This is a genomic window from Plantactinospora sp. B6F1 (genome assembly GCF_040120695.1).
Taxonomy (GTDB): domain Bacteria; phylum Actinomycetota; class Actinomycetes; order Mycobacteriales; family Micromonosporaceae; genus Plantactinospora.
Genome location: NZ_JBEEAC010000001.1, coordinates 1 through 740,777, shown reverse-complemented (window position 1 = coordinate 740,777; position 740,777 = coordinate 1). Strand labels below are relative to the sequence as shown.

Below are 740,777 nucleotides of genomic sequence, written 5' to 3'. Positions count from 1 at the left end.
CCCGGGGGGCGGGGGCCGGGGGGCCGCGGGTCGGGTGCGGGTCAGCCGGTGCGGCGGGTGCGGGTCAGCGTCAGCGCGCCGAGCGCCGTGCTGAGTAGGCCCAGTGCCAGGGCGACGAAGGCGCCGCCGAGCCCGTTGCCGGTGCCGATGCCCCCGTCGGAGGTGGCCACCACCACCGCGCCGATGACCATGGCGAGCGGGCCCAGGATCAGGGCCGCGACTGCTCCGTGTCGGCGGGAGCCGGTGCCGGTTCGTCCGGCGGCGCGGAAGCGGGCCAGTCCGCCGGCGACGATGCCGGCCAGTCCCAGCAGCCCGGCCACGATGGAGCCGATTCGTCCGGGGCTCATGGTGTAGGCGCTGGCGGCGGTTGGCTGGCTGGCGGCGTGCGCGGCGGCCGGTGCGGCGAGCCAGAGCCCTCCGAGCAGGGCGGTGGTGGCGGCAAGCAGGTGACGGACGGACATCGGGGTTCCTTCCCTTGCATGACGGGTGGCTGCCGGCAGCGTATGGACCGGTGTGGTCGTGGGTCGTCATGCCGGGGTTGTGGGTGGGCCTACCGCCGGGGTCGTACGTGCGGCGGGTGCCGTGCCGCCACGGGGGTGTCCGTCGTGGCGCCGCGTCGCGTCGGGGTGGGAGGTGGGCGCGTGCTCCCGGGGCGGTCCGGGGACGGGTCGTGCTGACTCTTGTGCCGGTCGCCGGGCCGTCCGGGCGGGGTGGGCTGGCGGTCAGGCGAGGTCGACGACGAGCGGGCGGTGGTCGGAGATGGTGGCGATCGGGGCGTCGGCGGCGGTGACCGCGGGCAGTGGGTGTCCGTCGCGTGGGTCGGCGAGGATGTGGTCGAGTTGGACCCGGGGTTGCCTGGCCGGGTAGGTGGGGCGGCGGGCCAGGGAGCGCCAGCCGGAGACGAGGGTGGCGAGTCCGGCGGGCAGGTTGAGGTCGCCGAGCAGGATCCGGGGTGGGGGCAGGGTGCGCAGGGCGCGGACGACCTGGCGTAGTTGTCGGATGTTCCAGCCGGGTACGAAGGACAGGTGGGTGGCGGCGGCGGTGATCGGCCCGTAGGGGGTGTCGACGATGGCGGCGAGGACGACCCGGGGTTCGTCGCGGAGCAGGATGAGGCCGCCGTGTGGGCCGGGGTCGAGCACCGGGGAGCGTACGGGTGCGGAGGCGAGCCGGGTGACCTGCCAGGAGCGGACCGGGTAGCGGCTGATCAGGCCGATGCCGTAGAGGGGTTCGCCGTGGCCGTCGTCGTCGTGGGTCAGTGGCCGGAACCGTTCGCCGGGGGTGCCGACGACGGCGGCGGCGAAGCGGTGTTCGGGGGCGTTCATCGCCTGGGCGGCGATGGTGGTCAGGTCGAGGTGGTTGCTGCGGGACTGGTCCCGGTCGACCTCCTGCAGGGCCAGGATGTCGGCGTCGAGGGTGGCGACCGCGGTGGCGAGCCGGGTCTCGTTGACGAGGCCGTCGTGCGGGGATCTGCCGTGCAGCAGGTTGAAGGTTGCCAGGCGCACCTGCACACCTTACGGCGGGATGTGCGACAGTTTCGGCGTGGTTGTCAAAGCGCTGTGTTGTTCCGCGTTGCTGTTCGTGGGGCTGGGTGGGGTCGGCGTCTGGTTGCGGCGTCGGCGGGGTCGCTGAGCCGGGGGCGGGTCGGGGTCATCGGTCGGGGGTGGCGAACCGTCCGGCGCGGATCTCTCGGAGGGCGCGGCGTCGGGTGTCGCCGCGCAGGGTGTCGACGTAGAGGCGGCCGGCGAGGTGGTCGGTCTCGTGTTGGAGGGCGCGGGCGAGGAAGCCGCTGCCGGTGATGGTGAGGGGTTCGCCGTACTGGTCGAAGCCGTGTGCGGTGGCGTGCATGGCGCGTGGGGTCGGGAAGTAGAGGCCGGGGACGGAGAGGCAGCCTTCGTCGTCGTCCTGCCCGTCGGCGGAGAGTTCGAGGGTGGGGTTGATCAGGTGGCCGCGGTTTCCGTCGGCGTCGTAGACGAAGACCTGGGCGCTGATGCCGATCTGGGGTGCGGCGACTCCGGCTCGGCCGGGTGCGCCGAGGAGGGTGTCCATGAGGTCGGTGACCAGGTCGCGTAGTTCGGCGTCGAAGCTGGTGACCGGTTCGCACGGGGTGCGGAGCACGGGGTCGCCGATGATCCGGATTGGCCGCATCGTCATGGCCGGAACCTTATCGGTTCGTTACCGGGGTGGTTGGGCCGGCGCGCGGTGGTGGGTGGTGGCCTGCGGGTCGTGCTCCGGGGCGGGGTCGGCCGGGACTCCTCGTACGTCGGAGATTTCCGTACGCCATACGGTATAATCGCCGCCGGGGTGGCGCCCGGCGGAGGGCGGTTCGCGGGGGCGGGCGAGGGGGCAAGGGCGGAGATGACGTCGGACGCCGGGAGACTGTCCGTGGACGGGCGCGCGGGTGCCCCGGACCAGCGGTGGCTGGCCGGCTGTGCGGTGGTGTTCGAGCCGGCCGATCCGCCCCGCGCCGGTGTGCTGGCGTTCTGGCGCCCCGACGGCGGCGGGCTGCCCGACGACGGGCCGGGCCGGGGTGGCGAGTTGACGGTCGCCGTACCGGACGGGGCCGGCGTGCGGACCACGGTGGTGCCGGCGCTCCGGCTGGCGGTCGGCGACGCACTGCCACTGCTGCTGGCCGACCCGGGCCCGCCGGTCGATCCGGCGCTGGCGTACTGGGCGGCGGCGGCGCGGCTGGCCCTGCACCTGGTGGCCCGGCGCCGGATCCTGCCGACGGTCTCCCCCGCCGGCTTCGACGCCTGGACGGTCGGGGCGTTGGACGCGGCCGACGCGGGCCGGATCCGGGACCTCACGGCGGCGATGCCGGCCCGGGCCCGGGCGAACCCGGTCGCGGCGGCCGGGCCGGCGCCGTCCGACCCGAGGCTGCCGGACGCGGCCGGCCTGCTCCGCGGTTTCCTCGACGCGGTCGCCGACACCCTGCCCCGGTCCCCCGCCGCCCGGCACGCCGCCGGCACCGACGCGTTCGCCGCGGCGGCGCCGCAGTCGGTACCGCGGCTGCGCGGCTGGGCCGATGAGGTCCGGGCCGGTCTCGACTCCGGCGTGCGGGTCTCGGTGCGGCTGGAACCGGTCGACGGCGACCTCACCCGGCCCGGCCTGCGGGCGGTGGCGCAGGTGCACAGCCTCGTCGACCCGGCGCTGGTGGTCGACGCCGCCGCGCTGTGGGACGGCGATGTCACCGGGTTCGGGCCCCGGGCCCGGCTCGACACCACGCTGGCGATCCGCCGCGCCGCCGACGTCTGGCCACCGCTGCGGCACCTGCTCGACGCCGCCGCCCCGGGCGACCTTCTGCTGACCGACGAGGAGGTCACCGAGCTGGTCACCGGGGCGGCCGGCCGGCTCGACGCGGCCGGGGTGGCGGTGCACTGGCCCCGGGAGCTGGTCACCGGGCTCTCCTCCCGGGCGGTGCTCGGCGCCGGGCAGGCGGCGCCGTCGGATCTCGCCACCTTCTTCGACGGTGACGGGCTGCTCCGCGTCGACTGGCAGCTCGCGCTCGGCGGGCGGCCGCTGACCGCCGCCGAACTGGACCTGCTCGCCGAGGCGCACCGGCCGGTGGTCCGGCTGCGCGACCAGTGGGTCCTGGTCGACCCGAAGCTGGCCGCCCGGGCCCGTAAGCCGGCGCTGCCGCCGGTCGGCGCGATCGAGGCGCTCGGCGCCGCGCTGACCGGGACGGTCGAGGTCGACGGGCGGCCGGTCGAGGTCGACGTCACCGGTTGGCTGGAGGGGCTGCGGCGGCGGATCACCGACCAGCGGCGGGACGCCGCCGCGGACTCGGAGCCGCCGGACGCCGGCGTCGACCCGGAGCGGGTCGGGGTGCCGGCCGGGCTGACCGCCACGCTCCGGGACTACCAGCTGCGCGGGCTGCGTTGGCTGGCCCGGATGACGGCGCTCGGGCTGGGCGGCTGCCTCGCCGACGACATGGGGCTCGGCAAGACCGTGACGCTGATCGCGCTGCACCTGCACCGGCAGGCGGACCCGGTGACGGCCGGCCCGACCCTGGTGGTCTGCCCCGCCTCGCTGCTGGGCAACTGGGAGCGCGAGATCGGTCGGTTCGCCCCCGGTACCCCGGTGCGCCGGTTCCACGGCGGCCGGCGCAGCCTCGACGCGCTGGCCGGCGGCTTCCTGCTGACCACGTACGGAACGATGCGCTCCGATGCCGACCGGCTCGCCGCCGTACGGTGGGGCCTGGTCGTCGCCGACGAGGCGCAGCATGTGAAGAACCGCGCCTCGGGTACCGCCCGGGCGCTGCGCCGGATCCCGGCCGCCGCCCGGGTCGCCCTCACCGGCACCCCGGTGGAGAACAACCTGACCGAGCTGTGGGCGATCCTGGACTGGACCACGCCCGGGCTGCTCGGCCCGCTGCCCCGGTTCCGGGCGAGGTGGGCGGCGCCGATCGAGTCCGGGCGGGATCCGGCGGCGGCGCAACGGCTGGCCCGGCTGATCGCGCCGTTCCTGCTGCGCCGTCGCAAGTCGGATCCGGGGATCGCGCCGGAGCTGCCGCCGAAGACCGAGACCGACCATCCGGTCGGGCTGACGAGCGAACAGGCCGGCCTGTACGAGGCGGTGGTCCGCCAGGCGCTGGCGCGGATCCGGGACAGCACCGGGATGGCCCGCCGTGGTCTGGTGTTGGAACTGCTGACCTCGTTGAAGCAGGTCTGCAACCATCCGGCGCACTACCTGCGGGAGACGCGGCCCCGGCTGGCCGGCCGTTCCGGCAAGCTGGAGCTGCTCGACGAGCTGGTCGACACGGTCCTTGCCGAACACGGCGCGGTGCTGGTCTTCACCCAGTACGTCGCGATGGCCCGGTTGCTCGAACGGCACCTCGGCGACCGGGGCGTACCGGCCCAGCTGCTGCACGGCGGCACCCCGGTGGCCCGCCGCGACGAGCAGGTACGCCGGTTCCAGGCCGGTGAGGTGCCGGTGTTCCTGCTGTCGCTGCGGGCGGCCGGGACGGGGCTGAACCTGACCCGGGCCGACCATGTGGTGCACTACGACCGGTGGTGGAACCCGGCCGTGGAGGAACAGGCCACCGACCGGGCGTACCGAATCGGGCAGGCCCGGCCGGTGCAGGTGCACCGGCTGGTCACCGAGGGGACGGTCGAGGACCGGATCGCCGCGCTGCTGTCGGTCAAGCGGGACCTGGCCGACGCGGTGCTGGCCGGCGGCGAGGCCGCGCTGACCGAACTCTCCGACGCCGATCTGGCGTCCCTGGTCGAGTTGCGGGGGTCGGCATGACCGGGGCCGTCGGCCGGCTGCGGTGCTCCGAACCCGCCGGTGGGCCCGGACCGGATGTGGAGGGTGGTGGCGAATGAGCGGCGACGACCGGATCCGGGGCTTCCCGGCGTTCCCGCCGGGGCGGCGTGCCCGGAGCAGCCGCTCCTGGTGGGGTGAGGCCTGGATCCGTGCCCTGGAGGAGACCTCGCTGGACCAGACCCTGCTGCGCCGGGGGCGGCGGTCGGCGTCGGCCGGGCACGTCGGCTCGATCACCGTCAGCCCGGGCCGGATCGCGGCCGAGGTGCACGACGGGGTGCCGGACCTGCCGCACCGGACCCGGGTCTTCGTGGAGCCGATGACCGACGCGCAGTGGTCCCGGTTCCTGGACCAGGTGGCGTCGAGGGCCGGGCACATCGCCGCGCTGCTGGACGGGGAGATGCCGCGCGAGCTGGCGTCGTCGGCCGACGACGCCGGCATCGCCCTGCTGCCGGGGCTCGGCGACCTGCAGCCGGAGTGCGACTGCCCCGAGTGGGCCGCGGCGGCGTGCCGGCACGCGGCGGCGCTCTGCTACCAGGTGGCCTGGCTGCTCGACGCCGATCCGCTCCTGCTGCTGCTGATCCGGGGCCGGGGCGCCCGGGAGGTCCTCGCCGAGCTGCGTCGCCGGGCCGGGCGGCCGGTGGCCGCACCGCCGGAGGTGCCGACCGGTCGCCCCGGCGGCGGGGTGCCGGCCGGGCCGGTGTACGCCCGACCGGATCCGCCGCTGCCGGATCCGCCGCCACCGGTGGAGCCGGTGCTGCCGGGCCCGGTGTTGCCGGACGCGCCGGGGATCGCGGCGGAGGTGCTGCGCGGGCTGGTCGACAACGCCGCCGTCCGGGCCGCCGCGCTGCTCGGCGCCGCCCCGGACGGCGACGGGCCGCCGCTGGTGCTGCCGGAGCGGGTGGACGCGGTCCGGCTCGCCGTCGGGGCCGGCGGCCCGGTGCTGGCCCGGCTGCGGCAGGCCGCCGGCCGTACCGGTCGGGAGTTCGGCCGGGCGGTACGGGCCTGGGAGTACGGCGGGCACACCGGCCTGGCGGTGCTGGACGAGCCGTGGTCCCCGCCGCCGGTACGGCTGGCCCGGGCCCGGGCCGAGTTGGCTGCCGGCTGGGCCGGTGACGATCCGCCGCAGCCGCAGGTGTGGCGTAACCGGTGGACGTTTCCCCGGCATCGGCTCCAGTTGCGGTACGGACCCGACGGCCGCTGGTACCCGTACCGGGAGCTGACCGACGGGGACTGGTGGCCGGCCGGGGTTCCCCGGGTCGACCCGGCCGACGCGCTGGCCGACCTGCTCGGCGACTGACCGGAGAGCATCTTGTCCGCCGCAACCGCCGCTGTGCCGGCCCGTCGGGTACGACTGGCGCGCGTCGCGGTCGCCGCGCTGTTCCTGTGCAACGGCGCCGTCTTCTTCAACGTCGTGCCCCGCTATCCGCAGATCAAGGCCGATCTGGGGCTGAGCAACGCGGTGCTCGGCGTCGCCCTGGCCGGCTATCCGGTCGGGGCGCTGCTGGCCGGGCTGTTCGCCGGCGCTGCCATCCGCCGCTTCCGGTCCGCGCGGGTGGCCGTGTTCGGTGTCGTCGCGACCACCGCCGCGGCTCTGGCGATTTCCGTGGCGCCGACCTGGATCGTGTTCGGTGCCGTGCTGTTCGTCGTTGGCGCGCTCGACGCCGTCGTCGACGTCGCGCAGAACGCGCACGGCCTGCGGGTGCAGCGCCGCTACGGCCGGTCGATCCTCAACTCGCTGCACGGGGTGTGGAGCATCGGCGCGGTCATCGGCGCGCTGATGGGTTCGGCCGCCGCCGGCCTGCGGCTTGCACTGGCGGTCCATCTGGGCATCTCCGCGGCACTGTTCAGCATCGTCGCCCTCGTCGCCTACCGGTTCCTGCTGCCCGGCCCGGAGGACACCGAACGCGAGACCGAGGCTCGCACCAGCGCCGCCGCCGAAGGTCATCCCGCCGGCCCACCGGGTGAGCGCCGCGCCCGGCGCTTCCTGCCGGGTGCGGCGGCGCGGGCGCTGGCCGTGCTCGGTGTGCTCGCCGCGTGCGGCTCACTCGTCGAGGACGCCGGCACCTCGTGGGGGGCGATCTTCCTCCGGGACGACCTGCACAGCGGGGCGGCCACCGCCGGGATGGCGGTGGTGGCCTTCCAGAGCGCGATGACCATCGGCCGGCTCGCCGGGGACCGGGTGGTGGACCGCCTCGGCCAGCGCACCGTCGCCCGGGCCGGCGGTGTCCTCGCCGCCGTCGGCATGGGCGCGGCGCTCGCCGTGCCCACCGTCGGTACCGCGCTGGCCGGGTTCGGCCTCGCCGGGTTGGGCTTCGCCACCCTGGTGCCGGCGGCCATGCACACCGCCGACGAACTGCCCGGGCTGCCCGCCGGTACCGGTCTGACCGTCGTCAGCTGGCTGCTGCGGGTCGGGTTCCTGGTCTCGCCACCGCTGGTCGGGTTCGTCGCCGACCTCACCAGCCTGCGCGTCGGTCTGCTCACCGTCGTCGCCGCCGGTGTCACCGCCGTCGGACTGGCCGGGGTGCTGCTCGACCGCACCCGCTGACCGGCTGCGCGACCGGGGTCGCCGCCGCGGTGGAACCGCTGCGGGCCGGTGACGGTCAGTCGCACGCACCGGAGCTGCCGCGGGTCGGCGACGTCAGCGGCTCCGGTGCGGGTCGGCGAGGATGGCCCGGACCGGGCCGGACTTGGCGGCCGCCTCGGCGACCTCCGCCGCCGGGTCGCTGCCCCAGGTGATGCCGCCGCCGGCCCAGACGTGCACCCGGTCGGCGTCGACCGCGGCGGTCCGGATGGTCAGCCCCAGGTCGATCCGGTCCGGGCCGATCCAGCCGAGCCCGCCCATGCTGGCGCCCCGGCCGACGGGTTCCAGGACGGCGATCTGGGCCAGCGCGGCGAGCTTGGGTGCTCCGGTGACCGACCCGCCGGGGCACACCGCGCGGAGCAGGTCGGCCAGCCCTCGTCCGTCGGCGATGGTGGCCGAGACGGTCGACTCGGCCTGCCACAGGTCGGACCAGCGCCGGATGGTGTAGAGCCGGTCGACCCGGACGGTGCCGGTACGGGCGATCCGGGCCAGGTCGTTGCGTTCCAGGTCGACGATCATCACGTGTTCGGCGCGTTCCTTGGCGGACTCCAGCAGCTCCCGCCGGCCGGGACCGGTCGCCGGTCGGGTGCCCTTGATCGGCCTGGTGTAGACGCGGCCGTCGGCGACCTCGACCAGAGTCTCCGGGGAGGCGCAGCCGATCGCCCAGCCGGCGCCGGTGAGCACGCCGCCGTACCGGGCGCCGGGTAGCCGGGCCAGTCGGCGCAGCGCCGGCAGCGGGTCCCCGGTGTACCGGGCGCAGCCGTGGCCGACGACGTTGACCTGGTAGATGTCGCCGGCGGCGATGGCGTCCCGGGCCCGCCGGACCGCGTCGGCGTGCCGACGTGGCGTCCAGCTCTCAGTCCAGGGGCCGAGTTCCCAGCCGTCGGTGCGGTGCCGGGGGTGGCCGGTCGCCGGGGCGGTGCCGTGCCGGTAGACCACCGCGACGAGGTCGGGGACGGCCGGTGCCGGGCTGGCCGGGCCGGGGGCCGCGCCGACCATCCGGGCGCCGGCGGCGGCGGAGACGAAGACGGCGGCGCCGCAGACGGTGTCCGTCGGGCGGTGCACGCCGGGGCGGGTCAGGTCGCGTACCGGCAGGCCGTGGCCGGCGAGAAACTCCTCCAGCAGCGTGGCCGGGTCGTCCGGGCCGTCGGCCCGGCACTGCAGCCGGTCGTGTTCGACGAGTCGGGGTACGCAGCCGGCGGGCGCTCCCGGCGGCGACGCGAATGGGAGCGCTTCCACGACGTACGGCTCGATCTGCCTCATCCGAAAAGTGGATTCTTCCGGTCAGAGACGGATACCCGCTCGTCATTACTGGGCGTGAAGGGGTACCGTCCGTCACTGGTCATGTGAACCATGCCACACCGCCCCATAGTCCGGAGACCCCGATGTGCCAGCACGAACCGACCTGCCCCTCCGCCGAAGCGACCGACCGGGAGGCGGCCCGCGTCCTCGCCTGCTTTCGTGAGCAGGGGTGGAGCCTGCTCTGCAATGGCGTCATCCTCTTCGAGGACACCGGCGAGCTGCTGCCCGACGGCAGCACCATAGCGCCGCACCGCGGTCCGGCCCGGCACGCCCTGGTCGGCTGATTCATCACTCAATGTGACCGGCCGGCGCATGGTGTGCCGGCCGGTCGGTCGTTTGTCAGTTCTCGAACGCCTCCGGGGGTGGGCAGGCGCAGACCAGGTTCCGGTCGCCGTACGCGCCGTCGACGCGGCGCACCGGCGGCCAGTACTTCGTCCGCCGGTCGACCCCGCCCGGATGGCCGCCCAGCGACCGTGGGTACGGGTGCGGCCACTCGTCGCCGGTCACCATCGCCGCGGTGTGCGGCGCGTTGGCCAGCGGGTTGTCCCCGCTCGGCCACTCACCCGAGCCGACCTTGTCGATCTCCGCACGGATCGCGATCATGGCGTCGCAGAATCGGTCGAGTTCGGCGAGGTCCTCACTCTCGGTCGGCTCCACCATCAGGGTGCCGGCGACCGGGAACGACATCGTCGGGGCGTGGAAGCCGTAGTCGATCAGCCGCTTCGCCACGTCGTCGACGCTGACCCCGGTCGCCTTGGTCAGCGGCCGCAGGTCGAGGATGCACTCGTGCGCGACCAGGCCCTTGTTGCCGGCGTAGAGCACCGGATAGTGGCCGCGCAGCCGGGCCGCGACGTAGTTGGCGGCCAGTACCGCCACCCCGGTCGCCCGGCGCAGCCCGTCCGGCCCCATCAGCCGCAGGTACGCCCACGGGATCGGCAGGATCCCGGCCGAGCCGTATCGGGCCGCCGAGATCGCCGGCCGGTCCGACCCGAACGGGTCGCCGGGCAGGTAGCGCGCCAGGTGGGCGCGGACCGCCACCGGGCCGACCCCGGGCCCACCGCCGCCGTGCGGGATGCAGAACGTCTTGTGCAGGTTCAGGTGCGACACGTCGGCGCCGAAGCGGCCCGGCTTGGCGTATCCGAGCAGGGCGTTGAGGTTGGCGCCGTCGACGTACACCTGGCCGCCGGCGTCGTGCACCCGGGCGCAGAGCGTGGCGATACCGCCCTCGTACACCCCGTGCGTGGACGGGTAGGTGACCATGATCGCGGCGAGGGTGTCCCGGTGCGCCTCGATCTTGCGGTCGAGGTCGGCCAGGTCGACGTCGCCGTCGGCGTCGCAGCCGACCACCACCACCCGCATCCCGGCCATCGCCGCGCTGGCCGCGTTGGTGCCGTGCGCCGAGGACGGGATCAGGCAGACGTTCCGGTGCCCCTCACCCCGGTCGCGGTGGTAGGCGCGGATCGCCAGCAGGCCGGCGAGTTCGCCCTGCGAGCCGGCGTTCGGCTGCACGCTGACCGCGTCGTAGCCGGTCACCTCGGCGAGCCAGCCCTCCAGGGTGGCGACGAGGTCGCGGTAGCCGGCGGTCTGCTCCTTCGGAGCGAGCGGGTGCACGTCGGCGAACTCGGGCCAGCTGATCGGCTCCATCTCGCTGGTGGCGTTCAGCTTCATGGTGCAGGAGCCGAGCGGGATCATGCCCCGGTCCAGGGCGTAGTCGAGGTCGGCGAGCCGGCGCAGGTAGCGCAGCATCGCGGTTTCGCAGTGGTGTGACCGGAAGACCGGGTGGGTCAGGTAGTCGCTGGTCCGGGCGAGGTCGGCCGGCAGCGCGGACGACGGCGCCGCAGCCGGCGGGGTCACGACCTGTCCGGCGACGGCGCCGAAGGCGTCCCGGACCACCGCCAGGTGCGCCTCGGTGGTGGTCTCGTCGCAGGCGATCCCGACCTGGTCGGCGTCGACCAGCCGCAGGTTGATCCCGCGCCGTCCGGCCTGCGCGACCACCTCGGCGGCCCGACCGGGGATCCGGGCCAGCACGGTGTCGAAGAACGCCTCGTGCACCACCTCGACGCCGTCGACGGTGCGCAGCCCGGCGGCGAGGCCGACCGCCCGCCGGTGGGTCTGTTCGGCGATCGCCCGCAGCCCGGCCGGGCCGTGGTAGACGGCGTACATGCTGGCCATCACGGCGAGCAGGACCTGGGCGGTGCAGATGTTGCTGGTCGCCTTCTCCCGGCGGATGTGCTGTTCCCGGGTCTGCAACGCCAGCCGGTAGGCGGGGTCGCCGGCCGCGTCCCGGGAGACCCCGACCAGCCGGCCGGGCAGCATCCGCTCCAGGCCGGCCCGGACCGCCAGGTAGCCGGCGTGCGGGCCGCCGAAGCCCATCGGTACGCCGAACCGCTGGGTGGTGCCGGCGGCGATGTCGGCGCCGATCTCGCCGGGTGGGCGCAGCAGGGTCAGCGCGAGCAGGTCGGCGGCGACCGTCACCAGCGCCCCGGCGGCGTGCGCGACCCCGACCAGCGGGGCGTGGTCGCGGACCGCGCCGGAGGCGCCCGGGTACTGCAGGTGCAGGCCGAAGAACTCCTCCGGCAGCGGCTCGGTGCGCAGGTCGAGGACCCGAACCTCGATGCCGAGCGGTTCGGCCCGGGTGCGGAGTACGGCGAGGGTCTGCGGCAGGGTGTCGGCGTCGACGACGTACACGCTGCTCTTGTTCCGGGCGGCGCGACGGGCCAGCGTCATCGCCTCGGCCGCGGCGGTGCCCTCGTCGAGCATGGAGGCGTTCGCGGTGGCCAGCCCGGTCAGGTCGGTGACCATGGTCTGGAAGTTCAGCAGCGCCTCCAGCCGACCCTGGCTGATCTCCGGCTGGTACGGCGTGTAGGCGGTGTACCAGGCCGGGTTCTCCAGGACGTTGCGGCGGATCACCGCCGGGGTGTGGGTGCCGAAGTAGCCGAGTCCGATCATCGAGACGGCGACGGTGTTCCGGGCGGCCAGTGCGCGCAGTTCGGCGGCCACCTCCTGCTCGGTGGCGGCCGGCGGCAGGTCGAGGCTGCCGGTCCAGCGGATCGCCTCGGGGATCGCGGCGTCCATCAGGTCGTCGATCGAGTGGTAGCCGACGGTCTCCAGCATCCGGCGCATCGCGTCGGCGTCGGGACCGATGTGCCGGTCGGCGAACTGCCCGCCGTCGCGGGTGGGGTACTGCGCTGTGGTCATGGGGGACACTCCCGGGCGAGGTCGACGCTGCAACCTCCCCCTCTGTCACGCTCCGCACCGTTGCGGGCGCTCCACAGTCGCCTGCCCGCGGGCTCCTTTTGCCTGAGAGGTTCCGGGGAGGATTTGCCCCTTCGGCGCCGCCCGGGCGGCCCGGACGATCTCTCGCTCGCGAGTGTTGTCGGCGTTGGCAACGGTACCAGTGCCCGGGTTTCCGCCGGGTTTCGACCACACCTCGTTGATCGCCATGAGTCTCCCCGGCCGGCCGGAGAGGCGCTCGACCGGCGGCAGCGGCGGAACCGGTTAAGCGCCCGCAGCCGCGACCGCCCCGCGCCGGCTGCCTGATCGACTGCCGCTCTCAGCCCGCCACGGTGGGTCAACCGCCCATCGTTCGTTGTCTATTGACTCTGAACCGGTTCGGTGTTGTCATCGATCTCACCCGACCCGGACACCCGGTGCCAACCCGTCCGACATCCCCCGACCCGGGAGGCAAGATGCGCCCCACCCTCGCCCGCCGGCTGCTCGCGACGCTGGTCACGGCGACGCTGGCCGTCGGTGTGACCGCCGGCTGCGGCGACGACGGCGACCGGTCCACCGGCGCCGAGGGAAAGATCATCAACGTCTTCTCGGGGGCGAACGCCGGGTTCGTGCCGAACTTCAACCCGTTCTCCCAGAACAGCGTCGCCGGCACGATGAGCGTGCTCTACGAGACGCTGCTCTACTTCAACGCCGCCCGGGCCGACGACGTGCAGCCGCAGCTCGCCACCGCCTACGAGTTCGCCGACGACGGCCGGCGGCTGAACTTCACCATCCGGGAGGGGGTGAGGTGGAGTGACGGGAAGCCGTTCTCGGCCGAGGACGTGGCGTTCACCTTCAACCTGATCCGGGACAACCCGAAGGTGAACCAGAACGGCCTGCCGATCGTCGAGGCGGTCGCCGCCGACCCCACGCACGTCTCGGTCACCTTCAGCCAGGGCGTCTACACCCGGCTGAACCTGATCGCCGGCCGGACCTGGATCGTGCCCGAACACATCTGGTCGGCCATCGCCGACCCGTCCGCCTTCACCAACGAGAAACCGGTCGGTACCGGCGCGTTCACGCTGGCCTCGTTCAGCCAGCAGAACTACGTCTTCGAGCGCAACCCGAACTACTGGGAGGCGGGCAAGCCGAAGATCAAGGGGATGAGGTTCCACCAGTTCGCCAGCGCGGACAGCGCGATCGCGGCGCTCGCCGCCGGCCAGCTCGACTGGGCCGGCTCGTTCATCGCCGACATCGACAAGCAGTACGTCAGCAAGGATCCCGAGCACAACAAGTACATCAACGAGTCCCAGCTCTATCTGACCAACCTGATCCCGAACCTCGACCGGGCGCCGTTCGACAGCGCCGCGGTGCGCAGGGCGATCAGCCTCGCCCTGGACCGTGAGCAGATCATCCGGCTGGCCTTCTCCGGATACGGCAAGCAGGCCAGCCCGGCGCAGCTGCCCCGACCGCTCTGGGACGACTACATCAAGCCGGAGTACCGGGACCGCAAGCTGGAGTTCGACCCGGGCCGAGCCGAGCAGACCCTGCGTCAGGACGGCTGGGCCAAGGGCGCCGACGGGATCTACGCCAAGGCCGGCCGGCGGCTCTCCTTCACCGTCAAGGTGGTGCAGGGCTACAACGACTACATCTCCGCGCTCCAGATCATGACCCAGTCGCTGAAGTCGGTCGGAATCGAACTGAAGACCCAGGAGGTCTCCTTCACCGCCTTCTCCACCGACCAGCAGACCGGCGACTTCGACATGATCATCACCAACCTGTACAGCGAGGGCACCGCGTACTCCTGGTACAGCCGGGCGTTCTCCAGCAAGCGGACCGCACCCCTGGGCCAGCAGGCCGGCTCCAACTACGGCCGCTTCCGCAACGCCGCCGTCGACGCGGCACTGCTGGCGATGGAAACCACCCCGCCGCAGCAGCGGAACGCGATCAGGGAACAACTGTTCAAGATCCAGGACGTGATCGTCGAGGAGCTGCCCTACATCCCGATCCAGCAATCCGCCTCGCTGATCGAGTACCGCACCGAGAACCTCGGCAACTTCCCGACCGAGGAGAACCACTACGCGCTGACCACCCCGTACAACGGGCCGGACATGGGGATCGTGGCCAAGAACCTCACCCCGGCCGGCTGAGCGACCCGATGCGCTACCTGCGGCGCAAGGCGCTGTTCTACCTGGTCGCGGTCTGGGCGGCGGTCACCGGAAACTTCCTCATCCCCCGGCTGATCAAGGGCAACCCGGTCGACGCCGTACTGGCCAAGACCCAGAACATGACGCCGATGGCGCCGGAGGCCCGCCGCGCCCTCGAACTCCAGTTCGGGGTCTCCGACGACCCGCTGTGGCAGCAGTACCTCGGCTATCTCGGCAACCTGCTGCGCGGCGAGTTCGGGCTCTCCGTCGCCTACTATCCGACTCCGGTGTCGAAGGTGCTCAGCCAGAGCCTGCCGTGGACGGTGGTGATGGTCGGCATCGCCACCGTACTCAGCGTGCTGCTCGGGATCACCCTGGGCACCCTCGCCGGCTGGCGCCGCGGCACCTGGCTGGACGCGCTGGTGCCGACCACCACCTTCCTGGCCGCCATCCCGTACTTCTGGCTCGCCCTGGTGCTGCTCTACCTGCTCGGCGGGGTGCTCGGCTGGTTCCCGCTCAACAGCGGCTACAGCTACGAGACCACCATCGGGTTCAACTGGCCGTTCATACGCAGCGCGATCTACCACGGAATCCTTCCGGCGGCCTCGATCGTGCTCGCCTCGGTCGCCGGCTGGCTGCTCGGGATGCGCAACATGATGGTCTCCACGATGGCCGAGGACTACGTACTGACCGCCGAGGCCAAGGGGCTACGGCCACGCCGCATCATGATCCAGTACGCGGCACGCAACGCCGTACTGCCCAGCGTCGCCGGATTCGCCATCACCCTCGGCTTCGTGGTCAGCGGCTCCATCGCCACCGAGATCGTCTTCTCCTATCCGGGCGTCGGGATGAGCCTGGTCGCCGCGGTCGCCAACGCCGACTACCCGCTGCTGCAGGGCATCTTCCTGGTCATCTCGCTGGCCGTGCTCGGCGCCAACTTCGTCGTCGACCTGCTCTACGCGGTGATCGACCCCCGTACCCGGCAGGCCGGCTGATGGCGACCATCGAGATTCCGCGCGACGTCACCGGCGAGGTCGTACCCGGGGTGGTGGTGCCGACCCGCCGGCCTCGCTGGCGGGGCCTGCTGCGCTCCCGCAAACTCGTCGCCGGGCTGGCCGTCGTCGGGTTCTTCGCCCTGGTCGCCGTGCTCGGCCCGCCGCTGGTCGGCGACCCGAACCTGGTCAGCGACGACCGGCTGCTCGGCCCCTCCGCCGACCATCTGCTCGGCACCACCACCACCGGCCAGGACGTGTTCCGGCAGCTCGTCGCCGCGACCCGCGGCTCGATGCTGGTCGGCCTGGTCGTCGGGGTGCTCGCCACCGTCGCCTCGGTGCTGGTCGGCGTCCTCGGCGGCTACGCCGGCGGACCCGCCGACGAGAGCCTCTCCCTGGTCAGCAACGTCTTCCTGGTACTGCCCGGCCTGCCGCTGGTGGTCCTGATCACCGACTACGTGCAGACCCGGGGCGCGCTGGCGATCGCCCTGATCGTCTCGATCACCGCGTGGGCCGGTTCCGCCCGGGTACTGCGGGCCCAGACCCTGTCGCTGCGCTCCCGCGACTACGTCGACGCCGCCCGGGTCAGCGGCGAACCCGGCTGGCGGATCGTCACCTTCGAGATCCTGCCGAACCTGCTGCCGCTGATCGCCGCCCAGTTCGTCTTCGCGGTCATCGGCGGCATCCTCACCGAGGCCGCGCTGGCCTTCCTCGGCCTCGGCGGCTCCGGCTCGTGGGGCACGATGCTGTACTTCGCGCAGAACTCCCAGGCGCTGTCCCAGGGTGCCTGGTGGTGGTTCGTACCACCCGGGCTCTGCATCGCGCTGGTCGGCGCCGGACTCGCACTGATCAACTTCAGTCTGGACGAGCTGATCAACCCGAGGCTGCGGGTCCCCCGCCGCCCCCGACGGACCGGACCGGCATGACCCTCGACACCACACCCCCACCGGCGAGCACCGACACCGACGTGGTGCTGTCGGTCCGCGACCTGAGCGTCGTCTACGACGGCGCCGACCCGGTCCACGCGGTCCGCGACGTCAGCTTCGACCTGGCCCGGGGCGAGGTGCTCGGCATCGCCGGCGAGAGCGGCTGCGGCAAGTCCACCCTCGCCTACGCGATCACCCGGCTGCTCAAGCCCCCCGGCCGGGTCACCTCCGGCGACGTCGTCTTCCACCCCGCCGACGGCCCGTCGCTCGACCTGTCGACACTGCACGGCGAGGCGCTGCGCCGGTTCCGGTGGAACCGGGTCGCGATGGTCTTCCAGGGAGCGATGAACGCCCTCAACCCGGTGCTGTCGGTCCGCCGGCAACTCGCCGACGTCTTCACCGCGCACCGCCCCGACCTGCGCCGAGCCGAACGGGCGCAGCGCTGCCGGGAACTGCTCGACCTGGTCGGAATCGGCCCGGAACGGCTCTCGGCGTACCCGCACGAACTCTCCGGCGGGATGCGCCAGCGGGTGCTGATCGCCATGGCGATGGCGCTGCGCCCCGACGTGGTGGTGATGGACGAGCCGACCACCGCGCTGGACGTGGTGGTGCAGCGCGACATCCTGACCGAGATCGACCGGCTCCGGGCCCGGTTCGGCTTCGCGGTCGTCTTCATCACCCACGACCTGTCCCTGCTGCTGGAGATCAGCGACCGGCTCGCCGTCATGTACGGCGGCCGGATCGTCGAGTACGGCCCCGCCGCCGAGCTGCACGCCGCGCCGGCCCACCCGTACACGGTCGGGCTGCTGCGCTCCTTCCCGAGCCTGCGCGGCGAACGGACCGTACTGCACGGTATTCCCGGCAGCCCACCGGACCTGTCCCGGCCGCTGACCGGCTGCGCGTTCGCGGCCCGCTGCCCGTACGTCTTCGACGCCTGCCACCGCGCCGACCCGCCGCTGCGGGCCGCCGGCAGCACCCGGGCCGCCTGCCTGCACTACGACCCGGCACTGCGCCCGGACGGTCCACCGGCCGCGCTGCGGGCCGGCCGGTTCGGCCCGAACGACCCGGCACCGCCGCCCGCGGGGCACCGCATCGGGGCGGCGCAACCCGGCGTCCCGGCCCCACGCGGCACCGCCCCGCCCCCGGCCGGCGACGCCGGTGCGCCGGCCGACGGCGACCCGCGGCCGGCCGGCAGCGACCCGGCCCGGGTCGGCGACGACGCGGCGCCGCAGCCGCCGACCGGAGGTGGCGACCGGTGACCACCCTGACGGTCAGTCACCTGAGCAAACACTTCCCGCTGCGGGACGGGCGGCACCGCCGCACCCTGCGGGCGGTCGACGACGTCTCCTTCGAACTACGTTCCGGCCAGACGGTGGCGCTGGTCGGCGAGAGCGGCAGCGGCAAGTCGACGATCGCCCGGATGCTGGTCCGGCTGACCCGGCCGACCGGCGGCGAGATCCGGCTCGACGGCATCCCGGTGGCCGCCGACCGCCGGGCGGTCCGCCGCTACCGCCGGGACGTGCAGATGGTCTTCCAGGACCCGTTCGGGTCGCTGAACCCGGCACACACCGTCGAATACCACCTGCGGCGGCCGCTGCGCCTGCACCGGGTCGCCCGGACCGCCCCCGACGTGCGGGCGGCCGTACACGACCTGCTGGCCCGGGTCAACCTCACCCCGGCCGACCAGGTCGCCGGCCGGCTGCCGCATGAGCTGTCCGGCGGGCAGCGGCAGCGGATCGCGATCGCCCGCGCCCTGGCGCCCCGCCCCCGGATCCTCCTCGCCGACGAGCCGGTGTCGATGCTCGACGTGTCGATCCGGCTGGAGATCCTCAACCTGATCGACCGGCTCAAACGGGAAGAGGAACTCGCCGTCCTGTACGTCACCCACGACCTCGCCACCGCCCGCTACTTCGCCTCGTCGATCATGGTGTTGTACCGGGGTCAGATCGTCGAGTCCGGTCCCAGCGACGAGGTGATCCTGCGACCCGCACACCCGTACACCCAACTGCTGGCGTCGGCGGCCCCGGATCCCGGCCGGCCGCGCACCGCCGCCCCGGGCGGGTTGCGGGCGCTGCGCGGCGGGCAGCAGCCGACCACCGACACCGGCGGCTGCCTGTTCCGGGACCGCTGCCCGGCCGCGATGGAGGTCTGCCGCACCGACGTGCCGGAGTTCCCGGTCGCCGCCGGGCACATGGCCCGGTGCTGGCTACGAAAGCCCTGACGCGGCCCGCTGCGCACCCTGACTCGGCGCGGTCGGCGGCAGCGCCTCGGCCGGCTCGGCGTCCAGCACGCTGACACGGCCGTCCGCCAGCCGGTAGAACATGCCGACCACGTCACACCGGCCGGCGGCCACCGCGTCGGCCAGCTCGGTGCCCGGCCGGGTGAGCATCTCGACGGTCCGCCGCACGTGGATGGCGCCGATCTCGTCGGCGTCGGTGATCTGCCGGGCGGACGCCTGCCAGATGCTCGGCGTGACCCGCTCGGCGATCGTCCCCAGCTCCCGCCCCGGCAGCCGGGTGCCGGCCATCGCGGCCCGGGTCGCCTGGATCGCACCGCAGGAGTCGTGCCCCAACACCACGACCAACGGCGTACCGAGCACCGCGACCCCGTACTCCAGGCTCGCGGCCACCTCCACGCCGACGATATGTCCCGCCGTGCGAACCACGAACAGGTCACCGAGCCCCCGATCGAAAATGATCTCGGCGGCGAGGCGCGAATCGGAACAGCCGAACACCACCGCGAACGGCCGCTGTGCCGCCGCCACCACCGCCCGGTGCTCGGCGTTCTGGTGCGGGTGGATCCGGGTACCGGCGACGAACCGCTCGTTACCCGCCAACAGTTCGTCGAGCGCCTCGCTGGGAGTGGCGGGCCGGTGGTCCTGGTATGCCATGACGTCCCCTTTTCGACGGCACCACCACAGGTGGTGAAGCGAGGCCGACGTCGTCGGCGACCTGACGCGTACGGATCAGATAACCACGAAACAACCCGCCACCCCAGCCGGATGCGGCCGGCCGTGATCGACGGAACATCGGCGGCGACCCCTCGGCCGCGACACCCGCGTTACGGACAGGCTACGGCCCGCCGCCCACCCCCGACCGGCCGCCACGCGGCGGACCGGATCCCGACCGCCGCCAGGTCCAGCGCGGCGGCGGTGCCCCGAGATCCCACGTGACGCGGTCCACCGGGCAGACCGGCTCCAATAGGGTGGCGACCGTGACCTACCTTGCCGCTGAGCACCGCTACGACTCGATGACCTACCGCCGGGCCGGCCGCAGCGGCCTGCGGCTGCCCGCCATCTCACTCGGCCTGTGGCACAACTTCGGCGACGAACGGCCGTGGCAGTCGCAACGCGAGATCTGCCGCCGGGCGTTCGACCTCGGAGTGACCCACTTCGACCTGGCCAACAATTACGGCCCACCGCCCGGCTCCGCGGAGGAGAACTTCGGCCGGACCCTCGCCGCCGACCTCGGCCCGTACCGCGACGAACTGATCATCTCGACCAAGGCCGGCTACCACATGTGGTCCGGGCCGTACGGCGAATGGGGCTCCCGCAAGTACCTGGTCTCGTCGCTGGACCAGTCGCTGCGCCGGATGGGCCTCGACTACGTCGACATCTTCTACCATCACCGCCCCGACCCCGACACTCCGCTGGAGGAGACGATGGCGGCCCTGGACGCGGTCGTCCGGGCCGGCAAGGCCCTCTACGTCGGGCTGTCGAACTACACCTCCGAACAGACCCGGAAGGCCGCGACGATCCTGCAGCGGCTCGGTACGCCACTGCTGATCTCCCAGCCGTCGTACTCGATGCTCAACCGGTGGATCGAGGCGGACCGGCTGCTCGACACCCTCGAAGAGGTCGGCGCCGGCTGCATCGCCTACAGCCCGCTCGCCCAGGGCCTGCTCACCAACCGCTACCTGGCCGGCATCCCGGCCGACTCACGGGTCCGCACCAGCGTCTTCCTCAACGAGAGCGACCTCGACGAGGCCACCATGGCCACCGTACGGGCGCTGCACGCCATCGCCGAGCGACGCAACCAGTCGCTGGCCCAGCTCGCGCTCGCCTGGGCGCTGCGGGACCCCCGGATGACCAGCCTGATCATCGGCGCGAGCAGCGTCACCCAGCTGGAGACGAACGTCGCCGCGCTGGACAACCTCACCCTCACCGACGGCGAACTCGCCGAGATCGGCGACCAGCTGACCGTCGGCTGACCGCCGCACCGGGCCGGACCGCACCCGGTCACCGGCCCGCCCCACCCGGCACACCGACGGGCCGGGTGGGGCGGGCAACACCTACACCTGCCGCAGCGGTTCCGTACGCGGCGTCAGGGCCGGCCGGGCGCCCCTCGGTGGCGTCGCCTCGCCGACCCCCGGACCCGCCTCCCGGACAATCCGGTCCATGGTGCGGGCCAGATGCTCACAGCCGTCGTCGAGCTGCCGGGCCGCCGCCTGCATGTGCGAGATCATCATCTCGCCGAAGATCCGCAGCGCCTCCCGGGTCGCGACCGTGTCGTCGAAACGCGACCCGGCCGACGCCCGATAGTCCTGCACCGCCCGCTCCGCCTCGTTACGGGCGTCCTCGGCCGCCGCCCGCAGATAGTTCTCGTACTGCAGCCGCGCGTACTCGGCGACCCGGCGAGCGTAGTCGTGCGCCTGGGCGATGATCTGCTCCGCCTCCCGCTGCGCCGCCGACAGCAGGTTGACCTCCTTCGCCCCCGGCAACTGCGGCCGCTTGTCGGCGCTCGGCAGCACCCCGTGGCGGTGCAGCTCCACATGGTCGTGCAGCCGCTGGTTCTCCGCCCGCAGATCCGCCAACTGGGTCGCCAACAGGTCCAACTCGTCGGCAACCTGATGCCGGAACCGGTCGACCTCCCGGTCGTCGTAGCCGCGCCGGGTGAACGACGAGGTGCTGAAATCCCACCGCCGCACCCGGTCCGCCGTGATCCGGGCCCGGGGACGCGGACCCGGCGACGCCGTGGCACGGTCGTACTCGCTGATCGGGCTGGCACTCACTGCATACCTCCGTCTGCCGGCCGATGCTCCTGCGCCCCGCCGATCCGCCGCCCGGGCGAATACCACTGCCCACCCAGCGCCTCGTAGTGCAGCTGCCCGGCCTGGTAACCCGCCTGCGTCAGCCCGGCGACCGCACCCGACACCATCGGATCGGAGCCGCAGACGAAGACGTGCCGGTCACGCCAGTCGCCGTCGGCGAGGGCGCGGTCCACCACCTGGATGAACTCTCCGGGCCGAGACGGGTCGGCATTGACCACGTACGTCACCCGCAACCATGGGTACGACGCCACCAGCTTCTCGGTCGCGTCCACGTCGTAGAACTCGACACGGGACCGGGCGCCGACGTACGCGTCGACCCGCCGGCCACCGCCCTCGGCCGCCACCTGCTCCACCAGCGCCTTCAACGGCGCCCAGCCGGTGCCGTTCGCCAACAGCAGCAGATCAGCCCCGCCGGACGCCCGGCGCAACGTCAGCCGCTCCCCCACCGGGGCCGCCAGATGCACCTGATCACCGACGCTCGTGCCATACACCAGCCGGGAACTGACCGCCCCACCGGGCGCCGCCCGCACGTGCAACTCGATCGTGCCGTCCGGCCGCGGCGCGTTCCCGGGCGAGTAGTACCGCCACGCCCGGGCCGCCGGACTCGACACCCCGAGCGACTGGCCAGCCTCGAACGGCAGCAGGTACTGCGGACGCAACGTCAGCACCGCGATGTCGAACGACCGCGGCTCGTGCGCGACGACCTCACCCACCCACCACGGCGGGCTGACGTTCTCCGCCGCCGCCGCACCATCGGTCATCACCTTCGCGACCAGCCCGTACGCCGCCGCCCACTCCTGGGCCAACTCCTCGGTCCAGTGTTCGCCGAGGAAGTGCGCCAGGGTCGCCAGCAGCGCCTCCCCGACCGCCGGATAGTGCTCCGGCCGGACCGCGAACTTCCGGTGGTCGGCGCCGAGCGAGGAGAGGAACCCGACGAGCTGGTCCACCTCGTCCACATGGGAGACGATGTGGCCGAGCGCGGTCACCAACCGATCCCGCTGGCCCGCCATGTTCGTCGGAAACATCTGCCGCACGTCGGGATGGGCCAGGAACAGCGTCGAGTAGAAGTAGAGCGGCACCTGGTCGCCGTGTCCGGAGACCAGGTGCCAGCTCTGCCTGAGACGAGCGACATCCACGGTCAGACGCCTGCGGAGGTGCCGCTCGACACCACCTGGTCGCGCACCGAACCCAACGTCGCCCGCACGTCGTCCAGGATGTCGTCCGGCACACCGAGCCCGGTCAGGGTGTCGACCAGATGTGCACCGACCCTGGCGTAGTGCTCGTCCGGGATGTTCAACGGCTGGTGCGCCTCCGCCAGGCCCCGCCCGGCGTAGTTGTTCGGCCCGCCGAGCACCACGGTCAGCATCAGCACCATGTGCCGCCGCTGCTCCTCCATGTTCACCGAGGTGAAGTAGCCGGCCAACTCCGGGTCGGCGAGCACCCGGTCGTAGAACAGCCGCACGGCCGCCCTGACCGACTCCGCCCCGCCGATCCGCTCGTAGTGCGTCGGGCCGGCCGCCGCAGCGTCACCGGCGGTCGTGGCGCCGTCCACAGGGGACGACACGGCGCTGTCACGTGGATCCGTCACTGTCTTCCTTCCAGCGCGACGAGAATCGCGCGGCATGTGGGGGTCTAGCACCGACAGTGCCGGCCCGGCGGGCGGATGGCCGGCGGGCGACACCGGGTGGGAACCCTACCGCGCCCACCCGTACCGTGTCATCCAACTCGAATCGGTGTCATCCAGACCCAAACCGGCTCGGCAGTTATCGAGCTCGATTCGATCGGGACCATCATCCCCATCGGACGCCAACCCGGCCACCCCGGTCACGGAGAGCGACGAACGCCGGCCCGGTGGCCCGTCAGCCGGTGAACGCGTCCCGGACCCCCGGCTCGGCCGGCCCCAGGAACACCGTGACCGTCCGCTCGATGTGGAAGCTCCGGTCACCAGACCGTCCGGATCCACCTGCGCAGCCAGCGCCAGCGCAGACCGACGCCGCCGGGAAGCAGACGACATACCGTCGATTATCCGATAACGATCAACACGACCCCGGCCGCCGCGACCGCGCTGCCGCGCCCGCTTCGACCCCGACCGGACCGTCGGAGCCGGACCCGCGGATCAACCCGCCCGACGCCGGGCCCGCCGGGCGGCCAACTCGTCACCGGCCTCCACCGCCACGGACTCCGCCGACTCCCCGGCCAACGGCATCCCCCCGGCCGGCTCCGCCGGCAGATGCGACAGCGAGCCCTGAACCTCCTTGAAGGCGCCACCGATCGCGATCCCGAACACCCCCTGCCCACCCTGCAGCAGATCGACGACCTCCTCCGGAGACCGGCACTCGTAGACCGTCGTCCCATCCGAGATCAGCGTGATGCCGGCCAGATCCGCCACCCCACGCGACCGCAGCGCGTCGATCGCCCGCCGGATGTTCTGCAGCGACACCCCCGCGTCCAGCAGCCGCTTGACCACCTTCAGCACCACCAGGTCCCGGAACGAGTAGAGCCGCTGCGTCCCCGACCCCGAAGCGTCCCGCACACTCGGCACCACCAGCGCCGTCCGCGCCCAGTAGTCCAACTGCCGGTAGCTGATCCCGACTGCGTGGCACGCCGTCACACCCCGATAGCCGACCGCGCCGTCCTCCACCGACGACCCGGCGACCGGGTGATCCTCCGCTACCCGGGGAGGCCCGTCGACGTGCCGCTGATCCATGCCCTGAGAATTCGACCTACCCGGATCAGGGTCCTGTGGCTCATGCATCGGACAACCTCCCCGCCCGTGCGGTGACACGTCGTTTCCGGGACGTGCACCCCTCGACAGGCCAACCCTATAGGCCGACTGGAGGGTTCCCCCGCAGGAAATGCCGCGACACGCCGCACACAAGGATCACCGCAGGGTTACCCCACGGCGAATCGATCGTTACCCCAGGTCAGAGACCGCACCGCCGGCCGCGGCCCCCAGCAGCGGCCACCGGTCAGCCGGCGAAGTCCTCCGGCCGGACCTGCTCCAGGAACTCCCGGAACTTCTCCACCTCGTCCTCCTGCTCGTCCGGGATGATGATCCCGGCCTCGGTGAGCACCTGCTCCGCACAGCGAATCGGCGCGCCCACCCGCAACGCCAACGCGATCGAGTCCGACGGCCGGGCCGACACCCGCAGACCATCCCCGATCAGCAGATCGGCATAGAAGACGTTCTCCTTCAACTCCACGATCTCCACCGCCCGCAGCGGCGCCTTCAACGCGGCAAGGATGTCCCGAAGCAGATCATGGGTCAGCGGACGGGCCGGCTTGACCCCCTGCTGCTCATAGGCGATCGCGGTAGCCTCCACCGCACCGATCCAGATCGGCAGATAACGGTCGCCCTCGACCTCTCTGAGCAGGACGATCGGCTGGTTGGTGGGTAGCTCCACCCGAACCCCGACCACGCTCAGCTCGCGCACCGCCGCCTCCGTGTCGCCGTCGTGTCTTCCCCACCACCGTCCTGCGGCGGCCGATGCTACCCGCCGCCGGGGCCGGTATGCCCCTTCCCTGCACGGTACACGGGCTCGGATAACACCGCCCCACCCGCGCCGCCCGCAACCGCCGCACCACACGGGATACCCCGGGAAGCGTACGCCACGCCCACCGCCGCAGATCTTTCCTGCCGGCCGAGTGGGCCAGGCCACCCCCGCACCGACGGCACCGACCCGCACCGTCACCGACCCAACGTCCCCCGCAACCCCACCCGGACCAGCGCCGCGTGCAGCCGCTGCGACAGCCCCACCAGCTCCCGCGCCGCCTCCGCCGCCCGCGCCCGCGCCGCCGGATCGCTCTGCCGCGCCAACGGCGCCACCAACTGGGCGAACAACCCCACCTCGCGATCCGCCGCCGTCCGGTAACCCCGCAGATGCCGCGGCTCCAGCCCGTACGCCGCCAACCCCGCCACCGCCTGCGCGATCACCACGGCATCCGCGTCGTACCAGCCCGGCGGCTGCGACACCACCAGCCCCATCCGCTCCAACTCGGCCAGCAACGTCTCGCCCAGCCCACTGCGGGACAACAACTCGGCCCGGTCCAGCCGGGTCTCCGACGACTCACCGACCCCGACGGCCGGCTCCCGACCCGGCACCTCACCGTCCGGCCCCACCGCCACCAACGACGGCCGATGCCGATCCGCCCCCGGCAACCCGTCCCGACCCGCCTCAGCGAGCTGTTCCCGGATCACCCGCAACGGCAGGTACTGATCCCGCTGAGCGGTCAACACGAACCGCAGCCGCGCCACATCGTCCCAGCTGTACTTCCGGTAACCGGCCGGCGTGCGTTGCGGCTCGACCAGCCCTTCAGACTCAAGAAAGCGCAGCTTCGAAATGGTCGTATCGGGAAACTCCACCCGAAGCTGCGCCAGCACCTCGCCGATACTCATCAGCGAACCCTTTTCCGCCTCCCCCTGCGGTCCGTCATGACCACGGGCGGAGGTCGAAGGACGCGCGCCGCGCGATTCAGGTGGGAAAAGGTTCGGTGGCTGGCCCCGCGCGACCGCCCCCGGCCCGGGAACAGCCGCCGCCGCACGCTCACTCACCCCCGGACGGCCCCCTCCTCCGCGCGCGGGCCGGCGATGAAGACCAGCCGGAACTTCCCGACCTGGACCTCGTCACCGCTGCTCAGCGTCGCTGCCTCGACCCGCTCCCGGTTCACGTACGTCCCGTTCAGGCTGCCCACGTCCCGGACGGTGAACGTGCCACCATCCCGGTGGAACTCGGCATGCCGACGGGACACCGTGACGTCATCCAGGAAAATGTCACTGTCCGGATGCCGGCCACTCGTCGTCACATCGTGGTCCAGCAGGAACCGGGCGCCGGCATTCGGACCACGCCGAACCACCAGCAACGCCATGCCGGGAGGCAGCGAACCTGACATCCGGCTCGGCACGACGTCCGTCTCCGGCCCCTCCAACATCTCGTCGAGAGAACCGAGGTTCAGCGTCGATGTGACGTCGAGTGGGGGGAACTCGTCGTCTGGGCGCGTCATTGGGACCACCTCACGGATCTGTTCGGTCGGCGTCGGGTGTGACGGGTCTGGCCGCCGGGCCCTTCCCAGGCCCAGCGGCTGGCTCCCCGTGCCAGGGAAGGCATTTCCGCAACGCGCAACTAATGGTTCTCGGTCGACTGGGCGAGCCTAGCCAGCGCCGAAATACAGGGCAACCAGACGCGCGGACACAACCACGCGACGGCGTCACCACGATCAGCTCTCGGTCAGCTCCCGATAAGCCTCGGCCGTGAGCAAACCGGCCACCACCGACCCGTCATCGGGCGCGATCTCGACCAGCCACCCCGAGCCGTACGGGTCGGTGTTGATCACCTCGGGAGTGTCCGTGAGCTGCTCGTTGCGCGCCACGACCGTACCGGTCAACGGGGCGTACAGCTCCGAGACACTCTTGGTCGACTCGACCTCGCCGAACGATTCGCCGGCCTGCACCGTCGCACCCTCGTCGGGAAGCTGGACATACACGATGTCGCCCAGCGCGTCCTGGGCGAAGTGGGTGATGCCCACCCGCACCGGTCCGCTGCCGTCGCCAGCCACCCACTCGTGCTCGGCGGTGTACCGCAGGTCCTCAGGAATCACCAGACGCGTCCTTCTTCATCGCACCAGCCAATGTCCGGGACGCCGCTCGCCGCCCCGACCGCGCCCGGTCAGGAGACCGGCCGCGCATGTTGCAGATCCTTCGGCAGGCTGACAGCCGACACGTCGACCATCTCCCGCTCCTGGATCGCCACGTTACCGCCGTCCCCACTGACCGATGCCACCACCCCGCCCGGGATGTTCAGTGCGGTTTGCATCGTCTTCGGATCGCCGATCACCGTGATCATGTACGGTCCGGTCAACCGCCGTCCACTCACCGAAATGCCACCCTGCGAGTCGAGGAAGTACGTCGACGCCACGATCCGCACCGTCGCACCGTCACCGCCGGAAATCTGCATCGCCTCCGCCCCCGCGCCCCGCAGCTCCTGCACCGCGTCCAACAGCCGCGACGCCGCGATCGGCTTGCTCACCGGCATGAAACTGACCGTCAACCCCGGCCCCCGCGCCGGCAACGTCCCCGCCAGGATGCCCAACTCGTCGGCCCGCCGGGTCGCCTCGTCCAACGCCGCCTGCCGCCCCTGCGCACCGGAGTTCAACTGCCGCTGGCTCTCCTCCAGCCCCGCGATGTCCTGCCGGACCCGCTCCTCCTGCGCCTCCAGATCCGACAGAATCCGCACCAGGTCCTCCTGGCGAGCCGTCGCCAACGACGCATCCGTGGAATTCATCCGCAACTGCACCGCCAGACTGAACCCCAACAGCGCCAGCAGCACCCCGATCATCAGGTTCGCCGTGGTCAGCCGGGGCAGCAACCGGCGCACCGGCGACATCGGCCCGGCCGGCTCCGGCGCCGGGATCGGCACCGTCTCCTCCTCGGACGGCAACGGCACCGTCGGCCCGTCCTCGGACGGCACCGTCGGCACCCCGACGGGCCCGAACGCCTCCTCGGTCGGCCCCGCCGAACCAGGCTCCGAATCCGGCTGCTCCGGCACACCGTCGGGCAGATCCGGCGTACCCGAGGCCGACCCTGCCGGCGACGCACCCGGCACCGGCTGCCCCGCCTCGTCCCGCTCGCTCGCTCCTGCTCCTGTCATCGCCGTCGAACCTACGCCCGGAACAGGTGCCGGCGAATAGCCGCCACGTTGCCGAAGATCCGGACACCGAGCACCACCACGACACCGGTGGACAACTGCCCACCCACGCCGAGCTGGTCACCCAGGTAGACGATGATCCCGGCCACCAGCACGTTCGAGATGAACGAAATCACGAACTGCTTGTCGTCGAATATGCCGTCGAGCTTGGCCCGCACCCCGCCGAACACCGCGTCCAAGGCCGCCACCACGGCGATCGGCAGATACGGCTGGAGCGCCGAGGGCACCGTCGGATCCAGCCAGACGCCGAGCAGCACCCCGGCGAGCAATGCGAGCACAGCGATCATCGGCCGCCTCCCAGCGGGCTCGGGGACCCCCCACGGCCCGTCGACGACCCGGACGGCGCCGCGGTCGGCTCGGGCGAGGGTGTGGCAAAGCGCAACTGCGGCTCCGTCGCCGCCGGCAGAGTCAGGTCGTCAACCTTACGAAACTCGAACGACATCCCATGCTTCTCGGAGACGCTGTCCAGCAACCGGGCCGCCGCACTGTCCCGGAAACGTCGCTCCAACTGGCCCGGACCGATCGCGGACACCTCGTACGGACCGATCACCGGCTTGAAGTCGACCAGGATCGCACCCCCCGCCGCCCGGATCGTCGAGGTCGCGGTCAGCCGCTGCCCGTTGATCGAAACCGCCTCCGCCCCACCGCTCCACAACGCGTTCGCGATGTCCTGCAGGTCCCGGTCGAGCACCCGGCCGAGGTTCGTCCCACCGACACCCGTGACCCCGTCCGACTTCTCCGGCGCATCCGCCACCCGCACCACCAGACCGTCACCGCGCACCCGGCCCAATCCGGTCGCCGCCTCCAGGTTCCGCAGGTTCGCGGCCGCACTGCCGGACAGCGCGGCGTCCCGCTGCCGGAGCACCTCGGCACGCAGCCGATCGGCCTGCTCGGTCAGCGCGGCGTTCTCGGCCTCCCGCTGCTTGATCTGCGCCACCAGGCCGGCCCGCGCCTTACTGCGACTCGGCTCCGCCGCCACCGTCTCCCGATAGGCCATCGCGAGCAGCAGCCCCAGCAGGACCAGCGTCACCAGGGTCACCGCCCGGGGCGCGGACCGCCGCCATCCGGTCGCCGGGACAGCGCGGCGCCGCCGCTCGGCCGCGTCGGCATACCCGGGATCGAGGGGGTTGTGGAACAGCTCGGTGAGGAAGTCGGCGGCGTACGTCCGCCTGTCCTGCCCGGTCATCCCACCTCCGCCCGCGCCGCCCGGACGAGCCGACCCGCCTGGATCACGTAGAGCCCGCCGGCCAACCAGTAGAGGCCGAGCCCCCACAGCGCCAGCCCCCAGCCGATCGCCCCGGCAGCAACCGCCGCCCCCGGCACCGTAGCGGCGAGCAGCAGCACCGGAAAAGCGGCCAGCAGGACGAACGTCGCCGTCTTGCCCAGATAGTGCACCGGCGGCGGTCGGTAACCGAAGCGGCGCAGCACGCCGAGGTTGGCGGTCAGCACGACATCCCGGGCCAGCAGGGCGACGGTGAACTGCCACGGGACCACGTCACGCACGGTCAGCGCGATCAGGGTGGCCAGGATGTACAGCCGGTCGGCCACCGGATCGAGCAGCTCGCCGAGCCGGCTGACCTGGCTCAGCCGGCGGGCGACGAAGCCGTCGACCCAGTCGCTCATGCCGCCGACGGCGAGCACGACCACGGCGGCCACATCCGCCTCGACGACCAGGAAGAGGTAGAGGAAGAGAGGTACGCCGAGCAGACGTACGAAGCTGATCAGGTTGGGGAGGGTGAGGATGCGCCCCGCCGAGCCGGCGGGGCTGGCGGTCACGTCATCGGTTGGCTGGGCGTCATTCGCCCGCGCCGGCCGACGCGACACCGAACCTCCCTCCGCGCCACGGTCCGGCGTCCGCACGATGGCGGAGGACGGTCCAGAAACCGGTGCGCGCTCCGACCGACATCTCCCCCGGGCGGCGCCTGACGCATCCCGGACGAGTGACGGCACCTGACGCAGCCCCGGTTGCGGCGGATTCGGCTCCCGTGGCTGCTCAATTGCCGTGCCACTATATCCGGCCCGGTTTTGGCACGGCCGTCCGTGTCCGGTGTCTGGGGGTTTCCGGAGTCGCGGTGTGACCGGAGGCACTCCGCGTAGCGCATCCTAGGATGCTAGTTCGAAGCTCTGCCGGCGTCCTGGGGCGGGCTGGTTCGGATCGGGCGCGGTGGAATGGGCGCGGTGGAATGGGCGCGGTGGAATGGGGCGAACGGGCTGGTCAGCCGCTCAGGCCGGCCCGTCCGAAGAGTACGGCGTACCCGGACGGCAGCTGGGTCAGCACGTCGTTCAGCTCACCGCCGGAGATCGCCTCGGCGACGGTGCACAGCACCGCGCTGGCGTCCCACTCGGCGGTCCGGGCGGACGCGCCCGCCCCGGTGGCGACCCGGGCCAGGAACTCCCGCGAGCCGAAGGCGCCCGCGGCGCCCTGACCCGCCGAGATCAGGGTCGCGGCCAGCGGCCCCGGCAACTGCGCGGCCAGGTCCTCGGCCTCGTCCGGATGCAACCGTTGGGCGAGGATGCCGAGCACCAGATGGGTCACCCGCTCCGCCTCCGCCGGATCGGCGTACTCGCCGCGGTCGCGCACCTTGGCGACGAACTCGTCGTACCGCACTCCCCCACCCCCGTATCCGGCCTCCGGTACGCCGATACCCGCCGGCAGGCCGATAATGCGCCTCCGGCGGGTATCCGGACAGTCGGTCAGGACCGGTCAGACCCGGGTTACCCGGACGGCGTCGGCGATCACGTACCCGGCGGCGCCGCTCCACCGGCTCACCCCGACCACGTCCTTGTCCCCGGCGGTCAGCACGAAGGTGCCCAGCGACCGCCACGTCCCGCCGCCGGTGCTCTGGTCCACCATCACCGTCTGGTTACCGCCCTTGGCCAGCACGATGTACGGGGTAGCGGTGTTGTAGCCGGCGATGCCCGGGTACCAGGCGTCGATCCGGTACGTTCCCTCCTCCGGGATGTTCACCTTGTAGTAGGCCGCGTCGCTGATCGCGGCCGGGTCGGCGTACCGGTAGTCGGCACCGTACCGCTCGGCGGCGTACGAGGAGGTACGCCAGTTGTCGCTGGCGGTGAACCGGTCGCTGGTGGTGTTGTCCACGATCGCGCTGAACGCCGGCGGGGTGGGGGTGCCCCCGTCGAGCGCGTCCGCGACGTCGGCACGCAGCTGCGGAAGCATGCCGTAGAGCACGTTGCCCGGACAGGCGGTGGCGTAGTAGTCCCGGTGCCCGTAGATCCGGGACGCGGCGATGCCGTACTGGTCGCAGATGTACGCGCAGAACTGCACCAGGCTGTCGTAGAGCGCGGCCGGCGGGGTGGCACTGGTGTAGGTGCCCTCGTTCTCGATCCCGATGCCCTTGTCGTTCTGGCCGGGGCAGTGCGCGCCGACCACCATGCCGCTGCCGGCGCGCAGCCGGGAGAGGCTGTTGTGCCGGCCCTCCATGATGTAGCCGCCGCGGCTGATGGTGAAGTGCTGCCCGGAGTCGGACCAGCCGTTGCCGTCCATGTGGAAGTTCTGGATGCTGCGGGCCATCGCGTACGCGTGTGACTGGGTGTAGTTGGTGCTGTTCGGTCCGGCGGTGTGATGGATCACGATCTTGTCCGGCGAGGACGAGATCACGCTGAGCGAGCCCGGCGATCGGGCGCCCCAGGTGGCGCAGCTGGCAATGGTGGGGACGGGTACCGCGAGCGCCGCGGCCTCGTCGGGGGCGGCCAGCGCCGGGGCTGCCTCGGCGATCGACAGGCCTGCGGTGGCGGCGCCGACGCCGAGGAAGACGGCGCCGCGTACGACGTCGCGGCGGGACAGGGGGTTGCCGGTCACGGTTGGGCCTCCAGGGGGACAGGGGGGCAGGATTGAAGGTTTCTTTGATGACGTCGATCAAGATTGAAGGAATTCTTACCAGAGGATCGACGTCCGCCGCTAGAGGCTGACGCTCTTCGGATGCCGACCGCTTGTCGCGTGTCGACGGACGGGGTCAGTTGCGCGGTGCGGCCTCGCCGGGGGCGGGCACCTCGTGGTGGATCCGTCCGGAGACCGCCGACAGCGGTCGGCCGGTACCGCCCCAGCGGCCTGCGACCACCTCGGCGGCGATGCTCACCGCGGTCTCCTCCGGGGTACGCGCGCCCAGGTCCAGCCCGAGCGGAGAGCAGAGCCGCCCCAACTCCTCCGCGCGCAGACCGGCCGCACGAAGTCGGGCCAACCGGTCCTCGTGGGTACGCCGGGAACCCATCGCGCCGACATAGCCGAGCGGCAGCCGCAGCGCCACCTCCAGCACCGGCACGTCGAACTTGGGATCGTGGGTCAGCACGCAGACCACCGTGCGCCCGTCCACCCGCCCGGCCGCCGCCTCGGCCCGCAGGTAGCGGTGCGGCCAGTCGACCACCACCTCGTGCGCGTCCGGCAGCCGGCGCGCGGTGGCGAAGACCGGGCGGGCGTCACAGACGGTCACCCGGTAGCCGAGGAAGGCGCCGATCCGGGACAGTGCGGCGGCGAAGTCGATCGCGCCGAAGACGATCATCCGGGGCGGGGCGGCGTACGCCGCGACGAAGAGCAGCAGGTCGTCGCCACGGCGCTGTCCGTCGTATCCGTACCGGAGGGTGCCGGTCCGCCCGGCGGCGAGCATGCCCCGGCTGTCGTCGGTGGCCGCCGCGTCCAGTCGTGCGGTGCCCAGTGAACCGGCGGTGCGGTCCGGCCAGACCACCAGCCGCCGACCGAGCCTGCCCGACGGATCGGTCTCGCCGGCCGAGACGCAGGTCACCACGGCGACCGGCTCTCCGGCCCGGATCGAGGCGGCCACGTCGGCGAACTCAGCGAACCCGGCCGGATCGACCCGCTCAACGAAGACGTCGAGCATGCCTCCGCAGGTCAGACCGACCGCGAACGCGTCGTCGTCGGTGACGCCGTACCGTTGCAGGGCCGGCTGTCCGGTGGCCGTGACCTGCCGGGCCAGCTCGTAGACCGCACCCTCCACGCAACCGCCCGAGACGCTGCCCACCGCGGCGCCGTCCGGGCCGACCAGCATGGTCGCCCCGGCCTGGCGGGGCGCGGAACGCCAGGTCGCGACGACCGTCGCCATCCCGACCGGCTCGCCCGCCCGCCACCACCGGTCCAGTTCGTCCAGCACGTCACGCATGACCCGCTCACCCGTACCCGTTCCGCATGCCGTTCGACCGGCAACGCCCCGCCGTGGCTGCCCGCGCGCGGTTGCCGGCAACCTCGGCGCCGTCCGACGATGGTCCCATATGCCCGAATAACCCGTACCGGGTCACCCGGCCACACGGCGACACTACGCGGCGGACCGGCGAGGCACCCTCCGGGGACGTCACGCTCCGTGAATGGCCCGGACGCGGGCGGGTAGACCAGCCGGGACACGACGGGAGGCAACCCATGCCAGGACCACGACCGGGCAGCAACGCATACGACGTGGAGCGCGCCCGGCTGCGCAAGCGCATCGACAACTCCGGCCGCCGGGCCAACGACAGCAAGGCCGACGACGCCGCCAACCGGCATCTCCAGGAGGACGGCCGCCGCGGTTTCGTCCGGGGCGAACGAGGGCTCGGCCCGAAGGCCGAGCGCGGCCCGGGTGAGCCGAAGTGACCGGCACCGGCGTACTGTCCCGGCCCGGTCACTCGGTCGCCGACGCGGTGGACGGGGCGATCGCGGGTGCGGTCGGCAGCGTGGCGCTGAACATGGTCACCTACCTCGACATGGCCCTACGGGCCCGACCGGCCAGCAGCACCCCGGAGGAGAGCGCCCAGCGGCTAACCGAAATGCTGCACATCGGTCTGGGGCCCGAGGACCGGGCGGCGAACCGCCGCTCGGGCCTCGGGCCCCTGCTCGGCTACGCGACCGGGATACTCTCCGGAGCCGCGCTCACCGTGATCGGGCTGCCCCGCCTCCCCGGGCCGGTGGCAGCCGGGCTCTTCGGTGCCGGCGTGATGCTGACCTCCGACGGCACCCTCACGGCGCTCGGCCTCACCGACCCGCGCCGCTGGAGCCGCACGGACTGGCTCGCCGACATCGTGCCGCACCTGGCGTACGGGTTGGTCGCCGTCGCGACGCTCGGACAGCTACGTCGCGCCCGTGGTGGCCGGTAACGTCCCCGCATCGGACGGCACACCGTGCCCCGCCGTCCCGGTCAGCCGGCCCGCCGCGCCTCGCCGCGCCCCGCCGCCTTCCGGTCGGGGTCCTCGGCAACCGGCCGGGCCGACGGGCCGTACGGGGAGACCTGCTCGGGCGGAACCCGCCGGCCGTCACCGCCCCGGACCCGGGTCGGGTCACCGGGACGCGGGCCCTTGCTGTCCTGCACCGTCGGGTTCAGTTCGTTGCGGCGCATCTCCGGCTGCTGCACGTTCGTCATCGCCGTCCCCTTCCGCCGTCGTACCGCTCGATGGTGGGCGCCGGCCGACGGTGCTCCGCCGGCCGGCGGGTGCCCCGGGGGTCCGCAACCGCCCGGTTCGCCGAGCGGGTCACGCACACCCGGGTACCCGGCGTGGGATTACCCGGTGCGGGTGGCGCCATTCGGCCGGCCGCGCCGGTGCGTCCAGTGGCTGGGTGGGTAACCGGACGGAATGAACCGTGACCGTGCAATGGTTCGGGTGCTGCTGGAGCGGCAGGGCCGGACGTACGCCGAGGAGGCGGGGATCCGGCTGGCCGACCGACCCGGCCCGCTCTACCAGTTGCTGGTGCTGACCACGCTGCTCAGCACGCGGATTCGCGCGGGTGTCGCGGTGGCCGCCGCTCGGGAACTCTTCGCCGCCGGTTGCCGCACCCCGCAGGGAACCGAGGCGCGCAGCTGGCAGGACCGGGTGGACGCGCTGGGTCGAGGGCATTATCGGCGCTACGACGAGCGGACCGCGACGATGCTGGGCAACGGAGCGCGGCTGTGCCTGGACCGCTGGAACGGCGACCTGCGCCGGTTGCACCGTCAGGCCGGTAGCGAGCCCGGTGCACTCCGCCGGGAACTGACCCGGTTTCCCGGGATCGGACCGACCGGGGCGGACATCTTCCTCCGCGAGGTTCAGGCGGTCTGGCCGGACGTCCGCCCGTACGCCGATCGTCGGGCGGTGAACGCGGCCGGCCGGCTCGGTCTGCCGTCCACACCGGAGAAGCTGGCCGGACTCGTCGGCGGCGCCGATTTCCCGCGGCTGGCGTCGGCGCTGGTCCGGGTATCCCTCGGCCAGCAGTCGATCGGCGAGCTGACCAGGGCGGCCGCGGCCCGCTGACGGAGGGTCAACTCACCGGCTTGCCCGAGGTGGGTCTGGTCAAATACCACACGGTCAGGCCGGCGGCGACCGCCAGCAGCAGCACGGTGTTGGTCACCCCACCTCCCTCCTGGCCGGTGCTGCCGAAGTAGATCACGGCGAGCGCGGCGCCGAACGACAACAGGGTCCGCAGTCCCTTGTTTTTCACGCGAATCAGATTAATCGCGACAGAGCATTCGTATTTCGGAATCACCGGATAATCCCTCACTCGGGTCGCGGTGGCCGGGGCGCGCACCGCCGCTGAGCAGGGTCGCCGGGGCCACGGCGCCGCCGGGCGGCGCCCCGGGGCCAACAGCGCCGCCGGGCGGCGCCATCGCCGGCACGACGGTCGGACGGGGTCGGGACATCCGAGCTGGCCGATGGACGTACAGTCTCGCCGTGACCGAAATCCGGACCACCGTCGAGCTGCGGCACCCTCCGGAGCGGGTCTGGCGGGCCCTGACCGACCGCGACCTGCTGCCGAAGTGGTTCGGTTCGGTCGAACCACGACCCACCTCGATCAGCCGGTTCGAGCTGCGCCCCGCGGACCTGCCCGAGCTCGACGAGCTGATCGTGATCGAACTGGTCGAGGTCGACCGGCCACACCGGATGGTGCTGCGCTGGCCAGAGGAGGGCCAGCCGACCCGGCTGGAGTGCGAGCTGACGCCCACCCCGGAGGGCTGCCGGCTGACCGTCGTGCAGAGCGACGACGAGGAGCCCTGGCTGCCGGCCGATCCGAGCGGGCGCGAGGAGCGCTACCGGGCGCTGCTCGACACCCGGCTGCCCGCCGTACTCGACTGGATGGCGTTCCGGGAGGTGGACCTCCCCGCACCGACCCAGATCATCCCCGCCGTGCCGGCCGGGCGGACCTGGCCGGGCCGGCGGTCCCGGCGCCGACTCGGTGCCGCGCTGGCCGTACTGGCCCTGGCGGCCGGCGCGGTGGTGGTGGCCGCCGGCCTGGCCCGGGGGCGGGGCGACGGCGGGCCGTCCACAGCGGGGGCCGCCGCCAGCGCCCGGCCGAGCGCGTCGGCGGGGGCGACCGCTCCGGTCAGCCCGACCCCGAGCGGCGGGGTCACCCCGGTCCGGCCCAGCCGGCCGGCCCGCACGGGCGCGACGCCGCGCCGGACGACGTCGCCGGAGAGCGCCGCCAACCCGACGACGCCCGGCCGGCCGAGGTTGACCGCCCGGTACAGCACGCTCAGCAGCCGGCTCCTCGGCTACCAGGGCGAGGTGGTGGTGACCAACGACGGGGACGCGACCGCGACCCGGTGGACACTGGTGGTCACCCTGGCCGGCGGCGCCCAGGTGGCGAGCGCCACCGGAGCGGAGAGCTACCGGCAGGAGGAGCAGCAAGTGACCTTCACCGGCGCCCCGCTCCGGGCGAACCGGTCGGCGACGATCCGGTTCGAGGTGGCCCGCGACACCACGCTCACCCAGAAGCGGCCGACAAGCTGCGCGGTCGACGGCCAGCCGTGCGCGGGGCTGTGACGAGTCAGTAGAGCAGGTACGGACGGCGTCGGCGGTTGAACTCCGCCAGCTCGGCCGACCAGGCCCCGACGACGTCCGGCACGTCCGCCCCGGCGTCGATCATCGTACGCAGCCGGGTGGAGCCGGTGAGCTTGTCGATCCAGTACGGCCGGGCAGTGTCCCAGGTGTCCGCCCGCCAGGCGAACGCCGGGTACCTGCGGGACTCGACCAGCATCGCCACCCCGGTACGCACCGGGTCGAACCGGGCCGGGTTGGTGACCTTCACCTCCACCCCCGCGCAGAGCTTGTTGAGCAGGGCCGGCTTCTGCCCGGCGGCGGTCGGTGAGAAGTACGCCTCCCGGAACTCGACACCGGGCAGGTCCCGGGCGACGAGCCGGTCGACCAAGTGGTAGTCGAAGTCGGTGGCGAGACCGCCGATCAGCTCGAACGGCCGGGTGGTGCCCCGACCCTCGGTCATCGACGCCACCCCCTCGAACATGCAGGTGCCGGGATAGACCAGCGCGGTGTCCGGGGTCGGCATGTTCGGGCTGGGCAGTACCCACGGCACGCCGGTGTCGACGGCGAAGTCGCCACGCCGCCAGCCCCGGCACTCGATCACCGTCAGGTCGACCGGCCGGCCCGCCTCGGCCGGCAGGAACTCGCCGTTGTAGAACCGGGCCAGCTCGCCGACGGTCATGCCGTGCTGCTGCACGATCTCCTTCTTGCCGACTCCGGAGGTGAACGGCGTGGTCATCATCGGCCCGTACGCCCGTCCTCCGATCGGGTTGGGCCGGTCGAGCACGACGTACCGGCGGCCGAGCCGCGCGGCGGCGACCATCGAGTCGTAGAGCGTCCAGATGTAGGTGTAGAAGCGGGCGCCGACGTCCTGGATGTCGAAGACCACGGTGTCGACCCCGGCCTGGGTGATCAGTTCACCCCACTTCGCCTGCGAGGCACCGTACGCGTCGTAGACGGTGACGCCGGTGCGGGCGTCGATCCCGGTCCCCTCGCTGCCACCGGCCTGTGCGGAACCCCGGAACCCGTGCTCCGGCCCGAACGCGGCGGTGAGCCGCACCCGGCCGGAGGCGTGCATCAGGTCGACCAGATGGCGGTAGCCGGCGTCCACTCCGGTCGGGTTGGACAGCACCCCGACCCGCTGGCCGGCGAGGGCGGCGAACCGGGAGTCGACAAGCACGTCCAGGCCGGTGCTGACCCGGCGACCGCGTCCGCCGCCACCATGGCCGCCGCCACCGTGTCCGTCCGGTCCGGAACGCTCCGCACCGGTGTCCGGGGCGGCCGAGGCGGTGGTGCCGCCGAGGGTGCCGGCCGTCGCGCCCAGGGCGCTCGCGGCGGCGGTGCTGGCGAGGAACCTTCTGCGTTGCACGACGGCCTCCCGGGGCGGGGCTGCGGGCAGGGGAACGTGTCTCGCAAGTTACCTACGCCACATAGGTTGGTCAAGAAGGAAAACTACGAACCGGCACTCAGAGCTCCTCGGCTTCCAGGTCGCCGAGCTCGATGTTCTGGATCATCAGCCACCGGGCCAGCGCCGGCATGCCGTAGAGCCACAGCGGGGCGGACTCGGTCGTGCCGTTGGTCGCGTAGATGGCGAACCGCAGGTCCGGGGCGTGGATCGCCTCGATCCGCCAGCGGTGGTTCTTGTCCCGCCAGATGGCGGATGGGTCCATGCCCCTCACCATAGTGTCGCCCCGGCCACCGCACCCGGCCAGCGTCGGACCCACCCCGCATCGTGTACGGTGCTCGTTGTCGTACACTGTACGGGAAATGGGGGAAGGCGTGACGGCCGACGACATCGTCATCACCGGGGCCCGGGAGAACAACCTCAGGAACGTCTCGCTGCGGGTGCCGAAACGCCAACTGGTCGCCTTCACCGGCGTCTCCGGCTCCGGCAAGTCGTCCATCGTCTTCGACACCATCGCGGCGGAGGCGCAGCGTCAGCTCAACGAAACCTTCACCGCGTTCGCCCGGAACTTCCTCCCCCGTTACGGCCAGCCGGACGTGGACACCATCGAGAACCTCTCCGCCGCCATCGTCGTCGACCAGAAGCGACTCGGTGGCGGCTCGCGGTCGACGGTCGGCACCATCACCGACATCCACCCGCTGCTGCGGCTCCTCTACTCCCGCGTCGGCAAGCCGCACGTCGGCTACTCCAACGCCTTCTCTTTCAACGATCCGCAGGGGATGTGCCCCGAGTGCGATGGCCTGGGCAAGTCGGTCCAGCTCGACCTCGACGCCTTCCTGGACCGGTCCCGGTCGCTGAACGACGGCGCCCTGCTGCACCCCGACTTCGGCAGGACCGGCTGGTTCTGGAAGATGTACGCCGCCTCCGGCTTCTTCGACCTGGACAAACCCCTGGCGGACTACTCCGAGCAGGAGTGGCAGACCCTGCTGTACGGCGACGGCAAGGTCCCACTGGAGTGGCAGGGCACCACGATCAACTCGACCTACGAGGGCGCGGTCGCCAAGTTCACCCGCCTCTACATCCGCAAGGACGCGGCGGAGATGTCCGAACGCAACCGGGCCATCTTCCGGCGGTTCGTCACCGAGCAGACCTGCCCGCTCTGCCGGGGCGCCCGGCTCAACCAGGCGGCACTGGGCAGCGAGATCGACGGCTACAACATCGCCGAACTGGCCGCGATGGAGGCCACCGAGCTGATCGGGGTGCTGAGGAGCTTCACCGACCCGCTCGGCGTGACCGTGGTGGAGAGCCTGCTCGACCGGGTCGGCAACCTGGTCGAGATCGGCCTCGGCTACCTGAGCCTGGACCGGCCGACCGACACCCTCTCCGGCGGCGAGTCCCAGCGGATCAAGATGGTGCGGCACCTGAGCAGCAGCCTCACCGACATGATGTACATCTTCGACGAGCCGAGCGTCGGCCTGCACGCCCGGGACGTCGAGCGACTCAACCGGCTGCTGGTGAAGCTGCGCGACAAGGGCAACACCGTGCTGGTGGTCGAGCACGACCGGGACGTCATCGAGATCGCCGACCACGTGATCGACATCGGTCCGTCCGGTGGCGCGGGCGGCGGTCGGGTGCTGTTCGGCGGCACCGTCGACGAACTGCGCCGTGCGGACACCCCGACCGGCCGCCATCTCGAGCACCGGCTGCCGCTCAAGACCGCCTACCGACGGCCGACCGGACACCTGCGGGTCACCGCGGCCGACGTGCACAACCTCCGCGACGTCACCGTGGACATCCCCACCGGGGTGCTGGTGGTGGTCACCGGGGTGGCCGGGTCGGGCAAGAGCACCTTGATCAACAACGTCTTCGTCGGGCAGCACCCCGAGGCGATCGTGATCGACCAATCCGCCGTCGGCGCCTCGATCCGGTCCAGCCCGGCGACCTACACCGGGCTGCTCGACCCGATCCGGCAGCTCTTCGCCAAGGCCAACGGCGTACCGGCTTCGCTGTTCAGTTTCAACTCCAAGGGCGCCTGCCCGAACTGCCAGGGGCTCGGGGTGATCTACACCGACCTGGCCTTCATGGACGGGCTCCGGTCGGTCTGCGAGGTCTGCCAGGGGCGCCGGTTCAGCGAGGACGTGCTCGAGCACAAACTGCGCGGCAAGTCGATCAGCGACGTACTGCGGATGCCGGCCTCGGAGGCCCTGGAGTTCTTCGCCGAGAAGAAGCTGCGGAGAATCCTCCAGGCGGTCACCGACGTCGGGCTCGGCTATCTCCAGCTCGGCCAGCCACTGAGCACTCTCTCCGGTGGCGAGTGCCAGCGGATCAAGCTCGCCACCGAGCTACACAAGGGCGGCACCATCTACGTGATGGACGAACCCACGACCGGGCTGCACATGTCCGACATCCAACACCTGCTCGACATCGTCGAGCGGCTGGTCAGCGGCGGAAACTCGGTCGTCGTCATCGAACACAACCTCGACGTGATCAAGAACGCCGACTGGATCATCGATCTCGGACCGGAGGGTGGCAGCCAGGGCGGCACCGTGCTGTTCGAGGGCACACCGGCGCAGCTGCTGGAGGCCCGCAACTCCTACACCGCCGAGTACGTCCGGCGTGACATCGGGGCCGCGGCACCGGCCTGACCGCTCGGGGCCGGGCCGCGGCCACTCGAACGCGGTGAAGCCGGGAACAGGACCACCCCGCCGTGGTACGACTGCTTCGACAGCGTCTGCGAGGTGTCTGCGCAGCTCACGGCGTTGACCAGCGGCCCGCGAGGCGGCGGGGTGGGAGAACGGACAGCCGATGGCGACGAGCAGGCGTTCCACGCTGATCCGGGATCCGGACCATCCGCAGCGGGCCACCCCGGTGGAACTCTTCTACGATCTCGTCTTCGTCTTCATGCTGGCCCAGCTGTCCCAAGCGTTGATCATGAAGCTGGACCCGCTCGGCGCCTACCAGACGCTACTGCTGCTGCTGGCGATCTGGTGGGTCTGGTCGTACACCAACCTGACCACCGACACCCTTGACTCGCGGCGGCCCGCCGTGCAGCTGCTGGTCATCACGATAATGCTCGGCAGCCTGCTCATCTCGACCGCGCTTACCGAGGCGTTCGACGGCCGGGCCCTGCTCTTCGTCTCCGCGTACGTCGGGATCCACCTGTTCCGCAGCGTCACCCTCGCGGTGATCCTCCGGGGTCACCGCCTGCACAACCGCCCGCTGCGCGGGATCTTCTGGTTCAGCCTCTCCGGCGCGCTCTGGTTCGCCGGCGCCTTCGTCTCCGGCACGTCACGGCTGCTCTTCTGGACGGTCGCCCTGGCCATGGACTACCTGGGACCGGTGCTGCGCTGGCCCACACCGAGGATCGGGCGCTCGCCTACCTGGGAGTGGAACAGCGCCGGCGAGCACCTGGCCGAGCGGTACCGCCAGTTCATCATCATCGCCCTGGGCGAGAACGTGGTGATCACCGCGCGTACGGTGCGGACCACCAGCTACGACACGGCGGAGGCCGCCGCCGTGATCGTCTCGTTCGTCACCACGGTGCTGCTCTGGTGGATCTACTTCTACCGGGCCCGGGAGAAGCTCGGCAGCGCCATCGTCGGCTCGGCCGACCCGGCCCGGGAGACCACCTGGGCCGGGTACGCCCATCTGATCATGGTGGCCGGCGTCGTCCTGACCACCGTCGGCGACGAGCTGGTCATCCGGCACCCGACGGAGGGGACCCCGGGCGGCTGGGTCGCGGTGATCGTCGGTGGCCCGGCGCTCTTCCTCGCCGGCCGGATCCTGCTCGGGCACGAGGTCTTCGCCCGGGTGGCCCGCCCCTGGCTGATCGGAATCGGGGTGCTGATCGCGATGGCACCGGCGATGGTCCTGCTACCGCCCCTGGCCGTCTCCGCGGCCGTCATGCTCGTTCTGCTGGGCATCGTCGCCGCCGACGCCGTCACCGTACGCGAACCGCGCGGCACGCCCGGGATCACCTAGCGTGCCGGTACGCGCGCCGCCCGCTCGGAGCGGCCGGCGGCAAGCCTGGGCCCCGGCGACGGGGCGACCGCGGCTCCCGGCCCGGGCGCTCGGGCGTCGGCCGGGTCACTCCGGACCGCGCTGCACCGGCAGCCGGACCACGAAGCGGGCACCGCGGCCGGGATTGCCACTGGCGTCGATGGTGCCGCCGTGGCCGGTGACGACCTCGCGGAGCAGCGCCAGCCCGAGGCCGGTGTGCCGCTTCTCGGTGCCCGTGCCCACCCCACGGTAGAACCGGTCGAATATCCGGTCGGCGGGATCGAAGCCGGTACCGGTGTCGACGACGGTCAGCTCGGCGACGGCGTCGCTCCGGCACACGGTCACGTCGATCCGCCCGGCGGCGGGCGTGTGCCGCAGGGCGTTCGTCAGCAGTTCGCTGACCACCCGGCGCAGTGCCGATTCCACCCCGGGGACCGGGACCGGCGCGTCGGGACGGCTGAGGGTGAGCGCCACACCCTGTTCGGCGGCCCGGTCGGTCTCGGCGACCACCGCCGCCTCGGCGAGCGCGGCCAGGTCCACCGGGGTGGTGACCGGCCGGTCGTCCGGCATCGCCGCCAGCCGGGCGGAGAGCAGCAGGTCGTTGACGACCTCGCCGAGCCGCCTGCTGGTGCCGACCAGCCGGTCCAGGTCCGACCGGTAGCTCGCCGGAACCTCGGTGGCGCCGGCCCGCCGGGCCAGCACCTGCGCCCGGGTGTGCAGCTGGGCGATGGGCGTACGCAGCTCGTGGCTGACGTCGGCGATGAACCGGCGCTGCCGGGCGAGTGCCTCGGCGAGCGGCGCGACGGTGAGCCGTCCGACGACCACCCCGCTGACCACGGCGGCGAGCAGTCCGACCAGCTCCGCGACGGCGAGGGCGAGCAGCAGGTGGCGGCGGTCGGCGAGCTGGTAACGGGCGTCGAAGACCGTCTGCACCACGTCCTCGCCCCGGGGTTCGGTGCGGACGAAGTAGACGGTGCCGTTGCGCTCGATCCGCTCCGTGGCCCGGGTCCTGGTCGCGGCGGTCGCGGCCATCGACGCCGCCCGGGGAAACCCGGGCGGCGCGGGCACGGCGCCGGAGACGAGCTCACCGTCGTGGAGCAGGAAGATCCAGGTGCAGCCGGGTGGCCCGGACGGATCGCCCCGGTCGGCGTTGTAGGCGAGTTCCCGCTGGATCTGGCGTTCCTGGCCGCGTACCAGCATGCCGTAGGAGACGGCGCCGACCAGCGAGACCAGGACGGTCACCGCGAGCCCGACCAGCAGGCCGACCCGCCGACGAGCCCGGGCCACCACCGCCCGCTCGGCCGCCATCCAGGAGAGCCCCGACGGGACGGTCGCCGCCCGCCGGAACCTCACAGCTCACCGAGCCGGTAGCCGAGGCCGTGCACGGTGCGCACCGCCGCCCGGCCGAGCTTGCGGCGCAGGTAGTACACGTAGGTGTCCACGATGGACGAGGCGGCCGCCTCGTCGAACACCCGGCGTCGCAGCTCCGTCCGGGAATGCACCGCCCTGGGGCGTGCCGCGAGCACCCGGAGCAGCTCGAACTCCCGGGCGGAGAGGGCCACCCGGGAGCCGTCGGCGAGCACCACGTCCCGCAGCCCGAGGTCGAGCCGACCGGCACCGATCGGCAGCGCCTCGGCACCGTCCGGGGTACGCCGGCAGAGCGCCCTGATCCGGGCGCTCAACTCGTCCAGGTCGAACGGCTTGATCAGGTAGTCGTCGGCGCCCGCGTCCAGGCCGGCGACCCGGTCGTCGACCGTGCCGAGCGCGGTGAGCAGCAACGCGCGGGCGCCGACCGCCCGGGAGCGCAGCCGGGCCAGCAGGTGCAGCCCGTCGAGCGCCGGCAGCAACCGGTCGATCACCATGACGTCGTAGCGCCGGGTGAGCCCGAGGTGCAGACCGCGCTGGCCGTCCCGGGCCACGTCGACCAGGTAGCCTTCGTCGACCAGAACCTCGGCGAGCATGTCCGCGAGTTCCGTGTCATCTTCGACCAGAAGCAGATGGTGTACGGTCGGTGACGCCCCGCTTGCCTGTAGCACAGGCCGAGAATCCCACACCAACCAGCTTACATAGACTGTGATAGATATCTCTATCTCCGATCGGTCCCCTGTTGAACCGTCGGTACCGGCTCCTTCGGGGCAACCGGGAGGGGGCGCTTCGCGTCCCGGCGGTCGATCCAGCTCAGCAGCGGTGTGGTCATCAGCGTGGTGACGAGCGCGACCAGCACCAGTGCGGTGAACAGGGTCGCGTTGACGATCCCCGCCGCCATGCCGACGTTGATCGCGATCAGCTGCATCAGGCCGCGGGCGTTCATCAGCGCGCCGACCCGCACCGCGACGGCCTTCGACTCGCCCCGGAGCCGGGCCGCCCCCCAGCAGGCACCGAACTTCCCGACGATGGCGACCGTGACACAGCCGAGCGCGAAGAGCAGCACCGACGGCTGGCCGAGCAGCCCGAACTCGGTGTGCAGCCCGGAGTAGGTGAAGAAGAGCGGCAGGAAGACGACCTGGCAGACCGGCGTGACGGTGGCGACCATCCGGTCCGTACGGGGTCGGTGCGGCATGACCGCGCCGAGCGAGAAGGCACCGAATACGGCGTACAGGCCGATCACGTCGGTGTACCAGGCCACCGCGAAGAGCAGTGCCACCAGGCCGAGCAGCCGGGACTGGTCACCGAGCCGGTCGCTGCCGACCAGCGCGGCGGCCAGCGGCCGGCCCACCCACCAGAGCAGCAGCCCGAACAGGATCGCCCCGCCGGCCGTGACGAACGCCGGGCCGGGCCGCCCGGAGGCGGTGGCCAGGACGGCGGCGAGCAGGATCCAGGCGACCGCGTCGTCCAGCGCACCGCTGGCCAGGGCGAGCGACCCGTGCCGGGTGCCCTCCTGCCCGCGCTCGGTGATGATCCGGGCCAGCATCGGGAAGGCGGTGATGGCGAGGGCCACCCCGACGAAGGCGGCGGAGACCCCGATGGAGGTGCCCTCGGCGAGTACCGGCGCGTGCCCCGCGGTGAGCAGCACCAGCAGCGCGCCGAGGCCGAGCGGCACGAGTACCCCGGCCAGCGACACCGCACCGGCGGTGCCGGCCAGCCCGGCCACCGGATGCGAGGTGAACGCGTAGCCGGTCTGGAACATGAAGATGACCAGGCCGACCTGACCGACGATGTAGAGCACGGGATAGAGCTGCTCCGGGAAGAGCGCGTCCTGTACGCCGGGGGCGAGCAGCCCGAGCAGCGACGGCCCGAGCAGCACACCGGCCAGCATCTCGCTGACCACCGGGGGCTGGCCGACCTTGCCGAGCAGCCAGGTCGTCACCCGGCAGCAGAGCAGGATGGCCGCGACGGCGATGAAGAACCGTGGCGCCAGCTCGACGGGATTCATGCCGCCTCGCCCTCCCTGGTGATGTCCGCAGTGGACGCGACCTCTGTCATGGCCGCACCTCCTCGAAGTAGGTGGAGCAGGGGCGTACCCGTCGGGCGTCGAGCACCATCCAGGTGCCCAGCGCCAGTTGGACCAGGCTGCGCCCCACGTCGGACCAGCGGTCCGTGCAGCGCATCAGCCATCGCCGCACGCCCCCGGGCGGCCGCGCCCCGGCCGGGACAAGGAGGCAGGGGCCACGGCTCGGCAGCGAGCGGGTGTGCCGCGCGGTGGAGACCAGGGCGTACCGCCGCAGTACCTCCCGGGTGACCGCGCGCATCATCACCGGAGCGACGCCGCGGGCCGGGCAGGCCCGGTTGGCGGTGACACCGAACGGGACGAAGTGCGCCTCGCCCCGGCCCAGGGTCAGCCAACGGCCGGGGTCGAAGGTGTCGTCGGCGGCCGGCCCGGTGCGCTGGTAGGTGAGGTAGTTGAAGAGCAGGACGGAGCCGGCCGGAAGGGTGACCCCCGGCTCGACCTCGATCGGGGCGGAGGTGATCCGGTGTGCCACCCCGAAGAGCGGATGGACCCGCAGCGTCTCGTCGATCACCCGGTCCAGCGCCCGCTCCCCCTCGCCGTCGAGGTCGCCGAGGGCCGCGGTCAGGTCCCGCTGGACCGACGGGTGCTGCGCGAGGGCCAGCAGGAGGTGCGCCATCGCCTCGGACATCTACACCACGGCGGTGTTGAAGAAGGTGCCCTGGAGATACCAGGTCGTCTCCTCGGCGGTGAACGGCGCCGGCAGGGTGACCGGTGCGGTCCGGGCATCGACCCGGGCCCGCAGGTAGCGGGTGAGCAGGTCCCGCCGGTCCAGGTGCCGCAACCCGCAGCACTTGAGCGCGGTGACCACGTCGTCGGCGTTGGCCACGATCAGCGCCCGGACGTCGGGCGGACACGCCTCGGCGAAGACGAGTTCGTGATAGACCTCCGCCCAGATCGGCATCATCAGGTCACGCAGCCGTACCTGGCTGGTCCGGTCGGTTGGCAGCGTGTCCAGGACGCGCCGGGCCGCCGCCCCGGCCAGCTCGGTCGACCGGCGGTGCGACACCGCCAGCACCCGCCGGGTCGTCCGGGCGACCACCCGGTAGCGCTCCCCCGGCTCCAGGTGCTCCTGGTGCATCTGCGGTCCGGGAGCCAGCCAGTACCAGAACAGGTCGGAGAGCCCGGCACCGTGGCTGCGCCCGTTCGCCGCCGGGTGCGAGTACACCCGCTCGAAGTGCTCGGGGCCGACCAGGGGGCCCGGCACCGGGATGCCCTCGACGCCGTTCACCCGGACGAAGATCCATTCCCGGAGCCGGACCACGGCCGGCGGCAACCATCGCGGAAGCGACCAGACCACCGCCACCACCAAGGCGCCGGCCGCGTACCATCCGGCGCCCGGGCCACTCATCGCGGCACCCGCGGCGCGATCATGTCCGGGGTGAGGTCGGTGGGGCGGACCGCGCCGGCCAGCGTCATGGCCCGGACGAGGTCGGCGCGGAGCAGGTCGAAGAGCTGGCGTACCCCGGCCTCGCCCCGGGCCGCGAGGCCCCAGACGACCGGCCGGCCGATCCCGACCGCGACCGCGCCGAGTGCCAGCGCCGTGAGCACGTCCGTGCCCCGGCGGATCCCGCCGTCCAGCAGTACCGGAATCCGCCCCTCGACCGCCTCGACGACCGCCCGCAGGGCGTCGATGCTCGCCGGTACGCCGTCCAGCTGGCGCCCGCCGTGGTTGGAGACCAGCACGCCGTCGACCCCGTGCGCCACGGCGAGCCGGGCGTCGGCCGGGTGCAGGACTCCCTTGAGCACCACGGGCAGCCGGGTCGTCTCGCGCAGCCAGTCGATCCGGGCCCAGTCGAGATCGGCGTCCATGGCGATGTTCCGGACCCGCCCGGTCTGCGGATCCCGCATGTTCTCGCAGTGGAGCCCGGGCGGCAAATCGAGGAAACCGTTGCGCAGGTCCCGCTCCCGGCGCCCGAGCACCGGCGAGTCGACGGTGACCACCAGGGCACGGCAGCCGGCCGCCTCCACCCGCCTGACCAGCGACTCGGTGAAGCCGAGGTCCGGTTGCGGGTAGAGCTGGAACCACAGCCGTACCGGCCGGCCCGCCGGGTCCGTCGCACCGGCGACCGCCTCGATCGGCGTGGTCGCCGCCATGCTCAGCACCAGCACGGTGCCGGCCGCCGCGACCGCCCGGGCGCACGCCACCTCCCCCTCGGGATGGGCCAGCCGGTGGAACGCGGTCGGGGAGACCAGCACCGGCATCGCGAGCGTCTCGCCGAGCAGGTCGGTACGGAGGTCACGCTCGCCCCCGCCCCGCAGCACCCGGGGCAGGATCCGGTACCCGTCGAAGGCCGCCTCGTTGGCCCGCAGTGTGCGCTCGTCGCCGGATCCGCCGGCGAAGAAGTCCCGGTGCGCCCGGTCGAGCCGGCGGTGCGCCTCCGCCCGCAACTCGTCGATGGTGAGCAGGGGGCCCGCGCCGGCCGTGGGTGTGCGGCGCGGGCCCACCTGGTCCGTGACCGAGGGCATGACGGTCAGCCCACGGTGCCCGACAGGCAGCGGCCCAGGAAGGCGACGAGGGGCGCCCGGTGCACGTCCGGCCTGTTCCACTGGTTTTCCAGGTTCTCCGCCAGGTGGTGCACCGCCGCCACCCGGCCCCGGTGGTGGTGCCGGACCACCGGATGCAGGTACGCCGCGTCGTGTGCCTGGCCGGCCGCGTCCTGGGCGATCCGGCGCACCGAGATGTCGAACGGGTCGACCTGGTCGTGCTCGGGGCCGTACTCGAGCGTGACGACGAAGGCGTGTTCGACCGCATGGTCGGCGGTGCCGAGGCCGGCGGCGTCGAAGTACCCGACCGGCACCTCCTCGTGGTAGCGGGCCTCCGTACCGGCCACCGTCAGCACGTCGGCGAGCACCCCGAACTGCTGCCAGAGGCCGGAGGAGCGGTTGACCCGCTCGATGATCGCGTCCGCCGTCGCCTCGGCGGTCGCCTCGACCTTCCCGGCCGGCCACGGGTTGTCGTGGTAGCGGCGTTCGAGGATGCGGTGCAGGGCCCGCACCGCATACCGGAAGCCGTGGATGAAGCCGGTGGTCGACCGCCGGAAGTCCCGCTCCTGGGAGAGGGTGCCGGCGAAGAAGAGGCCCGGGACGTTCACCGACTCCCACTCGGGGGTCTGGGCCGGAAAGCGGTCGTTGATGACCAGCGCCGGACGGCAGCCGTCGTCGAAGATCGACGGGTCGAACCGGAAGCCGGTGCAGGCCAGCACCCGGTCGTAGCGCAGTTCCTTGGTGACCTCGTTGGCCCGGGAGAAGCTGAAGGTGACCCGGTAGCCGTCCGCGTCCCGCTCGACGCCGCGCACGTGCCCGTCGAGGATCGCGTTCGCCGACTTGAGCTGGTAGCTGTCGAGGAAGTTGTTGTTCACCGCCCGCAGGTGCCCGACGTAGTGGGTGCGCCAGGCCATCCGCACCGGACTCGGCCCCGCCACATGGATCAGCGTGGTGGTCTCCATCAGGTTCTCCGCCGTCTCGAAGGCGGAGTTGCCCTTCCCGATGATCAGGACCCGCTGGTCGAGGAAGTCCCGCGGGTCGACCGACATCTCGTCGTACCGTTCGGCGTGCGCGATCCCGGGGATCGGCGCGACGTACGGCTGCGACACCCCGGTCGCCACGACGACCCGGCGGGCGTGGTACGTGCTGCCCGCCTGGTCGGTTACGGTGAAGCCGCCGTCCGCGCTCCGGGCGACCCGGACCACCCGGCTGCGGTACCGGACCCGGACCTCGGTGGCCGCGGCGAAGTCGGCCAGGTAGCGGAGCATCACCTCGGCGTCCGGAAAGTACCGCTCGGTGTACCGGGTGAACCGCAGCGCCGGATCGTCGCTGAGCAACGAGTTCCAGTCCAGCCGCAGATTCAGTTCCGGATCGTCGGACCCGGTGTGCGGCTTGTTGATGGAGATGAGCTGGCGGTGCCGTGGGTAGCGGGCGAAGAACGCGCCCGGGATGTCGGCGGCCTCCAGCACCAGGTAGTCCCGCCGGCCGTCCCGTTCGAGCAGGGCCGCGAGCTGCAGTCCGGCCGGCCCCGCCCCGATGATCAGATAGTCGAGCATCTCTGCGGTCACCCGGGAAACCTACGAAGCGGAACTCAGAGAAAAATCAGTTCACCGGCTCGGCCGGTGCCTCCGGCTGCTCGGTCAACAGGTCGAGCAGGTCGGCGGCGCGCACCACGTCGGCGTCGAGCGGCCGGTCCGGATCGATCGCCGGGACCACCTCGACGAGGCGGTCCAGCGCGGCCGCACAGCCGGGGGCGGTCGGCCTGCGCGCGCCGACGTGTGCGGCCTGGCGCAGCCCGACCGCGAGTGTTCCGCAGGCCAGGCGGAGCAGCCCGGCCTGGTCTGCGGCCCGGAGCGCGGCCTGGGTGCCGAACGGCACGACGTCCTGGTTGTGCAGGTTGGTCGGCAGGCTCTGCATGCTGGCCGGGGTGGCGGCCCGGCGGATCTCCGCGACCATCGCGGTCGCGGCGAGCTGCGCGCCCTGCAACCCGTGCTGCCGTCCTGGTCCGGCGGCCAGCATCGGCGGCAGTCCGCCGTTGCGGGCCGGGTCGACCAGCAGGTCGAGTTGGCGCTCGACGAGGTTGCCGAGCTGGGCGGCGACCGTCGCGAGCACGTCGGCGGCGAATGCGGCGGGTTGGCCGAAGAAGTTCCCGCCGTGCAGCACCAGGTCCTCGTCGGGGAAGAAGAGCGGGTTGTCGCTCACGCCGCGCAGGTCCGCCGCCACCACACCGTCGACGTAGCGCAACGCGTCCTCGGCCGCGCCGAGCAGTTGCGGGGTGCAGCGGATGCTGTACGCCTCCTGCAACGGACGGTCGCCGGACGGCACCGCACCGGCGAGATGACCCCGCATCCGCCCGGCGACGTCGACCGCGCCCGGGTGCCCGTACGCGGCCAGCAGCCGGGGGTGCAGGAACTGGCCGGGCTCGCAGCCCAGCAGGTCGACGAGGAGACAGCTGAGCAGTTGGGCGGCCCGGTGTGCGCGGCGGATGCCGTCCAGCGCGACGGCGGTGGCGGCGATGGTCAGCGAGGTGCCGTTGACCAGTGCCAGCGCGTCGCGCCCGTCGAGGACCAGCGGGGTCAGACCGGCCCTCTCCAGCGCCTGACCCGCCGGCGTCCGCCGGCCGTCCAGGTAGGCCCAGCCCCGGCCGCGCAGCGCCTGGGTGGCGTAGGCGAGCGGGATCAGGTCACCGCTGGCCCCGACCGAACCGAGCCGCGGCATCGCCGGCGCGAACGTCGTCGCCAGCATCGCGGCCAGCCCCTCGACGACCCGCACCGAGACCCCGGAGACGCCCTGGGCGAGCGACCAGACCCGGACCAGCATCGCGGCCCGGCTGACCGCCGGATCGACGTCCGGGCCCTGCCCCGCGCCGAGATGGGCCAGCGTGTTGTCGCACTGGTCGGCCTCGGCGTCCCGGCCGGCGAAGCCGACCAGCGCGCCGAAGCCGGTGGTGGCGCCGTACACCGGGCGGTCCTCGTCGCCGAGCACCCGCCGCAGGTGGTCGCGGGACCGGCGCAACCGGTCGCGTACCGGCCCGGAGATGTCGACCCGGATCTCGGCGGCGGCCCGGCGCAGGTCCGCCACCCGCAACGGCCTGGCCAGACTGATCGGCCGGGCCGCGCCGGCAGGCTCGAGCGTCATCGGGCCGACCGTAGCCGGACAATCTCAGAGCGGTCTGAAACATCTCTGATTACCGGTGGCTACCGTCCCGCGCATGACGCACGACTACCTGATCATCGGGGCCGGGCCCGCGGGACTGCAACTCGCTGCCCTGCTCGAACGCGACGGTCATGACTACCGCGTCCTGGAGGCCGGCCCCGCACCCGGAACGTTCTTCACCACCTATCCGCGCCACCGTCAGCTGATCTCCATCAACAAGGTCTACACCGGCTCCGACGATCCGGAGTTCAACCTGCGCACGGACTGGAACTCGCTGCTCAGCGACGACCCCGCCCTGCTGTTCGCCCGGTACACCGAGCGGTACTTCCCGGACGCCGAGGTGTTGCTGCGCTACCTCGCCGACTTCGCCGCGGCGACCGGGGTACGGGTCGTGCCCCGGACCACGGTGGTCCGGGTGAGCCGCGACGGCGACGGGTTCCGTGCCCTCGACGCCGACGGCCGCACCTGGCGAGGCCGCCGCCTGGTGGTGGCGACCGGGGTCTCCAAGCTGCACGTGCCGCCGATCGAGGGGATCGAGACCGCCGAGCGGTACGACACGGTCAGCGTGGATCCACGGGACTTCGTCAACCAACGGGTCATGGTCATCGGCAAGGGCAACTCCGGATTCGAGACCGCCGACGCCCTGGTGGAGACCGCCGCCGTCGTGCACGTCGCGGGGCCACACTCGGTCCGGTTCGCCTGGCAGACGCACTACGTCGGGCACCTGCGGGCGGTGAACAACAACTTCCTCGACACGTACCAGCTCAAGTCGCAGAACGCCGTGCTGGACGGCACGGTCGAGAGCATCCACCGGCGTCCCGGCGGCGGCTACCTGGTCCGGTTCCGGTACGCCCGCTCGGTCGAGGCGATCCGGGAGATCGAGTACGACCGGGTGATCGCCTGCACCGGTTTCCGCTTCGACGCGAGCATCTTCGACGACACCTGCCGGCCGCGGCTGGTCATCGACGACCGCTTCCCGGAGCAGACCCCGGCCTACGAATCGACCTCGGTACCCGACCTGTACTTCGCCGGCACGCTCACCCAGCAACGCGACTTCAAGCGATCGACCAGCGGATTCATCCACGGCTTCCGGTACGGCGCGCGGGCGCTGCACCGGATCCTCAACTCCCGGTACCACGGCGTGGCGTGGCCCAGCACCGAGTTGCCGGCAACCCCGGAGGCGATCACCGACGCGATCATCGCCCGGATCAACCGCTCCTCCGGGCTGTGGCAGCAGTTCGGCGTCCTCGGCGACGTCGTGACGGTACGCGGCGGCACCGCCCGCTACCACGAGGAGGTGCCGGTGGCGTATCTCGCCGACGGCGGGCTCGGCGACGAGTCGGCGCTCGCCGTCACCCTCGAGTACGGGGCGGGCCACGACGCGGTGGACCCGTTCGACGTCTCCGTGCCGCGGGTGGCCGAGAACGACGCGCAGGGCGCGCATCGGGCCACCTACCTGCACCCGGTCGTCCGGCACCGTCGGGGCGGGACGGTGATGGCGGTGCACCATCTGGCGGAGAACCTGGAGAACCAGTGGAACCTGCCCACGGTCCACCAGCAGCCGCTGGCCGCCTTCGTCAAGGAATGCCTGGCCGGTGCCGAACGCTGGGCCGAGCTACCCGCAGGCCGTGCTCGACCTCCTCGCCACCGGCCGGGACCGGCCGGTGTTCGAGCACGGCCCGCGTACCGTCGGCGCCGACGAGCTGGCGGACCTGGTCGCCCGGATCAGCGCCGGGCTGCGAGCGGCGGGGATCGGTCCGGGTGACGGAATCGCGGTGCTGCTCGGCGTGTCACCGGAGGCGTTCGCCGCGATCATCGCGGTGCAGGTGGTCGGTGCCCGGGTGGCCGGAGTGCGCCCCGGGCTCACCCCCGGACAGCTCCGGCACCTGCTCACCCACCGGATCAGGGCGGTGCTGGTCGACCGCGACACCGCGACACCGCGGCTCCGGTCGACCGCCGCCGGTCGCCACCTGCTGGCGGTCGGCACGGTCGACGGGTTGCCCGACCTGACCGCCACCCGGGCGTACCCGGGCCCGCCGGTACCCGCCGGACACCCGGAGGACGTCGGCCGGGTCATCTACACCAGCGGCAGCACCGGCACTCCGAAGGGCTGCCTCCAGACGTACGCCGCGCTCGGTGCCGCCTGGGCAGCGCACCCGGACCGGTGGCCCCCGGCGATCCGCGACCTCGCCGCCCAGCTCGACCGCTACCTGGTCTTCGGCTCGCTGAGCAGCCAGGTGATGCTGGAGTACGGCATCCTCACCCTGGCCGCCGGCGGCACGATGGTGGTCGCCGAACCGCCGCGCGAACCGGAACCGTTCTTCCCTGCCGCGCTCGTGCGGCACCGCGCCACCGCCAGCGTGATCACCGTGCCCCGGCTGGCGAAGCTTGTCGCGGCCCAGCGCGCCGCACCGGCCGACCTCGGCGCGCTACGCGCCCTGCTGGTCTCGGGCTCCCCGCTCGCACCGGCCCGACTCGCCGAGGCGATCTCCGTGCTCGGGCCGGTCGTCTACCACGGCTACGGCCAGACCGAGACCGGCATGATCTCGATGGTGACCCCGGCGGAGCTGACCGGCGCACCGGCCGTGCTCGCCTCGGTCGGCCGCCCGCCGGCCGCCGTCGAGGTGCAGGTCCGCGACGCCGGCGGCCGGCCGGTGGCGACCGGGGTCGAGGGGGAACTCTTCGTCCGCACCCCGGCCCAGGCGAGCGGGTACTGGGCCGAGCCGGCGGAGACGGCCGAGGTGTTCGTCGACGGCTGGGTACGCACCCGTGACCTCGCCCGGCTGGACGCCGACGGCTACCTGTACCTGCTGGGGCGGGCCCGGGACGTCGTCATCGTCAACGCCGACCTCCAGTACGCCGGCCCGATCGAACAGGTCCTCTCCAGCCATCCCGACGTGGCCGAGGCGTACGTCGTGGCCGTGCCCGACGAGGAGACCGGCGAGGCGGTGCACGCCTTCGTCGTCCCTGCTCCGGACCGCCGGCCCGAGGCGGACGTGCTGCGGAAACTGGTCCGGGAACGGCTGGGCGCGGCGAGCGCTCCCCGGCACGTCACCTTCGTCGCCGAGGTTCCGGTCTCGGCCGCCGGCAAGCCGGACAAGCGGCGCCTGCTGGCCGACCGCCGAGCGACACCGTCGTGCTGACCCCTGGGCACGGCGGCGGACACCCGGAACCCGGCCGGCGGCTCAGCGGTCCCCCGGCCTGGCCGGCACGACCGGCGCTCCTCCCGGATTGGACAGCACGATCCGGGCGTCGTCGGGCAGCCGGCGGGTGGCACCGCGCCGGTCCAGCAGTTCGAGCAGCGGCACGGCGACCCGCCGGGTCGTGCCGAGCGCCTGCCGGGCGGTGCTCAGCGAGAACGGCTGCGGAAGCGCGGCGAGTACCCGGACCGCCCGCTCGGGGGCGTCCGGCAGCAGTACGACGTTGTCGGCGAGCCTGAGCAGCGCGCCGACCCGTACCGCCGCGCCGATCTCCCGGTGCCCGAGCCCGAGTTCGGCGAGCCGACCCGCCTCCGGGGCGACGAACGGCCGCTCGGCCAGCTCCGCACCGACCCGGCGTACCGCCCGGGCGACCTGCTCGGGCAGGGTGCCGGCCGCGACACCGCGGCCGATCCGCCCGTCGCGGACCACCAGCGGCGTGGTGACCAGGGCCTCCACCAGGGCCCGATCCGGCAGGTCCAGCAGCCGGCGCGCGGTCTCGACCGGCATCCCCGGCTCCAGCGGATGCGCCCGCGTCCACCGGGTCACCTCGGCGAGCAGCCGCCGGCCGAGCTCCCGCCAGTGCCCGGGGTCGGCGTGCCACCCGCCGGTCACCGGCGCCGTCGTCACGGTCACACCCATCCGCTCCAGCTCGCGCCGCCGGGCCAGGCCGCGCCGGGCCAGCTCGCCGGGCTCGTCGGGCCGGCCGTCCAGCCCGGCCAGCACCGCCGCCCGGGCGGCCGCCGCGCCACGCCGGCTCAACCTCGGCGGTACGACGTCGAGCACCGTCACCCCGCCGGCCACACACCGCCGGCCGGGATCCCGCAGCAGCCCCCGGTCACCGATACGCAGCGGCAGCGGCCGGTCCAGCCGCAGCCGGGCGGTGTCGGCGCCGAGTGGGCGTATCCGGGCGGTCACCCCGGCCGAGCCGACGTGCAGGGTGACCTCTGCCGGCAGCTCGGCCACCGGGTCGCCGGCCAGCCGGACGTCGACCAGGTCGGTCTGCTGGAAGCGCCCGGGGGTGAGCAGTGCGTCGCCCCGGCGGACCTGTTCCCGGGCCACCCCGCGCAGGTTGACCGCGACCCGGGCCACCCCGGCGACCTCGCAGACCTGGGTACCCAGGGTCTGTAGCTCCCGGATCCGGACCCGCTGGCCGGTGCCGGTCAGCTCCAGCTCGTCACCGTTGCGCAGCACCCCCGCGCCGAGGGTGCCGGTCAGCACGGTGCCGCTGCCCCGGATGGTGAACGCCCGGTCCACCCAGAACCGCACCGGTGCGGCCGGCTCGGGCACCGGCAGCCGGGCGGCGAGCCGGTCCAGGGCGGCGCGCAGCTGCGGCAGCCCGGCGCCGGTGACCGCGCTGACCGCGACCGTCTCGACCCGGCCGAGCGAGGTGGCCGCGATCTGCCCGACCGCCTGTCGGGTGGCGAGGGCGGGGTCGGCCAGGTCGGTCCGGGTCACCACCAGCAACCCGTGCCGGACACCGAGCGCGTGCAGCGCGGCCAGGTGCTCGGCGGACTGCGGCATCCAGCCCTCGTCGGCGGCGACCACGAAGAGCACGGCCGGGGCCGGGCCGATCCCGGCGAGCATGTTGGGGACGAACCGCTGGTGTCCGGGTACGTCGACGAACGCCAGCACCGTTCCGGACGGCAGCGTGGTCCAGGCGAAACCGAGGTCGATGGTCATGCCCCGGCGCCGCTCCTCGGCCCATCGGTCCGGCTCCATCCCGGTCAGCGCCCGAACCAGTGTCGACTTGCCGTGGTCGACGTGTCCGGCGGTGGCGATGACCTGCACGTCAGCTCTCCCGCCAGCCCCGGGCCACCCGGGCGACAGCGGTCCGCACCGCCTCGTCCCGATCGGCGGGCACGCAGCGCAGGTCGAACAGCAGCCGGCCCCGTTCGAGCCGGCCGATCACCGGCGGATCGCCGAGGCGCAGCGGTTCGGCGTACTCCTCGGGAAGGGCGAGGGCCCACGAGTCGAGGGTGACCTCCGGCGCCCCGCCGCCGCCGACCACGGCGTCGTGCGGGACCACCCCGGCCTGCACACCGTCGGTCGCGAGCTGGTCGCGGAGCCGTTCGGTGCGCAGCCGCAGCGCGGCCGGGGTGGCCCGCAGCGCCCGCCAGGTCGGGGTCTCCGGGCCGGTCAGGGTGGCCGCCAGGGCGGCCAGGGTGAGCTTGTCCACCCGCAGAGCCCGGGCCAGGGGATGCCGGCGGAGCACCTCGACCAGGTCGGCGTCGCCGAGCAGCAGCCCGGCCTGCGGCCCGCCGAGCAGCTTGTCACCGCTCGCGGTGACCAAGGCCGCGCCGCCCCGCAACGCCGAGGCGGCGTCCGGCTCGGCGGGCAGCAGCGGGTCCGGGGCCAGCAGCCCGGAGCCGATGTCGACCACCACCGGTACGCCGAGGGTGGCCAGTTCCTCGACCGCTACGGCGGCGGTGAAGCCCCGGACGACGAAGTTCGACGGATGCACCTTGAGCACGAACGCGGTGCGCGGCCCGACCGCCGCCGCGTAGTCGGCCAGCCTGCTCCGGTTGGTGGTGCCCACCTCGCGCAGCGTCGCCCCGGTGCTGACCAGCAGGTCCGGCAGCCGGAACCCGTCGCCGATCTCCACCAGCTCGCCCCGGCTGACCACGATCTCCCGGCCGGCGGGGTCCCCGTCGGGCCGGTGCGCGGCGGTCAGCGCGGCCGCGACCAGGGCGAGCGCGGCGGCACCGTTGTTGACCACGTGCACCGCGCCGGCCGACGGCACCGCGGCGGCGAGCGCGGCCAGCGCACCCCGGCCGCGCCGGGCGCGCCGCCCGGTCCGCAGGTCGAGTTCCACATCGGTGTGCCCGGCCGCCGCGATCACCGCGTCGACCGCCGCCGCCGACAGCGGCGCCCGGCCGAGGTTGGTGTGCAGCACCACGCCGGTGGCGTTGAGCACCGGGCGCGGCCCGGCGGCGGTGGCCGGCAGTGCGGCCAGGGTGGCCGGGACGACCTCCTCCGGCGGGATCTCGCCGCGCCGGACCCGGTCCTGGGCGGCGCCGAGCAGGGCCTTGAGCCGGACCCGCCCGACGGTCGCCTCGGCGGTGACCAGCCGGGGGTCGGCGAGCAGCACGTCGGTGCGTGGCACCCGGCGCCGAGGATCGACCGCCCCGTCCATTCCCACCTCGCTGTAGAAACCCGTTCACCCGGCACTTAACCACACCCGATCTCCAGACGCCGGGGGAAGTCCACGACCGGCCGGGATGGACGGTGCCGATCGGAGCGCGCCGGGGCGGGTCAGCCGGCCGGGGTGAGCGCGCCGGGGCCGGGCAGCAGGTCGACGTCGGCGGCCCGGATCGGCTCGCCGCAGGCGGAACAGCTCAGCTCGACGTGACCGACCTGCCCGCAGGCCCGGTGCCGGTGCAGCACAGGTGGGCCCGGCTCGCCGGCGGTCCACCGGTCGCCCCAGCGGACCATGACGAGGAGCAGGTCGCAGAGTTCCTGTCCCTTGTCGGTGAGCAGGTACTCGTACCGCGGCGGCCGGTTCGAGTACTCCCGCCGCTGGAGGACACCGTTGTCGACCAGCCAGCGGAGCCGCTCGGCGAGCACCTTGGTGGAGATGCCGAGATCCTGCTGGATCTGGTCGAACCGGGTGATCCCGGCGTAGACGTCGCGCAGGATCAGCGGGGACCAGGGCTCTCCGACGACGTCCAGGGTGCGGGCGATCGAACAGGCCATCTCGGCGAACCGGGTTCGCTGCATGCCACCACCCTAGGCGATCTGACTTCCTTCAGGGAAGGGACTTCGGCTAGGGTGTGCCGGACCACATCCTTTCTTCAGGGAAGTCACCGTAGGAGGAACCATGAACCGACCCCAGGTGGTGCCGGCCGAGCAGTGGCGGACTGCCCTGGCCACGCTGCGCGACAAGGAGAAACAACTCACCCGGGCGCTGGACGACCTGGCCGCCGAGCGGCGCCGGCTGCCGATGGTCCGCGTCGACAAGGACTACCGGTTCGTCGGCCCGGACGGGCCGGTGGGGCTGCCGGATCTGTTCGAGGGACGCCGGCAGCTCATCGTCTACTGCTTCATGTGGCACGGCGCCGACCACGTCTGCTCGGGCTGCGCGATGTTCACCGACAACATCGGACACCTCGCCCACCTGCACGCCCGGGACACCTCGCTGGCGCTGGTCTCCCGGGGGCCGCTCGCCGAGATCCTGCCGGTGCGGGAGCGGATGGGCTGGTCGATCCCCTGGTACTCCTGCGCCGCGGGCGACTTCACCGACGACATGGACGCGGGCGACGGATTCGGGCTCAACGTCTTCCTCCGCGACGGCGCCGAGGTCTACCGCAGCTACTTCACCACCAACCGGGGGGTGGAACGGCTCGGCAGCGGTTGGACCTTCCTCGACCTCACGCCGTACGGGCGGCAGGAGACCTGGGAGGATTCGCCGGACGGGTGGCCGCAGGGGCAGCCGTACGCGTGGTGGCGGCTGCACGACGAGTATCCGGCGGAAACCGCGGCGCCGAGTGGCACGGCCGGCGTCGATTCGGTGCGGGGGCGGTCGTGAGCGGCCGTACGCCCGTCGCCGAACTGCTCTTCCGGGCCGAGGACGCGGCGCCGATGAGCCTGGACGAGGCGACGGTACGACCATGGAGCCAGGCCCGGACGGCGTTGGAGTCGACGACGAAGGGCTGGCTGTCGACCGTACGGCCGGACGGCAGGCCGCACGTCGCGCCGGTGATGCCGGTCTGGGCCGACGGCGCGCCCTGCTTCACCACCCGCCCCGGCTCGCGCAAGGGCCGGAACCTGGCCGGCGCCCCGGCCTGCGCGCTCAGCGTCGCCGCCCCCGACCTCGACCTGGACCTCGTGCTGGAGGGCGATGCCGTCCGGCTGCGGGACCCGGCGCTGCTCCGGCAGGTGGCCGACACCTTCGCGGAGAAGTACCGGTGGGAGCTGGCGATCCGCGACGGAGTCGTCCGGGATCCCGGACTGCCGGGCGAACCCGAGTACGCCTTCTACCGGGTCACCGTGCTGCGCGGCTTCGGCTACGGCGCCGACGGGTCGACCGCGACCCGCTGGCGCTTCGGCTGAACCGCCGGAGCGGGCGGCGGGTGCGACCATGGTCCGATGACCACCGGGCAGCGCCATCGACTCACCCAGTACGCGCACGGCGGCGGCTGCGCCTGCAAGATCCCGCCGGGCGAGCTGGAGGAGGTGGTGGCCGGGCTGGTCGGCACGTCCGCGCCGGCCGGGCCGGGTGAACTGCTGGTCGGGCTCGACGACGGCGACGACGCGGCGGTGGTCCGGCTCGGGTCGGGTACCGCCGTGGTGGCGACCGCCGACTTCTTCACCCCGGTGGTCGACGACCCGTACGACTGGGGCCGGATCGCCGCCGCCAACGCCCTCTCCGACGTCTACGCGATGGGCGGTACCCCGGTGGTCGCGGTGAACCTGCTGGCCTGGCCCCGCGAGGTGTTGCCGCTGGCGCTCGCCGCCGAGGTGCTGCGCGGCGGGCTGGACGTGGCCCGGGAGGCGGGCTGCCACGTGGCCGGCGGGCACAGCGTGGACGACCCCGAGCCCAAGTACGGGATGGCGGTCACCGGGATCGCCCACCCGGAGCGGCTGATGCGCAACGACGCCGGCGTGGCCGGGCTGCCACTGACCCTGACCAAACCGCTCGGCGTCGGGGTGCTCAACAGCCGGCACAAGCGGACCGGCGAGGTGTTCGGGCAGGCGGTGGCGGCGATGACCGAGCTGAACCGGGCCGCCTCGGCGGCGGCGGTGGCGGCCGGGATCCGCTGTGGCACCGACGTGACCGGGTTCGGGCTGCTCGGCCACCTGCACAAGCTGGCCCGGGCGTCCGGGCTGACCGCCCGGGTCCGCGCGTCGGCCGTACCGTATCTGGACGGTGCCCGGGCGGCGCTGGCCGACGGCTTCGTCAGCGGCGGTACCCGACGCAACCTGGCCTGGGTGCGTCCGCACCTGGAGTCGGCGGGGGTCGACGAGGACGAGTTGCTGCTGCTGGCCGACGCGCAGACCTCCGGTGGCCTGCTGGTCGCCGGCGAGCTGCCCGGCCACCCGGTGGTCGGCGAGCTGCTGCCGCCCCGGGGCGACGGGCGGACCCTGCTGGTGACGGGGTGAGGACGCGGAACGGGTCCCCGGGATCGACGATCCCGGGGACCCGCACGGTGCAACCCGCTGCTACTACCGCTCAGTTGGCGCCACCGGTGAGCGGGGCCCCTCCCGGCTCGGCGTCCTCGGGTCGTGGCTACGGGCCGGCGGCGGCCTTCCGGTCCGCGCCGTGCTCCCGCTGCGGCAGCACCGTGTACTTCGGGTCCCGGGCGGAGACCTTCCCGGCCTCGAAGACGCCGAACCGGGTCAGCAGCGAGGAGGCCAGCAGGGCCGCGCCGGAGAGCACGCGAAGTGTCCGGTTGCCCCGGGCCAGCAACGCGCCCGCGGTGCCGGCGGCCAGCAGCAGCTGCCCGCCCCGGATCAGCCGGGCCGGCCGCCCGGTCCGGTACGGCTCACCGGTCAGCCCCAGCCGGGCGATCCGGCGCTCGGCGAGCACCTCGACCACCGCACCGGCCAGCGCCAGCCGGGCCGCGGGGCCGGACTGCGCGGCCGGTGCCGCGACCAGCCCGGCCCCCGCACCGGCGACCAGCGCGCTGCCGCCGAACATGAACGGCAGGTCCGGGTACGCGTCGTGCCAGGCCGGCATCGCCGTGTCGGCCAGCAGCACCCCGGTGTACGTGGCCAGCGCCGGTGCCGTTGCCGCCGCGACCAGCCCTGCGCCCCGGCCGACCGGTGGCAGCAGCCGGCGGGCCAGACCGAGCCCGCCGCGCCGGGGCAGCACCGGGGCGACCTCGCTCACCGCGGCCAACCCCGCCGCCGGCCCGAAGATGGCCAGGATCCAGGTGCCCATCGACATCGGCGAGGTCGGCTTGACGACCCGCAGCATGTGGTGGAACCGGGCCGGCCGGCCGAGATCGCTGATCAGGAAAAAGGTGCTCAGGCCGACCGCGCCCAGCGAGACGAGGCGGCCGGCCCGACGCAGCGCCGCCCGCCCGGTCAGGTCCGCACCGGCGGCCAGCAGTGCCGAGCCGGCCGCCAACCCGCCGGTGAACAGGTACGCGGGGATGGCCTGCCGCCACACCGGCGCCTTGACCACCGGCCGCCCGTAGTACGAGCTGAACTCGGCCGGTGGGACGACCACCGGTTGCCCGGCGACCACTCCCGGCCCCGACCCGCCGCGCTGACCGGTCCGCCGCCGCGGTTCACCGCCGATGCCGCCGGTCATGACGGCCGTCCGACGAACGCGGCCACCACCGCGGCAGTCATGGTGAGCGCGGCCAGCCCGGCCCGGCGCCACATCCGGGGCAGGTCCCGGGTGGTCACCACCGGGTCCGGCGGCAGCCCGTACACCTCGGGCTCGTCGAGCAGCAGGAAGAACGCTCCGTCACCGCCCACCCCGTCGTCCGGGTCGTGCCCGTAGAGCCGGGCCTCGGCAACGCCGTCGGCGTGCAGTCGCTCGACCCGGGCCCGGGCCCGCTCGCGCAGCTCGTCGAGTTCGCCGTACTGGATCGACTCGGTGGGGCAGGCCTGGGCGCAGGCCGGCATTCGTCCAGCAGTCATCCGGTCGTAGCAGAGGGTGCACTTCCAGGCCCGGCCATCTCCACTGCGCTGGTCGATGACGCCGAATGGGCAGGCGGGAACGCAGTAGCCGCAGCCGTTGCAGATGTCCTCCTGCACCACCACGGTGCCGAACTCGGTGCGGAACAGCGAGCCGGTCGGGCAGACGTCCAGGCAGGCGGCGTGGGTGCAGTGCTTGCAGACGTCCGACATCATCAGCCAGCGCAGGTCGGTACGCCCGTCCAGGTCCCCCTCCCGGCCGGGCAGGTCGGTGCCGGGCATCCCGAGGAACTGCGTCCCCTGCGCCATCCGGCCCGCCGGGCCGGGCTCCGGGGCCGGCGGCACGCCGGGACTGGTCCCCTGGTCGGGCCCGATCACCCCACCCGCCTCCGCGGTGACCGGGGCGATCGGCGGCCCGCTCGGGGTACCGGCCAGCGGCGCCGACGACTGCCAGCCGGCCGGCCGGGGCTGCTCGACGAAGGCGACGTGCCGCCACGAGTTGGCAGTCAACGCCCCCGTGTTGTCGTACGACATGCCGAGCAGGTCGAGACCGCTCTCCGGCACCAGGTTCCACTCCTTGCAGGCCACCTCACAGGCCTTGCAGCCGATGCAGAGACTGGTGTCGGTGAAGAACCCCATCCGGGGTGGCGGGTCGAGGTGGCCGGCCTGCTCGGCGGGGTTGACCGGCGCGGCCGGACGTCGCGTCTCGACCATGCTCATGCCTCCGGTTTCGTGTCGTCGCCGGTGTGCCGTCCACCCGGCCCCTGGCCGGCACCGCAGCCGTCGACGGGTGTCCGCCCGGGTCGCCGGGGATCTGTTCGGACCGCCTCGCCCCGGGCGTCGGTCACCACCGTGGGGTAGTGCCCGTCGGCACCGGCCCGCCACCGGTAGTCGGCGAGGTAGTCGAGCAGCCCCGGCCCGGTCGGTCGGCGGCCGGCCCGGATGTCACAGGTGCCGACCTTGCTCTCCTGAATCAGCACGTTCGGGTCGAGGGTGACCCCGAACAGGTCGTTGGCCGGCTCGCCCCGGACCAGGCCCGCATTGCCGAAGTGGTACGGCAGCCAGAGCTGGTGAATGATCCGGCCGTCGACCCGCAGCGGGCTCAACCGGTCGGTCACCATCACCCGCGCCTCGATCACACCCCGACAGGTGACCAGGTGCGCCCAGCCCAGGTGGGTCAGCTCGCGTTCGACGGCGAGTTCCGGTCCGACCTCGACGAACATCTCCGGTTGCAGTTCGGCCAGGTAGCGGACGTTCCGGCTCATCGCCCCCGCGGTGTGGTGCTCGGTGAGCCGGCTGACCGTGAAGACATACGGGAAGACGCCGGTGCCCACCTCCGGCGGGCTGGGGTTGGTCGGGTTGTCCGGCCGGTCGTACGTCCTGCGGGTCGGATTGGCCTGCTGCCCGTAGAGCGGGTTGCGGACCGGGGACTCGACCGGCTCGTAGTGGGTCGGCAATGGCCCGTCCAGTATCCCGGACGGCGCGAACAGCCAGCCCTTTCCGTCGCCCTGCATGACGAACGGATCGTCGCCGGCCAGCGCGGCCACTCCGGTCGCGTCCGGGTCCGGCCGGTACGACGGCGGCTTGGTCTTCTCGAAGTCCGGTACGTCGGGTCCGGTCCACTCACCCCGGTCCGCGTCCCACCAGACGTACCGCTTGCGTTCGCTCCACGGCCGGCCCTCCGGGTCGGCGGAGGCCCGGTTGTAGAGCAGCCGCCGGTTGAGCGGCCAGGCCCAGCCCCACTCGGCGGCGACCCAGTTCTGCTCCCCGCCGGGTTTGCGCCGGGCCGCCTGGTTGACCCCGTCGGCGAAGACTCCGGTGTAGATCCAGCAACCGCCGAGGGTCGAACCGTCGTCCTTCATCTCGGTGTACGAGTTCAGCGGGCGTCGGGTGGCCACCTCGTACCCGTTGATCTCCCGCAGCACCGCCTCGGCGTCCGGCTCGGCGTGCGGTCCCTCGGTGGGATAGTCCCAGGTCAGGTCGAGCAGGGCCCGGTCGCGCGGCCGGGTCGAGCCGGCGAGCTTGGCCCGGATGATCCGGCCGAGGTGGTAGAAGAACCAGAGTTCCGAGCGGCAGTCGCCGGGCGCCTGCACGGCCTTCTCCCGCCACTGCAACAGCCGCTGCGTCTGGGTGAAGGTGCCGGGCTTCTCGACGTACGAGGCGGCGGGCAGGAAGAAGACCTCGGTACGGCATCGCTCCGGGGCGATCTCGCCGGTCTCCACCTCCCGGCTGTCCTTCCAGAACGTCGCACTCTCGACCAGGAAGAGGTCGCGGACGACCAGCCAGTCCAGGTTGGCCATGCCGAGCCGCTGGGCACGGCCGTGCGCCGAACCGACCGCCGGGTTCTGTCCGAGCAGGAAGTAGCCCTTCACCTTGCCGTCGATCATGTCGAACACGGTCTGGTAGGTGCCGTGGTCGCCGCTCATCCGGGGCAGGTAGTCGTAGCAGAAGTCGTTCTCCGGGGTGGCCGCCGCGCCCCAGTACGCCTTGAGCAGATTCACCGCGTACGCCCGGGCGTTGTCCCAGAAGCCCTTCTGGCCGGGGTGCCTGATGCCCTGGCACCACTTGTCGAAGGTCGGGTGCTGGGCGTGGTGCGGCATCGGCAGGTAACCGGGCAACAGGTTGAACAGCGTCGGGATGTCCGTCGAGCCCTGGATGCTGGCGTGCCCGCGCAGCGCCAGGATCCCACCGCCGGGCCGGCCCACGTTGCCGAGCAGCAGCTGGATGATGGCCCCGGTCCGGATGTACTGCACCCCGACGGTGTGCTGCGTCCAGCCGACCGAGTAGACCAGCATGGTGGTGCGGTCCCGGTTCGAGTTCGCCACCCAGGCCTGGGCGACCTCCTCGAACTTCTCCCGAGGAACCCCGCAGACCCGTTCGACCATCTCCGGGGTGTAGCGGGCGTAGTGCCGCTTGAGGATCTGGTATACGCAGCGCGGGTGCTGGAGCGTCTCGTCCCGCTGCGCCCGTGCGGAGACCGGCGGGCCGTGCGACTCGTGTTGCAGCCCGGCCGCGCCCTCCCGCTCGGTGGCGGTGTCGTTGTGCCCGTCGTCCTCGTGCCCGGCGTACTGCCAGCTGCCCCGGTCGTAGCTGGTCCGGTCAGGGTCGTAGCCGGAGAAGAGCCCGTCCAGGTCCTCGGTGTCCCGGAACTCGTCGCTGACGATGGTGGCCGCATTGGTGTAGGCGACGACGTACTCCCGGAAGTCCAGTTCGTTCTCCAGGATGTACCGGACGATGCCGCCGAGGAAGGCGATGTCGGTACCGGCCCGGATCGGGACGTACGCGTCGGCGAGCGCGCTGGTCCGGGTAAACCGGGGATCGACGTGGAAGACCTTGGCACCCCGCCGCTTCGCCTCCATCACCCACTGGAAGCCGACCGGGTGCGCCTCGGCCATGTTCGAGCCCTGGATGATGACGCAGTCGCTGTTGATCAGATCCTGCTGGAATTCCGTCGCGCCACCGCGACCGAAGCTGACCCCCAGACCGGGGACCGTGGCGGAGTGTCAAATGCGGGCCTGATTCTCGATCTGGATCGCCCCCGCCGCCGTGAACAGCTTCTTGATGAGGTAGTTCTCCTCGTTGTCCAGGGTCGCCCCGCCGAGGCTGGCGATGCCGAGGGTGCGGTGCAGTGGCCGGCCCTGGTCGTCGACGTCCTCCCAGGTGGCGTCCCGGGCGGCGAGCACCCGGTCGGCGATCATGTCCATCGCGGTCGGCAGGTCCAGCTCTTCCCACTCGGTTCCGTACGGGCGACGGTAGAGCACCCGCTGCTGTCGCAGGTCGCTGGTGACCAGGTCCTTGCTGGCGGCGCCCTTGGGGCAGAGCCGGCCCCGGGAAATCGGACTGTCCGGGTCTCCCTCGATCTGGGTGATCCGCCCGTCGGAGACGTAGACCCGCTGGCCGCAGCCGACGGCGCAGTACGGGCAGATCGACCGGGCGACCGAGTCGGCGGTGTCGGTACGCGGCGTCAGCCCGGCGGAGCGGGCGGACTTCGCGGCGGCGCCCCGGCCGAGCGGGTCGGTGCCGGTGAGCTGACGGTAGACCGGCCACTGCGTGATCCAGGTGCGGACCCCCATGTTGTCAGCACCTCCCGCCATCACCAGGCCGGTCGCCTGACTCCCAGGTTAGGTCAGCCAGACGGTGCCCGCAGGACAGCGGCGAAACCCGGTCGGGCCGGAGAACTACCAGGAAATTTCGCCCCGGCCACGGGGCCGTCGAGAGTCGCCCCAGCCTGCGGAAACGGGACGAAGGACAGCAAAGGGTCGGGCGTCAATATGAATGATCGTGACATCTGAGGGTGATCGGCGCAGTACTCTGACGCGATGTCTGTCGATCAATCCTCCGAGACCGGTTCGGATCCCATCCCCCGGATCGACTTCGACCACCACTCCCCCGGATACCGTGCCAACTGGCGGGCCATCTCCGACGAGCACCTGGCCCGGTGCCCGGTCGCCCGCACCGACACCTACGGCGGCTTCTGGGTGGTCTCCGACCACGCCGGCGTGAGCGAGGTGATGCGGGACCACGCCACCTTCAGCTCGGGCCGAAACACCGAGGACCCGTCGGACCCGCGGCAGGGCATCGTCATCCCGCCGAACCCCTTCAAGCAGGTGCCGCTGGAGCTGGACCCGCCGGAGTACAACCCGTACCGGCGGATCATGAGCCCGTACTTCTCGCCGAGCGCGGCCCGCGACTCGCTGCCCTTCGCGGAGCAGGCGACCGACACCCTGCTGGACCGCGTCTGCGCGAGCGGCCGGATCGACCTGGTGCTCGACTACGGCAACCCGCTGCCGGCGCTGGCCACCATGAAACTGATCGGGCTGCCGCTGGACGACTGGCAGACGTACGCCGAGCCGATGCACCGGGTGGCGGCGTCGCCGCCGAGCGACCCCGACTACCCGCGCAACGTCCAGATCATGGGGCAGCTCGGCGGCGCGATCGCCGCCGAGGTGCCGAGACTGCGCGAGGAGCCGGGCGAGGGGCTGCTGAGCGGACTGGCCCAGGCCAGCGTCAACGGCGCACCCCTGCCCGTCGAGGAGGTGGTGAGCATCGCGCTGCTGGTGATCCAGGGTGGCGTGCACACCACCACCGCGCTCTTCGCGCACACCATGCTCTGGCTGGCCGACCACCCCGAGCACCGGGAGATGCTGACGGCCGACCCGTCGCTCTGGGTACACGCGACCGAGGAACTGCTCCGGGTCTTCCCACCGGCGATGGGCTTCGCCCGGACCGTCACCCAGAACGTGGTGGTCGGGGGGCAGCAGATGCGGGCCGGCGACCGGGTGATGATGTCGTTCGCCGCCGCCAACCGGGACCCGGCGGTCTTCCCCGACCCCGACGAGGTACGGCTGGACCGCTCCCCCAACCGGCACACCAGCTTCGGGCTCGGTATCCACCGCTGTATCGGGCTCAACCATGCCCGCGCCTGGTTCCCGGTGATGGTGCGGCGGGTGCTCGAACGCATGCCGGACCTGGTCATCGACCGCGACGCCACGAAGCAGAACGAAAGCGTCGGTGTGATCAACGGGTTCGTCAGCATGCCGGCGACGTTCACCCCGACCGACCCGCTCGGGGTGACCATGCCGGACTGACCGACCCACCCCGGCCGACCGCCGGTTCGGGCGTCCGCCGGAAGCGTTCCGGCGGACGCCCGCCGGCTCGGCCGGCCCGTGCCGGTCTCGGCCGGCCGGGACCGGCAGGGGCCGGTTCGACGAACCAACCCGCCGCCGTCACCGCCGGCCTGTCGTCGGGGAGGCCGGCGCGTGGCCGGGCCTCCCCGAATCCGTGGGCCGACGCGTCACCTGGACCAGACGTCCTGCACGATGTCGGCAGCCTGCTCCTCCCACTGCGCGTACGCGTAGGGGTAGGCCGACACCTGCACCGCCTGGGCGGCGTCGGTCAGCGGCCGGTCCCACCAGCGGTCGACCCGCTGGAGTCCGGCGTAGAACGCCCTGGCGGAGTAGTCCCGGTCCCGGACCTGCTCCGGCGATCCCCAGCCGGACGACGGCCGCTGCTGGAACAGGCCGAGCGAGTCATGGTCGTTCCACGCGCCCAGGTGACCGAGGTTGCGCAGCTTCGACTCCTGGAGTGCGGTCGCCACGCCGATCACCGCGCCCCGCTGGCCCATGTTCATCTTCCGGGCGACCCGGACGATCTCGCGGGCGTTGTCCCGCTGCTCGGCGTCAAGCTCGATCCGCGACTGGTGGCCCTGCACGCCGTGCGGGACCAGCTTGTCCCGGGACGGCTTGGCGGCCGAGTTCCCGGTGTCGGCGGGCCGGTTACGTTCGGCGTGCCAGTCTCCGCGCGTCGACTGGCCGTACCCCACCGACTGCGCGCCCGGGTCGCCGGAGGCGGCGACCACGCCGACCGGACCAGCCACCGCCGAGCAGGCGGCCGCGCAGGTGAGGCCGGCGACGGCCAGCGCGGACCGGCGGGCGAGCGGGGTTTCCGCGACGGCGGGAAGCCGACGCGTCACCGGATGTTCGGCGATGGCGGGCAGCCATCGGGCGCGAGCGGTCTCCACGATGGCGGGAAGCCATCGTCCGAAAATCGGATTCATGGTTACCCTTTCGTCTGGATTCCGGGAGGCACTGCGAGGGCCCTGGGACGCCAGCCCCAGCGCACAAGGGAGGCACGCCCGCGGTCCAGGGGGCTGACCTCGCGGGCGTACCGACAATGAACAACCAGCCGGGCCAGTCCGGCATTCCGGATTTGCCCTTCCGCCGGACACCGTCGGCCCGGCCCGGATTCCGACCCAGCCCGAACCCGAACTCGGGGCTGGCAGCAGGCCGGACAGACCAGCAAAATCGGGTACGGACGATCCGTACCCGGCCGCTTCCGGCTACCCTGAGCGCATGCAGTACGTCGCCGCGTCCGGAACCGGTGTGGCCTACCTGGCCCGCCCCGGTCGGCCTGCCGTGGTGACCGCGACCGTCGCCGAGCTGACCGGCCCGACCCGGGGCACGATCGTGCTGCCACTGCGCCTCATGTGGGGGCCGGAGCGCAGCTTCGACCTCGACGACCCGGACCAACTGCTCTGGATGTACGAGAACGTCCTGCGTGAGACCACCCGTTCCGACGACCTGCGCCGGTTCGTCAACGGTCGGGTCCTCCGTCGGGTCTGGTCCTCGCTGAACCTGCCGCGCGGAGTGCGGGCGGCGTGGGAGCGACGGCACCCGTCGCTGGCCGCCGGTGATCGCCGGGCGGCATGACCACCACGCATCTCGACGACTTCTACCGACAGGTCGCCCGGGTCGCCCTCTCCGTGGCCGACAAGCACGGATTCGTCCTCGGCGGCGGGGTGGCCTGGGCGGCGCACGGGCTGGTGTCCCGACCGACCGAGGACGTCGACCTCTTCGCCGACGTCGACGGCGCAGCGGCCAGCGCCGAGGCAGAGGTCCGAGCCGCGCTGGAGGCGGCCGGCTTCACCGTCGTCGACGAGGACCCGTCGACCGACCTGGCCGGGCTGTTCAGCGGCTTCGAGTTGGACATGAAGGACTTCCTGGTCGGCAGGGGCGGGCGGCAGCTACGGCTCAGCCTGGGCCGGCTGGACCGGCACCGCAGCCCGGTGGTGATGGACCTCGGTCCGGTCATGCACGTCCAGGACCTGGTGGCCAGCAAGACCGCCGCCCTGGTCACCCGCCGTGAGGTGCGCGACTACATCGACGTGGCGGCGGCGCTCGACCGGTACGCCGTACCTGACCTGATCCGGCTCGCCACCGAGTACGACCCGGCGATCGAGCCGGACGACATCACCGCCGCCGGCCGTTACCTGGACCGGTTGCCCGACCAGCGCTTCGCCCGGTACGGGCGGGACGCCGCACAGATCCGATCGATCCGCGCGAAGCTGGCTGCCTGGCCCCGTTGACCCGGGTGCGCCCGCCTCGGTTGAGGCTCCGGATCCGAGGATGCCGAAGGCCGGACCCGACCCGGGTCCGGCCTTCGGTTTGTTCTTCCTTAGCTGTTGGTCCAGGCGTCGGCGACGAGGTCGGCGGCCTGGTCCTCCCACTGTGCGTAGGCGTCGGGGTACGCGGAGACCTGTACCTTCTGCGCGGCGACGGTCAGTGGCAGGTTCTGCCAGCCGTCGATCTGCTTCAGTCCGGTGAGGAACGCGGTGGTGGAGTACTCGGGGTCGGTGATCTGTTCCACCGAGCCCCAGCCCGAGGACGGGCGCTGCTGGAACAGGCCCTGCGAGTCGTGGTCGTTGCGGGCACCGAGGTGACCCAGGTTCTCCAGCTTCGACTCCTGCAGGCTGGTACCGACCGCGATCACCGCGGCGCGTTCGTCCAGGCCGGCGTTCTTGGTGGCCTTCACGATCGCCTTGACGTTGTCGGACTGCTCACCCGACAGCGGGATCCTCGACTGCTTGCCCTGCACACCGTGCGGTACCAGCTTGTCCCGCGACGGCTTACGATCCTTACTCTTGCGGTCCTTGTCCCGCTTGTCGTGCTTGAGGATGTCCTTGTCGCCCTTGTCGTCCTTGTCGGCCAGGACCGATTGCGACACCGGGGTGCCGACGTGCTCGGGGGCGGCCTGCGCGGCGACGGCCGGGCCGGCGACGGTACCGCCGACGAAGGCCAGACCAGCCACACCCAGGGCGGTCCTACGGATCAGGGAGGTCTGCTCGATGGCCGGGAGCCATCGGCTGAACATGGTGGTGTTCATGATGGTCTTCCTTCCAATCGGGGATGAACACCCCACCGGGGGGATGGGGTGTCATTGGAGGAGAGAGGGGTACGCCCACACACGGCTCCAGGGGTGCCGGTACTCGGGCGAACACAGTATGTAACGACCGGTGGCCCGGGATCATTCCCCGGCGCCTGGCCACCAGTGCAGGTCACGACTGGTGGTACTCGGTCGCACGGGTGGTGTAACGACTGCCGGCCTGCCGACATTCCACCGACCACCCAGTCGATCATGAACTTCGGAGCAGAGATCCCTCGCGGACATCGCATCCGCGCCGCGCGAGCCCATCAGACATCTCGGCTTCCCCCGAGTCGCGCAGGATCCGGCCCGGCACGTCGCCGTGATCCGGGCATCGACCCCGAAGGCCCTGGTGTCCGATTGCGGCCCTGTCCACCGGATTCGCGTTCCGCCGTCTCAGACCTTGGTTCTCGGCGGATGTGACCGACCAGCCCACCCCTACAGCATCCTAGGACGATAGGCGGCTTGGGTGCCGCTCGATCTGATGAACAAAACACCCGTCGTAATGCGAAAACGCCCGGCGGGATCGCCTGCCACGCGCAGCTGCCGCGAACCAGGGCCAGCACCACAAGCATCTCCCACGCCACCCAATCGAGTGAAGTGCGGATAAGTCGACCGACCGGCGGCGGCAGCGGTACGGCCGGGTCGGGTTTAGCGGACCCGCACCCAGGGGAGACAGCGCCGCCACACACCGGGGACCTGCCCGCCGGGCGACCCACGACACCCGACGGCCACCGGTCCGCCGGGTGGTACCGGTGGCGACCATCCGCCCGGTGGTACCGGATCCCGACGCCGGGCCACCGAGCCGTGCGGTGACCGGGTCGGCCGCTCCGGCCACCTGGCGCGAAGACCGAGGCGGTCGAGGCGATAGGAAAAGAGCCGGACGAGGAGGAGCCGAGGTGGCCGACGCACGACGAGCAGGCCCGATTCGATCGACCGTCAGCCAGGGCAGACGGCCGGCGGACGGTCGAGGTGGCAGCAAGCGCACTCCCACGAGGCCCGCCGCCGCCCGCAAGGCGACCGGCGCGAAGAAGGCACCCACGAAGAGCGCCACGAGAGCGAAGAAGGTCGCCACCGCCACCCGACGAGCCACCGGGGCGACCGCGGCGAAGACCCCGGAGAAGCGGCCGTCGACCGTGGCGAAGGAGGCGAAGAAGGCCGCTCCGGCCACCCGGACCGCACCGTCGAAGCGGGTACCCGGCAGGAAGAGCACCGCCGAGAAGAGCACCGCGCGGAAGGGCACCACGGCTAAGAAGGCCACCGCCAAGAAGGCCACCGCGAAGACAGCCACCGCGGCGAAGGGTGCCCGCAGGAGTACGGCGAAGACGACGACGGCCCGGAGTGTGACCGGGTCGCGATAACCGTCCCGCGGGTGCTCCGGTAGCCAGTTCGGTCGCCTGGGAAGCGGATCCATCGATGTAGGTTCTTGTCGCCTCGCGTTGTCATGGTGGAAGATATCGCCGTGACCCGACTGTCGCGCCGCACCGTCCTGGCCGCCCCGCTGGTCCTCGGTCCACTGCTCGGCACGGCCCCGGCCGCCCGCGCCGCGACCCCGGCGAAGCGTGCCGAGCCACGCACCGCACATGTCGACGTCTCGGTGGCCACCCTGTGGGTGGAGCCCGGTCGGCACCGTCCCGTCGACCTGCCGTCCACCACGAACCCGGTCGACCTACGTGCCTGGACGGGCGGGATGACCCTCGCCGAGCGGCGTTGGCTCATCGGTGATCTGGAGACCCAGGCGACGTATGGGCAGCGGGTGCTGATCCTGGCGGAGCTCGGCGACTGGGTGCAGGTGGTCGTACCCGACCAGCCGACCCCCCGAGACGAGCGGGGCTACCCAGGCTGGCTGCCCAGGGTGCAGTTGACCGACGGGAAGACCTTCGGCCGCTTCGCGGGCCGCCCCTTCGCACTGGTGCGTACGCCCACCGCGTGGCTGTACGACGACCCGCACCGGACCCGCCGGGCGATGGAGTTGAGCTACAACACCAGGTTGCCGGTGCTGGCCCGGCTCGACCGGGCCGTACTGGTGGCCACCCCGAGCGACGGGGCCAGCTGGCTGGCCGCCTCGGACGTCTCGGTCTACCGCTCCTCCGCCGAGATCCCCCGGCCGACCGGCCCGGACGTGGTGGCGGCGAGCCGGATGTTCCTCGGACTGCCGTACCTGTGGGCGGGTACCGCAGGGTTCGGCTTCGACTGTTCCGGACTCACCCACTCCGTCTACGCCGCGCATGGCATCACCATCCCCCGCGACGCGCAGGACCAGGCCAACGCCGGCACCCCGGTCGCCCGGGACCAGCTCGCCGCCGGCGATCTCGTCTTCTTCGCCCGGAACAACGGCACCGGACGGGTGCACCACGTCGGCGTGTACGCGGGCGACGGCTACGTGGTCGACGCGCCGACCAACACCGACACCGAGGAGAGCGGCGTCGAGTACGTCGAGCTCGACCAGCACCGGTACGCCCACGAGTACGCCGGGGCGCGCCGCTACCTGTAGCGCGGCTCGCGGTTCGCCGGTGGTGGCGCGGCCGGCGGACATCGGTACATCGGTATGTCGGGGACCATCGTGGATGGATGGTGGGTGGTCGTCAAATCGACCGGGCGGCTCGCTCGGGGCGGTTGGCTCCGGCCGGTACGGCAGCCGTCCTCGGTCATCGCTCGACCCGCAGATGCCGAGGGCTATGGCTGACTGATGCGGCAGATGCGGGTGGGCAAGCCGTCTTCACATTGCGGATGCGGATCAGTAGCCTGGCCCGGTGACCGTGTTCCGGATCGGTGAGGCCGCAGAACTGCTCGGGGTCAGCGCCGACACGGTGCGCCGCTGGATCGACGGCGGACGGCTGCCCGCACTACGCGACGAGTACGGGCACCGGCTGATCGACGGGGCGACGCTCGCCGGGTTCGTCCAGGCACAGGCGGGCGAGCCCGCGGGGCGTGCCGAGGAGTCGTCGGCGCGCAACCGGCTGCGGGGCATCGTCACCGCCGTGGTCAAGGACACGGTGATGGCCCAGGTGGACATCCAGGCGGGACCGTTCCGGCTGGTTTCGCTGATGAGCCGCGAAGCCGTCGACGCCCTCGGGCTGGAGGTCGGCTCGGTGGCGGTCGCGGTGATCAAATCGACCACGGTCGTGGTGGAGAAGCCGGCGACGACGGCCGGCGGCCGAGCGAGGACCAGCGCGTGAGGGCCCGACGATTCCGTACCACGCTGGCCGCACTGACCGTCCTGGCGGTGCTGTGCCTGCCCGGCTGCGGCAGCGGCGGCGAGACCGCGAGCCCACCACCGGCCGGCGACGGTGCCCGGATCACCGGAGACGTCACGGTCTTCGCGGCGGCGTCGCTGGCCGAGTCGTTCACCCGGCTCGGCCGGGACTTCGAGGCGGCACACCCGGGCGTGCGGGTCAGCTTCAGCTTCGCCGGCAGTTCCGCGCTCGCCAACCAGATCAACCAGGGCGCGCCGGCGGACGTCTTCGCCGCCGCCGCGCCGGCCAACATGAAGACCGTCACCGACGCCGGTAACGGCGATGGCACCCCGGCTACTTTCGCGCGGAACCAACTCGTGATCGCCGTGCCGGAGGGCAATCCTGGCGGGCTGACCGGGCTGGCCGACCTGACCAGGCCCGGCGTCAAGGTGGCGCTCTGCGCCGAGCAGGTGCCGTGCGGCGCGGCGGCGAGGCGGGTGCTGACCGCCGCCGGGGTGCGGGTCACCCCGGTCACCCTGGAGCGGGACGTCAAGGCGGCGCTGTCGAAGTTGCGGCTGGGCGAGGTCGACGCGGCGCTGGTCTACCGGACCGACGTCAGAGCCGCCGGCGGCGACGTCGACGGAGTCGAGTTCCCCGAGTCGGCCGGTGCGGCCTACGAATACCCCATCGTACTGCTCAGCGACGCGCCGAACGTCAGGGCCGGGCGGGCGTTCGTCGACCTTGTACTCTCCGCCGCAGGCCTGGCGGTACTCACCGCCGCCGGATTCCAGGCGCCGTAGCCGGTGGCACTCCCGCACGACGTACCCGCGACGAGCCCGGCCGGAAGGGGCGGGGCAGCACGGCGGCGTCGACGTACCGGCCGGGTGCCGGCGGCGCTGCTCCTCCCGGCCGCGCTCGGACTGCTCTTCCTGGTGCTGCCGCTGGTCGGCCTGCTGGTACGCACGCCATGGAGCACCCTCCCGCACCGACTCGCCGAGCCGGAGGTGCTCACCGCGCTCCGGCTGTCGCTGCAGACCGCCACCCTGGCCACCCTGTTCTGCCTGCTCCTCGGCGTACCCCTGGCCTGGCTGCTCGCCCGGGTCGAGTTCCCCGGCCGCCGGGTCGTGCGCGCGCTGGTCACCGTTCCGCTGGTGCTGCCACCGGTGGTCGGTGGCGTCGCCCTGCTGCTCGTCTTCGGCCGCCGTGGGCTGCTCGGCGGCTGGCTCGACGCCACCTTCGGGATCACCCTGCCGTTCAGCACCGCCGGCGTCGTCCTCGCCGAGGCGTTCGTCGCGATGCCTTTCCTGATCATCGCCGTCGAGGGGGCGCTACGCGGCGCCGACACCCGGTACGAGGAGGCGGCGGCCACCCTCGGCGCCGGCCGGTGGTCCGCCTTCACCCGGGTCACGCTGCCGCTCGTGGCCCCGGGCATCGCCGCCGGGGCGGTACTGTGCTGGGCGCGGGCGCTCGGCGAGTTCGGCGCCACCATCACCTTCGCCGGCAACTTCCCGGGCCGGACCCAGACCATGCCGCTCGCCGTCTACCTGGCGCTGGAGACCGACCTGGAGGCGGCGATCGTGCTGAGCCTGCTGCTGCTCGCCGTTTCGGTGGCGATCCTGGCCAGCCTGCGGGACCGCTGGATCACCGCCCCATGACCGCCCTCTCGGTGACCCGGGCCGACGCCGAGGCCGGCACGCCACTGCTCGACGCACACCTGGTCGCCGACCGGGGCGCCTTCCGGCTCGACCTCGCGCTGCGGATCAGCGCCGGCGAGGTCGTCGCACTCCTCGGCCCGAACGGTGCCGGCAAGACCACGGCGCTGCGGGCCCTCGCCGGCCTGCTGCCACTCACCGGCGGGCGGATCACCCTCGCCGGCCGGGACCTCGACCGACCCGACCTGGACCGCTGGACACCGCCCGAGCGGCGGCCCATCGGCGTGGTCTTCCAGGACTATCTGCTCTTTCCGCACCTGACCGCGCTCGACAACGTCGCCTTCGGACCGCGTCGGCACGGTGCGGACCGCCGGCGGGCCCGGCGGTGTGCCGCCGAGTGGCTCGACCGGATGGGCCTGGCCGGACAGGCCCGGCGGAAACCACGGCAGCTCTCCGGTGGGCAGGCCCAGCGGGTCGCCCTGGCCCGCGCCCTCGCCGTCGACCCCGCACTTCTGCTCCTCGACGAGCCACTCGCCGCACTCGACGCCCGGACCCGGCTCGACACCCGTACCGAGCTGCAACGTCACCTCGCCGAGCATCCCGGCGCCACGCTGCTGGTCACGCACGATCCGCTCGACGCGCTCGTCCTCGCCGACCGGTTGATGATCGTGGAGCACGGCCGGGTCGTACAGGAGGGTGACGCCGCCACCATCACCGCACAACCCCGGACCGACTACGTCGCCCGGCTCGTCGGGCTCAACCTCTATCGCGGTCGGGGCGACGGTGCCATCGTGCGGATCAGCGACGACTTCTTCCTCACCACCACCGAGCATCCGCACGGCGACGTCTTCGTCGCCTTCCCACCCTCGGCCGTCGCCCTCTACCCGGGCCGCCCCGACGGCAGCCCCCGCAACATCTGGCCGGCCACCATCTCCGCCATCCAGCGACACGGGGACAACCTGCGGATCCAGCTGAGCGGCCCGGTCCAGGTCGCCGCCGACATCACCCCGGCCGCCGCCGCCCAGCTGCGGCTGGCTCCGGGGCAGCCGCTCTGGGCCGCGGTGAAGGCGACCGAGACCCGCGTCTACCCGGCGGCGGCCGGCGGGCTAGGGCGGCCGGGCCGGTAGGCGGTACGGCGGGTTCCCCCAGCCGTACCGCCCCCGCCGGTTCAGTTCGCGGTGCAGGACACCGTCGGCGCGCTGTTGGTGCCGTTCCACGACCCGAGGAAGCCGAAGGTCGTGCTCGCCCCGGCGGCGAGGTTGCCGTTGTAGCTCACGTTGCGGGCGGTCACGTTCGACCCGCTGCTGGTCACGGTCGCGTTCCAGGCCTGCGAGACGCGCTGGCCGTCGGCGAAGGTCCAGGTCACCGTCCAGCCGCTGACGGCCGAACCGCCGGCGGTCACCCGTACGTCGCCCTGGAAGCCACCCGTCCACTGACCGGTCACGGCGTACGTGGCGGTGCAGGCCCGGCTCCCGCCCGTCGGGGTGGCCGTGGGGGTCACCGGTCGGGTGGTCGTGGGCGTGACCGGCGGAGTGGTCGGGCCCGGTGTCACGCTGTCGTAGACGGTGGCCTGCCGGGCGGTCGCCCTGATGCCGTTGGCGCCGTTGAAGATCCGCTCGCCCCAGGTGGTGAGCTGGTTCGGGTCGAAGCTGGTGGCCATGTCGAGGATCGGGTCGGTGTTGCCACTCCACGACCAGCCGAGGTAGCCCAGGCCCCGGGCGTTCGCCTCGGACAGGATCGTGTCGTGGTCCACCTCACCCGAGTTGAACCGCCAGCCGAATTCGCCGATCACCAGCGGCCAACCGTTGGACCGGAAGCGGTCGAGGTAGTCCGTGATGCTGGCGGCGGTGTTGAACACCGCGTACATGTGGATCGAAAGCACGGTGTTGCGCTGGGTGTCGGCGTCCAGAATCGTCTGTGCGTTGTCCCGCATGACGTACTGCCAGTCCTGGCCCCAGTTGGGCGCGTCGACCATGAGCAGGTGCTGGAAGCCATTGCCGCGCATCCTGGCTATGGCCGAGGTGGTGGCGGCGGTCCACTGTCCGGCGTTGGTGTTGCCGATCGGCTCGTTGCCGATGTTGATGACGACGAAGTTCTCCTGCCCGACCAGCGCGCTCTTCTGGCTGATCCAGTAGTCGACCGCCTCGTCGAGCGAGGCGGCCGCACCCTCCTCGCCGTAGCCGGTGGTGTCGTGCACCTCCAGCACGCAGATCAGCCGGTTCTGCTTGCACAGCGAGATGACCTGACCGACGTCGGTGGACGGGCCCCACCGCTTGCCACTGCCGAGCACCACCCGCACGGTGTTGGCACCGAGCGCCTTGATGTCGGCGAATGCTCTGGTCTGGCTGGTGAACCAGACGTGCGGGTGGTTGACACCGCGCATGACGAACGTCTGGCCGTTTGCCTCGACGATGTTTCGGCCGCTGATGTGCAGGCCGACGGCGGCATCCGCCGGCCGTACGAACAGCAGTACGGAAGCGGCGACCGCGAGCAGCACGGCGCCGAAGGCAGCGAATCGTCTTTTCATGACCTACCTCGAGCTGAGGCCCCGGTATCGGGGCAGGGCGGGTTGGCCACGGGCGTGCGCCCCCGACGATCGCTGCCCTGCTCTCGGGGGTGGGTCGGGCACAGTCCATTGGCTCGTTACTGAATGATCCGGCTCGTGGACGCACGGTACGCTCCGCCGGAGCACAACGCAATCCGCACCTGTCGATGCGCCGGAGACGCCGAAGGCCGGACCCGGCTGGGTCCGGCCTTCGGTTTCCTTCCTCGGTTTGTTCTTCCTTAGCTGTTGGTCCAGGCGTCGGCTACGAGGTCGGCGGCCTGGTCCTCCCACTGTGCGTAGGCGTCGGGGTACGCGGAGACCTGTACCTTCTGGGCGGCCACGGTCAGCGGCAGGTCCTGCCAGCCGTCAACCTGCTTCAGTCCGGTGAGGAACGCGGGCGCCCGGGATCATTCCCGAGGACCCTCGCATCTGCCCAGGTCACAGGCGCTGATACTCAGCCGTACGCGTAATGTAACGACCGGCTGGCCGCCAACATTCCATCGTCGCCAAGTCGATCACGGGACCGAAATCGGCGGACGCGACGTCGCGCACGCCGCGACCGTGTCGACGACGTCAGACGTCGGCCAGGGGTACATCCGGGTCGGCGAGCCGAATCGGATCGAACGACCGCCGGGACCGGACCAGTTCCCCGATCTGGTCAGCCACGTCCCAGACGTTGACGTTCATGCCCGCGAGCACCCGCCCGGACGCGATCCAGAACGCGATGAACTCGCGCCTGGACAGATCGCCCCGGACGATGACCTGGTCGTAGCTGCCTGGCGGGGCGTGGCCGGTGTACTCCATGCCCAGGTCGTACTGGTCGGTGAAGAAGTACGGCAGCCGGTCGTAGGCCACGTCCTGGCCGAGCATCGCCCGGGCGGCAGCCGGGCCGGAATTGCGGGCGTTGGACCAGTGCTCGACCCGGACATGCGTGCCGAGCAGCGGGTGGTAAGCGTTGGCGATGTCGCCGGCGGCGAAGATCTGCGGGTCGCTGGTACGCAGCGCCTGGTCGACGACGACCCCGTTCTCCACGGTCAGTCCGGCCCGCTCGGCCAGTTCGGTGTTGGGCGTGGCCCCGATGCCGACCACGACCGTGTCGGCAGGCAGTTCGGTGCCGCTGGAGAGCAGCACCGAGGCGACCCGGTCGATGCCCCGGATCTCGGTGATCTGGCTGCGCAGCTGGAACGTCACCCCGTGTTCGCGGTGCAGGTCGGCGAAGACGCCAGCCATCCCGGCGCCAAGTACTCTCCCGAGGGGCAGGTCGGAGGTTTCGACGACGGTCACGTCAGCACCCTTCTGCCGGGCGGCGGCGGCCACCTCCAGGCCGATCCAGCCACCGCCGGCGATGACGATGCGGGCACCCTCGGTGAGCGCGGCGGCGAGCCGGCCACTGTCGCCGAGCGTACGCAGCCGCAGCACCCCGTCGAGGTCGGTGCCGGTGACCGGTAGGTTCCGCGCGGTCGACCCGGTCGCCAGCAGCAGCCGGTGGTAGCCGATCCGCTCCCCGTCGGCGAGCACCACCTCGGCGGCCTCTCGGGCGATCCCGGTGACCCGGCTGCCGGTACGCAGTTCGATGTTCTGACCGGGGTACCAGTCCGCCTCGTGAAGGTAGACGCTGTCCCGGACGGCCGCGCCGACCAGCAGGCCCTTGGACAGCGGCGGTCGCTCGTAGGGAGGTTCGGCTTCCTCCCCGAGGAGGACGATCGGACCGTCGTACCCCTCGCTGCGCAGGGTATGGGCCGCGCGGGCTCCGGCGAGCCCGGCCCCGACGATCACGAACGCGCGTTGGTCGGCCATGGTCTTCTCCGTTCTGGGTCTGTGGTGCGGCACCGGCCGGTACCGCCCGGCCGGTCGGTACCGCTGGTCGGACCGGGCGGGTCGCCCGGCGGTACGGGCCGGATCCGGGCGGTTCACCCTGTGCCGAGTCGGGCGAGGGTGAAGAACTCGGTCCGCGACCGGGCGTCGTCACGCAGGGCGCCGAGCAGCGTGGAGGTGACGGTGCTGGCCCCGACCGCCTGCACACCGCGCAGCGTCATGCAGAGGTGTTCGGCGTCGATGACCACACCGACGCCCTTGGGCCGGAGCTGGCGGGCAAGCCAGTCGGCGATCTGTTTGGTGAGCCGTTCCTGGACCTGGGGCCCATGCGCGAACAGCTCCACCACGCGGGCCAGCTTGGACAGTCCGAGAATCCGTTCTCCCGGCAGGTAACCGACGTGCGCCACCCCGAGGAACGGCAGGAGGTGGTGCTCGCAGACCGATCGGATCGGAATCGACCGGGCCAGTACCAGTTCGTCGTACCCCCCGTCATTGGCGAACGTGGTGAGCTGAAAGGCACGCGGGGTGAGTAGTTCGGCGTAGGCGCGTGCCATCCGGGCCGGCGTCTCCGCCAGTCCTTCCTTGTCGATGTCCACGCCGAGTGCGGTCAGAAACGTGGCGGCGGCGCGGCTGGCAGCGGCGATGTCACGGCGCGGCCGGTCGTGCGCCACGCGGATCGGGACGACCGACATGATCAGCTGACTCCGACGCCGGCAGCGGTGAGCAGCACCAGCACGAGTGTCGTGGCAGCGAGGAGACCGTGACCGACCACGACCGGAATCGGGAAACTCGCGTCGGTGCCGCCGTCCGAGCCACGTACCGAGGGAATCCAGCGGGCCAACATGGTGAAGCCGAGCAGGGCCACCGGCAGCAGCACCACGAACGCGGTCCAGGCCAGGACGTCGCCGCCGGCGACCAGGTAGACGATCCACAGCACCAGACCGATCGCGGCAAGGGCGAAGTGACCGAAGACCAGGCCCGGGGCGAGCCGGCTGGTGCCGCCCGGACGGTGTCCGCCCCCGGCGATCCACTTGCCGAGCATGACGAACCCGCCAACGGCGGTGAGTAGCCAAGTGATCAGTGCGGCAACGGCCATGGGAGTACTCCTGTTCTACTTCGTCGAGGGTTGTCGAGCATGGCGCGGCGGCCCGCGTCGCGTCTCTGGTCGCGGCGACGCGGTCGGGATCGACGATCATGTGCCCCTTGTGGACCGGTATCCCTCGGCCTGGGTGGCCTCGTCGGCCACCCTTACGCCGTAGCGGAAGGCCAGCTCGCCACCGAGGAAGCCGGCGACCGCCAGCCCGCCGAGTGCGGCGGCGGAGAGGGCCAGCAGCCCCCCGCCGACCGGACCGGCCGGCTGGTCGCCGCGCAGCACGAAGCCCAGCGCGTAAGCACCGGTCACGGCGAGGTTGATCGCCATGTGCAGCAGAGCCGTACGGAAGACCCTGGTGCCAGCGGGAACCGCGAACAGATCGAGAAACCCCACCATGGTGGCGGCCAGGGCTCCGAGCACGCCCAGACCGATCAACCAGCGCGAACCCTGCGCGGCGACCTGCGACTCGTCGACAACGCGGGAGGCGATGTCGAAGACGAAGCTGGCGGCCCAGGCACCGACCGGCACCGCCGCCAGCGCCGGGTGCAGGGGGTGTCCGTACGGTCCGGCGAGGCCGCTGACCGGTCGCTTCGCCTGTTTCATGTGGTGCACCAGGACCACCTTCAGGGATTTTCACCAACGGACATGGTTGCTAATCCCGATCCTGCACCGGTTACCGAATAAATTCAACAGTGCCTGCTAGTGATATTCTCTTGGGGTGGTCAACCGGTGGGATGCCCTGGCTGCCCTGGTGGATCGCTCCCGCCGGGCGCTCTACGAATACGTGCGCCGGGCCGACCACCCGGTCAGCCGGGAGGAGGCCGCCACGGCGGCCCGCATCTCCCGCGGCTTGGCCGCCTTCCACCTGGACAAGCTGGTCGAGACGGGATGGCTACAGGCCCGCTACGAGGCTCCGTCCGACCAGCCCAGAGGACGGGGACGCGCGCCGAAGGTCTACGAGCCTGCCGGCGACGGGCTGGCCGTCACCATCCCCGAGCGCCGCTATGAACTGATCGCCGAGATCCTCGCTGACGCCGTCGCCGAGGATCCGGCGCACGCCGAGGACGCGGCCCGGCGCCGCGCGTACCAGCGGGGGCGTGACCTCGGCAGCGAGCTGCGGGCCGGCGGCGTGGATCTCGGTGCGGCCCTGGCCGGGCTGGGCTTCGAGCCGGAGCTGACGTCCGGCACCGTCCTGTTGCGCAACTGCCCCTTCCACACCCTCGCAATGCGACACACCGCCCTGGTCTGCGGGATCAACCACACGTTCCTCACCGGGCTGGCCGAAGGGCTCGACGCGGACGTGCGGGCGTTGCTGGCCCCCCGGCCCCGCGCCTGCTGCGTCGAACTGACATCCGCGGAGGCCGGGCCGACCAACCCGCAGCGGGGGTAGCGGACGCTCCCGGGCCCGGCAGGTGCACGATAGGAGCCGTGTCGACCCGCCGAGGAGGTACCCCGTGGCGCTACTGCCCGACCGCTTGACCGAGACGCTCCGGAAGGGTCAGCTCGACGGCCTGCACGGGGCCGTGGTGGTCCGTGCCGGCGAGATTCTGTTGGAGTACCACGGCACGGGCGAGGACTTCGCCTGGAACCACCCGCTCGGCGTGGTCGAGTTCGGCCCCGACACGCTGCACGATCTCCGGTCGGTCACCAAGAGCGTGACCGCGCTGCTGTACGGCATCGCGCTCGGCGACGGCCTGGTGCCCGACCCCGCGGCGCCGCTCCTGCCACGGTTCCCGGAGTACCCCGAGTTGGCGGCCGACCCGGCGCTGGCCCGGCTCACCGTCGAGCACGCGCTGACGATGTCGCTCGGCCTGGAATGGCGCGAGGATGTCCCGTACGACAGCCCGGCCAACGCCGAGATCGCGATGGAACTGGCGCCGGACCGGTACCGCTACGTGTTGACGCGGCCGGTCCTCGAACCACCCGGCACCCGGTGGCACTACTGCGGTGGCGCGACGGCGCTGCTCGGCCGGCTCATCGCCGACGGCACCGGGCAGTCGCTGGCCGAGTACGGCGACTCGGCCCTGTTCGCGCCGCTGGGGATCAAGGACGTCGTCTGGATGTTCGGCGCGGACGGGGTGCCCTCGGCCGCGTCCGGGCTCCGGCTCACCCCCCGTGACCTGGCCAGGATCGGCGAGCTGGTGCTTGCCGGAGGCGTGTGGCAGGGCCACCGGATCGTCCCCGCCGACTGGATCCAGACGATGCTCCGGCCCCGCCTGCGGACCACCTGGGGGGCCGAGTACGGATACCACTGGTATCTCGACGTCGTTGCCGGTCATCGGCTCGTCTCCGGCAACGGCAACGGCGGTCAGCGCCTGGTCGTCATCCCGGAGCAGGACCTGGTCGTCGCCATCACCGCCGGCAACTACGACCACCCTGACCAGTGGCGGACTCCCGCGACCCTGCTGGAGCAGGTCGTCCTGCCCGCGCTGGACTGAGGTTCGCACCTCGGGCAGCCGTTGACCCGGACCGGCTCCGGCGACAGGGCGGCGCCGCGCGCGGTACGGTCGGTCGGTGGACCAGGCCGAGGAGGGCGCCCGGATCGGCGCCACGCTGACCGGTTGGCTGAACCGGCTGACGTTCACCGACCAGACGGGTGACGAGGTCACCGTGCTGCTGATCGATTCGGTGGCGGCCTGGGCCCTGGCGCAGGGCTGGCGGGTGTACCGGCGGGCCGCCAGCGTGATGCGGCTGCCGCCGCCGTACGAGCACCGGCACTCCATAGTGGACGTCGGATGCGCCCGGCCGGACGGCGCGCCGGTCGTGGTCGAGGTCGACCATTCCGACCGGCGCCGTTCGATCGACAAACTCGAACTGGAGGCGGCGGCCGGTCGGATCGCCGTCTGGCTGCGCTGGGGTGACCGCCCGTTCGAGGCGCCGCCGGCGCCGATCGCCATGGTGCCGTTCCGGGTCACCTCCCGGGCCGGCCGCAACGGGTCGGGACGGTGGTATTCGAGGCTGCCGGCAACCCAGCGGCCGGCGCCGGCACATCTGGTCGGGGACGTGGCACTCGGCGAGCAGGTGGACCTCTTCCCCGCCCCCGGGACGGCCGATCAGCCCGATCCGGCCCGGCGCTGACCGGCCGGGTCAGCCGCGCTTCATCAGCCGCCCGACCGCGGCCATCATCTCGGTGGCCATCTCGTCGGCCCGACCCTCGGCGGCACCCTCGTGCATGCAGTGCCGGGCGTGCCCGTCCAGCAGGCCGAGCGCGACCTTGTCCAGCGCGGCCTGGATGGCGGAGATCTGGGTCAGCACGTCGATGCAGTACCTGTCGTCCTCGACCATCCGCTCGATTCCCCGGACCTGTCCCTCGACCCGGCGCAGCCGCGCGAGCAACTGGTCCTTGCTGGCGGTGTAACCGCGAATCGGGGTCCCCGGAGGTGTCGTCATGCCCCAAGCATAGCTAACCCCCCGGGGGTATGTTAGGGTCCTAGTGGCGGATACCCCCGAGGGGTAAACTCGACCGGCCCATACCCCCAGGGGGTATGGTCGGAACCGGAAGGGAGAACTTGCAATGATCACCCAGAGCTACCAGGTCAAGGGCATGACCTGCGGCCACTGCGCCAACGCGGTCAGCACCGAGGTCGGCGCGATCCCGGGCGTGACCGGGGTGAACGTCGACCTGGCCTCCGGCGCGGTCACCGTCACCAGCAACGATCCGGTGGACCCGGAGCGGCTTCGCGCCGCCGTCGACGAGGCCGGTTACGAACTCGTTGCTCCCTGACCACCGACCAGAAGAACTCTTCCTGACCACACCCACCGAAGCCTTCCCCGACCAGACCCGCCCGGAAGAAACCAGGTAGCACGATGAACACCGCGACGAAGTTGGGCGCCTTCGCGCTCGGGCTCGTGACAGTGTTCGGCGCGGCGTACGGGACCGGCCGGCTCGCCGGCCCCGTACACACCGCCGAGCCGGGCCGCTCTGCCCACTCGACCGGCCACGGCACCGAGGCGACCGGCACGACGGAACTTCCCGGCGGGCTGCTCGTCTCCGACCGGGGGTACACGCTCACCGCCGTACCGGCCCCGGCCGGCGAGTTCGCGTTCCGGATCGTCGGGCCGGACGGCCAGCCGGTGACCGACTACGACGTGGCACACGACAAGCGGATGCACCTGATCGTCGCCCGCCGGGACCTCTCCGGTTTCCGGCACGTGCATCCGGAGATGAGCGCCGACGGCACCTGGCGGATCGCCTCGCCGCTGGGCGGTCCCGGAAGCTGGCGGGTGTTCGCGGACTTCACACCCAGCGGCGCGGAGGCCCTCACCCTTGGGCTCGACGTCGCGGTGGCCGGTGACTTCCACCCCCGGCCGCTGCCGGCCCCGGCGCCCACCGCCGAGGTCGACGGGTACCGGGTACGCCTCGACGGCACCCTGGCGCCGGGCCGGACCGGCGAGCTGACCCTGACCGTCAGCCGCGACGGGCGACCCGTCACCGACCTGGAGCCCTACCTCGGCGCGTACGGGCACCTGGTCGCACTCCGCGAGGGCGACCTGGCGTACCTGCACGTGCACCCGGACGGCGCGCCCGGCGACGGCCGCACACCCGCCGGACCCGGGATCACCTTCTTCGCCGACGTCCCCTCGGCCGGCACCTACCGGCTGTATCTCGACTTCCGGCACGGCGGCACCGTCCGCACCGCCGAGTTCACCGTGACCGCCGGCCATCCGGCCCAGCCCGCTGCCGCCGGCACGCCGAGCGGCGCTCCGACACCTGAACGGCCCGCGCCGGCGACCACCGCCGGGACCGACGGACCGGGGCACGGCGAGCCGGGCCACGGACACGACTAGCGCAGGAGGCAGCAATGGCACCGGCAGCCGGGCGTCCACCCGTGGCGCCCAACCGGATCGAACTGAAGATCGGCGGGATGACCTGCGCCTCCTGTGCCAGCCGGATCGAGAAGAAACTCAACCGGCTCGACGGGGTGATCGCCACGGTCAACTACGCCACCGAGAAGGCGACGGTCACCTTCGACGACAGCCGTACCCCGGAGGAACTCATCGCCACGGTGGAGAAGACCGGCTACACCGCCGCGCTCCCACCGCCACCCCGCCCGGCCGGCGGGCCCGGCTCCGAGCCGGATGCACCCGTCGACCAGCTGCGTACGCTGCGTACCCGGCTGCTGGTGTCGCTGGTGCTTACCGTGCCGGTGATCGCCCTGGCGATGGTGCCGGCCTGGCAGTTCGACTACTGGCAGTGGCTCTCGCTCACCCTCGCCGCGCCGGTCGTCGCGTACGGCGGGCTGCCCTTCCACCGGGCCGCCTGGATCAACCTGCGGCACGGTGCCGCCACGATGGACACCCTGGTCTCGCTCGGTACGCTCGCCGCGCTCGGCTGGTCGGTGTGGGCGCTCTTCCTCGGCACCGCCGGCACGCCCGGCATGACGCATCCGTTCAGTTTCGACATCGGGCGAAGCGACGGGTCCGGCAACATCTACCTGGAGACCGCGGCCGGGGTGACCCTCTTCATCCTGGCCGGCCGCTACTTCGAGGTCCGGTCCAAGCGCCGGGCCGGCACCGCGCTGCGAGCCCTGCTCGAACTCGGCGCCAAGGAGGTGACGGTACTCCGCGACGGCACCGAGGTCCGGGTCGCCCTCGACCAGCTCGCGGTCGGTGACCGCTTCGTGGTCCGTCCCGGCGAGAAGATCGCCACCGACGGCCTGGTCGAGGCCGGCTCCTCCGCCGTCGACGTCAGCATGCTGACCGGGGAGTCGGTGCCGGTGGAGGTCGCCCCCGGCGACCGGGTGGTCGGGGCGACGGTCAACGCCGGAGGCCGGCTCGTCGTCCGGGCCACCCGAGTGGGGGCCGAGACCCAGCTCGCCCAGATGGCGGCCCTGGTCGAACGGGCCCAGACCGGCAAGGCCCAGGTGCAGCGCCTGGCGGACCGGATCTCCGGGGTGTTCGTGCCGATCGTGATCGCCCTCGCCGTCGCCACCCTCGGCTTCTGGCTCGGCTCCGGTGGCGGCGTCACCGCCGCGTTCACCGCCGCCGTCGCGGTGCTGATCATCGCCTGCCCCTGCGCGCTCGGGCTCGCCACCCCGACGGCGCTGCTGGTCGGCACCGGCCGGGGTGCCCAGCTCGGCATCCTGATCAAGGGGCCGGAGGTGCTGGAGTCGACCCGGCGGGTGGAGACCGTGGTGCTGGACAAGACCGGCACCGTGACCACCGGACGGATGACGCTGACCGACGTCCTGCCGGCCGACGGGGAGGACCCGGACGAACTGCTGCGGCTGGCCGGCGCCCTGGAGCACGCCTCCGAGCATCCGATCGCCCGCGCGGTCGCCCGCGCCGCCGCCGAGCGGACCGGGCCGCACCCCGAGGTCGCCGGGTTCGCCAACGTCGAAGGGCTCGGCGTGACCGGCACCGTCGACGGCCGGGCGGTCACGGTGGGCCGGCCGCGCCTGCTGGCCGACCGCGGTCTCGACCTGCCCGGCACGCTCGGGCCGGCGGTCGCGGACGCCGAGGCCGCCGGCCGGACCGTGGTGCTGGCCGGCTGGGACGGCCAGGTGCGCGGCGCCCTGGTGGTGGCCGACGCGATCAAGCCGACCAGCCGCGAGGCGGTCGCCGGGCTACGCCGGCTCGGCCTCACCCCGGTGCTGCTCACCGGCGACAACGGCGCGGTCGCCCGGTCGGTCGCCGCCGAGGTCGGCATCGACGAGGTGATCGCCGAGGTACTGCCGGCCGACAAGCTCGACGTGGTCAAGCGGCTCCAGGCCGAGGGCCGGGTGGTCGCGATGATCGGGGACGGCGTCAACGACGCGGCGGCGCTCGCCCAGGCGGACCTGGGCCTGGCCATGGGCACGGGTACGGACGTGGCGATCGAGGCCGCCGATCTGACCCTGGTCCGCGGTGACCTGACCGCGGCCGTCGACGCGATCCGGCTGTCCCGGGCGACGCTGCGGGTGATCCGGGGCAACCTGTTCTGGGCGTTCGCCTACAACGTCGCCGCGTTGCCGCTGGCCGCGATCGGGATGCTCAATCCGATGATCGCGGGTGCGGCGATGGCGTTCTCGTCGGTCTTCGTCGTCGGCAACTCGCTGCGGCTGCGCCGATTCACGCCGTACCGGCAGGTGCCGGCGCCCGCTCCGGGCGGGTGACCGGCGACGTCAGCCCAGCAGGGCCAGCGCCGCGCGTACCCGGCGGCGTTCCAGGGTGCGGTCGAAGCTGGTCTCACCCCGGCAGAAGGCGGTGAACATGCGCCAACCGGCCGGGGTGGCCAGGACGGTGTGGAAGATCCCCGGGTGCCGGGAGAAGGCGGCGAGAATCCGGTGCCCGGCCCGCATCGGCGGGACGAGTTCATCGTGCACCGCCCGGACGTAGCCGTCGAGGTCGCCGCCGGCCGCGGCCTCACCGGCGAGCGAGCCGGAGCGCAGGGCGAAGCTGATCCCCTCCCGGGTCCACGGCTCCAGCAGGCCGGCCGCGTCCCCGGCGACCAGCACCCGGCCGTGCCGCAGCGGGGAGTTCTCGGCGCGGCACCGGGTCAGGTGCCCGGAGTCGTGTGCCGGTTCCAGGTCGGCCAGACCCAGCCGCTCGACGAACCGTCGCAGGTAACGCCGGGTCCGCTCCCCCTCGCCCCGGGCGGCGATCACCCCGACGGTGAGCCGGTCCCGCTTGGGGAAGACCCAGGCGTACGACCCGGGCAGCGGGCCCCAGTCCAGCAGCAACCGGCCGCGCCAGCGCTGCTGGAGCGGGGCGGGGATCGGGATCTCCAGCTCCAGCCCGAGGTCCACCTGGGCGTACTCCACCCCCACCCCTCGGGCCGTCACCCCGGCCGAGCCGTCGGCGCCGACCGCGACCCGGGCCCGCAGCTCGGTGCCGTCGGCGAGCCGGATGCGTACGCCGTCCGGCTCCTGCTCCACCCCGCGCACCGCGACCCGCTGCCGGAGCTCGGCGCCGGCGCCGACGGCGGCACCGCGCAGCCGGTCGTCGAACTCCTCCCGCCGCACCATCGTCAGCAGTTGGCCCGGCCGGTGCCGGCGGGTGAACTCCCGCCGCCCGTCGGCGGTGAACGTCACCCGGTCCACCCGATCGTCGGCGGGCACCTCGATCCGCGCCGAGGCGAGCGCCAGCGAGGTGCCGAGCAGCCCACCCCCGCAGGTCTTGTAGCGCGGATGCTCGGCCTTCTCCAGCACCACCGTCCGCGCTCCGGCCCGCGCGGCGGCGAACGCGGCGGAGAGCCCGGCCGGTCCCGCCCCGATCACCGCCACGTCCCAGATCACGGGTAGCAGCCTAGGCGAGGGACCGGCCGCCGCCGGGGAAGGGAGGCCGCCGCCACGAACGCGCGGCCGGGGCGCCGCCCGACGAGTCGGGCCGGGCGGATCCGGCACCCCCTGGTGCATCAACGCCGTCCCGGTGGGTAATCGCGGCCCGCGAACTGCCCGGGCGCGGTGCGCGGGCGAGGAGGTAACCATGCAACAGCTGCATCTCACCGAGATCGAACAGCGGGTGTACCAGGCGGTCACCACCCTTGAGGCCCGGGGACAGGTGCCGTTTCCGGAGGCCATCGCGGAGGAGGTCGGTCTGCCGCCGGAGCAGTTGACGACGCCGCTGCACGTGCTCGGCGAGAAGAACCTGCTGCACCGCGAGGACTCCCCGATGGAGGGTCTGGACTTCGGTCCACGCTGGTGCTCGCAGCAGCTCGCCTGAGCCGCCCCGCCGACCGTGCCGCCCGGTCGGTGGCCCCGCGCCGGGCAGGTCGTTGAGCGGGACTCGGGACAGTTTGCGGTAGTCTGTCCCCGGCGGTCACCGTTTCACGACCCACGACTCGACCACGACTCGGCCACGGCACAGTCAGCGAGGCCCGATTGAGCGCGGCGCAAGGCAGTCCACCAGATCGTGCCGCAGTGCCGAGCGACCGCGGCGGAACGGAGCCGGACCCACTGGCCGGACTGGACCAGCGGACCGCCGCCCGGCGCCGCGGGCAGATCCTGGCCATCGGACTGGTCGCCGCGTTCATGACGTTGCTGGACGTGAGCATCGTGAACGTCGCGATCCCGTCGATCGAGCGGGCCGTGCGCGCCGACCCGAGTGATCTCCAGTGGATCCTCTCCGGCTACGCGCTGACCTTCGGCCTGATGCTGGTACCCGCCGGCCGGTTCGGCGACGTCCGGGGCCGGCGCAACGTCTTCATGCTCGGGCTCGCGCTGTTCACCCTGACCAGCGCGGTGGCCGGGCTGGCCGAGTCGCCGGGCTGGCTGGTCGGCGCCCGACTGTTGCAGGGCGCATCGGCCGGGCTGGTGAACCCGCAGGTGATCGGGCTGATCCAACAGCTCTACCGGGGCGCCGACCGGGGCCGCCCGTTCGGGCTGCTCGGCGCCACCATCGGCATCTCCACCGCCGTCGGCCCGCTGCTCGGCGGCGCCCTGATCGAACTCGGCGGTCAGCAACTCGGCTGGCGGTTGGTCTTCTTCGTCAACGTGCCGGTCGGGCTCGCCGCGATCTTCTTCGCCTGGCTTCGGCTGCCGACCGAGGGGCGGCGGTCCGGACGGGACGGCCTCGACCCCGTGGGCGTCCTGCTGCTGGGGCTCGGTGTGGTTCTGGTGCTGCTGCCGCTGGTGCAGCGACAGCAGTGGCACGGGCCGCTCAAGTGGTTGCTGATCCCGGGCGGTCTGCTGGTGCTGCTCGGCTTCGTCGGCTGGGAACTCCGGTACCGGCGCCGCCGGGAACCACTGTTCGACCTGGCCCTGTTCCGGCTCCGGTCGTACTCGCTCGGCACCCTGATCGGGCTGCTCTACTTCGCCGGATTCGTCGCGGTCTTCTTCCTCTTCACCCTCTTCCTGCAGAACGGCCTGCGCTACACCGCCCTGGAGGCCGGCCTGGCGATCACGCCGTTCGCGCTCGGCTCGGCGGTCACCGCGGCGGTCGGCGGCCGGATCGTCGACCGGTTCGGCCGGCCGCTGGTCGCGATCGGCCTGGCCACCGTCGCGGTCGGACTCGGCGGGGTGATCCTGGCCCTGCACTTCGTGCCCGGGCGCGGCGCCCCGGTCGCCACCGCCCTGCCGTTGCTGCTCGCCGGGCTCGGCAGCGGGCTGGTGATCACCCCCAACCAGAACCTGGCCCTCGCCGAGGTGCCGGTCGCCCAGGCCGGCAGCGCGGCCGGAATGTTGCAGACCGCCCAGCGGATCGGCGCCGCCGCCGGCATCGCCGGGGTCGGCGCGATCTTCTTCAGCAGCCTCGCCACCACGCAGAACGGATGGTCACGGGCGTTCCGGGACGCGCTGCTGGGCACCATCGGCTTCGTCCTGGTCGCGCTGGTCGCGGCGATCGTGGACAGCCGGACCGAGCGGCCCGGCAGCCCGGCCAGCCCCGGCCGCACCGACCGACGGGAGCGGAGACCGGCCCGGTGACGACCGGACCTTCGCACCCGGGGGTGCCGGCCGGCGGCGAGGGGTGGGCGCATCGAGACGCATGTCAGCCGGATTCGGACGAGGACCGGGGTCCGGGACCGGGCGCTGGCGCCGGCGGTGGCGCGTCAGGCTGTCTCGCCCGGGGTGAGCCAGCGGTAGCAGCCGCCGGCCTCCTCCGCGAGCCACCCGTGCACGCTGCGGAGCCCTCGGTCGTTGACCTGCGCGTCGTGGATGCCGTACGCACGTTCCGGGGCGACCGCCCGGACGAAGTCGATCGCCTCGGCGGTCTTCAGCCACGACCCCTGCACCGGTACGAGCAGCGTCTCCACCGGTACCCCCGGGCGGTGTACCGAGTCGCCGGGGTGGTAGACCCGCCCCTCGACCAGGTATCCCAGATTGGGGCAGTCCGGCTGGCCGCCGCTGATGGTGGCGTGCCGACCGCCGAACGCGCGTACCCGCAGGCCGGCGGCGGCGAACTCCTCCCCCGCCGCGACGGGGTGCACGTCGATGTCGGGGATCGCCGCCCCGGCCGGGGCGTAGACCGGGACACCGAGACTGGCCAGCCTCCGCACGTCGACGTGATCGGTGTGCTCGTGCGTGACAAGGACCGCGTCCGCGCCACGCAGCGCTGCCGGCTCGGTCCAGACCCCGGGATCGATCACCAGGACCCTGCCGTCGTGTTCGAGCCGTATGCAGGCGTGGGTGTACTTGGTGAGCCGCACCCGGCCACCGTACCCGCGGCCCTCGGCAGCCCATGATCCGGCAAAGAAGTGAGACAAATCACATATCTTCTCCGGCCGGTGGAGTTCGAGTTCTTCTCCAGCGTGTAAGCACTGCCAACCTGCCGCGCCCAGCCGGGGAGGAACACATGTCGCGCCAGCAGTTCGGTTTCGTCGCCGGTTTCCTCGTCGCGGCGGTCTGGGCCGTCGCCGGCTTCGGGGCGGCGGCGGGTGCGGTACTCGCCGGCCTGGTCGGCTGGCTGGCCGTCCGGGTGATCGACGGCGATGTCAACGTCGCCGGGCTGGCCGACCGGGCCGGTGTGTCCCGACGGCGCTGAACGGTGCCCGCACCCGGATTCAGCGGAGATCCGCAGGAGATGAGGACAGGCGATGGCTGACAGCGGTACCGCCACCAGAAACGACAACCGGCCCAGGACAGCCGCCCCGGGCCCGATGGCGACGGCGGACGGCGGCGGACCGGCCCGGGCGGAGTTGAGCACCGAGTCCGGCAAGACCCGCATCGCGGAGGGCGTGGTGGCCAAGATCGCCGGATTCGCGGCGCGGGAGATTCCGGGCGTGCACTCCATGGGTGCCGGGCTGGCCCGGCGGGTCGGGCAGCTCCGCGGCCTCGTACCGGGCGGCTCCGAGACGATCCGGCAGGGCGTCTCGGTCGAGGTCGGCGAGCGCGAGGCAGCCGTCGACCTGGACATCGTCACCTTCTACGGCCAGAGCATCGTCGACGTCTCGGAGGCGGTACGCCGCAACGTCGTCGACCGGGTACAGGCGATGACCGGCCTGAGGGTGGTCGAGGTGAACATCAACATCGACGACGTCTTCGTCGAGGGGGACCAGGACGGCGACGACCGCCAGCAGCAGCGGGCGCGATGACCAGCCGGGCGGCGAAGCGCGGCACCGGCCGGGCCGCGCCCAGCGGTACCCGCCGCAACGGCCGGAGCACCGCCGCCCCGGCCGCGGGCGCCGGTCGGCCTTCCGACGCCGACCCGGCCAAGACCGCTCATCCGACCGTGGCCGCCGACCCGGCCGCGCTAGCCGACCCGGCCGCGCTCGCCGGAAGGGTTCGGGAGGCGGTACTCGGGGTTCCCGGGGTGACCGGGCTGACCGCCGGCACCCGCGTGGAGGTGGCCACCCTGTTCCCCGGCGGCAAGGTCGTCGGCATCCGGCTCGGGAACCCGGTCGAGGTGCACGTCGAGGTCGGCCCGGTGCCGATCGGCGCGGTGGCCGCGCAGATCCGGGCGGCGGTCCACGACGTACTGTCCACCTTCGGTGTGCGGCCGCCGGTGGAGGTGGTGGTCGAGGACATCGACCTGCCGGTCCCGGTGGACGGCACCTGAGATGCGCCTGGTCAACCGGCTGGCCGCCCTGCTGCTCGGCTGCGCGCTGCTGGGCGGCGGACTGCTGCTGATCGTGGAGGTCCTCGCGGTGGCCCTGGACCGCGGATCGGTGGTCGTCGACCGGGCGGGCTGGTACCGCACGCTGACCGGTACCCGCCTGGAGGATCCCTGGGTACGGACCGGGTTGGTCGCCACCGGTGTGGCCGGCCTGCTGATCCTGTGGGGACAGTTGGTCCGCTGGAAACCCGACCGGCTGCCCACTCGGCTGGCCGACGGCTGGCACCTGCAACGCCGGTCGGTGGAACGGCAGTTGGCGACGGCGGCGAACGCCGTACCCGGCGTCGAGTCGGCGAGTGCCCGGGTCCGCCGCGAGGGCTTCGGCTGGCGTACCCGGATCCGGGCGGTCGGCGACACCTCGGTCAGCATGGCGGTGGAGTTCACGGTCCGGCGGGAGTTGGAACGCCTGGGCGCCTCGCTGCACGACCATGTCGGAGTGGAGATGGTCCCGTCGGGCAGCCGGCCACGGACCGACGTGCCCCGGGTGGAGCGCTGATGCGGCAGCGCGGGGGGCCGGCATGACGAACAGCGCGATCCGGGTGCTGTGGACGGCGGTCGGCCTGGCTCTCACCGCCATCGGGGTGGTGGGGCTGATAGCCAGCCTCGGGCACCTGGCCGGGGTGGAGAACGAGGCACCGCTGCTCTGGTCGGGTCTGCTGCGCACCTGGCGCGACCTCGACCCGTGGGGGCTGGTCATCCTCGGCGTACTCGGAATCCTCGTCGCCTGGCTGGGGTCGAGACTGCTCGGCCGGGTGCTCCGGGCCCGCCGGTACCCGGTGTTGGGCGAACTCGACCTGCGGTCCGTCACCGGTCAGACCGCGGCCGCCGGGCCGGCGCTGCCCGGCGCCACCCGCGTCCGGGGTGCCCGGCTGGCCCGTGGCCTCGAACGTGATCTCGCCCGGGATCCGCAGGTCCGCCGGGCCTCGGTCACGCTCGCCGGCACGGCGCCCCGGCCGGAACTCTGGATCGAGCTGCAACTCACCTCCCGGGCCGGGCTGGCCACCGTCCGGGAACATGTGGCGGCCGCGGTCGAGCGGTTCCGGACCACCACCGGGCTGGTGCCGCGCCGGCTGGAGGTGACCGCCCGGATCGACGCCGCCGATCCGGTCCGGGTGCACTGAACCCGGAGCAAGCCGGCCGGCTACCAGAGCCGGGCCGAGCCCGCCGGCTACCAGAGCGGGCGCAGCGGCGGTGGCGAGTCCCCGGCCAGATGCCGGATCAACCGACTCAGCTCGGTACGCAGCACCGCCAGGTCGCCGGCTCCGACCCCGGCGGCGAGTTCGGCCTCCAGGGTGTGCAGCACCCGGCCGGCCGTCGCGAGGTGCTCGACGGCGCGCTCGGTCAGCACGATCAGCCGGCGCCGCCCGCCACCGGGATGCGGCTGGCGGCGCAGGTAGCCGCGCCGCTCGAGGTCGTCGACGAGTTGTCCGGCCGCCTGCTTGGTCACGCCGAGCCGTTCCGCCAGCTCGGTACCGGTGACGCCGCCGTCGCGCAGCACCTGGAACGCCAGCCCGTGCACCGGACGCAGATCCGGGTAGCCGGCCTCGGCCACCCGCCGGACGAACTCGGCGAGCACCAGCTGGAAACCCATCCCGAGCAGGAAGGTCAGCTCGGTACGGGCCAGGGGGTCGTCTGTGGTCATACCTCATCGTGGCACAAGCGAGTCAAGTCGCTTTACTTTGGCTCGCAATTCAAGCAGCTTGACTAAGGGGAACGTCATGATCGTGGTAACCGAGCTGCCCTGGGCGCGCTGATCGGCGGCACTGCCCGGGCCGTCCCCCACCGGCCGGCGGCACTGCCCGGGCCGTCCCCCACGCCCGGCACGCCGGCATTCGACGGTTGGGGCGGACCGAGCAAGCCGTCAGGGCAGGGCGGGTCGGGGCACGGTGGACCGGAGGTGGCGGTCAGAGCCAGCCGTACCGGCGGGCGATCGCCACCGCCTCGTGCCGGTTGGCGGCACCGACCTTGCCGGCCGCCGCCGAGAGGTAGTTGCGCACGGTCCCCGGCGACAGCGAGATGCGCTGGGCGATTTCCTCGATCGGCGCGCCGTCCGCCGCCAGCTCCAGCACGTCGGCCTCGCGCGGGGTGAACGGGCTGTCGCCGGCACTGATCGCCTCGGCCGCGAGCTGAGGATCGACGTACCGGCCGCCGCCGTGGACGCTGCGTACCACGTCGGCGAGCACCTCGGCGGAGACGGTCTTCGGCAGGAAGCCCCGTACCCCGGCCGAGAGCGCCCGCTTGAGATGTCCGGGCCGGCCGTGGCTGGTGACGATCATCGTCTGGCAGCCCGGCACCTCGGCCCGGATCGCCTCGGCGACCGCGATGCCGTCCAACTCCGGCATCTGCAGGTCGAGCATTGCCACGTCGGGCCGCAGCGCCCGGGCCAGCGACAGCGCCTGGGTGCCGGTCGCCGCCTCACCGATCACCACCAAGTCGTCGTGCAGCCCGAGCAGCGCGGTCAGCGCGCCCCGGATCAGGTGCTCGTCCTCGGCGAGCAGGATCCGGATCGGCTCCGGCGAGCCGGCTTCGGCCCGCCCGCCGCCCCCGGCGGCCGGCCCCGGCGGTCCGGGCCGGCGGGTCACGAGCGGCTCCGCTGCGCCGGGGCGGAGCCGGACGACACGTCGCCAGGCGACGCCTCGACCGACGCCACCTCAGCAGGCGACACCTCAGCAGCTGCCACCTCGGCTGCCGGAACTCCGACAGGCGGCTCCCCGGCAGGCGACGCCTCGTCGGAGGGCGACGCCTCGTCGGAGGGCGACGCCTCGTCGGAGGGCGACGACGTCGGGGTCAGCGGCAGCTGTGCGGTCAGCCGAAACCGGTCCCGGCCCGGTCGGCTGGTGGTCACCCGGCCGCCGAGCGGCGCCAGCCGCTCGCTGAGCCCGAGTAGGCCGCTGCCGAAGACGGGCCGGCCGCCGGAGCGGACACCGTCGTTCTCCATCACCAGCGTCACCAGGCACCCGCCGTCGGATGGGTCCGCCGCGTAGCGGGAGGAGTCGTGCCCCGACCCGGTTCCGGACGGGTCGGCCGCCGCTGGCCCCCGCCGTACCGAGACCGTGCAGGTCGCCGCCTCGCTGTGTCGCAGCACGTTCGTGGTGCCCTCCCGGACCACCCAGCCGAGCGCGCTCTGCGCCTGCGGGCTCAGATCCGCCGCAGCCCCCAGCACCCGGCACCGCACCCCCGCGGAAGCGAGCACGGCGCGGGCGCCGGCCAGCTCCGCGTCCAGGTCGGCGGAGCGGTAGCCCCGGACGACCTCCCGCACCTCGGTCAGCGAGTCCTGCGCGATCCGGCGTACCTCGAGCATCTCCTGCACGGCCCTGGGCCGCTCCCGCTTCGCCAGCTGCGCGGCGAGTTCGCTCTTCACCGCCACCACCGCCAGGTTCCGGCCGAGTACGTCGTGCAGGTCCCGGGCGAACCGCAGCCGCTCCTCGGCCACCGCCAGCCGGACCTGGGTGCCCCGGGACCGCTCCAGTTCCCAGAGCACCGCGAGCATCCACAGCGAGCAACGGAAGGTACAGAACAGCACGACGAAGCCGAAGCACAGCGCCCAGAGCGACGAGAACAGGACGCCCCCCGACGCCCCCTGGACCAGCCCGACCAGTCCGACGACGCCGGCCAACCCGGCGGCCGCGCCAAGGGCGTGCCAGGGCGGGACCGCGGTGCAGAGCGCACCGAGGAAGTAGCACGAGGCCAGCGCCGCCACCGGCAACATCCGGCCGCCGGAACTGGGCGGCGTCCGGGTCAGGGCGTCGGTGAGCCCGGCGGCGACGACCGTGCCCAGGGTCAGCCACCCCGCCGCCATCACCAGCCGGATGGGACGCTCCCGACGGCCGAGATAGTGCTCGATCCCGGCCCGTGCGGCGAGCAGGCAGAGCACCGCGTGCGCGGCGCCGAACCCTGGTACCACGATCTGGCCGGCCGCCGGCAACCCCGCACGGGTCGCGTTGAACAGCGCGATCGGCTCGGTAGCCAACACCAGGTAGAGGGTGGCCCGGGTGACCAGGTCGAACCGCTCGGGCTGGCCACGTCCGGTCCACCAGCCGATCAGCTCACGCATCCCGGGCCCTCCATCCGTCCGTCGGCTAGCGTCGGGTGTCCCAGCGGAACCAGCGACGGGTGGCCCAGACCCCGACAGCGACCCATAACAGTACGACCAGCGCCGGCCGCCCCGCCTGCGCCAGTACGCCGACGAAGTCACTCGGTGGCTCGGCGCCGGTGGTGCCGAGCCAGCCGAGCCGGACCAGTTCGAGCACCGGAGTCAGCGGCAGCATCTGGAACACCCTGGCGATCCCGTCCGGCAGCGAGGCCACCTGCCCGGTGAAGCCTGATCCGATCATCGACAGGATCAGCACCGGCATCGTGGTGATCTGCGCGGTCTCCACTGTTCTGGTGAAGCCCGACGACGCCGCCGCGAGCAGGACGAAGACGACACACCCGGCCAGGAGCGCGACGAGCAGCAGCGGAAGGTTGACCGGCACCGGAAGGTCGAAGAACACGGTCGCGGCGACGACGGTGAGCACCACCTGCGCCAGGGTCAGGACCAGGGCGGGGACCGCCGCACCGACCAGGATCTCGGCGTCGGTGACGACTCCGGTACGCAGCCGCTTCAGCACCCCCTCCTCGCGCCGCGCCACGTAGGTGGTGACCAGGTTGTAGTAGACGACGTAGAGCAGCACGAAGCCGAACATCGAGGTGGCCAGCAGCGCTCCGGTGGAGACGTGCCCCTCGCCGGTGAGGAAGGTCGCGAAGAGCGCCACCGTGGCCAGCGGCAGCAGCAGCGCGGTCGTCGCGGCGGTCTTGTTGCGCAGCAGCAGGACCAGTTCGGCCCGCCCGAGCGCGCCGATCCGGCGCAAACTCACCCGGCCGAGCCCGAGCCGCCGGACGAGCCCGCCGCTGGTCGCCTCCGTCGGTGCCGTCATCGGACCCCCTCCTGGACTGATTCGCCGGACTCCCGGATGGACTCGCCGGACTGCGCCACCGCGAGAAATGCCTCCTCCAGCGACGCCGACCGGGCGTCCAGCCCAATCAGGTCGAGGCCGCGACCGTTGGCCCAGCCCAGCAGCGTGGTCAGTGCGGGTTGCAGCGTGTCGGTGTAGAGCGTCAGCCGCCCGGCGGCCACGGATGGCGCATTGGCCGGCGGCGGCTGGGATCCGGGCAGCGCCGGCAGTTCCGCCGGGTCGAGCCCGTCCGGCAGGACGAAGTTGATCCGCGCCGGGTGCGCGGCCACCACCTCGGCCACGGTACCGGCGGTGACGATCCGACCCTGGTGCATGATCGCCAGGCGGTCGGCGAGTTCCGCCGCCTCCTCCAGGTAGTGCGTGGTGAGCAGTACCGTGATGCCGTCGACGAGCAGCGCTCTGACCAGCTGCCAGGTGTTGTGCCGGCTCTCCGGGTCGAGTCCGGTGGTCGGCTCGTCGAGGAAGAGCACGTCCGGCCGGCCGAGGATCGCCATCGCCAGGTCGAGCCGCCGCCGCTCGCCTCCGGAGAGCTGCTTGACCTGGGTACGCGCCCGGTGGCGCAGGTCCACCAGCTCCAGTACCCGCTCGACCGGTTGCGGGTGCGGAAGCGTACCCGCCCACATCCGGGCGGTCTCCGCCACGGTCAGGTCCGGCGGAAAGCCGCCCTCCTGGAGCATCACCCCGGTCCGCGGCCGCACCGCCGCCCGGTCCCGGTACGGATCCCGCCCGAACACCCGGACCGTGCCGCCGCTGGGCCTGTCCAGCCCTTCGACCAGCTCCAGTGTGGAGGTCTTACCCGCACCGTTCGTGCCGAGCAACGCGAACAGCTCGCCCTGGGCTACCGAGAAGGAGACCCCGCGCACCGCCTCGAAGCCGCCGCTTCCGCCGTACCGTCGTCGTAGGTCGGTGACCTGGACGACGGTGCCGTCGGGCGGTGCGAGCCGCGGGTCGCCAGCCGTCATCGTCTGGTTCATGCCTCGATTGTTCGGGCCACCGGTCGTCGGCGGCAGTGCCACCGCTCACCGGTTTCCGTGCGGGGTGCCCCGGCACCCCGGTGACAAATGTCAGCTCTGTCGCCCGCACGCCACTGCCGGGAACCCCCGGGCCGCCGGGACCACCCGTGCCGGACCGGTCACGGCCGGCGCGGCGATTCTGCCTACGGAAAGTGATGATCCTCACGGGCGCCGCCCAGGTCAGAGGCATTCCAGAGCTCCTCTGACTACCCTGTGGAATCGGTACGCACCAAGATCACCGCGCCGAACGGCAGTCGTTTCCGGGGGGAAGCAGCATGATGACCGGTTCCGCCACACGCTCCTGGCAGGGCATGACGATACCGGCGCCCGGCAGCTACCTCCTCGATCCCGCGCACAAGCGGGTCGGTTTCCTCGCCCGGCACATGATGGTGAGCCCGGTACGTGGCGAGTTCGCCGAGGCGACCGCGCGGATACTCGTGGAGCCGGACCCGTTGGACTCCTCGGTGACCGCGACGATCCGGGCGGCCAGCATCGGCACCGGCAGCGCGGAACGGGACGTGCACCTGAGCAGCGCCGACTTCCTCGACGTGGAGCGGTTCCCCACGCTCGAATACCGCAGTACCGGGATCAGGTGGCAACCGGACCGGAACGACTCCATCTTCTACTGGGCACGGTTGCGGAGCCAGCGCCCGGGGCGACGGGGCGGGGTCGCCGTACCGGAACAGGCGGACCGGACGTCCGGACGGTTCGTGCTCACCGGGGAGTTGACCATCAAGGGGGTCACCCGACCCGTCGACCTCCAGGTGGAGTTCGGTGGCGCCCGGCGCGACCCGTACGGCCAGGACATCTTCGGGTTCAGCGCGACCGCCGAGATCGAGCGCGAGGAGTACGGGCTGGTCTGGAACGTGGCGCTGGAGAGTGGCGGGGTGCTGGTCGGCAAGAGCGTGCGGATCGAGATCGCCGGTGAGGCGATCCGGCAATCCTGACCCGACCTGCCGGGGGTGGCCGTCGCCGAGGCACCGGCCGACCCGGGCCGGGCCCGCGACGGAGGGCTTCCGCCACGGGCCCGGCAATCGGGTGGGGTCAGTTCGGGGCGTGTACGCCGTTGCCGGCGTAGTCCCTGGTGGCACCGCGGACGTACATGGTCGACTGGTTACCGGAGAAGTACTGCCGGATCGAGCCGGCGAACGGCGTGCTGGAGGCGTTGCGGCCGTAGACGTCGGTGTAGACCGTGGTCGAGCCGCTGTTCTGCATCGAGAAGGTACCCGGCCGGAACTCCCGCAGGGTGCCCTTGAACGGCGAGCGCGGGTCGTCCCAGGCGAGGTTCTGCCCGGCCTGGCGGGCCTGGTTGCAGTAGTCGCCACCGGCGAGGTTCGTGTAGCACAGGTCCACGATTCGACCCAGGTTGTTCGGCTTGCTCGGGTCGTAGTACCGGGACGGGTTGACCACGTAGAACAGCGGCGCCAGGCGGAAGCTCAGTCCGGAACCGGTGATCTGGAAGTCGGAGAACCAGAAGTCGTCCATGTCGGAGACCGTGAACGGCACCGGGTTGGGGTAGAGCGGGTCGTTGTGGGTACGCCCTTCCCGGATCGCCTGGATGCAGCCCGGCTCGGTGATCAGCCGACCCAGCGACCTGGTCTCCGACGGCGAGTCCGCCGGCACCGGGGGTCCGACGTTGATGAACGCGCCGCCGAAGCCCGGGCACTCGCTGGGGCTGAATCCGCCGGCCCGCCCGAGCGGGATCAGCGCGCTGAACCGGGCCTCGGTGACCTGGCCGCCGTTGCTCGCGGTGCAGCGCTGGTTGAAGATCAACTCGTGGATGTTGTTGGTGAACGCGTCCGGCGAGTGGGTGCCCTGGTGGAACTTGAGCAGTACGTCGCAGACGGCGATGGTCGTCCCCTGTGGCGGGAAGAAGCTGGTGCCGTTGTCACCCTGGATCACATTGACGTTGTTGACCGTCAGCACCTTGTGCCCGACGTGGTCCTCGTGCCGGTGGCTCTGCTCCGCCATGTTCTCCATCATCACTTCGCTGGTGTAGCCGAAGGCGGGCCGGCCGGCGGTGCTGTACAGGTCCGACGGCCTGGGGTCGTCGCCGTGTTCGTGGCCGAAGGTGCAACCGCTGGGGTCCCGGGTCGGGTGCCAGGTCGGGTAGACCTTGCCGTCAGGCCCGTACGTCCAGTAGCGGGCGTGGACCTCGACCGAGCACTCCCCGGACCGTGGCTGGTAGCCCTTGTCGCTGGCGGTGGCGATCAGGTCGTACGCCCGGCTGGTCTCGGCACCCGCCGGTGGCAGCCCGGCGCCCCAGGTCGGGTTGCCGGGCGGTGCCGAGGTCGGCGGCACGGTGGGCGGCGACGTCGGTCCGGTGGTGGGGGGTCCGGTGGTGGGGCCGGTGGTGGGGCCGGGCGCCCCGGTGCAGGCGGTGCCGTTCACCGCGAAGCTGGTCGGCGCGGGGTTGCTGCCGTTCCAGGATCCGTTGAAGCCGAACGAGGCGCTGGCTCCGGTGGCAATGCTTCCGTTGTAGCTGGCGTTACGGGCAGTGACCTGGCTGCCGCTCTGCGACACGGTGGAGTTCCATGCCTGGGTCACTCGTTGGCCGGCGTCGTAGCTCCAGGTGAGCGTCCAGGAGCTGATCGGGTCGCCGACGTTGGTGATGGTCACCGCCGCGGTGAAACCGCCCTGCCATTGGGTGCTGACCGTGTAGGTGACGCCGCAGCCGGCGGCGGCCACCGCTGGTCCGGCGATGACGACTGCCGCTCCGCTGGCGGCGACCACGGCTGCCATGGTCACGGCCGACCAGAGCCGGGACCGGGGACGATGTAGGCGCATTGCTGGCCCTCCGAACGATGGTGGGTGAATCGACGGGACCGTGGCTCCCGGCAGGCGATGGACCGGACGGCGGGGACCGGGCTACCCACCCGGGGGCGGGCGTGAGCCGCACCGGCCACCGAAGCGGCCGGGGCGGGACCCGGCGGGGTGCCTGAGTAACACCATCGATTGATTAACATCTATGTTACTGCCCGGGTCGATACTGTCAACGCGGATCAACCGACACCGGAGGCAAGCGCATTCACGCAGGTAGGTTCCGATGCCCGCCCGACCGGCGTTTAACGGCGCGATCGGGGGGAACGGCTACCGCCATGAGCGTTCGAGGGATCGTCGGTGGTCGTCCCGACCGGGCAACCGGGGCCGACCGGTGAGGCCGACAGCGGGTGGCACCGGCGCCGGGCTGCGGGTGGTGGTGGTAGGTGCGACCGGCAACGTCGGGACGAGTCTCGTCGAGACGCTCGGCCGGGATCCGGCGATCGGCACGATCGTCGGCGTGGCCCGGCGGCCACCGCGGTGGCGGCCACCGAAGACCGAGTGGGTCGAGGCGGACATCGTCGCCGCCGACCTGGTCGAGATCTTCGACGGCGCCGACGTCGTGGTCCACCTCGCCTGGCTCTTCCAGCCCACCCACCGGCCACTCACCACCTGGCGGGTCAACGCCGTCGGTGGCCGGCGGGTCTTCGCGGCGGCGGCCCGGGCCGGCGTACCGGCGCTGGTGTACGCCTCGTCGGTCGGCGCGTACTCGCCCGGACCGAAGGACCGGCCGGTGGACGAGGGGTGGCCGACCGACGGCTGGCCGACCGCCGGGTACACCCGGGAGAAGGCGTACCTGGAACGTGTCCTCGACGCCTTCGAGCAGCGGTATCCACAGACGCGGGTGGTCCGGCTGCGTCCCGGGTTCATCTTCAAACGGGAAGCCGCCAGCCAGCAGCGTCGCCTCTTCACCGGGCCGCTCCTGCCGGGCCGGCTGGTGCGACCGGGGATCGTACCGGTCCTCCCCGACCTGCCCGGCCTGCGCTTCCAGGCCCTGCACTCGGCGGACGCCGCCGAGGCGTACCGGCTGGCGGTGCTCCGCGACGTGCGCGGCGCGTTCAACGTCGCCGCCGAGCCGGTCGTCGACGGGCGCCTACTCGCCGACGTCCTGCGGGCCCGACCGGTACGGCTGCCGTCCGGGCCGGTCCGGGCCGCACTCGCGCTCGCCTGGCACCTGCACCTGGTGCCGGCCTCACCGGACCTGCTCGACGCGGTGCTCCGGGTGCCGGTGATGGACACCACCCGGGCCAGCACGGAACTCGGCTGGACACCCCGGTACAGCGCCCGGGAGGCGATCGAGGAGTTCCTGCACGGACTGCGCACCGCCGCCGGGATGCCGACCGCCCCGTTGGCGTCCCGGCTGCGCGGTGGCCGGCTGGCCGAGGCCGGAACCGGCGTGGGCGAGCGCCCCTGACCGAACCCGGCGGGACCGGGAGACCCGGCCCGCCGGGACGGCACGACGGCGCTGTCAGAACCGGGTGACCCGGACGGCGTCGGCGATGACGTAGCCGGTGCCGGTGGTCCACCGGCTCACCCCGATCCGGTCCGCGTCACCGGCGGCGAGCGCGAAGACACCGAGCGACACCCACTGACCACCGGTCAGGCGCTGGTTGACCCGTACCGTCTGGTTGCCGCTGGTGGTGGCCACGATGAACGGGGTGGAATCGTTGTAGTCCGGGTTGGCCGCGTACCAGACCGAGACCTCGTAGTTGGCCGTCTCCGGGACGTTCACCCGGTACCAGGCCACGTCGCTGGCCAGGACCGGTTCGGCGAAGCGGTAGTCGTCACCGTAGCGCTGGCCGGAGTAGGCGGACGTTCCCCAGTTGGCACTGGCGGTGAACCGGCCGGCGGTGCCGTTGTCGACGATGCTGCTCCAGACCGGCGGTGGTTCCCCACCACGGTTGGGAGAGACGTCGAGGTAGTTGCGGTCGATGTGGATCTGTACGCCGCCCCAGGTCTCGTTGACGTTGCCGGCGTACTGGTGCAGCCGTTGGTGGTCGGCGTAGTACTCGGCCGGGCAGTACGGGCCGGTGTCGAGGTTCGCCACACCGTTCCACCAGGCGAACCAGAGGTGGTCCACCCGGGTGTAGGCGGGGTCGTCGTACGCGCTGCACAGGTCCGCCACCCCGGACGAGCCGCTGGAGTACATCCCCGAGAGGTAGCCGAGCGCGTGCAGCCGTTCCGTCCAGCCGGACAGGTACGACAGCACGGCGGCCCGGCACGACGCGTTCGACGGGTAGTGCTCGATGTCGTTGTAGATCGTGCTGCCGGCGAGGATGCCGAGGGCCTTCGCGGCGTTCACCGCGCTGGTCGCCCGGCTGGCCCCCTGGGAGCGCGCCGTGGCCGGGTCGCTGGACATCTTCGGTGTCCGGGTGCCGCAGGGCGCCTGGCGGTCGAGTTCGATGGGAATCAGGTGCCAACCGTTGTTGGTCTGGTTGGTCACCCAGGTCGCGGTCAGGTTGGACTGGGAGCACGAGCGGCTGGCCCCGCTGATGTAGATCCCGATCGCCCGGTACGGCGAACTGGCCCGCCAGGTGTTCATGGCCGACTGGGACGGGGCGGTGCAGGTGTCGAAGCCGCGGCCGAGGTAGGTGCCGGGTTGCGGGCCGGCCGCCGCCAGTGGGGCGGCCGGGGCGGCGGGGCGGGTCAGCGAGTCGAGGGCGGACCGCGACAGCGGCACCGCGTCCGGGCCGAGGGACGCGGTGCCGAGGACCTTCCGGACGAGGCCCTCGGTCGACGGCGTGTGCACGGCCGTGACGAGTACGCCCGCGTCCCGGACCGCGATTCGGATCTCGTCGTCCCCGGAGGGCACCGCGGCCGCCGTCGCCGCGCCGGGCGCCGTGGTGGCGGCGCCGTCCGGCAGCCGGTCCGCGGAGCGGGCGTCGATCGGTTCGAGGAGCAGGCCGGCGCTCCGCCCGACGAGTCGGGACGGGCACTCGGACTGGTCACCCGGGTGGCCGAGGTAGACCGTGGGGCGGTCGAACCGGACGCAGGCGTGTGGTCGGGCGGCGAGGTCGACGACCCGCCAGTCCTCCGGCACGGCAACCCGGTAGCCCTGGTAGCTCACGGTGCGGCTGCCCTCCGGCGCGACCGGTTCGGCGGTCATGCCGGCCCGGGCCGGCATGACCGCCAGCGTCGAGCCGGCCACCACGGCGGCGAGGCCGGTCAGGCCCGCCATGGTTCTCTTCATCGAGCCTCCTGGAGAAATTCTTACCCGCAGCCGTGATATTTGGAGAATTCCTACCAGATATCGACGCCGGCCGCTAGCCGGGGCACGCGCCGTCCGGTCGGTCCGAAGGTCGTGTTGTGCGCCGTCGACCGCCGCCGGCACATTCGTCGCCATCACCGTCCACGACCGATAGAGTGCGCGCACACCACCGGCACTCGTCGGACCCTCCCCCGCCAGGAGCTCGCCTTGACGCCTCCCATACGTCGGTCGCCCCGGACCGTCACCGCCCTGCTCACCGCCGTCGCGCTGGTCACGATCCCCGCCTCGGTCGCATCGGCCGGCACCGAGACGGCGGGCGACACCGCCGTGCTGGCGTCGCGGATTCTGCGGGTCTACAACAACAACATCGAGAACCTCGTCGTGAACAACGCCGACGGGACCTGCACCCGGATCTCCGGCCCGAACCACCTCACCTCGATGCTCGTCGACGACAGCGGCCGGACGGGTACCGCCGGTGTGCTGGCCCCGGACCTGCTGATCGTGCAACAGGTCCGGGGCACCGGGCAGGCCGAGGCGTACGCCGACCAACTCTCGGCGAAGTTCGGCTATCCGGCGGGCACCTACCGGGCGATCGTGGCCTGGAGCGACCCGGAGCCGTGGGGCAGCACCCACAAGTGCAGCTCGCAGTCGCTCGGTGACCTGAAGAAGAAGCAGACAAACGGCATCCTCTACAACACCCGGACCCTCAGCCTCGCCTCCGGAGACGTCTCCAAGTATTGGTCCGCCGGCTGGTTGCGCCCCGGGACGGCGTACGCCAACGGCGCCGGGTGCACGCTGTACAAGCCGCCGAACAGCGACCCGGACACGACCGACTACTACAAGTGGAAGCGGACCAGCGCCATCGCGGCGAGGTTCACCATCAAGGCGACCGGCACCACCGTCTTCGCCGCCACCATGCACCTGCCACAGGAGAACCGGCAGAACGCCTGCGCCGGGGCGGGCTACACCGGGATCGGCGGCACCGGCATACACATCGGGGCGGACGCCACCAGCCTGATGAACGCCTCGACGATCCGGGTGGTCGGCATCGACGCGAACCGTACCGGCATTCCGGCGTCCACCCTGAGCGGCTTCGGCATGACCGGCTACGGATCCCGGCCCACGCACGGCTCCAGCAAGATCGACTATCTCTTCGTCCGGGGTACCGTGCAGCCGTCGGCCGTCGACCACACCGTGGCCGGCACCAGATCGAACCACCTGGCCCTGTACGGCTTCATCGCCTACTGACGGCCGCGGCCCACAGCCCGGCCGGCGACCGGCGCGGTCGGCGGACCACCGACCGCGCCGGGAGGACCGGGTGGTGACGAATCGGCGGAGCGCGGCCGTCGAGGTACGCCGTCCGGCCGACCATCACCTCACCGCCGGCTCCGATGGAGCGCCTGGAACAACGAGATCCACTGCTCGGGCCAGACGTACCCGACCAGCGTGTCGGCCGGCACCCGGTTGGCCCGCAGCGCGGCGTCGACCCGGCGGGCCGGATAGCCGCGATGCAGCGAGGCCCGCAGCGAGCCGCCCACCCCGCTGAAGCCGAGCCCGACGAACCGCTCGTAGTCGGCGAGTTGCCGCGCCGGCAGCAGCTCCACCGCCCGGCGTTCCAGCCGCAGGATGCCGGAGTCCACCCGGGGCATCGGCCGGAACCGCTCCCGGGGGATCCGGCCGGCCAGCCGCCAGTTCATCCACGGCCAGGTCTGCACCGTCCGCAGCGTCCACCGGCCGTAGTCGCCGCAGCGCTTGCGGGCGTACTCGAGCTGGGTGACCAGGGTGGCGGTGGTCAACTGCGGGGCGTCCAGGCACCAGTCGACGATCCGGCTCGTCGAGGCGTACGGGATGTTGCCGACCACCGCGAACGGCTCGGCGGGTGGCCGGGCAGCGACGAAGTCGCCGTGCACGAGCCGGAGTCCGGGCTCCGACCGGAACTCCTCGCCGAGCCCGGCGACCAGCCCCGGGTCGATCTCGTACGCGACGACCCGCCGGCACCGCCGGACCAGTTCCCTGGTCAGCGCTCCCTGCCCGGCACCGACCTCCAGGACGAGCCCGGCCGGGTCGAGGCGGGCCGAGGTGACGATCTGCCCGATGGTCCGCTCGTCGCGCAGGAAGTTCTGCCCGAGCACCCGGCGCGACCGGTCCTGCCCGGTACGCGGCACTCTCGTCCTGCCGGGTCGGTCAGGTTGCCGGCGGACCGGCAGACTCGCCGCACGGGCGTGCGGACGGTTCTTTCGATTCGGATGGTGATGTGGCACAGCCGTGTCCTCCGCCCGGGCGCTCCGGGCCGGTTTGTGGGACAGGCGGGCGCACGGCGCCCACGGCCTGTCCTCGGATGGATCAGGACTCGGGTGACCCTGGGCGTGCGGAGGATTTCGGCGGCTCGCGCTCGGGCGTCGTCGACGCGAGCGGTGTCGCGAATCGTCGACGCGGGTGCCCCGCACCGGGCGCAACCGACGCCGTACGTCGGGCGGCCAGGTGGAGGGCACGGCGCGGCGCGCCGCCGATGGACGGGGCTGGGATTCGACCGACGGTCACCGTCGACGTAGGCGACGGTGGGCTGGCTGCCGCGTCAGCGGCGGCGATGGTCGAACCCCGATGCTTCTCCCGTGCTCAGCCGGCCAGGGCGCGGTGCCGGGGCCGGTCGCGGTGCAGGAGCTGAATCGCCCGACCAGCGGTGCACGTCCCGGTCAGGGACCCGCGGATCAGGGCGTGGAAGGTGCCAGACACCCGGCCACCCTAGCTCAGCGGGCGCGAACCGCCCAACCGGTTTCCCCGGGAGAACGACGGTGCCCACCTGCTGCGACACTCCCACCGGGTGGAAGTGATCACGGTCCCGGTCCGGCGTTAAGGTACCCGGATGGAAAAGCCCACCGTGGGTCTGGTCGACGGTCCGCCGCCGGCCGACCTTGTCATCGAGGACATAACGATCGGGACGGGCCAGGAGGTCCAGCCGGGCCAATGGGCCGTGGTGCACTACGTCGGGGTCTCGTTCGACACCGGCGACGAGTTCGACTCGTCGTGGAACCGCGGCTCGCCGTTCAGCTTCCCGGTAGGTGGCGGCAAGGTCATCGAGGGTTGGGATCGGGGCGTACTGGGAATGCGGGTCGGCGGCCGGCGCAAGCTGGTGATCCCGCCGCAGCTCGGCTACGGCAATCAGGGGGTCGGCAACCGGATCAAGCCGGGCGCCACGCTCGTCTTCGTGGTCGACCTGGTCGACGTGAAGTTCTGACTGATTCTGCCTTGTTCTGACCTGTTCGGGGTGTGTTCGTCCCGGCCGGAGGGCCCCGGACGCCGTCGGCGTCCGGGGCCCGCGATTCTGATCGGCCCGATCCGCGCTCAGAAGCCGAGCGCGGGGCGTCCGCCCACCACCGGCAGGGTCAGGGTGCTCGCCGTCGGCAGTACCGTCAGCCGGGTACCGGGCAGCGGCAACAGGGTGTAGTCCTGGTCGCTGGAGAAGATCACCAGACCGAGCCGGTGCCCGGAGCCGAACACGTAGTCCTTGGGCTCCATCGACCAGCGGTAGTCGGCCATTCGCCCCGGCCGCAGCGGCCGGCCGTGCGCCTCGCTGGTCCGGTTCTGCGGGTCCAGCCAACCCCGGGAGACCACCACCGGCGCCTCGTTCGAACCGGCCGGGCCGTAGTCGACCAGGTAGCCGGTGAGGTTCGCGCCGGTCCGGTTGTCGACGGAGAGCCGTACCCGCAGCTCGGGCCGGCCCGAGATCCGGACGTCCCGGTCCAGCGCCGGGGAGGTGTAGACCAGCCGGTTCGGGTTGGCGGTGTCCGGTCCGGCCACGAGTTCGGCCGGGCCGATGGTCCGGCCCGAGTCGACCAGGCTCTGCGCTGCGCGGCCCCGCCCACCGTGCCCGACCAGCCGGCCCGGCGCGGTGGCGTCGCTCGCCGAGAGTCCCAACGCCACCTCCCGGGAGCCCGGATCCGGCCAGTCCCGGTACGTGGTGTAGACCCGATCCTCCCGCTGCACCACCGCCCTCGGCTCGGCCATGATGCCGTTGTCGACGCCCCACAGCCAGTGGTCGAACCAGCGGTTCTCGGTCTGCTTGTAGCTCCACGACCGCCCGTCCGGCAGCGTCACCGTGGCCGCGCTGCCCGGCCCGCCGTGGCCGCCCTGGTGCAGCCACAGCTTGCGTGGCACGGCGTACCGGTCGAGCTGGTCCCACCAGTCGGCGAACTGGCCGGTCTTCACGTTCCAGTCGTTGAGCCCGTGTACGACGAAGACGCTGGCCCGGACCCTGCGCGCCCCGGGCAGATAGTCCCGCTCCCGCCAGAACCGGCTGTAGTCGCCGGTGACCCGATCCTGTTCCTCGGCGATCTCGGCGATCTCGTCGGCACAGGTCCCCTCGGAGCGGGCCCGTCCGGCGGTGTACATGGTCAGGATGTCGGCATCCTCACCCTGGTATCCGCCGGGTGCCACCACCAGACCGTTGGCCCGGTAGTAGTCGTACCAGTTGCTGATGGCGGCGACCGGGACGATCGTCCTGAGTCCCCGAACCCCGGTGGTCGCCACCATGTTCGGCAGGGTCCCGTTGTAGGAGACGCCGGTCATCCCGACCGCCCCGGTGGTCCAGCCGGCCCGCACCGGCGCGCCACTGGCGTCGTACGCCCTGGCCCGCCCGCCCAGCCAGTCGATGATCGCCCTGGTGCCCAGCGTCTCGGCCGAGTCACCGGTGCTCGGGCAGCCGTCGGAGTCACCGGTGCCGATGCTCTGTCCCAGCACCACCGCGTAGCCGCGCGGCACGTAGTAGTCGTCGAGCTGGCCGGGCAGGTTGGCCTTGGCCTTGGCCCGCAGGACGCCGGGTTGCTCCGCCCGCCGGGCGGACGCCCCGGCCGACGAGTTCTGCGGCAGGTCGTCGACGAGCACGCTCGGATAGGGGACGTCGCCCCAGGTGCCCTTCCGGTACGGCGAGTGCTCCAGGATCACCGGCACCCGCAGTCCCTCGGAGTCGGTCTCCCGGGGCCGAGAGATGTCCACCACCACCCGGTCGCGGCGGCCGTCGTGGTCGGTGTCGAGCGGGGTCTCCACCCACACCCGCTCCTCGATGGCGTCGGCGAGGGAGAAGACCGGCTGGGTCATGCCGTCCCGCACGACGATCTCCGGCGGTGGCGCGGCCGTGGCGGCGCGGGCCGGTACCGGCGCCGCGACCAGGGCCAGGCCCACCACGTACGCCCCGAGAATCCTCCCGGGACCCGCTGATGGCATGGCGTTGCTCCTCTCGACCTGTCCTCGTGGTCCGGCGCCCCGCGCCGCGCGGCCCGCCCCCAGAGGGTGTCGGGAGTGTCGGGACGAAGGCGCCGAGAGCGGGGAGATCGACGACTCATCCTAGTACGACAGTCAGTGGCCGGCCCGGATCGTCAGTCGGGTCCAGGCACCGAGGTAGATGCGGTCGCCGTCACCGAGCGGGACCGGTGTGTTGGCGACGATCGGTGGCGTCGACGGATCGTTGAGACAGGTACCGTTGGCGGACTCCAGGTCCACCATGGCCCAACCGTCCGGCTGTGGGAGCAGCAGCGCGTGCAGATGAGAGACCCCGGGATCCTCGGGCGGGCCGACGAGGTCGACGTCCGGAAATACGCCCCGGGATCGGCTGCGGCGACCGATCAGCAACTGCCGGGGCTCCAGGATGAACCGGCGGGGCACGACGAAACGGGGAAGCGTCAGACTGCCGGCGTCCGTACCGCCCGAGGATCTGACCAGGTCGAAATAGCTGGCGTCGACCTCGACCAGCAGGTGCCAGGTGGCGCCGTGTCCGGAAACGGCCGGATCGCCGCCGGCCGGCGGGGCGGTACCGGTCGGGGCAGGGTCGACCGGTGGACCCAGCAGGAAGTCGTAGCCGTCCTCCTCGCAGAATCGGCCCACCTGAGGCGTACCGCAGGTTGGGCACGGCGGTGCCGGCGATTCCCGCGCGGCCTCCGCTCCGCCGCCCGCCGGTTCCACCGGTACGCCGGTCCCCGGCGCCGAAAGCGATCCGGGGCGGTCGGGAGCCGAGTCGACCCCGGCGGGCGGGATGGGTACCCCGCAGACGTCGCAGTAGTCCATGGTGGACGACTCGTGTCCCCGGGGGCAGGTGTTGGGCGCCGCGGTCACGGGCTCACCCCTGCTCCTTCTTCACCCGCACCGTCTTCACCGACCGCACGTCGGTCAGTTCGGCGTCCAACGCGGCCACCTGCCGCTTCAGCCGTACCGTGCCGGTCGGCGCGTCGACGACGTCGACGATCCGGCCGAGCAGCATCGCGGTCTCGTCGTGTCCCGACTCGGCGGCCAACTGCACCGCCCGCCCCAGCCGCGCGGTCGCGGTCTCCTCGTCGCCGCTCTCCCGGGCCCGCAGCCCCTCCTGGATCGCGGCGGCGAGTTCGGCCTGCCCGGTGTAGTGCGCCACCTGAGGGCTGATCCGGGTGGAGAGCGCCGTGTCGTCGGTCCACCTGGCCAGGATCAGCCGCTCGGTCAGTACCTGGCCGGCGCTGACCAGGCTGACCCGGGCGGCCAGCACCTCCTCGCCGACCGCGTCGGGTTCGAGGGTCACCGACACGTGGTATTCGCGGGTCTCCGCGCCCCATGCGCCGGTCGGGTAATCCCCGATCCGGGCGCTGACCGGCGAGCGGCGTGCGGTCAACTCCTGCACGTGTGGAAAGACCTGTTTGACCATGCGTACCGTCGATCCGGCCGGACTCCAGATCCTGAGCGCGACGTCCGCCACCCGCTTGCCCATCGCGGCCGCGGTCATCGCCTGGAACGCGGCCGGCAACTGCGCCGGGTGCTCCAGGCCGTCGGCCGTGCCGAGCAGGGCCGAGGCGATGGTACGCAGCTCGCTGGCCACCCAGCCGCTGCCGATCCCCCGGCTGTCGCAGACGAATCGGCCCTCGCAGGCGGCCAGCATCCGGCGCAGGTCTTCGGGCCTCTCGTGCTCGTTGCGCCCGTCGGTGAGCAGGATCGCGTGCCGGACCTCGGTGGGACAGCTGGCGAAGAGCCAGTTCGCCAGGTCCAGCCAGCGACCGATGGCGGTCCCGCCGTCGGCTCGCAGCCCGGCCACCGCCGCCTTCGCCGCCGCCCTGGTCTGCGCGTTCGCCGGCACCATTCCCGGTTGCGCCGGGTAGACCATCCGGGCGACCGCTGTCCCGGAGACCACCGCGAAGGCCACATTCTCGCGCAGGGTGTCTATCGCCACCGCCGTGGCCCGTTTCGCCTCGGCGAGCTTCGTCGGCGGCATCGCCATCGAGCCCGAGGTGTCGATCATGATCACCTGTGCCGCCGTCGGTGCGGTCCTCGGGTTGCGCAGGTCCGCACCGACGGCGGTCACCGTCAGGATCGCGTCCACCACCTGACCACCGGCCGGCAGGTACTCATTGTGGTCCACCTCGGCGACGAACTGCGGTACTCCGCTCACGTACCCGCCCCCGGCATCCCTCCGGCAGGCGGAAACGGCAGCACCGCCACGGCGATGTTGTCGTGGCCACCGGCCTCGGCAGCGAACCTGGTCAGGTCCTGGGCGATCGCGATCGGCGTGCCACCGCCCGGCCCCGGCACCCGGGCCGCCAACGCCCCGGCGTTCGGCAGGTAGTGCGAGAGTCCGTCCGAGCAGATCACCAGCCGCCCCGGCCGCCCGGGCTGGAACGTCACCACCTGCGGGTCGGTGTCGCCGGAGTCCGCACCGAGCCACCGGATCAGCGCCTTGGATGTCGGGTCCTGCTCGGCGCCGGGCGGCACCGGCCGCCCGGCCCGGATCTGGCCGACCACGGAGTCGTCCACGGTGAGGCAGACCGCCTCGTGCACCGCGCCGTCGGGACCGAGCCAGTAGGCCCGGCTGTCACCGATCCAACCGACCGTGACCGAGCCGGCGGTCACGATGGCGGCGACGAAGGTACAACTCGGCGGCACCTGCCCGTCGTCCTGCAAGGCGGTCGCCCGAGCCGCCTCGGCCCCGGCCCGACCGGAGGCCACCACGGCGTCGGGTGGGGCGGCACCGCTGCCCAGCGCGGAGAGCATCGTGGCCAGAGCCGCCTCCGCGGCACCGTGCGCCGCGAGGTCCGCGCGGAGTGATGTCGAGACCCCGTCGCAGACCACCGCCGCGATGGCCGGACCCAGCCGGCCGACCGCGACCGCGTCCTCGTTGCGTCGCCGCCGGGCCCGGTCCGTGACGGCGGCGACCGCCCCCAGGTCCAGGTCGGCGCGGTCCCGCCCCACCGACGAGCGTCGTCCGCAGTGGTCACAGTGACCGGAGTCGCCTGACGGCGGGGTACCGCAGCTCGGACAGGGTTGGCCGACCGCGCGTGAGGAGAGCCAGGAGCCGGAGGGGCCGAGCGGACCGGTGGGAACCGCCGGCACCCCGACGGCGAACGTACCCGGGGTGGCAGCCCCTCCGGCCGACCCGGCCGGGCCGGTCCAGCCGGGTGGGGCGGGTGGTGCCGAAGGCCCGGCCCACCCCGGCGGTGTGAGCGGCGTCGTGGGCCCGGCCCACCCCGGTGGTGCGGCCGGCGGTGGGTGGACGGCGGGGTTCTCCGGTCCGGCCGGTGCGGTCGGCTGCGCGGGCGGACCCCAGCCGGGAACCCCGGACGGTGGGGCCGGTGGCACGGACCCGGCCAGCTCTCCCGGCCGGCCCTGGGCGACGGATGGTGCCGACGACGCCCCGGCCGATCCGGTCGGTCCGGCGAGCGCCTCCAGTCGGGACAGCGAGGTCGGCCCGGAGATGTCGACCTGGCGCAGCAGTTCGGTCGACTCGGCAGACCCGACCGGGCCGGACACCTCGGCCCGCCCGCTCGCGGTCGCGGTGCCCGACCGGGACGACTCGGCCGGGGCGGACGAGCCGGTCGCCGTGCTCGTCCCGCCGGACGGCCCGGTCACCTCGCCCACCGGTACGCGTTCCAACTCCCGACCGCAGACCTCGCAGTACCGGTGTGCCGGGTCGTCGGGCGCGCCATGCTCGGGACAGGGCTTCGGCATGCTGCCGGCACTGCCGGCTCCGACGGCGGTCACACCAGAGTCCTCGGTCGGACCGCGTTCGCGTGGTCGACCAGGGCGATCCGCAGCTCCGGGTCGTGGGAGAGCTGGGCCAGCATCCGGTACGCCCGTTCCAGCCCGAACCGCAGGCCGCGCTCGGACAGCTCGTGTCCCAGCACCCGGGCTCCCGAGGTGGCCCCGGGTCTGCTCCGTACCCAGGCCAGGGCCACCTCCAGCACCTCGATGGTGAGCCGGGTCTGCCGTTCGACGTCCAGACCGAGCCGCTCCAGCCGGACGGATGCCCGCTGCAGGTCGTCCGGGCCGGTGGTGCCCGCGGCCAGCCCGGGCAGGCTGGCCCGGACGGCGGCTACCTGCGCGGCCACGTGCTGGCTGGAGCTGTCCGGCACCTGGTCCAGTACGGCGAGCGCCCCCGTGCGGTCGCCGACCAGGAACCGGATCCGGGCCAGCCCGAACGCGGCACTCAGGTAGCTGCGGTCGACCCGCCACACCCGGTCGTACAGTCGGGTCGCCAACTCCCGGTCGCCGGTGCACTCCGCGCTCACCGCCAGCGCCAGCCGGGCGGCCGGCTCGCCCGGCAGGGCGTCGTACACCGCGTCGAAGGCGACCCGGGCGTCGGCGGGCCGGTTCGCGGTCAACGCCGCCAGGCCCCGGTACCAGTCGACCCGCCAGTCGAACGGGTCGGCCGCAGCCAGCCGGTCCAGGTCGACGCCCGCCCCGGCCAGGTCACCGCTCTCGATCCGGGCCCGGGCCAGCCGCAACGCCACCTCGACACTGCGGACCGGCGCCGCGGAGAGCTGTCGGACCAGTTCCGCCGGGTCGGTCGTGCCGAGTGAGGCGAGGAAGCCGGCGCCCGGGTCGAGCACGTCGACCTGCGGCAGCGGCAACGCGGCGGCGACCACCGGCGGCGCCGGGGCGATCGCACCGGGCGGTATCCCGCCGCCGGCGCCCCAGGCCCGGCCCGCCACCGCCCGGCCGACCTCACCGGCCTCGGTGCCGAAGGCGCGCCGCTCCGGCGTGAATTGCCGGGACACCGCCGGCCTGGGCACCCCGTCGGCGGCGGAGAGCACCTCGCGCAGTACGCCGAGCAGTTGCTCGCTCATCTCCCCGGCGCTCTGGAAACGCCGGTCCGGATCGGGGTGGGTGGCCCGGCGCAGCAACCGGTGGTACGACATCTCGGCGGCGAGCAGCGGCGCGTCCGCCGGGTCCGGCAGCCGGTCGGCGTACGTGGTCGTGAAGCCGCGGAAGTCGAGGCTGAGCACCGCCAGCGCCCGGCCGACGGTGTAGATGTCGGAGGCGACCGAGGGGCCGAGCGTGCCGACCTCCGGCGCCTGGTAGCCGGGGGTACCGAAGATCGCGCTGGCGCTGTCGTCGACGTGGCGTACCGCGCCCAGGTCGATGAGTTTGAGCTGTTCCTCGGCGTGGATCACGTTGTCCGGCTTGAAGTCGCAGAAGAGCAGGTTCCGGTCGTGCAGGTAGTCCAGGGCCGGCAGGATCTCCACACCGTAGGCGATCACCTCGGGCAGCGGCAGCGCGCGCTGCCCGGTCTCCCGGCGCCGGGCCATCAGCATGTCCCGCAGGGAATGGCCGCCGACGTACTCCATCACGATGTAACCGACCGGGGTGCCGGTACGCGGATCGGGGTGCTCGACGAAGTCGTGGATCTTGACGATGTTGGGGTGGTCGAGTTCGACCAGGAAGCGGCGCTCCGCGACGGCGGAGGCCATCGCGTCCTCGTCCGAGGTGTTGATCAGGCCCTTGAGTACCACCCAGCGGTCGCTGACCGTGTCACTGACGTTGCGGTCCCGGGCGAGATAGATCCAGCCCAGTCCGCCGTACGCGAGTGCGCCGAGGATCTCGTACCGTCGGTTGATCACGTCACCGGGACCGAGTCGGGGCACGAAGGAGAACTGGGTCCCGCAGTGCGGACAGAAGCCCTCGGCCCGCCCCGGTCGGTCGTCCCGACCCCGACCCACCGGCTTCTCGCAGCTCACGCAGAACCGTCGAGACTCGGCGACCTTCGGCTCGGCCATCACCGCCGTCGCCGGGTCGCGCAGCGGCACCCGGGCGATGTCGACCAGACCGGCACCGAGACCGCCCCGGGAGGCGCTCCGGGACCGGCTGGAGGCCCGCGAGCCGGAGTTCGCGCTCCCTCGGCTCGGCATGGTGCCGAATCCGGTCGAGGACGACCCCCGCCCGGTACCGGTCGACGCCGGCCCCTGCCCGGTCGAACCTGGCCCTGGGCGGGGACCGGTGGAGGCCGACGCCTGGCCGGCCGGTGCTCCGGGTTGCCCCGGCACCGGACCGTGCCCGGACGGACCGTGCCCCGACGGACCGTGCCCCGACGGACCGTGCCCCGACGGCACCGGACCGTGCCCGGACGGCGACCGGCCCAGCCCGGTACCGGTGGACGGGCCGACGGCCGCGGCCGGCACCGACGCCCGTCCGGCGCCGGTCGGCACCCGGCCCGTCCCGGCCGGCACCGACGCCCGCCCCGCACCGGTGGACGTCCCGAGCGGGCCGGTACCGGTCGATCCGGTGCCCTCGGGCCCGGCCACCGACCCGGCCGGTGCCCGCCGACCGCACTCGTCGCAGTAGCCGTCGGGCAGGTAGGAGCCGGGGCAACCGGGCCGCAGGCAGCGGGTGCTCATGAGGATCCCTTCGCACCGGGCGCCGGGCGCTCGGCGAGGTCGTTGAGATGACGCTGGTACGCGACCACGGCCCGGGTCGCCGCCGACAGGTCACACGGGCTGGTGTACAGCAGGTCGCTGGCCTGCCGGTAGCGGGCGGAGAGTTCGAGGTGCTCGATCAGGCCGAGCCGCCCCGCCTTGGCCCGGTACGCGTCGAGCCTGCCCCGCAGTTCGGCACGCCGCAGCAGCAGCCCGTCCGCCGCCTCGTACGAGGAGGCCAGCCGGCGCCGGGCGTCCGCCACGCCACGTTCGAGCGCGGCCAGTTCCGTACCGAGTTGGCTCCACCGCCGCTCCCGGTGCAACTGGCCGAGCTGCGCCAACTGGGCACGCAGCGCCGGAGCCGGATCCGGCGGCAGGTCGGGTAGCGCGGAAGCGGCGATCTTGGCGCGCGCCAGCGCGTGCGCGCGGGCGGTCCCGGCGGCCGCGGTGGTGAGTTCGTCCAGTGCGCTCGCCAACCGGACGATCCGTCCCGGGTAGCCGTCGCGTACCTCGGTCAGGTCGGCGAGCCGGCCCGCCAGGGCGGCGACCTCGGCCTCGAACCGCCGCAGCCGGTCCCGCACCGTGGTCGCGGCCGGTCCGCTCCCGGACGCGCCGATCGGGTCGGCAAGCGCCTCCCGGTACGCCTCGTCGACCACCCGGTCGAGCCGATCGAGTTCGTCGTGCGGCGACGGGTCGACCCGCGATCCGGTCACCGGAGTCGCAACGGGAGCAGCCGGCCAGACAGGACCGGCAGCGGGCGGGACCGGCTCGTCGCCTCGTCCTCCCGGCCCGGTCAACCCGACGGCCTCGGCCCGCAGCCGGTGCAGCGCGTCGGTGAGCTGCGCGAACCGTCCGGCGAGCCGGGCCCGCGCGGACTCCAGGCCGGCGAGTGCCCCGGAGAGCGCGGCCGCCTCGGCCTCGATCCGACGGGCGAGTTCGATCAGCCGGAGCCGCTGTGCCGGTGTGCCGGCCGGATCGTCGAGTACCGTCCCGTCGACGTCGAGCGCGACCACCGCAGCCCCGAGCAGATCGCCGAGTTCCCGCAGCTCGGTCTCGCCGGGTCGGGTCCGCCGGGCGCGCACCTCGCGGGCCTGGGCCAGCAGCACCCCGAAGGCGGCGAACTGGGACCAGAGTGCGCCGGTCCGGGCGAGCACGTCGCCGGCGACCCGCGCAGTCTCCCCGGCCGTCCGGGAGTCCCGCAACAGGACCAGCTCGGGCCGGCCGTCCAGGGCGTACATCGCGGCCGAGGCCCTGTCGTGTGCCGCGCCGAGCGCGCCGAGCACCTGGTCGACCTCGGCTCGACCCATCGGCGACGGCGGCGGCACGGTCATCGGCGCGGCTGTCGGGGTCTGGCCGTGCCGGCCAGCGTCCCCGGACGCCCACCGGTGCTCGGCGACTGCGCTGGAAGGTCCACGAGCCACGCTAGTCCCGGTAACGCGCGACCGGTGGCGCCGGGGCCGGACCCAGCGACGTCAACCATCGGGTGTAGAGCCGGGTCCAGGTCCCGTCGGACCGGATCTTTGCCAACACGCCGTTGACGAACCGGACCAGCTCCGGCGAGTCCCGGGAGATCGCCACCCCGTACGGCTCGTCGCTGAACCGCGGGCCGACGACCTCGGTGTTCGGGTCCTGCGCGGCGAGCCCCACCAGGATGCTGTCGTCGGTGGAGACCGCGACGACCTGGTTCTGCTGGAGCAGTACCAGACAGTCCGTCCAGTTGACCACCGAGACCGGCACCGTGCCCCTTCGCGCGATGTTCCGGATCGAGGTGCTGCCGGCCGCCGCGCAGACCTTCTTGCCACGCAGGTCGTCGATGGTCTTCACGCCGGAGCCGCGGGTGACCAGGACGCGCTGGCCGGCGGTGAAGTACTCCGTGGAGAAGCTGACTTCCTGCCAGCGTTCGCAGTTCATCGTCATGGTCCGGACCACCATGTCGACGGTGCCGTCCTTGACCACCTTTATCCGGTCGGCCGAGCTGATCGCCCGGAACTGGATCCGGCCCGGGTCGCCGAAGAGGCCCCTGGCGATCTCCCGGGCGATGTCGACGTCGAAGCCGGTGAGTTGGCCGGTCTGCGGGTCACGGAAACCGAACTGGTAGCTGTTCTGGTCGACCCCGACGATCAACCGTCCACGCTGGACGATCTTCTCCATCGCGGTGCCCGGCGGCATCTGCCGGGGACGGGGCAGGCTACCGGACGGCCGGAGGCTGGCCCGGGGGTTGCAGGACCCGGACGAGGCCGCCGGACCGCTCGGCACGACCGCCGGGTCCTGCATGCCGACCGGCCGGGGCGGGTCCGCCGCGATCTGGTTGTCGGGAAGCGCCTCTTCGCCCGTGCCGCATCCGGCGAGACCAACCGTGCAGACCAGCACGAGGACGCCGGCAAGGAGCCGGCCGGCGAGATGCCGGTGTCTCATCGGTACTCCACAATCCGCCGCTGCATGCCCACCGCGGCCCCGACCAGCATGACGAGGGTCAGCCCGACGATACCGACGTCGACCCCGGTCAGAGCCCGGCCGGCGCCGACCGCCTCGCGTTCGAACCGTTCCCCGTTGTGGTTGATGGCCAGGGCCAGCGCCTCGTCGAACTCGTTGAAGATGGCGGCCGTGGTCTGCTCGCCGGCGCCCACCGTGGCGGCCACCGCCTTGGCGTACTCGCCGCCGTCGTCGAGGGCCCGCACGTTGCGGTGCGCCGCCGACCAGTCCTTGCTGCGGGCGATGGCGGCGTCGACCGCCTGCCGGGTGGTGTCGTCCGACGCGGCCGCCCGGGCCTGCGCCAGCAGCCCGCCCGAGCCGTCGGTGCCGGCGAGTCGCTCCATCACGACGCCGTAGTTCTCCTCGAACGCCGCGCCGTTGCCCCGGGCGACCAGGGTCAGTGCCTCGTCGGCACGGGCCTGCAACCCGGCGATCCGCGCCTCGGCCAGGAGATTGACCTGGTCGGAACCGTCGTCCCGGCTGTCCCGCAGGTTTCCGGCCGCGACCAGCGCCGACCCGGCCAGCCAGACCGTCAGCAGCACCGTCGCACCGGTGCCGACCAGAAGTCCGACGTTGAGCAGCCGGTTGGTTCGCCGGGTCAGGTGGACCTGCGCCAGTGCCAGCGCCGCCAGGGTGAGGACGGCGAGCAGCACCGCGACCCAGGGAAAGCCGGCCGCCCGGTCCCGCGCCTCGTCCAACTCGGACGAGGCGGTCGCGTAGAGCTCCTGGGCGGCCGGCAGCAGTTCGTCACGCATCAGGCCGGAGGCCTCCTGCAGATAGGCGACGCCGAGCGGCAGACCCTGCCGGTTGTAGGTCCGGGCGGTCTCCACCAGGCCGCTGTAGACCGGAAGCCGTGCGGTGATCCGGGCGACCGCCGCCGCACCCCGGCTGTCGTCCGAGACGGCGGCCGAGACGACGGTCAGCGCCGAGGCCGCGTCGGCCAGGTCACGCAGGTAGCGGTCACGCAGCGCGGGCGGTTCCAGACCGTTGGAGAGGAAGGCGCTCGCGGCGGTGGCGTCGGCGTCGGAGAGAGCGCGGTAGAGGCTCTGTGCCGCCACCGCCAGCTCGCCGCTGCGGGCGGTGACGCCCCGGACCAGGTCCGCCCGCTGCCGTACACCGACGAACGCCACCAGCCCGGTGAGCAGGCCGAGCACGACCACTCCGGCCAGGATCGCAGTGAGTCGGCCGGGTGTACGCCGCAACGGTGTGGTGGCCCGGCGGAGCAGGTCCGGCGGGCGGGGCTGCGGCGGAACGGCCAACCGGCCTGGCGGGGCAGCCACCGCCGACCCGTGCGAACCCACCCGAAACCTCCCCAACACCGCACCGGGATCCCGCCGCACCGGACATGGCTCCGGCGGTCAGATCTTGAAACGACCGGCTTCAAGGTAACCAATCCGCTCAACCGGTGGGGGGCGGCCCGCCGGCCGGGCGGGGCGGACCGGGATCGGGCGCGCCGGGTCCGCCCGCCGGCCCGGGGAATCGACCGGACCGGGGACGACCGCCGGCCGGGTGGACCGGAAACGTAACCTGGCCGAAGGCGCGCCGTCGCGACCGTCGACCAGGCTGATGGGGCTAACCTAAGTCGGATGTCCGGCGTCGCCGGCGGGGGTGGAAGGTGGTAGCGGGATTGTGCTGGCGGAGGAAGACCACGTGACCACGCCGTCGCGGACCGGACGCCCGGCGGTGATGACCGACGTGGCCCGGCTCGCCGGAGTGTCACACCAGACGGTCTCCCGGGTGATCAACGGCCATCCACGGGTCCGGCCGGAGACCCGGGACCGGGTGGTCCGGGCGATGGCCGAGCTGAGCTACCGGCCCAACGCGATGGCCCGAGCCCTGGCCAGCCGCCGGTCCCGGGTGCTCGGCGTGGTGAGTTTCGACACCATCCTGTACGGCCCGGCCTCGACGCTGCTCGGCATCGAACGCGCCGCCCGGGCCGCCGGTTACGGGGTCAGCATCGTGACCCTGGAGAAGGTCGACCGCCGTGGCGTACTCAGCGCCGTCGAGGCGCTCGACGGCCAGGGCGTGGACGGGGTCATCATCATCGCACCGCAGATGGCCGCCGCCGCCGCGCTGCACAGCCTGCCCCGGGGGATGGCTGCGGTGGCGGTGGAGGCCGGCCAGGACAGCGGACTGCCGTCCGTCTCGGTGGACCAGGTGGCCGGGGCCCGGCTCGCCGTCCGACACCTCCTCGACCTCGGGCACCGCACCGTGTGGCACGTCTCCGGGCCGAGCGACTGGCTGGAGGCGGGTGACCGGATCATCGGCTGGCGGCAGACCCTGGAGGAGGCCGACGCCGCCGTACCGCCGATCATCTCCGGCGACTGGAGCGCCCGGTCCGGGTACGCCGCGGGTACCGCGCTGGCCGGCAACCCCGACGTCACCGCGGTCTTCGTCGCCAACGACCAGATGGCGCTCGGCCTGCTGCGCGCCCTGCACGAGCGGGGCGTCCGGGTGCCGGCCGACATCAGCGTGGTGGCCTTCGACGACATCCCCGAGGCGGAGTTCATGCTTCCGCCGCTGACCACCGTCCGGCAGGACTTCGACGAGGTGGGCCGGCGCGGCATGGCGACCCTGCTGCAACTGCTCGACGCCACCAGCCGGGCGGAGGGGCCGCTCCCCGTGCTGTCCAGCACCACCCCGATCGAGCCGACCCTGGTGATCCGGCAGAGCGCCGCCGCTCCGCCGGCCGGACGGAGCTGACCCGGCAGGGCCAGGACTTCCCGGGCGGCGGGCCGGAGTGCGGACCATCGGCTCGACCGGCGTCGTCAGGCCCACGGGGCGGTCGGCCGGAACGAGCTGTCCGCCCGGAAGGTGGCGTTGTCGGCGTACCAGTCGATCCGGAGTTCGTAGTTGTAGTGCCGCAGGTACCGGCCCGGCAGGTTGTAGGACTCCAGGGCGACGGAGCCGGTCACCGAACCGGGGCGGGCGCAGAAGGTGGCGTCGCCGCGGAAGAGCGCCGTACCGTCGCTCGGATCCAGGCGCAGCCGGTAGTCGTAGTGCCGCAGATAGCGGCCACCGGTGCCGGTGAAGGAGTAGCAGTTCGGGTCGGCCAGTCCGGCGACCACGGTGAAGGTGGCGTCCTGCCGGGTCTGCGCCGGGCTCGACGCGGAGACCGGATCGATGTACCCGAGGTAGTCGCGGTGCCGGAGGTACCGGTCCGGGAAGTTCACCGACTGGAGGGACCGGGTCGTGTTGACCGGAAGGGTGACCCCGCCGGACACCGTCTCCCGGAGCACCGTGAAATGCCGGGCGAACCCGGAGAGCCCGGGTAGCTGGGTCGGGGCGGTCCAGGTGTTGAAGCCGTCGTAGCTGTCGCTGAACAGGTACTGCCCGCTGGTGTAGCCGTCGAAGAAGATCCGCCAGCCGCCGTTGTCCAACTGCACCAGCGCCTGGCCCTCGCGCGGGCCGCCCCAACCGGCCCAGTTCCCGGTGCGGCGCATCGTGTACGGCCCGGTCAGGCTGGTCGCCGTCGCGTACTCGATGAACTTGGTCGTCTCCTGTTTGGTGAACGCGTGGTACGTCCCGCCGATCTTCACGACGAAGGTGTCGATGTAGTTCGGCCCGATCCCGCTCAGTACCGTCGGCGCGCTGAACGCGGTGAGTGCGGCGTTCGTCGCCCGCAGCCGGTACGGCTTGAAGTCCGCGCCGTTGGTGGAGAGCGAGACGATGACGTTGACGCTGCCGTCGGTGTCGACGAACCACTCCGGCGCCCAGGTGTTCTGCACCGCCAGCGGGATGGTGTGGTTGCGCAGGAAGGTCCAGTTGACCCGGTCGGTGCTGGTGGCGAAGCCGATGGTGTTGCCGGTCCAGTTGGTGGTGTAGACGATGTAGTAGCGCCCGTCGGTGTGCCGGATGATGCTCGGATCCCGGATCAGCCCGGACGGCGGGGTGTAGGCGGGGCCGCGCAGCAGTCGGAAGCCGGTGGCGTCCGGCGACTCGTAGACGTACATGTTGGATTCGCTGCTGTTGGTGAAGGCGGTCATGGTGTAGCGGGTGACCTGGCCGGGTGGCGGGGCGGCGGCCCCGGCCGGAGCGGCGGGCACCGCCGCCCCGGCCACCGCCAGCAGTGCGGCGGAGGCCAGCGACGGCCATCGGGAACGGTTCCGGGCTCGGGTCATCGTCGCTCGGGTCATCGTCGCCACCTCCGGGCGGGGTGCGGCATGCCGTGTCCGGGCACTGGTGTGAGCGCTAACATCGCGTCTGAGCGCTAACATACCGGTCGACCGCCGGCCATTCAATAGAAGCTTACCGATCACCGCCGACCGCCGGGGTCACCGGATAGCGGAGGATCGTCCTCAGCCTGGCCATCACCATCGCGTCGCGCACCTGGTCGCGCCGGTAGTAGCGGTAGCCGGTGGCCGGATCCACGCTCGCCGGTCTGCGGTGCGGCCGGTTCAGCGGTCGGTCAGGCGTTGGAAGAGGACGTGGTCCTGCCACCGTCCGGCGATCTCGACGTGTGCCCGGGCGAAGCCGATCCTCTCGAACCCGTTGCGCCGGAGCACCCGCTGTGACCCCGTGTTGTGCGGCAGGGTGCCGGCCAGCACCTGGTGCAGGTCCAGTTCGCCGAAGGCGAGGTCGAGGGCCAGGCCCACGGCCCGGGTCGCGACTCCGCGTCCGTTGACCGACTCGGCCACCCAGTAGCCGAGGTACGCGGACTGTGCCGGCCCGCGGACGATCGTCGACAGCGTGATCGTGCCGCAGATCCCCCCGTCGTACTCGATCACACAGCCGTAACCGGTGCCGTTGCCCCGCTCGGCCGTCGCCTGTTCGAGCCGGGCACGCTGACCGGCGGGGGTGAAGAAGCTCGCCGGTCGCCGGGGTTCCCAGGGGGCCAGGAAGCTCCGGTTCGTCGCGTACACCTCGGCCAGCGCGACCGCGTCCTCGACATCGGCGGGTCGGATTCGGATCATGGTCCGATTCTTCCAGCCGGCTGCTCCGGCCCGGCACGGGGCGACCGGCACGGGGCGACCGGCACGGCCGCGACCTCCCGATCGTGGGCAGCCTCCCGATCACCGGGCCAGGACGTCCCGGTTAACCTGACGGGATGTTGGAAGCCCGCAGGGTGAGCGCGTGGCGCAGTCGCTACGAGATCAGTGTCCAGGGTCGGGTCGTGACCACCTGGGACGGCTCGTCGTGGCGCAGCGGCGGCGAATTCGAGTTGGACGGCCGGCGCTACCAGGTGCGCGGCAACGCCTGGGGCAACCGTTACAGCCTGCTCGACGCGGCGGGCGGGACCGTCGCGTCGGCGGACCGGGTCGGGCGCAAGCGGTGGACGGTCTCCACCGACGGGCAGACCTACCACTTCCAGCGCGCCTCGCTCTTCAGCAGCGAACAGGAACTGCACGCCGACGGGCGTCGGGTCGGTTCGGTGCGCCGGGTCAGCATGTGGCGCGGCGACGTCGCCGCCGACCTGCCCGGCCTGCCGCTGCCGGTGCAGGTCTTCGTCCTCGGCATCGTGATCACCATGTGGACCCAGCAGGCGGCCGCGGCGAGCTGAGCCGGCCGGTCCGCACGCCACCTCCGGCATCGCCCGCCAGCTGTCCCGGCCCGGTGGCCGGCTGGTCGGTCGCGGGCGGCTCCGGTCCGGGAATCTTGAAAACCTTTTCGGGCTCGGCTGCGGAAGCCACGCCAGTGTCGATCATCCCAACGATGGGGCTCATCGCGGAGTGCGTGCCTGGACTACAATCCTGTTGCTCCGCCCTTCCGAAAGACAGTCCGAAAGGATTTCGGTGGTCAGACAACGCTCCCAATCTGTGACCCTGACCGACGTGGCACGGCGGGCCGGGGTCTCGGTGGCCACCGCATCCAAGGCGCTGAACGCGCGGGACGAGGTCGCCCCGGCCACCCGCCGCAGGGTCCTGGAGGCCGCCGAGGAACTCTCCTTCCATCCCAACGCCCTGGCCAAGGGACTGATCTCGGGACGCACCCGGACCATCGGGCTGCTCACCGACGAACTCGGCGAGCGGTTCGCCTTCCCCGTGCTGCTCGGCATCGAGAACGCACTCGGTAACGAGCAGATGTGCGTGCTGCTCTGCGACGCCCGGGGCGACGTCATCCGGCGCCGGCACTACATCCGTACGCTGCTCGCCCGCCAGGTGGACGGCTTCATCATCCTGGGCGACTCGAACGACATCCGCCCCTCGCTGACCCGGGACATTCCGGTCCCGGTCGTCTACGTCTACGGCGAGTCCGACGACCCGAAGGACCTCTCGGTACTCGCCGACGACGCCGGCGGCGCGCGGCTGGCCGTCGAGCACCTGATCTCACTCGGCCGACGTCGGATCGGTCACATCACCGGCCCGGAGACCTACCGCGCCGCCCGCGACCGGGTGACCGGCCTGCACTCGGTGCTGGCCGAGGCGGGCCTGCCGCTGGTCGGGGGCGATCCGCTCTACGGCGAGTGGTCCCAGCGCTGGGGCCGGCACGCCGGCCGGATGCTGCTCACCTCCGATCCGGACATCGACGCGGTCTTCTGTGGCAACGACCAGATCGCCACCGGGGTCGCGGAGACCCTGCTCGACCTCGGCCGGCGGATCCCGGACGACGTCGCGATCGTGGGGTACGACAACTGGGAGGTCTTCGCCGCCGACTGCCGGCCGCCACTGACCACCGTGGACCTGAACCTGCAACAGCTCGGCGCGACCGCGGTCAAGCAGCTTTTCGCCGCCCTGGACGGGGAACGGGCCGCCGGGGTGATCCGGCAACCCTGCCGTCTCGTCGTCCGGGAGTCGACCGGCCCGGTCGCCTCGCTCGGCGCCGCCCGCGGGGGCGCCCGGACCGAGGCGGTTACCCCGAGCGAGCGCGGATAATCCCACCGGCACCGGCGGACCGGGAAAAACCGATAACCGCAGACCCTTCCGCACCCCTCGGGCATGCTCAGGTGATGGGCGGGGAAGGGAGTACGGCGTGAGGAACTACGACGACGACTGGACCGAGGACCAGCGCGCGCTGTACGACGAGTGTTACGACCTGGGCGAAGCCTGGGCGGGTGATCCGGAGACCGACACCGACCAGCTGCAGGACGTGATCAACCTCGCCGAGGCCGACGACGACGAACTCGCCGACGTCGACCTCAACTATCCCCCGCTGGTCGACGCGGTGGCCGAGGCGACCGGGGAACAGGTGACCAGTGTGACCGCCGACCGGGACGACCCGGCCTTCCGGGGCTTCGTCGACGGTGTCCGGCAGGGCGTCGAGGAGGACGTCTTCGGGCTCTGAACCACCGGGACGCCAGGGCGGGGCGGCTCAGGGCCGGGCCGGCTGAATATGGGCGGTGCCGAGCGACGCCGGGAAGTCCGCCCGGCTGATCCGGACCGACTGGCCGGAGAGCACCGCGACGGCGGCGGTGTAGTCCGGACCGACGTCGAGGTCGTGCAGCTGCACCGGGCCGTCGAGGGGACGGTCGACGGCCCAGTCGACGAGCCGGGCCGGCTCGTCCGGCGGCGTCAGCGTGATCCGGTTCATCGGCACGGCCAGCCCGTGCCCGGTCGCCTTCAGCAGCGCCTCCTTGCGGGCCCAGTACCCGAAGAACGCCCGGCGGGCCGACTCCGCCGGCTGCTCGCTCCACCAGCGCAGCTCGGCCGGCGAGAGCACGTTCCGGCTCAACGCGACCACGTCGGTGCCGTCGGTCAGCTCCTGCACGTCCAGGCCGACCGGGTCGGCGGCCACCGCCACGGCGACCCACTCGCCGGAGTGGGTGAGGGAGAAGTCGAGCTTGGTGGCGGGTCGGTCCACCACCGGCTTGCCGTGCCCGGCGCCGCAGTGCCGGCAGTGCCGGGAGAAGCCGAGCTGTCCGGCCGGCACCCCGAGGTAGTGCCCGAGCAGCATCCGCACCCCGACGTGCGCGGCCTGGTAGCGGTCCCGGTCGGCGGCCTGCCGGAACCGGGCGTACCGCTGCCGCTCCTCGTCGTCGAGCACCTCGAGCCCGGCCCAGTGCGCCGGTCCCATCGGCAACCGCCACACCTGGCACTCCCCCGGCCCCGGCGGCAGCGGACCGTCGGGACCGGCAGACGTCGGAGCGACCGCCCCGGGCAGGTCGTCGGGCGGGCGGCGGGATCCGGTCAACAGGCACCACCAGGGTCGCGGGTGAACGACGGGCGGGGATGCCCGCCGGGAACATTCTGGCGCGAGCATGCCAGCCCGGCAGTCAGCGCACCAGTACCGGGACCGTGCGCCGGCCGCCGGCATGCCCCCGGCCTCCGCCGCCGTCCGGACGTCACCGCTGGCCGTAGACCCCCTGGTAACGCTCGTAGAGTGCGTCGATGTGCTGCGGCTCGATCGGCACCAGCGGACCACCGGCCCGGGCGATGTGCACGGTACGCGCGACGTCCTCGCACATCACCGCCGCCTTCACCGCTGCCTTGGCGCTGGCCCCGATGGTGAAGACCCCGTGGTTGCGCATCAGCACCGCCGGTGAGCGGTGCCCCTCCAGGGTGGCCACGATGCCCTTGCCGATGTCGTCGCCGCCGATCAGCGCGAACGGGCCGACCGGGATCTCCCCGCCGAACTCGTCGGCCATGGCGGTGAGCACGCACGGAATCGCCTCGTCCCGGGCCGCCCACGCGGTGGCGTACGGGCTGTGCGTGTGCACCACACCGTTGACCTGCGGCATGTGCCGGTAGACGTACGCGTGTGCGTCGGTGTCGCTGGACGGTGAGTGGTTGCCGTCGACGACATCCCCGTCCAGGGTCGTCACCACCATCGACTCCGGGGTGAGGTCGTCGTACGACACCCCGCTGGGCTTGATCACCATCAGGTCGGCGCCGGGCACCCGCGCGCTGACGTTGCCGCTGGTCCAGGTCACCAGCTCCCATCGGGTGAGCTGCTCGTGCAGCCGGCACACCTCCTGGCGGATCCGGGCGACGCTGTCGCTGATCGTGCCGGTGAGTCCACCGTTGGTCATCGGCGCACCTCCTCGCGTAGTGCGTGCAGCCGGTGCAGCACCTCGTTGCCGCCCCGGCCGAAGTAGTCGTGCAGTCGCTCGTACTCGGCGTAGAGCCGGTCGTACACGTCGGCACTGGCCGGGTCGGGCTGGTAGACGCCGCGCCGGACCTTGCCCATCGCGGCGGCCGCGGCCGTGATGTCCGGGTACGCCCCGGCGGCCACCGCCGCGTGGATCGCCGAGCCCAGCGCCGGCCCCTGGTCGGAGTCGATCACCGACAGCGGACGGCGCAGCACGTCGGCGTAGACCTGCATCAGGAAGGCGTTCTTGAGCAGGCCACCGGCGACGATGAACTCGGTCACCGGCACCCCGGCGTTGACGAAGGCGGCGACGATGGTCCGGGTGCCGAAGGCGGTCGCCTCGATCAGCGCCCGGTACTGGTCCTCCGGCCGGGTGGCCAGGGTCTGCCCGACCAGCACGCCGGAGAGGTCGTGGTCGACCAGTACCGAGCGGTTGCCGTTGTGCCAGTCCAGGGCGACCAGCCCGTGCTGGCCGGGGCGTTGCGCCGCGGCCAGCTCGGTCAGGTACTCGTGCACCCCGATCCCCCGCCGGGCCGCCTCCTCGGTGTAGCCGGCCGGTACGCAGCGTTCGACGAACCAGCCGAAGATGTCCCCGACGCCGCTCTGTCCGGCCTCGTAGCCGAACCGGCCGGGCACGATGCCGTCCTGGACCACGCCACACATCCCGGGAACCTCGGCGAGGGTGTCCGCGACCATCACGTGGCAGGTCGAGGTGCCCATGATGGCGAGCAGCTGACCGGGCTCGACGGCGTTGGCGGCGGCGGCGGTGACGTGCGCGTCGACGTTGCCGACCGCGACCGCGATCCCCGCCGGCAGCCCGGTGGCGGCGGCCGCCTCCGGGGTCAGCCGCCCGGCCAGCCCGCCGAGCGGGGCGAGCGGGTGGGCGAGCCGGGTCTCGACGAAGTCGGCGAAGTCGGGGTGCAGCGCCGCCAGGTAGTCCCGGGACGGGTACCGCCCGTCCTGGTGGATGCCCTTGTAGCCGGCGGTACAGACGTTACGGGTCTCCTCGCCGCAGAGCTGCCAGATGATCCAGTCGGCCGCCTCGATCCACCGTTCGGTCCGGGCGTACACCTCGGGGTCCTCGGTGAGCACCTGGAGCGCCTTGGCGAACTGCCACTCGGCGGAGATCCGCCCGCCGTACCGGGGCAGCCACGGCTCGCCGCGCTGCTCGGCCAGCTCGTTGATCCGGTCGGCCTGCCGCTGCGCCGCGTGGTGCTTCCACAGCTTCGGGTACGCGTGCGGCCGGTCGGCGAGCCCGGGAACCTCGTTCAGCGGGGTGCCGTCGGCAAGTGTCGGCAGCACGGTACAGGCGGTGAAGTCGGTGCCGATCCCGATCACCGCGTCCGGGGGCACCGAGGCGGCGGAGAGCGCCTTGGGCACCGCCTCGCGCAGCACCGTCCGCCAGTCCTCCGGCATCTGCAGCGCCCAGCCGCCGGGCAGTTCGGCCCCGGTCTCCGGCAGCCGGTCGTCGATCACCCCGTGCCGGTACTCGTGCACGGCCGAGCCGAGTTCGGCGCCGTCCGAGACCCGGACCACCACCGCCCGGCCGGAGAGCGTGCCGAAGTCGACGCCAACCACGTACCGGTCCGCACCGTCAGTGCTCACTCGTGTCCCTCCTGGGGGTTTCCCTGTCTCCCTCGCCGGCCGCCCGCGCCAGGTGGACCGGCCCGCAGCGGCACCACCGGCGCCTCCGCTATCCGTCAGCCAACCACGGTGTTAGCGCTACCACCAGGCCGGGTCCGGGTACCGGCACCGGCGGGCCGGTGCCGCACCCCTACGCCTGGCGCCGGGTCACGGCGCGTTGCAGCACGATGAACACGAAGAGCAACACACCGATCACGATCTTGGTCCACCAGGAGCTGAGGTCGCCCTGGAAGGTGATGATGGTCTGGATCAGCCCGAGCACCAGCACCCCGAGCACCGTGCCGACCAGGTAGCCGGAGCCGCCGGTCAGCAGCGTGCCACCGATCACCACGGCGGCGATCGCGTCGAGTTCCAGCCCGACCGCGTGCCCGTTGTTGCCGGAGAGCATGTAGAAGCTGAGCAGCAGCCCGCCGAGCGCCGAGCAGAACCCGCTGATCGTGTAGACCGCGATCCTGGTACGCGCCACCGGCAGCCCCATCAGCAGCGCCGACTGCGGGTTGCCGCCGATCGCGTACGTGTTGCGGCCCAGCCGGGTGTAGCCGAGCACGTAGATGCCGATCGCCACCACCACCAGCGCGATGACCACGCTGGTGGAGATGAAGAAGCCGCCGAACCGGATCCGCTGCTGCGCCACCGAGGTCCAGAACGGGTCGTCGATGGTGATCGACGAGGTGCTGATGGTGTAGCAGAGCCCACGGGCCAGGAACATCCCGGCCAGCGTGACGATGAACGGCTGGATCTCGAAGTAGTGGATGATGCAGCCCATCGCGAAGCCGAGCAGGGCGCCGATCAGCAGCACCAGCGGCAGGACGAGCACCGGCGGCCAGCCCCGCTCCTCCAGCAGCGAGGCGGAGAGCATCGTGGTCAGCGCGACCACCGAGCCGACCGAGAGGTCGATCCCGCCGGTCAGGATCACGAACGTCATGCCGACCGCGACCACCAGCAGGAACGCGTTGTCGACGAAGACGTTCAGCACCACCTGGGTGTCGGAGAAGCCGTCGTAACGCAGCACCCCGGCGCTGTACATCAGGACCAGCAGGGCGAGGGTGGCGAAGATCGGCAGGTACTTCTGCTGCGGCCGCAGCAGCCGCTCCCGACCGTTCGCGACGGTACCCGAAACAGCACTCATGCCGGCACTCCGCTGCGCTCCGTGCCGCCATGAGGCACACCCACACTGAACTGACCGATTCGCTCACTTCGTTCGCTCATGCCGGCACTCCGCTGCGCTCCGTGCCGCCATCAGGCACACCCACACTGAACTGACCGATTCGCTCACTTCGCTCACTCATGCCGGCACCTCCACCTTCGGCTGGGCGCGCTCGGGGGCGGGCGGCAGTGGCGGTTTCCGGCGCCGGCCGAAGACCCTGGCCCGGAACGCCGGCGACTGGAGCAGACAGACGATCGTCACGACCAGGGCCTTGAACAACAGCGTCGTCTCCGGTGGGATCCCGATGGTGTAGATGGTGGTGGTCAGGGTCTGGATGATCAGTGCCCCCAGCACCGTGCCGCCGAGGGAGAACCGGCCGCCGGCCAGTGAGGTACCGCCGATCACCACCGCCAGGATGGCGTCCAGCTCGATCCAGAGGCCCGCGTTGTTGCCGTCCGCGCTGGAGACATTGGAGCTGATCATCAAGCCGGCGACCCCGGCGCAGAAGGCGGCGAAGACGTACCCGGTGAAGATGATCCGGCGGGAGTGGATCCCGGCCAGCCGGCTCGCCTCGGCGTTGCCGCCCACCGACTCGATCAGCAGGCCGAGCGCGGTACGCCGGGTGAGCAGCGACGCCAGCCCGAAGACCAGCAGCGCGACCAGGATCGAGAACGGCACGGTCAGCCAGTAGCCGGCCCCGATCAGCTTGTACGGCGAGCTGTTGACCGTGATGATCTGCCCGTCGGTGATGAGCTGGGCCAGTCCCCGGCCGGCGACCATCAGGATCAGGGTGGCGATGATCGGCTGGATGCCGAACTGCGCGACGAGCAGGCCGTTCCAGGCGCCGAGCAGCAGGGCCAGCCCGAGGGCCAGCCCTACCGCGGCCAGTACCCCGAGCACGCTGTTCTGGTCGCCCAGCTCGCTGATCCGCAGGCAGGCCAGTGCGCCGCAGATGGCGACGATCGAGCCCACCGAGAGGTCGATGCCGCCGGTGGCGATCACCAGGGTCATGCCGAGCGAGACCAGGATCAGCGGCGCGCCGAACCGCACGATGTCGATCAGGCTGCCGTACAGGTGCCCCTGGCGGATGTCGACGACGAAGAAGTCGGGGGTGAAGAACAGGTTGCTGACCAGCAGGAGCAGCAGGGTCAGCACCGGCCAGAAGAAGCGGTGCCGCACGAGGTTCGCCATCACACCTCCTCCCGGACGACGATCGCGTCCGGATCGGGTCGGCCAGCCGCCTCCGGTGGCGCCGAGCCGTGACCGCTGGCGATGGTCGCCATGATCCGCCCGACGGTGACCTCGTCGTCGTTGGCCAGTTCGTCGACCATCCGCCGGTCCCGCAGTACGGCGATCTTGTGACTGAGCCGGAGCACCTCCTCCAGCTCGGCGGAGATGAAGAGCACCGCCATCCCGCCGTCGGAGAGCGTGACCACCAGGCGCTGGATCTCCGCCTTGGCGCCGACGTCGATGCCCCGGGTCGGCTCGTCCAGGATCAGCAGCCGCGGCTCGGTGATCAGCCAGCGGGCCAGCAGCACCTTCTGCTGGTTGCCGCCGCTGAGCTGGCCGACCGGGGCCTCCGGGTTGGCCGGCACGATGCGCAGCGCCTTGACGTACCTGTCGACGAGCTCGTCCTGCCGGCGCCGGGGCAGCGGACGGGACCAGCCCCGGGCGGCCTGGAGGGCCAGGATGATGTTCTCCCGGACGGTGAGATCGGCGACCAGCCCCTCGGTGCGGCGGTTCTCCGAGCAGAAGGCGATGTCCTGGGCCATCGCACTGCGCGGGCCGCGCATGGCCACCGGCTCGCCGTCCACCCGGAGTTCTCCGACGTCGGACCGGTCCGCGCCGAAGAGCAACCGGGCCACCTCGGTACGCCCGGAGCCGAGCAGCCCGGCCAGTCCGACCACCTCGCCCCGGTGGATGGCCAGGCTGAACGGGGCGACCGCGCCGGTCCGGCCGAGTCCGACCGCCTCGACGACCGGCCGGTCCCGCTCCAGGGTGGCCAGTTCGCGCCGGGGCTGTTCCTCCAGCTCCTCCAGGGCCGCGAGTTCCTTGCCGATCATCGCGCTGACCAGTTCGAGCTGGCTCATCTGCCGGGTGACGTACTCGCCGACCCGGCGGCCGTTGCGCAGCACCGTCATCCGGTCGGAGATCTCGTAGACCTGGTCGAGGAAGTGGCTGACGAACAGGATCGCCATGCCCTCCTCCTTGAGTTGGCGCATCACCCGGAAGAGCTGCCCGACCTCGTCGGCGTCCAGGCTGGAGGTCGGCTCGTCCAGGATCAGCACCCTGGCCGAGATGTCGATGGCCCGGGCGATCGCGACCATCTGCTGCACCGCCAGGGAGAGGCTGCCGAGCGGGGCCGAGACGTCGATGTCCAGGCCCAGCCCGTCGAGCAGTCGTCGGGAACGGCGCCGCAGCTCGCCCCAGTTGATGGCACCGAAGCGGCGCGGTTCCCGGCCGATGTGGATGTTCTCCGCGACGGAGAGGTTGGCGCAGAGGTTGACCTCCTGGTAGACGGTGCTCACCCCGGCCTGCTGCGCCTGCAACGGGCCGGCGAAGCGGACCGGGGTGCCGTCGAGGACTATCTCGCCCTCGTCCACGTCGTACACCCCGGTCAGCACCTTGATCAGTGTCGATTTCCCGGCACCGTTCTCGCCCATCAGCGCGTGCACCTCGCCGGGGAAGAGGCGGAAGTCGACCTCGTCGAGTGCCCGTACGCCGGGGAACCGTTTGCCGATGCCGGCCATGGTCAGGATCGCCCGGGGCTCTCCCGACGTCTCCATCCGCCCTCCTCCGTCCGTCACGTCGTCGCGTGCGGGCCCTCGGCTAGTACTGCCGGTTCGGCAGCGCCGCCTTGGCCTGCTCCTGGGTGAAGGTGGTCTCCTCGGTGACCACCCGCTCCGGCACCGTCTCACCGGCGACGACCTTCTTCACCAGCTCCATCAGCTGTGGGCCGAGCAGCGGGCTGCACTCGACGATGAAGTTGATCTTGCCGTCGGCCAGCGCCTGCATCCCGTCCTTCACCGCGTCGACCGTGATGATCTTGATGTCGACGCCCGGCTTCAGCCCGGCACCCTCGATCGCCTCGATCGCACCGAGACCCATGTCGTCGTTGTGCGCGTAGAGCACGTCGATGTCCTTGTGCGCCTTGAGGAAGGCGTCCATGACCTCCTTGCCCTTGGCCCGGGTGAACTCGCCGGTCTGCGAGGCGATCACCTTGAACTTCGGGTCCGCCTTGATGACGTCGGCGAAGCCCGCCTTCCGGTCGTTGGCCGGCGCCGATCCGGTGCTGCCCTGCAGCTCCACGATGTTCACCGGCTCGGTCTTGCCCTCGTATTCGGCGACCAGCCACTCACCGGCCTTCTTCCCCTCAAGCACGAAGTCGGACCCGATGAAGGTCTTGTACAGCGTCTTGTCCGGGGAGTCGATCGCCCGGTCGGTCAGGATGACCGGAATCTTGGCATCCTTCGCCTCGCGGAGCACGGTGTCCCAACCGGACTCCACCACCGGCGAGAAGGCGATCACGTCGACCTTCTGGGTGATGTACGACCGGATGGCCTTGATCTGGTTCTCCTGCTTCTGCTGCGCGTCGGAGAACTGGAGGTCGATGCCGGCCTCCTTGGCGGAGTCCTGGATGGACTTGGTGTTCGCGGTACGCCAGCCGCTCTCCGCACCCACCTGCGCGAAGCCCAGCGTGATCTTGCCATCGTCGTTTCCGGAGCCGCTGCCCGCGCCGCCGTCGCCTCCACAGGCGGCCAACGCGGTCACCATCAGTCCGCCGAGTACAACGGCGGAGACCTTTTTCAGCACCGTTTCCTCCTCGCCTGGGAAATCGCTGTCTGTCGTAGTTACCGTTCACACGCAGGGCCGGCCAGCACCCCTCGTCACCACCTGTCCGACGCCGGAGAGGGCTGGATCCGGCCGAGTCTGCCACGGAGAACGCCGACCCTCAGGGCACGCCGGTCGATCCACAGGGCTTCCTGGTTCGTGAGTGTTAACGTTCTCATGCCGGCCGTCAAGGGGTACTTCCGGCGACGGTATGGATCCGTGATGCTGGACGTGCCGGACCCTCCAGCGCAAAGACGGCTGGTCGAGACGAAGGAGCGGCCGTTGACAGCTGACCGTATCGACGCCGGTGACCAGTCGGCTGACCCGCCGCCACGGACCCGGGGTTCGGTGATGCGCGACGTCGCCCGCCTGGCCGGCGTCTCCCACCAGACCGTCTCGCGGGTGCTCAACAACCATCCGAACGTCCGGCCGGAGACCCGTGAGCGGGTACTCGCGGCGATGCGGGCACTGAACTACCGGCGCAACTCCGCCGCCCGCACCCTGGTAACCCGCCGGTCCCGCACCCTGGGACTGATCGCCTACGAGACCACGCTGTTCGGCCCGGCCTCCACCCTGTACGGACTGGAGCAGGCGGCCCGGGCCGCCGGCTACTTCGTCAGCGTGGCGAGCGTACGCACCCTGGACCGGGAATCGGTGCTGGATGCGGTCGGCCGGCTCTGCGAACAGTCGGTGGAGGGGATAGTGGCGATCGCCCCACAGAGCAGTGTGGGCACCGCCCTCGCGCAGGCACCGGCCGGGCTGGCCGTGGTCGGGGTGGGTGGCGGCGCCGAACACGTACCGACGGTCTGCATCGACAACTCCAGCGGCGCCGCGATGGCGACCCGGCACCTGCTCGACCTGGGGCACACCACCGTGCAACACATCGCCGGTCCAGCCGACTGGCCGGAGGCGCGGGACCGGACCGACGGCTGGCGGGAGGCGCTGCACGCGGCCGGTGCCCCGGTGCCGGCACCCCGGCTCGGGGACTGGAGCGCCCGGGCCGGCTACGAGCACGGCCGACTGCTCGCCGCCGATCCGACGGTCACCGCGATCTTCTGCGGCAACGACCAGATCGCGCTCGGCGCGCTGCGGGCCCTGCACGAGGCCGGCCGCCGGGTGCCGGACGAGGTCAGCGTGGTGGGCTTCGACGACGTACCCGAGTCGGGTTACTTCCTGCCACCGCTCACCACGGTCCGGCAGGACTTCGCCGAACTCGGCCGGCGCAGCCTGGACCTGCTGATCGAACAACTCGAAAGCGGTGTCCGGACCAACCGCCGGGTCTCGTTGACCCCCCGGTTCGTGGCCCGGACGAGTTCGGGACCGGCGCCGGCGCAGCGGCCCAGCCGGCCGGTCCGGCGCGACCCGGAATGCGTACCGCCGGATTAATCGCCGATAGCGTGCGGCCCCCAATCACCGCCGCCAACCGGCCGCGGCGGTGCCACATCGACATACCACGGGAGCCTTACCCGGGCCGGATACCGCGCGCGTCAACGCCAGAACTGAAGTCACGCCGTGTACGGTCGACGCGCGAGAAATGTCCAATGTCTTGCAGAATTGGCGTGCGATCAGTCAAACTCGACTCCTAGCAATAAATGTTCACGAGGAGTAATCGACCATGGCGAAGCAGGTAATCACACTTCTGACCGACGACCTCGACGGCGGCGAGGCCGACCGCACTGTCGAGTTCGGTCTGGACGGCGTCAACTACACGATTGACCTGTCAGATAAGAACGCCGGCAAGCTCCGCAAGGCGCTGGACGTTTACATCCACGCGGGCAGCCGGGTGGGACGCGGCTCGATCGAAAGCCGTCGGTCGGGTCGGCGTGGCGGCGCCACGAGCCCGACGCGAAGTGACCGCGACCTGAACCGCGCGATCCGGGAATGGGCCGTGCAGAACGGCTACGAGGTTTCGGAGCGGGGTCGCATTCCGTCGTCGGTGGTGAAGGCGTACAACAGCCGGTGAGCGGTCGGGGGACGGGAGCGGTCGTCCCGATTTCCCCGGGCGGGCCAGGCCGGAATGCTCATCCACCCGGGTCGCGGTGCGGCACCTGCCGGGTCACCGGCCGCCGCTGCTCGAAGACGGTGCCGGTGACGCGGGCGGCTTGTCCGCGGCCGGTGGTCCGCCGTTCGCCGGACCACCGTTTCCCGGACCACCGTTCGCCGGCCCGCTCGGAGGCGGTGGCGCCGGCTTGAGATCGGCGGGCACCGGCAGGGCACTGCCCTTGACGAACTCGTCCCAGCTCACGTTCCAGGCGGTCCAGCCGTTGCCCTGGTCAAGGGTGACCTCGGTGCCCTTGATCGTCACCAGGTCACCGACCTTGGTGGTCTCCATCAGGAACTCCGCGTTCGCGTCCGAGACGTTCGTGCAGCCGTGCGAGACGTTCCGCTCCCCCTGGGCGCCGACGGACCACGGCGCCGCGTGGATGAATTCGCCACCCCAGGTCAGCCGCTGTGCGTTCGTGACGGTGACCACGTAGGGATCCGGCGAGCCCGTGGTGTCGAAGACGGTCGACTCGTGCTTTTCCATGATCACCATCTTGCCGCTCGACGTCGGGGTGCTGCTCTTGCCGAGGCTGACCGGGATCTTCCTGACCAGTACGTCGTCCTTGAACACCGACATCTGCTTGGTGGCGTTGTCGATCTCCAGAAAGACCCGGTTGCCGATCTTCGCGGTGCCGCTCCGGTCGGTGTCGCCGAAGCTGCCCTCGCCCATCGGCACCCCGTCCAGGGCGGCCCGGACGGAGACGGTGGTACCCGGGCGCCAGAAGTCGGGAGCCCGGTAGGAGACCTGGCGGCCGTTCTCGTCCCACGACCAGACACCCGGCTGCGGCGGATCGGTGCTGACCAACAGCCGGCGCTGGATCCCGGCACGCGCCTCCTTCGGGATGTCGGAGTCGAATGACACCGTTATCGGCATCGCCACCCCGTAGGTCTGGTCACTCTGCAGATTCAGGTTGGTCACGGTCCGCTTAGCCGGTTTGTCCATGGTGCTGAAGGTCGTCTTCTGGGTGACCGCCTTCCCGGCGTCATTCTTCGCGGTCACCTCGGCGGTATAGGTCTGCTTGTTGGCCAGCGCCCTGCTCGGCATCCAGCTCGAACCGTCGGCGCGCATCGCACCGTCGACCCGGGTGCCGCTGGCGTCGGTCACGACCACGTCGGCGACCTTCCCGCCCGTCACCGCCGTACCGATCTCGACACTGGTCGGCAGATCCCGGCTATCCGGAGCCGGGGTAATCGTCAGCTTCGGTGGCGGCGCCGGCCGCGCGACGCGTTCAAACGGATTGCCCGTACAGCCCGCCAGAACCAGTGGTACGGCAGCCATCACGAGCATCACCAACAACACCGCTCGACGCCTCAGTACCATGCTCCCCCCACCCCATTCCCTCCGCCGCTCCTCGCAGGACTTCGTCCCGGACCGTCCGATCGCCTCGCGGCGAGAACCGCCATTACCCGGGGAATCGCCGCTCAACCAAGGGGTAAACCCCGCCGCACCGGCCGTTTTGCCCCGCCCGGCCCCACCCGCACCCCGCCGGAGGGCGGATTGTGGCATCCTGCTTCGATGCAACAGATCGACCTCGGCCTTCCGACACCGCTGCACTGGGATGTCGCACCACCCGACTGGTCACCCGACGGCGTCACCGGACTGACCGTGAGCGCGCCGGCCCAGAGCGATCTCTTCGTGGACCCGGCCGGCGGCGAGCCGGTGCTCTCCGCGCCCCGGCTGCTGGCCCCGGCACCGGAGGGCGACTTCCAGTTCTCGGCCCGGGTCAGGGTCGACTTCGCCGGCACGTACGACGCCGGCAGCCTGCTGCTCTATTCCGGCCCCCGGCACTGGGCCAAACTCGCGTACGAACGCTCACCCCAGGGCCCCGCGATGGTGGTGTCGGTGATCACCCGCGACGTCTCCGACGACGCCAACGGATTCGTGGTCGACGACGGCGCGCCGCTCTGGCTGCGAATCTCCCGGCTCGGCCCGGCCTGGGCGTTCCACGCCAGCACCGACGGGACTTTCTGGCAGTTCGTCCGGTACTTCCGGCTCGACCCGGCAGCGGCCCCACTGCGGTTCGGCCTCTCCCCGCAGTCACCGACCGGCGCCGGTTGCCCGGTCTGGTTCGACCGGATCAGCTTCTCCGCCACCCGGCTGGCCGACCTGCGGGACGGCCGCTAGCGGGGCTGACCGCCACGCAGGTCCTCCTCGATCCGCTTCGCGGTGGCGAGCAGGGGCGGCAGCAGTTCCTTGCGGATCAGCTCCGAGCTGCCCCGGCTGGCGTGCGCGGAGACGTTCACAGCGGCGATCACCGCGCCGTCGGCGTCCCGGATCGGCGCGGCGAGGGAACGCAGGCCCTCCTCCAGCTCCTGGTCGACGATCGCGTAGCCCTGGTTGCCGATCCGGTTCAGGATCGTCCGCAGCCGCGCCGGTTCGGTGACCGTACGCCGGGTGAGTGGACGCAGCTCGGCGCTGTCGAGATAGTTGTCAAGCCACGGGGCCGGCTGGGCGGCCAGCAGTACCCGCCCCATCGAGGTGGCGTACGCCGGGAACCGGGTGCCGACGCTGATCGCCACCGTCATGATCCGCTTCGTCGGCACCCGCGCGACGTAGACCACCTCGTCGCCGTCCAGTACCGACATCGAGCAGGACTCGCGCACCTCGGCGACCAGAGCCTCCATGTGCGGCTGGGCCACCTCGGGCAGGCTCAGACTGGACAGGTAGGCGTACCCGAGTTCGAGGATGCGGGCGCGCAGCGAGAAGAGCCGTCCGTCGGTGCGCATGTATCCGAGCTCGACCAGGGTGAGCAGAAATCGTCGGGCCGCCGCCCGGGTCAGCCCGGTCGCCCGGGCCACCTCGCTGAGCGTCAACTGGGGATGGTCGGCGTCGAACGCCCGGATGACCGCGAGTCCTCGCTCCAACGACTGGACGAACTCCCCGGTGCGAGCCGTCTCCTCGACCACCTCGGTCACCCGTCCTCCTTCCGCAGAGTCTCCTGGGCGACCTTGAATGCCCGGTTCGCCGCTGGAACGCCAGCGTAGACGCCCACCTGCAGCAGGACCTCCCGGACCTCCTCCCGGGTCAGCCCGTTGCGCAGCGCGGCCCGGACGTGCATCGCCAGCTCCTCGTCGTGGTGCAGGGTGGCCAGCACGGCGAGGGTGACGCAGCTGCGGGTGCGCCGGTCCAGTTCCGGCCGGGTCCAGATCTCGCCCCAGGCGTACCGGGTGATCAGGTCCTGGAAGTCCGCCGTGAACTCGTCGGTACCGGCGACGGCGCGGTCCACGTGCGCGTCGCCGAGCACCTCGCGCCGGACCGCCATGCCGGCGGCGTGCCGTCGACGATCATCCATCCGTCCGCTCCCTCCACCCACCGGGCTCCGGCACCCCCGGGGCAGGTCCGCCGTCGAGGTGCTCCAGGATCAGCCGGCCCACCTGCTCCGGTCGCTCCACGCTGGCCAGATGGGCGGCGTCGCCGACCACCCGCAGACCGGCGTCGGGAATCCGCTCGGCCAGCAACCGGGCGTGTCCGAGCGGAATCGCCGGATCGTCCCCGCCCGCGATCACCAGGGTCGGCGCGGTGATCCGGGCCAGGTCGGCCCGCAGGTCCATTCCGGCGATCGCCTCGCAGCAGCCGGCGTACCCCTCGACCGGAGTCGCGGTGAGCATCGACCGGTAGGCGGCGACCACCCCCGGGTGGCTCGCGGCGAAGCCCCGGGTGAACCACCGTCCCAGCACCGCGTCGGCGACCGCTTCCAGCCCGCCGGTCCGGGTCGCGGCGGCCCGGTCCCGCCAGCCCCGGGCCGGGCCGAGCCAGGCCGAGGTGCAGAGCAGCACCAACCGGTCGACCCGGTCGGGCGCGTTGGCGGCCAGCCACATCCCGACCATCCCGCCGAGGGAGAGCCCGGCGTACGACACCCGGGGCAGGTCGAGCTCGTCCAGCAGCCGGAGTACGGCGTGCCCGAGATCCGCGATCGTGTACGGGCCGGTCGGCACGTCGGAGTCGCCGTGCCCGAGGTGGTCGTAGCGGACCACCCGGTGCCGCCGGGTCAGCGCCGGCACCTGCGGCCGCCACATCGCCGCCGAGGTGCCCAGCGAGCTGCCGAGGAGCAGCGTCGGCGCCTCGGCCGGCCCGTCGACGCAGGCGTGCAGGGGGGATGTGTCGACGCAGGCGTGCAGGGGGGATGTGTCGACGCAGGCGTGCAGGGGGGATGTGTCGACGCAGGCGTGCATGGGGGATGTCATGTCTGGTTCTCCGGGTTCCGCTCCACCCCGCACGTCCGGTACTCCCGCAGTGCCCGGTCCACGAAGGTGCCGGCCGAACCGAGCCAGTTGGCCGGCGCGAGGGCCTGGTCCAGCTCCCGCTCGGACAGGTGTGCCCGGACGGCCGGGTCGGCCAGCAGTGCGGCCCGGAAGTCCAACGCGGCGGCCGCCCGGGCCAGCACGTCGTGCGCGTCGGCCCGGCCGAGTGCCGGCGCGAGCCGGGCCGCGACCGCCTCGGCGAGGACCCGGCCGCCGAGCGCGTCGAGGTTGTCCCGCATCCGCTCCGGACGCACGTCGAGCCGGGAGAGCAGCCGGGCGGCCCGGGCGGCCGCACCGCCGGCCAGCCGGAGCAGGTCGAGCAGCGGTTCCCACTCGGCGTGCCAGCCGCCGGTGGCCCGCTCGTGCTCCTGCACCGCGGCGGCGAAGAGCGTGCCGACCAGGTGCGGCCCGCGCCGGGCGGCAGCGCCGATCAGGACCGCGTCCACCGGGTTGCGCTTGTGCGGCATCGCCGACGAGCCGCCCCGGCCCGGACCGCCGCCCTCGGCGACCTCGGCCACCTCGGTCTGGGCGAGCAGTCCGACGTCCAGGCCGACCTTGCCGGCGGCCGCGAGCAGGCTACCGAGTGCGGCGGCCAGGTCGAGGATCGGCTGACGCCGGGTGTGCCAGGGTAACCGGGGCGCGGCGAGGCCGAGCCGGGCGGCGAACCGCGCGGTCACCTCCGGTCCGGCCGGGCCGAGCACGGCCAGCGTGCCGACCGCCCCGCCGAGCTGTGCCGGCAACGCGGCCCGGGCGGCGGCCAGCCGGGTCCGGGCGTCCAGCAGGGCGAGCAGCCAGCCGGCGGCCTTCAGGCCGAATGTGGTGGGCGCGGCCGCCTGGCCGAGGGTACGGGCCAGTGCCACGGTGTCCCGGTGCCGGTCGGCGAGCCCGGCGGTGGCGTCGAGGGCGGTGTCGAGGTGACGCAGCAGCGGCTCGCCGGCCCGGGTGGCGACCAGGACCAGCGCGGTGTCCAGCACGTCCTGGCTGGTGGCGCCGTGATGCACCCAGGGCCGGGCGGCGGCCGGTACCGCCTCGGTGAGCTGGCGGACCAGCGGCACCACCGGGTTGCCGGCGGCGTCGGCGGCCGCGGCGAGGGCGGCGAGGTCGAACCCGTCCGGGTGGCACCGCCCGGCGATCGCCGCGGCGGCCGACGCCGGCAGTACCCCACCCTCGGCCCCGGCCTCGGCGAGCGCCCGTTCCACGTCGAGCAGCGCGGTCAGCAGTGCCCGGTCGGTGAGTTCGGCGTCCACCTCGGCGGTGCCGGACAGCCCGGAGAGCAGTCCCGCGCCGGCCGCCGGCGGCTGCTCAGACCGCGAAGAAGACGGTCTCATCCGGGCCCCGCAGGTGGATGTCGAACCGGAGCCCGTCCGGCACCGGTCGGGCCACCAGGGTGGCCCGGCGGGCCGGGTCGATCGCGCCGAGCACCGGGTCGGCGGCGTTCGCCGCCGCCTCGTCCGGGAAGTAGAGCCGGGTCACCAGCCGGTGCAGCAGGCCCCGCGCGAAGATCGACAGGTTCAGGTGCGGTGCCTCAATCTCCCCGTCCGGGCCGGGCAGCGGGCCGGGCTTGAGGGTACGGATTCCGTACCGGCCGTCGGCGTCGGTGGCGCTGCGGCCGAAGCCACGGAATCCGGGCACCGTCGGCGGGCGGGCGCCCCGGGGGTCGTCCGGATGGTCGAACCGGCCGTCCGGGTCCGCCTGCCAGGTCTCCACCAGTGCGTCCGGCACCAGCGCCCCGGCGCCGTCGAAGACCTGGCCGCGGATCCAGATCGCCCCGGGGGTACCCGCCGGCACCACGTCCGGGCCGTCCGGCCAGAGCAGGCCGATGTGCAGGTACGGTCCGACCGTCTGCGCGGGGGTCGAGCCGAGCGGTGGTGCCGGGGCGAGCCCCGCCGAGCCGGCCGGTGAACCGGCGGTGTCGACGGCCGGGCCGGTACCGAACGTCGGGGTCGGGTCGGGCTGCTCAGTCATCGTCGCCGTCCTCGAAGGGTGTGGCCTCCCGGCCGCGCAGCACCAGGTCGAACTCGAAGCCGAGCGCCCACTCGGGTTCGCTCACCGCGTGGTCGTAGCGGGAGATCAGCCGTTCCCGGGCCAACGGGTCGCGGACCGAGTTGAAGATCGGGTCCTGGAAGAAGAGCGGGTCTCCGGGGAAGTACATCTGGGTGACCAGCCGTTGGATGAAGGCCTGGCCGAAGAGGGAGAAGTGGATGTGCGCCGGCCGCCAGGCGTTGGGGTGGTTCCGCCAGGGGTAGGCGCCGGGTCGCACGGTGACGAACCGGTAGTGGCCGTCCGCGTCGGTCAGCGTCCGGCCCGCCCCGGTGAAGTTCGGGTCCAGTGGTGCCGGCCAGTTGTCGCCCGCATGGCGGTACCGGCCGGCGGCGTTCGGCTGCCAGATCTCCACCAGCGTGTTCGGGATCGGCCGGCCGTCCCCGTCCAGCACCCGGCCGTGCACGATGATCCGCTGGCCCAGCGGCTCCCCGGCATGCTGGCGGGTCAGGTCGTGGTCCAACTCGCCGAGCCGGCCCTCGCCGAGCAGCGGCCCGGTGACCTCGGTCAGCCGCTGCGGCAGCACCACCAGCGGCTGCCTCGGCGCGCGCAGGGTGGTGGAACCGTAGTCGGGGAAGAGCATCGGCGGGTGGGTGTCCGGGGCGTCGTGCCGGTAGCGGGGCAACACCGGCCGGCCGGGACGGGCCGCCGGCACGCCGGGTGCGGTGGACCGGATGTGTTCGGTGGTCATGGTCGTCCTCCGTCAGGCTTCCAGTACCCGTCAGGCCTCCAGTACGACGGCCAGGCCCTGACCGACGCCGATGCAGATGGCGGCGAGGCCCAGCCCGCCTCCACGGCGATGTAGTTGCCAGGCCAGCGAACCGAGGATGCGCGACCCGGACGAACCGAGCGGGTGGCCGAGGGCGATCGCCCCGCCCTGCGGGTTGACGATCTCGGGGTCGAGGTCCTTCCACTGCGCCAGGCAGGCCAGCGACTGGGCGGCGAACGCCTCGTTCAGCTCCACCACGGCCAGGTCCGACCAGCTGATGCCGGCCCGGCGCAGCGCCTCCTCGGCGGCGCGTACCGGGCCGATCCCGAACAGTTGCGGTTCGATGCCGACGACCGCGCGGGAGACGATCCGGGCCAGCGGGGTCCGACCGGCCGCCTCGGCACCGGCCCGGTCGGCGAGCAGCAGTGCGCTCGCCCCGTCGTTGAGCGGGGAGGAGTTGCCGGCGGTCACCGTGCCGTCCGGCCGGAACACCGGCTTGAGCCGGGCCAGTGCCTCGGTGGTGGTACCCGGGCGGATGCTCTCGTCGCTCTCCAGCTCGGTACCGGGTACCGGGCTGACCTCGTCGGCGTACGCCCCGGCGGCCCACGCCCGCGCGGCCAGCCGCTGGCTGCGTACGGCGAAGGCGTCCTGCTCGTCGCGGGAGATCCCGTACCGCTGCGCGAGGATCTCGGTGCACTCGCCGAGCGAGGCGGTCCACTCGGCCGGCATCGCCGGGTTGACCATGCGCCAGCCGAGGGTGGTCGAGTGCAGGGTCTCGTGCCCGCGCGGGTAGCCGGTCTCCGGCTTGGCCAGTACCCAGGGGGCCCGGGTCATCGACTCGACGCCGCCGGCGACGCAGACCGAGGCGTCGCCGACCGCGATCGCCCGGGCCGCCCCGATCACCGCCTCCAGGCCGGAGCCGCAGAGCCGGTTCACGGTCGCGCCGGGCACCGTCGGCGGCAGCCCGGCCAGGAGTACCGCCATCCGCGCCACGTCCCGGTTCTCCTCGCCCGCACCGTTGGCGTTGCCGAGCAGTACGTCGTCGATCCGGACCGGGTCGAGCTCGGGGCTGCGCCGGGTCACCTCCCGCAGCACGTGTGCGGCGAGGTCGTCGGGGCGTACTCCGGCGAGGGCGCCGCCGTACCGGCCGATCGGGGTCCGTACGGCGTCGAGGACGTACACGTCGTTGCTCACGATGTCTCCTTACTACCCGCCGGTTGCCGGGTCGGCCCGACGCTACCGGCGGCCCCGGCCGGGGCGCCGGCCGGCGGGTGGATCGACGTCGTGCCTCCGCTCGCCAGGTCCGGCGCACCACCCACCACGCATGCCCGGGCCATCACGCATGCACAGGCCATCACGCATGCAGCGGTGCGTTCGACATGCGGACTTCCGTGCTTATCACGAACGTAATCCCCGGCCCACGATCCGTCAACGAGGTCCCCGTGCCGCTCGACGCCGTTGTGGAGAAGTTCCAAAGGGCTGGTTGACGTGAATCGGGCACTGTGCCAACGTTCCAAATGAGAACAGTCGTTCGGCTAGCGACCACCACACTCCCCGAGGTTCCTCCGGGAGCCGCTCAGCCCGGTCTCGACAGGACCGCCGGAAGCCGGGAGACCCGATGCGCCGTCTCGCCGCCACCACCGTCCTCGCCGCCCTCCTCGTCGTCGCCGGCTGCGGCTCCTCGTCCGACGACTCCTCCGGAAACGGCTCCGGAGGGGTGGACCGGGTGAAGGTCGGCCTGATCCCCATCGTCGACGTCGCCCCGCTGCACCTCGGCAACGCCAAGGGCTTCTTCAAGGAACAGAACATCGAGGTCGAGGTGGTCAACATCAGCGGCGGCTCCATCGCGGTGACCGGCGTGGTGAGCGGCCAGTTCGACTTCGCCTTCGGCAACGTCGTCTCGCTGATCACCGCCCGCTCGCAGAACATCCCGGTCAAGGCGATCACGGTGGGGAACTCCTCCACCGGCAAGCCCGGCGCGGACTTCGGCGGCGTCGTGGTGCCGCCGGACAGCCCGATCACCGACGCGGCCGGCCTGGCCGGCAAGAACATCGCGATCAACAACCTGAACAACATCACCGACACCACCACCCGGGCGTCGGTCCGCAAGGCCGGCGGCGACCCGTCGACCATCAGGTGGACCGAACTGCCCTTCCCGGACATGCCTGCGGCGGTACTGGGCAAGCGGGTCGACGCGGCCATGGTCGTCGAGCCGTTCTTCACCATCGCGCAGAACCAGGGCGCCCGGGTCGTCGCCTACAACTTCGCCGAGGCCATCCCGGACATGACGGTGGCGGCGTACTTCTGCACCGAGCAGACCATCGACCGGCGGTCCGACCTGACCGAGCGGTTCAAGGCCGCGATGGACAGGTCCCTGCGGTACGCCCGGGAGCACCCTGACGAGGCGCGCCAGGTGCTACAGACGTACACCAAGATCGACCCGGCGGTGGCCGAGAAGATAACCCTGCCGGCCTGGCCCGCCGAGATCAACCGCGCGTCGGTGCAGACCCTGGCGGACCTGATGCTGACCGACGGACTGCTCAAGGAGAAGATCGACGTCGCGGAACTGCTCCCGTGACCCGAGCCGCCACCGTGCCGCCACCCGCCGCGACCGCACCGGCGCCGGCCGGCCGGCCCGGCGGTGACGGTCGGCCGCGCGGCGGCACCCCCCTGCTCGGGCTGCTCGGCTTCGCGACCTTCCTCCTCGTGCTGGAGGCGGTGCCACGGCTCGGGCTGGTCTCGGCGAACTACCTCCCGCCGACCAGTGAGATCACCGTAGCCCTCGGGGAGCTGCTCGGCGAGCCCCGGTTCTGGACGGCGGTCACCGACACGCTGCGCGGCTGGTTCCTCGGCCTGGCGATCGCGGTCGCCCTCGGCGTACTGGTCGGCTTCGTCCTCGGCACCGTCCCGCCGCTGCGCGAGTTCACCACCTCCACCGTCGAGTTCCTCCGGCCGATCCCCTCGGTCGCGCTGATCCCGCTCGCCGTGCTGCTCTTCGGCACCGACCTGCGCTCCGTGCTCCTGCTGGTGGTCTACGCGGCGTTCTGGCAGGTGCTCGTCCAGGTGTTGTACGGCGTCCGGGACGTCGACCCGGTCGCCCGGGACACCGCGTACACCTTCGGGCTCGGCCGGTGGGCCCGGATCCGGCACCTGCTCTGGCCGACCGGGCTGCCGTACCTGCTGACCGGGGTGCGGCTCGCCGCCGCCGTGGCGCTGATCCTGGCCATCACCGCCGAGCTGATCATCGGCGCGCCGGGGTTGGGCAACGAGATCAACCGGGCACAGTCCGGTGGAGCCGTCGACTCGATGTACGCCCTGATCATCGTCACCGGCCTGCTCGGGGTGGCGGTCAACGTACTGGCCCGGCGACTCGAACGCGCGGTGCTCTCCTGGCACCCCTCGGTACGCCGTGAGGGCACCCGGTGAGACCCGGTGGCGTACTCCCCCGGCGGCGCGCAGATGCGGGCCGGCGGATCGTGGCGGTCGTCGGCCGGGCGCTGTGGTGGACGGCCGCCGTCTTCGGGCTGCCGTTCGGGCTGCTCGCCCTCTGGTGGGTGCTCTCGGCCGACAGCGAGACCTTCTACCTCCCACCGCTGTCGGAGATCCTGGCCAGCTTCGACGACGTCTGGCTGCGCAGCGACCGGCTGCGTACGGATGTGCTGCCGAGCCTGCTCCGGCTCGCCGCCGGATTCCTCCTCGCCGTCGCCGTCGGCGTCGGGCTCGGCGTCCTGATCGGCTCCTTCCGGCGGGTCCGCGCGTTCTGCGAGCCCGTGCTGGAGTTCCTCCGGGCCGTCCCGCCGCCGGTACTGGTGCCGGTGCTGATGCTCTTTGCCGGCTTCGGCGACACCATGAAGGTCCTGGTGGTGCTCTCCGGCTGTGTCTGGCCGATCCTGCTCAACACGGTGGAGGGGGTGCGGGCGGTCGACGAGGTGCTGACCGAGACCTGCCGCTGCTACGGCATCCGCGGCCCGGCCCGGCTCTGGCACCTGGTGGTCCGGTCCGCCTCCCCGCAGATCTTCACCGGCCTGCGCCAGGCCCTCTCGGTCGGCATCATCCTCATGGTGATCAGCGAGATGTTCGCCGCGAACAACGGTCTGGGCTACACCATCATCCAGTTCCAGCGGACCTTCGCGGTCACCGACATGTGGACCGGCATCCTGCTGCTGGGTCTGCTCGGCTTCCTGCTCGCCATGCTGCTGCGGCTATTCGAGCGGTCGGCGCTGCGCTGGTACCTCGGCCTCCGGCACTCACAACGAGACGATGGACACCGATGAACTCCACAGACGCCCGCCAGGCCGGCACCCCGGCCCTGCTCGACGTCCGCGCGCTGCGCAAGGTCTACACCGGACGTGGCCGGTCGGTCGAGGCGGTCCGGGACCTGACCTTCTCCGTCGGCGCCGGCGAACTCGTCTGCGTGGTGGGCCCGTCCGGCGCCGGCAAGACCACCCTGCTCAAGTGCATCGCCGGCCTGCTCCCGCCGACCTCCGGCGACCTGGTCCTGGAGGGCACCCCGGTCCGGGGTCCGTCGCCGGGCATGGCCGTGGTCTTCCAGGAGTACGGCCGCAGCCTCTTCCCCTGGATGACCGTGCAACGCAACGTCGAGCTGCCGCTGAGGCAGAAGAAGGGGCTGAGCCGGTCCCGCCGCCGGGAGCTCGTCCGGGACGCGCTCGCCGCCGTCGGTCTCGGCGACGTGCCGGGCGCCTACCCGTGGCAGCTCTCCGGCGGCATGCAGCAGCGGGTGGCGCTGGCCCGGGCGGTCGCGTACGAGCCGCACATCCTGCTGATGGACGAGCCGTTCGCGGCGGTCGACGCGCAGACCCGGGCCGACCTGGAGGACCTGGTCCGGTCGTTGTGGCAGCGCCTCGGCGTGACCATCCTCTTCGTCACGCACGACATCGACGAGGCGGTCTACCTCGGCCAGCGGGTGCTGGTGCTCTCCGGTTCGCCGACCGTGGTCCTCGACGACGTGGCGATCGACCTGCCGGCCGAGCGGGACCAGCTCGGCACCCGGTCGTCGGCCCGCTTCGCCGAGCTGCGGGCCCAGGTCTTCGGCCAGATCCAGCGGGCCAAGAGCGGCTGGCCCGCCGACCCAGGGAGGTTCCCGTGACTATTCTCGACTCGACCGACTGGTCCGGCAGGATATCCAGCGACGGCTGGGTCCGGGCCGACGGCGGCGACGCGGCCGTGCGGGAGCCGGCCACCGGCGACGAGATTGGCCGGACCGGAATCGCCAACGCCGCCGACGTGGCCCGGGCCGCCGCCAGGGCCGCCCAGGCGCAGCGCGACTGGGCCGCGACCCCCTACGACCGACGCGCCGCGGTGCTACGCCGGGCCGGGCGGTTGTGGGAGGAACACGCGGCCGAGATCGGTGACTGGATCGTCCGGGAAACCGGTTCGGTGCCGCCGAAGGCGAACCTGGAGACGGAGACCGCCGCGCAGGAGTGCTACGAGGCGGCGGCGCTCGCCTCGCAGCCGCTGGGCGAGATCATCCAGAGCGGGCAGCCCCGGCTCAGTCTGGCCCGCCGGCTGCCGGTCGGGGTGGTCGGGGTGATCTCCCCGTTCAACGTGCCGGCCATTCTCGGGATCCGCTCGGTCGCCCCGGCGCTGGCCCTGGGCAACGCGGTGCTGCTCAAGCCCGATCCGCGGACCGCCGTCGCCGGCGGGGTCGCGATCGCCCGGATCTTCGAGGAGGCGGGCCTGCCGCCGGGGGTACTGCACGTGTTGCCGGGCGGGCCGGAGGCCGGCGAGGCGCTCGTCGCCGACCCGCACGTGCGCCTGATCAGCTTCACCGGCTCGACCTCCGCCGGCCGCCAGGTCGGGCAGGCCGGCGCCCGGCATCTCAAGCGGGTACTACTGGAACTCGGCGGCAACTCGGCGCTGGTCGTCCTCGACGACGCCGACCTGGAGCTGGCGGTCTCGGCGGGTGCCTGGGGTTCGTTTCTGCACCAGGGGCAGATCTGCATGACCACCGGCCGGCACCTGGTGCACGAGTCGCTGGCCGACGAATACGTCGACCGGCTGGCCGCGAAGGCCGCACGACTACCGGTCGGCGACCCGGCCCGGGAGCAGGTCGCGCTCGGGCCGATCATCGACGAGCGGCAGCGGGACCGGATCCACTCGCTGGTCACCGCCAGCGTGGACGCCGGGGCGACCCTGGCGGCCGGCGGGACGTACGAGAACCTCTTCTACCGGCCGACGGTGCTCACCGACGTCACCCCGGCCACCCCGGCGTACGCGCACGAGGTCTTCGGCCCGGTCGCCCCGGTACTGCGCTTCGGTGACCTGGACGAGGCCGCGAAGCTCGCCGCCGACAGCGAGTACGGCCTCTCGCTCGGCATCCTCAGCCGGGACGTGATGAAGGCGCTGGCCTTTGCCGAGCGGGTGCCGAGCGGCATCGTGCACATCAACGACCAGACGGTCAGCGACGAGGCGGTCGCCCCGTTCGGCGGGGTCGCCGCCTCCGGCAACGGACCGCGACTCGGCGGGCCGGCGGCAAACCTCGCCGCGTTCACCGAGACGCAGTGGGTGACCGTGCGGGGCGACATCACGAGGTACCCCTTCTGAACCGCGATTCTCCGGTCCCGGAGGCCACCGTCGCCGATCCGGGCGGCAGGGCCCGGTTCGGGGCAGGCCGGTTCGGGGCAGGCCGGTTCGGGATGGGCCGGGGCGGCTGGCTGACGCTGCTCGGGCTGGTCCTGCTGGCGTTGAACCTGCGGGCGGCGATCGCGGCGGTCCCGCCGCTGCTGCCCGAGCTACAGGCCGACCTCGACCTGGGCCGGGGAGCGGCCGGGCTGCTCACCGCCCTGCCGGTGCTCTGCTTCGGGTTGCTCTCCCCGTTCGCCGCGCTCTTCGGCCGCCGGGTCGGCATCGAGTTCGCGCTGCTGGTCGCGATGCTCGGCATCGTGCTGGGCAGCGTGGCCCGGATCCTGCCGCACGCCGGCTGGATGTTGGCCGGCACCGCGATCATCGGCGCCGGGATCACCGTCGGCAACGTCCTGGTGCCCAGCGCGGTCAAGCGGCACTTTCCGGGCCGGGCGGGGCTGGCCACCGGGGTCAGCACCGCCGCACTGACCACCGGGGCGACCCTGGCGGCGGCGGTGAGCGCGCCGCTGGCGTACACCGTGGGGTTGGGTTGGCGGGGTTCGCTGCTGGCGTTGGGCGGACTCGCCGGGGTCGCGGCGCTCGGCTGGCTCCCCCGGGTACGTCGCCGGCACACCGCACCGGCCCCGGAGCCGCCCCGGTCCGCAGGCAGCGTGCTGCGTTCCCCGGTCACCTGGCAGCTCGCCGTCTTCATGGGTACCCAGTCGATGCTCTACTACGCGCTGCTCACCTGGCTGCCGAGCATGCTGCGGGATCACGGCGTCGAGCCGACCCGGGCGGGGGCGGCGTTGGCGGTGTTCAACCTGCTCGGGATCGGCACCGCGCTGCTGGTGCCGACGCTGGCGGTCCGCCGACCGGACCAGCGAGGGCTGGCGCTGTTGGTCTGCGCTTGCTGGGCGGTCGGCCTGGTGGGCCTGCTCGCCCTGCCGTCGCTATATCTACTCTGGACGGTGACGACCGGGCTCGCCCAAGGCGCCGCGATCAGCCTCACCCTGACCCTGCTGGTGATCCGGGCTCGCACCCCCGGGTCGGCCCGGGAACTCTCCGGTGCGGTGCAGTCGATCGGCTACCTGCTCAGCGCCACGGCCCCGGTGCTGGTCGGCGCGCTCCGGGACGCCACCACCGGCTGGGGTGTGCCGCTCGCCGTCCTGATGCTGGTGACGGTGGTGATGGCGGTGAGTGCGCTCGGTGCGGGTCGGAACCGGCAGGTGTGAGCCGCGGGTCCGGTAATTCGGGGAGGTCACGAGAGGTCATGGAGGCAACGATGCGTACCCAGGTCGGGATCGTCGGCGCGGGGCCGGCGGGTCTGCTGCTGTCGCACCTGCTGCACCGGGCCGGCATCGAATCGGTGGTGCTGGAGTGCCGCAGCCGGGAGTACGTCGAGCGCCGGATCCGGGCCGGCGTGCTGGAGCAGGGTTCGGTCGACCTGCTCCGCGGCTGCGGGCTCGGTGAACGGCTGGATCGGGAGGGGCTCCGGCACACCGGCATCGAGCTGCGGTTCGGCGGTGCCGCGCACCGGATCGCGATGACCGAGCTGACCGGGCGGGCGATCACCGTCTACGGCCAGCAGGAGGTGGTGAAGGACCTCATCGCGGCGCGGATCGCCGCCGGAGGTGACCTCCGGTTCGAGGTCGAGGAGGTACGCCTCGCCGGGCTCGACTCCGACTCGCCGGTGATCCGGTTCCGGCACCGGGGCCGGGACGAGGAGCTGCACTGCGACTTCGTCGCCGGCTGCGACGGCTCGCACGGGGTGAGCCGGGCGAGTGTGCCGGCCGGCGAGCTGACCGAGTACGACCGCAGCTATCCCTTCGCCTGGCTCGGGGTACTCGCCAGGGCCGCCCCGGCGGCCGAGGAGCTGATCTACGCCCACCACGAGCGCGGGTTCGCGTTGCACAGCATGCGCTCCCCGGAGATCTCCCGGCTCTATCTCCAGGTCGAGCCGGAGACCGATCCGGCGGACTGGCCCGACGAGCGGATCTGGTCGGAGCTGCGTACCCGGCTGGAGACGGTACCGGGGTGGAGACTCAACACCGGCCCGATCCTGGAGAAGAGCGTCACCGGAATGCGGAGCCTGGTGGTGGAGCCGATGCGGTGGCGGCGACTCTTCCTGGCCGGCGACGCGGTGCACATCGTGCCGCCGACCGGCGCCAAGGGGATGAACCTGGCGCTGGCCGACGTCACGCTGCTCGGCGACGCGTTCGCCGGCTGGTACCACGATGGTCGAGAGGACCTGCTGGACGCCTACTCCGACACCGCGCTGCGCCGGGTCTGGCGCGCCCAGCACTTCTCCTGGTGGATGACCTCGCTGCTGCACCGGCTGCGGACCGACGACCCGTACGAGGCGAGGTTGCAGCTCTCGACGCTGCGCTACGTCACCTCGTCCCGGGCGTACGCCACCAGCCTGGCGGAGAACTACGTCGGTCTCGCCGAGGTCTGATCCGCCGCCGGGGTACGTCGCTGGGCTTCGCTCAGGATGCGGTGGTGGCGGCGACGGTGCTGGGCTCCTGTTCCACACCGCGGCTCCGGCGACGGGCGAGTGCGGCATCCAGCGACCAGCGCCCGGCGCCGAGGGCGGCGACCAGCAGGAAGGACCAGCAGAACAGCGCCGCGGTCTCGCCGCCGTTGTTCAGCGGCAGCAGCGCGTCGGGCTGGTGCACCATGAAGTAGGCGTACGCCATCGAGCCGGAGCAGATGATCGCGGCGGGGCGGGTGCTCAGGCCGACCAGCACCAGCAGTCCGCCGACGAGCTGGATGAGGGCCGCGTACCACCCGGGCCAGGTGCCGATCGGGATCGCCTCGCCGCTGCCCCGGTTGCCGCCGAAGATCCCGAAGAGGGAGGCGGCGCCGTGCAGGGCGAACAGCAGGCCGAGCACGATCCGGAACAGCGTGGACACGATGTCAGCGACTCGGACGTTGGACATGGGACACTCCTTGCGACTGGCAGGAATAGCTGTTGGGTCCCACGGCAGAGTCACGTTAACCATTTACATTGATAGCTGTCAATAGCCATCCAATGGGTTCCGAGTATGCCCCACCAAGCGCTCCGTCGCGGCTCGCAGGTGAAAGGCTATGTGAGCGATGCCATCCTGTTCAAATTGGAAAAGTTCCAATTCAGCCGGTGGTCGGTGGTCCGGTGTCCGTGACCGAAACGGTCACCTCGAACCGCCGCGCCGGGCGCTTGCCCGCCTGCCAGTCGCGCACCAGCACCAGCCGCAGCACGGTCCGGCCGGGCCCGGTCGCGGTGAACCGCAGTTGCCGGGTCCCGGCGCCGCCCAACCCCTCCCGCTCCGGCCGGAACGAGTCCCCGGCCGGCGCGAGTACGGCGCTGTCCACCGCGTCGAGCCGCCACCGGTAGCCCGAACTGGGCGTCTCGGTGAGTTGGACGACCACCAGGTCCCCTGGTGCCGCCGGGCACGAGCGGCCGGCGTCCGCCTCGGTCACGTCGACCCGCGCCACGCCGTACTCCGATCTCCGGTGGGATGGGCGGCGGCTCGCCCCGGACGGCTAGTGCGGCAACTCCACCGCACAGCACGCCTCTCCGTCATCCTGGAGCAGTCCGTCGAAGTCGCCGCGCTTCATCTTGAATCGGCCGCCCCAGCCCCACGCCGCACCCCAGGAGTTCTGGAAAAGGTACGCGTCCTCGGACTCGATCCGGTCGAGCATCAGATAGCAGTGCCCGCCCGTCGCGGCACCGGTCGGCTTGACGAACCCGTCGTCGTCGGGGTTGAACATGTCGGCGGTCCACGCGGTGCCAACCACGATCGACCCCTGGTTGTCGATCCACTCGTCGATCTCCGCCGTGCTGCGCGCGAACGCGAACGCGGCGAGCCGACCCCGTTCCCGGACGGCGAGCGCGCCGGACCGGACCGTCGAGCCGTTCTCCTTGCCCGGCTCGCCGTCGATCACCTTGGCCTCGTAGTAGAGGGCGTGACCGTCGGCGTTCTGGTAGGTGCCGGCGACCGGCATCGCGTCCACCCAGCCCGCCCAGCCGAAACCGACGCAGTGACCCGTCTGACCCTGGTCGAGCTGGACGGCCAACTCCCAGGCCGGCGCCCTGTCCCGCACCGGGGCGGGGGGCGCCGCCGGCTGCCGCTGACTCCGTAACCAGCGCCAGAAGACCAGGTACGCCCGCCAGTCGGAGAAGTACGGCGTCTCGGTGAGCACCTGCTCGACCGTCATCTGCCGGATCGACTCGGCCGGCTCGGCGATCTCCAGCAGGCGCGGGATGTCCCAGTCCCGCGGGTCCGGCCGGTAGAGCCGGCCGAGCAACTGCGGACCGGGAATGCTGCTCGCGCTGGTCTCCGGTGGATCCACCGCGAAACGTCTCTCCGACTCCATCGACTCGCCTTCGACCGGGCCCTGACGGGCGGCTGGACACCGACGGCTCCGGGTCCCACTCGGACAACACCGCCGAACCCGTCCCGTAGCCGCCGCGGCACCCATTGTGCGCCCCGAGCACAATCCCGCGGGCCCGATCCGGCGAGTCCGCCGAGCTGCCGGCGTGTCACCGAAGGTCGCCGGAGAACCGGGGGCGTCGGAGAACCGGGGGCGTCGGAGAACCGGGGGCGGGTCGCCAAGGGTCGTCAGGTCACCGGGGGGTCGTCGGAGACCGGGCGGGCCCGCTCGCCGTCCCGGGCCGCCCGCCGCACCGACAGGGCGGCCTCACGACTCGGGCAACCGCTGGCCCGGAGGAGGTCCGCGGCGGAAACCCGCACCTGCGTGACGAGCGCGTCGCCGTAGTTGTGCAGTTCCTCCCGGCGGGCCCGCCCGCCACGCCGGGCCGCCACCAGCGCCCGGCGATGGGCCGCCCCGGTGTCCCGTCCGGTCCGCGCCTGCCGGTGCAGCGCCTTCACCGCGCTCGCCAGGGTGTCGACCGCGTCGGGCAGGCAGCTCGGGATCGGCTCCCGGTAGTTGATGACCGTCACCGCTCGGCGGGCCAACATCTGGGCGCCCTCGATCACCTGGGTCAGCTGCGTCACCCCCCTGGCGTAGTGCTCGAACTCCTGCCGGCGGCCCCACCGCAGCGGCGCCACCCTGACCACCTCCTCCGCGCCGCTGACCGCCTCCCGCAGCCGCTCGAGGTCCGGCTGGACCCCGCGCAGCCCGTCCAGCGCCCGCCGGGCCCCGTCCAGGTCCCGCTCCCGCAGCGCGACCGCGGTGTCGTGAAGCCGACCGGCGAGGACCGCGAAGACCGGTCCGGCCGCGCGGTTGACGATCCGGATCGGGTTCAACGGCAGCAGCAGCGCGACCACGAACAGCCCCACCGCGCCGCCGGTCGCCGCGTCGACGATCCGCGGGATCTCCAGGTTGCGTTCGCTGGAGGAGAGGGTCGCGATCAGCACGGCCGTACCGGCGACCTGGCTGACCACCGTCCCGCCCCGCCCCATCAGGCCGAGCGCGATGCCGACGGCCAGGGTGACGATCACCGCCGTCTGCCACGGTCCACTGCCGAGGAGAAAAATCAACAAATCGCCGACGACGATGCCGAGGCCCACCCCGGCCAGCAGTTCGACCGTACGCCGGGTGCGCTGGCCGATCGCCGCGACGATCGTGCCGACCGCGGCGGTCGGTGCGAACACCGGGTTCGGGTTGCCCAGCAGTTCGCCCGCGATCCATCCGGCCAGCCCTGCCGCGACCCCCGCCTGCACCGCGATCACCAGAATGATCTCCAGCTGCCGCACCCGCAGCCGGGTTGCCCGACCCCCCTCGTACCGGGCCCGACCGGCCGTCCCGCGAAGCCGGTGCACGGCCGCACCCAGCGGCGACCGGTAGTGGGGGCGGGACGGCATCCCCGCGACTACCCGGCTCGACGCCGTGCAACCCCCGGGCCCTGCCATGGTCGACTCGCGTGACAACCGACCATCCGCCGTGCCCGCGGTGGGCGAGGTTAGAGACAGCGCGAAGCGGGCACCCGGGCCGCAGTCGTGGGAACGGGGGTATCCGCCGGTGTCGACCTTCGGGCTGTACGCCTCGCGCGAGCGGATCCCGGCGGTGGGCCGGGCGTTGTTCCCCCTGCCGGAGTCGGCATGACCAGTTCCTTCCCACCGATCGACTCGTACGCCTTCCTCTCCGACACGCACACCTCGGCCCTGGTCGGCCCGGACGGCGCGGTGGAGTGGTTCTGCGTGCCTCGCTTCGACGGCGACGCGGTGTTCGCCCGGCTGTTGGACCGGCGGGCCGGCGTGTTCTCGATGACCGTGACCGGCGCGGACGTCCCCGAACGCCGGTATCTGCCTGACACGCTGGTGCTGGAGAGCCGTTACCGGACGGCGTCGGGCACGGGCGTCGGGCACGACTTCCTGGCCGTCCGGGTCGGCCCCGCCGAGCGACCGATCCACGCCGACCACCTACTGGTCCGCCGGATGACCGCGCTGCGCGGCACGATCCGGCTGGCCGTCCGGATCGCCGTCCGTCCGGAGTACGGCCGCCGCGCTCCGGGCTGGGAACTGATCGACGAGGAGTGGTGGACTCGACAGCCGCGCCTGCGCCTCCGCGCCAGCCTGCCCTTCCAGCTGCGGGCAGCCGACCTGTGCGGTGAGGTCGAACTCGCCGAGGGGCAGAGCGTGGATGTCATGCTGCGCTACGGCCACGCTTCGCAGGAGTACGGACCGGCCGAGCCGGGCGACGGCCCCGACCTGCTCGCCGAGACCTGCCGGGTCTGGCGGAACTGGTCGGGTCGCTCCGACTACACCGGGGTGGGCACGGCAGACGTCCGGCACAGCGCCCTGGTGCTGCGCGGGCTCTGCTTCGACGAGACCGGTGCGCTGGTCGCGGCGGCGACCGCGGCACTGCCCGAGGAGATCGGCGGGGTACGCAACTGGGACTACCGATACACCTGGCACCGCGACGCCGCGCTGCTGCTGCTCGCCCTGTTCCGGCTCGGGCACGCCGACGAGGGCCGCCGCTATCTGCGCTTCCTGCTCGACGTCTGCACCAATTCCGCCGACCGGCTCGCACCGCTGGTCGGCATCGCCGGCCACACCGAGAAGGAGCGGATCCTGCCACACCTGTCCGGCTACGCCGACTCGGCGCCGGTCCGGATCGGCAACGAGGCCGCCGACCAGGTGCAGTTCGACACGTACGGGCACGTGCTCGATGCGGCGCTGGTGTACCAGGAGCTGACCGGCGAACTGACCGAACGGGAGTGGGCGGTGCTCCGGCGCCAGGTCGACACGACGGCCGCCCGCTGGCGGGAACCGGACCACGGCACCTGGGAGATTCGTGGACCATGCCGGCACTACGTCAACTCCAAGGTGATGTCCTGGGTCTGCCTGGACCGGGGCATCCAGCTCGCCGGCATGCTCGACGACGACACCGCCCCGGTCCACCGGTGGCGGCGGGCTCGGGACGAGCTGCGCGCCGAGATCCTCGACCGGGGCTACGACGCCCGGATCGGCAGCTTCGTTCTGGCGTACGGTTCGACCGAGCTGGACGCGTCGCTGCTGCGCATCCCGTTGGTCGGCTTCCTGCCCGGCAGCGATCCTCGGGTGGTGGGCACCATCGACCGGGTCCGCGAGGGGCTCGGGATCCGCCCGGCGCTGCTGCGCCGCTACACGATCGACGACGGGCTCCCCGGGCAGGAGGGCGCCTTCCTGCTCTGCTGCTTCGAGATGGTCTCGGCACTGGTGCTGGCCGGACGGGTCGACGAGGCCCGGGACGCCTTCGCCGAGCTGTGCCGGCACGCCGGCCCGCTCGGTCTCTACGCCGAGCAGCTCGCCGCCGATGGCACCGCGCTGGGCAACTACCCGCAGGCCTTCACCCACCTGGCACTGATCGAGGCCGCGCTGAACCTGGACGCCGCCGATGACCGGGAGGCGCTGCGTGCCTGGGCGAAGCGGTCGTGCCGGACCTCCGGACGACAGCAGTCCGTCCCCGAACTCCGAGACCCGCGAGACGGCGGCTAGAGGGGGTAGAGCGCGCTCTGGCGCCGGGCCGGATCCGCAAGTAGTGCTGGCTGCAGTAGGCACGGGCCATGCCGACCGTTCGGATTCGTATGAGGACATTCGGAACAGCGGCTGGGCACGCAGACCGGGTCACTGCCGCGCCTCGACCTGGGCGGCTCGTGCAGCGGCTCTATCCGGCGTTCGAGGGTCAGTCACCCGCCGCCCGCTCGGCAGACACGTCCTGCCGGCCCCACCTGCCAAGCACACCGAACAGATTGATCTTCTGGATCCCAGCCGGAAGGGCCGGATCGGCGAGCAGTTCCTCCCCGTGTGGCTGCATTCCGAGCATGATCCGCAGCAGGAGCGGGGGCGCGCCGGTCGACCAGGCCTGCGGGCTGCTCGCGGTGGGATAACCGACCGGGCGTCGAGTCGATTGTCGACTATAGCCTGCGAACACCTCGGGCAGGCGCCCGTCGAAGAACGGTGCGGCGTCGATAATTGCCTGCGCGATCCGCCCTGCCTCCGAGCGGAAGCCGTACCGCCACATGCCCCAGGCTGTTATCGAATTGTCGAATGGCCATACCGTGCCGACGTGATAGCCGACGGGGTTGTAACGGCCCTCGCCTTCGGCGAGCGTCCGGACGCCCCAACCGGAGAACAGTCGAGGCCCCATCAGGTGGTCCACGACCATCGCGGCGCGGGACTCCTCCACGATCCCGCTCCACAGCAGATGGCCGATGTTCGACGAGAGGGCGTCGACCGGCTCGCCGTCGGGGTCCAGCGCCAACGCGTAGTATTCGCCGTCGGCGATCCAGAAGTCCCGGTTGAACCGGGCCTTCAGATCCGCCGCCTCCCGTTCCAGCCTCTGCGCATACGCCTCGTCGTGCCAGAACAGCCGGGCGAGCCGGGCTCCGCGCAGCTTCGCATCATAGGCGTACCCCTGCAATTCGCAGGTCGCCCGGGGAAAGCCGGGCAACCTGCCATCTCGGTAGGAGATCGCGTCCCAGGAATCCTTCCAGCACTGGTTCTCCAGTCCGGTCGCCTCGTTGCGGCGCTGATACCAGATGTATCCGTCTCCCATGATGTTGGCGTAGGTGTCGATCCAGTCGAGTGCCGCGCGCGCTTCGAGTTCCAGGTGCCGGGCGAGCGTGCTGTCGCCGGACCACCGCTCGTACTCGTCGAGCAGGATCACGAACAGTGGCGTGGCGTCGGCCGAACCATAGTACGGCGAATGGGGCTGTTCCTCGAAGGAGCTTGACTCTCCGTACCGGGTCTCGTGGGCGATCTTGCCCGGCTCCTCCTCGCGGAAGTCGCCGAGTCGGGCACCCTGCCCGGCGGCGAAGGCATTCAGCATGGTGGGGGTCAGCTCCGGCGTGAAAGGTAGCGTCTGTAGGCAGGTGATGGCGTTGTCCCGACCGAAGGGCGCCATGAACCAGGGCAGGCCAGCCGACGGCATGCGGGTCGGCCTGGACATCCCGACATGTCGTAGGGCGGCCAGATCCTCGACGCTCTTCGCATAGGTCTCGGCCAGCGCTAACGAGTCCGTCTCCAGGCGCGGCGCCGAGTCGAACCACCGCCTCAGGTCCTCCGCCAGCTCGGCACTGGCCTTCTTGTGCTCGGCGTAGATGCTCGACCGGACGTCACTGCCACCCATGCCCCGCACCACCGACTCCACCCGTAGCAGCGTTGACCAGCTCGCCTGGGGCTCCACTCGGATCCGGAAGGACATGCCACGTTCGTCTGTCTCGGAAGGCTCGGTAGAGCGGACAATCGCCGTGCGATGAAAATCCTCGCGGCGGTAGTCCAGGTGGAGCGCGCCATCCGCCACGATGATCGTTGGCTTGAATTGTTTCACAACGGCATTCTTGACGTCGAAGACGTCGGCGAAATCGGAAGCGACCTCCAGCCGGACAAGTAGGTCCACCGCCTCCTGAGCGTGGTTTACGATGGTCAACCTTTCGTCGAAACTGCCCCCAACCCAACGGTGACGAATCACGGACAGGGTCGCATTCACGTACGGAGTCGGCTCGCCTGGCACACAAAAGAACTTGGCCTCAAAGTAGTTGAGGTCGTCCACCGCCAAGCCGTTGAGCCCCTGCCCGTCGACGGTAAGAACCCAGGTGGACAGAAAACGGGTGTCAAACGAGAAGAATCCCTCCGGACTAGCGTGCGAAGCGGCGATATCGCCGTTGCTGTTGCTGACCACGAAGGTGTTGCCGTCGAGGACGCTGATCCGGTGTTTCATCCTCGCCTCCCCGGCGCGAGGCTGCGCGGGTCCCGGGCGCCCTTCATGTCGGGTAGCAAGCGGCGCAGTATCGCGAATGCCTGGAAGTCGCCCTTGAGCAGGACACGACCTCGGAACAGGTACGGACCGAACTGAGCCTCGCCATCCACGATGCGGTCGAAGAGCGACCTTTCGAGCGTGAGTGTGCAGTCGGCCGCACGGTGTTCACGCGAGACCGAAGCCTGCCCGTGCTCGACTGAAATGTGCCATGGCTCCCGCCGGCCGTTCTCGAGTAGCTCGATCAGAATCGTTCCGTTATGACGGTGCGTCAACGCCGTGCGCGCCCGGTACGGCACCTGAGCGAAGAACTCCGCAGTCGGGTCCGCTGGGTGCGTACCGGCGTCGACGGCTGCCATGCCGGTTGCCATACCCGCTGCGACGAGCAATAGGCGTGACGTGCGGCCCCACGAGTCGACGCCAGGCTCCGGCACCCACACCTTGCGCTCATCCAGCGGCTTGCGACCGCTCGGCTTCCGGCTGTGCCGATAGGTTGCGGTCAGCGTGTTCGGTTCACCCAGACCGGCTGCCGGGGCTCGTCGTTGTGCACGATGATGTCGACCTGATCGTTCGGGCGGACCGTAGCGAAGTAGAACTGCTGGGCGGGGATGTAACGCTCGCGCCAGCGCCGTTCGACGTCGGCCCGGGATGAGACCTGGCGCTCTCGGATCACGGCACGATCCACCGTCCGGTCGAGCGCGGCCGACACGAAGATGCGCAGGTCCCACCGATCGATCAGTTCCGGGCGCATGAGGAACACGCCGTCGAAGATCAGCACGGCGTCGACGGAGGCAGTCGTGACCGGCGGGGAGAACACGGTATCCGTCGTACGGTCGCAGACCGCGGGTTGGAAGCGTCGGTCTCCGCCCGGGCCGAGCGGATCGAGCAGAACCCGGTTCAGCGCCTCGGTGTCGTGGGCGTCGAAGTAGCAGCCCTCGGCCGAGTACTCGCCGCGCGGGTAGCGCTGTGCCCGGGGGAAGAGGAAATCGTCGATCGTCGCGCGAATGACGTCCCGGCCCTGGGTACGCAGGACGACGGCCAGCTCGTCGGCGAGCGTGGTCTTGCCTGCGGCGGGCGGCCCGTCGACGGCAACCCGCGTCGGGTGTGTGACTGCGACGGACCCGACTGCCTCAGCCAGGCAGCCGAGCATCTCGTCGCGGGTGCCTTGGTCCACGTCGTACCCGCCGCCAAGTTGATCGTCAGCCATGACGAACGATTATCAGCCGTCCGCCTGGACCGGCGTACGCGGAACAAGGGGCAGCACGACGCGGTCCGGACGTCATCCTCGGCTGCCGCGATCGACGCACGTCTCGCCGGGCGTAGCTGTCGACGCCCGCAGCTGCGCATCGTCGCGGCGGTGACCGAACGTAGGTAGACCAGGGCGGGTACTAGTCGATGGCGATGTCGGCGCAGCCGGCCTCGTCCGGCAGCAACGGCCGCAGGCCGACCTGCCAGCGGTCGCCCCCGGAGGTCCACGGGGTGCGGGCGTTCGCCTTGGTGGCCGCCGAGAGCAGTGCGGTCGCCTCGGCACCGCGTACCTCGACACAGCCCTGGTCGAAGCCGGCCGAGGGCGGTGAGCCCGGAAGCGCCGGGCCGGGCCAGGCGATCTCCGGCGGGGCGGCCAGCCCCTCGTTGTCGTCCGCGCGCCACGGGATCGCCACCGCCGCCACCGCCTCGGCCTGGTACGGCTGCGGCTGCTCGACCTTGTCCTGCCCCAGCGTGCCGGCCAGGTCGGTGAGCGCGCCGACCAGCTTCTGCAACTCGGCCCGGGCGGTACGCTGCGCCTCGGTCAGGCCCGAGGTGCCCTCCCCGCCCTCGGCGAGCGCGTAGACCTCCAACTCGTCGGTGCCGGCGCCGGACGACACGGTGAACCGGGTCGACGGGGCGTCCGCGACCGGTGGCCGACCGAGATCGGTGACGGTCCCGACACCGGCGGTCCGGGCCTGCTCGACCAGCCGGTCGACCTGCTCCGGCGCCAGGCGCTGCTGCTGGAGGTTCGGCAGCGCCGGCGCGGGATAGATCTCGATCTGGGGCCCTTCGGTGATCACCCGCCCATCCGCATAGACGGTCAGCATCGGCACCCGGGTCAACCGGGCAGCCGGCGGCACGAACCCACCGACATGCTCCACCCGGAGCACCACCGCATTCGGGTCGACGGAGCCGGCGTCGCCGCCCGAGCCTCCGCCCGGTCCGTCACCACCCGCACCGGCACCCTCGCGGGCACAGGCGGCCAACAGCAGAAACAGTGCGCCGACACAGGTTATCCGGACACCACGCCACGTTCTCATGCCGATCAGACGGGACGGTGCGCCGGCTGGTTCCGCACTGCCTCCGGACAAGGAAGATCAAGACCGTGCCCGGCTGGCGCGGAAGCTCGCCCGCCCCTGCAGCGGCCCCTATCCTGGGTTCCGATGACCACGAACCCGATGCTCGTCCGCGCCCGCACCGGCAGCCTCCTGCTCGGCATCACCCCGCCCCGGGGCAATGCCACTCGGGAGCGGGTCGCCGAGATCGCTCGCGCCACCCTCGCTCGACTGGAGTCGCTCGACCTCGACGGGCTCGTCCTCTATGACATCGACGACGAGAGTGACCGCAACCCCGACGAGCGGCCGTTCCCGTATCTGCCGACGGTCGACCCCGCCGTCTTCCACACCGAGTATCTCGGCCGGTGGCAGCGGCCGGTGGTGATCTACCGGTGCGTCGGCAAGTACGCCGAGGACGAGATCAGCGCCTGGCTACGCGCGGCCGACCCGGGGGCGATGTCGGGCGTTTTCGTCGGCGCGTCCTCCCGCGACAAGCCGGTGCGCACCAGCCTCGCCCGCGCGCACACGCTACGCCAGGAGATCCGCCCCGACCTGCCGATGGGCGGGGTGGCGATCACCGAGCGCTATACCAGCGGTGGCGACGAGCACCTGCGGATGCTGGCGAAACAGGAGCGCGGCTGCACGTTCTTCATCTCGCAGGTCGTCTACGATGTCGGCGCGACCAAGAGCCTCGTCTCCGACTACTTCTACACCTGCCGCTCACGGGGTTTCGAGCCACAGCCGGTGATCTTCACGCTGTCGGTGTGTGGGTCGCTGAAAACGCTGGCATTCCTGCGCTGGCTCGGTGTCGCCGTGCCACGCTGGCTGGAGAACGCGCTCGTCCACGCACCGGACCCGTTGACCGAGTCGCTGGGCCAGTGCCGGGCCAACGCACGCGAGCTGGCCGACTTCTGTCGCGGGATCGGGATCCCGTTCGGGTTCAACGTGGAGAGCGTGTCGATCCGCAAGGAAGAAATCGACGCGTCGGTGCAGCTCGCCGCCGAAATCGGCCGAATGTTGCGCTAGTGTCGCCGCGTTGGCCTTGTCGGCAGGCCGGACGGCGTGTCGACAAACACCCTGTGCCGGCGTACGGGTCGGAAGTGCAGAGGTAGGTACGGCTGCAAGTGCACACCGCGCCGGACTCGACCTGCGTCCGGCGACTGGCCCCTCGGCCTGGCGACGAGCCAAGTCGGTGACGTCGCGTAACGGGTCTTGCTGAGCCCAGCTGTTCCCTCGGCTTCCGCTCATGCCGAGATGTGCGCACCAGATCACGGCGGCAGCGATGCCGACGACGGCGCGTGCGGGCCGTGGGGCACCCGGTCGCCGGGCTCGCCCCTCGTGGCACCATGTTGCGCTATGGATCATCAGGGCCAGTTTCGTCGTGCAGCAGGCGCGTTGGGCATCCCGGACGACGAGGTCAGCCGGTTCATCCAGCACCTCCGTTTGTCGATCCGGTTGAGCGGAGGATCCAGCGGTGTTCCGGTCGGGCAGTTCGGTGGGTTGCCGCGGCTGCCGGTGGGCATGGACTGGCCGTCCGACGGGGTCAGTCCGTTGCCGTTCATCTTCTCGGTCGACTGTGCGGCGCTGCCAAGAGTCGACGGCTTCGGCCTGCCGGCAGACGGCTCGCTGCTGTTCTTCCTGGACCACGAGCAGGCCGCTGCCACCGGGGAGCGGAGGTATGGGCGAGTCGTGTATGTGCCGGCCGGCACCGATACCGAGGTGGCGGCAGGATCCACCGACCACGCGTTCGTCGACAAGCAGTACGACGTCGGCGCCACGCTGCGTGCGGAGTTCCCCGATTGGTTCGGGGCGGACGAGGACGAAGACGAAGACGAGGACGACCTGTCGTCCTTGCAGCAGCAGTTGGCCCGTGACCTCGAGCGTGACCTGCCGCACCTCGACGAACTCTGTGCTCTGGCCAACGATCTCTGGCCGCCTGACAACGGGTACGCCAGCGCCTATATCGGCGGGTACGCCGACGAGGAGGTAATCAAGAGTATTGCGGAGCAGACCCTCGCGTGGCGTGAGAAGACCGGCGAGATCGTCATCCCGGTCGCGAAATGGTATTCCCATGTGGAGAAGGAGACGCACCGGCTGGCGGTTGAGTGGGTGTCGCTCGCCCGCTTTTCCGTAGACAACGAGTCCTATTACCGGAGTGTCGGGAGTTTCGTGATCCGTCACGACGACCTGGCCGCTGGTCGGCTGGACGAGGCCCGTTCCGTGGCTGAGTTGATCCCTTAGAACACCGGCGGCGCAGGATACGGCCACCCCTTCGCCGTGCTCGGCGGCGGAGTCGACGGCTCCGGTCCGGGGGTGCTGGCACTTGGCTGCGGACCCAAGACCTCGCTCACGGTGATGGTGGAACTGCCGCTGCTCTGGTAGGCCTCGGTGGCCAGTATCTGGTAATGGTGCGTGCCCAGTTGTAGACCGTGCTGCCCCCACGCGTCGAAGTGGTTGCCGACGGTGATCGTGCCGCCGACGCGCTTCTGCCGCCGGACGCTCCAGTACTGGTAGAAAGTCGCGATGCCGTCGATCGACGGCTGGTTCACCCGCAGGGAGCGGTAGATATCGTAGGTGCCGCCGTCGCTCTGGATCGTTCCAAGCCGGCTGGCGCCGGCGGTGGGAATCAAGGTTCCGAACGTCTCGACCACGTAGTACTCGATCAGCGGGTTGCGGGTCCAGCCGTACAGCGCCAGCCAGCTGTTGCCGTTGCTGTGCCAGGTGCCGGAGTAGGTGACCACGCGGCGGGCGCCGGGGTTCCAGCCCTTGCCCACGATCGTGTTGTTGGTGCCGTTGGCCCACTGGACCCGGTAGCTGCCGGCGGCGCCCAGCGTCATCGTAACGTTGCCGCTGTCCTTCCAGTACGAGAAGAAGTACCCGTTGTGCGTGCCCTCCTCGTTGGCGGTGACCGTCCGGTCGGCTTCGGCGTGGGCGGTTCCGGCCACGGTCACCGCGGTCACGGCCAGCACGACGGCGCAGGCGCCACCGAGCAGCAGCCGCACTCGGCCACCCCGCTGGCGCACCGGCCTGACGGGAATCTCGGTCATCTGTACTCCTGCCTCGGCCGGCCGACCAATGTGAAAGTCCGAGAGCCAATTCAGCGATGAAGGTCGATGTCTGGCGATGAGTCACAGTATTCGATTGAGTCCGCAACAGTGTCAACAACTTCCGGAAATCCCCCGGAGATTTTGGTCGGGTGTCACCGACCGTGACGGCCACGCCGGCGCCGATTGGGGTCAGGCGGGCCGCGGCACCGTGCAGGCGGGTGGTGGCGTAGTCGAGCGCGCAGACCGCGGTCGGTCGGCGGGTCCGGCCACCGGTCCGGACCCGCCCGGACCGGACAGGTCCTTGACGATGTCGGCTTTGAGGGCTCCTACGAGGACGACATCCCGCTGGCGCTGTGCGCGGAGATCGACGGACTGTTCGTTGACCTGCCGCCCCGGCCGCGGGAACGCTTCACGTTCGTCGGCTGTAGTCCGGATGGCCCCCGTTTGCCGACCTGCTTGATCGGCTGCCGCCGAATTCGGCACCGACAGAGCCTGGCTGGGTGACATTTCGATGATGGAGCCACCGCTACCGCCACCGCCCGGCCGCTGACCGCGAGGACGGCGTCAGAGGTCCAGAACCAGACGCGGCGTGTGCGACCGGGAAACGCACGGATAGATGATGTCTCGGCCGTCACGCTGTCGCGCTTGCGGGATGTCGTCGCGGTGGTCGGGCAGCCCATCGAGTACGAAGATTCCGCAACTGCCACACAACCCGTTTTCGCACGAGGCCGGTGCCTCAGGCGTGACCTCGCGGATCGTGTCGAGCAGGCTGCGGTCCGCTGGTACCCGGAGCAGTTGCCCGGTGCGGGCCAGCTCGGCTTCAAACGGCCTGTTGTCGGCGGCGTCGCGGGGCGTGGCGGTGAACCGTTCGACGTGCCGCCGCTTGGCCGGCGTGAGCCGCTCGACTGCGGCGATCAGTTCGGTCGGCCCACAGCAGTAGATCTCGCTGTCGGGAGGTGCGGCGCGCAGCAGCCGAGGCAGGTCGGGCCGGCCGTCGGTCTCGGTGGCGAAGATGTCCACCAGGTCGGCGCCGAGCGCGCGCACCTCGTCCTGGAAGGCCATCCGCGCCGTCGACCGTCCCACGTAGACCAACCGCCACGGGCGGCCTTCGGCGGTCGCTTGCCGCATCATCGGCAGAATCGGGGTGATACCGATGCCTCCGGCGACGAACAGGTACGCCGGCGCGGGGAACAGCGGGAAGTGGTTGCGCGGGCCGCGTACGGTGACCCGCTGGCCGTCCCGGAGCTGGTGCACCTCGGCCGAGCCACCGCGACCGGCGGGATCCCGCTGTACCGCGATCCGGTAGCTGGTTCGGTCGGCCGGATCGCCGCAGAGCGAGTACTGGCGGACCAGGCCGGAGGGGAGTACCAGATCGACGTGCGCCCCCGGGGTCCAGGCCGGCAGCAGGCCACCCGGCTCGGCCCTCAGCGTCACCATAACCACGTCGCGGGCGACCGGTCGGATGTCGCCCACCACGGCCGCCATGCCCGCCGCCGTGCTGACCTGGACCCGGCCCTCGGAGCGCGCGGTGGCGCCGCGCCGGCGGCCGTACCGGGTCGGGCCGCCCGGCTTGTAGACCGTGAGCAGCGTCGCGACCACCCCGACCATCGGACCCAGCGGCGTCAGCAGCGCCAGCAGTAGCCCGGCCTCGGCCCGGACCTCGGCCACCGGCCGACCCGCCTCGGTCAGCTCGTACGCCCGCAGCGCCAGATCCTGCAGGATCGCGCTGCCGACCAGCATGATCCCGAGCATCAGCACGAGCTTCGTCGCCACCCACCGGCGCCGCCAGACCCCCCATGGGGTACCGGCGGCGAGCGCGACCCCGCTCAACAGGGCGAGTTGATGGGCCGGTCCAAGGAACGTCTCGTCGACCAGCACCATCATCGTGTACGCCGAGCGTAGGTAGTGGAGGTCGTCGGCGCCAGCAGCGGCGATGGCCATGGTGGTCATCACGCTGATCACCCCCATCCAGCCCACGGCACTCATGATGTGCGTCGCCAGCAGGGCCTTGCGCAGCCGGGGCGAGATGAGACGGTTCTGGTCACGGGTCACCCGGAGATAGGCGTTGGTCGACGGTAGGAAGATCAGGACCACGGCAGCCACCAGCGCGGCCATGCTCATCCAGTCGAAGACCATCGCCAGCGGCTGCCGGTCACCCGGGTTGCCGACCATGCCGGGCAGGCGGAACACCACGGTGTTCGCGACCAGCGCGGTTATGGTGACTCGACCCCACTGCCGGCCCTGACGGGTCATGGTGGCGAGGAACAGCAACATCGCGGTGAGTTCCACCGGCCAGAAGATTCGGTACGCCGGGGCGCCGCTGAACAGCTCGACAATCAGGCTGAGCAGCATCAACCCGGCGGCCGCGGCGGTAACCGACTGGGCGGCGACGATGGTACGGGGTGTCGGTGGCCCCGATTCCAGGGATACCGCTGACTGGCTCATCACATGATCTCCGTGGCGGAAGGTGAACAGGACAGGGCGGAAGCCCTCGCGGGACCAAGGGTGTCGAAAATGACCCGTCCTGACTGCGGGGGCACCATGCGAGCTGGAGGTGGTGGTAGCACCCCCAGGCACCGGCAGGTTGCCTTCATGTCGTCCTCGCCCGGCCCGCCGTACGCTGGCCCACCGACCAACACTGACCGGAGGACGGTGATGACCGCGCAGGTGACGACGTGGCGGCGACGGCTGCGCCGGGAGCTGGGGTCGCTCATCTCCACCGACACCTGGCGACGCACTCTGCACCTGGTGGTGGTGACCCCGTGGGCGGTGGCGATGACGGTGCTCACCGTTGTCGGGTTCGTGCTCTCCACCGCGCTGCTGCCCGTCCTGCTGCTCGGTGTGCCGATCTTCCTCGGCTACGCGACCCTGGTCCGGTGGTGCGCCCAGTTGGAGGCGTACTGGTGCCGCCTGGCGCTGGGCGAGCGGGTGCCCGTCGCCCTGCAACCACCACTCGGGGTCAGCTGGGCGAAGCGGGCCGGGAACCTGCTGCTCGACCCGAGCCTGTGGCGGGTCCTGGCGTACTTCCTACTCCGCCTGCCGCTGGCCCTCACCACGGCGCTGCTGACCGCGATCGCCTGGGGTGGCGGGGGCTGGCTGCTGATCGCCGCCACGCACCCGCCGGCCTGGCCGTTCGCCGACACCCCGCTACCCGAGGACAGCCTCGGTCATGCCCTGCTGCACGGGCCGCTGCGGCCAGTCACCGCCGCGCTGCTGGTCACCGGCGGGCTAGCGCTGCTGCTCGCCGCCCCAACCGTGGTGCGGGTGCTCACCTGGGTGCACATCTCGCTGGCCAAGACGCTGCTCGGGTGGGCATCGACCCGCCAGCTCCGTGCCCGGGTGACGCAGCTCGAGCGTCGCCGCGCCGAGGTGATCCGCGCCGCCGAGGCCGAACGCCGGCGGATCGAGCGGGACCTGCACGACGGCGCGCAGCAGCGACTCATCCACCTGGTCATGACCCTCGGCATGGTCCGCCACCAGTTCGCCGACGACCCGGCCGGTGCCGCGCCCCTGCTCGCCACCGCCCATCAGGAGGCCAAACGGGCCATCGTCGAACTGCGCGAGCTCACCCGAGGGCTGCACCCGCCGGTGCTCGCCGACCGGGGCCTGACGCCGCGCTGTCCGCCCTGGCCGCTCGGTCACCGGTCCCGGTCAGCATCGACGTACGCCTCGACCGCCGTCCACCGCGGCTCATCGAGTCCATCGCGTACTTCATGGTGGCCGAGGCACTGTCCAATACGGCCAAGCATGCCCACGCGAGCCGAGCCCGGGTCGAACTGCTGGCACGCCGCGACGCGCTGTTGATCCGGGTCACCGATGACGGGGGCGGCGGTGCGGAGATGTCGGGCGGATCCGGTTTGGCCGGGCTCGCCGACCGGGCTCGCGGCGTCGACGGCCACCTCACCGTGCACAGCCCACCCGGCGGGCCGACCGTACTCACCATGGAGCTGCCATGCGGGTGGTGATCGCCGAGGACGCGGTGCTGCTACGCCAGGGCCTCACCCTGCTGCTCACCAGCAACGGACACGAGGTCGTCGAGGCCGTCGCCGACGCGGAACAACTGCTGCGGGCGGTCGCCGAGCACCGCCCCGACCTCGCGTTGGTCGACGTACGGATGCCGCCCACCCACACCGACGAAGGTCTCCGGGCCGCGCTGGCCATCCGGCGCCAGCAGCCCGACACCGCAGTCCTGGTGCTGTCCCAGTACGTCGAGGAACGCTACGCCGGTGACCTGCTCAGCGGCAACCTCGACGGGGTTGGCTACCTGCTCAAGGACCGGGTCGGCGAGGTGGGTGAGTTCCTCGACGCGCTGGCCCGGGTCGGCGGCGGCGGCACCGTCTTCGACCCTGATGTGGTCCGCCAGATCCTCTCCCGCACCCGCCGGGACACCCCACTGCGCAGGCTCGCCCCGCGCGAGTTGGAGGTACTCCAGCTCATGGCCGAGGGCAGGTCCAACGCCGGCATCGCGAAGGAACTGGTAATTGCCGAACGGTCCGTCGAGAAGCACATCAACAGCATCTTCAGCAAGCTGCAACTACCGGTCACGACAGGCCACAACCGACGCGTGATCGCCGTGTTGGAATATCTCGACAGCGGCAGACGACGGCCGTGACCACTCACTGCTACCCGCCGGCATCCTGTGGTCAATCTCGAGCTGGCATGCGAGCCGGTCGAGCAACATGCCGACCCTGACCCGACACCGCGACCTGCACCGACTCGCCGAGCACGTCACCACCCGGTACGGCCGCCTGGACGTGCTGATCAACAACGCCGGGGTGACCCTCAACGTGGCCTACCCCGGCCACGCATACACCTCGATGAACAAGGGCCTGACCATCGACACCTACCCGCCACCGGCCCGCCCCATCGTGCCGCTACTCCGGCTAGCCATGCTGGTCCTGTTTGGACAACGAGCGGTGGTCAAGGCGTCGAGATCCAGCATCTACCTCTGCCACGGTGTCGGTGAGTGGCCGGTGAGCGACCTGGCGGTAGCGGAGTGTAGTCGGCGAGGGACTCCCTGCCGTACGACACGAAGGCTTGCTCGACACCGTGAACGCTCGCGATCAGGGCACTAGCTCCGCCGGGCGGCGAGGCCGACGAACGCACGCCACGCCGCCGGCCGGAAGGTCAGCACCGGACCCGCCGGGTCCTTGCTGTCCCGGACGGCGACCACACCGGGCAGGTTGTCGGCCACCTCGACACAGTTGCCACCGCTGGTGCCGCTGCGGGTCGACTTTCGCCACCGGGCGTTACTGAGGTGCATGCTGGCTCTCCACTTCCTTCAACAGGGCGAGCGACTGGTCCTGCGGCAAGGCTACGCTGCGCACACCCTCCCACCGGGCGAGGAGTGCGGCGATCGAGTCCTCGTCATCGACGACGAGGCCGGCAAGCTGGTTCTCCAGGTCCCCCACCCAGTTGCCGTCGGCAGACCGGGCCAGGGCGAGCGGGCCGGAGAGGCCGACGTGCAGGCCGGTGTCGGCGGGGATGATGTGGAGCTGGATGTAGGGCCGCTCGGCCATCCGCAGCAGGTGCGCCAACTGTTCGGCCATGATGGCGTCCGGACGGCGCAGCGCCGCCTCGTCCAGGACGGCGATCACCAGCGGCGGGTGGTCCCGGGTCAGGATCTCCTGCCGGGCGAGTCGGGAGGCGACCAGCTTCTCGACCTCCTCCTCGGTCCGGGTGGCGTCGAAGCGCAGCACCGCACGGGCGTAGTTCTCGGTCTGGAGCAGCCCGGGGATCAGGGTCGGGTGGTAGTACCGGAGCTGAGTCGCGGTCCGCTCGGCATCCAGCCACCGCTTGAACCAGGTGGGCTCGCTGTCCCGCTGCGCCGCCGTCAGCAGGGAGACGAACAGCCCGCCGGTCTCCAGAATCTCGTCGGCCCGGGTGGCGTACGGCATGTCAACCGGCCGGGTACCGGTCTCCACAGCGGAGACCGTCGAGGCCGAGTAGTTGGTCCGCTTGCCGAACTCCTCCTGCGGCATGCCGCGCAGGGCTCGCTGCCTGCGGAGCTGGTCTCGAATGAAAGCGAATGCGTCCTCGTGTCCCATCGGACCTCCAGTAGTTCGTCTAGATCAGCGCAGGGTCGCCAGTCGCCGCCGACGGCTCGCCAGAGCTGCGCCGTGAGCTGCTCCGTCGCCTTCCGACCCTAGTGCCGTCCACAGCAGAGTGTCACCCAGCGGAACTGCTCGGTGACCGTCAAGCGCCCGGGTGGAACCTGCCCCGGGAGCCGGCCCCGCCCCCCCGCCGGGACCGGCTCCCTCCAACTCCCCAAGGAGGTTGTGATGGCGAGGCTGCTCCGGCATCTGACCGGACCACGGCCCCAGCACCGCCGGGACTGGCGCCGGCTCTGGCGGTACTGCCGCTGCGGATGGCGCTGGCGCTGCCCGGATTCGATCGAGCTGGTACCCACGCCGTACCAGCCGCCGCCCTCGGTCGAGTTGACCGAGGCGGAGCGGGCCGAGATTCGTACCCTCTCGGCCACGCCGCCGCCCGCCACCCCGGAAGTGGCACTGCCGCCGGCCATCCCGGCAGCGGCACCGGCGCCGGTCCGGGCCCGGTCGCGCAACCGACGGCCCGGCTGGGAAGCGCCCACCCGGTCACACCTGGCGAACGGCCGGGCGGGTGGCCTGACGCCTGGGCAGGAGTACCGGGCCCGGCGGGCTGCCCGGGTGTGACCGGTGATCGGCCCGCAGGAGCGCTGGCGCAAACACATTCCGACACACCCGTCGTACCGGTGCCGGAGCTGCACCGATCCCTGGCCCTGCCGGCCCGCCCGGCTGGCGCTGGCGACCGCCTACCGCGACGACCGGGTGGGCCTGATGGTGTACCTCGGCGCGCACCTCGCCCGCGCGCTGCGGGAGCTGCCTGACACGCATCCCGCACTGCTCGCCGGGCAGATCCTGCACTGGGTGCCGCGCCGCCGCTGACCGCCTCGTCACCCGACCGGCCCGCCCCGGGACGCCGCTTCCCCTTCGGCGCCCCGGGGCGGGCCTCCGCGGCACACACCGGGCCTCCGCGGCACACCCTCCCCCGAGCGACGGTGGTCCGGCGGCGGCCGGAGTGCTCCGGACGCCGCCGGACCGGCCAGCCTGGTCGGCGGGTCCTGCGGCCTGTCGCTGGGGAGGAAGCGGCCGCGTTGGCCCTGGCCCGCCGCCCGCTGGCGCGGGGAGATGGTCAGTACAGGCCGCTCGGGCGCCGGCCCCGGGTGGAGACGAACTGGTACGACAGCGAGGCGAAGGCGGGATCCTTGGCCAGTTCCCGGAACCCTTCCAACTGGTTCGGCGAGAGTCCGGTGGCGAGCAGCCGGGGTTCGAGCTGACGGGAGTTCGTCTCGTGCAGCGAGGCCCCGGTCGAGCCGCCGGGCCAACTCTGCGAGTGGGTGATGGTGTCCACCTCGGTCAGCCCGGCCAGCACCATCTCGGTGTGAACGTCCTGCGCCCAGGCCAGGTCGGCGCCCCGGTCCTGAAGAATGCCGAGGGTCGCCTCCATCACCTGCTGGAAGAGCTTCGCCGCGTCGTCGGTCGGCGCGGCGAGTACCCGCAGCCCGGCCGTGCAGTCGAACTCCTCGACGACCAGGGCGCCGCCCGGGGCAAGTGCGCCGATCAGCTCGGCGAGCACCCGCCGCCGCTCCGGCAGGTGCAGCAGGACCAGCCGGGCGTGGATGACGTCGAACGGGCCACCCTCCGGCGCACCCGTCCGGACGTCGTGCTGGCGTACCACGAGGTTTCCCCCCGGCTCCAGCCGGGACGGTTCGATGTCGGTCGCGACGACCAGTCCGGTGGGCCCGACCGCCCGGGCCATGTGCCGGGCGATCGAACCACCTCCGGCACCCAGCTCCCAACACCGCGCGCCGGGGGTCAGCACCGGGGCGAGCCGTTCCGCGGTTATCGGATCGAGGAACGACTCCAGCGCACGCATCTGCGCCTCGGCCTCCGGGGAACGGTTGTCGAACGCGTAGCTGCTCTTGACAGGGGTGGCAGTCACGAACGGTACCTCCTTCGTGATGATCCGTGACGACGAGCCGCCCACGCGTCATCGCGCGTCGGCACCGGAGAAGCATGGGGGGACCGGTACGGACACGGAGTCAGCGGTACGACGAACGTCGGGATCCGACGGTTCTCAGGGTGCGGATGAGGAAGAGGATGTGGTCGGGGCGGACGCGGGGTCCGCCGAGGAGTCGGAACCAGGAACGAGCACGTCCGGGCCTCCCGTTGGCCCGGAGCGAGCGGAGTCCGGCCCGGTCTGGGCCGTCGACTCCTGGCCGGACGGGACCGATCCGGTCCCGGCCGGCGTGGCCGTGCCCGCCACACTGAGTACCGCCTCCACCGGGGCGGGGTCGGCGCGCACGGCGGCCGTCGAGTCCGCGAAGACCAGCCGGCCGTAGTCCAGCACCGCGATCCGGTCGGCGACCTCGATCGCGTGCTGGAGCTGTTGTTCGACGAGCAGGATGCACAACCCGGCCGCGGCGAGCCGGGTCACGAGTTCCCGGACCCGGGCCGCCAGGTCCGGCGCGAGCCCCTCGCCCGGTTCGTCGAGGAGCAGCACCCGGGGCTGGGTGAGCAGCGCCCGGGCGATGGCGAGCATCTGCTGTTCCCCACCGGAGAGCTGGTTGCCCCGGTGGCCCAACCGCTCGGCCAGCCGGGGCAGCAGTTCCAGCACCCCGGCGACCGTCCAGTTCGGACCGGAACGCGCCCCGGCACGGCGGCGCAGCGAGGCGGCCAGCGTCAGGTGCTCGGCCACGGTCAGCCGGGGAAACACCCGGCGTCCCTGCGGCACCAGGCCGACCCCGGCCCGGGCCACCCGGTACGCCGGCTTGCCGGCCAGGTCCGCGCCGTCGACCGAGACGATTCCCCGGTACGGCCGCAGCAGCCCGGCGACGGCGTGCACCAGGGTGCTCTTGCCGGCACCGTTGCGGCCGACCAGCGCCTGCACCGTGCCGGCCGGCACCTCGACGTCGACGTCGTGCAGCACGGTGCCGCCGTCGTAGCCGGCGTACAGGCCCTGCACCCGCAGCATCACCGCACCGCCTCGGCGTAGGCCCGCCGGACGGCGGGCGCGTTGCGGATCTCGGCCGGCTCGCCGCTGGCGACCAGCCGGCCGTCGTGCAACACGGTGACCGTGTCGGCCAGTGCGTACACCAGATCCAGCCGGTGCTCCACCAGCAGCACCGACACGTCCCGGGGCAGCTCCGCCAGCAACTCGGCCAGCCGGTGCACCTCCACACCGGAGAGTCCGGCGGCCGGCTCGTCGAGCAGCAGCAGGCGGGGACGGCCGGCCAGCGCCATCGCGATCTCCAACTGGCGCCGCTCGCCGTGGGACAGGTGCGCCGCCGTGGTCCACGCCGTGCCGGCCAGCCCGACCCGCTCCAGCAGGGCCATCGAGGGTTCACGCAACCGCCGCCGGAACCGGCTCCGGCTGCGTACCCCCCAGAACCCGCCGGCCTGGTGCCAGCCGGCGACCACGACGTTCTCCAGCGCGGTCAGCGACGGCCACACGGCCGGCCGCTGGTGGATCCGGCCGATCCCGATCCGGGCCCGGCGGGCCGGGCCGAGCCGGGTGATGTCCCGACCGGCGAAGCGGATCCGGCCGCCGTCGACCCGGGTGGCCCCGCCGACCAGGTCGAGCAGGGTGGTCTTGCCGGCACCGTTCGGTCCGATCAGGGCGTGCCGCTCGCCGTCGGCGACCCGCAGGTCCACCCGGTCCACCGCGACCAGCGAGCCGTACCGGCGGACCACCGCCTCGGCCGTCAGCAGCGCCGTCTCCGTCTGCGAAGATGCCATCTCTGCCGTCAGGTGTGCCGTCATCGCCGCTCCCCGCTCGACACGTGCGCGGCAGCGACCGGTTCGCCCCGGGACGGGCGGCCCTGGATTCCCGTCCCGGGGCGATCCCCCGGCCCGGTCCGGCCCCGCGAACGGGACCTGACAAGGTTGGCGAGGTCGGTCGAGAAACCGGCCACGCCACGGGGGAAGAGATAGGCGGTCAGCACGAAAAGGCCGCCGAGCAGCAGCGGGGCGTACCCGGGCAGCAGGCCGGAGAGCCAGTCCCGGACCGCGACCACCAGGGCGGTACCGACGATCGCGCCACCGATCGACGCCGCCCCACCGATCACCACGCCGAGCAGCAGCAGTGCGGAGACGTCGAAGCCGAAGTCGGCCGGCGAGACGTACTGCTGCGCGGTGATCAACAGGGAACCGGCGACCCCGGCCACCGCGCCGGCACCGACGAAGGTCACCGCCAGGTAGCCGGTGACCCGGTGTCCGGAGGCGCGGGTCCGGGCCTCGTCGTCCCGGCTGGCCCGCAACAGCAGCCCGGCCGGCGTCCGCAACAACATCACCATGGCCGCTATCACCACCCCGACCACGACCAGCGTGTACAGATAGCGTGCCCGGTCGCTGGCCAGCGGATCCATGCCCCAGACGGGCCGGATCGCCGGGATTCCGGCGAGCCCGTCGGTCCCTCCGGTGACCGAACTCCACCGACTGGCGGCGGTCACCGTCAGTTCACCGATGGCCAGGGTAATCATCAGGACGACGACGCCTCGGGCGTACACCACCAGTGGGACGGTGAGCAGGGCGAACAGCGCCCCGGCCAGCGCACCGGCGAGCACCTGCACCACGCCGACCGAGGAGACGTGCATCGCGACCAGGGCACTGGTGTACGCACCGGCGGCGTACGGACCGGTCTGGCCGAGCGTGGGCAGCCCGGCGAGACCGGTCAGCAGCGCCACGCTCACCCCGACCAGCCCCAGCACCAGGGTGCGGGCGAAGAGCGAGGTGGTGTAGGCGTCCACCGACCAGGGCACCGCGACAGCGGCGGCGAGCCCGCCGGCCAGCACGGCCCGGCCCAGCCAGCGCCGGGGGGCCGGGGTCACGGCGTGCTCCCCGGGCGGAGCCGCAGGAACCGACCGGGCAGCCCACGGGCCCGGACGGCGAGCACCAGGGCCATCGCCGCGAAGAGCAGGAACGGCGCGGCCGTCGGCGCCAGCGCGACGCCGAGGCTCTGGATCTCGCCGACCGCGAGGGCGGCCAGCAGAGTGCCCTGGACCGAGCCGAGGCCGCCGAGCACCACCACGACCAGGGAGAGCAGCAGCACGGTGTCGCCGGTGGTCGGTGCCGGCCCGATGATCGGTGCCCCGAGCACCCCGGCGGCACCGGCCAGCGCGCCGGCCGCGCCGAGCACGCCGAGCCGGATCCGGGCCGGGTTCACCCCGAGACAGGCGACCATGTCGGCGTCGTCGACCGCCGCCCGGACCAGCATCCCGGCCCGGGTCCGGGCCACCGCCAGCCAGAGCAGCACCGCGATCACCGCCGCGACCCCGATGAAGACCAGCCGGTACGCCGCGTAGCGGTGCCCGGCCAGCTCCACCGAACGGTCCAGCGCGGCGGGGATGCGCACCGGGAGGCTGTCCGGACCGAACGCGGTGACCAGCAGGGCACCCCCGCCGAGCGCGACCCCGAAGGTCAGCAGCGCCTGGGTCAGATGGTCCCGCCGGGCGACCGGCGCGAGCAGGCCCGCGAGCAGGCCCCCCGCGCCGGCCGCCGCCAGCGTCCCCACGCCCAGGGCGAGCAGGAGGCTGCCCCAGCCGCCGTCCAGCACCGCCGCGGCCAGGTACGCGCCGATCGCGTACAGCAGCCCGTGCGCCAGGTTGAGGATGTTCGCCACGCCGAAGCAGAACACCAGTCCGGATGCCGCGACGAAGAGCAGCAACCCGTAGGCGACGCCGTCCAGAGCCGGGATCAGGTACGGGTCGACCGGGCCGAGCAGCCGTGCCGATTGGACCATCATCCGCCCACGGTCGCCAGGTCACCGACGACGGTGTTGGACAGCGCCCGCCCGTCCTGCCGGACCTGCCGCAGGTACCACTTCTGCACCGGCGAGTGCGTCCGCTTCGAGAACTGCCAGGTGCCGCGCGGGCTGTCGATCTGGCCGAGCCCGGCGATCGCCTTGTTGATCTCCTCCGGGGTGGGGTTGTCGCCGGCCGCGCCGATCGCCTTGTCCAGCACCGCCGCCGCGTCATAGGAGGCCATCGCGTAGGTGGTCGGCGATCCGTCGTGGTCCTCCTTCCAGGCGGCCACGAAGGAGCGGTTCTCCGCGTTGTCCAGGTCGGGCGAGTAGTTGAGTACCGAGTAGATGTTCCGGGCCGCCTCGCCCTGGGCGTTCAGCACACCGCCCTCGGTGAGGAAGCCGGCGGCGTAGAGCGGCAGGTCCTTGATCTCCGACTGGGCGTACTGCTTCACGAAGTCCACCGCCGCGGTACCGGCGTAGAAGGTGAAGACCGCCTCGGCACCGGAGGCCTTGATCTGCGCGAAGTACGGCAGGAAGTTCGTGGTCTGCGGGAACGGCGTCCAGAGTGTCTTGCCGTCCGGGTTGGCGAGCTTGCCGCCGATCTCCTTGAAGGTGTCGGTGAAGCCGCGCAGCTCGTCCCAGCCGCCCTGGTAGTTCGGGCCGATCGCGAAGACCTCGCCCTTGACGTTGTCCCGGACGTACTCGGCGATCGCCGCGCCCGGCTCGTCGGAGAGGTAGGAGGTGAACCAGGACCGGGAGACGTCCTTCAGCGCCGGACTGGCGTTCGAGCCGACGAACGGGATCTTCGCCTCGGCGAGCACCGGGGCGACTCCGGCCACCGAGCCGCCACCGACGATGCCGGTGAGCGCCTGTACCCGGTCCTGTTTGATCAGCTTGGTCGCCGCGGGTACGGCGGTCTGCGCGCCGTTGCCCTCGTCGGCGACGATCAGGTCGACCTTGTGACCGCCAAGCTTGCCGTCGTGCATCCGCAGGTAGAGCTCGAAGCCGTCGCGCATCTCCGTGCCGACCGCCTCGTAGGTGCCGGAGAGCGAGGCGAGCAGGCCGATCTTTATCGTTCCCGGCGTGCCGCCGGCGTCGTCGCCGCTGTTGCAGGCGCCGCTGGCCACGGTCAACCCGAGGGCGAGCAGCACCCCGGTCAGGGCGCGACGCCGGCTCGTACCGGTGGGGAAAGGCATAACTTCTCCAGTCGAGGGGTGAGGAAGGTTGTGGGGAGGGTGTGGTCGTGGTGGTGCCCGCCCGGCCGACGCAGGCCGCCGGTGGCGCGGTGCCGGGCCGGTGACTCTGCCCGGCGACCGGTCGCGGCCGGGTCGGTTCGGGCACGTGCCCCCGAACCGGCACCGGACGACGGGTGCGCCGGCCGGCCAGTGCGCCGGAGGCCGTCAGCGTCCCTGCGCGACCGCGGCCCGGGCCGCCGGCGTCAGTACGTCTCCAATCCGGTTCGCCAGTTCCGTCATCTCGTAGGAGACCTTGCCGACGTCGCAGCTGGGCGCCGCGAGGACGAGCAGCGAGGCACCGTCGTTGAACGCCATCGAGAACATGAAGCCACCCTCCAGCTGGGTGACGTTGGAGATCACCGCGCCCGCCTCGAAGAACCCCGCGGCACCCCGGAGCAGGCTGACCAGGCCGCTGCCGGTGGCCGCGAGCTGGTCGGCCCGGTCCGGTGGCAGGTTCCGGGTGGACGCCACCATCAGGCCGTCGCTGGAGATGGCGATCGCATGGCTGACCTCCGGGGCCCGCTCGACGAAACTGTCCAGCATCCAGCCGAGATCTCGTTGGTTCACGTAGCACTCCCTGTCGCGTCGCTTGTCGCCGAGGCGTTCACCAGCTTGGGACGGCGGGCGGCCACGCCCCGGGCGTAGGCGGCCATCGCGTTGGCCACCTCGGCCGGGTCGCGGTGCTCCGAGACCGGCTGCTGTTCGGGTGGCGGGGCGACGCCGCCCGGCACCAGGTGCCGCTGCGGCTGACGGATCGGAAGCCCCGACGGGGTGGTCGCGGAGATGTCCGGGTTGACCAGCCCGGTAGCCGCTCGCCACCCCTCGTCACCCCGGGTCTGCCAGCCCGTGGCGGTGTAGCCGCCGTTGGCTCCGTCGGCCCCGTTGGCGGCACCGGCCGACGGCGTACCGGCCGGCTCGGGAGCGCCCCCCGCCGGGCTGCCCGCGCCGTTGCCCGTGGGTGTCCCGACCGGGGTGCCCGACCGGTCGGTGCGGAACCAGTTGTTGACCTGCTCGAAGATGACGAGTTCCTGGGTCGGATCGTCGCCCCGGCCGCTCCGCTGGGCCGGCGGTCGGAACACCGATCCGGCCGCCGGTAGCGCCCGGTCCGAGGCTTGCCGCCGAGCCGGGCCGTTCGGGGTGGCCGTCGCGGCGGCCGGTTCGGCGGTGCCGCGTACCCGGCTCTCCGGCATCGTCGACAGCCGGCCGGGCGCCAGCACCTGGGTCTCCGGCGGGACGGGGCGGATCAGCGTCGCCGGCAGCGAGATCTCGGCGATGGTGCCGAGCCTGGGACCGGGCCGTAGTTCGACGGCGACCCCGAGCCGGCCGGCGAGTTGGCCGACCACGACCAGACCCATCGCCCGGACCGCCGCCACGTCGGTGGCCGGTGGCCTGGCCAGCAGGTCGTTGAGTTGTGCCAGCCGTTGCAGCGAGAGCCCCACACCCTCGTCGCTGACCTGCACGATGACCCGGTCGCCGAGACTGCGTGCGGTCACCCAGGCCTCGGTCTCCGGCGGCGAGTAGCTGGTCGCGTTGTCCATCAGCTCGGCGAGCAGGTGCACCACCTCGTCGACCTTGTCGGCCGCCACCGCCACGTCCGGGTCGACGACGCCGATCCGGACCCGGGTGTAGTGCTCGATCTGCGACAGCGCCGCCTGGACGACCTTCTGCATCGGTACGTCCTCGTGGCGTACCCGTCCGACGCCCACCCCGCCGAGCACGAGGAGGCTCGCGTTGATCCGTCCCATCCGGGTGGCGAGGCTGTCCAGGGTGTAGAGCTGCTGTAGCCGCTCCGGGTCGGTCTCGTCCTGCTCGACCTTGTCCACCTGGGCCAGTACCGCGTCCACCAGGCGCTGCTCGCGGCGGCTGAGGTGGACGAAGATGTCGGCGGTGTTGGCCCGCATCACCGCCTGCTCGGCGGCGGTCCGGACGGCGGCCTGGTGCACGGCGGTGAACGCCTGCCCCACCTCTCCGATCTCGTCGTCGCTGGTCGCCTCCAGGGTGGACGCGGACGCGCGGGCGAGGGCCTCCGGATGGATGCCGGCGCTGTCGAGGCTGCGCAGTTCGGCGACCATCGCCGGCAGTTCGGTGTAGGCCACGGAGTGCGCCGCGTCCCGCAGCCGCCGCAGTCGTCGGGTGATCTGCCGGGCGACCGCCCAGGTGACCAGTACGGTCAGCAGCAGCGCGACCGCCATCGCGGCGCCCTCGACAACGGCCCGCCAGCGCTGCTCCACCCGGGCCGCGTCCACCCTGGCCAGCACGGCGGCATCGACCCGCTGCTGCACCTCGAACAGCCGCGCGGCCCAGCCCTGGGTGGCACCGATCCAGGCGTTGGTTCCCACCTCCAGCGGGGCGCCGATCTCGGCCCGGGAGACCTGGTCCTGGAGGCGTTGCAGGGTGAGCGCCTCCTTGCCGCTGCCTGCCTGTTCCCACCACACCTGCCACTGCCCGGGGGCGAGGCCGAGGAAGGCCTGGCTGGCTTCGGTGAAGCCGGTCCGGGCGGCGGTGATGTCCTGCTGCATCGCCGGGGCGAGTTGGCCGGCGGCGATGGCCCGCAGTACCGCGACCTGTTGCTGGCCGAGCGCCTCCGCGGTCTTGGACAGCGCGGCGGCGGCCCGGATCCCGTCCGCGACCTCGGCCGAGGCGACGCCCTGGGCGATCGACTCCCGGTACGCGAGCAGGTCGGCGATGATGATCCGATAGCTGAACGTGGTGGCCGAGACGGCGGCGTGCGCGGCGGTCCGCACCTGGGTGCGCAGCGGCGCCAAACCGGCCAGGGTGTTGTCGATCCGGGACAGTACGCTGGCCGGTCCGGCGTCCACCCCGGGAGCGAGCGCACGTTGCCGCTGGTAGCGCGCGACGATCTCGTCGGTGGCGGCGGACTGCCGAGCATAGGTGTCCTGCTGGCGGTCGGTGGCGCCGGTCAACAGGTCGGCCGCGGCCGCCCGTTCCCGCTGGAGCTGGTAGGCCAGCCGGCCGGCTTCGGCGCCCAGTTGGGTCAGTACGCCGAGGTCGCTGGCCTGCCCGGCCCGCCGGACGCTGTCCGCCAGGGCGAGTCCGGCGAACCCGACGACCGCCACCAGCGGCGCGGCCACGATGATGCGCATCCGGGAGGCGATCTTCCAGCCGCGTCGGCGTACGGGCTGGGGTCGGGCCGCGTGGGATCGGGTGGTCGAGGCCAAGACTGACTCCCACGGCTCGTCATCGAGGAGATTTGCATCTTGCAGTTAGCAAGTCCCATTGCGCCGGACCGGCGGGGCGGACAACAGGGTTAACGGTGGTACAAACAGCTCGTACCACTATCTGTACCCACCGCCGAACAGGGAGTTACTTCCGCAGGCAGCGATATCCGGGAGGCCGATCGACACCCTCCGCCGACCGACCTCACTGCTGTTTCACGACTCAGTCTGGGTGCGCGGGGCTCAGCGCCGGCGACGCAGGGCGCCGACCCGGTCTCGCCGGTGGGACTCGACATAGGGCCGACGGACCTCGCCGGCCGGCCGACGCGCGCCGGCCGCCGGCTGCCGGGGCTCCTCCACCGAGGGGGGCGGCTCCAGGTCGCCGTCGCGGACCGTCGGATCGTCCGCGGGACCCGCGTCGTCCTCGTGCCACCGGTGCAGCTGCGTCGCGAGCCGGTGCGCCTCCTCGGTGAGCCGGTGCGCCTCCGCCGGGCGCCGGTCGGACTCCGCCGGGAAGTGGACCCGCAGCATCTGGTCGATCAGGTCCCGCAGTTCGTCGATCGCCTCCACCACGGACTGTCGCTCCCCGAGGGTGGCCGGCTGCTGGTCGGCATCGGGGCCGGTCGGGGCCGCACGTCCGGCCGCGGCGCCGCGTGGCCCGCGCCGCCCGTCCGCGGCGATCTGCTCGACCGCCACCTGTGGCCAGAGCGCGGCGAGCAGGCCCCCGGTCCCGAGTACGTCGTCACAGCGCACGGCGAGCTCCTGGCTGCCGTAGCGGCGACCCGCCTCCACCGCCGCCACAGTTTCCCGACTGAACCGCACACGGTCGGCGAGAGCGCGCTGGGTCAGCCCCTTACGGGTACGCCAGCGACGCAGTTCGCGCTGGAACTGTCGGGTGGCCATCGATTCTGCGGTACCTGACGACGCAGCGTCCATTTGCTCACCTTCGTTGGTCAGCGATCCGATTCTCGCACCAGATCATGAGACGCACTGAAAAGATCATGACCCGGCATTTGCCGGGGCCAATTCTCACCTGGGGAGCGACGGGTGTGAAGGCTTACGCGCCCCTCGTCGTTGACGGTGAGTGAAAAACCTCGCACGCCGATCTACTTGACGGTAGCCAAATGATCTACAAAGGAGACGGACGCCGCCGGTTGCCCGGATTCATCCCATCCGCCGCGAGCGACGAATGGCGACACTCCGCAATCATCGGTCGGAGATCGAAGGCCCCCGAGCGTCCGCCTACACGACGACCGCCATCGATGCTTGGCCGTTCACTGACAGAACGTGATCCCCGACCCTCCAGTGCCGCCGCCCCGGTCGTTCGGACACCGACATCCCCGATCCCGCGATCATCGCCGAACAACAGCGGCGCCGTTGCCGGGATGGGCGGCGAATCTGCCGGTCCGCCCGGGATCGGCTAGGCGGCCCGGGCGCCGAGCGGGTCGGGTGGATCTTCCCGCCGTTCCCTCGGCGCACTGCCGATATCGATGACGGCGGGCAGCGCCTGATGCGCACGGAACGCGACATTCGGTTTGTAGGCACTTACGTGACCGGGGACCAGGCGCAAGCCGGGAATTGCCTCCGCGAGCCGCACGAGCGCGATCCGGGCCTCCAGGCGGGCGAGTGCGGCACCGATGCAGAAATGCGGACCGTAACCGAAGGAGAGATGCTCCCTGACGTCGTCCCGGTCCGGATCGAACCGATCCGGACCGGTGAACGTCGCCGGGTCGCGGTTGGCGGCTCCGATGAGGAGCAGGCACCGTTGCCCGGCCGGGATGGTGACGCCGCCGACGGTGACCGGCCGCAGGGTCACCCGCAGCCAACCGTCGATGGCCGGGCCGAACCGCAGCGCCTCCTCCAGGAAGGCCTGGACACTGCCCGGGTCGTCGGCGATCCGCTCCCACCGACCCGGTGTGGACAGCGCCTGTTCCAGGCCGTGCGCGAGAAGTCCGGCGGTGGTCTCGTGACCGGCGACGAGGAGGTTGAACGCCATGCTGGCGACCTCGGCGACGGTGAGGACCCCGTCGTCGCCGTCGCGGTAGCGCAGGGCCCGGGAGACGAAGTCGTCGCCGTCGAGGTCACCGGCGGCCCGCTGGTCGACCAGGTCCTGGCAGTAGTGCCAGAAGTCGAGCAGCCCCTGGGCCAGGCGTACCTGCTCGGCGGGGTCGGGCCGGCCCCAGACCAGGGCGATCTGCCCGTCGGCCCACTGCCGGATCCGCGCGGTGTCCCGATCGGGTACGCCGAGGATGTCCAGCACCACCAGCAGTGGCAGCAGGGCGGTGAACTCGCCGATCAGGTCGACGACCTCGCCCCGGCGGGCGACGATGGCGTCGACGAGTTCGTCGACCCGGCGCCGCACGAGCGGCCCGTACTGGGCGGCGACCCGGGGGGCGGTGTTGGCGAAGGTGGCCCGCAACGCCCGCCGGGTGCGGGTGTGCACCGGGGAGTCCGCCGCGGCCGTGGTCGGCGGAGCGTCGAGCCGCATCACGATCGCGAGGGCCTCGGGACACATCTCGTACACCGGCGCCAATGTGAGCGCGTTACCGAAACTGTCCGCGTCGCCGAACGCCTGCCGGACGTGCTCGTGCCGAGTGATCAACCACATGCCCAGATCCTCGGCGTAGTGCACGCTCTCGGGACGGTCCAGCAGATCCCGCCACACCCTGGCCGGGTCGGTCAGATAGTAACCAGCGAACGGGCTGAGTTCCATGGCCGCCTCCTGGCCCATGATCGGGCGCTGTCGCAGGGGTTTCGATGACAGGGTTCCGATGGCAATACTTCGTCCACCGGAATGGGTTGCCCCGCAACTTCCAACGACATCTGGGAACCTCACGATGCGCTGTGGCAGACGGTAAGTCAAGGCATTGGTTTGTGCCATTGTATTGACGCTCGGTCGACGCGCCGGTGGCGCCGGGTCGGAAGCGGACCGGCCGCCGGGAGTGCAAGTTGCGGGAGGCACCTTGCTTCCTGGGCGAACCCGCACCGGCCGGACGTCACCCGGAGTCACCGGATCCGGCGGATCCGCGCCCTGCACCCCCTCTCGCCGGCGGCCGCCGCCGGTCCGGCACGCGGCCCGTCAAGGGGCCGGACCATTGCGATGAAACAGCTCATCCTGAGCGATCGTTTGGGTAGATTCTCGACAATGCCCAATCGAGACAGTCACTCGCCTCGACGACCCGTCAAGAGGTTCACGTTCTGCGAGACAATGGTGGACGGCCACCGCCAACCCGGACGGGGGCGCACCGGAACATCAGGTTCGCGATGAATCTGCACGGCTACGGCGGCTACCTCGGGTGGCCGCCGGGGAACGGCGCGGGCGGGTCAGCTCGTCGAGCGGAGCCGGCGGCCCGAGCCGTCCGCCAGCATCGCCGCGACCAACTCCTCCCGGGCCCGGGCCACCCGGGACCGGATGGTGCCGACCGGGCAGTCACAGACCTCGGCCGCCTCGGCATAGCTGAGCCCGGCGATCTGGGTGGCGACGAACGCCTCCCGCCGGTCCGGCGGCAGGTCCGCCAGCAGCCGGTTGAGTTCCACGGCACCCTCGAAGCCGGTGCTCCCCCGGGCCAGCGCGGCGTCGGCGGCGAGTTGCCAGTCCGGCAGTGACGCGATCCGGGGACGACGCATCGCCGTCCGGATGTGGTCGGCGCAGGCCCGCCGGGCGATCGAGAGCAGCCACGTCCTCGCAGACGACCTGGCCGCGAAGCGGGGCAGCGCGCGCATCGCCCTCAGGTAGGTCTCCTGGGCCAGGTCCTCCTCCTCACCGGCACCCACCAGGTGGGAGACGAACCGCCGCACATCGTGCTGGGTCGCCTGGATGAATGCCGCCGCGGCCGAGCGGTCGCCGGCCTTGGCAGCCAACGCCAGCCTGGTGATCTCGTCGCTGTCGACGCCGGAGGGACGCATGCCCCAAAGCTACCGGCAACGACAGTCGCCGCCGATACCCCCGGTCGGCATCTGATCGCCTTGCGCGTTGATCATGGAGATCCGGAAGGGTCGACCCGGCCCGGTCGCGCCGGTCAGCGGCAGAATGCTTACCCCGGAGGGAACCGTCGGCCGGTCAGAGCCGACTATGGGTGTGTGGGGTGCGAAGAGTATCGAGAAGCCCTGTCGGCCCGGCTGGACGGCGAGGAGCACCCGGCCGAGCGGGCCGGGCTGGACCGTCATCTCGCCGGCTGTGCCCGGTGCCGGAGTTGGCTGGAGAGCGCGACGGCACTGAACAGGCTGGCCCGGACCAGTGTCGTCGGGCCGCCGCTGGAGATCGACGATCGGATCCTCGCCGCCGCGCCCGGGCCGGCTCGCCCGGTAGCCCGGCTGGCCGGAGCGCTCCGGGTCGCGCTCGGCGTGGTCGGGGTCGCCCAGTTCCTGCTCGGCGCGGCGCAGATCGCCGGCATCGGCGACGCCGGGCACCGGCACGGCTTCCAGGCGGTGTTCGGCGGCGGGCCCGACCACCTGTGGCACGAGTCGGCCGCCTGGAACGTCGCGCTCGGCGCCGGTTTCGCCTGGATCGCGCTTCGCCGTACCCGGCCGGTGGGGTTGGTGCCCACGCTGACCGCGTTCGTCGCCGTCCTGACCCTGCTCTCCGTCAACGATGCGATCGCCGGCCGGGTCGACCCCAGCCGGATCCTCAGTCACGGGCTGATCCTCGCCGGCTATCTGATCATCCTCGGTCTGTCCCGTCCGACCATCGACTCGGGCGAGCCGCCGCCCCGGTACGGCGGGCGAACCCGGCCGGGCTGGCGGGCGAGGTTCGACGAGGAGCCGGAGCCGGCGCCGCCGCGCCTCCGGCTGGTCCGCCCCAATACGGCGCGGGCCCGCACCCACCACCGGGCGGCCTGACCGCCCCCTGCCCAGGCCGTGCACTGGCCTGCGGCCGCGCCGAAACAACCGGCTCGCCGGAACGGGCAATGGACCCGGCCGACGCATTGACATTATTAGTTAACTTTCCTAATCTCAGCAACTCAACGACGTCTATCCGATCCCGCTTCACCGGTACCGCGCCGGCCCCTCGCCGCCGTGCCGCCGCGGCTCCACCCCCACCGGGTCGGATCGAGCCGCTGAGGTGCCTGCGACAGAAGGGAACGTCGATGTCACGCATCCTGAGCGCCAACCCGGACAACCCGCCGGGACGCCGCTCCGGCGTCCGGTCCAGGTGGTGCACCGCAGCGCTCGCGATCGCCACCGCCGCGACCGGCACCGCCGTCGCACTCGCGCCGCTCTCCCCCGCCGAGGCCGTGGTCCTGCCCAACAACTTCAAGAGCGTCGGCTACCTGCCGAGCTGGGCCGGTGACGTCAACGCCGTCCAGTACACCAAGCTGACCCACATCAACTACGCCTTCGTACTGCCGAACCCGAACGGGACGCTGCGGGCCGTGGAGAACCCGGGCAAGCTCTCCTCGCTGGTGTCACGGGCGCACAGCAGCAACGTCAAGGTGTCCATCGCGATCGGCGGCTGGAACAACGGGGACGACTCGGCGTTCGAGGCGCTCGCCGGCAACGCCTCCAGCCGCACCACGTTCGTGAACAGCGTGCTCGGCTTCGTGTCGCAGTACAACCTGGACGGTGTCGACATGGACTGGGAGTACCCGGACCCCGGCACCTCGGCGAACAACTTCACGGCACTCATGCGGCAGCTCAGCGAAGCGCTGCGCAGCCGGGGGAAGCTGCTCACCGCCGCCGTCGTCTCCGAGGGCGGTACCGTCACCGGGGTGCAGCCGGCCGTCTTCGGCTACGTCGACTGGCTGAACATCATGGCGTACGACGGCGGCAGCCCGCACGCCAACTACGACTGGTCGGTCAACGCCGTGAACGGCTGGAAGTCGCGCGGGCTGCCGGCCGCAAAGGCGGTGCTCGGCGTACCCTTCTACAGCCGGCCCGGCTACTACACCTACTCCGCGCTGGTCGCGATGGACCCGGCCAACGCCAACCGGGACTGCACCACGGCCGGCGGGGCACAGCAGTGCTACAACGGCATCCCGACGGTGAAGCGCAAGACCCAGTGGGCGATGGCCAACGCCGGCGGGATGATGAACTGGGAGCTGTCCCAGGACACCAACAACACGACATCGCTGGTCAGTGCCATCTACGACACGGTGCTGGGCGGCGGCACGCCACCGGGCGGCCGGACCGGCCAGATCACCGGCATCGGTGGCAAATGCGTCGACGTCGCGGCGGCCTCCACCGCGAACGGCACGGCGATCCAGCTCTACACCTGCAACGGCACCGACGCCCAACGCTGGACGGTCGGCACCGACGGCACCCTGCGGGCGCTCGGCAAGTGCGCCGACGTCACCGCCGCCGCGACCGGCAACGGAGCCAAGGTGCAGCTCTACGACTGCAACGGCACCGGCGCGCAGGCCTGGCAGGCGCAGGCCAACGGCACCCTGCGCAACCCGGCCTCGAACCGGTGCCTGGACGCCACCGACAACAGCTCGGCGGACGGCACCCGGCTTCAGATCTGGGACTGCTTCGGCGGCGCCAACCAGGTCTGGCGGCTTCCGGCCTGATCCCGGCCCGCGTCCGGCCCGGTCGCCCCGAGCGGCCGGGCCGGCGGCTGCGTACGGTCGCCGACGTTCGACCGTCAGCCGTTGCAAGGACACATGGACGTCCTGCCGCCTTGAGCCGAAACCCTATCTTCACCGCCAGACGTTGACCGCCAGCCGGCCGGTGGTGCCCAGGTCGATCCCGCCACGCGGCGCGACGAGTTGGGCCGGCGCCTCAGGCCCGGGAGCGATCTCCAGGTAGCTCGCGTTCGTCGCTTGCTCGGTCGACTCGGTGACGGTGTTCCGCCAGAGCACCCGGGCCCGCGCCGACTCGCCCGGGTCCAGCACCACCGGGCGCGGTGGCACGTCGTAGCTGTCCGGGCTGCTCACCGGCGCCGACCCGTTGCCGACCGTGACGTCGAGCGCCCGCCGCTCCTGGTCCAGCACCCGCACCACCGGATAGCCGTCGAGCCGGTAAGGTGCCGCGCCGCAGTTTCGCAGCTCGATCCCGAGCGCCCGCAGGCCGAGCGCGGCTTCCACCTCGCCGGCGGTGATCAGGAAGCCGTCGGGACACTCGGCGGCGGTCGGGGACGGATCGCCGGTCAGGGTCGGCTCCGGGATCGGCGGCCGGTTCGGGGTACCGCACCCGACGAGAAGCACGGCCGCCCCGAGCAGGGTGCCGAGCCGGCGGGTCCACCCGAGCGGGAACGGCGGCCGAGACTCGCCGCGGCGGGGCATGCCCGTGCTGGCGCCGAGGACGCGGGTCATATGATCATCCCCTTCAGTCCCGTCGAGCACGCCACCGGCCTGTCGGCGGTACGGACCCGCCGCGAGCAGGCACGATATCAGTACCGACCCCCCGGCCGGCCGGGAACGTCACCGCCGGCGGCTCGCGTATCGCCGGCGGGATCCCGAATCTGGATCTCGATGGGCATGATGGCGGTTGGTTGACGCCGGACGGGGACTCCGGGGGAAGGGACGACATGACATCCGCGAGAACGGAGCCGGAAGCCGTGCCCCACGAACAGGGCCTGATCCGCAATCCGGTGCTGCCCGGTTTCCATCCGGATCCCTGCATCCTGCGGGTCGGTACCGACTACTACATCGCCACCTCGACCTTCGAGTGGTATCCCGGGGTACGCCTGCACCACTCCACCGACCTGGTGCACTGGCGCCCGCTCGGCGGGATCCTCACCGAGCGCCGGCTGCTCGACCTCGGCGGTGCCGGCGACTCGGCCGGGGTCTGGGCCCCCGACCTGAGTTACCGGGCCGGCGTGTTCTATCTCGTCTTCACCGACGTGTCGAGCTTCGCCGGCGGCTACTGGGACTCACAGAACTACCTGACCACCGCCACCGACCTCGCCGGGCCGTGGTCCGACCCGGTGGCGTTGCACGCGCGTGGCTTCGATCCGTCGATGTTCCACGACGAGGACGGCAGTAGCTGGCTGCTCACCATGGCCGCGGACTGGCGCCCCGGGCGGAACCGGTTCGCCGGCATTCAACTCCAGCGGTACGACCGGGCGGCCGGCCGGCTCGTCGGCGAGGAGCGGACGATCTTCGAGGGGACCGCCGCGGGGCTGACCGAGGCGCCGCGGGTCTACCGCAGGGACGGCTGGTACTACCTGATCACCGCCGAGGGCGGCACCAGCTGGCCGCATCAGGTCACCGTCGCCCGGTCACGGGCGTTGACCGGTCCCTACGAGGTGGCGCCGGGCGGGCCGATGCTCACCTCCGCCGGCCGCCCCGACCTCGCGCTGCAGAAGGCCGGGCACGGCAGCCTGGTCTGCACGCCGGACGGGCAGTGGTTCATGGCCCACCTGGCGGCCCGGCCGTACTCCCCGCTGGGCCGGTGCGTGCTCGGCCGGGAGACCGCGATCCAGGCGGTGACCTGGGACGAGGCGGGTTGGCCACGGATCGACGGCGGCGTTCCGGCCGAGACGGTGCCCGCACCGCCCGCTGCCCCGAGCGCCGGACGACCCCCGGCGGGGACGACCGGGGACCACCGGCAGGGGTACGCCGCACACGACGACTTCGACGATCCGGTACTCGGACCGGACTGGTCGACCCTGCGCCGCCCGGCCACCCACGACTGGGTACGGCTCGACGCCCGGCGATCGCACCTGCGGGTCTACGGCGGGCAGTCCCCGGTGGGCCGGCAGCGGCCGAGCCTGGTCGCCCGCCGGGTGACCGCCACACACTGCGTCCTCGACACCACCATGGAGTTCCGGCCGCGCACCTTCCGGCAGCTCGCCGGCATCACGGCGTACTACAACACCGGCAACTGGCACTACCTGCACATGACGGCGGACGACGACGGCCGGCGGGTGCTGGACGTGCTCACCTGCGACAGCGGTCGGCTGGTCGAGCACCCCGGCTGCCGGGTCGACGTCGCCGGGGTGGACCGGGTACGCCTGCGGGTCCGCCTCGACGGCCCACTGGTCAGGTTCGGCTACTCGGTCGACTCCACATCGGAGGGTGCTGCGCCGTCGGCCGACGGGTGGCACGAGTTTCCGGTCGACCTCGACGCGACCATCCTCTCCGACGAGTACACGTCGCGGAGCACCGGCGACGGCGAGCCGGAGGCGTGGGGTTTCACCGGCGCCTTCGTCGGGCTCTGGGTGCAGGACCTGGGCGCCGAAGGGGCGTACGCCGACTTCGACGCGGCGACGTACCGGACTGTCGAGCCTGGCTGATCCGGCCGACCCCCGGGGCGCCCGGGCGGCCCTCGTCCGATGGCCACGGGTACCGGGAACCGGTGCCCGTGGCCCCGTTGTTCCACCGGCCCGGTCACGGCGGGCTCATCGCCCGGTCACCTCGACCCGGAGGATGCGGTCGTCGCCCGCCCGTGGTTCGGTGCCGCCCCAGGTCGCGCGGTCGGTGTTCGACGTGAGCAGCCACAGTGCCCCGTCGGGAGCGACCTCCACGGTCCGGATCCGGCCGTAGTCACCGGTCAGGTGGGCGATCGGATCGGCCGTCGCGGCCCCGCCCTCGACGGGGAGCTGCCAGAGCCGCTGGCCGCCGAGCGCGCCGATCCAGAGCGACCCCTCGGCGTACGCGACGCCCGACGGACTCGCGTCGTCGGGGTGGAGCGTGGCGATCGGAGGCTCGCCCGTCGATCCCGCGATGCCCTCGGTCTCCGGCCAGCCGTAGTCGGCGCCCGCGCGGAGGACGTTCACCTCGTCCCAGGTGCGGTGCCCGAGCTCGGAGGCGTAGGGCGTGCCGTCAGGTCCGAAAGCGATCCCCTGGACGTTGCGGTGGCCGCTGGAGTAGATCGGCGACTGTCCCGGATTGTCCCGGGGAACGGAACCGTCGACCGCGATACGCAGGATCTTGCCGTTGAGTGATCCGTCGGCGGCGGCGTTCTCCGGCTCGAAGGCGTCGCCGGTGCCGATCCAGAGGTGTCCGTCCGGTCCGACGACGATGCGGCCGCCGTGGTGGCGGTCGGCGGTCTGGATGCCGTCGAGCAGCACCCGGTCGACCGCGAGGGAACCGTAGTCGTCGGCGATGGTGAGCGCCACGATCCGGTTCTGGTCCGCTCCGGAGACCGATGCGAAGACCGTACGATCGGTCGCGAACCCGGGGGAGGCGACGATGCCGAGCAGTCCGCCTTCCGCGCTCGTCCGCACGCCGGGCACGACCCCGACCGTCTGCGGATCGCCGCCGCGGGCGGGGATCCGGACGATCTCCCCGCTGATGCGCTCGGAGACCAGCGCCGACCTGTCCGGCAGGAAGGTGAGTCCCCACGGCGCCTCCAGGCCCGTCGTCAGCTTGACCGGCTCGCCGAGGGTGGCGGTTCCGGCGCCCGGGATGGCGGTCGACTGTGCCGGCCGGAGTGGACCTGCCCCCGACTCGCCGGCCGGGTCCGCGCAGCCGCCGAGCGCTCCGGCGAGCGACGCGGCGACGACCGCCGCACGCCACCGGGAAGGTCGAGCCGGAAGGGGTCCGCCTGGGCTATCCACCATGATCTACCTCCAGTAAGCGGCAAGATATGGACAACCTGTACACTACTGCCGTCGCACAGAAATGTACAAGGAGTCCACAAGAAGGGATCGTGGAATGCCCGAGAGCCCTGCCACCCGACGGGGACGCGGCCGCCGGCCGGCTGCCGAGGTGCGCGCCGCCGTGCTCGCCGCGGCGGGGCGCATCCTGTTGCGAGACGGCATGCGAGCGGTGACGTTCGACCGCGTGGCCACCGAGGCCGGTTCTAGCAAGATGACGCTCTACAAGTGGTGGCCGTCACCGGGCGCGCTCGCCGCCGAGGCGTACTTCGCGCAGAGCCGGAGCATGCTGGACTTCCCGGACACCGGCGACCTCCGCGCTGACCTGATCACACAGCTGAGCGCGTTCGTACGCCTGCTGAAGGACGAAGGCGCGGAGAAGCCCGTCTCGGAGCTCGTCGGGGCGGCCCAACTGGATCCCGCGCTCGCCCAGGCGTGGTCCGAAAGCTACGCGCAGCCCCGTCGCGAACTCGCCCGGGTACGCCTGCGGGCCGCCCAGCGACAGGGCCAGTTGCGCGCCGACGCGGACCTCGACGTCATCGTCGACCAGCTCTGGGGTGCCTGCTACCACCGCCTGCTCGTGCTCAGGGTGCCGTTCGACGAGTCGATCGTCGCGCGCCTGGTCGACCACGCGCTCTACGGGGCGGCACCGCGGGGCGCGTGACGGCGACGAGCGCGACCGTCCCCGTCCGGACCGTGGCGACCGGCCCGCCCCCCGAGGCGCGCTCCGGACGCGCTCGGCGAGGTCGGCCGGGCGCGTCCGGAGCCGGTACGCGATGCCCCGCGCAGCGGTCGGCAGGTCAGCTGGCGACGCAGCTCGGCGTGAGACCCGCGCCGCTACCGGTGCCCTGGAAGCCGAACTCCGTCGACTGCCCGGCGGCGATCCGTCCGTTGTAGCTCACGTTGGTGAACTGGACAGCGCCGGTACTGCCGCTGCGCTGGGCGTTCCAGGCATTGGTGATCGTGGTGCCGGACGGCAGGGTGGCACTCACCGTCCAACCGTTGGTGCCGGCCGAGCCGGCGGTGACCCGTACGGTCGCGACGAAGCCGCCGGTCCAGGAGTTCAGCGACACCGTCGCGGTACAACCGGCGGGTGGCGTGGTGGGCGGCGTGGTGGGCGGGGTGGTGGGACCGCCGGTCGGCGGAGCGCTGGGGGTGGCGGTGGGCGTCGGGGTGACGCCGCCGTCGGTGAGGCTGCCGGGCACCGCCAGCAGGGCGTTGTACCAGGTGGTGGCCATCTTGCTGTAGCCGGTCGCGTTCGGGTGCACGCCGTCGGCCAGGTCTGCGGTGGTCAGCGCCGCGTACATGTTGACCAGGTACACCTGCCGACCGGCGTTCGCCCGGCTCGCCACGATCTGCGGGATGGCCGCGTTGAAGCTGCGCACCTGGGCGTCGGTGCTCGCGGACCCGGCCGGGACGATCGTGGCGACGAAGAGCTTCGCCTCGGGCGCGGTGGTGGTGATCCGGTCGATCAGCGCGGCCAGCCGGTTCGGGGCGTTGGGCAGGTCGCGGTTCTGGAAGATGTCGTTGGTGCCGATGTGCAGCAGGATCGTGCGCGGCTGGTACGTGTTGAGCCAGTTGACGATGTTCGCGTCGATCTGGTCGATCCGCCAGCCGGAGTGGCCTTCGTGGTCACGGTCGCCGAGACTCGCCGGGCCGTTGGCCTGGGAACCCACGAAGTCGATCGTGTAGCCGCCGGCAACCACCTTCTGCCACAGGTCGATCCGGTATCCGCCCGGCACGTTGAAGCCGTCGGTGATCGAGTCGCCGAGCGGAAGCACCCGGACCCCGGCCGCCGCCTCCACCCGGTGGCCGGTGTGCAGCAGGATAGCCGCGGTCGCCAGGACGACCGCCAGCAGGACGCCGGCGCAGCGGCGCATGGTCGTGGACATAGCCACCCACCTTCCGAGACATTCATGGCCTTCAATCGAAACTATCGAATGTCCCGTCCCCGCCTCCCAACCCGCGGGTGCGGACCTGAGCGGCGAACGCGCCGCCACATGCGCCGAACGGGCGAGCGGGCATCGCGCCCTCTCGCCCCGGCTGCCCGCAGCCGGCCCGCAGCCGACCCGGCCCGCAGCCGACCCTCAGCCGACCCGGTCCCGGAACGTGAAGATGAGGTCCCGGCTCTCCTTGCGCTCGATCGAACTGATCCCGCTGATCCCCAGTTCCTTGCCGTAGCAGAGGACCAGATAACAGGCGGCGGTGCCGTTCTCGGAGCCGAGAATCAGCGAGAAGTACGGGCTGTCTTCCGGGAAGGTGCCCACCAGTTCCTCATAGGTGTTTCGCTGCCAACGGACATAGTCGAGACTGCTGGTCAGGGATTCACTGCTGGCCTGCTGCCGCATCAGGATCCGCAGGCCCGGGAGCCCGCCGTCAGCACCGTCCCGTTGGTGTTGCAGCCGGTACTGGCAGTAGTAGATGTCGGCGTTGGTCAGCGGCTCGCCCTGCGCTCCCTTGTTCTGCCACGACAGTATGGTGCCCTGGGCCGGCAGCGGCGTGTTCTTGTATCCGTGGCTCGGCTGCACGACCCCGCCCGACCAGCGGCTGTGCAGGGTACGCTTGGTTGGCGAGTCGTCGTGCTCCTCAATCGTCGTGCAGTATTCGTGGAAACGGCCTTCCGCCTGGCGTCCGGGCTTGCCAGCCCGAATCAGCTCCAGCCGGGCAGTGCCCTTCCTGAGGCATTCCTCGTACGATTTTTGCCACGCCGCCACCCGTTCCTTGGTGCTCGGTGCGTCCCTGAACGGCGGTCTGTCTGCCGTAGGCTGTGGTGGAGGCGGTGGGATTCGCGGAGGGGACAGCGGCTCTTCCGACATTCCTGGACGGCTCCCTGTGCGATATGGAGAGAGGCCGGAGATCGCCGACCGCCCGATGCCGCCGCAAGAATTTCACGTTCACCGACCGGCGCCGCTGCTATGTCCTTGATCTGATAAATGCGATCGTTCTCGTTCGGGATCAGCCGAGCCGGAAGTCCGCCACCCGGATCGGGGACGGTGTGGTGCCGCTGGAGCCGCGCTGGTAGAGGATCGACAGCACGCCGTCGCTCTCCACCCGCATCCGGTCCACGATCACCTCGCCGAAGGCGTTCAGCCCGGCGCCGTCGAAGCGTACGGTCCAGTCGGTGTAGCCGCTGGCCCGGCTGGCGGTGACGATCCGCCCGTACGGCAGCACGACGTAGGCGTTGTCGGCCGCGTCGAGGACGATCTGGGACCGACCGGTGGCGTTGAGGGGCACCGGGATCTCGATCTTGCGCCAGACCCCGGACGAGTTGCGGAACATGTGGAAGGCCCGACCGTTGGCCCGACGCGCCGAGGCGTACGAGGTGACGCACGAGGTGAACCGGCCCGGTACGTAGCTGATGATCACATGCGGGTTGCCGGTCGAGTCGACGTCCTGGCTCTCCTGGTTGATCAGCCCGTAGTTCGGCGGCAACGGGTCGACCACCAGGCCCGGGCTGGAGATCGACACCAGGTTGCCCGAGTTGGTGGTGCCGACGATGGTCCCGACGTTGTTGCGCCAGGTCCGACCCTGGTCGTCGCTGTGGACGTACCCGGTGTCGTGGTTGGTCAGGCCGCCGCTGTTGCAGGTGACGGCGGAGTTCCCCTCCCGCCAGGTGAACGACGCGTGCAGCCGGCCACCCGGGCCGTAGGTGAGCCCGTGCAGGTACATGTTCCGGGTGGTGCTGGTGGCGCCGTTCGCGCTGTACGACCCGGTCGCCGACGACCAGCGGCCGAGCCGGCGCCAGGTGGAGCCGTCGTACTCGGCGAGTTCGTTGGTGCCGTTGCCGGACCGCCCGGTCCGGTAACTCAGCTGGAGGCGGTTGCCGGGCGCGACCCGGAACTGCGGGTACGTCATCGCGCCGAGCCCGACTCCGTCCAGGCTGCGCTGCACCGCGCCGAACCGGCTCGCCAGCCAGCTCCGCGAGCCCGGCGCGGAGACCAGCCCGGCTTCGGACCTGACGTAGTAGATCTCGCTGTCGTGGGTGTCCATCGCCACGTGCAGCCGGCCGTCGCCGGGCGAGATGCCGAGCGCGATGGAGTTGTGCGAGTCGTTGCTGGTCAACCGGTGCGGCAACGACAGGGTCTGCCACGCCCCGGACGGCAGTTGCCGGCGGGCGAGCACGGCGTGCCGGGTCGAGGTGTACCAGGCGGCGTACTGGTAGCCGGCGTGGCTGACGATGCCGTCGCCGTACGAGTTGTTGTTGACCAGTCCGTCGTAGGAGACGAAGTAGAGCGCGGCGGGGTCGAGCTGGGTGTCACCGAGCCGGGTCACACCCGGGGCGGCCGCGGCCGCCGGACCCGGCGGGACCAACGCCGCTACGGCGACCCCGAGGACGAGTGAGGCCGCCGACGCGGCCCGACGGTACGACGGGGCGGGCATGGCTTCTCCCTCGCGCCGGGCGCCACCGGGCGCTCCAGATGAATGGATTCAATTTACATCTACATCCATCAATCTGGAACCCGTCGGACCGGCCCACCCGGACGGGATGCCCGGCGGGTCAGGATCGACGAGCCGTGGTCTCCTCCCGGACCACGAACCGGATCGACCTGGCCTCGGTGATGCAGGCCCGCAGCGGGGCGGCCAACTCGCGGTGCCCGGGGCTGCGCTCCCACGCCTCGAAGTCGGCGAGCGACGCCCACTCACTGGTGATCAGCCACTGCTCGGAATCGCTCGACGCCTCGCAGACCTGGTCCACCAGGTGCCCCGGCACGCCTTCGGCCACCTGGTAACGGATCTGCTCGTACGCCTTCAGGAAATCCTCGGTCCGCTCGCGCGGCACCCGGATCAGGAACAGCACCCTGGCCTTCGACATCCCGGTCGTCCTCTCCGTTCTCCCCCGGCCTACGCCGGTCCGCGCCGGACCACCACGGCGCTGTTGAAACCGTCGAACCCGCGCGCACCGACCAGCGCCACGTCGACCCGCCGCGGCCCGGACTCCCGGACGAAGTCCAGCTCGCAGCCGGGCGCCGGACGGTCCAACCCGGCCATCGGCGGCAGCGTCCGGTGCCGGATGCCGAGCAGCGCGGTCGCCACGTCCAGCGCCGACCCGCCCTGGTGCGCCCGGCCGATCAACGGCTTCTGGGTGGTCACCGGCGGTGGCCGCGTCCCGAACACCGTCCGCAGCGCCTCGGCCTCACTCCGGTCGTAGCGCAGCACCCCCAGCGCGTCCGGGAAGACGACGTCGACCTCGGCCGGCGCCACCCCGGCCCGGTCGAGAGCGAGCCGCATCGCCCGGGCGTACTGCACCGGGTCTCCGGCGGCGCGCCGGCCGGTGTGCCGGGCGTCGTGGCTGGCCCCCCAGCCGGCCACCTCGGCATAGCCGGACACCCCCCGGGCCCGGGCGTGCGCCAGGTCCTCCACCACGAAGACCGCCCCGCCCTCCCCCGGCACGTAACCGCTGGCCGTCACGTCGAACGGCCGGTACGCCAGCGCCGGCTCGGGACAGGTGCTCAGCAGTCCGCTGCGCATCTGGCAGGTCAGCGCATACGGGCTCAGCGGACACTCGGTGCCACCGGCCAACACCACCGGGGTGCCCCGGCGGACCATCCGTACCGCGTGCGCCAGGCTGTCCAGCCCACCCGCGGACTCGGCGGCCAGCACCCCGCACGGGCCCTTGAACTGGTGCCGGATCGAGAGCTGGCCGACGCTCGCCGCGTAGAACCAGGCGATCGACTGGTACGCCCCGACGGTGCGGGCCGGGCCACGCCAGAGCCGTTGCAGTTCCCGCTGTCCGAAGAGGTTGCCGCCGGAGGCACTGGCCAGGGTCACCGCGTACCGGTACGGATCGTCGGCCGTCTCCGGCAGCCCGGCGTCGGCGAGCGCGAGCCGGGCCGCCGCGAACCCGAGGTGCGTCCACCGGTCGGTCTGCACCAACTGTCGGTTGTCGGCGTAGTGCAGCGCGTCGAAGCCGGCCACCTCGCCGGCGAGCCGGCTCGGATAGCGTTCCGGGTCGAAAAGGGTGATCGGGCCGATCCGGTTCTGCCCGGCCACCACACATTTCCAGTGCGCGTCCGCGCCGATGCCGCTCGGCGCCACCACGCCGATCCCGGTGATCACCGCCCGACGCCGCGCCCCGGCCGTCACCGGGCTGCTGCCGCTCACCGGGCCGGCCCGGTGAAGCGGGTGAAGACCATCGCCGACTGGAACCCGCCGAAGCCGCTGCCGACGGAGAGAGCCACCCGCACCGGTACCTCCCGGGCGGTGTTCGGCGTGTAGTCCAGGTCGCACTCCTCGTCCCGGTTCGCCCAGTTGGCCGTCGGCGGCACCACCCCGTGCTCGATGGCCAGCGCGCAGGCCGCCATCTCGATCGCGCCGATCGCACCGAGCGAGTGCCCGACCATCGACTTGATCGAACTGATCGGCACCTGGTACGCCGCCGCACCGAGCGCCCGTTTGAAGGCGGCCGTCTCGTGCCGGTCGTTCTGCCGGGTTCCCGAACCGTGCGCGCTGACGTACGACACGTCGGCCGGATCGCACCGGGCCTGCGCCATCGCGTCGTCGATGGCGAGTGCCATCTCGACACCGTCCGGGCGCAGCCCGGTCATGTGGTAGCCGTTGCTCCGGTTGGCGTATCCAGCGGCCTCGCAGTAGACCCGGGCCCCGCGCCGCCGGGCGTGTTGGGCCTCCTCCAGCACCAGCACGGCGGCGCCCTCGGCGAGGACGAACCCGTGCCGGTCCCGGTCGAACGGCCGCGAGGCGTGCGCCGGGTCGTCGTTGTCCGGCGTGGTCGCCTTGATCGCGTCGAACGAGGCGACGGTGACCGGCGAGATCGGACTGTCCGAAGCGCCCGCCAGCACCAGGTCCGCCTCGTCGTCCTCGATCAACTGTTGCCCGTAGCCGATCGCGTCGATCCCGGAGGTGCAGCCGGTGGAGATCACCTGGGCCGGGCCGTGCAACCCGTGCCGGCAGGCGACGTCGGCGGCGAGACTGCTCGGCATCAGGGCCTGGTAGAGGAACGGGCCGGCCCGGTCCGGATCCACCAACCAGTCCGCACCGGAGTCGCTGACCTGCACGTACTCCCGTTCCAGCAGCATGGTCCCGCCCACCGCCGAGCCGAGCACCACTCCGGCGCGCTCCCGCGTCGCGTCGGTCAGCTCCACCCCGCTGTCGGCCAGCGCCTCGATCGACGCGGCCAGCGCGAACTGGACGTAGCGGTCTGCGCGCTGTCGCTCGGCGACCCCGAGTCCGGCCCGGACCGGATCGAAGTCGCATTCGGCGGCCACCTGGGAGCGGAACGGCGACGGGTCGAAGAAGCTGATCCGGCGGGTCGCCGTGCGGCCGGCGGTGATCGAGGCCCAGAACTCCTCCCGGGTCGCCCCGCCCGGCGCGACCACTCCGATCCCGGTGACCACGCTACGGCGCCGGCTCACGGTCCGGCCTCCGGCCCACCGACCACCGCACCCGCCGCCGGCTGGTCGGCACCATCCGACCGCGCCACCGGGACGCCGTTCTCCGGCCGGCCCGACGCCGGTTCGGTGGCCGACGGTTCGGTGTCGACGTGCCCGAGTTCCGGGCGCGGGGCCAGCGGTCCGAGTTGGAAGACCACCTCGGCGGGTTCGTCGGCCACATTGCGGAGCCGGTGCCGGACGTTCACCGCCACGTACAGTGCCTCCCCGGTGCCGACCGGCACCGGCTCGCCGTCCAGGTCCACCACGATCGCGCCCCGGGCGACATAGAGGAACTCCTCGCTGTACGGGTGGTAGTGCTCGGCGATCCGCTCGCCGGGGGCCAGATTCGCCACCCCCAGGAAGCCGGATCCGCTGCCCACGGTGCGGGGGCCGAGCAGTACCCGGATCTCGCCACCCCGGCGGCGGTCCGGGGCGACGTCGCGGGCGGCCACCCACCGGCGGCCCGGCTCACTCATCGCCGACCCCGGCGGTCGACGCGGCCGGTGCCGACGCGGCCGGTGCCGACGCGGCCGGTGCCGACGCGGCCGGTGTCGACGCGGTCGCCGCCACCTCGGCGGCGATCCGCTCGATCCTGTCCCGGATGATGTCCAACTGGATCCGGCTGTTCGCGTTGATCCGGTCGGTCATCTGGGCTGTGGTCACCGGTGCCGTCGGGCGCATCTCGAAGTCCTGCGTCCAGGTCATCCGGGTCCCGCCCGCCACCTCGGCGTAGCGCCAGTGGATCCGCATGTACTCGAACGGCCCGGTCTCGACCCGGTGGGCGTGCACCTCGCGGCGAACCGGATCGGCGGTACGTTCGCTGACCCAGCTCCAGGTGACCCCGTTCTCGTCGGGATACATGGTCAGCCGGAACCGCACGGTGTCGCCGCGCCGCTCGATGATCTCCACCGACTGGTACTCGGTGAAGAGCCCGGTCCAACCCGCGACATCGTTGGTCAGGTCCCACACGAGTGGCAACGGGGCCGCGATGCGGACGCTGTTCTCGGTGTGGCCCGGCCGGCCCGCACCGGCGGCGGGGGCGACCGACGGCTCGTACTGGTGCGCCACCACCTCGGCGACCTCCGCGATACTGAGCCGCCCGGCCTCCTCCGGAAGCTGGATCCGGTAACGGTCCGCCACCACCGCCTGTAGTTCGAGCAGTGCCAGCGAGTCCATGCCGAGTTCCTCCAGCGAGGCGTTCGGCGCGGCGGCCGCGGCCGCCGGGTCCAGCCCGCAGTGCCGGACCAGGATCGTGGTGATCTCCGCCGCCGTCACCGGCGACGATCCCGGCTCGCGCTGGGTCAACGCCGGCTCCTGCTGGGTCGACCCGGTCAACGCCGGTTCCTCGTGCCTGACACTCATCTGGTCCTCCTGGAAAGGTTGGCGATAGTGGGCGGAGCGATCCCCGCACCGACGGAAGCACCGACCGGGGCACCGATCGAGGCACCGACGGACGCCTCTGGACCGGCAGGACCGCCCCGAGCCGACGAATCGGCGGTGTCCAGCAGCCGCTCGACCAGTCCGGTCGAGTACCGCCCCTTGCGGAATCCCGCGTCGTCGAGCACCCGGCGCAGGAACGGGATGGTGGTGCGGATGCCGGGCCCGTCGACGTCGAACTCGTGCAGCGCCCGCTCCATCCGGCCGAGCGCCAGATCCCGGTCCGGCGCCCAGACCACCACCTTGGCGAGCAGCGAGTCGTAGTACGGCCCGACCAGGTAGCCGGGGTAGCCGTGCGTGTCCACCCGGGTGAACGGACCGCTCGGCGGAACGAACCTGCCCAACCGGCCGGGGGTCGGTGCAAACCCCCGGCCGGGGTCCTCGACGTTGACCCGGCACTCCAGCGCGACGCCGGTTATCCGGACATCCTCCTGGCGCAGCCGCAGCGGCACGCCGGCCGCGATGTGCAACTGCTCGTGCACCAGGTCGACCCCACTGATCATCTCGGTGACCGGGTGCTCGACCTGGATCCGGCAGTTGACCTCCATGAACGAGAACCGTTCGGCCTCGTCGACGAGGAACTCGAACGTTCCGGCTCCGGTGTAGCCGGCCCGGAGCGCGCCGCGCAGGGCGGACTCGGCGAGCGCGTCGCGGGTGCCGGCCGAGATCGCGGGCGCCGGGCCCTCCTCGACCAGCTTCTGGTGCCGCCGCTGCACCGAGCAGTCCCGGGTGCCCAGGTGGACGGCGTTGCCGTACCCGTCGCAGAGTACCTGCACCTCGACGTGCCGGGCCTGAACGAGATACCGCTCGACGTAGACCCGGTCGTCGCCGAAGACGGCCTGGGCGGCGATCCTGGTCCGCTCGTACGCCGCGCCGAAATCGTCGGCCGACCGGACAACCGTCATCCCGCGTCCACCGCCGCCGGCGGCACACTTGATGATCACGGGATAGCCGATCCCGTCCGCGGTCTGCCGAGCCTTCGCCGCCGTGTCGACGGTCGCCAGGCTGCCCGGCGACAGCGGGAGGCCGGCCTCCCGCATGAGCGCCCGGGCCCGCGCCTTGTCGCCGAGGGCGACCATCACCTCCGGCGACGGTCCGATGAAGACGAGCCCGTTGTCCGCACAGATCTCGGCGAAGTCGGCATCCTCGGAGAGGAACCCGTACCCCGGGTGCACCGCCTGCGCGCCGGTCCGGCGGGCAGCCTCGACGATGGCGGCGGCGTTGCGGTAACTCTGCCGGGCCTCCGGCGGGCCGATGCAGACCGCCTCGTCGGCCAGCCGGACGACGGCCGAGTCCCGGTCCGCGACCGAGTACACCGCCACGGTGCGGACGCCCAGTTCACGACAGGCCCGGGCCACCCGGAGCGCGATCTCGCCTCGATTGGCGATCAGGATCTTCTCGAACATCGCCGCACCGTCCTGGAAGTCATGCGGGTAGCAGGGCGATCAGTGGCTGCCCGAACTCGACCGGCTCGCCGTCCCGGACGAGCACCTCGGCGACCCGGCCGACCTGGTCGGCGACCACCTCGTTCATCAGCTTCATCGTCTCGACGATGCAGACCACCTGACCGGGCTCCACCCGGTCGCCGACCTCGACGAACGGCGCACCGCCGGGTTCGGCGGCCCGATAGCAGGTGCCGACCATCGGCGCGAGGAGGGTCCGGTGGCGGTCGCCGCCGACCACACGGTCGGCGGCGGCGTCCGGCACGGTAGGAGTACCGGCGCCGGCCGAGGCGTGGCCGGGCGCGCCGGCCGGGTCCGGCGGATCGGGTACGCCGTGCCACTCGATCTCCAGCACGGCGTCGCCACTGCGCAGGTGGATCCGGCGCACCGGCCCAGCCGTCTCGGCCAGCAGCAGATCGGCCTGGCGGCGCAGTTCGGCCAGTTCCCTCCCCGGGCCGTTCGGGGAGGCGGCCGGCACGCCGTTCGGGGAGGCGGCCGGCACGCCGTCCGGGGCTGGCGGCAGGGGGACGCCCCGGTCGCCCGCCGGCCGTTCTCCCGGCGCGGGCTGGGCCGCTCTGGCCGGAGCCGGCTGTCCGGGAGTCGCCGCGGCCGTCACTCCGGACCCGCTTCCGACCGTACGCTGGCCGCCGCACCGTAGCGGCGGAAGCGCATTCGACGACGCCGGACCAGCTCCCCTGCGGGTACGTCGCGCAGTGGTGCGAGGTTCTCCAGCAGCGCCCGTCGGAGCAGCCGGGCCGCCCCGACGGGATCCCGGTGCGCACCACCGGGCGGCTCGGCGACGATCTCGTCGGCGACCCCGAGCCGCAGCAGATCGGGTGCGGTCAGCCGGAGCGCGTCGGCGGCCCTCGGCACGGCGGTCCGGTCGTGCCAGAGGATCGCGGCGCATCCCTCGGGGCTGATCACCGAGTAGACCGCGTTGCGCAGCATCAGTACCCGGTCCGCCACGGCCAACGCGAGCGCACCACCGCTGCCGCCCTCGCCGATGATGACCGCGACGACCGGGGTCGGCAGCCCGGTCATCGCGAGGATGCTCTCGGCGATCGCCGCGGCCTGCCCCTGCTGTTCGGCCTCAACCCCCGGGTACGCACCCGGCGTGTCGATCAGCGTCACCACCGGCAGTCCCAGTCGGGCGGCGAGCCGCATGATCCGGATCGCCTTGCGGTAGCCGGCCGGGCTCGCCATCCCGAAGTTGCGGGCAACCAACTCGCCCGCCTGGTGCCCCTTCTGGTGCCCGATCACGACGACGTACCGCTCGTCGAGTCGAGCCAGCCCGGCGACGACCGCCGCACAGTCGACCCCGAGCCGGTCGCCGTGCAGCTCGACGAAGCCGTCGAAGGCGGTGGCCAGGTAGTCCAGCGTGGTCGGCCGGCCGAGGTGCCGGGCGGACCGGACGATCCGCCATGCGTCGGTCGGGTCGCCGGTGCCGGGGGCACCGCCCCGCGCCCGGACCCGCGGGCCGGTCACCGCAGCCGCGAGGCCGGCCACGTCAGCCGGCAGACCGGCGACGCCAGCCGGCAGACCGGGCATGCCAGCCGGATGGCCGGCCAGCGGCGGTGGAGGCGCTCCGGTCGCGCGGTCCGGAGTCGCGGCGGCACCGGCCGACCGGCTCCGGGTCGGCGCGGCGGCGGCGAGGAGCCAGCGCAGCCTGGACCGCAGCGCCCGGCGCTGCACCACCATGTCGACCTGGCCGTGCCGGAGCAGGAACTCGGTGGTCTGGAAGTCGGCCGGGAGCGTCTGCCGGATGGTCTCCCGGATCACCCGGGGACCGGCGAAGCCCAGCCGGGAACCGGTCTCGGCCAGCACGATGTCGGTACAGGTCGCGAAGGACGCGGCCACGCCGCCATAGGTGGGGTCGGTGACCAGGCTGACGCTCAGCAGCCCCGCCTCGCGCAGCGCGGCGATCGCCTGGCTGATGGTGGCCATCTGCATCAGCGCCAGCACACCCTCCTGCATCCGGGCACCGCCGGAGGCGGTGACCAGCAGCAGTGGCAGGCGGTCGGCCAGGGCGCGCTCGGCGGTCCGGGTGATCAGCTCCCCGGTGACCGAGCCCAGGCTGCCGCCGAGGAATCGGAAGTCCATCACGGCCAGCGCCAGCCCGTACCCGCCGAGTGTCGCGGTACCGCAGAGCACGGCCTCGGCCAGACCTGTGGCCGCGCGGGCGGCGGCGAGCCGATCCGGGTACGGCACCGAGTCGACGAACCCGATCGGGTCGACCTGGGCCAACCGGCCGGGCAGCTGCCGGAACGTGTCCCGGTCCACGAGCTGCGTAATCCGCTCGGACGCGCCCAGCCGGCGGTGGTCGCCGCACTCCGGACAGACGTCCAGGTTGCGCCGCAGCCGCTTGCGGTAGAGCAGCGCCGGGCAGGAGCGGCAGCGGATCCAGGGCTGCTGGTCGAGGTCGGCGTACCGGCGTGCGGCGGTGCCGGCCGGCGTACCCCCGGTCATCGCCGTATCCCGAGGTCGGCCGGGGCGTCCCAGCGGTAGAAGCAGCGCGCCATGGCGTCCGCCGGCACCCGCCAGTTGGCCAGGTACGGCGTGATGTGCGCGGCCAGCCGCTCGCTGACCCGGACGAACTCGGGGTGCTGGCGGACGTTCTCCACAGCCGCGGAACCCGGGTTCTCCGTCTCGATCAGGTGCACGTACAGGTCGTGCAGCCGGTAGAGCGAGCGGTGCCGTACCCCCACCAGCCGGGGCAGGTCGGTCCGGTCCGACTCGGCGAAGATCTGCGCGACCTGCCCCTCGGCCTCCGGCACGACCTTCGCGACGATCAGTGAGCGATCCATGGCGCAGCCTCCCTGGGCGATTCCCGCGCTCCGGATGGGTGACACCGGCACCCGGCCGCGACAAGAGCCTCTCCCCCGGCTTCTCCCCCGACTGCGACCTTGTCCGAACGACTGGGGACCACCCTGCCGATCGGGTGTCAACGCAGTGTCACCCGATCGCGTACAACCGCACCCCGGCATGGTGACGCTCCGGTGACGGCGGTGTGGGCACTATGCCCGTTCGCCGACGCTGATGCGGCCCCGAGTCAGCGCGGTGACGATCGATAGCGTCCACTTATGCCCAGCTCAGAGCCATGGTGCAGCGCCGAACGGGCGGGTCGTATTACGGACCGGCGGATTGACCGAGCGTGACGGCGATTGATAATCTTCGTCACGCTTTGTGGTGTCGGGCCCGATCGGGCGCGACCTGCGGAGCGGGCGTCGGCAGACCGGAGCGCTGGACAGGGCGTCCGGCAGAGCGGACCTCGGGACACGGGTTCCGGGTGCAGGAGGGTGGGCCGTGACTCCTGAGCAGAGCGTGCCGCACGACGCGCGGCGGCGGACACCGGCCCGCCCCTCCGAGCGCCAGTCCGGCCGGGAGCCCGGGCAGGGCGGCGCGCAGCCGGAGGCGGTCCAACTGTTCCTGCTGGACGGGTTCAGCCTGCTGCACGACGGGACGCCGGTGGTCGTACCACGCGGACTGCAGCGGATCATCGCCTTGGTCGGATTGCGGCCGGGCGCGACCCGGGCGCACCTGGCCGGTCTGCTGTGGCCGGAGACTCCGGAGGAGCGGGCGATGTCCTCCCTGCGGACCGCGCTGTGGCGGCTGCGCCAGGAGGGCAGTTGTCCGGTGCTCACCACCGGCGACACGGTCCGGTTGGATCCGGCGGTACGGCTGGACATCGACGACCTCGTCCGAGCCGCGGAGCGGGTACGCGACGGCGGCGACCCCCGCTGGGCGGCGAAGATCCGTGGCGCTGGCCGGCACGACCTGCTCCCCGGCTGGTACGACGAGTGGGTGCTGGTGGAGCGGGAGCGGCTGCGCCAGCTCCGGCTGCACATGCTGGAGGACATCGCCCGGGGACACCTGGAGGCCGGGCAGCACGGCGAGGCGTTGCAGGCGGCCCTCGAGGCGGTCCGCGCCGAGCCGCTGCGGGAGACGCCGCACCGTCTGATCGTCGAGATCCATCTCGACGAGGGGAACGCCTACGAGGCGCTCCAAGCCTTCTACGTCTACCGCGACCTGCTGCTGCGCGAGCTTCAGTTGGAGCCGTCCGAGACGATGTGCGCACTGCTCAGCGAGCTGCTCGCACCGATCGCCCGGCCGCCGGGGGCGCGGCTGTCGAATTCGCGGCCACCGTCCGGGCACGCCGGGGCGTACCCCGGCCGGTCGGTGCTGCCGGCGATGCCGGTACGGCGTTGAGCCCTGCCCCCGCCGCCCCGCACGGTGACCGATCCTGCGTGTCACCGCGCGCCAGCGCATCTGGTCGGCGGCGGTCGTTGACGGTCCGGTGACGGTGGGGTGACGTCGCCGCCGGCATGGTGGTCGGGCCCGATCGGACGGCCGGCAGGTCGTCCGGGCCGAACCGGGTCCGGACGCCCGCCGGACCCGGGTCCGGGGCACCGGTCCGGGGCAGTCGGTCGAGCCGGTGAACCGCGGTGACACCACGGCGACCCGAAGGAGTCCGATGAATCGCATACTGATCGTGGGCAGGATCGTCCCGGGCACCGAGGAGGAGATCGCGAAGATCCTCGCCGAGTCCGACGGCACCGACCTGCACACCGTCACCGGGGTACGGCACCGCTCGCTCTACCACCTCGACGATCTCTGCCTGCACCTGATGGAGACCGACGACTCCGCGCCGTCCCGGCTGGAGCAGGCGAACCGGCATCCGCTCTTCGTCGACGTGACACAGCGGCTGGGTGCGTACATCTCGCCGTACTCGCCGAACTGGCGGTCGCCGCGCGACGCGATGGCGCGGTGCTTCTACCGCTGGGACGGCCCGGGCGCGACGGCCGCGGAAGGGGCCTGATGCCCACCGCCCCGCTGCACGTGATCGTGATCGGTGCCGGTACCGGCGGCATGTGCCTGGCGCACGGCCTCCGCCGGGCCGGGATCAGCGTCGCGGTCTACGAACGGTACCGCGACCGGAGCGACGGTCTGCTCGGCTACCGGGTCGGAATCAACCCGACCGGCTGCCGGGCGCTGCGGGAGTGTCTGCCGCCGGAGCTGTTCAGCACGTTCCTCGCCACCTGCGCCCAGCCGCCCCGGTACTTCAACGTGCTCACCGGTCAACTGCACCGGACAGCCTCCTTCGCGCTGCGCCCCGAGGCCGATCCGACCAGCATCGACCAGTCGGTCTCCCGGATGACGCTGCGCCAGGTGTTGTTGACCGGCATGGACGACGTGGTGCACTTCGGCAAGACGTTCACGCACTACGCGCAGCGCGACGACGGGCGGGTCACCGCGTACTTCGCCGACGGCAGCTCGGCCACCGGGGACCTGCTGGTCGCCGCCGACGGCACACACTCCGCGGTACGCCGGCAGTACCTGCCGCACGCCGAGGTCAGGGACGCCGGGAGCATCAACATCGCCAGCAAGATCCCGCTGACCGAGCAGACCCGGAGCCTGCTCACCGAGGAGATGCACCGGGGCATCTCGCTGATCTTCGGCGCCGGCGGGGTGATGGGCGTACTGCACGTGATGGAGTTCAAGTGGGACCAGCGCGGCTCGGTCAAGTCCGGGGTCGGGGTCACCGAGGCCCGGCTGATCGGGCAGTGGCCGGGGCTGCTCTTCGACAACACCCGGGACTGCATCAACCTGATCGTCTGGAGCGCGGCGGACCGGTTCCCGCCGGACGTGATGCAACTGCGCGGCGAGCGACTCGCCGAGGTCGCCCGGCAGCTGACCCGGAACTGGCATCCGAACCTGCGCGAACTGCTGCGGCTCAGCGACACCGGCAGCGTCATCCCGATCAGGGTCGCCACCTCGGTACCGGTGCAGCCCTGGCCGAGCAGCAACGTGACCCTGCTGGGCGACGCGATCCACACCATGACGCCGGGGCGGGGGGTGGGGGCGAACACCGCGTTGCGGGACGCCGCGCTGCTGCACCGGCAGTTGGTCGCGACGGCGGCCGGCGCCAAGCCGCTGCTGGGAAGCATCGCGGACTACGAGACGGAGATGATCCGGTACGGCTTCGCCCGGGTCGCCGACTCGCTGCGTACCAACGGGACCAACGGCGACGACCCGATCTACAAGCCGGTGATCGGCCGGTTGGCGATGCTGGCCGCGCGCGGCTACTTCAGCGTGACCAGCCGGCTTCCGCCGCTGCGCCGCCGGTTCGTCGACGAGCTGTACAACTACCGCGGCGCGGAGACCTGAGCTGGTCGACCCCCGACCGAAGTGCTCACCGGCCCGCCCGACCCGGGAGCCCAAAACTATTGACATCGGCAAAGGATTTGTTGAAATAGGCAGATGACTTCTGCGCTGGCGCCGCAGGCGAACGCGGTACGCGACTTCAACCGCTTCTACACCCGGATCATCGGTGTTCTCGACGAAGGGATGGTCCGCACGCCCTTCTCGCTCACCGACTGCAGGGTGATCTACGAGCTGGCCCAGCGCCCGGCCACCGAGGTGCCGGCACTCCGCCGCGAACTGGGACTGGACCCCGGCTACCTGAGCCGCATCCTGTCCCGGTTCGCCGTCGACGGCCTCGTCGAGCGGAGCCAGTCGCCGGTGGACGGGCGCCGACAGGTGGTCGCGCTGACCGACGCCGGGCGCGCCGCGTACGAGCTGCTCGACGAGCGGACCCAGAACGAGATCGAGAGCCTGCTGAGCCGGCTCTCCGACCCGGATCGGGAACGGCTTGTCGAGGCGATGCGCACGATCCGTGGCCTGCTCGGCGAGGCGCCGCCACCCCGGGCATACCTGCTGCGACCGGCCGGCCCCGGCGACCTCGGCTGGGTGGTGCACCGGCACGGCGTCCGCTACGCCGAGGAGTACGGCTGGGACATCACCTACGAAGCCCTGATCGCCCGGATCGTCGCCGATTACGTCGACGGCCGCGACCCCCTCCGCGAGGAGGCCTGGATCGCCGAGCTGGACGGCGCACCGGTGGGCTCCGTCTTCTGCGTCCGCCGCGATGACGAGGTGGCCCAGTTGCGCCTGCTGCTCGTCGAGCCGGAGGTCCGGGGGCTGGGCATCGGCAGCCGGCTGGTCGACGAGTGCCTGCGCTTCGCCCGCCGGGTCGGCTACCGGGAGATCATGCTCTGGACCACCGACATACTCACCGATGCCCGGAGGATCTACGAGAAGGCCGGCTTCGAACTGCGCGAACAGGCCCCGCGTCACAGCTTCGGCCACGACCTGGTGGAGCAGACCTGGTGGCGACGGCTCTGAACCGTCGAGAGAACATGCGCTGCCGCAGCACCGCTCGGCGAAAGGCTTTCGGGCGATGCCGGATCTTGACGTTGCCGGTGGAAGGCGGTTAGCTCGGGAAAGCGTTTACCGCTTTGGCCACGGCCCCGAACGGCACCATCGCTCCCGCGCCCCGAAAGGCACCGACGCTCCATGACTTCCGCGCACGACACCACGGGCCGGCTCACCGTCACCCACGAACACGGCCGCCAGATCGTCGTCACCGCGAACGGCGTGGAGATCGCGACCTACGTGTACGGCTCCCCTACACCGGCCTTCGAGTCGCCCAAGCCGTACCTGCACCCGCTGCGCACCCTCGACGGCGCCCTGGTCTCGGCGTACCGGCCGAACGACCACCGGTGGCACAAGGGGCTCCAGATGACCGTCTCGCACCTGTCCGGGCAGAACTTCTGGGGCGGCAACTCGTACGTGCACGGCAAGGGCTACCTCGTCCGGGACAACGTCGGCCGGATGCGGCACGACAGCTTCGACGCCGTCGACGTCACCCCCACCGAGCTGACCCTGCGGGAGGCGCTGACCTGGATCACCTCGGCCGGTGAAGACTGGATCGCGGAACGGCGGGAACTGCGGATCCACGCGGTGGACACCGGGCGCGGCACCTGGACGCTCGACTTCGGCACCGAACTGCGCAACATCCGGGGCGCGGAGCTGCGGGTCGGCAGCCCGACCACGCACGGCCGGCCGAACGCCGGCTACACGGGGTTCTTCTGGCGCGGGCCGCGCGGCTGGACCGGTGGCGAGATCGTCACCGCCGACGGTGGTGGCGGGCCGGAGAGCATGGGCCGGCAGTCGCCCTGGCTCGCGTACACCGCCGAGCACGACGAGGTCGACGGCGGCGGCACCGTACTCGTCTTCGCCGGCACCTCCAGCGCGGCCGTACCGCTGAAGTGGTTCGTCCGCAACACCCCGTTCCCGGCCGTCAACCCCTCCCCCGCCTTCGACGAGGAGGTGGTGCTCGCCCCCGACGAGAGCCTCCGACTGCGCCACCGGGTGGTCTTCGCCGACCGGGCCTGGCAGCGGTCGGAGATCGAGGCGTTCGCCGCGGAGTACGCGCCGTGACCGGCGACGACGGCACGCCGCCGCCCTTCCCCGGCGCCGTCGGCATCACCAACCTGCGGGTCTATCCCTGGCAGGCCGACGACGGCCTGCACGGCGGCACACCACACGTGCACCTGTGCTGCACCGAGTGCTACGTGGTGGTGGGCGGTCGGGGACGGCTGCAGACCCTGACCCGGCGGGGCTTCGCGGAAACGGCGCTGGGTCCGGGCGACGTGCTCTGGTTCACCCCCGGCACCATCCACCGGGCGATCAACGACGACGGTGCACTCCAGGTCGTCGTGATCATGCAGAACAGCGGGTTGCCGGAGGCCGGCGACGCCGTACTCACGTTCCCGCCGGAGCAGCTCGCCGACGCGGCGACGTACCGGCGGGCGGTCTCGCTGACCGGGCCCGACGGGTCCGAACCGCCCTCGGCCGAGCGGGCCCGGGCTCGCCGCGACCTCGCCATCGAGGGGTTCGCCGAGCTGCGGCGCCGCTGCGCGGCCGGCGACACCGCCGCGCTCGACGACTTCTACGCGGCCGCCGCCGCCCTGGTCCGCCCGCAGCTCGACGCCTGGCGGGACCGCTGGGAGCAGGGGCCGGCGGCGGTGAGCCGGCAGACCGGGGCGGAGCTGGACGCGCTGCGGCGCGGTGACCACAGCCATCTCGCGGACGCCACCGTCACCCGGATCGCCCAACCCGAGCAGACGACCCTGGGCATGTGCGGCTTCCTCTCCCCCTACGACCCGCCGCGCCCCCGGCATGACTGAGCGGCCGGCAACACCTCGCCAAGGAGCACCTGTGGAACCCATCCGCGTCGCCGTGGTCGGGACCGGAAACATCGCCTGCCTGCACGCCGAGGCGCTGCGGCAACTCGGCGACGAGGTACGCCTCGTCGGTGCCGTCGACACCGACGGCGGCCGGCTGTCGACGTTCTGCGACCGGTACCAGGTGCCGGCCCGGCACCCCGACCTGGCCAGCCTGCTGGAGAAGGAAGAGCCCGAACTGGTGCACGTCTGCACCCCGCCCGCCTCGCACCACGAACTGGCCCTCGCCTGCCTGCGGGCCGGCGTCAACGTGCTGGTCGAGAAGCCACCGACGCGCAACCTCGGCGAGTTGGAGGAGCTGGTCGAGGCGGAGCAGCGGTACGGCGGAAGGCTCGCCACCGTCTTCCAGCACCGGTTCGGCAGCGGCGCGCTGCGGCTGCGCGCCCTGCTCGACGCCGGACTGCTGGGCCGGCCGCTCATGGCGGTCTGCCACACCACCTGGTTCCGCCCCCAGGCGTACTTCGACGTGGCGTGGCGCGGGCGCTGGGACACCGAGGGCGGCGGCCCGACCATGGGCCACGGCATCCACCAGATGGACCTGCTCTGCGCGATCCTCGGCGACTGGACCGAGGTCTCCGCCCTGGCCCGCCAGCAGGCCCGGCGGTCCGAGACCGAGGACCTGAGCATGGCCCACGTCAGCTTCGCCAACGGCGCGGTGGCCAGCGTGGTGAACAGCCTGCTGTCGGTCCGGGAGGAGAGCTACCTGCGGTTCGACTTCGAGCGGGCCACGGTCGAGCTGACCCACCTGTACGGCTACGGCGACGACGACTGGCGGATCACGCCGGCACCGGAGTACGCCGAGCAGGTCCTCGCGGCCTGGCGGACCGGCGCGGCCGGAGTCCGCAGCGGTCACCACGCTCAGTTCGCCCAGGTGGTCCGGAGCCTGCGCGCCGGCACCCCACCTCCGGTCACCTCGACGGAGACCCGCCGGACGATGCGCCTGGTCGCCGGGGTGTACGCGTCGGCGTTCACCCGCCGCCCCGTCCGCCCGGACGAACTCGGCGAGGATTCGCCGTTCCACCGGCGGATGCAGGGGGACGGTCCGCGTTGGTGAGCCGACCCGCCCGGGTCAGTGGCGGGGCGTGAACCGCACGAACGGAATGTGCCTGCCCACCTCGCGGTAGTCCGACACGCTCCCGTTCACCTCGAATCCCATCACCCGGCACAGCCTCCGGGCGGCCGTCGGGTGGCGGGGCGCGTACCTGGCCATGATCTCCGCGCCCACGTCGGTCGGAAGCGGCGCGGCGGTCACCTCGATCCTCCGGCCGCCGACCTGGATGGTGGCCTCGGGGGTCTTCATGACATTGCGGTACCAGTCCGCGCGGGGGCCGAACCCGGAGGCCGCCACATAGCCGCGCTCGTCGTGTTCGACGACCTCGATGACCGCCTCCCGGCGCCGACCGGAAACCCGACCGACGTGGCTGAGCAGCATGACCCGGTCGCCCAGCAGCCGGCCGAGCCTCATCCGGTAGAACCAGATCGGTAGCCGCCACAGCCGGCGGCGCAGTCCGGACGGTGGGTCCGGCCTCCGGATGATCTCCATGGCCCGGATTCTCCTCGCATGGCTCGGTGGTCCGGATTCTCCTCGCACCGGCGGCGCGTCGGTAAGGCTAACCGACCGGGTGCCGGGGTTCGGCCAGCAGGTCCGGGGGTTCGGTCAGCAGCTTGTCGACCTCGGCGCCGGTCGGCATCGCGGCGGAGCCGCCGAGCCGGGACGCCACCAGCGCCCCGGCCGCATTGCCGAACCGGATCGTCCGATCCAGCGGCCAGCCGGCGAGCAGCCCGTGGCAGAGCGCGCCGCCGAAGGCGTCCCCGGCACCGAGCCGGTTGCGCACCTCGATCGGCACCGGCGGCACCTCGACCACCTCGTCGGCGGTCCGGGCGAGCACTCCGGACGGCCCCCGCACCACCGCCAGCCGTACGCCCCGGGCGAGCAACGCCGCGGCCGCCGCGTGTGGCTCCCGCTCACCGACCGCGGTGGCGCACTCGTCGAGGTTGCCGACCGCGACAGTGGCGTACCGGAGCGCCGACTCGTACGCCGCCCGGGCATCGTCTCGGGAGGGCCAGAATCCCGGCCGGTAGTCCAGGTCGAAGACGGTGTTCGGGGCACGTCCCCGGGCGCCGAGGGCGGCGAAGTGGGCGTCCCGGCTCGGCAACTCGCAGAGCCCGGTGCCGGTGAACCAGAAGACCCCGGCCGTCCGGATCGCCGGCAGGTCCAGCTCCTCGGGGCGGATCTCCAGGTCCGGCGCCCTCGGACAACCGTAGGAGTAACTCGGGAAGGTGTCGGGCGGGAGGACCTCGCAGAAGGTCACCGGGGTCGGCAGCCCGGCGACCGGGAGCACCCAGCGGTCGTCCACCCCGAAGTCGCGCAGCGCGCGGTGCACGTACTCGCCGAACGGGTCGGCGCCGGTCCGGGTGACCAGGGCGACCCGCCGGCCGTACCGGGCCGCCGCGACGGCGACGTTGGCGGCGCTGCCGCCGAGGAACCTTCCGAACGTCTCGACGTCGGGCAGCCGCGTGCCGGTCTGGAGTGGACAGAGGTCCACTCCCACCCGCCCCATGCTGACCACCTCGAACGAGGTCACCGCATCATGTAACCCCGACACGTCCGGGACGGTCAATATCTGTCGTACCCGCGACGGCGCCCGGGCGTGGCGAGTTACCGGAGGCGTCGCCCGTGCCCGGCCTCGATCCGGTCGGCGACGGGGGGTGCGACGGGCCGCACGCCGCACGCCGTCCAGCGGATTCGGCTCACTTCGCGAAGATCTGGGACTCGTCCCGGAACGCCTTGAACTCCAGGGCGTTGCCGGCCGGGTCGCGGAAGAACATCGTCCACTGCTCGCCCGGCTCCCCCGCGAACCGCAGGTACGGTTCGATCACGAACCCGCCGCCACCGGCCCGGATCCGGTCCGCGAGGGCGTGGAAGTCCTCGATCGAGAGGATGAGCCCGAAGTGCGGCACCGGTACGTCGTGCCCGTCCACCGGGTTGCGCCCCGCGTCGGCCTGCCTGGCCGCCGGTACGACGTGCGTCACCACCTGGTGGCCGTAGAAGTCCCAGTCGACCCAGGCGTCCGCCGAACGCCCCTCGGCAAGGCCGAGCACTCCGCCGTAGAAGGCGCGGGCCCGCGCCAGGTCGTCGACCGGGATTGCCAGGTGGAAGCCGGGACGGGGGGCCGCGGTCATCGTCTGCTCCTCTCCGCCGGGTGTGCCCGGCCTCTTCCGCCATCCAAGCATGATCACGTCGCCGGGACCGGTGCAGAATCGGCGGCCAGGGGACGGCCGGCCACCCGGCGGACCGGTCGGGCTCGGACGACCCGGAACCGCACCGGCCCGCCCGGGGCGGCCTGGGCGACCTGCGGAAGGTCGTCCGGGTGCAGCACGCCGATCACCGGGTAGCCGCCCATGGTCGGATGGTCGGCCAGGAAGATCACCGGCGAACCGGCCGCCGGCACCTGCACCGCGCCGAGTACCAGGCCCTCGCTGGGCAGTTCCCGGCGGATCCGTCGGGGCAGCGCCGGCCCCTCCAGGCGTACCCCGATCCGGTTGCTGTGCGTGGAGACGTGGTAGCGGCTGGCGCCGAGGAGGCGTACCGCGTCGTCGGTGAACCAGTCCGTGCGGGGGCCGAGCAGGACCCGCAGGGTCAGCTCCTCGGCCAGGATGCCGGTCGGGGCTACGTCGACCGGGGCGGGCGGCCCGGCCGCCTCGCCCAGTGGCAGCCGGTCCCCGGCCCGCAACGGTGCGGGGCCGAGTCCGGAGAGCAGATCGGTCGACCGGCTGCCGAGTACCGGCGGGGCCGCGATCCCGCCGTCGAAGGCGAGATAGCTGCGCAGCCCGCGCCGGGCGGCGGTCACCTCGACGCGGGCTCCGGCCGGCACCGGTACCGGGGCCGACCAGCCCGCCGGCCGGCCGTCCACGGTGACCGGCGCCCAGGCTCCAGTCACCGCGACCGTGCCGGCCCGGCCGACCCGCACCGAGACTCCGGTGCCGGTCGTCTCGATCGTCGCCGCGTCGGGCGGATTGCCGACCAGCCGGTTCGCCAGCAGATGCGCCGGCAGGTCGAGTGCGCCCGAGCGGGGTACCCCGAGGTGCGCGTGCCCGGGTCGGCCGAGGTCCTGCACGGTGCTGAGTGCCCCGGGCCGGAGCACCTCGACGAAGCGTCCGGCGGTCATGCCGGCGACTCGCCACGCCCGGCGTCGTGCCGCGCCCGCGCACCGGGCCGGCCGCCGGCATCCTCGTCGACGCCGGCGATGCCGCCCCTGCCGTCGGCGCCGCCGCGCCCGCCGCCGCCCCTGCCGTCGGCGCCGCCTCTGCCGCCGCGCCCGCGCCCGCCGTCGCTGCCGTCCTCGACGTCGACGTCTCGGAACCGGACCCGCGTCCCGGGGGTGAGCAGGGCGACCGGGTCCCGGTCCGGGTCGAAGAGGACCAGGTCGGTGCAGCCGAGCAGTTGCCAACCACCGGGCGAGTCCCGGGGGTAGATCCCGGCGTAACCGCCGGCCAGCGCGACCGAGCCGGCCGGGACCCGGGTCCGGGGCACCGCCCGCCGGGGCAGGTGGTACCGCTCCGGCAGACCGGTGAGGTACCCGAAGCCGGGGGCGAAACCGCAGAACGCGACCCGGTACTCGGGGGCGCTGTGTATCCGCCGCACCTCCTCCTCGGTGACCCGCCAGTGCCGGGCCACCTCGGCCAGGTCGGCACCGTCGTACCGGACCGGCACCTCGACCAGCGGCCCGTCCGGCGGCCGGGACGAACTCGGCCGCCAGCCGGCGAGCCGTCCGGCCAGCGCCGGCGGATCGTCGAGACCGTCGAGCAGCACGGTGAGTTCCCCGGGTACGACGTCCCACACGCCGGCCAGTTCGCCCCGGTCCCGCCACCGGTGCAGGTCCGCGGCGAGCGCGGCGGTGTGCGCCGGCTCGGTCACCTCCACCAACAGCGCACGCAGCCCCACCGGGATGATCCGCACCATCGCACACTCCTCGTCGATGCCGGTGGTCGCCCGAGGGTCAGACGAACGGGGCGAGGCCGACGCCCGCATCCTGCAACGCGGTGCGCACCTGGCGGGCCAATTCGACCGCACCCGGGGTGTCGCCGTGCACGCAGATCGACCGGGCGTGTACCGGCACCGGGGTGCCGTCGACGGCGGTCACCTGCCCGGTGGTGGCCATCTCGACGCAGCGCCGGGCGACCGTGTCCGGATCGGTGACCAGCGCGCCGGGGCCGCCGCGTTTGGCCAGGCTGCCGTCGGCCCGGTAACCGCGGTCGGCGAAGGCCTCCCGGACCGTCTTCAGCCCCAGCTCGGCGGCCTGGCGCAGCAGTTGCGAGCCGGGCAGACCGAGGATCGGCAGGTTCGGGTCGTACGCGGAGACGGCGCTGGCCACCGCCGCCGCCTGGGCCGGGTCGGTCACGGTGCGGTTGTAGAGCGCGCCGTGCGGTTTGACGTACCGGACCCGACCGCCCTCGCTGCGGGCGATGCCGTCCAGCGCGGCAAGCTGGTACAGCACGTCGTCGGAGAGCCGGTCGGGTTCCATGTCGATGGCCCGGCGACCGAAGCCGGCCAGGTCCCGGTAGCCGACGTGGGCGCCGATGCAGACGTCCCGGCTGATCGCCTCCGCGCAGACCCTGCGCATGATCGTCGGATCGCCGCCGTGGAAGCCGCAGGCGACGTTGGCGCTGGTCACGACGGAGAGCAGGGCCATGTCGTCGCCCAGCTGCCAGACCCCGAAGCCCTCGCCGAGGTCACTGTTCAGATCGAGGGTGACCGACATCGGAACCTCCCGGGGACCGCGGTGGACGCCGTCGATCCAGGCTGGCAGACTGTTGAACAATCCGTCAATGGTCATGTTCACTGGTGTCTGGTACTCGTGCCTCTCATAGCATGGACCTCCTCTTGATTGCGGGCCCGACGGTATGAAGGAAGATGACCGCGTGACGTGGCTGGCGAAGCTCCAGGACGACCGCTCGTTGATCACGCGGGCGAGCACCGCGCAGCGGGTGGCGGAGGTTCTCCGGGTGCGGATCACCGAGGGAGCCCTGCTGCCGGGCACCCGGCTCTCCGAGGAGATGATCGGGGCGGCGCTCGGGGTCTCCCGCAACACCCTGCGGGAGTCGTTCCGGCTGCTGATGCACGAGCGGCTGGTGGTGCACGAACTCAACCGGGGCGTCTTCGTCCGGGTGCTCGAGGTCCAGGACGTGGTCGACATCTACCGGGTCCGCCGGGTGCTGGAGTGCGCGGCCGTGCGCGACGCCCGCAACTGCTCCGCCGAGGCGGTGGACGCGCTCGAGGCCGCACTGGTGGCGGGCGAACAGGCGGCGGCGCAACAGCGGTGGTTCGATGTCGGCACCGCCAACATGCAGTTCCACCAGGCCATTGCCGGCCTGGCCGGCAGCCCACGGATCGCGGAGATCATGCGGCAGGCGCTGGCCGAGATCCGGCTGGCGTTCCACGTGATGGCCGCACCGCAGACCTTCCACCAGCCCTATCTGGACCGGCACCGGGAGCTGCTGGAGCTGATTCGCGGCGGCGAGGTGGAGCGGGCACACGCGGTGCTCGACGCCTACCTGCGGGCCGCGGAGCGACAGCTCGTCGACGCGTACGGCGACGGGGTGCCGGAGAAGACGGCCGCGCGGCGCTGACCGGTCGGCGGGCCTCGGCGACCGGCCGGCGGTCAGACGGTGTGCAGGACGTACACCCCGGCATCGGTGCCGACCCCGGCCGGCCCACCCAGCGCGGACCAGGCGCTGCCGTTCCAGCCGGCGACGTGGTTCACCGCCACCCCACCGGCGCCGGTGAAGAACCCGCCGACGATGAGCCGGCCAGCATGGACGGCCAGGGCAAGCACGATGTCCTCGGTGCCGGCACCCAGCGCGGACCACCGGGATCCGTCCCACCGGGCGACGTAGTTCGCCGCCGCCCCGCCCGCCTCGGTGAACGTGCCGCCGACGACCAGCGCCGCACCGAAGACGGTGAGCGCCCGTCCCTCGGCGTTCAGCCCGGCGCCGAGCGTCGTCCACGCGCCGCCGCGCCACTGCGCGACGTACCCGGCGGCGGTGGAGCCGGCCTGGGTGAAGCCGCCCGTGGCCACCAACGCGCCGTCGTGCACGGCCAGCGCCAGTACGTCGCCGTTGAAGCCCGTGCCGAGCGTCGACCACGCGCCGTCGCGCCACCGGGCGATCCGGTTGGCCGCCGCGCCACCGGCCTGGCTGAACCCGCCGCCGACGATCAGCGCGCCGTCGTGTACGGCCAGGTCCCAGACCGACGGTACGTCCACTCCGGTGCCGCCGGGCCCGGTCAGCGGCCACCACTCGGCCCCGTCCCACCGGGCGATGTGGTTGACGGTGACCCCGCCGGCGGTGCGGAACTGCCCCCCGACGAACAGGTCACCCTCGAAGACCGCCAGCGCGTTGACGAAGTCGAGCGAGGTGGTCATCACTCCGGTACCCGACGAGCCGGTCAGCGGCGACCAGGTGCTGCCGTCCCAGCGGGCGATGCCGTTCACCCGTACCCCGCCGGCGGTGAGGAAGCTGCCACCGGCGATCAGGTCCCCGTCGTAGACGGTCAGGGCGGTGACCGAGCCGTCGGGTCCGGCACCCGACCCGACGCCCGGCATCGACCAGACGGAACCGTTCCAGGTGGCGAGGTGGTCGACGCTGGCGCCACCGGCCCGGGTGAAGGTGCCGCCCGCGTACAGGCCGGGGGCGGCGGCCGCCCGGGTGTCTTGATACACCGCAGCGGCGGCGGAGACCGGCTGCCCCGGTGCGGCGCTCGCGGCGCAGATCGCGGCCAGCGCGAACACGGAGAGTCCCCGCCGTAGCCTGGGTGTGCCGACCGCGGACATGCGCGCTCCCTCCGCCGGGTCCACCCGAATCAGGTCGGATCCTGCCAGGAAAAATACACGAGCATCAATGTTCGGGCAATTCGACCACCCGCCACCCCGTGCACCGGTCAGGGGCGCCGGGTCGGCGGGTGGAGCAGGCAGAACTCGTCGCGCTCCGGATCGACCGGTACGACGAACGGCGCGGCGCCACGCTGTCCCACCGCCGCCCGCCGATCACCCGGAGTAATCACCCGGTCGGTTCTCGGCGTCGAGTCGCCGCGGTCCCTGCCGGGGTCGACCTGCAACCGGTTCCCGCCGGTCTGCTCCGGCGCCCCGGGCTGCGGCCCGGCCCTCGGTGCCGGGCTCGGCGGCTCACGGGCGGCGCAGCGTCAACAGGGTGATCTCGCTCGGCGCGAAGATCCGCAGCGGCGGACCCCAGAACCCGGTACCGCGACTGGTGTAGAGCCGGGTCACGTCGCCGTGCCGGGTCAGCCCGTGCACGGTCGGCTGGTCGAGCCGGACCAGGAGGTGGAACGGCCAGATCTGGCCGCCGTGGGTGTGCCCGGACAGTTGCAGGTCGACGCCGTGCGCGACCGCCGCACCGATCTGCTTGGGCTGGTGGGCCAGGAGCACCACCGGCAGGTCCGGATCGACGCCGGCCAGCGCGGCGGCGTGGTCGGGGCGGTGTCCGGGACGCCCCGACGATCCGGCGGTCGCGTCGTCTACGCCCGCCACCACCAGCCGGGAGCCGTTCCGCTCGACCACGAGGTGCCGGTTGTGCAGCGGCTCCCACCCGAGGTCCCGCATGTGGTCGAGCCAAGCCTGCGCCTCGCCGAAGTACTCGTGGTTGCCGGTCACGTACGTCCGGGCGAGCGCGGCCCGGACGTCACCGAGCGGCGCGGCCTGGGTACGCCGCTGCGCGACGGTGCCGTCGGCGATGTCACCGGTGTGGCAGACGATGTCGGCGCCGAGCTCGTTGACGGCCGCGACGACCCGTGCCGACCAGGCGGTCCGGTCGATCGGCCCGTAGTGGGTGTCGGTCAGCAGGACGATCCGGAGACCGTCCAGCCCGGGCCCAAGGCGCGCGATCGGCACCTCGACCCGGCGGACCCGGGGCAGCCGCATCGCCTCGACGTACCCCCAGACGAGCAGCAGTATCGCGACGACCGCGACCGCGGCGGCGGTGATCCGGGACCGGACCGGGTCGGCGACGCCGCCGGCCGCCAGTCCGGCCCGTAGCAGGTTGCCGAGCGCCGCCCAGACGAAGAGCACCCAGACCACGCCGAGCAGGGTGTCACCCACTCGGGCCGCCCAGTCCCGCCCACGGCCGTGCCCGAGGTACATCAGCACCGGTAGGGCGACGAGGGCCAGGACGAAGAGGGCGGTGCCGGCGGCGAAGACCGGGCCGGGCCAGTGCGCCCCGGCCGCGACCAGCGTCCACCAGGGCAGCCCGAACAGCAGGGCCAGCACGGCGGTCAGGGTCAGGCCGAACAGCAGTGGTCGCAGCAGCCGCCGGGCGGGCGCGACCGGTACGGTGGGTGCCGCTTCGCCGGCTGACACAGTGGGCCTCTCCTCAGCTCGTTCGGCTGGTCCCCCGGTGCGCCGCGTCCCCGTCGGCGGTGTCGCCGTCGGCGGTGCGCCGCGTCCCCGTCGGCGGTGTCCGTTGGTGGTGTCTCCGCCGCCGGTGTCTCCGCCGCCTGGGCCGGAGCGTCGACGCCCGGGTGCGTGCAGCATGACACGGGCGCCGCCGCATCGACCACGTTGCTGAGACCGGCCACAGCGAACGGTCTCCCGTCGGGCCCGGCCTAGACTCGGCGTGGAGGTGTATCCGCAGGCCGGCGGGGGACGGGAGGGCGATGATGTCGAGCCGACACGAGTCCAGAATCGAACGTCAGATCCGCGAGGCACAGGAGCGCGGCGAGTTCGACGACCTCCCCGGGGCCGGCAAGCCGCTACCCGGACACGGCGGCACGTACGACGAGAACTGGTGGATCCGGGACTGGGTACGCCGGGAGAACCTGACCGACGTCGGACCCGCGTCGTTGCAGATCCGCAAGGAGGCCGAGCAGTTGCCGGATCGGCTGGCCCGGGAGTCCGCGGAACAGGCGGTCCGGGCCGTCGTGACCGCGCTCAACGAACGGATCCGGCTGGCCCGGCGCGGCCTGGTCGACGGGCCGCCGGTGGTGTTGCCGACCTTCGACGTCGAGCGGGTCGTCGAGACCTGGCGCCAACGGCGGGAACGGTAGCCGCACGACGGCGGAGCGGCTGCCCCGGCTGACCGGGACAACGCGGCCGGGCGGCTGCCCGGCCCGGACGGCGAGCCGGCCCGCCGCGGCAACCCCGCCGACGATTCGACGAGCCATTCGCGTCACTTCCACCAGGCGTCCAACCGTGCCAGCACGGCAAATCCGCCAGCCGAACGGTCGTCTTGTCGAGGCCGGCGCACGGCCAAAGACATAGCGTCGGCCGTCGCTGAGTACGAGTATCCGCAGGTCCCCTCTCCGGCTCCCCGGCGGGGCGACTCACCGGTCGGGCCCTAAACCGGTTCATGGCCGCCGCTCGGACCCGGGCTGGACCGCCGTTTCGGGCGTTCCGCCCCTGGCCACGGAGTCGATGTCGGCGGCTCGCCCTGAACCGGTTTACCCACTTAACTGTTCAGTTCCCACCGGCCCTTGTCGCGTCGTTGACAGCGCTGAAACCCGCGTGTACGTTCCCTGCAAGTCGCGCCGCCTATCATGCACTCCCCCAGGCGCGCCACTGTGCATCGCGCAATGTCAATGTGGACACCGAAAGGTGGGACGCGCATATGAGAAAGCACGGAATCGCCGGTGCCGCCCTCGCGCTCGTGCTGGCCGTGACGACGGGCTGTGGCGGGGGTGACGAGGAGAGCGGCACCGACGGTGCCGTCACCGGTGAGATCACGGTGCTGACCCAGCGCACGGACATCGTCGACACCGTCTTCCAGGACTACAAGAAGAGGTTCGAGGCGAAGTACCCCGGCACCACGGTCAAGTTCGAGGCGATCACGGACTACGAGGGCGAGGTCCGGATCCGGATGAACACCAAGGAGTACGGCGACGTGCTCCTCATCCCCAACTCGGTCACCACCGACCTGTTGCCGACCTTCTTCGAGCCGCTCGGCACCGTGGCCGAGCTGGAGAAGAAGTACCGCTTCGTCCGCACCGAGCAGCGTCTCGACGACAAGGTGTACGGCATCACCATCACCGGCAACGCCCAGGGCTTCGTCTACAACAAGAAGGTGTGGCAGCAGGCGGGCATCACCGCGCCACCGAAGACCCCGGAGGAGTTCCTCGGCGCGCTGGCCGCGATCCGGGACAGGACCGACGCGATCCCGCTCTACACCAACTACAAGGACAAGTGGCCACTGGGCCAGTGGGAGGGCAACCGGGGCGGAGTGAGCGGCGACCCCGAGGCGGCGATCAAGCTGGCCAGGGACGACGCGCCCTGGGCGCCCGGCAGGGAGCACCACATCATCGACTCGCTGCTCTTCGACGCGGTGCAGCGTGGACTGACCGAGCCGGACCCGACGACCACCAACTGGGAACAGTCCAAGGGCATGCTCGGCACCGGCAAGATCGCCACCATGATGCTCGGTTCCTGGGCCATCGTGCAGATGCAGGCCGCCGCCACCGACCGGGCGGACATCGGGTACCTGCCCTTCCCCACCCAGGTCGACGGCAAGTTCCACAGTGTCACAAGTGGCGACTACGACAACGGCATCAACGTCAACTCCAAGAACAAGGCGACCGCGCGGGCCTGGATCGACTGGTTCGCCGACGAGTCGAACTATGCGGTGGACCAGGGCGGCATCTCACCGCTGATCAACGCGTCGATGCCGAGCACCCTGGCCGACCTGACCGCCGCCGGCACCGGGTTCATCGAGTACAGCCCGGCGCCGAAGGGCGAGGAGGGGCTGGCCGACAAGATCGGCAACGCCGCCGAGATCGCGCTCTGGGACGGCACATACCGGCAGCGGATCGTGGACGCCGCCCGCGGGGCGAAGAAGGAGACCAAGGACCAGATCTTCGCCGACCTCAACAAGAGGTGGGCAGCGGCCAGATCCAAGGTCAAGTAGCGAATCGACCCGGTCAGCACGCGCCGGGCGGGCGGTGGATGTCGCCCGCCCGCCCCCGGACGACCGCACGAGGGCGTGCGGCCCCGGTTCGATCCGGAAGGTCTGTGTTCCAGATGGCAGCTCCGACGAACACCGCGAGTCGCTTCTCCGGGTTGACCCGGACGCCGCGGCAGCGCCTCGGACCCACCGGCCCGCGCCGGCCGGTGTCGCGCCGCCGGAAGCCCCTCACGCCGTACCTCTTCCTGCTGGTGCCGGTGGCGCTGCTGGCCGTCTTCACCTACGTACCGGTCGTCAACATGTTCGGCTACAGCGTCACCTCCTGGAACGGCCTGAGCCCGACCAGGGAATTCGTGGGCGTCGACAACTACGTCGAGATCGCAACCCGCCCCGAACTCTTCGGAGTGCTCCGGGTCAGCCTCTACTACATCGGCGCGTCGGTGGTCCAGATCGCGCTCGCGCTCTACTTCGCCACCGTGCTCAGCTTCAACGTCAGGTTCCGCAACCTCTTCAAGGGAATCATCTTCTTCCCGTACCTGATCAACGGTGTCGCCATCGCCATGGTCTTCCTCTACTTCTTCCAGCCCGGCGGCACGCTCGACTCCGCGCTGCGGGTCTTCGGCCTCGGTGACCTGTCACAGCAGTGGCTCGGCGACCCGGAGGTGATCAACTATTCGCTCGCCGGTACCTCGGTCTGGCGCTACCTGGGGCTGAACTTCGTACTCTTCCTCGGCGCCATCGGGTCGATCCCGGCCCAGCTCTACGAGGCGGCCGAGATCGACGGGGCGAACCGCTGGGACCAGTTCCGCTACCTGATCCTGCCCGGCATCCGGCCGATCGTCGGACTCTCGTTCATCCTGGCGATCTCCGGGTCGCTGTCGGTCTTCGAGATCCCGTACATCATGACCGGCGGCGCGAACGGCAGCGAGACGTTCGTGATCCAGACCGTCGACATGGCGTTCAAGTACTACAAGGTCGGTCTGGCCTCGGCGATGGCCGTCGTACTCCTCCTGATCATCCTGCTGCTTACCTGGATCCAGCGCCGGGTCGTACCCGACGAGAAGGTGAACCTGTCGTGAGCCCCACCGCCACCCGCTCCCCCGAGTCACCGCCCCGGCGCCGGACCGGGGCCGGCGCCGCGCCGGGCACGATCGGCGGCCGGGTCGCGACGGCCCTCACGTACGCCTCCCTGGTGGTCGCCTCCCTGGTGGTGCTGACACCGCTGCTGGTCCTGCTGATGGCGTCGTTGAAGACGAACCAGGAGTTCATCAACGGCGCGCCGTTCGACCCGCCCGGCAACTGGTTCAACCTCGACAACTACGTGACGGCCTTCACCCGGGGCGGGATGCTGCGGGCCTTCGTCAACACGACGATCATCCTGGCCGTGTCGCTCGTCGGTACCGTCCTGATCGGCTCGATGGCGGCGTACGCCCTGGACCGGTTCGAGTTCCGGTTGCGCAGGACCATCATCATGCTGTTCCTGCTGGCCACCCTGGTGCCCGGGGTAACCACCCAGGTGGCGACCTTCCAGGTGGTGAACAAACTCGGCCTGTTCAACACCAGATGGTCCGCGATCGCGCTCTTCCTCGGCACCGACATCATCTCGATCTACATCTTCCAGCAGTTCCTCCGGGCGATCCCCCGGGAGTTGGACGAGTCCGCCGCCATCGAGGGCGCCAGCCACCTCACGATCTACTTCCGGATCATCCTTCCCCTGTTGAAGCCGGCAATCGCGACCGTCGTGATCATCAAGGGGATCACCATGTACAACGAGTTCTACATACCGTTCCTCTACATGCCGGACCGGGACCTCGGGGTCATCTCCACCTCGCTGTTCCGGTTCAAGGGGCCGTTCGGGGCACAGTGGGAGGTCATCTCGGCCGGGGTCATCCTGGTCATCATCCCGACGCTGGTCGTCTTCCTGCTGCTCCAGCGCTTCATCTACAACGGATTCACCAGCGGCGCCACCAAGTGAGCCCGGGTCACCGGGTACGAACGCCGCGGGCGTCCGGTCGCCTCGCTACCCTACGAGGGCTCTTCTCCCCCTGACCTCTCCTGCTGGAGCCCAGATGCAGCGCGCCCTCGACGATCCGGTCGGACCCTCCGACCAGCCGGCCGGCCCCCTCGCCGCAGCGGAAAAGTCCGACGAACAGTCCGACGCCGACCGGGGCCGGGCCGCCCCGGAAACCGCACCGCACCGGGCCGACGAGCCGACGGCCACCCCCGGCGGCCCGGACACCGGCACCGTCCCGCCCCGCCGGACCACCGTGCGCCGAGGGCTGCTCGCGATCAGACCGCTGCTCTTCGCCGCCGCCGCCGGGATTCTGGTACTGGCGATCGAGGCGCTCGCCCAGGCCGCCGACTTCAATCCGTACTCCGGCCGGGTGCAGTACGGGATGCGGGCCGCTCCGATCGTCGTCGCCGTGCTGGCGGCCGGGTCCGTGTGGTGGGCCCGGCGCCGGGGACGGTCCTGGGACGCCGACCTGCTCCCGGCGCTGTTCGGCGGGCTCGGTGCGCTGACCGTCGTGGTCGGCCTGCACGGAACCCCGTACGACCTCTACGCGCTCGACGGCGACCAGATGTTCCGGACCGAGGCGGTCACCCGGTTCGCCGACTCGTGGCGGGGCGCCGACTACACCTACCGGGGCCTGCCGGCGTACTACGCACCGGCGTACTTCTGGGTGCTGGGTCGGACCGCCGACCTCGCCGGGCTCCCGCCATGGTGGATGCTCAAGTACGGCAGCATCGCGGTCGCGTTCCTCACCCCGCTCGTGGCCTACCTGCTGTGGCGCCGGGTGGTGACCGTCCGGGTCGCCGCGCTCATCTCGGCGACGCCGCTGATCGTCCCCAACCTCACCGAGACGTACTCCTGGCTCGTCCTGGTCGCCCTGGTGCCGTGGTGGCTCCAGGTCGGGCCCGGGCTGACCCGGCCGGGCCTGCGACGCTGGTCCCCGCTGCTGCTGGGCGCGATCGGCGCGGTGCTGTTCACCGTCTACTACTACTTCTTCTTCGTACTGCCGATCGTGCTGCTCCTGCACCTCGCCTGGTCCCGATGGCAGGGCCGGGTCGACTGGCGGGAGGTCGGCCGCCCGATCGGCATCCTCGGGATCGCCGCCCTCGGCTCGTCGCCGTACTGGGCGCCGCTGGCCTGGAACTTCCTCACCGCGCCGCACTTCGAGTCGCTGAACAACCGGTGGATCACGTTGAACTCGGGCAAGCTGGCCCTGCCGATGCTCGAACCGTCGGTGCTCGGCGCGCTGTGCCTGCTCGGCCTCGTCTTCCTGGTGGTGACCGCCCGGGAGGCGCTGTCCCGGGCACTGCTCACCGTGCTCGTCGCGCTGTACGTCTGGCACGTGGTCGGCTTCCTGTTCCTGGCCGCCGGCACGCCGCTGATGTCGTTCCGGATGCGCGAACTGGTGCCGACGGTGCTGCTGGCCGCGGCCGCGATGGCGGTGGTCCGGGCGGTCCGGTACGCCGCCGGCAGGTTCTCCGCCGAGCACGTCTGGCGGGTCGCCGCGACCCTCGGCGTACTGCTGGCGATCTTCGCCGGTGACCGCTTCGTCAACCTGGTACTGGCGGACATCGGCAACGCGCACAACCGGGCCCTGCCGAGCGGCGAGTTGCCACCGTTCCACGAGCCTGACGCGAAGGCGTGGGGGACGCCGCCGGCCAAGCTGAGCGCGTTCATCGACGGCCGGTACCGGGGCACCGGACATCCGGTCGTGTTGACCGGGCACTCCGACCTGATGGCGCTCAACCCCTACTACGGGTTCGTGCAGTGGAACGCCAACTACAGCCACCCCACCGCCCAGTTCAACCGCCGGATCATCTTCCTGGAGGAGTTGGCCCGGTCGGGCACTCCGGCCGAGTTCGCCGCTCGGCTCCGGGACAACCCGTACGACCGGATCGACGTGGTGGTGCTGCACGTCGTCGAAGATCGGCTGGTCTTCAGGTTCCACGCCGACGACTTTCCGTTCGGGACCGCCCGCCGGGAGATCAGCTTTCCGCGCCGCCTGGTGACGCCGGAGCACTTCGAGGTGACCACGGTCAAGGACACCCTCGTCGCGGTACTGCGGTCGTAGCCCGGGGCCGGGGACCGGCGGTGTCGTAGCCCCGGCCGGGGACGGTGTCGTAGCCCCAGCCGGGGACCGGCGGTGTCGGCGGTCGGGCCGGTCGGCGGTATCGTCGTGCGGTGCGTGCAGACGGCGTCGGCCGGAGCCCGGCCGGCCGGCCACGGACCTCCTCGCGGACCGACTCCCCCGACCGGCCCGGCCAGACCAACCGGCCGGCCCGGACGGACCGGGCCGGCCAGACCGGACGGGCCGGCCCGGCGCGGGTGGGCAGGACGCTGCGGGTCAGCACCCGCAACGCCAGCTTCCAGCAGTGGTCGGCCCTGCTGACCAACCGCACGAAGCGGCAGCGGGCCGGCGAGTTCCTGGTGCAGGGCGTCCGGCCGATCACCCTGGCGGTGCAGCGGGGCTGGCCGGTGCACGCTCTGCTGCACGCGGACGGCGTGCCGCTGTCCCGGTGGGCCCGAGACCTGCTCGACGGGGTCGCCGGCAGTCGGGTCGCGGTCGCCCCCGAGCTGCTGCGGGAACTCGGCGGCAAGGACGAGGACCAGCCCGAGCTGGTTGCCGTGGTGGGCCTGCCGGCGGACCGGCTGGAGCGGATCCCCACCGGCCCGGACGCGCTGGTGGTGGTCTTCGACCGGCCCACCGCACCGGGCAACATCGGCACCCTCGTCCGCTCCGCCGACGCGTTCGGCGCCGCCGGGCTGGTGGTGGTCGGGCACGCCGCCGACCCGTACGACCCGAGGGCGGTCCGGGCCAGCACCGGCTCGCTCTTCGCGATCCCGGTGGTCCGGACCGGGTCGCACCACGACGTGCTCGACTGGGTGGCGGCGCTGCGCGGACGAGGGCTGCCGGTACAGATCGTCGGCACCGACGAGACCGGCGAGGGCGAGATCGCCGAACACGACCTCACCGGGCCGACCGTGCTGCTGGTCGGCAACGAAACCTCCGGGCTCAGCGCGGCCTGGCGGCAGTCCTGCGACCGGATGCTCCGGATCCCGATCGCCGGGGCGGCGAGTTCGCTGAACGCCGCCACCGCCGGCACGGTCGCACTCTACGAGGCGGCCCGGCAGCGACGCGCCCGACCGGCGCCGCCCGGTTGACCACCTCCGCAGGGCGAGGATGGGCGGACCGGGCGGCTGGCCGGCTGCCGCCCCGACGGCGCGGGGTCGGCCCGGGCTGCGGCCCTCAGTGCGGCAGTGCCGCCGGGGTGTGGCCGACCGCGACCGGCGGGGCCGTGCGCCGGGCCAGCCGGCCCGGCCACCAGGTGGCGGGCCCGATGGAGAGTGCCAGTGCCGGAATCAGCAGGCTGCGCACCAGGAACGTGTCGATGAGTACGCCGACCGCGACGATCACCCCGGTCTGCACCGACGGCACCAGCGGCAGCACGGTCAGCGCCGCGAACGTGGTCGCCAGCACCACACCGGCGCTGGTGATCACGCCGCCGGTGACCGTGAGGGCGTGCAGCACCCCTCGCCGGTGTCCCCGGACGGCGACCTCCTCCCGGGCCCGGGTCATCAGGAAGATCGTGTAGTCCACGCCGAGGGCGACCAGGAAGAGGAACGTCTGCAACGGCAGCGCCACCCAGAGCCTCGGATGGCCCAGCACGTCGAGGATCAGCCCGGCCGCACCCAGCGCGGCGAGGTACGACAGCAGCACACTGGCCAGCAGCAGCAGGGGGGCGACCAGTGCCCGGAGCAGTACCACCAGCACGAGGAAGACGACGAGCAGGATCAGCGGCATCACCACCCGGTCGTCCCGGCTGGTGACCCGGTCGACGTCCAACTGGTACGCGGTCTCGCCGCCGACCAGCGCGTCGGCACCCGGCACCGCCCGCAGCGCGGTACGCAGCCGGTCGATGCTCTGCTTAGCCGCCGCGCTGCCCGGGTCGTCCGCGAGTACCGCCGGGATCCGTACCCAGCGGCCGTCGGCGGAGCGCTCGACCGGGCCGACCTCGGCGATCCCGTCCACGCCCCGGGCCGCCCGGACCACCCGGTCGGCACCGCCCGCACCGGCCACGATCTCCACCGGCGCGATCATGCCGGCCGGCCAGTGCGCCGCCACCATCCTCTGCCCGGTGACGGAGCCGACCTCCCGGGTGAAGTACCCGTCCCCGGGCAGACCGACGCTGAGGTTGCCGATCCCGAGCACCAGCACGCCGAGCGCGAGCGTGCTGCCGATCCAGGTGATCCTCGGCCGCCGGCCGACGAACCGGGCCACCCGGGCCCAGCCACGGTGATCCTCGGCGACGTCGTGCCCGGCCAGGTCGGCGGTGTAGCGCGGGACGAAGGGCCAGAAGACCCAGCGGCCGAAGAGCACCAGTACCGCCGGTAGCAGGGTGGCCATCGCCACCAGGGTGGCAGCGATGCCGACCGCGCCGACCGGGCCGAGCCCTCGGGTCGCCGGCAGCTCGGCGGCGAGCAGGCAGAGCAGCCCGGCGCCGACCGTGGCGGCCGAGGCGCACATCGCCGGGAAGGAACGGCGCAGCGCCAGCGCCATCGCCGCGTGCCGGTCCGGGTGTCGCCGCAGCTCCTCGCGGTAGCGGGCGACGATCAACAGCGCGTAGTCCACCCCGACGCCGAGGACCAGTACGGTCAGGATGGTCTGACTCTGGAAGTCGACGGTGAGCCCGCCGTACCGCGCGAGCAGGTAGACCGCCGCGCTGGCCAGCTGACTGGCCAGCGCGGCGGTGAGCAGCGGGATCAGCCAGAGCACCGGACTGCGGTAGGTGACCAGCAACAGCAGTGCCACCGCGCCGATCGTGGCGAACAGCAGCGTGCTGTCCATCCCACCGAACGCGTCGAAGAGGTCTCCGTCTGCCCCGGCCGACCCGGTCAGGGCGGTACCCAGACCGTCCGGCCCGCCGCCGGCCAGCCGGTCCCGGATCTCGCCGACCGCCGCCGACTGCTCCTCCTCGGTGCCGGCGAGCGGAAAGGAGAGCAGCAGGGCCCGGCCGTCTTCGCTGGACAGTTCGGTGGGTGCGCTCCCGTCGACCGCGTACCGGGCGAACGCGGCCCGGTCGGCCGCGACCCTGGCCCGGTCGGCATCGGTGAGGCCGCTCTCCCGGGCGTAGACGGCGACCGCGACCAGGGCGTCCGGGTCGGGGAACGCGGCCGAGGCCCGGGCGGCCGCCCGGCTGGCCTCGGCGCCGCCGGGCAGGGCACCGAGGTTGTCGTTCTGCTGCACCCCGCTGAGCTTCAGCGCGAGCGGGCCGACCACCGCGGCGACGACGACCCAGAGGGCCAACATCGCGAACTTGGCGCGCCGGCCGGCGACGACGCTGGCAATTCGGTGTCCGGACATGGCGTGTTCCTCGTCGGTCATGACGTCGATCCAACGGGCTGGCAGGGCTACCGGCAGGGGTGGCACGTCCCGAACCGGGGTGGTCCTAGCACCACAGCTCGGCTCGGGCCGGTCGGCCAGAATGGGCGGATGGACCGCGTGACCACTGAACCTTTGTCAACCTCCCCTTGCGGTCCGACGGACTGCAAGGTCGGGCGCGGTGCATGAGCGCCGCGCGGTTCAGGTCGAAAAAGTTGACTCTCCGGCCGCCATCGCCGTGGCTCCGGCGCCGGCTCGCGCAGAGCGGCCAGGCGCTGCTGCTGGCCGTCCTCTCGGTGAGCGCCAACATCGGGCTGCTGGTGCTCTCGCTGCTCTCCCTGGCCTTCACCGTGCTGGGGGTGGGGCTGGTCGCCTTTCCGGCGGTGACCGCCGTGGTACGCGATCTGGCCGACCTCAACCGTCGGATCGCGGGGCGGTGGACCGGCCGGGAGGTGCCGAGCCCGTACCGGCCGCCACCGGAGCCGATCACCGTCTGGCGCCGGTACCGGTGGGTGGTCACCGACCCGGCGACCTGGCGCGACCTGCTCTGGCTCGCGGCGTCGATCCCGGTCGGGCTGGTGCTGGGGCTGCTGCCGGTCTGCCTGGTGGTCTACGGCCTGGAGGGAGTGCTCGGGCTGCCGATGCTGCTCTGGGCCCTCGACGTCTGGTACGGCTACGGCGCGATCTGGCCGATCGACGGCTTCGGCCAGGCGCTGCTGGGGGCACCACAGGGTGCCCTGATCCTGGCCTTCGGCGTCGTCGCCGGCGACCTGATCCATCGGGCGCACGCCGGCTTCACCCAGGCGCTGCTGGCACCGAGCCGGACGGCGGCACTGCACCGGCGGGTCCGGCGGCTCACCGAGACCCGGTCGGAGACCGTCGACGCGCAGGCCGCCGAGCTGCGCCGGATCGAGCGGGACCTGCACGACGGGGCGCAGGCCCGGCTGGTGGCGCTGAGTATGAGCATCGGACTCGCCGAGGAGCTGATGGGTCGCGACCCGGAGGCGGCGCAGCGGCTGATGGCCGAGGCCCGGGAGGCCAGCGGGCAGGCCCTGGGCGAGTTGCGGGAACTGGTCCGGGGCATCCATCCGCCGGTCCTTGCCGAACGCGGGCTGGCCGGTGCGGTCCGGGCGCTCGCGCTGAAGCTGCCGCTGCGGGTCGAGGTCGACGTCGAACTGCCGGGCCGGCCGCTGGCCCCGGTCGAATCCGCGGTCTACTTCACCGCGGCCGAACTGCTGGCCAACGTCGCCAAGCACAGCGCCGCGCGGAGCGCCTGGGTACGGCTGCGGCACGGCGACGGTCGGCTGGTCATGGTGGTCGGCGACGACGGGGTCGGCGGGGCCGACCCGACCGGCGGGACCGGCCTGCGGGGCATCGAACGACGACTGGCCGCCTTTGATGGGACGATGTTCGTGGCCAGCCCGCCGGGCGGGCCCACGAGGGTGACCATGGAGCTGCCTTGCGAGTTGTCATCGCCGAAGACCTCGCCCTGCTCAGGGACGGGCTGACCCGGCTGCTCCAGGCGTTCGACCTCGAGGTCGTCGCCGCGGTCGACAACGGGCCGGCGCTGCTGCCGGCGCTGCTCGACCACCGCCCCGACGTGGCGGTGGTCGACGTACGGTTGCCGCCGACCTTCACCGACGAAGGGCTCCAGGCGGCGATCGAGGCCCGCCGGCGGATTGCCGGCCTGCCCGTCCTCGTGCTGTCCCAGCACGTCGAGCAGCTCTACGCCCGGGAACTCCTGGCCGACCGCACCGGCGCCATCGGCTACCTGCTCAAGGACCGGGTCGCCAACGTCAGTCAGTTCGTCGACGCGGTGCGCCGGGTGGCGGCCGGTGGCACGGTGATGGATCCGGAGGTGATCGCCGAGCTGCTGGCGAACCGCTCCGGCGTCGAGCCGCTGCACGCGCTGACCGGCCGGGAGCGGGAGGTGCTCGGCCTGATGGCCGAGGGCCGGTCGAACGCGGCGATCGCCGGCCGGCTCTTCGTCACCGAGAAGGCGGTCAGCAAGCACATCAACAGCATCTTCAGCAAGCTGGGCATGCCGCCGTCGGAGGACGACAATCGGCGGGTGCTGGCCGTGTTGACGTATCTGAACGCGTGAGATGGCCGGCCGGACCGCGAGCCGCGAGCCGCGAGCCGCGAGCCGACCGCCGACCGTCGACCGCCGTCGATCATCCACTGTGACCGATGGAATTGATCGGCATAATTCGCTACCATCCGCCATCAACGCCTCACCCGGCGTCGATGGCCCGATCGCACTGATCTTCCCGGTCAAGCCGATCGTCAGCAACCGTCGCGCCGGCCCGCGCCCGCTCGACGGAGGGATTCGAGATGACGGACAGCCGGCAGGTGACCGCCCGCCCCTACCCGTTCGCCGCCCCGGACCGGCTCAACCTGGACCCGCAGTACGCCCGGCTGCGCCGCGACGAGCCGCTGATCCGGGTGCAGCTGCCCTTCGGTGAGGAGGCCTGGCTCGCCACCCGCTACTCCGACGTCCGGGTCGTGCTCGGCGACGCTCGGTTCAGCCGGGCCGCCGGGGCCGGGCGCGACCAGCCCCGGACCACGCCCCGGCAGCCCGACCTGGGCATGCTCGGTATGGACCCGCCGGACCACACCCGGCTGCGTCGGCTGGTGGCGAAGGCGTTCACCGCGCGCCGGGTGGAACGGCTCCGGACCCGCACCCAGGAGATCGCCGACGGGCTGGTCGACGAGATGATCAAGGCCGGCCCGCCGGTCGACCTGGTGGAACAGTTCGCCACCCCGCTGCCGATCCAGGTCATCTGCGAGCTGCTCGGCGTCCCGTTCGCCGATCGGAACAGCTTCCACACCTGGTCCGAGGCGATCGTCTCGACCACCTCGCTGAGCCCGCAGCAGATCCAGGAATACCTGGAGAATCTCTGGGCCTACATCGGGAAGTTGGTCGCGATCCGCCGCCGGGAACCAGTCGACGACCTGCTCGGCGCGATGGTGCGGGCCCGGGACGAGAACGAGGACCGGCTCACCGAACAGGAGTTGGTGCAGCTCGCCGCCGGTCTGCTCGCGGCCGGGCACGAAACGACGGTCACCCAGATCCCGAACTTCGTCTACGTACTGCTGGAGAACCCGGCGGAGCTGGCCCGGTTGCGGTCCGATCCCGCGCTGATCCCGAGCGCCGTCGAGGAGTTGATGCGCTACGTACCCCTCGGGACGGCCTCGGCCTTCCCCCGGTACGCGACGGAGGACGTCGAGCTGGGCGGGGTACTCGTCCGGGCCGGCGAGCCGGTACTGCCGGCGGTCGGCTCGGCCAACCGGGACGGCACCGTCTTCGCCGACCCGGACCGGCTCGACCTGGGCCGGGAGGTCAACCCACACGTCGGCTTCGGTCACGGTGTGCACCACTGTCTGGGCGCGCAGCTCGCCCGGATGGAGCTGCAGGTGGCGCTCGGTACCCTGGTCGACCGCCTGCCGGGGCTGCGCCTGGCGGTGCCGGAGCCGGAGGTGCCGTGGAAGAGCGGCCTGCTGGTTCGCGGACCGCTCGCGCTGCCGGTGACCTGGTGAGCGCCGCCTGGCGGGTCAGCGTCGACCCGCAGCGCTGCATCGGCTCGGGAATCTGTGCCGGCATGGCGCCCGGGCACTTCCGGCTCGTCGGCGGGCTCTCCACGCCGCTGGCCGGGACCGTCGAACCGGACGACCGGGTGGTCGACGCGGCCGAGTCCTGCCCGGTCGAGGCGATCCTGGTGCGGGACGCGGCCGACCAGCGGCTGATCGCGCCCGAGTGACGACCGGCTGGTCGGAGCCGGCCGCCGGTCAGCGTCGACGGCTTTGCCCAGAGACGACGACTCGGTCAGAGCAGGGCGTCGACCGGGGTCCTGATGAAGTCGAGCAGCGCCTGGTTGATCTCGTCGGCATGGGTCCACGGGATGCCGTGCGGTGCGCCCTTGAGGGTGACGAGCTGACTGTTCGGCATCGCCGCGTGCATCCGCTGTCCGGTCACCGGAAACGGCAGGATCCGATCCGCGTCGCCCTGGATGATCAGCACCGGTACGTCGATCCGGGCCAGGTCCTGTCGGAAGTCGGTGAGCCAGGCGGGGATGGAGGCGAGCGTGCCGATCGGCGAGGCGCTCACCGCCACGTCCCAGTTCATCCGGACCACCTCGTCGCTGACCCGCGTGCCAAGGTTCTCGTCCAGGTTGTAGAAGTCGTGCAGGAACGACGTCTGGTATCTGGCCCGGTCGGCGATCACGCTCTGCATGAAGCCGTCGAAAAGGCTCTGGTCGATGCCCTCCGGGTTGTCCTCGGTTTTGAGCAGGAACGGCGGGATCGGGGCGATGAGGACGGCCCGGTTCACCCGGGCGGAGCCGTAGTTGGAGATGTAGCGGGTGACCTCACCGGTACCCATCGAGTGGCCGACCAGGATCGCGTCGGTGAGGTCCAGCTCGTTCATCAGGATGCTCAGGTCGGCGGCGAAGGTGTCGTAGTCGTATCCCACCGCCGGCTGGCTCGACATGCCGAATCCCCGCCGGTCGTAGGCGATGGTCCGGTAGCCGGCGTTGAGCAGCGGGTTGATCTGCTTCTCCCAGGCCGCGGCGCTGAGCGGAAAGCCGTGGATGAGCACCACCGGCTGCCCGGCGCCGTGATCCTCGTAGTGCAGATCGATGGGCGCGGAGTTCTCCACGCCGACAGTCAGATAGGGCACCCGACTCTTCCCTTCCCCCGTGGTTCGCCCGCCGGGACGGCGGTCGCGCCGGACAGGCTACGACGGCCGACGGCAATTGCACCAATTATCGGATTTGCCGGCCTCGGTCAGCCTACCCAGTCCAGCTCCATCGCACCGGTGATTTCCCGGCCCCGACAAACCGGCACCATTCATCCCACCCCGGCAACTCCGGCACGGCGACCGCTGATTTTCGGGTGTGGTCCCGGCCAGCCCCGCCTAGGGTGGCCGGGATGACGCTCGCACACGATGTCGCCGGGAACGGCCCCGCCGTCCTGCTGCTGCACTCCTCCGTCTGTGACCGGCGGATGTGGGACCCACAGTGGCCTGCCCTACGCGACGCCGGCTACCAGGTGATCCGCTGCGACTTCCGTGGCTTTGGCGGCAGCCCGGTGCCGGACCAGCCCTACGCCGAGGCGCAGGACGTCCGCGATCTGCTGGACGCCCTCGGGGTCGACCGGGTGGCACTGGTCGGCGCCTCGTTCGGCGGCCGGGTGGCTCTGGAGGTGGCCGCCCACTGGCCGCACCGGGTGGCCGCGCTGACGCTGATCTGTCCCGCGCTGCCCGGGCACGTGCCCGGCCCGGAACTGCGGGATTTCGACCGGCGCGAGGACGAGCTGCTCGAGTCCGGCGACGTCGCCGGGGCCGTCGAACTCAACGTCCGGACCTGGCTCGGGCCCGAGGCCGACGACGCGACCCGGATTCGGGTCCGCGAGATGCAGCGACACGCCTTCGACGTCCAACTCGCCGTCGACGAGGACGTTGCGCAGCTCGATCTCGGCGAACCCGACCTCGGGAAGATCACCGCACCCTGCCTCGCCATATCCGGCCGGCACGATCTGCCGGACTTCCGGCAGATCGCCGCCCGGTTGCCCACGCTGCTGCCCGACGCCCGGCACCTCGAACTGCCGTGGGCCGGCCATCTGCCCAGCTTGGAGCGCCCCGCCGAGGCGACCGCGCTGGTCCTCGACTTCCTCCGGCAGACCTGGCCGGCCTGACCGTTCCTCCGCCAGACCCGGCCGGCCCGACCGACGGCACGGTGTTCGGGCGGCCCCGGGGACGGTGACCGCCGGTCGGGCCGGCACCGGTGCCGAAGGAAGATGGGGCGCCGGGTCCTACGGGCGGCGCCGGTAGAGACCTGCGGCCAGGCTGACGCCGATGGCGGCGAGGCCGATCTGGAGGGCAAGTTCGATCCAGTCGGGGCCGGGGGTCTCGGCGACACCGAAGGCGGCGGCGACGACCGTTCCGAGCAGGGCTGCGATGATGCCGATGGCCAGGGTGAGCCAGATCGGGATGTTCTGCCGGCCGGGCACGACGAGCCGGCCGAGGGCACCGATGATCAGACCGATGATGAGGGCGGTGAAGATACCGCTGATCTCCATGCTGGCTCTCCTTCGCTTGTCGTCCAACGGGGATGCAGTGCCCGTTGACCGGGCGACAGAAACCGTCCGCCGATCGTGACCGCCGTCCGGTGCGCCCACGGCGTCCCGTCGTGGTCACCTCGCCCGGTGCCGCAGGACACCTGCCCGGAGCGCTACCTCCGTATGCTAACCGGATGTGAACCGCCTTCGGCGCCGACGACGAGGCGGGGAGGTTTGCCCGGATCTGGCGATCTGGAGCCGGGGCGAGGCCCGGTGCGATAACCGGGTCCGTCGGCCGGGCGATCCGCCCCGGCCGATCCATCCGGTGGAAGGTGGCGCTCAGTGTCGGCACGGGGATACGACGTCATCGTCGTCGGCAGCCGGGTGGCCGGTGCCGCGACCGCGATGCTGCTGGGCCGCCGGGGCCTACGGGTGCTGGCGGTCGACCGGGCACGGTTTCCCAGCGACACCCTCTCGACGCATCAGGTCCAGGTACCGGGGGTCGCCCGGCTCCACCGGTGGGGGCTGCTGGACCGGCTGGCGGCGGCCGGCACTCCGCCCGCCCGCGACATCCGGCTCGACACCGGCGGCGTCGTGCTCGCCGGCCGCTACCCCGCACACGAGGGCGCCGACGCGCTCTACAGTCCCCGCCGTACCCTGCTGGACGCACTGCTGGTCGACGCGGCCCGCGAGGCGGGGGTGGAGGTGCGGGAGGGGTTCGACGTCGACGAACTCGTCCGGGACCGGGACCGGGTGGTCGGGGTGCGCGGGCGGCAGCGCGGCGGCGGACCGGTGACCGAGTCCGCCTGGTTGGTGGTCGGCGCCGACGGCAAGCGTTCCATGGTCGCCGCCGCGGTCCGGGCACCCGCCTACCGGGAGCGGCCGGCCAGCACCTTCGCCTGCTACACGTACTGGTCGGGGGTGGCCGTCGCCGGCGGGGAGTTCTACCAGCGCCCCGGCCGGACCGTGGCGGTCTTTCCCACCAACGACGGTCTGACGATCGCCTACGTCGCCGGGCGGGCCGCCGACTTCCCGGCGTTCCGCGCCGACGTCGAGGGCCAGTACCTGAGCACCCTGGACGGCTGTGGCGATCTCGGCGCCCGGGTACGGGCCGGCGAGCGGGCCGAACGCTTCCGGCTGACGCCGGACGTGCCCAACGCGTTCCGGGTGCCGCACGGTCCGGGCTGGGCACTGGTCGGCGATGCGGGCCTGGTGATGGACCCGATCACCGGTCAGGGCATCGGCAACGCCTTCCGTGACGCCGAACTGCTCGTCGACGCCGTCGTCACCGCTGTGGAGGGGGGCGGTCGGCCCGACGCCGCACTTGCCGGATACCGGGCCCGCCGGGACGCCGCTGCCGGCCCGATGTACGACCTTACCCTCGACCTGGCCTCCTTCCGGCCCACCCGCGCGGTCGACCGGGCGCTGTTCGCCGCGCTGAAGGACCGGCCGGCCGCCGTCGACCAGTTCCTCGGCGTACTCTCCGGGGCGATTCCGATGTCCCGGTTCCGCGCGCCGGGCAACCTGCTGAACCTACTCGGGCCGCGGGCCCTGATCCGGGTCGCCGCCGCCGACCTGCTGAACCGCTGACCCCGCTGGTCAGGCGCATACTCGCAGATGGACCGTGTGGACTGGCGGGTTCGGGGCAAGCAGTTTCACCGGACCTGGGCACCGGTCGCGGGGCGGAGTTGGCCGCTCGGGTCGGCACCGGCCCGCGACACGGCACCGGGCGGGCGTCGGTCGACAGGTGAGACAGCGACCGTCGTACGCTATCTGCTGCGCCGGACGACCCGCACGCCGTACGCGAGTGCGCCGAGGACGAGGAGTGCGCCCAGGAACTGCAGGCCTGGCGAGTCGTCGGCCTCCCCGTAGACCACGGCGGCGACGCCGAGCGCGATGGCGAGCAGGGCGAGTAGATACCTCATCGGATTCTCCGCTTCGGGGCCGGATACACCGTCGACCGCGACGGTGCGCAAGGCTGTGGCGGGTGGATTCGGTGATGGGTCATTCCTCCACCCACTCGAGCAGGTCACCGGGCTGGCAGTCGAGCACCCGGCACATGGCCTCCAGGGTGCTGAACCGGACGGCTTTCGCGCGGCCGTTCTTCAGCACGGCCACGTTCGCCGGGGTGAGCCCGACACGCTCGGCGAACTCGCCGACGCTCATCTTGCGTTTCGCCAGTTGGACGTCGATGCGCACGACGATGGGCATCAGATCACGCCTTCCATGTCGCTGCGCAGGGTGGTTGCCTGCCGCAGTAGCGCGCGCATCACGACCATCAGCAGCCCGAGCACGGCGACACCCACCGACATCAGGAACAGCAGCACGGGCAGCCCGGGATCGTCCGCGTTGAAGCCGACGTAGAGGAGAACGCCGACGAGCACGACCCAGGCGGCGGCGATGGCCCAGACGATCGCGTCCACCCAGGCCAGCGAGGCCTCGCTGAAGATGCGGTCGTTCTTGACCATGGTGAGCAGCTTCCAGGTGGCCACGATCACCACTTGGACGCAGAGCACCCAGAACACCGAGATGGCGGTCATCGGCCACCTCAGGTACGCCATGTCCGGGGACTCCTCGGCCATGTGCGCGAACTGTCCGGGCAGCGAGAGGGTCTGGAACATGACCAGAATCCCGAACAGCAGCACCAGGAGTACTCGGAGCGGGGCCACCGCTCGATGCTCGGCAAACATATATCGACTATCAGGCGTTACCTATCGATTGTCAACAGGGTCGACGGGGTGCGACCAGCGGTGTGCCGATGTTCGGTCTTCCTTCTGTCTGGACCGGCTATCCGGCCGGCGCGGACCGGATCGCGAGCGCGGCCTGGACGAGCGCGGCGTGGGACAGGGTCTGTGGGTAGTTGCCGAGGTGGGCGTCGGTGACCGGGTCCATCTCCTCCGCGTAGAGTCCCAGCGGACTCGCCCGGTCCAGAAGCGCCCGGAACAGCTCGACCGCCTCGGCTCGGCGCCCGGTGGCGGCAAGGGCCTGGACCAGCCAGAACGAACAGGGCAGGAAGGCCGCCTCGGCACCGGGCAGGCCGTCACGTCCGGGCGGGTAGCGGTAGAGCAGCGGACCGCCCGCCCCCAGCTCCCGCCGGATCGCCTCGATGGTCTGCTCCACCCGGGACGAGCCGGCATCCTCGATGCCGAGCAGCGGCAGCGTCAGCAGCGCCGCGTCGAGTTCCCGGGAACCGTAGCCGCGTACGTAGTTCGACCGCTCGGGGTCGACGCCGTGCACCCGTACGTCGTCGGCGATCGCCTGTCGGGCCTCACGCCAGCGGCGCCGCTGCCGGTCCGGAAGTGGATGGGCCTCGGCCATCCGCAGTGCCCGGTCCAGCGCGAGCCAACCCATCAGCTTGGAGTGCACCTGCTGGGTGGCGTGGCGCAGCTCCCAGATGCCGGCGTCGGGTTCCCGCCACCGCCGGGCCACCACGTCGGCGAAGCCGCGTACGGTGCGCCAGGTCTCCCCGTCGAGGCGGTGCCCGGCCCGCACGTACACCCAGGCCGCGTCGACGACCCAGCCGTACCCGTCGAGCTGGTGCTGGCCGGCGGCGTCGTTGCCGAGGCGTACTGGGATGCTGCCTGCGTAGCCGGGCCAGCCGTCGAGCCGCCGCTCCCCCGGCACCCGCAGACCGTCCAGGGTGAACAGTGCCGCCAACCGCGGTCGCTGCAACCGGCTGGCCCGCAACAGCCAGGCGAGAAAGCCACGGGCCTGGTCGGGCTTGCCGACACCGAGAAAGGCGGCGACGCCGATGCTGGCATCGCGGGGCCAGACGTAGCGGTAGTCCCAGTTGCGTACCCCACCGGGTTGTTCCGGCAGCGAGGTGGTCGGCGCCGCGACCGGGGCGTGCGACGGCGAGTAGGTCAACAGCCGCAACGTAAGCAGGCTGCGCGCCACCGCGTCCCGGAACGGCAGCCCGGGATCGAGGTCGCCGACCCAGGCCCGCCAGCGTGCCTGGTCGGCACGGAGCAGTTCCCAGGCCGCGTCCGGGTCGACGTGGATCAGTGGCTCCCGCAGGGCCACGACCAGCACGAGGGTGACGGGCCGGCCCGGGTGTACGGTCAGCGAGGTGGGTCGGCCGGGCCCGACGACGGGCCCGGGAGCGCAGCTCAGCGACACCGCGAGCGAGCCCCATTCGCAGACCACCAGTGAGCGGCGGCGGTGTATCCGGGGCGGCCGACGCCCGGCGCCGAGCCGGGGATCGAACTCGACGACGGCCTCGGTCGGACCTCCCTCGGCGCACAGCCGCCGCACCAGCAGCGTCGCCGGCAGCAGCGCTCCGGTCACCTCGGCCACCATCCCCTCGGTGAGGGTGAGGCGCCGGTCGCCGAGCGCCCAGGTGGTCCGCAGAGTCGCGGTGTGCCGCCGGTACCGCCGCTCGACCACCTCGGCCGGTCCGGCCGGCCCGATCCGGTACGTGCCCGCCTCCGCTCCGCCGACGAGCCGGCCGAACAGGGATGCGCCGTCGAACCGGGGCACGCACATCCAGTCGATCGCGCCCGCGCTGGAGACCAGGGCCGCCGTGCGGGTGTCTCCGAGCAGCCCGTAGTCCGCGATCGGCGGTGGCTCGGCGGGGCCGACCTGGCTCATCGGGCCTGTAGGAGCAGCCCGAGGACGGCCCCGTAGAGGACGTGCACGGCCGCCGTGACGGCCGGTGTCTGCATGCCGTAGTTGAGGGCCAGCAGGCCCGGCGGCTCCAGCACCGCCGTGCTGGACGGACCGGCCCGTGCCGAGGCCATCCGGGGATGTACGCCCGGCAGCAGCGGCAACAGCACCGTCAGCGTGATCCCGACATGCAGTACGCCGAGCAGCGCGCCGAGCCACCAGGTGGCCCGGCCCAGCAGGGCGAAGGTCGCGGCGTAGCCGAGCGCGAAACCCTGACCGGCCAGCAGGTGGAGGAAGAATCCGGCGACCCGGGCCCGGTCGGGGTCCTCGGTGAACATGGTGCCGAGGATCAGTGGCAGGTCAACCCGGGTTAACCCGGCGAGCTGCGCCGTGATCATCGCCGCCGTCAGTGCGGTGGTGGCGACGATCCCGAAAAGTGCCCATCCGGCCCAGTCCATCTCAGCCGGCGCGGCCGACCGTCGGGACGCGCCGGCCCGGCCCGCTCGCCGGGGTCCTCACCGGATCGGCCATCGGCCTGCCTCCTGACTCCACACGGGCCCGCCCCGCCCCGGCGTCGGGCGCCCCGATCCCGGATCGGACCCTGGTTCGTCCGGATATCTACCGTATGCGCTCTCGCAGTCGGAAGCCGTACGGCTCGCCGGGCCAGTACGGCGAAGACCCCGTCGGCCGAGGTACTGCCGTGGCAGGTGCGCCTCCCGGGCGGGCCGGCCGCCGACCACGCCGAGGCAGGTGTGTCGCCGCCGGAAGGGCTCCCGACTACCGGGATGCTCCGGCGCGTCGCTTGGTCCAGACGTCGAAGGCGACCGCCGCGAGCAGTACCGCGCCCTTCACCAGCATCACCTGCTCGCTCGGCGCGCCCATCAACGACATGCCGTTGTTGATGACACCCATGATCAAGCCACCGGTGATCGCCCCGACCACCTTGCCGACCCCGCCCTGCACGGCCGCCCCACCGATGAACGCCGCCGCGATGGCGTCGAGTTCGAAGGCGTTGCCGGCGGTCGGCCCGGCCTGGTTGAGCCGGCCGGCGAAGATGATCCCGGCGAGCGCGGAGAGCACCCCCATGTTGACGAAGATCCAGAAGATCACCGACTTGACCTTGACGCCGCTCAGCGTCGCCGCCTGGAGGTTGCCGCCGACGGCGTAGATCTGCCGGCCGAAGACGGCCCGGCTGGTCAGCAGCGAGTACGCCAGGATCAGTCCCGCCAGCAGGATCAGCACCCAGGGCAGGTTCTTGAACCGGGCCAACTGCACGATCACCGTCATCACCACGACGCCGGCCAGGGCGAGCTTGAGGACGAACAGCGGCAGCGGTTCGACGTTCTGCTGGTAGCCGAGCCGGGACACCCGGCCGCGCCACTGCACCAGCACGATGCCGGCCATCGCGGCGATCCCGACCAACAGGCTGAACAGGTCGGCGCCGCCCAGCGGGCCGAGGCCGACGTTGCCCAGGTAGCCCTCGGTGAAGCCGTTGGCGAGGGTACGCACCGGGTCCGGGAACGGGCCGATGCCCTGGTTACCGAGGACGGTCAGGGTCAGCGCCCGGAACAGCAGCATGCCGGCGAGCGTGACGATGAAGGCCGGGATGCCGAAGTAGGCCACCCAGAAGCCCTGCCAGGCACCGATCAGCCCGCCGACGACCAGGGTGATCAGCAGGGCCAGCGGCCACGGTACGTCGTGTTCGACCATCAGCACCGCCGCGACCGCCCCGGTGACCGCCACCACCGAGCCGGCGGAGAGGTCGATGTGTCCGGCAATGATGATCAGGATCATGCCGATCGCCAGGATCAGCACGTACGAGTTCTGCACGATGATGTTGGAGATGTTCTGCGGCTGGAGCAGGGCCCCGTCGGTCAGCACCGAGAAGAGCAGCACGATCAGCGCGAAGGCGACGTAGATTCCGCTCTGCCGCAGGTTCACCGAGAGCCGGCGGCCTGGCCCGCCGGACGGGGCGGCGGGCACACCGAGACCGGGGCCGCTCAGCGCGACGTCGGCGTTGGTCGGGGCGGTGGCGCTCATATCGAGGGCTACTCCTGTCCGTTCGTCGAGTCGCCCGGCCGGCCGGCGGCGTCCACCGGGCCCGGGGCGTCGGTGGCACCGCGGGCGTCGCCGTGGTCGGCCTGGCCCTTGGTCATGTGCCGCATCAGGTACTCCTGGGTCGCCTCGGCGCGCGGCACCTCGGCGGTGACCCGGCCGGCGGAGAGGGTGTAGATGCGGTCGCAGAGGCCGAGCAGTTCGGGCAGCTCCGACGAGATGACCAGGATGGCCTTGCCCTCGTCGGCGAGCCGGTTGATGATCGAGTAGATCTCGTACTTGGCGCCGACGTCGATGCCCCGGGTCGGCTCGTCGAGGATCAGCACGTCAGGATTCGTGAAGATCCACTTCGACAGTACGACCTTCTGCTGGTTGCCGCCGCTGAGCTTGCCGGTCACGCTCAGCACGCTCGGCGCCTTGATGTTCATGCTGGCCCGGAACTCGTCGGCGACCTGGTACTCCCGGTGGTCGTCGACCCAGCCGCGCCGCGCCAGCCGGCTCAGGCCGGCGGCGGAGATGTTCCGCTTGATGTCCTCGATCAGGTTGAGGCCGTACCGCTTGCGGTCCTCGGTCGCGTACGCGATGCCGTGCCGGATGGCGTCCCGCACCGACCGTACGCTGATCTCCCGCCCGTCCTTGACCAGCCGGCCGGAGATCTCCGTCCCGTAGGAGCGCCCGAAGACGCTCATCGCCAGCTCGGTACGGCCGGCGCCCATCAGCCCGGCCAGCCCGACGATCTCCCCGCGCCGCAGCGTGAGGTTGGCGTTGGAGACCACCACCCGGCCGTGCTGGGTGGGGCTGTGCACCGTCCAGTCCTCGATCCGCAGCACCTCGGTGCCGATGCGGGGCTCGCGCGGCGGGAACCGGTGGTCGAGGTCGCGGCCGACCATCCCGGAGATGATCCGGTCCTCGGTCACCTCGTCGGACTCCGGGTCCAGGGTCTCGATCGTCCGCCCGTCCCGCAGGATCGTGATCCGGTCGGCGATCGCCGCGATCTCGTTCAGCTTGTGCGAGATGATCACACAGGTGATGCCCTGGTCACGCAGGCCGCGCAGCAGGTCGAGCAGGTGCGCCGAGTCCCGGTCGTTGAGCGCCGCGGTGGGCTCGTCGAGGATGAGCAGCCGGACCCGCTTGGCGAGCGCCTTGGCGATCTCGACGAGCTGCTGCTTGCCGACGCCGATGTCGCTGATCTGGGTCACCGGGTTCTCGTGCAGTCCGACCCGGGCGAGCAGCTCGGCGGCCTCGTGGTTGGTCCGGTTCCAGTCGATCAGACCACGGCTGGCCCGCTCGTTGCCGAGGAAGATGTTCTCGGCGATCGAGAGCTGCGGGCAGAGCGCCAACTCCTGGTGGATGATGACGATTCCGCGCCGCTCGCTGTCCCGGATGTCGGCGAACTCGCAGGGCTCACCGTCGAAGAGGATCTCCCCGGCGTACGAGCCGTGCGGGTAGACCCCGGACAGCACCTTCATCAGGGTGGACTTCCCGGCGCCGTTCTCGCCGCAGATCGCGTGGATCTCACCCCGGCGCACCGAGAGGCTGACCTCGTGCAGTGCGCGTACCCCGGGAAAGGTCTTGGTGATGTTCCGCATCCGCAGGATGTCGTCGGTCATGCCAACGGATCGCCTCCAGCGTCGGTGGTGGGCAGGTGTTCCCGGCACGGGCGCGGCGGCCGCACAGGGGATCACCCCGGGCGACCGCCGCGAGGGTACGACTACTGGAGCTGCTCCGGCTTGTAGTACCCGGTGTCGATCAGCGCTGCCTGGTAGTTCTCCTTGTTGACGATGACCGGTTCGAGCAGGAAGGACGGCACGACCTTGTTGCCGTTGTCGTAGTCCTTCTCGTTGTTGACCTCGGGCTTGCTCCCCTTCAGCACCGCGTCGGCCATCTTGACCGCCACCTCGGCGAGCTGCCGGGTGTCCTTGTAGATGGTCGAGTACTGCTCACCGGCGATGATGGACTTCACCGAGGCCACCTCGGCGTCCTGCCCGGTCACGATCGGGTACGGCTGCCCGGCCGTGCCGTAGCCGTTGCTCTTCAGCGCCGACAGGATGCCGATCGACAGCCCGTCGTACGGCGAGAGCACGCCGTCGACCTTCGTGCCGCCGCTGTACGTCTTGGTCAGCAGGTCCTCCATCCGGCGCTGCGCGGTGCCGGCGTCCCAGCGCAGGATCGCGACGGTCTTGAAGTCCGTCTGCCCGCTCTTCACCACCAGGGTGCCCTTGTCGATGTACGGCTGGAGCACCGACATCGCGCCGTTGAAGAAGAAGGTGGCGTTGTTGTCGTCCGGCGAGCCGGCGAAGAGCTCGATGTTGAGTGGTCCCTTGGCGGTGCCCTCGCTGCCGTCGGGGTTCTTCAGCTTCAGCCCGACCAGCAGCGAGGTCGCCTGTTGCACCCCGACCTTGAAGTTGTCGAAGGTGGCGTAGTAGTCGACGTTCGGGCTGTTGCGGATCAGCCGGTCGTACGCGATGACCGGGATCTTGTTGTCCGCCGCGTTCTGCAACTGGGTGGTGATGGCGGTACCGTCGATCGAGGCGATGATCAGCACCTTGGCGCCCTTGGTGATCTGGTTCTCGATCTGGTTCACCTGGGCGGGGATGTCGTTCTCGGCGTACTGGAGGTCGACGGTGTAACCGAGCTTCTCCAGGCCCGCCTTGACGTTGTTGCCGTCGTGGATCCACCGCTCGGAGGACTTGGTCGGCATGGTGACCCCGACGAGTGCCCCGGCGTTGTCGCCGGAGGCGGCCTCCTGGTCCACGGTCTTGGTGCTCGATCCGCACGCGGTCAACGCGGCGGCGAGGGTGGCCGCGCTGGCCACCGCCGCGAGCCGGACAAACCTCATCTACTCCTCCGTTCCATGGGGTGCGCGGAAGGGCCCCGCTTCCTTCCTTGCACCTCCGTGCTGCGTGGGCGGGTTGGTGGTACGGGTTCGGGTCAGCCCCGGCCGGGCAGCCCCTGGGCCAGCCGGTGGTATGCCTGGTTCCAGCGCAGCCGGTCCCGGAATTCGGCGGTCGTGGTCCGCTCGTCGATCAGCACCAGTTCGGTGTGCAGCATGTCGGCGAAGTCGCGCAGCGTGGCCGACCCCACCGCCTGGGTCAACACGGTGTGGTGCGGGCCGCCGGCGGTGAGCCACGACTCGGCGGAGGTGCTCAGCGACGGCGCCGGCTTCCACACCGCGCGGGCGACCGGCAGCCGGGGCATCGGCTCGTCCGGCGGCACCACCTCGATCTCGTTGGCGACCAGGCGGAACCGCTCGCCGAGGTCGGCCATCCCGATCACCACCCCGGGACCGGGGGTGGCGTCGAAGACGAGCCGGACCGGATCCTCGCGGCCGCCGATGCCGAGCGGGTGGATCTCGCACGACGGACGCCCGCTCGCGATGCTGGGGCAGACCTCCAGCATGTGCGCACCGAGGATCTTCGGCTCACCCGGTCCGAAGTGGTAGGTGTAGTCCTCCATGAACGAGGTACCCCGCTGCGATCCGACGCCCATCGCCTTGACCGCGGCGAGCAGCGTCGAGGTCTTCCAGTCGCCCTCGCCGCCGAAGCCGTAGCCGTCGGCCATCAGCCGCTGCACGGCGAGGCCGGGGAGCTGCCGCAGCCCGCCGAGATCCTCGAAGTTCGTGGTGAACGCGCCGAAGCCGCCGTCGACGAGGAACTCCCGCAGGCCGGCCTCGATCCGGGCCGCGTACCGCAGCGACTCGTGCCGGTCGCCGTCCTTGGCCAGTTCGGGGGCGAGCCGGTAGATGTCGGCGTACTCGCCGACCAACCGCTCGATCTCCTGGTCGGCGACCCGGTCCACCACCTCGACCAGGTCGTTGACCCCGTAGGTGTTGACCGAGACGCCGAAGCGCAGCTCCGCCTCCACCTTGTCGCCCTCGGTGACGGCGACGTCGCGCATGTTGTCGCCGAACCGGGCCAGCCGGAGGTTGCGCAGGTGCGCGAGGCCGAGCGCGGCGCGGGCCCACTCGTCGATCCGGCTCACCACGCTCGGGTCGGAGGCGTGCCCGGCGACCGTCTTGCGGGCCAGTCCGAGCCGGGTCTGGATGAAGCCGAACTCGCGGTCGCCGTGCGCGGCCTGGTTGAGGTTCATGAAGTCCATGTCGATGGACTCCCAGGGCAGCGCCTCGTTGAGCTGGGTGTGCAGGTGCAGCAGGGGCTTGCGCAGCGCGTCCAGACCGGTGATCCACATCTTGGCCGGCGAGAAGGTGTGCATCCAGGCGATCACGCCGAGGCAGCCGGGGTCGGCGTTCGCCTCCAGCAGGATCGCACGGATCGCCGACGCCTCGGTGAGGACGGGTTTCCAGACGATGTCCGCGACGATCTGACCGGATCCGGCGAGCGTACGCAGGATCTGCTGCGACTGGGACGCGACCTGGTCGAGGGTTTCCGGACCGTACAGGTGCTGGCTGCCGGTGAGGAACCAGATCTGCGGATGCGTGGCCGGCGGCATGTCCACCTCTCCTACCTGGGGCAGGCGCCTGCCAACCCCGACCGTCTGGTCGCGATCACGTCGCGAGCCGAGTGTTACCGCTAACATTTGACCAGTCAAACCGTACACCGTAACGCTTCAGTAACGGGAGAGCGGGAACCCGGAATCCGGGTGTCAGTCCGGGGGCGCCACCGGGGCGGACGGGAACGGCACGGAGGCGTCGTACTCGTGGTGCGCCACGACCTGGAACCCGTTACGGAGCAACAGGGCCGCCGTGACCCCCTGACCGGCGACCCGGTTCCGCCGGAACGTCCCGTCGCTGACCTGCCGGCAACCGCAGGACGGGCTGTAGTCCTGGAGCACCGCCCCGACCGCCCCGGTGGCCCGGGCGATCCGCAGGGTACGCCGGGCACCCGCCAGGTACGCCTCGGTCACGTCCTCGCCCCGGTCGGTCAGCACCCGGGCATCGCCGTCCAGAACGTCGAACCCGTCTCCGCCGACGATCTCCGCACGGTCGCGCGGGGTCGGCAACCCACCCATCACCTCCGGACAGACCAGCCGGACCCGGGCATCGGCGGCGGGCGCCACCTCCTCCCGCGCGGCGCCGCCGTCGTACGCGCAGCGGGTGCCGGCAAGGCAGGCGCTCATCAGGAACAGCGGTGCGGCACCCGCGGCGGATGCGGGCACGGCGTCGTCGCCACCGGCCGTTGCGGTCTCCATTTCCGAACCTCCGCGCTCGCTGGCACCGCTGCGTCGGACATCGAACTCCACCTGGCAGTCTAGGCGCCGAACCGCCCGAGCAGGTCCGCCATTCGCCGAGACCATCCACTTCGGACCCGCAGTGGGCTCGGTACGCTGAGTCAGCAAGCGGGTACGGCCCCAGCGCGATCGCGGCCTGCACCACCGGCGCACAGGCTGCTGGAGGGGCCTCGGACGCACTGGTCCCGCCTCGCTAGGATCCGCAGGGAGCGAAGCGGAAGTGGGTTGGGATGCAGCCAGTGGGTCCGTACCAGTTCATCGAGGCGGTCAGCCTCTGCCAGGTCGGCAGCGTCTGGTCCGCCATCGACGGACAGGGCAACTCGTACACGGTGGCCGTGCTGGACGCCGCCGTCGCGAGTGACCAGCGCTGGCGGCAGGCGTTCGTCGGCACCGCGCAGGCGCTGGCGCAGCCCGGTGCGAACGGTCCGCGCTACGTGCACGCGGAGTTCGCCGCCCCGGCCCCCTGGGTGGCCTACGCCGCGGCCGAGGCCGGCGGCGGCGAACGACTCTTCGCGGCGCTCGGCATGGAGTGCCGGGCCACGCAGGAGGGGTTCGGGGACGGTGAGGAGCCGACCAGGAAGACCGGTGTCGCCGCAGCGCCGGCCGACGGCACGCCGGCCGGCTCCCCCGGAGCATCCGAGGACGACGACCTGGCCACACCCACGACCCGACTGACTCCGGGCACGCCGCCGCCCAACCCGTGGCAGGCCGGACCCGCACAGCCGGTGCCGCCGGTGGGCGGCACCCCGACCTCGGCACCACCGCACCAGACCTCGGCACCACCGCACCAGACCTCGGCACCACCGCACCAGACGTCCGCGCCACCGGACCAGACCTCGGTGCCGCCATTCCAGGGTTCGGCGCCGCCCTACCAGAACTCCGCACCGCCCTACCAGATCTCGGTGCCGCCGGACTCGGTCTCCGGGCCGCCGCAGCCGCTGCCGGAGATGCCGAGGGCGTACTCGACGGAGCCGCCGACGGAGGCGTCCTCGTACGACCCGCTGTATTCGCCGGTACGGCACATCGTCCCCTCGGAGCCGAAGCCACGGCGCAACTGGCTCTGGATCGCCATCGCGGCGGTGGTCGTACTGGTCCTGGCCGGTGGCGGGACCCTCCTCGCGGTGAACCTCTCCGACGATGGCGGGGACAAACCGCCGCCGGACGCGAAACCGACCGCGAGCAGCCTGCCGCCGCCACCACCGACCAATCCCCCGCTACAGCCGGGTCTCGAACCGCCCACCCCGGGTGCCTGGCCCACCAAGTGGCCGACCTTCACGGAGCGGGACAACGTGCGCACCCTGGCCCGGTTGGAGGGCCTGACCTTCACCCTCAAGGTGCCGGGCACCTGGCAGTGCGAACTCTCCGGCCGGGCAGAGGGCTTCACCAAGTACAACTGCGGCGTGCCGCCGGGCAGCGACCTGCCGAAGTACGGCGGGGAGCTGATCGTGCGGGACTGTGCGCAGCCCTGCGACGAGGCGCAGCAGGTCGCCATGCGGCAGGCCGAGGAGGCCTGGGGCAAGCGGTGGATCCGCAGCGGCCAGAACTCCGCGTTCCTCGAGACGAACACGTTGCAGGAGAACGGCGAGCAGCGACACGGGCTGGTCGTGGTGGCGTACTTCCAGAGCGGCACCAGTGAGGAGAGCAGGATCGACCGGCAACTGGTGCTCAGGATGACCGCCCCGGTGAACGGTGCGCAGGAGCTAAGGCGGGTGGCGACCTACCTGCGCGAGACGCTGATCTTCTGACCGCCCCGGCTGTGCCGACCGGCTCACCGACCGGTCTGCTCGGCGATCCACCGTCGCAGCCGCACAGAGAACGCGTACTCCGAGAAGCCGGCGGCGTGCGCCGCCAGCCGGTCCCGGTCCAACTCGTCGAGACGGCGGAGCAGGGGCAGGTAGTCGGCCGGGGACACCGAGTCCACGAGAAGACCGGTCTGTCCGTCCACGACGGTCTCGAGCAGACCGCCCCGGCGCAGTCCCAGCACCGGCGTGCCGCAGGCCTGGGCCTCCACCGGGATGATGCCGAAATCCTCGTGGACCGGGAAGAGCAACGCCCGGGCGCCCCAGTAGAGCTGCCGTAGCCGCTCCCGGTCGGGCTGGACCTCGAAGCTGACCTCGACCCCGGCCCGAGCGGCGGCGCGCCGGAGATTCGCCTCCTCCGGACCCGAGCCGGCTACCACCAATGGCAGCCGGGCGGCCTCGGCGATCGCGATGATCAGTTCGAACCTCTTGTACGGAATCCACCGCCCCACCCCGAGCAGGTAGTCCCGGGACTGGTGGCGCTGCGCGTCGGGCGGGGAGGAGAAGAAGTCGGTGTCCACGGGTGGGTTGATGACCACGGCGTCCCGACCCCAGTAGCGGCGGATCCGGTCCCGCACCTCCCGGGAGTTCGCGGCATAGCCGTGCACGTGCCGGCTCAGCCGCAGGTCGACCGTGCGCAGCAGCCTCCTCGGAACGGTCAGCAACGGATTCGCGCCGCGGCCGTCGAAGGACGGGCTCCAGAGGTACCGGGCCGGCGAGTGGACGTAGCTGAGGTAGCGGGTCCGCTCCGGTGCGCCAAGCCGCACGGTGTGCGCGAAGGCGTGGCTGGAGGAGACGACGACGTCGAACCGCTGCCGGCTCAGGGTCCGCCAGACCAGTGGCATCAGCGGCAGCGCAATCGCCTTGGTACGCCGCAGCGGCGTCCGGGCCAGCCACGACTCCTTGAGGTCCGGCTCGTCGACGCCCGCGTCCTTCCACAGCACGAACCGTTCGGCGTGTGGCAGCTGCGCCGCGATCTGCCGGAAGACGTTCTCCGAGCCGCCGGTGGCACCGAACCACTCGTGCACCACCGCCACCGACCGGTCGGCGAGGTGATCGAGCGGGACCGGTCCGTCGATCGAGGCCGATCGGTCGATCGCGGCGCCGGTCGGAGCGGATTCCGTCCGCCGGGTACGAACCTCTTCGGCACTCATCCTGCTGCTCCATCCGACGGGGTCCGGTCACGATCCCGGGGTTCCCCGGGCCTGCGCCACGCGCCCAGCCCCCGCACCCGTGCCCAGACGCCCACCAGGTAGGTCCGGCGCAGCGCCGGCACCAGCGCGGCGGAGCCCAGCCAGACCAGCAGGATTCCGGCGCAGGAGCCGACCAGCCGCGGCAGGCCCGGACCGGCGAGCAGGTATCCGAGCCCGGCGGCCGCGACCGAGCCGGGCAGCAGCGTCACGAGCAGTCGAAGGCAGTACCCGAGCACCCCGAGCAGGCGCGCCGAGACGAGGAACATCAGCAGCCCACCCACCGACGCCGCCGCGCCCAGGGTGAACGCCCCCCAGTGCCGGAACAGCAGGAGGTTCAGTGCGGCCGCGGCGGTGTACGACACCGCCATCACGATCGCGACCTCACGGTTCCTGCCCTGGGCGTTGAGCACCTTCATCAGGGTGTAGCCGATCACCTGCGCCCAGATGCCGAGGGCGAAGCCCAACAACAGCGTGGCGGAGATCCGCACCGCCTGGTCGTCGAACTCGCCCCGCGCATAGAGCAGGGTGACGATGCCGGTGCTGTTCAGACAGAGGATCAACGAGAGCGGCACGGTGGCGAACAGCACCGGGGGTAGCAGCCGGCGCAGGCCACCGGCCACCTCCCCCGGGTCCATCCTGGCGAACGAGGCCAGGCCGGCCAGCCCCAGCGGGGCGGCGAGCAGGGCCATGCAGGAGTCGACGACGAACCGGGCGTACTCGGTCGCCGCCACCACCTCGATGCCGAGCAGCGACCCGACCGCGCGTTCGACGCCGATCGACCCCTGGAGGATCACGGGGATCAACAGCAACGGGCGGAGCCGGCGCCAGAACATCGCCAGGGCCAGCCGGCGGCCCGTACCGTCCGGCAGGTCCGCGCCCGGACCGTCCACGGCGGCCAGGTATCCCCGGCGCCGCACCCAGTAGGCGCCCCAGGCCCACAGCAGGACGTACGGCACGGTGAAGCCCCAGGCCAGGATCGCCACCTCGCCGGTGAGGTAGGCCAGCACCGTTGCGCCGATCAGGCCGAGGCTCTGCACCGAGGGTCGGATGTTGATCAGGCGTACGTCGTCGTGTGCCAATCCGACCAGCGTGTACAGGCCGTACTGGACGTAGAACGGCACCGACAGCGCGGCGATCCCGAGCATCGTCGCGGTGAGCGCCGCGGTCTCCGGGTCCAGTCCGGGTGCCAGCACGTCGACCCAGGCCGTCCGGCCGAACACCAGGGCCACGGTGAGCAGCAGCGAGAACGCGCCCAGCAGCGACCGTACGGTGCGATAGAGCACCAGGGCCATCGCCGGTCGCTCCTGGCGGTACCGCACGTAGAGCGGCAGGAAGCCGGCCGACAGCGCGTCGGCGGTGAAGAAGTTGACCGGGATCAGCGTGGCCGTCAGCGCGACCCGGTTCGCCGCCACCGCCCGACCGGCGCCGAACAGCGCCGCCAGCAGGACCTCGCGGAGCAGGCCGAGTACCTTGCCGGTCACCCCGCCGAGGACCAGCCGGAAGAAGATCCTGGTCACGGCGGGAGGTACCCGCCGCGAAGCTCCGCCAGCAGCGCCAGGTAGCCGCGGGCGCAGTGCGCCAGGGTCAGGTCGTCGGGGAGCAGGCTCGGCCGTGGTGCGGGTACCGGCGGCATTCCGTGCAGGATGTCGGCGAGCGCAGCGGGATCGTCGGTGTCGACCGGACGCAGCACGGAGTCGAGCACCACCGGTCCGGCGATGCCCCGGGACACGACGCAGGGCACGCCGCTGGCCAGCGCCTCCAGGATGGCCATCGGGAGCCCGACCTCGAGGTGGGCCGTGGTGAGCAGGGCGACGTCGGCGGCCGCGTGGTACCGGCCGACCTCGTCCGGCCGGACCTCGCCGACGAACGTGACCAGCTCCGCCAAGCGGAGATCCCGGACAAGCTCCCGTAACCGGCCCTCGTCGGGTCCACCGCCGACCAGCAGGAACCGGAACCGGCCGCCATGCCCCCGGTCACGCAGCACCGCAGCGGCCCGCAACACCCGGTCGAGCCGCTTCTGCGCGTGCAGCCGGCCGACACAGCCGACCACCGTCACCCGATCGTCGACACCGAGTGCCGCCCGGAGTTCCCGCCGGGCCGACTGGTCGGCGGCGTGGTCCGCCGGTCGCACCCCGTTGGGGATGTGCCGGACCCGGTCCACCGGGGCGAACCAACGCTGCGGTCGGGCTGCCAGCGAGTCGACCACCCGTCCGCCGACCGCGACGATCCGGTCGAAGTCCCGGTACCGGGCCAGGTCCCGCAGCAGCCAGGCCGCGTTCTTCGGCGCGGTGGCCAGCAACCGGGGACTCCCGGACCGCAGTTTGGAACTGATCTCCATCATCGAGGTGCCGTGCGCCTGTAGCACGAACGGCGTACCCGGATGCCGCACCCGGGCCCGGGCCACCGCGTACGCCCCGGCGCTCACCGACAGCACCGCCCCGGGCGGCTCGGCGAGCGCGGCCCAGTAGGCCCGGGACTCGCGCCACCAGGCGGTCGAGTAGCGACCGGGGCGGGTCCCGGGCAACGGCACCACCTCGACGCCGTCTGCCGAGAACGGGCCGTCGACCCCGGGCACGGCGGTCGTGACCAGCCGGACCCGACGGACCTGCCGGGCCAGTTCCACGGCGAGGTTCCAGGAGAGGACCTCCATGCCACCGATCTGGTGCCGGAGGGTGGCCCGGGAGAAGACCAGGATCGACTCGATCATTCGAGGGTCCTGTACAGCGACTCCAACCGGTCGGTCTGCCGGCGCAGGTTGTACCGCTCGACGACCATCCGCCGGCCCGCCGCACCGAACCGTTCGCAGAGCTGTCGATCGCGGAGCAGGAGGGTCAGCCGTTCGGCCAGCGCGGCGACGTCCCGCTCGGCCACCAGGAAGCCGTTCTCGCCGTCGGTCACCGCCTCCGCTATCCCGCCGTGCGCGGTCGCGACCACCGGTCGCCCGCTCGCCGCCGCCTCCAGCAGCACCGTCGGCAACCCTTCCTGGTCACCCGTGGCCGCCGTCACGCTCGGCTGGCACAGCAACCGGGACCGGCCCAACCGGTCGAGCGTCTCGGCGTGCGGCCGCGCCCCCAGGAACCGGACCGCCGCGGACACGTCGAGTTCCCGGGCGAGCCGGTCGAGCCGCTCCCGCAGCGGTCCGGCGCCGACGATCACCAGTTCGGCCTCGGGAACGACCCGGCGTACCACCGCGAACGCCCGCAGCAGGTCCGCGGTCCCCTTCTTCTCCACCAGCCGCGCGACGTGCAGAATCCGGGGCGTCTCGACGAACCCGGCGAACGGGATCAGGTCGACGTCCACCCCGGTCGGCAGTACGACGAGTCGGTCGGCCGGATAGCCCCAGTCGACCGCCCGGTCCCGGATGTGCGCGGAGACGCAGACGAATACGGCGCCGGTGTCGAAGAGGTCGCTTCGCCAGGCGACGTAGTTCATCCAGGACGGTTTCCTCGACGCGATCAGCCGGGATTTCGGGATGGTCACGTCGAACCCGTGCAGGGTGGTGACCAGCGGAACGCCGAGCGTCCTGGCCACCGGGGCCGCGTAGACGCCCTCCACCCCGAAGTGTGCGTGCAGCAGCGCCGTCCCTCGCTCGGCCAGCAGCCGGCGCAGCGGTGCCGACCGCCGGGTCAGCGTGTAGGCCAGCAGCGCGGCCCGGCCGAAGTCGGCGACGCTGACCGAGTCCGGTGGCGACCCGACGCCGCCCCGGTCGACCTGCCGGGCAGCACCGGCCGGGCCGGGCACCGTCGTGACGTCAGCCGCGCCGGTCGGCGGCAGGCTCGGGACCGGGTCCCTCGCCACGAACAACGGCCGGAAGCTCCGCATCGCCAGGGCCTGGCTCGTGATGAACGTCTCCGACGGCCGGAACTGCTGATGTCGTACGACGCCCACCGTCGGGGTGACTGACATTGTCTTCGGACTCCTCGTTTCCGGACTCCTCGATGACCGGCCGGATCAGATAGGCGACCAGTACGGCGACGATCGGGATCAGGTGGATGTCGCCGAAGATGTCGGTGTTCTCGCCCAGGCCCTGTACCAGGATCCAGGCGAGCGCAGTGCCGACACAGACCAGGTACACCCGCGGGACCTGCCCGTGCGTCGACATGCGGCGGGCGACCAGCCGAAAAGCCACGACGAAGAACCCGACGGTGAGTGCCAGCCCGGCGATCCCGGTCACCGCCCAGGCACCGAGCAGGATGTTGTGCGGTGGGAAGACCCGCCAGATGTCGTGCTGGTCGGCGTACGCCGCGAAGCCGAGATTCCAGCCACCGTAGCCCAGCCCCAGCAGCGGACTGTCCCGGAACGCCTCCGCGCCGAACCGCCAGATCACGCTCCGCCCGGCGAACGCCTCCAGAAGGGCGTCGAGAAAGCCGCGGTTGAGGGTGAACAGCAGCGCCAGAGCCGCGCCCAGCGGCACTGTGGCGATCAGCAGGTACCGCCGGAGCACTCCGGTCGGGTACCGGCGCAACCGGTGCAGGCCGTACGCGGCGGCGGGCAACGCGACCACCAGCACGGTGGCGGACTTCGAGCCGGTGAACGGCACCGCGAGCAGCGCCACCACGCCGACCACCCGGACCCAGCGGGCGCCGGTCAACGCCGCCAGGGCGAACGCGGCGAGGCCGTTGATCCCGAGGAACATCGCCGCGACGTTCGCGTTGATGAAGACCCCGCCGGCCTTCGCCGGGTCCAACACGTTGTTCGGATTGTCGCCGAAGAGCGCCGCGACGGCGTTCTGACCGGCGAAGTAGCCAGCGATCGAGTGCAGGAACGCGTCCTCCAGGCCGGGCAGCACCCGGAAGACGACGACCAGGCCGGCCTCGAACAGCACCCACGGCCAGTACCAGAGCTGCAGCCCGCGCAGGGGTGCGGTGCCGTACCCGGCCACCGCCGACATGAGCACCAGGGTGACGACGAACTGGCCGAGCAGCGTGATCGACTGTAGCCCGGCGCGGGGCTCGGGTGACCAGGCCAGCGTGAGCAACCGGAGTGCCAGCAGGAGCAGCAGGATCCGGACCAGCGCCAGCCGGAGCAGCCGGCGCACCGATTCGCCGCGGGCGGCGAACAGGATCACCGGGGCGAGCAGCAGGGCGACGACCGTGCCGAGGGCGATGTCCACGCTGCCCCTGGGAAGCAGGTAGACCTGCGGCAGGGCGAGGAACAGCACGACGGTGGCCAGCACCGCGAGCCGGACCGGATCGGCGGCGGCCGTGGCGAGCCGGTCGAACAGGCGCCGGGCCGGGTCGGCGGCGGCCGTGGCGAGCCGGTCGAGCCGGCGCCGGGCAGCGGGCAGCGGACCGGTCACCGGACCGCCCCGTGGTCGGCGCCGGCCGCTCCCGGGCCCGCTCCGGTGACGATGCTTCGCAGCAGTTCGCCACGGGCCTGCCAGCCGAAGTCGCGGGCGTACTCGACGCGGGCACTGACATCCGGATCCGATCCGGGCCCGACGGCGCGTAACACCCGGGCCACGAAGTCGTCGACGGAGTCCGCGACCTCGATCGCACCGGTGCCCCGGGCCGCCCGGATCACATCCGGCACGGCGGTGCTCACCACGGTCAGCCCGGCCGACAGGTATTCGTAGCACTTGAGCGGGCTGACCCCCACGGTGTACGGGTTCAGTGCGTACGGCACCAGGCCCACCGTGGCGGTGCCGGCCACCGCGGCCAGGTCGTCGATGCCGAGCACGCCGAGATAGCGGGCGCCGAGCCGTTCCAACTCGGCCAGTTCGGCGGCGAAGCCGCCACCACCGGCCGCGACCGGACCGGCCAGCAGCAGTTCGCCCCGGCCGCGCAGGCCTTCGGCGAGGGCGCGGAGCAGCGGGTAGTCCAGCTTGTGTGGTGACAGGTTGCCGGCGAACAGCGCCGCCGGACGGCGCGCTGCGGCGGGGTGGCCGGCCGAGGCGAAGACGTCGATGTCAGCGACGTTCGGCAGCGTACGAACGTCGGAGAAGCCAACCTCCGCCAGGTGTGCGGCGACGGCGTCGCTGGTGGCGATGGCACACCGGGCCCGCCCCGCCAACTGCCGCTCTCCGGTCGCGACGGCGACCCCGTCCACCCCGGGAAACGCGGCCAGCAGGTCGACGCAGTGGTAGACGGTGAAGTCGGCGTACCGTTCGAGCCCGTAGGTCACCGGGGTGAACGTCCACAGCCCCCGAGGCCGGGGGCTGCGCCGCCACCGCGTCACGGCCCGCTCCAGCAGCACCCGATTGATCAGCCGGGTCGGCCGGCGGTGCACCGGCAGGACCAGCGGTGAGACGATCGTCGCCCCGACCGGCACCGGCCGCTGCGCGGTGTCGGCGTGCCCGCGGACCGAATTGCGAACCCGGTGGGCGATCCGGGTGAGGTCCCGGGCGTCGAACCGGACCCGGCGCAGGCCGAGTGACTCGACGAAGTGCGTCTCGAAGGCCTGCGCGAACTCCCGCACCACGTAGTGCTGGTTCGTCGCGATCTGCGCACTCCACTCGGCGGTGCCCAGTACCAGCATCGTCGGTCGCGGCGGCCCGGCCTCGGCTCCGCCACTGCGCGGTCGTGTCGTCGTCACCTGTCTCTTCCGGCCTGGTCGGGCAGCGCGCACCGGCCGCTGCCGAGGAAAGACCCGATCGACCGTAGGGTGGGTCATTCTGTCAACGGGGGTGCGCTGCCGCACCAGGGGCACCCTAGGCGAGCGCCGGGACGCGACGGCAGCCGCCCTCGCCGACGCTCCGCTTTATCCAGTTTCGACCAGACCCGCTGGTCAGCCGGTTGCCTGGCCGAGGTTTGCCGCTGCCGCCGCTTCTCGCCTATGTTGCCCCTATGACCGGCGACGTCGCGCTGCTCCTGCGCCGGGCCGGATTCGGTCCGACCGCTGCCGAGCTTGCCGCGGCGCGCCAGGCGGGCTACCCGGCGACGCTCTCCGGCCTGCTGTCCCCGCTCGGGCCCGATGTTGGCGCCACCAGCTCCCCGGTGCCGGAACTCGGCCCCGATCCGCACGCCAACCTGCCCAATCCGACCCGGGCCCAGCACATCCGGGCCGACATCAAGCGCAAGGCGCAGGGCGAGCTGATCCAACGGTGGTGGCTGGACCGGATGACCGTGGCGAGCCACCAGGCCGTCGAGAAGCTGGTGTTCTTCTGGCACGGGCACTGGGCCACCTCGGCCGACAAGGTGAGAAGCGCCCAGTTCGTACTGAACCAGCACCGGGCCCTGCGAGACAGCCGGGACTTCGTGGACCTCGCCCACCGGATGATCGTCGACCAGGCGCTGATCTACTGGTTGGACGGGCAGTACAACCAGAAGGACGCGCCCAACGAGAACCTCGCCCGGGAGCTCTTCGAGCTGTTCCTGCTCGGCATCGGGCAGTACACCGAGCGGGACGTCCGGGAGGCGGGCCGGGCACTCACCGGATGGCTGACCGTGCTGGAGGAGAAGAGTCCGCTCTTCGACCCGGCTCGCCACGACCCGGGGCGCAAGACCATTCTCGGCCAGACGGCGAACTTCGACGCGCACAGTCTGGTCAACCTGCTGCTGACCCGACCGGAGTGCCCCCGGTTCATCGCCGCCCGGATGTGGTTCCGGTACGCCTCGCACAGCGAGCCCATCCCGGAGCGGCTCCGGGAGAAGATGGCCGAGGCGTTCCCCGCGCCGATGGCGATGCTGCGCGCGCTCTTCGAGGACGAGTCCTTCGGTGCGACCGCGCACACCCTGGTCAAGCAGCCGGTGGAGTGGCTGGTCGGGGCGATGCGGCAGCTCGGCCTGCGGATCAGCGGCCTGCCGGTCGAGACCGCCATGGATATCGTGTACGGGATGCGCGCTCTCGGACAGCTTCCCTTCGCGCCGCCCAGCGTCGGCGGGTGGCCGGCCGGCACCGCCTGGCTGACCTCGGCCGCCGCCCAGGTCAGGATGAATCTCGCCGGCAAGCTGGCCGGGCTGCACCAACCCGGGCGGCTGACCCCGGAGGAGGTGGCGCACATCCTCGCCGTGGACGGCTGGACCGACCGGACCTACCGGGTGCTGCGCGACGTCAAGGACGCACGCCAGTTGCTGGTCCTCGGCCTGTCGAGCCCGGAATACCTGGTGACCTGAGATGGACGCGCTGACCCGACGCCGTTTCCTGCTCGCCTCCGGTGTCGTCGGCGCCGGCGCGCTGGCGACGACCGGAGCCGCGCTGGGACTCGGCGAACTGCTGGAGAAGTCGACGTCCCGGGCCGCACCGGCCGACCCGGGCGGAACGCTGGTACTCGTCACCCTCTACGGCGGCAACGACGGTCTGAACACCGTCATCCCGTACGCGGACCGTCGCTATCACGGGTTGCGGCCGGAGTTGGCGTACCCGGCCGAGAAGGTGCTGCATCTCGACGACGCCCTCGGGCTCAACCCGAAACTGCGTGGCCTGAAGCGGCTCTGGGACGCGAAGAGCCTCGCCATCGTCCTCGGGGTCGGCTATCCGAAGCCGGACCGCAGCCACTTCCGGTCGATGGACATCTGGCAGACCGCGTCGCCGGGCGTACCCGTGTACAGCGGCTGGGTGGGGCGCTGGTTGGACGGCACCGGTGCGACCCCGGAGACGGCGGTGAGTTTCGAGCCGGTGCTGCCTCCGCTGCTCGCCGGAGAGACCCGGGCCGGCGCCTGCGTCAGCATCGGCGGCCTGCGGCTGCCGCCCGGGATCGACACCGGACTCGTCGGTGCGCTGGGGGGTCCGCAGCAGGGCGAGCCGGCGATGCAGGCCCGCGCTGCCGCCTCCTACGCGGACCTGCTCCGGGTGGAGGACCTGGTGCGGCACTCCTCGGAGTCGGCCCGACCGGAGACCGGGCCGACCGGTCCGGCGACCGGTACCGGTGGGTCGAGCGCGCTCGCCGTGCAACTCGGGCTGGTCGCCCGCTGCGTCGAGGCCGAGGTGCCGACCCGGGTGTACTCGGTCAGTCTCGGCGGGTTCGACACCCACGCCAGCGAGATCGCCGGGCACGAGACGCTGCTCACCCAGCTCGACGAGGCGTTGACCAGCTTCGTCGAGCGGATGTCGCAGACGGAGACGGGCCGGCGGGTCACGGTGGTGGTCTACAGCGAGTTCGGGCGCCGGGTCCGGGCGAACGCCTCCGACGGTACCGACCACGGCACCGCGGGCCCGGTCCTCGTGCTCGGCGGCCAGGTGACCGGCGGCCTCTACGGCGAGCAGCCGAGTCTGGCCGATCTGGACGACGGCGATCTCAAGGCGAGCGTCGACTTCCGGCAGGTCTTCGGCACTCTTCTCGGCTCGGTGCTGCGCGCCGATCCGGCCCGCTATCTGGAGGGCTACCAGGTGACTCCGCTGCCGTTCCTGCCCGCCGGGTGACCGCTCGTCGCCGCCCGGGCGTACCGCCACGGGTGACGGCTCACCGGCCGCCGCCCCGGAACACCTCGATGACCGTCCGGAGCAGCACCTTGGTGTCCAGCCAGAGCGACCAGTTCTCGATGTAGTAGTTGTCGAACCTGGCCCGGTCGGATATCGGGGTGTCGCCGCGCAATCCGCTCACCTGGGCGAGCCCGGTCAGCCCCACCGGCACCCGGTGCCGCATCGCGTAGTCGGGATGCTCGGCGGAGAACTTCCGCACGAAGTACGGCCGCTCGGGACGGGGGCCGACCACCGTCATGTCGCCGCGCAGGATGTTCCAGAGCTGCGGCAGCTCGTCGAGGGACGTCCGCCGCATGAAGCGGCCGACCGGGCCGATCCGCCGGTCGTCCGCGATCGACCAGCGGGTCCGGGACTCCAGCTCGTCGGCGGGCTGCATGGTGCGGAACTTGATGACGTCGAACGGCTTGCCGTACCGACCGATCCGCTCCTGGTGGAAGAAGACGCCCCTGCCGCCCTCCAGCCAGGTGGCGAGGGCGCAGATCAGCAGGACCGGGCTGAGCAGGACCAGCGCGACGAGGCAGAAGACGATGTCGGATGCGCGCTTGACCACCCAGCGCACGCCGGAGAGGCTGGTGTGCCGGATCTGTACCACCGGGATCGCACCGATGTGGTCGGGCAGTCCTCCCGGAGAGCGGGAGCCCCAGAGCCGGGGCACGCTCCAGATGTCGCAGTTCGCGTACTCGGGTCGGGCCAACTGCTCCATCAGGCCGCTCTCCGGATAGTCGGGCTCGGCGACGAGCAGGACGTCGCACTCGACAATCCGGATCCGGTCGGCGAGCTGGTCCAGGGTCCCGATCAGCGGTGGCGAGGCCGGGCCATGCCGCTTCTCCGCGTCGACGAAGCCCGCGAAGCGCAGGCCGTACTGGGGATAACGGCGCAGCAGCCGGGCGAGTTCGACGGCGATCGGACCGCTGCCGATGATGATGGCGTTGTGCTCCACCCACCTACGCTTCCGGGCGATCAACACCACCCGTCGGGTGATCGCCCGTCCGACGATGACGAGGCCGGCGGAGAGCGCCACGCCCCGCATGAAGCCGGTCATGTAGTCGACCGAGCCGTGCCGCAAGGCCGCGATGATGGCGACCACCGCGGCGGAGGCGAGCAGCCGGCCGCAGAGGCTGGGCAGCTCGTCCAATATGCTCATGTGCCGGCGCGCCCGGTAGAGCCCGCCGGCGGCGAAGATGGCCACCGTGAGACCGGCGGTGAAGACGGTTCCCCGCCAGTAACGGTCGGTTACCAGCAGCGGGGCGAGCAGCGCGGCGACGTCGACCGGGGCGGCCACCATCCAGGCCCGCAGCCGGCGGGTGCGCACCGAGGCTCGGGAGCCGACGTACGGCAGTACCGCCGTCGTGTCGATGCCGGACCGGGTCCGACCCGGTGGGTCCCACCCGGACCCGGTGCGGGGTCGGGGCAGCGCCGGTGGGTTGGGCCCCGAATCGACGGCATCGACGGCGCCCACGGTCGACGGCCGGTCCGACGAACCGGAGTCGGGCAGGCCGACCGCCGGGTCGTGCGGTGCCAACGGCCACGTCGACATCTACTTCCTCCCCCGTAACGACAACCTCCGCTACGCCGGCCCCCGGCGCGGGATTACGCCGCGAGCATTCCCACCGGTGGGTGCGGTCACTTCACTCCACTCAGGATCTCGGGTACGGCGTCGCGCCGGACGGCGTCGTAGAACCTCTTCGCCTCGTCGGTCTTGGCGAACACGACGCTCTCGTTGCCGACCTCGCCGGTGCCCTTGGTCGGGCTGGTGATGAAGCTCAGGTTGCCGCTGCGCAGGTGCCGCAGCTCCATGCCCATGTCGAGCAGGGAGAGGGTCTTGTCGACCGAGACCGCGTCGGCGGAGGCCCGGATGAACGAGTTCAGCTTGGCCGGATTGGCCAGGGTGCCGCCGGAGGCGGCCTTGTCCAGGATGGCGCGGATGACCTGCTGCTGGTGCCGGATCCGGGCGAAGTCCCCGTCCTTGAACGCGTAGCGCTCCCGGGCGTAGTCCAACGCCTGCGCGCCGTCCATGACCTGCGGGCCCTTCTTGAACTCCCGACGGCCGGTGGGCAGCAGCGAGTGCGTCGAGGTGAAGCTCTGCTCGACGGTGAGCTGGATCCCGCCGAGCGCGTCCACGATCTCCTTGAAACCGGAGAAGTCGACGATCGCGACGTGGTCGACGCGGACCCCGGTGAACTTCTCCACCGTCTGCACCATCAGCGGGATGCCGCCCCAGGCGTAGGCCGCGTTGATTTTGGCGTCCCGGCCGCCGTGCTTGCCGTCCTTGGATCTGGGCACGTGCACCCAGGTGTCCCGGGGGATCGAGACGAGTTGGGCGCTCGACCGGTCCGCCGGCAGGTGGGCGAGGATGATGGTGTCGCTGCGTGATCCGTCGGCGTTGGACGGGTCACGGGTGTCGCTGCCCAGAATCAGGATGTTCTTGGCGTCCTTCGCCACCTTGACCGGGCGTGACTCCTCGGGAACGGCGTCGAACGCCTCGACCCGCTCGATGCCCGACTCCAGCGAGTGGACGTAGATGCCGGCCGCGACCGCTCCCCCGCCGCCGAGCAATGCCAACACCAGCAGCGTGATGAGGAGGATCCGCCTGGTGCGCCGCCGTTTCGGAGCGGGTGCTCCGGTGGAACTCCCGTCGGGGGACACCGCGAGCACCTCGGTGGACTCCGACTCCGCGAGTTGGGGTTGGTGTGGCATGGACTCGATGCTACTGATTGGCGCAACAGGGAAAGGTCCCGGCTCTTCGACCGATCCGACCGGTCCGCCCGCCGATACTGCGCCGCTGGTCAGCGACGGTTCGCACGACCGTGACGGGCGGTCGTGCGAACCGTCGGGGCTATCCGGCGTCGTGTCCGGTGCCGTCGATCGAGCGCACCCGTGCGATCCGAATCACCCGGTTGAGCGCCTTCGAACCGGTGAGGAGGACGGCGCAGAGCACGGCGATCGTTCCCGGGATGAACACCAGCAGGTTGTCGATCCGCTCCCAGGCGGCGGGGCTCCAGAGGGCGACCCAGGTCAGCACGAGCGTGACGGCCGTCGTGCATTCGCCGACCAGGCTGACGAAGCCGGCGAAGATCGCGCCTCGGCGGTGTCGCTGCGCGGCACGGGTGGACATATGGAAATCGATCCCGAAGGCGATCAGGAGCAGGACGAAGACGGAGAGCAGCAGCCCGAGATCATCGTTGGACAGTTCACGCATATGCCCACTATGCCCCGATATCGCCGCCTCGGCCTTCCCCGCCGTGCTATCCGACCCTGAGGACCAGCTTCCCGAGATAGTGATCGTTCAGGGCGCGATGCGCATCCTGGGCCCGCTCCAACGGGAAGGTCCGGGCGACGTGGACCTCGAACGAGCTCGCCTCGATGATGGCGTTCAGCCGATCGGTGGCGGCCCGGCCTCGGTCCCCGTCGTAGTAGGAGACCGTCGCGTCCAGCGACGTCACCGGCAGCGGCAGGACCCCGTTCGGCCAGGCTTTGCTCTCCATTGGCTCCCCCCGATTACTTTAGTAGATCAAGCATTAGTCGATCACAACTGTTTGAGCGGGTCAAGTACCTGTTCTAGGCTGGGCGCATGGCCCTGCCGAACGGACCCGTAACCACCTCGTCCCAGGCCGAGGCGGTCCTGTTCGACCTGGTCGACGCATACGACCGCGCCTACGAGGCGGCCGCGGCCGAGCTGTCGCTCACCCCGGCCCAGGCCTGTCTGCTGGGACGACTCGACCAGCGGCGCGGCATGGGCGCCCTGGCCGAGGAACTCGGCTGTGATGCTTCCAACATCACCCAGATCGTCATGCGTCTCGAAGCGCTCGGCCTGGTGACCCGCGAACCGAATCCCAGGGACCGCCGCGCCCGGCTCGTCGCACGAACCCCCCGAGGAGACGAGATCAACCAACGGTTCGCCACAGCCTTCACCTTCGCCCGCACCGCGGTCGGGCGACTCTCACCCGACGAACAGGACCAGTTGACGGCGCTGCTACGCAAGGCACTGGGCTGACGGTGCGGCTGGCCTGTTCGGTCCGCGGGTGACGAGCTGACACGCCGACCACCACCCGATTCCGCCCTCGCCCGTTCGGTCGAGTTGCTGCCCGATCGAGGACAATGCCCGTTCCGGTCGGCGTGTAGACCGAGCGGGGTGCAGCCGCGCGGCGCAGACTGTTCCGCGTGGAGGCGCAGCAGGTACTCGGCGGCCGCTACCGGCTCGAAGACCAGCTCGGCCGGGGCGGTATGGCGGTGGTCTGGCGGGCCCGTGACGAGGTACTCGGCCGTCCCGTCGCGGTCAAGTTGCTGGCCGGCCCGCATGCCCGGGACCCGGTCTCACGACGCCGGATCCGGCAGGAGGCGCGGGCCGCGGCGGCGCTGTCGCACCCCAACGTCGCCCAGGTGTACGACTTCGGCGAGTCCGCCACCGGCCTGACCTGCGTCCCCTACGTGGTGATGGAACTCGTCGAGGGCCGTACCCTCGAACAGCGCCTCGCGGCCGGCCCGCTGCCGCCGAAGGTCGGCTTCCGGATCTGCGCCGAGGTGGCGGCGGCGCTGGCCGCCGCCCACGACCGTGGCCTGGTGCACCGGGACATCAAGCCCGGCAACGTGATGGTGACCCCGGCCGGCGCGAAGGTCGTCGACTTCGGCATCGCCGCCGCGGTGGGACACGGAGATGCCGACGAGTGGGGTGACGAGTTGCTCGGCACCCCCGGCTATCTCGCCCCGGAACGGATCAGCGGGGACGCCGTCGTGCCCGCCTCCGACGTGTACGGCGTCGGGGTCCTGCTCTACCGCCTGCTCGCCGGTCACCCGCCGTGGAGCACGGAGACGGTGACCCAGATGTTGCGGGCGCACGTCTATGTCGAGCCGGCACCGCTCCCGCCGCTGCCCGACGTGCCGGCGAAGGTCGCCGAGCTCTGCCGGCGCTGCCTCGACAAGGACCCGGAACAGCGTCCGCCGGCCCGCGAGGTGGCCGCCACGCTCGCTCGGGCCGCCGGCGTGCGGATCGTCGACGACGAACTCGCCCACTCACTGGCTCCGGCCGCGGTCGACGGTGAACCCTCGACCGTGCTGGTGCCCCGGGCCGTCCACGGCCGGGCCGCCCGGCGCCGCGCCGGGGTGCTGGTGACCGGCGCGGCGGCCGTCGCGGTCACCGCGCTCCTGCTCTGGCTCGCCGACCCGCTCGGCTCGGGGTCGAGCCCGCGCGGTGCCGCGGAGTCCGGTCCGAGCGACCGGCCGACCGCGTACACCGGACCGTCGGGGAGCACCGGTGGCGACTCCGTCCCCCCACCGGCCGGGCCGGGGCCGCTGACCCCGGTCGCCGGCGCGCCGGGTACACCGCTCGGCGACCCCGTACCCGGTCCGGTGACCGGGTTCCCGCCGGGAGGTCAGCCGGGCGGAGTCCCGGGCGGGGAGCCGGGCGGCGGAGACCCGGACGGCGGGATACCGACCGGGCCGGGCGAGCCGGCGCCGTCGTCTCCGGAGTCGCCGCCGACCGCGACGCCGGAGCCGAGGACGCTGACGTCGGACGGCGGATCGGTCCGGGCCAGCTGTACCGACGGCGGCGCCTGGCTGCTCTCCTGGACGCCGAACCGTCCCTACCGGACCGACGCTGTCGAACCCGGTCCGGCGCCGGCCACGATGGTCAGGTTCCGGCACGGCAACCACACCGTGCAGATGACCGTCACCTGTACCGACGGTGTCCCCTCGACCACCAACACCGGCTCGGAGTGAGCACGGGCCGGCGACACTCGGCTATGTCGGCGCGATGGGTTTCCGGCGTACCGGGCCCGGCTGCTGGCCGGCGACACCGGCAAGGGCTCACATCCGGCCGGCGACGGTGCGGGCCACCTCCTCCAGCGGCTTCCGGCTCTCCTTCGGGTCGTTCAGCAGTACCAGCTTGACCGCGACCCACTGCCCGCCCTTGTGCACGAAGACGGCGCCGTCCTCGGCGTACGCCTCGTCACCGATTCCGGGCAGCGGCCAGATCTCGTGGTCGAGTTCACGCTCGATGTCGAGGAACTTCTTCGCCCCGTCCCCGACGTAGATCTCCACCTGGGCGGTCGGCCCGGTGACCGGCCCGGTGTAGCTGCACGTCTCGCGCACCGGTACGGCGTCCTCCAGCGGCGTACCGGCCAGCTTCTCGGCCTCGGCCCTGGTGACCAGGGCACAGGCGTCCAGCGACGCGGCCGCCGGCGGCGCCGAGGTCGGCTCGGTCACCGGGTCGGCGCCGGTCGCGGCCGGTGGGGCGTCCTGCGGTGCGGCGACCGGCGGGTCGCCGCCGAACCGGCCGCACCCGGTGGGGAGGGCGAGCGCGAGCGCCGTCAGGGTCACCAGCAGCGGGCGGCTACGGACGATCATTGGAGCCTTCCTCTCAGCCCACGCAGAGTGGGACGTTCGGCAGGGTCTGGGCCGCCCGGTGGATCGGCCACAACTGCTCGCTCTCCAGCTCGAACTTCAGCTTCGTCGGCAGCAGCTTCTTCAGCGCCTCGACCGCCTTGGACGAGGCGGTGATCCCGAAGCCGCCGCCGACCTTGGCGTTCAGGCTCGCCGACACGCACCGGGCCAGCGGGGCACCCAGCGCCGAGCCGTTGGTGACGCCGAGGTCGACCACAAGCTTGGCGTACGGGCCGGCGAAGGCGGCCGGAATGCCGATACCGAACTGGATCTTCGTCTCCACGGCGAAGGCGAGCCCGCTGGGACCGATCGAGATGCCGGTGATCGAGTCCATGATGCTGCGCACCACCGAGAGGGTCGGCTTCTGCAACGTACCGCCGATGATGCCGAGGGTGCCGTTGACCGCCCACTCCCCGGCCGCCGTCACCGTGGTGTTCCGACCGCTCAGCCCGGTGGTCACGATGAACTTCCAGGTGTTGCTGTACACCAGCGGCTCACCCGGTACCGGAATGTTGATCTCGACCGGTACCTCGACGCGGACCTTCCGGTTGTCGTCCGCGCCGTTCGCGGCGCCGGCGGAGACGTCGACCGAGATGCTCCGGATGCCGTCGACCGCGAACGTGCCACTGCCGATCCGCCCGTTCGAGATCGGCACGTCGGCCCGGATCCGCAGGTCGGCGACGTTCATCGCGAAGTCGATGTAGACCTTGAGGTTCTCGTTGGCGGCGTACCCGATCTTCAGGCCGAGCTTGCCCTGCGTCCGGTAGGGCTGGGCCTCCCACTCGCCGACGCTGACCGCGAAGTTTCGCTCCCGCGCCGGTGGCAGCCGGCCACCGCCGGCCGGGGCGAGCCGCACCGGGTTCATCGTGAGCACGGTGGTCCCGTCGAGCCCGATCGGGGTGACCGCTTCCGGCGACCGCGACCCGGCCGGTACGCCGACCGCCCCGGGCAGGTCCGGCACCTCCTGGTACGCCAGGTCGGCCTCGTCGAATCGCTGCTCGGATCGGAAGTGGGCGTCCCGGAACACCTCGGTGAGCGTGACCGGAGCGAGGGTGACGGCGAAATCGTCCCCGGACCGCCGCGCCTGCACCACCCGACCGACCGCCCGGCTGGTGGCGTACATGATCCGGCCCGGTTCGAGGTCGTCGACGCCCGGCGCGTCGGCGTCGAGTACCCAGGTCGTCCCGTCCGCGCTGGCCGACCGGATCGCGTCCGGTCCCGCCTCGACGAGCACCACGTCCGGCTGGTACCTGATCGACCGGTCCCGGCTGGGGCCGTACCCGTAGGTGCGGCCCGCCTCGCTCGCGGCGATCGCGCCCCCCGGTTCGCCGTCGCCGCCCGGCCGGATTCCGCACGCCCCGACGCCGACCAGCAGGACGACCACCACGAGCAACGAGCCGCACCCCCGCCAACCGGACATCCGCCGCCTCCGCCCTCGACCCGCCGTGTCGGGCTCCATGATGGGCGGTGATGTTCCGAGGCGGTTCAGGAATCGTTCAGGGCGCCGGCCGTCTCGCCGGTTCCCGGCGGAAAGGCCGCCGGTTCGACCTCGATCTCCCGCATCCGGTCGAGATAGTCCCGGTAGCGGCGGGCGGCCTCGCCGTGCCGGCCGGCGGCCGACAGCGCGCTGACCAGTCCCAGGTGGGCCGATTCGTCGTAGCCGTCCTCGGTGGTCAGCCGCAGGTACCAGCCGACCGCCGCCTCCGGCCGGCCGATTCGCAGGCACCGGCGGGCCAACCGGCGGATCAGCTCGCGGTGCAGTTCGGCCAGCGCGGTACGCGGACGGGCCACCCAGTCCCCGGTGGCCTCGCCGTCGGCGCAGAAGTCCCCGGCGTACATCCCGACGACCGCCTCCAGCCGGCCCAGTATCCCGACGCCGCCCGCCTCGTCCCACTGCCCCGTCGCCGCACCCACCTCCGGCCGGGTACGCCCGTCCGGTGGGCTGGCGCCGTCCGCCGCGATCGCCGACCGGGCCGCGTCGTGGAACCGCACCGCGTCCACCGACACCCGCTCCGGGTTGAACCGCACCGTTGCCGGGTCGGTGTGCAGGTACCGGTCGGCCGGGTACCGGCGGTCCGGATCCAGCACGGCCCGGACCGTCGAGACGAGCACCGACAGCCGGCGCAGCGCCACCTCCGGCGGCGTCTCCGGCCACAGCACGGCGGCCAGGGTCTCCCGGCCCAGCGGCCGGCCGAGCTGACCGGCGAGCAGCTTCAGCAGTTCCCGCGCCCTGCGGGACTGCCAGGCCGCCGCCGGCACCGGCACGCCGGCCAGCCGGACCACGAAGTGCCCCAGGGTCTGCACCTCGACCTCCGGCACCGGCGCCGGCCCGATCGCCGCCAGCGGTCCGGCGACATGCCAGGCTCCCTCGCGTACGCCGAGCCGGTGCAGCCGCCGGCAGGCGACCTCCTCGGCCGGCCGGTCCGCGCCGAGCCGCGCCCGCAGCAGCGCGTTCGTGGCCAGTCCGACCTCGTTGCCGACCTCGGCCCAGATCTGTGCCGCCTCGACCAGCCCCACCACCGGACGGTCCGGCGTCCGGCCGCCGCCGGAGCCGCCGACGCCGCGGACCGGGTCCGCCGCGTTCGCCGCCGTGCCGGCCAGCCCGGCGGCGAGCGCGGCGAGCTCGATCGCCTCGGCCAGCCCGGCCGGGTCCCGCCGGGATCCCGCCTCGGCGCGGGCCCGCTCGGCGTGTTGCCGGGCCGAGTCGAGATTCCCGGAGCAGAGCGCCACCCAGCCGGCGGCGAGTTCGGCCACGGTGGGCCCGTTGGCGCTCGGCATCGCCAGGGCGCGGCGGGCGTACTCGGCCGACCGGGCGGGATCGTCGGCGTACCGGGTACGCGCCAGCCCGGCGCACGCCTCGGTCAGCACCTGGGCGTTGCCGTCGGGTTCGGCCATCGCCAGCGCCGCCTGGTAGGCGGCCACCGCCTGGCTGGTCGCGCCACAGACCCGGTGCACCCGGGCGGTCAGCAGCAGCCCGAAGGCGGCCAGCGGCGACCCGTCGCGCTGCCAGAGGCTGAGCGCCGCGTCGGAGTCGGCCCGGGCCCGGGCCAGTTCGCCGAGCCCCAGCCACGCCTCGGCCCGGTTGTGCAGGGCCAGCGCCAACAGCATCCGCTGCCCGGTGCGCTCGCCGAGCCGGATCGCCGCGCCGAGTTCCTCGGTCGCCGCCCGGTAGCGGCCCTCCTCCGCCAGCCGCGAGCCGACGTTGCAGTGGATCCGCAACTGTTGCCCGAGGTCACCGGCGCGAACGGCCGCGGCTAGCGCCCGGGCGTACGCGTGCTCGTTACCGGCCCGGTCCCCGGCGCTGAACGTGGCCAGCGCCCGGGCCACGTAGGCGGCCGCGATCGCCGCGTCGTCCCGGCTCGTCTCGGCCAACCGGACCGCCTCGTCGGCGAGTTCCCTGGTCCGGGCCCCGTCGCCCCGGGCCCACCGCACCGCCGCCCGGCCCGCCATGACCTGCGCCTGGTCTGCCAGCCCGGACGTTCCGTCCCCGGGTGCCGCCCGTTCGAGCAGCGCCTCCGCGTCGTCGAACTCACCGCGCCGGTGCAGCAGGGCACCGAGTTGCCAGGCCAGCGCCGCCGGCAGTGGCGTCCCGGCAGGTACGGCCGCCAGGTAACGCAGCGCCTCGTCGTGCTGGTCGTCGCGTACCGCCGACTCGGCGAGCAGCAGGTCGACGTCGGGAATCCCGGACGGCCCGCCGAGGACCAGCCGGGCCGCCCGCAGCGGTAGGAGGTCGCCCGCGGCGATCCGTCGCCGACCGGCCAGCGCAGCCAGCGCCCGGTGGTAGGCTCCGGCGCCCCGCGAGCCCGGACCGGCCCGCTGGATCGCCGACAGCGTCCAGAGTGCGGCCAGGTCGGCCTCGTCGAGCGTCGGCGGCAGCTCGTCCAGTTCCGGTGGCGCCAGGGTCCCGCCCGCGCTCGGCCACGATGTCCGGCGTCCCCGTTCCGTGGCGACCTTGACGAGGCCGGCGATCGCGGCGACCACCCCGGGTGAGTCGGCAGCGTCGAGCGCACCGCGCCGGACGATCGGGTGCTGCCCGGGTGCCCCGGCGCCCGCCAGCATCCGCCGTACCTCGGCCGGGGTGAGGGCCAGGTCAGCGGCGGTGATCTCGCCGAGCCGGCCGCTGGATCGCAGTGGGCCGGTCGGGAACGGCACCGGGTGTCGGCCGGCGAGCACCAGTACCGTGCCGGCGGGCATCCGGCCGGCCAGCGCCGCCAGCAGGCTGGCGCCCGGACCGGGGTCCACCAGGTGCGCGTCGTCGAGCACCAACCGGAGCCGGGCCGGGTCGGCCGACCCGGCAGCCGCCCCCACGGCCGGGGCGGTGGTGGCAGGGGCAGCCGGGGCGGTGGTGGACAGTGCGTCGGCGAGCAGTCCGGCGAGCACGGACGGGTCGTCGTGGGCCCCTGGGCCGGGTACCGGGATGCCGACGGTGCGCAGCGCCGTGGCGAGGGCGGTGAAGAGGTGCCCCTGATCGCGGTCCTCGGGACCCAGGCTGTGCCACGCGGTGGGCCCGCGGGTCACCCACTCCCGCAGCAGGGTCGTCTTGCCGGTACCCGGGCCGGCGACGACCGCCACGAACCCACGGGCGGACAGCTGGTCGAGGCGCCTGATCAGCCTCGGCCTGGGCAGCACCACCGGATCGGGCCGCTCGTCGCCAGCCGGTGCCCATCCCCCACCGGTGGTCACCGCACCAGGTTATCGGCCGGCCGGACCGGACATCAGTTCGGCGGCAGGGTGTCCATGAAGGAACTGACCGAGAAGACCGCGTTGCCGGCACCGGGCGGACCGTACCCGGGCGGGCTACTCAGCCCGTTCGCCTCCATCGTCGCCCGGTACGCCTCCAGCAGCCGGATGTGGTACTCCAGCGGCGCGCCCTGCGGGTTGGTCCGGCCCAGCGGCGTGGTCGGCTCCGGGCACCAGGTGGTGAACCGGGGGGTGATTCCCCGGGACATGAAGAACTGCAGCCCCTCGGTGGTCGACTCGATCGCCTCGTCCACGGTGGTGAAGCCGAACGGCTCGGCCATCTCGATCCCGGCCACGAAGTTCGGGATGACGTTGCGTGGCCCGAAGATCTCGGCGGAGTCGAGGATCCGGCGGTGCCACTCCTCACGACCGACGTACCGCTCCTTGCCGGGGCAGTAGAGCTCGAAGAGTCGCTTGTCCCACACCTCGTAGTTGGGGTGGTAGATCCGGATCCCGTAGTCGTGGAACCGCTGCACGTCGGCCCTTGGCAGTGCCTGGGCCACGACCTTGCCGATCCACCGGCCCGGGAACCGTTCCTCGATCGCCTTGGCGTACCGGCCGTAGAAGTCGGCCTCGCCGAGCCCGTCGACCTTGGAGGTGACGCTTCCTCCGGTCAGGGTGTACGCCTTCGACGCGCCGAGGGTGTCGTGCCGGTCGATGATCGCCATCGCCTCCAGCACCTCGTCCACCGGCTTCACCCCGGTGTACGGCCGGCCGGCCGCCTTGTGCTGGCGCCAGTTGTGGTTGATGTCGCAGTACTGGCACTCCTCCTTGGCACCGAAGTACTGACAGACCCGGAACACGGTCAGGTAGATCAGGTAGCCCCACTGGATGGTCGGGGCGACCTCCATCACCGACTTGCCGTTTCCGAGCGTGTGCCGGTAGTACTCCGGCATCGGCGGCAGCCCGACGTCGGCGATCGGCCGGTCGTCGAGGTAGAGCCGGAGCATCCCGTCGCCACCGTCCTTCACCCGGTACGGCGACTCCGGGTTGACCCGGACCGAGACCACGGTGCGGCGCAGCTCGTACGGGCCGCCGGTCAGGACGATCTCCTCCGGGGGTCGGCGCAGCGCCGCCGAGCCCAGCTCGGGCAGGGTCCGGTGGTCGAACGAGAAGATGAAGTACGACTTCGGCTTGACCTCGCCGTTCTCGTTGTCGGTCAGCGCCGAGTCGTCGAACGCCATCCCCCCGCGCAGCAGGTCCTCCTTGAGGACCGCTTCGCGTGGAATGTGCGGAAAGCGCCCCATCAGCTCCTCGACGAGATCAGTGCGGGTCTGCACGCGCGCTCCTCCGGTCCGCTACGACGCCGCCGGATCCCCGACGAGCCTGCCGTCACCATGGCACCCCCCGCCGGCTGGCCGGCGACCGCCTCCTCGGCGGTGTGCCCCCGACCACGCTACCCGCGCCCCGTCCCGACCCACCGGGTGGATCAAGGACCGGCGTGGCACCGACACCGACGCCGCCATCGGCACCGCCATCGGCACCGCCATCGGCACCGACCGAATCGGTGGGCCGGGCCCGGCCCCGTCAGGCCAGCAACTGCCGCTTCTGCACCTTGCCCATCGCGTTGCGCGGCAGCGCGTCGACCAGGTGCACCCGGCGGGGCCGCTTGTGCCGGGACAGCCCGGTGGCGACGAACTCGATCAGCGTCTCGGGGGTCACACCGTCGCCGACGACGTACGCCACCACCTCCTGGCCGAGGTCCGGATGCGGGGCGCCGACCACCGCCGCCTCGCGGACACCGGGATGGGCGAGCAGCATGTTCTCCACCTCACCCGCGCCGATCCGGTACCCGCCGCTCTTGATCAGGTCGATGCTGGCCCGGCCGACGATCCGGTGCTGCCCGTCCGACGCCACCGTCGCCACGTCGCCGGTGCGGAACCAGCCGTCCGGGGCGTACGCCGCCGCGGTCACCTCCGGCAGCCCGAGGTAGCCGGAGAAGAGGGTCGGGCCACGGACCTGGAGTTCACCGATGCTCTCCCCGTCAGCCGGCAGCACCGCACCGGCGTCGTCGACCAGCCGGCTCTCGACGCCGGACAGCGGCAGCCCGACGTGTCCGGGCCGGCGCTCGCCGTCGACCCGGGTGCTGATCGTGATCAGGGTCTCGGTCATGCCGTACCGCTCGATCGGCCGGTGCCCGGTCAACCCGGCCAGCCGGGCGAAGACCGGCTCCGGCAGCGGCGCGCTCCCGGAGACCAGCAGGCGCGCCGCGCCGAGCGCCCGCGCCGCGCCGGGGTCGCCCGCGATCCGCGACCACACCGTCGGTACGCCGAACAGCAGCGTCCCGCCGGCCGCCGCGTACCGGTCGGGCTGGGGTCGGCCGGTGTGCACCAGCCGGCAACCGATCCGCAGCGCTCCCAGTACGCCGAGGACCAGGCCGTGCACGTGGTACAGCGGCAGTCCGTGCACCAGGATGTCGTCCGGGGTCCACGCCCACGCCTGCGCCAGCGCGTCCAGGTCGTGCGCGATCGCGTTCCGGGTCAGCAGGACGCCCTTCGGCGCCCCGGTGGTGCCGCTGGTGTAGAGGATCAGCGCGGTGGCCGTACCCGGCGGCTCGGACAGGCCGCCGGAGGGTGCGAGTGCGGGCCCGAGGACCGGTTCGACCGGCACCGGCACCGGGTGCGGCGGTGGGGCCTCCGCCAGCAGCAGCGCCGCTCCGGAGTCGGCAAGGATGTGCGCCAGTTCCACCGGTCCAGCATCGGCCGGCACCGGCACCACCGGCACGCCGGCGATCAGCCCGGCGAGCACCCCGACCACGCCGGAGAGCGAGGCGGTCGCGTGCACGGCGACGGCCGGCGACCCGACCAGCCGGCCGGCGACCCCGGCGGCGGCCCGCCGCAGCTCCTCCCAGGAGGCGGTCTCGCCGTCGACCCGGACCGCGTCCGGGCGGTCGGGCAGTACCCCGTCCAGTGCCGGCAGCAGCATCGTTCCTCCCGTCCCTCGGCTGACGACGATCCTGCCAGCTCCGGCCGGCCCGACACCCGGCCCACGTCACCGCCCGGCCAGCCGTCACGGCCCGCCTAGCCGTCACCGTCGCCAGCCGTCACAGTCGGGCCGCCCGCCTGGTCGGGCCGCCCGCCTGGTCGGGCCACCCGCCTGGTCAGGCCGGCCCCGCCTGGTCAGGCCAGAGCGGCGCGGGCTGCCACGGCGGTGTCCGGGTGGTCGCTGAACAACCCGTCCAGGCCGAGCCCGTGGCAGAGTTCGTACTCGGCGACGATGTCGCCCCGGGCGTTCGGGTCGGCGCCGATCCGGAAGTCGATCGGCAGGAACTGGTTCTCCGCCCGGAACGTCCAGGCATGCACCACCAGTCCGGCCCGATGCGCGTCCCGGACCAGGGTGGTCGGGGCGCGCAGCCTGCCGCTCGCGTCCCGGGGCAGCAGCAGGTTCTTGTGCACGCCGATGCCGTCGGCGTAGCCGCCGATCCAGCGCAGGTTCTCCGCCGTGACCAAATCGGCATAGGTACGCGGGTCACCGGCCAGGGTGAGGTCGTACGGCCGTCCGACCGCGTCCAGCAGCTGGACCAGTCGTACCCCCGTCAGCCTGTTCAGGCCGCGAAGGCTGGCGGTTTCGAAGGATTGGATGATCACCGGGTCCGCCCTGCCGGTCATGCCGTTCTTCCCGAGTACCCGCACCAGCGGCTCCTCCAGCGGCAGTCCGATCGACCGAAAGTAGCTGGGATGCTTTGTCTCCGGGTAGATGCCGATGGTCCGGCCCAGCCGGCGGCTCTCGTCGCGGGCCAGGTCGACGACCTCCTGCAGGGTCGGCACCGGCAGCTGGCCGTCGAACGCGGTGTTGGTCGCCCGAATCTGTGGCAGCCGCTCCCGTGCCCGCAGCGTCCTCAGCTCGGCCAGGGTGAAGTCCTCGGTGAACCAGCCGGTCACCGAGGTGCCGTCGATGGTCTTGGTCGTCCTCCGGGCGGCGAACTCGGGGTGGGCGGCGACGTCGGTGGTGCCGGAGATCTCGTTCTCGTGCCGGGCCACCAGCACCCCGTCCCGGGTGCAGACCAGGTCGGGCTCGATGAAGTCGGCACCCAGCCGGATCGCCAGCCGGTACGCCTCCAGGGTGTGTTCCGGACGGTAGCCGCTGGCGCCGCGGTGCGCGATCACCAACGGGCGGTCAACGGTCATCCGGCCCCCTCTCCCCGCGACCGCCCGGTCCACCGGACATTGTCGCCGATCATCCACTCCGTGTCCCGGGGTCCGCCGATACGGACGGGTCGCCGAACCCGGGTCCGCGCCGTACGGCTCCTTTGAGCATCCATGCCTAACCGTTAGACTTCAGCGCGCCAGGCATCGGAGGTCGGTGGATGAAACACCTTGTGCTCGGCCTGCTCGCCGCCGGCCCGGCCCACGGCTACGAGCTGCGTCGACGCTACGACGAGCTGTTCGCCGACGCCGCTGGCGAAGTCAACATCGGCCAGGTCTACGTGACGCTCGGCCGGCTGGAGCGGGACGGGCTGGTCGCACACACCACCGAGTCCGGCGGCGACCGGCGCGATCGCAAGGTCTACCGGCTCACCGAGCCCGGCACGGCAGCGCTGCACGAGTGGCTCTCCGCCCCCTCCGACCCCCCGCTGGTCAAACCGGACGTGCTGCTCCGACTGGTCGCCGCCCAGCTCGCCGCGCCCCTGCTGCCCGACGTGGATTCCCGGACGGTCGTCACCGACCACCGGCAGCGCTGTCTGGAGGCGCTCCGGGAGCTCGACCGGCAGGCGGCGCGCACCGCCGCCGGAAGCGTCAGCGGCCTGCTGGTGCAGGCGACCGCGCTGCACCTACAGGCCGAGTTGCGCTGGCTGGAGGCGTGCCAGCAGCAACTCGCGCAGATCGAGCTCAAGACCTCCTGGAAGGGAGACGGCGATGAGTGACCCGCTGCTGCGCGCCCGTGGGCTGGCCCGCAGCTACCACGGCGGCGTACGGGACCTCGCCGCCCTCCGGGACGTCTCGCTCGAGGTGGCGGCCGGCGACTGGGTAGCCGTGACCGGACCGAGCGGCTGCGGCAAGTCGACCCTGCTGCACCTGCTCGGTGGGCTCGACCGCCCCGACCGGGGCGAGGTGTGGCTGGCCGGCCAGCGGATGGACACCCGCTCGGAGAGTGGCCGAGCCCTGATCCGGCGCCGGCACGTCGGCTTCGTCTTCCAGTTCCTCAACCTGGTGCCGACGATGACGGTGGCCGGCAACGTGGAGCTGCCGCTGGTGCTCCAGGGCGTCGGCCGCCGGGATGCCCGCCGCCGGGCGCTTGAGGTACTCGACGAGTTGGATCTGGTCGGGGCCGCTGACGCCGCACCGGCCGAACTCTCCGGCGGCCAGCAGCAACGGGTGGCCCTGGCCCGCGCCGTGGTGCACCGCCCCGACATACTGCTCGCCGACGAGCCGACCGGCGCACTGGACTCGGCCGCCGCCGAGACCGTGCTCGACCTGCTCCGCCGACGTCACCAGGACGGCCAGAGCATCGTGCTGGTCACCCACGACCACCGGGTAGCGGCGGCCGCGGACCGGGTGGTCACGATGCTCGACGGGCAGATCGTCGACGAGCGGGACCTGACCGGCTCGGCCGGTCGACCCGGGTTCGGCAACCTGATCGACCTGGAGGGCTGACCGGTGTCCGCCGTCCTCCGACTCGTCCGCTCCGGTCTGCGCGGCGGCAACCTGGCCGGCGCGTTCGCCACCGTCCTGGTCTCCGCGCTGGCCACCGCCGGCATGGTCGCCGGACTGTCCGTGCAGGGCCAGGGCGGTGCGGAGGTGGACCGGATCTACCGCGAGGCCGGCCGCCCGGACCTGGTCGTCTACGGCACGCCGGAGGTGCTGGAGGACGTACGGCAGGACCCGGCGTTCGCGGCGACGACCCCGGTGACCCCGTATCTTGCCGGGGTCGTGGCGCTCGGCCGGGACACGGTCGACGCCCGGATCACCGCCCTGGCCGGCGGCACGGCCGCGCTGGGCCGACCGCTGCTGCGTACCGGCGGGTGGCCGTCGGCCGGGGAGGTGGTCTTCGACCAGGCCGCCGCCACCGCGGCCGGGATCCGCGCCGGTGACCGGGTGCGGCTGACCGTCGGCGGTCGGCCCGCCCTGCTGACCGTGGCCGGTACCGCGGTCGACCTGACCGACTGCTTCTACCCGGACTGCGACCCGATCCGGCTCTTCGTCGACCCCGCCACCCTGGCCACGCTCGCCCCGCCGCCGGCCGCCACCCCGACCGCCGAGGTCACCCCGACACCCACTGCCACGCCCACCCCGGGTGCCGGACCGGCCAGGTCGCCCGAGGCCGGTCCGACAACGGCGGCCCGGCAGACCGCGGTGCTGGTCGCCCGGCTGGTCGAGCCCGACCGGGCCGACGCGGTGGCTGCCCGGATCGGCACCCGCTCCGGCGTGCAGGCGGTCCAACCGTGGCCGGACACCAGGGACGACATCCTCATCCGGGACCGGATCTTCGGTGCCTCGCTGGCCGGCTTCGGCGTCTTCGTCCTGCTCGCCGCCGCCTTCGTGGTCGCCGGCACCGCCGCCGCCCGGCTACTCGCCCGGCGGCGGGAGATCGCGCTGCTCCAGTCCGTCGGCTACACCGCCCGACAGGTGACGACCGGACTCGTCGCCGAGACGCTGCTGCTCGGCGCGGCGGGGATACTCGCCGGCTGGGTGGCCGGCATCCTGGTCGCCCCCTTCCTCCAGCTCGGCCTCGCTGGCGCGCTCGGCCGGGCGGGCCCGCGGATCGACCCACCGTCGCTGCTCGGCTCCGCCCTGCTGGTCGGTACGGTCCTCGCGGCCGCCACCGTAGCGCCGGCCTGGCGGGCGGCCCGGCAACCGGTCTCCGACGTGCTGCGCGACGCCGCACCGCGCGGCGCGGAACCGGCCCGGGTCACCCGGATCCTCGACCGGCTCCGGCTCGGCCCCACCTACCGGTACGGGCTCGGTGCCGTACTCACCCGGCCCGAGCGCTCGGCACTGACCGCCGCCGCCCTTTCGGTCGCCGTGGCGGCGGTGGTCGTCGGGGGTGGCTTCACCGCCACAGTGGATCGGCTGGTCGCCGAGCCGGCCCGGACCGGTGACCCCTACGACGCCGTCGTGGTGGCCGACGGCACCGATCCGGCCACCCTGACCGCAGCGCTGGCCGGTACGCCGGGTGCCGCCGGCTGGTACAGCCAGCTCGACCGGCGGACCACCCTCGGCGACCAGACGTTCCTGTCCCGCGCCATCGGTGGGGATCCCGCCGACGCCCGGTTCCTGGTCCAGCAGGGCCGGCCGCTGCGGGCACCCGGCGAGGCGATCGCCGGATACGGACTGCTGCGCCGGTTCGACCTCCAGGTCGGTGACACGGTCGAGGTCCGGGCGGGCGGCACTCCGCTGCGGCTGACCATCGTGGGCTGGTACAGCGAGACCGAGGACACCGGAGAACTGCTGATGTACCGGGCCGAGATGCTGCCGGGGGTGGCACCGGAGGCGTACCTGGTCTCGGCCGGTCCGACCGCCAGCCCGGAGACGCTGGCCGCCGCCCTGCGGGACCGGCTCGGCCCCGGCGTCACGGTGCACGCCCGGGCGTCCGATCCGGACGACCTCGGCACCTTCACCATGGCGATGCGCCTGCTGGCCGCCCTCGTCCTGCTGGTCAGCCTCGCCAACCTGGCCGCCGCGCTGCTGACCGTCGCCCGGGAACGCGCCCGCACCCTCGGGGTACTCCGCGCGGTCGGGTTCACCGTCCGGCAGACCCTCGCCCAGTCCGCTACCGGCGGTGCCGCGCTCGGCCTCGCCGCCGCGCTCGTCGGACTCCCCGCGGGGCTGCTGCTGCTCCGGCTCCTCACCGACCGGGTACTGGTCGGCATCGGCGCCGGGCCGGGACTCGCCGAGCTTCCCCCGGCCGCGCTGCTCGCCGGGACCGTGCCGGCGGCCGCCCTGGCCGGCGCGCTCGCCGGGGTGCTGGCCGCCGGCCGGCTGGCCCGGACCCCGGCCGCCGACCTGGTGCGCTACGAGTGACCCGGTACGCCCGACCGGCACGCCGCGCGTACCGGTGGATCAGAACTCGTCGTCGAACCGGACCGTGCCGGTCACCCCGACCTGGTACGCCGAGACCCGCCGCTCGAAGAAGTTGGACAGTTCCTGGACGTCCTGCAACTCCATGAAGGCGAACGGGTTCGCCGACCCGTACAGCGGCTCGATGTCGAGTTGGGCCAACCGGCGGTCCGCGACGTACTGGAGGTACTCCCGCATGTCCGGCAGCGAGAGTCCGGAGACCCCCTGTGCGAGCAGGTCCTCGGCGAACTGCACCTCGCACTCGACCGCCTCGGCGACCATCTCGCGGACCTGTCCGCGCAGCTCGTCGTCGAAGAGGTCCGGCTCCTCCCCGCGTACGGTGTCGACGACGTCGAAGGCGAACGCCATGTGCATCGACTCGTCCCGGAACACCCAGTTGGTTCCGGAGGCGAGCCCGTGCAGCAACCCGCGGGACCGGAGGAAGTAGACGTACGCGAACGCGCCGTAGAAGAACAGCCCCTCGATGCAGGCGGCGAAGCAGATCAGGTTGAGCAGGAACGCCCGACGATCGGCACGGGTCCGCAGCTCACGCAGCTCGAAGACGGAGTCGATCCATCTGAAGCAGAACTCGGCCTTGCGGCGGATCGACGGGATGTTCTCGATGGCGGCGAAGGCGGCGAACCGCTCCTCGTCGTCCGGCACGTACGTGTCGAGCAGGTTGAGGTAGAACTGCACGTGTACCGCCTCCTCGAAGAGTTGGCGGGACAGGTAGAGCCGGCCCTCCGGCGAGTTGACGTGCTGATAGAGGTTGAGCACCAGGTTGTTGGCCACGATCGTGTCGCCGGTGGCGAAGAACGCCACCAGCCGGCTGACCAGGTGCCGCTCGGCCGGGGAGAGCCGGTCCAGGTCGGCCAGATCGGCGTGCAGGTCCACCTCCTCCACGGTCCAGGTGTTCCGGATCGCGTCCCGGAACCGGTCGAAGAAGTGCGGGTAGCGCATCGGACGCAGGGTCAGGTCCATTCCGGGGTCGAGCAGCATGGGTTCCTCTCGGTCGCTGGTGGTGGTGGAGGAGGTCACTGGCAGGCCTCGCAGGATTCCGGGTTCTCCAGCGAGCAGGCCGAGGTCGGATCCGGCGCCTCGGCACGGGACGGCGGCACGGCGGCCAGCGCCGGCCGGGAGCCCTGCGGCACCCCCACCGTCGCCTGCTGGATCCGGGTGGCCGGGCGGGACCTGAGGTAGTAGGTCGTCTTCAGTCCCGACTTCCAGGCGTACAGGTACATCGAGCTGAGCCGGCCGATGTCGGGCGCGGCCATGAAGAGGTTCAGCGACTGGGACTGGTCGACATAGGGGGCCCGGGCGGCGGCCAGGTCGATCAGCGCCCGCTGTGGCAGCTCCCAGGCGGTACGGAACAGCTCGCGCAGCCGCGCCGGCAGCTCCTCGATGCCCTGCACCGAGCCTTCGGCCCGCTTGATGGCGGTCCGGATCCGCTCGGTCCACAGCCCGCGTGCCTTCAGCTCCGCCACCAGGGCGGTGTTGACCTGGAGGAACTCTCCGCTCAGCGTCTCCCGCTTGAACAGGTTGGAGACCTGCGGCTCGATGCACTCGTAGCAGCCGGCGATCGAGGCGATGGTGGCCGTCGGGGCGATCGCGACCAGCAGCGAGTTACGCAGCCCGTACGCCGAGATCCGGTCGCGCAGCGCGGCCCAGCGCCCGGTCTGCCGGCCGGTCACCCCCCACAGGTCGGGTTGCAGCTGCCCGGCCGCGGCCCGGGTCTGCGGGTACGCCGGGTGGGCGCCGAACCGCTCGGCCAGCCCGGCCGAGGTCTCCAGCGCGGTCAGGTAGATCTCCTCGGCGATCCGGGTGGAGAGTTCCCGCGCGGCCGGCGAGTCGAACGGCAGCCGCAGCGCGAAGAAGACGTCCTGCAACCCCATCACCCCGAGCCCGACCGGCCGCCACCGGGGATTGCTCGCCGCCGCCTCCCGGCTCGGGTAGTAGTTGATGTCGATCACCCGGTCCAGGAAGGTCACCGCGGTCCGGACGGTCTCCCGCAGCCGTACCCAGTCGATGCCGTCCGGGACGGCGGGCATGCCGCCGGGGTCGGCCGGGCCGGTAGGCACGACGCCGGGGTCGGCCGGGCCGGTCGGCAGGTGCGCGGCCAGGTTGACCGAGCCCAGGTTGCACACGGCGGTCTCGGTGTCGCCGGAGACCTCGATGATCTCGGTGCAGAGGTTGGAGAGGTGCACCACGTTGCCCGGCTCGGCGGTCTGGTTGCACAGCCGGTTCGAGGTGTCCTTGAAGGTCATCCAGCCGTTGCCGGTCTGGGCCAGCGTGCGCATCATCCGGCCGTAGAGGTCACGGGCCCGGACCTGGCGGACATACCGGCCCTGCTCCTCGGCCGCGCGGTACGCCGCGTCGAACTCCGCGCCCCACAGGTCGGGCAGCTCCGGCACCTCGTCCGGGTCGAACAGCGACCAGATCCCGTCCGCCTCGACCCGCCGCATGAACTCGTCCGGAACCCAGTTGGCCAGGTTCAGGTTGTGGGTACGCCGGGCCTCCTCGCCGGTGTTGTCCCGCAGGTGCAGGAACTCCTCGACGTCCGGATGCCACGGTTCGAGATAGACGCAGGCCGCGCCCTTGCGCCGACCGCCCTGGTTGACCGCCGCGACCGACGAGTCGAGGGTGCGCAGGAACGGGACGATGCCGTTGGACGTACCGTTGGTGCCCCGAATCAGCGCGCCCCGGGAGCGGATCCGGGACCACGAGATGCCGATCCCACCGGCGAACTTGGACAGCCGCGCCACCTGGGCGTACCGGTCGTAGATCGAGTCCAGTTCGTCGCGAGGCGAGTCGACCAGATAACAGGAGGACATCTGGGTGTGCCGGGTGCCGGAGTTGAACAGCGTCGGCGAGCTGGGCAGATACGCGAGCGAGGCCATCAGCCGGTAGAAGCCGATCGCCTCGTCCGGGGTCCGGGACAGCCCGCAGGCGACCCGGAGCAGCCAGTACTGCGGGGTCTCCAGCACCAGCCGGTCCACCGGATGCCGCAGCAGATACCGGTCGTAGACGGTACGCAGCCCGAAGTACTCGAAGCGCCGGTCGGCGGCAGGGTCGACGGCGTCGTCGAGTTCGCGGGCGTGGGCGCGGACGAACTCGGCCGTCTCGTCGCCGATCAGGCCGTGTCGGTGTCCGAGTCGGATCGACTCGCTGAACGTGTCGACACCCTGCCCCCGGACCTCCTGGTCGAGGTATCCGGCGAGCAGCCGGGCGGCCAGTCGGGAGTACTGCGGCTCCTCGCCGATCAGCTCGGCGGCGGTCCGCACGCAGAGCCGGTGCAGCTCGGCGGCGGTCGCTCCGTCGGGCAGGCCGTTGACCGCCCGGGTCGCCACCCGCACCGGGTCGACATCGGGCAGGTCGTCGGCCTGGTGCCGCACCGCCCGGGCGATCGTGGCGACGTCCGCCGGCGCGGTGACCCCGTCGCGGCCGCGTACCCGGGGCGGCCGGGCGTCCCGGCCGGGGCGGTGACCGCCGGTGTCCGACATCGTCGGCTGCTCGGCGTCTCGCGCCGCCGGCCTCGGCGGACAGCTCGGAGTTCCGCCCGTCCCGCTCGGCGTGGCCTCGGTGACCGTCACGACTCTCTCCTCGCGCACTCGACTCCTCCGGTCCGGACTACTCCGGTCCGGAGGAAGCCGCGCGGAGACGCCGACGGGCACGCGATGGCGTACGTCGGTGGCGTCGGCCGTCCCGCGCGGCCTCGGACCGCCGCGTACGGGCTCGTACGCGGCGCGCTGGCAGGTCTTCGGACTCGTGGGCGGTCCACCGGGTACCGGTGGTTCGCCTACTGGCCGTCGCTTCCCAGGCGGTCCGGTTCTCGGCCGGACGACCCAGTGCGTGATGACGGCGGTCGTTCCCACTCACCGCTGCGGGGCAGTCCCGGACTCCCACCGGGTTCCCTCTTGCCTCGACCGCCGGCGGCGGCCGAACCAGCTGCAGGCAACACCATATATAGGGATGGCCCGAAAGTCATACCCCAAGATGTCGTGTCGGCGTGTCGGCGTGCCTCACGGCCACACCCCGGCGTCACAATGACGGGTCGTCGCCCGTCCTGTCCGCGATGCCACCGTGGCCCCCGCCGACCCGTCGGTCCGGGTCGGCCCGATCCGATCCGACGACACGCGGAGACTTCCATGCACATCCTGATCACCGGGGCGACCGGGCGGCTGGGCCGGGTGCTCACCCCGGAACTGGCCCGGGCCGGGCACACCGTACGGGCTGCCAGCCGCGCTCCGGCGCCACTCGGAAAGACCGGCCCGGACCTGCCTGCGGAGGGCGGCGGCGAGGTGCGGCCGGTCCGGCTCGATCTGGTCACCGGAGCCGGACTACCGGCCGCGGTCGACGGCGTCGACACCGTCGTCCACCTGGCGTCCGCGCCCTACCAGCGCGGCTACACCCGTCAGGTCGACGTGGCCGGCACCCGCCGGCTGGTCGACGCGGCCGGCCGGGCCGGGGTACGACACCTGGTGTACCTGTCGATCGTCGGCGCCGACCGGGTGCCCTGGCCGTACTTCCGGATCAAGATCGAGGCCGAGGCGGCGGTCGCGGCCGGCCCGGTGCCGTGGACGGTACTCCGGGTCACCCAGTTCCACGAGTTCCTGGCCGAGGCGATGAGCCGGCTGGACCGGCTGCCGGTACTGCCCGTCGATCCGGGAATCACCGCGCAGCCGGTCGATGTTGCCGACGTCGCCGCGTACCTGCGGTGGCGGGTGACCGCCGCACCGGGCGGGGCGACCGAGGAGTTCGGCGGGCCGGCGGTACTGGACGCCGCAACGCTCGCCCGGGACTGGCTGGCGGCGCGACGGATCCGCCGCCGGCTGCTCCGGCTACCGGTGCCGGGGCGGCTCGGCCGCGCCTTCCGGGCGGGTGCGCTGGTCTCCCCCACCGGCGACCGGGGACGGATCACCTGGCAGGAGTACCTTTCCGGCAGGTCGGAGCGGGCGGGGTAGCGCCCGGGTGGGCTCCGCAGGGTCCGGCGCCGGGTCGGCGGCAAAGCCGATCATGCGCCGGCGGCAGAGCCGATCCGGCGGCGGGTACCTCCCAGACGTCGACGAAGCTCACCGAGCGGATCGATGCGATGATGTGGAGACCGGACGATTCCGCAGAGCGAGCGAAACTGAGGGCCCGGCACAATTCCGGTGAAAAACCCCGGACCCGGTCGGGCGCGTGGCGGGGAGACAGCGATGCACCACCCCTGGTAACGTCGGCGACACTCGGCGTCGAATCATGGATCTCCATGTTCCGTGCGGCGCCGCCCTTGTACCGGCAGGTGCTCGAACAGGGAGTTGTCACTGCCCACACGAGCCTCTCAGTTCTTCTCGCGTCGCGGGTGCACACCGTGCCGGGCCCGGTAGGTCGTCTCCGGGTTCCCGGCCACGTCCGCCCGGCTCAGGAGGTGACGGGATGACCAGTTCGGTCGACGTACGGGACGGCTATGCTCTCTCGCCGGTCCAGCGCGGCGTCCTCCGCCCAGCCTCCGAGGAGGTCGATCCGGCCTGCGACCTCGAACAGGTGCGCCTCGTCATCCGTGGCCGGCTGCGGGTCGCCGAGTTCCAGCAGGCGTGGCACCGGGTGATCGCCCGCCACGAGGTGCTGCGCACCGGGTTCGTCCGGCACCGGGTCGAGGAGCCTGTCCAGGTGGTCGCGGCGAAGGCGCCGCCACCCGAGTGGCACCTCGACGACCTGCGGGCCATCCGGGCCTGCCAGCGCCGACGCGGCCTTGCCGAGTTCCTCGCCGCCGACCGGGTCCGGGGCTTCACCCTGGACGCGCCGCCGCTGACCCGGTTCGCCCTGCTCCGCGTCTCCGAGACCGAGCACCTGCTGGTCTGGACGGCCCACCACCTGGTCGTCGACGGCTGGAGCCTGCCGATCCTGCTCCGCGAGGTGCTCGCCGAATACCAGGCGGCGATCGACGGCCGGGAGGTCGCGCTGCCGGCTCCGACGCCGTTCCGGGACCACGTGGCCCGGGCTGCCGCCCGTGACCTTGCCGAGGCGGAGGATTTCTGGCGCGCGGAGTTGTCCGACCGGCCCGTGCCCGGACCGCTGCAGAGCGATCCGCCGGCCTGGCGGGGAGAGCCGGCGGACGCGTTCGACGAATACACGTTCGAACTGACCGGCGAGGACACCTACCTGCTGCACGAGGCCATCGCTCCACAGCGGATCACGCTGGAGACGGCGATTCAGGGCTGCTGGGCGCGGCTGCTCTCCGCCCGCGCCGGGACCGGCGACATCATCATCGGTTCGACGGTCGCCGGCCGGGGCGCCGGGCCGGCCGCGGAGGCCCTGGTCGGTCCGCTGGCCAACACCGTGCCGGTCCGGGTCCGGATCCGGCCCGACCAACCGGTCGGAGTGTGGTTGCGCGGATTGCAGGCACGCCAGGCCCTGGCCCGCCCGTTCGAACACGTGCCGCCGGCACTGGTCCGGTCCTGGGCCGGGCTGCCTGCCGGGGCGCCGCTGTTCGAGACCGTCCTCGACTTCGAGACCTATTCGATGGACAACGACCTGTTCACCGGTACGGCCGACGCGTCGATCCTCTCCGTACGCTTCGACGGCCGGTGGTCGGCGTCGCACCACCCGCTCAACCTGCTCGTCGTACCCGGCGAGCGGCTCGGCCTGCACGCCAGGTACGACCTGCGGCACCTCGATCCGGAGACGGTCGAGAGCCTGCTCACCGACCTCGCGCTCCTGCTCAGCCTGGTCGCCACGGATCCAGACCGGCCGGTTTCGGCGCTCCGCCCGCCGGACGACGAGCCCCTCCCCACCGGCTGACTCGGTGCCGGTGGGACCCCGGCGCCGTGCGGCGAGCCGGTCAACAGCAGGGCGACGGCCACGTGCAGAGCAATGGCCTTTTTCAACCTGGACCGCGCGGCGCTCATGCACCGCGTCCGACCTTACGGTCCGTCGGACCGCAAGGGGAGGTTGAAAAAGGTTCAATGTGGACCACGGAGAACCGGGGCGCCGGTCAGGAATCGACCAGACCGAGAGCGGTGAGCCCACCGGTCAGGTCTGCGGCGGTGACCAGATGACGGAGGTTTCCCTGCTCACGTAGGTCGATCCGGCAGCCGGCAGGACCGAAGTGGACGGTCACCCACTGCCCCGCATGGTGCGCGCCGAGCCGGCGCAGCATCGGCTCCGGGTCGGTGATCACCTCCGCCATCGACGCCTGCGGCACCGCGATCGATTGCGCAGGGTCGTCCGGCACCGCCTCGGCCAGCACACTGCCCAGATAGTCGACGGCGTAGGCGACCGCCCCGGCCAGCGTCGGCCGGCCCGCCGGCTCGGCCTCCGGCGCCGTCGGGGCGGCGACAGTGATCTCGACGTACCAGCAGAGGCCCTGCACACGCAGCGGGTCGTCGGCGTTGTGCCGGTTGTCGCGTACCGAGACGTCGACCGCGAGGCCGAGGCCATGGGCGAGCCGGATCAGGTGGGCCAACGGCGGCACCTCGGGTGCTGCGGCCAGCACGATCAGCCGGCCGCCGGGTCGGCCCCGACCGGACTGGGCAAGATGCTGGGTCAGCGGCTCGACGCCGGTCACGTGCAGCGTGACGTACCCCTCGCGGAGGTCCTGGTCGACCGACCAACCACCGTCGGCCTCGGTGAGGTCCTCCGGGCGTACCCGAAGGTGCTGGCGTGGGTGGCCAGCCGGAAGCGCTCGGGTAGCTGGACCACCGGCTTGCCGCCGGGTTGGGTCGCGACCAGCGGCGCGGGCGCGGCGTCGCCGGCCCGCCAGTTGAGGTGTACGACCTGGTGGTCCAGGTCAGTGAGGGTGACGACCAGCCCCCGGAAGATCCGGTGGCTGCCCAGGCAGGTGTGGCAGGTCAGCATCCCGGCGCGTAGCCCGGTGCCGAGGCAACTGTCGCAGTCCGGATCGACCGTGGCGGTGCCGACGGTACAGAAGCAGGGTCGCAGCCCGCTGCCGGGGTCGCAGGCCGGGCACGGGGTGTGCGGGATAGCATCGCCGAGCCAGCCGGGGTCGGGTGGTTCCCAGCCGCGCCGCAGCACCTCGGTGTGCCGGCGCAACATCTGGCCGGTGTCCCGCTCGACCAGCCGTTCGGTCCGGTCGGCGACCCGCAGACTGGTGTACCACCAGTGCCCGTCCCGCCAGATCGCGCAGGCGCCGGGGAGCGGCTCTCCGGTGCGCAGATCGGTGCACCCGGAAATCACCCGGCGCTCCACCTGGTCAAGATCCCGGACCGGCCGCGCGGGGTCGGCCGGCTTGACCGACGGAACGAGATATCGGGCCGGTGCGGCCAGGCCGCGCGCCGCGATGCCGGAGATCGCGGACAACGCGGTGGCGGTGCCGAGCGCCTCGGTCAGGCTGTATGCGGTGCCGCGCCGGGCCGTCGGCACCGCCGCCCCGGGTACGTCGAAGCGGACGTCCCAGAGCAGGTCGTCGTGGCCCTGGCACAGTCGACGCGCCTCCAGCACCAGGTCGAGGCAGAGCCAATCGGCGAGCGCACAGAGCTGACCGAGCCGCTGCTCCGGGGCGACCGACGGCGGGGCGACGCTGCGGCCGAGAAACACCTGCCAGCTCTCGTCGGGGTGCCCGGCAATGGCCTGGGCTTCCAGCGTCAGCCGCTGATCGTCGGGCAGTTCGGGGCTCCACTCGCGGGGCAGCCCTACGGCCGACCCGTCGTCCGACTGCCCGTAACAGTCCGTCCAGGTGACCGCGCCGACGGCTTCGGCCAGCGCATCGACCAGGGGTTTCAGCGGCAGCTGCCATCCGTGGTCGGGTGCCGGCCGGGGCGGCACCGTGCCCGGGACGACACTGGCCGAGGCGACCTCGCCGGTGTCGAGGTTGGCCACGGTCAGCACGAGCTGCGCCCGCCGCTGGCCGCGCTGTCCGCACCGATGGCAGGCGGTCGCGACCTGTCCGACGCCGCGACAGACCCGGCATTCCTGGTACGGCTCGCGGGGTGCCTGGTCGTCGGTGACCAGCATCCGGTTGCCGTACCCGACGCAGAGGCAGACGCCGACCGTGAAGGTCAGCCCGTCGCAGCTCGGGCAGGTGACGGTCACGGCGCGGCCGGTCATCGGCCCGTCCACCATCGAATACGACAGACATTTGCGCGCACGGCAGCATCATCCTTTCGCCGAGGATTATTGATCAGCGCGGCGGCCCAGTAGAAAACTGTTTGGACGGTCGCCTCTCAGGGGCCATCTTGTAGCGTGTACCGGGCGGCTGGCAACAAATTCGCGCGAGAAATCGGCGCCGCGTATTGACTTATTTCTGGTGAACGGATAGACGTTTTATCGGAGGCGGCAGGATGTTGCAGAATCGAACGCGGGGAGTGATCAAATGACCGAGGACATGGGTTCGACCGTGCCGCGCCGCCAGCTCGGCCGAACGCTCAAGCAGCTCCGCACCGAGGCCGGGGTGACCCTTGACGCGGCGGCCGAGGCGCTGGAGTGCAGCCGGCAGAAGGTCTGGCGGATCGAGAGTGGGCTCGGCGTGGTCCGCTCGCTCGACGTCAAGGCGATGTGCGCGCTCTACGACGTGCGGCCGGACCTGGTCACCGCCCTGGTCGGCCTGGCCAGCCAGACCAAGGCCAAGGGCTGGTGGCACGCGTACGGGGACGCCATCCCCGAGTGGTTCGAGCTGTACGTCGGCCTCGAAGCGGTTGCCGCCCGATTGCGCCGATACGACGAAGCGCTGGTGCCAGGGCTGCTCCAGACCAAGGACTACGCACGCGCCGTTTACGACCACCGGACCGAGGTCAGCTCAAAGGAGCGCGAGCGGCTGGTTGAACTTCGGCTGCAACGCCAGTCCCTGCTCACCCGGCGTCTGCCACCTGCGCCCAAACTTGACGTGGTCATCCACGAGGCGGCCCTGCTGCGAACCGTCGGCGGTCGGGAAACCATGGCAGCGCAGCTACGTCACCTGCTCAGTGTGAACGATCTGCCTTCCACTTCGATCCGGGTGATGCCGCTGTCCGCCGGGCTTCACAGAGGTGTGGAAGCGGGGACGTTTGTGATGCTCGACTTCCCGCCCGGGAACCGGAACACCCCGGAGCCGCCCGTCATCTACAGCGAGTCCTGGACCGGCGCGCTCTACCTCGACCGGCCGGAGGAGGTAGCAGCCTACGAAACAATCTGGAACAGCCTCGATGCGCTCGCGCTCGATGATGGACAATCGAAGCACATGATCAGCAAAATCATTGGAGAGGTCCATCATGGCTGACCTGACCAGCGCCCAGTGGCGCAAGAGCACTCGCAGCGGGAGCAACGGTGGCGACTGTGTCGAGGTCGCCGACAACCTGGCCGACGTCGTCGCCGTACGCGACAGCAAGGACCAGTCCGGGCCGGTCCTCACCTTCTCGCCGTACACCTGGTCCGCCTTCGTCGCCGGAGTCAAGACCGCCAGCATCACCCGCTGACCTCGCCCGTTCCGCCGGATACCCTCAGTCCTTGGCCGGGGCGTCCGTTGTTCCGTCAGTTCTACGGCGCGACGTCCGCCCGCTCCCGTCAAACTTGGCTCCCTCCAGCCCACGCTGTCGGCTTCAGGGCTGCGACCAATTGACCGCACCCGATAGGGTCCGGCCACGGACCAGACGTGGCGCCAACTCGGGGGTCAGGCAGTGACGATCGATGAGGTAAAGGCCACCCTCCGTGCAGGCATCGAGGCAATCGAGCAGGGCCGCACCACGTTCGAGCAGGCCGCCGCTGACGCCTCCGAAGCCATCGCACGCGCCCACCAACTCCTGCACGACAGTCAGGATGGCGAAGTCCAGAAGGCGCGGAAGCGCCTGACCGAGGCAGATGGTGAGGTCAAGGCAACCGTCAACCGATTCCTCGCGGCCAAGGGCAACGCCACGTCCTACCTCACCAACCTCGGATGACCGGCAGCGTCGGCGATGTCATCGCCCAGTTGCTTGCCGTACTCAAAAGGCTGGACACCGCCGCCGTCACCGCCCTACGCGCCCAAGCCGACGCCGACCAAGCCGAAGCACACTTCACCGATGTCGCCAGGGGCACCGACCACAACCACATCCGTCAGGCCGTCACGGCCAGCCACACCGCCAGCGAGAAGGCCGCCCGGTACGCCCGACTCCTCGCCAAGGCGAACGAAAGCTTGACCGCCTACATCAACAAAATCGCCCCCGGCTCGACCCCCACCCACCAGGCCGCGGACCCGGCGACACCTTCGGGCGAGCGACTCGTGGCCGAGGCGGAGGGTGCTGGGAGCAAAGCGGAGACATTCCTGCGGAGGCATGTCAAGAAGGCAGACGACACCGAGGACACGCTCAAGCAAGTCGAGCAAGCTGTCACAACTGGTGTCAAGGAGGTGTTCGGTGGTTTCAAAGGCGGAGCAGGCACGATCGGCACCCCAAGTTCGACTACGCCGAGCGCCAACACGCCGGTCGACCGGCCGCAGTTGGAACATCCGGTAACGGCCGTCATCATGGCTGCCGGCGCAGTTGTAGTTGGAGTCCGGGCGATTTGGAAGACAGGCAAGAAGCACCGCGAGAGGAACCGCCATGACGATCAGCCCTGAGATGGTCGAGTACATCCGCACGATGGTGAAGGGCGACCACGCAGCCAACGACCGGATCGAGGCCAAGCTGGATGCGCAAGGATGGGACGACTTCCCGACCTTGCTCGGCGCCGTCTTCTACTTTGCGGTCAACCGACGCTTCGGGGCGAGCACGACAGCAGCCGACGTCATGGTGTTCGTCGCGGAGATGCGGGCTGCCGCACCCGCCGGATCACCAGAGATCGACGCGAACGCTGCGGAGAGTCTGGTCCGCGCAGCGCTCGACCCCAGCCTCGACCTTGACATCGACCCCCAGATGGCTGGCCGCATCCAAGGACTGGCCATCCTGCACATTCTCAGCAGCCCGCACACCACCGACGAGGATCTAGATGACCTGCTGGCAAACGCCGTCGAGGCCGCGAGGCGGGCCTGAGGATCAGCCTGATCACGCCGGACCGAACGACCCAAACGCCGAGCAGTCGACGCCCAGTTGGGCCAATCCGGTGTCGAACAAGTCGGTGCTGAACTGCGCCGACGAGCCGGGGACGTGCTCCCGCTCGCCCGCGCGGCAGGGGGAACGAATACGACACCACTTGCGCGCGCACGACAGCATCATCCTTTCGCCGAGGATTAGCGATGGTCACAAGTGACGAGCTGCGAGCACGGTCAGCAAAAGACCTACCCGGTGCGGCGTCGAGCCTGCTCCACCCCGGCCAGCAGGATCTGCGAGATCAACTCCATCCGGACGCTGTCCGGACTGTCCTCGTCGGCGTAGAGGCGGTCGAGCATGTGGCGTACGTCGCGCAGCCGGTCGGGCTCGCCGTCGGCGTCGGTTCCCGCGACCGACTCGCCGCTACCGCGGATCACACCGTCAGACCCCGGATGCGTCATAACCCGCCACCCCCACTCCGCGCAGTGGTGAACTTCCGATCCCGGCCGTGGCGCCGAGGATCGTGCCGACGGTGGCCCGGGCACTGATCAACGTCCAGCCGAAGTACCCGATGTACTTGACGAGTTTGAAGGTCTCGAACACCGCCGCCGCTTCGGCGAAGGGGCCGCCCTTCCGCCGGGCGATGATGATCAGCGCGGTGTCGATGGCCATCTTGATGGTGTCGACCACCAGCGATGCGGTGTACATCGCGAACTCGGCGAACTCCTCGTACGTCTGATGGACCTTCGTGAACCGCGACAGCATGTCCTTGAAGACGTTGGCGAGCGCCTGGAACTGCGCGTACGCCGCCTCGCTCGCCCCGCCGTCCCAGTTGCGGTCCAGCGAGGCGAGTCCCCGGTCGATGTTCTTGCCGATCCGCTCCAAGGCCTCGCCGATGACCCGCCAGGCCCCGGCGGCCCTGCTGTAGGCCTCCCAGTCGCCGGCGAAGAACCGGCCCGCCCGGTCCAGCGGGTTGACCCCGGTCGCCTCCTGGATGAAGTTGAGCACCGTTCCGGAGATGCTGGTCGCATCGCCGATCTTGTCGAGGATCTTGGTGGGATCGGAGAACTGCTCGTAGGAGGGGGTCCCGACCAGCAGGTCGAGCGGGTTCATGTAGTCGGCGAAGCCGGAGTGGCTCGCCTCCCAGCCCTCCCGGGCGGTCGGGTTGCTGAACTGGCGCTCGAAGCGCTCCTTGGCCGCCTCGTCGCTGCCGTCGTAGAGCTTCGCGGCCTTGGCCAGTTCCGCCGCCGAACCCCGCAACGCCTGGCCAAGCTGGTTGATCAGGTTCTCGGCGTCGGCGTAGATCCGGTCGTGGAAGTTCAGCGCCTTGGCCAGCAGCCCCTCCGAGTCGATCGCCTGCATCTCCGCGCCGCACCACTGGCGCAGGTACGCCAGAATCTTGTCGTTGTGTGCGGCGTTCCGGTTGAGCAGGGCAGCGTACCCGCGCAGGTCGGCGGTCTTCACCTTTACCGTCATCCCTGCTCCTCCTCCCGGGCCGCTGCCATGGCCTCGCTGCCCTCGACACGCAGCCGCTCCCGATCCTCGTCGGACAGCTCGTGCCACCAGTTCGTGTGCTCGTAGGCCCGCTGGGCGAAGACCTCGCCGTAGACGCTCGACCCCACCGCCTGGTAGAGCGTGATGTTGCCCGCCAGGACGTCGCGGGCCATGTCCCGGGCCAGCGGGTCGGAGTCGTCCCGAGCCTGCTCCGCCAGGTCCTCGCGCAGCATCCGCTCCAGGACCGGGTCCCGCAGGTTCGGTAGCAGCGGCTTATCCACGGTGCATCCCCCGTCCCCGGTTCCGGTTCCGGTTCCGGCGACAACCACGCCCGAGGCGGCCTCCGCACCCGAGCGGATCCGCTCCGGCCCCGCCGGACCTCTTCCCGACCATCAGTTCTCCGATCTTGCCCGCTACCCCGCTGGACGCTAGGACGGAATCCGGGACTGTCGTGACGGTCATTCGCCCCACAAGCCGGATCAGCCCCGGTTTCGGAGGTCGGCTTGTCACAACTCCTCGATCCCGACCAGGCCGTCCTGGATAGCCCGGGCGACCAGCGCGGCCTTCGTCGAGGCCGGACGTCCGGCGTTGGCGTACCTGATCCGGACCCGGTCGATGTAGCTGTTCACGGTGCGAACGGAGAGGTTGAGCTTGCGCGCCACCATCTCCTTGGACTCGCAGGCGAACCAGTTGACCAGTACGTCGGTCTCGCGGGGGGTGAGCCGGGGTCGGTCCGGCCGGTTGTCGGTGCTGATCGCGCGGGCCATCACGGGCGGGGTGTACGGCATGTTCCGGCTCGCGGTGTGGATGGCCCGGACCAGGTGGTTCGGGCCCTCGGACTTGGTCAGGCAGGCGTGCGCGCCGAGATCGAGGCAGGTGAGGATGGTGTCCCGATCCTCCCGCATGGTGTAAACGATCACGGAACGGCCGGCGTCGACAAGTCGCCGCAGGTCGCGGTAGGCGGGGACGTCCCGGTTGAGCAGCAGGTCGAAGACGACGACGTCGGCGGAGAGGCCGGGATCGGTCCAGGCCACCGCCGGGGTCGCACCGGAGTCGAGAACCTCGATCGGCGGGTCTGCCGCGGCGCACCAGGCGCGGATGCCGGTGACGATCGCCGGGTGGTCGTCGATGACCACGGCCGTGGTCAGTCTCCCGCTTGCCATGTGGCCTCTATCCACACCATCGATCCGTCGACGAGCCGGGTGACGGTCACTCCGTCGGTGCCCGCGGTGCCGTCGCCGTTCGCGGTGCCGTCGCCGTTCGCGGAGCCGTCGCCGTTCGCGGAGCCGTCGCCGTTCGCGCCCCTGTCGGCGCCGATGCCGCTGGTGGTGGCCTCCGGAGCGGCGCCGGCCAGCCCGTCGAGCTTAGCGTCGGCGACGACGCTCACCGTCACGCCGCCGGGGAAACCGAGCAGCGTGACCCGGACCTCGGCGGTGGCGGTCGCGATGATCCGCAACGCCGGCTCGGTCAACGCCCGCCGTGCCGGCAGGGGTGGGGTCGGCCACTCGCCGCAGGTGCCGAGGTAGACCGCCACCCCGGTGCGGTCGGCCAGGTCGAGACAGGCGCGCAGCTCGTGCAGGAGAGGATCGACCACCTCGTCGTGCTCCGCCAGTAGTCGGCGCAGTCGGGCCGCCGCCACGGCGTACCGGCGGCGCACCCGCTCGTCGGAGAGGTCCGCGGAGCCGGTGCTCAGGTCGGCCAGGAGCGGCACGCAGGTGGTGGCGAGGGTGGCGTAGCGAGACCGGCGGTCGAGGTGCAGGTGTTCCGCGACGGCCTCGGCGGTGCGTACCCGCTCGGCGTCGGCTGCGGCGTCGGAGACGGTCGCCACCAGCCCGGGTAGCGCCGCCGCGCAGGCCAGCACCGGAAGCTGGCAGCCGAGCACGTTCACGGTCACCACGACCAGGTCGACGATCTCGTGTCCCTGCCCGACCAGGGCGAGCTGGGCGAAGCTCGCGGCGGTGTACGCGCCGAGAAACGCCGCCGCCGCCGCGAGGCTGTGATCGACCAGTAGGAGCAGCCCGAACCAGCCGATCATGCCGTAGGACCACTCCTCCTCCGACATCAGCGCGTCGGCGGGTATCCCGGTGGTGGCCAGCGCCGCCGCCCCGACCACGGCCGCCACCATCAGCCAACGAATCCGGCCCAGCGGCCGGTCCCGGACGACGGGCACCCCGGCCACCACGGCGACCGCGGTCAGCAGGCCGAACGCGAGGACCTGCTGCCCCACGCTGTGGTAGGTCTCCGGGTGAGCCAGCAGCAGCGGCAGGGCGAAGCCGAAGAGCCCGGTGACCGTGATGGCGAGCAGGGCCAGGCGCAGCCCGTGCAGGAGCCTGCCCACCGGAAGCCGTGGCATCGGCTCAGTCATCGGGCACCTCCAGCCGGACCCGGGTACCCCCGCCGGGGGTCGAGGTCACCCTCGCCCGACCGTCGACCCGGTCCAGTCGCTCCTGGATGGAGTACGCCAGCCCGCGCCGATGCCTGGGCACCCGGTCCGGTGCGAAGCCCCGACCCTGGTCGACGACCTCCACCACGGTCTGGCCAGCAGAACGGTGCACGAGCAGTTCCGCCGTCCCGACTCCGGCGTGCCGGGCCACGTTCGTCAGCGCCTCCCCGACGGCGGCACCTATCGCTCCGGCGCGGTCCGTCGGCAGCAGGAGCTCCGGTGGCGCCCGGAGCGCCACCGCGACGGGCGCGTTCCGGGCCACCTGGCGCAGCGCCCGCACCAGGTCGGTGCTGGTGTCGGCGAGGTCCGGGCCGGCGGCCAGGGCAGCCAGGTCGCGGCCGGCCTGTGCGGCGAGCCAGGGCTCGGTGCCGTCGACCATCCGGGCACCGACCGCGAGCAGGGTGCTGGCCGCGGTGTCGTGCAGCACCGCGAGGTGCTCCCGTTCATCGGCCCACCGGGCGGCAGCCACCGCCGCCTCGCGCCGGGCCCGTTCCCGTTCCGCGACGGCCCGGTCGGCCTGGCGGGCACCGGTCCGGACCATCAGGAACAGCACCCGGGACAGGCCGGCCTCCACGAGGGTCCAGAGCCCGAGCGGTACGGACTCGGACCAGGCGCCGGGCGCCGCGAGGACGTTACCCGCCAGGTGCGCCGTCACGATCACCGTGGCCAGCAGCGCACCGTAGGTGGCGGTCGTGAGCCACTGGTGCGTCACGGCGGTGACCACAACGACCGCGAGGACCCAGTTGGTGCTGTCGACCAGCGCGTCCGGCGCCACCGTCCAGCGCTGCGTCAGGCACAGCAGCACGATCAGCAGGGTGTCCACCGGCAGCAGCCAGCGACGGGACCCGGCACGGGCGTACAGCACACTCCAGGCGCAGATTGCGGCGACCACGCCGCCGACCAGCGCGCGCCGCTCCGGGACCGCCTGCAAGAGGGCGGCGGTGCCGGCACAGACCATCGTCGCGCTGCGTACGACGAGGGCGTACCGCCGGCCCAGGCGGCGCAACCCGCGTTCGGTCCCGCCGATCCTCCTGCCGCCGCCGGACGCTGCGCTACCGCCGGTCGGGTCGGCGCGGGCGGGGATGTCCTGCGACGCTGGCCGTCGTCGCCACCGGCCCCGCTCCGCCCTCACGGCGTGCTGGCCGTGCGATGGCCGGAAATGGTCGTTGATTCGGTGTTCATGAACGTTCGCCGGGACGCTGGATGTCAGGGGTCCGGCCGAGAATACCCGGGCCCGGGTCGGCGGAGCCGCCGCCGGGGGACGATCCCGGGGCCCGGTGTCCCGCCGGTATGCCGGCCCGGGCGCGGTGGACGTGTCCCGGTCAGCGGCTGAGGCGCTGGTACTGGCGTACCGCCAGGGGCAGGAAGATCGCGGTGATCACCGCCGGCCAGAGCACGGCGGCGGTGACGGCGTGCTCCTCGATCCAGTAGCCGCTGGCCACGGCGGGAGACTGGAACAGGTCCCGGATCGCTCCAGCGGTGGAGGAGACCGGATTCCAGGCCGCGACCGCGCCGAGCCAGCCGGGCATCAGGTGTGGCGGCGCGAAGACCGACGAGACCATGCCGAACGGGAAGGCGAGCGCGAACAGGTTCCCTGCCGCCTCGGTGTTCTTCAGCATCAACCCGAGCTGGATTCCGACGAAGATCAGGGCCGTACGCAGCCACAGCAGCAGCGCGAAGGCGGTCAACGTGTCGGCGAGGCTGCCGCCGGGGCGCCAGCCGAGCACCAGCGCGATCACGACCAGGATGATCAGGTCCACGGTGGCGTGGATGACGTCGGCCAGGCCCCGCCCGGTGACCACCGCCGACGAGGCCATCGGCATGGAGCGGAAGCGGTCGATGAACCCGCGCTCCTTGATAATGGTTACCGCGAACGCGGTGTTCATGAAGCCGAAGGCCATGGTCATGGCGAAGAGGCCGGGCATGGCGAACTCCAGGTAGCCGGTGCCGGCGCCCTGCCCCGAGACGTCCATGGCACTGCCGAAGACGTAGACGAACATCAGCACCATGACGATCGGGAAGCCGAGCTGCCAGGCGAAGGTGGAGGGCTGCCGGACGAGGTGCACCATCTCCTGGAGCAGGATCGTCCAGCAGTCGACGACCGCCCACCTGATCCGGCTGGCGAGGGTGTCGGTGGTCTCCGGCGCGAGGGGGATCGTCGTCATCTGCTGGCCTCCAGTCGCACGGTGGGGCGGGTCTCACCGGCGGGTGCGTCGGCACCCCGGCGTTCGTCGGTCAGGTGCAGAAATGCCTCGTCCAGGGTGGGGCGGCGCACCCCCAGGTCGGCCACGGTGATCTCCCCCCGGCGCAGTTCCGCGGCGACCTCGGTCAGCGCCGCCACGCCGTCGGCCACCGGTACGCTGACCGCCAGTTCGCTCTCGTCCACCGTGGCCGTACGCCCGACGGCGGCGACCCGGTGCGCGAGCGCGCGGATCGCCGGCAGGTCGGCCGATTCGACCGCGACGATTTCCAGCCGTTCGTTGCCGATCCGGCGCTTCAACCCGTCCGGGGTGTCCTCGACGACGTTGCGGCCGTGATCGATCACCCCGATCCGGTCACACAGCCGGTCGGCTTCGTCGAGATAGTGAGTGGTGAGCACGACCGTGGTGCCGCGTGAGGCCAGGTCTCCCACCGCCTGCCACACCTCGCGCCGTCCGGCCGGGTCCAGTCCGGTGGTGGGCTCGTCGAGGAAGAGCACGTCGGGGGCGAGGACCATGCTGGAGGCGAGGTCGAGCCGGCGGCGCATCCCGCCCGAGAACTTTTTCGGAGTCTTCTCCGCCGCCTGGGCGAGACCGAACTGGTCCAGCAACTCCTGGGCCCGCTGCCGGGCCGCGACCGCACCGATGTGGAACAGGCGGCCGAACATCACCAGGTTCTGCCGGGCGCTGATGTTGTCGTCGACCGCGGTGTTCTGCCCGGTCAGGCCGATGCGCCGGCGTACCAGGCGGGGCTGGGTCCGGACGTCGTAGCCGGCGACCTCGGCCCGGCCGCCGTCCGGCCGGAGCAGGGTGCACAGGATGCGAACGGCGGTGGTCTTGCCGGCGCCGTTGGGGCCGAGCAGTCCGTAGACCAGACCGCGCGGCACGGCGAGGTCCAGCCCGGCCAGTGCCTGGGTGTCGCGGTATCTCTTCTGTAGGCCCTCGGTGATGACGACATGGTGGGAAGTGGGCAAGGGAAACCCCCTCTACTGGGTACGGCGTACGAAGATTAGCGTACGGCGTACCCAGATCACAACCGACTTGTAGGATGACGGCACCATGACGAGCGAGCTCAGCCCCACGGAGCAGTTGCGGCGCAGCATCGACCTGCTCTGGGGCGGCAGCGAGCGCCCCGCCCGTGGACCGAAACCGACCCTGACCCTGGACGGGATCGTCGACGCGGCGATCGCCGTCGCCGACCGGGACGGCACCGCCGCCATCTCCATGCGGCGAGTGGCCGGCGAGCTCGGGGTCGGTGCGATGACGCTGTACCGATACGTCCCCGGCAAGGCCGAACTCGTCGCGCTGATGCTGGACAGGGTCAGCGGGCCGGGCGACGAGGCGCTCCAGGCCGCGGAGAAGGGCTGGCGGGAGCTGCTGACGGCGGTGGCCCGCGACTCGTACCGGCTACACCTGGCACACCCCTGGCTACTCCAGGTCAACTGGACCCGCCCGGTCATGGGACCGAACAGCCTCGCCGGAGCCGAGATCGTCGTCGCCGCGCTGACCGGCCTCGGCCTCACCAGCCAGGAACGGATCGGCGTCATGATCACTCTCGACGGCTTCGTCAGCGGCTACGCCCGGCGCCGGATCCTCTACGACGCCGCAGCCGAGGAGAGCGGAGTCAGCGACGAGGAGTTCTGGAGCCAGCACTATCCGGTGCTGGAGCGGGCCATGGCGTCGGGCAACTACCCGGCGATGGCCGCCCTCGCCGAGGACGCGTTCGACGCCGGCTGGGACGACACCTTCGAGTTCGGCCTGCACTGCCTGCTCGACGGCTTCGCCGTGCTCTTCGCCGCCCGCCGGTCGACCCCGCCGGACGGTCCGGCCGGGCTCGACCCGTCCCACAGTTGCCGGTGATCCTCGAACTCTGAAGTCCCGCAGCCAGGCGTACCGGTAGTCGTAGTTGTCGGTGCCGCCGAGCCGCTCCGGCAACGACGTGGTGACGGCGGCGACCACCGCTCCGCTGGGCCGGTAGGTCAGGCCCTGCATGATCAACGCGTGGTGCCGGACGAGGTCGGCGTAGCGGCCGTCGTACCGGTGCAGTTCCTGCCCCGAGCGCCAGGTCTGCACCGTTTCCTGGAGCGCCGGTACCGGGTCCAGATGCTGCGGCGGCGGGCCGTAGGCCGGCGCGACCGCCAGGTCGAAGGCGACGACCTGACCGGCGGCGATGTCGAACTCGCCGTACGCCCGGCCGTACGCACAGTCCAGCGGGACCGGGCCGCGCAGGGTCAGGGCCACCGGGCCGGCGATGGTGAGCACCTCGCCGTCACCGCAGTGCAGGTACGGCACGATCAGCCCGTACTCCGGCCGGGGAACGTACTCACAGGCCATCCGTACCGTGCCGCCGAGTCCCTCGACGATGCGGACCAGCACCATCGGAGACTCCCGGCCGAGGTCGTGCGCCCGAGGCCCGGGCTCGGCCACCAGCCCTTCGGTCACCGCCACGCTGCCACCGCCGGTGTGGTGCACGGTCCGCAGCACCAGCGAACCGTCGAGGTAGGCCCGCTCCGTCCGGCGGCCCGCCCCGGCCACCGGGCGGAGGGACCAGTGCCCGGCGTCCGGATCCAGCAGGCGTCCGAAGACCGACGGCGCGTCGAACCGGCTCGGGCACCACCAGTCGATGGAGCCGTCCCGGCTGACCAGCGCCGCCGACGCACAGTCGGACAGTAGACCGTAGTCGGCGATCTCAGGCTCGGACATTCCGCGCATTTACCCGACCAGCCGTGCTTCGCACTCCCGTATGTGACTTTCGTCGATAACTGGCGGCGTCTCTTCGGTGTTTGGTGGCGTGGCGGAGGGGGCGTCACAGCACGCCGATGACCAGCGATTCCCGAGCGGCCTCGATGACTTCCTTGGTCACCATGGAAAGCTGGTTGATGTCGAGGACCCGCTTGATCTGGGCGACCAGTCGGGCGGTGAGCCGGAAGTTGCCGCTGGTGATGCGGATGATCGTGGCGAGGGTCTCGGCCGTGGTGAAGTCGTCCGGGTCGTGCAGGCCGAGTTCGGGCCAGTAGCGGGCCAGGACGAACGCCTGTTCCTCGGCGGAGAGCACCCGGAAGTGGTGCACGAACCCGACACGGCTGTAAAGCTGCGGGTAGCGGGCCAGGCGCTTCTCGATGCCGGGCATGCCGATGAGGATCAGCCCGACGCTGGTGCGGTCGTGCAGGTCGCGTAGTTGCTCCAGGGTGGGGGTCTTGAGCCGGTCGGCCTCGTCGACGATGAGCAGTTCGGCGTAGCGGCCCTGGTGGCGTGACAGCGCGGGCGGGTCGTGCTCGGGGTGTTCGAGCGTCTGGATCGCCCAGGACAGCCGGTCCTGGATAGAGGCCAGTTCCTTCTCCAGCCTTCCGGGGCTGTTGTGGACCTTCGGGGTGTAGACGGCGGTGCGGGTGTCGAGGATCTCGCGGGGGATGCGGTCTGCCTCGAAGAACTTGAAGGTCTGCACGGCGTGCTCGATGAGGTCCCAGCGGGCGTACTGGCGCGCGGAGAGGGTCTTGCCGACCCCGGGCGGGCCGTAGCACAGCCCGATGTAGCGCTCGCGGCGTACTGCATCGGCGAACTCGGCGAAGCGCCGGTACTCCTTGGTGACCACGAACGGTGCTTCGGTGGGCGGCTCTTCGACGATGGGCGGCGCGACGTCCAGACAGGCGATGGCTGCTTCCTTGGCTGCCCACTGCTCGGGGGTGTCCGGAGTGCCGTTGTCGATGCCGGCGTCGGGGTCTGCCATCGCTCACTCCTCCCGGTAGAGCTTCAGTGCCGGCGCGGCGGCGGGCCCGGCCGGTACGGGGTCCAGCACGGCTGGCGTGGGTTCGGGTGGCTGGTGCACCGCGAGGAGTCGGTCGACGACGCTGGCGCGGTGGGTCAGCCCGTGGGTCAGGCCGCGTCGGCGGGCGTTGCGCGCGGCGGTGATGTCCTTGATGCCGATGGTCTGCGCGGCCAGCTCGGGGCAGATGGCCCGGCACAGGAACCGGTCGTCGTGGAACACGCGGATGTCGGCGACGTCGCGTGGGTCGTAGCGGATGGTGACCGGCTCGCCGACGTATTCGCCGAGCACGGTGGTGTCGAGGTAGCGCAGGCCGAACAGGTGGATGCCGTCGGGGTGGACCTTGCGCGGTTTGGCGATGGTGAGCAGCAGGAGGTCGAGCTGTTCCAGGCTGGCGGGCAGGTGTGGTAGGAACCCGGCGGCGTCCCAGCGGGCCTGTGGTGGCTGGCCGGTCTCGCTGTGCGGCTGCTGGTTGTACTCGGCGACGATGAACCGGCCGATCGCCGTGTCGAGTTCGGCGAGGCTGAGCTTCGCCTGCCCGGCCCGGTCCTTGGTGCCGCGTGGGGCGTAGCCGGGCAGGGTGGGCAGGCACATCTGGTTGATCGTGGAAAAGAATCGCTCGATCTTCCCGCGGCCGCGGGGCTTGCCCGGCTGGGAGAACACCAGGCGGATCTTCAGGTCGGCGGCGACCTGCTCCATGTGCTGGGAGGTGAAGTCCGAGCCGTGGTCGGTGTAGAAGGTGGCCGGGATGCCGCAGACGTGCCAGCCCGGTTCGCTCTTGCGCCAGATCGCCTGCCGCAGGCCGAGGGCGGTCTGGATCGCCGACGGGGCGCCGAGGTTGACCGCGTACCCGGCGATGACCCGCGAGTGGTCGTCCTCGATGACGGTCAGCCACGGCCGGGCCGGCTTGCCCGACGGGGCGATCACCCACAGGTCGAGCTGGGTGTGGTCGGCCTGCCAGATCTCGTTCGGCCGGGCCGCCTCGCGGCGGTGGATCAAGTCGAATACCTCCCGGTACCGCTTCTCGCCGTCGATGGCCAGGGTCCGCATCGCCGGGTCGATGCCCCGGATGATCGCGTACACGGTGGCGTACGACGGCACCGGCCAGCCCTGGTTCTTGGCGACGTCGACGACGACCCGGTGCACATGCGCAGCAGACGGCCCAGGCGGGCGCAGCGCCAAGCCCTCGATCAGCAGCCGCAGCTCGTCGGGCAGCCGCCGCGTGCCCCGGTCGGCACGCGCCTGCCGGGTGAGCCCAGCCAACCCATCGGTCCGGTAGCGGGTCAGCCACCGCTGCGCGGTCCGCAGCGCCACCCCAGCCTCGCCGGCCGCGCGGGGCAGCGGCACCCCGTCCTCCAGATGCGGGCGCAGCACCCGCCACCGGTGCAACGCCTGCGCCCGAGCGGTCTCGGACAGCTCAGCGAGACCACGGGGCGCCGGCGGGAGGGGCGAGCCGCGCACGGCCGTAGGCTATGTCCACATCAGTCAATATATCGATGGGACACGCGGAGCGTTCCACATCCTAGGAAGTGGAACAATGGCCGACCGGCCCCGTCGCGGACCGTAAACCGGGCCATCGGCCGTTCCACAATCCGTTCCAGAACTTGTGTTCCGATAGGACAGTACAGCAACGACTTTCGGTACGCTCCGGGAGTGACTATCGCCACGCCGCACCCGCTGGCCGGACTCGACCTGGGCTACGCCCGCGTCTCCACCACCAAGCAGAGCCTCGAACGCCAACTCAACGCCCTGGCCGCAGCCGGCATCCCAGACGAGCGGATCTTCACCGACAAGAAGACCGGCGCCACCGTCGACCGTGAGGGCTTGGCCGCCCTGCTGCGCTACGCTCGGTCCGGCGACACGATCGTCGTGCACACCCTCGACCGACTCGGCCGCAACCTGCGCGAAGTGCTCAACCTCGTGCACGACCTAGCCGAGAAGCGCATCGGTGTGCGGTCGCTGGCCGACCCGCTACCGATCAACACCGCCGACGAGGGCATGGGTCACATCGCCTTCCTGCTGCTCGCGCTGTTCGCCGAAATGGAACGCACCTTCACCGCCGAACGCGCCGCCAACGCCCGCGCCGTCGCCGAGGCCAAGGGCCGACACGTCGGACGCCCCGTCGCCCACCCCGCCGACAAAATCGAATACGCCCGGCTACTCAAAGCCCAAGGCGCCAGCCTCGGCGCCATCGCCACCAAGACCGGCATCCCGAAGACATCCCTGCATCGCTACCTCGCCGATGCCGACGCCACGGTGGCCGGTGCGCGATGAGCCGCCGCAAGATGCTGTGCGAAGCTGGCGCGGCGACGGCCAACACCGTGAGGTTGAGCTGGCATGGTGCGGCAATCCGGCGGTCGCGGCTCGGCCGGGGAACCATTCGCGTGAATGCCTCGTCCCATCCGTATGGATCTCGGGTTGGTTGAGGAGGTGCAGCCCCGATGAAGGCCAGAGCGCGAGCCGCTGTAGCGTTCCTGACCGTGTTGCTCCTGAGCACTGGGTGTGCGTCTGACGATGGTTCTCAGAGGACAGGAGCGCCTGCTCCTGGGGGGCGCGTTGGTGAGGTGGCCTTGTCGGCTGCAGCCGATTCCGTAAAGCGCATGTTGCAGTCGTCGTTTGCTGAGTCATACGCTGGCCTGACTGTGGATGTTGAGCAGGGCAGGTTGATCGTCTATCGTCGCCCTGACCCGGGCTTGGACGCCGCTGTCGCGCAGATCGATGTTGATGTTCCAATTACTGTTGCCGATGCCCGCTTTTCACTACGGCAGATGGAACAGACTGCCGACCGGGTCATGGCCGATGCGGCGTATTGGCGAAACCGAGGCATCACGATCAACGGAGCTGGGCCTATCCCCGACGGGTCGGGTGTCGAGGTCATGACTGCTAACAGTAGTTCTGATGAGCAGCGGGCTCTCGCCGAACGGTATGGCGAGGGCACGATCGTGGTCCGGCAAGGCGCTGCGGCCGTGCCGCCGATCGGTGTGCCCCTTAGGCCGTTGCCGACACGCGTTGGCCCGACCCCATAGCAGGGCCGGGCCCGCACCGTGGATCGTTGGGCTAGCTGACCGAGTCAGAGGGTCCGGATTGTAGCGTTGACACCGGCAAGTTGGACCGTGATGTCCGGGTACCAGAAGCGCCAGGAGCAGTGGCGAGCATTCTCGTCGTCGTCGGGGCCTGCAGGAACGCCGTGACAGGCACCCCAATCATCCGAATCGCCTGGTATGGCGCTAACCGTGCCGCGGGCGATGGCCCAGGAATTGTCCTCGCCCGTGTTGAAGAAGACAGGACCGCCGCTGTCACCGTTGCCCACCATCGTAAACCCGTTGCTCTTTTCGGCACGGACCATATCGGTGACCTGCCCGTAACCTCCCATGTTGATTGTTTGGTCGACGGCGACGGCGACGCCGCCACACTGGGTTCCTGAAAACGATCCGGAGGTACACAGCGTGTTACCGACGTTAGTGGCTGCGGCGGAAGCAACCGGCTTGCCGGTGTTGGTGTCACCGGTGACGACGGACTCGCCATCGTAGATTCCACCCTGCGACGAGGGAACGCCGATCACCTGGGCATCGTGTGCGTTGTCGATGTGGGCGCCGAGGCTGCTGCCGTATAGTGAGGTGATCTCAGCGACTTTCCGGTAGGTATCTGTACTCGAAGTGGGTCAGGTGCACGGCGGCGGCAACGATGTCGCCGATTCGGCGTGGGCTGACGGTCGTGTGGCGTAGCGTCTTCCATCGTCCGATCAGGATCGCGAAGCCGCGTTCTCCTTGCCAACGTAGACCGCGTAGCAGTCGGTTGTAGGCGCGGTTGTCGGGCGCAAGCCGGTGTCCGTCAGCGGGTTGCTTGACTGGTGTCTTGATGCCGTGACCTGCGCCTTCGTAACCGGCGTCGGCCAGGGTCGGCAAATCGAGTTCGGCGGCGGACCAGTTCAGTGCAGCGGTGATCCCGAGATTACGGGCGCAACTGCTGTCGTGCAGGTGCCCGGGCAGCGCCGCCGATGTCCAGATCGGCAGCCCGTCGGGTCGAATGATCGCTTGGACGTTCGCGCCGAAGTCGCGGTGCTTTCCGGAGAACCAGGCGTCGATCACCTCGCCCTTGACCGACAGGGTCGTCTCGGTGAGCCGGTCGCAGTCGAACAGCTTGCCGTCGAGGATCACGTGGGACCAGCCGTCGGCCGCGGCCCGACGCAGAGCGGTGTGCAGGTCGCTGGCCTGGGCGGCGAGGACCGTGATGCCCTCGTCGCGGTAGCGGTAGGCGGTCGCTCTGGAGATGCCGAAGCCGGCGGCGAGCAGGGTCATGTCCTCGGCCTTGCGGAACCAGACGAGCACCATCAGGGCCTGGTAGAAGCAGGTCAACGCCCGCGTGCCACGGCGGGTGCCGCAGGCCCGGCGCTGTGCGTAGAGCAGACGCGCGAGGTGCTGCACGAGTTCCCTCGGGACGTCGACCATGGCACGATAGGCAATCACGTGGAGCCCTCTCGAAGACGTGTTTCTGTCGCAAGGACGTGTCTATCGATGGCTCCACGCCTGTTTCCACTGCCGCCCGACTCGCCGCCTTCGCCCGTGTCGCACCAATCAAACCTTATGCGTTGCTGAGATCACCTCAGTGTCGGCGTCCCGCTCCCTACCATAAACCAGGATCCTCGGCCACAGTGGTTCGCGGTCAGCATGCCGGCCCGGCTTCCGCCGGCTGTGACTGAAAAGCCCATGGTGCAGGCAGCTTGAGCTGCGACGGGCTGCCCATTGTTGACGCTCCAGCGTTCCATGTACGTACCGCCCCAGTAGGGTTGAGTGTCGAGAATACGCCATGCGGCTTGAGGCTTTGCCATTCGAGTCACCTGCACCGCGACGGTACTACTTATCTGCGGAAGCGGCTGCGGACCCAGGGTGGTGGAAGAGGACGTGGATACGCCGACCTCAAGGCCGGATCCGTCCGGTTTCGGGCCGACTGACACTACCTCAAAGCCGTACATCGACAGCGCCTTGTCCGACATGTATACGTCGGCAATGTGATCGCGTTCCGCTTTCAACTGGGACAGCGTGAAGGGCGCCGGGTGGATAGTCACGGCCATGCCAGTATTGCGGGCAGCTGCCACCTCGCGACTGGCCGAGGCCGAGAGCGGACCATGCCAATAAAGGTGCAGCGTGTTGGCTTTGGCGTCAACGACCACACCGGACAAGCCTGCGAACGTAGAGGCTTTGCTTTGCTTCTCATCGGCCTTGATCCTATTAGCGACCTGGTCGATTGCAGCTTGATTCTTCATGAGGGCTATCTCGGCCGGCGTCGATAGCGCTGCGTTAGCCCTTGTCGTCAAGCTTTTGGATGGCAAGTCGCCAGGATCGGCCGATACCGGCGATGTGGCCAGCAGGGTCAGCGCCAGAATGCCTGTGGCAAGGACCGCAGGCCCGCGAACAACTGTGGTCAAGGCAATGCCTCCCGTATAGGACTTGGCGCCACGCGGCCACGGGCACCCCAGCGCGTCCTAAAGGATGTCTCGTAACTCGGTGAAGGCGTTGCCTGGCAACGGTGCTGGTGTCACCCCGCCAGGATGATGTTGTGAAGGTGGGCGATCCCGGAAGCGGTGTCGGTCAATGTGCGGGCGGCGCGGCGGTAGTCGCGCAGGATCTTGAAGCACTTCATCCTGGCCAGGGCGTGTTCGACCTGCGCTCGGACGGTGCGGTGCTGCTTGTTCAGGTCCTTCTTCCAGTCGGGTAGCTCGCTGCCGTCGGCGGGCTTGCGGTACGGGATGATCACCTCAGGATTGCCGCGGTAGGCGCCGTCGGCCATGACCGGCCGTCCGGCCAGCTTCTGGTCGATGCCGGAGGTGCGGTAGACGATGGTGTCGTTGCGGTTGCCGGGCTGCGGATCGCCGAGGGCCACGACGAGGCGGGTGTGGGCGTCGATGGCGACCTGCAGGTTCGTGGAGTACCGGTAGTTCTTGCTCTGGGCGGCCAGGCGGTGGTCCCGGGTCGGGATGAGGGTGCCATCGACGATGGCGATCTGGTCGACCCGGCGTCGGCGTACCGGTGCCAGGGCGAGCAGGGGGCCGAGAGTGTCGATGACTCGGTGGGCGGCGGAGTGCGACACCCCGAACAGCGGGCCGATCTGCCGCATGGTCAGGTTCGTGCGCCAGTACGTGGCGACCAGCAGCACCCGGTCGGGCAGGTCGAGAGACCACTGCCGGCCCGGCCGGCCGTCGGCGATCGTGTCCCCGCCGCGCTCGGCGACCAGTCTGACGAGGCGGCGGAACTGGGCTGGCTGTAACCCGGTGAACGGGAAGATCCACTCCGGGCGGGCTGCCGAGATCACCTGCACCCCGACATGATCCACCATGGACCCCCAACGAGTTACGAGACATCCCTTAGGACCGCATGGCAATCGTCAAAGTTCGGGCCCTGCACACAGCAGAACCCATAAGCGCCGACGTTCCACAGTTTCACCCGGTGATCGGCGCCGTACTTACAGCTAAATTTCCATACTTAGATCTATGAGTCAATAGCCTTCGGTGTTCGAGTGGCAACGATGGGTGGTTAGGGGTCACAGTGTGGCGGGCGAAGCGTGGTGTGCCACACCTCGTGATCGGGCATGGTCGTCCGGCAAGACTGGCCCTGGTCAAGCCCTCTAGTGGGTCGGCCCAGCGAAGGGGTGGAAGCCACTGCCATACGGCCGGCAGAGGGGCCCACGTCCCCACACTTTCCCATTGGGTCAGTGACCTCCGTCACCCGGCCCGCTGGCGGGCCAGTTCCGGAGGCTCCAGCCGGCGCGGGCGTTCCGCTTCCGGGTGCTCTCCGCCGAGGAACAGGCGTTCGTCCTGGCCCGCCACTGGCCCGAACTCGGCCTGCACGACTCGGACGACTTCCCACCGCCGAGACCCTCGCCACGATCATCCGCATCACCGGCGGCAACTTCCGGCTCACCGCCCGCCTCGTCGCCCAGATCAAGCGGGTCCTCGACATCAACCAACTCTGCATGGTGACCAGGGAAGTCGTCGAAGCGGCCCGGGAGTCTCTGGTCATCAACGTGCTGTGACGATTCCTTTGCTGCGCAGCCAAACGCCGAAGAGGCACCGCCAGTTATCGACGAAGGTCACACTCCCGTACTGACATCGCGGCGCCGACCTGCCGCCCCGCGGCCGGCAACAGGTGTCATTATGATGCGATGACAGACGGAAGGTGGGAGTTGTCTCCCGATCTCGGTTCCGCCGCCGCCGTCCTGTCCCTGACGGTGGTGGGCAATGGCACCGACATCCGGGTGGCCGCCGACGGTGAGGTCGACATGAGCACCGCGGACAACCTCCGAGACTGTCTGGACGAGGTACTGGACCAGAAGCCGGACAGGCTCACGGTCGACCTTGCCGGCGTCACCTTCCTGGACTCCAGCGGCATCGCCACCCTCGTGCACGCCTACAACCGCGCGCTCAAACAGGACGCCGGACTGAACGTGGTGAACTGCCAGCCGAACGTTCGCCGGGTACTGGAGCTGACCGGCCTGCTCACGATGATGACCGACGGCGGCTGAACCGGCGCCCCGGTCGGGCACCGCGCGCTGTGCCGGCTCGCCCGGCTCGCGTAGCGCGAGCCGGTTCTGGGTAGCTGCGGGTCGTGAACGCTATCCCGCAGGTCCTGGTGGTCGGACAGCTTGCCCGCGACCTCGTGCTCGTGGTCGACCGGATGCCGCCGGTCGGTGGCGCCGCCGACGTCCGGCGCCGTCGCGAGATGCTCGGCGGCAAGGGCGCCAACCAGGCGGTCGCGCTGGCCCAGCTCGGCGCCCGCCCGGTCCTGCTCGCCGTGGCCGGCGACGACCTGGCCGGCGAGGAGCTGTTGGCACAGGCACGCCGGGACGGGATCGACGTGTCCCGGGTACGCCGCCGGGTCGGCAGGTGCACCGGACTGATCGTGGAGGCGCTGGACGCCGAGGGAGGCTGGCGCTACCTGCAACACCTCCCCGACGACATGCTGCTGACCGAGGCCGACGTGACGGAGTCCGGGTCGGCCTTCGACGCCGACGCCGTACTGGTGCAGCTCCAGCAGCCACCACCGGCGGCGCTGGCGGCGGCACGGCTCGCCCGGGAGGCCGGGCGGCTGCTCGTGCTCGACGGCGCACCCGCCGACGACGAGCACCGGCAGCCGCTGCTGGCGGCCGCCGAGGTGCTGCGGGCGGACGACCGGGAGACCGAGTTGCTGACCGGCGTCCGTGCCGACGACCCGGAACGGGTCCGCACCGCCGCCGAGCAACTCCTCCGGGCCGGCCCGGGTCTGGTCGTGCTCGGCCTCGGGCGGGCGGGAAACCTCTTCGTCTGGGACGACCGACGCTGGGGCAGCGGGCATCTGCTGGTGCCGCTCTCCGAGGAGAGGGTCGTGGACACCACCGGTGCGGGCGACGCGCTGACCGCCGCGCTCACCGTGGCGCTGCTGCGGGACGATCCGCCGCCGGACGCGGCCAGGTACGCGGTGGCCGCCGCCGGAGCCACCGTCGGGCACCCCGGCGGCAGACCCGCGCTCGACGCCGCCGCACTGCGGAACCGGATGGCGGAACTCGCACCCCGGCCGGTACGCAATCCGCTGATCGGCGGCGAGGCGTGAGCGTCGAGACCGGGCCGGCGAGCGGGCGCCGGCAGCCGACAGCGTCGATACCACGGGCCCGAACCGGCCGTACAACCCCGACCCCCCACTCCCCCACCTGGGAGATCCGCGAGAAGGGCCTGGACCGGGCCGCCGGGTAAGGCGGCCGGTCAGGGACGGCCGGCGGCCGGCCGGACGCCACCCGGTACCGGGCGTTTGCCGAGCCCGACCTCTCCCGCCCGCCGCCGAGAACGCCCCGCCGCTCAGGCCGGGACACCGGCCCCGGCTCGGCGTGCAGCATGGGCGGCTCGGCGTGCAGCATGGGCGGTCCGCGTCCAGCATGGGCGGTCCGCGTCCAGCATGGGCGGTCCGCGTGCAGCATGGGCGGTCCGCGTGCAGCATGGGCGGTCCGCGTGCAGCATGGGCGGCGGCCAGCATGGGCGGCTCGGCGTGCAGCATGGGCGTGGCCGCCAGCGGGCGCGGGTATAGCGACGGCATGGCGAGTGGATCGGGCTCGGCGGAGTCGTACTGGATGGATTCGACCGCGGCGACATCGTTCGGCGGCCTGGCCGACGACGTCGAGGTCGACGTAGCAGTGATCGGCGGCGGTATCGCGGGCCTCAGCACGGCCTGGGAGTTGGCTCGGACCGGAGCGTCGGTCGCGCTCCTCGAAGCCGACCGGATCGCCGCCGGAGTCACCGGTTACACGACCGCGAAACTGACCGCCCAGCACGGTCTCGTCTACGCCCACCTGCGGTCGAAACTCGACGAGCAGGCCGCCCGCTGGTACGGCGAATCGCAGCTTGACGCCATCGAGCACGTCGCCGCGACAGTCGCCGAGCTCGGGATCGACTGTGACCTGGAGCGGCTCCCCGCCTACACGTACCTGCCAAAGGAGAAGCGCGATCAGATCGAGGCCGAGGTCCAGGCGGCGCGCCTCGCCGGCCTTCCCGCGTCGCTGGTCACCGAGTCCGGACTGCCCTACCCGATCGGTGCCGCCGTCCGGGTCGAGCAGCAGGCCCAGTTCCATCCCCGCCGGTACCTGCTCGCGCTCGCCGCCGACCTCGTCGGCCGGGGCGGACGGATCTTCGAACGTACCCGCGTCGTCGACCTTACCGAGGGCGAGCCGTGCCGGCTCCAGACCGAGAGCGGTGCCACGGTGACGGCCAGGGACGTGGTGGTCGCTACCCACTACCCGATCTTCGACCGGGCCGGCCTGTTCACCCGGCTGGTACCGCACCGGGAGCTTGTCGTCGCCGCCGTCATAGACGCCGGCGACGATCCGGCCGGCATGTACGTCACGCCGGAGGAGAACACCCGTTCGATCCGTACCGCCCCGTACGGCAACCGGCGTCGGCTACTCATCGTGACGGGCGAGTCGTTCCAACCGGGCACTCCCGGGGTGGGCGAGCGCCTGGACAAACTCGTTTCCTGGACCAGGAACCACTTCCCGGTCGACTCGCTGGCGTACCACTGGGCGGCCCAGGACAACACCAGCACCGACCGGGTCCCCCACATCGGTCTGCTGCATCCGGGTGCCTCGCACGTTTACGTCGCCACCGGCTTCAACGCCTGGGGCATGACCAACGGAGTCCTGGCCGGGCGCCTGCTGACCGCGCTCATCGACGGCACGACCCCGCCGCCCTGGAGCAGGCTCTACGACCCACGTCGCCTGCATCCCCTGGTCGAGGCGGTACCGCTGGCCAGGGCCGCGGTCAACGTCGCCCGGCGGTTCGTCCGGGACCGGCTGCGACCGGCCACCTACGCCGACTCCCCCGAGCAGCTCGCACCCGGGGACGGAGCCGTGATCCGGATGGGCGGGCGGCGGTGCGCGGTGTACCGCGACGACTCCGGCGACCTGCATTCGGTCTCGGCGACCTGTACCCACCTGGGCTGCGTCGTCGCGTTCAACGATGCCGAGAAGACCTGGGACTGTCCCTGTCACGGTTCCCGTTTCGACGTCGACGGTGCGGTGCTGCACGGACCCGCGACAACGCCGCTGCCGCCCGCGGACGGGGCCGGCAACTGATGGCGACATGCCGAGGACGACCGTATCGTCCGCGCCGCCCGTGCCGTCGGGGCGCTGGGTGTCACTGTCGAGCCCGTCCAGGCCGACCGGGCGACGCCCGCCGGCGTCCAGTAGGCCGTACGACCGGGTCACCGCGACGGGCCACCCCGTCGACGCCCCGGTCATCAACGCCGAGCCAGGCCCGGCTCCGCCGAGGACTGAGATCCCGGACTTCCGCCGACGGAGCGGCCAAACCCGCCAAGCCGGTACGAACGGGTCAGATTCCACTGAGCGCAGCGAACCGGGCCCGAGCTCGGACGACCTCGGGGCGAGAAAGGGCAGGACGATCCGCCGTGTCGGTATAACGCCCGGTCAGCGGGGTAACCGGCCGTCGACACCGCGGGCGAAGCTGGGGGCGGAGATGACACAGGACAGGATCACTGACCCGTCTGGTGACGGTCACCGGTCGAAGACCCAGGTTGCCCGGCAGGGCGCCACGGAGACCGGACAGCGATTGACACAGGCCGGTAGCGGTCTGGCACACAGCGCGACCGACCGGGGACGGGACATCGCGGCCGAGGCGGGACGGCAGGCCCAGAATCTGATGGGGCAGGCGTCGGGACAGCTCAAGGAACAGGCGGGTGCTCAGCAGCAGCGCGCCGCCTCCGGGTTGCGGGCCCTCGGCGACGAGTTGCGGGCGATGTCTGAGCGCAGCGACCACCCGGGCGTCGGCACGGACCTGGTCCGGCACGCGGCCGAACGCGTCCAGCAGGCGGCGCACTGGCTCGACCAGCGCGAACCCGGGATGGTACTCAACGACGTGCGCAACTACGCCCGCCGTAACCCCGGGATCTTCCTCGCCGGAGCCGCGGTCGCGGGCGTGATCGCGGGACGACTGACCCGGACCCGGGACACCCTGCAGGGCGGCACGTCCGGTCCGCACCCGGACGGAGGGCGCACGGAACCGGGTGTCCGGCCGGGAGACATGCTCGGGCAACCCTCCGGGATCGGTGGTCAGCCGGGGCAGACCGGGCAACCGCACGGCCACCCGATTCCGGAGACGGAGGCGGGGCAGCGCGGCGGGCCCGGTGGCGGTGGCGGACGGACCAGCGGGGTACGGCGGTGAGCGTCTCGGCGGGTGGGCTCGGCGCGGACCGCGAGCAGGACCCCGCCCGCGCCTCGATCGGCGAGCTCCTCGGCGCCGTCACCCGCGACACGTCGACCCTGGTTCGCCAGGAGATCCAGCTGGCGAAAGTGGAACTGCGGCAGGAGATGCGCACCGCGGGCAAGGTCGCCGGGATGTTCGGCGGCGCCGCGCTCGGCGCGCTGATGGTGCTGCTGTTCCTGTCGTACGCCCTGTGGTGGGGCTTGTCGAACGTGATGGACCAGGGCTGGGCGGCGCTGGTCGTGGCCGGAGTGTGGGCGGTGATCGCCGCCGCTCTCGTCGGGGTGGCCAGGCGTCAGGCACGCAGCCTCCGGCCGCTGCCGCAGACGTCCGAGTCGATTCGGCGGATGCCTGCCGCCATGCGTGACCGGACACAGCATCGATCGGGGGGACAAGGATGAGTACGGACCCAGGCTCGATCCGGGCCGACGCCGACCGTACCCAGGACCGTCTGGGTGAGAACCTGAACGCGCTCAGCGACCGGATGAACCCGCGCAACGCGGCTCAGCACCAGGTTGGCCGGGCCCGGCACGCCTGGCAGCGGGCGCGGGAGACGGTGATGGGCAGCGCCGAGAACGCCCGGCAGGACGTCGGCGGTGCGATGTCCCATGTGCGGGAAGGTGCCCACCAGGCACGCGGTGGCATGTCGCGGGCCCGTGAAATGTCGCAGGCGCAGATCTCCTCGGCCGGCCATCGGGCGCAGGAGCTGGGTCAGCAGACCCGGCAGTTGCCGGAGGGGCATCCGCTCGCGGCGGGCCTTGTCGCGTTCGGGCTCGGCGTACTCGCCTCCGCGCTGCTGCCGGCCAGTCCGGCGGAGCGGCGGATGGTCGGCCGGGTCCGGGACGAGATCGCCGAGCATTCCGACCAGCTCAAGCAGCAGGCCAGTGGTATGGCCCGGCAGACGCAGCAGAACCTTCGGGAACCGGCCCAGCAGGCCGCCGAAGCGGTCCGCTCCCGCGCCGGCCAGCATGCGGGCGAGATGCGGGAGCAGGCGCGCTCGTCTGCGGAGGACCTGCGGGGGCAGAGCCAGGAGACGATGGGCGAGGTGCGCCGCCGCTGACCGGGGCCGGCGCGCTCCAGGCACCCTGCCGGCGACCGGACGGACGTGCCGAACGACTCACCCGCCGGACGTGCCGAACGACTGGCCGGACGTGCCGAACGGCTCGACGGACCTCTGGTCACTCGCCGAGTGGGCCGCGATCAGCCGCCGAGCAGGCCGAGAACGGCCTGCTCGGCCGCTGCGCCGGAGGTTCCAGCCAACGGTGCTAGCCGGCCGTCCCGGTAGAGGTCGAGAAGGCGGGGGTCGACGTACGAGGCCCGGGCAACCGCCGGAGTGTTGCCGAGAAGATCGGCCACCTCCCGCATCACCCCGGCGACGACCCGCCGCCGTTTCGCTTCCGAGTTCCGTGGCCCGGCCGTGGCCAGCCGGGTGGCCGCGAGCACGGTCGCATGCCAGGTGCGGAAGTCCTTCGCCGTCATGTCGGTTCCGCCCGCCTCGCGGAGATAGTCGTTGACCTCCTCGGCGCGTACGTCCCACCAGCGCCGCCGTTGCCAGTAACCGAACAACCGGTCCCGCCCCCGGCGCCGCCGCCTCAGATCTCGCAGTACCTGGCAGACGTCAGGGTCGGTCACCCGCCGGCTCTGCGCGACGCCGCCCTTGGCGGGGAACTCCAGCACCACACAGCCGGCGGCTGCCCGGACGTGCTCCGGGCGCAGCGTGGCGACGCCGAACGATGGCACCTCCCCGGCCGCGTACTGGTCGCCGCCTATTCGGAACATTCCCAGGTCCAGCAGGCGGGCGATGGTGGCCAGCACCCGTGACCGGGTCAGGCCGCGCTCGCGCAGATCGTGATCGATCTGCTTACGTAACTGGCCGAGATGCCCGGCGACGTCGACGACATGCGCGAACTTCTCGCGGTCCCGGCGTTCCCGCCATACCGGGTGGTAGAGGTACTGCTTGCGCCCGGCCTCGTCGATGCCGGTGGCCTGGATGTGACCCCGCGGGTCGGGCGAGATCCAGACGTCCCGCCAGGCTGGCGGGATGGCAAGGCCACGCAGCCGGCTCCGCTGGGCCGGATCGGTGATCGTCCGCCCTTCGCGGTCGAGAAAGGTCACTCCGCGCCCCCGCCGCCGGCGGCCGTAACCTGGCGCGCCCAGATCAGATCGGCGCAACCGCACAGCTCACCACCGCTGCTGCCATGTCCGGGCTTCTACCCCCGGATCCGCGCGGGCACTCCCCCGTGACGACCGGTGGCCACCACTGCGGACACCCGGGCACATCGGGTACGCGCTGCGGCTCCCGGCTGTTGCCTCGTGGTCGGGCCACGGCGCCCGGTTGGTGTGATGCGGGCATCCGGGCCTTGGTGTGTGGTACTGGACCATTCCACCCGAGCCTGGGTGGTTCGATGATCGACTGGGTGGTCGGTGGAATGTCGGCAGGCCGGCAGTCGTTACACCACCCGTGCGACCGAGTACCACCAGCCGTGACCTGCACTGGTGGCCAGGCGCCGGGGAATGATCCCGGGCCACCAGTCGTTACATACTGTGTTCGCCCGAGTACCGGCACCCCCTGGAGCCGTGTGTGGGCGTACCCCTCTCTCCTCCAATGACACCCCATCCCCCCGGTGGGGTGTTCATCCCCGATTGGAAGGAAGACCATCATGAACACCACCATGTTCAGCCGATGGCTCCCGGCCATCGCGCAGACCTCCCTGATCCGTAGGACCGCCCTGGGTGTGGCTGGTCTGGCCTTCGTCGGCGGTACCGTCGCCGGCCCGGCCGTCGCCGCGCAGGCCGCCCCCGAGCATGTCGGCTCCCCGGTGTCGCAGTCGGTCCTGGCCGACAAGGACGACAAGGGCGACAAGGGCAAGGGCAAGAGCGACAAGCGTGCCAAGGATCGTAAGCCGTCGCGGGACAAGCTGGTACCGCACGGTGTGCAGGGCAAGCAGTCGAGGATCCCGCTGTCGGGTGAGCAGTCCGACAACGTCAGGGCGATCGTGAAGGCCACCAAGAAGGCCGGCCTGGACGAACGGGCCGCGGTGATCGCGGTCGGTACCAGCCTGCAGGAGTCGAAGCTGGAGAACCTGGGTCACCTGGGTGCCCGTAACGACCACGACTCGCAGGGCCTGTTCCAGCAGCGCCCGTCCTCGGGCTGGGGCTCGGTGGAACAGATCACCGATCCGGAGTACTCCACCACCGCGTTCCTCACCGGACTGAAGCAGATCGACGGCTGGCAGAACCTGCCGCTGACCGTCGCCGCGCAGAAGGTACAGGTCTCGGCGTACCCCGACGCGTACGCACAGTGGGAGGACCAGGCCGCCGACCTGGTAGCCGACGCCTGGACCAACAGCTGACACACCACACCAACACCAACCCGCTGGCCGGGTCCCCACCCCCGGGGACCCGGCCAGCGGCGTCTCCACACCCGGACCGACCACCGCGGCAGCCACCCATTCACCAGCACTGATCTCCGCTCGCGACACGCCGTGACCAGGTTTTCTGCGAACCTGCCCAGGGAAGCAACGCCCTGGCAGGAGGGATTCCCTGACCCGGGGAACGGCACCTCCGGGAGAGGAGATCCCGGTATGGGACAGCAGACGGTCACCACAGGGCGGCCCCGAGGGCGTCGCGCCTCGGGTCCGAAGCCCGCCACCCGGACCCGGCGCTGGCTGCGCGACAACGGACTGGCCGTGACGATGTTCGCCGCGTTCCTGCTCTTCCTCGCGCTGCAGAGCCTCTTCGGCTGGCAGACCCGCAACGACGAACTGGTCCAGGCCGGGGTGCGCCCGGAGGGCTTTCTCGACTACCTCGGTACGGGACACTTCGCCGAGGCGGTGTTCGAGAACTGGGAGTCGGAGTTCCTCCAGATGGGTGCGTACGTGCTGCTCACGGTCTATCTCGTCCAGCGCGGCTCGGCCGAGTCCAGGCCCGATCCGGACCACGACCGGCCAGGTGACAACCCGACCAGGGCGAAGTCCAACTCCCCCTGGCCGGTACGTACCGGTGGCCTGCTGCTGGCGCTGTACCGCAACAGCCTCGCCATCGCGCTCTTCCTGCTGTTCGGTGCCTCGTTCGTTCTGCACCTGCTCGGTGGCACCGCCGAATACAACGAACAACAGGCGTTGGCAACCGGAGCGCCGCCGATCTCGGCATGGGAGTTCCTCCGCAGCAGCGAATTCTGGTTCCAGTCGATGCAGAACTGGCAGAGCGAATTCCTCGCCGTCGGCACACTGATCGTGCTCAGCATCTTCCTACGCCAGCACGGGTCACCGGAGTCCAAGCCGGTCAGCACCCCGCACCACGAGACCGGGGCGTGACACCGCCCGCACCCGGGTAGCCCCGGCCGGCCGCATCAGGAGCGAGGACAGCCAAAAGGGTTTGTCGGGTTCCTACAAACCGGGCCGCGTACTGTTCGGCGCGTACAACATGGCGCCATCCGGCCCCAGGCAGAAGGGTGATCACTGTCGGGGGAAGCCGTCCCGCGGCGACGTCGTGGTGGGTCTACCAGAGGGGTCGGTCGGGTGTTCAGCCGTATCGCCATCGTCAACCGTGGTGAGGCCGCGATGCGGCTCATCCACGCGGTCCGAGAGTTGGCTGCGGAGACCGGGAAGCGGATCGAGACCGTCGCCCTCTACACCGACGTCGACCGCACCGCCACGTTCGTACGTGAGGCCGACTTCGGCCACTACCTCGGCCCCGCGTCCCAGCGTCCGTACCTCGACATGGCGGCGCTGGAGCGCGCGCTCCTGCGGTCGGGCGCCGACGCCGCATGGGTCGGTTGGGGCTTCGTCGCCGAGGATCCGGCGTTCGCGGAGCTGTGCGAGAAGCTCGGTGTCACCTTCGTCGGGCCGAACCCGGACGCCATGCGCCAACTGGGCGACAAGATCGGCGCCAAGCTGATCGCCGAGGAGGTCGGGGTGCCGGTCGCCCCGTGGAGTCGCGGTGCGGTCGAGACCCTGGACGCCGCTCTGGCGGCGGCAACCGAGATCGGCTACCCGCTGATGCTGAAGGCGACCGCCGGCGGCGGCGGGCGCGGCATCCGGGTGATCACGAACGATTCCGAACTCGCCGACGCTTTCGAGCGGACCCGCCAGGAGGCGGCGCGGGCGTTCGGCAGCGGGGTCGTGTTCCTGGAGCGCCTGGTCACCGGTGCCCGGCATGTCGAGGTCCAGGTGATCGCCGACGGTCAGGGCACCGCATGGGCGCTCGGCGTACGCGACTGTTCGGTGCAGCGGCGCAACCAGAAGGTGGTCGAGGAGTCGGCGTCGCCGGTACTCAGCCCGGCGCAGGCCGCCGAGCTGAAGTCCTCGGCCGAGCGGCTGGCCGTCGCGGTCGGTTACCGGGGCGCGGCAACCGTCGAGTTCCTCTACCACCCCGGCGACCGGATGTTCGCCTTCCTCGAGGTCAACACCCGGCTGCAGGTCGAGCATCCGATCACCGAGGCGACCACCGGGTTCGACCTGGTCAAGGCGCAGCTGCACGTGGCCCTGGGCGGACGCCTCGACGGCACGCCGCCGGTGGAGCGCGGGCACGCCATCGAGGCCCGACTGAACGCCGAGGACCCGGATCGTGACTTCGCGCCGTCGCCGGGCCGGATCGTGCGGCTGGATCTGCCCGCCGGGCCGGGCATCCGGGTGGACACCGGCGTCAGCGAGGGCGACACCATCCCGGCCGACTTCGACTCGATGATTGCGAAGATCATCGCCTACGGCCGGGACCGCGACGAGGCGCTGGGCAGGCTGCGGCGTGCGCTTGCGGAGACGACGGTGATCATCGAGGGTGGCGCGACGAACAAGAGCTTCGTGCTCGACCTGCTCGACCAGCCCGAGGTGATCGACGCGAGCGCGGACACCGGCTGGATCGACCGGGTCCGGAGTACCGGAAGGCTGGTCGCGCACCGACACTCCGCCGTGGCGCTGGCGGCGGCCGCGATCGAGACGTACGAGGAGGAGGAACGCGTCGAGCGGCGGCGGCTGCTCGCGACGGCCTCCGGCGGACGCCCCCAGGTGCAGCACTCCAGCGGCCGACCGTTGGACCTCAAGCTGCGCGGGGTGGGCTACCGGCTACGCGTGGCGCGGATCAGCCCGCACCGGTTCCGGGTCGGCATCGAGCTGGGCGACGAGGTCCGCACCGCCGACGTCGAACTCGATCGCTTCGACCGGCACAGCGGACAGATCGTCGTCAACGGCGCCCGGTACCGCCTGCTCACCGGGACACACGGACCGACCCACCTGGTCGAGGTGGACGGTGTGACGCACCGGGTCAGCCGGGACGAGGGCGGTGTGCTCCGCTCCCCCATGCCCGCGCTGGTCGTCGCCACGCCGCTGCCGCTCGGCGCCGAGGTCGAGGCGGGCGCGCCGGTGCTGGTGCTGGAAGCGATGAAGATGGAGACGGTGCTGCGAGCGCCGTTCAAGGCACGGCTGAAGGAATGCGCCGTCTCGGTCGGCAGCCAGGTGCAGGCCGGCGCACCGCTGCTGCGGCTGGAACCGCTCGGTGACGGGGCCGTCGACACCCCGGCCGCCACCACCGTCGAGCTGGATCTGCCGGCCGCGCCAGCGGAGATCCCGGTCCGGCGACGTACCCGACGCGGCCAGGAGGACCTGCGCGGCCTGCTGCTCGGCTTCGACGTCGACCCGCACGACGACCGCCGGGTACTCGACGACTACCTCGTCACGCGGCAGGCGACGATCGCGGAGGGCCACCGGCCGCTGGCCGAGGAACTCGACCTCGTCGACGTCTTCGCCAACCTCGCCGAGCTGAGCCGCAACCGGCCCACCGGCGAGGACGGCGGCGGCGAGGCCCATGTGCACAGCGCCCGCGAGTACTTCCACACCTATCTGCAGAGCCTCGACGTCGAGCGGGCCGGACTGCCGACCGGCTTCCAGGCCAAGCTCGCCCGGGCGCTCGGACACTACGGCGTCACCGATCTGGAGCGCTCCCCCGCACTCGAAGCGGCCGTGTTCCGGATCTTCCTCGCCCAGCAACGCGCTGCCGCCGACGCCACGGTCGTCGCGGCACTGCTCCGGGCGTGGCTGCGGGAGCCTCCGCCGGACGAAACCCTGCGCGAGCCGGCCGGTCTGGCGCTGGAACGGCTGGTGGCCGCCACCCAGGTCCGCTTCCCGGCCGTCGCCGACCTCGCCCGCGGCGTGGTGTTCGCCTGGTTCGCCCAGCCGCTGCTCCGGCGCAACCGTGCTCTGGTGTACGCCCGGGTCCGCAAACACCTGCGTCACCTCGACGCGCGGCCCGACTCGCCGGACCGCGCCGAGCGGATCGCCGAGATGGTGCGCAGCACCGAGCCCCTGGTCCGGCTGCTCGGCCAGCGACTCCTCCGCGACCACCCCGACGACGCGGTCATGCTGGAGGTGCTGACCCGGCGGTACTACGGCAACAAGGGGCTCACCGGCGTCGCCACCCGGCAGGTCGCGGGCTGCACCTTCGTGGTCGCCCAACGGGCGGACTCGAGTCTGGTCTCCGCCGCGGTCCGCTTCGACGCGCTGGACGGGGCACTGCGCGGGCTCGCCGAGATGGCCAGCGACGAGGACTCCGTCGACGCCGACCTCTACCTCGGCTGGGAGAACCAGCCGGAGGACTTCGACGCGATGGCGGCCGGACTGCTGGAGGTCATCGCCGCGAACCCGCTGCCGCCCCAGGTCCGCCGGCTCACCACCACCGTCGCGGGCCGGCACGGAGCGGTGATGCACCACCACTTCACGTTCCGCCCGACGGGCAGCGGGATGGCCGAGGAGCGGCTGATCCGCGGCCTGCACCCGTACATCGCGCAGCGGATGCAGTTGGAGCGGCTGCACAGGTTCGACCTGACCCGGCTGCCGTCGTTGGACGAGGAGGTCTACCTCTTCCGGTGCGTGGCCCGGGAGAACCCGTCCGACCAGCGCCTCGTGGCGTTCGCGCAGGTGCGCGACCTGACCGAGTTGCGCGAGCAGGACGGCCGGCTGGTCTCGCTGCCGACGACCGAGGGCACCGTCGCCGCCTGCCTGGACTCGATCCGCCGCGCCCAGTCGCGGCGGCCGTCGAAGACGCGCTTCAACACCAACCGGATCGTGATTTACGTCTGGCCGCCGAGCGAACTGACCCGGGCGGAAATGGAGATGATCGCCGGGCGGGTGCGCCCGACGACCGCGGGAGCCGGGCTGGAGGAGATTCTGTTCATCGCGCGGCAGCGCGACCGCAGGAGCGGCGAGCTGACCAAGATCGCCGTGCGGATCTCCTTCGACGCCACCGGCGGCGCCGAACTGACCGTCGGCGAGCCGCCGACCGACCCGGTCGAGCCGCTCGACGACTACCGGCTGAAGGTGCTGCGGGCGAGCAGCCGCAACACGGTGTACCCGTACGAGCTCACCGGCCTGCTCGGCGACTTCGTCGAGTACGACCTCGACGGCGACCACGCGCTCGTGCCGGTCGACCGGCCGAAGGGCCGCAACACCGCCGCGATCGTCGCCGGAGTGGTCAGCACACCGACCGCCCGGCACCCGCAGGGCGTCACCCGGGTCGTACTGCTCGGCGACCCCACCAAGTCACTGGGTGCGCTCTCGGAGCCCGAATGCCGCCGGGTGATCGCCGCGTTGGACCTGGCCGAGCGGATGCGGGTGCCGGTGGAGTGGTACACGCTCTCCTCCGGCGCCCGGATCTCGATGACGTCGGGGACCGAGAACATGGACTGGGTGGCCGCCGCGCTCAAGCGGATCGTCGAGTTCACCCAGCACGGCGGCGAGATCAACATCGTGGTCACGGGCATCAACGTCGGTGCGCAGCCGTACTGGAACGCCGAGGCGACGATGCTCATGCACACCAAGGGCATCCTGGTGATGACGCCCGACTCGGCGATGGTGCTCACCGGCAAGCAGGCGCTCGACTTCTCCGGCGGCGTCTCCGCCGAGGACAACTTCGGCATCGGCGGCTACGACCGGGTGATGGGCCCGAACGGGCAGGCGCAGTACTGGGCTCCGAACCTGACCGCCGCGCGGGACGTGCTGATGTCGCACTATGCGCACACGTACGTCGCACCGGGCGAGGAGGCACCGCGACGCGGCATCACCACCGACCCCATCGACCGGGACATCTCCGACTTCCCGCACGCCATCCCGGGCAGCGACTTCAGCACGGTGGGCGAGATCTTCTCCGCGACGATCAATCCGGATCGCAAGAAGCCGTTCGACATCCGGAGCGTGATGCGGGCGCTGGCCGACCAGGACCACCCGGTGCTGGAACGCTGGGCGGGTATGGCCGACGCGGAGACCTCGGTGGTGCAGGACGTGCATCTCGGCGGCATCCCCGTGTGCCTGCTCGGCATCGAGTCCCGGACGGTCGCACGGCGCGGCTTCCCGCCCACCGACGGTCCGGACGCCTACACCGCCGGCACGCTCTTCCCGGCGTCGTCGAAGAAGGCCGCGCGGGCGATCAACGCGGCCAGCGGTAACCGGCCGCTGGTGGTACTGGCCAACCTGTCGGGCTTCGACGGATCGCCCGAGTCGATGCGGAAGCTGCAACTGGAGTACGGCGCCGAGATCGGCCGTGCCATCGTCAACTTCCGCGGACCCATCGTGTTCTGCGTGATCTCGCGGTATCACGGTGGCGCCTTCGTGGTGTTCTCGAAGGCGCTGAACCCCAACATGACCGTGCTGGCCCTGGAAGGCTCGTTCGCCTCGGTGCTCGGCGGCGCTCCGGCCGCTGCCGTGGTGTTCACCGGCGACGTCGACGCCCGCACCGCGGCCGACCCGCGGGTGCGGGACCTGGAGTCCCGGGTCGCGGCCGCCTCCGGCGCCGACCGCGCCGCGTTGACCGCCGAACTCGACGAGTTCCGCGCCTCGGTGCGGGCCGAGAAGCTCGGCGAGGTTGCGGCGGAGTTCGACCGCGTGCACGACATTCGGCGCGCGGTCGAGGTCGGCTCCGTGGACGCCGTCATCCGGGCGGTGGAGCTGCGGCCCCGGGTCATCGAGGCCATCGAGTCGCGTCTGGGCCGGACCGGCCGGGGTGCGGCGACGGCGGCGGCGGTCGGGTGAGCCCCGACGTCCGGAAACGGCACGCCCGGACCTAGTCGCCGGTGGCGTCTCCGCCCGGTGCGCCGGGATTCTTCCCCGGCCCGGCGTCGGCGGGCTTCGGCGACCCCGGAGCCTCCGTGGCCTTCGGCGAACCCGGGGCGTCGGCCGCCTTCGGCGACCCCCGGGCAGCGCGATCGTTCGCCGTCGGGGCACGTCGGGCGAGCAGGAACACGCCGACGATGAGTCCGCCGAGCGCGGCGAGTTCGCCGAACAGGCTCCACGCGTCGGTCCGGATCCGCTCGTCCAGCCAGAGCAGTCCGACCGCCATGGAGACCACGGGATCGGTGACGGTGAACGTCGCCAGCGCCGGCGCGCCGAGCGGCCCGGCCTGGTACGCGTTCTGGCTCAGCAGGACGCCGATCGGGCCGAGCACCACGATGCCGTACGTCTGCCAGTGCCCCAGCACGGCGACGGGCCCGTCGCCGAAGGCGTGCGCCAGGCTGCTGATCAGGCCGGCGGTGACGCCGTAGCAGGTGCCGGCGGCGACCGCCAGCGGGAGTGGCCGGAACCGGCGGCCCAGCCGGGCGGCGAGCAGCAGGCAGCCGGCGACGATGCCGACGAGTCCGACGGCTAACCAGACACCGTCGCCCATCGCGTCCAGCCCCGGGCTGCGGCTCCCGGTGGGCGCGGCGATCAGCAGAAACGCGGAGAGGCCGGCGAGACAGAGGAACGACTCCAGCAGGATGGGTCCGTCCGGGCGGTGGTGCTCCAGGGCGGCGAGCAGGAGGACGTACCAGAGCAGGCCGGTCACCAGGACCGACTGCACCAGGATCAGCGGTACGAGAGCGAGTGCCGCTGCCTGGAGCACGAAGGCCACCACCGCCAGTGGAATCGACCACCGCCAGTTGCGCCGGTGCCACAGCCGCCACAGCAGCTTCGGTTGAGCCACCCGCTCCTGCGGTACACCCTGGTTCGCCCGGTACTGGAGGACCGACGACGTGCCGAACGCGGCGGCGGCGGCCACCGCGAGCGCCGTGCCGAGCGCCAGCTGTGTGTCCTGGTTCACCGACGGGTAGGTCCGGGCATCGCAGCTCCTCGGCCAGGTGTCCGCGCCATGGTCCGGTGTCCGGCCATGCTCCGCGGTGTCCGCTCCGGCATCCGCGCCACGGTCCGGGCCGGCCGACAGGCCGGCGAGTGGTCGGGCCCACCCGGCGCCGGGGCGGACCGCCGGAGGCGTTCCCCGGCGGACCGCCGACAAACCTTCGCCGGAGCGGCACCGGTCGCACCGGTTTACCCGCCCCGGTCGCGGGTAGCCGGCTCGCCGGCGAGGCGTGGGCGGGGCAGAAGCGTGGCGGAACGGACGTGAGCGGGTGGCCGAGGCGAGCGGCGTCGGACGGCGCGGGCCGCGGGGGCGGGTGCCGCTGCTGCTCGCTCTGACGGCCGGCCCCGCCGCGATCGAGGCGGCGGTGCTCGGCTGGACCGCGAACCGGTCCGCGCTCGGGATGGCCCCGCAGGCCGGCGCGGCCAACCCGTTCGGGGTCTTCCACGATCTGCGCTGGGTCTTCGTCTACCACGACTCCTGGCTCTCCTTCACCCTCGCGCTGCTCGCCGCGATCGTGGTCCGGACGCTGTTCACGGTCGCGCTCGTGGTCGTCGCGTGGCCCCCGCAGCGGCCCCGTCCACCCGTACGCCGGCTGGCGCGTACCGGTCTGGCCGTCACCGCGGCGACCGCGGTCGCGCTCGCGCCGTGGACGGCGATCGCCGTGGCGGCCGGCGCCACCGCGCTGTCCTGGTTCTCGGTCGGCACGGTGCTCGCGCTGTTCGTCCTGGCCATGGTGCTGCAGCGGGGACCGATGACCGGAGCGTGGTGGCGGGGGCTACCGCCCCCGGGGGCGGTGCTCTGGGCTGCGGCCACCTTCGGTGCGCTCACCGTGGGGGCCATGGTCGTCGGCCTCGGCCCCGGCTGGGCGGCCGTGCCGTTGGCCGCCGCGGCCGGCGCGGTCAACGCACCGCTGTGGCGGGCGCTCGTCGCCAGCGCGGTACTGGGCCGATCGCGGCTGCCGCGGGTGCCGACGGTACCGGCGGTCGTCGTGGTACTGCTGCTCGCCCTCGCCGGCAGCGGGCTGCTGGCCCGGTCCGGCTCGGGTGCCGCGGCGCGTCCCCCGCCGGCGCTGGTGCAGCGGGACGGCGACCTCGCGCCGGAACAGGCGCTGCTCTACGTCGGCGGCTACGACTCCCGGTACGACGGCACGACCGGCCACCTCCCCGACCCGGCGGGCCGGCCGTCGCTGCCGCTGCACCGGTTCTCCTACGCGGGGCTCGACCGGGAGGGTCGGCCACTGCCCTATTCACCCGCCGACACGCACCAGGCGCTCACCCGCAGCGCGCGACTCCTCGCCGCCCAGGTGATCGAGGTACGTCGGCGGACCGGACGGCCGGTGGCGCTGCTCGCACACAGCCAGGGAACCCTGGTGGTACGCGCCTACCTGGACGACGACCCGCATCCCGACGTCGACGCCGTCGCCCTGCTGAGCCCGCTTCCGCAACCCGCCCGCGTCTACTATCCGGCGGCGGGGGCGCGCACCGGGTGGGGCATCGCGACCGGCTGGCAGCTGCGGATCATCTTCGCGGTGGTCACCAGGACCGGCGGCTCGGACCTCGGCAGCGACACCCCCTTCGCCCGGTCACTGCTGGACGAGGCGCCCCGGTACCGCAACCGGATGCTCGACCCGGTGGCCGGCGTACGGATGATCGCGTTCCTGCCCCTGCTCGACGCCCTCACGAACCCGCCGGGCCCCGAGCCGCGGATCCCGGTCGTCATCGTTCCCGAACGGCACGCCATGGACTACGGCAGGGCGAGGACCCAGCGGCTCCTTGTCGCGTTTCTCCACGGCACCCCACCCGGCCCGGGTGGGGACGGCGGGTACCGGGCGCTGCGCGCCGCCGGTGCCGCCTGGCAGGCGCCGAGCCTGGTTTTCTCGCTCAACCCGGTCTGGCAGACCCATCCGGCCCCGCCGTGACAATCTGAACATGGACGACGGAGACCCCGGCGCGCGCCGGGCGATCCGCGCCGCTGACCCGAACCGGGCCCGGTCGGCCAAGGGCCGCTCGACGAGGAGACGGCATGACTGATGGAGGTGGCAGCGCGCTCCGTCGTGTGGTCAGCCGTGAACCGCCGGACCCGCCCCCGCACCCACCCGTCACGGCGGCGACCCCGCGTCGGGTGCTGGTGGTCTCGGCCGACATCGGCGGTGGGCACGACGCGACCGGCCGGGCGCTGCAGGAGCGGATCCTGGAGTTGTGGCCGGGCAGCACGGTGCGGTGGCTGGACACCCTTGACGTGATGGGGCCCGGCGTGGGTGCGGCCTTCCGCCGCGTCTACGTCACCAACGTCGAGCTGACCCCCTGGCTGTACGAGTTCTTCTTCCGCTCCCTGTGGCGGTACCCCTGGCTGGCCCGGGCGTCGAAGGCGTTCACCGGAGCCTGGGCGGGGCGTCGGCTCGGCCCCCGGATCGAGGCGTTCGACCCCGACCTCGTCATCTCCACGTACCCGCTGGGCAGCGCCGGTCTGGCCTGGCTGCGTCGGCACCGCGGGCTCGGGGTGCCGATCGGGGCCTGGGTGTCGGATTTCGCCCCGCACCCGTTCTGGGTCTATCCGCAACTCGACCTGAACCTGGTGGTGCACCCGCAGGCCGTACCGCTGGCGGACGCCGCCGCACCCGGGGCACCGATCGCCGTCTGCCCGCCGCCGGTGCTCAAACGCTTCCACCCCGGTGACCGGGCCGCCGCCCGGGAGCTGTTCGGGCTGGACACCTCCCGGTACGTCGTCGTGGTCGCCTGCGGTTCGTTCGGATTCGGGGCGGTCGAGGAGGCGGTCCGGGGGCTGGCCACGCTCGCCGGCCCGGTGCAGGTGGTCGTGGTCTGCGGGCACAACCGGCAGCTCGCCGACCGGCTCACCCGGCTGGGGACACCGGCGGACCGGCTCAGGGTGCTCGGTTGGGTCGACGACATGCCCGCCCTGCTACGCGCCGCTGACCTGTTGGTGACCAACGCCGGCGGCGCCACCGCGCTGGAGGCGTGGGCGACCGGTACCCCGATGCTGATGTACCGCCCGATCGCCGCGCACGGTGCCGCGAACGCCGCCCTGATGACGGCCTGCGGGCTGACCGATACCTCCCATGACCTGCCTGACCTGCTGCGCCGGGTACGGCTGGCGGCGGCGCGCGGAGCCTCCCCGCGCCCCTACCTGAACGACGGCGATGCGTGCCTGGCCGAGTTCGGCCTGCTCGCCCTGGCCGCCTCGACCCCGGCTCCGCCGCCGGTCCCGGCCCCGCCCGCGCCCAGCCCGACGTCGGTGCCCGCCCTGCCCAAGCCGATCTCGGCCGTGCCGGCGTCGATGCCCAGCGTGCCGGCGTCGGTGTCCAGCGTGCCGGCGTCGGTGTCCAGCGCGCCGGCGACGGTGTCCAGCGTGCCGGCGTCGGTGCCGGCGGTGCTGACGGCACCCGCCACCGGCGCCCACCCCGAAAGCCGCCCAGGCGCCACGGACCCACGGCGGCGCCGACCCCGGCGTGCCCCGAGCTGGCCGCTACGCGCCCAGGACGCCTTCTTCCTGCACGTCCAGTCCCCGACGGTCGCCCAGCAGATCGGCGCGGTGCTCGAACTCGGCCCGTTGCCGGACGGTCGTCCCGTCGAACGCGACGAGATCGTCGACCTGCTGGCCCGGAGGTTGCCCGCGATCACCACACTTCGTCGCCGGCTGTCCGGGCGCGGCCGGTGGCGGCGGCCCGGCTGGGTCGTCGACCCCTGGGTCGATCCCGCGGACCACGTCGACGAGCATCACCTGCCGTCCGGCTCCGCGGAGAGCGCCGCCGACTCGGCGATCGACCTCTTCTGGTCGCAGCCACTGCCGATGCACCGACCGTTGTGGCAGGTGCTGCTGGTCACCGGCCTGGCCGGCGGCCGTACCCGGCTCGCGGTGAAGGTGCACCACAGCCTCGGCGACGGCCTGTCCGTGATCGGTACCGTACAGCGCCTGTTCGATCCGCCCCCCGAACCGAACGGCCATGGCAAACCTCCCGGGCCGGCGCGCCGACCCGCCGTCCGGCCCCGTGGGAAGGCACTTGCCGAGGCGGCCAGGAGCGGCACCCGGCGCACCCTCGGCACGATGCGCGGACTCGCCCGGCTGGCGGTGGCCGGGCGGGCCCCCCGCACCCCCGTCAACCGCCCGCTCCGCACCCCGGGTCGGGTCTTCGTCTCGACCACGCTGCCCAGTGACGAACTGCGTCGGGTGGCGCGACGCAGCGGCGCGCACATCAGCGAGCTGATGTGCGCGCTGGTGGCCGAGGCGCTCGGGAACATCTATCTCCCACCCGCGGCCACCAGCGGCCTGCGCGCCATGTTCGCGGTCTCCCTGGACCCCCGGGACCGCTCGCGGACCCACGGAAACTGGACCGGGGCGATCGCCCTCGACCTGCCGGTCGAGCCGCTGCCGCCGCTCCGGCGTCTGGCCGAGGTACGTGATCGGTTGCGGAGCAGCGTGACCAGCGGGCAACCACTCGCCGCCATCCTCGTGATGAGGGCAATGGGTGTGCTGCCGGCACCGATCCACGGCGCTCTGGCCCGCCGGGTCTACAACCACCGCTTCCTCAACGTGATCGTCTCCTACCTGAGCCAGCGCTCGCCGCATCCGCACCGGCTGGCCGGTGCACCCGTCCGCGCCGTCACGCCGGTCGTCGCACTAGCCGACGGCGTGCCGATCGGCGTCGGCGTGCTGCGCTGGGGTGACACCACGAACGTGGGAATCCTGCTGGACGAGACGCTGGCCCACACCGCGGGCCCGTTCGTGGCCGCGCTGCATGCCGCGTTCACCGAGATGTCGCGGAGCAGCCCTTCCGACCTGGAACCCGACGCGGAAGGTTGAAATCCGACCTGGAACCCGACGCGGAAGGTTCAACGGGTCAGTGGCCGCGGTACAGCGCCTCGATCTCTGCCGCGTGGTGGCCCTCCACCACGTCGCGTTTGATCTTGAGGGTGGGGGTCAGTTCGCCGTCGGGTTCGGTGAACTCCCGGGGCAGGATACGGAAGCTCTTCACCCGTTCCGCCCTCGACACCGTCTCGTTGGCCCGGTCGACCGCGACCTGGATCTCGCGCCGGAGATTCGGGTCGTCCCGCAGCTCGGCCACGGAACCGTCGGGTCGACCGTGCGCGCCCCGCCACCGCAGCCATGCCTGCGGGTCGATGGTGACGAGCGCGGCGACATAGGGACGGCCGTTGCCGACGAGCATGCACTGGCTGACCAGAGGGTGGTCCCGGACCCGCTCCTCCACGGGTTCGGGCGCGAGGTTCTTCCCGGTGGCGGTGACGATGATCTCCTTCTTGCGTCCGGTGATGCTCAGGTAGCCGTCGTCGTCGACGCTGCCGAGGTCCCCGGTACGGAGCCAGCCGTCGGTGAAGGTGTCGCGGGTCGCGTCGCGGTTGTTCCAGTAGCCGTGGAACACCACCTCGCCGCGGGCGAGCACCTCACCGTCGTCGGCAATCCGGATCTCCACGCCGGGCAGCGGGCGTCCCACCGTGCCGATCCGGGTCGCCGACGGAAGGTTCACCGTCAGCGCGGGCGACGTCTCGGTCAACCCGTACCCCTCCAGCACGGCCACGCCGGCGCCCCGGAAGAAGTGGGCGAGCCGCTCGCCGAGCGGGGCGCCGCCGACGATCGCCATCCGGCAGCGCCCGCCGAGGGTGGCGCGCAGCCTGCGGTACACCAGGACGTCGAACCCGAGGCGGGCCAGCCGCAGCAGCGGTCCCGGGCCGCCGCGCCGGGTCTGCACCGCGCGGCTGTACCGGACGGCGACGATCTCCGCCGCGCCGAACAACCACCCGCGGTGGGTGTCGTCGGCCGCCTGTCGGGCCCGGGTGTACATCTTCTCGAACACCCGGGGCACCGCGAGAATGAACGTCGGACGGTACCGGCGCAGTTGATCGAGCACTCCGGCGCTCTCGGTGCCGTGCACCAGGGTGGCCCGGTTGTGCACCATGCCGACCTGGATCAGCCGGGGGAACGCGTGGGCGAGCGGCAGGAACAGCACGGTCGTCGCGCCGGAATGCAGCAGCTGCGACAGCACCGCGGTCGCGGCGGCGACGTCGCAGGAGATGTTGCCGTGTGTCAGCACGCATCCCTTCGGCCGTCCGGTGGTGCCACTGGTATAGACGATCGTCGCCACATCCGCGGCGGTGACCGCCCGCCGACGTGACTCCACCTCCGCCTCGTCGACGGCGCGGCCGTGCGCGGCCAGCTCGATCAGGTCACCGGAGTCGATCCGCCAGGTCTGCCGCAACGCCGGCAGGTCGGGGCGGAGGCCGGCGAGCATCGCGGCATGCTCGGCGGTCTCCACGACACATCCCACCGCGCCGGAGTCGGACAGTATCCATCCGAGCTGCTCCGGGCTGGAGGTCTCGTAGACGGGGACGGTGATCGCCCCGATCGACCAGAGCGCGTAGTCGACCAGCGTCCACTCGTAACGGGTACGGCTCATCAAGGCGACCCGGTCGCCGGGTCCGATCCCGGCCGCGACGAACCCTCGCGCGAGCCCCTGCACCTCGTCCCGGAACTGGCGGCAGGAGACCGGGACGGCCCCGCCGCGCCCTGCGCGCCGCGCCGGCCACGCCCGAGGGTCCGGATCCGGACGCACGAACTGCACGGCCTCCGGATCCTGCCGGGCGTTGTCCCACACCACCTCGGCCAGGCCCGACGGCCGGAGACCGGCGAGCGGCGGAGCCGCGGTCACGTTCCGCACCCGGCCACCTCGCAATCACCCTCGGCGGTCCTGCTCCGGCACCGCGACCAAGGTCTGCTCCGGTCATGATGTCGCACCGACAGCCCGGCCCGACGGCGAATTCCGAAACCGAGCCGGCGCCACGGTCCGCATCCGAGCTGGCGGAGGTGGTGGTGACCTGACACCACGATCCGGCTCGCCGCGATGGTGGCCGCGCGTCCCGGTCCGCCGTGGTGGAGGATGAGGGCAGGAGGAAAAGATCAATGACCGATGCCGCACGTCCCGGCACGGCGGTCCTTGCCGAGGCCGCGAGCGCTGCCGGGTACGCACCGTCCGTGCACAACACGCAACCCTGGCGCTGGCGGGTCACCGCCGACGCGCTGGACCTGTACGCGGTCCGGGACCGTCAACTCCGGGCCGCCGACCCGGAGGGCCGGCTGCTGACCGTGAGTTGCGGGGCCGCCCTGCACCACGCGGTGGTGGCGCTCGCCGCGCAGGGCTGGTCGGTGGCGGTGACCCACCTGCCCGACCCGGCCGATCCCGACCACCTGGCCCGGGTGAGGCCGGCCGGACACATCGGGGTGGACCCGGAGGCGATGCGCCGGTTCCAGTCGGTGCGGCTGCGGCACACCGATCGCCGGCCGGTCAGCGACACCCCGGCCAGCCCGGAGGCGATCGCCGCGATCCGCCGCGCGGTGACGGCCGAGGGCATCCGGTGGCACGTCCTCACCCCCGACCAGGTCCTCGAACTGGCCGCCGCCGCGTCGCACGCCGACCGGGTGGAGACCGAGGACGAGGAGCAGCGCACCGAGCTGACCTACTGGCGCGGCGGCGACCGGCCGGAGGGCACCGGCATCCCGGACGAGGTGGTCCCCGCCCAGGCACCGCAGACCACCGTCCCGGGCCGCGACTTCGTGCGGGCCGGGACCCTCGCGGTCGGCCCGGGACACGACCGCGCGGCCAGGTACGCGATCCTGTACGGCCCGGGTGACCAGCCGGCCGACTGGCTCCGCGCCGGTATGGCGCTCTCGGCCGGCTGGTTGAGCGCGACCGAACTCGGTGTCACGGTGCTGCCGTTCAGCTCCGTCATCGAGCTGCCCAGCACCCGGCAGGTGCTGCGGGCGGTGGTCAGCAACCTGGGTCACCCGTACCTGGTGGTGCGGCTCGGCACCGCCGATCCGGCGACGGCCGGCCCACCGCACACTCCTCGGCTGCCGGCCGCGCAGACCATCGAGGTCGCCGCCGGCTGACCCGACCGGCCCTACGCGGCCCGCGCGGGCAGGCTTACGAGGCGCGGCACTCCGGGTAGCCGTAGAGATCGAGCAGGCGGGTACGGGTGGCCTGGAGCCGGTCCAGCATGACGGCCATGAACCGGCGGGTCAGCTCGTACCCGAGCGCGGTGTCATCCTCCATCAGGTGCCGCACGCCGGAGGCGTCGAACTCGACGGCCCGGACCGGCTCGACCGCCACCGCCCCGAACTGCCACCGCTGGGGCGGGAACAGCCAGGACCAGCCCAGCAGGTCGCCGGCGCCCACGGTCTCGATGGCCACGTCGCCCCGGCCCGGCGTCGGCAGGTCCAGCGACACCCGCCCGGTGCGCAGCAGCCAGAAGCGCGTCGCCGGGCGCCCGGCCGCGAAGAGCCGGTAACCGGGGTTGCGGTACACCGGGTGGGCGTACGCGCTGAGCCGGTCGAGCCAGGCCGGGGCCAGACCGTCGACGAACGGCTGCCCGGCCAGCAGGTCACGGATGCTTGTCATGACTCTCCCCAATCTGCCGTACCGGTGTCGTCAGGCTCGGTACCCGAGACGAGGTCCAGGCACCCGCGCAGGTGGTCGCTTCCGGACACGCCGCCTTCAGGTCGAGGGGTCCGTGGTGCTGAACGGGTGGGACCGCCCCCACCGGGACCGGGCCAGCTCGGCATCGTCCAGGTCGAAGCTGAGGTGGTCGTGAACCGCGACCACGCCCGGCACGGCGCCGACCATCCGGACCGTCAGCTCGGCCAGGGTGCGCCGGTCGAGGTTGCCCCGCAGCGTGACGACTCCGCTGTCGACCTCTACCTGCACCTCGTACGGTTCCAGCCACAGCGTCCGCCGCAGTACCTCGTCCTCGATGTCGCGCCGAAGCTCCGGGTCGGGGCGCAGGTGCACCTTCAGCACGTCGGCGCGGGAGACGATCCCGACCAGGGTGCCGTCGTCGGCGACGACCGGAAGCCGCTTGACGCCCTTCTCGGCCATCAGCCGGGCGGCGGCGGGCAGCGGGGTGTCCGGTCCGGTGGTCACCGCCGGCGCACTCATCAACTCCCGCGCGGTCCTACCCTCGCCCTTCTCCCGCTCGGGCCGCCGGCGGTTGGGGAAGCGGCGATGCTCGGCGGCGGTACCGGCGAACTCGACCTTGTAGAGCAGATCGGCCTCGGAGACCACCCCGACCACCCTTTCGGTCGGGTCGAGCACCGGCACCGCGCTGATCCGGCGTTCGGCGAGGAGGTCGACGACGGTTCGGTAACTGGCGTCCTCGGGTACCGCCACGGCATCGGTGGTCATGACGTCCCGTATCGTCCATTTCTTCATGGCCCTCTCCTTCCCCGGCGTCGCCGGTACGACACGGCGCACCCACCGGAACTGCCCGGGTTCGCCGGATCAGGCCGGCCCACCCCTCTATGGCACGCCACCCGGCCCGACTTGTACAGGGCCGAACGGCCCGGTCGCCGAAGGCGAGTGACCCTGCATCCCCCAGGTGGTGCGGCCGGCCGGCACGGGTAAAGGGTCACTCACGGGGCTGACCATCGGCCCTACACCGGACGGCCCCCGCGCCGTTACGTTCGGTTCAGGAAGCCCAGTTGGAGGAGATCATGAAGGCACACCCCATCATCGTCGGATATGACGGGTCCGAGGGCGCGAAGGCCGCCCTCCAGTGGGCGCTGGACGAGGCAGCCCGCACCGGCGCGCAGCTGAGGCTGCTCTTCGCGTTCGAGTGGCCGACCGTGGCCAGCACGGTCGCCCCGATGGCGACGACCTGGCCGGACCAGGGCGCCCGGGAGGACGCGCAGAAGATGCTCGACGCCGTGATACTCGAGGCGTTCCAGACGCACCCGCAGGTGGTGGTGACCAGCACCGTCCTGGACGGTTCGGCGGCGATCCTGCTCCGGGAGCACTCGCACGAGGCCAGCCTGCTGGTCTTGGGCAGTCGTGGTCTCGGCGGCTTCGCGGGTCTGCTCCTCGGGTCCACCAGCGTCACCGTGTCGGCGCACGCGCACTGCCCGGTCGTCGTGGTCCGGGGCGAGCAGGAGCGGCCGGAGGGCCCGGTCGTCGTCGGCGTGGACGGCTCCACGTGTGCGCTGCTGGCCCTCGAGTACGCCTTCGCGCAGGCCTCGGCCCGGGGCAGCGTGCTACGGGTCGTCCGGGCCTGGACGCCGGTCGCGCCGCGCTGGCAGCCCCCGGGCTACGGGCCGGAGGACCAGGCCACCGCCGAGCGGATCGAACTCGACGAGTTGCTGACCGACGCGCGGAGCCGCTATCCGCGGGTCGAGGTGGTCGCCGAGGTGATCTCCGGTCCGGCCGGCCAGGTCATGGTCGAGGCGAGCCGGGACGCCCAACTGGTGGTCGTGGGCTCCCGAGGGCGCGGCGGCTTCGGCGGGCTGCTGCTCGGCTCGATCAGCCAGCAACTGCTGCATCACGCCCACTGCCCGGTCGCGGTGGTCCGGGAACTTCCGTCGGCCGCCGGCTGAGCGGACGCGGCGCCCGGGCCGCCGGCACGGCAGTACGTCGCGGCGCGTCCGACGCCAGCAGCCGGGGACGAGGGACCGGCTCACTCGGGGGCGCGCACCAGTTCGCCGGCTACGGCCTGGTGGTCGGACATGTATCGCCTGCCGTTCGGGTCGTCCCGATAGGGTTTCGGCTCAACGTGGCAGGACGTCCAAGTGCCCTTGCCGAAGATGTAATCGAGCCGGTAGCCGCCGTTCGTCGCCCGCCCTGCGCGTTGGTCGCCGTACACCGCCTGGTCACACTCCCGGAACGACGCGTACATCACCGCAAGCTCGGGAAGCGGATGGACCGGGCCATCCGGCGGCCCCGCGTTGAAGTCCCCACCTATCACGGCGAGCGGGTCCTGGCCCAGAACCTCCACGATCCGCGCGGCCTGGGCACGACGGATGTTTTGCTCCTCATACTGCGAATCGGTCGAGTTCCACTCCTTCGGCCAGGTCATGTGCGTGGTACACGCCCGGACAGCAACCGAGACCGACGTCACGCAAAGCAGCGGATGGCGCCACCGCCCGGCCCCAAGGAAACCGGGCAGGTATTCCACCGTCTTGGCACTGGCCGGGATCCCGGCCTCCTTGATGCCCACCACGACGTTCACCGATCCGTACGCCTCGGCGGCGGCGCTGCCGGGATGGTCGTCGCCACACCAGATCGGCCGACTGGTCGAGTCGTCGACCCAACGCATGTACGGCGTCGCGTGCAACGTCCACTCCGGACCGAGCAACCGCGCGAGTTCCGCGACGTGTGCCTGGCACGCTTCCTGCAGCAGCACCACGTTGGCGTCGCGCAGATCCATCACCTTCTTGGTCTCCGCCGCCTTGGCGGCAATGCTCGGATAGCGGCAGGCATCCTGTATCTTCCAGCCGCACATGTTCCAGGTGACTGCCCGGATCACCGCGTCGTCCACCGCCACCACACTCGGATGGGCTGGCAGCACGACCAAACTCGGCGCCACCACCACAGCCAACGCGACCAACGCTTTCAGGACTCCACGCGGCACGGACGTCACCCCCACTCGACCAACCCGAACACTTGTCGACCGGCCCACCACGCTCGCCAGCGACAGCATCCTCGCAGCCACCCGCATGAAACAGGCACATTGTTCGCACAAGCCCCGGCCGCCGGGCCGACACCGTCCGCGCGGGCAAGCCGCGGCCTTCACCGCACTTCCCGAATCGAGGTGATCAAGCAGGGACCGGGCAGATCGGACGTTGGCGCGGAGGCGGAGGCTGCTCCGGTCGACCTCCACGTGCCCGGGCACGGTCGCCCATCAGCTCAGCATGACCTGCGCCGAGGTCTCCTTGAGTTTCGCGTTCGCCCAGCGGGCCTGTCGAAGCGTCTGTGGATGGCAGCCCTTGGCGAGCGCGAGCAGTTCCCGGTCCCGGGCGGCCTGGGCGGTCTGGGCCAGGATCTCCCAGTCCAGCGACACGCCGGAGGCGTCCCGGTAGAGATGACGCAGGTCGGCGAGGAGGAGCAGCCCGGGGGCGCGGTGTCGCCCGACCAGTTCGGAGGCCTTCTGCTCGATCGTCGCGAGCAGACCGGAGTCGTCCTTGACACCCTCGTCGAGGTCCAGGCCGTAGTCGCGGCCGACCCGGGCGAGTTCGGTCACGTGCTGCTGTGACCAGCGGGACAGGTCCCGTCCGACGTAGTGGATCTCGTGGTCGGCGCTGTGCCGGTCCGACATGCGCAGCAGGTCGACGGCGAGCTTCCGCTCCGACCGGTGCAGTGCCCGAATGACCATGTCGATCTTGTTCATCGGCCCCCTCCGCCCGCCGGGCCCGCCCTCCGCACCGGTGCCGCGGCCGTCACCCGTTCGTCGGCCAGCGCGTCGGCGCCACCGGCCGTGTCCGGGACTCTCGCCGCCACCGGTCGGGAACCGGTGGTCGTCGGCGCGGCCGCCGGTGCACCGTCGCCGGACTCCAGGCGGGTCACCCGGGCGACCGCCGACTTGAACAGCGGCTGCTTCGACACCGGGTCCCAGTCGGTGATCGTCAGCTCGTTGGCCGCCCGGCCCGGTTCGCGCTCCGGTGGTGCCGACCCGTCCGGCGTGTCCCAATAGCCGTAGTGGAACGGCAGGAAGAGCACTCCGGGCCGGATGCCGCTGACTCGCAACCGCGCCCGTACCCGGCCCCGTGGGTGGCGACCTCCAACAGGTCACCCTCGGCGAACCCGCGATCGGCCGCGTCGCCGGGCGCCATCTCCACCCAGACCTCCGGGGCGGCCGCCTGCAACTGCGGTGCCCGACCCGTCTTGGTCCGGGTGTGGAAGTGGTACAGGGTACGACCGGTGATCAACTGGAACCGGTACTCCTCGCTCGGCATCTCGTGCGGGGGCAGGTACTCGGCCGCCTTGATGATCGCCTTGCCCGACGGGTTCATCGCCCGATACTCGGTCGGCTCCAGCGGAGCCCCGGTCACCAGGTCCCGACCGAAACTCTCGCAGTAGTCGGGAGCGGCCCAGAACCGCCCGTCGGCGTAGATGCGTTCCGTGCCGTCCGGGTGCTCGGCGTTGCACGGCCACTGGATGCCGCTGCCGCCGCGCAGCTTCGAATAGCTCAGCCCGGTGTAGTCGCAGGGCCGGCCGGCGCTGCACTCCTGCCACGCCTCGAACGCCCCCTCGGGGTCGGTCCACTTCACCAGCGGCTGCCCGTCGGCGTCCCGCAGGTCCAGCCGGCGGGCGTAGTCGACGAATATGTCGAGGTCGGACCGGGCCTCGCCGGGCGGGTCCACCGCCTTCTCCGACAGGTGCACCGTCCGGTCGGCGTTGGTGAACGTCCCGGTCTTCTCCCCCCAGGTCGCGGCCGGCAGGACCACGTCGGCCAACTGCGCGGTCTCGGAGCAGAAGATGTCCTGCACCACCAGGAAGAGCCGCTCCTGGCGGAGGATGCCCCGGATCCGGGCGAGTTCCGGCAGCGAGACCGCCGGGTTGGTGCAGCTCACCCAGAGGAAGCGGAGCGAGCCCTCCTCGGCGTACCGCATCATCTGCATCAGGTTGGTCGGCGCCGAGTAGTGCGGGATCCGCATCGGGTCGATGTTCCAGATCCGGGCGAGTTCCTTGACGTGCTCCTCGTTCGACCAGTTCCGGAACGCCGGCAGGTCCCCGTCCGCACCGCACTCCCGGGTGTTCTCCGCGCTCGGCTGGCCGTTCATCTGCAACAGGCCGCAGCCGGGCCGGCCCAGCATGCCTCGGACGATGTGGATGTTGTTGACCTGGACGGCGGCGGCGGTGGCCTGGTGTGACTGGTAGAAGCCCTGGAGCACGGTGGAGAGCAGCCGCCGGGCGGTGCCGATCAGCCGGGCCGCCTCCCGGATCTTCTCCACCGGTACGTCGCAGGCCCGCGCCGCCCGCTCCGGCGGATACTCGGCCACCCGCTTGCGCAGTTCCTCGAAGCCGACCGCGTGCGCCGAGACGTACGCCTCGTCCACCCACCCCTGCGCGATGATCTCGTGCAGCAGGGCGTTCATCAGCATCACGTTGGTGCTCGGCAGGGGTGCCAGGTGCACTGTGGCGGCCCGGGCCACCGGCGTCTCGCGCGGGTCGACGCAGACCACCGCCGGCGGATTCGGGCCGGCGAGCCGGTCCAGGACCCGGGCCCAGAGCACCGTCTGGGTCTCGGCCATGTTGTGGCCGTACAGCGCGATCACGTCGGCGTGGTCGATGTCGGTGTACGACCCGGGCTGCCCGTCGCAGCCGAAGGACTCCTTCAGCGCCTCCGCCGCCGTCGCGGTGCAGAGCCGGGTGTTCCCGTCGATGTGGTTGGTGCCGATTCCGCCGTGCGCGATCAGCGCGAGGGTGTAGTACTCCTCCAGGAAGAGCTGGCCGCTGGTGTAGAAGCCGATCGCGCTCGCCCCCTGCTCGGCCAGGAGTTCGCGGGTCCGGTCGACCACCAGACCCATCGCGGTGTCCCAGTCGGTCTCCACCAGCCGGCCGCCGCGCCGGACCAGCGGTCGGGTCAGCCGGTCGGAGGCGCGGTTGGCCTGCCACCCGTAGAGGTCCTTGGGGTCCAGGCGCCCCCGGTTGACCCGGTCCACGGCCCGGCCCCGGACCCCGACGATCCGGCCGCCCTTGACGGCGATGTCCAGGCCGTCACCGTTGGAGTGCAGGATCGACGCGGACTGGATCCACTCGTCGACCTCGTCCGGAGGTACCCCGTCGGCCAGGAACGTGTCCACCCGGACCGGCCACGGCTCCCCCGGCCCGTACGGGGTGCGACCGCCCCACGGGTGGGCGATCCGGTCGACCCGCCCGGTGTCCGCGCTGTCTACCATGGCAATCCGTCCGACGAGTCCTCGTGCTCCCGATTTCCGGTTCCCCTACCCGTCACCCTGACAGGACATGCGCGCTGGTGGCGGTCAAACAGCCAGATCAGCGCCCGGACCACCCGGCGATACCGCGCCGGTCAGGTGGCGCGGGTCAGGTGGCGCGGGTCAGTTCGGTATGCGGCACCGTGAGGGTCACCACGCCCGGGTCGCCCTCCGACACGTCGGCTACCTGGTCGCCCCCGGCGTAGGCGTCGGAGGTCGCCAGGCCATCGACGTCGATCCGCAGGTATCCGGTGGACATCAGGCGTTCCGCCTGGCCGGGCGGAGCGTCCGGGTGTACGTCGGTGCCGGGCTGCTGCACGGCGGTCACCGTCCCGACGGCTTCCCCGGCGGCGTCCAGCACCGACATTCCGGGGTTGACCTGGGCGATCGGCAGCGGCTCGGTCGGCATGCCGGGCACGGCCGGCTGGTGCGGATCCATGCCCACCTCGTTCCCCCGCTCGGGCGGGGCGAAACCGGGCGGCCGACCCGGCGAGGGGAGGCTCGATTTATTGATGTCCTTGGATAAATCGACTAGGAATGTGGCATGCCGGTGCACGCTCGATCCCCCAGGCGTTGCCGGGCCAGCAACGAGCCGAACAGGAAGGACACGAACGTGCGAAGGAACAGGCGGTTCCTCCCACTCGGGCTGTCGCTCGTCGTCGCCGCGGCCACGATCGGGACGGCGGTGGCGGGAACGGGCGCTCCCGCGCAGGCGGCGCCGGTCACCATCACCAACGGCACACAGTTCAGAGACACCGGCGGCAACCCGCTACAGGCACACGGCGGCGGTGTACTCAAGGTCGACAACTACTACTACTGGTTCGGCGAGAACCGCAACGCGGACAACACCTTCCGTGCGGTCTCCGTCTACCGCTCCACCAACCTGCGGGACTGGGAGTTCCGCAACAACGTCCTCACCCAGTCGTCCGCGTCCGAGTTGCAGGTCGCCAACATCGAACGGCCGAAGGTCATCTACAACGCCAGCACCGGCCGGTACGTGATGTGGATGCACAAGGAGAACGGGTCCAACTACAGCGAGGCCCGGGCCGCCGTCGCCTCCTCCGGCACCGTGGACGGCAACTACACCTACCACGGCAGCTTCCGGCCGCTCGGACAGCACATGTCCCGGGACATCACGCTGTACAACGACAACGGCACCGCGTACATGATCTCGGCCGCCGACGAGAACTACGACCTGCACATATACCGGCTCACGGCGGACTTCCTCAACGTCTCCACCCTGGTCGGCAACTTCTGGGACGGCGCCCACCGCGAGGCGCCCGCGATGTTCAAGCGGGGCGGTACCTACTTCCTGCTCACCTCGGCGGCGACCGGATGGAACCCGAACCAGGCCAGGTACGCCACCGCGTCCAGCATCTCCGGCCCGTGGAGCGGCTGGACCAACGTCGGCGACTCGACCACCTTCCGGTCCCAGCCGACCTTCGTGCTCCCGATCCAGGGCAGCGCCACCACCAGCTACCTCTACATGGGCGACCGCTGGGCCGGCGCCTGGGGTGGCCCGGTCAACGACTCCCAGTACGTCTGGCTGCCGATCACCTTCCCGTCCAGCACCAGCATGAGCCTCGCCTGGTACCCGTCGATCACCATCGACACCGCCACCGGCACCATCACGGGACAGTCGCCGCCCTACTACCGGATCACCGCCCGGCACAGCGGCAGGGTCATGGACGTGGTGGGCAACTCCACCGCCAACAACGCGGAGGTCAAGCAGTACGGCTGGAACGGTGGCGGAAACCAGAAGTGGGAGTTCCAGGACGCGGGCGGCGGCTACTTCCGGATCGTCAACCAGAACAGCGGCAAGTGTCTCGACGTCGCCTCCGGGTCGACCGCCGACGGGGCGAACATCATCCAGTACACCTGCGGCGGCGGCACCAACCAGCAGTGGCAGTGGGTCGCCACCAGCGGTTACCACCAGCTCCGGGCCCGGCACAGCGGCAAGTGCCTCGACGTGGTCAGCGGCGGCACCGGCGACGGCACCGACATCACCCAGTACACCTGCGGCAGCGGCACCAACCAGCAATGGACCCGCACCGAGTCGTGATCCCCGCCTCCCGCGACGTCCACCCCGGCGCTATCCACACCTGACGACCCTACGAACCGCACGCGAGCACCGGCCGGCGCTCAACGGACTTCCTGTCGGAGCGCCACCCTAGACTGCGACGCCATGGCGATAGTGAGTTTCGTCGACGAGACGACCGCGGGCGAGCGCAGCACCGAGTGGCACCTGGAGATCTTCGAGGAGCGCCTGCCGGTGCGGGAGGTGATACGCCGCCGCGTCTTCCAGGAGGTCGCCGAGCACAGCGCGAAGGGTGGCGACCTCTTCCGGGGGCTGGTGCAGCCGACCGAGGCCGAGCGGACGCTCAACGGTTTCAAGCTGCGGCAGCCGCGGCGGATCGACCCGCAGGAGCAGGCCGAGCGGGCGCTGGACGCGTTCTCCCGCAACGGTTTCATCCTCCTCGTCGACGACCGGCAGGTCGACGAGCTGGACGCGGTCGTCGAGCTGAGCCGGGGCACCCGGATCACCTTCCTCAAGCTCGTGCCGCTGGTCGGTGGATGATGCCGACGCCGATGCTCCACTCCGAACCCGGCGAGCGGATGGCCGAGCTGGCCCGGCGCGGCGACGTCGAGGGCCTCGTCGACGAGACGATGGCCTACACCGCCCGCCACCCGGGCCAGTGGGGTCAGCAGACCCGGCCGGTGACCGCCGCGCTCGGCCTGGTCGCACCGGAGCGTCAGCCCGAGCTGCTGATGGCGATCCTCGAGCGCTGTTGCCAGGTCACCGAGCCCGAGCAACGCCGGGTCACCAACGAACTGCTGGCGAACCTGGTCCAGCGATTCAGCACGACCATGACACCGGATTCGGCCGCCGTCGCGCTGGCCTTCGCCGCCCGGCACACCAGCTACTTCAGCGGCGAGCAACAGCGGCTGATGGCGGAACTCCTGCTCGACGCCGGCCGGCCGCTGCCACCGGAGGTCGTCGCCATGATGCGCCGTACGGTCGTGCACGGCTACTGGGGCTCGGCCGGAGCACTCACGCCGTTGCCGGACAGGCTCGACGCGCCGGCAATCAATCCGGGCGAGGCGTGGGCCGACCGCGCCCTCGCCGACATCGCGTCGCTCGACCCGGACGAGGCGGGTCGCTGGCACGAGCTGCTCCGGCACGCGGCGACCGCGACGAGCGCCAAACCGGCGCGGAAGTGGGAGGCGACCGCCCGCGGGCTGCTCGACGAGCTGACCGAGCCGGGTGACCGGCTACGGAGCTGGCTCGCGCTGGTCGGGCGCCCGCGCACCCTCCGTCTGAACCGGACGCAGTGGGAGTACGACGTCAACGAGGCGTTCGACCAGTTCAACACGACACCACTGCGCGGGCTCGTCTGGATGCTCTCCTTCCTGCCCGCGCACCCCGAGAGCCCCCGGATCCTCGGTGCGATCGTCGAGACGGCACTGCGCAAGGTCGCCGGGCTCGGCCCACGCAACCCCAAGACCGCCAACGCCGCCGTGTACGCGCTGTCCCGCATCCCGACCGAGGAAGCGCTGGCCCAGATCGCCCGGCTCGCCACCCGGGTCACCTACAAGGGCACGCTCAAGGAGCTGAACGCGGCCCTCGACACCCGGGCGGCGGCGCTGGGTCTGAGCCGGGACGAGGTCGAGGAACTCGCCGTACCGGCGTACGGGCTGACCGAGGTGGGCAGGCAGGTCGAACACTTCGGCGACGCGTCGGCGACCCTGGACGCCACCTCCGCAACGGTGACCGTAACCTGGCGCAACAGCACCGGGAAGGTCGTCAGATCCGTCCCCGCCTCGGTCCGGTCGGGTCACCCCGAGCAACTCGCCGGGTTCAGGGCCGCCGTCAAGGACGTCGAGAAGATGCTGTCGGCGCAGGCGGAACGACTCGACCGCCAGTTCCTCGCCCAGCGGGTCTGGCCGTTCGACGCCTGGCGCACCCGCTACCTGGACCACCCGCTGGTCGGTACGCTGGCCCGCCGGCTGATCTGGCTCGTCGACGACGTGCCCTGCGGCTATGCCGACGGGGCTCTGCGCACCGACGAGGGCAAGGAGATCGTGGCCGGCGAGACGGTCCGGCTGTGGCACCCGATCGGCCGCGAGGTGGCCGAGGTGCTCGTTTGGCGCGCCTGGCTGGAGCAGCGCCGGGTGACCCAGCCGTTCAAGCAGGCGCACCGCGAGGTCTACCTGCTGACCGCGGCCGAGGAGAAGACCCGGGTCTACTCCAACCGGTACGCCGCACATGTCCTGCGCCAGCACCAGTTCCACGCCCTGACCGCCGCTCGCGGGTGGCGTAACAAGCTGCGGATGATGGTCGACGACGCGTACGAGCCGGCTGTCCGCGAGTTGCCGCAGTGGGGACTGCGCGCGGAGTTCTGGATCGAGGGCATCGGCGACGAGTGGGAGGCCGACACCACCGAATCGGGGGCGTATCTGCGGATCGCCACCGACCAGGTCCGGTTCTATCCGATCGACGCGCCCCGGCACTACGCGCACGCCGGTGGCGGCGGCTACGAGCAGTGGACATCCCAGGACGCGCGCCCGACCGACCCGCTGCCGCTGGCCGAGATTCCGCCGCTGGTGCTGAGCGAGGTACTGCGCGACGTGGACCTGTTCGTCGGGGTCGCCAGCGTCGGCAACGACCCGACCTGGCAGGACGGCGGTCCCGGAGGACGGTTCCGCGAGTACTGGGCGTCGTACAGCTTCGGTGAGCTCAGCGGCACCGCGCAGACCCGCCGGGAGATGCTCGAACGCCTCGTCCCCCGGCTGGCCATCGCCGAGCGGGCGAAGGTCGAGGGTCGTTTCCTCGTGGTCCGGGGCGACCTGCGCAGCTACAAGATCCATCTCGGCTCGGGCAACATCCTGATGAGCCCGAACGACCAGTACCTCTGCATCGTGCCGAAGCAGACGGCCGGCTCCTCGACCGGCGACGTCTTCCTGCCGTTCGAGGGCGACCGGGTGCTCGCCGTCATCCTCAGCAAGGCGCTGATGCTGGCGAAGGACGCCCAGATCACCGATCCTACGATCACGCACCAGTTGCGAGGCTGACCCGGCGGCCCGGGTCCGCCGGTGTCTTCACAGCCGACGGGGAGCGGGGAAGGCGGGCATGTTCGACGACACCGGGCTGCTGCGACCGCAGGAGGAGCAGGCGTACCGGCTGCTGCTCGCCGGAACGCCGGCCGGAACGGAACTGCCAGACCGTCTCGGTACGGGTCCCCCAGATCCACTCCTCGCTGTCGCGCTCGGTGGTCAGGGCCAGCCGGTAGTCGGCCTCGGGGCCGGTGGTGGGCACGTTCCGCCGGGCGTCGGGCAGCTCCGCCAGCAGCTTCCCGTCGCGCCACAGCGTGGCGCCCACCCGGGTCGCCTCGCCGATCGTGTAGTGGCCCTCGGCGTCGACGAACTCGGGTATCCGCAGCGCGAGCGTGTTGCCGGTGCGGGTGGAGACCAGCGCCGGGGTACCCCGCGGCGAGGCCGGGCGGACCACCGGAGCGAGCCAGGTCTGCTCGGCCCTACGGGCACGGTAACTGGTGGGTGGCTCGATCATCCCGCTCTGCAGCGCGCCGAAGTCGTTCCACGGCCACTCGTGGCTCACCCGGTGTTGCCAGATCGAGTCGCCGGCGGTCACCCACTCCTCGCGCTCCTTCGGGGTGGCCACGAACCGGGACGTGTCGTTCCATGCATATGTCTGCCAGGGGCGCCATCCGAACCGCTGCTCCTTTGCCCAGGGGAATCCACCGTTGTCGGCGTACCGAGTGGTGATCCGTGTCGAGTTGGCCGGGGTCATCCGGTAGACGATCCGATCCGGGATCCGGTTCCGCTCCACGTGCATCACGTCGTACAGATAAGGGCTGGAGGTGGTGAGGGTCAGGGCCAGCGTCGCCCGGCCCCGCTGTGCCCTGGCGATGAGCCGCTGGCCGTCGTCGTTCGCCACCGCCAGCATCGGAATCGGCTCCCGGTCGCCGGTCGGCCGCCACACGGTCCACGCCGACCAGTCCGCCGGACGCACCATCAGGGTCACCGCGGCGCCGGCCCGGGCCGCCGCCGCGGTCAGCTCGCTCTCGCTCGGGGCGTCCGCTCCGCCCGGTTCGTCGGCCGACTCGATGAGTACCGCCGCGCCGCGCACCTTCGCCGCCGCCAGCTCCGCCGGGGTACCTCGGCCGGCGTAGACCAGCGGGAACCGGCGGGTGCCGTGGTACGCCGGGGACTGGCCGGTCAGGTTGACGTCCATCGGACCGGCGACCCCGGGCACCTCGACGCGCACCATCGGCGCGACGAGCTGCCACCGCGACGAGAACTCGTACTGGCCGCTGGTGAGCCTCTCCGTCGGGGTGACGTTGACCTGCTGGATCGTGCTGAAGTGCATGGTGCCGTGGCTGATCTGCCGACCGGTGCCGGTCACCCGGTGCGAGTAGTAGCTGAGCACCGTCTGCTGCTCGGCCGGCCTGGGCGTCTCGATCCGGATCGGGGTACCCCGGCGGGCGTCGAGCAGCACCTCCATGTCCCGGTCGACGCGCAGTTCCGGATCGGTGATCAGGGTTGCCTGCTCGTCGAGTACGCCGCCGTCCTCGATCAGCGCGTGCAGCAGGTACGTGCCCTCGCCGACCTCGAAGCTCTTGGACTCCCCCTCCCACAGGAAGTCCAGAACGTCCCACCGGTAGCTGTCGCCCATCAGCGCGATCACCGGTACCGACACCGGCTGGCCGGCCCGGCCGAGCGCGCGAAGGGTGACCGTGTGCCGGGGACCGTCCAGGGTGATCCCCACCGCCGTGCTGGTGGACACCCCGCCCGGACCGGTCGCGGTGATCGAGCCGCCGAAGAGCCCCCGGTCGAGTTTCGCCAGGTCCACGCTGACCGGTACGTCCACCGAACCCCGGGCGGGCACGGTCACCGTCGGCGAACCGGTCGTCACGGCGTCGGTCTCCGGTTCCTCGGTGGCGACGTTCTCCAGCTCGACGGCGAGGGAGAGGGTGACCGGCGCCGGTCCGTCGTTGGTGTAGGTGACGACCTTGTGCAGTGGCGCCGCCGCACCCGCCCGGGCGGTCACGCTGTCGTCCGGGTCGGTGTGCAGGCCGAAGTCGAGCTGGCCGCTGGCGTACACCCGCTGGCCGACCGCCCGGGCCACGTCCACCCGGCCGGTGCCCTGCTCGAACACCGACAGCTCCGGGTTGCTCCGGGCGGTGCTGACCAGGGCGTCCTTCAACCGCGTCGCCGACCAGTCCGGATGTGCCTGCGCCAGCAGCGCGGCCGCGCCGGCAACGTGCGGGGTCGCCATCGAGGTGCCGGAGGCGGCGGTGTACCGGTCGTCGACCGGGGTGCCCATGGTGGTACCGGCGGCACGGGCGGCCACGATACCCACCCCGGGGGCGGTGATCTCCGGCTTCAGCCCTTCGTCGCCGAGTCGTGGGCCCCGGCTGGAGAAGTCGGCGAGCGACTCGTCCCGGTCCACCGCGCCGACGGTCAGCGCGGAGGTGGCCGCGCCGGGCGTACCGACGCTGTAGTCCGCGCCGTCGTTGCCGGCGGCCACCACGAAGAGGGTGCCGGTGTCGGCGGTGATCCGGTTCAGCGCCTGGCTGAGCGGGTCCGTGCCGTCGGTCGGGCCGCCGCCGAGGCTCAGGTTGACCACCGCCGCGCCCTGCTCGGCGGCCCACTCCATCCCGGCGATGATCCAGGAGTCGTAGCCGCTGCCGTTGTCGTCGAGCACCTTTCCGGCGAGCAGGTTCGCGCCGGGCGCCACGCCCCGGCGGCTGCCGCCGGATCCGGCGCCGGTGCCGGCCACGGTCGCCGCGACGTGCGTACCGTGTCCGTGCCGGTCGGTGGCGTCCGGGCTGTCGCTGAAGTTCTTCGCCCGGGTCACCCGCCCGATCAGGTCCGGATGGGTCTGGTCCACCCCGGTGTCCAGCACCGCCACCGTCACCCCGGCACCGTCCAGGCCCGCCTGCCAGGCGGCCGGTGCGCCGATCTGGGCGACGCTGCGTTCGAGCACCGGACGGACCCGGCCGTCCAGGCAGATCTGGCTGATCCCGCCGCCCAGCGCGGGTGCGGCGGCCGAGCGCGCCGGGCCGGCTGGGTCGGTGGGGCGGACCGCCTGCCAGAAGTCGGCCAGCGAGTCCTTCCCGGCCGCCAGCGCGGCGCCGCCGATGCTCTCCAGCGGGCGGGCGTCGGTCGTACCGGCGAGGGCCCGGGCGGTACCGGCCGCCGGGTTCTGGTAGCGGACGATCAGCGGCAGGCTCGACGCAACGCTGTCCGCGTACCCGTCGGCGATCAACTCCTGCACGTCGAAGAGGTCCGCGTCGAGGGTGCCCGCCGAGACGTACGGCACGACGTCGCTGGGCAGCACGCGCAGCCCGCCGTCCACCTCGAGCGTGTGGAAGGTGATCCGTTCCCGGCCGGCCGCCGGGCGGACCGCGGCGGCATACCGGCCGGCGCCGGCCGGCGAAACCTCGACGACGTCGCCGGTGATCAGGGTGATCCGCGAGGCGGCGGCCGGACCGGGCGCGGCCAGCGGCGCGGTCGCCCGGGGTAACCCGGACGACGGCCCGGCTGTCGCCGGTGGCGGCCCGGCGGCGGTGAGCGCGAGTACGACGGCCAGTACGGCAGCGGTACGGCGCAGCGGAGCTGGCATGGCGGGTCTCCTTCGACTTCTGACGAAGACGCCGTCAACGGCGACAGTCGGAGTCTGTGGCCGGAGCATTTCCCTGGTCATCAACCTGGGGTGCCGCAGAGGCGACATGGCGCCAAGTGGACACTGGGCCGCCACCGCCGGTACCTCCGGCATTCACCCAACGAGACGGGACCCCTCCGGCGCGGCCCTGCGCGGCCTGTTCCGGCTCGCATCACCACCGGTCCGGGCCCTCGGCGAGGCCACGACGAGTGGCGGCCTGCGACACCACCCCCGCCGCCTGGGCACGCTGCCGGCTATCAGGCAAGCCGGCCGCCATAGAAGCCACGATAGGGAGCAGAACCTCACATAGCTGTCTGGTCAGGCACATATCGCCCGCAGCCGTGATTCGGTCCGATCCACCCGGCTGGCCGCGGTGTGCCAGTCGAGGTCGTCGACAGCGCTTGAAGTGGTGTCCGCCGGGAATGCGAACGCCGGTAGGGGCAGACGATCATGGGAGCGACGAGTGGCGGCGACCGGAACCGGCACTACCTCGCGGATCGTGGCGGCCTGCCGCGCAGCACCGGGCGCGGGTGCTGTGGCAGGCACGGACGGTTGCTCGGCGGGGCCTCCCGGGACCGAACCAACCGAAAGACGGATCATGGCAGGGATCGTCACACCGTTCGGGCGGCACTCCACCGCCGCGGAGATCATCGCCGGGATCGACCTGTCCGGGCGCCGGGCCATCGTCACCGGAGGCGTCTCCGGCATCGGTCTGGAGACGGCGCGGGCGCTGGCCAGCGCCGGAGCGCAGGTGACGGTGACCGCCCGGGACGACGCCGCCGCCCAGGCGGCCGCCGGTGCCGTCTCGTCGACCGGAAACGCCGGCATCCGCGTCGCCCGCCTCGAACTGACCGACGTCTCGTCCATCCGGAGCTTCGTCGACGGCTGGGAGGGGCCCCTGCACATCCTGGTCAACAACGCCGGTGTCATGGCGCTGCCCGAACTGCACCGGACCACGCAGGGCTGGGAGGAGCAGTTCGCCGTCAACCACCTCGGCCACCACCTGCTCGCCGTCGGGTTGCGCGACGCTCTGGCCCGGGCTGAAGGCGCCCGCATCGTGTCGGTCAGTTCGAGCGCCCACCACCTCTCCCCCGTCGTCTTCGACGACATCCACTACGTCTCCCGGCCATACCACCCGCAACTGGCGTACGGGCAGTCCAAGACCGCCGTGGCGCTCTTCGCGGTCGGTGCCGCCAGCCGCTGGGCCGACCGGGGGATAACCGCCAACGCCCTCAACCCCGGTGCGATCGCCACCGGCCTGCAGCAGTACATCGGCGGTGATCTGGGGGTCTCCGTCGAGCTGCAGAAGAGCCCGCAGCAGGGAGCGGCCACCTCGGTCCTGCTGGCCACCTCACCGCTGCTGGAGAACGTCACCGGCCGCTACTTCTACGACTGCGCCGAGGCGCGGCCGGTCACCGTCTCGCCGACGGACGAGGCCGAACTCGCCTCCTCCGTCGCCGCCTACGCGATCGACCCGGAGAATGCCGACCGGCTGTGGCGGATGTGCGACGAGATGACCTGCTGACGGTTGTGGTCCGGGGGCGCCGTCGTCCGGCCCGGTCGCCCGGAGGAGGATGCCGGCGGGGGCGAGCCGGCGACGAGCCGGACGGGGATGGCGCCGGCCGGCGCCATCCCCGTCGTCGGAGCCGGTGCTACCTGGCCGTACAGGTCAGCGTCGGTGAGGTGTTCGTGCCGCTCCAGGATCCGTTGAACCCGAAGCTGGTGGAGCCGTTGGCACTCAACGCGCCGTTGTGACCGACGTTCGAGGCGGTCACCGACGAACCGTTCGAGCTTATCGACGCGTTCCAGGAACTGGAGATGCTCTGGCTGTTGGGCCAGTTCCAGCTCACCGTCCACCCGGAGATCGCGGCGTTGCCGGCCCGCACGGTGACCTGGGCGCCGAAGCCGCCGGTCCACTCGCTCGTCTTCGTGTAGGTCGCGGTGCAGCCACCACCGCCGGTCGGCGGCGGAGTGGTCGGCGGCGGGGTGCTCGGCGGCGGAGTGCTCGGCGGCGGGGTGCTCGGGGGCGGGGTGGTCGGGTTGCCGCCACCGCCGAAGATGACGTCACTGCACAGGTAGTACGGCTGGTCGAGGTGGCTCGCCTGCCAGATGGTGTAGACGACGTGCCGCCCGGTGCGGTTGCCCGCGTTCACCTGGGCCTCGTACAGCCCGGTGGTCGGGTAGCTGCCGGTACGCAGCACCAGGTCCAGGCTGCCCCAGGTGAGCGGCTGGGTGGTCGGGTCGAAGCCCTGCTTGGTGATGTAGATCAGCAGGTAGTCGGCACCGTGCCGGGCCCCGTCGGTCAGCGTCAGCGTGAAGTTGTTCGGCATCGGCTTCGCGACCCACGCCCCGACCGCGTCGAGGGAGGCGTACAGCCCGCCCTGGGTACGGCCACCGCTGCAGAGCTGTCCATCCGGGACGGCGGCCTGGTGGTTGCCGCCGACGTTCTCGCGGAACAGGCCGTTCCAGTTCCACATCGTGTTCGGGTTGGCCTGCCAGGCCTGGGCGCACATCGGGTCGGTCTGCGCCATGTTGGGGTTGAGGTGGTCGTCACCCCAGCGCTCCCAGCATCCGTAGTTCCGCGACGGCGGATTGGTGACCGACCCGTGCGCCGAGGCCGGACCGGCCTGGTTGACCGCGACCATCGTGAGCCCGGTGGCGAGGATCGCGACCGCGGCGTAGATCAGACGGCGGGCTGTTCGTGAGGCTCTCATAAGTGCTCCAGCATTCCGCCGACACATGCGTCACTCGACGGGATGCCCTGGCCCGCGGGGAAACACGCGCCGACCAAGATGACGAATTCGACAGGCGCGGGCGGACGACTGTGCCGCCCGCGCTGGCTCGGTGGCTCCCGCGATGATCCTACTGGACACATCCAGGAAAGTGAATCTCTTGCTGAGCCTTTCCTCACCCGAACAGTCCGCCGGGCGGCAGCAGGCGCCCCGGCTTGACATGCGAGTAGTCGCGGGCCTCGGCAACCAGGCCCTCCTCGTCGAAGCGCAGCAACGTGCAGCCGGAAATGGTGAGCGGCTCGTCGTTCGGGTAGGTCACCGCCCAGTACTCCACGGCCGCCAGCTCGCCGTCGACCTGTGGCTCGCCGAACCAGACCTCGGCCGGCCGGGTCTCCTCGTCGAAGCACTCCTGGACGTAGCTGCGCAATCCCGCCCGCCCCCGGTAGGGACGGAACATCGACGCCCAGTGGTCGGCGTCCTCGGCCTGGAGAGCGACGATCCTCTCGACGTCCTTCACCGGCCAGCCCTCGGCCCAGGCCGTCGCCCATCGTCTGGCCGCGTCGCGTACGTCCATGCTCGGTCCCCTCCCGCGCGAATTTCCGGCCCGGTTCTTACCACGGGCGTACGACAGTCGGCGGGGTGACGCGTGACAGCCCGACTACCCGGGCCCGGGGTTCCGGGATCCGGCCGCTGCCCGCCGCCGCACCACCTGCCGGGACGGATGGCGGTTCGGCGGGTCGTCCGAGGCGTACCCGGCCGCGCGGTTCGCGCCGACGGGAAGCCTGCGTTGCAGGATCGCGCGATGCAGCGCGGCCAGTTCGGCGCCCGGCTCCATCCCGTACCCGGTGATCAGCGCGACCCGTGCGCTCCGGTACGCGGCGAGCGCCCCCGCCAGGTCACCACTGCGGTAACAGGCCACCATGAGCTGTCCCCAGGCGCGCTCCCGGTGCGGATGGTCGCCGAGGAACTCGTGCAGCATCGCCCGAGCCGCCTCGTACTCCCCGAGCTTGACCAGCACGCTCGCGTACTCCTCGGTGGCGGCGAACCGTTCGGCTTCCAGTACGGCGGCTCGGGCGCCCAACGGGCCTCCCTGCGGCACGTCCTGCAACGGCGCGCCCCGCCAGTACCCGAGGGCGTGGCGCAGGTGCCCGCCCGCTGCCACCAGATCACCGCACCGGGCCGCCCGGCGCCCCTGCGCCAGCTCGGCCTGGAAGCTGGTCACGTCGACGGTGAGCCGTACCCGGGACGGCGGGACGAGCCGCCATCCGGCGCCCTCGCGTACCAGGTCGGCGCGGTCGGCCAGCCACGCCCGCAGCCCGGACAGGTACGTGCGCAGGTTGGCCGGGGCCGACCGCGGCGCATCCCGCCCCCACAACTCGGCCGCCAACCTGGTGCGCGACACAGTGCCGCCGTCGAGCAGCATCAGGGCGAGGATCCGGCGCCGGTTGCCGACCGGGGCCGCGACCGCCTCCCCGTCCTGACGGATGTCCAATGGCCCCAACAGCCCGACCGCGAGCTCCATCGCGACCGCTCCCTCCCCCACCGTCGCACCGCAACGTCCCGCTCAGGATCACACCTCCGCTGTGGAGGGAGCGTGGAAGAGACGTGGAGAGGCCCCGGGTAACATCAACGAATCCAGCGTCGTGGCCGCGAAAGCGTCGAAATGCGAGGTCGGAATGCTTATGGTCTCGGTGCTGGGCCCGGTGCGGGTGCTCCGCGACGGCGTCCCGGTCCGGCTGGGGCCACGGCAGGTCGAGGTGCTGTCGATCCTGCTGCTCAACCGGGGTACGTCGGTGCCGGCGCACCGGATGGTGGAACTGCTCTGGGGTGACGCGGTCCCGCCCGGCGCACCGGCCACGCTGCGCAGTCACGTGTCGCACGTGCGCCGGGCGCTGCAGCCGGACTCCCCCGGTGCCGCCGACATCATCAGCGGCGCCGGCAGCCCGTCGGGCCGGGGCTACCGCCTTGACCTGGCTCTGGAGCAGATCGACGCATACCTGTTCGCGCAGGAGTACACGCTCGCCCGCCAACTGCTGCGGGCAGGTGACGTCGAACAGACCGGCCGGGCCGTCGCGGTACTGCACGACGCACTGGGGCTCTGGCGTGGACCGGCCTTCGCCGACGTGGCCCATCGCCCGTTCGCGCTGAAGGAGGTCGCCCGGCTCACCGCACTGCACCGCTCGGCCCGGCTCGCCCACGCCGAGGCGCTCGCCTCGCTCGGCCGGTACGGCGAGGTGATCATCGCGCTCTCCGGCGCGGTGGCGGAGGAGCCCTACGACGAGGGGCTACGCCAACTGCTCGCCGTCGCCCTCTACGCCGAGCAACGGGTCGACGAGGCTGCCCAGCTCTGCCGGGCCGGTCTGCTGCTGCTGCGCAAGCGCGGCATCGACGCCCCCGATCTCCAGCTGTTGCAGCGCCGGATCCTGCGCCGTGACCTCCCGCTGGCCAACCCGCCGCCGGGCGCGGCCACCGGCGCCGCGACGGCCGGACCGGTAGGCGTCGCCGCCGCCCAGCCACCGGCCGCCACCACCCGGCCCGTGACCGGCACGGCCCACTCCGGCACGGCCGCCACCGACACCGGCACCGACACCGGAACAGCGGCGGGGTCGGGGGCGAGGTCGGGGACCGGTGGGCCGACCTCCACCGGACCGGTCGCGCCGCATCTGCTGCCGCCGGCTCCGGCACGGTTCGTCGGGCGCGAGGCGGAGCTGGACGAGATCCGGCGGCGGCTCGCCGAGCTGACCGACCGGGCCGAGACCATAGCCATCACCGGGCCGCCCGGAGTGGGCAAGTCCTGCCTGGTGGTCCAGGCCGGGCACGCGGTGGCGGACCGGTTCCCCGACGGCCAGTTGTACGTCAACCTGCGCGGCTTCGACCGGACCGGCCCGCTACTCGGCCCCGGTGAGGCGATCCGCGGCTTCCTCGACGCGCTCGGCGTACCGCAGCAGCAGTTCCCGGTCACCGAGGCGGCCCAGGCCGGTCTCTACCGGGCGAGGCTGGCCGGCCGACGGGTGCTGGTGGTGCTGGACAACGCCCGCGACGCCGACCAGGTACGCCCGCTGCTGGTCGGGTCGCCGGGCTGCGCCGTACTCGTCACCAGTCGCAATCAACTCGCCGACCTGGTCGCCACCGACGGCGCGCATCCGGTCGGGCTGGATCTGCTCTCCGAGACGGAGGCCCGGCAGTTGCTGGCCCGCCGGCTCGGGGACGCGCGGGTCGCCGACGAACCCGAGGCGGTGGCGGAGATCGTCAGCCGGTGCGGCCGGCTCCCGCTGGCACTGGCGATCGTGGCCGGCCGGGCGGCCCGGAACCCGCGCTTCCCGCTCGAATCCTTCGCCGCCGAGCTACGCCGGGCCGACCAGGGCCTGGACGGGTTCCGGACGACCAGCCCGACCACCAACATCCGTACCGTCTTCTCCTGGTCCTACCAGGCCCTCAGCCCGGCGGCGGCGCGACTGTTCCGGCTGCTCGCACTGGCGCCCGGTGCCGGTATCACCGTGCCGGCGGCGGCCAGCCTCGCCGCCGAGCCGGCCGCCCGGCTCCGTCCGGTCCTCGCCGAGTTGGCCGCCGCCCACCTGGTCGCCGAGGTGATCCCCGGGCGGTACGCCTGCCACGACCTGTTACGGGCGTACGCCGTCGAGCTGGCCGGCGACGACCCGGAGGACGGACGTCAGGCCGCCGAACGCCGGCTGCTCGACCACTACCTGCAGACGGCCCGCGCCGCCGACCGGCTGATCTGGCCGCAGCGGGACCCGATCGCCATCCCGCCGCCCCGGGCAGGGGTGGTCGCCGAGCACTTCGCCGACCAGCACTCGGCGCTGGCCTGGTTCGCCGCCGAGCACGCCGTACTGCTGGAGGTGGTCGCCCGGGCGGTCGACACCGGATTCGACGCACCCGCCTGGCAGCTCGCCTGGACCCTGGTGAACTTCTTCGACCATCGGGGCCACTGGGACGACTGGCTGACCACCTTCGGCCGGGTGATGCCGGCGCTCGACCGCCTCGGTGACCGGTCCGCCCAGGCACACGCCCACCGGATCCTCGGTGCCGCGTACGTGCGGTTGCGGCGCCACGACAACGCGCGGGCGGCGTACCGGCGCGCGCTGGACCTCTTCGGCGAACTCGGCGACACCGTCGGCGAGGCGTTCACCCATCGCAGCCTGGGCTGGCTGGCCGAACGGCAGGCCGACCCGGAGAGTGCGCTCCGCAGCGACCTGCGGGCGCTGCGGCTCTTCCAGCAGGTGGGTCACCTGGACGGCCAGGCCAGCGCCCTCAACTCGGTCGGCTGGTGCCAGGCGCTCCTCGGCCGCTACCGGGAGGCGATCGACCACTGCGAACAGGCCCTGCTGCTGCACCGGAAGAACGGCAACCGGGGCGGCGAGGCGAGCGCCCTGGACAGCCTCGGCTACGCCCACCACCTCCTCGGCGACCACACGTCGGCGATCGGCTATCTGCGCCAGGCGGTCGAGCTGTGCCGGGAACTCGGCCGGTGGACCCAGGAGGCGGAGTCCCTGCACCGGCTCGGCGACGCGCAGTACGCCGCCGGTGCGGTGCCCGCCGCCCGCCTGGCCTGGCGGGCGGCGTTGACCATCTTCGACCGGCTGGGCCGGCCCGAGGCCGAGACTGTCCGTGGCAAGCTCGGCCACGGCCACGCCCCCGGGGCCGGTCCGCAGACGGGTTACCGAACCCGTCACCTGTAGTACCCGCCGTTGAACAGGTTGGCGTCCATTTCGAACGGGTTGTAGCAGGCACCGGGGTTGGCGCACTGTTGCTTACCGTGCTTGCGCGGGCCGAAGACCTGGTACGCCCGCTTCGAGAGGTTGTCCATCTTGGTGTAGAGGGCCGCGAACCAGACCGGACCGAACAGTGCCCACTGGGTGGCGTGCCGGACCTCGTGCGCCAACAGCAGCTTGTCCTTGAGCACGTCCTTTGTCGGTCGCCTGGTCAGGAAGACGTTGCCGTGGGTGTACTCCCGAGCCTTGAACGTCCACTTCGCACCGCCGCAGACCCAGAGTCCCCCGTTCGCCCGGGAGCAGGACGCACCGGCCGCGCCCGCCTCACCTCGGGCGGTGAGGCTGACGCCGAGGTTCTGCCGGGCCCGCCAGTTGGAGAACTCCTTGCCGAGCACCGTCTGCACCAGCTCACCGAGCGCGGTGACGAAGTTCGCCAGCGTTTCGATCCGGGCCTTCAGCCCCTCCTTGGCCTGGCTGCTCAGCGATTTCGCGCCGAGCTCCTTGTAGATGTCGTCGACCTCGGCGTTGACGATCGACGCGATCCTGTTGAGTTCGGCGCGGACCTCCTTGCTGTCCGGGTCCTTCTTGAGCAGGTTGACCAGCTTGGTCAGGATGTCGTGCAGCGCGTCCGGGTCGCGGAACGCGTGCTTCATCACCTTCTTCAGCTCGGCCTTGAGCTGCTTCTGTTGCTCCTTCTGCGTCTTGCGCCCGTCCGGGTCGCTGAACGAGGTCGGGTTGTTCTCCGCATACGCGTAGCCCTGGAGCTGCTGCGGGTCCTCCACGTCCGTGACCGGATCGGCGGAGATGAACCGGCCGATCGCCGGGTCGTACTCGCGCGCCCCGAGATGGGTCAGCCCGACCGACGGGTCGCGCTGCCCGCCGACGAAGCCCCGCTCGTCCGGCCAGGCCGCCGGGATCGCGCCGCGCGACTCCCCGAACGGCAGGTGCCGGCGGACGGTCACGGCCAGCGAGGTCGCGTCGACCGCCAGCTCCGCGGTGCCGTGCAGGTCGGTGGCGACCCAGGCCAACCCGGCCGGGGTACGCACGGCGACCGGCTCGCCTCCGAACCGGTACGACCGGGTGCCGGTGACCGCATCCGTTGCCGAGTCGAGGCGCAGCTCCATCCCGTCCAGGTAGAGCGTGGCGCCGCCCGGGTCGCGGCGGAGCAGCCGGTTGCCGTCGGCGTCGTAGACGAAGCTGGTCACCGCGTTGCCGGCGGTCACGCTGGCCAGGTGCCCCTCGGCGTCCCAGCTCAACACCTGCCCCGGCCGGGCGGTGGTGTTGCCGACGGCGTCGTAGGAGTAGGAGTCCGTACCCGGGCCACCCGGGCCGGTCCGGTTCACCGTGCGTACCGTGTGCGGCTGCGCGGTGCCGGCGGCCGGATAGGTGTAGCTGGCCACGCTGTCGCCGCCGGCCGCGTGCCGCACCTCGGAGAGCCGGTTCCCGGCCACGTCGTAGGTGTAGTCGTGCCAGTAGGGTGCCGGGCCGCCCAGCGCGGCCACGCTCGGCGCGGCGGCACAGCCGCCGGTCGGCGTCCAGGCCGCGACCAGCCGGCGCAGATGGTCGTAGCGGAAGCACTGGGTGTCCGCCACCCCGCCCGCCGGGGTATCGGTGACCGAGCGCAGGTTGCCGGCCGGGTCGTAGTCGTAGCGCCGGTCGGCGACCGAAGCCTGGCTCGCCGTCTCCCGGGTCAGCTGGGCCCGCACCACCCGCCGGGTCGCCGGGTCGTAGCTGAACGTCTGCCACACCCGCGTTCCGGCGACGCCGGACGTCTGCTCCAGCGGCTCCGCCAGCTCGGTGTAACGGGCGGCGGTGACGTAGCCGGCCAGTCCGGTCAGGGTCGAGGAGAGCCCGAGCGGGGTGTAGCCGAAGGTCAGCGTCTCGTCCGGCAGCCCGCCGAGGCTGCTCCGCCCGGCCACGAACGGCATCCGCACCGTGGCGACCTGGCCGACGTCGTTGTAGGTGAGCCGGTTCTCGTAGCGCCCGGCCAGCTCGTTCTCCGCCGCCGGGATGGTCACGGCGGTGCCGGTCGGCCGACCCGCCTGGTCGTAGCCGAGCACCTCGGTGGTGTACGCCTGCCCGTTCACGTAGCGGGTACTGCTCGCCGGCAGGCCCACCCCGCCCGGTGCGGTGTCGTAGCTCCACGACGCCAGCCGGGTCCCGTCGAGGCTGCCCGCGTACGCCCCGATCTTGCGTCCGGCGGCGTCGTAGTCGTACGCGACGGTCTGGCCGCGCCCGTCGACGGTGGAGACCAGCCGGTCGTCATCGTCGTACACGTAGCTGGTGGTGCCGGCGTCCGGATCCTCGGTGCTGATCTTCCTGCCCCGCAGGTCGTAGCCGTACCGCCAGACGTTGCCGGCCGGGTCGGTCACCGAGGAGAGCTGCCCGGCCCGGGTGTAGGTGTAGCGGGTGGCGTCGTACGCCCCGCTCGGCGCCCCGCCCGCGTACTGGCGCAGCTCCACCGTCTTCCCCTCCACGTCGAGGATCCGGGTCGTCGCCGTCTCCCCGTCCGGCGGGTCGATCGAGACCCGGTCACCGCCGTACGTCGTCGTGGTGCGCCACTTCTCCACCCCGTACGAGCGCAGCGCCTCCACCGTCGGCCGGCCCGCGCCGTCGTACTCGTAGGTCGTCGCCGCCGGTACGGACTCCTCCGCCGCGGTGGCGAGGGTGCCGGTCGGCGGGGACGAATGGTAGTAGGGAGCGTTCTTCCGGACCACCCGGCCCTGCGAGTCGTAGAGGACGTCGGTGACGATCCGGCCCCCGGACGGCGACGGGTCCTGGGTCTGCCGCTCCCGCAGCAGCCCGTCCAGCAGCACGTAGCTGGTGGTGTAACCGCCGTCGCCGCGCAGCGTGGCGGTGCTGACCACGCTCGGCCCGTCGGCACTGACCTGGTACGTGTGCCGCCGGCTGGCGGTGGCGCAGGAGGTACGCGGCCGGCCCGGCTCCCATACGCAGCTCAGCCGCCCCAGCGGGTCGTAGCTGGCCTCGGTGCGCCGGCCGCCCGCGTCGACCTGGGCGACCGGCTGGGCGCGGGCCGGGTCGAGGAAGGTGGTCTCGCTGTGCCCGAGCGGGTTGGTCCGGACGAGCCGGGTCACCGGCCCGCCGGTGGCCGGCGTGAAGGTGGTGGTCGACCGGTTGCCGTCCGAGTCGACGGTCTGCACCGCCCGGCCGTGACTGTCGTAACTCGCCCGGACGTTGGTCACGAACGACTGTCCGGTGGCACCCCAGGAGGCGGTCTTGTCGTGCCGGGTGGTGTGGCCGGCGGCCGGGATCGTGCCGGTCGTCGCGGCACCGTCGTAGTAGAGCCGCTCGTCGGAGATCAGGTCGGCCGGGTACCGGGGGATGGAGTCGCAGGACCGGCTCAGTTTCAGCACCCGGGACGGCAGGTTCGTCAGGTGCCGGTCCGGGCTGGTCGCGTAGCTGGTCTGGGTACACCGGTCGTCGGTGCTGTCGGCGATGTCACCGAGGTCGTTCACCTGCCGGATCCGCCCCTGCGCGTCGAAGGTGCGGTGCTCCTCGGCGACCCGGACGCCGCCGCCGGCCAGCGCCGCCCGCTTGCGGACCACCGCGACGTCGAGCTGGTGCGCCTGCAACGGGTCGTTGCCGGTCCGGGCCCGGGTGGCCAGCGGCGCGGTCAGGTACGGGTCGTTGATCGTACTGGTCACCATCGGCCCGCCGACGCCGTCGAAGACCGTCGTCTCCCGGGTGAAGCCGCTGAGCCGGGGGTGGTCCTCCAGCTGCTTCCCGGTCGAGTCGGTGACCCGCACGTCGCGCCGCCCGCCGCCGGAGAGCCGGTCGTCGTCCATGCCGCGCAGGAACAGGTGCTCGGTGAGGCCCTGCACCCCGGCCGAGGCGTTGCCGGTGCGTACCCGCACCTTCTGGTAGCCGCGCCAGTGGTTCCAGTCCCGCCGGTTCGTCGGGGTCGCCTCCGAGTCGTCGTAGTGCCAGGCCGCGCCGCCGACGTACTCGTACTGGGTCAGTCGGGTCGGACCGCCGCCGACCAGGTCCGCCTCGGCGACCTGGGTCACCACGTACTTGTAGAAGACGTCCGGTCCGGCGTACGGGCTGGGCAGCCGCCCGTTCGGATAGCACCGGCTCTCGTTCTGGTCCGGGGCGAGGTACGGCTCGACGCCGCACTGCACCGCCGAGTACGAGACCTGGATCTGGCCGCCGGTCTCGGTGTTGATCCGGTTGACCCGCCACTTGTACAGCGACGGGAAGTCCGAGTTGCCGTTGTGCCGGTTCTTCATCGACACACCGCTGAACGTCACCTCGGGCAGTGCGACCGTGCCACCGGAGTGCCCGGTCCGGGTGATGCCGGCCAGCCACAGCGACCGGGAGGCGTCGTTCTCCTCGCCCCACGGTTCGTCGGCCGGATACGGGTCCGGGTACGACTGGCGCAACGTCCACGAGTCGACGTCACGCAGCGCGCCGTCGACCAGGACCTGGGTGGTGACCGCGCCGAGCCGCTTGCTGGTCCAGAACGTCGGCGTCCAGTAGTAGGTGCAGGAACCCTGACACTGCTGGTCCCACGGCACGTCGGGCCAGTTCGACCAGTTGGCGGAGCTGGATGTGCAGCTCGATCCGGCGTTGCGGCACCGGTCGGCCGCGGTGAAGACCACCCGGGCGCCCGGCGTTGTGGAGTAGACCGTGCCGTCCCGCTGCCCGTAGTCGATCCGGCTCAGGTAGGCGCTCCGGACGTAGCTGGTGGTCTCCCCGAAGTAGGGCATGCCGTTGTACCGCCCGTAGCTGTTGGTCTCCCGCTGGTACCAGTACGACATCGCGTCGCCGTTGCGGTCGACCACGTAGTCGAGGTTCCACCGGTAGGCCTGGTGGCACCAGGAGGTGGCGGCGCTCGACGTCCGGCACGGTTCGCCCGCGTGGTTGCCGAAGACCGGCGCGGTCTGGGTCGAGTTGGTCTCGGGTCGCCCCGACTCCCAGCCGGTCGGCCGGTTCAGTCCGAAGTAGTACCGGGTGCCGTCGGGTGAGCTGAGCCGCCAGTACTCGCCGTCGTCGTCGCCGTTGTTCGCACCGGTCAGCTTTTCGATCTTCCAGCCGCTGTCGTTCTGCGCCCGCCAGGTGCCGGTGACGTCGTCCCGGACCAGGGCACCGCCGACGCCGGGGAAGGCGGCGGTCGCGTTGTCGGAGACCCAGCACAGGTCGGAGGCGTCGACCGAGCCGCCGGTGTCGTCCCGGCAGGTCCGGTAGGAGCGTTCGATGTAGCCGGTGGCCAGGTCGAAGCCCTCGCCGATCCAGGACGGCTGGTTGTTCGAGGAGCCGGCCCGGCCGTCCACGCTGGACGCCGAATAGTTGATTGCGAGTTCCGGTGTCGGACCGGGCACCTTGGGCGCCGCCAGCGGGTAGTTCCAGGAGAAGTCACCGGACTGGAGCCCGACCTGCCAGGTCGCCGACGGTGCCAGCTTGGTCGCGGCGAACGAACCGGTACTGCCGGCTGCCGCCGCCGTGACCGCGTAGACCGCGTCGGTGGCGCCGGGCACCTCGACCTCGGCGACGAGCCGCCGGGCGGCGGCCTCGTTCCGCCCCGGTACGGGGGTGGCGGCACCCTTGCAGTCGGCCGCCCTGGCCGCCGGTGCGGTCACGCAGTCCGGCAGCCGGAGCAGGCGCAGGCGGGTGCCGAAGCTGCCGCCGGCCGCGGCTGCGAAGCCCGAGTAGTCGACCTCCACGGTGGCCCGGCCCGGTGCGGTCACCCCGTCGGCGCGGCGCAACCTCAGCAGTACGCCGGTGAGGTTGATCCCCCGGGCCGCCGCCTGGTCCAGCACCTGCACGCGTACCCGCTCCGGCCCCGCGCCCGCCGCCGGCGCGCCCACCCGGACCGGCAGTTCGCCAGCCCGGGCCCGGCGTGGCTCCTGGGCGGCGGACCGGCCGGTCAGCGGGGTCGGCGGTGCCACCTCGGCGACCCCGGCCGCCGGCCAGCGCACCGCGACCGGCTCCCGCGAATCGGCCATGGTGGCCGGGTCGGGCCCGGCCGGACGGACCGGAACCGCCGCGACCGGTACCGACGCCATCCGCTCGACCGCCGGCCGGGCCGCTGCGCCCGCCAGCTGGTCGACGGGGGGCCGGGCCGCCGCGGCGACACTTCCGGCAGGTACGACCAGAGGGGCCGCCACGACCGCCGTCAGGGCCGCGACCATCACCCGGGTACGTCTCATGCCCGTCCTCCAGCTTCGCAAGACATCGACACCTGCAACGCTATGCAGCGCCCGTCCAGCGGAGCGCACATCGCGACGCATACCGGCCGGGGCGGTCGCGGGAGCCGGGGCCGTCCGCCTACGGGCTGGAGTGGGAGAGCGGACGGCGGTGACCCCGGCGCGCACGGGGCGCACCGGGGTCACGGGTCGGGTCGGTCAGGTCGGTCAGGTGGATCGGGTCAGAGCGTCAGCGACCACCCGTCGATGTAGCCGCTGTCCCCGAGCTCCGCGTCCTGCACCCGCAGCCGCCAGGCGCCGTTGCGGCCCTCCCCGGACAGGTTCACCTGATAGGTGCGGTCGATGTTCTGGGCGGCCTCGCCGGTCCGGTTGTGCAGCACGTACGCGCTGCCGTCCGGCGCGACCAGGCTCACCACCAGGTCACCGATCCAGGTGTGCACGATGTGCACCTCGACCTCGCTGGTCGCCGACGCGTTGCCAGAGCACCCCGACAGGGTGATCGTGCTCTGCACGGTGGAGAGGCTGGTGATGGGCACGTCCGTGTTGTTGCTGCCGTAACAGACCGTCGGCGAGTTACCGCCGGCCAGGTCCAGCGACCACGAGTCGAGGTAACCGGTGTCGAGATAGGCGACGTCCTGCACCCGCAGCCGCCACGTGCCGTTCGCCGTCTCGCCGGAGAGGTCCACCCGGTAGACCTGGTTCAGATTGTCGGCGTCACCGCCGGTCCGGTTGTGCAGCACGTACGCGCTGCCGTCCGGCGCGACCAGGCTCACCACCAGGTCACCCCGGTAGGTGTGCACGATGCGTACCTCGACGGTGCTGGAGGCGGAGGCGTTGCCGGCGCAGCCGGAGACCGTGATCGTGCTCTCCGCGGTCGACGCGTCCGGGATGGTCAGGTCGGTGGGGTTGCTGCCGGAGCAGGTTCCGGGGCTGCCGCCACCACCGCCGCCCAGGTCGAGGCGCCACGAGCTGAGGTAGCCGACGTCGAGCGCGGCGGCGTCCTGCACCCGCAGCCGCCAGGTCCCGTTCGCCGCCTCACCGGATAGGTCGACAGCGAACGTCTGGTCGAGGTTCGCCGCGTCACCGCCGGTCCGGTCGTGCAGCACGTACGCGCTGCCGTCCGGCGCGATCAGGCTCACCACCAGGTCACCCCGGTAGGTGTGCACGATGTGCACCTCGACGGCGCTGGTCGTCGACGGTACGGCGGAACACCCGGAGATCGTGATCGTGCTCTCCACACTGGACGCGTCCGGGATCGGCGTGGCGGTGTCGTTGGATCCCGAACAGCCCGGCGGCCCCTGCACGGTCAGCGCGTACGTCGCCGCCCGGGTGGCCTCGGTGCCGGTGCCGGTGACCGTCACCGAGTAGCTGCCCGGTGGAGTCGACCCGGCCACGTTGATCGTCAGCGTCGACGACCCGCCCGAGGTGATCGAGGCCGGCGCGAACGAGGCCGTCGCACCCGCCGGTAGCCCGCTCGCGGTCAACGTCACCGGCTGGGGGTCACCGGCCGTCACCGTCGTGTTCACCGTCGCGGTGAGCGAGCCGCCCGGCGGCGTCGAACCGGCGGCCGGCGAGACCGAGACGCTGAAGTCGTGCTCCGCCGGCGCGGCGTTCTCGACGTGCAGCAGGACGTTCGGCGAGCCCGGCCCCGGGTTGATCACCGCACCGGTGGTGCCGTTGCCGACCAGGTGGTCCCGCACCTGTCGCGGGGTGAAGGTCGGGTTCTGGGCCAGCACCAGCGCGGCGGCGCCGGCCACGTGCGGCGACGCCATCGAGGTGCCGTTCCACGTGTCACTGGAGGTGTTGCTGTCGATCGTCGAGGAGGTGATCGCCACCCCCGGCGCAAAGATGTCGACGCAGCTGCCCCAGTTGGTGAACGACGCCCGCTCGTCGTTGCGCCCGATGCCCTCCTCGTCACCGCCGGTCGCCGCCACCGTGATCGCGTTCGGGGCGCTGGCCGGGGAGCTGTCGCAGGCGTCGCCCTCCTCGTTGCCCGCCGCCACCGCGAAACTCACCCCGTCGGCGATCGCGTTCTCCACCGCCGTGTCGATGGTGCTCGACGTCGGCCCGCCCAGGCTCATGTTCGCCACGGCGGGCTCGCCCGGGTCGTGGTCACCGGTCACCCAGTCGATGCCGGCGATGACCTGCCCGTACGTGCCGCTGCCCGCACAGTCCAGCACCCGCACCGCGACCAGGGTCACGCCCTTGGCCACCCCGTACTCGCGGCCACCGGCGGTGCCGGCCACGTGGGTGCCGTGGCCGTCACAGTCGTCGGCCGTCCCGCCGTCGATGGCGTCGTAGCCGGAGACCGCCCGCCCGCCGAAGGTACTGTGCGAAAACCGGATGCCACTGTCCACGATGTACACCCGGACGCCGGAGGCGGTCGTCGGATAGGTGTAGCTGTTGTCCAGGGCCAGCGGTCGCTGGTCGATCCGGTCCAGCCCCCAGGAGGGTGTCGGCGACTGGGTGTCGGTCTTGCGCACCCGGTGGTTCTGCTCCACGTACGCCACCGACGGGTCGGCCGCGACCCGCCGGGCCATCTCGGCGGAGCCGGTGAACTCGAATCCGCGCACCGCGTGCCGGTAGGTGCGGGCGACCTTGCCGCCAACCCGGCCGGCCAGCGTGCCGGCCCGGTCGCCCACCGCGCGCGCGGCGACGGCGGTGTCCCGGAACGCGACGATGTAGCTGTCCGGCACCGCCGTCGCCCCACCGGCGTGCCGGATCACGCCCTCGTCTGCCGGGACCGGCTTCGCGGACGCCGGCGGCGCCATCGCCGCCGCCATCCCCACGGCGAGCGCCGCGACCGTCCCGGCCAGCATCCCGCGCGTCCTCCACCGGCCCGCCGGCCGTATCAGGTGTGTCACTGCCTGTCTCCTCCCTCGCGCCGAGACGGGTCCGATGCGGGCGGCTGCCCACTTCGGACCCGAGATCGACTACCGGCGATGCTAAGCGACACATCGGTCCGCCGACGGCGGGTGATCGGCCGGAAAATCCGCTGTATACGCCGGATGTGCTGTCCCGTGTACGCCCGGGGCCGCACGGCGCCGCGCGGCACTGTGCGGCACGTGCGAGGGCCAGCCGGAGTCAGCCGGGTTGGACGGAGAGACCGTGCCGGAACACGTTGCGGGGATCCCAGCGTGCCTTCACCCGGCGCAGCCGCGGATAGTTGGCCCCGTAGTACAGCGAGTACCACGGCACGCCGGAGGTGTTCCAGGCCGGGTCGGCGAGATCGACGTCCGGATAGTTGATGTAGGAGCCGTCGTTGACGTCGCCGGACACCGGCACTCCGCCGGTGTCCGCGTACATGTCACGGTAGAACTCGCGGATCCACCCCAGGTGCCGGGCATCCTCGGCCGGGTCGGCCCAGCCCACGAGGTAGAACAGCTTGATCACCGAGTCGCGCTGCACGGTGGCGGTCGCCGCCGACGGTACCGCGTTGATCTGCCCGCCGTAGGTGTTGAGGCTCAGCGACCCGGCCGGGTTGGCGTAGTCGGTGCGGGTCAGGTGGTGGTACGCGGCGGCGATCTGCCGGTCGGTGAGGCCCCGCCGCAGGTATCCCGCCTTCGTCTTGAGCCGCCACTGCTTGCCGTCGTCGCCGTTGCCCCGCAGCGCCGAGGTGAGCCACGGCAGGACCTCCTGGGTGCGCACCGGCGCCACGCCGACACCCGCGCCCAGCGCGGCGATGTGCTCGTCCAGCAGCCGGGTGCCGTCGGCGCCGCCGGCCACCTGACCGACCAGCGTGTGGTTGCCGGCCGGCCGCCGGGACAGCAACAGTTCGGCGTAGAGCCGGGCCGAGGGCGCACCTGCGGCGCGGTGCCGGGTGCACCAGTCGCCGAAGTTGCGGGCCAGTCTGGCGAACCCCCGCTCGTCCATGCCCTGCCACGGCCACTGCACCGTGAAGGTCAGCACGGACGCGGGCGGTCGGGGCAGCAGCCGGCTCGGGTCGTCGCCGGTCGCTCCGGGCGAGCGGAACCAGTACCGGGTGACGATGCCGAAGTTTCCGCCACCGCCACCGGTGTGCGCCCACCACAGCTCCCGGTTGGGGTCGTCCGGCTCGCGGCTGGCGACCACCGTCCGGGCCGTCCCGGTCCGGTCCACGGTGACGACCTCGACCGCGTAGAGGTGATCGACGACCAGGCCGTGCAGCCGGGACAGCGGACCGTACCCGCCGCCGGCGACATGCCCGCCGGCGCCCACTCCCGGGCACGACCCGCCGGGCAGGGTCACGCCCCAGCCGAGGTAGAGCCGGCGGTACACCTCGCCCAGGGTGGCGCCCGCCTCGACCACGAACGCCGCCCGGAGCGGGTCGTAGTGGACACCGGTCATGCCGGAGAGGTCAATGATCATCTGGACCTGCGGATTGTCGACGAAGTCCTCGAAGCAGTGCCCGCCGCTGCGTACCGCGATCCGTTGGCCGGCCCGCACCCCGGCCTGGACCGCGGCCCGGACCTGTTCGGTCGAGCCGACCACCCGGACCTGGTCCGGGGTGCCGACGAAACGGCGGTTGCCCCGGCGGACCAGATCCGGGTAACGCGGGTCGTCCGGGCCCACCGCGACCGGGCCGAACGGCGCCGGGCAGCCGTCGACGGCCCTTCCGGCGACGGCGGGCGCCGGCCGGTGAAGCTGATGGGCGGCCGTCCCGGCGGCAACGGCGGTGATCGCGGTGGCGCGGAGTAGATCTCTGCGGCGGTGTTCAATCATCTGGCGCATGCTCCCGTCCTGCTGTTGCTGGCGTCTCTTCGTACGGTCGGTGCCCCGCCGTACGACGTCGCCGACAACGCTAGGGACGTTCGACGTGCCAAAAAATCTTGCTATCCACCCAACAGGACGGGGGAAGACCCTACTGTCCAGCCCGTGTGGAACTGGCGGAGCCCGGGCCGTCGCCGTACCGCCTCGCCGAGCCGCTCACTCGAAGCCCATGAACCCGTCATGGTTGTAGATCACGATGCGGCCCCCGGCCGCCACGACCAGGCCGCCGCCCCTCGGCGTGAACTGGTGCCCGAAAATCACCTTCCCGGAAGCCGTGTCGACGATCTCCACGCCGTGGCCGAGCCCGAACAACGTGCCGTCGGCGACGCCCACCATCCGCCCCCGGAGCGACTGGTTGTCGCCCTTGCGGGTGGCCAACGTCCAGAGCTGCTCGCCGGTGAGCATGTCGTGGCCGATGAAGCGATACTCCTCGTCGACCAGCGACAGCACCCCTCCGACCGGCAGGCCGAGGCGGATCTTTCTGGGCAGCGGCTGGTCCCAGAGGTTCTTGCCGGTACGCGCGTCGAGGCCCCACATCCGGCCCGGTTCACCGTGGCTGGTGACGACCACGATGTCGCCGCTGGTGACCATCTCGTCGGGTGCCTCGCCCTCCGGGAAGTCGAACTGGTGCACCGGCTTGAGCGCCTTGCTCAGCACGGCGACGCTCCGCACTCTGGTATTGATGCCCTCGGTATCCTTCAACGGGTCGGGCCGGACGAGGACCACGAGGTGGTCGCGCGCCGCGCGAGGGCCCACCAGAGCGTAGTGCGACTTGCTGGTCCGCTGGTAGCGAACCTTCCCGGTGACAAGGTCGCGGCCGATCAGCTTCGCCCCGTCGGCGTAGTAGAAGACCCCGTCCAGGATCGCTCCCGGCTCCGGGGCGGGCCGGCTGCTGACATGATTGCCCATGAACGCCCGGTGGCTCACCTTGGCGCGCCACCGCTCCTGCCCGGTCGTGGTGTCCAGGGCGACGAACTCCACCGGGGTCTTGAGTGTCTCGTGCTCCTCCCCGAGCGGCACGACCACCGTTTCCCCGGACGCCACGGGTGTCGCGACCGCGGCCCACGGTAGCTGTTGCCGCCAAAGCTTCTTGCCGCTCGCACCGTCGTAGCCGGTCAACTCCGCCTCGCCCGAGCCGTCGATCTCCTTACGTAGCCCGACGAACCGGGTGCCGTCGGAGACCAGGCCGTACCGGTGCGGAACCTCGTCGAGCTGTGGCACCTCCCAGACCTTGCTGAGCCCGACCCAGTGGTGGGAGACCGTCTCCGGAGTCCCCTTGTCGCCACCGTCGGAGAAGGCCTCCTTCGCCGGGACCCGGTGCGGCCCTTCGACCTCCGGCTCACCACCGTTCTTGGTTGGCAGAAGGCCGCACCCCGTGACGAGTGCGAGGGAGAGAACAAGGGGTAGCAGACGAAACCGATCCATGGGCAGGAAAGTACGGCGGCAACCCCCTGACCGGCAAATCCTCCCGGCCATCCTCCGGTGGGGCGCTGCGGCCCGACGGCGGCTGACACTGTTGCCGGCCGCCGCGAGTCGCGCCGTCAGGTCGGGATCGCCCTGGCCCACTCGCGCCGCGGGCTACTTCGCGCCGCGGGCTACTCGCGCCGCAGGCTACTTCGCGCCGGTCACGATTCCCGGGTTGATGCACAGCCCGGGGTTGCTCCCGTTCTTTTCCGCGATTTCCAGGCAACGGCTGATCTTGTCCACCTCCGCGTTCTTCTCGGTGATGGCCTTCTGCTTCTCCGCGTTGATCAGGTCCTGGTCGAGGTTCCGTCCCTGGGCCAGCTTGTCCTGGAACACCTTGATGTTGGCTTCGGTCTTCTCGTCGTGGTTGACCCGGATGATGGTCACGGACAGGATCTCGATGTCCTCACCGAGGCGATCCTGGGCCGAAGCCTGCACCTTCTCCGCGAAGGGCCGCAGGTCGACGTTGAGGTTTCCGGTCTTCGCGTCGATGTTCGCCAACGGGTTGTAGGTGGCGAAGGCGTCGTTGACCGCGCCGTCGAGCTGGACACCGACGCGCTGGCCCCGGAACGCCTCGAAGTCCCCCTTGTAGTCCATGAACTGCCGAGGGGCGTTCTCCGACCGCACCTGCCACTCGATGAGCAGCTCGACCCCGGCGTTCGCCAGGGTCCCGGTCCGGACCGGAACGGCGTCGTCGGCGCCGATGTGGTCGTACTTCTGCCGGCTCGCGTCCCACTCACCGACCTTCTCCCACGGGGCGACCCAGTTCAGCCCACTGCCGGTGACCTCACCGGTGGGCTTGTTGAACGAGGTGACGATGCCCACGTTCCGCACCGGTACCGAGTTCGCCGCCGAGCCGACCGTGAGCGCGACTCCGAGTAGTGCCGCACCGGCGGCGCCGCCCAGGACGCGGCCCCGTGTGCCGCTCGGCGCGAACATGCTGTACATGGCGGCGAGGACCGCGCCCGCGAAGACGACGAGAGCGCAGACAAACAGCCCTGGCATTACCGCAACTCCTCTGCTGGTCCCCGACCGGAACCCAAGGTGATCTTGCTATTTGCCGGCAGCATAACGAGCAGGGGCAACCACTGGTTCGTCCGACGGCGCTGAAGTTCGTCCGGCGGCACCGGAACGCTTCTAGCGGACCGCGCGTGCCGTTCCCTCGGCGTCGACCGCGATCCGGCCCTGCTCCCCGGCCCCGCCGCACTCGCCGGGACCGTCGACCAGCGTCGGATCGAGCGTCAGCCGCTGGTTGACGATCCGGCTGCCCGCCGGATCGGTCAGCCGCACGGTCACCTCGACCGGGTCGGACGGCATGTCGGGGAGGTCGACGAAGCCGGATTTCTCGCCGGTGGGCTCGGCATGTGCGGCACAGACATCGTCAGAGCCGCTCCCGGTGCAGTCCTCGTCGACGACCCGGGTGCTCGGCTCCAGGACGACGGTGTGTGTTCGGCAGGAGCCGCTCCAGCACACTGCCAGCTCCCCGGCGGTCACCCGCTCCGCGACCGCCTCGTCGACGGTGATGCCGATCCCCTGTCGGACGGCGATCAGAGGGCACACCCTCGCTTCGGTGCCGGCGCAACCCGCCAGGGTCGTAAGCGTCAACGCCGCAGCCAGCAAGGAACTGCCACTCGCCATCGCGCTCCAATCGGGCCGGGACGTGGTATGACGATGCCTCGACGCCTCGGTATCGTCCCAGACGGCTCCATCGCCAGCAATGAGCTCCGACCATCGATGTCGACGACGGGAGGTGGCGGGCGGCGGTTTCGACGTCCATGATCGGTGCATGGGCACGTCGGTCTGGCGAGCGTTGGAGCGAGCATCTCCCGGTCCGATCGGGCTCGCGGTGTGGATCGCGGTGACCGTACCCGCCCCGCTGCTGTTCTTCGACGCTACCCACCGGTGGGAAGAGGACCAGCGGGTGTCGACGGCGCTGTGGTGGAGCCTGGCAGCCCTTCCGGCACTCGCCGGCACGGTGGCGGCGCGCTGGACCCGGCGCACCGGCCGGCAGCGCAGCGGCTCCGGGCTCCTGGTGGCCGTCGCCGTGGCCACGCTGCTCAGCGCGGCGTTTCTGGCCGTGTCGATGGCCGTCTACCGGTGGGTCATCCCGTTGGCCGGCACCGTCGACTGGTGGGGTGTGGCGGTCCTGGGCATCGCGTTGGCGGCCGGCGGCGCGGCGATCGGTTACCCGATCGGGCTGGGCCGCACGCGTCGCGGCCGGCTCTCCGACCGGCACGGCTACCTGATCGGCGCAGCCGTCGCGATACTGGGTGTTCTCCTCGCACCGGTGACCATCCGGTTGGGCGCCGAGGGCAGCACCGCGTCGTTCGACCCGACAGCCTACGGCGGAGTGGGACCGTACGCCGACTCCGCCGGCGAGCCGGGGACGCTGTCGTTGCCGGCGTCGGGTCGGTACGCGATCTTCGCGGTGGGCTTCGCACCGGAGGATCCCGATTGCCGGGTCACCGGGGCCGGGCTGACCGGTCGGTCGGCGGAGCTAGTCGCGATTCCACCCGGGAACTACGGCGGGGACGCCGCGTCGTACGCCTGGGTCGCCTCGTTCGACGTTCCCGAACCCGGCACCTACGCGCTGTCCTGCAGTGCCTCGGACCCGCAGGCGTCCTACACGGTCGGGGAGCTGCCGCCGATCCGCGGGGCGGTCGGCGGGTTGATCCACTGGCCGTCGGCCACGATCTGGCTACTCGGGGCCGTCCCCGGTCTGCTGATCGTCGCGGACGCCGTTCGGCGACGCAACCGGACGGCGGCGCGAGGCGGAGGTAAGAGAGTTCACGGATAGGCGCGGCAACCTCTGGTCCCTAACTGTCACGCCAGCGGACCCGGGTCGGGCGAACGCCGGTGACCGCGTACTCCAAAGCCGCGTCGCGGACGGCGCCCGGTGTCACGCAGGCCAGCTTCGGACCGCAGGCGATCGGTTCGCCGCCGTAGTCGAACTCGATCCGTTCGACCCCGACCGGCCACGGGGGCAACTCCGGCTCGTAGCCCAGACTGCCGGTCGGCCCGGTCCAGTAGAGGAATCCCCGCACCGGATGCCCGAGTCCGAGCTGCAACGACGGCAGGGTCGACGGCGTACCCGGCCGGAAGCCCGGCTCCAGGAACCTCGGCGTATACATCCCGACCACCTGCGGCTCGGGCATCAACGCCGCCAGGCCACCCAGCAGGGCGTCCAACTCGGCGACGCTGCCCACCGCCTCCCACCTGCCCTGCCCCCACACCACCGCCATCATCACCCGGCGGCTCCCGCATCACCCGAGGACGCACCACCATCGCCCGGCCTGGCGGATCTCGGCAGGTCGGCGAGCCGACCGGCCAGAACCAGCCGCTCGTAGGCCCACCGCCACTCGTCGCACCGGCTCCGTCCACACCGCACGCAGATCCCGAGGTCGGGGTCGTCGGCGTGGATCAACATCGTCTCCCGGAAGTGCGCCGCCATCTCGTCGGAGACCTCGGCCGCCGCAGACGGCCGCCCAACCGGTCGATCCGTCACCGCTGATCACCCCACCACCGGCCGTCGGCCAGCCGGGCGTTCCGGGTCTGCCAACTCCGCAGCGCCGCCTTGACCCGGTCAGCGTCCGCGCGAGCGACCCGGACGTCGCGCCGCAACAGGTCCACCTCGTCGGCCAACCGGGCCAGGAACCGGTACACCTCGTCCGGGTCCAACCCGCGTCGCCACGGCCCCCTCCCGAACCGGACCGACCGGATCTCCGTCGAGGTCAGCCTCGGATACACCGCGCTCACCGCCGACCACCGCCAGCCCGATCGGGTACGCCCACCGGCGCCGCAACCGCACCACCACCCCACCCCGCCCTCCGGGCGGCTCCCGCACACCACCACACCCGTGCCCTCCCGACGTCGTCCGCACCTGTCGACTGGATCGGCACCGAGGCGGGCGGGGTCGGCAGTCCGCCACGCCGGCATGGCGGAAACCGTTGGCCACAGCACCCGCCCCGGGCCGTGGGTGGATCGTGTACGGGAATACGTCTCCTCGGAATGACGCAACGTTGGCGGGATATATACGCAAAGCGCATTGGTTCGATAACCTCGTCGGCATCTGCCCGATGCTCAACCGGCACCTCGTGGGAGTTCTGACATGTCCCGCACATCCCCGCCAGCCTGCGCCAGGTGTGGTGCCCGGTTGGCGAGAGACAACCGCACGAGAGCCTGTGGGCGATGCAGCGGCCATGCCCGCAGCTCCCTCTTCGCGCCGCCATCGTTGCCGCCGGAGTTCTGGCAGACCAGAGAATTGCGGGACGCCTTTGCTGAGCGTCATATCGGCCACGTGATCAGGGCGTACCGACATCATCCCCACCATGGACCACGGCCGCTGTCTCAGGATCTCGTGGCCGGATGGATGAGCCAGACGCAAGCCCAGCTCAGCCGCTTGGAGAACGGGCCAGGGTTGCGCGACCTCGATCGACTGGTCGACTGGGCGCTCCTCCTCGGCATGCCCGCCGAGATGCTGTGGTTCGCGCTGCCCAGTGTTGGGCAGCCGCTGGCAGAGCAGCCCCGACCTGACCGTATCGCGCTCCCCTTCATGTACGCGCTCCGTCAAGCTGATCGACAGCTCGGCGGCGCCCATCTGTACGCCACCGTCGCAACCCATCTCGCCCGGTATCCGCGCATGCCGCCGTCCACCGGTGTCAGCCCAGAGACGCCCTCCGCAGCAGCACCGGTGGCCTGCCTCGCTGAGATGGCCGGCTGGATGGCAATGGAAAGCGGCGCCAGGAGGATGGCTTATCGACATCTGTCCCAGGCCGGTGCCGCCGCTGCCGTCAGCGGCGATACCCAACTGGCTGCCCAAGTCTGCGCGAGCCTCAGCCACTTCGCCCGACGGCACGGCAATGCGAGCGATGCGGTGGCGCATGCCGAGGCAGGGTTAGGACGTCTTTGGAGCGGACCTCCCCATGGGCCGCTTGAGGCTCGGCTGCATGCGGTACGCGGCTGCGGATTGGCTGCAAGCGGACGCCCGGTCGAGGCGGTTGCGGCGATCACGGCTGCTCAGTCGGCTTTCCAGCGCGAACGTGCCTTCTCCTCGCAGTGGCTCAGCCCATTCGACGAGGCGTCACTCGCCGCCGAGGCAGCCTGGTGCTTCCTCCGGATAGGCGACCTTGCCGAGGTGGCCAGGCACGTGGACCAGGCCCTCGCGGGCCGCGAAGCCGGTCGGGTACGTAGTCGAGCCTTCGCCCAACTCACGCTGGCTACCGCGCTTCTCGGCCAGAGCCGTCCGGAGGAGGCGTGCGCTCTGATCCGCGAGGTGCTGGCATACACCACAAGTCTCGGCTCCGCCGTACTCGTCGACCAACTCAAGCATGTCGCGTTGCTGCTGAGGTCCTACTCGGAGCAATACGGCGAAGTCCCCGAGGTGATCGAGCGGGTAGACCAGGCTGTGGTTGACCGGGAGTGGATCTCGGCAACCGGTGCCCTGCATGAGCCCCCAGCAGCCCATCCACCACTATGACCAGCAACGAACCGCCGCTCTACGAACGCGACCGCGCGGCTTGGCACGAGTACCTCGCCGAAGGCAACGCCCGGCAGGCCCGCAAGCGTGTCGGCGCCGATGCCCTCATCCGGAACGACCGGGGCGAGGTCCTGCTGGTGGATCCAAGCTACAAGCCAGACTGGGACCTTCCCGGGGGCATGGTCGAACACAACGAACCGCCGCGCCAGGCCGCTGAGCGTGAACTGCGTGAAGAGTTGGGTCTCGAACTCTCGCTCGGGCCGATGCTGGTGGTCGACTGGGTTGCACCGCACGGCCCCTGGGATGACAGCCTCATGTTCGTCTTCGACGGCGGCATACTCGATGCCCGACAGATCCGTCCACTCCGTGCAGCAGATCCGGAGATCAGAGCATTTCGGTTCTACTCTTTGACACATGCGGCGACGATACTCAGACCATACGTTTGGAGACGCCTTGAGCAGGCGCTCGCTGCCGTCGCCGACGGAACGGCACGCTATCTGCATACGCTATGATCGACCGGCCAATGCGATGATGGATGTCCCAAGCTCGTCGTTGCGGTATCAAGAAGGGGCAGGTCACCGCCCGGCATCATCGTATCGAGCCTCGACCGCCGAGACCGACGGCAAAGCTTTCCTACCAGCAGCCAAGCGGCCAGCCCTCATCCGAGCGCCCACAGGGCTGGCCCAGCCCCGTTCTTGACAACCGCGTCGGGTACCCCCTCGCCGTAGACAACCCTTCGCGCCCCCGTGTCGCGCGCGGGGACGGCCACACCAATCCGCATCTGGTCCGGCGGGTTATCGATGGCAACATCTCGACGATTGTCGAATGCCGGGTACAGATACCGCCGCTAGCGCGATGATCAGCACGGCGGCCAGGAGATGGCGTCCGATCCGTTTCACACTCCTCCTGCCCCCTCCGGTACGCCACAACCTAGACCAAGGCGAGCCGGTATTCCATCAGTGGGAGGCCTTCAACCCTGTCGATGACAGCCCGGCAGAACGCTGCATCAGTGTGACGTACCCGTCCTCAAGCGACGGTGCCACCGGCACAGCGTCCGGGCTCGGCCGGGTCGGGCTGACCACCCGGTAGTGGGTGCCGTCGGTCCGGCTGATCGCCGAGACCACCACGCCCGACGGCGGCGGTGCCCCGACGGCCGACACCACCTCCCAGGTGGCGCCCTCGCCGATCCGGACCAGGTCGGTGACCATCCCGGTGTAGACCACCCGGCCGCCCGCCATCACCGCCGCGTGCTGGCAGGTCTGCGCCACGTCCTCCACGATGTGCGTACTCAGCAGCACCGTACGGCCCCCGGCCAGCCCGGCCAGCAGGGTCCGGAACCGTACCCGCTCCTCGGGGTCCAGCCCGGCGGTCGGCTCGTCGACCACGATCAGGGCAGGGTCGCCCAGCAACGCCTGCGCGATGCCGACCCGTCGCCGCATCCCGCCGGAGAAGCCCTTCATCCGCCGGCCGGCCACCTCGGTCAACGCCACCAGCTCCAGCAGCTCGTCCACCTGCCGGCGCCGGGCCCGGGTGTCGTCGAGCCCCTTGAGCAGCCCGACGTAGTCCAGGAACTCCCGGGGTGACAGGTCGGGATAGAAACCGAGATCCTGCGGCAGGTAACCGAGCCGGCGCTGCACCGCCAGCCGACCGGCCCCGGTGGTCAGGTCGTGCCCGCCGACCCGTACCTGCCCGCCGCTGGGCGGCAGCACCCCGGCCAGGATCCGCATCAGGGTGGTCTTGCCGGCGCCGTTCGCGCCGAGCAGCCCGTACATGCCGCCCGGGATGGCCAGGTCGACCGAGTGCAGCGCGGTGACCCTGCCGAACCGGCGGGTCAGGCCGGTGGTCTGGATGTCCATGCGAGGTGAACCTTTCGACAGGCGGGACGCGTCAGGCGGCGTGCCGGCGACGGGACAGGACGGTGTTCGCGACCAGCAGCGGCAGCAGGCCGAACAGGACGAGTAGCGCGATGCTGAGCAGCGCGCTGCCGGCGCCCGGCTCGGGACGCAGGAAGGAGAGCCAGCCTGGCGTGCCGGCGAAGAGCGCCAGCCCGCCCGAGAGCCAGCTGGCCGGATAGTCGCCGATCGGGGTGAGCAGCGTGCCGGTCAGCGTGGGCATGAGGTCCGGGGTGAGCATGTTGCCCCAGAACCAGTAGCCGACGAAGAACACCCGGAACAGCGGCGCGGAGATCGCCAGCGGGCAGGTCAGGGCGAAGCCGGCGACGAAGGCCAGTCCGGGCAGCATGACCACGGCGAACGCGAGTACCGCCCAGCCGAGCATCAGGGGGTCGGCCCGGTGCACCGCCTCGTAGCCTCCGGCGACCACCATCAGCAGCAGCACCGGCAGCGCGGTGGCGGCGAGCCCGCCGAGGTACTTCCCGGCCAGCAGCAGACCCGGCCGGACCGGCAGGCTCTCCAGCAGCGCGGCGGTGCCGAGCCGGCGGTCCCGGACCAGCCGGTCCGCCAGCACCATGCCGAAGCCGAGCGGCAGCACGATGCCGAACAGCAGCGCCCAGCCGGCCATCACCTCCGGGGCCGTGGCGTCCGCCGGCAGGTAGCGGGGCCCGGCCGGGCCCTGGAACAACGCGATCACCGTCGCCAGGATCAGCATCGTCAGCCACAGCGACCGCTTGCGGGCCTGCATCCGGAACTCGTACCGGCCGACCGCGAGCAGTTCCGACATGCCGCTCACTCCTCCTCCTCGGACAACAGCAGATGGGGCCGGCGCAGCAGCAGCGCGACCGCTCCGGCGAGCAGCAGCCCGGTGAGGGTCAGCACCAGCCGGTTCGTCAGCCAGCCCTCCCCGGTGCCCACCCGGGAGGTGGTGAACAGGAAAAGTGGGCGGGTCCAGTCGTGCCCGACCAGCGCATCGGCGAGGATCTGCTCGCAGAGCCACAGCCCGGCGATCCCGCTGGTGGCCAGTACGACGCTGCGGCTGAGGACGGCCAGCAGCACCGCCACGGCGGCGAGCCAGATCGTCGGCGGCGCCCAGACCAGCGGCGAGGCGAGCGGGTCCGGCCCGGTCCACCAGCCGGACAGCCCGAGTCCGGCCGAGTAGACCAGCGCGGCGAGCGCGGCGGCCAGCGCCAGCACGCCGAGCCGGCGGCCGAGCGTGTGGGCGTACCGGGTCGGGAGGGCGAGTTGCAGCTCCCGGCAGCCGTCCCTGGCCACCATGGTCACCGCGGTCATCGCCACCGCCAGTGGCAGCAGGGCTTCCGGGCCGGCGAGCAGCAGGTTGCCGATCTGCCGCCGCCCGGCCCCGCCGTTGCCGGCGAGCAGGGCCATCGCCACCGCGCCCAGCAGCGCCGCCGGTGGCGCGACGCCGGCCGCCCAGCCGGCGCGCCGCGCCTCGTACCGCCACAGCTGGCGGGAGCCGGCCCGACGCAGGGGAACGGGCCAGGAATATTGGGCCATCACACCACTGGGTGGGGCGCCGGGCCGCCGGGGTTCACCGGTACGCCAGGTGACCCGGGCCACATTCCGGCGCCGGTCACCGGCCGTAGGCGCGGCGTCCGAGCCCGGCCGGCAGGTAGGGCAGGAGTACGACGGTGCCGGTCGTCAGCAGCGCCGCGACCAGCAGCAGCGGTCCGCTGGTCCGCCACAGCGGCTCGACCAGCCGATCCACCGCGCCGTCCAGGGCGCTGGAGCCGGCCAGCACCCGGAGCACCCAGAGGACCATGGCGACCGCGATCCCGACCGCCGGTCGCCAGAGCACCGACAGCGCGAAGCTGACCGCCGAGAGCAGCGCCATCGGCCCGAGCCAGGCGGCGAAGAGCACCAGCGGCGCCCCGGCGTCGGACCAGGCCAGGCCGAGCGAGGCGACCGAGGCGGCGCCGAGGATCGCACCGAGCACCAGGGTGAGCCGGGCCAGCAGCACCGCGCGTACCCCGGTGGGGCTCGCCGCGACCAGCTCGCCGGCCGGATCGGCGCCGCCGCCGCAGGCCCCGGCGACACCCAGCGCGGCGACCAGGGGCACCACGACGGCCAGGACCTGCTCGGAGGTTCCCGGCGGCGCCCAGCCGGCGACGGCGGTGCCGACCGCCAGCACCACGGCGGCGACCAGCCAGACCCGCCGGTCGACCAGGCGTCGCTGGGCGGCCAGGATCCGCACCGCCCGGCGCGCGGCGGCGCCGCCGAGCGGTGCCGCATACCGGGGTACGCCCGGCGCGGCGGCCCGGGCCGGCGCCAGCCGGGCCAGCACCCCGGCGAGCAACCCCGGCGACGGTACGGCGACCGCCGCGACCCGGTCACCGACGGCGTCGGCCACCCGCCGCCACGCGGTCAGTTCGGTCGCACAGCCGGGGCACTCCGCGACGTGCCGGGCCACCCGGCCGGCCCGGTCGTCCGGCAGGGTGCCGGCGGCGAAGTCCGCCAGCAGCTCGCTCGGGTGGGTCATCGTCCCGCCTCCCGTCCGGAGATCCCGACCGCGGCGGCGTCGGGCAGCGCCCGGGCGAGCCCGGCCCGGGCGTGGAACAGTCGACTCTTCACGGTGCCGAGCGGAATGCCGAGCACCTCGGCGATCTCGGCGTGCGCGAGTCCGGCCCCGAACGCCAGGTCCAGCACCTCCCGGTACGCCGGTGCCAGCTCGGCCAGCGCGGCGGCCACCGCCCGGGCGTCGGCCCGGGCCAGCGCGACCGCCTCGGGGCCGGGCTCCCCGGTCGGCACCTCGGCGGCGGCCTCCATCGGCAGCGGGACCGGGCGGTGTCCGGTCATCCGGCCCAGGGCCTGCCGGCGGCAGATGCCGAACAGCCAGGTACGCACCGTGGACCGCCCCTCGAACGAACCGGCGCCCCGCCAGGTGGCCAGGAGGGTGTCCTGGAGCGCCTCCTCGGCCCGACCACGGTCTCCGAGCAGCCCTTCGGCGTACGCCAGCAGCGGCCGGCCGTGCCGGTCGTACAGCTCCTCGAAGGCCCGCTGGTCACCGGCGGCCACCCGGTGCAGCAGCCCGCGGTCGACGTCATCCATCCCGTCCTGGGTAGCCGGCCGACCCGCCCGGGTTCACGGATCGGCGGCGAATGTGCGGCTCGTCACAGCCGGGTCTGTCGCCTCTGGGAGGATCATCTGATCACGATGATGGATTTTCGGATCGTCGGTCCGACCCGGGCCGGCCACCGTGCGGACACCCCGGCCCAGTCGGTGGTGCCGGCGCAGCTGCCGCCGAACCTGCCGGTCTTCGTCGGCCGGAATGCCGAACTCGACCGGCTCGACGCCATCCTGCTGCCGGCCGGTGACCCTCCGCCGGGACGGTCGGTCGCGCTGATCTTCGGAACCGCGGGGGTCGGCAAGACCGCCCTGGCGGTGCGGTGGGCGCACCGTCGTGCCGCCAGCTTCCCCGACGGCCAGCTCTACGTCGACCTGCGCGGCGTCGAGCCGGCCGACTCGACGCCGCCACGCCCGGAGCAGGCGATCCGTGGCTTCCTCGGCGCGCTCGGGGTGCCACCGCAGCGGATGCCGGCGGAGCTGGCCGAGCAGGTGGCGCTGTACCGGGGCCTGGTCGCCGGCCGGCGGATGCTCGTGCTGCTGGACAACGCCGCGGACACCGCGCAGGTCCAGCCCCTGCTGCCCGACTCCCCCGGCTGCGGTGTGATCGTGACCAGCCGTAACCGGCTGTCCGGCCCGGTGGCCGCGGTCGGTGCCGAGCCGCTCGCCCTCGACCTGCCGCCGGTCACCGAGGCCCGGCACCTGTTGGCCGTCCGGATCGGTGCGGACCGGGTGTCCGCCGAGCCGGACTCGGTCGACGAGATCATCGCCCGGTGCGCGCGGCTCCCGCTCGCGCTCGCCCTCGTGGCCGCCCGGAGCGTCGCCCGTCCCGGGCTTCCGCTTCGGACACTCGCCCGGGAACTGCGCCGCCCGGACGGCCGGCTCGACGGGTTCGGCGACGGCGGTGCGGGGACGGACGTGCGGGCGGTCTTCGCCGGCTCCTACCGGACGCTGGAGGCGGCAGCGGCCCGCCTGTTCCGGCTGTTCGGGCTGCATCCCGGGCCGGAGATCGGTGTCGCCGCCGCGGCCAGCCTGCTCGGGGTGCCGATCGCGCAGGCCCACACGGCCCTGGCCGAGCTGGTCCGGGCGAGCATGCTGGTCGAACGTTCCCCGGGCCGGTACGGCTGCCACGACCTGCTCCGGGCCTACGCGGGCGAACTGGCGAACGACCGGGAGCCCGCGCCGGAGCGGCAGCGGGCGGTACGCCGGCTCTTCGACCACTACCTGCACACCGCGTACGCCGCCGCCCGGCTGACCCACCCGCACCGGGACGAGATCACCACCGGTCCGGTCGAGCCGGGGGTGACCGTCGAGACGTTCGACGACTCCGCACAGGCACGTGCCTGGTTCGGCACCGAGCAGCCGGTACTGCTCGCCCTGCTCTCTGGGAGACCGCAGCCGGACTTCCCGCACGCCTGGACCCTCGCCTGGACCTTCGCGCCCTTCCTCGACGAGCACGGCCACTGGCCCGACCTGGTGGCCGTGCTGGAGAGCGCGCTGGCGGAGGTACGCCGGCTCGGTGACCGACCCGACGAGGCGTACGCGCTGCGCTACCTCGGCATCGCCTACCTGCGGCTCGGCCGGCACGACGACGGGCACGCCCACCTGCGGCAGGCCCTCGCGCTCTTCGCGGAGCTGGACGATCCGGTCGGCCAGGCGCAGGTGCACCACAACCTGGCCCTGGTCGCGGAGCAGCAGTCCCGGTACCGGGACTCGCTGCGGCACGCCGAGCAGGCGCTGGAGCTGTTCCGGACGGCGGGACACCGGATCGGACCCGCCCGGGCGCTCAGTTCGGTGGGGTGGTGCCGGGCCCAACTCGGCGAGTACGAGGCGGCCATCACCTCCTGCCGGCTGGCCCTGGCCGAGCAGCAGGACCAGGGCGACCGGCCCGCCGAGGCGCACACCTGGAACAGTCTCGGGTACGCCCACCGGCACCTCGGGCAGCTCGCCGAGGCGATCGCCTGCTACCGCCGGGCCCTGGATCTGTTCCGCCGGCTCGGCAACCGCCCCGCCACCGCCGACACGCTGATCCGGCTCGGTGACGCGTGCTGTTCCGACGGCGGGTTGGCGGAGGCCCGCCGCAGTTGGCGGGAGGCGGTGGAGATCCTCGACGACCTTCACCACCCGGACGCCGACCTGGTCCGTTCCCGGCTGCGGCGGGGCGGCGGCCCGGGTCCGGAGGGTCCGGTGTGAGCCGCTGCGCCATCAGAGACCGGAGAAGAACCCGGGGCTGGCTCGGCGGCTAGCCACGCGACGAGATCTGCTGCACCGCCCAGCCGTTGCCGTCCGGGTCGCTGAAGAAGACGAAGCCGACGTTGTCCAGCGGCTCCGGGACGGGCCGCGGATTCTCGCCGAGCACCTGGATCTCGCTGACCTCGACACCCCGCTCGACGAGCTGGGCGCGCGCCCTGGCCAGGTCGGCGACGACGAGTTGCAGGCCGCGCAGCGACCCGGGCGGCGGCATGTCCGGTACGACTCCGGTGCCGATCACGATCGAGCAGCCCGAGCCCGGCGGGGTCAGCTGGACGATGCGCACATCCTCGCCGGCCCGGGTGTCGTGGTCGACGTGGAAGCCGAGCTGGTCGGCGTAGAAGGTCTTGGCCCGGTCCACGTCGGAGACGGGGACCACCACCACTTCCAGGGTCCAGTTCATGGCGAATGCCTCTCTGTGCTGGTCTGCATCGGTCGCTGCGTTGGTCTGCATTCGGTCTCTGTGTTTGCTGGCCCCGGTCTGCGGCCGGGCCGGGACGATGTCGGGGCACCGCGACGGCTGGGCGGTCAGCGGGCGTCGACCAGCTCCGCGAGCAGGTCGTCGAGCCGGTGGTAACCCTCGGTCACGCCACGCCGCATCGGATAGCGGAGCACCCGGTCCCGACCCGCCGGGGTGGCGTACCGGATCGTGCTGGTCAGGGTGGTCACGCCGGCCCGTTCGGCGAGGCGGTGGCTGATCAGGGTGTCGCCCGGGTACGACTGGTCGTCGTACCTCTCGGTGTAGACCAGCCGTCGGGCCGGCTCGATGACCTGGTAGATCCCGCCGTGCGCCATCTCCTCGTCGCCCGGGCCCCGGGAGACGAACCGCCAGGCGCCGCCGACCCGCAGGTCGATCCGGCAGTCGACGAGCTGCCAGCCTCGGGCGCCGAACCAACGGCGGAGCAGGTCGGGGCGGGTGAGCGCGTCGAAGACGAGTCCGGCCGGTGCGTCGAAGGCCCGGCTCAGCACGATTTCCCGGTCCGTCGGGGTGGTGACGGTCAGCTCCCGGTCCCCGCCGGTCACCGGGTCCGCCCCTCGCCGTCCTCGGCCTGGAGTTCGGCGAGCAGTCCGTCGAGCCGCCGGTAGCTCTCCGCCCAGTAGTCGCGATAGTTCTCCAGCCAGTCCAGGGCGGCCTTCAGCGGCCTGGCCTCCAACCGGCACGGCCGGCGTTGCGCGTCCCTGCCCCGGGTGACGAGCCCCGCCCGTTCCAGCACCTTGAGGTGTTTGGAGACGGCGGGCTGGCTCATCGCGAACGGCGCCGCCAGCTCGGTGACGCTGGCCTCGCCGGTGGCGAGCCGGGCGAGGATGGCCCGCCGGGTCGGGTCGGCCAGGGCCGCGAAGGTCGCGTCGAGCAGCTCCGCATTCACCTTTCGTAACCTCCTGGTTCTATAACCACCCGGTTTATAGCGCTTTCCGGCCGGGGCCGTCAAGCAGGCCCGTTCCTGCCCGCCAGCGAACGCGGTCGATCGACTGGTAGCAAACTTCCCTGTTCTTCCCCGTTGTGGGTAGAGTAGGTCCCGATGGGTAACGAAATGTACTCGGTCGAGCAGGTGGCCGACCGGCTCGGCCTGCACGTGCGGACCGTGCGCGGCTACATCCGCTCGGGTCGGCTCCGGGCGGTACGGATCGGTAAGCAGTACCGGATCGCCCGGGCCGACCTCGACGCGCTGACCGGCAGTCCGGCCCCGGGCCGGCCCGGCGCCCCCGCCGCGGTGGAGGTGTCGAGCATCGTGCAGGTCGACGGCATCGACCGGTCCGGCGCCGACCGGCTCGGCACTCTCCTGCTGGCCGGTGTGAACACCAACCACGACCCCGGACGTCCGCTGCGGGTGCAGACCGTCCACGACGAGGAACGAGGCCGCATGAAGATCGTGATACTCGGTGACGCCGCAGCCACCGCAGAGCTGCTGCAACTGCTCGACGCCGTACTGCACGGCGACAACGGGCTGCTCGGCGAGGAGGTGCCGGATGCCTGACGACATCCAGGAACGGGCCGGAACGCCGGTACTGGTCTGCGATCCGGCCGGCCCACCGATCACCACCGAGCAGGACGCGCTGGACCTGATCGGTGCGGCGTTCCTCGGTGCCACGGCGGTGGCGGTGCCGGCGAGCCGGTTCGACCCGAGCTTCTTCTCCCTCGGCACCCGCTTCGCCGGTGAGGTGATGCAGAAGTTCGTCAACTACCGGCTGCGGCTGGTGGTGGTCGGTGACATCTCGGCGCACCTCGCGGCCAGCTCGGCACTGCGCGCCCTGGTGCAGGAGTCGAACAGGGGCGGCCACGTCTGGTTCGTACCGGACCTCGACGCCCTCGACCACCGGCTTCGGGACCAGACCGAACAGGGCCGGCACCCCGGCTGACCCGGGGCCACCCGCCCGGCCCGGCCCGGGACACAGCCGGCGGGACGGGACAGGCGCAGGCGGCCCGGGACAGGCGCCGTCGTACCGGCCCGGTAGCCTGCCCGGCGTGCACAGCCCGACGGGGGGCGGACCCGGGCTGCCCGAGGTGCGGGCGGTCCGGCGTGCCGTGCTCGACCACATACTCGCGCTGGTCGCGGCGGCGCCCTGCGGCGACGCCCTGGTGCTGCGCGGCAGCATGACCATGCGGTCCTGGGTCGGTGACCGGGCACGCGAGCCGGGCGACCTCGACTGGGTGGTCCGGCCGGGCGCACCGGTCCCCCTCGACGACCTGCATCCGCACCCCTACGTCGACCATCTCGGCCCGGTCCGGCTCTGGCCCGAGGCGGTGCACGGGGTGCCCCGGGACGAACCGTGGATGTTCGAGGACTTCGACACCGGCGGGCTGCCAGCACGGCTGCCACCGGAGGGACTGCACTGGGTGTCGGGCGCGGAGACCGCGCTGCTGCCGAGCCCGCACCGGGACGTCGTCGAGCTGCTGCAGCGCGATCCGGCGGTCGCCGCCGACCTCCGGGTCGACCCGGACGCGATCACCGAGGCCAGCACCTGGGGCTACGCGTACGGTTCCGGATACCAGGACGACGCCGGGGAGGGCGGCGGCGGGAGCCGGCTCGTCGTGCCCTGGCGGGCCGGCGGCGCGCTCTCCGGCACGGTCCAGCTCGATTTCGCGTACGACGATCGGCTGCCCGAGCCGCCCCGACTGCTCGCCGTGCCCCGGCAGGACGGGACCGCCCCGCCGACGGTGGTGTGGGCGGCGACGCCGGAGCTCTCACTGGCCTGGAAACTCCGGTGGCTCGGCACCGACCAGGCGACCACCGGAGTCTCGGACGGCAAGGACCTCTACGACGCGGTGCTGCTCGCCGAACTCCCCGACGTACGCCTGCCGCCCCGACTGCTCCGTACGGTGCTGCACCGGGTCCCCGACCCGGACCTGCTGCGACCGGCCGCCGTCCGGGGCTGGGCGGTCGACTGGTCGGCCCTGTCGGCCGGGCACCCGCCGGCCGGCGCCGATCCGGTGCCCTGGCTCGACCGGCTGGCCGCCGCGCTCGCGCCGGACCTGCCGTAGCCCGCCCCGCCCAGCGGTCATTCCCGGGCGGCCCGGTCCGCTTCCTCGTAGACGTCCGGCACCCCGTCGGCGTCGCTGTCGCGCTCTTCGATCGCACGCAGCCGCCGGTAGTGCCGGTTACGGGCCCGCAGCACGACCGCGGCCAGCAGTGCCGAGACCATCGAGCCGAACAGTACGCCGATCTTGGTGTGGTCGTCGCGCTCGCTGCCGGGGCCGAACGCCAGTTCGCCGATCAGCAGTGAGACAGTAAAACCGATCCCGGCCAGCAGCGCCAACCCGAACACGTCCCACCAGCCGAGCCCTTCGGCGAGGCGGGCCCGGGTGAACCGCTGCACCAGCCAGGTCGCGCCGAGGACCCCGACGGCCTTGCCCACGACCAGCCCGACCACCACCCCGACGGCGACCGAGTCGGCGAGGGCGGCACCCAGACCACCCGCGCCGACGACCGACACCCCGGCGGCGAAGAACGCGAAGACCGGCACCGCGAACCCGGCGGACAGGGGGCGGAATCGGTGCTCGAAGTGTTCGGCCAACCCCGGGCCGGGCCCGGGTCGGCTCCGCGACACCGGCACGGTGAACGCGAGCGCCACCCCGGCGACCGTGGCGTGCACCCCGGAGGCGTGCACCAGCGCCCAGGCCACCGCCGCCAGCGGCAGCAGCAGCCACCAGGACCGCACCCGTCGCTGGACGAGCAGCCCGAACAGTGCCAGCGGCACCAGCGCGAGCAGCAGCCAGCCGAGGTGCAGCGCGCTGGTGTAGAAGACCGCGATGATCACGATTGCCAGCAGGTCGTCGACGACGGCGAGGGTCAGCAGGAACGTCCGCATCGTCACCGGCAGGTGGGTGTTGATCACTCCGAGCACGGCGAGGGCGAAGGCGATGTCGGTGGCGGTCGGGATCGCCCAACCGGCGAGCGCCCCGCCCCCGCTCCGCAGGTTGAACGCCATGTAGATCAGGGCCGGCACCGTCATCCCACCCAGGGCGGCGGCGACCGGCAGCATCGCCCGGCGGGGTTCCCGCAGGTCCCCGGCGACGAACTCGCGCTTGAGCTCCAGCCCGGCGACGAAGAAGAAGATCGCCAGCAGGCCGTCGGCCGCCCAGGTCGCCAGGGACAGATCCAGGTGCAGGGCGGCCGGACCGAGCCTGACCTCGGCGAGCGACCGGTACGCCGCGGACCATGGCGAGTTCGACCAGACCAGTGCGAGTACGGCGGCGACCAGCAGCAGAACCCCGCCGACGGTCTCGGTGCGCAGGATGTCGCCGACCCGGCGGGCCTCGGGCCAACTGCCCCGGTCGAACAGGCTCGGCACGCGGCTGCCGGGTGTGCCCATCAGGTGCCTCCGGTGGGGTCGACGAAAGAACCGCCGACCAGACTTCCCGGCACACCGGCTCCCACCCTACCGACTCCACGGCCACCGCCCCGATCGCCCCGCGACGGCGCGTCCCGGCAGGCACTCGGGACCGCGCCCGCGCCCCGTTTGGACCCGGGCGCCGCCTCCGTTGCCCGGCGTGCGGCCAGCACCGCTGTTACGTTGAGAACATGTTCACCCGGGCCAGAGGTATCGCCCGGTCCCTGTTGCTCTACCACTGCCGGCCCGCGACCCAGCGCCGGGCCGCGCGTCTCTACGGAGAGTTCCTGCGGCCGGGAGACATCGGATTCGACGTCGGAGCGCACGTCGGTGGCCGGGTACGCATCTGGCGGCGGCTGGGCGTACGGGTCGTCGCCGTCGAGCCGCAGCCGGACTGCCAGCGCGTCCTGCGCTGGGCGTTCCGCGGCGACCCGGGCGTCACGATCGTGCCGGCGGCGCTCGGCGCTCGTCCGGGCCGGGCGACGATGGCGCTTTCCACCGCCACCCCGACGGTGTCGACGATGTCGGCCGAGTGGATCCGTTCGGTGACGACGGACCGTAGCTTCCAACAGGTGCGCTGGGATCGTGCGGTGGAGGTGAAGGTGACGACCCTCGACGACCTCATCGCGGCGCACGGCGTACCGGCGTTCTGCAAGATCGACGTCGAGGGCTTCGAGGCGGAGGTCCTCGCCGGGCTGAGCCGACCGGTGTCCGCACTGTCGTTCGAGTACCTTCCGTCGGCCCACGACGCCGCACTCACCGCACTCGACATCGTGGACCGGCTCGGCGCCTCGGCCGACGGGTACCGCTACAACTACTCGCCCGTGGAGACGATGCGGTTCGCCAGCGCACGGTGGCTCGACGCCGCCGACCTGACCGGCCTGCTCGACCGGTTCCGCCCGATCGGCCGGTCCGGCGACGTCTACGCCCGTCTGCCGCGCACACCGCGCTGAGCGAGACCCGCGAGACGGTCCCGCGCCGGTCCTACCCGGACGCCGTGCCGGGTAGGCTGCCGGATCGTGGACGCCTCGGACCGGGACCGCCGTCACGCCGCACCTGAGCTGATCGGCCGAGGAGATGCCGTGCGGCCGCCCGGAGGAGGCGCCGACGCCAGGACCGGGCCGGGGCGGACCGGCGTACCCGGGTTGCGGCGGCTCACCGGGCCGGAGGCGCTGGCCCTGCACGACCGGCTGGTCGAAACGTACGCGGCGGTGTTCTGCGCGCCGCCGTGGAACGACTCTCCCGAACGGGCCGCCCGATTCGGCGAGCTGCTGACCGGCTGGGCCGGGGCGCCGGGCTTCGTCGCCGTCCTGGCCGACGGCGTCCCGGCCGACGAGGTCCGGACCGCCGGATCCGGTGGCCGCCACGACGGATCGGTCCCCGGCTTCGCGCTCGGGCTGACCACCCCGGCCCCGTTCCCCGTCGACCGCGCCTACGGGCAGGTACGCCGCCTGCTCGGACCGGCCGTCGAGACACTCTCCGGCTGGCTGGAGGTCGCGGAGCTGGCCGTACATCCGGCGGCCCGACGGGGCGGGCTCGGCCGACGGCTGCTGGCAACGGTGGCCTGTGACCGGCCGGCGTGGCTGCTGACCGTCCCGCAGGTCCCCGGCACCACCGCCTTCTACGACGCCGTGGGCTGGATCCGCCACGGCACCGGTGAGGGCATCACGGTCTACACCAACCGGCCGCTACCCCGCTGAAACGTACCCGTGAAGCCGGGGACCGCGCGGGGTCGCCGCCGCCATGCGGCGGTGGTGGTCGGCGCGCGGACCCCCGACGCCGATCAGCCGGACCGTTCCGCGCGCAGCCGCCCGAATGCCCCGCCGAGCAGCGCCAACGTGAGCACGGTGACCGTCAGGTCGGCAACCAGCGCCTGAGTAGGTGACGCGGCGGTGTAACTCGGCGCCAGGTACGCCCCGACCGCCGCCACCACCAGCCCGGCCCCCCAGGCTGCCAGCACGTGCCGCTGTCCCCAGCCGGTACGCCGGGACCAGCGCACCACCAGCACGGCGGCGAGGGCACTGACCAGCGCCCCGATCGCGACCCCGAGCCAGTTCGGCACCAGGTCGACGGTGAGCCGGGCGCCGCACACCACCAGCCCCGCCCAGAGCGGATGCGGCGCTCGGCCGCTGGTCGCATCGGCAGGCGCGCCGGAGCGGGCGTCGACGCTCCCCGCGACGCCGACCAGGGCGGGGGCGACCGGTCGCGGGGGAGCACCGGCCCCGCCCGGCCGCCGTCCGCGCCGCCACCTGGGCAGCAGCGCGGCGCCCACCAGGGCGAGCGCCGTCAACGCCGCGAACGACAACTGGAGCGGGCTGGCCAGGAAGCCCTTTCGGCCGCCGTCGTCGGAGAAGACCAACAGGCTGCCGAGCAGGTAGAGGGCGACGGCCAGCAGTAGACCGAACCGACCCAGCCACGGCTCGGCACGCCGGACCGGCCGGACGAACGATTCGACGATCACGATCGGAACGCAGACGCTCAGTACTATGTGGCCACCGATGTACCCGAGCGCGTTCTGGGCGCTGAATCCGAGCCCCGGAACCGTCGTCGCCCTCGTGGCGGCGGCTGCCTCGGCGAACTCGGTGTCGTCCAGGAAGGCGTCGTTGAACAGCGACTGATCGACCAGCCCGGCCTGGATCATCCCGAACGCCGCGCCGAGCAGGACGATCGCCGGCCACCCACCACCGGTCCGTCGGGCGGTCTCCCGGATGAGCAGGGCGGCCGAGCCGTAGAGCGGCCCGAGGAAGACCACGACCAGCGGGTAGTCCTCGACGGTGAAACCGCCCCACGCGCACTCCGCGGCCCAGGGTGCGAGCAGCCAGAGGGCGACGACCGGTCCGATCCGGCACCGTCGGGACAGCTTCGCGGGCTCGACCCGAGCGCTACCGGGTACGATCGCCGGGCCGGCGAGTGTCGCCGGGACACCGGCGGGACCGCCCTGGTCGTCAGGCATCAGCGGATCCTCGACGCTCGCCTTCCCTGCCGCTCGGGCACCGCACTTTCCCGGGTCTCGGGCTCCGCAGTTCTTTGGCACCGGGCTCCGCACCTTCTCTGGTCTCGGGTCTTCCGCACTTCTCGGGCCGGGCCTGCCGCCGCGTCCGGCGGCCCGTCACCGACCCGTCTCGGGCTGGCCGGGCGGTGTCTTTCCCATGCCGTCCACGGTCGCGGTTGGGCGCCGCTGCCGAAACGGCCCTTGGGCGAATCCACATGAACCAAAGTCGACGGCTGGCACGACCAGGGGCGGTCCCCGCTCCCTTCCTGCCCTCGCCGTTGCTCCCTGGCCCCGGCCCCCGCCGCACCGCGATGTCTAGAAAACTTGACATGATGTCCGCAGTTCTTTACGCTTCCGGATGTCAAACATTCTTTACCTACCGGAGGCGGCGCCATGTCGTACGAGGAGAAGGGCACCTGGGTCGCTCTGGTGGTCGGGGTAACCGTCTACCTCGGCTATCTCGGGACCGTGCTCGGCCGGCTGGTCGGCACACCCGTGTCCGGAGTCAGCTACGTGCCGGCCCTGCTGTTGGCGATCGGCGTCTCGATCCTGGCGTCGATCGTGGCCCGCATCGCGGTCGAGATCGCCCGGCCAAGTGACAGCCACTCCGGCGACGTCCGGGACAGGGAGATTCATTGGCTCGGTGACCGCGTCGGGCAGCGGCTGCTGATGACCGCCGCCCTCGTGGCGCTCGGCCTGGCACTGTTCGAGGCCGAGCACTTCTGGATCGCCAACGTGCTCTACCTCGGCTTCGTCGCCGCCTCCGTGGTCACCTCGGTGGTCAAGCTCCGCGCCTACCGCAGGGGCATGTAGCCGTGGTCAAGCCGACCAGGGTCACCAACTCGATCCGCGCTCTGCGGTTCGCCGCCGGCGAGATGACGCAGGCCCAGCTCGCCGAGCGGATCGGGGTGACCCGCCAGACCATCATCGCGATCGAGCAGGGCCGCTACTCACCCTCGCTGGAGATGGCGTTCCAGATCGCCCGCGTCTTCGCGGTACCGCTCGACGACGTTTTCCAGTACCCCGACCCCGAAGGTGAGCAGCGATGAGAGCAGCCGTGTACCGGACGTACGGTCCTCCGGACGTCGTCCGGGTCGAGGAGGTCCCGACACCCGTTCCCGGCGACCAGGACGTGATCGTCCGGGTCTGCGCCGCCACGGTCGGCGTGACCGACGGCACCGCCCGGCGCGGCTCGCCGGGCTACGCCCGACTCTTCTTCGGACTCCGGCGACCGAGGTGGACGGTGCTCGGCTCCGAGTTCGCCGGTGTGGTCGAGGCGGTCGGGGCGGGCGTGACCCGGTTTCGGGTCGGTGAGGAGGTCGTCGGGATCACCGGGCCGGACTTCGGCGCGCACGCCGAGTACGTCCGCGTCCGTCAGGACGGCGCCCTCGGGCCCAAGCCGGCCAACCTCGACTTCGCCGAGGCGGTCGCCCTGATCGACGGGACCGCGCTGGCGTTCCTGCGCGACCGGGCCGGACTGCGCCCCGGCCACACCCTCCTGGTCAACGGCGCCTCCGGAGCTGTCGGAAGCGCGGCCGTGCAACTCGGCAGGCACTTCGGCGCCCGGGTCACCGGGGTGTGCAGCACCCCCCACCTCGACCTGGTACGCGACCTCGGCGCCGACGAAGTCCTCGACTACACCCGGGAGGACTTCACCCGCACCGGGCAGACGTACGACGTCGTCTTCGACGTGGCCGGCACCAGTTCGTTCGGGCGCTGCCGCCGGGTGCTCAACCCGGCCGGCCGCTATCTCAGCCCGGTGCCGTCGCCGGGCCTGCTGGTCCAGATGCCGTGGACGGCGGCGTTCGGCGGGAAGAAGGCGGTCGTCGCGTTCACCGGGCTGCGCAAGGCCGCGGACAAGGCCCGCGACCTGCTGCTCGTCCGGGAGTTGGCGGAGGCTGGCACGCTCCGGCCGGTCATCGCGGAGCGCTACCCACTGGAGCGGATCGCGCAGGCGCACCGCCACCTGGACCGTGGCAAGTACGGCAACATCATCCTCACCGTCGGCGAAGCCGGCTGACCCGAACCGGCTGACCCGGGCCACCGAGGTGCACGGCGATGCTCCGGATACCGGTGACGCAGGTGGGCGGCGGTAGCGACTCGTGCCGGCTGACGCCTTCGGAGTGCATGCCGGTCTCCTCCCACAACGGGTTGTTGCGAAGATCGTCGAGCGCGGTGTCGTCGGGGAATAACCGGCGCCTCGGCGCGGGGTCCGGGGCACCCCCGGGCCCCGCCTCCGGGGCACGGGTCGGCTCGACCGTGCCGAACCCGTGTCTGCCGGCGTCCTGCGGCCACGGTCGGGGCGGCTGCGCGTCGGCCCGCCGTTCGCCGCGACGGGCGGGCGGCAGGCCGGTTTCCTCACTCCCCTCGTCCATCGGCGAGTCCTCGGCCGCGCCCCACGGAGCGTCCCGGTCCGCCGTGCCGCCGGTGGTGCCCCACGGCCGCACCGATTCCGGGCCACGATCCGGCCCGTCCAGGGCGGCCTGTGCGCCGTCCGCGTCGTCCGGCTGGATCTGACCGCCCGGGTCCTGCTCCACCGGTCGTCTCTTCGCGCTCATTCCCCACCACCCTCGCTGCCGGTTCGTCCCGCCGGGCCGGCCCGGGTGCCCCCTGCCGGTGTGCCCCGTGCCGGTGCGTGTGCCGTTCCCGCCCACCCGCCAGACATGCCGCCGACCGGCAGGTATCTCCCGTGGGCGCTCACCGCAGCGCCAGAAGCCGCAACGACGATGCGGGCGACGGACCGGATCGGTCGGACTTGATCGGAAGGCTGAAGGAGGGTGGGCCGGGGCTGGGTCGCCTCGGTGATCTTTTGAACCGGCGCTGAAGGTTGGACCGGCCCGGAAGAGGTATCGGACGGCCGCCCATCGCCGATGTCGCCCGATCCGGCCGGGACGTCCGGTTCAGGCGCGCATGACAGTGGCGATCGGGATGGGGACGGCCCGGACGGCGCCCCCTGGGACGTCAGTCGAAGTGCCGGATCCGGGGCCACAACTCGGCCCAGGTCTGCCGGCGATCCTGGCACACCACGATCGGCACGCCCTGCTCCTCGTTGTCGACCCCGACTCCGTTGTCGAGGCGGCCGGCGAGCCGGCACGCACCGAAGTGGCGGCTGAGTTCGCCCACCTCACCCAGCCCGACGCCGACCAGCACCGTCGCCGACTCCGGCGGCGGGCCGTAGTAGCCCAGCTCGTTGTGTCCACTGTAGATTGGCGGCAGCCGGTCGGCGCCGAGTCGGGTGAGCGCGCCGGCCTCGCCGTAGTTTGCGGTCACCACGACCGCCGCGGCCCGGTCGGTGGAGGGGAGTTCGTCGTACGCCCGGACCACCTGGTCGACGTAGCGGGGCCAGCCGACCGAGTCGGCGGCGGTGATGTTGATCCCGGGCACCGGCGTGTCGCCGAGCACCTCGACCGGGAGCAGCGGCAGGGCGACCACCGCGCTGGTCAGCGCGTTGACCAGGTACGCCGTGCCGACCAGGGTCGTGCGGAGCCGCCGTCGTCCCCGCCCCAACCAGTCGGCCAGCACCACGCAGCCGGCGGCGAAGAGCACCCCGAGCAGCCCGTACGAGTAGTAGTGCTGCCCGCCGGAGACCAACGCCAGCACGCAGACCACCAGGTACGCCACCGCGAGCGCGCGTACCGGTCGCCACCGCGGGCGACGCAGCAGCCCGACCAGTCCGGCGATCCAGACCGCCGCCAGCGGTGGCCCGATCAGCAGAAACTGGAAGGGCACGAAGGTGCTCCGCGACTCGGCGCCCCGGTCCTCGGCGAGCGCGCCGGCCATCTCGGCCTGGGGCAGCTCGTGGGTGAGCTGGTAGATCAGGTTGGGCGCGCCGACCACCAGGGCGAGCGCGACGCCCGCCCAGAGCCAGCGACCGACCAGGACCCGGCGCGGTCCCACCGCCAGCAGCCCGGCGCCGAGCCCGACCAGCAGCAGCGCCACGAGCAGCTTGTTGTAGAGACCGATCCCGAGCACCGCTCCGGCAGCGAGCCACCAGCGCGGCTGGTCGCGTAGCAATGCCCGGGCGGCGCAGAGGACGATGCCGAGCCAGACCACCAGGTCGAAGCCGGCGGTCAGCAGCACGTGTCCGAAGATCAGCGTGGTCGCCCCGGTGCCCAGGCCGAACGCCGCCAGGGTCTGCGCGAGCGCGCCGCCGCCGAGTTCCCGGGCGAGCAGGGCGGCCAGCAGCAGCGCCGCCAGCACGCAGAGGGTGGCCGGCACCCGCAGGCCCCAGAGCGAACCGCCGGAGAGCGCGTCGGCCAGCCGGGCGATCGCCGGGGTGAGCGGCGGCTGGTCCCGGTAGCCCCAGTCGGGGCGGAGCATCAGGAAGTAGAGCTCGTCGCGGTGGTAGCCGTAGCCGCCGTTGGTGGCCAGCAGGAGCGCGGCGACCAGCCCGGCGACGACGCCGAGCGGTCGCCAGGCGACCGGCGCCAGCCTCACCCGCCCGCCGTCGGCGGTCGCGGTTCCTGCGGGTGCGTCCGGCGGCGCGGTGCTTCCGGCGAGCCGGACGGCGTGCTCGGTCATGGGTCGCCCCTCCCCTGAAGGTGTGCCGGCGCCCCCTGGCTGGGACCCGCTACGGCCGATACCTAACGGTTAGAGCTTAGCGGTTAGGTATCGACTGTCAACGCACTCTGACCTGGACCGGAACCCGGGCCGGCCACGGTGGAGGTCCACCGTGGCCGGCCCGGCGTCCCGGCTACCCCGCCGGCCGACGTCCCGGCTGTTCCGCCGGCCGACGTCCCGGCTCTTCCGGCGGCCGGCGTCCCGGCTGTTCCGGCGGCCGGCGTCCCGGCTGTTCCGGCGGCCGACCACAGGTCGGGGCGGCGACCGGCCTCGACACCTGGTGCGCCGGGTTGCCCCGCCAGACCGTGCCGGCCGGTAGGCTGCTCCCCTTCATCACGAACGAGTCGGGTGCCACCACCACCCCGTCGGCCACCTCGACCCCGTAGTGCACGAGCGCGCCGGTGCCGACCGAACAGCCACGCCCGAGCCGGATGCGGTCCATCTTGAAGGTCCCGTCTTCCAGCGAGTGGGAGTGCAGCGACGAACCCTCGCTCAGGGTGCAGTGGTCGCCGATCCGCACCAGGGTCCGTTCCGGCATTCCGCAGCCGTCGTCGAAGACCCGCCGGCCGACCCGTACGCCGTGCAGGCGCAGGAGTAGGGGCTTGAGCGGGGTGCCGTTGAACAGGCCGAGGTGCCCGACCCCGGCGAGCTTCCAGTACCGCTCGTGCCGCCAGTACCGGGGGTCGTAGATCGAACAGCACAGCGGGCGCAGCCGGCGGAAACCGAGGCAGATCCAGTCCATCAGCGCGGAGTAGCCGATGATCAGCAGCGAGGCGAGCAGCATCCCGGCGCTGAACGTGAACAGGTTCGGCCGGGCGTCGTCGTGGATCCCCTCGACCCGCAGCACGACCTGCACCGCGAGGTAGAACGGCAGCCAGCTGTTCAGCAGGTACCAGCCCATGGTGCACAGGTTCGAGCGGTTCTTCCGGGACAGCCGGCGGCGGAACTCGTCCCCGGTCTTCAGGTCGTCGAAGCCGGCGTCCCGGCGTACCGACCGGGGGATCTCGAATGGCGGTGAGCCCAGCAGGCCGACGTCGGACCGGGCCGGACCGTCGATCGGCACCATCACCTTCGTCGCCAGCAGGCAGTTGTCGCCGACCCGGGCCCCGGCGGGGAAGATGATCCGGTTCCCGAGGAAGTTCTCCGCGCCGATGGTGACCCGGGACAGCGTGAAGGAGGTACGGGAGTACCGGGCGTTGCCCATGGAGAGACCGTCGGAAACCAGCACCCCGCCGCGCACCTCGCAGAGGAACGGCGTGTCGTGCCGCTGCCCGCAGCCGAAGTTCGAGCCGGTCTGCCGTACCTGCCGCAATCGCCAGCCGATCGCCCGCAGATAGCCGACGATGTACGAGCTGTCTCCGAAGAGGTTGTTGAAGAACCCGACGTTGCTGAACCGGGAGACGGTCTGGTAGCAGATCCACCGCCAACCGTAGAGCGGATAGGTCCGGCCGGCGGCCAGGAAGAGGTTCGCCAGCCGGGGCACGGCGAGCACCAGCAGCGCGCCGAGCACGACGCCGCCGACGAAGAACAGCAGCGACCCGGAGACCGTGCTGATGTCGAGCACGAAGGCCAGTGCGGCGAGCACGACCAGCAACTGGGTGTCGAGGACCACCCGGCCGAGGAGTTGGCCGGCACCGTAGACGCGCCGACGCATCGTCGAGCAGTGCCGGGGTTCCGGCGCCGGGTTGCCGCTCCCGCCGGGCACCGCCGGTGAGCCGTGGAAGTTCGCCCCGGCCGGTACGACCTGCCCGGCACGCGGCGACGATGCGTGCCCGAGCTGCGCGCCGTCGCCGAGTACCGTGTCGAGGTCGAGCACGCAGCCCTCGCCGACGTGTACGTCCCGGCCGAGCCGGACCGGACCGGTGGTGATCCAGCCGGCCTCGGCTCGGTAGCCGAGGAAGCTCGCGCCCCTGCCGACGACCGATCCCGCGCCGATCTCGATCAGGTCGGTGCAGACCGGCACCGACCGGGACAGCAGCAGGGCGCCCGGGCCGATCTTCGCGCCCAGCGCCCGCAGGTAGAGGTTGTAGACCGGCGACCCGGCGAAGAGCACCAGCGGGTTGGCCCGGATCATCCGCTTCACGACCCAGAACCGGAGGTAACGCAGGCCCCAGATGGGAAACGTCTCGGCCCGCCACCGCCCGACCAGCAGCCACTTCAGCGCCACCGGCAGCAGCGCCAGCACCGCGAACCAGGCGACCCCGAAGCTGACCGACCGGCAGGCGACGTCGACCGCGCCGGCTCCGCCGGCGATCCAGTCGTATCCGGCGAGCGCCACGGCGGCGAGCAGGACCAGATACCCCAGGCCGAAAAGGGTCTGGAACACCGCGCAGCCGTACCACTCGATGTCGCTGGGTACCCGGTGCGCCGGTGGCGGCGGTTCCGGTGGCGCCTGCGGAGGCTCCGCCCCGACGACGGTGGCCAGGGCACGCACCGTCGGATGCAGGTACACGTCCTTGATCGAGACGTCGGCACGCAGCTGTTCGCGCAGCCGGGTGCAGTACCGGGACATCACCAGCGAGTCGGCGCCCAGGTCGGTGAAGAAGTCGTCCCGGACCGACACCCGGTCCACCCGTAGCAGGTCGGCGAGGAGTTGCGCGAGGGCGGACTCGGTGGACCCGACCGGGTCGACGACCGGCGTCGTCGGCAGCACCCGCGCCCCGGACGGTGCCGGCAGGCGCTTGCGGTCCACCTTGTCGCTGGGCAGCGTCGGCAGCTCCGGCAACTCCTCGAGATAGGCCGGGACCATGTAGCCGGGCAGTCGGCTCCGCAGCGCGGCCAGCGCCACCGCGGAGTCCAGCCCCGGCGCACCGGCCCGCCGGGTGTAGAACGCGACGAGTTCGACGACACCGGACTCCGGGTGGTACGTGGTCACCGCCGCCTGGGCCACCTCCGGCAGCCGCAGCAGCACCGACTCGATCTCGGTCAACTCGATGCGGTACCCGCGCACCTTGACCTGGCTGTCGATCCGGCCCAGATACTCGAGCTGCCCGTCGGCGGTGATCCGACCGAGGTCCCCGGTCCGGTAGATCCGGCCCGAGGGGTTGTGCGGGATCCCGACCGGGTCCGGCACGAAGGCCCGGGCGGTCAGGTCGGGTCGGTTGACGTACCCCGGGGAGAGGCCGATTCCGGCAAGGCCGATCTCTCCGGTCTCGCCGGCCGGCAGAATCCGGTGATCGGGGTCCAGGACCACCGCCGAGTACGTCGGCAGCGGCACCCCGATCGTCACCGCCCGGTCCGGCTCCAACCGGGTCCAGGTGGCGGTGACCGACGCCTCGGTCGGACCGTAGACGTTCAGCAACGTACGCCCCGGCCGGTGCCACCGGTCCACCAGACGTGCCGGACACGCCTCCCCGGAGACCAGCACGAACCGCAGCTCCGGCAACTCCTCCTCGATCGTGGCCAGCAGGGTCGGCACGCAGCAGAGCGCGCTGACCCGGTGCCGGGCGAGAAAGCCGGCCAGGTCGCTGCCGACCAGTGCCCCGGGGGCGGTACTCGGCACCAGCGTCGCGCCGGAGACCAGCGGCACCCAGATCTCCTCGACCGAGAAGTCGAAGGCGATCGTCATCCCCTGGTAGACGCGGTCGTCCGGGCGCAGTCCGTAGCACTCCACGGCCACCCGGACGAAGTTGCAGATGTTCGCCTGGTTGATGGCGACGCCCTTGGGCCGGCCCGTGCTGCCGGAGGTGTAGATGAGGTAGCAGAGTTCGTCCGGGGCCGGCCCGAGTTCGTCCGGACCGATCCGGTGACTCGGATACCGGTCGAGGTCCGGTTCGGTGTCGATCCGGATCACCGTGCCGGCGACGCCGTCGAGGCGGTCGGCCAGCGCCGAGAGCGTGACGATGGTGCTGACCCGCGCGTCGGCGACCACGAAGCGGATCCGGTCCGCCGGGAAGTTGGCGTCGACCGGAACGTACACCGCGTGGATCTTGGACACCGCCAGCATGGCCAGATAGGCGAAGGCGGACCGGTCGAGAAGCAGCCCGACCCGGTCGCCCGGCAGCACGCCGCGGGCCGACAGCAGCCGGGCGAACTGGTTCGCCCGGGCATCCAGCTCGGCGAAGGTGATCCGGCGCTCGCCGTCGTCCACGGCCAGGTGCCCGGGATCACCCTCGGCGGCGAAGCGATCACAGCGCTCCTCGAACAGGTGGTGCAGGCGCTCACCGGGTCGCCAGCGAGGCCGGTTGTCCGCTCCCGGCGCGGTCAGCACCAGTCCGGTGCCGGCCCGGGTCGGGGTGCGGGGCGCGACAGTGCTCCCGGCCTCCGTTGTCGCCGGAGCCGGCCCGGTCACGCGGGGACCAGGCCGGAAGAGTCGCGACGGTCCCGCTCCGGCCCGACGTCCGGCCCGGCCTGCACCGCCCGAGCCGCCGCCAGCAGGATGTCGAGGCCGGCGTCGAGCAGCTCGTCGGGAGTGGTGAGCGGCGCCAGCACCTTGACCACCTCGTCGTACGGGCCGGCGGTCTCCAGCATCAGGCCGTCGGCGAAGCAGCGCAGGCTGATGGCCGAGGCGAGCTCCCCCGAGCCGACGTCGACGCCGCACATCATCCCGCGCCCCTTCACCACCGCCCCCGGCACGACGTCGGCCACGTCCGCCAGCCGCCGCGCGAGCAGGTCGGCGCGGCGCGCCACCTCGGCGGTGAATCCGGTTCCGGTCCAGAACTTCGTCAGCGCCACCCGGGCGGTGACGAAGGCGTGCGCGTTGCCGCGGAACGTCCCGTTGTGCTCGCCGGGCTGCCAGACGTCGTACTCGGGGCGGATCAGCAGCAGCGCCATCGGCAGGCCGGCCCCGGAGATCGACTTCGAGAGTACGACCAGGTCCGGGACGATGCCGTACGGCTCGAAGCTGAAGAACGTGCCGGTACGCCCGCAGCCCGCCTGCACGTCGTCGACCACCAGCAGCGCGCCGCTGTCCCGGGCCAGCTCGGCGATCCGCCGCAGCCAGCCGGCCGAGGCGACGTTCAGGCCGCCCTCGCCCTGCACGGTCTCCAGCAGGATCGCCGCCGGTGCGTCCATTCCGCTGGACGGGTCCCGCAGCATCCGCTCCAGCAGGTCGGCGGTGTCCACGCCGGGCCCCTGGTAACCGTCGTACGGCATCCGGGTCACCCCGGGCAGCGGAAGCTGCGGCCCGATCCGGTGGTGCCGGTTCCCGGTCGCCGCCAGCGCGCCCAGTGAGACGCCGTGGAAGGCATTGGTGAAGGCGACGACGTTGGTCCGGCCGGTCACCTTGCGGACCAGCTTGAGTGCCGCCTCGACGGCGTTCGCTCCGGTCGGCCCGGTGAACTGCACCCGGTAGTCCAACTCCCGGGGCAGCAGCACGATCGACTCGAACGCGGCGAGAAACGCGCTCTTGGTCGAGCTGGACAGGTCGAGGCAGTGCGACATCCCCCGCTGTTCCAGATGCCTGATCAGGGCATCGCGCATGTCGGGGTCGTTGTGCCCGTAGTTCAGCGAACCCGCACCGGCGACGAAGTCGAGGTACTCGCGACCGGTGACGTCGCGCACCACGCTTCCCTCCGCGGTGTCGAACACGCGGTCGAATCGGCGACAGTAGCTCCGCACCGCGGACTCTCGCCGCTCGAAAATCAGATGCTCGTCCGCGCCCGCCGCTCCGCGCATGGTCATCACTCCCTCCGGGCACACCCGATCACCTGGCTGGCCGCAGCCGCCGACCAGGAGACGGGGTCTTGGACATCCGTACGTCCAACCGGAGAAGGGCGTCCCGGAAACGGGCCCAACCGGGCGACAGTGTCAATCGGTTAGATTGCCGACAATCGCGTGCAGTTCGAACGGTTCGGCATCGTGATCCGAGATTGCCCTTGAGGACCGGCGCGCGGGCATCCGATTCCGGACCGGCCTGCCCGGCACCCGCCGCGCGCTGGTCGGGGTGGGTCAGCGGTAGTCGCAGACCCCGGTCGGGAAGATCTGTTCGAGGCGCCGCCGCTCGGCGTCGGTCGGACGCCACGATCCGTAGAGACCCCGGGCGATCGCCGCCCGGACCGGCTGCCGATCGCAGGCGTAGACGCCGCCCTCGATCGGACCACCGGCGACGGTCCGGGACGTGCCGTAGAGCGGGAACCGCCGGGTGCAGGCGCCGTCGGGTCGGTTGTCGAGGATGCCGTCCCAGACGTGGTCGCCCCGGGCGATCTCCGTACCGGCGGTGCTGAAGCAGCGGTCCACGGCCAGCGCCGGCCTGTTGCCCCGGACGCCCCGCCACGGCCGGCTACGCAGGTTGGCCATCCAGTCGTCGATCACCGCCAGCGCCTCCGGGGTCTGGTCGAACGCCTCGGCCGGCCGGGCGTCGGTGAACCAGATGACCTGGTTGCCGGCGTCCCGGTCATGGTCGCGCATCCGCTGCCGGGACGCGAACGACTGGTGCGAGTTGTGCATGTCCAACTGCTCTTCGAGGTAGTGCCGCCAGTCGATGATCGGGATGTCGATGTCGCCGGTGAAGACGATCCCCGACTCGTACGCGGCCCGGATCGCCCGCCGGTCACCGGTGGTACGCGGCGCCGGGGTCCGGCCGCCGTCCGGCGACAGTCGCATGTTCCGAGACGACCAGGGGTCGAACTGGGCCGGATCGGCGCAGGCCGCCGGGGTGAACGGGCAGCCCTCCGGCACCATCTCCGACTGCGGCTTCCAGGAACCGACCCGGGCGTTCAGGTCGAGGAACTCGGCCGGGGTGATCCGGCCCGAGGTCAGCGCCGAGAGTCCGTACTGCACGCCGACGTTGTCCCAGGTGGACCGGGCGTACCCGTCCGGGCCGGTGCCGTAGACGTTGACCAGGTCGCCCCAGTGCGACCACTGCACCGTCTCCGCCACCCCGGGCGGGTCCATCCGGGCCCAGAGCGGGTCACCGGGGAACCAGCGCGGGTTCAGCGCCAGCGGGGTCAGGCCGCGCCAACCCTCGACGCACTCGGTGGACCCGGGCGCACCGCCGAGGTACGGGTTCGGCACCGTGGCGCTGGCGTTCATGCCGATCAGCCAGGTCCGGTTCTCCCAGTCCCGCCACTTCGGGTTCGCCCGATCGGTGACGTCCATGTAGTACTCGAGCAGCTCGCAGTCGCCGACGTGGATCGTCTGGGTCGCCATGTCCGGATACGAGTACTGCGGTATCGCCGCGTCGAGCAGCCGGTTGCCGTGGTTCTGCCCGTAGATGTACTGCTGGATGCCGCCGCCGGAGCCACCTACCCCGACGGTGTAGAGCGGGACGCCGTACTCCTCGACGAAGTGTTCCTTCACCATCAGCGCGGTCTCGCCGCCGAGCACCAGGTTGTAGTGGGTGGCGGTGCGGGTGCCGGTGGAGTAGAGGACGGCGTAGCCGAGCGAGAGTGCCTCGTGGTAGAGATGTCCACCGGGCAGCCGACCCTGGTCGTGCCCGATCGCCACCCCGCCGTCGAACCGGTAGACGACCCGCCGGTTCCAGTTCCCCTCCAGCACCGCGATCGAGTAGACGAACCGGTTGATCGTGCCGCGCTCCCGGCGTACCACGTAGTCGACGGTCCGACCGTCCAGGGTGCGGGTGGTGAGCAGGTCGGCCGGTCGGGTGCCGTCCGTCGGCATCGGCTTGAACGTGCCGTCGGTGGCCCGGTAGAGCCGGTCGGTGACGGTCGGGGCGGCACAGTCCCGGCTCCAGCCCACGATCGCACCGTCCGGACCGCGTACCCGCATGCCCTGCCCGGCCTGGTTGTCCACCAGCGGAGCACCGAGACCGTTCTGTTCGGTGCGGCAGAGGAACGGATACTGCCGTGGCCCGGAGAAGATCGGTCCGGCGGCCGGATGGTTGCGGACGGCCAGCGTCGCGGTACGGGCCCGCCGGGCGGTCGCCCGGAGCAGGTTGGCGCCGTCCCGGAGCCCGTCGACCACCCCGCGCAGCGACCGACCGTCGACGGTGAGTGCGCCGGTCACGTCGGTGCCGTTGCGGGTGACCCGGACCGAGCGGGGGTCGATCCGGCTGTCGAAGGTGACCCGGACCAGCGCGTCGCCACCGCTGACCTGGTCCGGCCGGCTGGAGAGGACCTCGATGTCGAGCCGCTGCCCGGCGGCGCCGTTCGAGGCGGCGGCCGGCGGCGCCGAACCGACGGTGAGGACGACGGCCAGCGCGACCCCGCCGGCGATGCCGCCCCGGATGCGGGGCCGCATCCACCTGTCGCCGGCTCCGGCGAGCGGGGTGGAACGGCTCAGTCGGCCGGCCCGGACGGTGCCATCGGCGGTACCCCGACGGCGAGCGAGGAAGCTGAGCACCGACATCATCTCTCCGTCTCCTCCCCGGGAGCCCCGCAGCCCCGATGGTGGCGGACACCGACGATGTCACGAGCATCGTTCACTTGTCGAGAACCGTCGACGTCCGACCACGGTGGCGTCCGGCGACCGGCACCGCTCTCCCCACCGCCGATGTGAGCAGCGCCGATGCGGACGGTTCGGGTTCACCAGCAGCCGGGCGTTCCGGCGAGTAGATCCGCGACGGCGGACGCGGTCGCCGGATGCGCGCGCAGCAGCGACGCCGGTCCGCTCGACCGTGGCTCGCCCGTGGGCGACCCGGCCGGCTGCCAGCCGCCGGCACAGCCGAGCAGCTCGGCAACGGCGTCGCAGGTGCTCGGATGGTCACGTAGCAACCCGAGCACGGGCCCGCACGACGACGCCGGTGTGCCAGCCTCCACAGCGGCCGGCGCCGCGCCGGGCGCGGCCACCTCCGGCGTCCACGGCGGTATCCAGGTGTCGAGCACGGCGAGAACGCCCGGAAACGTCCGGCCCGCCTCCCGGACCAGCAACGGCACGAGGTCCGGCGCCTGCTGCCGCAACGTCGTGATCAGCTTGGGCAGCCAGGGCAGCAACACCGGGTCGGGGAGCCGGGCGAACGCCTCGGAGATCACCTCCACGACGAACGGGGCCAGCGACGGCACCGGCTCCAGCGCCTGGACGAAGCCACCGAGATAGTGCGGGAACGCCGGCACGACGAGCGGGTTCGTCAACAGTTCCGCACAGCGTGACCGGAGCTGCGCCACCGTCAGCAGTCCAAGGTGGGTCTGGGCCGCCCAGAGCAGCGCCACCTTCGCCGGGGCCTCCGGGTGCGACTGCTGTACCGCCAGCTCCAGTTGGGCACGGTCGCAGCCGAGGGAGAGCGCGAGACTCTCCATGGAGAAGAGGAAGCCGAGCATCGCCCCGACCTGCCGTACGCCGGTCTCGTCGTCCGTGAACGCGGTCGGCAGCAGGGTGCAGTAGTGCGCGTACCCGGTCGTGACGAAGGACCCGCACCACGCCGGCAGCTCCGGCTCGGTGTTCCGGTAGTGCGCCAGCAGCCGGCGGACCCGGCGCAGCACCTCGGGCGCGTCGTCGACGGTGCGCTCGGCGGAGAGCAGTTCGACGGCCCGCCCACCGAGTTCGTCGACAAACCGCCGGCTGGGTAGGAACAGGATCGCGTCCTCCACCGCCGCCAGCGCGACCGCCGCGGTCGCGTCCGGTGCCCAGACGGAGCCGCGCAACCGCTTCTCCAGCACCTGCTCGACGGTGATGCCCTCGTAGCCCAGCTCGATCACCGCGCGCTGGTGCCGACCGAGGGCGAGATCCCAGCTCTCCTGGATGGAGCGCTCACCGAGCCGCCGCTCCCCCATGATCGGCCGGACGATTCCGTCGGGCAGCAGGCGGTGCAGCACCCAGAGCAGGTCCGAGCAGGACGCCAGCTCGGGGTCGGTGGTCAGGTCCAGCAGGGCCCGCTGGATGGTGCGGTTCTCCAGGGCGAGCCCCAGCGGCGCGAGCCGGTCGAAGACGTCCCGGGCCAGCGGCGGCAGGGCGTCGTACCCCACCTGGCCGATCCGGTCACCGCCGAGCAGGATCTCGCAGAGCCGGCGTACGTCCCGTCGACCGGGGACGACGTCCTTCTCGATGCAGGTCACCGCCGCGTCGGCGAAGTCGTACGGCGTGGGCCGGGCCCGGTTGCGGATCCCGGCCAGCAGGATCGAGGTCTCGAAGACCGCGATCGCGTCGGCGGTGCTGGCAAGGTAGCCGTTGCGTCGGGCCAGCCGCACGATGTCGACGCACCAGCCGAGCAGTTCCGCCTCGTCGACGTCGTCGAGCACCGGCGGCCGGGACAGGAACCCGGAGAGCCGGTCGGTGACCGGCGCGGGCGCCGCCGTTGCCACCGGCCGCTTCCTCGCCCGGCCCCGCTTGCCGCCCGCCGGCGCTCCGGCCAGCCGGTACGGCGTGACGCCGCCCCGGCCGACCGCCTTCACCCAGGCGGCCTGGGCGATCGACACCGACCCGGCGGCGAGGCCGAACTGCCGCTCGATCGCGGAGTGGCTGGACGGGATCAGCCCGTACAGCCAACGGGTCCCGGTGCGCGGGCTGATCTCCCAGTCGGGCGTGCCGGGCGCGGTGCCGAACTCCCCGACCGGGCTGGCGGCGTGGAAGGCGCCGCAGACGTACAGGCAGCGCGACCGGTCGACGCCGGTGGCCGCCAGGTGCTGGCGCATCCGGGTCCACATGTAGCGTTCGCGGTCGCAGTCACGGTCGTCGTGCCCGGGGTCGGCGGGTGGACGCAGGCGCCGGAACAGGCTGCCGATCAGCACCATGACCTGCCGGTACGTGTCGTAGTCGGCGTCGGCGAGCGGCTGTTCCACGTACTGGTCCCACCACTCGGACCAGTGCCGCACCCTGCCGTGGTGCAGCAGGTGGGACCGGAGTTCGGTGAACCGGGGCCGCAGGTCGCCGATGCCGATCCCGACCGCCTCACCGTGCAGGGCCGCCTCCTCCGCCGCGTCCTCTGCCGGCTCCGCCGCCGACTGCCCACCGCCCTCGTCCGGGGCGGCGTCGGTGTCGCCGGACTCCGGCCGGTCGCCGGCCGCCGGATCGGCCGACCCGGTGGGCGTCCACTGGAATACGTGGTCCGTCGACCGGTCCACCAGGACCAACTCCACGCCCGGGGTGTCGAGCGCGTACGCGATGGCCTGGTATTCCGCCGACGCCTCGCTGATCGGGGCGACGATGTTGAGCGGCGCCCAGGCCGGCGGGAAGCCGTCGAGGTCGGAGGCGAACGCCTGCAGGGCCACCGGCAGTCGGCAGTTGCGCAGCTCCTCCAGCAGCGGTCGCAGGTCCTCGCAGAGTTCCAGGTAGATGACGGCGGGCTGCTTCTCCCGCAGCCGGCGGGCCATCGCCAGCGCGGAGGCGGGCGAGTGGTGGCAGACCGGGAAGATCTCCAGCTCCTCCCCCAGCGCCCGGTCGACGTCGTCGACGATGCCGGTGAGGATGTCGGCCAGCGCGTCGGGACCACCGGCGAACGCGGCCGCGGCCGCCTCGAGCTGCCCGCGCAGCGGAGTGAACGGGGTCTGCGGTCCCTGTCGGCCCGGGGCAGCATGCCGATCGTCCCTGACTGCTTGGCGCTTACTCACTGATTCGCGACGTCAAGTCCCGACAATTCGGCGCCGGGAGGAAACGCCGCTCCCTCCCTTCGGGAAATCGTCGTACCGGTGGTGTACACCACGTGCCATGGCGGGAGTGGTGAAGCGGGCGTACAAGTACCGCTGCTATCCGACACCGGATCAGGCCGACCAGCTCAACCGGACGTTCGGCTGCGTCCGGAAGGTCTACAACCTGGCCCTGCAGGCCCGCACCCGGGCCTGGGCGGTCGAAGGCAAGCGGACCACGTACGGGGAAACCTCGGCGTGGTTGACCGCCTGGAAACGTAGCGAGGAGCTGGCGTTCCTGAGCGAGGTGTCGTCGGTGCCGTTGCAGCAGGCGCTGCGGCACCTCCAGTCCGGGTTCATCGCCTTCTGGGCCAAACGGGCCGGCTACCCCCGGTTCAAGGCCAAACGCCGGTCCCGAGCCTGCGCCGAGTACACTCGCTCGGCGTTCCGCTGGCGCGACGGCCGATTGACCCTGGCCAAGATGGCCGAACCGCTGGCAATCGTCTGGTCGAGGCCGTTGCCCGATGGTGCAGAGCCGTCCACCGTCACCCTCTCCCGCGACGCCGCCGGCCGCTGGTTCGTCGCTATTCTCGTCGAGATGATCACGGACCCGCTGCCACCGGCCGACCAGTCTGTGGGGGTGGACGCCGGGATTACCAGCCTGATCACCCTCTCCACCGGAGAAAAGCTGCCCAACCCGCGCCATGAATACGCTGATCGGCGCAAACTCGCCCGACTTCAACGTAGTTTGGCCCGCAAGGCCAGAGATTCCCGTAACCGGGCCAAGGCCCGGGTGAAGGTGGCGCGAATCCACGCCCGGATCACCGACCGGCGCCGTGATCATCTGCACAAGCTGAGCACTCGGCTCGTTCGTGAGAACCAAACGATCGTGATCGAGGACCTGAACGTGCGCGGCATGGTCGGCAACCACCGGCTGGCCCGCGCCATCTCGGACGCGGCCTGGTCCAAACTGCGCTCCATGCTGGTGTACAAATCTGCCTGGTATGGGCGGAACCTGGTCATTGTCGATCGCTGGTACCCGTCGTCCAAGACCTGCTCGGCCTGCGGCCTCATTACCGGGTCGAAGCCGCTTGTCGTCCGAACATGGACCTGCCCCGGCTGCCGCACATCCCACGATCGGGACGTCAACGCCGCCAAGAACATCCTCGCCGCCGGACTGGCGGAGAGGTAAAACGCCTGCGGAGCCGACGTAAGACCTCACGGAAAACCTCCGTACGGGGCTGTTGGCGGTGAAACAGGAACTTTCGCGGGTGACCGCGGGAATCCCGACCTTCGGGGCCGGGAGCATGTCAAGACAGCGTCGCGATCGCCTCACGACCGCCTTCGAGGAACTCCGGCCACGGGCCGCCGTCGGACTTGCTGCGGGGCTCGACGACGCCGTGCCAGTACTTGTTGAGGATCGCCAGGTCCTCCGGGGTGCGCCGGGCCAGCGAGCCGACCAGCGAGCCGGCCAGGGTGGCCGCCCGCAGCGTACGGTCGCCGAAGAAATGACTGTGCAGGATCGCGTCCTCCAGCACACCGATCTGTTCGGCGGTGGAGAGCGCCGACTCCAGCCTCTGGTCGTCGCTGCCGGCCGAGGCCGCCGCCGCCCGCAGGTCCGCGAAACTCTGCAACAGGATGTCCAGCAGCGTCGGCGGCACGTCCAGCTCGATCCGGTGCCGGCGCAGCAGTTCGGTGGTACGGAACCGGACGATCTCCGCCTCGCTGCGCTTGTTCGTCACGACGGGGATGCGGACGAAGTTGAACCGTCGCTTGAGTGCCGAGGAGAGGTCGTTCACGCCCCGGTCCCGGCTGTTGGCGGTGGCGATGATCGAGAAACCGGGCTGGGCGAAGACAATGTTGTCGTCGTCGAGTTCCGGGATGGAGACGTACTTCTCGGAGAGGATGGAGATCAGCGCGTCCTGCACGTCGCTGGTCGACCGGGTCAGCTCCTCGAACCGCCCGATCACCCCCTGCTCCATCGCCGTCATGATCGGCGACGGGATCATCGACTCCCGGGACTGGCCCCGGGCGATCACCATCGAGACGTTCCAGGAGTATTTGATGTGGTCCTCGGTGGTGCCGGCGGTGCCCTGCACCACCAGCGTCGAGTTGCGGCAGATCGCCGCGGCGAGCAGTTCGGCGAGCCAGCTCTTGCCGGTGCCGGGGTCGCCGATCAGCAGCAGGCCCCGGTCCGACGCCAGGGTCACGATGCTGCGCTCGACGAAGCTGCGGTCGCCGAACCACTTCTGCGAGATCTCCCGGTCGAGGCCGTCGGCCCGCTCGGAGCCGAGCACGAAGAGCCGGACCATCCGCGGGCTGAGTCGCCAGGAGAACGGCTTCGGGCCGTCGTCGACCGACTCCAGCCAGTCGAGTTCCTCGGCGTACTTCACCTCGGCGGGGGCACGCAACATGTCGGTCATTCGGTGGGTCTCCTAGCTGAGGAAGTTCTTGAGTTCGAAGACGAGCTTGCGGATGTGGCCGGAGAGGACCGGCGCACCGAGATCCTTGAAACGCTGCCGGAACCACGGGTTGACGCTCTGCTGGCCGCCGCTGCTGACCGAGCCGACCGGGATCACCCGCACCCCGCTGCGGTGCGCCGCCGCCAGACCGTCGAAGACGCCCTGCGGATTCGCCTCGTAGTAGTCCGAGATCCACACCAGTACGGTGTTGCGCGGCTCGGCGATCTTCGGCCGCACCAGGGTGAGGGCGGCGGTGCCGTCCGTCCCACCACCCAGCCTGGTACGCAGCAGCACCTCGAACGGGTCGTGCACCCACGGCGTCAGGTCCAGCGCCCGGGTGTCGTACGCCACCAGGTGCACGTCGACCTTGGGCAGCCCGGCGAAGATGGAGGCCAGGATGGTGCAGTTCACCATCGCGTCCACCATCGACCCGGACTGGTCGACCACCACGATCAGCCGGGCCGGGGTGGTCCGCCGGGCGGTGTGCCGATAGTAGAGCCGGTCGACGTAGAGCCGCTGGTCCTCCGGGCTCCAGTTGGTGAGGTTCTTCCAGATGGTCCGTTCCAGGTCCAGGTTGCGGAAGACCCGCTTCGGCGGCACCGAACGGTCGATGGTCCCGACGGTCGTCTGCTGCACCTGGGTTCGCAGTACCTCGGCGACCTCGTCGACGAAGCGCCGGATCAGCGCCTTGGCGTTGGCCAGCGCCACGCCCGACAGGTTGTGCTTGTCCCGCAGCAGTTGCTCGATCAGTGACATGCTCGGGGTCAACTTGCTGGCCAGGGCGCTGTTGCCGAGCACCTCGCGCAGCTGCATCCGACGCACCAGGTCGCCCTCGATCCCGGCGAGGACACCTGCCAGCTCCCCGTTGCCGGGCTCGGTCCCCACCCCCGACCCGCCGGGCCGGCCGCCGCGCAGCTGCCCCGGATCCAGCCCGAGCGCCTGCTCGAACCAGCCGGCGTCGGACTGCCAGCGGGCCAGCTGGGTGGCGGTGACGTTGCCCGAGCCGGTCGCGAAGACGTTGAGCAGCAGCTTCGACACCAGGGCGGCCCGGCGCACCTCGGCGGCGGCGACCCGCCCTGCCGGGGCGGGATCGCCGGAGGGAGCCTCCTCGCCGGACGGCCCCGCCATCAGGTCCCGCAGATCGGCGGCGAGCTCGGGAAAGCGCTGCACGATGGTGTCCACCGAGACCGCCGGATCCAGCAGCGCCGCCGGCAGTCCGAGGTCGTCGACGATCGCCACACTGGCCGACTCCAGCGCCGGCTGCTCGTCCCCGTCGAACAGGCGGGCCAACAGGCGCCAGTAGAGCACCTGCCGCCGGTTCTCGTGCGCGCGGGTCGGGTCGGGCGACTCTGCACTGTGCTGGTTCATCGGCGCAGCAACCGTCCCGCCCGCTCGCGGAGTACGGCCACCGCGTCCCCGGACCTCGCCTCGGCCTTGACCACCTTGGGATCCGTCGGGCCGAGCGCCCAGTCTCCGGTGTGCGCCTCCGCCGTCGCGCGTTTCACGGTGTGCCGTACGGCGAGCGGTTGCAGCCGCCAACCGCCGGCGTCCCAGCGGAGCAGGCCCAGACAGGTCGACGACCTGGCCACCAGCTCCGGGGTCAGCGGCGCGCAGGCCGGCAGCCGGGACACGTCCACCGGAAGGGACCGCCCACCGAGTTCCAGGGCGAGTCCGCCCCCGTCGCCGGTGGTGACCGAGTAGTCCTCCAGGAGGACCGGCTCGGCGATGCGTACCGGATGGCGGTCCAGCGGCGGGACGGCCGGGGCGATCGCCTCGGGCAGCCGCAGCCGGGCGGTGGCGAACGGGTCGGCCGGCTCGGCCGGCCGGGCCCGCTCGTCCCGCCAGATCAGATCACCGCCGGGCAGCAGCGACAGGTCGGTGATCTCCATGGCGTGCCGCCGGGCAAGCGCGCCGAGCAGCACCGGGTGGTCGGCGAGCAGTCGCCAGACCGCCGGGCCGACGATGGTCTCCACCTTCGGGGCCGAGACGCTGGTCCGGACCAGCCGCGGCGGCGCGCCACCGGCCGGTTCGAGCACGGCGTGCACCTGCACCTGGACCGCGGTGCCGTGCTCGTGCACGTCGGCGCCGAGCGGTAGCAGCCGTCCGGAGACCGCGGCGGCGGTCGGGCCGCCCGGCAGGCTCCCGGGTTGGGCCAGCAGCAGGCCCCGGGTCCACAGGTCGGCCCAGCGTCGGGTCGGGAGTCGGTCCATCGTCGCCACCGGCGCGCATCCGCGCAGCTCGGCGGCGAGACCGTCGAGGAGTACCGCCAGCCGGCGCAGCGACGGCACGGCCAGCACCGCGTCGAGGGTCTGCGCCGAGGCGGCGACCAGGTCGTGGTCGACTCCGCGCCAGCCCGCGATGGCCAGCTCGCGCAGCCACGACCGGCAGCCGGCCAGCACGTGCCCCGACGGCGACGGCGCGGGACCTGCCGGCGCGGCCGCCTCCCAGTTCGCCCGGGACCGGCCGAGCGCGGTGTCCAGCCGGGCGAGCAGCCCGTCGTGGACCGCGCCCAGCAGGGCCGTCCGTCCGCCGGCCAGCGCGGTCAGGTGCTCGTCGGCGAGGGACCCCGCGACCACCTTCTCCACGGCCTCGCGCATTCGGTCGCGCAGTGGCGTCACCGCGAGGGCGTCGGCCAGCGCGGTCAGCGCCGCCCGGGGCTGCTCACCCAGCCGGGCGAGGCCGTGGGTGAGGCCGTGGTCGAAGCCGCCGACCAGATCGAGGGCCTCCTCGATCCCGGGGTCGGCGTCGTCGAGCCCGGCCAGTTGGGTGGCGAGCATCAGTCGACCGCCCTCGTCGCCGGAAACCAGTGCAGCTCGGGCAGTGGCTCGGTGCTGCCCGGCACCTCCAGGTAGGACAGGTGTCGCAGGAAGCGGCTGAAGACCACCGCCGCCGAGGTCGGCTCGTGCACACCGGTCAACCGGGCGGCCAGACCGGCGCCGGAGGAGCTCCCGTCGGCCACGTCGATCCGCAGGTAGCCGGCGACCCGCTCGACGCCGTACTGCAGGACGGCCTCGTCCAGCAGGGCGTGCAGGTGCTTGCAGGGCGCGCCGCGCAACCCGCCGCACGGACGGTTGTTGTTGGTGCTGCAGTTGAAGGCGTGGCTGCCGGCGGAGATCGACGAGACGTAGACCCGTTCGGCATCCGAACCGCTCGACACGACACCCTGCAATCGCCCGTCCGCCAGCTCGACGAAGGGGACCTTCGCCAGTTTGCGCGGCTGCACCGCAGGTAGCACCCGGGCCACGCTGCGCCGCTCCCACCCGACTTCGATCGTTCCCACGATCCCGCCTCTCTCGTTCGATGCCCCGAGAAGATAAAGGGATGCGGCGACATTTTCCGGTCGTCGGGACGGAACCGCTGGCAGCCGGATCGGAACCCGCTGGCGGCCGGATCGGAACCGCCGACAGCCGGGTCGGCCGATCCGCCGCCGCACGCCCGGACCACGGCTCCGTAGGGGTACAGCGGTCAGTTTCTGGCCTGAATGTCAGGCAGACTTGCCGGCATGGCGAACACCAGCTCCCGGACCCTCCGCCTGCTCTCGCTGTTGCAGACCCATCGCTACTGGCCCGGCACCGAACTCGCCGACCGGCTCGGCGTCTCGGTCCGCACCCTCCGCCGGGACGTCGACCGGCTGCGCGAACTGGGCTACCCGGTCGAGGCGCACCGCGGCGTCGACGGCGGCTACCAGCTCGCCCCCGGAGCGGCGCTGCCGCCGCTGGTGGTCGACGACGAGGAGGCGGTCGCGCTCGCCGTCGGATTGCAGGCGGCCGCGCACGGTGCGGTCGCCGGCATCCAGGAGTCGTCGATCCGCGCGTTCACCAAGGTCGTTCAGGTGATGCCGCCCCGGCTGCGGCGCCGGGTCGACGCGCTGCACGCGATGACCGTGCCGGCGTTCTGGGGCGACGGTGCCGGGCCGACCGTGCAGGCGACGATCCTCACCACCGTCGCCCAGGCGTGCCGGGACGCCGAACGGCTGCGGTTCCGCTACACCGCCCGGGACGGGCAGCGGACCGAGCGGCTCGTCGAGCCGTACCGGCTGGTTTCGCTCGGCCGCCGGTGGTACCTGGTCGGCTACGACCTGACCCGGCACGACTGGCGCAGCTTCCGGCTCGACCGGCTGCACGATCCGGTCGGCACCGGGGCCCGGTTCCACCCCCGGCAACTGCCCGCCGAGGATCCCGCCACGTTCGTCCGGACCGGGATCGAGAACCTGCCCGCGCCGTACCGGGTCGAGGTGCTGTTGCACGCGCCGCTGGCCACCGCCGAGTCGCGGTTGGGCCGCTGGGCCAGCCTCGAGTACGTCGACGAGCGGCGCTGCCGGATGGTGATGACCGCCGACACGCTGGACTGGCCGATCATGGCGCTTGGCAGCCTCGGTGCGGAGTTCGAGGTGCTCTCCCCCGCGGAGCTGGTCGACCAGCTCCGGGAGTGGAGCGAGCGGTTCCGGCGCGGCACCGCGCCCGGCCCGGCGGATGGCGCGGGGTGAACGCCTTCGCACGCCATGTGCGACATCGGCACCGGGCGGATCGATAACCTTCGGTGATGCGTGGCTCGCCAGAAGACGACGGTTCGGCCGACCTCGATGACGTCGAGCGCCGGCTACGGGCGATCCGGGACGACCCGGAGAAGTCGACGACGCTCCGGGAGCTGGCGCAGTACCAGCTCGAACGGATCCTTGCGCTGCGGGCGGCGGGCGCCGACCGCGGCACCGGTACGCCCACGGTGACCGTGGACCGGCTCGGCCCGTTCCGGTTCTCGACGATCCCCGCTACCAGCGTCGTCGGCATCGAGGTCGACCGGGGAGCCGACCTCGCCCCGCTGGTGGCCGTCGTCTCCGCCGCCGAGATCCGCCGGTTGATGCCGCTGTTCGAGTACCTCCGGGCGCACGCCGCGCGCGGCGAGTCGATCCGGATCGACGTCCGGGACGCCTGCCTCGAACTGCTCGGCCACGACCCGTTCGCCCAGCTCGACGACTGCTGACGGCCGACCGCGCAGGCATGGCGGCCGGTTCCACGAGCAGGTCGGCGGCGAGCGCCAGCCGCCAGCCGGCGCTGCTGACGTATCTCTTCGGGGAGGTGCTGGACGGGCGCAACGCCCAGCTGGCCGACGGGGTGCGGCGGGCGCTCGGTCGCCAGCCCGGGACTTCCGCGACTTTGCCAGGCGAGCCGCCGCGACCGTGGCCCGGTCCGGGCGAGAGGCGGCGCGGGACGGATCAGGCGCTGCCGACCCGTTCCGGAGTGACGGGGCCGGGCGGCCCGGCCGGCTCCCCCGCCGCGCCGGCCGGCTCCACCGGCAGGTCGAGCGGATGCGCCAGCTCGTCCTGGGGCATCCGGGCCAACGCGATCGCCAGTACGGCCAGCGCGGGTGGCAAGAGTCCGGCAAGCGCGAAGGTCGCACCAAGTCCGACACCGGCGCTGACCGGTCCGGCGATCGCCATCGACAGCGGCATGAAGACCAGTGAGACGAAGAAGTCGAGACTGGAGACCCGACCCAGCATGTGCGCGGGCACCCGTCGCTGGAGCAGCGTGCCCCAGATGACCATGGGGGCGGAGAAGCAGATCCCGACGACGAACACCGCCACCGCGATCAGCCAGACCTGGCCGGCGAGACCGACCGCGACCAGCGGCAGGCAGCCCACGCCCCAGAAGAGGTTCATGACGGTCAGGTAGCGCCGGGGCATCCGGAACGAGGCCATCCCCAGCGACCCGATGGCGCCACCGATGCCGAAGGCCGCCATCACCAGAGCGTGATCACCGGGGCCGCCACCGGCACGATCCTTGATGACGAACGGGATCAGCACCTCGATCGGTCCCATGATCAGCAAGATGAGGACCGACGCGTAGAGCAGGGTGGCGAGCAGCCACGGCGTGCGGCCCATGTAGCGGAAGCCGTCGCGCAGGTCGATCAGGGTGGATCGAACCGGATGGGCCGCAGACGGCGCCCGGTCGTGCCGCAACGGCACCGGTCGCAGGGCCAGCAGGCACAGCACACCGGCGACCTCCAGCATGACCACCGCGAGCAGAGCCGCCCCCGGCGACCAGGCGGCGATCAGCACGCTGGCCAGCGCCGGACCGGCGGCCTGCATGATCGTCGGCCGCAGCATCCCCTCGACCCCGTTGGCGGCCATCAGGTCCTCGGCCGGCAGGATCGACGGCAGCAGCGCCGAGTACGCCGGGAAGTGGAAGCCATTCCCGACACCGATCAGCAACGCCACCGCGCCGAGCTGCCACACGTGCAGCCGGTCGGTCAGGGACAGCGCCGCGACCAGGCCGATGGCGACGGTCCGCACCCCGGCCACCACGAGCAGGATCCGGCGCTGCGGGACCCGGTCGGCCAGGACCCCGCCGAACAGCGCGGTGGACACCATGCCGGCCGCCATCGCGGCGGAGACGAACGACAGCTGTCCGGGCCCGCCGCCCAGCGCGATGACCTGCCAGACGACGGCGATCATCCAGACACCGGCGGCGAACAGCGACATGGTCAGCGCACCGGCCAGCAACTGGTACTGACCGCTGCGGAATGGGCGCAGCGGCCCCCGCAGCCAGCCCGGTCCGCTCTCCCCCGTGGCACCGTCCACTGCCCCGTCCCCCTCGTGTCACGACCGCTCGATGATGCCACGGCCCGGCCCCCCGGACCTCGGTGCCGCTCGGGCCCCTACCGGCCTCGGTCACCGGGGCCGGAATCCGCGCTATTGTCGTCGACACCTCCGACACTTTCGGGACCGAACGAGGTGGATGTCCGGATGAACGGTTCGACCGCGGCAGGGCTGAACCCGAGCCTGCCGTGGAGCGGCACCGGCACGTTCCGGCTCCGGTCGTACGACGCCGCCCACTCCCGGCTGGTGCTGACCAGCCGCTCGGGCCGCGATCCGTCCGAGCACGTCGAGGTGGTCTTCGCGGGCGTGGAGTCGCTTCAGGTCCAGCGCCGGTACGCGGGACTCACCGTCGCGCTGGCGGCCGAACCGCTGCTGATGGTGCACCACCCGGCGGGCCCACTCACGCTCCGGCTGCTCCGGGTGGCACTCTCCAGTCCGTCCGGCACGGGCCTGGTGACCTGCTCGTGGGTCTCCGTCCTCCGGCGGCGACGGCCGGAGGACGGAGAGCTGTTCGAGACCGGCGTACTGGCCTCGTGCGGGGTGTCGGCGTACGGAGGCTCGGTGGTACGCGGCCCGGACCCGGAGGTGACCGGCCAGGGCGGTGCCGACGCAGCAGAGCACGGCGACCAGTCCGCTGTCGCCGATCGCGGTGCGGGTGAGGTCGCCGATCGCGGTGCCGGTGAGCGGGCCGCGCGACGTCTCGACGATCGGGAGGCAGGGCTGGCGCCCGGCGAACCAGCGTAGCCCGCCCGGCAACGCCTCGGCCCGGACGAACCGCCGCCGAGGAAGCGCGGCGGCCACCGCGATCAGAATGGTGCCGGCTCGGCGCCGGACGACCTCGGGTGCCCCACCGGACCGGCACCGTCGACCGAAGGATGTACCGGCGGATCGTCGCGGCGGGCGACGAGAAACCGGGTGTCGGACGACACGCTGGCAGCTATGCGGAGACGGATCTGGACCGGCGTCGGCGTGGCCCTGTTGATCGCCGCTCCGGTGGCGTTGGCGGTGTTCGGCGGGGCGGAGGTACGTACCTCGGCCGATTCCGAGGCCCCGCCCAAGCCACTGGTCGGGATCGTCGCCGCCGCCCTGGTCGGGCTCTTGCTGGTCCGGCTCGTCCCGCTCCGGCTGCCCGCCATGCCGGTCGTCGGGACCGCCGACCGGCCGGCACTCGGCCGGCAGGCCGCCGGGCTGGTGGTGATCGCCCTGCTACTGCCGGCTGGGATCCTGGTGGTCGACCCCGGCATCTGGTACGGGCCGGTCAAACTGGCCCTCTTCTTCGGCGGCGCCGCGCTGGTGCTGCGCCGGTGGCCGATTGACTGGCGGGGCGGCCGGGCGCACCGGCGGGCGATCCCGACCCGGTGGTACTGGCTCGGCCCGCTACCCGCCCTGCTCGGCTGGGCGTACCTGCTCTACTACAGCCCGCTCGCGGGCAGCCAGGACATGTCGGGCTACCGCCAGTACGACCGGATCTACCTGCTCGCCGCCACCCTGTTGACCTTCGTCACCGCGAGCCTCGCCGAGGAGATCTTCTACCGGGTGCTGTTGCAGACCCGCCTGGAGGCGCTGTACGGGCGCTGGCCGGCGATCGTCGTCACCTCGCTGCTCTTCGCCGCCATGCACGTGCACCGGATCGGGGACGGTCCGCTGTGGGAGATGGTCGCGGTGATGCTCGCCTGGAATGGAGGATTCGGCGTCCTCGCCGGCTACCTGTGGGCTCGCCACCGCAACGTCTGGGCCATCCTCGCCCTGCACACCGCGGTCAACTCGCTCACCCTGCTGCCGCTGCTGGTCGGCTGAACGACGAACCGGAGGGTGCCGACCGGACCGGACGCGGCGGGTGGGACACGCGCGGTCGGTCGCCCCGGAACGTGGTTCGCTGCGGTCGGCGCGGCCGTCCCCGGGCCGGCAGGGGACGACCGCCCGGCGGGCGAGCCGGTCCGGTCATGCCGGTACCGGGGTGAACCGGGCGACGTAGCGGCGCTGCCACGGCGTCTCCACCGCACCCCTGGCGTAGTGCTCGCGGACGAAGGCGACCGCCTGCCCGGCCGGGACGCCGTCGAGCACGGCGAGGCAGGCCAGCGCCGTGCCGGTCCGGCCCTTGCCACCACCGCAGGCGAACTCGACCCGTTCGTCGGCCGCCCGCTCCCAGGCCAGCCGGAGGGCGGCTCGGAAATCGGCGTGGTCGCGGGGCAGCCAGAAGTCCGGCCAGCGCACCCAGCGGCCCGGCCACGGGGTCTGGGCCGGTGGGCGACCCAGCAGGTAGACCCCGAACGTCGGCATCGGCCCTGACGGGAGTGCCCGGCGCAGGCCGCGACCTCGCACCAGCCGACCCGACGGCAGCCGCAGCACACCAGCGTCCGAGGGTGTCCAGAGTTCGGTCATCCCGGCAGTCTAGGTCGGCCCGGTCCCGCCCACCGCCCGCTCGCGGCCGACGCGGGGGGGCGGAACCTGGTGGGCGCTGGTCGCTACTCGTCGATGATGGTGAACTCCCCATCTTCCCACCAGTAGGAATGGTGACTGTTCGACAGCCACACGATTCCCAGGAGCGAGTGGTACTCGTCCATCGTCGCAAGAGTGTTGGTGTCCCCGTTGCGGACGTACTGCACGACCGTGAGCGAGGGGAAGTTGTCGCCCATGTCCCGGACCCGGGGGGCCGCGCCGTCGAATCCGACACTGATCGTCCGGTCGATCGACGGCCCCCAGGGCAGCACCGAGTTCACGGCATCGACCTCGAAGGTGATCCCGGTCCAGTCGGGCGACGGCTCCTTCTGGTTCCAGGGCCGCGGAGGTCCGGTCGAGGGGTATTCGTCCCAGCCGTAGATCGCCACCTCGTTGGCGTTGCCGCAGTCGTAGCACAGGTCGACGGCGTCGGTGCAGTCGTCACCCACGCAGGTCGGCCAGACGACCGTGGTGATCTGACCGCTGGACGTGTCCCAGAGGACCTTGATCTTGCTTTCGGCGTACGGCTCCACGTCGTGACCCCGGCCGTTGCCGTGGCCCTCCAGGAACGCCGGCCCGAACCACTCTGCGGCGATGTACAGGTCGACCATGATGATGCCCTGGTCGGTCAGGGTCGTGTACTGCGACTGCATCGTCTCGCAGTGCCCGCCGTCGGGCACGTGCACGCAGTCCATCAGCAGCATCGCGTCGTTGTAGTTCTGGCTGAACGCCGAATCGTCCCCCTGGCAGCTCCCGCTCACCCCACAGCCGCCACCGCCACCGCCACCGCCGCCACCGCCACCGCGACCGCCACCACGCCCGTCGGTGCTCCGGCCGCTACCGTCGCAGCCCGGGCCGCCCGGCGAGCACTCGGTCTCGTACAGCCCGGACGGGTCGGCCTTGCCCACCGGGTTGTTCGACGCGTAGGCGTAACCGTTGAGCTGCTGTGGATTGGTGTAGTCGGCGACCGGGTCGACCGAGATGAACCGGCCGATGACCGGGTCGTACTCCCGGGCGCCGATCGTGGTCAGCCCCACGCCGGCGTTGTCGATCCCGCCGATGAAGCCGCGCTGGTCGGGCCAGCTCGACGAACTGGTCGAGCGGGGGTTGCCGAACGGGTCGAAGCGGCGCACCGTCGCCGTCAGCGTGTCGCCGTTGACGATCCACTGGTTGGTGCCGTGGTGATCGCTGGCCAGCCACCGGATGTCGCCGGCACCGACCCGCATCCCGACGACGCTGTCGCCGTGCCGGTAGTACCGGGTGGCCGTCACGGTGTCGGTCGTGGCGGAGTAGTTGAGCTCGTAGCCCGCGACCCAGGCCGTCATGTCGCCGTCCGGGTCGATCCGCAGGATCCGGCTGCCGTCGGCGTCGTCGACGAACCTGGTGGTGCCGTCACCGTTCTCGACGGTCCGCACGCGTCCGGTCGGGGTCCAGGTCAGCGTGTCGACCTCGCCACCCCGGTCGATCGCGGTGGTGTGTCCGGCGGCGTCGTAGCGGAACGCCGTGTCCGCCGCGGCGTCGGCGTCGCTGGCGACCGACGTCACCGCGTGCGGGTCGTCCTGGCCCGCCGCCGGATACGAGTACCGGTGCTCGGCCCGCCCGGTCGGGCTCCACCTGGTCTCGGCGACGCGGTTGCCGGTGAGGTCGTAGGCGTAGGAGGACCAGTACGCCCCCGGCCCGCCGACCACACCACCACTCGGCGTTGCCGCACAGCCTCCGGTCCCGGCCTGCGCCCACGCCTCGGTCAACCGGCGCAGGTGGTCGTACCGGAAGCACTGCGTCTCCGGGTCCAGGTCGTCGGCGGTGTGCACCGGCTCGTCCGTGATCGACAGGATGTTGCCGGCGTCGTCGTACCGGTACGACAGCGCGGCGATCCCGTAGTTGGTGCCGGTGTAGTCGCCGACGGTGTCCTTGTCGAAGTAGAACCGGGCGACCCGGCCCGTCCCCTCCTCGTAGATCCAGGTCTGCCACGCCTGCCCGGAGGTGCCGCCCACGTCGTCGGGGTCGCCGAGCCGGCGTTGCAGCAGTTGACCGTAGGGCGAATAGACCGCCTCGTCGACATAGACGTGGCCCTCGCCGAAGTCGTCACCGTTGGAGGTGACCCGGACCGGCTGCCCCATCGGGTCGTAGTGGGAGATCATGGTCTCGGTGGCCAGCCCACCGGCGGCGACCGCCTGCGAGCTCAGCAACGAGCCATCCGGATAATAGGTGTACGACTCCCAGTACGTCCCGGCCAGTGCCCCGGCCGCCGCCGGCAGGTGGCTGTACACCTGCTGCGGCTGACCGTCGACGGAGTACTTGCGGATCTCCGTGCGCCACGCCTGACCGTCGACCCAGTGCGTGGCGGTGTGCGGGTGGCCGATACCGCCGGCCGCCCCGTCGTAGGCACGCTCGATCAGCAACTGCCCCGCGTCGACCGCGCCCTCCCACACCTGGGTCGGCCGGCCCAGCCTGTCGTAGACGTAGGAGAGCAGGGTGCCGTTGCCGTCGACGGTCGAGGTGACCTGCCCGGCGGTGTTGTAGGTCTTGGTGTTGGTGCCGGTGTCCGGGTCGCGCAGCACCGTGGGACGGCCGCGCAGGTCGTACTCGGTCTGCCAGCTGTTGCCGGCGGGGTCGGTGACCCGCTCCAGCGCCCCGGCGGCGTTGTAGCGGTAGGTGGTGGCGTCGAAGGCGCCGGTGGCCGCCCGGTCCCGGTACTGCCGCAGTTCCACGGTACGGCCCTGGGCGTCGGTCAGGGACGCGGTCGAGGTGCTGCCCTCGGGCACGATGGTGGTGGTCATCCAGTGCTCGTCGTGCCCGCCGTAGCGGTAGCTGGTGCGCCACCGCTCCTCGTCCTTGACCACGAAGATCTCGTCGGTGACCCGCCCCGCGTTGTCGTACCGGTACTCGGTCCGCGCCACGTCGTTCGGTCGGGTGATCCAGACCAGGTCGCCGGTGGGCCCGGACTGGTTGTTGAAGACCGGGTCGGACTCGTACCGCACCCGTCCGTAGGAGTCGTAGACGGTCTGCGAGATGAGCCGCCCACCGTAGGTCTGGGCCTGGACCTGACGGTCACGCAGCAGCGAGTCGTACAGGGTGATCTCGGTCAGGTACGACTCGTCCTGGATCATGGTCTTCGTGGTCACCGCGGTCGGTGCGGTCTGCGAGACGTCGTAGCTGAACAGCTTGCTTGCCGGGTCGGAGGCCGGGTCCCGGCCCGGGGTCCACACCGCCCTCGCCCGGCCCAACGGGTCGTACCGGACCGTCGTGGACCTGGAGTTCGGCGCGACGGTGCGGACGATGGAGCCCCACGCCGGCTCCAGATGGCTGGTGGTGACGTGACCGGCGGCGTTGGTGACCGTGCTCCGGGTGACCGGTCCGGCGCCGGCCGGGGTGTACGCGGTCGTGGTGGTGTTGCCCAGGGCGTCGGTTTCGACCAGCGGCCGCCCGAGCGCGTCGTAGGTCGATTCGCCGATCGTGGCGTACACCGGAGCGCCGCTCTTCCAGTCCTCCACCGCCTCGGCCCGGGTGATCAGCCCACGGGTGGGCGCGGCGGTGTGCGAGGTGTGCCCGTCGTAGTAGGCGCGGGCGGCACCGAGCAGGTCCGCCGGCCGGCTGGGCGTCGCCGAGCAACCCACCGAGACTGCCTCAACCGACGCCACCGTCCCGAGCAGCCAGCTGGTGGTGTTGTCGGTGTAGGTGGTCCGCAGGCAGCGCTCGTCGCCGCTGACCGACAGGTCGCCGCTGTCGTCGACGGCCACCACCCGGCCGAGGGCGTCGTAGTTGTTCTCGGTCCGGGTGTGCCGCCAGGAGTTCGGGGACAGCCTGGTCCGGGTGTCGATGCGGGAGGCCCCGGCCAGGAAGGCCTCCAGCTTGCCGCCGTCGTAGCTGCGCACGGCGGTTCTGGAGTGCCAGTATCGGGTGGTCGAGGACTCGATGATGGTGGTGCCGTCGTACGAGGCGGTCTCCCAGACCATCCCGGCCAGCGCCCTGTGGTCGGCGGCGGTCTGGCCCTGCGAGTCCGTCACGCTCACCGAGCGGGTGCCGCTCTTCTGCTTGTCCCCGTCGAGGCCGCGGAAGTAGCGGGTGCGGGACCGGGTCTGCGCCCCCGGGTCGGCGGGGTCGCCGGTGCGGGTAATCACCTCCGCGTACCCGCGCCACTGGTTCCAGTCCCGGTCGTCGTCGTCGACGAACTCCGCGTCGTTCCACGCCCAGAGCGCGCCCGTGCCGCCGCCGTCGGTGGAGTAGTCGTAGAACGTCCAGACCGTGTCACCGCCGCCGGTCGCGTCCGACTCGGCGACCGACCGCACGACGTACTTGTGGAAGTAGGCGTCGACCGGGTCGGCCAGCCCTTCCGGGGTGTACTTCACCGGGTAGCACCGCCGGGCGTTCTGGTGGTGGGCGGTCGGCACGTTCCCCGGGCCGCAGCCCGGCTCCGAGTAGTTGATCGTGGTCACGCCGCCGGTCTCGTTCTTGATCGAGGTGAGCCTCGGCCGCCAGATCGACGGCCACGCCTCGCCGAGGTCGACGCGGTTCTCGTAGAAGGTGCCGCCGAACTCCACCGCCGGCATCCGCTCGGTGCCGCCCACGTGCCCGGTGTGCCGCACGGCGGCCAACCAGAGCACGACCTGCTCGGTGTCGCCGTAGTCCTTGAACTCGTGCGTCAACGCCCACGAGTCGACCTTGCGGAACCCGGATCCGTCGGCCACGTAGCTGGCCACCTCGGTCAGCCGCTTGCTGGAGAAGAACGTCGGCGAGTGGGTGTCGCAGTCCGTGCTCGATTCGCAGTGCAGGTCCCAGGGGGTGTCCGGCCAGTTGTCCTCGTCCGGGTCGCCGTCGCCGTCGCGGCAGTCCGCCAGGCATCGGTCCGAGACGGTGAACTCGATCTTTGCGGTCGGTCCGGCGCTCGAACCGTCCCGCAGGCCGTACTCGATCCGCCGCAGCCACGACTCCCGGTCGTAGCCGGCGGTCGAATCCTCCGACATCGCCGGCCCGTAGCGGCCGCTCGCGGTGCCGTAGGTGTAGCGGATCAGGTTGCCGTGCACGTCGACGCTCCTGTCCAGCAGCCACCGGTACGCCTGGTCGCAGCGCGAGCCCGCGAAATCACCGGACCGGTGGCACCGCTCCCCCGAATGGTTGCCGAAGACCGGCACGGTCAGCCGGCTCGACGACTCCGACGCGAAGTAGTGCCGGGTGCCGTCGGTGGTGGTCACCACCCAGCGCTCGGTGGAGGCGCCGTCCCGAGTCGCCGGAGCGCCCAGATGCTGGATCCGCCAGTTGGAGTCGGAGGCCATCCGCCAGGTCCCGGTGTCGTCGTCGCGCACCAGGGAGGTGTTGACACCGTTCAGCGCCAGGGTGACCGCCGGTGAGTCGTCCTTCCAGCACAGGTCGCCGGTCAGGTCGTCACCCTGGTTGCCGTCCTCCTCGGACTCCGCCGCGCAGGCCACGTAGGTCCGCTCGACGAAGCCCGGCGAATAGCTCCAGCCGTCGCCGATCCAGGACGCCTGGTTGTTCGTTCCGGACGTCCGCCCGTCGTGCGACGCCGAGGAGTACGCCAGGCTCAGCCCCGGCGTCGGCCCGACCGCCGGCGGCACCCGCAGGCCGTACGCGTAGCTGAACGCCCCGGAGGCTCCGCCGTGCGTCCACGAACCGGCGTGCGACAGGTCGGTGGCCGTCCAGTCGCCGCTGCCGGACGCGCCCGCCGGATCGGTCGGGCCGCCGCTCCAGTTCGGTGCCGCGTCCCGGAACGCCGAGCCGGCCCCGGCCACCGGCTGCACCGGGGTGGAGTCGAACGGCTGCGGACCACGCGGGAAGGTCTCCGCCCGGGCGGTCGCCGGCGCCGGTGCCAGCAGCACCGCGACCAGCGTGGCGGCAACAGATCCGGCCAGTGATTTGCGGTACATGTCCGTGCTCCGCCTCATCGTCGTCGTCAGCACCTGAGGAGTCGTCACCGGCAGCGGGGAAGCCGTCACCGGTGCCTTTGGAGTTCTCGTCAGCACTTCGGGACCGTCAGCACTTCGGGACCGGTGCGGCCGAGATCTGGCCGATGATGTGATCGGGAACCCTGCCCTGCCAGACGACGACGTCGTCGACCGCGCCGTGCAGCCGTTGTCCGCGCCCGCCGTCCGCGGTGCCGGCCGCGCCGAGCAGCAGGGGTCCCGACGCGTTCCACGGGCTCTCGGGTCCGGACCGGCTGGCGACCTGCTCGCCGCTGACGTACAGCCGCATCGCGTCGGAGTGCAGGTCGTAGACGCCGGCCAGGTGGTACCAGGTGTCCGGCTCGGGCGTCGGGCCACCGTAGGCGGTCAGCCAGGACGGGCTCGCCACGTCCCCGCTCATCATGACGAAGCCGAACTTCTGCAGGCTCTGGCTGTATCTCAGCCGGAAGGCCGTCGCCTGCTGGCCGGCCGCCGACACGATCGTCAGATCGGCGTCCAGCCGGTCGATCCGCACCCACGCCGAGACCGTGAACGAATCGTCGGTGGCCACGACCGGACCCGCGGTGGCGGCCTGCCCTGCACCGGTCAGCTCGAGCGCGCTGTCCGGGTCGCACGACCAGCCGTCGTTGAACCGGGTGTCCCCCTCGAAGCGGACATCGCGGCCGTGGCCGGAGGTGTCGGAGCCGTGGCCCATCAGCCGCCAGCGGCCCTGCAACTCCGAGGGCGGGGCCGGCCACGGGTCGTCGAGGTTGAAGGTCCGGTCGCCGCGCCAGACCCGCACGTCGTGCAGCATGCCCTGGAAGTGGTGTTGGTGCCCCTGACCGTAATCGGCGCAGCCCACGAGCAACGGCGCACCGGCAGCACCCGGATCCCCCTCCGACCGGGTGCCGCTGGACGTCCCGTCGATGACCACCTGCCAGCTGGCGCCGCCGCCGTACTGGACCGAGATCCGTTGCCAGCCCTCCCGGACCTTCACGTCCTGGCCGGGCGGCACGAGACGGGCCGGTGCCTGCCCGGCGGAGCCGCTGGCGGTGCCCCCCGCCCCCGGCAACCCGAACGCGGCGGGCGGACCGGCCTGGAGGAGACCGTCCTTGTCGACCACCACGACGAACCCGTCGCCGTCAGTGTCGAGTTGCGAGAAGAGCACCTGGTAGCCACCGGTGACCCGGACCGGTTTGACCCATGCGCTGATCCCGAACGCCGTGTCGGACGGGGCCACCGGAGCCTGGGTGGCCGCACAGGACTGGCCGTCGAGCACCAGCGCCCCGTCCGGACGGTGGAACGGGTCGAAGTCGTGTGCGGCGGAGTCCGGCAGCAGCAGGTCGCGGCCGAACCCGCTCGAGTCGGTACCGTCGTGCCGCATCTCCCACCGGGCGATCTCACCGAGCGGCAGCGGGTCGTTCAATCGCAGGGCGTAGCTCGACAGCAGCCCCTGCCACACCGCGACGTTGTCGACGGCGCCGGTGAAGAAGTGGCCGTGCGAGCCGGAGGCGCCCCGCAGGCAGCCCAGCCCGAAGGTGTCCATGCCGTTCCACGGCTCGAAGTCGACCGACTGCTCGGCGACCAGGGCACCGTCGAAGAAGAGCCGCTGCACCCCGGCGTCCGGATCGTAGGTGCCGGCGATCCGCAACCACTGGCCCCGGGCGACCGGGCTCACCGCGCTCACGCTGCGCCACTCGGCGTCCGTGCCGGGCGACGTCAGCAGCGAGAAGGACCACATGTTGGTGGTGGCGTTGTGCTGGATCTGGTAGGCCGAGTGATTCTCGTTGCCCTGGGTGAGCAGCTTCGCGTAGCCGCTGGCGGCGTCCAGTCGGACGTTCAGCGACACCGAGAACGCGGCGTCGGTCCGGACCGTGGGGGTGGTGGTCAGGCAGGTACTCCCGTCCAGGTTCAGCAGCACGTTGTCCGGATCGCCGCGATCGGGCCCGAACGCCGGGCCGGTCCCGGTCGACATGGTCAGGGCGGCACCGTTGCCGGAGTCGTCGACCAGGTCACCACCGAGCCGCCAGGCCCCCATCGCGGTGGCCGGGATGTCGCGGCCGACGAAGAAGGTGTACGTCCGCTCGTTCGACGTGTTCCCCGCGTTGTCCACCGAGCGGACGTAGAGCACGTGCCGGCCGGGCTCCGCGTCGGCCCGGGTGATGGTGGTCGACCCGGTCGGCGGCACCGAACGGTCGAAGGTCGGCGTGTTCCACGAATACTCGTAGCGGTTCAGTCCCGAGTGCACGCCGTTGACGATCGGATCGCTCGCCGAGACGCCGAGCCGCACGTTCTGGCCCTCGGTGTACGGGCCCTCCGGCGCGGTCACGGTCGGCACGCTCGGCTTGGTGGCGTCCACCTTGAAGTGGCAGGGATCGGTGTAGCCGGAGTTGACCGCCGAGGTCTGCCGGGCGTCGGCCCGGGCCTGCCAGGTGTACTCCCCGTCCGGCAGCGACGTGGTCACCCGGCGGTTGACCGTGGCATGCGAGCCGACCGGGTCGGGCGTGCGATACCAGAAGTAGTTGCTGTCCGCGCCCCGCTCGCGGATCCGCAGCCGCACGTAGACCGACTCCGACTCGTAGGAGCGGGCCCGCACCGACATGGTCGGGTGCCGGGATGTCACCCACTGCGCCCGGGACAGGCTGGTCCGGCACGGCTCGCCGTTCAGCTTCCGCATGTCCGGCTGCGGCGGGTAGATGTAGTACGTGACGTGCAGCGCCACCGAGCTGGTCCGGATCCGCCGCCAGGCGTTCCGGTCGTCCTCACTCGACGATCGCAGCCCGAACGAGATCGTGTCGTAGCGCTGGTCGGCCGCCGACTGCACCCGGCGCTTGACGTTCGCGCCGTCGAAGGACACCCACTCGTGCGAGTTGTCCGACCCGCAGCCGCCGGTGGTGTTCGACGACGGCACGCTCTCGGTCTGCAACTGGCTGCCGTACAGCCATGTCACGCCGTTCCACGACACACCGTTGGAGATCGCCTCGGTCCGCCACAACTGGAGCCCGTACGACCCGCAGCCGCCGGTGTGGGTCTGCAGGGCCTTCACGCTGGCCGAGGCGATGTACCTGCCGTTCAGCTTCCCGATGTCCAACTTGATCACCGAGCGCCACAGCCCGCACCCGTTGCCGCAGTTGCTCCAGGTGTTGTAACCCACCCGCATCCCACCGGCCCGCGGCCAACTGGAGTCGCCGGTCCAGCCGCGGCCGCGGGCCCCGGCGTACACGTTGGCCCACGCCTTGCGGGTGGAGGTGAACGGTGGGTCGATGTAGATCGGGTACGTCACGGTCTCGTCGGCCAGCATCTCCGGGTCCGGGATCAGCTCGATGCCCGGGGCGGTCACCTCGACCTCGACGTCGCCGATCCGTCCCGGATCGGCCGGCGGCTCACCGGCCACCGCGGTGCGCGGTGCGGTCGCGGCGGCACTCCCGTCACCACCGGCGACCGAGGAGTCCCACATGATCCCCTGACCGGCCTCGAAGATCACCGCACCGGTGTCGTCGACCACGTCGATCCGGCCGGTCTCGGCGTCCTCGACCACGTTCAGGCCGACGGTGTCGACCCCGATCACGATTTCCGCCAGCGCCGGCGAGGCCGCCGCCTCGGCGGTCTTGACCACCAGCACCCAGGAGAACCCGACGGACTCCGCCTGAACCGCCAGGTCGACGCCGGGCAGCAGCTCCGGATAGGTCGCCACCGGGCCGTTCAACACCGGAGTCGGCAGCACACCACCCGGCCACTTCAGCGAGAGGGACCCGCCATCGGGGTCGACGGCGGTCACGAAGGTGTCACCACCCCCGGCCCCCACGACGATGTCGATCACCGTCGCGGTCGAGGCGGCCGACCCGTCCGGACGTACGGCGAACGTCGGATCGATGCCCACCCATTCTCCGGCGTCATTGCGCACCCGGTACGGCTCCACGGCGATCTGTGCGTCCAGCACGCCCGCCGGGGTGGCGAACACCTGCCGGTCGACGTCGCGCAGCCCCAGCACCTCCACGTTGACGCCGCAGGCCAGCGCGTACCGGTACGCGGTGAACTCGTCCTCGGCGGCCGGGGCACCGTCGAACTCCGGACACTCCACGGGCGGAAGCTCCTCATCGGGCGGCTCCGCCTGGACCTGCGCCTGGGCTCGCGCCTGCGCCTGGACCTGCGGCGGGGCGACCACGATCCCGGCCGGCATCAGCCCCACCGCTACCGCGACGGCGAGCCAGGATCGGACACGGGGACGGGCACGTATGGGGGTTCGGGTCAACGACGAGGTAGACAAGGGGGTTACCTCACAAACCGACGGACACGCAGGCATGAGCCCGACAACCGAGGCCGCCGGACCTCCACACGCTAGGCGCGGCCAGTTGAAGCCGGCTTGAAGCGCGCTTCAATCGCGGCTCAACAGTGGCGCCGCCTGATCAACACAGTCCGTCGTACGCCTGCGGAGATGTCCTATCCTGGCTGCCGATCCGGGGGGGTGGGCGGACGGTGATGCGGTTTCGGGTGTTGGGGCCGATGGCGGCGCACAACGAGCGCGGACCGGTACCGCTCGGACCGGCGCGCCAGCGCACGGTGCTGGCGGTGCTGCTGGCGGAGCGGACCGCGACGGTCTCGGTCGACCACCTGGTGGACCGGGTGTGGGGTTCGGCGGCCCCGGAACGGGCCCGGCAGATCCTGCACACATATCTCTCGCGGCTCCGCAGCGTGCTCACCGAGGCGGGCGGGCCGACGCTGACTCGGCAGGCCCGCAGCTACCGGCTGGCGATCGACGAGTCGGCGGTGGACCTGCACCAGTTCCGAGCCCTGGCGGCGCGGGCGAGGCAGGAGGCGGACGACGAGCGCGCCGAGGCCCTGTGGCGCGACGCGCTCGCGCTCTGGCGGGACGTCCCGTTCGCGGACCTGGACAACGACTGGCTGCGCGGGGTGGCGGTGGCGCTGGAGGCGGAGCGGCTCGCGGCCATGCTGGACCGCAACGATCTGTCGCTGCGCCGGGGCGACCATGCCCGGCTGCTGCCGGATTTGTCGGTCGCGGCGGGCCGGCACCCGCTGGACGAGCGGCTGGCCGGACAGTTGATGCTCGCGTTCTACCGGTGCGGCAGGCAGACCGACGCGCTGGCCGGCTACCGCCTGCTGCGCGAGCGGTTGGCTGACGAGTTCGGCAGCGACCCGGGACCGGCGCTGCGCGACCTGCACCAGCGGATACTCCGGCAGGACCCACAGCTTGACGTACCGCCGGCCGCGGATGCGCCGCCGGCACCGGTCGCGGACGCGGTTCCGCAGCGGCCGGAGCCGACCGACCAGCGGGAGTGCCCGGCGGTCGTGGACCCGCAGACCGGCGCCCCGGAGCAGCCGGAGACTCCGGCCGCACCGGTTGTCGCCGTGCCGGCGCAGTTGCCGGCCGACATCGCCGGCTTCGCCGGGCGGGCGGCACCGCTCCTCCAGCTCGACGCACTGCTCGGCCCGGCCGGCGCCCCAGCATCCACTGTGGTGATAACCGCGATCGGCGGCAGCGCGGGGATCGGCAAGACCACCCTGGCGGTGCACTGGGCACACCGGATACGCGACCGGTTTCCCGACGGACAGCTGTATCTGAATCTGCGCGGCTTCAACCCGGCCGGCCAGGCGATGAGCCCGCCGGAGGCGCTGCGGGCGCTGCTGGAACTCCTCCAGGTACCGCCGCAGCGCATTCCGACCAGCGTCGAGGCGCAGACCGGGCTGTACCGTAGCCGGCTGGCGGGTCGCCGGATGCTGGTAGTGCTCGACAACGCCCGCGACGCCGACCAGGTGCGGCCACTGCTGCCCGGTTCGCCCCCCACCATGGTGCTGGTGACCAGCCGCAACCAGCTCGCCGGCCTGGTCGCCACCGAGGGCGCACGGCCGATCCGGCTGGACGTGCTCGACGCCGCCGAGGCCCGGGGCCTGCTGGTCGGCCGGCTCGGGGCCGAGCGGGTAGCGGCCGAGCCGGACGCCGTCGACGAGATCGTCAGGGCGTGTGCCGGGCTGCCGCTCGCGCTCGCGATCGTGGCGGCCCGCGCCGCCGCCCGGCCCGGATTCCGGTTGGCGGTGTTCGCGGACGAACTCGCCGACGCGCGCAGCCGGTTGGACGCGCTGGCCGGTCCGGACTCCGCCACGGACGTGCGGGCGGTGTTCTCCTGGTCGTACCAGGCGTTGAGCCCCTCGGCGGCCCGGCTGTTCCGGATGTTCGGGCTGCACCCCGGGCCCGACATCAGCCGCGGCGCAGCCGCCAGCCTCGCCGGCGTGCCGCTGTCGCAGGTCCGCCGCCTGCTGACCGAACTGGACGCCGCACACCTGCTCACCGAAGGCCAGCCCGGCCGGTACACCTGCCACGACCTGCTCCGGGCGTACGCCACCGAACTTGGCCAGGACGTCGACACCGAGCCGGAGCGACGTGCCGCCCGACACCGGACCTTCGACCACTACGTACACACCGCCGTCGCGGCGGCGCAGCTGCTCAACTCGTACCTGAAGCCGATCGACATCGCCCCGGCACAGTCGGGCGTCACACCCGTGCCGCTGGCCAGCTACGACGACGCGTTGCGGTGGTTCACCGACGAGCGACCGGTACTGCTCGCCGCGATCGCCGAGGCCGCCAACGCCGGGTACGACACGCACAGCTGGCAGCTCGCCTGGGCGCTGCGAGACCTCCTGGAGCGCCGCTGCCACTGGCATGCCCAGCTGCAGATCCAGCAGACGGCGCTCGCCGCGGCCGAGCGTCTCGGCGACCCGGCGCTACAGGTCAACCCGCACACCATTCTCGGTGTCACCTACCGGCACCTGGGCCGTTACCCGGACTCCCACGCCCATCTCCAGGACGCCCTCCGGCTGGCGGGCGCCGTCGGTGACCAGCGCGGTCAGGCCGGCATCCACGGGGCGCTCAGCCTCAGCTACGAACGGGAGGGCCGTCACCTCGACGGTCTGAGGCACACCCGGCGGGCCATGGACCTGTACCGCGGCCTCGGCGATCCGATCGGGCATGCCCTGCACCTCGGCAATCTGGCCTACTTCCAGGCTCTCCTCGGGGACTACCAGCAGAGCCTCGTCTCATCCCGGGAGGCACTCGGGCCGCTGGAAGAGCACGATCACCGCAACGGGCAGGCCCACGCGTGGGATTCCCTCGGCTTCGCACACCACCGGCTCGGTCAGCACCGGGAGGCGATCGCCTGCTACCAGCGCGCTGTCGCGCTCTTCCGCTCCATCGACGACCGGCATCCCCAGGCGGCCAGCCTCACCTGCCTGGCCGACGTCCACCACGCGACGGGTGACATCGACGCGGCCCGCGACGCCTGGCAGCAGGCCTTCCTCCTGTTGGAGGAGATCGGCCACCCCGACGCCGACGACCTGCGTAAGAAGCTGGAATCCGCGGACCTGGGCCGGTCGGAGCCACCCGGGTTCCGCCGCTAGCGCTGCCGCCGGCCGCCGGGGCGCTCGCCGCGGTCAGGTCGCGGGCAGCACCCCGGCAGCCGCGCCGGGACCCTTCGCCACGGCGTCGGGTGCCGCTGCCGGGCTTTCCGGGCGCAGATTCCGGCCTCTTCGGTACGCGGTGTCTATTCGGTACGCGGTGTCTATTCGGTACGCAGTGCTGTGGCGGTGCGGGTGCGGGCGGCCCAGCCGGCCGGAAGGAGCGCGCCGAGCACGGCGATCAACAGCCCGCCGAGACCGAAGAGCGCCAACTCGGCGGGGTGGTAGATGTCGATCACCGAGGCGGGCAGGTTGAACCCCGCGGCATGGCCCATCTCGGCGACCGTCACCCGCTGCATGATGACGCCGACGGGCACGCCGATGGCACCACCGATCAGGCCGGTGACGACGACCGAGGAGATGACCATCGTGATGGTCTGCCGCGGGGTCATCCCCAGGGCCTTGTGCACCCCGAGATCGTGGACGCGTTCCCGGGTCTCCAGGACCACCATGTTGAGTACGCCCAGCGCGGCCACGGTGACCAGCATCAGGGTGAGCAGGCCGGTCAGCGCGTTGATGATCAGGAGGATCTCGTCCGCCTCCTGTTCGGCGACCTCCGCGGTGGCGTCCACCGACGCCAGCGCGGCGTTCAGCGCCGTGACATAGCCGGCCGGGTCGGTGCCCGGGCTAAGGGTGATGTGGTACTCCAGGGGCCGCAGGTCAGGTTGGCTGGCCGCGAGTGTCTCGGCGGCGGTGAGGACCTGCATCCCCCTGGACTCGATGTTGAAGACCTCACCGACGATGTGCGCGTTGATCCGGGTGCCGTGGTCGACCAGGACGACGCTGTCGCCGACCCGGGTGCCGGTGGCGGTCAGGAACGGTCGGGCAACCACGATCTCCCCGGGTTGGCTGAACCATCTGCCGGAGATCATCTGGTAGCCGTACGCGGAGCCGTCGCCGGTCAAGGCGAGGATGTCCAGCGGAGTGGTGAGTCCGGGGGTGGTCAGCTCGGTGTACGCGACGCCGCTGTATCCGCTGGTTCCAGGCTGTGCGGTGATCGCCCGGACCACCATCACCGGGTCCGGCGGTGGCGGCGGCTCCCACTCGACCCGCCGCGGGCCCGTCGGGGCCTCCTCGGGTGGCGGCCCGGACATCGGTGAGCCCGGGTGGATGACGACGTCGCCATGGCTCTCCGTGGCCTGCACCTCGTTCAGTGAGGCGCCCAGGCCGACGGCGAAGGTCGCGGCGGCGGCGCCGAACGCGATCGCCGCGACGATGGTGGCCGACCGGAGCGCCCGGGCGAACGGCTGGGCCAGACCGAGGGTCACGGGTCGGGGCAGCGGGAGCCGCGCGGCCAGCCGCGCGGCCCACTGGCCCTGGTTCGGGCCGGGGGTGCGGCCGACCGCGAGCACGTCGACGGTGCGCAGCCGCCCGGCCCGGGACGCCGCCACCCAGGCGGTGGCGGTGACCACGGCCAGCGCCCCGACCAGCGCCAGGAGGTTCACCCAGCCGGTGACCCCGGTGTCCGTCGTGCCGTAGACCTCGTTGGTCTGGGTCAGGACCAGAACGGTCAGGAGGTTGCCGGCCAGGACGCCGAGCAGGGCGCCGACCACGGCTGGGACCAGCGCCTGCACCGTGTACGCCCGAACCACCTGGTGCGGGGTGAACCCGAGGGCCTTGAGGATGCCGATCCGGTGTGTTCCGGTGCCGACCGCCCCGGCGATGACGTTGCCGATGATCAGGACCGCCATGAGTACGCCAAGCACCCCGAAGGCGATGAGGAACGGCCCGAACAGCAACGTGCTGCCAGCACTGTTTGCCCTGGTGGTGAGCCAGGACCGCGCTCCGGCCAACGCGCCCGCCGGCACGCTCGCCTCGATCGTGTCCCGAGCGGAGTCGATCTGTGCGGCGGTGTCGCTCGCGGCGAGCCGGTAGAGCATCTGGTACCCCGGCGCCGCGCCCGGGGCGGTCAACGCCGCGACCTGTTCCGGGACCACCCAGCCACCGGCGGTCCCGCTGACCGACCGGGCCAGCCCGACCACCGTCAGGGTCGGTCCGCCGGCCGGCTCCGACAGCGGCAGCGCGTCGCCCACCTGTGGTTGGAGACTCGCCGGGCGCCGGTGGTCGACCTGAAGCACGATCTCCCCAGCGCCGCTCGCCCACCGTCCCTCGGTCACCGTGACGGCGTCGACCGGTCCACCCGGATCGGCCCGCCCGACCACCGTGATCGGCTCGGCCGGCGGGCCCTGATCGACGATCGGGGTGATCGTCGCGGTCGGGAACGGGCCGTTCGCCGCCGCGACCCCGCCGGCCCCCGCGGACGCCGACAGTTGCGCCGCGGTGACCTTGGACCCGTCGAACTGCGCGGTCAGGTGCGCGCCGTGCTGCTGGTCGAAGGCCCGGTCGAAGGGGGCGGAGGAGGCCACCATCAGCGAACCGCCGAGTACCCCGGCGGTCACCGCGATCATCACCACCAGCGCGACCACCAGCGTCTGCACCCGGCGACGGCCCACCCCGGACCGGACCACCCCGCCCAGTGCACTCATCGGACCGGCTCCGCCGTGCGGTCGGCGGCGATCCGACCGTCGACGAGCTGGACGGTACGGGTCGCGCACGACTGCGCCAGGGCCAGGTCGTGGGTGACCAGGACGATGGTCTGGCCCTCGGCGTGCAGGGTGTTGAGCAGGTGCCGGACCTCCTCGCCGGAGGCGGTGTCCAGCGCGCCGGTCGGTTCGTCGGCGAGCAGCAGTGCCGGCCGGTTGACCATGGCCCGGGCCACCGCGACGCGCTGCCGCTCACCGCCGGAGAGCCGGCCCGGGTAGGCGGCGGCGTGCCGGTCGACGCCGAGCAGGCCGAGCAGGTCCATGGCGCGACTCCGGGCGACCCCACGGGCCGTCCCGGCCAGCTGCGCCGGCAGCATGACGTTGTCGACGACGGTCAGGTCGTCCAGGAGGTTGAAGAACTGGAAGACCATTCCGATCTTCGCCCGTCGGTAGCGGGCCGACGCGGCCTCGCCCAACCTGTCCACGCGCACCCCGGCCACCGTCACCGTCCCGGCGCTCGGCCGGTCCAGCGCGGCGACCAGGTTCAGCAGCGTGGACTTGCCGCTGCCGGACGGCCCCAGGATCGCGACCGACTCCCCGGCGGCGATCCCCAGCGAGACAGCGTCCAGCGCCGGTGGCCCCTCGTCGTACCTACGACTCACGTCGTTCAACTCGATCAGCGGCGCGCTCATGGCGGCTCTCCTTCCCACTCGGGCACCTCTGGCGCCTCGATCTCCAGGCACGTTCCGGTCAGCCCTCCAGGCACTTTCCGGCCAGCCGCTCGAAGCTAGGTCCGGGCCGGGCCGGTGGGCGTCGGCCACCGGAGCCAAATCCGGTACCGACCCGGGATGAGACGGGTCGACGTCATCCCTGCGGCGTAGTCGACGGGGGTATGCCGGGTGGTCAACGCGGTGGATGCCGCCGGCCGGGGGCGGTGGGCGAGAATGGCCCGGTGGTGAACGGCGCGCTGGCAGACCGGCTCCGGGCCCGGCTCAGGCTGCTGTTGCGTCCGTCGGGCCCGCTGCCGACGCTCTCCTGGCGCGGCCGGGTCTTCGACGTGATCCTGGCGCTGGGGTTGCTGCTCGCCGCAATCGTGGAGGGCGACGGCCGGGACGGAGAACACCGGCCCCCGGAGTTCGAGTTCGATTTCCGGGGTCCGTACGACCCGGTCCCGCCGCCGGCCCCGGTTCCACCGCCCGCTCCGGGCCTGCCCCCAGGGTTCGGCCCGGAGCCGGACCCGGGTCCGGCGAGGCTCGAACCGTTCCTGCCGATCGAGGACTACGAGCTCGGCCAGACGGTCGTGGTGCTCCTCCTGGTGGTACTGCCGCTGGTGTTCCGCCGCCGCTATCCGCTCGCGGTGCTCTGGTTCGTCCTCGGCACGGCCCCGCTGGTCAGCGACTACAACGCCGCGTTGCGGGTCTCCTTCTACGCCTGCGTCATCGCCGCCTACACCGCCGCGGTGTACAGCCCGTACCGGCTGCCGGCGCTGGCGAGCCTGCCCCTGGCCGCGTTCCTCTACACCCAGATCCGGGAGCCGGCGGTGCCCACCGTCCCGGACAACGCCGTCCCGTTCCTGATCCTGGTGCCGATCGTCCTCGCCGCCAACGGGCTGCGCCAGTGGCAGCGGCGTGCCGACGAGGACCGTGCCCGGCTGGCCAGGATGGAGCACGAGCAGGCGGAGGCGCTGCGCCGCGCCGCCGAGCACGAACGTGCCCGGATCGCCCGCGAACTGCACGACGTGGTGACGCACAACGTGAGCGTCATGGTCATCCAGGCCGGAGCCGCCCGCAAGGTGCTGCCGACCAGCCCGGACCAGGCCCAGCAGGCGCTGCTCTCGGTCGAGGCCGGCGGTCGGGCCGCGATGGCCGAACTGCGTCACGTCATGGGGCTGCTCACCACGGACAGCGACGGCGGCGACCCGGCCGCCACGGACGGCCTGACGCCGCAGCCGGGCCTCGACCGGCTGCAAGCGCTGGTGCAACGGGTGCGCGACACCGGGACACCGGTCGAGTTGACCGTGACCGGTCAGCCCCGTCCGCTGCTGCCGGGAATCGAACTCACCGCCTACCGGGTGGTGCAGGAGGCGCTGACCAACACTGTCAAGCACGCCACCGGCGCGACCGCGACGGTCCTGCTGGAGTACGGCACCGACGAGCTACGGGTCGAGGCCACCGACACCGGTGGCACTCCCGGCGCCTCCGCCGGTACCGGCAACGGGCGCGGCCTGATCGGCCTGCGCGAGCGGCTGGCGGTCTACGGCGGCACCCTGCAGGCCGGGCGACGTCTCAGCGGCGGCTACCGGGTCGCCGCGTGGATCCCCCTGGAGGCGCCATGACCGCACCGCTGCGGGTGGTGGTGGCGGACGACCAGGCACTGGTCCGTACCGGCTTCCGGATGATCCTCACCGCCGACGGCATCGACGTGGTCGCCGAGGTGACGAACGGTGCCGAGGCCGTCGACGCGGTCCGGCGAACCCTGCCGGACGTCGTCCTGATGGATGTCCGGATGCCGGAGATGGACGGTCTGGAAGCCACCCGGCGGATCCTCACCGGCGGCACCGGCGACCCGCGCGTGATCATCCTGACCACCTTCGATCTCGACCACTACGTCTACGCGGCGCTCTCCGCCGGCGCCAGCGGCTTCCTGCTCAAGGACGTCACCCCCGAACATCTGGTCGCCGCCGTCCGGATGGTGCGCTCCGGCGACGCGCTGCTGGCCCCGGCCATCACCCGGCGGCTCGTCGAACGGTTCGCCCGGCGTAGCGCCGACCCCGCCGCACCGCACCGCGACCTGTCCGCGCTGACGCCACGCGAACTCGAGGTGCTGCGGCTGCTGGCCCAGGGGCTGAGCAATGCCGAACTCGCCGCCCACCTCCACCTGTCCGAGGCGACCGTCAAGACCCATGTCGCCCGCATCCTCGGCAAACTCGGGCTCCGCGACCGCGTGCAGGCCGTCGTCGTCGCCTACGAGACCGGCCTGGTCAGCCCCGGCCGCGGCTAGGACGTGACCGTCCCCTCTTGCCTCGGTTTGACCCGCACGCCACCCTGTTAGGCATGCGGGCGGCCCTGTTAGGCATGGCGGCGGCATGGTCGTAGCCCGCGATAGCGCAAACGGCGTCAGCGCTTTCCGGAGCTCCGGTGACGGGGGCGCCGACACCGTACGGCTGGAGATCCTCGGCTCGGTACGAGCCTGGCGCGGAGAGCACCAGATCGCCTTCTCCGCCCCCGGTCAACGGGCCGTGCTCGGCCTGTTGGCGCTGGCCGCCGGCCGGCCGCTGCCCCGGGCCGAGATCATGGACGCGCTCTGGGACGACAGCCGGCCGCCACCTACCGCCATCAACGTGATCCAGACACACGTCAAGAACCTCCGTCGACTACTCGAACCGGGCCGGCGTACGCACACCGCCAGTGCCGTCCTGCCCCGGGTCGGCGACGGGTACGCCATCGGCGTACCGGCCCGCAACCTCGACCTGTGCGTGTTCCGGGAACTCGCCGGTGCGGCGGCCGAGGCGCACCGCCGCACCGACCTGCCCGGTTCGGTCCGGCTCTGGCAGCGGGCGCTGGCGCTGTGGCGCGCCGGGCCACTGGCCGACGTTCCCTCCCTCGCCAACCATCCGAGGGTCGTCGCGTTGGCCGAGGAACGCCGGGAGGTGGTCCGCCGGTACGGCGAGGTCATGATCACGATCGGCCGGGCCGCCGAGGTGCTGCCGGCGCTGGAGGAGGCGGCCGCCGGCAACCCGCTCGACGAGACCACCCAGGCACTGCTGATCCGGGCCTACCACGCGCTCGGGCGCCGGGACCGGGCCGTCACGGCCTACCGGAAGGCGCGCGAGCGCCTCGTCGAGGAGCTGGGGGTCGAACCGGGGGCCGAACTCGCCACCGCCTACCGGAACGCGCTGCGGGCCGCCGTGCCCCGCACCGCGACACCGGCCGCGGCTGCCGGCGCGGGCTCCGGCCGCGACACCGGACCGGCCGTACCCGCGCAACTGCCCGCCGACGTCGCTCGATTCAGCGGCCGGACCGCCGAACTCGACAGGCTGGACAGGCTGCTGACGCGGTCCGGGCGGGACGGCCGGGCGGACCCGGGACCGGTCCCGGTCGTCGTGCTCGCCGGTACCGCCGGCGTCGGCAAGACCGCGCTCGCACTGCGCTGGGGGCACCACGCCCGGCACCTGTTCCCGGACGGGCAGCTCTACGTCAACCTGCGCGGCTACGACGTCGACCGGCCGATGCCGCCGCAGGAGGCGCTGGCCGGCTTCCTCCGCGCGCTGGGGGTGCCCGGCACCGAGGTGCCGTTCGAACTCGACGAGTGCGCGGCCCGGTACCGCAGCGCACTGGACGGCCGGCGGATGCTGATCGTGCTCGACAACGCGGCGTCGGTGGCGCAGGCCCGCCCGCTGCTGCCCGGCGGCGGCTCCTGCGCCACGCTGGTCACCAGCCGGGACACCCTCGCCGGGCTGGTCGCCCGGGACGGTGCCGAACGGATCGAACTCGGGCTGCTCTCCAGCGCGGACTCGGTCGAACTGCTCTGGCGCACCCTCGGCGACCGGGTCGCCCGCGAGCCGACCGCCGCCGCCGCGCTCGCCCGGCACTGCGCCCACCTGCCGCTGGCTCTGCGGGTCGCCGCCGAACTCGTGCTCACCCGGCAGACCGCACCGCTGGCGGTACTCGTCGCCGAGCTGGCCGACCAGCAGCACCGGCTCCGGCTACTCGACGCCGGCGGTGACCCGCGCACCGGCGTACGGGCCGTGCTGTCCTGGTCGTACCAGCAACTGCCGGCCGCCGCCGCGCGCGCCTTCCGGATGCTGGGGGCGCATCCCGGCCCGGACGTCGACCGGTACGCCGCGGCGGCGCTCTTCGGCACCGGACCGGAGCCGGCCCGACACCTGCTCGACACGCTCGCCCGGGTGAACCTCGTGCAACCGGCCGGCAGCCACCGGTACACCTTCCACGACCTGCTCCGGGCCTACGCGGCCGAACGCTGCGCGGCCGACGAGCCGGCCTCGGCCGCCGACGCCGCCGTCGACCGGCTCTTCGACTACGAACTGGCGGCCGCGACGGCGGCGATCGACACGCTCTACCCGGCGGAGCGGCACCGCCGCGCACCGGTCGACCTGCCGCCGGTCCCGCCGCCGCCAATGCCGGACCCGCAGGCGGCCCGGGAGTGGTTGGACGCCGAACGCCCGACGTTGGTGGCCACGGCGGTCCGGGCCGCCGAACGCGGCCGCTCGGCACACGCGGTACGGCTGACCCTGACCCTGCTGCGCTATCTGGAGAGCGGCGGCTACGTCGCCGAGGCCGAACGGATGCACACGCACGCCCTGGCCACGGTCCGCCACTCCGGCGACCGGGTCACCGAGGCACACCTGCTGACCGGGCTCGCCGTGATGTACGCCCAGCAGGGCCGGTACGCCCCGTCGATCGCCCGGCTACGCGAGGCGGTGGTGCTGAGCAGGGAAGCCGGCGACAGCGCCGGTGAGGCACGGGCGCTGGGCAACCTCGGCCACGTGCAGCAGCGCCAGGGCCGGTACGACGAGGCCGCCGAGGCGCTGCGGGCGGCGCTGCCGCTCTGCCGGCGGGCCGGTGACCCGGCGGGTGAGGCGCGGGCCGGTGGCAACCTCGGGCACGTACTGCTGCGGCAGGGCAACTACCGCGAGGCCGGGGTACGCCTGCGGACCGCCGCCGTGCTCTGCCGGCGGATCGCGGACGCGACCGGCGAGGCGTACGCGCTGACCAGCCTCGGTGACCTGCACCTGCGCGCCGGACGGCTGCTCACCGCCGCCGGTCGGCACCGACGGGCGCTCGCCCTGTTCGAGGCCGTCGGCGACCAGGCCGGCAAGGCGCTCGCGCTGGACGGTCTCGGCCGGGTCCGGCTGCGGCAGGGCGACCACCGGGCGGCGCTGGACCTGGTGGAGCAGGCCCTGACGTTGCTGCGCCGGGTCGGCGAGCGGGCCGGCGAAGCATCGTCGACAAACAGCCTCGGTGAGGTGCTGCACCTGCTGGGTCGGCCCGGCCCGGCCCGCGCGCAGCACCGCACCGCGCTCGGCCTGGCCACCGAGATCGGGGACGCGTTCGAGCAGGCCCGGGCGCACGCCGGGCTGGCTCGGGCCTACCAGGCGGTCGGTGACGGTGAGCGGGCCGAGACGCACCGGAGTTCCTCCGCCGCTCTCTACCGGGCGCTCGGGGTGCCCGAGGCGGCCGGCTCCGCGGACCCGCCGGTCCGACCCGACCACCCGTGACGACCTGATCCGCCGAGGGCCTACTCCTCGATGGCGCCGCCGATCCGGCGCAGGTGTCGGCGGAAGCTGTACGCCGGATCGGCGGCCCGCCGCACGAGATAGTCGGCGAAACGGGTCTGCTCGCGCAGGGACTGCCCGGCCCGGATCCGGTCGGCCTGGTCGCGTTCGGTCCGGCGGATCTGGTGCGCGGTCCCCAGCACCTCCTCGGCCCGGTCGGCGGGGACGAACAGCACCCCGTCGTCGTCGGCGAGGACGACGTCCGCCGCCCCGACGGAGTGCGCACCGAACCGGGCGCTGAGCAGCGCCGCCGGCTCGGGTTCGTCCAGCCGTACCGGGCCGGGTGGAAAACTGCCGTAGCTGAAGACGGGCAGCCCGATCTCCACCAGCTCCGGTGTGTCGCGGTGCAGTCCCCAGATCACCAGACCGGCCAGCCCGGCCGCCCGGGCCTCCAGCACCACCAGGTCCCCGACGCACGCCTCGTCCACCCGCCCGCCGTTGTCGACGACCAGCACGTCGCCCCGGTCGGCGGTGCCCAGCGCCTCCAGGAACACGTCCACGCTGCCGTAGTGCCGGGCCGGCAGGACGCGTCCGGCGAGCCGGTGCCCGGGTACGACCGCGGCGATGCCGGGCGGGGCGGCCCGCAACGGCACACCGAGGCGGACGCAGGCGTCGGCCACCAGCGGGGTGGACAGCTCGGCGAAGGCGTCGCGCACGGGTTCCTCCCTGGTCGGGGTGGTGTCGGCGGCGGTTCCGCACGCCGATGGGCGGCCCGATGCTACCGACGGTCGTCGGGCGACCGGCCGGGCCAATTCGCCGTTCGTGGCCCGGCCGGCGCGGCGGCCGATCGGCGGTCAGCGCGGCGCGGGGTGCCCGGAGAACCGGGCCGCCGGCACGCCGTCGAGCCGCCCCGGCGGCAGCCGCCGCCCGCAGATCACGAGTAGCAGATCCTGGGCGAGTCCCCGGAGCGGAGTACCGGTGCCGTAGCTCCAGTCGAGATCGGTGGCGTGCAGGGCGACCCCGGAGAGGTCCACCCCGAAGTAGGCGACGTTCCTCGGGCGCATCCCGGACAGTACGACGCCGACCCGTTCCGGCGGCACCCGACGGTCCAGCCCGAGTCCCACGGTGATGTCGAGGCCGTGTATCACATCGTGCGACAGTGCGCCGTGCGCGCCACCGCCCGGTGGTGTCCAGCGGTGCGCGATGTTGTCCCGCAACGCGCCGAGCAGGCGCTCGGCGGGAAGTTCGGCGGCGTCACGCCGGGCGCACCGGTCGGCCATCCGGTCGACGTTTCCCCGGGCCCCGAGCAGATCCACCATCGTACGCCCGAACGACGTCCGGAACGGCAGCGTGGTGTGTGCGACGACCTCGCGCACCCGCCAGCCGGCGCAGAGCGTCGCCGAGTCCCACTGCTCGGGGCGGAGCCCGGCGAGCACCTGCAGCATTTCCCGCCGCTCCGCCCGCACCTCGGCCCACACCTGATCCTTGTTCATCGATTTTCACCTCTCCGGCCGCACCGACCTACGGCGGGCCCTGCCAGGGATACGGCGCGGGCACCGGTAACTCATCGGTCCCGACCGTCCGGGTGCTCGTGGCCCAGCCGGCTGGGTATGGTCGGACGGGTGGTGGAGACGACCGTGGAGACCCCCCAGCCGCCCGCTCAGGCGGACCGGTTGGAGACGTTCCGGACAGAGCTGACCGGTTACTGCTACCGGATGCTCGGCTCCGGATTCGAGGCCGAGGACGCGGTCCAGGAGACGCTGGTCCGAGCCTGGCGGTCGTTCGACCGGTACGACGAGCGGCGCGGCTCGCTGCGCACCTGGCTCTACCGCATCGCGACGAACGTCTGCCTCGACATGCTCCGCAGCCCGCAGCGCCGGGCACTGGCCATGGACCTCGGCCCGGCGGCCGAGGGGCCGGGGATCGGCGCGCCGGAACCGGAACGGAGCTTCGTCCAGCCGGTCCCGGACGGTGCCGTGTTGTCGACGCAGGGCGATCCGGCGGAGCTGGCGGTACGCCGGGAGACGATCCGGCTCGCCTTCGTCGCCGCGTTGCAGCACCTGCCGCCCCGGCAGCGGGCGGTGCTGATCCTGCGCGACGTGCTGTGCTGGCGAGCCGAGGAGGTCGCCCAGTTGCTGGAGAGCACGGTCGCGTCGGTGACCAGCGCGTTGCAGCGGGCCCGGGCGACGGTGCGGACGGTCGTCCGGGTCCCGGGCGAACCGTTCCGGCCGGCCGACCGGACCCAGCGGGACCTGCTCGCCCGCTACTGCGACGCGTTCGAGCGCCACGACGTCGAGGCGCTGGTGGCGCTGCTGCACGAGGACGCGACGATGTCGATGCCGCCGTTCCGGTTCTGGTTGCGGGGCCGGGACCGGATCCGGTTGGCACTGCTGGACCCGGAGGCGTCGTGCGCGGGTGCCCGCCTCGTCCCGGTCGCGGCGAACGGCTCGCCGGCGTTCTGGCAGCTGCGGCCGGGCCCCGGCGGCGGGTACCTGCCGTTCGGGCTGATCCTGCTCGACGTGGTCGACGGGCTGGTGGCCGGGGTCACCACGTTTCTCGACGCCGATCGGCTGGTCAGCCTCTTCGGGCAGCCGGACGGAATCCGGCCCGCCAACCGATGAGTTCCGGCCCTCCGGCCCGTACCTCTGTACGACAGTGGTACCAGGAAACCAGAGGAGCTCGACGTGACAACAGTGCAACCGATCATCATCACCCCCGACCTGCCCCGCCTGCTGGCGTTCTACCAGCGGTTGCTCGGTGGGGTCGAGGTACACCGGTTCCCGGAGGACGGCCCGGCCTTCTTCGTCGGCCTGCGGCTGGGCGACTCCGAGCTCGGACTGGTCAACGAGGCGGAGGCCGATCTGTCGGCCCCGCCGCGGATCGTGCTCAGCGTGGCCGTGCCGAACGTCGACGCTCTGCTCGACCAGGTGGCGACGCTCGGCGGTCAGGTGCTGGGCCCGCCGAACGACATGCCGTGGGGCCAGCGGGTGGTCCACCTGCGTGACCCGGACGGCAACCTGGTCAACCTGACCCACCAGTTGGGCGAGGGCGAACGGGCCGGCTGAACCACCCTTTCCGAGGTCGCGGCGCGGCAGGCGACGGTCGAACGGGCGGCGTGCCGGCTGAGCCGCCCGGCCGGCCGGATCGCGGCCGGCCGATAGTCTCCTGAGGATGGTCCCCGTCCTTCCCACCCGCCTCGTCCCGGGACTTCACCACGGTCTCCGGGATGCCCCTCTCCGGGATGGTCGTCTCCGGGGCGCGCCGGCCGAGCCCGCCCGATGAGCGCCGCCCGATCCCGCACCGGGCCGCCGCCCCCGGCCGAGAACCGCCGGCTGTCGCCGTACACCGGGTGGAGCCGGGCGCACTGGGAGTGGACGGTCGACCGGATGCTCGCGGCCGTGCGGCCGTACGCCTCCCCTGGGCACGCGCTGATCGAGTTGCCGGGACCGGCGAGCAGCTCGGGGCGGCGCAGTGACGGGCTGGAGGGGTTCGCCCGGACGTTCCTGGCCGCCGGCTTCCGGCTCGCGCACGGCGACGACGGCGGGCTGGCCCAGTGGTACGCCGAGGGTCTCGCCGCCGGAGTCGATCCGGACTCGCCGGAGCGGTGGCCCCGGGTGACCGAGGTGGACCAGGCGAAGGTGGAGGCGGCGTCGATCGCGCTGGCCCTGCACGAGTCCCGGCACGTCATCTGGGACGCCCTCGACGACCCTGTCCGCGACCGGTTGGTGGGCTGGCTCGCCGAGGTGATCGGCCAGCCGTATCCGGCCTGCAACTGGTGGTGGTTCCAGAACGTGGTCGAGGCGTTCCTCCGGTCGGTCGGCGGACCGTGGTCGGCCGAGGAGATCGACCGGAACATCGCCGGGATGGAGCGGTGGTACCGCGGTGACGGCTGGTACACCGACGGGTTGGAGGGGGCCGGCACCGGCCGCAACTTCGACTGGTACGCCGGCTGGGCGATGAACTTCTACCCCCTGTGGTACTGCCGGATCTCCGGCGAGTACGCCGGGCCCGAGCTGTGGGCCCGGTACCGGGAGCGGCTGCACGCCTACCTGACCGGCGCGCAGCACCTCTACGCCCCGGACGGCGCGCCCCTGCACCAGGGGCGGTCGTTGACCTACCGGTACGCGGCCCTCGCCCCGGTCTGGGCCGGCGCGGTCTTCGACGCCACACCGCTGCCGCCCGGCCGCACCCGCCGGCTCGCCAGCGGCGTGTTGCGACACTTCCAGCCCGACCCCGCGTCCGACGGCCGGAGCCGGACCGGAACCGCAAAGCGGCCCGACAGCGATCCGGGACGGTCCGCGGAGCGCCCCGACAGCGATCCGGGACGGTCCGCGGAGCGCCCCGACAGCGGTCCGGGACGGTCGGACGGGCTCCAGCCGATCGGCTGGTACGGCGCGTTCCCGGCGATCCGGCAGCCGTACACCGGGCCCGGCTCGCCGTACTGGTCGAGCAAGGGCTTCGCCGGACTGGTGCTGCCGGCCGATCATCCGGTGTGGACGGAGCGGGAACGGGCGCTGGTGGTCGAGGAACGCGACGTGGCGTTCGCCCTGCCGGCGCCCGGCTGGCTGGTCTCCGGCACCACCGCCGACCGGGTGGTGCGGGTGGTGAACCACGGCACCGACCATGCCGCCGACGAGACGCTCGGCACCGAGGAGCCGGGCTACTCGCGGTACGCGTACGCCACGCACGCCGGGCCGGAGTACGACGGCTCGGTGCTGGACAACTGCGTCACGCTGCTCGACCCGGCCGGTGAGCCGGCGCACCGCCGCCCGCTGCGGCCATTCGGGGTACGCGGCCGAACCGGCAGTTCGGCGTACCGGACGCACTGGCCGGTCGGGCCGGCCCCGGCTCGGGTCTGGCCGCCGCGCCAGCCGGCGTTCCGGACCGGCCCGTGGTTGTACACCGCGTCGGTGCTGCGCGGAGCGGTCGAGATCCGGCTGGCCCGGGTCGGGGCGCTGCCGGAGGGCGGGGGCCCGTGGACGCTGCGGATCGGCGGTTACGCGCTGGCCGGGTCGACGCCGCCGGAGGTGCTGGTGCGGGAGGGCCTCGCCACCGCCCGCCGGCCGGACGGTCTGATCTCGACGGTACGCGGGCTGCGCGGGCTGGCCGTCGCCCGGGTCGTCGAACGGGCCGGTTCGAACGCCTTCGGCGGGCACTCCGCGGTGCCGATGGTGCGCAGCGCCGGCCCGGTACGCCCCGCCGAGGTGTACGCGGCGGCGGTGCTGCTGACCGGGGCGACCCCGCCCGGACTGCCCGAGGTCACGGTCGGCTCCTCCGGCGTGGTGCGGCTGCGCTGGCCGGACGGGGAACGCGACGAACTGACCCTGGCGGCACTGCCCCTGGACGGACCGGCGCCGGACGAACCGGCCACGGACGGACCGACACCGGACGGACCGGCCACGGACGGACCGCGGTAGCGGGCCCGCGCCCGACGGGCCGGCCGACGCGCCGGCCGACGGGGTGCGGCTCAGCCCTTGATCCCGGTCGCCAGGATCCCGCGCACGATCCAGCGCTGGGCGACCAGGAAGACCAGGGCCAGTGGCACGACCGAGACGACCGCGCTGGCGAAGAGCGCCGGCAGGTTGATCGCCTGTGCGGTCAGGTTGGTGGACATCGCCACCTGCACGGTCCAGAGCGCCGGGTCCTGACCGATCACCAGCGGCCAGAGGAACGAGTTCCAGTGCTCGATGAAGGAGAGTACGCCGAGCGCGGCGAGCAGGCCCGCCGAGTTGGGTAGCGCGAGCCGCAGGTAGACCCCGAGGTGACCGAGGCCGTCGATCCGGCCGGCGTCCTCGATCTCCTGCGGGAAACGCAGGTAGAAGCCGCGGAAGAGGAGTACCGCGAGCGCGTTGAACAGCCCGGGCACGATCAGTCCCCACAGGGTGTTCACCCCGCCCAGCGAACCGACCACCACGAAGGTCGGCACGAAGGTGGCCGCGCCGGGCACCATCATGGTCGCGACGACCAGCAGGAAGACCGGTCGCGCCGCGGCGACCCGGATCCGGGCGACCGCGTACCCGGCCATCGAGGCGAACAGCGTGGAGACCGGGGCCGAGACGACCGCGACCAACGCCGAGTTGAGCAGTGCCCGGCCCAGTGGCGCGGTGCCGTTGTCGAACGCGTCGGCGAAGCCGGTCAGGTCGATTCGTTCCGGCCACCAGCGCCACTCCAGGGCGCCGAGTTCGGCCTGCGTCATCAACGAGTTGCGCAGCAGCAGGTAGAACGGGAGCAGGAACGGCACCGCGATGACGACGGCCGCCAGGTAGCTACCGATCCGGGCCCGTCCGGTCCCGCGGGCCGACCGGGCGGTCCGGCGTCGCGGAAGGCGTTCGTCGCTCAATCCCCGTCCCTCCGACCGAATCCGACCAGCCGGCCCTGGACCAGCGTCACCAGCACGATCAGCAGGGTAACCACGAACGCGCCGGCCGAGCCCAGGCCGTAGTCCTGCTGCACCAGCGACACGTCGTAGAGGTAGACCAGTGGTGGCCGGCCGTCCGGACCGGGTGCGCCGGCCAGGCCGGTGCTGAGCAGGTTGTAGAACTCGTCGAACGCCTGGAACGCCGCGATCACCAGCAGCAGCGTCACCGCGACCGAGGTGTTGCGCAGCAGCGGGAAGGTGATGTGCCGGAACAGCCGCCACTGGCCCGCCGCGCCGTCGACCCGGGCCGCCTCGTACAGCTCGGCGGGGATCTCCTGCATCCCGGCCAGGAACAGGATCATGTAGAGGCCGACCTGCAACCAGAGCCGGACGGTGACCAGCACCACCCAGTACAGCGGCGGGTCCACCGTGGCGATCCACGCGGTCGGTTCCTGGCCGAAGAGCGCGGCGAGCGAGTTGGCGGCGCTGGACGGTACCCCGCTGAACAGGCTCATCTTCCAGATCAGCGAGGCGACCACGTAGGAGACGGCGGCCGGCAGGAAGAAGGTGGTCCGGAACAGCGCCCGCCCCCGGCGCAGCCGGTTGACCAGTACGGCCAGCCCGAGCGCGATCGCGAAGGTCAGCGGCACGATCACCAGGGTGAAGACCACGATCATCGACAGCGATTCGCGGAACCGCGGATCGCCGAAGAGGGTACGGTAGTTCGCCAGCCCCGCCCAGTCGCCGAGCGCGATGGTGCCCCGGGCGTCGCTGAAGCTGAGCAGCAGGCCCCAGCCCATCGCGACGTACTTGAAGACCAGCAGCCCGACCAGCAGCGGCGCGGTCAGCAGGGCGAAGGCCCGCCAGGCCGACCAGTCCACCCGACGGCGTCGGGCCGACCCGGGCGCCGGCCGGACGGTCCCGGCGTCGGCCTGCCGCGCACCGGTACGCACGGACACGCCGGCCTCAGACCGTGGGCAGCTTGTCGAGCGCCTCCTGGGACCGGCCCGCCGCGGCGGTGAGCGTCGCCAGCGGGTCGGCGTTCTTGCGGATGATGTCGGAGGCCGCGTCGTCGTACGGCTTGCTGACCGTCGGCGCCCACAGCGCGGTGGTCCGGGTGCCGTGCTGGTTGAGCAGGTCGACCGCCTTCTTCGCCGCCCCGGTCTGCAACGGCTCGGCCTGCGCGGCCAACCCGGCCCGGGGCGGCACGTGGAAGCCGTAGCTCAGCGCCCAGTCCTGCTGCACCTCGTTGTTCTGGAGCCAGAGCCACCGCACGTACTTCTTCGCCTCGTCGACGTGCTTGCTCTTGCCGTTGACCACCTGGGACCAGCCGCCGAGAATCACCACCGGCTTGCCGGTGGGTCCGTGCGCGGGCCACGGGACGAGGTCGAAGTCGTCGCCGAGTTCCCTGCTGATCCGCGGCAGCGCCCAGAGCCCGCCCCAGGCGATCGCGGTGGCCCCGGTGATCAGGGCGTTCGGGTCGTACCACTCGGTGGCGTAGCCGAGCAGCATCGACTTCTCGGTGAACATCCGGCGGGCGACGGCGAAGGCGTCGGCGATCTCCGGGGTGGCGTAGCTGACCTTCCGGTCGGTGAGCACGGCCTGGCCGACCGAGAAGGGCAGCACCCCGCGCATCCCGGCGAGTCCGTCGTTGCCGACGAAGATGCCCTTGGTCTTGCCCCTGGTGAGCGCCCTGGCCGCGCCGACCAGCTCGGTGAGGGTGGTCGGTACCGCGACGCCGGCGTCGGCGAGCAGGCTCTTCCGGTAGTAGAGCAGCATCACGTCGATGATCATCGGTACGCCGTACGCCGTGCCGCCGTGGGTCAGCGGGCTGAGCGCGTGCGGGTTGAGTTCCGCCCTGACCGAGCCGAGGATGTCGTCGAGGGCGGTGACCTGCCGCTGCGCCACCATGTCCGGAGTGACCTCGTTGATCTCGTACACGTCGGGGCCCTCCGGGGTGAGCACCGACGACTGCCACTTGGTCTTGTAGTCGCCCGGCACCCAGGTCACCTTGACCGCGACGTCCGGGTTCTGCTTGGTGTAGTCGGCGGCGTAGCGCAGCGCGGCCTCCCGGGTGCCCTGCTCGCCGTACTCGTGGTACCAGTGGTTGAGGGTCACCTTGGCCGACCCGGAGCCGCCGCCGATCGGGTCGGACTGGCAGCCGGGCAGTACGGCGCCGCCGACGACCAGCAGCGAACCGCCGAGAAGGCGCCGGCGGGACAGGCCGGGAGTGGAACCGCTCATGGTGCGCCTTCCTTCTCACGCGCTGACCGTGGCCGTGTGCATCGGAGTTGGTGGATGGCGTCGCTGGGGTGAGCCGTAGCCTAGGGTTCGGCGAATACTTCGTCAAGGACAAAGAATAAGCCTGTTTGAGTGGTTGACGCCTGCCTCGTCCAGGTCCGACGATCTGGACATGGCCCTTGATCTCCCGGCCGTGCCCGGCCTCGCCTTCGGTGGCGACTACAACGCCGAGCAGTGGCCAGAACAGGTCTGGGCCTCCGACGTCCGGCTGATGAAACAGGCCCGGGTCGACCTCGTCACCGTCGGCGTCTTCGCCTGGGCGATGCTGGAGACCGCGCCCGGCCACTACGACTTCGACTGGCTCGATCGGCTGCTCGACCTCCTCGCCCGGCACGGCATCGCCGCCGACCTGGCCACCGCCACCGCCGCCCCACCGCCGTGGTTCAGCCACGCCCACCCGGAGTCGCTACCGGTCGGCCCGGACGGCAGCCGGCTCTGGTACGGCAGCCGGCAGGCGTTCTGCCCCAGCTCACCGGCGTACCGGTCGGCGGCGGTGGCCCTGGTGGAGCGGCTCGCCGCCCGCTACGCCGGCCACCCGGCACTGGCCATGTGGCACGTCAACAACGAGTACGGCTGCCACGTCGCCCGCTGCTGGTGCGACACCTCGGCCGAGGCGTTCCGGAACTGGCTGCGCGACCGTTACGCCACGCTGGACGCGCTGAACACCGCCTGGGGCACGGCGTTCTGGTCGCAGCGCTACACCGACTGGGCACAGATCCTGCCGCCCCGGCAGACCCCGAGCTTCACCAACCCCACCCAGCAGCTCGACTTCCACCGCTTCTCCTCCACCGAACTGCTGGCCTGCTACCGCGCCGAACGCGACGTGCTGCGCCGGCTCAGCCCGGGTGTGCCGGTGACGACGAACTTCCTGGTCGACCGCTGGAGTGTGGATTTCTGGGCCTGGGCCGGCGAGGTCGACCTGGTCGCCATGGACCACTACCTGAGCGCCGACCGCGCCGACCCGTACGCCGACCTCGCGTTCATCGCCGACCTGGCCCGGTCACTGGCCGGCGGACGGCCGTGGGCGTTGATGGAGCACGCCACCAGCGCCGTCAACTGGCAGCCGCGCAACCTCGCCAAGCCGCCCGGACGGCTGCGCCGGGACTCGCTGGCACACATCGCCCGGGGTGCCGACTCGGTGCTCTACTTCCAGTGGCGAGCCTCCCGCTCCGGGGCCGAGAAGTGGCACTCCGGCATGGTGCCGCACGCCGGCACCGACACCAAGGTGTGGCGTGAGGTGGTCGCGCTCGGCGCCGAACTGGACGCTCTGGCCGAGGTCGCCGGCAGTGAGGTGGTCGCCGACGTCGCCATCCTGCTCGACTGGTCCAGCATCTGGGCGCAGCGGCACCCCAGCCAGCCCAGCGTGGACGCCGAGCCGGTGGCGCTGATCGAGCAGTGGCACCGGGTGCTGCGTACCGCCACCGTCACCTGCGACTTCGCCCGACCCGGCGACGATCTCGGCCGCTACCGGCTGGTGCTGGTCCCGGCGCTGTACCTGGTCAGCGACGCCGACGCGGAGAACCTGGTCCGGTACGTCACCGACGGCGGCACCGCGCTGGTCGGCCCGTACGCCGGGGTGGTCGAGGAGGTCGACCGGATCCGGCTCGGCGGGTACGGCGCCTGGGCCGAACTGCTCGGCGTGCGGGTCGAGGAGTTCTTCCCACTCGACGCCGGCCAGCGCGTGCCGCTCGACGACGGCACCTCCGGTCGGGTCTGGACGGAACTGGCCACGATCGACCGGCGGGGCGCCGCCCCGGACGGACCCGCGGAGGCGGCGGAGGTGCTGCTGACGTACGCGGGCGGGCCGCTGGCCGGCGGGCCGGCGCTGACCCGGCGGCGGCACGGCCGGGGCACCGCCTACTACCTCGGTACCCACCTCGCCGACGCCGACCTCGGGCGGCTGCTCACCCGGCTGTGCACCGGGGGCGGCGTGCTGCCGGTGCTGGCCGCGCCGCCACCCGGGGTGGAGGCGGTCCAGCGCCGACACCCCGACGGGCGCCGTTACACCTTCCTGGCCAACGACACCGACGCCCCGGTCGAGGTGACCGTCGACGGCCGGGTGCTCGGCGGCGCCGACCCGGTGCCGGACGGCGTCCGGCTCCCACCGGGCGGCTTCGCCGTGCTCCGCACCGACTGACCGGACTCCGGTACGTCGGCGTCAGGGGTTCTTCGGGTGGCTGATGAGACCTCCGGCGGTGGTGCCGATGCCGGCGAGGAACCGTTCCAGGGCGAAGGTGGCCGCGCCGAGACTGACCGGGTTGCCGGGAATCCGGCACAGCGTGATCTCGGTCGCCGCCAACGGCCGGCTCAGCGCGTGCTGGGCCACCACCGCGCGTACCTCGGAGAGCAGTGCCTCGCCGAGCCGGGCGGCGACCCAGCTACTGAGCACGATCACTTCCGGGTTGACCAGGTTGACCAGGTCGGCGACCGCGACGCCGAGATAGCGGGCGGTCTCGGTGACCACCTTGGCGGCCACCGGATCTCCGGCGGCCACCCCGGCGGCAAGCGCCTCGATGGTCGAGGTCTGGTCCTCCGGATGCAGGAGTGGGCTGTTCGGCGCCAGGTCACGCAATGTCTGCATGATGCCGGGCGCGCCGACGTACGTCTCGACGCAGCCGCGACTGCCGCAGTGACAGAGCCGCCCGTCGACCACCAGCCTGGTGTGCCCCCACTCCCCCGCGCTGTTGGTGGCGCCCCGGTAGAGCGCCCCGCCGAAGGCGAGCCCGGCGCCGACACCGGTGCCGAGGTTGACCACCACCACGTCGTCGCGCCCCCGGCCGGCCCCGAACCACAGCTCGGCGACCACGCATGCGCGCAGCGGGTTGTCCAGGTAGAGCGGCAGGTCGAGCGAGCCGGCGAGCAGGCCGCGCAGCGGTACGTCGCGCCAGTCCCAGTTCGGGGCGTACACCGAGACCCCGCCCTCGCGGTCGACCTGGCCGGGCACGCTGACCCCGACCCCGAGCACCCGCTCCGGGTCGACTCCGGCGGAGGCGAACCCCGCCCGGACCGCCGAGGCGATGTGCGACACCACCTGCTCGGGCCGGTTCTCCGTCGGGTGCAGTTCCTCCTCGACGCTGGCCAGCACGCCGAGCCCGGCGTCGAAGAGGTCGACGTGCACGTACGTCTCGGCCACGTCGATGCCGACCAGCGCGCCGCCGGCCGGGTTGACCGAGACCACTCCCCGGGGCCGGCCGCCACCGGAGTCCTGGTAGCCGACCTCGACCAGCAGGCCCAGCTCCAGCAGTTCGCCGATCAGGTTGGCCGCGGTGGCGAGGCTGAGCCCGGTGTCGCGGGCGATCTGCTGCCGCGACACCATCGGCGCGCCGATGATCCGTCGTAGCACGTCGAACCGGTTGCCGATCCGGATGTCCCGGGAGGTGCGCTTCACGGCGGAACTCTAGACCTTCCCGGACCTGGGAACCCGTCGTGGCCTTCCTGGACCCGGGGACCCGTGGTGGCCTTCCCGGACCCGGACCCATCGTGCCGGTGCCGGACCGTCCCCCGCGCCGGTCGCCGGAGAGCGGCTATCTGATGACACCGCGTTCCCGGAGTCCGGCGATCTCCTCGGCGCCCAGCCCCAGTTCGTCGCCGAGAATCCGCTCGGTGTCCTGGCCCAGTCCTCGACCGGTGAACCGGATCCGGCCCGGCGTGCGCCCCATCCGCCACAGCACGTTCTGCATCCGGATCGGACCGAGGTCGGGGTCGTCGACAGTGGTGATCAGATCCAGCGCATTCACCTGCGGATCGTCGAGCAGTTCGCTGGGCCGGTAGACCGGGGCCACCGCGGCACCGGCCTCCTCGAACGCCCGCAGCACCTCGTCGCGGGAGCGCTGGCCGATCCACTGCCCGACATAGCCGTCCAGCAGGTCGGCGTGCTGCGCACGCTGCCGACCCGTGCCGAACCAGGGCTCGTCGACCACCTCCGGATGGCCCACCAGCCGCAGCACCCGGGCCGCGATCGTGTCCGCGCTGGTCGAGATCGCCACCCAGTGCCCGTCCGCCGTCCGGTACGTGTTCCGCGGCGCGTTGTTGACGGACCGGTTTCCGGTGCGCCGCTGGTCGATGCCGAGCTGGTCGGCGTAGATCACGCCCGGACCGACGGCGGTCATGATCGGGCTGAGCAGGTCGAGGTCGATCTCCTGCCCCCGGCCGTCCCGGCCGCGCTGGTAGAGCGCCATCGACACGGCTGCGGCGCCGGCCATCCCGGCGATCGAGTCGGCCAGTCCGAACGCGGGCAGCGTTGGTGGCCCGTCCGGCTCGCCGGTCAGCTGCGCGAACCCGCTCATCGACTCGACGAGGGTGCCGAAGGCGGGCCGGCTGGCGTACGGGCCGGACTGCCCGAAGCCGGTCACCCGCAACATGATCAGCCCGGGATTGTCCTCGGCGAGCACGTCGTAGCCGAGACCCCACCGCTCGAACGTGCCGGGCCGGAAGTTCTCGATCACGACGTCCGCCGTCCGGGCCAGTCGCCGGAAGATCCCCGCGCCCTCCTCGGTGCCGAGGTAGAGCGCGAGGGTCCGCTTGTTGCGGCCGATCATCTTCCACCACAGCGGCTGGCCGTCCTTGTCGAGACCGTGTCCCCGCATGCCGTCACCGCGTACCGGGTGCTCGATCTTGATCACCTCGGCCCCGTAGTCACCGAGGATCTGCGCCACCAGGGGACCGGCCAGGATCGTCGAGGCGTCCAGCACCCGCAGCCCGGCGAGCGGGCCGCCCCCGTCGGGTTGCGCCTGCGCCCGCCCCGGCTGCACCGCTCCCGACCGTGCGGCGGCGGGCGGCACGGTCGGCTCCGGGGCGGTCATCGGGCGGACGGCCGGCGGACGTACCGGCCCCGGGGGGTGCCGACCACGTTGCCCCGGTCCAGCACCTGCTGGCCGCGTACCCAGGTGTCGGTCACCCGGGCACCCAGCTCGAAGCCCTCGAACGGGGTGTACTCCTGGGTCGACTCGGAGTCACCGGCGTGCACCGTCCAGGTCGACCCGGTGTCGACCAGGCAGAAGTCGGCGTCGTAGCCGGGCGCGATGGTGCCCTTGCCGAGCAGGCCGAAGCGCTGCGCCGGGTTCCACGCCGTCAACCGGGCGATCCGCTGGTACGACAGGCCGCGCCGCCGCCCCTCGCTGACCAGCCCCGGCAGCAGGTACTCCGCACCGCCGAAGCCCGACTTCGCGGCGAAGACGTCGTCCCGGGGGGTACCGAACTTCTGTTCGTCCCTGCAGCAGGCGTGGTCGCTGACCACCCAGTCGACGCTGCCGTCGAGCAGGTACTCCCAGAGCGCCTCGACGTCCTCCCGGGGCCGCAGCGGCGGGTTGACCTTCCCGCCCAGCCCGTGCGCGGTGTCGACGCTGGCCAGCAGGTGACCGATGGTGACCTCGCGGCGGAAGTCGACGTGCGGGAACGTCGCCGCCATCCGCATCGCCGCCCGCAGCGCCTTGCGGGACGACAGGTGCAGCAGGTTGATGTTCGGCAGCCCGGTCTCGTCGGCGAGGAAGGCCGCGATCGTCACCGCGAGCCCCTCGGAGTGTGGCGGCCGGGACGCGCTGTAGGCGGCGAGCCCGGTCAACGACGGGTCCTGCTCCACCAGCCTGGTGTAGGCCGTCATGATCTCGGCCGTCTCGCAGTGCAGCGAGAGGGAGACGTGCGGCGCCGCCTCGGTGAGCTTCTCCCGGGCCGCCTGGACCCCGCGCATCACGAACTCGAAGTGGGCCAGGTCGTAGCGCTCCCCCGGCGGGATCATCAGGAAGGAACTCTGGTCCGACGAGCGACCGTGCAGGCCGTGGCTCCCGTAGAACATGAAGATCTTGAACGAGGTGACCCCGAAGTCCTCGATGATCGACGGGATCTCGTCGATGTGCTGCCGCATCATCGGCGCCAGGTGGAAGCTGTAGTCGATGTACGACCGGCCCTGCGCGGCCGCCAGCACCTGCGGGAAGAACTCCGCGTACGGCCCGCCGCGGTTCAGGTAGTACTGCCCGGTCCGCATGTAGGTCAGCCCGGTGGTGACCCCGCCCTGCGCGCTCGCCCGGCTCTCCGTCTCGGCGTCGGCGGCCAGTGGGTTGTAGATCCCCCAGTGCTGGTGCGCGTCGACCGCACCGGGAAAGGCGAGCAGGCCGCGACCGTCGACCACGGTCTGCGCCTCCCCAACCGGGATGTCCCGCTCCACCCGGACGAACCTGCCGTCCGCGATGCCGAGGTCGAGGGACTCGCCGTCGGGTGCGGTGCCGTCCTCGGGCCGGACCACGGTGACGTTCTTGACCAGGGTTTCGAGCTGCTTCATCGGATTCCTTCGTCGATCGGTCGGTGCGGGTCGGCCGGGGCCGGGCCGGCGGTGCCGGCGGCGTGGTCCGCAGCCAGGTAGGCGAGCCCGAGTGCGGGCAGCAGGCCGTTCCCGGCCAGATATCCGGCGGCGCCGTGCCCGGAGATGCCGGCGGCGGCGCCGCCCGAGGCGTACAGCCCGGGGATCGCCGAGCCGTCCGGCCGGAGCACCCGGGCATGCTCGTCGACCACCAGCCCGCCCTGGGTGTGGAAGAGCGCGGGCACCACCCGTACCGCCAGATACGGCGGTGCCAGCGGGGCCTCGAAGCTGGCCCGGCCGAACCGGTCGACGGCCTCGCCCCGGGCGACCGCCGCCGCCCCGGCCAGCTCGGCCGCCACCGCCGCGACCGGCAGTCCGGTCACCTCGGCGAGCGCGGCCGGGTCGTCGGCGCTGACCAGGACGCCCGACTCGACGGTCTGCCGGAAGTCGGTGAAGGCCAGGCAGGCGTCCGCGATCCGCCGGTCCAGGATCAGCCAGCCGGTGGCCCCGGGCCGGGCGGCGAGCGCGGCGGCGTACTCGGAGTAGCCGGTCGTCTCGTCGCCGAACCGGTGGCCGGTGCTGTCCAGCAGGAACCCGCCGTGCATCACGGTGGCCCAGCCGACCAGGGTGGCGGAGCGCTGCGCCAGCGCCGCGTGCCCCTGGTAGGCGTCCAGGAAGGCGCTGGCAGCGCCGAGCGCGGTGCCGATGCGCAGCGCGTCCCCCCGGGATGCCTCGCTGCCGTGGTAGACGGCCGCGGCGATCTCGGGGGCGTGCTCGGCCACCAGCGCCCGGTCGGCGCCGTAGCCGTTCGTCGCCAGCAGCACCGCCCGGGTGTCGATCTCCTCCCGGGAACCGTCGGGTCGCTGCACGACGACCCCGGAGACCGCGCCGGCAGCGTCGAGCCGCACGTCCACCAGTCGCGCCGGGACCAGCAGGTCGATCCGGGGCGACCCGGTCACCCGCTCGACGAGGTGGTCCAGGAGTACGGTGCCGTGCCGGCCGGGCACCGTGTGGCAGCGGTCGACCGAGTGGCCCGGGTAGTGGAAGTCGGTGACCAGCTCCAGCGCCAGCCCGGTGTCGTCGGCCAGCCACTCGACCAGCGGCGCGCTGACCTCGGCGAGTGCCCTGGCCAGCCGGGGGTCGGCCGCGCCGTGGGTCTTGCGGAGCACGTCGGCGACGAAGAGGTCCGCCGAGTCGTACAGGCCGGCGGCCCGCTGCCAGCGCGACCCGGCGCCGGGAATCATCGCGGTGGACATCGAGGTGTTGTTGCCCCGCCGGTAGTGCTCGGTCGCCTCCACCAGCAGCACGTCGAGCCCGAGCTGGGCCGCACGGAGCGCGCCGACCAGCCCGCCGCCGGCACCGGCGACGACGAGGTCGGGCCCCTGCCCGCTCACCGCAGCTCTCCGGCGGCGATCAGGCGCAGCGCCAGCGCGGTCGGGTCCACCAGCCGGACCGGGGCCGCCGGACCGGCCGGCGGCAGCTCGACCGCGGAGCAGCCGTTGACGACGGTACGCGCGCCCGCTGCGGTCAGCCGCCGCACCGCACCCTCCAGCGCCACCGCCCAGCGCCCGGCGTCCGCGATCGCGTACACGTCGAGGTCGAGCACCTCCACCCCACACAGCGACGACATCCAGCCGTACGCCTCGGCCCGGGCCACGATCTCGGCCGCGATCGCCCGGTTCCGGGCCACCGCCCCGGTGCTGCGGCCGGTCAGCACCGTCCAGCCGAGACTGATCCGCAGCAGCCCGAGTACCGGCACCGGCAGCTTCCCGGCCAGCTGCGCCACGCCCGGATCGAGTACGCAGTCCGGCAGCAGCGCGTCGAAGCCGTCCGGCGCCGCGGTCAGCGCCTCGATCACCAGCGCCTCGCTCTGCCGGACCTGCTCGTCGGTGTCCAGGGCACGCGGGGCGCGCGGCCCGAGGTCGTGCAGCTCGACCTGGACGCCGGGCGGGCAGAGCGCGTCGTACCGCGCCTGCCGGCGGGCCAGCTCGGCCGGGCCGACGGAAATCGGGGTCACGGCGTAGATGCGCACGGCTCCTCCTCCTTGTCTCGACGGTGGTGGCGGCCGGGTGTCAGGTCCCGGCCAGGCGTCGCAGCGGCACGGCGACGTCGGCGCTGCTGGCCAGGGCGGCGGCGACCTCGTGCACCCGGTGCACGGTGCCGGCGTCCAGGAGCCGGCCGAGCAGGGCGAGCACGTCGTCCTCGGCCATCGGGTGGTGGGCGCTGTCGCCGACCGGGTTGGGCACCTCCACGACCCGGGTGACGCCCCCGGCCCGGACGGTGACCCGGGCGGCCCGCTCGGCGGGCAGCCGGGCGTCCAGGTCGGCGGCGCGCCGCACCACCACCCTGCCGGCCAGGGCCCGGAGCCGGGGGTCGTCCCGCCGGTCGTCGGCCGAGACGTCCGGCCCGACCTCGCCGTGCAGCAGGGCGGCAGCGACCACGAACGGGGTCGAGAAGAGCGCGCCGAGCCGGTGGTCCCAGCTCGTCCGGTCCAGCCCGGCGGCGAGCGAGTGGGTCTCGACCAGTACCTCCTCGACCTCCTCGGGTCGGGACAGCTCGGGCCGGATCAGCAGCGCGGCGTCCGCCGCCGGGTGGGTGAAGGAGCAGGAGGCGTGCCGCTTGAAGTAGCCGAGCGTCACGTCCCAGCGCTCACCCAGCTCGGCGGTGAGCTCGCCCGGCTCGAAGCTGCCGAGTAGTTCGCCGAGCGAGCCGGCCGGGGTCCCGGTGTTGCGGGCCAGGCCGGCCCCGGCCATCCGGGCGGCGGCCAGCCCGGAGAGGTTGGCCGCGGCCACCCAGGCGTCCCGGACCGGGTTGCCGTCCAGAGCGCTGGAGAAGTGACCCGCGACCGGCAGCCCGGCGCCCGCGTCGATCGCCGCCGCGACCCCGTCGCCGGGCAGGCCCAGCAGCCGGGCGCAGCCGGCGGCGGCACCGGCGACGCCCCAGCCCCCGTGCGGGTGCGCCCCCGGCCGCAGCCCGGTCGCCCGGCCGAACCTGGCCGCGACCTCGTACCCGGCCAGCAGCGCCGCCATCGTCTCGGTGCCGGGGCGGCCCAGCTCCGCCGCCAGGGCGAGCACCGCCGGCAGCCCGTGCGCGGCCGGATGGCCCTTCGCGTACTTGTGGCCCTCGTCGAGTTCGAGCCGGACCAGGGCGGTCGCGTTGAGCCAGGCCGCCGCCTCGACGGTGGTGCGGTGCCCGGCGCCGAACAGCGGCGCGGGGCCGGGCGCCGGGTGCCAGGCCGCCACCAGCGCCCGCTGCTCGGGTTGCCGCGCGCCGACCACGGTCACCCCGAGCGAGTCCAGCAGTACCAGTTCGAGCCGCTCGCGCACCCGCGCCGGCACGTCGGACCAGCTCAGGCCGGCGACCCAGTCGCCGAGCCGGCGTACCGCCTCGATCGTCGCCAGCCGGTGGCGCGGACCCGCCAGGTGACCCGTCACGGCGCTCACAACCCGAGGTACGCGGCCCGGACCCGGTCGTCCCGGGCCAGCTCCGGACCGGATCCGGAAAGGACGACGCTGCCGCTCTCCAGCACGTACGCCCGGTCGGCCAGGTTCAGCGCGTGCGCCGCGTTCTGCTCCACCAGGAGTACGGCGACACCACGGTCCCGGATGGTCCGGATCGCGTCCAGCACCGCCCAGGTGAGCTTCGGGGAGAGCCCGGTGGACGGCTCGTCCAGCAGGAGCAGCCGGGGACCGGCCATCAGCGAGCGCCCGATCGCCAGCATCTGCTGTTGGCCGCCGCTGAGCGTCTCGGCGACCTGGCGCCGCCGCTCGGCGAGGATGGGGAAGAGTTCGAACACCTCCCGCATCGGCTCGTCGAGCGGCCGCCGCCCCCGGGTCCAGCCGCCCATCCGCAGGTTCTCCTCCACGCTGAGCGGGCCGAACAGCGCCCGCCCCTCGGGCACGTGCACGAGTCCCCGCCGGACCAGTTCGCTGGGGCGTACCCCGTCGATCCGCTGACCGCCGAAGGTGATCACGCCGCTGCTCGGCCGCAGCAGCCCGGAGATGGTCTTGAGGGTCGTCGTCTTCCCGGCGCCGTTCGCGCCGACGACGGCGACGATCTCCCCCTCCTCCACGTGCAGGTCGAGTTCGTGGAGGATCCGCAGGCTGTGGTAACCGGCGCTGACACCCTCAAGTTTCAGCATTGGGGTCCTCCCCGAGGTACGCCTCGATGACCCGGGGGTCCCGGGTCACCTCTTCCGGTGCGCCGGAGGTGAGTACCCGGCCCAGGTCGAGGACCAGCACCGAGTCGGAGAGCCGCATCACGGCCGCCATGATGTGCTCGACGAAGACGAGGGTGACGCCCTGCTCGGTACGCAACTCCTCCAGCAGGTCCATCACCGGGGCCCGCTCGGCGGGGACGAGGCCGGCCAGCACCTCGTCGAGCAGCAGCACCCGGGGCCGGCTGGCCAGCGCCCGGGCCAGTTCGAGCCGTTTCAGCGCGGCCGTCGGCAGTCCTTCGGTGGGGGCGTCCCGCCACCGGCCGAGCCCGACCCGTTCCACCACCTCCGCCGCGGCGGTCCGGGCGGTCCGCCGTGCGGCACCGCCGGCCAGTACGGCGACCGTGACGTTCTCCAGCACGGTCATCGAGTAGAACGGACGCATCAGCTGGAAGGTCCGGGTCATCCCGGCCGCGCTGATCCGGTGCGGCGGGTGGCCGGTGATGTCCCGGCCGGCCAGGTACACCCGGCCGGCATCCGGTCGGATCGCCCCGGCGACCAGGTTGAACATGGTGGTCTTGCCGGCGCCGTTCGGCCCGATGACGCCGAGGATGGCCCCCTCGGCGACCTCGAAGTTGACGTCGTCCACCGCGCGCAGACCCTTGAAGGACTTGGCCAGCCCCTCTACCCGGAGCAGCGTCATCGTCGCGACCACCTTCCGCGCAGTGCGCCGTAGATCCCCTGCGGCAGGAGCAGCACGATCAGGATCAGGAGCGCGCCGTAGACGACCACGTCCAGTCCGCCCCGGCCCTGGAGGAACTCCAGCGCGGGTGGCGGGTTCCGCAGGATCGTCGCGGTGATGTCGTTGAGCGGCCCCAGCACCGCGGCGCCGATCACCGGTCCCCAGACCGTGGCCACGCCACCGATCACGGCCGGCAGGATCGCCTGGATCGACACGCTCGATCCGAACGCCAGGTCGGGGTCGACGAAGAGGAAGTACTGCACGTAGAAGGCGCCGGCCACCGAGGTGACGGCGGCGGAGAGCGCCATGGTGTACAGCTTGTAGCGCATCACCGGGATGCCGATCGCGGCGGCGGCGTCCTCGTCGTCCCGGGCTGCCTTGCTGAACTGGCCGGCCCGGGAGCGCAGGAAGAGCACGCTGGCCGCCATCGCGGCCACGGTCAGGGCGAGCGCGATCCAGAAGTAGTTTGCCGATCCCGGCTCGAACTGCAGGTACCACCAGGACGACTCGGGCCGCAGTGGCACGTGGTAGCCGACGGCCCGGTTGACGAGGTCGCTGTTGATCGCCCAGAGCCGCAGCATCTCGGCGAAGGCGAAGGTCGCCAGCGCGAAGTAGGCGCCCCGGAGCCGGTAGCGCAGCGCGAGGAAGCCGATCAGGGTGGCGAAGCCGGCCGCCACCAGCATGCCGGCGGCCATGCCGAGCCAGGGCGACACGCCCCGCTCCACCAGCAGCCAGGCGCTGACGTAGGCACCGATGCCGAAGTACGCCGCGTGACCGAAACTGAACATCCCGCCGAAGCCGCTCATGATGTTCCAGCCGATGCTCATCAGCGCGAAGATGAGCACCCGGACCGCGACCGCGGACTGGGCCGGCGGCAGCAGCAGCGGCAGCGGCACCAGCACCGCGCCGAGGATCCCGATGGCGATCAGGTGCCGGTTCCAGGGCTGCCGGGGCAACACCCGACCGGCCGCCGGTTCTCTGGTCGTGGTCGTGGTCACGCGGCCCTCCTGAACAGCCCCTGTGGGCGCAGGAACAGCACCAGCACGAAGACGATGAAGACGGAGAGCAGTGGTGACTGGCCCGGCAGGTAGAGGCCGCCGAGCTGCTCCGCGAGACCGACGATCAGCCCGCCCAGCAGGGCGCCGACCACGTTGCCCATCCCGCCGAGCACCACCACCACGAAGGCGATGATGTTGAACAGCGCCCCGGTGGTCGGCTCGATGGTGACCAGCGGTGCGACCAGGGTCCCGGCCGCACCGGCACAGGCGGTGCCGATCGCGAAGGTGACCGCGTAGATGAGCCGGGTGTCGATCCCGGCGAGTTGCGCGCCGACGTCGTTCGCGGCGACCGCCCGGATCGCCGTGCCGAGCCGGGTCCGCTGCAACAGCAGGAAGAGCAGGCCCGCCAGGAGCAGCGCGCCGACGAAGGCGAGCACCCGGGACAGATCCGCCACCGCGCCGAGGATCGGCACTCCGCGGTCGCCCGGCAGCGCCACCGAACGGGGGTTCGCGCCGAAGAAGAGCAGCAGCGCGTTCTCGATGATCAACGAGAGGCCGAGGGTGATCAGGAGCTGGTTCTCCAGCGGCTTGCCCATCGCCCCGGAGAGGACTCCGCGCTGCACCAGCATCCCGAGCAGGAACATCGCCGGTACGCTCACCGCCAGTGCGAGGTACGGGTGCACGCCGTGGCCGTTCACCAGCCAGAAGGTCAGGAACAGCGCCAGGGCCAGGAAGCTGCCGTGCGCGAAGTTCACGATGTCGAGAACCCCGAAGATCAGCGTCAGGCCCATCGCGACCAGTCCGTACACCCCGCCGATGAGGACGCCGGTGGCGACCGCCTGCATGACCACCACACCGCTGCCCGACCTCAGGTAGGCGAGGGCGATCCCGGCGACCACCAGGCCGACGACGATCGCGACGCGCAGCCACGGCACCCGGCGGAGCAGGGGCGCCCGCGGGGCGGGCTCCCCGCCCGGTTCCAGTTCGTCGTCGAGGTCCCCGGACACCACGCCGCCGCCGTTGCCGGCGACCGCGTGGGCCCGGTCGGGTGTCTGGGTCATCGGCCGGCCGGGTAGACCGGGGCGGTCTCCGCCTTGTCGGCCGGGAACACCTGCTTGACCTTTCCGTCGCGCACCTGCATGAGGATCGGCGTCGCGTTCTCGTTCTCGCCGGTCGGACCGAACTTGATCGGACCGTCGCCGGCGATCAGCGTGTCGAGTTCGACCGTGGCGATGGCGTCGCGCACCTTCTCCGGCTCGGCGGAGCCGGCCCGCTCGAGAGCGTCCGCGATGACCCGTACCGCGTCGTACGCCAGCACGGCGCCGGTCCGGATCTCATCGCCGTACCGCTCCTGGTAGAGCTTGGCCAGCGCCTGGGTCTCCGGCTTGGTCATGTCGGGGTGGTAGTTGGCGTCGAAGTATCCCTCGCCGGCCGCGCCCACCTCCTTGGGGAACTGCGGCAGGTCGAAGGCGCCGTTGGCGACGCCGAACACGGCGTCCAGGCCGGGCTTGACGGTGTCGGCGGCCTGGGCGACCAGCACGCCGTCCCGGTAGTAGCCGGAGACCATCAGCACGTCCGCGCCGGAGGCCTTGACCGTGGTCATCTGGGTGGTCAGGTCGGAGACGCTGGCCGAGTCGTAGGAGATCACCGGCCCGATCTTCATCCCGCGCTTCTCCGCCTCGGCCTTGAAGGCGTCCCGGATCGCGCTGCCGAACGGACCCTGCTCGTGGAAGATCGCCACCTGCTTTGCCGGCCGGCCCGCGGCCTTGGCGACCTCGTCGAGGAACTGCGCCCCCTGGGTGCCCAGCACCGTCGAACTGGGCTGGACCCGGAAGGTGAACTTGTAGCCCTGCGCCAGGATCGAGTCGGCGCTGGAGACGTCGATGACCAGCGGCACCTTGTTCCGCTCAGCCACGGTGGACACGTTCGCGGTCACCGCGCTCTGATAGGTGCCGACCAGCCCCACGGCGCCGGCCTGGATGAGCCGCTGCGCCTCGCTCTGGCCGACCTCCGGCTTGCCCTGGGTGTCCGCGCTGAGCAGTTCGAGCTTCGCCCCGCCCTGCGACTTGATCCCACCGGCGTTGTTGATGGCCTCCACCGCCAGCTTGGCGCCGTTGTCCATCTGCTGCCCGTCCGCGGCGGCGGCGCCGCTGAGCGGGTGCAGGGAACCGATCTTTATCGTGCCGCCCGACTGCCCGCCGTCCGCCCGGTCCGTACCGGCCGGGGCGGACCCGCCACAGGCGGCGAGCGCCAGTGGCAAGGCCAGGGCGAGCCCTGTGGTCCAGGTCTTCCTCATGTCAGCTCCTGGGGGGTGGATGTGTTCCGCCGCACGGAACGACGCATGAGGCCTGATGCTGACACCGCCTGTTCAGCGGGTCAAGAGTCCAGGGAAAATCTTCGTCAACCGCAGCACGATCGCAATGAGAGGGCTTGACCCGGTCGCCGGGATGCTGTTGGAATTGCGTTCCGCTTACGGGAACGCGGTGATGGGCGAGGTTCACGACCTACGGCGACCCGCCCGCAGAAGGGAATGGACGTGGCGGAGAGCCAGGGCACGGAGACGGCCACCCGGGTGGCCGACGTCCTACTGCTGTTCACCGACGGGCCCGACTCGCTGGGTGTCAGCGCCATCGCCCGCAGCCTCGACCTGTCCAAGGCCGTGGTGCACCGGATCCTGCAGACGCTGGTGGACCGGCGCCTGCTGGTCAGCGATCCGGCCAGCCGGGGCTACCAGCTCGGTCCGGCCGCCGCCGCGCTCGGCGCGCGGGCGCTGCGCGAGTCGCCGCTGCGCACCGTCGCCATGCCGTACCTGCGCGAGCTGCAGCTCGCGACCGGGGAGACCACCACCGTCTCGGCGCGGGTCCACAGTGGTCGGGTCTACCTCGACCAGGTCGAGTGCACCCGGGAGATCAAGATGACCGTCGAGGTGGGACGGCGGTTCCCACTGCACGCCGGCAGCTCCAGCACCTGCATCCTGGCGTTCCTGCCACCGGCGGAACGGGACGAGATACTGGCCGCCGGCCTGCCGTCGCTGACCGACCGCACGGTGACCGACACCGAGGTGCTCCGGCAGCGACTGGCCGAGATCCGGCGGCTCGGCTTCGCCGGTTCGGACGGCGAACGACAGGAGGGCGCCGGTTCGGTGGCCGCGCCGGTGTTCGACATCGACGGCACCGTGCTGGGCGCGATCTCGGTCTGCGGCCCGGCCGCCCGGGTCGACGCGGCGGCACGGGAGCGTTTCGTACCCCTGCTGATCAAGGCCGCGGACGCGATCTCGCGGGCCCTCGGCTGGTCCGGCGGGCTGCCGCCCGAGCCGGGGGTACGGCCGTGACCGGCGTACTCCGGTCCTGGCTCTACGTGCCCGGGCACCGCGCCGACCGGGTGGCCAAGGCCCTGGCCGCCGGAGCCGACGCGGTGGTGATCGACCTCGAGGACGCCGTACCGCCGGAGCAGAAGGCGGCGGCCCGCGACAACGCGGTCCGGGTCGCGGCGGACCGCCCGGCGGACCCGGCCGGCCCACAGCTCTGGGTACGGGTCAACGACCCCGCCGGCCCCTGGGGCGAGGCCGACCTCGACGCGGTCAGCGGGACCGCGCTGCACGGACTCCGGCTGCCCCGTAGCGAGGACCCGCAACTCGTCCGCGAGGTCGCCGACCGGACCGGCCTGCCGCTGCAACTACTGCTGGAGACCGCCACCGGACTTGCCCGGGCCGTCGACCTCGCCGCCGCGCACCCCGGGGTGGCCGGGTTGGGCCTCGGCGAGGCGGACCTCGCCGCGGACCTGCGCGTGCCGTCGGCCGCCGGACTCGCCTGGGCCCGGGGCTGGGTCGTGGTGGCCGCGCGCTCGGCCGGCCTGCCGTCACCGGTGCAGAGTGTCTTCACCGACGTGGCCGACCTGGCCGGGTTGCGGGCCAGCAGCGAGCAGGGCCGGGACGCCGGCTTCGTGGGGCGGTCCGTGCTGCACCCCCGGCAGATCCCGGCAGTGCACGAGGTCTACACCCCGACCGCCGAGCAGGTCGAAGCGGCGCAGGCGGTGCTGCGCGCCGCGGCGCAGGCCCGGACCCGGGGCGAGGTGGCGGTGCTGGACGCCGCCGGCCGCTTCGTCGACCCGGCGGTCGTCGCGCGCGCCCGCGTCGTCCTCGACCTGGCCCGGGAACCCGGCCCCGCACTGCCCGCACCACCCGAACAACCAGCAGGAGGAACGCGTTGACCACCGAGCAGCAGCAGGTCCGGACGTCGGGCGGGACGAGCGGCGACGGGCTGCTCGCGGCAGTGACCGCGGGGGTACGCCTCGTCGAACTCGGCCACCCCCACTTCACGGGCATGCCGTGCTCACCCAACCACCCCGGCTTCCGGATGAGCCTGATCCGCCGGCACGGCGACCTGGTACGCCCCGACGGCGGCTCCGCGTCCAACGAGATCATCGTCACCGGCGGCCACGTCGGTACCCACGTGGACGCCCTGTCGCACGTCAGCCACGACGGCCTGCTGTACGGCGGAGTCGACGCGGCGGCGGCGCAGACCGGCGGCCGGTTCTCGGCGCTCGGCGCGGAGCACATCCCGGCGCTGCTGACCCGTGGCGTCCTGCTGGACGTCGCGGCCACGCACGGCGTACCGCACCTGCCGGCCGGTTACGGGGTCACCCCCGCCGACCTGCGTGCCGCCGCCGACCGGGCGAACGTCCAGGTGGGACGGGGCGACGTGGTGCTGATCCGCACCGGCTGGGCCCGGCACTTCGACGACGCGCCGACCTACCTGGGCCAGCAGGACGGGGTCCCCGGTGCGACCCCGGAGGCCGCGGAGTGGCTGGCCGGGCTCGGCGTCGCGGCGACCGGCGCGGACACCACCGCCTACGAGCAGATCCGGCCGGGACTCGGGCACAGCCTGCTGCCCGCGCACCGGATACTGCTGGTCGAGGCCGGCATCCACATCATCGAGCACCTCAACCTTGAGGCGGCCTCGGCGGACGGACTGCGCGATTTCGTCTTCGTGATGGCTCCACTGCGGATCGTCGGCGGCACCGGCTCGCCCGTCCGCCCGTTCGCGGCGGTGTCGGCATGACCGAGCGCCACGCGCGAAGCGCGCCCAGCGAGCACAGCGCGCCCAACAAGCACAGCGCGCCCAACAAGCACAGCGCGCCCAACAAGCACAGCGGCACCGTCCCGGGTGGACGCACCGTCGTGCAGGCCCTTGCCGGGCTCGCCGCCGACGTCGCCCGGGACGGGCTGCCGGCGCCGCTGCGGCAGGACGTCGCCCGCCGGGTGCTCGACCTGATCGGCAACAGCCTCGCCGCCACCGCGGAACCCCCGGCCCGGGCGGTCACCGCCGTGGTACGCGGCTGGGGCGGCACCGGGGAAGCGGTCGCGATCGGCACCGGACTGCGGGTGCCGGCGGCCTCCGCCGCCCTGGTCAACGGCACCCTCGCGCACTCGCTCGACTTCGACGACACCCACCTGCCGTCGGTGCTGCACCCGTCGGCCCCGGTCATCCCGGCCGCGCTCGCCGTGGCCGAGGCGCGCGGGGCGAACGGCGCCGCACTGCTGGACGCGGCCGGGGTCGGCATCGAGGTCGCCGTCCGGCTCGGCATGGGCGGCTACGACCGCGAACTCGGCAACTCGGAGTTCTTCGAGCGGGGCCAGCACGCCACCTCCATCTGCGGTGCCGTCGGGGCCGCGGTGGCCGCCGCGATGGTCGGCGGCCTCGACGCGGCCGGGATCGCGCACGCCGCCGGGATCGCCGCCAGCATGGGCTCCGGCCTGCTTGAGGCGAACCGCACCGGCGGCACCGTGAAGCGGGTGCACTGTGGCTGGGCCGCGCACGCCGGGGTGGTCGCGGCCGACCTCGCCCGGCACGGACTCACCGGCCCGCCGACCGTGATCGAGGGGCGGTTCGGTTTCCTGCCCGCCTTCTGCGGCGAACGCGCCGACATCGACGCGGTCGTCGACCGGCTCGGCGAGCACTGGGAGCTGCCTGGCATCTTCTTCAAGCCGTACCCCTGCAACCACTTCACCCACGCCGGCATCGACGCGGCACGCGAACTGCGGGCCCGGGGTGTCGATCCCGACCAGATCGACGAGATCGAGTTGGGGGTGCCGACGCCGGTGCTCCGGACGATCGCCGAGCCGCCGGAGGAGAAGGCCCGGCCGCAGTCCGGCTACCACGCGGCGTTCAGTGGCCCGTACACGGTGGCGGCGGCGCTGCTCGGCGGCGGCGGGCTCGGCCTCGGGCACGAGGACTTCACCGACGCCGCCGCGGCAGACGCGCGTCGCCTCGCGCTGGCCGCCCGGGTACGCTGCGTGCCCGACGAGCGGTGCGACGAGATCTTCCCCCGGCAGTTCCCGGCGGTACTGCGGGTACGGATGCGGGACGGGACCCGGCACGAGGTGCGGGTCGACGCCAACCGGGGCGGTCCCGGCAACCCGCTGCGCTCGGCGGAACTCGCCGCCAAGTTCCGGTTCAACGCCGACCGGGTGCTCGACGGGGCGGCCGTCGACGCCATCGCCGAGGCGGTACTCGACCTCGGTTCGGCGCCCGAGGTCGGCACGTTGCTGGATCGGGTCCGGGGATGACCGGGGCCGGCTCGGCCCGGGGCCGGCACGACGTCCGGGTGGGGCGGCCGTGACCGTCGAGGCACTCGCCCGGGCCGCCGCGACCACGGACTGGTCGGCCGCACCGCCCCGGGTGCGCGACCGGGTGCTCGACCTGGTCGCCGACACCCTCGCCGTCGCCGCGCTGGGCAGCGGACGGACCGAACTCCGGTCACTTGTCGACGGCCTGGCCGGCAGCACGCCGCAGGGGTTGGCGACGGTGGTCGGCACGGCGCGCGGCTGGCCGGCCGCGAGCGCCCAGTTCCTCAACGGCTGCGCCGTGGCGGCGGACCAGTTGCAGGACGGTCACCGGCCGGCCCGGGGCCATCCGGCCTCGCACGTCGTGCCGGCGGCGCTGGCCCTCGCCGAGGAGCGCGACCGCGCCGGCACCGAACTGCTCTCGGCGGTACTGGCCGGCTACGAGGTCGGGGTCCGGGTGGGCCGGGCGATGGGCGGCACGCCGGACGGCGTACACGACATCGGCACCTGGGGGCAGGTCGGTGTCGCGGCGGCGGTGGCCCGGCTGCTGGCCCCCGGCGACCCGGCCGCAGCCCGTCGGGCGATCGAACTCGCCGCCTCGGCGGTACTGCTCGGCGACGCCGCGACCATCTTCGCCGGCCGTACCGGCGGGCACGGCTTCCTCGGCGCCTCGATCCAGCTCGGGGCGAGCCTGGGTGGTGCCGCGGTCGCCGGGCTGGAGCCGGAGCCGGGTGCGCTGGACCGGCACCTGGCGGCGGTGGCCGCCCGTGACTGGCAGCGCGACCCCCTGGCCGACGGGACCGGGGGCCGGGAACCCGGCTGGCGCCGGCACGAGGTGCTGGACGGCTATCTCAAGGCCCACCCGAGCTGCGCACACCTGCATGGCGTCAACGACGCGGTGGCGGACATCCTGCGGACCGGCCGGCCGGGTGGTGGCCGGGTGCGGGCCGCCGACATCCGCGAGGTGCAGGTGCGGGTCTTCGCCGCCGCGGCGGCCTTCGACCAGGTCGCCGCGCACGACCTCGCGGCCCGGTTCAGCGTACCGACCTCGGTCGCCGTCGCCCTGGTCACCGGGAGGCTCGACGAAACCACGATGACCACCGGGACGGTACGCTCCGCCGCCGTGACCGAGCTGGCGGCGCGGGTCCGGGTGGTGCACGACCCGGAGCTGGACCAGGGCTATCCCGCCGGGCGGCCGGCCCGGGTCCGGGTGCTGCTGACCGACGGGACGGAACTGCTCGGCCGGGCGGACCGGCCGCGCGGGGACGCCGACCGCGGGTTCAGCCGCGCCGAGCTGCGGGGCAAGGCCCGGCGGCTGCTGGCACACCGGTTTCCGGGGCGGGCCGACGCGCTGCTCGGCGCGGTCGACGCGCTGGCCACCGGCGGGACGGCCGGGGAGCTGGGGTTCCGGTTCCGCCGGGCCGCCGAGGCGTCGGGCGGGAGCCGGTGATGCGGCCCGGAACCGGTGGCGACGGCGTACCCGACCGGGTCCGGCGGGCGGCCCTGGACTTCGTACGCGACGAGGCCGGGTTCGCCCAGGTGACCACGATCGACCGGCAGGGCTTCCCGGTGACCCGGACGATGACCGCGTTCCTCGGCGACGACTGGTCGGTCAGCCTGGTACAGCGACGCGGCCACCGCAGGCTGGGCCAGTGGCGCCGGAACCCGCACACGCTGGTGAGCTGGGTCGGGGCCGCCGCGCCGGGCGCGACAAACGAGCGACCGCACGTCTTCGACCTCGGCCTGCTGCCGCCCCGGCTGGTCTCGGTGCGGGGCAGCGCGGAGTTCATGCCTCCGGAGTGGACGGTCGACCGCTACCGGCGCGAACTGGACCGGCAGCGCGGGCGCGGCCACACCCGGGCGCCGCAGCGCACCGACGCCGAGGCGGTCGAGGAGCTGGCCGGGGTCGTCATCCATCCGGTCCGGATCCGGTTGGAGGGCTTCGGCGTGGGCGCGCAGTCGTTCACCTGGACGGTCGATCGGTAGGGAGTGAAGGCTGATGATCAAGACCATTCTCGGGTACGAGATCGAGGACGGGGTGAGCCCCGAGGAGTACGAACGCTGGCTCTTCGAGGTGCACGCGCCCGACCTGCTGGCAAACCCGCACCTGGACCGGATCGTCTTCAACCGGGTGCTGCGGCCGGTCCAGCAGACCTCCGGCGGCGCCGCCGACGTACCGGTCGGCTACACCTTCTACCGGATCGCCGAGATGCACTTCGCCGACGAGGAGGCGTACCAGCGGTACCTGCGCTGGTTCGAGGAGCATCCGATCCCGGTCGAGCGCGGGCCGGCGGGCCGGACGGCGTTCAAGTTCTACCTGGTGACCGAGAGCACGGAGGTGACCCGGGAGAGCCTGGCCGCGGCCGGCCAGGGCCGGCCGTGACGCCGCCCGGCACACGGGCCGACCGGCTCGCCGAGGTCGCCCTCGCCGCCTACGACGAGCCGGCGGCGGATGGCTGGGATCCGGTACGCGACGCCCTCGGTCGGCTCGCCGACGCCGCGGGCCGCCGGCCGGAGGGCGACCTCGCCGGCTGGGCCGCCCGGATCGCGGTACCCGGTGGCGACCTGCCGCTGCTCGGCGCCGGGGTGCGGGCCGGTGCCCACCCGGGGCTGCTCTGGAACGGGGACCGGTGCCGACGAATGCTGGTGGGGCGGGAGGCCGCGCTGACCCTGGTCGGACTCGTCGCCGGCTCCGACCGGGGCCGGGACGCGGCGGCGCTGGTCCGGGCCGTCCGGGCGGGGACCGCCGTCGCGGACGCGCTCGACCGGTGGCTGCCCGCCGCCCCGGTGGCCCGACCGACCACCGACGCCGTGGCGGCCGCCGCCTGCGCCGGTCTGCTCGCCGGGGTGCCCCGGGACGACCTGCCGGAGGTGCTCGACATCTCCGGTGGTCTGATGATGCTCACCCCACCGACCGCCGGCACCGGGACCGCCGCCGTCACCGGCGCGTGGGCCGGGCACGCCCTCGCCGCCGGCTGGCTCGCCGTCGCCGCCTGGAACGCCGGGCTGCGCGGCTACGACGGCGCTCTCGCCGACACCCTGGCCCTGGTGACGGGTGCGGGTATCCCGCCGGCGCCGGCTGCGCCACGGGCACCGGCCCACGCCCCGGCCGTCCCGGTCGATACGCCGGCCGGGGTGTCGGCCGGCCGCACCCCGGTCGAGGCGCGGATCCGGGCCCTGCTCGGCCGCGCCCCGGCCGAGGTGCCGGTGCGGACCCTGACGGAGGCACTCGGATGACGGCGGACCTCGGTCACGGCGTTCCGGAACCGGCGACCACCGCGGCAACGGGCGGACGGCCCGAGGGCCACCTCGGAGCCGCCGGGCCGGCCCCGCAGGTCGTGCTCAACCTCGCCCGTCCCTGGGGTGAGGCGGACCCGCTCGACCTGGCCGGCGCGGCGCTCGGGGCCGGGCTCGACGGGGTGACCCTGGCCGACAGCCCACGGTTGTTCCCGGACTGCCTGCTGGAGACCGGCCGGATCCTCGCCAACACCGGGGCACGGCTGGCCGGACCCTGCGTGCTCAGCCTCGGCCTGCGTCATCCGGCCACCGTGGCCGGTGCGCTCGGCACGCTCGCCGCGCACCATCCGGGCCGGCTGCTGGCCGTGGTCGGCCGGGGCGAGAGCTCGGTCCGGAACGAGGGGCTGGCCGTGCCCTCGCTGCGCACCCACCGGGAATCCCTCGACCGGTTGCGGGAGCTGCTCGACGACCGCGCCCCGGAACTGCGGTTGCTGGGCGCGGCCTCCGGGCCCCGGACGATCCGGGCCACCGCGGCGCGGCTCGGTGGTGTCCTGGTCGACGTCGGCGCCGACCCTGCGGTTCTCGGCAAGGCGGTCCGGCTGGTCCGGGCCGAGCGCCCGGAGGCCGAGATCTGGGTGTTCCTGCGCGCGGTACTCACCCGGACCGCCGCCGAGGCGGACGCGGCCGGCCGACCGGTGCTCGGCTCCTGCGCGTCACGGCTGGTCCGTGCCCCCGACTGGTACGACCTGCCGGCCGAGCTGCTTCCGCGGGTCGAGGCGGTGGCCGCCGCGCACGACTACCGCCGGCACGGCACCCCGGCGGCCCGGGGCGGTGCCGGACGCAGCCCCGAGACGGAGCGGTTGGTGCGGGACCGGTTCCTGCTCACCGGCGACGAGCGGCGGATCGCCGGCCAGCTCGCCGCCGTGCGCGGGCTCGGGGTCGACGGCGTCGTACTGGCCGGCGCCCTGACCGGCGTCGTCGAGCGGCTCAACAAGCTGGCCACCGCCGTCCGGGCGGGACTGGCCATCGACCCCGCCGTCCGGACGGGACCGGCCGCCGACCCCGCCGCCGGGCCAGCGGTCCGGCATCGCCCGGATCGGCGCGGCCGCAACCTCTCCGCGGAATCGGAGGAGTGACCGTGGACGATTCCGTCGACACGGACCGGATCAGTGAGTTCGTGCATGGCACCCGGATCGGTGACGCCCCGCCGGAGGTGGTCCGTACGGCCCGCCGCCTGCTGCTGGACACCGTGGGTGCGCTGGCCGGCGGCCTGCGGTATCCACCGGTACGGGCGCTCGGGCGGGCGCTGCGGGCCGCCGAACCGACCGGCCCGGACGACCTGCCGTACGCCCGCCTGGTGACCCTCGGTACGGCGGCCACCTGGCTCGACGCCGACTCGGGCGGCTCGTTCCACCCGCAGGGCCATCGACTGCCGCCGGTGCCGACCGCCCATCCGGCGCCGCACTCGCTGCCGATCCTGCTGCACGCCGCCGCGACCGGAGACCTGCCCGACCGCCGGCTGCTGGAGGTGTTCCTGCTGGCCAACGAGGTCGGGATGCGGTTCGGGGTGGCTACCACCCTGCGCCCCGGGCTGCACCCGCACGGTATCCACGGTCCGGTGGCCGCCGCGCTGGCCGCCGCGCTGCTGCGCGGGCTGGATCCGGACGCGACCTCGGCGGCGATCCGGCTCGCCGCGTCCGTGCCGCTGGCCGCGACCCTGGCCGTGCCGATGCGGGGCGGGACGGTCCGCAACCTGTGGACCGGGCTCGGTGCCTATCACGGTGCGGCCGCGGCCGGCCGGGCCGCGGACGGCGCGGCCGCCAGCGCCGCGCTGGTCACCGCCCTGCTGGACGCGGCGGTCTGCACCGACCTCTCCCCCGCCGAGCTGACCGGCGAACTCGGCACCAGGTGGCGGCTCGTCGACAGCTATCTCAAGCCGTACGCCTGCGCGCGGTGGATCCATCCCGCGCTCGACGCCTGGCGGTCGGCGGTGGCCGGGGTGCCCGATCCGGTCTCCGGCCGGGGCGGGCTGGCCGCGATCGAGGTCGACACGTTCGCGTTCGCGGCGTCGCTGGCCGGCACCGAGGTCCGCTCGGACCTGCACGCGAGGTTCTCGCTGCCGGTCAGCCTGGGCACGCTCGCCCTGGACGGTGAGCTGGTCGCCGGCTCGTTCCTGCCGGAGCGGCTCGGTCGGGCGCAGGTCCGGACCCTGGCGGGGCTCGTCCGGGTTCGGGAGGATCCGGCGTTCACCGCGGCCCTGCCCCTGCAACGGCCGACCGCCGTCACGGTGCGCTGGCGGGACGGGTCGTCGAGTACGGCCCGGGTCCGCAACGCCCGGGGAAATCCGGACGATCCGCTGACCGACCGGGAGGTGGCGGAGAAGTTCCACCGCAACGTCGAAGGGGTGCTCGCGGACGGCACCGCCGAGGCCGTCGTCGCCAGCCTGCTCACCGCGGACGGCGGCCGGGGCGACTCGCTGCGGCGGGCGGCGGTGGAGATCCTGGGGGCCTGACGCCGCAGGGCTGACCGGCCCGCACGGTTGGCAATCTGTACCCAGGTCGGCCCAACTGTACGAGCGTGGAGTACTGCGCGTCACCCGAGGCCTGGGGCACACTGCGCGCATGAGTCATCACGGTAGGCAGGTGCCCGACCATCTGCTGATCCGGATCGCGCGGCGGGACGATCCGGTGTCGGCGGTCGCCGAGGACGACGCCCGACGCCGGTCGCACGCCTATCCGAAGCTGATGTGGGGGGCGCCGGTCTTCGGTTACGTCGAGGAGGTGGCCGGCCGGTGGTGCCTGCACAACCTCGGCGCTGACCAGCCGCAGGGAGCCCGGGACGGTCTCGGCTCGCACTTCCGCCGGTTGCTCGGCGCGGCCCCGGACACCGCCGCGCACGCGGCCGAGCGGCGGGAGTACCGGGCGGCGATCCGGCTGCTCGACTGGGAGGTGGTCGACGACCTCACCGTGCATGGCCGCCGCTACCGGATCATCCGCGCCCAGCCCTTCATCCGGATGGGGCCGGACGGGCCCGAACCGCCCCGGCCGACGGACCCCGATCCGCACCCGCCGGGCGGGACCCGGGATACCCGACCCGCGGAGGAGGGCTTCGTGATCGACCCGGCCGCGACCACCGGCCTCGCCGACGGCCTGCTGCGGATCGAGATGGTCCCCGCGTTCTACCGGGCCGGGATCGTCCCCGACGAGGTACGGGCCGACTCCCGCCGGGCACTGGCCAGCCACCCGAACGTGGTGCTGTTGCCGGTCGGCTTCACCATCGGTGAGTACGTCGACCGGGCCTGGCGGCCGCGAACGTGCGACACGTACCCGACGCCGCAGGCCGCCCGCGACTCGGCCGCCTTCCGATTCAGCGACATCATTCCGGGCGAGGACGCCTCGTTGGAGGAGATCAGGGCCGCCTACAGCCGGGCGCTGTCGGAGTTCGAGGCGCCCCGCACGGACGAGTTCGAGATCCGGGGAGTCCGCTGCCGGGTGACCCGGGTAGAGCGGTTCGTCCGGGTCGGCCCGGACGGCCCGGAGGGTCCCCGGCCCTCGGACTGGGATCCGGAGCCGCCGCCGGAGCTGCACTGCCAGCAACTGCGTGCGCAGGGGCTGCTGCCGGAGCCGGACTGAGCCGCGCTCGGCTCCCCGGTGGGGTCGGCCGAGGTGGCACCGCCGGCCGCGACGGGCCCGGCGCCGGGATGCGGCGCCGGGCCGTCGGCGACGGTCAGCGGCCCGGTAGCGGCACCCGGGACCAGTCGATGTCCGAGCCGAGATAGAAGCTCGGGTACGACGGTTGGTTGTAGGTCGTCTGTTGCCGGGCCACCTCGACCCGGTACTGCGGATCGTGCATCAGGGTGTAGAGCTTGCGGTCGGTCAGCTCGGTGCTCAGGTAGATCCGGATCGCGGAGCTGTCCACCGTGCGGACCAGCATCTCCTCCCGCCAGTCGCCGAGGACGTCCGCGACCAGGCCCGGGTTGCCCTTGGTGCCGTTGTTGGTCCGGGTGCCGTCGGCGGTGAGCAGCCGGCCGCGTTGCCAGTCCTCGATGGTCGGTGTCACCTCCCCGGCGCCGTCGACGATCTGGGTGGTCATGTCGGCCGCCCACCGGATGCTCTGGTTGGTGCCCGGGATCACGGTGCCGAGCAGGTCGCCGTCGGCGGTACGCAGGCCGGGCCCGTCCGGCTGGCCGCCGACCACCGTCGCCCAGGTCTCCAACCCCGGCTCGGCCGGCACGACGTCGCCGACCATGCCCCGGCCGGTGTCCCGACCGGTGTAACCGCCGTAGATCACCTCACCGGTCGCGGCGTCCCGCAGCGCGTAGCCGTATGGCGCCCCGGTCGCACCCTCGTGCACCATGAAGATCTCCAGCCCCGGACGGTTCGGGTCGATGTCGGTGACGTGCATCGCGTCGCCGTGCCCGACCTTCGCCCGGGCGCCCGGGTCGGCGCTGCCGGGCGGCAGGATGCCGTACGAGCTGTACAGCAGGCTGCCGTCGTGGTCGATGGTGGCGCCACCGTAGACGATCTCCTGCTTCCCGTCGGCGTCCACGTCGGCGACGCTGAGCGAGTGCGCGCCCTGGGTGGTCAGGGTGCCGTACTCCGGGTCGGTGCCCTCCCGGCCGTGCGGGCTGTCGTTGAACGGGTTGGTCATCGGCACCCAGCCACTGTCGACGTACCAGTTCTCGCGCAGCCGCCGGCCGTCCCAGCGGTAGGCGACCAGGGTGGCGCGGGTGTAGTAGCCCCGGGCGAAGATCGCCGACGGGTGCCGGCCGTCCAGGTAGGCCACTCCGGCGAGGAACCGGTCCACCCGGTTGCCCGGCTCGATCCGGCTCATCGCGTAGTCGCCCCACATCAGCCCGTCGTCGTGCCGGCCGGGCTTGTACCGGATGGTCTGCAACTCGCGGCCGGTCGCCCCGTCGAAGACGGTCAGGTACTCCGGCCCGTCCACGATGAAGCCCTGGAACGCCCGCAGCGCGTTGCGGCTGCTGCGGGCCGGGGCGTAGACGTCGACGAAGTGGTCGACCAGTGCCTCGGCGTCGGTCCTGGACAGCGGGTACGTGTACGCCGGGGCGATGCCGAAGGCCTGCTCCAGGGTTGCCGGCCAGCGTCCGGCCCGCACCTCCGGGTGCCGGTGCCAGCCGAGGAAGAGGTCGACGAGCTTCTGCCGGTATCCCTCCGGGCTCAGCCGGTAGTCGTCGGTGTGCGCGTAGCCGGCCCGGACGTCCTCGCGGGGCATCGTGACGTACCGCTCGGAGACGACCCGGCCGCGCCGGTCGTACCGGGTGACCTTGGTGCCGGGGGCGGTCTTGAGCATCATCTCGGCGCGGTTGTCGCCGTCGAAGTCGTAGACCAGGAACTGCGTGTAGTGTGCCCCGGCGCGGATGTTGACGCCGAGCGAGACGCGGTGCAGCAGGGTGCCGTCGAGTTCGTAGGTGTCGAGGTACACCTCGCCGGTGTAGCCGACCTGGGAGACGTCCTTGGAGTTCGACGGGTCCCACTTGACGACGTACTCGTACTGCCCGTCGCCGTCGACGTCGCCGACGCTGAGGTCGGAGGCCGAGTAGGTGTACGCCTCACCGGTCGGGGTCACCCCGTCGGCCGGCCGGCGCAGCGGCAGGTCGTAATGGCCGTCGGCCCACGCCGTCACCGGTGCGCCCCGGGCGCCGGTCCGGCCCCGGAGCACCGGCGCGACCTGGTAGGCGGCGGTGGCGCTGCCGGCCCGGTCGAGATAGTTGGTGCTGTCGGTGACGGTGGCGATCCGCCGCCCGTTGCGGTAGACGGCGAAGTCGGCTCCGGTCAGGCCGGTACGGCTCCGTCCGGTCGCCTCGGTGCCGAGCAGCCGCCAGCTGAGGAACACCCCGTCGGGGGTGGCGACCGCGACGAGTCCGCGGTCGAGACGTTCGAGGCGGGGTCCGTGCTTACCGGCGCCGCCCGGCTGGGCGGAGACGGCCGTCGGACCGCCGACCAGCAACGCGGTCACCGAGAGGCCCGCGACGAGGGCCCGGGACAGTACGGCGATCGGCCGGCCTCGCCTGCTTCGAAATGTCATGGGTCTCCAATGTGGGTACGACCCGATCCTCCGGGTGGGACGAACTACGACCGGGCTGAAACGATACAATCCACAGAGAATCATGTATCCGTCGCAGCCTTGTCAAGGCTGTCCGGCCAGCTTCGTCGGCCGCGCCGCGCCGCTCGCACCCGGTCCCGGAGGCAGGCCTGGTCACCCCTCGACGGCGACATCCAGGACCAGACAGGCGATGGTGAGGGCCAGGAAACCGCCGGCGTAGCCCATGTTGTGGAATACCCGGGCCCGCAGGTGCGCGGTCACCGCCCCGACGAAGAACAGCACCAGGCCGGTCGCGGCGGCGAGCCCGACCACCGGCACCCCGAGCAGGCCGAGCAGCAGCCCGGCCACTCCGGCGGCCTTGAGGGCGGCGAGCGGCGGCAGCCAGGACTGCGGCACACCGACCTCGGCGCAGTTGGCGAGCACGAACTGGACCCGGGCCAGGTCGGCGGCGGCGCTCCAGGCGCAGGCCACCATGGTCAGGACGGCCACCACGACGTACGCGGTCAGCATGCCACGCCCCCGGCGGACCGGCCCGGGCGGATGATGCGGGGCGCCATCGGTACTCTCACAGCGTCGGTCTCCTCGTCTCTGACGGATACGGTCGTCTCGGGTAGGTCACCCCCCATGACGTCTGACACCTGGAGAAGGTGACCCGTGAGCACCGATGAATTCCTCGCCGACCGGTTCGCTCGCGACCGGCAGCACCTGGGGGCGGTCGCGTACCGCCTGCTCGGCTCGCTGCCCGACGCGGAGGACGCCGTACAGCAGGCGTGGCTGAAGGCCAGCCGGACCGACCTGGCTGAGGTCCGGAACCTGACCGGCTGGCTGACCACCGTCACCGCCCGGGAGTGCCTGGACATGCTGCGGGCCCGACGCCGCCGGGCCGAGCTCGCCCTCCCCGACCCTGAGTTCCCGGCACCGGGCGCGGCCCCGGTGCCCGCCCCGGCACGGACCGCCGAGGAGGAGGTGCTGCTCGCCGAGTCGGTGGGGCTGGCGCTGCTGGTGGTGCTGGATCGGCTCTCACCGGCGCAACGGGTCGCCTTCGTGTTGCACGACCTCTTCTCGGTACCCTTCGAGGAGGTCGGCCGGGTGCTGGACCGCTCGCCGGTGGCGGCGAAGAAGCTGGCGAGCCGGGCCCGGGACCGGGTGCACGGTCCGGCTCCCCGGGAGCAACGGCTCGCCGCCCGGCACCTCCCGCTCGTCGCGGCGTTCCTCGCCGCGTCCCGGGGCGGTGACCTGGCAACCCTGCTCGAACTGCTGGCACCCGACGTCGTACGCCGGGCCGATCCGGTACTGCTGCCCGCCGGAATGCCGACCGAACTGCGCGGGGCGCGAGCGGTGGCTGAGGAGACCCGGCACTTCGCCGCCCGGGCCCGGACGGGCGGCCCCGCCTGGGTCGACGGTGGCCCGGGAATCGTGATCGCTCCGCGCGGCCGGCTGATGGTCGTGCTTCGCCTCAGCGTCGAGGCGGGCCGGATCCGCACCATCGAGGTGATCGGCGACCGGGACCGGCTCGACAGGGTGACCATCGGGGTGTTCGCCACCGCCGGGTGGTCGCGGAAACACGTGGGATAGTTTCCGGCGCTTCGCTGCGGCCGTCCCGGATCACAGCCGGGCCGTCCCGGGTCGGCCTACCGCAGCACGCCGCGGACGGCCCGCTCGAACTCGGCCCGGCGCAGCGATGCGCCGAAGACGGGTCCGCCGGGTTCGAGCAGCCGCCCCGCGCGGAGGCTGTCCAGCCGTACGGCGTCGTAGCCGATCCGCTCGACGAGCTCGGCCACCAGATCGGTCGCGGTCCTGTCGTCGCCGGCCACGCCGAGCGCGCGCCGGTCCGGGTCGCCCACCGGCCGGCGCTCCTCCTCGATCTGGTGGTAGCCGGCGTGGTTGAAGGTCTTCACCACCGTCGACCGGTCGAGCCGGCGGGCCACGATCTCGCTGCTGCCGTACCGGGGGTCCTCGAACATCTCCTGTACGCCGTCGGTCGGCGGCCAGTAGTTCATCGGGTCGACGACCAGCTTGCCGGCGACCAGTCCAGGGTCGAAGTCCGGAAACCGGCGCAGCGGGATCGCCAGCACCACGAGGTCGGCGTCGCGTACGGCGTCGGCGGCCCAGCGTGGTTCGGCGCCCGGCACCAGGATCCGGGTGATGAGTGCGATCTCCTCCGGGTCGCCGGAGGCGGCGATGTTCACCGGATAACCGGCGGCGAGCGCGACCCGGGCGATCACCGGGCCGACGTGTCCGGCGCCGAGCACGGCGATCCGGGGCAGCAACGATCCGGTCATGATCGGGAGGTTCTCACAGCCGTCCTCCCGTCTCGTTGACGCGTGCAGCATAGCCGGCAGCTCCGCCGGCCGGAGCGGTACTCCCGGCACGGGCTCGCCGCCCACGTTGCCCCGGGGGCGCGACCGGCAGCTCAGCTGCCAGCTCGGGTCGGCGGCTGCGCCTCGCCGGCCGTCAACGCGTCGTCGGCGGCGGTGAGCAGCCGATCCACTTCGGTACGTCGGACGACCCGGATCCCGAGGACCGCGGCTGTCACGACCGCCGCACAGGCGGCAACCACCAGCAGGTTGCTCGTGGCCTCGACGGTGCGCATGTACTCGCCGCCCTGTGCGGTGGCGGAGCGGTACCACAGCGCCGCGCCGATGTTTGCGGGCACGGCGAGCACGGTGCTGATCCACCACCCGGTCACCGGTGCCGTTGGTGCCGTGGGCAGTCCGGCGCGCCGGAGCCGGACCGCCCAGTTGGCGGTGGTGGCGACGGCGACGAGGAGCGCGAGCAGCACCAGCCAGGCCGTTGCGGTACGGAGTTCGTCAAGCCCGAGCAAACTGTCGATCATCTCCACCGTGCCGGACCCGTCGTGGGTCACCACGCCGATCCGGCGCTCGTACGCGGCGAGGGCGACGATCGCGTACAGGACGTCGAGGACGGCGAGTGCGGCAAGCGCGGGCACGGCGCCCCGGGCGGGCGCGGCGAGACGGGGAACGGGCACGCGCCGACGGTAGCGGAAGACGAATTCGCCTTCGGTATATCGGTCGACCAAATAGCTTGCTATTATGTTCCGCATGATAGCGGCGGAGCACCAGCCGAACGAGGAAAACGACCGGCACACCCAACTGCTGCGCGGCGTGCTGGACATGTGCCTGCTGGCACTCCTGGCCCGCCAACCGGCCCACGGCTACGAGCTGGTGCGCCGCATGGAGACGGCCGAGTTCGGCGTGATCAGCTACGGCACCATCTATCCGCTGCTGACCCGGATGCGTCGCCTCGGCCTCGTCGCCGACGAGCAGCAGGCGAGCCCGAGCGGCCCGCCCCGGAAGGTCTACGCGCTGACCGACCTCGGCCGGGCGCACCTGGATGCCTGGCAGAAGCAGTGGAACCAGTTCGCCGACAGTGTCGGCGCCCTCCTCGACGCACCCGACCACGACCCCAGCAGGAGTTGACCGTGAACACCATCAACAGCGTTCTGGCCGAGGCCGAGCGGGCCTGGCGGGCTCACGGGGTCGTCCGGGCCGATCGGGCGACACTCGCCGGCGATCTGCGCCTCGACCTGGAGGCCGCAGCCGCGGATGGCGGCGATCCGGTGCAGTTGCTCGGGGGCGACGTGACCGGTTTCGCCCGGCGGCTCGCCGACGAGGCCGGTGTCCGCCGGGTGCGCCGGTACTACGGACGGCTGCTCGGCACCGCGTTGATCGGTGCGGTGCTCGGCAGCCTGCTCGGCTACGGCGTGCTGGCCGGGCTGTACCCGGTATTCGTGCACGCGTTTGACATCCCCCGCTCGATCACGATACCGGTCCAGCTCGCCGTCGCCGTCTTCTACGGCGTGCCGGCCGCCGTCGTGGTCGCGGGTGCGGTCACCACGGTCCGGCTCTGGCTGCACGATGTGCCGGAGATCAGGAGGACGGCCCGGCTGATGGCCCTGCTGCTCCCGGTGGCCGGCATCGTCGCCACGCCGGTCACCATGGGGTTCGCCTCGTCGACCGACTACAGCACGGCGCCAGGGGTCTTGTTCGTGGAGGTCGCCATCGTGTTGGCGACGCTCGCCGGTGCCACGATCCTGGCCCGCCGACTGGCGCTTCGGGAGCGCCCGCAGACCTCGGGCCCGCCGTCTCCGCACTCCACGCAGGTCAACTCGGCCTGACGGGTCCGGCAGCGGCGGTGGCAGGATCTACGGCATGGAGTTCGCCGAGGTGATCCGCCGCCGCCGGATGGTACGCCACTATGCCGACCGACCACTCGGTCCCGACGTCCCCGTGGTGGACGTCCCGGCGCACACGGCCGCGTTCAAGGCCGAGTTCGGCATCCCCGACGAGTACTCGCCGATCGGTGGCATCTGCGTCGGCTACCGGGCCGACGACCTGCCGCCGCAGAGTCCTGGCATCGCCGGACGCCGCCGTAGCCGCGACGAGGTGATCCACCATGGACAGTGGGGTCGCCGGCAGTCGTGAAGCGGTACGCCCGCGGAGCCGGTACGCCCGCGCAGCCGGTACACCCGCGCAGCCTCAGCCGAAGCGCCCGGGTGCGCCGTCGGCGAACGGCCAGGTGATCCGCTCCGCCCGCAGGTCGGCCACGAGACCGCGCACGTAGCGCAGTTCCGCGTCGATGACCTGGCGCTGGTACTCCGCCTCGACCACGAAGAGCCGGGGCAGGAACCTGGCGACCTCGGCGATCTCCCGGTCCAGGGCGGCGAGCCGCTCCTCCAGCCGGGTCACCCGCAACGTCAGCGCCTCGACCGCGTCCGTCGGCGAGAGGTTCGGTAGAAACGACAGCGCGGCCGGGAACTCGGGATACTCCGCCGCCGGGGTGGCGAGCATCGTGCGGAGCCAGTCGGCCAGGGTGGCCAGGCCGGCATCCGTGATCCGGTACGTCGTGCGCTCCGGCCGGTTCTCGGCGCGTTCGGTCGCGGCGACGGCCACCAGCCCGTCCCGGGCCAGCCGCTGGGTCGTCTGGTAGACGCTGTTGCGCTGGCTGACGTTGACCACGTCGTCCTTGCGCCGCTCCTTGATCAACTGCTGCATCCGGTACGCGTGCATCGGCTCCTCGGTGAGCATCGAGAGCACGGCCAGCGCGAGTACGGAACGGCGCGGTGCGGACACCTGCCGAGCCTAACCGGTACCGCGCACCTAGCCATAAAATGTATAGTCATTCTATGACTACGACCCCTCACTCCCCTGTTCCGGATTCCCTCGCCCGACGGCTCGCGCTCGGCGCCGTCGTCGGACCCGTGCTGTTCACCCTCGCCTGGCTCGTCCTCGGCGCCGTCAGCCCGGGATACACCCTCTTCGACCACCGGTTCACCGACTACTCGCCGATCAGCCAGCCGATCAGCGGGCTCGGGATGGGCGTGACGGCGCCGTACATGAACACCGCCTTCGTCGTCTGTGGGCTGGTCCTGGTCGCCGGGGTGGTCGGGGTGTTCCGCACCCTTCCGGCCGACCGGCCCACCCTGCGCCGCTGGTCGATAGCGCTGCTGGCCTGTAGCGGGATCGGGCAGGCCGTCTGCGGGATCTTCAACCTGGAGGCGATGATGCCGCACACCCTCGGCTTCGTCCTCGCCATCGGCACACCGGTCGCCGGCTTCCTGGTCGCCGGACGGTACCTCCGGGGCGTCCCCGGCTGGCGGCGGTTCGGTACCTGGCTGCTGCTCGGCAGCCCGCTGACCCTGATCCTGCTCGTCGCCTTCTTCGCGACGTTCCAGCCGACGGCGGACGGCGCCGAACAGGGCGTCGCCGGACTCGTGCAGCGGCTCGGGATCCTGGAGCTGCACGCCTGGTTCGTGGCGATGGGCTGGCTCGCGTACCGGGGTGCCCGGCCGGTGCCGCCGGGCCGGCCGGAGGGTTCGCCGCTACCGGCGACGGACGACCACCCAGACGCTCAGGACGGTACGGCGGGACGCACGGCCTCGCCGGCAACCGGGCGGTCGTAGCCACGCTGCGCGCCGCCCTGCGGATACCCACGGCAGGGCGGCAGGCCCCGGTGGCAGGTGCCGACGGGTTGTTGTGTGCGGCCTCGACCAGCCGGCACGTCCGTCACGCACCGGTCCACTCGACCAATCCGTCCGGACGCAACCTGGCGCCGTCCGCCACGCGGTGCGGGCTCAACCGCCCGTCCGGCATGAGGTGCCGCGCGGGCACGGCGCGGCTCAGCACCGTGACATCGGCGATCAGGCGGCGGTGGCAACGCCACCACACGCTCTCGCTGCACATCACCGCGACCGTGCACTCCGCCGCCCGGTCAAGCACAAGATCCAGGGCCGCCCGGAACTCCGGCGTACGGGTGTGTGCCGCGTAGGCACGGAACGCCGGCACGGTCCACCAGGTGTCCTGCTCGGGTGCGTCGGCCGGACGATGCCGCCGGCCGCCGAGCCGCTCCTCCCACCGATAGTCGATCCCCAGCTCCGGCAGCCAGTGCGCCAACGCGTCCCGCTGTACATCGGGATTGGTGCGGCTGCCGGGGAAGCGGCGTACGTCGACGACCAGCTCAACGCCGGCACCGGTCAGCAAGTCGCCCAGCGCGGCACGAGGCAACGGCCCGTGACCTACCGTCAGCAGGGCTGACGGGCGTTCTGTCGTCTGCACAGACCGATCATCGCGCGCCGCTCTGCCGCCAGGTGCGGACATGACCGGGCAGCAGGCGGGCAGATCCCCTCGCCCCTACGCCTCCGACCGGCTGCTGATCCTAGAATCCCGACCACCGGCCCGGGCGCCGATCGCGAAGTCAAAATTGGCCGTGACCAGGCGATGATCGGACGGGAACTCGGTCGGGTTGTCCCTGGGCGGCGGATGCACCCGGTACGTCATCGGCACGAGCGACTCTGCGACGGTGGTGAGAATGAAGTCGATCAGTTGTCCGTCGCCCTCCTCGTCGGCGCAGTTGGTGGTGGGCCGGTATGCCTGATGGTGGGATGTGCCGCTATGCCAGGCGAGGTCAGGCGCGGCGTGGAAGCCGCAGCCGCCGATCCGTTCGCCGTGGTCGTCGGACCATGCGCCGATGAGATGGTCGACGGCCTCCGTCTGATCGACCCAGATGCGGTCGGCGCGTTGGCGGGCCTTCTGGCTCCGGGCGCGGTAGTCCGCCAGCTCCCAGTTCCGCTTCGGATACGAGGGCCCGGAGGCAGTCTCGTTAAGGTCCCCCAACACGAGCATCGGTAGCCGGTATCTGCCGTACCGGTCGATTCGGGCGGCCTGGCGTAGCCGGGTCACGCCGGAGCGGGGATCCCAGTGCTCGATGAGGACACCGAATTCGACACCGGTGGCCCGGACGCGGAAATGGGCCAGCCCGCGTTTGTCGTCATGGGTCGGATAGCCGGTGTCGCTGTACCAGCTGGTGAGGGTCAACGCCGTCGGGTCGTAGAGTAGGGCCGGTTCGATGGGTCCGCGCTCCCGCCAGCCGAGTTGCCCGACGTACGGGCGGTCAAGTTGCTGGGCGAGGGCATCAGTGGCGGCAAGCAGTCCGAGGTTGCCGTCACGCGCCCACTCCTTCGCCTCGTTGATCGCTATTAGCGTTGGCGCCTTGTCGAGGTGTGCGAAAGCGCGACGGAGCCGGTCGAAGTCGAAGCCGCCGTCGGCCAGCAGCCCACCGCCCTCGAAATTGAACAACGCCACTCCGACGTGCCCCATGATTCCCTGCACGGTCACTCCCTTGCCGTCCATGGCTACGGTCTGGCCTTCGATCGCTGTGGCCCGGCTGGGCGCAGGTGGATTCCGGCCTGTCGCAGCCGATCTCCGACGTAGACGCCAGACACTCCACCGGCTGCGGCGAGCGCGGATATCGTCTCCCCGGCGCGGTAGCGCGCGACGATCTGTTCGTCGGGGATGGCGGCCTGTCGCCGGACCGGGCCGGGACGCATACGCACCCGGGCAGCCAGGAGACGGTCTCGGACGTAGCCACGTGACATGCCGGTGCGGTAGGCGATCCAGCCAATCGACTCGCCCGCCTCGTAACGGGCGACGATCTGCTCGTCGGTCGGGATGTCGCGTACGCGTGGCCGGCGCCCCTGCTTGCGGCGGGGAATCTCCAGCGCGACCAGGAGGTGGTGGACATGGCCGTGCGAACAGCCGATCGTCGTGGCGATTTCCATGATCGACCACCAGTCGACGAGGTAGCGGTCCACCAGGTAGCGGGTGACGATCCGGGCGGCCCAGGAGGGCAGCGGGGTCATCTGCCTCGTCCGCGCGATCGCCATCACCGCACGGTCGGCCTGTTGCGCGAACACCTCGTCCGCCTCCCGAGCCGGGCCCGTCTCCGCCCCGTCGCCGGATGCCACCTGTTCGCCCGGGACAGCACCGGTAGGACCGGATCGGCCCCGGCGCTGCGACATCCCCAGCTCTGCCAGTAGGTTGTTGATCCGGTCATGCGGGCACCTGATCGACCGGGCGATTTCCGCGACCGACCACTCGTCATCCAGGTACCGGTCGGTGAGGTAGCGGATGACGATGGTCGCCGCCCAGTCCGGCAGGTCCGCCAGCGAGTACGCTTCCGCCGGCCGTCCCAACCGCCGCGCGCCGTCATCGAGACGGTCGGCACGCGGGGCCAGGGCGGTCGTCGAGAACCGCTGGCCCGGTCTGCGGCGGGGTATCCCAGCCTCGACCAGCACCCGACGGATGTGCACCTGGGTGCATCCGGTCGAGTTGGCGATCTCGGGGATCGTGCACCCGTCGACAAGGTATCGGTCGACCAGGTGGCGAGTGACGATGCGGGCCGCCCAGTCGGGCACGCTGCCCAGAGAGTTCGTCCAGGTCCAGCCCGGCGGCGGTTCGGCTGCGGTGGCGCCGCCCGGCCAGGCGATCCGATCGGCCGGAACCGGGCCCGACCTGGGCCGCTCACCCCGGTTTCGACGCGGTATCCCCGCCTCCACCATCACCCGGTGGAGGTGGCTGGCCGAGCAATCCACCGACCTGGCAATCTCCTCGAGCGTCCACCGGTCGAACACGTACCGCTCGGCAAGGTGTTGGGTGACGATGCGGGCCGCCCAGTGCGGCACCGGCGCCATTACACTGTTTCTTCCGCGTCGTGGTGAGGTCGCCGCAGCCCGCGAGCTGTCAGGCACTGGAATGGGCTCTTCCATCAGCGGTGCGGTGGTAGCGAGGCCGGGTGGCGCGGACCGCAGCCGAGCAGGAGTTGCACGGCCGCAGCCCCGCGATGAGGTAACTGGCCGACGGGAAGCCACTCGCTGCCCTGGCGGGTGAAGCCGATGTCGGCGAGCCCGGCCGCGACGCGGGGCAGCACCTCCGGGGCGCAGAGCAGGACCCCGTGCCCGTCGTCGTGGCGCAGCGCGTCGAGAGCAGCGGTGGCCCGCCGGACCAGCAGGGAGGGGTGGGCGCCGAGCCGCTCGGTCCGGCCACGCCGGGCCTCGCGCCGCGCGGCGGTAGCCACACGCAGCTGGTGCAGGCGCGGACCGCGACGGCTGCCGTCCGCCCAGTCCAGCCGACGCAGGGCTTGGCGGACGTACCGGTCGATCCAGCTGGGCCCGGTAAGGTCGACTGCGTCGGACATCGAGACGGGGTGGATGTGCCAGTCAGTCTCCGGGCGCAGTGCCTCCCGGGCGTCGACCCAGCCGAGCACCCCTGCCCGGGCGATCCGGAGGACCTCCCATTCCCCGATGCGGTCGACCACCTGCCGCACATCCGGGTGCAGCCCACGGCGCTCCCCTGCTGATGGAGCGAGCAGCTCCTCGTAGTACACCCGCGAGCCGCCGGTCCGGCCGCGGTTCGCGATGGTCCGCACGGTGAGGAAGTAGGCAGGTTCGCCCTGCGGGTGAACGGCCAGCACGGTGATCCAGCGGTTGACCGCCGAATGCCGGTAGTACCACACACCGCCGACTCCAACATCCGACGTCGGCGCACACGCAGAACGCCCATTCCGGCCGTACTCCTTTCCCTGGTCGGTGTCGCGGTAACGGAGATCTCCGGCGCGGGTGCCGGGACCGGCGGGCTCACGTGGTCGTCTCCGCCGCCCAGCGCAGCGCCAACCGTTCGACGGCGACGAGACCGCCGAAGAGAGCGCTGCTCAGCAGCGCGAGCAGCGTGACGGCGGCGAACGCGCGCGGGGTGTCGGCTGTCGTGCCGGCGGTGAGGATGACGGCGCCGAGTCCGCTGCTGGAGCTGGACAGCTCAGCGACGACCGCGCCGATGACAGCGAGGGTGCCGCCGGTCTTGAGCCCGACAAGGACCTGTGGCAACGCCCATGGCAGGCGGATCTTCACGAACGTCTGCCAGCGGGAGGCGGAGAGAGAGCGGGCGAGGTCGGCCAGCTCGCGTGGTGTCGAGGTCAGGCCGGCCACCGCCGCCAGCATGATCGGAAAGAAGGCGACCGCCAGGACCAGCGCGATCTTCGGTCGCGGCCCGAAGCCCAGCCAGACCACCAGCAACGGCGCTATGGCGATCTTGGGCACGGAGTGCAGGGCGACGAGGATCGGCAGGACCGCCCGCTCGACCAGCCGGGATGTGGCGATGACGGCGGCGACGACAAGCCCCACGGCCGTCGCCAGGCCGAAGCCGGCGAGCGTGACCGCAGCCGTGGCGGCCGTCTCCTGAAGCAGGTAGCCGGGAGCGGCGACGAACGCACGCACGATATCCGGTGGCGACGGCAGGAAGAACGGATCGATCGAGAAGAGTACGGACGCCAGCCACCAACAGCCGACCAGTCCCGCTGCCGCGAGGCCCGGCAGGATACGGCCGAGGACGCGTCTGCCCCGTCCTGCGACCGGCCCCCTGACCAGCGCGACGACGGCTTTCAGTCTCATGGGTGCCCCCAGGCGTTGACGGACTGTGTGTGAGAGCGGCGCTCGGCGGGGCGGGCGCCGCTCTCCGGGGGGTGAGAGACGACGCCCGCCCAAGGGCCGGCCTCAGCAGGGGCGCCGACCGCTGGTGATGTAGAGCGGGTGACCGTGGATCACCAGGCCCGGGTCGTCGAGCAGGTCGAGCACGGCGTCGAGCTGCCCACGGGTCATGCCTGCGGCCAGCAGGCGAGGCCGGACCTGCCGCAGGACGGCGCCGACGAACCGGGCGCCGGCGCTGCCGCCGGTCCAGTACTCGGCGCTGACGGTCGTGCGCACATCCACCAGTCCGGCGGCCAGCATCAGCGGATGCACGCGGCGGGCCCAGTTGCGGTCGGTACCGGCCGCCTCGAAGACCTTCCTGCCCACCGTCTGCTGGTAGGCCGCGTACGCCTCGGCGGCCGCCGCGCTCGGCGCGGCCACGACGACCTCGTCCCGGGTACGCAGGCTTGCCCAGTCCGCGACCACCAGGGTCCCGCCGGGCACGAGGTCCGCCACCAGGCGGTGCAGGATCGCCTCCCGCTCTGGCAGGTGGCTCAGGACGAGCCTGGCCACGGTCAGATCTTTCGGACCGCCCGGCAGTGGATCGCCGCTGCGTAGGTCGTGCCGGACGCAGAGCAGACGCCGGTGATGCGGGAGCCGGTCGAGGTCCGTGTCGGTGGCGAGGACCCGGCCGTCGTCGCCGACCCGGCCGGCGAGCCACCGGGCGAGACTGCCGCCGCCGGCTCCGACCTCCAGACAGGTGGCGCCGGTCCAGTCACCCAGCTCGGCCAGCCGGGCGGTGGTGACCGGATCCAGGAGGTCGGCGAGCGCGGCGTGATGGTCCGGCGAGTGCGGATCGGCGTTGCTCATCGGATAGGGCTCGGCGCCGATCTCGGGTGCCACGCTCACCGGAGGCTCCCCGCGATGTTGACGTTGACCACCTGCCGGGGCAGCTCCGGATTCGCCCCGCCGGGCAGCAGGCCGACCGACTGCAGGAGCGCCACGCTCCGCACCACCCGCTCCTCCTCCATGGTCCCGACCGGAGCGCCGGAGGCCGGGATCACGTAGGGGCGCATGAGCCGGAGTTCCTCGGCGGCCAGGCGCACGTCCTGCCCCTTGACCGCCTCCGCCAGGATCCGGCCCGCCTCGTCCGGATGCTCCACCGCGTACTCGGCTCCTCGGAGCAGTGCCTGGACGAACCGCCGCAGCAGGTCGGGATTGTCCGCGATGGTCTCCTTCTGCGCGACCACCACACCGCCGAAGAGGTCGCGTAGGTACTCGCTGTAGGGCAGCGCCGACACGGACCGCTTTGCGGCAGCGGCTACACCAGGCTGTCCGACCAGATAGATGCCGATTCCGTCGACCCGGCCGGCAGCCAGATAGGAATTCAGCTGGGGCGCCGACCCGTACTGCCAGCTGACCTTCGTCGCGTCGATCTCCGCGAGTCGGGCATAGGCGGGAAAGAGAATCTCCGGCGCTGCCCCCTTCACCGTCGCCAGGGTGCGCCCCTGCAAGGCGTGGGCGTTCGTGATGCCCGACGCCTCCAGGGACACGATGGAGAGCAGCGTCTGCTGGTGGATCGCCGCCAGGATCTGGAAGCTCGTGTCACGACCGCTGCCGTAGCGGACCAGGGCCCCGGCCGCGTCCACGATGGTGACCTGGGCTCGTCCCGAGCGGATCATCCGATGGTTGTAGTCGCCGGCCTGACCAGGCTGGATATCCACCTCGATACCTGCCTCGGCGAAGAAGCCCTTGTCTCTCGCGACAAACCCGTACGCGTCCCGCCCCTGCGTTCCCAGGGTCGTCACGAAACGCACCCTGTCCTTGTTGGACCGGCCCGCACGGTCCGAGCTGCCGCACGCCGCCGACATCAGCGTGCCACCGGAGACGACACCGGCACCGGCGACCAGGGCGGCGCGGCTGAGGGCCGTCCGGCGGCTGATGACGGCGGGCCGGCGGGAAGTCCGAAAGCCCGGCCAACGATGCTGCTCGGCCGAGCGCTTCGGAGCCAGCGCTATCGTGGGCATTATCTGGAACCTCCCAATGCAATGGATGCGAGCCGAGATGGCTGTCCCGCTCGGCGGCAAGGTAGGGAAGCACCGGACCGACATGCATGATCGACGTGGATCGCCGGAAATCGCCGGCGGCCGGATGCCGCCCACAACAAAACCCGACCGGAAATGCACGTAGAAGATCCCGGGAAAGGCGGAGCCGGCGGTACGAAGGGGCGCCCAGGGAGGTACGCGGCGGGAACGGCTACGTCAAAGTCCTGGCTTCCGTCGCGCGGATGGTCGTGCTCGCGTGCTGAGGAGGTGGGTTGCTATGCCGCGGCTGTGCGGTCGATCTCACACGTGAAGGCAAAGGCAGATCGGAAGCATCCGAGAGCGGCTCCAGCGCCCGACCGGTGTGGACGCACGAACCAGTGCCGAGATCGGCACGCAGCTGCTATCGCTATCCCCGAAGCGGGAGCACGAGCTGGTCCATGCACGGGGCTTCAGGCGTGTGCTGGGCAGTTCCTATCTGCTTCCAACCCCAGCGGACGTACATGGATCGGGCGGGCGACTCCGGCGTGGTGGTGAGTATAGCGAAAGGCTCTGGCCGGCCGGCCAGCAGGAGGTCGAGAAGTCGCCGCGCCAGCCCTCGCCCCCGAAAAGCACCAGCGACGTTCAGTTCGATCACGGCAAACTTCGACGCTTCAAGCACTTCGGCCGGAGGATCATCACGCCGGTGCGAGGCCCACCAGACGCCGGGCGGAAAGGGCAGTCCGAAGGCGAAGCCCGCCAACTCGTCAGTAGCGCCACGCCTGGCGAGCGTCGCGGCGAACCCGGGCCGCACCGCCTGCCGGTTGGTTCGCTTGAGGAACGTTTCGCGAGCGTACAGCGGCGAGTCTCCCTGCGGTCCCTCGCCGTGTACGGCCACGTAGAGCGCGGTTACCTCGTCGAGCGTGGCCAGGAAGGCCGGACCGTCGATGCGCTCCAAGGCAAAACCGTCACTCACGGCGCACCCGCGCGGACATTCGTTAATATTTCCGCGTACTGCCGAACCGCCGGCAGTCGTCGGTCCTCGGCCCTAACGCTCGTCAAGACATAGTCAGCGATTGCCAACAGGTAACGACCGGGCGCGTTCATCTGCACGACATCAGCGGCATGGTCCACGCCTGCCCGAACATCGCCGCATCGGATAATCGACAGAGCACGGTGCATCTCGACCTGGGCTCGACCAAGAGTCTGGTCGGGTCGATATGCTTGTACCGCTAGATCCTGCGCTCGTTCCGCCTCATTCAATGGGCCCGCAGTCGAGTAGACAAAAGAACGGCTATGAAGGACGTGCCGATCGCCCCACGAAAAGACCGGTGCAGCGTCCGTGCTCGTTGATCTTGTCATTGCCATGGCATCCAAACACTTGATGGCACCGAGCTTGTCTCCCAGCAGGGCCAGTGCCTGCGCTCTGGCAGCGAGCAAAAGTCCATGCCCCACGCTGCGGTTGCCACCTTCACCACCTTCGATCGTGGCAAGCGCTTCATCGGTGAGCGAAAGAATGACGGCCGGAGGTCGACTCGCATAGAACCCCGCGATTGCCTCCTGCCCCCGCGTCCATAGACAAAGCTCAGCCGAGCCGCTAGCGTGCGCGTAACGCCTTCCGAGCAGCCAGGCGTGTCGGGCTTCGCGGGGGTGCCCAGCATCAGTGCACGCCATGCCCAGGATGCCAGCGAGACGTCCAGCGGCCTCGCACAGATCCGCTCGTCGTGGCCCATCCGGCGCCGATTCAATAACACGCAGCAACGCTGCGAGATCATGGCCAAGCTCCACGAGCAACTGGGACTTCGATCTCGTCGGGTAGGCATGGCCGTACTCGAAGGCGACGGCGAGCCAGTCCCCTGCGGTCATGGCACCGTAGCCTGAAGCCAGCAGGCTGGCGGGGAAGGCGGCACCTGCGCCGACAGCCAGAGAAGCCGAAAAGAATGCCCGTCGGTCCACAACACTATCCTCGAGATCGCCTCGCGTCAGGTGAGACACGCTCCTTGACAGTAGGCGGTCCTGAGCCGGTGCCGCCAGTGCCTGCGACATGGCTTCCACCGGACCTACCAACGTCTCAAACGGGTATCCCCAGAACGCCTCGGCGACTCGTTGCGCTGCTTGGCGCGGCCGGCCGACCTTGCCGTCCATCCAGCGGCGAAGCTGCCGGATGGAGAGGGTTACGTCTTCGCCCAGCTCACGGGCGGTTCGCTCGAACGCGGCACACGTTTCCTCTATCGTCCAGCGCCCCTCTCGTACGAGGCGACTAAGCAGAGTGGGGTGCAGGGCCGTTACCACGCAGTCCACGGTAGGGCATCGGGCCAGACGGAGACGAGACGAGTCGACAAACGTCCGCTCAATGTCCTGACTGCGACCCTCCGGCGCGCTTTCGATTGCGCACGACGCACCGCAAGACTCTGACGTCAAAACACGACCGTTGCCGAACCCTGGACCGGCGACCACGCCCACAGAAACTGATCTTGGTGTCACCACTCATGGCGCCGAGATATCCAAGCCCTTGATACGACCGTCAGTCCAACCGGCAACGACTATGAAACAGAGCGGAAGGTGATCGAGATGATGCCACGACCCACCGTCCGACCGGACGAGCGCCCTGATACCGAGATTCCTACAGCGAGTGCCTACGGACCGGGTGATCGTGTCTGGGTTTACCGTGGTGGTTCCTGGCGCCCCGGGAGGGTGGAGCAGTCGTCGGCACTGGCGGTGTTGGCGACCTACTGTCCCACGGATGCGCGGGGAACCAGTGTCGACACCGTGACGGCACCGTACGTTGCCAAGCGGGCCGACGCGGATACCGTCCCGGCGGTCGACTGGGCCGAGCTGGCAAACCGACGTGTGACCGCGGCGGCCGACCTCGAGTCAGCGCCGGACCAGTGCAGCGGCGGTCCGGCTGAACAGCTCGTCGTTGGTCTGATGGATGCGCCGCTCAGCAGCACTCACGTCGCCTATTCGCAGGACCACCTCTCGGCCGCGCCGGTCGGATGGCCGTAGCTGGCAGCCGCGCAGCCGTCACCCCTTGCCCTTGTCCTGTCCGTGCTCGTGACGTGATGGAGAAGCTTACTGATGTTCTTGCCGGCAGACGTGACCAACCAGGTACTCGCCGTTCTGATCAACGGATCGGGGTACACCACCATGACGCACGTCGCCACCGCGATAAACGACCTCGGACGAAAGAAGTACGGCCTCGACCTCGGCTACGACCACAAATGCGTCAAACGCTGGCTCCAAGGTCGCGACAGCGACCAACCCGACCTCCTCGCCGAAGTCCTCGCCACCGCCTGGGGCGCCGACATAACGCCACCGCTCATCTGGCCCCACACCCGCAACGGCAACCCACCACTCCCCGCCCACCATCACCCAATCGTCGCCACACGCACCCTGCAAGAACTCGCAACCCTCGTGCGCCGCGACATCCTCTGCACCACCTCCACCCTGACCAGCCTGGTACCCGTCGTCGCCGGACCCGCGTACGCCGACGCGACCATTCGCTGGCACGAGGCCGACACCATCGGACTACCCGTCCCCGACAACCACCGCACCGACCGCACCGACCGCATCGACGCGTCGGCCGTCGATGCGGTCGAAGCCGCAACGATCCGACTGGCCGAGTACGACCAGGAGTTTGGCGGGGCGCTGGCCCGCGACGCGGCGATCGGACACCTCAAAACCGCCGTCGACCTACTCCACCAGGCCACCTACGACACCACCACCGGCAACCGGCTCCTCGCGGCGATCGCCACGCTCGCCGCAGCGGTCGGCCGCATGTCCCACGACGCCGGCCTCGACGGACCAGCACAGCACTACTTCACCTACGGACTCCATGCCGCCCGTGAATCCACCCACCACCACGCACCCCTCACCGCAGTGGTCATCTTCGCCGACATGGCCCGTCACCTCCACACCCTCGACCATCCCCAGGCCGCCCTACGACTGGTCGACCACGCCATCAGCATCCTGCCCGGGCAACACACCCGGACCAGAGCCATGCTCTGGAACCTCAAAGCACACATCCTCGCCGCCGAACCCACCAACAGACTCAGCGAAGTACGCGGCATGCTCGACCTCGCCGCGAACCTCCACATCGAATCCGACGACGACCCGCCACACCATCACACCCTCCATCCGAGCGACGCCGACCTACGCCGCGAAGCGGCCACCACCTACCTACACCTTGCGACCGTCCATTCCGGGCACGCCGACGACCTTGCCAACCACGCCGGAACCGAAGCCCTCGCCGCACTCACCACCTACCGTCCCCACCAGCGCCGCGAACGCGCCCACAGCCACATCGACCTTGCCCACGCCCGATACCTGCTCGGCGACACCGCGCAGGCGCACACCGACACGCAGGAAGCCATCCGACAAACCGCACTGATCCCAGGCTCGACCCGACTCCGAACCCGACTCCACCAAATGCTCGCCAACACCGCTCAATCCGAAACGACGATAGGCAACGTGCCGGAGCGCGAGGAGTAATCACGGGCGCAGACCCACTTCGCTCGAGCCCCGCGTGCGCGGGGAGCAGGGTGTCGGCCACCCGGACGGTCCGGGCGGTCGCGGATACCGGTTCTACGCCGCCTATCCCTTCAACGGCCCTCCGGCCGACGTCCCGGCCGTTTCGACCCGCGCCTCCAACATAACCAGCCGGGGCGTGGCGATCGCGTTCTGCCCGTACCCCAGTCCCTGTAGTTTCGCTGTCTCCGGGCCCCGCCGCACGGCGGGCCCGGAGTCATGCCGGCAGGCCGGCCCTCAGCGCCGCGACAACGGCCGCGTCGTGCGCGACCCTGGAGCCGGCCAGTGTCTCGGCGGCCCGACGCCAGGCGTTGAGCGCGCCGCCGGCGCATCCAACGCAGCGGGCAACAACACGTCACCGACGTCGACTGACAACGTCCCCGCCCAGCCAAGCACGCACCGAGCCGCCGGCGCCAAGCTCGCGCAGCGGCCTCTGACAAACGTCGAGCAGCTCTTGAAGCAGGTCAGTCCTCTACCCCATCCAGAATGCGAATGTCGCGTTCGGCGCCGTCGCCGAGCGCCGCGAGCGCCTCCTGGTATGCCGGGCTGCGGTAGGCGGCGACGGCGGCATCTGCGCTATCGAAGCGGATGACCGTTGTGCGCAGAGCGGCGGATCCCTCCAACACGTGCACTGGGTTGCCGCGGGCGAGGAACACCCCGCCTGCCGCCCGCATCGCCGGACCGGCCAACTCAACGTAGCGCGCAAGCCTGGCCTCATCATGGATGGCGGTGAACGTGTTGATCCAATAGGCGGTCATGGACCCCATGATGCCTGTTCAAGGCCGAGAAGGCAGCCGCAGTTCCTTGACGGAAGCAGCGATCTCGTAGAGCTCGTGTCTGACCGCCCAGCCGACCGGTCCTGAATGCTCCAGGACACGCCCGACACGGCGGTGCAGCGGGCCGGCGGCCAGGTCACGCACACGCTGCCGGCTCCGCATGGCGTCGCCGACCACCGCCCGGCCGGCGAGCTGGTTACTGAACCTTTTTCAACCTCCCCTTGCGGTCCGACGGACCGCAAGGTCGGACGCGGTGCATGAGCGCCGCGCGGTCCAGGTTGAAAAAGGTTCACTGAACGTACACGGGGGGTGTGGACCGGTTGATCGGGTCGATGATCACCACCGCGTATCTGAGCGGGCGAGGGCTGATGGCGGTGTCGCGTACCACGGTCGTCGTGCCGGTGATCGGTACCGGGGGCAGGGCGACGCTCGGGTACGACCCGGGCGGGTAGATTCGGTGGACCTCGAGTCGGTGTGGCGCGATCGCGTGCCGGTGGGAAATCGGCGTATTGGTCACGGCGATCTCGTTGTACGTGCCCCACCGGACCGTGGCCCGGGGCACGAGCGGGGTTTCGGGGGTGAGCAGTGTGCTCGCGGGCGGGGAGACCGGGCCCCAGCCGGACACCTGTGGGCCCGGTTGACCGCCCCCGATCAGATGGATCTGACTGTCGGCGGGCAGGGTGCCCACGGGCAGGTGCGGTTCGGCCGGGTACCGCACCTCGGCCAGCCAGGTCAGCCGGACGTAACCGGGAAAGCCCGTGGCCGGGCCGTCGACGACGGTGGCCGACCAGGCCCCGTCGGCGTCACGGGTGAGCGAGATCCCGGTCTGCACGACGGGGACGTACTCGGGGTCGCTGTTGGCGAGGCGACCACGGCGCAGCCGGGCCTGTGGCGGCTCGGTGAGCCCGGCGAGCAGGTCGTCACGGAGCCCGGTCACGGTGATGGTGACGTCCACCCGGCCGTCCGTGCGCGGTCGTACCCGCACGACCGGCGCCGGCGGCCGGTCCGGTACGGGCACCGCGACCGGCGTCAGTCCGCAGGTCTCGAAGGCGGTTTCGACACCGGCACTGGTCACCGGCACCACCCGGACGAACTGTACGTTGCGCAGCGACCCGGGCAGTCGGTGGCGAAAGCGCACCACGCCGTCCGACGCGGCCCGCAGTGGTTTCGGTGTGACCAGGCTGAACCGGCGACGGTCGGTCAGTTCGCCCGACCGCGCCCAGACCTCGGCCGCCCGTCCGCACCGCTGTCCGCTGCCCGTGCCGCCCAGCCTGCGTTCGTCGCCCAGGTACACCCGGTATCCCCACGCGCCGCCACTCCACTCGAGGCCGACCTCACTGTCGCCCATCGGGTCCTGCTCGGTGGCGAACAGCAGGGTCGGTGCGACGTGCAGCGGGGCGTAGGCCCGGGGGTCGTGCACCGTACGCTCGACCTGGGCGGGTTCGGAGGTCTGACCGGCCGCGTCCACCAGACTGGCGAGCACGGGGATCGCCGCCGTCTCGCCGACGCCGAACTCGCGTACCGCGACGGTCGCCACGACCGATGACGCGCCCGCCGGTACCGGTACCGCGGGCTGTTCCACGCCATCCACCGTCAGCAGCGCGAGCGTCACCGGCGCCCCGCCGGGGCCGATCACGTCCCGGGAGGGCAACCGGCCCGGCAGGGTGCGACCGGGCACGCCGATCCGGATCCGCAGTGCCCCGGGCGACCGTGGCTGGAGCCCGCCGTCCCGGGCAGCGGGTTGGAACTCGGCCTCCACGGTGGGCGTGGGCGGCCCGGCCGTGGGTGGCGCCTGCCCGCTGACCACCGCCCGGTCGCTCCACCGACCGAACTCGTCGGCCCGCCACAGCCCCCAGGACGCGGACTGGCCGGGCACCGCGAGGTCGGTGACCGAGCCCGCATCGTTGTTGTACCTGTCCCAGTGGGCGACCACGGCACGCGCCCGGTTCACTGATCCGACCCGGATCGTGTCGTGTAGCGAGACCGGGCTTGGGGTCAGCCTGGCGAGGCCGAGCATGCCACCGGCCGCCGGCCCCACCAGTGGGATCCGTTGGGTCCAGAGCCGCTGGCCGGTGGTCACCCGCCAGGTGCTCTGCGGCAGGGCGAGCGTACGGGGCGGAGCGGGCCGGTCCGGCGTGGCCTTGGCCGCGACGGCCGGCACCATCAGCGGTACCGCGGTCCAGCCGTCGGCGGGATGGGCCGCCCGCAGCTGGGCCAGCCGCTCGGCGACCAGCGCCGACAGGCCGGGATACCGGTCGTACAGTGCGGACACGACGGAGGCCGGTGGTGGGAAGCCGGTGATGAGCGAGCGTAGCGTGCCGCCGTCGGATGACCGGTCCAGCGGCAGCAGCCACAGTCCGGCGACCATCCACAGGGTGCACACCGCCGAACCGGTCGGCGGGTCCACCCGGGTAGCCAGTCCGAGGTGCCGGGCGATTGCCGGGTCGACCGCCGAGGCGAGCAGGGCGGAGAGCGGGGAGATCGCACCGGAGGCGGCGGGGACCGGGCCACCGGCGAGGCTGACGGCGGTGTCCACCGGCGGTGTCGCCGGGTCGGTGAAACACCGCTCCAGCCAGTAGTCCAGACCCGACGGTGCGCTGGACAGGGCCTGCACCCGGTTCACCTCGTCGGCCGGGGTCAGCGCGGTCACCGTGCCGTCGGGGCGATCCGGTGGGCCCATCCGCTTGGCCGCGCCCTGCTCCACCCGAATCCGGGCCGCGGTCGCCGGATCGGTGGTCGGGTCGGGCACGTACCACGGACCGGCGCCGCGCGGCAGGCCGAAGGAGACCGCCCGAGCGGGATCGATCGCGATGTACGGCGACTCGGTACTGACGATCTCGACCAGGTCGATCGCGCCCGCACCGCTGACCCGTAGCAGGGTGATGTCGGTGCCGCCGAATTCGTACGGCGCCGCGCCGCGGCTGGCCAGCACCCTGGGATCGGCGTCCGGCAGCTCGGTCGCCGGGTCCAGCACCTCGACCCGGAAGGCGCTGCCCGACTGGGTCAGCAGCCGGACGAAGCAGCATCGGACCGCCCGGAACGTCGGCTGCCATCCGTGGATCACCAGGTAGTGCGTGTCACTGGCACTGGTGTGCCGGATCCCGCCGCCGGTGGCGGCAACGGACAGGTCGGCGTTCAGCCAGACGTGGGTCGTCGACGATTCGAGCTTGTCCGGTCGGGTGTAGACCGGCACGACGTCGATGCGGAACGCGGTGAGTGGATGCAGCGGGAATCCCAGGCGTGGCGCGAGGTTGACCCGCAGGTGCGTGCCGTCGGGCAGCCAGGGGTCGCCCGCCGTGGTGATCGCCGACGCGCGCAGCAGCTGTGCCGGCGCCGCCGTCGACCGGCCGGCGGCCGTGGCCTCGATGTCCGGCCGCTGGGCAGCGGCAGGGCTCCCGGGCACCACCGACACCACACCGCTGGCCACCGCCCCGCCGAGCAGGCTTCGACGCGAGAATCCCTTGTCCGACATCAAATCTCCTCGGCGAAGCGGGGTGTGGTGTTGCAGGAGCCGGTCAGGTACGTGGTCACCGTGCTGGTGCCACCGGTGGCGACGGGCCGGTTCTCCTCGATTGCCAGCCGCAGTCCGTAGCTTGGCACCGCGGGCGAGACCGTACGCAGCAGCACCCGGCACCCGGAACTGTCCCGCCACACCTGGCCGAAGGCGTTCGGGGCGCTCAGCGACAACAGCCGGACCCGTGGCGGGGCGTCCCCGTCGGCACCGGGTTCCCGGCCCATGTCCAGCCGCTCCAACGGCTCCGGCGACTCCAGCAGCACCCCGGAGAGCAGCCAACCGGAGCCACTGCGGATCCACAGCGCGCTCGTCCTGGCCCGGGGCGCCGGGCGCAGGTCGAGACCGAGATCGCGCAGTACGCGGGCGAGCAGGCCGTCGCCGGTGCCGGGCGGCGGCAGTGTCGTGGGTGCCGCCACGGCCAGGTCACCCGCCATGCCGGGGGTTCCGGTGCCCACGAGGCCCAGGTCGGCGAACTGTTCGAGAGGGGAGGCGTAGCGGGAGGTCGTGAACACCACGCCGGGCAGGCCAACGCCACCGCTGAGCTGTCCGCGCTTGCGGAACCAGACGGCCAGGTCGTAGGTCGCGCGCGGCTCCAGCGGCACCTCGGGCACGAGCGACGCCCCGACAGCCGGGCGCCGGCACGCCCCGCCCGATGCCAACGCGAGCGCGTGTAGCCGCTGGTCGGCCCGGCTGAGTTGCCAGGCCCCGATCAGCGCGACCAGCCGCGCGGTGACCGGGTCGGGCGGTGCAGCCGCCTCGGGCGGGGTGTCGGTACGGCGCAGCCGGAGCAGCGTGTCGTACTCGTAGCGGCGGGCCAGTGCGGTGATGTGGTTGCGGCTGAAGCTCGCCGCGACCGGGTCGTCGTGGTACCAGAACCGGGTGCCGTCGCCGGGCACGTAACCCAGCAGGTATCGCTCGAGGTAGCTCGGGTCGAACCGGTCGACGGCCCGGAAAATCGGCGCGAAGACGCTCGCCGCGAACTGTGGCGACGCCGTCTTCGTACCGGTTTCCGGTGCGGTCCGGAAGTAGTAGTCCGTGCTCGGCAGGACCGTCGGCTCAGGCTCCCCAGGAGCGTGCACCACGATCGTGTTGGTGATTTTGTAGAGGGTGTCGGGCAACAACAGGTTGGTGTCGTCGTCCAGCGACCGCCAGGACGCTACGGTGCCCGCGGTAGCCGCCTGCCACCGGCCCGCGTCGACGACGTTCGCCGCGTTCTGCGCCGCGGAGGTGATCCCGCGTACGCCCAGCACCTCGACCCGGCTGCGGGCGTAGTAGAACAGCCGGAAGCCGGTATCGGTCAGGTTCGACGGCGGGGTGTAGCAGTAGACCCGGTGGCTGGGGCTCGGGTTGAGGGTCTGCACACGGGTCCACTCGATGCTGGAGTTCAACGAGAACACCCGGATCGCGTCCTCCGTCGCGGTCGCCCGCACCCTGAGCCAGAGCCGGGGCTGGGAGATCTCACCGTCGAAGGTGAACTGTGCGAGTGCGAGCATCGGCGCACCGGTCACCTGCCGCCACTCGCCCTGAAGTGGGTGTGGCAGGACCAGCCCGCCGGAAAAGACCCGGTCCGGTGTGGACACGCCCCCGGAAATCTGCCGAGGGCCGCCGGAGTGCATCGGGGCGGGCAGCCCGCGCGAGGCGAACCAGGACGCCCTCAGCGGCTCGTCGTCCAGGGTGACCGCCACCCGCGCCGAAAGCCGCGAGCGAAATCGGTTGGCAGGCAACGCCTCCGGCGGTATCTCCCAGCCGACCGCGGTGCCTTTGGCATCGGTGCCGAGCAGCCATCCGGCCTGGGCGAGAACCGCCGGCCCGCACAGGTCGCGCAGCGGAATCAGCGGGTCCTCCGGCAGGTTCTCACCGCCGTCGGCCAGGGTCTGGATCCACGGAACCGGGTCGGTGGAGAGCAGGCTGAGATGCCGCGCGGTGGTCAGCGGGTTGGGCGACCTCTGGTCCACGGCCGGGATCCACCAGGTGGCGTCCGGGTTGTTCGGCACCGGCACCTCGCCGTCGTCCGTGACGCTGACCATGGACAACTGCCTCAGCAGGTACCGGTACCGCAGGTCGGCGGTGCCGACCTCACCGCTGCCGGAGAACGTGTCGACGATCCGGAACGGACCGATGGAGTACGTCTCGGATGGCGGGCCGACGGTGAAGGCCAACGTCGGTACCACGTCCGGCCACACCACCGGCGCGTCGTCGGGGTTGGTGGCCGCCGCGGCGACCGTACGACCGTTGCGGTCCATCAACGCGACCCCGGTCAGCGGGCTGACCATCGGGACCGGCGGCGGGCCGGGCTCGTCGCCGAGGTGGAAGTCCACGCAGCCGCCGATGGAGAAGAAGCACAGATCGACCTCGCCGCAGACGCGGAAGTCGACCAGGTAGCGGACGCCCGGCCCGACCTGCACCCTCAGGGTCGTACTCGCGGCGACCGACACCGGCCCGAGGTCGAGGGAGCCGGCCAGCCGGCCCTCGGCGGCGATGATCGGTGACTGCCCCCGCTCGTCGGGGTACGGCATGGTCCCGATCCCGGCGACGAGTGACGCGGACATCTCCAGGCCCAGCGGACCGAACCGCAGGTTCCGGTGCCAGCTGGCGCCCATTCCGACGGCGAAGCCGTCGAGGCCACGGCCATCCTCGAACAGGTCGGGCAGGCCGGCGCCGTCGATCATGAGAAACGCCCAGGCGTGCTCGTCGAGGATGTCCGGCAGGATCGTCAGCAGCACCGGGGCGCCCCGACCGTGCTTGTCGTCGCCGCCGACCCGCAGGAACCAGTTCTTGCCGCGCTTGGGGAAATGCGCACCGATGGGCACGGTCAGCTCGAACAGCACCGGTACGCGGTAACTGCCGCGCAGCCCCATGGTGAGCCCGTCGTCGCCGTACGCCAGCACGCCCAGGTAGTTGATCGGGTCTCCGCCCGGCGGGGAGCCGACCTCACTGAGCTGTGCCCTCGGGGCGAACAGGCTTCCCTTGAGACTGGCGTTGATCGCCACATCGGGCACGCTCAACGCGAACATCGCCCGGGCGGAGAAGGTGAATCCCAGGTCGGGTACGGTGCCCAGCACGGCGCCGATGCCCAGGGTCGTGCTGCCCGGATCGAACCGGGTGTGACCGCTGCGGCGCGGATCCCAGGACAATTGCTGGGCGACCATGTCGTCGCCGGGTGGCAGCGCGATCGCCGTGTTGGCGCCGAAGACACCCATGAAGCCGAACACACCGAGGCCGGTCGGTCCCAGGGGCACCGGTCCGGGCAGGTCGATGGCGAACACGACCAGGATCTGGTTGCCGTCGGGGCCGTGGTCGGCGGTCATCAGGTACGCGTCGGCGGCGAGGTTGAGCGGCGGGATGCTCGCGGCCAACCGGATGTCGGTGATCGGGCGGCCGGTCGCGGCATCTGACAGGATCTTGAGCTGGCCCCTCCCCTCGATGACGTCCAGACCACCACCCGCGCCTGGGAAGGCAAGCGTCACCGCCAGCCCGCGCAGGGTGACGTCGAGCGAGCCGCCGTGCACGGTGGCCCGGATGGTGGCGCCCTCGACCCGTACCGGTCCGAGGTCCAGCGCGAAGGCCAGATCCACCTCGAACCACGTCGAGCCCTTGCCCGACCGGGTGCCCAGCACGTCGAACAGCGACCCGAGGTGCTCGACCTGCCACCCACCCGGGTCCTCGACATCCACCCGCGACGAACGGTAGTCGAGGGTGTAGCGGTCCAGCCCGGTGGCGTTCATGTCGACCCGCAGCCGCACCCCGTGGAAGCGCACCCGCATCGGCCGGGCCGGGTCCATGCTCACCCCGAACCCATTGCCGCCGCCGACGGTGAGCGGCTTGACCACGATGTCGGCGCTGTAGTCGACGGTGAAGTCGAATACCGAGGCCGTGGAGTAGCCGATGGTCACTCCGTGCACGACGACCTGACCCTGCTGGGTGAGCACGGTGCTGAGTCCGAGTGCGGCGACGAGCAGGTCGTGCACCAGCGCGCCGCTGCCGTCGTCACCGGGTCGTGGTGGCGGCTTCGGCGCGTCGGCCATGACCGCGGTGGCCAGTGCCGCGGCGGTGACGACCGCCTTGGGCGCCACGGACGACTGCGGGGTGGCGCGTACGGAGATCAGCCCCTGGTCACCGTCGGCTTCGAGGGCCGCGGTGAACCCGACGACGACCGGGTTCTGCCGGGGATCGCGGCTGTAGCGGACCCGGATCCGGGTCGGGGCACCGCCGCCGACGGTCAGCTCCTCGCCCACGGCGGGCACGGTCATGCCGTCGATCGGCAGCACCGCCACGATGTCGACGAGCGTGGGGATCAGATCGCCGAGCCGGGTCGCGGCCGGGTCCCGCCACTCCACGGTGGCGGTCAGCTCGGGACGGCCATCGGCCGACGGCAGCCGTACGGTTGCCGTCGCATCCACCCCGGCCGGGCTGGTCATCGACAGGCTGGCGGTGACCTTGGTGCCGCCGCCGAGCGGAACGCCCCGCGGCACGTACAGGCTCAGCTCCGGAATCGACAGGCCGCGCCACGCCGGATCCTGGCCGGCTGGGGACATGGTCGGGTTGTCGTCGATCAGAATGACGCCGCCGGTGAAGGACATGCCGACGCCGGTGGTGCCGAACAGCATCGCCGGCGGGTCGAGTCGTACCGTGATCAGTTCGTCTTCGCTCAAGCCCTTGGGCAGTAACCGCATCCGCGCCGCCTGCCCCGCGATGCCCGTCACCCGTACGACGAGCTCGCCTTCCACCCGCAGCCGTCCGGCCACCGGCTCCAGCCACTCCTGCCGGCCCGCGCCCGTGCCGCCCGAACGCGGCTCCGCAGGCAGGAGCGCCGGCGTGGTCGGGAGATAGAACAGCGGGTCCGCCGTGCCCAGCAGGGCGATGTCCACGCTCCAGTTGTTCTGGTTTCCCACCACGGTCACCACGACGGGGCGGCCGGTGGCGAGGGTGAAACTGAGGAAACCGGGCAGCGCCGGGTTGGCCACGATCCGGCCGTCGAGGGTGATCGGTGTCCCTGGTCGGACCGTCACCTGATCCACCGACCGCAGCACCGTGTCGATATCCGCCGGGATCAGCACCTGATTCGTGGCGCTCAGAGAGTCCAGGTAACCCCGCAGGTTGGCCATCTGCAAATCCCCATTCGGGTTCGCGGGCATGGTCAGGGCGACCTGGCCATTGATTAAATACTTCGCATCTACGAATCGGTCCAGGTGCCCTGAACCGCAGCAGATCCAGCACGCAAACGGAGCTGACCGTCGGCCCTGGCGTCGGATCAGGTCCTTCTGGCCGACCAGGTTCCAGGCCGTCGCTTACCCGAAGTCGTTGCCGGATCGATTATTGGAGCCGTGACCTGTGCAGATCGTCGGTGGAGGCTGCGAATCGCAGGTGGCCCGCGTAGCGTGGGTCACGGGGTTCGGTGCTTCTTCCGCTGCGCTCGGCCGGGTTCACCCGCTTGCGCGCCCGGTCGCCGATCTGAGTGCTCCAGTAGGAACTGTGGTCATCAGCGAAATCGAAGCGACAACGAACTGATCCACGATATCGCATGGCCGTCGCCTTCCGAAGGGGACGATACATGTTTATTGAAGCATGCGGATGACTCAACTCTCTACCCCCGATCTGCCAGGGTGAGATCAATCCTTCTTGTCCGAGAAGTGCGGCCCCTGGGATGTGTCCCGTCTGCGGTGGAAGTCGGCAATGAGCTGAGTTCGTCCAGGCTCGACGATTACCTGCACATCGAGCAGAAGCGTGCATCCGACCGAGACACCCGGGTTCCGGACCCTTTCGGCATGGGCCGCGCGGCGGCCCGTTCAGCCGACCTGACCGGTCGCCCGCAACGGACAGGCTGTACCTATGCGAGCGGACAGGTCGGCCCCGCAGGATTCGCCACACCCGTACCTGGAGCGCGCCGTCGGAACGGGGCGGGATCACCCCCGCGTGCGCGGGGAGCAGCTAGGTTCACCTGGTCCCCCCTGCTACGTCGACGGATCACCCCCGCGTGCGCGGGGAGCAGGAGGAGATTCCCCCGGGTCTCAACCTCGCCACGGGATCACCCCCGCGTGCGCGGGGAGCAGGATGGGGGGGAGATCCACCATGACGGCACTACGGATCACCCCCGCGTGCGCGGGGAGCAGACTGGTCCGCGACCGGTTCGTCTGCCGGGCGCAGGATCGCCCCCGCGTGCGCGGGGAGCAGCCCCGGACCTGGATCGTGACGTACGCCTTGCCGGGATCACCCCCGCGTGCGCGGGGAGCAGGTTCGCGCATGGCGTGGAGCCGTTCGAGCAGCAGGATCACCCCCGCGTGCGCGGGGAGCAGCGGTGCCCGGACCGGTCTGCGCCGGCTGATCGGGGATCACCCCCGCGTGCGCGGGGAGCAGGACAGGCCGACGCGGCTGATCGTGCTCGCCGCGGGATCACCCCCGCGTGCGCGGGGAGCAGGTCGGCGAGTACCTGCCGCTGTACAGCAAGGCGGGATCACCCCCGCGTGCGCGGGGAGCAGGGAGCGTACGGCGCGACGCTGATCGTCCGCTACGGATCACCCCCGCGTGCGCGGGGAGCAGGGCCAGCGGATCGACGCGAGCGCCCGGGTCTGCGGATCACCCCCGCGTGCGCGGGGAGCAGTCGACGCTGCTGGCTTCCAGCGCCCAGTCGTGGGGATCACCCCCGCGTGCGCGGGGAGCAGTCACTGTCCCTCCTCCTGTTCCTCCGTCACGTCGGATCACCCCCGCGTGCGCGGGGAGCAGGCCTCGATCTCGGGGTCCTTGAAGGCTTCCTGGGGATCACCCCCGCGTGCGCGGGGAGCAGGCGTCTCCACCTCGCCGCCGGGCGCGACCCGGGGGATCACCCCCGCGTGCGCGGGGAGCAGTCGTAGCCCTGCGTCGTGTTCGGGCTGGAGTGGGGTTCACCCCCGCGTGCGCGGGGAGCAGTCGTCGGACAGCGCGGCCAGGGCCTCGATCTGCGGTTCACCCCCGCGTGCGCGGGGAGCAGACGGCGGGCACCCGAGGCAAACTTCTCCATCCCGGTTCACCCCCGCGTGCGCGGGGAGCAGGACCGGCCCGTGTCCCAGCGTGCGGCCGTCGAGGGTTCACCCCCGCGTGCGCGGGGAGCAGGGCGTGGCGATCACCGAGATCGTCCGCCGCTCCGGTTCACCCCCGCGTGCGCGGGGAGCAGGCGTCCGGGTCGCCGCTGGGGCTCGCTCATGGGAGGTTCACCCCCGCGTGCGCGGGGAGCAGACCATCCGGCCGGCCATGCTTCCCCGACCCGCCGGTTCACCCCCGCGTACGCGGGGAGCAGGTGCAGCTGCCCGAAGTCGGGTCCGCCCGACTGGGTTCACCCCCGCGTGCGCGGGGAGCAGGGCCCGGTCATCGTCAAGAACCTGCCCGCCGCGGGTTCACCCCCGCGTGCGCGGGGAGCAGCGGTCGCCGATGAGTAGCCGGTCGCCGAGGTCGGGTTCACCCCCGCGTGCGCGGGGAGCAGGATGTGGACGACCGGCCCGCCGGCGACGGCCGCCGGTTCACCCCCGCGTGCGCGGGGAGCAGCGCCGGCTGCTGCCGCCGTCCTGCCCGGCCCTGGGTTCACCCCCGCGTGCGCGGGGAGCAGATCTCCAGCAGGACGTCGGCGTGGCACGGCTGGGGTTCACCCCCGCGTGCGCGGGGAGCAGTACTGGTCACCGGGCCCAGCGCGCCGGCCGTCGGGTTCACCCCCGCGTGCGCGGGGAGCAGTGGACGGCACCGCAAGAGCGCGTAGGTTCCCCGGGTTCACCCCCGCGTGCGCGGGGAGCAGTCATCGCTGGCGACCCGGCCGACACCGAACCGGGGTTCACCCCCGCGTGCGCGGGGAGCAGTCGGCGGCGGCGGCGGCCGGGTCGAGCTGGTCAGGTTCACCCCCGCGTGCGCGGGGAGCAGCCGGACTGCGTTGTCTGGCGGTTGCCCGCGCCGGGTTCACCCCCGCGTGCGCGGGGAGCAGGCTTTGTCGGCGCTGCCTCGACCGGGCGGTTCCGGTTCACCCCCGCGTGCGCGGGGAGCAGAACTTGGTAGTCCAGGTGCGGTTCTCCACCGACGGTTCACCCCCGCGTGCGCGGGGAGCAGAGCGAGCCGCACGTGACGTCGAGTCGGCAATGCGGTTCACCCCCGCGTGCGCGGGGAGCAGGGCCCACTGCTGCCGGCTCATCGGGTCACCGCCGGTTCACCCCCGCGTGCGCGGGGAGCAGAGGTGCCGAAGCTGCGGACGAACGGGTGGACCGGGTTCACCCCCGCGTGCGCGGGGAGCAGGGGCCGGCAGCTGGCCGGCAGGGCTCCGCAACGGGTTCACCCCCGCGTGCGCGGGGAGCAGTCTGACTTGCCGATCCTTGATCGACTCCCACAGGGTTCACCCCCGCGTGCGCGGGGAGCAGGCTTCTTGACCTGGGGCTCCGTAGATCAACTCTCGGCTTTTTCTTCACTTTGTCTTGGGCTGGCCGCCGTGGTGTCCCTGCCCGCTGGGCCCCGCCGTCCGAACCGACGGCGCTTCGACGCCTTGCTCCAGCCTCTTGGCAGAGCAGGGTTGTACGTGCTTCGCTCCGTCGGTCTGCGGATCAGGGTGATCCCGTCGAAGTCGACCGGCTTCCAGTGGTGGTCGTGCACCTCGAAACACAACCGTTGCTCCCCCGGATGTTGATAGACGAGCAGCGCTCGGCCAGGTCCCGCCATCTCGACGACCTTGGCCCAGAGCCGGTGCCTGATCCGGCTGTTGACGTGTCCCACGTAAACCCCGGCGGAGATCTCCAGCAGCCATTGCGTCAGGTGGCCGCGCAGCCCTTCGGGGCAGGCGGTGAGGATGATGACGGTCATCAGAAGTCCACCTCGTCGCTGTAGTTCCGTCCGCCGGCGAGTTCGTAGCCCTCCTCGTCCCACAGGCGTACGGTGCCGCCTTCCGGCTCCTCGTCGAGCCGCTGCTCGTCGATCGGTCCGGCGGGAGCGGGGCCGAGCAGCAGTGTCCGGATGTCGCGTACGCAGCGGTCGAGGAGGGCACCGCCATGGGCTCGGTCCCGGACGGCACGACGGGTGTCACCGCCGACGTCGGTGGAGCCGCTGGCGGCGATGTCGAAGGCGACTGGGATGGTGATGTCAGCCTTGTAGAGGTCAGCGATGTCGTAGACAAAGGATCGATCGTGGCCGGTATGCACGAAGCCGAGGCCGGGTGAGGCGCCGATGGCGACGATGACGGCGTGCACGATGCCGTACAGGCAGGCGTGCGCGGCGGAAAGCGCCTGGTTGACGGGGTCGCTGCCACCGAAGTCGTCCGGGTCGTACTCCCGGTTGTTCCAGGTCACGCCGGTGCGCTTGGCGTGCTCGCGGTAGCAGCGGCGTACCCGGGCCCCTTCCTTGCCCCGCAGTTGCTGCATGGTGAGGGCGCTGGTGTCCTCACCCGGAAAGCGCATCCGATACATCTCTCGGGCCACCCGCAGCCGCCGGTCGCGCTGCGAGACCGCAGCGGCCTGGGCCACGAGCAACCGGCTGGATCGGGCGAGCGGGCGTCCGTGCGCGTAGTAGCGGACGCCCTGCTCGCCGACCCAGACCGCAGTGGCACCGTTGTCGGCGAGAAGCATCATCGCCTGTTGGGTGATGCTGGTCCCGGGTCCGAGCATCAGGACGCCGAGGGTGGCGGCCGGGATGTGGGCCACACCCTTGTCGTCGGTGGCGGTGATCGCGTTGCTGTCGCGGTGGATGACGCAGCGTTCGAGGTAGAGAAAGCTGAGCCGGTCCTGGGCACGGTTGAGGTCCGCCAGTTCCGCCGGTGGGACACCGGGGATCTTCACGGGGCGGTTTGGGCGGGCGCGAGGGTGAGCAGGCCGCAGCCGTACGCCTTGGCATGCCCGATTCCGCTGGTCAACGCCCGGCGGAAGGCGCACGCATCGGTGACCTGGAGGATGCCGTCATAGGTCGCCGTGGTGAGGGTGACGGTGCCCAGGCCGCGCTTGAACGTCTGCGTGTGGCGCCGGTGCAGCCGCAGATTGGGCCGGCCGTCGTGCTGGGTCGCCAGGGCGAAGCCGTGCCGGTCCGCCCGGCTGGCCAGCCATCCGAGCTGCTCGGGTTCGCGCAGGTGGCCGAAGCGCTGTGTCTCCTTGGCGTCGGCGGTCTTGCGCCCGCTGTGGGTCGGGTTGGCGGTGAGCCGGAATGCCCACTGCTGTCCAGGATGCAGCGAGCCGAGCAGCCCGTCGTAGTCACGAGTCACCCATGGCTCGCTTTCGGCCGTTGGCCAGCCGACCTGCTCGACCAGGTGGGTGAGATCGGGGCGGCCAGGGCTGACGATGTAGAGGTGGACGGTGGCGGTGGCCCGGGTGTCGAGTCGCCACAGCGTACGGGTGCCGGCGCGCTCGTAGTCCTCGGCTTCGCGGAATGCCGCGCGGACCGCCGCGTGCATGGCGTGTGGCGAGGAGAGCAGCTTCCGAGCGTTGCGCCGGGCCGGGTTAATCTGGAATCGGGTCAGGAACATGCTCAGCCTCCCAGCAGGCTCAACGGGTCGTGCTCGGCGACACCGGCCCGCTCGGCGAGGTCGTTCGTGACCGGTACGTGCTGGCGCAGCACGGATCGCCAGGTGTGCTGCCGGTGCGCCGGGTCGAAGCTGACCGGCTCGTCGGGCACGGTCTCGGTGACCGGCTCGCCCGGACGGGCGTCCCGGATGACCTCCAGCAGAACCTCGCGGGACGCCCGCCTGCGGTGCCACTCGGCGGCGATCCACGGCCAGTCTCTCAGCGCGTCGTCGAGGGCCTCGTCGTGCACGCCCAGGCTGATCGGTCCGACCGGCGGGCACGATCGGCGCCCGAGGTAGAGCGGGAATCGGGGCCGGGCCAGCGCCTCCGCCAGGCCGTCCAGCAGTTCCCGATCGCCGCCGACCGCGCCGAGGAACGCGGCGTCGGAGAGGTAGAAGCGGTAGGTCAGCGGTGCGCTCTGGCGACCGTCGAGGCTGCGGGCCGTCTGGAAATCCCGCAGGATCTGCCCGGGCTGGTCCAGCCGTACGCCGAACTCCAGGCCGAGCAGGTCGGTGAGCGGCTCGCTGCGCCGAACGCCTCTGGCGGCGGCGAGCATGCCGATCACTCCACTCTTGGTGGGCGCGATCTCGGTGCCCCGCCGGGCGAAGCGGCTCGACGACCCCCACGACTGGAGCGGGCCGGCCAGCCGCAACAGCAGCACGCTCATGCCGGCTGTCCGAGCGCCACGGTGACCTGCTCCCCCACCCCGGTGACCAGCTCGCTGAAGCTGACCGCCTTGCCGAGGTCGGCCAGTACCGCCGTCTTCTCGCCGACCTGGGTGACCCAACTGCCGACCGGCCGCTCCCCGTAGGCGCTCTCGACGGCGATGGTGTGCTGCGCCAGCGCGGCCGCCGCCAGCTCGACCCGCCCGGCGGCGTGCGTCTCCCGGATCGCCGTCTCGAAGGCGCCGACGAGGTTGATCGGCTGGGTGTCCCGTACCCGTACGAGTACGGCGTCCGGCAACGTCCGGTGCGCGAAGGTGTTCTGCTTCCCCGTCGGCATGCTGCGGGCGAACGCGGTCAGGAACGCTTCGACGGCGGCCCGCGTCGCGGCGGCGTCGCCGAGGGTACGGTGCAGCGCGTCGACGTCGATCGTGGCATACCGATACAGCGTGGACGAGTTGAACTCGATGGTGCCGATCATGCCGGCGCCGGTCTCCGCCGCGTCCTCCTTGCGGTCGTCGACGGCGGTGAAGTAGTCGAACTCGTTGTCGACGGCGTGCACGCTGATGGCGTGCGACACCTGGCAGGCCGCGTCGACGTTGATGTCGGCCAGGTCGGCCACCATCCGGCCGAACATCGCGACGTCGACCGAATGCTCGGTGTTGGCCAGTTCCTTGAACCGGGCCTTGTCGAGGGTGGCACCGCTGCGGGATGCCTCCAGCGCGGCGGCGGCGAGGTTGTCCAGCTGCCGGTGACTGAGGAACAGCAGGTACCCGGATTCGACGTCCTTCAACTCGCCCTTCTTCTTGTCGGCCTTGGCGAGGCCGCCCGCCACGAAGACCTCGGCGGCCAGCGCGGACGCCTCCTCGCCGGTGATATCCGGGTCGAGGGCCTTGATCCGCGCCGCGAGCGACTCACCCACCCGCTTGGTCCGCTCGCCAAGCTGGGAGTGGTCGAGCAGGTCCGCGAAGGCAAGCCTGATCGCCCGCTTCCACGCCTGGCTGGACACCCGCGCGCGCCGTACACCGCCGTAGACGGCCGTCTTCGGCGAGCCGGTGTCGTCACGGTTGAGGTTGCTCGGCGGCACGGTCTGAAGTGCGTAGACGTCGATGATGGTGCGGTTCATGACGGGTCCTCCTCAGGAAGGTCGGTGGCGGGGGCGGGGGTGTCGTCGTCGGTGCTGGGCCGGCTGCGGAAGAACTCGCGGCCCCAGATGGCCTGGACCTTCGGGCGTCCCACCGGCCCCCGGAGGATCTTCAGGTCGTCGGCGAGCAACCCGTAGTCAAGTGGAATCTGATGCCCGCGCAGCATCGTGACCAGGCCACGCAGGTGGTAGATGCTCTCGTCGTAGCTGCTGGCGGTGCCGAGGGCGGCGAAGCGACGTCGCACACCATCCGGCCCGGCGGATTTGCGGACAAGGTCGGACAGGGCCTGGCCCAGCCCACGTCCGTCAACGTGCATCCGTTCCCGGCACGACTGCTGATGCAGCGCGTACAGGGTCACCGCGTCGTGCAACGCGTGCTCGGCGTCCGTCGCCTCGGCGCTGTCGGACGGAAGGCGGCCCAGCAGTTGCTCCGGCACCTGCAGGTACCGCTCCAGGGTGTAGTCGAAGCCGGGTTGACGGCCGATGCCGCGTCGCAGCCGGGCCAGCGCGCTGACGGCCTCCGGCTGCGGCACGGTACGCAACACCCGTGCTTGCACGCCGGCGATCGTCCGCGCGACGTACTCGCCGAGATCTTTGCGTCGCCGGCTCCTCGCCCGCCGGGCCGGGCCGGCCGGCTGGTCGGTTTCCACCAGGGTCATGCTGGTTCCTCCTGCCTCTGTTGCGCAGACTCGGCCGCCATCGGCAGCGCCTTGGCCAAGCCGACGTAGAACCACGCCTCGGCCTGTGAACTGGAGTAGTGCACTTCCCGGCCGGCATGGTCGGTGCCGGTGCGGCCGATCCACGCCTTCGGGCCGGCGGCGGCGACCAGGATGTCGCCGAGTCGGGCGATGGCCCGCCGCACCAGCCGCTGCCACGCCGCCCGCTCGGCCGCCGGGTCGCTCTGCGGGCCGAGCCGGGCCAGCCAGTCGCGGAAGGCGCGGTCCAGCAGCGCGTACCCGCGTTCGGCCGCCCGGTCGGCCTCGCCACTGTCGGTGTCCCGGCTACCGGCGGCGCGGGCCAGGTGGTCGGCGAGCCGGCGCAGCACCTTCACCGCGGCCTCGGCGTCGCCGGCGGCGTCGACGGCGGTCGCGCGCAGCGCCGAGTCGTCGACCAGCAGCAGGACGCTCATGGTCAACGCGTCGCTGAACACCTCGTCCACGACTGCCTGCTGGGTGCCGTAGGTGACGCTGGTGGCTCGGGTACGGGCCTTGAAGTCGGCCCCGACCACACCGGTGACGGTCAGCCGGGCCAGCCACTGCACGACCATCGGCGACAGCCGTTGCGGCGCTTCGGTGCCGGACGGCGGAGGTGCCGGCAGCAGGCTCTGTAGTCCCCGCCACAGGGCCCGGCCGTGGTCGTGCGGTCGGGGCAGGTAGATCGGGGTCCGCTTCTGTTTGGTTTCGCGGGGTCCACTGCGTCCCCAGACGCTCATCGGTTCCAGCAGGTGCCGGTCCTGCCAGTCGAGCCGGTCCCCGTTGGAGATCATGGCGCCGGTGATGCCGCCGGGATCGCCGAAGAGCCGGATCCGTCGAGACTGCCAGGTGTAAAGGCTGAGCAGTCCGTACGGGCCCCGCGTCGAATCGGCTTCCTCGGCAGCGGTCTGCGGCTCGCGCTCCCACACCGGCAGGTCCCGCTCGTCGGCCACCTGCCAGCCGGGCGCGACCGGCACCAGGTTGAGCAGCAGGGTCTCCAGCAGCGTCGCGCCCTCCAGGTGGACGCCACCCAACGAACCGAGCGTCCCAACCCCGATCGGGTAGCCTCGCCCACCCTTGACCCGGTCATCTCCGACCGCCCCCGTCTTGATGCCGGACGGGTCGTACGCCTGGCAGTGCACGAGCCAGCGGGCCGCCTCGGCGGGCGTGATCGACTCCATGCCCGACCCGGCACGGGTGGTCAGGAAGGGCAGGCCGTTCGGTACGTCGGCGATGAGACGCTCCAGCCCGTACGTGTTGTTCTTCGCCGCCCGCAGGTCAGCGACTTGGTAGAACGGGTGCCTGGGGTGCAGCAGGTCGAACCGGTCACGAAACTCGTCGAGGTAGTCGGCGATCTCCGCGATCGGCAGCGTCCGATCCCGCCACAACGCCCGCCAGGCCGCCTCCCCGGGTGGGCCGCCGGTGGTGCAGTGCAGGATCGCCAGCGCGAGCCGCAGGATCGCGAAGGTCTGGGTGGGCAGCTCGCAGGCGATCATCCGTACGTCGCCGGCCTGCGCGAAGAGGCCGAGCAGTGACACGTCCCGGCGCCGACCGGTGGCGTCCAGCACCGGAATCCACGCCTCGTCCACCAGCGAGAACTCGACGGGGTGCGGTGAGCCGGTCACCGGCGTCACCTCCTTCTGATAATCGGGGATGGACTCAGGTGCCGGCGCGGGTGACGCGCAGTCCCTCGTCCGGGTCGTAGTGCAGGTCGAAGCCGGCCACGGTGGCGTTGCCGTCCCCGTCGATGTCGAGCACGAGTTCACCGGCCAACCAGGGGCTGTCCTGCCACGCGGTGAGGTCGGTACGCCGCTCCAACTCGGCGATGACCTCCTCGATCTCGTCGGCAGCGGTCATCGCACGCGGCAGCGGCAGGGTGCAACGCGCGACCAGTCGGGGCAGCGGCCAACGCGGGACGCTACCGGTCGGCACCGGCGTTCCGCCCCGGTCGATCCAGGGCGGGAGGATCAAGCCATCCGGGGTACGTACCAGGAGCAGGACCTCCAGGGAGTCGGCGTCGGTGTCGCGGACGTGGCCCTGCGCCACGCGTTCGTCCGCGTTGCCGACGCCACCCGAGAGCCAGCCGATCAGCGGTACCCCGGGCTCGGCGACGCCGGCCAGCCGGAAGCCGTCGGCCTTCAGCTCCTTGGTGATGATCTCGTCACGCTGCTTCGCCTCCGCCTCGACCATGGTGGACTGCCAGGACGGCGGGCCGACCGCCGTGTCGCCGTAGGCGGTCTGGGTGGGCGGGGCGATGTCGGCCGGCAGCCGCAGCGGTGTGCCGTCCAGAAGTGGCAGCAGGACGGCGGCACTACGCAGCAGTGTGGCCGGTTGGTAGACGCGGCGTGAGCCGCTGACCGGTTGTGGCGGTTCTGTCGTCCAGTCCGCGCCGGTGATCCAGCAGGTGGGTGTCGCGAGCCGGACCGGGCGGTCGGGGCGTGGGTGGCGGTGCAGCCGGCCGATGCGTTGCAGGACGAGGTCGACCGGGGCAAGGTCGGTGACGAGCAGATCGAAGTCGATGTCCAACGATTGTTCGGCGACCTGGCTGGCCACCACCACGTGCCGGTGCGGGCGGGCGCCGCTGCCGGATGGCCCGAACGTGTCACGCAACCAGCCGTCCTTCGCGGCACGGTCGACGGCCATGAATCGGGAGTGCGCCACCGAGATCGGGGTGTCGGGCCCGAGGGCGGCACGCAGCGTGGCGGCGGTCTCCTGCACCCGCGCCACGGTGTTGCGGACCACGAGCGCGCAGCCGCCGTCGGTCAACTGGTCGCGCAACAGCTCCACCAGTGCGGGCAGTTCGTCGGGCAGGCGGCGCAGCGCCACCTCGGCACCTCGTCCGGAGTCGGCACAACTGACAGCGGTGGCGCCGCGCTCGGCGGTGGAGACCGTGACCAGGGGGTATCGCAGGTCGGTCCGGAGCGGGGCGTACGGGTCGGTCCTCGGCTTGCCCCGGTCGCGCCAGGTGGGCGGGGGCAGAGGTCCGAGCCGGCCCGCGTCGTACGCCGCCATCAGCTCGGCCCGGCGCTTTGCCGGCAGGGTCGCCGAGAGTACGACGACCGGCACGCCGTACGCGCCCAGCCACTCCAGCGCCCGGTCCAGGAACCGTCCCATGTAGACGTCGTAGGCGTGGGCCTCGTCGATCACCACCACCTTGCCGGCGAGGCCCAGGTGGCGCAGCACCAGGTGCTTGCTACGGAGCGCGGCGAAGAGCAACTGGTCGATCGTGCCGACGACGAAGCTGGAGAGCAGGGTCCGTTTCGACCCGGCGAGCCAGCCGTGCACGCCGATGTCGGCTCCGCCTGCGTCCTCGGCGATGCCGCTGGGCAGTGACCTCGTGCGTAGCCGGTCGTACTCGGGATTGAGCGCGGCCTTGCCGTGGGCGAGCCGCACGTCGCGGTCGCCCCGACCGACCTGGGCGTCGGGCAGCCGGCGCAGCCAGGAGAGCATGCGGCCGAACATGGCGTCGCTGGTGGCCCGGGTCGGCAACGCGAGGTAGCAGCCGGACAACCCGCTACGGCGAGCCATGATCTCCACCGCTGCCAGGGCCGCCTCGGTCTTGCCCTCCCCCATCGCCGCCTCGACGATGAGGATGCCGGGTAGCGGCATGGTCGCGGCCAGCTCGGCGACCGTACGCTGCACCGGGCGCGGCACCGCACCGGCGGGCAGCGCGAAGCGTGCCCCGAACAGGTCCTCCGGGTGTGGCGGCGTCGCGGCCGGCTGCCAGGGTACGGGCAGGTCCAGCAGTTCCCAGCCGGCGTGCAGCCGATCGGCGTCCGTGCTGTCCAGGGTGTACGGGAAGAACTCCTCGTTGCTGGCGATCCAGTCGGCCACGATGACGAGCCCGGTGAGGATGGCCTGCACGGGCTGGGACAGCGCGACATCGCTCCACTCGCGGAGCCGCTCGGCGGCGCCGGACCGCTCTGCCATCCAGGTCAGCAACTCCTGCTGCGCCTGCCGCCAGGCGGCGTCGCCGAGCAGATGCGGGCGCACCTGGGCGTCACGCAGGCCCTCGTCGGTCGGGGGAACACCGTGGTGGCCACCGACGATGACGGCGACCGGGTGCGGGTCGAGCCACTCCTGCTGCTGCAACCAGTCTGCCAGCACCAGGTGCCCGGCGGTGGCGTGCGGGGCGTACCTGCGGTCAGCGCGGATCAGGTCCGGCTGGTACGTGAGCCCGTGGTCCCGCATCCGCCGCGCCAGGTCGTACGCCTGGTAGGCGAAGGCAGGGGTGGCCTTGCCGACGTCGTGCACCCCGGCGATCCAGACGGCCAGGGTGCGCCCGTCCGCGTCACCGCCGGGCAGCTCGTCGGCGATGCGGTGCCGGACCGCCCTGCCGAGCCAGTGGTCCCAGAGCGCTCCCGCGACGTCGGCGGTGTCGGCCAGGTGCCGCCACAGTGGGAGCCAACCTACCGGCGAGATGCCCCTGCGGTCGGTCTTGCCCCAGACCGACCGTGCCGCGTCGCTCAGTTTCGGCCCACCGGCCCCACCGGTACGGGCGTTCATCGGCGCACCGGCAGCAGCGGACTCGGCGTGCCGCTGTGTGACAGGTAGAGCACGTCGCGGGCCCGGGTCAAGGCGACGAAGAGCAGGCACCGTTCTCGCTGCATGTCCTGCCGGTGGGCGTGCGGGTCCTCGGCCGCGGAGGTGAGCGCGTGGGGCGCCGGCAGCACACCCGCGTCCAGCCCGACGACCGCAAGGCACTGGAACTCCAGCCCCTTCATCCGGTGCATGGTCGCCACCCGCACCCCGTCGGTGCCTCGCTTGTCGTCGGCGACGTCGATGTGGGCGTCGGCCAGGATCCTGCTGACGGTCTTGACGAGCTGTCCGGTGCGGACCGCCACCCCGATGGCGTGCGGCTCGACACCCTGCTCCAGCCAGGTCCCGACCCGCTCGACCAGCGCGTCGCACTCGCCGTCGCGGTTGCCGTGGGCGGCGAGTTCGGGTACGCCACCACGGGTGATCGAGCGGTAGCCCCGCAACGTGTCACCCTCGTCGTCCAGGCCGATCGCGGCATCGCCACCCAGCACCTTGACCGACAGGTCCAGGATCTCGTGTGTGGTGCGGTAGTTGACGGTGAGCCGCCTGGTCCGGCCCCGGACCTCGATGCCGAGCTGGGCCAGCGACACGTGACTGTCGTAGATCCGCTGGTAGGGGTCGGCGAGCAGGAACATGTCGTTCGGCCCCGGCGCGACGAGCGCACGCAGCAGGCGCCACTGTGCCGGGTGCAGATCCTGCCCTTCGTCGACGACGACGTGCCGGTACGGTGCGGGCGAACGCCGGACGATCGCGGCCGCGTCGTCGGCGAGCTGGGTGTGGGTGCGAATGCGCCGCTTCGCCAGCTCCCGCACCACGCCGTCGATCGCCGCCCACACGTGCTCGCGCTGGGCGGTGCGCAGGCCGGCGCCGCGCCCCTTGCGTGGCGCCGCGCGGTACGCCTCCAGGGTGGTCAGTTGCTGGGCCAGCACCACCTGCTCCCACTCGTGCCGGAGGAAGGCGGAACTGTAGGTGCCGACCTGGCCGGCGCGGTTGAGGAAGGTCGGCCCGTTCTTCGCGGCGACCTCCCACAGCTGGTCGATGACCTCGCTCTCGGCCACCCCGACTCGTCCGCTGTTGCGCGCGACGATCTCGTAGGCCAGCTTGTCGATGCTGATCACGTCGATGCGGGCCCGCACCGCCGGGTCGGTGGTGAGCCGGTAGAGCTGCTTGGTCAGGGCGTCGGCGAGCGCCCGGGTGAACGTGGTCAACAGGACCTTCTCCCCGTCCGGCAGTCGCTCGGCAAGGAAGACCGCCCGATGCAGGCCGGTCACCGTCTTTCCGGTCCCGGCGCTACCGGTGACCAGCGCCGGACCGCCGTAGGTGGCGCGGTAGACGATGCCGCGCTGTGTCGGGTGCAGGAAGGTACGCCATACGTCGAACGGGTGGGCGAGGATGGCGGCGAGTTCGATCGGGCCGGAGACGAAGGCGATCCGTTCAGGGGTACGGCGTGCGGCGGTCAGCAGGTCGTCGGTGTCCACCCTGCCCGACACGATCCGGTCGGCCAGCTCCGCATGGACCTCTTCCACGGACAGTCCGCTGGCCAGACCGCGCAGGACGTCGAGCTGTGCCTCCGGCAGCCGCCCGGCGAGGCTCTCCATCTGCTGGTCCGTGGTGATGACGCGCAGCAGCGGCACCAGGTCCTCGTCCACGCCGAGCCGTCGCAGGTCGGCGGTGGAGACCCGGTCGAAGAGGCCTTCGTCACGCGGGTGCGACGGCGCGGTACGCGCAAACTCGTCGATGGCTGCCTGGTCGCGTGTTTCCAGCACGCCGAGCGTCTGGTTGACGGTGAACCGGCGGCTCGCCGCGAAGGCGATGGCGTCGTCGTGCGGCAGGACGTTCAGCAGAGCGTACTTCTCCGCGCCGAGGGCGAGCACCACGCCCCGGTAGAACCGGTCGATCCGGATCGTACGGATGCTGGGATCGCGCGCCCCGGTCAGCTTCTCCAGGTGCAGTCCCGCGTGGGTGTGTTCGGCGAACTTGCTGATGGCGGCGTCGACGGCACGCTGCACCCGGCGCTGGAGCCTGGCATAGGCAGGCAGGAACTCCCGACCGATGGCCAACTCGGCCATGTGTGTATCCCCCATCAGCGGCGCCCGGACGTCAAGCCCGGAATCTCATCGGACTGTCGTGAGCCGGACACGTTCGACCGTGCGGATCGCCCAACATGGTCGGGGCCAACACGAAGTCGACCGGGACCGACCTACAGTCAAACACTCTGTGAACACGCTTTGCAAGTCGTCCTAAGTGACGTGAGTTTACTACTACCCGCCAGCCTGGCTGACCGAAGGTGCACGGCCACGCACGGGTCGGCCGCTATGCTGGGCCGGTGGTCCCCGGCGCAGCCCTCAAAGACCGATACAAGCTGGGCCGATTCCCGTTGGCACACAAGGGAATGGGTGAGGTCTGGCCCGCCCGGGACACGCTGCTCGACCGCCCCGTCATCGTAAAGTTCGTCAACGCCGCCCTGTTGGACGCGGACCTGGTCCGCCGGATCCGCCGCGAGGCCCTGCTGACCGCCCGGCTGGACCATCCCGGCGTACCGGCCATCCACGACCTCGGCGAGCACGACGGCCGGCCGTACGTCGTACTCCAGAAGATCGACGGGATCGATCTCGCCGACCTCATCGCGGAGCGCTCACCCCTGCCGATCGGGTGGGTCGCGGCCATCGGGGCGCAGATCTGCGGCGTCCTACTCGCCGCTGCCCGGATCGGCCTGGTGCACCGGGACATCAAGCCGAGCAACGTCATGCTCGACCGGAGCGGCGCGGTGAAGGTGCTCGACTTCGGCCTGGCGGCAATACACGACGACGACCGCTACTCGCGGATAACGCAGACCGGGCAGAGCCTCGGCACCCTGGGCTACATGGCACCCGAGCAGGTGGACGGCGGACACAGCGACCACCGCACCGACCTGTACGGCCTCGGAGCAACCCTCTTCGACCTGCTCACCGGCCAACCTCCGTTCGACGGCGCAACCACCACGACGATGCTGCGACGCCAGATGCAGAACCCGCCGCCGCGTCCCGCCGACCTGCGGCCGGATACTCCCACCGCCCTCGACGACCTGGTACACGCGCTGCTGTCGATCGACCCGGAGGATCGGCCATCCAGTGCCGCCGACGTCTACGCGGTGCTGGCGCCACTCTCCCAGGACCTGCCGGTAATTCCCGGACTACTCGCCGAGAATGTGACAGCGGTGCAGGCCTACGCCGCCATCGTGGGGCGAGTTTCGCAGCAGGATCGCCCCGAGACCGCCTCGACCTGCGGACAAACCGAACCCGAAGTCGAGCCGGAGCCGAGCGTCGCACACGGAGAACGGCTCTACGCCGCTGGCGAGTTCAGAGCCGCCGCACGTCACTGGCGACAACTCGCCGCCCGCCGAGCCCGGGAGCGCGGCGAGGACGATCCTCTGGTGTTCGATCTTCGGCTGCGGGCCGCTCGCGCCCACGTCGCGCTCGGCGAGCACGACCGGGCGATACGGCAGTTCCAGTCCCTGCTTCAGGACCGGGTCCGGACCGACGGCCCGGACCATGCTGCGGTGCTGGAGTTGCGCCAGGAACTCGCACAACTCATCGGGGCGCCGGAACCACCTCGGTCCTCCCGACTCGCGTCCGGCGCGGATCGCTGAATCTCCGCGGCAGCAACACCGCCTTCTGTTCGGGGAAGCGACCTCCCGCGTAGCGAAAGATCCGCGCGCAGTTCTGCCCACGCGTCTCGGTCGTCAGGGCGCGCCCGGCCAGCGGCGAATACATGGTGCTGTGCTTCAGCCACGCCGCCTCCTCGCCGTGCCGGTCGAAGCCACGACCGCTCGCCGCGTGCCCGAACACGTCGTGAACGGCACGGAACATGTCGTTCTCCCCGTCGCTGAGGTACGGGTGCTGGTTGCCACTGGCCGCACTGGCCCAGACCCTCAGCCGGCGGCGCCGCACGTCGTCCACCATCGACTCCACGTCCGGGTACGGGTCCTCGTCGACGATCCGCACCGCCACGCCCAGGCCGCCGAACTCCACCCGCCCCACCAGGAAGTGGTACTGCCGCACCGTCTCGCGACAGAAGGCGGCGTAGGCGGGGTAGGCGCGCCTGTCCCGGAGGGGGGCCGCGACGTAGGCGTCGGCGATCGCGGCACCGATCTCGGCGTCAAGGCACACTCGCGCGTACGCGTGGGATTCGGTGCTGTCCGCCCGACCGAGCGCGAGCCGGCGCGCGCCCTCGACCGCGTACGCGATCGGCGGAAAGCACGAGGACTGGGTGGTTGGCAGCGCTGGTACCAGCAAGGGTGTTCATGGTCCTCCTCAGGTCGACGGGATGGCTGGGGTCAGGTCAGCGGGCTGTCGAGCTGTCCGGTGTGGCATGCAGGGTGGTCCCGTCGCCGGCCCGGGTCGCCTGCTCCCGCCGTAGCAACTCGCCGAGCACCCGGATCTCGGACACCCGGCGGTCCTGATGAATCTTGGCGATCTTTCCAATGGTGGTGCTGCGCCCTCGACGCGACATCGACCCCTCCAGAGTCTGTGAATCAGTACCGCGTAGCAACGTAGTCTATGTGAACACCGCACACAAGACTATTCGGCATGCTACCGTTCACGCGTGACGAGAGAGCCGACCCTGGCCCCCCGCGAGGCCACCCTGACCGCCAGCGGCATCGCGCGACTGGCCAGCGTCGGCAGGGCAGCCGTAAGCAACTGGCGCCGCCGCTATGCCGATTTCCCGACACCCGTGGGCGGCACCCCGACGAGTCCGTCCTTCGACGCGCGGGAGATCACCGACTGGTTGCGCCGCCACGGCCGGCTTCACGAGGCCGGCATCGAGCAGTGGGCCTGGCGACACATCGAGAGCTACCAGCCGGCGGCGCAGATCAGCGACGTGCTCGGCATCGCCGGGGCACTCCTGCTCGTCCGTACCGACCGGGCCGAAGCCGACAGCGGCGCCGGCCTGCCCACCCCGAAACAGCTCGTCACCCGGCTGCGGGCCCTCGACCCCGGCCTGGCAACCCAGCTCGGAGACCGGCTGCCGAAGCAGTGGGACGGGCAGCTCACCACCGTGTTGCGCACGGTCGACCAGCTCGGCGCCGAACAGGGCGCCGAGGCGGCCTTCGAGTATCTGCACGGCCAGTACGTGACCTCGGCCCAGTCGCTGTCCGGCCTCGCCGGCACACCGAGCAGCGTTGCCGAAGTGATGCTCGCGCTCGCCGGCTCCGGAGCCCGGATCTTCGACTTCACCTGCGGCACCGGCTCAATTCTGCGGATGGCCGCCGACCGCGCCCTGGCGGACGGCACGACCCTCCGCTGCTACGCCCAGGAAATCAACTCCCAGTACGCCCTGATCACCCTGCTGCGGCTGTGGTTCGTACACCTGCGTGCCCGGCACGCCGGCCACGACGTCGAGCCCCCCGTGGTACACGTGGGTGACAGCCTGCTCGCCGACGCCCTACCCGGACTGCGGGCCGACGTGGTCGTGGCGAACTTTCCGTTCGGCATCCACGACTGGGGCCACGACCGCCTCGCCTACGATCCACGCTGGACCTACGGTCTGCCGCCGCGAACCGAACCCGAACTCGCCTGGGTGCAGCACGCGCTGTCCCACCTCTCCCCCACCGGCACCGCCGTGGTACTCATGCCACCCGCCGCCGCGTCACGCCCCGCGGGCCGCCGGATCCGCGCCGAACTGATTCGGCACGGAGTCCTGCGCGCGGTCGTCGCTCTCCCCGCCGGCCTCATGCCGCCGACCGGAATCGGACTGCACGTCTGGGTACTCACCCAGCACGAGGCCCAGCAGCCGCGCGCCGGAGAGGTCCTCATGGTCGACACGACGAGCGCATCCGAGCATCGGCCCCTCACCGACATCGTGGGCGCCTCCTGGGCGGCCTACCTGTCCGATCACTACACCGAACTACCCGGTGTCCACCGCGCCGTGCCCGCCATCGACCTGCTCGACGGCCAGGTCGACGTGACGCCGCAACGCCACCTACCACAGGCCGCCGGGCTTGCCACCAGCCCGGCCCAGACCATCGCCCGGATCGACGAGTTCGTCCGCCTTCTCGACCAGGTGCGACACACCCTGCCCCCGGTCGGGGAGGCGCAGACAGCACCGCTACGCGAAGCCCCGCACGCCGACATTGCCGATCTGATCCGATCCGGCAGCATCACCGTGCTGCGCGCCCCGTCCCGCCGCCGATCAGCCAGCGGCACCGTGCTGACCGCCGCCGACATCCTCTCCGGGGGCCCGGCCACCGGCTCGGCCCCCCGCACCGAGCGCGAGGAGTCGGAGACGCGAGTACGGCCGGGCGACATCCTCGTCCCTTCCATCGGGCACAGGATCAACGCCCGAGTCGCCACCCCGGAACAGGTCGGCGCCGAACTCGGTCCCGGCACCCAACTCGTACGCGTCGACACGACCCGCTTCGATCCGTGGTTCGTCGCCGGTGTCATCTCGCGGACGGACAACGTACGAGTCGCCGGCCGTGCCTCCAGCACCGCCAATGGCGCCCTGCGCATCGACATCAGGCGGCTGGCGATCCCCGTGATGCCGCTGGAGCAGCAACGGGCGTACGGTGACGCGTTCCGCCAGCTCGTCGAGTTTCGGATGATGCTGGAGCGAGCTGCGGCGAGCGGCGCCACGCTCGCCCGCGAGATCGCCGACGGCCTGACCGGCGGCACCCTCACACTCCCGTCACCGTCAACCTCTGCACGGTGATTGCATCCAGGAGTCCGCAGCGAACCATTGCGGCGTACCCGGGAAGCAGGAGTTAGGCTGCGAGAAGGCGTTGGGGTCTGTCCAAGCTAGCCTCGCCGAGTGAGTTTCAGCGCCTACGCCCGGCATGTTCGCGACCCGGCGCTGCCCGATCGACGCCGGGTGTCGACGCTACGGTCCTGCGTGCAGCTGTACCGGCCGATCGGCTTTCACGCGACCCTGAGTCTCCTGCGAGTGGTGGCCGGGCCGTTCGAGCGTGACGAGGTAGCCCTGCTGCGCGCGCTCGATGCCCTGAGCGCGAGCCGGGCCGGCTGGCATGCCGAACTCCGCGAGTACGCTGCGGTACGCCGCGCCGCCAAACGCCGGGGGCAGGGAAGCCCTCGCCTGAGCGATCCGAACCCCAACCAGGCCCCTCGATGCTGGTACGGGGCACCGCAGCAGGCCGCCGTCCATGCCTTGGCGTACTGGCGTCGTAAGCGCCTGCCCGCCCTGCTGGCCTGGCCCGACCCGATCGCGTCGCATGTCGATTCCTGCGTCACCGCATGTCTTGCGACGGGAGGGCCTCTCATGCCCACTGAACGACAACATCTGGCCGCCGCTGTCGATGCGCTCCAGCACCGCATTCAGGCCGACCTGTGGCATGAGGACCAGACCGCCTACTTCCGGACGCGAGATCTGTTGACGGTCGCTTGGTATGTCCGTACCGCTGCCGATGCCGCGCCGAGTTCGGGTTCCTCGGTTCTTGATCACAGAAAGTAGCGAGCGAAGGTGGCCGTACCGGGAATTGCCACTGGCCACCAACAGCGCGGGGAGCATATGAACCCGAGGGATCACCCGTCGATGTCCCCCGGATCACCCCCGCATGCGCGGGGAGCAGACGAACGGCGGGCGGGTCGCCGACATCGCCGTGGGATCACCCCCGCCTGCGCGGGGAGCAGAGAAGCTGCAGGGACTGCTCTTCCGAGAGCGCCGGATCACCCCCGCGTGCGCGGGGAGCAGTCCGCAGCCAACCCGGCGTACACCGGGAAACCTCGGATCACCCCCGCGTGCGCGGGGAGCAGTCGGCCTCATCTGACCAGTCGTAGTACTTGACCGGATCACCCCCGCGTGCGCGGGGAGCAGACCGGGGCCGGGTTGTCGCCGGGCTTGCGGAACGGATCACCCCCGCGTGCGCGGGGAGCAGCGTACGGGCGTCGTAGCCCACCAGCCCCGCCAGGGATCACCCCCGCGTGCGCGGGGAGCAGCCCGGGCGTTCACGGCGTCCGGGCCGCCTTGCGGGATCACCCCCGCGTGCGCGGGGAGCAGACGGGATGGTGTTCACCCGGTCGGGTGGGCCGGGGATCACCCCCGCGTGCGCGGGGAGCAGGACTTGGGCGTCAGTACCACGTCGCGGACGTACGGATCACCCCCGCGTGCGCGGGGAGCAGGAGTCCGGCAGCACACCCGACATGGGTCTGATGGGATCACCCCCGCGTGCGCGGGGAGCAGGCCCCGTGCCCTGGCTGGCCCGCACCGAGGTCGGGATCACCCCCGCGTGCGCGGGGAGCAGATCTGGCAGCGGCACGCGCGTACGCACGGCAGGGGATCACCCCCGCGTGCGCGGGGAGCAGAAACCCCGGTCGCTATCTCCCGGCCGCCGGGACGGATCACCCCCGCGTGCGCGGGGAGCAGTGACCCGGATTCCGGCGTCGTCACGCCGACGTAGGATCACCCCCGCGTGCGCGGGGAGCAGGACGAGGACGATCGGGATCGGGTCGCCGAGGTGGGATCACCCCCGCGTGCGCGGGGAGCAGTCGAGATTGCTCCCGTTGCCTTCTGACTGCCCGGGATCACCCCCGCGTGCGCGGGGAGCAGCGCGATACCGTCCGGATCCACCTTGAATCGCAAGGATCACCCCCGCGTGCGCGGGGAGCAGCTACCCCGGCTACTCGCCGGGGCCGCGCGAATGGGATCACCCCCGCGTGCGCGGGGAGCAGGACCCGATGGCCATGATGGACCTTCGGACCGCGGGATCACCCCCGCGTGCGCGGGGAGCAGCCCTCCAGGGCCGGGAGGTTCACGGACAGGACGGGATCACCCCCGCGTGCGCGGGGAGCAGCCCTTCATCCACGTCCCCGAAGTACACCCGGCCGGATCACCCCCGCGTGCGCGGGGAGCAGACGTCCCCCGCGAGCATCTTCCACGCGGCCTTGGGATCACCCCCGCGTGCGCGGGGAGCAGCTACTGTCCGCCGTGAACCACGAATCGCTCTCCGGATCACCCCCGCGTGCGCGGGGAGCAGAACGCCACCACCGCCGCCATGGTGACCCCGGACGGATCACCCCCGCGTGCGCGGGGAGCAGGCTTCCTGACCTGCTGCTCTAGAGATCAAATGGGTCGTTTTTCTTCACTTTGGTTCGCAAGATCGTTTCTCCAACACCTATGCATCCAGCGCGCCTGCATGCGTCTGCTACGGACGCCGGGCAACTTCGTCGACGAACGAGCGCCAGGCGCGCGGGTCGAAGGTAAGGGCGGCACCGTCGCGGTCCTTACTGTCTCGGACCAGCACAATGCCTGGAAGGTTGTCGGCGACCTCGACGCAGGCGCCGCCGTTGTTGCCGCTGCGGGTGCTCTTGCGCCAGTGGGCGCCGGTCAGGTCATCCATGATGGACTGCCTTCTTTATCAGTGCCAGTGAGGCAGAACTCGGGAGGGCGAAACTGCGAATCCGCTCCCATCTACCCGCCAGCGTAGCAACGTCCTCGACTCCCTCCACGATGTGCGCCGCTACCTGGCTGTCGGCGTACCCAGCGCGCACGCCATCGCTTAGCTCGGCAATGATGAACTGGCCGCCGAGTCCCGGGTAAAGGCCGGTGCTGGCCGGCACAACGTGGAGCTCGACGTTCGGCAGTGCAGCGAGCTCAATCATTCGCTCCAGTTGCTCTGCGCAGAGTCGGGGCGGACTCGCGCAGAGTCGCTGGATGACAGCCTCATCCAGGACCGTCACGAGCAGCGGCGGACGCTCTCTGGTCAGGATGGCCTGCCGTCGGAGGCGCGCGGCCACCAAGCGGTCGACATCCTCAGCAGTCAGCATCTCGCCCGCCAGTGTCGCCCGCGCGTACGCCTCGGTCTGGAAAACGCCAGGCACCCACGCCGGCTCATACCATCGGAGCGACACCGCCTCGTGCTCGGTGTCGGCCCACGGCCGAAACCATACGGGATCGCGACGCTTTAGGACGTCCGGCCAGAGCTCTGCGACGTCCCGGCCCACAAGCCCAGCGATCTTCGCCCTGTGTCGCGTCTGCGGCACGCGTCCGGGAGTCACCCACCGGGCAGCAGTTTTCGGGTCGACGCCGACTTGCTCCGCCAGACTCTCCGGAGTCTCGCCTGACTCCGTCATCGCTTCCAAAAAGGTCCGGTTCATCACGAACTCCCATTCGAACGTCCGGAACGTCCCGGGTCCATCTTGCAACGGAGTGTGTTTGAAGCACAACAGTAAGCAAAGTGGATTTGAGCGACTCACCGAGACCGAGTTCTCCGGCCTCTACTTCGCAGATGGGAGACACCCCATGACGCTCAGCCGTAAAGCCAAGGCGTACCACCGCCGCGACTGGCGACGCCTCTGGCGGTACTGCCGGTGTGGTTTCCGCTGGCGCTGTCCGGACTCGGTCGACCTGGTGCCGATGCCTTACCAGCCCTCACCCGTGCCGCCGCTGACCCGCCAGCAGCACCAAGCGGCCAGCCGCGCGACGCCGCCCGTCGACTTCACCGAGACCGAGCGGTCCGAAATCCGCGCTCTGACGCCGGACCCCGCTCCCCCACCGGCCCGGTCACGAACGACCAACCGCCGCCCCGCCCAGGACCCATCCACCAGCCCGCAGCCGAGGAATCGCCGCGCGGAAGCGCGCAGCCGCCAACCTCAGGAGCAGCACGCCCGGCGCGGTGAACGGGTGTGACCGGTGATCGGCCCGCAGGAGCGCTGGCTACGGCACGTGCGGCGCAAGTACGCCCGAGACGGCCACAACCCGACCAGGTCGTACGCCTGCCACGCCTGCGCATCCCCGTGGCCCTGCCGGCCCGCCCGCCTGGCGCTGTTGACCGCCCACCAGGGTGACCGGATCGGCCTGATGGTCTACCTCGGCACGCATCTCGCCCGCGCCCTGCGACAACTCCCCGACACGCACCCCGCGCTGATCACGGCACAACTTCTGGGCTGGCTCCCCCGCCGCCACTGACCCGTCTCATCACCCACGCCCGCCCCGGACCGTCTCTCCCCCGGTCCGGGGCGGGCCCAATTCCCACCGTCGACCGCCATTCCCACCGTCGACCGCCAGCGAACCCGCACAGCCGACCCTCTCCGGCTCCGGACCGGCGGCTCACAACCCCAACACGCTGCGCCGCACCTCGGGGCTGTCGCGCAGTTCGTCCGCCGGCCCGGTCAACACCACCCGGCCCTCACCCAGCAGGTACGCCCGACCCGCCACCGCGAGCGCCCGCTGCACGTCCTGTTCCACCACGACCACGCTCACCCCGGTCGCGTTGATCTGGACGATCGCGTCGTAGACCTCGTCGACCCGGACCGGTGCGAGCCCCAGCGACGGCTCGTCGAGCAGCAGCAGGCGCGGCCGGGCCATCAGCGCCCGCCCGATCGCCAGCATTTGCTGCTCTCCCCCACTCAGACTGCCGGCGAGCTGACCTGCACGTTCGCTCAGCCTGGGGAAGAGCGCGTAGACCTCGGTCAGGGTGTCCCGGTGTTCCCGGCGGGCACCTCGTCGATAGGCGCCGAGCACCAGGTTGTCCAGCACGGTCATCCGGGGAAAGATCCGCCGCCCCTCCGGGATCACCGCCACGCCGTGCCCGCAGACCCGGTGGCCGCGCAGCCGGGTGACGTCGGCGCCGCCGACGGTGATTTTGCCACGGTACGCCGGATGCAGCCCGGCGATGGCGTTCACCAGTGTCGACTTGCCCGCACCGTTCGGGCCGACGACGCAGACCGTCTCCCCCTCCTGCACCTCCAACGCGACGTCCCAGAGCGCCTGGGCGTCGCCGTAGCGCACGTCGAGGTCGTGGACCCGCAACAACGGTTCAGACATGAGCTTGCCTCCCCAGGTAGGCGCGGACCACGGCCGGGTCGTTCAGCACGGTCTGCGGGTCACCGTCGGCCAGGCAGGTGCCCCGGTCGAGCACCACCAGCCGGGTGGCGAGCTGGTTGAGCACCCGCAGCAGGTGCTCGACGATGACGATGGTGATGCCGCTGTCGTGGATCCGCCGGACCACCCGGACGGCGTTGTCGACCTCGGCCGGGTTGAGCCCGGCCAGTGCCTCGTCCAGCAGCAGCACCCGGGGGTTGGCGGCGATCGCCCGGGCCATCTCCAGCAGTTGCCGCTGGTGCAGGTTGAGGCTGCCGGGGTACGCGTCGGCCAGGTGCTCCAGCGCGACCGTACGCAGGTGGCGTTCCGCCATCGGCCGGGCCCGCTGCAACGAGGTTGGCGTACGCCCGAACATGATCGCCATCGCCACGTTGTCCCGGACGGTCATCGAGTCGAACGGTCGGGGGATCTGGTAGGTCCTCGCCATCCCGACGTGCGCGATCCGGTGCGGAGGCAGCCGGGTGATGTCCTGCCCGTCCAGCAGGATGGTGCCCCGGGTCGGCCGGATCGCCCCGGAGAGCAGGTTGACCAGGGTCGTCTTGCCGGATCCGTTCGGTCCGACGAGGCCGACGAGTTCGCCCTCCCGGATCTGCACGCTGACGTCCTCCAGCGCGTGCACCCCACCGAAGTACCGGGCCACCTGGCGGCACTCGACCAGCACCTTGCCGCCGCTCAGATCCGGTACCGACCGACCGCCATCACCGTCACCAGCACCGACACCGACACCGACACCGACAGCACCGTCACCCGCAACGGCCCCGGCGAGAGCATCGGCGACAGTGACCTGGTCCGACACCGGTTCGGCCACGCCGTCGCCGTCGGGCGCACTATCACCGCCGGCCGCGCCGTCACCGCCGGCCGCACCGTCACCGCCGGCCGCACCGTCACCGCTTGCCGCACTGCTGCTCGGCACGCTGCCGCCGGTCGGACGCAGGCCGAGCCGGGCCGCGATCTGAGGCGTGCCGAGCACGATCGCGGCCAGGCTGGCGGCGAGCATCCCGACGACCAGCCAGTCCAGCAGTTCGCCCCAGAATCGCAGCACCGCGAGGCCGCCGGTCACCACCACCAGGGTGCCGGCCGCGACCAGCGGCCGGGCCCGGAGCCGCGCGTACAGGCCGTCGGGGGCGAGCGCGACCAGCAGGGCGAGGACGCCACCGAGAATGATCAGGTTGTACGCGTCCAGCCCGTACGACGAGAGCCGGTCCTGCAAGGTGACGATCAGTACCGCGCCGATCACCGGGCCGAGCCAGTGTCGCCGCCCGCCCAGCACTCCCATCACGATGACGAAGAGCGGGATGGTCAGCCCGAAGACGCTCTCGACGGTGACGAAGCCGATCTGCAACGCGTAGACGCTGCCGGCGACGCCGCCGAGTACCCCGCTGAGCAGCATCGCCAGCATCTTGTACCGGAACGTCGCCACCCCGGTCACCTCGGCCACGTCCTCGGCGTCGCGGATCGCGGCCAGCGCGGCGCCGGGCCGGGTGTGCTGGACGACGTACGCGACGGCGACCGCTGCGGTGGCGACCAGCAGGGCCAGCAGGAACTGGAACTGCTGGAACGAGCCGATCGCGGCCGGCAGCTCGGGCACCGGGACGGTGGCGCCCTGTCCGCCGTCGACCGACCGGTTGATCCGGGCGAACGCGGCCAGGATGAACGGCACGGCGAGGGTCAGCAGCGCGAAGATCTCGCCGCGCAGCGAGCCGAGCCGGAACGCCACGGCGCCGATGCCGAGGGCGAGCAGTCCGGAGAGTACCGCCGCGACCGGAAGGGTGAGGAAGAAGTTGACGCCGTGCCGGCCGCCGAGCACGGCGGTGCTGTAGGCGCCGACCCCGACGTACGCGGCCTGGCCGAAGCTGAAGTAGCCGCTGTAGCCGGAGAGGATGTTCCAGCTCGTCGCCTGGGCGATCCAGAAGCAGATCGAGCCGAGCAGCACCAGATGGAACGAGGCTATCCCGAGCTGGTCGGCGAAGGCGCCGAGCGCGGCCAGCGCCAGGAACGCCCCGAGCAGTCCCACCCCGCCCCGGCGCATCATCGGACACCTCCGGTGGTGGCGAAGAGTCCCTGCGGGCGCAGCAGCAGGGCGAGGATGATCGCGGAGAAGAGCACGAACGGCGCGGTCGCCGGTGACCAGACCGCGGCGACGACGCCGGAGAGCACCCCGACCAGGATCCCGGAGGCGAAGGTGCCGACCACCTCGCCGATCCCGCCGAGGATCACCACCGCGAAGACGGTGCCGAACCACTCGTACGCGGTCTCCGGGGTGAGCGCGTTGGCCAGCGCGAAGACCATCCCGGCGAGGGCTGCGGTCGCACCCACCACCCCGCCGAGCAGCACGCTGAGCCGCCGGTGGTCGACGCCGAAGGCACCGGCGACGGCCCGGTCCTGGGCCATCGCCCGCATCGCCCGGCCGGCGAAGGTACGCCGCAGCACCACGTGTGCGGCGGCCACCACCAGCAGGGCGAGGCCGAACGCCATCAGGGTGGTGATCGGGAAGACCAGCCGGCCGAGCGTGACCGAGCCGGTGGCGTACGGGTTGACCTCGGCCGGCATCCGCTGGAAGTCGGCGCTCCAGATGTTGCTGACCACCTGGATCGTGATGCTCAGCAGCCCGAAGCTGACCAGCAGCGAGTTGAACTCGCTCAACCGCAGCCGGTCGAAGAGCCACTGGATCGCCGCGCCGGCCACGAAGAGCGCCGGCACCGTCACCACCAGGGACAGCAGCGGGTCGAGCCGCCACGAGACGGTGATCTGGAACGTGAGGTACGCGCCGATCAGAATCAGTCCGAAGTGGGCCAGGTTGATGACGCGCAGCACCCCCCAGGTGACGGAGAGGCCGGTGGCCATCAGGGCGTAGAGGCCACCGATCAGCGCTCCGCTGAGCGTGGCCTGGATGACGTTCATACGGGGGTTGCCTCGGCTTCTGGTCGGTCGGGCGGTTTCACTTGGCGGTGTCCTCCACCGGCGACAGCGCTGTCGGGCCGGGGAGTACCTCGGTCGGGGTCGGTGGGCGCGTCCGGGCCCGGGTCTGGGGCCGGGCCCGGACGCGCGGTCACGGGCGGGCGGTCACGAGCGGGCGGGGGCGAACGGCGCGGCGGCCCGGTCGGCCGGCCAGACGGTGACCCAGTCGCCCTGCTGGATCTGCTTGATGGCCTGGGTGGTCGGCCAGAAGTTCTGCACCTTCGGGTCGAAGCTGAGGTGGCCGCTGAAGGTCGTGTCCGCGCCCTTCTCGTGCAGGGTGTCGCACATCTTCTTCTGGTCGGTCCCGCCGCTCTCCTTCACCCCGGCGGCCAGGATCTCCCAGGCGTTCCAGGAGGCGGCGGCCTGGGTCTCGAAGACCGTGTACGGCAGCCCTGCCGCCTTGGCCCGGGCGGTGAAGTCGTCCACGATCTCGGTGGCCGGCGCCCCGAGCCGATCCAGGGTCGGCTTGTTCGGCTCGAACATCGACACCGACAGCACCCCCTCGGCCACCTCGCCGAGGTCGAGCAGCGGTCCGGGTGCCGGGAAGAGGCTGAACATCCGCTTCGGCTCGTAGTTGAGCTGGGCCATCGCCTGGAGGAGGTTGACCGCGTCCACCCCGAGACCGTTGTTGATCACGAGATCGGGGTCGGCGTCGCGTACCTGGGTGGCGATCGGCGCCCAGTCGGTGGTCGTCGGCGGGTAGTGCACGTCGACCACGACGTCGATGCCCCGCTCCCGGGCGATGCTCAGCGCGCCGGTCTTGTCCTCGCCGTAGCCGTCGGAGACGAAGGCGGCCGAGCCGCTCTGGCTGGTCAGCACCGCGACCGACTTCGGCGGGTCGGGTTGGGCGGCGAGCGCGTCGAAGAGCTGGGTCGGGATGAACTGGTTCGGGGTGGGCCCGATCGACCAGGCCGGGAACTGGCACTCGTAGGTCAGCTGTGGTGCCAGCACGGCGGTGTGCTGGGGCATCACGTACCCGTGCCGCTGGGCGACCGCCATCGCGGAGAGGATGTTCGGGGTGGCGTACGGGCCGATGATCAGGTCCACCCGGTCCTGGCTGATCAGCCGCTCGTAGAGCTGGCTGACCTTGGACTGGTCGGACTGGTCGTCGACCACCTTCCACTCGACCTGGCGGCCAAGAAGCCCACCGGCGGCGTTCAGCCGCTCGACGAAGGTCTCGCCGGCGAGTTTGTGTATCTGCCCGGTCGCCGCGAAGGCGCCGGTGAGGGAGAGGGTCGAGCCGACCACGATCGGGTCGTCGTTGTCGGAGCCGGAACCGGAGCCGTTGCCGCAGCCGGCGGCGGCCACGCCGAGCGCCAGTGCGGTGGCGACGGCGGCAAGGGAACGCTTACGCATCTGTCGGATACCTTTCGTCGCTGTCGGGAGTGGGTCGCTGTCGCGGGGGCCCGGGGGCGGGTACGGCTCCCGGCGGTGCCGGGCCGGCGCCCCGGGGCCGGTCAGTCGCCGGCGGCGAGGGCGCGCCGGCGGCGCAGCAGTGGGGGTACGCTGCCGAGCAGCCCGACGGCCAGGGCCAGGGTGCCCCAGCCGTAGCCGGCGAACCCGTCGAGCCCGATCAGGTGATCCAGCGACCAGGCGCCGGGTCCGGTGTACGCCAGCACGATGGCGAGCGCGCCGTAGACGAAGGCGACCTCGTAGCCGCCGAGGTGCGCCCAGAGCCCGTTGGGGACGTTGACGGAGGCGGCCACGATCATCGTGCCGAGCACGACGCTCGCGCCGAGCGGGGTGGCCAGGCCCAGCGCGATCAGTGCCGCGCCGAGGAGTTCGGCCGTTCCGGCCAGCAGCGCCATGGCCCGACCGGGCCGGAAGCCCCAGGTGTGGAAGGTGCTGCCGGTGCCGGCGGGGCCCTGGCCACGGAACCAGCCGAACAGCTTCTGGCTGGCGTGGCCGAAGAGCAGCGCCGCGAGGAGGAGCCGGAGCAGTAGCAGGCCGAGGCTCATGCCGCACCTGCCGAGCCCGGTCCGCCGGTCTGGTCGGTGGTGCCTGGCCGGCTCTCGGCCGACCGCCGGGTGGGGTTGGTGCTGTGGGTGGACGCGGGACGCGGAACCACCGCCGATGGCGCCATAACTCTCTCCTCCGAGGCTGAGCCCTGCGCGACCTCTTCTGCGGACGAGCGTCCGCTACACGGACGCGACGCACATCACAATCTCCGCTGCCACCTGTTAGATGTCAAGACTCAGGCTGGAAACAATTGCGTCTGAGCGCGGACTGGTGTTCGCTTGACGGTCAGAGGTCGGGTCGGCGGCACAATTCCGTACCCGATCCACTTCGACCACCGGCCGGACGTGCCGGGACGGACGCCGCCCGGCCGAGCCGGGGGCGGGCCCGCCCGGACGTCGCCGGCGGGACACCGTCCGGGACGTCCCGGCAGTGCGCCGTCCGGCACCCCGGGTGGGCCCGTGGTGAACTGATGGACGCCCGACTTCCGTCCCGGCGGAAGCCGGGTGGCGGGTACCGACACGGCGACGACGGAGCGAGGCGGACGATGGCACAGCGCGGCGAAGGACCGGACTTCATCGAGGCCCTGGCCCGAGGGCTCAAGGTGATCACCGTCTTCCACGCCGACCAACCCCGGCTGAGCCTCAGCGAGGTCGCCGCCGCGGCCGGGCTCGCCCGGCCCACCGCCCGGCGCTTCCTGCTCACCCTGGAGGAACTCGGCTACGTCCGGGCCGACGCCGGCAGCTACGAACTCACTCCCCGGGTGCTGGAACTCGGGATGGCCTACGTCGGCGCGCTCTCGCTGTGGGACATCGCCCGCCCGCACATGCAGGACCTGGTCGCCGCCACCGGGGAATCCAGCTCGATGGCCCAGCTCGACGGCTCGGACATCGTCTACATGGCCCGGGTCGCGGTGCCGAAGATAATCGCGCTGCGGGTGCAGATCGGCACCCGCTTTCCGGCCAGCGTGACGTCACAGGGCAAGGTTCTGCTCGCCGCGCTGGACCCGGGCGCGCTCAACACGGCGCTGGCCCAGCCCAGCCGCTCCGGGGTGCAGCCGAAGGTCCGGCATGGACGGACCGCGCTGGACGCCATGCTCCGGGAGGTCCGGGCCCGGGGCTGGGCGCTCGCCGACGACGAGTTGGCCCCGGGCATCCGCTCGGTGGCGGTGCCGATCCGGGACGGCCAGGGCACGGTACGGGCCGCGATGAACGTCACCGTCAACTCGGCCGAGACCAGCGTCAAGACCCTGATCGAGCAGCACCTTCCCCAGCTCATCCGGGCGGCCAGCGCGATCAGCGCGGACTGGGCCCGCTGGCAGTCCCGGCCGCAGATCGAGATGGGCGGTGTGGTGGAGACGGTCGTCGCCGCCCGACCCTGAGCCCCCGGCAGGACTTCGCACCGGCGGTGCCGTGACCGCCGGTGCGGGGGGTGCCGCCGTGGTCAGGTGGCGATGTCCGGGTACGGCAGCGAGAAGTGCGCCAGCCGGGCCGCGTAGTGCTTCTGGAAGCCGAGCGGTTCGGGGTGGTCCCGCTCGAACATCGCGATGAACAGGGTCAGCGTCAGGAACGGGTGTGCGCCCAGCTCGAAGAGTTTGACGTAGTCGTGGTCGACCAGCGCCTCCCGCTCGGCGTCGGAGAACCGCAGCCAGGTGCTCGCCTCGCCGGTGTGGCAGTTCAGCACCGCGTTGGCGCGCTCGGCCTCCCACCAGGTGACCATCCCGCGCGGGTCGTCACGGTAGCGCTCGACCAGCTCCGGATCCCGGTCCACGGTGTAGAGGAACTTGTTCAGCAGGTACTTGCTCACCGCCGCACCTCGCTTCCGGTCGGTACGCCGTTCGGATACCAGGTGAAGTAGGCCTCCATGGTGTGGAACAGGTCGAGGGTGTCGACGTGGTCCGCCTTGGCGCCCGCCCCGGCCACCCCCATCATCAGCATGAAGTCCATGAAGCCGTGGGTGGCGTTGCCCGGCGTGTGCAGGCTCTCCAGGGTCACCTCGGCCAGGCAGCGCTCCAGGTCACCGGTGGCGATCCACTCCACCGCCTTCCGGTCGAACTCGGGATCCGGCCCGTGCGGGCCGAACTGGCGGGGGCCGCCGAGTTCCAGCGACAGGTGGCCGGTGCCGATGATCGCCACCCGCAGGTGGCTCGGCCACGACTCGACCAGTTCCCGGATGGTCTGGCCGAGCTGCACGAACCGCTTCGGCTGCGGCAGCGGCGGCGCGAAGATGTTGGTGTAGATCGGCACGATCGGCAGGTCCGCCTCGGGACGCAGCGTGATGATCGGGCAGGTGATGCTGTGGTCGATCCGCAGCTCGTTGCTGAACGCCAGGTCGAAGCCGGCGTCCAGGCCCTCGCGCAGCAGGTGGGCCGAGAGGTCCTCCTGACCCCGCAGCAGCATCCGGGGCAGGCCGAACTCGCGTTCCTCGTTGTACCAGTTCCCGTCGTAGAACGGGGCCTTGCCGACCAGGAACTGCGGCATGTTGTCCAGCCACAGCTGGTGGAAGTGGTCCGAGCCGACCATCACCAGCACGTCGGGGTTGGCCCGGGTCAGGGTCTCCCGGAAGTCCAGGATCTTGCGTACCCACTCGTCCGCGAAGGGCGGCCGGTCCTCGCCCTGTGCCGTGCTGGCCCGGTAGTAGAACGGATGGTGGGTGGAGGCGATCACCGCGGCGATGGTGGCCATCGCGACTCCTTTCAGACGGGTTCGGGGGGTGTGTAGCGGGCGTTGCGGTCGACGGTGCGGTAGATCTCCATCCCGAGGCCGGTACGGCGCTCCTCGGCCAGGTGGCCGAGGAGTCCGGCGGCCCGGGCCAGCAGCGCGAAGCCGCGCAGCAGCTCCGGCGGCAGGTCGAGGTCGGCCAGGGCGGCACCGCAGACGCCGGCACCGTTCAACGGCAGGGTACGGCCGAGCACCTGGGGGTGGACCCGGCCGATCGCCTCGAAAAGCCGCAGGTGGGGGCCGCGCAGGCCCTCCCGCTCGGCGAGCGCGATCAGCACCGGGGTACGCGGATCCCGCACCCTGTGCACCGGATGCCCCAGTCCGGGCACCAGCCGGCGCTCGGCCCGGGCCCGGGTGACGGCGCCGAGGGCCAGCTCGTCCCAGCCGGCGTCGTCGGTCGGTACCTCGGTCACCTCGGCCAACGTGTCGGCGAGGAACCGGCCGCTGTCCTCGGTGACGCCGAGGAACCGGGAGCCGCCACCGAGCAGGCCGGCGGCGAGCGCCCCCTGCAACGCCTCGGGGGCGCTCTGGTACGTCACCCGGGCGGCGATCGCCGTCGGGGTGAAGCCGTGGTCGGCGAGCGCGACGAGTACCGCCTCGAAGACGCGTACCTGGGCCGGGGTGGGGCGGCGCCCGGCGACCAGCCAGAAGGCGAGTTCGCCGAAGCCCACCTGGCCGATCAGGTCGGCGGCCAGGTCGTGACCGAGCAGGTGGATGGTGTCGGCGTCGGAGGTGCCGATCGAGGTGGGAAAGGTCAGTTCTGGGTCAGCCACGCGCGGATCTCCTCGCCGTGTTCGTCGAGCCCCGGTGGGGGCAGGTCGTACCGGGGATGGGTGGTGGAGAAGGTGATCGGGTTGCGCACCATCGGCACCGCGCCGTCGCCGTCGCCCACCGTCACCACCGGGTCGAGGCCGAGCCGCTCGGCGAAGGCCACTCCCCGGTCGATGGTGTTGATCGGCGCGCACGCCACCCCGGCGGCGATCAGGTCGGTGAACCACTCGTCCCTGGTCCGGGTGCGCAGCCGTTCGACCAGCAGCGGGCGCAGCTCCTCACGGTTGGCGGTGCGGTCCTGGTTGCGCCCGAACCGTGGGTCGTCGACGAGTTCCGGCAGGCCGAGGACCTCGCAGAGCTTGCGGAACTGGCCGTCGTTGCCGGCGATGACGATCAGTTCGCCGTCGGAGGTCGGCAGCGGCTCGTACGGGAAGAGGCTGGGGTGCGCGTTGCCCATCCGGTACGGCACCACCCCGCCGGCCACGTACCCGCTGCTGTGGTTGACCAGCCCGGACAGGGCCGAGGAGAGCAGGTTGACCTCGACGTGCTGGCCCCGGCCGCTGGCCGTGCGGTGGTGCAGCGCGGCCAGGATGCCGATGTTCGCGTGCATCCCGGCCATCACGTCGAAGACCGAGATCCCGGCCCGGTACGGCGAGCCGTCCGGGTCGCCGGTGAGGCTCATCAGGCCGGAGATCGCCTGCACCATCAGGTCGTAGCCGGGCAGCGCGGCGCCGGCCCCGGTGCCGAAGCCGCTGATCGAGGCGTAGACGATGCCCGGGTTCTCCGCCGCCACCGACTCGTAGTCGAGCCCGAACCGCCGCATGCCACCGGGCTTGAAGTTCTCGATCATCACGTCGGCGCGCGCGGCGAGGGCGCGGGCCACGGTGAGGTCCTCCGGTGACCGCAGGTCCAGCGCGATGGAACGCTTGTTCCGATTGATGCCCAGGTAGTAGGTGGCCACCCCGTCCCGGACCGGTGGCATCCAGGTCCGGGTGTCGTCCCCGGCCGGCCCCTCCACCTTGATCACGTCGGCGCCGAGGTCCGCCAACAGCATCGTGGCGTACGGCCCGGCGAGGATCCGGGAGAAGTCGGCCACCACCAGTCCGGCCAGCGGTCCCGGTGTGCCACCGGTACCCGGCTGATCCGCCATGCTCCCGCCTCCGTCCGTCTCGCGGACGTTTGTCCGTCGCCGACAGTCTGTTCGCGCCCGACACACCTGTCAACTGTTGATCGGTCGCGCCGGGGCCGACCACGCCTGGGATAGCCGCCCTCCATCGGACGCGGGCCGTAGCCGCCGCTCAATCCCTGATACATCCGGCCGAGCACTACTCGTTGACAGGCGTGAAACACCGGGACAATAATTGCGCCACCTGCTCGCGCCCGCTATACGGACGATCGTCCGCGTAGATCGCTCCGTCGATAGGAGTTGGCGATGGCCACGACCGAGCCCGACCGCCCGGTGCTGCTGCACAACGGGCTGGTACTGACGATGGACGACGCACACACCGTGCTGACCGGCGGCGACGTGCTGGTGGTCGGCGACCGCATCGCCGAGGTGGGGGTCGGGTTGACCGCCCCGGACGGCGCGCTGGAGATCGACGCCAGCGGCGGCATCGTGCTGCCCGGAATGATCGACACCCACCGGCACATGTGGCAGACCGCGATGCGCGGCTACGGCGCCGACTGGACCCTGACCCAGTACTTCGTCTGGTACTACCTGGAATCCGGCAAGCTGTTCCGGCCCGAGGACATCTACGCCGGCAACCTGCTCGCCGCCATCGAGGCGATCGACGCCGGGGTCACCACCACGGTCGACTGGTCGCACGGACTACAGACCCCGCAGCACGCGGACGCCGCCGTTGACGCCCTGGAGGCGGTGCCCGGCCGCTTCGTCCTCGCCTACGGGAACATCCAGCAGGGGCCGTGGGAGTGGGCGACCCGCCCGGAGTTCCGCGACTTCGTCGAGCGGCGCATCGCCGGCAAGGGCGACAGGCTCGGCTTCCAGATGGCCTTCGACGTCACCGGCGACCCCGCCTTCCCGGAGCGGGCCGCCTTCGAGGTCGCCCGTGACCTCGGCGTACCGGTCACCACCCACGCCGGCGTCTGGGGCGCCACCAACGACGACGGCATCCGGCTGATGCACGAGAACGGCTTCATGACCCCGGCCACCGTCTACGTGCACGCGGCCACCCTGACCCGGGACTCGTACAACCGGATCGCCGCCACCGGCGGTTCGGTCTCGGTCTCCACCGAGAGCGAGCAGAGCGCCGGCCAGGGCTACCCGCCCACCTGGCAACTGCGCCACCACGGCATCCCGGTCTCGCTCTCGATGGACACCAGCGTCTGGTGGAGCGGTGACCTCTTCACCGCCATGCGCGCCACACTGGGCGCGGACCGCTCCCGGGAACACCTGGAGGCGCACGGCCGGCAGGACACCGTCACGCACTGCCACCTGCGCGCCGAGCAGGTGGTCGAGTGGGCCACCCGGGGCGGCAGCCGCGCGCTCGGCCTGGACGACAGGGTGGGCAGCCTGGAACCGGGCAAGAAGGCGGACGTCGTACTGATCAAGAACGACGACTCGCCGGTGATGTTCCCGATCCTCAACCCGTACGGCCACGTGGCCTTCCAGGCGCAGCGCGGTGACGTGCACACCGTCCTGATCGACGGCCGGCTGGTCAAGCACCAGCACCGGCTGGTCGGCGTCGACCTCGGCCGGGCCCGGCGCGAGGTGGAGCGGACCGTCGAGTACCTGATCGGGTCGATGGGTCGGGACGCCTGGGCGAAGGGCATGAACCCGGACGTCCCGGAGACCAAGGTGCGGGACAACCCGTACACGTACACCGAATGGGACGCCGGCTCCGCCCAGTGGAAGCGCTGAGCGGCGCAGGCCCGCGCCAGCCCCGGGTGGCACCGGCCCGGGCGGTCGGTGCCGGGGACTAGAGCATCTCCAGCGGCTGCGGGCCGCTCGGCGGCGGGAAGACCGCGTCGAGTACGACCAGGTCCTCGTCGCCGAGCCGCAGGTCGAGCGCCCCGGCGTTCTCCCGGGTGTGCGCCGGATCCGACGACCGGGGAATGGCGGCGACCGGATCCTGCCGCAGCACCCAGGCCAGCGCCACCTGCGCCGGTGTCACCCGGTGCCGGCCGGCGATCTCCGAGAGCTGGTCGTTGCCGAGCAACCGGCCCTGCTCGATCGGTGCGTACGCCATCGCCGGGATGCCGTGCGCACCCAGCCACGGCAGCAGGTCGTACTCCGGACCTCGTCGGGTCAGGTTGTAGAGGATCTGGTTGGCCGCGCAGGACTCGCCACCGGCCTCCATCAGGTCCACCATGTCCGACAGGTCGAAGTTGCTCACTCCCCACTGCCCGATCTCGCCCGCCGCCACCAGCTCGTCGAACGCCTCGATCGTCTCCGGCAGAGGATGGGTGCCACGCCAGTGCAGCAGGTAGAGATCGATGTGGTCGGTCCCGAGCCGGCGCAGGCTTCGGCGACACGCCCGTACCGTGCCCTGCCGGCTGGCGTTCGCCGGCAACACCTTGTCGACCAGGAACACCTCGTCGCGGCGCCCGGCGATCGCCGCACCGACCAGTTCCTCCGCGGACCCGCTGCCGTACATCTCGGCGGTGTCGATCAACCTCATCCCGAGGTCCAGCCCGGCACGCAGCGCGGTGATCTCGTCCTGCCGCTGCCCGGGGTTCTCCCCCAGGTACCACGTTCCCTGGCCGAGTACCGGCATCGTCTGGCCCGACGGCAGTCTGATCGCGGGCATCGCGACGGTCATCTCGGCCTCCCGGCGGGTGGAACGCGTGCCGACGACAGCGGGGTTGCCGCACGGCACCGCCGGCCTACGACATGCGGCCCCGCCGGCCCACCCGCCGTCGGCCTACCCGGCACACCGCCGGCCAAACGAAAGCTCTGACCGCCGCCTCGGTGTAACGAAAGCTCTGACCGCCGCCGACGGCGTCCCGATTTGCGTAACCCGTCCGCTTATGTCTCGTTTCTTGGTGGAAGGGGCGGGGATGGCTGGCTGCCGACCGCCGCTCGGTACCAGCACCTGAGCTCCACGGGGGAAACGTGACGTCCATACGGAGAAGACTGTCCACGCTGGCGGTGGCGCTGCTCGCCGCCGGCGCCGTACTGCACCTGCCGGCACCGGCCCTGGCCCAGCCCGGCTCCGCCGCCGCCCAAGGGGTGGTGGTCGACCTCTCCGCCGACGTGGCCGGCGTCGTGGTCGTCGACGCGGACGCCACGATCGGCAGCGCGACCGCGCCGGCCGGTGGTGGCACCGACACCTCCACCCTGGTGGACATCTCACTGGCGGGTGCGATCGGGGTGACCGCGGACGGCACCGTCGAGGAGGTCACCGCGACCCGTGGCGCCACCGCCTCCTCCGCGTTCTCCAGCGTCAACGGTCTGAATCTGACGGTGCTCGGCATCGACGTCCTCGACGCCGGCGAAGTGACCGCCACCGCCACCTGTCCGCTGGTCGGCGCGCAGACCGCCGAGACCACACTCGCCGACGTCTCGCTCTTCGGCACCACCGTCGTCCTGACGGCGAACGGCCCGGCGGTGCAGGGCAGCGCCGACGTCACCGTACCCGGACTGCTCGGTGCCAGCCTCGACGTGACGTTGACGCGCACCGAGACCACCACGGCGGCCGGTGCGGCGGCGACCGCCATCCTGGCCACGCTCACCCTGACCGGAACCGTGGCCGGACTGCCGGTGGCCATCCCGGTCGGCACCGTGATCGTGGCGCGGGCAACCTGCGAACGCCCGCCGGCACCCGCACCGCCCACCGCGTCCGCCATCGATCCGGACTCGGGTCCGCAGTCCGGCGGGCAGACCGTCACCATCACCGGCACCGGCTTCGTCCCCGGCGACACCACCGTCACCTTCGACGGCGTACCCGCCACCAACGTCACCGTCGCACCCGGCGGCACCTCACTGACCGCCGTCACCCCAGCCAACCCGATCGGCCCAGCCACCGTCATCGTCACCACCCCCGGCGGCTCCGCCACCCCACTCGACTACACCTACCTCGCCGACGGCAGCGGCGCCGTAGTGACCGGCCTCGACCCCACCTCCGGCCCCACCAGCGGCGGCACCACCGTCACCATCACCGGCACCGGCTTCACCGGCGCCACCGGGGTGACCCTCGACGGCGTGCCGGGCACCGACTTCACGGTCAACCCGGCCGGAACGACGATCACCGTCGTCACCCCGCCGAACGCCGCCGGGCCGGCCGAGGTCGCCGTGACCTTCCCGGCCGGTACCGCCGAGGACGGAACCTTCAGCTACGTGGCACCGACGATCACCTCGGTCTCCCCGCCGGCCGGGCCGAGCACCGGCGGAACCCGGGTGACGATCACCGGAACCGGCCTCACCGGGGCGACCGGTGTCGACTTCGGCGGCGAGCCCGGCACCGATCTGGTGGTCGACCCGAGCGGCACCTCGCTCACCGTCACCACCCCGCCCGGCACACCGGGCACCGTCGACGTCACCGTGCAGTTGCCCGGTGCGGATGCGGTCGCCGACGACGGCTTCACCTACCGGGCCGTGGTACCCGTGATCGAGACGGTCGACCCGGACCAGGGACCCACCTCGGGCGGAACGGTCGTGACCGTCGGCGGCAGCGGCTTCGTACCGGGGCAGACGACGGTGACGATCTGTGGCCGTACCATCCCGGCGAGCGCCGTGACGGTCGCCGCGAACGGGGGCTCCCTGACGTTCCGCACCCCGGCCTGCCCGGCCGGCGACGCCGCGATCACCGTCGGCACCCCGGCCGGCGTCTCCAACACGCTGCCCTTCCGGTACGCCGGGGCGCCGTTGCCGGTCACCGGCGATTCGGTGGTCTCGCTGGTCGGGATCAGCGCCGCGCTGACGGGTCTCGGGATCGTCCTGTTGCTGCTGACCCGACGACGCCGTACCGACCGGGCGACCGGCTGATCGGCAGCGGATCCGGCGCGGGCCCCGGGGGTGGTAGTCCCGGGGCCCGCGCCGGTCAGCGGGGCGGGCGGTCCGGTAACCGGATGACCGGTGGGGGAAGGACCTCGTCCTCGTCGATCCGGCCGACCAGATAGCGGCTGGTCTCGTCGAGATGCAGCACCCGGACCCCGGGCCGGTCGCGCAACCAGCGCCGCACCGTGACGGCGGCGAACCACCGGTTCATCCGGCGTACCGGCGGCAGACTCCGGCCGAAGGGCAGCAGTGCCGCCGGCGTGAGCCGCCAGACCGAGCAGCCGTCGAACTGGACGTGCGGGCGTCGACCGCGCAGCCGGCGCGGCCGGTGCACCAGCAGGATCCGCCGGTCGTCGAGGCGCTCGCCGGTGACGATCCGGAAGTAGTGTTCCGCGGCCCACTGGCCGTCGCCGGAGAGCACCGACCAGGTTCGTACGTCGCCGTCGGGCAGCGCGGCTCGGGTCTGCGCGGCTCGGGTCTGCGCGATGATCAGCACGGTCGGCCTTCCTGGTCCGGGATCGCCGGGGCGGGGCATCAAGACGTTCGTGATGAAGCTGTAACAAAGTCTAATCACCACAAACTTGACAAATGTCACCAACTGCGAGAGAGCGGGCCCCGCCGGCATTGTCGGGTGGCGGCGGGCAGCCCGCGCCAACACCGGGGTCGGCATGATGGTGCGGCGGGCGCCGTTCGACATCGGCACGCCGTCGCCCGGCCGCCCCGGTCGGCTCGCGGGTGGCGGTGTCCCGAGCGACGGCACAACGAGAAGGGGGTGACCCTCCGTGGTCGAGCTGACCGGACGGGCCCGGCGGGAGCACGCGGCTGAGCGGATCGTCCGATGGCTCCGGACGCCACGGGGTCGGCGGGCCGTACGCGTGACCGCCGTCCTCACCGGCTGCTACGTCTGGGCCATGGTCATCGTCGGGTTCTCGTTCGCCCTGGTCGAACGCGGCGCCCGGCACTGGTGGCTGATACTTCCGTTCGGCCTGCTGGTTCCGCTGATCGCGCTGGCCGCCGTACGCGCCGTCCCGGCCGCACCAGGGCCCGGCGCCGAGGCGGATGAGCCGGGCGTCGAGGCGGTCCGGCCCCCGGCCGGCACCGGCCCCGCTGCGAGGTCCCGGTCGGACGCCCGGCCGCCGCAGCCCGACGGCACCGGATCGGCCCGCCCCGCCGGGCCGGAGACCGGCACCGCGGCGGCCGGGCTGCCGCTGGAGCCGCTCAGCGGGCGGGAACTGCAGGTGCTGGCGCAGTTGGCGGCAGGGCGCTCCAACCGCGAGATCGCCAATGCCCTGTACGTCGCCCAGGGCACCGTCAAGGCGCACCTCAACCACATCTTCCGGAAGCTCGGGGCCGCCAGCCGGCTCCAGGCGGTCACGCACGCGCACCAGGCGGGCCTGCTCGACCGGGTCCGCGACGAGAAATAAACCCCCCGCTAAACCCCGGCATGGCCGTTCGGCAGACGCCGGCCGCGCCGCCGGCTGCCTAGCGTCGGGCCCCTGCGTTCGATCCCGCTGGCACCGCGACTCGTCGAGGCGGTCGCGGCTGCGCAGCAGACCGGAAGAGAAGGAGCCTGCGATCGCCATGCCCCACGACGCACAGACCAGCCGTGGCTGGCCACGTCCACTACTGCTGCCGCTCTCGCTCGCCGTGGCGTTCGTCGCCGTCGTCGAGGGACTGTCCCTGGCCGAGTTTCTCCCGGTTCCGGTCGCGCTGCTCGTCGCGGTCGGTTGGGGGCTGGCGATCAGCCTGCTCACCGGCTGGCTCCGGAACCGGGCGACGCTGAGCGCGTGGTTAGAGGACGGCCTGGTCGCCCTCGGTGTCGTCGCGATGGCCCTGTTCGCCTTCGGCGGTGCGGCCGGGCTCCTGCTGCTCGGTGCCGCCCTGGACAGCCCCACCCTGACCGGAGAGACCCTGGTCCTGATGTTCCTGCCGAGCATCCCGGTCGCGATCATGGCGAACGTCCCGACGGAACTGGTCGTGGTTCCGATGCTCCTGGTCCTGGGCTGGCGCCCGGGACTACGGCGGATCCTGATCGTCGCCGCCGCGGCGCTGTACCTCGTACACCGGATCTGGACCTACCTGGTCTTCGCCTCCTCCCGGCTGGACTTCGCCGAGACGGAGCGCTCGACGACAGCGCTGACCGAGGCGGAACGCGAGCAGCTGGCGGCGGCCCTGCAGGTCGACGACCCCCGGTGGATCCTCAACCTGGCCATCTTCGCGGTCTTCCTCCTGGCCGCGTACTTCTCCCGGGTACGGGAGATCAGCTGGCGGGCAGCGGTGCCGGGCAGCCGCGTGCGCGCCACCTGACCGGCGGCGTCGACCCAGACGCCGACGAGCGGTGCCCGGCGGGCGGCTCCGGATCGATCAGCTCCGGATCGATCAGCGGAGCGGATGGCGGGTGGTGCCGGCCAGGACCCGGCCGGCACCACCCGCAGAGGTCAGGTCAGCAGTTCCCCGTTGACCCGGCGCGGCAGCCCGAGCGGGTTGCTCGCCCGCAGCGCCGCCGGCAGCAACTCGTCGGGCATGCCCTGGTAGGCGACGGGACGCAGGAACCGGCGCAGCGCGGTGACCCCGACCGAGGTGTGCAGCGAGCCGGTGGTCGCCGGCCACGGCCCGCCGTGCTGCATCGCCCACGTCACCGCCACCCCGGTCGGCCAGCCGTTCCAGATCACCCGGCCGGCCCGCCCGGCCGCCAGCTCCACCACCCGGGCCGCCACCGGATCGTCGGCGCCCTCGCCGTGCACGGTGGCGGTCAGCGCACCCGGGACGACGGCCAGCGCGGCCAGCAGTTCCGCCTCGTCGGCGTACTCGACCAGCAGGGCGGCCGGACCGAAGCACTCCGCGAGCAGCCGGTCGGCGTGCCGGACGAGGTCACCTGCCGAGACCGCCAGCAGTTGCGCGGCGGCCCGGTAACCGGACTGGTCGACCTGGGCGGGCGGAACCACCGTCCGTACCCCGGGCACTCCGGCCAGCGCGGCCGCCCCCTCCCGGTACGCGTCCCGGATCCGGGAGTTGAGCAGCGGGCCGAGCGGCGCGGCGGCGACCGCCTTGCCGAGTACCCCGTCCAGCTGGTGCCCCGCCGGCAGGAAGAGCAGACCGGGCTTGGTGCAGAACTGGCCCGTGCCGAGGGTGACCGAGCCGACGAACGCCTCGGCGATCGTGTTGCCCCGGGCGGCGAGCGCGGCCGGGGTGACCACGGTCGGGTTCAGCGAGCCGAGTTCGCCGTAGAAGGGGATCGGGTCGGTCCGGCCGGCGGCGAGGTCCGCCAGCGCCCGACCGCCGGAGGCGGAGCCGGTGAAGGCGCCGGCCGCGATCGCCGGATGGGTGATCAGGGCCTGGCCCGCCGCCATCCCCCGGACCACCGCGAACGTGCCGACCGGGGCGCCGCCCTCGGCGAGGGCGTTGGTGATCAGCGCGCCGCACAAGTCGGAGAGCCCGGGGTGGCCGGGGTGCGCCTTCACCACCACCGGGCAGCCGGCGGCCAGCGCGCTCGCCGTGTCGCCGCCGGGCACCGAGAAGGCGAGCGGGAAGTTCGACGCCGCGTAGACCGCGACCGGACCGACCGGAACCAGCATCCGGCGCAGGTCCGGTCGGGGCGCCGGCAGCGCGTCCGGGTCGGGCAGGTCGATCACCACCTCCAGGAACGACCCTTCCGTCACGGCGTCGGCGAACATCTCCAGCTGCACCCGGGTCCGGGTCAGCTCGCTGTGCAGCCGGGCCGTGCCGAGGCCCGTCTCGGCGTCGCCGAGCGCGACGATCTCGTCCCGGGAGCCCTCCAGCGCGGCGCCGATCCGGCGGAGCAGCTCCGCGCGGGTGGCCAGCGGCAGCGCCGCGTACCTCTCGGCCGCGGCGGCGGCCAGCCGGCAGACCGCGTCCAGGGCGTCGGTACCGGTGTGCGGCACCGGGTGGCCGGTCGGCGTGCCGGTGTACGGGTTCATCGGCTGGTCCAGGTCCATACCAGTCTCCGTCGGTCGAGGGGTGATCACGGGGCGGGTACCAGTGTCCCCAACATCCTCTCCGGGGTCGCGGGGTGCCGCCCGCCGCGAGCAGTCCGCCGTCGCCCGGGTCACCCGGTGCGGTAGTTCCGTCCGGGCGGCACGGAGGGTGTCCATAATCCCTGCGGCCACCTCGGCGGCCGGCCGCTGCCGGGTCCGCTCGTCCAGCCAGAGGTCGACGAGCGTTCCGGACGAGTCGAGCGTCACCTCGACCAGCCCGTCGGCGTCCCGCGTGCTCACCCGGATCGCGGCGAGCCGGCGGGACAGCTCATCGGCCCGCTCCACACGGTCGGCGAACGAGACCTGCCAGGCGTCCACCAGGCGCCGCGCCGCGGGGAGTTCCGCCTCGTTGTTCCACATGCCGCCCCCTCCCGGTGCATCGGTCATCACCGGCAAGTCTGCCCGGCAGGCGTCCGGACGTCCGTCCACCCCCGTCGGGCGCGCAGCGGTCCGGCGGGGGGGGGATCAGGGTCGTCGACTCGGCGGTACCCCGCCGCCGCAGGCGGACACCGCCCCGGTCTCGCCGCGCCGTCCCGGCCGATCAGGGGTAGCATCGTGTCACCGGGTCAGACATGCGCCCAGCGTCGCCACCGATGCGAACGGTGACGACACGACGACGGATCATCGATCGACCGTCCGACCGGGAGGCAGCGTGTCGACAGGACCGAGGCCGGAGATCGCCGCGCGACGCTCCTGGTCCGGCCCGAGCCGACCCGCCGGGTGACCCGCCCGTCGCCATCAGCCGCAACCAACATCGCCGACAGTAGGCCCGCTGGTCGGCTCCGGTGCACCGACGCAGTGCCGACGCCTGCGGGGGCACAGCCGGCACGCCACGCTGGGCGATTCTCGACCGCCATCGGTACAGCGGCACCGCACGGACAGTCGATCGAGGTCAGTCTCGGCGGCCTCAGCCGATCACCAAATTGAATGGATACTCAGGTGAATAGTCACGCCTTTTCCGAAACAGCCGGCGAGCCGGCGTTCGCCATCGAACTCGACCCCGGCCCCGACCAGACCCTGATCGTCCGGCTCGTCGGTGCGCTGGACATGGACAACGCCGACGCGCTGCACGAGACGCTGCACCGCGCGCTGCGTCACCGGTTCCGTCGGGTGACCGTCGACCTTTCCCAAGTGACCTTCTGCGACTCCTCCGGTATCGGGGCGCTGCTGCTCAGCCACGCCGAGGCCGATCGGATCGGCTGCCGGCTCATCGCCGTCGCCCCTCGTCCCTTCGTACGGCGGGTGTTCGAACTCACCGGGGTGACCGGACTGCTCGGCCTCGATCCGCCCAGCATCCCCGAGCCGTCCGGTCCCGGTCGTAGCGCCGCGGCGGTCGCCGTCGACCCCGGCCCGGGTCCGAACGCCGAAGGCTCGCGGTCGGTGGCGTAGGGCGAGGACCACCGGCGTACGGTTCCCGCATCGAATCCACAGCGACCGGTCCGCGAAGGAAGGTCAGATTGACGCCTTTCATCCGTCCGGGGTGGGTTCAGGGCGTTCGCGCGGGGTACTGAGGGCTCAACCGACCCGAGGTGAGGCACTCATGACCTTCAATCCCCTGATTGAACCGGGAATCCCTCTGGACCGACAGCTCAGGAACTGGCGCGAACTGGACGTCGAGCCGCTGGACCCGGACGCCACGGACCCGTACACCCGGTGTCGGGTCATCGTCATGAACGGCATCGAGATCGAGTCCATCATGTTCAGCCACCATCTCGCCCGTACCTGCCCGGATCCGGAGGTGAAGCGGCAGCTGGCGTACACGCGGTACATCGAGGCGCAGCAGCAGAAGGTCGTCAACTGGCTGCTGCCGCCGATCGCCAGCACGCTGGAGACCACCATCGCCTACGAGCAGGTGGCGGTCGACCTGACCGCCTGGGTCGCCCGGATGGAACCCGACCCGTACCTGAAGCAGGCGTACCAGTTCGGGGTGCTGGAGGACTTCGACCACCTGTACCGGTACGCCAACCTGTTCGAGATGGTCGAACGGCGCAAGGCGGAGAAGGTGGTGGACGGCCTGACCGAGGTGATGCCCGGGCGGCCGACCAAGGCCCACCACCGGCACCCGTACGACAACGTCCGCGATCCGTACGACCGGCACACCGTCGACCCGCTGTCCCGGCTACACGCCCTCACCGTCATGTCGGCCGAGCAACAGACGATGAACTTCTACATGAACGTCGGACCGCAGTACATGGAGCCGATCGCCCGGCAGCTCTACGTCGAGATCGGCATGATCGAACAGGAGCACGTGACCCACTACGAGTCGCTGGTGGATCCGGGCGAAACCTGGTGGGAGCGGCTGGTCACGCACGAGTACAACGAGGTGTACCTCTACCACTCCTTCATGACCCAGGAGCCGGACCCGAGGATCAGGGCGATCTGGGAACTGCACCTGAACATGGAGCTGGCGCAGTTGCGGCTCGCCTGTGACCTGATGCGTCGCTTCGACGGCCGGGACCCGGCCGAGGTACTGCCGGCGGAACTCCCCACCCCGGTGACCTTCGAGCCGAACAAGGAGTTTCTGCGGCACCTGCTGGACACGCAGATCGACCTGACCACACTGGGTGCGGGCTACGTGCGCGAGGCGCACGAACGATTCGAGAAGCTCCAGGAGCAGATCCACGGCGGGGCGGAGCCGCCCAGCGAGCGGGTGATCGACATGCACCGGGAACGCTTCGGCGCGGAGTACCGGATCGAGACCGAGGGTCCGCATCCGGTGGAGTCGCTGCGCGCGGAGCGTGACCGGTGAGCGCCGGCCGGACGGACGGCGGTACCGACGGAGTGGACGTCATCGACCTGCTGCTCGCCCAGCACGCGCGGATCGAGGAGCTGTTTCGCACGGTCGCATCGAGCGACGGCGACGCGAAACGCCACGGGCGGCCCACCCCGCGCACCGGTTGGTGGCGCTCGCCGCGGCGGTCCGGGCCGCCGAGGCGGTCGCTCCGACCCGGCCACACCCCGGGGTGGAGTCGGCCACCGCGAACCTGCTGCTCGGTCCGCCCGTCGCGGTCGTCGCCGCGGTTCGCAACGCGATCCGCGGCGTGACCCGTGCCTGAACGAGTCTTCCGCAGCGGCCCCGACGGGACGGCGGCGGGATCGCGGCGGCCGGGCGGGCGGTAGGGGCGGAGAACCCGGCCCGCGCGGGGTGTCGCCGCAGTGCGCCCTGGCCACCGCCATCCCGCCGCCGCCACGGGTGTCCCGGCCGGTGAGTCCGGGTGAGCTGGTGGCGCCGCTGACCGGGCCCGGTAAGCGGCGCTGGCCGCACCCGTCGGGCGACCGGTCACGGTCGGGGCCGGGCCCCGTCCCGCACCAGGTGCCGTACCCGGGTCCACGCCACCAAACGGCGGACCGGTCACGCCACCGGGACGTACTTCTCCAGGTCGTCAAGGATCTTGCCGGCAGCGGTGACCCCGATCCCGGTCATCCAGGTCTCGTCGGCGACCACGTACGCCCGGCCGGCCTTGACCGCCGTGAGGTTCTTCCAGAGGCTGCCGCCGGTCACCCTGGCCTGCTCGGCCGCGGCCTTCTCACCGAACGCGGTGACGAAGATGATGTCGCCGTCGACCTCGGAGATCCGCTCCGGGCTCACCTTGTCGAACCGCCTGTCCTCCTTGTTCGCCAGCAGTTGCCGCTCCGGCCGGCCCAGCCCGACGTCACCGAGCACCAGCCCGGAGAAGGACTCCGGACCGTAGACCCGGATCTCGGTGGGGCGGAACCGGACGATCGAGATCCTCCGGGCGGCGGCGTTGCCGAGCCTGGCGCCCAGCTCCTCGGCCCGCTTCTCGTAGCCGGCCAGCAGCTCCCTGGCCTCCTGCTCCTTGCCGAGCGCCTGCCCGTCGAGGAGGAAGTTCTCCTTCCAGGTGATGCCGACACGCTCGGTGAAGACGGTCGGGGCGATCGCGGACAACTCGTCGTAGAACTTCTCCTGGCGGAACTTGCTGCCCAGGATGAGGTCCGGCTGGAGCGCGGTGATCGCCTCCAGGTCCGGCTCGGTGAGCAGGCCCACCCGCTTGATCCCGGCGACCCGCTCCGCGCCGAAGTACGACGGCCAACCGGCCATCTCACCGGCCAGGGCGGCGCCCACCGGTACGACACCGAGCGAGAGGGCGGTGTCGACCTTGTCGGTGTCGAGTACGACGACCCGCTTCGGCTGTGCCGGTACCTCGGTGCTGCCCATCGCGTGGGTGACGGTCCGGGTCTCGCCCCCGGCCTCCGCCCCGACCACGGGGTCGCTGCTGGTGCAGCCGGCCAGGCCGGCGCCGAGGGCGGCGACGGTGAGCATCGTCATGACTGTGCGGCGCATGGGGAACCTTTCTCCAGGGAGAGCGTGCCCAGGGCGGGGACGACCAGTGGCGCCCCGGTCACCGGGCAGGGCACGACGACGCAGTCGAGCCCGAAGACGTCGCGGACCAGGTCCGCGGTGAGAATCTGCCGGGGCGGCCCGGTGGCCACCACCGCGCCGTCGCGCATCGCGACCAGGTGGTCGGCGTACCGGGCGGCCAGGTTGAGGTCGTGCAGGACGGCGACGACGGTCCGGCCGCGTTCGGTACGCAACCGGTGCAGCAGGTCGAGCACCTCCACCTGGTGGGCCAGGTCGAGGAAGGTGGTCGGCTCGTCGAGCAGGAGCGCCTCGGTGTCCTGGGCCAGCGTCATGGCGATCCAGACCCGCTGCCGCTGCCCGCCGGAGAGGGTGTCGACGGGCCGCTGCGCCAGCGCCGCGACGTCGGCCAGCACCATCGCCTCGCGGACCGCGACCTCGTCCTCCGGGGACCACTGCCGCCACCACCGCTGGTACGGCTGCCGCCCCCGCCCGACCAGGTCGGCCACGGTCACCCCCTCGGGCACCAGCGGGCTCTGCGGGAGTACGCCCAGCCGGCGGGCGACCGCCCGGGTCGGCAGGTCCCGGATCGCCGCCCCGTCCAGCAGCACCGTGCCCCGGCGCGGGGCGAGCAGCCGGGCCATGGTCCGCAGCAGGGTCGACTTGCCGCAGGCGTTCGGCCCGACGATGACGGTGAACGCGTCGGACGGCAGGTCCAGGTCGAGGCCGTCGATGACCGACCGGTCCTCGTAGCCGACCGCGAGATCGCGGGTGGAGAGCATCTAGGAGACCTTCCGTCGGGCGCGGAGCAGCAGATAGATCAGGTACGGACCGCCGAGGGCCGCGGTCAGTACCCCGGCCGGAAGCTGGGTGGGTGCGAAGAGCCGGCGGCCGGCGAGGTCGGCGAGGACCACCAGCAGCGCACCGACCAGGGCGGCGCAGAACAGTGGCGGCCGCTCGGCCCGGACCAGCCGCCGGGCCATCTGCGGGGCGGCGAGGGCCACGAAGTCCACCGCGCCGACCTGCGCGGTGACCATCGCGGCGGCCAGCACCCCGGCGGTGGCCAGGCCGACCCGGCGGGCGACCGGGCGCAACCCGATGCCCCGGGCGGTGTCGTCGTCCAACGCGCTGCCGTTCAGCGCCCAGCCGGCCCAGAGCAGCACCGGCAACAACAGCAGCAGGGTCGCCCCGAGGTACGCCGTCTCCCGCCAGCCCTTGCCGGCAAGCGTGCCGACCAGCCAGATCTGGGCCCGGATCCCGTCGATCGGGTCCGCCGAGAGCATCACCACCTCGGTCAGCGCCCGCAGCGCCACCGCGACGGCGACACCGGCCAGCACGAACCGCTGCGCGGCCAGTCCGTGCCGCAGGCCGAGCAGCAGCACCGCGACCGCCGCGAGGAGGCCACCGGCGAGCGCGGCCGGGGCGATCAGCACCGCGCTCGCCCCGGCGGTCAGCGCCACGGTGGCGGCGAGTCCGGCGCCCTGGCTGACCCCGATGACGTCGGGACTGGCCAGCGGGTTGCGGGCGACGGTCTGGATCAGCGTGCCGGCGATGCCGAAGACCGCCCCGACCGCCACCGCGAGGACCACCCGGGGCAGCCGCAGCTCGAGGACGACGAGGTCGTACCGGGTACCGGCGCCGGTGAGCGAGCGGAGCACGTCCTGCGGGGCGACGTACGGGGTGCCGAGGGAGAGCGCCAGCACCACGGCGGCGGCGAGCAGCAGGGCGAGTGCCCCGCCGACCAGCAACGGCCGGTGCCGGACGACCACCCGGGTGGGGCCGAGCCGGACCAGGGTACGTCCCACCGGCATCGCCGGGATCACCTCGCTCCGGCCGGTCACGCGGTCACCACCCGGGCCCGGCGGATCAGCAGCACCAGCAGGGGTGCCCCGAGCAGCGCGGTGACGATGCCGGCCGGCACCTCGCCGGGCGGCGCGACGAGCCGGCCGATGACGTCGGCGGCGAGCAGCAGGGCCGGCCCGAGCAGCGCCGCCAGCCCGAGGGTCCAGCGGTGGTCGGCGCCGACCAGGGCGCGGGCCAGGTGCGGCACGGCGAGCCCGATGAACGCGATCGGTCCGGCCGCCGCGACCGCCGCCCCGATGAGCAGCACCGCGCCCACTCCCCCGGCGAGCCGGACCAGCCCGATCCGGTGCCCCAGCCCGCGGGCGACGTCGTCACCGAGGGCGAGCGCGTCCAGGCCTCGGGCGGCGAACCCGGCCAGCAGGAGGCCGACCAGCACGAAGGGTACGACCTGGCCGGCAACGCCGACGTCCCGGCCGGTCAGGCCGCCGACCACCCAGAACCGGTACTCCTCGAAGGTGCGGGCGTCGACGGTGAGCAGGGCGATGACCGTCGCACCGAGGCTCGCGTCCAGGGCGACGCCGACCAGCGCCAGGGTCACCGGGCTGGCACCCTCACGGACCCGGTTGGCGATGCCGAAGACGAGCAGGCCGGCGAGGAGGGCACCGACGACACCGAACCAGACGTACCCGGCCAGCGTCCCGACCCCGAAGACCGCGATCGCGAGCACCACACCGAGGGATGCGCCGGCGCTGACCCCGAGGATCCGCGGCTCGGCCAGCGGGTTGCGGGTCAGTGCCTGGAGCAGCACCCCGGCCAGCGCCAGGGCCGGCCCGACGACGAGCCCGAGCAGGGTACGCGGCACCCGCAGCTCCCGGACGATGGTGCTCGCCTCGCCGCCGTCGGGTGCGACCAGCGCGAGCCACACCTGGCCGGGGGCGAGCGGCTTGCTGCCGAGCGCGAGACTCGCCAGTACGGCCAACGCCAGCAGTACGGCCACCGCGGCGGTGACCGTGACCCGCCGGCCGGCCCGGCGGTCCGGTCGGGCTGCGGTCCTGGGTACCTCGGCCGGTACCGTCGTCACGTGCTTTCCCCGTACCTCTCGAATTAGGTTCGCCTAACCTTACGACCCGCGTTTCGCCGCGCCTCACCGGGATGACGTACGGATGCAGGCTTTGCAGGAAACGAACGATCGTGCTATCAATTCCGGGTGAGCAAGGGTGCGGCCACCCGGCAGGCGGTGCTGGCGGAGGCGACCGAGGTCGCCAGCCGGCTCGGTCTCGGCGGCCTCACGATCGGCTCGCTCGCCGCCCGGCTCGACATGTCCAAGAGCGGCCTGTTCGCGCACTTCCGCTCGAAGGAGGCGCTGCATCTGCAGGTGCTCGGCTACGCCCGGGACGCCTTCGTCGCCGAGGTGGTCCGCCCGGCGCTACGCGCCCCCCGGGGCGAGGCCCGGATGCGGGCGCTCTTCGACAACTGGCTGGAGAGCGTCAACGTCGCCGCCGCCTGCCTCTTCGTCTCGGCCTCGACCGAGTTCGACGACCAGCCCGGTCCGGTCCGGGACCAGTTGGTCGCCGACCACCGCGACCTTTCCGACGTCATCGCGCAGATCTTCCGCACCGGGATCGCCGAGGGCCAGTTCGACGAGGCCGCCGACCCCGAGCGGTTCGCCCACGACCTGCACAGCGTCATGCTCGGCGCCTTCCACTCGCGGCGCCTGCTGAACGACCCGCGCACCGACACCTGGGCCCGGCAGTCCTTCGAGGCCCTGCTGGACGCCGCCCGGCCGAAGTCCGGCTGACCGCACCCCGACCCGAGGAGTCATCGTGACCGGCACCTACGTCCGACGCAAGAAAAGCACGATCGTTCGTTCCTTTCGCTGGGTCATCATCACCGGGATGCGGGCCGCCTTCCGTACCCTGGAACACCTGGCGCCGGAGGCCGGCGGCCGGCTCGCGCTCCGGCTCTGGTGCACCCCGCCCCGCCGGCGCACCCCCACCGCCCGCACGGTGCCGGCCGGGACCGGCGCCGCCACCTTCACCGGCCCGCACGACGGCGCCCCCCGCACCGTCGCCGTCAACGGCGGTACGGTCACCAGCCGGGCCTGGGGCAGTGGCCCCTTCGTCTACCTGGCGCACGGCTGGGGCGGTTCCGCCACCCAGCTGCACGGCTTCGTCCCCACGCTGGTGGCCGCCGGCTACCGGGTGGTCGCCTGGGACGCGCTCAGTCACGGCCGCTCCGGACCGGGCGCGCTCGGCCCGCACCGGGCCACGCTCAGCGAGTTCGCCGACGCGCTGACGGCGGTCGTCCGCGCCCACGGCCCTGCGCACGCCGTGATCGCCCACTCGCTCGGCGCCAGCGCGGCCGGGCTCGCCGTCCTCGACGGGCTGCCGGTGCGTCGACTGGTGATGATCGCCCCGCTCGCCGACCCTCTCCCCCACATCGGGGCGTTCCGGCGGACTCTCGGTATCGGCCCGGCGGTCGGCGACCGGCTCATCGCGGCGATGGAGTCGCTGGTCGGCCGGCCGATCGCCGACTTCGACCTAGGGGCCCGCGCCCGGGGTGCCGGGCAACTGCCGCCGCTGCTGGTGGTGCAGGACCGCGACGACCGCGAGGTGAGCCCGACCGACGGGGTCACCATGGCCGCCGCCTGGCCGGGCCGGCTGTACCGCACCGCCGGGCTCGGGCACGGCCGCATCCTGGCCGACCCCGAGGTCGTACGCCGGGTCGTCGACTTCGTCCGCGAGGCGGGGCCCGACGCCGAACCCGACCACACCGCCGGCACCGGCCGGTCACCGGTGCCTCGGGAAGACCCGCCTCCGGTACCTCCTGGGGACGCCCTTCCGGTACCACAGGAGGTGACCTGACGGGTGACGGTCCCGCGATGGGCTGACCCCGTCGGGTCCCGGCTCGAAACGTGAAACCCCGTGCCACACTTGCCGGATGCGGCGCCTGACGACCCTGGTGGCCGCCGCGGTGCTGGTCCTCCCGGCCGGCGGCGCGGCAGCCCGACCGGCCGCCGGGCAGGTGGCGGCCGCTGCCCGCGCCGCCGCCGGCACCCCGGTCTGCACCGTCGACGACGAGCGGCTGGTGGAGATCTCCGGGCTGGCCGCCACCGACGACGGCTACGTGGTGGTCAACGACAGCTCCGACCTGGAAAGCCGGCGGCGGATCTTCTTCCTCGACCGGGACTGCGCGGTCACCCGCACCGTCCGCTACCCGTCCCGCCCCCGGGACACCGAGGACCTGGTCCGGGCGCCGGACGGCACCATCTGGATCGGTGACGTCGGCGACAACAACCGGGTACGCGAGACCGTCGCGTTTTGGAAACTGGCCCCGGGTGCCCGGTCGCCCGTGCTGTACCGGGTCAGTTACCCGGACGGCGCGCACGACGCGGAGGCGCTGCTGCTCTCCGCCGACGGCACCCCGATCATCGTCACCAAGGACTCCGGCACGCCCGGCCTCTACGCCCCGGTCCGGGAGCTGCGGGCCGGGCAGACCACCCCGCTGCGCAGGGTCGGCGAGGTCACCCTGCCGAGGAGCACCACCAGCAACCCCTTCTCGATCTTCGGACGGCTGCTCGTCACCGGCGGCGCGGTCGCCCCGGACGGCACCCGGGTGGTGCTGCGCACCTACGCCGACGCCCTGGAGTTCGACGTCACCGACGGCGACGTGGTCCGCGCCGTCACCGAGGGGACGCCCCGGGTCGTACCGCTGCCCGACGAGCCGCAGGGCGAGGCGATCACGTACGACCCGGACGGGACGGCGCTGCTGACGCTCTCGGAGAAGGCGGAGACCGAATCCGCCGCCGACCCGGTGCTGCTGCGCTATCCGATCCCGGACCGGGAGCCGAAACAGTCCTCCTCGCCGGGCACCAGCGCCGGGCCGGCCACACAGGACACCCGACTCGACCGGGACCGGGCGGCGGAGTCGAGCCGGGACGTGACCGGCCGGTTCGTCGGCGCGGTGACGCTGACCCTGCTGGTCCTGGTGGTGGCCGCCGGATTCGCCATCTGGCGGGCCCGCCGCCGGCCGTCGGGCCGGGGTCGATAGCGCCCGTCACCGACGCACCCCGCGCAACTCTGGCGGATCGACCCGGCGCGCTGACGTCACCGGCGACGGTCAGCCCCCGTCAGCACCGTCGAAGAGCCGGCGGTACTCGCCATATCCCTCGCGCTCCAGGTCGGCCAGGGGTACGAAGCGCAGCGCGGCGGAGTTCATGCAGTACCGCAGCCCGCCCCGTTCCCGTGGACCGTCGTCGAAGAGGTGGCCGAGGTGGCTGTCCCCGTGCGCCGACCGCACCTCGGTACGCACCATCCCGAGGGTCGAGTCGTCGACCTGCACCACGTTCGCGGGTTCGATCGACGCGGTGAAGCTCGGCCACCCGGTACCGCTGTCGAACTTGTCGACCGAGGCGAACAGCGGCTCGCCGGAGACGACGTCGACGTAGATGCCCGGTTCCTCGCTGTCCCAGTACTCGTTCCGGAACGGCGGTTCCGTGCCGGACTCTTGGGTCACGTGGTACTGCTGCGGGGACAGCCGGGAAACGACCTCCGGGTCCTTGCGGTACTCCTTCGACACCACCGGTCCTCCTTGCCCGTATCCTGCCCGGACGGGTACGCCCGGCACCGCGCTGGCCACGGACGCGCTGGGGCGCGGGTGGCAGAGCCGGAGTTCCCTACCCGACCGGCGACACCGGAAACCACTGCCGGGCGTCGCTCACCACTGGGGTGACGCGGAGCCGTCGGCGCCGACCCCGGTGCCGACCACCTGGCCCGGCCGGTCGAGCGCGGCGAGCTTGGCACGCACCTTGCCCGCCTCGATGTGGTCGACGTCGCCGAGCACCGCCAACGCCTCCCGCCAGACGTCCCCGGCGGCTCGCGGGTCCCCGAACGCGTGGTGGGTGTCACCGAGGTGCGACAGGGTGATGCCCTCCAGGTGGCGGTCGCCGATCGCCCGGTAGAGCCGCAGGGCCTGGTCGTAGCAGCGCAGCGACCGGGCCCGGTGGCCGAGATGGTGGTGCGCCCGGCCCAGACTCTCCCAGGTGTTGGCCTGCCCGTTGCGGTCGTCGAGTTCCTGGAGTTCGAGGAGGGCCTGCTCGCAGTAGGCCAGTGCCGAGGAGTGGTCCTCCAGCAGGGTGTGGTACCAGCCGACCGCGTTGCGCGCCCGCGCCACCCCGAGCCGACTGCCGGCGTCATGGAGCAGCCCGAGCGCTCTCCGGGCGTGGTCGAGCGCCTCGGGAAGCCGGCCCCGCCGCTCCCACATCAGCGACAGGTTCAGGTGCGTGTGCCCCTGCCCGGCCTGGTCACCGCAGTGGTCGTACAGCTCCAGGGCGTTGCGCAGCTGGGTGTCCGCGTCGTCGAGCCGGCCCAGCCGGGTGTAGGCCCGGGCGAGGAACCGGTACGCGACGGCCTGGGCCGCCGGCTCGGCGAGCCGGCGCGCGGCGGCCACCGCCGCACGCTGGGTGCCGACGAGGTCGTACCAGTGGCCGCGGCGGTCCAGATAGGTGGCCAGGATCCAGGCCAGCTGCCATGTCTGCACGTCGCGTCCACTGCCGGCGACGTGTACGAGAAGGGCCAGCAACACGAGGCGTTCGGCGGCGAACCAGTCGAGTGCCCCCTGGTCGTCGACGGGACACTCCGGGGTGACCCCGGGGCGGAGCCGGCCGAGCGGAAGCGGACTCGGCTCGGTCCGCAGCTTGGCGTCGGCGGCGTTCCCGCTGTGCAGGTAGTGGTCGAGCAGCCGGTCGACGGCGGATCGACGCCGCCGCGCCGAGTCGACCTGCTCGGCCACCTCGGCCGCGTAGGCTCGCAGCAGGTCGTGCGGGGCGTACCGGCCGACGGCGCGCTGCCCGAGCAGGTTCGACCGGGTCAGCTCGGCCAGTGCCTCCCGCACTTCGGCCAGCGGCCGACCGGCGAGACTGGCCGCCGCGGCGGCCGAGAGGTCCGGCCCGGGGTGCAGGCCGAGCAGTCGGAACAGTCGCGCGGCGGCCGGACTGAGCGACCGGTACGACCAGGAGAAGACCGCTCGCAGGTCGGTGGTCGGATCGCCGGTGCTCAGCGCGTCGAGCCGGCCGGCGCCCCGGCGCAACTGGCCGGCCAGATCGGCCAGGGAGAGGTTCCGGCTGGTGGCGACCTGGGCGGCCACGATCGCCAACGCCAGCGGCAGCCCGGCACACCGGGCCAGGATATCGACCACCGCCTGCGGTTCCTCGCCGGCCCGGTGATCGCCGATCCGCCGCAGGAGCAGTTCGCGGGCCTCCCGGGCGGGCAGCGGCTCGACCGGTACCGGTGTGGCGCCCTCGATGGCGACCAGGTCCGTCAACCGGGCCCGGCTGGTGACCAGGACCAGGCAGCCGGGCCCGCCGGGCAGCAGTGGGCGAAGCTGGGCGGCGTCCCGGGCGTTGTCCAGCAGCACCAGCATCCGCCGGTGGAACATCTGGCTGCGGTAGAGCGCCGCCTGCGCATCGGGGTCGGTCGGGATCCGCTCGGCCGGCACCGCGAGCGCGTCGAGGAACTGCCGCACCGCCTCGGCCGGGTCCACCGCCGGGCCGGCCGGGTCGAAGCCACGCAGGTTGACGTAGAGCTGGCCGTCGGGGAAACGGTGTGCCGCCTGGTGTGCCCAGTGCACCGCCAGGGTGGTCTTGCCGACACCGGCGGTGCCGGAGACCACGGCGATGACGGTCGCGGCCGGTCCGGGCGGCCGGGTCGCCCGGTCCAGCAGGCCGTCGAGCCGGGTCAACTCGCCCGTCCGGCCGGTGAACTCCGCCAGGTCCGCCGGAAGCTGCGCCGGCTTCGACGCGTTCCGGGCCACCCCCACCGGAGGCATCACCGGGCGGGCCGGACGGGCCGGCTGTTTCTCGTCCCGCAGCAGCGCGGCGTGCGCGGCCGCCAGCGCCGGCCCGGGCGCCACGCCCAGGTCCTCGGCAAGCCGCCGGCGCACCTCGTGGTACGCGGCGAATGCCTGCCCGCGCCGTCCCGCCACGTGGTACGCCCGGATCAGCCGGGCGTGTGCCGCCTCGTCCAGCGGCGCGGCGATTGCCGCCTCCGCCAGGATCGGCAACCCCTCGGCGGCCCGACCGGCGGCGATCATCACCTCGCCGTACCGCCCGAGTGCCGCCTGCCGCTCGCCGGCCAGCGCGACCACCTTCGGGTGGCTCGCCAGGGTGGGTATGTCGGCGAGCGCTGGGCCGTGCCACAGCGCCAGCGCCTCGCCGAGCAGTTCCGCCGCCGCGTCGAGCTGCCCCCGCCGCTGCGCGGTCGCGGCCGCGTCGACCCGCTGGCGGAACTGCGTGACGTCCAGCCCGGCGTCCGGCAGGTGCAGCGCGTAGCCGTCGCCGACCAGCCGCAGCACGGTTCCCCGGTCCCGGGGGCGCCGTTCCGGTTCGAGCAGCCGGCGCAGGTGCTTGACGTGGGTCTGGATGACGTTCGCCGCGCTGCTGGGCGGCTCCCGGTCGTACCAGAGCCCGCGCATGAGTTCGGCGCGTTGCAGCGGCTTGCCCCCGGCCAGTGCCAGCAGGCCCAGCACCACCCGTCGGGCCGCCGGTCCCAGGTCGAGCGGTTCACCGTCGCGCCAGGCCCGAACCGGACCGAGCAGCTGAATCCGCACGAGCGCCCCCCGCCGTCCGTCCACCGCCACCGCCGCCGGGTGTTTTCGGGTGCGGCGGCCACCTGACGTCGAACTTAGATCAGCGCCGGTTGATGTGCCTATCGGACCAACGGCGGTTTCCGGAGGCGGCCATCACTGCTTCACCGGGTCTACCGAGCCACCACCCGGACGGCGAGGCAACGGTGCCCGGGACTCACTGTCCGGGCCCGTTCCAGTCGACCAACTGGACGATGACGCCGTTGGGGTCGCGTACCTGGAAGGCCCGCTCGCCCCACTCCTCGACGGTGAGCGGCATGGTGATGGTGACGCCCTCGGCCTGGAGGCGGGCGAGTTCGCCCTCCAGGTCCTCGACCACGAAGGCCAGGATCAGGCCGCGGGCGTGGTCGTCGCGCTGGTCCGCCGGCAGTGACGGTAGGCCCTGGCGCAGGAAGACGACGTTCATCCCGGCGTCTTCCCTGGTCAGCGAGGCGAAGCCGTCGGCGGCCATGGTCTCGTGGAATCCGAAGTGCGTGACGAGGAAACTGCTGGAGGCGGCGACGTCGGCCACGTTCAGCGAGACGGCGGATGAGGTGATCTTCACGAGCGGCTCCCTGGGAATCGAACTAACTCCTTACATTGTACAACGTACTAGGTACGGATATTCCCACCCGCCGGCACCCGCCAACGACGCGGCACCCCGGACCCGGCCGCGCGATGTCCGGAACACGCCCAGCCCCACCGGGCGGTTTCGCACACCTGTCGGGTAATTTCTGTTCTGGCCGTCGCCCGCCGAGGAGCTGGCGTCGGGCGGCCTCGCGGGACAGGAGATGGCACAGGCATGGGTAAACGGACGGTTCACGTCTCCGACTTCAGTGGCAAGGTGGTCCGGTCCGCCGACGAGGTGGTCCGGATCGTGGTGCTGGACCACCCCGACCTGGTCGCCGGGCCGGTGCGGTTGGAGGCCGAGCCGACCGAGGTCGAGAGCATCGACGACGCGGCGCTCGACGTCGCGGTCGTGGAGATCCACGATGGCCGGCCCGGGGAGGCGCCCCGCCGGGTGGTGCTCACCGCCAGCGAGTTCGACGCCCTCGCCACCGACGTGCCCATGGCCCAGCTGCTGCGGACCGCCGAACGGGTACGCCCGGCCAGGGCGAGTCGGGAACGGATCGACTACGCCACTCTGGAGCACGCCGGCAAACCGCACCGGGGCCGGGTCACCGAGGAGGAGGCGCGGTTGGTGCGCGACCACCTCGACGAGGTCAACAAGCGCCTCGCCGACGAGGGGATCCGGCAGATCGACCCCGCCGACCCCGAGCACGCCGCCCGGTACGGCTTCCTGACCGCCTGACGGTGACCTGCGGTCCGGTCGTTCCGGGCAGGGGTCCGCGGTCCGGTCGTTCCGGACAGGAACGGGGACAAGATCGACGGGACGGGCGCCGTGAACCATAATCGGTGCGGTGCCGCACCCCGGCATCACGTCCGGTTCCGGGCGACCCCTCGGCCGCCGCACCGACCGGACCGGTGGAACCGACTCCTCGGAGGTGCCGTGAGCGACCCGACCAGCCCGGCGGGCAAGGTGGACACGACCGTGGCGCATCCCGCCCGCCGCTACAACTACTGGCTGGGTGGCAAGGACAACTTCGCCGCCGACCGGATCTCCGGCGACCAGGTGGCCGCCGTCTTCCCGACGGTCAAACGCGCCGCCCAGGAGAACCGCAGGTTCCTGCAACGCACGGTGGGGTTCCTGACCGGGGAGGTCGGCATCCGGCAGTTCCTCGACATCGGCACCGGGCTGCCGACCGCCGACAACACCCACGAGGTAGCCCAGCGGATCGCACCCGAGTCCCGGGTCGTCTATGTGGACAACGATCCGCTGGTGATGGCACACGCCAGGGCCCTGCTCAGCTCCTCCCCGGAGGGCCGGAGCGCCTACATCGAACGGGACCTGCGCGATCCGGCGTCGATCCTGGAGGCCCCGGATCTGCACGACACCCTCGACCTGCGGCAGCCGGTCGGGTTGACGCTGGTCGCGATCCTGCACTTCGTACGCGACTTCGAGGACCCGTACGGCGTCGTGGCCCGGCTCGTCGGCGCGCTGCCGTCCGGCAGTTACCTGGTGATGTCACACGGCACCTACGACGGCGTACCGGCGGAGATTGTCGCGAAGCTGGAGGAGGCGAACGCCGCCACCGGCGGACTGAGCCGGCCCCGCAGCCGGGACGAGTTCACCCGGTTCTTCACCGGCCTGGACCTGGTCGACCCGGGGGTCGTGCCGATCGGGAACTGGCGGCCGGCGCCCGGCAGCACCCCACCCGAGCCGGACGACATCTGCATGTACGGGGCGGTCGCCCGGATTCCGTGAGCGTCCGCACCGGCCCGCCGGTCTGAAGAGTTCCTTAAGCCGGCCGGCTGGCCTCGGCCGATCCGAGCGTCCACACCTAGGATCTGCCGGTGCGTACCAGGACCATCCCCGGGCTGATCGCGACCGTACTGGCGACCGCGATCGGCCTGACCGCTTGCGGCTCGGCGGCGGACGACCGGTCCACCGCCCCGCAATCGGCTCCAGCGGTCGCCGACACCGGTGCCGCGACGCCGTCGCCGTCGGCTCCGGCCACTCCGTCACCCACCGCCAGGCCGTCCGCCTCCACCAGGCCGGCGCCGGCGCTGCCCCGGCCGGGCAACCCGAAGGGCCGGGCCGCCGTCCCGGCCGAGGCCCGCGCGGTGGACACGACCAGGCCGACCCGGGTGATCGGCACCGGTACGCCGGCGAGCTGCACCTCCGAGGCGGTGGTCGCGGCGGTCGCCAAGGGCGGGATCATCACCTTCTCCTGCGGCCCCGCCCCGGTCACCATCACGATGCGGGCGACCGCGAAGATCCGGAACTCGACCGGTCCCCGGATCGTGCTCGACGGCGGCGGCAAGGTCACGCTCAGCGGCGGCGGCAAGCGCCGGATCCTCTACATGAACACCTGCGATCGGGCGCAGGGCTGGACCACCTCGCACTGCCAGGACCAGGACCACCCGCAGCTCACCGTGCAGAACCTGACCTTCGCCGACGGCAACTCCACCGGCGAGAAGGCCGAGGGCGGCGGTGGCGGGGCGATCTTCGTCCGGGGCGGGCGGTTCAAGGTGGTCAACTCACGGTTCGTCCGCAACCGGTGCGACCGGACCGGTCCGGATCTCGGCGGCGCGGCGATCCGGGTGCTCAGCCAGCACAAGGGGCTTCCGGTGTACGTGGTGAACAGCACCTTCGGTGGCGCCGCCGGGCAGGGCGGCAGCTGCGCCAACGGCGGCGCGCTGAGCAGCATCGGTGTCTCCTGGGTGGTGCTCAACAGCGTGCTGAGCCACAACCGGGCGGTCGGCCGGGGTGCCAACCCGGCCCGGAGCGGTACGCCCGGCGGTGGCAGCGGCGGTGCCATCTACGCCGACGGCAACCGGTTCACGGTGACGATCGCCGGCAGCGTGGTGCAGGACAACCGGGCCAACGAGGGCGGCGGAGCGGTCTTCTTCGTCAGCAACGACCGGACCGGGACGATGCGGATCGAGGGTTCGACGTTGCGGCGCAATCCCAGCGACGGCTTCGAGACCCGGGGCTTCCCGGGGATCTTCTTCCTCGGCGCCCGCAACCCGACGGTCACCGGCTCGACCCTGCGGTAGCGCGTCCGCTCCTGCCCCGACCGGCAGGCTTGTCAGCCTGAACTCAGATTGCATACTGTAGTCAGGATAACGCATACGGGACCGCGCCGCTGTCGCGTCGCTGGGCGCCGGGCGGACGTCGTACGAGAAGGGAGCAGCACGTGCGAGTTGCAGTGCTCGGAGCCGGCGCCATCGGCGCGTACGTCGGTGCGTCCCTGTGCCGGGCCGGGGTGGATGTCCAGTTGATCGCCCGCGGTGCACACCTGGCCGCGCTGCGGGCGAAGGGGGTACGGGTGCACAGTCCCCGGGGCGACTTCGCGGCGCACCCGCACGCCACCGACGACCCGCACGAGGTCGGGCCGGTGGACTACGTGTTCCTCGGCCTCAAGGCGCACTCCTACCCCTCGGTGGGGCCGCTACTAGAACCGCTGCTCGGCCCGGAGACCGCGCTCGTCGCCGGGCAGAACGGCATCCCGTGGTGGTATTTCCACAAGCTCGCGGGGCCGTACGAGGGGCAGCGGATCGAGGCCGTCGATCCGGGCGGGGCGACCTCGGCGGTGATGGCTCCGGAGCGGGCGATCGGCTGCGTTGTCTACCCGGCCACCGTGATCGAGTCGCCCGGGGTGATCCGGCACCTGGAGGGGACCCGGTTCTCCATCGGAGAGCCGGACGGCACGGTCTCGCAGCGGTGTCAGCGGTTCAGCGACGCGATGGTGGCCGGCGGACTGAAGTGTCCGGTCGAGCCGCGACTGCGCGACGACATCTGGATCAAGTTGATGGGGAACGTGTCACTGAACCCGATCAGCGCCCTGACCAGGGCCACCATGGCGGAGATCTGCGAGAGCCCCGGCACCCGCCGGGTGGTCGAGCAGATGATGACGGAGACACTCGACATCGCCAGCCGGGTCGGCAGTACGCCGGAGATCTCGATCAGCAAGCGCGTCGAGGGCGCCCGGCGGGTCGGCCACCACAAGACCTCGATGTTGCAGGACCTCGAGGCGGGCAAGGAGATGGAACTCGACGCGATCGTCGCCGCCGTGGTGGAGATCGCCGACATCACCGGTGCGCCGGCACCCACGCTGCGCACCATTTACGCCGCGACCGAGCTGCTGGCCAAGACCGTGGCCCGGCCGGCGCCGGCCCCAGCATGACGACCGCCTGACCGTCCGGTGCCGGTCGACCATCGGCGGGACCCACCGATCCATCGACCCGTCCCGGCCCGGCAATCTCGCCAATCCGCAGGACACCCGAGGCCCTGGAGGCTCCCGTGACCCTGATCCGCAAGCCAGGCACCGCCTGGGAGGACGTCTTCGCCCGCTGCCGCGAGACCGCACCCGAGGCCTTCGCCGACGACCGCGTCCGCAACTACTGGGGCGGGCGGTGGCGTGCCGACGGCGACCCGGTCCCGGCCACCTCACCGGTCGACGGCACCCCGATCGCCGGCCCGCCCCGGCTGACCGCGACCACCACCGCCGAGGCGGTCCGGGCCGCCGCCGACACCCACCGCGGCTGGTCGACCCGGCCGCTGGCCGAGCGCAGGGCCCGGGTCAGCGCGACGCTCGACGCCCTCGCGGCACACCGCGACCTGTTGGCGCTGCTGCTGGTCTGGGAGATCGGCAAACCGTGGCGGCTGGCCACCGCGGACGTCGACCGCTGCCTCGACGGGGTGCGGTGGTACGTCGAGGAGATCGACTCCATGCTCGCCGGCCGCTCCCCGCTGCCCGGGCCGATCAGCAACATCTCAAGCTGGAACTACCCGATGAGCGTCATCATGCACTCGGTACTGGTGCAGGTGCTCGCCGGCAATGCGGTGGTGGCCAAGGCGCCCACCGATGGCGGGGTGAGCTGCCTGACCCTGGCCATCGCCCTCGCCGCCCGGCACGGCCTGCCGATCACGCTGGTCAGCGGCGGCGGTGCCGAACTCTCCCCGGTGCTGGTGGACTCGCCCGAGATCGCCTGCGTCTTCTTCGTCGGGGGCCGCTCCGCCGGCAGCCAGGTCGCCGCCGGCCTGCTCAACTCCAGCAAGCGGCACGTGCTGGAGCAGGAGGGGCTGAACTGCTGGGGCGTCTGGGAGTTCAGCGACTGGGACGCCCTCGCCGGCAACGTCCGCAGGTCCTTCGAGTACGCCAAGCAGCGCTGCACCGCCTACCCCCGGTACGTCGTACAGCGCTCGCTCTTCGACCGGTTCCTCACCGCGTACCTGCCGGCGGTCCGGGACGTCCGGTTCGGACATCCGCTCGCGGTCGAGCCGGGACAGGACGGCTTCCCCGACCTCGACTTCGGTCCCCTGATCAACGACCTCAAGGCCAAGGAGCTGACCGACGTCGTCGAGGCGGCGATCGCCAAGGGCGGCATACCGCTGCACCGTGGGTCGCTGGACGACGGTCGGTTCCTGCCCGGCCAGGACCGGTCGGCGTACCTGGCCCCGGTGGCGATCCTCGCTCCGCCGCCCTCCTCGCCGCTGTTCCACGCCGAACCGTTCGGGCCGGTCGACACGATCGTGCTGGTCGACACCGAGGCCGAACTGCTGGCCGGGATGAACGCCAGCAACGGGGCGCTGGTCGCCTCGCTGGCCTGTGACGACGACGCGACCGCGCAGCGGCTGGGCGGCGAGCTGCGGGCGTTCAAGATCGGTGTCAACCGGCCCCGCTCCCGGGGTGACCGGCAGGAGGTCTTCGGCGGCCGGGGCGCCTCCTGGCGGGGCGACTTCGTCGGCGGCGCCCTGCTGGTGCACGCGGTGACCGAGGGCCCGCCCGGCGAGCGCCGGTACGGCAACTTCCCCACCCACGCCCACTACCCGGAGGTCTGAACCCATGACCAGGATCCCCTGCATGGACGCGGTCGTCTCGGTGCTCGCCTCGGAGGGCGTGGACATCGCGTTCGGCTGCCCGGGTGCCGCGATCCTGCCGCTCTACGCGGCGCTGCGGCGCAGCGACATCCGGCACCTGATCGTCCGGCACGAGGAGGGTGCCACGCACATGGCGGACGGCTGGGCCCGGACCAACGGCCGGGTCGGGGTCGCGATCGGCACCTCCGGCCCGGCCGGCACCAACATGATCACCGGTCTCTACACCGCACAGGCGGACTCCATCCCGATGGTCTGCATCACCGGCCAGGCGCCGACCACCAAGCTGCACCAGGAGGCGTTCCAGGCGGTCGACATCGTCGAGATCGCCAAGCCGGTGACGAAGTGGGCGGTGCAGGTGAAGGAGGCCGCCCAGGCGCCCTGGATCTTCCGGGAGGCGTTCCGGATCGCCCGCTCCGGACGGCCCGGGCCGGTCCTGGTCGACCTGCCGATCGACGTGGCACGGCAGGAGATCGAGTGGGACGCCTCGATCGACGCCCCACTTCCGGTGGCCCGGGTCGAGCCGCACCTGCCCCGGGTCGAGCGGGCGCTGGACATGCTGCTCGCCGCCGAGCGGCCACTGATCCTGGCCGGTGGCGGAGTGATCATCGGCGAGGCCACGGACCTGCTCCGGGAGGTCGCCGAGACGCTGGACATCCCGGTCCAGGTCACCCTGATGGGCAAGGGCGCGATCCCGGAGGACCACGATCTCTTCGCCGGGATGACCGGCATCCAGACCACCCAGCGCTTCGGCAACGCGTCCTTCCTGGAGTCCGATCTGGTGCTCGCGCTCGGCGCCCGGTTCGGCGACCGACACACCGGGGACCTCCCGACCTACCGGGGCAACCGGAAATTCATCCACGTCGACATCGAGCCGACCCAGCTCGGCAAGGTTTTCGGGCCGGACCTCGGGGTGGTCTCGGACACCGGGGCGTTCCTCGCCGCGCTGCTCGACGCCGTCCGGCGTCGGGGGGTACGGCGGGACCGGGGTGAATGGGTCTCGCTGGTCCGCAGGCTGCGCGCGACACTGCGCCGCCGGGACGACTTCGACGCCGTACCGGTGAAGGCGCCCCGGGTCTTCCGGGAGCTCAACGAGTTCTTCGGCCCGGACACCTACTTCGTCACCGCGATCGGTCTCTACCAGATCTGGTCCGGACAGTTCCAGCGGGTGTTCAAGCCCCGGCACTACCAGGTCTGCGGTCAGGCCGGTCCGCTGGGTTGGGAGATCCCGGCGGCGATCGGGGTGAAATCCGCCAGACCCGACGCCGAGGTGGTCGGGGTGGTCGGGGACTACTCGTTCCAGTTCCTGGTCGAGGAGCTCGCGGTCGCCGCGCAGTACAACATCCCCTTCGTACTGGTGATGTTGAACAACGAGTATCTCGGACTGATCCGGCAGGCCGAGATCGGCTACGAGATGAACTACGAGGTGGACATCCACTACGACGAGTACGGCACGGACAACGTCAAGATCATGGAGGCGTACGGCTGCACCGGGCGCCGGGTGCGGCACCCCGACGAGATCGCCGACGCCCTCGCCTGGGCCAGCAAGGAGGCCCGGCGGACCAGCCGTCCGGTACTGGTCGAGGTGATGGTCGAACGCGAGGCGAACACCGCGCACGGGCTCTCCATCGCCCAGGTGCACGAGTTCGAGCCGGTGCCGGAAACCGAATAGTGGATCTCGCGGCCCGACCGGCGGGGTGGGCGACGTCGCCCACCCCGCCGACGCGCGCACGGTCGACCCGTACCATCGCTGGCGGTGATTCCGGCTGACCGCCGTGGCCTTTGCCGCCTCCGGGATGGCGACCTGCCGCGCCGGGATGGCAACGACGATTGCATCTGGACGACTGTATGCTATAGCCAACGAACGTCCGATCGGTTTCTTCGCAGCCGGAGGTAGTCCATGACCGAATGGGGGGGCTCGGCCTCGCCTGCCGGCGCCAGTAGTGGGCGGCGACGACTCACCGCGGCCCGCCGCGAGCCACGGGTGGCGCGCCAGCCCCTGGAACGGCCCGCGCCGCTGCGGCAGGCGGTCTACGACGTGATCGCGGAGATGATCATCAATCGCGAGCTGCGCCCCGGCGAGCACCTGGTCGAGAACGAGCTCGCGGCCCAGCTCGGCGTCAGCCGGCAGCCGGTCCGGGAGGCGCTGCAACGGCTGCAGAGCGAGGGCTGGGTGGACCTGCGCCCGGCACTCGGCGCGTTCGTGCACGTGCCGACCGAGGAGGAGGCGGACCAGCTCCTCGCCACCCGTACCCTGCTGGAGTCGGAGTCGGCCCGGCTGGCCGCCCGGCAGGCCACCGCGGAGCAGGTGGAACGGCTCCGCGAGCTACAGGAGGCCGGCGAGAAGGCGCTGCAGGACGACGACCAGGTGGAGCTGGTCGCCGCGAACGCGGCGCTGCACGCGTACGTTGTCGAGATGTCCGGCAACAAGGTCCTGGCCGAACTGATCGCGATGGTCGACCGGCGGGTGCGGTGGTACTACGCCCCGATCGCCCGGTCACGGGGCCGGGAGGCCTGGGACGAGCACGCGGAGCTGATCGAGGTGATCGCCAGCCGCAACGGCCGCCGGGCCGGCGAGCTGATGCGCAAGCACACCGAGCGCACCCGGGAGAGCTACCACCAGCGCCGCAGGGAGGCCGCCGAGCGGGAAACCCTGGGCTGATCCTCCCTGATGCCCGGCTGCCGTCCCGGAAATCGTGACCGCGCGGTGTCGACATCGGCGGGGCCGCACCGACGTTCCAGTCGAGCGACGGAACCGCCCCGTCGCGCGACCCGGAGGTGAATCCGATGAAGTACCTGATCCTGATCCACTCGAATCCCCAACCGTGGGGACACCCGACCGGCGACTACCTCGCCGCCCACCAGGAGCTGCCCGAGGACCTGCGCAAGCGGCTGAACGCCGACTTCGAGCAGGTGCTGACCGAGCTACAGGCCAATGGCGAGCTGATCAGCGGCGAGGCGCTGGGCGCACCGTCGGCGGCGCGGCTCTACCGCTGGCAGGACGGTGCGCCGCTGGCCACCGACGGTCCGTACTCGGAGGCGAAGGAGCATCTGGCGGGCTTCTTCCTCATCGACGTGGAGAGCCGGTCCCGCGCCGAGGAGGTCGCCGTGAAGTTCTCCGGCCCCGGGGAAACGGTGGAACTGCGGCCCCTGATGTGGCCCGGTGGCGACGACCAGTAGCCGTCCGGCCGGAACCGGACTGCCGACGCTGGCGGACGTGTGGCGCCGGGAGGCGCCGCACGTCCTCGGCGCGCTCCTGCGCCGGTACGGCGACCTGGCCGACTGCGAGGACGCGGTCCAGGATGCCGCGGAGGCCGCCGCCGCCCAGTGGTCCGCCGGCGGGCTACCGGACGATCCACGGGCCTGGCTGATCCGGGTCGCGTCGCGGCGCCTGATCGACAGGTTTCGGGCGGACTCCGCCCGGAGCCGCCGCGAGGCGCTGGACGCCGCCCGCCAGGGGAACGATCCTGCCATCGCGCCGGCCGCCGACGAGGTGCCGCACCCGGAGGTCGACGACACGCTCCGGCTGCTCTTCCTCTGCTGCCATCCCGTGCTGAGCAGGCCGTCACAGGTGGCCCTCAGCCTGCGCGCGGTGGCCGGGCTGAACGTGGAGCAGATCGCCGCCGCCTACCTCGTACCGGCCCGTACCATGACCCAACGACTCAGCCGGGCCCGCACGGCACTGCGGCAGGCGGGCGCACGGTTCGAGATGCCGTCACCGCCCGAGCTACCGGCCCGGGTCGCCGCGGTTCTCGACGTGTGCCACCTGGTCTTCACCGAGGGCTACGCCCGGACCTCCGGCGAGACCCTGCTCGACGCCTCACTCGCCGAGGAGGCGATCCGGCTCACCCGCCAGGTACACGCGGCACTGCCCGACCATGCCGAGGTCTCCGGCGCCCTCGCGCTGATGCTGCTCACCCACGCGCGGTCACCCGCCCGGACCGACGCCGCCGGCGATCTCGTACCGCTGGCGGAGCAGGACCGCTCACGCTGGCGGCGGGACATGATCGACGAGGGTGTCGCGCTACTCGAGACGACCCTGCCCCGCGGGCACGTGGGCAGGTACCAGCTCCAGGCCGCGATCGCCGCGGTGCACGCCGAGGCCGGCAGCTACGAGCACACCGACTGGTTGCAGATCAGCGTCCTCTACGACATGTTGGGGCGGACCGCTCCCGGCCCGACCGTCACACTGAACCACGCCGTCGCCGCCGCCATGGCCCACTCACCAGCGGTCGGTCTGGCCATGCTCGACCCGTTGCGCACCGACCCCGCCATGCGCCGGCACCACCGGCTGTACGCGGTACGCGCGCACCTGCTGGAACTCGACGGTGATCCGACCGGCGCCGCGGACGAGTACCGGCTGGCGGCGCGGTTGACCGCGAGCCTGCCCGAACAGCGCTATCTCAACCGGCGGCTGGCCCGGCTGGAGAACCCGTCCCGGTAGCCGCTGTCGTCCTCGTCGGGTCCGCTGTCGTCCTCGTCCGGTCGATGCGGGCTCGGCTCCGCGTGTCCGGAGGAGGTAGCGCCGGGCCTCACCGCTGCACCGTGATGCCCTTGGGGTTGAGGTGGGAGATGTTGCCGCTCTCGGTTCCGTCGGCGGGGTCGATGACGCAGTCGATCAGCGCGGGTCTGCCCAGCGCCAGGGCCTCGCGCAGGGCGACGGCGACCTCCGTCGGCGTCGTCGCCCGGTAGCCCCGGCCGCCGAATGCGGCGATCATGAGGTCGTGCCGGGCGCTGAGCGCGGTCGGTGCCGGGTCCCCGGACGACGACCCCTCGTCGCCACGGTAGACGCCGCTGTTGTTCAGCACGACGGTGACGACGGGCAGGTTGTAGCGGCAGATCGTCTCCATCTCCATGCCGCTGAACCCGAACGCGCTGTCGCCCTCGATGGCGACGACCGGGTCCCCGGTCTCGACGGCGGCGGCGATCGCGTACCCCAGACCGATGCCCATCACCCCCCAGGTGCCGCTGTCGAGGCGGTGACGCGGCACCGGCATGCCGATGGTGTTACGCGCCAGGTCCAGCGCGTTCGCGCCCTCGTTGACCAGATACGTCCGCGGGTTCTCCCGCAGGACGTCGCGGATGGCCTGTAGGGCGCCGAGGAACTTCATCGGATGTGCCGTCTCGGCGGCCTGCAGGCGCTTGGCCATCTTGCCGACGTTCTCGGCGGAGCGGGCCGCGAGTTCGTCCCGCCACTGGGCCGGGACCACGATCCGGCCGGGTCCGGTCCGGTCGATCAGCGCCTGCATCACCGAACCGACATCGCCGACGAGCGGTGCCGCGATGGGCTGGTTGCTGTCCAGTTCGGTACTGGCGATGTCCACCTGGATGAACCTGGCGTCGGCGTTCCACTGTGGCGCGTCGCCGTGTCCGAGCAGCCAGTTCAGGCGCGCACCGACGAGCATCACCACGTCGGCCCGCCGGAGGGCCAGTGATCTGGCGCTGGCCACCGACTGCGGGTGGTCGTCGGGCAGCAGGCCCTTCGCCATCGACATGGGCAGGTAGGGCAGACCGGTGAGCTCGACGAACCGCCGGATCTGGTCGTCCGCCTGCGCGTACGCGGCACCCTTGCCGAGCACGACCAGCGGCCGCCGTGCGCTCGCGAGCAGTTCGATCGCCCGGTCCAGGGCCGCGGGTTCGGGCACCTGGCGCGGGGCCGGGTCGACGACCCGCCACAGTGACGCCGCGCCCAGCTCCGCGTCGATGACCTCGCCGAGGACCGCGGCCGGGATGTCGAGGTAGACCCCTCCCGGTCGCCCGGACACGGCGGTGCGGATCGCGCGGGCCACGCCGCGGCCGATGTCTTCGGCCCGCTGTACGCGGTATGCCGCTTTGGCGAACTGTCGAGCCGCCGCCAACTGGTCCATCTCCTCGTAGTCACCCCGTTGCAGGTCGACGAGGTGCCGCTCGCTGGAGCCGGAGATCTGCACCATGGGGAAGCAGTTCACCGTGGCGTTGGCCAGGGCTACCAGCCCGTTGAGGAACCCCGGGGCGGAGACCGTGAGGCAGATTCCCGGCTTCTTCGTCAGGAAGCCGGCCGCCGCCGCCGCGTGCCCGGCGGCGCTCTCGTGCCGGAATCCGATGAAGCGGATGCCGGACGCCTGCGCCAGGCGGGCCAGGTCGGTGATCGGGATGCCGACCACGCCGTAGATGGAGTCGATCTCGTTGAGCTTGAGCGCGTCGACGACCAGATGGATCCCGTCGGTCAGCTTCTGCGCACTCACGAGGCCGCTGGCTTCTGACTCCCCGAGGGAAGCGATGGTCATGATCAGAATCCTCCATCATCGTCGTACGACGGGAAGCCGTGTCCTTCCCGTGCCCCAAAGACTGCATACCGTATGGGGTAGGCAATAATCGTGGACCATGTGACAGCGGAGTGTCTAGGGGTGACGGGGACGTTTTCCGGGCACGCTGGCCCCGCACGGGCGCCAGCCTGGTAGTCGTGGGCCCGGTCGGGTGATGCGGGTGGCTTTGGTCACTAGATCGTTTTTTGTATACCGAAGGCGGTATCCTGGAAGCGTCGAACAGGACCTGTCGCCGGAGACGAGCACGAGGGTTTGTGGTGGCGCGACACCGGGTAGCTCCACACAGGAGGCCCGACCTACAGTTCACGCCACGGTCCGGGCCGCGAGGTGGCGGCCCCGCACGGGCACGGCGGGCGACCCCCGCCGGTCATCGAGCCGGCGACAGACACAGATCCGGCCGCCACGCGACGAGGCGTGCCGGCGGAAGATCCGGCGACCCGGGTGCGCCTGGCCCCACCAGGCACACCCGGGTGTCCTGCCGGACCACCGTCCCGGACGGATTCACGCCGTCCGGAATGGTGCGCACGGTCCCGGGAAGCGTCGTTTCCCGGGAAGACCGACAAGCAGGAGTGATGCTGTCATGACCACCTGGCGAACGTTCTCACGTTCCCTGACCCGCCTCTCCGACCGGCTGGCCCTGCCGGCCGCGTTCCCGGCCGACGGTCGCCGCCTCGGGCTCGGCCTGGCGGCCGCACTGGAGAACCAACGCCGGGCCGCCCGGCCGAGCGACGAGGAGATCGAGCGCTTCCTCCGCGGCACCGCCGGGGACGAAGACCTGATCAAGATCTGACGACCGGTCAGGCCCCGTCCCGGTCCGCCGTCACGGTCTCGTGGGCAGCGGGGGTCCCGACCCCCGCCCCCTCCGTGGCGGCGGACGGCCGTTCGAACCGGTCCCGGCGGGACTTCGCCAGGCTGGCGACGGTGGTGACCAGCAACGTGCCCAGGATGACCCCGAGCGAGACCATGATCGGCACCTCCGGCGCCCAACCGATCCCATCGTGGTGCAGCGCCTCCAGCACGAGCTTGACCCCGATGAAGGCCAGGATGAACGCCAGGCCCTTGCTGAGGTACACCAGCCGGTCCAGCAGGCCGCCGATCAGGAAGTAGAGCTGCCGCAGCCCCATCAACGCGAACGTGTTGGCGGTGAAGACCAGGTACGGCTCCTGGGTCAGCCCGAAGATCGCCGGAATGGAGTCCAGCGCGAACAGCAGGTCGGTGGTGCCGATGGCGACCATGACGATCAGCATCGGGGTCACCATCAGCCGGCCGTCCACCCGGGCCAGCACCGAGGAACCCCGGTACGACCCGGTGGTCGGCAGGATCCGCTTCGCCGTACGCAGCGCCAGGTTCTCGGAGAACTCGTCCTCCTGCTGCGGCCCCACCAGCTTGACGGCGGTGTAGATCAGGAAGGCGCCGAAGAGGTAGAACAGCCAGTCGAACCGGGTGATCGCCTGCGCGCCGGCCGCGATGAAGGCGCCCCGCATCAGCAGCGCCAGTACGATGCCGATGAGCAGCACCTTCTGCCGGTACTGCAACGGCACCGCGAACCGGCTCATGATGATGATGAAGACGAACAGGTTGTCGACGCTGAGCGAGTACTCGGTGATCCAGCCGGCGAAGAACTGACCGCCGTAGCCGCCCCCGACCGTCGCCGTCAGGACGAACCCGAAGGCGACCGCGGCCAGCACGTAGAAGCACACCCAGGCGACGCACTCCCGGAAGCTCGGCTCGCGCGGATTGCGGGCGACCAGGTAGAAGTCGAAGGCGATCATCACGAGGAAACCGACGATCGTCACGGCCCATACCCAGACCGGCAGGTTCATAACTCTCCCTTGGCTCGGAACACGGTGGATCGACCGGCAGCCCGAGCGGCGGCCCGGGCCCGCCGACGGCTCTCCCGGGCCTTCCACTGTGCCTCGGCATGCCGGAGGTAGAAGGTGTACAGCCGGTCGGCGGCCGGGTTGCGGTGCCGGATCCGGCGCAGCCAGCCCGGCGCGATCCGCTCGTGCAGCCAGCTGAAGCCGATCGCGAAGCCGAGACTGACGATCGCCTGGTAGGCGAGGAAGCCGGGCAGGTCCGGCGGCAGTGCCGGCCGGCCGACGACCATCAGGCCGACCAGCATCTCGTGGACCACCCGGGCCACCGGAAATCCGATGAACCAGTAGAGCGCCGCCGGAGCGAAGACGCCCGGCGACACCACGCCGGCACCCGTCAGCAGCGCGAAGCCGCCGCCGAGCAGTACCAGCGGCAGGCCGAGCCCCACGCCGGTGGCCACCGCCCAGCCGATCGGTTGGCCGGCGAGCAGGGCGAGCCCGACGGCCGCCACCCCGGCGGTCGCACCGATGCCGGCTCCCGGCAGGGCGAGCTCACCGAGGTGGCGTACTTTGTCGCCGGTCATGCCATCTCCCCGTTCCGTTCGTGCCCCGCGGCCGGCCGGCTCATATGACCACGCCGAACCGGAGTAGGCTGTAGACGAGCATCCCGAGATAGAACAGCGCGCCGAACCCGATCACCGCGTTCTGCACGATGCCCGGCCGGATCGGCTTCGGCAACATCCGGTTGTTCACCAACAGCAGCACGACACAGTACGCGCCCATCGCGAAGGTGGAGAGGAAGGCCAGCACGTCGAGGATCGCGCCCGGGCCGTCCGCCGGCCCGAAGTTCAGGATCAGGATGCCGAACGTGATGACGCCCCAGAGGAACCCGGCGTACAGCTTCGACATGCTGAACCGCTTGGCCCCGGGCACGAAGTGGTAGGTCATGTCCGCCTGGCCCCGGGAGAACGAGTCGAAGAGGCCGAGCGTGGCGTTGAGGCCGATCAGCGCGATGAAGCCGAGGAAGACCCCGTGCAGCACCGGCGCCCCGGCCGCGGCGAACGCGTCGGCCATCGCGGTCAGCGCCGCCTCCCGCTCCCCGTCGCGGATCACGTCCCCGACGCCCGGGTTCTCCCGGACGGCGGTCTGGGCCAGCACCGTGAACGAGATGGTGACCAGCATCGTGACGCCCCAGAAGAGCAGCAGGGCGTCGAAGGTGACCCAGCGTCGCCAGCCCTTCCACTTCCTCATCTCCTCCGGGCTGTCGGTGTCGAACATGAAGCCGCGGGACGGCATCTCCTCCTGCTCGCCCGCGTGCCGCAGGCCACGGATCTTCGGGATGTGCGCGCCCATGCCGGCACCGGAGTCCCGCAGGTGCAGTGTGTACCACATCTGCTGCATCCCGGACGGGCCGGCGAAGGCGATCGCCCCGACGATGACCGGGAACCATGCCGCCGACATCGCCTCGTCCGGCAGGTAGCCGAAGTGGAACATGCCGCCGAGCGTGGAGGTGACGTCGCTCCACTGCCCGACGATCGAGGCGACCACCGAGGTGCCGATCACCAGTACGCCGATCAGCAGGCCGAGCAGGCTCTCCAGCAGCGGGTAGATCACCTTGGCCAGACTGAACACCACGCCGACCAGGATCAGCCCGACACAGGCGCTGACCGTCCAGGGTATGCCGGTCACCTCCTCGAAGGCGGCGGCGCCGGTCGAGAGGTGTCCGGGCCAGATGTAGACCAGGATCGCCACGCTGAAGAAGAACCACATCAGTGGTTTGAAGACCCGGGCGGCCCCGAAGAAGATGCTCTCTCCGGTCGCCATCGCGTACCGGGCCATCTCCAGCATCACGAAGGCCTGCAGGGTGACACCGATCAGGAAGAGCCACCGGATCTCCGGCCCGAAGATCAGGACCAGTCGGGGCCACATGTACGACTCGCCCATGCCCACGCCGAGCGCGACGAGGAACACGGTCGGGCCGAGGAGGTGGATCGAGGGCGGAGCCTTGGGCAGTTCCCGGATCGGCATCGGTTCGAGCCGTCCGGCCCGCCACACGCGCTCCTCGGCGGGGGGTGCCGCCGGGACACCGCCAGGCTGCTCGGGCATCGCGGCGGTGCCGGCCGCCGGGGTGGTACTGGTCGGCTGGGTTGGATAAGGGCTGTTCGAAGCGTCCACGCTGGACCTCCTGGGGACTGTGACGTCGTACGGAGCCGGAGGACGGGCCGGTTCCGACGCTTGTGTCCGTTGACCCTTGGCCGCGGAGCGGGTCGCCGTGTCGCTTAGTGGCCCCTCCAACTGACCGGTCGGGTGGAACCGTGCATTGCTCAGCGGCCGTCCGGTTGGCCGCCCAGCAGACCGGCGGAACGTGCCCACCGGTACTTGGCGCCGAGCACCGCGACCGGCTTCTCCGTGGTGTACGGGTAGGCGACGATCCGGTGCCGGTACAGGTACTCGCTGGCCTCCTCGACCTCGACGTCGCCGGCGAGCGAGGCGACCACCGGCTTGTGGACGCCCTTGGCCCGGAACTCCTCGACCACGTCGACGACCAGCTCGGCGAAGACCATCGGCGGGGTGACGATGGTGTGCCAGTAGCCGAGGATCAGCGAGTGGATACGGGGGTCGGACAGTCCCAGGGCGATGGTGTTGCGGTAGGTCGACGGCGGCTCACCGCCGGTGATGTCCACCGGGTTGCCGGCCGCGCCGAACGGCGGGATGAACCTGCGGAACGCCTCGTCGAGGTCCGGTGGGATCTCCATCAGGGTGAGCTTGTTGTCCACGCAGGCGTCCGAGAGCAGCACCCCGGAGCCGCCGGCACCGGTGATGATGACGACGTTCTCGCCCCGCGGGGTGGGCAGCAGTGGGATGCCCCGGGCGTACTCCAGCAGGTCGTTCAGGCCCGGGGCCCGGATCACGCCGTTGGAGCGCAGGATGTCGTCGTAGACCTTGTCGTTGCCGGCCAGCGCCCCGGTGTGCGAGCTGGCCGCCCTGGCGCCCTGGTCGGTGCGGCCCGCCTTGAGCACCACCACCGGCTTGGTCCTGGAGACCCGGCGGGCGGTGTCGGCGAACGACCGGCCGTCCTTGAGGTCTTCCAGGTGCATGGCGATGAGCTGGGTGTTCGGGTCGCTCTCGAAGAAGGTCAGCAGGTCGTCCTCGTCGATGTCGGCCTTGTTGCCGACGCCGACGATCGCGGAGACGCCCATCCGGGCGGCCCGGCTGAAGCCGAGAATGGCCATCCCGATGCCGCCGCTCTGCGAGGAGAGCGCCACCCCGCCCCTGACGTCGTACGGGGTGCAGAACGTCGCCGAGAGGTTCTCCGGGGTGTAGTAGTAGCCGTAGATGTTCGGCCCGAGGATGCGTACGCCGTGTTCGCGGGCGACCCTGACCACCTCGGCCTGCAACTCGTGGTTGCCGGTCTCGCCGAACCCGGACGGGATCAGGATCGCCCCGGCGACCCCCTTGGCGCCGACCTCGGCCAGCGCCTGCGGCACGAACTTCGCCGGGATGGCGAAGACCGCCACGTCGACCGGGCCGGGCACGTCGGAGATGCTCCGGAACGCCTTGCGGTCTTCGATTTCGCTGGCCTTCGGGTTGATCGGGTAGATCTCGCCCTGGTAGCCGCCGTTGACCAGGTTCTTCATCACCGAGTTCCCGATCTTGCCGGCCTCGGCGGAGGCGCCGATCACCGCGACCGAGGCCGGCCGCATGATCCGGGTCATGCTGGCCAGGATCTCCTCGTCGGTGAAGCGCTCCGGCCGCACCGCCGCGGCCGGGTCGACCAGGATCCGCACGTCCACCGCGGTCGCACCGGCGGCGGTGGCCAGCACCGGGTTGAGATCCACCTCGGCCAGTTCCGGGAAGTCGGTGACCAGGTGCGACAGTCGGACGATCAGGTCGGCCAGCACCGCACGGTTGGCCGGCTCGGCGCCGCGTACCCCGCGCAGGATCTCGGCCGAGGCGATCCCGTCGATCATCGACAGCGCGGTGTCGGTGTCGGTCGGAGCGAGCCGGAACGTCACGTCCTTGAGCACCTCGACGAGTACGCCGCCGAGCCCGAACGCGACCACCTTGCCGAAGGTGGGGTCGGTGACCGTACCGACGATGACCTCGTGGCCGGCGTCGAGCTGCCGCTGCACCTGCACCCCGACGATCTCGGCATCCGCCCGGTACGCCCGGGCGTTGGCGAGGATGGTGTCGTACCCCGCGGCCACCTCCTCGGCGGTGCGCAGGCCCACCAGCACGCCGCCGGCCTCGGTCTTGTGCAGGATGTCCGGCGAGACGATCTTCAGCACCACCGGCAGGCCGATCCGCTCGGCCAGCGCGACCGCCTCCTCGGCGCCACCGGCCAGGCCCTCACCCGGGGTGGCGATCCCGTACGCCTCGACCACCAGCCGCCCCTCGGGAGCGGTCAGCGAACTCCGGCCCTGGGCGGCGGCCTGGTCCAGCACCCGCCGCACGGCCTCGCGGTCGTAGCTGCTGTCGTTGGATGGCATGACGTCGTCTCCTTCGGGGAACGCCGGTGCCGGCGGTGCCGGCGGACCGGGGAACGTACGGTTCGGCTCGGACGGTGGTCGCGGATGCGGTGCCGGACGCCGTCGGATGACGTCCGGCCATTCAGACCGCGCCGGCGGCGCGCAGCTCGCCGACCTGTTCCTCGGAGTAGCCCAACTCGCCGAGGACCTGGCGAGTGTGCTCGCCGAGCAGCGGCGAGCGCTCCACCTCGACGTGCGAGTCGGAGAGCTTGATCGGGTTGCCGACCGTCTTGTACGCCCCCCGCGCGGGATGCGCGACCTCGACCACCGAGCCGAGCTGGGCGAGGGTCTCGTCCTCGATCAGCTCCCTGGTCGACAGGATCGGCCCGCACGGGATGTTGTACGCGTTGAGCCGCTCCATGACCTCCTGCTTGGTGTGCCGCTCGGTCCACTCCTCGATCAGCGCGAACGCCTTGTCGAGCTTGTTCAGGCGCACCTGCGGGGTGTTCCAGGCGGGGTCGTCGGCCAGCTCGGGCTTGCCGATCAGCTCGCAGAGCGGCTTCCAGCCCACCGGCTGGATGATCACGTAGATGTAGTCGTTCGGTCCGCCGGGGGCGCACCGCACCGCCCAGCCGGGCTGGCCGCCGCCGGAGGCGTTGCCGGAGCGGGGCACCTCGTCGCCGAAGGTCTCGTTCGGGTACTCCCCCAGCGGGCCGTGCGCCAGCCGCTGCTGGTCTCGCAGCTTGACCCGGCAGAGGTTGAGCACCGCGTCCTGCATGGCGACCTGCACCCGCTGACCCCGCCCGGTGCGGGTGCGCTGGTAGAGCGCGGCCAGGATGCCGGCGACCAGGTGGATGCCGGTGCCGGAGTCGCCGATCTGCGCTCCGGTGGCGGTCGGCGGCCCGTCCTCGAAGCCGGTGGTGCTCATCGCCCCGCCCATCGCCTGGGCGATCACCTCGTACGCCTTGAAGTTGGCGTAGCGGCCCGGCCCGAAGCCCTTGATGGAGGCGTAGACCAGGCCGGGGTTGATTTCCTGGAGCCGTTCCCAGGGGAAGCCGAACCGCTCCACCACCCCGGGGCCGAAGTTCTCCACCAGGATGTCCACGCCGGACACCAACCGGGTGAAGACCTCCCTGCCCCGCTCGTGCTTCATGTTCAGGGTGATGCTGCGCTTGTTGCCGTTGAGCATCGTGAAGTAGAGGCTGTCCACGTTCGGGATGTCGCGCAGCTGGGTACGGGTGATGTCACCCTGGCCCGGCGCCTCCAACTTGATCACGTCCGCGCCCAGCCACGCCAGGATCTGCGTGGACGAGGGGCCGGACTGTACGTGCGTCATGTCGAGGACCCGTACGCCCTCCAGTGCCTTACCCATGCCAACCTCCTGTGCGCGCCCCGCCGTGCACTGCCGGCCGTCGAGCTGATGCCTCGGTTGCCTGCCGTCGCGGTTGCCGTGGACCCGTTCGGTCCACCCCTGCCCGGGATTGCATACCGTATGGGGTAGGCAATATCGTGGCGCATGTAACAGCGGAGTGTCTAGGGGGTAGCGGGACGTTTTCCGCCGAAGTCGTTGAGGTCCCGGCGGTGCGACCCCCGTGCGTCGGTGCGAGTCAGAACCCGCTTCCGCTGCCCGCACCCCATCCCGGTCCGACCCTTACCTCCGGTCCGATCCGCACTCCCCCGGCTCTCCGACCGCCCGTCCGGGACCGCCCACGGGCGGTCGGAGCCAACCCACCGAAGGTCGAGAAGAAGGGAGGCCCGGTGGACCTGTTGGAGCACCAGGCACAGGAACTCTTCGCCACGCACGGCGTACCGGTCAGCCGCAACCGCGTGGCCGGTACGCCCGACGAGGCCCACGCGGCCGCCGCCGAGATCGGCGGACGCGTGGTGGTCAAGGCACAGGTCAAGACCGGCGGCCGGGGCAAGGCCGGCGGGGTGAAACTGGCCGACGGGCCGGACGCGGCCCGGGACGCGGCCAGCCGGATCCTCGGGATGGGCATCAGGGGCCACACCGTGCACCGGGTGCTGGTCACCGAGGCCGGCGACATCGCCGACGAGTACTACGTGTCGTTCCTGCTCGACCGGTCCAACCGGTCGTTCCTCGCCCTCGCCTGCGCGCAGGGCGGCGTCGAGATCGAGCAGGTGGCGGCGGAGAACCCGGAGGCGCTGGCCCGGGCCTGGGTGGACCCGGCCGACGGGTTCGACCTGCCCGGCGCGCGCCGGCTGGCCACCGACGCCGGGCTGCCCGACGGGGTACGCGAGGAGGTGGCCCGGGTGCTCGTCCGGCTCTGGCACGTCTTCCGGTCGGAGGACGCCACCCTGGTCGAGATCAATCCACTGGCCCGACTGACCGACGGCAGCGTACGGGCCCTGGACGGCAAGGTGACGCTGGACGACAACGCCCGGTTCCGCCAGCCCGGGCACCTGCGGTACGTCGACATCGGCGCCACCGACCCGCTGGAGGCCAGGGCCGCCGAGAGGGACCTCAACTACGTCAAGCTGGACGGCGCCGTCGGAGTGATTGGAAACGGCGCCGGGCTGGTGATGAGCACCCTTGACGTGGTCGCCTACGCCGGTGCGGAGTACGGCGGGGTGAGGCCGGCCAACTTCCTCGACATCGGCGGCGGCGCCTCGGCCGAGGTGATGGCGAACGGTCTGGAGATCGTCCTCGGCGATCCCGACGTGCGCAGCGTCCTCGTCAACGTCTTCGGCGGAATCACCGCCTGCGACGCGGTCGCCGACGGCATCGTCGCGGCGGTCGGGCTGCTCGCCGCCCGGGGTGAGGCGATCAGCAAACCGCTGGTCGTCCGCCTCGACGGCAACAACGCCGCACAGGGGCGGCGGATCCTCACCGAGGCCGCGCTTCCGGGCGTACGGCTGGTGGACACGATGGACGGGGCGGCGCGGCTCGCCGCCGAACTCGCCGGCAGGGGGGCGTGACAACCATGGCAATCTTCCTCACCGAGAAGAGCAGGGTGCTGGTCCAGGGCATCACCGGCACCGAGGGGACCCGGCACACCCGTCGGATGCTCGCCGCCGGCACCAACATCGTCGCCGGGGTCACCCCGGGCAAGGGCGGCCGGGACGTCGACGGCATCCCGGTCTACGACGGCTGCGCCGAAGCGGTCCGGGCGACCGGTGCCGACGTCAGCGTGGTCTTCGTACCACCGCGGTTCGCCAAGGCGGCCGTGCTGGAGGCGGTCGACGCTCGCCTCGGCCTGGCCGTGGTGCTCACCGAGGGCATCCCGGTGCACGACACCGTCGAGTTCTGGGCCTACACCCGGGCCGCCGGCAACCGCACCCGGATCATCGGACCGAACTGTCCCGGGCTGATCAGTCCCGGTCAGTCCAACGCCGGCATCATCCCGGCCGACATCACCAAGCGGGGCCCGATCGGCCTGGTCAGCAAGAGCGGCACCCTGACCTACCAGATGATGTACGAGCTGCGCGACTTCGGCTTCTCCACCTGTGTCGGAATCGGCGGCGACCCGATCGTCGGCACCACGCACATCGACTGCCTCCAGGCCTTCGAGGACGATCCGGAGACCGAGGCGATCGTGATGATCGGCGAGATCGGCGGGGACGCGGAGGAGCGTGCGGCGGCGTACATCGCCGAGCACATCAGCAAGCCGGTGGTCGGCTACGTCGCCGGGTTCACCGCCCCGGAGGGGAAGACGATGGGGCACGCCGGGGCGATCGTCTCCGGGTCGTCCGGTACGGCACTGGCCAAGCAGGATGCGCTGGAGGCGGTCGGGGTCCGGGTCGGCCGGACGCCGTCCGAGACCGCCGCCCTGATGCGCGAGACGTTGCTGGCGCGCTGATCCGCGTCGGCGGCGCCGGTCCGGACGGTGTCCGACACCACCGTCCGGACCGCGCACCTCCCGCCCCGAACTGTCAGGCGGACAGGGTCGCCGGGGGCCGCTCGGTCAGCCGGTGCGCTCCGGCGTAGACGTTCATCGAGCTGCCCCGGAGGAAGCCGACCAGGGTCAGCCCGGCCTCCGAGGCCAGGTCGGCGGCGAGCGAGGAGGGCGCGGAGACCGCGGCCAGCGCCGGGACGCCGGCCATCACCGCCTTCTGCACCAGCTCGAACGAGGCCCGTCCGCTGACCATCAACACGGTGCCGCGCAGCGGTACCCGCCCGTCGCGCAGCGCCCAACCGACGACCTTGTCCACCGCGTTGTGCCGGCCGACGTCCTCGCGCAGGCAGTGCAGCCGGCCGGCGGCGGAGAAGAGCGCCGCGGCGTGTAGCCCGCCGGTGCGGTCGAAGACCCGCTGCGCGGCCCGCAGGGCGTCGGGCAGCGCGCTGAGCACATCGGGGTCGAGCCGCACCGGGTCGTCGGCCACCGACCAGGCCGCGCTGGTCCGCACCGCGTCCAGGCTGGCCTTGCCGCAGAGTCCGCAGGACGAGGTGGTGTAGAAGTTTCGCTCCAGCGACGGGTCCGGTGGCGCCACTCCGGCCGCCAGCACCACGTCGACCACGTTGTAGGTGTTGACCCCGTCAGCGGTGGCACCCGCGCAGTAGCGGATGCCGGCGATCTCAGCGGCGCCGCGCACCACGCCCTCGCTGACCAGAAAGCCGGCCGCCAGGTCGAAGTCGTCCCCCGGGGTCCGCATGGTCACCACCAGGGAACGCCCGTTCACCCGGATCTCCATCGGCTCCTCCGCTGCCAGCGTGTCCACCGGCTCGCTGACCACGCCGTCGACGATCCGGACCAGCCGGCGCCGGCTCGTCACCCGTCCCATTCCGCCCCACCACCGTCCTCGCTCGGTCTCACCCGGCCGGTCGGCCCGTTCCACGGTAGGGCCGACCAGCCTCCGTCCGCACTAGAGCCGATCTGCGGGCAGCGGCGACGGCAGCCGGACCATCGCCAGTCCGGGCTGGCGCATCCAGCGGGTCAGCGCCGCACCGAACAGCCCCAGCGAACCGGCCACCAGGAACGGCACCACCGAATCCGGAGTGGTCACCACCAGCCCGGCCAGCACGATGCCGAGCAGTCCGCCGAGCGCCTTGCCGGTGTAGACGATGCCGTAGTTCGGCACCGTGGCAGCGTCACCGAACCAGTCCCGGACCAGGCTGACCAGCAGCGAGTAGCCGGCTCCGGTGCCCGCGCCGGCCAGCGCGGCGAAGCCCGCCACGGCGGCCGGGTGGTTGTCGTTGGCCGCCGCCGCGAGCAGGCCGAACTGGGCAATCCCGCCGACCAGCAGGGAGAGGCCGAGGGTGCCGCGCCGGCCGATCCGGTCGGAGAGCGAGCTGGTCACCGCCCGGCCGATGCCGTTCGACGCGGCCAGCGCGCCGATCCCGGCCACCAGGGTCAGCGCCGGCAACCCCTGGGTGTACGCGGCGCCGGCCAGGTACGCGATGTCGAACAGCGCCATCGTCGCGGTGAGTACCACCACCACGAACATCAGCGGCAGCATTCCGCTGCGTACCGCCGCGCGGGGCGGGTAGGGGCGGGCGGCGGGGCGGTTGTGCGGGATGCTGCGGTTGATCCGCCGGTCGACGGCCCAGCGCTGCGGGTCGATCTGCGCCGGCCACCAGTTGCGGGGCGGCTTGCGCATCAGCACGCCGCAGGCGGTCACCACCGCGAACACGGCGACGGCGGTCCCGGTCAGCATCGTCGTCCGGTTGCCGGCGTCCAGGCCGTAACCGGCGAGCACGACGAACGGGATCGACCCGTAGCCGAACGCGGCGCCGACCACCGCCACCCGGCCGGCGATCCGCTCCGGGAACCACTCGGTGACGCAGGCGATGCAGGTCAGGTAGACGAGTCCGGCGCCGATGCCGCCGAGCACCGAGTAGCCGAGCAACACGGTGGCGAGGTCGGCCCGGTGCGCCAGGGTGAGCAGTGCGGTGAGGCAGCAGGCGGCGCCGACGAGCATCGGTACGGCCAGCCGGCGGCCGAGTCGCCGGTACCACCACCCGGCCAGTGGTGAACTGCCCGCCTGGCAGATCACCCAGAGTGCGAGTACGGCGAACGCCTGCCACAGGCTCCAGCCGTTCGCCTCGATCAGGGTGGGCAGCGCGGCGCCGTAGCCGTACTGGAAGAGGCTGATCGCCAGCATCGCGGCCCAGGGCAGCAGCAGCATCCACGCCCGGGACCGGCCCAGCAGGGCCCGGTCGCTCTCGCCGATCCGGTAGCGGCGGCCGTAGAGGTCGCTGATCTCGCGCACCGCCGTGTCGTTGCTGGAGTCCGTCATCTGGTGCCTCCAACTGGCCACTGTATACTGTATGGTGAGTGCACTATTCTCTACCACCGAGGGGCGGCTGTCCAGGTCGATCTGCGGGCGAACGGATCGACCGGTCGGGTTCCCCCGATGTCATCACGTCGGCGACGCGGCGAGGAGAGCGGCATGAGCGGGCTGAGGCCACCGATCCGGGACGCCGCGCGATGAGCGCCGTCGCCTGGTACGAGGCGCGGCGGTGCGCCCGGGAGATCGCCCGGCCACTCGGCACCGTCCAACGGGCCCTGTCCGAGGCGGTCGGCTCCGCCCTGGCGGTGCCGCTGGTCGCGCTGGCCCCGCTGCCGGCGTACCACTGCGCCGCGATGGACGGATACGCGGTGGCGGGACCCGGCCCGTGGCGGCTCACCGGACGGGTACTGGCCGGCGATCCGGGCATACCGGCACCGCTGACCGCCGGGGACGCCGTCGAGATCGGCACCGGTGCCGTGGTGCCGGCCGGCGCCGACGCCGTACTGCCGTACGAGCGGGCGACCCGAACGGACCGGACCGTCCACGGCGAGATCGAGCGGGGCCGGCACGTACGCCGCAGGGGCGAGGACTGTCCGGTGGGTCAGGAGGTGCTGCCCGCCGGCACGGTGGTCAACCCGGTCGTGCTCGGCCTGGCCGCCAGCCTCGGCCACGACACCCTGACCGTGCACCGGCACCCCCGGATCGGCATCGTGCTGACCGGAGCGGAGCTGCGCACCGCCGGCATCCCGACGGCCGGACAGGTCCGGGACGCGATCGGGCCGATGCTGCCGGGACTGATCCGGGCCGCCGGAGCCGAGCTGGCCTGGTCCACCCGGATCGCCGACGACGCCTCGGCGCTGGTCGCCGCGTTGCTGCGCTCCGACGCCGACGTGCTGGTGGTCTGTGGAGCAACCTCGGCCGGCGCCGCCGACCACCTGCGCCGGGCCCTGGACACGCTCGCCGCCGAGGTACCGGTACGCGGCGTCGCCTGCCGGCCGGGCCACCCCCAACTCCTGGCCGGCCTGCCGGACGGCCGGTTCGTGGTCGGGCTGCCCGGCAACCCGTACGCGGCCCTGGTCGCCGCGCTGACCCTGCTCTCCCCGCTGCTCGGCCGGCTCGCCGGGCGTACCGAACCGGCGAACCTGACCGCGACGCTGGCCGGTCCGGTAGCACCGCACGACCGGGACACCCGGTTGGTGCCGGTGGCCCGGGACGGGTCGGCGGCGATTCCGGTCGGGCACGACCGCCCCGGTTCGCTCTGGGGCGCCGCAGGGGCGGACGCGCTCGCGGTCGTCCCGCCCGGCTGGGCCGGCGCGGAGGTCGAGTTGCTTGCGCTGCCGGCCGCCGAGACCGCGCTGACCTCGCCGGCTCCGGTCCCGTTCCGGCCGGTGGTCGCCGCCACGGCCTGAGCCGGCGGCCCGTCTCCGGCGGCCCGTCTCCGGCGGCCCGCGGGAGAACAAGCAACTGGACAGGCATCGATACGCTGTGCTTTGTGGCCGTGACGAAAGGGATTGCTTCGGCCGTCGCCGCTGGTGCCGTTATCGGCTTCATAATCGGGGGCGTCTTTGAGACCGTGGCCGGCGGAATCGTTCTCGGCTGCGGCATCGTCGCCGCGACCGTCTGGTCGTATGTGGCCGAACACCAGGGGTGGCGCGAGCGGGTGCAGTTCACCGGCATCTTTGCTGTAGGTGGCGGCGCACTCAGTGTCGCGGCGGCCCTGGGCAAGCCGTCCGTCTTGGTTGGTGCCTGCTTCGGCCTGTTCGCTGTCCTGCTCTCGGTGATCGTGTGGTTCACCGCGGAGGGCGGAAGCAGCGACCTCGGCGGTCCCACTGACTGACCGTAATCGTGTCTGTGTCGCGTCTACCCAGTTCAGGCGACGTCCACCGGAGCGTGAGCAGCCCGCCTGGCCGCCCCGGGGTGGCGACCCGGGTCAGCGCCGCCGGACCTGCCCGGACGGTTCCAGCCAGTCGGCGGCGAGCAGCTCCGCGACCTTTTCGACCAGCTCGGCGGCGCGGTGCAGGCAGGCCGCCGGGTCCGGTTCGACCGAGGTCAGCGGGTAGACCGCCTGAATGCCGGCGTCCCGCAGTTCCTCCGGGCCGACGCTGACCTGGCCGGCGACGGCCACGGTGGGCACGCCGGCCCGGGCGGCAGCCCCGGCCACCCCGACCGGCGCCTTGCCGTGCAGGCTCTGCGCGTCCAGCGATCCTTCCCCGGTGACCACCAGGTCGGCGCCGGCCACCGCCTCGGGAAAGCCCAGCAGGTCGAGCAGCAGTTCGATGCCGGGCCGGAACCGCGCACCGAGGAAGCCGAGCGCGGCGAACCCGACCCCGCCGGCCGCGCCCGCACCGGCCCGGTCCCTGACCCGGGGGCCCGGGGTGGCGCAGGGCGGACCCGCCGCCCGGATCGCCGGCTCGACCAGATCGGCCCAGCGGGTCAGACCCGCCTCCAGTACCGCGACGTCGTCGGCGGACGCCCCCTTCTGCGGGCCGTACACGGCGGCGGCACCGGTCGGGCCGAGCAGCGGGTTGTCCACGTCTCCGGCCACCACGAACCGGGTACGCCGGACCGCCGGATGCAGCCCGGTCAGGTCCACCCGGTGCAGGCGGCGCAGCGCCGCACCGCCGTCCGGCAACTCCGCGCCGCGTTCGTCCAGCAGGCGTACGCCGAGCGCGCCGACCAGCCCCGCCCCGCCGTCGGTACTTGCGCTGCCGCCCAGCCCGAGTACCACCTCGGCACACCCGTACTCCAGCGCCGCCCGGATCGCCTCGCCGGCACCACGACTGCTCGCGTGCAGCGGAGCGGGTACCCCGGCCGGCAGCCGGCGCAGCCCGCAGGCGTCCGCCAGCTCGACCACGGCCACGCCGTCGGCGTACCCGACGGCGGTGCGTACCGGGATCCCGGTCGGGCCGGCGACGGAGACCGGGATCCGGTGGAAGCCGGCCGAGACCGCCGCGTCGAGGGTGCCGTCACCGCCGTCGGCGACCGGGAAGCCGCGTACCTCGATGCCGGGTGCGGCCCGGCGTAGCCCGGCGGACAGATGGTGGACGACCTCGGCGGCGGTCAGCGAGCCCTTGAACTTGTCCGGTGCCAGTAGGACGTGCCCCATCGGCGCGACGTGCTCAGCCGGCGGACCGGCCGGAGAGCTGCTGGACCAGTTTGAGTAGCGCGCTGTGGTCGAGGCCGCCGTCGCCCTGTGCCTTGAGCGCGGCGATGAGCTGGGCGACCGTCGCACCGAGCGGGATCACCACCCCGGCCTCCCGGGCCGCCGAGGTGACGATCCCCATGTCCTTGTGGTGCAGGTCGATCCGGAAGCCCGGCTGGAACTGCCGGGCCAGCATCCCGGCCGCCTTACGGTCCAGGATGCGGTTGCCGGCCAGGCCGCCGGCCAGCACCCTGACCGCCGCCTCGGTGTCCACACCGTACGCCTCGAGGAAGACGATCGCCTCGGCGACCAGCTCGATGGTGCCGGCCACGATGAGCTGGTTGGCCGCCTTCACGGTCTGGCCGGCGCCGACCGGACCGACGTGCACGACGGTGCCGCCCAGCACCTCCAGGATCGGCCGGGCGGCGGCGAAGTCCGCCGGCTCGCCACCGACCATGATGGAGAGGGTGCCCTCGATCGCGCCCGCCTCGCCGCCGCTGACCGGGGCGTCCAGCACCCGCACGGAGAGGGTCCGGGCGGCCTCGGCTACCTGCCGGGAGGTGCCCGGCGAGATGCTGCTCATGTCGACGTAGAGCTGGCCGGGGCGGGCGTTGGCCAGGATGCCGGAGTCGCCCAGGGCGACCGACTCGACGTCGGCCGAGTCGCGGACCATCGTGATCACCACGTCGACCTGCCGCACCAGCTCGCCGATGCCGGCGGCGACCTTGCCACCGGCCTGGTCCAAGGCGGCGTTGCGGGCCGGGCTGACGTCGTAGCCGACGACGTCGTGACCGGCCTTGATCAGGTTGACGGCCATCGGACCGCCCATGATGCCGAGGCCGATGAAACCGATGCTGGTCATCTCAGCGCTCCCCTTCGTTGGTCTGGTCGGCACCGCCGCCCCGGCGGTGCCGGGGCAGCCACTCGAAGCTGTCCGCGCTCGGTCCGCTGGGCAGGTATTCCAGGCCGACCCAGCCCCGGTAGCCGGCCCGTTCGAGCTGGTCGAGCTGGCCGTCGAGGTCGATCTCACCGGTGCCGGGCTCGTGCCGGCCGGGCGCGTCGGCGATCTGCACGTGCCCGATCCGGTCGGCGTACTCGGCGAGCACCTTGGGCACGTCGTCGCCGTTGACGGTGAGGTGGTAGAGGTCGGCGAGGAGGGCCACGTTGCGGATGTCGCGTTCGACCAGCAGCTGGTCGAGTACCGCGACCACGTCGGCGGCGGTACGCAGCGGGTAGGGCTGCGGGCCGCTGACCGCCTCGACGAGCACCGTGCCGCCGATCCGGGCCACCGCGGCGGCGGCGAAGGCCAGATTGGCCACTGCCGTCTCCTCCTGCGTGCTCGGGTGCAGGTCGGCGATCCGGTTGCCGTAGAGGGCGTTGAACGACCGGCAGCCGGTGGCGGCGCCGATCATCGCGACCAGTTCGACGTTCTCCCGGAACTCGGCGGACCGGGCCGGCCAGGAGACCACTCCCCGATCACCGCCGGGCAGGTCCCCGGCGAAGAAGTTCAGCCCCACCAGTCGGACGTCGGCGTCGTGGAGGGCGGCGAGGAACGCCTCCACTTCGGAGGCCCGGGGCACCGCCTCGGTGAACGGCCACCAGAACTCGACGGCGTCGAATCCGGCCGCCTTGGCCGCCGCCGGCCGTTCCAGCAGGGGCAGTTCGGTGAAGAGGACCGAGCAGTTCACGTCGTAGCGGAGGTGGTGGGCGGGCACGGGTCCTCCCGAGCGGCTGGACGAGACTTGATTACCTACAGAATTCTGTATGCAGTATGGAAGTGAGTGTACACCAGTCCCGGCCGCAGCAGCCGATCGAGGTGCAAGGTGATCGCCGTACACCCGGAGTGGCCCCGCCCGGCATGGACGTCCGAGCCGGGCGATACGATCCCGCCCAAGCGGACGAGGTGGAGGGGTGGGCCCGGGTTGAGCGCGCGCTTCGAGGAAATCGACCGGCGCGACACGCCCATCGGCACGATCAGTCTCCGGCGGAGGCTGGAGCCCTCCCTGCGGATCGACGTCTACGAGGTAAAACTCGGCGACGAGTTCCTGATGTCCAGTCTGTTTCCGGTGGCCGAGATCGAACTCGCCCGGCTCGGTCTGGCGCGGGTCTCCGGCACCGGCCTCGACGTGGTGGTCGGCGGACTCGGGCTCGGCTACACCGCACGCGCGGCGCTGGCCGATCCCCGGGTGCGGTCGCTGACCGTGGTGGAGAGGCTCGGCGCGGTGATCGAGTGGCACCGGGAAGGGTTGTTGCCGCACGCCGCCGAGTTGACTGCCGACCCGCGCACCCGGCTGGTCTGCGGCGACTTCTTCGCCATGGCCAACGGGGCCGGATTCGATCCCGACGCACCGGGCCGGCGGTTCGACGCCGTCCTCCTGGACGTCGACCACACGCCACGGCAGGTCCTGCATCCGAGCCACGCGGCGTTCTACCGCCGCGAGGGCCTGCGCCGGCTCACCGACCACCTGCTGCCGGGCGGCGCCTTCGCGCTCTGGTCGAACGACCCGCCGGACGAGGAGTTCACCCGCACCCTCGCCGAGGTCTTCACGAGGCCGGTGGCGCAGGTGGTGCGTTTCCACAACCACCTACAGGACCGCGAGGCGACCAACACGGTCTACCTCGCGGAGTGGGCGGCACCACCCGGCCCGGACCGGCACCAGCGAACTGGTTCAGGGCCAGAGCAGGGCGCTGGCCAGGGAAATCAGCGCAGTGACCAGCAGGGCGCCGCCGGACCCGACACCGGTCACCGCACTCACCGGCAGTGACCGGGCCCGCGCCACCGGTACGGCAACCAGCGCCACCACGGTCACCAGGACCGCCGGTAGGTGGACGAGCGGATAGTTCATCAGCACCGCCACCGGAAAGAGGTGCAACCCGACGACGAGTGCGACCCAGGCGGGGATCAGCTCCCTGTGCCGGACCAGCGCCAGGGCCACCGCGCCGAGGCCGGCGGCGCCGAACTCGATGCCGACGACCACCCCGAACGCCTTACTGGTGTCCGCGTCGAAAGCGGTGCCGTCGGTCCAGTGCCGCCAGGCGAGCAGGCCGCCGGCGGCCGCAATCAGCATCGACCCACCGGACCCGATGCCGAGCCACCTCGGCCAGCGCGGCGGCGGCTTGTCCTGGGCCCACCCGAACCAGGAGGAGGCGAAGAAGCCAAGGATGACGGCGGTCATCGCCGCGTCCCGGACGAACTCTGCGCTCATCGGTCGTGTCCCCTCCGCCCGGGCAGCGGACCACGGACCTTGATCACCGTACGCAAGGCGCTCTGACCGGATTCAGCCGGGTCAACGCGCGGCTGGAACGAGGCCGTCAGCTATCGAGCGACCGGGCGGCGGCCAGGGCGAGCGGATCGAGCGCGTCCGGTTCGGTCTCCGCCCGGCGCAGCAGGTCGGCCCGCATCCGGGGATCCCAGAACGCCCGAATGTGTGCGGCGATCGCCGCCGCCGCCTCGCCCGGCGGCTGGTGCCGGAAGTGCACGGCGATCTCGTTGGCGAGCCTGACCTGTGCCGAGGTGGTGTTGGCCGACATCTCAGTCCGCCATCGCCGGCAGCCGGGTCTCCGCCTCGGCAGCCCCGGCCGGTGCCGACGGACTCTTCAGGCCGACCTGCACCGCCGTCACCTTGTACTCCGGACAGTTCGTCGCCCAGTCGGAGTTCTCCGTGGTGACCACGTTCGCCCCGGTCACCGGATGGTGGAAGGTCGTGTAGACCACCCCCACCGGCACCCGGTCGGTCAGGACCGCGCGCAGCGAGGTGGCACCGACCCGGCTGGCGAGGGTGACCTCGTCACCGTCGTTGATGCCCCGGACCTCCGCGTCGTGCGGGTGGATCTCGAGTACGTCCTCCGGGTGCCACGCCACGTTACTGGTCCGCCGGGTCTGCGCCCCCACGTTGTACTGGCTGAGGATCCGCCCGGTGGTCAGGATCAGCGGGAACTTCCGGGTGCTCCGTTCCCGGGTCGGCACGAACGGGGTCTGCACGAACCGGCCCCGGCCCCGGACGAAGCCGTCCATGTGCATGATCGGAGTGCCCTCCGGCGCGCCGTCGTTGCAGGGCCACTGCACGCTGCCCAGCTTGTCCAGCTTGTCGAAGGAGACCCCGGCGAAGGTCGGGGTGAGCGCGGCGATCTCGTCCATGATCTGGCTCGGGTGGTCGTACCGCATCGGATAGCCCATCGCCTCGGCGATCTCGGCGACGATCTCCCACTCGTGCTTGCCGGTCTTCGGGGGCATCACCGGCCGAACCCGGTTGATCCGGCGTTCGGCGTTGGTGAAGGTGCCGTCCTTCTCCAGGAAGGAGGTGCCGGGCAGGAACACGTGGGCGAACTTCGCCGTCTCGTTGAGGAACAGGTCCTGCACCACGAGCAGTTCCAGTGCCTCCAGCGCGGCATGCACGTGCGTGATGTTCGGGTCGGACTGGGCGATGTCCTCGCCCTGCACGAAGAGCGCCCGGAAGCTGCCGTCGATCGCCGCGTCGAACATGTTCGGGATCCGCAGCCCCGGTTCGGCCAGCAGCTCGCGTCCCCACATGTTCTCGAAGACGCCCCGGACGACGTCGTCGGAGGTGTGCCGGTAGCCGGGCAGCTCGTGCGGGAACGACCCCATGTCGCAGGAGCCCTGCACGTTGTTCTGCCCGCGCAGCGGGTTGACCCCGACGCCGTCCCGGCCGATGTTGCCGGTCGCCATCGCCAGGTTCGCCATCCCCATCACCATGGTCGAGCCCTGGCTGTGCTCGGTCACGCCGAGCCCGTAGTAGATGGCACCGTTGCCGCCGGTGGCGTAGAGCCGGGCCGCCGCCCGGAGTTCCTCGGCCGGTACCCCGGTGAGGTCCTCGACCGCCTCCGGGCTGTTCTCCGGCCGGGCGATGAACTCGGCCCAGCCGTCGAAGTCCTCGCAGCGCTCGTCGACGAAGGCCCGGTCCACCAGCCCTTCGGTGAGCACCACGTGGGCCATCGCGTTCACCACCGCCACGTTGGTGCCGGGGGCGAGCTGGAGGTGGTGGGTCGCCTCGACGTGCGGCGACCGGACCAGGTCGATCCGGCGCGGGTCGATGACGATCAGCCTGGCGCCCTCGCGGATCCGGCGCTTCATCCGGGAGGCGAAGACCGGGTGTGCGTCGGTCGGGTTCGCACCGATCACCATGATCACGTCGGCCTCGGCCACCGAGCGGAAGTCCTGGGTACCGGCCGAGGTGCCGAAGGTCTGCTTCAGTCCGTACCCGGTCGGCGAGTGGCAGACCCGGGCGCAGGTGTCCACGTTGTTGTTGCCGAACGCGGCCCGGATCATCTTCTGCACCACGTAGACCTCCTCGTTGGTGGTACGCGAGGAGGTGATGCCGCCGATCGCCCCGACCCCGTGCCGGGCCTGGATCTCCTTGAGCCGCCCCGCCGTGTAGGAGATCGCGGTCTCCCAGTCGACCGGTCGCCACTCGTCGGTGATGCTCTCCCGGAGCATCGGGGTGAGGATCCGGTCCGGGTGGCTGGCGTAGCCGAACGCGAACCGGCCCTTGACGCAGGAGTGCCCCTCGTTCGCCCCGCCGTCCTTGTAGGGCACCATCCGGACCAGCTCGGCACCGCGCAACTCGGCCTTGAAGGAGCAGCCGACACCGCAGTAGGCGCAGGTGGTGACGACGGTCCGGGTCGGCATGCCGAGCTGCACCACCGTCTTCTCCCGGAGGGTGGCGGTCGGGCAGGCCTGCACACAGGCGCCGCAGGAAACGCACTCGGAGCTCATGAAGTCGGTGCCGCCGGCCGACACCTTGGAGTCGAAGCCGCGTCCGGCGATGGTCAGCGCGAACGTCCCCTGCACCTCACCGCAGGCCCGCACGCAGCGGGAGCAGGCGATGCACTTGGACGCCTCGAAGTCGAAGTACGGGTTGCTGGAGTCGGTCTTCTCGTCGAGGTGGTTGGCGCCGTCCTGGCCGTACCGGACCTGGCGCAGCCCGACCACTCCGGACATGTCCTGCAACTCGCAGTCGCCATTGGCCGAACAGGTGAGGCAGTCCAGCGGGTGGTCGGAGATGTACAGCTCCATCACGCCCTGCCGGAGCTTCGCCAGCTTCGGCGACTCGGTGCGTACGCTCATGCCCTCGGTGACCGGGGTGGTGCAGGAGGCCGGAGTGCCGCGACGGCCGTCGATCTCCACCAGGCAGAGCCGGCAGGAGCCGAACGCCTCCAGGCTGTCGGTGGCGCAGAGCTTCGGAATGTCGATCCCGGTCAGCGCCGCCGCCCGCATCACCGAGGTGCCCTCGGGGACCGCGACGGGATGGCCGTCGACGGTCACGGTGACGGTCGCCGGGCCGGGCCGGGCGGGGGTGCCGAGGTCTGGTTCCTTCAGCAGACTCATGACGGTGTGGCCTCCTCGTATCGGCCGGCGGACCGCTCCCCCCCGGCGGTGAAGTCGTCCGGGAAGTGCAGCAGTGCGCTGCGTACCGGCATCGGTGTCAGGCCGCCCATCGCGCAGAGCGACCCCTCGGTCATCAGCTCGCATAGATCACCCAGCAGGGCCAGGTTTCCGTCCGGGTCCTGGCCGGCGGTGATCCTGTCGATCACCTCGACGCCCCGGACCGCGCCGACCCGGCAGGGGGTGCACTTGCCGCAGGACTCCTCGGCGCAGAACTCCATGGCGAATCTCGCCATCGCCGCCATGTCGACGCTGTCGTCGAAGACCACGATGCCACCGTGGCCGAGCATCGCGCCGGCCGAGGCGAAGGCCTCGTACTCCATCGGCAGGTCCAGGCCGGTCGCCGGCAGGTACGCCCCGAGAGGGCCGCCGACCTGGACCGCGCGGACCGGCCGGCCGGTGCGGGTACCGCCGCCGTAGCTGTGGATCAGCTCGCCCAGCGTCATCCCGAAGGCGGTCTCGAAGATGCCGCCCCGGGCGACGTTGCCGGCCAGTTGGAAGACCTGGGTGCCCCGGGACCGCTCCACCCCGAGCGCCTGGTACGCCGCCGCACCGTCGGCGAGGATGGTCGGCACCGAGGCCAGGGTGAGCACGTTGTTCACCACGGTCGGCCTGCCGAACAGACCGGTGATCGCCGGAATCGGCGGCTTGGCCCGGACCATGCCGCGCTTGCCCTCCAGGCTCTCCAGCATCGCGGTTTCCTCGCCGCAGATGTAGGCGCCCGCGCCGACCCGGACGTGCAGGTCGAAGCGGAGCCCGGTGCCGAGGATGTCGCCGCCGAGCCAGCCTTGTTCCCTGGCGACCCCGATCGCCTGCCCCATCGTCCGTACCGCGTCGGGATACTCGGAGCGGATGTAGAGGTAGCCCTCGGTGGCGCCGACCGCGTGCGCGGCGATGGTCATCCCCTCGATCAGGGTGAACGGATCGCCCTCCATCAGCATCCGGTCGGCGAAGGTGCCGCTGTCGCCCTCGTCGGCGTTGCAGCAGACGAACTTCAGCTCGCCGGGTGTGTCCAGGACCGTCTTCCACTTGATTCCGGCCGGGAAGCCGGCGCCGCCCCGGCCGCGCAGTCCGGACTCGGTGACCTGGGCGACCACCTCGGCCGGGCTCATTTCCAGGGCGCGGCGCAGCCCGGCGAGACCGCCGTGTGCGAGGTAGTCGGACGGACTGAGCGGGTCGGTGACGCCGACCCGGGCGAAGCAGAGCCGGGTCTGGTCGCGCAGCCAGGGCAGCTCGGCGACGACGCCCTGGCACAGCTCGTGGTCGGCGCCGTCGAGCAGTCCGGCGTCGACGAGGTCGGCGACCGCCTCCGGCTCGACCGGCCCGTACCCGATCCGGCCGCGCTCGGTGACCACCTCGACCAGCGGCTCCAGCCAGAGCATGCCGTGTGATCCGTTCCGGACCACCCGGACCACCCGGCCGGCCTCGGCCGCGGCCCGCTCGATCTCGGCGGCGACCAGGTCGGCGCCGACCGAGACGGCGGCCGAGTCACGGGGTACGTAGACCGTCACCGGGGCCGTCATGCCTGCACCGCCTTCGTCAGCAGGGCGTCCAGCCGGGCCGGGGTGAGTCGCCCGTGCACCCGCTCGTCGATCTGTCCGGCCGGGCCGAGCGCGCAGTTGCCCAGGCAGAACACCTGCTCCAGGGTGACCGAACCATCCGATGTGGTCTGTCCGATCTTGACGCCCAGGGTCCGCTCCGCGTACCCGACGAGTTGTTCGGCGCCGACCGACTGGCAGGCCTCGGCCCGGCAGAGCTTCAGCACCGTCCGCCCGGCCGGCTCGGCCCGGAAGTCGGTGTAGAAGGTGACCACCCCGTGCACGTCGGCGCGGGAGATGTTCAGCTCGCTGGCCAGGACCGGCACGACGTCGGGGTCGACGTAGCCGAACTCGGCCTGGATCCGGTGCAGGATCGGCAACAGCGCACCACGATCACCACGATGCGCCGCGACCAGCGCGCGCACCCGATCCGTCACCGAGGGGTCCGGACTGGCCACGGTGATCCCACCTCCACTCGCGCCGACTGGACCTCCACCATACGTCTCTGTGGATACCGTATGCAATATCGCGCGACAGGCGTCCGGCCGACGCGCGGGCACGGTCGGCGGCCACCGCGGAGGGTCAACCGACCGCGGTACTGCGCCGCTCCAGCAGCACCACGTCCCGCCACTTGCCGTGGTGCCGCCCGACCCGCTCCCGTACGCCGACGACCCGGAAGCCGACCCGCTCGTGCAGGGTCAGGCTGGCGACGTTCTCCGGAAACACCCCGGACTGGATCGTCCAGATCCCGGCCGCCTCGGTCGAGGCGATCAACGCGTCCAGCAGGGCCCGCGCCACGCCCCTGCCCTGGGCGGCGGGATCGACGTAGACGGAGTGTTCGACCACTCCGGCGTAGACGGCCCGGCTGGAGACCGCACTGACCGCCGCCCAGCCGCGCACCGTACCCTCGTCGTCCACCGCGACCAGCCGGTGCGCGGCGAGCCGCCCGGCGTCGAACGCCGGCCAGGTCGGCGCGGCGGTCTCGAAGCTGGCCTGGCCGGTGTCCAGCCCGGCCTGGTAGATCGCCAGTACGGCGGCGGCGTCGGCCGGCTCCATCACCCGGATCCGCATCGGCATCCTCCGGTCACGGTCGGGACGGGCCTGGCCTCAGTCGGTGAAGTGCGGGTTTCCGGCGGTGAGCCGGAGAGTGAAGGCACCCTGGCCGCGGTGCAGCGCCACGTGGTTGCACGACTGGTAGGTGATCCACAGACCGAGCCCGCCCGCACCGCCGTCGGCCGTCGGCAGCAGCCCGGCGAACGGGTCCGTCGGACCGCCCCCCTCGTCGCTGACCGCGACGACCACCCGATCCGCGCCGACCCAGAGCCGGAACCGGACCGGCGGGCGGCCGTGCCGCAGCGCGTTGGTCACCACCTCGCTGACGGCGACGACCAGGTCCTCGAGTTCGTCGGTCGGGAGCAGTCCGGAGTCGACCTGGTGGATCGCCTGCCGGGCCTGGGTGGGTGACGGATCGACGAGTTCGACGAGCGGCGGCGTCCGCTGGAGCGGATCCGGTACCGGCGACCGCTCCTCCGACAGGTACGCCTTCGGCTCGGTGTACGTCTCGCTCGGGCGACGGCCGTCCGCCGTGACCACCCGCGGGTGGGTACGCAGCACGTCCCGGAGCACCGCGGACGGGGTGATCCGGGTGTCGTACGCGCACATGCTCCAGAGCGGAAAGCTGTCGTACGCGTGATTGATCGCCGATTCGTAGCGGGCCCACCAGTCCCAGGTCACCCCGAGCGCGGCCGGCGGCACCTCGCCGACGATCCGGATCTGCCGGGCGCCCTCGGCGAGGTATCCGGCCAGCATCCGCTGGTAGGAGCGGATCGCGACGGCCGGGCGGGCGTAGAGGTCACCGCCGGGCAGGAAGGTGACCCCCGAGCCGGCGGGCAGCGCGGCCCGGACCAGCGTCGCCGTCCGCTCGCCGAGGGCGACCACCGTCGGTTCCCCGGCCGAGACGCCGCCGAGCAGGAACGGCAGTACGACGGCGAGCAGCTCCTCGTCGGAGCGGTAGGGCACGGCCTCGTGGTAGTAGCCCTCGTGCCCGGCCCCGGCGCCCGTCCTCATCGCGCCGCCTCGACCCGGACTCCGGAGAGCCCGAGCAACTCGACCAGACGGGCGGCGGCGGTCCACGGAGTCCGCAGTACGGCGGTGGCGTCCCGGACTCCGGCGTAGTCGTGCAGCCGGGTCAGGCAGTTGTGGTCGATGAACCGCAGGTCGCCGGCCCGCATCACCAGCTCACCGCCGACCGGGCTCAGGTCGGCGTGCTCCAGCGCCGTGGCGAACATTTCGTGGTTGAGGGTGTCCAGCTCCCCCGCCAGCGCCGCCGCGCCGTCCCCGGGGTGGCAGGCGTAGAGCCGGAACAGGACGTCGGGAACGTTGCTCACCGGGTGCAGGCAAGCCAGCTCGGCGATGGTCCGGTCGCCCAGCGCGGCCCGATGGTAGCCGCACATGCCGGCGAGGGGCCGCAGTCGCATGTACCGGTCGATGGCATGTTCATAACGGGCAAACGCCCTGAGTTGGGCCGGAGTGCGCACCAGTGGTGTGACGTCTGCCACCACCCGCAGTCCGGTGTAACCGGCGGCGAGGGCCTCCTCGGTCGCGGCCGTGAAGCGCCGGACCTGCTCAACGGGCTCGATGACGCCGCCCGGATACGTCGAGTCGAGCCCCGGCACCAGGGCGGCGCCCCGGCGTAGCGCCTCGGTGAACCCGACCAGCCCGGCCAGCCGCTCGACGACCGGCTCCGGTGGCCCCGGCGCCACGTACCAGACCCGCTCACCGGCGGCGAGACCATCGGCGAGGAACCGCCGGGCCCGGCGCTCGAATGCCGCCGGATCGTCGTAGGACCAGCAGACATGACCGTACGGCACGACCGCACGAGGGTTGATCATGCCCGTACCCACACCCGAGAGTCTAGGCCGCGCGAGCCCGACGGTCACCCGCCGGGTAACGGACCGAAGACCGTCCGGTCGGGCCTGACCTGGGCCAGCTTTCCTGGTTTGTCGCCACGACGGCCGGGTAGGCGCCTGTCTCCTAGCACCGTCGCCGGTCGGAAGGGGCGCGCGATGAGCGGTCCGAGTCACACCATGGGCAGCCAACCGTGGCTGCACCAGCACGACGGGCGAATTCAGGAGTTCGGCACCGTTCGGCAGTTCCCCCTCGGGCTCTCCTCGGACGCCCGGATGTACTCCTGCCAGCGGCTCAACCGGGTCTTGGCCGACAGCCAGATCCTGTACGCGCTCTACAAGAAGCACCACTGGTTGATGCGCGGGCCGACCTTCTACCAACTCCACCTGCTGCTCGACAAGCACGCCGGCGAGCAGTTGGCGTTGATCGACATGATCGCCGAACGGGTACAGACGCTCGGCGGGGTGGCGGTCGGCGACCCGAGGCACGTTGCCGAGATCACCCGGATCCCCCGGTCGCCCGACGGCGCCGAGCAGGTGCCGGTGATGCTCTCCCGGCTGCTCGAGGCGCACGAGATCATCCTGATCGACGTCCGCGACGCAGCCCGACGGGTGGCCGAGCTGGGCGACGACGGCAGCAACGACCTGCTGGTGTCCAGCGTGCTCCGGACCGGTGAACTGCAGGCCTGGTTCCTCGCCGAGCACCTGGTCGAGACGCCGCTGGCCCGGACCTGATCGGGGCGCCGGCTCGGATAGACCCACAGTTCGGAAGACCTGGCCGGCGGGCCAGCCGGTGTTGCCGGTGAACACCCGCCGGCCGTAGCGGGTCGGGTGGCCGGAAGGCGACCGTGCCCGTGTTCCGCGGTGGCCGGACCGTGGCCGGCGTGCCGCCGTCGTCCTGGTCGACCTGCCGCCCGCCCGACCCCCGGACGGTGCCGGCAGGCTGGTCAGGATGGTTGACGTCGGTGTGGAACCGATCCAGCCCGTCGACGGCGCCGGTCCGAACAGTTCCGAACAGGCCCGAACAGCGACGGTCGGCTATCCCGATACGAAAGCTGTGAAGCTTTCCGCGTCGTCATCTCTGTCGTCGTCGCTGTCGTCATGTCTGCTGGAATGTGGGTGGATCGTTGCGGAGTCACCAACGATGGTCGGCAGTCGCCAGGCTGCTGCGGTACGCGGGTCCGCCCGCCGTGGTCGCCGTGCTGCTCAACGTTGCGATCGGCGTGCTGCCGTTGGGCTTCCTGGTCGGAATGAGCGCCATGCTGGACCGGCTCGCCTCGGGCGGTGACGAGCTGCCGCTGCTGGCCGCGGCCTTCGGCTGCTTCCTCGTCCAACAGATTCTGGCGCCGTTCCAGCCGGCGCTGGGTGAGGTGATCACCCGCCGCGTCGACGGGCGCTGTATCCAACGGCTGCTCGCCGGATCGTTCCGGGGAGCACCGATCTCCGCCCTGGAAGATCCGTCGACGCTCGACAGGCTGGCGGACATCCGAGCGGCATTCGACGGCAACCTGCCGACGCCGGGGCGGGCGGTAGCCGGCGCGTTGGCGCTGGTGGCCCGCTACAGCCAGCTCGTCGGTGCGGTCGCACTCGTCGCCGTCGTCCTCGGTGGCCCGGCGGCGACGGCGGTCGGGGCGAGCGCGCTGATCGTCCGCTTCGGGCAGCGCGGCTCGCTGGGCAGGTTCGCGGCGCTGTGGGACGGCCTGGCCGCTGCCCGGCGCCGGGTGCTGTACCTGCGCCGTCTCGCGGCTGGGCCGGAGGCAGCAAAGGAGATTCGGGTGTTGGGCCTGCGCGGGTGGCTCGGCGAGCGGCACCGGAAGGCCAGCGAGGACTACCTGCGTCCGCTGTGGGCGGGACGCCGGCGGCTGTTGGCCACACCGTTTCTCGGCTACGCGGCGGCCGGCCTGGCTGGTGCGACGTACGCCCTCGTCCATCTGGCGCAGGCGGGCGCGGGCGGCGCCCTCACGGTGCTCGAGCTCGCCATCGCCGCGCAGGCGGTGCTCATCCCGATCAGGTTCGGTGTCTTCTTCCCGGAGTCGGACGTGCAGACCCAGTTCGGGGTCCAGGCGTACCGTGCGCTCACCGAGCTCGAGGCACGAGTGGAGCGGGCCTCGCAGGAGGCGGCGGGAATCGACCCGGTTGCCGGTCCCGGTGAGCCGGCCGAGACCGCCGGTACGGTCGCCCGGGCCGTGGCGACCGCCCCGCACCGTGAGATCCGGTTCCAGGGCGTCCATTTCGGCTATCCCGGCGGCAGCCCGGTCTTCTCCGGACTCGACGTCACCCTGCCGGCCGGTCGCTCCACCGCCGTGGTCGGGCTCAACGGCGCCGGCAAGACGACGCTGGTCAAGCTCCTGGCCGGCTTCTACCATCCGGACCAGGGCGCGGTCACCGTCGACGGCCGGGATCTGCGTGACCTGGACGGCGACAGCTGGCGTAGGCAGCTCGCGGTCATCTTCCAGAACTTCATCCGGTACGAGCTCACCGCGGCGGAGAACATCGGACTCGGTGCGCCCATGCGCATCGACGACCTCCCGGCGGTACGCGACGCAGCGCGTCGGGTGGGCGTGCTGGACGCCCTCGACGAGCTGCCGGCGGGCCTGGCGACCCCGCTGCACTCGCACCAGGACGGCGGCCGGGACCTGTCCGGCGGCCAGTGGCAGCGGGTCGCCCTGGCCCGAGCGCTGTTCGCGGTGCGGGCCGGCGCCTCGATCCTGGTGCTGGACGAGCCGACCGCGCACCTCGACGTCCGGGCCGAAGCCGAATTCTTCGATCGCTTCCTGAAGACCACCGCCGGCCTCACCAGCCTGGTGATCTCGCACCGCTTCTCGACGGTCCGCCGAGCCGACCACATCGCGGTTCTGGAGCAGGGACGGGTGGTGGAGTACGGCGACCACGACAGCCTCGTCGCGTCCGGCGGCCGGTACGCGGAGATGTTCGCCATGCAGGCGCGGCGCTTCGTCGACCTCGCCCCCGCCGCTGCCGATATCTCCGCAGACCTTCGCCGGTCCGCTGGTGCGACTGCCGGCCAGGGCACGGCGGAGGTGGACCGGTGACCGGGCCGCTGCGCGCGATCCGCTACCTGCTCGCCCTCGCGGTTCGAACCGACCCGACCCGCCTGGCCGTAGCCGGCACCCTGATGCTGCTGGGTTATCTGGCCACACCCTTCATCGGCGTGTTGCTCAAGGAGCTGACCGACGCGGCGATCGCCGGAGCAGCGCGTACGGCGGTCTGGCTCGCCGTCGGACTGGCCGCCCTGCTGGTGTGCGAGCTGATGATGGGCCACTTCGCCCACCTCTACCATCACGAGCTGGGCGAACGGCAGGAGGCGGCGATCGACCGGGAGCTGCTCGACATCGCCCACGGTGGGCCCGGGCTGCGACACTTCGACGATCCCCGGTTCGTCGACGCGCTCACCCTCGTACGCCAAGACGTCAACCAGACGAGGCCAGCCCTGGAGGCCGTACTCCAGTTGCTCGGCATCGCGGTGCAGTTGGCCGTGACGACCGCTGTTCTCGCGCTCGTGGATCCCTGGCTTGCGCTGCTGCCGGCGGCGGCGGTGCCGCCGGTGCTGTTGTCCCGGTATGCCCAGGATCTGGTCGACCGGGCTCGCAGCGGCCAGACGGGGCGTATCCGGACCACCGTCCACCTGATGGATCTCGCGGCTTCCGCGGACGCCGTGAAGGAGATCCGGCTCACCGGAGCCGCCAGGTTCCTGATGGCACGGCAGGATGCGGACTGGTCGTCCACGACCGCCGTGCTGGCCCGCGCGCACCACGCGGCGGCGGGACTGCGCGCTCTCGGGCAGGTGACCTTCGGTTGCGTGTACGGCGGCACCCTGTTGCTGGTCGTGCAGCGGGCGGGGCGCGGAGAGGCCAGCATCGGCGACGTCGTGCTGCTGGTCACCCTGGCGATGCAGATCTCCACGCAGGTCGCCGGTGCGCTGGGCCTTCTGGGAACGTTGCAGGCGGCCGGCCACACGGTGCGACGCCTGGACCTGTTGCGTCGCCGCGCGGCAGCCGCCTCGCCGTCGACCGTGCCGATCGTGCCCCAACGGACCATGCGGCGGCCGGCCGCCCGTGACACCACCGGAGCTCGACCGTCCGCGCCGGGGCGGGTGCCGCCCGGTGGCGTCCTGCCCGACCGTCTGGTCAGCGGAGTCCGGCTGGTCGGCGTCACCGTGCGCTACACCGAGGACGCCCGGCCGGCGCTGCGCGACGTCACCCTCACGATCCCGGCCGGTGCGACCGTCGCCGTCGTGGGCGAGAACGGCGCGGGCAAGTCCACTCTGGTCAAGCTGCTCTGCGGGTTCTACCAACCGAGCGCGGGCCGACTGCTCGTCGACGACGTCGAGCTGACCGGCGCCGCCGCCGAGCAGTGGCGGTCGCGAATGTCGACCCTCTTCCAGGACTTCGCCCGGCTACAGCTGACCTTGCGGGAGAACGTCGGCGTCGGCCATCTCCCGTCGGTCGGCGACGACACCGCCATCACCGCCGCCATCACCGCCGCCGACGCCGAGTCGGTGACCCGGCGGGTGCCCGGCGGTCTGGACGGACTACTCGGCCGAGACTTCGGCGACGGGGCGGAGCTGTCCGGCGGGCAGTGGCAACGGCTCGGGTTGTCCCGCGCGTTCATGCGACCGCGCCCCCTGCTGGTGGCACTCGACGAACCGGCGGCCGCCCTGGACGCGCCAGCGGAACACGCCCTGTTCCAGCGGTTCCACAGCGCGGCGCGCCAGGCCCGGAAGGAGGCCGGTGCGGTGACCCTCTTCGTGTCGCACCGCCTCTCGACGGTGCGCGAGGCGGATCTGATCATCGTCTTGGACCGTGGACACGTGGTCGAACTCGGCGACCATGGGCAGCTCATGTCGCGCGACGGGCTCTACGCCGAACTGTTCCGTCTGCAGGCCCGGGTCTACGGGTGAGCGGCCGGGGTCGGCGGTCACCGGCGGGTCCGTGCACACCGGGAGGGGGCCCGGCAGCGGCTGGTCACCGGCGGGTCCGTACGGCCCGCACGCCGGTGACCGTGCCGATGTCGGCCGCGGACACCTGGGCGGTGGCGGCACGTACCAGCAGACGCTCCATTCCGGACAACGCCAGCCGCATGTCGGGAAGCGGCACGAATGTGGTGTCGGCGAGCAGCTGGACGGTGGTGGCCGAGCCCTGTACGCCCGTCGTGACGAAGTATGTCGCGTCCACCCGTGGCCACCCTCCCGCCTCGACGATGGTGGTCTCGCTGGTGAGCGCGGCAAGTTGCTCTTCGGTCACGTTCGGCCCCGTCGCGGGCCGGAGGTCGGCCGGCCGGACGTCGTTGAAGTAGGCGCTGATGTCGATCTCCGCGCCACGCTCCCGGGCCAGGTCGGCGCGGAGCCGGCGAATCGCGTGCGGCTCGTAGTACCCGGACTGGTACGCCCTGAGCATCCCGCCCAGCGTCGCGGTGACCGCCTCGTCGAAGGACCGTCCGGTAAGATCCACCCGGAGCAGCCCGTCCTGGGCGAACGTGCCGACGACGCCGCGCCGTCTGGTGTCGAACCGGTTGTTGACGATGATCTGCATGGCGAGATCGGTATGGCCGGTCACCTGGCCCAGCACGCAGGCCGCGGCCGCGCACAGGACGGTCGAGTTCGTGACCCGTCGGCGCGCGGCGATCTCGTCGGCGGCCAGGGTCACGGCCTGCGATGCCATCATCAGCGCCTGGAACCTCGGCTGCGCGGCGGGGTGGGCAGGGTAGTCGAAAAGCGTCGTCGGCGCGTCGGTCAGGGCGAGTCGCCAGTATTCCAGCGCGCGTGCGTGACGCCGCAGCAGCGGGGTCGTGGCCTCCTCCGCCGCGATGTCCAGAAGGCTCGCCGGCTCCTCGGTGACGTCCTGCAACCCGCCGCCGAGCAGTCGCTCGAGTTCGGCGACGAGCAGCAGTGCTCCGGCGCCGTCCACCGCGTGATGGCTGAGCACCAGCAGCAGCACCGAGGAACCGCCGGAAGCCGTCACCAGGTATGCCCGCAGTGGCCAGTCGCGCTCCGGCCAGAGCTCGATCGACCGGCGCTGCTCGTGCAGGTCCCGCACCGTGGGGGCGACCTTGTCCGCGGACACCTCGTGCACCTCGAGGCAGATCGCACCCGCGCCGTCCACGACCTGACGCATCTCGCCGGCTGTCTCGACGAACCGGGTACGCAGCGCAGCGTGGCGCACCAGCACCGTCCGCAGCGCGGCAACGACGTCGTCGACGTCGGTCCCGGTCGGTACCGCCACCCGGTAGCCCATGTTGAAGTAGCCGACGTCGTCACCCACCCACTCCATCGACCGCAGGATCGCCCGCTGCCCCCAGGTCAGCGGGGCAGTACCGGTGACGGCCCCGGACACGGAGATCGTTCGAACATGTGACATCAGAAGCCCTCCGACGATCCCCTGCCCACGGTTGCGCCTCCACCTGCGTCGGCCGAGGCCGGCGCAGGTACTCCACCACGGTCCGGGCCAGAAGACACGACCATCAGCTGCGCGGATACGTTCAGAACTGTTCCGTACGAGGGCGAACACCCGCACCCCTGGCGCCCCCGACGGCGAGCGGGTTTGCATGTCGAGGTCACCGCCGGCGCCGCGGCCCTGGTCGCCTGGCGGACCGGACTCTTCCCTGGAGGTGCCCTTGACCACCGCCGTGTCCCGTGACCAGCTGGGCATGTCGTCGCCGTACGTCCCACCGGAGGACGAGCTGGAGCACCGGCTGGCGCAGCTCTGGGGTGCCCGGCTCACCGTATGGCCGATCGGCCGCCACGATGACTTCTTCCAGCTCGGCGGGGACTCCCTGCTCGCCGCCGAACTGCAACTGGACATCGACCAGGCACTCGGGGTCGAGGCGGACATTGCCACCCTGTTCATCGCCCCCACCGTCGCCGAGCTGGCCGACGCCGTACGGGAACTCCTGCCGCCGTCCCGGGCGGAGGTGCCGGCACCGATCTCCACCATCGGCGACCCACCGGTCCCGTCCACCGTCGGCGCAGGGCTACCGGTGTCCCCGGTGGGCGAAGAGTGAGCACGCCCGCGGCTGGTGGCTCCGCTCTGTCCGGCTCGGCCTATCCGGACCTGGGAGACCTGTCGCGGATCGACCTCGCCGACCCGATGCTGCTGGCCAGCGACCGGCGTTACGAGGTCTGGGATCGGCTCCGCCGGCACCGGCCGGTGCACTGGCAATCCGTGGCCGACGCCGGCACGGCGGACGGCTTCTGGTCGGTGACCAGGTACGCCGACGTGTGCCGGGTGCTCGCCGACCACGCCCGCTTCACCTCCGAGCGCGGCACCCTGCTCAACCTGCTGGGCCGCCGCGATCCCGCCGCCGGACAACAGATGGCGGCCACCGATCCGCCCCGGCACGGCCGGATGCGGCTGCCGGTGCAGCGGGCCATGGGTCTCTCCTCCGCCCGCAACTACGAACGGGAGGTGCGGGCCGGAGTCCGGTTGCTGCTCGCCGACCACGCCGCAGGTGGGCCGTTCGATGCCGTGACGATGCTCGCCGGGCTGCCGCTGACGGTGCTGGGGCCACTGCTCGGGGTGCCCACCGCGGACTGGCCTGAGCTGGCCCGGCTGGCCGCCATGTGCACCGCCGAGGACGATCCGGCCTACCAGCTCCCCGAAGGAGCCGAGGCGACGCTGCGACGTGGCCACCGTGCACTCTTCGGCTATTTCTCGGACCTCGCCCGTAAGCGGGCTCGCCAGGGCGGCGACGATCTGGTGAGCCTGCTGCTCAGGATGGATGTCGACGGTCAGCGGTTGGGACGTGGAGCGGTGGTGTCCAACTGTTACAGCCTGCTGTTGGGCGCCAGCGTCACACTTCCGCACGTGCCGACGGCGGCTCTCGCGCACCTCGCCGGCACCGACCGGTACGCCCACTGGGCACGCCGCCCCGACCTGCTCAACAGCGGCGTCGAGGAGGCGTTGCGCTGGGCGTCGCCGGCCAGCCACTTCATGCGGGTGGCCCGCCACCCGGTCGAACTGTCCGGAGTGACCGTCGCCGCCGGAGAGGCCGTCGTCGCCTGGTTGGGATCGGCGAACCGTGATCCGGCGGTGTTCTCCCAGCCGGACCGGTTCGACGTGCGGCGCACACCCAACCGGCACCTCGCGTTCGGGACCGGCCGGCACTACTGCATCGGTTCGCACCTGGCCCGGCTGGCGCTGCGGCTGTTCTTCGCCGAGCTGTTCGCCACCTTCGAGTCGCTGACACCGGACGGCGAACCCGTGCGTGTGCGGTCGACCTTTCTCAGCGGTTACCAGCGGCTTCCCCTGCGCGGGCAGCCTCGTCGGAGGGACGAACGATGATCGTGACCAGAGTGTCCGGATCACCCCTGACCTATGCCCAGGAACTCCTCGACGAGTTGGAGCGCTGGAGCCCGGGGCGGATACGCGGCCCCCGGTCGGTGCTGGCGGCGGCCCACCGGGTCACCGGCCCGGTGGACATCGCGGTACTGCACACCGCGCTCGGCGATGTCGTTGCCCGGCACGGCGCGCTGCGGACGGTCGTCGTCGCTGACGGCGCTGCGCGGTACCAGCAGGTGCGGGCCCCGGAGCCGGTCACGCTGACGGTGACGGATCTCCACCCCGACGACCCGCCGCAGGGTTTCGTGGCGTCGGTCGGTCGGCTGGAGCATCCGATCGACGAGGTGCCACGATTGTGGGCCTACCTGGGGCGGTACTCGGAACGCGACGCCGTGCTGGTGCTCGTCGCCCACCGGGTCGCGGTCGACGAGTGGTCGTTGCCGGTGCTCGCCCGCGACCTGGTCGCGGCCTACACCCACCGGATCCGCGGGCTCGGCCCGTTGGACGTCGCCGTCATGCAGTACGTCGACATCGCCGACGACGACCACTCCGCACAGTGGCAGGCGCGAATCCGCCGGCTGGTCCCGTACTGGCGTGACCGCCTGCGCGGGGTCACAGAGCTGGGCCTGCCGGTATCACCCGCCGGCACCCGGCGGCGGTCGGAAACCTCCGGTCAGCCGCCCACGGAGGGGACGGCCACGGCGACGTTCGCCGTAGACGAGAATCTCTGGCGATGCGTCGCGGGCGCCGCCCGGCGTCGGCGAACCACGCCGTTCACCCTGCTGCTCACCGCATTCGTCGCCGAATTCTTCGCAGACACCGATGGTACGGCGATGGTGCCGGTACTCACCGCCGGACGCACCCCGGCGGAGCGGGACACGGTGGGATGCCTGTTCAACATGCTGTCGATGCGTCTGGACCTCTCCGACCGCCCCGACGGGGAGGAGCTGCTGCGCCGGGTCGATGCCACCTGCCGGGAGGCGTACGTCAACGACATCCCTCTGATGCCGGTGCTGCGGGAGACGCCGGAACTCGCCACCGCGCTGACCAGCCGGGACCGGATGCTGCCGTTCTTCCAGTACGTACCGCCGCCACCGCTGCGTCCGCTGGTGGACGAACCGGCCGTTGGGCTGACACCACTGGACGCCGTCCCGTTGACGATGCCGCTGCTCCCGACCGCGCTGCTGTGGCGCCTCGTCGGGGCGGGCCCGGTCACCGGACACGTCGGCTACGACCCGATGCTGGTCGACGCGAGCTGGGTGGCGGAGCGCGTCGACGGCTACCTGCGCCGGCTCGACCGGCTGGCAGGCGACCGGTGAGTGACTGGAAACCACAACTGGTCGGGGCGGCGGTGACGGCCCCGCCACACATCCTCGATCTGCTCGAGCCGTGGTTCGATGCCGACGCCGCAGCGGTGAGTGACCAGGAGGCGGGCCTGACCTACCGCGAATTGGCCGACCGGTCCGCCGCCGTCGCTCGGGCGCTGTACGAGCATGGGGTCAAGGCGGGGGACTGCGTGGTCGTCCACGCGTTGATGTCCCGTTGGGCGGTGGTCGGCATGCTCGGCGCGCTACGGGCGGGTGTCCGGTACGTCGCCGTCGACGCGGCCTTCCCGGTAGCCCGCCAGCGGCTGATCGCTGCGGCCTCCGGAGCCCGGTTGGCGGTGGTCGAGCCGGGACTTCCGCTCGCCCTGGACGGGCTGCCCCGGTTGGAGATGGAGCGGGTCACGCCGCCCGCGACGGACTCGCGTCCGGCGCCCGGCACAACGGTGTGTCCAGCCCCGCCGGCCCCCCGTGCCGAGGCCGCCTACACCTGTTTCACGAGCGGTTCCACCGGAGTGCCGAAGGGGGTGACCGTGCCGGCGGCAGCGCTGGCGTACTCCACGGCCGCACGGTTGGCCTACTACCGGGACCCCGTCCGGGTGTTCCTGCTCTGTTCGTCGATCTCCTTCGACAGCTCGGTCGCGGGGATCTACTGGACGCTGGCGGCTGGCGGGCACCTGGTCATTCCGGCCAGTCGTCCCGCAGACCTGGTCGCCGTCCGCCGTGCGGCCCGACGCTGGCCCCCGTCCCACCTGCTCATGGTGCCCGGCCTGTACCGGGCGGCACTGCGCGGAGGTCTCGCCGCGGAGCTGGGCTCCCTGTCGACGGCGATCGTCGCCGGGGAGCCCTGCCCACCCGCGTTGGTGGGTGAGCATCTGGCGGCGTTGCCCCGAACACGGCTCTACAACGAGTACGGACCGACCGAGTGCACCGTCTGGTGCACCGTGCACGCCTGCGGCTCGGCCGACGCCACCGGGCTGTCCGTGCCGATCGGTGTCCCGATACCGGGTGCCCGACTGTACGTGCGGGACCCCGCCGGCGCGCCGACACCGACCGGCGAGGTCGGCGAGTTGTACGTCGGCGGGCCGGGGGTCGCCCGGCCGGCCTCACCGGACGCTGATCCGGACAACTCGCCATTCCGCCGGGTCGGCGACGAGTGGCTCTACCGCACCGGGGACCTCGTCGCCGTCGGCCGTGACGGGTCGCTGACCTTCCATGGTCGTTTCGACGACCAGCTCAAGCTCGGTGGCGTGCGGGTGGAACGGATGGAGATCGAACAGGCGCTTGCCGAGGCCCCTGGGGTGGTCGCCGCGGCGGTGGGGGTGACGACCGCAGGTGCACAGCCCCGGGTTGTCGGGTTCGTGGTGCCGGGGGCGGCCCGGGACACCGCTGGGATCCGGGCGTTCATGCTCACCCGACTGCCGGCCGCCGCGCTGCCGGTCCGGTTCGAGGCCGTGTCAACGTTGCCGTTGCTGCCGAACGGCAAGGTGGACCACGGTGAACTGGACCGCCGCGCCGCTGCGGTGCTCGCGGTCTGACACGGGCCAGCGCCCCTCCGGCCGCCAGTGCGCGAACGCCCGTTGGCATCGGTCGCGGGGTGACGCGTTCCCGATATCCCGGCCGAACCGGTGTACCCCTGCCGAGGAGCAGGTGAGCTACGCCGCCGCGAATCAGCCTCACCGATCACTGACGGCTGCGGCGCCACTGCCGAAGGCCGCCGCTCGCCCGTCGGAGGGCGACGCGGGCCCCGCGTCCCGATCGGATGCCGAAAACGTCGGGTCGGTCCGGCACCCGAGAGCACACGGATCCGGTCGTGCCCTCGTAGGGTATTGATGGAAATTGACGACGTACCCGGTGTGGGAGGGCGAGGCGTGGAGATTCAGCCGCACCCGAACCGGGCAATCCCGCGCGCCCCGCCTCCGTACGGATGACCCCGAAGAGTTGCCAGCAGCCCGGTATTCGATCGCTGGGAGCATCGGATGCACTTCCGTCTACTTGGACCGCTGCGGGTCTCCACCGCTGCCGACGACGAGATACCGATCGGCCGGCCGAAGCTCCGCCTCCTGCTGGCCCTTCTCCTGGTCAGGGCCAACACCTCGGTTTCGGCGGACAGTCTGGTGAATGACCTGTGGGGGGCGGACCTGCCGGAGTCGGCCTCGTCGAATCTGCGTACGTACGTGTGGTCGCTGCGCCGGCTGCTGACGCAGGCCGACCCGGCGACCGCACTGATCAGCACGGATTCGCGCGGGTACATGATCCGGGTGTCGCCGGAGTGCCTGGACGTGCTGACGTTCGGTCGGCTGATCGCCGACGGCGCCGATGCGCGCCGGCTCGGGGATCTCAAGCTGGTGGTCAGACGGCTCGAACAGGCACTGGGATTATGGCGCGGCGCGGCGTTCGAAGGCATTCCCCACACGAGCGGCCTGCTCGTCGCCACGGCACAGCGCCTGGAAGAACAGCGACTCGCCGCGGTGGAGGAACTTTTCGACGCCCGTCTCGGGCTGGGCCGGCATACCGAGGCGATCGCGGAGCTTCAGGGCTGGATCGTTCAGCATCCGTTGCGGGAGCGGTTGTGGGAGCAACTGATGCTGGCGCTCTACCGTGACGGGCGGCAGGCTGACGCGCTCGCCGCGTATCAGCGGCTACGGAGGCGCCTGGTCGAGGAGATCGGGGTGGAGCCGAGTCAGCCACTGCGGACGTTGCAGGGCCGGATTCTGCGATCCGATCCGACACTGGCACCGTCCGGTGGCGTCGCCACGGTGGCATCGTTGCGTGACGGCCTGACACCGCGGCAGCTACCGCTGGATGTCTCCACATTCGTTGGCCGGGCGGGCGAGCTGGCCATGCTGGGAGGGATGCTCGACCCGGGCGACGGAACCGGACATGGTCCCGTGGTGATCATCCACGGCCCTCCTGGCGTGGGCAAGTCGGCGCTGGCCGTCCATGCCGTCGACCTCTGGTCCAGGTGCTTCCCAGACGGGCAGCTGTATGTGAATCTCCGTGGGGCGACGCCGGGCGTCGAGCCGCTCTGTCCCGGCGAGGGCCTGGGCCGGTTCCTCCGAGCGCTGGGGGTTCCCGCGGCGGAGGTGCCGCACGACATCGAGGAGGCGGCAGCCCTCTACCGCACCCTGGTGGCCGCTCGACGGATGGTGGTCCTGTTGGACAACGCCGCGACGGCGGGTCAGGTGCGTCCGCTGCTGCCGGGCACGTCCCGCACCGCCGTGCTCGTCACCAGCCGGGCCGGTCTGACCGCCCTTGAAGGCGCCACCCACGTGGGTCTCGGCCCGCTCGACCCGGACGCATCGCGGGCGATGCTCGAACGCCTGATCGGCGATGCCCGGACGGCGGCCGACCCGCCGGCCACCGCGCGACTCGTCGAGCTGTGCGACCGGATGCCGCTCGGGCTGCACGTGGCCGCCTCCCGGCTCAAGACCAGGCCGGCCTGGACCGTCCGGGACCTGGTGGACCGTCTCACCGACGAGCAGCACCGGCTCACCGAACTGGCCTCCGGTGACCTCGCGGTGCGCAGCAGCCTTGGGGTGAGCTACGCGGCCCTGCGGCGAAGCGACGATACGGGCGACCGTGCGGCCGCCCGCACGCTGTGCCTGATCGGCCTGGTGGCGGTAACCGACATCGATTCCCACATGGCGGCGGCCCTGCTCGACACAACGCCGGCCGAGGCGGACCGGGTCATCGAACGCCTGCTGGACGCCCATCTGGTGGAGACGGTCGAGTCCGACCGCTACCAGGTGCACGATCTGGTCCGGCTGTTCGCCCGGGAACTGGCCGCCAGTACCGTCCCAGAGGGTGAAGCCACCGCCGTGATCAGCAGGCTACTCGGCTACTACCTCGCCACCGCCCGCGACGCGACCCGACTGTTGTACTCGAACCGCACGCAGTATCCGGTGCCGGACGTGTCCGTGATGCCGAAGCCGTTCACCGCCCCGGACGAGGCTCACCGGTGGCTGGAGGCGGAACGGGTGAACCTGCTGGCGGCGGCCCGTCAGTCGTGGCATGGCCCGGACGAGCACGTTCGGCTCGGCATCGGGCTGGCACTGGCGCTGCACTGGTTCTTCTGCGTGGAGGGCTACCCCCGCGACATGATCGAACTGGACGAGCAAGCCATCGGCATGGCGAGGAAGGTGGGTGACCGGCGTTCGGAGGCGTACGCCAACGGCAGCATCGGTGGCGCGTTCATGATGGTCGGGCGCCCGGAGAAGGCCGAGGCACACATTGCGGCGGAGCTGTCCATCTGCCGGAAGCTCGGTGACCGCTTCGGCGAGCAGCGGGCGCTGGGTAACCTCGCGCTCACCTACCTGCTTCAGGACCGCCCTGAGGAGGCGGTCGTGCATCTGGAGCAGCAGTCGACGGTGGCCCACCAGATCGGTGCTGTGGTCGGCGAGGTGTACGCGCTCAAATCCCTGGGCCGGGCGTACCACCAACTCGGCCGGCACGACGAAGCTATCCGGTTCGTCGAGAAGGCCCTGGCCTGGTACGACGAGATCGGCGACGACTATGCCGCGGCCGGGGCGCTCCAGCGGTTAGGCCTGATCCATATCGATCTCGGTCGCCTGGATCATGCTGCGGACCTGCTGACCCGTGCCGTTGAACGCGCGCGTCGGATCCGCCACCGACCGGGCGAGGCACAGGCCCTGATCGCCCTGGCCCGCGCCTCGCGGCTGCTCGGCGCCACGGACAGGGCGGCCAGCTACGCCGAGGAAGCGATCGCGATCGCCGACGAGCTGGGTTTGACCTGGGTCCGGACCATGGCGAGCACGGAGCACACAGCAGCCCTCGACGCCGGCCACGAGCACCGCGGCTAGCCGGTGCGCGCCGCGAGTCCCCGCCGGCGGCGGCACCGCCGGTCGTCGTCCGGCGGCATGGCCGGCCAATTCCAGGACGATCTCGGACGGGCTCGGCCTGTGTATGAGGCGTAGACCGGGCGTGTACGACCATCGATGAAACTTGACGAATGGGTGGGACATACGCAGAAGGCGGGTAGGCCGACCGAACGGCCTGAACGACCTGAGCGCTCGTCCGAGAGCGTCGGCGACAACGGTTCGGGGTAGACGATCTCCCCGCCGCACGGCACCTTCGCCGAGCTGTCGGAAGGTACACCCCGAACAGCCCGGCCCGGTGGCGGTCGCAGAGGGGGATGAGCATCCGGTGACGTACGTCGATCCAGACGCCGCCCAGGACAGTGCCGAGTATGTGCTGCTGCTTCGGCGGCGTCGAGAGGCGGCCGGTCTGTCGTACCGGCAGTTGGCCCGTCAGGCACGGCAGGGTGCCCGCTCGCTGCCGCCGAGTACGGTCGCCACGATGCTGCATCGGTCTACATTGCCCAGTCGCGACCTGGTCACGACATACATCCGGGCCTGCGGCGGCACCGACGCGGAGGTGGCCGCGTGGCTGGAGACAAGGACGCGGATCGCGATGTCGGCCGGCACCCGGCACCAGCGTCCGCCGGGCGGCGCCAAAATACACGGCGCCAGCACCGCCACGATCTCCGCCGAGCCGGTACTGCCGCGCCAGCTTCCGCCCGCGGTCGCCAACCTGGTTGGCCGGCGACACCAGATCGTCGAGATGGACACCGCGATCACCGGTCCCGGCCCCGGGCTGATCATCGTCTCCGGCGCGCCCGGCGTGGGCAAGACAGCGCTGGCGGTGCAGTGGGCACACCGGGTCAGCCGCCGATTTCCGGACGGTCAGTTCCACCTCGACCTCCGTGGCCACGGCCAGTGCGCCGCCGTGCCGACGCGGGCCGCGCTCGTCCAACTGCTCGTCGCACTCGGCGTGCCGGCCGGCCGGGTACCCACGGACGAGCGGCAGGCCGCCAGCCTGTTCCGGTCGGTGGTCGCGGGCCGGCGAGTCCTCCTGCTGCTGGACGGTGCGGTCTCGGCCGAGCAGGTGCGGCTGCTGCGCCCCGGCGGACCGGGTACCTGCACGGTGGTCACCAGTCGGGACAGCCTCGTCGGACTCGCCGTGCACGACGGTGGCCGGATGATCGAGGTACCACCGCTGGAGCAACCGCACGCGGTCCAGCTGCTGTCGCAGACCGTCGGTGAGCGGGCTGTCGCGGCCGAACCGGAGGCGGCCGGCGTGCTGACCGAGCTGTGTGACAGGTTGCCGCTGGCGTTACGGATCGCGGCCATCGGGCTGGGCCCCGGCACGAGGACTCCGCTCGCCGACCTCGTCGCCCGGATGCGCGCCAACGGGCGACTCACCGCGCTGGCCGTACACGGCGACCCGGAGGCCGGGCTCGAGGCATCCTTCGCTCCTTCCTACCACCGCTTGGACAACGCCTCGAAGCGGGTCTTCCGGCTGCTCGGGACGCTTCCCACGGCTGTGGTCACCGCGTCGGTCGCGGCCGCCGCCCTGGCCGAGACGGTCGGGTACGTGCAGACCGCACTGTGCCGGCTCGTGGACGGGCACCTGGTCACCCGCCTGGGTGTCGACAGCTACTGGATGCCGGACCTGCTGCGCGAGTACGCGGGCCAGCTCGCCGTTGGATCTGACCCGTTTCTCGGACATCGCAGATCAGGGCGCGGCGAGCCCTCGAGGAGGATGTTCGTCGTGGAAGGCATGGGTAGGAGGTCGCCTGCCTCGTGAGGCGTTCCGGCAGCTCCTCGCGGCGCACCTGGTCGAGGCCGAGCTCACCGGCGTCATCCGACCAGGTCCTCCATGCGCAGCCGATCCTGTCGGTCGAACAGCAGGTCGTGCACCTTTCACCGCCGCCGGGAGGTCGGCGAGGTGATCCGCGCCTCGTCCGCGACCACTTTCTCGCCTGGTCCTCCCCTCCGTCCGCGATCACCTCCCCGGGATACGCCCGCGGCGGTAGGCCCGCTGGCTCTTCTCCCGGCTGCCGCACACCGCCATGGAGCACCAGCGTCCAGAGCGGTTACGGGAGGCGTCGTAGAACGTCCAGCGGCAGTGGCCGCGCTCGCACGCCTTCAGCCGCACCCAGGTGCCGTCGTTGATGGCCCGGTGGACCGCAGCAATGATCTTGCCGAGGGCCGCGTCGACGCCGTGGGTTTGCGGCACCAACTGCGACGACCCGGCCGCGTCGATGCGCGGCGCGAGCCGCGCCCGTGCCGTTGCCCGGTTGACCTCGTCGGTCGCCGCGTCGACGTTCGCCGGTAGACGGTTGTGCACGGCGACGAGATCGCGGAGCGCTTCGCGCAGCGCGCGCGCCCGATCGAGATCGGCGCCGTCGGCCTGTGCGGTGCCGTCGAGGAGGTTCCGGTCGCGCAGCCAGGCGGTGAGCGCGGCCGGATCGGTCAAATCGTCCTCGTCGTCCTCGACGTCGAACGTGTTGATGAAGGCCTGCACTCCGGCGAGAGTGCCTGGGGCAGGTGCGCGGCCGCCGGGTTCCGACATGGCTCCAGGGTACGTAGCGACCGGCCAACCTCGGCGTTTTCTATTACCATCGTTCTAATGACACTGGTAAGCCGACGCTCATGGGTGACCTCGGCAACGACCTCAGGGAGGACGCGATGCAGGCGATCCAGAAGGTCCGCCATCGACAGATCGACGTCAACGGACTGGACGTGTTCTACCGCGAGGCCGGGCGCCCCGGCCGGCCCGCAGTCCTGCTGCTGCACGGCTTCCCGAGTTCGTCGCACACATTCCGCGAGGTCATGCCCACCCTGGCTGACGTCGCGCACGTGATCGCGCCCGATCTTCCCGGCTTCGGCATGTCCGCATCGCCCACCGTCGACAGCTACGACTACACCTTCGAGAACCTCTCCCGGACGATCGCGCACCTCCTCGACCAGCTCGACATCGAGCGCTTCTTCGTCTACCTGCACGACTTCGGCGCACCGGTCGGATACCATCTGGCCACCCGCGCCCCGCATCGCATCCGCGGTCTCATCGTCCAGAGTGGTAACGCGCACGAGGACGGCCTCGGCGAGCAGTGGGACACCGCCAGGGCGTACTGGGCCGACCCGACCGACGACAGGCGCGCCGAGCTTCCGGACTGGCTGCACTTCGCCGGCACCCGTGACCAGTACCTCGCCGGGCTGCCCGAGTACCTGCGGGTGCTGCACCCGCCGGAGTCATGGCACCTCGACTGGGAGCGCATGAGCCGCCCCGGCAACATCGAGGCGCAGTTCGCGCTCTTCACCGACTACGCCAACCACGTCGCCCGGTTCGAGGAGATCGCCGAGTACCACCGGGCTCACCAGCCGCCGGCCCTCGTGCTGTGGGGACGCCGCGACCCGTACTTCGACGTCGCCGAGGTCCTCGCCTACCACCGCGCCCTCGATCACCTGGACGCGCACATCTACGACGGCGGGCACTTCCTGCTGGAGACGCACCCGGCCGAGTGCGCCGAGCTCATCCGGGCGTTCGTGCTCGACAACGCCTGAACCGATCCGCCGCGGTGCATGGCCGGCCCGACCAGCTGCGGAGCGCTCACCTTCCGGCCATGACGGCAGTAATTTCACTGATACCCCACACCGGGTCGCGTCGGTACGTTCGAATCGCCCCAGGACGTGAGGAGAGCGGCCGTGACGGTTACCGTGTCCCAGCTCGGCGGCGACGCCGGTCCGGCACCGGCGCCCCCGCGGTACACCATCGACAACCTCGCCCGGCTGGTCGGGATGTCGCCGCGCAACATCCGGGCGCACCAGGCCCGCGGCCTGCTCGCGCCGCCCGCCCGGTACGGCCGGACCGCCTACTACGGCGCCGGCCACGTACGCCGGCTGGAGAACATCAAGTCGTTGCAGCGGCAGGGTTTCAACCTGGTCGCCATCGAGGCGATGCTCGGGGTACGCCACCTGACTCCGCCACCGGCCGAACCGCTGACGGACGCGCTGAACCGGCTGGCCGTCGAGCACCCCGCCCTGCTGCACAGCCTCGCCCGGCACGGCGTGCTGGTGCGCGCCGAGGAGGGCGCGGTCACCACGGCTCGCCCCCGGGCCGTGCAACCCGCACTCGCCCTGCACCAGGCCGGCGTGCCGGTGCTGGCCTCGCTGCGGCTGCTCGCCGAGGTGCTGGACCGGCTTCGCCCGGTCGCCGACGAACTCGTGCCGGCAGCCGAGGGCCGGTTGGCGCAGCTGTACCCGGCCGATGCCCCGGCATCCCCCGGGCAGCAGCCCGGGCACGAGAGCGGGGTGCTGACCCAGGGCCTGGCCCGGCTGCTCAGCGAGGCCTTCCGGGTCGTCGCGGAGAACACCGGCACCGCCCGCGCTATCGATAGCCCCGCTTGAGCTATCGATAGCCCCGCTTGAGCAGGTACCTGGCCCCTGCCTCGAAGCCCTCGGGACTGAGTACCTCGAAGCCGAAGGCGTCGGCGAGCCGGGCGGTCGTGTTGAACGCGACACAGACCGCCAGCGCGTCCTTGACCTGCTGGCGTGAGACGCCGGCGGAAAGCACCTCCCGGACGTCCTCGGCACCGAGCTTTCCCTCGGCGGTCAGTTTGCCCAGCATCCGCAGCGTTGCCCGCAGCGGTTCCGGCACGGGGGCCGATTCCACGTCGGCCAGCACCGCCGCCACCAGCGGCCCGTCCTGGTATGCCTGCCGAGCGGTCGCGGTGTGCGCGGCTATGCAGAACGCCGACTCGTGCACCTTGGACACGTAGGCCGCCATCAGCTCCCGGTCGGCCACCGTCCAGGCGGACGGCCCGCGCATCGCCTCGTGAATGAACACCTTTGCCCGGGCGCCGTAGAAGTCGGGCCGGTAGAAGACCAGCTTCGCCGCGTCCGGAACCGGGTGCCCGGAGAAGAGCCGGATGAGCGCGAACAGCAGTTTGCTCCCGGGGTGGTAGCCGCGGTTGAGGATGTCGAGGCGCATTATTCGGCCCTCCCGTCGACGGTTGCCTCGGCCAGAGCCGCCAGTCCCGCGTCGTACAACCGGGTGGACTGGCCGACCACAGCGCAGATGACCAGCTCGAAAAGCTGGTCCTCGCTGAAACCCGACGCCCTTGCCGCGGCGAGGTCCGCCTCGGTGAGCTGTGTCGGCGTCGCGACGACCTTGTCGATCAGTGTGTCCAACGGCGGGGACAGGTCCTCGTTGCCGAACGCGCGGGCCCGCTGCTCTGTCGTGGCCCTGCCCTCGCCACTCAGGATGCGATCCACCAGTGCTCGGTGTGCCGCTCGCTTGCTGTCCTCGTCCGGCATGGCGTCCCCTCCTCCGCGGCTGGGCTGTCTGCCCTCCTGTAATTAGACGATCGGCGCGCGCCCGGACACGACACGGGGCAGAATCTTTTCGATTACCTCATCCCCGGGCCAGCAGGCCGACCAGCGCGGTACGCGAGGTCACCCCGAGCTTCCGGTAGATCCGCATCAGGTGCGCGTCGACCGTACGTGGGCTGATCTGGAGTTGCCTGGCGATCGCCCGGGACGTGGCACCGGTGACCGTCAGCTCGGCGACCTCCCGCTCCCGGGCGGTCAGCAGCGCCAACGGATGCGCCGGATCCGACACCGCCCCGGGCCGGTCGGCCGGCACGGCACGCCGGGACAGCCGCGCGGCCAGCTGGCGCTGGGCCCGGTCCGCCCGCCCGGCCAGCCAGCGTGCCCCGCTGGCCGTGAAGAGCCGCTTGGCCCGGCCGAGCTGCTCACGGGCCGACCGCGGGTCCCCGGTCGCCGTCAGCCCCTCGGCGAGCACCATCCGGGCCTGGCCCTCCGTCACCGGCATGCCGGCCGCGCCGAGCCGACCGATCGCCGGTGCCGCCTCCGTGACGGCGTCACCCGGATCGCCGTAGGTCAGGGCCAGGGTCGCACCGGCCATACCGACCAGCCCGAGTCGACCGGGCAGGTCGCCGGCGGCGTCGGCGGCCCGGATGAGCCAACGCCGGGCCGGCGGTGGTACGCCCCCCGGCCCGTCTCGCACCGGTCCGGGCCCCCCAGCGAGGGCGGCGGCGGAGAGTGCCCGTACGACGAGCACGCCCGCCTCGGCCGGCCCGAGGCAGCGGTACGTCTCCGTGTCGGCCAGCAGCTCCTGGCAGCCGGCGTCGTCGCCGACGGCCGCGCTCGCCTCGGCCAGGTGCATCCGCACCACCGCCCGGTACAGCGTGGACCGTGGGGCGGCGCTGCCCCGCAGCCGGTCCAGGGCCGGGCGTACCGCATCCGGTCCGGCGAGCCAGAGCAGCGGCCGGAGCCGTACCGCCGCCGCCAGCGTCGCCGCCTCGGCGCTCCCCTGCCACCGGGCGATCTCCTCCGCCTCCTCGGCGTCCCGTAGCGCGTCGTCGACCCGGCCCACGGTGCCGTAGAGCACACTCCGGGCGGCGTAGAGCAGTGGATGCACGTGGATCCGCCCGTACCGGAGCCCCACCTCGATGCCCCGCTCCGCGTGCGCCAGCCCGTCGTCGACCCGGTCCAGCATCGCCTCGATCCAGCCGAGCAGCGCGATCGCGCCGAGTTCGTCCCGGAGCGCGACGTCGCCGAGGGCGTCGACCAGCCGGGCGGCGTAGGAGACCCGCAGCCGGGCGGTGGCCAGTGGTTCCCGGGCGACCGCGCAGGCCGCCAGCACGGTGCTGGCGGCGGCCTCGACCCCCCGATGACCGCCCTGCCGCGCCCGGTCCATCGTCCTGCCGGCGTGCCTGGCCCCGGTTCGCCAGCGACCGGCCAGCATCTCCGTCACCGCGAGTTCGAGCCGCAGCATCGCCTGCGGGGTGCCGGTGCCGCCGAGCCGTTCCAGTTCGCTGCTGAGCAACGCGCTGGCGACGTCGAGCCGGCCGGCGAGCCGCTCCAGCACGGCGAGCTGCTCGACCGCCGCGTGCCGGTGCGGGCCGGCTACCGCGACGAGATCGTGCAGCACGGTCCGCGCCTCGTCGAACTGGCCGGTCACCCCGAGCGCCTTGGCGAACAGCAGCCGCAGCTCGGACCGGCGATCGGCCCGACCGGTGCCGTCCGGCAGCGCCGACAGTGCGACGCGCAGCCAGCCGGCGCTGGTGCTCGGCGCCGTACCCATGGTGGTGATCGCGGCCATGGCGATGACCTCGGCGGCGGCCTCGTCGCCCGGCTGGATCGCCCTCGCCAGGTGGTGGGCCCGCAGCGTCAGCGGGGCGCCGCCGCGTTCCAGGTGGGCGGCGGCGCGGCGGTGGGCGGCCAGCCGCCAGGCCGGACCGGCGAGCCAGTACGCCACCGCCCGCACCAGCGAGTGCCGGAAGTCCAGCTCCGCGCCGACCTGGCGGAGCAGGTTCCGGGCCACCAGCGCGTCGAGCGCGGCGGTGGTGCGGTGCGAATCGATCCCGGCCGCGGCGGCGACGGCGCCGATGTCGAGGCCGGGGCCGACCACGGCGGTCGCCTGGAGCACGAGCCGTTCGGTCGGGTCCAGCCCACGGATCTCGATCGCCATCGCACCGTGCAGGGCGTCGGTCACCGGCTCGTCGGGGAAGTCGCCGCGGCGCAGCGCGGCGAGGACCTGCGTCGAGGTGCCGGCCAGCAGCTCCAGGTAGAGCGGGTTGCCGCCGCTGACCTGGTGCAGCAGCCGACGCCGGGACGGCGGCTCGGCGGGCAGCAACTGGTGCGCGTCGGCGCCGGTCAGCGGGGCGAGCCGGAGCCGATCGGGCAGCGGCGCCAGGTGGGCGAGTTCCTCGGCCAGTCTGGGCGGGCACTGCGCGGACCGGAACGCGAGCACCACCGTGATCCGGGCGTCCGGCGGATGCCGCAGCAGGTAGCCGAGAAACTCGACGGAGGCGTCGTCGGCCCACTGCACGTCGTCGAAGACCAGCAGCGCTCCGGCGGGGCGGGCGGCGGCGGTGACCAGGCCGCGCAACCGGCGGTGCCGCCGGTGCCGGTCGACCGCCGCGGTGGCCGGCCCCGGCCCGCCGGGGTCGTGCACCGCGAGAGTGTCGAGCGCCGCGTGCAGGTCGGCCCGATGATCGGGTACGCCGGCCAGCGCGTCCAGCAGCACGCCGTACGGGAGGGAGTGCTCGAACTCGGTCGCCCGACCGAGCAGCACGGTACGACCACGGTCAGCGGCCAGCTGTGCCAGTTCGGCCACGAGTCGACTCTTGCCGATGCCCGGTTCGCCGTCCAGCACCAGGAACCGGGGCCGTGTCCGGTCCTCGTCGAGCAGCGCGACCATCCGGGCCAGCTCGGCGTCCCGACCAACCAGCGCGGCGACGGTGTGCGCCGCCGCCGGTCGCGGTACGGCCGTCGGCTCCGATGGCGATGTGACCGGCACCTGCGAACCTCCAGGACATGGGGTGATCCTGGTCCGAGGTAACCGCGTCGACAGCCGCCCATGCCAGAGGAGATCGGGCAGAACTATAAGCGGTCATCAGTCCATTGACACCATGGCGCCGGGAATCCCGGCGCGCCCCCTTCCCGGCTCCCGGGGCCGTTACCGCAGCTCCGAAGCGCCGGACGGACCGGGCGACGGGCTCGGACACGGCGCCGGCGCCGCCGGCGGGCGGTGGCCACGGAGGCGGGTGTAGTCGCGGATGGCGCCCACTCCCGTGCCCGGTGCCGCGGGCGGCTTCCCGCAGTACGGAACGCACGGTCCCGCAGGTGGGACCGGGCGGGCGCCCGCGCTGACCGGTCCGTTCGGACCGGCTCCCGCCGCGGCAGCCGGTCAGTGGCGGAGCTTCCGGGCCGCCGTCCGGGCCACCCGCACCCCGACCATCCCCGGCACCGCCCGGGTCGCCGCCTCCCGTACGCCCCTGATGGCCATGCCCGGCATGCTCCGGTCGCCCCGGCCGCCCATCTCGCGCACGCCCCTGGCCACCATCCCGCCCAGGCCCATGCCCATGCCCTTGCCCGTCATGCCGCGCATTCGCTTGCCGGCCATCCCACGCATCTGTTTGCCGGCCATCCCCCGCATGCTCCTGGTCCGGTGCGCGATCCCACCCATCCGGTGCAGCACGCCCTGGATCACCTGGCCGGGCTTCTGCTGCTCGCCGGCGAGCGCGGTGACCACGATCAACCCGCCGGTCAGGGCCGGGATCACCCACTGCAACACCCGCAGCTGCCGCTGCCGGGCCGCGACACCCGGCGGCGTGCCGTTCTCCGGAGCCGTCGTCGCCACCACCGGCGCCTCGCTGCTCTTCTCCAACTGCATCCCGAGCATCCGGCTGTAGCCGGTCGCCGCCAGCGCCGCCACCGTCAGCCCGGTCTTGACCGCGCTCATCCGGCCCACCCCGGCCTGGACCAACATCCGCGGGCTCTCGGTGATCAGCTCACCGGCGGCACCGGCGACATGGGTGCCGATCGCCGCCGCGTTCACCGGGGTCCATCTGGCCCAGCCGGCCGAGGCGACCCCCAACCGCTGTCTCGAATCGCTCACCTTCGCCGCCGCGCCGTTGACCCCGATCGCACCCATCAGCGCGCCGCCGAACCAGGCAGCCAGGCCGAGATCGTGCATCGAGCGCAGTACCGTGTGCCGCTCCGACATCTGCCAACCTCCGTCGTAGGAGATCCGCCGGGTACCCGCCCGGGCGACTTCCAATCCCCGGTCGGGCTAGTCCAACACGATGTCGTCGTCGGGTACGCCCAGGTCCTGGACCTGGTAGTCGATGCCGCGCAGCGGCAGGTTCCGGACGAAGAAGACCCTCGACGGCAGCCCTGTCGACTGCCCGGTCCCCTGGGTGATCCCGGTACCCGTGAAGCAGAGCCAGCTGATCCCGAGCACCTCCCGGATGAAGTAGTCCGGGCCCCACGGGGTGTACCTGCGCTCCCGGATGGTGCAGCTCGCATACCACGCCTGCTGGTCGCCGGAGTAGTAGTTCCGGGGTGGGCGGCCGAGCAGCGCCCGTTCCTCGTCGGTCGCCGCGAAGCACGCCGCGCGGGCCGGATCGGAGAGGATCCGGAAGGCCGCCTTCCAGGTGGCCGGCAGCAGGTCCATCCTGCGGCGGTTGCGCTCACCCAGCTCGAAGGTGAGGGCCAGCCAGGGGCCGTTCGAGTTTTCGACCTGCTCGAAGGCGTCCCCGATCCAGAGGTTGGCGAGGATCTGCCGCAGGGTGCGGTGCCGCTGCTCGTCGTGGTCCCCGACGAAGACGTACTTGCGGGTGCCGAGGCCGAGCTGCCCGGCGGGGTCGAAGCCGTCCCGGGGTACCAGCCGGACGGCCCGCTCGACCACCGTCCGCTCCTCGTACCGGCGCAGAAGCTCGTCGGCCGGCATCGCAAGACGGTGTCGGAAGGTCTCCCGCAGCCGCCCGGCGACCTCCGGCAGCCCGCCCGCGGCGGTGACCGGGAGTGCCTGCCCGAGCCGCAGGCCGAAGGGAAGGTGACCGCCCCCGGCGGACCCGTTCAGCAGGATGGGCACGACCCGGTGCGCTCCGTTCTCCCGGCGGGACAGCTCGACGGCCTCGGCTACCTCCTCCCGCTGGTGGTAGGCGCGGTCCGTAGCGTCGGAGATCAGCATCAGGGTGATCGCCGTGCCGCGCCGCGCGGCCGGCAGCCGATCGCCCCGGTCGTCGCCGGGCGGCAGGCTCCGGTGGTCGAGAAACACCCGGAAGGGGGGACTGAGCAGGTCGTACAGTTCCTCCGCGGCGGCGCGGTCCGCAGGCGCGTACTCGATGAAGAAGTCCCAACGGTCCTCTCGGGTCATGCCCTGCTCCGTCATCTCGGCATCATCGCCGGTGGGGATCGCACCGATGCCCCATCCAAGCAGCCCGTCCGGCGTCCGTCGATGCCAACCACCAGCCCGATGGTCGCCGATCGGGCGACGTTCGCGGCCGGTCCGGATCCGTTCGTCGGGATCGGTGGTGCGACCGGTCGGCAGCGTCGGCGCGCCAGCCTCCGGACCGGGCGGCGCGAACTCCCCCGGCTGTGCCACACTCCGAGGCTGCGCCTGCACAGCAGGTGGCCGGCACGCCGGCCCCACCGCCGACGCCCCAGAAGCCGGACGCCCCAAGAAAAGGAAACCCCCATGCAGCTCGATGTGCTCCAGTCCCAGCGCCAGTTCCACGTCCGGCAGCGGATTCGGTTCATGGTCAACCAGTACGAGGTACACGCGGTCAACCCGGACGGCTCAGAGGGCGAGCTGCTGGCCTTCGCCCAGCAGAAGCGGCTCGCCTTCAAGGAGCAGGTGACCCTCTACGCGGACGACACCAAGCAGCAGCCGGTGCTCGGCTTCAAGGCCCGTCAGGTGATGGACCTCGGTGCGACGTACGACGTGACCGACGCCGCCGGTACCCCCATCGGGCTGTTCCGCAAGGACTTCAAGGCATCGCTGCTCCGCTCCACCTGGCACGTCGAGCAGCCGGGGCTCGGGCAGGCCACCGGCCAGGAGCGCAGTCTGCCGGTCGCGCTGCTGCGCCGGTTCATCGACTCGCTGTCCTGGTTGCCGTACCACTTCGACTTCACCATCGGCGGCCAGCCGGCGTTCTCGGTGGTGAAGAAGTGGGGTCTGCGCGACCGGTACGTGGTCGACATCCACCTGCCGCAGCTCGACCGCCGACTGGTCATCGCGATGGCGGTCGGGCTGGACGCGTTGCAGAGCCGCTGACCCGCGAGCCGTCCGGTGGGGCCGGCGTCGACCGCCGGCCCCCATCGGAACGTAGGGCTCGATCCCGAAAGCTCGGGCAGATCCGTGGGTGACCCGATCCACCCTGGCCAGTGGCTTGCAGTGCGCGGAACGCGGTCCGGCACGACGCCGGAACGGCGCGGTGGAACCGCGGCCCGGCTGGCGCGGTACCCGGTCCAGGAGGCAGCATGGCGGGCGTGTCTCAGCCACCACAACTTGCCGCCGTGCAGGGCCGCGCCCGGGCGCTACGCGACGGCGGTGACGATCCGGGTGCCCGACGGCTGCTCACCCAGGCGCTCGACGCGGCCCGCCCGGCCTACGGCAAGGACCATCCGGAAGTGCTGGCCACCGTCGGGGTGCTGGCACGGTGGCACCGGGAGGCCGACGACCCGGCGGCCGCCCGGCGGCTGCTCGAGGAGGCGCTGCTCGATGGTCAACGCCGGTGGGGCGAAGCCGACCCCCTGATGCTGTCGCTCAGCTTCGAGCTCGGCGCCGTCGCCGAGGAACTGGGCAACCGGCACGAGGCACGCCGCAACTTCGGCCGGGTCGCCTCGCTCGGGCCGGGTGTGCTCGGCGACGACCACTGGCAGGTCCGGGCGGCCCGGGACTACCTCGGGGAGGCGGCCGGCGCGGCCACGGCACTCTCCGCGCCACCCGCCGGGCCGGCCGCGGTCCCGCCGCCCCCGGCCGGGCCGAACCCGGTCCCGCCGCCACCCGCCGGGCCGAACCCGGTCCCGCCCCCGCCTCCGTCGCCGATGTCCGCACCACCGGCCCAACCGGCCGGCGGTGGATCGGTCCAGCCGGCCGCCACCTCACCGACCTACGCACCAGCCGCCGGACCGATGTCCGGGCATCCGGCCGGACCGGTGTCAGGGCATCCGGCCGAGTCGGCAACCTCGCCGTACGCCGAGCAGATGCCGGCGACGTACCCGCCGTACTCGGCGCAGTCGGCTGCCCGGTCCGAGCCGTACCCGGTAAGCGCTCCACCCCCGGCTGCCGTCCCGGCCGCACCGGCGCCCGAGCCGAGCCGCGGTCGCGGTTCGACGGTGGCCGCCGCGATCGCCGCCACCGCAGCGGTGGTCGCCGCGATCGTGGTGGTGGTCACGGTGGTGGTCGACAGGAGCGGTTCACCCGGCCCGGGGCCGACCGACGAGCGCGGCGAGCCGATCGTCGCCGGTGAGCCACCGACCGACGTGAAGCTGCTCGACGAGGGCACCGCGATCACCGTCACCTGGACCGACCCGAGCGGCGGAACCGTGCCGTTCGTCGTCGCCGGCGGCCGCGCCGGCCAGCAGACCAAACCGATGATTACCCTCAGTGCCGGCGAGACCACCTACAAGGTGAACGCGCTGAACCCCAAGCTCGATTACTGCTTCTCGGTGCTCGCCGTCTATTCGACCAATGAATTCGCCCCATCCGATCTTGCCTGCACGAAGCGCGACGGCACCGGGGCGACGCCGCCCTGATCACAATTCGACAACCGTTCTTACCACGCTGACCTGCGGAGACGGTGACGGGCGACGGAGCTTATCCACAATTCGCGCCGCCTCCGTCCACAAGGGCACGCTCCAGGTACCCGCGGGCAAAGCCAGGGCCCTATGATGGCACGCGGTTTCGGGAAAGATTCGCTGACGACGGCGGTCGGACACGACCGCCCACGGGTGGGGAGGCGGCCGACTGTGGTCACCACAGGCAACGGCTTGACAGGCAGTGACGGCACCGGCGGGGCCGACCCCGCCGGCGTGGCGCCCGGTGCGCCGCCGGCCCGCCGCCGCACCCGGATCCGGGGCGGACTGGTCACCATCGCCACCGTGGCCGCCCTGGCCGCCGCGATGGGGCTGACCGTGCTCGGGCTCGGCGCCGCCGACAACGCCGTGGCCAGCTTCGATGCCAGTTCCTGGCTGTGGAGCACAGCCAGGAGCGAGGTGGCCCGGGTCAACGGCGTCACCGGTCGGGTCGACACCCGGGTCCAGATCCCGCAGGGCCGCAACCATCGGATGCAGGTGGTGCAGACCGACCGGTTGCTGATCCTGCGCGACCTGAACACCGGCCAGGTCAGCTCGCTGGACCTGGCCACCCTGCAGATCATCGCGACCACCAGTACCACCGCCGGGATCGGGGTCAACGTGGCCCTGCACGAGGACGCGGCGTTCGTCGTCGACGCGGTGCAGGGGATCGTGCGCCAACTCGACCCCCGGTCGCTGACCCCGGTCGGCGAGCAGATCCACTACCCGCCCGGCATCACCGGCGGCGAGTTCGACGGCACCGGGCGGCTCTGGGTCGCGGTGCCCAGCGAGGGGACCGTCTCCGCCATCACCGCCGCCAAGCTCCCGGCGTCCGACAGCGGCGGCACGGGCGGCAGTGTCAGCCCGGAGCAGGTCTTCAACGACGCGGTCGCCGACCCGAGCCACGACCTGACGATCTCCACTCTGGACGACGGCGTGGCGGTGCTCGACCGGACCACCAACACGTTGACCACACTGCGCGGCGGGGACAAGCAACCGGTCAAGCTGCCGCTCACCGGCCCGGGCGCGATGCCGCCCCGGACCACCGGCCTCCGGGTGCCGGTGACGGTGCTGGACGACCGCAACATCGTGGTGGCCGACAACGGCACCGTGGGGCAGCAGTTCAGGGTGCCGGGCGCCGGCACCCGGCTGAGCCCCGCCGTCGCCTGGGCGGACCGGTTCTACTGCGCCGACGAGGACACCGGCACCGTCTACTCGTTCGATCCCACCGGCAAGCTGCTGGAAAAGATCGAGATCCCGGGCGCCAACGGCCCGCTGGAGCTGGAGGTCCGGGAGAACCACCTCTTCATCAACGCCCCGAACTCCGCCGTCGCCCGGGTCATCGACGACAAGCACCAGGTCAAGGAGGTCGACAAGTACGCCAACGACGTGCTCGGTGGTGACCCGCCGCCGAACCCGCCGCCGCCTCCGCCGCCGCCGAAGCCGGTGATCAGCAAGCCGAGCGCGCCGAAGTCGGTGACCGCCGCCGCCGGCAATGCCCAGGCCCGGGTGAGCTGGCGACCCGCCGCGGCCAACGGTGCTGCCATCACCCGGTACGTGGTGCAGGGCGCCGGCCGGACCTTCGAGGTGGGCGCCAACCAGCGCTCGCTGGAGGTGACCGGCCTGACCAACGGCGAGACCTACCGGTTCTCGGTGCACGCGGTGAACGCCAAGGGCGCCGGTCCGGCGAAGAGGAGCAACCCGGTGGTGCCGACCTCCGAGGTGCCGGATCCGCCGGCCAGCGTCACCGCCGAGGAGCGGCCGGACGGCACGGTGGTGGTCAGGTGGCCGGCCGCCAACGGCCAGGGCTACAAGATCAACAAGTACGCCGTGACCGCGATCTCGGCCGGCGCCAACGCACCGGTCGGCGAGTCGACCAAGACCGAGCTGGTGATCCCGGCCGGCGAACTCGACTACGGCAACCAGTACGCCTTCACCGTGGTCTCGATCAACGAGAAGGGCGCCGGCTCGGCCGCCTCGCCGGCCAGCAACACCGTCGTCCCGTTCAGCACCCCGGCCGCGCCGGTCAACCTCCAGGCCAAGACGGTTGCCGGCTCACCCGGCACCGTCTCGATGACCTGGAGCCCGCCGGCCGACAACGGCCGTCCGATCACGAAATACCTGGTCGACGCGGGCGGGAAGAAGAGCGAGGTGACCGACACCCAGGCCACCGTGGGAGGGCTGGGTGACGGGGCGACCGTCACCGTCCGGGTGCAGGCGGTCAACGAGGCCGGCCCCGGTGCCACCGCGACCGACACGGCCAGGACGGTCGCGGCGCCCCGGGTCACCATCACCGGGACCTCCGCCGACGCCACCTCGGTCACGGTCGACTTCACCGTGGACGACGGCGGTGGGAAGGCGAGCTGTTCGGTGACGCCGTCCGGCCGGGCCAAGGTCAACGGCAACTGCTCCAGCATCCGGGTCACCGGGCTGACGCCCAGCACGTCCTACGACCTCACGGTGACGGCGACCAATGCGGCCGGCAACGGCACCGACAAGGTCAGCAAGTCGACCGCCGCTGTCTACGGCATCGCCACCTGCAAGAACGGACCCGACGGGGACCAGCGGACCTACTGCGACTCGGACGGCCCTGGCCGCAATGGCAACGAGATCTTCTCGGGGACCCGGCAGAACAACGACCAGCAGGTCGGCTGGGCGAGGCCGGGCACCCGGTTGGAGGCGTACTGCAAGAAGTCCGGCCAGGAGATCGACGCCTGGATCTACAACGACAACAAGAAGAGCACCTGGTGGGTCCAGGTCAAGTACGAGGGCAAGAACTACATCCCGTTCGCCTGGCTCGACCTCGAGGGGGGCGACAATATCAACATCCTGCCGACCTGCTGACCGGCGTCGGTAGCAGGGAGCACCTCCGGTAACAGGGAGCACCACGACGTGAACAACCACGAGCCGCTTACCCCGCACCATGTACAGGGCTTCGCCAACCTGGCCGCCCGGATCGCCGACAACATCAGCTCGGTGGTGCTGGGTAAGCCGCACGTGGTCCGGCTGGCGCTCACCGCGCTCTTCGCCCAGGGGCACGTCCTGCTGGAGGACGTGCCCGGGGTGGGCAAGACCACCCTGGCCCGGGCGATCGCGGCGACCGTGCACGGCCAGTGGCGGCGGATCCAGTTCACGCCGGACCTGCTCCCCGCCGACGTCTCCGGGGTGACCATCTTCAACCAGGCCAGCCGGGCCTTCGAGTTCCACCCCGGCCCGGTCTTCGCGAACATCGTCATCGCCGACGAGATCAACCGGGCCTCCCCGAAGACCCAGTCGGCGCTGCTGGAGGTGATGGAGGAGCGCAACGTCACCGTGGACGGGGTCCGGCACCCGGTCCCCCGGCCGTTCCTGGTGGTCGCCACCCAGAACCCGGTCGAGATGGACGGCACCTACCGGCTGCCCGAGGCGCAGCTCGACCGGTTCCTGGTGAAGCTCTCCGTCGGCTACCCCGACGAGGCGGTCGAGATCGAGGTGCTCCGCGGTGCCCCGATGCGCTCGCCGGAGGCGCTGGAGCCGGTCACCGACACCGCCACCGTCGGCGAGATGGTCCGGATGGCCCAGCGGGTGCACATCGCCGATCCGCTCTACGCGTACGCGGTCCGGCTGGCGGCGGCGACCCGTACCCACCCGCAGGTCCGGGTCGGGGTCAGCCCCCGGGGTGTGATCGCGCTGACCCGGGCGGCCTGCGCGTACGCCCTGATCGACGGGCGGGGCTGGATCCTTCCCGAAGACCTCAAGACGCTCACCGAGCCGGTCTTCGCACACCGGATCCTGCTCTCCCCCGACGCCCAGGTCCGGGGCGTCACCGCGACCGAGGTGCTGCACGAGGCGGTCGCGTCGGTGCCGGTGCCGCTCCCGTCGGGCCAGCTCGCCTCGGCCGGCACCTGAGCCCGGCGTCATGACGGTCACCTCCCGCGGCGTCGGCCTCCTCGTCGGCGCCGCCATCCTCCTCGTCGCCGGTTTCCGGTTCGGCTACCCCGAACTCGCCCTGCTCGGCACCACCGCCGCCATCGCGGTCGCCTGCGCCGCCGGCAACGCCGCCTGGCGCCCCCGACTCGACGTCAGCCGGGTCGCCGACCCGGACCGGGTGGGTCGGGGCGAGCCGGCGAGCATGACGCTGACGGTCCGCAACAGCGCCCGGCTCCGCTCGGCCAACCTGATCGCCGAGGACCGCTGCGGCGACCGCGCGGTGCCGGTGCCGCTGCTCCGGCTGCGTCCGGGTCGGGACACCACGGTCAGCTATCCGGTCCCCACCTTCCGGCGCGGCGTGATCGACGTCGGCCCGCTGCGGGTCACCGGGCGAGACGCGTTCGGACTGATCACCGTCGCCCGCTCGCACGGCGAGACCGCGCAGGTCTGGGTACATCCCCGGATCCACTCGCTGGCGGCGGTGCCGGCCGGCGTCGCACGGAGCATGGACGGCCGGATCGACAAGGTGCCGCAGGGGTCGATCACCTTCGACTCGCTCCGGGAGTACGTCGTCGGTGACGAGCTGCGCCGGGTGCACTGGCGAAGCAGCGCAAAGGTCGGCGAGTTGATGGTCAAGGAGCAGATGGACACCAGCCTGCCCCGGATCGTCGTACTGCTGGACAACCGGGCCGGTGCCCATCCGGGGCGGGTCGACGGGATCGCCGAGACGTTCGAGTCGGCCTGCGAGGCGGCGGCCTCGGTGGTGGTCGCCGCCCGCCGCGAGGACCTGCCGGTGACGCTGCTGCTGGTCGCGGACTTCGACGGCTCCGGGGAGTTCCTGGACCGGCTCGCCGCCGCCGACCTGGTGCGGGGACCGCAGGGCACCGAGGGCGACCCGCTGCGCACCACCACGCTGCGGCTGCGGCAGGAACGGCTCGGCGACACCCTGGTCTTCCTCACCGGTCCGGGCGCCGCCGCCGACCTCGGCTACGTCGGCGCGCTCCGCCCGGGGTACCCGTCGGTGGTGGCCGGAGTGTTCGGCGCTGGCGGGCAGAGCCCCGCCGGCACGTCCGGACTGGTCGTGATCGACGCGGCCGACGGTGCGGAGTTCGCGGCCGAGTGGGACGGGGTCCGCCGGTGGTGAGATTCCTCCGGACGCTGCCGGTGCCGCTGGCCCTGGTGGCGATGATCGGCCTGGCCGGTGCCGTCCTCGGCGGGGTGTACGCCGACCCGCTGCTCAGCCGGCTCGTCCTCGGCGCGGCGGTCGGCTCGGTCGGGGTCAGCCTGGCCGCCCGGCGCCTGCCGTCCTGGCTGGTCGCCCCGCTCTCGGTGCTGGCCCTGTTCGGCTACACGGCCGCCGCGGTCCGGTTCACCGCCCAGCGGGCCGACCTGCCCGGCTCGCTCGGCGAGGTGGCGGCCGACGCCGCCCGCAACGGCATCCCCCGGCTGCTCACCGCGCTGATCCCGGTCGAGCCGACGCCGGACACCGTGATCGTGCCGCTGGTCGCGGCCTGGCTGGCCGGGCTGGCCGGTGCCGAGGTCGGGGTCCGGGCCGACCGGGTGCTGCTCGGCCTGACCGCCCCGGCTGCCCTGTACGCGGGCGCGCTCTACGTCGTGGGCCCGAACGCCGACTCGACACCCTGGCTGACCGTGGCGTTCGCCGCCGCCGGTGCGCTGGCCCTGGCTGCCGGCGCACCGCCGGCTCCGCCGGAGCACCGCCGCGACCCCGATCCGGCCGCTGAGCTGGGTCCGGGGGTCAGGGCCGCGATGCGGGCCCGCACCCTGGCCGGTACCGCACTGGGCGTGGTGGTGGTGCTCGGCCTCACCGTGCTGGTGGCGCCCGTCGTGGCCCGGCAGGTCGGCACCACCCCGGTCGACCCGCGCCGCTACGTCCAACCGCCGCAGGTGGACAGCCTCGACGAGAATCCGCTGATCCGGATCTCCGGCTGGGCGCTGAACCCGGACCAGAAGCTGCTCGACGTGGCCACCGTCGCGGGCGGCCCGCCGGCGGCCAGCACCGCCACGCCGACCCCGGCCGGCGACGGCGCGGAGCCGGCCGAGGAGGAGGGTCCGGGACCCGGCCAGCGGATCCGGCTCGCCGTGCTCGGCGACTACGACGGGGTGACCTGGCGGGTCGGCGCGACGTACCGGAACGCGGGACGGGTGCTGCCCGAGCCGGAGCCGCTGCCCGACAGCCGGGTGAGGCAGGTGGTGCAGCAGATCACCATCGACGGACTGACCGGCAAGTTGCTGCCTGCGGTACCCACCCCGCGTGAGGTGACCGGCGCCCGGGTCGCGTACGACCAGGAGAGTGGGACGCTGATCCGGCCGGAGGGGCTGACGGCCGGGCTGACCTACTCGGTCACCTCCCGACAGGAGAGCCCCGACTACAGCCTGCTGCCCTCGGCCGGCGTGCCGGCCGGCGACGAGGTGGCCCGGTTCCTCAGGGTCGAGCCGGGTGCGCCGGAACAGATGCAGCAGCTAGCCGCCCATCTCGCCGAGGAGAACGGCGCGCCGTACGCCCGGGCCGACGCGATCGAGAGGTTCCTCGCCGAGCACTACCGGGTGGTAGCCGACGCGCCGAGCGGGCACGCCTATCCCAACCTCAACTTCTTCCTCTTCGGTCCGGGCAACGGCGGTGGGCAGCGGGGCACCTCGGAGCAGTTCGCCGCCTCCTTCGCGGTACTCGGCCGGATGATCGGGCTGCCCACCCGGGTGGTGGTCGGTTTCCGGTCGCCGACCGGCACCGGACCGGTGCGCGGCGCGGACGCCCTCGCCTGGCCCGAGGTGCTCTTCGACGGCCTCGGCTGGGTGGCGTTCGACCCGTTGCCGAAGCCGAACACCCGACCAAAGCCGGTGGAGCGGGACTTCAAGCCGGAGCCGGAGGATCCCACGCCGCCGCCGGACGAGGCGTCGCAGACTCCGGCGGCCACCCCGAGCGGCACGCCCGGCCCGCAGGCGGCGCCGGACCGGGGTGGCCTCGGCACCCCGGTCCTGGTCGGCGGCGGTATCGGCGGGCTGCTGCTCCTGCTCGCCGGGCTGGCCACCCTGATCGTCGGCATGCGCCGGGGCATGCGTCGCCGCCGACTCACCGAGGGGCCGCCGGCCCAGCGGATCGCCGGAGCCTGGCGGGAGGTGACCGACGCGTTGCGGCTGGCCGGGCGGCCGGTGCCGGATCATCTGGCGGCCACCGAGGTCGCCGAGCACGCCAGGTCCACCCTGCGCCGAGCGGCGGAGGCGGGGCGGGCGCCCGACGGCGTTCCCGAGCAGCCGGTCCGCCCCGGAGCGCTCCGCCCGGCGGCGCCGGCCGTCGACGACCTGGCCGCGCTGGTCAACCTGGCCGCGTTCGCGCCCGGCAACGCCACCGACGACCAGGCTCGGCGGGCCGGTGAACTGGCGGTGGCGTACGCGGCGGAACTCCGCGCCGACCGGCCGTGGTGGCGCCGGCTGCTCTGGTCGCTGCATCCCGGCCCGCTCCGCTGGCGGCGTTGACCAGCCCTTGCGGACGTGCGGCGCCACGCTACCGGCCACCACGGTGACGCCACCGAGGAGCAACGATGCCGAGCGGGCGGTCCGGGTGGTCAGCCCGAGGGCGTCGTCGCCGGGCCGAGCTGCGCGAGCAGGGTGGTCAGCGCGGCGGCGCCGCCGGCCGTGACCTCCGGGGTGGGCAGCAGGGCCAGCACCGGAACGTCGACCCCGGCTGCCACGTAGCGCTCGATCCGCGTCCGGCACGTCTCCGGGCTGCCGTGCACGACCAGTTCGTCGACCAGCTCGTCCGGGACCAGCTCGGCGGCACCCCGACGGTCACCGGCCGCCCAGGCCCGCCACATCGGAGCGAGCACCGCCTCCCGGCCGAGCCAGCGGTGGAAATCCGCGTACGCCGGAACGGTCAGGTAGGTGGTGATCAGCCGGCGGGCCAGCTTCCGGGCGTACCCGGCGTCCTCGGTCGGGCAGACGAAGATCCGGGCGGCCACCTCGAAGCCGGGACGGCGCTCGCCCAGCGTGGCGATCACCTTCGGTACGTCGTCGTCGGCCAGCCAGTTGAGGATCGTCCCGTCCGCCTCGGCGGCGGCCAGCCGCAGCATCCGGGGACGCAGCGCCGCCAGCAGGATCGGCGGCGGTACGGCCGGCGGCCGCTCCAACCGGAACCGCCGCACGGTGAAGGTGTCGTAGACCTCGTCGACCGTCTCGCCCCGCAGCGCCGCCCGCAGGAAGCTCAGTACGTCGCGGCTGCGCCGGAACGGTTCGGCGAACCGGGTCGCGTTCCAGTCCTGCACCAGCACCGGTGACGAGGCGCCGATGCCGAGCGAGAACCGGCCGGGGGCGGCCTCGGCCAGTGCCGCCGCGCTCATCGCCAGCAGGCCGGGTCCCCGGGTGAAGACCGGGGCGACGGCGGTGCCCAACCGCAGCGACGGCTGCCAGGCTGCGGCGAGCGCCAGCGGGGTGAACGCGTCGGTGCCGGCCACCTCGGCGGACCACAGGTCGGTGAACCCGGCCTCGGCGAGCGCGTCGTAGACCGCGTCGTGACCGTCGAGCGGTACGCCGCCCAGCGGCACGGTCATTCCCCAGCGTGTGGTCACCGGTCGATGGTGCCCGCTCGCCGCGGCCCCGGCAACCGGGCGCCCCGATCTTGTAGCCTCTGCCGGGTGACCTTCTCGATCGTGGCACGCTCCGACGACGGCCGGCTGCACGGGGTCGCGGTCGCCAGCAAGTTCCTCGGTGTCGGTGCCATGGTGCCGGCCGCCGAGGCCGAGGTGGGCGCGCTGGCCACCCAGGCGCACGCCAACCTGGCCTACCGGCCACAGGGACTGGCGTTCCTCCGTACCGGCCTGGCCGCGGCCGACGCGCTGGCCGGGTTGGTCGCCGCCGACGCCGGCCGTCCGCAGCGCCAGCTCGGGATCGTCGATGCGGACGGCACGGCCGCCACCTACACCGGCGCCGGCTGCCACGACTGGGCCGGCGGGCAGGCCGGTGCCGGCTGGGCGATCCAGGGCAACATCCTGGTCGGCCCACAGGTCGTCGAGGAGATGCGGGACGCCTGGCTCGGCGGCGCCGACCTGCGCTTTCCGGACCGGCTGCTCGGCGCGCTCCGGGCCGGGGACCTGGCCGGTGGTGACCGGCGTGGCCGGCAGAGCGCCGCCCTGCTGGTGGTCGGCCGTGGCGGTGGGTACGGCGGCACCGGCGACGTGGTCGTGGACCTGCGGGTGGACGACCATCCCGATCCGGTGACCGAGCTGGCGCGGCTGCTGGACCTGCACCGGATTCTCTTCGACCGCCCCGATCCGGAGACGCTGCTCGACCTGACCGGTGACCTCGCCGAGGAGGTGTCGCGGCTGCTCGCCAGGGTGGGCCACCCGGACGACGACGCGACGCTGGAGGATCGGCTCGCCGACTGGGCCGGAGTGGAGAACCTGGAGGAGCGGCTGGTGCCGGCCAGGATCGACCCCGTCGTGCTCGCGCAGCTACGGATACGGGCCCGGTCCTGAGCAGACGGCTGCCGCCTCGAACCTGCGTACCGCGAGCAGTAGCCCCGCCCTGCCCTCGACGGCGGCAGGCCGGGTGCGTAGACCGCACCCGGCCTGCCGCCGGAACCCCGGTTACCGACGACCTGCCCCGGTTCAGGCGGTGGCCTCGGGGTCCTGCACCGACCCGACCAGCTGGTCCTGGCTGGGGGTGTAGGTCGACAGGACCACACCCGACTCGAACGTCTGCACGCCGACCAACCGCAGGACCATCGGCTCGTCCGACTCTTCGAAGAGCCGCACCCCACCGCCGAGCACGACGGGGTAGGTGACCAGGCGCAGTTCGTCGAGGAGGTCGTTGCGCAGCAGCCACCTGACCAGTCCGACGCTGCCGTAGATCAGGATGTCGCCGTCCACCTCGACCTTCAGCTTGGCGATCGTCTCGGCGACGTTCTCGCTGATCACGGTGGTGTTGTTCCACTCGGCCCGGTCCAGCGTCGTCGAAACGACGTACTTGGGCATGTTGTTCATCTTGTCGGCGAAACCCGCCTCGTCGGTCATGTTCGGCCATGCGGCGGCGAACCCCTGGTAGGTGACCCGGCCGAGCAGCAGGGCGTCGGCGGCCCGGAGCTGCTCCAGCCCGGTCTGCATGGAGTCCTCGCTGACGAACTGGAAGGTGAACCGCTGCGGCTCGTCGACGATTCCGTCGGCGGTCGTGAAGATGGACAGAACGATGCGTCCCATGTTGTGCCTCCCGTGTGTGTTTTCGGTGACCTGAGATAGAGCCTCCGGCACGGGGACGGCGCGGGCATCCGTGGCGACCACGCATTCCAGCACGGATTCGGCCGCTCGGTACTGATCCGGGGGTCCGGCATGATGGTGCGATGACCGTCGCGTATCCCGTCGGAGCGTCGAAGCGCGAGATCGAGGTACTCGTCATGCTCGGCGCGCGCCTGTCCAACGCTGACATCGCCGGCAGGCTCCACATCTCGGTACGGACCGTGGAGAGTCACGTCTCCGCGCTGCTGCGCAAGTACGGCGTCGCCGATCGCAGGGCGCTCGCCGAGATCGCCGTGCAGGCGCAGGCGGGTGCGCCGGTACCGGGGCGGCTGGCCGGACTGCAACCGGCGCTCACCGCCTTCATCGGCAGGAGCGTCGAACACGAGCACCTGCTGGAGACGCTGCGCGACGCGCGCCTGGTGACCCTGGTGGGACCCGGCGGGGTGGGCAAGACGCGACTGGCGGGCCAGCTCGCCGAGGCGGCCGGGCCGTCCTTCCCCTCCGGTGGCGCATTCGTCGATCTCGTCCCGGCCCGGGGCGGGTACGTCGCGCAGGCGGTCGCCGCGGCGCTCGGCGTCAGCGAGCGTCCGCAACAGTCGCTGGAGGACGCCGTGGTGGAGCGGCTCGGCGAGGGCCGGTCGCTGCTGGTGTTGGACAACTGCGAGCACGTGATCGACGTGGTGGCGCCGTTCGCGGAACGGGTGCTGGCCGGCTGCCCCGGTACCCGCATCCTCGCCACCAGCAGGGAGCGACTCGGCGTACCGGGCGAGCGTGCCGTACCGCTCGGCCCGCTGCCGCTGGGGTCCGACGCCGAGCGACTCTTCGTCGACCGCGCCACCGCCGCGGATTCCGGGTTCGCGGCGGACCCGGCGGTGGTCGCCGATCTGTGCCGGCGGCTGGACGGCATGCCGCTGGCGATCGAGCTGGCTGCGGCCCGCAGTGCCACCCTGGGCGAGGACGGGTTGCTGGCCGCGCTCGACGACCACCTGCGGCTGGTGGCCGGCGGCAGGGGTGTGGACGAGCGGCACCGCTCGCTGCGCGCGGTCATCGGCTGGAGCCACGACCTGCTCGACGAGGAGGAACGTGTGCTGTTCCGGCGGCTCGCCGCCTTCGCCGGGGCGTTCGACCTCGACGCCGTCGTCGCGGTGAGCCCGGTCGGGAGCACCCGAGGCGCGGTTGCCGACGTGCTCGGCCGGCTGGCGGACAAGAGCCTGGTCACCGTGCACCGCCGGGAGGGTACGGCCCGGTGGCGGCTGCTGCAGACGGTGCGCGCGTTCGCCACCGAGCAGCTGGACGGGTCGGGCGAGCGACCGGAGATCCAGGACCGGCATCTGCGCTGGGCGACGGATGTCGCCACCGGGCTGGAGACGAGACTGGACGGCGACGAATGGTACGAAGAGTTCGACGCGGTCGCCGACGACCTGAGAGCCGCCCTCGCCGCCGCTCCCGAAGGCCGGGCCGAGCTGCCGCACCGGCTGGCCCGAGCCCTGGCTCACCTCGCCTACAGCCGACGGTTCCTGGCGGAATCTCTCGGCCACTACCGGGCCGCCGCCGAGCGGGCCCCGGCACCGGGCACGGCCGCGGCGGACCTCTACGCCGCCGCCGCCGTTTCGCACGCGCTCGGCGACGACGGCCAGCGCCCGTTCGACCTGCTGCTCGCGGCGGCGGAGCGGGCCCGCGCGGCCGGGGATCACGGGGCCAGGGCCATCGCGCTGGCGCAGGCGGTCACCACCGCCCGGAGGCATCCGGCAGGCTTCGCCGTTCCGTACCAGCGCCTGCGTGATCTCCTCGACGAGGCGACGTCGGCGGCGGACGGGGCCAGCGACGCCGTGGTGTCGGCCCGGCTCGCCGAGGCCGCGGCCTGGGCCGCGACCTCCGACAGGTACGAGGCGGACCCGGCGCTCGCCGACGCCGCCGCGGCAGCCGCCCGGGCCACCGGCGATCCGGTGCTGATCAGCGCGGCCCTGGATGCGGTGGCCACCGCCGGCATCGTGGCGGGGCGTGGCGGAGAGGTGCGCCGGGTGACGGAGGAACGGTTGGCCCTGCTGCCGGCGATGCCCCGGCACGACCCGACCGCCGCCCCGGAGATCGTCGACACGTACCGGATGGCCCACCTGGCCGCCCTCGGCGTCGGCGACCTGCCGGCCGCCCTGTCGATCGGGCAGCGGACCGTCGACGACGACCTCGCGGGTGGCTCCTACTACTCGGCCGCCCTCCTGATCACCCCGCTGGTGCTCAGCGGGCGCTTCGACGAGGCGCTGCGGATGGCGGGCACCGCGTGGGACGGCTGGCAGCGGGCCGGCCGTCCCCGCACCGGCACGATGTCACCGCCGATGGCCGCCGTCGCCCTCGTGCACGGGCTACGCGGCGACGACGACGGGTACGCGTTGTGGCGTTCCCGCGCGATCGAGGTCATCGGGGAGCTGCCCGCGCACTCCACGTTCCTGACGATGGTCGATGCGCGGCTCGCCGTGCACACCGGCCGGGTCGGGGACGCCGCCGCAATCGTCCGCCTGGCGTTCAACGGGGTCCGCAGCTGGTCCCCGCCCTACTCCCGGGCGGCCGGCGCCGAACTGGCCGTCCTCGCCGGGCTGCCCGACGCGCCGGAGCTGCTGTCGGCCGCCGAACGGCACGAGAGCGCCTGGGCCGCCGCCTGCACCACTCGCGCCCGGGGACGCCATGACGGCGACAGCGCGGCCCTCACCGCCGCCGTGGCGGGGTGGGAGCGGATCGGCGCCCGGTTCGAACGGGCCACCACGCTCCTGCTGTTGCCGGAGCGCGCCGCCGAGGGCCGACAGGAGCTCGCCGCCCTCGGTGTCGAGGTGCCGGCCGGTCCCTAGTCCGCCGGCCCCTTGCCACCTCGGCCGGTATCTCGGGGCACCACTCGATGCAGGGTGACCAGTACCAGGGCGGTCACCAGGGCTGCGGTACCGGCGATCCCCGCCGCGCTGCCGCCGTACGCGACCAGGAGCTGGCGCCGGCCGAACTCGGTGATCGGCGTGGACCGCACGCCATCGGTCCAGCCGAGGGCGACCGCGGCAACCAGCAGCAGAGCCAGGCCGACGATGGCCAGCACCGCGCTGGCCCGCCGGTTGCCGTCCACGGCCGCGACCTGTGCGGTCTCGCGCTGGGTCAGCAGCAGCGTCAGGCTGGCCGCGGACGCCCAGGCGCCGACCACCAGAAGGGCCGCCACGGCATCGCTGGGCCGGTGCCAGCCGGCCGAGAGGGTACCGACACCGGTCGCGGCGGCGTACCCGGCGCCGACCAGCGCGGCCCAGCCGCGCACCCGGGGCGGCAGCACCATGACCAGCGCGATCGCCACCGAGGCGGCGACGGTGGTGTGTCCACTGGGCAGGCTGTTGCCGGCCGCGTCCCGGGCCTCGTCGACGTTGAAGTCGGGCCGCTCGATGAGGACCTTCAGCGCCTGGGTGGTGAGATTGGCGCCCAGGATCAGCAGCACGGTCACCACCGCCAGGGTGATCCGGACCCGGATCAGCGCGATGAAGCCGATGACCGCGGTCGCGACCAGCAGGGACAGCAGGGAGACGGCGTTCAACACGCCGCCGACGATGCCCTCGATCCGGTGCTGTCCGACCGAGGTGCCGGTGAGTGCGATGGTGTCCAGCACCTGGCCGTGTTCGGTGCCGACGGCGAACCGCCAGAGCACGACAAACGCGAGTATCTGTAGCGCGGTCCACATGACCAGCCAGGACGCTGTCAGGATGCCGCTTTGGCGACGCACGCCGGACACCGTATCGGACGCTCCCGGCATAGCCGACACCGCACCGTCCGGTGCCGGTCGGGAACAGGGCGAGATGACAAGAAGCGGGAGGGGCCGCCACGGGGGAAGCGGCCCCTCCCACTGAGGGAAGGATACTCCGTCACGCCGTACGCGGCACCCCGTACTGACTGGAAACTCAGTGTCTTTGTCCAGTCCCGCCATGAAGGTCTCCGCCAGGACGGCCGGCGGAGCATGCCGGTCCCGGGCCGGCCGGAGGCGAGTCCGGGCGGGCGGCACCGGTTGGTGCCGCCCGCCCGGGCAGTGGTGCGCGTCCTCGCGCCGTCCGGAGTGGAACGGGAGTGGCGGGCCGGCCGGATCGCTGCGTTGGCCAATCCGGCCGGGCCCGCCACGGTTGGCCTGACCGTGGGAATCAGGCCCGTCTGGTGACCGGGATCAGCCGATCAGCCGGTCGTAGTCGTGCAGCGCCATCGCCACGTCGATCTGCGCCCAGAAGCGGTGGTAGTTGAACGTCGGCACCGGGCCGCCGTTCAGGTACGACTCCACCTTGTCCCAGTCCGGGTCGTCCTCGAGGAACGAGCGGATGCTCAGGAAGGTGGAGTTGGAGTTGATCGGGTCACCGTTCGGCATGGTGCCGGTGAAGCCGGACGGGACGTAGAGGCCCTGGCCGGTGCTGGAGTTGTAGGTGTCGTCGAAGCGGTTGTAGTCCGCCTTGGTCTCCGTCACCGAGACGCCCAGGTCGTCCTTGTGCTGCAACACGGCGTCGAGCAGGGCCTTCGCCATGTCCTTGGACGGCTGGTGGTTGGCCTTCGCACCGTAGTAGACCAGCGTACGGGCGTAGGCACCCGCGACGCCGACGTCCTGGGTGTAGTCGACCACCGAGACCCGCAGGTTGCTGTTGTTCACCGAGGTGGTACCGGAGGTCCAGCTGCCACCCGGCTGACCGCTCCAGCTCAGCGTCGACGGGATCTCGTAGTTCGCGCCGCTCACCGTGGTGTGCTCGAGCGCCCAGTTGACCCACTTGTCGAGCAGCGCCTTGGCCCGGGTGTCACCACTCTCGTGGTAGTACTCCGCGACCCGCTCCATGCTCCACGCCTGGAAGCCGAACCACTGGTTCGACGGCGGGTCGTGGTAGACCGGCTTGACGTCGTACACCATGCCGTAGAAGGTCGGCACCCCGGACGGGCGGGCGCTGTAGTCGCCGTTCCAGCTGTTGGTCGCGCCACCGGCGATGGCGCCGTCGGCCGACTGGAGCCAGGTGTAGAAGTCGATCTGCCGAGTGAGGCTGGTGGCCCAGTCGGTCCGCGCGGTCGGCGACCGCGGGGTCAGCTCGGAGACCGTGGAGAGGGCGTACGCGGCGAACGGGTTCTGGTAGCCGCCGTGGTTGTGGCTGGAACCGATCCGCCACGACCAGCTGCTGCTGCCACCCTGCGAGCCGCCCCAGGCGTAGTACCAGGAGAGCAGGTACGCGGCGCTGTTCTTGCCGGTGCCGGCCGCGCAGGACGGCGAGGCGCACCCGGGCTGCTTGAAGTACTTGTCGTACATCGCGTAGCGCAGGTAGTCACCCATCTTGGCGGCGTTGGCGATGGTGGCCGAGATCTGACCCTCGGCACCCTGCTCCTTGGCCCACTTCAGCGCCCAGTACGCGGCCTGGACGGCGCGCGCGTCGGCGTCGGGAGCGTTGGTGTAGCGCCACTGCTGGGCGTAGGACGAGTCACCGATGAAGATCGGCAGGTAGCCGTTCGGGCCGCCGTGCGTGAACGTCTCGCAGGAGGGGTGCGGGACGGTCTCGAAGACCGACTCCTGCGGGCCCCGCTGGTAGGTGTTGATGTACGCCGGCTTGGTGGTGCCGTCGCCGCACTTGCCGTAGCCGTAGACGTTGTCCACGTCGAGCAGCCAGTGCATGCCGTACACCCGGCCGCTGTTGTAGGTGGACTGCAGCTCGGCGGCGAGCGGGTCCTGGCCCACCTTGACGCTGGAGTCGAGCTTGCCGCCCTGCTGCGGATAGAGGTCGGGCCGGTTCGCCTCCGGGGCGTAGTCCGCCGGGTCGCTGGCGTTGTAGTTCGACTGGGTCTCGGACGGGATGATGTACCGGTCCATGACCTCCCAGGCGTCGTTGAACGGTCCCCACTCGCCGGTGGTCCGGCCGTACATGGCCTCCAGGAAGAGCCAGTAGCTGAACGCCTCGGAAGTGGTCTCGTGACCGTGGTCCGGGGCCTCGACCAGCAGCGTCTCCACCGAGTGGTACGGCACGCCCTCGGGGCTGAAGTAGCCGTTCGCCGGCGCCTTGATCTTGTTGTACAGCTCCAGGAACTCCTCACCGTACTCGCCGGCCGGTCCGCCACCCTCGTCGTCGGTGACGGTCACCTGGGTGGTGCCCGGGGTGCGCCCGCTGGCGCTGGCGGTGATGGTCGCCGTGTCGTTGGTGTCGTCGGCGTCCTGTGCGGCGTTGACCTGGACGTTGACCCCGGTGTTCCAGTTCGACGGGGTGATCGTCGCGGTGCTGGCGCCGAGCGTCACGTCCGCGTCGCCGGTCTTGCTCAGGTTGACGGTGACGTTGCTGGTCGGCGCGGCGCTGAGCCTGACGTTCAGCGCGGCGTTGCCGCCCTCGGGCACCGTGAGGGTCGCCGGGACCACCACGCTCGCCTGGCTGGTGCCGCCGACGGTGAAGGCCACCTCGTCGATGCCGCTCAGCCCGGCGCTGTCGTACGCCCGGGCCTGCGCGGTGTACGACCCGGCCGGCAGCGCGCTGTTGGTGTAGCTGTACGGCGCGCTGGTGTCGGTGCCGACCAGCAGGCCGTTGCGGTAGAACTCGACGCGCTCGACCGGTCCCTCGGCGTCGGTGGCGGTCGCCGTGACGGTGACGTTGGCCGGTGCGGTGAAGGTCGCGCCGTTGGCCGGGCTGGTGATGTCGACGGTCGGCGCGGTGTTCTGGGCGCCGTTGCAGGGGTTGCCGTTGATGGTGAACGCGGTCGGGTTGGCGTTCGTCCCGGAGTAGGAGCCGTTGAACCCGATGCTGGTGGAGGCGCCGGTGGCCAGGTTGCCGTTCCAGGACATGTTCGTCGCGGTCACGTTCGCGCCGGACTGGGTCCAGTTCGCCGACCAGCCCTGGGTGATGCGCTGGTTGCCCGGGAACGTGAATCCTAGGCTCCAACTGGTCATCGGGTCGCCGACGTTCCTGATGGTGATGGACGCGCTGAATCCGGAGCCCCAGCTGTTGGCGGTATAGGTGACGTCGCAGCCGGGTGCCGCGTAGGCGGTGCCGGGGATGACGGCAACACCTCCGACCACCAATATGCCGGCGGCGGCCATCGCCAGTCGGCGTCTTCCTAACCTCAACTTCATGTCGTGACTTCTCCTCGCGGACCGGGCCGCGGTCATGCCGCGGCTGGGGCGCCTCCTGTGCGCGTGGTGCGGGGGCGATGCGCGTGGTGGGGTGGGCGCCGGAATGGTGGTGATCAACCCGTCCCGGACCGGGGTCGGCGGACGCCGGAGGAGACGCCGGACGTGGCGGCTCCGAGCGGTGCAGGGACGCCGTTACCGAGAGACTCGGATGCCCTGGCGGCCCACGTTCGCGTCGGCTGGTGGCTCCCTACCGCGATAGTTCGACAGTGTTGCATGGGAGCGCTCCCGCAGCAAGTGGAGGCGGTTCAGCTCCACTAGGGACGACCAGAAGAGCCCGCTGACCTGGGCATAGCGTCGATCCCCACAGCACGGCGGGGTTTCGTCGACGTTGGCCTGATGTTTCGATCTTATTTTGGGTCTTTCACAAACCCGTGACGCGGGCTACAGTCCAACCAACGTCGATGGGAGCGCTTCCATCGATGATGGTGTAAGTAGCTTGGATCGCACCACCACGGAGGTGCGAGGACCCGGTCCGCCGGGTCGATCGCTCCCCGATGGGCGAGCTACGGACATGTTACGTAGCCGCCGACCGCTCAGCCAGAGGGCTGAGGGCGGGCCAGCCCGGACTCCGCCGTCAGCCAGCTCACCACCGTCGGAAGGAGGTGGAACCAGAGCCACTCGCGTGGCCCGGCTCCCGCGCGGCACGCACGACCTGGACGCCAATTCCGCTCGTGCGTGTTTGTAACTCATGCTGGGGACGGGGGTTGCCCTCCCCGTCCCCACACTAACCCCCCGCCAACGACGGGAATATCGGTCATCGGTACAGCGTCCCGACGCCGAACCGGTCGATCGGCTGCGTCATCGGCACCTTGGACGGCGACCGGCCTCGTCGCGACGCGACGAACGGTCGCCGTGGTCATGGTGCACGTGGGGACGGGCAATGGACGAGGCCCAGACCCGCCATTGCCACCCGAACATCCCATACGCAATCGCCCGGTAGATCGCTACGCTCTTGTGTGGGAGCGCTCCCGGAGTACTGCGGAGGGCCCCACTCACGAGGAGACACAGCATGTCCGTACTGACTCGGCGGCATCTGCTACGCCGCGCCGCGTTGTCCGCCAGTGCCGTGCCGGCCGGCCGCCTGTCGACGAGCACGGCGGCGGCAGCAGCCGCCGGCGCGGTGGTGACCGGCTGCGACGCCGACCCCGAGGCCGACGACGAGCGACGTACGGCGCCGGACGCGCAGCTCGGACTCCGCTTTCCGGACGGCTTCGGGTGGGGCGCGGCCACCTCGGCATACCAGATCGAGGGGGCGGCCAAGGACGACGGACGGGGCGAGTCCGTCTGGGACACGTTCAGCCACACCCCGGGACGGGTCCGGGGCGGGGACACCGGCGACGTCGCCGCCGACCACTACCACCGGTACGTCGAGGACCTGGACCTGATGAAGGAACTGGGACTGCGGACGTACCGGTTCTCGATCTCCTGGCCGCGGATCCAGGCCGACGGCACCGGCGCGCCCAACCAGCGCGGACTCGACTTCTACCGGCGCCTGGTCGACGGCCTGCACGACCGGGGCATCGCCCCGATGGCCACCCTCTTCCACTGGGACCTGCCGCAGTCGCTGCAGGACGTCGGCGGCTGGGAGTCCCGGGACGTCGCCTACCGCTTCGCCGACTACGCCGAGGCGATCTTCGAGGCGCTCGGCACCAGCGTGCCGGTCTGGCTGACCATCAACGAGCCCAAGACGGTGGTGCAGAACGGCTACCTGCAGGGGCACCACGCCCCCGGGCTGCGCGACCCGGACGCGGCCTACCTGGTCGCGCACCACCTGCAACTCGCGCACGGCCTGGCGGTACGCGCGCTGCGCGCCACCGGCAGCGACAGCCGGATCGGCCCCGCGCTGAACCTGCACCCCTGCTACCCGGCCGACGACGCCCCCGGGGCCGCCGACGCGACCCGGCTCTACGACGGTTACGAGAACCGGCTCTACCTGGACTCCATCTTCCGGGGCGCCTACCCGAGCGACGTCCTGGCCGACCTGGGCCCGGACAGCCGGATGGTCCGAGGCATCCGGGACGGCGACCTGGCGATCATCTCGTCCCCGGTGGACCTGCTCGCGGTGCAGTACTACACGCCGCTCTACATCACCGCCGACGGCGGTACGGTCCGCCGGTGGGCGACCTCCGAGGCGAGCTGGCAGCAGATCTTCCCCGAGGGGATGTACGACATCCTCACCCGGGTGACCCGGGACTACGGCGACGTGCCGCTCACCGTCACCGAGAACGGCCTGCCCACCCCGGACCGGCTCGCCGCGGACGGCACGGTGGACGACATCGGCCGGATCGCCTTCCTCCGCGACCACCTGGCGGCCGCACACCGGGCCATCGGCGACGGCGTACCGCTGGAGAGCTACCACGTCTGGTCGCTGATGGACAACTTCGAATGGAACGAGGGCTACGAGCAGCGATGGGGGCTGGTCTACGTCGACTTCCCCACCCAGCGCCGGATCCCCAAGCGCAGCGCGCACTGGTACCGGCGAGTGATCGCCGAGAACACGGTCTGACCCCGAGCCGGCCCGACCGTACCACCGTCGAAGGGGTTGCATGGGGAATTACAGCTCGACAAGAAGGCACATCACCGAGGCCGAACTCCGGTCGCTGGTCCGGCGCGGCTTCGGTGACCGGACCGGGATCACCGACTGGCAGGAACTGACCGGCGGCACCTACAACGCGGTGTACGCGATCACCCTCGGCGAAGGCACCGAACTGGTGCTCAAGGTCGCCCCGCCACCCGAGCTGAAGCTGCTCAGCCACGAGGTCGACCTGATGCGCACCGAGGTCGACTTCTACCGCCGGGCCGCCCGGGTGGTGCCCGTCGTACCCGAGGTCGTGCACGCCGACTTCCACCGGGACCTGATCGGCACCGACTTCGTCTTCCTCAGCCGCGTGGCCGGCAGGGACCTGAACGGCATCCGGGACGAGCTGACCCCGGCGCAGCTCAGCACCGTACGCGGTGAAATCGCCGCGTACGCGGCCGGGCTGCACACCGTCACCGGCCCGTCGTACGGCTATCCGCTGCGTGGCAGCCGGAGTTGGCAGCCGACCTGGCGGGGTGCCTTCGGCGCGATGGTCGACGACATCCTCGCCGACGCACTCCGGCTGGGCAGTGCGCTCCCCGCCCCGCCCGACCGGATCGGCGAGCTGCTACGGCGGCACGCCGACGTCCTCGACGAGGTACGCCGGCCCGCACTGGTCCACTTCGACCTCTGGGACGGCAACGTCTTCGTCGCCGCCGATCCCGCCGGCACGGTCCGGGTGACCGGGCTGATCGACGGCGAACGGGCCTTCTTCGGCGACCCGCTGGCCGAACTGGTCTCGATGACGCTCTTCCGTGAACTGGACGACGAACCGGAAATCCTCGCCGGCTACGCCTCCGCCGGACACGGCCGAATCGAACTGACCCCCACCGCGCGGCGCCGGCTCACCCTGTACACGATCTATCTCTATCTCATCATGTGCATCGAAGGCGCCACCCGGGGCTGGGACGGACCGGAACGGGACGAGTACGAACAGAGGCTCGCCGGGCGGCTCGACGCGCAGCTGAGCCGGCTCGACAAGGTGGGATCGGCTTAGGAGGGACAAGGCCGGATCGGCACAGGACGGCAGCAGCGCCGGACGGGATCGAGGCGACCCGGCGGCTGGCACACCGTCGCCCCGCTGACCGGGACCACCGGTCAGCGGGGCAGTGCCTGCTGGAGCTCCGCCCGCAGCGCCGGAGTCAACATCTCACCCGCCGCCTTCGCCAGCTTCGCCATCTCGTAGCCCACCACGCCGATGTCGGCGTCGTTGGCCGCGAGGGTGGCCAGAATCGAACCGTCCCGGATCTGCATCACCAGGAAGTAGCCCCGCCCCATCTCGACCACCGTCTGCTTGACGATGTCGCCGTCGAACATCTCCGCTGCCCCGGTCGTAATGCTGGACAATCCGGAGGTGACCGCGGCGAGCTTGTCGGCGTGGTCCCGGGGCAGGTGCTCGGAGACCGCCACCAGCAACCCGTCGGCGGAGACCACGATGGCGTGCGCCACCCCCGGCACCCGCTCCGTGAACCCGCTCACCAGCCAGTTCAGATCCCGTGCCTCTTGACTGAGCGTGCTCAATACTTCTCCTCTTCGGTGCGCGCGCCGGCCGGCGCCATGGGTATGACCATCGTGTCCTCTGCCTCGGCCCGCCGCAGCCCACCGTAGTACCGGGAGAGCATGCCGCCCACCTGCTCCGGATCGGGCGCCTCACGCTGGACCGGCGGCCTGGGGCGGGCCGACTCCGCCTTCACCCGCAGTTGGGCCATCGGCACCCGGATCGGCAGCCCGTTGGCGTTGGTCCCGCCGGTCACCGGCACCGCCGGTGGGGCGTTCCCGGTGGCCAGCGCCCCGGTCGGCCCGCCGGCCGCGGCCGGCGGCGCCATGTTCGCCCTGCCCTGCCGCGACCACCAGGTACTGGCGGGCGCGGAACCGGCACCGCCGGCCATCCCGAGCACGTCCTCGGCCCGGGTCGGCGTCTCCCGGCGACCCGGCCGGCGAAGCTGCCCGGCGTCGACGCCGCCGCCCTCCCCCGGCGCCGGCCGGCCCTGCGGCGGACGCGTCCCGTTCGGTCCGGTCACCGCACCCGCGACCATCTCGAGCATCCGCCGTTCCGGAACGGCCGACGGATCCGCGGTCGGCGCCGGGGCGAGCAGGTTCGCCGGCAGCCGGACCGCCGCCACCAGGCCGCCCTGCCCGCTGCTCCGCAACCGCACCCGGATTCCCTGCCGGGCGGCCAGGTGGCTGACCACGAACAGACCCATCCGCTCCGACGCGGCAACGTCCGCGGCCGGCGGCACCGCGAGCATCTGGTTGGCCCCGTCCAGCGCGGCCGGACTCATCCCGAGGCCCTGGTCCACCACCTGCACCAGGACGCTGCCGTCCGGCTGCCTGGCAGCGTCGACCTGGACCACGGTGTCCGGACGGGAGAACGCCGAGGCGTTCTCCAGCAACTCGGCCAGCAGGTGCACCAGGTCGGCGACGGCGTGCCCGACGACGTACAGCTCGTCGGCGACGTTGTGCCGGATCCGCTGGTACTGCTCGATCTCGGCAACCGCAGCCAGCAGCACCGTGCCGAGCAGCACCGGGCGGTTCCACCGCCGGGTGGCCTCGCTGCCGGCCAGTACCAGCAGGCTGTCGTCGTTACGCCGCATGCGCGCGGCGAGGTGGTCCAGTTTGAACAGGTTCTCCAGCTGGTCCGGGTCGCTCTCGTCCTGCTCCAGCCCGTCGAGCAGCTCCAACTGCCGCTCGACCAGCACCTGGCTGCGTCGGGCCAGGTTGACGAACATGGCGTTGACGTGTCGTCGCATGATCGCCTGTTCCAGCGCCACCGTCACCGCGCTGCGGTGCACCGCCACGAACGCCTCGGCCACCTCGCCGATCTCGTCCATCGACCGGACGTCGGCCGGCGGCACGTCGAACTCGGTGGCGACCGGATCGACCGTACGCAGCCGTTCCAGGGTCTCCGGCAACTCGACCTGCGCCACCCGCAGCGCCTGACCGCGCAGCATCCGCAGCGAGCGGGCGACCGAGCGGCCGATCGCGATCGAGGTGAACAGGGCGGCCAGCAGTACGCCCAGCACGCCGCCCGCGGTGAGCAGCGTCCGACGTAACTGCGCCGCGCTGCGGGAGTCCGCCAGCGCCACCGCGTCGTCCACCGCACCCGCCTGGACCTGCCGGAGCAGCTCCTGGCGCTGCTGGCTGATCGTCCACCAGGAGCCGGGTTCCAGCACCGCGGCGGTGCGCTCGCCGGCGGAGAAGGTCGTCTCCTCCAACCGGACCGCGGCCACGAAGTCCGGGTCAGCCGCGGCCCGCTCGTACCGTTCTATCTGTCGGTCGGTGGCCGAGCGCCGGAACCCGGCCAGGCCGGTGAGCTGCTGCGCCCGCAGGTCTGCCAGCTTGACCAGGTCGTTCTGGTCGTACCGGCCGGCCCGGGCGGCGGCGTAGAGCTCTCCCCGGATCCGCGAGTTGATCTCCTTGACCTGGGCGAACTCGACGTATCGCAGTACCGCGTCGGTCAGGTCGGCGCGATCCGCACCCGGCGACGGCTCGGCCAGCAGCACCAGCAGCACCTCGATGGCCCGGTCGTACTCGGCCAGTACCGGATCGGGGTTGAAGCCGGCCGCCGGCACCGAGGCCCGGACCTCCGGCAGCCGACCGAGTGCGTTGTCGACCCGGTCGTAGGAGATCCGCCACGAGGCCTCGCCCCTGGCCAGCGGCGCCGCCGCCGCCCGGAACCGGTCGATGGCCCGGTCGGCGACCGGGTAGACCGCCTCCAGCGCCGGCAGCGGGCGGCCCGGCTCGACCAGCGGCCGCGCGCCGGTGCCCAGCGCCGCCAGCTCGCCCGCGGTCTGGTCCCGCTCGCGCTGCAGCTCGTGCACCAGCGCGGTGATCTCGCGGCCGACCGTCACCTGGTCGGCGAACTCGTCGAGCAGGTCGGCCTGGCTGACCAGGGCACTGGTCTGCGCCCCGGCGAGCACCAGGAACGCGACCGACGGGACCACGAGGACGGCGCCCAGCTTGGTACGCATCCGCCAGTCCCGCACTCGGAACGCGGACCTGCGGCGATGCGGCACCACCCGGACATCGAGACGGCGTCGGCGGTGACGCGAGACGGCGCCATGTGACGGGTCCGGGGCAACAGCCACCATGCCTCCTACCGTCCTCGATGCAGGGGCGCGCCAAGGAGCGGAGCTATTCCAATTCAGCCCCGGCCTGCTGTCAATGATCAGGGGGGCGGTACAGCTCACGAAGGATACTGCGGGTGATCAGATCTTGTCGCTGTCGCCGACTCGTCCTCATCCGTCCGGACGATGCGCTCAAGTCCGGACGCACCGTCGAGTCGACCGATCGCCACCAGAGCAGCGCCGACCGCACCGATCTCCGGGTTGCGGACGTGACGTACCTCCCGCGGGGCCAGCGCGACCGAAAATGAACGCCGCCACCACCCGGACGCGGCGACGGCCCCGCCGCCGAGTACGACCTGGACCGATTTGTCCAGGGTAGACTCGATCATCGTGACCACCTGCGCCACCTGGAGGCAGAGCGCACCCATCAGTCCGGCCAGGATGTCCACCGCGGTGGTGTTGAAACCGAGCCCGGCCAGCGCGCCGGAGCCGGCCGGGCCGAGCCCGGGTGGCCGGTCGCCGCCCAGCCGGGGATCGGCCGGTACGCCGTCACCGGGCGGCAGCCGGGCCAGCGCCCGGTCGAGCGCCGGTCCCTCGGGCAGCCTCATCTCCCGGCGGGCCCACGCGTAGAGGTTGCCGCCGCCGGAGAAGGCGGTACCGGTCACCACGTGCTCGTGGTCCACCCGGTAGCGCCAGAGCTGCTCCGGCAGCGGCGGCAGCTCGACACCCGCCGGAACCCGCTGGACCAGCCGCACCGCCGCCGACGTGCCGACGGTGACCGCCGCGCGCCGGCTGTCGTAGCAGCCGCAGCCCACGTTCGAGGCGGCGCCGTCGCCGCTGGGCGGCGCCCAACGGGCGGCCCGCAGCGCCGGCCAACGCCGGGCGTACTCGGAACGGAGCCGGCCGTGCCAGGCCAGCGGTGCCAGCGTCGGCAACTCGCCCGGGCGTACCCCGGCCAGCTCGGACGCCTCCGGATCCCAGTCCAGGGTGCGCAGGTCGAGCAGGCCGGTGCCGGAGGCCTGGGAGATGGACATGACCGTCTCGTCGAGGAGCGCGCCGCAGACGTACTCGACCAGGCCGGCGAAGCGGACCCTGGCCGCGCCGCACCGCTGGCGGAGCCAGGGCAGCCGGACCGACCAGTAGAACCGGTGCCACCAGGTGCCGGTACGCCGGTGGTAGTCGGCCGGATCCACCGGTCCGGCGATCCCCGCCGGTGCGCTGGGGCGAGTATCCAACCAGGTCAGCACCGGGCCGAGCGGATCGCCGGAGGCGTCCAGCGGGACCACCGAGTGCCACTGCGCCGAGGCGACGACGAGCTCGACACCGTCGAGGTGGCGCGCCGCCGCCAGCTCGTCCAGGCACTCGACGAGGGCGCCGAGGTAGGCCGGGCCGTCAAGGCTGGCCTGGCCGTCGCCGCCGATCAGGATCTCGACCGGTCGCCGGGCCAGCGCTCCGGGCATCGGCCGGGCAGCCCCGTCCAGCACCAGGCCGCGCACCGACGACGTACCCAGGTCGAGAGCGAGAATCCTCATCGACCGAAACCGTACCGGTTCCCGGCTACCGACCAGGGCAAGGTCGCCGGCTACCGGCCGGACGGGGTGCTCTCGTCCCGGCCGCCCACCTGGTGGACAGGTCTGCCGAAGGGGTGCCGGCCCGACCGGCGCTGACCTAGACTCGGCCCGTGCTCGCGCGACTCAACTCCTGGTGGCCCGCCATCCCGGCGGCCGACCTCCGCGCGTAGCGATCTTCCACGCGGCCGCCCCACGCGGCGGCCGCCAAGGGTTCCCCCACGCCACTCCCGGCCACCGCCTGGAACGGCCCCCGGCTGTGAGGGACGACCGATGACCCTGCTGAACCATCTGCTGCACACCATCGCGAGTGGGGCCGACCCCGGCCCGTTCGCCCTGCTACGCCGGGACGGCGCCGCCGATCTGGAGATCTTCACCGGCGTGCCGCGCACCGTCGACCGACTCGCCGACATCCCCCTACCGGCCGGGCCGGCCGGGCCGCGCACCCTCGCCGTGGTGCCGTACCGGCAAATCGGCGAGCGTGGCTTCGCCTGTGTCGACGACGGCGCCCCGCTGGAGTGCCTGGTACTCGACGAACCCGAGCGGGCCCCGCTGGCCGACGCGGTGGCGGTCCTGCCCGAGGTGCCGGTACCGGTCCGGGACGCCGGCTTCGACATCGCCGACCCGGAGTACGCGGAGATCGTCGCCCGGGTGCTGCGCGACGAGATCGGCCGGGGCGAGGGGGCGAACTTCGTGATCCACCGTTGCTACCTCGGCACCCTGGCCGGTCCCCCGCTGCCGGCGGCGCTGGCCGCGCTGCGCCGGCTGCTCACCGGAGAACGCGGCGCGTACTGGACGTTCCTGGTGCACACCGGCGGCCGGATCCTGGTCGGCGCCTCGCCGGAACGGCACGTCAGCGTCGAGGACGGCCTGGTCATGATGAACCCGATCAGCGGCACCCTGCGCCACCCGGGCCGGCCGGCGGACCGGGCGGAGCTGCTGCGGTTCCTCGCCGACCAGAAGGAGATCGACGAGCTGTACATGGTGCTCGACGAGGAACTGAAGATGATGGCGACCGTCGCCGAGCAGGGCGGCCAGGTGATCGGGCCGTACCTCAAGGAGATGGCGCATCTGACCCACACCGAGTACCTGCTCGCCGGGCGCGGCTCGCACGACGTCCGGGAGGTGCTCCGGGAGACGATGTTCGCGCCGACCGTCACCGGCAGCCCGATGGAGAACGCCTGCCGGGTCATCGCCAGGCACGAGCGGCGCGGCCGGGGCTACTACGCGGGCGTACTGGCGCTGCTCGGCTTCGACGAGGCCGGGCGGCAGACCCTGGACGCGCCGATCCTGATCCGTACCGCCGAGATCTCGCCCGGTGCCGAGCTGCGGGTGCCGGTCGGCGCGACGCTGGTGCGGCACTCCACCGCCGCCGCCGAGGTGGCCGAGACGCACGCCAAGGCGGCTGGCGTGTTGACCGCGCTGGGGCTGCGACCGGGGCCGGCCGGTCCCGCCGACCGGGCCGGCGCGACCACGGGCTCCAGCACGACCACGGGCTCCAGCACGACCGCGGGCTCCAGCACGACCACGGGCCCGGCGGAGCCGGTCACCGACCCCGCGCCGGCCGCGGAGGTCCGGCTCGCCGACGACCCGGCGGTACGGGCGGCGCTGGCGGCCCGCAACATCGGGCTCGCCCCGTTCTGGCTGGAACAGCGGACGCCGGGTGCCACGGCACGGCCGGAGTTCGGCGGCCTGCGGGTGCTGGTCGTCGACGCCGAGGACACCTTCACCGGCATGCTCGCCCACCAGCTGCGGGCGCTCGGGCTGGCCGTGGCGGTACGCCCCTGGGCCGAGGTCACCAGGGCGGGCGGGTTCGATCCGGCCACCACCGACCTCACGGTGCTGGGCCCCGGGCCGGGCGACCCCGGACACCCGACCGACCCGAAGATGGTCGCCCTACGCGGCCTGGTCGGCCGGCTGCTCGACGCCGGGTCGCCGACCCTCGGCGTCTGCCTCGGCCACCAGATGCTGGCCGCCCGGCTCGGCCTGACCCTTCACCGGCGCGCCAGCCCCTACCAGGGGGTGTGCCGGGACGTCACGCTCTTCGACACCGTCGCCCGGGTCGGCTTCTACTCCAGCTACACGGCGCTGGCCGACGCCGACCGGCTCGACACCGCGTACGGGCCGGTGGGGCTGGCCCGGGACCCGGTCGACGGTGCGGTGCACGCACTGCGCGGGCCGACGTACGCCGGGGTGCAGTTCCACCCCGAGTCCGTACTGAGCCGGGACGGGATTGCGGTGCTGACCGGCATGCTGGGCCGGCTGCTTCCGACCCCGGCCACGGCGCATACTCCCCGGTATCCCGGGTAGGCATTCGCAAGCCGGTGGTCCGGGCGGGTTGAGAGCCCTCGTCCGGGCCACCGGTCCACGTGTACCAACCGCTCGGGGGCCCCGGTCGACCTGCGTGCCACCCGGCCGGGGCGCCGGTGGACCTGCGTGCCACCCAGCCGGGGCCCCGGTCGACCTGTGCGCCAGCCGCTCGGGGCACGGGTCGACCTGCGCCGTCCGGTCGGAAAGGGCGTGCGACCATGGGCGGAACCGGCTCGGGGCCGGTCCGCCGACCCCCGGTGCGCCGCCTCCCCCGGGTCCGGTGCGTTGGAGGTCTGCTGCGATGTCCGGCCACGTCTCGTCGACCCAGGCGACCGACGCCGCCGCGGCGGAGACCGCCGTGGGGGGTCGGGCCGAGCCGGACACCTGGGCCGGCCGCTACGGGTTCTGGGACCTCTACTTCGGGCTGGTCGTGCTCGGGGTCGCCGGCTTCCTGGTGGTCAACGGCCCGGATCCGCTACCGGGGCGACTCGCGGTGTTGCTGCCGCTGGCCGGGCTGACCGGCTGGTACCTCGGTTTCGGCCGCCGCCTGATGCGCGACGAGATCGAGGACTGGCGCGGGTACGCCTATCTCGCCGGTGCCCTGGCGCTCTACGTACCCGCGGTGCTGCTCGACGGCGCGGCGTCGTTCGTCCTGTTCGCGCTCTGCCCGCAGGCGTTCATGGTGGCCGCCGCGCTGCCGGCCACGGTCATGGTGGTCGTGTTCACCTCGGTGCATCTCACGGTACTGCTGGCCAGGGGCTTCGAACCTGCGCAGGTGGTGAGCGGCCCGCTGCCGGTCGCGGGGCTGGGCGTGGTGCTCTCCGCGGTCCTGGGCACCTGGAGCCGGCGGGTGGTCGCGCAGAGCCAGGAGCGGGCCCGGCTGATCCGCGAGTTGGACCGGTCCCGGTCCGAGGTGGCCCGGCTGTCGCACGAGGCGGGCACCCTGGCCGAGCGACAACGGCTGGCCGGCGAGATCCACGACACCATCGCACAGGGCCTGACCAGTGTCGTCCTGCTGGTGCAGGCGGCCGACGACGACATCGACGGCGATCCGGAGCGGGCGCGCCGGCACCTGGCGCTCGCCGCGCGTACCGCCCGGGAGAACCTCGCCGAGACCCGCGAGTTGATCGCGGCCCTGACCCCGGCGGCGCTGGCCGGCTCGTCCCTGACCGACGCACTCGCCCGGCTGGTCGCCCGGTTCACCGCCGAGGTCGGTATCGCCGCCGACTTCCGGTGCACGGGCAGCCCCGTCGGCTTGGCCACGGCGACCGAGGTGGTACTGCTGCGGGCCGCCCAGGAGTCGCTGACCAACGTCCGCAAGCACGCCGACGCCCGGACCGTTTCGGTACGGCTCGCCTTCCAGCCGGACCGGGCGGTGCTGACCGTTACCGACGACGGTCGTGGCCTGACCGCGACCTCCGGCGCCGATCCGGCCGCCGGCGGTTATGGGCTGACCGCGATGCGGGCCCGGGTGGAGCAGGCGTCCGGGGTGTTGACGATCGGTCCCGGTACGCCGGCCGGAGCCGGGACCACGGTACGAATCGAGCTGCCCGCCTGATCGCCACCAGGGTCAGCGGCTGCCGGGCCGTACCTGCGGCCGGTGGAGGCGCGGAACGGCCGAGTACCGCCGGAGTCAGCCGGCACCGTGCCGGCCGTGCCGCCCGGGCCCGGGTGAGCGGAGACCGAGCCGGCCGTGCTGCCCGGCCCAGCTGTCGAGGCCGGTCAGCACCTCGCGGAGTCCGGTGCCGCGTTCGGTGAGCGCGTAGCTGATCCGGGTCGGTGGCCCGGGGTCCACCCGGCGGCGCAGCAGCCCCTCGTCGGCGAGTTCACGCAGCCGCTCGGTGAGCACCCGCCTGGAGACGCCGGGCAGGGCCTCCACCAGATCACGGAACCGTGCCTCCCCGTGGCCGAGGACGTGCAGCAGGTCGAGAGTCCAGCGCCGGCCGAGCAGATCCATTGCCGCCGAGGTGGCCGCCGGGACGCGCCGGTCGGAGGCGGTGGTTACTTTTCCAAACCTGGTTATCTCTCCGGTTCGTGATCCGCCGGGCTCGTCCGCCGGGCTCGGCTCGCCGGCCGGGATCGGCTCGCCGGTCAGGAAGACGGCGATGCCGTCGAGCACCCGGGCCAGGCCGAACTCGAAGTCCTGCCGTACGGTCCCCGGGGCGGCACCGACCTGCCCGATCAGCCGGGACAGCCGCGGAAACCGCCCGGTGCCGAGCAACCGGGTCAGCGTGGGCGTCTCGGCCGCCCACCACTGCTCGCTGCTCACCCCGGTCCGCCGCTCCTCCTCGGCCTCGGCCTGTACGTACCGGGCAGCGCCCTGCACGTAGTCACTGACGGTGAGGTAGACCTGGAGCATCGTCGCCGGCTCCAGCCCGAAGCCGTCGACGGCGCCCAGTACCCACTCCACGCTGGCCAGCACGTTCGAGCCCAGCGGCGGCCGCCCGGTGCCGGCCACGATCGGCAACACCCACGGATGCCGCTGGTACATCGCCCACTCAAGGCGGGCGTGGAGCTCGATCCTGGCCCGCCAGCCGGCCGGGCCCGGCTCCGGATAGTCGATCTCGCCGAAGACGCTCTCCACCATCAGGTCGACCAGTTCGGCCTTGCCCGGCACGTACCGGTAGAGCGACATCACCCCGGCGTCCAGGGCGGCGGCGACCCGCCGCATCGAGAGGGTCGCCAGACCGTACGCGTCGGCGAGCCCGACCGCCACCCGCACGATGCGGTCCAGGCTCAGCCCCGCGCCGGTCCCGGCATCGTCACCGTCGCCTTCCATCCGCTCCCGCCCGCACTCCGCTACAACGTACGCAGGTTCGCGTACACTGTACCGACCCCATCCGCGAGCTTGACGAGGTGACGATGACCGAGACGATCACGGTACGCCGGGCCGAATTGGCCGACGCCCCGACGATCGCCGCCCTGGTGGGCCGGGCCGGCGAGGACGAGGCGGTGCTGGACTGGGTGCTGCCGGACGAGCGGGCCCGCCAGGCGTGTGCGCAGGCGTGGGTCGACCTCGCCTCCGACTGGGTCGGCGGCGCGCTGGAGGCCGGCGAGATACTGCTGGCCGGCGACGAGTCGTCCGGGATCGGTGGCCTGTCGGTATGGGAGTTTCGTGCCGCCGGCCAAAGCGAAGCCCCGACCACCGCCGACCCGGGGCGGGACGAGCGGCAGGCCGCCTTCCTCGCCCGGGCCTACGGCCGGTACGCGCCCCGGATGGCCCTGGTCGGCGAGCTGATCGCGGCCCGCCACCCCGATCGGGAACCACACTGGTACCTCCAGCAGATGGCGGTGCTGCCCGCACTGCGCGGTCGAGGGCTCGGCGGCGCGATGCTGCGGCACCACCTCGTCCGGGCCGACGCCGACGGAATCGGCTGCTATCTGGAGGCGAGTTCACCGCGCAACCGTGCGCTCTACGAGCGGCACGGCTTCCGGCCCGAGGGCGAACCGATCCGGCTGCCCGACGGGGGCCCGGCACTGCAACCGATGTGGCGCGATCCCCACCGCGCCCCGAGCCCGGCCGGAACCTGAGCCCTGCCGGGAGGTGAGCCCCGCCGGGACCTGAGCCCCGCCGGGAGGTGACTCCGGCAGGATCTGCGCCGGCCGGGACCCGAGCCCCGGCCGCGCTCAGCCGCCCTCGTAACCTTCCCGGCCGGTGGACCGGGTACTGGCCAGCCAGATCCCGAAGCCCATCGCCAGCACGGCGGGCACCTCGACCAGGAGCCGGAGTCCGCCGACCGAGAGCGTCTCGTGGAACGCGGTCACCCCGATGACGATGCTGGCAACCGGATCCACCAGGGTGATCGAGGTGAGCGGCGCGGCCAGTGGGCCGTTCTGGAAGGCGTTCTGGTTCAGCGCCACCGAGGCGAACCCGACCACCGCCAGCGCGTACAGGTGCCAGTCGACCAATGTCGAGAGCGGGTCGTGCGCGACCCGCTCGGCGACGGTCTTCAACAGCGACGCGGTGCCGGCGTAGAGCAGCCCGCTGGCGATCCCGAGCAGCGTTCCCCGGAGGGCGCCGGTGGCCCGGTGGGCGAGGAGCAGACAGATCCCGACCAGGGCGCTGCCGATCAGCGCGACTCCGAGCCAGCCCATCATGGAGGGCTGGGCCACTCCCGCCCGAGGTCGGGCCGCACCGAGGAAGGCCGTGAGCCCCAGGACACAGACGGCGACCGCGGTGATGTCCCGGGGATGCGGCCGGCGGTGGTCGAGGGCCGCCTCCAGCGGGATCGCCAGGAACATCGCGGTGATCAGCAGGGGCTGGATCAGGGTCAGCGGCCCGAACCGGAGGGCGAGCGCCTGCAGGAGCGTACCGGTCAGGTCGGGGAGCTTGCCGAGCAGCCAACTCCGGCGACGCAGCAGCCGGATCAGCAACCGTGGGTCGGCCGTACCGTGTTGCGGTTCCCGTCGCGCGGCGCGCTGCTGTAGGGCGGCCCCGAAGGCGAAACAGACGGCGGAGCCGACCGCCAGCCCGATCGCCGCGATCATGCGGCGGTCCCAGCACCGAACCGCGGCACGCGCTCCGCATCCACACGGCTACGCTACGTGCTGAAGTGGCTGGTCACGGACCGTTCCGTCCCTGGTCGTCGGCCCCTTCCCCTGTCGTCCGAGCCGCCGGGTCCCCGCGACCGCGCTTGCCGGCTCAGGAGGCGAGCGTTCCGGCGGCCCTGCCGTCGTGCAGGGTGAGGTTGCGGCCGTTCGACGGGTCGAACAGGTGGATCTTCTCCAGGTTGAACCAGATCCGCTGGTTCCGCCCCTCGGTGACCGCGGACTCCGCCGACAGTCGGGTCACCAGGTTCGTCCCACCGCCGCCGAACCCGTCGGCGCCCACGTCGGCGGCGAGCTCCTCCAGCTCTGCCGCGCTGGCCCGCTCGCCCTCGACCGTCAGATAGACGTACTTGTCGGAGCCCATCGACTCGACGATCTCGACCGGCGCCTCGAACTCCATCCCCCGCTCCCGGGTCTGCTCGTCGACCAGGGCCGCGTCCTCGAAGTGCTCCGGACGGATGCCGAGGATCAGCTCCCGGGGTGCGTCCTCGGCCGCCAACTCGCGCCGCAGCCGGTCGCCGACGGGTACGTCGCCGATCGCCGTACGCAGCCTGCCGTCCTCGACCGCGGCGTGCAGGAAGTTCATCGACGGCGAGCCGATGAACCCGGCCACGAAGAGGTTGGCCGGCTGGTCGTACAGCTCCTGGGGCGGGCCGACCTGCTGCACCGCGCCGCCCCGCATGATCACGACGCGGTCGCCGAGGGTCATCGCCTCGGTCTGGTCGTGCGTGACGTACACCGTCGTGGTGCCGAGCTGCTTCTGCAACCGGGACACCACGGTACGCATCTGCACCCGCAGCTTGGCGTCGAGGTTGGAAAGCGGCTCGTCCATCAGGAACGCCTTCGGATTGCGCACGATCGCCCGGCCCATCGCCACCCGCTGGCGCTGCCCACCGGAGAGGTTCGCCGGCTTGCGGTCCAGCAGCGGGGTCAGCTCCAGCACCTTCGCCGCCTCGGCCACCTTCTGCTCGATGGTCGCCCTGTCCAGCTTGGCGAGCCGGAGCGGGAACGCCATGTTCTCCCGGACTGTCATGTTCGGATACAGGGCGTACGACTGGAAGACCATCGCGATGTCCCGGTCCCGGGGCGCCTTGTCGTTGACCCGCTCACCGTCGATGCGCAGCTCGCCGGAGCTGATGTCCTCCAGCCCGGCGATCATGTTCAGGGTGGTCGACTTCCCGCAGCCCGAAGGGCCGACCAGGATCACGAACTCGCCGTCGGCGATCTCCAGGTCGACGTCCCGGACCGCGACGGTCCCGTCCGGGAACCTCTTGCTCACCTTGTCCAGCACGATGTCAGCCACTGCGACCTCACCCCTTGACGGCGCCGGACGTCAGGCCCGACACGATGCGACGCTGGAAGAACAGCACGAACAGAATGATCGGAACCGTGATCACCACGGCGGCGGCGCAGATCGCCCCGGTCGGATCCTCGAACTGCGACTCCCCGGTGAAGAACGACAGCGCCACCGGTACCGTGCGGGACCGCTCGGTGGAGGTCAGCGAGATCGCGAAGAGGAAGTCGTTCCAGCAGAAGATGAAGACCAGGATCGCGGTGGTGAAGACCCCGGGCGCGGCCAGCGGCGCGATCACCCGGCGGAACGCCTGCCCCGAGGTGGCGCCGTCCATCTTGGCGGCCTTCTCCAGATCCCACGGGATCTGCTTGAAGAACGCCGAGAGCGTGTAGATGGCCAGCGGCAACGAGAAGGTGATGTACGGCAGGATCAGCCCCGGCCAGGTGTCGAAGAGCCCGAGCGACCGCTCGATCTCGAACAGCGGCGAGACCAGCGAGACCTGCGGAAACATCGCGATCAGCAGGGAGACCCCGACCAGGGCCCGCTTACCCGGAAAGTCCAGCCGGGCCACCGCGTACGCGGCCATGGTGCCGAGCACCACCGCGACGGCGGTGGCGATCAGGGCGATCCCGATGGAGTTGCCCAGGGCCCGGACGAACTGGTTGGTGGAGAAGATCGTGCGGTAGTTGTCCAGGGTCCACTCCCGGGGGATGAAGTTCCCGTCGGTGAGCGTGCCGGTGGTCTTGAACGACAGCGAGGCGATCCACAGCACCGGGACCAGCGCGAAGACCACCACCACGAGGTCCAGCAGCCCCCACCGCCACTTCGCCGTGGCCGTGGTGTCGATAGCAGCCATTAGCGCCTCCTTCCGATCGCGACTGCGGGGCTCCGCTTCGCTGCGCTCCTCGCGCTCACCCAGCGCCTCCTTCCGATCGCGACTGCGGGGCTCCGCTTCGCTGCGCTCCTCGCGCTCACCGGCGGCTTCCCTCGTCTGGGCTGCCCGGGGCAGCGGTGCCGAACAGTTTCACGAAGACGAACGCGATGATCGCCACGGCCAGGAAGATCAGTACCGACATGGTCGACCCGATCCCGAGGTTGAGCCCGCGCATCAGGTTGTTGTAGGCGAGCATCGACACCGACGAGGTCTCGTTCGACCCGGCCGTCAGGACGAAGATGTTGTCGAAGACCCGGAACGCGTCCAGGGTGCGGAACAGCAACGCCACCAGGATCGCCGGCTTCATCACCGGCAACATGACCCTGGTGAACCGCTGCCAGGCGGTGGCGCCGTCCATCGAGGCCGCCTTGAGCAGGTCCTCCGGCACCAGCGCCAGGCCCGCCATCAGCAGCAACGCCATGAACGGGGTGGTCTTCCAGATCTCCGCCAGCATGATGATCGCCAGCGCGCTGGCCCGTTCGGTCAGCGGCGCCCCCTCACCGAAGAGGTTGGCCAGGTATCCGGTGCCGGGGGTCCAGGCGTACCGCCAGGAGAAGGCCGCGACCACCGTGACGATGCCGTACGGGATCAGCGCCGAGGTGCGGACCAGGCCGCGCCCGACGATGGTCCGGTGCATCACGATGGCCAGTCCCATGCCCAGCACGAGTTCGACGGCGACCGTCACGACGGTGATCAGCATCGTCACCCCGAACGCGGTCCACCAGTAGTCGTTGGTCAGTACGGTGACGTAGTTGGTCAGGCCGATGAACTCCCGCTCCTCCGGAAACTTGAGGTCGAAGCGCTGCAACGACAGCCAGACGGAGTAGAGGATCGGATAGGCGGTCACCGCCAGCATCACCAGCGCGGCCGGGGCGCAGAGCAGCCAGGCCAGCCTGCGCTCGGCCCGCTTACCCTCGCTCACCGCCGCCCGACCGACCCGGCCGCGCCGGGGCGCCGGCACCGTGCCGACCCGGTCCACCGGGGTCGAGGTCTCGGTCTCGGTGCTCACGGCAGCACCCCCTTGGAGTCGAGCGCGTCCTGCGTCGCCTCGCGCATCCGGTCCGCGGTCTCCTCCGGGTCGATCGACGACGGCGGGGAGAGCAGCGCCGACAGCACCGTCGAGATGTTCTGATACGCCGGGCTGCGCGGCCGGGTCGCCGGATCCTTCAGCTCCTCGAGGATGGTGTCCCGCATCGGGTACGCCTCGGCCATCTCCGGCTCGGCGTAGACACTCTCGATCGTCGGCGGCACACCGTCGTTGATCGCGGAGAACTTCTGGTGCTCGGCGTTGCGCAGGCAGGACGCGGCGTCGAAGGACTCGTCGGGATGCCGGGTGTACCGGCTGACTCCCAGGTTGAACCCGCCGATCGTCACCTTGCTCGGGGTCTGCGGGTCCACGCCCGGATAGCGGGCCCACTTGACCTTCTTCGCCAGCTCCGGATCCGCCTCCTGCATGGCCGGATAGACGAACGGCCAGTTGAGTTGGAAGGCGCCGGCCCCGGACTGGAAGTCGAGCCGCGCCTGGTCCTCGATCGTGTTCGAGAACGAGGAGGTGGTGATCCCGGCGGTGGCGAAGTTCCGCAGCACCTCCAGCGCCCGGACGGCGCCGTCGTCGAAGACCGCCTTGCTGCCGTCGTCGTTGATGATCTGGCCACCGGCGCTGGCCACCAGGGTGTTGTAGAGGACGACGAGCCCCTCGTACTGGGCGCCCATCGTGATCACCCGGTACGGCTTGCCCTGTCCCCGCAGCTCCTGGGCCATCCGGATCATCTCGTCCCAGGTCTTCGGCGGTTCCGGCACCAGGTCGGAGCGGTACCAGAGGAGCTGCACGTTGGTGTTCTTCGGAGCGGCGTAGAGCCTGCCCTCGTACCGGGCGGTCTCCAGCGGACCGGCCAGGGTGCCGCGCTCGGCCTCGGCCCGGCGCTCACCGGTCCACTCCAGCAGCCAGCCCGCACTGGCGAACTCCTGGGTCCAGGTGACGTCCAGGCCCAGGATGTCCATGCCCGAGTCCTCGGCGGCCAGCCGCCGGACCAGCTGCACCCGCTGATCGTCGGCGGCCCGGGGCAGCACCCGGTACGCGATCCGGTACCGTCCGCCCGCCTGGGCGTTGCAGTCGTCGACCACCTTCTGGATGTTCTGTTCGGTGGTGTAGTAGAGGTTGATCGTCGGGATGCCGCCGTCGTCACCGGAGCCGCAGGCGGCGAGGGGGCCCAGCAACGTCAGCATCGTCAGCGCGGCCGCGAGCCGGAACCGGCGGCCTCGGCCCGGGCCGACCCGCTCGGGCTCAGTCATCGCCACACCCCGCTGCCCGCCCGGCCGTTCCGCCGACATCGGCCTCCGCCGACCATGTCCACCGGTGGCAGCCCACCGACCGCCTGTCGCGCGCCTGGTGACCGCTCATCGCGCCGTCCTCCCTCTCCACGACGGCCGGGGCGGAGCCGTCCCGGCACACGGCGAAAAGCACCCCGCCACCAACCGCAGCGAACCACCGGACCGGGCGTAGGTGTCGAGTACCCCCTCTGCCCCGCGACCCAGCGGCCGAAACATCGACAGCGCTCGGCGCCGACGGCCGTCGAGCCGCCCGCGGAGCCGATTCCGGTCCACTGTCGTATTCCCGCTGGCCGACGCCTCCGCTACCGTGGGTGCTACCTCCGGCGCCAGCAGGTCGCCGTCGATGCCGACCCGTCTGGGGAAGTCGATGCCGACCCGTCTGGGGGAGTTGGCCACGCCGACACGCCTGAAGAGCACGCCGACCCGCCTGAAGAGTTGGCCACGTCGCCGACGACGCGTCCCGGTCCGGCCCTTGGGCACGGCCGGCTCCGACAGGCGAAACGCGCCCCGTCCCCACGATCCTTCGCCCGGGATCGTCTGCAAGAGGAGGTGCCGCCGTGCGGAACACCCGGGAACTGACGCTGTCCTTCGAGGTCAGCGGGCCACCACCGGTCAAGACCGAGGCACTTTCGATCTTCGCGGCCGGGCATCGGCAGGCCGCCCGGGTCCGTACGCTGCTCCAGGCCGCCTGCGCCGCGGCGCAGCGCAGCGGCTGGACCGCGTTGACCGAGCCGGTCGCCCTGGAGATCGTCCTGCGTTGCCCGCCGGGCCGCCGAACCTCCGACGCGGCGACCCTGATCGGCGGGATCGGCGCCGTGCTCCAGGACAAGAAGCGGGCCGCCGACATCGGCCTCGCCCACCTCGGGGTGCTCGCCGACGTCGCGCTCTACGTGGACGACCGGCAGATCCAGCGGGTCTCGTACCGGGAGGAGCCGGCCGAGGAGATGTCGTACCTGGTGCGGGTGACCAGCCTGCCCCCGGTGGTGTGAGCGGGTCGCCGGCGGGGAAGACGTCGGCACCGGTGCGCCGGATCCGGTTTGGCCGCCACCGGGCGCTGGGTACGCGTCGGTGACCGACGGGTGACGGGGACCGACGGGCAACGGCACCGGCGACGAGAGGAGCGGCCATGTCGGAGCCATACGTCACGCTCGATTCGACCGGGCTCGACCCGGCGCGGCAGCACCTGCGGGGGCCCCTGGAGGAACAGCTCAGCTCCGCGCTGCGCGCGGCGACCGACCGGGTCCGGGCCGACTACGCCGGTGAACCGGTCGAGGAGGTCTGTCGGCGGCTGCTCGACGAGACCCGGGCGGGGCTGCATCCCGACATCGCCGACGGATTCACCCCGGACATGGACGAGTTCTGCCGGGTGGCCGTGGCGATCGTCCGCCGGGACGCCTCCGGATCCCCCTGACCGTGCCCGGGGACCGGTGACCGCGCCGGGGACCGGCAAGATCGACGACTGTCGGCGTAGGGACGCTGGCCGTGCGGCTCCGGCCTCCGTACACTCAGTGCGCCGTCACGGCCGACCGTCCGCGTCCCGCGTCCGCTGCACCCGATCCGGTCGATCTCTACGGGAGGCCCAGTGCCCGCGCTGCCGTCCAGTGTGCCCGCCGCGGTGCTCGACACCACCTCCACTGCCCTGCTGACCACCGCCGAGACCGGCGAGGTGACCTGGTACAACCGGGCGGCGCAGCGACTCGGCCAGCTGATCGGCGCGGACATCGGCTCGCTGCCGTTCGGCACGGCCACCCCGGACGGGCCGCCGGTCGAGCTGCGCTGCCTGACCGCCGACGGCGCGGTCCGGCACCTGCGGGTGACGTGCCGACGGCTGCCGTCGCTGCCGCGCGCCGCCGCGGAGCCGGACGGCCGGTTGGTGTACGAGCTGGCCGACGTCACCGAGCAGCGCGCCGACCGGCGCCGTGCCGACGACTACGCCTGGCGGCTGTCCCACATCGAGCAGCTGGCCCGGGTCGGCACCTGGGAGTGGCACCTCCCCACTGACCAGGTGGTCTGGTCACCCACCCTGAAGGCCATGATCGGGCTGGACCCGGAGACCGCGCTCGACTACCCGACCTACCGGACGATGGTGCATCCGGACGACCTCGGAGTGATCGAGGCGACGCTGGAGCAGGCGATCCGGGAGGCAAACTCGTTCACCTACACCCATCGGATGTACCTGGCGAACAGCCGCCAGATGCGCGTCCTGGAGTGCTACGGCGAGGTCTTCACCGACGAGTCCGGCCGACCGCTGCGGATGCTCGGCACCGCACACGACATCACCGAGATCCGGCAGGTCCAGGACGAGCTGGCGTACCTGGCCGAACACGACCCGCTGACCGGGCTGCCGAACCGGCGGGCCCTGACCGCCCGGATGAGCGAGCTGACCGGCGGCGACGCGGCGCCGGCCGCACTGCTCCTGATCGACATCGACAACTTCAAGGACATCAACGACCTGCGCGGGCACGCCATCGGCGACGAGGTGCTCCGGCTGCTGGCCCGGCTGCTCCCCGACCACCTGCCCGCCGAGGCGGTACTCGGCCGGCTCGGCGGGGACGAGTTCGCCGTCCTGCTGCCCTGCTGCGACGCCGACCGGGCACTCGCGGTCGGGGCCGGGCTCTGCGACCTGGTCGCCCGTACCCCGCTGGCGGTGCGCGGCGAGCCGCTGCGGGTCACGTTGAGCATCGGCGCCGCCCCGCTGGACGCCGCCGACGACGACGCGCTGTTGCTCGCCCACGCCGACCTGGCGCTGTACCAGGCCAAGGGCGAGGGCCGCAACCGGGCCCGACTCTTCGCCCCGGAGCAGCAGCGGCTGGCCGCCCAGCGGGTCGACCTCGTCTCCCGGGTACGGCGTGCGCTGGACACCGGCCAGCTGCAGCTCGACGCCCAGCCGATCATCGACCTCGGCGACGACCGGGTACGCAGCTACGAGCTGCTGATGCGGGTTCGCGACGACCAGCACCGGCAGATCGGCCCGGGCGACTTCCTGCCGGCGCTGGAGAGCGGTGACATGATTTACGAGCTGGACCGCTGGGTGGTGGAGACGGCCACCCGCGCACTCGCCTCGGCCCGGGCCGCCGGGGTGGAGCTGCGGCTGGACGTGAACATCTCCAGCCGTTCACTGGAGGACCCGAGCTTCGGGGACTGGGTGGTCGGCACCCTGGCCGCCGTCGGCGTACCGGCGACCCAGCTCGGGCTGGAGATCACCGAGACCACCGCCATCGCCAACCTGGCCGCGGCCCGCCGGCTGGCCTCGACGCTCACCTCGGCCGGCTGCCGGTTCAGCCTGGACGACTTCGGTGCCGGGTACGGCTCCTTCGTCTACCTCAAGCACCTGCCGTTCACCGCCGTGAAGATCGCGGGCGAGTTCGTCCGGCAGGCGGACCACGGCGGTTCCGACCCGATTCTGATCGACGCGGTGGTCAGGGCCGCGCACGGGCTCGGAATGCGGACGGTCGCCGAGCACATCGACCGGCCCGAGCTGGTGCCGGTGCTGCGCGGACTCGGCGTCGACCGGGGCCAGGGATACCACCTGGGCCGCCCGGAGCCGCTGCGTGAGCTGATGGCCCGCACCATCGCCCGGGGCGGGGTCTCCGCGACCACCACCCGGTAGCCGCACACCGTCCCGGGCCGCTAGCCGACGGCCAGCGCCATCACCTCGTCGGCGCAACCCCAACCCAGGGTGACGCCGGCCCCGCCGTGCCCGTAGTTGTGGATCAGCCGGGCCGGTCCGGCCAGCCCGGAGGCGTCCTCGGCCAGCCGGGCTCCGCCGAGCCGGCCGGGCCGCAGCCCGGCGAGCTGCCCGAGCACCGGCGCTCCGGCCAGCTCCGGGACCAGTGCGACGCATCGGGCCAGGATCGCCGCCCCGACCTCGTCGTCCGGTCCGGTCTCCGTCCGGTACGGCTCGAAGGTGCCACCCAGCACCACGTCCCGGCTGCGCGGGTGTACGTAGGTGATGCCGGCCGGGTTCTGCTCGTCGCGTACCGAGGCGGTCAGGCCGGGGTTGCCGACCAGCACGATCCGGCCCCGGATCGGGTGCACGGCCGGATCGTCGGCGAGTTTCCCGGCGGCCAGCCCGGTCGCGTTGACCACCAGCGGTGCCCGCCGCGCCGACGGCAACGCCTCGGTGGCGATCCCGGGCACGTCGGCGAGCCGGTCCACCCGGTACCGGCGCACCGGCACGTCCCGCCGGGCGAGCCGGTCGACCAGCCACTCCAGGTACGGGCCCATCTCGACGGTCGGCACGGTGAACCGCCACTGTCCGGCGTACCCGGGCGGGGGTGCGACGGCCCGGAAGTCGGGCACCGCCGGGGCCCACCACGGATCCCCGGTGACCGGCTCGCGCAGCAGCATCCGGGTCGGTCGCATCACCACCCCCGGCACCGCCTGCCGGGCCTGTCCGGCGAGCACCTCGAAGGTGCGCCGCGCCCAGCCCAGCACCCGGGAATCGCCACTGGTCCGGGTCGGGTACCAGACCGCGGCGGCGACCCGGGAGACGGTGTCGGCGGGCTCGTCGGCGCTCAGCACCGCCACCCGGGCACCGGCCTCGGCCAGCCGTATCGCGGTGGTCAGACCGACCACCCCTGCGCCGAGCACCACGACGTCCCGCATCCGACCAGCCTGCCGGTCGATACTGCCGGTGACAACCTCCCGCAGGGTAGTCGAAATATCACTCCAAGTCCATACAGGAAGACCCCTAAACCGCGCTGGAAGCCCGTAAGTAAATAAACTCGCTTGACGAGGGATCAATGAGGGTTTCTGCGCATGAAAGGTACGACTATGCTCGGGACCGTGAAGGAAGAGATGGACCGCGATCTCGGCGCTTCCACCCGGACCCAGCGCTACGTGGTGGTGTCCGAGGTCGTCGTCGAGGTGGAGAACGACTACCGGCTCCGGGCGGCGGCGCTGGCCAAGCTGGATGCGGTGGCGTCCAGCACCCCCGAGGGTCTGGAGCGGATGCGCAGCCGCATCGAGGGTGACACCGCGGTCGCGCTCGACTTCCTCACCGATCCCGTCGCCGCCATCGCCGCCGCAGACGGCATCCGCGCACACGGCCACGGCATCCGGGTGCGGCGCTACCTCCCCCGGGACGACGGCGACGGTGGCCCCGGTGGCGAGGAGCGGTGACCGCTCGCCGATCGCGTTCGACCGGTCCTGTGACGCGATGACCGCGCCCCCCGGAGCGAGCCGGTTCCTGCCCGGCCCTACCGGGGCAGGATCCGCTCGACCAGCAGCGGGACGAGCCGGTCGGCCTGGTCGTCGAGATAGAAGTGCCCGCCGGGCAGCGAATGCACGTCGAGCCCGGCGCTGGTGTGCACCACCCAGCGACGCGCGTCGGCGGTGGTGAAGGTGTGGTCCCGGTCCCCGACGATCGCGGTGACCGGACAGTTCAGCGGCTCACCGGCCGCATACTGATAGGTCTCGATCAGCCGCAGGTCGCTCCGGACCATCGGCAGGGTCAACTGCCGAATCTCGTCGAGTTCCAGCAGTTCCACGCCGGCGCCGCCGAGTTCCCGGAGGTAGGCGAGCACCCCGTCGTCGTCGCGCAGGTGCACCCCGATCGACCGCCGGGCCGACGGCGCCGGACCGGCCGACGCGAAGAGTCGGCGAACCGTCAACGAGTCGCTGTTCCGTAGCCGGCGGGCCACCTCGAAGGCGACCACGGCACCCATGCTGTGCCCGAAGAAGACCACCGGCCCGGTCAGTTCCCGCTCGACCGCCGCGACGATCTCGTCGACCAGTACCGTCATCTCCTCGATGACCGGCTCGCCGTACCGGTTCTGCCGGCCGGGATACTGGACCGCGACCACCTCGATCGGGTCGGGGACGAGTTCCGCGAAGCGCCGGTATCCGGCCGCCCCGCCGCCCGCGTGTGGAAAGCAGACCAGCCGGACCGTGGCCCGGGGTGCGGCTCCGAAGCGGAGGAACCAGGCGTTCGTGACCCTGCCGTACGTGCTCACCGGTGCAGCCCTTTCCCGTGCTGGAGTGTGCTCTGGCGGAGCCGGACGGTCACCCGTTCTCCTTCGTACCCGGTCCTGACCGGCTGCCGAACGTCCGGTCCAGCGCCGCGTACCGCTCGTCGGCCGTCTCCTCGTCGGCGGCCTGCTCCAGGGCGAGTGCCCGGACCAGGTCGTGGAAGAAGTACCGGGCCTGGCTCGAACCGTCGACCTGGGTGACGTCGAGCAGTCGGGCGTCGACCAGTTGTTCCAGCAGTTCCCGCGCGGTGGCGAGGGTGACGTCGAGCAGCACCGCGGCGGTCCAGATGGCGAACCGGGGCGCGTCCAACAGGGCCAGCAGCCGGAAGGCGCGCCGGGCCGGCTCGCCCAGGCCCTGCAGGCTCAGCGCCACGCTGGCCCGGACCTCCAGGTCGCCGATCCGGAGTTCGTCGAGCCGGCGGCGCTGACTGGAGAGCCGGTCGGCGAGCCGGGCGAGCCGCCAGTGCGGCTTCGCGGTGAGCCGGGCACCCGCGATGCGTACCCCGAGCGGCAGGTGGCCGCAGAGCTCGACGATGCGTACCGCGGCCTCCGGCTCGGCTGCCACCCGGGCGGCACCGACGATCTTGGAGAGCAGCTCCAGCGCCTGCTGGTGTTCGAGGACGTCCAGGTCGATCAGGGGTACGCCCTCCAGCGCCGCCAGCCGGGCCCGGCTGGTCACCATCGCCGCGCAGGTCGGGCTCTCCGGCAGCAGCGGGCGCACCTGCTGCTCGCTGGCGGCGTTGTCGAGCAGCACCAGCACCCGGCGCCCGGCCAGCCGGCTCTGGTAGAGCTGGATCCGTTCCGCCATCGACGGCGGGACCTCGGACGCCTCGGTGCCGAGCGCCCGCAGGATGGTGCCGAGCAGATCGGCGGGGTCCGCCGGCTGCGGTCCGGCACCGCGCAGGTCGAGATAGATCTGCCCGTCCGGGTACGACGACCGCAGCAGGTGGCCGACGTGGATCGCCAGGGCCGTCTTGCCCAGCCCGGCCATCCCGCCGATGACGCAGGCGAGCCGCCGCCCGCCGTTGTCCGCCCGGGTCCGCAGCAGCGCGACCACCTGGGCGGCCTCCCGGTCGCGGCCGGTGAAGTCGGCGACATCCGGAGGGAGCCGGGCCGGCAGCGGCTCGGCCGGGGTGTGCCGGACGACCACCCGGGCCTCGGATGCCGGCAGGGTGAGCGACGGCTCGGCGGCCAGGATGGACTTGTGCAGGTCCTGTAGTTCGCGTCCCGGATCGATGCCGAGTTCCTCGGCCAGCAGGTGCCGGTAGTCCTGGTAGCTGGCCAGCGCGTCGGCCTGCCGACCGCAGCGGTAGAGCGTCAGCATGAGCTGGCTGCGCAACTGCTCGCGCAGCGGTTCCACGGCGACCAGTCCGGTCAGTTCGACGACCAGCCGCCCGTGCTGGCCGAGCGCCAGTTCGGCGTCGATCCGGTCGCCGAGCACGGCCAGCCGCGCCTCCTCCAGGCGGGGCCGCTCCGCGTCGCTGAGGAACTCGGTCACCCCGGCGAGGGCGGGACCGCGCCAGAGCGCGAGGGCGCCGCGCAGCGCCGCGGCGGCGTCGGCCGGCCGACTCTCGGCGAGAGCGTCCCGGCCGCGCGCCGCGAGTTGCTCGAAACGCACCAGGTCGAACCGCTCGGGCGCGACCCGAAGTACGTAACCGGGGCGCTGCCGGACGATCTCGGCGTCCGGGGCGAGCTTGGCGCGCAGCCGGGAGACGTACGTCTGGATCTGCGCGGCGGCGGTGACCGGCGGGTCGTCCCCCCAGAGCACGACGGCGAGTCGCGAGTCGGAGACCACCCGCCCCCGCGCCAGCAGCAGTACGGCGAGCACGGTGCGCACCTTGGACGCGCTGAGCTCGACCACGCCGGTCGAGTCGACCACCTCGACCGAGCCGAGGATCCGGAATTCCATCCCCCTCGACCGGGAATGGTCGGCCAGCTCCGGGTCGGTGGGATCGGGCGGCGCCGGAGTCGGCGGGGTTCCGAACATCAGGACCTCCGGTGAGCGCGAGGAGCGTAGCGCAGCGGAGCCCCGCAGTCGCGAACGGACGCAAGCCGCCCGCCGCGGCTCATCGGAAGTCCTTGCCGTGGCCCACCGCGAGCGGCCGGCCGACGGCGCGGTAGCGGCGCCGCGTCTCGATGTCCAGGTCCTCGTAGACCGGGTCGAGGGCGTCGGCCATGAACAGCTCCCGCATCAGCGCCCGCTGCACCTTGCCACCGGGCGACTTGCGGACCTTGCCGGGGCGCAGGAAGGCCACGTTGGCCACCCGCACCCCGAAGCATCGGCTGAGCCAGTCCTTGACGGCGCGGGCCAGTGACGACAGCGTGGCCGGGTCGACCGGCTCCGCCTGGACCTCGTGCAGGACGACGATCTCCTGCCGGGGCGACGGCACCGCGAAGACCGTACCGGTCAGGTCGGCGAAGCGGGTGTCGGAGATGCGTACCGCCTTCTCCATGTCGTGCGGGTAGAGGCTCCGCCCGCCGATGACGAGCATCTCCCGCATCCGACCCAGCACGTAGAGCTCGGCACCGGCCCAGACCCCGAGATCACCCGTGCGCAGGTAACCGCCCTCGCCGTCGGCGGTGGTCGCCCCGAAGACCCGGTCGCTCTCCACCGCCCGCCGCCAGTAGCCGCGGGCCACGCTCCGGCCCCGGATCCAGATCTCGCCGAGTCGCCCGTCGGGTAGCACGGCGGCGGTGTCCGGGTCGACGATCCTGACGTCGAGACCGTTCACCGTGCCACTGCTGACGAGCGATCTCGCCGTGGCCGCATCGGCCGCCGCCGGCAACAGAATGTTCTGTTCCAACCGGCTCGGATCGAACCTTTCCAATGCGAGCGGACGACCGGGGCGGGTACCGGACACGAACAGTGTCGACTCGGCGATGTGATAGCCCACCCGGACCGCCTCGCGACGGAAGCCGGCCGGCGCGAACCGGTCGGCGAATTCGATCAGGGGCTCGGGTTCGATCGGGTCGGCGCCGCCGACGCAGGCGTGCTCCCAGCGGGTCAGGTCCACGCCCCTGACCTGCTCGTCGGTCACCTCCCGCGCACACAACCGGTACGCGAAGCCGGGTGCGGAACTGAGCCGTACATCGTATTTGTCAATAGCTTTCAACCAGCGGACCGGATCAGTAAAGAAATCGTCGGCCGCCATGAGCACGGTGGTGGCACCGCGATAGAGCGGTTCGAGCAGCATTTCGATCAGGCCGGCACCGTCGTGCAATGGCAGCCACCCAAGGGAACGGTCCTCGGGCGTCAGGGAAAAAGCGTCCCGAAATATCTCGAAGTTGTGCGTCAGGTTGCCATGGCTGATCATTACGCCTTTCGGATCGCTCGTGGAGCCCGTGGTGTAGCGCAGCAGCGCGAGCCCGCCCGGACTGATGTGTGTAGGGCCGTCCCACGCACCCGGGGCGGCCGGCCCGGCGATGTCGGTGGCGGTACACAGCAGCCGGTCCAGCCCGTCCTGACTCATCCAGTCCGAGACGGTGACCAGGCTCGCGCTGTCGGTCAACACGATGCGCGGATCGGAGTCCAGCGCTATCCCGGTGGCCCGCATGAGGTGGTGCTTGTCCCCGTTGGGCAGCGGGGCCGGCACCGGCACGATCCCGGCGTACATGCAGCCCAGGATGCTTTTGACGAACTCGAGGCCGGTCGGATAGAGCAGCAGTGCCCGATCACCCGGACGGCACCGGTCCCGCAGGCGGCCGGCCAACTCCCGGGCTGCCCGGTCCAGCTCGCCGTAACACAAAGATTCCGAATGCTCCTCACGTTCGCCCCAGCGGAGGAGGACAACAGCCTCCCGGTCCGGATCCTGGTCGGCGCGTCGGGCGACCCGCTCCACCAAACCCACGATTCCCACCCGCATTTCCCCCCAAAATGTTGGCTACGGGAAGCGTGGCCAACCACGGCGGACCACCCAATGAGCGACCGGCTCCGGGGGCCACGACCGCGGACGCCAGATCTCCCCAAACGCTCACGGACGGTTCCGCCTACGATATCGGTGCACGCATATTCAATCAAGTCAGGTTGGAGACACCGATAAGAACTTTGCGCGAAGCATCTGGAAAACATCCTGCCACTTATCGGGCCCGGGTCTTTACTACCGAAAAGTAACCTCGTTCCACGTTGCCGCAATGTCCCGCTCACCAGGGCAATTGGCCCGGTTCGGTCGGGACACTTCCACTTCTTTGTCGAAGCAGACAACATAGGCGGGCGTCGCGGGGATACGGTCGCGTATCTATAAGACAAGACAGTTTCACATTCTCGTCCGTAACCGGGCGATCCATGGCCGGAACGGGCCCCGCGGCGGAGTCGGGAAATAGCGGACGCGCCACGCGAGAAGCCCGCCCGGGCGGCCATGGGGCTGCCGGAGGCGGGCTCCGCTTGTTGGGTCAGACGTTTCGACTCGCCGGGTCAACCGTTTCGGCTAACTGAGTCAACCGTTTCGGCTACTTGGTCAGGCGTTCGACGGCTCCGCCATCGCCACCGCGATCTGCCGAGGGCCGGTGAACGGCTCGCGACCGTGCGCCGCGAGCATGTTGTCCACCACCAGCACGTCGTCGTACTGCCAGTCGAACCGTACGGTCGCGGCCCGGTAGCAGTCGCGCAGGTGGGCGATGACGTCGTCCGGGATCCGCGCCCCGTCGCCGTAGTAGGTGTTCGTCGGCAGGTCCTCCTCGTCGAACATCTCCAGGACCCCCTCCCGGACGTCCTTCGGCAACGTCGTCACGTGGAAGAACGTCGCGTGGTTGAACCACACCGTCTCGCCACTGACCGGATGTGTGTGCACCGGCTTGCGGACCGCCCGGGTCCGCAGCCCGCCGCCGTCCCGCCACTCGGTCTCGATCCCGTTGCCGGCGCAGTACTCGGCGACGGCCACCCGGTCGTCGGTGTTGAAGATCTGCTGCCAGGATGTGCCGAACGAGCCGTGGAAGTTGCGCACCACCATCCAGCCCCGCCGGACGAACTCCTCCCGGATCGTCGGGTCGATCGCCCGATACACCTTGCGGATGTCGGCCAGCGGGGTCGCGCCCCGGGTGGCCGGCGCCTGGCGGCAGTAGAAGTAGAGGGTGAGCGGCCACACCGCCTGATAGGAGTTCTCGTTGTGCAGGAAGATCTCCTCTTCCGGCGGATAGTCGGTCGAGGTGTAGACCTGGCCCTTGATGGTGCTACGCGGCGAGGAGCGCTCCGAATAGGTCAGCGGCGGGCCGGAGAGCGCGCGTACCACCGCGTCGAAGCCGTCCACGCCGCCGACGGAGAAGCCGCGCAGCAGCAGCGCACCCCGCTCGTTGAGAATCCTCCGCAGGCCGGCGCGATCGGCCCGGATCAGCTCCCCGATCTCGGCGCCGGCCGACTCGCGGGTGACCAGGTGCGGCATTGTTCCGGTGTCAGTGGTGGAGAGAGTCATGGTCGGAGTCCTTCGTCTGGACGAGCCCGCGGTTCAGGTCGGGAAAGGATCAGTCGGACATCGCCACCAGGACCCGACGCCGTCCGGTGAACGGGCGCCGGCCGTGGCCGACCAGTACGTTGTCGATCAAGAGCACGTCGCCCTGCCGCCAGTCGACGTCGACGGCGCTCTCCAGCCCACGGTCGCGGACCTGGATGACGTACTCGTCCGGGATCGGGGTGCCGTCGGCAAAGGTGACCGACTGCGGCAACTCGTCCGGCGGGAGCACCTCGGCCAGCGACTTCGCGGTCTCGTCACCGAGCGCCGCCGGGTGCCACTGGTCCGACTGGTTGAACCACACCTCGGTCCCGGTCACCGGGTGCCGGGTGGTGGACGGGCGGTCCTGGGTGACCCGCAGCCCGCCGTCGGGCTTCCACTCCCAGCTCGCCTCGGTGCTGCTCAGGAACGCCTCGACCTCGTCCCGGTCGGCGGTCTCGAAGGTGTCCTGCCAGCTCTTGCCGAGGCCGAAGCCGTCGTGCAGGTTCTGGGTGTAGCGCACCCCGCCGGCGTACGCGGCGCGTACCTCCGGGTCCAGGGACTCCAGCCACCGGACACCGTCGACCACCGGAGTGGCGCCGCCGGTCTCCGCGGCCGTGTGGCAGAAGAACATCAGCCGGGACGGCCACTGGTGCGCGTACGACAGCTCGTTGTGCATCGAGATGGTGAACTCGGGCGGGTACTCGGTGGAGGTGTAGACGTTCTTCCCCACCTTGGTGCGCGGCGAGTTGCCGTGCACGTACGCCAGGCGGTTGGGCAGCAGCCGGTCCATGACCGGGTCGAGCGTCTCCTCCGTCACCTGGAAGCCCCGGAAGACCAGCGCCTTCTCCGCGGTCAGCAGCTCTGCCAGGTCCGGCGTGGTCGAAAGGTAGTCGACCAGCCCCTGCGGACTCGCCTCGACCCCGGCGGCCGCCGGGTCGATCTCCATCGGTCTCCAGGTCTGGTGACCTTCCATCGGACTCTCCCTTCGAGGGGACTCCCGCGAAGGTGGAGACCGGTAGCGGGAATCGGAAGGTAATGCGTCGGTGACACAGCCGTCATCCAGTCCAAGGATGAGGGCAAGATCTATACTTTCTCGATACTGCGGCCATCAGACCGCTCGACGCCGGCTCCACCGCTCCCGGACCAGTCGGCTGCCGGCCGGACGATGTCGTTGCGGCCCGGCGCGGCGTGCCGGCCGAGCCGGCGGACGAGCCGAGCGTTGTCCGGGGACTTGACGATGCCCCGCACCGCCGGACTGACCAGGGCGAGAAGCACCAGCGAGGCCATCACCGCGCTCAGACCCAGCACCGTCGCCCGGACCCCGGCACCGCCCAGCAGCACCCCGCCGGCCAGCGCGCCGAGGAAGTTCGCCCCCGAGGCGAGCAGCGTGGCGACGGCGCCGATCCGGCCCATCATCGGGTCCGGGGTGATCCGTACCATGTAGACCCCGCCGACCACGTTGAACAGACCGCCGACGTAGCTGTTGACGGCGAAGATCACCGCCAGGCTGACCGGATCGGTGGTGAACGCCATCAGCGGCACCGTCAGCGCCCAGGCCGCCAGCCCGCCCACCACCAGGGTCCGCAGGGTGGCCCGGCGCATCCACCACATCCCGCTCAGCGCGCCGAGCATCCCGCCCACCCCGCTGGCTCCGATCACCGCACCGACCAGCGCGGCCGAACCGCCACCGTTGCGGATGGTGACCATCAGGGTCAGGGTCAGCGCCTGGAAGACGGCGTTGCTGACCGCGACGTAACCCAGCACGGTACGCAGGAAGCGCTGGTGCCAGAGCCAGGCAACGCCCTCGGCGATGTCGGCGCGCAGCGTACCGCGGCCCGCCGGCCGGGTCTGCTGGAAGGGTCGCCGGATCAGCAGCAACGCCAGCAGCGAACCGAGGTGGGCGACCGTGGTGAACAGGAACGGCGCCCACCTGGCAGCGGTGAAGAGGAGGCCGCCCAGCGGCTGGCCGATCAGCACCGCGGCCCGGCCACGGGTCTCGTTCTGGGTCAGCGCGGCCGGCAACTGCTCGGCCGGGACCAGGTGCCGGACGGCGGCCCGCTCGGCAAGCTGGTAGAAGACGGTCAGGCTGGTCTGCACGAACGCCACGACCATGAGCTGGGGCACCCAGACCCGATCGAACAGCACCGCCACCGCGACGCTGCCGGTGGCGACGAGACAACCCAGGTCACAGAGGATCATCATCCGGCGCCGGTCCCAGCGGTCCACGAACGCGCCCGCCGGCAACTGCACGAGCAGGTGCGGCAGCAGCGCGGCGGCACCGACCAGGCCCGCGTTGCCGGCCGAGCCGGTGTACCAGAGCACCAGCATCGGGTACGCGATCGAGGTGATCCGCGCCCCGGTCAGGGTGCCGGCCGCCCCGGTCCAGAGCAGCAGGAAGTCCCGGTTACGGCGCAGCGGGACGCTCGGCACGGGCGGCCCGCCGGGATTCGCGGGCGGCCCGCCGGGATCGGACGGCACCGCCACACCGGGCGGCGCCGACGAGGCGGTGGACGGCGCCGACGGCGCACCGCGCGGCACCGCCCCGCCGGATGGCGGGGCGGGCTCCTCCACGAGGCTCACGAGCCGGTCCCTGGCGGTTCGCCGACCGGACCACGACGGCACCACTCCAGTACCGCCATCGCGCTGTGCAGCTTGTTCTCCGCCTGCTCGAAGGCGATGCTCGCCGGCCCGTCCAGCACCTCGGCGGTGACCTCCTCGCCACGGTGCGCCGGCAGGTCGTGCATGAAGACCGCGTCCGGACTGCCGGCCCAGAGCCCGGTGCCGACCTGGAACGGGGCGAAGATCTCCCGCCAGTTCGGGTCGGGTTTGCTGGTGCCGGTCGTCTGCCACCGGGTGGTGTAGATGACGTCGAACCCGGCGGGCAGCTCGGCCATGTCGTGCCGCTCGCAGATCGTCGCGGTACCCCGGGCCGCCTGAGCGGTGGCGGTCGACCTGATCTCCTCGGTCAACCCGTAGCCGGGTGGCGTCCGCAGCTCCAGGTGGGTGCCGGCGTACCGGGTCAGGGCCAGGGCGAGCGCGGCGGCGCTGTTGTTGCCCTCCCCGACGTAGAGCACCCGCAGCCCGTCGATCCGACCGAAGTGGTCGAGCATCGTGGTCAGGTCGGTCAGCGCCTGGGTCGGGTGCTCGTCGGCGGTCATCGCGTTGACCACCGACATCCGGTCCTGGCCAGCCAGCTGGCGCAGCTCCGCCGGGTCGCCCGAGGTCCGGGCCACCAGCGCGTCGAGCATCCGGGACATCACCCGACCGGTGTCGGCGTACGTCTCGCCGGTGTTGAGCTGGAGATCGTCCGGCCCGTACGCGACGATCTGCGCCCCGAGCCGCAGCGCACCGCTGGAGAACGCGGTCCGGGTCCTGGTCGAGGTCTTCCTGAAGTAGACGCCGACCACGTCGCCGTCGAGCGGCCGCTCCCGCCGGGCCCGCCCGGACCGGAACCGTACCCCCCGGGCGACGATGGACCGCAGGTCCTCGTCGGTCAGGTCGTTGATCGAAATCAGATGCCGCACCGCCCGCGCCTCCTCCCGCACCGTGCCGCCGGCCGGCGGCACGTCCCCGGCCCGGTCGGCGGCGAGGCCGGGACGGCCGGCCGGCTCCCCGACCCGGATGGTCTCGCCGTCGCCGACCGCGGCGTAACCGGTCGGCTCTGCACCGCCGGGCCGCTCGGCCCAGCCGGCCAGCTCGGTGGCGACGAACGACTGCACCGCCTTGCCGGACTCGGAGTTGGTCAGCACCACGAAGCCGTCGCCGGCCCGGAGCCGGCCCAGGGTCATCGCCCGGTAGCCGACCGTCTCGCCCGGATGGCCGAACTCCAGGTCCGGCGCGGTGTCGTCGACGACCGTGCCGAGACCGTAGAAGCTGCCCGGCGAGGCGACCGCCACCAGTTCGGCGGCGAGCCCCGGGGTGAGCAGCTCACCGCCGCCCCGGTGCGCGCGGTGGATCTCGACCAGCACCCGGGCCAGGTCCGCGGCGGTCGTCCAGAGACCCCCGGCGGCCAGCGCCGGGCGGTTACGCCAGCCACCGGGTACGGGTACCCCGTGCGCGTCGTGCCCGAGCGCTACCCGTCGGGCCGGGTCGGCCGGGAACGCCGGGTCGAAGCTGCTGCCGGTCATGCCCAGCGGTGCGAGGACGAGCCGGTCGATCAGCTCCGGGAAAGGTTCCCCGGTCAGGTCGACCAGCACCTGTTGCAACACCGCGTAGTGGCTGTTGGTCTTCCGGAACGACTCCCCCGGGGCCAGGTCGGGCCGGACCGGCTCGGATGTCGCGGGCGGGCGGCCGTACAGCACGTCGAGCAGGGACGGTGCCGGCTCGGTCGGGGCGTACCCGGTGTTCGGGCTGGTGGAGAGGCCGGAGACGTTCGCCAGCAGGTGCCGTACGGTGACCGGCCCGGGTCCGTCCGGCACCCGCCACGAGGTCAGATACCGGTTCACGTCGACGTCCAGCTCCAGCCGCCCCTCGCGGACCAGCCGGAGTACCCCGAGCGCGGTGACGTGCTTGCTGATCGAGGCGACCTGGAACGGGGTCTCCGGGGTGACCGGCTCGGCTCCGCCGGCGACCAGTACGCCGTAGCCGCGTACCTCGGCGACCTGGCCGGCCCGGACCAGCGCGACACTCGCCCCTGGCACGTGGTGTGCGGACATGATGGGCAGCGGCGACGGACCGCCCTCGGCCTTCCCGGGCTCGACGACGGGGAGAAGCTGGGTCGGTTCGACCAGGACACTGGCCGGGGCCGGCGCGCCGAGGGCGACGGCCAGCTCGGCGACCGTGCCGTGCTGGTACAACATCCGCAACGAGACCGGGAGTCCGGCCTTCCGGGCGGCGGTGACGAGTTGCACGATCCGCATCGAGTCGGCGCCCAGGTCGAAGAACCTGTCGTGCACACCCACCCGGTCGATGCCGAGCACCTCGACACAGACCCGGGCGATCCGCCGCTCGGTCTCGGTGCGCGGCGCCACGAACTCCCGCTCCCCGCCGAACGAGGTCCGCTCCGGCGCCGGAAGGGCCCGCCGGTCCACCTTGCCGGCCGAGTTCAGCGGCAGCGCGTCCAGGGAGACGAACGCGGCCGGCACCATGTAGCCGGGCAGCGCCGCGGCCAGGAACTCCCGCAGCTCGGTCGGCTCGATCGGCCGGCCGTCCACCGGTACGACGTAGCCGGCGAGCCACTTCTCGCCGCCGGTGTCCTCCCGGGCCACCACCACACCGTTGCGGACGCTCGGATGGGCGAGCAGCCGCTCCTCGATCTCGGGCAGCTCGATCCGGTGCCCCCGGATCTTCACCTGGTGGTCCGCCCGGCCCAGGAACTCCAGGTTGCCGCCCGGCCCGTACCGGACCAGGTCGCCGGTGCGGTACATCCGGCTCCCGGCTGCCCTGCCGAACGGCTCCGGCAGGAACTTCTCGGCGGTCAGCTCCGGGCGGTTGACGTACCCCCGGGCGACGCCGTCACCGGCGATGTACAGCTCGCCGACGACGCCGAGCGCGACCGGCTGGAGATCCCGGTCCAGCACGTAGGTCCGGGTGTTGGCGATGGGTCGGCCGATCGGCACCACCTCGACGTCGCCGGGCACCTCCCAGGTGGTCGACCAGATGGCCGTCTCGGTCGGACCGTAGACGTTGACGAGTCGCTTCACCCGGCCGCGCAGTTCACCGGCGAGCACCGGCGGCAGCGCCTCGCCGCCGACCAGCCCGACCACCGGCCGCTCCGCGAATCCGGCGTCCAGCAGCAGCTTCCAGCCGGACGGCGTCGCCTGGACGTGGGTCACCGGAAAGCGGTCCAGCAGGCCGAGCAGTTCGCCGCTGTCCCCCACCTCGTCATCGTCGGCCAGCACCAGCCGGCCGCCGGTGACCAGCGGAAGGTACAGCTCCAGCCCGGATATGTCGAAGGAGAGCGAGGTCGCGGCGAGCCAGACGTCATCGCTGTCGGCGTCGAGCAGCCGCCGCATCGAGAAGAGCAGGTTCAGCAGCGCGCGGTGCGAGACCTGTACGCCCTTGGGCCGGCCCGTCGAACCGGAGGTGAAGATGATGTACGCCAGTTGGTGCTGGTCGTCACGGCGGGACACCGGTTCCGCCGGCCGGGACTCGATCACGTCGGAGTCCCGGTCGGCGAGGACGTGCCGGCCGGAGTAGACCCCGTCCAGCCGGCCGACCAGCCGTGACTCGCTCACCACCAGCTCCGCCCCGGCGGTTTCCAGCATGTAGCCGAGCCGTTCCGGCGGCAGGTCCGGGTCCAGCGGCACGTAGGCGGCGCCCGTCTTCCAGACCGCCAGCAGCCAGGCCAGCAGCGACGGCTCCCGGGGCAACAGCACCCCGACCACCGCCTCCGGCCCGACCCCGGCCGCCCGCAGGTGCCGGGCGTACCGGTTCGCCAGCGCGTCGAGTTCGGCGTACCGGACCCGCTCGCCACCCTGGACCACCGCCACCGACTTCGGGGTGGCCGCGGCCTGTGCCTCGATTACGTGGTGCACCGATCGACTCATCCTGCTCACCACTCCACGGCCGTGTCGTTCCAGTCGGTCAACACCGTCTCCAGCTCCCCCGCCGGCACGTACGTCGCCCGGGCGTCACCGTCGGCACCGGCGGCCATCGACTCCAGCACCGCCCGGTACATCGCCACCACCCGCTCGGCGTTCTCCGGGGTCAGTGCGGAGCGCCGGACCCGCAGCATCAGGTGCCCCGGACCGGTCGACACCGCGAGCGCGAACTCGTTGGCGGCGTCGCCCGCGCCGGCCCGCACGTCGACGAGATCCGTGTCGACCTGGTGGAAGTCCTGATAGCTGAACATCACCTCGATGAGCTGCCGGCCGCCGACCTGGCGTTGGATCGCCGGCATCGGGTAGCGCCGGTGCGGCCAGAGTTCGACCTCGCGGTCGAAGACCTGCCGGACCAGGTCACCCCAGGTGCCGGCCATCCGGTCGTGCGCGAACGGCAGCGTGTTGAGGTACATCCCGTAGACCTTGTCGGCGCCGTCGATCTCGGGTCGGGCGCTGCACACCAGCCCGGCGAAGAACGCCGGCTCGTCGGTGAGCTGGCTGAGCACCTTCAGGTGTGCGGCGTGCAGCACCGCCTTCATCGACGTACGGGTCGCCGTCGCCAGCGCGCGCAGCCCGGGCTCCAGGTCCGGGAAGCCGACCGGGATCCGGAAGCTGCTGGCGTCGTCGGCGGCACCGCCCCAACCGGCGGGCAGGGTGAACCGGGCGTGCCGGGTGACGATTCCCTGCCAGTAGTCGCGATCCACCGCCGACCCCAGCGAGTCGAGTTCGGCCGCGATGAAGTCCGCGTACCGGATCTCGGGTGCGGCGACCGGCTCGGGGGTCTCGCCGGCGGCAAGCTGCCGGTAGAGGTCGAGCACCTCCATCAGCAGCGACTGCTGGCTCCAGCCCTCGGTGACCGCGTGGCACTGGGTGAAACCGAGCCGCCAGGCGTCGTCGCCCTCCACGAACCCGGCCATCCGGAGCAGCGGCGGGTTGGCCAGGTCGAACAGGCTCGACCGCTCCCGGGCGATCAGGTCGTGCAGGGCCCGCTCCCGGCCCGGGTCGTCCAGGTGCCGCACATCGCACACCTCGACCGGCATCTCGGCGGTGTCGTGCACGAGCTGCATCGGCACCGAGTACGTGTCCAGGTCGAACGAGGTCCGCAGCAGTTCGTGCCGCTCGACCACGATCCGGGCCGCCTCGCGCAGCGCCTCCGGCTGGAAGGGCCGCTCGTCCCGGATCCGGAAGAAGCTGGTGTTGTGGTAGCGGTTACCGCCCACCCCGCCGAGCATCTCGACGACCATGCCGAGTTGCACCTGCGACAGCGGGTACGCGTCGACCACCCCGGCCGGCAGCTGCGCCCGGTCCTCGGCGGAAATCAGCGCGAAGGGCGCCACCGGACCGGCCTCGGCCGGCTGATCGGTGACCGACTGGCCGGCGAGCTTCTCGGCGAGTTCGGCGACCGTGCGGTACTGGAACACGTCCCGGACCGCCACCTCGAACCCGGCCGCCCGCAACCTCCCCACCAACGCCACCGCACGAATCGAATGCCCACCCAGATCGAAGAAACTCTCCGTCACCCCCACCCGATCCAGGCCCAGCACCTCCCGCCACACCGCAGCGATCCGCTCCTCCACCGGCGTACGCGGCCCCACGTAAACAGGACCCGCATCCACCACAGCAGAATCCGGATCCGGCAACGCCCGCCGATCCACCTTCCCGTTCGCGTTCAACGGCAACGCATCCAACGACACGAACCCCGCCGGCACCATGTACTCCGGCAACCGCACGCCACAGTGCTCCACCAGCACACCCACCGGCAGCTCACCAGGCGAGGCCGGCACGCAGTAGGCCACCAGACGCTTGTCCGACGCCGCACCCACCGCGACCACCACCGCATCGCGAACCGCGTCGTGCTCCAGCAACACCGACCGGACCTCACCCAACTCGATCCGATACCCGTGCACCTTCACCTGATCGTCAACCCGACCCACGAACTCCACATCGCCCGACGCCAACACCCGCACCAGATCACCCGTGCGATAAAGCCGGGCACCCGGAACAGAACCGAACGGATCCGGCACGAACCGCTCCGCCGTCAACTCCGGACGATTCACATAACCCCGAGCAACCCCCACCCCACCGACGAACAACTCACCCAACACACCCAGCGGGACCGGCGACAGATCGGCGTCCAGCACGTACATCGCCATGCCGGGCAGCGGACGACCGATCGGTACCACGTCCGAGCCGGGCGTGCCGGTGACGGGGTGGACGCAGGTACCGACCGACGCCTCCGTCGGGCCGTACTCGTTGACCAGGCGGCCGTCGCCGAGGAACCGGCGCCAGTTCTCGGCGACCGGGCCGGGCAGGGCCTCGCCGGCCACCACCACGACCTCGGCCAGTGCGGCGAGCTGGGCCGGCTCGGCCTGCTGGCCGAGGATCTCCAGGTGGCCGGGGGTCAGCTTCAGGAAACTGAACGGACCCGCCGCCACCAACTCCCGACCCAGATCCGCCATATCCAGATCCGCACCCGCCAACCACACCCGCTGACCCGACACCAACGGCGCCCACACATTCGGCACCACCAGATCGAACGCCACCGACGAGAACAACGCCGAACCACCCACACCACGACCAACCAACTCCCGCGCCGCCCACGACACATGGTTGACCAACCCACGATGCGACACCGCCACACCCTTCGGCCGACCCGTCGACCCCGACGTGAAAATCACGTACGCCAAACGGTCCAGGTCGGCGGGTTCGGCGATCGGGGTCGCCGGACGGTTGCCGATCTCCAGGCGCTCGGTGTCGACGAGGACGCAGTCCAGCGCCGGGTCGAAGCGGTCCGCGTGCCGGGACCGGGTGACCACCACCCGGGCACCGGCGTCGGCGAGCATCGTGTTCACCCGGTCGGCCGGGAAGGAGGGGTCCAGCGGCACGTACGCGCCACCGGTCTTCCAGACCGCCAGGAAGGTGGCGATCAGGTCCGGACCCCGGTCCAGCAGCACCCCGACCAGGGACTCCGGCCCCACGCCCCGGGACCGCAGGTGCCGGGCCAGCCGGTTCGCCCGGGCATCCAGCTCCGCGTAGTCGAGTTCCAGTTCGCCGAGTGCCACCGCGGTCCGGTCCGGGTGCGCGGCCACCACGTCGGCCACCAGCTCCGGCACGGTACGGGTCGGTGCCGCGGTGGGGTTGACGGCGTACTCGCCGAGCAGCCGCTCCCGCTCGTCCGCCGGCAGGTGGTTGTCCCGGGCGTCGCCGTCGGCACCACTCGCCGCCATCGCCGCCAGCACCGCCCGGTACATCGCGCCGAGCCGGGTCGCGTCCGGCCGGCTCAGCACGTGCGTGTCGGCGGTCAGTACCAGGCTGCCGGTCATCGCGGCGACGGCCAGACCGAACTCGGTGGCCCCCTCGCCGAGACCGGACTCCACGTCGACCAGCTCGGTGTCGACCGCGTCGAAGTCCTGGTAGCTGAACCGCACGTCGAGCAGGCGCTGCCCGTCGGCCAGCTCGCGCTGGATCGCCGGCATCGGGTAGCGCCGGTGCGGCCAGAGTTCGACCTCGCGGTCGAAGACCTGCCGGACCAGCTCGCCCCAGGTCGCCGCGCCGCGCCGGTGGGCGAAGGGCAGCGTGTTGAGGTACATGCCGTAGACCCGGTCGGCGCCGTCGACCTCGGGCCGCGCGCTGCACACCAGGCCGGTGTAGAAGACCGGCTCGTCGGTGAGCTGGCTCATCACCTTCAGGTGCGCGGCGTGCAGCACCGCCTTCAACGACGTACGCGTCGCCGTGGCCAGTGCCCGCAGCTCCGGCTCCAGGTCCCGGACCGGCACGGTGACCGAGTACGGCTCCCGGGGTGTCGCCGGATCACCAGCCCAGCCGGTCGGCAGCGACAGTCGGGTGTAGCCGTCGACGATCCCGCGCCAGTAGTCGCGGTCCTCGGTCGAGGAGAGCGAGTCCAGTTCGGCGGCGACGAAGTCCGCGTACCGGACCGCTGGCCGGGTCGCGGGTGCGGGCTGCTCGCCGGCCTGGAGCTGCTGGTAGAGCTCCAACAGCTCGGTCAGCATCGCCCGGTGGCTCCATCCCTCGGTGATCGGGTGGGAGACCGTGACGGACATCCACCACGCCTCGTCGCTCTCCTCGTGCACGGTGAACCGCAGCAGCGGAGCCACCCCGAGGTCGAACAGCTCGGCCCGTTCCGCCGTGGTGAACTCCCGGATCGCCTGCTGCCGCCCGGCGGCGTCGAGCTGCCGGATGTCGCGTACGCCGATCGGGATCTCGGCGGTGTCGTGCACGAGCTGCATCGGCACCGAGTACGTGGTCAGGTCGAACGAGGTTCGCAGCAGTTCGTGCCGCTCGACCACGATCCGGGCCGCCTCGCGCAGCGCCGCCAGGCCGAACGGCCGCTCGGTGCGCAGCCGGAACGAGGTGACGTTGTGGTAGGCGTGCAGGTCGCTGTCGGCCAGCATCTCGACGACCATGCCGAGTTGCACCTGCGACAGCGGATACGCGTCGACCACCCCGGCCGGCAGCTTCGCCCGGTCCTCCGTGGACACCAGCGCGAACGGCGCCACGGTCGGCCCGTCGACGGTCGTACCCTCGACGGCCGCCTCCGGCGCCGGACCGGCGAGCTTCTCGGCGAGTTCGGCGACCGTGCGGTACTGGAACACGTCCCGGACCGCCACCTCGAACCCCGCCGCCCGCAACCTCCCCACCAACGCCACCGCACGAATCGAATGCCCACCCAGATCGAAGAAACTCTCCATCACCCCCACCCGATCCAGGCCCAGCACCTCCCGCCACACCGCAGCGATCCGCTCCTCCACCGGCGTACGCGGACCCACAAACACCGAACCCGCATCCACCACAGCAGAATCCGGATCCGGCAACGCCCGCCGATCCACCTTCCCGTTCGCGTTCAACGGCAACGCATCCAACGACACGAACCCCGCCGGCACCATGTACTCCGGCAACCGAGCCGCCACATGCGCCGTCAACCCGGCCACATCCAGCCCACCCGACGAAACGGGCACGCAGTACGCCACCAGACGCTTGTCCGACGCCGCACCCACCGCGACCACCACCGCATCGCGAACCGCGTCGTGCTCCAGCAACACCGACCGGACCTCACCCAACTCGATCCGATACCCGTGCACCTTCACCTGATCGTCAACCCGACCCACGAACTCCACATCGCCCGACGCCAACACCCGCACCAGATCACCCGTGCGATAAAGCCGGGCACCCGGAACAGAACCGAACGGATCCGGCACGAACCGCTCCGCCGTCAACTCCGGACGATTCACATAACCCCGAGCAACCCCCACCCCACCGACGAACAACTCACCCAACACACCCACCGGAACCGGCGACAGGTCAGCATCAAGGACGTACATCGCCATCCCCGGCAACGGCCGACCGATCGGCACCACATCAGCGGTCCGCGCGTCCCGAACCGGGTGGACACAGGTGCCAACCGACGCCTCCGTCGGCCCGTACTCGTTGACCAACTCCGCGTCGGGGGCGCACTCGCGCCAGCGTTCCAGCGTCTGCCGGGTGAACGCCTCGCCGGCCACCACCGTGACGGCGGCGAGCCCACTGGCCTGGCCCGGTGCGAGCTGGTGCGCGAGGATCTCCAGGTGGCCGGGGGTCAGCTTCAGGAAACTGAACGGACCCGCCGCCACCAACTCCCGACCCAGATCCGCCATATCCAGATCCGCACCCGCCAACCACACCCGCTGACCCGACACCAACGGCGCCCACACATTCGGCACCACCAGATCGAACGCCACCGACGAGAACAACGCCGAACCACCCACACCACGACCAACCAACTCCCGCGCCGCCCACGACACATGGTTGACCAACCCACGATGCGACACCGCCACACCCTTCGGCCGACCCGTCGACCCCGACGTGAAAATCACGTACGCCAAACGGTCCAGGTCGGTCGGGACCGCGAGCGGGGTCGCGGGCTGTCCCGCGATGGCCGGCGCGTCCTTGTCGACCAGGACCCGCACCGGGACGTCGGGGAACCGGTCGGCGTAGCCGGCGCCGGTCACCACCACCCGGGCACCGGCATCGGCCAGCATGTCGGCGAGCCGGTCGGCCGGATGGGCCGGGTCGAGCGGGACGTACGCGCCGCCGGCCTTCCAGACCGCCAGGAGGCTGGCGACCAGGTCCGGACCCCGGTCCAGCAGCACCCCGACGACCGACTCCGGCACCACGCCGCAGGCGCGCAGGTGCCGGGAGAGCCGGTTCGCCCGGGCGTCCAGCTCGGCAAAGCTGAGCTGCCGGCCGGCGTACTCCACCGCCACCGCGTGCGGGGTGGCCGAGACCTGCGCGCCGAACCGCTCCGGTACGGCCGGTCCGGCCGGCTCGGCGGTGGTGCGGTTCCACTCGACCACCAGCCGCTGCCGCTCCTCGTCGGCGAGGAAGGTGCCCCGGGCGTCACCCTCCGGGTCCGCCGCCATCGCCTCCAGCACGGCCCGGTACATGGCTCCCATCCGGTCGCCGTTGGCCCGGCTCAGCACCCGGGGGTTGACCGCCATCGTCACGTAGCCGAGCCGGACCGCCACGGCGAGCGGGAACTCGGTCGGGCTGTCGTCGATGCTGGCCATGTAGTCGACGAGATCCCGGTCGACCTGGTCGAAGTCGTGGTAGCTGAACCGGACGTCCATCAGCCGCTGGCCGTCACCGAACTCGCGCTGGATCTCCGGCATCGGGAACCGGCGGCGGGGCCAGATCTCCATCTCCCGGGCGTACGTCCGCGTCACCAGCTCCAGCCAGGTCCGGGCACCCCGGTCGTAGCCGAACGGCAGGCTGTTCAGGTACATCCCGTAGACCCGGTCGGCGCCGACCACCTCGGGCCGGCCGTGCAGCACCAGGCCGGTCAGGAACGACTCCTCGGCGCTGAGCTGGCTCATCACCTTCAGGTGCGCGGCGAGCAGCACCGTCTTCAGCGACGCCTTCGCCCGGCTGGCCAGCTTGCGCAGGTCGGACTCCAGGTCGTGGAACGGCACCCCGAGCATCAGCGACTCGCGCGGTGCGTTCTCGTCGCCCCAGCCGGTCGGCAGGGAGAACCGGGCGTACCGGCCGACGATGTCCCGCCAGTAGTCCCGGTCCTCCGCCGAGGCCAGCGAGCGCAGCTCGGCGGCGATGAAGTCGGCGAACCGCACCGGCGGGGCCTCGACCTCCGCCGGGGTGCCACCGTCCCGGATCTCCCGGTAGAGGTCCAGCACCTCCATCAGCAGCGAGTGGTGGCTCCAGCCCTCGATGATCGCGTGGCACTCGGTGACCGACAGCCACCAGGTCTTGTCGTCGCAGACGTGCGCGTGCAGCCGCATCAGGGCCGGCTGGGTCAGGTCGAAGACGTCGGCCCGCTCCACGGCGGTGAACTCCCGCAGCGACCGGTCCAGTTCGGCGGCGTCCAGGTGCCGCAGGTCCCGCTCGCCGACCGGCATCTCGGCGGTCGGGTACACCACCTGCATCGGCACCGAGTACGTGGTCAGGTCGATCGCGGTCCGCAGCACCTCGTGCCGGGCCACCACGATCCGGGCCGCCTCGCGGAGCGCGTCCAGCGCGAACGGCCGCTCGTCCCGGATTCGGAACGAGGTCACGTTGTGGTACGCGTGCAGCTCCCCGTCGGAGAGCATCTCCACGACCATGCCGGCCTGGACCCGGGACAGCGGGTACGCGTCGCTCGCCCCGGCCGGCACCTTCGCCCGGTCCTCGGCGGAGATCAGCTCGAATGGTGCCACCGGGCGCTCCTGCTCAGCCGGCGTCGACCGGCCGTCGAGGATCCCGCAGAGTTCGGCGACGGTGCGGTGCGCGAAGACGTCCCGGACGGAGACGTCCAGCCCGATCGCCCGCAGCTCGCCGACCAGGGCGACCGCCCGGATCGAGTGACCGCCGAGGTCGAAGAAGCTGTCGTGCACGCCGACCCGCTCGACCCCGAGCACGTCCCGCCAGATCGCCGCTACCCGCTCCTCCACCGGGGTACGCGGGGCGACGTAGACCTGCTCTCCGGAGAGCGCGGCGCGGTCCGGTGCGGGCAGCGCGCGGCGGTCGAGCTTGCCGTTGGCGGTCAGCGGGATCTTCTCCAGCGGCACGAACGCCGCCGGCACCATGTACTCCGGCAGGCCGCGGGCGAGGAACTCGCGTAGTTCGGTTGGGTTCGGCACCTGGTCGCCCTCGGCCACCAGGTAGCCGACCAGTCGCTGGTCGCCGGGGATGTCCTCCCGGACCACCACCACCGCGTCCCGGACGCCGGGGTGTGCGGCGAGCACCGACTCGATCTCGCCGAGTTCGACCCGGTAGCCGCGGATCTGCACCTGGTGGTCGATCCGGCCCAGGAAGTCCAGCCCACCGTCGGGCCGGCGCCGGGCCAGGTCACCACTGCGGTACATCCTGGCCCCGGGCTCGGCCGCGAACGGATCCGGCACGAACCGCCGCGCCGTCAGCTCAGGCCGGTTCAGGTAGCCCCGGGCCACGCCCGGACCACCGACGTGGATCTCACCGGGGACCCCGACCGGGACCAGGTTGCCGTAGCCGTCCAGCAGATAGATCCGCAGATCCCCGAGGGGATAGCCGACCGGATTACCGGGGTCGGTGATGTCCTGCGGGCGTACCCGGTGGTAGGTGGAGTGCACTGTCGTCTCGGTGATCCCGTACATGTTGAGCAGGGCCGGGCGGTCCAGGCCGAACCGGTCGGTCCAGGGGGGCAGCTCGGCCATCTCCAACTTCTCGCCGGCGAAGACCACGGCGCGCAGTTCCAGGGCGGCGAGCCGGGGATCGTCGTTGCGGGCATACCCGACCAGGCTGCGGAACGCCGACGGGGTCTGGTTGAGCACCGTCACCCGCTCGGCGACCAGCAGCTCCAGGAACTCGTCCGGCAGCCGGGTCACCTCGCGCGGCACCACCACCAGCCGACCGCCGTAGAGCAGGGCACCCCAGAGTTCCCAGACCGAGACGTCGAAGGCGTACGAGTGGAACAGCGGCCAGACGTCGTCGGCGGAGAACCGGTAGTGGGTCTCGCCGACGGTCAGCAGTCGGAGCACGTTGGCGTGGGTCAGGCAGACCCCCTTCGGCCGGCCCGTCGACCCCGACGTGTAGATCACGTAGATCAGGTTCTCCGGGCCGGAGACCGGAACGGGGTTCTCCGCCGACTGCCCGGACAGGTCCTCCTCGTCCAGGTTCACCACGGCACCGGCGGAGAAGCCGGCGACCGTAGCGGCCAGGGACGACTGCGTCACGATCACCGACGCGCCCGCGTCGCCGACCATGAAGCCCAGCCGGTCCACCGGCTGCGCCGGGTCCAACGGCAGGTAGGCGGCCCCGGACTTCAGCACTCCGAGCAGGGTCGGCACCAGGTCGATGCCCCGCTCCAGGCAGACCCCGACCAGGGACTCCGGTCCCACGCCGAGCGCGCGGAGCCGGTGCGCGAGTCGGTTCGCCCGGGCGTTCACCTCGGCGTACGACAACGAGACACCCTCGAAGGTCACCGCCACCGCGTCCGGCGCGGCGGCCACCCGCTCCTCGAAGGCCTGGTGCACGGTCCGGGTCGGCGGCACCGGGTCGATCCGGAACGGGTCGGCGACCCCGGTGACCTCGGCCCGCTCTGCCTCGTCCAGCAGCTCGACCGTGCAGAGCGACCGATCCGGGTCGGCGACGACGGCCTGGAGCAGCCGGACCAGGTGCCCGCCCATCCGCCGCATCGTGGCACCGTCGAAGAGCGCGGTCGCGTACTCCAGGTGGGCGCGCAGCCCGCCGTCGGCCGCCTCCTGGATCTGCAGCGTCACGTCGAAGCGGGAGACCTGGGAGAGCGCGTCCAGCGGGGCGACCGCCAGCCCCGGCATCGCGTACCCGCCGGCACCCGCCTCGTGCATGGTGAAGGCGACCTGGAACAGCGGGGTACGGGACATGTCCCGCTCCGGCTGGAGCTCGTCGACGAGCTGCCCGAACGGCACCTCCTGGTGGTCGAAGGCGGCCAGCACGGTCTGCCGGTTGGCCGACAGCAGCTCACCGAAGGTGATGTCGGAGTCCCAGCGGGCCCGCATCACCAGGCTGTTGATGCCGTACCCGATCAGCTTGGAAAGCTCGGGCCGGTTGCGTCCGGAGACCACCGTGCCGACCGGGATGTCGGTGCCGCCGGTGTACCTGGACAGCAGTGCCTGGTAGCCGGTGAGCAGCACCATGAACAGGGTCGCGTCGTGCCGGCGGGCGAGGTCGCGCAGCTGCCCGCCGAGTCCGGCCGGCAGCTCCACCTCGACCACCGCACCGGCCCAGTCCCGGGTCGCCGGGCGGGGGCGGTCCGCCGGCAGGTCCAGCGGCGGCACCCCGGCGAGCTGCTGCCGCCAGTAGTCCAGGTGCCGCTGGTGTTCCGCCGCCGAGCGGTTCCGCTCCCAGGCGGCGTAGTCGGCGTACTGCACGGGCAGCGGGGCGAGGGTGCTGGGGCGGCCGGTGAGCGCGGCCGCGTACAGCTCGCTGAGTTCCTCGGCGAAGACCCCGACCGACCAGGCGTCGCAGGCGATGTGGTGGAAGACCACGACCAGCAGGTGGTCGTCGTCGGCCAGCCGGATCAGCCGGGCCCGGACCGGCCACTGGGTGGCCAGGTCGAACGGAATCGCCGGCTCCTGGGCGGCCCGCTCGAAGCCCCGGCGCTCCCGCTCCGCCTCGGGCAGATCGGTCAGGTCCGACACCGCCAGCGGTACCGGACCGGCCGGGTCGATCACCTGGGTCGGCTCGCCGGCGACCAGCGCGTAGCGGGTGCGCAGGATCTCGTGCCGGCCGACCAGTTCGGTCAGCGCCCGGCGCAGTGCGGCCGGGTCGAGCCGGCCGCGCAGTCGCAGCGCGAGCGGCACCAGGTACTCCCAGCTGCCCGGGTCCAGCCGGCTCAGGAACCACATCTGCTGCTGCCCGAAGGAGAGCGGCAGCGGGCCGGTCCGGTCCACCCGGGTCAGCGCCGCGCGGCGACCGCCGCGCAGCCGCCCGGCGAGCCGGGCCCGCAGCAGTTCCTCCCGGGCCGCCTCGACACCGCGTTCGATCGTGCCCTCGCCCGTGCTCATCCCTTTTGCTCCTTCAGCAACGCCAGACCGGCCAGCAGGTCGGAATCGGATAGCTCGTCGATCTCGGCGCGGATCCGCTCCTCGACCGCCTCGGCGATCCGCGCGATCGTGGGCCGCTCGAAGACGGTCCGGACCGGAAGGTCGATCTCGAACTCCTGCTGGATCCGGGAGGCCAGCCGGACCGCGAGGATCGAGTGGCCGCCGACGGTGAAGAAGTTCGTCTGGGTACCGGCGTCGACGTCGAGCAGTTCAGCCCAGATCTCGGCGATCCGCTCCTCGACCGGGCCCTGCGGCGCGACGTAGCCCGCCGTGTCGACCTCGGCGACCGTCCGGGCCGGGCGGGGCAGCGCGCGGCGGTCGAGCTTGCCGTTGGCGGTCAGCGGGATCTTCTCCAGCGGCACGAAGACGCCCGGCACCATGTAGTCGGGCAGCCGGCTGCCGCAGTAGCCGACCAGGTCGGGGACGAGCGGTGGGTGGTCGGCGTCGGGTACGTAGTAGGCGACGACCCTCGGCTGGCCCGGCTCCGGCTCGTCGGTCAGCACGACCGCGTTCCGGATGCCGGGGTGTGCGGCGAGCACGCTCTCGATCTCGCCGAGTTCGACCCGGTAGCCGCGGATCTGCACCTGGTGGTCGATCCGGCCCAGGAAGTCCAGCCCACCGTCGGGCCGGCGCCGGGCCAGGTCACCACTGCGGTACATCCTGGCCCCGGGCTCGGCCGCGAACGGATCCGGCACGAACCGCTGCGCCGTCAGCTCAGGCCGGTTCAGGTAGCCCCGGGCCACGCCCGGACCACCGACGTGGATCTCACCGGGGACCCCGACCGGGACCAGGTTGCCGTAGCCGTCCAGCAGGTAGATCCGGGTATCGCTCAGCGGATAGCCGACCGGATTGCCGGCGCCGGTGATGTCCTGCGGGCGTACCCGGTGGTAGGTGGAGTGCACCGTCGTCTCGGTGATCCCGTACATGTTGATCAATGCCGGTCGGTCACCGAACCGGGCCATCCAGGGGGCCAGCTCGGCCATCTCCAACTTCTCGCCGGCGAAGACCACGGCGCGCAGCGACAGCCGGTCCAGCCGGGAATCGTCGTCCCGGGCGAACCCGACCAGGCTGCGGAACGCCGACGGGGTCTGGTTGAGCACCGTCACCCGCTCGGCGACCAGCAGCTCCAGGAACTCGTCCGGCAGCCGGGTCACCTCGCGCGGCACCACCACCAGCCGACCGCCGTAGAGCAGGGCACCCCAGAGTTCCCAGACCGAGACGTCGAAGGCGTACGAGTGGAACAGCGTCCACACGTCGTCGGCGGAGAAGGCGTACTGCGGGTGGGTGGTGCGCAACAGCCGCAGCACGTTGGCGTGGGTCAGGCAGACCCCCTTCGGCCGGCCCGTCGACCCCGACGTGTAGATCACGTAGATCAGGTCCTCGGGGTGCGAGACCGGCGTGGGGTTCCGCACCGGCTGCTCCGACAGATCCTCCTGGTCGAGCACCACCCGCTCGCCGTCGAAGAAGCCGGCGACCGTCCCGACCAGCGACGCCTGCGTCACCATCACCGACGCGCCCGCGTCGCCGACCATGAGGCCCAGCCGGTCCGCCGGCTGCGCCGGATCCAACGGCAGGTACGCCGCCCCGGACTTCAGCACCCCGATCAGCGTCGGGACGAGTTCGATGCCCCGTTCCAGGCAGACTCCGACCAGCGAGCCGGCCCGGACCCCGCCGGCACGCAGCCGGTGCGCCAGCCGGTTCGCCCGGGCGTTCACCTCGGCGTACGTCAACGAAACACCCTCGAAGGTCACCGCCACCGCGTCCGGGTCGAGCAGCACCCGGTCCTCGAAGACCTGGTGCAGGCAGCGGTCCGGGGTGCCGGTGCGGAACGGGTCGGTCCGTCCGGTGCCGACCAGCTCGTCGACCGGGCCGAGGAAGTCCACCGCGCCGAGCCGCAGCTCCGGGTCCGTGGTGACCGCCCGGAGCAGCCGGACCAGGTGCCCGCCCATGCGGTCCACGGTGCCGCGGTCGAAGAGCGCGGTCGCGTACTCCAGCGCGCCGAGCATCGTGCCGTCGGCCTGTACCCGGACGAAGAGCGTCAGGTCGGTCTTGGCGATCTGCCACGCCTCGGTGAACGCGGCCAGGTCGTCCGCCTGGACCGCGCCGCCGGTGAGCCCCTCGTCGTGCAGGTCGAACGCGACCTGGAACAGCGGGGTCCGGGACATGTCCCGATCCGGCTGGAGGTCGTCGACGAGCCGCTCGAACGGCAGCGTCTGGTGTGCGAAGGCCGCCCGGCAGACCTCCCGGGTCGCCTCCAGCGCCTCGCCGAACCGCATCCCCGCGGTCAGCTTCGGCCGCAGCACCAGCGAGTTGAGGAAGAACCCGACCATGTCCTCCAGCTCGGGCCGGTTCCGGCCGGCCACCGGAGTACCGACGGCGACGTCCCAGCGTCCGGCGTACCGGGCGAGCAGCGTGCTGAACGCGGTCAGCATCGTCATGTACGGGGAGGCGCCGTACCGCCGGCCGAGGTCGCGGATCGCGCCGGCCAGCGCGGGCGGGATGGTGAACGGGGCGAGCGCGCCCCGGGGGTCGCGCCGGGCCGGTCGGGGCCGGTCGGTCGGCAGGTCCAGCGGCCCGAGCCCGTCCAGGGTCCTCCGCCAGTACGCCAGCTCCGCCGCCAGCACCTCCTCGGTCAGCCAGCCCTGCTGCCAGCTGGCGAAGTCGGGGTACTGGATCGGCAGCTCCGGCAGTTCCGGGGCGCGACCGGCTACCGCCGCCGCGCAGAGTTCCCGCAGCTCCCGCTCAAGCACCACCGACGACCAGCCGTCGCAGGCGATGTGGTGCAGGGTGAGCAGCAGCACCGACTCGCCCGCCGGGACCCGCCCGGCGGTGGCCGGGATCCGCACCGAGGTCGGCGGGGTCGGCGTCGGCGTACCCGGGAAGCGGACCAGCAGCGCCCGCCAGACCGGGCCGGTGGCCAGGTCGAAGCCGCGCTCGAACTCGGCCCGGAACACCGTCTCCAGGTCGGCCGCGGCGGCCTCGACGACCCGCAGCTCGACCGGGCCCGGCGGGTCGACCACCTGGCGGGGCTCGCCGCCGTCCTCGACGTACCGGGTGCGGAGGATCGCGTGCCGTCCGGTCAGCGCGTCCAGCGCCCGCCGGACCGTGCTCTGCTCGACCTCCGGGCCGAGCCGGACGAAGAGCGGGGCGACCCACTCGGTGTTGCCCGGCTCCAGCCGGTCCAGGAACCAGAGCCGGCGCTGCCCGAAGGAGAGCGGCAGCGGCCCGGTCCGGCCGACCTGGACGATCGGCGGGCCGTCGTCTTCGGGCACCGCGATCAGCTTCGCCTGCTGTTCCACGGTGGGCGCGGCGAAGAGGCCGCGCAGCGCGACCTTGCTGCCGGAGGCCGCCCGAAGCTGGTTGGCCAGCCGGGTGAGCAGCAGCGAGGAGCCGCCGAGCGAGAAGAAGTCGTCGTGCGCGCCGACCCGGTCCACCTTGAGCAGTTCCGCCCAGGAGCGGGCGACCAGTCGCTCGGCGGCGGTTCGCGGCGCCACGTAGGGCGGGCGGCCGTCCTCGGCGGCGGGGTCCGGCACCGGCAGCGCGGCCCGGTCCACCTTGCCGCTGCTGTTCAGCGGGAACTCCGGCATGGCCACGAAGGCGGCCGGGATCATCGGGTCGGGCAGCCGGTCCCGGAGGAAGGCACGCAGCCGGTCGGCGGCCGGCACCCGCTCGCCGGTGACGTACCCGACGAGCCGCTTGCCACCGTCGGCGCTCTGCACCGCCAGCACCACCGCGGCGCTGACGTCGGGGTGGGCGACCAGCGCGGACTCGACCTCGCCGGGCTCGATCCGGACGCCGTTGACCTTCACCTGGTGGTCGAGCCGCCCGATGTACTCCAGGGTGGCGTCGGCCCGCCACCGGACCAGGTCGCCGGTGCGGTACAGCCGGGACCCGGCCGGCCCGTACGGGTCGGGGACGAACTTCTCGGCGGTCAGGTCCGGCCGGCCGAGGTAGCCCCGGGCCACCCCGACCCCGCCGGCGTGCAGTTCACCGGCGACCCCGACCGGCACCGGGTCACCGTTCGGGTCCAGCACCAGCACCCGCAGGTTGGCCAGCGGTCGGCCGATCGGCACCGGGCCGGTCGGCAGCGCCGGGTCGTACGGGTGCGCGGTCACGTCGATGGCGCACTCGGTCGGCCCGTACGTGTTCCAGAGGGTGACCTTGAGCCCGTCGGTGAGCCGCCGGCACAGCTCGGCGTGCAGCGGCTCGCCGGCCGAGAAGAGCAGCCGCAGCGAGGTGCAGTCCCGCCAGCCGGGGTCGTCGGCGACCAGCCGGAGTACCGACGGCACACCCTGGAGGACGGTGACGCCGTACCCGCGGATCGCCCGGACCAGCGCCGCGGGGTCGTGTTCGGCGCCGACCGGGGCGAGCACCACCGCACCGCCACTGACCAGCGGGGCGAAGAACTCCCAGCAGGCCGCGTCGAAGGTCAGCGCGGTCTTCTGCAACACCCGGTCGGCCGGGCCGAGTCCGTGCTGCCGGACCGCCCAGTCGACCCGGTTGGCGATCGCCGCGTGGCTGATCATGACGCCCTTGGGCCGGCCGGTGGATCCGGAGGTGTAGATCGCGTAGCCGAGGTGGTCCCCGGTCGCCGGGTTCGTCGGCGCCTCGTCGGCCAGCTCGGCGAGTTCGGCCGAGATGTCGTCGAGGCGGACCACCCGGGCACCGGTGCCGGCCACCAGGTCGGCATGGGCCGATCCGGTGAGCACGATCCCGGCGCCGGTGTCGGTCAGCACCCACGTCGCCCAGTCCCGCGGGTGGTCCGGGCTCAGCGGCAGGTAACCGGCACCGGCCTTCCAGACGCCGAGCAGCGCGACGACCAGGTCCACGCCGCGGGGCAGGCAGACCCCGACCAGCGTGTCGGCGCCGGCACCGAGGTCGCGCAGGTACCGGGCCAGCCGGTTCGCCCGGCGGTCGAGTTCGGCGTACGTCACCTCGACGTCGCCGGCCAGTACGGCGACCGCGTCGGGCGTGGCCGCCACCTGGCGGGCGACCAGCGCCGGCAGGATGTTGGCGGACCCGGCCACGCCGGCCGGCCCGCTGGAGTCGCCGACCAGGTCAGTCCGGCTTCGATCGGGGTTCATACGTGCTCCTCACCTCGTCGCGGGGGCGGTCAGCTCTGTGCCGCCGCCATCCGCTGGCGCAGGCTCAGCGGTCGCATGTCGGTCCAGACCTCGCCGATCCGGGCGAGGCAGTCGGCACGCGGGCCCTCGGTGCCCTCGGCGTGCCAGCCCGCCGGCAGATCCCGGTCGGCGGGCCAGATCGAGTACTGCTCCTCGTCGTTGCGGACCACCCGGTACACCCGGTCGTCGGTCTGCTCGTCAGCCATCGGAACTCCTTGTTGGTCGAGGCTCCGGCCGGCGGCCGGAGCGCCTGGGATTCGCGGTGCCGCCCGGAGCGCGCCGGTGGCGGGCCGGCCGGGTGGGTGCGGGCTGGCACCGGATCATCCGGGACCCGCGGTACCGCTCGAAGCGGGCAGGAAGTCGTCGACGCGGATGCCGAGGCCCCGCTCGACGGCGGCGGCACGGACGAACTCCGCGAGGGTGATGTCCAGGGCGCCGAGGCCGAACGGCGAGTAGACAACCGTCCGGTCGGGATCGCGGCGGAAGCCGCCGGTGCCGCGCAGGATCTGGCCGATCGGCGCGTCGATGAAGTCCCGGTGCCCCACCTGCAACTCGGTCAGGTGCAGCGAGGTCCGTTCCCGGCACACGTGGTCGGCGTCGTCGACCACGTTCTGGCTGGCCAGGATCGTCGCCGGGGTCAGGTCGCGCAGCGAGACGTGCAGCACGAGGGTTCCGGGTCGGGCCGGGCCGAGGTCGAGGTGCGGTTCGGCCGCCGTGGTGGCGATCGAGACCAGGTCGTGCGCGGCGACGGCCCGGCCGGCGTCGGCGGCGAGCGTCACGTGCAGGGTCGGCGAGAGGTCCGCGCACTGCCGGGCGAACGCGGCGGCCCGCCCGCAGTCGCTGTCGAAGAGGGTCACCTCGCTCAGCGTGGGCAGGGCGGCGAGCAGGAAGCGCAGCACCTCCAGGTTGATCACGCCACAGCCGATCAGCGTCACCCCGCCGGGGCCGGGCTCGCGGACCAGCAGGCGGGCGGCGAGTGCGGCGCTGGCAGCGGTCCGCTTCGCCGAGATCACCGAGCCTTCCAGCAGCGCTGTCGGCTGCCCGGTCTCCAGGTCGTTGATCACGATCGAGGCGCTGGCCCGGGCCAGCCCGCGGGTGATGTTCCCCGGCCAGGAGGCGATCCACTTCATCCCGGCGGCCGGCGACTTCCCGCCGACGTACGCGGGCAGCCCGATGATCCGGTTGCGGGCCTGCTCCGGGAAGCGGAGGAATATCGAGTGCGGCACCGCGGTGGCGCCCTCGTCGTGCAACCGGTACGCCTCGCCGGCCAGCTCGATCAGCGCGAGTTCGCGCTCGGCCAGGATCTGTTGCACGTCGTCATGTCGAAGGATCAGCATCAGGCCTGATCACCACCGGCGGCTTCCTTCCAGAGGTGCGAAACCTCACCGAAGCGGTTCCGGACCCAGTCGTCGGAATAGATCGTGTCGAGGTAGCGGTCGCCACCGTCGGGGAAGATGAGTACGCAGGTCGCATCCTCGGGAATGCTCGGGCCGCGCCGATCCAGGGCGGCGACGGTGGCCCCGGAGGAACCGCCGGCCAGGATCGCCTCCCGGGCGGTGAGCCGGCGGCAGGCGGCGACGCACTCGAGATCGGTCACGTGGATGACCTCGTCGGCGGCGTCCGGGTCGAAGAGTCCCGGCCGCAGCGACGCGCCGTGCCCGGGCAGCAGCCGCTCGATCGGCTGCTGCCCGTCGAAGATCATGCTGCCGACGGCGTCGACCGCGACGATCTTCGTGGTCAGCCCGTGCTGCCGGACGTAGTCCGCACAGCCGCGCAGGGTGCCGCAGGAACTGACCGCGCAGAACAGGTAGTCGACGGCACCGTCGAGCGCCTCGACTATCTCGCCCATGGTCTGCCGGTGCGCGATCGGGTTGAGCGGGTTCGCGTACTGGTTGGGCCAGAACGCGTGCGGGGTGTTCGACACGAGTTCACGGACCCGGCGTACCCGCACCGGCAGGTACTCGCCGCTGTCCGGGTCGGGCCGGCTCACCACCTCGACCGAGGCGTGGTACGCCCGCAGTATCGCGATGTTCTGTTCGGTCGTCTTGGCGTCCACCACGCAGACGAACCGGAGTCCGAAATACCGGCAGATCTGGGCGAGCCCGACCGCCAGATTTCCCGAGCTGGATTCGACCACCACCGACCGGCCCGGCTGGAGCTCGCCGCTGCGGATCTTCTCCAACAGCATGCTCAGTGCGGTCCGATCCTTGACGCTGCCGCCGGGATTGAACCGCTCCAGCTTCGCGAACACCCTGATTCGTGAATCGGGTACCAGGCGTTCGAGTTCCACCAGAGGCGTGTTCCCGACGGCCGCGAGGATCCCCTTCAGCGCATGCGGTGAACCTTCCATTGGCACGGCTTTCCCTTCGCGGGTCAGGTACGTTCCCGGGAAACGTCACCGCCAGGTGCCGTTCCCACGGTTGGCGCCGGCCTGCTTTCTCGGCTCCTTGACATCCTGCGACCCGCGGCTATACCAGCCCCATATCGAAACTATCTTCAAAACGAACCGGGCTCCGACCACCCGGAAATCGGGTGGCGGAGCCCGGACGCAGTCCGATGTGAACGGTTACTCGCGTACGCCGGCCAGCTCGACCGCGCCGGTCCGGTTCGCCAGCCGGACCGGCACCACCGCGCCGAGTACGGCCAGCACGGCACTGACCACAGTGATCAGTGCCACCGTGCCCCACGGCACGCTGACCGGGGTGGCCCCGACCAGCTGCCCCAGGGCGAGCCGCAGCCCGGCCAGGTTCACCGCCGAGGCCCCGACCGCGAGCAGCACCCCGACGCCGGCCACCAGCAGCGACTCGGCGGCGAAGACCCGGAGCACCTGCCGTGGGGTGGCCCCGGCCAGCCGCAGGATCGCCAGGTCCCGGAGCCGATCCGAGGTCGCCATCACCAGCGTGTTGACGATGGCGATGAAGCAGAAGACGATCGCGATGCCGAGCACCAGCAGCATGCCCAGCGTGCTGGCCTGACTGTTCTCGCGGCTCTCCTCGCCGAGCCACTCCTGCGCCGGGATCGCCCGGGCGCCCAGTCCGGCGGTGGCGCTCGCCAGGGCGGCCCGGACGGTCGCCTGGTCGGTGCCCTCGCGCAGGGAGACGTAGACCCGGCGGGCCAGCCCGGTGAAGGCGTACCGGGCGGTGCCGGCGTACCTCGTGCTCAGGTAGGCGACGTCGTTGCTGCCGGAGGTGGTGTCGAGGACCGCCACCACCCGCAGCGGCACCGTGCTGCCGTCGGCCATGAAGACCTCGACGGTCTCGCCGACCCCGACCCCCCAGTCGTCGTTGACGATGATGGTGTCGTCGCGCAGGTCGGCCGGGTTGCCCTCGTCCACCGGCAGGGTCAGGGTGCTGGCCAGTGCCGCCGGGTCGACGGCCAGCGCCTCGTAGTCGGCGAGCCGGGCGTCGTCCCGGGCATAGACCATGGTCGGCAGGGCGGCGACGACGTCGACGCCGGGGATCGCCCGGACCCGCTCGGTGACCGCCTCGTTGACCCCGGGCGTGCCGTCCGGGGTCACCACGAAGTCGGCGGTGACCTGGTTGCGCCGGCCGCTGTCCTTGGCCCGGTCGATGGTCGCGGCCGCGCCGAGCAGCGAGATGGAGAGCCCGACGGTGAGCAGCACCGGCGCCGCGGTGGCCGCGGTGCGCCGCACCGAGGTCAGCGCGCTTTCCCGGACCAGCATCCCGGCGGCGCCGCCGAGCCGGCCGAGCGGCCAGGTGATCAGCCGGGCGATCGGCTTCACCACCACCGGGGCGAGCAGCGCGAAGGCGAGGATCGGGAACATCAGCACCCCGATGTACCGGGTCGGCGCCATCACCATCCCCGGGTTCACCGCCGCCACCCAGCCGATGGTGACCAGCCCGAAGGCGAGCGCGAGCAGCCCGTACAGCCACCGGCCGGAGGTCATGGTCCGGGAGTCGACGGCGGCGTCCCGCAGCGCCTCGATCGGGCGTACGTCGCCGGCCCGGCGGGACGCCGCCCAGACCCCGGCCAGCGCCACGCCCAGGCCGGTGCAGAAGGCGATCAGCAGCGGCACCCAGACCGCCGGCCCGGTGGAGAACTCCACGGTGAACCACGGCGGGGCGAGCCCCAGGTCGACCATCCAGCCGGCCAGCAGCGGCGCGGCGCCCAGCCCGAGGGCGCAGCCGGCGACCGCGGAGGCGAAGCCGACCACGAACGCCTCGGCCAGCACCATCCGGCGTACCTGCCGGGGGGTGGCACCGACCGTGCGGAGCAGGGCGATCTCCCGACGCCGCTGGGCGACCGCGAAGGCGAAGGTCGAGGCGACCAGGAAGATCGAGACGAAGCCGGCGACCACGGCGGTGATCGGCAGCAGCGTCTGGGTGTTGTCGATCGCCTCCCGGTCGGCGTTGTAGCTCGGGTCCAGCACGCTGCGCCGATCCCCGGTGAGCACCTCGGCGTCCCCGCCGACCGCCTGCCGGACCGCCTCCGGCGCCCCGTAGGAGACCAGCGCCTCGACCCGGGGCGAGAGCCGGGCCGCCTCCGCCTCGGTGAAGAAGACCGCGGACTCGAAATCGGCCGGCGCCGTCACCCCGGCGACGGTGTAGTCGCGCGGCCCGCCGGTGGTGAAGACGCTGACCCGCTCGCCCGGGCCGGCACCGCCGCTCGGCACCACGACCTCGCTGTCCGACTGCGGCGGCCGGCCGGCGGCCAGGGCGTACGGGGCGAACTCGGCGCTGGCCCAGCCGTGCCCGACCTGGTCGTCGGGGCCGCCGGCGAGCTGGGCGTAGAAGGAGCGGACCGGTACCGCGCGGCCCAGCGCGCCGACCTCGGCGGCGAGCGCGTCGGAGATGCCTCGGGCCTGGATCAAGGAGCGGCTGCCCGGGTCGTGCCGGGCCGGATCCCACTGCGGGTCGAGCGCGGCGACCACCACCGGGGCGGCGGCGAACCGCTGCGGCGCCCGTTCGGGCAGCCCCAGGGTGGCGCCGATCTCCAGCCCCATCGCGGCGATCATGCCGGCGCCCAGGGTGAGCGCGACGAAGGTTCCGACGAACGCGGCCCAGCGCACCCGCAGCGTCTGCAACGCGATGCTCAGCACGCGCCGACCTCCATCCGGGTCATCCGGGCGGCGATCGCCTCCGCCGTCGGGTTGACCAGCTCACCGGCGAGCACCCCGTCGGCGAGGAAGACCACCCGGTCCGCCCGGGCGGCGGTCACCGGGTCGTGCGTCACCATCACGATGGTCTGCCCGTGCCGGTCGACCAGGCCGCGCAGCAGCGCCAGCACCTCCCGGCTGGTGCTGGTGTCCAGCGCACCGGTCGGCTCGTCGGCGAAGAGCACCGCCGGCTTGGTCACCAGGGCGCGGGCGATCGCGACCCGCTGCTGCTGGCCGCCGGAGAGCTGGGCCGGCCGGTGCCCGCCCCGGTTGCCGAGCCCCACCTCGGCGAGAACCTCCGCCACCTCGGACCGGCTCGGCCTGCGGCCGGCCAGCCGCACCGGCAGTGCCACGTTCTGCTCGGCGGTCAGCGACGGCAGCAGGTTGAACGCCTGGAAGACGAAGCCGATCCGGTCGCGCCGGAGCAGGGTCAGCGCGGTCTCGCTCAGCCCGGTCAGGTCGGTGTCGCCGATCAGCACCCGACCGCCGGTCGGCCGGTCCAGACCCGCCGCGCACTGCAGCAGGGTCGACTTGCCCGAGCCGGACGGCCCCATGATCGCGGTAAAGCTTCCGGCCCGGAGGTCGAGCGACACGTCTCGCAGGGCGGTCACCGCGTTCTGACCCGAACCGTACGTCTTACTCAGCGACTCCAGCCGCACAGCCTGCTCCATAGCGAGCATCCAATCACTGATTGTTAGATCGACACATGAGATACCACCCTGAGAACTCCCGGACCGGCGACCCTGAGGTATCCCGGGTTTCGGGCGGTTCCCGGGCCTCACCGTCCGGGCGAGACCCCGCCGGTACCCAACGCGAGCAGCTGTTCCAGTTCTGCGCTGTCGACAAGGGAGACCCGGTCGATCCGGCGCGTCGGGTCGGCGGTGGCCGCCTCCAGCAGCCGGCGGTAGTGCCCGGTGAGCCGCTCTATGGTCGCACCGTCGAACAGATCCGTGTTGTACCGGAAGGCACCGGTGAGTGAATTCTCCGCCTGGCGCAGCTCCACGTTGAGGTCGAACTGCCCCTCCAGTTGCGGTACGTCGAACGCCGCCAGCCGCAGCCCGGAGTACTCGATCTCCGGGCCGACGGCGGCGCCCTCCGGCACCATCGGCAGCGGCGGGTCGAGCCGGTCCGCCGCCACCATCGTGAAGGCGATCCGGAACAGCGGCGACCGGCTGCCGCCCCGGCCCGCCCCGAGCATCCGGTCCAGCAGCGGGAACGGGTAGCCGACGTGGGCCAGCCCGGAGAGCAGTTCCCGATGTGCCGCCGCCACCGCGTCGCCGAAGGTCGCCCCGGGCGCGAACGACGCGCGCAGCACCAGCGTGTTGACCAGATACCCGACCACGTCCCGCAGCCCCGCGCCGTACCGGGTCGCGACCGGGCAGCCGAGCGCGAAGTCGTCCTGGCCGCCGTACCGGTACAGGGTGGCCTGGAAGACCCCGAGTAGGAAGGCGAACGGGGTCACTCCGGCCGCCGTGGCCGCCGCCCTGACCCGGGCCGCGAGTTCGTCCGGGAGCCGCAGGTGGTAGGTCGCCCCGTCGAAGGTCTGCCGATCCGGTCGGGGCCGGTCGACCGGGATCGCCCCGGCCGCCACCCCGGTGCAGCGGTTCCGCCAGTACCGTTCCAGCCGGTCCCGCCGGGGCGAGTCGAGCAGTACCCGCTCCGCCTCGACATGGTCCAGGTAGCCTGCGGTCAGCGGTGCCCAGTCCGGCGCGCCACCGGCCGCGATCCCCCGGTAGCCGGCGAGCAGGTCGCGCAGCAGCAGCCACTGCGAGGTGGCGTCGCTGACGATGTGGTGGGTGACCAGCACCAGGGCGGCGTCCTCGGCGGAGCGGCGCAGCAGCACCACCCGGAACACGTCACCGGCACCGAGCCGGAACGGCACCTCGCCGACCGACCGGGCCAGCCCGAGCAGTGCCTCGTCGGAACGGCCCGGCACCTCCCGGACCTCCAGCCGGGAGCCGCCCGCCCGATCGACGCCGGCCGGCGGGACGAACTGCCGGGGCACCCCGTCGACCTCGGCGAAGGCCGCCCCGAGCACCGGATGCCGGGCCACCAGCGCGTCGACCGCCCGGGCCAGCGCCGTCTCGTCCAGCGCGGACCGGACCCGGACCGCGAGCGTGATGTTGTACGCCGGACTCTCCGGCGCGAGCTGGTAGAGGAACCAGAGCGCCTGCTGCCCGACCGAGAGCGGCTGGCCGGGACCGGGCGGCGAACCGTCCGACCCGGCCGGCGGCTGGCCCGGGTGGGTGCCCTGCACCGTCACCCCCGGGACCCGAGCACGCCGTGCAGGTAGCCGGCGAGAGCGTTCACGGTCGGGTGGTCCCAGGCCATCGTCGGCTCCACCTCGATGTCGAACCGCTCCTCCACGTCCCCGCTCAGGGTCATCGCGTACACCGAGTCGAGGCCGATCTCGACCAGCGGCGCGTCGGCGTCGATCTCCTCGGCCGGCCGTTGCAGGTAGAACGCGATCCGGCCGACCAGCCAGCTACGGATGGCGTCGACGGACGTGTCCTGGATGGTTCCGGACATGGTGCACTCCTTTGGCGTACGGACGCGGGCGGTCAGCCGGCCAGGTGCCGGTTGACGAGATCGAAGCCGCGGTTGTCCTGGTGACGTGTCAGCAGTTCGACGAAGAGGTGCCGCTCCAGCCCGTCCGGTGCCGCGCCCGGGTCGACGCCCAGCCGTCCGGCGAGCCGGGACAGCGCGGCGAGCAGCCACGGGGTGTCCCGCAGGAACGGGTCGTCCTGGTTGTGCCGCCACACCCCGAGGCAGGAGGCGGCGGCCAGCACGGTGGCGTACCGGTCGGTCAGCTCGAAGCTGCGCCGGCCGGCGATCACCGTACGGTCCCGGGGTGGCAGGTCGGCGCAGATCTCGGCGAGCCGGTCGAGTTCGGCGGTGAAGAGCCGGCAGAGCCGGCCGACGACCGGGTCGGCACCGGGTTCGGCGAGGTAGCCCCGGAGCGTGGCGGTCAGACTGTCCACCCCCCGGGCGGAGAGCCCGAGCGCGCCGAAGTCCAGCGGCGGCAGCGGACCGGTGAGCCGGAACAGTGCCGGCGGCGGTGGCGGGGACGAGCGCCAGCCCTGCTGGGCCAGCCGGGGCAGCTGCGGGATGATCGTCGCCTGGCAGACCGCCGCGCTGGCGTGGGTGAGCGTCGCGGCGAGCAGGTCCCGCAGGTTCTTCTGGAAGATTCCGTACGGGCCGTCCCGCAGGTAGGACCGGGCGCCCAGCACCACCGAGAGCCGGTGTGCCGCCTCCTGCAACAGCTTCGGCACCAGGTACTTCACCGCGGCGCTGTACACGCTGGTCTGCTCCGGCAGCAGGTGCAGCGCCCGGGCGACCACGGTGGCCAGGCAGTCGCTGATCAGCAGGTCCAGGAAGCCGTCGACCAGGGTGGTCCGGGCGTGCGGCAGTTCGGCCACCGGCAGCCCGTACAGCCGGCGGTCGAGGGCGAACCGCAGCACCGTACGCAGCTGGGTGTCGACGATCCCGACCGCCATCCCGGGCAGTACGCCCCGGGTCACCTGGAACGCCCGCAGCACCGTCTCCATCGCGGCGCCGAGGTCGCCGACGGCCGCGTCGGCCGGCACCGGGCAGTCGGTGAACTCCAGCCCGCCGAGCAGCACCCCGCGGACACCCGCGGTCCGGTGGCGGCGCAGCCGCCGCAGGTGCTCCGCCGGCAGCGCGGCCATGTCCAGCAGCAGGTGCGAGTGGCTGCGACTGCCCGGCCGGTCGTCGGTGCGGGCGAAGAGGGTCACCGCGTCCGCCCGGCCCAGGTTGCCGACCATCTCCTTGCGACCGGTCACCACGAAGTGGTCCCCGGCGGGCCGGGCGCGCAGCCGGGCCCGGCCGAAGTCGGTGCCGTGCGCCAGCTCGTTGTAGCCGGCCGACGCCTTGCCGTGCCGCAGCAGCAGGTCGGCCATCCAGCGCCGCTGCTGGGCGGTGCCGCTGGTCCAGACCGGGGTGGCGGCGATGAAGGTGGTGACCCCGTAGCCGACCCCGAGGGTGGTGTCCCGGCGGAACACCGCGCGCATCACCTGGGCCAGCCGGTCGGCCCGGTCGAACCGGCCGCCGAGGGCCCGGGGCACGAACTCGGCGTTCAGCCCGTACCCGTCGAGCGCCCGCTCGCCCTCGGCGAGCAGTTCGCCGCGCTCGTCGGCGGCGAGCACCGCCGGATAGCCGACCGGGTTCGCCGGGTCGTGCGGATCGCCGAGGTACGTCTCCAGGTCCGGCTCGGCGGTGCGGGCCGGGGCGGCACCGGGCACGGCGGCGTCGACACTCATCGGAGCACCTCGGAGGGTTGGGTGGCCGCCCCGGCGGGCCGGGCCGCAGGTTCGGATGCCGGCCTGCCCGCCTCGGCGAGCCGGGCCGGGAGCAGGGAGAAGAGCCGGCCCTCGCGGTGCTGGGCACGCAGGTCCGGCAGCAGCCGGTCGTAGTCGGCGCCGTCGTCCGGTCCGGGACCGGTCGCGGTGGCCGGCCGGAGCTGCCCGATCAGCCGGTGCAGGCAGGCGCGCAGCCAGCGGGCGTCCGCCCAGAGCGGTGCGGTCGGGCCGTCGGCGAGCCAGTGCCGGTTGCGCAGCCACAGTTGCAGGCAGGCGGCGGCGGCGAAGGCGAGCGCGTACTCGCCGGCCATCCCGAACGCCTCGGCCGGGACCTGCCGGGGTTGCGGCCGGTAGGCGGCCATCCGCTCGTGCAGCCCGTCGACCAGCCCGGCCAGCGTCTCGGCCTGGGCGGCCAGGGCCGACGGGGCGATGCCGGCGTCGACCAGTTCCCGCACCTCGGCGACGGCGGCCGGCAGCTGCTGCACCACGCTGCACCCGCTCCGGGACAGCAGCGCGAGCCGGCTCCGGTCGAAGTCGGGCAGCGGCCGGGCCAGTTCGACCGTGTCGGCCAGCCCCGGGTCGACCACGCCCCGCCGGTAGCCGCGAACCAGGCCCGGGAACTGGTTGACCAGGGTGTTCAGGTTGACCAGGGTGTTGCCGTCGAAGATCCCGACGATCCGGTGGTCGCGCTCGATCTTCTGGAACAGCCCGTCGGCGTGGTCGGCGGTGAGCAGGGCCCGGGCCCCGAGCACCTGGCCGAGTCGCGGGATGGTCCGGTCCATCATCGTCGGCACCAGGTACTTGGCGACCGCCGAGGTGACGCTCAGCTCGCCGGGGGTGGCGTGGATGCCGCGCGCGGTCAGCACGCTGGTGGCCTCGCCGATCAGCAGGTCGACGTACGCCTCGGTGAGGGTGCGGTGGGCGTGCGGCAGGTCGACGAGTGCCCGGTCGTAGAGCCGGTGCCCGGTGGCGAAGTCGAGGACCAGCCGCAGCGCCTGGTCGGCCAGGCCGAGCGACATCGCCGCGCACATCGTCCGGGTGAGCTGGACACTCTTCAGCACGATCTCCGGGCCGGCTCCGGCTTTGCCGAGCAGTGCCTCGGCCGGCACCTCGGCGCCGGTGAACGCGATCCCGCTGATGTCCGCGCCGCGTACCCCGTGGGTGCGCTCCTTCGGCAGGCAGCGGAACGTGCCGGGAGCCAGCCGTCGCTTGTCGACCAGCAACAGGCTGAAACCCCGGGTGCCGCCGGCCGGCTCGGTTCGGGCCAGTACGCAGACCAGATCCCCCCGGCTGGCGTTGTTGATCAGCCACTTCTCCCCGTCGATCCGGTAGCCGGCGCCGGTCGGCACCGCCGACACCTCACCGGCGAGCAGGTCGCTGCCGTGCTCCCGCTCGGTCAGCGCCAGCGAGATGACGCTGCCGGCGAGCACCTCGGCACCGACCCGGCGGGCCTGCTCCGGGGTGGCGCCGACCCAGGCGGAGACCGCACCGAGGTAGGTCTTGCCGTGTCCGATCGCGACGGTCAGGTCCCGGCGGGCCAGGATCCGCACCGCGTGCAGCAGTTCCTCGTAGCTGCGCAGTTCGCCGCCGTACTCGGCCGGCACGTACCAGCGGGGTAGCCCGAGCCGGTCCAGCTCGGCACAGATCTGGGCCGGGAACTCCTCCCGGGCGTCCAGCGCGACACAGCGGGCGAACGACGCCGCCCGGCCCGGGTCGTGCGGGTCGCCGAGGCCGTGGTCGAGGTGTTCGGCGAGCGCGAAGGCGGGATAGCGCATCCCGCTCACCCCCGCCCGGCCGGCACCGGCAGCCCGGCGCGGGCGGCCCGGTAGCGCTGCCGGACCTCCGGATCGAGATCCTCGTACGTCGCGTCCAGCACGCCGGAGACGAAGAGTTCCCGCATCATGGTGCGCTGGATCTTCCCGCTGGTGGTGCGCCGGACCTGGCCGACCCGGACGAACACGACGTTCGCCACCCGGAGCCCGAGGATCCGGCTCAGCGTCGACTTGACCGCACCGGCCAGCCCGGCGATCTCGACGGCGTCCCGGCTCCGGGTGCGCAGCTCCTGGACGACCACGATCTCCTCCCGGGGCGCCGGCACCGAGAAGACCGCGCAGGGCAGCCCGGCGAATGCCTCGGCCACCTCCCGGACCTCGCGTTCCAGGTCGTGCGGGTAGAGATTGCGGCCGTGCACGATCATCATTTCCTTGATCCGGCCGGTGACGTACAGTTCGCCGTCGTCGAAGACGCCGAGGTCACCGGTGCGCAGGAAGCCGCCGTCGCCGTCCGCGGTCACCGCGCCGAAGGCCCGCCGGGTCGCCTCCGGGTCCCCCCAGTAGCCCCGGGTCACGCTGCCGCCCCGGATCCACACCTCGCCGACCCGGCCGTCCGGCAGCACGGTGGAGGTGCCGGGGTCGATGATCCGCACGTCCAGCCCGTTGACCCGGCCGCTGCCGACCAGGGCCAGCCCGGCCGGGGCCGGCAGCGGGGCGAAGACGTCCCGGGCCAGCGCGTCGGGGTCGACGTGTGCGGTGACGGGGCGGCCGGTCGGGCGGGCTCCGGTGACACAGAGCGTCGCCTCGGCCAGCCCGTACGTCGGCAGGAACGACTCGTAGCGGAATCCGGCCGGGGCGAACCGGGCGGCGAACCGCTCCAGGGTGGCCGGGTCGACCGGCTCGGCGCCGTTGCAGGCGTACCGCCAGCGGGACAGGTCCAGCCCGGCGACCTGCTCGTCGCTGAGCAGCCGGGCGCAGAGGTCGTACGCGAAGTTCGGCGCGCAGGCCACCTCGGCGCCGTACCGGTCGATAGCCTCCAGCCACAGGTGCGGCCGTTTGAGGAAGTCGTTGGGCCGGATCAGCACCGCCGTGCTGCCGAGCAGCAGCGGCGCGATCAGCATCGCGATCAGGCCCATGTCGTGGTAGAGCGGCAACCAGGAGCAGAACCGGGTCTGGTCGGTCCAGCCGAGCGTGCGGTGCACCGAACCGATGTTGTGCAGCACGTTGCCGTGGGTGACCATCACGCCCTTCGGGTCGCTGGTCGACCCGGAGGTGTACTGGAGGAACGCGATGTCGTCGGGGCGGGCCGGATAGGGCAGCCACCCGGCGACCGCCGCCGGCCCGCCCGGGTCCGCCGCGTCTGCGCCGGGGCCCGGGTCCGTCGCGTCGGCGACCGCGCCCGGGGCGTCGAGGTCGGTCGCCGCGAACGCCAAGTGGTCCAGCCCCTCCTGGAGCATCCAGTCGTCGACCGCCCGCAGGTTCTCCGGACCGGTCAGCACCACCGCCACGTCCGCGTTCCGGGCGATCGCGCTGGTCCGGTCGGCGTGGTGCCGGTAGTTCGCCGGCAGCGGCACCGGCACCGGGATCACTCCGGCGTAGAGGCAGCCCAGGAAGCCGGCCACGAACTCCAGCCCGGTCGGATAGAGCAGCAGCGCCCGGTCGCCCGGCCGGCACCGCCGGCCCAGCCAGGCCGCCGTCGACCGGGCCGCCCGGTCGAGTTCGGCGTACGTCAGGGACGTTTCGACGAACCGGTCCCCCGCACCACGGCAGAACACCACCGCCTGCCGCCCTGGCGATCGGGCGACGTTGCGCCGGACCGCCTCGACGATGCTTCCCTTGGACACGTTCACTTCCCCGGCTTCTCCGGTACGGCATCCACCGCGCCATCGGCGTTTCCGTGGCAGACCGTACGATCGACGTCCATATTCGGGCTATATCGGCGGGCTGCGCCCCGGGCCGTCGGCCGGTCAGCCGCAACCGCCGGCGTGTCCCTCGTCGGTCCGGCCCGGCGCACCCGCGAGCACCGGTTCCGGAGCCGTCCCGTTCCCCGGCACCCGCGCCGGGCCCACCGGCGCGCCGCTCGACGGTTTCGTGGCGGCGACACGCTTCGCGGTGACCGAGGCGGCGAAGGCGTCCAGCCGGTCCACCCCCCAGTACCGGTCGTGGCCGTGCACGAAGAACGGCACCCCGAACACGCCGTCGCGGTAGATGTCGAGCAGTGCGGCGACGCCCTGGCGGCGTACCTCGGGATCGTCCGCCGCCCCGGACACCCCGGCCGGATCGAGCCCCAGCTCGGCGGCGATCCCGGCGACCGTGGCCCGGTCGCAGATGTCGCGCCCCTCGTCCCACCTGGCCCGGTACGCCCGCTCCAGGTACGCCGCCCCGGCACCGTGCCGCGCCGCCACCAGGTAGCCCAGGTGCGGGATCTCCCAGATCGGCTCCCGGTCGACCGGCCAGCGCAACGTCAGCCCGCGCTGCGCGGTGAGCCGCCGGACGTCGGCGAGCACGTAGAGGTGCTTCGCCCGGGACATCGGGGTGTAGACGAATTCGCCGCCGGCCTCGGCGAGCAGCCGCGAACTGTGCTCGTCCGGCTCCCAGAACGGCACCCACTCCAGCTCGGACGGAAGCTCCGGATGCCGCTGGTGCAGGTCCCGGTAGGCGAGCCAGGAGTACGGGCTGCGCAGGCTGAAGTAGAACCGTGGGGTGCGGCGCACCGCCATGGAAACTCCTCGGGGCAGGGGCGGTACGCGCTACAGCGCGATGCCGCCGTCGACTTGGAAGACCTGGCCGGTGACGTAGGAGGCCCGGTCCGAGACGAGGAAGCCGACGAGGTCGGCGGCCTCCTCCGCCCGGCCGAACCGGCCCAGCGGGATCCGGCCCAGCATCTCCTTGGCGACCGCCGGGGGCAGCCCCGAGGTCATGTCGGTCTCGATGAAGCCCGGTGCGACGGCGTTGGCCCGGATGCCGTACCGGCCCATCTCCTTGGCCAGCGCCCTGGTGAAGCCGATGATCCCGGCCTTGGAGGCCGAGTAGTTGGTCTGCCCGGCGTTGCCGGCGACCCCGGCCACCGAGGAGAGCGTCACCACCGATCCACGCTTCCGCTTCATCATCGCGAAGACCGCCGACCGGCACACCGTGAAGGTGCCGTCGAGGTTGGTCCGGAGTACGCCGTGCCACTCGTCCTCGCCCATCAGCACCAGCGGCCGGTCCCGGGTCACCCCGGCGACGGTCACCACCGCCTCGATCGGGCCCAGCTCGTCCTCGGTGGCGGCGACGAAGTCGCGTACCTGGGCCAGATCCACCACGTCGACCTGCCGGGTCAGCACCCGGGCCCCGGCGGACCGGGCGGCCTTGGCCGACAGTTCCGCCGCCTCCGCGTTGGCCTGGTAGCAGAAGGCCACGTCGAAGCCGTCGGCGGCCAGCCGGGCCACCACGGCCCGGCCGATGCCCCGGGACCCGCCGCTGACCAGCGCGACGCGCCGTCCGTTCTCACTCATCTCACACCCCCGGCCACCGCGGCCGGCTGCGCCGGGCGCAGCGCGCTGACCGGGCGCTGCGCCTCGACGAACTGCCCGACCTGGAGCACCGTCCGGTCGCCGACCACGGTCTCGCCCTCCAGGATCACCGTGTCACCGACGAGCTTGACCAGCCGGACCCGGTGTTCCAGGACGTCACCCGGATACACCGGTGCACCGAAGCTGACGTTGTTGATCGCGCCGGCCAGCCCGACCATCCCGACCAGGACGTCCGGGTTGGGCTTCTCCCAGGTGGCCAGCAACACGCCCGCCTGTGCCCAGGACTCGACGATCAGCGTCGCCGGGTACGCGTAGTCGCGGTCGGCGGACTCGTCACCGAGCCACTGGTAACACGACTCGGTGCAGCTCACCGCCTTCACCGCGGTCAGCCGCTCCCCCGGCACCAGCTCGACCACCCGGTCCAGCAGCAGGATCGGGTACCGGTGCGGCACCACCTTCCGGATCTCGGCGACCCCGAACATCAGTCCTCCTCCGGGCGGTACCGCAGCCGCAGCTCGGCGGCCCGCCCCCGGTCGGTGTTGACGGTGGCCGTGCAGCGCAGCTCCGGGCCGGTGAAGGTGAACGCCACCTCGATCCGGAGTTCGTCGCCGGGGGCGACCGGGCTGAGGAACCGGCACCGGTCCATGGCGGCCAGTTCCGGCCGGTAGCTGCCGCGCAGCGCGGCCCGGACGGTCTGACCGACCAGTTCGACCAGGTACACGCCGGGCAGCAGCGGAAAGCCCGGGAAGTGGCCGGCGAAGACCGGGTCACCGGGATCCACCTTGGCGGTCGCCACCGCGGAGGTCTCGTCGGCCTCGACCAGCTCGACCTGGTCGGCCAGGGGTGCGCAGCGCAGCGTCACGACCGGGCCCGCAGCTTGCCGTCGAGGAGTTGGTAGGTGCTGTCGAGCGTGCTGACCGCGACCAGCTCGCTCTCCTCCATCTTGACGCCGTACCGCTTCTCCAGCCGGACGGTGATCTCCAGGGCCATCAGGGAGTCCACCTCCAGGTCGTTGACGAAGTGGGCGTCGTCGGTGACCTCGGCCAGGTCGACGTCGATGGTGTCGGCGATGAGCCGCCGGAGGTCTTCCTTGTCGAGCCCCGTGGTGAGCTGGTCAGACATGACTTTCCGTCCTTTCGGTGGGTACCTCGTGGTGCTTCGGCGTGGGCGTCGTCGCCCGGGGTTGGCTCGGCAGGCACGGACTCGGCGAGCACGGACTCGGCGAGCACGGACTCGACGACGCCGAGTTGGTAGTCGCCGGCCCGGAAGCCGGGATGGCGCAGCAGCCGGCGGTGGAAGTCGACGTTCGTGGTCACCCCCGCCGACCGGTACTCGGCCAGCGCCCGGTCCAGCCGGCGCAGCGCCTCCTCCCGGGTGGCGCCGTACGTGACGATCTTGGCCAGCAGCGAGTCGTAGAACGGCGGTACGACGTAGCCGTCGTAGAGGTGGCTGTCCACCCGTACGCCGGGGCCGGCCGGCATCCGCAGCCCGTACAGCCGGCCGGTCGAGCCGGCCCAGTCCCGGTCGACGTCCTCGGCGTTGATCCGCGCCTCGATCGAGTGCCCCTCGAACCGGACGTCGGACTGGCTCAGGTCCAGCCGTTCCCCGGCGGCGATCCGGATCATCCAGCCGACGATGTCGATCCCGGTGCGTACCTCGGTGATCGGGTGCTCGACCTGGAGCCGGGTGTTCATCTCCATGAAGTACGCCGCCCCGTCTGGCGCGACCAGGAACTCGAAGGTGCCGGCGCTGACGTAACCGATGTCCCGGGCCCCGGCCACCGCCGCCGCGCAGAGCCGCTCCCGCAGCCGCGGGTCCAGCGCCGGGGAGGGTGACTCCTCGACCAGCTTCTGGTGCCGGCGCTGCACCGAGCAGTCCCGCTCGCCGAGGTGCAGCACGGTGCCGTGCCCGTCGGCCAGCACCTGCACCTCGATGTGCCGGGCGGCCGGCAGGTACCGCTCCAGGTAGACCCGGTCGTCGGCGAAGAGGGTGCGTGCGGCGGCCCGGGTCGACTCGTACGCCAGCGGCAGGTCCTCGGGCCGGTGCACCACCGCGATGCCCCGGCCGCCGCCACCGGCCACCGACTTGATGATCAGCGGGAACTCGATCTCGTCGGAGACCGTGACCGCGTCGCCGAGGGAGTCGACGGTGCCGTCCGAGCCGGGCAGTACCGGCACCCCGGCGGCCCGCATCGCCGCCCGGGCCGCCACCTTGTCGCCCATCAGCGCGATGTGCTCGGCGGCCGGGCCGACGAAGGTGAGCCCGACGCCCCGGCAGGAGGCGGCGAAGACCGGATCCTCGGAGAGGAAGCCGCAGCCCGGGTGCACCGCGTCGGCGCCGGACTTGGCGGCGGCGTAGAGGATGGCCGGGATGTTGGTGTAGCTGCGGGCGACCGACCCCGGCCCGATCCGCACGGACTGGTCGGCGAGCTGCACCGCCAGGCTGTCCCGGTCGGCGGAGGAGTAGACCTGCACGGTTTCCAGACCGAGGTCCCGGCAGGCGCGGATGATCCGGACGGCGATCTCGCCCCGGTTGCAGATGAGTACCCGGTTGACCATGTCCGGCACCTCAGCCCGGCTCGATGCTGAGCAGCGGCTGCTCGTACTCGACGACCTCGCCGTCGCTGACGTGGACGGCCCGGACGATCCCGCCCCGGTCGGCGAGGACCGGGTTCATCATCTTCATCGCCTCGACGATCGCGACCTGGTCGCCGGCCTCGACCCGCTCGCCGATCTCGGCGAAGGGCGGCTGGTCCGGGCCGGGACGGCGGTAGAAGACCCCCATCAGCGGCGCGGTCACCGGCACGGTGCCCACCGGCGCGGCGACGGCGGTCGCATCCGGTACCGCCGCCACGGCCGCGCCGGATAGGGCGCTCGGCGCCGTCCCGGTCGCCTGGGCCGGCACGCCGGGCACCGACGCCAGCACGACCGAAGCCGACGCCTGCTCGGCGGTGACGACCCGCTCCCGGCCGCCCTCGGCTGCCTCGACCTCGATCCGGACGTCGGCCACGCTCACCCGGACCCGCCGGATGGCCGGGTCGCGGACCAGCTCGGCCACCTCGGCGGCGGCCCGTACCGCGCTGCGCAACGTGCTCTCCGGCACCGGCGCCGCCCCGTCGACCCGGACCGGCGGACCGCCGTTCGTCGACCGGACACCGTTGCTCGTCTCAGACATGCGCGCCTTCCCTCCATGGTTCCGCCGCCGGGCTGCCGGTGCCGCCGCCGTCCCGGATGGTGCCGCCGCCGTCCCGGATGGTGCCGCCGCCGTCCCGGGCGGTGCCGCCGTCCCGGGCCAGCACGCCGTATCCGCGCAGCCGGCGGTAGCGGGCGGCCAGCAGTTCCTCGACCGGCACCCCGGCAAGCTGGCCCAGCAGCCGGCTCACCGCCTCGGCGACGAGTCCGGCGGCCCGCTCCGGATCACCGGGTGGCTCCGGCAGGATCTCGTCGACCACACCGAGCCGGCCGAGGTCCTCGGCGCGCAGCCGCAGCGCGCGGGCGGCCACCGGGGCCTGCCCGGCGTCGCCGAAGAGGATCGCGGCGCAGCCCTCCGGACTGATCACCGAGAAGACGCCGTTCTCCTGAATCAGCAGCCGGTCCGCGACCGCCAGCGCCAGCGCGCCACCACTGCCGCCCTCCCCGGTGATCACCGCGACCACCGGGGTACGCAGCCCCGCCGCCAGGGCCAGGGTCTCGGCGATCGCACCGCTCTGGTTGCCCTCCTCGGCCGCCAACCCCGGGTAGGCCCCCGGGGTGTCCACCAGGGTCACCACCGGTACGCCCCAGCGCTGCGCCAGCTCGAACAGCCGCATCACCTTGCGGTAGCCGGCCGGATGCGGCATGCCGAAGTTGTTCGCCACGTTCTCCCTGGTGTCCCGCCCCTTGGCGGTCCCGACCACCACCACCGGGCTGCCGTCCAGCCGGGCCAGCCCGCCGACGATCGCCGAGTCGTCCCGCTCCCAGCGGTCGCCGTGCAGCTCGACGAAGTCGTCGAAGATCCGGTCGAGGTGCTGCCGCACCGTCGGCCGGTCCGCGGCCCGGGCCCGGCGCACCGCCGTCCAGGCGTCCACCGAGCGCTCGGGCCGGTCCTCGTGCCCGGGGGTACGGGACGGCCGCGGCCCGGGGGTACGGGACGACCGCGGCCCGGCAACCGGCACCGGGCCGGCGGCGGTTCCGGCCGCCGCGCAGAAGCCGATCAGCCGGGCCAGCACCCCGGGCAGCTCCGCCCGGCGTACCACCAGGTCGACGTGGCCGTGCTCGTGCAGGAAGCGCGCGGTCTGGAAGCCCGCCGGCAGCGGCTGCCGGATCGTCTGCTCGATCACCCGGGGACCGGCGAAACCCGCCCGGGTCCCCTCCTCGGCGACGATCACGTCACCGAGACTGGCGAAGGAGGCGGCCACCCCGCCGTAGACCGGATCGGTGAGCACGCTGAGGTAGGGCACCCCGGCGTCCCGGAGCAGCCGGATCGCGGCGGCGGTCTTGGCCATCTGCAACAGGGAGAGGACGCCCTCCTGCATCCGGGCGCCGCCGGAGGCGCTGACCGCGACCAGCGGCACCCCGTGGTCCAGCGCGGTCTCGGCGGCCCGGGCGACCTTCTCGCCGACCGCCGAGCCCATGCTGCCGCCGAGGAAGGCGAAGTCGAGCACGACCAGGGCGACCCGGTGCCCGCCGATGGTCGCCAGCCCCAGCACCGCGCCGTCGGCCCGACCGGTCTTCGCCCGGGCCCGCTCCAGCCGCTGCGGGTACGGCATCCGGTCGGTGAACTCCAGCGGATCGGCGGCGGCGAGGTCGGCGTCGTGCTCGACGAAGCTGTCCGGGTCGACCAGCAGCGCGATCCGGTCGTCGGCGCCCAGCGGCAGGTGGTGGCCGCACTCGGGACAGGTGTGCAGGGCCCGGGCCAGCCGGTCCCGGTGCAGCAGCGCCGCGCAGCGCGGGCACGGCCGCCAGACGCCGTCCGGCAGCCCGTTGATCCGCTCCAGTGTGGATGGTTCCACCGGTCAGCCCACCGAGCCGAGCAGGGTGGCGCCGACCTGGCCGTCCCGGTCCACCCCGGTGACGAGTGCGACGCCGTCGGGACGGTCGGCCAACTCGCCGAGCGCACCGGCGAGCTGGAACGCGGACGACGCCGCCGAGGTGTCGCCGAGCAGGGCCCGGCAGTGCACCCGGGTCGGCCGGGCCGCACCGAGCACGTCGGCCAGGGCCGCCTCCTCCTGCGCGCCGAACCCGTCGCCGCTGTCCGAGGCGGCCAGCACGGTGACGTCGGCCGGGCTCAGGCCGGCTCCGGCGAGCACCTCGGCGACGGCGCGGGCCAACGCCGGCCGGGCCCCCGACGGGTCGGCGAAGGCGAGGAACCGGGAACCCCGGACCGCCGCCAGCGGTTGACGCTGCTGCCGGACCGCGCTGGCGTACGACTCCAGCAGGAAGATCGCACAACCCTCGCCGAGCGGGGTCGCGCCGCCGGCCGGGGCGACGCCGTCGGAGGACCGGGCGTGCCACTCCAGCCAGCCGCGCGGCACCGAGTACTCCTCGACCGCACCGCAGAGCACCGGCTCGCTGTGGCCGCACCGGTGCAGCCGTACGGCGTAGTTCAGCGCCAGCAGGCCGGTCAGGGAGCCGCCCGCGATGGTGGTGTTCGGGCCCTTCAGCCCGTACCAGATCGCGCTCTGCCCGGCGGCGCGGTTCATCACCGTGTTCGGGAAGCGCGCCGGGTCGACGTGGAACGGCTTCGCCCCGGTCAGCGACTCCCGGGTGAAGTCCATGATGCTCCGCACGCTGCCCGAGTTGGTGCCCAGCACCAGGCCGAGCCGCTCCGGCTCGCCGAGCCGCTCCCGGCCGTACCGGTCGAGCAGCATCCCGACGGTGGCGACCGCGATCCCGGTGGCCCGGTCCATCGACCGGGTGCCCTTCTTGCCGAGCACCTCGGCGACGTCGAAGCCGGGGATCAGCCCGGCCCGGTCGTACGGCCCGGGCCAGGCGTCCGGGTCCAGCGCGGTCACCGCACCGGTCCCGGCCCGCAGGCCGGCGGTGAACCGGTCGGCGCCGAGCCCGAACGCCGACGCGGCCGACCAGCCGGAGAGCACCAGCTCGTCCGCGGCGATGGTGGTGGTGGTGACGCTCATCTGTCTCTTCTCCCCTCAGACCGCAGCCGACGCCGCGACCGGCGTCCCGTCCGGCTCGGGTGCCGCGTTCGGCTCGGGTGCCGCGTCAGGCGTCGCGTTCGGCTCGGCTGCCGCCTTCGCCGGGTCCGGTTCGGCGGCCTCGGCGTGCCGGGGACTCCAGGCCGGAATTCCGGCGATGTTCTCGGCCCCGTCGACCCCGATCGTGTTGCCGGTGATCCAGGACGAGTCGGTGCGGGACAGCAGCAGGATCGCCTCGGCGACGTCCTCGGGCCGGGTGAGCCGGCCGTGCGGGTTGGTGGCGCTGGCCTGGGCGACGAACTGCGAGTGCTCCGGGATCCGCTCCAGGGCCGGCGTCACGGTCACCCCGGCGCAGAGGGCGTTCACGGCGACGCCGTACCGGGCGAGTTCGCAGGCGAGCTGCCGGACGTGCGACTCCAGGGCACACTTGGCCGCCGACACCGCGCCGTAGCTCGGCATCACCGAGGTGGCGCCGGAGCTGGTCATCGCGTACACCTTCGCGCCCCGGTGCAGCAGCTTCGCCGCCATCAGCTCCTGCACCCAGTAGACGAGGCTGTGCGCCATCACGTCGACGGTCATCTCCAGGTGCCGCTGGCCCAACGTCCTGTCCCAGCCGGCACGCGGCAGGTACGGCAGCAGCGAACCGAACGCCAGCGAGTGCAGTACGACGTGCAGCCCGCGCGCCCCGGTCAGCTCGGTGATGGTGGGCAGCAGTTGGGCCCGGGCCGACCGGCTGGACGCGTTGACGTTGAAGAAGTGCGCCTGTACGCCGTACCCGCGCAGCTCCGCTTCGAGCGCCTTGGCCGCCTCGGCCCGCTCGCCCATGTCCAGGTGCACGCCGATGACGTTGCCGCCCTCCCGGGCCAGCGCCAGCGCGGTCGCCCGCCCCATGCCGCTGGACGCGCCCAGCAGCAGACTCCATGTGCCTTCCAGGGGAATCAGCATCCCGCGCTCCTATTCGTCGATCCGGCCGTCCGCCAGATCCGGACCATCGCCACGTTTCCGGTGCCGGCCGCCGTGACCAGCAGGCTGTCCCCGTCGGCGGCGCGCAGCCGGTCGGCCAGCCGGAGCATCGGGGTGAGGCTGCCGGCGGCGGGCGGGCCGGCATCCCGCACCGGGCCGACGGCGGCCGGTACCGCACCGGCCACCAGTTCGCTGACCGGCGAGTCGTCCAGCAGCGCGTACACCGGGACCTGGTCGGCACCGAGGTCACGCGCCGCCTCCCGGACCACCGCCGCGGCCCGCTCCCGGACCGCACCGGAGCCGAGCCCGCGCGGCGGCAGTAGCAGGGTCCGGACCGCGCACCGGCCGTAGCCGGTGGCGCCCCGCGCCTCCGCCCGCTCCGGCGGCTCCAGCAACAGCACCACCGCGCCCTCCTCCGGCGCGGCCGCCTCCGGCGCCGGCACCGCCTGCTCCATCGCCCCGGCGAGCAGCAGGTTGACCCGGCCGGCCGCGAACGCCCGCGCGCCGACCTGCATCGACTCCAGGCCGGCGACCAGCGGCGAGGTCAGGGTCAGGCTGATCCCGGTGAAGCCGTGCTCCATCGACAGCCGGCTGGTCAGCACGTTGACCGCCCCGAACGGCGCGGTGACCGGGCTCAGCTCGCCGGCATGCTCGGCGATCACGGTGCGGTCCTGCTCGTCGTGCAGTGCCGCCACCCCGTTGTTGGTGCCGATCACCACACCCCGGAACTCCTCACCGGCGCCGTCGAGGCAGCCACCGGCGTCGTCGAGGGCGTCCCGCCCGGCCACCAGCAGGTACTGGCAGGCGGCCGGCAGGTACTTGTAGCCGCGCCGGCCGAGCCGGGTGCGGACGTCGAACCAGGCACCGGTCGCCGGCCGGTCCACCGGCGGTGCGCAGACGCCGATCCCGGTGACCACGACCTGGCCGGCCGGCGGCATCCGGCCCGGCACCCGGCCGACCGACGGCACCGGAGCCGGCGCGTGGCCGGCGACTCCGACCCCGGTCCCGATCCGGCTCATCCGCCGGCCCCCGCGAGCACCAGAGACACGTTGTTGCCGCCGAAGGCGTAGCCGTTGACCATGACCCGGTCGACGTCGAGCGGGGTGGTCACGCCCTGCGGCAGCCAGACCCGGCACTCCGGGTCCTGCTCGGCGATCGGCACGTTGGGCGGCACGGTCCGGTGCCGCAGGATCAGCGCCGCCGCCACCGCGGCGACCGAGGCCGCCGCGCCGCCGGTGTGCCCGATCAGCGCCTTGAGGCTGTAGAGCGGCACGTCGGGACCGAGCACGTCGTTCAGGGCCCGGCCCTCCACCACGTCGTTGAGCTGGGTACCGGTGCCGTGCGGCAGGACGCAGCCGATCCGTTGGTCGGCACCGCCGGAATCCAGCGCCGCCCGCATCGCCCGGATGATCTGGGTGCCCGCCGGCTCCGGTGCGGTCAGGTGGTGGGCGTCGCAGGTCCAGCCGGAGCCGGACAGCGTGGCGTGCACCGTCGCGCCCCTGACCCGGGCGTGCTCCGCCGACTCCACCACCAGGGCGCCGGCGGCCTCGCCGAACGACGTACCCCGGCGGTGCAGGTCGAACGGGCGGCACCGGACCGGGTCCACCGCCCCCATCCGGTTGAAGCAGGCCAGCATCACCCGGCTGTACGCGTCCGCCCCGACCGCCAGCACCACGTCCGCCTCGCCGGACCGGACCAGGTCGGCCGCGGCCCCGAGGGCGAAGCCGCCGGCCGCGCAGGCGTTGCTGATCGTGGTCGCGACGCTCAGCGGCCCGAGCCGGTCGGCGATCTCCGAGGCGACGCCGAGCGCCGAGGTGAACCGGGCGGCCGGCTTGCCACCGTCCGCCCGCCACTGCTCGTGCAGGCTCGCGTCACCCATGCAGGTGCCCAGGGCCAGGCCGGTCCGGGACCCCGCCGACGCCGGCCCGCCCAGCGGCAGGCCGGCGTCGGCGATGGCCTCGTCGACCGCGGTCAGCGCCAGCCGGGAGGTCCGGGCCAGCGCCTGCGACTGCGCCGGCAGGTCGGCGTCGGCGACGCACTGCACCGCCGGCACGTCCATGTTCGCGTACGGGTCCGGCACCGGACCCGGGTCGGTAACCGGTGCCGCCATCATCGCGTCCCAGAGGGCGCGCGTACCACTGCCGTGGCACGTGACGACACCGAGGCCGGTGATGGCGACGCCGGTCATCGACGCGTACTCGGGGCAGCCGGCGCACCTTCCAGCGCGCCGGCGAGACGGTCGTCGAAGTCCACCAGGCTCCAGTCACGACGGTTCTCGATCACCGCGTACCCGTGGGTGATCCTCCCCGTCGCGGTCGGCACCAGGATGCCGTCGCGGAGGACGTAGCAGTCCATCCGCGAGGTGTAGGTGAGCCGCTTGAAGACGTTCTCGACGGTGAAGACCGTGTAGAGGTCCTCCTCCATCCGCGCCTCGTCGAGGATGGTGATCCGGGAATGCGGCACCACCGGGATCCAGTCCTGCTCGTCCAGCAACCGCTTGATCGAGACGCCCCGGTCGGCCAGGAAGAGGTCGACGACCTCCTCCATCTGCCGCAGGTAGCCGGACATCTGCATCCGCTCGGTGAAGTGGCAGTAGAAGTACGGGATCCGCCACTTCCAGGCGTACGCGTTGCGGCCGGCGGTGAGTCCGGCCAGCAGGTCGCCCTCGGGTGCCGGGCCGGCGGCGGCCGGCCGGGTCACCTTGACCGGCGACTGACCCAGCCGCGACACCGCGTACGGGGCCAGCTCGGCCGGCACCTGCTGTGCCGGGTGCCCGTGCGGGTCGATGCGCAGCTCCACCCGGACCTTCGCGCTGACCGCCTTGATCGGCGGGGTGCCGTCGACCGAGATCTCCACCGCGAAGGCGAGCGCGTCCCCGGGCAGCGGCCGGACCTCGGCCGTCGCCACGTCGTCGATGTGGAAGGCGTGGGTGATCCGGCTGTCGATGTCGACGATGTCGACGCAGAGGCCGTGCCGCTCGTACAGCCCGCCGGGCGCGAAGCCGCGCTGCCGCAGGTGGTCGAGGACGGCCTCCTCGACCAGGTAGTTGACGTGCTTGAAGCCGATCCAGGTGCAGATGTTGGACCCCTCGTACCGGGGCCGCAGCTCCACACGGGTCACTCCGTCCCCGGCCGGTTCGGAGACGGGACGGGGTGCCAGGGTCGTCGAGTTCACGTGCGCTCCAGGTGTGTGTCGAGGATCGGTTCCGGGTGTGTGTCGGGGGGCGACAGCGGGAGGGCGAAGTCCGCCACCAGGGCGGCGAACCGGTCGGGGTGCTCCGCCATCGGGAAGTGGCCGCAGCCGGGAAGCAGCGCGTACCGGCCGGCGGGTGCGGCGTCGGCCAGCGCCCGACCGTCGCCGGGCCGGGCCGCGAAGTCGCCGTCGCCGGAGACCACCAGCAGCGGCAGCGGCAGGTCGGCGACGGGCAGGAACGGGGTACGCAGGTACGCGTCGAAGAAGCGCATCCAGCCGTACGGGCCGATCCGCTCCCGGACCCGCTCGCCCATCGCGGCGCGTACCTCGGCGGGCAGCCCGGCCGGGGCGCTGACCCGGATCCCCTCCTCGAGGATCCGGTGGAAGTCGTTGAGGTAGAAGTCGATCGCCGCCCAGTCGAAGTCGGCGGCGGCCGGCCGGTAGAAGGGCGAGACCAGCACCACCGCCCGGGGCAGCGGCACTCCCGCCGTGGCCGCCGGGGCCATCGCCGGCCGGACGCTCTCCGGCGCCGTCTCCGCGCCGGTCGGGGCGAGCAGCTCCAGCAGGGTGTTCGCGGCGAACGAGTGCGCCACCACCAGGTCGGCGCCACCGTCCACCCCGGCCAGCGCCTGCGCCACCGCGCCGGTGGCGTCGGCCCGGTGGCTCCAGCCGTTGTCGCCGACGCTCGCCCACGGCAGCTCGACGTCCCACAGCTCCAGCCACTCCGGCGCCCGCGACTCGAAGCGGTCCCAGATGGCCCGGCTGCTGCCGAGGCCGTGCAGCAGCAGGGTGCGCACCGGCCGGGTGCCGGCACCGGACCGCCGGCACCGCACCGGTACCCCGACACCGCGCGGTACCGCCCGGTCAGCCCGGACCCCGAGATCATGGTCGGCGTCCGCCCTCGACGGCGCGTAGGTGCTCATCACCGGCCTCCACCCGCGGTGAGCAGCAGCGCGGCCGCCGCGTCCGAGCCGTCGCCGTCGGCGCTGGCCAGTACGGCACCCCGGTCGTGCCCGTTCAGCCAGGCGGTGCCGGCGACGCACTGGAGCACGCCGAGCGCCCCGGAGCAGTGCCCGTGGTCGGCGGTCAGGTCGTGACTGCTCCGCTCGGTCATCCCGGCCGGGCCGCCCACTCCGGCGCCGAACCACATGTCCACCGGTCGCGGGTCGGTACGCCGGACCGCCGCCACCGCCGCCGGCTGGTCCGCCTTGCGGGCGTACGGGCCGAGTTCGGCGAGCGCCTCGACGCCCCGGTCCCGCACCGCCGCCGCCGACTCCAGCACCAGCGCGGCGGCGCCGTCGAAGAGCCGGGGATCGTCCTCGCGGTTGGAGCGCCCGCCGCTGACCAGGTGGCGGACCGGGTCGTTCGCCGGCTCGACCCCGACCACCAGCACCCGGTCCACCCGGCCGGCCCGCACCAGCAGCCGGCCCCAGTTGACCGCGTCCAGCCCGGAGGTCGACCCGTTGCACATGGTCAGGTTGGCGCCGCGCAGCCGGAACCAGATCGCCAGCCAGGACGCGATCACGTTGCTGGCGGTGGCCGGTAGCGCCATCGGGCTCAGCCCGACGTACGTCTCCGCGGCGATGGTCGAGACCGTGTCGCAGATCGTGTCGACGTTGCCGTAGTTGGAGCTGACCACCACGCCGACGGTCTCACCGGGCACGGTCAGGCCCGGGTCACCGAGGAGTCCGGCGTCGGCCAGCGCGTCCCGGCCGGCACAGAGCGCGAGCCGGGTGGCCCGGTCCTTGTAGCGCAGCCCCTTGCCGGTCAGCCGGCGCGCGGGGTCGTCGGAGTCGCCGCCGGCCGGAGCACGCCGGAGCAGGTCGTCGGGGCCGGCGATTCCGGAGACCGCCACGCCCACCCCGCTGACCACCACGTCGGCCGGAGCCATCAGGACACCTTCTCCACGATCGCGACGGCGTTCAGCCCGCCGAAGCCGAACGAGTCCACCTGGGCGACCCGCAGGGTGGCCAGCTCGGCGTGCTCGCGTACCAGTCGGAAGCCGTCGACCTCGTCGATCGGGTTGTCCAGGCCGAGGATCGGCGGTATCACCCCGGAGCGCAGCGTCTCGACCGCGACCACCAGGCTGTGCAGCCCGGAGGCGCCGGCCGTGTGCCCGGTCATCGACTTGATCGCGGTCATGTACGGGGTGGGCGCCACCCCGGAGAAGACCTCCCGGACGGCCTGCGCCTCGGCCTCGTCGTTCAGCGCCGTACCGGTGCCGTGCAGCATCAGCAGGTCGACGTCGGCCGGCTCCACCCCGGCCCGCCGGTGCGCCTCCCGGGTGACCAGCGCGATGCTCTTGGCGTCCGGCGCCGACGGGTGGTAGGCGTCGCAGTTCATCGCCACGCCCCGGACCCGGGCGTGCCGGTGTCCGGCGCCGGGCCCGTCCGCCTCCCGGCGCAGCACCACGGCGACCGCGCCCTCGCCCTGGAGCATTCCCCGGCGGTCCCGGTCGAACGGCCGCACCCGCTCGGGCGCCTCCGGGTAGCAGCGGTCCAGCAGCCCGTAGGTGCTCTCGGTGATGGTGTCGACCCCGGCCACCACCACGGTCTCGGCGGCACCGAGCTCCAGCAGGTCCGTGCCGAGCCCGAGGGTGTAGAGCGAGGCCGAGCAGGCGTTGGCCACCGTGTGCGTGTTGGTGGCGCCGAACCTCTTCCGCAGCACGGTGCCGAAGTGCAGGTCGCGCACGTCGAACGGCACACCGTCGCGCCAGCTCAGCTCGACCGAGCGCAGTTCGCGCAGCGTGGTGCCGATCAGCACCGGGATGTCGCCGAGGTCGTCGTCGAGCCCGGCGTCGGCCAGCGCGGCGGCTACCGCCCGCTCCAGCCACCGGCTGGCCCGCAGGGTTTCGTCACAGCCGGGCCCCGGCCGGTCGTCGATCTCGTACGCGTGCTGCGCCCGGTACCGGCTGCGGTCGAAGCCGCGCAGTTCGGCCAGCCCGCTGTAGCCGGCGCAGAGCGAGTCGAAGAACTCGACGGTGTTGCCGCCGATGCTGGCCACCGTGCCCATCCCCACCACCAGCGCGGTCATGCCGTCCCCACCTCGTCGTACCGGCCGAGGATCAGCACCGCGTTGTTGCCGCCGAAGGCGAGTGCGTTGTTCTGCACCACCCGCAGGTCGGCGTCCCGAGCCACGTTCGGCACGCAGTCGAGCCCACACTCGGGGTCGGTCTCGACGTGGTTGATGGTCGGCGGGATGAACCTGTGGGTGATGGCCAGGGCGCAGGCGGCCGAGGCCAGGGCGCTCGCCGCACCCATGGTGTGCCCGATCATCCCCTTGATCGAGACGGTGCGCGGCGGGCGCTGCCCGAAGACCTGCCGGATGGCGCCGGCCTCGGTCACGTCGTTCGCCTTGGTCCCGGTGCCGTGCGCGGAGATGAAGTCGATGTCGCCGGGCTTCACCCCGGCGTTGCGGTGGGCCAGCTCGATGCAGCGGGCGATGCTGTTCTGGTCCGGCGCGACCGGGTGGTACGCGTCGCAGTTGAGCCCGTAGCCGAGCACCTCCGCGTAGATCCGCGCGCCCCGGGCCCGCGCCGAGTCGAGGCTCTCCATCAGCAGGATGCCGGCGCCCTCACCGGTGAGGATGCCCTTGCGGTCGCGGTCGAACGGCTGGCACGCCTCCGGGGCGATGGTGCCGAGCCGGTAGAAGCCGGTGAAGGTCTTCCGGCACAACGCGTCGGCGCCACCGCAGAGGGCCAACTCCACGTCGCCGCTGCGGATCGCGTCGAAGCCGTACCCGACCGCGTAGTTGCCGGCCGCGCAGGCGGTCGGGATCGTCACCGCCTCGACGTCGGTCAGCCCGAGTTCGGCGACGATGCTGGAGGAGAGGCGACCGGCGGGGACCCGACGCGTTACGACCGGGTCGAAGTGCTCGGCGCCCCGGTCGACCTGGACCCCGACCAGTTGGTCGAGGTCGTGGGACTCACCGTCGGTGGTCCCCACCGACACCAGCGCGCGGCGGGACCGCAGCGCGTCGACGGAGATGCCCGCGTCCGCGACCGCCATGCCGGCGGCGGCGGCCGAGAGCTGGCTCGCCCGGCCGAGCTGCGCCGGGTCGACGTGATGCAGCCAGCGGGCCGGGTCGAAGTCGGTGATCTCGCACCCGTTGGCGTGCGCGAACCCGGTCGTGTCGAACGCGGTGATCGGCTTGACCCCGCTCCGACCGGCCCGCAGCCCGGCGAGAAACTCCTCGACCCCGATTCCGATGCTGGTCACCACGCCGAGCCCGGTGACGACCACCCGGCGGGGCGATCGAGCATCGCCTGGCAGAACGCTCATCATCGCGCCTCACTCACCTGTAGTCTTCCGACCCGACTTCGCCGTCCGCGCGGCGTGCTCAGGCGTTCGCCGCCTCGCCGACGACGGCGTAAACGCCCTGCAGATTCACCATTCGGCTCAGTTCCGCCTGGTCGATCGTGACGTGCAGATTCCGCTCCAGCGCCGCGAGAATTTCGATCGCGAGCAGTGAGTCCGCACCGTGGTCCTCTTTGAAGAGACTGGTCTCGGTAACCTCGTCGGCGTCGATTTCCAGAATCTCGCAGACGATCTCCTTGACCTGCTCGCGGTCGATGTCGGTGCTGGTCGGGGTCGTGCTGGTCATGTCGCCTCCAGAAACGGCTCGGAAGAGTTAATGTCTCGATGGCTAGCTCTGGCTGGTGGCGCCGTGCGCCTCATCGCCCGATACCGTTTGCCGCCTCCGCCGTCTGGCGGCACCATCGGATCGCGGTACTGTCCCGAGTGTGTGAGCCGCGACTATATTTCTCCTATATGGCGACGGGCGGTCCGCCATATAGGGACCGATCGCCGGGGCACCCCGCGCCGGAAGGTCGGTAACTCGCGGGCGGTCACCGCCCGGGCCTGCCTATCCTTGGCGACGACATGCAGACGCCACCGCCCGCCCCTGCCGTACCCGCCGCCGACCTTCCCGCGCTCCGACGCCGGCTGCCGGAGTTGATGTTCCGCGACCAGCGCCGGCTCCAGCGCCGGGTGGACGGGCTGGCCAAGATCCGTGATCTCGGGCGGCGGCAGGCGGCGACCGCCGAGATCGCCGCTGAGATCGACACGGCGGAGCAGCGACTCGCCCACCGCCGGGCCGCCGTACCGGTGATCACCTATCCGGCCGGGCTGCCGGTCAGCGACCGTAGCGACGACCTGCTCGCCGCGATCCGGGACCACCAGGTGGTGATCGTGGCCGGTGAGACCGGCTCCGGCAAGACCACCCAGCTGCCGAAGATCTGTCTGGAGCTGGGTCGGGGCGTCCGGGGGCTGATCGGGCACACCCAGCCGCGCCGGCTGGCCGCACGTACCGTGGCGGACCGGATCGCCGACGAACTCGGCACCGAACTGGGCGGGGTGGTGGGCTACAAGGTCCGCTTCACCGACCAGGTCGGGGACGGCACGCTGGTCAAGCTGATGACCGACGGCATCCTGCTCGCCGAACTCCAGCAGGACCGGATGCTGCGGCAGTACGACACGCTGATCATCGACGAGGCGCACGAGCGCAGCCTCAACATCGACTTCATCCTCGGTTACCTCCGGCAGCTGCTGCCCCGCCGGCCCGACCTCAAGGTGATCATCACCTCGGCGACCATCGACCCGGAACGGTTCGCCCGGCACTTCGCCTCCGGCGACCAGCCGGCGCCGGTGCTGGAGGTCTCCGGCCGGACCTATCCAGTCCAGACCCGGTACCGGCCGCTGGTCGAGCTGGCCGACGGCGAGGACCCGGACGACGACGGGGAGACCGTACGGGACCAGATCCAGGCGATCGGCGACGCGGTGCAGGAGCTGGCCGCCGAGGGCCCCGGGGACATCCTGGTCTTCCTCAGCGGAGAACGGGAGATCCGGGACACCGCCGACGCGCTCGGCAAACTGGTGCAGAATCGCCCGGCCCTGCGGGACACCGAGATCCTGCCGCTGTACGCCCGGCTCTCCACCGCCGAACAGCACCGGGTCTTCCAGCCGCACCGGGGCCGCCGGGTCGTGCTGGCCACCAACGTCGCCGAGACCTCGCTCACGGTGCCCGGCATCAAGTACGTGGTCGATCCCGGCACGGCCAGGATCTCGCGCTACAGCCACCGGCTCAAGGTGCAGCGGCTGCCGATCGAACCGGTCTCCCAGGCATCGGCGAACCAGCGCAAGGGGCGCTGCGGGCGTACCTCGGACGGGATCTGCATCCGGCTCTACGACGAGCCGGACTTCCTGTCCCGGCCGGAGTTCACCGATCCGGAGATCCTGCGCACCAACCTCGCCTCGGTCATCCTCCAGATGACCGCGATCGGGCTCGGCGACATCGCCGCCTTCCCGTTCATCGACCCGCCGGACAAGCGCAACATCGCCGACGGGGTCAACCTGCTGCGCGAGCTGGGCGCGCTGGAGGAGACCGGCGAGCAGACCGGGCATCGCCTCACCCCGCTGGGCCGCCGGCTGGCGCAGCTCCCGGTCGACCCCCGGCTGGCCCGGATGGTGCTGGAGGGCGAGCGCAACGGCTGTGCCACCGAGGTGTCGGTGATCGCCGCCGCCCTCTCCATCCAGGATCCCCGGGAGCGACCCGCCGACCGGCAGGCCCAGGCCGACCAGGCGCACGCCCGGTTCACCGACAAGGAGTCGGATTTCGCCGCCCTGCTCAACCTCTGGCGATACCTCCAGGAGCAGCAGCGGGCGCTGTCCTCCAGCGGATTCCGCCGGATGTGCAAGGCCGAGTACCTCAACTACCTGCGGGTCCGGGAGTGGCAGGACATCCACGCTCAGCTCCGCCAGGTGCTCCGGAGCACCGGCGAACGCCCGGCCGACGGCCGTGCCGGTCGGGGTCGGCGCGGCGGCGGGCCGGCGGCCGACGGGACCGCCCGCGCCGGCCGACCCGATCCGGGTACCCCGACCGAGGTGGCCGACGGCGCGACCGCGGAGAGCATCGACACGGACCGGATCCACCAGTCGCTGCTCGCCGGGCTGCTCTCGCACGTCGGGCTGAAGGAGACGCAGAAGAACGAGTACCTCGGGGCTCGCGGGGCGAAGTTCGCCCTCTTCCCGGGCTCGGCGCTGTTCCGCAAGCCGCCGCGTTGGGTGATGGCCGCCGAACTGGTCGAGACGTCCCGGCTCTGGGGCCGGGTCGCCGCCCGGATCGAGCCGGACTGGGTGGAGGCGCTCGCCCACCATCTGGTCAAGCGAAGCTACAGCGAGCCGCACTGGGAGAAGAAGCAGGCCGCGGTGATGGCCTTCGAGAAGGTCACCCTCTACGGCATCCCGCTGGTCAGCGGCCGGAAGGTCAACTTCGGCCGGATCGACCCGACGCTGAGCCGGGAACTGTTCATCCGGCACGCACTGGTGGAGGGCGACTGGCAGACCCACCACCGGTTTTTCGCCGACAACCGGGCCCTGCTCGACGAGGTCGAGGAGTTGGAGCACCGGGCCCGCCGCCGGGACATCCTGGTCGACGACGAGACGCTGTACGCCTTCTACGACCAGCGGATCCCCGCCGAGGTGGTCTCCGGCCGGCACTTCGACGCCTGGTGGAAGAAGACCCGCCGGGACCGGCCCGACCTGCTCACCTTCGACCGGCAGATGCTTGTCAACGAGGGACGGGGCGGCGTCGACGCGGCCGACTATCCCGACGAGTGGCACTCGGAGGGGGTGGCGCTGCCGCTGACGTACCGGTTCGAGCCGGGGGCGGAGACCGACGGGGTGACGGTGGACATCCCGCTGCCGATGCTCAACCAGGTCGACCCGGAGAGCTTCGACTGGCAGGTGCCGGGGCTGCGCGAGGAGCTGGTGGTGGCGCTGATCCGGTCGCTGCCGAAGGCCGTACGCCGCAACTTCGTCCCGGTGCCCGACTATGCCCGGGCGGCGCTGGCCTCGATCACCCCCGGTCGGGAGCCGCTGCTGGACGCGCTGACCCACCAACTGCGCCGGATGACCGGGGTGACCGTGCCCCGGGACGCCTGGGACCTCGACCGGTTGCCGGCGCACCTGCGCCCCACCTTCCGAGTGGTCGGCGAGGAGCGGCAGACCGTCGCCGAGGGCAAGGACCTGCCGGCACTGCAACGGCAGCTCACCACCCAGGTACGCCGGATGGTGGCCGCGGCCGCGCCGGACGTCGAGCGTTCCGGGCTGCGGGAGTGGAGCATCGGCACGCTGCCGCGCTCGATCGAGCAGGACCGGGCCGGCTACCCGGTGACCGCCTATCCGGCCCTGGTCGACGAGGGCGACAGCGTCGGAGTACGGGTCTTCGAGACCGCGGCCGAGCAGGGCCGGCAGATGTGGGCCGGTACCCGACGGCTGCTCCGGCTGACCCTCGGCTCGCCGCAGAAGTTCGTCTCGGGCCGGCTCTCCAACGAGGCGAAGCTGGCGCTGAGCCGCAATCCGCACCGCAACGTGCAGGACCTGCTCGACGACGCCGCCGACGCGGCGGTGGACAAGCTGCTCGCCGAGGCCGGTGGGCCGGCCTGGGACGCCGAGGGTTTCGCCGCGCTGCGGGACCGGGTCCGGGCGGAGTTGGTCGACACCACCTTCGAGGTCGTCGACCGGGTACGCCGGGTGCTCGCCGCCGCGTACGCGGTCGAGCAGCGGCTGGCCCGGACCAACAACCTGACCATGGTGGCGGCGCTGGCCGACATCCGGGCCCAGCTCTCCGGGCTGGTGCACCGGGGTTTCGTCACCGAGACCGGTTACGCCCGGCTCGCCGACCTGCCGCGCTATCTGACCGCGATCGAGCGCCGCCTCGATCGGCTGCCGCAGAACCCGCAACGGGACCGCGACCAGCAGGCCCGGATCGCCCAGGTGCAGCAGGAGTACCGGGAGATGGTCGACGCGCTGCCGCCGGCCCGCCGGGGCGACGACGCGGTACGGCAGATCCGCTGGATGATCGAGGAACTCCGGGTGAACGTCTTCGCCCAGGCCCTCGGTACGCCGTACCCGATCTCGGAGCAGCGGATCTACCGGGCGATGGACGTCGCCGAGGCCGGCTGAGTCGCGCCGGTCGCACCGCCCGGCGGGTGGCGAGTAACACAGCCATTCCGGCCCTGACCAGTTGGAATGTCGGGGCCTGGGTTGGCTAGGCTGATCACCGACCATCCAGAGCGACCGAGAGACCTGGCTCGTCGACGTCGCAGCAACCCCCCAATGCGGGTGCGGGTGCTACCGCCAGGAGCGATGGAGGTTTCGCAGTGCGCAACATCCGAGCCGGGCGGACGAGCCGGCTCAGCCGGCTCCATGTCACCTGGCACCGCTGGCGTCGACACGTCGACCTCTGCCGGACCAGCACCATGCTCTGTCGGGCCTCGGACTGATCGCGACCGCCGGTCGGCGGTAATCCGACCACCCCGTCAACACCCCCTGAGCGACGCAGTCGCCGTACTGTCCGGGACCGGTTGGGCCGGTCGGGACAGTCGTCGGCCCGTCGTCGCCGGATATTTACTGGAGTTTCAGCACAATGCGTATCAATACCCTCGCCACCCGCCTCCTCTCCGGGGTAGCCGCCGTCGCGCTGCTCGGCGTGGTCGCCGCCTGCGGCGGCTCCTCCTCCGCCGACGCCGCCGACAACCCGTACGACCTGCTGCAACCCGGCACCCTGCGGGTCGGCACCCTGACCGACGCCCCGCCGAACGTCTATCTGAGGGACGGCAGGTTCACCGGCTTCGACAACGACCTGATGACCGCCGTCGCCGGCAAGCTCGGCCTCAAGGTCGAGTTCGTCGGTACCGAGTTCTCCGCGCTGCTCGCCCAGGTCAACACCCACAAGTTCGACGTCGGCTCGTCGTCGATCACCATCACCGACGCGCGGAAGAAGACCGTCGACTTCACCAACGGGTACGACTTCAGCTACTTCGGCCTCGACGTACCGGCCGGGTCGCCGATCAAGAGCTTCACCGAGCTGAAGGGCAAGCGGGTGGTCGTGGTGCAGGGCACCGTGCAGGACGACTACGCCACCAAGGAGGGTCTGGACCCCGTCCGGGTACCCGACTACAACGGCGCGCTCAACCTGCTCAAGGCGAAGACCGCCGACGCCTGGATCGCGCCCGCCGAGATCGGTGAGAAGTCCGCGCAGGAGAGTGGCGGCAAGGTCGTACTGGCCGAGAAGCGGCTCGGCTCGGAACCGACCGCGTTCGCGGTGGCCAAGGGCGCCAACGCGCTGCGCGAGGCGCTGAACTCCGCACTCGACCAGGTGATCGAGGACGGCACCTGGACCCGTCTCCAGCAGCAGTACTACCCCGGGCGGCCGGTGCCGGAGAGCTTCAAGCCGGGCAGCGGCACGGTGACGTACCCGCCGGTCAACGCCGCTGCGACGAGCCCGGCGGCCACCCCGGCGAGCTGACCGGGCCAGCACCGCAGACAGCCGTCGGCCGGCCGCCCCGCGCGGCCGGCCGACGCCTACCGGATCCGAGACAGGCGAGGCGATGGAGACCCTGGCGACGCTGTGGGAGATTTTCTTCGACTGGGAGTCGATGCGCGAGGCGCTGCCCGAGATGCTCACGGTCGGGCTGCCCAACACGCTGCTGCTGGCGCTGCTCTCCGCCATCGTGGGGACGCTGCTCGGCATGCTGCTCGCGATGGCCGGGCTGTCCCGGAGCCGGTGGCTGCGCTGGCCGGCCCGGGTCTACACCGACGTGTTCCGGGGACTCCCGGCCGCCGTCACCATCCTGCTGATCGGGGTCGGGCTGGCGCCCCTCGGGCTCGCCTGGTGGGGCCCCAACCCGTATCCGCTGGGCATCCTGGCGCTGTCGCTGATCGCGTCGGCGTACATCGGGGAGATCTTCCGGTCCGGCATCCAGAGCGTGGAGGCCAGCCAACTGGAGGCGACCCGGGCCCTGGGCCTGTCGCACAGCGCCGCCATGCGCCTGGTGATCATCCCGCAGGGCGTACGCCGGGTCCTGCCGGCCTGGGTCAACCAGCTCATCGCACTGATCAAGGACTCCAGCCTGGTCTACTTCCTCGGCCTGGTGGCCAGCCAGCGGGAACTGTTCCGGATCGGCCAGGACCACGCCGCGAACACCGGCAACGAGTCGGCGCTGCTGCTCGCCGGGCTGTTCTATCTGGCCATCACCGTGCCGCTGACCCACCTGGTCAACTGGGTCGACCGGTGGCTGCGGGACGGCCGGGCCGGCGGCCCGGAACCCGACGAGGACGATCCGGTGGCGCTGGCCGGCGAGACCGCGCTACCGGCGGGTGGGAGGGGAACCCAGCATGCCTGAGTCTGTCACTCCGACGGTGTCGGCCCGGCCGGACGGGGCAGGCCCCGGATACGAGTCGGTCAGCGTCGCGACCCGGGACGTCCATCTTGCGTTCGGCCGCAACCAGGTGCTGCGCGGCATCGACCTGCAGGTCGGCCGGGGCGAGACCGCCTGCGTGATCGGCCCGTCCGGCTCCGGGAAGTCCACCCTGCTGCGGGTCGTCAACCGGCTGCTGGAGCCGGACCGGGGCGACGTACTGCTGGACGGCGTGAGCGTGCTCGACCAGGACCCGGACGCGCTGCGCCAGCGGATCGGCATGGTCTTCCAGCAGTTCAACCTGTTTCCGCACATGACGGTGCTGCGCAACGTCACGCTCGCGCTCCGGCAGCTCAGGAAGCTCTCCCGGGACGAGGCCACCGAGCTGGCGCTGCGCCAGCTCGACCTGGTCGGGCTGCGGCACAAGGCGGACGTCCGACCCGGCCGGCTCTCCGGCGGACAGCAGCAGCGGGTGGCCATCGCCCGCGCGCTGGCGATGTCACCCCGGGTGATGCTCTTCGACGAGGCGACCTCGGCGCTCGACCCCGAACTCGTCAAGGGCGTGCTCTCGCTGATGGCGGACCTGGCCGGCCAGGGCATGACGATGCTGGTGGTCACCCACGAGATGAGCTTCGCCCGGCAGGTCGCCGACCAGGTCGTCTTCCTCGACCGGGGCCGGGTGGTCGAGGCCGGCCCGCCCGCGCAGGTCTTCGAGGACCCGCGCAGCGCTCGGCTCGGGCAGTTCCTCTCCCAGGTCCTCTGAGTTTGGCTCCGTCCCGGGTGCCGTCCGAGCTGTCCCGTCGCTCCGTCCCGGGTGCCGTCCGAGCTGTCCCGTCGCTCCGTCCGGGGTGCCGTCCGAGCTGTCCCGTCGCTGCGCACCGGGTGCCGGCGGGTCAGCCGCGCGGCCTGACCGGCAGCGCCGACAGGCCACGGAGCAGCAGGCTGGACCGCCAGCCGATCTCCTCCGGCGGCACCGCCAGGCGCATCCCGGGAAACCGGCGGGCCAGCGCGCCGAAGGCGATCTGCCCCTCCAGCCGGGCCAGCGGTGCGCCGAGGCAGTAGTGGATGCCGTGCCCGAAGGCGAGATTGGGCGTCGGCGGGCGGTCCAGGTCCAGCCGGTCCGGCTCGGCGAACCGGTCCGGGTCCCTGTTCGCCGACAGCAGGGCCACCAGCACCGACGCGCCCTCCGGAATGGTCCGGCCGCCCAGCTCGACCGGCTCCATCGCGGTCCGGAACGAGGCGTTCTGCACCGGGCCCTCGTAGCGAAGCACCTCGTCGATGATGCCGGGCAGCAGCTCCGGCTCGGCCACCACCCGGGCCCAGTGCTTCGGCTCGGCCAACAGCAGCAGCATGCCGTTGCCGATCAGGTTGACGGTGGTCTCGTGCCCGGCGATCAGGAAGAGGTAGACCATCGAGACGAGTTCGTCGTCGGTGAGCCGGTCCCCCTGCTCGTGCACCGCGATAAGCGCGGAGAGCAGATCGTCGGCCGGCCGGGCGCGCTTGGCCGCCAGGAGCGTACGGATGTAGCCGACGATCGCGGTCAACGCGGGCGGCAGTCCGGCGGGGTTCATCGGGCCGGTGACGATCGCATCCGTCCAACGGCGGAAGTCGGCCTGGTCCTCGGCCGGCACCCCGAGCAGCTCGCAGATCACCTGGATCGGCAGCGGGAAGGCGAAGCTGTCGATCAGGTCCACCTCTTCGGCGTCGGCGATGCCGTCGAGCAACTCTTCGGCCAGCTCCTCGATCCTGGGGCGCAGCGCGGCCACCCTGCGCGTGGTGAACGCACCGGAGACCAGCCGCCGCAGCCGGGTGTGGTCGGGTGGGTTCAGCGCCAGCATGTGCCGGCCCACCGCCCGGGCCACATCGTCGGGGAGCATCCCGCGGTAGGTGAACCCGCCGGCCGAGGTCGCCTTCGCCAGCCGTGGGTCGCTCAGCGCCCGCTGGGCGTCCTCGTAGCGGGTGACGACCCAGGCGGTGGCACCGGTCGGCAGCGTGATCTGCACGACCGGGCTGTCCCGGCGCAGCTCGGCGAGGACCCGGTGCAGATCGGCGGCGGTCCCGAACGGATTGGCGATGGTCGACATTCGTCTCCCCCAGACGACGAGTGGACGGCCCGGCGGCCGGAGCGGATCCGGGGTCCCTGCCATGCTGCCACCGTCCGCGCCGGACGCGGTAACCCGGCTATCCGGCGGCCGTGTGCCGGGGTGCGCCGCCGCCGCTGAGACCCCGGGCGTCCGGGCGCGTGCAGAGCGGGTACCCGTCGAGGGCGCCCGCTACGATCTTGGGCATGGCGCTGCTGCACCGGGCCACACTGCATCCCGGCAAACTCGAACTCCTGGCGGACTGGCTGCCCGGCCGGCGATGGTACCGGGGCCCGGCCCCCGCCGACGTCGTCCGGGTCGCGAACTTCCGGCTCGACGACCCGGACGGAGCGGTCGGGATCGAGACGATGCTGGTCAGGTCCGGTGACGGGCCGGTACACCAGGTCCCACTCACCTACCGCGACGCACCCCTGCCCGGCGGCGACGAGTGGCTGATCGGCACGGCCGAGCACTCGGTGCTCGGCCGCCGCTGGGTGTACGACGCCTGCGGCGACCCGGTCTACGCCAGCGCGCTGGCCGCCGCGATCGTCACCGGCGGCGGCCAGGCGGAGGAGTTCTTCGAGGTCGACGGCGTACGCGATGTCCGCGAGCCGAGCATGACCGTGACCGGCAGCGGCACCCCGGACAGCGTCCTGCCGCCGGTACGCGTGGTCCGCCGGGTGGTCGAGGACGAACCGACGACCATCGTCACGGACGCCGTGGAACTCGCCGTCGTCCGCCGCCCCGGAAGCGGAGACGGCGGGCTGAACGGTGCCATGCCGACCACCGCCGCGCTGACCGGCACCTGGCCCGGCCAACCGACCCCGGTACCGCTCGCGTACGCCGTACTGCGCTGAGGCCGGACCGTCCACTCAGTGGCCGACGATCCGATCGGACCTGAGCGCCGTCACCCGGCGCACGGGTCGACTTCCGGCTACGTCGTGCCATCGGCGTGCGCGACACTTCCGCTGGTACGCCGGGCTGTGCTGGTCGTCCGTCCTTTGATCGTTACGGTCGAGACGATGGCCGCACGGCCGGAGTCGGAAGGGGTGGATGGTGGAGGGCCGGGATGAGCTGATCGGTGGGTTGGTGGAGGAGATGCCGCGCTACATCTCCGCCGCGGTGAGATTTCAGGTCGCGGTCGCCCATCAGCTCGACATGTCGGTTTCCGACGTGCACGGGCTGGCCGCACTGTTGGAGACCGGACCGGCCGGGGTCAGACAGCTGGCCGAGCTGATGGGCATGACCACGAGTGCGGTGACCCGCCTCGTGGACCGGCTCGAACGCGGCGGATATGTGCGGCGGGAGCCTGATCCGGCGGACCGTCGGCGGGTCGTGATCCATGTGGTTCCGGAGCGGGTCGGGCAGGTCGCGGAGTACTACGAGCGGCTGAACGTTCGCTGGCAGCGGCAGATCGGCCAGTACTCCGACGCCGAGTTGCGGTTCCTGCTCGAGTTCCTGCGGCAGGGGCGTCAGGACGCCCGGGCCGAGACCGTCAATCTGCGCGCCGGGGGCCGGCAGCATGCCACCCGGGGGCGCCGGGTCCTGCGACCACCCTCTGACGGGTCCCCGGAGAGCGGTAAGGGAGCACCCTGATCTACCCCGGATAGCTGCTGTGAGAACTTGCTGCTTGCAGCAGCGACCCGGTTGACTGGTTGGCGGACGGCAGGAGCCGTCGCTACTTGTCAATGGAGGTGGAGAGTCGTGCACGTGCGAGGCTTCCGGTTCGGTCAGTTCGTCGTCGCGTCGGTCGCGGTCATTGCCGTGGCCGGGTTGGCGGCGTGTGGCTCGGACAACGACCGAGACCGCGACAGGTCGGTGCCACCCCCAGCGAGTACCGGTACGGGGGCGGTGACCGGAGCCGACGAGACCGAGGTTCGAGGACTGCTCGACAAGATCAACGAGGCGTGGGCGCGGGGCGACGCCACCGCGTACGCCTCGCACCACACCGCCGACGCCGATCTGATCGACTTTCGCGGCATCCATGCAGCCGGCCGGCAGGCGATCGTCGACCTGCTTCAGCCCGCGTTCGACAGCGTGCTGAAGAACAGCAAGGTCGAAGCGCGGATCGTCGACCTGCGCTTCCTCTCCGCCGATGTCGCGATCTTCCACACCAGGGGCAAGATCGTTCCCATGGGTGAGGACTCGATCCAGACCTTCGTGGCCACCAAAGGCCCCGACGGCTGGCTCATCGCGGCCTTCCAGAACACCCGGGTCCAGGCCGGCGGGTAAGGGTGTGCCGCAAATCGACGCTGGCCTGCCAGGTCGAGCGGCTCCATCACCGCCAGGTGTGCACAAGATCGCCGGTCCCGGTTCTGCTCGCTGAACCTCCACCGGAGACCTCGCCGTAGCACGACCTCCCACCCGGCAGACCCGCACGCCAGTTCGGACCCGGGCGCCGACTTCGACATACGACTCAGCGGCGACCGAGCAGTTCGGCCACCCTCAGGAAGCCGTCCGCGCCGTGGCCGAGCCCGATCACCCGGCGAGTGAGCCCCTCGACCGCCCGCATCACGCTCGCGTCGATCCCGTGCGCCTCGGCGGCGTGCACGACGTGTGACATGGTCGAGGCCGCCGAGGTGATCGGGTTGTCCGCGCCGGAGTAGCTGCCGTCCTCGACCTCCGCCGCCGTCTGCTCGAAGATCGGCGGCAGTATCTCACCGATGCCCATGGCGAAGGGCGCCAGTTCCCGCGCGGTGATTCCCTCCGCCCGGGCCACCGCGAGTGCGTGGGCCCAGCCCGCCATCGAGGTCCAGAAGATGTCGAGCAGGGCGAGGTCGTACGCCGCCGCTCGGCCGATCTCCTCGCCGACGTGGGTGTGGGTGCCGCCCAGCCTCTCCAGCACGGGCCGGTGCCGCCGGTAGAGGTCGCTCGGACCACTGTGGATGAAGACCCCGTCCGGGGTGCCGATGGTCGTGGTCGGCGTCATGATCGCGCCGTCCAGGTAGTCGATGCCGCGCTCGGCCGCCCAGGCCGCGACGTCCCGTGCCCGGTCAGGTGTGTCCGCGCTGAGGTTCGCCACCGTGCGACTCTCGAGCGCGTCCGCGACGGCACCGGCCCTAAGGATGGTCTCCACCGCGTCGTTGTTCACCACGCAGACCACGGTCAACCCGCTCGCGGCGACCGCCTCCGCCGCCGAGCCTGCGGCGACCGCGCCCCGCTCGACCAGGGCGGTTTCCCGGCCCGGGGTCCGGTTCCAGACCGTGGTGGACAGGCCGGCGTCCAGGAAGGCGCCGGCCAGGGCCCGGCCCATCGGTCCGAGACCGAGTACCGTGACAGCGGACTGTTCGGGGTGCGAGGACATAGCGATACTCCTGAACTTGTGCAAAATGGGGTAAAGAGGACGCAATGACACGCAGCCGAGCCCGGGATCTGAACGTCTGCGGGGTGACCGCCGCGATCGCCGTGATCGACGGCAAGTGGAAGACTTCGCTGCTCTGGCTGCTGGAATCCGGCCCGCACCGCCCCGCCGAGCTACGCCGACGGCTGCCGGGCCTCACCGAGAAGGTGCTGACCCAGGCGCTACGCGAGATGGAGAGCGACGGGCTGGTGCACCGGGAGGTGCACGATGTGTTGCCGTTGAAGACCGTCTATTCGCTGACCCCGTTCGGCCGTGACCTGGCCGAGGCGGTGGCGCCGCTCTCCGACTGGGGGCACCGCCGCCTGGAGAAGCTCGCCGCCGCCCGGTCGGCCTCCTGAAACAGACCGTCGACCTCCTCTCGATCCGGATCCGGCGGCCCGTTCGACCGCCCACACCCAGGCTCGCCCGGCGCGCTCCGGCCGACAAGTACGCACAAGAAAGTGGCTACCCCCGGCACGCGGACGGCGGCCCCGCCTACGGCTCCGGCGGGGCCGCCGAGCGCTGCGCTGGCACGCGTCACGCCGCCGACGTCCCGTGCTTCAGCGACGCCGTGAAGGTCGCCCAGGCGGCCGGACGGAACGCGAGCACCGGCCCGGACCGGTCCTTGCTGTCCCGGACCGCGACGACGGCGCCCAGGTTGTCGGCAACCTCGACGCAGTTGCCGTTCGCACCCGAACGAATGCTCGTACGCCAGACGGCATCGGTCAGGTCAGAGTCGTACATCTTCTTCACCTCCTTCCGTCAATCCCGCTCGGCGGCACGGGCGATCAAGCGGATCGAAGCCGCCGGATTGAGCGCTGCCGCGCGTAGGTGTTCGAAGAGGTCCGTGTAGCTGGCGATGTCGGCGTCACGTTCAAGGAACAGGGCGTTGACGCGGTTCTCGATGTAGACCAGATCCGAATCCGCCGGATCCGGAAAACTCATGATCGCGAATGCGCCGTACATGCCCGGGTGCGCGCCGACCTCGTAAGGGCAGGACCTGCACGGTGATGTTGGGCAGCTTGGTGAGCTTGGCAAGGTGTTGCAACTGGTCGCGCATCACTTCCGCACCGCCTACCTTGCGGTGCAGGACGCTCTCGTCGAGGATCGCCCACACTTTGAGCGGCTCGGCCTTGCTGATCGTCTCCTGGCGCCTGAGTCGCGCCTCGACTCGCCTTTCGACCTCCTCCTCCGTTCCGTTCGGCAACAGTCCGGCGGTGACGGCTCGGGCGTACGCCTCGGTCTGGAGCAGGCCGGGGACGAAGAGCGACTCGTAGTTGCGGACCGACTGGGCCTCGGACTCGAACGAGATGTAGGTGCTGTACTCGTCGGGCAACTGGTCCTCGTACGCTTGCAACCATCCCAACTGCCCGGCGTCCTTGGCGAGTGCGACCATTTCGAGCCGGCGCTCCGGATCGGTGACGCCGTAGACGTCGAGCAGCCCGAGCAGGGTTCGGCGCTGGGGTCGGGCCCGCGCGGTTTCGAGCCGCCAGAGGGTGGCGGGATTCATGTGGGTCCGTTCGGCGACGTCTTCCCGGGTGAGGCCGGCGCCGTGTCGCAGTGCGCGGATTTCCGCCGCCAGTCGGCGCAGTCTGACGGTCGGCGGTTGTTTTCGGGCCGCCACGTTCACGCTCCTTCGCTCCTCTCCAGTCTCATGTGGCTTGCGTTTGCAAGGCAATGGAAAAGCGGCGCGATATGAACAGAACGTCCACTCGCAAGCCTTGCGTTCGTGCATGGCGCTCCAGCCCGCGCACCTTCCCCCGCTGGGGCGCGTCGTGGCCACCTCCGCCCCTCGGGCGGATGGCCCGCAACCGGGATGCCGGGCAGAACGTCTGGCGGCAACCAGTTGCCCGGCATCCCTGCACTCAGGAGGTCGCGATACTGCTGCGTCTGTTCTGCACGGTGGTCGGCTGCACACTGCTCGGCTTCCTCGTCGGCCTTTTCGCCTTCAGGGTCAAGTCCCGTTGGTGTCCACGCTGCGGCACGACCACCTCCGAACTGGCCGGCCAGCATCGCGCCCGGCCCTGATCGGACCGCCCCGGCCCGGCAGAAAGAAGAGCTCGTGAGCCTGGAGGAACTGACCCGCAAGGAGCCGTTCTACGCGGCTATGCGGCTGCTGACCGAGAAGCACCACGCAAGCCGACCAGCGCTCGTAGAGACTGTCAGAGGGTGCGTAGCAGCGCTACCTGTAGCTTCGCCACCACCATGCTCGACGCCGACGTCAGCCTGCGCGACGTGCAGACTCGCACCGGCTGTCGTGCGGCCCACCGGCGTCCGCGAGCCAGCATAAGAAATATGACGCAAGGTGTCAGGTTTTGGGTGGAGCATAGTTTCATCGGTCGGCGCCGGTACTAGTACGGCAGCCGCCAATTGCTAGTTGACCAGGGCGTAGTCCCGGTTCAGCCGTGCACGTTGGTGGAACCAGCGTGCACGGGCCTGGTGACGGCGGCGCCAGTTGAGCCAGTGTGTGTCGTGGCCGGGCGGTTTCGGGTGTTGGAGGG

Annotated in this window: 609 protein-coding genes, 6 pseudogenes, 2 CRISPR repeat arrays and 3 riboswitches; of the genes and pseudogenes, 242 read left to right on the top strand and 373 right to left on the bottom strand. The window is 72.0% G+C overall.

From position 1 onward, the window contains the following. Positions 1–41: 41 nt before the first annotated feature. The 3 genes from ABNF97_RS03070 to def all read right to left on the bottom strand — a co-directional run bounded on the left by ABNF97_RS03070 (position 42) and on the right by def (position 2,151). Positions 42–461, bottom strand: a complete 420-nt coding sequence (locus tag ABNF97_RS03070; RefSeq protein ID WP_130462973.1) for a DUF6223 family protein — start codon at positions 459–461, stop codon at positions 42–44. Between the two features lie 261 nt (positions 462–722). Then, complete coding sequence (locus ABNF97_RS03065; RefSeq protein WP_130462972.1) at positions 723–1,502, bottom strand: endonuclease/exonuclease/phosphatase family protein; 780 nt, start codon at positions 1,500–1,502, stop codon at positions 723–725. A 145-nt stretch (positions 1,503–1,647) separates the two neighbouring features. Beyond that, a complete protein-coding gene (def, locus tag ABNF97_RS03060) occupies positions 1,648–2,151 on the bottom strand; it encodes a peptide deformylase (RefSeq protein ID WP_349337558.1) in 504 nt (167 codons plus the stop codon). 231 nt (positions 2,152–2,382) lie between these two features. Here def and ABNF97_RS03055 point away from each other — a divergent pair, with 231 nt between their 5' ends. The 3 genes from ABNF97_RS03055 to ABNF97_RS03045 all read left to right on the top strand — a co-directional run bounded on the left by ABNF97_RS03055 (position 2,383) and on the right by ABNF97_RS03045 (position 7,807). Further along, positions 2,383–5,244, top strand: coding sequence for an SCO1167/SCO6262 family helicase (locus ABNF97_RS03055; RefSeq protein WP_349337557.1), 2,862 nt, complete (start codon positions 2,383–2,385; stop codon positions 5,242–5,244). A gap of 73 nt (positions 5,245–5,317) precedes the next feature. Next, positions 5,318–6,559, top strand: a complete 1,242-nt coding sequence (locus tag ABNF97_RS03050) for an SWIM zinc finger family protein (protein ID WP_130462969.1) — start codon at positions 5,318–5,320, stop codon at positions 6,557–6,559. Positions 6,560–6,571: 12 nt separating this feature from the next. Next, a complete protein-coding gene (locus ABNF97_RS03045; protein ID WP_207230524.1) occupies positions 6,572–7,807 on the top strand; it encodes an MFS transporter in 1,236 nt (411 codons plus the stop codon). 93 nt (positions 7,808–7,900) lie between these two features. On the opposite strand, the gene ABNF97_RS03040 is transcribed toward ABNF97_RS03045, so the two are convergent. Further along, positions 7,901–9,106 (bottom strand): chorismate-binding protein, encoded by a 1,206-nt coding sequence (locus ABNF97_RS03040; protein ID WP_130462968.1) that lies wholly within the window; start codon positions 9,104–9,106, stop codon positions 7,901–7,903. Positions 9,107–9,228: 122 nt separating this feature from the next. On the opposite strand from ABNF97_RS03040, the gene ABNF97_RS03035 reads away from it, so the two are divergent. Continuing rightward, positions 9,229–9,429: a DUF5999 family protein gene (locus tag ABNF97_RS03035; RefSeq protein ID WP_101365960.1), complete on the top strand. Its 201-nt coding sequence runs from the start codon at positions 9,229–9,231 to the stop codon at positions 9,427–9,429. A gap of 55 nt (positions 9,430–9,484) precedes the next feature. Here the strand turns inward: ABNF97_RS03035 and gcvP are convergent, their stop codons facing one another. Continuing rightward, complete coding sequence (gcvP, locus tag ABNF97_RS03030) at positions 9,485–12,343, bottom strand: aminomethyl-transferring glycine dehydrogenase (RefSeq protein WP_349337556.1); 2,859 nt, start codon at positions 12,341–12,343, stop codon at positions 9,485–9,487. An 80-nt stretch (positions 12,344–12,423) separates the two neighbouring features. Further along, a riboswitch (glycine riboswitch) is annotated at positions 12,424–12,520 on the bottom strand. A gap of 314 nt (positions 12,521–12,834) precedes the next feature. On the opposite strand from gcvP, the gene ABNF97_RS03025 reads away from it, so the two are divergent. Genes ABNF97_RS03025 through ABNF97_RS03005 form a run of 5 tightly spaced genes read left to right on the top strand, consistent with a single transcriptional unit; the run spans position 12,835 to position 18,644 of the window. Continuing rightward, positions 12,835–14,508, top strand: coding sequence for an ABC transporter substrate-binding protein (locus tag ABNF97_RS03025; RefSeq protein ID WP_349337555.1), 1,674 nt, complete (start codon positions 12,835–12,837; stop codon positions 14,506–14,508). Between the two features lie 8 nt (positions 14,509–14,516). Next, positions 14,517–15,500: an ABC transporter permease gene (locus ABNF97_RS03020; protein ID WP_349337554.1), complete on the top strand. Its 984-nt coding sequence runs from the start codon at positions 14,517–14,519 to the stop codon at positions 15,498–15,500. Beyond that, the gene (locus ABNF97_RS03015) at positions 15,500–16,423 is read left to right on the top strand and encodes an ABC transporter permease subunit (protein WP_130462964.1); all 924 of its coding nucleotides are present in this window, start codon (positions 15,500–15,502) and stop codon (positions 16,421–16,423) included. The genes ABNF97_RS03020 and ABNF97_RS03015 overlap by 1 nt, the downstream gene beginning before the upstream one ends. Then, entirely contained in the window at positions 16,420–17,682 is a 1,263-nt protein-coding gene (locus ABNF97_RS03010; RefSeq protein ID WP_349337553.1) for an ABC transporter ATP-binding protein, read from the top strand. The genes ABNF97_RS03015 and ABNF97_RS03010 overlap by 4 nt, the downstream gene beginning before the upstream one ends. Continuing rightward, on the top strand, positions 17,679–18,644 hold the full coding sequence (locus ABNF97_RS03005) for an ABC transporter ATP-binding protein (RefSeq protein WP_349337552.1): 966 nt from the start codon (positions 17,679–17,681) through the stop codon (positions 18,642–18,644). The genes ABNF97_RS03010 and ABNF97_RS03005 overlap by 4 nt, the downstream gene beginning before the upstream one ends. Here ABNF97_RS03005 and ABNF97_RS03000 read toward each other — a convergent pair. Then, positions 18,630–19,313 (bottom strand): carbonic anhydrase, encoded by a 684-nt coding sequence (locus ABNF97_RS03000; protein WP_130462962.1) that lies wholly within the window; start codon positions 19,311–19,313, stop codon positions 18,630–18,632. The genes ABNF97_RS03005 and ABNF97_RS03000 overlap by 15 nt on opposite strands. Before the next feature lie 323 nt (positions 19,314–19,636). Between ABNF97_RS03000 and mgrA the strand changes: the two genes are divergently transcribed. After that, positions 19,637–20,632, top strand: coding sequence for an L-glyceraldehyde 3-phosphate reductase (mgrA, locus tag ABNF97_RS02995; protein ID WP_349337551.1), 996 nt, complete (start codon positions 19,637–19,639; stop codon positions 20,630–20,632). An 81-nt stretch (positions 20,633–20,713) separates the two neighbouring features. Here mgrA and ABNF97_RS02990 read toward each other — a convergent pair whose 3' ends face one another. The 15 genes from ABNF97_RS02990 to ABNF97_RS02920 all read right to left on the bottom strand — a co-directional run bounded on the left by ABNF97_RS02990 (position 20,714) and on the right by ABNF97_RS02920 (position 33,305). After that, complete coding sequence (locus tag ABNF97_RS02990; RefSeq protein WP_349337550.1) at positions 20,714–21,433, bottom strand: DivIVA domain-containing protein; 720 nt, start codon at positions 21,431–21,433, stop codon at positions 20,714–20,716. After that, a complete protein-coding gene (locus ABNF97_RS02985; protein ID WP_130462959.1) occupies positions 21,430–22,608 on the bottom strand; it encodes a globin domain-containing protein in 1,179 nt (392 codons plus the stop codon). Before ABNF97_RS02985 ends, ABNF97_RS02990 begins: the two co-directional genes overlap by 4 nt. Positions 22,609–22,610: 2 nt before the next feature. Next, positions 22,611–23,060 (bottom strand): group I truncated hemoglobin, encoded by a 450-nt coding sequence (locus tag ABNF97_RS02980; RefSeq protein WP_349337549.1) that lies wholly within the window; start codon positions 23,058–23,060, stop codon positions 22,611–22,613. A gap of 528 nt (positions 23,061–23,588) precedes the next feature. Beyond that, positions 23,589–24,227, bottom strand: coding sequence for a MerR family transcriptional regulator (locus tag ABNF97_RS02975; RefSeq protein WP_486484661.1), 639 nt, complete (start codon positions 24,225–24,227; stop codon positions 23,589–23,591). A 214-nt stretch (positions 24,228–24,441) separates the two neighbouring features. Beyond that, positions 24,442–24,906: a bifunctional nuclease domain-containing protein gene (locus ABNF97_RS02970; RefSeq protein ID WP_130462956.1), complete on the bottom strand. Its 465-nt coding sequence runs from the start codon at positions 24,904–24,906 to the stop codon at positions 24,442–24,444. Positions 24,907–25,160: 254 nt separating this feature from the next. Then, positions 25,161–25,868 carry a transcriptional regulator FtsR gene (ftsR, locus tag ABNF97_RS02965; RefSeq protein ID WP_130462955.1) on the bottom strand — a complete coding sequence of 236 codons (708 nt, stop codon included), beginning with the start codon at positions 25,866–25,868 and terminating at the stop codon, positions 25,161–25,163. Positions 25,869–26,020: 152 nt separating this feature from the next. Continuing rightward, positions 26,021–26,473: an oxoglutarate dehydrogenase inhibitor Odhl gene (odhI, locus tag ABNF97_RS02960; RefSeq protein WP_130462954.1), complete on the bottom strand. Its 453-nt coding sequence runs from the start codon at positions 26,471–26,473 to the stop codon at positions 26,021–26,023. A 213-nt stretch (positions 26,474–26,686) separates the two neighbouring features. Further along, the gene (gcvH, locus tag ABNF97_RS02955) at positions 26,687–27,067 is read right to left on the bottom strand and encodes a glycine cleavage system protein GcvH (RefSeq protein WP_349337547.1); all 381 of its coding nucleotides are present in this window, start codon (positions 27,065–27,067) and stop codon (positions 26,687–26,689) included. A gap of 68 nt (positions 27,068–27,135) precedes the next feature. Next, the gene (locus ABNF97_RS02950; protein ID WP_486484947.1) at positions 27,136–28,071 is read right to left on the bottom strand and encodes a DUF881 domain-containing protein; all 936 of its coding nucleotides are present in this window, start codon (positions 28,069–28,071) and stop codon (positions 27,136–27,138) included. 56 nt (positions 28,072–28,127) lie between these two features. Beyond that, entirely contained in the window at positions 28,128–28,460 is a 333-nt protein-coding gene (locus tag ABNF97_RS02945) for a small basic family protein (RefSeq protein WP_107255823.1), read from the bottom strand. Further along, complete coding sequence (locus ABNF97_RS02940) at positions 28,457–29,359, bottom strand: DUF881 domain-containing protein (RefSeq protein WP_130462952.1); 903 nt, start codon at positions 29,357–29,359, stop codon at positions 28,457–28,459. Before ABNF97_RS02940 ends, ABNF97_RS02945 begins: the two co-directional genes overlap by 4 nt. Then, positions 29,356–29,997, bottom strand: a complete 642-nt coding sequence (gene clsA / locus ABNF97_RS02935; RefSeq protein WP_130462951.1) for a cardiolipin synthase ClsA — start codon at positions 29,995–29,997, stop codon at positions 29,356–29,358. The genes ABNF97_RS02940 and clsA overlap by 4 nt, the downstream gene beginning before the upstream one ends. Before the next feature lie 391 nt (positions 29,998–30,388). Continuing rightward, entirely contained in the window at positions 30,389–30,781 is a 393-nt protein-coding gene (locus ABNF97_RS02930) for a DUF2267 domain-containing protein (protein WP_130462950.1), read from the bottom strand. 96 nt (positions 30,782–30,877) lie between these two features. Further along, entirely contained in the window at positions 30,878–31,993 is a 1,116-nt protein-coding gene (locus ABNF97_RS02925; protein ID WP_349337545.1) for a golvesin C-terminal-like domain-containing protein, read from the bottom strand. Between the two features lie 154 nt (positions 31,994–32,147). Then, positions 32,148–33,305, bottom strand: a complete 1,158-nt coding sequence (locus tag ABNF97_RS02920) for an XdhC family protein (RefSeq protein WP_130462949.1) — start codon at positions 33,303–33,305, stop codon at positions 32,148–32,150. Positions 33,306–33,559: 254 nt separating this feature from the next. Between ABNF97_RS02920 and ABNF97_RS02915 the strand changes: the two genes are divergently transcribed. Both ABNF97_RS02915 and ABNF97_RS02910 read left to right on the top strand, forming a co-directional pair. Then, a complete protein-coding gene (locus tag ABNF97_RS02915) occupies positions 33,560–33,769 on the top strand; it encodes a phosphatidylethanolamine-binding protein (protein ID WP_130462948.1) in 210 nt (69 codons plus the stop codon). Beyond that, positions 33,766–34,269: a hypothetical protein gene (locus ABNF97_RS02910; RefSeq protein ID WP_349337544.1), complete on the top strand. Its 504-nt coding sequence runs from the start codon at positions 33,766–33,768 to the stop codon at positions 34,267–34,269. Before ABNF97_RS02915 ends, ABNF97_RS02910 begins: the two co-directional genes overlap by 4 nt. A gap of 41 nt (positions 34,270–34,310) precedes the next feature. On the opposite strand, the gene ABNF97_RS02905 is transcribed toward ABNF97_RS02910, so the two are convergent. Beyond that, positions 34,311–34,532, bottom strand: a complete 222-nt coding sequence (locus tag ABNF97_RS02905; RefSeq protein ID WP_349337543.1) for a hypothetical protein — start codon at positions 34,530–34,532, stop codon at positions 34,311–34,313. A gap of 211 nt (positions 34,533–34,743) precedes the next feature. On the opposite strand from ABNF97_RS02905, the gene ABNF97_RS02900 reads away from it, so the two are divergent. Further along, positions 34,744–35,397, top strand: coding sequence for a hypothetical protein (locus ABNF97_RS02900; RefSeq protein ID WP_349337542.1), 654 nt, complete (start codon positions 34,744–34,746; stop codon positions 35,395–35,397). Between the two features lie 7 nt (positions 35,398–35,404). On the opposite strand, the gene ABNF97_RS02895 is transcribed toward ABNF97_RS02900, so the two are convergent. Beyond that, a complete protein-coding gene (locus tag ABNF97_RS02895) occupies positions 35,405–35,569 on the bottom strand; it encodes an amidophosphoribosyltransferase (RefSeq protein WP_130465998.1) in 165 nt (54 codons plus the stop codon). 245 nt (positions 35,570–35,814) lie between these two features. On the opposite strand from ABNF97_RS02895, the gene ABNF97_RS02890 reads away from it, so the two are divergent. Beyond that, positions 35,815–36,903 (top strand): SRPBCC domain-containing protein, encoded by a 1,089-nt coding sequence (locus ABNF97_RS02890; RefSeq protein ID WP_349337541.1) that lies wholly within the window; start codon positions 35,815–35,817, stop codon positions 36,901–36,903. A gap of 4 nt (positions 36,904–36,907) precedes the next feature. On the opposite strand, the gene ABNF97_RS02885 is transcribed toward ABNF97_RS02890, so the two are convergent. Together ABNF97_RS02885 and ABNF97_RS02880 are read right to left on the bottom strand one after the other, a co-directional pair. Beyond that, complete coding sequence (locus tag ABNF97_RS02885) at positions 36,908–38,266, bottom strand: exo-beta-N-acetylmuramidase NamZ family protein (protein WP_349337540.1); 1,359 nt, start codon at positions 38,264–38,266, stop codon at positions 36,908–36,910. A gap of 97 nt (positions 38,267–38,363) precedes the next feature. Beyond that, positions 38,364–38,567, bottom strand: coding sequence for a hypothetical protein (locus ABNF97_RS02880; RefSeq protein ID WP_130462943.1), 204 nt, complete (start codon positions 38,565–38,567; stop codon positions 38,364–38,366). Positions 38,568–38,664: 97 nt separating this feature from the next. Between ABNF97_RS02880 and ABNF97_RS02875 the strand changes: the two genes are divergently transcribed. Together ABNF97_RS02875 and ABNF97_RS02870 are read left to right on the top strand one after the other, a co-directional pair. Next, positions 38,665–40,947, top strand: a complete 2,283-nt coding sequence (locus ABNF97_RS02875) for an ATP-binding cassette domain-containing protein (protein WP_349337539.1) — start codon at positions 38,665–38,667, stop codon at positions 40,945–40,947. A 160-nt stretch (positions 40,948–41,107) separates the two neighbouring features. Next, positions 41,108–42,283: a low temperature requirement protein A gene (locus ABNF97_RS02870; RefSeq protein WP_130462941.1), complete on the top strand. Its 1,176-nt coding sequence runs from the start codon at positions 41,108–41,110 to the stop codon at positions 42,281–42,283. A gap of 105 nt (positions 42,284–42,388) precedes the next feature. Here the strand turns inward: ABNF97_RS02870 and ABNF97_RS02865 are convergent, their stop codons facing one another. Genes ABNF97_RS02865 through ABNF97_RS02830 form a run of 8 tightly spaced genes read right to left on the bottom strand, consistent with a single transcriptional unit; the run spans position 42,389 to position 51,371 of the window. Continuing rightward, positions 42,389–43,654 carry a sensor histidine kinase gene (locus ABNF97_RS02865; protein WP_349337538.1) on the bottom strand — a complete coding sequence of 422 codons (1,266 nt, stop codon included), beginning with the start codon at positions 43,652–43,654 and terminating at the stop codon, positions 42,389–42,391. Beyond that, entirely contained in the window at positions 43,651–44,337 is a 687-nt protein-coding gene (locus ABNF97_RS02860) for a response regulator transcription factor (RefSeq protein WP_349337537.1), read from the bottom strand. The genes ABNF97_RS02865 and ABNF97_RS02860 overlap by 4 nt, the downstream gene beginning before the upstream one ends. A 50-nt stretch (positions 44,338–44,387) precedes the next feature. Continuing rightward, positions 44,388–45,674 (bottom strand): cation:proton antiporter domain-containing protein, encoded by a 1,287-nt coding sequence (locus ABNF97_RS02855; protein WP_130462940.1) that lies wholly within the window; start codon positions 45,672–45,674, stop codon positions 44,388–44,390. Between the two features lie 46 nt (positions 45,675–45,720). Continuing rightward, a complete protein-coding gene (locus ABNF97_RS02850; RefSeq protein WP_349337536.1) occupies positions 45,721–46,377 on the bottom strand; it encodes a cytochrome P450 in 657 nt (218 codons plus the stop codon). Next, positions 46,378–47,097: a hypothetical protein gene (locus tag ABNF97_RS02845; protein WP_349337535.1), complete on the bottom strand. Its 720-nt coding sequence runs from the start codon at positions 47,095–47,097 to the stop codon at positions 46,378–46,380. Continuing rightward, a complete protein-coding gene (locus tag ABNF97_RS02840) occupies positions 47,094–48,215 on the bottom strand; it encodes an alpha-hydroxy-acid oxidizing protein (RefSeq protein ID WP_130462938.1) in 1,122 nt (373 codons plus the stop codon). Before ABNF97_RS02840 ends, ABNF97_RS02845 begins: the two co-directional genes overlap by 4 nt. 5 nt (positions 48,216–48,220) lie before the next feature. Further along, positions 48,221–49,801, bottom strand: a complete 1,581-nt coding sequence (locus ABNF97_RS02835; protein WP_349337534.1) for an NAD(P)-binding domain-containing protein — start codon at positions 49,799–49,801, stop codon at positions 48,221–48,223. A 34-nt stretch (positions 49,802–49,835) separates the two neighbouring features. Next, positions 49,836–51,371 (bottom strand): aromatic amino acid ammonia-lyase, encoded by a 1,536-nt coding sequence (locus tag ABNF97_RS02830; RefSeq protein ID WP_349337533.1) that lies wholly within the window; start codon positions 51,369–51,371, stop codon positions 49,836–49,838. A 73-nt stretch (positions 51,372–51,444) separates the two neighbouring features. Between ABNF97_RS02830 and ABNF97_RS02825 the strand changes: the two genes are divergently transcribed. Next, complete coding sequence (locus ABNF97_RS02825; protein ID WP_349337532.1) at positions 51,445–53,154, top strand: NAD(P)-binding domain-containing protein; 1,710 nt, start codon at positions 51,445–51,447, stop codon at positions 53,152–53,154. Beyond that, positions 53,054–54,532, top strand: coding sequence for a class I adenylate-forming enzyme family protein (locus ABNF97_RS02820; RefSeq protein WP_349337575.1), 1,479 nt, complete (start codon positions 53,054–53,056; stop codon positions 54,530–54,532). The genes ABNF97_RS02825 and ABNF97_RS02820 overlap by 101 nt, the downstream gene beginning before the upstream one ends. Positions 54,533–54,574: 42 nt before the next feature. On the opposite strand, the gene selB is transcribed toward ABNF97_RS02820, so the two are convergent. From selB to ABNF97_RS02805, 3 genes are all read right to left on the bottom strand, one after another. Then, positions 54,575–56,377 carry a selenocysteine-specific translation elongation factor gene (gene selB, locus ABNF97_RS02815; protein ID WP_349337531.1) on the bottom strand — a complete coding sequence of 601 codons (1,803 nt, stop codon included), beginning with the start codon at positions 56,375–56,377 and terminating at the stop codon, positions 54,575–54,577. A 1-nt stretch (position 56,378) separates the two neighbouring features. Next, the gene (gene selA, locus ABNF97_RS02810; protein WP_130462934.1) at positions 56,379–57,722 is read right to left on the bottom strand and encodes an L-seryl-tRNA(Sec) selenium transferase; all 1,344 of its coding nucleotides are present in this window, start codon (positions 57,720–57,722) and stop codon (positions 56,379–56,381) included. A gap of 119 nt (positions 57,723–57,841) precedes the next feature. After that, positions 57,842–58,306: a winged helix-turn-helix transcriptional regulator gene (locus tag ABNF97_RS02805; RefSeq protein WP_130462933.1), complete on the bottom strand. Its 465-nt coding sequence runs from the start codon at positions 58,304–58,306 to the stop codon at positions 57,842–57,844. Positions 58,307–58,406: 100 nt separating this feature from the next. On the opposite strand from ABNF97_RS02805, the gene ABNF97_RS02800 reads away from it, so the two are divergent. The 3 genes from ABNF97_RS02800 to selD are packed head-to-tail and all read left to right on the top strand — an operon-like array spanning position 58,407 to position 60,688. Next, a complete protein-coding gene (locus tag ABNF97_RS02800; RefSeq protein WP_130462932.1) occupies positions 58,407–59,114 on the top strand; it encodes a DUF899 family protein in 708 nt (235 codons plus the stop codon). Further along, positions 59,111–59,638 carry a pyridoxamine 5'-phosphate oxidase family protein gene (locus tag ABNF97_RS02795; protein ID WP_349337530.1) on the top strand — a complete coding sequence of 176 codons (528 nt, stop codon included), beginning with the start codon at positions 59,111–59,113 and terminating at the stop codon, positions 59,636–59,638. The genes ABNF97_RS02800 and ABNF97_RS02795 overlap by 4 nt, the downstream gene beginning before the upstream one ends. 36 nt (positions 59,639–59,674) lie before the next feature. Beyond that, entirely contained in the window at positions 59,675–60,688 is a 1,014-nt protein-coding gene (gene selD / locus ABNF97_RS02790; protein ID WP_130462930.1) for a selenide, water dikinase SelD, read from the top strand. A gap of 127 nt (positions 60,689–60,815) precedes the next feature. Here selD and nrfD read toward each other — a convergent pair whose 3' ends face one another. The 3 genes and pseudogenes from nrfD to fdh all read right to left on the bottom strand — a co-directional run. Further along, positions 60,816–61,844, bottom strand: a complete 1,029-nt coding sequence (gene nrfD, locus ABNF97_RS02785) for an NrfD/PsrC family molybdoenzyme membrane anchor subunit (protein WP_130462929.1) — start codon at positions 61,842–61,844, stop codon at positions 60,816–60,818. Beyond that, entirely contained in the window at positions 61,841–62,890 is a 1,050-nt protein-coding gene (locus tag ABNF97_RS02780; protein ID WP_130462928.1) for a 4Fe-4S dicluster domain-containing protein, read from the bottom strand. Before ABNF97_RS02780 ends, nrfD begins: the two co-directional genes overlap by 4 nt. 116 nt (positions 62,891–63,006) lie before the next feature. Beyond that, positions 63,007–66,249 (bottom strand): annotated as a pseudogene (gene fdh, locus ABNF97_RS02775) (formate dehydrogenase); the annotation flags it as partial. Positions 66,250–66,495: 246 nt separating this feature from the next. On the opposite strand from fdh, the gene ABNF97_RS02770 reads away from it, so the two are divergent. Continuing rightward, on the top strand, positions 66,496–67,764 hold the full coding sequence (locus ABNF97_RS02770; protein WP_349337528.1) for a cytochrome P450: 1,269 nt from the start codon (positions 66,496–66,498) through the stop codon (positions 67,762–67,764). 206 nt (positions 67,765–67,970) lie between these two features. Here ABNF97_RS02770 and ABNF97_RS02765 read toward each other — a convergent pair whose 3' ends face one another. Continuing rightward, positions 67,971–68,732, bottom strand: a complete 762-nt coding sequence (locus tag ABNF97_RS02765; protein ID WP_130462924.1) for a hypothetical protein — start codon at positions 68,730–68,732, stop codon at positions 67,971–67,973. Between the two features lie 295 nt (positions 68,733–69,027). On the opposite strand from ABNF97_RS02765, the gene ABNF97_RS02760 reads away from it, so the two are divergent. Continuing rightward, positions 69,028–69,384 carry a hypothetical protein gene (locus ABNF97_RS02760; protein ID WP_130462923.1) on the top strand — a complete coding sequence of 119 codons (357 nt, stop codon included), beginning with the start codon at positions 69,028–69,030 and terminating at the stop codon, positions 69,382–69,384. After that, complete coding sequence (locus ABNF97_RS02755) at positions 69,381–70,040, top strand: nucleotidyl transferase AbiEii/AbiGii toxin family protein (protein ID WP_130462922.1); 660 nt, start codon at positions 69,381–69,383, stop codon at positions 70,038–70,040. Before ABNF97_RS02760 ends, ABNF97_RS02755 begins: the two co-directional genes overlap by 4 nt. 89 nt (positions 70,041–70,129) lie before the next feature. Here the strand turns inward: ABNF97_RS02755 and ABNF97_RS02750 are convergent, their stop codons facing one another. Continuing rightward, positions 70,130–70,837, bottom strand: a complete 708-nt coding sequence (locus ABNF97_RS02750; RefSeq protein WP_349337527.1) for a hypothetical protein — start codon at positions 70,835–70,837, stop codon at positions 70,130–70,132. A gap of 938 nt (positions 70,838–71,775) precedes the next feature. Here ABNF97_RS02750 and ABNF97_RS02745 point away from each other — a divergent pair. The 6 genes from ABNF97_RS02745 (at position 71,776) to ABNF97_RS02720 (ending at position 76,831) form a co-directional block, all read left to right on the top strand. Further along, positions 71,776–72,237: a hypothetical protein gene (locus ABNF97_RS02745; RefSeq protein ID WP_130462921.1), complete on the top strand. Its 462-nt coding sequence runs from the start codon at positions 71,776–71,778 to the stop codon at positions 72,235–72,237. Between the two features lie 101 nt (positions 72,238–72,338). Continuing rightward, the gene (locus ABNF97_RS02740; RefSeq protein ID WP_207230521.1) at positions 72,339–73,370 is read left to right on the top strand and encodes an NlpC/P60 family protein; all 1,032 of its coding nucleotides are present in this window, start codon (positions 72,339–72,341) and stop codon (positions 73,368–73,370) included. Between the two features lie 259 nt (positions 73,371–73,629). Further along, positions 73,630–74,055 (top strand): TOBE domain-containing protein, encoded by a 426-nt coding sequence (locus tag ABNF97_RS02735; RefSeq protein WP_130462919.1) that lies wholly within the window; start codon positions 73,630–73,632, stop codon positions 74,053–74,055. After that, positions 74,052–74,852: a molybdate ABC transporter substrate-binding protein gene (gene modA / locus ABNF97_RS02730; RefSeq protein ID WP_349337526.1), complete on the top strand. Its 801-nt coding sequence runs from the start codon at positions 74,052–74,054 to the stop codon at positions 74,850–74,852. Before ABNF97_RS02735 ends, modA begins: the two co-directional genes overlap by 4 nt. A 3-nt stretch (positions 74,853–74,855) precedes the next feature. Further along, entirely contained in the window at positions 74,856–75,707 is an 852-nt protein-coding gene (locus ABNF97_RS02725; protein WP_502930432.1) for an ABC transporter permease, read from the top strand. Next, on the top strand, positions 75,704–76,831 hold the full coding sequence (locus ABNF97_RS02720; RefSeq protein WP_130462916.1) for an ATP-binding cassette domain-containing protein: 1,128 nt from the start codon (positions 75,704–75,706) through the stop codon (positions 76,829–76,831). Before ABNF97_RS02725 ends, ABNF97_RS02720 begins: the two co-directional genes overlap by 4 nt. A gap of 41 nt (positions 76,832–76,872) precedes the next feature. On the opposite strand, the gene ABNF97_RS02715 is transcribed toward ABNF97_RS02720, so the two are convergent. The 5 genes from ABNF97_RS02715 to ABNF97_RS02695 all read right to left on the bottom strand — a co-directional run bounded on the left by ABNF97_RS02715 (position 76,873) and on the right by ABNF97_RS02695 (position 81,760). Next, entirely contained in the window at positions 76,873–78,231 is a 1,359-nt protein-coding gene (locus ABNF97_RS02715; RefSeq protein WP_349337525.1) for a cellulase family glycosylhydrolase, read from the bottom strand. Between the two features lie 591 nt (positions 78,232–78,822). Beyond that, positions 78,823–80,046, bottom strand: a complete 1,224-nt coding sequence (locus tag ABNF97_RS02710) for an NAD(P)/FAD-dependent oxidoreductase (protein WP_349337524.1) — start codon at positions 80,044–80,046, stop codon at positions 78,823–78,825. Between the two features lie 113 nt (positions 80,047–80,159). Next, positions 80,160–80,756, bottom strand: coding sequence for a GTP cyclohydrolase I FolE (gene folE, locus ABNF97_RS02705; protein ID WP_130462913.1), 597 nt, complete (start codon positions 80,754–80,756; stop codon positions 80,160–80,162). A 2-nt stretch (positions 80,757–80,758) separates the two neighbouring features. Continuing rightward, on the bottom strand, positions 80,759–81,160 hold the full coding sequence (locus ABNF97_RS02700; RefSeq protein ID WP_349337523.1) for a hypothetical protein: 402 nt from the start codon (positions 81,158–81,160) through the stop codon (positions 80,759–80,761). A 96-nt stretch (positions 81,161–81,256) separates the two neighbouring features. After that, complete coding sequence (locus ABNF97_RS02695; RefSeq protein ID WP_349337573.1) at positions 81,257–81,760, bottom strand: DUF2231 domain-containing protein; 504 nt, start codon at positions 81,758–81,760, stop codon at positions 81,257–81,259. Positions 81,761–81,875: 115 nt separating this feature from the next. Here ABNF97_RS02695 and ABNF97_RS02690 point away from each other — a divergent pair, with 115 nt between their 5' ends. From ABNF97_RS02690 to ABNF97_RS02680, 3 genes are all read left to right on the top strand, one after another. Beyond that, positions 81,876–82,547 (top strand): helix-turn-helix domain-containing protein, encoded by a 672-nt coding sequence (locus tag ABNF97_RS02690; protein WP_130462911.1) that lies wholly within the window; start codon positions 81,876–81,878, stop codon positions 82,545–82,547. Between the two features lie 73 nt (positions 82,548–82,620). Continuing rightward, positions 82,621–83,595: a serine hydrolase domain-containing protein gene (locus tag ABNF97_RS02685; protein ID WP_486484946.1), complete on the top strand. Its 975-nt coding sequence runs from the start codon at positions 82,621–82,623 to the stop codon at positions 83,593–83,595. Positions 83,596–83,671: 76 nt separating this feature from the next. Next, positions 83,672–84,235 (top strand): hypothetical protein, encoded by a 564-nt coding sequence (locus ABNF97_RS02680; protein ID WP_349337522.1) that lies wholly within the window; start codon positions 83,672–83,674, stop codon positions 84,233–84,235. A gap of 9 nt (positions 84,236–84,244) precedes the next feature. Here ABNF97_RS02680 and ABNF97_RS02675 read toward each other — a convergent pair whose 3' ends face one another. Continuing rightward, complete coding sequence (locus tag ABNF97_RS02675) at positions 84,245–84,547, bottom strand: metal-sensing transcriptional repressor (RefSeq protein ID WP_130462909.1); 303 nt, start codon at positions 84,545–84,547, stop codon at positions 84,245–84,247. A gap of 124 nt (positions 84,548–84,671) precedes the next feature. Between ABNF97_RS02675 and ABNF97_RS02670 the strand changes: the two genes are divergently transcribed. The 3 genes from ABNF97_RS02670 (at position 84,672) to ABNF97_RS02660 (ending at position 88,251) form a co-directional block, all read left to right on the top strand. After that, entirely contained in the window at positions 84,672–84,881 is a 210-nt protein-coding gene (locus tag ABNF97_RS02670; protein ID WP_130462908.1) for a cation transporter, read from the top strand. A gap of 83 nt (positions 84,882–84,964) precedes the next feature. Beyond that, on the top strand, positions 84,965–85,945 hold the full coding sequence (locus ABNF97_RS02665; protein WP_349337521.1) for a DUF8832 domain-containing protein: 981 nt from the start codon (positions 84,965–84,967) through the stop codon (positions 85,943–85,945). Positions 85,946–85,959: 14 nt separating this feature from the next. Beyond that, on the top strand, positions 85,960–88,251 hold the full coding sequence (locus tag ABNF97_RS02660; RefSeq protein ID WP_130462906.1) for a heavy metal translocating P-type ATPase: 2,292 nt from the start codon (positions 85,960–85,962) through the stop codon (positions 88,249–88,251). 9 nt (positions 88,252–88,260) lie between these two features. Here ABNF97_RS02660 and ABNF97_RS02655 read toward each other — a convergent pair whose 3' ends face one another. Further along, positions 88,261–89,373, bottom strand: a complete 1,113-nt coding sequence (locus tag ABNF97_RS02655; protein WP_349337520.1) for a geranylgeranyl reductase family protein — start codon at positions 89,371–89,373, stop codon at positions 88,261–88,263. Between the two features lie 190 nt (positions 89,374–89,563). On the opposite strand from ABNF97_RS02655, the gene ABNF97_RS02650 reads away from it, so the two are divergent. Continuing rightward, positions 89,564–89,800, top strand: a complete 237-nt coding sequence (locus ABNF97_RS02650; protein ID WP_349337519.1) for a hypothetical protein — start codon at positions 89,564–89,566, stop codon at positions 89,798–89,800. 233 nt (positions 89,801–90,033) lie between these two features. After that, entirely contained in the window at positions 90,034–91,500 is a 1,467-nt protein-coding gene (locus tag ABNF97_RS02645; protein ID WP_349337572.1) for an MFS transporter, read from the top strand. Positions 91,501–91,625: 125 nt separating this feature from the next. Here ABNF97_RS02645 and ABNF97_RS02640 read toward each other — a convergent pair whose 3' ends face one another. Then, positions 91,626–92,222 (bottom strand): MBL fold metallo-hydrolase, encoded by a 597-nt coding sequence (locus ABNF97_RS02640; RefSeq protein ID WP_349337518.1) that lies wholly within the window; start codon positions 92,220–92,222, stop codon positions 91,626–91,628. Between the two features lie 146 nt (positions 92,223–92,368). Between ABNF97_RS02640 and ABNF97_RS02635 the strand changes: the two genes are divergently transcribed. Genes ABNF97_RS02635 through ABNF97_RS02615 form a run of 5 tightly spaced genes read left to right on the top strand, consistent with a single transcriptional unit; the run spans position 92,369 to position 94,749 of the window. Next, positions 92,369–92,557, top strand: a complete 189-nt coding sequence (locus tag ABNF97_RS02635) for a hypothetical protein (RefSeq protein ID WP_130462902.1) — start codon at positions 92,369–92,371, stop codon at positions 92,555–92,557. Positions 92,558–92,609: 52 nt separating this feature from the next. Beyond that, positions 92,610–93,107 carry an Asp23/Gls24 family envelope stress response protein gene (locus tag ABNF97_RS02630; protein ID WP_130462901.1) on the top strand — a complete coding sequence of 166 codons (498 nt, stop codon included), beginning with the start codon at positions 92,610–92,612 and terminating at the stop codon, positions 93,105–93,107. Further along, positions 93,104–93,571, top strand: coding sequence for a hypothetical protein (locus ABNF97_RS02625; protein ID WP_130462900.1), 468 nt, complete (start codon positions 93,104–93,106; stop codon positions 93,569–93,571). Before ABNF97_RS02630 ends, ABNF97_RS02625 begins: the two co-directional genes overlap by 4 nt. A gap of 1 nt (position 93,572) precedes the next feature. Continuing rightward, positions 93,573–94,124: a hypothetical protein gene (locus ABNF97_RS02620; RefSeq protein ID WP_130462899.1), complete on the top strand. Its 552-nt coding sequence runs from the start codon at positions 93,573–93,575 to the stop codon at positions 94,122–94,124. 22 nt (positions 94,125–94,146) lie between these two features. Further along, a complete protein-coding gene (locus ABNF97_RS02615; protein WP_130462898.1) occupies positions 94,147–94,749 on the top strand; it encodes a hypothetical protein in 603 nt (200 codons plus the stop codon). A 47-nt stretch (positions 94,750–94,796) separates the two neighbouring features. Here ABNF97_RS02615 and ABNF97_RS02610 read toward each other — a convergent pair whose 3' ends face one another. The 5 genes from ABNF97_RS02610 to ABNF97_RS02590 all read right to left on the bottom strand — a co-directional run bounded on the left by ABNF97_RS02610 (position 94,797) and on the right by ABNF97_RS02590 (position 99,557). Further along, positions 94,797–95,270 (bottom strand): MarR family transcriptional regulator, encoded by a 474-nt coding sequence (locus tag ABNF97_RS02610; protein WP_130462897.1) that lies wholly within the window; start codon positions 95,268–95,270, stop codon positions 94,797–94,799. A 262-nt stretch (positions 95,271–95,532) separates the two neighbouring features. Next, positions 95,533–96,210 (bottom strand): response regulator, encoded by a 678-nt coding sequence (locus ABNF97_RS02605; protein ID WP_130462896.1) that lies wholly within the window; start codon positions 96,208–96,210, stop codon positions 95,533–95,535. Then, complete coding sequence (locus ABNF97_RS02600) at positions 96,207–97,682, bottom strand: sensor histidine kinase (protein ID WP_349337517.1); 1,476 nt, start codon at positions 97,680–97,682, stop codon at positions 96,207–96,209. The genes ABNF97_RS02605 and ABNF97_RS02600 overlap by 4 nt, the downstream gene beginning before the upstream one ends. A gap of 25 nt (positions 97,683–97,707) precedes the next feature. After that, positions 97,708–98,544 (bottom strand): ABC transporter permease, encoded by an 837-nt coding sequence (locus tag ABNF97_RS02595; protein WP_130462894.1) that lies wholly within the window; start codon positions 98,542–98,544, stop codon positions 97,708–97,710. Continuing rightward, a complete protein-coding gene (locus ABNF97_RS02590; RefSeq protein ID WP_349337516.1) occupies positions 98,541–99,557 on the bottom strand; it encodes an ABC transporter ATP-binding protein in 1,017 nt (338 codons plus the stop codon). The genes ABNF97_RS02595 and ABNF97_RS02590 overlap by 4 nt, the downstream gene beginning before the upstream one ends. A 317-nt stretch (positions 99,558–99,874) precedes the next feature. Between ABNF97_RS02590 and ABNF97_RS02585 the strand changes: the two genes are divergently transcribed. Then, on the top strand, positions 99,875–100,543 hold the full coding sequence (locus tag ABNF97_RS02585; protein ID WP_349337571.1) for a YceI family protein: 669 nt from the start codon (positions 99,875–99,877) through the stop codon (positions 100,541–100,543). Between the two features lie 97 nt (positions 100,544–100,640). Here ABNF97_RS02585 and ABNF97_RS02580 read toward each other — a convergent pair whose 3' ends face one another. Then, positions 100,641–102,383: a cellulose-binding domain-containing protein gene (locus tag ABNF97_RS02580; RefSeq protein WP_349337515.1), complete on the bottom strand. Its 1,743-nt coding sequence runs from the start codon at positions 102,381–102,383 to the stop codon at positions 100,641–100,643. Positions 102,384–102,750: 367 nt separating this feature from the next. On the opposite strand from ABNF97_RS02580, the gene ABNF97_RS02575 reads away from it, so the two are divergent. Continuing rightward, positions 102,751–103,830, top strand: a complete 1,080-nt coding sequence (locus tag ABNF97_RS02575) for an NAD-dependent epimerase/dehydratase family protein (RefSeq protein ID WP_349337514.1) — start codon at positions 102,751–102,753, stop codon at positions 103,828–103,830. Positions 103,831–103,884: 54 nt separating this feature from the next. Here ABNF97_RS02575 and ABNF97_RS02570 read toward each other — a convergent pair whose 3' ends face one another. Next, positions 103,885–105,606 (bottom strand): glycoside hydrolase domain-containing protein, encoded by a 1,722-nt coding sequence (locus ABNF97_RS02570; RefSeq protein WP_502930431.1) that lies wholly within the window; start codon positions 105,604–105,606, stop codon positions 103,885–103,887. 225 nt (positions 105,607–105,831) lie between these two features. Here ABNF97_RS02570 and ABNF97_RS02565 point away from each other — a divergent pair, with 225 nt between their 5' ends. Next, positions 105,832–106,872 carry a hypothetical protein gene (locus ABNF97_RS02565; RefSeq protein ID WP_349337513.1) on the top strand — a complete coding sequence of 347 codons (1,041 nt, stop codon included), beginning with the start codon at positions 105,832–105,834 and terminating at the stop codon, positions 106,870–106,872. A 128-nt stretch (positions 106,873–107,000) separates the two neighbouring features. On the opposite strand, the gene erm is transcribed toward ABNF97_RS02565, so the two are convergent. After that, positions 107,001–107,789 carry an ErmE/ErmH/ErmO/ErmR family 23S rRNA (adenine(2058)-N(6))-methyltransferase gene (erm, locus tag ABNF97_RS02560; protein ID WP_349337512.1) on the bottom strand — a complete coding sequence of 263 codons (789 nt, stop codon included), beginning with the start codon at positions 107,787–107,789 and terminating at the stop codon, positions 107,001–107,003. Positions 107,790–108,487: 698 nt separating this feature from the next. Here erm and ABNF97_RS02555 point away from each other — a divergent pair. Then, positions 108,488–108,859: an FKBP-type peptidyl-prolyl cis-trans isomerase gene (locus tag ABNF97_RS02555; RefSeq protein WP_130462889.1), complete on the top strand. Its 372-nt coding sequence runs from the start codon at positions 108,488–108,490 to the stop codon at positions 108,857–108,859. Between the two features lie 107 nt (positions 108,860–108,966). Here the strand turns inward: ABNF97_RS02555 and ABNF97_RS02550 are convergent, their stop codons facing one another. The 8 genes from ABNF97_RS02550 to ABNF97_RS02515 all read right to left on the bottom strand — a co-directional run bounded on the left by ABNF97_RS02550 (position 108,967) and on the right by ABNF97_RS02515 (position 121,036). Continuing rightward, entirely contained in the window at positions 108,967–110,844 is a 1,878-nt protein-coding gene (locus ABNF97_RS02550; RefSeq protein WP_349337511.1) for a Xaa-Pro dipeptidyl-peptidase, read from the bottom strand. Positions 110,845–110,976: 132 nt separating this feature from the next. Beyond that, the gene (locus ABNF97_RS02545; protein WP_349337510.1) at positions 110,977–111,729 is read right to left on the bottom strand and encodes an FHA domain-containing protein; all 753 of its coding nucleotides are present in this window, start codon (positions 111,727–111,729) and stop codon (positions 110,977–110,979) included. Between the two features lie 4 nt (positions 111,730–111,733). Continuing rightward, positions 111,734–113,026, bottom strand: a complete 1,293-nt coding sequence (locus ABNF97_RS02540; protein WP_130462887.1) for a vWA domain-containing protein — start codon at positions 113,024–113,026, stop codon at positions 111,734–111,736. Continuing rightward, positions 113,023–114,612, bottom strand: coding sequence for a PP2C family protein-serine/threonine phosphatase (locus tag ABNF97_RS02535; protein ID WP_349337509.1), 1,590 nt, complete (start codon positions 114,610–114,612; stop codon positions 113,023–113,025). Before ABNF97_RS02535 ends, ABNF97_RS02540 begins: the two co-directional genes overlap by 4 nt. Then, positions 114,609–117,245, bottom strand: coding sequence for a tetratricopeptide repeat protein (locus tag ABNF97_RS02530; RefSeq protein ID WP_130462885.1), 2,637 nt, complete (start codon positions 117,243–117,245; stop codon positions 114,609–114,611). The genes ABNF97_RS02535 and ABNF97_RS02530 overlap by 4 nt, the downstream gene beginning before the upstream one ends. Further along, positions 117,242–118,594, bottom strand: coding sequence for a hypothetical protein (locus ABNF97_RS02525; protein WP_349337508.1), 1,353 nt, complete (start codon positions 118,592–118,594; stop codon positions 117,242–117,244). Before ABNF97_RS02525 ends, ABNF97_RS02530 begins: the two co-directional genes overlap by 4 nt. Positions 118,595–118,685: 91 nt before the next feature. After that, positions 118,686–119,678 carry a transporter substrate-binding domain-containing protein gene (locus ABNF97_RS02520; protein WP_130462883.1) on the bottom strand — a complete coding sequence of 331 codons (993 nt, stop codon included), beginning with the start codon at positions 119,676–119,678 and terminating at the stop codon, positions 118,686–118,688. After that, entirely contained in the window at positions 119,675–121,036 is a 1,362-nt protein-coding gene (locus tag ABNF97_RS02515) for a GlnX family signal transduction membrane protein (protein WP_130462882.1), read from the bottom strand. Before ABNF97_RS02515 ends, ABNF97_RS02520 begins: the two co-directional genes overlap by 4 nt. 385 nt (positions 121,037–121,421) lie before the next feature. Between ABNF97_RS02515 and ABNF97_RS02510 the strand changes: the two genes are divergently transcribed. Continuing rightward, positions 121,422–122,438, top strand: coding sequence for a LacI family DNA-binding transcriptional regulator (locus ABNF97_RS02510; RefSeq protein ID WP_502930434.1), 1,017 nt, complete (start codon positions 121,422–121,424; stop codon positions 122,436–122,438). A gap of 65 nt (positions 122,439–122,503) precedes the next feature. Here ABNF97_RS02510 and ABNF97_RS02505 read toward each other — a convergent pair whose 3' ends face one another. The 3 genes from ABNF97_RS02505 to ABNF97_RS02495 form a co-directional block, all read right to left on the bottom strand. Further along, the gene (locus ABNF97_RS02505) at positions 122,504–123,871 is read right to left on the bottom strand and encodes a glycoside hydrolase family 43 protein (protein WP_349337506.1); all 1,368 of its coding nucleotides are present in this window, start codon (positions 123,869–123,871) and stop codon (positions 122,504–122,506) included. Between the two features lie 112 nt (positions 123,872–123,983). Beyond that, a complete protein-coding gene (locus ABNF97_RS02500; protein ID WP_349337505.1) occupies positions 123,984–124,106 on the bottom strand; it encodes a MerR family transcriptional regulator in 123 nt (40 codons plus the stop codon). A gap of 26 nt (positions 124,107–124,132) precedes the next feature. Beyond that, complete coding sequence (locus tag ABNF97_RS02495) at positions 124,133–124,648, bottom strand: GNAT family N-acetyltransferase (RefSeq protein WP_130462881.1); 516 nt, start codon at positions 124,646–124,648, stop codon at positions 124,133–124,135. A gap of 134 nt (positions 124,649–124,782) precedes the next feature. Here ABNF97_RS02495 and ABNF97_RS02490 point away from each other — a divergent pair, with 134 nt between their 5' ends. The 3 genes from ABNF97_RS02490 to ABNF97_RS02480 all read left to right on the top strand — a co-directional run bounded on the left by ABNF97_RS02490 (position 124,783) and on the right by ABNF97_RS02480 (position 126,956). After that, entirely contained in the window at positions 124,783–125,235 is a 453-nt protein-coding gene (locus tag ABNF97_RS02490; RefSeq protein WP_130462880.1) for a hypothetical protein, read from the top strand. 232 nt (positions 125,236–125,467) lie between these two features. Continuing rightward, the gene (locus tag ABNF97_RS02485) at positions 125,468–126,547 is read left to right on the top strand and encodes a substrate-binding domain-containing protein (protein WP_130462879.1); all 1,080 of its coding nucleotides are present in this window, start codon (positions 125,468–125,470) and stop codon (positions 126,545–126,547) included. Between the two features lie 97 nt (positions 126,548–126,644). After that, the gene (locus ABNF97_RS02480; protein WP_130462878.1) at positions 126,645–126,956 is read left to right on the top strand and encodes a hypothetical protein; all 312 of its coding nucleotides are present in this window, start codon (positions 126,645–126,647) and stop codon (positions 126,954–126,956) included. Between the two features lie 27 nt (positions 126,957–126,983). Here the strand turns inward: ABNF97_RS02480 and ABNF97_RS02475 are convergent, their stop codons facing one another. The 7 genes from ABNF97_RS02475 to ABNF97_RS02445 all read right to left on the bottom strand — a co-directional run bounded on the left by ABNF97_RS02475 (position 126,984) and on the right by ABNF97_RS02445 (position 135,264). Continuing rightward, entirely contained in the window at positions 126,984–127,802 is an 819-nt protein-coding gene (locus ABNF97_RS02475) for a 4'-phosphopantetheinyl transferase family protein (protein ID WP_349337504.1), read from the bottom strand. 151 nt (positions 127,803–127,953) lie between these two features. Then, positions 127,954–128,640, bottom strand: a complete 687-nt coding sequence (locus ABNF97_RS02470; RefSeq protein ID WP_349337503.1) for an L-ribulose-5-phosphate 4-epimerase — start codon at positions 128,638–128,640, stop codon at positions 127,954–127,956. Next, the gene (gene araB, locus ABNF97_RS02465; RefSeq protein WP_349337502.1) at positions 128,637–130,304 is read right to left on the bottom strand and encodes a ribulokinase; all 1,668 of its coding nucleotides are present in this window, start codon (positions 130,302–130,304) and stop codon (positions 128,637–128,639) included. Before araB ends, ABNF97_RS02470 begins: the two co-directional genes overlap by 4 nt. Before the next feature lie 169 nt (positions 130,305–130,473). Then, complete coding sequence (gene yjfF, locus ABNF97_RS02460) at positions 130,474–131,472, bottom strand: galactofuranose ABC transporter, permease protein YjfF (protein ID WP_130462874.1); 999 nt, start codon at positions 131,470–131,472, stop codon at positions 130,474–130,476. A gap of 156 nt (positions 131,473–131,628) precedes the next feature. Then, the gene (locus ABNF97_RS02455) at positions 131,629–132,681 is read right to left on the bottom strand and encodes an ABC transporter permease subunit (protein WP_130462873.1); all 1,053 of its coding nucleotides are present in this window, start codon (positions 132,679–132,681) and stop codon (positions 131,629–131,631) included. Beyond that, positions 132,681–134,276 (bottom strand): sugar ABC transporter ATP-binding protein, encoded by a 1,596-nt coding sequence (locus tag ABNF97_RS02450; protein WP_349337501.1) that lies wholly within the window; start codon positions 134,274–134,276, stop codon positions 132,681–132,683. Before ABNF97_RS02450 ends, ABNF97_RS02455 begins: the two co-directional genes overlap by 1 nt. A gap of 43 nt (positions 134,277–134,319) precedes the next feature. Continuing rightward, the gene (locus tag ABNF97_RS02445; RefSeq protein ID WP_349337570.1) at positions 134,320–135,264 is read right to left on the bottom strand and encodes an ABC transporter substrate-binding protein; all 945 of its coding nucleotides are present in this window, start codon (positions 135,262–135,264) and stop codon (positions 134,320–134,322) included. A gap of 408 nt (positions 135,265–135,672) precedes the next feature. Between ABNF97_RS02445 and ABNF97_RS02440 the strand changes: the two genes are divergently transcribed. Both ABNF97_RS02440 and ABNF97_RS02435 read left to right on the top strand, forming a co-directional pair. Then, a complete protein-coding gene (locus ABNF97_RS02440; RefSeq protein WP_130465981.1) occupies positions 135,673–136,707 on the top strand; it encodes a LacI family DNA-binding transcriptional regulator in 1,035 nt (344 codons plus the stop codon). A gap of 229 nt (positions 136,708–136,936) precedes the next feature. Next, entirely contained in the window at positions 136,937–137,284 is a 348-nt protein-coding gene (locus tag ABNF97_RS02435; protein ID WP_130462872.1) for an Lsr2 dimerization domain-containing protein, read from the top strand. Positions 137,285–137,377: 93 nt separating this feature from the next. On the opposite strand, the gene ABNF97_RS02430 is transcribed toward ABNF97_RS02435, so the two are convergent. After that, positions 137,378–138,685, bottom strand: a complete 1,308-nt coding sequence (locus tag ABNF97_RS02430; RefSeq protein ID WP_130462871.1) for an Ig-like domain-containing protein — start codon at positions 138,683–138,685, stop codon at positions 137,378–137,380. A gap of 195 nt (positions 138,686–138,880) precedes the next feature. Between ABNF97_RS02430 and ABNF97_RS02425 the strand changes: the two genes are divergently transcribed. After that, entirely contained in the window at positions 138,881–139,489 is a 609-nt protein-coding gene (locus tag ABNF97_RS02425) for a DUF1349 domain-containing protein (protein ID WP_130462870.1), read from the top strand. Here ABNF97_RS02425 and ABNF97_RS02420 read toward each other — a convergent pair. The 7 genes from ABNF97_RS02420 to ABNF97_RS02390 are packed head-to-tail and all read right to left on the bottom strand — an operon-like array spanning position 139,486 to position 145,549. Further along, on the bottom strand, positions 139,486–140,280 hold the full coding sequence (locus ABNF97_RS02420; RefSeq protein ID WP_349337499.1) for an IclR family transcriptional regulator: 795 nt from the start codon (positions 140,278–140,280) through the stop codon (positions 139,486–139,488). The two genes, ABNF97_RS02425 and ABNF97_RS02420, sit on opposite strands and share 4 nt — an antisense overlap. Continuing rightward, entirely contained in the window at positions 140,277–140,657 is a 381-nt protein-coding gene (gene pcaC, locus ABNF97_RS02415) for a 4-carboxymuconolactone decarboxylase (RefSeq protein ID WP_130462869.1), read from the bottom strand. Before pcaC ends, ABNF97_RS02420 begins: the two co-directional genes overlap by 4 nt. After that, positions 140,650–141,549, bottom strand: coding sequence for a 3-oxoadipate enol-lactonase (gene pcaD / locus ABNF97_RS02410; RefSeq protein WP_349337498.1), 900 nt, complete (start codon positions 141,547–141,549; stop codon positions 140,650–140,652). The genes pcaC and pcaD overlap by 8 nt, the downstream gene beginning before the upstream one ends. Beyond that, entirely contained in the window at positions 141,546–142,934 is a 1,389-nt protein-coding gene (gene pcaB / locus ABNF97_RS02405; protein WP_130462867.1) for a 3-carboxy-cis,cis-muconate cycloisomerase, read from the bottom strand. The genes pcaD and pcaB overlap by 4 nt, the downstream gene beginning before the upstream one ends. Next, positions 142,909–143,571 carry a protocatechuate 3,4-dioxygenase subunit alpha gene (pcaG, locus tag ABNF97_RS02400; protein ID WP_130462866.1) on the bottom strand — a complete coding sequence of 221 codons (663 nt, stop codon included), beginning with the start codon at positions 143,569–143,571 and terminating at the stop codon, positions 142,909–142,911. Before pcaG ends, pcaB begins: the two co-directional genes overlap by 26 nt. After that, the gene (gene pcaH, locus ABNF97_RS02395; protein ID WP_349337497.1) at positions 143,564–144,337 is read right to left on the bottom strand and encodes a protocatechuate 3,4-dioxygenase subunit beta; all 774 of its coding nucleotides are present in this window, start codon (positions 144,335–144,337) and stop codon (positions 143,564–143,566) included. Before pcaH ends, pcaG begins: the two co-directional genes overlap by 8 nt. Positions 144,338–144,367: 30 nt before the next feature. Next, positions 144,368–145,549: an acetyl-CoA C-acyltransferase gene (locus tag ABNF97_RS02390; protein ID WP_130462864.1), complete on the bottom strand. Its 1,182-nt coding sequence runs from the start codon at positions 145,547–145,549 to the stop codon at positions 144,368–144,370. A gap of 424 nt (positions 145,550–145,973) precedes the next feature. Here ABNF97_RS02390 and ABNF97_RS02385 point away from each other — a divergent pair, with 424 nt between their 5' ends. Genes ABNF97_RS02385 through ABNF97_RS02355 form a run of 7 tightly spaced genes read left to right on the top strand, consistent with a single transcriptional unit; the run spans position 145,974 to position 153,392 of the window. Then, positions 145,974–146,933, top strand: coding sequence for an ABC transporter substrate-binding protein (locus tag ABNF97_RS02385; protein ID WP_349337496.1), 960 nt, complete (start codon positions 145,974–145,976; stop codon positions 146,931–146,933). Continuing rightward, entirely contained in the window at positions 146,930–147,781 is an 852-nt protein-coding gene (locus ABNF97_RS02380; RefSeq protein ID WP_349337495.1) for an ABC transporter permease, read from the top strand. The genes ABNF97_RS02385 and ABNF97_RS02380 overlap by 4 nt, the downstream gene beginning before the upstream one ends. Continuing rightward, positions 147,778–148,629 carry an ABC transporter permease gene (locus ABNF97_RS02375; protein ID WP_349337494.1) on the top strand — a complete coding sequence of 284 codons (852 nt, stop codon included), beginning with the start codon at positions 147,778–147,780 and terminating at the stop codon, positions 148,627–148,629. Before ABNF97_RS02380 ends, ABNF97_RS02375 begins: the two co-directional genes overlap by 4 nt. Next, on the top strand, positions 148,626–149,462 hold the full coding sequence (locus tag ABNF97_RS02370; protein ID WP_130462862.1) for an ATP-binding cassette domain-containing protein: 837 nt from the start codon (positions 148,626–148,628) through the stop codon (positions 149,460–149,462). The genes ABNF97_RS02375 and ABNF97_RS02370 overlap by 4 nt, the downstream gene beginning before the upstream one ends. After that, a complete protein-coding gene (locus ABNF97_RS02365; RefSeq protein WP_349337493.1) occupies positions 149,459–150,919 on the top strand; it encodes a benzaldehyde dehydrogenase in 1,461 nt (486 codons plus the stop codon). Before ABNF97_RS02370 ends, ABNF97_RS02365 begins: the two co-directional genes overlap by 4 nt. Continuing rightward, the gene (locus ABNF97_RS02360; RefSeq protein WP_349337492.1) at positions 150,877–152,169 is read left to right on the top strand and encodes a CynX/NimT family MFS transporter; all 1,293 of its coding nucleotides are present in this window, start codon (positions 150,877–150,879) and stop codon (positions 152,167–152,169) included. The genes ABNF97_RS02365 and ABNF97_RS02360 overlap by 43 nt, the downstream gene beginning before the upstream one ends. Positions 152,170–152,219: 50 nt before the next feature. Next, positions 152,220–153,392, top strand: a complete 1,173-nt coding sequence (locus tag ABNF97_RS02355) for a 4-hydroxybenzoate 3-monooxygenase (protein WP_349337491.1) — start codon at positions 152,220–152,222, stop codon at positions 153,390–153,392. 31 nt (positions 153,393–153,423) lie between these two features. Here ABNF97_RS02355 and ABNF97_RS02350 read toward each other — a convergent pair whose 3' ends face one another. The 4 genes from ABNF97_RS02350 to ABNF97_RS02335 all read right to left on the bottom strand — a co-directional run bounded on the left by ABNF97_RS02350 (position 153,424) and on the right by ABNF97_RS02335 (position 156,744). Next, on the bottom strand, positions 153,424–153,876 hold the full coding sequence (locus ABNF97_RS02350) for a DoxX family membrane protein (protein ID WP_130462858.1): 453 nt from the start codon (positions 153,874–153,876) through the stop codon (positions 153,424–153,426). 190 nt (positions 153,877–154,066) lie between these two features. Then, a complete protein-coding gene (locus ABNF97_RS02345; protein ID WP_130462857.1) occupies positions 154,067–154,411 on the bottom strand; it encodes a protease inhibitor I42 family protein in 345 nt (114 codons plus the stop codon). 48 nt (positions 154,412–154,459) lie between these two features. Continuing rightward, complete coding sequence (locus tag ABNF97_RS34080; RefSeq protein ID WP_486484944.1) at positions 154,460–154,921, bottom strand: C1 family peptidase; 462 nt, start codon at positions 154,919–154,921, stop codon at positions 154,460–154,462. A 617-nt stretch (positions 154,922–155,538) separates the two neighbouring features. Continuing rightward, positions 155,539–156,744 (bottom strand): FUSC family protein, encoded by a 1,206-nt coding sequence (locus ABNF97_RS02335; protein WP_349337490.1) that lies wholly within the window; start codon positions 156,742–156,744, stop codon positions 155,539–155,541. Between the two features lie 237 nt (positions 156,745–156,981). Here ABNF97_RS02335 and ABNF97_RS02330 point away from each other — a divergent pair, with 237 nt between their 5' ends. Then, positions 156,982–158,859, top strand: coding sequence for a glycoside hydrolase family 15 protein (locus ABNF97_RS02330; RefSeq protein ID WP_349337489.1), 1,878 nt, complete (start codon positions 156,982–156,984; stop codon positions 158,857–158,859). A gap of 187 nt (positions 158,860–159,046) precedes the next feature. Here ABNF97_RS02330 and ABNF97_RS02325 read toward each other — a convergent pair whose 3' ends face one another. The 4 genes from ABNF97_RS02325 to ABNF97_RS02310 all read right to left on the bottom strand — a co-directional run bounded on the left by ABNF97_RS02325 (position 159,047) and on the right by ABNF97_RS02310 (position 163,407). Next, positions 159,047–161,083, bottom strand: coding sequence for an amylo-alpha-1,6-glucosidase (locus ABNF97_RS02325; protein WP_349337488.1), 2,037 nt, complete (start codon positions 161,081–161,083; stop codon positions 159,047–159,049). Continuing rightward, a complete protein-coding gene (locus ABNF97_RS02320) occupies positions 161,080–161,478 on the bottom strand; it encodes an SCP2 sterol-binding domain-containing protein (protein ID WP_165436718.1) in 399 nt (132 codons plus the stop codon). The genes ABNF97_RS02325 and ABNF97_RS02320 overlap by 4 nt, the downstream gene beginning before the upstream one ends. 140 nt (positions 161,479–161,618) lie before the next feature. Further along, positions 161,619–162,293, bottom strand: a complete 675-nt coding sequence (locus tag ABNF97_RS02315; RefSeq protein ID WP_130465976.1) for a nucleoside/nucleotide kinase family protein — start codon at positions 162,291–162,293, stop codon at positions 161,619–161,621. A gap of 214 nt (positions 162,294–162,507) precedes the next feature. Then, a complete protein-coding gene (locus ABNF97_RS02310; RefSeq protein ID WP_349337487.1) occupies positions 162,508–163,407 on the bottom strand; it encodes a hypothetical protein in 900 nt (299 codons plus the stop codon). A 123-nt stretch (positions 163,408–163,530) separates the two neighbouring features. Between ABNF97_RS02310 and ABNF97_RS02305 the strand changes: the two genes are divergently transcribed. Continuing rightward, positions 163,531–164,448, top strand: coding sequence for a 5,10-methylenetetrahydrofolate reductase (locus tag ABNF97_RS02305; RefSeq protein WP_349337486.1), 918 nt, complete (start codon positions 163,531–163,533; stop codon positions 164,446–164,448). A 330-nt stretch (positions 164,449–164,778) separates the two neighbouring features. Continuing rightward, on the top strand, positions 164,779–165,663 hold the full coding sequence (locus tag ABNF97_RS02300) for a DUF1963 domain-containing protein (RefSeq protein ID WP_349337485.1): 885 nt from the start codon (positions 164,779–164,781) through the stop codon (positions 165,661–165,663). Here ABNF97_RS02300 and ABNF97_RS02295 read toward each other — a convergent pair. Both ABNF97_RS02295 and ABNF97_RS02290 read right to left on the bottom strand, forming a co-directional pair. Continuing rightward, the gene (locus ABNF97_RS02295) at positions 165,660–166,424 is read right to left on the bottom strand and encodes a glycoside hydrolase family 11 protein (protein ID WP_349337484.1); all 765 of its coding nucleotides are present in this window, start codon (positions 166,422–166,424) and stop codon (positions 165,660–165,662) included. The two genes, ABNF97_RS02300 and ABNF97_RS02295, sit on opposite strands and share 4 nt — an antisense overlap. A 609-nt stretch (positions 166,425–167,033) precedes the next feature. Then, positions 167,034–168,914, bottom strand: coding sequence for a 2Fe-2S iron-sulfur cluster-binding protein (locus ABNF97_RS02290; RefSeq protein WP_349337483.1), 1,881 nt, complete (start codon positions 168,912–168,914; stop codon positions 167,034–167,036). Positions 168,915–169,124: 210 nt separating this feature from the next. On the opposite strand from ABNF97_RS02290, the gene ABNF97_RS02285 reads away from it, so the two are divergent. The 4 genes from ABNF97_RS02285 to ABNF97_RS02275 all read left to right on the top strand — a co-directional run bounded on the left by ABNF97_RS02285 (position 169,125) and on the right by ABNF97_RS02275 (position 171,544). Continuing rightward, positions 169,125–170,273 carry a sensor histidine kinase gene (locus ABNF97_RS02285; protein ID WP_349337482.1) on the top strand — a complete coding sequence of 383 codons (1,149 nt, stop codon included), beginning with the start codon at positions 169,125–169,127 and terminating at the stop codon, positions 170,271–170,273. After that, positions 170,183–170,434 carry an ATP-binding protein gene (locus ABNF97_RS34075; RefSeq protein ID WP_502930430.1) on the top strand — a complete coding sequence of 84 codons (252 nt, stop codon included), beginning with the start codon at positions 170,183–170,185 and terminating at the stop codon, positions 170,432–170,434. The genes ABNF97_RS02285 and ABNF97_RS34075 overlap by 91 nt, the downstream gene beginning before the upstream one ends. Further along, positions 170,422–171,081, top strand: coding sequence for a response regulator (locus ABNF97_RS02280; RefSeq protein ID WP_349337481.1), 660 nt, complete (start codon positions 170,422–170,424; stop codon positions 171,079–171,081). The genes ABNF97_RS34075 and ABNF97_RS02280 overlap by 13 nt, the downstream gene beginning before the upstream one ends. Positions 171,082–171,148: 67 nt before the next feature. Then, complete coding sequence (locus ABNF97_RS02275; RefSeq protein ID WP_349337480.1) at positions 171,149–171,544, top strand: hypothetical protein; 396 nt, start codon at positions 171,149–171,151, stop codon at positions 171,542–171,544. On the opposite strand, the gene ABNF97_RS02270 is transcribed toward ABNF97_RS02275, so the two are convergent. Both ABNF97_RS02270 and ABNF97_RS02265 read right to left on the bottom strand, forming a co-directional pair. Beyond that, the gene (locus ABNF97_RS02270; protein WP_349337479.1) at positions 171,541–171,732 is read right to left on the bottom strand and encodes a DUF397 domain-containing protein; all 192 of its coding nucleotides are present in this window, start codon (positions 171,730–171,732) and stop codon (positions 171,541–171,543) included. The genes ABNF97_RS02275 and ABNF97_RS02270 overlap by 4 nt on opposite strands. Continuing rightward, complete coding sequence (locus tag ABNF97_RS02265) at positions 171,719–172,516, bottom strand: helix-turn-helix domain-containing protein (RefSeq protein WP_349337478.1); 798 nt, start codon at positions 172,514–172,516, stop codon at positions 171,719–171,721. The genes ABNF97_RS02270 and ABNF97_RS02265 overlap by 14 nt, the downstream gene beginning before the upstream one ends. 234 nt (positions 172,517–172,750) lie before the next feature. Between ABNF97_RS02265 and ABNF97_RS02260 the strand changes: the two genes are divergently transcribed. Together ABNF97_RS02260 and ABNF97_RS02255 are read left to right on the top strand one after the other, a co-directional pair. Further along, positions 172,751–173,143, top strand: a complete 393-nt coding sequence (locus ABNF97_RS02260) for a hypothetical protein (RefSeq protein WP_130462848.1) — start codon at positions 172,751–172,753, stop codon at positions 173,141–173,143. A gap of 3 nt (positions 173,144–173,146) precedes the next feature. After that, positions 173,147–173,395: a flavin reductase gene (locus ABNF97_RS02255; RefSeq protein WP_130462847.1), complete on the top strand. Its 249-nt coding sequence runs from the start codon at positions 173,147–173,149 to the stop codon at positions 173,393–173,395. Between the two features lie 247 nt (positions 173,396–173,642). On the opposite strand, the gene ABNF97_RS02250 is transcribed toward ABNF97_RS02255, so the two are convergent. From ABNF97_RS02250 to ABNF97_RS02200, 11 genes are all read right to left on the bottom strand, one after another. Then, on the bottom strand, positions 173,643–174,452 hold the full coding sequence (locus ABNF97_RS02250) for a methyltransferase domain-containing protein (protein WP_130462846.1): 810 nt from the start codon (positions 174,450–174,452) through the stop codon (positions 173,643–173,645). Positions 174,453–174,587: 135 nt separating this feature from the next. Then, on the bottom strand, positions 174,588–175,484 hold the full coding sequence (locus ABNF97_RS02245; protein WP_349337477.1) for an ABC transporter ATP-binding protein: 897 nt from the start codon (positions 175,482–175,484) through the stop codon (positions 174,588–174,590). Continuing rightward, positions 175,484–176,272, bottom strand: a complete 789-nt coding sequence (locus ABNF97_RS02240) for an ABC transporter ATP-binding protein (RefSeq protein WP_349337476.1) — start codon at positions 176,270–176,272, stop codon at positions 175,484–175,486. Before ABNF97_RS02240 ends, ABNF97_RS02245 begins: the two co-directional genes overlap by 1 nt. Beyond that, positions 176,269–177,339, bottom strand: a complete 1,071-nt coding sequence (locus ABNF97_RS02235) for a branched-chain amino acid ABC transporter permease (RefSeq protein WP_349337475.1) — start codon at positions 177,337–177,339, stop codon at positions 176,269–176,271. The genes ABNF97_RS02240 and ABNF97_RS02235 overlap by 4 nt, the downstream gene beginning before the upstream one ends. Beyond that, positions 177,336–178,253 (bottom strand): branched-chain amino acid ABC transporter permease, encoded by a 918-nt coding sequence (locus ABNF97_RS02230; RefSeq protein WP_349337474.1) that lies wholly within the window; start codon positions 178,251–178,253, stop codon positions 177,336–177,338. Before ABNF97_RS02230 ends, ABNF97_RS02235 begins: the two co-directional genes overlap by 4 nt. Next, complete coding sequence (locus ABNF97_RS02225; protein ID WP_130462843.1) at positions 178,250–179,449, bottom strand: ABC transporter substrate-binding protein; 1,200 nt, start codon at positions 179,447–179,449, stop codon at positions 178,250–178,252. The genes ABNF97_RS02230 and ABNF97_RS02225 overlap by 4 nt, the downstream gene beginning before the upstream one ends. Before the next feature lie 204 nt (positions 179,450–179,653). Beyond that, positions 179,654–180,031: a roadblock/LC7 domain-containing protein gene (locus ABNF97_RS02220; protein WP_130465975.1), complete on the bottom strand. Its 378-nt coding sequence runs from the start codon at positions 180,029–180,031 to the stop codon at positions 179,654–179,656. Between the two features lie 20 nt (positions 180,032–180,051). Next, entirely contained in the window at positions 180,052–182,592 is a 2,541-nt protein-coding gene (locus tag ABNF97_RS02215) for a nitrate- and nitrite sensing domain-containing protein (RefSeq protein WP_130462842.1), read from the bottom strand. A 315-nt stretch (positions 182,593–182,907) separates the two neighbouring features. After that, positions 182,908–183,567, bottom strand: a complete 660-nt coding sequence (locus ABNF97_RS02210; RefSeq protein WP_165436717.1) for a helix-turn-helix domain-containing protein — start codon at positions 183,565–183,567, stop codon at positions 182,908–182,910. A 517-nt stretch (positions 183,568–184,084) separates the two neighbouring features. Continuing rightward, positions 184,085–185,377, bottom strand: a complete 1,293-nt coding sequence (locus ABNF97_RS02205; protein ID WP_130462840.1) for a cytochrome P450 — start codon at positions 185,375–185,377, stop codon at positions 184,085–184,087. Positions 185,378–185,988: 611 nt separating this feature from the next. Next, positions 185,989–186,570, bottom strand: coding sequence for a sigma-70 family RNA polymerase sigma factor (locus tag ABNF97_RS02200; protein WP_130462839.1), 582 nt, complete (start codon positions 186,568–186,570; stop codon positions 185,989–185,991). Between the two features lie 174 nt (positions 186,571–186,744). Here ABNF97_RS02200 and ABNF97_RS02195 point away from each other — a divergent pair, with 174 nt between their 5' ends. Together ABNF97_RS02195 and ABNF97_RS02190 are read left to right on the top strand one after the other, a co-directional pair. Next, positions 186,745–187,503: a zf-HC2 domain-containing protein gene (locus ABNF97_RS02195; RefSeq protein ID WP_130462838.1), complete on the top strand. Its 759-nt coding sequence runs from the start codon at positions 186,745–186,747 to the stop codon at positions 187,501–187,503. Positions 187,504–187,751: 248 nt separating this feature from the next. After that, positions 187,752–189,170, top strand: a complete 1,419-nt coding sequence (locus ABNF97_RS02190) for a glycosyl hydrolase family 18 protein (RefSeq protein ID WP_349337473.1) — start codon at positions 187,752–187,754, stop codon at positions 189,168–189,170. A 129-nt stretch (positions 189,171–189,299) separates the two neighbouring features. Here the strand turns inward: ABNF97_RS02190 and ABNF97_RS02185 are convergent, their stop codons facing one another. After that, positions 189,300–189,914 (bottom strand): DUF4232 domain-containing protein, encoded by a 615-nt coding sequence (locus ABNF97_RS02185; protein ID WP_349337472.1) that lies wholly within the window; start codon positions 189,912–189,914, stop codon positions 189,300–189,302. A 245-nt stretch (positions 189,915–190,159) separates the two neighbouring features. Here ABNF97_RS02185 and ABNF97_RS02180 point away from each other — a divergent pair, with 245 nt between their 5' ends. After that, positions 190,160–191,839, top strand: a complete 1,680-nt coding sequence (locus tag ABNF97_RS02180) for a glycoside hydrolase family 43 protein (protein ID WP_349337471.1) — start codon at positions 190,160–190,162, stop codon at positions 191,837–191,839. A 105-nt stretch (positions 191,840–191,944) separates the two neighbouring features. On the opposite strand, the gene ABNF97_RS02175 is transcribed toward ABNF97_RS02180, so the two are convergent. Then, positions 191,945–193,108, bottom strand: coding sequence for a PQQ-dependent sugar dehydrogenase (locus ABNF97_RS02175; protein WP_349337470.1), 1,164 nt, complete (start codon positions 193,106–193,108; stop codon positions 191,945–191,947). Positions 193,109–193,202: 94 nt separating this feature from the next. Between ABNF97_RS02175 and ABNF97_RS02170 the strand changes: the two genes are divergently transcribed. Next, on the top strand, positions 193,203–193,808 hold the full coding sequence (locus tag ABNF97_RS02170; RefSeq protein ID WP_130462833.1) for a TetR/AcrR family transcriptional regulator C-terminal ligand-binding domain-containing protein: 606 nt from the start codon (positions 193,203–193,205) through the stop codon (positions 193,806–193,808). Between the two features lie 136 nt (positions 193,809–193,944). On the opposite strand, the gene ABNF97_RS02165 is transcribed toward ABNF97_RS02170, so the two are convergent. The 12 genes and pseudogenes from ABNF97_RS02165 to ABNF97_RS02110 form a co-directional block, all read right to left on the bottom strand. After that, positions 193,945–195,036 carry a GDSL-type esterase/lipase family protein gene (locus ABNF97_RS02165; protein WP_349337469.1) on the bottom strand — a complete coding sequence of 364 codons (1,092 nt, stop codon included), beginning with the start codon at positions 195,034–195,036 and terminating at the stop codon, positions 193,945–193,947. Between the two features lie 195 nt (positions 195,037–195,231). Then, a complete protein-coding gene (locus ABNF97_RS02160) occupies positions 195,232–195,858 on the bottom strand; it encodes a hypothetical protein (RefSeq protein WP_130462832.1) in 627 nt (208 codons plus the stop codon). A gap of 241 nt (positions 195,859–196,099) precedes the next feature. Continuing rightward, entirely contained in the window at positions 196,100–197,524 is a 1,425-nt protein-coding gene (locus tag ABNF97_RS02155; protein WP_349337468.1) for a BNR repeat-containing protein, read from the bottom strand. 118 nt (positions 197,525–197,642) lie between these two features. Next, the gene (locus ABNF97_RS02150; RefSeq protein ID WP_130462830.1) at positions 197,643–197,957 is read right to left on the bottom strand and encodes an antibiotic biosynthesis monooxygenase; all 315 of its coding nucleotides are present in this window, start codon (positions 197,955–197,957) and stop codon (positions 197,643–197,645) included. A gap of 29 nt (positions 197,958–197,986) precedes the next feature. Next, complete coding sequence (locus ABNF97_RS02145) at positions 197,987–199,246, bottom strand: beta-ketoacyl synthase N-terminal-like domain-containing protein (RefSeq protein ID WP_349337467.1); 1,260 nt, start codon at positions 199,244–199,246, stop codon at positions 197,987–197,989. Then, positions 199,243–200,514: a beta-ketoacyl-[acyl-carrier-protein] synthase family protein gene (locus tag ABNF97_RS02140; RefSeq protein WP_349337466.1), complete on the bottom strand. Its 1,272-nt coding sequence runs from the start codon at positions 200,512–200,514 to the stop codon at positions 199,243–199,245. Before ABNF97_RS02140 ends, ABNF97_RS02145 begins: the two co-directional genes overlap by 4 nt. Before the next feature lie 92 nt (positions 200,515–200,606). Continuing rightward, positions 200,607–201,008: pseudogene (locus tag ABNF97_RS02135) on the bottom strand (cupin domain-containing protein); the annotation flags it as partial. Beyond that, a complete protein-coding gene (locus ABNF97_RS02130) occupies positions 201,001–201,894 on the bottom strand; it encodes an SRPBCC family protein (protein ID WP_349337465.1) in 894 nt (297 codons plus the stop codon). The gene ABNF97_RS02130 and the pseudogene ABNF97_RS02135, both read right to left, overlap by 8 nt. Next, positions 201,891–203,375, bottom strand: coding sequence for an acetyl-CoA carboxylase biotin carboxylase subunit (locus ABNF97_RS02125; protein WP_130462826.1), 1,485 nt, complete (start codon positions 203,373–203,375; stop codon positions 201,891–201,893). Before ABNF97_RS02125 ends, ABNF97_RS02130 begins: the two co-directional genes overlap by 4 nt. A 19-nt stretch (positions 203,376–203,394) precedes the next feature. Beyond that, on the bottom strand, positions 203,395–203,913 hold the full coding sequence (locus ABNF97_RS02120) for an acetyl-CoA carboxylase biotin carboxyl carrier protein (RefSeq protein ID WP_349337464.1): 519 nt from the start codon (positions 203,911–203,913) through the stop codon (positions 203,395–203,397). A 110-nt stretch (positions 203,914–204,023) separates the two neighbouring features. Then, the gene (locus ABNF97_RS02115) at positions 204,024–205,877 is read right to left on the bottom strand and encodes an acetyl-CoA carboxylase carboxyltransferase subunit alpha (RefSeq protein ID WP_349337463.1); all 1,854 of its coding nucleotides are present in this window, start codon (positions 205,875–205,877) and stop codon (positions 204,024–204,026) included. Then, positions 205,874–206,215 (bottom strand): TcmI family type II polyketide cyclase, encoded by a 342-nt coding sequence (locus ABNF97_RS02110; RefSeq protein ID WP_130462824.1) that lies wholly within the window; start codon positions 206,213–206,215, stop codon positions 205,874–205,876. Before ABNF97_RS02110 ends, ABNF97_RS02115 begins: the two co-directional genes overlap by 4 nt. Before the next feature lie 499 nt (positions 206,216–206,714). Between ABNF97_RS02110 and ABNF97_RS02105 the strand changes: the two genes are divergently transcribed. From ABNF97_RS02105 to ABNF97_RS02075, 7 genes are all read left to right on the top strand, one after another. After that, positions 206,715–207,617 (top strand): AfsR/SARP family transcriptional regulator, encoded by a 903-nt coding sequence (locus ABNF97_RS02105; RefSeq protein ID WP_502930429.1) that lies wholly within the window; start codon positions 206,715–206,717, stop codon positions 207,615–207,617. 265 nt (positions 207,618–207,882) lie between these two features. Next, a complete protein-coding gene (locus ABNF97_RS02100; protein ID WP_130462823.1) occupies positions 207,883–208,227 on the top strand; it encodes a TcmI family type II polyketide cyclase in 345 nt (114 codons plus the stop codon). After that, positions 208,227–209,576, top strand: a complete 1,350-nt coding sequence (locus ABNF97_RS02095; protein ID WP_349337462.1) for an FAD-dependent oxidoreductase — start codon at positions 208,227–208,229, stop codon at positions 209,574–209,576. Before ABNF97_RS02100 ends, ABNF97_RS02095 begins: the two co-directional genes overlap by 1 nt. Before the next feature lie 93 nt (positions 209,577–209,669). Beyond that, positions 209,670–210,593 (top strand): bifunctional helix-turn-helix transcriptional regulator/GNAT family N-acetyltransferase, encoded by a 924-nt coding sequence (locus ABNF97_RS02090; protein WP_349337461.1) that lies wholly within the window; start codon positions 209,670–209,672, stop codon positions 210,591–210,593. Positions 210,594–210,764: 171 nt separating this feature from the next. Then, entirely contained in the window at positions 210,765–211,691 is a 927-nt protein-coding gene (locus tag ABNF97_RS02085) for a DUF6807 family protein (RefSeq protein ID WP_130462820.1), read from the top strand. Continuing rightward, on the top strand, positions 211,688–212,440 hold the full coding sequence (locus tag ABNF97_RS02080) for a cupin domain-containing protein (protein ID WP_130462819.1): 753 nt from the start codon (positions 211,688–211,690) through the stop codon (positions 212,438–212,440). The genes ABNF97_RS02085 and ABNF97_RS02080 overlap by 4 nt, the downstream gene beginning before the upstream one ends. Before the next feature lie 31 nt (positions 212,441–212,471). Further along, complete coding sequence (locus ABNF97_RS02075; RefSeq protein WP_207230516.1) at positions 212,472–213,551, top strand: Gfo/Idh/MocA family oxidoreductase; 1,080 nt, start codon at positions 212,472–212,474, stop codon at positions 213,549–213,551. A gap of 15 nt (positions 213,552–213,566) precedes the next feature. On the opposite strand, the gene ABNF97_RS02070 is transcribed toward ABNF97_RS02075, so the two are convergent. The 6 genes from ABNF97_RS02070 to ABNF97_RS02045 form a co-directional block, all read right to left on the bottom strand. After that, positions 213,567–214,040, bottom strand: coding sequence for a nitroreductase family deazaflavin-dependent oxidoreductase (locus ABNF97_RS02070; RefSeq protein WP_349337460.1), 474 nt, complete (start codon positions 214,038–214,040; stop codon positions 213,567–213,569). A gap of 67 nt (positions 214,041–214,107) precedes the next feature. Next, positions 214,108–215,082 (bottom strand): 5-dehydro-2-deoxygluconokinase, encoded by a 975-nt coding sequence (gene iolC / locus ABNF97_RS02065; RefSeq protein ID WP_349337459.1) that lies wholly within the window; start codon positions 215,080–215,082, stop codon positions 214,108–214,110. A gap of 166 nt (positions 215,083–215,248) precedes the next feature. Beyond that, positions 215,249–215,680 (bottom strand): VOC family protein, encoded by a 432-nt coding sequence (locus ABNF97_RS02060; RefSeq protein ID WP_349337458.1) that lies wholly within the window; start codon positions 215,678–215,680, stop codon positions 215,249–215,251. 53 nt (positions 215,681–215,733) lie between these two features. Next, on the bottom strand, positions 215,734–216,666 hold the full coding sequence (locus tag ABNF97_RS02055; RefSeq protein ID WP_349337457.1) for a 5-oxoprolinase subunit C family protein: 933 nt from the start codon (positions 216,664–216,666) through the stop codon (positions 215,734–215,736). Next, positions 216,663–217,460 carry a 5-oxoprolinase subunit PxpB gene (pxpB, locus tag ABNF97_RS02050; RefSeq protein ID WP_349337456.1) on the bottom strand — a complete coding sequence of 266 codons (798 nt, stop codon included), beginning with the start codon at positions 217,458–217,460 and terminating at the stop codon, positions 216,663–216,665. The genes ABNF97_RS02055 and pxpB overlap by 4 nt, the downstream gene beginning before the upstream one ends. 37 nt (positions 217,461–217,497) lie before the next feature. Further along, complete coding sequence (locus ABNF97_RS02045) at positions 217,498–218,259, bottom strand: LamB/YcsF family protein (RefSeq protein ID WP_349337455.1); 762 nt, start codon at positions 218,257–218,259, stop codon at positions 217,498–217,500. 160 nt (positions 218,260–218,419) lie between these two features. Between ABNF97_RS02045 and ABNF97_RS02040 the strand changes: the two genes are divergently transcribed. Continuing rightward, positions 218,420–219,127: a GntR family transcriptional regulator gene (locus ABNF97_RS02040; RefSeq protein ID WP_349337454.1), complete on the top strand. Its 708-nt coding sequence runs from the start codon at positions 218,420–218,422 to the stop codon at positions 219,125–219,127. Between the two features lie 32 nt (positions 219,128–219,159). Here the strand turns inward: ABNF97_RS02040 and ABNF97_RS02035 are convergent, their stop codons facing one another. The 3 genes from ABNF97_RS02035 to ABNF97_RS02025 form a co-directional block, all read right to left on the bottom strand. Further along, positions 219,160–220,329 carry a hypothetical protein gene (locus ABNF97_RS02035; protein ID WP_349337453.1) on the bottom strand — a complete coding sequence of 390 codons (1,170 nt, stop codon included), beginning with the start codon at positions 220,327–220,329 and terminating at the stop codon, positions 219,160–219,162. 107 nt (positions 220,330–220,436) lie between these two features. Then, entirely contained in the window at positions 220,437–220,559 is a 123-nt protein-coding gene (locus ABNF97_RS02030) for a hypothetical protein (protein WP_349337452.1), read from the bottom strand. Between the two features lie 121 nt (positions 220,560–220,680). Continuing rightward, a complete protein-coding gene (locus ABNF97_RS02025) occupies positions 220,681–221,868 on the bottom strand; it encodes a metallophosphoesterase (RefSeq protein ID WP_349337451.1) in 1,188 nt (395 codons plus the stop codon). Between the two features lie 296 nt (positions 221,869–222,164). Here ABNF97_RS02025 and ABNF97_RS02020 point away from each other — a divergent pair, with 296 nt between their 5' ends. The 6 genes from ABNF97_RS02020 to ABNF97_RS01995 all read left to right on the top strand — a co-directional run bounded on the left by ABNF97_RS02020 (position 222,165) and on the right by ABNF97_RS01995 (position 229,574). After that, positions 222,165–222,554 carry a DnaJ family domain-containing protein gene (locus ABNF97_RS02020; RefSeq protein ID WP_349337450.1) on the top strand — a complete coding sequence of 130 codons (390 nt, stop codon included), beginning with the start codon at positions 222,165–222,167 and terminating at the stop codon, positions 222,552–222,554. A 560-nt stretch (positions 222,555–223,114) separates the two neighbouring features. Beyond that, entirely contained in the window at positions 223,115–224,404 is a 1,290-nt protein-coding gene (locus ABNF97_RS02015; RefSeq protein ID WP_349337449.1) for an ABC transporter substrate-binding protein, read from the top strand. Positions 224,405–224,517: 113 nt separating this feature from the next. Further along, positions 224,518–225,480: a carbohydrate ABC transporter permease gene (locus ABNF97_RS02010; protein ID WP_349337448.1), complete on the top strand. Its 963-nt coding sequence runs from the start codon at positions 224,518–224,520 to the stop codon at positions 225,478–225,480. Beyond that, positions 225,477–226,376, top strand: a complete 900-nt coding sequence (locus tag ABNF97_RS02005) for a carbohydrate ABC transporter permease (protein WP_349337447.1) — start codon at positions 225,477–225,479, stop codon at positions 226,374–226,376. Before ABNF97_RS02010 ends, ABNF97_RS02005 begins: the two co-directional genes overlap by 4 nt. A 94-nt stretch (positions 226,377–226,470) precedes the next feature. Then, a complete protein-coding gene (locus ABNF97_RS02000; protein ID WP_349337446.1) occupies positions 226,471–228,483 on the top strand; it encodes an arabinofuranosyltransferase in 2,013 nt (670 codons plus the stop codon). A gap of 254 nt (positions 228,484–228,737) precedes the next feature. Then, a complete protein-coding gene (locus ABNF97_RS01995) occupies positions 228,738–229,574 on the top strand; it encodes a TrmH family RNA methyltransferase (protein WP_130465967.1) in 837 nt (278 codons plus the stop codon). Between the two features lie 85 nt (positions 229,575–229,659). On the opposite strand, the gene ABNF97_RS01990 is transcribed toward ABNF97_RS01995, so the two are convergent. Continuing rightward, positions 229,660–231,795 (bottom strand): MMPL family transporter, encoded by a 2,136-nt coding sequence (locus ABNF97_RS01990; RefSeq protein WP_349337445.1) that lies wholly within the window; start codon positions 231,793–231,795, stop codon positions 229,660–229,662. A gap of 212 nt (positions 231,796–232,007) precedes the next feature. On the opposite strand from ABNF97_RS01990, the gene ABNF97_RS01985 reads away from it, so the two are divergent. The 4 genes from ABNF97_RS01985 (at position 232,008) to ABNF97_RS01970 (ending at position 235,553) form a co-directional block, all read left to right on the top strand. Beyond that, the gene (locus ABNF97_RS01985) at positions 232,008–233,300 is read left to right on the top strand and encodes a sensor histidine kinase (protein WP_349337444.1); all 1,293 of its coding nucleotides are present in this window, start codon (positions 232,008–232,010) and stop codon (positions 233,298–233,300) included. Continuing rightward, complete coding sequence (locus ABNF97_RS01980; RefSeq protein WP_130462804.1) at positions 233,252–233,896, top strand: LuxR C-terminal-related transcriptional regulator; 645 nt, start codon at positions 233,252–233,254, stop codon at positions 233,894–233,896. Before ABNF97_RS01985 ends, ABNF97_RS01980 begins: the two co-directional genes overlap by 49 nt. 230 nt (positions 233,897–234,126) lie before the next feature. Then, positions 234,127–235,332: a cytochrome P450 gene (locus ABNF97_RS01975; protein ID WP_349337443.1), complete on the top strand. Its 1,206-nt coding sequence runs from the start codon at positions 234,127–234,129 to the stop codon at positions 235,330–235,332. Further along, the gene (locus tag ABNF97_RS01970) at positions 235,329–235,553 is read left to right on the top strand and encodes a ferredoxin (protein ID WP_130462802.1); all 225 of its coding nucleotides are present in this window, start codon (positions 235,329–235,331) and stop codon (positions 235,551–235,553) included. The genes ABNF97_RS01975 and ABNF97_RS01970 overlap by 4 nt, the downstream gene beginning before the upstream one ends. Positions 235,554–235,618: 65 nt before the next feature. Here ABNF97_RS01970 and ABNF97_RS01965 read toward each other — a convergent pair whose 3' ends face one another. Further along, on the bottom strand, positions 235,619–236,470 hold the full coding sequence (locus ABNF97_RS01965) for an alpha/beta fold hydrolase (RefSeq protein ID WP_130462801.1): 852 nt from the start codon (positions 236,468–236,470) through the stop codon (positions 235,619–235,621). A gap of 251 nt (positions 236,471–236,721) precedes the next feature. Here ABNF97_RS01965 and ABNF97_RS01960 point away from each other — a divergent pair, with 251 nt between their 5' ends. Continuing rightward, positions 236,722–237,486: an alpha/beta fold hydrolase gene (locus tag ABNF97_RS01960; protein WP_349337442.1), complete on the top strand. Its 765-nt coding sequence runs from the start codon at positions 236,722–236,724 to the stop codon at positions 237,484–237,486. Positions 237,487–237,603: 117 nt separating this feature from the next. Here ABNF97_RS01960 and ABNF97_RS01955 read toward each other — a convergent pair whose 3' ends face one another. After that, positions 237,604–237,870 carry a GlsB/YeaQ/YmgE family stress response membrane protein gene (locus ABNF97_RS01955; RefSeq protein ID WP_349337441.1) on the bottom strand — a complete coding sequence of 89 codons (267 nt, stop codon included), beginning with the start codon at positions 237,868–237,870 and terminating at the stop codon, positions 237,604–237,606. A 321-nt stretch (positions 237,871–238,191) separates the two neighbouring features. On the opposite strand from ABNF97_RS01955, the gene ABNF97_RS01950 reads away from it, so the two are divergent. Next, the gene (locus ABNF97_RS01950; RefSeq protein ID WP_349337440.1) at positions 238,192–239,439 is read left to right on the top strand and encodes an NAD(P)/FAD-dependent oxidoreductase; all 1,248 of its coding nucleotides are present in this window, start codon (positions 238,192–238,194) and stop codon (positions 239,437–239,439) included. A gap of 179 nt (positions 239,440–239,618) precedes the next feature. Here ABNF97_RS01950 and ABNF97_RS01945 read toward each other — a convergent pair whose 3' ends face one another. The 10 genes from ABNF97_RS01945 to ABNF97_RS01900 all read right to left on the bottom strand — a co-directional run bounded on the left by ABNF97_RS01945 (position 239,619) and on the right by ABNF97_RS01900 (position 249,657). Then, positions 239,619–239,774 (bottom strand): hypothetical protein, encoded by a 156-nt coding sequence (locus tag ABNF97_RS01945; RefSeq protein ID WP_349337439.1) that lies wholly within the window; start codon positions 239,772–239,774, stop codon positions 239,619–239,621. A gap of 79 nt (positions 239,775–239,853) precedes the next feature. Beyond that, positions 239,854–240,060 (bottom strand): helix-turn-helix domain-containing protein, encoded by a 207-nt coding sequence (locus ABNF97_RS01940; RefSeq protein ID WP_076472788.1) that lies wholly within the window; start codon positions 240,058–240,060, stop codon positions 239,854–239,856. Continuing rightward, positions 240,060–240,518 (bottom strand): DUF2975 domain-containing protein, encoded by a 459-nt coding sequence (locus tag ABNF97_RS01935; RefSeq protein ID WP_349337438.1) that lies wholly within the window; start codon positions 240,516–240,518, stop codon positions 240,060–240,062. The genes ABNF97_RS01940 and ABNF97_RS01935 overlap by 1 nt, the downstream gene beginning before the upstream one ends. A gap of 118 nt (positions 240,519–240,636) precedes the next feature. Beyond that, on the bottom strand, positions 240,637–242,439 hold the full coding sequence (locus ABNF97_RS01930) for a glycoside hydrolase family 15 protein (protein WP_130462796.1): 1,803 nt from the start codon (positions 242,437–242,439) through the stop codon (positions 240,637–240,639). After that, complete coding sequence (locus tag ABNF97_RS01925; protein ID WP_130462795.1) at positions 242,436–242,912, bottom strand: hypothetical protein; 477 nt, start codon at positions 242,910–242,912, stop codon at positions 242,436–242,438. Before ABNF97_RS01925 ends, ABNF97_RS01930 begins: the two co-directional genes overlap by 4 nt. Positions 242,913–243,231: 319 nt before the next feature. Beyond that, entirely contained in the window at positions 243,232–244,494 is a 1,263-nt protein-coding gene (mmsB, locus tag ABNF97_RS01920; protein ID WP_349337437.1) for a multiple monosaccharide ABC transporter permease, read from the bottom strand. 8 nt (positions 244,495–244,502) lie between these two features. After that, a complete protein-coding gene (gene mmsA, locus ABNF97_RS01915) occupies positions 244,503–246,119 on the bottom strand; it encodes a multiple monosaccharide ABC transporter ATP-binding protein (protein WP_130462793.1) in 1,617 nt (538 codons plus the stop codon). Between the two features lie 101 nt (positions 246,120–246,220). After that, a complete protein-coding gene (chvE, locus tag ABNF97_RS01910; RefSeq protein ID WP_130462792.1) occupies positions 246,221–247,348 on the bottom strand; it encodes a multiple monosaccharide ABC transporter substrate-binding protein in 1,128 nt (375 codons plus the stop codon). Between the two features lie 92 nt (positions 247,349–247,440). Continuing rightward, a complete protein-coding gene (gene araA, locus ABNF97_RS01905) occupies positions 247,441–248,958 on the bottom strand; it encodes an L-arabinose isomerase (protein WP_349337436.1) in 1,518 nt (505 codons plus the stop codon). Between the two features lie 153 nt (positions 248,959–249,111). Beyond that, complete coding sequence (locus tag ABNF97_RS01900) at positions 249,112–249,657, bottom strand: 2-thiouracil desulfurase family protein (RefSeq protein ID WP_349337435.1); 546 nt, start codon at positions 249,655–249,657, stop codon at positions 249,112–249,114. A gap of 269 nt (positions 249,658–249,926) precedes the next feature. On the opposite strand from ABNF97_RS01900, the gene ABNF97_RS01895 reads away from it, so the two are divergent. Continuing rightward, positions 249,927–251,441, top strand: coding sequence for a ribosomal eL19 family protein (locus ABNF97_RS01895; RefSeq protein ID WP_349337434.1), 1,515 nt, complete (start codon positions 249,927–249,929; stop codon positions 251,439–251,441). Between the two features lie 23 nt (positions 251,442–251,464). Here ABNF97_RS01895 and ABNF97_RS01890 read toward each other — a convergent pair whose 3' ends face one another. The 6 genes from ABNF97_RS01890 to ABNF97_RS01865 are packed head-to-tail and all read right to left on the bottom strand — an operon-like array spanning position 251,465 to position 259,222. Further along, entirely contained in the window at positions 251,465–252,649 is a 1,185-nt protein-coding gene (locus ABNF97_RS01890) for a glycosyltransferase (RefSeq protein ID WP_130462789.1), read from the bottom strand. Then, entirely contained in the window at positions 252,646–254,205 is a 1,560-nt protein-coding gene (locus ABNF97_RS01885) for a lipid II flippase MurJ (protein ID WP_130462788.1), read from the bottom strand. The genes ABNF97_RS01890 and ABNF97_RS01885 overlap by 4 nt, the downstream gene beginning before the upstream one ends. Beyond that, a complete protein-coding gene (locus tag ABNF97_RS01880; protein WP_349337433.1) occupies positions 254,202–255,395 on the bottom strand; it encodes a glycosyltransferase family 4 protein in 1,194 nt (397 codons plus the stop codon). Before ABNF97_RS01880 ends, ABNF97_RS01885 begins: the two co-directional genes overlap by 4 nt. Continuing rightward, positions 255,392–256,486 (bottom strand): glycosyltransferase, encoded by a 1,095-nt coding sequence (locus tag ABNF97_RS01875; RefSeq protein WP_349337568.1) that lies wholly within the window; start codon positions 256,484–256,486, stop codon positions 255,392–255,394. Before ABNF97_RS01875 ends, ABNF97_RS01880 begins: the two co-directional genes overlap by 4 nt. Further along, positions 256,440–257,987, bottom strand: coding sequence for an O-antigen ligase family protein (locus ABNF97_RS01870; RefSeq protein ID WP_130462785.1), 1,548 nt, complete (start codon positions 257,985–257,987; stop codon positions 256,440–256,442). The genes ABNF97_RS01875 and ABNF97_RS01870 overlap by 47 nt, the downstream gene beginning before the upstream one ends. After that, the gene (locus ABNF97_RS01865) at positions 257,984–259,222 is read right to left on the bottom strand and encodes a glycosyltransferase (RefSeq protein WP_349337432.1); all 1,239 of its coding nucleotides are present in this window, start codon (positions 259,220–259,222) and stop codon (positions 257,984–257,986) included. The genes ABNF97_RS01870 and ABNF97_RS01865 overlap by 4 nt, the downstream gene beginning before the upstream one ends. 251 nt (positions 259,223–259,473) lie before the next feature. Between ABNF97_RS01865 and ABNF97_RS01860 the strand changes: the two genes are divergently transcribed. Next, the gene (locus tag ABNF97_RS01860; protein WP_130462784.1) at positions 259,474–260,742 is read left to right on the top strand and encodes a DUF1800 family protein; all 1,269 of its coding nucleotides are present in this window, start codon (positions 259,474–259,476) and stop codon (positions 260,740–260,742) included. Position 260,743: 1 nt separating this feature from the next. After that, positions 260,744–261,988, top strand: a complete 1,245-nt coding sequence (locus ABNF97_RS01855) for a DUF1501 domain-containing protein (RefSeq protein WP_349337431.1) — start codon at positions 260,744–260,746, stop codon at positions 261,986–261,988. Between the two features lie 40 nt (positions 261,989–262,028). Here the strand turns inward: ABNF97_RS01855 and ABNF97_RS01850 are convergent, their stop codons facing one another. From ABNF97_RS01850 to ABNF97_RS01835, 4 genes are all read right to left on the bottom strand, one after another. Continuing rightward, complete coding sequence (locus ABNF97_RS01850; protein WP_349337430.1) at positions 262,029–263,585, bottom strand: sugar transferase; 1,557 nt, start codon at positions 263,583–263,585, stop codon at positions 262,029–262,031. 86 nt (positions 263,586–263,671) lie between these two features. After that, positions 263,672–264,745, bottom strand: a complete 1,074-nt coding sequence (locus ABNF97_RS01845; protein WP_349337429.1) for an LCP family protein — start codon at positions 264,743–264,745, stop codon at positions 263,672–263,674. Positions 264,746–264,884: 139 nt separating this feature from the next. Continuing rightward, a complete protein-coding gene (locus ABNF97_RS01840) occupies positions 264,885–265,247 on the bottom strand; it encodes a hypothetical protein (protein WP_207230512.1) in 363 nt (120 codons plus the stop codon). A 46-nt stretch (positions 265,248–265,293) separates the two neighbouring features. Further along, positions 265,294–265,533 carry a zinc-binding dehydrogenase gene (locus ABNF97_RS01835; protein WP_349337428.1) on the bottom strand — a complete coding sequence of 80 codons (240 nt, stop codon included), beginning with the start codon at positions 265,531–265,533 and terminating at the stop codon, positions 265,294–265,296. Positions 265,534–265,619: 86 nt separating this feature from the next. On the opposite strand from ABNF97_RS01835, the gene ABNF97_RS01830 reads away from it, so the two are divergent. After that, entirely contained in the window at positions 265,620–266,042 is a 423-nt protein-coding gene (locus ABNF97_RS01830) for a MarR family winged helix-turn-helix transcriptional regulator (protein WP_349337427.1), read from the top strand. Positions 266,043–266,209: 167 nt separating this feature from the next. After that, positions 266,210–267,763 carry a serine/threonine-protein kinase gene (locus tag ABNF97_RS01825; RefSeq protein ID WP_349337426.1) on the top strand — a complete coding sequence of 518 codons (1,554 nt, stop codon included), beginning with the start codon at positions 266,210–266,212 and terminating at the stop codon, positions 267,761–267,763. Positions 267,764–267,850: 87 nt separating this feature from the next. Here ABNF97_RS01825 and ABNF97_RS01820 read toward each other — a convergent pair whose 3' ends face one another. From ABNF97_RS01820 to ABNF97_RS01795, 6 genes are all read right to left on the bottom strand, one after another. After that, on the bottom strand, positions 267,851–268,390 hold the full coding sequence (locus tag ABNF97_RS01820; RefSeq protein WP_130462779.1) for a hypothetical protein: 540 nt from the start codon (positions 268,388–268,390) through the stop codon (positions 267,851–267,853). A gap of 13 nt (positions 268,391–268,403) precedes the next feature. Further along, positions 268,404–269,846, bottom strand: a complete 1,443-nt coding sequence (locus ABNF97_RS01815; protein ID WP_349337425.1) for a hypothetical protein — start codon at positions 269,844–269,846, stop codon at positions 268,404–268,406. Positions 269,847–269,911: 65 nt separating this feature from the next. Next, positions 269,912–273,109 carry an AfsR/SARP family transcriptional regulator gene (locus ABNF97_RS01810; protein ID WP_349337424.1) on the bottom strand — a complete coding sequence of 1,066 codons (3,198 nt, stop codon included), beginning with the start codon at positions 273,107–273,109 and terminating at the stop codon, positions 269,912–269,914. 32 nt (positions 273,110–273,141) lie between these two features. Beyond that, the gene (locus tag ABNF97_RS01805; RefSeq protein WP_349337423.1) at positions 273,142–274,446 is read right to left on the bottom strand and encodes a radical SAM protein; all 1,305 of its coding nucleotides are present in this window, start codon (positions 274,444–274,446) and stop codon (positions 273,142–273,144) included. Positions 274,447–274,693: 247 nt separating this feature from the next. Continuing rightward, the gene (locus tag ABNF97_RS01800; RefSeq protein WP_349337422.1) at positions 274,694–276,091 is read right to left on the bottom strand and encodes an acyl-CoA synthetase; all 1,398 of its coding nucleotides are present in this window, start codon (positions 276,089–276,091) and stop codon (positions 274,694–274,696) included. A 194-nt stretch (positions 276,092–276,285) separates the two neighbouring features. Next, positions 276,286–277,293, bottom strand: a complete 1,008-nt coding sequence (locus ABNF97_RS01795) for a glycerophosphodiester phosphodiesterase (protein ID WP_349337421.1) — start codon at positions 277,291–277,293, stop codon at positions 276,286–276,288. A 179-nt stretch (positions 277,294–277,472) separates the two neighbouring features. On the opposite strand from ABNF97_RS01795, the gene ABNF97_RS01790 reads away from it, so the two are divergent. From ABNF97_RS01790 to ABNF97_RS01780, 3 genes are read left to right on the top strand one after another with little or no spacing between them, the layout of a single operon-like run. Next, positions 277,473–278,030 (top strand): helix-turn-helix transcriptional regulator, encoded by a 558-nt coding sequence (locus ABNF97_RS01790; RefSeq protein ID WP_207230511.1) that lies wholly within the window; start codon positions 277,473–277,475, stop codon positions 278,028–278,030. Continuing rightward, positions 278,023–278,760, top strand: a complete 738-nt coding sequence (locus tag ABNF97_RS01785) for an ATP-binding cassette domain-containing protein (protein WP_130462774.1) — start codon at positions 278,023–278,025, stop codon at positions 278,758–278,760. The genes ABNF97_RS01790 and ABNF97_RS01785 overlap by 8 nt, the downstream gene beginning before the upstream one ends. A 3-nt stretch (positions 278,761–278,763) precedes the next feature. After that, positions 278,764–281,127, top strand: a complete 2,364-nt coding sequence (locus tag ABNF97_RS01780; protein WP_349337420.1) for an ABC transporter permease — start codon at positions 278,764–278,766, stop codon at positions 281,125–281,127. A gap of 39 nt (positions 281,128–281,166) precedes the next feature. On the opposite strand, the gene ABNF97_RS01775 is transcribed toward ABNF97_RS01780, so the two are convergent. Further along, positions 281,167–282,162: a ribonucleotide-diphosphate reductase subunit beta gene (locus ABNF97_RS01775; protein WP_130462772.1), complete on the bottom strand. Its 996-nt coding sequence runs from the start codon at positions 282,160–282,162 to the stop codon at positions 281,167–281,169. A gap of 35 nt (positions 282,163–282,197) precedes the next feature. Continuing rightward, a complete protein-coding gene (locus tag ABNF97_RS01770) occupies positions 282,198–284,663 on the bottom strand; it encodes a ribonucleoside-diphosphate reductase subunit alpha (RefSeq protein WP_349337567.1) in 2,466 nt (821 codons plus the stop codon). 231 nt (positions 284,664–284,894) lie between these two features. After that, a riboswitch (cobalamin riboswitch) is annotated at positions 284,895–285,124 on the bottom strand. A gap of 184 nt (positions 285,125–285,308) precedes the next feature. Here ABNF97_RS01770 and ABNF97_RS01765 point away from each other — a divergent pair. Both ABNF97_RS01765 and ABNF97_RS01760 read left to right on the top strand, forming a co-directional pair. Beyond that, the gene (locus ABNF97_RS01765; RefSeq protein WP_349337419.1) at positions 285,309–286,124 is read left to right on the top strand and encodes an SDR family oxidoreductase; all 816 of its coding nucleotides are present in this window, start codon (positions 285,309–285,311) and stop codon (positions 286,122–286,124) included. Positions 286,125–286,578: 454 nt separating this feature from the next. Continuing rightward, positions 286,579–287,943: a condensation domain-containing protein gene (locus ABNF97_RS01760; protein WP_349337418.1), complete on the top strand. Its 1,365-nt coding sequence runs from the start codon at positions 286,579–286,581 to the stop codon at positions 287,941–287,943. A gap of 193 nt (positions 287,944–288,136) precedes the next feature. Here ABNF97_RS01760 and ABNF97_RS01755 read toward each other — a convergent pair whose 3' ends face one another. Both ABNF97_RS01755 and ABNF97_RS01750 read right to left on the bottom strand, forming a co-directional pair. Further along, complete coding sequence (locus ABNF97_RS01755; protein WP_349337417.1) at positions 288,137–288,709, bottom strand: hypothetical protein; 573 nt, start codon at positions 288,707–288,709, stop codon at positions 288,137–288,139. Further along, a complete protein-coding gene (locus ABNF97_RS01750) occupies positions 288,706–290,208 on the bottom strand; it encodes a hypothetical protein (protein ID WP_349337416.1) in 1,503 nt (500 codons plus the stop codon). The genes ABNF97_RS01755 and ABNF97_RS01750 overlap by 4 nt, the downstream gene beginning before the upstream one ends. A gap of 265 nt (positions 290,209–290,473) precedes the next feature. Here ABNF97_RS01750 and ABNF97_RS01745 point away from each other — a divergent pair, with 265 nt between their 5' ends. The 5 genes from ABNF97_RS01745 to ABNF97_RS01725 all read left to right on the top strand — a co-directional run bounded on the left by ABNF97_RS01745 (position 290,474) and on the right by ABNF97_RS01725 (position 293,081). Further along, entirely contained in the window at positions 290,474–291,355 is an 882-nt protein-coding gene (locus ABNF97_RS01745) for a helix-turn-helix domain-containing protein (RefSeq protein ID WP_349337415.1), read from the top strand. Then, positions 291,348–291,551 (top strand): DUF397 domain-containing protein, encoded by a 204-nt coding sequence (locus ABNF97_RS01740; RefSeq protein ID WP_349337414.1) that lies wholly within the window; start codon positions 291,348–291,350, stop codon positions 291,549–291,551. Before ABNF97_RS01745 ends, ABNF97_RS01740 begins: the two co-directional genes overlap by 8 nt. A gap of 201 nt (positions 291,552–291,752) precedes the next feature. Further along, the gene (locus tag ABNF97_RS01735; RefSeq protein ID WP_349337413.1) at positions 291,753–292,013 is read left to right on the top strand and encodes a hypothetical protein; all 261 of its coding nucleotides are present in this window, start codon (positions 291,753–291,755) and stop codon (positions 292,011–292,013) included. Beyond that, complete coding sequence (locus tag ABNF97_RS01730; protein WP_349337412.1) at positions 292,010–292,669, top strand: hypothetical protein; 660 nt, start codon at positions 292,010–292,012, stop codon at positions 292,667–292,669. Before ABNF97_RS01735 ends, ABNF97_RS01730 begins: the two co-directional genes overlap by 4 nt. Continuing rightward, positions 292,653–293,081, top strand: a complete 429-nt coding sequence (locus ABNF97_RS01725; protein WP_349337411.1) for a hypothetical protein — start codon at positions 292,653–292,655, stop codon at positions 293,079–293,081. Before ABNF97_RS01730 ends, ABNF97_RS01725 begins: the two co-directional genes overlap by 17 nt. A 245-nt stretch (positions 293,082–293,326) precedes the next feature. On the opposite strand, the gene ABNF97_RS01720 is transcribed toward ABNF97_RS01725, so the two are convergent. From ABNF97_RS01720 to ABNF97_RS01685, 8 genes are all read right to left on the bottom strand, one after another. Then, positions 293,327–293,515, bottom strand: coding sequence for a hypothetical protein (locus ABNF97_RS01720; protein WP_349337410.1), 189 nt, complete (start codon positions 293,513–293,515; stop codon positions 293,327–293,329). A 4-nt stretch (positions 293,516–293,519) separates the two neighbouring features. Further along, positions 293,520–294,554 (bottom strand): hypothetical protein, encoded by a 1,035-nt coding sequence (locus ABNF97_RS01715; protein WP_349337409.1) that lies wholly within the window; start codon positions 294,552–294,554, stop codon positions 293,520–293,522. Then, positions 294,551–294,853, bottom strand: coding sequence for a hypothetical protein (locus tag ABNF97_RS01710; protein WP_349337408.1), 303 nt, complete (start codon positions 294,851–294,853; stop codon positions 294,551–294,553). Before ABNF97_RS01710 ends, ABNF97_RS01715 begins: the two co-directional genes overlap by 4 nt. Before the next feature lie 225 nt (positions 294,854–295,078). Beyond that, complete coding sequence (locus tag ABNF97_RS01705) at positions 295,079–295,735, bottom strand: response regulator (RefSeq protein WP_349337407.1); 657 nt, start codon at positions 295,733–295,735, stop codon at positions 295,079–295,081. Next, positions 295,717–296,937 carry a hypothetical protein gene (locus ABNF97_RS01700; protein WP_349337406.1) on the bottom strand — a complete coding sequence of 407 codons (1,221 nt, stop codon included), beginning with the start codon at positions 296,935–296,937 and terminating at the stop codon, positions 295,717–295,719. The genes ABNF97_RS01705 and ABNF97_RS01700 overlap by 19 nt, the downstream gene beginning before the upstream one ends. After that, on the bottom strand, positions 296,930–298,021 hold the full coding sequence (locus ABNF97_RS01695; RefSeq protein ID WP_349337405.1) for a sensor histidine kinase: 1,092 nt from the start codon (positions 298,019–298,021) through the stop codon (positions 296,930–296,932). The genes ABNF97_RS01700 and ABNF97_RS01695 overlap by 8 nt, the downstream gene beginning before the upstream one ends. 316 nt (positions 298,022–298,337) lie before the next feature. Next, on the bottom strand, positions 298,338–299,180 hold the full coding sequence (locus tag ABNF97_RS01690) for an ABC transporter permease (RefSeq protein ID WP_349337404.1): 843 nt from the start codon (positions 299,178–299,180) through the stop codon (positions 298,338–298,340). After that, complete coding sequence (locus ABNF97_RS01685; RefSeq protein ID WP_349337403.1) at positions 299,177–300,187, bottom strand: ATP-binding cassette domain-containing protein; 1,011 nt, start codon at positions 300,185–300,187, stop codon at positions 299,177–299,179. Before ABNF97_RS01685 ends, ABNF97_RS01690 begins: the two co-directional genes overlap by 4 nt. Before the next feature lie 85 nt (positions 300,188–300,272). Here ABNF97_RS01685 and ABNF97_RS01680 point away from each other — a divergent pair, with 85 nt between their 5' ends. After that, positions 300,273–301,073 (top strand): TetR/AcrR family transcriptional regulator C-terminal domain-containing protein, encoded by an 801-nt coding sequence (locus tag ABNF97_RS01680; protein WP_130462756.1) that lies wholly within the window; start codon positions 300,273–300,275, stop codon positions 301,071–301,073. 12 nt (positions 301,074–301,085) lie between these two features. On the opposite strand, the pseudogene ABNF97_RS01675 reads toward ABNF97_RS01680, so the two are convergent. The 3 genes and pseudogenes from ABNF97_RS01675 to ABNF97_RS01665 all read right to left on the bottom strand — a co-directional run. Continuing rightward, positions 301,086–301,916, bottom strand: a pseudogene (locus ABNF97_RS01675) (trehalase-like domain-containing protein); the annotation flags it as partial. 103 nt (positions 301,917–302,019) lie between these two features. After that, positions 302,020–302,940: an AAA family ATPase gene (locus tag ABNF97_RS01670; RefSeq protein WP_349337402.1), complete on the bottom strand. Its 921-nt coding sequence runs from the start codon at positions 302,938–302,940 to the stop codon at positions 302,020–302,022. 3 nt (positions 302,941–302,943) lie between these two features. After that, the gene (locus tag ABNF97_RS01665; RefSeq protein ID WP_349337401.1) at positions 302,944–304,437 is read right to left on the bottom strand and encodes a TnsB C-terminal domain-containing protein; all 1,494 of its coding nucleotides are present in this window, start codon (positions 304,435–304,437) and stop codon (positions 302,944–302,946) included. Positions 304,438–304,629: 192 nt separating this feature from the next. On the opposite strand from ABNF97_RS01665, the gene ABNF97_RS01660 reads away from it, so the two are divergent. Together ABNF97_RS01660 and ABNF97_RS01655 are read left to right on the top strand one after the other, a co-directional pair. Then, a complete protein-coding gene (locus ABNF97_RS01660) occupies positions 304,630–305,250 on the top strand; it encodes a recombinase family protein (protein ID WP_349337400.1) in 621 nt (206 codons plus the stop codon). 368 nt (positions 305,251–305,618) lie between these two features. Further along, entirely contained in the window at positions 305,619–306,002 is a 384-nt protein-coding gene (locus ABNF97_RS01655; protein WP_349337399.1) for a hypothetical protein, read from the top strand. A gap of 44 nt (positions 306,003–306,046) precedes the next feature. Here ABNF97_RS01655 and ABNF97_RS01650 read toward each other — a convergent pair whose 3' ends face one another. The 4 genes from ABNF97_RS01650 to ABNF97_RS01635 form a co-directional block, all read right to left on the bottom strand. After that, the gene (locus ABNF97_RS01650; RefSeq protein WP_349337398.1) at positions 306,047–306,538 is read right to left on the bottom strand and encodes a chymotrypsin family serine protease; all 492 of its coding nucleotides are present in this window, start codon (positions 306,536–306,538) and stop codon (positions 306,047–306,049) included. Between the two features lie 61 nt (positions 306,539–306,599). Further along, complete coding sequence (locus tag ABNF97_RS01645; RefSeq protein ID WP_502930428.1) at positions 306,600–307,424, bottom strand: transposase family protein; 825 nt, start codon at positions 307,422–307,424, stop codon at positions 306,600–306,602. Between the two features lie 149 nt (positions 307,425–307,573). Then, positions 307,574–308,401 (bottom strand): chymotrypsin family serine protease, encoded by an 828-nt coding sequence (locus tag ABNF97_RS01640; protein ID WP_349337396.1) that lies wholly within the window; start codon positions 308,399–308,401, stop codon positions 307,574–307,576. A gap of 110 nt (positions 308,402–308,511) precedes the next feature. Next, on the bottom strand, positions 308,512–309,291 hold the full coding sequence (locus ABNF97_RS01635; protein WP_349337395.1) for a transposase family protein: 780 nt from the start codon (positions 309,289–309,291) through the stop codon (positions 308,512–308,514). Positions 309,292–310,134: 843 nt separating this feature from the next. Between ABNF97_RS01635 and ABNF97_RS01630 the strand changes: the two genes are divergently transcribed. From ABNF97_RS01630 to ABNF97_RS01605, 6 genes are all read left to right on the top strand, one after another. Further along, positions 310,135–310,494, top strand: a complete 360-nt coding sequence (locus ABNF97_RS01630) for an anti-sigma factor antagonist (protein WP_130462754.1) — start codon at positions 310,135–310,137, stop codon at positions 310,492–310,494. Positions 310,495–310,577: 83 nt separating this feature from the next. Beyond that, positions 310,578–311,558, top strand: coding sequence for a PfkB family carbohydrate kinase (locus ABNF97_RS01625; RefSeq protein WP_349337394.1), 981 nt, complete (start codon positions 310,578–310,580; stop codon positions 311,556–311,558). A 475-nt stretch (positions 311,559–312,033) separates the two neighbouring features. After that, positions 312,034–313,566 carry an FAD-dependent oxidoreductase gene (locus ABNF97_RS01620; protein ID WP_349337393.1) on the top strand — a complete coding sequence of 511 codons (1,533 nt, stop codon included), beginning with the start codon at positions 312,034–312,036 and terminating at the stop codon, positions 313,564–313,566. A 493-nt stretch (positions 313,567–314,059) separates the two neighbouring features. Continuing rightward, a complete protein-coding gene (locus tag ABNF97_RS01615; RefSeq protein ID WP_165436713.1) occupies positions 314,060–314,671 on the top strand; it encodes a hypothetical protein in 612 nt (203 codons plus the stop codon). Continuing rightward, complete coding sequence (locus ABNF97_RS01610) at positions 314,668–315,111, top strand: phage holin family protein (protein ID WP_207230510.1); 444 nt, start codon at positions 314,668–314,670, stop codon at positions 315,109–315,111. Before ABNF97_RS01615 ends, ABNF97_RS01610 begins: the two co-directional genes overlap by 4 nt. Beyond that, positions 315,108–315,770, top strand: a complete 663-nt coding sequence (locus ABNF97_RS01605; protein ID WP_130462751.1) for a DUF3618 domain-containing protein — start codon at positions 315,108–315,110, stop codon at positions 315,768–315,770. The genes ABNF97_RS01610 and ABNF97_RS01605 overlap by 4 nt, the downstream gene beginning before the upstream one ends. Before the next feature lie 140 nt (positions 315,771–315,910). On the opposite strand, the gene ABNF97_RS01600 is transcribed toward ABNF97_RS01605, so the two are convergent. Beyond that, positions 315,911–316,888 carry a DNA topoisomerase IB gene (locus tag ABNF97_RS01600; protein ID WP_349337392.1) on the bottom strand — a complete coding sequence of 326 codons (978 nt, stop codon included), beginning with the start codon at positions 316,886–316,888 and terminating at the stop codon, positions 315,911–315,913. 482 nt (positions 316,889–317,370) lie between these two features. On the opposite strand from ABNF97_RS01600, the gene ABNF97_RS01595 reads away from it, so the two are divergent. From ABNF97_RS01595 to ABNF97_RS01585, 3 genes are all read left to right on the top strand, one after another. Continuing rightward, entirely contained in the window at positions 317,371–318,063 is a 693-nt protein-coding gene (locus ABNF97_RS01595; protein WP_349337391.1) for a hypothetical protein, read from the top strand. Positions 318,064–318,294: 231 nt separating this feature from the next. Beyond that, complete coding sequence (locus ABNF97_RS01590; RefSeq protein WP_349337390.1) at positions 318,295–319,026, top strand: DUF6766 family protein; 732 nt, start codon at positions 318,295–318,297, stop codon at positions 319,024–319,026. Positions 319,027–319,230: 204 nt separating this feature from the next. Further along, entirely contained in the window at positions 319,231–324,726 is a 5,496-nt protein-coding gene (locus tag ABNF97_RS01585) for an ATP-binding protein (protein WP_349337389.1), read from the top strand. A gap of 31 nt (positions 324,727–324,757) precedes the next feature. Here the strand turns inward: ABNF97_RS01585 and ABNF97_RS01580 are convergent, their stop codons facing one another. After that, on the bottom strand, positions 324,758–325,771 hold the full coding sequence (locus ABNF97_RS01580; protein WP_349337388.1) for a DMT family transporter: 1,014 nt from the start codon (positions 325,769–325,771) through the stop codon (positions 324,758–324,760). A gap of 304 nt (positions 325,772–326,075) precedes the next feature. On the opposite strand from ABNF97_RS01580, the gene ABNF97_RS01575 reads away from it, so the two are divergent. Next, positions 326,076–327,725, top strand: coding sequence for an esterase/lipase family protein (locus tag ABNF97_RS01575; RefSeq protein WP_349337387.1), 1,650 nt, complete (start codon positions 326,076–326,078; stop codon positions 327,723–327,725). A 104-nt stretch (positions 327,726–327,829) separates the two neighbouring features. Further along, positions 327,830–330,625, top strand: coding sequence for a wax ester/triacylglycerol synthase domain-containing protein (locus ABNF97_RS01570; protein WP_349337386.1), 2,796 nt, complete (start codon positions 327,830–327,832; stop codon positions 330,623–330,625). Between the two features lie 37 nt (positions 330,626–330,662). Here ABNF97_RS01570 and ABNF97_RS01565 read toward each other — a convergent pair whose 3' ends face one another. After that, on the bottom strand, positions 330,663–332,495 hold the full coding sequence (locus tag ABNF97_RS01565; RefSeq protein ID WP_349337385.1) for an AMP-dependent synthetase/ligase: 1,833 nt from the start codon (positions 332,493–332,495) through the stop codon (positions 330,663–330,665). Positions 332,496–332,737: 242 nt separating this feature from the next. Between ABNF97_RS01565 and ABNF97_RS01560 the strand changes: the two genes are divergently transcribed. Further along, positions 332,738–333,724: an Acg family FMN-binding oxidoreductase gene (locus ABNF97_RS01560; protein WP_349337384.1), complete on the top strand. Its 987-nt coding sequence runs from the start codon at positions 332,738–332,740 to the stop codon at positions 333,722–333,724. Positions 333,725–333,758: 34 nt separating this feature from the next. Here the strand turns inward: ABNF97_RS01560 and ABNF97_RS01555 are convergent, their stop codons facing one another. Together ABNF97_RS01555 and ABNF97_RS01550 are read right to left on the bottom strand one after the other, a co-directional pair. After that, on the bottom strand, positions 333,759–334,232 hold the full coding sequence (locus tag ABNF97_RS01555; RefSeq protein ID WP_130462743.1) for a cyclic nucleotide-binding domain-containing protein: 474 nt from the start codon (positions 334,230–334,232) through the stop codon (positions 333,759–333,761). A 96-nt stretch (positions 334,233–334,328) separates the two neighbouring features. Further along, complete coding sequence (locus ABNF97_RS01550) at positions 334,329–335,042, bottom strand: CBS domain-containing protein (protein ID WP_349337383.1); 714 nt, start codon at positions 335,040–335,042, stop codon at positions 334,329–334,331. A 281-nt stretch (positions 335,043–335,323) separates the two neighbouring features. On the opposite strand from ABNF97_RS01550, the gene ABNF97_RS01545 reads away from it, so the two are divergent. Continuing rightward, positions 335,324–336,199: a universal stress protein gene (locus ABNF97_RS01545; protein ID WP_130462741.1), complete on the top strand. Its 876-nt coding sequence runs from the start codon at positions 335,324–335,326 to the stop codon at positions 336,197–336,199. Between the two features lie 80 nt (positions 336,200–336,279). On the opposite strand, the gene ABNF97_RS01540 is transcribed toward ABNF97_RS01545, so the two are convergent. The 5 genes and pseudogenes from ABNF97_RS01540 to ABNF97_RS01520 all read right to left on the bottom strand — a co-directional run bounded on the left by ABNF97_RS01540 (position 336,280) and on the right by ABNF97_RS01520 (position 340,976). After that, positions 336,280–337,233, bottom strand: a complete 954-nt coding sequence (locus ABNF97_RS01540) for an endonuclease/exonuclease/phosphatase family protein (RefSeq protein WP_349337382.1) — start codon at positions 337,231–337,233, stop codon at positions 336,280–336,282. Between the two features lie 270 nt (positions 337,234–337,503). Next, positions 337,504–337,989, bottom strand: coding sequence for a hypothetical protein (locus ABNF97_RS01535; RefSeq protein WP_349337381.1), 486 nt, complete (start codon positions 337,987–337,989; stop codon positions 337,504–337,506). Further along, entirely contained in the window at positions 337,986–338,204 is a 219-nt protein-coding gene (locus tag ABNF97_RS01530) for a hypothetical protein (protein WP_349337577.1), read from the bottom strand. The genes ABNF97_RS01535 and ABNF97_RS01530 overlap by 4 nt, the downstream gene beginning before the upstream one ends. Positions 338,205–338,234: 30 nt before the next feature. Then, positions 338,235–340,501 (bottom strand): annotated as a pseudogene (locus ABNF97_RS01525) (molybdopterin oxidoreductase family protein); the annotation flags it as partial. Positions 340,502–340,646: 145 nt separating this feature from the next. Further along, positions 340,647–340,976 (bottom strand): hypothetical protein, encoded by a 330-nt coding sequence (locus ABNF97_RS01520; protein WP_349337380.1) that lies wholly within the window; start codon positions 340,974–340,976, stop codon positions 340,647–340,649. Between the two features lie 174 nt (positions 340,977–341,150). Here ABNF97_RS01520 and ABNF97_RS01515 point away from each other — a divergent pair, with 174 nt between their 5' ends. The 3 genes from ABNF97_RS01515 to ABNF97_RS01505 all read left to right on the top strand — a co-directional run bounded on the left by ABNF97_RS01515 (position 341,151) and on the right by ABNF97_RS01505 (position 345,610). Continuing rightward, a complete protein-coding gene (locus ABNF97_RS01515; protein WP_349337379.1) occupies positions 341,151–342,599 on the top strand; it encodes an RICIN domain-containing protein in 1,449 nt (482 codons plus the stop codon). A gap of 123 nt (positions 342,600–342,722) precedes the next feature. Next, the gene (locus ABNF97_RS01510; RefSeq protein ID WP_349337378.1) at positions 342,723–343,115 is read left to right on the top strand and encodes a hypothetical protein; all 393 of its coding nucleotides are present in this window, start codon (positions 342,723–342,725) and stop codon (positions 343,113–343,115) included. Positions 343,116–343,126: 11 nt separating this feature from the next. Continuing rightward, entirely contained in the window at positions 343,127–345,610 is a 2,484-nt protein-coding gene (locus ABNF97_RS01505) for a DUF4132 domain-containing protein (RefSeq protein WP_349337377.1), read from the top strand. Here the strand turns inward: ABNF97_RS01505 and ABNF97_RS01500 are convergent. Beyond that, positions 345,588–349,184: a S8 family serine peptidase gene (locus ABNF97_RS01500; RefSeq protein ID WP_349337376.1), complete on the bottom strand. Its 3,597-nt coding sequence runs from the start codon at positions 349,182–349,184 to the stop codon at positions 345,588–345,590. The genes ABNF97_RS01505 and ABNF97_RS01500 overlap by 23 nt on opposite strands. Positions 349,185–349,821: 637 nt before the next feature. Between ABNF97_RS01500 and ABNF97_RS01495 the strand changes: the two genes are divergently transcribed. Beyond that, positions 349,822–350,748 carry an SDR family NAD(P)-dependent oxidoreductase gene (locus ABNF97_RS01495; protein WP_349337375.1) on the top strand — a complete coding sequence of 309 codons (927 nt, stop codon included), beginning with the start codon at positions 349,822–349,824 and terminating at the stop codon, positions 350,746–350,748. Between the two features lie 127 nt (positions 350,749–350,875). On the opposite strand, the gene ABNF97_RS01490 is transcribed toward ABNF97_RS01495, so the two are convergent. The 3 genes from ABNF97_RS01490 to ABNF97_RS01480 all read right to left on the bottom strand — a co-directional run bounded on the left by ABNF97_RS01490 (position 350,876) and on the right by ABNF97_RS01480 (position 353,477). Next, positions 350,876–351,937 (bottom strand): lytic polysaccharide monooxygenase, encoded by a 1,062-nt coding sequence (locus ABNF97_RS01490; RefSeq protein ID WP_349337374.1) that lies wholly within the window; start codon positions 351,935–351,937, stop codon positions 350,876–350,878. 193 nt (positions 351,938–352,130) lie between these two features. Then, the gene (locus ABNF97_RS01485) at positions 352,131–352,529 is read right to left on the bottom strand and encodes a nuclear transport factor 2 family protein (RefSeq protein ID WP_130462730.1); all 399 of its coding nucleotides are present in this window, start codon (positions 352,527–352,529) and stop codon (positions 352,131–352,133) included. A gap of 84 nt (positions 352,530–352,613) precedes the next feature. After that, a complete protein-coding gene (locus ABNF97_RS01480; RefSeq protein ID WP_130462729.1) occupies positions 352,614–353,477 on the bottom strand; it encodes a BTAD domain-containing putative transcriptional regulator in 864 nt (287 codons plus the stop codon). A gap of 154 nt (positions 353,478–353,631) precedes the next feature. Between ABNF97_RS01480 and ABNF97_RS01475 the strand changes: the two genes are divergently transcribed. Beyond that, positions 353,632–356,652: an AfsR/SARP family transcriptional regulator gene (locus ABNF97_RS01475; RefSeq protein ID WP_349337373.1), complete on the top strand. Its 3,021-nt coding sequence runs from the start codon at positions 353,632–353,634 to the stop codon at positions 356,650–356,652. On the opposite strand, the gene ABNF97_RS01470 is transcribed toward ABNF97_RS01475, so the two are convergent. The 6 genes from ABNF97_RS01470 to ABNF97_RS01445 all read right to left on the bottom strand — a co-directional run bounded on the left by ABNF97_RS01470 (position 356,643) and on the right by ABNF97_RS01445 (position 370,625). Beyond that, on the bottom strand, positions 356,643–362,855 hold the full coding sequence (locus tag ABNF97_RS01470; protein ID WP_349337372.1) for an RHS repeat-associated core domain-containing protein: 6,213 nt from the start codon (positions 362,853–362,855) through the stop codon (positions 356,643–356,645). The genes ABNF97_RS01475 and ABNF97_RS01470 overlap by 10 nt on opposite strands. Positions 362,856–363,073: 218 nt before the next feature. Continuing rightward, positions 363,074–365,671, bottom strand: a complete 2,598-nt coding sequence (locus ABNF97_RS01465; RefSeq protein ID WP_502930433.1) for a proprotein convertase P-domain-containing protein — start codon at positions 365,669–365,671, stop codon at positions 363,074–363,076. Between the two features lie 265 nt (positions 365,672–365,936). Continuing rightward, positions 365,937–367,553, bottom strand: coding sequence for an FAD-binding oxidoreductase (locus tag ABNF97_RS01460; protein WP_349337370.1), 1,617 nt, complete (start codon positions 367,551–367,553; stop codon positions 365,937–365,939). A 204-nt stretch (positions 367,554–367,757) separates the two neighbouring features. Next, a complete protein-coding gene (locus tag ABNF97_RS01455) occupies positions 367,758–369,026 on the bottom strand; it encodes an outer membrane protein assembly factor BamB family protein (RefSeq protein WP_165436710.1) in 1,269 nt (422 codons plus the stop codon). Positions 369,027–369,212: 186 nt separating this feature from the next. Further along, a complete protein-coding gene (locus ABNF97_RS01450; protein ID WP_130462724.1) occupies positions 369,213–370,070 on the bottom strand; it encodes an SPFH domain-containing protein in 858 nt (285 codons plus the stop codon). Positions 370,071–370,202: 132 nt separating this feature from the next. Next, a complete protein-coding gene (locus ABNF97_RS01445) occupies positions 370,203–370,625 on the bottom strand; it encodes a hypothetical protein (RefSeq protein ID WP_130462723.1) in 423 nt (140 codons plus the stop codon). Positions 370,626–370,851: 226 nt separating this feature from the next. Here ABNF97_RS01445 and ABNF97_RS01440 point away from each other — a divergent pair, with 226 nt between their 5' ends. Beyond that, positions 370,852–371,862, top strand: a complete 1,011-nt coding sequence (locus tag ABNF97_RS01440) for a hypothetical protein (protein WP_130462722.1) — start codon at positions 370,852–370,854, stop codon at positions 371,860–371,862. Between the two features lie 19 nt (positions 371,863–371,881). Here the strand turns inward: ABNF97_RS01440 and ABNF97_RS01435 are convergent, their stop codons facing one another. Genes ABNF97_RS01435 through ABNF97_RS01425 form a run of 3 tightly spaced genes read right to left on the bottom strand, consistent with a single transcriptional unit; the run spans position 371,882 to position 372,821 of the window. Further along, on the bottom strand, positions 371,882–372,310 hold the full coding sequence (locus ABNF97_RS01435; protein WP_349337566.1) for an Imm1 family immunity protein: 429 nt from the start codon (positions 372,308–372,310) through the stop codon (positions 371,882–371,884). Continuing rightward, complete coding sequence (locus tag ABNF97_RS01430) at positions 372,310–372,570, bottom strand: hypothetical protein (RefSeq protein WP_130462720.1); 261 nt, start codon at positions 372,568–372,570, stop codon at positions 372,310–372,312. Before ABNF97_RS01430 ends, ABNF97_RS01435 begins: the two co-directional genes overlap by 1 nt. Next, complete coding sequence (locus ABNF97_RS01425; RefSeq protein WP_165436709.1) at positions 372,567–372,821, bottom strand: DivIVA domain-containing protein; 255 nt, start codon at positions 372,819–372,821, stop codon at positions 372,567–372,569. Before ABNF97_RS01425 ends, ABNF97_RS01430 begins: the two co-directional genes overlap by 4 nt. A 613-nt stretch (positions 372,822–373,434) precedes the next feature. Between ABNF97_RS01425 and ABNF97_RS01420 the strand changes: the two genes are divergently transcribed. Further along, positions 373,435–374,541, top strand: a complete 1,107-nt coding sequence (locus ABNF97_RS01420) for an NsdA family TPR-like regulatory protein (RefSeq protein ID WP_130462718.1) — start codon at positions 373,435–373,437, stop codon at positions 374,539–374,541. Further along, positions 374,538–375,053 (top strand): NUDIX domain-containing protein, encoded by a 516-nt coding sequence (locus ABNF97_RS01415; RefSeq protein WP_130462717.1) that lies wholly within the window; start codon positions 374,538–374,540, stop codon positions 375,051–375,053. Before ABNF97_RS01420 ends, ABNF97_RS01415 begins: the two co-directional genes overlap by 4 nt. Before the next feature lie 444 nt (positions 375,054–375,497). On the opposite strand, the gene ABNF97_RS01410 is transcribed toward ABNF97_RS01415, so the two are convergent. The 5 genes from ABNF97_RS01410 to ABNF97_RS01390 all read right to left on the bottom strand — a co-directional run bounded on the left by ABNF97_RS01410 (position 375,498) and on the right by ABNF97_RS01390 (position 379,502). Beyond that, positions 375,498–376,397, bottom strand: a complete 900-nt coding sequence (locus tag ABNF97_RS01410; protein ID WP_130462716.1) for an ATP-binding cassette domain-containing protein — start codon at positions 376,395–376,397, stop codon at positions 375,498–375,500. A 31-nt stretch (positions 376,398–376,428) separates the two neighbouring features. After that, positions 376,429–377,229: an ABC transporter permease gene (locus tag ABNF97_RS01405; protein WP_130462715.1), complete on the bottom strand. Its 801-nt coding sequence runs from the start codon at positions 377,227–377,229 to the stop codon at positions 376,429–376,431. Then, positions 377,226–377,951 carry a hypothetical protein gene (locus tag ABNF97_RS01400; RefSeq protein ID WP_349337369.1) on the bottom strand — a complete coding sequence of 242 codons (726 nt, stop codon included), beginning with the start codon at positions 377,949–377,951 and terminating at the stop codon, positions 377,226–377,228. The genes ABNF97_RS01405 and ABNF97_RS01400 overlap by 4 nt, the downstream gene beginning before the upstream one ends. A 76-nt stretch (positions 377,952–378,027) precedes the next feature. Then, a complete protein-coding gene (locus ABNF97_RS01395; RefSeq protein ID WP_130462713.1) occupies positions 378,028–378,933 on the bottom strand; it encodes a zf-HC2 domain-containing protein in 906 nt (301 codons plus the stop codon). Next, positions 378,930–379,502, bottom strand: a complete 573-nt coding sequence (locus ABNF97_RS01390; RefSeq protein ID WP_130462712.1) for a sigma-70 family RNA polymerase sigma factor — start codon at positions 379,500–379,502, stop codon at positions 378,930–378,932. The genes ABNF97_RS01395 and ABNF97_RS01390 overlap by 4 nt, the downstream gene beginning before the upstream one ends. 105 nt (positions 379,503–379,607) lie before the next feature. Between ABNF97_RS01390 and ABNF97_RS01385 the strand changes: the two genes are divergently transcribed. After that, positions 379,608–381,710, top strand: a complete 2,103-nt coding sequence (locus ABNF97_RS01385; RefSeq protein WP_130462711.1) for a tetratricopeptide repeat protein — start codon at positions 379,608–379,610, stop codon at positions 381,708–381,710. Between the two features lie 49 nt (positions 381,711–381,759). Here the strand turns inward: ABNF97_RS01385 and ABNF97_RS01380 are convergent, their stop codons facing one another. The 3 genes from ABNF97_RS01380 to ABNF97_RS01370 form a co-directional block, all read right to left on the bottom strand. Continuing rightward, on the bottom strand, positions 381,760–382,170 hold the full coding sequence (locus ABNF97_RS01380; protein WP_130462710.1) for a VOC family protein: 411 nt from the start codon (positions 382,168–382,170) through the stop codon (positions 381,760–381,762). Positions 382,171–382,295: 125 nt separating this feature from the next. After that, entirely contained in the window at positions 382,296–382,790 is a 495-nt protein-coding gene (locus ABNF97_RS01375) for an SRPBCC family protein (RefSeq protein WP_349337368.1), read from the bottom strand. Continuing rightward, complete coding sequence (locus ABNF97_RS01370) at positions 382,787–383,134, bottom strand: metalloregulator ArsR/SmtB family transcription factor (RefSeq protein WP_130462708.1); 348 nt, start codon at positions 383,132–383,134, stop codon at positions 382,787–382,789. The genes ABNF97_RS01375 and ABNF97_RS01370 overlap by 4 nt, the downstream gene beginning before the upstream one ends. Before the next feature lie 153 nt (positions 383,135–383,287). On the opposite strand from ABNF97_RS01370, the gene ABNF97_RS01365 reads away from it, so the two are divergent. The 3 genes from ABNF97_RS01365 (at position 383,288) to ABNF97_RS01355 (ending at position 385,248) form a co-directional block, all read left to right on the top strand. Continuing rightward, positions 383,288–383,743 carry a helix-turn-helix domain-containing protein gene (locus ABNF97_RS01365; RefSeq protein ID WP_349337367.1) on the top strand — a complete coding sequence of 152 codons (456 nt, stop codon included), beginning with the start codon at positions 383,288–383,290 and terminating at the stop codon, positions 383,741–383,743. Further along, complete coding sequence (locus ABNF97_RS01360; RefSeq protein WP_130462707.1) at positions 383,736–384,125, top strand: DUF4180 domain-containing protein; 390 nt, start codon at positions 383,736–383,738, stop codon at positions 384,123–384,125. Before ABNF97_RS01365 ends, ABNF97_RS01360 begins: the two co-directional genes overlap by 8 nt. A gap of 106 nt (positions 384,126–384,231) precedes the next feature. Continuing rightward, positions 384,232–385,248, top strand: coding sequence for a nucleotidyl transferase AbiEii/AbiGii toxin family protein (locus tag ABNF97_RS01355; RefSeq protein ID WP_349337366.1), 1,017 nt, complete (start codon positions 384,232–384,234; stop codon positions 385,246–385,248). Between the two features lie 17 nt (positions 385,249–385,265). Here ABNF97_RS01355 and nhaA read toward each other — a convergent pair whose 3' ends face one another. Beyond that, on the bottom strand, positions 385,266–386,579 hold the full coding sequence (gene nhaA, locus ABNF97_RS01350; RefSeq protein WP_130462706.1) for a Na+/H+ antiporter NhaA: 1,314 nt from the start codon (positions 386,577–386,579) through the stop codon (positions 385,266–385,268). A 209-nt stretch (positions 386,580–386,788) separates the two neighbouring features. On the opposite strand from nhaA, the gene ABNF97_RS01345 reads away from it, so the two are divergent. Both ABNF97_RS01345 and ABNF97_RS01340 read left to right on the top strand, forming a co-directional pair. After that, positions 386,789–387,550 (top strand): FkbM family methyltransferase, encoded by a 762-nt coding sequence (locus ABNF97_RS01345; RefSeq protein ID WP_130462705.1) that lies wholly within the window; start codon positions 386,789–386,791, stop codon positions 387,548–387,550. Between the two features lie 129 nt (positions 387,551–387,679). Next, the gene (locus ABNF97_RS01340; protein WP_130462704.1) at positions 387,680–388,297 is read left to right on the top strand and encodes a GNAT family N-acetyltransferase; all 618 of its coding nucleotides are present in this window, start codon (positions 387,680–387,682) and stop codon (positions 388,295–388,297) included. 83 nt (positions 388,298–388,380) lie between these two features. Here the strand turns inward: ABNF97_RS01340 and ABNF97_RS01335 are convergent, their stop codons facing one another. Then, the gene (locus ABNF97_RS01335) at positions 388,381–389,550 is read right to left on the bottom strand and encodes a hypothetical protein (protein ID WP_349337365.1); all 1,170 of its coding nucleotides are present in this window, start codon (positions 389,548–389,550) and stop codon (positions 388,381–388,383) included. A 432-nt stretch (positions 389,551–389,982) separates the two neighbouring features. On the opposite strand from ABNF97_RS01335, the gene ABNF97_RS01330 reads away from it, so the two are divergent. From ABNF97_RS01330 to ABNF97_RS01320, 3 genes are read left to right on the top strand one after another with little or no spacing between them, the layout of a single operon-like run. Beyond that, on the top strand, positions 389,983–390,402 hold the full coding sequence (locus ABNF97_RS01330; RefSeq protein ID WP_130462703.1) for a hypothetical protein: 420 nt from the start codon (positions 389,983–389,985) through the stop codon (positions 390,400–390,402). Between the two features lie 2 nt (positions 390,403–390,404). Continuing rightward, positions 390,405–390,638: a helix-turn-helix domain-containing protein gene (locus ABNF97_RS01325; RefSeq protein WP_130462702.1), complete on the top strand. Its 234-nt coding sequence runs from the start codon at positions 390,405–390,407 to the stop codon at positions 390,636–390,638. Then, on the top strand, positions 390,635–391,609 hold the full coding sequence (locus tag ABNF97_RS01320) for an NAD(P)-dependent alcohol dehydrogenase (protein ID WP_349337364.1): 975 nt from the start codon (positions 390,635–390,637) through the stop codon (positions 391,607–391,609). Before ABNF97_RS01325 ends, ABNF97_RS01320 begins: the two co-directional genes overlap by 4 nt. Here ABNF97_RS01320 and ABNF97_RS01315 read toward each other — a convergent pair. The 6 genes from ABNF97_RS01315 to ABNF97_RS01290 form a co-directional block, all read right to left on the bottom strand. Further along, on the bottom strand, positions 391,587–392,147 hold the full coding sequence (locus tag ABNF97_RS01315; protein ID WP_349337363.1) for a hypothetical protein: 561 nt from the start codon (positions 392,145–392,147) through the stop codon (positions 391,587–391,589). The two genes, ABNF97_RS01320 and ABNF97_RS01315, sit on opposite strands and share 23 nt — an antisense overlap. Before the next feature lie 403 nt (positions 392,148–392,550). Further along, a complete protein-coding gene (locus ABNF97_RS01310) occupies positions 392,551–394,110 on the bottom strand; it encodes a glycosyltransferase family 39 protein (protein WP_130462700.1) in 1,560 nt (519 codons plus the stop codon). A 172-nt stretch (positions 394,111–394,282) separates the two neighbouring features. Further along, positions 394,283–398,440 carry a Pls/PosA family non-ribosomal peptide synthetase gene (locus tag ABNF97_RS01305; RefSeq protein ID WP_349337362.1) on the bottom strand — a complete coding sequence of 1,386 codons (4,158 nt, stop codon included), beginning with the start codon at positions 398,438–398,440 and terminating at the stop codon, positions 394,283–394,285. Next, a complete protein-coding gene (gene ectB, locus ABNF97_RS01300; RefSeq protein WP_349337361.1) occupies positions 398,437–399,771 on the bottom strand; it encodes a diaminobutyrate--2-oxoglutarate transaminase in 1,335 nt (444 codons plus the stop codon). Before ectB ends, ABNF97_RS01305 begins: the two co-directional genes overlap by 4 nt. 267 nt (positions 399,772–400,038) lie before the next feature. Then, positions 400,039–402,399 (bottom strand): DUF6351 family protein, encoded by a 2,361-nt coding sequence (locus ABNF97_RS01295; RefSeq protein WP_349337360.1) that lies wholly within the window; start codon positions 402,397–402,399, stop codon positions 400,039–400,041. 173 nt (positions 402,400–402,572) lie between these two features. Further along, positions 402,573–405,452, bottom strand: coding sequence for a DUF5682 family protein (locus ABNF97_RS01290; RefSeq protein ID WP_349337565.1), 2,880 nt, complete (start codon positions 405,450–405,452; stop codon positions 402,573–402,575). 175 nt (positions 405,453–405,627) lie between these two features. On the opposite strand from ABNF97_RS01290, the gene ABNF97_RS01285 reads away from it, so the two are divergent. Further along, positions 405,628–406,737, top strand: coding sequence for an RNA-guided endonuclease InsQ/TnpB family protein (locus ABNF97_RS01285; RefSeq protein ID WP_349337359.1), 1,110 nt, complete (start codon positions 405,628–405,630; stop codon positions 406,735–406,737). A 118-nt stretch (positions 406,738–406,855) separates the two neighbouring features. Here the strand turns inward: ABNF97_RS01285 and ABNF97_RS01280 are convergent, their stop codons facing one another. Genes ABNF97_RS01280 through ABNF97_RS01265 form a run of 4 tightly spaced genes read right to left on the bottom strand, consistent with a single transcriptional unit; the run spans position 406,856 to position 411,251 of the window. Continuing rightward, positions 406,856–407,968 carry an AAA family ATPase gene (locus tag ABNF97_RS01280; RefSeq protein WP_130462696.1) on the bottom strand — a complete coding sequence of 371 codons (1,113 nt, stop codon included), beginning with the start codon at positions 407,966–407,968 and terminating at the stop codon, positions 406,856–406,858. Positions 407,969–407,980: 12 nt separating this feature from the next. Further along, positions 407,981–409,375 (bottom strand): VWA domain-containing protein, encoded by a 1,395-nt coding sequence (locus tag ABNF97_RS01275; RefSeq protein ID WP_349337358.1) that lies wholly within the window; start codon positions 409,373–409,375, stop codon positions 407,981–407,983. Continuing rightward, entirely contained in the window at positions 409,372–410,784 is a 1,413-nt protein-coding gene (locus ABNF97_RS01270) for a hypothetical protein (protein ID WP_349337357.1), read from the bottom strand. Before ABNF97_RS01270 ends, ABNF97_RS01275 begins: the two co-directional genes overlap by 4 nt. Beyond that, positions 410,784–411,251, bottom strand: a complete 468-nt coding sequence (locus tag ABNF97_RS01265) for a hypothetical protein (RefSeq protein WP_207230761.1) — start codon at positions 411,249–411,251, stop codon at positions 410,784–410,786. Before ABNF97_RS01265 ends, ABNF97_RS01270 begins: the two co-directional genes overlap by 1 nt. 258 nt (positions 411,252–411,509) lie before the next feature. Between ABNF97_RS01265 and ABNF97_RS01260 the strand changes: the two genes are divergently transcribed. Beyond that, complete coding sequence (locus ABNF97_RS01260) at positions 411,510–412,493, top strand: WYL domain-containing protein (RefSeq protein ID WP_130462693.1); 984 nt, start codon at positions 411,510–411,512, stop codon at positions 412,491–412,493. Positions 412,494–412,549: 56 nt separating this feature from the next. Next, entirely contained in the window at positions 412,550–412,987 is a 438-nt protein-coding gene (locus ABNF97_RS01255) for a hypothetical protein (protein ID WP_130462692.1), read from the top strand. 232 nt (positions 412,988–413,219) lie between these two features. Here the strand turns inward: ABNF97_RS01255 and ABNF97_RS01250 are convergent, their stop codons facing one another. Then, on the bottom strand, positions 413,220–414,584 hold the full coding sequence (locus tag ABNF97_RS01250; protein ID WP_349337356.1) for an MFS transporter: 1,365 nt from the start codon (positions 414,582–414,584) through the stop codon (positions 413,220–413,222). 165 nt (positions 414,585–414,749) lie between these two features. Between ABNF97_RS01250 and ABNF97_RS01245 the strand changes: the two genes are divergently transcribed. After that, the gene (locus tag ABNF97_RS01245; RefSeq protein ID WP_349337355.1) at positions 414,750–415,346 is read left to right on the top strand and encodes a hypothetical protein; all 597 of its coding nucleotides are present in this window, start codon (positions 414,750–414,752) and stop codon (positions 415,344–415,346) included. Between the two features lie 195 nt (positions 415,347–415,541). After that, a complete protein-coding gene (locus ABNF97_RS01240; RefSeq protein WP_130462690.1) occupies positions 415,542–416,399 on the top strand; it encodes a CPBP family glutamic-type intramembrane protease in 858 nt (285 codons plus the stop codon). A 144-nt stretch (positions 416,400–416,543) separates the two neighbouring features. On the opposite strand, the gene ABNF97_RS01235 is transcribed toward ABNF97_RS01240, so the two are convergent. From ABNF97_RS01235 to ABNF97_RS01225, 3 genes are all read right to left on the bottom strand, one after another. Beyond that, a complete protein-coding gene (locus tag ABNF97_RS01235; protein WP_130462689.1) occupies positions 416,544–416,984 on the bottom strand; it encodes a phosphatase domain-containing protein in 441 nt (146 codons plus the stop codon). An 83-nt stretch (positions 416,985–417,067) separates the two neighbouring features. Next, the gene (locus ABNF97_RS01230) at positions 417,068–422,923 is read right to left on the bottom strand and encodes an RHS repeat-associated core domain-containing protein (protein WP_349337354.1); all 5,856 of its coding nucleotides are present in this window, start codon (positions 422,921–422,923) and stop codon (positions 417,068–417,070) included. A 106-nt stretch (positions 422,924–423,029) separates the two neighbouring features. After that, entirely contained in the window at positions 423,030–427,118 is a 4,089-nt protein-coding gene (locus tag ABNF97_RS01225; RefSeq protein WP_349337353.1) for a LamG-like jellyroll fold domain-containing protein, read from the bottom strand. Between the two features lie 299 nt (positions 427,119–427,417). On the opposite strand from ABNF97_RS01225, the gene ABNF97_RS01220 reads away from it, so the two are divergent. Continuing rightward, on the top strand, positions 427,418–430,348 hold the full coding sequence (locus ABNF97_RS01220; RefSeq protein WP_349337352.1) for an AfsR/SARP family transcriptional regulator: 2,931 nt from the start codon (positions 427,418–427,420) through the stop codon (positions 430,346–430,348). A gap of 161 nt (positions 430,349–430,509) precedes the next feature. Here ABNF97_RS01220 and ABNF97_RS01215 read toward each other — a convergent pair whose 3' ends face one another. Both ABNF97_RS01215 and ABNF97_RS01210 read right to left on the bottom strand, forming a co-directional pair. Next, positions 430,510–432,891: an ABC transporter permease gene (locus tag ABNF97_RS01215; protein WP_349337351.1), complete on the bottom strand. Its 2,382-nt coding sequence runs from the start codon at positions 432,889–432,891 to the stop codon at positions 430,510–430,512. Next, on the bottom strand, positions 432,888–433,580 hold the full coding sequence (locus ABNF97_RS01210) for an ABC transporter ATP-binding protein (RefSeq protein WP_349337350.1): 693 nt from the start codon (positions 433,578–433,580) through the stop codon (positions 432,888–432,890). Before ABNF97_RS01210 ends, ABNF97_RS01215 begins: the two co-directional genes overlap by 4 nt. Positions 433,581–433,840: 260 nt before the next feature. Here ABNF97_RS01210 and ABNF97_RS01205 point away from each other — a divergent pair, with 260 nt between their 5' ends. The 3 genes from ABNF97_RS01205 (at position 433,841) to ABNF97_RS01195 (ending at position 439,126) form a co-directional block, all read left to right on the top strand. Next, positions 433,841–435,223, top strand: coding sequence for a sensor histidine kinase (locus ABNF97_RS01205; protein WP_349337349.1), 1,383 nt, complete (start codon positions 433,841–433,843; stop codon positions 435,221–435,223). Continuing rightward, positions 435,220–435,888 (top strand): response regulator, encoded by a 669-nt coding sequence (locus ABNF97_RS01200; RefSeq protein WP_130462682.1) that lies wholly within the window; start codon positions 435,220–435,222, stop codon positions 435,886–435,888. Before ABNF97_RS01205 ends, ABNF97_RS01200 begins: the two co-directional genes overlap by 4 nt. An 85-nt stretch (positions 435,889–435,973) precedes the next feature. Next, positions 435,974–439,126: an AfsR/SARP family transcriptional regulator gene (locus ABNF97_RS01195; RefSeq protein WP_349337348.1), complete on the top strand. Its 3,153-nt coding sequence runs from the start codon at positions 435,974–435,976 to the stop codon at positions 439,124–439,126. 20 nt (positions 439,127–439,146) lie between these two features. Here the strand turns inward: ABNF97_RS01195 and ABNF97_RS01190 are convergent, their stop codons facing one another. Both ABNF97_RS01190 and ABNF97_RS01185 read right to left on the bottom strand, forming a co-directional pair. Beyond that, positions 439,147–439,839, bottom strand: coding sequence for an RraA family protein (locus ABNF97_RS01190; protein ID WP_130462680.1), 693 nt, complete (start codon positions 439,837–439,839; stop codon positions 439,147–439,149). A gap of 138 nt (positions 439,840–439,977) precedes the next feature. Next, positions 439,978–440,616, bottom strand: a complete 639-nt coding sequence (locus ABNF97_RS01185) for a maleylpyruvate isomerase family mycothiol-dependent enzyme (RefSeq protein ID WP_130462679.1) — start codon at positions 440,614–440,616, stop codon at positions 439,978–439,980. Between the two features lie 129 nt (positions 440,617–440,745). On the opposite strand from ABNF97_RS01185, the gene ABNF97_RS01180 reads away from it, so the two are divergent. The 3 genes from ABNF97_RS01180 to ABNF97_RS01170 all read left to right on the top strand — a co-directional run bounded on the left by ABNF97_RS01180 (position 440,746) and on the right by ABNF97_RS01170 (position 444,540). Further along, positions 440,746–441,744: a sigma-70 family RNA polymerase sigma factor gene (locus ABNF97_RS01180; RefSeq protein WP_349337347.1), complete on the top strand. Its 999-nt coding sequence runs from the start codon at positions 440,746–440,748 to the stop codon at positions 441,742–441,744. A 63-nt stretch (positions 441,745–441,807) separates the two neighbouring features. Next, positions 441,808–442,188, top strand: a complete 381-nt coding sequence (locus ABNF97_RS01175) for a VOC family protein (RefSeq protein WP_349337346.1) — start codon at positions 441,808–441,810, stop codon at positions 442,186–442,188. Between the two features lie 213 nt (positions 442,189–442,401). Next, positions 442,402–444,540 (top strand): DUF2264 domain-containing protein, encoded by a 2,139-nt coding sequence (locus ABNF97_RS01170; RefSeq protein ID WP_349337345.1) that lies wholly within the window; start codon positions 442,402–442,404, stop codon positions 444,538–444,540. Positions 444,541–444,590: 50 nt separating this feature from the next. On the opposite strand, the gene ABNF97_RS01165 is transcribed toward ABNF97_RS01170, so the two are convergent. Genes ABNF97_RS01165 through ABNF97_RS01155 form a run of 3 tightly spaced genes read right to left on the bottom strand, consistent with a single transcriptional unit; the run spans position 444,591 to position 447,725 of the window. Continuing rightward, complete coding sequence (locus tag ABNF97_RS01165) at positions 444,591–445,463, bottom strand: carbohydrate ABC transporter permease (RefSeq protein WP_349337344.1); 873 nt, start codon at positions 445,461–445,463, stop codon at positions 444,591–444,593. Next, on the bottom strand, positions 445,460–446,440 hold the full coding sequence (locus ABNF97_RS01160) for a carbohydrate ABC transporter permease (RefSeq protein WP_349337343.1): 981 nt from the start codon (positions 446,438–446,440) through the stop codon (positions 445,460–445,462). The genes ABNF97_RS01165 and ABNF97_RS01160 overlap by 4 nt, the downstream gene beginning before the upstream one ends. A gap of 7 nt (positions 446,441–446,447) precedes the next feature. Further along, a complete protein-coding gene (locus tag ABNF97_RS01155) occupies positions 446,448–447,725 on the bottom strand; it encodes an ABC transporter substrate-binding protein (protein ID WP_349337342.1) in 1,278 nt (425 codons plus the stop codon). Positions 447,726–447,894: 169 nt separating this feature from the next. Between ABNF97_RS01155 and ABNF97_RS01150 the strand changes: the two genes are divergently transcribed. After that, positions 447,895–449,919 carry a beta-galactosidase gene (locus tag ABNF97_RS01150; RefSeq protein ID WP_349337341.1) on the top strand — a complete coding sequence of 675 codons (2,025 nt, stop codon included), beginning with the start codon at positions 447,895–447,897 and terminating at the stop codon, positions 449,917–449,919. Positions 449,920–449,940: 21 nt separating this feature from the next. On the opposite strand, the gene ABNF97_RS01145 is transcribed toward ABNF97_RS01150, so the two are convergent. From ABNF97_RS01145 to ABNF97_RS01095, 11 genes are all read right to left on the bottom strand, one after another. Continuing rightward, on the bottom strand, positions 449,941–451,170 hold the full coding sequence (locus ABNF97_RS01145) for an ROK family protein (protein WP_130462673.1): 1,230 nt from the start codon (positions 451,168–451,170) through the stop codon (positions 449,941–449,943). A gap of 136 nt (positions 451,171–451,306) precedes the next feature. Next, positions 451,307–452,584 (bottom strand): CoA transferase, encoded by a 1,278-nt coding sequence (locus ABNF97_RS01140; RefSeq protein WP_130462672.1) that lies wholly within the window; start codon positions 452,582–452,584, stop codon positions 451,307–451,309. Beyond that, a complete protein-coding gene (locus tag ABNF97_RS01135; protein ID WP_349337340.1) occupies positions 452,581–454,056 on the bottom strand; it encodes a dihydroorotase in 1,476 nt (491 codons plus the stop codon). The genes ABNF97_RS01140 and ABNF97_RS01135 overlap by 4 nt, the downstream gene beginning before the upstream one ends. Next, positions 454,053–455,468, bottom strand: coding sequence for an FAD-dependent oxidoreductase (locus tag ABNF97_RS01130; RefSeq protein ID WP_349337339.1), 1,416 nt, complete (start codon positions 455,466–455,468; stop codon positions 454,053–454,055). Before ABNF97_RS01130 ends, ABNF97_RS01135 begins: the two co-directional genes overlap by 4 nt. Continuing rightward, positions 455,465–456,106, bottom strand: coding sequence for an aspartate/glutamate racemase family protein (locus ABNF97_RS01125; protein ID WP_349337338.1), 642 nt, complete (start codon positions 456,104–456,106; stop codon positions 455,465–455,467). Before ABNF97_RS01125 ends, ABNF97_RS01130 begins: the two co-directional genes overlap by 4 nt. A gap of 40 nt (positions 456,107–456,146) precedes the next feature. Next, positions 456,147–457,517, bottom strand: a complete 1,371-nt coding sequence (locus tag ABNF97_RS01120; protein ID WP_349337337.1) for an MmgE/PrpD family protein — start codon at positions 457,515–457,517, stop codon at positions 456,147–456,149. Continuing rightward, complete coding sequence (locus tag ABNF97_RS01115) at positions 457,514–458,215, bottom strand: ABC transporter ATP-binding protein (protein ID WP_349337336.1); 702 nt, start codon at positions 458,213–458,215, stop codon at positions 457,514–457,516. The genes ABNF97_RS01120 and ABNF97_RS01115 overlap by 4 nt, the downstream gene beginning before the upstream one ends. Further along, on the bottom strand, positions 458,202–458,933 hold the full coding sequence (locus tag ABNF97_RS01110) for an ABC transporter ATP-binding protein (RefSeq protein ID WP_349337335.1): 732 nt from the start codon (positions 458,931–458,933) through the stop codon (positions 458,202–458,204). The genes ABNF97_RS01115 and ABNF97_RS01110 overlap by 14 nt, the downstream gene beginning before the upstream one ends. Next, positions 458,930–459,970 carry an ABC transporter permease subunit gene (locus ABNF97_RS01105; RefSeq protein ID WP_130462666.1) on the bottom strand — a complete coding sequence of 347 codons (1,041 nt, stop codon included), beginning with the start codon at positions 459,968–459,970 and terminating at the stop codon, positions 458,930–458,932. Before ABNF97_RS01105 ends, ABNF97_RS01110 begins: the two co-directional genes overlap by 4 nt. Beyond that, positions 459,967–461,031, bottom strand: coding sequence for an ABC transporter permease subunit (locus ABNF97_RS01100; RefSeq protein ID WP_130462665.1), 1,065 nt, complete (start codon positions 461,029–461,031; stop codon positions 459,967–459,969). Before ABNF97_RS01100 ends, ABNF97_RS01105 begins: the two co-directional genes overlap by 4 nt. Beyond that, complete coding sequence (locus tag ABNF97_RS01095; RefSeq protein WP_349337334.1) at positions 461,028–462,266, bottom strand: ABC transporter substrate-binding protein; 1,239 nt, start codon at positions 462,264–462,266, stop codon at positions 461,028–461,030. Before ABNF97_RS01095 ends, ABNF97_RS01100 begins: the two co-directional genes overlap by 4 nt. Positions 462,267–462,506: 240 nt before the next feature. Here ABNF97_RS01095 and ABNF97_RS01090 point away from each other — a divergent pair, with 240 nt between their 5' ends. From ABNF97_RS01090 to ABNF97_RS01040, 11 genes are all read left to right on the top strand, one after another. Next, complete coding sequence (locus ABNF97_RS01090; protein ID WP_349337333.1) at positions 462,507–463,301, top strand: IclR family transcriptional regulator; 795 nt, start codon at positions 462,507–462,509, stop codon at positions 463,299–463,301. Next, positions 463,298–464,179 (top strand): aldolase/citrate lyase family protein, encoded by an 882-nt coding sequence (locus ABNF97_RS01085; RefSeq protein ID WP_130462662.1) that lies wholly within the window; start codon positions 463,298–463,300, stop codon positions 464,177–464,179. The genes ABNF97_RS01090 and ABNF97_RS01085 overlap by 4 nt, the downstream gene beginning before the upstream one ends. Continuing rightward, positions 464,176–465,030 (top strand): cyclase family protein, encoded by an 855-nt coding sequence (locus ABNF97_RS01080; protein ID WP_207230503.1) that lies wholly within the window; start codon positions 464,176–464,178, stop codon positions 465,028–465,030. Before ABNF97_RS01085 ends, ABNF97_RS01080 begins: the two co-directional genes overlap by 4 nt. Next, complete coding sequence (locus ABNF97_RS01075; protein ID WP_130462661.1) at positions 465,027–466,538, top strand: MmgE/PrpD family protein; 1,512 nt, start codon at positions 465,027–465,029, stop codon at positions 466,536–466,538. Before ABNF97_RS01080 ends, ABNF97_RS01075 begins: the two co-directional genes overlap by 4 nt. A gap of 49 nt (positions 466,539–466,587) precedes the next feature. Further along, entirely contained in the window at positions 466,588–467,985 is a 1,398-nt protein-coding gene (locus ABNF97_RS01070; protein WP_349337332.1) for an MmgE/PrpD family protein, read from the top strand. Further along, positions 467,985–468,521 (top strand): hypothetical protein, encoded by a 537-nt coding sequence (locus ABNF97_RS01065; protein ID WP_349337331.1) that lies wholly within the window; start codon positions 467,985–467,987, stop codon positions 468,519–468,521. The genes ABNF97_RS01070 and ABNF97_RS01065 overlap by 1 nt, the downstream gene beginning before the upstream one ends. A 13-nt stretch (positions 468,522–468,534) precedes the next feature. Further along, a complete protein-coding gene (locus ABNF97_RS01060) occupies positions 468,535–468,918 on the top strand; it encodes a hypothetical protein (RefSeq protein WP_130462658.1) in 384 nt (127 codons plus the stop codon). Next, positions 468,915–469,772, top strand: a complete 858-nt coding sequence (locus ABNF97_RS01055; RefSeq protein WP_130462657.1) for a hypothetical protein — start codon at positions 468,915–468,917, stop codon at positions 469,770–469,772. Before ABNF97_RS01060 ends, ABNF97_RS01055 begins: the two co-directional genes overlap by 4 nt. Next, positions 469,769–470,908, top strand: coding sequence for an LLM class flavin-dependent oxidoreductase (locus ABNF97_RS01050; protein ID WP_349337330.1), 1,140 nt, complete (start codon positions 469,769–469,771; stop codon positions 470,906–470,908). Before ABNF97_RS01055 ends, ABNF97_RS01050 begins: the two co-directional genes overlap by 4 nt. Positions 470,909–470,910: 2 nt before the next feature. After that, positions 470,911–472,284, top strand: a complete 1,374-nt coding sequence (locus ABNF97_RS01045) for an MmgE/PrpD family protein (RefSeq protein ID WP_165436707.1) — start codon at positions 470,911–470,913, stop codon at positions 472,282–472,284. Between the two features lie 109 nt (positions 472,285–472,393). Continuing rightward, the gene (locus ABNF97_RS01040) at positions 472,394–473,404 is read left to right on the top strand and encodes a DUF5954 family protein (protein ID WP_130462654.1); all 1,011 of its coding nucleotides are present in this window, start codon (positions 472,394–472,396) and stop codon (positions 473,402–473,404) included. Between the two features lie 94 nt (positions 473,405–473,498). Here the strand turns inward: ABNF97_RS01040 and ABNF97_RS01035 are convergent, their stop codons facing one another. Beyond that, positions 473,499–475,820, bottom strand: a complete 2,322-nt coding sequence (locus ABNF97_RS01035; RefSeq protein ID WP_349337329.1) for a rhamnogalacturonan lyase — start codon at positions 475,818–475,820, stop codon at positions 473,499–473,501. 171 nt (positions 475,821–475,991) lie between these two features. Beyond that, positions 475,992–476,348 carry a DoxX family protein gene (locus ABNF97_RS01030; RefSeq protein ID WP_130462652.1) on the bottom strand — a complete coding sequence of 119 codons (357 nt, stop codon included), beginning with the start codon at positions 476,346–476,348 and terminating at the stop codon, positions 475,992–475,994. A 144-nt stretch (positions 476,349–476,492) separates the two neighbouring features. Between ABNF97_RS01030 and ABNF97_RS01025 the strand changes: the two genes are divergently transcribed. Beyond that, on the top strand, positions 476,493–477,413 hold the full coding sequence (locus ABNF97_RS01025; RefSeq protein ID WP_130462651.1) for a sigma-70 family RNA polymerase sigma factor: 921 nt from the start codon (positions 476,493–476,495) through the stop codon (positions 477,411–477,413). 56 nt (positions 477,414–477,469) lie between these two features. On the opposite strand, the gene ABNF97_RS01020 is transcribed toward ABNF97_RS01025, so the two are convergent. Then, positions 477,470–478,120, bottom strand: coding sequence for an NAD(P)-binding domain-containing protein (locus ABNF97_RS01020; protein ID WP_130462650.1), 651 nt, complete (start codon positions 478,118–478,120; stop codon positions 477,470–477,472). A gap of 131 nt (positions 478,121–478,251) precedes the next feature. After that, positions 478,252–478,827 carry a hypothetical protein gene (locus ABNF97_RS01015; RefSeq protein ID WP_130462649.1) on the bottom strand — a complete coding sequence of 192 codons (576 nt, stop codon included), beginning with the start codon at positions 478,825–478,827 and terminating at the stop codon, positions 478,252–478,254. 64 nt (positions 478,828–478,891) lie between these two features. On the opposite strand from ABNF97_RS01015, the gene ABNF97_RS01010 reads away from it, so the two are divergent. The 3 genes from ABNF97_RS01010 to ABNF97_RS01000 are packed head-to-tail and all read left to right on the top strand — an operon-like array spanning position 478,892 to position 480,283. Next, a complete protein-coding gene (locus ABNF97_RS01010; RefSeq protein WP_349337328.1) occupies positions 478,892–479,278 on the top strand; it encodes a PadR family transcriptional regulator in 387 nt (128 codons plus the stop codon). A 2-nt stretch (positions 479,279–479,280) separates the two neighbouring features. After that, complete coding sequence (locus ABNF97_RS01005; RefSeq protein ID WP_130462648.1) at positions 479,281–479,976, top strand: hypothetical protein; 696 nt, start codon at positions 479,281–479,283, stop codon at positions 479,974–479,976. Positions 479,977–480,010: 34 nt separating this feature from the next. Then, positions 480,011–480,283 (top strand): hypothetical protein, encoded by a 273-nt coding sequence (locus ABNF97_RS01000; RefSeq protein ID WP_130462647.1) that lies wholly within the window; start codon positions 480,011–480,013, stop codon positions 480,281–480,283. A 54-nt stretch (positions 480,284–480,337) separates the two neighbouring features. Here the strand turns inward: ABNF97_RS01000 and ABNF97_RS00995 are convergent, their stop codons facing one another. Beyond that, complete coding sequence (locus ABNF97_RS00995; protein WP_349337327.1) at positions 480,338–480,931, bottom strand: PadR family transcriptional regulator; 594 nt, start codon at positions 480,929–480,931, stop codon at positions 480,338–480,340. Positions 480,932–480,984: 53 nt separating this feature from the next. Between ABNF97_RS00995 and ABNF97_RS00990 the strand changes: the two genes are divergently transcribed. Beyond that, positions 480,985–481,761 carry a DUF998 domain-containing protein gene (locus ABNF97_RS00990; RefSeq protein WP_165436706.1) on the top strand — a complete coding sequence of 259 codons (777 nt, stop codon included), beginning with the start codon at positions 480,985–480,987 and terminating at the stop codon, positions 481,759–481,761. Between the two features lie 103 nt (positions 481,762–481,864). Here the strand turns inward: ABNF97_RS00990 and ABNF97_RS00985 are convergent, their stop codons facing one another. The 9 genes from ABNF97_RS00985 to ABNF97_RS00945 all read right to left on the bottom strand — a co-directional run bounded on the left by ABNF97_RS00985 (position 481,865) and on the right by ABNF97_RS00945 (position 490,907). Continuing rightward, positions 481,865–482,413: a DUF488 domain-containing protein gene (locus tag ABNF97_RS00985; protein WP_349337326.1), complete on the bottom strand. Its 549-nt coding sequence runs from the start codon at positions 482,411–482,413 to the stop codon at positions 481,865–481,867. A gap of 75 nt (positions 482,414–482,488) precedes the next feature. Then, complete coding sequence (locus ABNF97_RS00980; RefSeq protein ID WP_130462644.1) at positions 482,489–483,487, bottom strand: exonuclease/endonuclease/phosphatase family protein; 999 nt, start codon at positions 483,485–483,487, stop codon at positions 482,489–482,491. 2 nt (positions 483,488–483,489) lie between these two features. After that, on the bottom strand, positions 483,490–484,902 hold the full coding sequence (locus ABNF97_RS00975; protein WP_349337325.1) for a hypothetical protein: 1,413 nt from the start codon (positions 484,900–484,902) through the stop codon (positions 483,490–483,492). Continuing rightward, positions 484,902–485,648 (bottom strand): hypothetical protein, encoded by a 747-nt coding sequence (locus ABNF97_RS00970; protein WP_349337324.1) that lies wholly within the window; start codon positions 485,646–485,648, stop codon positions 484,902–484,904. The genes ABNF97_RS00975 and ABNF97_RS00970 overlap by 1 nt, the downstream gene beginning before the upstream one ends. Before the next feature lie 121 nt (positions 485,649–485,769). Next, positions 485,770–486,579: an ABC transporter permease subunit gene (locus ABNF97_RS00965; RefSeq protein WP_130462641.1), complete on the bottom strand. Its 810-nt coding sequence runs from the start codon at positions 486,577–486,579 to the stop codon at positions 485,770–485,772. 102 nt (positions 486,580–486,681) lie between these two features. After that, on the bottom strand, positions 486,682–487,503 hold the full coding sequence (locus ABNF97_RS00960; protein ID WP_349337323.1) for a class I SAM-dependent methyltransferase: 822 nt from the start codon (positions 487,501–487,503) through the stop codon (positions 486,682–486,684). Then, positions 487,500–488,402, bottom strand: coding sequence for an ABC transporter substrate-binding protein (locus ABNF97_RS00955; protein WP_165436705.1), 903 nt, complete (start codon positions 488,400–488,402; stop codon positions 487,500–487,502). The genes ABNF97_RS00960 and ABNF97_RS00955 overlap by 4 nt, the downstream gene beginning before the upstream one ends. Before the next feature lie 643 nt (positions 488,403–489,045). After that, positions 489,046–489,573: an N-acetyltransferase gene (locus ABNF97_RS00950; RefSeq protein ID WP_130462639.1), complete on the bottom strand. Its 528-nt coding sequence runs from the start codon at positions 489,571–489,573 to the stop codon at positions 489,046–489,048. A gap of 14 nt (positions 489,574–489,587) precedes the next feature. After that, the gene (locus ABNF97_RS00945; protein WP_165436704.1) at positions 489,588–490,907 is read right to left on the bottom strand and encodes an NsdA family TPR-like regulatory protein; all 1,320 of its coding nucleotides are present in this window, start codon (positions 490,905–490,907) and stop codon (positions 489,588–489,590) included. 477 nt (positions 490,908–491,384) lie between these two features. Between ABNF97_RS00945 and ABNF97_RS00940 the strand changes: the two genes are divergently transcribed. Continuing rightward, the gene (locus tag ABNF97_RS00940; protein ID WP_207230502.1) at positions 491,385–491,621 is read left to right on the top strand and encodes a hypothetical protein; all 237 of its coding nucleotides are present in this window, start codon (positions 491,385–491,387) and stop codon (positions 491,619–491,621) included. A 90-nt stretch (positions 491,622–491,711) separates the two neighbouring features. Further along, positions 491,712–493,106: an NsdA family TPR-like regulatory protein gene (locus tag ABNF97_RS00935; RefSeq protein ID WP_349337322.1), complete on the top strand. Its 1,395-nt coding sequence runs from the start codon at positions 491,712–491,714 to the stop codon at positions 493,104–493,106. A 500-nt stretch (positions 493,107–493,606) separates the two neighbouring features. Here the strand turns inward: ABNF97_RS00935 and ABNF97_RS00930 are convergent, their stop codons facing one another. The 12 genes from ABNF97_RS00930 to ABNF97_RS00875 all read right to left on the bottom strand — a co-directional run bounded on the left by ABNF97_RS00930 (position 493,607) and on the right by ABNF97_RS00875 (position 517,025). Next, a complete protein-coding gene (locus tag ABNF97_RS00930) occupies positions 493,607–493,900 on the bottom strand; it encodes a DUF1330 domain-containing protein (protein ID WP_349337321.1) in 294 nt (97 codons plus the stop codon). Between the two features lie 307 nt (positions 493,901–494,207). Next, positions 494,208–497,390 carry a hypothetical protein gene (locus ABNF97_RS00925; protein WP_349337320.1) on the bottom strand — a complete coding sequence of 1,061 codons (3,183 nt, stop codon included), beginning with the start codon at positions 497,388–497,390 and terminating at the stop codon, positions 494,208–494,210. Further along, a complete protein-coding gene (locus ABNF97_RS00920; protein WP_349337319.1) occupies positions 497,390–502,537 on the bottom strand; it encodes a hypothetical protein in 5,148 nt (1,715 codons plus the stop codon). The genes ABNF97_RS00925 and ABNF97_RS00920 overlap by 1 nt, the downstream gene beginning before the upstream one ends. A 795-nt stretch (positions 502,538–503,332) precedes the next feature. Continuing rightward, positions 503,333–505,801: direct repeats of the CRISPR family, unit length 28 nt; unit sequence GGATCACCCCCGCGTGCGCGGGGAGCAG. Positions 505,802–505,826: 25 nt separating this feature from the next. Next, on the bottom strand, positions 505,827–506,237 hold the full coding sequence (gene cas2e / locus ABNF97_RS00915; RefSeq protein WP_349337318.1) for a type I-E CRISPR-associated endoribonuclease Cas2e: 411 nt from the start codon (positions 506,235–506,237) through the stop codon (positions 505,827–505,829). Then, positions 506,237–507,205 carry a type I-E CRISPR-associated endonuclease Cas1e gene (cas1e, locus tag ABNF97_RS00910; RefSeq protein WP_349337317.1) on the bottom strand — a complete coding sequence of 323 codons (969 nt, stop codon included), beginning with the start codon at positions 507,203–507,205 and terminating at the stop codon, positions 506,237–506,239. Before cas1e ends, cas2e begins: the two co-directional genes overlap by 1 nt. Next, positions 507,202–507,882: a type I-E CRISPR-associated protein Cas6/Cse3/CasE gene (gene cas6e, locus ABNF97_RS00905; RefSeq protein ID WP_349337316.1), complete on the bottom strand. Its 681-nt coding sequence runs from the start codon at positions 507,880–507,882 to the stop codon at positions 507,202–507,204. The genes cas1e and cas6e overlap by 4 nt, the downstream gene beginning before the upstream one ends. Before the next feature lie 2 nt (positions 507,883–507,884). Next, complete coding sequence (gene cas5e, locus ABNF97_RS00900) at positions 507,885–508,586, bottom strand: type I-E CRISPR-associated protein Cas5/CasD (RefSeq protein WP_349337315.1); 702 nt, start codon at positions 508,584–508,586, stop codon at positions 507,885–507,887. Next, positions 508,583–509,707, bottom strand: a complete 1,125-nt coding sequence (gene cas7e / locus ABNF97_RS00895; protein ID WP_349337314.1) for a type I-E CRISPR-associated protein Cas7/Cse4/CasC — start codon at positions 509,705–509,707, stop codon at positions 508,583–508,585. Before cas7e ends, cas5e begins: the two co-directional genes overlap by 4 nt. Further along, entirely contained in the window at positions 509,704–510,384 is a 681-nt protein-coding gene (gene casB / locus ABNF97_RS00890; protein WP_349337313.1) for a type I-E CRISPR-associated protein Cse2/CasB, read from the bottom strand. Before casB ends, cas7e begins: the two co-directional genes overlap by 4 nt. Then, positions 510,381–512,042 (bottom strand): type I-E CRISPR-associated protein Cse1/CasA, encoded by a 1,662-nt coding sequence (gene casA / locus ABNF97_RS00885; RefSeq protein ID WP_349337312.1) that lies wholly within the window; start codon positions 512,040–512,042, stop codon positions 510,381–510,383. Before casA ends, casB begins: the two co-directional genes overlap by 4 nt. A 34-nt stretch (positions 512,043–512,076) precedes the next feature. Continuing rightward, positions 512,077–514,923, bottom strand: coding sequence for a CRISPR-associated endonuclease Cas3'' (locus ABNF97_RS00880; protein WP_349337311.1), 2,847 nt, complete (start codon positions 514,921–514,923; stop codon positions 512,077–512,079). Further along, on the bottom strand, positions 514,920–517,025 hold the full coding sequence (locus tag ABNF97_RS00875; protein ID WP_349337310.1) for a UvrD-helicase domain-containing protein: 2,106 nt from the start codon (positions 517,023–517,025) through the stop codon (positions 514,920–514,922). The genes ABNF97_RS00880 and ABNF97_RS00875 overlap by 4 nt, the downstream gene beginning before the upstream one ends. 257 nt (positions 517,026–517,282) lie before the next feature. Between ABNF97_RS00875 and ABNF97_RS00870 the strand changes: the two genes are divergently transcribed. After that, complete coding sequence (locus ABNF97_RS00870; RefSeq protein ID WP_349337309.1) at positions 517,283–518,584, top strand: protein kinase domain-containing protein; 1,302 nt, start codon at positions 517,283–517,285, stop codon at positions 518,582–518,584. Here the strand turns inward: ABNF97_RS00870 and ABNF97_RS00865 are convergent. Beyond that, entirely contained in the window at positions 518,526–519,230 is a 705-nt protein-coding gene (locus ABNF97_RS00865; protein ID WP_349337308.1) for a hypothetical protein, read from the bottom strand. The genes ABNF97_RS00870 and ABNF97_RS00865 overlap by 59 nt on opposite strands. 46 nt (positions 519,231–519,276) lie before the next feature. Next, entirely contained in the window at positions 519,277–519,447 is a 171-nt protein-coding gene (locus ABNF97_RS00860; RefSeq protein ID WP_349337307.1) for a hypothetical protein, read from the bottom strand. Positions 519,448–519,540: 93 nt separating this feature from the next. Between ABNF97_RS00860 and ABNF97_RS00855 the strand changes: the two genes are divergently transcribed. Together ABNF97_RS00855 and ABNF97_RS00850 are read left to right on the top strand one after the other, a co-directional pair. Continuing rightward, positions 519,541–521,646 carry an N-6 DNA methylase gene (locus tag ABNF97_RS00855; RefSeq protein ID WP_349337306.1) on the top strand — a complete coding sequence of 702 codons (2,106 nt, stop codon included), beginning with the start codon at positions 519,541–519,543 and terminating at the stop codon, positions 521,644–521,646. A gap of 99 nt (positions 521,647–521,745) precedes the next feature. Next, on the top strand, positions 521,746–522,402 hold the full coding sequence (locus tag ABNF97_RS00850) for a hypothetical protein (protein ID WP_349337305.1): 657 nt from the start codon (positions 521,746–521,748) through the stop codon (positions 522,400–522,402). 90 nt (positions 522,403–522,492) lie between these two features. Beyond that, positions 522,493–523,985: a CRISPR direct-repeat array (repeat unit 28 nt; unit sequence GGATCACCCCCGCGTGCGCGGGGAGCAG). Positions 523,986–524,092: 107 nt separating this feature from the next. Here the strand turns inward: ABNF97_RS00850 and ABNF97_RS00845 are convergent. Both ABNF97_RS00845 and ABNF97_RS00840 read right to left on the bottom strand, forming a co-directional pair. Next, a complete protein-coding gene (locus tag ABNF97_RS00845) occupies positions 524,093–524,287 on the bottom strand; it encodes a DUF397 domain-containing protein (protein ID WP_349337304.1) in 195 nt (64 codons plus the stop codon). Next, the gene (locus ABNF97_RS00840; RefSeq protein ID WP_349337303.1) at positions 524,280–525,044 is read right to left on the bottom strand and encodes a DUF5753 domain-containing protein; all 765 of its coding nucleotides are present in this window, start codon (positions 525,042–525,044) and stop codon (positions 524,280–524,282) included. The genes ABNF97_RS00845 and ABNF97_RS00840 overlap by 8 nt, the downstream gene beginning before the upstream one ends. Positions 525,045–525,189: 145 nt before the next feature. On the opposite strand from ABNF97_RS00840, the gene ABNF97_RS00835 reads away from it, so the two are divergent. Then, on the top strand, positions 525,190–525,576 hold the full coding sequence (locus ABNF97_RS00835; RefSeq protein WP_349337302.1) for a hypothetical protein: 387 nt from the start codon (positions 525,190–525,192) through the stop codon (positions 525,574–525,576). Positions 525,577–525,579: 3 nt separating this feature from the next. Beyond that, on the top strand, positions 525,580–525,855 hold the full coding sequence (locus tag ABNF97_RS00830) for a flavin reductase (RefSeq protein ID WP_349337301.1): 276 nt from the start codon (positions 525,580–525,582) through the stop codon (positions 525,853–525,855). Positions 525,856–525,996: 141 nt separating this feature from the next. Here ABNF97_RS00830 and ABNF97_RS00825 read toward each other — a convergent pair whose 3' ends face one another. The 5 genes from ABNF97_RS00825 to ABNF97_RS00805 form a co-directional block, all read right to left on the bottom strand. After that, the gene (locus ABNF97_RS00825; RefSeq protein ID WP_349337300.1) at positions 525,997–526,713 is read right to left on the bottom strand and encodes an ABC transporter ATP-binding protein; all 717 of its coding nucleotides are present in this window, start codon (positions 526,711–526,713) and stop codon (positions 525,997–525,999) included. Continuing rightward, a complete protein-coding gene (locus ABNF97_RS00820) occupies positions 526,706–528,802 on the bottom strand; it encodes a branched-chain amino acid ABC transporter ATP-binding protein/permease (protein ID WP_349337299.1) in 2,097 nt (698 codons plus the stop codon). The genes ABNF97_RS00825 and ABNF97_RS00820 overlap by 8 nt, the downstream gene beginning before the upstream one ends. Beyond that, entirely contained in the window at positions 528,799–529,671 is an 873-nt protein-coding gene (locus tag ABNF97_RS00815) for a branched-chain amino acid ABC transporter permease (RefSeq protein ID WP_349337298.1), read from the bottom strand. Before ABNF97_RS00815 ends, ABNF97_RS00820 begins: the two co-directional genes overlap by 4 nt. Positions 529,672–529,833: 162 nt before the next feature. After that, positions 529,834–531,084 carry an amino acid ABC transporter substrate-binding protein gene (locus tag ABNF97_RS00810; RefSeq protein ID WP_349337297.1) on the bottom strand — a complete coding sequence of 417 codons (1,251 nt, stop codon included), beginning with the start codon at positions 531,082–531,084 and terminating at the stop codon, positions 529,834–529,836. Positions 531,085–531,185: 101 nt separating this feature from the next. Then, on the bottom strand, positions 531,186–531,686 hold the full coding sequence (locus tag ABNF97_RS00805) for a DoxX family membrane protein (protein ID WP_130462616.1): 501 nt from the start codon (positions 531,684–531,686) through the stop codon (positions 531,186–531,188). A gap of 545 nt (positions 531,687–532,231) precedes the next feature. Between ABNF97_RS00805 and ABNF97_RS00800 the strand changes: the two genes are divergently transcribed. After that, positions 532,232–533,065, top strand: a complete 834-nt coding sequence (locus ABNF97_RS00800; protein ID WP_349337296.1) for an IclR family transcriptional regulator domain-containing protein — start codon at positions 532,232–532,234, stop codon at positions 533,063–533,065. 62 nt (positions 533,066–533,127) lie between these two features. On the opposite strand, the gene ABNF97_RS00795 is transcribed toward ABNF97_RS00800, so the two are convergent. Genes ABNF97_RS00795 through ABNF97_RS00780 form a run of 4 tightly spaced genes read right to left on the bottom strand, consistent with a single transcriptional unit; the run spans position 533,128 to position 536,325 of the window. Then, positions 533,128–533,490, bottom strand: a complete 363-nt coding sequence (locus ABNF97_RS00795) for a hypothetical protein (RefSeq protein WP_130462614.1) — start codon at positions 533,488–533,490, stop codon at positions 533,128–533,130. Then, positions 533,487–534,368 carry a DODA-type extradiol aromatic ring-opening family dioxygenase gene (locus tag ABNF97_RS00790; protein ID WP_349337295.1) on the bottom strand — a complete coding sequence of 294 codons (882 nt, stop codon included), beginning with the start codon at positions 534,366–534,368 and terminating at the stop codon, positions 533,487–533,489. Before ABNF97_RS00790 ends, ABNF97_RS00795 begins: the two co-directional genes overlap by 4 nt. A gap of 11 nt (positions 534,369–534,379) precedes the next feature. Continuing rightward, positions 534,380–535,177, bottom strand: a complete 798-nt coding sequence (locus ABNF97_RS00785) for a citryl-CoA lyase (RefSeq protein WP_130462612.1) — start codon at positions 535,175–535,177, stop codon at positions 534,380–534,382. Continuing rightward, positions 535,159–536,325 (bottom strand): CoA transferase, encoded by a 1,167-nt coding sequence (locus ABNF97_RS00780; protein ID WP_130462611.1) that lies wholly within the window; start codon positions 536,323–536,325, stop codon positions 535,159–535,161. The genes ABNF97_RS00785 and ABNF97_RS00780 overlap by 19 nt, the downstream gene beginning before the upstream one ends. Positions 536,326–536,607: 282 nt before the next feature. Between ABNF97_RS00780 and ABNF97_RS00775 the strand changes: the two genes are divergently transcribed. Then, positions 536,608–538,053, top strand: coding sequence for an amidohydrolase family protein (locus ABNF97_RS00775; protein ID WP_349337294.1), 1,446 nt, complete (start codon positions 536,608–536,610; stop codon positions 538,051–538,053). 58 nt (positions 538,054–538,111) lie between these two features. Here ABNF97_RS00775 and ABNF97_RS00770 read toward each other — a convergent pair whose 3' ends face one another. Further along, positions 538,112–538,954 (bottom strand): aldo/keto reductase, encoded by an 843-nt coding sequence (locus tag ABNF97_RS00770; protein WP_207230501.1) that lies wholly within the window; start codon positions 538,952–538,954, stop codon positions 538,112–538,114. 293 nt (positions 538,955–539,247) lie between these two features. On the opposite strand from ABNF97_RS00770, the gene ABNF97_RS00765 reads away from it, so the two are divergent. Then, the gene (locus ABNF97_RS00765; protein ID WP_349337293.1) at positions 539,248–541,119 is read left to right on the top strand and encodes an IPT/TIG domain-containing protein; all 1,872 of its coding nucleotides are present in this window, start codon (positions 539,248–539,250) and stop codon (positions 541,117–541,119) included. A 55-nt stretch (positions 541,120–541,174) separates the two neighbouring features. Here the strand turns inward: ABNF97_RS00765 and ABNF97_RS00760 are convergent, their stop codons facing one another. Beyond that, positions 541,175–541,627 carry a hypothetical protein gene (locus tag ABNF97_RS00760; RefSeq protein WP_130462608.1) on the bottom strand — a complete coding sequence of 151 codons (453 nt, stop codon included), beginning with the start codon at positions 541,625–541,627 and terminating at the stop codon, positions 541,175–541,177. A gap of 286 nt (positions 541,628–541,913) precedes the next feature. On the opposite strand from ABNF97_RS00760, the gene ABNF97_RS00755 reads away from it, so the two are divergent. Beyond that, positions 541,914–542,555 (top strand): helix-turn-helix transcriptional regulator, encoded by a 642-nt coding sequence (locus ABNF97_RS00755; RefSeq protein WP_349337291.1) that lies wholly within the window; start codon positions 541,914–541,916, stop codon positions 542,553–542,555. Positions 542,556–542,712: 157 nt separating this feature from the next. Beyond that, positions 542,713–543,438 carry a hypothetical protein gene (locus ABNF97_RS00750; RefSeq protein ID WP_349337290.1) on the top strand — a complete coding sequence of 242 codons (726 nt, stop codon included), beginning with the start codon at positions 542,713–542,715 and terminating at the stop codon, positions 543,436–543,438. Between the two features lie 131 nt (positions 543,439–543,569). Here the strand turns inward: ABNF97_RS00750 and ABNF97_RS00745 are convergent, their stop codons facing one another. After that, entirely contained in the window at positions 543,570–545,513 is a 1,944-nt protein-coding gene (locus ABNF97_RS00745; RefSeq protein WP_349337289.1) for an aldehyde dehydrogenase family protein, read from the bottom strand. Positions 545,514–546,065: 552 nt separating this feature from the next. Between ABNF97_RS00745 and ABNF97_RS00740 the strand changes: the two genes are divergently transcribed. The 3 genes from ABNF97_RS00740 to ABNF97_RS00730 all read left to right on the top strand — a co-directional run bounded on the left by ABNF97_RS00740 (position 546,066) and on the right by ABNF97_RS00730 (position 548,182). Further along, positions 546,066–546,515 carry an STAS domain-containing protein gene (locus ABNF97_RS00740; protein ID WP_349337288.1) on the top strand — a complete coding sequence of 150 codons (450 nt, stop codon included), beginning with the start codon at positions 546,066–546,068 and terminating at the stop codon, positions 546,513–546,515. 151 nt (positions 546,516–546,666) lie between these two features. Beyond that, positions 546,667–547,875 carry a hypothetical protein gene (locus ABNF97_RS00735; protein ID WP_349337287.1) on the top strand — a complete coding sequence of 403 codons (1,209 nt, stop codon included), beginning with the start codon at positions 546,667–546,669 and terminating at the stop codon, positions 547,873–547,875. Between the two features lie 151 nt (positions 547,876–548,026). Next, positions 548,027–548,182 carry a hypothetical protein gene (locus ABNF97_RS00730; RefSeq protein WP_207230500.1) on the top strand — a complete coding sequence of 52 codons (156 nt, stop codon included), beginning with the start codon at positions 548,027–548,029 and terminating at the stop codon, positions 548,180–548,182. A gap of 296 nt (positions 548,183–548,478) precedes the next feature. Here the strand turns inward: ABNF97_RS00730 and ABNF97_RS00725 are convergent, their stop codons facing one another. Genes ABNF97_RS00725 through ABNF97_RS00710 form a run of 4 tightly spaced genes read right to left on the bottom strand, consistent with a single transcriptional unit; the run spans position 548,479 to position 552,328 of the window. After that, positions 548,479–549,429 (bottom strand): ABC transporter substrate-binding protein, encoded by a 951-nt coding sequence (locus ABNF97_RS00725; RefSeq protein WP_130462605.1) that lies wholly within the window; start codon positions 549,427–549,429, stop codon positions 548,479–548,481. Next, a complete protein-coding gene (locus ABNF97_RS00720; protein ID WP_130462604.1) occupies positions 549,411–550,226 on the bottom strand; it encodes an ATP-binding cassette domain-containing protein in 816 nt (271 codons plus the stop codon). The genes ABNF97_RS00725 and ABNF97_RS00720 overlap by 19 nt, the downstream gene beginning before the upstream one ends. Beyond that, positions 550,227–551,285 (bottom strand): FecCD family ABC transporter permease, encoded by a 1,059-nt coding sequence (locus ABNF97_RS00715; RefSeq protein ID WP_349337286.1) that lies wholly within the window; start codon positions 551,283–551,285, stop codon positions 550,227–550,229. Then, entirely contained in the window at positions 551,282–552,328 is a 1,047-nt protein-coding gene (locus tag ABNF97_RS00710; RefSeq protein ID WP_349337285.1) for a FecCD family ABC transporter permease, read from the bottom strand. Before ABNF97_RS00710 ends, ABNF97_RS00715 begins: the two co-directional genes overlap by 4 nt. 126 nt (positions 552,329–552,454) lie before the next feature. Between ABNF97_RS00710 and ABNF97_RS00705 the strand changes: the two genes are divergently transcribed. From ABNF97_RS00705 to ABNF97_RS00695, 3 genes are all read left to right on the top strand, one after another. Next, positions 552,455–553,045: a TetR family transcriptional regulator C-terminal domain-containing protein gene (locus ABNF97_RS00705; protein WP_130462602.1), complete on the top strand. Its 591-nt coding sequence runs from the start codon at positions 552,455–552,457 to the stop codon at positions 553,043–553,045. A gap of 25 nt (positions 553,046–553,070) precedes the next feature. Then, entirely contained in the window at positions 553,071–554,111 is a 1,041-nt protein-coding gene (locus ABNF97_RS00700; RefSeq protein WP_349337284.1) for an alpha/beta fold hydrolase, read from the top strand. A gap of 76 nt (positions 554,112–554,187) precedes the next feature. Further along, the gene (locus ABNF97_RS00695; RefSeq protein WP_349337283.1) at positions 554,188–555,297 is read left to right on the top strand and encodes a hypothetical protein; all 1,110 of its coding nucleotides are present in this window, start codon (positions 554,188–554,190) and stop codon (positions 555,295–555,297) included. Positions 555,298–555,366: 69 nt separating this feature from the next. Here the strand turns inward: ABNF97_RS00695 and msrB are convergent, their stop codons facing one another. The 3 genes from msrB to ABNF97_RS00680 all read right to left on the bottom strand — a co-directional run bounded on the left by msrB (position 555,367) and on the right by ABNF97_RS00680 (position 559,432). Beyond that, entirely contained in the window at positions 555,367–555,828 is a 462-nt protein-coding gene (msrB, locus tag ABNF97_RS00690) for a peptide-methionine (R)-S-oxide reductase MsrB (RefSeq protein WP_486484622.1), read from the bottom strand. A gap of 135 nt (positions 555,829–555,963) precedes the next feature. Next, positions 555,964–558,852 (bottom strand): AfsR/SARP family transcriptional regulator, encoded by a 2,889-nt coding sequence (locus ABNF97_RS00685; RefSeq protein ID WP_349337282.1) that lies wholly within the window; start codon positions 558,850–558,852, stop codon positions 555,964–555,966. A 193-nt stretch (positions 558,853–559,045) separates the two neighbouring features. Further along, complete coding sequence (locus tag ABNF97_RS00680; protein WP_349337281.1) at positions 559,046–559,432, bottom strand: VOC family protein; 387 nt, start codon at positions 559,430–559,432, stop codon at positions 559,046–559,048. 237 nt (positions 559,433–559,669) lie between these two features. Between ABNF97_RS00680 and ABNF97_RS00675 the strand changes: the two genes are divergently transcribed. From ABNF97_RS00675 to ABNF97_RS00635, 9 genes are all read left to right on the top strand, one after another. After that, entirely contained in the window at positions 559,670–560,179 is a 510-nt protein-coding gene (locus ABNF97_RS00675; RefSeq protein WP_130462599.1) for a hypothetical protein, read from the top strand. 198 nt (positions 560,180–560,377) lie between these two features. Beyond that, positions 560,378–561,193, top strand: a complete 816-nt coding sequence (locus tag ABNF97_RS00670; protein WP_349337280.1) for an SAM-dependent methyltransferase — start codon at positions 560,378–560,380, stop codon at positions 561,191–561,193. Between the two features lie 89 nt (positions 561,194–561,282). Continuing rightward, positions 561,283–562,488 carry a hypothetical protein gene (locus ABNF97_RS00665; RefSeq protein WP_349337279.1) on the top strand — a complete coding sequence of 402 codons (1,206 nt, stop codon included), beginning with the start codon at positions 561,283–561,285 and terminating at the stop codon, positions 562,486–562,488. Between the two features lie 140 nt (positions 562,489–562,628). Then, positions 562,629–563,618, top strand: coding sequence for a 2-dehydropantoate 2-reductase (locus ABNF97_RS00660; RefSeq protein WP_349337278.1), 990 nt, complete (start codon positions 562,629–562,631; stop codon positions 563,616–563,618). A 116-nt stretch (positions 563,619–563,734) separates the two neighbouring features. Then, positions 563,735–565,276, top strand: coding sequence for an aldehyde dehydrogenase family protein (locus ABNF97_RS00655; protein ID WP_349337277.1), 1,542 nt, complete (start codon positions 563,735–563,737; stop codon positions 565,274–565,276). Between the two features lie 4 nt (positions 565,277–565,280). Then, positions 565,281–566,984, top strand: a complete 1,704-nt coding sequence (gcl, locus tag ABNF97_RS00650; protein ID WP_130462595.1) for a glyoxylate carboligase — start codon at positions 565,281–565,283, stop codon at positions 566,982–566,984. 228 nt (positions 566,985–567,212) lie between these two features. Beyond that, positions 567,213–567,974, top strand: coding sequence for an FCD domain-containing protein (locus ABNF97_RS00645; protein ID WP_130462594.1), 762 nt, complete (start codon positions 567,213–567,215; stop codon positions 567,972–567,974). Between the two features lie 125 nt (positions 567,975–568,099). Next, on the top strand, positions 568,100–568,492 hold the full coding sequence (locus ABNF97_RS00640) for a YciI family protein (RefSeq protein WP_130462593.1): 393 nt from the start codon (positions 568,100–568,102) through the stop codon (positions 568,490–568,492). Next, on the top strand, positions 568,476–569,756 hold the full coding sequence (locus ABNF97_RS00635; protein WP_349337276.1) for an RNA polymerase sigma factor: 1,281 nt from the start codon (positions 568,476–568,478) through the stop codon (positions 569,754–569,756). Before ABNF97_RS00640 ends, ABNF97_RS00635 begins: the two co-directional genes overlap by 17 nt. Before the next feature lie 88 nt (positions 569,757–569,844). Here the strand turns inward: ABNF97_RS00635 and oxc are convergent, their stop codons facing one another. Next, entirely contained in the window at positions 569,845–571,578 is a 1,734-nt protein-coding gene (oxc, locus tag ABNF97_RS00630) for an oxalyl-CoA decarboxylase (protein WP_130462592.1), read from the bottom strand. 619 nt (positions 571,579–572,197) lie between these two features. On the opposite strand from oxc, the gene ABNF97_RS00625 reads away from it, so the two are divergent. After that, positions 572,198–572,407, top strand: coding sequence for a hypothetical protein (locus ABNF97_RS00625; protein WP_130462591.1), 210 nt, complete (start codon positions 572,198–572,200; stop codon positions 572,405–572,407). Between the two features lie 7 nt (positions 572,408–572,414). On the opposite strand, the gene ABNF97_RS00620 is transcribed toward ABNF97_RS00625, so the two are convergent. From ABNF97_RS00620 to frc, 5 genes are all read right to left on the bottom strand, one after another. Further along, complete coding sequence (locus tag ABNF97_RS00620) at positions 572,415–573,440, bottom strand: TerC/Alx family metal homeostasis membrane protein (RefSeq protein ID WP_130462590.1); 1,026 nt, start codon at positions 573,438–573,440, stop codon at positions 572,415–572,417. Further along, the gene (locus ABNF97_RS00615) at positions 573,437–574,015 is read right to left on the bottom strand and encodes a hypothetical protein (protein ID WP_130462589.1); all 579 of its coding nucleotides are present in this window, start codon (positions 574,013–574,015) and stop codon (positions 573,437–573,439) included. Before ABNF97_RS00615 ends, ABNF97_RS00620 begins: the two co-directional genes overlap by 4 nt. 40 nt (positions 574,016–574,055) lie before the next feature. Continuing rightward, positions 574,056–575,606: an Nramp family divalent metal transporter gene (locus ABNF97_RS00610; protein ID WP_207230498.1), complete on the bottom strand. Its 1,551-nt coding sequence runs from the start codon at positions 575,604–575,606 to the stop codon at positions 574,056–574,058. Between the two features lie 149 nt (positions 575,607–575,755). Next, positions 575,756–577,921 (bottom strand): acetate--CoA ligase family protein, encoded by a 2,166-nt coding sequence (locus tag ABNF97_RS00605; protein WP_349337275.1) that lies wholly within the window; start codon positions 577,919–577,921, stop codon positions 575,756–575,758. Between the two features lie 121 nt (positions 577,922–578,042). Further along, positions 578,043–579,272, bottom strand: a complete 1,230-nt coding sequence (gene frc, locus ABNF97_RS00600) for a formyl-CoA transferase (RefSeq protein WP_349337274.1) — start codon at positions 579,270–579,272, stop codon at positions 578,043–578,045. 386 nt (positions 579,273–579,658) lie between these two features. Here frc and sucC point away from each other — a divergent pair, with 386 nt between their 5' ends. Further along, positions 579,659–580,837 carry an ADP-forming succinate--CoA ligase subunit beta gene (gene sucC, locus ABNF97_RS00595; protein WP_130462586.1) on the top strand — a complete coding sequence of 393 codons (1,179 nt, stop codon included), beginning with the start codon at positions 579,659–579,661 and terminating at the stop codon, positions 580,835–580,837. A gap of 5 nt (positions 580,838–580,842) precedes the next feature. Further along, positions 580,843–581,718, top strand: a complete 876-nt coding sequence (sucD, locus tag ABNF97_RS00590; protein ID WP_349337564.1) for a succinate--CoA ligase subunit alpha — start codon at positions 580,843–580,845, stop codon at positions 581,716–581,718. Positions 581,719–581,791: 73 nt separating this feature from the next. On the opposite strand, the gene fdhD is transcribed toward sucD, so the two are convergent. Both fdhD and ABNF97_RS00580 read right to left on the bottom strand, forming a co-directional pair. Beyond that, complete coding sequence (fdhD, locus tag ABNF97_RS00585; RefSeq protein WP_349337273.1) at positions 581,792–582,640, bottom strand: formate dehydrogenase accessory sulfurtransferase FdhD; 849 nt, start codon at positions 582,638–582,640, stop codon at positions 581,792–581,794. A gap of 81 nt (positions 582,641–582,721) precedes the next feature. Next, positions 582,722–584,095, bottom strand: a complete 1,374-nt coding sequence (locus ABNF97_RS00580; RefSeq protein ID WP_130462584.1) for an MFS transporter — start codon at positions 584,093–584,095, stop codon at positions 582,722–582,724. A gap of 191 nt (positions 584,096–584,286) precedes the next feature. Between ABNF97_RS00580 and ABNF97_RS00575 the strand changes: the two genes are divergently transcribed. Together ABNF97_RS00575 and ABNF97_RS00570 are read left to right on the top strand one after the other, a co-directional pair. Next, positions 584,287–585,498, top strand: coding sequence for a molybdopterin molybdotransferase MoeA (locus ABNF97_RS00575; RefSeq protein ID WP_349337272.1), 1,212 nt, complete (start codon positions 584,287–584,289; stop codon positions 585,496–585,498). A gap of 83 nt (positions 585,499–585,581) precedes the next feature. After that, positions 585,582–585,926, top strand: a complete 345-nt coding sequence (locus ABNF97_RS00570) for a hypothetical protein (protein ID WP_130462582.1) — start codon at positions 585,582–585,584, stop codon at positions 585,924–585,926. Positions 585,927–586,019: 93 nt separating this feature from the next. Here the strand turns inward: ABNF97_RS00570 and ABNF97_RS00565 are convergent, their stop codons facing one another. Genes ABNF97_RS00565 through ABNF97_RS00555 form a run of 3 tightly spaced genes read right to left on the bottom strand, consistent with a single transcriptional unit; the run spans position 586,020 to position 588,946 of the window. Beyond that, the gene (locus ABNF97_RS00565) at positions 586,020–587,195 is read right to left on the bottom strand and encodes a glycerate kinase (protein ID WP_349337271.1); all 1,176 of its coding nucleotides are present in this window, start codon (positions 587,193–587,195) and stop codon (positions 586,020–586,022) included. 13 nt (positions 587,196–587,208) lie between these two features. Next, entirely contained in the window at positions 587,209–588,093 is an 885-nt protein-coding gene (locus ABNF97_RS00560; protein ID WP_349337270.1) for a 2-hydroxy-3-oxopropionate reductase, read from the bottom strand. Between the two features lies 1 nt (position 588,094). Further along, positions 588,095–588,946 carry a hydroxypyruvate isomerase family protein gene (locus ABNF97_RS00555; RefSeq protein WP_349337269.1) on the bottom strand — a complete coding sequence of 284 codons (852 nt, stop codon included), beginning with the start codon at positions 588,944–588,946 and terminating at the stop codon, positions 588,095–588,097. Between the two features lie 207 nt (positions 588,947–589,153). Between ABNF97_RS00555 and ABNF97_RS00550 the strand changes: the two genes are divergently transcribed. Then, a complete protein-coding gene (locus ABNF97_RS00550; RefSeq protein ID WP_349337268.1) occupies positions 589,154–589,996 on the top strand; it encodes a polyamine aminopropyltransferase in 843 nt (280 codons plus the stop codon). Here ABNF97_RS00550 and ABNF97_RS00545 read toward each other — a convergent pair. The 8 genes from ABNF97_RS00545 to ABNF97_RS00510 all read right to left on the bottom strand — a co-directional run bounded on the left by ABNF97_RS00545 (position 589,901) and on the right by ABNF97_RS00510 (position 598,075). Then, positions 589,901–590,437, bottom strand: coding sequence for a hypothetical protein (locus tag ABNF97_RS00545; RefSeq protein WP_349337267.1), 537 nt, complete (start codon positions 590,435–590,437; stop codon positions 589,901–589,903). The two genes, ABNF97_RS00550 and ABNF97_RS00545, sit on opposite strands and share 96 nt — an antisense overlap. A gap of 106 nt (positions 590,438–590,543) precedes the next feature. Continuing rightward, on the bottom strand, positions 590,544–590,762 hold the full coding sequence (locus tag ABNF97_RS00540) for a formate dehydrogenase subunit delta (RefSeq protein ID WP_130462577.1): 219 nt from the start codon (positions 590,760–590,762) through the stop codon (positions 590,544–590,546). A gap of 1 nt (position 590,763) precedes the next feature. Beyond that, a complete protein-coding gene (fdhF, locus tag ABNF97_RS00535; protein ID WP_349337266.1) occupies positions 590,764–593,577 on the bottom strand; it encodes a formate dehydrogenase subunit alpha in 2,814 nt (937 codons plus the stop codon). Next, the gene (locus ABNF97_RS00530) at positions 593,574–595,157 is read right to left on the bottom strand and encodes a formate dehydrogenase beta subunit (RefSeq protein ID WP_349337265.1); all 1,584 of its coding nucleotides are present in this window, start codon (positions 595,155–595,157) and stop codon (positions 593,574–593,576) included. The genes fdhF and ABNF97_RS00530 overlap by 4 nt, the downstream gene beginning before the upstream one ends. Next, positions 595,154–595,630 (bottom strand): formate dehydrogenase subunit gamma, encoded by a 477-nt coding sequence (locus ABNF97_RS00525; RefSeq protein WP_349337264.1) that lies wholly within the window; start codon positions 595,628–595,630, stop codon positions 595,154–595,156. Before ABNF97_RS00525 ends, ABNF97_RS00530 begins: the two co-directional genes overlap by 4 nt. 124 nt (positions 595,631–595,754) lie before the next feature. Beyond that, positions 595,755–596,249 (bottom strand): GNAT family N-acetyltransferase, encoded by a 495-nt coding sequence (locus ABNF97_RS00520; protein ID WP_130462574.1) that lies wholly within the window; start codon positions 596,247–596,249, stop codon positions 595,755–595,757. A gap of 30 nt (positions 596,250–596,279) precedes the next feature. After that, the gene (locus ABNF97_RS00515) at positions 596,280–597,239 is read right to left on the bottom strand and encodes an anti-sigma factor RsbA family regulatory protein (RefSeq protein ID WP_349337263.1); all 960 of its coding nucleotides are present in this window, start codon (positions 597,237–597,239) and stop codon (positions 596,280–596,282) included. Beyond that, on the bottom strand, positions 597,236–598,075 hold the full coding sequence (locus tag ABNF97_RS00510; protein ID WP_349337262.1) for an MEDS domain-containing protein: 840 nt from the start codon (positions 598,073–598,075) through the stop codon (positions 597,236–597,238). Before ABNF97_RS00510 ends, ABNF97_RS00515 begins: the two co-directional genes overlap by 4 nt. Positions 598,076–598,237: 162 nt before the next feature. On the opposite strand from ABNF97_RS00510, the gene ABNF97_RS00505 reads away from it, so the two are divergent. From ABNF97_RS00505 to ABNF97_RS00495, 3 genes are all read left to right on the top strand, one after another. Further along, the gene (locus ABNF97_RS00505; RefSeq protein WP_130462572.1) at positions 598,238–598,813 is read left to right on the top strand and encodes a ferritin-like domain-containing protein; all 576 of its coding nucleotides are present in this window, start codon (positions 598,238–598,240) and stop codon (positions 598,811–598,813) included. 392 nt (positions 598,814–599,205) lie between these two features. Next, positions 599,206–601,128: an ATP-binding cassette domain-containing protein gene (locus ABNF97_RS00500; RefSeq protein ID WP_207230496.1), complete on the top strand. Its 1,923-nt coding sequence runs from the start codon at positions 599,206–599,208 to the stop codon at positions 601,126–601,128. Next, positions 601,125–602,996 (top strand): ABC transporter ATP-binding protein, encoded by a 1,872-nt coding sequence (locus tag ABNF97_RS00495; protein ID WP_349337261.1) that lies wholly within the window; start codon positions 601,125–601,127, stop codon positions 602,994–602,996. Before ABNF97_RS00500 ends, ABNF97_RS00495 begins: the two co-directional genes overlap by 4 nt. Positions 602,997–603,060: 64 nt before the next feature. Here ABNF97_RS00495 and ABNF97_RS00490 read toward each other — a convergent pair whose 3' ends face one another. Continuing rightward, on the bottom strand, positions 603,061–604,452 hold the full coding sequence (locus ABNF97_RS00490; RefSeq protein ID WP_349337260.1) for a condensation domain-containing protein: 1,392 nt from the start codon (positions 604,450–604,452) through the stop codon (positions 603,061–603,063). 256 nt (positions 604,453–604,708) lie between these two features. Between ABNF97_RS00490 and ABNF97_RS00485 the strand changes: the two genes are divergently transcribed. The 6 genes from ABNF97_RS00485 to ABNF97_RS00460 all read left to right on the top strand — a co-directional run bounded on the left by ABNF97_RS00485 (position 604,709) and on the right by ABNF97_RS00460 (position 614,303). After that, entirely contained in the window at positions 604,709–605,095 is a 387-nt protein-coding gene (locus ABNF97_RS00485) for a phosphopantetheine-binding protein (protein WP_349337259.1), read from the top strand. Beyond that, positions 605,092–606,375: a cytochrome P450 gene (locus ABNF97_RS00480; RefSeq protein WP_349337258.1), complete on the top strand. Its 1,284-nt coding sequence runs from the start codon at positions 605,092–605,094 to the stop codon at positions 606,373–606,375. Before ABNF97_RS00485 ends, ABNF97_RS00480 begins: the two co-directional genes overlap by 4 nt. A gap of 11 nt (positions 606,376–606,386) precedes the next feature. Continuing rightward, positions 606,387–607,691 carry a condensation domain-containing protein gene (locus tag ABNF97_RS00475; RefSeq protein ID WP_349337257.1) on the top strand — a complete coding sequence of 435 codons (1,305 nt, stop codon included), beginning with the start codon at positions 606,387–606,389 and terminating at the stop codon, positions 607,689–607,691. Next, positions 607,688–609,232 (top strand): amino acid adenylation domain-containing protein, encoded by a 1,545-nt coding sequence (locus tag ABNF97_RS00470; RefSeq protein WP_349337256.1) that lies wholly within the window; start codon positions 607,688–607,690, stop codon positions 609,230–609,232. The genes ABNF97_RS00475 and ABNF97_RS00470 overlap by 4 nt, the downstream gene beginning before the upstream one ends. A gap of 441 nt (positions 609,233–609,673) precedes the next feature. Further along, positions 609,674–612,517 carry an AfsR/SARP family transcriptional regulator gene (locus ABNF97_RS00465; RefSeq protein ID WP_349337255.1) on the top strand — a complete coding sequence of 948 codons (2,844 nt, stop codon included), beginning with the start codon at positions 609,674–609,676 and terminating at the stop codon, positions 612,515–612,517. A gap of 313 nt (positions 612,518–612,830) precedes the next feature. After that, positions 612,831–614,303, top strand: coding sequence for a helix-turn-helix domain-containing protein (locus ABNF97_RS00460; RefSeq protein WP_349337254.1), 1,473 nt, complete (start codon positions 612,831–612,833; stop codon positions 614,301–614,303). A 198-nt stretch (positions 614,304–614,501) separates the two neighbouring features. Here ABNF97_RS00460 and ABNF97_RS00455 read toward each other — a convergent pair whose 3' ends face one another. Further along, on the bottom strand, positions 614,502–615,023 hold the full coding sequence (locus ABNF97_RS00455; protein ID WP_349337253.1) for a CGNR zinc finger domain-containing protein: 522 nt from the start codon (positions 615,021–615,023) through the stop codon (positions 614,502–614,504). Positions 615,024–615,151: 128 nt separating this feature from the next. Here ABNF97_RS00455 and ABNF97_RS00450 point away from each other — a divergent pair, with 128 nt between their 5' ends. Both ABNF97_RS00450 and ABNF97_RS00445 read left to right on the top strand, forming a co-directional pair. After that, on the top strand, positions 615,152–616,063 hold the full coding sequence (locus tag ABNF97_RS00450) for an alpha/beta fold hydrolase (protein WP_349337252.1): 912 nt from the start codon (positions 615,152–615,154) through the stop codon (positions 616,061–616,063). Between the two features lie 141 nt (positions 616,064–616,204). Beyond that, on the top strand, positions 616,205–616,906 hold the full coding sequence (locus tag ABNF97_RS00445; RefSeq protein WP_130462565.1) for a MerR family transcriptional regulator: 702 nt from the start codon (positions 616,205–616,207) through the stop codon (positions 616,904–616,906). A gap of 1 nt (position 616,907) precedes the next feature. Here the strand turns inward: ABNF97_RS00445 and ABNF97_RS00440 are convergent, their stop codons facing one another. The 5 genes from ABNF97_RS00440 to ABNF97_RS00420 all read right to left on the bottom strand — a co-directional run bounded on the left by ABNF97_RS00440 (position 616,908) and on the right by ABNF97_RS00420 (position 623,189). Then, complete coding sequence (locus ABNF97_RS00440) at positions 616,908–617,489, bottom strand: carboxymuconolactone decarboxylase family protein (protein WP_130462564.1); 582 nt, start codon at positions 617,487–617,489, stop codon at positions 616,908–616,910. Beyond that, positions 617,489–617,815 (bottom strand): carboxymuconolactone decarboxylase family protein, encoded by a 327-nt coding sequence (locus ABNF97_RS00435; RefSeq protein ID WP_349337251.1) that lies wholly within the window; start codon positions 617,813–617,815, stop codon positions 617,489–617,491. The genes ABNF97_RS00440 and ABNF97_RS00435 overlap by 1 nt, the downstream gene beginning before the upstream one ends. 97 nt (positions 617,816–617,912) lie before the next feature. Continuing rightward, positions 617,913–620,825 carry a helix-turn-helix transcriptional regulator gene (locus ABNF97_RS00430; RefSeq protein ID WP_349337250.1) on the bottom strand — a complete coding sequence of 971 codons (2,913 nt, stop codon included), beginning with the start codon at positions 620,823–620,825 and terminating at the stop codon, positions 617,913–617,915. A gap of 390 nt (positions 620,826–621,215) precedes the next feature. After that, positions 621,216–622,034 carry a hypothetical protein gene (locus tag ABNF97_RS00425; RefSeq protein WP_349337249.1) on the bottom strand — a complete coding sequence of 273 codons (819 nt, stop codon included), beginning with the start codon at positions 622,032–622,034 and terminating at the stop codon, positions 621,216–621,218. A 66-nt stretch (positions 622,035–622,100) separates the two neighbouring features. Then, entirely contained in the window at positions 622,101–623,189 is a 1,089-nt protein-coding gene (locus ABNF97_RS00420; RefSeq protein WP_349337248.1) for a toll/interleukin-1 receptor domain-containing protein, read from the bottom strand. 321 nt (positions 623,190–623,510) lie between these two features. On the opposite strand from ABNF97_RS00420, the gene ABNF97_RS00415 reads away from it, so the two are divergent. From ABNF97_RS00415 to ABNF97_RS00390, 6 genes are all read left to right on the top strand, one after another. Beyond that, positions 623,511–624,089 carry an LURP-one-related family protein gene (locus ABNF97_RS00415; RefSeq protein WP_349337247.1) on the top strand — a complete coding sequence of 193 codons (579 nt, stop codon included), beginning with the start codon at positions 623,511–623,513 and terminating at the stop codon, positions 624,087–624,089. Positions 624,090–624,295: 206 nt separating this feature from the next. After that, a complete protein-coding gene (locus ABNF97_RS00410; protein ID WP_349337246.1) occupies positions 624,296–625,573 on the top strand; it encodes a tetratricopeptide repeat protein in 1,278 nt (425 codons plus the stop codon). Positions 625,574–625,849: 276 nt separating this feature from the next. Next, on the top strand, positions 625,850–628,456 hold the full coding sequence (locus tag ABNF97_RS00405) for a fibronectin type III domain-containing protein (RefSeq protein WP_349337563.1): 2,607 nt from the start codon (positions 625,850–625,852) through the stop codon (positions 628,454–628,456). A gap of 48 nt (positions 628,457–628,504) precedes the next feature. After that, positions 628,505–629,500: an AAA family ATPase gene (locus tag ABNF97_RS00400; RefSeq protein WP_130462559.1), complete on the top strand. Its 996-nt coding sequence runs from the start codon at positions 628,505–628,507 to the stop codon at positions 629,498–629,500. A gap of 10 nt (positions 629,501–629,510) precedes the next feature. Continuing rightward, positions 629,511–630,665: a DUF58 domain-containing protein gene (locus ABNF97_RS00395; protein ID WP_349337245.1), complete on the top strand. Its 1,155-nt coding sequence runs from the start codon at positions 629,511–629,513 to the stop codon at positions 630,663–630,665. Between the two features lie 41 nt (positions 630,666–630,706). Beyond that, complete coding sequence (locus ABNF97_RS00390; RefSeq protein ID WP_349337562.1) at positions 630,707–633,013, top strand: transglutaminase TgpA family protein; 2,307 nt, start codon at positions 630,707–630,709, stop codon at positions 633,011–633,013. Between the two features lie 89 nt (positions 633,014–633,102). On the opposite strand, the gene ABNF97_RS00385 is transcribed toward ABNF97_RS00390, so the two are convergent. Next, positions 633,103–634,083 carry an LLM class F420-dependent oxidoreductase gene (locus ABNF97_RS00385; RefSeq protein ID WP_130465921.1) on the bottom strand — a complete coding sequence of 327 codons (981 nt, stop codon included), beginning with the start codon at positions 634,081–634,083 and terminating at the stop codon, positions 633,103–633,105. A gap of 84 nt (positions 634,084–634,167) precedes the next feature. Here ABNF97_RS00385 and ABNF97_RS00380 point away from each other — a divergent pair, with 84 nt between their 5' ends. After that, positions 634,168–635,007 (top strand): DUF1028 domain-containing protein, encoded by an 840-nt coding sequence (locus ABNF97_RS00380; RefSeq protein ID WP_349337244.1) that lies wholly within the window; start codon positions 634,168–634,170, stop codon positions 635,005–635,007. Between the two features lie 132 nt (positions 635,008–635,139). On the opposite strand, the gene ABNF97_RS00375 is transcribed toward ABNF97_RS00380, so the two are convergent. Then, positions 635,140–635,727: a dihydrofolate reductase family protein gene (locus tag ABNF97_RS00375; protein WP_349337243.1), complete on the bottom strand. Its 588-nt coding sequence runs from the start codon at positions 635,725–635,727 to the stop codon at positions 635,140–635,142. Between the two features lie 140 nt (positions 635,728–635,867). On the opposite strand from ABNF97_RS00375, the gene ABNF97_RS00370 reads away from it, so the two are divergent. Then, a complete protein-coding gene (locus tag ABNF97_RS00370) occupies positions 635,868–638,603 on the top strand; it encodes an ATP-binding protein (protein WP_349337242.1) in 2,736 nt (911 codons plus the stop codon). Here ABNF97_RS00370 and ABNF97_RS00365 read toward each other — a convergent pair. Both ABNF97_RS00365 and ABNF97_RS00360 read right to left on the bottom strand, forming a co-directional pair. Beyond that, on the bottom strand, positions 638,600–639,463 hold the full coding sequence (locus tag ABNF97_RS00365; RefSeq protein ID WP_130465920.1) for a phosphatase PAP2 family protein: 864 nt from the start codon (positions 639,461–639,463) through the stop codon (positions 638,600–638,602). The genes ABNF97_RS00370 and ABNF97_RS00365 overlap by 4 nt on opposite strands. Before the next feature lie 474 nt (positions 639,464–639,937). Continuing rightward, complete coding sequence (locus ABNF97_RS00360) at positions 639,938–642,847, bottom strand: glycoside hydrolase family 48 protein (protein ID WP_130462554.1); 2,910 nt, start codon at positions 642,845–642,847, stop codon at positions 639,938–639,940. A 1,069-nt stretch (positions 642,848–643,916) separates the two neighbouring features. On the opposite strand from ABNF97_RS00360, the gene ABNF97_RS00355 reads away from it, so the two are divergent. After that, positions 643,917–645,413 (top strand): GH1 family beta-glucosidase, encoded by a 1,497-nt coding sequence (locus ABNF97_RS00355; RefSeq protein ID WP_349337241.1) that lies wholly within the window; start codon positions 643,917–643,919, stop codon positions 645,411–645,413. A gap of 40 nt (positions 645,414–645,453) precedes the next feature. Beyond that, on the top strand, positions 645,454–646,482 hold the full coding sequence (locus ABNF97_RS00350) for a phosphotransferase (RefSeq protein ID WP_130462552.1): 1,029 nt from the start codon (positions 645,454–645,456) through the stop codon (positions 646,480–646,482). 101 nt (positions 646,483–646,583) lie between these two features. On the opposite strand, the gene ABNF97_RS00345 is transcribed toward ABNF97_RS00350, so the two are convergent. The 3 genes from ABNF97_RS00345 to ABNF97_RS00335 form a co-directional block, all read right to left on the bottom strand. Beyond that, positions 646,584–647,006, bottom strand: coding sequence for a roadblock/LC7 domain-containing protein (locus ABNF97_RS00345; RefSeq protein WP_130462551.1), 423 nt, complete (start codon positions 647,004–647,006; stop codon positions 646,584–646,586). Continuing rightward, the gene (locus ABNF97_RS00340; RefSeq protein WP_349337240.1) at positions 647,003–649,456 is read right to left on the bottom strand and encodes a sensor histidine kinase; all 2,454 of its coding nucleotides are present in this window, start codon (positions 649,454–649,456) and stop codon (positions 647,003–647,005) included. The genes ABNF97_RS00345 and ABNF97_RS00340 overlap by 4 nt, the downstream gene beginning before the upstream one ends. Before the next feature lie 215 nt (positions 649,457–649,671). Next, entirely contained in the window at positions 649,672–651,084 is a 1,413-nt protein-coding gene (locus tag ABNF97_RS00335; RefSeq protein WP_130462549.1) for an FGGY family carbohydrate kinase, read from the bottom strand. A gap of 309 nt (positions 651,085–651,393) precedes the next feature. On the opposite strand from ABNF97_RS00335, the gene ABNF97_RS00330 reads away from it, so the two are divergent. Both ABNF97_RS00330 and ABNF97_RS00325 read left to right on the top strand, forming a co-directional pair. Beyond that, a complete protein-coding gene (locus ABNF97_RS00330) occupies positions 651,394–653,430 on the top strand; it encodes a chorismate-binding protein (protein WP_349337239.1) in 2,037 nt (678 codons plus the stop codon). Between the two features lie 301 nt (positions 653,431–653,731). Then, positions 653,732–654,988 (top strand): sensor histidine kinase, encoded by a 1,257-nt coding sequence (locus ABNF97_RS00325; protein ID WP_349337238.1) that lies wholly within the window; start codon positions 653,732–653,734, stop codon positions 654,986–654,988. A 75-nt stretch (positions 654,989–655,063) separates the two neighbouring features. Here the strand turns inward: ABNF97_RS00325 and ABNF97_RS00320 are convergent, their stop codons facing one another. Further along, positions 655,064–656,209, bottom strand: a complete 1,146-nt coding sequence (locus ABNF97_RS00320) for a winged helix-turn-helix transcriptional regulator (protein WP_349337237.1) — start codon at positions 656,207–656,209, stop codon at positions 655,064–655,066. A gap of 83 nt (positions 656,210–656,292) precedes the next feature. On the opposite strand from ABNF97_RS00320, the gene ABNF97_RS00315 reads away from it, so the two are divergent. Beyond that, complete coding sequence (locus ABNF97_RS00315) at positions 656,293–656,961, top strand: GNAT family N-acetyltransferase (RefSeq protein ID WP_349337236.1); 669 nt, start codon at positions 656,293–656,295, stop codon at positions 656,959–656,961. 96 nt (positions 656,962–657,057) lie between these two features. Here the strand turns inward: ABNF97_RS00315 and ABNF97_RS00310 are convergent, their stop codons facing one another. From ABNF97_RS00310 to ABNF97_RS00290, 5 genes are all read right to left on the bottom strand, one after another. Continuing rightward, the gene (locus ABNF97_RS00310) at positions 657,058–657,918 is read right to left on the bottom strand and encodes a DMT family transporter (protein WP_130462545.1); all 861 of its coding nucleotides are present in this window, start codon (positions 657,916–657,918) and stop codon (positions 657,058–657,060) included. A gap of 154 nt (positions 657,919–658,072) precedes the next feature. After that, positions 658,073–659,281 (bottom strand): sn-glycerol-3-phosphate ABC transporter ATP-binding protein UgpC, encoded by a 1,209-nt coding sequence (locus tag ABNF97_RS00305; RefSeq protein WP_130462544.1) that lies wholly within the window; start codon positions 659,279–659,281, stop codon positions 658,073–658,075. Positions 659,282–659,288: 7 nt separating this feature from the next. Next, entirely contained in the window at positions 659,289–660,128 is an 840-nt protein-coding gene (locus ABNF97_RS00300) for an ABC transporter permease subunit (RefSeq protein ID WP_130462543.1), read from the bottom strand. Between the two features lie 115 nt (positions 660,129–660,243). Further along, positions 660,244–661,215 (bottom strand): carbohydrate ABC transporter permease, encoded by a 972-nt coding sequence (locus ABNF97_RS00295; protein ID WP_502930427.1) that lies wholly within the window; start codon positions 661,213–661,215, stop codon positions 660,244–660,246. After that, positions 661,212–662,498: an ABC transporter substrate-binding protein gene (locus tag ABNF97_RS00290; RefSeq protein WP_349337235.1), complete on the bottom strand. Its 1,287-nt coding sequence runs from the start codon at positions 662,496–662,498 to the stop codon at positions 661,212–661,214. Before ABNF97_RS00290 ends, ABNF97_RS00295 begins: the two co-directional genes overlap by 4 nt. Before the next feature lie 596 nt (positions 662,499–663,094). Between ABNF97_RS00290 and ABNF97_RS00285 the strand changes: the two genes are divergently transcribed. The 3 genes from ABNF97_RS00285 (at position 663,095) to ABNF97_RS00275 (ending at position 666,147) form a co-directional block, all read left to right on the top strand. After that, complete coding sequence (locus tag ABNF97_RS00285; RefSeq protein ID WP_130462541.1) at positions 663,095–663,526, top strand: hypothetical protein; 432 nt, start codon at positions 663,095–663,097, stop codon at positions 663,524–663,526. Positions 663,527–663,663: 137 nt separating this feature from the next. Beyond that, positions 663,664–663,948: a hypothetical protein gene (locus ABNF97_RS00280; RefSeq protein ID WP_349337234.1), complete on the top strand. Its 285-nt coding sequence runs from the start codon at positions 663,664–663,666 to the stop codon at positions 663,946–663,948. Between the two features lie 171 nt (positions 663,949–664,119). Further along, positions 664,120–666,147, top strand: a complete 2,028-nt coding sequence (locus ABNF97_RS00275; RefSeq protein WP_130462539.1) for an EAL domain-containing protein — start codon at positions 664,120–664,122, stop codon at positions 666,145–666,147. A 20-nt stretch (positions 666,148–666,167) separates the two neighbouring features. Here the strand turns inward: ABNF97_RS00275 and ABNF97_RS00270 are convergent, their stop codons facing one another. Continuing rightward, positions 666,168–667,145, bottom strand: coding sequence for an FAD-dependent oxidoreductase (locus ABNF97_RS00270; protein WP_349337233.1), 978 nt, complete (start codon positions 667,143–667,145; stop codon positions 666,168–666,170). Positions 667,146–667,325: 180 nt separating this feature from the next. Between ABNF97_RS00270 and ABNF97_RS00265 the strand changes: the two genes are divergently transcribed. After that, the gene (locus ABNF97_RS00265; protein ID WP_349337232.1) at positions 667,326–667,661 is read left to right on the top strand and encodes a hypothetical protein; all 336 of its coding nucleotides are present in this window, start codon (positions 667,326–667,328) and stop codon (positions 667,659–667,661) included. A 77-nt stretch (positions 667,662–667,738) separates the two neighbouring features. Here ABNF97_RS00265 and ABNF97_RS00260 read toward each other — a convergent pair whose 3' ends face one another. The 38 genes and pseudogenes from ABNF97_RS00260 to ABNF97_RS00075 all read right to left on the bottom strand — a co-directional run bounded on the left by ABNF97_RS00260 (position 667,739) and on the right by ABNF97_RS00075 (position 726,257). Then, positions 667,739–668,494, bottom strand: a complete 756-nt coding sequence (locus ABNF97_RS00260) for an alpha/beta fold hydrolase (protein WP_130462536.1) — start codon at positions 668,492–668,494, stop codon at positions 667,739–667,741. Between the two features lie 49 nt (positions 668,495–668,543). After that, positions 668,544–670,496 (bottom strand): BTAD domain-containing putative transcriptional regulator, encoded by a 1,953-nt coding sequence (locus tag ABNF97_RS00255; RefSeq protein ID WP_130462535.1) that lies wholly within the window; start codon positions 670,494–670,496, stop codon positions 668,544–668,546. 79 nt (positions 670,497–670,575) lie between these two features. Next, positions 670,576–672,366, bottom strand: coding sequence for a fatty acyl-AMP ligase (locus ABNF97_RS00250; protein WP_349337231.1), 1,791 nt, complete (start codon positions 672,364–672,366; stop codon positions 670,576–670,578). 597 nt (positions 672,367–672,963) lie between these two features. After that, positions 672,964–673,914, bottom strand: a complete 951-nt coding sequence (locus tag ABNF97_RS00245; RefSeq protein ID WP_349337230.1) for a TauD/TfdA family dioxygenase — start codon at positions 673,912–673,914, stop codon at positions 672,964–672,966. Positions 673,915–673,963: 49 nt separating this feature from the next. Further along, the gene (locus ABNF97_RS00240) at positions 673,964–674,905 is read right to left on the bottom strand and encodes a TauD/TfdA family dioxygenase (RefSeq protein WP_349337229.1); all 942 of its coding nucleotides are present in this window, start codon (positions 674,903–674,905) and stop codon (positions 673,964–673,966) included. A gap of 110 nt (positions 674,906–675,015) precedes the next feature. Beyond that, a complete protein-coding gene (locus tag ABNF97_RS00235) occupies positions 675,016–676,512 on the bottom strand; it encodes an MFS transporter (RefSeq protein WP_349337228.1) in 1,497 nt (498 codons plus the stop codon). Next, positions 676,509–677,456, bottom strand: a complete 948-nt coding sequence (locus tag ABNF97_RS00230) for an ornithine carbamoyltransferase (protein WP_349337560.1) — start codon at positions 677,454–677,456, stop codon at positions 676,509–676,511. Before ABNF97_RS00230 ends, ABNF97_RS00235 begins: the two co-directional genes overlap by 4 nt. A gap of 213 nt (positions 677,457–677,669) precedes the next feature. After that, a pseudogene (locus ABNF97_RS00225) lies at positions 677,670–680,420 on the bottom strand (non-ribosomal peptide synthetase); the annotation flags it as partial. A gap of 5 nt (positions 680,421–680,425) precedes the next feature. Then, a complete protein-coding gene (locus ABNF97_RS00220; RefSeq protein ID WP_349337227.1) occupies positions 680,426–691,483 on the bottom strand; it encodes a non-ribosomal peptide synthetase in 11,058 nt (3,685 codons plus the stop codon). Continuing rightward, positions 691,480–696,606: a non-ribosomal peptide synthetase gene (locus tag ABNF97_RS00215; protein ID WP_349337226.1), complete on the bottom strand. Its 5,127-nt coding sequence runs from the start codon at positions 696,604–696,606 to the stop codon at positions 691,480–691,482. The genes ABNF97_RS00220 and ABNF97_RS00215 overlap by 4 nt, the downstream gene beginning before the upstream one ends. A gap of 29 nt (positions 696,607–696,635) precedes the next feature. Continuing rightward, complete coding sequence (locus ABNF97_RS00210) at positions 696,636–696,851, bottom strand: MbtH family protein (RefSeq protein WP_101365415.1); 216 nt, start codon at positions 696,849–696,851, stop codon at positions 696,636–696,638. Positions 696,852–696,965: 114 nt separating this feature from the next. Beyond that, positions 696,966–697,982, bottom strand: a complete 1,017-nt coding sequence (sbnB, locus tag ABNF97_RS00205) for a 2,3-diaminopropionate biosynthesis protein SbnB (protein ID WP_349337225.1) — start codon at positions 697,980–697,982, stop codon at positions 696,966–696,968. After that, on the bottom strand, positions 697,982–698,995 hold the full coding sequence (sbnA, locus tag ABNF97_RS00200) for a 2,3-diaminopropionate biosynthesis protein SbnA (protein WP_349337224.1): 1,014 nt from the start codon (positions 698,993–698,995) through the stop codon (positions 697,982–697,984). Before sbnA ends, sbnB begins: the two co-directional genes overlap by 1 nt. A 216-nt stretch (positions 698,996–699,211) precedes the next feature. Next, positions 699,212–701,704: an FtsX-like permease family protein gene (locus ABNF97_RS00195; protein WP_349337223.1), complete on the bottom strand. Its 2,493-nt coding sequence runs from the start codon at positions 701,702–701,704 to the stop codon at positions 699,212–699,214. Further along, a complete protein-coding gene (locus ABNF97_RS00190) occupies positions 701,698–702,432 on the bottom strand; it encodes an ABC transporter ATP-binding protein (protein WP_349337222.1) in 735 nt (244 codons plus the stop codon). Before ABNF97_RS00190 ends, ABNF97_RS00195 begins: the two co-directional genes overlap by 7 nt. A 107-nt stretch (positions 702,433–702,539) precedes the next feature. After that, the gene (locus ABNF97_RS00185) at positions 702,540–704,024 is read right to left on the bottom strand and encodes a condensation domain-containing protein (RefSeq protein ID WP_349337221.1); all 1,485 of its coding nucleotides are present in this window, start codon (positions 704,022–704,024) and stop codon (positions 702,540–702,542) included. Then, positions 704,021–704,290 (bottom strand): phosphopantetheine-binding protein, encoded by a 270-nt coding sequence (locus tag ABNF97_RS00180; RefSeq protein WP_130462522.1) that lies wholly within the window; start codon positions 704,288–704,290, stop codon positions 704,021–704,023. Before ABNF97_RS00180 ends, ABNF97_RS00185 begins: the two co-directional genes overlap by 4 nt. A gap of 32 nt (positions 704,291–704,322) precedes the next feature. Further along, positions 704,323–706,041 (bottom strand): acyl-CoA dehydrogenase family protein, encoded by a 1,719-nt coding sequence (locus ABNF97_RS00175; RefSeq protein ID WP_349337220.1) that lies wholly within the window; start codon positions 706,039–706,041, stop codon positions 704,323–704,325. Next, the gene (locus ABNF97_RS00170) at positions 706,038–707,855 is read right to left on the bottom strand and encodes an acyl-CoA dehydrogenase family protein (RefSeq protein ID WP_349337219.1); all 1,818 of its coding nucleotides are present in this window, start codon (positions 707,853–707,855) and stop codon (positions 706,038–706,040) included. The genes ABNF97_RS00175 and ABNF97_RS00170 overlap by 4 nt, the downstream gene beginning before the upstream one ends. Before the next feature lie 5 nt (positions 707,856–707,860). Then, positions 707,861–709,696, bottom strand: a complete 1,836-nt coding sequence (locus tag ABNF97_RS00165) for an AMP-binding protein (protein ID WP_165436695.1) — start codon at positions 709,694–709,696, stop codon at positions 707,861–707,863. A gap of 123 nt (positions 709,697–709,819) precedes the next feature. Beyond that, the gene (locus tag ABNF97_RS00160; protein ID WP_349337218.1) at positions 709,820–710,572 is read right to left on the bottom strand and encodes a 2-hydroxychromene-2-carboxylate isomerase; all 753 of its coding nucleotides are present in this window, start codon (positions 710,570–710,572) and stop codon (positions 709,820–709,822) included. Between the two features lie 30 nt (positions 710,573–710,602). Further along, positions 710,603–711,349 (bottom strand): 3-oxoacyl-ACP reductase FabG, encoded by a 747-nt coding sequence (gene fabG, locus ABNF97_RS00155; protein WP_130462517.1) that lies wholly within the window; start codon positions 711,347–711,349, stop codon positions 710,603–710,605. Continuing rightward, complete coding sequence (locus ABNF97_RS00150) at positions 711,346–711,849, bottom strand: 3-hydroxyacyl-ACP dehydratase (protein ID WP_130462516.1); 504 nt, start codon at positions 711,847–711,849, stop codon at positions 711,346–711,348. The genes fabG and ABNF97_RS00150 overlap by 4 nt, the downstream gene beginning before the upstream one ends. Beyond that, on the bottom strand, positions 711,849–712,229 hold the full coding sequence (locus ABNF97_RS00145; protein WP_130462515.1) for an ApeI family dehydratase: 381 nt from the start codon (positions 712,227–712,229) through the stop codon (positions 711,849–711,851). Before ABNF97_RS00145 ends, ABNF97_RS00150 begins: the two co-directional genes overlap by 1 nt. Next, entirely contained in the window at positions 712,226–712,414 is a 189-nt protein-coding gene (locus ABNF97_RS00140) for an acyl carrier protein (RefSeq protein WP_349337559.1), read from the bottom strand. The genes ABNF97_RS00145 and ABNF97_RS00140 overlap by 4 nt, the downstream gene beginning before the upstream one ends. After that, a complete protein-coding gene (locus ABNF97_RS00135; protein WP_349337217.1) occupies positions 712,357–713,925 on the bottom strand; it encodes an acetyl-CoA carboxylase biotin carboxylase subunit in 1,569 nt (522 codons plus the stop codon). The genes ABNF97_RS00140 and ABNF97_RS00135 overlap by 58 nt, the downstream gene beginning before the upstream one ends. A 10-nt stretch (positions 713,926–713,935) precedes the next feature. Further along, complete coding sequence (locus tag ABNF97_RS00130) at positions 713,936–714,541, bottom strand: acetyl-CoA carboxylase biotin carboxyl carrier protein (RefSeq protein WP_349337216.1); 606 nt, start codon at positions 714,539–714,541, stop codon at positions 713,936–713,938. After that, the gene (gene accD, locus ABNF97_RS00125; RefSeq protein WP_349337215.1) at positions 714,534–716,357 is read right to left on the bottom strand and encodes an acetyl-CoA carboxylase, carboxyltransferase subunit beta; all 1,824 of its coding nucleotides are present in this window, start codon (positions 716,355–716,357) and stop codon (positions 714,534–714,536) included. The genes ABNF97_RS00130 and accD overlap by 8 nt, the downstream gene beginning before the upstream one ends. Before the next feature lie 3 nt (positions 716,358–716,360). Next, a complete protein-coding gene (locus tag ABNF97_RS00120) occupies positions 716,361–717,482 on the bottom strand; it encodes a beta-ketoacyl synthase N-terminal-like domain-containing protein (protein WP_349337214.1) in 1,122 nt (373 codons plus the stop codon). A gap of 15 nt (positions 717,483–717,497) precedes the next feature. Beyond that, positions 717,498–718,445 (bottom strand): SDR family oxidoreductase, encoded by a 948-nt coding sequence (locus ABNF97_RS00115; RefSeq protein ID WP_349337213.1) that lies wholly within the window; start codon positions 718,443–718,445, stop codon positions 717,498–717,500. Then, positions 718,439–719,482, bottom strand: a complete 1,044-nt coding sequence (locus ABNF97_RS00110) for a beta-ketoacyl synthase N-terminal-like domain-containing protein (protein WP_349337212.1) — start codon at positions 719,480–719,482, stop codon at positions 718,439–718,441. The genes ABNF97_RS00115 and ABNF97_RS00110 overlap by 7 nt, the downstream gene beginning before the upstream one ends. Next, complete coding sequence (locus tag ABNF97_RS00105; protein WP_130462511.1) at positions 719,479–720,651, bottom strand: beta-ketoacyl synthase N-terminal-like domain-containing protein; 1,173 nt, start codon at positions 720,649–720,651, stop codon at positions 719,479–719,481. The genes ABNF97_RS00110 and ABNF97_RS00105 overlap by 4 nt, the downstream gene beginning before the upstream one ends. Next, positions 720,648–721,637: an acyl-CoA thioesterase family protein gene (locus ABNF97_RS00100; protein ID WP_207230489.1), complete on the bottom strand. Its 990-nt coding sequence runs from the start codon at positions 721,635–721,637 to the stop codon at positions 720,648–720,650. Before ABNF97_RS00100 ends, ABNF97_RS00105 begins: the two co-directional genes overlap by 4 nt. Next, complete coding sequence (locus tag ABNF97_RS00095; protein WP_349337211.1) at positions 721,634–722,578, bottom strand: alpha/beta fold hydrolase; 945 nt, start codon at positions 722,576–722,578, stop codon at positions 721,634–721,636. The genes ABNF97_RS00100 and ABNF97_RS00095 overlap by 4 nt, the downstream gene beginning before the upstream one ends. After that, positions 722,578–723,546: a beta-ketoacyl synthase N-terminal-like domain-containing protein gene (locus ABNF97_RS00090; protein WP_349337210.1), complete on the bottom strand. Its 969-nt coding sequence runs from the start codon at positions 723,544–723,546 to the stop codon at positions 722,578–722,580. Before ABNF97_RS00090 ends, ABNF97_RS00095 begins: the two co-directional genes overlap by 1 nt. Continuing rightward, the gene (locus tag ABNF97_RS00085; RefSeq protein ID WP_349337209.1) at positions 723,546–724,688 is read right to left on the bottom strand and encodes a beta-ketoacyl-[acyl-carrier-protein] synthase family protein; all 1,143 of its coding nucleotides are present in this window, start codon (positions 724,686–724,688) and stop codon (positions 723,546–723,548) included. The genes ABNF97_RS00090 and ABNF97_RS00085 overlap by 1 nt, the downstream gene beginning before the upstream one ends. Next, positions 724,685–725,938: a beta-ketoacyl-[acyl-carrier-protein] synthase family protein gene (locus tag ABNF97_RS00080; protein ID WP_349337208.1), complete on the bottom strand. Its 1,254-nt coding sequence runs from the start codon at positions 725,936–725,938 to the stop codon at positions 724,685–724,687. The genes ABNF97_RS00085 and ABNF97_RS00080 overlap by 4 nt, the downstream gene beginning before the upstream one ends. Before the next feature lie 55 nt (positions 725,939–725,993). Then, positions 725,994–726,257 (bottom strand): phosphopantetheine-binding protein, encoded by a 264-nt coding sequence (locus tag ABNF97_RS00075; protein ID WP_130462507.1) that lies wholly within the window; start codon positions 726,255–726,257, stop codon positions 725,994–725,996. A 278-nt stretch (positions 726,258–726,535) separates the two neighbouring features. On the opposite strand from ABNF97_RS00075, the gene hrpA reads away from it, so the two are divergent. From hrpA to ABNF97_RS00050, 5 genes are all read left to right on the top strand, one after another. Continuing rightward, on the top strand, positions 726,536–730,618 hold the full coding sequence (hrpA, locus tag ABNF97_RS00070) for an ATP-dependent RNA helicase HrpA (protein WP_349337207.1): 4,083 nt from the start codon (positions 726,536–726,538) through the stop codon (positions 730,616–730,618). Between the two features lie 98 nt (positions 730,619–730,716). Continuing rightward, positions 730,717–730,808, top strand: a riboswitch (SAM riboswitch). Positions 730,809–730,815: 7 nt separating this feature from the next. Then, complete coding sequence (locus tag ABNF97_RS00065) at positions 730,816–730,938, top strand: hypothetical protein (RefSeq protein ID WP_349337206.1); 123 nt, start codon at positions 730,816–730,818, stop codon at positions 730,936–730,938. 143 nt (positions 730,939–731,081) lie between these two features. Continuing rightward, entirely contained in the window at positions 731,082–731,963 is an 882-nt protein-coding gene (locus ABNF97_RS00060) for an ABC transporter substrate-binding protein (RefSeq protein ID WP_349337205.1), read from the top strand. A gap of 82 nt (positions 731,964–732,045) precedes the next feature. Further along, entirely contained in the window at positions 732,046–732,840 is a 795-nt protein-coding gene (locus ABNF97_RS00055) for an amino acid ABC transporter permease (protein ID WP_349337204.1), read from the top strand. Continuing rightward, the gene (locus ABNF97_RS00050) at positions 732,833–733,618 is read left to right on the top strand and encodes an ATP-binding cassette domain-containing protein (RefSeq protein WP_130462503.1); all 786 of its coding nucleotides are present in this window, start codon (positions 732,833–732,835) and stop codon (positions 733,616–733,618) included. Before ABNF97_RS00055 ends, ABNF97_RS00050 begins: the two co-directional genes overlap by 8 nt. A 130-nt stretch (positions 733,619–733,748) precedes the next feature. Here the strand turns inward: ABNF97_RS00050 and ABNF97_RS00045 are convergent, their stop codons facing one another. After that, entirely contained in the window at positions 733,749–734,939 is a 1,191-nt protein-coding gene (locus ABNF97_RS00045) for a cytochrome P450 family protein (RefSeq protein WP_349337203.1), read from the bottom strand. Between the two features lie 203 nt (positions 734,940–735,142). Here ABNF97_RS00045 and ABNF97_RS00040 point away from each other — a divergent pair, with 203 nt between their 5' ends. From ABNF97_RS00040 to ABNF97_RS00030, 3 genes are all read left to right on the top strand, one after another. Next, positions 735,143–735,793, top strand: a complete 651-nt coding sequence (locus tag ABNF97_RS00040; RefSeq protein ID WP_349337202.1) for a CG0192-related protein — start codon at positions 735,143–735,145, stop codon at positions 735,791–735,793. 196 nt (positions 735,794–735,989) lie between these two features. Next, complete coding sequence (locus ABNF97_RS00035) at positions 735,990–736,532, top strand: MarR family winged helix-turn-helix transcriptional regulator (protein WP_349337201.1); 543 nt, start codon at positions 735,990–735,992, stop codon at positions 736,530–736,532. Between the two features lie 108 nt (positions 736,533–736,640). Then, the gene (locus ABNF97_RS00030; RefSeq protein ID WP_349337200.1) at positions 736,641–737,168 is read left to right on the top strand and encodes an SgcJ/EcaC family oxidoreductase; all 528 of its coding nucleotides are present in this window, start codon (positions 736,641–736,643) and stop codon (positions 737,166–737,168) included. Between the two features lie 184 nt (positions 737,169–737,352). On the opposite strand, the gene ABNF97_RS00025 is transcribed toward ABNF97_RS00030, so the two are convergent. Beyond that, a complete protein-coding gene (locus ABNF97_RS00025; protein WP_130462498.1) occupies positions 737,353–738,240 on the bottom strand; it encodes an imine reductase family protein in 888 nt (295 codons plus the stop codon). 44 nt (positions 738,241–738,284) lie between these two features. Between ABNF97_RS00025 and ABNF97_RS00020 the strand changes: the two genes are divergently transcribed. Further along, positions 738,285–738,635, top strand: a complete 351-nt coding sequence (locus tag ABNF97_RS00020) for a winged helix-turn-helix transcriptional regulator (RefSeq protein WP_130462497.1) — start codon at positions 738,285–738,287, stop codon at positions 738,633–738,635. A gap of 178 nt (positions 738,636–738,813) precedes the next feature. On the opposite strand, the gene ABNF97_RS00015 is transcribed toward ABNF97_RS00020, so the two are convergent. Beyond that, positions 738,814–739,020, bottom strand: a complete 207-nt coding sequence (locus tag ABNF97_RS00015) for a DUF397 domain-containing protein (protein ID WP_349337199.1) — start codon at positions 739,018–739,020, stop codon at positions 738,814–738,816. Between the two features lie 18 nt (positions 739,021–739,038). Beyond that, positions 739,039–739,906, bottom strand: a pseudogene (locus tag ABNF97_RS00010) (helix-turn-helix domain-containing protein). A 170-nt stretch (positions 739,907–740,076) separates the two neighbouring features. Between ABNF97_RS00010 and ABNF97_RS00005 the strand changes: the two are divergent. Further along, complete coding sequence (locus tag ABNF97_RS00005) at positions 740,077–740,304, top strand: hypothetical protein (RefSeq protein ID WP_349337198.1); 228 nt, start codon at positions 740,077–740,079, stop codon at positions 740,302–740,304. Positions 740,305–740,777: the final 473 nt, after the last annotated feature.

Bases quoted from the DNA above. Each gene is read 5' to 3' on its own strand.
- ABNF97_RS03070 (WP_130462973.1), bottom strand. From the start codon at position 461: ATGTCCGTCCGTCACCTGCTTGCCGCCACCACCGCCCTGCTCGGAGGG.
- def (WP_349337558.1), bottom strand. From the start codon at position 2,151: ATGACGATGCGGCCAATCCGGATCATCGGCGACCCCGTGCTCCGCACC.
- ABNF97_RS03050 (WP_130462969.1), top strand. From the start codon at position 5,318: ATGAGCGGCGACGACCGGATCCGGGGCTTCCCGGCGTTCCCGCCGGGG.
- ABNF97_RS03040 (WP_130462968.1), bottom strand. From the start codon at position 9,106: ATGAGGCAGATCGAGCCGTACGTCGTGGAAGCGCTCCCATTCGCGTCG.
- ABNF97_RS03035 (WP_101365960.1), top strand. From the start codon at position 9,229: ATGTGCCAGCACGAACCGACCTGCCCCTCCGCCGAAGCGACCGACCGG.
- gcvP (WP_349337556.1), bottom strand. From the start codon at position 12,343: ATGACCACAGCGCAGTACCCCACCCGCGACGGCGGGCAGTTCGCCGAC.
- ABNF97_RS03025 (WP_349337555.1), top strand. From the start codon at position 12,835: ATGCGCCCCACCCTCGCCCGCCGGCTGCTCGCGACGCTGGTCACGGCG.
- ABNF97_RS03020 (WP_349337554.1), top strand. From the start codon at position 14,517: ATGCGCTACCTGCGGCGCAAGGCGCTGTTCTACCTGGTCGCGGTCTGG.
- ABNF97_RS03015 (WP_130462964.1), top strand. From the start codon at position 15,500: ATGGCGACCATCGAGATTCCGCGCGACGTCACCGGCGAGGTCGTACCC.
- ABNF97_RS03010 (WP_349337553.1), top strand. From the start codon at position 16,420: ATGACCCTCGACACCACACCCCCACCGGCGAGCACCGACACCGACGTG.
- ABNF97_RS03000 (WP_130462962.1), bottom strand. From the start codon at position 19,313: ATGGCATACCAGGACCACCGGCCCGCCACTCCCAGCGAGGCGCTCGAC.
- ABNF97_RS02975 (WP_486484661.1), bottom strand. From the start codon at position 24,227: ATGCATGAGCCACAGGACCCTGATCCGGGTAGGTCGAATTCTCAGGGC.
- ftsR (WP_130462955.1), bottom strand. From the start codon at position 25,868: ATGAGTATCGGCGAGGTGCTGGCGCAGCTTCGGGTGGAGTTTCCCGAT.
- odhI (WP_130462954.1), bottom strand. From the start codon at position 26,473: ATGACGCGCCCAGACGACGAGTTCCCCCCACTCGACGTCACATCGACG.
- ABNF97_RS02945 (WP_107255823.1), bottom strand. From the start codon at position 28,460: ATGATCGCTGTGCTCGCATTGCTCGCCGGGGTGCTGCTCGGCGTCTGG.
- ABNF97_RS02940 (WP_130462952.1), bottom strand. From the start codon at position 29,359: ATGACCGGGCAGGACAGGCGGACGTACGCCGCCGACTTCCTCACCGAG.
- ABNF97_RS02920 (WP_130462949.1), bottom strand. From the start codon at position 33,305: ATGCGTGACGTGCTGGACGAACTGGACCGGTGGTGGCGGGCGGGCGAG.
- ABNF97_RS02915 (WP_130462948.1), top strand. From the start codon at position 33,560: ATGCCAGGACCACGACCGGGCAGCAACGCATACGACGTGGAGCGCGCC.
- ABNF97_RS02905 (WP_349337543.1), bottom strand. From the start codon at position 34,532: ATGACGAACGTGCAGCAGCCGGAGATGCGCCGCAACGAACTGAACCCG.
- ABNF97_RS02900 (WP_349337542.1), top strand. From the start codon at position 34,744: ATGAACCGTGACCGTGCAATGGTTCGGGTGCTGCTGGAGCGGCAGGGC.
- ABNF97_RS02880 (WP_130462943.1), bottom strand. From the start codon at position 38,567: ATGGACCCATCCGCCATCTGGCGGGACAAGAACCACCGCTGGCGGATC.
- ABNF97_RS02875 (WP_349337539.1), top strand. From the start codon at position 38,665: ATGGGGGAAGGCGTGACGGCCGACGACATCGTCATCACCGGGGCCCGG.
- ABNF97_RS02870 (WP_130462941.1), top strand. From the start codon at position 41,108: ATGGCGACGAGCAGGCGTTCCACGCTGATCCGGGATCCGGACCATCCG.
- ABNF97_RS02855 (WP_130462940.1), bottom strand. From the start codon at position 45,674: ATGAATCCCGTCGAGCTGGCGCCACGGTTCTTCATCGCCGTCGCGGCC.
- ABNF97_RS02850 (WP_349337536.1), bottom strand. From the start codon at position 46,377: ATGTCCGAGGCGATGGCGCACCTCCTGCTGGCCCTCGCGCAGCACCCG.
- ABNF97_RS02845 (WP_349337535.1), bottom strand. From the start codon at position 47,097: ATGAGTGGCCCGGGCGCCGGATGGTACGCGGCCGGCGCCTTGGTGGTG.
- ABNF97_RS02840 (WP_130462938.1), bottom strand. From the start codon at position 48,215: ATGCCCTCGGTCACGGACCAGGTGGGCCCGCGCCGCACACCCACGGCC.
- ABNF97_RS02830 (WP_349337533.1), bottom strand. From the start codon at position 51,371: ATGACGCTCGAGCCTGCCGGCGCGGCCCGGCCGATCAGTCTGGCCAGG.
- ABNF97_RS02825 (WP_349337532.1), top strand. From the start codon at position 51,445: ATGACGCACGACTACCTGATCATCGGGGCCGGGCCCGCGGGACTGCAA.
- selA (WP_130462934.1), bottom strand. From the start codon at position 57,722: ATGGACGGGGCGGTCGATCCTCGGCGCCGGGTGCCACGCACCGACGTG.
- ABNF97_RS02805 (WP_130462933.1), bottom strand. From the start codon at position 58,306: ATGCAGCGAACCCGGTTCGCCGAGATGGCCTGTTCGATCGCCCGCACC.
- ABNF97_RS02800 (WP_130462932.1), top strand. From the start codon at position 58,407: ATGAACCGACCCCAGGTGGTGCCGGCCGAGCAGTGGCGGACTGCCCTG.
- selD (WP_130462930.1), top strand. From the start codon at position 59,675: ATGACCACCGGGCAGCGCCATCGACTCACCCAGTACGCGCACGGCGGC.
- nrfD (WP_130462929.1), bottom strand. From the start codon at position 61,844: ATGACCGGCGGCATCGGCGGTGAACCGCGGCGGCGGACCGGTCAGCGC.
- ABNF97_RS02780 (WP_130462928.1), bottom strand. From the start codon at position 62,890: ATGGTCGAGACGCGACGTCCGGCCGCGCCGGTCAACCCCGCCGAGCAG.
- ABNF97_RS02770 (WP_349337528.1), top strand. From the start codon at position 66,496: ATGTCTGTCGATCAATCCTCCGAGACCGGTTCGGATCCCATCCCCCGG.
- ABNF97_RS02765 (WP_130462924.1), bottom strand. From the start codon at position 68,732: ATGAATCCGATTTTCGGACGATGGCTTCCCGCCATCGTGGAGACCGCT.
- ABNF97_RS02760 (WP_130462923.1), top strand. From the start codon at position 69,028: ATGCAGTACGTCGCCGCGTCCGGAACCGGTGTGGCCTACCTGGCCCGC.
- ABNF97_RS02755 (WP_130462922.1), top strand. From the start codon at position 69,381: ATGACCACCACGCATCTCGACGACTTCTACCGACAGGTCGCCCGGGTC.
- ABNF97_RS02750 (WP_349337527.1), bottom strand. From the start codon at position 70,837: ATGAACACCACCATGTTCAGCCGATGGCTCCCGGCCATCGAGCAGACC.
- ABNF97_RS02720 (WP_130462916.1), top strand. From the start codon at position 75,704: ATGACCGCCCTCTCGGTGACCCGGGCCGACGCCGAGGCCGGCACGCCA.
- ABNF97_RS02715 (WP_349337525.1), bottom strand. From the start codon at position 78,231: ATGAAAAGACGATTCGCTGCCTTCGGCGCCGTGCTGCTCGCGGTCGCC.
- ABNF97_RS02710 (WP_349337524.1), bottom strand. From the start codon at position 80,046: ATGGCCGACCAACGCGCGTTCGTGATCGTCGGGGCCGGGCTCGCCGGA.
- folE (WP_130462913.1), bottom strand. From the start codon at position 80,756: ATGTCGGTCGTCCCGATCCGCGTGGCGCACGACCGGCCGCGCCGTGAC.
- ABNF97_RS02700 (WP_349337523.1), bottom strand. From the start codon at position 81,160: ATGGCCGTTGCCGCACTGATCACTTGGCTACTCACCGCCGTTGGCGGG.
- ABNF97_RS02695 (WP_349337573.1), bottom strand. From the start codon at position 81,760: ATGAAACAGGCGAAGCGACCGGTCAGCGGCCTCGCCGGACCGTACGGA.
- ABNF97_RS02675 (WP_130462909.1), bottom strand. From the start codon at position 84,547: ATGACGACACCTCCGGGGACCCCGATTCGCGGTTACACCGCCAGCAAG.
- ABNF97_RS02670 (WP_130462908.1), top strand. From the start codon at position 84,672: ATGATCACCCAGAGCTACCAGGTCAAGGGCATGACCTGCGGCCACTGC.
- ABNF97_RS02665 (WP_349337521.1), top strand. From the start codon at position 84,965: ATGAACACCGCGACGAAGTTGGGCGCCTTCGCGCTCGGGCTCGTGACA.
- ABNF97_RS02660 (WP_130462906.1), top strand. From the start codon at position 85,960: ATGGCACCGGCAGCCGGGCGTCCACCCGTGGCGCCCAACCGGATCGAA.
- ABNF97_RS02650 (WP_349337519.1), top strand. From the start codon at position 89,564: ATGCAACAGCTGCATCTCACCGAGATCGAACAGCGGGTGTACCAGGCG.
- ABNF97_RS02635 (WP_130462902.1), top strand. From the start codon at position 92,369: ATGTCGCGCCAGCAGTTCGGTTTCGTCGCCGGTTTCCTCGTCGCGGCG.
- ABNF97_RS02630 (WP_130462901.1), top strand. From the start codon at position 92,610: ATGGCTGACAGCGGTACCGCCACCAGAAACGACAACCGGCCCAGGACA.
- ABNF97_RS02625 (WP_130462900.1), top strand. From the start codon at position 93,104: ATGACCAGCCGGGCGGCGAAGCGCGGCACCGGCCGGGCCGCGCCCAGC.
- ABNF97_RS02620 (WP_130462899.1), top strand. From the start codon at position 93,573: ATGCGCCTGGTCAACCGGCTGGCCGCCCTGCTGCTCGGCTGCGCGCTG.
- ABNF97_RS02615 (WP_130462898.1), top strand. From the start codon at position 94,147: ATGACGAACAGCGCGATCCGGGTGCTGTGGACGGCGGTCGGCCTGGCT.
- ABNF97_RS02610 (WP_130462897.1), bottom strand. From the start codon at position 95,270: ATGACCACAGACGACCCCCTGGCCCGTACCGAGCTGACCTTCCTGCTC.
- ABNF97_RS02600 (WP_349337517.1), bottom strand. From the start codon at position 97,682: ATGCGTGAGCTGATCGGCTGGTGGACCGGACGTGGCCAGCCCGAGCGG.
- ABNF97_RS02595 (WP_130462894.1), bottom strand. From the start codon at position 98,544: ATGACGGCACCGACGGAGGCGACCAGCGGCGGGCTCGTCCGGCGGCTC.
- ABNF97_RS02590 (WP_349337516.1), bottom strand. From the start codon at position 99,557: ATGAACCAGACGATGACGGCTGGCGACCCGCGGCTCGCACCGCCCGAC.
- ABNF97_RS02585 (WP_349337571.1), top strand. From the start codon at position 99,875: ATGACCGGTTCCGCCACACGCTCCTGGCAGGGCATGACGATACCGGCG.
- ABNF97_RS02580 (WP_349337515.1), bottom strand. From the start codon at position 102,383: ATGCGCCTACATCGTCCCCGGTCCCGGCTCTGGTCGGCCGTGACCATG.
- ABNF97_RS02570 (WP_502930431.1), bottom strand. From the start codon at position 105,606: ATGAAGAGAACCATGGCGGGCCTGACCGGCCTCGCCGCCGTGGTGGCC.
- ABNF97_RS02555 (WP_130462889.1), top strand. From the start codon at position 108,488: ATGGAAAAGCCCACCGTGGGTCTGGTCGACGGTCCGCCGCCGGCCGAC.
- ABNF97_RS02550 (WP_349337511.1), bottom strand. From the start codon at position 110,844: ATGCCATCAGCGGGTCCCGGGAGGATTCTCGGGGCGTACGTGGTGGGC.
- ABNF97_RS02530 (WP_130462885.1), bottom strand. From the start codon at position 117,245: ATGAGCACCCGCTGCCTGCGGCCCGGTTGCCCCGGCTCCTACCTGCCC.
- ABNF97_RS02525 (WP_349337508.1), bottom strand. From the start codon at position 118,594: ATGACCGTGCCGCCGCCGTCGCCGATGGGTCGAGCCGAGGTCGACCAG.
- ABNF97_RS02520 (WP_130462883.1), bottom strand. From the start codon at position 119,678: ATGAGACACCGGCATCTCGCCGGCCGGCTCCTTGCCGGCGTCCTCGTG.
- ABNF97_RS02510 (WP_502930434.1), top strand. From the start codon at position 121,422: ATGACCGACGTGGCCCGGCTCGCCGGAGTGTCACACCAGACGGTCTCC.
- ABNF97_RS02505 (WP_349337506.1), bottom strand. From the start codon at position 123,871: ATGACCCGAGCGACGATGACCCGAGCCCGGAACCGTTCCCGATGGCCG.
- ABNF97_RS02495 (WP_130462881.1), bottom strand. From the start codon at position 124,648: ATGATCCGAATCCGACCCGCCGATGTCGAGGACGCGGTCGCGCTGGCC.
- ABNF97_RS02490 (WP_130462880.1), top strand. From the start codon at position 124,783: ATGTTGGAAGCCCGCAGGGTGAGCGCGTGGCGCAGTCGCTACGAGATC.
- ABNF97_RS02470 (WP_349337503.1), bottom strand. From the start codon at position 128,640: ATGACCAACGGTGGACTCACCGGCACGATCAGCGACAGCGTCGCCCGG.
- yjfF (WP_130462874.1), bottom strand. From the start codon at position 131,472: ATGAGTGCTGTTTCGGGTACCGTCGCGAACGGTCGGGAGCGGCTGCTG.
- ABNF97_RS02455 (WP_130462873.1), bottom strand. From the start codon at position 132,681: ATGGCGAACCTCGTGCGGCACCGCTTCTTCTGGCCGGTGCTGACCCTG.
- ABNF97_RS02450 (WP_349337501.1), bottom strand. From the start codon at position 134,276: ATGGAGACGTCGGGAGAGCCCCGGGCGATCCTGACCATGGCCGGCATC.
- ABNF97_RS02445 (WP_349337570.1), bottom strand. From the start codon at position 135,264: ATGGTGACCGCGTTGGCCGCCTGTGGAGGCGACGGCGGCGCGGGCAGC.
- ABNF97_RS02440 (WP_130465981.1), top strand. From the start codon at position 135,673: ATGCGCGACGTCGCCCGCCTGGCCGGCGTCTCCCACCAGACCGTCTCG.
- ABNF97_RS02435 (WP_130462872.1), top strand. From the start codon at position 136,937: ATGGCGAAGCAGGTAATCACACTTCTGACCGACGACCTCGACGGCGGC.
- ABNF97_RS02430 (WP_130462871.1), bottom strand. From the start codon at position 138,685: ATGGTACTGAGGCGTCGAGCGGTGTTGTTGGTGATGCTCGTGATGGCT.
- ABNF97_RS02425 (WP_130462870.1), top strand. From the start codon at position 138,881: ATGCAACAGATCGACCTCGGCCTTCCGACACCGCTGCACTGGGATGTC.
- pcaC (WP_130462869.1), bottom strand. From the start codon at position 140,657: ATGGATGATCGTCGACGGCACGCCGCCGGCATGGCGGTCCGGCGCGAG.
- pcaD (WP_349337498.1), bottom strand. From the start codon at position 141,549: ATGACATCCCCCATGCACGCCTGCGTCGACACATCCCCCCTGCACGCC.
- pcaB (WP_130462867.1), bottom strand. From the start codon at position 142,934: ATGAGACCGTCTTCTTCGCGGTCTGAGCAGCCGCCGGCGGCCGGCGCG.
- pcaG (WP_130462866.1), bottom strand. From the start codon at position 143,571: ATGACTGAGCAGCCCGACCCGACCCCGACGTTCGGTACCGGCCCGGCC.
- pcaH (WP_349337497.1), bottom strand. From the start codon at position 144,337: ATGACCACCGAACACATCCGGTCCACCGCACCCGGCGTGCCGGCGGCC.
- ABNF97_RS02385 (WP_349337496.1), top strand. From the start codon at position 145,974: ATGCGCCGTCTCGCCGCCACCACCGTCCTCGCCGCCCTCCTCGTCGTC.
- ABNF97_RS02370 (WP_130462862.1), top strand. From the start codon at position 148,626: ATGAACTCCACAGACGCCCGCCAGGCCGGCACCCCGGCCCTGCTCGAC.
- ABNF97_RS02355 (WP_349337491.1), top strand. From the start codon at position 152,220: ATGCGTACCCAGGTCGGGATCGTCGGCGCGGGGCCGGCGGGTCTGCTG.
- ABNF97_RS02350 (WP_130462858.1), bottom strand. From the start codon at position 153,876: ATGTCCAACGTCCGAGTCGCTGACATCGTGTCCACGCTGTTCCGGATC.
- ABNF97_RS34080 (WP_486484944.1), bottom strand. From the start codon at position 154,921: ATGCCGGTCGCCGGCACCTACCAGAACGCCGACGGTCACGCCCTCTAC.
- ABNF97_RS02335 (WP_349337490.1), bottom strand. From the start codon at position 156,744: ATGCCGTCCCGCCCCCACTACCGGTCGCCGCTGGGTGCGGCCGTGCAC.
- ABNF97_RS02330 (WP_349337489.1), top strand. From the start codon at position 156,982: ATGACCAGTTCCTTCCCACCGATCGACTCGTACGCCTTCCTCTCCGAC.
- ABNF97_RS02325 (WP_349337488.1), bottom strand. From the start codon at position 161,083: ATGAAACACCGGATCAGCGTCCTCGACGGCAACACCTTCGTGGTCAGC.
- ABNF97_RS02320 (WP_165436718.1), bottom strand. From the start codon at position 161,478: ATGGCAGCCGTCGACGCCGGTACGCACCCAGCGGACCCGACTGCGGAG.
- ABNF97_RS02310 (WP_349337487.1), bottom strand. From the start codon at position 163,407: ATGAGAACGTGGCGTGGTGTCCGGATAACCTGTGTCGGCGCACTGTTT.
- ABNF97_RS02305 (WP_349337486.1), top strand. From the start codon at position 163,531: ATGACCACGAACCCGATGCTCGTCCGCGCCCGCACCGGCAGCCTCCTG.
- ABNF97_RS02300 (WP_349337485.1), top strand. From the start codon at position 164,779: ATGGATCATCAGGGCCAGTTTCGTCGTGCAGCAGGCGCGTTGGGCATC.
- ABNF97_RS02290 (WP_349337483.1), bottom strand. From the start codon at position 168,914: ATGAGCCAGTCAGCGGTATCCCTGGAATCGGGGCCACCGACACCCCGT.
- ABNF97_RS02285 (WP_349337482.1), top strand. From the start codon at position 169,125: ATGACCGCGCAGGTGACGACGTGGCGGCGACGGCTGCGCCGGGAGCTG.
- ABNF97_RS34075 (WP_502930430.1), top strand. From the start codon at position 170,183: ATGGTGGCCGAGGCACTGTCCAATACGGCCAAGCATGCCCACGCGAGC.
- ABNF97_RS02280 (WP_349337481.1), top strand. From the start codon at position 170,422: ATGCGGGTGGTGATCGCCGAGGACGCGGTGCTGCTACGCCAGGGCCTC.
- ABNF97_RS02275 (WP_349337480.1), top strand. From the start codon at position 171,149: ATGCCGACCCTGACCCGACACCGCGACCTGCACCGACTCGCCGAGCAC.
- ABNF97_RS02270 (WP_349337479.1), bottom strand. From the start codon at position 171,732: ATGCACCTCAGTAACGCCCGGTGGCGAAAGTCGACCCGCAGCGGCACC.
- ABNF97_RS02265 (WP_349337478.1), bottom strand. From the start codon at position 172,516: ATGGGACACGAGGACGCATTCGCTTTCATTCGAGACCAGCTCCGCAGG.
- ABNF97_RS02260 (WP_130462848.1), top strand. From the start codon at position 172,751: ATGGCGAGGCTGCTCCGGCATCTGACCGGACCACGGCCCCAGCACCGC.
- ABNF97_RS02245 (WP_349337477.1), bottom strand. From the start codon at position 175,484: ATGCTGCGGGTGCAGGGCCTGTACGCCGGCTACGACGGCGGCACCGTG.
- ABNF97_RS02240 (WP_349337476.1), bottom strand. From the start codon at position 176,272: ATGACGGCACACCTGACGGCAGAGATGGCATCTTCGCAGACGGAGACG.
- ABNF97_RS02230 (WP_349337474.1), bottom strand. From the start codon at position 178,253: ATGATGGTCCAATCGGCACGGCTGCTCGGCCCGGTCGACCCGTACCTG.
- ABNF97_RS02225 (WP_130462843.1), bottom strand. From the start codon at position 179,449: ATGCCTTTCCCCACCGGTACGAGCCGGCGTCGCGCCCTGACCGGGGTG.
- ABNF97_RS02220 (WP_130465975.1), bottom strand. From the start codon at position 180,031: ATGCTGGACAGTTTCGTCGAGCGGGCCCCGGAGGTCAGCCATGCGATC.
- ABNF97_RS02215 (WP_130462842.1), bottom strand. From the start codon at position 182,592: ATGCGCATCATCGTGGCCGCGCCGCTGGTGGCGGTCGTCGGGTTCGCC.
- ABNF97_RS02210 (WP_165436717.1), bottom strand. From the start codon at position 183,567: ATGGCCACCCGACAGTTCCAGCGCGAACTGCGTCGCTGGCGTACCCGT.
- ABNF97_RS02205 (WP_130462840.1), bottom strand. From the start codon at position 185,377: ATGGAACTCAGCCCGTTCGCTGGTTACTATCTGACCGACCCGGCCAGG.
- ABNF97_RS02200 (WP_130462839.1), bottom strand. From the start codon at position 186,570: ATGCGTCCCTCCGGCGTCGACAGCGACGAGATCACCAGGCTGGCGTTG.
- ABNF97_RS02190 (WP_349337473.1), top strand. From the start codon at position 187,752: ATGTCACGCATCCTGAGCGCCAACCCGGACAACCCGCCGGGACGCCGC.
- ABNF97_RS02185 (WP_349337472.1), bottom strand. From the start codon at position 189,914: ATGACCCGCGTCCTCGGCGCCAGCACGGGCATGCCCCGCCGCGGCGAG.
- ABNF97_RS02175 (WP_349337470.1), bottom strand. From the start codon at position 193,108: ATGGTGGATAGCCCAGGCGGACCCCTTCCGGCTCGACCTTCCCGGTGG.
- ABNF97_RS02170 (WP_130462833.1), top strand. From the start codon at position 193,203: ATGCCCGAGAGCCCTGCCACCCGACGGGGACGCGGCCGCCGGCCGGCT.
- ABNF97_RS02165 (WP_349337469.1), bottom strand. From the start codon at position 195,036: ATGTCCACGACCATGCGCCGCTGCGCCGGCGTCCTGCTGGCGGTCGTC.
- ABNF97_RS02155 (WP_349337468.1), bottom strand. From the start codon at position 197,524: ATGCCCGCCCCGTCGTACCGTCGGGCCGCGTCGGCGGCCTCACTCGTC.
- ABNF97_RS02150 (WP_130462830.1), bottom strand. From the start codon at position 197,957: ATGTCGAAGGCCAGGGTGCTGTTCCTGATCCGGGTGCCGCGCGAGCGG.
- ABNF97_RS02130 (WP_349337465.1), bottom strand. From the start codon at position 201,894: ATGAGTGTCAGGCACGAGGAACCGGCGTTGACCGGGTCGACCCAGCAG.
- ABNF97_RS02125 (WP_130462826.1), bottom strand. From the start codon at position 203,375: ATGTTCGAGAAGATCCTGATCGCCAATCGAGGCGAGATCGCGCTCCGG.
- ABNF97_RS02115 (WP_349337463.1), bottom strand. From the start codon at position 205,877: ATGACCGGGGGTACGCCGGCCGGCACCGCCGCACGCCGGTACGCCGAC.
- ABNF97_RS02110 (WP_130462824.1), bottom strand. From the start codon at position 206,215: ATGGATCGCTCACTGATCGTCGCGAAGGTCGTGCCGGAGGCCGAGGGG.
- ABNF97_RS02100 (WP_130462823.1), top strand. From the start codon at position 207,883: ATGAATCGCATACTGATCGTGGGCAGGATCGTCCCGGGCACCGAGGAG.
- ABNF97_RS02095 (WP_349337462.1), top strand. From the start codon at position 208,227: ATGCCCACCGCCCCGCTGCACGTGATCGTGATCGGTGCCGGTACCGGC.
- ABNF97_RS02090 (WP_349337461.1), top strand. From the start codon at position 209,670: ATGACTTCTGCGCTGGCGCCGCAGGCGAACGCGGTACGCGACTTCAAC.
- ABNF97_RS02085 (WP_130462820.1), top strand. From the start codon at position 210,765: ATGACTTCCGCGCACGACACCACGGGCCGGCTCACCGTCACCCACGAA.
- ABNF97_RS02070 (WP_349337460.1), bottom strand. From the start codon at position 214,040: ATGGAGATCATCCGGAGGCCGGACCCACCGTCCGGACTGCGCCGCCGG.
- ABNF97_RS02060 (WP_349337458.1), bottom strand. From the start codon at position 215,680: ATGACCGCGGCCCCCCGTCCCGGCTTCCACCTGGCAATCCCGGTCGAC.
- ABNF97_RS02055 (WP_349337457.1), bottom strand. From the start codon at position 216,666: ATGACCGCCGGACGCTTCGTCGAGGTGCTCCGGCCCGGGGCACTCAGC.
- pxpB (WP_349337456.1), bottom strand. From the start codon at position 217,460: ATGGTGCGGATCATCCCGGTGGGGCTGCGTGCGCTGTTGGTGGAGGTG.
- ABNF97_RS02045 (WP_349337455.1), bottom strand. From the start codon at position 218,259: ATGTCGGTCACCCTCGATCTGAACAGTGACCTCGGCGAGGGCTTCGGG.
- ABNF97_RS02035 (WP_349337453.1), bottom strand. From the start codon at position 220,329: ATGTCCGCGGTCGGCACACCCAGGCTACGGCGGGGACTCTCCGTGTTC.
- ABNF97_RS02020 (WP_349337450.1), top strand. From the start codon at position 222,165: ATGATGTCGAGCCGACACGAGTCCAGAATCGAACGTCAGATCCGCGAG.
- ABNF97_RS02015 (WP_349337449.1), top strand. From the start codon at position 223,115: ATGAGAAAGCACGGAATCGCCGGTGCCGCCCTCGCGCTCGTGCTGGCC.
- ABNF97_RS02010 (WP_349337448.1), top strand. From the start codon at position 224,518: ATGGCAGCTCCGACGAACACCGCGAGTCGCTTCTCCGGGTTGACCCGG.
- ABNF97_RS02000 (WP_349337446.1), top strand. From the start codon at position 226,471: ATGCAGCGCGCCCTCGACGATCCGGTCGGACCCTCCGACCAGCCGGCC.
- ABNF97_RS01990 (WP_349337445.1), bottom strand. From the start codon at position 231,795: ATGACCGACGAGGAACACGCCATGTCCGGACACCGAATTGCCAGCGTC.
- ABNF97_RS01975 (WP_349337443.1), top strand. From the start codon at position 234,127: ATGACGGACAGCCGGCAGGTGACCGCCCGCCCCTACCCGTTCGCCGCC.
- ABNF97_RS01960 (WP_349337442.1), top strand. From the start codon at position 236,722: ATGACGCTCGCACACGATGTCGCCGGGAACGGCCCCGCCGTCCTGCTG.
- ABNF97_RS01955 (WP_349337441.1), bottom strand. From the start codon at position 237,870: ATGGAGATCAGCGGTATCTTCACCGCCCTCATCATCGGTCTGATCATC.
- ABNF97_RS01945 (WP_349337439.1), bottom strand. From the start codon at position 239,774: ATGAGGTATCTACTCGCCCTGCTCGCCATCGCGCTCGGCGTCGCCGCC.
- ABNF97_RS01940 (WP_076472788.1), bottom strand. From the start codon at position 240,060: ATGCCCATCGTCGTGCGCATCGACGTCCAACTGGCGAAACGCAAGATG.
- ABNF97_RS01930 (WP_130462796.1), bottom strand. From the start codon at position 242,439: ATGAGCCAGGTCGGCCCCGCCGAGCCACCGCCGATCGCGGACTACGGG.
- ABNF97_RS01925 (WP_130462795.1), bottom strand. From the start codon at position 242,912: ATGGACTGGGCCGGATGGGCACTTTTCGGGATCGTCGCCACCACCGCA.
- mmsB (WP_349337437.1), bottom strand. From the start codon at position 244,494: ATGAGCGCCACCGCCCCGACCAACGCCGACGTCGCGCTGAGCGGCCCC.
- mmsA (WP_130462793.1), bottom strand. From the start codon at position 246,119: ATGACCGACGACATCCTGCGGATGCGGAACATCACCAAGACCTTTCCC.
- chvE (WP_130462792.1), bottom strand. From the start codon at position 247,348: ATGAGGTTTGTCCGGCTCGCGGCGGTGGCCAGCGCGGCCACCCTCGCC.
- araA (WP_349337436.1), bottom strand. From the start codon at position 248,958: ATGCCGCCGGCCACGCATCCGCAGATCTGGTTCCTCACCGGCAGCCAG.
- ABNF97_RS01900 (WP_349337435.1), bottom strand. From the start codon at position 249,657: ATGGAGACCGCAACGGCCGGTGGCGACGACGCCGTGCCCGCATCCGCC.
- ABNF97_RS01895 (WP_349337434.1), top strand. From the start codon at position 249,927: ATGCAGCCAGTGGGTCCGTACCAGTTCATCGAGGCGGTCAGCCTCTGC.
- ABNF97_RS01890 (WP_130462789.1), bottom strand. From the start codon at position 252,649: ATGAGTGCCGAAGAGGTTCGTACCCGGCGGACGGAATCCGCTCCGACC.
- ABNF97_RS01880 (WP_349337433.1), bottom strand. From the start codon at position 255,395: ATGATCGAGTCGATCCTGGTCTTCTCCCGGGCCACCCTCCGGCACCAG.
- ABNF97_RS01860 (WP_130462784.1), top strand. From the start codon at position 259,474: ATGACCGGCGACGTCGCGCTGCTCCTGCGCCGGGCCGGATTCGGTCCG.
- ABNF97_RS01855 (WP_349337431.1), top strand. From the start codon at position 260,744: ATGGACGCGCTGACCCGACGCCGTTTCCTGCTCGCCTCCGGTGTCGTC.
- ABNF97_RS01850 (WP_349337430.1), bottom strand. From the start codon at position 263,585: ATGTCGACGTGGCCGTTGGCACCGCACGACCCGGCGGTCGGCCTGCCC.
- ABNF97_RS01845 (WP_349337429.1), bottom strand. From the start codon at position 264,745: ATGCCACACCAACCCCAACTCGCGGAGTCGGAGTCCACCGAGGTGCTC.
- ABNF97_RS01840 (WP_207230512.1), bottom strand. From the start codon at position 265,247: ATGCGTGAACTGTCCAACGATGATCTCGGGCTGCTGCTCTCCGTCTTC.
- ABNF97_RS01835 (WP_349337428.1), bottom strand. From the start codon at position 265,533: ATGGAGAGCAAAGCCTGGCCGAACGGGGTCCTGCCGCTGCCGGTGACG.
- ABNF97_RS01830 (WP_349337427.1), top strand. From the start codon at position 265,620: ATGGCCCTGCCGAACGGACCCGTAACCACCTCGTCCCAGGCCGAGGCG.
- ABNF97_RS01820 (WP_130462779.1), bottom strand. From the start codon at position 268,390: ATGATCGTCCGTAGCCGCCCGCTGCTGGTGACCCTGACGGCGCTCGCG.
- ABNF97_RS01815 (WP_349337425.1), bottom strand. From the start codon at position 269,846: ATGTCCGGTTGGCGGGGGTGCGGCTCGTTGCTCGTGGTGGTCGTCCTG.
- ABNF97_RS01800 (WP_349337422.1), bottom strand. From the start codon at position 276,091: ATGCTGCTGCCGGCACTGGACGGGGTACTGCCCGACCGCCCGGACGCG.
- ABNF97_RS01795 (WP_349337421.1), bottom strand. From the start codon at position 277,293: ATGACCGTTGACCGCCCGTTGGTGATCGCGCACCGCGGCGCCAGCGGC.
- ABNF97_RS01790 (WP_207230511.1), top strand. From the start codon at position 277,473: ATGAAACACCTTGTGCTCGGCCTGCTCGCCGCCGGCCCGGCCCACGGC.
- ABNF97_RS01785 (WP_130462774.1), top strand. From the start codon at position 278,023: ATGAGTGACCCGCTGCTGCGCGCCCGTGGGCTGGCCCGCAGCTACCAC.
- ABNF97_RS01775 (WP_130462772.1), bottom strand. From the start codon at position 282,162: ATGCTGCTCGACCCCGGAATGGACCTGACCCTGCGTCCGATGCGCTAC.
- ABNF97_RS01770 (WP_349337567.1), bottom strand. From the start codon at position 284,663: ATGTCGGACACCGGCGGTCACCGCCCCGGCCGGGACGCCCGGCCGCCC.
- ABNF97_RS01765 (WP_349337419.1), top strand. From the start codon at position 285,309: ATGCACATCCTGATCACCGGGGCGACCGGGCGGCTGGGCCGGGTGCTC.
- ABNF97_RS01760 (WP_349337418.1), top strand. From the start codon at position 286,579: ATGACCAGTTCGGTCGACGTACGGGACGGCTATGCTCTCTCGCCGGTC.
- ABNF97_RS01750 (WP_349337416.1), bottom strand. From the start codon at position 290,208: ATGACCGGCCGCGCCGTGACCGTCACCTGCCCGAGCTGCGACGGGCTG.
- ABNF97_RS01745 (WP_349337415.1), top strand. From the start codon at position 290,474: ATGACCGAGGACATGGGTTCGACCGTGCCGCGCCGCCAGCTCGGCCGA.
- ABNF97_RS01740 (WP_349337414.1), top strand. From the start codon at position 291,348: ATGGCTGACCTGACCAGCGCCCAGTGGCGCAAGAGCACTCGCAGCGGG.
- ABNF97_RS01730 (WP_349337412.1), top strand. From the start codon at position 292,010: ATGACCGGCAGCGTCGGCGATGTCATCGCCCAGTTGCTTGCCGTACTC.
- ABNF97_RS01725 (WP_349337411.1), top strand. From the start codon at position 292,653: ATGACGATCAGCCCTGAGATGGTCGAGTACATCCGCACGATGGTGAAG.
- ABNF97_RS01715 (WP_349337409.1), bottom strand. From the start codon at position 294,554: ATGACGGTAAAGGTGAAGACCGCCGACCTGCGCGGGTACGCTGCCCTG.
- ABNF97_RS01705 (WP_349337407.1), bottom strand. From the start codon at position 295,735: ATGGCAAGCGGGAGACTGACCACGGCCGTGGTCATCGACGACCACCCG.
- ABNF97_RS01700 (WP_349337406.1), bottom strand. From the start codon at position 296,937: ATGACTGAGCCGATGCCACGGCTTCCGGTGGGCAGGCTCCTGCACGGG.
- ABNF97_RS01690 (WP_349337404.1), bottom strand. From the start codon at position 299,180: ATGACGACGATCCCCCTCGCGCCGGAGACCACCGACACCCTCGCCAGC.
- ABNF97_RS01680 (WP_130462756.1), top strand. From the start codon at position 300,273: ATGACGAGCGAGCTCAGCCCCACGGAGCAGTTGCGGCGCAGCATCGAC.
- ABNF97_RS01670 (WP_349337402.1), bottom strand. From the start codon at position 302,940: ATGGCAGACCCCGACGCCGGCATCGACAACGGCACTCCGGACACCCCC.
- ABNF97_RS01645 (WP_502930428.1), bottom strand. From the start codon at position 307,424: ATGGTCGACGTCCCGAGGGAACTCGTGCAGCACCTCGCGCGTCTGCTC.
- ABNF97_RS01630 (WP_130462754.1), top strand. From the start codon at position 310,135: ATGACAGACGGAAGGTGGGAGTTGTCTCCCGATCTCGGTTCCGCCGCC.
- ABNF97_RS01620 (WP_349337393.1), top strand. From the start codon at position 312,034: ATGGCGAGTGGATCGGGCTCGGCGGAGTCGTACTGGATGGATTCGACC.
- ABNF97_RS01605 (WP_130462751.1), top strand. From the start codon at position 315,108: ATGAGTACGGACCCAGGCTCGATCCGGGCCGACGCCGACCGTACCCAG.
- ABNF97_RS01595 (WP_349337391.1), top strand. From the start codon at position 317,371: ATGAACACCACCATGTTCAGCCGATGGCTCCCGGCCATCGCGCAGACC.
- ABNF97_RS01590 (WP_349337390.1), top strand. From the start codon at position 318,295: ATGGGACAGCAGACGGTCACCACAGGGCGGCCCCGAGGGCGTCGCGCC.
- ABNF97_RS01570 (WP_349337386.1), top strand. From the start codon at position 327,830: ATGACTGATGGAGGTGGCAGCGCGCTCCGTCGTGTGGTCAGCCGTGAA.
- ABNF97_RS01560 (WP_349337384.1), top strand. From the start codon at position 332,738: ATGACCGATGCCGCACGTCCCGGCACGGCGGTCCTTGCCGAGGCCGCG.
- ABNF97_RS01555 (WP_130462743.1), bottom strand. From the start codon at position 334,232: ATGACAAGCATCCGTGACCTGCTGGCCGGGCAGCCGTTCGTCGACGGT.
- ABNF97_RS01550 (WP_349337383.1), bottom strand. From the start codon at position 335,042: ATGAAGAAATGGACGATACGGGACGTCATGACCACCGATGCCGTGGCG.
- ABNF97_RS01545 (WP_130462741.1), top strand. From the start codon at position 335,324: ATGAAGGCACACCCCATCATCGTCGGATATGACGGGTCCGAGGGCGCG.
- ABNF97_RS01535 (WP_349337381.1), bottom strand. From the start codon at position 337,989: ATGAACAAGATCGACATGGTCATTCGGGCACTGCACCGGTCGGAGCGG.
- ABNF97_RS01520 (WP_349337380.1), bottom strand. From the start codon at position 340,976: ATGGATCCGCACCAGCCGGCCGTGCCCGGCATGCCGACCGAGCCGCTG.
- ABNF97_RS01510 (WP_349337378.1), top strand. From the start codon at position 342,723: ATGGCGATAGTGAGTTTCGTCGACGAGACGACCGCGGGCGAGCGCAGC.
- ABNF97_RS01505 (WP_349337377.1), top strand. From the start codon at position 343,127: ATGCTCCACTCCGAACCCGGCGAGCGGATGGCCGAGCTGGCCCGGCGC.
- ABNF97_RS01500 (WP_349337376.1), bottom strand. From the start codon at position 349,184: ATGCCAGCTCCGCTGCGCCGTACCGCTGCCGTACTGGCCGTCGTACTC.
- ABNF97_RS01495 (WP_349337375.1), top strand. From the start codon at position 349,822: ATGGCAGGGATCGTCACACCGTTCGGGCGGCACTCCACCGCCGCGGAG.
- ABNF97_RS01490 (WP_349337374.1), bottom strand. From the start codon at position 351,937: ATGAGAGCCTCACGAACAGCCCGCCGTCTGATCTACGCCGCGGTCGCG.
- ABNF97_RS01485 (WP_130462730.1), bottom strand. From the start codon at position 352,529: ATGGACGTACGCGACGCGGCCAGACGATGGGCGACGGCCTGGGCCGAG.
- ABNF97_RS01480 (WP_130462729.1), bottom strand. From the start codon at position 353,477: ATGGAGCTCGCGGTCGGGCTGTTGGGGCCATTGGACATCCGTCAGGAC.
- ABNF97_RS01475 (WP_349337373.1), top strand. From the start codon at position 353,632: ATGCTTATGGTCTCGGTGCTGGGCCCGGTGCGGGTGCTCCGCGACGGC.
- ABNF97_RS01470 (WP_349337372.1), bottom strand. From the start codon at position 362,855: ATGAGACGTACCCGGGTGATGGTCGCGGCCCTGACGGCGGTCGTGGCG.
- ABNF97_RS01465 (WP_502930433.1), bottom strand. From the start codon at position 365,671: ATGCTGGCCGGGACGGTCGCGGCGCTCGCCGTGGGGATGGCGGCGGCG.
- ABNF97_RS01460 (WP_349337370.1), bottom strand. From the start codon at position 367,553: ATGATTGAACACCGCCGCAGAGATCTACTCCGCGCCACCGCGATCACC.
- ABNF97_RS01455 (WP_165436710.1), bottom strand. From the start codon at position 369,026: ATGGATCGGTTTCGTCTGCTACCCCTTGTTCTCTCCCTCGCACTCGTC.
- ABNF97_RS01450 (WP_130462724.1), bottom strand. From the start codon at position 370,070: ATGCCAGGGCTGTTTGTCTGCGCTCTCGTCGTCTTCGCGGGCGCGGTC.
- ABNF97_RS01440 (WP_130462722.1), top strand. From the start codon at position 370,852: ATGGGCACGTCGGTCTGGCGAGCGTTGGAGCGAGCATCTCCCGGTCCG.
- ABNF97_RS01435 (WP_349337566.1), bottom strand. From the start codon at position 372,310: ATGATGGCGGTGGTGTGGGGGCAGGGCAGGTGGGAGGCGGTGGGCAGC.
- ABNF97_RS01420 (WP_130462718.1), top strand. From the start codon at position 373,435: ATGAGCCAGACGCAAGCCCAGCTCAGCCGCTTGGAGAACGGGCCAGGG.
- ABNF97_RS01415 (WP_130462717.1), top strand. From the start codon at position 374,538: ATGACCAGCAACGAACCGCCGCTCTACGAACGCGACCGCGCGGCTTGG.
- ABNF97_RS01410 (WP_130462716.1), bottom strand. From the start codon at position 376,397: ATGGACATCCAGACCACCGGCCTGACCCGCCGGTTCGGCAGGGTCACC.
- ABNF97_RS01400 (WP_349337369.1), bottom strand. From the start codon at position 377,951: ATGGCCCAATATTCCTGGCCCGTTCCCCTGCGTCGGGCCGGCTCCCGC.
- ABNF97_RS01395 (WP_130462713.1), bottom strand. From the start codon at position 378,933: ATGACCCACCCGAGCGAGCTGCTGGCGGACTTCGCCGCCGGCACCCTG.
- ABNF97_RS01390 (WP_130462712.1), bottom strand. From the start codon at position 379,502: ATGGATGACGTCGACCGCGGGCTGCTGCACCGGGTGGCCGCCGGTGAC.
- ABNF97_RS01385 (WP_130462711.1), top strand. From the start codon at position 379,608: ATGATGGATTTTCGGATCGTCGGTCCGACCCGGGCCGGCCACCGTGCG.
- ABNF97_RS01380 (WP_130462710.1), bottom strand. From the start codon at position 382,170: ATGAACTGGACCCTGGAAGTGGTGGTGGTCCCCGTCTCCGACGTGGAC.
- ABNF97_RS01365 (WP_349337367.1), top strand. From the start codon at position 383,288: ATGGGTAACGAAATGTACTCGGTCGAGCAGGTGGCCGACCGGCTCGGC.
- ABNF97_RS01360 (WP_130462707.1), top strand. From the start codon at position 383,736: ATGCCTGACGACATCCAGGAACGGGCCGGAACGCCGGTACTGGTCTGC.
- nhaA (WP_130462706.1), bottom strand. From the start codon at position 386,579: ATGGGCACACCCGGCAGCCGCGTGCCGAGCCTGTTCGACCGGGGCAGT.
- ABNF97_RS01345 (WP_130462705.1), top strand. From the start codon at position 386,789: ATGTTCACCCGGGCCAGAGGTATCGCCCGGTCCCTGTTGCTCTACCAC.
- ABNF97_RS01335 (WP_349337365.1), bottom strand. From the start codon at position 389,550: ATGCCTGACGACCAGGGCGGTCCCGCCGGTGTCCCGGCGACACTCGCC.
- ABNF97_RS01330 (WP_130462703.1), top strand. From the start codon at position 389,983: ATGTCGTACGAGGAGAAGGGCACCTGGGTCGCTCTGGTGGTCGGGGTA.
- ABNF97_RS01320 (WP_349337364.1), top strand. From the start codon at position 390,635: ATGAGAGCAGCCGTGTACCGGACGTACGGTCCTCCGGACGTCGTCCGG.
- ABNF97_RS01315 (WP_349337363.1), bottom strand. From the start codon at position 392,147: ATGAGCGCGAAGAGACGACCGGTGGAGCAGGACCCGGGCGGTCAGATC.
- ABNF97_RS01310 (WP_130462700.1), bottom strand. From the start codon at position 394,110: ATGACCGAGCACGCCGTCCGGCTCGCCGGAAGCACCGCGCCGCCGGAC.
- ectB (WP_349337361.1), bottom strand. From the start codon at position 399,771: ATGACCATGCGCGGAGCGGCGGGCGCGGACGAGCATCTGATTTTCGAG.
- ABNF97_RS01295 (WP_349337360.1), bottom strand. From the start codon at position 402,399: ATGATGTCGGTGCTCAGCTTCCTCGCTCGCCGTCGGGGTACCGCCGAT.
- ABNF97_RS01285 (WP_349337359.1), top strand. From the start codon at position 405,628: ATGGCGGGAGTGGTGAAGCGGGCGTACAAGTACCGCTGCTATCCGACA.
- ABNF97_RS01280 (WP_130462696.1), bottom strand. From the start codon at position 407,968: ATGACCGACATGTTGCGTGCCCCCGCCGAGGTGAAGTACGCCGAGGAA.
- ABNF97_RS01275 (WP_349337358.1), bottom strand. From the start codon at position 409,375: ATGAACCAGCACAGTGCAGAGTCGCCCGACCCGACCCGCGCGCACGAG.
- ABNF97_RS01270 (WP_349337357.1), bottom strand. From the start codon at position 410,784: ATGCTCGCCACCCAACTGGCCGGGCTCGACGACGCCGACCCCGGGATC.
- ABNF97_RS01260 (WP_130462693.1), top strand. From the start codon at position 411,510: ATGGCGAACACCAGCTCCCGGACCCTCCGCCTGCTCTCGCTGTTGCAG.
- ABNF97_RS01255 (WP_130462692.1), top strand. From the start codon at position 412,550: ATGCGTGGCTCGCCAGAAGACGACGGTTCGGCCGACCTCGATGACGTC.
- ABNF97_RS01245 (WP_349337355.1), top strand. From the start codon at position 414,750: ATGAACGGTTCGACCGCGGCAGGGCTGAACCCGAGCCTGCCGTGGAGC.
- ABNF97_RS01240 (WP_130462690.1), top strand. From the start codon at position 415,542: ATGCGGAGACGGATCTGGACCGGCGTCGGCGTGGCCCTGTTGATCGCC.
- ABNF97_RS01235 (WP_130462689.1), bottom strand. From the start codon at position 416,984: ATGACCGAACTCTGGACACCCTCGGACGCTGGTGTGCTGCGGCTGCCG.
- ABNF97_RS01230 (WP_349337354.1), bottom strand. From the start codon at position 422,923: ATGTACCGCAAATCACTGGCCGGATCTGTTGCCGCCACGCTGGTCGCG.
- ABNF97_RS01225 (WP_349337353.1), bottom strand. From the start codon at position 427,118: ATGCCGGCCGGGATCGTGGTCGCCCCGCCGCAGGTCCAGGCGCAGGCG.
- ABNF97_RS01220 (WP_349337352.1), top strand. From the start codon at position 427,418: ATGCGGTTTCGGGTGTTGGGGCCGATGGCGGCGCACAACGAGCGCGGA.
- ABNF97_RS01215 (WP_349337351.1), bottom strand. From the start codon at position 432,891: ATGAGTGCACTGGGCGGGGTGGTCCGGTCCGGGGTGGGCCGTCGCCGG.
- ABNF97_RS01210 (WP_349337350.1), bottom strand. From the start codon at position 433,580: ATGAGCGCGCCGCTGATCGAGTTGAACGACGTGAGTCGTAGGTACGAC.
- ABNF97_RS01200 (WP_130462682.1), top strand. From the start codon at position 435,220: ATGACCGCACCGCTGCGGGTGGTGGTGGCGGACGACCAGGCACTGGTC.
- ABNF97_RS01195 (WP_349337348.1), top strand. From the start codon at position 435,974: ATGGTCGTAGCCCGCGATAGCGCAAACGGCGTCAGCGCTTTCCGGAGC.
- ABNF97_RS01185 (WP_130462679.1), bottom strand. From the start codon at position 440,616: ATGAACAAGGATCAGGTGTGGGCCGAGGTGCGGGCGGAGCGGCGGGAA.
- ABNF97_RS01170 (WP_349337345.1), top strand. From the start codon at position 442,402: ATGAGCGCCGCCCGATCCCGCACCGGGCCGCCGCCCCCGGCCGAGAAC.
- ABNF97_RS01155 (WP_349337342.1), bottom strand. From the start codon at position 447,725: ATGAGCGGTTCCACTCCCGGCCTGTCCCGCCGGCGCCTTCTCGGCGGT.
- ABNF97_RS01150 (WP_349337341.1), top strand. From the start codon at position 447,895: ATGGCCCTTGATCTCCCGGCCGTGCCCGGCCTCGCCTTCGGTGGCGAC.
- ABNF97_RS01140 (WP_130462672.1), bottom strand. From the start codon at position 452,584: ATGACCGCCCCGGAGCCGACCGTGCCGCCCGCCGCCGCACGGTCGGGA.
- ABNF97_RS01135 (WP_349337340.1), bottom strand. From the start codon at position 454,056: ATGAAGCAGCTCGAAACCCTGGTCAAGAACGTCACCGTGGTCCGGCCC.
- ABNF97_RS01115 (WP_349337336.1), bottom strand. From the start codon at position 458,215: ATGCTGAAACTTGAGGGTGTCAGCGCCGGTTACCACAGCCTGCGGATC.
- ABNF97_RS01110 (WP_349337335.1), bottom strand. From the start codon at position 458,933: ATGACGCTGCTCCGGGTAGAGGGGCTGGCCAAGTCCTTCAAGGGTCTG.
- ABNF97_RS01100 (WP_130462665.1), bottom strand. From the start codon at position 461,031: ATGACCCAGACACCCGACCGGGCCCACGCGGTCGCCGGCAACGGCGGC.
- ABNF97_RS01095 (WP_349337334.1), bottom strand. From the start codon at position 462,266: ATGAGGAAGACCTGGACCACAGGGCTCGCCCTGGCCTTGCCACTGGCG.
- ABNF97_RS01075 (WP_130462661.1), top strand. From the start codon at position 465,027: ATGACCGAGCGCCACGCGCGAAGCGCGCCCAGCGAGCACAGCGCGCCC.
- ABNF97_RS01065 (WP_349337331.1), top strand. From the start codon at position 467,985: ATGCGGCCCGGAACCGGTGGCGACGGCGTACCCGACCGGGTCCGGCGG.
- ABNF97_RS01060 (WP_130462658.1), top strand. From the start codon at position 468,535: ATGATCAAGACCATTCTCGGGTACGAGATCGAGGACGGGGTGAGCCCC.
- ABNF97_RS01050 (WP_349337330.1), top strand. From the start codon at position 469,769: ATGACGGCGGACCTCGGTCACGGCGTTCCGGAACCGGCGACCACCGCG.
- ABNF97_RS01040 (WP_130462654.1), top strand. From the start codon at position 472,394: ATGAGTCATCACGGTAGGCAGGTGCCCGACCATCTGCTGATCCGGATC.
- ABNF97_RS01035 (WP_349337329.1), bottom strand. From the start codon at position 475,820: ATGACATTTCGAAGCAGGCGAGGCCGGCCGATCGCCGTACTGTCCCGG.
- ABNF97_RS01030 (WP_130462652.1), bottom strand. From the start codon at position 476,348: ATGCTGACCGCGTACGTCGTGGTGGCCGTCCTGACCATGGTGGCCTGC.
- ABNF97_RS01020 (WP_130462650.1), bottom strand. From the start codon at position 478,120: ATGACCGGATCGTTGCTGCCCCGGATCGCCGTGCTCGGCGCCGGACAC.
- ABNF97_RS01010 (WP_349337328.1), top strand. From the start codon at position 478,892: ATGTTCCGCATGATAGCGGCGGAGCACCAGCCGAACGAGGAAAACGAC.
- ABNF97_RS01000 (WP_130462647.1), top strand. From the start codon at position 480,011: ATGGAGTTCGCCGAGGTGATCCGCCGCCGCCGGATGGTACGCCACTAT.
- ABNF97_RS00990 (WP_165436706.1), top strand. From the start codon at position 480,985: ATGACTACGACCCCTCACTCCCCTGTTCCGGATTCCCTCGCCCGACGG.
- ABNF97_RS00980 (WP_130462644.1), bottom strand. From the start codon at position 483,487: ATGGACGGCAAGGGAGTGACCGTGCAGGGAATCATGGGGCACGTCGGA.
- ABNF97_RS00975 (WP_349337325.1), bottom strand. From the start codon at position 484,902: ATGGAAGAGCCCATTCCAGTGCCTGACAGCTCGCGGGCTGCGGCGACC.
- ABNF97_RS00965 (WP_130462641.1), bottom strand. From the start codon at position 486,579: ATGAGACTGAAAGCCGTCGTCGCGCTGGTCAGGGGGCCGGTCGCAGGA.
- ABNF97_RS00930 (WP_349337321.1), bottom strand. From the start codon at position 493,900: ATGACCGCCTATTGGATCAACACGTTCACCGCCATCCATGATGAGGCC.
- ABNF97_RS00925 (WP_349337320.1), bottom strand. From the start codon at position 497,390: ATGTCGGACAAGGGATTCTCGCGTCGAAGCCTGCTCGGCGGGGCGGTG.
- ABNF97_RS00920 (WP_349337319.1), bottom strand. From the start codon at position 502,537: ATGGCCAACCTGCGGGGTTACCTGGACTCTCTGAGCGCCACGAATCAG.
- cas2e (WP_349337318.1), bottom strand. From the start codon at position 506,237: ATGACCGTCATCATCCTCACCGCCTGCCCCGAAGGGCTGCGCGGCCAC.
- cas6e (WP_349337316.1), bottom strand. From the start codon at position 507,882: ATGTTCCTGACCCGATTCCAGATTAACCCGGCCCGGCGCAACGCTCGG.
- cas5e (WP_349337315.1), bottom strand. From the start codon at position 508,586: ATGAGCGTGCTGCTGTTGCGGCTGGCCGGCCCGCTCCAGTCGTGGGGG.
- cas7e (WP_349337314.1), bottom strand. From the start codon at position 509,707: ATGAACCGCACCATCATCGACGTCTACGCACTTCAGACCGTGCCGCCG.
- casB (WP_349337313.1), bottom strand. From the start codon at position 510,384: ATGACCCTGGTGGAAACCGACCAGCCGGCCGGCCCGGCCCGGCGGGCG.
- ABNF97_RS00880 (WP_349337311.1), bottom strand. From the start codon at position 514,923: ATGAACGCCCGTACCGGTGGGGCCGGTGGGCCGAAACTGAGCGACGCG.
- ABNF97_RS00875 (WP_349337310.1), bottom strand. From the start codon at position 517,025: ATGGCCGAGTTGGCCATCGGTCGGGAGTTCCTGCCTGCCTATGCCAGG.
- ABNF97_RS00860 (WP_349337307.1), bottom strand. From the start codon at position 519,447: ATGTCGCGTCGAGGGCGCAGCACCACCATTGGAAAGATCGCCAAGATT.
- ABNF97_RS00845 (WP_349337304.1), bottom strand. From the start codon at position 524,287: ATGGATGACCTGACCGGCGCCCACTGGCGCAAGAGCACCCGCAGCGGC.
- ABNF97_RS00840 (WP_349337303.1), bottom strand. From the start codon at position 525,044: ATGAACCGGACCTTTTTGGAAGCGATGACGGAGTCAGGCGAGACTCCG.
- ABNF97_RS00835 (WP_349337302.1), top strand. From the start codon at position 525,190: ATGACGCTCAGCCGTAAAGCCAAGGCGTACCACCGCCGCGACTGGCGA.
- ABNF97_RS00825 (WP_349337300.1), bottom strand. From the start codon at position 526,713: ATGTCTGAACCGTTGTTGCGGGTCCACGACCTCGACGTGCGCTACGGC.
- ABNF97_RS00820 (WP_349337299.1), bottom strand. From the start codon at position 528,802: ATGATGCGCCGGGGCGGGGTGGGACTGCTCGGGGCGTTCCTGGCGCTG.
- ABNF97_RS00815 (WP_349337298.1), bottom strand. From the start codon at position 529,671: ATGAACGTCATCCAGGCCACGCTCAGCGGAGCGCTGATCGGTGGCCTC.
- ABNF97_RS00810 (WP_349337297.1), bottom strand. From the start codon at position 531,084: ATGCGTAAGCGTTCCCTTGCCGCCGTCGCCACCGCACTGGCGCTCGGC.
- ABNF97_RS00805 (WP_130462616.1), bottom strand. From the start codon at position 531,686: ATGAGCCTCGGCCTGCTACTGCTCCGGCTCCTCCTCGCGGCGCTGCTC.
- ABNF97_RS00800 (WP_349337296.1), top strand. From the start codon at position 532,232: ATGGCACAGCGCGGCGAAGGACCGGACTTCATCGAGGCCCTGGCCCGA.
- ABNF97_RS00790 (WP_349337295.1), bottom strand. From the start codon at position 534,368: ATGGCCACCATCGCCGCGGTGATCGCCTCCACCCACCATCCGTTCTAC.
- ABNF97_RS00780 (WP_130462611.1), bottom strand. From the start codon at position 536,325: ATGGCGGATCAGCCGGGTACCGGTGGCACACCGGGACCGCTGGCCGGA.
- ABNF97_RS00775 (WP_349337294.1), top strand. From the start codon at position 536,608: ATGGCCACGACCGAGCCCGACCGCCCGGTGCTGCTGCACAACGGGCTG.
- ABNF97_RS00770 (WP_207230501.1), bottom strand. From the start codon at position 538,954: ATGACCGTCGCGATGCCCGCGATCAGACTGCCGTCGGGCCAGACGATG.
- ABNF97_RS00750 (WP_349337290.1), top strand. From the start codon at position 542,713: ATGCCCCACGACGCACAGACCAGCCGTGGCTGGCCACGTCCACTACTG.
- ABNF97_RS00745 (WP_349337289.1), bottom strand. From the start codon at position 545,513: ATGACCGATGCACCGGGAGGGGGCGGCATGTGGAACAACGAGGCGGAA.
- ABNF97_RS00735 (WP_349337287.1), top strand. From the start codon at position 546,667: ATGACCTTCAATCCCCTGATTGAACCGGGAATCCCTCTGGACCGACAG.
- ABNF97_RS00725 (WP_130462605.1), bottom strand. From the start codon at position 549,429: ATGCGCCGCACAGTCATGACGATGCTCACCGTCGCCGCCCTCGGCGCC.
- ABNF97_RS00720 (WP_130462604.1), bottom strand. From the start codon at position 550,226: ATGCTCTCCACCCGCGATCTCGCGGTCGGCTACGAGGACCGGTCGGTC.
- ABNF97_RS00695 (WP_349337283.1), top strand. From the start codon at position 554,188: ATGCGGCGCCTGACGACCCTGGTGGCCGCCGCGGTGCTGGTCCTCCCG.
- ABNF97_RS00675 (WP_130462599.1), top strand. From the start codon at position 559,670: ATGGGTAAACGGACGGTTCACGTCTCCGACTTCAGTGGCAAGGTGGTC.
- gcl (WP_130462595.1), top strand. From the start codon at position 565,281: ATGACCAGGATCCCCTGCATGGACGCGGTCGTCTCGGTGCTCGCCTCG.
- ABNF97_RS00645 (WP_130462594.1), top strand. From the start codon at position 567,213: ATGACCGAATGGGGGGGCTCGGCCTCGCCTGCCGGCGCCAGTAGTGGG.
- ABNF97_RS00640 (WP_130462593.1), top strand. From the start codon at position 568,100: ATGAAGTACCTGATCCTGATCCACTCGAATCCCCAACCGTGGGGACAC.
- oxc (WP_130462592.1), bottom strand. From the start codon at position 571,578: ATGACCATCGCTTCCCTCGGGGAGTCAGAAGCCAGCGGCCTCGTGAGT.
- ABNF97_RS00625 (WP_130462591.1), top strand. From the start codon at position 572,198: ATGACCACCTGGCGAACGTTCTCACGTTCCCTGACCCGCCTCTCCGAC.
- ABNF97_RS00620 (WP_130462590.1), bottom strand. From the start codon at position 573,440: ATGAACCTGCCGGTCTGGGTATGGGCCGTGACGATCGTCGGTTTCCTC.
- ABNF97_RS00615 (WP_130462589.1), bottom strand. From the start codon at position 574,015: ATGACCGGCGACAAAGTACGCCACCTCGGTGAGCTCGCCCTGCCGGGA.
- ABNF97_RS00605 (WP_349337275.1), bottom strand. From the start codon at position 577,921: ATGCCATCCAACGACAGCAGCTACGACCGCGAGGCCGTGCGGCGGGTG.
- frc (WP_349337274.1), bottom strand. From the start codon at position 579,272: ATGGGTAAGGCACTGGAGGGCGTACGGGTCCTCGACATGACGCACGTA.
- sucD (WP_349337564.1), top strand. From the start codon at position 580,843: ATGGCAATCTTCCTCACCGAGAAGAGCAGGGTGCTGGTCCAGGGCATC.
- fdhD (WP_349337273.1), bottom strand. From the start codon at position 582,640: ATGGGACGGGTGACGAGCCGGCGCCGGCTGGTCCGGATCGTCGACGGC.
- ABNF97_RS00580 (WP_130462584.1), bottom strand. From the start codon at position 584,095: ATGACGGACTCCAGCAACGACACGGCGGTGCGCGAGATCAGCGACCTC.
- ABNF97_RS00575 (WP_349337272.1), top strand. From the start codon at position 584,287: ATGAGCGCCGTCGCCTGGTACGAGGCGCGGCGGTGCGCCCGGGAGATC.
- ABNF97_RS00565 (WP_349337271.1), bottom strand. From the start codon at position 587,195: ATGGGGCACGTCCTACTGGCACCGGACAAGTTCAAGGGCTCGCTGACC.
- ABNF97_RS00560 (WP_349337270.1), bottom strand. From the start codon at position 588,093: ATGACCAGCATCGGTTTCATCGGCCTCGGCATCATGGGCGGTCCGATG.
- ABNF97_RS00545 (WP_349337267.1), bottom strand. From the start codon at position 590,437: ATGAGCGCAGAGTTCGTCCGGGACGCGGCGATGACCGCCGTCATCCTT.
- ABNF97_RS00540 (WP_130462577.1), bottom strand. From the start codon at position 590,762: ATGTCGGCCAACACCACCTCGGCACAGGTCAGGCTCGCCAACGAGATC.
- fdhF (WP_349337266.1), bottom strand. From the start codon at position 593,577: ATGAGTCTGCTGAAGGAACCAGACCTCGGCACCCCCGCCCGGCCCGGC.
- ABNF97_RS00530 (WP_349337265.1), bottom strand. From the start codon at position 595,157: ATGACGGCCCCGGTGACGGTCTACGTACCCCGTGACTCGGCCGCCGTC.
- ABNF97_RS00520 (WP_130462574.1), bottom strand. From the start codon at position 596,249: ATGCCGATGCGGATCCGGGTGATGGAGCCGGCCGACGCCGCCGCCGTA.
- ABNF97_RS00515 (WP_349337263.1), bottom strand. From the start codon at position 597,239: ATGAGGACGGGCGCCGGGGCCGGGCACGAGGGCTACTACCACGAGGCC.
- ABNF97_RS00505 (WP_130462572.1), top strand. From the start codon at position 598,238: ATGAGCGGTCCGAGTCACACCATGGGCAGCCAACCGTGGCTGCACCAG.
- ABNF97_RS00490 (WP_349337260.1), bottom strand. From the start codon at position 604,452: ATGTCACATGTTCGAACGATCTCCGTGTCCGGGGCCGTCACCGGTACT.
- ABNF97_RS00465 (WP_349337255.1), top strand. From the start codon at position 609,674: ATGCACTTCCGTCTACTTGGACCGCTGCGGGTCTCCACCGCTGCCGAC.
- ABNF97_RS00450 (WP_349337252.1), top strand. From the start codon at position 615,152: ATGGGTGACCTCGGCAACGACCTCAGGGAGGACGCGATGCAGGCGATC.
- ABNF97_RS00440 (WP_130462564.1), bottom strand. From the start codon at position 617,489: ATGCGCCTCGACATCCTCAACCGCGGCTACCACCCCGGGAGCAAACTG.
- ABNF97_RS00435 (WP_349337251.1), bottom strand. From the start codon at position 617,815: ATGCCGGACGAGGACAGCAAGCGAGCGGCACACCGAGCACTGGTGGAT.
- ABNF97_RS00425 (WP_349337249.1), bottom strand. From the start codon at position 622,034: ATGTCGGAGCGGCACACGGTACTGCGCTCGATGCACGATCTCGGCCTG.
- ABNF97_RS00420 (WP_349337248.1), bottom strand. From the start codon at position 623,189: ATGACCCGAGAGGACCGTTGGGACTTCTTCATCGAGTACGCGCCTGCG.
- ABNF97_RS00415 (WP_349337247.1), top strand. From the start codon at position 623,511: ATGCAGCTCGATGTGCTCCAGTCCCAGCGCCAGTTCCACGTCCGGCAG.
- ABNF97_RS00410 (WP_349337246.1), top strand. From the start codon at position 624,296: ATGGCGGGCGTGTCTCAGCCACCACAACTTGCCGCCGTGCAGGGCCGC.
- ABNF97_RS00395 (WP_349337245.1), top strand. From the start codon at position 629,511: ATGACGGTCACCTCCCGCGGCGTCGGCCTCCTCGTCGGCGCCGCCATC.
- ABNF97_RS00390 (WP_349337562.1), top strand. From the start codon at position 630,707: ATGATCGGCCTGGCCGGTGCCGTCCTCGGCGGGGTGTACGCCGACCCG.
- ABNF97_RS00385 (WP_130465921.1), bottom strand. From the start codon at position 634,083: ATGACCGTGCCGCTGGGCGGCGTACCGCTCGACGGTCACGACGCGGTC.
- ABNF97_RS00375 (WP_349337243.1), bottom strand. From the start codon at position 635,727: ATGGGACGCATCGTTCTGTCCATCTTCACGACCGCCGACGGAATCGTC.
- ABNF97_RS00370 (WP_349337242.1), top strand. From the start codon at position 635,868: ATGACCGTCGCGTATCCCGTCGGAGCGTCGAAGCGCGAGATCGAGGTA.
- ABNF97_RS00365 (WP_130465920.1), bottom strand. From the start codon at position 639,463: ATGTGGACCGCGCTACAGATACTCGCGTTTGTCGTGCTCTGGCGGTTC.
- ABNF97_RS00360 (WP_130462554.1), bottom strand. From the start codon at position 642,847: ATGAAGTTGAGGTTAGGAAGACGCCGACTGGCGATGGCCGCCGCCGGC.
- ABNF97_RS00355 (WP_349337241.1), top strand. From the start codon at position 643,917: ATGTCCGTACTGACTCGGCGGCATCTGCTACGCCGCGCCGCGTTGTCC.
- ABNF97_RS00350 (WP_130462552.1), top strand. From the start codon at position 645,454: ATGGGGAATTACAGCTCGACAAGAAGGCACATCACCGAGGCCGAACTC.
- ABNF97_RS00340 (WP_349337240.1), bottom strand. From the start codon at position 649,456: ATGCGTACCAAGCTGGGCGCCGTCCTCGTGGTCCCGTCGGTCGCGTTC.
- ABNF97_RS00335 (WP_130462549.1), bottom strand. From the start codon at position 651,084: ATGAGGATTCTCGCTCTCGACCTGGGTACGTCGTCGGTGCGCGGCCTG.
- ABNF97_RS00330 (WP_349337239.1), top strand. From the start codon at position 651,394: ATGACCCTGCTGAACCATCTGCTGCACACCATCGCGAGTGGGGCCGAC.
- ABNF97_RS00325 (WP_349337238.1), top strand. From the start codon at position 653,732: ATGTCCGGCCACGTCTCGTCGACCCAGGCGACCGACGCCGCCGCGGCG.
- ABNF97_RS00320 (WP_349337237.1), bottom strand. From the start codon at position 656,209: ATGGAAGGCGACGGTGACGATGCCGGGACCGGCGCGGGGCTGAGCCTG.
- ABNF97_RS00315 (WP_349337236.1), top strand. From the start codon at position 656,293: ATGACCGAGACGATCACGGTACGCCGGGCCGAATTGGCCGACGCCCCG.
- ABNF97_RS00310 (WP_130462545.1), bottom strand. From the start codon at position 657,918: ATGATCGCGGCGATCGGGCTGGCGGTCGGCTCCGCCGTCTGTTTCGCC.
- ABNF97_RS00300 (WP_130462543.1), bottom strand. From the start codon at position 660,128: ATGGCTGCTATCGACACCACGGCCACGGCGAAGTGGCGGTGGGGGCTG.
- ABNF97_RS00290 (WP_349337235.1), bottom strand. From the start codon at position 662,498: ATGACTGAGCCCGAGCGGGTCGGCCCGGGCCGAGGCCGCCGGTTCCGG.
- ABNF97_RS00280 (WP_349337234.1), top strand. From the start codon at position 663,664: ATGTCGGAGCCATACGTCACGCTCGATTCGACCGGGCTCGACCCGGCG.
- ABNF97_RS00270 (WP_349337233.1), bottom strand. From the start codon at position 667,145: ATGCGGGACGTCGTGGTGCTCGGCGCAGGGGTGGTCGGTCTGACCACC.
- ABNF97_RS00255 (WP_130462535.1), bottom strand. From the start codon at position 670,496: ATGTTCGGAACCCCGCCGACTCCGGCGCCGCCCGATCCCACCGACCCG.
- ABNF97_RS00245 (WP_349337230.1), bottom strand. From the start codon at position 673,914: ATGACTCTCTCCACCACTGACACCGGAACAATGCCGCACCTGGTCACC.
- ABNF97_RS00240 (WP_349337229.1), bottom strand. From the start codon at position 674,905: ATGGAAGGTCACCAGACCTGGAGACCGATGGAGATCGACCCGGCGGCC.
- ABNF97_RS00220 (WP_349337227.1), bottom strand. From the start codon at position 691,483: ATGAGCACGGGCGAGGGCACGATCGAACGCGGTGTCGAGGCGGCCCGG.
- ABNF97_RS00215 (WP_349337226.1), bottom strand. From the start codon at position 696,606: ATGAACCCCGATCGAAGCCGGACTGACCTGGTCGGCGACTCCAGCGGG.
- ABNF97_RS00210 (WP_101365415.1), bottom strand. From the start codon at position 696,851: ATGGCTGACGAGCAGACCGACGACCGGGTGTACCGGGTGGTCCGCAAC.
- sbnB (WP_349337225.1), bottom strand. From the start codon at position 697,982: ATGCTGATCCTTCGACATGACGACGTGCAACAGATCCTGGCCGAGCGC.
- sbnA (WP_349337224.1), bottom strand. From the start codon at position 698,995: ATGGAAGGTTCACCGCATGCGCTGAAGGGGATCCTCGCGGCCGTCGGG.
- ABNF97_RS00190 (WP_349337222.1), bottom strand. From the start codon at position 702,432: ATGGAGCAGGCTGTGCGGCTGGAGTCGCTGAGTAAGACGTACGGTTCG.
- ABNF97_RS00180 (WP_130462522.1), bottom strand. From the start codon at position 704,290: ATGTCCGGAACCATCCAGGACACGTCCGTCGACGCCATCCGTAGCTGG.
- ABNF97_RS00175 (WP_349337220.1), bottom strand. From the start codon at position 706,041: ATGAGTGTCGACGCCGCCGTGCCCGGTGCCGCCCCGGCCCGCACCGCC.
- ABNF97_RS00170 (WP_349337219.1), bottom strand. From the start codon at position 707,855: ATGCGCTATCCCGCCTTCGCGCTCGCCGAACACCTCGACCACGGCCTC.
- ABNF97_RS00160 (WP_349337218.1), bottom strand. From the start codon at position 710,572: ATGGCGGTGCGCCGCACCCCACGGTTCTACTTCAGCCTGCGCAGCCCG.
- fabG (WP_130462517.1), bottom strand. From the start codon at position 711,349: ATGAGTGAGAACGGACGGCGCGTCGCGCTGGTCAGCGGCGGGTCCCGG.
- ABNF97_RS00150 (WP_130462516.1), bottom strand. From the start codon at position 711,849: ATGTTCGGGGTCGCCGAGATCCGGAAGGTGGTGCCGCACCGGTACCCG.
- ABNF97_RS00135 (WP_349337217.1), bottom strand. From the start codon at position 713,925: ATGGTCAACCGGGTACTCATCTGCAACCGGGGCGAGATCGCCGTCCGG.
- ABNF97_RS00130 (WP_349337216.1), bottom strand. From the start codon at position 714,541: ATGTCTGAGACGAGCAACGGTGTCCGGTCGACGAACGGCGGTCCGCCG.
- ABNF97_RS00120 (WP_349337214.1), bottom strand. From the start codon at position 717,482: ATGAGCGTCACCACCACCACCATCGCCGCGGACGAGCTGGTGCTCTCC.
- ABNF97_RS00115 (WP_349337213.1), bottom strand. From the start codon at position 718,445: ATGCTGATTCCCCTGGAAGGCACATGGAGTCTGCTGCTGGGCGCGTCC.
- ABNF97_RS00110 (WP_349337212.1), bottom strand. From the start codon at position 719,482: ATGAGCCGGATCGGGACCGGGGTCGGAGTCGCCGGCCACGCGCCGGCT.
- ABNF97_RS00105 (WP_130462511.1), bottom strand. From the start codon at position 720,651: ATGACCGGCGTCGCCATCACCGGCCTCGGTGTCGTCACGTGCCACGGC.
- ABNF97_RS00095 (WP_349337211.1), bottom strand. From the start codon at position 722,578: ATGAGCACCTACGCGCCGTCGAGGGCGGACGCCGACCATGATCTCGGG.
- ABNF97_RS00090 (WP_349337210.1), bottom strand. From the start codon at position 723,546: ATGGCTCCGGCCGACGTGGTGGTCAGCGGGGTGGGCGTGGCGGTCTCC.
- ABNF97_RS00085 (WP_349337209.1), bottom strand. From the start codon at position 724,688: ATGACCGCGCTGGTGGTGGGGATGGGCACGGTGGCCAGCATCGGCGGC.
- ABNF97_RS00080 (WP_349337208.1), bottom strand. From the start codon at position 725,938: ATGATGAGCGTTCTGCCAGGCGATGCTCGATCGCCCCGCCGGGTGGTC.
- ABNF97_RS00075 (WP_130462507.1), bottom strand. From the start codon at position 726,257: ATGACCAGCACGACCCCGACCAGCACCGACATCGACCGCGAGCAGGTC.
- hrpA (WP_349337207.1), top strand. From the start codon at position 726,536: ATGCAGACGCCACCGCCCGCCCCTGCCGTACCCGCCGCCGACCTTCCC.
- ABNF97_RS00060 (WP_349337205.1), top strand. From the start codon at position 731,082: ATGCGTATCAATACCCTCGCCACCCGCCTCCTCTCCGGGGTAGCCGCC.
- ABNF97_RS00055 (WP_349337204.1), top strand. From the start codon at position 732,046: ATGGAGACCCTGGCGACGCTGTGGGAGATTTTCTTCGACTGGGAGTCG.
- ABNF97_RS00050 (WP_130462503.1), top strand. From the start codon at position 732,833: ATGCCTGAGTCTGTCACTCCGACGGTGTCGGCCCGGCCGGACGGGGCA.
- ABNF97_RS00045 (WP_349337203.1), bottom strand. From the start codon at position 734,939: ATGTCGACCATCGCCAATCCGTTCGGGACCGCCGCCGATCTGCACCGG.
- ABNF97_RS00040 (WP_349337202.1), top strand. From the start codon at position 735,143: ATGGCGCTGCTGCACCGGGCCACACTGCATCCCGGCAAACTCGAACTC.
- ABNF97_RS00035 (WP_349337201.1), top strand. From the start codon at position 735,990: ATGGTGGAGGGCCGGGATGAGCTGATCGGTGGGTTGGTGGAGGAGATG.
- ABNF97_RS00025 (WP_130462498.1), bottom strand. From the start codon at position 738,240: ATGTCCTCGCACCCCGAACAGTCCGCTGTCACGGTACTCGGTCTCGGA.
- ABNF97_RS00020 (WP_130462497.1), top strand. From the start codon at position 738,285: ATGACACGCAGCCGAGCCCGGGATCTGAACGTCTGCGGGGTGACCGCC.
- ABNF97_RS00015 (WP_349337199.1), bottom strand. From the start codon at position 739,020: ATGTACGACTCTGACCTGACCGATGCCGTCTGGCGTACGAGCATTCGT.
- ABNF97_RS00005 (WP_349337198.1), top strand. From the start codon at position 740,077: ATGGCCCGCAACCGGGATGCCGGGCAGAACGTCTGGCGGCAACCAGTT.